This is a genomic window from Caproicibacterium sp. NSD3 (assembly GCF_053613275.1).
Genome location: NZ_CM132119.1, coordinates 974,634 through 1,897,379 on the forward strand (window position 1 = coordinate 974,634; position 922,746 = coordinate 1,897,379).

Consider the following 922,746-nt stretch of genomic DNA (forward strand, 5'->3'; position numbering starts at 1 on the left):
ACAAAATTCAGCGATTCATAAGGTGACGGTTATCGATGAACGTGGTGAAATCTGTGGGGTCAATAACGGAATACCCGCTTGGAGTTCCCTTAACTGCGATGTTTTGGATGGATTTCAAAAAGTCGATGGAATTCTTCTGGCGGTGCGGTCGATGTCACCGGAATATCTGATTTGTGATGAGCTGGGAGGATTGGGAGAAGCGCAGGCACTGGTGCAGAGCGTAAATGCGGGTGCAGCGGTAATTGCAAGTATCCATGCGGGAAGCCTTTCAGAACTTTTACATCGTCCACAGACCAAAGCACTGCTCCAAAGCGGCGCTTTTCAGAGAATAGCACTTTTGTCACGCGGAGTGCCGGGACATATTCAGCAATTATTGAGGGCAGGTGATCTTCTTGCTCAAGTGGATCGGGGCGGTTTTTCTTCTTTTAGCAGGAGCCACAGCGGGATATCTGGAGTCGAAGAAACTGCATGATCGGGTAACAAGACTTAAAAATTTTTGCATTTTTCTTGATAACGCAGCAACGGAAGTTTCCTATGAAGGAATGCCGGTAGAAGAAATTTGCATGCGCCATGGAAAAAGTCTCGACTTTATGGCGCCGCTTCTTGCAGCACTTAAAGCAGGAGAACCTTTTCCGCAGGCGTGGAAAAAAGCAGAGGAGAGTCCAGTCCTTTGCGAGGAGGATCGAGAACTTCTCGGCCAGTTCGGAGAAGGATTTGGAGCGAGTGATACGCAGGGACAGCTAAATCATTGCAGCTTATGTGGCAGTCTTACAAAAAAGACACTTTTAAAAGCAGAAGAAGACGAAAAGAAAAAAGGAAAGCTTTATCGAATGTTGGGACTTTTTGGTGGTGCTGCGGCAGCATTACTTCTCTGCTGAAAATGGAGGGAAATTCATGGATGTGGATTTTATTTTTAAAGTTGCCGCTATTGGGATTATTGTTGCGGTCTTGAATCAGCTTTTGATACGTTCCGGCAGGGAGGAACAGGCAATGATGACAACGCTTGCCGGATTGATTGTAGTGCTGATGATGATTGTTCAGCAGATCAGTACCCTTTTCGGGACGATCAAATCTATTTTTGGCCTTTAGCGGGGAATCAAAATGACACTGTTTGGGATTCTCGGAATCGCGCTCCTTTCTCTGGCAATCATTCTTCTGCTTCGCCGGCAGAATGGAGAGCAGGCTCTGGCATTGGGAATCGCTGCCGGGGTTTTAATTACTCTGCAGATTTTAAAGAATGTGCTGCCTGCAATAAGTGAATTGACGAGCTTATTTCAAAGCGCGGGAATTAAAGCGGAGTTTGGCGCGATTTTGATCAAAACATTGGGAGTTAGTTTTCTGACGCAGTTTGCGGCGGATGCGTGCAGAGATTCCGGAGAAAGCTCATTGGCCGCAAAAGTGGAGCTTGCAGGTCGGGTGGAAATCCTGGTTTTTGCACTTCCGCTTTTTGAGCAAATTGCAGCGATTGCAGCTTCTCTGATCACTTCCGGATAAAAGGAACCAGAAAAGGCGGTGTTCCAAAAGTGATAGGAATACAGAAAAAAAAGACAAAATTTTTGATTGCTTTTTTTATAATTCTTCTGCTCTTTTTCTTAAATACTCCACGGGTCATGGCAGAAGAAACGGGAGAAAGCGTATCAGAAGATCTCTATCAGGAACAGGTGGAAAAAAGTGGAGCAAATAGTCTTTGGGGGGAGCTTCCGGATTCCACAAAAGAACTGATGAATCACTTGGGCGCGGTGAACGGGGATTTTCGGAATATCGGAAAGATTACGCCCCAAGAGTTTTTTTCCATGGTGTTTGGGTTAACGGGCAAAGAGGGATCGACTCCATTAAAAGCGGCAGCTTCTTCTATCGCAATTATGGTTCTGTGCGCAATGGTCAGCGCGCTGAAACTTTCGGTGGGAACAGAAGAAATTGGGAGCGCCGTTGGGGTAGTGGGAGCTCTTTGCGTTTGCGTTTGTGTGGTAGAACCGCTGATTTATTCGATCGTTGCTGCCTGTGCAGTGATTAAAACCGCGGCTGGATTTTCGTTGGCAACCATTCCAATTATGGGAGGAATCCTTCTTGCGGGAGGACAACCGGTTTCTGCGGCGTCATGGCAGCTTTTGACAGCAGCTGCCGGCAATGGGGTCGAATTGATTTCAGCACAAATCCTTGCGCCTGCTATGCGTATTTTCTTAGCAATCTCGATTGTTTCTTCCCTTTCACCAGACCTCAAACTTTCTGGAATCTGTCAGGCGTTTTCTAAAGGGGTCAAGTGGATTTTGGGATTTCTGATGACGGTTTTTACTAGCCTTCTTACGATGCGCCAAATGATTTCTACTTCAGTGGATACCGGAGGCAACCGCGCTGCAAAATTTGTGGTCAGTAGTTTTGTGCCGGTTGTGGGAAGCGCTTTGAGCGAAGCGATCCATACGGTAAGTGGGTGCGTTGGAATTTTAAAGTCTGGTGTAGGAGCTTTTGTATTGCTTGCAGAAGCAATCATTTTTTTGCCGTCGATTCTTAGTTGCCTTGTCTGGATTATCCTGCTGAGCTTTTGTGCAGGGGTGGGCGACATTTTTGCTTTGAAAGAACTTTCCGATCTTTTAAGGGCATGTTCTTCTGTAATGGAAACCCTTCTTGCAATCCTGATTTGTTCTCTGACTGTACTGACTGTTTCCAGTGTGCTTTTGGTAATCGTTGGAGGGGGAAATACTGCATGATTGAATCATGGGCAGTTGGGATCTGCCTGGTAGCGGTGGCTTCCGCAATGCTGCAGTTTTTGCTGCCGAGCGGCTCTACGGCAAAATTGGTGCGCCTTGTTATGGGAGCACTGGTTCTGTGTGTTTTGATTGCTCCGTTAAAGGATGTCGTCCCGGAAGTTTCCGAAAAATTGGATCGTGCTACTTCCCAGAAAACGCCGGATTCAACGCTTTCTAAGGCAGTGGATGATCAATATGTAGAAGCGGCCAAAAGCAGCATTGTGGGACTTGTCAAGTCGGAACTCAAAAAAAAATCACTTAGCTGCACAGACGTGTCCGTTTTGATGGATAATAGCGAGGATGGAAGCATACACATTACCAAAGTTATCGTGACGCTGCCAATATCGGAGTCTGCTTCCAAAGAGGATATCCGGGATTTTTTAGCCAAATCTCTGGGACTCGAGACGGAGGTGAAAACAGATGGAAGCTGAAAAGAAGGACTTTTTAAAAAGACTGATGGAGCACGATTTCAGCCGAAAAATTGTTTTGATTCTTGCGTTTGCGGGAATTGCACTGATTTTTCTTAGCTCTGTTTTCGGAAAAACCGGAAAAGAAACACAGCAGTCTGTACAGACCGCCGCCTCTGCGGTTTCTTCCCAGGAGAGCAATCAGAATTATACAGCGCAGATGGAGCAGCGCTTGAGCGAACTGATTTCTCAGATTTCGGGTGCCGGAACGCCGCATGTTTTGGTGACGCTGGAACAGGGAACGGCGCAGGTCTATGCAACAGAAGAGAAAACGACAACCCAGAAGGCCCAGGATTCTTCCGGAAGCAGAAATACTGATAATAGCAGCCTTGAAACGAAATATATTCTTGTAAGAGACGCAAATGGAAATGAGCATCCAGTGGAAATTACGCAGCAGCAGCCGAAAATTCAAGGCGTTGTTGTTACTTGCCCAGGCGCTGATAATCCTGCTGTACAGGAGAAAATCATTTCTGCAGTAACAACGGCGGTAGGAATTAGTTCTGCCAGAGTCTGTGTGGTGCGTTCTGATTCCTGAACGATATTTATTTTATTCACGACAAGGAGGAGTTTCAGATGAAAATGGGAAAACGTCAGGTGATTCTGGCAGCTTTAGTCGTAGCGTTAGGCGCGGCGGTTTATCTTAACTGGCAGTTTGCAGGGGGCAATACAGTGCAGATGGCCGGAACAACGGCTTCGGAAAAAGAATTGGGTCAGGCACAACTTGTCAATGCAGATCCGAGCACTTCTTCGGTGGCTGATTCCTCTGAAGAAATGACGACTTCTTCTGCAGCTTCCAGCAGCAGCGACAGCTTTACGCAGGCACGGCTTACCCGTCAGAAGGCCAGAGATCAGTCAGTAGAACTTTTGGAGAAGGTCACATCAGATGTTTCTTCCAGTGAAGACGCCAAGAAAGAAGCCGTAACGAAGGCGGCAGAGATTGCACAAAATATTCAGCAGGAAAATAATGCCGAAAATCTAATTAAAGCAAAAGGGTTCAACGATTGCGTCGTATATTTGCAAAATGGAACCTGCAATGTGGTTGTCAGCAAAGGCGATAAGGAAATGTCCGAAGCCGTCATGCTGATTAAAGATATTGTTGTTGGTCAGACCGGCGTTACTTATGATAAAATTAAAATCATCGAGAGCAAATAATAGTTGTTCTGGAGAATTTTCGTGGTATAATAAAGCCGTGGATGTTTGAAAATCGAATGTTATTTTGTCATCAAAACCCTCCACAAATTGGAGGGTTTATTTTTTTAAAAAAATCAGGAGGCTTTATGAAACGACGCAAAGCAAGAGAACAGGCATTTATTCTGGTGTTTCAGCAAAACATCAATCATGGAAGTATTGATGAGATCATCACGGATGCGGAAGAGTCAGAAGAATTTCAGGCGGATCCTTTTGCAGAGAAAGAATCAAAGGGAGTCGAATCACATCTTGATGAGATTGATGAGATCATTTCGCGCTATACAAAAAGTTGGAAGATGAATCGCCTTTCTAAAGTGTGCATTTCCCTCTTGCGGCTTTGTATTTATGAGATGAAGTGGGAAGAAGAAATTCCGGTGAGCGTTTCGATCAACGAAGCAGTGGACCTTGCGAAAAAATATGGCGGCGCAGAAGATCCCAAATTTTTAAATGGCGTTTTGGGAAGTGTCGCAAAGGAATTGGAACAGCATGATTGAGTGTTTGGGAATCGATACCAGCAATTATACGACTTCTGCGGCGCTTTGGAATTCGGTAGATGGGGTAAGACAGCAGAAAAAGCTTCTTCCCGTGAAACCGGGGACGCTCGGCCTGCGTCAAAGTGATGCGGTTTTTCACCATACGCAGCAGCTGCCGGAAATTTTGGAAAAGCTATTGTCTGCTCCTCATGGAGAAATTGGAGCTGTCGGAATTTCTTCTCGGCCGAGAGCGGTAGATGGCAGCTATATGCCTTGTTTTACCGTAGGGGAAGGAGTCGGCAGAGCATTAGCAGCGGCGCTCAATGTTCCGCTTTTTAAATGGTCCCATCAGCAGGGGCATATCACTGCGGCTCTTTATTCTTCTGGGCGTCTTGACCTGATCGGAAAAGAATTTTACGCTTTTCATGTATCGGGTGGAACAACGGAAGCGCTCCATGTACTGCCAGATTCGGAAATTCCCATGGAACTTGTGGCACATTCGCTGGATCTAAAAGCTGGACAAGCAATCGATCGCGTAGGCGGCCTTTTGGGATTGCCATTTCCGGCAGGACCGCAGCTTGAAAAGCTTGCACAGCAGTCGAAAAAATCCTTTAAAGTCCATGTGCCGATGAAAGGCTGTGACTGTTCGCTTTCCGGAGTCGAAAATCAGTGCCGAAAGATGCTGCAGGAAGGCGCGGAAAAAGAAGATATCGCAAAATATTGCCTGTCCTTTATTCTGGAAGCACTGTGCAATATGACAAAGGCATTGCTCAAAGAGCGTCCGGGCCTTCCTCTTGTATTTGCGGGAGGCGTAATGTCCAATGCTTTTCTAAAAGACGGCATCTCTAAAAAGTATCAGGCTTTTTTTGCAGAACCGGTCTTCTCTGCGGATAACGCGGCGGGAATTGCAGTATTGACTGCTCTGCGGGAGGGAATGCTATGAATGCACATACCAATGTTTTGACCGTTACTCAGCTTAATACCTATGTCAAATCTATTTTGGAGGGCGACCGCAATCTGCAGGTCGTTTACGTGCAGGGTGAAATCTCTAATTTTACCGATCATTATCGTTCCGGCCATCTTTATTTTTCTCTGAAGGATTCAGGCGGTGTAATCAAGGCGGTGATGTTTGCAGGAAATGCCCGTAGGCTTCGCTTTAAGCCGGAAGACGGTATGAAGGTGCTGGCCTGTGGAAAAGTTTCTCTTTATGAAGTGACCGGCCAGTATCAATTTTATGTGAATGAATTGCAGCCGGTAGGAGCCGGTGCTCTGGCAATCGCTTTTGAACAGCTGAAAAATCGATTGGAGAAAGAAGGGCTTTTTGCAGAAGAGCGCAAAAAAGCGCTTCCCAGATGTCCGGAAAGAATCGGCGTTGTCACTTCTCCTACTGGAGCGGCAGTTCGTGATATTTTGAATATTCTTTCCCGCCGATGGCCTTTAAGCGAAGTGGTCCTTTGCCCTGTATTGGTGCAGGGGGAAGGAGCGGCGCAGCAGATCGCAGAGGCGATTGCACGTTTTAACCGCGAAAAAGCCGCGGATGTTTTGATTGTCGGAAGAGGCGGCGGCAGTATCGAAGATCTCTGGGCTTTTAATGAGGAATGTGTGGCACGAGCAGTATCAGAATCAAAAATTCCGATTATTTCGGCGGTTGGCCATGAAACGGATTTTACAATTTGTGATTTTGTAGCAGACCTGAGGGCACCAACGCCTAGTGCTGCTGCGGAACTGGCAGTGCCGGATCGCGGAGAGGTGTTGAGAAATCTTTTGCATACAGATGAGGTCCTCAGAAATTCTTTACAGAATCGTATGAACCTTGAACGGCAGAAGTTAGACCGTGTAACAATGGCGCTAGGAGAATCCCTCCATCAGCCTTTGGAAAAAAACCATCAAAAGCTTTCAAGGCTGATGGCACAGCTCGATGCGCTGAGTCCTTTAAAGGTGCTTGGCCGCGGATATGCGGTCGTTAAGAAAGAAGACGGTACAATTTTGGAGAATGCTTCAGAGGCGGCACCAAACGAAATTCTTCATCTCAGACTGAAAAATGGGGCACTTAAGTGCCGCGTTTTGGAACAGGAGCAAGTATGAAATCAAAAATGACGTTTGAATCGGCAGTTTCCCGTTTGGAAGAGATTGTAACTTCTCTGCAGAATTCCACAGTTTCTCTGGAAAAATCACTGAAGCTTTACGAAGAAGGAGCTAAGCTCAGCAAATATTGCTATGAGACGCTGGAAAAAGCAGAACAGAAGGTTCACACTTTGACTGGGGAGGAAACAACTGATGAAGCTTGAATTTGATTTAAAACTTAAAAAGCTTTGTCAATTAATTGATCAAGCGCTGGAAGTTTATGTTCCGGAAGAAACGGGATTGATCGCCAATTTGACGGAATCTATGCGATATAGTCTTTTGGCAGGCGGAAAACGGCTTCGCCCGATTCTGGTGCTGGAGTTTTGCGGAATCTGCAAAGGGGAGCCCGAAAAGGCGCTGCCGTTTGCCTGTGCGCTGGAGATGGTGCATACCTATTCTTTGATTCATGATGATCTTCCTTGTATGGATGACGATGATTTACGCCGTGGCAGAGCTTCCAATCATAAAGTGTATGGGGAAGATATTGCACTTCTTTCGGGAGATGCACTGCTCACAAAGGCTTTTGAGGTGATCTTGGCGCCGGATTCTGTTGCTTTCGCGGGCGCTTCCCGTGCAGCGGAGGCCGCAGGCATTTTAGCGAGGGCTGCAGGTGATCACGGAATGGTCGGCGGCCAGGTGATCGATCTTGAGAGCGAAGGGCATGAGATTGATTTTAAGACCCTTCAGATTATGGATGCCAATAAGACCGGTGCATTGATCCGTGCGGCGGCGGCGATGGGGTGTGCACTTGCCGGAGCCTCAAAAGAAATGCGAAAAGCTGCCGATGATTATACGAAGGCGATCGGTCTTGCGTTTCAAATTCAAGATGATATTCTTGATGTGGAAGGCGACACAAAATCCCTCGGAAAACCTGTAGGAAGCGATATTGAAAACGAAAAGAGCACTTATGTTTCGATTTTAGGCATTTCAAAAGCACAGCAGAAGGTAAAAGATCTTACGAAAGAAGCGGTTTCTGCGTTGGAACCATTTGGAGAACGTGCAGAGTTTTTGAAAGCGCTTGCCGAGGGTCTTTCAGAGAGAAAGCATTAATCAAAGCATTTTTAAGAAATCATTGACAAAAAAGTGCTGTTATGATATTATTGTTAAGCCGCTTATTGCGGGCTATTGAAGAAGCAGAAATGCTCACCCGTCGTAGCGAGTCTATAAAAAGGCAGGATTTATCACTATGTTTGCAATCATCGAAACCGGCGGCAAGCAGTATAAAGTACAGAATGACGATGTCATTTTTGTCGAGAAGCTTGCAGCAGAGGATAACACCACGGTCGACTTTAAGGTTCTGGCAGTCGCAACAGACGATGGATTGAAGGTCGGCACTCCTTATGTAGAGGGTTCTTCCGTTCAGGGCAAAGTTCTTAAGAGCGGAAAGGGCAAAAAAATCAATATCTGGACCTATAAGGCCAAAAAACATGAATCCCGCAGAATGGGTCATCGTCAGCCTTATACAAAAGTGCAGATCGAAGCCATTAATGCGTAATGATTGTCTGTGACTTCCTAAAAGACCCCAAGGGCGAATTGCTGGGATTCTTAATGGAAGGACATGCCGGTAGCGGCAAAGAAGATAAGGGCGAAGAAATTGTCTGTGCGGCGGTTTCCTCTGCGGCATATCTTGTCGTCAATACCATTACGGATGTTCTTCATGCAGAGGCAGTCGTAGATACGGCGGATGGCAGGTGTTCCTTAAAGCTTCCGTCGGGGCGTGCTTATTCCAGTCAGTCAATTTTAGAGGGCTTTAAGCTCCATATGTTGGGGTTGGAGGAACAGTATCCGAAAAGAATTAAAGTCAGATATCAAGAGGTGTGATAAATTATGTTAAAAATTAACATTCAGTTGTTTGCTCATAAAAAAGGTATGGGCTCCACAAAGAACGGCCGTGATTCCGAGTCTAAGCGCCTCGGTGTCAAACGCGCGGATGGTCAGTATGTCCTGGCCGGAAATGTTTTGGTAAGGCAGCGCGGCACTCATATTCATCCCGGCGAGAATGTGGGGATCGGTTCAGACGATACGCTGTATGCAAAGATCAGCGGCAACGTAAAGTTTGAGCATTATGGCGCAGACCGCAAAAAGGTCAGCGTATACGCAGCAGAGCAATAAGCTTTATTGAGTAAAATGATGAAAATCCCAGGCCGGAATTGCCTGGGATTTTTTCACTTTTTTGAGGAATTATCATTGTAAAAGGATTTTTCCAGGAGGATTCTTATGTTTATAGACAATGCCAAAATTCATTTAAAAGCGGGAGACGGTGGAAACGGAGCCGTAACTTTTCGCCGGGAAAAATATGTGGCAGCAGGTGGCCCGGATGGAGGAGACGGCGGCAAGGGAGGAAATATTGCTTTCTTGGCAGACGACAATCTTTCCACGCTGGCTGATTTTCGTTATAAACGCAGATATGTGGCTCAAAACGGAGAAAATGGGCGCGCAAAGCGTTGCTTTGGGAAAAGCGGCGAAGATCTGGTAATCAGAGTTCCCCGCGGAACTCTGATTAAAGATGCAGAAAGTGGACGTATTTTAGCGGATATTTCAGATGTAGAGGCGCAGGTCGTCCTTCACGGCGGACGCGGCGGATGGGGCAATACCCATTTTGCAACGCCGACAAGACAAGTGCCGCGCTTTGCAAAGCCGGGAACGCCCGGCGAAGAGATGGATGTTCAGTTGGAACTGAAACTTCTTGCAGATGTGGGACTAGTTGGCTATCCAAATGTCGGAAAAAGTACACTTGTAAGTGTTGTCAGTGAGGCAAAGCCAAATATTGCAAACTATCACTTTACAACTCTTACTCCGGTCTTGGGGGTTGTCCGCATAGGAGAAGGACGTTCCTTTGTCATGGCGGATATTCCTGGCCTGATTGAAGGTGCTTGGGAAGGCGCCGGACTCGGACATCAATTTTTGCGCCATGTAGAGCGCTGCCGTCTGCTTGTTCATGTGATAGATGTTTCCGGTAGTGAGGGGAGAGATCCAAAGCAGGATTTTGACACGATCAATCAGGAACTCGAAAAATTTGATCCGGAGCTTGCAAAACGGCCGATGATTGTGGCAGGCAATAAATGTGATATGGCAAGCGATGAGCAAATCGCAGACCTTAAAGCCTTTGTGGAGCAAAAAGGATATTCATTTTTCCCAATCATGGCGGCAATCCGCTATGGAGTAGATCCTCTGCTCAATAAGATCAGCGAAATGCTGTCGAAACTTCCGCCCATTCGGCGATATGAGCCGCAGCCGGCCCCGATTGTCTCGCCGGAAGAATTGGGACAGGGAGAAGTTCAGATTAAGAAAGAAGACAATGTTTTCTTTGTAGAAGGAAAATGGTTGCTGCAGGTGATCCGTTCCGTCAATTTCGATGATTATGAATCTGTTCAGTATTTTCAGCGCGTGCTGATTGAAACCGGTGTGATCGATAAGCTGAGGGAAGCTGGAATCCAAGAAGGCGATACGGTCAGTATCTATGATATTCAATTTGATTTTATTGAATGATTGAGTTGATAGGAAAGGAACGAAAGGAATGGATCGTTTTCTTGCGGAAACGGATTGTGACCCCAAAAGCTATAGCCCGCTGACATTAGCATTTATCGGAGATGGTGTCTTTGAGCTTTTTGTTAGAGAACGTTTGGTGCTTCAAGGGAATTGCCCCGTAAAAGAATTGCATAAACATGCAGTCGCACAGGTACAGGCAGCAGCGCAGGCAATGGTGGTTCCCAAACTAGAACCGCTTTTGTCGGAAGAAGAAATAGGAGTATTAAAACGTGGGCGCAATGCCCATGTTGGACATGTACCCAAAAATGCGTCGGTAGCGGATTATCATGCAGCAACGGCATTGGAGTCCCTTTTTGGATATTTATACTTAAAAGGTGACTTAAAACGTCTGCAAGAACTTTTTCGGGAAATCTGCAAAATTCAGATGCAGAACATTGAAAAAACAAATTTTTAATAAACAAAAATCAGGGGGTGCTGCAGAAATTCTGCAAACATCCCCTGATTCTCTGATTTTTAGGAATATTGGAAGAAGGATGAATTAGTTCTGATAATTGCGACCAGTGCAGTCCTGAGAATTACTGTCGGACTTTTTGTTCTGAGCAGACTGGCTCTTTTTGTCCTGAGAAGACTGATTCTTTTTGTCCTGAGCAGACTGGCTCTTTTTGTTCTGAACAGAATTGTTGGTAGAATTTGTGCTGTCAGAGCAGTTCTGACTATTATTATTGCTGTAACGATCCAAATCACTCACCTCCTTCTTGGGTAGTATGTGAGGATTTAAAAAAAATATACAAATATACAGAGAAAGAGAGTTGATTCTGTTTGGAATTGCCGCAGGCATTTGTGGAAAGAATGAGAGAACAGCTAAAAGAAGAGGCATCAGCTTTTTTTGATTCTTATCAGAAACCGCCTTTTCGTGGAATTCGAATCAATCCGCCCAAATGTACACTTGAAAATTTAAAAAAATCGCTTCCATTTTCGCTTGCTCAAACGCCATTTTCTCCTCTGAGTTATTATGTCCCGGATGATCAGAAAATTGGCAGTTTTCCAATGCATCACGCCGGTGCATTTTATTCACAGGAGCCTTCTGCTTCGTCGGCAGTGACCGCTTTATCTCCTCAGCCCGGAGAACGAATTTTGGATTTGTGTGCGGCACCAGGTGGAAAGAGTACGCAAATCGGCGCACTTTTAAATGGAAAGGGTCTTTTGTGGAGCAATGAGGTTGTATCGTCTCGCGTATCGATTCTGCTTTCCAATATTGAGCGAATGGGAATCCGAAACGCAGTCGTCAGCAACTGTGAGCCGGAACATCTTTGTACTTCGTTGCCGGAATTTTTTGATCGAGTGCTGGTAGATGCGCCTTGTTCCGGCGAAGGAATGTTTCGCAGAGATCCGCGTGCGATTGAGGAATGGAGTCCAGAACATGTAAAGTCCTGTGCGGTCCGGCAACTTGCAATCCTTGAAAGTGCGCAGAAAGCTTTAATGCCCGGTGGAATTTTAGTTTATTCTACCTGTACGTTTTCTCAAGAGGAAAATGAGGGCGTTATTGAGGCATTTTTAAAAAATCATTCGGAATTTGAGCTGGTCGATTCTGGAATTTCCGGCGGACGCCCGGCACTTACAAAGGCCAGAAGAATCTATCCGATAGATGGGGGAGAAGGCCATTTTGCGGCGAAACTCAAAAAATCGGGAGAAAAAACAGTAGAACCACTTTTTTCAGAACCGAAGCCAATTAAGGTCCCGGATTTTGTCCAAAAATTTTGGGAGGATACTTTTACGATTCCGATGTTTGGAACACCGGTTCCTATTGGAGATCAGTTTTTATTATTGCCAAAAGTGCCGTTGCCTATTTTAAAGGGGCTAAATGTGAGAAGGGCCGGAATTTTGCTCGGTAAGGAACGAAAGGGCAGATTGGAACCCGAACATGCGCTTTTTATGACACTTGCTCCCGAAAACTTGCAGCATTGTTTGATGCTTTCTCATGATTCACCGGAGCTGAAGGCATTCTTGCGAGGGGAGCAGATTTCAGTGCCGGAGGGATTTTCCGGATATACGGCAGTGGCAGTTGACGGCGTTATTACCGGCTTTGGAAAATGTTCCGGCGGATTTTTGAAGAATCATTATCCCAAAGGACTGCGGATTCATTAAAATAGAATTTTTTGCTTTAAAGTATAAAAAATGCAGTTTTAGGCTTGAAAAGTTGCAGGAACAATGATAAAATAAGTCAATACTTAATTGAAAGAGGGCATTTTTTATGCAGGAAATCAGGGTAGAATTGACAAAAAATCCGAAGCAAAAGCCAGCGCCGGGAGCGCCGCTTCCTTTCGGCACGATTTTCTCTGATCATATGTTCCTGATGGACTATGATAAAGGAAAAGGATGGCATGATGCCAGAATCGTACCGTTTGGTAATCTTGACATGTCTCCGGCAGCAATGTGTCTGCATTACGGACAGTCTGTTTTTGAAGGAATGAAGGCTTATCGTGCGGTAGATGGCCGAATTCTTTTGTTCCGTCCGGATAGAAACATGGCACGTATGAACAGCTCAAATGATCGTCTTTGCATTCCTCAGATCGATGAGAAATTTGCAGAAAAGGCGATTGAGAAACTGGTTTCGGTAGATAAAGATTGGATTCCTACGAGTGAGGGCGCTTCACTTTATATTCGTCCTTTCATCATCGGTATGGATCCTCATATCGGTGTTCATCCTGCGAATCATTTGCTCTTTATTGTAATTACCTGCCCGGTAGGAAACTACTATCCGGAAGGTCTTAACCCGGTTAAGATCTATGTTGAGAAGAATTATGTCCGTGCAGTTCGTGGCGGCATGGGCTATACCAAGACAGCCGGTAACTATGCAGCTTCTTTGAAAGCACAGGACGAGGCAGAAAAGCAGGATTATACACAGGTCCTTTGGCTCGATGGTGTTGAGCGTAAATACATCGAAGAAGTCGGTACTATGAACGTCTTCTTTAAGATTAACGGAGAAGTAGTTACTCCGGAACTACAGGGTTCTATCCTGCCTGGAGTTACTCGTATGAGTGTCATTGAGATCCTGAAAAAATGGGGCGTACCGGTAGTTGAACGCCGCCTTTCCATTCGGGAATTGGCCGATGCTGCAAAGGACGGCAAGCTGGAAGAAGCTTTCGGCAGCGGTACTGCAGCAGTTATTTCTCCAATTGGTCATCTTAAATGGGGCGATGACATCATGATTATCAACGATGGTAAAATTGGTGAACTGAGCCAGAAACTTTATGATACCCTGACCGGTATCCAGTGGGGCAAAATCCCGGATCCGTTCGGCTGGACAGTTGAAGTTAAATAAAATCATTAAACAAGCATGAATGAAAAGCCATCTTCGGGAGGTTAATTCCGGAGATGGCTTTTTTGTGGAGGAAATCATGCGGAAATTGGAATTTTCTGTTCCGGAAAATTATAATGGGGTTACAGTAAAAGGTTTCTTAAGAAGCTATTGTCAAATATCGGCTCGTATGCTTGCCAAGTTAAAGAGAGTTCCAAAAGGAATTACAGCCGATGGAAAATTAATGATTGCAACCGATCATTTGAAAGCAGGGCGAAAGGTGATCTTGCAGCTTCCTGAAGATGAGCCGTACCTTTCATTACCCAAAGATGTTCTTTTTCCAAAAGTTTTATGGGAGGATCATGATTTTCTTGCGGTTGATAAACCGACGGGGCAGATTCTTTATCGGCGTCCCGGACATGAGGAACGCGATACGCTGATGGCTTCTGTCTGCACATATCTAGGAAAAAATGGAGAGCATTGTGCTTTTCGGCCATTGTATCGATTGGATAAAGATACGACCGGAATTGTTCTTCTTGCAAAAAATGCATATGCGGCGTCTGCTGCGATCGGTAAAATTCATAAGGTTTATTATGCAGTTTGTGAAGGGATTTTATCCGGTTTTGGAACGGTGAATGCACCGATTGGACTGGTACCGGGACATTCTTTGCAGAGGATGGTTCGAGAAGACGGTGCTCCGGCAATTACGCATTGGAAAGTGATAGGATCGGGCAAAAATCAGACGCTGATTGCCTGTTCTATTGAGACCGGCAGAACGCATCAGATACGGGTGCATATGGCTTATTTAGGCCATCCGCTCTGTGGAGACGATTTTTATGGAGGCAGAAAAGACTTGATTTTTCGTCAGGCCCTTCACTGTGGATATTTAAAATTTATTCATCCGATTACAAAATCTGTTATCAAAATTTCGGCACCATTTCCAAAAGATTTCTGCACACTTTTGAGCGTTTGCAATATAAATTGCACAAAAGCTGTCCGTGAAATGGACCCGGAAACTCTTTTTTGACAAATATACAAAAAAAGCTTGAATTATGAATATTTATGCGATATAATCAAAACCGTTCAATTGATAATTCTTAAAGGTTTTTATGGAGGAAAAGATTATGAAAAAAATGAAAATGTTTGCAGCTTTTGCTTTAGCAGCTGCTATGATCGCTGGCTGCACCGCTTGCGGCGGCAGCTCTTCCAGCAGCGCTGCTTCTTCTACAGCAGCTTCCGCTACAACCACTTCTGCAGCTTCTGCGGCTTCGGATAGTGCCGTTGCTAAAATTAAGGCAGCGGGTAAGATCACGATGGTAACGAACGCAGAGTTTGAGCCTTTTGAGTACAAAGACAACGATAAGATTGTTGGTATCGATGTAGATATTGCACAGAAGGTTGCAGATAAACTTGGAGTCAAACTTGAAATTACCGATATTGCATTTGATTCTTGCGTACCGAGTGTTCAGACCGGAAAAGCTGATTTTAGTGCGGCAGGTTTGAGCGTAACGGAAGATCGGCTTAAGAATGTTGATTTTACGGATACTTATTATAATGCTTCTCAGGCAATTATTGTTAAGAAGGGCAGCGATATTAAGAGCCGTACCGATTTGAATGGAAAAACCGTTGGTGTGCAGCAGGGAACTACCGGAGACATTTATTGCACCAATGAAGACGGTTCCAGCGACATTAAAGTTAGCGAAGTAAAACGTTATCCTAAGGGAATGGATGCAATTTCCGATATGATTGCAGGACGGATTGATGCAGTCGTTATTGATAACTTCCCAGCTGAAAAATATGTATCCAAGAATCCGGATAAGATTCAAAAACTGGATGAGGCACTGACAGAAGAAACCTATGCGATTGCAGTACCGAAGGACAGCGACCTCAAAGAAACAATCAATGGAGTCATTAAAGAACTGAACGACAGCGGAGAAATGGATAAGATTGTCAGTCAATATATCAGTGCGGACTAACTAAAAATTAACATCTGATTAAACCGCAGGACGTGCCAGAATCGCCGTCCTGCGGTTTGGTGTTCAAAAGGGGGAAGGAAACCCTATGGGTTTTTGGAATGATCTTAGCGCCAGATTATTTGATGATTTTATCCGTCAGAATCGGTATCTGTATCTGGTCAAAGGACTTGGAAATACGCTGTTGATCACAGCAGGCGCTTTGCTGATTGGTGTGATTTTGGGCGTTTTAGTTGCTCTGGTACGTGTGGCGTATGGCAATGGACAGCGCAGCTGGTGGATTCGTGTTTTGAATGCGATTGGCGGCCTCTACCTGACCGTTATTCGCGGTACGCCTATGGTAGTACAGTTGATGATTATGTATTTTGCAATTCTGACTAGTGGCGCGCCTCTGGTGATTGCAATTCTATCATTCGGAATTAATTCCGGTGCTTATGTGGCTGAAGTAATCCGCAGTGGGATTCAGTCGGTGGATCGCGGTCAAACAGAAGCAGGACGTTCTCTGGGACTGAGTCAAAAGCAAACACTGATTAAAATTATTTTGCCGCAGGCATTTAAAAATGTAGCTCCTGCGGTGTTTAATGAATTTATCGCGCTTTTAAAAGAGACTTCTGTTGCCGGATATGTTGGCATCCAGGATTTAACCAAGGGCGGCGATATTATTCGTTCCATTACCTATGATGCGTTCCCGCCGCTTCTTGCAGTTGCTTTGGTCTATCTGCTGATCGTGATCGGGCTTACAGCAATCCTGCATCATATTGAAAGGAGGCTGGCAAGAAGTGATCTCCGTTAAAAATCTTCATAAATCGTTCCATACGATGAATGGTACGGTGGAAGTGCTCAAAGGAATCAATCAAGAAATTGTAGATGGAGAAAAGGTTGTTATCATTGGACCTTCCGGTTCCGGTAAAAGTACTTTTTTGCGCTGTATGAATCTGCTGGAGATGCCAACCAGCGGAGAAATCTGGTTTGATGGAAAAAGAATCAATGTGCCCGGAGTCGATGTCGACGCAGTTCGCCGTCAGATGGGCATGGTATTCCAACATTTTAATCTTTTTCCGCATTTAACGGTACAGCAAAATATCACGTTGGCTCCTGTAATGCTGAAGCTGAAAACACAGGAAGAAGCCGATGAAAGGGCAATGCAGCTCCTGAAACGAATTGGACTTCCGGATAAAGGGGATTCTTATCCATCCCAGCTTTCCGGAGGACAAAAGCAGAGGATTGCGATTATCCGTGCTTTAGCGATGGACCCTAAGATGATGCTGTTTGATGAACCGACCAGTGCTCTGGATCCTGAAATGGTTGGTGAAGTGCTGCAGGTTATGAGAGAGCTTGCCCAAGAGGGCATGACAATGGCCGTTGTAACTCATGAAATGAATTTTGCAAAAGAAGTTGCAACGCGGGTGTTGTTTGTTGATGATGGTCAGGTCTTAGAAGAAGCGCCGCCGGAAGAATTTTTTGAAAACCCCAAACATCCCCGTTTAAAGGATTTTCTTTCAAAAGTTCTTTGATGGACAAGGTGGATTTTTCAAATTGGATCGTCTGAAACTCCTTTTCTTTTCACAAAAAATATGATACGATTTAGAGTACGGAGAAATCCGCGCTCTTTTTTTATGGAATTAAAAAGGACAAGTCTTTTCATGAAAGAGACTTGGAAGGGGAGTATCAGCTATGCCTGCAGCAATTACACATTATCTGCAGTCCCAAAAAGTTTTGGAAGAAATGAAAAAGGAAAACATTCAGGTCCAAAATGGTGATGCATTTCTTTGGGGCGCACAGGGACCGGATTTTCTTTTTACACATCGTTATTTGCCATGGCAAAGGGGAAAAAGTCTCTGCGAATGGGGAGGGAAAATTCATCGGGAAGCTCCCGAACCTTTTTTTCGCGCGCTGCGTAATGTTTGTGGCCAGATGCCGGGTAGCTTGATGCGTTCCTATGCTTATGGATTTTTATGCCATTATTCTTTGGATCGGACCGCTCATCCGTATGTGTTTTACTGGGCAAATTTTTTGAAAGAAAAAGATCCTTCTCAGGATTTAAGTGTTTATCACAATGAGATTGAGTCCGCTCTGGATACCATTGTTTTAAGAAGTGAATTAGGGGAACTTCCTGTTGATTTTCCGCTGACTCGTACGGTTCCGCAGGATGAGACAGTTCAACAAAAGATTGCAGAGCTCTATCAGCAGGTCATTTTATCCGCTTATGGGAAAAAAGTATCCCAAGAGGCTCTTTATCAGGCAACAAAAGATTGCCGCACAGCTTTTCGGTTTTTGACTGATAAAACTGGTTTAAAGCGTGCCTTTTTGAGAAAAATCGAACATTCAGGAAGAACGATCACCAGCCATATTCGCCCTATTATGGAAGATGAAAATTTTGATTATGCTAATATTTTATTGGCACCGTGGTCATGGGAGGGAGCAGAAGGAACTGGAAGCTTTTTCGATTTGATCGATCAGTCGGTAGAAGATAGCATGGAATTAATTCGTCATTTCTTTTCGACAAACGATTTTTATGAATTTACAGAGAACAGAAATTTTGAAGGGAGAGTTATTTTAAGTGAATCAGATTAAAAGTTTTTGCGTGAACCATGATGTATTAATGCCTGGCATTTATACTTCTCGTATTGATGGGGATATTATAACTTATGATATTCGTATGCGCAGACCAAATCATCCGCCATTTTTGGAAAATGCAGCGCTGCATACGATCGAGCATTTGTTTGCAACTTTTGCCCGCAACAGTGCTTATTCCGACCAGGTCATTTATTTTGGACCAATGGGTTGTCGTACAGGATTCTATTTTTTGGTGCGTGATCTTCCTCCTCAAACAGCAATTAACTTGATTATCGAGATTTTTCAAAAGATCGCTCTTTATCAGGGAGAGATCCCAGGAGCAAAAGCAAAGGAATGCGGAAACTATCAGGAACACGATTTAAATGGTGCAATTTGGGAGGCAAAGAATTTTTTGCCTGTCATTGAGCATTGGACTGTTGAAAATTTACAATACAAACAATAAAAGACAAATTCCGTTGTAGAAATTGACAATTAAAAATGGTTGCAAAATTGTAATCTTTGCGGTAGAATATGAATTATTACAAATGTGTAACATAAATTACGAATGCGTAATATATTCTATATGCAAGGAGGAGCAATTATGAGAAATCCAATCAGAGATCGTCGTTCTCATAGTGACCATTCTTTTCTTTCTCAGGTAGGCCGTGAGACAGAGACCTATTTTTCTGCGGAGAACGACTGGCAGAAAGAAAGTTTTTCTGCCACGTTTCGGGATCGAAAGGTACGCTATGCGGCCAGCCTTTTAGTAGTGGCATGCTTGATTGGCGGCATACATCTGATGACGCCTAGAATTACCGCTTATGCGTCGGTACAAAAAGCATCTCAAAATCAGGAAGTACAAACAACGATTTCTGATTTAAAAATCAATACAAACCAGACTTATGTGCCTGCTTTTCGCGCGACACCATCTTCCGTATCGGATCATCTTTCTTCTTCGGCCGATAATCTGCTTTTACAGAAGGATCAGCAGATCGGAGTTGACAGCTGTGGGCTGTATATAGATGGAAACTTTGTAGGTGCAGTAAAAGATGAAAGTGAATTGCAGAAACTTTTGCAGAATTTATTGGATTCGGCAAAAGGAGATGGAGAGGATGATACTTCCACATTCCTTTCTGATGTTAGATGTATTCCGGGCACTTATCCGGCTTCGTCTGTTTTAACCGACGAGACGATGAAAGCATTGCTTTTATCAAAACAAACGGTACAGACGAATTATCAAGTTCAGAGCAATGAAAATGCCCAGAAGATTGCAAATGAAAATGGGCTTACTGTTGAGACCCTCTCTCAAAAAAATCCGGATGTTGATTTTAGTTCTCTTAAGAGTGGAGATACCATCAAGCTTTCTCAGGAGAAGCCGCTGATTTCCATTCAGTCCGTTTGCGCAAAGCAAGAAACAGAAGAAATTCCTTATGATACCGTACAAAAAGACAGCGATACGCTTTATAAAGGACAGACTTCTGTAGAGACAGAAGGAGAAAATGGCCAAAAGCAAGTCACTTATTGTATTACGAGTGTCAATGGCAAGGAGACGAATAAAGAGGCAACTCATACAGAGGTGCTTAAAGATGCGGTTTCTAAGGTCATATTGACTGGGACGAAAGACTGTCCTGCAGGAATGGCGACTGGTACTTTTGAGTGGCCAACGCCGACCATGCATACGATTACGACAGGGTTTGAATATCGTTGGGGAAAGTTCCATCCCGGCATTGATATTTCTGACGGAAACGCCTTTGGATCTCAAATTGTTGCAGCAGACGGAGGAACTGTCACCAAGGCTTCCGATACCGGAGACGGATACGGAAACTGCGTGATGATCGATCACGGCAACGGTTATGTGACCTTATATGGTCATGCTTCTCAGCTTCTTGTTTCTGTTGGTCAAAAGGTACAAAAGGGACAGCTAATTGCGTTAGTGGGCAGCACCGGATATTCTACCGGCCCTCATTGCCACTTTGAAGTGATTCTTAACGGAACGAAAGAAAATCCGTTTTCTTATGTTTCTCAATAATTGTCTAATATAAAAAACAGGAGTGCTTGGCTGATTTAAAAGCAGCGAAGCACTCCTGTTTTTTATAAAGATTTGGCACGACAATGATCATTCTTTTATTCGAAAAAGTTTTTTAACAGATTGATATATTGCTCTGTATGTACCAAACTGAGCTGACCATGTTTCATATTTTTAGCAATATACAGTTGGCTTTTCGGGATTGTACGATGCAGCAATTCGGCAGATTCCTTCATCACTTTAATTTCGTCTGAGCCGACAATAATCAAGACCTTTGCATGAGTATCTGCGATAGAAGGCTTTAAATGATAATTACCGTTACTCAGTGTAAGGTTAATTAAAGACTGTTTGCTGATTTTTTGACTGTCCTGATAATAAGTTTCAAATAGTTCATCAGGGACACACAGGGACTTTGCCTGTAGTTTAGAGAACCAGCGCTTTTTAATCAGACCATAAAGCAGTTGGTAAGCTGGAACTGTTATAGTAGTTGTGCCTTTAATGGGAATTGTTAGAGCACTTTCAATAATGGCATATTGAGTAATATCAGGCTTTGTAGACAGTATTTCCACTGTAATCTGTGCACCAATAGAAAGTCCGCCAATCGCAAATACCTTTCCATCGCAATGGGTTTCAATATAGCTGATTAGTTCTTCTGCGCATTTCTGAATGCTGATAAATGTTTCAGAGCCATCTTCACCATGCCCGTCTAAAATAGGGGTTACTAGATGAAACTCGGATGACAAAAGCTGTACAGTGTAATTCCACGACCAGTCGGATAACCCACCGCCGTGCAGTAGGATAATGGTTGGAAGCTTTTTATTTCCTGTTTCTTTAAAAATCATAAATTCGTTTCCTTTTGTAAATTTAGTCTGTTTGTTAAGCGTAAGGTGTATTATAAACTAAGGTTTGTTAACTGTCAAGAAACCGAAAAAAATTTTAGGATCAATAAAAGAGTCGATGCAAATTTTCTTTGTTAGAAAATTGTACCGACTCTTTTTACAGGATTTCGATTTAAACTTTTAAAAAAGATTTTGCAAAGTTGGAACTTCGCTTTCTTTTAAATATTCCAATTGAACAGTTCCACGATCGCATTCAGAGTAAAATTGTTCAATCGAATTTGTTTCACATAATTCCGGCAGTGTAGAAAGTGTTTGATCAATGGCCTCTAGCCTAGCATGAGGCATAAAGGTGCAGAGAACCTCATGGCAGCCCTGCCAGTCCTCTTTTATTTCCATGCAAAGTTCCTGTGCATGGTCATAATCCCCAGAAGCAGAGACCGATTTTGCATTGGTAAGTTCCTGTATCATATTGTCTGTATACTGCAAAGTTGTGTGCATTCCCAGATTGCAGACTACGCCCAGCAGAACCGCAAGAACACCGATGATAATAAGCCGATTCATACTTTGCCTCTTTTCCGAATAATCTGATAATTGCCACTGGTATCGGCAGTCATGATAAAAATATCTTTTAGCTGCAACTGTTTGCTTTTCAGAATGTTCTGTAACCAAATACGATTCTTATTGCAAAGATTGAGTGAAGAATCGTTGATGATACCATCGCTGATCACAACGGTTTCGAATCCGGAATCGGTTTGAGCAACCCCAAGAGCTCCCGCAGTTGGCATTTCTTGTTCAGGCTTTTTTAGAATGCTCATTTTTCCGTTTGTTTCAACAATTGCGTAGGAGACATCAGAAATATGAAAAACATTTTTTTGCCGAATTGCTTCAAATAAATCTTCTGTTGTCATTCGTAGGCGGTGCATTTCCTGCGGCTGAATTTTGCCGTCTCGGATGACAATGATGGGCTTTCCACAAATCATTTCGCGGAATTTTCCGCTTTTCATCATGATAAAGGATACGCCCACTTCGCAGATTGCCAGAACGGCGATTGGAATGAATCCGCTTGCGAGAGGCTGACCGGTATCCTGCATTGGAATGGCTGCAATATCAGAAATTAAAAGTGTTACCACCAGTTCGCTTGTCTGCAGTTCACTGATTTGTCGTTTTCCCATGAGCCTAACCGCTGCTATAATCACTATGTATAGCAGTAGTGTACGGATTAAAGAAATCATCATAAATACATCACCAATTTTATTATGAACAAAAGGGGGAAAGCTATTCATGTTTGGCAAAAGATTGTAATCCGTTTTTGCAGATGATATAATATAAAGGTTCGTATAAACGTCTTTATGAGCAGAAATTTTGAATGCAGGGATTTATTTGTCTGCACTCTCAGTGATTGTACCAGGATATAACAGCGAAGAAAAATTGAATTCGTGTGTAGAAAGTATCCTGAAGCAGAGTAATCCCGATTTGGAATTGCTGTTGATCAATGACGATTCGAAGGATCGTTCACTGGAATTTTGCCATCAGTTTGAGCGTCAGGGTTCTCGCGTTACCGTGTATGATAAGTCTCTTCATTTGATGGAATGATACTTTCGTTATTATATTCGGCAAACCACTTAAATTTTGATATCAACGGAGGAATATCCATGATTTTAAAAGAATTGATACAGGATCTGCCTTGCAGTTTAAAAGGAGACAATACCGCCGAAGTTACGGGTGTTATTTATGATTCCAGAAAAGTTGTTAAGGGCAGCGTCTTTGTTTGTATGGTAGGACCAAATTTTAATGGGCATCAGTTTGTGAAACAGGCTCAGGACGCCGGTGCTGCAGCCGTCGTTGTACAGGAAGATGTCCAAACGCTTTCCTGTGCTGTTGTCCGGGTGGAAAATACAAAATATGCGCTTGCTGTATTGTCGGCAGCATGGTTTGGAAATCCTGCCGAGGAACTTACGGTAATTGGAATCACCGGAACCAAGGGGAAGACGACTGTCAGCTATATGGTACACTCTATTTTAGAGAGTGCAGGAATCCATACCGGAATTATCGGGACGATCGGTACGGTTATCGGAGACCAGATTACAAAGACAGAGAATACAACGCCTGCCTCTTATGAGATTCAGTCGGCTATGCGTCATATGGTAGAATCCGGCTGTAAAGCCTGTGTGATCGAGGCAAGTTCCATTGGCCTTCGGGAGCATCGGGTCAGCGGTTTTACGTTTGATATTGGTTTATTTACCAATTTTTCTCCTGACCACATCGGTGGTGTAGAGCACAAAGATATGGAAGAATACCGTCGTTGTAAAGCAATGCTGTTTCAGCAGAGCAAGTTGGGAATTATTAATCTCGATGATCCAAATTGGCAGGGAATCGTCGAGGGGCATACTTGTCCCCTCGAATTTTATGGATTTTCAGATAAAGCTGAGCTGCGAGCTTCCAATGAAAAGCTCGTTTCCCGCCCGGGTTATCTTGGAGTTCAGTTTGATTTGCAAGGAGCAGTTAACGCTAAAAATATCACGGTGGATATTCCGGGAAAATTCAGCGTTTATAATGCACTTTCTGCAGTGGCGGTTTGCCGTCATTTTAATGTTTCTGAAAAAGCGATCCGAGAGGGGCTCGATACGGTTAAAGTAAAGGGCAGAGTAGAGCCTGTTCCTGTGCCCGGCAATTATACGTTGCTGATTGACTACGCCCATAATGCGGTCAGCATGGAAAACATTTTGACTACTTTGCGGGAATATCAGCCGCATCGTCTGATTTGCCTTTTTGGAGCGGGTGGAAATCGTCCGAAAATTCGCCGGTACGAAATGGGTGAAATGAGCGGAAAATTTGCGGATTTGTCTGTTGTAACAGCAGATAATTCCCGCTTTGAAAATGTGATGGATATTATCGCTGATATTGAAATTGGCCTGCATAAAACCGACGGAAAGTATCTAGTCATTCCGGATAGAAAAGAAGCAATCCGCTATTGTATGGATCATGCGGAAGACGGGGATATTGTTGTTCTCGCAGGAAAGGGCCATGAGGATTATCAGGAAATTAAGGGCGTAAAATATCATCTTGATGAACGTGAAGTTGTCCGTGATATTCTAAAGTCGGAAGGGAAGGCGTAAAGAATTTTATGCAAATGACGGTAAAAGAAGCTGCAGAGGCTTGCGGTGGAAAGATTCTCTGCGGAGATCCTACAGCATTGATTACATCGGTCTGTACGGATAGTCGGCAGGCAGGGGTAGGCTCGCTTTTTGTCCCGATTCGCGGAGAACACACCGATGCACATATTTATATTCCAGCAGTTTTTAAAGCAGGTGCTGTTGCTACTTTCACGCAGAACCATCAGTCGATGCATGACAGCCATGTGTGGATTGCAGTGCCGGATACTTTGAAAGCACTGCAGACGCTTGCTGGTGCTTATCGGAGAAAGTTTTCTCTTCCGGTGATTGGGGTTACAGGGAGTGTCGGAAAAACAACGACCAAGGAAATGGTGGCGTTGGCGCTTTCTTCTGAGCTCAAAGTGATGAAAACGCAGGGAAACCAGAACAGTCAGGTCGGTTTGCCGCTTACGATATTTCAACTGGAAGAGGATCAGCAGGCGGCAGTGATCGAAATGGGTATGAGCCAATTTGGAGAGATGAGCCGTCTTGCGGAAATTGCAGCACCAAAGTATGCGGTGATGACGAATATCGGAATTTCTCATATTGAAAATTTGCATACACAGGAGAATATTTTGGAACAAAAGCTACATATTACCGATCAGTTCCAAAAAGATTCCGTCCTTTTCTTAAATGGAGATGATCCGCGTTTAGCTTCTTTGCATGGAAAGCTTCCCTTTGAGGAGATTTATGTTGGGACTTCCGAAGAATGTGATTATCGAGCCAAAAATATTCAAATGCAGAATGGACATACTTGTTTTCTGGTAAGCCACGGAAAGTCCGAATGGCCAGTCTATCTGCCGGTTCTCGGGACTCATCATGTGATCAATGCCATGCTGGGAATTGCAGTGGCAGAAAAGTTGGGAGTATCCGCTGAAAACGCAATTTGTGCTCTGAAAAATTATCGTCCGCTCGCGATGCGTCAACAGATTCATGAAGCAAACCGTATTACAATTATTGATGATTCCTATAATGCCAGCCCGGATGCAGTCAAGAGCAGTTTGGAGGTGCTTTCTTCTTTTAAGAAGGGAAGATGTGTGGCGGCACTTGCTGATATGTTGGAACTGGGAGAATGTTCTCAGAAAGCACATTTTGAATGTGGAATTTGCGCGGCAAAATCCGGCGTTGATTTTTTGGTTACGGTAGGGGAGCGTGCAAAAGAGATTGTAAAAGGAGCACTGAGTGTAGATCCCAAACTTGAATACAAAGAATGCGAAACAAATGAGCAGGCAGTGAAAGCGCTTAAACAATATTTGACTGCCGGGGATACTGTTTTAGTGAAAGGCTCCCGCAGCATGCATACGGATGAGATTGTGCGGGCTTTACTATAAAATCAGAAGGACTTTTTTGTTAGAATAAAAGTAAAATTAACGGCCTTTGCGGATTGTGCAGAGGCCGCTTTTTCTTGTTATGAATGCCGTAAAAACGGTTGACAACAAAGGTGAGATATGATATTATATTCAAGTCGGAAAATTGAAGATAAATGCGAGAGTGGCGGAATTGGCAGACGCGCATGGTTCAGGTCCATGTGAAAGCAATTTCATGGGGGTTCAAGTCCCCCCCTCGCACCATCAGACTGAGTCTGGACGCAATTCGCGTCCAGACTTTTTGGTGTTTATATAAGATGATTTAGCTCTCGCTTGTACTCAATCCTCCAGCATTTTTACGCAATCTTTTCTCCGCTTTTTATAAATCATTAGTATAAAAGAAAAGTTGATTTAATCCCGGAAATACCACCCAGGAAAATAATGATAATGAATTTATTGATGAACTAAACAACTATCGGCCGAATATTATTATAGAGTGAAAGGGAGTGTTATTACCATGGCCCAACTAACAGTAGACCTTGGAACGGCTACTCGATTTGCAGTCCTGGCCGGATCTGGAATTACTAACACTGGTGTGACCACGATTACGGGGGATGTTGGGACGTTTCCAACAACAACTGAAACCGGCTTTGGAACAGTTACAATACTTGGGATAAATCATATGGGGGACGCTGTTACGCAAGCGGCAAAAAACGACTTAGTCACAGCCTATAACGATGCAGCAGGAAGAACGCCTGTTATTATCCCGACTGAACTTGGCGGAACAACATTGACTCCTGGCGTTTATGCTTCAAACGATGGCACTTTCCAGATAACGGGGACTCTTACTCTAGACGGTAATGGTGTCGAAAATCCCGTCTTCATATTTCAGACTGCCACTACGCTCATAACAGCATCAGGCAGCAGCGTGGTCCTTATAAATGGAGCTCTTGCATGCAATGTATTTTGGCAAGTAGGAAGCTCAGCAACGCTCGGAATTGGGTCTTCATTCCAGGGAAGCATTCTGGCGTTAACGTCAATTACGGTAAATACGGGTGTAGTGGTGAATGGCCGAACACTGGCCAGAAATGGCGCTGTTACATTATCCGGCAACACTATCACAGTAACGATATGTCCTGAGTCTGTGCGTGGGGTGCCCTTGTGGTAGATGATATAAGGGAAGCATAAATTTGAGATGTTCCCCAAAATCAGTAGTCAATAAAGCTACTGATTCTACATAAAAGTGACTTTGTTCGGATTTGATGAGTCATAAGAATTCCTCTTGGTTTAATGGATGTTCCAGTTTTTGCGGGCGGCAAGCCGTTTCAAAATATTGTCAGCATCATTGGCAATGAGATTTGGGTTACTTGAAGTAGTGATTATTTTGCTTTTTGGAAGAATCATCGGAGTAAATCCGATGGAAATGGAAAGTCTGAAACTGCTCACCGACAGTTTGCAACAGATAAAATTTATCCAATCATTATTCCGTGCGAAAGCCAGCCTGTAATACAGGACCACCGTACCCATATTGGGTATGTATTTATCCAATGCCCCTAACTTCTTCGTTCCGGCGACGTGCGCATATTTTTCGCAGGCAATAAAAGAGAATTCAAAAGCCGCGATTTTATTTAGTAATTCATGCTGGGGGTTATCTTCGGTGTTCTCTAGAAGAGACACAATGTTCAAACGTATGTTTGGATTGTGGCTTAAGATATCGGCAAAATATCCGCGGGAGCGTCCACCCAGGATCAGCATGTAATGTTTCGCCTTGTGATTTTCCATTTCCTAACCATACTAAGTCTGAATACAGATTGCATTTGGGCTTTTTTATTTGAAGCTTCTTAAAAAAATAAAAAAAGGGACACTTTTTAAAAGTGTCCCTTTTTTACATTTAAAACTTAATAGTCTCCGCGTGTTAAATTATCTGCGTAATTTTGCAGACTTTCGAACGAATTGACGTTGAAAGATCTGGTACTGATCTGCTGCCGAACTGTCGGCGGAAGATTATCAAAATAGGCTTTTGCTTCCGGGTTATCCTTGAGCATTTCAAACATGTTTCCATATTTTTTATCCATAAAAACACCTCCGAAAAGAGTATGGACAAATAAAAGCAAAAAATACCATTTTTAAAAGAGGAAAAAGCGGTTATCAGTGAGGCTTTATTGTTATATCAAAAAGGAAAAGAGGGATTGATGTTTCTTTCAATTAAAAATTCTGTGATCAGTTGTAAAATTAAGATAAATGGAATTCCAATCATGAATTTTAATTTTCTGGTTTTGTGATGAAAAATCAGCATAGAGAAAAAAATTCCGAGACTGCCGCCTAAAATCGCCAAAATAAAAAGTGTTCGTTCTGGAACTCTCTGTTTGTTCAGTTTTGCAGCACGTTTGTCATGAAATATGAAAGCAGAGGAGAGTAGGTTGATAAAAAGCAGATAGCCAATTAGAAATTTTTCCAAAAGCATAGTCCTCCGTTCTAAAAAAATAAGATTGTCCCTATATATGATAGTACCGGATACTCTGATCGAAGTCAAATAATGAGGAGGATGTAAAAATGGTGTTTTCAATTCACAAGCATACAATTTTACTTGGAATTTTAGCATTAGTACTAGTTGTTATTATCTCAATGACTTTTGGAAGACGAAATGGTGAAGCGACTTCTAGTCTCTCACAGTCGGCCCCTTCAGAAAGCGCATCTGAATCATTGCCTTCATCTGCTGTAACCGCTGTAGAGGCATCGTCTGCAAGCAGCAACACAGACGAAATGCGGGCTGTTTGGGTCCCTTATATGACGCTGGATATGAGCCGTGAATCGGATAAAAGTGAACAGGCCTTTCAGCAGAAATTTGACAAAATTGTAGAGACCGCGAAACAGAATGGTATGAATACCCTAGTTGTTCATGTGCGCCCGTTTGCGGATTCACTTTATCCCAGCGCATACTTTCCGTGGTCACATTTAACCGGCAGTACACAGGGCGTAGACCCAGGCTATGACCCACTTGCCTATATGGTTCAGAAGACGCATGAAGAAGGGCTGAAATTTCATGCATGGCTTAATCCACTGCGCATTCAGGTAAATCAGACGCCGTCTATTTTGTCAGAACAGAATCCTTATAATCTCTACCGTTCCAGCGAGGAAACCGCCGACTACGTGGTGGATTGGGAAAATGGAAAGTATTTTAATCCGGCATACCCGGCGGTACGAAAACTCATTGCAGATGGAGCTGCAGAAATTGTCCATAATTATCCGGTGGATGGAATTCAGTTTGACGATTATTTTTATCCGACCGACAAAGAAGACTTTGATCAGAAAGCTTATCAGAGTTATTGTAGTGGCCAATCCGATGGTAGCCGTCTGTCTCTCCTGGATTGGCGTGCAGCCAATATTAATGCGATGATGACAGAAGTATATCAGGCAATTAAAAACGTTTCTGCACAGACTGTTTTCGGAGTGTCACCGCAGGTGAATTTAGAGAACGATCGAAAAATGGGAGCAGACGTTGCAGCATGGGGGCAAACAAAGGGCTATGTGGATTATATTTGCCCTCAGGTTTATGTGAATTTTAATCATCCGGTTCTCCCATATGAGAATGCGATTGAAACGTGGAGAAATTTAGTAACGGAACCGCAAGTAAAGCTTTATTTTGGTTTGGGACTGTATAAAACAGATTCCAATGCGGACAGCGGTGCGTGGGAAAATAGTACGGACGTGATGGCAAGGCAGGTGGAGGCGGGCCGTACGGCTAAATGCGATGGCTTTATGTTTTACGCTTATGATGACTTTCTGGCTCAGGAGAAGCAGCAGGAGGTAGAAAATGTAGTCAAATTGTTTCAATGACCGTCTTGTAAATGATAGGGAGCAGTGGTATACTAAATCCCACGGAAAAATCAAAATAAAGGACGGTTATTATGCAGCAAATTTTAGGAATTGTGCTTGTAGCAGCGATTTTATGCTTCTTTGCATTTTATGGATTTGGAAAGACAGGACATGCCAATCAAAAGCTCAAAAAAATTCGTTTTTATCAATATGGGACTTCTGCGTCGGCTGCGAAAGATAGCGATTTAGTCAAAAAATTTTATCCTGCATTTGAGGAGTGTCTGGCGGAGCAAAAACCGCTTACACACGAGCAGCGTGTAGATGATGATTTTATGGAAGCGATGCGCAGAGAAAAAACTTGTGCAGAGATGGAATATGAAAAAGATGCACCGGCGCTCCACTTTTTAGGGGAGATTGGCAATCCGAATTTTTTAAAAATGGGATATGATCGTTTGTTTCTCTGTAAAGAAGATGGATTGTTTTTTATTAGTTTTCATGGACAATATCAGAATGACCCCGTTTTTCTTAGAAATCTAGATTCTGTTTTTTCGTGTCTTGAAGAAAAATAAAAATTTTAACAATAAAAGGGACCGCCATTCAAAGCGATCCCTTTTATCATTTCTTTTGTAAAAAAACACCCGGATGAAAAATCATCCGGGTGAAAATTTTTATGTAGTTTCTTTATAGTCTACCATAGCAGTAGAAATGCTGCAGATTATAAGAAGATTCTGTTGAGCATTCCGAAACGCCGCCATCTTCTGCGTCGATCATCATATTGCTGCCGATGTAGATGCCAACATGTGTAACGGTTTCTCCGCAGTTGTAAGTTCCCTGGAAGAAGATCAAATCGCCAGGCTGTCTTTCAGAAACAGAAATTCTAGAACATTCATTGCAAAGTCCTTGTGCAGTGGTTCTGGAGATTCCATAAGCCCAGCAGATCAAACCGGAACAGTCAAAAGCATCTGGTCCAGCGGCGCCCATTACATAAGGCTTTCCAAGAGCAGATTCCGCTTTGGCAATCACGCTGGAGAAAGAGGCGGAAGATCCTGATCCTCCGGACGAACCAGAAGAGCCACTGTTGGAAGAACCACCACTATAGGAGCCGGAATTATCGTTTTCACTGTTCCCGGAAGTAGCAGTTGCCGTTTGAGTTGTAGAAGTACTTGCCGCAGTTTGTTGTCCGGACCAACTGCTGAGGGCGGCAGAGATCTTAGCGGTTTTTGCATCCAAAGAAGAACTCTTGCTTTCCAGATCAAGTTCTTGCTGTCCAATATCTTGCAGGAATTGCGTAGTTTCATTTAGGGAAGAGGACAACTGTTGCTGCTTTTGATCAACAGAGTCTTTTAATGCTGAGACTTCCTGACGCTTTTGGTCAATTACTTGTTTTTGATCCTGGACTTCCTGCTTCTCTGTTTTGAGCCGATCAATCAAGTCGGTATCGTGCTGCGTGACCATGGTGACTGCTTCTGTTTTGTCAGCCAGATCCAGCAGATCTGTTGAAGAGAGAAGAATTTGCAGGTTGCAGGCATCTCCACTCATGTAAAGAGCACATAGACGCTCTTTTAATTGATTGGTGTCATCGTCAATTTGCACTTGCTTTTTGTCGATGTCATCCTGAACTTGTTGTGCCTGCAGATCCAGGTCTGTTATCTGATTGTTATAATTGTTGACTTCGTCTTCAATTGTAGCGAGCTGTGACTGCAAAGCGGCGGCATAAGCTGCCTTTTGATCTTTGTTCTGCCGCAACGCGGAAAGTTGATCATCATTTTCTTTTTGTTGATTGGTAAGCTCAGACTGTTGTGCCTGCAGAGAAGCGCTATCTTCTGCATGAACAGCAGGGAGTGCCATGTTTGCAGTAACAACTGAGAAGGCCAAAACGACTGTTAAAATACGTAAGACTGCAGATTTTTTTAATTTCAATCGTATCCTTCTTTCTATTTTATTATCGTTGATTTTAAAATAAATGTAAGTTTTGTAATCATCAATTACATTTTTGTTACATTATATCACAATCTAATGATTTGTCAAATCTTTAATAAAAAAATCGTTTTTAAAGAAAATAAATGGTAAAATAAAGAAAATATAAGAATAATAGGGAATATGAGATGAACAATCATTTTTTGAAATTTAGATATCTTGGTGTTTTATAGATCGTGGTGACTGCTTTTTTATTTGTCCTTTTTGGAAAAGAGCTGTTAAATACATTCGCAAAGCCCTAAAATCAGCAGAATGCAGCCGGAAATTGCTTCTGCATAACGACCTAGAATTTTAGCTAAATAGGTTTTTCCAAGGTATTGCCCAAGGCATAGCATGGCAATGCTTACGAAAAAAGTGCAGCAGGAGGTTAAAACGGAAGGAAGTCCCGCAATGCTGGCACTAATTCCCATACCAAGATTATTAAGGGTCAGCGCGCAAGCAATCAGTAAAGTTTGAGAAAGAGAAAGGACGGAAGGGGAGGCGGTAAGAGATTGAGCGTTCGTATTTTTAGCCGGTGTCTCTTTGGGAGAAATCGGTCTTATACCATCCCATAAGAAATAGAGGCCGAGAAAAATCAGCAAAAGATTGCCGATCGTTTGTGCATATTTTGGGGCGAGAGAATGAGCTGCAAAACTGCCAAGAGTCATTGCAAGAAAGGTCCCTACACAGGAAACAAGAGCGATAATTACATTATACAGAAAAGGAATCCGAATTTTTCGGATTCCATAAGTAATGCCGATTGTCATATTATCAAGATTTGCGGAGCAAGCAAATAAAAAAGCCTCAAAAAATTGCATATGGTTGCCTCACCTTCAAATAATTTATAACCCAGTCTATACAAATTTAATTTGAATGGTGCTAACTTGAAAAAAGGTTTCCGCCTTCCTGAGATAGGAAGACGGAAACCTTTTTAAGAACGATATCAGAAAATTATTTAATTTTTAAAGAGATCCACCAGAGTCGTTTCTGCTTTTTGGGCATCTGCACGGCCATGGGTTGACTTCATCACAAAGCCAACTAATGCTTTAATTGCTTTTTCTTTGCCGCCGAGATAATCTTTTACAGCGTTTGGATTCTTTTCGATTGCCTCTTTGCAAAGCTTTTGCAGATCTTCATCGCTGATACCGGCAAGATCCTTTTCTGACAAAAAGTCAGCGGCAGGTTTCCCAGTGTCCAACATTTTTTCCAAAGTGGACTTTATAAGGTTCATCCGAATCTTTCCATCGTCCAACAATTTGATCAGTTCATGGAGATGCTTGGGGGTAACATTGATTTCGAAAGCTTCCTTGGCACTGTCGCTTTCCAGACGGCGAAAAATCTGTCCTAAAATACAGGAAGCGAGCGCTTTCTTATTTTGAATTCCCTCAGAAGCCTGATCAAAATATTGCCAGCAGCGACGGTAACGGAGAAGATTTTTGGCATCCGCTTCACTGATTTGATATTCTTCGGTGTAGCGGTGGAATTTATCTTCTTCCGGCTCCGGCAGAAGAGCCTTCAATTCGGCAATCTTTTCTTTTGGAACATGAATCGTAACGAGATCAGGATCACGGAAATAGCGGTAATCCTGTGCATCTTCTTTTCCGCGCATTCCTTCGGTGCAGTCGTTTGTTTCATCGTAGCGGCGAGTTTCCTGTGTAACCTCTTTACCGGCTTCCAGAAGGTCGATCTGCCGTGCAAATTCATATTCTACTGCTTTGGTGATGAAATTGATTGAGTTCATGTTTTTGATTTCGGTACGAGTGCCAAGATTTTTGGCGCCTTTTTCTCTTGTCGAGATATTGACGTCGCATCGCACGGAACCTTCCTGCATTTTGCAGTCGGAGATACCGATGTAGCGCATGATGGACTGAATTTTCTCTACATATTCGCGCACTTCGTCAATCGTACGGAAATCCGGTTCTGTGACGATTTCAATCAAAGGGACACCGCCGCGGTTATAGTCTACATAAGTATTTCCACGGGAATGAACGAGCTTTCCGGCATCTTCTTCAATATGAATACGCAGAATCCGGATTCTGCGTCCGTCAGAAAGATCAAGGTAGCCGTTTTTACAAAGGGGCTGATCGTACTGTGAAATCTGATAAGCTTTTGGCAGATCAGGGTAAACATAGTTTTTACGATCCATTTTGCTTTCTTCTGCAATTTCACAATGGGTGGAAAGACCCGCCATAATGGCATATTCCACAACCTTTTGATTTAGTTTTGGAAGAGTGCCGGGCAACCCAATGCAGATGGGGCAGCAGTGAGTGTTTGGTTCTCCGCCGAACTCGGTGGTACAGCTGCAGAAGATTTTTGTTTTGGTAGCAAGTTCCACATGGGTTTCAAGACCCACAACCAGTTCGTACTGACTCATTTTTTCACCCCCATTTTTACCGGGCAAAATACGGTGTCACGAACAGCTTTTTCATATTGGTGAGCGGCCCGCAAAATCGTTGCCTCCTCAAATTTTCTGCCGATCAGCTGCATTCCAACCGGCATATTGTCTTCGTCTTTTCCGCAGGGAACGCTGATTCCCGGCAATCCGGCAATATTGACCGGTACGGTGCAAATATCCGTGCGGTAATTGTCAACGGCATTTGAGCTGTAATGCTGGGGGAGTGCCGTTACTGGAACAGTGGGGGCAAGAATGATATCACATTTTTGGAAGGCAGATCTAAATGCATCGACGATTTTTCCGCGCAGAATCTGTGCTTTCTTGTAATAGGCGTCATAGTAGCCGGAAGACAACACATAAGTGCCGAGGAGAATCCGGCGCTGAACTTCCGCGCCAAAACCTTCACTGCGAGTTTTGCAGATCATTTCATTAAGATCATTGTAAGACTCAGTCTTATAACCGTAACGGATTCCATCATAGCGGCCGAGATTGGAAGAAGCTTCTGCACAAGCCAAAATGTAATAGACAGGCAGTGCATACTGAAGTTCCGGTAAAGCGAGAGGAACCAGTTCACAGCCAAGCTCCTGATAGGTTTTCTGAGCGTCTTCCAATGCTTTTTGAACACCGGGGCGCAGACCTTCGTAATATTCTTTCGGAATACCGATTTTCATGCCTTTGATGGATTGATTTAAACTTTCAGCACAGGGAGCCCCTTTTCGTCCGCTGCAGGTGCTGTCACGTTCGTCATAAGATGAGATCGCATCAAAGACCAGTGCGGCGTCTTCGGCACAGCCGGCGATCGGCCCAATTTGGTCGAAGGAACTTGCAAATGCGATCAGGCCATAACGAGAGACTGCACCGTAGGTTGGTTTTAACCCGACGACACCGCAGAAAGAAGCAGGCTGCCGGATAGAGCCGCCGGTATCGCTGCCCAATGCGTAAGCGGCGAGATTTGCGCAAACAGCGCTGGCGCCTCCGCCGGAAGAACCACCAGGGACCCGCTTTAAGTTGTGCGGATTCTTGGCGCCGCCGTAGCAGCTTGTTTCACAGGTGGAACCCATTGCAAATTCATCCATATTGGTTTTGCCGAGAAGAATAGCATTTTGTGCTTTTAAAGTTTCCCAGACAGCAGCGTCATAGATTGGGGTGTAACCGCTTAAAATCTTAGAGCAGCAGGTCGTTGGAATCTTGTTGGTGCTGATATTGTCCTTTAAGGTCATCGGTACGCCTTCTAGAGGGGAAAGCGGCTTTCCGGCGGCAATTTTCTGATCCACTCTTTTTGCAGCGGAAAACGCTTCTTCCGGAGTGACAGTCACATAGGAATTTAAGATCTGGTTATCGCGTTCGATTGCGTCCAGATAACTTTTGGTCAGTTCTTCGCAGGAATAGTCCCTGTGGAGGAGCCCTTCCTGAATTTTTCGAATCGTACTGTAAGAATCCATTTGTTTCCTCCTTATGACCGCTTCTTTACGAGAAAACAGCCGTCGTCCTGATCCTGCGCATTTTTCAAAATTTCTTCTTGCGGCAGGCTTTCCTGTATGGTGTCTTCACGAAACACATTAGAAAGACCGTTAATATTATCAAAATCGTTCTGATCTGCGGGAATGGAATTGATGGTATCCGCAAAATCAATGATGGAATTCATTTCTTCCGCAAGATTCTGAAGCTTTTCGGGTGGAATAGAAAGTTTTGCAAGCTTTGCAAGACTCAGCAGTTCTTCATGGCTGACCATAAGGTTCCTCCTTTTGCCGGGTTTAAAAATTGTGCAGTCAAGAGGGGAAAAGGAAATTCCCATGCTGGCTGCACAAATGATTCCGGCGGATTATTTAATATGCGGTTCATCCGCTAATAACGGTTCATTATTTAGATGCGCGTTTTTCCTCGATATGCCGAACAAGCTGCATAACGAATGCGACTAAAGCACAGAGCAGAGCCAGTTTGACTAAGGTGATTGCGAGGTAGCCCAGCCCTTTGATCAGTGTTAAAATCAAAACGCAGGCAACAACAATTACGACTGCAAGAGAAAGAGTCTGTTTAAAGTTTAGATTTCCCATTTTAAATCTCCTTTCAGACAATTACCGCAATTTAATGTGAATCTCCCGCAACTGTTGTTCGGTAACCGTGTTGGGAGAGCCCATCATAACGTCCTGTGCATTGGAATTCATGGGGAATGCAATGACTTCACGAATATTATCTTCACCGGTCAAGAGCATTACCATGCGGTCGATTCCAGGTGCCATTCCGGCATGCGGCGGAGCGCCGTACTGGAACGCATTATAGAGAGAAGAGAATTTATTTTTCAGGTCATCCTCGGTATATCCTGCAATCTCGAAGGCTTTCTTCATGATTTCCAAATCATGGTTACGCACGGCACCGGAAGAAAGTTCTACACCATTGCAGACAATATCATACTGGTAGGCCAGAATGTCCTCCGGGGCTTTATGAAGAAGGTCATCCATACCGCCTTGCGGCATAGAGAAGGGATTGTGAGTGAAGATATATTTTCCGGTTTCCTCGTCAATTTCGTACATTGGAAAATCAACGATATAGCAGAGTTCATAGCGACTTTCGTCGATCAAATGCAAACGTTCGCCGAGCTCTGTGCGAATCTGGCCTGCGAGTTTTGGAGCAAAGTCTTTATCGTCCGCAATAAAGAAGATAACGTCTCCTTTTTTCAGACCGGAACGTTTGATCATTTCTGTACGCTGCTCTTCGGTTAGAAACTTATCGATTGGGCCCTTGAAGGAGCCGTCCTCCATCGCTTCAATATAACCGAGACCTTTCATACCGATGGAAAGAGCAAATTTCAGCATCTGCTCAAAAAAGCTGCGGGACTGTTTGACACAGTCAGAAACTGTGATGGAGCGTACACATTTGCCGCGGAACGGTTTAAAGGCAGTCTCTTTAAAGAGATCGGAGAGGTCAACAATCAAAAGAGGATTGCGCAGATCAGGCTTGTCTGTACCATAGTGCAGCATGCTTTCTTCATAGGGAATCCGCTTAAAAGGAGCAGGAGAGACTGTTTTTCCATCGCCGAATTTGCAGAAAGTAGGATAGAGAACATCCTCAGCTACTTTAAAAACATCTTCCTGAGTGGCAAAAGCCATTTCAAAATCAAGCTGATAAAATTCTCCGGGGGAGCGGTCAGCTCTGGCATCTTCGTCACGGAAGCAGGGAGCAATCTGGAAATACCGGTCAAATCCGGAAACCATCAGAAGCTGCTTAAAAATCTGCGGAGCCTGCGGCAGCGCATAAAATTTTCCTTGATGTTTGCGGCTTGGAATCAAATAATCTCGTGCACCTTCCGGAGAAGAAGCAGAGAGAATGGGGGTCTGCAGTTCCAAAAATCCGAGTTCTGTCATTCGCTGACGGAGATAGGAGATGATTTTACTGCGCAGGACGATGTTGTCATGCACTTTTGGATTGCGCAGATCCAGATAGCGATATTTTAAGCGTACATCTTCTTTTGTGTCGCGGCTCTGAGAAACTTCAAAAGGAAGATTCGGCAGGCATTTTCCGAGAACGGTAAGACTGTCCACTTTGATCTCTACGGTACCGGTTGGAATCTTTGGATTAATGGTATCCTGATCTCGGAGAACTACGGTTCCACCAGCAGTAAGACTGCATTCTTTATTGACTTCCCTAAGCATTGTTTCATCGTGGACAACAATCTGTACAACGCCGCTTTGGTCGCGCAGATCTAAAAATTGAACACCGCCGTGGTCACGAATGTTTTCCACCCATCCGGCAACACGAACCTGTTTTCCAATTTCGGATTCCAGAATTTCGCCGCAAGCGTGAGTGTGGTATTTGTTTTGGCAGATCATCTATTCTTACTCCTCATGCTGATTTATTTGCCTACATATTGTAGCATTTTCTTTTACAAAATATTTCATAGATACTTATTATACTATGAAAAAAATCTTCAATCAAGGTTTTTTCGGGATAACAAGAGGAAAAGGAGCTTCTTTTTGGCTGTTTCTATCTATTAAAAAGAAAAACGTTTAATTATTTGTAAAAAATTTTGTTCCATGCACGCCCCAGTGCTTTTACGGCAGGAACAATTTCTTCTTGTGGGATTCCTGCAAAACTCAAAAGAATCGTTCCGTTCTGCCCGGGAAGAACCCGGACGCTTTCGGCTGCCGCAAGTTCTACAAGACGCGGAACAGAAGGGGCATTTTTTAGCCGGATCACCGCATAGAGTGGGATTTCCTGCAATGAAATATCAGCAAAATCTCCAAACTGTGTTTTTAAAGATTGCTGTAAAAGCTCACTCTTTTGTGCATAAACATTTCTTAGTCGCCGCAGATGACGCTGCATTTGGCCGCTTTTAATATAGTCGGAAAGAGCAAGCTGCTCAATACGGGAAGCAGTTTGATTATAACGCCCTACTCGTTCCAGGTAGGTGGGCAGCAGCGCTGAGGGAAGTACCATGTAACTAATTCGGACGCTGGGGAGCAGAAGCTTTGAAAAAGAACCAAGATAGATGACTTTGCCGCCGTTTCCCATTCCCTGCATTGCACCGATCGGACGGGCACGATAACGCAGTTCTCCATTGTAGTCGTCTTCGATAATTAAGCCATCGGTTTCTTTTGCCCATTGAAGAAGTTCCTGCCGACGCAAAAGGGGAATTGGCTCCCCAGATTGCGGACGGCTGGAGGGGGTCACATATAATAAGCGAACACTGCTTTCATAGAGATCAGAAATTTTCGGGCCGTTTTTATCTGCAGAAAGCTTGATTACACCGATTCCGCAGTCTGAAAAGACCTGCTCGGCTTGTAAAAATCCGGGAGATTCCATGGAGACGGCACCGACTTTTCCCTGCAGAAGTCCGCAGAGCAGATATAAAAGAGGCTGTGTACCTGCGCCGATTACAATTTGTTCGGTATTACAGATCACACCGCGCGCTTCATAGGTGTAGTCGCGCAGAGCTTCCCGCAGCGGTAATTCTCCCTGATGCTCTCCGTAACGAATCAAAACTTCCTGGCGGTTCAGATGATCCCGAATATGTCTGCGCCAAGCTTTAAGATCGGCACAGTCACTGTCCACGGATTCTGCACCAAAATTGTAACGATAAAAAGGGACAGAGGGAGTATCGGAAAGAATGGGCGGCTTTACAGGTTTTTGCCCGCCCGCTGTCAGTACATAATAGCCGCTCTGCGGCTTCGATTCGAGATAACCTTCTACGCAGAGTTGCTGATAAGCAGCTTCGACCGTAGTACGGCTCAGAGAGAGGTCCTCACACAAAACCCGAATAGAAGGGAGCTTTTGTCCCGGACGAAGTGCTCCGTTCGCGGTTGCCTGCTTAATTTGGTCATATAATTGTTGATACAGCGGAACTTTTCCGTTGCGCTTTAATTTCATATTGTCGTAAAACATTTTTTCACCTGCAAACTGTGCATGTCGTTTTTTTAATAATTGTAGCTTTCTGAAAGTACAGTTACCGCATATAATAGTACCATTCTAGTAGGGGAAAGTAAAGAACCAAAACAGGAAATGAGGGAGAACAACATGGAACGACATGCACAAACACAAAAGAAGACTTTAATTGGGTATGTAATGGCGGCTCTATTTGCGATTGGAGCAGCTGTTGCGGGAAGTATGATGCAGATTTGGCTGGCGCTGCCTTTGGGGCTGATCGCGGTATTTTTGCTGATTGCTTCTGTCTCCTTGAGAAATCTTCAATATAATATCACAGGAAAAGACATGACCAGCAATCTTGCATTTACGGGATTGCTTGCGGCGGTTGTTTTGGCTGGCTTTTTCCTCAGCATTAAATTTCCTTTGATGGGTACGAAAGCACAGGTCGGCTTTGGAAATGTCTTTTGTGTTTTGGCAGGCCTTATCCTTGGACCGGTCTACGGAGGATTTGCGGCAGGAATCGGAGGATTCTTTTATGATTTGCTCACCGGTTGGGCAGATTCCAGTCTAGTTACTTTTGCGTTGAAGTTTTTGATGGCATTTATTACAGGACTGATTACATGGGGCGTTCGTGGAGATCGGAAGCCGACTTTAAAACGAATCATTCCGGCGGCGATCGTTGGATCTCTTGCGCAGTGCCTGCTATATTTGGGGCATGGCTGGCTGGAAGCAATCCTTCTTGGAAATCCGGAAGATGCAATTAAATATATTATGGGTGTAAAAGTAGCGGTAACGCTTGTAAATGCAGCGATTGCCGATGTTGTAGCAATTCCGCTTTTTGAGGCGATCCGTTCGGCACTAAAACGGAGCCATTTGGCTTTTAATCGTTAAAAACGTTGTAGCACTAAAAAGGGGCTGATTTTAAATCAGTCCCTTTTTAATATTTTCTTAGAGTTTCTTTCTTTTTTTCCAGCGTTCAAAGTCTTGAAGAAACCAGATTTCCGAAGCTGTAAATTCCTGTCCATTTAAAGAATTCAGAATACCGGCATCTGTTGAAAAATCAAATCGAAGTTTATAGGAATAAAGAGCCTGATAGGGAAGCCCAAACCGTTTGTTGATTGTGTTGGTTCCGTATTTTCCATCTCCAATCAGTGGATGACCGATGCTTGCAAGATGAGCACGAATTTGATGGGTGCGGCCGGTCAGAAGTTCCACTTCCAAAAGCGAAACTTCCGGTGCTTCCTCCAGAACTCGGTAGCGGGTACGAATCATTTTTCCTTCCGAAAGCGGTTTATTACTGATATAAACGCGGTTCTGAGATTCGTTTTTTTGCAGGTATCCTTCTAGAGTATCCTCTTTTTTCTTCATGTGACCATAAACAAGGCATAAATATAGTTTCGTTAATTCCCGATCTTTTACTTTTTGATTCATGATACGCAGTGATTCTGAATTCTTTGCAGCCATTACGATGCCACCGGTATTTCGGTCAATTCGATTAATTAAAGCCGGTGCAAAGGAGTTTTCCCCTCTTGGGTCATATTCACCGGTAGCATAGAGATGATGCTGTACACGGGCAATCAGAGAATCAAAATGATAATGTTCGTCAGGGTGTACGATCAGACCCGGCTTTTTATCGAGCAGCATTAAATTTTGGTCTTCATAAAGAATCTTTAGCTTATCCGGAGCTTTCAGAAAATCAAAAGGCTGTTCGGCTTGCTGGAAAAATTCGTCTTTCAGATACATTTCCAAAACGTCGCCTTCTTTTAGGCGGGTACTGATTTCGCATCGTTTGCGATTGAGTTTAATATCCTTTTTTCGAATACTTTTATAAAGCATGGACTGCGGCAGATTCGGATAAGTTTTGGTCAAGAATTTATCCAGCCGCTGTTCCGCATCATTTTTCTGAATGGTGACACTTTTCATAAAGTTCCTCCTCGATATCGATCGACAGAAATATTTTTGTCGAAATACTCTTTTATCATACCACATGAAAAAAATAAGAAAAAGGATAAAATGAGGAAAAAACTTTTCAAAAGGGAGAAAGTAGGATATAATGAAAAATCAGAAATAGAAAATCGAATAAAGGAGCGTATGAGCGTATGATTACAGAGGCACAGATCACCGAGATATTAAAAGAGACCGGCGCCTTTCTTGAGGGACATTTTCTCTTGTCTTCCGGTAGACATTCTAATGCATACTGCCAGATGGCAAAACTGCAGCAATATCCGGCAAAAGCAGCAGAAGTTTTGGCACCTGTAGCAGAAAAGCTAAAAAAGATGAATGTAGATGTCGTAGTTGGGCCTGCCATGGGCGGCATCGTCTATGCGTATGAAATTGGACGTCAGATCGGAAAACGTGCCATCTTTACCGAGCGTGTCGATAATATCATGACGCTGCGCCGCGGCTTTGAAATTCATGAGGGAGAACGCTGTCTCATCATGGAAGATGTTGTGACGACCGGAAAATCCAGTTTGGAAACGGCAAAAATCATTGAAGATCACGGTGGAGTCGTTTTGGGAATTGCCTGTGTGGTGGATCGTAGTAAAGGGACTTCTCCGTTACCTGTTGTTGCCAGCGCTTTACAGTTGGATCTGCCAAACTGGGCGCCGGAAGGTTGTCCGCTTTGTAAGGAGGGAGCCGGTGAACCTGTTAAACCGGGCAGCCGGAAAATGAAATGACCGGGAAAACACCTCCTAAAAACCCTCATGTAGGTCATCGGGAACGAATGCGGGAGCGGTATCGCAAGGAAGGCATTGAAGGTTTTGCAGAGCATGAAGTACTCGAAATGATGCTCTTTTATTGTGAACGCTGCAGCGATACCAATGCACTTTCTCATCGCCTTTTGGAACGCTTTGGCTCTCTTGCCGGCGTGTTGGATGCTCCGGAGCAGGAACTGCGCAAGGTGAAAGGAATTGGAGAAGTAGCGATTACTTTCTTTAAACAGCTTCCCGATTTTTATCGCTGTTATCAGATTAGTGCTTCCAAGGCGCCAAGAATCTATAATTATGCAGAAGCCGGACGCCTTTTTCTAAATCGTTTTCAAGGTATGAAGGAAGAATGCGTACAGATGATGCTGCTAGACAGCAATCAACGAATGCGTTGGTGCGGAATCTTGACAAAGGGCAGCGTAACTGCATCGGCAATTTATATGAAACCTCTTGTAAAAATGGCTGTGCAGTATGATGCGGTATTTGCAATTCTTGCACATAATCATCCTAGCGGAGCAATTTTGCCCTCAAAAGAGGATTTGCAGGTAACGGAGGCGGTACGCGATGCACTCCGTACAGTGGAAGTAACCCTGGCTGATCATATTATTGTCGCCGGAGATGAATTCTTATCTTTGCATGATGGAGGCTATTTTGATCGCTTGTTTGAAGTTTGTCCTTTGGGAAAAGTAGCGGATTCAAAAGAATCCGATCGATCATAAAAAGGCTTGCTAAATAATGATAGCAAGCCTTTTTTGTTTACTGATTTAAAAGGGGAATTGGTGTAATTGTAATAAAAACGCAAAAAATATCGAGAAACCTCTTGACAATCCCCTAGTATTTGGTATAATAAATATCGCTGTTTCCAGTAAATATTGCGGAATTGTGTAAAGGTAGCACGACAGACTCTGACTCTGTTTGTGAGGGTTCGAATCCTTCTTCCGCAGCCAAAGAGCCCCAGAATTTTTGGGGCTATCTTTTTCGAGGTGTGGCTCAGCTTGGTAGAGCGCTACGTTCGGGACGTAGAGGCCGCTGGTTCGAATCCAGTCACCTCGACCAGATTTTAACAGTCGAAAAACCGCATTGGAAAGCCGATATAAGGCTTTTTGGTGCGGCTTTTCTTATGCCATTTTATAGGGACTAAAACACGAAATTTTGAGCATTTTGGAGCTACTTTGAGAAAAGTGCCAGTAAATATGCCAGTAATTTAAAAACAATTAAAATGGATGGTAAAACGTGAATTATATTCACAATAAAAATTTCACATAGAAAAAGAGTCACCATCAACCGTCCAGAAAGAAGACAGTTGATGGTGATCGTTTTTAATTGGAAAATTTTAAATACAAAGTCAAAAGTGTTCTAATTTGCTCCGTCGACAATATAAAAAAGCATAAAAACATGAATACCAGAGACAAATTGTCAAGAACTTCTTCAACAAAATATAAAGTCTTGCAATGTAAAAATTTTTCGTAGCAAGGCTTTTGTTATATGTTTTTTATGTATAAAGATTGTACTTCGGGCCTTATAAGGTCTCCCGTTTTTGGAAACGTTATTCGCATGGAAGATTTTTTAATTGTTAAGCAAGGCAATAAAAAAGATGAACGAATATTTTCATTGTATGCTTGGATAAGTACAGGCTTGTCTTTTCCCCAGAATTTCACTCTACTATGGTTGTCAGCACTCTTTTTACATCGGCATAGAGTCTTTATGTATTCTTCATTTCCGCCTACACTAAAAAAGACTTGTTCATACGCATTCTTAACTGAAAGTTGATTCAAAATATTAATCGTATGTCCTGAATGGATAAAACACAAGGGACTCTTACCTCTTTTTATATATGTATTTCTATCATACAAGCATAAACATACATCTCCACTTATAGGCAAGAATTTTTGTAATCCCATAGAACGTAATCCAAAATTATTATTATATTTTCGCTTTTGGTAGTATGGATTAATACTAAATATTGGGGCATCTGATGTGATGAATTTTATATTAGATGTGTTATATATAACAAGTAGATCAAGTCCTCCATAAAAGGGTATTGATTTACCGCTTATGCTCAAACTTACGTTGCTTGGATGTCTTTTCAATTCGGGCATAGAACCAAAGTATCGATTATAATTATCTGAAGGCATTTCGCTTCCAACTTTAGTTTCGATAGTTTTTATCATTTTAAACACAGAATCGCCTTGTTGTGCTGTTCGTGCCTCCGTAACAGCAAAGAGTTGAAATATGTCGTATGCTATTTCATCTTTTTCCTTTTCAACCCATTTCATGGTGTCTGCTGGTATATTTTTACCAATAAAAACGTTTAATATTTCATTCCAACGTCCTTCCATATTTGTTAGAGTGTTTTCAATCGAATTATCTTCGTCATAAAAATTATTACGATAGGCAATATCTTTTATCGATGCATTTATAATCAACTTTTGATCTGTAAACCGATATAACCCAATTGATTTTTGATTCTTATCGGAAAAGTTTTTAAGATAAAATTGAGGAACATAGTGTTGTCTTTTTCCCAAATTATATTCTCCTTATCTTTATGTTTTAATAGCACGATATGCTTTTTACAGATTATCAAAATTATTTATCGCGTTAATAATACTCTTAAATACCATAAAATGGAACACTTTGTACGAAAGTTCGTCATGATTCAACATAATTAAAATGGAGTAATTAGACGAATTAACAACAAAGAATCCCCCAGTTGTCCTAATAAAAAGGACGGCTGGGGGATCGCTTTGTGTAGATATTTACTTTTTATCACTGGCGTCATCTGGCACCTGAGAATCGACTTTGCTTTTTAACATCGACACTAGCCGGCCGAGGAATCCAGGAAGCGGGTGCAGTTAGCAGGAGAGTAATAATATACTTTCAGCACGTCAATCTCCTGACCGTTACTATCGTCGTTGATATCATGTCCGGTTACCCCCGGTAGCCAGTCACCGTCGCATACATAGACACGGTAGAAGATTTTCAAAATAAAGCCTCTTTGGAATTTACTGTTGAGTTAGTAATCACATTGACTTAACAGCAATTCTAAAGAGGCTTTTATGTTTGTCTAAAGTTTGCCTGCAGTATATTTGATGAGATTTTTTCAACTTTTCTGGTTGATTCCAGAAATATCCGATGACTAATATCTGCAAAAACTCTGGAGAAATGAGGCAAAGGCGGATCGCTAGGCCATGCAATAACCGGAGTTACAGTGGCATCCTTAAATTGAAATACATAAACCCTTTCCAAACTATGATGATAAAAAGATTGCGGAAGAAAAAGACCAGTTGAAGAAAGAAAAATAACGCCACTGCCAGATACGCACATGTTGAACAACATTTCTGTATCATTGCTCTCAAAAACAGGCTTTGGGATAATATCCTCAATTTCAAAATAGTGATTCGTGATTTTTCGTATGATATTTGTTGGAGGCTGCATGATCAGTGGAAATTTTATTAAATTTTCACAAGAAATTCCTGAAGAGAATTTTTTCAGCATATCAGTTGTTCGGCTTCCAAAACGATTTTTAAAAAGTTCACGATTGATGATGCAGTAAATTTTCTCGGGAATCAGTTTTTCAAGAGAAATGCTGCTTTGATCTAAGATATTCAGGCTGATACATATATCAATTTTTCTATCTTCCAAATAGGATTCCAGTGTAGCAGATGATCCCTCTACAACACGAAGTTCAATATTAGGATAGAATTTCCGATATTCGTTCCAGATTTCTGGGAAAATATATTTCGCGCGAAGACGAGAACAGCCTACGATCAAAGTCCCTGATGCATTTAAGGAAATTTCGGAGAACTCAGAGCGCATCATTCGCTCCATACGAAGTATTCGGGATGAATACTCGACCATACGTTCACCAGCAGGTGTTAACTTTAGTTTAGGTTTACGCTCAAAAAGTTTGACCTGATATTCGTTTTCTAGTTTTTTAATGTGACTGCTCAATGACTGCTGTGTAATAAAGAGCTTTTGTGCGGCAGCCGTAAAGTTCATTTCCTCAGCAGCAATTAAAAAATAAGATAATCCTAGAAAATTCATAAGTCCTCCTTAATCACAATCAAATGACTGTCACCAAGCCATATAAAAATCAGTTTCCAATTAAGACGCTATAATGATATCATAAAGTCAGAAAAAAAGTAGTACAAAAATATCCAAAAATATTCTGAAAATTTATACATATAAAGCAGCAAATGCTTGAGATAAATAATATTGATAGGAGTGGTCAGCCAATGAAAATTATTATCTAGATGAAAATGATTTTTATGATTCAGAAGGGAGGCGTGAAAATTACATAAGAGAAATACGAATTAGAAAATGATGTTTTTCAGTTAAAAGAGTCAACAGTTAATAGAAATGAGGTTAAAAAATGAGCGAAATCAGTACGGTTTTGTCCGACTTGGGAGTTTTAAGTCTTCTTTTGCTTCTTGGAATTTTTCTCAGGAAAAAAATTAAATTTTTTCAGAATGTTTATATTCCAGCATCTCTTTTAGGTGGGATCTGCGGTTTGCTTCTTAGCTCACAAGTCCTTGGACATTTTTTGCCGTTCAGCTTGCCAATCGGATCTACTATTTCAAAATGGCCTGGCGAATTGGTCAATATTGTTTTGGGCGTTTCTTTTTTTGGTACAAAGTCGAATAAAAAATTTGGTAGAACGGCTTTATCAGCCGTAACAGTGGGCGGTATTGTACACCAAACTCAGGTTGTGGTTGGGCTTGTCCTTACTATGATTATGATGATTTTCTATAAGAACCTTCCCCTTGCTTTTGGTCTAACGCCAGTTTATGGCTTCCATGGAGGCCATGGCACAGCGAATGCAGCTGGCGCTGCATTGCAAGCAGCAGGATGGGCCGATGGCGTAGCAGTTGCCAACACAATGGCAACTGCAGGTTTACTGTCTGGTATTATTATCGGAATGGTTGTAATTAACATTGGCGTTCGCCGCGGTTATGCAAAACTGGTGTCTAAGCCACAGGATGTTCCTCAATCTATCAAAGAAGGAATTGTGCCGGTATCTGAAAGAACCCCAATTGGTTTTGGTGCTACTTATAATGACGCACTTGACCCACTAGCTTTTCAGCTGGCTTTCGTAGGTATGATTTTGGTGATGGCGAGGTTGCTTTCTAATGTGTTGATTGCCATTCATCCAATTTTGAGCAATATTCCAATGTTTGCTTGTGCGATGGCCAGTGGAGCTTTCCTTTCTTTTGTGATGAAAAAGCTTGGGCTAAGTCATTACATTGACAGACTGACTATTAATCGAATCTCCGGTGTGGCCTTGGATTTTCTGGTTTGCTCCGCAATTGCCACACTTTCAGTAAAAGTATTTTCGCTTTACTTGGTTCCGTTGGTTGTTACCATTGTCGTTATGATTATTGTTAACCTGATTGTCAACTTTTATTTTGGATGGAAAGTATTTGATGATGACTGGTTTGAACGTACTTTGGGGAGCTATGGCCTCGAGAGCGGTGTCTTGGCGACAGGCTTAATGTTACTTCGCGTTGTTGATCCAAAGTTTGAAACTACCGGGCAAGAATCAGCAGCTGCTTCTGCGGCATTATGCTATCCATGGTCGCTGCCATATATTATGATTATGCCGGCGCTGTGTTTCTCGCTTTCACCATGGATAATCCTTGGCATCAGTGCAGCACTGTTGGTTGTGTTCCTTGTGGTTGCTCGTGTATTTTTCTGGCATTCGGACAGAAAATTTAGCGATATACTGAACGGAAAGAGCTCATCGCCCGTGCAGAATCAAGAGGTATCAAAATAATTGGACAAGATCTTGTATCTGCATTGCGGCAAATGATTTATATATGCTGTGGTGTAGATACAAGTTCTAGAAATATTTTATTTTATAAGAGAAGATGAGGGTGAAAATATGTATGATCTTATTCTCAGAGACGGATATCTGTTGGATCCACAAAATAATTTAAATGGCTGCTGTGGAGATGTAGCCATCAAAGACGGCAAAATCGTCAGAATAGGGAAAATCGACGGCGAATCCCTTCAGAAATTAGATCTTTGCGGTTTAACAGTTACTCCGGGGCTTATTGATTTTCATGCGCATTTTTATAGTGGTGGAACCAACACCGCGCTGGAATTTTATCGCTATCTTTCTAGCGGCGTGACAAATGCTGTTGATGCGGGAAGCGCAGGGGATTCAAATATCGAGAGCTTTATACATTTATTGTCTGAAAAAGAACGAAGGAATGTAAGACTGTATCTCAATCTTTCTTCGGAAGGCCTTAGTTGTCTCGGTGATCACGATGAAAATATTAATCCTCAATTTTTTAACGAAGAAAAAATTCTTAGAATATGTCGAGATTATTCGGGCCTAATTATCGGACTAAAACTTAGAATCAGTGCGGAGATTGCAGAAAGAAGTCAAACAACCAGCTTTGAATCTCTTCGTCGTGGTATTAAAATCGCCAACAAATGTAACCTCCCAATTTCCGTTCACATTCCTGATTTTCAGGGGGATCTAAAGGAATTAATTGATATTCTCCGTCCAGGAGATATATTCTGCCATGTCTTTACCCCTAAAAAAGGGATCCTTGAGAACGGACAAGTTTCACAAGAAATAAAAAGGGCGGTAAAGAAAGGGATTATCCTTGAGTCAGCTTGTGGAAAAGGCCATTTTGGACACGACTGTGCAAAGGCAGCTCTAAACTTGGGAATTGAACCGAATATTATTTCCGGGGATTTTACAAGGAAAACTTATAATTACGAACCAGCGGGGTCGTTACCATACCTAATGTCGCGCTTTTTGGCACTCGGACTACCGTTTGAAAAGGTCCTTGCCTGCTGTACTTCAACGCCAGCTAGAAAAATGGGAATGAAAGGAAGTATTGGATGCCTAAAAGAAGGAGCACGCGCAAATATTGCCGCTTTCTACCGACAACCGGGGAATTTTGAATTCACCGATGTGTGTGGTAGCACAACAGTGGGACATGAACTACTCGTTCCAATGATTACTGTTTTTGAAGGTGAGCTAGTTTACCGAGACTTTAGTACCATGCGTTGTGCAAGACTTAAAAAAGGCAACTAATTTTAGGCGAAAATTTTGAATGGAAAACTACGAAAATCGCTTTGAAAAAGCGGTATTTGGCAATGTAAACGAAATCGAAACTCTATTGATTAAAAAAGGATTTAAAAATTTTCAAAACCTTTTTTAATCAATTGTAGAATAAGGAGAAAAAAATGAACGTAAAGCTGATGGATTGTACATTAAGAGATGGGGCAAATGTCGTAGGCAAAGGATTTGACGCAGAGATCACAGATATGGTTTTGGATGGATTGACATCCTGTGGTGTTCCAATCATCGAGTTCGGCAATGCCGGTGGTATTGGAGCTTATGAGGTCGCTGGCTTTACCAATGCGCTAACTGATGTGGAATATTTGGATATTGCAGATAAGTATCTGAAACGTGGATCTGAATTAGGGATGTTCCTTAATGCAAAAAGATATCGGGAAAAAAATGTAGATCTTGCAAAAGAGAGAGGATTATCATTTTTAAGAGTAGGCGCTGATGCTGGAGAACTGGAGATTTCAATTGATCCGATTCGGGCAATCAAACGGAGAAATCTGAAAGCGTTTTATTCTTTTATGAAAGCATATATTTTAAGTCCGGAGGAACTCGCTGAGGAAGCGAAAGCATTGGAGGAGGCAGGATTGGATGAAATTACGATCATGGACTCTGCAGGAACCATGCTTCCCGATCAGGTGGCTAAGTATACAGAGAAACTGGTAAAAGCTGTTTCCATACCGGTAGCATTTCATTGTCACAATAATCTTGGACTTTCCGCCGCAAACGCAATTGCGGCATACGAGAATGGTGCTGCAATTCTTGATTGCGGATTGATGGGGATGGCAAGAAGTGCCGGAAACCTTGCAACAGAAGTGTGTGTAGGTATGATGCAGAGATATGGTCAAATGAAAGAGATTGATCTATATAGGATGCTCAATTTTATTGATACGAGATTGCAGCCAGCTATGGAAAAGCACAGTTATCATAATCCGATTACGCCACTCGATCTGACTTTGGGAATTTCGGGATGCCATTCAAGCTTTGTAAAAAAGTTTAAAGCGATTGCGGAAGAAAAGAAAATCAATCTGTTTCACCTGATTGTTGAAGTATCTGCAGTAAATCAAAAAAATCCGTCAGATGAATTGATCCGTGATACAGCAGACAGACTGGCACAAGAAAATTTGGGAGGTGTGCTGTAATGAAAGTTGTTCTTGCGGGAAAATATCCAACAGGCACATATGATAAAATAAAAAAAATGCTGCCGCAGGAAACATTCGACGTTATTGAAGTGAATACTGAGGAAACCTATCATTCGATGACCGATGCGGAAATTATCATTCTTAGAATCTTTAAAGCTCCGAGAGCGGTAATCGAACGAAATACCAACCTTAAAATGATACTTCGCTGGGGTGCAGGCTTTGATTCAGTGGATATTGAGGCGGCAGGAGAGCATGGTGTACTTGTCACGAATACTCCAGGGGCAAATGCAGGCGCTGTTTCAGAACTAGCAACCCTTCTTATGCTGGCAGTTGGCAGAAAACTACTTTGCCACGAAGACAGTCTGCGAAAGGGTGAGTGGACAAAGAATACATTTCTCAACAGCTCATTTACTTTGAATAATAAAACAGTAGGAATTATTGGAGCAGGTAATATTGGTCGCCAGGTAGCAAGAAAGGTTCAGGCGTTTGGTGCATCTACACAATACTATGATTTATACAGATTGAAGCCTGAGATGGAAAGGGAATATAATCTGACATATAAACCATTGGAAGAGATTATCAAGAGCTCAGATATTATAACACTTCATATTCCGTTGACAGAAGAGAACCATCATATTATTGGAAAGACAGAAATTGCAATGATGAAAAATGGTGCAATCATAATTAACACCGCAAGAGGCGGATTGGTAGATGATCAGGCATTGGTAGAAGCGGTGAATAGTGGAAAACTTGCAGGTATAGGTCTTGATGTGGTGGAAAATGAACCGCTTCTGGCTAATGACCCACTACTCTGTAATCCAAACATTATTGTCACCCCACATATCGGAGGAGGAACTGCAGATATTGGTGATGTGATTATTCCGATGTTGGTGAAGGACATCACGGATTATGTAGCGGGGGCAAAGGTAATACATGTAGTGAACAAAAAGTACTTGAGATGAGAATATTGACTTAGCTGCCTATTATAAACATTCAGTTTCTTCGCTGAGGAGAAAAGTCCTTTTATTGCAATTTGGCGTAGCCACTTCGAGTAGCAATTTAGTAATGCGCCATGTTTCGTATAGAAATTTTGAATGGGGGTTTGATTCCCCTCTCCTGCTCCAAAGAAAAGAAGCCCAAAGAATGCTGAAAAATCCAGTGCTCATGCGGTTTTTCTTTAACTTATTATTCTTTTAATTATTCGCCCAATGTCCACTCTTTATAAGTAAAAATTAATCATGAATGGACACGGAATGGTTACTCTTTCAGCCATAACAGGTTCAGCGCATTACCGGTTTTTCCGTTTTCGCTAACTTCAAGCTCCGCTACGTAAATACAGCGTCTGCGCTTTATTATAAGAGTATTTTCACAGAATGTGGCGCCCCGGAAATCTACTGATTTCCGGGGCGCCAGTTGATATCATCAATCTCGGCTCAGTTCGACGCGAGCCAATAGGAATTTATTTCATACCGCATGGGCAAATGGAATTATGATTGGTGGAAATCTTTTGCTTTCAACGGCTCTCTATTCGTTCCATCAGTAGTACCGCCTTCGGTCAGTGGCGTGGCGCGCTCCTGAATGATTTTCAGCCAGCCCTCTTCGCCGCATTTGTAATAGTTCGGAGCGGTTTCCCGGCGCCTGGTCAGTTCCTCGTTGGAAACATCCACTTGCAAAAGCCGTTTGGATGCATCAATGGTAATCATGTCACCATCCTGAATCAGGCCAATCACGCCGCCGGCAGCGGCCTCCGGTGTCACATCGGTGACCATCAGTGCTGCATTACAGAGACCAGAGGCATTTCCATCGGTAATCATGGCCACATCACCGCTGAGACCCTTACCGTCCACCGCGAACAGGGAGTACCGCGGACCACCCATACCGGGTGTGCCGGTGATGCCCAGACCGCGAATTACAATCACATCACCTTTGCCGATGGCATCTTGATTCAGAGCTTCAGTGACCTGTGCAGCATTGGCGAAGACTTTTGCAGGGCCGCGGAAGTAACCGGTTTTAATAGTATCGTCAATCTGCAGTTTCATAAGACCAGCATCGCACATATTACCCCGGAGGATTACCATGCTCGGACGGGTATTCAGCGGACGATCCAGCGGGCGAATGATCTCCTCATCCCGGACCACAACATCCTTCAGATTCTTTGTCACACTCTTCCCGTTGACATTGATGGCTTCGCCGTCCAGCTTACTTTCCAACTGTTTCATCAGTGCCAGCGTGCCACCGGCGGCATCAAAGTCGTCAATGAAGTGGCTGCCGTTGGGTCGGATGCCGGTAAGCAGAGGAATCTTGCCGGCGAATTCGTCAAACATTTTGAAGACGTCCACATCGCTATGGGCTGCATGGGCTATAGCCTGGATGTGTTTCATAGCGTTCAGTGAGCCGCTAACAGCAAGCACTACCTTGACGCAATTGGCGAACGCAGCCGGTGTAAGGATGTCCCTGGGTTTGAGATCTTCATTCACCATTTCCACAATTCGTCGGCTGGCTGTGCGGACAGTGTCCCACATGGCCGGACTGTTAGCCAGGACCGGTGTGGAACCCGGCAGGCAGAAGCCGAGAGCCTCGCAAGCCACATGCATAGTGTTGGCAGTACCGATTCCTTGGCAGACTCCGGGACCCTTGATGGCTGCCCGGATCATCTCCTCCATCTCCTCGTCAGTGACCTTCCCTACCGATTTCCGGCCAGCCTGGATAAACAAGTCCTCAATATCGAAGTGCTTACCCTTATAGGTGCCGCAGGGCTGATAACCGCAAGCGATAACAATGGTAGGAACGTTGCATCGGGCAGCGGCCATTAGCTGGCCAGGCAGGGTCTTGTCACACGAAGCCAGACAAATTATACCATCCAGATTCATGCCCTCCACAGATGCCTCTACATCGTAGGAGATTAGGTCCCGACTGCCTAAAATATAACCATTTTCATGGCCAGTGTAGAGAAAGTCTACCGGGGCTGTGGTGCGCACCTCAAAGGGCAGACCACCGGCCTTTTCCACCTCCTGGGCTGTCACTTTGGCAATCTTGTCAAGGTGGCTGAAGCAGACCGCATAGTTGGAGGAGGAGTTGACTATGGCAATCTTCGGCTTTAAAAGGTCCTCCTCTGACTTCCCCAGAGCGTACCACATGGCTTTTCGAACCGGAATGTTATAGCGATTGCTACGATATTCTTTCATAAAATATCATCCTTTCCAGTATTTAAATTATTCAATGGGACTCGGTGTTTTCAACAGCAGCATCCTGAACAGCGGCCGGGCTAGGCCACACAGATGTGACAATATGTAACTTTTTATTTTTGATGAGGTGGTTACTGACCAGAATCACTACAATAACGAAAATTATTGCAATTAGCAGGCAGATGGGGCTGATCTTGATAGCCGCTTTGATGAACACGATGGTGTAGGCGATAGCACTCAAGGTGCAGATCACATACATGGCTGGCTTATTCAGGTGGAATAGATTTTGCTTAAAGGCATCCGGATACCGGGATGGAATTCGGAAGGCACAGTAAATCACAGTCATATAGGTGAAATAAGACAGAAACTGATAGATGTTAGTAATCATCACAATATTCAGCCCTAACAAATTGGGAATAAGCAGAATAGCAGCGTAGACCAGATAGATAATCCAAGGCATACCATAGCGGTTGTGCTTCATCAAGGACTTGGGAAACCACCCGTCGATGGTTGCCTGTTCAAAGCCATAGCGCAAGTTATTGAACATTGGATTAATGGTAGTGATAATGGCCATCAGTGGGCCGCCGATGAAGAAGAGAATATAGAGGATGTTTGGCAGCAGATGCTGGGCTGCCGGCAGGATTGTGGAGGAACCGGACACCTCCTCGAAAGGCAATACACCGGAAGAAACCATGGCCAGACCGCAGTAGACCATGATGATGCAGGGAATCGTCAGTAGCATAGCCTTGGGAATATCGCAGGTAGCCCGTCTGGCATCTTTGCCGTAATAGATTGTTGTATAGTACGCCTGACATGAGGTTACCAGCAGCAGTACTGCCTGGACAAAGCCAGAGCTTCCACCAGAAAACATATTCTTTCCACTGAAATCGAACAGCGGCTGATTGATATGGAGTAGGCCCCAGACAATATACAACGACATCGTAATCAGCAGTAACGTAGCCATGGTCTTGCTGATTCGGTCAAACAGTTTTAGGCCGAAGAGGTTAATAATCAGTAGAGCGATGATGCAGGCGATGGTGTATTGCTGGGCGGTGAACTGCGGGAATATCTGATGGAGATACATACCAAGTGCCTGGCAGAAGCCACTGTAGAGGACTGGTGTGAAAAATGTGGCATATACGATGACACCGCCGAACCGCGGCCCCAGAATGTCCGAGGCCAGCGAGTAAAATGCGCCGCCGACACGAACACAGCTTGAGGTGACAACGATTGGAAGTGTCATCACAATGCCCATTAGGATTGCTACCAAATAGGCCAGCCACACGGAGTAGCCGGTATAGCTCATGGCAGGCCCAATTAGTGTGACCAAGCCCGAGCCCACCACACAGCCCAGCGACACCGAAAATAAGCCGGTCAGCGTTAAGGGACCGGGCTTCGGTTCTGGCACCTTGGTGATAATTTCGTCAAATCGATACAATTTCCTTTTGTCAGCCATAAAGAAAACTCCTTTTCAAATCTTCTCAATTCTGCAGGTTGGGAGCCAACTGCTGCTGCAGCTTGGCAACATCAATCTGGTGGACACTGTTGCTCCCTGCCAGGGCCAGTGCATATGCCGCTGCAGTTCCGGTGGCCGCACAGGGCCCCATTACGCGAACACTGGACAGCGCCGCTGTGTCTGCGTCAATGCACCGACCCGCCGCCGCGTAATTGTCCAATTCTGGTGAGAGTAGCGATGAGAGGGGAATATAGTGAATGTGGTCTTCAGAAAAGGTGTGCCAAATATATCCCTCACTCTCATTATGTAGCTCAATGGGCCACGCACATCGGGCAATACGATCAGAAAACACTGTCCCTTCCAGGACTTCCCGGGTGCTCAGCCGATGCACTGCCGCAACCGATCGGGTTTGTCGGATGCCGGTCTCCCCATACTTGATAATCTCCGCATGACCGAAGTTCTTGGGAAATTCTTTTTTTAGAAATGCTGCCACTTGATCGCTCATATCCTTTCCGGTAAGAGTGATCTCTGATGCAGCCACCGGATCCATGGGCGTGGGAATATGGGTCATGTTGACCGAGAGCATCCCACCGTGTACCGGAATATAAAAGAAGACACCTTTGAGCCGCTCCAATCCGTATTTTCTACCTACCTCAGCAGCGCGACGATTGATTTCCACCGTTGTCGGCAGATCGACGCAGTCGATGCCTCCCATCAGAAACACCTGAGAGCCCAAAACATCGGTGGTGCTCTCTTGGCAGGGAATATCAGCAGCCCAGGCCAGCGCTGCATCACCGCTGGCATCCACAAAGGACTCTGCCCGGACACAAACCGAACCATATCGACTGAGAAACTGCACTTCTGTCAGCCGTCGGCCCTTTCGGTGAACACTGTTGACGAGACTCCCCAGCAGCACCTGCACGCCCAGCGCCTGCATTCTTCGTTCAGCCCAGCGCAGGAAGCACAGGTCGTAATAGGGAACTACGATGGTTTGAGAAGAATAGCGGGGGAATGCACCGCCCTGTTCTTTGAGCTCAGCAAACATATCCTCCGCAAAAATGCGCGTCAGCGGACGGCAGCTGTCCCAGTCCGGCCCGCTTGAATAAAAGCCGCAGAATGACCCAATGTTGGCGTTGTATGTCAGTCCACCCAGTTGAGATGCTCCATCAGCCAACACCACACGACGCCCCATTGATGCAGAGGCCAGCGCCGCATAGATCCCCGCGATACCACTGCCGACAATACAGATGTCAGCCTCCAACACAGCCCGGGGCTTATCTCGGCAGCGGCGGACTTCACGCTGTTCAGACTCCAGATAGGTCATATTTCATCACCTCCAAAATTCAGTTAAGCAATATTGCTCTTTTTATTATAATTGCAAGGACTTATTTTGTGAAATATAAATAAATTGATGCGGTAATTCCTGCAAGGAATTACCGCATCAATTTGATGAATAGAAAAAGCGCTTATTCTACGCTGACATTGAGACGTTTCATGTGACGGATGACCTGCTGGAATGCCCAAAGACTGGGATTTTTCTGGTCAGTGGACCATACTACATCGATGCCACTATCGCTACATCTCCCATAGGTGGGTACATTGAGCAAATCTTCCTCTCGGGTGATTCGAAAGCTGGGGCCAGCCAATGTGACGCCATACCCAAGATAGACCTGAGAGATGATTGTGTCCCAGGAGGCCACATAGCGGATATCTCCAGGTAGAAACCCGTAATTTTTCCGAAAGACATTGGGGCGATGGCTGTAATCATAGCGGCTATGTGTCTGGAGGAATACGGTGGTTCCGTTGAAGTCCTGGGGCCGCAGATTCAAAAACTCCTCTCGGTTAGGAAACATCTTCCGGCTGAAATAGATGAGGGTCTTGCCTCTTGAAATGGGATAACGCACCAAAGAGCATCCTTTGACAGTATCAAAGCTACGAATCAAAATAGCATTGACCTGCTTGCAGTAGAAAGCATCCAGTAGCTCCTCTAGCGGAAAGGACACAATATCTAATTTGCAACCGGGACAGGCTTGGACGAAGTCATCAAACAGGCTAGGGGCAATGCGCTTTATGTCAAGAAACGGAAGTACTGCCAGCCTGAACTGAACCTGAGACTCGGTGGCCATAGCCTGAGCGCACTCCACTGCCTTGTCCATCTGCCGTTGTAGCGTACTGACCTGTTCTGCCAGAAACGCACCGGCTGGTGTCAATGCCACCGAATGGTGATCTCGCCGGAACAGCTGTAGTTGAAGCTCCTGCTCCAGCATCTGTATCTGCTTGCTGATTGCGGACTGAGAAACAAATACCTCCTGTGCTGCCTGAGTGTAATTCAGGGTTTTAGCCACAGCAAGGAAACATCGAAGCTGTTGAATGGTCATAAGGGCCTCCTATTCTTCATAATGTGAAGACTTTAATCATCATATTCTACCATATAATTTGCCAAGACACCATTACATTCGGATTATTTTCACTGCAAAATAAGATCAATCTCTCGGTTACCAGAATGAACCGAAGCAGTAAGACTTGACAATAAGGAAACTCTAAATCCACCTTGATATAGGATGATAACTACAGTAAGGAGGAATCATCATACCCAAAAGGATGTATAATGCGCATTGTTCAACGCTTGAGGAATAAAAAGATGAAAGATGGCACAGTATCAACAAGGAGTTCTGTGCCATCAACTGCTTGCTTTATTTCAGAATTTAATAATTCGAATCCAGTCACCTCGACCAGATTTTAAGAGGCGAAAAGCCGCATCAGAAGGCCCAATATAGGCTTTTTGATGCGGTTTTTCTTATGCCGTCCTTTAATGAAGGAACACACAAAATAATGATAAATTTTAAAAATGTGCAAGTTAAAATATGTTTTGTGTTACGCTGTCAATGAAAATGTATCCACATTGATTTAAATAAAGAATAAGCTCACTCAGAAAAATTCTCAGTGAGCTTATTCTTTATCAATTTATTAACTGATAATCTAAAAAGTAGTGGTGTTTTAGCTATGCTTTTCGTAATGAATGTTAACAAGCAGCGCAATAATAAATAATATACAAAGCACAACACATAAAGTCAGTGAAATAATAAGAAAAATCTGTACTTTAAATACTCCATACAAAGCTAAGCAGATAAAACAACCTGCGCATAGAATGTAATTCAATAATTTTAGTGCCAATCGACTGCTTTTCATCGTTATGTAGATATCCCGTTCATCAGTACTGTCTGCAAGATGCTCCAAAACTCCTTTTCGTGAAAAGGCAACGGAATAGTTTACCGTGGCCAGAACAATTAGAAAAATTCCAGTAATCAAAAAGCGCCATTCGAATTTTATGAACAACCCTGCCAAACAAACGATGGCCAGAATTGTACTTATACAGGCATATACAAAGTTACTTTGACTTTTTATCTTCGGCAGATCTTTTTTTTCAGGCATAAAATTTGTCCCCCTTTAAGTGTGATTTTCATAATAGATACTAGAGATAATCTCAGCTATCATCGAAATATTGAAACCAAAGGCCAGCTCAACTCCAGCGTAAGTAAGAAGCAGTTCTTTTGCGATAGTGCCTAGAAACATAAAAGCAATCATCAAGATAAAACAAACTGTCTGTGTAACATTAAATGCTTTGCTTTTCGATTTCAATCGAATCAAACGGTTTCTTTCATCCAGATCATCAATCTTATCTTGCTTTGACATTTGGTAGGAGGTACTTCTCCGTATTTCAACCATTCCGAAGAGAAACAATGCGACCATCAGCAAAACCGACTTAATATCGAATGTTTTAAAAATACAGCACAATAACGGTGCTAAGCCTAAAAGAAATAAAAGACTTTTTGTTATAAGTTTTCATATTGTTTATCTTCCAACTCCTTATTTTCTTTTAAACAGCATAAATCTTCCACGGTGGTCTCAAAGATCTGCGCTATCTGATATGCCAGCAGAAGAGAAGGACTATACTGTCCTGTTTCGATAGAAATAATGGTCCGTGAAGAAACATGGACCAAGTTAGCTAACTGCTGTTGGGTTAATCCGACTGCGGTGCGGAGCTCTTTTACTCGCGTTTTCATGGGAAACTTCCTTTCACTAACATGAAGCGGACTTCATATGAAGCTAACTTCATATTAGCACGCAACCAGAATTTTGTCAAGAGAACAGGGTTAGCCTGCAAATAGTTTATGCGTTTTACTTTATGACTGCTCTGAGACCTATATCTTTATTGGAAAAACAACGTGGCTTTTCTTATGCCATTTTATTAAGGCAAAAAACATGAAATTTTGAGCATTTTGGAACCATCTTGCAAAAAGTGTGGGTAATGTATAACAACACGAAATGTGAACTATATTCACATCAAAGGATCACAATATTTTATAATTGATGTAGCGCTTTAATTGGATTCACCTAAAGTTCATAACCTTCTCACGAGAGCACCACAAAACAACCGTACACTGTTTTTAAATAAAAAATGCGGACGAACGATATTTGTCCGCGCCTGAAAGGCGAGATGAAAAACATGTATATTGTTCGCAACGCACTGCGAAACATTGCACGCTCCAAGGGCCGCAATATTTTGGTTGGAATTATCGTGCTCGTGATTGCTGTTTCCAGCTGTGTGGCTTTGTCTATCCGACAAGCGGCATCTAAAGTGGAATCTCAAAGCTTGGACAACCTAAAAATTACCGGGCAAATTTCTGTTAATCGTGAATCTTTATTCCAGAATGCACAAAACTCTACATCCTCTGGCAGCACTTCGAGTGAAGATATTCGCTCGAAGCTTTCGTCGCTTCAAGGGCCGACGCTCGATGAGCTAAAGACTTATGCATCCTCTCCATCTGTTTCGAGTTTCTATTACAATATCTCCAGCACGGTCAATGCAAGTAACAACTCTTTTGAACCTGTGGATACTTCATCTTCTAAAAATTCAAGCAATTCCTCCGCATCCTCCTCGACAGAAAATCGTCAGAATGTCCGCGGGGGAAAAGAGATGAGTGGAAATATTCCGGAAGGGATGGGCACACAGGGAAACTTTTCGCTTACCGCATACAGCAGCGAAAGTGCGATGACAGACTTTCAAGAGAATAGCAGCTCTATTACGGATGGTTCCATGATTGATTTGACAGCGGCAGATAATACTTGTTTAATTTCAGATGAATTAGCGTCGCTCAACAATTTATCCGTAGGGGACACCATTGCGATTACCAATCCAAACAACGATGGCGAAACATATACGTTTACTATCGCGGGTATCTATAACAACAGCGATACGGAATCCACCAACACTATGATGCAGTTTTCTACTTCCAGCGATCCGGCTAATTTGATTATTATTAGCACTGGAACTATGAATGGTATTGTTACCCAATCAACATCAGCAGCGAAAACCTCTACCAATCAGGGCACCGGGGTTACTTCTACCACTGCATTACGTACTAAAACTTCTGGTACTTATGTATTTAACGATGTGTCCGCCTACGAATCCTTTCAGAACGAAGTAAAAGATATGGGGTTATCGGATGACTACTCCGTTTCCTCCACCGATTTAAACAACTATGAACAAAGTCTGGTACCACTCAAAAATCTCAGCAAATTTGCCGGTATTTTTCTTCTAATTGTGTTACTGGTCGGCGGGGTCGTCCTGATTGTACTCAACATTTTCAACATTCATGAACGCAAATACGAAGTTGGTGTGCTGACAGCGATCGGTATGAAAAAGGGCAAGGTAGCTCTACAATTTGTAACCGAGTTATTTACGGTGACTTTGGTTTCTATTATTATCGGAACTGCTGTCGGGGCAGCTGTTTCGCTCCCCGTTACCAATTCACTGTTGGCGTCACAGGTCGCTTCCCAACAGACACAGTCAAGCCGTGTAGAGCAGAATTTTGGCCGCGGCAGACAAATGGAAAATGGGCAGGCAGGCGCTTTTGCCAATGCAACCGGCGAAGGAACAATGGCCTCTGGCTTTTCCGGACAAACTGGAAAAAGTGTCACCAATTATATCAGCAGCGTACAATCGGCTACTGATCTGACCGTTGTTGTGGAGCTTTTGGGAATTGGCGTATTGCTTACTTTGATTTCCAGTCTTGTCGCCGTAATTTTCATACTGCGCTATGAGCCTTTGAAAATCCTTACCAACCGGACATAAAGGAGGAGATTATTATGAGTATATTGGAACTGAAAGACCTTAGCTATTCCTACGACGGAATACATCCTATTCTCAAGGATATCACCTATACATTTGAACAAGGTAAAGTATACGCCATTGTGGGTAAATCCGGCGCTGGAAAAACCACCTTGCTGTCTCTGCTATCCGGATTGACGGAACCTACTGGCGGTACGATCCTTTTTCAGGACAAAGACATTACTACCATTGACCGTTATCATTATCGCAGCAAATATGTAGGCGTTGTGTTTCAGGGCTTTAATCTTCTTCCACAATTGACTGCTGTAGAAAACGTGGAATTGTCTATGGATATCTCGGGCATGAAGATCAAAAATCGGTGTGAGGTAGCTATGAATCTGTTAGATAAAGTAGAGCTGGACGAAGCAAAGTCCAACCGGAGGGTACTTAAACTCTCCGGCGGAGAACAGCAGCGCGTTGCCATTGCGCGGGCCCTATCTTACAATCCGGATATTCTGTTAGCTGATGAGCCTACCGGCAATCTTGACGGAGAAACACAAGATGCAGTAATGAATATTTTTCTTCGTCTCGCTCGAGAAGAAAATAAATGTGTTATCATTGTCACGCATTCGCCCGAGGTGGCCCATCAGGCCGACATTGTGTATGAACTGAAATCTGTAAAATCTGCAAAATGCGCTGACCTTTCTTCCTTACAATAACAGCTCATTGCACTAGAAAATTTTTACGCATTAAAAAGGTACTATTGACGATCCTCTTTTCGGATGGTTGGTGGTACCTTTTCCCATTTAACAAATAAAATATTGAAGGCTGTCATAAAGTAAACTGAAATAGAAAAAAGAAGTATAAAAAATGACGACTCGAGAGTCGTCAAAAGAATGAAGCAATTATGATTTATTCTTTCCTTGTGGAAATATGGAGGAAAGAATATAAAGGACACACCCCAGAAATGGCAGTGGCTAATGGTATGAATCCAAACAGACTAAACCACTTTTTATTTTTAGGAAGCACGAAGAACAGGCTAAACAAAGTTACAGAAAGTACGCCCCTTATTGCTCGGCCTACATTTCCTATATTTTTCACTTTTATGCCTTCTTTCGAATCATTAAACATAAAACAATCTTTGCTCTTAGCATAACCAAAAAGAATACGCTTTTTCATGCAAATATGTTTTTTACAAAATTTTTCGCAATTCATTGAAATTCTTAAATATGAAAACAGCGTCGATCGCAAGAGCGAAGGACGCTGTAAATTTTATTTCTCTTTAGCGAGTGCATCTTTTTTTGTTTTGTGTACTGTTCCACGCGGATGATGCGGTGGCGCATAAATGGAATATAATTTTAAAGGAACATTTCCGGTGTTCATCAAATTATGCCAGGTACCTGCCGGAACAAATATTGCATATCCAGAAGAAACGTTTTTCTGAAAATTTAAATCGTTTTTATTGCGTCCCATTTTTGCGATTCCGCGGCCACACTCAATTCGCAGGAACTGGTCTGTATCAGGGTGCATTTCCAATCCGATGTCTCCGTTAACAGGAATGCTCATTAAGGTCGTTTGTAGATAGTTGCCCGTCCATAATGCAGTACGATAGTTGTTATTTTGTTTAGTAGCTGCTTCGATATTAATTACATATGGATTGGGACCATAATCTTTCAATGTTTCACTTGTCGGGTGAAAACATTTGGTCATAATGTCATCGACTCCTTTAAATAAATTTTACCCATTTAAATTATATGGAAATTTTCAAAAATTTGTGTGTTACACACAAGAAAAACAATTCTTTTTCACGAATGATATAAACTTAAATGATTTATTTTTGCATGAAAAGCAAGCAAAAAGCCACTTTTTCCAATTTTAATTTTTTTTCTCAAGTAATACCATATAATTTATTTTATTTTAATTGACTTTTGAATAATTAAGGCATATACTAAATGAGTCACCAAACGGTGAACTATCATAATTTAAGAGGTATTATATGTATCAAGACAAAACCCTCGTCTGCAAGGATTGCGGTCAGAATTTCACTTTTACTGCTGGAGAGCAGGAATTTTTCGCTGAGAAAGGCTTTACCAATGAGCCTCAGCGTTGCCCCGACTGCCGCAAAGCACGCAGACAAAATTCAAATGGCGGACGCGGCGAGCGTCAGATGTATGATGCTGTCTGTGCTTCCTGTGGAAGACCTTGTAAGGTTCCTTTCCAGCCGCGCGACGATCGTCCGGTTTACTGCAGTGAATGCTTTAGCAATAAAAGATAAATTTTAAGTCTTTTAAGAACCGCACCTTAACAGGGGCGGTTCTTTTTTAATTTAATGTTGTTTTTAACTTTGATTTTTTTAAAAAAATTGACTTTGTGATTTTAAAATATTTTATCTATATTTGATTTTTAGCCAATTCATGAACTGCCCAAAGTAAAAACAAAGATACAAAGCAGCACAGAATAAATTTGTCCGGCGGGTGCTGCATCTTTTCGGTCCCTTTTTCTGGATAAATAAGGATTTTCCTATTTCTTCATTTTCATAAGTTGACGGATAAATTTTATCGGTTTGTATATTCTAGTTTTGAGGTGATTTTATGAGCAAATCTGATGAACAGCCAGATCGTACTTTTGGTGACCCTATTCCAGATAAAGAACCCCATGTGGTACGAAAGGAACACGAAATCCGAAAAACAGACCGCCCTATTCGTAAAGATGTTTATCCGGTAATTGACACCGATCTCGGAAGGGATAATGTTGAAAATGATATTCCCGAAGCGGATCTTCAGGACCTATGATTTTATGCGGCTCTTGCTTTTTTAGCAAGGGCCAATTTTATTAATCTTGACTTGTTTAGAATTTTCTGTTTAAAAAACAAAAATTATAGTAAATTCACACAAAATATGATATAATTAAAAATAAAAAGAAAGCAATTTGTGGAGGTGCTAAATGAAGTTTCTTTCTTGGAATGTTAATGGTTTGCGTGCTTGCCTGCAAAAAGGATTTCTGGAATTTTTGAAAGAATCAAATGCGGATACGATTTGTTTGCAGGAGACCAAGATGCAGCCGGAACAAGCAGATTTCGAATTACCCGGATATACACGTTATTGGAATTCTGCTTTCAGAAAAGGATATTCCGGTACCGCGATTTTTACGAAAAATTTGCCGATCAGCGTTCAGTATGATATTGATGATCCTGACCATATGGGGGAGGGGCGTTCAATCACACTGGAATATCCGGAATATTATCTGGTAACTGTTTATACACCGAATTCTCAGGACGAATTAAAGCGCTTGCCCTATAGAATGGAATGGGAAGATGCGTTTCGTACTTATTTGATGAAGCTGGATCAAAAAAAGCCCGTGATTGTCTGCGGCGATATGAATGTGGCGCATGAGGAAATCGATCTGAAAAATCCAAAGTCCAATCAGGGACATGCCGGCTTTTCAGATCAGGAGAGGGGAAAATTCACACAGCTTCTTGAGAGTGGATTCGTGGATACATTTCGGCGGATTCATCCGGAAGAAATCGGTGCCTATAGTTGGTGGAGCTATCGATTCCGTGCGCGAGAGCACAATGCGGGATGGCGTATTGATTATTTTTTGGTTTCTGAGCGATTCTTTTCACATGTTCAGAAGAGCGAAATTCTCAGCGAAGTGATGGGGAGTGACCACTGCCCAATAGAACTCGATTTTGAGTGATAAGGAGTGATAAAGAAAGATGAAATTGAATTTTTATGGTGCCGATAAAGAGGTAACGGGCAGCTGCCATTGCCTTATGGTTGGAGACAAGACCATCCTGATCGACTGTGGACTGCAGCAGGGAGCTGATGTAACAGATAATGCAAAGCTGCCGATTGCTGCAAATAAAGTGGATTATGTTCTGGTTACTCATGCACATATTGACCATTCGGGCCGATTGCCGCTTTTGGTGAAGCAGGGATTTCAAGGGAAAATTTGTGCAACGGGGAAGACCTGTGACCTCCTTTCTATCATGCTGCGAGACAGTGCGCATATTCAGGAGATGGATGCAGAATATGAATCCCGTAAAGGAAAGCGTGCAGGGAAAGCCCCTGTGGAGCCGCTTTATACCGTAAAGGACGCAGAAGATACCCTAAAGTATCTTACTCCGTATTCCTATGGAGAGGTGATTGATCTCTGTGAAGGAGTAAAAATTCGTTTTATAGATGCAGGACATCTTTTAGGCAGTTCCAGCATTGAAGTTTGGGCAACAGAAAATAATAGTACAAAAAAGATTGTATTTTCAGGTGATATTGGCAATATCAATATTCCGATTATTAAAAACCCAACCTATATTACCGAAGCGGATTATGTGATTATGGAATCCACTTATGGAGATCGGGAACATGAGCATATAGATGATTATACCAAGGCGTTTGCCGATATTATTGACAACACTCTGTCGAATCACGGAAATGTAGTGATCCCATCCTTTGCAGTGGGACGTACGCAGGAGCTCCTTTATTCGATACGAGAGATCAAGGAACGTCATCTGACGCCTAAGAACCCTAATTTTCCGGTTTATGTGGATTCTCCTCTGGCAACTGAGACTACCAAAATATACAGTGGGGATCTTCATGGTTATGCAGATGAAGAGACTGCTCAGTTGATTGATCACGGTTTTGAGCCGCTTTCTTTTCCAAATCTCCATATGACCGAAAGCGTAGACGAATCTAAATCACTTAATACGGACGGTGTTCCAAAAGTAATTATTTCTTCCAGCGGTATGTGTGAAGCCGGAAGAATTCGTCATCATTTAAAGCATAATCTCTGGCGGCCGGAGTGCTCTATTATATTTGTTGGGTTTCAGGCGAACGGAACCCTTGGAAGAATCCTTTTGGACGGCATTGATTCTGTAAAACTGTTTGGCGAACAGATTGCGGTGAAAGCGCATATCTTTAATTTTCGGATGCTGTCAGGACATGCAGATCATACCGGACTTTTGCGTTGGATTAAAGCTTATCAGCCAGCGCCTAAAAAAGTCTTTGTTGTTCATGGAGAGCAGAAATGCTGTGAAGAATTTACGGAAGAACTGGAGCATTATGGGTTTGATGCCTATGCGCCGAATTTTAATGCCTGCTATGATTTGCTTTCGGATCGTATATTGGATTATGGGATGGAAGCGCAGGTTCTGCATCCCAAAAAGGCGGCACTTTCCGGCGAACAAGCTTCTCCTATTTATGGTCGGTTGGTGGCAGCACAACATCGCCTGGAAGACGTCATTCGGCATAATGAGGGAGGAGCCAATAAAGATTTGGCTCAGCTTACAAAAGAATTGCTGAAACTCTGCGAAAAGTGGGATCGCTGAGTTAACTAACAAATATTAATCTCAAAAAGAATCCGGCTTTCTCAAAAAGAGAAGGCCGGATTCTTTTATTTTTCTGATTGGCTTTTTAATAGATCGCGGATTTCGGTTAACAGCAGTTCTTCTTTTGAAGGCTCTAAAACTTTTTCTTTTTGCTCGTCCTGTTTCTGACGAAGACTGCTGACTTTGTTTGCAAATTTCACCATTAGGAAAATCGAAAGGGAAATCATCAAAAAGTTAAAGACACTCTGAATAAAAGAACCATAAGTCAGTACGGCTTTTCCGAGTAAGGTGACAGAAAGATTGGAAAAATCAAGGCCTCCGGTTAAAAGTCCGATGAGGGGCATAATGATATCTTTTACGAGGGAAGTGACAATTGCGCTGAAAGCAGTGCCCATTACAACGCCAACAGCCATATCCATGACGTTGCCGCGCATGGAAAATTCTTTAAACTCCTGAATAAATTTCTTCATAAAAAATCTCCTGCCTTTCTAGAAGTTACTTTTTATTATCAACAAATTTAGCCAAAAAGCAACTATAGCAGGAGATTTTTGTTTGATTTTAATCTTTTTTGTCAGATTGCACAACCTTTTTCTGCAGGTTTTCGCGAGCCACTGCCAGCATTAACTTAATACGGTTTTCTTGATTGACCATGGTTGCGCTAGGATCATAATCGATCGGGACAATATTGCTTTCTGGGCGCAGCGTTTTGATCCGGTGAATCATTCCTTTTCCGCAGATATGATTGGGCAGACACCCGAAAGGCTGTGCGCAGACAATATTTTCATAGCCTGTTTCGCAGAGCTCCAGCATTTCGCCGGTCAAGAGCCATCCTTCGCCCATCTTATCTCCATAGCCAATTACGCCATTTGTTAATTCTTTTACTTTAGCGTATGGGGTGGGCACTTCAAATTTTGGCTCGCTTTGAAAAGCTTCTGTCAAAATATTCTGCATTTTTGTCAGATAATCAAATAAGACGCTGACCGCGCCAAACTTAAATGGATTTCCGCCATAAAGCTTAATATCTTCCAGACGGTTATCAACCTTAAAAATTGCAAAGTTTAAAAGCCCCGGAACGTTTACTTCGCAGTCCTGATCGAAGAGAAAATCCTCGAGATGGTTATTTGCAAAGGCTGCATATTTCACATAGATTTCTCCGACGATACCGACCCGAATTTTTTGAACCGCTTGGGTTGGAATTTTAGCAAAATCATGAACAATTTTCAGTAGATTTTCTTTTTCTGCTTTTAAGCCTAACCCTTTTCCACGTTTAAATTGGGAACAAAGTTCGTCGACCCAATCTTTTACAAGTGCCTCACTGTCTCCAACCTGTGTTTCGTAAGGCTTGGTTTGGTTGCGCAGTGCCATCAAAGCATCGCCATAGGCGACGGCAGCGATCACTTTTCGCAGCATACTTAGAGTAATGGAAAAGCCGGGATTAGATTCCAGACGGGAAAGATTTAAGCTGACGACTGGAATTTGATCCATCCCAGCTTTGTGAAGCGCTTTGCGCAGCAAGTGAATATAATTGCTTGCACGGCAGCCGCCGCCAGTCTGCGTAATGATCAAGGCGGTGTGATCGAGATCATATTTTCCAGAGTGAAGAGCGTCTATAAATTGTCCAATTACGAGAAGTGCCGGGTAACAGGTGTCGTTGTGCACATATTTGAGCCCTTCCTGAACAATCGCAGGCCCATCATTTTGCAGCAATTCCACTTTATATCCGCAGTTGCGGAAAACATCTATGAAAAGGGAAAAGTGAATGGGAAGCATCATCGGACAAAGAAGGGTATAATCTTTTTTCATCTCTTTTGTAAAGAGTAAACGTCCGGTATCGGTATATTTCAGTTCTGCCATGATAAAGCCTCACTGGTCGAGGGCGGCGAAAAGACTGCGAAGCCTAATTTTTACAGCGCCCAAATTTGTAATTTCGTCAATTTTAATCTGCGTATAGATCTTATCGTTTGCTTCCAGAATGCTGCGGACTTCATCCGTTGTGATGGCGTCTACGCCGCAGCCGAAGGAGACCAGCTGAACCAGATTCATATCTTTCTGTGAGCTGACGTATTTAGCGGCAGCGTAAAGTCTGGCATGATAAGTCCACTGATTTAGAACGCCGGTATGAAAGCGTTTGACTAGGCAGCTGACGACGTCTTCGCTGATGACGGCAGCTCCCAGGGAAATGATTAATTTATCAATCCCGTGGTTAATTTCGGGGTCAAGGTGATAGGGGCGTCCACTTAATACAATGATCGGTTTTTTCTCCTTGCGCGCTTCTTTGATGATTTCATTTCCTTTTTCGCGAATATCGGAAAGATAAGCATTATAAGCGTCGTAGGCGGCATCGGAAGCTTTTTTGACTTCCTGCAGAGTAATTCCGGAATAATACTTTTCAAGGATCTTGTGCATTTTTTTGGGGAAATCATGTCTTCTGTGAATTCCGACATAGTCATGAATAAAAGTTTTTCCCTGAAGCGCGACGGTGTTGGCATTAATGACTTCCGGATAATAGGCGACGACAGGGCAGTTATAATGATTGTCACCAAGTTTTTCATCAAAATTATAACTCATGCAGGGATAAAAGATATGATCGATTCCCTGATCGAGCAGACTTAGAACATGCCCGTGAGTCAGTTTTGCAGGGAAGCAGACGGTATCACTGGGGATGGTGCTTTGACCACGGATATAAAGTTCTCTGCTTGAAAGGGGAGAGAGTACAACTTCGAATCCCAGTGTGGTAAAGAAAGCATGCCAGAAAGGCAGCAATTCGTAAAAATTAAGTCCCATTGGAATCCCAATTTTTCCCCGCGGGCCGGGAACCGGTTCATAGCTGCGAAGCTTTTTAAGTTTATAAGCATAAAGATCTAAATTGTCGCTTCCGCTTTTCTTGGTTATCGGGCGCTCACAGCGATTTCCGCCAATGAAGCGGCGGTTATTGCCAAAGATATTGATGGTCAAACGGCAGTGATTGCTGCACATTCCACAGTTTGTTACTTTGACTTCGTGCTTGAAATCATTCAGTTCCGTGAGAGAAATCAAAGAAGTTTGGTGCGGCGATTTTTTTTGCTTATTAATTGCATAGATCGCAGCGCCATAGGCACCCATTAGTCCGGAGATATCCGGGCGGACGACTTCAACGCCTAATTCATTTTCAAAGACTCTTAAAACGGCGTCATTGAGGAAGGTACCTCCCTGAACGACGATTTTGCGGCCCAGTTCCTCGGCGGAAGCTGCACGAATTACTTTATAGATTGCATTTTTTACGACACTTACAGATAGTCCGGCAGAAATATCCGCTGTGGTTGCACCGTCTTTCTGCGCTTGTTTGACCTGACTATTCATGAAAACCGTGCAGCGGCTTCCCAAATCAACAGGATGTTTTGCGAAAAGGCCTAATTTTGCGAAATCAGCAATTTTATAACCGAGAGTATTGGCAAAGGTTTGCAGGAAAGAGCCGCAGCCAGAGGAGCAGGCTTCGTTTAAGAAGATATTGTCAATCGCTCCACGGCGAATTTTAAAGCATTTCATATCCTGACCGCCGATATCGATTACAAAATCAACATCGGGCATAAAGCATTTGGCAGCTGTAAAATGTGCAATGGTTTCTACGATGCCGTAATCGAGTCCAAAAGCATTTTTCAAAAGCTCTTCGCCGTAACCAGTCACAGCGCTGGAGACAATTTTCAGTTCCGGCTTTTTTTGATAAAGAGAGAGCAAATATTCCCGTACGACCGGAACCGGATTTCCACTATTGCTTTGGTAGGTGCTGTCAAGAACTTCGCCGTCTTTGCCGAGAAGAACCGCTTTGATCGTTGTAGAACCGGCATCAACGCCTAAAAATGCAGGGCCATCATATTTGAGAAGATCTCCTTTGGGCGCTTTGCAGGAATTATGACGTTCCAAAAACTCCTGATATTCCTCTTTGTCTTTAAAGAGAGGGGGAATACTGCGGAAATTCCCGCTGGTTCCATATTGCTTGATGTTTTTGAGCGCTGTATCTAAGTCTGTCTCGATTTCACTGCTGTAAGCAGCGCCAAGCGCAACAAAGTATAGACTGTTTTCCGGACAGGTTCCGGTTGTTCTTAATGCAGTATCGAAAGCGCGCCGCAATCCGGAGAGAAAAGTAAGCGGACCTCCAAGGTAAAGCACATTCCCGCCAATCGGGCGTCCCTGTGCAAGGCCGGCAATCGTCTGGTTGGCAACAGCCGCAAAAATGCTGGCGCAAAGGTCGCTTTTCCGCGCACCTTGATTGAGCAGCGGCTGAATATCACTTTTTGCGAAGACACCGCAGCGGGATGCGATTGTATAGATCTTTTCATATTGAGCAGAGAGTTGGTCCATCTCGTCCAGAGAAATGTTTAATAGGGTTGCCATCTGGTCAATAAATGCGCCCGTACCTCCTGCGCAGGAACCGTTCATCCGTACTTCCATGCCGCCGGTCAGGAACAGGATCTTTGCATCTTCTCCGCCGAGTTCAATAATACAGTCGGTCTTCGGAAGAAGCTTTCCAGTGGCAATACGGGTGGCATAAACCTCCTGAACAAAAGGAAGATTACAGGTCTGTGAGATTCCCATTCCGGCAGAGCCAGAGACGGTGAGTTGAGCTGGGCTTCCTTTTAAGATGGTGTCTCTTACTTTTGTAAGAAGCTCAATCATCTTTTCTGTAATCTGAGAATAATGCCGTTCATAGGATTTGTAAACTATTTTATTTTGATCGTCTAAAACAACGCATTTTATTGTTGTAGAGCCGACATCGAGGCCAATTTTCATAAATACTACCTTTCTTTTTCTAAAATCGAAAAAGCGTTTTTAAGCATTTTTTCATCTATAATTTTTTATTTAAATTAGAGTCATTTGGAACAAATCAGAATCATTCTATGCCACTGTGAAATAACTGTCAAGTATCTAATAAAAAAAGGAACACCCCCTTGAGTGAAAAAGTCAAATATGCTAAAATATAAAATAAAACTAAAAAAATCTTATCTAAAAGACAAATCCAAATATAACAGAAATGAGTCAAGGAAGAGACAAAGTGTTGATATCACACTTGGACTATGTTATAATATAACGTAACTATTTCAAATTATTAGTCGGGAGGCTGCGAAGAACATGTCAGGCCATTCAAAATGGAATAATATTAAGCGCAAAAAAGAAAAAACCGATGGCGCAAAGGCAAAAGTCTTTACTAAAATCGGCCGTGAATTAGCAGTTGCTGTAAAAGAGGGCGGCGGACCAGACCCCAACAGCAATTCCAAGCTGAAAGATTGTGTTGCGAAGGCAAAAGCAGCCAATGTCCCAAATGATAATATTGAGCGTATCATTAAAAAAGCTGCTGGCGAGGGAAACGAAGATCAGTTTGAAACCATTAATTATGAAGGATATGGACCCAATGGTGTTGCTGTTATTGTAGAAGCATTGACAGATAATAGAAATCGTACGGCGGCCGATGTCCGACACGCATTTGATAAATTTGGCGGAAATCTGGGAACAACCGGATGCGTTTCGTTCTTATTTGAGAAAAAAGGTCTGCTCGTTATTGAGCGTGAAGACCGCGATGAAGACCATGTTATGGAAGATGCACTTGAGGCGGGAGCTTCTGATTTTCAGGCAGATGAGGATGTCTTTGAAATTTATACCGAGCCAGAGGATTTTTCTGGAATTTTAGATGATCTTTCTGCAAAGGGATATGAATTTGAGACCGCGGAAATTGAAATGATTCCGAGTACTTATGTAAAGCTTCCAGATGAAGAAACAGAGCAGAAAATGCAGAAGCTCTTAGATAGTTTGGAAGATAACGATGATGTCCAAAATGTATGGCACAACTGGGAAAGTTCCGATGTTAGTGATGAAGAATAAATAGTGGGAATCTTGGAGTTGTAGAAAAGATGGGTTTAAATATCGACGTGTTTTAGACATGTCCGAAGGAGGAACGCACGAATGGCGGATTATGACAGGCTGTGTATGGCCTGCATGGAAGAGACCGATGAGGCTGAAGAGTGTCCGCATTGTGGATTTTCTTTAGCTGAGTCGCAGCTTCCTGATGCTCTTCCATATCGAACAATATTGAAAGATCAGTATTTGGTCGGCCGCGCAATGCGTAAAAACGGAGAAGGAATTCTATATATTGGTCTCGATTTAAAAACAAAAGAAAAAGTAGAGATTAGGGAGTTCTTTCCGCAGACTTTGGCGCTGCGCAATTCTGATGGACTAAAAATCAGTCCGCAGGAAGAACTGAAAGAGGTTTTTGAAAAAGATCGGGGCGCTTTTTTACAAGATCAGCAGGCTTTGCTGCGCTTTCATACTCAGTCTGCGATGGCACATATTGAAGATGTGTTTGAGGAAAATGGGACTGTCTATGCGGTAGCTCCATGGATGAATGCAATTACACTGCGGTATTTTGTAAAACGCAGTGGAGGTTCTTTAAACTGGAATGAGGCAAGGCAGCTTTTCATGCCGGTTTTAATGACGCTTTCTACCTTGCATGCAGTTGGAATTTCTCATTTGGGGATTTCTCCGGATACACTGTTTATTTTGCCAAACGGAAGTATGATTCTGGGGGATTTCTGTATCGAGCAGGTATGGCGTTTTGGGACAGAACTTCAGGATTCATTGGTATCAGGGTGTGCTGCGTTGGAGCAATGCGAAGGAACAGCACCACTGAAAGAATCAACAGATATCTATGGCTTTGCATCGTCGCTTTTCTTTGCACTAACAGGTGGTTTTCCCAAAAATGCTTTGGCAAGAAAAGAAGACCCTAGGCTTTTAATTCCGTCTTCGATCCTTCAAAATATCCCTCCGCATGTTGTAACTTCGTTAGCAAACGCATTGCAGGTTTCTGTGGAAAAAAGAACGCCTACATTTGAGCGTATGCGGGCAGAACTGTCAACTTCTCCTACCATTACGGCAACAATCGAAGAGACAGAAAGTTTACGGCGGATTCCGAGTCCGATCCCTTCTCAAAAAGAGGAAAGAGCAGAAAAGAATCCAGACGAGGGACATGATTTAAAAGGAGAAACATCTCAGGTATCTCAACCGGTTCAGCAGCCATCACGGCCATCTAGATCGCCGCAAGTGCGTAAAAATGCAGGACACAAAGGTAAGAAGAAAATTCCTACCTTTGTGTGGGTGATTTTAGTATGCGCTGTTTTGTTAATTATTCTAACAGTTGTTGTCGTTGTACGAATGTCTTCTGGCAGCAATAAAAGTCAGCAGGCAACTGTTTCTCAGACCTCTGAAGCAGGAACTGCTGATTCAGAGACAGCTTCTGCAGTGAGTTCTACAGCGGCGGAACAAATTACGGTTCCGAATCTTGTAAACAAAAAATATGAAGATAATCAGCAATCTTCTTCAGACGCTGATTATCAGGTAGCTGTTTCGAAGCATGAATACAGTGATACGGTTGAGGCGGGATATATTATTTCGCAAACACCGACAGCTGGCGAAAAAATGGTAAAAGGGACAGCTATTTCGGTGATTGTAAGTGATGGAAATGCGCTTATAACGTTACCGGATCTTGCGGGACTAACCGCAGAAGAAGCAGTGAGCGCATTGAAGTCGCGTGGATTTACCTCTGTACAGCAGGAAAATGGGCATAGTGAATATGTGGGAATTGGGCAGGCTTATGGTTATAAAAATCAGAATGCCGGAGACAAAATGGCGGCCAATTCAACAATCACAATTTTGATCAATGCGAAGTCTTCTTCAACTTCTTCAAATGGTTAATTAATCATAAAAAACAAAAAGCCTTATTCGGGATATTGAACTTTTCCTGAATAAGGCTTTTATTATGAAAAAAATTCAATAGCAGAAAATCACCAGCTCTTAATTAAGAGCTGGTGATTTTTAAAAGCTATAGGCTATAAAACAAAATTAATCGCTGCTGAACGGCAGAAGTGCGAGATGACGTGCACGCTTAATTGCGGTAGTCAATTCGCGCTGATGACGTGCACAAGTGCCAGTCGCTCTGCGGGGCAGAATCTTTGCACGCTCAGAAATAAAGCGGCGAAGTTTTGCAACATCTTTATAATCGATGGATTCTACTTTATCAACACAAAAGCTGCAAACTTTTCTGCGACCTTTACGACCACCATATCGGCGGCCGCCTTCACTTTTTTCTCTATCGGCCATGATTAGGAAAACCTCCTTTAAACTAAAAATCAAGAAATACCGTTGTTAGATTTTAAAACGGCAGATCATCGTCTCCGGGAATTTCTTCAAAATCTCCGGTGTCGCCATTGGAATAGGCGGGAGCAGGGGACTGCTGCTGAACAGAAGCAGTTTCGTGATGGTAATTTCCACTTGCAGAATTAAGATCTCGTTTGCTTTCTGCAAAATGGACATTATCCGCTACGATTTCGAATGCTTTGCGTTTATTTCCGTCACGATCTGTATAAGAACGTGTTTGAATAGCCCCTTGAACAGCTACTAACTGGCCTTTGCGGAAATATTTGCAAACAAAATCTGCAGTATTTCTCCAAGCGACAATATCAATAAAATCTGTTGCACGTTCAGTACCGGATTTTACATAAGAACGGTCGACAGCCAAAGTAAAACTGGTAACGGCAACATCATTAGAAGTATGACGCAATTCCGGGTCAGCAGTTAGCCGCCCCATTAAAACAGCAACGTTAAGCATTCGTAATCACCCTTTCGCCTAATTTTTAGGCTCCTTTTTTCACAATCAGGGAACGCAGCACACCGTCGGTGATTTTGTAAATACGATCGAGTTCAGCCGTAAAAGACGGAACACTCGTAAAGTTCACCAGAACATAGTAGCCTTCATTTTCCTTGTTGATCGGATAAGCTAATCTGCGCTTACCCCATTCATCAACACCATCGATAGTACCATTCGCCGCGATCAGATCCTTGAATTTCTGGATCATGGCATTCGTAGCATCCTCGTCTAATTTAGTAGAGAGAATAAATACGGTTTCATAAGCTCTTTTTACTTCTTCCATGATTTGCACCTCCTTATGGACATATGGCCCCAAATAAAGATCCGGGGCAAGGATCAAGCCACTGTAACACACAGGGCAACAGATTAATTATATCAATCTGAAAAAAGATTGTCAATAAAGAATTTTAGCTTTCTTAAAGCGTTTTAGAAAGTTCTTTTAAGTATTTACGAAAATCTTCACCAACTTCCGGGTGATTAAGTGCAACCTCCACCTGTGCCTGAAGAATTCCGAGCTTATTTCCCATATCATAGCGCTTCCCGGTAAATTCAACGGCAATCATGCCTTGTGAACGTGCCAGTGTGCGCATGGCGTCAGTCAGTTGAATTTCTCCGCCGACTCCAGGAGGCGTTTGGTCAAGGATGTCGAAAATTTCCGGTGGAAGGACGCAGCGGCCAAGAATAGAAAAGAGGCTTAAAACTTTATCTGGTGTTGGCTTTTCTACCATATCCGTGCAATTATAAAGATTATCGTGAAGAGGTTCCACTTTTAGGGAAGAATATTTATGGATTGCTTCTGGAGCAACTTTTTTAACGCCAAGAACTCCTTTTCCATATTCTTCATAAGCACGAATCAGCTGGCCGCAGGCAGGGTCTTCTCCGATAATGACATCGTCTCCATAGAGGACGGCAAACGGATCATTCCCAACGAAAGAGCGTGCCCGATTGACTGCGTGACCAAGTCCCCGGGTTTCTTTTTGGCGTACAAAATAAAAATTTGCAAGATGTGAAATATCAACGACTTCTTTTAAAATTTTTTCTTTTGCAGGGCCACCGCCTTGTAGTTTTGCTTCTAGTTCGGGAACACGGTCGAAATGATCTTCAATCAATCCTTTTCCACGGTTCGTGATAATTAAAATATCAGTGATTCCGGAGCGTACCGCTTCTTCAACAATATATTGAATGGCAGGCTTGTCCACGATGGGGAGCATCTCTTTTGGCATGCTTTTTGTGGCAGGCAGCACACGAGTGCCAAGTCCTGCTGCAGGAATCACAGCTTTAGTGATTTTTTTCATTCTTGAAAACACTTCTTTCAGATTGAATATTCGGGTGAATGCGCAAAAAATCAGAAAAAGAAATAGGGAATATAGGTAATCAGTGTATAACAGAGAACAATTCCCATTGCGAGAGCCATGTTAACTCCGCCTTTTTCCCGATAAAGAATTGTCTTTTCGGAGGAAACACCGGCTTGCGGATGGTTGGTCTCGATTTCTTTTATGACACTGATACAGTGTGCTCTATACATTTGATTTGCTTTAAAGCCAAAAATCAATTTGATCAGGAGAATCCCGATCATTAAAATCCCTGGAAGGGCAAGTGCAATCTGTTGGTTAGTTGAAAGAGTAGAAATTATTCCACTCATTGCAATCATCTGATTCGTAGAAGGATAAGTATCCGACGCGACACCTGCACTGTTCATCAGAGACTGCATCACCGGATAGGAAACCACATAAGTGACATATTGGTAAAGTGCATGCAGAATCAGAAGAGCGCTTGCAATCGTCCAACCTTTTTTATATTGTTTTCGATAAAGAAACCAGCTTCCGGTAAATAAAAAAGCGCAAAAATTAAAACGCTTTTTATGATCTCTTACAAAATTGCGAAAAACCGGAATATAATAAGAGGTATTAGACTGAACCACTTTTGCCAGATCGGAAGCAGAAATATCGTCTATTTTTTCAGTAGGGGCAACTCCTCCTAGGGGATCAAATGCAATATAGGGCATTTGATCATTGCCAGAGTTTACAGCGCTTGGGTTTTGATGGGGCTGTTGGTAGCCCTTTTGCTCATTTTTAGAGAGAGAAGTTCCGCAGAGTTCGCAGAAAAGTGCATCTTTGCGATTTGGATGGCCACAGCGCGGACAGATTTTTTCTTCTTTTTCCGCTGCTTTTTGGGGTGGCTTCCACGCATCTTTAGTGCCATGCCGATCTTCATAGAGACAGTGTCCTACCTGCTGATAGCAGCTGCGGTGATAAGGCGCGCCACACTGTGGGCATACGACAATATCATCCCCTTTTAGAAAGGGCTTTCCGCAGACCGGACATTTCATATCGGTAAAGTCAGTCATTTATTTGCCTCCAGACGAATGTAATCAATATACTTAAAATATTGTATCGGTTTTTCCTAAAAACTGCAAGTTTTTTGCGCAAGAGTTTTAAGACTATTTACAATCTGCGTAAAAAATGTAGGAAAATATTCGGAAAAAGCGGATTTGCTTTACAATTTTCTAAAAACAAGATATAATAAAAAACTATGTTAAGTTACTATTTAGGGGACTGCAATTTTAGAAAGTAGGATGGATAATAATGCTGCAATTTGAGGAATTAAAACTTGCTCTGCAAAATCTGCTGCCGGAAATTGAAGATCTGCAGGACGCATTGGGAATCAAAACCATGCGCAATGAGATTGAAGAACTGGATATGAAAGCAGCGGAGCCGAAGTTTTGGGACGATATGGAGAAATCCCAGAAGATTCTGCAGCGTTCCGCCGAACTAAAAAACAAATTGGAATCTTATGAAAAACTTCGCGCTTCATGGGATGATGCACAGGCTCTTTGTGAGTTGGGAGACGAAGAAGGAGACCTTTCTCTTTTGCCAGAAGCACAGACTGAAGTGGATAAAATTCAGAAGAATTTGGAAGATCAGCGTTTAAGGACGCTTTTGACCGGCGAATACGACAGTAAAAATGCGATTCTCACATTCCATGCCGGAGCCGGCGGAACAGAAGCACAGGATTGGGCGGAGATGCTTTACAGAATGTATAGTCGCTGGGCAGAACGTCATGATTATAAAGTAAAGCTGCTCGACTATCTGGACGGAGAAGAGGCGGGGCTTAAGAGCGCCAGCATCCTCTTAGAGGGTGAAAATGCTTATGGTTATTTAAAGGGAGAAAATGGAGTGCATCGTCTTGTTCGTATTTCTCCGTTTGATGCTTCCGGACGCCGTCACACATCGTTTGCTTCTCTGGAAGTGATGCCGGAAATTGATGATTCCGTAGAAGTGGAGATCGATCCTGCAGATATCAAAATGGACGTTTACCGTGCAAGCGGTGCAGGCGGTCAGAAGGTTAATAAGACTTCATCGGCTGTTCGTCTGACTCATATCCCTACCGGGATCGTTGTTGCCTGCCAGGTGGAACGCAGTCAGTATCAAAACCGTGATGTAGCCATGCGAATGCTGAAAAGTAGGCTGGTTGAAATCAAAGAACGCCAAAATCTGGAGAAAATCTCAGATATCAAAGGCGTTCAGAAAGAAATCGCATGGGGAAGTCAAATTCGTTCCTATGTCTTTATGCCATATACGATGGTAAAAGATCATCGTACGGGATATGAGACCGGTAATATCGAAGCTGTGATGGACGGCGATCTGGATGGATTTATCAATGCTTATTTAAAGGCGTTGAGTCTGGGAACGCTGGAAGATAACAGGGGAGAAGAATAACCCCCAAAAGGGAAGCAGACGCATTTTTTGTGTGCCTGCTTCTTTTCTGTTGTTTTAAGAAGGGAGAGAGTTTTTTGTCTGCACCGATTTTAGAGTACTTTGAAGGAGAAAAAGCAGTAAAACTAATTCGTACATTAGGGAAAAAAGAAAGTATGATTTCCGATTGCGTCTTAAAAAATGCAACGTTTTCAGGAATCACTCAAAGTTTAGTTCTAAGAAATGTTGTGATGGAAAATTGTTGTCTTTCTGAAAATGTATTTTTGGAAACGGATATTCGAAACTGTCATATTAAAAATTGTGATTTTTCAAATGTACAGATGGAAAATGCTTTTTTTGAAGCCAGTACTTTTGAAAACTGTAAGTTTGTCGGAAGTGTTTTATGGAATAGCTCTCTGAAAAACATTACTTTTCAAAATGATAATTTTTGCCTGTCCAATTTTGACGGTACACGGTTTCATGAGGTGAATTTTGAAGATTGCGAAAATGAGGGAACGTCGTTTTCCTCCTGCGAATGGAAAAAATTATTCTTTCAAAAGACAGGACTGCGAAAAGCCAATTTTTTTAAGACTCCTTTAAAAGGAATAGATCTTCGTTCTTGCCGGACAGATGGAATGATCGTATCAGCAAAAGAACTTTCCGGAGCGATTGTTACCCCAATCCAGGCTATGGAATTTGCACGGTTGCTGGGATTGATCATCCGGGAAGAAGAATAAAAATCAAAATAACCGAGTACGTCCGATTCTGCTTTGAATTCGGACGTACTTTTTTACACTCATTTAATTTTCGCTTTTTTCAAATCGCTTAATTTGACGAATGTCTTTTCCGAAGAACGGAAGTAAAATATAACTTCCGATGCGGGAGGAAAATCGTTCTGTGTAATTATTTTCCATTTCCTTTAAAGATAAATTGGTGCTGATAATCGTAGGCTTTTTAGAAAGTTGGCGAGAATTTATCAAATTATAAAGAGCCGCCACCGTAAAAGCGGTTCGAAATTCTGTCCCCAAATCGTCCAGAATCAGAAGGTCACAGCTTAAGAGACTTTGTAGGGTGGCTTCTTCCTGATTACTGAAGTGCTCTTTTTCCATTCTGGAAAAAAGTGTAGATGCAGAGCCGTAAACTACTCCGAAGCCTCGGTCAATGACTGCTTTTGCGATGGCAAGAGAAAGGTGAGTTTTCCCTAGTCCGGTGCCGCCGGTCATAAGAAGGCTAGCGGAATCCATAGAAAATGTCTCGGCATATTGTTTACAGCGCTGATAATTCTTTTCCATCAGTTTCTGCGGAGAGAAAGACTTTCCGGAAAAATTTTCAGAAGAATAATAGCGAAGGCTGAATGTTCCAAAAGAGGACAGCTGAAGAGGGGATTCTTCGTTGAGCTCCCGATAGGCTTCTTCTTTCAGAAGCTGCTTCATGCAGGAACACATCCGGCCATCCAAGTATCCGGTATCGCTGCATTTTTTACAGTAGTATTTTGGCTCAAGATCGGCGGCCCTGAGTCCCTCTTTGGCAAGCAAAAGATTCAATTCTTTTTGGAGGCTTTGATTCACATTTTTCAGCATTCCCAAATGCGTCCGTACGTCGCCTCCCTTGAGGACTGCCTTTGCCGCAGCAATTGAAGTATCGGTTAAACTTCGCTCAATTTCTTCTGCTTTCGGCTGTTTTTTAAAAAAAACAGCTTTGAGACGCTCACAGTTTTTTTGGGCTTGATCGCGCCGCAATTCCATCTTCTTGGAAGCGGTATCATAAATTGTTTTGCTATATCCCACTTATTTCACCTCTTTCAGGATTTCGTTCATACTATTCTGAAAATACTCATCTAAATCATGCGTTGTTCCTGACGTTTTGGAAGCGTATTTTTGAGAATCTTTCTGCTCCAACTGTTCCGGAGTTGAGATTCCCTTCTGGTGCCACCCTTCTAAAATCTTATGCATATATCCGGCTGTATATTTTCCAGTGCGGTCGACATTACGGTCATAAGCCAGTTTCAGCATTTGGGGAGAAAATTTCCAGTCCATTATCCAGCAGGAAGCAAGACTGCTTTCACGGGCGGAAGGGGCACGCTTCTGCAGACCGATTGCCTGTTCCACGATACGCCATGAGCGATTCTCTTCAGAAAGGCGATGAAGCTTTTCTTCTGCCTGCTCATGAGTGGTGATTCCTTCGTCAGACCAATTAATCGCAACTTTTTCTATGTAGCGGAAATTTCCCTTTCCAATGCTGACTGCATATTGAATCAGCATGAGGAGAACATCGGTAGGAAGACCATAATCATCATGCAGCATCAAAAGGACTGCCGAGTCTCCGTGTGAGATCAGCCGTCCGAGAATTTGCTGTGCTTCCTGCATCAGACATGCGATCTCTTGGCTTTCCTCAATCCTTTTTGCCACAAATTCCGGATCTGGACGCTGCGGACGGGAAAGCATGGGTGTCGGCGTTATTCTTTGAGCAGAAATTTCAGAAGATGCCACGGGCGTTTTGATAGGAGCTGTGGACCCTTCTGTAACTTTTTTCTCTTGATTGTTTTGGACATTTTGGATGTTTTGGAGCAGCCCGACTTCTTGCCAGTAGCGCAGCGCATCGTTGGCGTCGGCAGAACTGATGCCGAGAAAATCGGCCAGCGCATGCTCATCCAAAGAGCCTTCTTGACAGTGCCGGAGCACCCAAAGCAGTGCTTTTATCTGAACGCTGCCCGCCAATTTCAAATATCGGTCTACCACCGCGTTGGGGACAGCAAAAATGCCCCCCCAGGGGCCAAGATCAATTTTATATTCCATAAGCGGGAGCCTCCATATTTCGATCAATTTTTATTTATTATATCATTTGGATTGAAAGATTACAACGCAGAGTGTATGAATTTCCTGTAAAAACAGGCTTGACAAATTTTGCAGAAAAGTGTATATTGATACCCGTAAGTTTTGGCCTTTTGCGAATGTAGCTCATCTGGTAGAGCGCCACCTTGCCAAGGTGGAGGTAGCGAGTTCGAGCCTCGTCGTTCGCTCCATGTTATTGGCGCACCTCATAAAGCTGGGGTGCGCTTCTTTTTGCCTGAAATTGCATGAACTAGAAAATCGGGTGGATTTTTTCAATTCCGACAGAGTTTTATGAAAATGTTTAGAAATCTTTAGTCATGTCAACCTCAATTTTTTAGGTTCAGGTTATTACTATTTCGTGCAAAATATGATATAATAACTTAGTTTGCTTAATTTACATTTGCAAAAAGGCCCATTGAAGAAGAGTAAAAGAGGTACAAATTGTTATGGATCAAAGAACAGATTTAAGAAACGTCGCCATTATTGCCCACGTTGACCATGGTAAAACCACGCTGGTTGACCAGCTCCTTCGCCAAAGCGGTGTTTTCCGAAGCAACGAAAAAGTGGAAGAGCGAGTGATGGACAGTAACGATCTGGAACGCGAACGTGGAATAACGATCCTTTCCAAGAATACCGCTGTCAAATACAAAAACACGAAAATTAATATTGTTGATACACCCGGCCATGCGGATTTTGGCGGAGAAGTGGAACGAATTCTGATGATGGTCGATGGAGTTCTGCTTTTGGTAGATGCTTTTGAAGGCTGTATGCCGCAGACGCGCTTTGTTCTAAAAAAAGCACTAGGACTCGGGAAAAAGCCGATTGTTGTTGTGAATAAGATTGATCGCCCCGGTGCTCGTCCGATGGAAGTCGTCGATGAAGTCCTCGATTTGTTTATCGAATTAGGGGCCAATGAGGATCAACTCGATTTCCCTGTAATCTATGCTTCCGGTCGTGACGGTTATGCAACAGAGGATCTAAATGTTCCGGGCAAGGATATGGTCCCTCTCTTTGAGGCCATTCTCAAGAACATTCCCGCGCCTACCGGAGACCTGCACGGTCCGACTCAGGTGTTGTTCAGCAATATTGATTATGATGATTATGTAGGGCGGATTGGAGTCGGCCGCGTGGAACGCGGTGAAATTCATGATGGAGAGAGCGTAGTTCTTTGCCATCGTGACGGTACTACACAGAACGTGCATGTAACAAAGCTTTATCAGTTTGAGGGCTTAAAACGTGTTGAGGTAGAAGAAGCACATCTGGGAGATTTGGTTGCTGTTTCTGGCATTACCAATCTTAATATTGGTGAAACAATTTGTTCACCAGACTGTATTGAGCCGCTTCCGTTTGTTAAAATTGACGAGCCGACCGTTTCTATGATGTTTATGGTAAATAATAGTCCCTTTGCTGGACGTGAAGGAAAATATGTGACTTCGCGTAATCTGCGAGATCGTCTGATGAAAGAAATCGAGACGAATGTTGCGCTGCGCGTAGAGGAAACAAATTCTCCAGATACCTTTAAAGTTTCTGGTCGAGGAGAGTTGCATCTTTCTATTCTGATTGAGGAAATGCGGCGTCAGGGATATGAATTTCAGGTTTCCAGCCCGACTGTTATCTATAAGACGATTAACGGCAAAAAATGTGAGCCAATTGAACTGCTGATGATTGAAGTGCCGGATAATTATGTGGGCGCAGTAATGGAAAAACTGGGCAGCCGCAAGGCGGAAATTGTCAACATGGGTACCCGTGATACGGGAATGAGCCATCTGGAATTTAAGATTCCAGCGCGTGGACTCATGGGATATCGTCAGGAATTTTTGACAGATACAAACGGCAATGGTATTATGAATAATGTTTTTGATTCCTACGAGCCGTATAAGGGCGAGATTCAGACACGTAATCAGGGCAGCTTGATTGCGCACGAAGCCGGAATCACAACAGGTTATGGACTTTGGTATGCGCAGGACCGCGGCCGTTTGTTTATCGGGACGAGCGTAGAAGTCTATGAAGGAATGATTGTCGGAGTTAGCCCTAAGAGTGACGATATTGTTGTAAATGTATGCAAGAAAAAGCATGTCACAAATACCCGTTCATCAGGCGCGGACGAATCATTAAAATTAACACCTGCCAGCATTATGAGCTTGGAGCAGTGCTTGGAATTTATTAAAGACGATGAATTGGTGGAAGTTACACCAAAGAGTATCCGTATGCGTAAAATGATTTTGAGCAAAGAGCTTCGCATGAAAAAGGCAAGTCATACAAAATCCTGAAAGATAAGGATTGGCCTATGAAGCAGATTGTTATTCTGGATCTGGAGTGGAATGGAACTTACAGCCGGAGAACGAAGAGTTTTTTCAATGAAATTATTGAGTTTGGAGCAGTTAAATTGGGTCCAGATCTGAACCCGATTGATACTTTTTCTGAATTTATTCATCCGCAGGTTGGAAAAAGAATAAGCGGAAAAATCAGTATGCTGACCAATCTGAAAGATGAGGATTTAGAGGATGGCCTTCTGTTTACGCAGGTGATGAGCCGCTTTAAGAGATGGGCCGGAAAATGTATCCTGATGACGTGGGGGACTTCGGATGTTTTGGCATTGATCGAAAATTGCCGCTATTTTACCGGGAACCCTAAAATCCCTTTTTTGACAGAATATGTTGATCTGCAGGCTTTTTGTGAGGCTCAGATGCACGATAAGAGTGGTCGGCAGATAGGTCTTTCATTTGCAGCAGAAGTTTTGGAAATTAAAGAAGATGACCTCGATCATCATCGGGCACTGGATGATAGCTTTTTGTCGCTGCGCTGCTTTCAAAAATTATATCAGGAAGACGTTTTAAAGGAATTTGTTATGGATGCTTCCTGCAAAGAATTTTATGATCGCATGCTTTTTAAAACGGTGACGATTTGCAGTTTGGATAATCCGCTGATCCATTCTGCGGATATGCGGTTTTGCTGTGACATCTGTGGGCGTCGTGCCCGGAGGAAAACCGATTGGGAGCTTAAAAGCAAAAGCTTTCGGGCACCTTTTTACTGCCGTCATTGTGATCATCAATTTATCGGCCGTGTGCAATTTAAATTAAAATATGAAGGATTAGTGGTCAAAAAGAAGATCCTTCCTTATGAGGAGCCAGAAGCGAAAGAATGCGAAGATGCTCCCCAAAAATCAGAGAGCCGTTCTTAAAAGAGCGGCTTTTTTCTGTATGATCGGCTGATTTTAGCTTCTTTTTATGATACACTGAATTTATCTAACATAAAGGAGTTTTTTTATCTATGCAAAATCATATGAAAGAATGCAGAAATGAGGGCGTTCCCTTTTTAACATTTCCGGAACTTTCCGAATTGCCGCAGTTTCATCATGCTTTTTCGACAAGACTAGGAGGAATCAGCCAAGGATATCTTGCAAGTATGAATTTGGGATTTGGCCGTGGCGATGATGAAAAAACAGTGCTCCGAAATTATAGAATCTTTTGTCATGCTACGGGATTTCCAATAGAATCCCTTGTGTTAACCGCACAGGATCACCATACGAATATCCGCCGAGTTGGAAGAGAAGACTGCGGTGCAGGAATTTTATTTCCAAAGCCATGGCAGAGCGTAGACGGACTGATTACGAATGATCCAGGCGTAACGCTTTGTGTCTTCGGCGCAGATTGTGTCCCGATTTTAATGGTTGATCCAATTTCTCATGCAATTGGAGTTTGTCATGCCGGCTGGCGCGGAACAGTTGGAAAGATTGCTGCTAAAACAGTCTTTTCCATGCAGCGGGAATTTGGCTCTTTGCCCCAGAATTTACAGGCTTTCATTGGACCGTCTATCGGCCCCTGCTGCTTTGAAGTAGACGAGCCTGTCGAACGGGAATTTGCTGCTTTAAAAACGCTTCAGCCGGAGACCTTAATTGAAAAGAAGCCAAATGGAAAATATAATATTGATTTATGGGAAACAAACGCACGCATTTTAAAAGAGGCCGGCGTCCTAAAAGTAACGATCGGCGGCTTGTGTACCAAATGCCATTCGGAACTTGTTTGGTCTCATCGTGCTTCCGGTGGGAAGCGGGGCGGAATGTGCGGAATGTTGATGATTCGGGAGGAAGAGGAGAAATGAATGCTTGCAGACTTTGTCCTAGGGAATGCGGCGCACTTCGTTTAGAAAAATCCGGGGACGGGTATTGCAGGATGGGGACGATGCCAAGCGTTGCGAGAGCGGCACTCCATTATTGGGAAGAACCGTGTATCAGCGGAACAAAAGGAAGCGGAACCGTCTTTTTTACCGGATGTTCGCTTCAGTGCGTTTTTTGCCAGAATGAGCAGATCAGTCTTCGCAGGGAAGTGGGGAAATATTTGACGCCAAAGCAGCTTTCAGAAGTTTTCTTTCACTTAGTCGATCAAGGCGCGCATAATATCAATCTGGTATCGGCCTGCCATTTTGCTCCGGCAGTAGCAGAAGCTCTTTCTTATCGGAAACTTCCGGTTCCGGTTGTTTATAATTCCAGTGGATATGAATCGATTGAGACACTGCATATGCTGGAAGGACTGATTGATATTTATCTTCCAGATTACAAATACGATGATTCGGCACTCTCGAAAGAACTTTCCAATGCGGAAAATTATGTAACGTCTGCGCGTCAGGCAATTTTGGAAATGGCTCGTCAGACGGGGCCGTGCGTGATTGATGACAATGGGCTGATGCAGAGAGGGACGATTGTTCGACATTTGATCCTTCCCGGTCACACGAAAAATTCGATTGCAGCGCTTGATTGGATGAAAGAGAATTTGCCGAAGGGGGTTCTTGTCAGCTTAATGGCACAGTATCTGCCATGCGGAAAAGCGAAAGAGATGCCCCCGATTGACCGCAGAATTACAGAGCGTGAATATCAGAAAGTGCAGTCCCATTTATTCCAACTTGGATTGGAGGGATTTGTGCAGGATCGGACTTCAGCACAAAAAAAATTTATTCCCTCTTTTTGTTTAGAAGGGCTGGAATCTTTCTAATATGGTTGCTTTCATAAAAATTTTTCAAATTGATTAGAAAAACACGTTGATTTCTTTGAAAATTTACAAATCAGCCAAAAATACATTCCCAACTTTTTGTATAATAAAATAGAAGAAGATTTGATGCAAAAGGAGGGATTTCTTTTGGAAATTGTGGAAAGAGAGCTGTCCTTTGATTCCTGTGTAGACAGCGAGCGAATTTTTGTCAGAATGTTTGAGCCGAAAGAACAAGAGAATATTCGTGCGGTGGTACAGATTGCCCACGGAATGGCAGAACATAGCCTTGAATATGTTCCTTTTTGTAAATATATAGCTTCAAATGGATTTGCAGTGGCGATAAATGATCATCTTGGACATGGAAAGTCGGTTTCCACCGGCAGTACTTATGGATATTTTGGAACCGGCGGAACCGATAATCTGATCGGTGATATGCATAAGCTTGTCTGTATGGAACAGGGAGCGCATCCGGGAAAGCCTTATTTTTTAATTGGTCATGATATGGGTTCCTTTCTTGCAAGAGAGTATGCTGTGCGCTATGGTGGGGATCTAACAGGAGTGGTTTATATCGGAACCTGTGGTCCAGTACCGAATTCTGTTTATGAGGTCGAATTGCGCCTTGCAAACCGTATGATTCGAAAGAAAGGTGCTTTAGCCCACGATCCTATTTTTAAGCGTTTGAGTACACAGCAGTATAATAAGCATTTTGCTCCGAATCGTACGGAAAACGATTGGATTTCAAGAGATGAAAAGGCGGTTGACCAGTATACAGAAGACCCTCTTTGTGGATTCGATTTGACAGTTTCCGGATATCGGGATGTTTTAGAACTGCAGAGAAGGGTTTCTTCTGCTCAGTGGTTCCGCTTGGTGCCCGATATTCCCACTTTGCTTTGTTCCGGGGATCATGATCCGATCGGGGAGAATGGAAAAGGTCCTTTGCGCGTAGCGAAGCGTTTGTATCGTGCAGGCAAAACGAAGGTAGAGGTAAAATTGTATCCCAGTGCACGTCATGCGATTTTAGCAGAGACAAATGCGCAGGAGGTATTTGAAGAAATTCTTTCTTTTTTCGAAAAGATATTGATGGAATCGTTTTCAAAATAAAACAGATAAATTAGAATTTGATTGCATAAATGGTGCATCTGCCCCGTACGTTTTAGGAGGAGGCGGATGCGCCATGTTTTTTATTGGCAAAATTCACCGCGGAGTATTAGCTGCTTGCCTTGCAGTTGCCGCGGGATTTTTAATTTGGGGAGCCTCACACACTGCGGCAGTGGCAGTTCAGGCACAGCCGGTAAAAGGTGTTAATCTTCCCATTATCATGTATCACAGTATTCTTCCATATAATACGTCCAGAAGTAAATATATTGTTTCTCCAAAAGTATTGGAGAACGACCTTATTTATCTGCAGCAGGAGCACTTTACAACGGTTACGATGCAGGACGTGATTGCTTATGTCAAAGACGGCACAGAGCTTCCGGAGAAGCCGATTTTGATTACATTTGATGATGGATATTATAATAACTATGTGTACGCATATCCGCTTTTTAAAAAGTACAATATGAAAATGATGCTTTCTCCGATCGCTCATTTTTCCGAGCTTTTCAGCGAGAAGGATGGCGGACACGAAACTTATTCTCATGCAACATGGGATCAGCTTTCTGAGATGCAGCAAAGCGGGGTTGTGGAGATCCAAAATCATACGTATAATCTACACAGTCAAAAGGGACGTTTGGGTGCCAAAAAGTTAAAGACTGAAAACACACAGGAATATCAGGTGATGCTGCGTAAGGATTTACAGCAGGCGCAGAGTATGATAAAAGAACATGTTGGGGTTGATATGAATGTTTTTGTATATCCTTTTGGTGCTGTCAGCCCGGAAGCATTGCCGGTCATTCGTTCGCTGGGATTTGAGGCAACTTTGACTTGTCAAGCAAAAATGAATGTCCTGACGCATTCGGAGAATTGCCTAATTGGGCTGGGCAGATTTCTTCGTCCGCCAGGAGAAAGCAGCGCTGCATACTTTTCAAGAATTATGGAATAAAAAAGCGCCGGCAGATTGATTGTTCTGTCGGCGCTTCTTTTATAAAACTTTATAAAATTTTTAATGAAGTGTTTTTTCTCTGTGCGATTTTTTGTGTGGGCGCATAATGATCCGGTCGATCAAATGCGACAAGAAAATCATCATAGCTGTTGCACAGAACAACAGCGGAATTAAAAGCAACACCATTGGCATCGTAAGAGGAACCAGAGAGAAAAGAGGCTGAAAATAAATTTGTGCAATCAAGAAGCCTACACACATCAAAGAAAACAGAATGGTATGAATCGCATTAAATGGGAAGCAGACTTTAAAGAGGTTCATTAATCCGGTATAGCAGGTTAGCATCACAGATAGGGTGGAAAGCTGACCCGCATTGAGTCCCAGGAAGGAAGCACACGGAACCAGAAGCAAAATATTTGCAGCCATTGTAATTGCACCTGGAATGGATTTTTTAATAATATTGAGAATGAACTTTCCGTGGATTCGTTCCTTATTGGGTTCCAGCGCAAGGAAGAATGAAGGAATCCCGATTGTCAGTGCATTAATCAGTGTAAACTGAATTGGTTCAAACGGATAAGTGGTTTGAAGAAAGATAAAGCAGATCGCAATAATGGTGCTAAAGAAAGATTTTACTAAAAACAGGGAGGAAGAGCGCTGAAGGTTATTGATGGAGCGCCTGCCCTCTGCAACGATCGAAGGCATCGAAGCAAAATCGGAATCCATCAGAACGATCTGACTGACGGTTCTTGCAGCATCACTTCCAGAAGCCATTGCAATGCTGCAGTCGCTTTCTTTTAGTGCCAATACATCATTGACACCGTCTCCTGTCATTGCAACGGTATGACCGTTGCTTTTCAGAGACTGAACGAGCTGCAGTTTTTGCTGAGGAGTTACTCTTCCGAAGACTGTGTATTTTGTCGCAGCTTCTCTGACATCACTTTCACTTTTTAAAGTGGTGGCGTCAACCCATTGGTCAGCGTTTTTAAGGCCGGCCTTCTGCGCAATTTTAGAAACAGTGATCGCATTGTCTCCGGAAATTACTTTTAAATCAACTCCCTGATCAGCAAAGTATTGCAGGGTATTATTGGCGCTTTTCCGGATTCGGTCACTGATCATGAAAAGTGCTTTCGGGGCAATATCTTCTGGAAGAGTCTGATTACAGAGCGGCTTTTCACTATAAGCCAAGACCAACACACGCTGACCTTTTTGGGAAGCCTTTTCGACCTGAGGACGGATCTCAGAAAAGCGGCTGCCCAATACAAATTCGCCTGCACCCAATACATAAGTACCGTGTTCATTAAAAGAGACACCGCTCCATTTGCGCGCAGAGGAAAATGGAACGCTTACGATGGGGTCCCATGAAGGCGGCTGGGGACAAAATTCTGAAATTGCGGCAGATGTTGGGTTTGCGTCATTTAGTGTATGAATAATGGCTGAGGCGGCATCTTTTAATAACGCTGTTTCCTCATCATTAAAAGGCGCAAATTGGTCTACCTGCATGGTGCCTTCCGTAATAGTACCGGTTTTATCGAGGCAAAGCGTATCAACCCTTGCTAAAGTTTCAATCGAATAGAGTTCTTGTACGAGCGCATGCTTGTGAGAGAGGCGAACAATTCCAACGGCGAGCACAACGCTGGTCAGAAGAACAAGCCCCTCTGGAATCATCCCGATCAGAGCGGCAACGGTACTGATAATACTTTCACCAAAATCAATATTAGAGATAAAGACCTGTTTGTAAAAAAGGGCAAATCCCACTGGAAATAGAATGAACCCAATAATTTTAATCAGCAGGTTGATAGACTGCATGATCTCGGAATTTGGTTTCTTAATGTATTTAGCACTGCTTGTGATTTTTGCAGCATAGTTATCTTTTCCGATATGTTCTACTTGTGCCTGACAGGTGCCTGACACTAAGAAGCTTCCAGAGAGCAGATGATCACCCGGCTGCTTTATGATCGGGTCTGATTCGCCGGTGATTAATGATTCGTTGACTTCGCATTCGCCGGAGATGACGACCGCATCGGAGCAGATTTGATTTCCTGAAGAAAGCACCATCAAATCATCTAAGACAATTTTTGAAATCTCAATTTTTTGCTTTTTTCCGTCCCGGATCACCAAAACTTTGGGAGATGCAATCAAAGAAAGTTGGTCGATCGTTTTCTTTGCGCGAATTTCCTGAAAGCATCCAATGAATGTATTGCAGATCATAACTCCCAGAAAAAGCGCATTTTTAAAAGAACCTACAAAAAGGACAAGAGCACCTAAAATCAGGTTCAAAATATTAAATGGGTTGATTGTGTTTTCGAAAATAATCCGCTTCGTGCTTTTGGTTTGAATATCTTCTGTGCCATTTACAAGACCTTTTTGAATCCGTTCTTGTACTTCTGCTGAGGTAAGACCACCTGTATGCGACGTGTGATTTTCGTGCTCCATATGTTGCTCCTTGTCGTCTTTAAATTATTAGTTTTTATTATACTATTTTTGCGTGACTATCTCAACCGTAAGAAAACGTGTTTCACAATTATTCAAATATATTTTTTTATTTGTTCATAATTTGAATGGTATTTTAAGAATGAAAAGCTTTTAAATAGAAGAAGATTGCATTTTGGTACGTTCATGGTATAATAAAATTTCAGAATAATGGGGATGTTGCGAAAATACGCAGATGTTTCAAAGAAGAAGGAGGTTGGTCGATATTCAGGATCTGATTGCAAAAATACGTTGTTTTGTTTCCGAACAGCCCAACGCAGTTTGTTATTTGGCATTGATCCTTACGGCTTCCATTTTTCTTCCGTATGTAATAACGGCAGGCGTTTTGATTTTGTCTTGTTTTTATATATTGCTTCATAAAAAGCAGCGCCGGATTATTTTAAAAGTTCCTTATGGAAGGGTATTGATTGGATTCTTCGGGATTTCAGCTTTACTTTCTGCCTATTATGGGAATCGTTTAGGAATAGCCTGCTGCTTTGGAATTTTTACGATTTATGTATGTGCATTTTATCTGCGTTCCGTTATGACGTACTCGCTGTTTTATCTTATGATGGATACTGCTTGCGCTGGAAGTGTTTTAGCAGCTCTGTTTGCTATTTATCAAAAATTATCTCAGTATAGCACAATGCCTACATATCGCCCGGAATCGTTTTTTTTGAACCCGAATTATTATGGAGCAATTATTGAATTTGTTGTCATTATTGCAATTTATCGTGCGGATATAAATTCACAGGGAAGGCCCTTTTATGCGGCAGTTATTGGAATCAATTTAATTGGGCTCTATCTTTGTGCATCAATGTCTGCATGGACGGCTATGACTGCCGGAGTTCTGGTTTTCCTGCTTTTAAAGAAAAGGTATAAAATTGCAGCCATTTATCTTACCATTTTAATTTTGTTTATTTTGGCCTGTAATTTTATTCCTAGCCTTTTCCCACGTTTCAATAGTATCGATGACACAACCAGTAATCGAATGGATGTCTGGTGGGGAGCGTTCCATGGCTTTCTTGATACGCCAATGCTGGGACGCGGCCCGATGGCTTATACGATTGTTTCCAAAGAACTTGGAACTTACAGCACCTATCATTGCCATAATCTCTTTTTGGACATGATGCTAAACTATGGAATTATTGGCTGTGGTGTCTTCTTGACTTTTATGATTGCACAGGTAAAACAGCTTTGGAAACGGCTAAAACGAAAAGCCTATAGAGGGATTGCATTGTTGACCGTGAGCCTTACGATCGCTGTTTTGATTCATGGGATTACAGATGTGACGATTTTCTGGATTCAGACGGGGCTGCTTTTTATGTTGGCTTATACTGGGACGGGAATTCGAAATTGGCCGGAAGATTCTACAAGTTTAAAAAAAGAGCAATAAAAAAGCGGCTGTCTAAAAACAGCCGCTTTTTATTTTTAAGGTTCGTTTTTTGAGGGCGGACCTGCTTTACTTAAAATACTAGGCAGTTCGGAAATGAGCATGGCTAGAAAGATCATCGCAAAACCTGCTACCAGTTTTATAGTGAGAGGTTCTCCGAGAAAAACAATGCCGCTGATGCAGCCGATCAATGATTCCAGAGACATGATTAAAGAAGCTTTCGAAGGGCTTACGTATTTTTCTCCGACAGCCTGTAGTCCAAGTGCGATCATTGTGCAGAAAACGGAGAGATATAAAATAGGCAAAAGGGAAGCGGCCGATAATACCGGAACTGGCTCTGTAAAAATAGCAACCAAAAAGCTGAGAATGCCGACGATAAAAAATTGAAGGATGCTCATTAGAATCGGGTCATATTGTCTGGAAGCGATGCTTAAAAAAATGATATGAAACGCAAAGGAAAAGCCACACAGAATTGTCAAAAAATCCCCGAAATTAAGAGAAAAAGAATCTCCGGAAAGAGAGATTAACGCGATCCCAATGATACAGAAAAAAGCGGAGATTAAATTGGCGGGCCGGGGACGAACTTTTCGAATGATCCAGTATAAAAACGGAACAATTATCACATAAATCGTTGTTAAAAATGCATTTTTCCCTGCAGTGGTGTATTTTATGGCAACGGTTTGAAGATAGTAAGATAAAAAGAGAAGTCCGCCAAGAACAAAACTAAATTTTAGAGAGTCGAGTGTGAGAAGTTTTAGCTTTTTGTGAAAAATCAAGGCCATCATGACGGCCGCAAAAAGAAAACGAATTCCAAGTAAATATCCTGGTTCAACTAGAGTTGTTGCTTGTTTTATAATAACAAAGCTAGTCCCCCATAGGATGGTGACCAAAAATAAACCAGACTCAGCGAGATGGACTTTTTTTTGATTTTGCATAAATTTATAATTCCTCCAATGAAAATACAAATTAGTATAACATAAATTCTACGCAAAAGCCATTTTGAGAAAAGGAAATTTAAATGTATAAATAACGTTATTTTTGTGCAAGTTCATAGAATATTTAGAATATTCATTCTTTTCTATCGGAGGAGGATGTGTTATAATAAATAAATTAATGAGGCTTGAAATTGGAGATGAATGATATGCCCGAACTAGAACAGACGGCGCTTGGAAACGGGATTCGTTTTCTCGGCGTTCGGGATCCTAAATTTAAAACATTTCGTATTTCTGTAAACTTTTTTCTACCTATGAAGAAGGATCGTGCGGCTGCAATGGCAATGATTCCATTTTTGCTTAGCCGTGCCAGCCGTAAGTACCCAGATTTTTCTGCCATGAGTAAAAAGATGGCAGATCTTTATGGATCGGTGGTTACTGCAGAAGCTTCTAAACTGGGAGACGCGCAGGTGTTGACGCTTTCCGCTGGCGGAATATCAGATCGCTACGCACTTTCACAAGAGAAAATTTCCTATGAACTTGCAAATGTACTTTGCGGGATGATCTTTGATCCGTTGGTTGAAAATGGTCTGTTCCCAAAAGATGGATTTGAACAGGAAAAGCGGCAGTCATTGGAACGTATGGATGCAGAGTATAACGACAAACGCACCTATGCACTTTTGCAGTGCCAAAAGTTGATGCTTTCGAATGAGCCTGCTGGAATTGACCGTTTTGGAGGAAGGAGTGCGGTGAAAGCACTTCGTCCGGAGGAACTTGTTCCCGCATGGAAAGAACTACTTCACAACTCTAAAATTGAGCTGCTCTCTCTCGGAGATTGTGATCCACAGGCTGTTTGCAGCGGATTCCAAAAAGCATTTTCGGGAATTCATCGGGAACCGGAAACATGTGATACGATTGTTAGAGCGCCTTCCGAAAAAATTCTAGAGAAGACGGAAAAGCAGAATGTCGCACAGGGGAAACTTGTAATGGGATTGCGCTCTGCAATCAATCTGCAGTCTCCTGAGTGGCCGGCAATGGCTCTGATGAATACCGTCTTTGGCGGTTCCCCCAGCAGTAAATTGTTTCTGAATGTGCGTGAAAAATTGAGCCTATGCTATTACTGCAGTTCCCTTTTTGATAGCATGAAGGGAACTATGTTTGTTCAAAGTGGCGTTGAGACCAAAAATTTTGAAGCGGCACAGGCGGAGATTCAGCGCCAGATGAGTGAAATGAAAAAAGGAAATATCACTGAAGAGGAAATTTCTTCGGCAAAGCTCACCATGGAAAATTCCTATCGCACAGTGATGGATTCTCTCTGGTCTTTGGAAAACTGGTATGTGGGTCAGACGTATGCGCCAAAAATCAAGACGCCTTTGGATTATGCCGAGCAGATTTCAAAGGTCAAATCAGAAGAGATTGTCAAAGCGGCGCAAAAGATACAGCCTGCTGCCATTTATCGTTTGACATCATCTGAGGGGGCAAAGTCATGAAGCTGAGTGAATTAAAAGAAGTTCGCAGTGAGCGGCTGGGTGATTCCTATTATGAAGGAAAGCATCCTTCCGGGCTGCAGATTTATTTATACCCAAAGAAGCAAAATGCTTCTACCTATGCAATCTTTGGAACACGGTATGGCTCTGTGGATACAAGATTCCGCCGCTCTGATGAGAAAGAGGAGAGCAAAGTTCCGGCTGGAATTGCACATTATCTGGAGCATAAGCTTTTTGAGAGCGAAGACGGGGACGCTTTTACTCGTTATGCAAAAACAGGGGCTTCGGCCAATGCATATACTTCTTTTGATGTGACCTGCTATCTGTTTTCCTGTACAGAGCATGTTTATGATTCACTCGAGATTTTGCTGGATTTTGTTCAGTCTCCTTATTTTACGGAACAGACAGTCAAAAAAGAGCAGGGAATCATAGGGCAGGAAATTCGTATGTACGACGATGATCCGGATTGGCGTGTCCTCTTTAATATGTTAGAGGCTATGTATCAGAATCATCCGGTCAAAGTGGATATTGCAGGAACAGTAGAGAGTATTGCGAAAATCACGCCGGAATTGCTTTATCGGTGCTACCATACTTTTTATAACTTGAACAATATGGTGCTTTGCGTGGTTGGTAATATTGATCCGCAGAAAGTGCTTGATCTTTGTGATAAAATGCTGAAACCGAGCAAAGCGGTAACAGTAGACCGGATTTTTGAACCGGAACCGGAAACAGTGCTGAAATCCCGTATAGAGCAAAGCCTTAGCGTGGCTTCTCCGCTTTTCAGTCTTGGCTTTAAAGAAAAAGCGGAAAGACGCGCAACGACCAAAGAGATGGCAGAGACCAGTATTCTGTTGTCACTTTTAGCCGACGATTGCTCACCGCTTTTTAGAAGACTTTTGGACGCTTCCCTCATTAATGAGAGCAGCTTTGGATATGAGAATTTTGAAGGGCCCGGTTATGCCTGTGTTATTTTTTCCGGAGAATCAAAAGAGCCGGATGCTGTTGAAAAAGAAATCTTAAAGGAACTCGAAAGCTATCGTAAAAACGGTGTTTCCGATGAAGCGTTTGAGCGTGCAAAGAAAACAGTATACGGAAAAAATGTGTCCTCGTTTAACAGTGTCGAAAGTATTGCCAATGCGATGGCTTCATTTTCATTTGCAGATCGTTCTTTGTTTGCGTATGTAGATGCAATTGCAAATGCGACAAAAGAAGAGGTGTTGTCTCGTTTGAATACGCAGCTGCTACCGGAAAATCGTGTCCTTTCGATCATCCATCCGGAGAAAGCTTAAATGCTTTTTTCGGGTTACATAGAACTGAAAAAGGTGGAACAATATCATGCAGATTATACACAATGTTACTTTTCCAAAAATGGGGATCACGTTACAGGTCAATGAAATTGCTTTTACGATCGGTTCCAAGCCGATTTATTGGTATGGAATTATTATTGCGACTGGATTGATTCTGGCAATTTTATATACAATGAAAAGCTGCAAAAAATTTCATGTCAATTCTGATCATCTGATTGACTGTATTCTTGTCGGTGTGATCGGCGGCGTGATTGGAGCGAGGGCATATTATGTTATTTTTTATCCGGGTGATAAATACATAAAAGATCCCTCTCAGATTTTTCGTATCTGGGAAGGCGGATTGGGCATTTATGGCGGTATTATTGTAGGGCTTCTGTGCGGAGCCTTGATGGCAAAGCATCATAAGATGAGCGTCCCTGCCGTATTGGATCTTGCTTCTATGGGCTTTTTGATTGGACAAGGGATTGGTCGTTGGGGCAATTTTATCAATCAGGAAGCTTTTGGTATCGAAACAAATCTGCCGTGGGGAATGCAGAGCGATATGACAAGAGCATTTGCTCCAAATCCTGTGCATCCGTGCTTCCTTTATGAATCATTGTGGTGTCTGATCGGCTTTTTGCTGCTCCATTTCTTTAGCCGTAAACGGCGCCGTTATGATGGACAAGTGTTTTTGCTGTATTCGGGTTGGTATGGATTAGGACGTTTCTTTATAGAAGGATTGCGCACGGATAGCCTCCTTTTACCCATTGTTCCGTTGCGTGTTTCGCAGGTTGTAGCTGCTGCTGCAGTCGTGGTGTCTATTATTTTGCTGATCGTTTTTCGAAACAGGACAAGCCTTTCTGGCTGTGGCGCTCCGGAAATCGTTTCTTTAAATCATCTGGTCGACGAAATTCCGGAAGATATGATTGAGTCTGAAACAGAACAAAATGCGTCATCAGAAACTGTTAAGGATGAAAAATCGGAAACAGAAACAGCAGAAACGAACGAATCAGCCCAAACAGTCGATTCAGATAAGCAGGAAAATTCCGCTTCTGAACCGACCGATCAAAACACACAGCAAACGGATGAACCGCAAAAAAAGGAATAGAGGAGAAGCCAGTATGGGAAAACGAATTGATGGAAAAGCAATCGCTGCAGAACTGCGAGTGCAGGTAGCTCTTGAAACAGCTGCAATAAAAAAGCAGGGAATAGAGCCATCTTTGGCGGTCGTAATTGTTGGAGATGACCCGGCTTCTCGCACTTATGTAAATAATAAGAAGAAAGCCTGTGCCGAAGTAGGAATCCGCAGTCTCGAATTTGCACTTCCAAAAGAAGCTTCACAGAAAGAGTTGGAAGAATTGGTGCAGCGTTTAAATAAAGATCCGGATGTCGATGGGATTCTTGTGCAATCCCCGCTGCCAAAAGGGTTGGACGAAAAAGCAATCGTTAACGAGATCGATCCGCAGAAAGATGTAGATGCTTTTCATCCAGTCAATGTGGGACATATCATGATTGGTGATTACAAGTTGCTTCCTTGTACGCCGGCGGGAATCATGGAGCTTTTGCGCCATGAAAATATTTCCGTAGAGGGAAAACAGTGTGTGGTGATCGGTCGAAGCAACATTGTTGGAAAACCGATGGCAATGCTTTTAATGCATGCAAACGGAACTGTAACGATCTGTCACAGTAAAACGAAAAATTTAAAAGAGATCTGTAAGCAGGCGGATATATTGGTGGCAGCAGTTGGCAAAACAAAATTTGTTACAAAAGAGATGGTCAAGCCGGGTGCGGTTGTGATTGATGTTGGAATGGATCGTGACGAAAACGGAAAACTCTGCGGAGATGTTGATTATGAAGCCGTAGAGCCGATTGCATCAGCAATTACGCCGGTTCCCGGAGGGGTTGGCCCAATGACGATTGCAATGCTGCTGAAAAACACGCTGACAGCGTCTAAACAGCGCCGCTGTTAATAGCAATGAAATGCAAATTGGAAAAAATGTTTCCAAAAAGGAATTGAGGTTTTAAAGAATGGCAAACCTGTTGGATAAGATTGATTCACCGGCAGATCTGCAGTCTCTTACAAATGAGGAACTGGAGCAGCTCTGTGCAGAGATTCGGCAAAAGATTATAAAAATAGTTTCTGCAAACGGCGGACATCTTGCCTCCAATCTTGGTACAGTGGAACTAACGGTAGCACTGGAGAAAGTTTTCGGTAAGCCGGAGGATCGAATTGTCTGGGATGTTGGACATCAGGCTTATACCCATAAAATTTTAACCGGACGCAGAGAGGCAATCTCTACAATTCGTACGAAAGGTGGAATTTCCGGATTTCCCAATCGGCAAGAAAGCCCGTGGGATGCGTTTACAGCAGGACATAGCAGCACTTCTATTTCTGCAGCCCTTGGAATTGCAGAAGCGAAAGCAATTCGCGGAGAAGAAGGAAATGTAGTTGCCGTGATTGGCGATGGGGCATTGACTGGCGGTCTTGCCTATGAAGGATTAAATAATGCCGGAAGGTTTCATAAGAATTTTATTGTCATTTTAAACGACAATAAAATGTCTATTTCGCGTAATGTGGGTGGCATTGCGCGCTATCTTGCGCATATGCGTACGAAACCGGCTTATCTAAAAGCGAAGAGCGATGTGGAATCAACGCTTCATCATATTCCGATTATCGGAGATCCAATGCGTAATATTATAAAAAAATCGAAAGCGGTTTTAAAGCAGCTCCTTTATAACAGCACTTTATTTGAGGATCTTGGTCTTTTCTATTATGGACCGTATGATGGTCATGATCTGCCTCAGCTGGTCGAAATTTTACAGAATGCAAAACAGATTGACCACCCGATGCTGATTCATGTGCTTACGGAAAAAGGGCGTGGATATGCGTTTGCAGAAAAGAATCCGGGCGCTTTTCATGGCGTTTCAAAATTTGATGTCAAAACCGGAAAGTCTGTTCATCCGGGAGGAGAAAATTTCAGCTCTGTTTTTGGAATGCAGATCTGCAAATTGGCGCGTGAAGATCCAAAAATCTGTGCGGTAACAGCGGCAATGAGAAGCGGCACTTGTTTGGAAGCTTTTTCTCATGAGTTTCCAGAGCGCTTTTTCGATGTCGGAATTGCTGAAGAACATGCAATCACTTTTTCAGGAGGACTTTCCAGTGGAGGAATGCTTCCTGTCTGTGCGATTTATTCTACGTTTCTGCAGAGAAGCTATGATCAGCTCATTCACGATGCAGCGCTGCAGCGCTTAAAGTTGGTGATCGCAGTTGACCGCGCTGGCGTTGTGGGAGAAGACGGAGAAACACATCAGGGAATTATGGATGCTGCTTTTCTCAGTACGATTCCGGAGATTACTGTTTATTCCCCTGCTTATTATGAGGAACTTTGTATGGATCTTCAAAAGGCACTTTATGAAGATCAAAATGTTGTTGCCGTTCGCTATCCGCGCGGCTGTCAGCTTTTTAAGCCGTTTGATTTTATTCCCAATGGAATGCCATATCAGATTTATGGAGAAAAAAGTGCACCTTTGCTTTTGGTAACTTATGGTCGTTTGTTTTCCTATGCTTGTAAAGCGAAAACCCTTTTAAAAGAAAAGGGCATCAAAATTTCTATTTTAAAATTGAATCGGATCAAGCCGATTGACGAAAAGGCAATTTCTTTTGCATCTGCTTACGAAAAGATTTTCTTTTTTGAAGAGGGGATGGAAGAAGGCGGCATCGGAGAACATTTTTTGCGGATGCTGAAGCAGATAAACTTTAAAGGTGAATATTATCTGCGTGGAATTCATGATTTTGTGCCGCATGCAACGGTTGATCAGGCACTGAAAGAATTACTTTTAGATGCAGACGGAATGTGTCAAATGATTTTAACGGAGACTTTAAATTGATAGAGAAAAAAAGACTAGATATTCTTCTGGTGGAACAGGGCTACTTTGAAAGTCGAGAAAAAGCGAAGGCTGTCATTATGGCCGGAGATGTTTATATTGATCATCAGAAATTTGATAAACCAGGGACGATGCTGCCGGTGGGTACAGAAATTGAAGTGCGCAGTACGGGGCCGAAATATGTCAGTCGCGGTGGATTGAAGCTTGAAAAGGCAATGCAGCTTTTCCTAATTTCTTTAAAAGGGAAAACGACCATGGATATCGGCGCAAGTACCGGCGGATTTACAGACTGCATGCTGCAAAACGGCGCAAAGAAAGTTTATTCGGTCGATGTGGGATATGGTCAGCTGGCGTGGAAGCTCAGAAATGACGAGCGTGTCGTCAATCTGGAGCGGACAAACGTCCGTTATCTTACAAAAGAGCAGGTTTCAGAACCAATCGATTTTTTCAGTGTTGATGTTTCGTTTATTTCTTTGCGCTTGGTTTTGCCGGTAGCACGGGAATTCTTGGCGCAAAGTGGTCAGGCAGTTTGTTTAATTAAGCCGCAGTTCGAAGCTGGAAGAGAAAAAGTCGGAAAAAAAGGGGTCGTCCGTGATCAGGCTGTCCACGAGGAAGTCATTCGAACGATTTCTAATTTTGTTTTGACAATCGGATTCTCTATTTTGGGGATTACTTTTTCGCCAGTGAAAGGCCCGGAAGGGAATATCGAATACTTAATTTATTTGCAGAAATCAGATACACCCACCAGCATTCAATTTGATCCGAAATCTTTAGTAGAGGAATCTCATCTTTGCCTGAATGGAGGAAAGTAACATGAAGATTGCGGTTGTACCGAATTTAAATCGTTCTCTTGCAAGATCTGTTACTCATAAAATTCTTGTGCAGCTGCATGCTCTTGGACAAGAAGTCTTTATGGACGGGATTTACCGTAAAGAAGGTTTTGAAGCCGATGCATTCTGGGAAAGCCATGCCGGATTGATGAATGCCTGTGATTTGATCCTCGCAGTTGGTGGGGATGGGACGATTATTCATCAGGCGCGGCACGCAGCAGAAGAACGAAAACCGATTCTTGGAATCAATACGGGACGTCTCGGTTTTGTTGCTGGTCTGGAAGCCTCTGAGATTTCTCTTTTATCAAAGCTTGTAGATGGGGATTATCAGCTTGAAAATCGCATGATGCTTCGTGCTTCATATGAAAAAGAAGGAAAAAAGCATTATATGGATGCCTTAAATGACATTGTGATTTACCGGGGACCAAAAATCTTGGATTTTGAAGTCAGTCTTTCCGACCGAGAGATGAGCAGCTATCGGGCGGATGGGCTAATTTGTTCTACACCGACTGGGAGTACCGCTTATTCGCTGGCTGCGGGAGGCCCTGTGATTGATCCGGAAATGCGGTGTATTCTTTTAACACCGGTATGCCCGCATTCTTTATTAACGCGTCCCGTGCTTTTTTCGGAACATGCGTGTTTGCAGGTGAAAGTTTCTTCTGCAGTGAACAGTAGTGCTCAACTTACCGCCGATGGTGATAATCCAATACAGTTGGAAGAAGGGCAGAGCATTACCGTTACAAAGTCTCCATTATCAGTTCGTCTGATTAATTTAAAACGCAGTAATTTTTACGAAGTGGTCAATGCCAAATTAGGAGAGAGGAGAAATTAAAATGAAATCTCGGCGACACGCAAAAATCTTGGAATTAATCACGCAGTATGATGTAGATACGCAGGAAGAATTGCTTCGACGATTGAGGGAAGACGGATTCGATGTAACACAAGCAACAGTTTCCCGCGATATTAAGGAATTGCGCCTTGTAAAGATTCTTTCTCATGATGGAAAATATAAATATTCAACCGGAAAAACCGGCGGTAAAGATATTTCCGCAAAGTTTTATTCTTTGATGGCTGATGCCGTTATTTCGGTACAGTCTGCGGGAAATGTGGTCGTCATAAAATCGCTTTCCGGGATGGCTCAAGCAATTTGTGCGGCAATGGATGCCATGCGTTGGGATTCAATTGTGGGTACGCTTGCCGGAGATGATACCATTTTTGTAATTGCAAGGGACGATCATAGCGCACAGCTTTTGATGAATGATCTCAAGAAGACAATGGGGTGAGGGTATGCTGGATCAGCTGTATATTGAGAATATAGCGGTGATAGAAAAAGCTTCCATTGATTTTTCAAAAGGGCTTAATGTGCTGACGGGTGAGACTGGCGCCGGAAAATCGATTGTGATCGATTCGATTCATGCTGTTTTAGGACACCGTACTTCCAAAGAATTGATCCGTTCCGGGGCAAAGAGTGCTTTTGTCAGCGCTGTATTTCGTAATCTTTCTGTTTCCGTTTTAAAAAGGCTTTCGGAACTTTCCTATCTGCCGGAAGAGGATGGAAGTCTGCTCTTGCAGCGGGAAATTCGGGAGGACGGGCGTACTGTTTGCCGGATTAATGAGCGTCCGGCTACGGTTTCTATTTTAAGAGATATCGGTTCTTTACTTGTCGATATTCACGGACAGAATGAGAATTATGGATTACTTTCTCAGAATCAGCACCTGCGGTATTTGGATCAGATGGCGCAGGACGAGGACGCGCTTTTAGAATATCAGAATGCCTATACTGCTATGCGCAGTACGGAAAAGCAACTAAAGTCGCTGCAGATGGATGAGGCGGAAAAAGCCAGAAAAGTTGATCTTTTAAGCTATCAGGTCGAAGAGCTGGAAAATGCAGATTTAAAACTTGGAGAAGAGAAAGATCTCAAAGAAAAACGCGCGTTTTATAGAAACAGTGAAAAACTTGCGAATGCAGTTAATGAAGCTACAGGTGCGCTTTCCGGCGGAGAAGAAAGCATAGGTGCTTTATCAGAACTGGAAACTGCAGCAAAAGCACTTGAAGAGGTTCAAAATTTACCGCAGGCACAGCAGCTTTCTTCCCACCTTAGTGACCTTTCTTATGAATTAGAGGACTGCCTTTCCGAATTGCAGAATCTTTCGGAACAGCTTTCCTATGAGCCGGAGGACGTTGAGAAGACGGAAGAACGCTTGGATCAGCTTTATCGCCTAGGTCAGAAATATGGACCGGACGAAGAGACCATGCTTTCTTTTCTGGAAAAGGCAAAAGATGAACTCAATCAAATTCAATCGGCGGATGAAGTAGTGGCAGAGTTAAATGAAAAGCTCGAAAAGCAGCGTGAAAAAGCTCAAAAGCTTGCTAAAGTCCTTTCAAATCTGCGCCGTCAAACTGCGAAAACTTTTGTAAAACGGGTTCAGGAAGAACTCAATTTTCTTGATATGCCGAATGTCGAGTTTGAAGTGGAACAGCTTTCTGCAGAAATGGAAATGCAGGGAACGGATCGTGTTCAATTTTTGATTTCCACCAACGCGGGGGAACCTTTAAAGCCGATTTCTAAAATCGCTTCCGGCGGAGAACTGTCACGTATTATGCTTGCCATTAAATGTGTTTTGGCAGACAGAGACGAAATCGGAACTTTGATTTTTGACGAGGTAGATACCGGCGTTTCCGGCAGTGCCGCTCAAAAAGTTGGACTGAAATTATGGGAAACCTCCAGAGGACGTCAGGTGCTTTGCGTTACGCATCTAGCGCAGATTGCAGCTCTTGGAGATCAACAGTATTTTATCAGTAAACGTGTTGACTCCGGCAGAACTTTTACAAAAGTAGATTTGCTCAATCGTGAAGGCAGAGTAAAAGAGCTTGCAAGGATAACGGGGGGCGGGGAGCTAACTCCTCTGCTTTTGCAGAATGCTTCGGAGATGCTTTCCAGTGGGGAAAGAAAAAAATTAGCCTTGACAAAACAAGGGTGATTTCGTATACTAATTATTAATGGCAGAGATGGGAATTATGTAAAGGGCGATAATCGGCGCAGAGAGTCGGCAGATGGTGTAAGCCGGCGGGAACCGTCTTCGAAGATACCTCCCGGAGCTGCAGGGCTGAACAATTTTTTCAGTAAGTCCTGTCGTGAGCGCACGTTACAGCGCAGGGGTATTTTTTGTACCCGTAAGGCCATGCTTGTGAGAGTATGGTAAACTGAGGTGGTACCGCGAAAGAAGATTTCGCCCTCTGCAATTTTATTTTTGCAGGGGGCGTTTTTATTTTGCTTTCCTGCGACAAGATTTCACAGGAGGAATTTATAATGGGTGTGTTCGAAGAACTAAAAGCGCGTGGGCTGATTGCGCAGATGACGGATGAAGAAAAAATTCGTGACCTTTTGGATCATCACAAGATTGCATTTTATATTGGTTTTGATCCTACGGCGGATAGTTTGCATGTAGGACATTTTGTGCAGATCATGGTGATGGCGCATATGCAGCGCGCAGGTCATACGCCGATTGCGCTTTTTGGCGGCGGAACCGGTATGATCGGAGATCCTTCCGGCAAAACCGATATGAGGAAAATGCTGACGAGGGAAGAAATCAATCATAATATTGAATGCTTCCGTAATCAGATGGGGCGGTTGGTTGACTTTTCAAATGGAAAAGCCATCATGGCCAATAATGCGGATTGGTTGATGAATCTCAATTATATTGAGTTTATGCGGGATATCGGCGTTCATTTTTCTGTGAATCGCATGTTGGCGGCCGAATGTTATAAACAACGTTTGGAACGTGGACTGACTTTCTTTGAAATGAACTACATGATTATGCAGGGCTATGATTTTTATGAGCTTAATCGTCGCTATAACTGCATGATGGAGCTTGGCGGAGATGATCAATGGAGCAACATTATCGGCGGAGTAGAGCTGATTCGGAGAAAATCCGCAAAAGAGGTCTATGGAATGACCTTTGGCCTTTTGACGACCAGTGAGGGCAAAAAGATGGGAAAGACCGAAAAGGGTGCCGTGTGGCTGGATCCCAATAAAACTTCTCCCTTTGATTTCTATCAGTATTGGCGCAATATTGGAGATCAGGATGTAGAAAAGTGCCTGAAGTTTTTGACTTTTTTGTCTCTTGATGAGATCCATGAGCTGACAAATGTAGAAACCGGAGAGCAGATCAACCACGCAAAGGAAGTACTCGCCTACGAAGTAACAAAGCTGATTCATGGAGAAGAGGAAGCGAAAAAAGCGCAGGCAGGGGCGCAGGCGCTTTTTGGAGCCGGTGCTGATACGGAGCATATGCCAAAAGCAGAAATCAAAGATTCTGATTTCGTAGATGGTTCTGCTTCTCTGCTTGATCTTTTGCTCAAAGTGAAATTCATTCCCAGTAAAAGTGAGGGACGCCGACTGATTCAGCAGGGCGGACTGACAGTAAATGATCAAAAGATCACGGATGTTGCAGATGAACTTTCTGTAAAGGATTTTACAGGCGGATCCGTCATTGTGAAAAAAGGAAAGAAAAAATATCTGAAGCTGATTCTTGCATAATTTTAATGGAATGAGGTGAGTCCATGACCAAAAAGCGAACTCTATGGTGGCTGGCACCACTTACCGTGTTGGTTTTAATGAGCGTTGTTTATTTGGTTAATGGGCTCTTTCCTTTTGGGAAAAACACCATTTCATGGTGTGATATGAATCAACAGGTCGTTCCTCTTCTGATGGATTTTAAAGATATTTTGCTTGGAAAATCCAGTATGCTTTTTAATTTGCAGAACGCTGGGGGAATGAACTTTTGGGGAGTCTTTTTGTTTTTCCTCTCCAGCCCCTTTTCTTTTTTGGTACTTTTAGTTCCAAAAGCGGATTTCTACTTGTTGATGAATGTGATGGTGGTACTCAAAATGGCCTGTAGTGCATTGACGGCAGGCTGTTTGTTCCGCCGCTTTTTCCCGAAGATGGAAACACTTGCGGTTACGGCTTTTTCGGTTATGTATGCCTGCAGCGGCTTTACCATGATGTATTTTCAGAATTTGGTTTGGCTGGATACGGTATGCCTGTTCCCACTCTTTTTAATAGGACTGCGCAAGTTGTTTTTAGAGAAGAAACTTCTTCCTTATATTTTGAGCTTTTCTGCACTTTTAGTTGTCCACTTTTATCTTAGCTATATGATTGTGATGTGGCTGGTTTTAGCAAGCGGGATCATTTGCTTCTTTATGACGTCAAAGGAACAAAGAGGAGAGCGAATTTTCCTTTTAGGAGCGGCTACATTGGCAGTCTTACTCTTGACCGGTGTGATTTGGCTCCCTGCATTGATGCAGTTTTTGGAATCGGGACGTGGGGAGAGCGTTGTAGAGAGCATTTCTTCGGGAAGCCTTTTGACAAGGTGGAATACAACCTTGCCGGTGCTTACCTGTACCGGTATGGCGGTTGCTGCGATTCCGCTGACGATTTTGGAAAAGAAGCGGACAAATCTCCACAAAGTCAGTTTTATCCTTTTCGTTTTCTTATTGATTCCACTTTTTATAGACCCAATCAATAAGATGTGGCATACGGGCAGCTATCAGGCATTTCCGGTACGCTATGGATTTATTTTAGTATTAATGGGACTTTTAGCCGCTGCCTGTTCGATTGAGCAGACGGATCGTTCCAGGCTACCTTTTCATACGGATAAAGATATTTTTGGAGTCAGTGTCGGAATTTCAATTTTAATAGGGATCGCCGCTTCATGGCTATTGAGCCATCAGTACGAAAATCTGACCATTTATGTCAGAACTCTTTGGATGAATCAATCTGCATTTTTATTGATGATGATTTTTGCAGTCCTCGCAGCAGCTCTTTATTTTCTGCTGATATATTTTTATCGTCATCACGCGGTGAGTAAACGCTTTTTCTGCGTCATTTTATGTTTGATTACTTTGACGGAAACCTTTTTCTATGCAGAAGTCTTTATCGCTTCTGCTGAGCATGATGGGACAACGAAGCAAACAGTCACAGATCTGGAAGGGAAGATCGACGACAGCAGTTTATATCGGCTGAAGATGGATAAGAAATATTTTGACGTAAATCTGATCGGTGGGATAGGATATCCGTCGCTTTCCCATTATACTTCTCTTACAGATGGCACTTATTTGAAAGCAATTCGCCAGATGGGCTACAGTGGATATTGGATGGAAGTAAACTCTAATGGGGGGACAGCTCTTTCCGATGCGCTGTTTGGAAACCGTTACAGTGTGTTATCTGCTTTTGCTTCTACTGACGGGAGGGAAAAAGTTTATTCCAATGAAGACTATCAGATTGTGAAAGAAAATTTTACGATGCCGTTTGGAACAGTGATTTCAAATTTGGGAGAGCCTTTAACAGATCGCAATCGATTTGAGATTCAGAATGACCTATATCATACAGCTTTTGGAACAAAAGAAGATTTGTTTACTCAATATCAGCCGGACTTCACCGAGAATGTTGAGATGTCCCATTCGGATGCGGGAGAGAAGATTACTTTAAACGACGGCGCAGCATATTTACAATACCAAATTCCGGTAAAGGGAACGCAGACTCTTTATTTTGACTGTTTTCAAGAAGCCACAAATGCCCTAACGGAACCGGTAAATGGGGGCTGTGCAATTGCGGTAAATGGAAAAATCATTCGTTCTCTTTATCCCACTTCTATAGAAAATGGAATTTTGAATCTGGGAACCTTTACAGATGAGACCGTTCAAGTAAAGATCAGTTTGTTTCATTCATTGAATTGTACTTCATTTGGCGTTTACGGGATGAGCTGTGAAAAGTTACAGAATGCGATACAAAGCTGTGAAAATTGCCAAGACGTAAATCTTAAAGAGTCTAAAAATGGATTATCCGGAACTGTTTATACAGAACAAGATGGCTATTTGTTTCTTCCGATTCGAGGAGGAAACGGGTTTACAGCCGAAGTGAATGGAAGTTCCGTCAATATTGATTCTGCTTTTGGAGCTTTTCTTGCGATTCCGGTTACCGCTGGAGAAAATCAGGTCACCGTTACTTATTGGCCGCCCGGTTTCCGCCAGGGGGTTATTGTATCAATTTTGGGGCTTTTCTATTTGATTCCTTTACTGTATTTGCATAAGAAAAAGATGTTTTTACATCTAAAAATGCTTTATCGGCCGGCCAAATGGATTTTTGCAGTACTTTGTATTGGCGTTGTATGTTTACTTTATATTGCCCCGGTTGTAGTTTGGATCGTTTATTCATAGACTAAAAAAAGCGCAGTCCTTTTAATAAAAAGGGCTGCGCTTTTTCAACTTTAGAGTTCAAATTTATAAATGGTTGTTGTATGAAATTTTTCATTTGGTAGGAGAGGGGAACAGCAAAATTCCGGATGATTCATTGCGTCTGGAAATTCCTGTGTTTCTAAACAGAAAGCATGGTGCGGCTTTAAGGGGATTTGACCATGGTCGGACTCTTCCGTGTCAAAACTGTTTGCAGTGTAAAGCTGCATGGATGGCCTGTCGGTAAAGACCCGCAGATGCCTTCCACTTTGCTGATCAAAGGCGCTGGCGACCCGTCTCATACCGCTCCCTCTTAATTTGTAAGCATGATCATAGCCACCCGATTGTCGGATTAGAGGCTCTCCGGAACGAATATCCTGACCGATCGTTTTTTCGCTTCGAAAATCACAGGCGCCTTCTACCGAGAGAAGTTTGCCGGTTGGAATTAAATCAGAAGTAACTTCGGCAACTTCATCGGCTTCTATCTGTAAAGCGGTAGAGAGTACGTCGTGCTGTGGTCCTCCGAGATGAAAATAGCAATGATTTGTTAAGTTTAAATAGGTAGGTGCGGTTGTTTTTGCATGATACTCCATGATCAGCGCATTGTCGGCTGAAAGTGTATAGCAGATAGAAACATCACATTTCCCGGGAAATCCTTCTTCTCCGTCGGGGCTGCAATAGCGAAAGGTGAGAGAGGGGGAATCGTCATGATAATCGCTGCACTTTAGCCTCCATACCCGATGGCTGAATCCAATATTTCCGCCGTGCAGATGATTTTTGCCTTCATTTTGTGTGACCTGATATTGTTTTCCGTTTATTACGAACTGACCGTCTTTAATTCGGTTAGCCCATCTGCCAACGATTGCTCCTTGGTAGTTTCCGGGATGGGTATAAGGGGTAAGCTCATTATGGCCCATGATCATTTCATCAAAATCCCCGTGTTTATCCGGCATCTGAATCGACTGCACCCGTGCGCCGAAGGAGAGCAGCGTAACAGAGGCACCGTTCGTATTTTTGAGCGTATAGGAAGAGATATCAGTTCCATCTGAAAGTGTGCCGAATTTCTTTTCTGTAAGACTCATAACAGATTTTCTCCTTTTATTTTCCTAATAAAGCAGCACCAATAATTCCGGCATCATTTCCAAGCTGTGCAACCTTTAGTTCAGTGGCTTTTCCATCCGGAACCGAAAAGACTTCTTTTTCAACATAAGCACGAAGCGGTTTCAGCAGCGTTTCTCCCTCGTTGCAGATTCCGCCTCCGATACAGAGAATATCCGGTTGAAAGGTATTGATGCAATTTACAATTCCACAGCCTAAATGGCCAATATAAGTGTCGACAATTTCTTTGCCGAGAGGATCGCCTGCCCGCATAGCATCAAAGGCAGTTCGTCCATTGATTTTTTTGAGGTCCCCATTGATAAGATGCCAAATAGGAGATTCTTTATTTGAAGCTTTTTCCATAAAAAGGCGAGTCGTCGTAATTAGACCTGTAGCGGAAGCATAAGTTTCCCAGCAACCCCTTCTGCCGCAGGTGCAAAGGCGCCCGTTATATTCGATGACAATATGTCCCATTTCTCCGGCAGCAAAGTTGCAGCCGCTATAAATTTTTCCGTCTAAAATAATTCCGCTTCCAATTCCAGTTCCTAGTGTAATGGCAAGTGCACTTTTTGCACCTTTCATTGCGCCAGCCATATATTCGCCATAAGCAGCAGCATTGGCATCGTTTTCTACGATTACCCTGCACTTCATCCGCTCTGACAGCCGTTTTGCAAGCTCGTAGTTTTTAAGATACAGATTTCCAGCAAATCCAACAATGCCGGTGCTTCGGTTTACACTTCCCGGGGTACCAACACCGATCCAAGGAAGATCGTTTACAGAGATTCCAGCATTTTTCAGAGCGTCGAGTGCGACTCGGCTAAGCTGTTCAGTCATTTCTTCATGGGAGCAGGGGACAATAGTGTCTTGCTTTGCCCGAGCGATAATCTCATAGGAATCATTGATGACCCCTGCAGCCATATGGGTGCCTCCGAGGTCAATGCCAAGATAATACAAAGAAATCCCTCCTAAAATGCAGAGTTCGTTTGACAACAGTATAACATTCTTTTATCTTGATGAAAATAGTTTTTCAAAATTTGCAGATCCTATATTTTGGGGTTATAATAACGAACAACAGAGGAATCAGTAAGGGGGAAATCTTTTTGAATATTTTCGATATTATCGGTCCGGTTATGATTGGTCCCTCCAGTTCTCATACAGCTGGAGCAGTGCGGATTGGATTGATTTCCAGAAAACTTTTGGGAGAAGCGCCAAAGAATGCGCAGATTCTGCTTCATGGTTCCTTTGCAGATACCGGAAAGGGACATGGAACAGACCGCGCTTTGATTGCCGGACTTTTAGGACTAAAGCCGGATGATCCCAACATTCCGATGAGCTTTTCATTGGCAGAAAAAGCGGGACTTCATTTTTCATTTGGAACCATTCATCTGAAGGGAGCACATCCAAATACGGCCGTCCTTCGTCTGGAAGGCGTTACAGGGAAAACTTTGGAGATTGAAGCGAGTTCTATAGGCGGAGGACAAATAAAGGTATGTAAACTTGATGGGATCGAAACAAACTTTTCCGGAGACTACCATACGCTGATTGTCCATAACCTAGATCATCCCGGACATGTAGCGCAGGTGACAACGGTACTCTCACAGAGAAATGTTAATATCGCCCGTATGCAGCTTTATCGGAATGTTTTAGGTGGATATGCGGTTATGGTGATTGAGTGTGATCAAAAGATTCCGGAAGATGTCGTCACATGGCTGACAAAATTAGATGGAATCATTAAAGTGACCTATTTGAATATTGAGGAATAGGGGGATATAAAAATGTCTTTTTCTTCGATTGCACAAATGCTTTCTGAATCAGAGAAGAACCAACTGCCTTTATGGAAAACAATTTTGCAGGATAATTTAGCGGAGCAGGGCGGTACGGAAGAGAACTTTTTTGCCCGCATGCAGGCAATGTGGACAGCAATGCAGGAATCAAGCAAAAATTATAAAGCAGAGGATCGTTCTAACAGTGGACTTACAGGCGGAGATGGGGCAAAAGTGTTTTATGCAGCACAAAAAGGCCTGCTTTTTGGAGACTCATTTTTAAACGAGATCATTACAGAGGCACTTAAGGTTAGCGAGTGCAATGCTTGTATGAAACGGATTGTTGCAACGCCGACGGCGGGTTCCTGTGGGGTTTTGCCGGCAATCCTGCTGCCGCTTAAACACAGAGACCTTTTTCCTGACGATTCTTTTGTCAAGGCGCTTTTTGTAGCGGCCGGGTTTGGACAGGTAATTGCTCAGCGCGCTTCGATTGCCGGAGCTTACGGGGGCTGTCAAGCAGAAATTGGAACAGCTTCGGCAATGGGGGCAGTAGCTTTGGTGAGCCTAAAGGGAGGTACCAATCAGATGTGTGCAAATGCCTGTGCAGTTGCACTTTCAAACTTGATGGGGCTTGTTTGTGATCCCGTGGCGGGTTTGGTTGAAGTTCCGTGCGTGAACCGTAATGTGATCGGAGCCATGAATGCGTTGAGCTGTGCCAATTTGGCGCTTTCCAATATTCAGAGCAGAATACCGCCGGATGAAGTGATCGATGCGATGAATGAAGTGGGGGAAGAGATGAACCCGGATTTGAAGGAAACCGGAAAAGGGGGTCTTGCAGGGACCCCTACTGGGTGTAAAATTGCGCAGAAACTTTCTGAGGAAAAAGATTATTTGTGATGAGTTTGGAGGGAAATGTTATGGAAAAGATAGTTGTACTAGTAGGAAGTGCCCGAAAAGGCGGCAATACTGAACTTTTGGCAAATGCTTTTGTAAAAGGTGCGCAGGAACATCATGAGGTAACAATGATTTTTGCTGCAAGTGTAAAAGTGAATGGCTGTATAGGCTGCAATGCCTGTTATTCTGATAAAAAGCACCGCTGTATCCAGAAAGATGATATGGAGCAAATTTACTCTCAACTCAAAGACGCCGATACGATTGTGATTGCTACTCCGGTTTATTTTTATAATGTAAGCTCTCAGCTAAAATGTATCATTGATCGGCTGCATAATCCAATTCGAGATGAGTTTAAAGTAAAACAGCTTTTTCTTCTTGGAGTCGCTGCGGATACGGATCCAACCGTTTTTGATTCCATTAAGGTTATGTACCGATCGGTGCTACTTTATTTTCATCTAAAAGATGGCGGTATGATTACAGTGCCGGGAGTGAAAGACCGTGGAGATATTGTTGGACATGAAGCTTTAGATGAAGCCTATCAACTTGGTAAAAACATGGAATAAGCATTAAAAAAAGACTCAAAACGCTGGTTGGCGATTGAGTCTTTTTTTATGTTATCGGATCATATCAGAAGAGTTTAAACGATCACAACGTCTGACCATGATTTTAAAAGAGATAATCTTTCTAGTGAATCTCTCACGCAGACAACAAATATTGCGATATTAAAATTTAATTATAGAATTGAGCGGATATTTGTCATAGCGTGTAACAATCGTGTAAAAAAGTTTCATAAAATATCCTAAAGGATAGAGATTATCAATAGACTCCATCTGAATTTATTAAAAGGAGATTTATTATGGACTGCGTAAAAATCGGTGACTTCAATTTAGATATAGATGCTAAGGATGAAGCACAGGATCCAGATACTGCAACGGACTAGTATGGAGAACTCAAAAGCAGCGTTTAATTTGCGGAAAATGAGGCAGCAAAAACACCTTTGCAGCAGTTTCCGCAGTTAGTGCATGACGTCTGCACAAAAGATGTCAGAGATATCGGCGTGGCAAGTAGGACTATCTGTGAAACGATTCCCTGTAATCCTGATGGAAGTATAGGATGCCGTGGGGGAGTGCTCCCAAATGTAGTTCCTTCCATTTCCAGTATCCGCGTTTCCTGTGCTGATGAGCGTTTGAGTCCTTCTACCGGATGCGACCGCATTACAAATACGGTTGGGTTTGAAGTGGTGTTAAACTATGGTAGTAATGAAACCAAAAGAGTCATTTGATCTATTATGGAGTGACTTTAGATATTTTCCGAGCCTTGAGCGTTTCTCAAGTGTCAATGATTTTAGACAGGAGCTGAAAACCATTGACGGGTCCTGCAAAGCAATTAGAATTGTTGGTACGAGTATAGTACAAGGTGAAAATTGCTGTACTTTGAGAATCGATTATCAAGTGCTTGATAAATTATGGAAATTAGAAGACCTTATCATTCTGGCAGTGAAACCAATCTCCGCCAGTAATACTGTTTGCGACCAGTTCAATCAGGGACATCAAATTGGGTCTTGCTCAAATGGCTGCTGCGATAGTACCCACTGTGACGGCTAAGTTTTTCAAGCAATTTATTAATTAATACATAGCCATTGGGGTTTTCTTCCGTTGTGGAATTACAAGGATTTCGCCGGAAGAAAACTTTTTTTAATTCTTTTTTCTAATTAACTACGAGCTTGTGTCATCAGTCAATCGCAGAAAGTCCAATATTAATATTTACCTTATAACTTTTTGAACCACAAAACATATATTATGAAAGAAGATTAATTAATTTTGTGATTGAATTTCATGAAAAATATTAATTGGGTTACGTATAAATCATGATGTTTATGATGCGTGCCTTCAGTGATATTTTGTTGAAATTTAAAAGGAGGCCTTTATATGTCAGAAGAACAAGCAAATCCAAATACGAATCCTTCCCCATTTAAAGTTGGTGCAACGGCAACTGGATCGGTAACGGTAAAAGAGGGGGAAGATCCTCAATCGATTCAGGCCATTAGTAATATGAGTATTGCTGATGTAGTGAAAGCCGTTGTAAAAGAATCCGCAGACAAACAATTTGCCAATGATGGGGAAAAAATAAAATATACCATAACTTTGCAGAATGATTCTTCTGTTGATCTATATGATGTTAAGATGATAAGCGAACTGTGCCCTAAGACGACTTTGGTGAAAGATTCTATTATTCCAATTCCTCAGACTGATGAAACGCTGGAAACCGGAATTTCTGTTACAAGTCCAAATGAAACTTCTGTTGGAAATGTCCCGAAGGGAACAGCAGCAGTATTGCAATATGAGGTAACGGTCAATGCAGGAGAAACCGGTGATATTGTGAACGAATCAATTGCTGAAATTAAGTTTAGGGACCAAATGGATAGTGAATATACCAGTAAAACAGAGTCAAGCACGGCTGTGACCAATATTGCGAAAGCTGATCTTCAAATAACTGAGACAGCAGATAAAACATTTGTAACAGAAAATAATGAAGAGATCATATTTGAATTAACTATTAAAAACACAGGAAACGTTACAGTCAATGACATTGTTGTTGTAAATCCGTTCCCAGACGGGATGAATTATAAACCAAACTCAACTTTAAAAAATGATACAAAAACTTTGAGTGATGAAAACCCTGCAAACAGCATTAATATTGGAAATCTTGACCCTGAACAAATTTACAAAATACAATTTAGTGTAACAGTGAATTTGTAAAGGGCAAGTAATCCACCGATCGTGAGGTAGGTGTCAACGTGCGAGAATTTATAAATATGGCTCATGTTAAGGGGCTGTATCACGGAAAGGATGTTGATTCGATCAGTAATCCCTGCAAAATCACAGTACAACGTAAATATCATAATATTTGCCAACATGTCTATAAAACTTTTCAAATAACCGATGCACGAAATGTTGAATTACGTGTTTACTATAATGGTGTGCGGCAGTTTGAATGGAATGATCTTACACTGCTTGCAGTCGGATATGAAATTTGCGTCAAGTATATTGACAGCGAAAACCATAGAAAAGTAATAAGCAATTATGGGAATACTTTGTTTTTTAGCCCGACGAATGCTTGCAAATACTTGCTGCGGATTCCGAATCCACCAAGTTGCGAAATTTTAAAGGATAAAGTGATAGCTGAGTTTCCTGTTATAGCGGCATTTTACAACATTTGAATAAGATCTTTTTAAAAACAATCAGTTAAGGCTGCCGTTATTCGGCAGCCTTTTATAATACAATAAAAAATGATCAGGTAAGAATGTATTGACGAAGAGTAATGAAAATGACATAATAAATATAGTAAATAGCGGAAGTGATGATTTTCTGTCCAACATTAGGAATTGTATATTATTTGTTAAGAGGTGAAAAATTTGCCAAATCAAAACGAATTTGAAAATTTATTGACAAATAGAAGTTTAAAAAGAACGAAAACAAGAATTCTGGTTCTTGAAGTTCTGAAAGATTCATCACCCAAAACGGTTGATGAAATTTTTTCTGTTTTATATCAAAATAACATTAAGCTAAGTTTGTCTACTGTTTATCGGACTTGTGAAACACTGACAGAGAAAGGAATTTTGTCGAAAGTAAATTTAACGGATGACGGTGTGGCTAGATATGAATATATGAAGTCTGAGCATACACATCATGCGATTTGCCTTGGCTGCAATAAAATCATTCCGATTGATGACTGTCCTTATGGTCAATTTGATCAGATCATGAAATCTAAATATGGGTTCGATGTCAAAAGTCATCATATTGAGATCTATGGATATTGTCAGGACTGTATTAGAAAAAGAGAAAAAAAGGAATAGATTGCTCTTTTGTGCCAAAGTGGGGGAAAAGAATGATGGATTTTATACTGCCTTCATTTTTATTTGAAATGCGATTCTTCGAACTAAAATGACAATTACGAGAACAGCGACGGAAACTAGGGCAGTAAATCCACCGGGTGCTACATTTAAGTAGTATGAAATAAACAGCCCGGATAAAATGTCTACAACGCTGAATATGATGGAAAAAACAAGCGTTAGTTTAAATCCCTTTCCAAGTTGCAGTGCAGTAGCGACCGGAAGAGCAATCATAGAACTTAATACCAGGACGCCGACAATACGGATCGAAACTGAAATTGCCGATGCGACAAGGATTGAAAACACATAATTAATCAATTTTACTTTGACTCCTGCTATTTTTGCGGCTTCTTCATCATAAGCAATATAGAGCATTTGATTGTATAGAAAAATGAGAGTACAAACAGAAATAATGCTAAGGACAAATACGGTGATCATATCGAATTCCGTAACAGTCAAAACGCTTCCGAATAAAAAGGAGTCCGCATTGGCATGAAGCTTTCCAGAACTGATAATTGTAATGGCAATGCCGACGCTGAGCGAAAGTACAATTGTTAAGATCAGATCGGTATATTTTTTAAAATAAGTCCGCAGAAATTCAATTAAAGCTCCGCAGATCGAAGTGAAAACAAAAGCGCCAAGAATCGGACTTTGATTGCACAATAATCCGATTGTAATACCGGCAAGGGACGCATGTGATAAAGTATCTCCTATCATGGAATATCGCCGGAGCACTAAAAAGATTCCGATACATGGACAAAGTATGGAAATGAAAACAGATACAAACAGAGCATTTTGCATGAAACTATAATTTAACATTCTAACGAATCCTTCCTAATTGTTCATTCTTTAAAAATTCGGCAGTATATTTTTCCGGAGTGCAAAGGTGGCCGTCCCCATTACTCAGATGATAAATCAGCGTAGAGTTTGAAATAGCAGCATCAAGATTGTGTTCTACAGAAACAATCGTGATGCCGTTTTTTTTATTGATGCTGGTAAGAAAATGATAGATTTCCTTCTGGCTGCCGATATCCACACCTGTAGATGGTTCATCTAAAATGAGCAGGTCAGGGTTTCCCATTAACGCTCGTGCAATGAATATTTTCTGGCTTTGTCCTCCTGAGAGGGTTCCCATTAAAGAATCCGTAAAGGAACTCATACCGACTTTTTGTAAGACGTCATAAATTACTTCTTTATTTTTGATTTTTAAAAGTTTTCGATAAGCATTCAGCATTTCATAAACAGTGATGGGAAAACTAGAATTTGAAAAATCATTTTTTTGAGGAACATATCCAATCCGTTTTGCTTGCGTAACAATGGTCCCTTTGGTTGGTTTTAGAAAACCTAAAATCAATTTCATAAGGGTACTTTTCCCACAGCCATTTTCCCCTAATATTGAGACATAGTCGCCGTCTTTTATTTCCAGGTCAATTCCGTTTAATAAGTACGGAGGCAAACCGGTATAGGAAAAATATAATTCGTTTGTTTGAATCGTAAAAAACACCCACCTTTAAATTTTATATCATTTTCTCTTGACAAAGATATTGTGTTAAGACTATTATATATGCAAATGACAGTCATTTGCAAGTAAAAATTTGGGGGTCAAAGCAAAATGTCTAAAAAAATAGTTGCCTTATTATTAAGTTTGCTTATTGTTCCGGCTCTTTCGGCCTGTGGCAGTACGAATAACAGTACCGCTGGGAGCAGTACTAGCAGCAGTAATGCCAGTCAGACAAGCACAACAGGAAGTGAAAAAGTTAAAGTATCTGTAACGTTTGACGCAATGAAAGAATTCACAGAAGCTGTCGGCAAAGACAGGGTGGAAGTTTCAACAATTATTCCGGATGGTACGGAACCGCACGATTTTGAGCCGAAAGCACAGGACCTTACCGGATTAAGTTCCGCACAAGTCTTTGTTTATAATGGCTTTGGCATGGAATCCTGGGCGGATCAGACAGTTAAGGCGGCCAATAATAAAAATTTGGTTGCAGTTGAAGCTTCCAAGGGAGCAACGCCGATTCAAAATACAGATGCCGATGAAATCAAAGAGCATGGACAATATGATCCTCATATTTGGATCAGTTTGAAAGGTGCTGAAACAGAGGCCGAAAATATTCGAGATGGATTAATAAAGGCAGATCCCGCATCCGCTGATTATTTCAAACAAAACTGTGATGATTTTGTTTCGCAGTTGGAAAGTCTGTATTCAGAATACAATACTAAATTTCAAGCTGCTCAGAACAAGAGCTTTGTAACCGGACATGCCGCTTTTGCTTATTTGTGCAGAGACTTTGGACTAGAGCAAAACAGTGTGGAAGACGTATTTGCAGAAGGAGAACCAAGTGCGCAGAAGTTAGGGGGACTTGTGGACTACTGCAAAAAGAATAACGTAAAAACAATTTTTGTTGAAGATATGGTCAGTCCTGCTGTTTCTCAGACACTTGCTGATCAGGTTGGCGCAAAGGTTGAACAAATCTACACGATTGAAAGCAACGAGGATGACAAGACCTATCTGGACCGCATGAAATCAAATTTGAGTGAAATTTATGATAGCTTGTCCTAGTAAAAATAAACCAATTTATAATTAATCGCGTAAAAAGCACCGTAAGCTGTAGCTTTCGGCGCTTTTTTTATTTTATGATGAATTATGATAAAAAATCAATAATAAGTAAAATAAATATAATCGTTGCTGGCTTTTTCTGTTTTTTCTATTTTTGTAACATAGCATATTGGTATTGTCTGATTTTTATATTGTTCAATTTTAATTTTTCCTGTAACCCATACCCATTCGTTATCTTGATACTGCGTTACCGCATCACCTCTGCATAGAACACCGCATGGCTGCAAATCGGCGGTGCAGCAGACCATGGCATATCGTACAGGAACCATTTCGTTTTTTGCAAAGTCTTTCATTCGAAAGACTTGTCCTTTGAATTTTAGTGTCTTTCCATCGTATTGATTCATGTTCTGATTAATATCCTGATACCAACTTGCAAATTGTTCATCCTGAATTGTGATGATCCCGTTGCTGTCTTCTTTTGGAAGGAAAAAGGCAGAGGATGTTGCAGCTTTTCCAATATTATTTGAAGAAGTGCTGCCTTGGATAATAGTCCCGTTATTCTGCGGTGAGCTTCCAGCAGAAGTTGTTGTTGTTCCTACGGTGGAGGTGCTGCCAAATGAAATGGCTTTGTTTTGCACGGTTCCCGCCGGAATTAAAATGACAAATAAAATAGGGACAAAATACAAAAAATATTTTCCGGGTTTGGCATTATGCTTTGGAGTAAATGCGGCAGGCAAGAATATGCTCGAAATGATCAGCAAAGCGATTGCCGCAAACCAAAGATAGCCGTTCATACGAGGGTGTACGTAATCGGCGACTTTGTCCGAAATTAACGCATAAAAAAGCAAAGCGGATAACGAAAAGCAAATGATTGACTCCAAAAGTATTTCTAGGTTTATTTTTTGTTTCATAATGCCCTTCCTTTCAGCAGTAAGGAAAGCAGCAGAAAAACGAAAAGACCAGTGACAAAAAGGATTCCTGCAAGACGAACTACAAATTCTTTTTTAAAGTTGGCGCCCAGAAGAAACAAATTGGCTAAATCCAGCATAGGACCCATAACAATGAAAGTGAGTACGGCAACCGGCGGAAATATATTTAAAAAGCTTCTTCCGATAAATGCGTTCGAAGTAGAGCAGACCGACATAAAAAATGCTGCCAATAACATCAGGAGAATTGGGACAATCATAGCCATAACCGTCCCCGTACTTTGAAACAGAACTGCCGGTGTCGCTTGCTGAAGAACAGTACATAAAAAGGAACCGACAATCATATAGCGACCCATCCCAAGAAATTCCTGCCCTGCAATTATGAAAACAGATTCTATTTTCCCCAACTTTCCGGAATGTGGGGGAGGACAGCTAATTGTCCCGCAGGAACAGGTCGCCGGAGATCCGCCGGAGAGAACAAGCGAGGCTTCTTGGTGGGTCAGCCTTAAAGTCAAACCAGCAATCAGGGAAATGAGAAGACCGAAACCAATCCGGTAGAGTACATATTGTGGTTGGCCTGGAAAGGCATATAGGGTAGATAAAATAGTAATGGGGTTGACTGCCGGTGCTGCAAGCATAAAGACCATCGCTTCCTCTAAAGGGACGCCCTTTTGCGTTAGCCTCGACGCGATCGGTACAATACCGCAGTCGCAAACGGGAAGGAAAAATCCGAGAATCATTGCAATCGGAAATCCAAGCCATTTATGTGCAGTAAACAGTTTGACCAGCGTTTTATCGGGGAGAAACACTTGCAGTAAAGCAGAAACAAAAGCTCCGATCAACAGAAATGGAACAGCCTGCATCAGGATACCGATAAAAATCATGTTTATGCTTTGAATGAATTTATAAGACTGCGATGAATGAAAAGCGACTGCTAACAGGATACAAGTACAAACAAGCAGAGCAGAAAAAATCAGTTGGTAACTTCTTTGCTGGGATCTATTCTTTTTGGATATTTCAGGGTCAAATAGTCCTTTGAAAAAAGAATCCTCCATTTCTTTGTCAAAAGAAACGAAAGCGGAACGATTCAAATTTCGAATTGTACTTTTTAATCGCTTTGCATTCCCTGAAACACGGTTAAAAAGCACTGCGTCAGCATTGCTGAGTTGATTAGCCATCAGTCCACCGGTATTCTTGATGTAAAAATCAAAGGTAGAAGCGTCGGCACAAAAAAAGATTTGGTTAATTTTATAGTCATTGGGCATTGATAGGGAAAGCAGTTTCTCGATTGGCCAGGTTCCGTTATATTCGATAAGTATGAGATCTGGGTTTACTTCCAACTTGATTTTATAAAAAAGTTCAGAGCATATTTTTTCCTTCTGGTCGATCTGCTTTAATAGCACGTTTTTATTTTTCATAATTGACAGACATAATTCAGTTTCTCCGTCCTCACACTGTAAAACCAGAATTTTCCCATAATTTTCGAGGTGCTCCTGCTCTAAAAGGTGCTGAATCCGTGTCGTTTTTCCACTTTCTAAGAATCCACAAAATACTTCAATTTTTGTCATAAATCATACCTGAAATAATGCGGCGAGTCCGAGCTTATCTAGATTTTCTCCGATGACGCAGATTCGTCCTGTGAAATCCGGTTCTGCTTTTTGAATATTCTTTTCGTCAGGCACATAGTCAAATTGACACCAGTTACCGTCGTTTAAAGCAACCAACCCTTTTGCACGAAGAATAGTCCCATATTTAGACAATGATTTTAGTGCGGATTCCAGAAGGTCAGGAGAAAAAAGATTTGGCGTTTCCACACCCCAGACTTCAAAAACATCATCATGCTGATGATGTTTTTGAAGTTCTTCTTTTTTGATCAAGAGCGGGATGCCATCTTCAGCGATCTCCATCATTCTATCAGCCGACATTTGCTCCCACGGCGTTGTGAGGATGACAGCTTTCGGATTATGCTGCCGAATGCTTTTTACTGCATCCTGCAGTTGACTAGGTTCAGCTTTTTGTGTCCGGCTCAAAAAGATCGTATTTGCGTTTTCGATCTGGTCAAAAAAGAATTCAGAAAAGTTCTTCGCATACATTTTGTATTTCAGCGCATTTACAACCGTAATGCAAAAGTTAATCCCAGCTTTTTCTTGGCAGGGGAGAAGAATTTCCGAAAGCTTTCCTACGCCGGAAGGCTCAATTAAAATTTGGTCTGGATTATATCTGTGAATCACTTCTTGTAGTGCATTACTAAAATCTCCTGCAAGGGTACAGCAGATGCAGCCTGAATTAATTTCACGAATCTGAACTCCGGTCTGTTTCAAAATCTTGCCATCTATACCGACTTCGCCAAATTCATTTTCAATGAGTACAACTTTTTTATTTGACAGACTTCCTTTTAATAGCTTTTGTATCAAAGTCGTCTTTCCGGCTCCCAGAAATCCGGATATAATTCCGATTTTTGTATCCATGTGTCCCTCCAAGTTTCGTGTAAAATTTTTTTAAACTAACGTACATGCAAATGCAATCCATTATCATTTAGTAAACTTAGCACTTTTTTCTCATGATGTCAAACTTGATAGGAACCCGATTATTGTTTGTACGATTCATATTTACTAATCCTCTCGGATGTGGACATAAAAACGGCCCCCCACATTTGTGAGGAGCCATATTTATACAGGTTGATTCCTATATTAATCAGGTCTTATAAGGCTTTGCACGTCACACCGCATACTCAGTGGAACACTTTTTGTAGCAACACCAACGCGAAAGAGCATCTGCACGGTACTGCCATCCGGCGCATAGGCTTCTTTAAATTCGGTATAGGGAGATTCCATCTCAGGATACTCCTCCAATACCTGGCTTAGAGGCTGCATCGCTAAGCCAAGTGTATGCCCGGTCAGTACCAGTTTGCTGTAAATCATTCCGCTTTCAACCTGCTCGAGACGACTATTTCCAGAGGTTATGATCATAGCGTATGCCGGAGTATGTTCGATGGATGTTTTGGTGGAATTAATAAAATTTTGAGATGCGGATTTTCCAGTGTTCATGGATGGAAAAAGCGTAACCAGTCCCTGCAGAATATTTTTCATAAAGCCGGAAGTGCCTTGTCCTTCCACCGAATAACCGTAGCGGTATTCATTTTTCTGATATTCGTTCGCCCGGAAGATAGCATTTGATTCGTCCATCACACGAGTGACACCTGCCTCAATCGTTGCGCTTTGCAAAGCAAACTTGCCGATATTGCTGAGATTTTCCTGATCTTGATACAGCTTGATGGAAACGTTACTCATAGAGGAAAGTGGTTTGAGAGCCGAGACCTGCGAGTCCGTTAGCTTTTCCGGTTGATAGGCTTCTCTGTTGGTATCCGGCAGAAAAAGGGTATCATAAAGCGCACTGCTTTCGGGCTGTGTTTTTGTAAGCGTAATCTTTGCAACCGGCTTTGAATCCATGCTCTCTGTAAGATGGGATTCGTCGTATGTGCCGTCGGGGAAAAGAGCAATATTCGCGTGATAACCTTCTTCTTCACCCGTTACGGAGACATATTCGAGAAAAGTTCCCTGTGAAATCATCATCTGCCGGGCGTATGGATCGACTTCTTTGGTTGTGCGCGAGCTGTCGGCATAAAGATAGAATACCATAGGGTTGGATTCGTCAAGGCTTATTTTCCATGGCTGCATATTATGATTGCTTGCGGCAAGCAAACCGGCGGCTGCAAGGCGTACTCTAGGATCAGAATACTTTTCAGCATAATTTTTTGACCAAGGTTCCATATACGTTTGTTTCATAGATCCTCCGCTAATACAGTAAAGTATGGTTACTAAGATGAGACATAGCACAGCAATGCCGATTAAAATAAATTTTCCGATTTTAAGAGCTTTTTTCATCTTGATTTTCTCCATTTCTGTCGATCAGTTGCATAATCAACTGAAAGGATTCCGATATGAACTCATTGGAATCAACACCATGGTAATTTTTTAGATAATCGCCTTTTTTCTTTCCCGTGTTGTAAACTCCGATGGTACATGCCCATAAAATTAATGCAGCTTGTTCGGTATCGAGCCCACTGCGGAGGGTTCCTTGTGCAACGCCCTTTTGCAGTGCGCGGAAAAGATATCCGAAAATTATTTCGCCCAACCGATAGCATTCCGCCTTGGATTCGTCCTTCACACTAGTTTGATCAGCTGAATCCTTTGTTTCATATTCCATGATTGCTTTAAAATATTCCGGACAATCTCGGCTGAATTCAAAAAAAGTAAAAAAAATGTTGTGCAATTCGTCCAAGGCGTTCCGTGGCGGTTTTGAACTGAAGCTGTTTTCGATCATTTGAATGAGCAGTCGGTACCCTCTGATCATGATCTCAAAATAAATTTGTTCCTTGCTGTTAAAATAGATGTAGACAGTCCGTTTGCTGAACTCTGCCTCCTTGGCAACTTCATCCATCGATGTATTTTCAAACCCTTTGGAAAAAAAGACTCGCTCTGCAGCGTCGATAATATCTTTTCGCTTGATTTCTTTCTCTTGTTGCTTTCTGTCATTGTATCCCATTCAATGCACCTCAAATTTCACACTATTGCAATTAAGTAAACTGTGAGTTTACATTATTATATAATTAAATATCCTTATTTGTCAATCCCTAAATGATGCCTACAAGTTGGCAGTTAGAGCATATGCATCCGGATGGTTGAGCTGCAACATAGGGAATTCTTTTCATAAAAAAATCGTTTTGATAGAAATAATTGCTCATTCCTATCAAAACGATTTTGGTGCCGCTGACCAGACTTGAACTGGTACGGTATTGCTACCGAGGGATTTTAAGTCCCTTGTGTCTGCCGATTCCACCACAGCGGCATATCTACCATGGTGGCAAATATGAAATTATTATAGCATAGCTTTCATTTAAAATCAATTCATTCTTGCATTTTTTTGAATGTCTACTTATCCGACAAGAAAGACAATGAATGCAAGAATTTTTCAAATGGCTAAATTTAATTTCTGTTCCATGTACATCTTGATATTCTTTTAGCTAATCGTTTTGAAAGCTATTTGTTAAGATTTTTTTCGGTACTCCCTTTTTGCTGTTCGCTCAAGATTCGTTCGGCTGCAACCCTGCGGGCATCCGCCTCAATTGAAAGGTCCATTGCAAGTTTTGTCAATGCCGAATCCCCTTCTTTGGCAGCACTGTCAACTCTTTTGCATACTTCTTCAATTGATGCTTTCTGCGCTTTGCAAAAAGCATCGTAGAGATCACTTTCACATTGAGTGTCAAGTGATGTTTTTAAAAGAGCATGAATATCTTGAAGGGAAAGAACTTGTTTTAAAAGACAGACAATTGTCAAAAGAGCGAGGTGGGAACGATTATATTTTTTGGATTCTGGGCGCGGTAAAACCCCCGCTTTTACATAGTTGTTAATCATACTGGAAGAAAGCAGTCCTGCATGTTCATCCCGTTCAAATAGAGAAAGTTGTTTTTCCATAAAAGTAAGGACTTGATCCATATAGAGATAAATTTCAGGAAGTCGGTCCCATGCGACTGCTTGATAATTTTCAATTTTTTGAGACCATTCGGAAATTCGCTCGATTGGTTTGCTCATTTATGTTTCCTCCTCTATGATTGGATTCTTCTAGTATATTGGCTGGGTGGGAATCCCATATGCTTTTTAAAAACCCGGGAAAAGTACAGCGGATCAGAAAACCCAACGGAATATGCCGCTTCGCCTACACTTAACTTTTTCTCTTTTAAGAAAAAGATTGCTTTCTGCAGACGATAATGGGTCAAATATTCGTTGGGCGGCATTTTCAAATATTGGACAAAGAGCCGATAAAGATGGCTGCGGGAAATTTCTGCGCTTGCCGCAATTTGGCCGATTCCAATCGGCATGGAATAACTGCGGTCAATAAAGCGCATTGCTTTCTGCACGTAGTGAAATCCGGATTCACAAGTATCTGCCTTTTTTCCAAAGTGATCCATCAAATAGGATAGAAACCACAAAAGACAACTTTCCATCTTTGCTTCGGCACTATCACCAGACCCTGAGACTGAAATGATTTTCATGATCAGATCTTTACAGGCATTTTCTTTCCCGCAATCAAAAACAGGGTCTCCTCCCAGAAGACCGGTCTGCTCCATCAGATGGGGAGCATCACTTCCATTAAAACCAACCCAGCAGTATTCCCATGGAAAATCCGAATCCGCACGGTAAGAAGCAATTACGTTTGGCTTTACCAGAAATACTTGTCCGGCAGAAAGGTGCCAACTCTTTCCCTCGGCAGAAAAAGTACCGTGTCCACTGACAATGTAATGGATTAAATAATGGTCACGAATAGCAGGCCCCCAAGAATGATTGGGGGCACAGCGCTGAATCCCACAGCTGTAAACGGCAAGCCCAAGATTATATTTACTGCCTTTAAATGAATGGCGAAATTCATCACTTGTCATTTTAAAAACTGCCTTTCATGGTTTTATAAATTTTATTATAGCATTTTTTTAAAAAGAATCAATGAAAAATAGACAATTTTACTTTGAAGGGTGAAGAGGCCTTCAGGACTTTAAAATAGAATTTCATTGAAATCATTTGCAGAATCGGTTATAATAAACGCGGTTCTTTTTTTAATCACAACACACAAAATTAATTTGCCTAACATTATTTTTGGGGGTAAAAAGTGTATGAGATTAGAGTCATCAGTAAATGAGGATCAGATTGCAGTTACCGTTTTATTAACTGGGATTGTGATTGTTTTTGCTGTTTTGCTTCTTTTACTCTTAGTGATGAAGGCGTATTCAAGCGTACAGAAGCTTAAACAAGATTCGGAGGAATCTGAAATTTGCGAAGAGCCAAAAAAGAGTTCCATTCAAAAGGGAAGGGGGGAACCATCCGTGGCAGTTCAGACAATGAATCGGCCTGTTACCTCAAATCAGCAAGTTTCCGGAGAAATTTTGGCGGTCCTTTCTGCAGCAGTGCAGACGGAATTAGCGAGTTCCCAGGAGGCAAAGATTCCTGGAGAAGTTTTGGCAGCAATTTCGGGAGCAGTTTATACAATATTTGGAGCAGAAGTTGCAGTGCAGAACGTAAGTCGTTCAGTAGAACCGCAGAAATCCGATAGACGTCAGGCAGAGCATAAGAGCCGTCGTTCACGTTCAACATGGGCTCAGGCGGGTATTTTCCAGAATACGCGTCCGTTTTAATATATTTAAGAGACCTTGTTTCTATCATAAAGAAAGGTCGTTCATATGGGAATTTTACAGGGCCTGTGGAATTCAATTCAAAACATTCTCAGCTCTTCCGGCTTTGTCTCTCATGATTGGAAAAATTACATAATGATTGGGATTGCCTGTGTATTGCTTTATTTTGCAACAGCAGAGCAGTTTGAACCTTTGCTGCTTTTGCCTATCGCATTCGGGATGCTTTTCGTCAATGTATTTCCTGGGATTATGGCGGCACCTTCTTCAGAAATGCAGCCATTGATGCAGTATATGGCTGCACATCCTGGAACAGAAGTCATGTATCCGATCGTTACAATGAATGGTGCAGAATATGTGCAGGTATCTCAGGCCGGGGGCTTGTTTTACTATCTTTATCAAGGGGTAAAGTTGGGCATCTATCCGCCGCTGATTTTTTTCTGCATTGGTGTTATGACGGATTTTGGGCCTTTGATTGCGAATCCAAAGAGTCTTATTTTGGGAGCTGCAGCACAGCTTGGCGTTTTTTTAACCTTTATCGGAGCTGTGTTAATTGGAAATCTTGGGATTCCGGGCCTTTCATTTACACTCCGTCAAGCTGGTTCCATTGGAATGATTGGAGCAGCGGACAGCTCAACCGCAGTTTTTGTGACCAGTAAATTGGCACCCGAACTTTTGGGGTCGATCGCAGTTGTCACTTATTTTTGTATAGCGTTGATTCCAATTATTCAACCGCCGATTATGCGTGCGCTGACAACAAAAAAAGAGCGCATGATTGTGATGGCGCAGTTAAGACCTGTTTCTAAATTGGAAAAAATTTTGTTTCCAATTATTATTACAATTTTAGTTGTACTGCTTTTGCCGGATGCGGCTCCGTTAGTCGGAATGCTGATGCTTGGAAATTTGGTGCGTGAATCCGGTGTGACCGTGCGGCTGCCTGATATGATTCAGAATGCGTTGATGACGATTCTAGTTGTACTTTTAGGTGTCACGGTTGGTGCAACAGCTACTGGAAAAGCCTTTTTGAATGTACAGACGTTAGGTGTTATTTTGCTGGGACTGATAGCCGTTTGCGTTGGAACAGCCGGAGGGATCCTTTTTGGAAAGATTTTGTGTCGGGCAACGCATGAAAAGATCAATCCTTTGATTGGTTCGGCAGGTGTATCAGCTGTACCAGTGGCAGCGCGTGTTTCACAGAAAGTGGGGCAGGAGGAGAATCCTGCGAACTTCCTTTTGGTGCACGCTATGGGATCAAACGTAGCTGGAATTATTTATTCTGCAGTGGTGGCAGGAACCTTTTTAAGTATTCTTAAATAATTGATGATATGATTATATAGAGAGGAAGGCTCGCACACGCAATGCGTGCGGGCCTTTCATTCGCGGAGGGATTCTATGAATAAAAATAGGGCACAATTGAGAAAAGAATTTTTGGAAAAACAGTTTTCAAGGATGAATGATCGGCAGAAAGAAGCGGTTTTTTGCGTAAAAGGACCACTTCTAATTCTGGCGGGAGCAGGCAGCGGAAAGACGACTGTTTTGGTTAATCGAATCGCCAATTTGATTCGGTTTGGAAACGCATATCACAGCGACTGGTTTCAGCAGTCTTTTACAGAAGAAGAGGAGCAAACGCTTGCTTCTGCGCTGGAATCTGGAGAAGAAGTTCCGCAAACGATCCAGTCTCATTTGGCGGTTGAATCATGCTATCCGTATCAGATCCTGGCAATTACGTTTACGAATAAAGCCGCAGGGGAACTCAAAAACAGGCTGATGTCTATGCTTGGAGAAGACGGAAATGAAATTTGGGCCAGCACGTTTCATTCAACCTGTGCAAGAATTTTGCGCCGTTATGGCGATGAAATCGGATATAGTAATCATTTTACGATTTATGATACCGATGATAGTAAACGTCTAATGAAAGAGTGCCTGAAAGAGCTTCATATTGATGAGAAGATTTTTCCGATTAAGATGGTTCTCAATCAGATTTCTCATGCAAAGGACAGTGTGATTTCTTCTAAAGATTACTTGAAGACTGCCGGAAACGATAATCGTCTGCTTTCTATCGGAAAGGCGTATGAACTTTATCAACGCCGTTTGAAGGAAGCAAATGCGATGGATTTTGATGATTTGATTTGCAATGCTGTCAAATTGCTTTCGGAACATTCAGAGGTCCTTGAATATTATCAGAATAAATTTCGTTATATTATGGTGGATGAGTATCAGGATACCAACCATGCGCAGTACTTATTAATCAAACTGCTTGCACAAAAGAATCAAAATCTCTGTGTGGTCGGCGATGATGATCAGAGCATTTATAAATTTCGTGGTGCTACCATCGAAAATATCATGAGTTTTGAAAAGACTTTTCCAAATGCCAAGGTGATTCGTTTGGAACAGAATTATCGTTCTACGCAGACTATTTTGAATGCGGCAAATGCTGTTATTTCCAATAATACCGAAAGAAAAGGAAAAACTCTTTGGACGAATAATCCTGTCGGAAGTTTGGTCCATGTCCATTCCGCTTTGAGTGAGCAGGATGAGGCAGATTACATTTCGAAGGGGATTCTGGACAGTGTTGCGAAGGGAAGAAAATTCAGCGATCATGCGATTCTTTATCGTATGAACTCACAGTCCAGCACGTTGGAGCGTCATTTCGTAAAATCAGGAATTCCTTATCGTATTATTGGCGGGCTCCGCTTCTATGAACGTAAGGAAATTCGTGATATGATTTCTTACCTAAGTGTAATCAATAATCCAAATGATGAAATTCGTTTGAGAAGAATTATCAACCAACCAAAACGCAGTATCGGGGATAAAACAATTGCACAGGCGGCCGAGATCGCAGCTGCGTTGGATCAGTCCCTGTTTTCCGTGATCTCCAATGCAGATCAGTATCCTTCTTTGAGCAGATCGGCTCCGAAACTTCAGCAGTTTTCCGCCATGATGAACGAACTGATACAGGCGGCAAAAGATCCCCAGATTGGTCTGAAAGAACTTTATGAATTAATGTTAGACAAGACCGATTACATAGCAAGTCTGAAAGTTGGGGTGGAAGAAGGCGCACAGGAACGGCTGGAAAACATCAATGAATTAAGCTCCAATTTACAGCAGTATGAAGAAGATAATGGGGAAGAAGCTTCTCTGGAAGGATTCCTTGAAGAAGTTTCTCTGATGACGGATATTGATAATTATGATGGAGCGGCCGACTCCGTTGTTATGATGACCATGCACTCAGCAAAGGGGCTGGAATTTCCAATCGTATTCCTGCCGGGATTTGAGGAAGGAATTTTTCCGGGAGTCCAGGCAATTTATAACCCGCACGAGATTGAAGAAGAACGGCGCCTCGCTTATGTGGCGATTACTAGAGCCAAGGAAGAGCTTTATATCCTGCATGCGAATAGCCGGATGATATTTGGAACCACTCAGCGAAATCGTCCCAGTCGCTTTTTGCAAGAGATCCCAGCGGAATTGACCGAACAGACAGAGTCAAGATCGTGGAAAAAGCCTGAAGAAGGAATTTCTCTTCCAATTTCCAGAAAAGATAGTCAGAGAGCAGAAACAGTAGCTGCACGAAAGTTTGGTCCTTCGCAGTCTTTGAAGAGTCATCCCACAGGCGTAACGTTTGCCCCGGGGGATTCCGTGTGCCATAAGACTTTTGGGCATGGAATGGTATTGTCTGTTGCTCCAATGGGAAATGATGTGCTCCTTGAAATTGCATTCGACTCCATCGGAACAAAAAAATTGATGGCAAATTTTGCTCGTTTGACAAAAGAATAAAAAAGAAGCGGCAGATTTTAGAAGTCTGCCGCTTCTTTCTTTTAGTTAGAATCCTTATTGCATCCGCACTCGCTGGCTTTGGGCGGGAAAAATTCGTCAGTAGGAAAGTCGATCTTCTTAAACATTTCGCAGGGGTCGTCACTGCTGTTGGGGCATTCTTTTGCCGGGAAGCAAAAATCATAAGCTGGAATCAGCATCTGAACGTTGCGTACAATTTGTACAATTGAGAACAATCCGATTGTGATATAGATGTTCCTTGCACATTCCGTATCAAAGTCGCCGCCAAATTGTTTGCTGATTTCTTCTGGTACCTGGTAGCCGCAGCTGCATCCGGGGCGAGCATCGCAGACCCGTGCAGAGAGGCCCACAGGATCTGCAACCTGTACAACAGCTTTCGGAAGAACTTTTCCAGTTTCCGGTGGAAGGCTGTCATCACAAGGGTGACCGGATGTAAAGAGTTTTACATTCCCATCACTGCCATAAAGAATTGCCTTTTTGGTGAACAGGGAAAGCCCGTTTACCGAAACAGGGCAGGAAGCTGGTGCCGTATAGACATCAACACAAACGTCAAACACAAAGGTCATATCAACAGAATAAAAGCCTTTGTTAAATGGGACTGGCTCCATATTGACATAAGTTGTGATCACATCCACACTGCGCAGACGGACACTTGCACAGTGCTCTATTGTAGGACGCTTGCTGGTAGCAAAGAATACCTGTAGATCTTCCAGGCAGTCTTTAGAACTGCAGGAGTCATAGACGCGCTGAGCATCAACACAGACGGCTTCTTTAAAGCAGCCGTTTTGCTGTACTTCATTGTTTTGTTGCATATAAAATCCTCCTATCAAAGCATCATGGAGTTCGCTTATCCCATCTTATGAGATTTTCGAAAAATGGTGCGAAACTTTATAAAAAGAATTTTAGGTTGAATGAGTAGTCGGAATTTGATATAATAAAAATAAAAATGGGAAAATAGATATCAAAAGGAGGACTTTTCGATGGCAACAGTTACATTGCTTTGCTATACGCCTATGCCTGAAAAGCTCGTCGCCAGTGCAGCTAAACTTTGCTATTCTCCGACGAACATTCAAAATATTCAGGAGGGGCTTGACGAAGAAAAAACTTCACAGTTTGTGAAAATGCTGGCTGATTTAGGCCATGACAGCCCAATCGAACATGCTTCTTTTACTTTTGGCATTGAAGGCGTTTCTCGTTCTCTTATGGCTCAGATCACTCGGCACCGAATTGCAAGCTTCAGTGTTCAGAGTCAAAGATATGTTGCAGAATCTCGTTTTGAATATGTGATTCCGCCGGAAATCGAATCCATTCCGGAAGCAAAACAAGAATTTTTGAAAGCCATGGAAGAAGATCAGGAACATTATGAGCATCTGACAGCTCTTTTAAAAGAAAAGCATGAAAAAGAGTGGCTTTCTAAAGGATTTTCTCCGAAACAGGCGGCTTCTAAAGCTCAAAAACAATCGATTGAAGACGCACGTTTCGTCCTTCCCAACGCCTGCACGACAAAGATGATTTGTACCATGAATGCACGCAGCCTTCGCCACTTTTTCTCTTTGCGTTGTTGTAATCGAGCACAGTGGGAGATTCGTGATGTAGCAATTCAGATGTTGGCACTTGTCAAAAAAGTTGCCCCGGATCTTTTTGCTGTTTCAGGACCTTCTTGTATTCGTGGAGCTTGTTCCGAGGGGAAAATGTCCTGCGGAAAAGCAGAGGAAATGCGCTCGTATTTTAAAAGAATCGGGGAAGAATAATTGGCTGGAAAACTGATTGCGATAGAAGGCTTGGATGGAAGCGGAAAAGAAACACAGACAAAGCTTCTTTGCGAAGCCCTGTCTTCTCGGAAAATAGCATTTCAAAAGATTTCTTTTCCGGACTATGAGAGTCCTTCCTCGTCTCTTGTGAGGATGTATCTTAACGGTGATTTTGGAAATCAACCGGGAGACGTCAATGCTTATGCGGCTTCGTCTTTTTATGCGGTAGACCGTTTTGCCTCTTATAGGCGTTGTTGGAAAAGAGCGTATGATCGGGGAGACATGATCATTGCGGATCGCTATACAACCAGCAACTTGGTTTTTCAGCTTCCAAAGGTTGAAAAAGAAAAATGGGGTGAATTCCTCAAATGGCTGGAAGACTATGAATATGAAAAATTGGGGCTGCCAAAGCCGGATCTGACTTTTTATCTGGAAATGCCGGAAGAAGTATCAGAGCAGCTTTTAAATGAGAGATATCATGGGGATGAAAGCCAAAAGGATATCCATGAGAAAGATTGTTCTTTTCAGCATGCCTGCCGTGAATCGGCTGCTTTTGCTGCGCAGACTCTCAAATGGCAGATTGTACATTGTGTGGAAAACGGTCGCTTGCGTACTCCAGAAGAAATTCACCGCGAGATGACCCAAAAGATAGATAAGGAGTTTTCAGCATATGCTATCATTTAAATATCCTACGTTGGAAGATCGAATATGGCTACAACCCATTTTGTCTCAGAGCGGATGGATGGGCAGTGAAGCAGCTTTTGGAACGCTGTTTCTGTGGAATCATACTTATCATTCGAAAATTTGTCAACATGAAAATTTCGTTTTTCTATGTTCCGGAAAGCATTGCTGTGCGTATAATTTTCCAATTGGGGAGAATCCCTATGAAGGAATGGAGCTTTTGATTGAAGATGCAAAGGAAAAAAAGATTCCATTTAAAATGTGGGGAATTACGCAGTCAGGCATAGAAGAACTTCAACGTGATTTTCCGGGAAGATTTGAATGTGATTTTGATCGGAACGGTTCCGATTATATTTATTCTACAAAAGATTTGATTACATTATCAGGGAGAAAATACCACAGCAAGCGGAATCACATTGCTAAATTTGAGCGTTCTTACGCATGGCGTTATGAAGAGATTACTGGGGAAAACATGAATGACTGCCGCGAAATTGCGATAAAATGGAAACAGGATAATGATGGTCCCGAAGCAGAAATGGAAGCTTTGGAAAAAGCATTCCAAAATTTTGAAGCGCTCCATTTGCAGGGTGGATTGGTTTATGTAAACGAAAAGCCAGCCGCTTTTACGATTGGGGAGGAGATCAATCCAAAAGTGTTTTTGCTGCATTTTGAAAAAGCACTTCCGTATGATGGCCTTTATGCGGTGATTAATCATGAATTTGCTAAACGCCATTTGGAGCAATATGATTATGTAAACCGAGAGGAAGATATGGGATTGGAGGGCTTGAGGAAAGCGAAGCTTTCTTATCAACCGGCATTTTTACTGCAGAAATATGCAGTATCATTAAAGGAGCCCACAAAATGATTCGCTTTGCTGATTGGTCTATGCTAAAAGATTTAATCTTTCTTTGGCAGATTGCGTTTCAGGAAGAAAAAAGAGCGGCAAGATTTTATTTTACGAATTTTTTTCATCCTGAAGAATGCCTTGTAGTAGTAGAAGAGGAAAAACCGGTTTCGATGCTGCAAATGCTTCCGGGAAAAATTTCACTTCGAAATGATCAAAAGGTATCAGCTCAATATGTTTTCGCCTGTGCAACCCTTCCGGAGTACCGCGGGCAAGGGTTAATGAAGCAGCTGCTTAGTAAGGCCGAACAGGTTGGACTTGAAAGAGGAGATTGGTACTCTATCATTTTGCCTGCAAATGAAGGTCTCTATCATTTTTATGAGCTTTCTGGTTACAGCACTTGCTTTAAAGCAGGAAAAGCGGATTTTTCATATGAAGAGTTAAAGAAAATTTCCGATGGCTTTTTGGCGCAAAATAATTTACCGGATATTCCAAGACTCAATCAGGTTCGAAATCGTATTTTGAAAGAAGTTCCAGGGTCTATGCTTTGGAACAAACAGGGATTTTGGAGAGCAATCCGGTTCGGTGAGGTTTATGGGTCTCATTTGATTGCGCAGAAAAATGCTTATGCACTTGCTTATATGGAAAACGATACTTGTCAGATTCCAGAATTAATGTCCTCTCAATCGGATTTTCCGCAGCTTATGGCATCAGTGCTTGCTAAAATGCCTGCGAAGATTTATCATTTAAGAATGCCGATAGGCCCTTTTTCTCAATTCGAAATTCCATTTGGAATGGGAAAGGCACTTAAAGAAAAAACGCTTTTGGAAGTCGAAGGTGGATATCTTGGGTTGGCGATGGACTGAATTTTGCTTGGAAGGAGTTAACAGATATGATTCTTCTTTTTTTGGCGGATGGATTTGAAGAAACGGAAGCGTTAGTACCGGTAGATTTGCTGCGCCGTGCAAAATGTGAAATCAAAACGGTTGGCGTTGGAAAAAAAGAGATTACAGGTTCCCATGGAATTTCTGTCATGACTGATATAACAACGGAAGAACTAGCTCCATATTCCGATTCGACAGAAATGGTGATTCTTCCCGGAGGAATGCCGGGAACACTCAATTTGGAAGCGTCTAAAGAAGTCAAAAAAACAGTGCTGAACGCTTTTCAGAAAGGGAGTTTCATTGCTGCAATTTGTGCGGCACCATCTGTTTTGGGGCATTGGAACCTTTTAAAAAATCAGACAGCGGTCTGTTATCCGGGCTACGAAAAAGATCTCGGCTGCAAAATCGGCAGTGAATCCGTGGTGTGCAGTGGGCAGTTCATCACGGCAAAGGGTGCCGGTGTTGCTCTCGATTTTTCGTTTCAGCTGATTGAAGCTCTTTGCGGGAGCAAAAAAGCTCTCGCCGTTAAAAAATCAATTCAATGCCGGTGAAAAATATTAAAGCGCTGAAAATTAGTCTGCGGCAGCATTACAGGGAATACCGGGAAAATCTGGATTCTTCTCAAAAGAAGGCTTTGGACTATGAAATGCATCAGCGCTTATGGAAATTGCCCGCATATCGTAAGAGTCAATTGATTTTTACTTATGTTAGTAAACCCATTGAAGTTGATACACATATTTTAATTGCTACAGCACTTAGCCAGCATAAATTGGTAGCAGTTCCTCGCTGCATCGAGAACAATGAAATGGAATTTTATGAAATCCGTTCATTTGATGATCTTGCACCCGGAAACTTCGGTGTTTTGGAACCGCTCCCGGAAAAATGCCGTAAAATCACAGATTTTTCGCAGGGACTTTGTATTGTTCCGGGCTTCAGTTTTGATTCGAATGGATTTCGGCTTGGCTATGGAAAAGGTTATTATGATCGTTTTTTAATGAAATTTGCAGGAAATACGGTAGGACTGTGCTATAGTGCCTGTGTACAGTGGAATCTGCCGCATGGATATTATGATCGACCGGTCGATGTGCTGGTCACAGAAAAATATATCAGGCGCATATCACATGAAAAGTTTGCTGGAGGTAAGGCATGAACGACGAAAAAGAGAAGCAGCAGAAGGATGATGAATCTCTGAATAGTTTCAGTGGAGATGCAGCCGTCCGTGCAGAAGCGGCCAGAGAGGCCGGCGAAGAAAAACGGTCTAAACAAGCGCATAAAAGACGAAATCGTCAGAAACGAAAGGGAAATCGCCGCTTTTTCCGCTTGATCTGGTGGGCCATGATTGTCATTGTCAGTGCGGTTGTTGCAAAATATATGCTGACCGGAATGAATGATCTTCTTGCAATCGGAAGAAGTTCAGCAACCGTGACGGTTGAAATTCCGGAATCTGTGACGGAAAAAGAAGTTTCTATGTCACAAGATAATATTCAGGGCTTATCTTTTCAGCAAGTTTCTGCTGCAAAACAGAGTAATCAAGAAGTGACCCGCCAAATTGCTCAAATTCTGCAGAAAGCCGGTGTGATTAACGAACCGGATTTCTTCTGCTTGTATTCGAAAATTAGAAAAGCTGACGGTAGTTACCGCAACGGTTCTTTTGAAGTAAAGACAGATTTGGATTATGAGGGGATCATTAATACAATTCAGTCTACGGCAAACCGACAGGATATCGTAAAAGTAACGGTTCCAGAAGGACTCAATGCGATGGAACTGGGGACTTTGTTGGAACAAAATGGAATCTGCAAGCAGGAAGATTTTTTGAAGGAACTAAATACCAATGCTTTCGACTCCAGCTATACGATGATTAACGATTTGAATGGAACTTCAGGAAAATATTATAAGCTGGAAGGCTATCTTTTCCCAGATACCTACCAATTCTATCAAAATGAAGATGTCCAGAACGTTGTACAAAAGATGGTACAGAATGCAAATAGTCAGTTTACCCAACAGTTGCAGGATGAGGCGAAAAATCAGGGATATACGTGGGATCAGGTTATTACACTGGCTTCTATTATTCAGGCGGAATCAGCCAATGAAGAGGACATGTACAATGTTTCTTCTATTCTCCACAACCGTTTGAATTCCGGTAAATCACTGAATATCTATACGCTGGACTGCGATTCGACGAAATACTATCCTTATCGGACAAAAGATGATATTCCGGAAGATCAACGCAACACCTATCTGAGTAATTACAACACTTATCAGCTGCAGGGACTGCCTGCGGGCGCTGTGTGCAACCCGGGAGTAAAAGCAATTCAAGCAGCTCTGCAGCCGAATAAGACCTCTTATTATTACTTCTGCCATAATCAGACGACAGGACAAGCCTATTATGCTTCCACTTATGCAGAGCATCAGGCAAATCTCCGGACCGCGGGGCTGCTCTAATGAAGAAAAGGCCAGAACTCCTTTCTCCTGCAGGAGATTTTGAAAGTTTGCAGGAAGCGGTTCGTTATGGGGCAAATGCCGTTTATCTTGCTGGAAAAGAATTTGGGATGCGCGCGGCATCTAAAAATTTTGGCGATGAAGAGCTAATAGAAGCGGTTCGGTTTGCGCATGCACACGGGGTTAAAGTTTATCTTACCTGTAACACCATCCCAAGAAATGAGGAGCTCCAACGGATTCCAAAGTTTCTTGAAAAAGCACAGGATGCGGGTATTGATGCGTTTATTATGACGGATTTTGGTGTGATGGAGATGGCAAAGAAATACGCACCGAAAGTTGCACTGCATATTTCCACACAAGCTGGAGTTGCCAATTACGCAACTGCAAATGCGTTTTATCATCTGGGGGCTTCAAGGGTGGTGCTTGCTCGTGAACTTTCCATTCCGGAGATTGCACAAATTCGAGCACATATTCCAGAAGATCTTGAAATTGAGTGTTTCGTGCATGGCGCTATGTGTGTTTCTTTTTCAGGAAGATGCCTCCTTTCCAGCTATTTGACTGGGAGAGATGCGAACCGTGGAGCCTGTGCACAGCCATGCCGTTGGAAATATGCTTTATGTGAAGAAACACGTCCGGGAAAATATTTTCCGATTGAGGAAGATCAAGATGGAACATATCTGTTAAATTCCAAGGATATATGTATGATCGACTATCTCCCTCAACTCTTGGAAGCTGGTGTTACCAGCCTAAAAATAGAGGGGCGGGCAAAATCTCCTTATTATGTGGCAGCTGTTACGAATGCGTATCGGCGTGCTTTAGAGGATGCTGTGAATGGTGCTCCGTTAACTGCATGGGCGGAAGAAGAACTTCATAAAATTAGTCATCGAGAGTATTCTCATGGTTTTTATTTAGGGAAGGAACCCGGACAGACTTTGGAAAGCAGTGGGTATGTCCGTGAATATGAAGTGATTGCTGTCTGCGAATCTTATGGAAATGGAACTGCAGTTTTAAAACAGAGAAACCGATTTTTTGCTGGTGAAACAGCAGATGTGATGGAGCCCGGAAAAGCGCCATACCTTGTTCCGTTGACAGAACTTTATGATGAGGACGGAGAGCCCCTCCAAAATGCAAATCATGCAGAGATGAAAGTGCTTTTAAAGACAGAAATTCCGATTGCTCCCGGTGCTTTTTTACGTCATAAACTTTCATAAAATAAAATTATAGATTATAAAACACCTTCGAAGTGGAAAAACTATCCTTCGGAGGTGCTTTTTTATGGGAAAAAGGGTAGTTTCATTGTTTGCAATTCTGATGCTTGGCCTGTCTATTTGCATTATTCGTCTCTATGGATTGACGATTCATGATGGGACTTTGGCGCAGGCAGCTGCAAATCAGCAAAAATACACCTTGCAGATTCGAAGGGAGAGGGGAATGATTTATGACCGAAAGATGAAGCCGCTGACAGAAGGAAGCACCGAATATCTTGCAGCGGTTGCCCCCAGTACGGAAACAGCGGCGGCATTGAGTAAAATTTTGCCGCAGTCTAAAATCAAAAGTGTCTATCAGCTTTTAACGGAACGAAATCCTTTTCTGCTGAAGCTCGATCAAAATATTTCGGCACCAGGGGTGACGGTCTTTCCGCTTAAAAGCCGTTATTCTAGCCCTGCATTGGCGACGCACTTAATTGGATATGTAGATGAAGGCGGCATGGGCGCTGCGGGAGCAGAAAAGGCTTTTGATGATTCCTTGTCTCAAAACGAAGGAGAACTAAAAATCACCTATCGAGTAGATGCTCTTGGACACATCCTTCCAAGTGATACGTCGGAAATTACGGATACTTTGTCGCAGGATTCTTCCGGAGTTGCCCTCACACTGGATCGAGATATTCAGAAAATTACACAAAAAGCAATGGATAGGAAGATCAGTAAAGGCGCAGCAGTGGTCTTAAATGCAGAAAATGGCCAACTGTTAGCCTCTGTCAGCCGTCCTGATTTTAATCCAGATGATATATCATCAGCAATGAATGCTTCTAATAGTCCATTACTCGATCGTACGATTTCATCTTATAGCGTTGGTTCTGTGTTTAAATTAGTTTCGGCAGCGACTGCTTTAGAAAACGGCGCGGATCCAAATGAAGAATATAATTGCACCGGAAAAATTGAAGTCGATGGGCAATCGTTTGCTTGCTATAATGGAGAAGCACATGGAAAAGTGAACCTTCAAAAAGCAATCTCGGAGTCCTGCAATGGATACTTTGTGCAACTCATGCAGAAAGTTCCGCAGGAAAAATTCTTATCAATGGCACGTTCTTTAGGATTTGGAGATTCTTACGAATTATTGCCGGGTATTCATAGTTCTTCAGGAACGCTTCCTTCGCTTAATACGTTAAAAATTCCTAGAGCGCTCGCAAATTTTTCTTTTGGACAAGGAGAACTGACCGCTTCTCCCATTCAGATTGCGGCGATGACGGAGGCGATTGCTTCTGGCGGACTTTATAGAAAACCAGTGGCTTTTTTAGGGACAGTGGATCAAGGCGGGAACTTGGCTATAAATTCGATGCAGCAGCCAAATAGAGTCATGTCTCAAGAAACATCTCTGATTCTAAAAAATGCGATGAAGCTTTCTGCATCGGAAGGCACTAGTAAGCTAGGAAAACCCGACTTTGTAGAGGCGGCGGCAAAAACAGCCACTGCGCAGACAGGACAGTATGACGGAGATAAAGAAAAGGTTATTAGCTGGTATACCGGATTCTTTCCGGCAGAGTCCCCAAAATATGTGGTTACTATTCTGGCAGAAGACGGCGATGGAGGCGGTACAACCTGCGGCCCTGTTTTTAAAGAAATTGCAGACGAATTATACCCGAAGAATTGACTTTTATCGCGGGAATGCTTATAATTTAAAAAGATGTGAAAAGCGATGAAGGGAAATAATTCTTTTTAAGGCATTGCAGAGATTCTGCCGTATGGTGCGAGGCGGAAATGTTACAGAAAGAATGAGCCGTCCCAGAGCTCCTTGCGGAGAGCAAAGGCGTTTTATCTGCGTTAAAGGTAAAAAGAGGTGACTGTCTAGATTCTTAAAAGACAGTTGCAATTTGGGTGGTACCACGGACTCTTCCGTCCCATTGTGGGCGGAGGAGTCTATCTTTTTTTAAGATGATCATAAAAGGATGGAGAAAAAGTATATGGAGTGGACTGGATTAAATGAAATCCGCGAAAAGTATCTGGAATTCTTTGAAAGCAAGGGGCATTTGCGGTTGCCTAGCTTTTCTTTGATCCCTAAAGATGATAATTCGCTTTTGCTGATTAATTCCGGTATGGCACCGATGAAAAAATATTTTACAGGGGAGGTAACTCCACCGCGCAAGCGCGTTACAACCTGTCAGAAATGTATTCGTACCGGTGATATTGAGAATGTCGGAATTACCGATCGTCATGGTACCTTTTTTGAGATGCTGGGCAATTTTTCTTTTGGCGATTATTTTAAACACGAGGCCATCCCGTGGGCATGGGAATTTTGCACGAAAGTTATGAAAATGCCGGTGGATAAGCTGTGGGTTACAATCTACTTGGATGACGACGAAGCTTTTGAGATTTGGACAAAAGAAGTCGGCGTTAACCCGGATCATATCGTTCGTCTCGGCAAAGAAGATAATTTTTGGGAACACGGCTCCGGCCCTTGCGGTCCCTGCAGCGAAATTTATTTTGACCGCGGAGAAGAACACGGCTGCGGAAAACCTACTTGTGGCCCTGGCTGCGAGTGTGATCGCTATGTTGAATTTTGGAATGTCGTATTTTCACAGTTTGATTCCGACGGAAAAGGAAACTATCCGCCGATGGAACACCCGAATATTGATACTGGCATGGGGCTGGAACGTCTCGCTTGCATTATGCAGGGAGTCGATAATCTGTTTTTGGTGGATACCATTCAAAGTATTTTGCAGCATGTATGCCGTATTGCCAAAGTTGAATACGGAAAAGACAAGAAAAAAGATGTTTCAATCCGTGTGATCACAGACCATATTCGTTCCACTGTTTTCATGATTGCAGATGGTGTGATGCCTAGTAATGAGGGACGCGGTTATGTCTTGCGCCGTTTACTGCGCCGTGCAGCCCGTCACGGAAAGCTTTTAGGAATTAACCGTCCATTTCTCTCTGAGGTTGCGGAAACTGTAATTGAGCAAAGCAAAAAAGCGTATCCGGAACTCGCTGAAAAGCGTGCGATGATTCTGAAACTTGTCTCGGTGGAAGAGGATAGCTTTAGCCGGACGATTGATCAGGGGATGCAGCTTTTAAATCAGCTGATTGATGATAATTCGACAAAATTGATTTCCGGAACGGATGCATTTAAACTGAATGATACCTATGGATTCCCTCTGGATTTGACAAAGGAAATTGCTGCGGAGCGTGGAATTAAGGTCGATGAAAAATCATTTTTTGAATTGATGAAGGAACAGAAAGAACGTTCCAGATCCGCCCGTAAAAACGCCGGAGCAGATGCATGGGCAGGAGAAAGTAATCTTTTAGAGGATCTGTCTGAAACGGAATTCTTAGGATATACGAAAGATTCTGTAAATGCAAAGATTCTTGGAATCGTAAAAGATGGAGAGAGAGTCCAAAATGCGACTGCCGGAGACGATGTAACGCTGATCCTTGACCGTACTACTTTTTATGCGGAAAGCGGCGGACAGGTAGGCGATACCGGATTTATTACTTCTGCAGACGCCATTGTTAAAATTGAGGACACCACGAAAAATCACGCAAAGACTTTTCTCCATTTTGGCCACATCGACGCAGGAAGTCTTCAGGTAGGGGATACGGTTGCAACTGAGAGAGATCAGAAGCGCCATCAAGCCATTATGCGAAATCATACGGCGGCTCATCTACTGCAGGCCGCTCTTCGAAAGGTACTGGGAGATCATGTGGAGCAGGCTGGACAGCTTGTGAATGAAGAACGGGTGCGCTTTGACTTTACACATTTTTCAGCTTTAACGGCAGAAGAACTCTCAAAAGTCGAATCGCTGGTCAATACCGTTATTTTGAATGCGATTCCTGTTACCTGCAAGGAAATGCCGATTGAAGAAGCAAAAAAATTAGGAGCAATGGCACTGTTCGGCGAAAAATACGGAAAAATTGTTCGTGTCGTTTCTGTTGAAGGTTTCAGTAAGGAATTTTGCGGCGGCACACACGTTGATAATACTGCAAAGCTGGGGCTCTTTAAGATTGTTTCAGAAAGCAGCGCAGCTGCCGGAGTCCGCAGAATTGAAGCTGTTACAGGATATGGAGTTTATGAGCTTTTAACAAATCTGCAAAAGGAAATCAGTGAGACGGCTTCTGTTATGAAACTTAACAGTGCCACTGATTTGCTTTCTCATGCAGAACAGATGATGCAGCAAATAAAAGAAAAAGATAATGCAATCAACGAACTTTCCCAAAAACTTGCTGGATTTCAAATTGATGGTTTGTTTGCGGGAGCGAAGATGATTAACGGAGTACGGGTATGTACCGCAATGTTTTCCGGTACTGATCCTGCTACTTTGCGAACCATGTGTGATAAAATCCGTGACAAGGCCCCTGATATGGTTGCCGCTTTGATTGGAATCAATGAGGGGAAAGCTTCTGTGGCGGTCACAGTAGGAAAAGATGCAATGCAGCGCGGTGCACATGCCGGAAAAATTGCCAAGGCGGTCGCAATGATTGCCGGAGGCAACGGCGGCGGACGGCCTAATTTTGCGATGGCTGGTGCGAAGGATCTGACAAAGTTAGACGAGGCACTAAAAGCGACTGAAGGAATCGTGCAGAAAATGCTGAAACCTGAGGAATAAAACTGATAAAATGATTTGATGATAGATAAAATCATCTGGTAGAAAGGAGGAAAATCTAATGGATTGTGTATTCTGTAAAATTGTATCGGGGGAAATTCCAAGCAAAAAAGTATATGAAGATGATCTCTGTGTTGCTTTTTGTGATCTGGATCCGCAGGCGCCGGTTCATATTTTAATTATTCCGAAAGAGCATATTGAATCTGCAGCTAAGATCAATTCTGAAAACAGTGGAATTGTGGCACATATTTTTGAGGTGGCCGCAAAACTGGCCGCAGAGAATCATTTGGATGCCGGTTGGAGAATTGTCTGCAATGTTGGAGCAGACGGGGGACAGACAGTTCTGCATCTGCATTTTCATCTACTCGGAGGACGCTCTATGAAATGGCCTCCCGGCTGAAAAATATCATTAAAGATTATTAGAGAAAGGTCTTGCTTTCATTGAATGAACAGATCGAAAAAAATGGGCTTGCTTATTACAGAATGACGATCGCCGGCTGCGTACGCGATCTTCCGATCTGCCCAATCGGAGAACATATGGATATTGCCGGATTTGTAATGCTCGGAGATGTTGAGATTACAAAACGTTCTGCAGAAGAGCTTTTAAAGAAATGTCCTGAGCACGATGTTGTAGTGACTGCAGAAACAAAAGGAATCCCGCTTTGTTATGAAATGGCACGGCAGGGGTGTGGTCGTTATATTGTAGCTAGAAAGAGTGTAAAAGCTTATATGCGCAACCCGATTCATGTAGAGGTAAAATCCATCACAACGGATCATCTGCAGAGACTGTATTTGGCAGAAGATGATTACACCGGCCTTAAGGGGAAGCGTGTACTGATCGTAGACGATGTTATCAGTACAGGAGAGTCTCTTAAAGCGATGGAGGAGCTCGTGGAGAAATTCGGCGGAAATATTGTAGGGCGTGCTGCCGTATTGGCAGAAGGCGATGCAAAAGACCGTAAAGATATTATTTATCTGGAGCCTCTACCATTGTTTGCAAAGTGATTTTTTGCAGGCAAACAAGGAGGAATTTTTATGAAACGGCCGCTTGCGTTAGTAGGTTTTACATATCTGCTGGCACAGGTGGCCGCTGTCTTTTTAAAAAATTACTCGCTGACTGCCGGATTTTCTATTGGATGTTTTCTATCCTTTTTCATTTTGATGCAGATTCCATTTTGCAGAAAGACTTATTGTTTTCCGGTGGTGTTTCTGACCGCTGCGGTCGCTTTTGCCGTTTTTACAGTCAGTGATTGGAATATTTCGTCTGTTAAATCGTTCGATGATCGAGAAGCAACGGTAACCGGAACGGTTATGGAGACACCGGAACTATCCAATGAGAAGTTTTATTATATAGTGAAGGTGGATTCCTGCGAAGGAACAGACACAGATGAATTAATTGGAAAAACGATTCGCCTTTCGTCAAAACAGGCACTCGGTGCAGAGAGCTTTGACACTCTAACTTGTAGAGCACATTTTTATTCTACTTCCGATTCCTTTTCATCGTGGTCTAAAGGAATTTCTTTGGAAGGCTATATCTTTGAATATATGCCTTTTTCCTATGAGACGCCACAGAACTATCCTTTGACTGCATTTCCAATGAAGCTGCGGGAGCAACTGCTGAGCAATATATGGGATCATCTTTCAAAAAAAGCAGCCGGCCTTGGAGGAGCACTGCTTTTAGGGGATAAGGCTTCTCTTAGCCAAGAAGTTGTGGACGATTTTCGAATGGCCGGAGTCAGTCATCTAATGAGTGTTTCCGGATTTCATATGGCAATTATGACGCAGCTCTTTTTCTTCCTTTTGACATTTGTGCCGATTTCCCGTCGCCGAAAGAACCTTTTTGCAGTATTTGGAATTTGGCTTTTCATGGCGGTTACAGCGTTTACTCCCTCAGTCCTCCGCAGCGGAATCATGTACTTGATCATGCTGATTGGAAGATTCTTTTATCGGCGGGCAGACAGTTTGAATTCATTGGGATTTGCCGTTTTCCTGATTTGTTTGCTGGATCCTTTTTCGGCAGCAGATCCAGGATTTTTGCTCAGTGTCAGCGCAACGCTTGGAATTCTGATTGCTGCTTCTCCGCTTACAACCTATTTTCTTCATCGTTTACCGGAAAAAGTGCGAGACAATAGAGTCTTAAAAAACTTCAGCAAGATTCTTTCTCTGACGATTTCTTCAATGCTTTTTACACTTCCGGTTATCCTGATTTATTTTCACACGTTTACTCCGGTATCCTTCCTTTCGAATTTCTGCTTGCTTTGGCCGGTAACACTTTTTCTTTATACAGTTGCCGGTACCGCAGTTTTAGGGGGAATTCCGGGTGCGAAAATTTTAGTAATTCCATTTTCATGGGCAGCAGAGCATCTTGCAGATGGAATTTTAAAAATGGTACATTGGATTGCTTCTCTGCCGTATGCTTCTATTTCGATATCAGAGGATTTTTCTCAATTCTTTTTGATGTGTGTCTTTTTACTGCTTGGGATTACGCTCCTTTGCTTTTGCTCAAAGAAAAATTTACAGGCAGCGGGGATTTTATCCGTCTGTATTTTGTTTGCAGGAATTTTTGGATGTCAACTCGAAAGCTATAATGCCACATGGGTCACGTTTGTAGGAGGAGGAAAGGAAACTAGTCTCATTCTTACAAAAAATGGGAAGAGTGCAGTGATCGGCTGTAATACAAAGAGCAGGCTGATTGATTATGCTCTTCGAGAGCAAAATACAAAAGAGGTCTGTTTCCTTTCCTATTTGACGAAAAAACCTTCAGAAGAATGGGCAGCTTCTGATTTGATCTCGAAATGGAAACCGGATCATGTATTGCTGCAGCCAGCCACATATTTGGAAGATTCTATCCGAATTGCATTGCCAAAAGCCGAAAGTGTTCATGCATTTGGAACTGCTTCTCAGATTGAGCTATGGGATCAAATCCGAATTACAGTTGTCCGTGGTGCAGCTCTTGCCACTATAAATGATACAAAACTTTTGATTTGTTCTAAAGGAACGTCACTTGATTCTCTGCCTGAATCGTTTCAAAATGCAGATTTTTATTTTGGAGTTGATCTTCCAAAATCTTCAAAACCCTTTCAGCCAAATAATATCTTTTTAAATCATTATTTGTCTTCTTCACTGCAAAAGAGCAGCGCTAAATTGAATGTTCCAATTTATATTACAGATGGGAATGGAAATTTTGTTTTGGAGATGAAGCCGGATAATACGATTAAAATCAGGAGGAGTGCATAATGCCGATTGTCTCAGAGCCGAATTTGCGCAAAATTACCGAGCAGAATCAACTATCAGGCCTTTATTTGCTTTATGGGGAAGAACCATATTTGGTGTCCCAATGGGCAAATCGGATCATCAAAAAAGTAGTGGGGAAGGATGCGTCAGATTTTAATTTTCAGCGCTTTTCCGGAGATGCTTCTGCAGATGATCTTGGAGATGCTTCAGAGGCACTGCCGTTTATGGCAGATAAAAAGTGTGTAGCGGTTTCAGATTTGACTTTGGACGGACGTACCCCAAATGAGATGAAGAAGCTGGAACAGCTGATATCAGAAGTGCCTGAGACAACGGTTTTGTTAATTTATCAGCTTTCCCCAAATATTTTATCGGCAAAAGATAAAAAATGGAAGAAAATTTTAGACCTTTGCAAAAAGAATGGAACTGTCGTGACATTTCCGAGAAAAAGTCAGCAGGAACTCTCAAAGATCCTTTGTACCGGGGCTTCTAAACATAACTGCACGCTTTCTAAATTTAATGCAGATAAAATTATTGCATCCGCAGGAACTGATCTGAGTACACTCCTTCAGGAATTGGAAAAGCTTTGTGCTTATACAGGAGAAGGGGAGATCACGAAAGAGACAATCGATCAGCTGGTGACGAAAACTCTCGAAGTTCGTATCTATGATTTGAGTAAATGGATTCTTGCGGGAAATTATGATAAGGCTTATCTTTTATTGGATCAGTTATTTGCTCAAAATGTAGAGCCGATTTCTCTGCTGTCGGTGTTGTCCGGAACCTATATGGATTTGTATCGAGTACGCTCAGCAATCGAAAGCGGAAATCGTGCTTTGGATGTGGGAAAATATTTTGATTATTCCAGACGGGAATTTGTACTGACTCGCGCAGAAAGAGAAGTGCGTGATCTTTCTATGTCGGTTTTGCGCAAGAGCTTAGATGTACTGGAAAAAGCGGATTTAGCGCTGAAAAGTTCTCGAGGAAACCGCAGAATTATTTTAGAAAAAACGTTGGCGGAATTATTGCTGACTGCCAAAGGAGATTAAAAGATGATTCATATCAATGAAGCAGTTGTAGTAGAGGGTAAATATGATCAAATTAAATTATCTTCCATAATTGATGCATTGATTTTACAAACACATGGCTTTCGAATTTTTCAAGACCGGGAGCAGCTTGACCTGTTACGTCATCTAGCAGAAACGCGGGGACTTCTGATTCTTACGGATAGTGATTCGGCTGGATTTCAGATCCGTAATTTTTTGGTGGGGGCGATTGGTCCCGAGTATATCAAGCATGCTTACATTCCCGATGTTTTTGGAAAGGAACGCCGAAAAGAAAAGCCCGGAAAAGAAGGAAAGCTTGGCGTAGAGGGAGTCCCAAAAGAAATTATTTTGGAAGCACTGCGCCGATCTGGCGCAATTGACGGGCAGTCTGAAACTTTAAAAACGCCTGAAAATCAGATTACAAAACAGGACTTGTTCTTTTTAGGATTATCCGGTTGTGACCAAAGTGCAGAGAAGCGTAGGCAGCTTTTAAACTATCTGCAATTACCTGAACACCTTAGTACCAATGCATTACCGAAAGTTTTAAATGCGTTTTTTACCAAATCTGAATTTGAACAGATATGCGTTCGGATTTTTTAAAAAAGTGAAAATCCGGTTGACAAGATATGATAGAAAGTGCTATACTATTTGAGTCGCTGAGATGCGCGAGTGCTGGAATTGGCAGACAGGCACGTTTGAGGGGCGTGTGTTGTATGACGTACGGGTTCAAGTCCCGTCTCGCGCACCAAAAAATCCACATACAGGTTTTAAACCTGCATGTGGATTTTTTCGTCTTTTTATGTTATATTTACTTTAAATTGTTATGTAACCGGCATGTAAGGGGGTTCGAGGCATGAAGAAAGAAATCAAGAATTTTATTTTGAACTTGGGTGCGGATGTGTGCGGCTTTGCGAATATCGACCGCTTTTCTGAAGCACCTGTAGGGTTTCACCCAAAAGATATTTTCCCGGATTGTCAATCGGTCATTGTATTTGGAATTGCTCTTCCAAAGGGATTAACAAAGGTCGACTCGAGACTCATATATGGCTATTTTAATAACAGTACCTGTCCGAATGTTGACTGGGTGGCATTTAGAGCAGCAAAAGGAATTGAAAGGCTTTATGGTGGGTATGCTGTACCGCTTCCCTCAGACGATCCTTATGAATATTGGGATTCGGAAAAAATGGAGGGGCGTGGCTTGATATCCATGAAACATGCCGCCGTGCTCGCTGGGCTTGGAACACTGGGCAAAAACACATTACTTCTAAATGAGGAGTACGGTAATTTACTAACGTTAGGAGCAATCCTTACGGATCTCAATCTTGAATCCGACCCACTTGCCAAGAATATCTGTATTGACGGTTGCAGCCTATGCATTCAAAGCTGTCCAACTCAAGCCTTGAATGGCAGCTGCACAAATCAGGCAAAATGCAGGCCAAATACATATGGAACCAATGCAAGAGGTTTTAATGTTGTCAACTGTAATAAATGCAGAACAGTTTGCCCGATGCGGTTTGGAAAGGGAAAATAATAAAAGAGACCGGGCTTATGAGCATACTACCCTTGTTGTCCAATTGGGTTTTGAAGCCAAGGAGACGCTATATGGAAATTATTACTGTTACAAAAGATAATTTAGAGCAAGAACATATTTGCTGTGCCATTTCAAATAACAATGATTGTCAGGTCTCCGCAAAAAAGTCTTGGCTTGCGGAGAGATTTTCTGATGGACTTGTCTTTAAAAAAGGCAATGTACGAGGCAAATGTTTTATTGAGTATATTCCTGCTGAAAAAGCATGGTCACCGATTAAAGCGGATGGATATATGTACATAGATTGTCTTTGGGTATCGGGACAATTTAAGGGACAGGGCAATTCTAATCTTCTGTTGGAGGAATGTATTAAGGACAGCAAAGAAAAAGGGAAACAGGGACTTGTAGTTTTATCTTCTAAAAAGAAAATGCCATTTCTTTCAGATCCAAAGTATTTAAGACATAAAGGTTTTGAATTAGCTGATACTGCAGAGCCATTTTACGAGTTATTGTATTTGCCTTTTGGAAAGGTATTTGACAAACCTCGCTTTAAGGACAGCGTTAAATCTCCAAAAATAGAAGAACAGGGTTTTGTGCTTTACTATACATATCAATGCCCATTTACAGCAAAATATGTACCTTTGATTGAAGCTGTTGCTAATGAGAAGAGTATTCCATTTAAGACAATTCGCTTTGAAACCGCGGAACAGGCACAGAACGCTCCTGCTCCCTTTACTTCTTATAGTTTGTTTTTTAATGGCGAATTTGTAACAAATGAAATCCTTTCTGGTAAGAAATTTGAAAAAATCATTGCGGAAAAAGGGCTGTAAGAAAATAGTTTAAAGTGTTTTGCGCAGCTAAAATTACGTATCCAAGTTGAGTAAATGACACAAAAGATGCAATAAAAAAGAAAAGCAATTCACAAAAATGAATTGCTTTTCTTTTTGGCGGAGAGGAAGCGACTCGAACGCTCAATGCCTTGCGGCACACCACATTTCCAATGTGGCTCCTTACCATTAGAATACCTCTCCAAATGGTAATTGCTTGTCTTTTTATTGGCGACTTTAATATTATATCGAATGTTCAAAGAAAAATCAAGTCTAATTTTTTGTTTTTTGAAGAATAATACTTGCAGAGCCGTTTTTGAAGGAATAAACTAAAAGCATTAACAATCAAATGGAGGGCTTTCAATGGAACGTACAGAAATTAGATTTTTCTATCAGAAAGCAGAATCATATCAGGATGAATCGGTCACTGTTTGCGGATGGGTTCGCACGATTCGAAGCAATAAGCATTTAGGATTTATTGAACTAAACGATGGAAGCTGTTTTAAAGGAATTCAAATTGTTTTTGAGGAAGACAAGCTTTCAAATTTTGAAGAGATTGCTAAAACAAATGTAGGAGCAGCGCTTCGGGTGATCGGGGATTTCAAGCTGACCCCACAGGCAAAGCAGCCCTTTGAGATTCATGCGTCTCAAATCTTTGTCGAGGGAACTTCTACACCGGATTATCCGTTGCAGAAAAAGCGTCATAGCCTGGAGTACCTGCGTACAATTGCACATTTGCGCCCGAGGACGAATACGTTTTCTGCAGCATTTCGGGTACGTTCCGCAGCAGCTTATGGAATTCATAAATTCTTTCAGGAAAATGGTTTTGTCTATGTGCATACGCCTTTGATTACCGGCAGCGATTGTGAAGGAGCCGGTGAAATGTTTCATGTAACGGCTCTTGATCTTAACAATCCTCCTAAAACACCGGAGGGAAATATTGACTATCGTCAGGACTTTTTTGGAAAGCATACTTCTTTGACCGTATCCGGCCAGTTGGAAGCAGAATGTATGGCATTAGCTTTTGGAAAAGTTTACACATTTGGGCCAACTTTTCGTGCTGAAAATTCTAACACAACGCGCCACGCGGCAGAATTTTGGATGATTGAACCGGAGATCGCTTTTGCAGATTTAAAAGAGGATATGGATTTGGCAGAAGCGATGATGAAATCGGTTATCAAATATGTGATGGATACTTGCCCGCAGGATTTGGAATTCTTTAATCGGTTTGTGGATACGCAGCTTTTAGATCGTCTAAAAAATGTAATTACGTCTGATTTTGTGAGAATTTCCTATAAAGACGCAGTTGATCTTTTGAAAAAGCAAAATGATCAGTTTGAATATCCGGTTTCTTGGGGAAGCGACTTGCAGACGGAACATGAACGCTATCTGACAGAGCAAATTTTTAAAAAGCCGGTTTTTGTGACTGACTATCCAAAAGAAATCAAAGCTTTTTATATGCGGCTCAATGAGGATGGAAAAACGGTTGCAGCTTCTGATTTGTTGGTACCCGGAATTGGAGAAATTATAGGGGGAAGTCAAAGGGAAGAACGCCTTGAGCTCCTTTTGGCACGGATGAAAGAGCTGCATATGCAGGAATCGGATTATGATTGGTATCTGGATTTAAGACGTTATGGCGGAGCAAAGCATGCTGGATTTGGTCTCGGATTTGAGCGGCTGATCATGTATCTTACAGGAATTCAGAACATTCGTGATGTGCTTCCTTTCCCAAGAACGGCAGGATCTGCTGAATTTTAATCTGCATTTTTTAATAGCCTAATTGCCCATATTCTTTACATTTTTTTCTCAAACTATGGTTTAACTGCAGGATTTAAATTTTTTACTTGCATTTTCGAAAGAATTATTATACAATAATTTAGGTTTTCACAAAGTTACAATAGTTAAGGAAACGATGGGAGAGATGCTTTGATGGAATTTCAGTCAATGTCTAAGCAAGAGTTATCAGAGCTTTATAACAACCTGATGGCAAAATATCAGAATTATCAAGATCAGCATTTGAATTTAAATATGGCACGCGGAAAGCCAAGCACTGCGCAGCTGGATCTTTCTATGGAGATGCTGGATCTACTGAATTCCAAATCAAACATGAAAGCTTCCAGCGGAGAGGATTGCCGCAATTACGGTGTTGCAGACGGCTTGCCCGAAATGAGGAACCTTTTTGCCAACTTGCTTGGAATGGATGATCACAATATTATTATCGGAGGAAATTCCAGCCTCAATATGATGTTTGATGCGATTTCCTGCTGTATGACGCATGGATTCCAAGGCTGCAAACCGTGGAGCCAACAGGGACATTTAAAGTTTTTGTGCCCATCACCGGGATATGACCGTCATTTTGCAATTACAGAGTATTTTGGCTTTGAATTAATTTCGATTCCGATGCTTTCTACTGGTCCTGATATGGATGAAGTGGAGAAATGGGTATCGAACGACCCCACAGTCAAAGGAATTTGGTGTGTCCCGAAATATTCGAACCCGACCGGAATTACTTATAGTGATGAAACAGTGCGCCGTTTTGCTGCGCTGAAACCTGCAGCTGATGATTTCCATATTTTTTGGGATAATGCCTATTGTGTGCATGATCTTACGGATACGCCCGACCACTTACTCAATCTTTGGCTTGAGTGCCGTAAATTGAATAGTGTCGATTTGCCTATCTTCTTTGCATCTACGAGTAAGATTACTTTTCCAGGTGCAGGTGTAGCAGCAATCGCTGCCAGCGAAAAAAATCTGGAAGTTTTTAGAAAGCATTTTTCTTATCAGACAATTGGTCCTGATAAGCTGAATCAGCTGCGTCATATTGCTTTCTTAAAAGATATTGACCATGTAAAACTACATATGAAAAAGCATCGTGCGATTCTGCAGCCTAAATTTGAAGCAGTCGAGGCTGCTTTCGATAAAGAACTCGCCGGAAAAGGAATTGCAGATTGGACCCATCCTAATGGAGGTTACTTTATCAGTCTTAATGTAATGGAAGGCTGTGCAAAAGAAGTTGTTTCTCTTTGTAAAAAAGCTGGAGTAATTTTGACAAATGCAGGAGCGACCTTCCCATATGGCAAAGATCCAGAGGACATCAACATTAGAGTGGCGCCATCATTTCCGCCGATTGAGGAACTGAAGACCGCCGCAGATTTGTTGTGTCTCTGCGTACAAATTGCAGCTTGCAAGAAATTACTAAAATCCGAATAAAATATATTTCTGTAAAAAAGAAATAACCAAAAAAAGTCGGGGACTCCAAAGGATGTCTCCGACTTTTTTAAGATGTGTATTCGAAATTGCAAAATAGAAGAATTGACTTTTTGAGAAAATTCCTATACAATAAATAATTGCTTTGTAATTTATTTTAATCTTTATGATGTAAGTCGTACAAATCAATGATGTAGGAGGATCAGGCGATATGAAACGAGTGAAAAAACCCATGTTTTTCATTGTCGCAATTCTCATCTTTCTCTTTACTTTTTCATCTGCTTTTGGCCTGTACAAATTAGATGGAGATACGTCAACAACGTACATAAAAGGTGTTGGAGATATCCGATGGGGAATTGATATTAACGGCGGTGTAGAAGCTACTTTCTCTCCGGATACGGAAGGAACGACAGCGACAAAAGAGCAGATGGATTCTGCAAAATCTGTCATTGAAACCCGTTTAATCAAAAACAATATTACGGATTATGAGCTGTATGCCGACTACAATCATGAACGGATCATTGTTCGTTTTCCATGGAAAAATGGAGAAGTTACATTCGATCCGGAAGAAGCAATCAATGAGCTTTCTGCAACAGCGCAGCTGACTTTCCGAGAAGGAAATGAATATTCCAGTCAGACTACCGATGACAATGGAAATATTGTTAAGACCGGTCCGACTGGTACAACGGCTTCCAGTATTTTGCTGCAAGGAAAAGATGTGAAATCAGCAAGTGCTGCAGTCCAAAATAATCAGTCTACGGGCAAAGAGGAATATGTGGTTTCTCTGGAATTTACGGATGAAGGTGCCCAGAAATTTGCAGATGCAACGAAAAAAATAGCAAATGAAGGATCGACCCTTTCCATCTGGATGGATGACACCATGATTTCTTATGCGAGCGTAGATAAAACTCAGTATGGAGAAACTGGTATTACTGGTGGAAAAGCCGTTATTCAAGGCTCTTTTACAGCAAAAGAAGTTTCGACACTTGCAAATCAGATCAATTCCGGTGCTTTGCCGTTTAAACTGAATACGACCAGTTTTAGTACCGTCAGTCCGGTTTTGGGAACAACTTCTCTGCAGGCAATGCTGATTGCAGGAATTATCGGTTTTGCCGGGATTTGCCTGTTTATGTTGTTTGTATTTCGTTTGCCCGGTGTTGTTGCAATTATTTCTCTATGCGGTCAGATTGCACTTTGCTTTGCGGCCGTATCGGGATACTTCCCATTTGTTAACAGCTTTACTCTGACGTTACCTGGCATTGCAGGTATTATTCTTTCCATCGGTATGGGCGTCGATGCCAATATTATTACAGCAACCCGTATTAAGGAAGAGATTTGTGCAGGGAAGAGCATAGACAATGCAATTCGTGCCGGTGATGAAAATAGTTTTTGGGCAATCTTTGATGGCAACATTACCACAATTATTGTATCTGTTATTTTGATGCTGGTTTTTGGCCCAACGAATATCCTTTCTTCTTTCTTTGGCCCAAGCACCACCGGATCGATTTATTCTTTTGGATATACATTGCTGATTGGCAACATCGGGAACTTCATCTTCGGTGTCTTTACAACCCGTACAATGACGAAGTCTCTGTCCTCCTTTAAATGCTTCCGTAAGCGTTGGTTTTTTGGCGGTCTTTCTGAGAAAAAGATGGCTGCTAATCCTGAGGCTACGGGGATTTATAAATTCCATATTGGATTTAGCGAGAATAAAAAAATTTATATTGCCCTTTCCCTTTCTTTGTTTGCAATCGGGATCATCTGTAATGTGATCTTTGGTACACAATTGGATATTCAATTTAAAGGTGGTTCCGTGATTAAATATTCCTACCAGGGAGAACTCCAGTCAAATGACATGGAGCAAGTTGCAAAAGATATTACCGGAAGAGATGCAACTGTTCGTCTTTTAGGAGATATGGCTGGAGGATCGCAGAAGAAGAGTGTTTCGATCAGCTTTGCCGGTACCGATAATATTACAGTTGATCAGCAAACGCAGATAGCACAGACTTTGAGCGAAAAGTATCCAGACTCTCAATTTACAGTCGTTGAATCCAGTTCTATCAATCCAACGATGGGAAGCGATTTCTTTAAGAAGTGTATTGTTGCATGTATTATTACGGTATTACTGCTTGTTTTCTATGTGTCTCTGCGCTTTAAAAAGATCGGCGGACTTCCTGCCGGAACAATGGCCATTGTTGCTTTGCTGCACGATGTCCTGATGATTTATTTCACATTCATTATTTTTAGAATTCCGCTTAACGATAACTTTATTGCCGTTGCTTTGACAATCCTTGGTTATTCGCTAAATGATACCATTATCATTTATGACCGTATTCGTGAGAATCGTCGGCTTCTGGGAGGGCGTGCTTCCTATTCCGAGTTAGTGGATTTGAGTACGAATCAGACTCTGACTCGTTCAATTTATACCGCTTTGTGCACGTTCTTTGCAATCACTTGTGTATTTGTGTTAGGGTCGATCTTTAATCTGCCTAGTGTCACTACATTTGCACTGCCAATGATGGTAGGTGTGATTTCCGGCTGCTATTCTTCTGTTTGTATTGCTGGGCCGCTTTATGTGGCTTGGGAAGAACATAAGAAAAAGAACAAAAAAATTGCTGCAAAAGCTACCAACACAAAACCACAGACCAAAAAATAAAATTTAAGGTTAAGATAAAACAAGGTCCAACCGCTTTTTGATCGGTTGGACCTTGTTCTTTATTTTATTGAATTTCCCCACGAGTCATAGTAAACCATAGTTTCCAAAGGCCTTCTGGGACGAGGAGCCGGACGTGCTTCTGCAGAATATCCAATCGGAATAATTCCACAGATATATTGATTTTCAGGGACTCCCAAAATTGGGCGAACATCTTTTTGATCGAACCAGCCGGTCCAGCAGGCCGCAAGGCCATCATGTTCCGCTTCCAACAAAAGATTTTCAATAGCAATGGCAGTGTCGCGGATAATTTGCTTCAATTCCGGTTCTGGACTGTTTTCATCGAGATGAAAGGGACCATCTTTTTTTCTGCAGGTAATATCTGCAGTACAGACCAACAGAACAGGTGCTTCTTTTATCCATCCTTGATTGTGATCTGCGGAAATTAAAGCATTTTTGATGGCTGTAGACCGAACAACAATAAAATTCCATGGTTGTGTATTATCCCCGGAGGGAGCAAGCCTTGCACTTTCGATTAAATCAAGGATTTGTTTGTCTGTAACATCACGGGTAAGATATTTTCGAATACTTCTTCTGGATTCAATTTCTTTTAGCATTTCCGTTCCTCCTGTTATGAAAATAAAAAAGGCCGCCGAAAAATAATTAAAAAATTCGGCAGCTTTGAGTTTAATGATTATTTTGTGGCTTTTTGGAAACATGATGAATATGCATAGAACCACTATTTGCTTTTTCTGCGCTGTGCGGGTGTTCCATTGCATTTCGATAATCTTGCACCATAATAGCGGCAAGTGCTTCACAGGTTAATCCTGCCGTGCTTCTTCTCACCAATTTTCGGAGAAGGCCTTCGCCTTCTAAGTCAAGCTGGCTTAGCATACGCAGTTTATCACCCAATTGAGAAGCATGTTCAAACAGAAATCCGTTGACACCTTCTCTTACTAGTTCAGCATTTGCACTGCTTTGTTCCAAAAGGACTGGAAGGCCGGCCGCCATTGCCTCTAGAGGAGAAGCTTTGATAGCGGCAGACTTGCTGGCACTGACAAATGCTCTGCAGCATGAAAAGCAGCGATTCAAATCATCTTTTGAAAGATCTCCTGCAAAAGTGACTTTTGAAGAAATTCCGAGCATCTTGGCGCGCTCTGTTAGAATTGCGGAATCAGGTCCGCTTCCGGCAATGATCAGGCGCAGCCGATCCTGCACCGAAACACTGGAATTCCAATATTGGAGTAGTTCATTGACACCGCAGTCGCCCATTAATCTGCCGGCAAAAACAAATGCAGTTTCGTCCGGCTGAATCTGCAGCTGCTCACGCATTTCCAAATCGATTCCATGGATCGGAGAAAAAGTCTCAAGATCGACGCAAAAAGGAGACCGATGCATTTTACAGTGAATATCAAGTTTGCGAAGAATCTCTTTTGTTTTCCCGGAAGGAACGCAAATGGTATCAGCAGCAGTGCACAGCTTTCGTAAAGTGCTGCGAGCTTTCATTTTGAGAAGACTGTCATAAACGCGATTAATGCCGGCATCTTCGGTCGTATCATAAAGATTTAAAAGAGTCAGCACAAACGGAAGCTGGTTTGTTTCGGCTACATGAAGCGCAGAAAGCCCCATATCATCTGCTGTTACCGCGTGAATAATATTAGGACGAAATGCCTCCATAATATCGTAAACAGGGGAAAGCATACTCGATTTTACAGCATAGCCATAATAATTTGAAGATACCTTTGCGGGACAAAAAACAGTATCATCTTGAGTGTAACAATCATCTGCTTCCGGATCGCAGGTAACCAGCAAAACAGTGTGTCCTGCACGGGAAAGGCTTTTTTTCAGAATTGATACATATGCAGATGCATCACTGTGCGCATTACTTGCTCCGGAAAATAATGCAATTCTCATTGGAAGTCCTCCATTTATGCTAAATGTACAAAAATTTTTTTGAATTATTTTTAAGTGCCTTCATTATAACACAATTTCTGTTTTCTTAAAAGAAAATCTTTTGGTTTTGACTTTAAACTTATCCTTCTATGCGATATAATAAATCTATTGTAAGTTTATTAGAAAATAATTTTTTTTTAGGACGTTACAATAGGAAAAGAGGGTGTTAAGATTGGCAGAAAATTTTACGGTTAGTCTTTCAAAAATCATTCAGGAAATTTCTTTGAATATTGTCAGTATGCCCTGTAATCCAGATGAGGTCTTGATTTCTTCAAAAGATGTCAATCGCCCAGGACTGGAACTCAATGGCTTTTTCAAGTATTATGATACCACTCGCATTATTATTATTGGAAATGCCGAAACTGCTTTTTTAAATGATTGTACACCGGAGCGCCGAACGGAAGTGCTAGACAAAATCTTTTCGGCTAAGCCGCCGGTCGTTATTATTGCGAGGAATCTAACTCCGGCACCGGAACTTCTTGCCGCTACAAAGCGTTATCAGATTCCGGTCTTAGAGACATCAGATACAACAAGCAGTCTTGTTGCAGCTTTAGTTGCCTATTTAAACGAAGAGTTAGCTCCTCGTGTTACGCGCCATGGAGTCTTGGTGGAAGTTTATGGAGAAGGAATCCTTTTGGTGGGAGACAGTGGCGTCGGAAAAAGTGAAACTGCAGTGGAACTGATCAAACGCGGCCATCGGTTGGTTGCAGATGATGCAGTGGAAATTCGTCGAGTTTCTGTAGAGACCTTAATTGGTCAGGCACCAGAAAATATTCGTCATTTTATTGAGCTTCGAGGAATTGGAATCATCAATGCCCGCCGTATTTTTGGTATGGGTGCTGTTAAAATGAGCGAAAAATTGGATATGATTATTAATCTGGAACTTTGGGACAATCAAAAGATCTATGACAGAATGGGTCTTGATAATGAATATACAGAGCTTTTAGGGGTTAAAGTTCCTGTACTGACTATCCCGGTAAAGCCTGGCCGAAATCTCGCTGTTATTATCGAAGTAGCAGCAATGAACAATCGTCAGAAAAAGATGGGATATAATGGGGCACAGGAATTGTTAAAACATCTTGGAATGGACCCTGATATGATGAAACAGAAGGCAACAAAATTGGATTTATCGTTTTAAATGTTGGAAAGGACGAACGAATGAAGATTATCGCTGATTTGCATACGCATACAGTCGCTTCTACGCACGCATATAGTACTTTGCAGGAAATGGTGACCGCAGCCTCTGAAATGGGGCTTTCTGCAATTGCTGTTACAGATCATGGAGTAGAGATGCCCGGCGCGCCTAAGGCCGGTACTTGGTATTTCTCTAATCTCCGATCAATTCCGCATCTTTACCATGGCATATTAGTCCTTCGCGGCCAAGAAACCAATGTACTAAACATGGAAGGGAAGATTGATCTCGAAAAAGAGGCGGAGCCATGGATGGATTGGGTTGTTGCGTCGATTCATCCACCATGCTTTCAAAGTGAAGGAAAACAGAATGATGTGACAAGTGCATGGCAGGGGATTGCAGAAAATCCTGCAGTAAACGTAATTGGTCATTGCGGAGATCCTCGTTTTCCTTTTGATTATGAAAAAATGATTCCGGTTTTTCGAGATGCAGGAAAATTAGTCGAATTGAATGAAGCTACTTTTTCTGTCCGGTCACAGTCAACTTCAAATTGTAAAAAGATTATGCAGCTATGCAAAAAATATTCAGCACCGATTGTTGTGAACAGCGATTCTCATTTTTCAGCGAATGTAGGAAAATTTCCTCAGGCTTTGGCATTACTGCAAGAATTGAATTTCCCGGAAGAGCTGATTATCAATTCGAATATAGAACGATTGAAAAAATATTTGCAGCGTTATACCCATGTCTTTGAGGACCATGCCCTATCTGAAGGAGGATTTTGATGGAAAAGCTAGAAATATTAAAACGCACGGCCCAAAATGTGGGGTGTGAAGTAATAGAAAATGAACAGATGAGTCGCCATACTACTTTTCAAATTGGCGGCCCGGTGGACTTGTTTATTACGGTTTCCAATATTATTGCATTGAAAGATGTGATCAAGGCTGCAGGAGCATTGGGAATTCCGTTGCTGCCGCTTGGAAACGGAAGCAATCTTCTGGTAAGTGATGATGGAATTCGCGGCGCGGTTTTAAATTTCAACGGAGATTTTCGGAAAATTTCTTTAGCAGATCCTGTCACCATTAATTGTGGGGCAGGAGCTACTTTGGCAAGCCTTTGTAATTTTGCACGCAAAAATTCACTGTCTGGACTTGAATTTGCATGGGGGATCCCCGGTTCTGCCGGCGGTGCTGCTTTTATGGATGCGGGGGCTTATGACGGTCAGTTGAGCGATGTGCTTTTTTCAACTACGCATGTGACCCGTTCTGGGAGGACAGGCTTCTTGATGGGAGAAGAAATGGAGCTCGGTTATCGTTCCAGTGCCTATCAAACAAATGGATGCTTGATTACTTCCCTTGTTGTGCGCTTAAAGAAAGGAAATCAGGAGCAAATTTCCATGCAGATGGAAGAACTTTTGAAGCGGAGAAAAGCAAAGCAGCCAGTGGAATTACCAAGTGCCGGGAGTACGTTTAAACGCCCTGAGGGACATTTCGCCGGGACTTTGATTGAACAATGCGGGTTAAAGGGTGCCAGAGTTGGGGGCGCTATGGTCAGTGAGAAGCATGCTGGCTTTATTGTCAATATGGGGGGCGCTACCTGCACAGATGTGCTGTCTTTAATTGAAGAAATTCAGAAAACGGTTTTGCAGCAAACTGGCATTTCTCTGGAATGTGAGGTCCGCTATCTCTCTTAGTCAAAGAAGAACACAAAGAGGAGGAAAAAATGGATTTTATTATTGTTACCGGTCTTTCAGGAGCTGGAAAATCGCGTGCGATGCATGCAATGGAAGATATCGGATTTTATTGTATCGATAACCTTCCTCCAAAACTAATTTCCCCTGTTTATGATCTGTGTATGCAGGCACAACCTCAAATTTCTCAGGTCGCAGTGGTAACGGATATCCGTGGCGGAGATATGTTTTCCAGCCTTTTTGAAGCCCTTGATAACTTAAAAAGAGAAAATAAGCCATATAAAATTCTGTTTTTGGATGCGAACGACATTGTCCTTCAGAATCGTTTTAAAGAAACTCGCCGCAAGCATCCTCTAAGTGAAGATACCCATGGAATTGAACAGGCAGTAAAATTGGAACGGGAAATTCTGCGTCCGGTACGGGAACGTGCGGATTATTTGATCGATACTTCACTTTTATCCCCAGCACAGCTCAAGCAGCGCATTGACAGCCTTTTTCTTGACAATGCTTCCAATGCGTTGAGTATCCATTGTGTTTCTTTCGGATTTAAATATGGGATGCCGACGGAAGCGGATCTGGTGTTTGATGTGCGGTGTTTGCCGAATCCCTATTATGTGGAAGAACTGCGTAATTTGAATGGACTCGATGAACCTGTTCGTGCTTATGTGATGAAGTGGGAACAAACGCAGGGATTTATTAAGCGCCTGCTCGATTTGATTGATTATATGATGCCTCTTTATTGCAATGAGGGGAAGAGTCAACTGGTCATTGCAGTAGGCTGTACCGGTGGGCATCACCGTTCAGTAGCAATTGCACAGCTGCTTTATGATCATCTGATCGCGCAGGGAATGCATGCCAGTGTGAATCATCGTGATATTCAAAAGAACTAGGAGGGAAGCAGGACGTGTCTTTTGCTTCTGCAATTAAATCAGAACTGAGCAAACAGAAAGCTTCGCGTATCTGCTGTCGTACGGCGGAATGCTATGGCATTTTACTCTTTGGTCGTTCTTTTTCATTAAATGGAATTTCGTTTACGACGGAAAGCTCTGACGCTGCACATTGTGCATCACAAATGATTGCACAAGTATCCGGAGCTATCGTTGAGATGAAAAGAATTCTTCGCCGTGCTGAACACACGGCGTTCGTTGTATCAGTGGAAGATATTGAAGATCGCCGAAAAATTCTAAATATGTTTGGTCATGATGGGAATGAGATACATTTACTTCTCAACCATGCGGTTTTGGAAAATGAATGCTGCCTGAGTGCTTTTCTGCGGGGTGCTTTTCTTTCCTGCGGAACCGGAGTCGATCCTCAGAAGGAATATCGTTTGGAGTTTGTAGTGCCGCATTTTCACCTTGCAAAAAGCTTGAGCGCCATTTTGACAGAAGTGCCTGAACTTGCTTTGCGGCCGATAATTTCCAGGCGGCAGGGAGCTTATGTTGTTTATCTGACCGGCGGAGATCGGATTTCTGATTTTCTCACTTATCTTGGGGCTGTCCAATCCTCTATGGAAGTGATGCAGGCAAAAATGTTCAAAGAGGTCCGAAATAATGTCAATCGAAAAACAAATTTTGAGACGGCCAATATTGGGAAAACAGCATCTGCCGCGGCTTTGCAGATTGAAGCAATTGAGCGCTTTTTGAATTTAGGCGGCTGGACTGCTGTTCCGGAAGAATTACGGGAACTCGCGAAAAAGCGCTATGAAAACCCGGAGCTTTCTTTACGAGAGCTTGGGCAAAGTCTAGAAACGCCGCTTTCTCGTTCCGGTGTCAATCATCGTTTGCAGAAACTGATTGAGCAATCGGAAAACTTACAAAAACATTGATCTTATAGAGTCGGAGGTACCATTTTTGTTCACTCATTTACATCTTCATACAGAATATAGTCTCTTGGATGGTGCCTGTCGGATTGAGCAGCTGCTGGATCTCGCGGCCCAAAGAGGAGATAAAGCGGTTGCCATTACAGATCATGGGGTCATGTATGGGGCTGTTAATTTTTATAAAGCCGCAAAAAAGCGTGGAATTAAACCGATTATCGGCTGTGAAGTGTATGTTGCACAGAGGACTCGTTTTGATAAAACGAATGAGCTCGATGGCCAAAGCTATCATTTGGTATTGCTGTGTGAAAACAATACAGGCTATCAGAACCTGATTGCGCTTGTCAGCCATGCGTGGATCGAGGGATTCTACAATAAGCCGCGGGTGGATCTTGAACTTTTAAAACAGCATCATGAAGGAATTATTGCGCTTTCTGCCTGCTTAGCTGGAGAAATTCCGCGTGCTTTATCTGCTGGAGACTATCAGGAAGCGAAAAAAGCGGCGTTACGGTATTCTGATATTTTCGGAGAAAATCATTTTTATCTGGAACTGCAGGATCACGGTTTGCCGGATCAGAAACGAATTAACCCATTTTTGATTCGTCTCTCGAATGAAACCGGAATCCCGCTAGTGGTGACAAATGATTGTCATTACCTTACAAAAGAAGACAGCAAAATGCACCATGTTCTTCTTTGTATTCAAACGAACCATACGATTGATGATAAAAATGGGATGGAGTTTGGCAGCGAGGAATTTTATTATAAAACGGAAGAAGAAATGCGGTCGCTTTTCCCAGATCATCCTGAGGTAGCGGATAATACCAATAAAATCGCAGAGCGATGCAATGTGACCTTTGAATTTGGAAAGACAAAACTGCCTCATTTTGATACGCCGAACGGGCAAGAGAATTTTACGTATTTTCGGGAAAAATGTTACGCAGGCCTTCATCTTCATTATGGAGAAAATCCGGCTCCCGAGATTGTGCAGCGCCTCGAATATGAATTGGACACCATTCAGAAAATGGGCTATGTGAACTATTATTTGATTGTCCATGATTTTGTTCGTCATGCAAAAGAAGTCGGAATCCCGGTGGGCCCTGGACGTGGGTCCGGTGCCGGAAGTTTAGCGGCATATTGTATTGGAATTACCGGGATCGATCCGCTGAAATACGATCTGCTGTTTGAACGCTTTTTAAATCCGGAGCGTGTCAGCATGCCGGATTTCGATATTGACTTTGCAGATGATCGTAGGTCTGAGATGATCGATTATGTCGTTCAGAAATATGGTGCAGATCATGTGGCACAAATTGTTACTTTCGGCACGATGGCTGCCAGAGGCTCCATTCGTGATGTCGGCAGGGCAATGGGAATCCCATATGCTACCGTGGATGAAGTGGCAAAGTTGGTACCAAATGATCAGAAGATGAAAAATATCACTCTGCAGAAAGCACTGGAAAGTTCTCAGAAGCTGAGAGAACGATATGAAGCAGACGAGCAGATTCATGAGCTAATTGACATGGCTCGCAAAGTCGAAGGAATGCCAAGAAATGCTTCTACTCATGCGGCAGGCGTCGTGATTACGGATCAGCCGATCGCAAAATATGTTCCGCTCGCAAAGAATGGGGATTCTGTTGTCTGTCAGTATACGATGACGACGCTGGAGGAATTGGGCCTTTTAAAAATGGATTTTCTGGGATTGCGAAATCTTTCCGTTATTCATGATGCAGTCGAAATGATTCATGTTCACAATTCCAATTTTTTAGTGAATAAAATCCCGACTGATGAGCCTAAAGTGTTTCAAATGATCAGTGCCGGCGCAACGGACGGCGTTTTTCAGTTTGAATCTTCCGGAATGCGCAGTATGATTATGCAGCTTCGGCCGGATTCTCTGGAAGATTTGATTGCTGCAATCTCTCTTTATCGCCCCGGACCTATGGAATCAATTCCGCGCTATATTGAAAATCGGCACCATCCGGAAAAGGTGACCTACCGTCATCCGCTTTTAAAACCGATTCTGCAGGTGACCTATGGTTGTATCGTTTATCAGGAACAAGTCATGCAGATCTTTCGTTCTCTTGCCGGATATAGTCTTGGACGAGCAGATATTGTGCGCCGTGCAATGAGCAAGAAAAAACATGACGTCATGCAGAAAGAACGTGAGATTTTTATCCATGGACTGGTTTCGAAAGGCGGCACAATAGAAGTGCCTGGATGTCTGCGCAATGGGGTGCCGGAAGAGACAGCTCAAGCAATTTACAGCGAGATGGAGAGCTTTGCTTCCTATGCGTTTAACAAATCTCATGCGGCAGCATATGCGTATCTTGCGTATCAGACAGCCTATTTAAAGTGCTTTTATCCAAAAGAGTATATGGCAGCGCTAATGACAAGCGTCTTGGACAATACGAATAAACTTTCTAAATATATTGCAGAATGTGACCGACTAAAAATTCGTGTTTTGCCGCCCAGAATTAATCAGAGTATGGTTGGATTTACCGTTTCGGGAAGAGATATTCGCTTTGGACTTCTTGCTGTTCGCAATCTTGGCCGTGGGTTAATAGAGACAATTATCAAAATGCGTCAAGAAAATGGGTCTTTCCTTTCCTTTTACGATTTTTGCAAAAGAACCTATGGACTCATAAATCGCCGCGCATTGGAAAGCCTGATAGAGTGCGGTGCAATGGATGATTTGGATGGAAATAGACATCAGATGGCATCAGCCGTAGAATCAGTTTTGGCCTATTTGGATTCGGATCACCGAAAAAATCTGGATGGACAGATCGGATTTTTTGATCTTGGAAAAGAAAAGAAACAGGAAGAATTTCATTTACCTAAAGTGCCTGATTATTCTGCTTCTGAAAAATTAGCTCAGGAAAAAGAAGTGACTGGAATGTATCTTTCGGGGCATCCGATGTCTCCATTTTCGGATTGCTATCGTCAGCCTGGAATCACCAAAATAGGGGAGATCATAGATGATCTTCAGGAAGAAAGCGGTCAGTATCACGATGGAGACATGGTATGGCTTCTCGGAATTATTACCCGTAAAAAATTAAAAACGACAAAGAAAAACTCTACCATCGCTTTTTTAACGTTTGAAGATCTGTATGGGTCAATTGAAGTTTTGGTGTTTTCAAAAATTTTGGAAGAGAATTTTTCTCTTCTGCAGGAAGGAATCATTTTGAAGATTTATGGAAAAATTAGTGCAAGAGAAGACGAAGCCCCAAAGCTGATCCTTGAGTCTTTGGAAAAAGTATCGGATCCGAAACAAGTCGAAACATCAGAAGAATCACCCAAAACTTCTGCCGATCTTTCTTCTAAGCATCATCCAAAACCCGGGCTTTATCTTAAAGTAGCCGGGGAAGAAGACTCAAAATGGATTCAGGCAAAAAAAGATCTGGCAATCTTTGATGGCATTGTCCCTCTTTATGTCGTGTTTCAAAAAGAGAAGAAGCTTTTCCGGGCACCTCGGTCTATGGCTGTTGACGTCAACGAACCCTTGCTTCGGGAATTACGCAAACTTCTTGGGGATGAAAATGTTGCCTTTGTGGAACAGTGATTCATTTTTCTATATAGAAGAGAGAAAAATCCATGTTTTGAGTTGTTGTATTTTTAACAACTTTATATTATAATAAACTAAAGTAAAATAAAAACCGATTAAAGCAAATAGGAGGACTACCAAATGGGAGCGAAATCAATTGCAGTTTTAACAAGCGGCGGAGACGCCCCTGGAATGAATGCAGCTGTTCGAGCAGTCGTACGTACCGGACTTTATCTGGGAATGCGTGTAATCGGTGTAAAACGTGGATATAACGGACTTCTATCCGGCGATACGGTGGAAATGAATTTGCGGAGTGTTTCGGATATTATCCATCGTGGTGGAACAATAATTTATACAGCACGCAGTCCGGAATTTAATACGCCGGAAGGTGTAAAAAAAGCGGCTGATATGTGTCACAAACTTGACATCAGCGGTGTGGTCGTTATTGGCGGCGATGGTTCTTTTCGCGGTGCAAGAGATCTGACTGGAGCTGGAATTCCTTGTATTGGTATTCCGGGAACAATTGATAATGATATTGCCTCCAGTGAATATACAATTGGCTTTGATACCGCAATGAATACGGTCGTTGAGATGGTCGATAGGCTGCGTGATACAACAGAATCTCACGATCGCTGCAGTGTTGTAGAGGTTATGGGACGCCGCTGCGGAGAACTTGCTTTGCAGTCCGGTATCGCAGTGGGTGCAACTTCCATCCTGGTCCCAGAAGTTCCTTTCGATTTTCAGCGAGATATTGTGGATCGCATGAAATTTACGCAGAAAGCCGGAAAGCGCCATTTTATTATTGTTGTTGCAGAAGGCGTCGGCGGGGTAGAAGAGTTGGGAAAGCGCATTCAAAATGAAACAGGAATTGAAACGAGAGTGACGATCCTGGGGCATGTACAGCGCGGTGGTTCTCCAACCCTGCGGGATCGTTTGGTAGCAAGCGAAATGGGATATCGTGCAGCAAAGCTACTGCACGAGGGCAATAGCAACCGTGTTGTTGTTATGCAAAATGGAAAAATTGTCGATTTGGATATTACAGAAGCTTTGAATAAAAAGCGCGAGTTTAATATGGAACTTTATAAGATTGCTCATGTGATCTCAATTTAAATTGAGATCGTTATGAAATATTCCTTCTTTCAATTCTATTTTTTGCAAAAAGGCAAGAGCGGCTTATCAAATTTTGGTAAGTCGCTCTTGCCTTTTATATCAAATTTAGTATTTTGCGGAGAAATAAGCATCAAAAAAATCCCGAAATCTATATGGATTTCGGGATTTACTTGGAGCTGCTAATGCGATTCGAACGCATGACCTCATCCTTACCAAGGATGTGCTCTGCCAACTGAGCCATAGCAGCAAAATGGCGACTCGGAACGGGATCGAACCGTCGACCTCTAGCGTGACAGGCTAGCGTTCTAACCAGCTGAACTACCGAGCCAAATGGCAGGGGCAGAAGGATTCGAACCCTCGACACGTGGTTTTGGAGACCACTGCTCTACCAGCTGAGCTATGCCCCTATCTCTGTGATGTATCGAGTGGAAATTTTCCCCCGCGACGCGAGTTTTATAATAGCACTTAATTATAAGGTTGTCAAGCAGATTTTTACAAAAAGCTCGCTTTTCGACAGAACAACAGAAACTTCTAATACAGGCTTGACATTTCCACTGAAAATCGGTATAATATTTTTCATGTAACATGATTACAAATACCCCTGCCTAGTCAGCGGATGGGAGGGAAGATAAATGGCTGAGATCCGAATTAAAGAAAATGAGTCTCTGGATAGTGCCCTCAGGCGGTTCAAAAAGCAATGCGCAAGATCCGGCGTGATTGCAGAAGTCCGGAAACGTGAGGCTTATGAGAAGCCTTCTGTTCGGCGCAAGAAAAAGTCCGAAGCAGCCCGTAAACGCAAATATCGGTAATTTTGTTCCGAATGCGTTGTAGGTTTCAGAGGTATCCAATAGAAAGCGGGCCTTTTAGGCCCGCTTTTTTATCGAAAATTTACTGGACAGAAAGGAATCCACTTTGATAGACACGAGATATTCAATCCCTACTTTGGGAGCAGATAAAGTGACGGATATTACTCCGGAGATTCTTCATAAAATGGAGGTTTCATCAATTATCCTGGATGTGGATAATACTTTATCAGCGCCCGGTAAGCAAACACCATACCCGGGAACAATTGAATGGGTTCAGAAAATGCTCAAAAACAATTTTCAAATTATCATTCTATCCAATAATTTTAAAAGACGAGTTTCGCCCTTTGCAGCCAAATATTATCTGGATTCTTTGTCATTAGGCTGTAAGCCTCTTCCTTTCAGCTATTTTGCTGCTATGAGACGTTTACATTCTTCCAGACATAATACCGTTGTAATTGGAGATCAGGTTTTTACCGATATAGTTGGTGCAAATCTTGCCGGTTTGCGATCGATTCTTTTGACGCCACAGACTCCGGAAAGTAAACGCTCGTTTGTTTATCGGCGCAGCAAGGAAAATCGAATTCGAGAGTACCTTCGAGAAAATGGCTTGTATATTTCCAATAAGGAGTGAAGAAAATGGCTAATAAAAAGAAAATTCTGTTTTTATTAGGGCCTAACTTAAATATGGTCGGCATCCGCGAAAAAGGTGTTTATGGGGAAGAGACTGCTGAAAGTATCTATCAGCAGGTAAAAGATCTTGCGGGGCAGATGGGCTATGATTTGGATATCTATCAGTCGAACCACGAAGGGGATCTGATCGATCAGATCCATGCAGCACGCGGCGTTTATAATGGCGTAATTATCAACGCTGGGGCACTGACTCATTATAGCTATGCTTTACGCGATGCAATCAGCAGCGTAAGAATTCCGTTTATTGAAACCCATATGAGCAATATCTATGCACGTGAAGAATTTCGCCATTTGAGTGTGATTGCGCCGGTTTGTGCAGGACAAATCTCTGGATTTGGAAAGACCAGCTATTTTTTGGCTCTGCAGGCTTTAAAAGATTTGATTTAACCTGCTTTTGAGGAAAAAGAGCTTGAATTTTTCACGGAAATAATATAAACTGATAAGAGTAAATAAAATAGTGGAGGAATATCTATGATTTCTGCAGGTGATTTTCGCAATGGCGTTACGTTCGAGATGGACGGCCAGGTCGTTTCGATTATTGAATTTCAGCATGTAAAGCCTGGAAAAGGCGCTGCTTTTGTCCGTACTAAAATCCGTAATGTGATTACCGGTGCCGTAACAGAGAGAACATTTAACCCGAATGATAAATATCCGACTGCTTTCATTGAGCGTAAACCGATGCAGTATCTTTATAAAGATGGAAATCTTTATTATTTTATGGACACGGAAACTTATGAGCAGATTCCGATTAATGAGGATGTTCTCGGTGATGGATTTAAGTTCGTAAAAGAAAACATGGAATGCAAAGTGCTTTCTTATAAAGGAAATGTGTTTGGTATTGAGCCGCCGAACTTTGTAGAACTTAAAATCACAAAAACAGATCCTGGCTTTAAAGGAGATACCGCCACCAATGCGACCAAACCAGCTACCTTGGAGACTGGTGCAGAAATCAAAGTTCCTTTGTTTATTAATGAAGGCGAAATGATTCGCATTGACACCCGTACGGGTGAATATATGGAGCGCGCGTAATCCAAACTATTTTTGGTAGAAAATAAATGATTTATTTAAAAGGAGGCACATCATGACAAATACGGAAAGAGTTGCTTATATTCGTGGCTTAACGGAAGGTTTGGAATTGGATGCCGATAAAAAAGAAGTCAAAGTAATTAATGCAATTATTGATTTATTGGATGATATGGCGTTGTCTATTTCCGAAGCAGAAGATAGCATGAATGATATGGCAGACCAGCTCGACGCTGTCGATGAAGATCTCGGTTCTTTGGAAGAGGATTTCTACGAAGATGACGAAGACGAAGATGATGACAGCGATGATGAGGACGATGACACCTATTATGAAGTCACTTGCCCTAATTGTAATGAAACAGTTTGTCTGACAGAGGACATCCTTTCGGACGGACATCTTGATTGCCCGAATTGTGGTACACCACTGGAATTTGAACTCGATGACAGCTGTGACTGCGGTTGCTGTGATACCAAAGATACGGACGATTCCGAAGATAAATAAGTAGGACTTTTTCTTCAAGGAGGCGCTGCAAAAGCAACGCCTCTTTTTTTGATAGACTTGACTAAATAATGGAAATTAGATATACTTTAAGTGTAATTTGTATTATAAGAGGCAAGTTGGAGGATTTATGGAACCGATTTCAAAAGAAGAAAAGGACTTTTCGCTTTTTTCAAAGGTGTTTTTTTTTGACCGTGTTGATGATAAAATTGTAAAAAATTGTTTTTACGATGATGCTTGCAGATGCTTTCAATATGGGCGTGGAGAATTGATTCATGACCCTAAAGGAGTTATTTTGGTGCTTTCAGGCGAATGGAAAGCTTTTCGCAGGATTGGAAAAGACACAAAGTTGTTTTTAAAACGATTTCAAACTGGAGATTTATTCGGAGTTGGAGCAGCTTTTCGAATAGGGGAAGAAGCTCCATCAGATTTATATGCTGATAAAGCTGGACATTTGTTGCAAATACGACGAGACTGCCTGCAGCGCTTATTTTGCGCTGAGCCCAAATCGGCTGAAAACTATATTGTTTATTTGTCTGACCGGGTTACTCATTTAACCGGACGACTTGCCGATTGTTCAAGCCGTACGGGAGAGGGCAGATTAAGTGCATGGCTTTTATCTCTTTACATACGCGCGGGTCATACTTCTCCAGTTCAACTTCCCTGTAGCCTTACCGAGCTGTCGGGACTGCTGAACATCAGTCGGGCTACTCTCTACCGTTATCTTGACGTGCTGGAAGAAAATAGAATTATCCATCGAATTGGAAGAACTATTTATTTTTTGAAAGCAGAAAAGCTTTTAGAGTTTTCGCCGGCTTCGGAACTGAATTGATCTTGATAATTGCAAGGAGAATCCAATTATGATTTGTAGAAAAAGAATTTTTGCTTTGACATCGGCTTTTCTAATATTGATTTCTGCTGCTGGATGTGGTACTACTAAAGCGAACTCTGAGGTGCCTTCTTCAGCCTCTTCACAGATAAGTGGGACAAAGGTACACGTTGCAACATTAAAAGGGCCAACCGGATTTGGGATGCTTCAAATGATGGATCAGGCTGCCTCCGAAAATTCTTCTTATGAATTTTCCGTTGATACGGCTCCTGATGAAATTGTATCTGCATTAGCTTCAGGAAACGCAGATATTGCCGCCATTCCGACAAACCTAGCAGCAACACTTTATCAAAAAACTTCTGGAAATATTCAGATGGCAGCAGTTAATACCCTGGGTGTACTTTGGCTTGTTACAAATGGGGAAACAGTTTCTTCTATTCAGGACCTTAAAGGAAAGTCGATTGAAGCTTCTGGGGAGGGTGCAATTCCTGAATATGCGTTGAATTACATTCTTCAGAAAAACGGATTAGAACCAGGGAAGGATGTTACAATTTCCTATTCTTCTGAACACAGTGAACTGGCAGCAAAAGTCATTGCCGGAAAAGTATCGATTGCAGTTTTGCCGGAACCTTTTGTCACACAAGTGCTTGCAAAAAACAGCAGCGTAAAACGTTCATTGGATTTGACCTCAGAATGGGAAAAAACCACTTCAGATGGAAGTGTCCTTTCCATGGGATGTTTGGTCGTACGCAAAGAATTTGCGGAGAAAAACCCACAAGCAGTACACGATTTCTTAAAATCATATGAAGCGAGTACACAATTTGCAAATTCTTCTCCAGCCGAAGCTGCAAAATTAGCAGAAACTTATCTGGAAATCCCTGCACAAGTTGCAGAAAAAGCAATTCCAAATTGTAATATTGTTTATATTGATGGACAGAAAATGAAAGATAGCATTCAACCGTTTTTGCAGATTTTATATAATTTTAATTCGAAATCGGTAGGAGGAGCACTTCCGCAAGATGATTTCTATTACATCGAAAACTGATTTTTGCTTCTTAAAAAAAATTTTTGCAGTTTTATTTTGGATTTTACTGTGGCAGGTAGCAGCTCAACTGATTGGACAAGAAATCCTTTTAGTATCACCTGTCTCGGTGGCAAGAAGAATTATCGAGCTGGTCGTTCAGTCGATATTTTGGCAGTCTATCACAGCTTCAATAGGATGTGTCTGTTTGGGATTCTTGTTAGGCGTTATCTGCGGTACAATTCTTGCATATCTAACAACACAATTTTCGGTGCTTGATTTTTTATTTTATCCGCTTCTAAGTGCCATAAAGGCCACTCCGGTTGCGTCTTTTATTATTTTAGCTTTGGTTTGGCTATCTGCAAATCAAGTCCCCATATTGGCATCTTTTTTGATGGTTTTGCCGATTATTTGGAGCAATCTTTCGGAAGGGATTCAGAAAATAGATCGTGATTTAGATGAGGTAACAGAAGCTTTTTCCCTTTCTAAAAGCAGAAAGCTTTTTTTGTTTTATCTTCCCTCCGTACTCCCATATTTTTCTGCGGCCTGTACAACCGCATTGGGGCTTGCTTGGAAAGCAGGCGTCGCCGCGGAGGTCCTTGCAAATGCAAAAAGATCGATTGGCGGAAATATCTATGCTTCAAAAATTTATCTTGAGACAACTGATTTATTTGCATGGACCATTGTTGTTGTGATTTTAAGTGTAATATTTGAAAAACTGATTCTTTGGAGCATGAAAAAAATACTTCAAAAATTTAATTTGCAGGGAATTTTATGAAATTATCAGTTAACCATTTAAATGTTTCTTTCGGGGAAAAAGTTGTAATTCAAGATTTAAGTATGAATTTTTCTCTAGGGAAAATCACCTGTTTGACAGGCCCTTCAGGCTGTGGAAAAACAACATTGCTGCGCGTTTTATGTGGGCTGCAAGCAGTCGGAGCAGGTATGGTCAACAATCCCTTTTCAGTAAGTTTCGCATTCCAAGAAGACCGACTTTTTCCATGGCTTTCAGCGCAGGATAATATTGTGGCTATTTTGCCGGGGAAAAGGAAAAGCACAAGGATAGAAGCGGAAAACTGGTTAAAAAGAGTTGGTTTAGAGGGAGAAGAAGAAAAATTACCTGCTTCTCTTTCAGGCGGAATGTGTCAGCGTGTTTCATTGGCTCGTGCATTAGCAGCAGACCGAGAATTGCTACTTTTAGATGAACCATTTCATGCGATGGATGCAGCCATTAAAAAGCAGTGTATGGATTTGATTCGTTCCAGCTCAAAAGGAAAGACTATTATTTTCGTGACACATGATTTAGAAGAAGCGGAGCAATTTGCTGATGAAATTTGTTTCTTTTCTGGCTCTCCATTAACGTTGGGAAAAAAGATTATAAAAAAGAGGACATATTCCTAAAAATAGGATATGTCCTCTTTTTGACTTTATATTTGTCTGTTCCAATATTTGCGGTCCAATGACCGGTATTGTACTGCTTCTGCCACATGACGGGGCAAAATATCTTTCTGTCGGTCAAGATCCGCAATCGTTCTTGAGACTTTTAACACACGGTTATAAGCTCTTGCAGAGAGCCCTAACTTTTGAAATGCTTTTTTTAAAAGTATTTCTGCTGATGGGGTCAGTCTGCAGGCTTGCTGTAAAAATTCGGGTGTGATTTTTGCATTTGACCGGATATTAGTGCCGGAAAATCTTTGATCCTGAATTTCTCTGGCTTCCTGAACTCTTTCCTTTATCGCACTGCTGGGTTCCGCTTTTTGTTTACTAGCTAAAGCTTCATAAGCAACAGGTGGTACTTCAATGTGAAGATCAAGGCGGTCGAGCAGCGGCCCACTAACACGGTTTAAATAGCGGCTGACAGCTTGAGGAGTGCAGATGCATTCTCGAGTTGGATGGCCATAATATCCACATGGACATGGATTCATTGCGGCAACCAACATAACAGAGCAGGGATAGCGAATAGTACCGCTAACGCGGGAAATTGTAACAGTGCCATCTTCCAAAGGCTGCCGAAGTGCTTCAATAGCAGTGTGATTAAATTGTGGGAGTTCATCTAAAAAGAGGACCCCGTTATGTGCAAGTGAAAGTTCCCCGGGATGAGGAATCTGTCCGCCTCCCGATAATCCCGCAGCAGAAACGGTATGGTGAGGGGATCTGAAAGGCCTTTTTTGAATCAAGGAAGAACCTTCGGGCAACTCTCCCGCAATTGAATAAAGCTTCGTCGTTTCAATTTGTTCTTCAAAGCTCAAATCGGGCAAAATAGAAGGCAGACATTTTGCCAGCATGCTTTTTCCGGAACCGGGAGGACCGATCAAAAGAATATTGTGCCCACCGGCAGCGGCAATTTCCAAAGCACGTTTGGCCTGCTCCTGCCCACGAACATCCGCAAAGTCGGGTAAGCCCTGTTCCAATTTTAAATTTGGGCTTTCGGGGGTTTGTGGTAAAATTTTAATTTCTGCATGAAGAAATTTCAAAAGTTCCTTCACGTCTTGAATTGGATAAACCTCCATGCCTCCCACAACAGCAGCTTCGGCTGCATTGGCTTTCGGGACAATCATTTTTTGAAATCCTGCTTCGAAAGCGGCAATCGCCATTGGAAGAACTCCTTTAATAGGCCGAAGTTCTCCAGAAAGAGAAAGCTCTCCAAGAAATACGGTATCCCTAAAATCCCCTTTTAATTGACCGGAGGCACAGAGGAGAGCCGTAAAAATTGGCAAATCATAAATAGAGCCTTCTTTTTTTTGATTTGCCGGAGCCAGATTTACAATAATTTTTCCGGTAGGGAAGGAGAGCCCACAATTTTTAACTGCAGAACGGACGCGGTCTCTGGATTCCCGTACAGCGGCATCCGGAAGCCCAACAATTTCAAAGGATGGAAGTGCTCGACTTACGTCTGCTTCTACATAAACAGGGAATGCAGTAAACCCGTAAATTCCCATGCTACATATCTGAGTGACCATTTTTTACCTCCTCCGGATAAACTCCCTTTATTATACAACTTTTCCTTTAGAAAAAGGTAAAAAAAGCTTATATTTTGTGATATTTTATGAAACCTCTGCAATATAAAAAACAATTTTTGGACAACTAGAAAAATATTTATTGACTTCACTTGGGAAATGCTGTATGATAATGACAGTTTTTCAATTGGATGTTCATGAGGTGTAAAGTGTGAAAACAAGTATGAAAACGCCGGAAGAGGGGCTTTCTGATATTGAGTTGTCAGCTTTGATAAAAGCCGGAAATCCAGATGCGTTTTCAGAACTTGCAGAGCGCTATTTATCCTTGGTGAGGATCAAGGTTCTGCCTTATCGCTGTGCAATGTTAGACGGAGACGATCTTTGTCAGGAAGGTCTAATGGGACTTTATTCTGCCGCTTGTAGTTTTCAGCCAGAAGGAACAGCCTCTTTTCGAACATATGCAGCAGTTTGTATTGGAAATCGTATTTTATCTGCTTATCGCAAAGCAACAAATGATAAAAACCGTTTACTCAATGTTTCTGTTCCGCTTTTTGAGAAAGAAGAACTTTTTTCTCCCGAAGAAGAAAATCCAGAAGCGCGAATTATGGCAATAGAAGGATTCGAACTTCTCAAGCATAAAATTGAAAAAAACTTATCTAAAATGGAACAAAAAGTGCTAAGGTCATATCTTAATGGGAACAGCTATTCTGAAATTGCAGCGCAGTTAAAGATTACTGCGAAAGCGGCTGATAATGCTCTACAACGTGCCCGCCTTAAGCTTAGACAAACATTTTAGTGATCGCTTTCTTTTTTATATGCCCTAGTAGCTTAAGTTAGAGCGTTGTTAATCAAAGGCGACGGTGTGAATCCGTCTAGGGGCAAAATCTTATCATCCAAAGCGAGGTAAAATCAAATGTACGAAGACAAGACTCTCATCTGCAAGGAATGTGGCGCTGAATTCGTTTTCACCGCCGGCGAACAGGAGTTCTATGCTTCCAAGGGATTCGTAAATGAGCCCCAGCGTTGCAAGGCCTGCCGCGATGCCCGCAAGAATGCCGCTAGACCGGCACGTGAGATGTATACCGCAATTTGCGCAAACTGCGGTAAAGAAGCAAAAGTCCCCTTTAAGCCGCGTGAAGACCGTCCTGTATATTGCAGTGAGTGCTTTGCAAAGATGAAGGAGCAGCAGGGTTAAGTTGATTCTTTAATCTAACCATCATCTAAATGGTGTCTCAGACAAAACCTGAGGCACCATTTTGTATTGCAAAAGAAATTTTGGAGTACTATAATAAAAGAAAAAAGAAATCGAAAAAGTGTGGAGGAATCTCTTATGAAGATTACCAAAGATACCATTATTGGAGATATTATTGATATAGATCCATCAACGACTCCTTATTTTTTAGAAATGGGAATGCATTGTCTCGGATGCCCTGCTTCTAGAGGAGAAACTCTTGAAGAAGCCTGTATGGTACATGGCATCAATCCGGACGAACTGATTGAAAAATTAAACCAGCATTTCTCTAAATGAAATCTTTCAGATAATTGCTAACGCCGTCCGACAGATCGTTTTGCCGGACGGCATCTGATTATAAGGAGCGAAAATATAAATGGGATATCCTTTTCCTAAGCTTGGAGAACGTTTGCAGCTTTGTGCCTCTTTTGTTCGTTCCGGGGTTAGATTATGTGATATTGGAACAGATCACGGTTACCTGCCAATTCTTTTAGCAAAACAAGGGAAAATCCTTTATGCGATCGCTTCAGATATTCGTTCAGGGCCTCTTCAGAATGCCAAGGAAAATCTCCTGCGGTATAACGTCTCTGATCTCGTGGAAACCAGAACCTCTGATGGGCTTTTGGAAATTGAAGAGGATGAGGCAGATGATTTTGTGATAGCCGGCATGGGCGGCGAACTGATTATGAAAATTCTATCACAGAAATCATGGGTTAAAAATCCTCAGAAGCATTGGATTTTACAGCCAATGTCAAAAGCTTTCGAACTGAGAGCATTCTTATTTGAAAATGGATTTTTTACGCAGCAAGAAGAAGCTGTCATTGATGACAAAAAAGTCTATTCTGTGATGCTGGTTTCCTACGCGCCGGAGAAAATCCGCCGTCACCCAGGAGATTTATATATTGGGCAAATTCGTGCGGATTCTGAAGCCGGAAAAGCTTACTATCAAAAGGAACTGGAAGATTTGGAGAAGCGCCGCAGGGGAGCAATGATCTCTCATAAAAAAGCAGACGAAGAAAGATATGCTGCCGCAATTTTGGCGATCCAAAAGCTAGAAAATTTTTAAGAGGAGAGGATTATGATGACAAAAGCGCTTGATGTTTATCAATATATTGACAGTTTTGCTCCGTTTAATCATGCAATGGATTTTGATAACCCGGGGCTTCTTGTCGGGGATGGTTCCGAAAAAGTCTCTACCGCAATTTTGGCTTTGGATATTACTCCGGGTGTAATAGAAGAAGCAAAGCAAAAAGGTGCTCAATTGATCATAAGTCATCATCCGGTTATTTTTACGCCTCTCAAAAAGCTAATTCCAGGAACAGCTCCTTATGAATTGGTTCGCAATGGGATCGCCGCTATTTGTGCGCATACCAATCTGGATATGGCTCATGGTGGAGTCAATGATTGTCTTGCTGATCGTCTGGAATTGACGAACATCAGAACTTTAAAAGAATATGCACCGGGATTCCGAGAGGCATTGATGGGAGATTTGAAAATACCAATGGCTCCTTTTGAGTTTGCAAAGTTTGTAAAAGAATCATTACATGCTGATGGCCTTCGCTATACAAAAGGAGATAAACTAATTCATACAGTTGGTCTTTGCAGTGGCGGTGGAATCGATCTACTCGAAACTGCTATGCAGATGGGATGCGATGCTTTTGTAACGGGAGAAAGTAAGCACAATTTTCTGGTGGAAGCTAACTCTTATCATTATACGTTGATAGATGCCGGGCATTTCTTTACAGAAGATGTTGTCATCGAACCACTCCGTAAAAAATTAGAGACCCGTTTTCCAGAAGTCTGTTGGATAAAATCGGTTGTTATGAAAAGTCCGGCTTTTTATCTTTAAGGGGGAAGTTTAACACATGGCCTTAGATGGCGCATTTTTACATCATTTAAAACATGAGATTGAAGAAACGGCATTGGGAGCAAGGGTCGATAAACTCTATCAGCCAAATCGGAATGAAGTTGTTTTGATTCTGCGCTCCAGAGAAGGAATCTGGAAATTGCTGCTTTCTACCAGAGCGAACAGTGCAAGAATCCATTTCATCTCTTCAATTCCGGAAAATCCAAAGGTTCCGCCGATGCTTTGTATGCTCCTGCGAAAGAGACTAATTGGAGCAAGACTAGTCGGGATTCGTCAGCCGGGGCTAGAGCGCGTTCTGCTGCTCGATTTTGATGCGATTGATGAATTGGGAGACTCTGTCCGTTTGACGCTTGCTGCGGAAATCATGGGCCGTTACAGCAATCTGATTTTAATTGATAAAAATGGGAAAGTAATCGATGCTTTAAAGCGGGTAAATGCAGAGATGAGTTCTGAGCGTTTGGTACTGCCGGGAATTACCTATCAGCTGCCCCCGCCGCAGGAAAAGCTTTGCCTTTTAGATTTCTCTCCAGAAAAAATCATTCAAAAAGTTGAATCACTGCCCGCCGACATGGAACTTTCAAAAGCCCTTTTGAAAAGCGTACAAGGACTTTCTCCAATCGTATGCAGAGAGCTGCAATTTCAAATTGGCGGGGGACAGGAACTTTTTAATCACACTCTTTCTAATGAAATGAAAGAACGTACGATTTTCTTTTTGGGACAACTAAAAGAAACGGTGCTTCATTGCTCTGGAACTCCATATATGATATCCAACAATGAAAAACCATTTGACTTTTCATTTCTGCCGATTCATCAGTATGGAACGCAGGAGGTACTCGATCAAAAAGAAAATTTTTCTGAATTGTTGGATGATTTTTATGGAGAAAGAGATCGTGTCGAGCGAATGCGGATAAAAAGTCGCGATTTGCTTCATATTCTTTCTACCTCCTCAGACCGGTTAAGCAGAAAGATCAACACACAGCGGGGAGAATTGGAACAATGTGCAAAACGCGATGAACTGAGACTTTGCGGAGACTTGTTGAGTGCAAATTTGTATCGGATTGAGAAGGGAGCTTCTTCAGTTCAGCTTGAAAACTTTTATGAAGAAGCGATGCCAATGAAGACGATCTCTCTGGATCCAGCCTTAACGGCCAATCAAAATGCGCAAAAATATTATAAAGAATATCGAAAAGCACACACGGCAGAACAAATATTGACCGTCCAGATTCATGAAGCAGAAGAAGAGCTTCATTATCTTGATACCGTTTTTGATGAGCTTTCACGAGCAGAACTCGAAAGGGATCTTAACGAAATCCGCGCAGAATTGATGGAACAGGGATATATCAGAATTCCGAAAGGCGGAAAACAAAAGCAGCCAAAAGAATCCATTCCGTGGAAATTTATGACGAGTGATGGGTATTCTGTCTTGGTTGGGCGAAATAATCACCAAAATGATTTGCTTACTCTAAAAAAAGCCCATAAAAATGATCTATGGTTTCATACACAGAAAGTTCCAGGCTCCCATGTGATTTTAGAAATTTCTGGGGAAGCCCCTTCCGAAACAGCCATTTTGGAATGCGCTTCTTTGGCAGCTTTTTACAGTCACGCGAAAGATTCTGCTCAAGTCCCCGTGGATTATACGCTCGTACGCTATGTCAGTAAACCGCAGGGGGCAAAGCCTGGTATGGTGATTTACAGAGAGCAGAAGACGATTTACTGCACTCCTGATCCAGAGATCGTAAAACAACTGAAGAAATCTTAAATTCTTTGAGAAAGGATTTTTATGATGGATGATAAACAAAGAGAAAGTGATTTAGCCAGAGCTCATCAGCTGCGTGACGAAGTGATGCAGGGCCTTCATGCAGGAGAACCTGCAGAACGCCTACTTCTGAAAGCAATCGAGAGTATGGCACTGGCCGAAAATGACACGGTTTCTTTTGCAGAAGCAAAGCAAACGATGATCGCAGTTTATGGGGATGCTTTAGGACAAAAAGTTCCTCTGCAGATTGAATTGGAAGAATTTCAAAAACGCAGAGAACGAATTAAAGAGTCCTATGAGCGCTTTCAAAATACAGAAGAGCCGGATACCCTTGAGAGAATGTTGAATGCGATTCGTACTCATGATCACCGAATAGAGTATTTAAAAGCACGTTTAGCCGATCATTCGCAGGAGCAGGAAGAATAAAGCAAAACAAAAAAACAGCTTTTCATTTTTTAATGAAAAGCTGTTTTTTGTTTATAAACTGCAAATGCTTAATTCTTTTGAACGGCACCTTGAATTGCTTTCAGCGTATCATTATAGTCTGCCTCTGTTACAAGGACCGAAATATCTACATCGGAAGTCGTAACGATTCGAAAATCGGTATTAATAGAGGAAAATGCTGCAAAGATTTTTGCAGCCATGCCTGGAGTCTGCACCATATTTTCGTCGTAAATATTAATCTTGCAGTTATTGCTGCTGATAATAGGCTTAATTTGTGCTTTTTCTCGTAAAGCAGAAGTGAATTTTAAAATTTTGCCGAGATCTTCGTCCATGATGGTAAACGAAATCGCAGTGGATCCCCCTTGATTTGGCGAAAAAGAAATCATATCTACATTTACACCTAAATCTGCGATCTTTTCAAATACCTTCGCAATAAAATCAGGATCAACTGGACAGTTAAGTAGAGTCACAAGAGTAATTTCACTAGTAGTTGAGATCGATTCATTTTCACGCATTAAAATTGCCCCCCTTCTTTTAAAAGATCGGACATCTGATAAAATCCGGCTGGTTTTCCTGCAAGGAAGCAAGCAGCGTTAATTGCACCGATTGCAAAAATCTCTCTCGATTGAGCGGAGTGGGTTAATGTAATCACTTCGTGGTGACCGGCAAACATTACTTCATGTTCTCCAATAATGGTTCCGCCGCGAATAGATGAAATGCCAATCTCACTTTTTTCGCGTTTCTTTCTCTGAGAGTGGCGATCAAAAACATAATGAGTCTCGTCTCGAACAGAAGAAATGCCGTCGGCAATCATTAATGCTGTTCCGCTGGGAGCATCTAATTTTTGGTTGTGATGTTTTTCGATGATTTCAACATCAAAATCAGTCCCAAGAATTTTTGCAGCTTTTTTGGCAAGCTCAATCAGCAGATTGATTCCAATCGACATGTTTCCAGACCGAAAAATAGGAATTTCTTCAGAAGCTTCTTTGATCTCTTTTTCCTGTTCCTGGCTGTATCCGGTTGTACAGAAAACGACCGCAATCTTTTTGCTCTTTGCGTAGGACAGTAGGGAAGAAAGTGCTGCCGGATTAGAAAAGTCAATGATAACATCCACTTTTTCCGCTACATTAATTGGATTCGAATAGACTGGAAATTTGCAGGGGGCAGAACTTAAATCAACACCCGCAACCACTTGAGCGCTTTTTCGATTTTCCAACTCCTGAGCAACTACTTTTCCCATGTGACCATTACATCCACTGATCAGAATTTTCGTTCCCATGATTTTTTTACACATCCTGTTTTATAAAATTTTCAGAGAAGAGAAAGACTTTTTAAAACATTTTTTAAAAGTCCTTTTTTGGATTCATCCATTTCTGTCAGTGGCAGCCGACAAGGACCGCAATTCATGCCCATCATTTTCAGAGCTTCTTTTACAGGAATTGGATTTACATCTGTAAAAAGTGCATTCATAAGATCCAAATATTTTACTTGAAGCTCATTTGCTTTTTTTAGATCTCCCAACAACATTGCTGCACACAGATCGTGCATCTCTTGCGGCATGCAATTTGCAAAAACTGAAATAACACCTTTTGCACCAAGAGCCATCATCGGCAGAGTTTGGTCATCGTTGCCGGAGTATATATTTAATTCATCTTGACAAAGTGCAATGGTTTCAGAAACAGCAGAAATATTTCCGTTTGCTTCTTTTACACCATTGATCATTGGCAAATAGCTGAGTTCTCTATAGGTAGACGGCAAAACGTTTAAACCTGTACGCGATGGAACATTATAAATAATAATTGGGCTTTGTACTCGTTGGGCCAGAAAAGTATAATGTGCAATTAAACCTTTTTGTGAAGTCTTGTTGTAAAACGGAGTGACTAGAAGAAGTCCATCTACTCCGAGAGCTTCTGCTGTTTTGCAAAGCTCTAACGTCTTTTCCGTAGAATTGCTGCCCGCTCCGGCAATTACTGGGATTTTACCCCCAATTTTGTGAACGGTAAGATCAATAATCTTTGAATATTCTTCAGAAGTCAATGTTGGAGATTCACCGCTGGTCGCACAAGTAACAATTGCGTCTGTGTGATTTCGCAGGTGAAAGTCCAGAAGCTGCTCGAGCTGCCCATAATTTACAGAACCATCTTCATGAAAAGGGGTAACAAGGGCGACAGCAGACCCGGTAAACAAAGGCTGCTTCATAATTCAATTAATTCCTCCAATAAAATTGGCATTCGAAATTTTTCCGAACACTTAGTCGAGATAGCCTTTTGCGGCCAAAAGTTCTGCCATTAAAACTGCGCCTCCGGCTGCTCCGCGAAGCGTATTATGGCTGAAGCATACGAATTTAATGGTATATTGTGTATCCGGGCGAAGACGTCCGATGGAAACAGCCATACCATTTTCCAGATTACGCTCCAGACGAGGCTGAGGACGATCTGGTTCACGGAAATAGTGAAGAAACTGCTTTGGAGCACTTGGCAGATTTAGCTCCTGCGGAACTCCTTTGAAGTTTTCCCAACGCTCAATAATTTCTTCTAGAGAAGCCTTTTTCTCAAAGCTGGCAAAGACAGCTGCCATATGACCATCCGATACCGGAACACGCAGGCACTGACTGGTAACGCTAGGAGAAGTCGCTTCTACGATTTTTCCGTTTTCCACATGACCCCAGATCTTCATGGGCTCCTGTTCGCTCTTTTCTTCCTCACCACCAATGTATGGAATTACATTATCAATAATTTCCGGGAAGGTCTTAAATGTTTTTCCGGCGCCGGAAATTGCCTGATAAGTGCAGGCCAGAACCTTAGTAACATTTAAATCCATCAACGGATGAATTGCAGGAACATAGCTTTGCAGGGAACAGTTTGACTTTACACTGATAAATCCACGCTTTGTCCCCAGGCGTTTGCGCTGTGCGTTAATCACCTGTGCGTGATCAGCATTGATTTCCGGAATGATCATCGGGACATCAGGAGTATGACGATTTGCACTGTTGTTGCTCATAACAGGGCATTCGTGCTTTGCATAGAGTTCCTCGAGTGCTTTTGTATCTTCTTTTTTCATATTTACAGCGCAAAAAACAAAATCTACAAGTGCCGTCACTTTATCAACATCTTTTTCTGCGTCAAACACAATCATCTTTTTCATGCTTTCCGGCATCGGGGAAGAGAGAAGCCAACGGCCTGCAACGGCTTCTTCGTAGGTCTTTCCTGCGGAGCGGGCACTTGCTGCAAGAGCAGTTACATGAAACCATGGGTGGTTTTCCAGAAGCGTCGCAAAACGCTGCCCAACCATCCCGGTAGCGCCTATGATACCTACTTTGTACTGTTTCATAATGGACCGAAACCTCCTAAATTTTAATGATAGAGAAACTTCTTTTTATTAGCAAAACACAATAAAAAAAGCCGGACAAAGCCGGTCATCATTTTAGTATCTGATACTGAACGAATTCGAGATATCTTTCCGAATCCGATAGCACTCCATCGCAATGATGACAGTTGAGTTGCTTTCGCAAACGACACAACCAGAAAGTTTGTTTTGCCGCAAACAATTTTCTTCGGCAAACGACCCTTTTTGAAAGCCTCTTCGGAAATTCGGCAATCCTACTCTTTCATACTCATGCAGTTTGCGCCTCTATCAAGTATTTATTTTACCATGGCTTGATATTGATTGTCAATTTATTTATAATAAGAAAAGATTATGACATTTCACAAATTTTAAAAAGAAATTTTGGAAGTTGTCGGTAAGGAGATTAAATAAATATGTCACTTGATTTAAAAGACTTAAAAACAAAGGATTTTGCTTACGATCTGCCCAAAGAATTGATTGCACAAACGCCGATTGAACCTCGGGATGCTTCCAGACTAATGGTGCTTGATAAAGAGACCGGAAAGATCGAGCATGCGCATTTTCATGATATTGTTGACTTTCTTCATCCTGGAGACTGTTTGGTCCTGAACGATTCCAGAGTTCTTCCGGCAAGAATCTATGGAATTAAAGAAGGTACCGGTGCAAGGGTAGAGTTTCTTCTTCTGTGCAATCGTGGGAATGATATTTGGGAGGTCCTCTGTGGCCCCGGAAAACGGGCAAAGCCGGGCTCGAAATTTACATTTGGGGACAACCTTTTAAAAGCAGAAGTCCTCGAAATTATTGAAGATGGCAATCGTCTCGTAAAATTCAGCTACGATGGAAGTTTCTTTAGCATTCTCGATCAGATTGGACAAATGCCTCTTCCACCTTATATCAAAAAGAAATTGGAAAATAAGGAACGCTATCAAACCGTTTATTCAAGAGAAGTCGGTTCTGCCGCAGCGCCTACAGCCGGACTGCATTTTACGAAGGAACTTTTGCAGAGGGTTCGTGATATGGGAGTTAAGGTGGAATTTGTTACGCTGCATGTTGGATTAGGAACTTTTCGTCCGGTTACAGCAGAACATATTACAGACCATCAGATGCACTCTGAACATTATGATCTTCCTAAAGAGACCGCTGATGCGATCAATGAGACAAAGAAAAACGGCGGACGTGTGATTGCAGTTGGTACCACCAGCTGCCGTACTTTGGAATCAGTTGCGACAAAAGAAGGATGTATCAAGGAAAGCGAAGGTTGGACTGATATTTTCATTTATCCAGGCTATCAGTTTAAAGCCCTGGATGGACTGATTACCAATTTTCATCTGCCGGAAAGCACATTGATTATGCTTGTTTCCGCTTTAGCGGGGTATGACCACATTATGAATGCGTATAAAGTAGCGGTAGAGGAAAAATATCGGTTCTTCTCTTTTGGAGACGCGATGTTTATTCACTAAAAAATTAAAAAGGAAAATGATATGTATCAGCTTTTAAACCAGGAGGGTGCTGCACGGCGTGGACAGCTTACTACTGTGCATGGAGTTGTACAGACACCTGCTTTTATGAATGTTGCAACAGACGGTGCAATCAAAGGGGCTGTTTCTGCACTTGATCTAAAGGAACTTCATTGTCAAGTACAGCTTTGCAATACTTATCATCTGCATTTGCGCCCAGGAGATGATAAAGTTAAAAAACTCGGTGGACTTCAAGAATTCACTCAGTGGAATGGGCCTATTTTAACAGACAGTGGAGGCTTTCAGGTCTTTTCTTTGGCGAAGCTCCGCAATATTCAAGAAGAAGGCGTGACATTTGCCTCTCATATTGACGGACATAAAATTTTTATGGGTCCCGAAGAAAGCATGCAGATCCAATCCCATCTCGGAAGTACGATTGCGATGGCATTTGATGAATGCATGAAAAATCCGGCAGAGTACGATTATGCAAAGAGATCGATAGAGCGTACCACTCGCTGGCTGATTCGCTGCAAAGCGGAAATGGAACGTCTTAATTCTCTTCCAGATACGATTAATCCGCAGCAGATGCTCTGGGGAATCAATCAGGGAGCAACCTACAAGGATTTGAGAATTGAGCATATGAAGGCAATTCGGGAACTCGATCTGCCGGGATATGCAATCGGCGGATTGGCTGTCGGAGAAAGTGCCGACGTTATGTACGATATTATTGAAACGATCGAACCTTATATGCCGAAAGATCGTCCACGTTATCTGATGGGGGTAGGCACGCCGGCTAATATTCTAGAATCTGTTCGGCGCGGTGTTGATGTCTTTGATTGTGTTATGCCTACTAGAAATGCGCGGCACGGCCATGCATTTACAATGCAAGGGATTCGGAATCTGATGAATGCAAAGTATGAGCTAGATATGCTGCCAATAGAAGAAGGCTGTCAGTGTCCTACCTGCCGTCATTTTACGAGGGCTTATGTGCACCATCTGATGAAGGCTGGCGAGATGTTGGGGATGCGTCTCATGGTCCTTCATAATCTCTATTTCTATAATACACTGATGGAAAAAATTCGTGATTCATTGGATAAAAATGAATTTGAACAATTTTATTCAAAAGTTTTGCCCTCTATCAGCATTCGAATTTAAAAACATCTTGCAACAAGCGACAATCCTTGTTATAATGATCTCATTGTGTTCCTATATTTTTGGAGGTGTAAAACAGCATGGACAATACTTGGTGGATATGGGTATTTTATGGCCTAATTATTTTCGGTTTCTATTTCTTCCTGATCCGTCCACAAAACAAGAAGAAAAAGCAAGAAGATCAGATGCGCAAAAGTGCTGAGATCGGTGATGACGTTACAACGATTGGCGGTATTGTTGGCAGAGTAGTCGGAATAAAAGACGATGACGATTCTCTGATCATTGAAACTGGAACAGATCGTGTAAAGATGCGTGTAAAGCGTTGGTCAATCGGCAGCGTGGATACGATTCGCGATGAGCCTGAAAAGAAAGACGATAAAGCAGATAAAAAAGCCAGTAAAAAATCCGATAAATAATTATGAATAGCCCGTACGCTTTCCGCATACGATTGTAACAGATCGAGCGGGAGGCGCTTTTTTATGTCACATAAAAAGAGAGTAGTAGCTTTTTCTTCGACTTCACCGGCTTTGACCATTTTTCGTGCAGTCCTGTTTGGCACGATATTCGGAACGATTTTTTGTGCCGTGCTGTTGCTGATTTGTGCATGGGTAATTACCAGCATCGGACAGATTCCACAAGACTACCTTCAAACGATTATCTTGGGGATTTCCGGAGTCAGTGCCTTTTTAGCAGGGCTAGTTGCTGCGAAAGTTGGGAAAAAGCGCGGATTGATTTTAGGTGCTATCTGCGGAGTGGTGTTGTTTTTAATCTGTCTGTTAGCAGGAATGCTTCATAGCCAGGTTGAAAATGCGGCAGCTGTTCTTATGCGCCTGATTATTATGAGCTTGGCGGGAGCTTTGGGTGGCTTTGTAATGGCTGGAAAACCTACAAAAATCAAATAGGGACTTTCTTTTAGCCTGAAATTATGGTACAATTAGAAAAAATAAGTCGAAAGGTTGGTATAACATATGAAACAGATTAAAACTTTAAATCAGGCTAATTTAAAAGAAAGTGCTGTTAAAGGCGGATGCGGCGAGTGCCAGGCTTCCTGCCAGTCTGCCTGCAAGGTTTCCTGCACGGTAGCAAACCAGAAATGTGAGAACAAAAACCGGTAATTAACCGCTATTTTAAACAAAGCATTTCAAAGGGACAGATTTCTGTCCCTTAATTTTTGTAATAATGGAGTATCGTTTTATGATCCATAAGTATGCTTTAAATGGCTATAGAATTGTTCTGGATACCAACTCTGGTGCGGTTCATCTTTTTGATGAGGCGCCTTTTGCACTGCTTGATTATTGTGATGATCAGGTACCGGACAAGCTTCCGCAGGAAGCAATTGCTGCTTTGCAGCCAAAATTCGGTAAGAATGTTTTAGAGGAAGCCCATCAGGAACTTTTAGAACTGCAAAAAATGGGACAACTTTTTTCTTCCGACGATTATGCGCAGTATGCAGGTATGATGCGGGGAGCTCCCATTAAATCAATGTGTCTAAATGTGGCACATGACTGCAACTTGCGCTGTGAATACTGCTTTGCGGCAAAAGGTGATTTTGGTCGTGGGCGTATGTTGATGCCGCTGAATGTTGCAAAAAAATCAATAGATTTTTTGATTGCAAATTCAGGAGATCGCTATAATCTCGAGCTGGATTTCTTTGGCGGAGAGCCCCTCATGAACTTTGATGTTGTAAAAGAGACGGTTCGTTATGCTAGGTCTTTAGAAAAAGAGCATCATAAAAATTTCCGTTTCACGATTACGACAAACGGGATTTTGCTCGACGATGATAAGATTGATTTTATTAATCGTGAAATGTCGAATTGTGTTCTTTCCATTGACGGACGAAAAGAAGTAAATGATCGTCTGCGCGTTCGTGCTGATGGGAAAAGCGGATCATATGATGCAATTGTGCCGAAATTTCAAAAGTTGGTTGCCTCTCGTGGGGACAAAGACTATTATGCTCGCGGCACTTTTACAAAATATAATTTGGATTTCACAAAAGACATTTTACACTTAGTGGATTTAGGATTTGATCAGATTTCAGTAGAGCCTGTTGTATCAGACCCAAAACTGGATTACTCAATTAAAGAAAAAGATCTTCCCAGAGTGTTTGAAGAATATGATCGACTGTCTCAGGAGATTATCAAACGCAGAAAAGAGGGAAGAGGGTTTAACTTCTTCCATTTTATGATTGATTTGAATCAGGGTCCCTGTGCAATCAAACGTCTGCGTGGCTGTAGCTGTGGAAACGAATATGTGGCTGTTACCCCAGAGGGCGATATTTTCCCTTGTCATCAATTCGTAGGAGACGACAAATGGAAAATGGGAAGTGTTCTGGATGGAACCTATGATCACGCAATGAAGGATCGATTTGCTGCAGCAAATGTATACGCAAAATCAGAATGTATGAAATGTTGGGCAAAATTTTATTGCAGCGGTGGATGCAACGCAAATAATAATCAATATGAGCATGATATTTTGAAAGCACATAAAATTTCTTGTGACCTTGAGAAAAAACGTTTGGAATGTGCAATCATGATTCAGGCAGCAATGGCGGATTTTCATTCAGAATCATAAAACTTGTTTTTTAACAAGATATAGTATTAAAAATACACGTGCTGTGCCAGATACGCAGCACGTGTATTTTTATGCATTTCTATACATTTTCGAATTTCATAATCAAGGTTACATAATTCTGAAATAGGTTACATAATCCTCGTTACATAAATTAATGAGGAATGCATAAAAATTAAGGAAATGTATGAAAAGGTGTTGAAAAACGCTTTAAAATGGTATATAGTAAGTAAATACAAGGGATTGAAACTCCCATCAAGTACCGTTTTGGTAAAAAATCCCCACTAGTTTTTAGATAACATATTTCGGAACAATGATTCATATATCTTTTCTGGACAAACAAAGCAGAAAGGATGTATGTGCATGAAAGCCGTTATTTCTTATAATAAAAATCGGATTAATCTCAGCGTGATTTCGGAGGCACTTCATAAGTATCATCGGTTGGCTCTTTGGGCCGTTATTTTACTTGCTGGAGTCATCTGTGGAGCGTTGTTATCAGTCAAATTAGATGTTTCTCATCTGCAAAAAGTGGAACAGCTTTTTGCTAGCAATTATTCTTCTTTGACAACAGAAACTGCTGGGCAAAAATTTGCATCGTCTATCTCTGCTTCATTTTTATTTGTATTTGCCTGCTTTTTATGCGGGCTTTCCGTTTGGGGAGCTTTTTTTATTCCGATGATTCCTTTTTTTAGAGGGATTGGAATCGGAATTACAGGCGGATATTTGTATTTGATGCGCGGAATGCAGGGATTTTTCTTTTATGGTTTAATTTTGTTGCCAGGTGCTTTTTTCAGTTGTTTGTCCGTCCTTTTTGCCTCTAATTTTTCTTGGAGCTTTTCTAAAAGGATCTCTTCTGCCGGACTATTTGGCAAAGAAGCACCACCGGAACTTTTAACATACTTTCAGCAATTTGGAATTGTGTTGTTACTATCGATTGTCGGCGCTGCACTTGATACGGTATTATCCGTTGGATTTTCTGGGAAATTTATTTTTGCATGATTAAATTTGACTTTATGATTTTTAGAGAGAGGAGAGTGAAAAGGATGAAGGATTACTGTGCGGAATTTAAAAATTACTTGATGAAAGTAAAAAAGGTTTCCAATAATACTTTGGATTCTTATTTACGAGATTTACAAAATTATTTGGAGTTTTTGAAAGAGCAAAAAACACTCCCCGTTGATGCTGATTCCGCAACAGTAGATCAGTATGTAAAATATTTAAAAGATGCGAAAAAATCGAATGCTACCATTACTCGTCATATTGCTTCTACTCGCTGCTTTTACCAATTTCTGATGATCAATGGAAGTGTGAGTGAAAATCCGGCGAAAGGGATTAAACTAGACAAACCGGAAAAAAAGCTTCCTCAGATTTTAAGCGGTGAGGAAATTGAATTGCTTTTGTCGCAGCCGAATGCAAAAGAACTAAAGGGCTGCCGCGATAAAGCAATGTTGGAGCTGCTTTATGCTACGGGAATCCGTGCATCTGAATTGGTAGACTTGAATGTGGAAGATATTAACCTGCATACAGGCGTTCTCTGCTGCCATAGCGGGAAAAGTGAGCGAGTCATTCCTGTTTATGCACAAGCAGTGACAGCCATTTCGGATTATATTTTTCGTGTCCGTAGAATGATTATTTCGCCAGATGGCGGACAGGCACTTTTTACGAACCTAAATGGACGTCGTTTAACACGCCAGGGATTTTGGAAAATCGTAAAAGGGTATGCGGAAACTGCTGGGATTACAAAAGAAATTACACCGTATACACTCCGTCATTCTTTCGCACTTCATCTACTCGAAAATGGTGCAGAATTGAAAGATATTCAGCAGATGCTTGGTCATGCTGATATTTCCTCTACACAGGTTTATGTTCGTCTTTTAAACGATCATTTTAAAGAGGTTTATAATCATTGTCATCCTCGTGCAAAGCTTGGCTAAAGATCACAGGAAAACGGGGAAGAGAGGCTTAAAAAAATAGAGACGGAAAATCCGTCTCTATTTTTTTATTGCGTATTTTTTATTTATGATCTGATTTTGGTTTAATATGCGCTAAGGGATTTGATTCTGCAGCCTGTTCCATTTGTTGATCAGACAAATGCGTATAAATTTCTGTAGTGCCAAGATTTTCATGGCCTAAAATATCTTTCAAAACTCGAATATCCACATGTCCTTTTTGATACATGAGGGTCGCTGCTGTATGGCGAAGCTTATGTACACTGTATCCAGGGCCACCCAGATCAATGTCTGCCAAATATTTTTTGACTAAGGCTTGTACCGTTTTAGGACTAATACGTTTGTGCTGCCGACTAATAAAAAGTGCCGTTCGATCAATCAAATGATCTTTTGGCCGAACTGCAATATAACGATTAATGGCATCCTGACAGGCTTCATTTAAGTAGACAATTCGCTCTTTATTTCCTTTACCAATAATCCTCAAAGTTCCGCTATTATGCCGAACATCAGTAAGGTTCAACCCAACTAGTTCAGAAAGACGCATTCCACAATTTAAAAATAGAGTCAAAATGCAATAATCGCGTTCCTTATAAGGCCCTTTTACTGCCGACAGCAGTTCGATACTTTGTTCGAGAGATAAATATTTAGGAAGTCTTTTTGGTGTTTTTGGAGTCTCTAATTCTTGAACGGGATTGATTTTCAGCTGATTGGTTTTATTGGTCAGATATTCAAAAAAGGTGTGTAAACTGCTGACTTTACGGGAACGTGCTGCGGCATGATTATGTCGTATGGTCTGTAGATAATGAAAGTACTCATAAACTTCTGTTAAATCAACGGTTTTTAAAAGTTCAAGATCAATATCGGAAATTGAAATTTTTTCAAATGGAGTTTCTGGTGGAACCAGTTCGCGACTAGATTTTAAATATCTAAAAAAAGTGCGAAGATCAAAATAATATTCCTGTACGGTTTTGGGAGATTTTCCTTTGATCGCTTCCAAATAAATTAGAAAGCGTTTTAAGATATCCGGTGCATCGGAATAATCAAAAGCTGGCTGCTCCATTTTCCCCCTCCTCAATTATACAAAATATTCATTTTGTATAATTAGATTATAAATCATAAAAAGTAATTAAAGTAATTCTCAATGCTATCGAGCACAATTTTTATCTTTTCTATGTATATCTTATCCCCAAAATCCTCATACTTTTATAAAATTCAAATATAAAAATGAGGTGAGTTTTCTATGATCGTTCATTGTGATGTAGATTGCACTTATCAAAAAGATGGATATTGTCAGATAGAATGCCCTTATCAGCCAAACGGTTGTGTTCACTGTGTTTATGTGATGAAACGCTCTGACTATGAAAGTGGAGACTGTGTTAGCCTCCAAGAGCCCCAATTGCCTGGCGAATATTCTTCACTCCAATAAGTTCAATCCCGCTGTAGCGCCCTTCTAGATTCTTTAAACAGTTTGCCGGAAGGATACAACGCTTAAACCCCATTCTTGCACATTCGCTGACTCGCTGATCGGCATGCAAAACCGATCGAATTTCTCCTGCAAGACCGATTTCTCCAAATACGACGGTATCTTCCGGAACCGGCAAATCTTTCAAGCTGGAAATCAGAGCAATCGCAACCGCAAGATCACAAGCAGGTTCTTCTAATCGCAGACCACCAACCACATTTAAATAAGCGTCCAAATTAGAAAAATAGTAACCTCCACGCTTTTCTAATACCGCTAAAAGTAAATTCATACGGTTATAGTCAAACCCGGTAGACATTCGCCTCGGATTTCCAAATCCTGTTGTTGTAACAAGTCCTTGGATCTCTGCTAAAATAGATCTGCTTCCCTCTAAAACGCATGTTACACAGGTCCCAGATACATGAGTTGGCCGACCGGAAAGCAGCGCCATAGAAGGATTAGGAACTTCTTTTAATCCATGGTCTCCCATATCAAAAACACCAATTTCGTTGGTAGAACCATAACGATTTTTTACCGCTCGTAGAATCCGATAACTCATTTGACGGTCGCCCTCAAAATATAATACGGCATCTACGATGTGTTCCAAAACCTTTGGTCCCGCGATTGCGCCGTCTTTGTTAACGTGTCCTACTAATATAGTGGGAATCTCCAGTTCCTTTGCTGTTCTCATATATAAATTTGTGCATTCACGAACCTGCGTGATACTGCCGGGAGCAGAATTCAATTCGGAGAGATTCATCGTTTGAATGGAATCGATCATCACAAGATCCGGCTTTGTTTCACGAATTTGCTCTGTAATTAGTTGAACATCCGTCTCAGTCAAAATCAAAAGGTTTTCTGAATGGACTTGGAGTCTGGAAGCCCTCAATTTAATCTGCCGACTGGATTCTTCTCCGGATACATATAAAATTCGGAGTGCTTTCCCTAAATGCTCACAGATCTGGAGTAAAATCGTACTCTTACCGATTCCAGGCTCTCCACTGATTAGGATTAAAGAACCTTTTACAATTCCCCCTCCTAATACACGATCCAACTCCCCTACCCCAGTCTGATATCGAGTTTCTATATCGGTGCTGATCTCAGAAAGAAGCTGTGGATGCTGACGACCTTTCATCGAATATAGCGTAGATTTTGGGGACACGTTTCGAACAGGTTCCCTAATTTCTTCGTTCATTGTATTCCACTCGCCGCAGCCAGGACATTTTCCATACCATTTTGGGGATTCATATCCGCATTGGCTGCAGACATAGATACTTTTGGATTTTCCAGACATAATATTCCTCACAAAGCAAAAAGCTCAAATTTTTAATTACTTGTTTTTAATTACTTTTAGTTTACTACAAATGATCGTTTTCTTCAATCCCCAGAAGAAGTCTGATCAGAAGGGTTTGTTAAATAAGCGTTGATGCCCTCGAAAATTGCGCAGGAAATTTTTTCCTGATATTCCGAATCATTTAAAAGCTTTGCTTCCGAATCATTGGAGAGAAAGCCACATTCCACTAAAACTGCCGGACTTTTCGCGTGCCAAAGAAGATAAATACTGCTGGTAGCTGGCTTTAATTGACGATCATTATCCGGTTGAACAGAATTCACAATGCTGGCTCGAATGGATTCTGCCAGAGTCTTACTTTGCGTATCGTTTTTGGAATAAAAAACTTGTGCACCGCAGTATCTGCTTTCGCTAAAATAATTTTGATGAATACTGATAAAAACAGCGCCAGGAGTTCCTTGTAAAATAGCAAGCCGCTGGTGGATATCAGAGGTTTTGCGTTCATGTATAGTAGACAGCTTAGGGTCCCCTAAAGAAATATCGCTGTCTCGAGTCATGATTACCTGATAACCGGAGTCCGATAGCTTTTTTTGCAGCATTTGGGTAATTGCAAGATTCAAATCTTTTTCCGGCAGCTGAGATTTTCCGGTAGCGCCTCCATCTTCCCCACCGTGCCCTGCATCAAGAATAATCGGTGGATTGGGATTGACTTTTGCCGCTGCAAGTTTAGCTGCCTGATGATAGGAACAAAAAGTTAACGTTAAAAGCCCTGTACAACAGAGAGCCAAAGCCAAAATAGTCAATTTGTTTTTTCGGGAATGCTTCATTTTTTTCACCGCCCGAAAAAATATATGCGTTAAAAACAGCAATCATACAAAAAGCAGCCTGTTTTGTAAAAGAACAGGCTGCTTAAAAAATATCCATTTAAGTTTAAAATTTAGAAAGCATTTTTTTCTTAATTCGGCCATGCAACAAGATACTTGCGATGCAAGAGAAAAACTCTGCAATTGGGAAAGCATACCAAATTGACGGTAAAGAGTGTGTCAAGATGGACAGCAAATAAGCAGCCGGAAGTAAAATGCAAAGTTGTCTTAATAAAGAGACGAGAAGGCTGTAAGTTCCCTTCCCTACTGCCTGAAATTCGCCCGAGAACGTAATTCCGATAGCAGCTGGGATAAAGCAGAGGCTGATCGTTTTAAGCGCAGGAATGCCTATTGAAAGCATCACATCGGAAGCATTGAAAATTCCCAGCAACAGATTTGGAATCGTCCAAAACACGACAACGCCAATCATCATAATCACCACAGCAATAATGGTTCCGTAGCGAAGGCAGTTTTTCATACGGCCTTTATTTTGTGCGCCAAAATTATACCCTATAATTGGCATGATCCCTTGATTCAGTCCAAAAACAGGCATAAAAACAAAAGATTGCAGTTTAAAATAAACACCAAAGAAAGCAACTGCCGTTTCGGTATAGGACATCAAAATTGCGTTAATTCCCATTACCATCACGGAACCGATAGACTGCATTACAATTGCAGGCAGTCCGACTTCGTAGATGTTTTTAATAATTCTTCCATTTATATGAAAATGGTGAAAAGAAACAGTAATTTCGTGTTCTTTTTTTGTAAGAACGATAAGTGCTACTATCATTGAAAGAATTTGTCCCAAAACAGTAGCAATTGCTGCACCAGCTACACTCATTCTTGGGACTCCAAATAATCCAAAGATAAAAATAGGATCCAAGATAATATTGGTAACAGCGCCAATCAGCTGGAACATCATTGGATACAGCATATTCCCGGTTGCTTGTAGGGACTTTTCAATATTGACTTCCACAAAAACGCCAAAAGAAAAGAAGCATACAATCTGCATATACTGTGTGCCCATTTCGATGACTTCTGGTGTGCTTGTAAACAATTCGATAAACGGACGTGAAAAAAAGCCAATGATAAAAAAAACAATATAATTCAGAAGACCTAAAAGAATTCCGTGTGTAGCCGCAGAATTTGCTTCCGAAAAATTTTGTTCGCCAAGGCGTCTTGATACCAGAGAATTAATTCCGACTGCAGTACCAATTCCAAGAGCAATCAACAGGCTTTGAATTGGAAACACCAAAGAAACGGCTGTTAAGGCATCTTCACTGATTTGTGCAACAAAATAACTGTCTACTACGTTATAAAGAGCCTGAATCATCATAGAGAACATTGCCGGCACTGCCATTGAAATAATTAGCGGAAACATTGACTTCGTTCCCATTTTATTTGGTGTTAAAGGCTGTGTTTGTTCGTTTTTTTGATCAATCATTTCGTTTTTTTCCATGTAGTTCCTCCCTAAAATATGTTACTTCATTCATTTCATGCTGACAGTATTCAACAAAACACGATAAGCGTCTACCAAATCATAAAAGCTCATACGGCAATTAGCGGGGCTTGTAGAAGGCAAAGCAATTGCATGAATTTCAGTTTTTGGATAAACCAAGCTTTCGTATAGCTGAAAAGCTTTTTTCCCTGTTGTATAAATCGATTGAATTTCTGTTTTCTGTAGTAAAACTGAAAAATCATTTGGAACAGGTTCCGTAATTGATTGATCAGAAGCACCACAAATTTGACAAGATTTTAGAACATCCCACAGAGCAATTTGATGCTGCAAAAGAAAAGAAATTTTTTCTGCATTAGAATTTGGAACAGGTTCGCCAAAAATTTCGGCTAAAACGTGCCAGAAACGATTTTGAGGATGCCCATAATAAAATCCTACCATACGGGATTTAGGGGAAGGCATTGTCCCCAAAATCAAAGCTTTACATTCTGAGTTCCAGACCGGTTCCAAAGGATGTATAATCTTTTTAGAGACCATGATCTAAATTCTCCTATCGAAGTTAAATCAGCTTATCAAATTATTAAAAAAAGACCAAATCTCGAAAGAGATTCGGTCTTTTCAGTGGAGGCGTCACCCAGATTTGAACTGGGGATCAGGGTTTTGCAGACCCATGCCTTACCGCTTGGCTATGACGCCAAAAATGGAGCGAACGACGAGGCTCGAACTCGCTACCTCCACCTTGGCAAGGTGGCGCTCTACCAGATGAGCTACATTCGCAATGGTGCCTCCGGGCGGAATCGAACCACCGACACGGGGATTTTCAGTCCCCTGCTCTACCGACTGAGCTACAGAGGCAAGTGGCGACTCGGAACGGGATCGAACCGTCGACCTCTAGCGTGACAGGCTAGCGTTCTAACCAGCTGAACTACCGAGCCACTGTTGGTGGGAACAATAGGACTCGAACCTATGACCCCCTGCTTGTAAGGCAGGTGCTCTAACCAGCTGAGCTATGCTCCCAACAGAGCGAATACTTTCGTATCAGCGACTTATATATGATACTATATATTGCTTTATTTGTCAATAACTTTTTCCATGTTTTTTACAGATGATTTTTCAGAAACCACCAAAATTCGCTCTGTATGATCTGTAGGAGCGTTAAAAGTACAATCCTCATAAACCGCACACATCTGCAGGCCTGATAGTTCTAATAAAGAACGAATGTCATCGATAGGATAGGCATATTCATAAAAATTTTCATGACTTCGGCGATAAATTTCCCCTTCTCTTTTAAAGAAATCCAGAGAAATAGAGACTCGATTTTCCCGTTCTTCATAAAGATTCTGCCAGACACAATAAATAGGATCAAGATCATAAACAAAAGTATGATCTGCTAAAACATGCTGATGTTTGTATGGTGTATTCAAATCAAAAACAAAATATCCATTTGGCTCCAGAAATAGAGAAACTTTTTGAAAAGCTTTTAGAAGTTCTTTTTTCCCGGATAAATGATTCAAACTGTCTAAAGTACAAAAAACCGTATCGATTGTCCCGTAAAGATCTAAATTCTGCATCTTTTGACAAAGAAATAAAATTTCTTCTCCCGCTGCAGATGCCTTTTGCTGTGCAATCGAAAGCATATCAGGGCTGGCATCGATTCCGTATATATCAATTCCCATTTGTTTCAGTTCCAAAGTCAGGCTGCCAGTACCACAGGCAAGATCCAATGCAAGCTTAGGAGTATGTCCAAATTGTGCCAAAACCCGGCGCAGGTATTGTGCCAGCGCCGGGTAATTAACATCTTTCATTAGATGGTCATAATAATTTGCAAAAGCCGAATAACTCATTTTGATTTTGTATCTCCGGTCTCTGATTCACTTTTGGGGACATCTTTTATTCGGCTAAACACCAAACTATAACCGTCACATCCATAATGCAAAGACCGATTGACACGGCTAATCGTTGCAGTAGAAGCACCGGTTTTTTCTACAATATCACTATAAACACGTTTTGTGCTAAGCATATGAGCTACCACAATTCGCTGAGACATTGCTTTAATTTCTGGAACAGTACAAAGATCCTCAAAAAAATTATAACATTCTTCTGCGGACTTTAAAGATAAAATTGCTTCAAATAAAAAATCGACATTATCGTCTTTTAATTTCGAATTCATTTTTACTCACTCCTCATCTTCCTGAATATATATTTTAGCACAGAAAAGAGAAAAAGTAAATCGTTCAGCCATTATAAATCATTGTGAATAAGATCCTCATAGGTTTCCCGCTTTACAGCAATACGGGTCTTTCCATCATGAACCATCACAACGGCAGGACGTGGAATCCGATTATAATTAGAAGCCATGGAATAATTATAAGCTCCAGTCGAAAGCACTGCCAGTAAATCGCCTGCTTTACACATCTGCAGTGGAGCATCCTTCTGAATCAGATCCCCTGATTCACAGCATTTTCCTGCAACCGTGACAATTTGATTTGCAGGCTGGTCCGCATGGTTTGCTATAATGACAGTATAATCGCTCTGATAAAGCGCATAGCGTGGATTATCGGTCATACCACCGTCAATGGAAACGTATGTACGGATGTTGGGAATTTGCTTTACAGTCCCAACCGTGTACAGGGTAATACCAGCTTCTCCTACAATAGAACGACCTGGTTCGATATAAATTTTAGGCTCTGTAAAGTCGTATTCTTTACATTTTTGGCCGATCGCTTCTGAAACTTTTTCCATGTAAGACTCATAAGGGAGTGAATTGTCAGAGGAAACATATTGAATGCCAAAACCGCCTCCCAAGTTTAACTCCGGTAACATGACGCCGGTTTCTTTACGAATCTGCTGCATAAAATCCATCATAACTTGAGCTGCCAGTACGAAGGGTTGTAATTCAAAAATTTGAGAGCCAATATGGCAGTGCAGTTCCAAAAGTTTCAGGTTTTTCGCATGAATTGCCATTTTTACTGCCCGCATGGCTTCACCGGTCTCCAACGCAAACCCAAATTTAGAATCAATTTGTCCAGTCCGTATAAACTGATGAGTATGTGCATCAATGCCAGGCTTAATGCGCAAGGAAACTCCAACGGTCTGATGAAGCTTTCCGGCCATTTCGTCCAACATCTTGAGCTCGTCAATATTATCAATAACAATGTGACCTACGCCCGAATTAATTGCGTAAGAAAGCTCATCTGGCGTTTTGTTGTTTCCGTGCATTTGAATTCGTTCTGCCGGAAATCCTGCTTGTAGAGCTGTGTACAATTCACCTCCGGAGACAACATCCAGACCCATTCCCTCTTCATTGATGATCCTGCACATTTCCTTACAGCAAAAAGCTTTGCTAGCATAAAGCGGCATTCCATTCCCATGATAGCATTTTTTGAAAGAATTCTGATACATTCGGCAGATACTGCGGATTTTATCTTCATCCATTACATAAAGAGGCGTTCCGTATTCCTGTGCTAATTTTGTAGTATCAATCCCACCAATTGTCAGATGTCCCTGCTGATTTACAGCTAGATGATCAAAATTCAGCATAAAATTTCATTGCTCCTTATTGATTTCCCGCAAAGATGGCATTGAGTTTATATTTTCATCAATGCATTTTCGCAATACTTCCACTCCTTCTCCAGTTTGAGAAGAAAAGGGAACCACTCTTATATTATGTTCCCCAAATAATTCCTGAAACATTTTTAGATTGAAAGCTCTTTGCGTTTTATTCAGTTTATCACTTTTTGTTATAGCAATCAAGAACGGAAATCCGGTATTCTCAAGAAAAGATACCATCTGTAAATCATCAGCCGATGGCTCGTGACGCATATCGATAATCTGAATAATCAGTCGGATATCACGCTTCATCGAAAGATATCCTTCTACCAATTCAGCCCAACGCTTTTTTTCAGAAAAGGAAACTTTTGCATAACCGTATCCTGGAAGATCCACCAATCGGCAGTTTTCGAGCCGATAAAAATTAATCGTTCCTGTTTTGCCAGGCTGTGAGCTCACTCTAGCCAAAGATTTTCGATTTAACAGCTTATTAATCAACGAAGATTTACCAACATTTGATTTTCCTGAGAATACAATTTCTGGCATCGTTGAAAATGGGAGCTGATCTGAACGGCCAAAAGAAGCTTCAAAATCAGCAGTTTCAATTTTCATTTGAGAGATCCTTTCTTATTGTAAAGGGACAGGCTTTTTGGTTAGCGCAACATTTAAAACCTGTTCAATTTCTTCGACAGGAAGAAATTGAACAGACTTTTTAACTTCTGTATCTACTTCTTCCAAGTCCGGAACATTTTCAGATGGGATCAAAACCGTTTTGATTCCTGCACGGTAAGCTGCCATCGTTTTTTCTTTTAACCCACCAATCGGCAAAATCCTGCCAAGAAGGGTAATTTCACCGGTCATAGCAACATCGTGACGAATCGGAATACTGGTCAAAGCAGAAGTGATTGCAGTAGCCATCGCTGCACCGGCACTGGGACCGTCTTTCGGGATAGCCCCCTCTGGAGCATGAATATGAATATCATATTTACTATAAAAATCAGTTTGAATTCCAAGTGATTTGGCTCTTGTACGAATACAACTGATGGCCGTTTTTGCAGATTCCTTCATAACATCTCCGAGACTTCCGGTCAGTTCAATCTTTCCGCTGCCATCCATGACTGCAACTTCAATTGGCAGCATTTCTCCCCCAACTGTTGTCCAGGCCAATCCATTTACAAGTCCTACCTGATCTTTTTTATTCTGATTTTCTTCCCGGAATTTTTTTGGCCCTAAAAACTCTTCCAAGTTTTTTGCGTTCACATGAATGACTATTTTAGGGTTTTTAACAATTTTTATTGCACTTTTTCTGCAGATTTCCGAGATCATACGTTCCAGTCCGCGGACTCCCGCTTCCCTTGTATAACCATCGATTATCGCATGAATAGCAGAAACAGAAATTTTTAGCTGGTCAGAGTTAATCCCATTCTTTTTCAGCTGTTTTGGAACCAAATGTTTTCCTGCAATATGAAATTTTTCCTGATGAGTATAACTACCCAAGGTAATCACATCCATACGGTCATAAAGCGGAGCAGGAATTGCAGAAGCATCATTTGCAGTCGTCAAAAACAATACATGACTGAGGTCGAATGGTAAATCAATATAATGATCATAAAACGTTGAGTTTTGATCCGGGTCCAATACCTCTAACAAAGCACTGGAGGGATCTCCTCGAAAATCATTTCCGAGTTTATCAATTTCATCCAAAAGAAGAAGCGGATTGTTGACCCCCGCCTGCCTGATTGCATTAATAATTCGTCCCGGCATAGAACCAATATAGGTCTTGCGATGCCCCATGATATCGGATTCATCTCGAACGCCACCCAGCGAAACTCTAATATATTTTCGCCCAATCGCTTCTGCAATCGAGTGTGCAATACTAGTTTTACCAACTCCAGGAGGTCCAACAAGACAAATAATCTGCCCCTGCATCTTTGGGTTCAGCTTTTTAACCGCTAAGGATTCTAGGATTCGCTCTTTTACCTTTGTTAGTCCGTAATGATCACGATCCATAATCTTTTTCGCTTTTGAAAGATCAATATGTTCTTTAGAAGAAACATTCCATGGTAAAGAAAGGCAAATATCCAAATAACTCAAAATAACGCTGGCTTCATGAGAGCCTTCAGGCATTTTAGCCATTCGATCGCATTCTTTTAGTAACTTTTCCTGCTGTTCTTTCGGCATTCCAGCCTCTTGAATGCGTTTGCGCATTTCGTCTGCTTCTTCTGCAGGGGTATCATCCTCTCCCAATTCGTCAGCGATTGCACGCATTTGTTCCCGAAGATAGTAGTCTTTTTGATTCTCATCAATTTGCTCTTTTGCCTTTTCCTGAATTTTATTTTCCAGGGACAACACTCGAATTTCATCTTTCAATATACGTGAAAGTTTCTGCAGTCTACTGAAAGGAGAAAGTTCTTCCAAAAGTTGTTGCTTTTGCTCATAATCAAAATTAATGTTTGCTGCAATATAATCCGCAAGGTCGCCGCAATTCTTCTTTTCTAAAACGCCGATCACAAGATCCGGAGCAATCTGCGTATAGTTTCGAATATACTCTTCAAACTGTGTACGAACATATCTCATTTGTGCTTCTTGCCGCGGAGTGACCTTTTTCGTCACCTTTGTGGGAAGAATTGCAACTTCAGCAGAAAGATATTCCGTATCATCTTCTGACATAGAAATGATTTTCCCACGAGAAATTCCTTCAACGATTACTCGAATTCCCTCATCGGAGCGTCGTATCACCTGTCTGACTTTAGCAATTACTCCGATCGAATAAAGATCGTCTTTGCCTGGGTCATTAACTGTTAGATCTTTCTGAGCGACCAAAAAAATTTTTTGCTCTTGATCCATAGAGCTCTTTAGCGCTAAAATGGATTTTGGGCGTCCTACATCAAACTGCAGAGACATTCCAGGAAACACGACAAGTCCCCGTAATGCCAAAACAGGAATCAGAGGATGTTCAGCACTAACTAATTCGACTTTTTTTTGTGTTTCATTGCTCATTGTAAAACTCCTTATTGAAAAAAGCTGCCGCAGGGGAAAATCAATTTATTCCCCACTTACAGCAGCCTTATATAAACAAAATAAATTAAGCCGTATCTCTGCGCCCATGTTTTTTGTTGGCAGAACGCGGAATGGAAACCTTGATTTTTACCGGTTTCCGGTCTGGGTTACGAATAATTTCAGGATCTGTTCCATTCTCGACTGTATCTTTGTTAACCGTTATCTTCTCGATTGTGTAGTCGGAAGGTACATTATACATCAATTTTGTCAGAATGTTTTCCATCGTAGAACGCAACCCACGCGCACCAGTATGACGTTTAACGGTCATTTGTGCAATAGCGAGCAAGGCGTCTTCGGTAAATTCCAGATCCACTTGATCCAACTGAAAAAGCTTTTGATACTGTTTGACAAGGCAGTTTTTCGGCTCTGTCAAAATACGGACCAAGGCTTTCTCATCAAGACCGCTTAAAGCTGTAATAACCGGCAGTCGACCCACGAGTTCTGGAATAATTCCAAATTTCACGAGATCATGAGGGACGACTTCCGACATCCAATCATGCGAATCCAGTTCAGCTTTGCTATGAACTTCTCCGCCAAACCCGAGAGAAGTCGAAGCACTTCGACGTTCAACAATTTTATCAAGACCGTCAAATGCGCCGCCACAAATAAACAAAATGTTCGTTGTGTCAATCTGAAGAAATTCTTGCTGAGGGTGCTTTCTTCCTCCCTGCGGAGGAACATTCGAAACAGTCCCTTCCAAAATTTTCAAAAGGGCTTGTTGGACTCCCTCGCCGCTGACATCGCGTGTGATAGAAGGATTTTCTGACTTGCGAGCAATTTTATCAATTTCATCAATATAAATGATGCCATGTTCTGCTCTTTCAATATCAAAATCAGCTGCCTGAATCAAACGCAAAAGAATATTTTCAACATCTTCGCCTACATAACCGGCTTCCGTCAATGTAGTTGCATCTGCAATGGCAAAAGGGACATCCAAAATTTTTGCCAGCGTTTGTGCCAGCAGTGTCTTTCCAACTCCGGTTGGTCCCAGCAGAAGGACATTGCTCTTTGTCAGATCAACATCATCGCTGTGCCCATAGTAAATGCGTTTATAATGATTATAGACGGCTACAGAAAGCGCCATTTTTGCACGATCCTGACCGATTACATATTCATCAAGAGATTTTTTAATTTCCCGAGGTTTCAGCAGCTCTTTTGTTGTACCGGATTCTAAGTCTGTATGGCGTGTTGAGAGATTCATCTCATCATCAAGAATAGACTTACATAGCTCGATACAAGAGTCACAAATATAAACTCCAGGGCCTGCAATTAGGCGGCGAACTTCACTTTGCGGTTTTCCGCAAAAAGAACAACAAAGCTCGCGATCTCCAAATTCTTCATTTGAGCCCAAACAATCACCTGCTTATCTCTGTTTTATGATCTTTAATGATTTTATCAATCAAACCATATTCCAAAGCTTCTTCCGGAGTCATAAAATGATCCCGATCAGTATCACGCATAATATTTTCGATCGGCTGACCAGTACGCTCTGCAAGGATTTGATTCAATAATTCCTTTTTCTTTGCCAAGTAACCAGCATGGATCATGATATCAGATACCTGTGACTGAGGGACGCCTCCGCTTGGCTGATGAATCAAAATATCAGTGTGCGGCAATGAAAAACGTTTTCCCTTTGCACCGGCGGTGAGAAGGAATGCTCCCATACTGGCAGCTAATCCCATGCAGATCGTCGACACATCACATTTAATATACTGCATCGTATCATAAATTGCCATACCGGCTGTTACAGAACCGCCGGGGCTGTTGATATAAAGACTGATGTCCTTCGTAGGATCCTGTCCTTCCAAATACAGCAGCTGTGCTACTACTAGATTAGCGGAAGTGTCCGTAACTTCTTCTGTCAACATGATGATGCGGTCATTTAATAGGCGGGAAAAAATATCATAAGAACGCTCGCCATGGTTTGTCTGCTCAATTACATATGGAACTAAACTCATTTAAATTGCCTCCAAACTTCATTAAAAGATTAGGCAAAAGAAAGGCAGCTTATTCAGCTGAAGTCTCTGATTCTTTCTTTTCGCTTTTTTCTTTTGTTGTTTTCGCTTTTGAAGACTTGGCTGCTTTTTCGTTCGACTTCTCAGCGGATTTGCTGTTTTCGCCTTCCGTAACAACTGCATTATCCCGGACGAAATCCATTGCTTTTCCAGCTTTTAAATCTTTGGAGAGGTCTTCTGCAGGAATCGCTTTTTTCACTTTATCAACGTCAAGGTGATATCCTTCAGCCAGCTTCTGGTATTCTTTTTCAAGGTCTTCTTCCGTAGGCTTTACATTTTCCAGCTCAGCAATTTTTTCAAGTGCCAAACGCAGCTTTACCTGACGCTCAGCCTGTGGGCGCATATTTTCGCGCATTGCTTTTTCGTCCATGCCTGTATATTTCATATAGGATTCCAAATTGAGTCCCTGAGACTGCAGCCGATAAGCAAATTCGTTGATATCCTCACCAATACGATTTTCGAACATTGCTGCAGGGATTTCTCCTTGGAGCAGTTCAACCATCTTATCAATCAGCTGATTGTCAACATCATCTTTTGCAGCATTCTCGCGGCTCTCAGTCAGCTTCTTTTCAACATCCTTCTTATATTCATCCAGAGTATCAAAGTCACTGACGTCTTTTGCAAAATCGTCATCTAATTCCGGAAGCTCTTCCTTTTTGACCTCATGTACTTTGATCTTAAAGACAGCTTCTTTTCCCTTCAAACTTTCTTCCTGATAATCTTCAGGGAAGGTCACCGTGATATCAAATTCATCATTTGCTTTATGACCGACGATCTGGTCTTCAAATCCGGGGATAAACTGTCCAGCTCCAAGATTCAAGCTGTAATTTTCAGCTTTACCACCCTCAAAAGCTTTTCCATCGACAAAGCCCTCAAAATCGATCTCTGCGATATCGCCGTTCTGAGCAGTACGATCTTCTACAGTGACCATACGAGCATTTCGTTCCTGTATTTTCTTCAGTTCAGCCGCAATATCATCTTCAGTGACTTTTACAGGAGGTTTTTTTGCTTCAATACCCTTGTAATTTTCAATGGTAACTTCTGGTTTTGTAGTAATAGTTGCTTTAAAAACAAGGCCTTCTTTTTCAGCAGAGACCAAGTCAAAATCAATTTTGTCCTCAATCATTTCCAGATTAGCAGCTTTCACAGCTTCTTCCAGAGCGCTGGGATAAACCTCATTGATAGCATCCTCATAGAAAACATTTGCGCCGTAATATTTTTCAATAAAAGGACGCGGAGCTTTTCCTTTACGGAATCCCGGAATATTAATACGATTTTTCTGCTTTTTATAGGCATGATCGACTGCCTTTTCAAAAGTATCTCCGTCAACTTCAATTTCTAACTGATAGCGGTTAGTTGCAACCTGGTTGGATGATTTCAAACTCATTTTAATTTCCTCCTGCGAAATAGCAAATTATCTTAATAATTATAACATAGTCATTCTGTTTTTTCTATACAAATATGGAGAATTTATAATTTGTTTAACATTTATCGCACTAAAATCGGGCAAAACTTCAAATAATCACAAGAAATCAAATGCATTTGAATGCCTTTATAATCTCCTGTGATTGCACGCCGCATTGCCTGACTACCGTGAATATGTCCAAAATAGCATTCCTTGATATGATTTTCCAAAAGGACATCCAAAATTTCAGTACATTCGTTTCCATCATAAACCGGCGGATAATGAAGAAAAGCAATCGGAGTTCCTCCGAGTTTTTTGGCTTCATCGAGAGAAGTTTTCAGTCTGCCGACTTCTCTGTTAATCACTTTCTGATCTTCTGGTGTTTCCGCATTATAAAGCCATCCACGCGAGCCAAAGACAGCGATATCTCCTACCAATTCAGCGGAATTGTGAATGATTCTCAAAGTGGAAAATCCATTCTCCGCTAAAAAGTTTTCCATCTTTCTGCGCGTAGACCACCAATAATCATGATTTCCCTTGAGAATCAGTTTGGTTCCCGGAAGCTGATTTAAATAAGTGAAATCAGCCTTCGTATCCTGCAGATTCATCGCCCAGCTAATGTCTCCGGCAATTACGACCGTGTCCTCCGGTTTTATAAAAGAGACCCAATTCTTTTGAAGACGTTCCGTATAATTTTCCCATCCGTGAAAAACATCCATAGGTTTGTCTGTTCCCAAAGAAAGGTGTAAATCAGCAATTGCAAACAGCGACATATCCGGGCTCCTGTTCTTTTTTATTCTGCATCTGAAAATTTCAAAACTTCCTGTTTCATTTCTTCCGGGTGACAGCTTTCTGTAAAACGAACTTTTTTATCAGACAGCGCCTTGATTGGTTCCGGAATTTCAGTATCGCTTAATTCTGAAAGCTTTACTGCCTTCTGAAAATCATCCTCAGAATCATAAGGTTTCTCTAAAATAGCGCTTAAGACATTATCTGAAAATTTATAGGGACTAGCGGTTGAAGCGATTATCGCAGGAATTTTTTCATCCTTTGTCTCAGAAAGATACTGATGATATACGTTCACTGCAACAGCAGTGTGTGGGTCGCACAGATAATGTTCGTCGCAAAACAAATCATGAATCGTTTGCTTTGTGCTTTGATCACTGCAGCAGCCTGCCCAAAAAAGATCTTTTAGAGAAGCCTTTACAGAATCAGTTACTTCATACCGTCCTGCTTTTGAAAGAGAATCCATCCACTCGCGAACCTGACGATCGGATTTTGTCAAATGGCTCAACAGACGTTCCAGATTGCTGGAGATTAAAATATCCATAGATGGAGAAATCGTTGTATAGAACGTTCTGTTCCGGTCATAAATTCCAGTGCGGATGAAATCGGTGAGAACATTATTGGAATTGCTGGCACAGATCAGCTTATGAACTGGGAGCCCCATTTGCTTTGCATAAAAAGCCGCCAAAATATTTCCAAAATTTCCGGTTGGAACAACGATATTAACCTGTTCGCCCTCTTTGATCCTTGATTCTTTTACTAAATCACAATAAGCAGAAATATAATAAACGATCTGAGGAAGAAGACGCCCCAAATTAATAGAATTGGCGCTTGAGAACATTTCTCCGCATTCCGATAGTTTCTGGCGGATTTCTGAATCGGTAAAGAGCTTTTTTACCCCAGATTGGGCATCATCAAAGTTTCCGGCAATCGCACAGACAAAAACATTTTTTCCTTCTTGAGTAACCATCTGGCGCTTTTGCATGGGACTGACCCCATCTTCCGGATAAAAAACAAGAATCTTTGTCCCCGGAACATCACGAAATCCTTCCAAAGCTGCTTTCCCAGTATCTCCGGAAGTAGCCACCAAGATAATTGCCGTTTTATTTGCTTGAATCTTTTGAAGGCTCTTTGTCAAAAGATGAGGCAAAAGCTGAAGTGCCATATCTTTAAAGGCACAGGTTGGGCCATGCCACAACTCCAAAAGATACAAATTGGCACTGTCAATATTTACAAGAGACAACGGCGCAGGGCCACCTGGAAATTTTTCTTCTGTATAAGCTCTTTTTACGCAGTCTTCAATTTCGTCTGTGCTGAAATCCGTAAGATACATAGAAAGAATTTTCTGAGCACGTGTTTGGTAATCTGCATTTTGCAGAAAATTAAAATCCTGCTGTGTCAATTTCGGAAATGTTTCCGGAACAAAAAGTCCCCCGTCTTCACAGATCCCCTGCGCGATTGCCTGTGCGGAAACTGCCTCTTGTGAAAAATCTCTCGTGGACCGATATTCCATATCAGATTGCCACTTCCTTTCCGTAATAATAAAATGCTAATAATTATTTTATTCGCTTTGGAATGCGTTTTCAAGATACTGGATTTTCCCCACCGTATCATTCGGTCCAACTTCAATTCCAATAGCATCAAACCTTGGCTGAAGATCAGAAGGATATTGTAAAAGCCAAGTCTCAGAGGTCATAATCATTTTGTGCTGCTTTTGCGGAGTAATCGCTTCCATAGGGGGTACCATTGCATGTTTTCGCCGCGTTTTTACTTCTACAAAACTGATAAATTCCCCATTGCAGGCGATGATATCGATTTCGCCATACCGAGAATGAAAATTTCTCGCTAAAATTTTCCAGCCACGTTTTATCAAGTAATCAGCGGCAAGTTTCTCTCCCCAATCTCCAAGTGAATTAGCCATTTGATTCACCGAGAATCTTCTTTAAAAAGCTAGTGCGATGAATTGGGCAGGGACCATATTGGAGCAGCGCCTTAACATGTTCGGCGGTTCCGTATCCCTTATTTCTCGCGAAACCATATTCCGGATAAAGCTCATCTAATTTGATCATCAAACGGTCACGGCTCACTTTCGCCATAATAGACGCAGCGGCAATATTTTCACTGCTGCCGTCTCCCTTGATAATCGTGCGAACTTTTATCCCGTCACCAAGAAAAGGCATACGATTTCCATCGACCAATGCAAGATCCGGTTTTATAGGCAGTGCTTCCACCGCACGGCGCATTGCAAGAAAAGTTGCCTGCAAAATATTGATTTGATCAATTTCTTGTTCAGTTGCAAATCCGACCGCCCAGCCGACAGCTTTTGTTTTAATAATGGCAAATAATTCTTCGCGCTTTTTAGGCGATAACTTTTTAGAATCATTGACTCCCGGAATCACACATCCAACCGGCAGAATTACCGCAGAGGCAAAAACAGGGCCGGCTAAAGGGCCGCGGCCGACTTCATCTATTCCGCAAATTTGTTGGAATCCTTCACTCAAAGCTGCTTTTTCATAAAAGAGCCAGTCTTTAGGGCCTTTATTTTCCTGCATTATTTGCTTTCCTCCGGAAGTTCCAAAGTGATTCGTCCAATTTTAGCACTCCTAAATTCATCCAGAACCATAATAGAAGCACGTTCTGTATCAATTTCCCCGCCGGGAATCAGCATCCCACGTTTTTTCCCAACCAGCTGTAAGATTTTCCATCCTTCTAGCTTCTGTAGGTCTGTTTCATCCAGCTTATAGCGGGAGCAGAGATTCTGCGGATAGAAGCGTACCAAAAGTTCCAATAACCTGGAAGCAAGCTGTTCCGTATCCAGAATATCATCTTTAACGGCTCCTGTAAAAGCGAGATGTTCTCCAACGATCTTGTCCTCAAATTTTGGCCAGAGAACGCCGGGAGTATCCAGCAAATCAAATCCTTTTCCGATAGTAAACCATTGGTTGGAGCGCGTAACGCCCGGTCGATCTTCTACATTGGATTTGCTAGATTTTGAAAGGCGATTAATCAAAGAGGATTTTCCGACGTTTGGTACTCCGACTACCATGATTCGAATGGTCCTCCCCACCATGCCCTTTTTCTGCCATGCAGAAATTTGTGGAGCCAAAACTTTTTTTACTAAAGGAATAAATTGATTTAAGTCTTTTCCACTTTTACAGTCCAGTGCAATGGCAGGAGTGCTTTGTTCTTCAAAAAAGTGAATCCATTTTCTAGTAGCCGAAGGGTCAGCCATATCGCTTTTATTCATTAGAATAACACGCGGCTTTTTTTGAATCAATTCTCCTAAAATCGGGTTTCTGCTGCTGATCGGAATGCGGGCATCAATTAACTCAGCCACTGCATCAACCATTTTTAAACTTTTTTCAATCTGCCGCCGAGTCTTTGTCATATGCCCCGGAAACCATTGAATTGACTGTGCCTCACTCATGAAACGATTCCTCCCATCCGATCAAAAGGGAATATAACGAGCAAAGCCTTGCCAATTATATCTTTCTGATCAATAAATCCAATATCAGCGCTCCGACTGTCTTTTGATACGGAGCGGTTATCCCCCAGAACAAACACATGCCCCGAAGGAACGGTCAGCGGAAACTGCAGATCGGATTCCTGATCGGTGCGGTTGTTTCCTATATATCTGGTTTCATCCAGTTCGACTCCGTCAACGGACACTTTTCCCGAAGTACGATCAATATCTACTGTCTGATTTTCGGTTGCAATGACACGTTTGATCAGGGGAACTTCTTCAGAACCATTCGGCGCAATTACCACAACATCTCCGTTAACGGGCTTTGTGTAAATTCCGGTTAGAAAAACACGATCCCCGGAATATAAATTCGGAATCATTGAAGTACCATCCACTTCTGCCACACGGAAAAACGCAGAAAAAAACAACGTCACTATGATCAAAGCCGCAATGATTGCTTCGACCCATTCATAAATACTAATTACTCTGTGATTCTTTGAAGTGTTTTCTATATTGCGCTTCACTTTCTTACTCCTTTTCGGAACAAAACTTTTTAAAAGTTTAAAGATACAAAAAAGGGACACTCTCATGTCCCTTCTCATCTTTTCGATTGTTTATTTTACGATTTCACGAAGCTTTGCAGCCTTGCCCACGCGATCGCGTAAATAATAAAGTTTTGCTCTGCGGGTATGGCCCTTACGAACCAGTTCTACAGATTTTACGTTCGGAGAATGAACAGGGAATACACGCTCGACGCCAACCCCATAAGCGACGCGGCGAACGGTAAAGGTTTCACTGATTCCGGAACCTTTGCGTGCAATGACAGTTCCTTCAAACAGCTGAATACGTTCACGATTTCCTTCGCGAATATTTACGCTTACTTTTACAGTGTCGCCCACTTCAAATTTCGGGGGCTCTGCTTTAATGGAATCCTGAGAAATTAATTTTAATGCGTCCATGATTTTCCTCCTAAAGATTTAGACATTCATGCAATTTTCTGCAGAGGACTGTCCGTTTTCAATGTCGTTTACGACGGGCATTGAACTCCTCCGGGGAGTCCGGAGATTTCCAAATGCTTTTATATTTTAGCACAAAGTGATTAAAAAGGCAAGAAATTTTTATAGTTCATACAAATCTTTTGAAACTATTGTCATAAAGTTCAGTCCTTACAATTTCAGCCTGCTTCGAAAAGGAAAATTCCTTTTCGGCACAAGTTAAGATGAGCGAAGGATTCAGATTGAATTGATTGCCTGCCGGCAGTAAAACATCAATTAAAATTCCTGTTTCCGCTTTTTTAATGGAAAACTTTTGAATCTCCGGCCGAATATCCAAATCAATCCAACCGCTTTTTGTGTGTTTTGGTACAATCAGATGTTCCTTTTTCATCATGTTCTGAAATTGTTCAGAGAGTTCATCCGGATTATCGCAATCAATTTTCATTTCATAAGAGGCAAAAGTAATTGCCGATGATTTCATAACAGGTTCCGTCACATCAAGGATCGGCAAATCTCGCGGTAACGCTTTCTTTAGTCGTTCTTTGATCTCCTCATTACTGATCTCGCCTTCTATCCGAAAATCAAAGCTTTCGCGAAGTCCATAAAATCCAAGGCTCAACGGAAGTGCAAAGGTTAAATACGCGTGCGTATTAAAGCCCTTTGTATACCACAACGGTATTTTTGCGCGCTGCGCTGCCCGAGCAATACAGCGGCTTAAGTCCAGATGAGAAATATACCTTGCTGCGCCTATTTTCTGGAACCAAATTCTAACGCTTCTCATAGCAGATTCCTCCTCCAAAGCGTGCTGCTCCGCATGCAGAACAGGATTCTCTGCAGTTTGGCGTTGTCGCCGCGCAATATGCCTTTTTGCATTCATTGATCAAAAATTCTTTTTTAATTCCATAGTCAATATGGTCCCATGGAAGAATTTCGTCAAAGCTTCTTCTGCGATTGGCATAAAAAGCAGGATCAATCCCACAGTCCTTAAAAACAGACAGCCAGTTTTCCAGAGAAAAATAATGGTCCCAACCATCCATGCGCATATGGCGCTTATTTGCTTCCAAAAGAGCTTTCCCTAGCCGACGATCTCCCCGTGCAAACACAGCCTCTATTAAGCTGGTAGAAGCGTCATGCCAGTTTGTAGTGATTTTATGAGAACGAACTGACTGCACCAAAACATGCTGTTTTTCGAGCATCTGCTCCATAGTGTCCTGCGGTTCCCATTGAAACGGTGTAAAAGGTTTTGGAATAAAGGCAGAAGCACTAACCGTTACCTTAACACCCTTTCCCTTTGGCTTATTAGGATTTTCGTAAAAAGCATCCACTACTTTCTGAGCAAGCTGTGCAATTCCTTCTACATCCTCCAAAGTTTCAGTGGGAAGTCCCAGCATAAAATAAAGCTTAACGGTTGTCCAACCACCGGAAAATGCAGTGTTTACCGTTTTTAAAAGCTGTTCTTCTGTAATGTTTTTATTGATGACATTCCGCATACGCTGCGTTCCGGCTTCCGGAGCAAAAGTAAGCCCACTTCTCCGTACGGATTTAATTTTATTCATCATCTCATTTTGGAATCCGTCGACTCGAAGACTCGGCAGCGAGATGCCGATTTTCTCATCTTTTGTCCACTCAAGGAGCTTATCCAGCAACGGATTGATCTGAGAATAATCACTGGTACTCAGCGAAGACAATGAAACTTCGTCATATCCTGTGCTTTCGCAAAGATCTTTACACTGACGGTTGACCGTATCCGCGCTTTTCTCCCGAACCGGACGATATAGAAATCCGGCCTGGCAGAACCGGCAGCCGCGAATACATCCGCGAAACACCTCTGAAACTGCACGGTCATGGATAATTTCAAGAAATGGAACCATGCATTTATCCGGAAAATAACAATGATCCATATCGAGCATCAATCGCTTTTCGACCCTTTGCGGTGCTCCATGAGTCGGCGTAATCGCTTTTACAGTACCGTCCTCATGATATTGCACCTCATAAAAAGAAGGTACATAAACACCTTTAATCTTAGTGGCAGCCTCCAAAAATTCTTCTTTTGAGGCACCGCGCTTTTTATATTCCCGATAAAGGTCGCAGACCTCTAAATCTACTTCTTCCCCTTCTCCAACAAAAGCAAGATCAATAAAATCCGCAATCGGCTCCAGATTGCAGACACATGGTCCCCCTGCCACCACAAGATTCTTGAGCTCTTTTCTGTCTTTAGATAATAGAGGAATCCCAGACAATTCCAGCATATTAAGGACATTGGTATAACAGAGCTCATACTGCAGGGTAAATCCGATGATATCAAATTCAGAAAGTGCGTCGCCGCTTTCCAAAGCGCAAAGAGGTGTGTGCGTTTCTCTCATAAGCTCTTCCATATCTGTCCACGGTGCAAATGCACGTTCACACCATAGATAATCCGGAAGATTCAGCTCACTATAAAGAATCCGCAGCCCCAAGTGAGACATTCCGACTTCATAAATGTCCGGAAAGCAAAAAACAAATCGCAAATCGATATTCTTTAGATCTTTTTGAATACTGTTGAGTTCTCCGCCTACATAACGTCCCGGTTTTTGAACTTTCGGAAGCAAAGCTTCCATTTGTTTATTAATCACAGAAATCCTCCCAAAAAGAATTCTCTCTATTATATCGTGCTTTCGAAAAGTTTTCAAGCAGTTCGCATTTTACTTCAGCAACAGAAACGCCATTAAGTAAACACTACAAAGTAATAAAGAAAAATTCCATTTGGAGTGAAACAGAATGATAAAGCCGAGAATGCCTAACGGAACAAGGATACAAAAGGAAATTATTTTTAAAATCTTCTCGACTGTATTTTCCGGGAAATAGAGACAAAGCAAAGAAAAAAGGGCCTGCCCCCCATCCAAAGGAATCACAGGAAGCAAATTAAATAATCCCAAAGCCAGATTCATCTGTGCAAAAAGGGTTTGATTTCCCAGTGAAAAAAGAAGCCCTCCGAGAAGAAGATTTACTGCCGGACCGGAAAGGTTCACCAGACAATCTTTTTGATAAGAAGTCTTTTCTGAAGATGCGCTGATTTCTGCTCCAAATGCTGTCAGACAGATTTTTTTAGGAATTCTTCCGCAGAGAATCATCATAAAAACATGGGACAGTTCATGAATTGCAGCCGCAAGCAGGCCATAACTCAAAAATCCGGTAGTATCCAGCATCAGCAGCAGAGAAATCATCAGCAGAAAGGATATTCTGATCGTAAATTCACAGTGACAAATCTCAAATTTCATATTTGACTGTTGCTGTTATCATAGGAAGGAAATACTGGAATCAACTGGCGTTCCCAGTCTTTTACCTGATCATTCGGTAAAATATTTTGTTCTGCCTGCAGCTGATACCAACTGCGAACCTGCCCATAAATGGGTTGATTTACAGTTTTTAAAATAATTGCCGCTAACAATGCGCCAACACAAACGATTAGTTGAACGACGCGTAAAAGCTTTTCTCCTTCTTTCATAAAAAGCACCTCCTCGCTTTTATCTTATGAAAAAAAGAGGACGAACATGCAAAGAGCAGGAAAAGCATTTACGCTTTTCCTGCTCTTTGAAAAAAGAAATTTATTTTTTTGACTGGATATATTCATCAATAGAAGCTGCGGCTGTTTTTCCGCCCCCCATTGCAAGAATAACCGTTGCTGCACCGGAAACCGCGTCCCCTGCAGCATAGACTCCTTCACGGGTTGTCTTCATGGAATCATTTACTACAATACAGCCTTTCCGGTTAGCTTCGAGTCCTTCGGTTGTAGAACGGACCAGCGGGTTAGGCCGATTTCCGATTGCCATGACGACACAGTCTACTGGAATTTCATAATTGCTGCCCGGGATTTCGATCGGACGGCGGCGGCCGGAAGCATCCGGCTCTCCGAGTTCCATCTTAATGCACTCAATTGCTTTTACATGACCATTTTCGTCTCCGAGAATTTGAATCGGATTGCGCAGAAGATCAAACTTTACGCCTTCTTCTTTTGCATGGTGAACCTCTTCTTTTCTGGCCGGCATTTCCTCTTCGGAACGACGATAAACAATCGAAACTTCTTCGGCGCCTAAACGTAAAGCGGTTCTGGCAGCATCCATGGCAACATTTCCACCGCCTACAACAGCAACTCGTTTGGGCTTAATCATAGGAGTATCATAATCGGGATTATAAGCTTTCATCAGATTGACACGAGTTAAAAACTCATTTGCAGAATAAGTACCGACTAAATCTTCTCCGGGGATATTCATAAAGCTTGGTAACCCTGCTCCGGTCCCGATAAAGACCGCCTCATATCCCATAGAAAAGAGTTCATCTACATCCAATACTTTTCCCATAACCATATCGGTTTCGATAGAGACGCCAGCTTCACGCAAACCGTCAATTTCTTTTTGAACAATTTCTTTTGGCAGACGGAACTGCGGAATTCCGTACATCAGTACGCCACCAGCTATATGAAGAGCTTCAAAGACAGTCACTTCGTATCCTTTTGCAGCTAGATCTCCTGCACAGGTAAGACCAGCCGGGCCAGCACCAATTACTGCTACCTTGTGGCCATTTTTAGAAACTGTTTTCGCAATATCTTTTCCGTGCTTCATATGCCAATCTGATACAAAGCGCTCCAAGCGGCCAATTCCAACCGGTTCCCCTTTAATTGCGCGCACACATCTTTGTTCACATTGGGTTTCTTGAGGGCATACACGGCCGCAAACTGCCGGAAGAGAATTTGTCAATTTAATTTCATTATAGGCTTCTTCAAATTTTCCATCCGAAGCATAAGAGAGAAAAGTAGGAATGTGTACCCCTACAGGGCATCCACCGACACATGGACTGTTTTTGCAGTTGAGGCAGCGCTTTGCTTCTTCTTTTGCCATCTCTTCTGTATATCCAAGACAGACCTCTTCAAAATTATGCCGCCGTACTTTCGGATCCTGCTCCGGCATCAGAGTTTTTTCCATTTGCATATTCGGCATGTTATTTTACACCTCTCATCAATCTGCAGTTTTCTTCTCTTGCTGCAGCACGTTCCTGATCAAAATAGGTCTTTGAGCGCTTAATCGTTTCGTCAAAATCGACCTTAAACCCGTCAAAGTCAGGACCATCTACACAAGCGAATTTTGTTTCTCCGTCTACTGTCAACCGACAGCAGCCGCACATTCCAGTGCCGTCAATCATAATGGGGTTCATGCTGACAATCGTCGGAATTCCATATGGCTTTGTGACACCTACTACCGCGCGCATCATGACAAGAGGTCCAATCGCGACAACTAGGTCATAATCGGCACCATCTTCAATGTTTTTCTGGAGAGCATTCGTGACAAACCCTTTATTTCCGTTGCTGCCATCATCTGTCATTAAGAACAGACGACTCGAAGCTTTTTTCATCTCATCTTCTAAGATAATTAAGTCTTTGTTTCGAAATCCTGCAATGACATCCACTTTCGTTCCCATTGCATGGAGTGCTTTTGCCTGCGGATAAGCGATTGCACATCCTGCTCCGCCGCCGATCACCGCGGCATGTTTATGTCCACTCAGTTCACTGGCTTTTCCCAAAGGTCCTACAAAATCCAGGATCTGATCCCCTACGTTCAACTGATCCAGCTTCATTGTTGTTTGTCCAACGATCTGGTAAATAATCGTAATCGTTCCCTTTTCGCGGTCATAATCTGCGATTGTTAAGGGAATTCGTTCGCCGCGCTCATCTACTCTAAGAATAATAAACTGTCCGGCTTTTGCTTTTTTTGCAATGAATGGGGCTTTCACTGCCATCAGTGTCATGGAGTCATTGAGTTTCCGTTTTTCTATAATTGGAAACATATGCTTCACTCTCCTTTGTTTATTTTGAACTGTGCAAAAAGAAGTTGTAAAATAATTAACATACTATTTAGTATACCCTGATTTGCTTTTTTTTCAATAAAAAAAAGCGATTTAATACACAAAATGTATTAAATCGCTAAAATTTTAGTTTTGTATTAATTTTTTTATAAAATGATGCAAATTAAACCGTTGCAGCCATCGTTGATGATTCGTTCAATGGTTTCACGCAGCTTATTGCGTGCGTCCTCCGGCATTCTGCTGAGCTTGTTATGTAAACCTTCATTCACAACTTCATGCAGATTCTTTCCGAACAAATTTGATTCCCAGATCTTCCCAGGATTTTCTTCAAACTCCTTCAGCAGATAAGTAACCATCTCCTGGCTTTGCGCTTCGCTGCCGACGATCGGAGTAATCTCTGTTGTAATATTTGTTTTAATCATATGGATTGCCGGTGCAGAGGCCTTTAGACGGACTCCATACTTTCCGCCCTGACGGATAATTTGAGGATCTTCCAATGATAATTCATTGATTTCGGGCATTACGATTCCATAGCCTCCGGCTTCTACATCATGATAAGCATCTTTCAGCTTATTATACTCTTTCTGCATATCTGCAAAACGAAGCATACAGGATAATAAATCCCCTTCGTTTTCAATAGACAGGCCGGTCTTTTCGCCCAATACTTGATAGAAAAGCTCTTTTTGCAGATGAATTTCAATGCGGGCTTTTCCGGTTCCAAGATCAATTGATTCCGTCTTTGCACTCTCAACATACTCACACCCACAGATTTGTTGAGTAAGCGGCGTAATATCTCTGATCCGGCTAATTTTAACTGCATTTTGCTGAATGGAACCATAAACCGCACTGCGCAGCCAATGCTCTTTTTCCAAAGCCGAAAGCCATTTAGGCATATCCACTTTAATTTCTTTGACAGGAAATTCAAAAAGAACTTTAGAAAGGATTTCGCGGATTTGTTTTTCGTCAAGTTCCAAGCAGTTGACGGGCAAAACTGCGACTTTATATTTTTGTTCCAGTTGAGAAGCCATTGCTCTTGTTTCTTCTGACTTGGGATCCACGGAATTCAGCAGAACGATAAATGGCTTTTTAATCTCTTTTAATTCTTTGATGACACGTTCTTCTGCTTCCTCATATTCTTGTCTCGGAAGATCACTGATAGATCCATCTGTTGTGACAACCAATCCAATCGTAGAGTGTTCCGTAATTACCTTTTTCGTACCGATTTCCGCTGCCATATTAAATGGAATTGGGTCTTCGTACCATGGTGTCATCACCATACGCGGCACGTCATTTTCGATATACCCCAAAGCACTCGGAACAATATATCCAACACAATCGATCATACGCACTGAAAAAGCGGCGCTCTGATCGATCTGAATTCGAACAGCCTGCTCCGGAATAAACTTTGGCTCTGTAGTCATAATGGTTCTGCCGCCTGCAGACTGTGGAAGCTCATCGACGGCACGATCTTTTTTCGCTTTCTCCTGAATATTTGGGATCACGATTGTATCCATAAATTTTTTGATAAAGGTGGATTTTCCGGTACGCACCGGTCCAACCACGCCGATATAAATATCGCCATTTGTTCTCTGGGCAATATCATCGTAAAGATTACGCTCTTCCATTTGAATATTCCCTCCTCTCTCACATTGGAATTAATAGCATGCCGGATGCCGATGTAGCGTCCTCCGGCAAATCGTTTTCTTTTCTGATAGCAGAGAGGCTACTGCAGTAAGTACGTGCAATAGACCAAAGATTTTCTTCCTGCGATGCAAAATAGAGACTGAGTGCTGCGGTATGATCCAAAACCTTTGGCTTGCTCTCGTCCAAAGCTGCATCAGTAATCAGATTAATCGTCTTTTGCTCATAAAGTTCAGCTGTAATTGTAAGTTCCGCTCGCAGATCAAGACCGGCATCTGTTAAACGATAACTTAGATCCGTCAGAAAAGCTTGTGCAGTGCAATGAATCGTTCCGGTTCCTTCAAATGCTTTACTGAGAGAAAATTCCGTTGTTCGTTCAAAGTAAAATGGTGTGTTTTCTGCGTTGACCGCCAGTACACAAACATTCATTTTGCCCGAGAATTTCAGTTCTCCATTTTCAACAGAACCGGATACGGTACAGGTTTCGTTCCAAAGATCAAGGACTTTGGTGATAGGACTTTCTCCCTCTATCGAAAATTTATGGGTACAGGTATCCGAAAAAAGCTGTTTTAGACTCTCAATTTCCTGCTGCTTTTTTGTAAGCGTCAGTTCACAGGTGCGGGAATAAGCATCCTGTAAAATGGATTTTTGCTGCTCTTCATAACAAGTAACAGAGGCAGTTAAGCGAATATGCGTTTCAAAAGTAGTAAGTTCGCCCGAGTAATCCGTATGAATTTGAACGGTAACAGAGGAAACCGAAACTTCCAGAGAATAGAGGCTATCCTCTGTCATGGAATCACAGGCGATCTCCTGATCAAACGGCATGGTATATTCCATCGTTTCGGGCGGCATGCTCTCTTCTGCAGAAGCATAAAGGATTTTCAGACGAACTTCTCCACTGATTTGAAGTCCATCTGCCATCGGTGTTTTTTCTTTACAGAAACACACCGCTTGAGTACGAAGGATTCGATCTGCAGGCAATTTTCCCTGCGGCAGTTCCAGATTATCTTCCAAAGTAAATGGTTGCCGGAAGCAGCCGGAGCCGGTGGTATACTGCAGATTCTGGGGAAGTTCTTCTACACTCTCTTCATTCACAGAGGAAACAGCTTCTACATTGCAAGCTCCATAAACACGAGCGCAGATAGAAAAAGCTCCATGGATGTCCAATCGACGTGGACTTGTAGCCCGACAGTTAACGTATTCCATCTTGAGATACGCATAAATTCTTGGATTTTCCACGGTACGCTTTAAAGAAATGGTTGACAGAAAAGAATCCTCCATCTCATAACTGCGGACAACCATTCCACCCGAATCCAGATAAAAGACACGTACAGTGTAAGTCCCTTCCACTTCCAGATGATCCCCGGAGGCACTGCAGGATGAAATAGCCGGGCATACCTGACATTTCAAAATCTTCTGAATATCCGGACAATAATCGGGAAGGCTGACGTCTACATCCACTGGCTGTTCCTGACAGCCGTTATAAACCGCTTCACTTGCGGTGAGTACCTCACGGTTCAGCATGTTCGATCTCTCCTTTTTGTAATTCTGTGTCATTCATATTCAAATAACCTGCAAAATATGAATCCTCTGTCCACAAAATCTATTACCAAATAAAAAAAGACTCCTTTTTTAAGGAGTCTTTTTTGTTTGATACAACATTTTTTCTTTAAAATTCAGGAATGTACGGGCTCTTTGTCGATATGAAACAGATGCCTAAGGAGAAACGCCAAAAACTTTGAACTGTGGACAACAACAATTTTCAAGATAATCCCTCCCGTAATTTTCAGCGGTGAATCAATGCAGCGCCGAGACAAACAATAATGATTGACATAACAAACAAGGTGAATCCAGACGGAAAACAGCAGGCAAGTGTCATGCCTAATCCGAATGCAACTGCATAGCAGGCACATTTTCCGTCTTGAAAGCAGCGTGGTCTGCGCATTGTCTCACCGCCCTTACTGGTTTGTTAATCCAGTATATACGGCAAAGGAAAAAAAGGTGAATCTTTTTAAACGTGATCTAGAACAAATATAATCGCGTGGCCACTGTGAAGTGTGATGGAGGCATCATCATTAATCAATACGTTGCTGGTGCCCCGTGGATCATTAGAAATCAGGACTCCCTCTTCTAACCGATATTTCATTCCCCGATAAGTAACGGAACACATTCCGGTCCCAAACGGAAAAACAGAAACGGTGGAGCCCTTCATTTGGCGAAGCAGCATACGCCCACGGGTCATAATAAAGATATGCGTATGATCCATTACAATTTCGCCCTGACGCCCCTGAGAAGAAATATATTCCAAAGCACAGTAATTTGCATAGGTGTGATCTTCTCTGCCGCCAGCAGCCCCAAAAAGGACAAGTGACTGAAATCCTCTGCGGATTCCTTCTTTTACAGCACTCATCATATCGGTATCGTCTTTCTCTTTTTGCAGACGAATCACTTCTACATTTGCTGGAGGTTCACATTTTGCGGAATCAAAATCCCCAATGACAAGATTGGGCGAAAGTTTGGCTGCTTTAGCAGTATCCAAACCCCCATCTGCACAAATAATAAAGCTGTTTTTAGGATCATACTTTGAAAAAACCGACAGGTCTTCCATCGGTGCAGAACCGATAATCAAACATTGTTTCATTTTCGTTCCCAGTCCTTTATTTCCTTAATCTGTTCGTACATCTCACAATAACTCTGATGACGTGATTCTGAAATTTTTCCATCTTTCATTGCCTTTAAAACCGCACATCCTTTTTCACAAACGTGCGAGCATCCTTGAAATTGGCATTGATCGATATAGGGGATAAATTCCCTGAAACAGTATTGAAGCTCTTCTTTTTTTACCGGAACATATCGTTCCAGCTGAATGGAAGAAAAGCCGGGAGTATCCGCAACATATCCGCCGCCCGGAACAGATAGCAGCTCAACTTGTCTGGTAGTATGGCGGCCTCGTCCTAATTTTCGGCTAATTTCCCCTGTCTCGAGATTTTCTCCCGGCAAAAGCTGATTCAGCAACGAGCTTTTGCCAACTCCTGTATTCCCGGTTAATGCTGTCAACTTTCCTTTCAGGAAGGCCTTTATAGGCTCAAGCTCAATTTTTTTAGAAAAAGAGATCTCAAAATAAGGGATTCCGACATTAGAATAAACATCAGTCAAACTTTTGACACTTTGAAGGTCTGATTTCGTAAAAATTAAAATTGGCTGAATTTTTTGTGCCTCTGCGGCTGCAATTAATTTATCAATCACCAGCATATTAGGGTTGGGGTCACAAACAGAAACGACAATCATTAACTGATCCAAATTTGCAATTGGCGGACGAATCAATTTGTTTTTGCGTGGCAAAATTTCATGGATGGTATAACTCTGCTCTTCGCCTTCCAGCAAAATCACGTTATCCCCCGCTAGTGGACTGATGCCTTCTTTTCGAAAAAGGCCGCGTGCTTTACATTCCACGAGATCTCCGTTTTGAGTTCTCACATAATAAAATCCGCCGATTCCCTTTTCTATAATTCCTTTTATTTCTCTCATCATTTTTAAGCTTTAATGCGAAGAAGCAGGGGAATTACTGGGGGGATTATCGGAAGAATGACTGGAACTTGGAGGGGGATTGTTTGAAGAACTGCTGGGAGGTTCTTTACTGGTTGGCTGTGAAGTTTGAGGCTCTGTATAGGGATATTCTGCAAGCGTACTAAAGTTTCCACTATCAAAATCGAGACTGATCTTACGATAAATATTTCCGCCCAAAGAAACCGTCAAAATCTTCGTTCCGCTTTCTCCCGAAAAAGACTGAGTCCAAGTCGAATTATATGAAGGATTAACGGTTACCTGTCCCTGTAAAACTCCATCCAGATAATAGGATAAATTAAGATTACTGCTAACGCTGGGCAAAGAGACGGTTACTGAAATCTTTGTTTCTTTTTTCCCTGTGCTATAGACCAGATTCACTTTACTGCCTTTATCTACAGAAGTTCCTGCTGCAGGACTTGTTTCCAAAATCGTATTGGCTGTTTCTTTCCCGTCTTTGGCAGTAACGGTACCAACCTGGAGCCCCGCCGAAATCAGTGCCTGTTTTGCATCGGCTACCGTTTTCCCTGTTACATCCGGAACCTGTACAGTATCTGCCGCTACAATTACAGTCAAATGCACATCCGAACCCTTTTTGACAGTCATATCAGCATTTGGACTCTGACTTACGATCGTACCTGTTTCTTTTGTAGAATCTGTTTTGGTATCTTCCACAAAGTTAAACTGCCCATTATATGCTTTGATCACGTCGTCATATTTTTGACCAACAAAGTTCGGAAGTTTTACTTCCGAAGGCGTTCCGCAACTCTTAAAAACGCCGGCAACCATCAAGATTACTGCAAGAATAACAACTCCCAAAGCAATCCCGCCAATAATAAAAGGTGTCTTTTTCCGCTTCTTAGCTTTGGCATTATTTTGTTCCGGATGCTCTACATAATTATATCCATCGTCATAAGAAGTAACAGAAGCAGTATCCTTCAAAGAATTAGGCGTTGCGTAATCGTCATTTCTTTGAATATATTTATATTCAAAGACCGCGTCCGGATTTTGGCGCAGTTCTTTAAGATCCAACAGCATCTCTGTTGCAGTCTGATAACGCTGAGCAGGATCTTTCTGCATCGCGTGTAAGGTGATCTGCTGCAATCCAAGGGGAATATCCGGGTTAATCTCCATTGGGGGCTGTGGCTCTGCCTGAAGCTGCATAATCGCAACTGAAACTGCATTTTCCGCTTCAAAAGGCAACTGCCCGGTAATCATTTCATAAAGCATGACGCCGACGGAATAGATATCCGCCTTTTCGTCAGTAAGATCTCCTCTTGCTTGTTCCGGTGCAATATAGTGAACAGAACCAATGGCCTTGTCCGTCATTGTCCTTGTTTCACTGCGGGCAAAACGAGCAATTCCGAAATCAGTCACTTTAATCGTATCATCGGGTAAAACCATAATATTCTGCGGTTTAATATCCCGATGTACAATTCCTTTCTGATGGGCATGCTGCAGCGCACGCAAGATCTGCGTGGTAAAATACAGCACTTTATTCAGATCGATAACAGTTTGACGGTCCAAATATTCCCGAAGGGTAATTCCATCAATATATTCTTCGACGATATACTGAATTTGATCTCCAAAGCTCACATCATAGACTTTAATAATATTTGGATGAGAAAGCAACGCAATTGCCTTGCTTTCGTTTTTAAAGCGGCGGATAAATTCCGCATTGTCCAAAAACTCATCTTTCAGAATTTTGATTGCAACTGTGCGCTGATCCAAAGTATCATAAGCACGATACACCAGTGCCATTCCACCAGCGCCAACCAATTCCTGAATCTCATAGCGGCCGTCTAATCGTTTGCCGGCATATTTATCCATTCTAAAAAATCCTCCTTCCTTTGAACCTTAGTTTTCGATAATAGAAACGGTAATATTATCCCCGCCGCCATTTTTGTTTGCTTCTTCAATTAATTGATCCGCTAAATCCTGCCCCTGAAACTTCTTTGCAAAATTCATAAGGATTTCTGGCTCCACGCAATTTGAAAACCCGTCTGTGCAAAGTATTAAAAAATACCAATCTTGAGGCAGTGTTATTTCACAATAATCCGTTTGTATCTGATCTTCAACGCCGAGTGCCCGTGTGATGATATTCTTCTGCGGATGGTTTTTGGCCTGCTGTAAGGTCAAATCTCCGCTATCTACCATTTCCTGAACCATTGAGTGGTCCGTTGTGATCTGCTGAATCCCGTCTGAATCCAGTAGGTATGCACGGCTGTCCCCTGCATGAGCAATATGTGCCACTCCATCATAAACGATTGCAGTTACCAGCGTTGTTCCCATTCCTGAAAGCTGTGCATCTTCTGCTGCATGTTCATAAATTGCTGTATTGGCATTATACGCTGCAGAAGTCATTAAATCCCGCAATCCGTTATCTGTAAACTTCTGAGTTTCCTCAAAATAGTGAAGATATTGCTCAGAAATAGACTCAACAGCCATACTACTTGCAACATTTCCACCATTTGCGCCGCCCATGCCATCACAGACAACAGACCACGCCAGATTTCCGTCCGAAGTGAGTCCAAAGCGGCAATCATCCTGATTACTGCTCCTCACTTTTCCGATATCTGTTCTTCCGCACACTCTTATCATAATTCAACCTCACTTTGGTACCTGCGGCGCAACTGTCCACAGGAGGCATTGATATCAGCGCCCAAAGTCCGCCGGACTGTAGCTGTGATTCCTGCTTTGGCAAGGATCTTTACAAAAGCCTGCTGCCTGTCTATCATGCTTTTTCGATAGCTTGTCCCGGAAACGGTATTGACCGGAATCAAATTGACATGGCACAAAGTGCCCCGCAGCCGTTCTCCCAATTCCCGAGCACAATCATCACTGTCGTTTAGGCCGCTGATCATTGCATATTCATAGGAAATCCTGCGGCCGGTTGTTTCGCTGTAATAGCGACAGGCTTTGAGTAAATCTTCAATGTGCCAGCGCTGATTGATCGGCATTGTCTGAGAACGAATGGTATCATTTGGCGCATGAAGAGAAATAGAAAGTGTTAATTGATATTTCTTCTCTGCAAGATCATAAATCTTATCGACGATCCCACAAGTAGAGAGAGAAATATGCCTCATTCCAATATTAATCCCATCCGGGGTGGAAATCAACTCTAGAAAACGAAGAACATTTTCATAATTATCAAGCGGCTCCCCCATTCCCATCAAAACAACATTTGAAATGCGTTTTTGTCCGTCCCGTTCTGCGGTCTGTATTTGTGAAAGCATTTCGCTGGGGGTCAAATTTCTAGAAAAGCCGCTCTGACCGGTAGCACAAAATGTACATCCCATTCTGCAGCCAACCTGTGTTGAAATACAGATTGTTCTTCCATAATGATAATCCATCAATACGGATTCAATCAGTTCTCCGTCATGCAGACGAAATAAATATTTTTTTGTACTGTCAAGTTTGGAACAATAGCATTTCTGGATTACAGCATCTGCTATGTAGCAATTTTTCTGCAAGGTTTCTCTTAGGCATTTACTAAGATTCGTCATCTCTGAAAAAGAGGTAACCCCGTTTTGCAGCCATAAAAATATCTGTTTTGCACGAAATTTTGGCTCTTTAATCTCAGCCAAATACGTTTCGAGCTCCGATATTGTCATGGATTTTATATCAATCAGTTCCAATTCCTTTTACTCCCGCTGACGGATAAAGGCTGAAATAAAAAATCCGTCCGAATTATGCATTTGTGGAAAAATCGTCCATTCATTTTCCGGTTCATCAATTAAATGGGAAAAGCCTTGCGGTAAATTGAGCGATACCGGCGAAAATTCCGGGTGAGACTGTAAAAAGCGTTCAGCTACCGCATGATTTTCTTTTGGATTTAAAGTACAGGTAGAATAAATCATTTTCCCTTTATACTGAACAAAACCTGCATTATTACATAATATACGGTACTGCAAGCTGGGCAAACTGTCAAGAGTTTTGGCGTTTTTATAGCGAATCTCCGGCTTTCTGCGCAAAATTCCGAGTCCAGAACAAGGAGCATCACATAATACACGGTCTGCTGAAGCTAAAACCCCTTCAGGATTTTCCGCATCTCTTACAGAGGCCGATATACAGGAAAGGTGAAGCCGAGAGGCACCGGAATCAATCAAACGGACTCTCCCTTTATATAAATCATACGCTTCCAAATTTCCTTTATCTTCCATTTTTTCTGCCATCGTAAAGCTTTTTCCGCCGGGCGCCGCACAGATATCCAAAATTCGTTCTCCTGCTTTTGGACCAACCATTTCACAGCAAAGCTGACTAGAAAGATCTTGAATATGAAACAACCCTTTTTGAAAAGATGGACTAGCTTCGAGCGAACCGGTATTTTTCAGCAAAATTGTTCCTTCCAAAAAAGGAAAGATTTCTGCTTCGATTCCCTCTTTTTCGAGACTTTCACACAATTCTTTCGAGCTAATCAGCGTTGTATTAACCCGAGCAAAAATAGGGGGTCGAGTTCTTAACGTTTTTAAAAGATCTTCCGTTATTTTTTGTCCATAGGATTTTTCCCACATACGAATCAGCCATTGTGGGCAGGAATATCGAATGCTGAGCGAAAAAATGCGATCCCCTTTGGGCTGCGTATTGAGGATTGTTTCTTTTTTTCTCAAGAAATTTCGCAAAACACCATTAATAAAACCAGAAGCTCTTTCTTCCCCCGTCGTTTTTGCAAGAATAACTGCTTCATTTACTGCCGCAGATTCTGGAATTTTATCTAGAAACAAGATTTGATAAACCGCCATTTCCAAAATCAACAAAACCGGAATCTCCATTTTTGCAATTTCAATTTTAGAAATCTGTGAAATAATATAATCTAAAGTCAACTTTCGTTCCAACACCCCATAAAAAAGTGCAGAAGCCAATGCGTTTTCACGTGGCTCCATGGTTGCATTTTTTAAGGCTTTATTTAATACTAGATTAGAATATCCTTCATTCACTTCCACCTGTAAAAGTGCCTGAAGCGCTGTACTTCTTGCTGTCATCTGTCATTCCCTCGTCTACTTCCCGAAATCGCCAAAAGGCGTAAAAGCTGCATCAATGCAGTAAAACTGGCCGCTAAATAAGTTAGTGCTGCAGCCCACAGCACTTTTTGCGCGCCGATCAGTTCAGGGCCATCTAAAATTCCGCCTTCATCCAACACTTTTAGTGCCCGACGGCTGGCATTTAATTCTACCGGCAACGTTACAAACTGAAACAAGACAACTAACCCAAAAAGCAGGATCCCAATATCAACGATAAAGCTATATTGAACCGGTAAAATCAATCCAATAATGATCAAGGGAATTGACGCCCTGGAACCGACCTGCGTAACCGGAACAAGCGCTGACCTAATTTTATTGGGCAAATATCCCTGCGCGTTCTGAATACTGTGCCCTGCTTCATGCGCTGCAACGCCGACTGCCGCAATAGAAGTATTGCCATAAACGCTTTGCGATAAACTAATGGTGTTATTTCGAGGATCAAAATTATCCGTCAAATTTCCGCCAATCTGGCGAACCACAATATTAGCTCCTCCAAGCCGAGCAACTTCTTCTGCCGCCTGAGCCCCTGTCAGTCCTTTAGAAGTTGGAATCTGCGAGTATTTACGAAAAGTGGAATTTAATTTGACCTGTGCATACAAAGTCAGCAGAATTGCTGGCAGAAGGTAAAGCATGGTCTGATAATTATAATAATAAAATCCCATAAGTGCCTCCTAAAAAGGTAAAACAGTACCGGTAGGAATTGAATGTCCCCGCAAAAAGTCAGAAGCATCCATTCGCTTTTTCCCGGCCGCCTGTACTTCTAACAGCTGAATTGCGGTTCCGTTTCCGCAACAGACTACAAAATCTTTCAATATCTGACCTGGCTTCCCATTTTGCTTTTCGACCATTTTGCTTTTCCAAATTTTCAAAGGAATTCCTTCGAAAACAGTAGAGGCTGTCGGCCATGGATTCAATCCACATATTTGGTGATGAATCTCGAGTGCATCTTTATTCCAATCAATCGGACTCATAGTCTTGTCCAGCATAGAAGCATAAGCAGTTGTCATCTCTCCCTGCGGTTGAGGAATCATATTAGGCAACTCTTCAATCGTTTGGAGCAAAAGGTCTGCTCCCAGTTCTGCCAATCGATTTTCCAGTTCTCCAGAAGTTTCATTTTCGCCAATAGATGTTTCGGCTTTGAGGAGCATATCACCTGTATCAATCCCCTCTGACATAAACATTGTGGTAACGCCGGTAACCTTATCTCCATTTAGGACAGACCATTGAATTGGTGCCGCCCCGCGATATTTCGGCAGCAAAGATGCATGAACATTGATACAGCCCTGCGGCGGAATCTCCAAGATCTTCTTCGGAAGAATTTTTCCATAAGCCACTACAACTGCAATATCCGGATGAAAACTGTGAAACAGTTCGGCGGCTTCTTCAGTTTTCAGGGTTGGCGGCTGTAAAACCGGAATTCCCGCCTCCTGCGCCAAAACTTTAACCGGAGGCGGTGTCAATTTCTGTTTTCTTCCGACCGGCTTATCCGGCTGCGTATAAACAGCACAAATCTCATGTTTTGAATTCAGCAGCTTTTGTAGGCAAGTCTTTGCAAAATCAGGCGTTCCCATGAATAAAATCCGCATTGTACCACATCCATTATCCTTAGTTTATGTTCATCAGAACAAAATTATCTTATTTTTGCTAATTCTTCTGAAGTCAGCATGCGAATCGCGTGACTTTTAAAGAGAATTCCATCGAGATGATCAATCTCGTGGCAACAAGCAGTGGCCAAAAAATCCGACGCTTCCAAATCAAAAGGTTTTCCAGTACGATCCTGCGCATGAACTTTTACATGCTGGGGACGTTTTGTCAACGCATACTGTCCCGGAAAAGAAAGACAGCCTTCTATTGTTTCCTGTTCCCCTTCTTGAAGCGTGAAAACCGGATTAATCATTTCAATTTTTCCGTCCCCGACATCAATCACTACAATACGGCGGCGTATACCCACCTGACATGCTGCCAAGCCGACACCATCCGCTTTGATCATCGTCTCATACATATCATCTAATAAGATATGAAGACGTTCATTAAATTGCTCAACTGTGCGACAATGTGCCGTTAAAGTGGGTTCTCCCTCTTTTAAAATGTTTCTGATTGCCATGATAAAGACCTCCTAAAATCTATTATAACACATAACATGGATTGATCTGTGCAAAAGCTGTGATCCCGCGAAACTCATGATTTTTCCCAAATAAGATTAAAAGTCTTGAAATCATTTCGCGAAAACGTTTACTATTACGACATTTTATCATTAGTTTATCCCGGTATTTATCACTTACCCGTGGGATAGAAGCTGGTGAAGGGCTCAAAACGCGCAGTGGAAGTTCCGAATATTCACTGAGGGCGATTGACTGTAATTTTTCTAAAAAAGAGGCACTGCATTTTTTAACTGCCTGCTCATTTTTTCCAACAAATCCAATCACACAAATATCTGCAAAAGGTGGATAAAGCATAGCCTTCCGGATTGCAATTTCCGATTGATAGAAAGCAGGGTAATCTTGTCTTTTGGCAAGATCTAATACAGGATTTTCTGGAGTATAAGTTTGTATAAACGCTTTTCCACGCAAATTTCCCCGGCCTGCTCTCCCGACTACCTGTGTCAACAAATCAAATGAATGTTCATAGCTGCGAAAGTCATCACAATAAAGTGCCTGATCGGCAGAAAGGACGCCCACGACAGTCACATTTTCAAAATCAAGTCCTTTTGCTACCATTTGAGTGCCTACAATCAAATCATATTCGTGTCTTCGAAATTGATTCAACTTTATTTCATAAGCGTTTTTGCTCATTGTTGCATCGGTATCTAAACGCAAAATTTTCGCTTTAGGCAATAAGTTTTGCAGTTGTTCCTCTGCTTTTTGTGTCCCAGACCCTCCAAAATGAACTTTTTCTTCATGGCAAGATGGACACTCTTTTGTAAATGGGATGGAATATCCGCAATAGTGACACATTAAGCGGCCATTAGCACGATGATAGGTTAATGAAATGCTGCAGTGCGGGCAAGTAATAACATGCCCGCAGGCTCTGCAAGAAGCAAATGTATTATAGCCCCGGCGATTCAAAAGCAAAATTGCTTGCTGCCCTTTCAAAAAAGCTTGTTTTAGTGCCTCTAAAAGGGAGCTGCTAAGGATTGTGGTATTTCCGGCTTCAAATTCCCGATTCATATCGCAGATTTCCACCTGCGGAAGAATTGCACTTCCAAAGCGCTTCGAAAGCACATCAAATCCGATTCGTTTCTTCTGCGCAGCATAATAGGTTTCAACCCTAGGCGTAGCAGAAGCAAGTAATAATAGTGCATGATGGTAAGCACAGCGAAAACGAGCAATATCGCGCGCGTGATAGCGCGGAGACTGCTCTGATTGATAAGTATCTTCCTGCTCTTCATCTAAAATGATCAACCCGATTTTTGAAAGCGGCGCAAATACGGCAGAACGAGTTCCAATCACAATAGAAGCTTTTCCATCCCGTACTCTTTTCCATTCATCCATGCGTTCCCCCATAGAGAGTCCGCTGTGAAATACCGCAACCTGAGAACCATATCGGCGATGAAAAATTTCAATCATTTGTGAGGTTAAAGAAATTTCAGGAACCATCAAAATAATGCCTTTTCCATCCTGCTGTACACGATCGATCAGTTTTAGAAAAATACTAGTCTTTCCACTTCCTGTAATTCCATATAAAAGTGAACTTTCCGTTTTGGAAGAATCATATAAGGATTTTAAATGCTGATATGCTGTTTCCTGCTCCGCCGATAAAATAAGCTCGCGGTCTTCCATTTCTTGATCGGCAGATTCATAAGGATTTCGATAAACAGGATTTTCAAAGGACTCACAAATTCCCTTTTTTACAAGATTATCAGGGACCGCAGATGTAACGCCGGTATAATAACAGATTTCTTTTACAGATGCTGCTCCTGCATCCCGTAACACTTGGACAACTTCTTTTTGACGAGCGGTCAAACGAAAAGGAAATTCCTCATTTTCCGGATCTTTTAATCGAATCATTCGCTGCGTTGCATCGCTGATTTTTTGCACGGAATCCGTTTTATATTCTAAAACTCCCTTTGAAAAAAGTCCTTTCAGAATAGATTCTGCATTTTTTGTTTCTTTCAGCACTGCAAAAAGTTCTTTCTCCTCAACCGGCTTTCCAATCTGCTGCAAAAGCCGAATGACATCCTGCTCCTGCTGCGAATAGGAAGAAAGTGATTCTTCGCAAAATTCTTTGGTAAGAGAGAAAAAGCGTTTGATATGATATTGAAATCCAATCGGAAATAGAAGTCTTGCCGCTTCATATAAAGTGCAAAAATATTGTCCTTTTATCCAAGAAATTAGGAGCAGCCCTTCATTTGAAAGAAGCGGTGCCGAATCCAGCACCGCTTCCAATGATTTTATCTTTATGGAAGGTTTCTCTTTGCTTTCTTCAGTCGCAAGAATCATTCCCTGCCGCTTTGCGCTTGCAGTCCCAAACGGAACCAATACGCGGCATCCCGGTTTTGCTGTTGGCAAAAGAAAATCCGGAATCAAATAATCAAAAGGCTGATCAAAATGATAGACTGTTTTTTCAACAGCAACCTTTGCAAGATACATTTGTTGCTCCTGTTTCAAAAAATCATTTTTGTTCTGGATCGTTTTCTGACTCGACTTTTGTATCTGCTTCTTCTTTGGCAGAAACATTGTTTTCTTTGCCTGGAACGATTTCATATTTATGTTCTTGCAACTCGCGTACAGCCACTTCTACTGGCTTCTCAACTGAAATCTCCTCTGGGTTATTTTCAGCCTCTGCAATAATTTCTCTGGCACGTTTTGCAACTCCCACGCAGAGGGAATAACGACTTTGTCCTTTTTTGGTCAATTTATCAGCAATTGGTTTAATCATAGTTTTCCAGCATCCTTTCAATTAAATCCTGATTTCGGCTTGATCTCATTTTTTCAGCATGGATAATCTGGGCAAGCTCTTCTACTGCTTGTTCAATATCATCATTGATCAAGAGATAGTCATAATGAACAGCCTGTGAAATTTCTTGTTTTGCAGCTGCAAGACGTTTCTGCAAAACTTCTTCTGTTTCTGTTCCGCGTCCGCGAAGTCTGGATTCCAAGACTTTTAGGGAAGGCGGCAGATTAAAGATTCCGACACTTTGGGGAACTTTTTTCTGAATCTGAGCTCCCCCCTGTACCTCAATTTCCAAAAATACGTCTTTGCCCTCATTGAGCCAATTCTCGATGGGCTTTTTAGGAGTTCCATAGCAATGATCACAATATTTTGCACTTTCCAAAAGCTCATCATTTTCTTGCATTAATTGAAATCTTTCCTGGCTGACAAAATAATAGGAAACTCCATCTTCTTCTCCGGGACGCGGATCTCTGGTCGTGGCAGAAATAGACAACTGAGCATTTTGATATTTTTCAAAATAACGTTTTAGGACTGTCCCTTTTCCGCTACCAGAAGGGCCGGAAAAAATAATTAGCAAACCTCTATGATTCACTATGGCTCAACTCCTCTTCTTCAGCTGGTTCTTCTTGGCGGTCTTCCCCGCGCTTTGCAACCTTTTGGGGAACAAGCGCACAGAGAATCACATGCTCGCTATCTGTGATAATAACCGCTTTTGTACGTCTGCCATATGTCGCATCAATTAAAGTGTGCCTCTCTTTGGCATCGGCAATAATTCGCTTGATCGGTGCAGATTCCGGACTGACAACCGCTACAATGCGATCTTCCGCAACAAGATTTCCGTATCCAATATTAATTAATTTCATCTTGCTTCTTTTTCACCTTTTCTATTCGATGTTTTGAATCTGTTCCCGAATTTTTTCAATTTCCGCTTTAATATCCACTACAAGATAAGCAATTTGTGTATCGCACGCTTTGGAACCGATCGTATTTGCTTCCCGGTTCATTTCCTGCACCAGAAAATCCAGCTTTCGGCCAATAGGTCCTTCTGAATCTAAAAGCTTTTTAAACTGATCAAAATGGCTGCGCAGCCGGACTGTTTCTTCCGCCACGGCCACTTTATCTGCAAAAATAGCAGCTTCCGTCAAAAGGCGTTCCTCATTAACAGTCGTATCCCCTAATATTTCATGCAGTCTGGCAATCAACTTTTCATTGTATTCCGCCACTGTTTGGGGAGAACGCTCTTCGACTTTCTGAACCATTTGTAAAATGCACTCTGCGCGAGAAAGAACATCTTTTTTAAGATTAACGCCTTCTGCTTCCCGCATAGCAAGCAAAGCCCCAAGGGCACCTTCTGCAACTCCTTTAACATCATTCCAGAGTGCTTCTTCATCTTCCGGCTCATGTTCAACTGTTAAAATATCCGGATAACGCGATACTGCCATCACAGAAATATCGTCCCGCAGATCATAGCGGTCACGCAGCTCTCTTAGAGACTTTAGATAGCTTTCCGCAAGCGGATAATTAACATGTACTTGCGCTGCGGTATCCTGCAGCGTCTCAATAGAAATAAATATCTCTACCTTTCCTCGAAAAAGTTTTTGCTGAAGATATGTTTTTAGTTTACTTTCCAAAAAATCATATCCACGGCTGATACGAGAGGAAAACTCAAAATAGCGGTGATTAACCGATTTGATCTCTACTGAAATTTCTCTTCCGTTTTTTACGGCTTCCATTCTACCGAAGCCTGTCATACTTTTTAGCAAAATGACCATCCCTATGCTGTTTTTTAAGAGAAATGATTTTCATATTATTTTACCAGAAATCAGGCAGTATTGTCAACTAAATAAAAAATCCAGCCCCAATAGCTGGAACTGGATTTAAAAAGTTCATCTTAGACCGGGTGAATCTGCTGTGCAGGATTCGCATGTGCAGCATCAATACCATATTTCTTTTCTGCACGTCTCTGGAAAAATTCTTTTGCAACCTGTGGGAACTGCGCATAGGAAAGAACGTCTTCTTCCTGCTCCATCCACTGTGCACACTCTTGTCTGAGTGTTTCGAGTTCCGGTTTTAAAAGATCTGCCGGGCGGCAGGTAATTCTTTCCCGATTGCCAATAATGGATTTTGCGAAAGCGTCGTCAATCGGCACCGGTGTAGCACCGTATTTTCCTGCAATCAAATCTTTAAATTCTCTTGTGCACATTTTATAACGCTGTCCAATAACCACATTAAAAACAGCTTGTGCTCCCACGATCTGAGAAGTCGGCGTAACGAGCGGCGGGTATCCGGCATCTTTTCTAACATGCGGAACTTCCTGCAGCACTTCGTCCATGCGGTCCTCTTTGCCTGCCTGCTTCAGCTGAGAGAGCAGGTTGGAAAGCATACCGCCCGGTACCTGATAAACAAGCGCTTTGGTGTTCGTAGCGAGCATGGACTGATCAAGAAGGCCGCTTTCAAAGTATTTCTTGCGCAGACCCATAAAGTACTCACGAATCTCATTGAGCAATTTTAGGTCAAGGCCGGTGTTATAAGGAGTTCCCTGCAGAGCTGCAACCATGGACTCTGTCGGTGCAAGTGAAGTCCCCAATGCTAACGGAGACATTGCAGTATCGATCAAATCGGCTCCTGCTTCAATTCCTTTAAGCAAGCACATGGAAGCCAAGCCTGAAGTATAATGCGTATGAATCTGAATCGGAAGATTAACCGCTTTTTTCAAGGCAGTCACTAGTTCCGAAGTTGCATAAGGAGTCAGCAAGGCTGCCATATCTTTAATACAGATAGAATCTGCACCGGCATCCGCAATTCTCTTTGCATATTCAACATAATAATCCGTTGTGAACACAGGGCCGGTGGTATAAGAAATTGCTACCTGAGCATGTGCGCCCTCTTTTTTTGCCGCCTTAATAGCAACCTTCAAGTTCTTAATATCATTGAGTGCATCAAAAATACGAATGATATCAATACCGTTTGCAACAGAGCGCTGAACAAAATACTCCAAAACATCATCGGCGTAATGACGATAGCCGAGCATATTCTGACCGCGGAAAAGCATCTGAAGCTTTGTATTCGGGCACATCTTACGAATCGTGCGCAAGCGATCCCATGGATCTTCGTCCAAGAAACGAAGGCAGGAATCAAATGTAGCACCGCCCCAACACTCTAGGGAATGGAACCCGACCTGATCCAGTTTTCCCAGGATCGGTGTCATATCCTCGATAGGCATACGGGTTGCAATTAAAGACTGCTGTGCATCGCGCAGGACTGTTTCTGTAATACCAATTTTTTTTGTCATTATGGTTACCCCCTCAGCAAATAATTACAAGGGGAGCACCTGCGTCAACAGTATCCCCTTTATTTACACACAAGCTCTTAATTGTCGCATCATGAGGTGCAACAATTTCATTTTCCATTTTCATAGCTTCAAGAATTAAAAGAATCTGACCTGCTTTGACAGAATCCCCAGGTTTAACATTGATACTCATCACATTTCCCGGCAGTGGACTTTCAACAGTTTCTGCATTTCCAGAAGGCTGAGCAGCAGGCACCGAAGCTTTTACCGGAGCTGCAGCAACGGGTGCAGGAGCGGCTACCGGGCGAGGTACTGGCATCGGCTTATACTGAGGCGCCGGTGCAGCGGCTGGAGCTGCCGCAAACGTTCCATTAACCTCTTCGACCTGAACGTCATAAGCAATTCCATTTACCGTGATTTTCAGATTTTTCTTCATGCAAATAAGTCCTCCTAAACTTTCAAAAGATTTCAATACCATGCATATATCTTATGACTTGTTGCGATTTCATTTAGAGCTGGATATTATTGTGTTTTTTCGGAAATGTATGTACACGTTTTCCAGAAAGCATCGTCAAGTCCTTTTGAATTTGGCTGCGAGTCTCTTCCGGCTCAATTACGTTTTCAATTAAGCCCTGCGCTGCCGCCTGCAGTGGAGAAGCTTCTGTTGTTCGGTATTCCTCAATCATTTTTTTGCGGTCCGAAATAGAATCTTTCGAATCTTTCAGCTTGTCATTCCAAAGAAAAACAGCGGCTGTCTCGGGAGCAAGTGCAGAAATAACAGCTTGCGGCCATGCAACAACACTGTCTGCATTTGCTCCTTTTCCAGCAACTGCAATATATACAGGACCATAAGCATCCCCAACCGCAATGGTAACTTTAGCTGCAGTCGCTTCCGCATAGGCACTGCTCAACATAGAAGCTGCGCGTAGAGATAAAAAGCCTTTCGCATTTACGAAAGAAACGACTGGAACACTAAATGCATCGCAAAAGCGAATAAACCGTGCAGCTTTTACACAATCATCTTCGCTTAGTTCTCCGTCATAAGAAACCAGTCCGACAGTTGTCCCAATTCCAACTCCGGAAAAAGCCGAAAAAACATCTTTTCCAAAATCCGGAGAAAGTTCGATAATGGAATCTTTACTGGCAGTTGCTTTTGCAGCTTCTTTTGCCGTATTTCCTGCAGCCGGTACAGAAGCTGCTTCAGATTCTTCCATAAAAGCAGCCGGTTCCAAATTATTGGACGGCAGTTTTACAATCAATTGACGAACAGCCTTTATGGCTTCCTCTTCGGAGTCTTTGATAAGAGCTGCGGTTCCATTTTCAGCAGCTTCTTGAGCAAATCCGCCCTCTCCGTTTGGTGCAATGGTAAGCTGTCCTTTTTTACTCATCACGATAAAATCCGCGCCCGCTGCAATCATTGCTGAAGTTCCAATGCAGGGCCCCAAAATCAGCGAAATCTGTGGAACAACACCGGAAAGATTATTCGCATCACGCAAAATCTCCCCATAAGCGGAAAGCAAGTCCCCTTTTTCTACCAGTTTACCTCCAATAGAATCAAAAACTCCTACAATCGGAGCTCCTGTTTTTACTGCCAGCGCATAAATTTTGCGAACTTTTTCTGCCTGTGCCTTACTCATGGCTCCACCATTTACATCGCTATCTTGGGCAAAAGCATAAAGAGGGCAACCCTCAACCATTCCAAAGCCGGCACAAGCTTCGGTATAAGTTTCTCCCGATTTGGAAAAACGACCAATTTCATGAAAAGTACCTTTGTCAAACAAGGATTCCAGAAGTTGATGGCCTCTGGTTTTACCTGCAGCATCACAAGCTTGCTTTAAATCGGCATTGCCGGCAACACTCATTCTGACTCCTCCCGTCATGTGCCTTCAAAATTGATCAGACACAATTTTGATTTGTAAGCATCATTGCTATAACAAAATGATTATAGACGATTCTTTTTCGCTTGGCAAGCATTTCAAATAAAACAAATTTTTAACGATTCGAGTTGTATTTAAAATCTCTCTTATGAGAAGAAGAAAATTCTCCCTCACTTTTCGAAGGTGCCCCATGCTTTGCTTCGTTTTGAAGCCCATTCAATTCTTCTGCAGTAAGATAACGCCATTCTCCGGGTTTCAGCATTCCCAAACGAACAGGACCCATTGCAATTCTTTTCAGGCGCGCTACTTCAAGCCCTATTGCTTCGCACATCTTGCGAATTTGGCGGTTCCTTCCTTCGTGCAGAACAATTTCCAAAACAACTCGTCCCGGTTCTGTTTTCAGCACCCGCACTTGAGCCGGAGCTGTTTTATACCCATCAATCTCCATTCCAAGCTCAAATTGAAGAAGCTGTTCTTCGGTAATAGTCGGGTGCACCGTTACTCGATAAACCTTAGGTACATGCTTAGAAGGATGCGTCATCGCATTTGCAAAATCCCCGTCATTCGTCATCAGGAGTAAGCCTTCACTCTCTCTATCAAGACGTCCCACGGGATAAACACGCGTCGGCACATCCTGCACTAACTGTGCAACACATTTTCTTCCCATTTCGTCCTGCATAGTAGTAATGAATCCTCTCGGTTTATGCAGCATTAAATAAACTTCATTTACACGGGTATTGAGGAGTCTTCCTTCTACAGAAATCTGGTCATGTTTTGGATCTGCCCTATCCCCTATCGCAGCAGTTTTTCCATTTACTTGAACTTTTCCTGCTTCTATCATAGATTCCGCCTTTCGGCGTGAAGCAACCCCACTGTCTGCAAGGATTTTTTGTAATCTGATTTTTTCTGCCATTTTGATTTCTCCTCATTTTTCATTCTTTCCGACTTTACGAAAAGCAAGACATCCAAAATTGTTTTATTCGGTCAAAGATTGATTGGTTACTCTTTTCTGCAGGCACATCCGAATCGGCAAGGATCGGAGTCTGTGAAATGATCTGTCCATTTAAGCGATAGACAATTCTTCCAACGCACTGTCCCTTTTCTATCGGAGCATACAAAAATTGCGGCAATTCAACTGTGCGTTCCGGATAACTATCTTTGGGGAGAACAACGGTATCCCCCAGTTGACCCTGCACTTCTATCGCTGCTTCCCCTGTTGCAGAAGGAATCTCGGTCGTAAAGGACCGGTCGTCAAAAGTGATAGCCTGAAGCTTCTGAAATCCTTCATCCAATAATTTCTGGTGATCGTTCCAATCGTCCGGTGCATTCAAAGTAACTGCAACCACACGCACCCCATCACGTTCCGCCGCAGACACCAAACAGCGTCCCGCCTTTTTGGTGAATCCGGTTTTTACTCCAATACATCCCTGGTAAAAACTTAAAAGCCGATTATGGTTTGCATACATCCGTTTAATTTGCGGATTTATAAACTCTACCTGAATTGACTTCTGTGAAACGATCTTCTGAAAAGTAGAATTTTTCATTGCTGCACAGGTAAGTTTTGCCATATCGGCCGCAGTGGAATAATGCGCATCATCATCCAGCCCGGAGGGCGTAACGAAATGCGTATGATCCATATCAAGTTCTCTGGCCCTTTGATTCATTCGTTCTGAAAATTTTTCTGCGCTTCCGTCAATCGCAATCGCAGCTGAATTTGCAGCATCATTTCCAGAAACGCTCAGCATCCCTGCCGCAAGGCTGCTCAGACGCAGCTGCTCTCCTGGCTGAAGCCCCATGGAAGAGCCTTCTACTGCCGTCATTTGCTTTGTAATGGTAACCACTTTATCATCTTCGGCGGCCTGTTCCAAAGTGATCAAGGCTGTCATGATTTTTGTAGTGCTTGCCATTGCGCATTCCTGATTTTCATTCTTTGCCCATAAGACTTCTCCGTTATCTGCATTCACTAAAATTGCACTTTCTGCTGAAACAGAAACCTCTTGGGCATTAGCGGGAATTAAAAAAGCAGCTAAAATAATCAGAACAATTCCAATTCTCAAAAATCCTTTTTGATACAAAACAACCACCTGCCACTGAATCATATGCAGGCGGCTGCTTAAAAATGTTGTTTAAAAATTAGACTTGAGGATCTTCAATTGGATTTTCTTCTGATGCTTTTTCTTTTTTAGCTTCCTTTTTTTCTTTGCTTTCTTTTACAAGGCTGCTGATCTTGTCGACGACGTCCGGTACCATTCCGACAATTCTGTCAGCAGAAGAATTATAGGGATCGATCTGCAGCATTTTAACATTTCCATTGCTGATCGTAATAAAGGCAATAGGAGAAATTGTTACGCCCGCACCGGCACCGCCTCCAAAAAAGCTCTTATCCGTTTGCACTTTGGAAGCAAAATCTGAGCCGCCGGAAGCAAAGCCGTAACTAATCTTTGAAACAGGAATGATAATCGTCCCGTCCGGAGAGGTAATCGGATCTCCAATGATGGTATTGATATCCACCATTTGTTTGATTTTCTCCAGCGTTGTCCCCATAAGTCCTTCAATTGGATGTTCACTCATTTGATACACCGCTTTCTTCTAAAATAAATAGTTTTATATTTTTTCCATTTTTCGAAATTTTATAAAATGAAACAGAGTTTGGACTGCTGCAATCAAAAGCCAAATTGTCAACACATGAAATTTCAATTCGAAGTTAACAGAGGACTTCTTTTTGTCAAAATCAGGCGCTACCGACGCTGTAAACCGATAAAGTTTCGCAGCTTGTGTCAGCATTGCCACAGCAGGATAAATCACCGCACAGGCTTGTCCATAAAGGATTGCGGTCTCTGCTGCGTCCTCTGTTGAAACGCTCACTTCGCAGATCAATTTTTTGATATGAAAATGCGTAAGCAGCTTTTTAATCGGCGGTGTAACCTGCTCCATAAACTTCTTAATAAGATCAAGCATTCCGCCAAGTCCGCGTTCTTTAAAAAGATTCTTCCATTTGGATTGATCTTTTTGAGAATCTGTATCCTCTTTTTTCTCCTTTGGCTTTTCTGCCTTTTTTCCTTTCTGACTGGCCTTTTCTTTGGATTTTTCAGGTGAAAAAGTATAGGTCAAAAATAAGAATCTGATTTTTGCACAAAAACCTTCTTGATAAATCATCGTGACACAAAGAGGAGAGAAAAGCAAGATCAGCAGAATCCCTAATATGACCCAAAGGACTATCATATCGTTTCTCCACTTTTCATTTCTAATTCATCTAACTGAGATTCCTCCATCGGTTCTGTGACACCATCTTCCGCTTCCTTCTGCACAGAAGGAAGTTCTTCCAAAGAGGAAATTCCAAAGCAACGTAAAAAAGTAGAAGTTGTCCCATAAAGAAGAGGTCTTCCGGGGAGTTCCAGCCTGCCGCGTTCTTCGATTAATCCTTTCTGCATCAAACTTCCGAGGACTCCAGAACAATCCACTCCGCGGATTTGCTCTACAAAAGCCTTTGTTACCGGCTGATTATAGGAAATAATCGCAAGAACCTCCATTGCTGCCTGAGAAAGCGGTGTATTGCGCCGAATTTCCAAGAGTGACCGAATCTGAGAAGCAAACTCCGGTCTGCTGCACATCTGAAAAGAATCCTCTAATTGGAGGATTTGGATTCCTCCCTGACGAGTATTAAAATCCGTCATTGTGCTTTCTGCAGCTTTTTGAGCTTGCGCTTGTGTGAGATTTAAGACTTCAGCAATGCGGGAAACAGAAAGAGGATCGCCGCTTGCGAAAAGAAGTGCTTCTATTGCGGAATTCAGAATCTTGTTTTTCCATGGCACTCTTTTTCTCTCCTTTACGATCGTTACCTTCGCAGAATCATAATCCCCATCTATACGAATTCGCTTTCCCTTGACAAGTTCCAATACCGCCAAAAAAGCCGCAACCAATTCTGAACGATCATTTTTGTGGACAAAAAGTTCCCGATAAGGCATTTGAGGCTTTTTCCAGAGACTGCGCAGCACAAAAACAATCTGTGAAGCAACAGAAACGATCCTATGAGAAACAATTCCGGAAAAGCTCTCTTGAGAAGGTTTCTGAGGAATTTGTTTTTTCCCGAGTGTATTTACATATGCATTGTAAAGTTCTTCTGGAAGATGATGTCGACGATAGGTATAATCCGGCTCGATTTCTTGGGACACCCGCACAAAGTGATCCATTTGAAACTTTTCTTTTAAAAGAGCGGCAATACGCTTACATTCTTCATATTCCAACAGCTGCCCACTCAATTCCGCTTTCATCTGGTCTGCTTCTTCATGCTTTGGCAAGAGGTAAACCGTTTTAATATAGACAAGGCGCGTTGCCATCTCTAAGAATTCACTGGCCACATCCATATTTTCAGCTTTTGCTGCATTAATTTGAGTCATATACTGATCCAAAACCTCAGCAATTGGAATATCACAAATATTCAGTTTGTTCTTGCGAATCAGATAGAGCAATAAATCCAACGGTCCTTCAAAAGCCTCTAGCTGATAGGTTAGCTTTTCCATCTTTCCCTCGTTTTATTAATCATTATACAAATCCAAACAGCCGAAATGGAAGATCTGCAATACCATTGATTCCATTATAAAATAAATTATTCAAAAAAGTGAGTGGAAGGTCCAAAAAGCCCATAAAAAGGACCATAATCAAAACAAGGGAAATCACATTTTGATATTTGTAATAATTATATAAAGCCTGAGAAGAAAGAAATCCTCCCACAATTTTAGAGCCATCCAGCGGTGGAATCGGAAGCAAATTAAAAACGGCCAAAGAAACATTAATACCGATATAATAGCTGAAAAACTGCCACACCGGCGTTGCCAAATTCATGTGAAAAGGCAGAACTAAAATCCGCAGAACTAAAGCACCAACAAGAGCCGCAATTAAATTAGAGAGAGGACCCGCTAAAGCAGTTAATACCATATCACGTTTTGGATTTTTAAAATTCCGAGGATCTACCGGAACAGGCTTTGCCCACCCATATCCGAAAAGCAAAAGGCAAAGCGTCCCCATTGGGTCCATACTTGCAATTGGATCCAATGTTAGACGTCCTTGATATTTTGCCGTATTGTCACCCAATTTTAAGGCGACCCATCCATGTGCACATTCATGAAGCGGAAGAACTAAAAAGATGATGAGCAACATGGCAAAAATGCCGGAAATCAGCGTGCTCATATTCACTCCATTGCCGCTCATGATACTTTGAATCATGTTGAAAAGCATATTGGGCTACACTCCTTCATTGTTTTGTTATTATAATACATCAGGAACTAAAAAACAAGGACTTACAAAGTGACGCAAAAGGAATCGAAAAAAACACTTGCATTTTAAGTTGGGGTCTTGTATAATAATGTTGTTGTGTAAAAATTCATTTATCCATATATAAAAGGAGGTGCAGACTCATGGCAAAGTGTGAAATCTGCGGCAAGGATTTAGTGTTTGGTATTAGGGTTTCCCATTCCCACAGGCGTTCCAACCGGACTTGGAAACCAAACGTCAAACGTGTGAAAGCAGTGGTAAATGGTTCCCCTAAACGTATTTATGCCTGCACCCGTTGCTTGCGTTCCGGTAAGGTCACCCGCGCTGTTTGATGCGTCATTTTTAATTTAAAATTGATTTGTTAAAAAGGGACTTCTTAAAAAGAAGTCCCTTTTTCTTTTCATTTATATATTATTAGGAGCTATGCTTTTTTATAGACAGCTTCTTCTCAGTGCCATTTAAAATCCTACTGATATTTCCGTGATGGCGAATCACGATCACGGTTGCCATGCAGAGAGTCGCCGCCACCGTAACAATGACAAAACGGAAAGGCATATTCCCTGTCTTAAATTCAAAGAAATAATTAATTAAAAATGTCCCAACAGGATACATGATCGCAGCTAATATTGATGACAGAGAAACGATCTTAGAAATCATAAAGGTTACTAAAAAGACTACGATTACGACCAAAAATACACGCCAATCAATCAAAGCAATAATTGCTGCAGTTGTCAAAATGCCCTTTCCCCCACGGAAACCAAAATAAATTGGAAACATATGTCCAAAAACGCAGGAAAATCCCGCGATATAGGTACCATACTGGACCATTTCGGGAAGCAAAGCATCAGGTGGCAGCATCATTGAAAAAATCAGCTTTCCAATTAAGACCGAAGCCACTCCTTTTAAAAAGTCAAAAATAAATGTACACATAGCTGCTTTAGGGCCTACAGAGCGCAAAACATTTGTTGCTCCTGCATTTCCACTGCCCATTGTTCGAATATCTTTTTTTTCAAAAAATTTTGTAAAAATAATTGAGAAGCTAAGACTTCCAAGCAAATAAGAAATAACTGCTACAATTAGACTTGGAGCAATCAAATCTGAACCATTCATTTCTTTTTCTCTCCCCCTTAAGAATCTCCGCGTTCACGGATAATAAAGCGAACCGGAGTTCCTTCGAGCCCAAAAGTTTCTCGAATCCGATTCTCCAGATAACGCTGATAGGAAAAATGGAATAATTCAGCCGAATTGACAAAGCACACAAATGTCGGCGGGTTCGTACTTGCCTGTGTCATATAATAAATTTTCAAACGCCGACCTTTATCGGTAGGTGGCTGTACACGTGCGGTCGCCTGCGCCAAAACATCATTGAGCATACCTGTCGCAATACGCATCGAATTTGATTTTGCAACTTGTTTAATCATGCTAAAAAGCTGGTCAATTCGCTGTCCGGTTTTTGCTGAGATAAAAATGATCGGTGCATAGTCCATAAAAGAAAAATCATTCTGCAGACTTTTGCGAAATGACTCCATTGTCCGCCCATCTTTTTCAACAGCGTCCCATTTATTAACAGCAATGATACATCCTTTTCCGCTTTCATGAGCAAGTCCGGCGACCTTACTGTCCTGCTCGGTGAATCCCTCGGTCGCATCAATCATAATAACGCACACATCCGACCGTTCGATTGCCATTTGTGCCCGCAGAACACTATAGTGTTCGATTGTATCTGTAACCCTGCTCTTCCGACGCAACCCCGCAGTATCGATCAAAACAAAATTGCCATAAGAATTTTCTACCTCTGTATCAATGGCATCTCTTGTTGTTCCAGCAACATCGGAAACAATACAGCGATTCTCTCCAACAATTTTGTTTATAAGAGAAGACTTTCCGGCATTTGGCTTTCCGATCACAGCTACATGAATCGTATCGACGGCGTCTTCTTCCTCTGTTTTCTCAGGGAGTAATTCTATGACCCGATCGAGAAGATCTCCGGTACCATGTCCGTGTACCGAAGAAACTGCAATCGGATCTCCTAATCCCAAATTGTAGAACTCATAAAATTCCATCGGAGGCTCCCCAATAGAATCCACTTTATTAACGCACAAAATGATCGGCCGACCGCTTTTCATCAACATCGCTGCAATATCTCGATCCGCTGCCAAAACACCGCCGTGAATATCGGTTACAAAGATAATCACATTCGCCGTATCGATTGCGAGCTGTGCCTGCTCGCGCATTTGTGACAGTAAAAGATCACTTGTTTTGACTTCAATTCCACCTGTATCAATCAAGCAAATCTTTCGGCCATCCCATTCGCACTCCCCATAGATACGATCTCTTGTTACACCAGGGGTATCTTCTACGATAGAGAGGCGAGCTCCGATCAATTTATTGAATAAAGTGGACTTGCCTACATTTGGCCGTCCTACGATCGCTACTACTGGCTTAGACATCATCTTTCCTCCCTAATACTGCATTCAAAAGTTCCCATCCATCATTTGGTACTAAGCGGATTGGAATATTCAATGCTTTTTTAACTTCGTCAATTGAAACATTGTCCAAAAATAAATCCTGCTCATGCCGAAGCATCACAGTTGGCAGCAAAAGTTCGTCTCCCAAATCTTTTCCTTGAAGCTGGGCAATCAAATCCTGTCCTGTGATAAGCCCCGCCACGGTAATGGTAGTCCCAAAAAAGTCATTGCGAATTGGACTCACCTGACAAATTAGATTATTACATTTTCTTTGAAATCCGTCAAGCAGTTCCTTTAAAAACGGAGCCGCTGCTGTTCCGGTTGCAAGTGTTACTTTTCTCATTTGAGAGGGCTCTTTAAAGTCTTCTGCTGCCATCTCAAATTCCTGCTTCTGGGATGCTAAAAGACCAACACCATTTTCCAGCTGATCAAAATCACCGTAAAATTCAGCATCTGGGATTGGAAGATTCGCTTTTAAATAAAATTCGTCTGCTGCATAACAAATACGATTCCCATATTTTTTAAAAAATCTCTCTCCCCATGATTCCGCCTGCTCTACTACTTTTTTTGCCTGCTGCGATGTGTAGGGAACAAGTGGATAAAGTCCATCGCGATACTTCGTCACTCCAAGAGGGACTAACGCAATACTTTGAACCGCCGGAACACAGGAAGAAAGGTCTCTCAAAGTTCGCTCTAATTCTTCCCCATCATTAACGCCTGGGCACAGCACCAGCTGGCAGTTAATCTTTGTATTGGCTTTTGCCAAACGATACAAATACTTTAAAGATTCTCCAGCAAGACGATTCCCCATCATTTTGCAGCGCAATTCTGGATTTGTAGTATGAACAGAAATATTGATCGGGCTAATATGCATTTGGATAATGCGATCTACTTCGCGGTCACTTAAATTTGTCATGGTAATATAATTGCCAAACAAAAAAGAAAGACGTGAATCATCATCTTTAAAATATAGTGTTTCCCGCATTCCCCTTGGAAGCTGATCAATAAAACAAAAAATACAGCGATTGGCACAGGAATGCTGTTGATCCATTAAATAAGTTTCGAATTCAAGGCCGATCGGTTCATATTGTCCCTTGTGAATTGAAACCGTGCGAACAGAATCTCCCCTTTTCAAAACCAGTTCCAAGTTTCGATTGGTTTCATAAAAGCGATAATCTAAAACATCAATGATAGGATGTCCATTAATAGAAATCAACTTATCTTGTCCCGTAATGCCCGCCAATGCCGCTGGAGTATCGGTCTGCACCTCTTTAATGGAAACTGCCACTGTATTTTTCACTTCCTCATAAAAAGAATATCCCAGCCAAAAAAATAGAGAAGGATTCCTCCTTCTCTACCATTTCCGGAAATCACAGAAGCTTAAGCCTCTTTTTTGATTACTTCTCTGCCATTGTAATAACCGCAGTTATTGCATACCCGATGAGCGAGCTTATATTCTCCACATTTTGGGCACTTCATCAGAGCCGGAGCGCTAATCTTCCAAACATTGGAACGCCGTTTATTTTGTCTTGCACTAGACAATTTCGCCTTTGGTACCGCCATCTCAGCACCTCCTTATTTTACTCTGGTCAATTTATCAATTTTTTTAGAACCTCAAGACGAGGATCTATTTGGTGAGATTTACAACCGCATGCCCCTTGATTCAAGTTTTTCCCACAAGTCTGGCATAAACCGCGGCAATCTTCCTTGCAGAGAAATTTAGTTGGCAAAGAAAGCAAAAGGTCTTCCTCTGCAAGCGCTGTTAAATCCAAGGCATCATTCTCTGCAACAATGTACTCATCGCTGTCTTCTTCATTTGATACATTTCTCACAAGCATATGAGAAAAAGGCATTTCCATATCCTTTTCGATGGGTTCTTCGCAGCGATCACACAAAGCAGAAAGATGATAAAAGATCTTCCCTGTCAACTGTAAATAACCACTTTTCCCAACGATTGTACCCTTTACCGTAACTGGAGAGGAAAACGGATGACATCGATTGTACTCGACTTTTGATAAATCAATCATTTCTGAAAAAGGAAGATTTCCTTTCTCTTCCGCAAACAATTTTTCTAAATTCAAAAGCATTTAAACACCTCGACACATTGCGCTACATTTGTTTATTATATAAGTATTGATAGTGTTTGTCAAGATAAAATCCACAAGATTTGCGCGTTTTTGCAGAAGAAGCGTCGGTTAAGCAAGAAAGCACTCCAAACGCACAAGGAATTTAAGCGAGAAAATCAGATCTCCTGAATAAATTTCTGTGCAGCTTCTGGAATTTCAGAATGATCTGCAGAAACCAAAAATGTAAATTTCACATCCGCCAGAGAGGACAGAGTGTTTACTTTTTCTGCAAAAGGAACCAAAGCTTCCAGATCAGGACCCATAATTTTCAGAGTGGAATCCACAAACACATCCGTCACATCATAATTTCCGGCACAAATGCCACTGACAAAGCCTAAAAGCGCGTCTGCACCTTTAATCCCGTATGCTTCGATATCAATCAAACGTGCAGCATGATCGACATCATAAGTAAGCTTTAGCCCTTTTTCAATGACAATAACGTTGCCCTTTGAATTTTTAACAGCCTCATTTGCGCGATCAATCAGTTTTTTGGTTTTTCCGGAGCCTTTTTTGCCAGTAATAAATGTAATCATGGTAGAATCCTCCTACTTTTTCGTTCTATATTTTATCTTATTTATCGTGATGAAGCCTTACTTCCAGAGCTTCCTTTTGTGCCTCATAACCAGGCTTACCTAAAAGGGCAAACATATTCTTTTTATAGCTTTCGACACCGGGCTGATTAAAAGGATTTACTCCCATCAGATAACCGGAAATCGCGCACGCTTTTTCAAAGAAATAAATCAGTTGTCCAAGAGAATCTTCAGAGAAGTCCGGGACATGAATGACTCCATTTGGAACCCCTCCATCCGTATGTGCAAGGACAGTTCCTTCAAAAGCCTTTTTATTGATATAGGACATACTCTTGCCTGCAAGGAAATTAAGTCCGTCTGTATTCTCCGGATCATTTCCGAGATAAATTTCCTTTTTGGCATGGTCAAACAGTACAACCGTTTCAAAAATAGAGCGGCGTCCCTGTTGGATATACTGTCCCATGGAGTGAAGATCTGTTGAGAAAACAACAGAAGCCGGGAACAATCCTTTTTGGTCTTTTCCTTCACTCTCTCCGAACAGCTGCTTCCACCATTCGTTCATCATTGTAAAACATGGTTCATAGCTTACAAGGATTTCAATTTCTTTACCCTTGCGATAAAGCAGATTTCTGGACGCTGCATACTGATAGCATGGATTTTCTGAAAGCTCCGGATTATCATAAGCTTCTCGTGCTTTAGCAGCTCCAGCCATCAAAGCATCAATATCACATCCTGCAACCGCGATTGGCAAAAGTCCTACTGCAGTCAAGACACTGTAGCGTCCGCCGACATCGTCCGGCACTACAAAAGTTTCATAGTCCTCTTTTGTTGCCAGCTGCTTTAAAGTTCCGCGTGCCTTATCAGTCGTACAGAAGATACGCTCTTTTGCGCCTTCTGCACCGTATTTTTTCTCAAGAAGGGCGCGCAAAACTCGGAAAGCAATTGCTGGCTCCGTTGTAGTACCAGATTTAGAAATCATATTAATGGAAACATCTTTTCCTTCACAGATTTCCATGACTTCCGCAAGAGCAGTTGAGCTGATACTATTTCCAATAAAATAAATATCCGGTGAATTCTTTTTCAGTGCATTGTAATTGTTGGATTTCAAAAATTCGATTGCTGCACGAGCTCCCAGATAGGAACCCCCAATACCGATTACTAGAAAGACATCAGTATTCTTACGAATTCGTTCTGCCGCTGCCTTAATGCGGGAAAATTCTTCTTTGTCATAGTTTACAGGAAGATCCACCCAGCCGAGAAAATCATTGCCGAGACCTGTTCCGTTGTGCAGAATTTGATGTGCAAGCTCTACTTGAGGGGCAAGCGCTTCATATTCCTGCGAAGATAAAAAAGAATCAAAGTAACATGTGTCATAGCGAAGAGACAATTTTAATTCCTCCTTGCGCTTTTTGATTGTTTATATTTTACAATATCTTGATAAAATTTGCAAGGCACGATAGCATAATTCGTGTTTGTTTCCTGTTATTTATCAGAGAAAGAAAATAAATTTTGGAGAAGCAAGTGAAAAACAGGCATTAATTCTGCTTTTTCAATATCTTTTGCTGCTAAAATTGGCACTGATCCAACCGTTTCGTCCCCAATCGAATAGGTAATCTCTCCTACCTGCTGTCCCTTTTGAATAGGAACCTCTAAAAATTCATCATAAGAAACTGTTGACTGTACCTCTTCCCCTTTTCCTTTCGAAACTAACGCACTTCCCGGATTTGCGATTGTAACAGGAACCTCATTCTCCATTCCATTCTGGATTTTTAAAGGCTGATATGCTTCTTCCGGAACTTCCAACGCACTCAAAGACCAGTTCGCAAATCCATAGTTCAGCAAAGTAGCCGCACTATTAAAACGATCTTTCGTATTGGAAGCACCCAAAACGACCGCGATCAAGTGCATACCGTCGCGCATTGCTGTTGCCGAAATGCAGCTGCCAGCTTTGCTGGTAGTTCCGGTTTTAAGTCCAGTGATTCCTTTATAGCTCTTCAAAAGCTTATTCGTATTAACGAGCTGCGTCTTTCCATCCCTTAATGAATCCATCCATGTACCGGTATAATCAAATATCTTTTGGTGCTTCATCAGCTCCCGCGACATCACTGCAACATCATAAGCACTGGTCACATGACCATCTTCATCAAGGCCGTTACAGTTTTTAAAGGTCGTATCGTTCATACCCAGTGCCTTCGCTTTTTCATTCATCTGAGCAAGAAACGCGTCTTCGCTTCCAGCGACAAATTCCGCCAAAGCAACTGCTGCATCATTTGCGCTCGCGATTACGGTTGCTTTGAGCATATCGTCGACGCTCATCGTTTCTCCCTTTTTTAGCCAGATATCTGACCCTCCCATAGAGGCAGCATGTTCACTGGCTGTAACCTGGTCGTCCAAATGGATCTTTCCGTCATCAAGGGCTTCCATCACTAAAAGGAGCGTCATCACTTTCGTAACAGATGCACAGGGACGCTGATCGTGCGAAGCTTTCTCGTACAGCACTTTTCCGGTTTCAGCTTCCATTAGGCAGGCACTCGGGGCTGGCAGTTCTTCATCTGAAAGTGCATAGGCATGCAGCGAAAACGCCTGTAATACAAAAACGACTGAAAGAACAGCAGCTAAAATTCTTCTTTTCTTCATTTTTTAGGACACCTCCTCGCTTTTATTTCTATGCAGGAGATTTCCATTTTAACATTAGAAAAAGCCAAGTTCTTAAACAGAACTTGACTTTTCTATTATTATATTTTCCGAACAGAGATTCCTCGTCCGGAAAGATATTCTTTTAACTGTGGAATACTGATTTCTCCAAAGTGAAATAAACTTGCAGCCAGAACAGCATCCGCTTTTCCTTTTGTAAAAGCGTCATAAAAATGTTCCAATGCTCCGGCTCCACCGGAAGCAATTACAGGGACCGAGACAGATTCAGAAATTGCCGCCGTTAAAGCAAGGTCATATCCTTTTTTCTGCCCATCTTCGTCCATGCTGGTCACTAAAAGTTCTCCTGCTCCCAACTCGGTTGCTTTTTTTGCCCACTCCAACGCATCTATTCCAGTATCAATACGGCCGCCGTTGATATAAACAGTCCAGCCTCCTTCTTCTTTCCTTTTTGCGTCAATTGCACAAACAACACACTGACTTCCAAATTTTTTGGCAGCTTCCTCAATCAGCTCTGGATTTCGAATCGCAGCAGAATTCACTGAAACTTTATCAGCGCCTGCCCTTAACAAAGCCGTAAAGTCTTCTACCGTGCGGATACCTCCGCCAACTGTAAAGGGAATAAAAATGTGATCTGCCACAGAACTAACATACTGCAGCTGTGTTCCCCTTGATTGAGCAGAAGCTGTAATATCCAGCAAAACCAGTTCATCAGCTCCCTGACGATCATATTCGATTGCACATTCCACCGGATCTCCTGCGTCTCTCAAATTAATAAACGACGTTCCTTTGACTACTCGTCCGTTTTTTACATCCAAACAAGGAATGATTCGTTTTGCATACATTAAGCATTGCCCTCCCCGATCATTGAAACAAAGTTTTCCAAAATCTTCAGGCCTACCTGCCCACTTTTTTCAGGATGAAACTGAGTTGCAAATAAATTGCCGCGCTGGACAGCCGCATCAATCTCAACTCCATAAGAAGTGGTTGCAATGACTTGATGACGTTTTTCTGCTTTTAAGTAATAAGAATGTACAAAATAAACATAAGAATTTTCTGGAAGATTTTCAAACAAACCTGTATGGCACTTAAAGTTTAAACTATTCCAACCAATATGCGGAACCTTAAGACCTGGGCCATCTGGAATTCGAAGGATTTTTCCCGGAAGGATTCCAAGTCCCTTAACTCCCTCACCTTCTTCGCTGCTTTCAAACAACATTTGAAGTCCCAAACAAATTCCTAGAAAGGGTTTATTCTGTCCGATAAAGTGATAAATTTCCGGAACCATCCCTGACTTTTGAAGACTGTTCATCGCATCTCCAAAAGCACCTACTCCGGGCAAAACTGCTGCATCTGCACGTTGCAGCTCTTTCGGATCAGCTGTTACCTTGACTTCACAGCCAATATAGTGAAAAGCTTTTATCACGCTCTGCAGGTTTCCGGCTCCATAATCGATCAAAGCTATCATTTTTCACGCCCCCCATATTGCGTTTATTTTAACATGATTTCTTAAAAATCGCAATTTCTTTTCTAATATTCTAAAATGATTGACAAACTATTTAAAAAGTTTTAATATAAAAAACATTGTTCTTGAATTGTCTGGAGGGAAAACTGTGGACTACTTTGCTCTGTTTGGAATTGCCGTTGGCCTTTCAATGGACGCTTTTGCAGTCAGCATCACAAATGGTGCCGTCACAAAAAAGCTGCGCTTTTCTTTTGCTCTGAAATTAGCCTGCAGTTTTGGATTATTTCAGGGAATCATGCCTGTCATTGGGTGGCTGGTCGGAATTACCGGCGCTTCTTTAATAGAAAGCGTTGATCATTGGATTGCTTTGATCCTTTTGAGTATCATCGGAATTCAAATGTTGAAAGAATCCCGCCATAAAGAAACAGCTGTTTGCTACCAAAATGATCTATCATGGAAACAAATTTTAGTGCTTGCCGTTGCCACCAGTATTGATGCTCTTGCAACAGGCGTAATTCTTCCGAATGCAGTTGGTGCTTCAACGCCTCTTTTAATGCTTTTAGCTGTTAGTATTATTGCAGTCGTAACATTCTTTTTTTGTCTCATTGGTGTTTATATTGGAAAAAAGTTTGGCCCTCTTTTGAGCAACCGCGCAGAACTTTTTGGTGGAATCGTTCTGATCGCAATCGGCATTGAAATTTTCGTTGAGCATATGTGGTTTTCCTAACATTATTTCCCGGAAAATAAAATGATCGGTTTTCAATAAAATTCCTTTTACTGAAAGCCGACCATTTTTTAAATATCGTCATTTTGAAAATTTGGGGCGCATTGATAGCGCTTATATAATTCACGGATTCTCTCTTGCATCTCATGACGCACGATCGTCGGCGACAAAACTGTCATGACTCCGCTGTACTGTAAAAGCCATTCATACAGCCCATCACTGATACTAACATCTGTACGGGCTGTAAAAACATCCTTACTGTTATCACACTCCAAAAATTTCAAAGAATCTCCAAAGCGATCCAGCATGATTTCTAATGCAGAATTTTTGCAGCGAATCAAAAGGGTCTGTCTTTCCCCGTTGTACATGTAAAAAGAATGCCGCAAATAATCATCTGCATCAAAAGTTCCACGATAAGAACAAACTTCTTCAAATGGACGTGCCGGTTCCTCCAGGATCTCTACTCTGTGCATACGGTCCAAACGATAATTCGAAACGACATCATATTTTTTATAATTACAAGCTAAATAATATTTGTCGTGACTCCATAATAAAGCATAGGGACTCAGAATAAATTCTCGTCCAAAATCAAGCGTTACTCGGTTGTGCCAAAGGATCTGATGCTGATACACCATACGAATTTTCTTTTTGGCACGAATTGCTTTTTCCAGTGTATCAATTGTATAAAAAATTTCTCCATTTTTATATTTATAAGTTCTGTCAAAACTGATTTGACGGCACATATCTTCCGCCTGATGTACACTCATCAAACTTTTGAGGTGATCAACGAGTTGTTTCGTCCACTCTTCTGTTATAAAAGGAGCACTTAAAACGGCATCCATTAGCACACGCACCTCTGCAGTTTCGAATGAAGACGACTCTGCAAGGTAAAAGCCTCTTTGGGTTGAGCCATTGGATTTTATAAAATCATACCCAGCATCTTTTAAAGCTTTTAAGTCCCTGCCGAGTGTCTTTCGGCTACAGGAAAGGCCTTCTTGTTCCAAAAGTTTGCCGACTTCTAAAAGGGTAATCGGATGATCTTGATCTGAATTCTTTCTGAAAATCTGAAGCATTTTTAATAAACACAATTTTTCTTTATTAACATTCGAATCCAATTTCTCTCTCTCCTATTTTTATTTGCTTAATTTTACCATATTTTTAAAAATACAACAACACCCGACAGGATAAGTGATTTCTTGTCTTTTGGCGGCAAATCTGATATAATATAAAACAAATAATTAAAGTAACCAAACGTGGTAGGAGGTTCTTTTGGAATGGATTTTTATGAGGAATATCAAAGCAAACTGACAACTGCTGAGGATGCAGTCAAGGTTGTCAAATCCGGTGACTGGGTGGATTATGGATGGTGTCTTGGGACTCCTGTTGTCCTCGATAAAGCTTTAGCTGCACGATACAATGAACTGACGGATGTAAAACTTCGCGGCGGCGTTGTCATGCATCCCTTGGAGATTGCTAAAGTACCGGATGCGCCAACCCATTTTACATGGAACAGCTGGCATATGAGCGGAATTGAACGCAAAATGATTTCTCTCGGAATGGCATATTACAGCCCCATGCGTTATTCAGAGTTGCCTCGTTTTTATCGCGAAAACCTGGATCCGGTTGACGTTGTCATGATTCAGGTTGCTCCTATGGATGAACATGGCTATTTTAACTTTGGCCCCAGTGCTTCACATATTACTGCAATGTGTGAAAAAGCAAAAACGATTATCGTTGAAGTCAATCAAAATATGCCTCGCTGCCTAGGCGGTTTTAACGAAGGAATTCATATCAACAAAGTAGATATGGTTGTAGAAGGTCCAAACGATCCGATCGACGCAACTGGTGCAGAAGCTCCTGCTACTGAAATTGACAAAGCTGTCGCAAAACTAATTGTAGAAGAAATTCCAAATGGTGCCTGCCTACAGCTCGGAATTGGCGGCATGCCAAACGCTGTTGGTTCCATGATCGTTGACTCTGATCTAAAAGATCTTGGCGTTCATACAGAAATGTACGTTGATGCTTTTGTAAAAATTGCAAAAGCCGGAAAAATCAACGGGTCAAAGAAAAATATTGATTACGGACGTCAGACTTATGCTTTTGGCTCTGGCTCCAAAGAAATGTATGAATACATGAATAACAACCCTGCACTGATGAGTGCACCTGTTGATTATACAAACGACGTTCGCACAGTTGCAGCTCTTGATAATTTTATCTCCATTAACAATGTGATTGATGTTGACCTTTATGGACAAGTGAATGCAGAATCCGCTGGGATTAAGCAAATCAGCGGTGCCGGCGGACAGCTTGATTTCGTTATGGGTGCTTATTTAAGTCATGGCGGAAAGAGCTTCATTTGTTGCTCTTCTACTTTCACCAACAAAAAAGGCGAAACGATTTCCCGTATTTTACCGACTTTGAAAAACGGCTCCATCGTAACAGATACCCGTTGCAATATTCAATGGCTTGTTACCGAATACGGAAAAGTAAACTTAAAGGGGCTTTCCACTTGGCAGCGCGCTGAAGCGATTATTAGCGTTGCACATCCAAAATTCCGTGATCAATTAATTAAAGATGCTGAAGCACAGAATATTTGGCGTCAGTCCAACAAAATTTAAATTCAGTTTCTACATAAGGCCCTTATCTTTCATCCTTTTTCAAACGACGATGAAAGACAAAGGCCTTTTTTAATGATTTTTTTGACTTTCCGGCAACCGATTCCTTTTTGTATATTTTGCGGTAAATTAAGAACATATTAAAAAAGCCACCCTTCTCCCAAATGGAAAAAGGGTGGCTTTTTATTCTCTTAGCAAAAAAATCAGGAAAAATGATCCTTATTTGCTTGCTTCCAAAGCTTTAATTGCTTCAGTCAGCATCGGGACAACTTTAAACAAGTCGCCAACGATACCATAAGAAGAAATATCGAAAATAGGAGCATCAGCATTTTTATTGATAGCAACGATGCATTCGGAATCCTGCATACCAGCCTGATGCTGAATTGCACCGGAAATACCGAGTGCAACATAAATGCGAGGATGAACGGTCTTGCCAGTCTGTCCGACCTGATGATCGGAAGAAATCCAGCCAGCATCGACAACTGCACGAGAAGCGCCTACGACGCCGCCCAATACATCAGCCAGATCCTGCGCAATTTTAATGCCCTTTTCGACATCTTTGCTGATACCACGTCCAACAGAAACAACGACATCAGCACCGATCAAATCGACCATCTTCTTGGCTGCTTTCTCAACATCAAGAACCTCTACATGGATATCGTCCTTTTTAAGGGCAATATTCAGATTCTCGACAACAACCTTCTGTGCACCAGCCTCATCATAAGGCTGAGTCTTCATAACGCCCGGACGAACAGTAGACATCTGCGGACGAAAACGCGGGCAAATAATGGTAGCCATCAAGTGGCCGCCAAATGCCGGACGAGTCATCTTCAAATTGGTATTGTTCTCAAAGGGGGTATGATCGACATCAATGGTAGAAGTCGTCTTCAAAAACGCCTTATACTTTTCAGTATCTACATCCAGATGGGTGCAGTCGGCAGTCAAACCGGTATGCAGACGAGCTGCACAGCGAGGTCCAAGGTCACGACCAATGTTGGTAGCACCGATCAGGAGAACCTCAGGTTTTTTCTCTTTGACAGCATCACAGATTACTTTTGCATAACCGTCTGTTGTATAGGTCTCTAAGAGCTCACTATCACAAACATATACACGATCAGCGCCGTATCCGCCAAGGCCCTTGACATACTCTTCTTTAATATTATGACCAAGCAAAATGCCACAAAGCTCTACTCCTAGGTCATTGGCCAGTTTACGGCCTTCGCTCAGCAGCTGATAGGTGGTACTCATAATTACGCCTTCGCGCTGCTCACAAAATACCCACACGCCCTTAAAGGCGGCGGTGTCTTTACTATTAAATTCAGCCATTTATTACATCTCCTTTCAAATTAGATAAGGTGTTTCCCGTCCAGAATACCAACGAGCTTTTCGCAAGTTGCTTTATCTGCGCCCTCCAGCATTACGCTGGCACCTTTAAGCGGAGGCGAGAAAGACTTATACACATTGGTCGGAGATCCTTTAAGGCCGATTGTATCCAGATCAACCAGCGGATCATCTTTCAATGCCTCATAGTTGAAAACATCCAAAGGCTTGGAATAGCATTCAAAAATGCCTCCAACACTCATATAACGGGGTTCGTTCAGCTCTTTAATGCAGGTTAAGAGGCACGGAGTCTGAACTTTCAGCATCATAAATCCGTCTTCCAGCATACGCTTTACGACGAGATCTTTGCCTTCAACTTTAATATCTGCTACATAGGTAACCTGCGGCATACCGAGTTTTTCAGCAATCTGCGGGCCAACCTGTGCGGTATCGCCATCAATAGCCTGACGGCCACAGAATACGACATCCTCAGGACCTACACCGATCTTCTTAATCGCAGCAGCCAGAATCTGACTGGTTGCATAGGTATCACTGCCGCCGAATTCACGTGCAGAAACCAAAACCGCACGATCTGCACCGCGGGCAAGGATTTCACGCAGCATTCCCTCTGCCGGAGGGGGTCCCATGGAAACGACAATCACTTCGCAGCCTGTTTTTTCTTTCAGTTGAAGAGCAGCTTCAACTGCATTCATATCATCAGGGTTGGTGATTGTTGCCATGGAAGAACGATCCATAGTGCCATCTGCTTTAACAGCAACGACACCAGAGGTATCCGGGACTTGTTTTACACAAACAATAACTTTCATGTCGAATATTCCCTCCAGTTCCTTATTTCAAGCCGAGATGGCCAGAAATGACAATGCGCTGAACCTCGGAAGTACCCTCATAGATCTCAGTGATCTTTGCATCACGCATCATGCGCTCAACAGGATACTCACGGGTGTAGCCATATCCGCCGAACAGCTGTACGCAACGGCGGGTAACATCGCTGGCAGTCTCAGCAGCTACCAATTTTGCCATAGCGGCGTCAACCGTATAAGGCTCATGATTCTGCTTCTTCATTGCGGCGGAATAAACCAGCCACTTTGCAGCTTCGGTCTTTGCATACATATCCGCCAGCTGGAACTGGGTGTTCTGAAACTGAGAAATACGTTTACCGAACTGAACACGCTCTTTGGTGTATTTAATGGTCTCTTCAATTGCGCCTTCTGCAAGGCCAAGAGCCTGGGAAGCGATGCCGATACGGCCGCCGTCCAAAGTCTCCATAGCAATCTTAAAGCCCTGACCCTCTTTGCCAAGGAGATTCTCCTTAGGCACAATGCAGTCCTCCATGACAAGTTCTGCAGTAGAAGAGCCACGAATACCCATTTTCTTTTCAGGCTTGCTTACAGAGAAACCCTTGAAATCACGCTCTACGATAAAGGCTGAAATATCTTTAATCTTGCGGCCTTTTGCATTGAGGTGATGACCGGTTACAGCAATAATAACAAATACGTTTGCTACACCAGCATTCGTGATGAAAATTTTGGAGCCATTCAGTACATAATGGTCTCCTTCAAGAACAGCGGTTGTCTGCTGACCCTGAGCATCAGTGCCAGCGCCAGGTTCGGTTAAACCAAAGGCGCCGATCCATTCGCCAGAGCACAGTTTCGGCAGATACTGTTTCTTCTGCTCCTCAGTGCCGTGCTCATAAATTGGAGCACCGCAAAGAGAAGTATGAGCAGAGACAATAACACCAGTAGTGCCACAAACTTTGCTCAGTTCCTCAACGGCCATTGCATAGCTGAGAACATCTCCGCCAGCACCGCCGTATTCCTTTGGAAAATAAATGCCCATCATGCCCAGCTTGGCCATCTTTTCCACGGTCTCCATAGGAAAGCGCTCGTCTTCGTCAACTTCCTGCGCCAGGGGTTTTACTTCGTTTTCCGCGAAGTCGTGATACATCTTACGAAGCATCTCTTGTTCTTTGGACAGGTGCAAATCCATGCATATACCTTCTTCCTACTATAGTTGTGTTACAAAACGGAATCATAAATATCAGAGACAGCACTGCCTGCTGGGAATACTGACAGTATTACACTGATTATCGATTCCTAATAAGCATCGGAATACGAATTATTTGCGATAATCGTAAAAACCGACACCGGTCTTGCGGCCGAGTTTTCCGGCACGGACCATCTTTTTAAGCAGCGGATGAGGACGATATTTCGGATCGCCGGTCTCGCTCTGCAGGACCTCCATAATGGCAAGGCAGATATCCAGGCCGATCAAATCGCCCAGAGCCAGAGGCCCCATCGGATGATTTGCGCCCAGTTTCATTGCCGTATCAATTCCTTCAACGGAAGCTACGCCGTCTGCATAGATACCGATTGCCTCATTGATCATCGGAATTAAAATACGGTTTACAACAAATCCGGCAGCTTCTTTTACCTGTACCGGAGTTTTGCCGATCTTTTCGGCAATTTCAATAATCTTCTGAACCTGCTCATCGGTAGTCGTCTCTCCTGCAATCACCTCAACCAGCTTCATAACAGGAGCCGGGTTAAAGAAATGCATTCCTACGACAGGACGGTCAAGTCCATTGGAGATTTCAGTAATCGAAAGAGATGATGTGTTACTTGCAAAGATTGCATCTTTCCTGCAAATTGTCTGGAGCTGTTTGAAAATATTTTTCTTGATATCCATCTTTTCAAGAGCAACTTCAATCACCAAATCGCAATCTGCAACGATTTCGTTTGTGCCGGTGCTGATTTTTGCAAGGATTGCATCTGCAGCGGCCTGTTCCATTTTTCCCTTTGCAACACGGCTGGAAAGATTCTTCTGAATTTTCCCCTTACCGCCTTCTGCCCATTCTGCTTTGATATCACAAAGAGCAACTTCAAATCCTTCTGTCTGGGCAAAAGCCTGAGCAATACCGGAGCCCATAGTGCCGGCACCAATTACGCCAACTTTCATGATTGTCTTCTTACCTCCAAAAATTATTTATAAGAAATCAACCTATTTATGATGTAATAATCAAAAGAAAAGCATTTAAAAAGCTTTCTGAAGATAACGGATAAAATCACTTATTCTCAAAAGGCTCATGTTTTCTCTTTTCAACGAAGGCTGTCATACCTTCTTTTTGATCGCAGCTCTCAAAGCAACTGCTAAAGAACTGCTCTTCCAGAACAACAGCTTCATCCATATTCATCTGAAGTCCCTTATTTAAAGCCTGCTTGCTTGCACGCACTGCAATTGGAGCATTTACCGCTATTTTATTTGCCAATTTCATAGCAGCAGGCATCAGTTCCTCCTGCGGATAAACTGCATTCACCAATCCCAGCTGATAAGCACGGTCCGCCTTAATCTTTGTTCCGGCATAAATCATTTCTTTTGCCATTCCCTTTGCGATTAAGCGAGCCAAACGCTGCGTACCACCAAATCCGGGAGTAATCCCCAAACCGGTCTCAGGCTGGCCAAAAACAGCATTCTCTGAAGCAAGACGAATATCACAGGAGAGGCTTAGCTCACAGCCGCCGCCAAGAGCAAATCCATTAACTGCAGCAATAACAGGCAGTGGAAATTTAGCAATTTTCCGAAAAAGTTCATTTCCCTTTTGCCCGAATTTCACTGCCTCACAGCGTGTCATTTTGCTCATAGCCGCAATATCTGCTCCGGCAACAAAAGCCTTGGTGCCGGCTCCCGTAATTACTACACAACGAAAATAGTCCTGATCGATCTGATCAAAAGCAGCATTAAGGTCGTCCAAAACTTGGTTGTTCAAAGCATTTAAAGCCTTTTCGCGGTCAATCGTAAGGACTACGACCATTCCCTGCTGTTCGAACTTTACATAGCTCATTTTTTGTTCCTCTTTATTTATTGTAAGCCTTTACAATTGTTGCGCAGCCCATGCCGCCGCCAATGCACAATGTAGCAAGACCATATTTAGAATTGCGTTTCTGCATTTCATGTAAGAGGGTAACAAAAATACGGCAACCGGAAGCACCAACAGGATGTCCCAATGCAATTGCACCACCATTTACGTTTACCTTGCTCATATCAAACTTCAGCTCACGAGCAACAGCAACGGACTGTGCAGCAAAAGCTTCATTTGCTTCAATCAAGTCCATATCGGAAACTTTCATGCCGGTCTTTGCCATTGCTTTCTTTGTAGCAGCAACTGGTCCAATACCCATAATAGCAGGATCAACACCAGCAAGTGCGCCGCCAACCCACTCGACCATTGGAACAACGCCAAGTTCTTTAGCTTTCTCTTCGCTCATGACGACAACTGCTGCTGCACCATCATTAATTCCGGAAGAGTTTGCTGCAGTAACAACACCATCAGGCTTTTTAAAGGCCGGAGGCAGTTTGGAAATGCTGTCAGCAGTTACGCCTGCACGCGGGCCCTCATCGGTATCAACAATGACGGTTTCCTTCTTCTTCTTTACTTCAACAGGAATGATTTCATCCTTAAACTTGCCTTCTGCCTGAGCCTTTTCACATTTCTGCTGGCTCCATGCAGCGAACTCATCCAATTCGCGGCGGGTCAAGTGCCAACGCTCTGCAATATTCTCAGCAGTCATGCCCATATGATAGTTATTAAAAGCATCCCACAATCCATCATTGACCATGGTATCAATGATCGTTGCATTGTTCATACGATAGCCAAAACGAGCTTTGGTCATTGCATAAGGAGCCAAGGACATGTTCTCCATGCCGCCAGCGATTACAACATCCGCATCTCCTGCAAGGATCATATCAGCAGCCATATTAACGCTGTTCAGGCCGGAACCGCAAACAACATTCAAAGTAACCGCAGGAGTCTCAATCGGCAGTCCTGCATTCAAAGCTGCCTGACGGGCAACGTTCTGGCCCAAAGCCGCCTGAAGGACGCATCCCATCAATACCTCATCAACATCTTTTGGCTGAATGCCGGCACGCTTAACCGCCTCACGAATTACGATCTCGCCTAATTTCGCTGCAGGTACTGTGGAAAGAACGCCGCCCATTTTACCAACAGCAGTACGGCAAGCACCTGCAATGACAATCTTTTTCGACATAGTTTTTTTTTCCTCCATTTCAATTTTGCAAAAATGGTTTTCCGAATATCGAAAACACGTCTAACGTCTATCATTTTTTGCAAACAAAAGCTGTGAATTTTCTCCAATAAACACAACTTGCCTGCACAAAAACATTCAAGACTTGCACGGCAAAAATAATTTCTTCGAAACTCATAAGAATTCCAAAGAAAATTATTGTTGTTCCCGATCTTCGAAAGCCCTCACAAAGTCATTATATCATAAAACAAACAAGCTGGTAAAGTTTTTTGATAGAAAAGTTACATTTTAGGAATGGTTTTTCTGAAAATCGGGTAAAATAAATTCATTTTTTGCAAAAAACTTTTTAAAGAAAGAGAAATAAAGCTGTTTTTATCCAAATTTGTTTAATTTTTCTTTTTAAAACTGTCTTTTAAAGAAACAGAACGGTTAAAAATTAGATGATCTTGAGTAGAATCTTGGTCTAAACAAAAGTATCCCTGTCTCATAAACTGAAAAAATGCCGGAGCCTTTGCTTGCATCATGGAAGGCTCCACCTTGCACTCTGTGAGAATTTCCAAAGAATTTGGATTGAGCAGTTCCAAAAAGTTTTCTTGTTCCGGTTCAGGTACTGTAAAAAGATTGTCATAAAGGCGTACTTCAGCGGAAATTGCCGTATCAGCGTCAAGCCAATGAATCGTCCCTTTTACTTTGCGTCCATCCGGTGTATTTCCGCCGCGGGTAGCAGGATCATATTGGGCCAAAACCTCTGTCACATTCCCGTCAGAATCTGTTTTGCAGCCTGCACAGCGCACCACGTAGGCAGTCTTTAGGCGCACTTCATTACCAGGGAACATCCGAAAATATTTCTTGATAGGCTCCTGCATGAAATCTTCCTGTTCGATCCAGAGATTTCTGGAAAAAGTCACGGTTCTAGTACCGTCTTCCGGATGTTCCGGATTATTTTCGACTTCAAACGTTTCACTTTTTCCTTCTGGATAATTGGTAATTGTCAGCTTTATAGGATGAAGCACCGCCATCGTACGGCGTGCATTTTGATTCAAATCTTCTCTAAGACAATGCTCCAAAAAGCTGAATTCTACTATGGAATTTACTTTAGCGACTCCGATTCGTTCACAAAAATTGCGAATAGAAGCCGGTGTAAAACCACGGCGACGCAGTCCACAAAGTGTTGGCATTCTAGGATCATCCCAGCCACTGACATAATTCTTTTCTACCAACTGACGCAATTTGCGCTTACTCATTACCGTATTATTGATTCCGAGACGTGCAAACTCAATCTGGCGTGGCTTTGCAGGTAAATCCACATGCTCGATTACCCAGTCGTAAAGCGGTCGGTGATCCTGAAATTCCAAGCTGCAAAGAGAATGTGTGATTCCTTCGATTGCATCTTCAATTGGATGTGCAAAATCGTACATCGGATAAATACACCAGTCATTTCCTGTACGATGATGCTTCATATGATTAATTCGGTAAATAACCGGATCTCTCATATTAAAGTTGCCGGAGTTTAAATCAATCTTTGCACGCAGCGTCATTCTGCCGTCCTCAAATTCCCCTGCTTTCATTCTTCCGAAAAGATCAAGGCTCTCTTCTATTGGGCGATCCCGATAAGGGCTCACTGCCGGGTGGCTCAAATCTCCGCGATTATCGTGCATCTGCTCCGGAGTCAACTCGCAGACATAAGCAAGCCCCTCCCGAATCAGTTTAACTGCCAATTCGTACATCTTCGGAAAATAATCGGACGCATAATAGAAACGGTCCTCCCAATCAAATCCCAACCACTTAATATCTCGTTTGATAGAATCAACGTATTCTACATCCTCTTTGGTCGGATTGGTATCATCCATACGCAGATTGCACATACCACCGTATTTTTCCGCTGTACCAAAATCAATGCAGATCGCCTTGGCATGCCCAATGTGAAGATAACCATTTGGCTCAGGCGGAAAACGCGTATGGACTTTTTTCCCATAATCACGTCCGCCTTCTGCCAAGTCCTCCTCAATCAAAGTATGAATAAAGTTTCCGGAATTGTCTTCTGCGGGTTCCACTATTTTATGATCACTCATGTGATTAACGCTCCTTACGCTTTCAGTTTTTCAAGACCCAATGTTAGCCTCCTCAGGGATTCTTTTTTCCCTAGGATGGATAAAATCTCCATTGCACCTCCAGGAGTCACCGTTTGTCCCGCCGCTGCAATTCGTACCGGCCACAGTAAAGTTCCGTTTTTCACTTCAGAGTCTTTGGCAAGCTGAAGCAGTTTGTCATGCAGAGAAGGGACGCTCCAATCTTCCATGGAAGATAGCAGATCAATTGATTTTTGGAGCATCACTGGGGCATTTTCTAAAGTTGCCTTGCTTTTTTTATTGATAAAAAAGTCTGTCGAATAATCCGGCAGTTCTTTAAAGAACTGCAGCATTTGAGGAACTTCGGTAAATTTCAGGACACGTGGCTGAAGAATATCCGCAAGGATTTCAGTGTCCGGCAGATTCTCCCCGAAGACTTCTTTAAAATAAGGAGTTGCCTGACGAATAAATTCTTCTTTTGGCATCTCGTGAATATATTCCCCATTCATCCAGGTAAGTTTTTCATAATCAAATACTGCTGGGCTCTTGCTGATTCCATCGAGCGAAAAAGCATTGCACAATTCCTGCAAAGAATAAATTTCACGGTTATCTTTAGGGGCCCAACCCAAAAGTGCAATATAGTTGACAATGGTTTCCGGCAAATATCCTTCTTTGATCAAATCAGCAAATCCGGTAGAGCCATGGCGCTTTGAAAGCTTACTGGTTGTCCCATCGGCATTGCGGCCCATAATCAGCGGCAAATGTACATAAACCGGAACTTCCCAGCCAAATGCCTCATATAGCAGATTATATTTTGGTGTACTCGTCAGATATTCGCACCCACGCACAACATGAGTGATATGCATCAGGTGATCATCAATCACGTTTGCAAAATTATAAGTCGGATATCCGTCTGATTTAATTAAGACTTGATCTTCCAACATTTTATTCTCAATGGTGATCTCTCCAAATACGGAATCGACAAAGGTAGTGCTGCCTTCCAGCGGCATTTTCTGTCGAATAACCCACGGCGTACCCATATCTAAAAGCCGTTGCACTTCTTCTTTAGGAAGATTGCGGCAATGACGGTCATAGCCACCGAACGTGTTCTCCTGATGCAGAGATTCCAAACGTTCCTTGGTGCAGAAGCAATAATAGGCTTTTCCTTCCTCTACCAGTTTCTCAGCATAAGGAAGATAAATATTTTTCCGTTCACTCTGAATATATGGGCCGTATTCTCCCCCGAGATCCGGGCCTTCGTCATGCTGCAAACTGACTTGTTGTAATGTATGATAAATGACATCTACAGCGCCCGGCACCAAACGTTCTTGATCAGTATCTTCAATTCTCAGGATAAATTTTCCCCCCTGGGATTTTGCTACTAAATAAGCATACAGTGCTGTGCGCAAATTTCCCACATGCATAAAGCCGGTAGGACTTGGCGCAAAACGGGTACGGACAATCGTTTTTTCCATCCAAAACGCCTCTTTCTTTGATACGGTCTGTCTATATTATAACGAAAGCTTCAATTTTTCGCAATAATTTTTATGATTTTCCTTTTATTGTTCCTCATTTTAACAAACATTATCATGTAAGGCCATTTTTAATATCTCAATTATCCGAAAATAATCTTAAAAAAGCATTAAAAATTTTCATCTGATTTTGAAGATAGACATAAGGATAACATGATAACCAGAAAGGGCTGATACGAAATGCTTTATCGTACCAACCCCCATTTAATCTTCTTTTTTCGATAAGTCATAAGAATCTGCAAGATACTGTGATGCTTTTTCAATTCCTTCTGCAGTCAATGAGAACTCTTTTTCAGTTTTATCTTCTGCTAATTCACAGCAAACAGGAGAATGCCAAATGGAAATATTCAGGATACCATCTCCCGGCTCTGCAGCATAATTAAACCCATTTTCGATTCCAGTTCCAACACTCCCTGTGTATCGATTTCCAGAAGCAAAATATAAGATACCGGGAAGATCAAACTGCTTTTTTTCATCAAAACCCATAAAGCTTCTCCTTTTCTTTTTTTATTATCACAAAACACCAAAAGGCTAAATTATATGTAAAAAGCAAAAACAGTTAGCCTTGTAAACCAAATTAGAAAAACAATAAGCAACGAACCATTGTACCCTTTTTAATGAGCAGAAAAGCTATAGCCAGCCATAGAAAAATCATCATAAAACACGTAGTAATTGCGTAGTAACCGCCAACGTTTCCAACGATTTTCAGCATTCTTGATGCAAAAACAAAAAAATAAATCCGCATCAAATAGTCAGGAAATGGCTATCTAATGCGGTTTTCTTTGGTCCGAGTGGCGAGACTTGAACTCACGGCCTCTTGACCCCCAGTCAAGCGCGCTACCAACTGCGCCACACCCGGAAATTGACAACGTTGATTATTTTATCATAAGTGTCCTTAAAAATCAAGTCATTTCCCAGAAAACTTATGCACTACAATGAAACGTTGCCATTGCCACCAGACACCAATCAGGTTAAATCATCCAGATTGTTTCCATTAAAAAACTTATCATGTACCGCAAGAACCGCACGATCTGCATCTTTGTCGGCCAACAATACGGAAATTTTAATTTCACTCGTCGAAATCATCTGAATATTAATGTTCGCTTCAAAAAGTGCTTCAAACATCTGTGCAGCGATTCCAGGATGAGATTCCATTCCGGCACCTACTGCGCTCACTTTTGAAACATGATCATCATAGGTCAGACTGGAAGCTCCTATCAAATCAAGATAAGGCGAAAGAATATCTAAAGCTTCTTTTAAATTTCCTGCATTCACTGTGAAACTAATATCCTTTGTTCCGTTACGTCCCACAGACTGAAGAATAATATCTACATTGATTCCCTTAGCAGAAAGCTTTGAAAAAATCTTAAAAGCAAGACCGGGACGATCCGGCACACCGATAATTGAAATTCGTGCAACATCTTCATCTTTTGCCACACCGCTAATCAGCATCTTCTCCATTTTGGTTGCCTCCTTGACGATTGTACCTTTTTTCCGAGTTAAGCTGGAGAGAACCTCCAGTTCAATATTATACTTTTTCGCCATTTCTACAGAACGATTATTTAGAACCTGTGCACCCAAAGATGCTAATTCCAACATTTCATCATAAGAAATACAATCCAATTTCTTAGCTCCAGGAACCTTGCGTGGATCTGCCGTAAAAACGCCTTCTACATCGGTAAAAATCTGACAAAGATCCGCATGCATTACCGCTGCAATCGCAACAGCGCTGGTATCGCTGCCGCCACGTCCCAGTGTTGTTACATCCCCACATTTATTAATTCCTTGAAATCCTGTTACTACCACAATATTTTTCTTGTCAAGCGCCTGACGAATTCTGCTTGGCGCCACCCGCTTAATTCGGGCATTTCCATATGCACTACTGGTCTCAAACCCGGCTTGCCAGCCCAAAAGTGAAACGACTGGAAAACCAAGCTTTTCAATCGCCATCGCCAGCAAAGAAGCACTCATCTGCTCCCCTGCCGTTAAAAGCATATCCATTTCTCTTTTACTTGGATCTGGATTGATTTCTGCAGCTTTTTTAATTAGATCATCTGTTGTATCTCCTTGGGCAGAGACAACAACAACCACGTCATTTCCCTTCTGATATGTTTTCGTTACAATATCAGCTACGTTAAATACACGTTCCGCGTTTGCAACGGAACTTCCCCCAAATTTCTGAACAATTAAGCTCATGGATGTTCTCTCCTCATAAAAAGTTTGTCTTAATTGTAAAACTCACTCAACAAAGATCTGTGCCCCATTTGATTCTGCGTTCAGCAGTTTTACCTGCCAATCTCCAATTTGCTTTTCTTTCAAACGTTCTTTCGCAAGCTTTGTAAAATGATCTGCAACCGTACTTTCAACCATTGCCAGGATTGACGGGCCTGCACCACTGACACAGGTTCCCAGACAGCCAAGCTCATAGCTGAGACGAAAGACTTGGTCGTAGTTTGGAATTAAAGACGAACGATACGGTTGATGAATTCTATCCTCCACCGCAACTCGGAGATTTTCAAGATTTCCTGAAAACAAAGATGCTGTCATTAATGCAGACCTGGACAAATTATAAATGGCATCCTGTCTGCTATAGGTATCCGGTAAGACAGATCGCGCTTTTTCAGTCTTCAACTCAAACGGAGGAATAAAAAGCACAAAGCGAATTTTATCAGAGACCGGCACACTCACACTGTAAACTTTTCCGGCTTCAATCGCAGAAGCTACTAAGCCACCTTTTATCGCTGGTGCAACATTATCTGGGTGTCCTTCAATTTTCGTTGCCAGACTAACAAGTTCCATTTGATTCATTGGAGAACCCAAAAGTCTGTTGGCTCCTGCTAATCCTGCCACGATGCAGGCAGAACTGCTGCCAAGCCCGCGTGCCATTGGAATATTATTTAGCTGAACAATTTTTAATCCCGACAGTTTATGCCCACACTCTTCATAAAGCTGTTTTGCCGCCCAAAAAATCAGATTGGTTTCATCTTTCGGCACATCGACTTCATCTTTACAGGAAATATCGATATGGTCCGATTCTTCCATCCATACCTGATTATATAAATTCAGGGCGATTCCCAAGGCATCAAACCCAGAGCCGAGATTGGCACTGGTCGCCGGTATCTGGATTCTGATCATTTTACTGCACATCCTATCTCTTATACTATGCATTCATCACATATCGCCCACTCGAATTGTATTTTGAATTTCCATTCCTGCTTTTTTAAGCACAATACATTTTTTGCGGAATTCGTACTCCTGCATGGCATCCGTAACAAAAGCAAATTCCCCTAGTGGTGCATTCTTTCGCTTTAAATGTTCCAATGTTGGAAATTCTTTCTTTGCAAGGGCAAGTCCTTTTTCTGCATCTTCATTATATTTTGCACAAACATAAAATGCGCGGATATCCTTTGTATAATCATCGATATAATCCGGAGAACCGGCATCCCAGAATAAATATTTTCTGGCTTTTAAATGCTTTACGCAATCAATGACGTCTGCTACTACTGCACTTGCGGTCGGCAGCTTTCCGGCGCCTTTTCCATAGAACAAAACATCTCCAGTTGCATCGCCGCGTACCATAATTGCATTAAAAACATTATCAACTGTAGCAATCTGACTATCAGAAGGAATAAACATTGGACATACAATGATTTGCAGACGCCCATTCTCTTCTTTTTTCACTTCGCCAATCAGCTTGATAACTCCATGCCAAGAATCCGCGTATTCCACGTCAGTCTTACGAATCTCAGTAATTCCCTCTGTGTGAACCTGTTCCGGATAAACATGATGTCCATAAGTCAAAGATGCAAGAATGCAAATTTTACGGCAGGCATCCATGCCTTCAATATCCGCAGAAGGATCATGTTCCGCATAGCCGAGCTTTTGTGCCAACTTCAGTGCATCTTCAAAAGACATATTATCGTGGAACATCTTCGTCAAAATAAAATTGGTCGTTCCATTTAAAATACCGCAGATTCCAACCACATCATTTGCAGCTAGACACTGACTGATCGGCCTTAAAATTGGAATACCGCCTCCGACACTTGCTTCAAAAAGAAAATTCAAATTTTTTTCTTGAGCAATTTTGAGCAGCTCCGCTCCTTTTGAAGCAACCAACTCTTTATTGGAAGTAACAACGCTTTTCCCGGCTTCTAAAGAACGGCGCACATACTCATACGCCGGGTTTAACCCGCCGATCGCTTCGACAACAATTTTAATGTCCGGATCATCAACGATTTCATCAAAAGATTTTGTGAATTCTCCCTGAAGAGAACTTTCCGCATGATCTCTTCTGATTAGGATATATTTAACATTAATTTTTTCTTTTGCGCGTTGCGCAATGCTGTCAGCGTGTGTTGTTAAAATTTCCACAACGCCGGAGCCGACAACGCCATATCCAAGAACTGCTATTTCTATCATTCGCAAAGCCCCCCTCAAACTGCATAATCATTAAAGGCTAAATTTAGACTTAACTTTTATAGTTTATCATGTTTTTCTACAACTTTCAACTAATTCACTTGATTTAAGACGAAGAAAAAGAACAGGCGGATACCATAAGAAGTACCTGCCTGTTCAATCATAAAAACATAAGTTTATTCTCGATTAAGCCCCTAAAAGTTAACCCGATAAAGAAGAAATAGGGGTTGTCGATGAAGAGGGTACTTCCGAAGAATGGGATGACGTAGACGAAGCCGGCTGCTCATGACTGCTTGAGCCCGAACTTTGCGAGGCAGGACTTTGTTGAGGGCTGCTCGTTTGAGTTTTTGAGGACGTTTCAGATGAGCTGGAAGAAGAGCTTATTGTAGAAGTATTCCCTTTATGATCACTTCCTCCATTACAAACTGCCGGAAGATTATTTTTATCATAATAACCGATGGCAGTATCCGTACAGGAATCCCCAGCTAAAAGGCCGCTGCTCTTGCAATACGTCCGTTCTACAATATTGGGGTCCAAATCAAAAGGAACCGCCGTCTGACCGGAAAGATACTGCGAAATTAAGGCGCGCCAAATCTGCTTGCAGTATTCAGTCTTCCAACTGATATCTTTCATCTGTTCATAACCACTCCAGATACCTGCAACAACTTTTGGTGTTCCTCCAATAAACCAGCTATCCGGTGTTGCGCTGCCCATATTACTGGTACCGGTCTTACCAAAGATCTGCCAGCCACTGATTGCAGCAGCTGTACCAGTACCACCGCTTACAACAGACTGCAAAATATGATTCATGATTCCAGCCGTTGTTCCTTTGATTACCTGTTCACTGGATTCACTACGGTTATCCTGGATTATATTCCCGTCATGATCTTCTACGTAATAAAAAGTATAAGGTTTAAAATATTTTCCACCGTTCCCAAAAATTTGGAAGCCGGATGTCATTTCCTTAACTGTTACGCCGCGGGTTTGTCCACCAACTGCCATAGCAGCAATATTATTATCCGATTGCTCCAAAGTGGTAAAATGAAGCTGATTCACAAGGAAATTATAGCTTGTAGTTGGTCCCATGGTATTACATACCTGAGCGGAACTAGCATTATAAGACCATTGCAAAGCTTTCTGTACCGGTGTCCAACTATGGAACGTATTATCTGCGTTGTTTGGTCCGGATTGTCCTGGTCCAAAATAATTGTCCAAAGGCTTATCATTAATTAAAGTAGAATAAGTAATTGGCACATTATCATATTTTACGCCCTGATCCATTGCTGGTCCATAAACTGACAACGGCTTAATGGAAGAACCGGACTGCCTCTGCGTATCCGTTGCAAAGGACTGCACCATATTGCCTTCCTTTTTATTTCGGTTGCCCAAAGTAGCAAGGACACGGCCTTGATAGTCCATCGCATAAAAGCCCAACTGCATCTGCTGATCGCCGCCGAAAAGGTCATCACGAAGAATATAGTCCTCGGCTGATTTTTGGAAATCACAATTTTCGGCCGAATAAATTTTATACCCACCATGATAGAGCTTGTCTACTGCCGTATCATAATTAATATTATATTTATCCATCAGCATATTGATCACATCACCGACCAAAGCTTCTGTATACCAATCCCATGTCTGGTTATTATTACCCTCTGCTGAATAGCCAACAAAATGCATATTCTCAGATTCCTGCATGGCCTGTGTATATTGATCGTCCGTAATCAATTTTTGATCATGCATTGCTCCCAATACTGTCTGCTGACGTTCCTTATTATTTTCAGGATAAATCAACGGAGAATATTTGGACGGGTTCTGCGTGATCCCTGCAATACTGGCGCATTCTGCAATATCACAGTCTTTAATACTCTTGCCAAAATAAAGCTTTGCTGCCGCTTCTACGCCCTGTGTTCCCGAACCAAAGCTAACATAGTTAAGGTAGGCTTCCAATATCTGCTCCTTGCTATACTGCTTTTCGAGATTCAGAGCACGAAAAATTTCTTTTACTTTTCGTGTCAGGCTGACTTCATCGTAATTTGTAATGTTTTTAACCAACTGCTGTGTAATCGTAGAGCCGCCATAACTGTCATTTTGCAGCAGATGAACTGCTGCGCCGGCTGTACGCACCCAGTCTACGCCGCTATGTTCCCAAAAGCGCTTGTCCTCAATTGCCACCATCGCATTTTTCATGTTGTCGGGAATATCGCCATAATCAACCCAAACCCGGTTTTCGTCTTTATAAAGAGTTGTTAACTCAACTGGACTATCGGGATTATCCCCTTCCCCATTCACATAAATAAAGCTGGTGTAATTTAACTTTAAATTTGTCAAATCAAAATCGACTTTTTCATTTTTCATACTCATGATAAACGAAAAAAGGGCGATTCCTAAAATGACACCGGTAATCAAGCAAATTGTAAGAATCGTAAGCAACGCTTTTAAAACAATTCTTCCGAACGATTTCGCCGTCGCGGCTGGAGTATGATCCACGTTCCCTGCAGACACATACTGATCCGTATCCGGTCTCTTCATAGGGACACCTCCTGAAATTGCAAACAAAATCTAATCCATTTTGATTAAATATAGAATAATTTTCCAAATCAGGTACAAACTACTCAGGAGGTGATTTCTATCATGAAGAAGCGGGATATTCTCCTGATCGTTTTTTGCTGTGTAACCGCCGTCTGCGGTGCTGCAATTATTTCGGTCTTCAAGCAGCCTGATTCTCAACCTTCTACCAACCTATTTGTATATTCTAGCGCAAATACATCGTCAAGTCAAGAAAGCCTCTCGCCAATTTATGAAAGCAGCAGTACCGTATCTGATCTGACGGTCATGTACCGGCTGCAGTCTTATCAAGGCCATATTGGTGTCTTTCGCGGGAAGGAAGAGATTCCTTTTTATGAAGTGAATGTTTCAATCACTTCTCTTCCGGAATCCGATCAAAAATTATTGGAAAAAGGAATCCCAGTAGAAAGTGATGAAAAATTAAGATCTCTTCTAGAGGATTACGAAAGTTAAAATATAAAAAAGGCACCATGCTTTTGCATGATGCCCCGATCAAAAAGAGAAACAATTATTTCATGCTTTCCTCATACTTTTTGATCATTTCTTTGACCATCTGGCCACCAATAGAGCCAGCTTCGCGGCTGGTAAGGTCTCCGTTATAGCCATTCTTTAAGTTGACACCAACCTCAGAAGCTGCTTCCATCTTGAACTTATCCAGTGCGGCACGAGCCTCAGGGACAACATTTTTACTAGATGTCATTTCAATACACTCCTTACAAAATAAATTTTATATCTCTTGCGTTTGCTTTCCTAGTTTGTGAGGAATGTACTGTTTTATGAATAACAATTTTTTACTTTTTATTCAAAAATTCCCCTAATAAATTCATCAGTTCTTCTGCCGTTTTTTGATTAATCTGTAAACTAACGGGGCACGGAGTCAGTCCTTTTTCCTGCCCTGCTTCATGAATCCAAATAGAAAACCAATTTTCATCTTGTGCTACATCAATTGTTGTTTTTTTTGTAATTCTTATCGGACGTTTTACTAATCGAATTTCTGTAACCTGTGCCATATTAAAATCCTTTCAAAAAGACTCAGCCTCCTGATGAAGTTCCCTGATCCGTTGGAATCTGTGTCCCATTATTATCGATTTTATAACTACCGTTATAGATCAACTGGGAAATCGGGACAATCTCATAACCCTGTTTTTGCAAAGTTTCCAAAATGGAAGGCAATGCAGCAGGCGTATTTTTTGCCCCGTTATGTAACAAAACGATCGATCCCGGCTGAACTTTTCCAACCACACGCTCATAAATTTGCTGTGGTGTTGGGTCTTTCCAATCCAAACTGTCGACATTCCATTGGATCTCATGCATATTAAGGCCCTTGACAGTCTCAATTAAAGTATTATTATAATCTCCATAGGGCGCGCGGAATAAGGTTGGCTCTTTTCCGGTGATCGCCTTGATTTTTTGGTTGCAATTTTGAATCTCCGATGCAATCTTTTCTCTTGGAAGCTGCGGCATATGTGGGTGAGAATCCGAATGATTACACACCTCATGTCCTGCATCTGCCAAAGCTTTTACGGATTCCGGATATTTTTCCACCCATGATCCCACAACAAAAAATGTGGTCTTAACAGAATACTTTCCTAAAATATCAATCAAATTCTGCGTCTGTTCATTTCCCCATGCTGCATCGAAGCTGATCGAAATCTTTTTTTGATCTGTTTTTACATTATAAATTGGAACAAGCCTTGTTTTTGTAGCTGCCGCATTAGCAGCGGCTCCGTGAATTCCAAATACAATTCCGGCGGCAACACATACCACGACCGACAATGCTAAGATTGCCTTTCTCTTTGTTAAAACAAAACATTTCATAAAAAAGAACCTCCTTGGCAAAATATATGTCAAAGGAGTTTCTCAAATTCCGCTTTTGCAGATATGATACTTAAAATAAGGAGCTGATTCCATGAATACAAAGATCTGGTATCTTTATAACAGTGGATTTGTAGTAGAAACTGAAGACCATCTTTTAATTTTTGATGACTGCACTCATCCAACTGCCGGCGGCACATTCGACCAGGGCGTTGTAGATGAATCTGTCCTACCTAAAAAAGATACCATCGTATTTGTTTCTCACAGTCATAATGACCATTTTGATTCTCATATCTTCAAATGGCGCGAGTTTTGTCCAAAAATCCGCTATATTCTTTCCAATGATCTTCCCAAACTGCAAAAAGCGCTTTACGTGGCCCCTGATACAGATTACGATATGGGAGATATTAAAATTCACACTTTAACCTCTACCGACTTGGGAGTTGCGTTTTTAATCTGGATAGACAACCTCTGCATTTACCATGCAGGCGATTTGAACTGGTGGCATTGGGAAGGTGACACCGAAGAAAATAATACTCATATGAAAACAGCCTATCAGAAAGAAATTGATTCCATAAAAGGCAAAAAGGTCGATATTGCTTTCGTTCCCATGGATCCGCGCCTGGAAAATCAATATCTCTGGGGGCTGGATTATTTTATGAGAACGGTTGGAGCAAATCTCTGTATCCCCATGCATTTCGGAGATAATTATTCCTGCTTCGAAAAAGTGAAAGAAGATCCCATGGCGGATCCTTATCGAAGCCATTTAGTAAATCTAACTCACTACGGACAGGAAATTGACTACATTAGTCCAGAATCTCCAGCCAATATCCATCCGGATCACTGATAAAATAGAGTCCCATCTCTTTGTTTTCATAGCAGATACAACCCATTTTTTGATGCAATTCATGAGCTTCCTTTTTGTTTTCTACCCGAAACGCAATATGATGTTCGTTATCGCCTAGATTATAGGGATTTTTGCGGTCGCGAAGCCATGTGAGTTCCAACTGAAAATCACTTTCTCCGTCTTCCAAAAAAGCCAGAATAAACGATCCGTCCTTTGCTTCTTTCCGGCGTACTTCATGGAGCCCAAGTGCCTGATGGTAAAAAGCAATGCTCTTTTCCAAATCGAGAACATTTAGATTAGCGTGCAGAAAACGACTTTTCATTCTAAGTAATCTCCTTTTTGTAAAATTTTATTCAGCTTTAGTATACTATAAAATGGTCTTCTTTAAAAGGAGGATTTTATGGAAACACATTTTATTTTAATATCTAGATCAAACAATACAGACAGCTAACCGATCAATAAAACAGCATAAAAAAATCGCTTTCCATTGCGGAAAGCGATTTTTTATTATTTAAGGAATCTGACCCTGAAGGGCACTCGGATAAACATAGTCATGATTATTGTAGCGAACAAAATCATATTCGTTGTAGTTATAAACATTGACTTCCCCAAGACGACGATACATTAAGCCTTCATAAGCATTCCCTCCGGCTGTACACCAGAGCAAGAATTCATTGCCCATTGCCTTTGCATTCGTATAATTCAAATCTTTTTTAAGTCCGTAGCTATCATCAATATGGACATATCCTGCATTGACCCAGCCGCCTTCTCCATTAGAAGTCTGAACTTTATAATAAACATTTTTAATATCGTCTGCCTGAATTCCTGTTACCGTTACGCCGGTTCCGTTGGAAAGCACTCCGCACTGGTTTCCCCCCACCGACGCATACATTTTGACGGTATCGGTCGCAGTCGCCGAATAATTTGCATCTCCGCTATTTACAGCGACCGCATTCAGCATGATGGTACGAAAATCGCACTGCAGTCCCATATTGCTAAAGTATCCGGAACCGCAATTATAAGAGAAACTAAGCAGTGCATCCGCCTGGCTCTGAGAGATATAAAGATTATTTGCATGAACAAATTGATTGAGAACCGAAGTGTAACTTGCCTTATTGAGCGAGTTAACCATCTGGCTATGCGCTTCTTCTGCACTCAAATTGTTATAAAAAGTATTCCCCGGATAAAGCACAACACCATATCCAACTGTTGGAATCTTATCATAAGTCAACTGATCTGCATAGACCGCAGAAGCATAACCTTCCCACTTTTCCATCTGTTCCAGCATAGGTTCACTCATACGATGATCATCCTGCGTTGTAACCGATGTATCAGATTGTGCTGAAACAAAAACATCCGATTGATAACCGTTCGTATATTCGCCGCCTGTTGTACTTTCCGCAGTAAATGAATGCGTTCCTGCAGAAAGTCCTTCGACTTGTGCTGTCCAGACTTTTGTGACGATACTGTTCGTATTATCTGTCTGTTTTAAAGAAGCCATATATGTTTTTCCATCCATCGTAAACTGTACGCCCGTTCTGGAGTCATCTGTAATTGCAACTAAAGTTGCTGTTCCTCCTGCCATAACCACATTGGGGCTTGCATAAGCAGAACGAACCGCATCTGCTTCTTTCACTGTCACATTACACGATACCGAATGGGTACCAGATTTTGCAGTAATCGTAACATTTCCCGGTGCTTTCGCATAAATGTACCCGTTTACAACAGACGCAACGTCTTCATTGCTGCTTGTCCAGAGAATGACACTATCGCTCGGCGTCACAGTTGCTTTTATGTACAGCGTCTTTCCTGCTTCCACCGACGCTGAATTATTAGAAAGCGAAATATCAGAAGCTGCAGAATCCGAATCGGAAATTTCTTTCACATAATCAGAACACATATACCCGGTCTGATTATTGGAAGTCTGAACTTTTACCCAGCCTTGCGTAGAAGTATCCAAAATAACGAGCTGGGTATTTAGCCCTAAAGTTGTCAAAATATCATAGTTTGTGCCAGGGCCTTCTCTCAAACGAACATCGGATCCGGTGACAACTCCAAGCTTCTGCGCTGTATTGGAACCGCTATCCGGAGGAGTCGGCTTTTCATCATTGATGAGAGTTAAGAATTCCATCTTGCAATATCCGGTATCCCCCGAATTCGTCTGAATTTTTGCCCAGCCGGAAGGGAGCTGCTCCAAAACAGTAACAACTGTCCCGTCTGAAACTGTAAAGTCAATCGAATAGTTCGTTCCATCTCCGGAACGGACATTTAAAACATCCGCGGTAACTTTTGCAGTAGTAGTTGTTGTCGTCCCTCCGGAATTTCCATTATCAGAAGAACCGCTATCCGAAGAAGAGCCTCCGGAAATCGTTAAAAACTCTTTACTGCAATATCCGGTTCTGCCGGCGCTTGTTTGGATCTGCACCCAATCTCCGCTGTCGTCAAGGACGGTTACTTCTGTTCCTTGTGTCAACGTAAACTGCACGTCATAATTCGCACCTGCGCCAGAACGCACATTTAGTACATCTGCATTGATGGTGCCTGTCTTTTGAGAACTTCCCGAGTTAGAGGAAGAACCACTATCTGAAGAAGTGCCACCGGAAATCGTTAAAAACTCTTTACTGCAATAACCTGTTTTTCCTGCACTTGTCTGAATCTGCACCCAATCGCCGCTGTCATCAAGGACAGTTACTTCTGTTCCCTGTGCCAACGTAAACTGTACGTCATAATTAGCGCCTCCACCAGAACGCACATTTAACACATCGGCATTTACCGTGCCGGTTTTATTGGAGCTTGTATTGTTATTTTGAGGAGGTGTTTCTGGCGGAGTCTGCGTTGCTGTATCTTGAATATCCAAATACTCTTTGCTGCAATATCCTGTTTTCCCATCGCTGGTTTTGATCTGCACCCAATCGCCGCTGTCGTCAAGGACAGCCACTTGTGTTCCATCTGAAATTTTAAAAAGGATATCACTGCCTCCGTTGCCTTCCTTACGAACATTCAGTACGTCTGCATTGACGGTTCCTGTCTTCTGAGAACTTCCCGAGTTGGAAAAAGAACCACTATCTGAAGAAGAGGCTCCCGAAATCGTTAGATATTCTTTGCTGCAATATCCGGTTTTTCCATCACTTGTCTGAATCTGCACCCAATCGCCGCTATCGTCTAGGACAGTCACTTGTGTTCCTTCTAAAATTGTAAAAAGGACCTCACTACTTCCATTGCCTTCATGACGAACATTCAGTACATCTGCATTGACAGTTCCAGTTTTTCCGGCCGAAACAGGCATGTTTGCAATCTCAAGAAATGTACAGCTGCAATATCCTTGAAGGCCGCTGCCATTATCAATTTTTGCCCAACTTCCATCATTTTCAAGGACTTTTACCGAATCTCCTTGATTTAGCTCACCGACCACTTTATGATCTGTTCCCGGCCCTTCACGGACATACAGACAATCTGCATTGACGGTCGCTGTACCAGAACCATTCGCTTTTGCAAGGCCTACGCTGGCACGATAAATCTGTGTCGGCTCCGATTGCGCAAAAGCTCCCATCGGCATGGAGGCAATCATGCAAACTGCAATTAAAATTGCTGATGTGCGCCGTAAAATCCCATCTCTCTTTTTCATTCAAAAGCCTCCTTTAGTCCAAAAAGTAAGCTCATTTTCTATAAAACGAGCTTACTTCACATAATTCGCCCTAATTATAACAGTATTGTTACCAAAATGCAACATTGCTTTCATTTTTTCAAAATAATTTTATTGATTTATTAATTTCTCTATTGACAAACGCAAGGCATATGAATATATTGTATATATAGTGTATACACAATAAAATTAAAGAGGATTATCCATGGACATTATTATTAGTAACTCTAGCAATCTGCCGATTTATGAGCAGATTACTTCTCAGATCAAAGAAAAAATTTTGATCGGCGAATTAAAAAATGGAGAGGCTCTCCCTTCTATGCGGCTACTAGCAAAAGAACTTCGAATCAGCGTAATCACGACAAAGCGTGCTTATGAAGAACTGGAACACGAAGGATTCCTTCATACCATTGTCGGAAAAGGAAGCTTTGTTGCCGGAAAAAGTCCAGAACTACTTCATGAAAATCAGCTGCGCATTACACAAGAGCAACTTGCTAAAGCGGTTGAAACTGCAAAAAATTATGACATTTCCTATGAGGAACTTTTGGAAATGCTTACGATTCTTTATAAAGGAGAATAATGATGGAAAATGATTTAGAAATCAGATCTCTAAATAAATCTTTTCAAAGTGGCTTTACCTTAAAAGATATTAATCTTACTCTGCCGCGCGGAAGCGTGATGGGATTTATCGGGCAAAATGGAGCCGGAAAAACGACAACCATTAAATGTATTTTGAATTTACTTCACCCCGATAGTGGAACGATTCGAATTTTTGGGAAAGAAATCGCACAAAATGAAATTGAAGTCAAAGAAAAAATTGGTGTTGTGTTTGATGAGTGTCCGCTGCATGAAACTCTTTCTGCCGAAAAAGCAGAAAAAATCCTTTCGAAAGTTTATCAAGACTGGGATAGCTCTCTTTACCAGTCTTATTTAAAGGAATTTAAACTTCCGCCTAAGCGCCCTATTAAAGAATACTCACGCGGAATGAAAATGAAGCTCTCTATTGCCTGTGCACTCGCACATCATCCAAAGCTTCTGATCTTAGACGAAGCTACCAGCGGATTGGACCCTGTTGTACGGGACGAAATTTTGGAGATTTTTTATAATTTCATCCAAGATGAATCTCATTCCATTTTGATGTCTTCCCATATTACCAGCGATCTCGAAAAAATTGCAGATTACATTACCTTTATCCATCATGGAAAAATTTTGTTTTCTTCTCCAAAAGATCAAATCTTAGATAGCTTTGGAATTTTAAAATGTGGGAAACAAAATTTTGAAATGCTTGATCCTTCTGAATATATTTCCTATCGTGAAAACAGTTTTGGATATGAAATTTTGGTAAAGGATCGTTATTTATCAAAGAAAAAGCACCCGGATATGGTTTTAGACCGAGTTAACCTAGACGAAATTATGGTCTTTTTTGTGAAAGGAGAAAAATAATGATTGGTCTTATCTCAAAAGATTTTCTGGTGCTGCAAAAACTGATGCGTTCACAAATTCCAATTTTGCTAATTATGACAGTTCTATTCACATTTTCATTTGGAAGCAGTACTTACGCTCTCTCCATGGTTTGTGTTTTTTTAATGGCTTCTTCCGTCAATATTTTTGATTATGATAATACCGCTAAATGGGATTCTTTCGCACAGACACTTCCAATTAAAAAGAAAACAATCGTAGAAGCTCGCTACTGCTCCTCCCTGCTCACGATTCTAGGCGGATTTCTTGTCGTTACAATATTAGAGTTCATCAGCAAAATTTTTGTCTCTCGTTCAGAAAGTGACGTTCCTTTCGTCCCCGTTCTCTGTATAACCGTTTTTCTGGTGTGCCTAATGTACTCTATTTTATTTCCCATTATTTATCGCTTTGGACCGGAACACTCCCGCGTGATTTCGATCGCAGTCATTATGATTCCAGTGCTGATCTTTATTCTTCTTGGAAAAAGCGGTGCTCTTGACAATCTATTCGCTTCTCTGGAAACCAGTGGAATCGAATCAATGATTCCAATCTATTGTTATCTTTCCGTTCCCGCAGGAGTCGTGCTGCTGCTCTTATCTTGTCTGCTTTCTATTCGTATCTATAATCAAAAAGAATTCTAGGAAAAGGTCTGCATTTTCTGCAGGCCTTTTTTAAATATAAAAGTACTTTCCTTGTAGGAAGAATAATTGTCTGATATAATTATAATATATTGTATATTGTAAAATGGAAATCAGGTGTGAATCGAATGGATAAAAAAAGAGCCGGAAAATGTGCCGCTGTTATCGACATCGGCTCCAGCATGCTTAAAATGCGGATTGCACAGCTGCAAAAGGGAAAAATCGTAGATCTCGATCGTTTGGAATATCCGATTCACCTCGGACATGAAGTCTTTACCGAAGGAAAAATTTCTTTTGAAAGCTTGAGAGAGCTCTCTTCTGCTCTGAATGGTTTTTCTTCTCTTTTAAAAGAATACGGTATTACACAATGCACTACCGTTGCTACCTCTGCCCTACGGGATTCAGAAAACCGCGCGTATATCTTAGATCAGCTGAAAATTCATAATAATCTCTCCGTAAAAGTGCTGGAAGGCGATCAGGAAAAAAGTCGTATTTATTTTGAAATCCTTACCGTATTAAAAGATTCCCCTGATCTTTTACCCGGAAAATCTCTGATCTCCTATATTGGTTCCGGAACAATCGGACTAGCTCTTTATGATGGAGAAATCATGATTTCTTCTGAAAGCATTCCCATCGGCGCTCTAAAGCTGCACGATATGCTGGGCAGCATTCAAAATCTTACGGAAGATTTTCATACCGTTTTGGAAGAATATTTAGACAGCACTCTCGATCACGCAATCCGCCCGCTCAGCGGTGAGGAAATTACCAACCTGATTTTAACTGGAAATGAAATTGAACAGATCGCATCTCTCTGTAACGTTAAAGCTCATGACGGGCGCTATCTGCTGCCGGTGAAAAGCTTTAAAAAGCTTTATAAATCCATTCGCTCCTTAACTTCAGATCAAATTTCAATACAATATCATATTACCCAAGAAGAGGCCGAACCGCTCTATTCTGCTCTTGCAATTTATATGAAGCTGATTCGTTCTACAAAAGCTTTAAATATTATCTGCCCCAAAGTAGAACTATGGGATTCTCTTCTCCGTGATCAGCTTTATCCAAAAATGAAGAATCTTTACGCGCAACACATTCGTCAAAATGCAATCTCATGTGCCGAACGGTTAGCTGCAAATTTCGATTATAATCAAAAGCATACTCAAGCTGTACGCTTATGCTCGGAAAAGATTTTTGATAAAACCAAATCTTTTCATGGTTTAGATAACAACAAAAAGCTGCTTTTGGATCTCGCTGCTATCCTGCATGATTGTGGGCATTACGTGACAGCGAAACACCCCTTGCGTGCCACCTATCACCTTTTACAAGATTTGAGCATCTACGGAATTACCCGTCAGGATCGTCTGATTACCGCTTTTATTGCAGGCTTTAGCGAATTCGACACACCAGATTTTTCACGGCCCGAATTTTTGGGCCTTTCTGAAGAAACGAAGCTCGTGATTTCCAAACTGACGGCTATCTTTCGTCTGGCAAATGCGCTGGATAAATCCCATATGCAAAAAGCAATCGATATCAAAGTAAAAACAAATGGTGAAAAGATGACCGTAACTGCTTTCTGTAATGACAACTTTTATCTGGAACGATGGGCATTCGAACAATGCGCACCATTTTTTCAGGATGTTTTTGGAATTGAACCGGTCCTTGTCGTAAAAGAAACGTTTATTTGAATGGAGGCTGCAGCTGTTTTATGGAAAAGATGCCTTATTATAATCGTGAACTAAGCTGGGTCGATTTTAACTATCGGGTTTTGGAAGAAGCTTTTAAAAAAGAAAATCCAATCATGGAACGGATTCGTTTTCTTTCGATCACAGCCAGTAACCTCGATGAATTTTTTATGGTTCGTGTAGCAGGTGTTATGGAACAGGTCCGCAGCAAATATCATGTAGAGGATTTAAGCGGTTTAACCCCACAAAAGCTTTTGGAAAAGCTCAATATCAAAATCCACGAATTTATGGAAAAACAATATTCCTGCCTGCATCGTTCCATCATTCCGGCTCTAAAAAAACTAAATATTTCATTTGTCACGCCGGATGAAATGAATGAAGAACAGCTTTCATTCCTCTCTAACTATTTTGAAAAAGTCCTCTTCCCTGTATTAACTCCGCTTGCAGTTGACCCCAGCCGTCCATTTCCACTTCTGGCTAACAAAAGTCTGAATGTAGCAATTCGCCTTGAAGGGAATGGAAAGCCCTATTTCGCTGTTGTACAGGTTCCCTCAATTCTTTCTCGATATTTGGAATTACCTTCCCGTGATGGGGGCCGAGAATTTATCCTTCTCGAAAATTTAATTATTTACAAATTGGAAGAATTGTTCGAAGCAAGCGATATTCGTGCTGCCTGTCCTTTTCGCATGACCAGAAACAGTGATCTTGAAATCGATGAAGGCGCCGAAGATTTACTGGCAGAAATTCAAAAATCTATTAAAAAGCGGAAACGCGGAAATCCAGTTCGGCTGGAGCTTTTGCAAAAATGCGACCCGGAAACAAAATCGTTTCTACTCGAAATGATTCATATCCGAAAAGATAACATTTACGAACTTCCAGGCCCATTGGATTTAACATTTCTCTCCAAATTTGCAAATCTGCCCGGATGTGAAAAATATTGTTTCAAACCAATCATGCCGGTTTATCCTCCTGCCGATTTTTGGAACTATAAAAATATTTTTGATGCAATCAGAGAAAAAGACCGCATGGTTCACCACCCTTATGAGAGCTTTGAAACCGTCGTCGACTTTGTGCGTCAGGCCGCGGAAGATGAAAATGTGCTTGCTATTAAGCAAACCCTCTATCGAGTCAGCGGCCATTCTCCTATCATTGCAGCGTTGATTCGTGCCGCTGAAAACGGGAAACAAGTGACCGTTCTAGTGGAGCTGAAAGCGCGTTTTGATGAAGAAAATAATATTCTCTGGGCAAAAAAGCTAGAAGAAGCCGGCTGTCATGTCATTTACGGATTGGCAGGGCTTAAAACACACTGTAAAATTTTGCTGGTTGTCCGCAGAGATGAAGATTGTATCCGCCGCTACGTTCATATGGGAACTGGAAATTACAATGATTCCACCGCAAAGATTTACACCGATATCGGTATTTTTACTTGTAAGGAACCCTTTGGAACAGACGCCAGCAGCCTTTTTAATGTATTGACCGGTTATTCCCGTCCCCCGGAATATAATAAAATGTTGGTCGCTCCAAACGAGCTGCGCGGATTTTTTGAATCTATGATTCAGCGTGAAACTCAAAATGCCAAAGATGGGCTTCCTTGTGGTATTACCGTAAAGGTAAACTCTCTTGTTGATCCCGAAATCATTTCTCTTCTTTATAAAGCTTCACAGGCAGGAGTCCCGATTCACTTGATTGTACGTGGAATTTGCTGCCTGATTCCCGGCCTGCCTGGGGTCAGCGAGCATATCGAAGTCATCAGCATTATCGGACAACTTCTCGAGCACAGCCGGATTTTTCGTTTTGAAAACGGTGGAACTCCAAAAATTTATATGGGAAGCGCAGACTGGATGAGCAGAAACCTTGACCGCCGTATAGAATTAGTCTTTCCTATTGAAGATGAAGATTTAAAACAGCGTGCATTTGGAATTCTTGACCTGATGTTAAATGATAATATCAACGCTAGAATGATGACCAATACAACAGAATATCATCATATCGATCGGCGTGGGAAAGTCCCCTGCAACTGTCAGCATGAATTTAGCCGCCTAGCACAGGAAGCTGTTGCAAAGCTAGAGATTCCTGATCGAGATCAGCCTTTAAAACCAATTTTAAGTCCTGATTTTGATCGCTGATATCATTTAAGCTTTTCAATTAAAGGATGTGATTTATTTTGCTGCGTGTCGGTATTTTAACAAGTGGCGGCGACTGTCAAGGACTTAATTCCGCAATCCGAGGAGTCGCCAAAGCACTTTATGTCAGATTTGGCAACCATGTGGAAATCTATGGAATCGCAGACGGATATCGTGGCTTGATCGAAGGAAATGCTCGGTTAATGAATCCGGAGGATTTTTCCGGGATCCTAACCCTAGGCGGTACAATCCTCGGGACTAGCCGTCAGCCTTTTAAAATGATGCGAGTCGTAGAGGATGACAGCGTTGATAAAGTAAAAAATATGAAAGAAAATTACAAGAAGCTCAAGCTAGACTGCCTTGTAATTTTAGGCGGGAATGGAACTCATAAAACTGCAAATCTGCTGAGCCAAGAAGGGCTTAATATTGTCACCCTGCCCAAAACGATTGATAACGATGTCTGGGGAACCGAAATGACTTTTGGTTTTTACAGTGCCATGAATATTGCTACCAATGTTGTAGACTGCATCCATACTACGGCAACCTCTCATGGACGCATATTTATTGTGGAAATTATGGGTCATAAGGTTGGCTGGCTTACCCTTTATGCAGGGATTGCCGGCGGCGCTGACGTGATTTTGATTCCTGAAATCCCCTATGATATCGACGAGATTGCAAACACGATCCAGCGGCGTAATAAAAGCGGTAAGCGCTTTTCCATCCTTGCCGTAGCAGAAGGCGCTATTTCAAAAGAGGAATCGACCTTGAACAAAAAGCAGTTAAAAGCCGCAAGGGCTCTTGAGACTCAATATCCCTCCATCAGCTATCGGATTGCCGAAAGACTTGGTCAAAAGACCGGCCAGGAAATTCGAGTGACGGTACCGGGTCATTTTCAGCGCGGCGGCAGTCCATGCCCTTATGACCGTGTCCTTTCCACCCGTTTCGGTACCGCAGCCGCAAATTTGATTGCAGAAAAAAAGTTTGGAAATATGGTAGCCCTGCAAAACGGAGCAATTGTTCCTGTCCCTTTATCAGAAGTAGCCGGAAAACTAAAGCGTGTTCCATTAGACAGCGAAGTGATTCGTACTGCACGAGAAATTGGAATTTCTTTTGGAGACCATCCTGAAAAATAATCGTTTGAATTTGAGAATAAAATATGACTGCAAATAGAAAAAGGAACCAGCGTAAAAAGCTGGTTCCTTTTTTATAACGATCATAAATCAATTTGGTTACGGATTTGATCAAACAGCTGATCACCGATTCCCCTTACATTTTTTAAATCTTCTATCGAAGTAAATTTTCCATGTGTTTCCCGATATTCTACAATTCTTTTCGCCAAAGCAGGGCCTATCCCATCTAATTCCTGTAATGCGGATTCCGACGCTGTATTTAAATGAATTTTTCCATTATAAGCACTTGAAACATCTTGCACATCTGTTGTGACCGCTACAACAGATGGACTGACATTAGGGACAAAGAATAAATTAAATCCGATACAGACTGCCGCCAAAATTGCCGCCAATCCAACCAGCACTTCTATCTCCCAATTTTCACGCTCCATATAAATTCTCCAGCTTTTTTAAAAACTCTTTAAAATACAGCGGCAATTCTGAAGTGAATTCCATATATTCCCCGCTTCTCGGATGAATAAATCCGATTGTCCGTGCATGCAGACACTGCCCATTAAGTCCCGGAACTGGATGCTTCGGCCCATAAAGTGGATCTCCTGTAACCGGATGACCAAGATAGGCCATATGAACCCGAATTTGATGAGTCCTTCCTGTTTCCAACTTCAAACGAACATGCGTAAATTGTGAATATCGTTTTAGAACAGTATAGTGCGTAATCGCTCGTCTCGAATTTTTTTCTGTCACTGCCATCTTTTTTCTCTCGATCGGATGGCGCCCAATTGGTTCATCAATCGTGCCGGAGTCTTCCTTCAAATTTCCATGCACGACCGCTTCATATAAGCGTGTAAAGCTATGGACTTTAATCTGCTCTGCCAATTTTCGATGAGAATAATCATTCTTCGCAACAATCAATAGTCCACTGGTATCTTTATCAATACGATGAACAATCCCAGGACGAATCACGCCATTGATTCCGGAAAGGCTATCCCCACAATGCGCCAAAAGCGCATTTACCAAGGTTCCATCATGATTTCCGGGTGCCGGATGCACCACCATTCCCTTTGGTTTATTGACAACCAGCAAATCATCATCTTCATAAATGATTTCCAAAGGAATGTTTTCGGCCTTTACATCGAGTGGCTCCGGGTCCGGAATGAAAAGGTTTAGGATTTGCCCTTCTTTAAGAAGCTCTTTTTTGAAAAGTAATTCCCCTTCACACGTCACATTTCCCGATAAAATCAGCTTTTCCGCCGCTGACCTTGTCAGTCCTTCAACAGTTCCGCCTAAATACTTATCAAGCCTCTGCCCCGTCCCGGAATGGTCAACAACCAATTCAATTTTCTTTCCCATCATACTTCTGCCTTCTCAAATTATTTATGAGCATATTCTCCTAAGAGTACATGAATTATGAAAAGAATTACCCCAGTAACGACACAAATATCTGCAAAATTAAACACGGGAGGAAAAAAGCTGAATTTTAAATAATCTACCACATATCCTAATCGGATTCGGTCAATTAAATTACCGATTCCTCCACCCAAAACGAGGACACAGGCAACCCATGACCATGCATTTTGCGACTTATAAAAAAGGATCATTCCAATAATTACGACGCAGAGCAGTGACGTAAATAGAATCAGAAACAATTGCTTGTTTTCAAAAATACTGAAAGCAGCCCCCCGATTTTCAAGATAAAACAAGGAAAAAACTTGAGAAATCACATTAACGCTCTTAATCGGTTTTACATTCTCAACGACAATCCATTTAATCCACTGATCCATTCCCGCTGCTAATCCTGCAAACACAAAAGTCAATAAGCAAAACAGCGGTCTTTTCTTTTTCGCTTTTGAAACAGAACCCATATTGTCTCACCCGTCTCTCTATAATAAAAGCGGAGCAGCAATTATCTGCCCCGCTTTTTAATTACTTGTTTTATCCAATCACATGGGCACAGCGCTCACAAAGATCAGGATGATCTGCATTTTTGCCAACCGTATCTCCATACACCCAGCAACGCGCACATTTTTGACCTTCGGCATGTTTGACCGTAATACTCAGTCCCTGAAGTGCTACCTCGGTAAACTCTCCGGAACCTCCTTTTACGGTTTCCAGCTGAGAAACAATCAATGCTGTTAAAAGCTCTTTTTTCTGTTCATTTACAAAATCATATAAATCTCCATCACAGAACAACTGAACTTTCGCATCTAGAGAAGAGCCAATTACTTTCTCTTTTCGAGCAAGCTCCAAAGCTTTTTTCACATCATCACGAATTTCATGAATCCGATCCCATTTTGCAAGGAATGTTTCATCCACTTTAATTCCAGAAGGCTGCGGAAACTCATTGAGTACAACATTTTCGGCATCTTCGCTTGCAAGATGCGGCATGCTATGCCAAATTTCATCAGAAGTAAAGGCCAAAATAGGCGATATCAAACGTGTCATTCCGCTAAGGATCAGGAACATGACCGTCTGTGACGCACGACGCGTATGGCTATCCGCTTTTTCCGTATAAAGACGATCCTTACATACGTCCAGGTAGAAATTACTCATATCTACAACACAAAAATTATGAATTGCATGGTAGGCATTATGGAACTCCAATGCTTCATAGCCTTCTACCGTCTTTTTAATCAGTTCGTCAAATTTAATCAGTGCCCAGCGGTCAAGGTCTTCCAGCTCATTCATCGGAACCATATCATGATCCGGATCAAAATCACTCAAATTACCAAGGATAAAGCGTGCCGTGTTGCGAATCTTACGATAAGCATCGGAAAGCTGCTTGAGAATTTCCTTCGAAATACGAATATCCGCATGATAATCAGAAGATGCAACCCACAAACGAAGAATATCAGCACCATACTGATCAATAATTTTCTGTGGATTGATGCCGTTTTCAAGAGATTTACTCATTTTACGGCCTTCGCCATCTACCACCCAGCCATGTGTGCAAACAGCTTTATAGGGAGCTTTTCCCCTCCATGCAACACTGGTGAGAAGGCTGGACTGGAACCAGCCACGATACTGGTCGGCACCCTCCAGATAAAGGTCGGCAGGCCAATGAAGTTCCGGACGCTGATCGGCTACTGCTGCATGCGTAACTCCGGAATCAAACCAGACATCCATGATGTCACTTTCTTTTGTAAACTCTCCACAGCCGCATTTTGCACATTTTGTGCCTTCAGGTAAAATTTCCTCAGCGGAAAGTTCATACCACGCATCGCTGCCTTTTTCACGGAATAAATCAGACACACGCTTCATGGCTTCTGCACTGATCAGCGGCTCCCCGCAATCTTTGCAATAGAAAATCGGAATCGGAACACCCCAACGGCGCTGACGAGAAATACACCAGTCATTTCTTTCTCGAACCATCGAGGTGATACGATCGCGGCCCCATTCAGGAATCCACTTTACTTTGTTAATTTCCTCGACGGCCTGATCTTTAATGGCATCGATGGAACAGAACCACTGTTTTGTTGCACGGAACAAAACAGGCTTCTTGCAGCGCCAGCAATGCGGATATTGATGGATAATCTTTTGTGTTGCAAACATTGCCCCAATTTCCACTAAATAATCGGCAATCGCTTTATTTGCTTCTTTTGTGGAAAGTCCGGCAAAGCGCTCTCCTGCTTCACTCGTCAAATGTCCATTCGCATCTACCGGAACAATGATCGGCAGATCCGGATAATTCTGACAGACATTATAGTCATCAATACCATGACCAGGAGCTGTATGGACGCATCCGGTACCACTTTCCAGCGTTACATGATTTCCCAGAATAATCGGAGAAACCCTATCAAGGAACGGATGTTGTGTCTTAATGAATTCCAAGTCACTGCCCTTAAAAGTGGCAACTACTTTATAATCTGTAATTCCTGCCTGTGCCATCACATTTTCATACAAAGCAGAAGCCATTACATAGTAGTCTTCTCCACACTGAATCAGAGAATATTCAAAATCAGGGCCAAGGCAGATCGCCTCATTTGCAGGAATAGTCCAAGTCGTTGTTGTCCAAATCACAAAATAAGTACGAGAAAGATCAGCACCTTTTGCAGTGAAAAGGCCCTTATCGTCAATCACGTGGAATTTCACGAAAATAGAATCACAGGGATCTTCTGCATATTCAATCTCTGCTTCTGCCAATGCAGTTTTGCATTCCGGGCACCAATAGACAGGCTTTAATCCACGATAAATTAATCCCTTTGTTGCCATATTGGAAAAAATTTCAATCTGCTTTGCTTCAAAATCATGAGTAAGCGTTACATAGGGATGCTCCCAATCTCCAATTCCACCCAAACGGCGAAATTCTTCTCTTTGATCGTTCAGATATCCAAGTGCAAATTCTCTGCAAAGTTTGCGCAGTTCCAAATTTGAAATTGTTGCGGAATTGCCGACTCCAGCCTTTTTACGCGCTTTTAACTCTGTCGGAAGACCATGTGTATCCCAGCCTGGAACATAAGGCGCCTGAAAGCCTGACATATTCTTATAACGCACAATAATGTCTTTTAAAACTTTATTGAGTGCCGTTCCCAAATGAATATTTCCATTTGCATACGGAGGACCGTCATGCAGAACAAAAACAGGTTTGCCCTCATTTTTCTTCATAACTTTCTCATAAATATGATCCTGATTCCACTCCTGCAGCATGGTAGGCTCTCTTTTTGGCAAACCGGCCTGCATAGGGAATTTGGTTTTAGGCAAATTCAAGGTACTCTTATAATCCATAGGTTTCTATCTCCTCAATTAAAATCTCGCCACTGCGTAGAAAAAGATACCGCATTCTTTCGAAAAATCAGTTCTTCTTTCCGAAAATATCCTCTTCTGCATCAGTATCTACATCATATCCATCCCCAAATTTAATTTCATGGTGACGGTCTTTTGCTCTCTGAACATCCGGAACACTGCCATCAAAACGCGGCATTTCATTGGGCTGCAGAATGTATTCGCTCGGAACCTGATTCATCGCATTTTTATTCTCGTTATTAACGGGAGAAAAGCTCACCGGCTCCGGCTGGTTGGGTTCTTTCTCTTCCTTTGGTTCCGCTAATTCTGGTGCTGTCTGCTGAGCTTCAGGAGCATTTTCATTTGCAGCTTTCTCCGGCTCTTTCTCTTCAGATGATACTGTCTCTTCTTCTTTTTTAGCAGCATTTTTTTCCATTTTAGAAGCTGGCTTTTCCGAATGTGGAAGCGAATTGATCAATGTTAAATGCTGTTTATACATATCCAGAAGTTTGGAGCGGAAGTCGCTGACCTGGCGTTTCATTTCGTCCAGGCCTTTCTGCTGATTCTTTACCTGATTTTCGGCATCAGCAATAATCTTTTCCGCCTTCATATTTGCATCATTTAAAATCACTTCGGATTTATGGCGTGCTTCCCGTAAAGAAGCATCGCCCAACTTTTGGGCGCTGAGGAGAGCTGATTTTATGCCATCCTCTTCCTGACGGTACTCCTGAATCTTATCCGCCAAAACCTGAAGCTTTTTATCAAACTGTGCTTTTTCTTTTTCGGCAGCTTCCAGCTGATCATGCTGCTCGATTGTCTTTTTCATCAGCGTATCATAAGATTCCCGAATCTGATCGATAAAATTATCGACATCTTCCGCATTGTAGCCGCGACCGGCCTTACGAAAACTTACATTCACAATATCATTTAAAGATAGCATGAGATCGTCCTCCATTATTTATACATACTTTTTCCCTACGAAACTTAATCGTCCTTTTTTTGTAACAGGCCCTAACCGGGTAATTTGATAACGTCCTTTTCCATGAATGGAAAGTAAATCGCCTTCTTGCAATTCCTTCGATGAAGAAGTCTGCACAAAATGATTTACTTCTACCGCTCCTGCAGCGATCATAGTCGCTGCCTTTTCACGACTTATTCCAACCATAGCCGCAGTCAAACAATCAAGACGCTCAGAAGCAACTACGCCGTTGATCTCTTGATAAGTATGTGCATGCGGTAGCGGCTTTTTTGCTCCTTCTGAAAGTTTGACCCCTACTCTGCCGACTTTTACAATTTGAGAAAGCAAAAAGGGTTTTAATTCTTCTCGGCAGAAAATAATTGCTCTTCCCTGTTCTACCAAAATATCCCCAATGGATCCCCGCTTTAGCCCTGTCCCTAAAAATGCTCCCAAAAAATCACGATGCGACAAAGGATCGCATTCACGAAAAGAAGCAGTGACGGCGCTAATCGGAAAAGCTTCTGGAGATGGCTCTAGAAAATCCGGAAATGCACCAAAAACTACACGCTCTGCTTCGGCGAAGCCTCCCCACAGCATATAGTTTTTAAAATAGGTAGATTCCATATATTGTCTTGAAACTGCTGCTGCCCTTTCATCTAAAAATCCAACAAAATGTGCATAGCCTCTTTGCTGAGAAAGAGCAACCGCATCTTTTATTTTTGCAAGCAAAACCGCATCACCGGGCATCTGCTGCTTTGGGGAAACTGACATTTTAGAAGTATAAGCCGGTATTTTCCAGCTCGTCCATTACGTCTTCTCCCATCAAATCCACATTGTATGGAGTGATGATAAAGGTATTCGTCGCAACGCGCTTGATCTTTCCGCCATTGGCATATGCAACGCCGCTTAAAAAATCAATAATTCTTCTGGAAACATCTTTTTGTGTGTTTTCCAGATTCAAAACAACAGTGTGCATTTTTAAAAGCTCATCTGCAACAGAACAAGTCTCTTCTCCGAAATGTTCCGGACGAAATACCACTACCTGCAGCTGTGCAGTTGCATGAATATTTACTACTTTATTGCTATCGTCCCGCTTTTCTATATTACGGGGCACCTTATCATATTCCGGCGTCTCTGAACGACGCTCACGAGTACGGGGAGCAGCAGCTGCCGCAGTGTTGTCGTCTTGCTGTTCCTCCCGCTCATCGTAATCATCATAATCATACTCGTCATCCGGCGGATTCCACATTTCTTTAAACTTTTGGATAAAACCAGCCATTGTGTAAAAACCTCCTACACGTTTTTCTTACTGTAATCTCGTGCGCCGTAAAGCGCCGAGCCAATTCGCACCATATTAGCACCACATTCAATGGCGTCTGCATAATCTGCAGACATCCCCATTGATAAATAGTCCATAGAGACATTATCTAATTTTTTTCTGCTCATGTCAACAAAATATTCGTACATTTGTGAAAAGTAGTGCAAAGTTTCTTCTTTTTTAACATTTGCGGGTGGAATTGCCATCAATCCACAAATTGAAATATTGGGGAGCACTGAAATCTCTTCCAGCAATGATTCCAAATTTTCCGGTAATACACCGGACTTATTTTCTTCATGCCCAATATTCACTTCGACCAAAATTTTCGTCTGTACTTCTCTCTTCTGAGAAAGGCGTGAAATTTCCTTTGCGAGTTTCATACTGTCGACACTTTGAATCATTTGTACACGCCCGACAAGGTATTTAATCTTATTTACCTGCAGATGACCGATAAAATGGACTTGGGTTTTGTCTTTTTCATAAGCATCATATTTATCCATCAATTCCTGGACTTTGTTCTCGCCGATGTAAGAGATCCCCTTTTCGATGCTGTGATTGATGACTTCGACCGGAACTGTTTTCGTTGCCGCAAGCACGGTGATATCTGCACGTGTTTTTCCAGCTTTTTGCGCTGCTACCGTCACATTATGTTCAATTTCTTCAAGATTTTCTTCTACTGCTCGAAACCGTTCCTGTAAATTTTCAGTCGATAACTTTTCCGTCATGCAAATCGGTCCCTTCAATAATTACTTGATCATATTGTTTTACGGTATCATCCGTCATCAGTGCATCCGCACTTGGAGAAGGATCACAGTAAACATATGTCCCATCTCCATAAAGCTGAACGATCTGACAAAAACGCATTTCGGTTCCATACATTACATAAACCCCCGGAACCTTTTGCGTTTGCTTTGTAACCGTTCCATCCGCCTGCTTAACATCCTTTGTCAAAGTTTCAAAGTGAATTGCTTTTTGACTGACCTGAATGCCGCTATATTGATTAACAGTAACCTCTGCGGTTTCTTTTCTCAAATTTACAAGGTTCGCATTCATTCTGTCACATTTTAAAATGATCGCCGCATCTGAATTTTCATCTTGCTGGTTGATTGCCACTATCGTTGCCGGAATCTCATCAGCAGACGCAAAAGGAAACGAAAGCGTTACCGTATTTTCCAGTTTAAAACGATTTGCATCTTTTGCCGGAACCGTACAGGCAAAATACCAAAAAAAGTCATTGACGACCTTCCCTACCGTATGATCCTGTACCGTTCCCTTAGGATATTCCTTTTCCAAATCATCAGCCGTCAATGTGGTAACAGAATTGATAGGAAACAAGTTCTCATATCCATCAACATGGCTGGAAAAGAACCCCGCCTTATCGGTTGTAACCGTTCCAAGAGCCTGTCCATTGCTTGTCCCGCTAAGCTGTGTAATCTGCGTTTCAATTTCAGAAAGGCGACTGGAAAAATCCGGAGATTTTCCTGCAATGATTTGGCGCTTGTTTAGCAAATACTGCAGCTGCTGTTTATCTGTCGTAATGCTGGTCCCGGATTCAGAATTATTTAAAAGAGAGATCATCTGCTTTGAGATCTGCTGTCCAACCGTTTCTAAGCTGTCCGCATAGGAATTACCTGGATTTTGCAGATCGGTTAAAAGCTGTTTCTCATTTTTAAGAGCATCCAGCTGATCTTTTGTTCCGGCTGTTGTTACGCTGCTGTACGCGGTTGCTACTGTGCCGCTGCTCGATACACGGCCACCGTCGGAAACCGCATACTGCAAAACGCCTCCATAAGGATTTGCAATCACATTTTCACTGCGGATCGCATACCCGGTTGCCTGTATTTTTTCAGAAACAGTCTTATAGAGCGCCTCTTCGGTCACTTGTTTTGCAAAATTGACTCGATAAATTTGATAACCCAAAAAAGTAAAAATCAACAATGCAGCAAATGTTGCGGCAATTTTTTTGATTTTAGGATTTGTCATTCTTTGTCAGCCCCCCAATTTGTCTCGAAAATATGCAGCGCAGCTTGGCAAAGCGCCGTAAAATCAGGATAGTCTTCAATAAAAAGCCAATGTATCTTTTCTTCACGGCGAAACCATGTCAGCTGCCGTTTTGCATAATTTCTGGTATGCTGCTTTAAACAATCCACAGCTTCTGGCAAAGAACAGATCCCTTCAAAATAAGGCTTTAATTCTTTATAACCAATTGCCTGAATCGCAGTGGACCCTTTCGCCTCACGAAAGACTTTTTCGGCTTCTTCCAAAAGTCCTTGCTTTATCATTTGGTCTACTCGCTCATTAATCCTCTGATAAAGGATATTGCGGCTGCGAAAATTAAGCCCTATCATACAGCAATCATATGGGCTTGGAATCATTCGAGACTCTTTTTCTCGCTCCTTAGCAGTTTTTCCCGTAGACTTCAAAAGCTCCAGCGCACGAATCACTCGAATCTCATTATTCGGATGAATCTTCTCCGCAGCCTTTGCATCAAGTGTCTGCAGCTCTTGATACAGAAGATCACCCTCTCCATTTTCCCAGCGCTTTTCGAGTGCAGTACGAAAAGCATGATCTCCCTCCGCCTGCTCAAAATCAATATGATGTAAAAAGCTGCGAATATAAAGGCCCGTCCCACCGCACAACATTGGGAAATTTTCTCTGCTTCGCACCTCATTTACGGTCTGTTCTGCCAATTTCACATAATCTGCTACGCTAAAAGGCTGATCAAGCGGCAAAAATCCAATTAAATGGTGCGGAACATTTTCCATTTCTTTCTGAGAAGATTGTGCCGTTCCAATCGGAATTCCACGATAAATTTGCATAGAATCCGCTGAAATTACTTCTCCGGAAAGGCTTTTACAAAGCGCGACCGCCAGCCGACTCTTTCCGGAAGCAGTTGGGCCTACAACTGCTCCAACTAGAATTCGCTCTGACAATCCCCTTTCCTCCTCTATAAAGCCAAGTTTTATGTAAACTCATATTATTGTAAACGGAAATTTAATAAAATGCAATAAAAAATTTTACTGAATTCTGCCAAACTGATGTTCCAAATCTTTTCGTTTTAAAACGATAGAAACCGGACGTCCGTGTGGGCAATAGCGAATGTCTGGATTCTTTTCCAGCCGCTGTGCCAAATCAGCAAGTTCCATCGGTGAACTCTCGTCCCCCGCCTTAACCGCCGCTCGGCAGGCAACATTGTGATAGAGCCAGTCCTGCTTTTCAGTTGAAATATCTGTTTTATTTTGTGCAAGATATCCTGCCATCTCCATAACGGCGGAAGCGGCATCCTCAATTAATAAAATCGGTGCGCTTCGAATTAGAACGGTTCCCGTACCAAAGTCTTCCAGACCAAATCCGGCCTTTTCAAACATATCGAGATGATCAAGGACCGCTGCATATTCGTTCTTTTCCAACACAACAGGAATCGGCTGCAAAAGCATTTGCTGCGGAATATCTCCGGATTCGCGGCGAAGTTTTTCATAAATCATGCGCTCATGAGCCGCGTGTTTATCAATTAGTAAAAGTTCGTCTTCTCCTCGTTCGAGAATGATATAAGTTCCGAACGCTTCTCCTACAAGTTTCAATGTTTGCTGAGGAGGCTGAGGCTGCTCTTTTTGGACTAGTGGCGCAGAACTTTCTTCCAACAGATCTTCCGAATACGTGTCATTTAGTTTCTCTTCCTGCGATTTTTCAAAAGAGATAGGCTCATTTTCGGGAAGAGAAGACCGCGAAGCGGGCTCCTGTAAATCTTTTTGCAGTGGAGCTCGATTGTCATCTAAAAAAGCTTGAGAATGGAAATTTTGCTTCGAATCCTGCAGGATAGTCGGAGCTGCTTTTTGAGAAATCTGCAGCTGTTCAACGGTCCTGGTCTGTTGATAAGGCGGTATGATCTGACTCGCCGCAGACTGTACAGGCGAGAATTTTAATACATTTGGTTTATCGCCTACATTCAAAGCCGATTTCACTGCATGATAGACCGCATCAAAGACCGGTTTTTCCTGATAAAAACGGACTTCCATTTTAGAAGGATGCACATTGACATCAACAGCAGAACAGTCCATTTCAATATGAAGCACACAGGTTGGAAACTTGCCGACCATAATAGACCCTTTAAATGCCTGTTCCAAAGAAACCATGGCTGTTTTTGACCTTACATAGCGGCCATTTAAAAAGAAATTCTGCATACTGCGGTTTGGTCTGGAAGCTGTCGGTTTTCCGATAAATCCCCAAACGCGAACATGATCAAGCGTATATTCCACCGGAATCAACCCGGAAGTAAATTCTCTTCCGTAAACGGCATAAATAGAATTTTTAAGTTTTCCATCCCCCGGTGTCTGAAGTGTTTCCTTTCCATCACGCAAAAAGCGGAAACTGATATCCGGGCGCGATAAAGCTTCATGATCAATAATAGAAGCTACCGCGTTGCCTTCCGTCACATCTTTTTTCAAGAATTTCATTCGGGCCGGTGTATTGTAAAAAAGATCCCGCACTAAAATCGTCGTTCCAGAAGCACATCCGGCATCTTCGCATGCTTCTTTCTCTCCACCGGAAATCACATAGCGGGTCCCTGCCAGTTCCTCTTTTGTTCTGGTCAGCAATTCCACATGGGAAACTGCACAAATCGAGGCAAGTGCTTCTCCTCGAAACCCTAATGTTCCAATATGCTCCAAGTCCTTTTGTGAAAACACCTTACTCGTAGCGTGACGCAAAAAGGCATTTGAAACATCTTCCCGTTCAATTCCACTGCCGTTATCCGTAACCCGCATAAAGGTAACTCCGCCATTTTTGATTTCCACGGTAATCGCAGAAGCTTCCGCATCTACCGCATTTTCCACCAACTCTTTAATGACAGAACTGGGGCGTTCAACGACTTCTCCTGCAGCAATCAATTCTGCCACATGTTTATCCAAAACATTGATTTTTGCCAATCTTTTCACCGTCCCTTTTGGTTAGCCTCATCTATTTTCATCTCTTATGTATCTTTTGCCAGTCTTGAAAGCTCAAAAAGCTCATTCATACACTCAATGGGTGTCAGTGTATTGACATCCAGCTTCTTGAGTCTTTCCATCACTTCTGATTCCTCAGAGGGCATCAAAGACAGCTGCATGGAATCATTCTCTTTCTCCTGCACCTTTTTCTTTTCAGAAGCCGGCAATGAGATCATTTGACCGTCATTGATCTGCTTTAGAATTTCTTTTGCCCTGCGGACAATCTTATTTGGTACCCCCGCTAATTTGGCGACTTCAATCCCATAACTGTCATCCGCACCGCCGCGGACAATTCTCCTCAAAAAAGTAATATCGTCTCCATGCTTTTTGCATGCAATATTATAGTTTTTAACGCCCGGCAAAAGTTCTTCCAGTTCCGTTAGTTCATGATAATGTGTTGCAAATAAGGCCTTCGCTCCCAGCGTCTTGGTATCTGCTACAAATTCCAAAACCGCCCTTGCAATGCTCATCCCATCAAATGTGGAAGTTCCTCTTCCGATTTCATCCAAAATCAAAAGGCTGTTGGAAGTCGCATGCTTTAGAATATCCGCAACTTCGGACATCTCCACCATAAACGTAGACTGCCCGGCGGCAAGGTCATCCGAAGCGCCGACTCTGGTATAAATTGCATCCGTAATGCCGATTTCCGCATAAGAAGCCGGCACAAAACAGCCGATCTGTGCCATCAAAACAATCAGCGCCACCTGCCGCATATAAGTGGATTTTCCCGCCATATTGGGACCCGTTATAATTGCTACCCGATTCTCTTTTTTGTCAAAATTCGCATCATTGGGAACAAAAGGAACATCGGAAAGCTGCTCAACAACCGGATGACGACTCTCTTTCAGAATAATCTTCCCGTCAAGATTTACGGTTGGGCGAACATAATGATGATCACAACTAACATGGGCAAAGGAATTGAGCACATCCAATTTTGCGATTGCTTCTGCCGTTTTCTGAACCCGATCCATCTGCGCTGCGACCGTCGAGCGAACTTCATCAAACAAGTGATATTCAAGCTGCACGCTTTTATCATGTGCTCCAAGGATTCTTCCCTCTAATTCTTTTAGCTCCGGTGTAATAAAGCGCTCACAGTTTGTCAGCGTCTGTTTCCGAATATAGTGATCAGGCGCCATATCCTTGTAGGCATTTGGAATCTCAATATAATAACCGAACACTCGGTTATAGCCTACTTTTAGTTTCGGAATCTTATTTTTCTCTTTCTCCTGTGCCTCAATCCGGGCCAAAATACCGTGCCCGTTTGTCATATCATTTTTAAGGCTGTCCAGTTCTTCATTGAATCCGGGTTTGATCATTCCGCCTTCCCGGATAGAAAATGGAGGCTCTTCCACAATTGCACGGTCGATCAACGCCTGAATATCATCGAGCGGATCAATCTCGCGGCAAATATCACAAAGCATGTCCGAATGAACATCAGAAAGCATCTTTTTGATTCTAGGAAGCTTTTCTGCAGCCGAAGCCAAAGAGCGCAGTTCTCGTCCATTTGCACTGCCGTAAACGATTCTGCTCATGAGCCGTTCCAAATCATGAATGCCCTCTAGTTCATCAGAGAGGGTTCCCCTAAAAATAGCATCTTTACAGAGTTCCTCAACCGCATTTAATCGGCGGCTGATTCTGGCAGGACTTAAAAGAGGCTGTTCGATCCAACTGCGGATCAGACGTTTTCCCATTGCAGTCTTCGTCTTATCCAACACCCACAAAAGGGAACCGCGCTTTTCTTTATTACGCATTGTCTCCAAAAGTTCCAGATTCCTTCTGGCATTGAGATCCAGCTTCATATATTGGCTGCCGCTATAAACCTGCGGCTGCGAAATTCGCTCAATTCCCGTTCTTTGGGTCTCTTCCAGGTAGGAAAGCAATGCACCTATGGCTGCTGTAATCTCCGGCTGATCCTGAAGTTTTAATTCGTCAAGATTTTCTTTATGAAACTGATGAAGGACTTTGGAGGTCACAATATCCGGAAGATAGCGATCATCTTCCAGCACTTCAACGCTGGCAGAAATTCTCTCTTTTAAAAAGGTAAGTAATCCTTTCAACTTGGCAGCTTCGGAATTTAAAAGAACTTCTTTGGGGCTATAACGGGAAATTTCCTCTCGAATAGACTCCTCCAAAGGCTTTTCAAGGTGAGTTGCATAAAGCTCGCCGGTAGAAATATCCGAAAAGCAGATTCCTGCTTGATCTTTTGCAAGAAATACAGAGGAAATAAAATTATTCTTTGTTTCGTCCAACATACTGCTCTCTAATACAGTACCAGGCGTTACTACACGAATAATGGACCGCTTGACCAATCCTTTCGCCAATGCCGGATCTTCCATCTGCTCACAGATTGCGACTTTATATCCTTTTGCCACCAATTTGGCAAGATAGGGCTCATAGCTGTGAAAAGGTATCCCACACATTGGTGCGCGCTCTTCCTGTCCACAGTCCCGTCCGGTTAAAGTCAGGTCCAGTTCTTTTGATGCCAAAACGGCATCATCATAGAACATCTCATAAAAGTCTCCCAGACGAAAAAACAGGATCGCATCCGGATACTGTTCTTTAATCTGATAATACTGCTGCATCATTGGCGACAAATCGGCCATTCCCTTAGTTCCTCCGTTTCTAATAATCAAACACAAAAAGCGGACACGTTCTCATCATGTGCCCGCTTTTTTAAAAATTCGATTAGTGACAACCACCGCAGGTGGAGCAGTTGTGAGTACAATTCTCTTCATAATCGGCAGTGTCCGGATTGGCACCAGCTGCACACTGATCCAGAATTGCTTTGATCCTTTTTAGAAGAAGATCGAGCTCCTGATTCGCGTTATTGTACGCGGTCATATGCTCATTCTGCATCACTTTCTCATAAACAGAAGTTAGCTGCTCATTAAGTTCCTGCATCTTTTTCTGATCCTGATCCGGGTCATTCATCATATTGCTCAGGTTCATGCGCGTCAGATTGAAATCTCCAATCATCTTTTGAAGTTCCTCGTCCTTATCGCAAGCGACGCTTGTTTCACGCAAAGCCTTGTAGCGCGGGTCTTCCTGAATAGTACGTCCAAGTTCTCTTGTGAGTTCAATGATTTCCATGATGTTCTCCTTTTTAAAATAGATTTAATTTTTTGTGAGTATTTATGAATAATAAAAAAGAACCGATAAATTAAATGATTTCTCCTTCTAAAATCCAGTTGCGTGCATTTGTTATATGCACATTCTGAAAAGTCCCGCAGAGTTCCTGGCTTCCAGGAAAATCAACAATGATATTTCCTCCCGTTCTCCCCGAAAGCATTCCAGGCTTTTTTCCCTCTTCTTCTACCAAAACACGTTCCACAGCACCAACTTTTTTGGCGCTGTGTACTGCGGCGATTTCTTCCTGCTTTTTACAAAGTTCCTGAAACCACTTGCTTTTTTCTTCTGCAGAAATTGGATCTGGAAGGGAAGCCGCCCGCGTACCGACTCTCGGCGAATAGATAAACGTGAAGAGGCTGGTAAAGCCGACTTCCTCAATTAAAAAAACCGTATCCAAAAATTCCGGATAAGTTTCCCCCGGGAACCCGACGATCACATCACTCGTTAGGGAAAGATCCGGCATCACTTCTTTTGCATAATGAATCAGTTCCAGATACTGTGCCCTATTATAATGACGATTCATTTCCTTTAAAACACGATCATTTCCTGACTGAAATGGAAGATGCAGATGACGTGCAATGTGTGTTCCGTTTGCCATCACATCCAAGAGCTCATGGGTACAATCTTTCGGATGACTCGTCATAAAGCGAATCCGGTAGTCTCCCGGTATCTCGTCCAGCTTTTTTAAAAGGCCTGCAAAGTTCAATCCACAGTCTGGATTTTTTCCATAGGAATTAACATTCTGACCCAAAAGCGTAATATCTTTATAGCCGCTTTGGACTAATTCTTGAAACTCTTTTATCACCGCTTCGGGAGTTCGGCTGCGTTCTCTTCCCCGAACATATGGGACTACACAATAGGAACAAAAGTTGTCACAGCCATACATAATTGTCAGCCATGCTTTTACTTTTCCATCCCGCTTGATAGGAAGTCCTTCCATAATTTCTTGATCTTCGCTATCATCTCCACGAGAAAAGACGCGATGATGATCCGTCAGACAATGAAACAATAATTCCGGGAAACGATGAATCACATGCGTTCCAAACACAAGGTCCACATAAGGAAAACTTTCTCGAATTCTTTTCGCAACATGCTCTTGTTCCATCATACAGCCGCACAGTGCAATGATGAGCTGAGGGTTGCGGCGCTTAATATTTTTTAAAGCTCCAACATTTCCAAAGACACGATCTTCCGCATGTTCTCTGACAGCACAAGTATTAAAAAGAATAAGGTCAGCTTCCTTAGGGTCTTTGGTAAAACCAAAACCCATCTCTTGCAACATACCCTCAATTTTTTCGCTATCTGCAACATTCTGCTGACAACCGTAGGTATGCACCATGGCAAGCGGCATCTCTTTACGAGTCCGCGCTCTCATGATTTCTTTTAGCTGTTGAATCCACAAATCCTGATACTGCAAAGAAAATTGCTGTGCCATCTCCGTCAAGTTTCAAGTCTCCCCCATATGGTATTCTCTTGTCTGTCGATTATACCATAATCCACAAAATCCTGCAAGAAAAGAAACCGTAAACAATTTTTAATTCTGCTTTTGCGGACGATATAATTTTGGAAAACGTTTCCATATAAAAATCCGTCTTTGAAGATCCTTGGGCGTATACTTTCCTGTCTTTAAGTAACGATAATAACCCCTTTTCTTCAAAAAGGTAAGAATTGCTCCATGGCTAAGCTTTTCACGCAGCAATATATCAATGCAATTAATGACAGTCTGCGGAAGCTTTCTCTGACGAAACAGTGCAATTAATTCTTTTTGATTGCTATGTTCGGTTTCCAGAATTTCTAAGATTCGTTCCATCGCAGAAATTCGCTGAAAAATCATTTCTCCAAAATTTTTCTGTTTTTCTCTGTGCAATTCGCACTCACGGTCACGGGTTAAAAGCACCGGAGCTTCGCGAATTGTTCCAGCCGAAAGAAAACAACGTAATAAAAATTCTTCCGAATAACCAAAGCTGCACTCATCATTTAGATAAATCTGCTGTTCCAAAAGGAATGCTTTTCTTAAAAAGATCGCCGAAATATCTACCGGAAATTCGTCTTCCAAGATTTTTCTTACACACTCTATTCCAAAAAGATTCTCCGGATGCTTTCTTTGATGGAGCCGATTCATTTCCACTTGCGACATCGTGCCAAAAACCAAGTCGACTGTTCCCTCTCCTGCAGCCTTAACATATGTGGGCAGATAGTTTTTATAAAGTCTGCGGGCAAATAAAAAAGTAATATAAGTTCCGCCGGCCCTCGTAATTCCAGTATTCAGCGCAGAAGAAACCGTTGTCTTTCCGTTTTGAATAACGCTACCGCGAAGATGAAGCTCCGATAAAAGCTGTAGTGCTTTCAGAATCGTCCGATCCGAAGATCCCATATCTACAATAATAAATTCTGTGTTCAGATTTTCTGTCTGCTCTTTTTCTCTGCGCAGAATCCCTTCGATCTCCTTTTCCAGATTCAATACAGGAAAAACAATCGAAGTCATTGCATCAATCATTTTTCTTGCCTCCTTCTGCCTTTTCAGGCTGCTGCAAAATGACCTGTACCGCATGGCGTGAAGTCGTTTTTGTAACGGTAATGCGATTTCCCAAATAAGTAAAACTATCCTCGATCGCCGGAACTTTTCCAAGATGCTCCATCACCCAGCCATTGACCGTTACATAATCAAAGTCCTCTGCGGAAAGCGGGAAATGAAAGAATTTAAAAAAGTCATCCAGATCGGCGCTGCAATCCACTGCATAACGTTTCTCCCCGATTTTTTTAAAATACTCGACGACAACATCATGTTCGTCCCAGATATCTCCCACCAGTTCCTCCAAAATATCCTCCATTGTGATGATACCCTCTGTCCCTCCAAATTCATCCACTACAACAGCCATATGGGTCTTTGATTGCTGCAGCTGACGCAAAAGGTCACTGATATGAATTCCGGAACCAATATAAATAACACTTTTAATGATGCCTTCAATCGAGGTCATTCCGGTATGAAGTCCTCTAAAATAATCCTTTTCATGAACCATACCAATAATATTATCGATCGACTCCTCATAGACCGGAATTCTTGAAAAGCCATGATTCATAAATAAATCGGTAATTTCATCAAGGGGAGTTTCTTTTTCTATCGCGACCACATCAACGCGCGGCGTCAAAATATCGCCTGCATCCAAATCATTAAATTCAATCGCGGAACGAATTAATTCTCCATTATGTTCATCGATTCCACCATCATTCTGCGCTTCATCAACAATCGTCATCAATTCTTCCTGCGTCATCACATCAGACTCCTTATGCTTAAAAAGATGACTTAAAATGCGCTTCCACTGCATAAACAGGAAGTTAAGCGGGGTAAAAAGGACCATCAGAAACTTTAAAAAAGGTGCCGACTGCAAAACAATCTGCATAGGATTTTCTTTTGCAAGACTTTTCGGCGATATCTCACCAAAAACCAGCACCACAACCGTCATGACAACCGTTGAAATTGTTACTCCATTATCCAGGAAAAAGCGAGTAAACAAAATTGCAGCAAGAGAAGCGGAAAGAATATTGGCAATATTATTTCCGGCTAAAATAGTAGAAAGAAGCCGATCATAATCTTCTACAATCGAATAAGCCAACTTTGCTCTGCGATTGCCGTCTGCGGCTATTGTCTTTAGCTTTGTACGGTTTACCATACTATAAGCCGTTTCTGTGCTGGAAAAGAACGCAGAAAATATAATACAAATAATAATTCCGACTAATTCTTCTATACTTGCATTGTCCATGCTTTTACTCCTAATTGACAGGCATTTGAATTTTATGAATAACAGCCTACTTTTATACTCTATCAGAATCTTTTTTCAAATGCAACTGAGAAAGTATGAAAATCATTTACAGATAAAAAAAGCGGAACAGCTAAAAGCCGTTCCGAATGAATTGGTGGAGCATAGCGGGCTCGAACCGCTGACCTCCACACTGCCAGTGTGGCGCTCTCCCAGCTGAGCTAATGCCCCGGGTTTCAACTGACGCAAATTAACGTGAGAGGTCGCGACAGCTTTAAAATAATAGCATATATTTTTTTAAATTGCAAGTCCGATTTTCAAAAAAATAGTTTGTCAAAAGGAAAAAATATCGCCAAATTTTCTCTTTCATATCTTTTTGTTTTCTGTAAAAAATAGAAACGGAAAGGGATGATCTCATGAAAAGGGATTTCAAAGAAGAAGAACAACAAAATTTAAAATTTCCGTCGGACACGTGGGATAATGCCGATGACATTCCTACCTCAACTGACGTCATTGCCTCCACTGAATGCACCGGATTAATCCCAACTCCTCCACAATTTGCTTCGGAAGCCGAATCCTATACGGATCTTTTCTCTATTCCAAAACCTCAAGGTGCAAGAGAGCGCCTTGCCAAATCTAATTCATCTAGATAAAAAAGCCAGGAGCACCGATTTTTTAATATCGGTGCTCCTGGCTTTTTACTCTAAAATAGCATTTTGCTTTATTTCTTTAATGCTTCTTTTGTCACCTTTACGATGTTGGAAGCACACAAACCAAATTCCTCTAAAAGATCAAGCGCTGGGCCGGAATGTCCAAACGTATCCTGCACACCCATGCGAATTACTGGGACAGGACACTTTTCACAGACCGCCCCGCAGACTGCTTCACCCAATCCGCCAATCACATTATGCTCTTCTATCGTGATCAGCTTTCCGGTTTCTTTGGCAGCTTTCCAGATAAGTTCCTTATCCAGTGGTTTAATTGTATGGATATTCAGCACACGAGCGCTGATTCCTTCTTTTTTCAACTGATCAGCCGCTTTGATTGCCTCCGAGACCATCAGTCCGGTTGCAATAATCGTAATATCGTTGCCCTCTCGTTCCGTGATGCCCTTTCCTATTTCGAAATGGTAATCATCATTATTATGGAACGATTCCACTGCCAAACGTCCCAGACGAATATAGCAGGGACCTACATACTCAGCGGCTGCTTTGACTGCAGCTTTCATTTCATAATGGTCAGAAGGATTTAAAATTACCATTCCCGGAATGGTACGCATTAAAGCAATATCCTCACAGCACTGATGCGTTGCGCCGTCTTCACCGACGGAAATACCGGCATGAGAGCCAACCACTTTTACATTCAAATGCGGATACCCAACAGAATTGCGAACCTGCTCAAACGCACGTCCTGCGGAAAACATTGCAAAACTTGCAGCAAATGGGATTTTCCCGGTCGTCGCAAGACCTGCAGCAATTCCAATCATATTGCATTCAGCAATTCCTACATCAATAAAACGATCAGCATAAGCTTTTTTGAAAATTTCAGTCTTTGTCGCGGCTGCAAGATCTGCATCCAATACGACAATATTCGGGTTTTCGGCAGCTAATTCCGTGACTGCTAGTCCAAAGCTTTCACGTGTTGCTTTTTTTATCATCTCAGCCATTATTCTGCCTCCAATCCGGTCAGGGCTTCTTTTAATTCCTTCATCGCCGTTTGATACTGTTCTTCATTCGGTGCTTTTCCGTGCCAGCCCACCTGATTTTCCATAAAGGAAACGCCCTTTCCTTTTACGGTCTTCAGAATTATGCAGGATGGCTTTCCTTTAACCTCTTTTGCATGATTAAAGGCGCACTCCAAAGCATCAAAATCATGACCATCTATCACCTGAACATCGAATCCGAATGCTTCAAATTTTTTATCGATAGGAGCCGGACCGCCCACTTCGCTGACCGGTCCGTCAATCTGAAGGCCATTGTTATCGACAATCACACAGAGATTATCGAGCGCATGGTGACCAGCAAACATTGCGGCCTCCCAAACCTGACCCTCTTCAGTTTCGCCGTCTCCTAAAAGAGTATAGACACGGTAGTCTTTCTGATCCATTTTTCCTGCAAGTGCCATACCGACTGCAGCAGAAACGCCTTGTCCCAAAGAACCGGAACTCATATCGATCCCGGGAGTATCAAGCATATTGGGATGTCCCTGTAGCATGGCACCAATATGACGCAGACTTTTAAGCTCTTCCCACGAAAAATATCCTTTTAGCGCCAGAGCTGCATAAAGCCCCGGGCAAGTATGTCCCTTGGAAAGTACGAACCGATCCCGATTGGGGTCTTTCGGATTTTTCGGGTCTACACGCATTTCTTTAAAGTATAGGTAGGTAAATACATCGGCCGCCGAAAGCGATCCGCCCGGATGACCGGACTTTGCATGAAAAGTCCCTTCAATTACACCCATCCGTACTTTGCACGCCGTAATCTGCAGTGCTTTTTTTTCCGACTGATTCATTCTGATCCTCCTGTTTGGTCTTTCAAAAATCAATGTTTGTTTATTATAACATGATTCGACTTTTTCTACAAGCAAAGACAACTCTTCCTTGGGCAGTTTTCCCTAAATGAAAGTTTTTAAAAGTCCCAAATATTTTATTCGCACTCTTCATCCTGATCATTCGTCAAATGCAGGCGATCAAAGATATAGAATAGAATTCCCATTGCCATTCCTACGATGCATGCCAGTACCATGCCCTTTAACTGAACATCTCCGATATTCAGGGAAATGCCGGAAAGTCCGGTTACAAAGACGATTGCTGTTAACGCCTGATTTCTTGCTTTACCAAAATCAACTTTTTTGTCAACCAGAATCCGCAACCCGGAAGCACCGATCATTCCATAAAGTAAGAATGAAATTCCGCCAATAACAGGGCCCGGGATTGTCGAAATCAAAGCAGAAAATTTGCCGATAAATGAGCAGAGAATGGAAAGCGCAGCCGCGCCGCCAATTACCCAAACACTATATACCTTTGTAATTGCCATTACGCCAATATTTTCTCCATAAGTAGTCGTCGGAACAGAACCGATCAAACCGGATATAGCCGTGGAAAAATTATCGCCGAGAAGGGAACGATGTAAGCCAGGATCTTTTAGAAGATTTCTTCCAACGATCTCGCTGGTAACGATCTGATGTCCGATATGCTCGCTCGTAATCACAAGCAGTACCGGAATCATCGTAAGAATCGCATTGACATCGAACTTAGCAAGTTGAAAATGCGGCAGTGAAAATACACTCGCCTCTTGCATTGCCGTAAAATCCACCAATCCGAAGCAACAAGCTGCCACATATCCACAGGCAATTGCAATTAAAATGGGAATGACACTTAAAAACTTGCGGAACAAAACGGAACCAAATACAGCGATGCAAAGCGTAATCGCAAATACTGCAAAATTTTTCGGATCAACGGAAGCACCATTCGCCGGTAACATTCCTCCGGTAGAAGCTGCGTTGCCTGCAAGTTCCAAACCAATCAGTGCGACGACCGGTCCCATTGCTGCAGGAGGTAAAATCACATCAATCCAGTTTGTACCGAACTTATAAACAATCGCTGCCAGCACACAGCCAAGAAGTCCGACTGCTACAAATCCACCTTGTGCATAAGAAAACGCGTCCATATGCTGCGCGACCTGCTCTGCTGTCGGGTTGGCAGGATAATTTGGAAAGAACGGATCCCCATGCTGTGTCATTACAATAATTGCCGGAGCAATAAATGCAAAGCTGGAACCAAGATAAGCTGGGGATTCGGCCTTTGTCACGAAGATAAAGAACAAAGTTCCCAAACCATTCATTAAAAGTACAACCGCAGGGTTAATGTGAAACAAAGACGGGACCAGCACCGAAGCCCCAAACATCGCGAACATGTGCTGAATACTTAGTGGGATTGCCTGCTGAAGGGGTGGCTTCTCCCTCACTCCAATAATTTTCTTGCTCATTTTTCCACGCTCCTAAAAACTCAAGTATTTATTTCTACGGCCTGTCCCAAAAATACAGGCCGTTTGAAATCTCTTCCATAAAAGTCAAATGTGGCTGCAAAAAAAGAAGCCCGTCCCGGCACATTCTTTGTGCCGGGTGGCTTCTAATTCATTTAATTCTATAAGTTTCTCACAAATACAGATTTTGGAGAACCACAAATTGGGCACCCCCAATCATCAGGTAATTCTTCAAATGGAATAATCGGATCATCATAGACGAATTTACAAATTCGGCAGGTAAAGCTCTGATCATTTTCTTCCTTATCGTCCGGCCTTACTGGAAAATAAACCGGTGAATTTTTTGGAATCGTTCCTTTGATTGCACGACGATAATAATCATAAGTCATTGGAACCCGTTCCGTCTTTTCGCTTCCTGCAAGAACTCTTGCAAAAAAGATGGTATGTGTATCAGTTTCCATCTGATTTTCTACCTGACAAAGAAACCAACAACAAATATTCTCTTGAATAACAGGAACGCCCTCTCGCAACATCTTATAACGAATATTTGCAAGCTTATCTCCATTTTTCCCGGACGCAAAACCAAGAGCGCCAATTACCGCTCCAGAAGTATCTTCGCTCAATACGCTGACTGTAAAAATACCTGTTTCTTTGATGCACTGGCAACTGTAATTATCATGGCTAACGCTTACAAGAATACGATCAGGCTGATTCGTAACCTGGGTGACGGTATTGACAATACAGGCCGATGCACATTTCCCATTGGTTACGCCAAGTGCATAAATCCCGTATGATAAGCTCGAAAGGATTTCTCTTTTCATCTTTTTACCGCCTCCATTTCATAAACTCTTAAAATGCCCTAAACGTTTTAATAGTATCACTTTTCAGATATTATTTCAAGTGCCTTTTAAGAATTTTTAATTTGTTTCCAATATGCTGCAAAGGACTGTTCTATCTTATTCTTTCCTGGAAGATAATATTCCTTATTTTTCAAAATATCAGGCAAATACTGCTGTTTTACCCAATGATTTGTAAAATCATGAGGATATTGATAAAATTGGCCCTTTCGTTCTGCATCTTCTCCATCATAATGGCGATTTTGCAGCTGTCTCGGAATTGTCCCGATTTCTCCCTTTTCCACATCTTCCATTGCCCCGTTAATTCCAAGATATGCAGAATTGCTCTTTGGCGCCTGACAAACCAAAACGACCGCATCCGCCAGCGGAATCCGTGCCTCCGGCAGTCCCACCTGCTGTGCAATAGAAACCGCCGCATTTACAATCGAAAGGATCTGAGGATAAGCTAACCCCACATCTTCCGCCGCACAAACCATTAATCGGCGGCAGGCGCTCGGCAAATCTCCCGCCTCTAAAAGCCGTGCGAGATAATGCAATGCGGCATTGGGATCCGACCCGCGCATGGATTTTTGATAAGCCGATACAATATCATAATGCTCATCGCCTTCCCGGTCATAGCGAAGGGCACTGCGCTGTGTCAGTTCATCTGCAAGCTCTTCGGTTACCACCAATGCGCCGTCTTTTTCTTCCGCAGACAGAGCGCAAAGTTCGGCTGCATTCATTGCTTTTCGTACATCCCCGCCGCAGGAAGTGGCAATTAGCTGAATCGCTTTTTCTGAAACAGAAATTTCTGCTCCTCTCTCTTCTGAAAGAAATCGGAATGCCCGCTCCACCGCCGGAATTACTTCTTCCGGCGTAACAATCTTAAACTCAAAAACCGTTGAACGGCTTAAAATTGCACTGTATACATAAAAATAAGGATTTTCGGTTGTGGAAGCAATTAGTGTGATGTCTCCGTTTTCAATGAATTCCAGAAGCGTCTGCTGCTGCTTCTTATTAAAATATTGAATCTCATCTAAATAGAGCAAAATTCCATTCACAGCATCTAGCGTCCCAATGGATTCTACAATCTTACGAATATCAGCAGTATTGGCTGTCGTTCCATTCAGCTTGCATAATTTTTTATTGGTCTGGCGCGCAATATAACGTGCCAAAGTGGTCTTTCCTACACCACTAGGCCCATAAAAAACCATATTGGGAATTTCTCCGCTTTCAATGATTTTCCGAAGCGGTCTGCCCGGTGCCAAAAGATGGCGCTGCCCAACGATTTCATCTAAAGTTTTAGGGCGAAGTCTATCTGCTAACGGAGAAGCCAATCACAATCACTCCTTTTTCGAAAAGAGAGCAGAAGGCTCCCCCTCTGCTCTCCAGAAACGTTCATTATTTGAGATCCGATTCAATTTTCATAAAGCGGATATTTCTCACAAATCGCGTTAACTTTGCCGAGAATTGTTTCCTTGCTGTTATCAAAATCGTTAATTGCAAGTGCAATGCACTCAGCAACTACATCCATATCTTCCGGTTTCAATCCACGCGTTGTAACTGCCGGCGTACCCAAACGTAAGCCACTCGTTACAAAAGGACTGCGCTGTTCGTTTGGAACCGTATTTTTATTTGCTGTAATCCGAACCTCGTCAAGACGGTGTTCCAGCTCTTTTCCAGTCAATTCCAAGCCTGTCAGATCGACCATCATCAGATGGTTATCCGTACCGCCGGAAACCAGATGTACTCCACGGTTTAAAAGTCCTTGTGCCAAAGCCTGGGCATTTACTACAATCCGCTTGCCATACTCTTTAAATTCTGGCTTTAGTGCTTCTCCGAGGCAAACAGCTTTTCCTGCAATGATATGCATCAAAGGACCACCCTGTGTCCCCGGGAAAATTGCCTTATCAATCGCCTTTGCATACTTTTCTTTACAAAGAATCATGCCGCCGCGCGGGCCACGAAGCGTCTTGTGCGTCGTAGTCGTAACAATATCAGCCCACTCCACCGGATTCGGATGAAGCCCAGCTGCAACCAAGCCGGCAATATGCGCCATATCCACCATCAGCATAGCACCGCAGCTGTCGGCAATCTCACGGAATTTTTCAAAATCAATGATACGAGGATATGCACTGGCCCCCGCAACAATCATCTTCGGCTTGCACTCCATCGCCTGTTCTTTGACTTTATCATAATCAATTCGTCCGGTCTCGGGACTAACTCCATATGGGACGAAATGATAATAGCTGCCGGACATATTGACGGGAGAACCATGGGTCAGATGGCCGCCTTCTGAAAGGCTCATCCCCATCACGGTATCTCCAGGCTTTAGAAATGCAAAATAAACCGCCAGATTTGCCTGTGCGCCGGAATGCGGCTGCACATTTGCGTGCTCTGCACCAAAAAGTTTGCAGGCACGATCTCTTGCAATATTCTCCACGATATCTACATACTGACAGCCGCCGTAATACCGCTTGCCCGGGTAGCCTTCTGCATATTTATTCGTCAGCACGCTGCCCATCGCTGCCATAACAGCCGGTGAAACAATATTCTCTGATGCAATCAGTTCCAAATTTCTGCGCTGACGGGAAAGCTCCTGCTGCATCGCATCGCCAACTTCCGGATCTGCTTTTCCTACAAAACCAATGGTGTCCATCATATCGTTATACATATCCGCTGCATCCCTTCTGATTCAAGTTATTTAGAATTATTATATCCCATCATCCTTCAAAAGACAAGTTTTCCCTTTCATCTTATCAAAACAATTTCTTTTACAAAATAGGAATTGTTCTTTTTCTGATTTTGCGATACAATATTTTAAGAACTTTGGGAGGAAATACATCATGACAAAAAAGCAACGCGCACTTGCTGCCGTAGAAGCCCTGAAAAAAGAATATCCGGATGCCCAGTGTTCCCTGACTTATGAGGAACCGCTGCAGCTTTTAATTGCTACCCGCCTCTCCGCGCAATGTACAGATGCGCGGGTGAACATGGTTACTCCTGCTCTTTTTAAACGATTCCCGACTCTTGATGCGTTTTGCGAAGGCTCCGAAGAAGAAATTGCAGACTATATTCACTCCTGCGGATTATATAAAACAAAAGCGCGAGATATTTTTGCGATGTGCCAAAAATTAAAATCCGATTTTAACGGAATAGTCCCCGATACAATTGAAGTTTTGACAACGCTGCCTGGTGTAGGCAGAAAGACCGCCAACCTAGTCGTCGGAGATATTTATCATAAACCGGCCGTCGTAGCGGATACGCATTGTATTCGAATCTGCGGGAAACTAGGACTCACAGACGGGACAAAAGATCCAAGGAAGGTTGAAAATCAACTTCGGGCAATTCTCCCTCCGGATGAAAGCAATTCTTTTTGCCATAGACTTGTTCTGCATGGACGAGCTGTCTGCAACGCACGGAAACCGCTCTGTGAAAAATGCTGCATGAAAGAATTCTGCAAAACAAATCTTCAAAACCAAAAAGGAGATAAAAGATGAAACGGCTTTTGATGGTAATTGACTACCAGGTGGACTTTGTATCCGGAAGTCTCGGTTTTCCGAAAGCATCTCTTCTGGAAGGCCCCATCTGCCAAAAAATACAGGAAGCAAAAGCGCATGGCGATACCATTATCTATACGATGGACACGCACGAAAATAATTATCTTTCCACTTTAGAAGGAAAGAATTTACCGATCCCACACTGTATCCGAGACACTGCAGGGTGGAATCTTTATGGTAAAGTAAACGATCTTTTAAAAGACGCACACTGCTTCCAAAAAAGCAGCTTTGGCTGTGCGGAACTGATCCCATATCTTCAGAAAGAAAATTTTGGAGAAGTCGAACTTTGTGGGCTCGTAAGCAATATTTGTGTTCTTTCAAATGCCGTCCTTGCAAAAGCTGCCCTTCCTCAGGCACAAATTATTGTCGACGCCAAATGTACTGATTGCTCAGATATAGCACAAAATAAGGAAGCACTCAACGTCCTGGAAGGATTACAGGTGAAAGTTCTGAATCGAAAATAATCATGGAAAAATCTTGACAAGGCACATGAATTATGGGATAATAATTCACGTTGCATTTGGGCCTGTAGCTCAGCTGGGAGAGCGTTCGGTTCGCATCCGAGAGGTCGACGGTTCGATCCCGTTCAGGTCCACCAAAAAAGTAGCTGGTCATTTAGAATGGCCAGCTACTTTTTATTTAAAATGCTTTCGGGCCAAATATTTATTCCCTACAATAATAAGTTTGAGCAAAAAATAATCGGGATGCGGTATGATAAACAAGAAGCAGGTGCCTTTTTAAGCGCTTGCTTCTTGTTTATTTAATCATCCTCTAATTAGAAAATTCTTAAATGTCTTTAAAGGTCCACGCTAGACTTTTAAAATCTTACAAAATTAAAAATCCGACTTTCTTCCCCTTTTAAAAATTTCCCATAATACGATCCTTTTCTCTCTTCTTGATTAATTCAACATAACGAAATATAATAATCAATATAATTGGATAATTGGCGCAGTGAAAATGGACAGTATTTGGCTTATTTTCAAGGATGCTTAAAAACCGGCAGATAGGCAAAAAGGCTACCGGTTAGGTGAAGATGTTGGAGGAAATAATGATACAGAATGATAAAATATTGATTGTTGACGATGAGCACGAAATTGCCGATCTCGTAGAAGTTTATCTAAAGAGCGAAGATTATTCGGTGTTTAAGTTCTATAATGCCACAGATGCGCTTGCCTGCGTAGAGCGTGAAGATTTGAGTCTTGCTATTCTTGATGTCATGCTGCCGGACATGAGCGGCTTTGCGCTCTGCCAGAAGATCCGGGAAAAGCACCTATTCCCCATCATCATGCTGACCGCTAAAGTAGAGGATATGGACAAGATCACAGGACTGACCCTGGGGGCGGACGACTACATCACAAAGCCGTTTAACCCACTGGAGCTGGTTGCCCGTGTTAAAACGCAGCTCCGACGATATACGCGGTACAATACCGCAAATGCGCTTCCATTGGAAAACCATGAATATGATTTTGCCGGTCTTTATGTTTGCCAGGACAGCCACAAATGCACGCTCTATGGAAAAGAACTGTCACTGACGCCTATCGAATTCCATATTCTTTGGTATCTCTGTGAACACCGCGGAAAAGTCGTCTCATCTGAGGAACTGTTCGAGGCTGTATGGGGTGAAAAATATCTCGACAATAACAACACGGTCATGGCACATATTGCGCGACTTCGAGAAAAAATGCATGAACCCAGCCGAAAACCAAAATTTGTGAAAACTGTGTGGGGAGTTGGATATACCATTGAATAGACAGTATGATAGAATTGTAAAAAGCAATATTCGTCGAAGCCACTTGTCACAGCAGATTATGCTGCAATATGTTCTGGCACTTATTGGCTTTGTTGTAGGGCTGTTGCTTCTATATTTTCTTGTATGGCGAATTTGCTTAATCTTTACTTGGCAGCCAGATAACCTCCTGTATCAATTCTTGAAATTGATACAGGAAACGTCTTTGTTTTGGGGTACAGGCATCGTTATTATCGGTTGGACCATCATTACCTATCATTTTTTCCAAAAGCCCCTGCGTTACCTGGATGAAGTCGTTAAGGCATCTGAGCAGTTGGCACAGCCTGACAATAAGCCGATTGTTCTATCGGATGCCATTAAAAACGTGCAGGATGAACTGAATCTGGTGCGGGAACAAGCTCTGCGCAATGCTATGGCCGCAAAAGAGGCGGAACAGCGCAAAAATGACCTGGTGGTTTATCTGGCCCATGACCTAAAAACACCTCTGACCAGCGTGATCGGTTATCTCACTCTACTTCGGGATGAGCCTCAGATTTCACCGGAATTACGTGCCAAATACACTGGTATTGCCTTTGATAAGGCAGAACGTTTGGAAACACTTATTAATGAGTTTTTCGATATCACCCGCTTTAATCTTACCAAGCTGACTTTGGAACCGGAGAGTGTGAATCTGACCCGGATGTTGGAACAGATTACTTTTGAGTTCAATCCGGTGTTGGCGGAAAAGAACTTGTGCTGGGATCAGCACTTAGCGCCAAACATTCGAATTGTCTGTGACCCGGACAAGCTAGAGCGCGTATTTGATAACCTGATCCGCAATGCCGTGAACTACAGCTATCCGGATACCCCTATTCTTATTACGATGGAACAATCCGGCAGCCATGTGACGGTGCGCATAGAAAATCATGGAAAAACGATTCCTCCCGAAAAGTTAGGCCGAATTTTTGAACAGTTCTTCCGGCTTGACTCTTCGCGCTCCAGCTCTACCGGTGGATCCGGACTTGGTCTTGCTATCGCAAAGGAAATCGTCGAGCTGCATAAAGGCACCATCAATGCCAAAAGTGCTAATGAGCATATTACCTTTACCGTAACGCTTCCTCTGGATTGTCAGAAAATCGTATGATTTTCACATTTCTTTTTTCAGTTTTTCCTCATTAAAATCAAAAACATACTTGTCCCCGTTTTGATACCATAAAAGTATCGAACGGGGATTTTATTTTGCCCAAATATCGCAGAAAGGATTGTATTATGTCGAGAAAACGAATTACACAGATTTTTCCATGGCTGTTGCCGCTGAGGATTAAGCAGCGCCTATTTTGTTTTTACACAAAGATGTATTTAGACGGAAACCAATATTCCGAGGCTAAATCTGAAGCCTCGTTGCCATATCAGCTTTTTAAAACGAGCTGCCCTCTGTATAACCGGGAAACCGGCTTTGACATGGTATATCAGGAAAATAAGGTTTTTAATTTAAAACTAGCCGCAACCACTTTAGATCGGGTGGTGATAGAGCCAAACGAAACTTTCTCGTTCTGGAAGCTGGTCCGATATGCGGACAAGGTCATTCCATATAAAGACGGACTGACCGTGATTGACGGAAAACTCACGACGGCCCCCGGCGGTGGAATATGCCAGATGAGCAACCTGCTTTTTTGGATGTTTCTTCATACACCGCTTACCATCGTGGAACGGCACGGGCATAACGTGAAAGATTTTCCGGAACCGCCCAGCGATGCGCCTATGGGCGTGGATGCGACGGTATCGGAAGGCTGGCTTGATCTGAAGGTCAAAAACGAAACGGAGATGTCCTTTGAGATCCGCACCACGTTTGATAAAGATCATATTATTGGGTGCCTTCTAACCGATCAGGACAATGGGCAATTTTACGAAGTCGTAAATGGCAAGCCATTATATTACCGCAAAAACAACAAGGTCTATGAAGAAGTGGATGTGAAACAGAGAACCATTCTGACAGCAACTGGAGACTGTATCTCCGAAAGGCTGCTTTACCGAAACAAATGTGAAATTGGATACCCGCTTCCCGATGGAATGGATATTGCTCAGAAAGGATAAAAGGAAATGAAGAAATTAAAGATTGCTATTTTATTTGGAGGCTGCTCTCCCGAATACAGTGTATCGCTTCAGTCAGCTTATTCTGTAATGAAACATATAGACACCGACAGATTTATGCCCATATTGATCGGAATTTCATCGAAGGGAAACTGGTATCAGTTTAACGGGGATATTGAAAAGATCGCATCAGACACCTGGTGCAATCCTTCAGACTGCCTGCCGGCGGCAATTTCGCCGGACCGCGAAATTCACACCCTACTGGTATTTCAACCTGACAAAGTTGTAAAACTTCCAATTGATGCTGCGTTCCCTGTTCTCCATGGAAAAAACGGAGAGGACGGAACCGTCCAGGGCATATTTGAGCTGGCTGGAATTCCGCTCATCGGCTGCGGAACCATGACTTCGGCACTTTGTATGGACAAAGATCGTGCCCACAAGCTTGCACATGCGGCTGGTGTGCAAGTTCCCACCTCTTTTCTTCTAAAAAAGAACATGGATCCCAAAATTGCTTTGGCACAGGCTGAAAGCCTCGGATATCCACTGTTCGTAAAACCAGTCCGGGCCGGTTCCTCCTATGGCATTACCAAGGTAACTGACCGTTGCGGTCTTCCTGCTGCCATCAAACTAGCTTTCGAATACGACGATGAAGTCATCGTTGAGGAAAGTATAACGGGATTCGAAGTTGGCTGCGCCGTGATGGGAAATGACACTCTGACGGTTGGAGAGGTCGATGAAATCGAACTATCCGATGGATTCTTTGATTTTACGGAAAAGTATACCCTGAAAACTTCGGCCATTCATGTTCCAGCGCGAATCTCCAAAGAAAAAGCAGCGGAAATCAAAGAGACTGCAGAGACGATTTATCAGGCACTGGGATGCCGCGGCTTTGCACGGGTTGACATGTTTCTAAGCTCTGACGGAAAAGTTATTTTCAATGAAGTTAATACAATCCCGGGCTTCACCTCACACAGCCGGTATCCCAATATGATGAAAGCCGCCGGCATTTCTTTTGGGCAGGTCATTTCCCGCGTAATTGAATTGGCGGTGAGCATATGAAAAAGCTTGTAATCCCAGAAAAATTCTTACATGCAGGCAGCTTGATTTTGGTCAACCAACAGCATCCCTACTGTTCGAAAAATGCAGAAAGTTATCTTGTTCCAACTTGCACAGACAGTACGGTTCTGCTGGAACGAAAAGCTGCTGCTTTGCTTTCTAAACTCATGAGCAGTATCGAGGGCTGGGATCAAATCAGTGCGGTGAGCGGTTGGCGCTCCAAACAAGAACAGCAGAAAATTTATGACCAGTCCCTGCGGGACAATGGAACTGCCTTTACAGAGCAGTTTGTAGCAATGCCGGATCATAGCGAACATCAAACCGGGCTTGCCGTTGACTTGGGGCTTCGTAATCCGGAAATTGACTTTATCCGTCCAGACTTTCCCTATTCCGGCATTTGTCAGACGTTTCGGGAAAAAGCCGTAGCTTACGGTTTCATTGAACGCTATCCAAAAGGGAAAGAGGCTGTTACAGGAATTGCGCACGAACCATGGCATTTTCGTTATGTTGGAGCACCTCATGCTGCAATTATGACAAAGTTTGGACTGACACTGGAAGAATATCATACTTTTCTAAAGCAGTATCCCCATGGAGAAAAACACTTTTTGTATCGGACAGGAAATCAAAATATTGAAGTCTCCTATGTAAAAACCGCAACTGAAGTGGATACTGAATTTGAAATTGAGGACCACATTCCATACTCGGTATCCGGTAATAATGCAGACGGATTTGTTCTGACCGAGTGGACAAGCAGGCAATAATGGGCAACAGCTCCAGAGTAAAGGAAGAAGTTTTGCAATGCTAAGAGATAGAATCATTGATTATTCCAAGGGAGACAATCTGCACAGATATTGGTCTCTCTTCAGGCGGCGGGAGCAAACCAAGAATAAGCTTTTAAAACAATTGCTTACTTTCCTTTGCAATCGGTCGGCACACAGGCACAGCGGCTACATCGGAAACGGCGCGAAAATTGCCGGGCTCCCTTTTCTGCCACACGGACTGCATGGCATCTATATTTCCCGTTATGCAAGCATCGGCTTAAATTGCTGGATCTATCAGAATGTCACGATCGGAGAAGTGAATCATAAGGCACCACACATCGGTAACAACTGCCTGATTGGAGCAGGCGCCACAATTGTTGGAAATATTCAAATTGGAGACAATGTAAAAATCGGTGCAGGAGCGGTCGTCAGTTTTGATGTTCCGAATAACTGCACTGTGGTTTCGCAGCCACCCCGTGTGATTGAAAGGAAAGAAGAAAATGCCGAATAAAACAGAACCCATATTTTGCCGAAGCAGGGCTTGGATCGAACTGGACCGAGACGCACTGCGCCATAATGTTGAAGTGCTCCAAAAGCTGCTTCCTAACGGTTGTGAACTGATGCCCGCCGTCAAAGCCAATGCCTATGGTCACGGCGCGGTTTTAATCTCGCGGGAACTGAACCGATTAGGTATAAAAGCTTTTTGCGTTGCGACAGTCTCAGAAGGAATCGAGCTTCGAGAAAACGGCATTGTCGGAGAAATTCTGGTTCTCGGCTACACACACCCAATGCAGTTTCCGCTCTTGAAGCGGTACGACCTGACACAAACGGTGATTGATCTTCCATATGCCGAAATTCTGAACAAATACGGTCAAAAAGTAAAAGTACATATTGCAGTCGACACAGGGATGCATCGACTGGGAGAACCTTGTAGAAATATCGAAAACATCTGTAAGATGTTTAACCTTCACAACTTGAAAATCGAGGGAATTTACACCCATCTGTGTGCGGACGATACAGATTCGCCGCAGGACAGAGCTTTTACTCTGGAGCAGGGCCGAGCTTTTTATAATATGATCTCACAGCTTAAGGAACGCGGCTTCGGATATCCTAAAACGCACCTGCTGGCAAGCTATGGGCTTATCAATTATTCGGAACTTGGCGGCGATTACGCACGAATTGGGATTGCCCTCTATGGCGTACTCAGTACTCAGGCTGATAGGGAACGCTGTTCAATTTCGCTGAGGCCGGTGCTATCCGTCAAAGCCAGAGTAACCGCGCTGAAAGCTCTACGAAAAGGAGAATCAGCTGGATACGGTTTACAGTTTGTTGCCGATTGTGATACCAAAATTGCTGTGCTTGCAATTGGTTATGCAGACGGTATCCCGCGCTCTTTGTCCTGCGGCGTTGGAAATGTTTTGATCAAAGGTACAAAAGTTCCTATTATTGGCCGAATCTGTATGGACCAAATGCTGGTGAATGTTTCCAATATTTCGAACGTCAAAGCTGGAGATGTTGCTGTCATTATTGGACAGTCCAGAGATGAAAAAATTACCGCTTGTGACCTTGCAGAACAAACAGGGACAATTTCTAACGAAATATTGAGTCGTTTAGGAGAACGGCTCGAAAGACAAATGATTTAGCACTAAAAATTAATTATAACAGTGGACGAGCATCATAAAGAGGAGATCGGGGAATCTGTAAAAACAGATTCCCCGATCTCCTCTTCTTATTACATCGTGGGTAAAAGCACCAGATCTTCGTCGGCACATATGGCCTTAATAAACTGTCACACAATCATTTTCTTTGTCACGAAAAAGTTTTTGTCTTCGCCCTAAACAATTTTACTGCTTTTCTTTCTTATGTTTGATAACAAATACGATAATCGTACCTCCCAAAATGAACAGCAGGATAATCCATAAGAAAGCATTGTGATTGTCGCCAATCTGCGGGGATTGGTCCTTGTCGAGATCATCAAGTGCCTTAAGGTCTGCGTTCAGCTTTGCAACATATTTGGAATCGACCAATACTTTTTCCGCGTCGGTCAGTGCGTCATATGCGGTTTTCGCTGCGTTGATGGCATCCTTATCGCTTACCTTTACATCAGAAGAGTCTGGAAGTTCAATGATAAAATTTACAGTCTTTTCCGCATTGCCAATAGCCGCAAGTGCAGCGATAACAGTTGCAAGTCGGTTTTTCAGATCAGTCAATTCCGCTTCTGTGTAGTTGCCTTCATAACGACTAATTGCAGCTTCTAAAGCCGCCTTTGCTTTTATGAGAGGGGCCTTGTCGCTCAACTTCACATTGTCCTTGTTGATGTTTTCGACATCCTTAATTTCTTTTTTAGTTGATGCTTCGGCAGCATCAGAAATTCTTGTCAATAAAGCATTTGCCCTCGTCTTTACTGTTTCAAGAGAAGCTTTTTCGTTATCAGTAAGGTTCTCCGTTGCGAGAAGACTGTCAATATCTCTGATTAATTGTTCGATAGCAGCCTTATCAGAAGATTTGACGGTTTTTAGGTCATACCCGTTTACTGCGTCGGTGATACGATTCATTTCGGCTAGGGTATCAGAAATCTTAGTAAGAAGTCCGTTTGCAGTAGCCTTAACCGCATTAAGTTCGGCCACTTCATCAGCGGTCAAATTTTCTGTTGCAAGAAGATTGTCAATATCCTTGACTAGCTGCTCGATAGCAGCCTTATCAGAGGATTTGACTGTTTTTAGGTCATATCCGTTTACTGCGTCGGTGATACGATTGATTTCGGCTAGGGTATCAGAAATCTTAGTAAGAAGTCCGTTTGCAGTAGCCTTAACCGTATGAAGTGCGGTCGCTTCATCAGCGGTCAAATTTTCCATTGCAAGAAGACTGTCAATATCCTTGACTAATTGTTCGATAGCCGCCTTATCAGAAGATTTGACGGTTTTTAGGTCATACCCGTTTACCGCGTCGGTGATACGATTGATTTCGGCTAGGGTATCAGAAATCTTAGTAAGAAGTCCGTTTGCAGTAGCCTTAACCGTATGAAGTGCGGTCGCTTCATCAGCGGTCAAATTTTCTGTTGCGAGAAGGCTGTCAATATCCTTGATTAATTGTTCAATAGCAGCTTTATCAGAGGATTTGACTGTTTTTAGGTCATATCCGTTTACCGCGTCGGTGATACGATTCATTTCGGCTATCGTGTCGGAAATCTTGGTTAGCAGAGAATCGCATTTATCGGTAATCGTTTTCAATGCGGCCTTCTCTGCATCTGTGGCGTTTGTGATGTCAACATCTCCAACATTTGTCTTAACGGTTTCAATTTCTGTCTGATCAGAGGATTTCACATTGTCTGTTGTAATAGGATCAATCGCCCCAGATAAGCTGGCAATCGTCTTCATCGTAACCGTACAGACAGTAGAATTATCGGCCTTATCAGTTGCAACAATGGTGTAAGTCGCATCTGTATTTCCGTCCAGCGTAACAGGAGAAGCTTTTTCTTCTCCATTCAGGATTACAGATTTCAGATTTTTGTCTGTAGCCGTAACGATCTGCGTAGTATAGTAAGTTGCACCGTCTGCAATTCCTGTAATAGTCGGTGCAGTAGTATCGTATTCAGAACCATCTGTGGACAGGTAGGAAATATTTCCGGCATTGTCAGTGATTTTGGCATAGTAAATAAACTGCTTTGCGTCCGAAACTGTCACATCTACACTTTGCCCTTTGGTCCATGTAAGCACTTTGACCTCATCAAGAGAAAGCTTAGCAGAAGAGACCGCATACTCTACATTTGCAATCCCGGAAAGGTCATTGTCAGTTGCAATGGAAACGGTCTGCGTGGAATTAAAGAATAAGCCGAAAGTGATGGTATTTAAAAACTCATTCCAGCTATTGCTGCCGATAGAAACTGTTCCAGTCGGTGCGGTTTTGTCAACCTTATAGTCTTCCGTAACCTTTTCGGAAATAACTCCGGAAGCTGCATCCATCACATAAAAATTAAATTTTCCGCTATCAGTTTCATCCGAAGCACTCAGCGTATTGACCCAAGAGCCATTAGCAGTATTGGTTAAAGATACTTTGAAGCCGTCCTTTGCAGTTACTACAAAATCACTGTTTAGCCAGTCATTAGAGTTTACGGAATACTGAGCATCCTTTGTCACGAAATAAGGCTTGATGGAGGCAGTAATTCCGGTCGGCTGTGTCAAAGCGTAGTTTGGTGCATCTCCTCCGCTAATAGAGAATGCAGTAAAATGAATGGCAATATCGTTGGAAACAGATATGTTTTCAAAGGAAGGAGTACCGTTTGTAAGATTGACCGTATCGCCAGAGATAACCCCTATAAGTGCCGGAGTTTCGTCAAACTCTGCATTATTCTTGCCGTTGTACTGCTTGTCCTTGATGGAAACGTCTACCGTAAGCTCTTTTTTAGTAATATTGGCAGTTGTGCTCGTAGGCTGGGAATCCAGCTTATAGTTGTCCTTTGCTGAACCATCAAGTGCAAAATCAGAGAATGTTACAGCTTTTCCGTCTGCCACATTTTTATCGCTATAAGCAGCGGTTCCTTGTTTAATGGTAAGATTGTTGCCATCATAGTTATCAGAAAGCTCACCGTTATTTGTGATCTTTGCGTCTGTGTTACCGTCGTATTCTTTTGTGGCTTCAGCAGTAACACCATTAATGGTTATTTCTTTTTGTGTTATGGTGAAGTTGGCTGTTGCGCTGGCTTCTTTGTAATCGTCGTCGGTAGCAACCGTAATACGCACTGTGTAATTACCGACATTCTTCGGTGCAGTAGTGGTATAGGTGCTGTCGTCAATGCCAGTGACCTTGTATTCGACTCCTTCTGTTCCGGTACTCAATGAATCGTAGGTGGGCTTGGAAGCAGCATCTCCATCATAGGGTTTGCCAATATTGCTGATGGTTTTGATCTCGCCGTCCGCTTTCTGAACAGTAAGATTAATGGCGGTCGTTCCGGGAGCTACATTTTCGTCAGCATCCTTATAGGTTTCGCCCATTGGATTGTAATCGACCGTGATCGTATAATCGCCGGCTGCAAGGGAATCAAGGTAGGATGCTTTAAAAGTAATGGTACCGTCATCCGCCACCGTGTAGTCGGATGTGGGAATCACATCATTACCGATCTTGATTTCTTTTACGGTATTGCCGTTAAGTGTAACCTGTGTAGCTTTATCAGTTGTGCCGGTCTTGGTAAAGGTAATCGCGGCAGCGGTTGCCGAAGAATCGGTGTAAAGTACAACACCATCGGTATTGATAGCCATAACATTATTGTCGTTATCCGTTACCTTGACATAGATAAACTGCTTGGAATTCGGATCGATACTGAACTGTTTTGTTGAAGTAATATCATTCCATGTTCCGGCAACAGAAGCTTTATCCTCAAACTTTGTATCAGAAAGCAGATATTCAACCTTTTTTACACCACTTTCGGTGTCGTTTGCTAGTACCGTCACCGTTTGAGTTTCTTTAAAGAATAGTCCAAAGGTGGCGGTATTGAGAAAACTGTTCCACTTGTTTGTACCAATCGAAATTTCAGCAGTCGGAGCAGTGTTGTCAGTGACTTTGAATTTTGCAGAAACCGTTGCCGAGGTATCATGATCCGTAGAAACCGTAATAACCTCATCATGGTTTCCATAAGCAAGGTCTGCCTTAGGCTGGACCGTAAACGTCGCAGTTTCATTCTTAGCAAGTGAGGTCGTGGAAAGATTTCCAATCATGTAGTCAGTTGATGTTGGCTGTGTGAGCGTCACCGTCTGATTACCGGTATTGGTAATGGTGACCGTCTCAGCAGAAGGCTGTGTGTAACCGCTTGCTAATGAACCAAAATCGAGAGACGTTTTGTCAGCAGAAATTGTATAGGTAGCAACGACAGCATTTGCAGTCAGTTCGGTTTTTGCAGTAACCGTGATAGTACGATCCGTCATGGTCGTGTTTCCGTCACTCCACTGACTCCATGCATACCCATCTTTCAGTGCCGCACCGACTGTGGCCGTCTCTCCGCTGAGATAAGTGTCTGCGCCGCTGACACTGTCGATGCCAGTACCTTTCGTAAGTGTCACATCGTAATAGTCTACCGTTAAAGCTGTACTGGAAACAGAAACACTCCCTTGCTCAACATAGGAACCCGCCTTGTTTTTCGCCCAAACATACATGGAAACTGTCGGGTCAATTCCACTAAAGGTAAACACGCCATTCGACGGCGTTGCCGTTATCTTCCCCGTTTGTGCACTGCTGGCAGAGGTAGACAGCACAATTGCATCATTTCCAACCGCCGCAAACGTCGCTCCGTTTTGGTGTGCGGTGATGACTGCATCATAATTGTCCTGCTTCCATATGGCATAAAAAGTGTTGACCGTGGAATTTAACGATGTGTTTGCTGTTACTGTGTAACCAGTTCCATCTGGACTGGTGTTCCAGCCTTGAAAAGTATAGCCATCTCGGGTCGGATTAGAGGCTGGCAGTGTGCCTACCTTACTATCGGTATGCATAGCATAAGTATTGGCACTGCCGCCATTGGCACTAAAACAAACCGTTTTGTAAACTGTATTAGTAACACTATTTGGATATATGCTTCCACCACTTAGGCCAACCTTTTCAGCAGAAACTCCTCCGTCACCGCCTTTGATGACGCCGCCGCTTAGTGTTGCACTGCCGCCTTGACCGGCGTATGCGTAATTGCTGCTGCTTATATATGCGCGCCAAGCATCACTTTCAGCAGTTGTATATGGCGTTCCTGAATATCCAGCAGGAACAGAAGGGCTATTGTATCCACTTTGAGAGTTTTTCACAATGTTATAGCAGCATCCCCTGCCGCCGTTACCGCCGCCACCATTGTTGTATCCATAGCCACCCGCGCCGCCGCCTCCACCGCTGACGGCGCCCCAAGTTCCGGAAGTACTTACGCCGCTACCGCCGTCGCCGCCGCACATACCATTTACACCGCCTTGGCCGATAGCTGGTCCAGGAAAACCGCCACCGCCGCCGCCGCTTCCACCACCACCGGATTTACCGGAATCACTGGTACCGCCACCACCGCCGCCTTGACCACCGTAGCCCCCGGCGCCACCCTGAAGGTCAAGTGCAAGGTTTAAACCATCGATGTTCACTGCACCGATTGCATCGCCGGCATAACATAAATTATTAACGGGGCTTGGGAAGGCGCCATTGGATCCGATAGCAGCTCCCCCACCGTGGCCACCAATACCAGCGGTGCCACCTGCGCCGCCGCCGTGCGAACTGCCGGGCTCGCCTGGGTGACCATCTTGACCGTTATCAGCTTTGCCGCCTCGCACGATCAGCTTATTTGTGGAACCCTCGCAACCTAAAATTGTCACGCTTTTTCCGCTTAGCACCTGAATCCCGGCATAAGTGGCTCCAGCATATAAGCTGACCGTGCCCTTAATCACCAAGGTCACATTGCCGTTAATGACAACAGCCTGTCGTGAACTGTTTATAGTATAGTCGTTCAACAGGATTGTTCCGGAGTTTAGTGTCAGTGTCACAGCTTGCGTTCCGCTATATGTAGCGTCATAGCTCGCTGCCTTGGCCGATATCACAGTTGTAGGCAGCATTGTAAACACCATTGCTACCGATAGCACAAGTGCTAACAATTTATCTAATTTTTTTTTCATATATATTTCTCCTGTTTTGTCCTCTTTTTCGGCCAATCGCAGATTCCTACATCCAGTGCGCGTGGCTTATCCAAATGAAAATCGGCGTAGACGCAATACCAACAGGTCTGTTCCGCCGCTCCACCCCGCGGGGTGAAAGCAGGACAGCTCTGTCCTGGCCAAACGTTACCGCCGGAATTGGGGGCGGACAACAGCTGATCCTCCCGCCGTCTGGAGGAATTGCTCATAAAAAATTGCTCCCTTCTCATATGTGCTTTTCTGTCGTAAAGATAGCACAAGTAAGAAGGGAGCAACCATTTTTTACTTAAAAGGCATCATTTTCTACTTAATGTTGTTGATTTTTGGAAAATCAACGCCTAACAAACAATTCAAACTGTAAATTACACCATCATACGAACCTTGAATACACCGCCGCTTGCCTCATACACCAGCGCGCCGCCATATTTAGCTGCAAAGTCTGCCACACTCTGGCAGCCTTTTCCGTGTCCCTCTTTTCTAGAAATGGGAAGGCCTTTTTCGCCCCACTCGATTTCGCCATCGTAGGGGTTGGATAGTTCAAGGATGAGCTGACCGGCGTTAACGACAGTAAAGTGCATCTCGCGCCGTTGAGCAGGCAATACGGAAGCAGCGGTAATCGCGTTTTCCATCAGGTTAGATATCGTCATTGCGAGAGATAATTCGTCCACGGCAAGCTTTGTAGGAATATCCAACCGCAACTCACAGTGAATCCCCTTCTGGCACGCAAGTTCTGCATAATAGGAAACCGCAGCATTCACGGATATGTTTTGACAATAACTCTGCGGCTTTTGTGGAAGTGTTTTACTCTGTTGCTGAATAAAGTTGGTGGCTTTTTCCGTTTCACCCTGCTGAAGCAAGGTGAGAAGTGTATTATTAAAATGTCGGCGGTCATGTTGTGCGATGCTCATCTGGCGTACACTTTCGTCCATCAGCGTGAGGCGTTGACGCATAAGCTCCCGATCGGACAGCATTTTTAGATTTTCCTCGCGCAAAGCCGACTCTTGTAAAGCTTTCCTCAGAGAGAGAAAAATTGCCAGATAGACCAACACTGCCAGCAAAACCAACAACAGAAGTGAAACAAATTCCGTTCGCAGCATTCGCTCTACATCGTCGCCCGATATGAAATACCATGTAAAATTCATAAACAGACCAACTGCCACAAACAGATAAACGCTCCAATGCTCCGCCGCCTGACGATAAAGCGGACGCAATCGTTTGCGAAACAGTGCGATTGCAACAGCAAATAACAGTGCGCGCAACACCGTGATAGCGTAATACGGGTGTGGAAAAAGGCCACACAAATAATAGCTCAAAATGACTGTAACAACATAAACATTCATGACCGTAAAGCAGTTAAATAGCCATGGCATAATTGTTTCCTGAAAAAGCGATTTTGTGGCGACGCCTGTAAGGATAAAGAAAACAATGTCCAGTTTTGCGAGCGTCGTATAGTCATTTCGCAGATAGAAAAAAATGTTCAGCGCCAAATCCAGCATCACAATTGCGGCAAGTACTGCCCATAGTGTCCGCCAGCGGTATTTGGGCCGAGCCAAAGTAAACAGGAGTGCAATCAGCATGGCATTGGTGACGAGGGAGCGCAGAATGTCATATAACTGCATTGTCACACCTCACCCAATCGGTAACTCATATAGGTGTTGCGCACTGCTGCAAACTGCTTGCCGGACACCGGAACAAAAGCGCCTCCCCGCAACGTAAATCCGTTTTTATCGAGCCGCTCTACGCAGCTCATATTAACTGCAAAAGCGGCATGCGGCTGAATAAAGCGTCGATCTTGCAGCAATGGTACAATATGCTCGGTAAAACTGCCGGAAAAAGTGGATGTCTCCACCCGTTCCCCGCCAACCAACATATAAACTGCGGTATGGTGCGCATATTCGCAGCAGACAATCATATCTGTCGAAATGGTGCGCAGACCGTTTCTCGTTTTGACTGTAACAACATTTTCTTCGCCAAAATCCACTTTTTCTGCCGCCAGATCCAAAGCAGCAAACAATGTGCTCTTGTCCACGGGTTTTAGCAAATAATGTAAAGGATTAACCGCATAGGCGTCCAGAGCAAAACCAGGTTCGGTAGTAATATAGATGATCTGTGCATCGGTACTGATGCGGCGTATGTTCTGTCCAAGTTCAAGCCCGCTTACCATCGGCATCACCATGTCAAGCAGGAAGATATGAAAGCTATCGGTTTTAAAGGCCGTCAGCAAAGAATCCGGGTGGCTAAACTCCCGAATCTCAGCTAAGAGACCACGGTCAGCCAGATATTCGTCGGTGAGCGCAGCAATATGCTGAAGCTCGGCTTTAACATCATCACAGATAGCAATGCGAAGCATGATGATCCACCTTCGTTTTTCTATGTTTTTTGATTGGCTGATTTTTCCGCATCGGCAGAAATATAGCCCTTTACCGCTGGTATCTTCTTAATATAAAATCAATGGATTAAATTATATATGAATATTAGTACCTTTTCAATAAAAAACCATTAAATTTAGCAAAAGAGTTGAATTTTGCAATTATTTGTTTTTTTCATAACAAATCCATTCTAAAAAGCAATCAAGGGCACAAAAAAGGCTCACTTTGGCATCACCAAAATGAGTCTTTAATAAAATGTTTTTTAAGAAGCCATAAAAAATCACGCTTATTATTCTACCGTTACTTTTGTACCATCCTGAATATGGTCATAGATCCATTTAGCATCATCCATGGAAAGCCGGATGCAGCCATGCGACGCAGGAGTTCCAAGCTTTTCTGCTTCATTTTGTTTTATTTCGTAATCCTGATTAAATGGAATACTATGAAATAGATAGTCGCCATAAAAGCTTGTCCAATAATAGGCCCCTTCCCCCAAATTAGAATTATAGAAGGAAATCCCTCGGTTCGAAACAGAAAAGGTCCCGGTCGGCGTTTCACTGCCAGCTTTTCCAGAAGAACAAGTAAAAGTCTTTATTGCCAAACCTTTCGCATCAAACACCATGACCTTCTGGTCATCAAGTGATACCTTTATAGAAAGCGGATAGACCACTTGAGCAAGTGTGTGATTGGCCGCGGTATCCACCACATCGCTTTGCAGGTAAGGCCGACAGCACCACCCGGATTTTCCACCCGGTACTTTTACCTTGATCCAGGTACCGTCCGTATTTAATTCTCCTGTCAATGTTAGCTTCGTACCGCTTGGGACAGGACAGACAATGCCATATTTTGCACTAGGGCCAGAGCGGAGATTTAATTCATTTGCTGTAACCACATCGCCTTTAGAAGTTGCACCGCCATCGTTCCAAGAATATTCACTCTGCGAAGTCGGATGAGTGTCTTGTGAAGAGGACTCTCTCCCTGAATTTTGGCTTCCAGCTTTATCAGTGCACTGAACTAATGTACGAATTCCAAAGAACAATATCAGTAACAGTAAGAACACTGAAGCACGGTGCATTCTGCGAGCCCTGCGTCTCTTCACACGTCGTTCGTGCCTCGTGTAATCTGTATTTTTCATAAAAAAAGCACCCCTTATCAAATCCGATAAAAATGATAACAAAGTGCTTCCTGTATTCAGCATCAGTACGGCATCAAATTGGCATCAATTGATAATCCCCTTAAATTTGAGTAACATATTCAATGTGTATTGGTTACCAGAAATCGTCAATGGAAATACCACCAAATCCCCCCCATCATCACGCATCTTGATGGAACTCTTGATAGAATAGCCAGATAAATTGTCAATTGGTAAAATATCATTTACCTGAACATTTTCGGTTTTCCATCCGTAATAATTAGAACAGATATCTGCCAGCTTACTAGAAAACTCATAGGCCTTTTCTTTTACACCTTTTGTTGATTGTATGTCAATAATATCTTGATCAGATGTCATACTGAACGCCAGCATCTTTCCGCTGCTGTCATCAATTAGAATTTCAACCCATTTATTGAGGTTCTTACTGTAAAGTGCACAACGCCACATAATCGCGCTCATGGTTTTGTCAGCCGACACCACAAGAAACGGCGCCTCTGTATGATCCGGGTATTCCTCTGATAAAATTCCAGCCGCACCCTGCGCCGCCATGAACTGCATCGTATCCAATGCTGCCTGATAAGCACCATCGGCATCCAAGTTACTTCCATTCTCTAGATACTCTGTCGTGTATTCGCCAGTTAATAACCGAAGGCTGTCTTTTAACTGCACAACAGGGTGAAATTGAAGGCTAGAAGTCTCATAGGTATTGACCTTTGTCTTAAGTTTCTGATCCTGCATAGCAGAAACGAAACTAGGCAGAAAAAAGCCAGACACGATTGCAAGAAGGGCACAAAAGATAAGCAGAATTGGAATGGATCGTTTCATGTTCTGCCTCCTTTTAATTCTACAGTAATTGTTGTGCCTACACCAAGCTTACTATCAAAGTGGATCGTCCCATGATGCCGCTCTACAATCTTGGCACAAAGTGACAAGCCAAGGCCAGCACTGCCCTGAGCACGAGATTCGGACTTATCAACGCGGTAAAACACCTCGGTCAGATGCTGCAAAGCCTCCCCCGGGATCCCCTTTCCATTATCCGCGATCATTAGTTGACATCCATCTGGAAGCATGGAACTAGTAATCTGAATATGACCACCGTGGTCCAATGCTTTACGGGCATTATCCAGCAAATTCAGAAGCAGCATGCGAGTGAGATCCGGGTCCAGCATGCATGTCCCCTCTTCACATTCACAGGAAAGTTCAATGCTGCTCTTTTCATAGATGGGGCGCAAATGCTCCGTAAGGTCCTTGACGATTCCGGCCGGGGATACTTGTTTTAACATAAGTTCGCGATGGTCTGCAACGAAGATATCCAGTAATTTGAAGGACAAGTTTTCCAGCCGTTTGCCCTCGGAAAAGATATAATTGGCTGCATCAATTTGCTCCTCTGTGGTCAGGGACTGCCCCCGCAGTAAATCAGCGTAACCAATAATGGATGTCATCGGAGTCTTCATCTCGTGGGCAAAGCTGCCCATAAACTGCTCCTGTCGTCTAGCGGCATCCTCAAGATTTTGGACGCTGTCTTCCACCTTTTGCGCCATAGCATCAAAATCTTTGGACAGGGCACCAATTTCATCGCCGGACCTGATGTTGGAGCGGTAAGAAAGATTGCCGGACGCAAGCTCACGAGATGCTTTCGATAGGCTGGACATTGGCCTTGTTAACAGCCACGAAGCGCCGTATGCCATTATCGCGCATAAGAGCAGCATTAAAGCAAAAATTTCGTAGTATACCCGTTGCTGTAAAGCACGAGTCGCATAGAGTTCAGACAGGTCATACCCCAAATTTAGGCATAATACTTTTCTGCCAATCTGAAAGCTGCTGGATACCTGCAAAAAAGGCGTGCCTTCTGTATTCTTCAGGTAGGCCACCACCAAATGTCCGTCATCCGTCTTGCCAGATAGATCCATAAAATCCGCCGTGAAGTCACCCTTTGTATAAAGAATTCCATCGTCCGAAGATAGCTCGATTGCTGAGTACATTTCTTGAGGAGTCAGCTGACTAAGCGTATCGGCAGCACTTTTTTCATCTATCCATGAATTTAGTTTATCTGCCATTTGAAATGCCCCAAGAACTTGCTGATAAAACTCCCGTGCGGACTGTTCCTCCCGATTCAGCGACGACTGAAAAGAGATAGAAATCAGAGCGCTGCCGCCTATACCAAACAGCAACGATAGAAGGCAGATCATACAAAATGTGATCTTCCAGCGAAACTTCAATTACTTCACCTCCAGCCGATAGCCCACCTTATTCACCACTTGTAACTCCTTTTCCCATCCGACCTTCTTCCGGAGCCGCTGCACATGGAGACTAACCGTCTTGCTTCCATACTCCATTTCACCGCCCCATACTCGTTCATAAATAGTATCTCGATACAATGCTGTGTCTGGATTGCGGACAAACAGCAACAAGATTTGATATTCTTTGGGCGTCAGCGAAATCTCTTTTCCGTCCCGCTTGACCTGCATAGACTGCATGTCCACCGTCAGGCCGTCGATCTCTATAATATCGGCCGTTTTATGGTAACGTCGCAGAACAACATCAACCCGCGCTAGTAGCTCCACAATTTCAAATGGCTTAACAATATAATCTTCCGCTCCAATTCTCAAACCATGAACACGATCCTCCAGTGTACTCTTCGCCGTTAGAAAAATAACCGGGATCCCCATGGGACGGATATAGTCCATTAATTCAAAGCCATCAATTTTCGGCAACATCACATCCAAAAGAATCAAATCGTATGTATTCTCTTCGAGCTTATCTGCGGCCTCTTCCCCATCAAAAACGCACTCGCATATATGGCCTGCTTTTTTCAGGCTGAGCCGAATCAGATTGGAGATGGGTTCTTCATCCTCCACAATCAAGATTTTTGCCATGCTTTTCACCTCGATTTTTATGGTACATCCAAACAGCATCTAAACGGCAAATATTTAACCCAAGCGGTTAAATGACAATTCATATTTTTATTGTATCACATTCTTTTCTATAGCAATACACCATAAACTGACAATTATATTGCAACTGATTTGCCGTAACACCCCGTTCGTCGAACGATCTCTGCCTAATTCAAAAACTTTTTTCGAAATAATAAAAGCTCTGCAACAGTAATTTTTTTCCGTTACAGAGCTTTTCCTCTTTGAATATTTTATTGAGTTGAAATAAGATAAAAAAACAGCTTAACAGCTTTTCATCTTTCCAAACAAATTGTTGACATTACGAATATAATCCTCCCGTGGGATAAACGGAGCGTTTAGAACTGCCTGCGTTTTAGGCAAAATGTGTCCGTCTGCTTTATACTCTGCGCCGGCATGTTCTACCGCATCGAGATATGGCTTGACGATTTCGGCTGTATCCTTCTGCATCAGCAATGCTCCCTCAGCACAGCAGATTGTCGCTGTGTCCTCCCCAAACATGTGCTTGAGTTGGAAAACCAGTCCGTCAAAGTTTCCAGTAATGTCCGGCAGCCCACCGCTTGTTATAAGCACGGTTTTCTTCGTACCGTCTTCATAACCATAATGATGTGCTCGGCCATCTTTTCCAATATACATTTCCGGCTTATTAAAGCAAAGTGTCCGATCCATTAACGCCTTACACTGTGCCGGGGCTGAATAGCAGTAAACCGGCATCGACCAAATCACAAGATCCGCCGCACGAATCATTTCCAACACTGAGATGGCATCATCTTTTTGCACACAGTGCCCGCCCGTCGCCATCCAACATGCATAGCATGCACGGCAGGGGTTTATCTGCAAATCGGCTGTATGAATGAATTTCGCTGTTTCATTCATCCCGCGAAGAAACGCTTTTGTTAAAGCCAGTGTGGCACTTTTTTCTTTATTTGGTGAACCATTAATGACTAGTATATTCATTTACGTTCCTTTCCTTTTACAGGAATCCAGATCTCACTGTAATAATTTTCATCCTGAATCCCCTTTGGATACCTAGTAGGATCACTATACATCTCAATGTTGTAGCCAGCCGCAATCTCATAGTCTTTGCTGTTCGGCAGCCACTCCGAAAAAATTCTCTTGTTCACATCCTGTAAGGACTGAGGCATTCCGCCTTTGCAGGCAAAAACAGCCCAGGTGTATGCGGGAATGACCTTTGTAATAAAACCTCTCGGTGTCTCTACCGTAGGATCGTAATTATCTGCAACCAGATACTCGAATTCATCCGACCCCATACTTTCGTCAATACAAATCCCATACATTCCACATACGACCCGCTCTTTCCCGGGCTGATGGAGTCCCATCCAAAACTTAGGAATTTCTGCCATTGCGCTATCATACTTAAATATTTTGGATGCTCCCATCACTGTAAATGAATCTTTCTCAACAATCTTGTAATCCATAACGTAACCGCCTTCCAAGGTAAATTTGATTTTCAGCGGAGCAAAAGACTTGATCATTGCTCCGTCTTTTCGAACGGCAGTCGGTGTGACGCCATGAAACCGGGTAAATGCTTTGGTAAAGCTGTCTGGGGAGTCATAACCATATTTTAGGGCAATATCAATAATCTTCTTGTCGGTAGATACAAGCTCACTGCCGGCAAGAGTAAGCCTTCGTTCCCGGATATACTCTCCGACCGTAAAACCACAAAGCATGGCAAATCCTTTTTGAAAATAAAAAGGAGATAACAACACCTGCTTTGCAATCTTTTCGACGGTCAATTCGTTCGTGATATTGTCCTCAATGTAGTTGATCGCTTCACCGATACATTCAACCCAGCCCATGTACACATCTCCTCACCTGTGTTTTCATCTTATTCCTTTCAAGGCGGCTGTTCCCGACTTTTTGTGTTATCTTTTGTCCGCAGCTTAAATCAGACGGTCTATCAATATCTTATCATTCAAACTAAAACAACACAAGCTTCATTATTTTGGGGTCAGATAATCTCATAAACAGAATAAAATAAATTTTATTAATGAATTGAATTTTTATTTATATAATCATTTATGAAGAACAAATAAAAATATTTAAAGCTTTTTTCGATGAAAATCGTCTAAAAATACTTGGGCTTCTGCGCGGCGGAGAAAAATGTGCCTGCATTTTGCTGGAACAATTGGACTCAGGTCAATCAGGTCTTTCCTACCACATGAAAATTCTTGCTGAATCCGGTATTGTAGAAAGTCAGCAAAAAAGGCAGCGCTTACGCTGGTATTCTACTGAAAGAATTGACGACACGGAACGCAGTTACAGAAAAGCATACCGTGCATTTTTAATAACCATAGCAGCAATGGAAATTCTAACACTTATAACCGCCCAACCGGTTTTAAGGCTATGAGTAACTCAGCCTATTAGATCGAACAAATGCTGCTTGTCATTCCACCGGTATTTATTCTGCTCGGGCTACTTGATGTGTGGGTGCCAAAAGAAACAATGATTAAATATATGGGAGAAGGCTCCGGGCTAAAAGGAATTTTGCTTTCTATATTTATCGGCTCAGCAGCAGCGGGTCTGCTTTACGGAGCCTTTCCGGTTGCCGCAGTATTTATGAAAAAAGGCGTTAAATTTAGCAATATTCTCATTTTTATTGGTGCGTGGTCAACGACTAAAATACCGATGTTTCTATTTGAAACGGCAACATTAGGCGCAAAATTTGCGGTTACGAGATTGCTGGTAGATATTCCAGGAATCATTATGATAGCCTACATTCTTTCTAAACTCATATCAAAAGAAGAAGAAAACGATTTATAAAAATGCGAAAAACATCAGTAAATAGGACACAAATAAAACAGATAGCTGACAGTTGAACGAAAGACTGTCAGCCCTTTTCATTTTACATCGTGACATTCTGCAAAAGATATGGTAAATTGACTATGCCTTTTTGGGGGTGTAAAATATTAACAAAAGCATTGGCCATTTTCGAAATGATTTATCATGTATGAATTACCCTGTGGCGTGCAGAAACGAGATGAAAAGCTTGAAACAAATGTTAAAATTTTTGGAGCATCACAAGAAAGAAAGCATTTTAGCACCATTATTCAAAATGCTTGAGGCACTGTTCGATTTACTGATTCCTATTATTACGGCAGATATTATCAACAACGGAATTGCAAATCAAGACTCCAAATACGTTTTCACTCACTGTGGTCTGATCATACTTCTTGGTGTTATTGGGCTCGTTTGCAGCATTACTGCACAGTATTTTGCAGCAAAAGCTGCCGTAGAAGCTTGTACCGAAGTTCGGCATCAATTATTTGACAAAATTCAGTCATTAGGGTTTTCTGAAGCAGATTCAATGGGAACCGGCACCTTGATTACTCGAATGACAAGCGACGTCAACCAGCTTCAAAACGGGATCAATCTGTTTTTGCGGCTGCTCCTACGTGCTCCGTTTATTGTTATCGGTGCAACAGTGATGGCGTTTTCCATTAACACAAAAATCGCTCTAATTTTTGTTGCAGCCATTCCAATTCTTTTCTTTGTAATTTTTGGAATTATGCTTAAAACAATTCCTCTTTATAAAAATGTTCAAAGCCGCCTTGACAAGATCACTGGTATCACCCGTGAAAATTTAACGGGCGTTCGTGTTGTACGAGCATTCGGGCGGGAAGCAGACGAAACTGTGCGATTTGAAAAAGCAGATGCTGCTCTTGCAAATAGTCAACTTCGTGTCGGTAAAATTTCGGCACTGATGAATCCACTTACATACGTGATCATCAACCTAGCAATCATCGCAATTCTGCAAGTTGGTTCCTTTCAGATCAATGCCGGAACTCTTGCGATGGGTGACATTGTTGCTCTTGTAAACTACATGAATCAGATTCTTCTGGAAATTGTAAAATTTGCAAATTTGATTATTCAGATAACGAAAGCAATTGCCTGTTCCGAACGAATTAATGCCGTCCTCGCGATGCAGCCCCAGATGAAATTTGGAAACAAAAAAGTAGACACTTCTTCGTCTGAAAATGCTGTCGAATTTAGTCATGTCTCTTTGACCTACACCGGTGCCGGAGAAGAAAGTCTTTTGGATTTCTCCTTTACCGCAAAAAAAGGACAAACAATTGGCATTATCGGCGGCACTGGCAGTGGAAAAACAACGCTTGTCAGCCTTCTTCCCCGCTATTATGACTCAACGGGGGGATCAGTAAAAATTTTTGGACATGACATCCGCGAGTACGATAAGGACAGCCTCAGAAGTAACGTCAGTACCGTCATGCAGAAAGCGCAACTTTTTTCTGGTACGATCCGCAGCAATCTCAAATGGGGCAATGAGGATGCCGACGATGCAGCACTCTGGAAAGCACTCGACGCCGCGCAGGCATCCGAAATTGTCCGAGGGAAGCCCAAGGGTCTTGATGAACCTGTCGAACAGGGAGGGCGAAACTTCTCCGGCGGTCAAAAGCAGCGACTCTCTATTGCCCGATCATTAGTCGCCGATCCGAAAATTCTGATTTTGGACGATTCTGCGAGTGCTCTAGACTATGCAACAGATGCAGCACTTCGAAGAGCACTGGCCGCGCTCCCCGGGGATATGACAACCTTTATCGTCAGCCAACGTGCAAACAGCATTTCCCATGCTGATCAAATTTTGGTGCTCGATGAAGGAAAGCTTGTCGGAATCGGCAAGCATGAGGATCTGCTGAAAACTTGTCCAATCTATCTGGACATCTACAACAGCCAATTTCAAAAGAAGGAGGAAATGGCATGAAACAGGTAGCTGAGAAAAAGGATCTAAAACATCAGCACGCCACTTTCTCTCGTGTGCTAAAATTAATTACTCCGTACCGTCTTTTTGTCGTTCTGAGCATTATCTCCGCGGCAGTTTCCGTTTTTGGTCAGCTTTATATTCCTATTCTTGCCGGACGCGCGATCGATTTTATGATCGGAGAAGGCAAAGTGGATTTTGCTGGCGTAAAGAATATACTTCTCGAAATTTTGATTGTTGCTGGAATCGCTGGGTTTGGTCAGTGGATTTCCGGTGTCAGCAACAACCACATTACTTATTGTGTCAGTCGTAATCTGCGAGACTCATCCATCCACAAAATGCAGAAACTTCCACTCGCCTATCTTGATTCCCATCCAACCGGTGATCTTCTAAGCCGCGTAGTAGCCGATATTGACCTTTTTTCCGACGGCTTGCTGATGGGCTTTACCCAGTTTTTCTCCGGAGTTTTGACGATTTTTGGTACTCTCATATTTATGCTCACAGTCAACCTGCCGATTGCGCTTGTCGTAATTGGTGTCACCCCCCTAAGCCTTGTAGTCGCGGCATTTATTGCGAAAAAGAGTTACCATTACTTTAGGGAGCAAACCGCCGTCCGCGGTGAACAAACAGCTCTTATCAATGAACGAATTGAGGGAGTCAAAGTAGTACAGGACTTCGGGTATGAGCAAGAAAATTTGAAGGATTTCGACGAGGTTAACGATCGGCTAAGTACCGTTAGCCTGAAAGCAATTTTCTATTCGAGCATTACAAATCCATCGACTCGCTTTGTAAACAACCTTGTTTATGCAGGTGTTGCTCTTGTAGGCTCCCTGATAGCAATCAGCGGTGGGATTACAATTGGTGAGCTGAGCTGCTTCTTGACTTATGCAAACCAGTATACAAAACCATTCAATGAAATTTCCGGCGTCGTGACCGAAATGCAAAATGCGCTCTCTTGCGCCGCGCGTGTATTCGAATTTCTGGATGCAAAAGATCAAATTCCAGATGCTGAAGATGCACAGGTTCTCTCTCCGGAAAACGTGGATGGTAGTGTCACTATTAAGGACGTTGCTTTCCAATATGTACCGGATCGGAAATTGATCCGTGATTTTAATCTTTCTGTCTATCCTGGCGAGCGTGTTGCAATCGTTGGCCCAACTGGCTGTGGAAAGACAACTTTAATTAACCTTCTGATGCGCTTTTATGATGTGAATTCCGGCAGCATATCCGTATCAGGAACCGACATTCGAAGCGTTACGAGAAAAAGTTTACGAAAAAGCTATGGCATGGTGCTCCAGGATACCTGGTTAAAAGAGGGAACCATCCTTGAAAACATCGCTTATGGAAAGCCAGAAGCTACTCGCGAAGAAGTCATCGAAGCTGCAAAATCCGCACACGCGCATGGTTTTATTTCGCGGCTTTCTCATGGATATGATACGGTTATTGAAGAAAACGGTGATAGTATCAGTCAAGGTCAAAAGCAGCTTTTGTGCATTGCTCGTGTTATGCTTTGCTTACCTCCAATGCTGATTTTGGATGAAGCAACCTCCAGCATCGATACGCGCACAGAAATTCAGATTCAAAAGGCGTTCTCAGAAATGATGAAAGACAGAACCAGCTTTATTGTTGCCCACCGGCTTTCCACCATTCGGGAAGCAGACATCATTCTTGTTATGAAGGATGGACAAATTATAGAAAAGGGTACACATGACTCTCTGCTGGCCACCAACGGATTTTATGCAAAGCTCTATAACAGCCAATTTGAAGGAATGACAATCTAATTATAATCTGTTTTTAGCGCTGCAATTCCTCCGGGATCCGATATTCCAAACCTTTGGCGAGGCCATCTGTCAGCTCATCAGTTGATAATAAAATATACTCTTCATCTTGTATCCTTTACATGTATCCTTTACAAAAGTCCGCATGAACGATTTTGTTCATGCGGACTTTTGTTTTTATCCTTAACAGCTGCAAAAAAGAAAATACCAACAGAAATCTTTGAACTTTAAAGATTTAATCTTCTTCAATCATTCGATAGCCGATTCCCACTTCAGTCATGATATATTTTGGCGTTGCAGGATTTTTTTCGATCTTTCGCCGAATATGTGCCATATAAACGCGCAGCGTCTGCGTATCATTGTTGTACTCAGGTCCCCAAAGATTCTTCATAAGGTAATCGTAGGTCAAAACTCTTCCGGAATATTTTGCCAAAACAGAAATAATCCGGAACTCCTTTTGCGTTAGGTGAATTTCTGTTCCATCCACCGTGACCTTATGGCGGATATAATCGATGGTAAGACCGGAAGCTTTAAAAACATCGGACTGTTGGGTATCAAAATCGCCCTTCATCAGCTGGCTGCGGCGCAGCGAAGTGCGGGTCCTTGCGAGAAGCTCCCCAGTTCCAAATGGTTTTGTAAGATAATCATCCGCGCCTAAATCAAGCGCCTCTATTTTATCCTGCTCATGGGTTCTAGCAGAGACCACCAAAATCGGAAGATGGCTCCATTCCCTCACTCTTCGAATGATTTCGATTCCATCCATATCAGGCAGTCCCAAATCCAGGATTATCAGGTCAAGCGCCTCCGAAGTAATCAACCGGTATGCTTCTTCCCCGGTTTCCGCTTCCAAAACCTTATAGCCGCTGCCGCGCAATGCCATCACAATTAAGCTGCGCACTCCCTTATCGTCTTCCACAACGAGAATTTCGTTTTTAATCATAATCATTCTCCCTTCCGGCAGGCAGTGCAAACCAAAGAACCGCTCCCCCATTCGGACTGTTATATGCGCCGATCTGTCCCCCATGAGCCATAATAATTGCCCGGCAAATCGGCAAGCCAATTCCGAGATTGTGTCGCTGCTCCCCATTTTTCCGATCTGTCATCTTGTCGGCCAATTTATCCTCGAAAAGGTATTCGAGTCTCTCATTCGGCAGCCCTACACCATTATCCTGCACATAAAAAACAACCTGCTTTTTTTCAAGCTGAATTTTCAGATCTATCTTTTCGGCTTTTCCGTGAATCACCGCATTCTGAAGCAAATTAAAAAGGACCTGTTCAATCAGCATGGCGTCTACATCCACCATCAAGAGATCCTCAGGAACATGGGCATTCACCTCAACTGAAGAATAGTACTTTTGAAAGTTTCCGATAGCTTCGCCCAAAAGCTCTTCCGCTGCAGCCGGTTTCTTGATTAGATTTTCCGCTCCCCCTCCAAAACGCGTGATCGAAAGCAAATTTTCAACCATGCGCATGAGCCAGTCCGCTTCTTCCCGGACGTTCTGCAAAAGATCCTCTTGATCTTGCCGGCTCATCTTTTCCCCCTGCTCCAAAAGAAGTGACGCGGAACCCGAAATCGAAGTCAGGGGTGTACGCAGATCATGGCCGAGCGCCCGCAGAAGGTTTGCCCGCAGATGATCCTGCTCGCTCTGCATGCGAATTTTTTCCCCTTCCTTCAGAATATTGGTCATGGTGCTGCCCACAATGGAAACGATAATGAAGGTTACAAACGTAAGTGGATAGCCAATAAGACTGAAGTCCAGTGTATAATATGGAAAAGTAAAAAAATAATTGACCGCAAAAAAAGAAGCGATACTCGCAATCATACCATAAAGATAGCCCTGCGTCACACAGGAGATCAGAAGCACCGCCAGAATAAAGACCATCTGTGCCAAACCGTCACTTCCATTTAACGGTTTTAGAAGAAAACAGATGTCAAGGGCAGAAGCCATCAACACAATCAGGGCTGTATCGTCTTCCCAGCAATGAGGAAAACAAATTTTTAATTTTTTGACAATTTTTTTCATCATAGCCAAAAATCTCCGTCATCCGTTATTGACGTTTTATTATAACACGTTTTTTTCTCTGAAACAAGGAAAAGGGAATACCGCTGCTCTTAAAAGCAACCGCATTCCCTTTCATATTCGGAAAAACGAGGGCGTATTACAAAGTCTCAATTTCCGTATCAAATTTTGGCAGGTGACAGCGAACGGTCACCAAATCGTTGACAACCTGACTGATCTGAATATCGCAAGTTGCACTCAGGAAACGATAGGCATCCTGAAAATCGAGAGACCGCTTTTTCTCGATAAATTCTACGGTTTCTGCCACGGCAATTTTAATAGCTTCCTTTAATGTTGCCGCAGTTCCCAGAAAATAAAGATCATCCTTTGTCTCAATAACCGGTCCGTGAACCGGTCGGTCTTTATAAACCGTTGTGCGAAGGCAGATACGTCCTGCAGTTTCGATTCCAGTACCGCTGAGCTCTCCGTCCCCCATACAGGCATGAATATCTCCCACTGCCAGATCGGCGCCCTCTTTTTCGACCGGCAGATAAAGCCGACTGCCGACTTTGACCATTTTTGTATCCATATTGGAACCGTGGGTTCCCGGCACTGCGCAGTGAATATCAAGTCCAGCTTTGGGCGCTATGCCGCAAACGCCCACCATTGGGGTAAGCGGAATACGAATGGTATCGGAGAACCATGCGAATCCGTCGTGAATTGGAATGATTTTAGTATCCGGCTCGGTAATCCGATCACCCAAAACGCCCAAGCCTTTGGAAGTAACCATCACGCCGTGGTCCACAAGATCGATTGCCAGGATTTCAACGCACAGCGTATCCCCAGGCATTGCGCCCTTCACCGCAATCGGCCCTACTGCACAATCCATAATGGAAATATCAATATCAGGACGTCGGGTTTTTTCGTCCTGAATCTGTCCGCTGTAACAATCATCGGTCTCAACCCAGAAAATCTCGCCGTCATCCACTTGATAATTGGCGGCGTTTTTCTGATTAAAACTAAAAATCACTTTGTCTTTTGGAATAACACGCATTTTTTATTCTGCTCCTTTCTGAATCAGATCCTTTGGGAGTGTTCCTCACCAACCGGAAGGAAGAATACCGAACAAATTCAAAATCGCATAAATAGCGGCAGAGCAAAACAGAATGATAATGACGGCCTGAACAGCTTTGCTGCTGTACCAGCCACATTTCCACTGTGGCTCCATGTCGCCGTTTTTGCGGGCACCGTTGAGCATTAAAGCAGGCAAAACTGACATGATCACGCCGCCAAATGTACCTGCAAGATAGATGGCATCTACAAAACTTACAAGGCCACTATAGGCCAAAATAAACGGAGGTAGTACCACACAAATGATGGAAATAAAACGAGTTTTGAAATCATGCTCGCTCTTACACTTGAACATATCGACAATATTCGTAAGCATTGAACCGCCGACTGCCCAATAAGAGGTCATCATGGCACACAGTGCAAACAGGTTTGCAACATAGAAAGCCCAGGTTCCGAGTGCCTGACCCCATGCCAAAGTAGCAACCTGAGTTACATTGTCAGGACCAGTGAGGGAAATAACTGCCAACGGGACCAGAGCCAGCAAAATACCGGTAATGACCATGCCGACCGTAACAGCCTTGGGAAGCTTACTTGCGTCATGGCGCAAACCGCGGGCAAGTTCGGGGACCGCATACTGTGCGATGTAACTGAAAATAACAACGTTAAATACTGGCACTGCATAAGTCCAGTTGGTATAAATTGCCTGACTGACATTTGATTTGCTGGAAAGAAATGAACAAAGGATTAGAACCAGAATTAAAACGATCATTCCGGTACTCACGAATTTTTCTGCAATACCGGTAGCCTTAAGGCCAAACCATACGACGATTACAGCGGGAATCGTAAAGATCAGGCTTCCTACTGTATTGGATACGCCCAGAAGCTGACTTAAAATATTGCCGGATCCCTGCGTATAGGCGATCATGCATCCGATGGAGTTCGCGCAGACGGAGATAAATGCCAGCACAGCACCGGCTGTTCCGACATAGCGGCGCGCAAGGCCCGGCAATTGCATTGGTTTTTTGGTGCGCAGGGTAGTCTCAGCTACATAGAGCATCGACGCCGTAGTGCAGACGCCAGCTACAATCAGCCACAAAAGCAGGATCGGCCATCCGGCCTTGCGCGTGGAATAAGCGAGTCCCAGAATTCCGGAACCGATATTCGCGCCGACAATAATCATGGCAGCTTCCCAAAAGGTTAGTTTTTTGACTGACAATGCGCCTTCTTCAGTAGCAACCGTCTTTTTTTCTTCGTTCATAAAATTTCCCCTCCTTTTTGATCTTCCGGTGAGAATCTGCAGCTTCTCTTCGGTCGACACTCATATTTTATAATCGGATCGTCTTTTTTTCAATTCGATATATAAACAAAAAAATAATGCTTTTTAATATAAACTACACAAAGACTTAATTATTGTTACATAATTCATTTATTTAAAATATTTTTTGCTATTTTTTTCTTTTTTAAAATATTTGAATTTATATAAAATAAATTATTCATATAATGCACAAAAACAAAATCACAAATTTCTTTTTTAAACTCTTAGTTTAATATATTGCCTAAATTATTTAATAACAATTTGTAGATATTGACTTTCATTATATTGATTTACGAAAGGTTGTCAACCAAACTTCTCAAAGACTTTATCAAATAAACCAAAGTCTTTCTTAAATAAATAAAAATGGTTAATTTTTCTTTTTTGGCTCTTGTACTTTTTGTAAAAAGAGCGTCGAAATTTGCCCAATCATATAAATCGAATTGTCTAATAGTTGAAAGCATATAAAATTAAGCCCACCTGTTTTACAGGTGGGCTTAAAAAAATCCCCGCTGATTTAAAGTCAGCGGGGAGATAAAATATTAACTTAAAAAAAGAACCGGGCAGCCAAGCTGGCAGCCCGGAAGTAGTCTGGTGCACCATCAGGGACTCGAACCCGGGACACCCTGATTAAGAGTCAGGTGCTCTACCAACTGAGCTAATGGTGCATAAAACATGCACAATTTGTACACTGAAAACTGAATAAAGGTAAGTAGAAGAGAGAAAGAGCGCGAACCAAAGAAGGTTAATGGTCAAGCCCTCGACCTATTAGTACTGCCAAGCTACATACGTTACCGTACTTACACACGCAGCCTATCAACCTTGTAGTCTACAAGGGGTCTTACTGACTTACGCCATGGGATATCTAATCTTGGAGTCGGCTTCACGCTTAGATGCTTTCAGCGTTTATCCGATCCGCACATAGTTGCCCAGCTGTGCCATTGGCATGACAACTGGTGCGCCAGCGGTGCGTCCATCCCGGTCCTCTCGTACTAAGGACAGCTCTCCGCAAATATCCTGCGCCCACGACAGATAGGGACCGAACTGTCTCACGACGTTCTGAACCCAGCTCGCGTACCACTTTAATCGGCGAACAGCCGAACCCTTGGGACCGAATACAGCCCCAGGATGTGATGAGCCGACATCGAGGTGCCAAACCTCCCCGTCGATGTGGACTCTTGGGGGAGATCAGCCTGTTATCCCCAGGGTAGCTTTTATCCGTTGAGCGACGGCAATTCCACTCTCATACCGCCGGATCACTAACTCCAACTTTCGTTACTGCTCGGACTGTCATCCTCGCAGTTAGGCTCGCTTTTGCGTTTACACTCAAGAGCACGGTTTCCGTCCGTGCTGAGCGAACCTTTGAGCGCCTCCGTTACTCTTTTGGAGGCGACCGCCCCAGTCAAACTGCCCGTCTAACAATGTCCCCCGGCCGGATTCACGGCCGCAGGTTAGAATTTCAGCAACTTAAGGGTGGTATCCCAAGGTTGACTCCGCTCCGGCTAGCGCCGGGGTTTCCAAGTCTCCCACCTATCCTGTACATAAATTACCGAAACCCAATATTAAACTACAGTAAAGCTCCATGGGGTCTTTCCGTCTTGTCGCGGGTAACCGGCATCTTCACCGGTACTACAATTTCGCCGGGCGGGTAATTGAGACAGTGCCCAGATCGTTACACCTTTCGTGCGGGTCGGAACTTACCCGACAAGGAATTTCGCTACCTTAGGACCGTTATAGTTACGGCCGCCGTTTACTGGGGCTTCAATTCAATGCTTGCACATCTCCTCTTAACCTTCCAGCACCGGGCAGGTGTCAGCTCCTATACGTCATCTTACGATTTGGCAGAAACCTGTGTTTTTGCTAAACAGTCGCCTGGGCCTATTCACTGTGGCCACATCTCTGTGGCGTCCCTTATTCCGAAGTTACGGGACCAATTTGCCGAGTTCCTTAACTACCCTTCTCCCGTTGGCCTTAGAATTCTCTTCCTGTCTACCTGTGTCGGTTTGCGGTACGGGCGCCTAAGATATACAATAAGCTTTTCTCGCCCTCGTCTAAGCATGCTTCCCTACTCTAATTTCGGTCCCTTACGCCCGGGTCAACCAACGCCCGGGTCATGCCCTTTCAAGGTGTCACTTATCTTAAATCTTTTGGCGGCTACGGAATATCCACCGTATGTGCATCGGCTACGCCTTTCGGCCTCACCTTAGCTCCCGGCTTACTTGGAGCGGACGAACCTTCCTCCAAAAACCTTAGACTTTCGGCCAATATGATTCTCACACATTTCGCGCTACTCATTCCGGCATTCTCACTTCTATACAGTCCACCATCGCTTCCGCTATGATTTCACTCCGTATAGAACGCTCTCCTACCATGCATTGCTGCATCCCAAGCTTCGGTACACGATTTAGCCCCGTTAAATTTTCGGCGCAGGGTCACTCGACCAGTGAGCTATTACGCACTCTTTTAATGTATGGCTGCTTCTGAGCCAACATCCTGGTTGTCTGTGCAACCCCACATCCTTTTCCACTTAACCGTGTTTTGGGACCTTAGCTGTGGGTCTGGGCTGTTTCCCTTTTGACAATGAAACTTATCTCACACTGTCTGACTCCCGTACATCAATTATCCGGCATTCTGAGTTTGATAGGTTTTGGTAACCTTTCGGTCCCTAGACCATTCAGTGCTTTACCTCCGGTAATCTAATACAAGGCTAGCCCTAAAGCTATTTCGGAGAGAACCAGCTATCTCCGGGTTCGATTGGAATTTCTCCGCTACCCACACCTCATCCGCTACCATTTCAACGGGAGTCGGTTCGGTCCTCCATGGAGTTTTACCTCCACTTCAACCTGGACATGGGTAGGTCACCCGGTTTCGGGTCGAATATAACTGACTTCTTGCGCCCTATTCAGACTTGCTCTCGCTACGGCTCCAGACCTGAAGTCCTTAACCTTGCCAGTCACATTCACTCGCCGGACCATTCTACAAAAGGTACCCGATCACCCATTGACGGGCTTTCGGTGCTTGTAAGCACAAGGTTTCAGGTTCTATTTCACTCCCCTTCCGGGGTCCTTTTCACCTTTCCTTCACAGTACTCTTCACTATCGGTCACTGGGTAGTATTTAGGCTTGGAGGGTGGTCCCCCCATATTCCCACCGGATTTCTCGTGTCCGGCGGTACTCTGGATACAGCTTGGTGTTTCACCTTTTTACTTACGCGGCTCTCACGCTCTATGGCCAGCCTTCCCAGGCTGTTCTGTTAAAGTTCCACATCCATTATGCTGTCCGAACCCCAAAGGGATTTCTCCCTTCGGTTTGGCCTCTTCCGCGTTCGCTCGCCACTACTAGCGGAATCTCATTTGATGTCTATTCCTCGCCCTACTTAGATGTTTCAGTTCAGGCGGTTCCCCTCCTGACGCTATGAATTTACGTCAGGATGACTGGACATGTCTCCAGTCGGATTGCTCCATTCGGATATTTCCGGATCAATGCCTACTTACGGCTCCCCGAAACTTTTCGCAGTTTGTTACGTCCTTCATCGGCTCCCAGTGCCAAGGCATTCCCCTTGCGCTCTTTGTAGCTTGACCATGTGTTCTTCTTTAGTTCTCAGCTGGTGATGATTTCTCATCACCACTTAATGAAATTGTAGATTTGATAATAATTTCTAACAATGATTTTACTCATTGTTGCGTTCAATATCTGCTTCTACTTCTTTATTCAGTTTTCAATGTACAACTTACACCTTTCGGTGCTGGTGGGCTTAAGTGGACTCGAACCACCGACCTCACGCTTATCAGGCGTGCGCTCTAACCGGCTGAGCTATAAGCCCATGTTTCCGGCTTCCGGTTCTCACCGTCTGCCCATCTTTTCTTTTGGCTCCCTTTTGGAGCCTGGTGGAGATAAACGGGATCGAACCGTTGACCTCCTGCTTGCAAAGCAGGCGCTCTCCCAGCTGAGCTATACCCCCATAACTGGTGGCTGTTACCCTTCCACCTGATTGAAGTCCTTTTGCAAGGCCTTCAAAATTAAACAACGATTAGAGACTTAGGAAACCTGACCTTGGAATGTCGTCGAATGCTTCCATCCGACTGTTCTCCATAGAAAGGAGGTGATCCAGCCGCACCTTCCGATACGGCTACCTTGTTACGACTTCACCCCAGTCGCCAATCCTACCTTCGGCAGCGTCCTCATTGCTGTTAGACTACTGACTTCGGGTATTACCGGCTCCCATGGTGTGACGGGCGGTGTGTACAAGGCCCGGGAACGTATTCACCGCGGCATTCTGATCCGCGATTACTAGCAATTCCATCTTCATGTAGGCGAGTTTCAGCCTACAATCCGAACTGAGACCGTTTTTAGAGTTTTGCTCCACCTCGCGGGCTTGCTTCTCTCTGTTAACGACCATTGTAGTACGTGTGTAGCCCAGGTCATAAGGGGCATGATGATTTGACGTCGTCCCCACCTTCCTCCGTTTTGTCAACGGCAGTCCTGCTAGAGTGCTCTTTCGTAGCAACTAACAGTAAGGGTTGCGCTCGTTGCGGGACTTAACCCAACATCTCACGACACGAGCTGACGACAACCATGCACCACCTGTCTTACCGTTCCCCGAAGGGCACGCCCTAATCTCTTAGGGTTTCGATAGATGTCAAGACCTGGTAAGGTTCTTCGCGTTGCTTCGAATTAAACCACATACTCCACTGCTTGTGCGGGCCCCCGTCAATTCCTTTGAGTTTCAACCTTGCGGTCGTACTCCCCAGGTGGATTACTTATTGTGTTAACTCCGGCACGGAAGGGGTCAGACCCCCCACACCTAGTAATCATCGTTTACGGCATGGACTACCAGGGTATCTAATCCTGTTTGCTACCCATGCTTTCGTGCTTCAGCGTCAGTTAAAGCCCAGTAGGCCGCCTTCGCCACTGGTGTTCCTCCCGATCTCTACGCATTTCACCGCTACACCGGGAATTCCACCTACCTCTACTTCACTCAAGTCCCACAGTTTCAATTGCAGGCTATGGGTTAAGCCCATAGTTTTCACAACTGACTTGCAGAACCGCCTACGCACCCTTTACACCCAGTAAATCCGGACAACGCTTGCTCCCTACGTATTACCGCGGCTGCTGGCACGTAGTTAGCCGGAGCTTCCTCTTTAGTTACCGTCATTATCTTCACTAAAGACAGAAGTTTACGATCCGAAGACCTTCTTCCTTCACGCGGCGTTGCTGCATCAGGGTTTCCCCCATTGTGCAATATCCCCCACTGCTGCCTCCCGTAGGAGTCTGGGCCGTGTCTCAGTCCCAATGTGGCCGTTCAACCTCTCAGTCCGGCTACCGATCGTCGCCATGGTGGGCTGTTATCTCACCATCTAGCTAATCGGACGCGAGTCCATCTTTCAGCAGATTGCTCCTTTGATCTCTTCTCCATGTGAAGAAGAGATGTTATGCGGTATTAGCGTCCGTTTCCAGACGTTATCCCCCTCTGAAAGGCAGGTTACTCACGCGTTACTCACCCGTCCGCCACTAAACTTATTGGATTCCATCCGAAAACTTCATCCTCTAAGTTTCGTTCGACTTGCATGTGTTAGGCACGCCGCCAGCGTTCGTCCTGAGCCAGGATCAAACTCTCTAAAATATTTTATCAAAACGCTTACGCGCTCTAATCGTATTTCAGAGCTTTCTTATAGCTCATTTCGAAACACTTGCGTGTTTCTTTTAATTTGTCCGTTTTTTACGAGTTTTTCTTCTCGTTCCGTTCCAATTCCTCTCGGAATTTTTCCGGGTCCCTTTGTCTCTTTTCGTTGTTTAATTTTCAAGGTCCTGCGCCGCTCGTTTCTCGCGAGTCAGCTTTACTATAATACCAAACCTACCTCCCTTTGTCAACCCCTTTTTTCACCTTTTTTCACCTTTTTTTGATTTATCTAAACTTTTGCGAAAACATTCAATCATTTCTCCAGTTAAACTCAGCTTTGCCATGTCTTCCGGCAATTCGCTGCGTTTTACCCACGTGCCTACCGACAGTTCACTTTCCTGCAGCGTGATTTCATCTTTTCCATCAAGGTCACAGAAAAATCCCATTAACAAAGTATCGGTGAATACCCATGGCTGTGATTTATAAAATCTTAAATTTTTAACTTTCACCCCTACTTCTTCAAAGACCTCTCGGTGGACTGTCTCCTCAATGGATTCTCCAATTTCATTAAAGCCTGCAATCAGTGCATACTTTTTAAATGAGCGCCCCGCGTATTTTGTCAGAAGAAGACGATCTCCATCGCAAACGGCAACTATAACCGCCGGACAGATCTTCGGATATAGGATCTTCCCGCATGAAGGGCAAACCAGAGCCCGTTCCTCTTCGCTGTCCTGCAGCTTTTCCCCACAAGCACCACAATATTGATTATCTAGATACCATCTATTCAAGCTTCCGGCAACAGCACAGGGAAATAGAGCTTCCATAGGACGAAATTCCCGGTACTGTGCAGTAGAATAATAGTCATACCCCTTCGGCGGAGCAATTTCACCTTCCTTTAGCATGGAATACCATGTATCATCGATCGAAAATAGAGAGCGACAATGCTCCGGAGCAATCTGTGAAAAATCTTTGATATGCGGTAAGGTCAACTGACAATCAGAAACCTTTAAGAGAACCTGATTTCTTCGAAAAATAAAAACAACATCGTCCTCTTCTGCAGGGCGCAGCTCAAATGAATTATGATAAATATGTGGTAAAATATCCTGTAACACTGAAAATCCTCCTCATTTTCTCTATTCTTAATCATTCCATATGTCATGCAGATCATTTTTATAAAAATGATCTGCTTTTTAAGATCCCTGATAGTCAAGCTGCAAGCTGATTCCATGCATTGCTTCAAAAGGAATATAACGAACATTGTTGTAATGGATCTGTTTCTCTGAAGGCAACAAAAAATTTGCTGTCTCTACCCATTTCTCAAATTGGTAAGGCCCCCCGAAAAAAGTGCTTTTAATTCCGTTTGAAAATCGATGGAAGGGTCGATATAAAAGGCCAAATTTGTATTTCCGGAAAGCATTGCTTCCTTTAAAGCTTTTATAATCCCTTCTGAATCCGAATCGTCGGTTCTATTAATATGGATACCCCGCGCAACAAAATAATTATCTTCCGTTGCCATACAGGCGGGCATTTCAAAATTTCCGTCTTCTTCTCCATTGATAGGACTGATTGTATGATCCTTCTGAATCACTTTGTCTGTTACATTAAAAGCATCATAGGCACGAATGCTGTTATTGTCTATCCAAGTAGGATCAAAATGATACCAGTTTCCATCAAGTTCAACCAAATTCCAAGCGTGAGGACTGCCCTTAGAGGTGCCATAGATGATCCTGCAAGGGATTTTCACATAAGCGCATAGCAATTCCATGGCCCGCGCATACCCATCGCAGACTGCTTTCCCGTCAAGGAGTGCTCCAATCGCAGTATAAGCCCGCCATTTGCTCTCGTCCTTTTCGGCTTCAAAATCATATTCGCATCGATCGGAAAGTGCATTGAAGACTGCAATCTCCCGGTCAAGGTCACTACTGTTCTCAGATACATTGGCAAGGGCTCCATCAATAACCTGTTTTAGCTGCTGTGAATTTTGAGTGCTTTCTTCCGGAGAAAGGTATGAAAACAATTGTACAGAAGTGTTGCCTCCGAAATACCGATATTGATAAACGGTGCTTATCCAAAAGTATTCCGGATGATCGTTTCGCATCGCCCTTACACTTTCCCGAATCTGTGCAGCGGAAAGAGATTGCGAAACAGTGACTTCCTGAATTGAATAAGTTCCGTCGGACTGCTGCTGAGCAGAAATCTTCGACACTGCCGACAAAAGCTGATCATAAAGGGTTCGGCAATCATCATCAGGCAAATTTTCATAATCGCTTTTTTGCTCGATTTTTGAATCTTCCTGTGCCTGTGGATTGCTCTCCGACATCGTCTGGGTCTGCTGATACTGACTCTGAGAATCCCACGGAAAATCATGAAAGCTGCAACCGGACAATATCATGCAAAAACAAAGTAAGCCTGCCAAAACCCGAATTTTTTTCATGGATGTTCCCTTTCCATCAGTCATTGTCGATAAAAATTTCTCCAGTTATTGCGTGTCTGCCGATAACCGGATTCCCCTTTTAAATGATGATAAAAATCACTGCCGAAGAAAAGGACTACATTTAAAAGTGCCATCAAAATTGCTATTCGAGTTGAAAAAGTTCCGCTTATAAAAGAAAACGCATAAAAAATGACGTCGAGAATTGCAAGATATTTTACTTGAATCGGCAGGACGAAAAAGACAAGAATCTGAAAATTCGGATAGATCGCTGCAAACGCCAGGAACATAGAAAAATTCAGATAATCATTGACTGCATATCCCGTCAAAAAGCCGGAAATGATTGCTCCCAAAGCACCAATCAGATAGAATAAATTAAAGCGGAAACTACCCCATTCCTGCTCCAATCCATTGCCAATCAGGCAATAAAAATACAGGCTGAATAAAATCCAGATAGGAGAGTTATTCGGCGGAAGAATCAAAAAAGTGATTGCTCTCCAAATCTGTCCGGAAAAGATCAAAGAACGGTTAAAAGAAAGCAGCTGATAAACCGCCCCTCTGGTCAGCAGATTTGCGAAGTAAACAATCAGCATCACGGCAGAAATTCCGTACATCAAGTGCGAAATCGCATGTCTCCCGAATTTTCGATCCAATTTATCAATCCAGTTCATTTAGTCACTCTCCTAAAAATGAGATTATGCTTTTTATTATAATCGATTTTTTGCTCAAATTTATGGATTTTTCTTTAAATTTAACAATTAAAAAAGGCCGACGCCAAAACGTCGGCCTAAAATGATCTTATGGTCTCGGAGAATATTCCTGTTCACAATAAATGCAGCGATACCGTCTTGCTTTAGGATCACAAAGCTGAAATACCTGATCGATTTCTTCTTCAATCGTTGTAATGCAGCGAGGATTTTTGCATTTAATTACATTTTTCAGATACTGAGGAAGTGTCATTGTTTTCTTCTCAATGATTTTTCCATTCTCAATAAAATCGACTGTGATATTCGGATCAACGAATCCCAAAACATCAAGATCAATCTTAACGTTGCCCTCAATCTTAATAATATCTTTCCGCCCATATTTTGTACTGCGTGCATTTTTAATCACCGCAACACAGCAATCCATTTGTTCCAGATGAAGGAGTTCATAAATGCGCATACTTTCTCCGGCAGGAATATGATCAATGACAATTCCAGTCTGCAAAGAATCAATATTCAGCATGGCTTTTCCACCCCCAAAAGTTTCATCATCAGAGCCATTCGTACATAAACACCATTCTGTACCTGATCAAAATAAGCGGCGCGTGGGTCATCGTCTACTTCCAAGGAAATCTCATTCACACGCGGCAATGGATGCAGAATATACATATCCGGTTTTGCATTGCGAAGCTTGTCCTCAGTCAGGATATAAGTATCTTTTAAACGAACATAATCCGCTTCGTTGAAAAAACGTTCCTTCTGCACACGGGTCATATAAAGCAAGTCAAGTTCCCCCATGGCGAGCTCCAAATTGCTGACTTCTTTATAGGAAATCCTTTTTGGCTTTAAAACTTCCTCGAGAATATAGCTTGGTACGCGCAGCTCCTCCGGCGAAATCAACACAAAACTGATTCCTTCATACCGGGAAAGCGATTTAATCAAGGAGTGAACCGTTCTGCCAAACTTTAGATCCCCGCAAAGTCCAATCGTCAAATGAGAAAGGCGCCCTTTTTTCTGCCGGATTGTCATCAGATCTGCCAAAGTCTGAGTCGGATGCTGATGCCCTCCGTCTCCGGCATTGATCACCGGTATTTTGGAATAGAGGGATGCCCTTAACGGCGCACCTTCTTTGGGGTGCCTCATCGCACAAATATCCGCATAACAGGAAACGACGCGAATGGTATCTGCCACACTTTCTCCCTTTGAAGCAGAGGAAGAATCAGCGGTGGCGAATCCCATCACGCTGCCGCCCATATTGAGCATAGCGGCTTCAAAACTCAGGCGTGTGCGTGTACTTGGCTCATAAAAAAGCGTCGCAAGTTTTTTACCGTCACAGACATGGCGATAGTGTTTCGGGTCCTTTGCAATATCATCTGCCAAATCCAAAATAGAATCGATTTCTTTGATAGACAAATCGAGCGGATCAATTAGGCTTCTCATAAACTTCCTCCTTCAGAAACTGGGCGGCATGCCCTTTGCAGCCATTCACGTTCTTCTTTTTCAAGAAGAGGAGACAACTTTTCATAGACTGTTTTATGATATTGATTCAAATATTTCTTTTCTTCCCGCGTCATCACCTCCAAGCAGAGCGGAGCTGTATCAATCGGAAACAGTGTAAGCGGACGGAACCCATAAAAGTCACCATATTCTGTATTTTTCCAAAAAACGACCTCCAGCATATTTTCAATCCGGATTCCAAATTTTTCGTCCTTATAAATGCCGGGTTCATCTGTAATCGTCATCCCAACTTTAAGCGGAATCGGGCTGCCCGGACAAAAATTCTGCGGTCCTTCATGGACTCCGCCATAATATCCGACTCCATGTCCTGTTCCGCAGCGATAATCCTGCCCGACTTTCCAGACTTGTTCCCTTGAAAGCGCATCCAGCGCTCCTCCGGTCGTTCCTTCCGGAAAGCGCGCCATAGCAAGACTAATATGGGCTTTCAATACAAATGTATAGCTCTCGCGTTCCTCTTCCGTAAGAGGTCCCATCGAAAATGTTCTGGTCACATCGGTCGTGCCGGTCAAGAATTGTCCGCCGGAATCAATCAGCAAAAATCCATGCGGTTCTATCATAGAATATTTTTCTTTTGTAGGCTCGTAATGCATCATTGCTGCATTTTTCCCGAAAGCTGCAATCGTTGCAAAGCTCTCGCCGCGATTTTCCGGCAGCGCAGCACGAAGTGCTTTCAATTTTTCGCAGACATCGTATTCCCCTGTAGGCGTCCCTTTTTTCATGCGATCAGATAGCCATACGGCAAATTTGGTCAGAGCAATGCCGTCCCATAAATGTGCAGTGCGTAAATTAGAAATCTCTGTTTCGTTCTTAACGCCTTTTAGATTCATAATCACATCGGACCCATAAACAACAGTGACCGTTGGATTTTGAATCAGCAGGCGCACGCAAGTCCAGCAAATATTAGGAAGGCTCACGAGAAACTTGCAGCCACCAAAATCCTGCTGCAAGTTTTCCTGCAAAACGCCATACGGGCGAACTTCGATGTTATTCTCCTCAAGGGAAGCTCGCGCTTCTTTAGACAGCCTGTCCTTTTCTACGTAAAGGATTGCATCCTCTTCCGTAACCAAAAGGTAAGATAGGAAAAAGGGATTGTAGTCAATATCGCTGCCGCGCAGGTTTGTTCCCCACGCGGTATCCTCCAACAAGCTGTAAAGCTGTGCCTGCACTCCTAATTCTTTGAGATGTTTCCGAATTAATTTTATTTTATCTTTCGCGGGCTGTCCTGAAAAGGAATCCGCCAAAGTCACAATCGTCGAATTGGGCAGAGCTGGGCGTCCTTCTTTCCAGATCCGTGATATCAAATCAAGATCAACCAGTTCCGCATCTACTTTTTTCAGCGCATTTTCAATCACGAATGCTGTTCTGGCTGGACAAACCATTCCATCTACAGCTGCTCTGCCTGCCGGAATTTTAGCAGCGAGAAAGGCCGAAATCGTGGGAACTCCTTTGACGCCCATCCGATAAAGTTTAATATGACTGCCGGAAAGTTCGGACTGAGCCTGCAGAAAATACCGCCCATCCGTCCACAATCCGGCCTCTTCTTTCGTCACAACTAAAGTCCCTGCACTCCCGGTAAAACCGGTAAGCCAGCTTCTCGCCTGCCAGCACATTGGTGGATATTCACTCAAATGAGGATCGCTGGTGGGGACGATCACCGCATCCACTTTGTATCGATCCATCTCCCGACGCAAAGCCTGAATTTTTTCCCGAACTGTCAATCTAACGCGCCGCCTTTCTGCTGCAGACCAATTTTTCAGTAGAGATCTACAGCTATTTCTAATTATTTTATCGAATCCATATGGGAAAGTCAATCAAACAAAGTCATATTTGACAATGCAATCTTGTCGAAATCCCAAAATCATGATACAATTTTCCTTATAAAAACAAGGAGAGGTGATTCTCTTTTGGAAAAATCCATTCTTTCTAAAATTGATGAAAATATTTTTTCTTTTCTTCCGCAGCAAAAGCGCTACAATTCCAGAGACTATCCTGAAGACTTTGAGCAATGCAAAGAATGGCTTACACCGGCTGCAGAACAGCTTTCCGGCAGCGACAATGCTTTTCAGGAGGCTTTTGCCAAAGAACTGCTTGACTGCTATTTCTCCTATTTTCAGGAAATCGGTCTCAAGCTGAAGGGGATTTCGTTTTATGACCGCCGCTTTTGGATTGGGATGTATGTTCTGCCCGCTTTGCAAAGCTTTGGGCCAGAAAGCATCTCTGCCGCCAATCATTTTATCCAGCTTTGGAATGAGGCTCAGCCCAAAAACAAAATGGGCCTGGTCACTTACGAAGCAATCATAGGCGGATTTGATCGGGGCTTATACTCCATTTTCTTCCGCAAGAAAAAATAAGGAGGCATTTTTTTGGAACAGGAACGAATCAAGCAGCAGCTCCATTTTCTGCTGGAAACCGACAAGATGAAAAACATTCTCCGTAGAACCGTTTTAACAGATCAAAGCCGTCGTGAAACGGATGCAGAGCACAGTTGGCACCTTTCACTGATGGCTATGGTCCTTTATGAATATGCATGTCCGCATGTTGGTCTCGACCGTGCAGTCAAGATGTGCCTTATCCACGATTTAATTGAAATCTACGCCGGTGATACTTTTGCTTATGATGTTGCCGGAAACCAAACAAAAGCAGTGCGGGAATCCGAAGCTGCAGACAAATTATACATTCAGCTTCCATCCGATCAAGGGCCTCAGATGCGAGCTCTTTGGGAAGAATTTGATGCAATGGAAACGCCGGACGCACAATATGCCGCTGCCTGTGACCGTCTGCAGCCATTTTTGAACAACGTTGCTACTGACGGATACACTTGGAAGCTCGGGCGTGTCACACGTTCTCAGGTATATGAGCGAATGGATATGGTACGCATTGGTATGCCGCCCTTATGGCCATTTGTTGTTGAAGAAATAGAAAATGCTGTTAAAAATCATGAACTGCTCCCAGAATAAAAACATTCTCTATGAAACATGGATTTTCAAGATCAAAACTTCCTCAAAAAAGCACCGAAGCTTTTAAAACGCTTCGGTGCTTTTTGATTATTCTTTATTTAACGAGGTTCTTAATTTCTTCTGCAAAATTCTCATTGCGTTTTTCGAGACCCTCGCCTTTTTCATAACGGACAAATTCTTTAATTGTAATCTTTCCGCCAAGCTCTTTTGCAACCTGCTCTGTGTATTTCTGAATAGAAAGGCTGCTGTCTTTGACATAAACCTGATCGACAAGGCAAATTTCCTTGAGAGTCTTGTTGACCTTTCCGGTCACCATTTTCTCAATCACATTTGCGGGCTTTCCGGAAGCTGCTGCCTGCTCACTTGCAATTTTCTTTTCATGCTCAACAACATCTTTAGGAACAGAATTACGATCTAAGAACTGCGGATTCATTGCCGCAATCTGCATGCCCACATTATGTGCATACTCCTTAAATTCATCCTTTGCGGCAATTGCTGGATCAGTATCAAAGCCGACCAAAACTGCAATCTTTCCACCTGCGTGAATATAATCAGCAGTTACGCCTTCTATGCGCTGAAAACGGCGAATCTTAAGATTCTCACCGATTTTATAAATCTTTTCTTTGAGCTCTTCATCGACTGTAATCTTTTTGCCAAAAGCCTTACATTTAAGCAGAGCATCTAAATCTGCCGGATTCTCATTGAGAATTGTCTTGGCACAGATCTCAACGAACTCTTGGAAAGAAGCATTCTTCGCAACAAAATCCGTCTCTGCATTTACTTCGAGAATCACGCCGGCCTTGTCATCAGAAACAGCGTATGCAACACCTTCTGCGGCAATTCTCCCAGCCTTTTTTGTAGCGGCAGCCAGTCCCTTTTCACGCAGAAAATCCAGCGCCTTGTCCATATCTCCATCGGATGCGGTAAGTGCCTTTTTACAATCCATCATTCCGCAGCCGGTCTTTTCACGGAGCTCTTTTACATCCTTTGCGGTAAAAGCCATTGATGATACCTCCGAATCTTTATTATATTTGTTTATCATTTTATTATATAGTAATTAGCAGTTAATCTTTAATTACTCTGCGTCTTTGCCTTCTTCAACTTTTTCCTGCTCTTCTGCAGCGCCCTGCTGGCCTTCATGGCCTTCAATGACAGCGTTTGCCATTGTTGCAGAAATCAGCTTAACAGCACGAATTGCATCATCGTTGCCCGGAATCACATAGTCAATTTCATCAGGGTCGCAGTTGGTATCAACGATTGCAACAATCGGAATATGGAGTTTGCGTGCTTCAGAAACAGCAATGCGTTCCTTGCGGGGGTCGACAATAAAGAGCGCTCCAGGCAGAGCCTTCATATCTTTAATGCCACCGAGGAATTTCTCCAATTTTTCGATTTCCAGCTTCAGTTTAACAACTTCCTTCTTCGGGAGCAGATCAAAGGTGCCGTCCTCTTCCATTGCTTGGAGCTGACGGAGACGATCGATACGACGACGAATGGTGCGGAAGTTTGTGAGCATGCCGCCAAGCCACCGAGCGTTTACATAGTAAGCGCCAGCGCGTTCAGCTTCTTCTTTTACAGACTCTTGAGCCTGTTTCTTTGTGCCGACAAACAGAACGCTCTTGCCATCCGCGGAAATATCACGGACAAAGTTATAGGCTTCTTCCAACTTTTTAACGGTCTTCTGGAGATCAATAATGTAGATTCCATTGCGCTCCGTAAAAATATAAGGAGCCATCTTCGGGTTCCAGCGACGGGTCTGATGTCCAAAATGGACACCTGCTTCAAGCAGTTGTTTCATAGATACGACTGACATTCTTTTTTCCTCCTTGGTTTTTCCACCGCCGGCCCTTTTGCATGACGCAGAACCCAAAATTTGGGCACCAGTTCGTCACAGGCACGGCGTGCGTTTTTTATAACTGCGCAGATTCGCGCTAAAGTATTATAGCACAGCAAAGTCTTCAGTACAAGCTTTTTTTCCCTGTTTCTTTTCTTTTATGTGAAAACAAAGACCGGTGTTCCGGCAGCACCGGCAGGTCACAATCCACTAAAATAGTATCGCTGCCGATCACTGTGATTCTATTCCATGGAATGATCTGATCTTCTTCTCTTCCGAAAAGGCCAAAAAAGCGCAAACGCCCATATACCACCAATGAAAGAATATTGGCTGTCTCTGTATCAATTTCCACATCGTTCACACATCCCAGTCTCATTCCATTACGAATATTGATTACTTCTTTTCTCCGCATATCGAAAACACGGCAGGTCATAAAAACACCCCCTGTACACCAAATCTATGTGCAGGGGGCATGTCTTTATTCCACTGCAAGGCTGCGATATCCCATTGTTTCATAGCACTGGTTTGCCTGTTCTTTAGAGCAGGCAATCGTTCCACTGTCCGCATATGGATCATTAAAATAAAAATTGTCATCATCATAGCCAACAAAGACTACACAATGCTCATTGGCAGGCCATGTATAAGTCTGATCGGTGATCAGACTGGAAGAAACATCTTCTTCCGGAATCGAATAGACACCAGGCTTTGTCAAAAGCCAAGTATCAGATGGATATGCATCACCCCATAATATAGTTGTCCAAACCAAAACCGGTTTTCCTTGATCCAAATATTGTTTTGCAAGATCATCAAGACTTTCTCCACTGGTATCGATTGCTTGCTGCCCGCCCTTTAAAAGTCGATTCATCATCTTTTGGATCACCGGTGGGAAACACCCGAATCCATCTCCATTCAAAGGATTTCCCACAAAACATTCCTCCGGACTCGGTCCGGCATAATCGTAATCTGGATCATTAATTTCCGAGAGGTTCCCCATATCAAGATTATCAATGATATCATCTACTGTATAAGAATAATGATAATACTCCAACAACATCAAAGAGCTGACCAGTTCACAGCCGGAAGGCAGCAAATCATCTTGATTCAAATATGGAACATCCAGATGCACTCCATTTTCATCTTTTTCCCAGGAAATATTTCCCGGGGAAAGGTCGTCTGATTCTGCTTCTTCTGACGATACTCCCGAAGATTTTTGTGAAGATTCTTCTGAAGAGACTTCCCCTTTCGAGGCTGAAGCTTCTACCGATTTTTCCAGATTAAAAACTCCAAATTTCAAGCATGCAAAAAGGATTCCGACACAACAGCAACCAACTGCAATCAGCACGGAGATTTGCTTTCGTCTCTTCTTCCGATCATGTCTATAATGGTGATGATTTTCCATAAATAGGGTTCAACCCTTTTCTTTTAAAATAATATGGAAAAATCATACCAACAAAATGTGAGCATTTTTTGAAGCTTTTTAAATTTCATAAATTTTTTTTGATCTTTCCAAGAGCCGCTTTTTCCAAACGTGATACCTGCGCCTGAGAAATTCCAATTTCCTGCGCAACCTCCATCTGCGTCTTTCCTTTAAAAAACCGCAGTGCAAGGATTTTCTTTTCTCGTTTATTTAAATCAAGAAGCGCCTGTTTTAGCGCAATTTCGTCCAGCCAGTTGTTATCATCATTATGATCTCCCACTTGGTCCATTACATAGATAGTGTCGCCGCCGTCAGAAAATACCGGCTCATAAAGAGAAACCGGCTCCACAACAGATCCAAGTGCCAAAACGACTTCTTCCCTTGGGCGGCCCAATTCTTTGCTCAGTTCATCTATTGTTGGTTCTCTGGAGAGAGAAGCAGTCATGCGTTCTTTTGCCTGCATTGCTTTATAGGCGGTATCACGCAAAGAACGAGATACCCGAATGGCATTATTATCCCGCAGATAACGGCGAATCTCTCCCACAATCATCGGTACTCCATAAGTGGAAAAACGAACCCCTTGATTAATATCAAAATGGTCGATCGCCTTCATCAATCCAATACATCCGACCTGAAACAAGTCATCCGGATTTTCCCCACGATTCGTAAATCTCTGAATCACGCTGAGAACAAGCCGCAGATTTCCCTTGATCAATTCTTCACGGGCATTAGGATCGCCCGCTTTCATCTTTTTTAAAAGCTCTATCTTCTGTTTTTCGGTAAGCACCTGTAATTTTGCTGTATTGACCCCACAGATTTCAACTTTTGCTGAAGCCATGATGGGCATCCTCCTAAACATTTTAAACATTTGTTTAAAAAAAGGATGCTCATTTCTGATCCCGAATATTCAGTTAAGTGGTTAATCTGAATTTTTCATAACAGTGAAAAGCTCAAAACACTCAAACTGCTTTATAAGAAGTCCATTTCCCACGAAAATAGTGCGGAACGAAAAAGCAAATACGGCAGATCCAGTCCACAATCATCGCTGCCCATACACCGACTACGCCGAATCCAAGATACTGCCCAAATACATAGCTGAAGAGAATTCGAAAAATCCACATGGAAGCTGTTGAAACGATCATACTGAATTTTACATCTCCCGCAGCACGAAAGACATTGGGGAGTGTAAAGGACAAGGGCCAGATCAACATTGCAGAAACACCGTGAATCGTTAAAAGAAGCGTTGCTGCATTGGTGGCTTCCTGAGAAAGTCCATAAACCTTCATAACGAAAGGCAGCCCCAATAAAATCAAGATTCCAAAAACGTCCATGAAAAGGTAGGTGATCTTCATTAGTTTTTTCACATAATAACGTGCCTGTTTTACATCGCCTGCTCCCATACACTGTGAAACCACGGTAACGACGGCAAGAGACATGGCCATTCCGGACATCGTCTGAAAGTTCCCAATGGTATTCCCCACTGCATTCGCTGCGATAGAATAAGTCCCGAAAGTGGAAACCAAACTTAAAATAATGATTTTTCCAAGCTGAAACATTCCATTTTCAAGTCCATTCGGAACTCCAATCCGAAGAATATTTTTAATGATCTTCCAATCCGGACGATAGGGAGTGTCGGAAGGAATCGAAATGGTTCTTCCGGATTTTTTCAGCAAAAAGAGCATTAAAAATGCCGCGACCATACGTGAAACCAAGGTCGGAATTGCAACGCCCTCGGTACCGCGGTGAAATTCAAAAATTAAAAGCCCATTTCCAATCACATTGATGATATTCATGAGGAGCGAAACACGCATAGAAGTTTTTGAATCGCCCATTGCGCGAAAAATTGCCGCACCGCCGTTGTAAAGAGCAATAAACGGCACAGAAGCTGCTACAATCATTAAATAGACATCCGCATTATACATGACATTCTCATCAATTTGACCGAACACTATATGAAGAATAAACCATCTGCACAAATACAGAAGCGCTGTTACGATGATCGATAAAGCCAACATAACCCACATTAGCTGTCGAGCAGATTCATCTGCTTTTTCTGCGTTTTTCTGGCCGAGATATTGTCCGGCAACAACAGCGCCTCCGGCCGCCATTGCAGAAAAGATCAAGGTTATGAGGACCATAATGCTATCTACCAGCGAGACCCCAGAAACAGCCGCCTCCCCTACACTTGCAATCATAATTGAATCTGCAAGTCCTTCCAAGATTGTCAGAAGCTGCTCCGCCACTAAAGGCAAAATCAACGCGATCAGAGTACGGCGATTAAATAAATAATGGTTAAAATCAACCGTCGAAGAATTTTTTTCTATAGATTTATTTTTTTCCAAAATTTCCCTACTCACTTTTTATATACTTTATTATATTTATTATAACATGTATCTTGAAAAATCCCAGACTGATTTGTTAATAAATTTAAAAAACGGATTTTCTCCTCGTTTTTATGAAAAAAGTCAAATTTATTCTAAAATTTAACAGAGAACAAGAATTCTTGCTTCCCTAAAATGAACCTGCTATACTGAATTTATTCCTTTAAAAGGAGTGAACATCAATGGAATTTTTGATTCCGGAAGAAATCAAAAAGATTTGTACTTCTTTACAAAGCGCTGGATTTGAAGTCTGCTTGGTCGGAGGCTGTCTGAGAGATCTTTTGCTTCAAAAAGAACCCCATGATTGGGATATCACCACCTCTGCCCTACCAAAGCAAGCGGAAACAGTCCTTTCAAAAGAATTTTATTGCCGGGAAACCGGAATTCAACACGGAACCATTACCGTGTTTGCAGACAACATCTCAGCAGAAGTTACCACCTATCGTATTGACGGAAATTATTCCGATCATCGAAGGCCTGATACTGTCCGTTTTACCCGAAACCTGACTGAAGATTTAAAGCGACGGGATTTTACCATTAATGCTATGGCATGGGATGGAACCCTCACGGATCCTTTTGGGGGACAAAAAGATTTATCCTCTAAAATCATTCGCTGCGTTGGAAATCCCGATGACCGGTTTCAAGAAGACGGTCTTCGAATTTTAAGAGCGCTGCGCTTTGCTTCAACTCTTGATTTTTCCATTGAGCCGAAAACTGCACAAAGTATTCATCAAAACCGGTGGCTTTTAAAATCAATCGCAATGGAACGAATTTGTTCTGAGCTTCTCCGCCTGCTCTGCGGAAAGGGCGCCGCACGAATTTTGGACGAATATCAAGACGTGTTTTTTGTCTTTCTTCCGGAACTTTTTCCAGAAACGAAATGTCCGCAAAATAATCCTTATCATATTTATGACGTCTGGCACCATACCCTTAAAGCTCTCGAAAACGTTCCACCTACCCCGGATCGACGTCTAGCTACCTTACTCCACGATATTGGAAAACCTTCCTGTCACACAACCGATAAAAATGGAATTGATCATTTTCATGGTCACGGAAAAACCGGCGTCAGCTTATCCGAAGCGATTCTAAGCCGGTTACGCTGCCCGAAAAAGTTTTCTGATCTGATCGTTTCCGCTGTACATTACCATGACATTCTTTATACCGACGATGAGCATCTGATCCGCCGCCGTCTGCAAAAGCTGGGGGAACCGCTTTTCTTTTTGATTCTAGATTTAAAGCGCGGTGATGCTGCTGGGCAAAATCCTCTTTATTTTAGCCGCTTGGAAGAATTAAATCGTATTGAAACACACGCACAAAAAATCATCGCAGAAGGAAATTGTTTTTCTTTAAAGCAATTAGCAGTAAATGGGAATGATCTTTTAAAAGCTGGAGTTTCCCCTGGCCCACAAATCGGAAAAGTTCTTCGCTTTTTGCTGGAGGCCGTCATTAACGGTCAATGTGCTAATACAAAATCCGAATTGATTCAGTACTATCAAACCAATTTTTCTGAAGATGATGCTCTCTAAGACTTTCCTGCAATGCAATAAAAGTAACCTCTTTTTATGTAAAAATTACGAACGGCTGTTTTCGAAAAGCACATCGAAAACAGCCGCTTTTATTTTTATCCAACTTTTTCTAAATTTTTTCTCAGTCGTTGAATGATCTTCTTTTCCAATCTGGAAATATATGACTGTGAAATTCCCAGTGCATCGGCCACTTGTTTTTGCGTATGTTCTTTATGATGATTGAGCCCAAAACGCAGTTCCATAATTTCACGCTCCCGCGGGACCAACCCTTGTACTGCCGAAAGAAGCATCCTTTTTTCCGCCTCTTGCTCCACCCCACCGGAAACTAAATCACTCTCGCTTCCCAGAATGTCGGAAAGCAAAAGTTCATTGCCATCCCAATCAACATTGAGCGGATCATCGATAGAGACTTCGCACCTTAACTGACTAGACTTTCGCAGATACATCAAAATTTCGTTTTCGATACATCGAGACGCATAAGTCGCAAGTTTGATTTTTCTCTCTGGACAAAATGTATTAACTGCTTTGATCAGCCCGATTGTCCCAATCGAGATCAAATCCTCTACATTCGCGTTGGGCGATTCAAACTTTTTTGCAATATAAACAACAAGCCGAAGGTTATGCGTAATAAGCGGTTCCCTGGCGTTTGGTTTTCCATCCATAATGTCCTGCATTACTTTTGCTTCTTCCACCTTCGAAAGTGGTGGAGGCAGTGTCTCTGGCCCATTGATATAATGTATGTGCCCTTTTAATAAACTAAAAATGATTTTTCGGATTTCTGCCAAAAATTCCATCTTGTTCTCCTCTTTCTTACATAAAATCATCTAATAATTCCGGCGGTATCAGCGCTTCGTAATCACCACCAGAAAGTTTGCTGTCTGACACGGCCACATAGCAGGGTCCCAACTTTTTTTCTTTTTCTCCAATTAGGATCTGCGCATTGCTGGGTTTCCACGCCCGCATAAGGCCATCTCCTCCAACACTGGAAAAAGGGACCGGACGCGGCGGCGTTTTCGGAAGCTGCGGCAAAGCTTTTCGCTCGGCAACAATCACCGGCAATCCTGAAAATGGTTCTTTTAAGGCACATCCAGTATCTACTTTGCACCGCAGTTTTCTTTTTTCTCCGTCAAAGGAAAGTTCTAAAGTCCCATCTAGATTTGGTACAGCTCCTCTGCCGGTAATTCTGTGAAAAACCCGCATTGTAAAATAACAAACGCCAACCAATCCAATAAATAAAACGGGAGGCACATCAAAATACACTACATTGTTTTTAATAAAAAGACCTTTTGGCGCCAAGAAATACCAAAGGACTAACATAATCCCTGCAAAGGCAAAACTCATCACATAAAAGGAAAGCAGCTGTCTTAAAAATAAGGCTCTCCCACAAAAGCCAAACGCACAATATGTAATAATCGCCGCCAAAAGCAGCTGATAAATAAAACTAACCCACGTCTCCATCGCAGGAACAAGCACAATCAAAGATCCCACCGCCCCCACCGATGCGCCCAAGATCAGTCTCCCTTTTTTCGGCTCCAAATGCAGAAATTTCGCATTTAAAAGCAGGAGGCAAAAATCCACAAATAGATTTGTTCCCAGAAGAACATCTACATAGATTACCTGCACGAGTTTCTCACCTCTTATTTGGAGTATGACACAAGTTCTTAGGAAAAACCTGTCAAAAAGAGAAGGGATTCAAAACGGATTTTAATCCGTTTTGAATCCCTTCTTCTATGGCTATTTTATTCTCTTTTTTCAACACTAGAAAATGAGAAATCACATGTAGTTTTTCTTATTTTGCAGGGCTGTTTATGTAGTTGCCCTGCTGCGTCCTCCGATTCCAAGACTAACGGAAATCGCCTGATCCACCTGATTCATACTCTGTTGATCAAGGCGCCCCATTTTTTCTTTTAATCGGTGTTTATCAAGGGTACGGACTTGTTCCAGAAGAACCACACTGTCTTTGGATAAGCCGGTATCTCCGGCATCCAGATAGATATGCGTCGGAAGATCTGCCTTTCCTTTTTGACTTGTAATCGCTGCCGCGATTACGGTTGGACTAAAACGGTTTCCGACATCGTTTTGAACAATCAATACAGGCCTGACCCCACCCTGCTCTGATCCGACGACAGGACTGAGATCTGCATAAAAAATATCTCCCCGTCTGACATTCATAAATCTATTCACACTCCGCATAAAGGATTTTCCTTTGATAGCTTTGGCAAATTAATCCGGATTTATTCACCGAATTTTGCTGCTCTATCCTATGCATAATCAGAAAGATCCGTGTAGAATGAGAAAGATTGAAACAAAAAGATAAAATTTGTCCAAATGATAGTCTTTAAAGGAAAATCCCCGGCAATTCTTTTAAAAGATCATGCGGAAGCATCGCGGTCTGAGAAAACTTTTTTGCAGCAAAGTCTCCGGCAAGTCCATGAAAATAAACGCCTGCCGAAGCCGCCGCAAAAGGTTCCGCTCCCTGTGCAAGAAACGCTCCAATCATACCGGAAAGGAGATCTCCACTTCCGCCTTTGGCCATACCAGGATTTCCAGTTGGATTCTGAAGGACTTGTCCATTGGGAGAAGCAACAATTGTCCCAGCTCCCTTTAAAACGACCACCGCATTCCATTTTTCGGCATAGCAGGCTGCAAGTTCCACTCGATTTTTTTGCACTTCTGAAACAGTTTTGCCGGTAAGTCTTGCCATTTCTCCCGGGTGAGGCGTTAAAATAAGCGGCATCTCAAGAAACGGCAAAATCGTATCAGCCTCTTCTGCAATACAGTTTAATCCATCCGCATCCAAGACGAGCGGTACTTGACAATGCTTTAAAATGTTCCGAACCCGATCCGGATATGCGGTTGAAAATCCACACCCCATCACACAAGCAGTTGCCCTTTTTAATGCGGATTCGACCGGAGAAAAATCATCCTTCTGATAAACCGTATAAACTGGTTCTAAAAGTCTGGAAGCAACGATCGGATAAATAGATTCCGGTACCGCCATATCCACTAAACCGGTACCGCATCTCAGTGCTCCACCTCCGCAAAGGACAGCAGCTCCCGCCATCCCATAGCTGCCGCAAATACAAAGGAGCCTTCCAAAGTTTCCTTTATTGGCATTCTGTGCTCTGGGCTTTAAAATCGAACGGGCGAATTTTTCCGAGATCAGTTCCATTTGAAATCTCCTTTCCGATGACGATCACTGTTACCAAAGTATCGGTATGGCTAACGCTGACCATGAATTCTTTTCCAAATGCCAAGCGGGCCGCTTTTCCAGAAAAGTGCAGATATGGAGCTCCATTTTCCCGATGCAGCAGCTCCACTTCGCAAAGAGAAAATCCGTGAAGTCCGGTACCAATCGCTTTAGAAAAAGCTTCTTTAGCACTAAAAGAAGCCGCAACGCTCTGGGGTGGAAATCCGCGCTTTTGGAGTTCCAAAAATTCTCTTTGTCCAAGGATTCTACGACAAAAGCTTTCCCGTTTCATCGATTCTTTAATCCGTGAAATCTCACAGAGATCAATTCCAACTGCGTCCATAAAGCAATCCTCCCAAAACACTTTTTTCTATTTTATCACACCTCGATTTTGTTTACAAATAAAGGAATTTACGAAAAAGTTTATCTAAAAGTGCTTTTAAGTGCTTGCAAATAAAAAAGGCGCGTGATATAGTTAAATAGTTCATAAATTGAATAAAAACAAACACGATGATAAAGTAAAGTAGCGGCCTTAAAATGCCCGTAAAGAGAGAATGCGTCACCCGGCTGAGAGCGCATTTACCGGCAAAGTTCGCAAAGTTTCCCTTTGGAGTGGCTGTGCAGAACCATTTATAAAATGAAGTAGGCGCAGAACGGCAGACCCCGTTATCGGTCATCAGAGTACAGAATCAGGGTGGTACCACGAAAGTTTTGCCTTCGTCCCTCTATTGGGGGATGAAGGCTTTTTATTTTTTCGGTTCCAGCCTCAAGAAAGGATGTTATAGATGATCAAAGAGGATTTAGAGGCAGTCCGCCAGAAGGTATCGGATGACCTCAAGGGAGTCAATGAGCAAAAACCATTAGATGATCTGCGCATAAAATACCTTGGCAAAAAAGGAGAACTCACCGCAATTCTGAAACAGATGGGAAAACTTTCCGTCGAAGAGCGTCCTGCAGTTGGACAGAAAGCAAATGAGATTCGTTCTTTTATCGAATCAGAATTACAAAAACGTTCTGCAGAACTAAAAAAGCAAGAGCTTGCACACCGTCTGGAACATGAAGCAATCGATGTGACAATGCCCGGAAAATGTCAGCAGCTCGGTGCTAAGCACCCGCTCTCCATTGGTCTTGATGAGATTAAAGAGATTTTCGTCGGCATGGGGTTTGATATCGTAGATGGCCCCGAAGTGGAAACTGACTACTATAACTTTGAAGCACTCAATATTCCTAAAAACCACCCGGCACGTGATACACAGGATACTTTTTATATCAACGAAAACATTCTGCTGCGTACACAGACAAGCCCAGTACAGGTACGTGTGATGGAAAAGCAAAAGCCTCCTATCCGCATTATCAGCCCTGGCCGTGTCTACCGCAGTGATGCTGTAGATGCCACTCATTCCCCTATCTTTCATCAGATCGAAGGACTGGTCGTCGATAAGGGTATCACTTTCGCCCACCTGAAGGGAACCCTTGAGACTTTCGTAAAACGTCTTTACGGAGAAGACAGCGTCGTTCGTTTTCGTCCTCATCACTTCCCCTTCACGGAGCCTTCCGCTGAAGTGGACGTACAGTGCTTTCACTGCCACGGTGAAGGCTGCCGTCTCTGTAAAGGAGAAGGCTGGATTGAAATTCTGGGCTGCGGTATGGTCCATCCGAAAGTTCTGGCAAACTGCGGAATCGATCCGGAAGTTTACACTGGATTTGCTCTCGGGATGGGACTGGAGCGTGTTGTTATGCGCCGCTACCAAATCGACGATATGCGCCTGTTCTATGAAAACGACGTACGGTTCTTAAAACAATTCGGTTGATCAACTTAGGATAGAAAGCGTGGTTAAAGCATATGAATTTATCAATGAGATGGCTTCAGGAATTCGTAGATCTGCCAAAAATGAAGCTTCGAGACTTCACCGAGGCAATGACGCTCAGCGGAAGTAAAGTAGAAAGCTGGGAAACAGAAGGTGAAGATATCCAAAGCGTTGTCGTAGGGAAAGTGCTCTCTTTGGAGCATCACCCAGACAGTGATCACCTTTGGATTACGCAGATCGATATCGGTTCAGATGCACCGATTCAAATTGTAACCGGCGCGCAGAATCTGAAAAAGGGAGATTTTGTCCCAGCAGCGCTCCACAATAGTCTTCTCCCCGGCGGAAAGAAAATTAAAAAAGGCAAACTGCGCGGTGCAGAATCAAACGGAATGCTTTGCTCTGTCGGCGAATTAGGACTCACTGTTCATGATTTTCCGCACGCTATCGAAGACGGAATCATGGTCCTTACAGAAGAAGATGGCTGCAAACTGGAACTCGGCATGCCGATTCAGAAAGCACTCAATTTTAATGATACCATTGTCGAATTTGAAATCACCAACAATCGTCCGGACTGTTTCTCGATGATCGGACTTGCTCGGGAAGCTGCCGCTACTTTCAATCTGCCGCTTAAAAAGCATAAGCCGATTGTAAAAGCAGGCGCTGGGGATTGCAGAGAACTTTTAGATGCAAAGATTGAAGCGTCGGATCTTTGCTCCCTCTACTCCAACCGAATTGTAAAAAACGTGCGTGTGGCGCCGAGTCCCCTTTGGATGCGGGAACGTCTGCGTGCAATGGGAGTTCGTCCAATCAATAACATTGTGGATATCACAAACTATGTCATGATGGAATATGGCCAACCGATGCACGCCTTTGACCTGCGCTTTGTAAAAGACGGAAAGATTCATATCCGCCGTGCAAAAGCCGGAGAAAAGATTACAACGCTGGATGATGTAGAACACACACTGACCAAAAACCAGCTGATCATTGCCGACAGCGAAAAGCCGATTGCGATTGCCGGTGTGATGGGCGGCGAATACAGCGGTATTATAGAAGACACCAACACGGTTGTTTTTGAATCTGCCTGCTTTAACGGTGCTTCCGTTCGTACCACTGCACGCGATCAAGGAATGCGCACAGATGCTTCTGCCCGCTATGAAAAAGGTCTTGATCCGCAAAACTGTCTGCCGGCTCTGCAGCGTGCCTGCGAACTGATTGAACTCTTAGATGCCGGGGATATTATGGACGGAATGATTGTAGACGACTGTTCCGATCATGAACCCCGCCGCATTCCTTTGGAAGCTGATTGGATCAACCGTTTCCTTGACACTGATATTTCAAAAGAAACAATGAAGAGCATTCTGAAAAAGCTGGAATGCAAATTTGACGATGATACAATTATTGTTCCATCTTTCCGCCCGGATTTACAGCACAAAGCAGATATTGCCGAAGAGATTGCAAGATTTTATGGATATAATAAAATTCCGGGAGCGGCACTTCCCGGTGGAGCACAGGGAAAATATACACCGGAACAAAAATTCCAGCAGAAGATTTCCAATACAATGCTTGCACTCGGTGCCAGCGAAATTATGACCTACTCTTTTATTTCGCCTAAATATTACGACAAAATTCTGATGCCTAAAGACGATTTCCTCCGCAAATCCATTACGATTTCCAATCCGCTCGGAGAAGATACCAGCATCATGCGTACCGTAGCGCTTCCCAGTATGATGGAAACTCTGGCGCGCAATTATAACAACCGCAATGACAGCGCCTGCCTCTTTGAAATGGCCAGCGAATACATTCCTACAACAGAAAATGAACTGCCTATCGAAAAAGCGACCCTGATCTGCGGCATGTATGGAGAAGATTATGATTTCTTTTCCTGCAAAGGAATTCTGGAAGGTCTGCTCTCCCGACTTGGTGTATACGACTGGGACATCAAAGCTTCTAAAGAAGAATACAGCTATCATCCTGGACGCTGTGCTGTCTTAAGTATCAATGGAAAACGCCTCGGCGTGATTGGCGAGCTTCACCCGAATGTAATGGAAAATTACGGCATTGGCGGGCGCGCATACAGCTTCAGTCTGGATGTTAAGATGCTTTATCAAGCCAGCCAAAAATCCATCACTTATCAGCCGCTGCCGAAATTTCCTGCTGTCTCTCGAGACCTTGCACTAATCTGCAATGCTGATATTCCTGTTCTCGTTCTTGAAAAAGCAATTAAGAAAGGTTCCGGCAATCTGCTAGAACATATCGAACTATTTGATGTTTACCGCGGTGAACAAATTGCTTTTGGCAAAAAGAGTGTTGCTTTCCGAATCATTCTGCGCTCTGCGGATGAAACTTTGACGGAAGAGCGCGTAAATTCCACCATCAAGAAGGTAATTGCCGAACTTGAGAAATTTGGTGCCACTTTGCGTGCTTAATCCTGCTGTTTTTAGGTAATAATTCTCCACATATCGAATTTTTCGGATTTTATCCTTGCAAAAAAGGATCGCTTGTTGTATCATTTAATTCATTGGAGGTGTTTTCCATGTTGGATAAGACGATGACCTTTTCTATTGGGTCTGATCGCGAACAGGATATCCGTCAGGTCCTTACTGCTGTTTACTCAGCAATGAAGGAGAAAGGATACAATCCCATCAACCAGCTGGTGGGTTACATTCTTTCGGAAGATCCTACCTATATTACCACCCATAATAATGCACGGAGTCTTATACGCAGAATTGACCGAGATGAATTATTACAGGTATTGCTTAAATCATACCTTAGTATATAAAAGGAGGGACGCGAATGAGCGAAACAAAAGAAATGGACTTCCCAACCTACAAAGGAAAGCCACTTGTCCGCAGCGGCGACATCCTTTATTATGGTGATATGAAGGAACCCTATGTCTGCCGTTTAGAAATTAAAAGCAAAAAGAAAGTTCAGGATATGGAAATTGCAGACAAAGTCTTTATTCAGTTAATGTCTACTGACCCGACGGTTCATACACGTAAGCAAATTATAAAAAGCAGTGAAAAAAACGGTTTATATCTTGCTTTGGACATTGCCGACGCATGGCTGTCCCGTGCCTTAACAGAAGGCGTTTGATTTTTTACTGACAATGAAAAGAATGACCTCAATGGGCTTAAAAAGCCATTGAGGTCATTCTTTTATATTATCTTATTCTTTTTTGATGATCTCAAAAACAGCTTCTGCTAATTTCCGATGATCTTTAGCATCAAGATGTTCCATATCCGTTTTGCTGACTTCTGCTAAGTCCGAAGCCGCCAGAAAATCGCAATGATACCGGTCTGCAATCTTCTGATAGACCCTTTTCAGCTTTTTTACCATCTGAACCGATTTTCGATCAAATTCCGGATCAAACTGAGACTTCCAAACTTCTTCTCCAAGAAAGATCGGTGAAATTAAAAGGACTCTGATCTTAGGAGAAACTTGTCGGATTTCTTCCAAAAGCTTTTCTATTCCAAGACCAATCACATCTGCAGAAGCTCCATAACAGGTTTTACAATCATTCGTTCCAAGCATTAAAACAATACGATCTAACGGCATATGACTCTCCAGCAAAATTGGAAGCTGTTCGCTCCCCTTTCTTCCGGCTCTCAATTCATCCTCAAAGACAGTTGTTCTTCCACAAAGGCCTTCTTCAATAATCCGATATCCCAGTGGATACAATTTTTCTTCCAGGATTCCTGTCCAGCGCACAGTTCGATCATACCGTTTCAATGGTTCCGGGAATCAATCCATATGTGTTGGAATCTCCAAAGCAAAGCAGTTCCTTCAATTCCGTCACCTCATCACTGCTTTTATATTTTCTGGGAAGCAGCTATCGAATGCTGTTCCTCTTTTTCCTTTGTCCCATTATAAACATCTTCCTGCAGCAGCCCTTCTGTTTTTGCAACCAATACTGCAGATTCAGCAGCTCCAACTACGTTTGTTGCAGTTCTCGCCATATCTACAATCATAGAAATCGGTGAAAGAAGTACAATCAGCTCAACCGGAAGTCCAGCTGCCGCAAATAAAGCGGTCGCGGTAATCGTCGCTGTACCAGGCACCCCAACCGTTCCAACGGATACGACCAGGGCAAGAATAATCAGAAAAGCATATTGTACCGGTGTATAAGAAATTCCCAGGACATTGATGCTAAAGACAGCGAGTAATACCGGCCAAATTCCTGCGCAGCCCGGCATACCGAGGTTTGCGCCAAGTCCGGCTGTAAAAGATGCCACATCTTCATTGACGCCCAATTTTTTCGTTAGCTGACGGACCGTAACAGGGATTGTTCCAATACTGCTCTCAGAAGTAAAGGCTACCACAGCAGCCGGAGCAATTCCTTTTAAGAAATAAATGGGGTTTAATTTTGCAACAAAGCGAATGAAAAGGCTTTCCACTCCAAAGAGCTGCACTGCGCACAAAGCATAGGCAAGCACCAAAATTCCTAGAAGCGGCAATAAATCCGCCACACTGCTCTTTCCGACCGCCCGTGCAATCAGCGCAAGCACTGCATATGGTGTAAACTCCATGATCCAAGAAACCGCCTGCCCCATCACTTTATTTCCCGCATCTATAAATGTTTTAAATGGTTTAATATTTTCCTGTGTTTTTACTGCTCGATTATACGCTACTGCAACAATAATTGCAAAAGCTACAATCGGCACCACTGCACCGTTGCTCCACTGCGAAGCAAGGTTCTGTGGGAAAAGAGAAACCAGTGTATCCAGAAAATTTGGTACCTCTTTTGCTTTATAATCCGTAACAGTCTCATAGGCAAAACCGGTGCCAACTTTCAAAGATACCGCAGCAATCAATGTAATCACACTGGCTGTTAATGTATTCAACAGCAAAAACAAAACGGATTTTAATCCAATCTTTTTTAGATGAATCGAATCTCCAAGATTCGTAATGCTTGAAATAATACTAAAAAGAAGCAGCGGAACTACCATCGCTGAAATTACATGCGTATAAATTGTACCGAATACCGCGACATAGGTATAATTCTCTTTAAATAGAATTCCAACAACAATTCCAAACCCAGTTCCTAACAAAGTGAGAATTCCAAAATCAAGATGTTTCTTTTTGTCCAAAAAATATAAAACTCCAAAAAAGACAAGTGTTAGCGCTAAAGCACCCAGCGCCAAATAATTAATTAGCATATTTCTTTTCTCCTTCCAAATGTCAAAACGATATAAAAAAGCCGGGCAATTGTTTTTTACAATTCCCGGGAATTAAGTAATCATGGTCAAAAATCCCCAGTTAACAAAGAGTTGACTCTTCTATCAACGCACAATCATTTTTCCCATAAAATTCCCGTAACCATGGCATTCGACAACATTCGTTTTTACACATTAATTTTAAAGCTTTCATTAGGGTTCCCTCCTTTTATTTACATATTAATTCTATATGTTTAATATGATTATAGCGTATAATAAACATTTGTCAACCTTTTCTAAAAAATTTCAGTAAAAAATAAAAGCTGGCATTGCTTTTAAACAATGTCAGCTTTTATAAATCAATAACATTCTATTCAGTCACGCAATTTACCAATATCATGGCGAAACTGAACGCCTTTCCAAGAAATTTTATCCACTGCTGCATATGCCTTTTTCAAAGCTTCTTCTAATGTATCGCCGGTGCAGGTAACCCCCAGCACACGGCCACCATTGGTATAAAATTTTCCGTCCTGATATTTGGTACCGGCGTGATAAACCGTTGCACCTTCTACTTGTCCCTTGCTGTCAAGTCCATGAATTTCAAGCCCTTTTTCATAGCTGCCCGGATATCCGCCGCTTGCCATCACAACACAGGCTGCAGCACCATCTTTCCACTCGATTTTCATCCGATCCAGCGTTCCGTTAATGGTTGCCTCAAAAATATCCACCAAATCCGTTTTTAGACGGGGCAACACAACCTGCGTTTCCGGATCTCCAAAGCGGGAATTGTATTCAATTACTTTTGGCCCGTCCGGTGTCAGCATCAATCCAAAATAAAGGCACCCTTTAAATGGTCTGCCCTCTTCATTCATTGCTTTCAGGGTAGGCAGAAAGATCGTCTTCATACACACATCTGCAATTTCATCCGTATAATACGGGTTCGGGCTGATTGTCCCCATTCCGCCGGTGTTTTTGCCCTGGTCATTATCCAAAGCGCGCTTATGATCTTTACTGCTGACCATTGGCTTCAGTGTCTTTCCATCCGTAAAAGCCAAAACGCTGACTTCCGGCCCTGTCAAAAACTCTTCTACGACAACCCGATTTCCGGAAGCACCAAAAATTTTATCTTCCATAATAGATTTGATGCCGTCTCTTGCTTCTTCAAGGTTCTGACAAATCAAAACGCCTTTTCCTAATGCAAGACCATCTGCTTTAATGACAACCGGAAAACGATTTTGCTCTTTGATAAAGCCAAAAACTTTCTTCGGATCATCGAACACTTGATAATCTGCTGTAGGAACCCGGTATTTTTTCATCAGCCCTTTACTGAATACCTTGCTCGCTTCAATCTGTGCAGCTTTCTGACTCGGCCCAAAAGCCGGAATCCCCACTTTTTCCAAAACATCGACCATACCGGCCGCAAGCGGATCGTCCGGAGTCACGCAAACAAGGTCGATCTGATGATCTTTTGCCCATTTAGAAACCCCTGCTAAATCCGCAGGAGACAAATCTACATTTTCAGCATCACAGCCGATTCCACCATTTCCCGGAGCACAGTAAACTTTTTCTGCCTTCGGGCTTTCCAACAGTTTCCGTACAACGGCATGTTCCCGGCCGCCGCCACCGATTACTAAAATTTTCATCAGAAAATTATCCTCCATAAAAGCCAATCAATGATGGAATAAGCGCATTCCGGTAAAGGCCATCACCATTCCGTACTTATCACAGGTACTGATAACATGATCGTCACGAATAGAGCCTCCAGGCTGTGCCACATACTGAACGCCGGATTTATGGGCTCGCTCGATGTTATCGCCAAATGGAAAAAATGCGTCACTGCCAAGGGTAACCCCATTGAGTTTTTGAAGCCATTCTTTCTTTTCTTCTGCAGTAAGAGGTTCCGGACGAGTCTTAAAGCGCTGCTGCCATTCCCCGTCGCGCAGGACATCATCGTACTCATCACTGATATAAACATCGATTGTATTGTCACGATCCGGACGGCGGATTCCATCCACAAAAGGAAGAGACAGCGCCTTCGGATGCTGACGAAGCCACCAAATATCCGCCTTGTTTCCGGCGAGACGTGTGCAGTGGATTCGGCTCTGCTGTCCAGCCCCTACTCCAATCGTTTTCCCATCTTTTACATAGCAGACTGAATTACTCTGCGTATATTTAAGAGTAATCAGAGCAACCATCATATCTCGCTTTGCCGCATCAGGAAGCTCTTGATTTTTCGTTACGATATTTTGAAGAAGACTCTCATCAATCTTAAAATTATTTCGTCCCTGCTCAAAAGTAACGCCGAAAACATCCTTACGCTCGATTGGAGCAGGCTGATAAGCAGGATCAATTTCTACGACATTATAGCTTCCCTTGCGCTTGGTCTTTAAAATCTCAAGCGCTTCTTTTGTATAGCCTGGTGCAATGATTCCGTCGGAAACTTCCCGTTTGAGGAGCGTTGCCGTCTGTGCATCGCAGACATCAGAGAGCGCTGCCCAATCGCCATAAGAAGACATCCGGTCTGCTCCACGTGCCATTGCATAAGCACTGGCAATCGGAGAAAGCTCCAGATCATCTACAAAATAAATTTTCTTTAGCGTCTCACTCATTGGGACAGCAACCGCCGCACCGGCAGGGCTGACATGTTTAAAAGACGCAGCTGCCGGAAGCCCTGTTGCCTCTTTTAACTCTTTGACAAGCTGCCATGAATTCAACGCATCCAGAAAATTAATATATCCGGGGCGTCCGTTCAACACCTTAACAGGCAGTTCTCCTTCCTTCATAAAAATTTTGGAAGGTTTCTGATTCGGATTACAGCCATATTTTAGTTCCAGTTCACGCATGGCAAGATTCCTCCGTTTCTAAATTTGTCATACTTTCTCTTGAAAGCTTTTTGTTTCCGTTCTTATTGTAGATACGACTTTCGGTCTTTCCCGTTTTTAAATCAATAAAGCGAGTAAAAAGCGAAACTTTATTATCAAAGTCCAAATGATTCCAAACTGTTTCGGTAAATGTATTCAGATCCCCTGGCAGTGTCACCAAAGTCGGTTCTCCATCAAAGCTCGGGAGCGGATTGCCGTTTCCGACATAGGTATGAATATACCGTCCCTCTCCCGCTTTTGGATTTTCATAATCGTAAAAATAACGTAGCGTCGTACTTTCATCATTATGGTCACTCTTTAAAATGGACAGACGAAAATCCCCGTTCGGCAGCACAATACCACTGACACGCGGGGTGAAATTTGGGCCATCGGGTTCAAAAGTACGGGTGTGTAATGCCTCAACAAAGTCTTTCCCATCTTGCAAAAAATCATAAACCGTATCCGTCTGATCGCCGTTTGTAACGATTGTTTTCCCCTTTAACACCCGAACCGGTGCGTAAATAATCAATGACGGATCCACTAATTTTGCAGGATCAAATGCCTTTGTACGAATTCCGTCTTCCTGCCATTCAAAAACACGGTTTCGGCTGTTTTCACTGCGCCCCATAATAAAATAAGCAATCGCCGCATAATGATTAATCTTCACTGCGACCTAAAATAATCCCGCGGCCTGGATAAGAGGAAGAACTCAACTCTTCCGATAAATCACAAAGCTTCATTTGTTATCCTCCCTGATGATGGCTTTTCCATCAATTACCTGAATCTTTCCGGCACAGAAAAGTGCTACTGCTTGCGGTAAAAGTTTCCACTCTGCCTGCTCCATCACGCGGCGCTGAAGTGCTTCGGGAGTGTCGTTTGGTTTGATCTCTACTGCTTTCTGCAAAAGGATCGGGCCGCCGTCACAAACTTCATTGACTAGATGGACAGTAGCCCCTGTTACCTTGACACCGCGCTTTAATGCTGCTTCGTGTACATGAAGCCCAAAATATCCTTCTCCGCAGAAAGAAGGAATCAAAGACGGATGAATGTTCATGATCCGATTTTTATATTCTTTGATTACGCGTTCACTGATGATGGTCATAAATCCTGCCAAAACAATTAGATCAATTTTATTTTCTTTTAAAAGAGAAATCAGTGCACAATCGTACTCTTCCTGTTCAGAAAAAGTCTTTCTAATCAAAACTTTTGTAAGAATTCCTGCTTTTTCCGCACGGGACAGCGCATACGCGTCCGGACGGCTCGCAACCACCAGTGCAATCTTGCCATTCGGAATTTCTCCGCGGCGTTCCGCATCGATCAGAGCCTGTAGATTTGTTCCACCACCCGAGACAAGGACCGCTATTTTTAGCATAAGACTACGCCTTCCTCGCCTTGCGTAACTTCTCCGATTGCTACAGCGTTCTGGCCAGCTTCTTTTAAGGTTTCCAATGCCTTTGCAGCATCTTTTTCCGCGACTGCACAAACCATTCCGACACCCATATTAAACGTATTATACATATCATGTTCCGGAATTTTCCCAGTCTTTTGAATCAGATCAAAAATTGGAAGTCTCGGCACTGTCTTCAAATTGATTTTTGCGGTCATGCCGGAACGCATCATGCGCGGAATATTTTCGTAAAATCCGCCTCCAGTTACATGAGAAACTGCTTTTACTTCGACCGCCTGCATCAGCTGACGCATCGGTTTTACATAGATTTTAGTCGGCGCCAAAAGCGCTTCTCCCAAGGTCATGCCCAATTCTTCTACATATTTCCCAACATTTTCCCGATTCAGGTCAAACACCTTGCGCACCAAAGAAAAACCATTGGAGTGAACCCCGGAGGAAGGAAGACCTATGAGTACATCTCCCGCCTGTAATTTACTTCCGTCAATCATCTTTGTGCGGTCTACGATTCCCACGGAGAAACCTGCCAAATCATATTCATCTTCCGGATAAAAACCTGGCATTTCTGCAGTTTCCCCACCGACAATCGCGCTTTCGCCCTGCACGCAGCCTTCGGCAACCCCTTTTACAATCTGTGCAATCTTTTCCGGAACATTTTTTCCGGTGGCAATATAATCAAGGAAAAACATCGGCTGAGCACCACAGCAGATCACATCATTAACACACATGGCAACGCAGTCAATTCCAATGGTGTCGTGCTTGTCCATCAAAAAAGCAATTTTGAGCTTTGTGCCAACTCCATCTGTGCCACTAACCAAGATTGGATCCTGCATCCCGGCAAAATTCGGGCGAAAAAGTCCGCCGAAACCACCGATTCCGGAAACGACACCAGAAGTCTGTGTTCTTGCCACATGCTGTTTCATCAGATCAACTGCACGATAACCCGCGGTCACATCGACGCCGGCTGCTTTATAGCTGTCACTGTAACTGTTCTTATTCATTTTCTGCTCCTAATCTGCCATCAAAGGGCGGCTGCTTTTTCCTGTATTGCTGCATCTTTCGCGGAAACTTCTTGTGCCATTGTTTCCTTCATCTTTTCCAGTTTCTTAGAAAGTGATTCGTCCGACAGAGCCAACATCTCTGCTGCCAAAATAGCAGCATTCTTTGCCCCATCGATTGCAACGGTCGCAACCGGAATTCCGCTTGGCATCTGCACCGTTGCAAGCAATGCTTCCATTCCGCCAAGATTTTCGGATTTGATTGGGATTCCAATCACCGGAATGGTCGTATTTGCTGCAAGAACGCCTGCAAGATGTGCTGCCATTCCGGCAGCTGCAATAATCACACCAAACCCGTTTTCTTTCGCACTGGAAGCAAAAGAAAATGCTTTCTGTGGTGTGCGATGAGCACTCATCACATGCACTTCGTATGGAATTTCCAGCTTTTTAAGCTCTACAATGGCTTTTGATACTGTTGGAAAATCACTGTCGCTTCCCATAATAACCGCTACTTTTTTCATTTGTCTACCACTCCTTATGATTAACTGAATCAAATGAATGAAACTGTCTTACTCCTTTTGAAAGACATGAGCAAAAACGATAAAAGCGGGGAAAGAAAGCCGCAAAATATAACGCCTTTCCTCCTCCGCTTTTTTATCAGATAGTATTATTTTAGAGGATATCCTGTCTAATTGCAAGGTATTGCGGCACAATTTTTGCGATTCCGAAAGAACACCTAAAAAATTGTTCTTTCCTTTTCTTTTTTTCAAAAATTCCACCAAAAAGCGGGCACGAAAAATCGCACCCGCTCTTTTTTATTCTTCTGTTTTTGGTTTCTCGGGCTCCTCTGCTGGAGAATCCGTAACCAGTTCTTTAAAAGAAGCCGCCAAACCCGCCAAGGACTGTATCTCGCTTGGAATAATAATCTTGGTCGCCTTTCCGTCGGCTGCCTTCTGAAACGCTTCCAAGCTCTTAATCGCAATCACAGATTTGCGCGGATTCGCTTCATTTAAGCGTTTAATACTCTCTGCTAGTGCGGTCTGCACAAGTTTAATTGCTTCCGCTTCGCCCTGTGCTTCACGAATCTTGGTTTGCTTTTGCGCATCTGCCTGAAGAATTGCGCTTTCCTTTTCGCCTTCTGCAATCAAAATTTTGCTGGTCTTCTGCCCCTCCGCTTCCAGAATCCGCGCACGGCGTTCACGTTCCGCCTTCATCTGTTTCTCCATACTGTCCTGAATCTCTTTTGGCGGAAGAATGTTTTTCAGTTCTACGCGGTTGACCTTAATTCCCCACGCATCCGTTGCCTCGTCTAAAATCGTACGAATCTTTGTATTGATCACGTCGCGGCTGGTAAGGGTATGATCCAATTCCAAATCTCCAATAATATTTCGAAGAGTGGTTGCCGAAAGATTTTCAATTGCAGAAAGTGGGTTCTCTACCCCATAACAATAAAGTTTTGGATCCGTAATCTGAAAATAGATAACCGTATCGATTTGCATCGTCACATTATCTTTTGTAATAACCGGCTGAGGTGGAAAATCCACGACCTGTTCCTTCAGAGAAACCTTTTTCCGAATCTTATCTGCAAACGGAATCTTAAAATGAAGTCCTTTTTCCCAAGTATTGTGATAAGCGCCCAAACGCTCCAGCACATAAGCATATCCCTGCGAAACGACCTTAATATTCGAGATTACAATCGCAATTAAAAAGATTAGTAGTAAAACCAGAAAAATTTCCAAAATCGGAATTTTCATAAAATGGACACTTCCTTTCCTCTCTTCATTCAGGTTTTGTTATTTCTTTTACTAATAATTTAACTCCTTCAATCGTTTTTACCAAAACGTCTGCACCTTCAGGGATCACTTCTCCATCGTAAGACCGGGCGGTCCAAAGGCTCCCTTGTACCTTTACAAGGCCAGTTCCTGCAGTATTGTCTATCTGCTGTGTCACAATTCCCTTCATTCCGATATACCGATCCGCATTGGTCTCCGTCTTTTTAAAATTCATGGCTTTATGAACAAAAGGCTTCGTTAAAAGCAAAGTCAGCACAGTTACGCCGATAAAAATGAGAAGTTGCAGCCATGAAGGAACTCCGCAAAAAGCCGATATAGCCGCCGCAACTCCTCCGATTGCAAACCAAATACTGACAAGCTGTGTCGTGCACCCTTCAATGATCGCCGCCACTACTGCAATCGCCAGCCATAAATATGGCAGATAATAAGATAAAATCAGCACTGCTGAACCCCCTTCTTTGAATTGGAAAAGTTCTTCCAATTATAGATGCATTGTAGCATAGAAACTTTTCTTAAACAAGGATTTTCCTCAAATAAAATCAGAGCAGTTCCAATAATTTTTCTTCAATTGCCTCTGCCACTTTTGCATGACCTTCCGCGTCCAAATGAATACCATCTACCGCCCCGGGCTGTACAAACAAATTTAAATCAAGGAATTCGCATTTTAACTGAACAGCAACTTTCTCTAACTCTGGTTCCAATTCTCGGGAAACCCCATTTGTATGCTCGTTAAAGTCCCAAGGGATCCCGGAGTCTTCCTGATACTGCATAGCCGGCGGACAGAGAATCAAAACTTTAGGAGCGTTTCCGTTTGGCCCACATTTAGAATGCTGAACCATTTCTGCAAGTACTTTAACTCCCTCTGCAATTTCTTTTGCAGAAAGGCCCAATCTTGTTTTGCAGTCGTTGATTCCCAACATTAGTAAAACCCAATCGACCGGACAATGTTTTTGCAGACAAGGAAGCAAAGCTTCTTTTCCATTTCTGCAGCCACCCACCAAATCATCCCATAGAGTTGTTCGTCCGTTTTCGCCTTCAGGGATCACTTGAATCTGCGGCATGGCATGCTGCAAACGGCCGGTCCATCGAACGGATTCCGGCTGACGAGTACCAAAACGCGGATCAAATCCCCAAGTGTTGGAATCCCCAAAGCATAAAATTCGTTTCATTTTATTTCCTTTCCCAAATCTATAAAAATATACCGATTATGATAGAATCAGTATACCATCAACTAGCTTACTTCGTCTAGAAAAAACAAAAAGGCTGACAGCAAAATTACTGTCAGCCTTTTTGTTTTGGGATTAAAGAGAGAGGAGAAATATGAAAGCAAAATTGGATCTCTTTTGAGATCGTCCAACTCGGATGTGCTGTTTCCGATTTGGATTGTCTATAGTATAAACAAAGGTTGTGTCCGATATTTAAAAGGACTGTGAAGAAAAGATGAATCTTCCGTAAAGAAACTATAAAGTCCCTTTAAATTTTCCCATTTTATTTGCTTTCCTATAAAATAACGAATCCTCTTATTGGGCAGAAGAAAGCATTTTTTCCGAATGTTTTGCTTCAGAAATGACCTTTGGTTGCTGCAAACGGCGTACACAAATTGACAAGGTAAAACAGATTGCAAAATAAATGAGCGCCATAAATCCATATACCAAAAACATAGCTGCAGCATTACCTGAGAATTGTGCAATGACAATCCTGCCATTTACAGTGAATTCGGCGATATTGACGGCCGCCAGCAGAGAAGTATCTTTTACGACCGTAATCACTTGGCTGAGAAGCGCCGGAATACTGACGCGCAAAGCCTGTGGAAGGACGATCATCTTTAAAGTCTGGAAAAGTGAAAAGCCTTGAGAAGCTGCTGCTTCAAACTGTCCCTTCGGGATACTGTTTAATCCGCCGCGAACAATCTCTGCAACCACCGCGGAGGTAAAAAGGGTGAATGCCAAAGAGCCCGACATAAAGTCTTTAACCATCGATGGGATTCCCTTACCAAACGGCACCAAAAAATAGATGATCAAAATCCAGAGCAAATTTGGTGTCGTTCTGAAAATCTCAATATAAACGGATACAATAACACGCAAAGGTTTTGGCCCATATGATTTGACAGAACCCAAAAATGTTCCAAACAGAAGGCTGAGCAAAATTGCAACGACTGCTACCGAAAGCATCATTCCAATCCCCTGGAACATAAAAGCTATATTGCTTTTGCTGAATACCTGAGATAAGATTTCCATTATGACACCTCCACAACTGCTGCTTCTGGCATCTCTTTTGGTACTTTTTTATGCGAAACAGCCGGGCCGAGTTTTGCTCGTTTTTCCAAATGCTTTGCCAGAGTGACCAGCGGAAAATTAATGACGAAATACAAAGCGCCGGCCATAAGGTATCCAGGGCCATAGCAAAGATAAAGTCCAACCCATGAATCCGTCAGATACATGAGTTCTCCGCCTGCGATCATCGCTGTAACAGAGGTGTTTTTCACCAGATTCACAGCCTGATTTGCAAGCATTGGCATCATTACCTGAAACGCCTGCGGCAAAACAATCATACGCATTGCTTTTCCAAAGCTGAAGCCCTGGGAATACGCAGCTTCGATCTGTCCTTTTGGAACAGACTCAATTCCCGTGCGGACTACCTCACTGATATAAGCGCCGTGATACATCCCCACGCCTAAAACGCAGATTGGAAAAACATCCAGTATAATTCCAACGCTCGGCAGTACATTATACATAAAAATCAACTGTAAAAACAGCGGTGTATTCTGGAAAAACTCCACATAGACTCGGGCAATTATTCTCAATATCTTTAACTGAGATACGGAAAAGACTCCTAATATAATGCCAATACAAAGCGCAAGGACAAGTCCCAGCAAAGAAAATTCCAGTGTATGCAGAAAACCGGTTCCGAAGACTTCTCCGAAGTCTTCAAATACCCGCCGCCATTGCTCTGCTCCAAATGGCATGCGATCAACTCCTTCTGCTTAAATCAATCCCCAAAATCAGGGATCAACCCATTTATTTAATCTCCCATTTATCCAGCATCTTCTGCAGTTCTCCACTGGATTTCAGGTCGGTAATGGTATCATTGACGAGCTTTGCAAGATCATCGTTTCCTTTTTTCGTTGCAACGCCGTAATCCTGTGGCGCATAGGTATCGTCAAGGATTTCTGTCTTATCATCTATATAACCATTGAGAATCGATTTATCAACCGAGAAAACATCAATTCTACCGGAATCCAATGCAGCCTTAATTTCTGGATAAGTTGCAAACTCGGAGAATTTCAGTGTGATTCCCTGCTGCTTTGCCTGATCTTCCAAAGCACTGCGGCTGGTTGCAGACTGCGCAACACCGATCGTCTTTCCATTCATATCTTTAAGGCTCTTGATTCCGCTGTCTTTTTTCACCAAAAATCCAACAGCATCTGTCATATAAGGGTCAGAGAAATCGTACTGCTGTTTACGGTCATCCGTAATGGTAAAAGTTGCAATTACCATATCGATATCGCCTTTATCCAAAAGCGGGCCGCGGGTTTTTGCATTGACAGTTGTAAACTCAACCTTAGAGGTATCTCCGTCAAAGATTTTACCGGCAATCACTTTTGCCAGATCGTCTTCAAAGCCTTCATATTCATTTGTTGTTGTATTTAAAAGACTGTATTTCGGAATATCTGCTTTTACGCCAACTTTTAACGTACCAGATGCTTTGATCTTTTCGACTGCAGCACCTGCCGCACTCGTAGAAGAATCTGCTGCTTTAGAAGATGCTGCTGTAGAAGAAGCACTGGTACCTCCGCACCCTGCTAAAGCCGCCATCATCGCTGCTGCCATTACCGCTGCTGCAGCCTTTTTCATAAATTTCATTCTGTTTTTCCTCCTTACAAAATTGTGTTCTTTGGCACAAAACAAATTAATATCTGAAAATGGATCCAAAATCGGATCAATCTCAGTGCAAAATTTTACTCAGAAACGCCTGTGCCCTTGGATTTTTCGGGTGATCAAAGAATTCATCCGGATTGCCTTCTTCAAGGATCGTTCCATCTGCTACAAACATCACTCGGTCTGCCACCTGACGGGCAAATCCCATTTCATGCGTAACGCAGACCATTGTAATATTTTCTTTAGAAAGGCTAACCATAACATCCAGCACTTCCTGCACCATTTCAGGGTCCAATGCGCTGGTGGGTTCATCAAATAAAATCATCGGCTTATTCATAGCCAGCGCCCGCGCAATCGCAACACGCTGCTGCTGCCCGCCGGAAAGGTTCTGCGGATATTCATTTGCCTTTGATTCCATCCCGACACGTTTCAGGTACCGCATTCCTTCTTTTTCCGCAGCATCTTTTGGAACCATCTGCAATTTAATTGGTGCCAATGTCACATTCTGCAAAGCCGTCATATGCGGATACAAATTGAATTGCTGAAATACCATGGCGGAAGTATCCCGCACCATCTGCAAATGATTCTTTTTTGTTAAAGGAACTTCATTGATCAGAACTTCTCCGGAAGAAGGTTCTTCCAAATAATTCATCATTCGAATCAACGTACTCTTGCCAGCTCCGGAAGGTCCAAGGATTACCACTTTTTCTCCTTCCTGAATTGTCAGATTGATATCATGCAGCACTTCGTTTTTTCCATAACTTTTGCTGATATGCTTCATCTCAATCATTCTTTTCTACCCCTTTTCCGAGATCTTAATCTAAAAGAAAAAACGCCGCGCTCCTTTCCTAAAAAAGAAGCGCGGCGTCATTGCCACAAAACTAAGCTCTCAAAAATTCAATAATATAAAGATAAACTTTTTGAGTTCTGCTATAGTATATCAGTTTTCAATAAATTCGTCAACCTATGAAAATGCAATTCTTAAAGCAAATTCCTCCAAATATTAAATATTTTTGCCTGTATTTTTTATGAATAATAAAGAATTTGAATTTGATTTCATTAATATATTCATTTTTAAGCTTAAATCAGAAAGCAATTTTCTGATTGTGACTAAAAAAAGAAGACGCGCAAAGCGCGTCTTTCAAAAAGGGAGGAGAAATGATTTGGAAAAATGTTACTGCAATCTCAAAGCGGGTGTGCGGGCCGCTTTGAATATTTTTAGTATACAAGGAGAATATGGATAACTTTTAAAAGGTTTATGAAAGAATCGTGAAGTTTTCAGTATTTTTTCATGAACAAATGATTCTTGACTTTTTGCGGATTCTCAGCTATTCTAAAAACGAAAGTTTTTTGTATTTTTTTGTTTTGGAGGCTCTTTTAATATGCTGGATCAGGAATTTGAACGGCTTTATCTGCGGTTGCGTGCTACTTATTATCGGCGAATGGTCAACCGCATTGGTACCAGAGAAGGAAGCCTCAGTGCAACAGAATCTTTCTGTGTTGAAATCATTTATCTGCTTGGTACCCCTACTGTTAGTAAATTCGCACAATTTTTGAATATTTCTCTGCCAAATGCAACTTACAAAATTAATCGTCTGATTGATAAGGGTTATGTTGAAAAAGAAATATCCTCCGAAGACCATCGCGAAATTTATTTAATGGTAACGCCAAAATTTTCAAATTACTATGGTTTAAAAAATATAGATATTGCAAAGATGATGGAAAATATTCACGAAAAGTTTTCCAAACAGGAAATTGAACAATTAGAATCCATGGTTAAAAAAATCTGCAAAGAATGTTTTCCGGATTTTGAGCTTTCTTCCTCTAGAAACTGATTTTAAAAGTCGAAACAACATTTTTGGTTGTTCCGGCTTTTCTCTATTTTGATGGAAATTTTAACGAATCTAATTCAAGGAGGCAATTAAATGAAAGATTATTTCGAACTGTTGGCAGCCTTTTTTCGCATTGGTGCATTTACATTTGGTGGAGGTTATGCAATGCTCCCCATGTTGGAACGAGAATTGATCCTAAAGCATAAGTGGAGTACCATGGAAGAACTGATGGACTATTTTGCCGTTGGCCAATGTACTCCCGGTACGATTGCTGTTAATACCGCCACCTTTATCGGATACAAACGCAAAAAAGTTCCTGGTGCAATTGCCGCTACACTGGGAGTGATTCTTCCCAGTTTGATCATTATCATAATATTAGCAACAATTCTACAGCAAGTCAGCGATTATCCAATCGTTCAGAGCGCTTTTCGCGGAATCAGTGCCGCAGTCGCCGCTTTAATTGTTCAGTCCGTTTGGAAAATGGGAAAAAGTGGTGTTCAAAATGTGCTTGGTGTTTTTTTGATGATTCTTTCCTTTTATGTTGTCTTTTTTTTAAAAGTCAACCCCGTATGGGTCGTTTTAGGAGCCGGTGGAATTGGAGCATTTGCTTATTCTGAAATTGGAAAAAAGAGCTTAAAAAAGCTTTTAACTCCTTTTCATAAGGAGGAATCCAAATGATTTATTTGCAGCTTTGTATCGAATTCTTTAAAACGGGTCTTTTTTCGGTTGGAGGAGGACTTGCTACTCTGCCTTTCCTTTATTCCATGGCTGAGCGATATCCATGGTTTACAAAAGCAGAATTAACTCAAATGATTGCGGTCTCCGAATCTACGCCTGGTCCGCTGGGTGTAAACATGGCAACTTATGTAGGAATGAAAACCGCCGGCCCTCTGGGCGCAATTCTCGCTACCATTTCTTTGGTACTTCCCGGATTAATTATTATTATTTTGATTGCGCGCGCACTAGAAAAATTTCGAAAAAATCAACTGGTACAAAATGTTTTCAGTGGGCTGCGTCCTGCAGTGGTCGGAATGATTGCGTTCTCTGCAACATCCGTCCTCGAGAATGCATTTTTACTTGCCGGTACAGATTTTTCATCATTTTCTCTCGGAGCACTCGACTGGCGAAATATTCTTCTGTTCTTTGTTTTGCTCTTTGCTATATTTAAATGGAAAAAGCATCCGATCCTATATATTGCCATTGGTGCTATCGTTGGTATTTTATTTCAATTCTAATTTCACCTCCTTTTATCTAACAAAATCTATCTATCGTTTTAAATAAAAAAAGCGGCCTAACAGAGAAGGATGAAATCATCTGTTAGGCCGCTTTTTTAGCGCAATACAAGCGCCGAAACTATTTATAGAGGAGCGAAAACTATATTGAGTTGTTGTCTATTGAAAATGTGTTTATTTAAGGAATGCACCAAACATTACACTGCCGATAATCAGCACAATACCGCCACCGAGACGAGAGGACAACTGTGCATATGCAATCAATCCCATACGATCTGCAGCACCCAAAACTGCTAAGTCGCCGCTGCCACCACGGTTCGCCATGCAAAGGCCAGCCGTAATTGCAGAATCGATTGGATAGAATCCTACCCAATAGCCAACCAGTGCAGAACCAATAATTGCACCGATGACAATCAGCAATGCAATTATCATATTGCTCGGAGTAATTGCTGCAATCAAATCATTGATATTGGTATCAACCGCAACACCGACCATAATGATTAAAATGAAATTCTTTGTAAAGAAGGTCTGCATAGTCTTGCAGGCAGCACGGATATTGGCCGGAACAATTCCGGTTGCCGCAACAATTGCTACAAAGATAATCATGTAAGCAAATTGATGAATCGGAGCACCGCCGATAGTGGGCAAAATTACCTTTGCAAACAGAAGGCCGAGCGCATAAAACGCGAGCCCCAAAAGAAATGCGCCGCCAAGATCTTTCATGGAAGGCTTAACATCCTTATCTTCTGTTGCAAAGTTTCCACCCTTGCGCATCAATTCAGCTTTATCCCCTGATCCCCCTGTCCAAGTCGTTTTTTTCGTACCGAGCTTTTTAAGAAGAGCACCGGAAATAATGGCAAAAACATTTGCAATTGTTAGAATGGTAATCGCAAATGTATAATAATTTGCCGCAGGATCTCCAGTAACCGTTTGATAAATTTGGCTTAGCGGAACCGCACCTGCTCCGTTACCGCCACCCATAATTGGGAGCATATATTTAATTAGTACATTAATCGGGTTTACTCCAAAAATCAATCCTCCGAGAACACCCAGTAAGCTTGCACCAATTAGGCCTCCAAAAATGGCAGGCAAATAGCCAGCAAAAGAGCGAATCAGCATTTTACGATCCAAAGCAAGAACAGAACCAACAATCAAGAAAACAATGAAGAAAGAAAGAAAATCGGATTTATCCATTAAAGTGTTAATCCCTTGTGCGTATTTATCCGGAATCACTTTATAAGTAAACAAAAATGCGGATACGATGTAAGTCATGACAATTCCGCCGCCAATATAGGTATTCCAGAACGGAATTCTTTCACCAATTTCATCGCAAACAATCCCAATGCTCAACATCAGGGCAAAACAACCAGAAAGATCTGCAGAAAGAGCACCGGTATATTCCGCTGCAAATACAACACCAACAATTATTAAAGCCAACCACCATGGTAATCCCATTGGCTTTACAGGCGCTAAAAACCTTTTTTTGTACTCTGACATAATTATTCCTCCATATTTCTTCTCCGGGGAAGTCTAAAATTTTGCTCTATCTTATGCAACCACCGGATTTAGCCTTTTCAATCCTCTTACTCAAAATAAATTTTGCTTCTCTAAAATATCTTTAATCCTTAAATTCAAAGGGCTTTACTTCTCGAATGACATCCAAGATGGAACCATCACGGGCTTCCAGAATTCCTACTACTTTATCTTTAAACTGCACTTGCTCAGGAGTTCCGACAATCGCATAAGCTTTATCCCTCAACTCCTCAATCGTACAGAACGGCAGATGAGAATCTTTATAAGCTTCTATTAAGTCTTGCCGTTTTGGATTGATTGCAATTCCATAATCTGTTACCACAATGTCTACATCTTCTCCTGGAGTTACCACTGTGACCACCTGATCGCAAACAGTTGGGATTCTGCCGCGAATCAACGGTGCAACAATGATGGAACATTTAGAACCGGCAGCAGTATCTGGATGACCTCCGGGCGCTCCACGTAATACTCCATTAGAACCTGTAACCACATTCACATTAAAGTTTACATCAACCTCTAATGCACCCAAGATTACAAAATCCAGTCGATTGACAAAAGCACCTTTGTTCATCGGATTCGCATAAGCAGAAGTAGAAATCTCGTAGTGATTTGCATCATTTTTAAAGGATTCGATCGAACCCAAATCAAAATCCTGCGCATCTACAATGTTTCGTACCAAACCGGCTTCCAGTAAATCGCAGATTGGTTTCGTAATGCCACCGATTGCAAAACTCATATGGATATTTTTCTCTTCCATGATCGGACGAAGCATCGTATTGACCGCTAGAGAAGCGCCACCGGCACCCGTCTGAAAAGAAAATCCATCTTTAAAATAGGGAGATTCTGCAATCAGCTGTGTGCAATAATGAGCCATATTTAACTCTCGCACATCTTTCGTCATACGCACTGCGTTGCTGACGATTTTATTCGGGTCACCGATACAATCCACTTTGCAAACATAATCTACATCTGTCATAGAAATGCTCGCCGGATAATTCGGGAACGGCACCATACAATCCGTAATGACTACAACACGATCTGCATATTTTGCATCTACCATCGCATAAGACAAAACGCCGCAATCACTTTTTCCTCCAACGCCGCGCGCATTGCCATATTCATCCGAAGTAGGAGCACCAATAAAGGCAATATCAATATGAACGTCGCCCTCTTCGATTGCTCTCACACGACCTCCATGAGACCGGATAATAGCCGGATTTTTGAGCTTTCCGTGAGAAATCGCCTCGCCGATTTTGCCGCGGACACCAGAAGTCTGGATTCCAGTGACAACTCCCTCTTCGATTAGCTCTGCGACCGGGTCATGAGCAGAACCGAGAGAACTTGCACAGATGGTGATATCCTTTACCCCCATCTTTGCAACCTCTTCCATTACCATGTTGACAATTTTGTCTCCATCGCGAAAATGGTGATGAAAGGAAAGTACCATTCCATCATGGATCTTACACTTTACAAGCGCCTCATGAATGCTGGAGACCATCTTGGACTGAGTCGGGTCAATATAATTATGTACACAGGGGCCGGCTTTTTGATAGGTATCTTCGCTGCGGGCAAAGGAGCCGGAAAATACTTTCTTTCCATATTGTTTCAAAAGCTCGTCAGGAATTTCTCTGCCAACTTGATTCTTCATTTTACAGTTCCCCCTCATACACACCTGCGGCCTTTGCCAAAGACAGAGTCCGCTTTGAGCCATCGTAGAATGCGATATCGATCATCTTTCCATCGACTGTAAAAACGCCAATTCCTTTTGCACGTTTTTCTTCGATCTCACGTACGACTTTTTCTGCAAAGATAATTTCTTTTTGAGACGGTGTGAAAATCTGATGCACAGTTTCTATCTGACGAGGATTAATGATGGATTTTCCGTCAAATCCCATCTGTTTAATCATCAGGACTTCTTTTGCGAATCCTTCCATATCGTCAAGATTTGTAAATACAGTATCAAAACACTGCTTACCGGCAGCGCGTGCCGCAATAATCATGCTTTGACGTGCGCCCGCAAATTCGACTCCGGTTCCGGTAATGACTGTCTGCAAATCCTTGCTGTAATCCCCTCCGGAAAGGGCAATGCCAAACAAACGCTCACTGGAATTACAAATTTCATAGGCGTTCATAACACCTTTTGCAGATTCCAGTGCAGCCATCAACAAAGTGTGCCCTACCGGAACTTCAAATTCCTTTTCGGCAGCTTCTACAGCCGCTTCGACGCGATGGACATCTTCTGCTGTCTCTGTTTTAGAAATACGAATGACATCCGCTCCGCCTGCAACACAAACACGAACATCTTCCTGCCAGTGTGGGGTCTCCAATCCATTAATTCGGACAACCCTTTCCACTCCACGATAGTCGATTTCTTTTAGCGCATGATAAAGGGAATACCGAGCAGCATCCTTCTGATTTTCGGCTACTGCATCTTCGAGATCCAACATAATCGAATCCGGTTTATAAATATAAGGATCTTTAATCAAACCGGGTTTCTGACAATTTAAAAACATCATGGTTCTTCTTAACCGTTTTAGATTTGGATTTCTCATTTGATTGCCCCTCCCCATGGAAGATTATCGGTCTGGTCATTCGCGCGAAAAACAGCACACTCTACGCGTGCCTTTAACGTACAATCCAATGCACCACGATCTACTACGGTGATTTTTACATTGCTGACGCCCAGTCGTTTTAAAGTTTCCAGTACAGCTGCACGAATTTGATCTCCAAACTGATGGATGACTGTGCTGTCAAGGGAAAAATCAATTTTTCCGTTTCCAGGTTCCACGGTTACCTGCGCATCACTCGATTCCAATGTTCCAGCGATGGCTGACTTTTTAATGTCCATAGGTACCTCCTCGTTCTGTCAATAGTCCTAATTGTTTTTTTAACTTAAAAAACAATTTGTTTATTTTTACGTATTTAGAATAGCACGCGGGCAGTATATTTACAATTACGAATTATTCTATACAAATTATAAGATTTATGTTATAGTTGAGGCAGCTTAAAAAAGGAGGAAAAATTGATATGAATGACCGGCAATTAGAATACATGCTGGCGATTGTAAAAGAGGGTAATATTAGCCATGCGGCGGATAAGCTGCGGGTCTCACAGCCGTCCCTGAGCCAGATGATAAAACAGATTGAAAACAATCTTGGGACACAGATTTTTAAGCGCTATTCCAACCCCATAGAAATGACTTATGCCGGGCAGCAATATATCTCTGCTGCTAAAAAGATTTTAATGATCCAAAAAAATCTGCATAATGAAATCCATGATATTAACAATGAAGTCTGCGGAGTTGTCAGCCTTGGAATGCCCATTCAAAGAGGACTTGAGTTAATCTCATATCTTTTGCCGAAATTTTATAAGAAATATCCTCATGTAACCCTTAAGTTAGTAGAAAATGGTTCTGCCGCCATTGAAGAAATGGTGCTTAACGGAGAGATTGATATTGGCTGTGTAACCACCTACCCTCATTATGAAGAATTAGACTATCGTTTAGTCGAAAACGAAGAGATGATCCTTTTTGTTGATAAAGACACCGATTTTGCAAAAAGCATTCCTGCTGAAACTCCAATCACACTTGCGCAAGCCCAATATGAATCTTTTATTGCCTTAAAAAAGGGGCACAGCAGCAGAACCGTTCAAGATCAGCTCGTAATGAACTATAATATTCATCCGCGCATTCTGATTGAAACCGGCAGTATCGAAATTGCAAAGCGCGCCGCTATTGCTTGCCACGCTGTTATGCTCTGTCCGCGCAATTACTTGAATACAACCCCGGATTTACTAAATCAAGCTTGCATCTATCCCATCCTCGACATTCAGACAAAGCGAGAATTCTTTATTTGTCACCGCAAAGATTTGTATCTGCCAAAATACATGCGGGATCTGATTGAGATTCTGCTGCAAGCAAAACAAGTCGAAAAAAGCACAGACGATAAAAGCTCTTTATAAAATTGATAAAATTGCATTTTACAAATTGCTCTCTGCAAAATGTAAAAAGCTTAAAATTTTGATTCCTTTACAAGAAAATTTTTGAATGCTATAATGAACCAAAAACTTTGAAAAGAAGTGAAAGGGGAAAATTTTATGGCGGAATATTCAGCAAGCATTATTTATTCCTATGATAAACGGGCCATTAAAAAGCTTGACGCTCTCCTCAACCAAGAAGGAATTCAGCACGATAAAAATTTAGATTACACCATGGGGCTTTTTGATGAAGAAGAAAACTTGGTTGCCACAGGCTCTTGCTTTGGGAATACACTGCGCTGTCTTGCAGTAGACAGTGCCCATCAAGGAGAAGGGCTCATGAATATTGTTGTCAGCAATTTAATAGAGCATGAATACGAGATGGGCAGAATAGGTCTCTTTCTCTACACCAAATGCGAGATGGCACATAGATTTTCCTCTATGGGATTTTATGAGATTGCACGAGTAGATGACAAGGTCGTTTTTATGGAAAACCGAAAGACCGGTTTCGAATCCTATTTGCAGCAATTAAAAGAAGAAACGGCACAAAATCCGCTCTCTGCTTCTGCAAAATTGCAAGGTGCAGTCATCATGAATGCAAATCCTTTTACACTTGGACATCAGTATCTATTAAAAACCGCAGCAAAACAATGCGAATTATTGCATGTATTTATCGTGTCGGAAGATGTTTCGCTTGTTCCATTTTCAGTCCGCAAAAAATTGATTCGAGAAGGTTCTGCACAAATTCAAAATCTCGTTTATCACACGACCGGGAATTATCTAATTTCAAATGCTACCTTTCCGTCTTATTTTTTAAAGGATTCCGATACCGTGATTTTAGCGCATGCAAAACTGGACGTAACCATATTTATTCGTATTGCACAAACATTAAATATTTCGGTTCGTTTTGTAGGCGAGGAACCTTTTAGCCACGTAACAAACCTCTACAATCAAATTATGAAGGAACAGCTAGAAGAGAACGGTCTTCACTGTACCATCATTCCACGCCTGGAATCTGCTGGGGCTCCGGTGAGCGCTTCGTCCGCCAGAAGTGCCTTACAAAACGGAAATATGGAACTTTTTAAATCCCTCGTACCAGAATCGACTTGGCGCTACTTTACTTCAGCTGAAGCAAAACCAGTTGTCGAAAAAATCCGCGCCTCTAAAAACGTTATTCATTACTAAACTAGTCAGGTGAAAACATGGACATTCAAAAAATTTTAATTGGTGAACGCATAGAATTGCCGCAGATGCTTTCTGCACGTGAAAATCGCGTTCAAAAGCAGAATCAGCTGCTGCAGCAATATCAGATGACGCTGATTTCCTTTACACTTAATATTGCCGGCCCCATAAAAGTTTTTCCGCTTGCTGTAAAGACTTATGAAGAAGGGCTTGAGCTAATTAAGTACCAATGCAAAACGATGAGAATCCCTATCTGTCACTTGGAAGAAAGTCATTTTGCAACGGGTTATGAAGGTTATCTTTGTGTTCAATCGGACGCATTTAAAGTAAAAAAGGCGTTGACCGAATTAGAGGAAAATTCTTCTTTGGGACGGCTGTTTGATATCGATGTATTGGACAAAAATGGACAAAAGATCTCTCGTACCGCTCTTTCTCTTCCCCAGCGCCGCTGTCTCGTCTGTGGAGGTCCCACTTTTGTTTGCAGCCGTTCTCGCACTCATTCTTTAAATGAAATTTTGGAACATACCATTTCGATTATACAAGATTACTTTTCGGAAAAATATGCTGCGCATATTGCTTCTACAGCAGCACGCGCTCTTCTCTATGAAGTTTTGGCTACTCCAAAACCAGGATTAGTGGACAAAAACAACACAGGGGCCCATAAAGATATGGACATCGTCACTTTTGAAACGAGTTCACTTGCCCTATTGCCCTATTTTAAAGCATTCGTGAATTTTGGAATTAGTCATTGCAAATGTGATCCGCAGACGCTTTTGCCCCAACTTCGTTCCATAGGGATTCAAGCGGAAATTGCCATGCTGCGTGCTACCAAAGGCATTAACACCCATAAGGGAATCATTTTTTCTCTGGGAATTTTAGAAACAGCACTCGGAATTTGTTATGGAAATTCGATTTCGATAAATGGTAGCGTTCTGCAAAATTTATGCAAAGAAATTGCAGCCCCCATGGCTGATGATTTTTCAAATTTGACCGCAAAAAGTGCAACGACAAACGGCGAAAAACTATTTGTGCGTTACGGGATTCGCGGGGTTCGCGGAGAAGCAATCGATGGTTTCCCAATCCTGTTTGATGTGGCATTTCCAAAAATGGAACAGCTTCTGCAAGAAAATTATAATTTAAACGACACCGGTATTCTTACGCTTTTAACGATTCTTGCCAATTCGGAAGATACAAACGTAATCAGCCGTTCCTCTTATAAAAGGATGACAGAAATTCAGCACACTCTCAAAGAGGAACTAGAAAATGATTTAGAGCATCGAGATTATCTTCACTTTGCGCAAAAACTCGATCAAGAATTTATTGCCCAAAATATCAGTCCCGGCGGCAGCGCGGATATTTTAGCATTGTCCTATTTCCTCCATTTTTTAAACCAAGATTCTAATCTGTACTGATAAAACCATAAAAAACTCCTTTTCCTTATTAAGGACTAAAATTTATCCTCAATAAAGAAAAGGAGTTTAACTGATAGACTGTACACTAAAAATGTTTAAGTTTGAAAACGACTCACTTCCTTTAGCCGGCCGTTTTCATATGAAGACGAAGCCGATCCGAGATCATTGCAATAAACTCACTGTTCGTTGGTTTGCCGCGTGTATTATGAATGGTATACCCAAAATACGAATTCAAAATATCAACATCTCCACGATCCCACGCAACTTCAATCGCATGGCGAATCGCACGTTCTACGCGGGAAGGTGTCGTATTATATCTGCGGGCGACTCCAGGATAAAGCTGTTTTGTCACAGCATTGATAATATCCGGATCTTCAATTGCCATTAAAATAGAATCACGAAGATAATGGTATCCTTTAATATGCGCAGGGACTCCGATCTGATGAAGGATTTCAGTAACTTGAATTTCAAGACTTTCATTGATTGGCGCAGGCTCTTCCAATTTTAAAAGTTGATGAATTCGAAATGCCAATTCTTCGGGATTGAATGGCTGTACCGCAAGATAAGCAGCACCCGATGACAAGACCTCTCGCTCCAAAGTTGGACTGGTAAAATTACTCAAAATAATAAAAAGCGGCATATGATCCAGATTTTTCTCTTTTAGAGCATGCATAACACCTACAGCATCTAGACCCGGCATAAAGAGCCAGCTTAAAACTGCCTGCGGTTTTTGTGCTTCAATGCTCTCTAGTAGTTTTGTTCCGTCCTTCGGCACATATGTAACCTGCAGCCCTGCCTGCGAAAGGCCTTCTGCATATTCCTCCTGAAAATCCGCCGTATCGTCCGAAACAATGAGTTTGATATAATTTTCCATATTTAGTCCCCCTAATTGATATTTTATGCATTTATATTACCATATATTGGAAATAATGGCAATAGTTTATTGCAAAAAAATTTGATTTTGGGAAAAATAAAAGAGAAAAAATCAATTTGCTAACCAAAAAAATTCATTTTTCTTTAAAGAAAAACAAGTTTCAACAAAATCACATTAAAAACCTCTTTCTAATATTAGAAAGAGGAAACTCTATAATGTGGGAAAACAGACAAATTATAAAAACTTTTTTGTAGAAAAAAGCACTTGACTTTTTTCGTCATTTTATTTAAAGCATTAATTTGGAAAATACTCTTGAAATTCTATATGTATGTGTTATACTATTCAAACACACAACATATATGATGTATTGTCTTTTATGAAGAAACAATTGCAAGAAAAACGAAGGAGAGAGTTTATTATGAAGGTCATCAAACGAAACGGATCTGAAGTAGAATTTGATATTACAAAGATTATTACAGCTGTCACCAAAGCAAACGCAGTGGTTGAAGCGGCTGAGCGCATGACACCCACCCAAATACAGAGGATTGCAGAATCGGTAGATTTCTCCTGCCAAAAGATAAACCATGCTCCTTCTGTAGAAGAAATACAAGATCTTGTAGAGGATCAGATTATGGCGCATGGCGCTTTTGAAGTTGCCAAGCGCTATATCACCTATCGCTATACACAATCTTTAGTTCGTCAAAGCAATACGACTGACGAAAAGATTTTAACTCTGATTGAATGCTGCAATGAAGAAGCAAAGCAGGAAAATTCCAATAAAAACCCTGTTGTAAACTCTACGCAGCGCGACTATATGGCTGGTGAGGTTTCCAGAGATCTTACGGAACGTATTTTGCTTCCAAAAGATATTGTAGAAGCTCACCGTGAAGGACTTATTCATTTTCATGATACTGATTACTATGCACAGCATATGCACAACTGTGACTTGGTCAATCTGGAAGACATGCTTCAAAACGGTACCGTCATTACAGGTACCTTAATTGAACGTCCTCACAGCTTCTCAACAGCCTGCAATATCGCAACACAGATCATCGCACAGGTTGCTTCCAATCAATACGGCGGACAATCCATTTCTCTTGCACACTTGGCTCCGTTTGTAGATGTAAGCCGCCAGAAAATCAGAAAAATTGTTCAGCAAGAAATGGACGAAATTCATGCGCATCCTTCTGAGGAAGAATTTTATAAGCTGGTAGAAGATCGTCTTCACGATGAAGTCTGCCGTGGAGTCCAAACAATTCAATATCAGGTAACGACTTTGCTCACAACAAACGGTCAGGCTCCTTTTGTGACCGTCTTTATGTATTTGAACGAAGCAAAAAATGATCAAGAAAAGAAAGATCTGGCTTTAATCATTGAAGAAACCTTAAAGCAGCGTTATCAGGGCGTAAAAAATGAGAAGGGCGTCTGGGTTACTCCAGCTTTCCCAAAACTGATTTATGTGCTTGAAGAAGATAATATTAAAGAAGATGCTCCCTATTATTATTTAACGAAATTGGCTGCAAAATGCACTGCCAAGCGTATGGTACCGGACTACATCTCCGAAAAGAAAATGAAAGAATACAAAGAAGGCAACTGCTTCCCTGTAATGGGCTGTCGTTCCTGCCTCTCTCCTTGGAAAGATGAAAACGGAAATTATCAGTTCTATGGACGCTTTAACCAGGGCGTTGTCACATTGAATCTGCCTGATATTGCGCTTTCTTCGGGCGGCGATATTGAAAAATTCTGGAAAATTTTTGATGAGCGCCTTGATTTGTGCTACCGTGCGCTGATGTGCCGTCACAATCGTTTAATGGGGACTCTCTCTGACGTTGCTCCGATTCTCTGGCAGTATGGTGCTTGTGCGCGGCTGAAAAAGGGCGAACCAATCGATAAACTTTTAGTCGGCGGCTATTCCACCATCTCTTTGGGATATGCTGGTCTCTACGAATGCGTCAAATATATGACCGGAAAGAGCCATACAGATTCTTCTGTTACCCCATTTGCATTACAGGTGATGGAGTATATGAATGCAGCTTGTGAGCGCTGGAAGAAAGAAACCAATATCGGATTCGGAATCTATGGAACACCGTTGGAATCCACCACTTATAAATTCGCAAAATGTTTACAGAAACGTTTTGGAATTATTCCGGGAGTTACAGACAAGGGATATATTACGAACAGCTATCATGTAAATGTTACCGAAGAAATTAATGCATTCGAAAAACTAAAATTTGAAGCACAGTTCCAGCATCTTTCTACCGGAGGAGCAATCAGCTATGTAGAGGTTCCTAACATGCAGGACAATCTTGAAGCTGTTCTTCAGGTTATGAAATTTATTTATGACAACATTATGTACGCTGAACTCAATACAAAATCTGACTATTGCCAAGTATGCGGCTGGGACGGCGAAATTAAGATTGTCGAAGAAGATGGAAAGCTTGTCTGGAGATGTCCGAAATGCGGCAATGAGGATCAGGACAAAATGAATGTTGCACGCCGCACCTGTGGATATATTGGCACACAGTTCTGGAATCAAGGCCGTACAGAAGAAATTCGCGATCGCGTCATGCACCTATAAAAATTTGCCGACTTTCGCACTGTATTTTTGAAAAAGACGGAGGAAACATTTTGTATTACGGAGAAATCAAAGACTGCGATATCGCAAATGGTGAAGGCGTTCGAATTAGCCTATTCGTTTCCGGCTGCACCAACCACTGTGAAAATTGCTTTCAGCCGCAAACCTGGGATTTTCATTACGGAAAACCTTTTACAGAAGAAACAGAAGAAAAAATTCTTCACATGCTGGAACCTCCTTTCATTAATGGTTTAACCGTTTTGGGCGGAGAACCTTTCGAACCAAAAAATCAAAAAATTCTTCTTCCATTTTTAAAAAAAGTACGGAAAACATTTCCGCAGAAAACCATTTGGTGCTTTTCTGGATTCACCTTGGAAGAACTAAAAAAAGAGGGTTCCTATCCACGGTGTGAATCAACGGATGAGATGCTTTCTCTATTGGATGTCTTAGTAGACGGCAGATATGTCGAGAAGCTTCATGATATCTCTCTTCGTTTTCGCGGCAGTTCGAATCAACGCTTAATTGATCTAAATGCGACTCGCAAAAATGGTTCTGTCACTCTTTGGAACGGGTGAAAATAAAATATTTTAAAAAGATGTTGTAGCTTTTTTGGATTGTATTTTCATTCTAAATTTTCCAAAAATTCATTAGATTATATTTTTAATGAATCAGAATAAATCAGTAAAAACGGCACAGCTTATAAAAGAATTTTGATTTCGGATATTCCGAATCAAAATCTTTTTAGCTGTACCGCTTTTATTTTTTTATAAAATTCTAACTGCGGGAAGCAGGGATCCGGCAAAAGTTTCCTGGCTTTGAGAATCGGCAGAAATCATATTGACTGCTAGAATCCCATATCCCCTGGTAGGATCATTAACAAAAACATGGGTAACTGCTCCCGCAAGCTTTCCATCCTGTAAAATTGGACTGCCACTCATTCCCTGTACAATTCCGCCCGTTTTTTCGAGAAGTTCGGAATCTGTTATTTTTAGCACCATATTTTTTGAGTTTCCGCCACGACAGTTCACAAATTCAATACATGCATCATAAGCTTTCGGTCCATTTTGATCAATCGTACTCAGAATTTTGACCGGCCCTGCATGCACCTCATCGGCAGACATCACTGAAATTGTTTCTCCCTGCGGATTTTCTCGAAGCGAACCAAAGACTCCACAGGTTCCATTTTGACTGAGCGTTCCTATTGCAGTATCCGAAGCAAAATAGCCTTGTAATTCTCCTGCGGTGCCTTGTACTCCCTTTCGAATTCCACTGATTGTAACGGGGACAACATCACCGGAAAGAAGCGGCATCAATTCATTCGTATCAGGATCGCAAATTCCATGACCTAATCCCGCAAAAATTTTGCTATCAGGATCATAAAAAGTCAGCGTACCAATCCCGGCAGTGCTATCTCGCACCCACAATCCTGCCCGATATCCTGCTGGAGAAGCTACCGGCTGCAAAGCTGCTGTAAATGCTTTTCCTTCTCGCAAAAGACTAAGCTGTACAACTTGTCCGCCGCTTTTTCGAATCGCTTCGGAAACTTCTTCATTAGAATTGACTTCTTTTCCATTTACGCCTGTGACAATATCTCCTACCTGTACTCCCGATTTTGCCGGTGGATTAACAGTCCCTTCATTCGTTTGAATATCCGCAGTTCCGACCACTACTACACCACTTGTAAATAAACGGATTCCAAACGGAGTTCCACAAAGAATTACCTGCTTTTCTGACAAAGAGGATGCAGCGATAACATTTTTTGATTCAGCCGGAACAATATTAACCAGCCCGGATAATATTGCTGCAATTAAAAGAAAAGCAGAAATTAATTTTGAATTTTTTCTGACCGAATACAATTTCTTCACCTCCTTCCTTGTGAAAATACTCTTCCACAAAGAGAGATGTTTATTTTGTCAATCCTGTTCTCTTACGGCATATCCTCCCTTCCAAAAAAAGAAAGACCTCGCAAAAATGCGGGTCTCCCAAAAATTTTCCCAAAAATTAAAATTTAATTATTGCAATTCGCGTTTTCGTTTTCGTCTTTTATGAATCACGATCCCAATATAAAGCAGTAAAAACGCTGCCAAAACCGCCACTAAAGTCGTTGTCTCTCCAGAACCTCCCATTTTAACTTCTGCCCAAAGCGTATCCAAAAGCATATTGGTATCTTCCGGCAAGTTTACATAAACTTCTGCTTTATCCATAATCTCCTGAGGAGGATAATAGATTGGATTCTCTATTGTTTCTTCCGGCAAAAGTTCCTTTGCGGCGCTCTCTGGAGTCGAATATCCAATATAGCTGACATTTGCGGCGGCAATTTCCGGATCACAGAGAAAATTGATATAAGCCTCCGCTTCTTCCTTATGGGAACTTCCCTTTGGAATACAGGCAGCATCTACAAAAGAATTCGTTGGCTCATCTGTAGGAATTGTAAACCCGATATTCGGGTTATTTTCAACCAATGTTGCTGCATCCCCGGCATAATAAGGAGCAAGCCATGCTTCTCCTCCATCCATTTTATCGAAGATCTGATCCATTACATAGGCTTGTACCAAAGGCTTCTGCTGTTTTAAAAGATTGGCAGCTGCCTCCCAATCACTCGCGTTTGTCGTATTATAGGACTGCCCCAGAATTTTTTGTGCAATTCCAAAAGAATCCCGCGGGTTATCAAACATCAAAATTTTTCCTTTATATTTTGGGTTCCAGAGGACTTTCCAGCTTGTCGTCTCGCTTGCATCCACATAATTTTTATTGTAAAAAATTCCAATGACGCCCCATGTATAGGGAACTGAATACGCATTCTCCGAGTCATATGCAGGATTGCGAAACTGATCATCGATATACTTAAAATTGGGAATTTTATCAAAATCCAATTTTTCGAGCATACCTTCATCAATCAGTTTGGAAATCATATAATCTGACGGAATAATGACATCATATTCCGCTCCGCCTCCGGAAAGCTTTGAATACAACGATTCGTTTGTATCAAAAGTCGTGTAGTTTACATGAATTCCTGTCCGTTTTGTAAATTCGGCATTTACATCCAGCGTTCCATTAACACCGTTGCTGATATATTCTCCCCAATTATAAACATTGATGGTAACACCCGTATCAGGAGCGGCTTCCGCATTGTCCTCTGCCGAAGCCGGAACAACGCAAAGAGAGGCAATCATCAACGCAGAAAACAAAAATGCCATACTTTTTTGAATCCAACTTTTGCCCATTTATGGCTCCTCCTCTTCTTGCAGAATTTCTTTATTTTCCTTTTCTTTCCGCAAATTCACAATCAAAAGGAGAACCAAAACGATAGCGAATAACAAGGTTGACAGCGCATTGATTTCTGGGCTGATCCGCTTACGGGTCATCGAGTAGATATAAATCGGCAAAGTCTGTGTAGTGCCGCTTGTAAAGTAGCTGATAATGAAATCATCAATTGAAAGCGTAAAAGCCATAATCATTCCGGTAACAATTCCCGGAATGATTTCCGGAAAAACCACCTTTAAAAATGCTTGCGAAGGGCGATATCCTAGATCAAGCGCCGCTTCATACAAATTTGGGTCCATCTGGCTAAGTTTCGGCTTGACCGAAAGGATTACATAAGGTAAGCAGAACGTGATATGTGCAATCATAATGCTGCCGATTCCAAGACTGGTATTTATCGCCCGAACGGCAATCACAAACAAAAGCATCATCGAAACACCGGTTACAATTTCAGGATTCACCATCGGCAGATTTGTTATATTCATCACCAATCGGCGCGGCCAACGTTTCAGCGAATTGATTCCGATTGCTGCAGCTGTCCCCAAAATCGTGCTGACAACTGCCGCAACAACGGCAATCAAAATTGTATTTCCCAATGCCTGCATAATCAAGCGGTCACTGAAAAGTTGTCCATACCATTTAAATGAAAAACCAGACCATACGGAACGACTCATTGTCGTGCTGTCATTAAAACTAAAAACGATCAGCACGACAATCGGTGCATATAAAAAGAGATAGATAAAAAAGCAATATACTTTTGAGAGCACTTTCATATCATCAGCCCTCCATTGCTTTCTTCCCCATCATCAAACTGATTCATAATTCCCATACAGATTAGAATTAAAACCATCAGAACCAGGCTAATGGCAGATCCAAGATTCGGATTATAAGCGGAACCCAAGAACTGCATATCGATCAGATCTCCGATCAGCAGATTCGCGCCGCCGCCCAGCATCTTTGAAATAATGAAAGTGCTCACAGCAGGAACAAATACCATCGTTACCCCGGAAATAATTCCAGGAGTACTCATTGGCAGGGTGACTTTGAGAAAGACCTGCCGTCTGTCTGCGCCCAAATCTTGAGCGGCCTCAATCACAGAAGGGTCCATCTTTGTCAGAATCGAATAGATCGGCAAAATCATAAAAGGCAGATAATTATAGACCATCCCCAGAACAACCGCTCCGGCAGTATTGATCATTTGTAATTTTGGAAGGCCAATTGCCTCAAACAGCTGATTCAAAATTCCGTTGTCTTCGAGAAGTGTCATCCATGCATAGGTACGCAGCAGAAAGTTCATCCACATTGGCAGCATAATCAGCATCACCATGACATTCTGTGATTTTCTGCCGGTACGAGCAATCAAATACGCAAGCGGAAATCCTAAAACCAAACAAATTACGGTTGCAATCGCACCCAGCCAAATAGAACGCAAAAACACATTGCTGTACTGACCAACGCCCAAAAGGTTCTGAAGCGTAAAATTGCCTGATTTATCGGTAAACGCAAAAAATACAACCATAAGCATCGGGACAACTACGAAGAGTACCATCCATACTACATAGGGATAACAGGCTTTTTTGGATTTCATTTCTCCCCCTCCTCAAGCGAAGATAAATGGGTCTGCAAATCTTCCTCCATCTCATCGCTGAAGGTACTGTAATCTCCAAAAGTACCCGAATATTCCGACTTGTGCATAATATGAATATCATCCGGCCCGATCTTTAATCCGATATGTTCTCCTTCCGCTGTAAAATCAGTAGACTGAATCATCCATTTGAACCCTTTAACATCCACGATGATCTCATAGTGGACCCCTTTAAAAGTAACACTGGTAACGATGCCGGACAAGGCTGCCTCATCTGGTTTTACCACATCGATATCCTCTGGACGAATCACAACGTCCACAGGTTCATTCGTTTTAAATTCTTTGTCTACACAGCGAAATTTATGTCCAAAAAATTCGACCAAATAATCTTCGCGCATAATTCCGTCTAGTATATTGGATTCTCCAATAAAATCGGCAACAAACGCATTTTTGGGTTCATTGTAAATATCCTGTGGCGTCCCGATCTGCTGGATTTCACCTTTATCCATTACAACAACCACATCACTCATAGAAAGTGCCTCTTCCTGGTCGTGCGTAACAAAGAGAAAAGTGATTCCGGTCTGCTGCTGAATCTTTTTTAATTCGTTCTGCATATCTTTGCGCAGTTTCATATCCAGAGCGCTAAGCGGCTCATCAAGGAGCAACACTTTCGGCGAATTTGCCAGCGCCCGGGCAATCGCCACTCGCTGCTGCTGTCCGCCGGAAAGCTGATTCACATTTCGATGAGAAAATCCATGAAGATTTACAAGATCGAGCATCTCGTGAACTGTTTTCTTGATCTCTTTTTCGGATTTTTTATGAGCGCGCATTCCAAATGCCACATTCTCATAAACATTTAAATGGGGAAAAAGCGCATACTTTTGAAAAATCGTATTAACTTCTCTTTTATAGGGCGGCAGGTCGTTGATTCGCTTTCCGTCAAAATAAATATTTCCACTATCCGGATTTGTAAATCCGCCGATAATTCTAAGCGTCGTCGTTTTCCCACAGCCTGATGGTCCTAAAAGTGTGACAAACTCTCCATCTAAAATCCGCAAATTAAAATTCTTTAAAATCTGCTCTCCATCAAAAGAAACCTCAATATTCTGTAATTCTATCATGGTTTTCTTTCCCAATTTATGCGCCCCCTTTTTTCTCTGCAATAAAACATTCTTTTACATCATAAGAGTAAATTTGTGCTTTGTCAATTTTTTTTCAAAGCCCGCAAAAAAGAAAATTTAGTCTGTCTTTTGACAGTCTCATTTATTTTAAAAAGGCAACCAAACTGATCATCCTATCTTCTTTTCATTCTCCCCCTTTTTTGAAATAAATTCTCCATATGAGTAAGGCTTGCAACCAATAACAAATGTAGAATTTTATCGAATTTCATGATATAATAAAATGTATTGCTGAAAATAATTCAAAAGAAAGGGAGAACCTAAAAAAAGTTTGAGGGAGTAAAAAACATGTGGGAAACGGTAAACAGTATTTTAAAAAGTGTAGACAATTTTGTATGGGGAATCCCCCTGATGGTTCTGATCTTGTTAGGCGGAATCTATTTGACCTGCCGGCTAGGACTTCTGCAAATACGCAGACTTCCGCTGGCACTTCACTGGATGGTGAAAAATGAAGAAGGCGGAGACGGTGAAGTAACCTCTTTTGGCGCATTATGCACAGCGCTTTCTGCTACCATCGGCACCGGTAATATCGTTGGTGTTGCAACTGCAATTTCTGCAGGCGGTCCTGGTGCTTTATTCTGGATGGAAGTTGCCGCATTTTTCGGAATGGCGACCAAATACGCAGAGGGGCTTTTGGCAGTTAAGTATCGTACAATTGACAAAAACCATCACGCACTAGGTGGTCCTTTCTATTATATCGAACATGGCATGGGCAAAAAATGGAAGTGGCTTGCTAAATTCTTCGCATTTTTTGGAGTATGTGTTGGTCTTTTTGGAATCGGTACCTTTTCACAGGTAAACGGAATTTCATCTGCTGTGAATAGCTTTTTCGATCCAGACCAGCAATGGACTGTAACGATTCCAGGAATCGGAACTTATTCTTGGACAGTCGTAATCGCTTCTTTTATTCTGAGCATTTGCGTGGCATTAGTTCTCATTGGCGGCATTAAACGAATCGCTCAGGTTTCAGAAATCATTGTTCCCTTTATGGCAGTCACTTATATAATTCTAAGTCTTATTCTGTTGATTTGCAATGTTCAAAAAATCCCGCAGGCATTTGCAATTATTGTTCAGGGTGCATTTAACCCTTCTGCAGTAACCGGCGGTATTGTAGGAACTATGATTATTACCGTACAAAATGGTATTGCACGCGGTATTTTTTCCAACGAAGCCGGACTTGGCTCTGCTCCAATTGCAGCAGCTGCTGCTCAGACCAAAGAGCCCGTCCGTCAGGGCCTTGTCTCCATGACAGGAACCTTTATTGACACCATCATCATTTGTACTATGACTGGACTTTCCATTGTCCTCACAGGTGCATGGCAAATAAATGGACTCGAAGGCGTACAAATTACAAATTATGCCTTTAATCAAGGGCTTCCGTTCCCGAACATTGTCTCTTCTTTCCTACTGATGCTTTGTCTTATTTTCTTTGCATTTACCACAATCCTTGGGTGGGATTATTATTCCGAACGCTGCCTTGAATATTTGACCGGTGGAAAAATGAAAACAGTCCTTGTTTATCGCTGGCTTTATATTCTAGCGGTCTTCATTGGGCCTTATATGACTGTTCAGGCAGTATGGACCATTGCAGATATTTTTAACGGTCTAATGGCAATTCCGAATATGATTGCCATCTTTGCTTTAAGCGGCGTTGTTGTAAAAGAGACCAAACAATTTTTCAATAAAAGGAAATACATAAAAACTTCTTATAAAGAAAAACTAGAAGACTAAGAATTACAAATTATAAGAACAGCGGCATTCTCTTAATCGGGAATGCCGCTGTTCTTATATAAATTTATAGTATTTACTCGTTTTGATTTCAGCAATCCATATCATACGGTGTCCTAAATCACTATTATCAAAATGCCTGTATCCATATGCTTATTGCATCATAGAGACGGTTAATTTATTTGTTGAAAATTTTTCGATAGACTGAATTTCGAACTGAGAAAGTGGGTTAAAATTTCAACCTCATTCTCGCTAAGTACAAACATATTTAAAAATGAGGTGTTCGAATAAAGCAACATCGTCTATTACTTAAAAAGGTGTACTACCTGTTTTTGATACAATTTATTTGCCATATTTTTTAGTATTAATAAATCCATTTAATTTTAGTCGTACTAAGTTTTTAAGGATCAGCTGTGGTGATACTTTCTACCATGGCTGATTTTTGTTTTGCATAATAAAAAGTAATTGTCACTTCAGTGACCGTAGATGAGTTCGCCCATATCAAAGACTTCGGAAATAAATACAGACAATGCTCATTAGTCAGTACACAAATCAGACTGCTTGTGAAATTCTATATGACATACTGATATAAGCTGCTGAGCAAGTAACGTCTGTGCGAAAGTTAGTCGTCAATGCTGTAACACTTAAAAGTACAACTAATATAATGATAGCGTACCTATTTCTATTTGGGAGGAATGTTATGCTTACCATTAGTTTGTGCATGATTGTGAAAAACGAAGAAAAAAACCTTGCCAGATGCTTGTCATCTGTAGCAGGCATAGTTGACGAAATCATTATTGTTGATACTGGTTCAACAGATTTGACAAAAGAAATCGCCCGGATATATACGGACAAAATATACAATTTCAAATGGATTGATGATTTTTCTTCAGCAAGAAACTATGCATTTGATAAAGCAACAAAAGAATACATTCTCTGGCTGGACGCAGATGATGTTTTGTTACCTGAGGACAGCGCAAAGTTTATTTCTCTCAAAGAAAATTTAGATAGCTCGCCCGACGTCGTTATGATGAAATACAACACCGGATTTGATATGCAGGGGAATGTGACATTTTCGTATTTTCGTGAGCGGCTCGTAAAGCGTTCTTGTCAATTCAAATGGCATGAACCAGTTCATGAATACCTTGAAATTGCCGGCAATATTATAAATTCGGATGTCTGCATAACACATACAAAGACTGTCTACTCTCCGACAGGCAGAAACATTGGTATTTATGAAAAGCTGCTGGCGCAGGGAAAAAAGTTGTCGGCGCGAGGTCTTTATTATTATGCAAGAGAGTTAAAGGACAATGGGAGAATCCGTGAGGCGATTGAATATTTCAGTCGTTTTCTTCAGTCCGGAGAAGGCTGGGTCGAAGATAATATTACTGCGTGCGCGGAACTGGCACAATGTTTTGATAAAGAAAATAAACCTGAGCAACAGTTTCTTGCCCTAACCCGCAGCTTCATGTATGATACCCCCAGAGCAGAGATCTGCTGTCAGATTGCCTATATTTTTAAAGCTAAAGAGGATTATGAAAAGGCGGCTTTTTGGTTTAAGCTTGCTTTAACACTTAAAAAGCCTGAAAACTGTTGGGGCTTTATTCAAGATGATCTCTGGGGATATGTTCCCTGCATTGAACTTTCGGTTTGCTTAGATCGACTGGGTCGTCTGGAGGACGCAGAACGATACAACGAGCTGGCAGGCAGTTTTAAACCCAACGATTCTTCTGTGGCATATAATCGAATTTATTTTAAATCGCGAAAGGCAAATAAATCTGGTGTTTAAACAACCTGTAGAATACCTGATAATGAGCTAAATGAAAAGCGGTGGGAACTTACTCATAGATCCATTTAATTTAGCCTTATATCTTCATGTGCCAAAGTTAAATCTTTTAATTATGTCGGTCAAAAACTCTGCAATAAAATGTCACGGTAATTTAACTCTGACCTTTCCTTTCCTAACGTCATATCATATAAAGGGGAGATTTTCCCTCATTCCAAACAGATGAAGACCGATTTAGTATTGATTGAAAGAGGCGATGGAGGTTTGGAAAATCAACAGCCATATGAGGATGTATATTGTATTGAATGTAACGACTGCAATAAAACCCCAAAAAATTGCGAATGCTGTATAAAGGCATGTGAAAACAAATACAGATACGAATGTAAAAGATGGGTGAATTATTATAATGAGAGAATGAGTAAATGTTGTGATCAGGAATGCAGAGAATGCTATCAGAAACAACGTGATGAACGTATCGCATATTACGAAAGAAAAATAGCTTGTTGCGACGAGGAATGCCATTGTAAAAAATGCTGTATAGGTCCAACGGGAGCTACCGGAGCAACTGGTCCAACGGGAGCTACGGGAACTACTGGCCCCACCGGGCCAACAGGGGTTGGCGTCACTGGGCCAACTGGACCAACTGGCGCTACCGGCGCTACAGGCGCTACTGGTGCTACCGGTGCTACCGGTGCTACAGGAGATATCGGTGCGACAGGCGCTACCGGTGCTACAGGCGCTACTGGTGCTACCGGAGATATCGGTGCAACAGGTGCTACCGGTGCTACCGGAGATATCGGTGCGACAGGCGCTACCGGTGCTACCGGAGATATCGGTGCGACAGGCGCTACAGGTGCTACCGGAGATATCGGTGCGACAGGCGCTACTGGTGCTACCGGTGCTACCGGAGATATCGGTGCGACAGGCGCTACTGGTGCTACCGGAGATATCGGTGCTACAGGCGCTACCGGTGCTACCGGTGCTACCGGAGATATCGGTGCGACAGGCGCTACCGGTGCTACCGGAGATATCGGTGCGACAGGCGCTACAGGCGCTACTGGTGCTACCGGAGATATCGGTGCGACAGGCGCTACAGGTGCTACCGGTGCTACCGGAGATATCGGTGCGACAGGCGCTACTGGTGCTACCGGAACAGCTGGAGGAATATTAAACTACGCCGATTTCTTCGCTGTAATGCCTTCTGATAATTCCGCAACAATTGCTCCCGGAACTGACGTAAACTTTCCTCAAGATGGGTCTATTAGTGGGTCTGCAATAACTCGTATTACTGCCAGCTCATTTAACTTGGCTAACATTGGCACTTACCAAATTTTGTTTCAGGTAAGTGTGACCGAAGCAGGGCAATTGATTTTGACTCTCAACTCCGCTGACTTATCCTATACGGTGGCTGGTCGGGCTACAGGGACTTCTCAGATAGTAGGATTGGCTCTTGTTCAAACATCTTCTACCAATTCAATTCTGACGGTTCAAAACCCTGCTGGAAATACACCTGCACTGACTATTACTCCCCTCGCAGGCGGAGCAAGACCTGTTTCAGCGCACCTTGTTATTATGCAAATCGCATAGAGAAGTTAGATCAGAATAATTGATTAGATTCCAATAAGTACCTGCTGCAATTTTATATGATTATAAAAAGATGAAGTTTAAAATTAAACAGACAATAGCGGACCGCAAAATTGCGATCCGCTATTTTGCTGTTTCACCAGACTCGTTTGCGTTGTCGCAAGGTCTTAGTCTATTTCCCTGGAAGGAAACTGTTTGGACGTTCATTTCATAGTTTCTGTTATGCTAAGCGTATTTGCTTTTATAAATTGTTCTTCCTTCAAAGCATTTAACTTTTTCGCTTAATTCATATTAACGATTTTTAAACAAATAAGCTATAATGAGTTCATGGATTTCATCTTATGCAGAACAGAAGGATAGACGATTATGGCCATCAGCGAGCGAATTCGGTGTATTCGAAATCTCCATGGCATGACGCAAAAAGCGCTGGGAATGAAAGTCAGCTTCGACAAACGAAATGCTGACGTGCGCATAGCACAATATGGTCTGAAACCAGAACGCCCCCAAAAAAATTTGTCAATGCTTTGGTCTAGACATTGGACGTATCGCCGCGAGCTTTAAATGTCCCCGAAATTGATTTCCACATTGGTTTTATGCACACCCTTTTTGCAATGGAAGATTTATACGGTCTCAAGATCAACCGGATTGATGGTGAATTATGCCTGACCCTTGACAGGTCAACAGGTATTAATGATATCCCCATGTTTGATATGCTTAACGAATAGCAGAAAAAAGCCTAAAATCCGAAAAACGCAAAAATGATCAAAGAGGAATATGATACCTATCCCAAAATGGAATCGGAACACATCAAGCATGAACTTGATGTGTCGTATTATGATAGTATTGCAGATACTGTTTTTATCTTTGTTCTATTGCTTTAAGTTTATTTCCAACTTTCAAAACACTTGCGGCATTAAGAATAGTATAGTTCTCTGCATCAGCTTTGGGATATGTTCTTGTTTTTATCTCCCATAAATTTTCTTTATCGTTCGTTGTAATTCCTACAACCTCAATTTGTTCGGGACTATATTTATCCATAAAAGTAATTGGTACACCTATAACGCCGAAATAATTACATGGAATATCTGCGGTTCTTCCGACTTCGATAGCGTCATAATTATTATATTTTGGGTATATGTCATATGAATAGTTTCTGAAAAGGGGCATATTTTCGTGTCGCTTTTCAATGTCCACATTGGTCAACCAACAAATATTACCCATACGTCGCAGTTTTCGTCGGCGACTTCCATGATTTCAATTTTATACGGTTTCTTTTTGCTATCCTCTTTGCAGGAAAAAGTTTCTTTACCGAATAACGTCAACTGGGTATAAACAATCGGGGATGTCGCATAACAAGTCGCTATCAGCTCTTTTAATCCCAGCGAGCTAAAGTTCATAGCAAAATTCACCTAATTCCTTTTATTCTAATTTGTTTTAGATCATTGATCTTTTTACAGCACATTAATGAATTTTTTTGCTATACCGCAAAACATTTTAAGATCATAAATTATCAGGCTTCTATCATAGCTATCAACAAATTCTCCAGCTATATGGTCTTTAAGGTGATTTGCTCTCAATACCAATCTTATCTGAATACATACGCCCCCGAAAAATTCATTGTCAAAATTGTGATTGAAGTTTTGTTTGTTATTTTTAAGAATAAACCTTGTAGAAAGAAAAATAAAACAGTATAATAAGGCTGTTTTATAAGAAATATATCACATATCTTATGTTAAATTTAAAAAACTTAAGTAAGGAAAAAATATAATGTCTGAAATTAATTCTGCTACCGGGATATTCTCCAAAGAAGAGCATATTGTAATTCCTACCTATAAGGAACAAGCATATAATTTAATTAAAGACGCAATCATCTATCAGCGATTTCGCCCAGATGCAATTTATTCACAAGATGGAATTTGTCAGGAGTTAGGTATCAGTCGAACTCCTGTGAGAGAAGCGTTGTTAGAACTTCAACAAAAAGGTTATGTTCATATCTGCCGGGGAAAGGGCATTAAAATTATTCAGCTTGCACCAAATATTATCCACGATATTATGGAAATGCGTCTCTATATTGAGCAGGTCAGCGCAAATCTGGCGGCTCAGCGCGCAACGGATGATGATTTGAAAAAAATGAAGGAGTATCTAAACCAGATCCAACAAAATTTGAACTCTAAAGACGGGGTACAGTTGTATCACTATGACCATTTGTTTCATAGAGCTTTGGCTTCAGCGACACACAATAGCTGGATTTTACACAGTGTAGAAGAAATTCTAGATAATTACCTACGTTTTGAGGTAAAAACCGTTTATAATAATATGATTGACGCCAATATCGTCCTTGGTGAGCATGAAGATGTTTATCATGCAGTACGGGATAAAAATTCGGAAAAAGCCGTTTTAGCTATTAAGAGGCATCTTGAAAATTCGTACCACCGCACACTTTATAAATACTGGAAATGATTTTTCTGCCATCAAGAAATATATTACATATTTGATGAATTTAAATAAATTCAGATAGGATACAATTTTTATATTTTACGACTTAATCTCTTATTATTTAACGATATATTACATATTTCTTAAAATATCATCTTAACGTTTTTGTTCCCGGGGACAAAGGCTTGTTAAAAGATGATTCATGATAGATATAATATAAAGAAAGCGAGGGTGATTTATGTTAATCGCAAGTTGGGTGTTAACATTTTCTTTAATCATTGGAATTGGCATTTACGCAGGAAGAAAAATCAAAAATTCCAATCAGTGGTCTGGAGGAGATCACTCCATGGGCGCTATCACATTGGGATGTGTATTTGCTGCATGGCAGATTGGCGGAATGGCCGTTGTTGGTGCGGCACAAAATGGTTATAATTTAGGTGTTTCAGGTGCGTGGTATTCTATCGCTGGATCGTTTTATTTCATTGCAATTGCTTTTATGGCAAGAACCATTCGCGAAAAGATGCCAGGCGATTCAGTGCCAAATTATTTGCAACATAGATTTGGTATGGCACCAAGTCGTTTATATTCTTACGCATGGATTATCTATGGATTTTTGTATATCCCCATGCAACTCAAAACGGTATCCAGTATTATTCAGATCGCAGTTCCTGGATTAAATATTAATCTTGCTATGATTTTGGGGCTGACAATTGCTGTTCTTTATACTAGCTTTTCTGGCATGAAGGGTGCTTCCGCCGTAGGTAAAATAGTGTGTATTGGTATTTATGTGCTTCTCATCGGATTTGTAGCAGTGACACTTCCGAAATTTGGTGGATTTAATATTATGATGTCAAAACTTCCGGAGGAATATTCTAGTATGGGTAATATGCCAACTCAGCGTATTATTGCATGGATTGTAGGTGGATGTTTGTCTACTGCGGTAATGCAGTCCGTTTTACAGCCGCTTCTTTCAGCAAAGGATCCGAAAGCTGCTCGTAATGGCGCATTTCTCGGATATATCTTTGCGGCACCAATCTGCATCTTTACAGCACTTTGTGGTATTTTTGCAAAAGTTTCTGGAGCAGATCTTGGTGATGGCTCCACTGCATTTGCATGGACAATCAAACAGTTTAGCAGCCCAATTTTTGCTGGCATTATTTTTGCCTTTGCAACGATGATTATTGCCGCTACTATGGCTACCATGATGCTTGCAACTGGAACAATTATCACAAACGTATATAAGACAGATATCAATCCAAAGGCTGACGATAAAAAGGTGTTGAAAATTTCAAAAATTACAACCTTTGTCTTTGCTTATCTAACACTGATTCCGTCAATTCTTGTTCCCTCGACCTCCATTACCAACATGTTCCTGACCCTGCAGCATGTTGCTGCAGCACCGGTCAGCTTTTCTATTTTGGTGGGACTTAACTGGAAGCGCTGCACAAAACAAGGATCCTTTTGGAGCATGTTGACTGGAATGATTGTGGGAATTGTTTGGATGTGCCTTGGTTTAACTGATAAACTTGAAGCAGTTTACCCTGTCGTTTTAGTGAGTTATTCCGTAGGAATTATTGTTTCTCTTTTGACCGATAAGGCAAACGAAGAAATTAAGAAAGCAGCATAATTAAAAGCATATTTTCTGTTGAATAATAAAATTTTATGTTGAAAGCGTGAGTCTGTTATGAGTGAAAATAAAAGCCAGTACATGTGGCCGGCTACATGGAAAAAGCCATATGTATATGGAAGCGAAGGCGCTGTGAGCTGCAATAACGTTTACGCCACCAGAGCTGGTTTGGAAATTCTACATCAGGGAGGAAATGCATTTGATGCAGCTGCAGCGATTTCTCTAGCCTTGGCCGTTGTGGAACCACACCATTCAGGAATTGGAGGTGGATGTTTTAGCTTATTGTATATTGCAGATACAAAAAAAACAGAGGCTTTAGACGCGAGAGGAATCGCTCCTAAAAATGCAGACAGCAATTTATTTCTCCAAAACGGTGAAGTGCAGGATGAGTGGAAAGACGTGAGTGGAAAGTCTGTTGCCATTCCGGGCCTTTATAAAGCTATTGATACTATCCTTAAAAAACACGGAACGATGGGGTTAAAACAGATTTCAGAACCAGCCATCCGCTATGCAAAAAACGGATTTGGAGTCAGTTTTACCGGATCCATCACGTCAGATGATAATTCTGTGCGCCGCAAATGTAATCTTTCAAAAGATTTTTGTCGCTTGTACCTCAAGCCAGATGGATCTTCCTATGGATTTGGAGAACTTATGAAAAATCCTGAATTAGGAAATCTTTTGGAAACAATTTCTTCCGATGGCGTAGAAAAATTTTACACAGGGACAATTGCAAAGAAAATAGTAGACGCCATCAACGCACGGGGCGGCATTTTTACATTAGAAGATCTTGCAGAATATGAGCCAAAGTTCCGTACACCAATTCATACCAACTACCGCGGATACGAAGTTGTAGCATTCGCTCCCCCTAGTGGAGGATGTGCCCTTCTCGAAATGCTAAATATTCTGGAAAATTACGACCTTAAAAATATGGGCCACAATTCAGCACAAAGTATTCACACCATTACGGAAGCCATGAAGCTGGGTTTTGCAGACCGCTCGGTCGCAATGGGAGATCCGGATTTTGTAAAGGTCAACATAAAGCATATTCTTTCGAAAGAATATGCTGCGAAACGAAGCTCCTACATAGATTTAGACCATGCAAAAGAATTTTCACCCGACTCAGAAATTGATGTTAAGGATTATCCCGGCAATACCTCACATTTTGTAGTAATGGATCGGTATGGCAATACTGTTTCACAGACTCAGACGGTGCGGGATTGGTTTGGCTGTGGAATTGTAGTTCCCCATTGCGGATTTATACTCAACAACGCCATGAGTGACTTTAGTGCAAAAGAAGGAGCATTAACCAGCCAAGGGCTAGCTTATGGAAATGCCAACTGCATTGAGGGTGGAAAAACACCACTTTCCAGCATGTCCCCCACAATTGTCTTTAAAGACGGAAAGCCTTTCTTAGCAATCGGAGCAGCAGGAGGCCCTAGAATTATTACTGGAACATTGCAGGGAATTCTTAATGCAGTCGATTTCGGAATGATGCCAGAAGAGCTGGTTCGGATGCCCTTTATTACTTGTCTGACAAAAGCACAGGGGCTAGAATTGGAATCTGGAATTTCCGAGGATACTAAGAATCTCTTAAAAGCGAAAGGGCATAAAATTGTAACAGTTCCAGATGGCTTGGTGCTAAGCAGTATGCTCAACTGTGTAATGTATCGAGACGGACAATTCTATCCGTGCGCTACTGAACGTGTAGATGGCTGTGGAGGGGCATTAATGCCAGGTGGTCATATTCTTTTGGATGGAATTTGTCAGGAAGAATTTGAAAAATAATCAGTATATGGTCAAAATATATTTTTTCACTTATTTGTAGCGACAGAAGCTAAAATGTAATAAATTGACTTTTTTGAGGCTTTACAGGTAGCGGCAAAGCGTCGTGAAAATCCCAAAGCCTTATCATTTATATGGTATACTGTTAATTAATTCTCTTAAACTCCCATATTCAAGCCTTTTGAAAAGTAAACATCGTATCTTCTAAGCTTTTATAGTAATAGCCGCTTGCTTTAAAGCAAGCGGCTATTACTATAAATCCACGATTCTAATAAGGGCTCCATAGAGAGTGCAGGTATCCTTGTACCGAAGAGCACAATTCTGATTGTTTCGGAAGCAAGAATCGGCTCACTTTTTGTTTAGAGAACCATTTTAAGCGACAACGGTATTGGTGGTGAAAATTCATTGACAAGCACTGCAGACCGATTCGGTAGTATTTCAGTAAAATTTTGTTTATATATCTTGGTATATATTCAGAAGCCACCATATACCATTTTTTAGGATATATCGAATATGATATTCTTCCTCAAGGAAATTAAGCAAATAGCTTATTGGTTTCTGATAATTGGATGTCGTTTTTGCGGATAAGCGCCGACATTGGCAGTCAAACTTGAATTCTTCCAATAAATCCTTCAATAACATAAAAAACGCCCCTTATTAAAGTACAAAAATACTCTAATAAGGGGTGTCGATTACTTGTTAATATGATAGCAAATACGGTACTCACTTAGGCACTTACAAAGTGCTTAAGCATTATCGTAACGAATCTATGTTATTTATAATACAAGTTTCTTGTCAAAACAATTTTTAACAAACTAGACCATCGAAAAGCTCAGGCACAGAGCCATTATTCGGCATGGCCAACTTTCCTCATATGCTCAATCAGCATATGAACCTTGTTGCTGTAGCCCATTCATTCGGTTCTAGCGACGGCTGAGCAAACGGCTTAAATAGCAAGTTTTTAAACGCAAGGCACGATTTGATTTTATATAGAATTTTTCAATAATAGTTGTAACGGCCCAATCAGCAGTTACAACTATTACCGTCATTTACACTAATTGTAAAGTCTCTTACTTATATAGTAAAACACTAATCCTCTTCAGTACCAATAATTCTGCCTATGAGTGAAATCAATCAGCTATAGCCGCTGTGTGGAAAAAAATTAGTTCAGTTAATGAATGTAATGTAGCCCCTGTATTGTTAAGATATAGTAAAAAAGAGCAGGGAATACCTGCTCAATCCTATGGCTTCGCTATGTTTAATTGTTTTTACTTTCCAATTGGAATAAATTTTCTCTTTCCATCCTTATCAAGTATCCACATACCCATACCCATTTTACGAGCCTCTTCCAGACGTTGCTTATACTTTCTGTTTTTATTACAGCAAACCGCACCATTATGAACAAGAGAAGCAAATAGCGAAAGAAGAAGCACGATTGTTACCCCTTGTAAAATATTTTATAATTAACAGAATAGTTTTACAATAAAATTATATCATTTATTTTAGAAAAAATAAGCATTCAGCACTCAAGAACAACTTATCATAACAACGCCTTAATTTCTACATTCAGCGCCTTGTCTTCTTAAATATAAATTATATGACCAATCATAAATTAAATACATGACAATAGCCGCTATAATGCTGAGTATTATTAAAATCGTTTCCTGATTTACAAATTTGATTCTCCATACTTCAATAGTAGAAGTCCCAGCAATAACGCATCCAATAATAATACTAAGTATAAATTCTTTAGAATTTTCAAATGCTCCTTTTAAACATCTTATAAGGGGCTCGATCGTTAGGTTATAAAATCGTTGTAGCAAACTGAAAAATACAAATAAAAAGATATCACCTGTTTGTAGATGATATCCTGCTTGCTGTTCTGTCGCTTAAAACTTTCTCTCTTTTTTCTTAAAATCCTCCAGCGGATTATATTCGTCAACAACGTTAACTAAATCTGTTGGATTAAAATTATAATAATTATCAAGTATTTTGAAATTGCTATGCCCAGTAATCCGCTTTAATAGAATAGGTGACATTCCTTTTCTAACGCTAAGAGTGATAAAAGTATGTCTAAATAAATGAAGACTGTGTTTTTTCACCCCATGCTTCTTGCAATATTTCGTAACACTTAACTAGAGCGTTGTTCTTGGCAATGGCTCACCATATATATTGCAAAAAAGGACATCATCCTTTGCTCCATTTCTAATACGAAGATAATCCGACAATATAATATTTAACGATGATGGAATTGGGATGATTCTAGGCTTTCTATTCTTTGTGTGCTGTAATGTGATAATTCCATTCGCTAAATCAATATCACTAATTAATAAATTTCTTAATTCTAATGCCCTTATACCTGTTGCCAGCAATAAGTTGATTATTACCCATGTTCGATATTGAGCAAATGAGTCTTCTTTTGGCCTTACGAGTAGTTGCTTTAATTCGTTAGGCGTGTATATCTCTTTAATATGCTCTTGTTCAACTAAATGAGTAAAGGAAATATTATCTTTGATATACCCACGTTTAATGCCATACTTTACAACTGGTGATATTTTGAAAATATACTCATTGATTAAGTCCTGTGTCACTTCACTACATTTCAAATTACTACCTGCCAATTGCATAAAATACTTATCTGCAAAAAAATACCCTCGGATGGTTGTTTCTGATAAGTTCTTCAATTTACATTCATTTTCATAAAGCAAATAAAGATCATGATAAGGAATGTCTAAAACCTTACTGACTAGTAGATTTTTACGGCGTTTTACAGTAGGCTCTTTTATGCCGTTTTTCACAGAGAAAATCTCCTTCAAAATAAAAAAATAGATGGCTATGATGTCACCTAAGCAGGTAAAACATAGTCATCTATTCCTATTTCTACTAACCTTTTTTGCCTTAAAATTAGTGCACAGTATACTATTAGCAGAGCAATTATCATAGATTATTTGGATACACTGTACAAAATTTTATTCCCACTCGATTGTGGCGGGTGGCTTTGAAGTAATATCATAAACGACACGATTCACATTTGGCACTTCATTAATAATCCTACTGGAAACTTTTTCTAGAAGATCATATGGGATCCGTGCCCACTCCGCGGTCATGAAGTCAGAAGTCGTTACCCCACGCAACGCAATCGTATTGGAATACGTTCTTCCATCTCCCATAACGCCTACGCTACGGATACCAGTAAGAACTGCAAAATACTGATTAATCGACCGGTCAAGCCCCGCATTTGCGACTTCTTCCCGAAAAATTGCGTCCGCTTCCTGCAAAAGCTTTACCTTTTCTTCTGTAACTTCTCCGAGAATCCGGATACCAAGTCCCGGTCCCGGGAATGGCTGCCGCCAAACGAGGAAATCAGGGATTCCAAGCTCTGTACCAACTTTGCGTACCTCGTCTTTAAATAGATCGCGCAGAGGTTCAACCAGTCCTTCGAACCCAATATCTTTCGGAAGGCCGCCTACATTATGATGGCTCTTAATGACTGCTGCGTTTCCGGTTCCGCTTTCTACCACATCGGGATAAATCGTTCCCTGACAGAGGAATTCCACTTTCCCAAGTTTTTCAGCTTCCTCTTCAAAGACACGAATAAAACCTTCTCCGATGATTTTTCGCTTTTTTTCCGGCTCCGTAACCCCTTTTAGGTGACTTAAAAACTGTTCTCCAGCATTTACACGAATTAAATTGATGTCAAATTGCTTGCGAAAAACCTGTTCAACTTCATCGCCTTCATTTTTCCGCATCATTCCATGATCCACAAAAATACAGGTCAAATTCTTTCCGATGGCTTTGTGCACCAAAACTGCGGCAACACTGCTATCTACTCCGCCGGAAAGCCCGCAGACAACTTTCTTATCCCCTACTTGTGCGCGAATCGAAGCAACTGCTTCTTGGACAAAAGAACTCATCACCCAATCGCCGCTGCATTTACATGCTCCATAAAGGAAATTTTTCAAAATCTGCTGTCCGTATTCGGTGTGCTGCACTTCCGGATGCATCTGAACCGCATAAAGATTCTTTTCCAGCTCTTCCATTGCCGCTACAGGGCAATGTACGCTTTTCGCAGTAACGGAGAATCCTTTCGGCACAGCAGCAATATAATCGGTATGACTCATCCAGCAAACCGATTTTTCGGGAATATCACGGAAAAGGACGGTGTCTTTTTCATGCGTAAACTCGGTATGACCATATTCGCGCACTTCACTTTTGCAGACTTTTCCGCCAAGCAAATAGGCCATTAACTGAGCTCCGTAACAGATTCCTAAAACCGGAATTCCCAGTTCAAAAATCCGAGGATCACAAGAGGGCGAATCTTCACCATAAACGCTGTTGGCGCCTCCAGTAAAAATGATTCCGCAGTATCCCGCTTCTTGAATCGTTTTGAGTGAAGTCTTATAAGACTTAATCTCACAATACACATTGCATTCGCGAACGCGTCGGGCAATCAGTTGACAATACTGACCGCCAAAATCCAAAACCAGAATTTTTTCTTTTCTTAACATCTATTTTTCCCCCATCGGAAGTCCGCCGAACTTTTAAGCGGCCGGAATTTATTCAACCGTTACAGATTTTGCAAGATTTCTTGGCTTATCAATGTCACAGCCTTTTAAAGACGCCACATAATAAGCGAAAAGCTGCAGTGGAATGACCGCCAACGACGGCAGCATCATATCACAAGCCTGCGGAACACAGAATTCATAATCCACTTGTTCCTTCTGAATCCGCTCTTTATTGGCTTCTATAGTCAATCCCCATACAACCGCTCCGCGGGCTTTTACCTCTTTTACATTGCTCATCAATTTGTCAAAAAGGATATTCTGTGTTGCCAATGCAATGACAAGCGTTCCATCTTCAATCAAGCTGATCGGGCCATGCTTTAGCTCGCCGGCCGCATATGCTTCAGAATGAATATAAGAAATTTCCTTCAGCTTTAGGCTGCCTTCCAGACTCATTGCATAATCAAGATTTCTGCCAATAAAGAAGACATTTTTGGAATTAAACTCACGGCTTGCAAGATACTGTATTTTGCTCTTTTGCTCCAAAATTTGCTGAACTTTTTCAGGGAGCGCCTTAAGCTCATTAATATAATATTGATAATGTACGGCGTCAATCGTTCCTAAAAGATCGCCCATATAGATTGTCAGCATATAAATCATTGCAAGCTGCGTACTATACGCCTTGGTGGAAGCAACTGCAATTTCCGGACCTGCCCAAGTATAAAGCACCTCATCTGACTCATTTGCAATGGAGGAACCAACTACATTGACAATGGAAATTGTACGGGCACCAAGCTTTTTGGACTCTCTCAAAGCAGCCAACGTATCTGCCGTCTCGCCGGACTGACTGATCACTAAAACTAAAGTCTTATCATCAATCAACGGAGTACGATAACGAAATTCGGAAGCGACATCCACCTCTACCGGCTTACGCAAATGCTTTTCCATGATATACTTTGCAACAACACCAACATGATATGCAGTTCCACAGGCAACAATAAAAATTCGATCAAACTCTTCCAGTTGCTTTTTGGTAAGCTTTACATCGTCCAAAACGATTTTTCCCTCTTTAATACGGGGCTTAACGGTATCACGAATCGCTTTTGGCTGTTCCATAATCTCTTTTGCCATAAAGTGTTCATATCCGCCTTTTTCTGCAGCAGAAATATCCCAGTCGATATGTTCTGCTTTTTTGGGGATCCGCTCCTTATTGGTATTATAAACTTCTACGCCCTGACGAGACAAAACTGCAATTTCATTTTCTTCCAGACGATTAATTTCTCTGGTACGGTCGAGAATTGCCGGTACATCAGACGCGATATAATTCTCTCCATTTCCAAGGCCAATAATCAAAGGGCTATCTTTTCTCACCGCATAAAGGTGGTCCGGATCATCTTCGCAAATAATCCCCAGTGCATACGCTCCTTCTATCCGATTCAGCACTTTGATCAAAGCATCAATTACACTGCCCTCATAATAGTATTCCAAAAGCTGTGCAACCACTTCTGTATCAGTCTCAGAAACAAATTTAGCACCTTTTTCAATTAAAAATTCTTTTATAGAAATATAGTTCTCAATAATTCCATTATGAACGACCGCAAATTTTCCAGAGCCACTGACCTGTGGATGTGCATTCACATCACTGGGGGCTCCGTGAGTTGCCCAACGAGTGTGACCGATTCCCACCGTTCCGGGGACATCCACCCCATTATGAATCAGTTCCTCTAATACTTTTAAACGTCCCTTAGCTTTTGCAACTTGAAGGTGCGTTCCATTATAAACTGCAACACCTGCTGAATCATATCCGCGATATTCCAATTTTTCAAGACCGGTCAACAGAATCGGTGTCGCCTGATCATCTCCAATATATCCGACGATCCCACACATAAGGGTCACTCCTTTCAAAACACTTCTAAGAACCAAAGCAGCGCCAGCACCTTTTAAACATCCGATGCTGACGCCTAGCTTTTTGATCACATTAACGATAGATAATATCGCTGCGCGAAGGTCCGTTGGAAATCATCTTAAATGGTACTCCAACGGCCTTTTCGGCAAATTCAATATAGCGGCGGCAATTCTCCGGCAAATCTTTATACTTCTTAATTCCCCGGATATCACACTTCCAACCCGGCAGCTTTTTAATCACTGGCTTGCAGCGTTTTAACTGCGCAGTCGGTGGGAAATAATCGATCTGTTTTCCATCCAGCTCATAGGCAACGCAAACCGGTATTTCATCCAAATACCCCAAAACGTCCAGAACAGTGAACGCAACTTCTGTCGCATACTGAGCACGAACACCATAACGCGTTGCGACCAAATCCAGCCAGCCGACACGACGAGGTCTGCCGGTAGTGGCACCGAACTCTCCGCCGTCGCCGCCTCTATGGCGCAATTCATCTGCTTCGTCTCCAAAGATTTCACTGACAAATTCTCCTGCACCTACTGCACTGGAATAGGCCTTGACAACCGTAATGATATCTTTGATCTCATAAGGCGGAAGTCCCGCGCCAATCGCTCCATAACCTGCCAGCGTATTAGAAGAGGTCACCATCGGATAGATTCCGAAGTCCGGATCTTTCAAAGAGCCAAGTTGGCCTTCCAGAAGAATCGTTTTGCCTTCTTCCACTGCTTTATGCAGCAATTCGAAGGTATCTCCAACATAAGGATCCAACATTTCTTTATATTCCATCAGCTGACCATAAACTTCTTCCACTGTCAGTTCCGGTTTATGATATAAATTTTTAAAAAGTGCATTCTTAATTGCAACAATCCGTTCAATGCGGTCTTTTAAAGACGCTTCGTCTCCATAAAGTTCTGCAATCTGAAATCCGATTTTTGCAAATTTATCCGAATAGAACGGAGCAATCCCGGACTTTGTCGAACCATAAGACTTTCCGGCAAGACGTGCTTCCTCATAAGTATCCTGCAAAATATGATACGGCATTACAACCTGTGCCCGGTTGGAAACTACAATGTGTGGCTTCGGCACTCCGCGAGATTCCAGATCGGCAATTTCTTTTACAAACCGTTCCGGACTTAAAGCGACTCCGTTGCCAATCACATTCGTAATATGATCGTAGAACACACCGGAAGGAAGCTGATGCAGTGCAAATTTTCCATAATCATTGATAATGGTATGACCTGCATTTGCGCCCCCCTGAAAGCGAATGACAATATCGGAATTGGCAGCTTCCACATCCGTAATTTTACCTTTTCCTTCGTCGCCCCAGTTAGCTCCTACAATTGCTTTAATCATAAATAAACATCTACTCCGCCGCGCCGCTACGGGAACTCTTTGGGCTGCCCTACGGCTGGATTTAGACAGCCTTATTTGTTTAATTTAACTGTATCAACCCATACAGTTTAGCATAAAATGACCTAAAAGAAAAGCTTATAACGGAAAATTCATAAAATGGTCATGCTTTTCCCGCATAACTTTTCTTTTTAAACCGTAATCTCTTCTGCCTGATCTTTGAGCGTTTGATACCGCTGCAAAATAGGCGAAACCGTTTCGTTTAAAAATTCAGTTGTTTGTTCCGGTGCGCGGCCTACATATTTTTCAGGCTTTACAATTTTCTTTAGTTCTTCCATTGTAACCCCAAAGGCCGGGTCTGCAGCAATTCTTGAGAGCAGGTCATTTTCTCCGCCCTCTTCTTTGACGACACGGCTCGCTGCCATAGAATGAACCCGAATCTTCTCATGCAGTTCCTGACGATCCGCTCCGCGCTTTACCGCATCCATCATGATATTTTCCGTCGCCATAAAGGGCAGCTCCCGCTCCAAATGCTGACGGATGACCTTCGGATAAACCACCAAGCCATCTGCAACATTGCGGTAAAGATTCAAAATTCCGTCCACAGCAAGGAATGCTTCCGGAACCGAAATCCGCTTATTGGCAGAATCGTCCAACGTACGCTCAAACCACTGGGTAGCTGCTGTAATACAGGGATTGAGGCTATCCACCATCACGTAACGGGACAAAGAAGCAATTCGCTCACTGCGCATTGGATTGCGCTTATAAGCCATCGCAGAAGACCCAATTTGATTCTTTTCAAATGGCTCTTCTACTTCTTTAAGATGCTGCAGCAAACGAATATCATTAGAAAATTTCGAAGCAGACTGTGCAATTCCACAGAGGACCGCCAGAACCTGACTATCGACCTTTCTGGAATAAGTCTGCCCGGAAACCGGATAGACATCAGAAAATCCCATTTTCTCAGCAATTTTGCGATCCAGTGCTTTTACTTTTTCATGGTCGCCGTCGAAAAGTTCCAAAAAGCTTGCCTGTGTACCGGTAGTCCCTTTACTGCCAAGAAGTTTCATCTTGCTGATTCGGTACTCGATCTCGTCTAAATCCAGCAGCAAATCCTGCATCCAAAGCGTTGCGCGCTTTCCGACCGTTGTTGGTTGTGCCGGCTGAAAATGCGTAAACGCCAGTGTCGGAAGATCCTTATAACGGTCGGCAAAGTTCTGCAGGACACGCAGAACTTCCACAACTTTATTCCGGACAATTTTTAGCGCTTCCGTCATTAGAATCAAATCCGTGTTATCCCCTACATAGCAGGAAGTAGCACCCAGATGAATAATAGGCTCTGCCTTCGGACACTGCTGTCCATACGCATAAACATGGCTCATCACATCATGACGCACCAGTTTTTCGCGAGCTTCGGCAACCTCATAATTAATATCGTCCTGATGGGCTTTCAGCTCATCCACCTGCTCCTGTGTAACCGGAAGGCCCAGTTCCATCTCAGACTCTGCGAGTGCAACCCACAGACAGCGCCAGGTACGAAATTTTTTATCAGAAGAAAACAAATATTTCATTTCCTTATCTGCGTAACGGGCGGATAAAGGAGACTCATAGGTATCTTTCAAAAGAAGTCCTCCAAATCACTTAATTTTCTGAATTGGTCTGCAATAGTCGTTCATTTTATCGGCTATATTAAAGTCGGGAGTCGGCGCCGGATAATGACCTGAGAAACAAGCATCGCAGAACCCATCCTTGATTCCGAGCATTGCCGGCAAATTTTCAACATGCAGATAATCAATAGAATCTGCAAAGCTCATCTTGCCGATTTCTTCCACCGTATGATGGCACGCAATCAAATTTGATTTATCCGGAATATCCGTTCCGTAATAGCATGGCCATAGAAACGGCGGCGAACTGATCCGCAGATGCACTTCTTTTGCACCGGCCTTTTTCAGCATCGTGACAATATGAGCACAGGTGGTTCCGCGCACAATGGAATCATCCAGCATCACAACTCTTTTTCCGCGGAAAGCATCCGGAATCAAATTCAGCTTTAACCGCACACTGCGTTCCCGTTCCAACTGAGTTGGTTTAATAAAAGTACGGCCGATATAATTATTCTTCACAATTCCCTTTTGATAAGGAATCCCAGAGGCTTCCGAATAACCGATCGCTGCATCAATGCCCGATTCCGGAACTCCGATTACGATATCCGCGTCTACGGGGCTCTGCTGATAGAGCAGATGTCCCGCACGTTTTCTCGCTTCATAAACATTGATTCCATCGATTACGCTATCCGGACGCGCAAAATAAATATATTCGAATACGCAAAGTGATTTTTTGACATTGACCGGATCGTGAATCGTTTTAAGTCCGCTTGCATCCGCCATGACAATCTCGCCGGGTTCTACATCACGGACGAATTCTGCTCCGACTGCATCCAGGGCACAGGTTTCCGATGCAAAAACATAGGTCTTATGTCCGATTCTCCCGATGACAAGCGGTCGGAACCCATGAGGATCACGAGCCGCAATCAGTTTTTGTGGACTCATAATGATCAATGAATAAGACCCTTGAATCTTTGGCAATGCACGATGAACCGCCTCTTCGATAGAACCGCATTTTACACGTTCCTGCGCAATCAGGTATGCAATCACTTCGCTGTCGATTGTTGTCTGAAAAATGCAACCCTTTTGCACCAAATCCTGCTGAAGTTCATATGCGTTTGTCAGCGTCCCGTTGTGTGCGATTGCCAAAGTTCCCTTCACATACCGCATTACAAGGGGCTGTGCATTCTCACGAACACTGGCGCCGGCCGTCGAATAACGCACATGTGCGCAAGCCATCTGGCCGGAGAAGCTGTCCAATGTCTGCGTATTAAAAGCTTCTGAGACCAATCCCATATCTTTTGAATACGAGAATACTCCGCGATCATTGACTACAATTCCGCAGCTTTCCTGTCCGCGATGCTGCTGCGCCAAAAGTGCATTGTACGCCGCATAGGCTACATTGACGTCGCCATCTGGACAACTAATGCCGAAAACGCCGCATTCCTCATGTGGCTTATCGTCATAAAGAAACTGTGTCGTGTTCAAAAACTCACCATCCTAATCAATCACGAAATCCCCTAAAAATTCATTTGCAGAACTTTTGGGGGCTTTCTTTTTGTTTTCTATTGGGAAATCGGGAAATCCCCCACTGGAAAAATATCCGGTGCGGGATTTCTGATTTTTCATAAAATCTTACAGACCGATCCGCTTCATAACTTCTGCATAAGCTTCTTCCACACCACCTAAGTCGCGGCGGAAACGGTCCTTATCCAGTTTTTCATGAGTCTTGACGTCCCAGAAGCGGCAGGTATCCGGGCTAATTTCGTCAGCCAAAAGGATCTTGCCCTCAAAACGGCCAAACTCCAATTTAAAATCGATCAGATCAATTCCAACAGACAGGAAAAATTCTTTCATCAACTCATTGATGCGCAGTGTCATCTTACGGATTGTAGAAATTTCTTCTTGAGTAGCCCAGCCCATTGCAAGGACATGGGAATCATTCACCATTGGATCGTCGAGCGGATCGGATTTATAGCAAAATTCCAAAACCGGGCAAAGCAGTTTTTGACCTTCTTCTACACCAAGGCGTTTGGAGAAAGAACCCGCAGCAACATTGCGGACGATCACTTCCAGTGGAACGATCTGTACTTTTTTTACCAAAGTATCGCGGTCAGAGAGTTCTTTCACATAGTGGGTCGGAATACCGTCTTTTTCAAGCATCTGAAACATAAAATTGCTCATCTTATTATTGACAACGCCTTTGCCAACAATGGTACCACGCTTTTTGCCGTTAAATGCAGTTGCATCGTCTTTATAGGATACGATGCAGTATCTCGGGTCTTCCGTTGCAAATACCTTTTTTGCTTTTCCTTCGTACAGTTGTTCTTTCTTTTCCATTTTCATTTACCTCCGTTAAAGTAAAATATCGTTTGACTAATCCTATTTAAACCAAGTTTAAAAATGTGCTTACATGCGTAATATCTACAACGGAAAGTTCCGTTGTTTCAACATGGCGTGCACATGTTAAAAACGCATTCGCGGTATCGAGCGATGTCAGGCATGGAATTCCGGCTTCTACCGCATTGCGGCGAATCAAGAAACCATCCCGATCGTGCTGCATGCCCTTACTCGGTGTATTAATTACCAAATCAATCTTTCCAGACATGATCAGATTAATAATATCATGCTGATTCATTCCAACTTTATGAGTTCGAATTGTCGGGATTTCATGATCATTAAGATATTCCGCCGTACCCTGTGTTGCATAAATCGTCCAGCCCAAATCATAAAGTCCCTTGGCAATCGGAAGGACTTCCGCCTTATCACTGTCCTTGACCGTAATAATAACGCGGCCATTCTTGATCATATGCGTTCCGGCGCCGTAAAACGCTTTGATCAGTGCTTCATCATAGGTGCGGGCAATTCCAAGGACTTCACCGGTGGATTTCATTTCGGGTCCCAAGTTGACATCAGCACCATGAATTTTCTCAAACGAGAAAACCGGCATCTTGATGGCAATATAATCATGCGGTTTCTGAAGACCATACTGATAACCCATCTGCGGCAATGTCTCTCCGAAGAAGGTGCGCACTGCCAGCGGCACAATCGGAATTCCGGTCACTTTGCTGATATAAGGAACCGTTCTGGATGATCTCGGGTTTGCCTCAATGATATAGACGACTTCATCTTTCACAATAAACTGAACATTAAGAAGTCCTTTAACTTTTAAAGCTTTTGCAAGTTTACGAGTATCTTCAACAATGGTCTCCTGTGCTTCTTCACTGATTCCGATCGCAGGATAAACGGAAATACTGTCTCCAGAATGAATCCCGGCACGCTCAACATGCTGCATAATTCCGGGGATCACCGAATCGGTTCCATCACAGACAGCATCAACTTCCACTTCGGTTCCCATGATATACTTATCAACCAGAATCGGATGTTCCTGCGCAATCTGATTGATAATTCCAATCTGATTGACAATATCGGAATCTTCATAGGCAATCTGCATTCCCTGACCGCCAAGGACATAACTCGGACGAACCAAAACAGGATAACCAAGTTGATGCGCCGCGTTTAATGCCTCATCGCAGGTGAAAACGGTATGTCCTGCCGCACGGGGAATCTTACAGTCGTTAAGGATTTCATCAAACCGTTCCCGATCTTCCGCAAGATCAATACTGTCGCTGCTGGTACCGAGAACCGGAACACCCATCTTTTCGATAGAAGCTGCCAGACGAATCGCTGTTTGACCACCGAACTGACAGACAGCGCCATCCGGCTTTTCCAGTTTTACGATATGGAGGATATCTTCTTCCGTCAGTGGTTCAAAGTAAAGTTTATCGGCAATATCAAAATCGGTAGAAACCGTTTCTGGATTATTGTTCACAATAATCGTCTCATAGCCAAGATCTTTTAACGCCCAAACACTGTGTACGGAACAAAAGTCGAATTCAATTCCCTGCCCGATACGAATTGGGCCGGAACCGATAACCACAATCTTTTTACGGCGGCTTTCAGGCTTAGATTCATTCTCAACTCCATAGGTGGAATAATAGTACGGTGTCTCTGCTTCAAACTCAGCAGCACAAGTATCTACCATTTTATAAACCGGAGTAATCTTCCACTCATCCTGCATTTTCCGAAGCTCGTCCACGGATTCACCAGAAAGCTCAGCAATCGTACGATCCAAAAATCCCATGCTTTTCGCTTTCAGCAGAAGCTCTCTTGTCATCTTCTGCTCAGAAAGTGCTTTTTCCATCTCGATAATTGCAGCCAGCTTGCCGATAAACCACAAATCGATCTTGGTGATCTCGTGAATTTTTTCCGGAGAATACCCACGGCGTAATGCTTCCGCTACCGTCCACAGACGACGATCATCCACATTGTGTACCCGCTCCAAAATTTCTTCATCCGAGAAAGAATCCATGCGATGATCTTTTAAACTAAAGAGATTTTGTTCCAAACAGCGAATTGCTTTCATCAAAGCAGCTTCAAAAGTTGGGGCAATCCCCATCACTTCGCCGGTTGCTTTCATCTGTGTACCCAGCACACGCTTTGCATTCAAGAATTTATCAAACGGCCATTTAGGAATCTTTACGACACAATAGTCCAAAGTCGGTTCAAAGCAGGCATACGTCTTCTTTGTGATTGCATTTTTAATCTCGTCCAAAGTGTAGCCCAAAGCAATTTTACTCGCTACCTTTGCAATCGGGTACCCGGTTGCCTTACTTGCAAGCGCAGAAGAACGGCTTACACGAGGGTTAACTTCGATTACACAGTATTCGAAGCTGTCCGGATTCAGCGCGAACTGCACATTACAGCCGCCCTCGACCCCGAGCTCCTGAATAATATTCAAAGAAGCGGTACGCAGCATCTGCGTTTCTTTATCGGCAAGCGTCTGGCATGGTGCTACCACGATGGAATCGCCGGTATGAACGCCGACCGGATCAAGATTCTCCATATTGCAAACGGTAATACAGTTTCCGTTATGGTCGCGTATTACTTCATACTCAATTTCTTTCCAGCCTTCGATAGAACGCTCGATCAGTACCTGATGTACACGGCTGCGGTGCAGTCCAAGTGTCCCGATCTCTTCGAGTTCCTCTTTTGTATGAGCAATTCCGCCGCCGCTGCCGCCCAATGTATAAGCGGGGCGCACAACAACCGGATACCCAATTTTATCAGCTGCATCAAAACACTCATCAAGACTCTCTGCAATCACAGATTTCGCACATGGCTGGTCAATCCGCTCCATCGCTTCTTTAAAAAGTTCACGGTCTTCTGCCATACGAATCGTATCGGCACTCGTACCGATCATTTCGACATGATGTTCTTTTAAGAAGCCGCTCTCTTCCAGTTCAACTGCAAGGTTCAATGCATTCTGTCCGCCCAGAGTTGGTAAAATGCTGTCAGGCTTTTCTTTAATGATTACTTTCTTAACGGTTTCGACGGTCAAAGGCTCGATATATACCTTATCGGCAATTTGCTTATCGGTCATGATCGTCGCCGGGTTGGAGTTGATCAGAATAACCTCTATTCCTTCTTCTCGAATTGCACGGCATGCCTGTGTTCCTGCATAGTCAAATTCTGCCGCCTGTCCGATAATAATAGGGCCGGACCCAATGATAATTACTTTTTTAATTTCCGAACGTTTACTCACAGGGCAGCACCTCCGATCAGATTCATGAAGCGGTCAAAAAGGAATCGCGTATCATGTGGACCACCTGCTGCCTCCGGGTGAAATTGCACGGTAAAGACTCGGCCGTTCTTATAATCAAATCCCTCGATACTGCCATCGTTCATACTAATAAAGCTTGGTTCAGCAATCTTCGGATCCATTGTTTTAGCATCTACGACAAAGCCGTGATTCTGTGAAGAAATATAAACTCTGTTGGCTTTTAGATCCTTGACCGGATGATTGATGCCGCGGTGACCATATTTCAATTTATAGGTATCTCCGCCGTTGGCAAGCGCCATCAGCTGATGTCCCAGACAAATTGCAAAGGTCGGTGTTCCGGAAGCATAGATCCGCTTGATTTCCTCAATGGGCTTTTTGCAGTCCTGCGGATCTCCAGGTCCGTTTGTTAACATAATTCCATCCGGCTTCCACTCTTTGACTTCATCATAAGAAGCATCCCAAGGAAAGCATTTTACTGTTGCGCCGCGCTCTGTTAAACAGCGAATAATATTCCCTTTAACACCATAATCCATCAGCGCAATTTTTACGCTGCCATCGCCATACACTTTGCCGCCGCGGATACTGACTTTCGGCACATAGCTTTCCATTTTGAAATTTTCGATCTGCTCTTTCATCGCTTCAAGGTCGATCGAATCGCCATACGCGATCATGCCGCGCATGGTACCGCTCTCCCGTAAAATTCTGGTAAGTGCACGGGTATCAATTCCCTGCAGGCCAGGAATCTGATAGCGTTTCAAATAATGATCCAAGTCAATATCACAACGGAAATTACTCGCTACGTTCGAAACCGAATGAACAATATACGCACTCAGCCACGGACGTGTAGACTCAGCGTCCTGATAGCAGATCCCATAATTTCCGATCATGGGATAAGTCATCACAACACCCTGCCCGGCATAAGAGGGATCCGTAAGAAGCTCCGGATAGCCGCACATTGCACTGTTAAAAACAATTTCGCTTACAACATTGTGCTCATCGCCAAATCCGGTTCCTTCAAAGGTCATCCCGTTTTCCAACATTAGTAATGCCTTCATTCAATCACCAACCATTCTTTTAAACTCATCTTCTAAATTTCCCAGTTCCGCACAAAGAGAGCCCTTGAACCAGGGGCCCTCTTTATAAATAAACTCTATTTTTCTTTTGAAAAAGCATCGACAATCAGTTTAACTGCTTTCTCCGTATTCTCCTTAGTATTAAATGCAGTCAGGCGGAAAAATCCTTCTCCTGCCATTCCGAATCCGCTTCCGGGAGTACCAACGACGCCGCATTTTTCCAAAAGCTGATCAAAGAATTCCCAGCTGGTCATCCCCGCCGGAACTTTGAGCCATGCATAAGGGCTATCCTGACCACCATAAACAGTGAATCCAGCTTTTTTAAATCCATCTACAATAATGTGGGCATTTTGTTTATAATATGCAATGTTTTCACGGACCAATTTCTGTCCTTCTTCAGAATAAACAGCCTCTGCCCCACGCTGTATCGGATAAGAAACACCATTCATCTTTGTGGACTGACGGCGGCTCCAGAGACGATTCATAGAAATGCCATCGATCACAAGCTCTTTGGGAATCACTGTAAACGCACAGCGGGTACCGGTGAATCCAGCCGTTTTACTGAAACTGCGAAATTCAATTGCACACTTCTTTGCGCCCTCGATCTCATAAATACTATGCGGTACATTGGGGGTAGAAATAAACGCTTCATATGCTGCATCATACAGGATAACCGCTTGATGATCCAACGCGTACTGAACCCATTTTTCGAGTTCCGTTTTTGAAATGCTAACACCAGCAGGATTATTGGGGAAACAAAGATAAATCATATCCACATCCTGCTTTGGAAGCTGAGGCAAAAATTCATTTTCCTCTTTGCAGGGCAAATAAACGATCTTGCTCCAGCCTTTTCCTTCTGCATAAGTCCCCGCTCTGCCTGCCATCACGTTGGTATCCACATAAACAGGGTAAACCGGATCACAAACTGCAACGACATTATCGACACTGAAAATATCCCCGATAGAACCAGTATCGCTTTTGGCTCCATCACTGACAAAGACTTCGTCTTCTGAAACATTTAATCCTTTGTAATCATGAGTAATGATTGCTTTTCGAAGGAACTCATATCCAGCTTCCGGTCCATATCCGTGAAAAGTCTCTGGGTGTCCCATTTCCTCTGCGGCTTTTTTGATTGCATCTACAACCGGGCGTACCAAGGGACGAGTTACATCACCGATTCCAAGCCGAATAATTTCTTTTTCCGGGTGAGCTTTCTGAAAAGCTTCTACTTTTTTTGCAATGTCTACAAACAAATAACTTGCAGGAAGTTTCGCCAGATTTTCATTTGCCTTTACCAACGCTAAAACACTCCTTTTGTCTGCTACTATATAATAAGAATCAACTATTTCTTTCTATGTTAATATCAAATAATTATCAAATTTCAATTTCTCCGTCAAAAACAGTTACTGCCGGACCTTCCATCCAAACAGTATTTTCTTTTTCGTCCCAGCTTACCTGTAAATCTCCGCCGCGCAGATGCAGCAGCACGCTGTGGCAGGTAATCCCGTTTAAGATACAGGCAACCGCCGAAGCACACGCTCCGGTTCCGCAAGCCCAAGTTTCGCCGCTGCCGCGCTCCCAAACACGCATATTTACCTCGTGATCAGAAAGCACTTCAACGAACTCCGTATTAACTCTCTGCGGAAACGCCGGATGGTTTTCAAAAGAAGGTCCAATCGCTGCTAAATCCAGAGAAGCAACATCCTTTACGAAAGTCACACAGTGTGGATTTCCCATAGATACACAGGTGACACGATATTCTTTTCCATCCACTGAAAGCGGCACATTGACCGCCCGATCTCCTGGAAAATCCGCTGGAATCTGAGCAGGGCTCAAAATTGGTGCTCCCATATTGACGCGTACCGATTGAACAGTTCCATTCTGAACATTCAGATAAAGCGTTTTCACTCCGCTTTGGGTATCGACCCGCAGCACATCTTTTTTGCAGATTCCATGATCATACACATATTTTCCGACACATCGAATCCCGTTGCCGCACATCATGGCACGAGAACCATCCGCATTATAAATATCCATCTCACAGTCTGCCTGTCTGCTCGGTTTAATCAGAATAATTCCATCTGAACCAATTCCGAAATGCCGGTCTGACAAACGAATGCTCAAAGCTGCCGGATCCGGGACCTTTTCTTCAAAGCAATTAATGTAGATATAATCATTCCCGATTCCCTGCATTTTTGTGAATCTCAAGAAATCACCCCTTCTTGTTTTCAAAAATAGAAAATGGCAAAGCCGCCCTGTTTTCAGAACCTCCTTGCCATTTAAGCTGTATTCGTTTTGACTCTCATATTTTATTATATTTTACAGGTTGTGTCAATGTTTTTTGCCTTCTAAAAGAGTCATTTCATTTTCTGCACAAGTTTTACGAATTTTTTGCTGAATTTTCGAGAATTTGCATAACACTTTTTAAAAAATTTCATTGCAATTTCAAAAATCTCCTAAAACTCAATTCCATTTTTTTGAATTTTGAAGATTCTTTTTTCTATTTATGCAAATTTTTTTTGGGCATTGACCGTCTTATCACCCTAAAAAATCTTCAATTACCTCTGCATCTTTGAATCCTTTCTGATAAAGATGCTCCAGCATATTTTTGTTTTTAGTAAGTGTATTGATCCCGGCAATTTGGTCCGGCGCTATAATCACAGCCTTCCCATTTTTCTCCAATTCTTTGGCAAAAGCAACGCCCTCATTGTACCTTTTTGCCCGAAGATGAAGATTCCGTGCCGCCTTGGGATATCTGCGGCGCAAAATACGTACAAAGTGGTCATCTCCACCGGAAGTACGAATTAAATTCCGCGGTTTTGTCAAAATCACAACAATGCGCTCGCAACCATCCTGCAGCGCTTTTTGCACCGGAACCGGATCGCTGAGCGCTCCATCAAAATAAAGAGTCCCATGAAATGGATACGGACGGCAAACAACCGGAATCGCAGACGAAGCGCCGAGAATTCCGTAATTATCCTTTAAAAAATCACTCTTATCAAAATATTTTACTTTTCCGCTCACTGCTTCAGAAGCAACCACTTTCATTTCTGCCGGATTTTCTACAAATTTTGGATAATCCAAAGGATATTCTCCATCCGAATTACTGAGAACCCCATAGACATAATTAAGATCCAGATAAGAACCTCCATGAACAAGATTATGCAAACTCATGTAATTTGGCCGAAAGGCATAGTCGCGGTAATACCGTAAATTTCTTCCGCGCTGCCCTGCGAGATAGGCCACAATATTTGCGCTGCCTGCAGACACCCCGATACATTCGTCAAACTGGATTCCCTTCAACAAACAATAATCAAACACACCGGCTCCATAGATTCCCCGCAGTCCGCCGCCAACATCAACTACTCCTGTTTTCATAATGATTCGCCTCATTTATGATATTTTCCATGATTCAAAATTTGAAAAGAACGATAAATTTGTTCACAGAGCATCACCCGTGCCAACTGATGCGGAAACGTCATCGGTGACATTGAAAGACGTAGATTTCCTGATTCTTTTACCGAATCATCAAGTCCAAAACTGCTTCCGATTATAAAAGAAATGGAACTTATCCCAGAAACTGCTTTATTTCCAATCCATTTTGCAAGATCCGGAGAGGAAATCTCTTTTCCCTCAATGCAAAGCGGAACTATTTCCGTATTTTTGCACTCAGAAAGAATATGCTCCCCTTCTTCTCGTAATGCCGCCTTAATTTGAGCCGCACTCGGATTTTCCGGCAAACGGCATTCCGACAATTCCCGAATGGAAAACTTTGCAAAACTCTGCATACGTTTTTCATACTCACTGCAGGCCAAACGCCAATAGGATTCTTTTAGTTTTCCAATGCAAACAATTTGTACATTCAGCATTTTTTCGCTCCTTAAAACACCGTAAAGTCTCCGGGGTTTTCCCGAGGTGCTACTGAAAGTTCAAAATCCGTTCCCTGATTCATCCCCTCCATAGTAAGCGCACAAAGCGTTGTCTGCAGCGCAATCTCCGGTGTATTATTCTCACGGCTCAAATGTGCAAGAAAAAATCTGGCAGCCCCCATACGGACAAGTTCTGAGATAGCATCCGCACAGGCAATATTGGAGAGATGCCCGGTGTCCGAAAGAATCCGCTTTTTGAGTGAGTATGGATAGGGCCCATTCTGGAGCATCCCTACATCATGATTGGATTCCAAAACCACCAAATCGGCTCCCATAATATGGCACCGTACCTCTTCCGTAAAATGGCCGAGATCGGTTGCAAAAGCAGCGGTTCGTCCGTCTGATGTTTCAACTCGGTAACCGACTCCCTCGGCGCAGTCATGCGGAATATGGAATGGTGTAACACGCATTCCCGCACAATTAGTCCCGTTCCAGTCGAGCGGCAAAGCGCGAAAGCTTCCATTGGCAATTTTTAGATTTTCCAATGCTCCAAGCGTTCCATTCGATGCGTAAACCGGAACTTTTAAGCGGGAAGCCAAAACTCGCAGTCCCGAAACATGGTCGGAATGTTCATGCGTTACAAAAATTGCCTGGATCGTTTTAGGATCAATTTTGCACAATTCCATCCGCTGAATCAGTTGTTTGGCACTCCGACCGGCATCTATTAAAATTCCCGCTCCTGCAGAGCCTATGTAATAACTGTTTCCGCTGCTTCCACTGAACAGCGGGCAAAATCTTGCCAAATCGCATTTCCCCCTAAAAAGAAAAAAGGGATGACCCGTTGTCATCCCTTAAGGATTTTTATACTACCTGCGCTCCTATGGGATTTTCTTCCGTAACCCGTTCAATCTGACCCCCCAGAGCCTGAAGCTTCTCAACGATGTGCTCATAACCGCGTTCGATATAATGAATTCCCTCGATCGTGCTGGTACCATTTGCAGCTAAAGCTGCGATCACCAGCGCGGCACCGGCACGAAGATCACATGCGTGTACAGGAGCCGCATTGAGATGATCGACTCCCTCAACCACCGCAAGCTTTCCGTCCACCGAAATCTGAGCACCCATTTTGCGCAGTTCTTCCACATAGCGAAAACGATTATCCCAAACACTTTCATTCACCATGCTGGTTCCGTTCGCCAGAGAAAGCAAAACCGAAAACTGCGGCTGCATATCTGTCGGAAATCCCGGATGAGGCATTGTTTTAATATTACATTTGTTGAGGACTCCGGTACTGCGTACACGAACTGCCTCATCAAATTCTGTCACTTCTATTCCCATCTCTTCCAGCTTTGCCGTAATGGATTCCAAATGTTTCGGAATCACATTTTTAACCAGCACATCTCCACCGGTTGCAGCGGCAGCCACCATATAAGTTCCAGCCTCAATTTGATCCGGAATAATAGAATAGGTTGTCCCACAGAGATGGTCCACTCCGTGAATCTTAATCACATCGGTACCGGCACCACGAACATCCGCACCCATTGTTGTCAAAAAGTTTGCCAAATCAACGATATGCGGCTCCTTCGCTGCGTTCTCAATCACCGTCAGGCCCGGGACTTTTGCTGCTGCCAGCATAATGTTCATCGTCGCACCTACTGAAACGACATCCAGATAAACATTACCCCCGTGCAGATGGTCGCTCTGTACATCTACCATGCCGCCGGAAAGCGTATAAGAAGCCCCCAACGCGGCAAATCCTTTTAAATGTTGATCAATTGGCCGCACCCCAAGATAGCAGCCGCCCGGCAATGGAACCACCGAATGATGGAATCTGCCCAAAAGTGCGCCCAAAAGGTAGTAAGATCCACGAATTTTGTGCGACAATTCATAAGAAGCCACATAACTATTCATGGGGCGGGGATCAATTTCTACAGTGGTATGGTTAACCCAACGGACTTTTGCCCCCAAGTCACGCAAAATATGCAACATAGAAGCAACGTCTGTAATCTCTGGTATATTTTCCAAACGGCACACATCATCAGATAATGCCACCGCTGGTATAATAGCAACCGCTGCATTTTTAGCTCCGCTAATATTAACTTCGCCTTCCAAGCGGCGGCCGCCGGTAATTACAAATTTATCCAAACTCAGCACTCTCCCATTTTTAAAAGAGGAATCTTTCAGTTCTAACTCTAGTATACTCTGTTTTTATCATTCAAACAGGTAAATAGGCACAAATATTAAAATACAATATTTTACAATTCTTTATTTTAAAAGTCACAATTATGTAAAGTTATCTATAAACACTTTTTTATATTAATACAAAAATAAAAAAATGTCAATCCTGTTATTTTTTCTATTATTTTTGTTCTCTTAATAAAGCAGAAAAGTGCGTAAAATACAATTTTATTCCATATATTAAAATTCATTACCGGTTAAAAATGGTAAAGCACCACCCAACTCATAATAAAAAATGATGCGTACTGCCAGATAGACAATACACATCATTTTGAAATCAAAAGTCTTTCTATGGCTTTATTTTTTATTTTTCATAATACGGCTGAGTTCTTCCATAAAAGTATCAATATCTTGAAACTGACGATAGACCGACGCAAACCGAACATAAGCGACTTCATCAATTTTCTGCAGCTGTTTCATTGCATATTCGCCAATCAAAGAAGACGGAACTTCCCGATCTAAAGAATTTTGAAGCATGTTTTCGATCTCATCCACAACACGTTCCAGCTGATCTACAGAAATCGGCCGCTTTTCACAGGCACGCAGAAGGCCATTCAGCAGTTTATTACGATCAAATGTTTCGCGAGATTTATCTCGCTTAATAACAACAATCGGAACCGTTTCAATGATTTCATAAGTCGTAAATCTTTTTGCACATTTAAGGCATTCCCGGCGGCGGCGAATTCGTTCTCCTTCATCTGTCGGGCGAGAGTCAATCACTTTGCTTTCTTCATTTCCACAATATGGACATTTCATCAGCCCACCTCCTCATTATTAATCCCAACATATAATCCCAATATTATTTATTATAGCACGGATTTTTTCTGAAATTCAAGATGATATTGTGTAAAAATATTTTTGAATTGTTTCTGCCTTTTTCTTGGCCTCAATCAGATCCTGACGATCGCGAAAATTCTTCCGATAAACTTCAATAATTAAGTTTCCTTTATAGTTCTGCCGTTTGAGTTGCCTCATCAGCCGGCCATAATCCGTAACTCCTTGGCCAGGCAGCAAGCAGTCTTTTCCTGGCTTATGATCATTAAGGTGGATATGTACTAATTGTTCCCCCATCTGTGCACAAGTCTCAAACGGATCATGACCAGACCGCACTGCCTGTTTCAGATCAAGGACAAATGCACAGTCTCCGTGCAGATAAGACCGCATACGGTGTAAAAATTCCGGATTTTCGCTGCAAAACGCATTTACATTTTCCTGTGCAAGTGTAACTCCATAAGTCTTTCCAAGTTCAAAAAGGCGATGATACCGTTCAAAATAGATTTCTTCCGGAATATCCCCTGCGCGCTCTTTTCTCTGTCCGTGCAGCACTAAAATTTCTGCACCCAAAAACGCCGCTGCCTCAAAATACTGGCGATAAAATTCCATACTGTCTTCAAATCGACGCTCATAGGCCGAAAAAAGCAGGAAACTCTCATAGCCGGATGTAAACGGATGCAGACTTAAAATCTTCGCACCACGGCTTTCTGCCTGAATTTTAAGCTGGTCGAGATATGGATGGTGTAGCTCAGAAAACGTATTAACGAACACTTCAAAAAAACGAAAGCCACAATTCAGCAGTTTTTCAAATCCGTTTTCCAATGCTTCCGGATAAAAGCAAGCGGTCGAAATCCCGATTTGCACGCAATCATCTCCTACTGAATAATTATATCATCGCTCCACGTCTGCGTAAAGCGATTATCTTGATTTTAGAAAATTGTTTCTGTATAATAAGACGGTATATGATTTTTCGAAGGGGGATTTTTGAATGGGACTGATAAGTGTAAGCGGACTGTCAAAATCATTTGGAGTTGAAACAGTTTTTCAAAATGTCTCCTTCGAAATTCAGCAAAATGACCGGATCGGCCTAGTGGGGGCAAACGGCAGCGGCAAAACGACGCTTTTAAAAGCACTGACTTTAGAGCAGCCTGCCGATGAAGGAACCGTTTCCAAAGCCAACCGTACACAAATTGGATATATGGAACAACATGTTTGCCGTGACTTAGAGAAAAGCGCATATGCAGAGGTTCTGACTGTATTTTCCGATCTTCTGAAAATGGAACGGAATCTGGAAGAAATCGGACATGCTATTGGTGCAGGCAGCCCGGATATGGATCATTTAATTGAGCGTCAAAGTCTTCTCAATGATACATTTCTCCGCCGAGGAGGATTAACCTGCCGTGCAAGAGCACGCAGCACTCTTCTCGGACTCGGTTTTACCGATGAACAAATGGGACAGCCGATCGGCGTTTTAAGCGGCGGTCAGCGCGCTAAACTTCAGCTTGCAAAGCTTCTGCTGAGTTCCTCCAATTTACTTCTTTTGGACGAACCCACCAACCACCTTGATATCTCCAGTGTTGAATGGCTGGAAGACTTTCTTAGAAACTTTAGCGGTGCTTTTTTAGTGATTTCCCATGACCGATATTTTCTTGATAAGCTCTGCAACCATATCTTTGAACTTTCCAATGGAAATCTAACCTGTTATAAAGGCGGATATTCCTCTTATCTTTCACAAAAAGAGCAAAACGATCTGACGGTAACCAGACGCTACGAAAATACGCAGCGGGAAATTCATCGCCTGGAGGGCGTTGTAAAACAGCAGCGTCAATGGAACCGAGAAAAGAATATCCGCACGGCTGAAAGTAAGTTGAAGGTAATCGACCGCCTGCAAGATTCCCTGGAAATTCCTGAAAGCGCTGCACAATCCCTGCACTTTCATTTTTCCATTAAACAGCGCAGCGGCGATGAAGTCCTAAAGGCAAAGGGTCTTTCCCTCACTTTCGGTGAAAAACCGCTTTTCGAAAATATTGACCTTGATATTCGCCGTGGGGAACGTGTCTTTTTGCTCGGTCCCAATGGCTGTGGAAAAACTTCTCTGCTAAAAACGCTGTTGGGTCAAAACCGACCGGACTGCGGAACGATCACTTTCGGAAGCGGCGTCTCCGTCGGCTATTACGACCAATTACAGACCGGCCTTCACCCAGAAAAAAATGTTTTGGATGAAATTTGGGATTCTTACCCCGGTCTTACACAGACACAAGTTCGCAGCGCATTGGCTGTTTTTCTGTTTCAGGGAGATGATGCCTTTAAATCCGTTGCAACTCTTTCCGGTGGCGAACGCGCTCGTGTATTGCTCTTGAAGCTGATGCTTTCCCGTTCTAATTTTCTTCTTTTAGATGAACCTACCAACCATCTCGATATTCCTTCCAGTGAAGCGCTGGAAAATGCGCTGCTCGATTATGAGGGCACTCTCTTAATCGTTTCGCATGATCGTTATTTAATCAATAAGCTCGCCGATCACATTTATGATCTAAGGCCGGATCGTGCTGTTCCTTATAAAGGAAACTATGAGGATTTTCTGGCAGAACAAAAAAAAGAACAGACGATCTCCGGAAATCCCGATCTTTCTGCCCCCAAAAAAGAAAACTCCTATCAGCTTCGCAAAGAACAACAAGCGCAATTACGAAAAATGAAAGCAGATTTAGGACGAACAGAAAATCGGATTGATGAAATTGAAAACGAGCTTCAAGCACTCAACACACAACTGCAATCGCCAGAAATAGTCAGCGACTATCAAGCAACATTGGAACTGACACAAAAAATCAATGCACTGCAAACAGAAAACGAGAATTTAATGTCTTCATGGGAAGAGCTCTCTAAAGAGGTCGACACTGCAGAAAACGATGTAAAATAAAGAATAAAAAAAGCTGTCGCTTAAAAAGCGACAGCAATGTTTGTCACGTCCTCACGATTCTGTTTTAGCCTGCTGAAATTCTTTAATCTTCTGTGCAAAAAGTTCTTTTTCTTCTTCACTACACTCGTTGACTTCTACTGTAATGGGTTCACTGAGATTCAGGCTGAATACACCCATAATGGATTTTGCATCCATTTTATACTTATCTGCACACAGATTGACTTCAAATGGAAAACTGGACACAAGCGAAACAAATTTTTTAACATCATCAATGTTTGACAGATGAATTTTAGTTGTATACATGTTCACCAAACTCCTTTCTTCATCTGAGCTTTTTCGAAATCTTCCCAATTCTAGCTCATCATTCCAAAAAATTCAAGAGGATTCTTTATAATTTCCTAACATTTTTGCAATTGTTTTTCAGAAAGTTGGACTATCTTATGAACATTACCGCAATCACACTCGGCTGTAAAGTAAATCAATATGAAACCGAAGCCATGCTCTCTATGGCAGAAAATTCCGGATTTACTGTCTGTGAAGGAGACTGTGCCGATATTATCCTAATTAACTCCTGTACCGTCACAGCCACCAGTGACCACAAAGTCCGTCAAACGCTTCATCGTGTGAGAAGAAAAAATCCCACTTCCGTCATCATTTTGACCGGCTGCATGCCACAGGCATTCCCCCAAAAGGCTGCCGCACTCGATGATGCTGATATTATTCTCGGGAATTCCAACCGTAATTCATTGATCTCTCATATCCACGATTTTCTGACACACCGTGAGCGGATCATTGATATTGAACCTCATGGAACTTCTTTCGAATCCATGCAGGTAACAGAATTTCATGAGCATACGCGTGCTTTTGTCAAAATAGAGGACGGCTGCAATCGTTTCTGTTCCTATTGTATTATTCCCTATGCGCGTGGGCGAGTTCGCTCCAAGCCATTATCAGAATTAAAAGAAGAGCTTTCCGGGCTTGCAGAAAACGGATATCGGGAAATTGTGCTTACAGGAATCAATCTGCCTGCTTATGGGCAGGACATTGGGGCAACTTTATGCGATGCCATTGAAACAGCCTGCAAAATCAGCAAAATTCACAGAGTTCGTCTGGGCTCTTTGGAACCGGAACAGTTAACTCCACCGGTAATTGCACGAATGGCTGCTCAAAAGAAGCTCTGTCCTCAGTTTCATCTTTCTCTGCAAAGCGGCTGTGACAAAACTCTGCGCCGAATGAATCGTCATTACACAACAGATGAATATCGAGAAATTGTTCAGAATCTTCGCGCGGCATTTGGGAATGCTGCGATTACTACCGATATTATGGTCGGTTTTTCTGGGGAAACAGAAGAAGAGTTTCAGCAAAATCTCGCTTTTGAACAGGAAATTGCTTTCTCAAAAGTTCATGTATTTCCTTATTCCAGACGTCCCGGCACCAGTGCTTATGAAATGCCCGAGCAGGTGAGCAACGCGGAAAAAGAGCGCCGTTCTGCTGCAATGATTTCAGCGGCACACAAAACGCAGCAGACTTTTCTAAAAGCACAAGTGGGACTTTGTGAAGAGGTTTTGTTTGAGCGCTCTTGCGCAAAGAATGTCTATGAAGGGTACACACCAAACTATACTTTGGTAAGAGCGGTAAGCAGCGATGATCTTTCCGGAAAGCTTCTGATGACAGAAATTTTAACTGCAGAGTCTGGATTCTGTACCGGAAAAATTCGGGCATAATTTAAAGACTTCATGCAAAAAAAGCAAAAAAAGGGTGATAGGCGCTAAAGTTTACCTATCACCCTTTTTTATTTTGCTTTTAAAAGGATCTCGTTCATAGGTTTGCGTGGGCGCGAATTTGGCGACTCTGCCGGATAGCCAATTGCAATGGAACAAACTAGCTGCATGGATTCGCAGCCAACCGACTGACAGATCTCTTCTTGTGTATAGACAGTATCTCTGATCCAAAGAGCACCAAGCCCTAAATTTACAGCTTCCAAACAGATATGCTCTACCGCAGCACCGATTGAAAGCAAATCTCCCGTCATCCAATGATCATCGTCATCTTGTCGAAAGACCAAAATAAGCACAGAAGCTTCTTTGATCACACGGGCTGAATTTTTAGAACTGTTTGCATAGTCTGGAATCTCAATATCATTTTGCTCAAAAAGGTTCAGCATGATTTGTGCCACATGGTCTTTCTGCTCCCCTTTCAGCACCATGAATCTCCACGGCTGCCGGTTCTTACCCGATTGGCACAGACGGGCACATTCTAGAATCTTTTCCATTTTTTCGTCTTCTACATCGCGCGCTAAAAATTTTCGGATACTTCTTCTTTTTTGAATCACCGACTCCAATTCCATCAATTACACTCCCCTTTTTTAAAGCTTTTTCTCATTATATAAATGATAACAAGGAATTTGTCAAGAGTTTTCTCTTATCCTTTCATTTAGCATCCTGCAAAATAAGCATTCTAATGATCTCATGATTAAGCTTTTATTTTTCTCCAGCTTTGTAATTCAATAATATTTCCCTCCGGATCTTTGGCATATACAAAAACGGCTTCTATATTATCAGGATAAGCCGCAGTAACGACATCCCCCACAGCGCTTCCGCCAGCACTAATAACTTCTTTCAGTGTCGCCTCTACATCGTCCACTTCAAAGGCTATATGCGCGATCCCCGGACGGTTAATTTCTGCGGGGATTGCTTCTTTCAATGTATCATAAGAGAATATTTCCAAGGTTGGATGGTCTTTATTATAACCGGGTAAAAGAAGATGTTCTCCTGTAATATGTGCTTCTTTTAAACCGGTAAGCTTGTCCAACCATGCTCCTCGAAGGTCACGTGTCTCATTGATACTTTGACAATGAAATACCGTCTTATAAAAATCTACCAGCTTACTTGCATTCTTTGCTATCATATTGGTATGAACATATCTAAACATTTTAATGGCTCCCTTCATCTCTGCAAATTAGTTTAAGTATAACATAAAAGGCATAAAAATAAAAAAACTCCATCTGCAAGTTTAAGTCTTAACAAATGTTGTGGTCAGTATAATATCTTTCCTATACCACATGACCATTCTCTCCTGTTTTTGTACTGAACGATCCATTTTAAAAGTTGTTTTATTTCCCCAGTCCTTCTGAAAATGGGCGTGAAAATGCCCGGCACTTAATTTTGGGCCGGGCATTTTGTATCGTTGCGTTTATATCTAATGGCTCCGTCTGTCGGTATTACAGTACCGGCAACTGGATTTTTTATTTTAGGCTGATTTGGGCTTTAGTGACAAGTTTATCGTCGCTAAACGTTAATGTTGCATTGCTGACTCCATCGGCCCCACGCCAAATATATCCGTATGATGTACTACCAAGAATCTGGGTCTCAGTATTCTTTTCTCCGTCTCCGCCAAAAATTTCTTTGACCTGTTCATATGACATTCCAGTATCAACCTTTTCATATTTTGCAAGATCAATTGTCGGGTATTTGCTTTTATCATAAAGTCCAACTTCTGCCTTATCCGTAACTTTCCCGGATTGATATGTAATAACTGCAGATGATATCACACCTGATCCAGTATAATTTACAGCTTCTGTTTTTACTCCATTCACCTCATTGCTTGCACCTTCTGTGCCTTTTCCTAAGATTGCTTCTACCTCATCTTTGCTGGCACCAAGTGCTACTTTTTCATAAAGTTCCGAAGTTATTTTCCCTTCAGCTTTCGAACTACTCGCCGCGGATGAAGTGGCTGAAGAAACGGATGCTTGTGCTGGGGTCGCCCCGGCATTATTTTTCCCAGCCATATTAGTAGCTACTCCAATCACTACAAATACGGCAATTACGATCAGAACCCATTTTCCAACTTTAGACTTTTTTTTCGGGGGTTTCTGAGAAGGCTCAGAAAATTGATTCGAATCATTACTTTCTTGTGGTGCTGCTTCCTTTGTGTGTTTCATAAAAATCTCTCCTTTAAACTATATATGTTTACAATATATACCAATATAGATTGAATTTCAATCAATTAATCATAATTATTGGTTTAATTATTTACTAATGCTACATTTTTGGAACATGAAGCTTAAAAATGTTTTCTATGGAATTTTTCAGTTAATTAATTGAAATAAATGTGAGAAGCTTAGCTACTACAAAATCTTACTTTGACAAATAAGATTTTGTATGATATACTAATTAAGTTGAAAATATTCAACAAGCCTATCTTTTCGTGCCAAACCGGAGGCTTTAATTTCGGCGTTGAAGGTCATTTATGAACTGTTCCAAATATCAGTCAACAAAAGCAGGTATAGCAGTCGATAACCCGGGCGTTACACGGGACTAAATATTATTGGGCATTCACTTCGGTGGATGCCTTTTTTATACTCAAAAATCAATATTTGCTTTTAAACAATCCTTGAATTTCATCGAATTTCATCTAATAATGGCTATTATGTAGAAAAGGGTGAGGAGGAAAATGTCAGATTGCTTTTCTTATTTTAACTTCATAATGAGTATTATTACTGGAGTCATTTCAGGACTTATTGCTACCGAAATCTATTATTTATTTGGTAGAAAAAGCAGATTTATTGATGACAAGCAAACTTATGTACATCATGTTTCAACGTATAGGGTACCCCTGCCGTGCATCTTTCTGTCCTAGCACAAATAATTAATGATTAAAACGATTCCCCAGCTATCTTTTTTAGGATAGCTGGGGAATTGTTGCTTTTAATACGTCCAATTTATTGCAATTCATGTAAGAATACTGCTGTGAATTTTTAGAATAACGATCAGGTTTCAAAAGCCGGGCCATTCTCTCACCTAATGTTCATCAAACCTCTATTTAAAATTCACTCAGTTCTCACATGAATTAGGTAACCTATTTTTATAAAAAGCAAAAAAGATAGCGTGACATGCTGCACAATCAGAATAACCGAGGCAATGATAAAAAGAGTCCCTATATTAAACTTAGGAGTAAGGATAAATGATGACAAACAAAAAGCGCCGTGTTCTATCCAAAGCTGCTCTTGCATTGATCCTCCTATTGGCCGGATTTCTGTCGATATTCAACATCTGGAACGAAGGCTACAGCAATGAATTTTATGCAGCCAGCGTAAAAAGCATGCTGACAAGCTGGAAAAACTTTTTCTTTGTCTCTCTCGACCCAGGCGGGTGGGTGACGGTGGATAAGCCACCGATCTCGTTGTGGGTGCAAGCGGTATCCGCAAAGATATTCGGATTTTACGGCTGGAGCATTCTGCTGCCGGAATGCCTTGCCGCGGTAGCGACAGTTGCTATTATCTACCATATTGTCAAGCGGCATTTCGGCAACGTGGCGGGGCTTGTCTCCGCGCTAGTTCTGGCTCTCTCGCCAATCTTCATTGTGGTCAGCAAAACTAATAACACAGACTCCGTCTTGATTTTTTTCATGACGCTCGCGGCATGGGCAATGATGGTTGCTGCCGATAAAGGGCAGTTACGCTGGCTGCTTTTGTCTGCAGTGTTTCTGGGTATCGCCTACAATGCTAAAACGCTGGAGGCATTTCTAATTCTTCCCGCCCTTTACGCCGTCTATTTCTTTGCCTCAACTAGAAAGTGGAGGACCCGTATCTGTCACCTTGCGGTGGCAACTCTCGTTCTCATAGTTGTATCCCTTTCGTGGTCGGTAATTGTGGATCTCACCCCTGCCAGTGAGCGGCCGTATGTCGACAACAGCACTACGAACTCCGAGCTGGAATTAGCTTTAGGCTACAACGGGATTCAGCGCATTATTGGTCAATCCAAGGGTGGAAGGATACAAGGAAACTCGTCGGACTTCACCCCTCAATTTGGGAATACAGAAGGTTTCGAAGCACCAGACTCTGATTCAGCGAATGCACCCAACGCGGACGATTCCAATCCTTCACAAATACCAGAGGATGATCAGGCAGCCGATAACTCAGGTGACACTACTACCAGTACTACACAACCAGCCGTATCCGCTGAAGACAAAAGCCTTCATAATAGTAGAGATGGCAGCAATCTAGATGACAGTGACACCAAAGGCAATCTGTTCGACCACAGAGACGACGGTAATATGGGTGGCAGCACCGGAAACAGCATGTTTAACGGCGGAGGCAGCGCAGGTGTCCTACGCATGTTCAATACTACCCTCGGGGGGCAAGATAGCTGGCTTCTTCCGTTTGGCCTTTTCTCCGTTTTCGCACTTTTTGCCGGAATGCGAAAATCGGTGGAAACGGATGCCGAAGTGCGGAGAAAACGGCGCGCCAACGTTTTGCTCTGGGGCGGCTCAGTAGTCACGATGTTTACGTACTTCAGCATTGCGCAGTTCTTCCATCCATATTATATTTCCGCGATGGCGCCGTTTCTGGCGGCTCTCGTAGGAATCGGGCTGACGGAGATGTGGAGACTGTATAAAACAAAAGGCTTTGCGGGCTTCCTACTTCCGCTAGCGTTGGTCGCCACGGGAGCTGTGCAGATTCTTATGCTCCGATCCTATCCGTCTTACTCTGGGGTTTTGATCCCAATCGTTTCCATTGTTACGGGTATTCCAGCCTTACTCCTGCTTGTGTGGAAACTCCTGCACAGAAACACGGCCGGGAAGCTAGCAACAGTCTGCGTTGTCCTCGGTATCACGGGACTATTGGTTGCCCCCGCTGTGTGGACAGGATACTCTGTTTTTTCCGGCAACATCAATTCTTCCATCCCCACCGCCGGTCCTTCAGCGGAAAAAAGCGGAGCGTTCGGCCAGGCAGGAGGGCAGCAGCTTGGAAAGGAAAAATCTAGAATTGGTGATTCTTCTAGTTCCGAAACAGCACTCATTGATTTCCTTGAAAGCAACAACACGGGTGAGAAATTTCTGGTTGCCGTGCCAAGTGCCTCCGAGGCGGAACCAATCATTCTTGCCACTGGAAAACCCGTTATGGCAATCGGCGGCTTCAGTGGGAACGACAACACTCTGACTGTAGCAAAGCTGCAGCAAATGGTAGAACAGGGAAAATTGAAATACTTCCTGGTTGGCGGAAAAGGCGGCATGGGTAATTCTTCCAATGAGGTAACCAAATGGGTAGAAGAGAATGGAACAGCAGTTGATTCAAATGAATGGAGCAATTCTTCCAGTTCCAGTGCAGTCAAAATCACGGAAAAATCAGATACGTCCGAAACTCTTTATGATCTTTCCTCCTATAAGGATAAATAATCTCTGTTTTATGCTGATCTCATCCTTGTGGCTACCTGACTGATTTGTATTCTAGTCTCAATGTTAAAGAGCAAAGTTGACAACCAGGCTCCGGATAACACCAGCGATTAAAAACAATAATATAAAGCAATTCCCCAGTTATCCTTTTAAGGAAAGCTGGGGAATTTTTGTTATTAACACGTCTAATGATACGTTACTATTATGTTGAATATTTACAAACTTCAGTACAAAGGGTATTATTAACGTAATAATGAAAAGAAGCCAGTACAAAATTCATAAATTTTCCAACTTCACTAGCCAAACGCTTAAAAAATTATAATCTGAAACTTAGAAAGGATTTTATATAAGATGGATCATGTAATCTTTCATATCGATGAATTTCAAAAGTGGAAACTGCTCCTGAACAATGTTAAAAATCTACTGCTTTCATATGACAACGAACCTTCAAACATCTCTGTAGAAGTGTTGGCTAATTCAGAGGCCGTCAAAGGATATATAGATAACAGTGACTTGGTCGATAAAAACTCGCTGAAAGTTTTATCACAAAAAGGGGTTACATTTGCGGCATGCAACAACGCATTGCTCGGGATGGGTCTTTCTAAAGAAGAGATTTTTCCTTTCGTAAAAATCGTTCCAGTTGGAGTCAGGGAACTAATTGACAAACAGCAAGAAGGGTATGCATATATAAAGCCTTGAGAAATCATTACAACACCAAATCATTTATATCATCAAAAGGATCAATCTATGAGAATATAGAAAGAGTGGTCATATGAAAGAATACGAAGTGCATGAGAAATTTTGGGATGGAGTTATGTATCCGGTTTCCAAAGAAAAAAATAAAGTTGTAATCGCCATGTCCGGCAGCGAAGGCGGACTAAAGCATGCAGAAATGCTTGCACATTTTTTGCAAGATAACAATATTCCGGCGCTGGCACTTGGCTTATTCAAAACGAAAAACTCCCAACGAAATCTTGACAGAATTCCACTTGAAAGAATTTATGACGTTATCATTTGGCTTCAGAGAAATGGCTATAAAAACATTGCAGTGGAGGGCGTCTCCAAAGGCGCAGAATACGCACTGGCAGCAGCTATTGCGTTTCCGGAACTTTCTTGCGTGATCGTTAAAACGCCGTCTTGGTTTTACAGTGAAGGAATCATTTCACAAAAGCCTTCCGGAACATCCTGCTGGAGTTATCTGGGGAAAGAGCTTCCTTTTACTCCGTATAAAACAAGAAAGTTCGGCATGGGAAAAATGCTATGGAAAGCCAAAGAGTTTAATATTCTCGAAGTAAATACTAGCAAAACCATTGTTCCGGAATCAATCATTCCCGTTGAGAAAATCAAAGCGCCGATTTTAATGTTTTCGACTTCTGCTGATACGATCTGGCCCTCCAAAGAAAGCTGCGAAAAACTGGAAGACAGATTGAATAAAAAGAACTTTTCATATCCGCATCGGCATATTTGTTTTGATCATATGAGTCACATGATGACGGAATACTGCAATCCTCAAATAAGGTGGTTTATGAAGTCCGAAAGACAATATCCTGAGGAATGTGCGAAGGAACGAAAAGAAATGGGAAATATCTGCGTGGATTGGATCAAAAACATTTGGAACCCGGCAGATAAAAAAGAAACAGCAACTCAATAAATTCGAGAGCAGTTTTATTTAACGGCTGCACAGGAGCACAATGTGCCGTCTCCCCTTTCCGTTTGCACTGTACATTATGTTTTCTAAATTTAGTATGGAGATAGATTATGAATATAAAAATGAGCAAAAAAAGGCCATGGTATTTTTGGCTGATTGCATTGTTTCTTCTGTTTATGTATTCGATGGGGATATACGATCTATTTATGATGCTAAGCCATAATGAAGGCTATTACATATCTCATGGATATGGGAATCAAGTGATCAAATATTTTACCAATTACCCTATCTACTTTTTGGCCTTATGGATCACAAATTTAATCTGTGGGTTTGTAGCACCCATATTACTGATCCTTAGAAATAAAGCCGCAAAATCTTTTGCATTGGTTTCGGCTGTCGCCGACTTACTGTTGATAACCTTCACTGCAATATTCAGAAACAGATTTTATGTATTAGGCACAGGGATAGCATGCTTTGATGTTTTTATATTATTGATTACCTTTGGTCTGTATTTTTACTGCAAATATATTGACCATCATTCTATAGAGAAATGATATTACGAATTTTGCATGATGTTTATGCCCTACTTTAAAAGTTGAATTAAATAATCCATGTTATTGAAAGAAGATGCAGATATGGAATGCAAAATAAGGCATTGGAAAGTGGAAGATACCCCTCAACTAGCGAAAGCACTAAATAATAGGAACGTACAAAATAATCTTCGAGATGGATTGCCCTACCCTTATACGGAAAATGATGCGAAAGATTTTATAAAAGCAATGATGGATGCCGACAAAGACAAAACTTTTGCATTTGCTATTACTTTCAATAATACAGTTGTTGGAAGTATCGGTGTATTTCGCAAAGATAACATTCATTTTCGTACGGCCGAAATGGGATATTACATAGCCGAGCCTTTTTGGGGCAAAGGCTTAGGTACCAGTGCGGTCAAGCAAATATGTCACTATATCTTTGAACACACGAATATTATTCGCATTTTTGCTGAACCATTTGCCTATAATACCACGTCATGCCGAATCTTAGAAAAAAACAGATTCAAATACGAGGGAACACTTAGAAGTAATGCAGAGAAAAATGGAAACATTTTAGATATGAAAATGTATTCCCTTATTAAAGAATGAATATGACAATATAAGCAAACAAAATCACTCAGAATCTTCCTGCCCTTTGCATTTTTATATAATAACAACTTTCAACTAAAAAGAAGCACCACCTACCATCCGGCAAAAGGATAGTTGATGATGCTTTTTTGATATGTGAAGTTTTTTCACATTTTATGCTTAAAATAAGGATGCATCAGCTAAAAATTTGTGTTGCATTATGTGTTGCATAACCACCCAAAATGGTATTTTTAAGTGCAAAACAGTACAAATCAACCACTGAAATCCACCACAGGACTACCATCAAAAAAGGAGGACAAAAGAGTAAAAAAAGAATCCTCAACAAATGGTAAAATACCCATCTATCAAGGATTCAAAGCAGTTTTTGGTGCCGGTGGTGGGAGTCGAACCCACACGGTATCGCTACCACGGGATTTTGAGTCCCGCACGTCTGCCAATTCCATCACACCGGCACAAAAGGCACTTTGATATTATATCGTGAATGCCTTTAAATTTCAAGCCCTATTCCTAATATTTTTACTATTTTTCTCTTTTTCCTGCAGAAAGTGCTCTTGAAGCATTTAAAATAGCCAAAATCGAAACTCCAACATCTGCGAAAACCGCAGCCTGCATATTTGCAAGCCCCAAAGCACTCAAAATCAATACCGCTATTTTTACGCCAATCGCAAAAATAATATTCTGCCGAACAATCTGCAGCGTTTTTCTTGAAATTGAAATTGCTGTTGCAATCTTAGAGGGTTGATCATCCATTAAAACAATATCTGCTGCCTCAATCGCAGCATCACTGCCCAAAGCTCCCATCGCAATCCCAATATCCGCCCTCGCAAGCACCGGCGCGTCATTCATTCCATCCCCAACAAATACTAATTGGCCCTTTGGAGATTTCTCTTTTAAAAGTCTCTCGACCTGCTCTACTTTATCTGCCGGCAACAACTCGGTATGATATTCGTCGAGCCCTAATTCTTTTGCGACAGCGGCTCCGACCGCTTCAGAATCTCCTGTCAGCATGACCGTTCTGCGAATGCCACTTTTTTTCAATTCTGAAATTGCCTTTACAGAATCCGGCTTGATTTGATCCGAAATAATAATATGCCCTGCATAAATGCCATCTACCGCTACGTGCACAACGGTTCCTGTCAGATGACAGGCATGCCATGGAATGTTCTCTTTTTCCATCAACTTGCTGTTTCCAGCATAAACAACTCTTCCATCTACTTTTGCGCAGACGCCATGCCCGGGGATTTCTTCTACGTCCGTTACCCGACTGCTGTCCAAAGTATTTGTATATGCATTTTTTAAAGAAAGAGAAATCGGATGATTCGAATAGCTCTCTGCTAAAGCAGCCATTTCCAAAAGTTGCTTTTCACTGATTTTATCTGGATGAACAGCCGTTACCTGAAAGGTTCCTGCTGTCAAGGTCCCGGTCTTATCAAAGACAACTGTTTCTGCTTTAGAAAGGGCCTCCAGATAATTTCCGCCTTTGACCAGGATTCCACATTTGGAAGCTCCTCCAATCCCTCCAAAGAAGCTCAGAGGAATCGAAATCACCAACGCACAAGGACAAGAGACCACCAAAAAAGTCAGTGCACGTTCCAGCCAGACAAGCCACTGCCCACCTGCAACCAGCGGAGGCAAAAGGAAGAGCGCTAATGCCGAAAAAACGACCGCCGGTGTATAGTAATGAGAAAATTTTGTAATAAAATTCTCGGCAGGTGCTTTTTTACTGCTGGAATTTTCGACAAGATCGAGGATCTTTGTCACGGTAGATTCCGAAAACACTTTTGTAACCTGCACCCGCAGAAGTCCGCTCTGATTAATGCACCCACTAATAATCGCGTCCCCAACTTTAACAGTTCTTGGAATTGATTCTCCGGTAAGTGCCTTCGTATCAAGCGATGAATCTCCTTCTAAAACGATTCCATCCAGAGGGACCCTCTCACCGGCTTTAATTAAAATGACATCACCGACAGCCACTTCTTCCGGACTAACCGAACTAACGGCTCCGTCTTTTTCCAGATTTGCCGAATCCGGTCGGATATCCATAAGAGATGAAATCGAGCGGCGGGATTGATCCACTGCAAAATCTTCAAAAAATTCACCGATCTGAAAGAAAAGCATAACCTCTACGGCTTCATCATATTTTCCGATTCCTAATGCACCAACCGTCGCAAGTGCCATTAGAAAATTTTCATCAAACACTTTTCCATGAATTAAATTTTTGATTGCTTCCCATAAAATATCCCACCCAATGACAAGATAAGGAATCAAACAAAAAATAAATTTTCCACCTTCATCTAATGGCAGAAAAAAAGAGCATGCAAATAAAATGCCGCTAACGATAATTCTGATTAACTGTTTCTTTTGTTCTCTCTCCATAAAATCATCCGCTTTCGTTAGATTTTGAATTTGGATTTTAAGTATTACTGATCGCTTAGAAACTCTTTATTCGGATACATGCTCCATGCCCTGATCAAGAATCGTACGGACATGTGAATCTGCCAGAGCATAAAATACAGTTTTCCCCTCTCTGCGGGAAGAAACTAATCTGCTCTGTTTTAATGCACGAAGCTGATGAGAAATTGCAGACTGAGTCATCTGCAGAAGCTGTGCAATATCACAAACACACATCTCCGACTCAAACAGCACATACAAAATTTTTATGCGCGTGGAATCCCCAAATATTTTAAATAATTCTGAAAGATTATAAAGGGTATCCTCATCCGGCATTACCCGATTCACTCTGTCAACAATATCCTGATGTACATGAATAAATTCGCAGCATTCTGCTTCTTGATTCTTCTTCAAGCTTTTCACATTCTTTCATATGAGATAATGTTCATATATTCATTATATGCAAACTCTTTAAAAAGTCAACAAAAACGATTAAAAAAATCCCATGCTAAAATCAGCATGGGATTTTCTAAAAAGGTAACCGTCTCAACCTATTTTTATCATTCAACAAACCGAACAATCTCTTCCATTGGTTTCCGAATTTTGCGCGGTATTTTTTGTTCATTTGGATAGCCAAGCGCTACCATCATGCGCAGCTTCTGCCCTTTTGGAATATCCAGCAGCTCTTTTACCTTATCTTCATCGAAAACGCCGATAATGCAGCTACCCAAACCCTGATTGGCGGCCTCGAGCGTTAAATATGCGGTAGAGAGCCCCAAATCTCCATGCGCATAAACATGGTTTCCAAACATTTCTTGAATTTTGGGGAGCAAGCGTGGCTCCTCCTCTTCACAGACGGTAATCAATACCGGAGCATGTTCTGTAAAGTGATTGACTCCGCAAAGCTGGGTCAACTTTGAAAGTTTTTGCAGCGTTTCCGGATTTGTAACAACCACAAATCTCCATGGTTGACTATTGCAGCCCGAAGGTGCCATTCTGGCAGCTTCCAGACATTTTAAGATTTTTTCTTTTTCTACTGTCTTTTCTTCATACGTTCTGCAGCTATGCCGCTCAGAAGCCAACTGATAAAAATCCGTCATATTTACCTCCTAAATAATATTTGAGTTTATTATAGCATAAGAGAATTTATCTGTGCTACCATTTTGAGAATTAATATTTCATCATTTGGTCTCTCAAATGTTTTCATGTTTCGGATTGTTTCTTATTCTCCGGCATGATAAAATAGATCTGAAAAATAGAAAAGAGGATAAAAATAAAATGTCCGAGTTTTTTTATGTTGCACCCGGCGCACATATAATCGGAGACGTTACACTTGGTAAAAACACCTCCGTTTGGTATAGTTCTGTTTTGCGCGGAGACAAGTCCTACATTCGAATTGGTGAGAATGTGAATATTCAGGATGCAAGTGTTCTCCATGTTGATGCGGATTACCCCATTCATCTTGCCGACGGAGTCAGCATTGGTCATGGTGCTATGCTGCACGGTTGTTCCGTCGGAGAAAACAGTCTGATCGGGATCGGCGCCATCCTCCTCAACGGCGCTAAAATTGGGCGTGATTCGATCGTCGCCGCCGGAGCGCTTGTTACGATGCATAAGACTTTTCCGGACGGCATGCTGATTTTAGGCTCTCCAGCCCGTGCTGTCCGCCCATTGACCCCGGAAGAAATCGAATCCAACCGCAAAAATGCCAAAGTCTATCTGGAGCTTTCCAAAAAAGAGCTTTCTCCTGCTGCGTGTTCGTCGTCAAAATAAGACGGCTAATTATAAAGGAGGTTTTTTCATGGACTTTTATCATGAGGATCCAAAAACGGTTCGCCAAATGATTCGCGAAGGAAAGATTACTTCTCCCACTTCCGGCATGTGCGCCGGGTATGCCCAAGGGAATCTCGTTGTTCTCCCAAAAGAATATGCTTATGATTTTTTGCTCTTTACACAGCGAAATCCGAAGCCTTGTCCTGTGTTGGAAGTCAGTGACGTCGGTTCGAAAGAATTTCCACTAACTGCAAAAGGCAGCGATATCACTCGGGATATTCCCCGCTACCGCATTTATGAACACGGCGAACTAAAGGGCGAATATACGGATGTCTCTAAATTTTGGCGGGAGGATCTTGTAAGCTTTCTTCTGGGCTGCAGCTTCAGTTTTGAAGCGCCGATGATTGAAGAAGGGATTGAAGTCCGCCATATCACACTTGGCTGTAATGTTCCCATGTTCATTACGAACATTCAATGCAAACCGGCCGGTATTTTCCATGGTCCGATGGTTGTCAGCATGCGGCCGATTCCATACGAAAAGGTAGTCAAAGCCGTTACGGTAACAGAACGCTTACCACAAGTACATGGAACCCCGATTCACATCGGAGATCCTGCCCATATTGGAATTAAAGATCTGCAAAAGCCTGATTTCGGAGACCCTGTCCCGATTCACGAAGGAGAAGTTCCTGTTTTCTGGGCCTGCGGCGTCACTCCACAGGCGGTTGCTATGCAGGTAAAGCCCAGTTTTCTGATTACTCATTCCCCCGGGCATATGTTTATTACCGATGTGAAAAATTCTCAGCTGGGCGGCTAATTAGTTTTCCTGAAATAAAAAGAATCCCTGTGCAGTTCATTTAAAAACCGCACAGGGATTTTTTATAGCTTTAAAAAATCAGCCTGGAAGACTTAGCATACAGATTTTAAAAATCTTGATCTTATCTGCATACTCTCTGAGTGCCTGTTGTGCTTCTTCAACCGTTACTTTTTGAAACCGAATAAAGCTTCCCGGCCGCATCTGCCCAACTAGGGGAAGATCCGCCGTAATCACCGTAGCGATTTTAGTATAGCCACCGGTAGTCTGACGATCTGCCATCAAAATAATTGGCTTGCCGTTTCCGGGAACCTGCACCGCACCGATCACAATTCCGTCGGAAATAATATCTCCGCCTTTTTTGTGCTCGATCACAGCGCCATCCAATCGATAACCCATCCGGTCAGAATCACTGGTAACCTGATAAGGCGTTCCAAAGAAAGTATTGATTCCGGCTTTTGTAAAGCAGTCGTCCTGCGGTCCAAGCACCGCGCGCAGCGTTACTTCAGGATAATAGGAAGGAATCATGCGCGGAGAAGCTTCTTTCAGCACTATTTTTGAAAGAGCTTCCTCTGAAGCACTCAGCTGCAGTTCATCTCCGGTTTTGAGATTGCGTCCTTCAAAGCCGCCGACCTTTGCCTTCATATAAGTCGACTTGCTTCCCATGACCTCTGGAACATCAATCCCACCTGCAAACGCAATGTAAAGTCTCGTGCCGGAAGTCGTCATGCTGAACGAAACCGTATCGCCAGCTTTTACGCGAATTGCTCTCCAGATAAAAGAAGGCTGTCCATTCACTTTAACTTGTGCAGTTGCTCCGGTCACCGCAAAAACTGCGTCTCCGGTAAATTCCATGGTCGGCCCCAGAAGGGTGCATTCCAAAACGGCTTCCGTCTCCGGATTTCCGACTAAAAGATTCGCCGCACGAAACGAATAATCATCCATCACGCCGGAAACAGACATTCCCGATTGTTGATATTCAATTCGGCCCTTATCCTGAATTGTTGTTAGAGGCCCCGCCATTTTAATTTTCACACTGCTCATTTTGCGGCACCTCCTTCCTTCGGAAAATAGCGATACTCATAGGTGCCGTTCTTCACAGCCTCTTCAATCGACTGATATTCTTTCTGATCAATCGGGACAAATCGAATATAATCACCCGCATGATGTAAAATTGGTGGTTTGCGCTGTGGGTCATAGAGCAAAATCGGCGTTTTTCCGATCAGCTGCCAGCCCCCAGGGCTATCAATCGAATAAATCCCGGTCTGAGAACCAGCAATGCCAACGGAGCCCCCTGGAATCTTTGTCCGCGGCGTTTTAAGACGAGGAGTCGCAATCTTTTCGTCCATCCCTCCAAGATAAGAAAATCCAGGAGTAAAGCCCAACATATAGACCAGGTAATCCCTTCCGGAATGAATTTTTATGACCTCTTCTTCTGTAAGGCCACTATGTTCACACACAGATCCGAGATCTGGACCAAGTTCTCCACCATAAAGCGTTGGTATTTCCAAAATATTCGGACTTGGGAGATCCATATTCTGAAGATTCTCTTCCAATCCTTGTAAAGTTTCTAAGATTTCCTCATAAGGGCACTGCAGCGGATCATACTGCACCAACAGCGACCGATAAGTCGGATTCATCGCCTTAATAAACGGGAACTTCTTTTGCTCGATTGCCAAATACATTCCACGTACTTTCGCACTGATCTCTTCAGAAATCTCATTTCCAAATTCGACGACAATGCTGGAATCTCCTGCAATCAAATAATGTGCTTTTTCATACATGATTTTTTATTTTCCCCTCTCTTATGCAAAGAGTTTGCCAAGACTACCAAGAGAAGTAATGCCCAGATAAGCAGAAAGAATCACGACGATAATGCCAAGAACAAAAAGGACTTTCGGATGATGATAGCTTTTCCCCATGATTTCCGGTTTCTGTGAAGCGATCAGGCAAATTCCCAGAGTCAGCGGAAGGATCAATCCATTGAGTGCACCTGCCAGAACCAAAAGCTGTGCCGGCTGACCGATCACTACCATTATAAGAGTGGAAAGTACAATAAATCCGACCGTAAACCATTTTTCATACTTTGCAACGGTTGTATTGAGCGTTTTCAGGAAGGAAACAGAAGTATAGGCCGCACCGACAACAGAGGTAAGTGCTGCAGAAAGCAGAACCAATCCGAAGAAACGATAGCCAAGTTCACCAGCGCCCTGCTTAAATGCGTCTGCAGCAGGATTGGCAGGATCTAGTGAAACACCCTTTACCACTACGCCAAGGATTGCCAAAAACAGCAAGATACGGACAAGCGTTGCAATTCCAATGCCCATAACGGAGCTTTTTTTAATTTGTGCAAGGTTTTCTTCCTTCGTAATCCCCGCGTCGATCAGGCGATGTGCGCCGGAAAATGTAATATATCCGCCGACAGTTCCGCCCAGAAGGGTCAGAATTGCAGGAAATAATGTGGTGTATCCAACAGAAGGAACAAAGGTCTCTTTTACGGCTGTCCCCACCGGAGGCTGAACAATAAAGATCACAATAAAAATGACTAAAATCATTACGCCGCCAAGAACTTTTGTAAGTGTATCCATTGCTTTTCCAGCGTTTTTAAACAGGAAAATCACGACACCCAAAGCACCAGTAATGATATAGCCCCATTTCAAGTCAACACCCAAAAGGGTATTAAAGCCCAGTGCACCGCCACCAACATTACCAATATTAAAGACCAGTCCGCCAAGAACAATTAGTGCGGCAATTACGTAGCCCATGCCTGGCAGCACTTTATTGGCAACATCCTGCCCACGCAAACCCGAAACACATAAAACTCTCCAGACATTAAGCTGTACGACAACTGAGAGGATAACTGAAACCAAAATAACAAAGCCAAATCCGCCCTGATAATCATTGACAAATTTTGCTGTCTGCGTTAAAAATCCAGGACCAATTGCAGAGGTTGCCATAATAAAAGCCGCACCTAAAAGCACCCCAAAATTTGATTTGTTCTTTTCCATCTGGATTCCCCTTTCTTATTCCCAAAAATTCAGCGAAGACCTTCCGCTAAATTACAGAGCTTGATTCCCTCTTTTTGCAGGTTTTCACGAATATTCTTCACGAATTCCACCGCTTCCGGGGTATCTCCATGAACACAAATCGACTGTGGAGAAAGCTGCACCGTTTCCCCCGTAATCGCAATCACCTGATGCTCCTTGACCATCCCTATAATTCTCTTAATACACTCGTCCACATCATGAATTACTGCTCCCGGAGTTCCGCGTGGAACAAGGCTGCCATCCGCCTGATAAGCACGGTCTGCAAAGACTTCACTTGCCGCACGCAATCCAATATCGGAAGCTGCACGAATCATCTGACTGCCGGAAAGAGCCATCAGAATCAAATTAGGATCGACTTCATAAATTCCCTCGGCAATTCCACGCGCAAGATTATAATCTTTTCCCGCCATATTATAAAGAGCGCCGTGTGGCTTTACATGCTGCAATTTGACTCCGTTTGCATCACAAAACGCACGCAGTGCACCTAGCTGATACTGAACATAAGCTTTTGCCTCAGCAGGAGTAATTGTCATTTTACGGCGTCCAAACCCCATCAAATCCGGGAATCCAGGATGTGCGCCCACTGCCACCTGATTCTTTTTGCACAATTTTACTGTTTCGTCCATTACGCAGGGGTCTCCCGCATGAAAACCGCAACCAACGTTTGCAGAAGTAATAAATGGAATGATCTCTTGATCTCTCCCGATTTTGTAAGCACCAAAACTTTCTCCTAAATCACAATTCAAATCGATCCAACTCATACACAACACTCTCCTTTAAAAAATAAAGTACAACAGGATTTCAGCGCTTTTATATTACCATAATAACTTATAAAAAATCAAATAGTAACTGTCGATTCTTATGTAGAACTTACAATCTGTTTTTTAGCTAAAATTGATATTTTTTTGTCATTTACTGTTGCTTTAGCAATTTGACTCTTTTCTCCAGTGTCAAAAAAGCAAAATTTATGTAAATAAATACAAAAGGCTCTGGAAAAGTAATTTTCCAGAGCCTTTTGTGAAAATATTTTATCCTTCGTAAGTTCTCAGGATATCTTCTGCAATATCTAAGACGGAAAGGCGCTGATCCATCGCCTGTTTTTCAATAAAACGATGGGCCTCCTGCTCCGTCAAATGGCGATACTGTACCAAAGCACATTTTGCTCTACCGACTTCTCTTAGCTCACTAACCTTTTTCTGCAGGCGACTGTTCTCTTTTTGCAAAATTGCAAGGCGCTTATTGGCAATCAAAGACAGACGCAGGGACTGATAAAAGATTGTTCTGTTAATTGGCTTTGAAACAACGATAACACCTTCATCTTCCACACGAAGCGATACAGAATCTGCCAGTTCACTTTTAACGACCATCAAAACACCGGCAGAAGTCGTGTTGCTCAAATCGATCGCCAATTCGTGCCCGAATTCATCTCTTAAAGGGGCATTGATTACAACCAAATCATAAGGCATTTCCAAAAGGATTCTACGGGCTTCTCCGCCGGAAGCTGCAATTCCAATACGGTTAAATTCATGTGCATTTAAAAAATCCGAGAAATATTTTTGTCCTTTACTCGTACTGGACACAATCAATACGCTATCCACCCTTCATCCCCTTTTCCTTTGATTTTTCATTAAAAAAATCTTTTTTACATCCGCAGAAAATATGTTTCCATTTCGTATTTTCTAGTATCACCACAGGTCAGATATTTTTCCCATTCCTTACGTTTTTCTGTAAGGTAACAGTTCAAAAGGGGACTCGGAACATAGCGATGAACAAATTCGCTCTTTTCTGCAAGATCCAGCGCTTCCTCCAGACTCTCCGGCAACATCTCTAAATGCTGCAATTCTTTTTCCGACGCGGTAAAGAGGTTTCGATTTTCCGGATCACAGAGAGGCAGTTTCTCTCGAATTCCTTCCATACCAGCATAAAGGAGCAACGCAAAACTTAGGTAAGGGCTGCAACCCGGGTCTGGACTTCTCAGTTCCATACGAGCATACGAGCCCCAAGAAGCTGGAATTCGCACCAGTTGGGAACGATTCTGATGAGACCAGCTCACATATTTGGGTGCTTCAAAATTTCCAAATCTTTCATAAGAATTTGGAACTGGATTCAAAAAGCAGGTGATTTCACGAATTCGGCGCAGAATGCCCGCCAAAAAGCTCTCTGCAATGGGGTTGTGCTCCCCTGGATCAAGTTTAAAAAGATTTTCTCCATCGCAGTAAAGAGAAAGATTAATATGAAGCCCGCTCCCACTTTCATTCTCCAGCGGTTTGGGCATAAAGGTCGCATAGAGCCCCCCAGCAGCAGCAATGGATTTGACAGCCGCTTTAAAAGCGACCAAACGGTCGGCTGCCGTCAGAATATCGCTATATTTAAAATCAATCTCATTTTGCCCTGGCCCAAGTTCATGGCGGCTGCTTTCGGGGCGCATTCCCATCTCTTCGAGGCTGAGACAAATTTGCCGTCTGACGTTCTCCCCTTTATCATTTGGTGCTACATCACAATAGGTTCCATGGTCCTGAGGAATCAGAGTCGGATTTCCATCTTCATCTGTCTGAAAAAGATAAAATTCACATTCAGTACCCGCTTTGCAGACCAGCCCAAATTCATCGAGGATCTGGGCACGGGCACTTCGCAGCAGGGTTCTGCAGTCCCCTACAAAAGGAGAACCATCTGGTGTACGGATATTACAGAAAAGGCGCACGACCTGCCCCTCGGAGGGCCGCCATGGCATAGGGGTCAACGTATTGGCATCCGGCACCAAAAACAGATCGGATTCGTTGGCATTCAAAAATCCGCGAACCATACTGGCATCAAACGAGATTCCTAAATCAAACGCGCGAATCAATTCCGAAGGCATTACGGAAACATTTCTTTGGTTGCCAAAAATATCGCAGAACGAAATCCGAATAAATTTCACGTCATTCTCTTCTACATATTGCAACACTTCATCACGGGTATAGTTCATAAGAGCTTCCTCCTAAACCATTTTGATACTTCTCTGCAACAGAATATTTTCATTATACGGGAAAACAAATCGAATTTGAATGCAAATAAAGAAAAAAGATTCGTTTTAAAATGATTTTTGCAGAGTTTTTTATGATTTTCTGTTTTATTTCAATCAATAACAAATACTTAACAATTATTCTATATCCTATTTATAAATTTCATTCTCATAACAGCAGAAGACGGAAGTCCTGTAATAACCTCCAAATAGATCGGGCTGTGAAGGATGATGTTTTGAAAATGCCTGCCGAAGACGTTTTTTAACTTGCTTCCCGTCTTTTGATCTTTTTACCGGTAACACCAATACAAACTGATTCCGACTATAATGACTGAACACGTCACCTTTTCGCATGGTTATCTGTAAGCACCTCAAAAGGTTTATTCATGTGCATTCCTTCTTCTACAATCCAATAGTCTTTCCAGCAAACGCTAAATTTACCGAGCATTGTAACCTTAAATGGTTTCACTCTGCTTTCTCCTTTCCATCATAAAAATAGATTTGGTGACTTTTGGAATATTTTGTAAATTATTTTCTTTTTTCATTATATGAAATTTGTTTTAAATATGCAAGCAAGCAAGTTTGTTTTCAAATAATAGAAATTAAAAAAGAACAGCCGCTTCAAAATTCAAAGCGACTGCTCTTGATTTTTACAAAAATGATTTTTTAATTCAAATTACGCATTTGCATTTCTCTTTTGATCGTCATCGTGATTTTCTTTGTCGTATCTCTTCTTAGAAAGAATCATAATAACGACTTGAATCACAGTGATAACTGCCATCATTGCTGTCCACTGATCAAAAATGGCCATTGGATTGTTCATATTTTCCGTAAAAATAAATGCAACGATAGAACCAATTGACGGAATCAGGCTGATAAAACGCCATACTCCATGACGTTTCATTTGGTCTCTGCTTTCCTGGTCATTCTGTGTTCTTGAGGCGATATTTGCGTCCTGTTCTTTCTCTTTCTTTTTACGAAGGAAGAAGGTCAGCAGAAGTGCTACACTACCAAGCACCGTCAGAATACAAAGGATCAAATTCAGAAGTGCCCAATTCTCTGTTGGTACTGCCTTTGGAGCAGGAGAATCCTGAAGCTGTACTTTTTCTGCTTTTTGAGCAGCAGGAGGGTTCTGATCAGGCACCGTCGTCGTTTCCTCAGCTACAATTTTCGGAGCAGGAGCTACCGGAGTCGTACCATTCGGCGTCGTACCTGTCGGTATATTGTTATTGATAGGCGGAGTCGTTGGCGGGGTTACGGGCGGAACCACCGGCGGAATTACCGGAGCTGCAGTAATGATAATTGCTCCATCTGTTACTGAAAGCTGATAATTATTGCGATAATAACTGGTCATTGCTGCCCCTGTGATTGGATCATTTTCTTCCTCATGGGTGCTGTTAGAAGCAACATTGTAGACATCATACGACATACTGTCTGTGAGTCCCATCTGAGTTGTTCCAACATCTGTGCGTTTGACGGAAAACGTATCCGGATCAACGGTAAATTTGTATCCTTCCAAAATTCCCGTAACATCTGCACCACTGACTGTCTGCTCTGTGCCGCTATAAACAAAGCTGTTTGAATAGCCAATAATTGTAATCTTTGCAGGAGTGATCTTCGCAGGAGCCTTCAAGGCAAGCATTTCCGGCAGCTGATAATTTTTCGCTGCCGCTCCACTGAGACTGAGATGAGTCACTTCTACCTCTTTTGCACCATCAACATTTGCACTGTTAAACAAAACATTTCCGGCAGCCGCAGTCAGCTGATCCTGATTTGGCAGACCTTTTACCATAATCGTGTACTGTTTTGCTGCTTTGTTTCCATCATAAACTTTATCCGAAGCCTTGAGCTCAAAATTTTCTTCGACGATCTGATAAGGACGGATGATTAAGGTGCTGTCCTGTGTACTGATATGATAGTTTCCAGGGATTGCAGAATCACCGGTAAGGGCCACATGGATTCCATAAGTCTGCGCGTTTTCTCCCGGATCACGGCTGAGAGAATATTTTAGTGTCTCACCGGAAATTGTTCCGGTAACAGTCGCTGTCAATTCCGGATCGGAATCTCCATAAGTCTTTGTTTTGAAATCTGCACTTACTGCAGCCTTAGCCGGATTGATCTTTGCTCTTGCTGTAATGTTATCAACCGACAGCTCATAATTAGAAGAAGCATCCCCTATCAGCTTTAGCCCTGTTGCTGTTACCTCTTTATCTGCAACATTGCTGCCGTCATAAGAAACATTTTCATCAGAGAACTTCACGCTTTCAGCTTCGACCTGCACTTTTTCCCCATCAACCGTTGTAACGGTCAATGTATACTTCGGTTCCTCATCGCTGCCATCATAAATCTTATTTTCTGCCTGCAAACTGATATCTGCAGCAGTAATCAATTTTGCTTCGATTGAAAGAGCTCCAGGAACATAGTCAATCGAATAATTTCCGGTTACATCTGTCCCGTTCTCTGTAATTTTGGTGTTTTCTTTCTGGAATGTTCCGTTATAGATGCCTTTCTCTGTTCCCTTCGCAGAGTAGGAATACCCACTCAGGGTCTGACCGGAAACAAGCGGCGTTTCATTAGAAATTTTTGCAGTCGTAATAGACTGTTCACTTCCAGAATAGACTTTTCTCTCCGTCTCTCCAACAATCGTAACCGAACGTTTGCTGATTACAACAGGATTTTTTGTCACCGTTAAAGTATAGTTTTCGCTTTGTGATCCCGTTAAAGCCGGTTCGGATGCAAATAAAACTTCTTTTGCAGTTTCGGAAGCATCTGCCGCAACGGTTCCCGTAATCGGTACATTGCTTAGCGCTACGTCATCATTTCCAATTTTTACCTCATCAAAATTATGGGAAGCGGTGACTTCCACTACATTAGTACCATCATAGGGACGATCGATTGGAGTCAGCGTCAATGTAACTTCCAGTTTTGTAATGGTTCCTTTTGCAACAACTGGATTTAAAGTATAATTTCCAAGTTCATTCTTTTTAAGAGAAATGACCGCATTCACATCTTTATCAACGCCGGCATTCGGGTCTACAAAAATAAGCAAATCAAGTGATGTTGTTACTTCATTATTAAGGATCCCATCGACACTTGTGATTTTGCCGTCCGCATCAGTGGTACCATCATATGGTTTTGAATCCACATTCACCGTTATGGCAACCGGGCGCGGATTAATTGCCGCTGTAGTTGATGCTTTATTCAGTGGATTTCCATTTTCGTCCAGAAGTTCATAATTGCCTGCAGAAGAACCACCCAGCTTGATATTGGTAACATTGACTGTTTTATTCGTGCCCTGATTTTTATCTGCAAAAGCAAAGTCTGCTGTCACCAAAATTTTTGAACTGTCAGCCATTCCCCCGCTCTTATCGGAATCAAGGAGGTTCATTGTATTAAAAGCTATGACTCCGTCAGCATTTACCGTGCTGTCATAAATCTTATCTTTCGCGGAGAAAACAACATCTGTTCCAAGCTTTAAAACACGTTTTGTAATACTGGCTTCTGTTGTTTCGACAGTTGGCTGATAATTTTTAGCATCACTGCCTATTAATCCAACTCCCTCAGTAGTCACCGTTTTATTTGTTCCCACTTGCTCATCGTCAAAAGTGGCTGTTGCTTTCTCCCAGCTGACTTCTACCTGATCATTTTGGATCAAGCCATCGCACGAAGCTCCGGTAAGAGTCGCGGTCTGGTTTCCATCGTATGGTTTATCAGCAGCTGTAATTGCAATGGTTACCGGTTTTGCTGTGATATTCGCCGTTGTAGTATCTTCTGCAGAAGGCAGGATAAAGTTTCCTTTTGCGTTATTGGCAAGAGTAATTCCCGTTACCGCAACCGTCTTTCCTTCCCCAACATTTTTATCAGAGAAATTCGCATTTGCATTCTTGGTGTTAATAGTAACTCCCGCTTCATTAAGCAGCTGCTTTATTTCGTCGGGAACACTAAATTCGCTGGACCCTATCACTGCGTCTGTATTTCCGTCATATTCCTTATCATTCACTTTGATGTCAATGGTTACAAAAAGAGGAGTAATATTTGCTTTCGTTAAAAGCACTTGAGGTATTGCATAATTTTCAGCATCTTTTCCAGAAAGTGCAATTCCAGAAGCAGCAACTTCTTTATCGGTTCCAACATCCGCCGTATCAAATTGGAAACTGACTTTTGAAAAATCAAATGAGACATCGTCTTCTCCTATAATTTGATTCATAATTGTGATAGTCCCAATTGCGTTCGTTGTACCATCATAAGTTTTATCGTCGGCTGAAAATGTTAGAGCCAGTTCTTTTGCAGTAATATTTGCAGCAGCAGACGCTGTGTCTTTGATAAAATAATTGGCACAATCGTCTCCGGAAAGTGTGATCCCGTTCACGGTAACAGCTTTATCGGTTCCAACATTCTTATCCTCAAATTGGAAATTTCCACCGCTTACCGTAACCTGATCATTTCCGATGGTCCCTTGAAGGTTTCCAAAAGTCCCTTTTGCATCAGTATTTCCGTCATAAACTTTGTCTTTTGCAAAGGCATTAGCTGAAAGCTCTTTTGGATCGATCACACCTGTTCCGCTTACGGAGAGAGTATAATTTTTGGCACTATCTCCGCTCAACTCCACTCCTTCGATGGTCAAAGCTTTATTGGAACCAGCATTCTGATTATCGAATACCGCCGTAACATGGTCGGTGTTATACTGAATCTCATCTCCGCTAACCGCTCCGGTCACGATCATCTTGCTCAAAACATCTTTTGCTTCTGCGGTTCCGTCATAAGTCTTTCTTGCCGTAAAGGTTCCTATCAAAGGCTTCGGACTAATCGTCACAGCCGCACTGCCAATCACAGGTGCATAATTTGGATTACTGTTCTCCGCTTTTACATAGACGGTTACAAAGCCAACATCTTTTTGCACAATTGGGTCAGACTGCCATGTTGTTCCGTCCATACTATAGAAAATCTCATCAGTAGCTCCGGCAATCGGCGCAATTTCATAAGAAACCCCATGCTCATTTCCGTCATATGTGAAGGTTCCTCCGGTAACTGTGAAGGTACGCTGTGCCTGATCGACCGTAAGGGTTCCGCTCTCATATTGGAAATTATAATCATTTGCTTTTCCACCGGACGGGGTCAGCGTATGCGACCCAGACACTGTCGGCTTTACAACGGTCGGCGCAGTGTATTCTAATGCAGTAGAATCTGTTTCATGATTAACGAACCCGGAAACCACAACATCCGTCTGCGGATCATAACTTTCGAGATCAGCATAATTGATCGTTTTTCCATGGTAAGCTGCAGTTAAAACAGCCGGATTAATGGTTACAGTCGCAGAGCCATAATAAGCTGTATAGTGATCTTTGGTCACCTGATAGCTGACCGCATAAGATTCCACACCCCCGGCGGCATTTCTTTTTACGTGAGTAAAAGAGGGGCTCTGCGTGAATGTGTAGTTCCCGTTTTCATCCATATACCGGACATCAGCGCCCTTGGCATCTCCGGAAAGCGCCACCGTGATTCCATAAGCGTGGCCGTCATAAGTTTTTACTACATTAGGAGCACTTACTCCGGCATTCATATTTCCATTGTGGGAAAACACCGCATAATAAGTAGTATTACCGGTTACTTTTGCACTCGTCATTTCATCGACGGTCACCTTTTGACCATTCTGATTCTGCCATTCTACAAAATAACATTCATTATTGGGCAGTGTAGTCGGAATATCATCAGATTTAAGCGAATTTTGATAATCAACGGCTGCACTTGACTTATCAAGGCTTCCATAAGTTTCGCTTCCTGATTTTACTGCAAAATTCACGGTATACTGGTTAATTGCTCTACTGCAGTAAACATCGACATTATTAGAGGGCATTGTAACAACCATTCCAACCCAGCCGCTGAAATGATACCCTTCTTCTGCCGGCAGCAGCTCCGCTGTAACAGACTGCCCAACCTTGTAGCTGTCGGTCTTATAAATTTCACCATCAATGCTATTGTAGCGATAAGTAATAGTATAGCTTCTAAGATCGAACTTTACATACTGTGTTCCTTCTGAAATAGTCTGCGGATTATTGGCATTTGAAGTATACTCTTTTTCGTCATATCCAACTGTCGGAATCTTTTCTGGTGCGGATTGAAGCTGGTTCCCAGTCAGCGTTTTAAACGTTGTATAGCTGCCGTCCAGATTTTCCATCTGATAGTAAACGGAATAGAGTTCCATTTTGTCATAGACAAACGTATATTCATGATTTTCTTTTGTGAGGACTGCAGAGGTATTCTGAACCTGATATCCCCCAATCGCCTGATAAAAAGCGACCATAGAAGCAGCGCTGGAAGTTCCGGTGGTATCTGCTGTGATCTGAGTCCCCAAAGTGTCTTTATAATGAATCGTATAACTCCAGTTATCCAGTTTTTTATAAGCTAGTTTAATTTCAATCTGATCACGATTCAAAACCACACTGGTACTCATAACCACAGGCTGATATCCATCAATTACTTTTGCAGAAATCGTAACCGTGCTGTTCGGCTGACCGCTGCCGGTATCGGAAGGAGCGATCTCTTTTGTAAGGTCATCTGCATCTACATATTTAATCGTATAGATATCGGTCGTATTAGTGCTGTAATTTGCCTGAAGCGTTGTATCTTCCATAATCTGAGTTGAAAAGCTGAAAGGTACCCCATTTCTGGTCCAATCTTTAAACGTATCCGTTCCGCGAGTCGGATCTGCTGGCTTTTGGGCTGTTCCACCCGCTGTAAAAGTCTGAGAATCAATTTGGGTTCCGCCCTGGGTATCAAAAGTAACCGTTACTTGCTTCGGTATCCATTTTGCATACAAAAGCAGATCTTTCGCCGGCATGGTTTTTCCTTCAAATGTATAAGCATCTCCGGCTAAGGCCTCATTGTCATACCAGCCTGCAAAATACAGGGTGATTCCATTCTCTGTTTTTGTAGTTACTCCAACCTGATAATTTTGAGGTGCCTGATTGGAGATATCTTGTTCATAAGGGATGCCGGTTATATCTCCGACCACCGGTCCACCATTGGTCATAAACTCAAGATCATAGGAATTGCGCGTGTAGTAAATATAGTAATCATTAAAATCCCCATAATAATTAGAGTGATAAGTAAAGCCCGGAAGATTGATAAAGTCTTCCTCTGTAAAATGCCAATTACTATCTCTCACTTTAAAAGGATCGTGGATTTGATGATCTGTTCCAGATTCATAATAATAAATAGTGCTTGAGCCATCCGACTTTTGCCCATATACCGTCAAGCCGCCTTCCGGCATTGTGGGAGCTGCTGTATAAAAAGTATCTCCATGTTTGGAAGTATACCAAAGATACTCACTGTTTTGGCTGCTCGCTTCGTCCCACCATTTTTGAAGAGACTGCTGATATTTAATATCAGTATGGGTATAAGCAGTCTGCCAACTGCCACTCCACCAACCTCCTTTATAAATTTTAAAATTGAGTGTATAGGTTTTACGCTGATAATAAACATTACGAATCGTGGTTCCTTCCCCTGAAACAGTAACTGCGCTGCCATCCGTTTTTTCCTGATTTAATTCGAATCCGGGTTCATCAAGGGCATCATAATCCGCATCCGTGCCTGTTAAACCGGTGCGCTCCACCTTGCTGTCATAAGAATATCCGTCGTCATCGGCGTTTTCTTTCCAATAAACTACCGTATACTTAGCTTCAGTTGCCTTCCATTGACTGGTCAAGGTAAGATCCTTAGAAGGCATTGTCGAATAGGATTCGTTCCATCCATCAAACGCATAACCGGTCTTTGTAGGATTTTGAGGTTGAACAATCGCCTGCCCGTAACGGTAAATAACGGGATCAATATAGCTGCCGCCATCCGTATTATAGCTTAAAGTATATTGATTACGATCATAGAAAATTTCAACGACGGTACTTCCGTCCGGAGCAATCGAAGTCTGTGTCACAGGTTGAGATGTAAATCCTTCGACTGTTTTCGCCTTCGCATCAGTCTGATTGCCAGCCTCTCCCGAAAGCTTTTGCGTCAAGCCGTCGTTCACAATATAGTCTGTCGCTTCTGAATTCTGAAACAGATGCTTTACGGTATAAGTCTGCGTTCCTGCCGTATAGGTAACTTTTTCTGTTGCATTTTCTGCAATGCTGCTCACATTCAAACTAACAGCAGATCTGTCCGGCATAAATCCGGTAACAGATGGAGACACAACATTTGCTGTAAAGTCTTTTCCCTGTTCGACCTCTGCCACATAAGAGGGAGCCGCCATCGTACCATCACCAAACACATAGTTAATGGTAACTTTGTATTTAGCGAGTACACGATATTGTGCATGGATTTTCAAATTCCCGGTAATATTAGAAAAAGATTGATCCCAGCCGGTAAAACAATAGCCATCTTTTCCGGATACCCGCGGTTCCAGCGCAGTTCCTCCTTTTTCAATTTGCTGAGAGGAAATCAGCTGACTCTCAGCTTCATCTGCATAGAACTCCACCGTATAATAAGCGGGGATCTCCTGTTTTTTTGAAGAAGCTGCAGACGAGGATGCCGTTTGCGCAGTATCCTGTGCAAACGCGGTCATCGGCACCATCGTAAAGACCATACCCACCGTCAGCACAAGACTTACGATACGGTTCCATAAATTTCTGTCTTTTTTCATTAAATATGTACCTCCTACTCCCATCTTTGTCAGAATATGAAAGATATTTAAAAAGGATTCTACAAATTTAATTTTTTGTGATATTGTCTATACAATCTTCCAAATTACAGCAAAAGTTGTTCTAATACTCCAATGATTTAAAATACAGTTTTACTGCTATTTTGAGATTTAGTATAATTTTGCTTGGTCACAAAACGGTCACAAGAAAAAAGCCCACATGTTTTTCTCTTTAAAAAGCAAAAGCCCCTTTAGGATTGCTGTCAGTTAACTAAATTGCTAACTTAACATCAACCACTAAAGGGGTCTTATCATGATGATATTTTTTACTGCCTTGGATTAAAAAACTCTATGATTAATTATTTTGTGTATAAAGCGCTTTATAAGGGTTTGCGGTATTCGGCGTCAAAACATAAAAATTTGCATCCAAAATTTTTTTGAGATCCGCACTAAATAATTTACAATATTCCTCCAAAAGGGGTCGTACTTCTTTTAGATCCTGCTCATCAGCCTTTTTGCTGCACACCTGCGTGGGCAGATCAAAGGGAAGCTCATCCATACGGAGAAACATTTTTCCCCCATGCATGCCGGTTCCACAGAACCTGCCCACTAACGGATAATGATACGGATTATGGATTCCAAGAACCACAATCACACCGCCGGCCTGATACTCTCCGAGAAAGCTTCCGGCGCAGCCGCCAACCACCAGCTTCGGAATTTTATCCTGATATGCTTTCATATGAATACCGGCACGGTAGCCGATGCTGCCCTCCACAAAAATCTTTCCGCCGCGCATAGCATAACCGGTAGCATCTCCGGCATTGCCATGAATCACAACCTCGCCGCCATTCATCGTATCCCCGGTAGCATCCTGCGCATTACCGTCCACCACTATCGTCGCACCATTTAAATAAGCTGCCAGTGCATTTCCGGGAGTTCCATGAAGCACCACATGCTTTGCAGAAAGCCCTGCTCCAACATAACGCTGCCCCAAACAATGATCAACCTCTACATCGGGATCCGCCGCAGAACGAATCAACTCATTCAGTGTCCGAAAATGCATTTGTCTTGCTTCTAACTTCATCAATGCTTTTCTCCTCCTTATTCGCCGGCATGCTTAACGCCCAAGATTTCCAGTTCCTTTTCGTTAAGACCGATTCCTCGAAGCATTAAACGGTTTCCGCGGAGTGCTTCTACAGAATTAATGCCCATGCCGCCCATCATTTCCATCAGTTCATGATTCCAACCGTTTACGAGATTTACAAGCCGTCTGCTGGCTTCATCCGGGTCCAAACGTTTTACCAAGTCCGGTCGCTGGGTCGCAATCCCCCAGTTGCATTTGCCGATCTGACAAGTACGACAGAGGTGACAGCCCATCGCCAAAAGTGCTGCTGTTGCAATATAAACAGCGTCCGCTCCAAGAGCAATGGCTTTGACAACATCTGCAGAGCTGTGAATAGACCCGGAAACGATCAGAGAAATGTTGCCGCGGATTCCCTCCTCCCTTAAACGGCGATCAACTGCCGCAAGCGCAAGTTCAATTGGAATTCCTACGTTATCGCGAATTCTGGTAGGCGCCGCACCGGTTCCGGCACGAAAGCCATCGATTGCAATAATATCCGCGCCGCTTCTTGCAATTCCGCTGGCAATTGCAGCGACATTATGTACTGCCGCAATCTTTACAATGATTGGCTTTTTATATTCGGTCGCCTCTTTTAAAGAGTAAACCAGCTGCCGCAAATCCTCAATCGAATAAATATCGTGGTGCGGAGCGGGAGAAATTGCATCGGTCCCCATCGGAATCATTCTGGTTCGGGAAACATCTTCCACAATTTTACTGCCGGTCAGATGTCCGCCGATTCCAGGTTTTGCACCCTGCCCCATCTTAATTTCAATCGCCGCGCCGGCTTTCAAATAATCCGGATGAACTCCAAACCGTGCGGATGCCACCTGGACGATTGTATTGGCACCATACTGATAAAGGTCCTCATGAAGTCCGCCTTCCCCGGTATTATAAAAAGTTCCCAGTTTCTGCGCAGCCTTCGCCAACGCCTCATGCGCATTATAGCTGATTGCACCGTAACTCATGGCACCAAAAAGAATCGGCATGTTTAATTTTAACTGCGGGGTAGTCTCTGTACAGATAGAACCATTTTTATTACGAACAATTTTTGCAGCTTTTTTACCCAAATAGGTACGCGTTTCCATTGGCTCTCTGAGTGGGTCGATCGAAGGATTCGTTACCTGAGAAGCATTAATGAGCAGCTTATCCCAATAATTCGGATAATCATTTGGAGTTCCCATGCCGGAAAGCAGCATACCGCCACTTTCCGCCTGACGATAGATTTCCGTCATCGCTCTCTGGGACCAGTTATGATTCTCTTTAAATGCCGCGTCGTTTTTAACAATTTTTAGAGCCCTCGTCGGACAAACTGCCACGCATCTCTGGCAATTAACACATTTCATTTCGTCGCTCATCATCAAATGATGCTCTTGATCAAAAGAATGCACTTCATTCGCGCACTGTTCCTCGCAAAGACGGCATCCAATACAGCGCGCTTCATTTCGCACAATCTCATAAGCCGGAAGCTCATAATTGATATTCATCAGCACTCTACCCCCTCATTTAAATGAAAAATCAGCGGTTCACCACCGCGGGGTGCCCAAATCCGGTCAAGGTCCGGTTGAATCTTGCGGATTGCACTTTCCTCACTGGCAATATAGATGGTCTCATCTTTTTCTGCCGCTACAAGCGACCGCAGTTTTAACCGATCATTGAGTGCCATCAGGCCGCCGGAAAAACCTACAAGGATTGAAAACGGTCCGGTGATCAAAAGGCTTGCAAAGGTGTTACGCAAATAAGCAAGCTGGCTTCTCTCAGGTTCCGGCCGATGTTCAATTGTTCCCCAGAATGGTGCCGCAATCACACTGGCAACTTCCTGCATCGTAAGTCCCTGTCTGCGGTTAAGGTAATCAATGATATAGGTGATCACTTCCGTATCGGTGAGAAGATTACATTTATAGCCATACATTTCAATATAGCGTCGATTCGCATCGTAGGAAGAAATCTCCCCATTGTGTACAATACTATAATCGAGCAGTGCAAACGGATGTGCTCCTCCCCACCATCCAGGCGTATTGGTCGGATAACGTCCGTGTGCCGTCCAGCAATATCCGGAATATTCATCCAGACGATAAAACTCTCCTACATCTTCCGGATATCCAACTGCTTTGAAAACGCCCATATTTTTCCCGGAAGAAAAAACATATGCTCCGGGAATCTGGGTATTGATCCGCATGACACAACGAACTACATACTCGCGTTCATCCAACTGGCTTTCCCTTAAACGGGTCGGCAGAGGATTTACAAAATACCGCCAGATCAGTGGCTCATCCGTAATTCTCGGATGACGTCGAATCGGAATCTTTGACAAGTTCACCAAATCAAAATGATGATCTAAAAAGTGTTCACATTCTTCTTTGGCCTTTTGACTGTCATAAAATACGTGGAATGCGTAACTGTCCTTATTTTCCGGATAAATTCCATACCCCGCAAATCCACCGCCTAATCCGTTACTCCGGTCATGCATTAAAGCAATCGAATCAATCATCTTTCCTCCGCTGATTCTACGCCCATCCTTACAAAAAATGCCCGAAATCGCACAACCGGCCGGGATCCGCACCTGACCTTCTTTTTCCATGTCGTTTCCTCCTCGGCCGTTACAATTTTAAGTTTTTAAAAGCAAACGGTCTTCATTTTTTCTCTCGAATAAGAAAATTTTGAAATTGCGTTCTAAAATAAAGTTTTTGTGCAAAACACCTTATTTGTTGTAGTTGCTATTATAGGTCGCTTGGTTTTAAAAGGTCAAGTCCTTTTTAGAAAAATTTGAATTTTTATATTTTAAACTTGCATTAAAAAGTTAATATGTTTATATTTTATGTATCAAAGCACACAAACTTGAATTTGTTAAGTCAATATATTTCATTGCTTTCGCTTGTTTTTAGATCTTTGCAAAAAAGCATTGACATTTGTGCCTCTCTGGTTTATAATTCAAAGCATAACAGCAAAGGCGCTGCGGGTTTTTCCCGCAGCGCCTTTTTTTATGTTTATCCCCGCTGTTTGAGCGCAAGATAGGAGTTTTATCTTTCTATCTTTTCAATTTGTCAAACCGTTTCTTATGATTAAAATCAGGAGGTAAGAACGATGTCAACAAAATGTATTCCCGAATTATTTGGAAAACTGGTGTTCAACGATACCATTATGAAAGCACGTTTGCCCCACACCACTTATAAGGCACTGCGGAAAACGATCGAAGACGGCAAACCATTGGATATCTCCATTGCTGATCCGGTTGCCAATGCAATGAAAGACTGGGCTGTAGAAAATGGCTGTACCCATTTTACCCACTGGTTCCAGCCGATGACCGGCATCACTGCTGAAAAGCACGATAGTTTTATCAGCCCAGAAGCAAATGGAAAAGTCGTTATGGAATTTTCCGGAAAAGAACTGGTCCGTGGCGAACCGGATGCAAGTTCCTTCCCTTCCGGTGGCTTGCGCGCAACTTTTGAAGCTCGCGGCTATACTGCCTGGGATCCTACGAGCTGTGCCTTCATCAAAGGCAACTCACTCTGCATTCCTACCATTTTCTGCAGCTATACAGGAGAAGCACTGGATAAGAAAACCCCTCTGCTGCGTTCTACCGAAGCTCTTAATAAACAGGCTATGCGTATTTTGAAGCTCTTCGGAAACGAAGACGTTACCAGTACGAAAACAACTGTCGGCCCGGAGCAGGAGTATTTTCTGGTCGACCGTGACATGTATAATCAGCGGGAAGATATGGTTTTAACCGGACGTACCCTTTTTGGTGCAATGCCTCCCCGTGGCCAGGAGATGGAAGATCACTATTTCGGCGCAATCAAACCTCGAGTCGCTGCTTTTATGAGCGATTTAAACGATGAGCTGTGGAAACTCGGCATCCTCGCGAAGACCGAGCATAATGAAGTAGCCCCCTCTCAGCACGAAATGGCTCCTATCTTCACAGATACCAATACAGCAACGGATCACAATCAGCTGACAATGGAAATCATGAAAAAAGTTGCAGAAAAACATAACCTTTACTGCCTGCTTCATGAAAAGCCATTTGACGGTGTGAATGGTTCCGGCAAACACAATAACTGGTCTATGTCCACCAATACCGGTGTCAACCTTTTAGAGCCCGGCGATTCTCCTATGGAAAATGCACAGTTTCTGCTCTTCCTTACCGCAGTTATTAAAGCGGTAGATGAATATCAGGATCTTCTGAGAATCTCTGTCGCAACTCCCGGCAATGATCACCGCTTAGGTGCAAACGAAGCACCACCGGCTGTTGTCTCCATGTTCCTTGGCGATGAGCTAACAGAAATTCTGGAAAGTATTGAATCCGGCAAACCTTACAATCCTAAAAATAAAGGAAGCATGGAAGTCGGCGTTACCGTTCTTCCGCATTTTCCAAAAGACTCTACCGACCGGAACCGTACTTCTCCCTTTGCCTTTACCGGCAATAAATTTGAATTCCGGATGCTGGGTTCTTCCCTCTCTGTCTCTGGTCCAAACGTTGTTCTGAACACTGCAGTTGCTGAAGAGCTGGAAGAATTCGCCGATGTTTTGGAAAAAGCATCTGACTTCAGAAAGTCCTTGCACAAATTGATCAAAACCGTCATTAAAGAACACAAACGCATTATCTTTAACGGAGACGGCTACAACGACGCTTGGCTGGAAGAAGCCAAAAAACGCGGTCTGCTGAATCTGCCTACAACAATGGATGCACTCCCGTATTTTGTTGCCGATAAAAACATTAAACTCTTTACAAAGCATAAAGTCTTGACTGAAACAGAAATTCATTCTCGTTATGAAATTCTGGTCGAAAACTATAGCAAGACGCTCAAAATTGAAGCTCTAACAATGATGGATATGACTTCTAAACAGATCCTTCCTGCTGTCTCCGCCTATACAGACAGCATCAGCCTTTCTGCTATGCACAAAAAAGCGGTTAACAGCGCACTTAAATGCACAATGGAAAGCTCCCTGTTGGAAAAACTATCCGATCTGACTGACAAAACTTATGAAGAGCTGTCTGCTTTGAGTGCCGCTGTTGAAAAAGCAGACGCCAAAAAGACAAACAAAGCAACTTCTGATGCTTACTGCAAAGAGGTTCTGCCTGCTATGACATCTTTACGTGAGAGTGTTGACAAAATGGAAATGCTCACTTCGAAAAAATACTGGCCGTTCCCAACTTACAGCGACCTGCTGTTCTATCCGGACTGATGATTCATTAAAACTTAATGCGCACAAAGAGGTGTGTCTGATCGAAATTGCGGATTCGGTCAGGCACACTTCTTTTTCATATCCCCCCTTAGCATACTTATAATAGAGGAGGTAAAATTTATGGATGGTAATACAACTGCAATTTTTTCTGCTGTAAACACCACCTGGGTACTTGTCGGAGCAGCGCTAGTCTTCTTTATGCAGGCTGGGTTTGCAATGGTTGAAACCGGCTTTACCCGCGCAAAAAATGCCGGCAACATCATCATGAAAAACTTGATGGACTTTTGTATCGGTACCCCAATTTACTGGCTCTTAGGTTTTGGCGTTATGTTTGGCGGAATTGCTGCCAGCGGAGATGCCAATCCGATCATGGGATGGTTTGATCCCATGATCGCCTCAAATTTCTATTCTCTGCCAGCCGGAGTGGACAAATGGTCTTATGTAATCTTTCAAACCGTGTTTTGTGCAACTTCTGCGACAATCGTTTCCGGTGCTATGGCAGAACGAACAAAATTTATTTCGTACTGCATTTATTCTGCTTGTATCAGTGCTTTCATCTATCCCATCTCCGGGCACTGGATTTGGGGCGGAGGCTGGCTGGCGCAGCTCGGATTTCATGATTTTGCCGGTTCCACTGCTGTTCACATGGTCGGCGGCATCTGTGCACTGATCGGTGCAAAAATTCTTGGACCCCGTATCGGCAAATACGACAAAGATGGAAAGCCAAAAGCAATTCTTGGCCACAGTTTGACCCTTGGCGCTCTTGGCTGCTTTATTCTTTGGTTCTGCTGGTTCGGATTTAACGGTGCTTCCACCGTAGGGATGCTCAGCGCCGACGGCAATACACTCTCTGCTGCCCCGGCAGCTTCTGCTGGCCATATCTTTATGACAACAAATTTGGCTGCTGCCGTTTCTACCTGCACTGTTATGATCATTACCTGGGTCCGTTATAAAAAGCCTGATATTTCGATGACACTAAACGGCTGCCTAGCTGGTTTAGTCGCAATCACCGCAGGGTGTGATTTAGTCGATCCTTTTGGCGCTGCTATGATCGGTCTGATTGCTGGATTTGTCGTAGTTTTTGGCATTGAATTTATTGACAAACAGCTAAAGATTGATGATCCGGTTGGTGCAGTCGGCGTCCATTGTCTGTGCGGCGCAAGCGGTACCATTCTCACTGGTCTTTTCGCAACGAAAAAAGGCCTATTCTATGGCGGCGGCGCAGAATTTCTTGGCATCCAGCTCCTCGGCGTAATTTCCGTAGCAATTTTTGTTTCTATCATGATTACCATTGTGTTCCAGATTCTAAAACATACCATTGGACTGCGCTGCAGCAAAGAAGAAGAGCTTCGTGGTCTCGATATCACCGAGCACGGCATCGCTTCTTCCTATGCAGACTTTATGCCGATGGCTCCAACCGTTCTGGATGGAATCAGCAATGGTGACGTCTCTCTTGATACCGCGTTCAACTCTTCCGTAGAACATGCCTTCTCTGTAGCGCATATGCCTGCTCCCAAAGTTTCCAGCAGACCGAGCGCTAAAATGACAAAAGTCACGATTCTTTTTAATGAAGAAAAAGTAGAAGCCATGAAGAATGCTATGAACCGTCTCGGCGTGATGGGCATGACCTTCACAAAAGTCATGGGATGCGGCACACAAAAAGGCCATGCAGAATTCTACCGCGGTGTAAGAATTGAGGATGTCGCTCTCCATCCAAAAGTACAGCTTGATATCGTCGTCTCTGCCGTTCCGGTAGATACGGTAATTGAAACTGCAAAAAAGACGCTCTATACAGGTCACATCGGTGACGGCAAGATTTTTGTTTACGACGTTGAAAATGTCGTAAAGGTTCGTACCGGCGAAACCGGATATGACGCTCTACAGGGTGACTAAACATAATTATAAGAGAAAATCTTTTGGATCAATCTCCTCCTGATAATGGAAAAGCCCGGGTGAATTTCACCCGGGCTTTTCCTATTTTTACAGATGCTATTTTAGTTATGAAACTGAACCAAATCGATCGAACGGGAAAAATCGAAATACCGCTTTTCCCATAATTGCCGAAGCGTCTACAGGGCCAATCATGCGGCTATCGGCTGAATTATTTCGATTATCCCCCATCAAAAAGATCTTACCTTCCGGAACCGTCATCTGAACATTATATCCGCTCCATACCGCTTCTTTCACATAGGGTTCATTAAGCTGTTCCCCATTGACAGTAACCGTACCATTTCGAACCATAATCCGATCCCCCGGAAGTGCGATCACTCTCTTAATGAGGTTCTCATTAAGCGGGTTTTTGCTGTTGCACACTATAACGTCTCCGCGCTGTGGTGTGTAATTAAGCTCCCAAAGAATGACCATATCATTATTATAAAAGGTGTTTTCCATACTTCTTCCGTCTACTCTGCTGGGTCTTGCCACAAATTGGCAAAATAGTAATGTAATAGCAATCGTCAGCAAAATCGTACGCAGCCAGCTGAAAATTTCCTTTTTAAGACCGTCATTTTTTTCTTGTTGTTCCATATAATTCCCCCTTCTTCATTTAGGGATAAGAATTATTATACCATGGTTCAAAAGCTTCTTCAAGGATCATCTCATTTTAATCCTGATGGTTTATAACTGAATTTTTTGAAATAAAACAATTATATCGTTTATCGTGTTTTAAAGGAAAAATAAAAGCAGCTATTTTTTACCACTGATAAATTACATCCGGTTTTGCGAAAATCTCGTCAAGCCTTTTTAAAAACGGAATAATAGAACTAAAATCAACTGCTCTATGGTCAAATACTAAACACATCGGGAGTATCTTTCTAATACCGATTCCTTTGTTCCCATCTTCTTGCATATATACGCCCGGCCGCTCCTGAATAGATCCGATCCCAACCGCAAAAACCTGTGGGGGTACAATTTCCAGCAGTGCAAAGGCACCTTTTTGCTCTTTATATAGAGGGCCTATATTTGAGACCGTTACGGTGCCGGACATGATATCTTTCTCTGTCAAACGTTCCTTTTCCGGTATCTTATAATAATCTTCTTTTTCCTTGCCCTTCAGTCCTTTTACCCTATGTCTGGTAATTTGAGTCGCAATAATTCTTCTTATGATCGTCAAATGAAATTTCTTTAATTCATTCACTGTATCAGCGAATGCAGCTCTATATAGCATTTCCTCTATATTTGTTTTTTCTATTCTTTTGGCTAGGTTTAACATATAATCAGCAATTTCATTAAGCGACAGCTTTCCAATGTTAGGGATCGCTGGAGGGATCATTTTACCATCAGATAAAAGCCACGGTATTGAAATATTGATTTCATCAAGAATATGTGTCGAGCCTTCGGCTTTCTTGTAATTATATTTTATATAGGAATTCAATTCCGGTGATGCTAATAACCCCTCAGCAACCACTTTCAGCATAATTGTGTTAAACGTAATTTTATGTCCAAGGCCTTTTCTTTTTTCGGCAAGTTTTAAAAAGTCATTATAAAAGTCAGTAATATCAGGCTCATATACATACGACACATGTGGTACGTTCTTCCATGAAAGTGAAGTCATGTGTGCGACTGTTCTTCTCTGCAGGTTAAATATCTCAGAATCCATGAAAATCCCCCTTAGGTGAACCAAATTTGAGGTTCTGTCTTTCTTGGAGGCTTCCCTCAATCTATGCTTTGTAATTCTCGCATGAAATCATCCAGAAAGTCAATGATTATTTTTTGGTCGTTCTGTGTTCCATATAGATTCACGCATAATGTTGCTTGATTATCAAATGTGGTAAGTGAAACTTGAAAGTTTGGATTGTATTTGATAGAGCCCGTCATATAAGCATTCATCATTTTAGTACTGCCGAAAGCAAGGCGATTTTTATCCAAGATTCCAATATTCGTAAAAGCGACCGGAGGATTTGAAAAATATTTTTTCAAGAGGTCATAAGCAATTTTGTAAGGAAGCACAGTAAAAATCTTTTCTAAGAGGGCAATATTTTTAATACATCCCAGATTATTTTTTTGTGCATCCATTTCTTTTTTAACTTTGAAAAGCGTACTTTCAAAACTGTCTCCCAAATCCGGACCAACATAGCAGCAGAGGTTTGACATTAAATTGCAAACCCCTCCCGCTTTATGCTCTGGAAGAAATCTTCTTAAATCAATGGCACAGGGCAATGGGGCTGTATCTCCGAAAAAGCGGAAAAGCACCCGCAGAAGAGCAGTCATCATGATGTCATTGATGCTGGCTTGATGGTTTTTCGCATAGCTTTTCAAGGGCAAAAACTGTTGGCGCGAAATTTTTCTAATTTCAATAAAGGGGTTGGAAAGGTCCCCTTCAAAATCAAATTTTTGATCTCCATGCGGGTTTAACTGAGCTTTGGAACAATAGATTTTCATTCGGTCTCTCAGAGAATGTGCTTTTAAAATTTGTCGAACGCTTCGATCCTCAATCATAGAGCTAATACGAACTTGTTTCTGATTTTCCAAACAGGTATAAGTTGCCGCGAGCTGATAAAGAATTTCTTTAAAACCGGCAGCATCGCATAACATATGGTTCATTAGAACACAAATAGTATCCGTCTTTCCTTCTCTTATCACGCCGATCTTCATCTGGGGACCTTTTTCTAAATTAAGTTCCTGACAAAGAAACTTTTGAACAGCAAAACTGGAGTCTTCCGTTTCGATAAGAGATACCATCTGATCCGACATATAGCCATAATCCACCCATACAGGACGATGCGGATAGGTATCTTTAAAGCCACAGCAAATCAAAGGAAAAGCATCTGCCAAAAAATCAACGGCTTGCTTTACCCATTTGTAATTGAGTTCATCTGAAAACTCTGCGGCAAAATGAAGAACATGATTGTTGATATGTTTTACCTCAAACAAATTCTGGAGAATATCCCACGCTTCCACATGATATTTCATTCTATTTTTCCCCTTTGCAAAATGACTAGTATAATATAAATTCGAATCACTATTCGAATTTATATTATAGCTCATCTGCATACAGTGTCAATATTTTTTGAATGCTCATTCGAAATAATTGACAGGCATACTGTTGCATTGTAAAATGAACCTAGATAGGAGAAATATTACGATGGACAAAAAAAGAATCACCAGTAAATTTAAGCAGACCCGCAGCACCAACACCAGGCAAGCCATAGTGGAAGCAGCTGAATCATGCTTTTGTCAAAAAGGATATTTTGAAACATCTGTGAAAGAACTGGCAACTGTTGCAAAATTATCGATTGGAAGCTTTTATTTTTATTTTAAAGACAAAGATGAACTTTTAATGGAAGTTTATCGAAACCAGAACGAGCGGTTTATTCAAACAATCAGCAATTCGCTCCATAAAACCGCACAATATAAGGCAGACAAGAAAGCTTGGCTTCGTGAATTTATTTTGGATTTGCTCCAAACTTATGGAAAATCGGCAAAAATGAGGTCTGAACTAAGAGTTCTCAATTATGAGAATCCCAAGATTGCTCTGCAAAAAAGGCTAATTTCTGAGCAAACATTAAGCCATATTATGAAGTCTATTGAAAATTCGCCTATGATCAACGACCTAAAGGTGAAAAATTCACGGATTGCGATTCTGATGGTTACCGACATCGTGAATTTCACCTATGACCGTATTGCCGGCGAAAACGAATGCCAAGAAGAGAATAAAGATGATATCATTGAAGAATGCTTTGACATCGTCTATAAATATTTGTTTTTGTAATGTGAATGTTTTTCACATTAACTTTATAATTAGGACTATTTTTTAACTGTACTTTTTTATATTTTATCGTTATTTTGCGTGTCCTTTCGTTAAAACAAGGTGTAAAAAGCCGCACCAGAATGCCAACAAATGGCTATCTGATGCGGTTTTTGTTTGGCGGTCCATCTAGGACTCAAACCCAGCACCAACCGGTTATGAGCCGGTAAGTAAATCTCTGGGAACCCGCATCAAGACTGATTTTGTTAAAATGTCTGACTTGCATGGACCTTCCAAATCCTCTTTGGGGTCCAGATAATCATCGAGCCGGTTCATGAATTTCCGCTTGTAAATTTTGTCGAGATGAGTATAAATTGCGAGTGTTGTTTTTATATCAGCATGTCCTAGTTGATCCCGAGCAGTAGGCACGTCTACCCCGGCCAAATAAAGTAACGTTGCGAATGTATGCCGTAACCAATGCGGCGTAATGTTTGGAATTAGCAAAGGAAGTTTACCTTGTTTTTTTCTATCTTTGTTCTTTTTGTTTGCCGCAAGCTTTTTCACGCGACCTTCAAATCCGTATTTTACATTGAGATCAACAAGATAACTTTTCCACATAGATTTCCATGCTTCATTGGTAAACATTTTTCCGGAAGCGGTTCAGCAGACAAGCAGATTAATTGGTTGTACACTGGGAAACTGGGCAAGATGATCCTGCCAGAGTGGATCCAAAAAATCAGCAAGCCGCTGTGGAATATCAACTGTACGATTCCCCACTTTTGTCTTGGGCGCTTTAACACGGAGCTTGTCCTCTATCATCTCGACAGACTTGTTTACCCATATTGTTTTATTTTTAAGATCAATATTATCCCAAGTTAAAGCAATAAGTTCCCCACGGCGTAACCCTGCATACATCATAATCATTGCGGCCCTCTGTGCCCTATGCGGCGTGTCTATAATCCATTGTTGTTCTTTATCCGTTAAAGCCCTTCTAAAGTTTTGAGGGGCATTACGCGGAATCCTTACGGAAACCCCTGGATTGTATTCCATCACACGCGCATCGATGACCATATTAAATATTTGTTCTGCGGTACCTTTAAGAGCAATAAGTGTCTTTTTTGCCGTGGGGCGTTTGGTACGACATGGAGGATGCAGACGGATATAAATGCAACAACGAATTTCCGTCTAATGATCAGCTTCAGTCCATCTGTGATATCTTCTGCAGTGCTACACATCCAGCACCGCGCCAAACAGCGAAGCAATTCTAGCAGGAAACATGCTCAAAAATCATGGCGTCATTACATACATCGCAGAAGATGCCGCAAGCCCGTACCTTTTGGACAATAGAATGTGCTGGGTAAACGATGGAGATATCCGCGGACAGTATAACGAAGACTCCGCCCCTACGCCAGCTACTATTGGAATCGGTGACAGCGTCAAGGTACAGTCCGGCGTTTGCGATTATAATGGCAACAGCATTGCAAAAAAGGTTTGCATGTGGCTTTTAGTAGCAGTCGGTGCTGTCCTTGACTGGCTCCTTTCTTATGCAGGAGATAAACTTGGTATGACTATTCATCTTCCGATGCTGATCGCGTCACTCGTGGCTGTTTGGCTTATTTGTAACGAATTAATTAGTATCTTAGAAAATATCGGAGTACCGCTTCCTGGTTTCTTAGGTCGGCTAGTCTCGATGCTTAAAAGCAAGGTCGATTCTCAGGTACCGGACAATTCCAGCGATCAAAAGTAATATCAATACATAAATCGATCCCCCAGCTATCCTAAAGGATGGCTGGGGGATTTTTTGTTGTTAATGCATATAATTGTAATATTACAATTATGTTAAATTTTTACAAATTTTTGTTCAAAGTATTCCATTTTATAGAATTTAAGGATATTATTAATGTAATAATAGAATTCAGATTATAGTAATAATCGGAAGTTCGGTCAACGGTAAGTTAAAGTTAGGAGCTTGATTTGTAAAATTGTGAAATTGGAAAGATGGAGATGTTTACTATGATCGATATACCGGAAGCTTTGTTACATAGAATATTTAACAAAAAATGTATTTTGTTTCTTGGCGCCGGTGCTACATTAGAATCTGGGGGATTATTAGGGGCAGATTTAGCAAAATATCTGTATAATCAGTTAGGCAATACTGGCGTAAAATTTAATTCCGATTTGCCGCGTTTCACTTACAATCTTGTAAAAAAAGGATTCAGAAAAGAAATAGAAAAATCCATACGGGACAGATTAAAGTACCTTACTCCAAGCAAAAAGTTCGAAAAAATCTCACTAATTCCTTGGAAAGCTATCTATACCACTAATTATGATGATTTGGTGGAAAAATCATATAAAAATCAGAGATATTATGAATATACTTTGGAAGACCCCTTGCATCCTAAAGCATTTGTTAATGATTCAAATATTCCACTATACAAGATAAACGGAGATATTAATACCCCATATTCAGAAGATAACCCATTGAAAATCACACTAGAAGATTTAAAATTTTCCAAAAAAAGCAGTAAAAAATATATAAACAGACTTATGGAAGACTTTAATGATACATTTGTTTTTATTGGTTATAGCTTTTCAGATAAAATCATAACAGACATTCTTGAAACTTTTTCTGATAATGCTCGTTGGGAATCGATAAAGGAAAAATATATTATTCTTCCTGAAATTTCAGAAGATTTAAAAACAGATTTAGAAATTTATAAAATAAAATATATTAAAGGAACTGCAGATGACTTTTTTGAAGAAATGTATACAATAGCAGAAAGCAATTATAAAATTAAACTTCAACAGCTCAAAATTCTCTTTTCTCCAGAATCATCGTTATATACTTTCGATCCACGGACAATGAATTATATAACTGAATGTTTTGAATTCTATAATTCTACTATGAACTACCCTGTAGATCCGCGCTCATTTTATAGAGGAGGTAGCCCTAGTTGGGGCATCATCAAAAACAATTTCGATGTATGTCGAGAGCTCGATGTAACAGAACTTGGTGGTAAAGATGTAAAAAAACTGAATACTGAATCCTTGGTAGACTTTATAATCGAATTGAGTGCGGAACATCAGATGAAAAAATTATTATTAAGAGGGCCAGCAGTATCCGGAAAATCTACATTAATCTATAGGTTAGCCTATGAATTAACCCAAAATGGTATCTTATCATTTCTGTTTAAAACTCAATCACAATATCGAAGTGGACTGTTATTTGATATATACGGAAAGGTTAAATCTACCATTGTAATTATTTTTGATAATGTAATAGTCGATTATGAGCAATTTTTTAAAATGCTTTCTGATACTCAGAACAATCAAATTCCTGCAATATTCATTGCTACATCGAGGTATTCTGATTGGGATAATGTTTTCAGTAATTATAATAAAACAAGGTTAGAACCTATCAACTATTATATAGATGTCAAGGATACCCTTGACATACTCGAAGCACAAAAACTTGTAAAGAAAATGATTGCAAGCAATATATTAAATGTTTCTACAAAATTTGACGAAGAATCTGTTACTAGAAAAATATCTAACAGTCAGAATATCATTGATATATTACTAGAGGTTATTGATCGATCTGAAAGTGTGACTGATTCAATCTGCTTTGAATATGATAATTTGTCTAATGAAGCAAAATTGGCTTATGGAATTGTTTCGTTAAGTTTTAAGTATGGGTTAAAATTACAATGGGGCTTATTAAAAAGGTCTATTGAAAAGCATTATTCTTTTACTTGGGAAGATTTTGTTGACAAAATATTAAATGGAGATGCAAAAGGTAATTTATTTCAAGAAGAAATACAAGGCGAGTATTTCATAAGTGGCAGACATAGATATATTTCAGAGCTAATTTTGCAAATTCACTATAAAGGAAATTATAGTGAAGAAATCGCTGATATCAAAAGTATCATACAAGCTTCATCTGGAAATGATTCTGAAGAACATTTTGTTGGGACACTTATAAATGCAATTTTACAAAATGATAATAATTATACAACTAAGCAGATTGAAGAATTATTAAATTTTGCAATTGATACATTTGTTATAGAGGATAATAAGGCTTTCATCAACCACTTGAAAGGAGAATTCTTACTGACGCAGCGAAAATATAATGATGCAATTGCTTGTTTCGATACCAATGTGCGAAATAACTTAAACAAAATGTATAGTCTTCATTCAATGGGTAAAGCGTATTATTACTTGGCCAAATCAGAAGATATAACATCTGGTAAATTTAGAAGCGACATCAATCACGCTAAAAACAAGTTGTTTGATGGCATTCAAAAATTTCCCAGAAATGAATACTATTATTCTATGTTATTAACTGTATTTACCTATTTAAGAGACAACAATTGCCTTAGTGAAGAGGATAAAAGAAATATAAAAACATTGGAAACATTAACAAGCGAAAATTTAAATATCAAAAATATATCTGATTTAAATAACAAAGTCAAAGACAGAATGTAATTACGGTATAAATTGGTAAATAATTTTGCCTCACGAGCTTCGCATGGATCAACAAGCGTTTAATTGCTTTGCAAGGCGAAGATGCGAACCATCCATGCCTTCGGAAGCAAACGAATTGTTTCATTATAATAATATTTTTTATGTGAATATATTTCACATCTATAGCGTAATGCAATGCATCTTTTGACTTGCATATTTTCAAATTTTACTGTTATTTTGCGTGTTTTTGCGTTAATTAAGAGCATAAAGAAGCCGCACCAGAATGCCAACAAATGGCTATCTGATGCGGTTTTTGTTTGGTGGGCCATCTAGGACTCGAACCCAGCACCAACCGGTTATGAGCCGGTAGCTCTAACCAACTGAGCTAATGGCCCGTGTTTTGCAAAAAGCGTGCAGTTTCTGCAAAGGAATAAAAAGAATCCGGACGTAAAAGCAACGTCCGGATTCAGCCTTGGCTCCCCAAGTTGGACTCGAACCAACGACCCTGCGATTAACAGTCGCATGCTCTACCGGCTGAGCTATTGAGGAATATCTATGTTGGCACTTACCTATTTTCCCGGGCCGTTACCAGCCAAGTATCTTCGGCGCAAGCGAGCTTAACTTCTGTGTTCGGAATGGGAACAGGTGGACCCTCGCCGCTATCTGCACCAACTGATCGAATGTCTTTCGGCAATGATCGTGCTTCTCTATGGGATCTATTCATTTGGTGACCCGTGCGGGATTCGAACCCACGTTAACGGCGTGAGAGGCCGCTGTCTTAGCCACTTGACCAACGGGCCGAATTCAGCGCTGCTTCATAGGAAGCTTTTTAATTATACAAAAACACATTGCTTCTGTCAAGGCCTTTTTTTCATTAATTCTTTATTTTCCGTTATTTTATAAAAATATCATTAGAGTTATGGCTTTTATTTTCTTTTTTACACTTAAAAAAGAAAACCAACCTTTTTATTTTATCTCTTTTTTTAACATTTAAGACGAAATCCTTTTAGAGAAGCAATTGCACCACTAAAGAATTGTGTTATAATGAAAGTGATATTTGTAGCAAGTCTGCTCGGTAAATAGATTTGCTCAAACCCACAATTTAAGATAAAAGGAGGGGCTTTTCATGCCCAATACCGATGTCCGCCGTAAGGTGAATGTAATCGGTCACCAACATCCTGATACAGATTCCATCTGTTCTGCGATTGCATACGCTTATTTAAAGAAAAAACTTGGGATCAACGCCGAAGCACGCCGCGCTGGCCTTTTAAATCGAGAAACTGAATTTGTTTTGAAATATTTTGGTGTTAGATCCCCTAGACTTTGCACCGATGTCAGCCCTCAGGTAAAAGATATTGACATTCGCTGCCAGCCCGGAGTGGACGGAAACATGTCGCTAAAGTCTGCATGGATGCTGATGCGCAGTGTGGAAATTGACACGCTCTGCATTACGAATCCCCAAAAAGAACTCCTCGGTATTATTACCATTCGGGATATTGCAACTGCCAATATGGATCTATTAGACACTGCTGTCCTTTCCAAGGCCCATACGCCCTATAGAAATGTTGTACAAACTCTGGAAGGCAAAATGATTCTTGGTGATGAAGATGCCGTGATTGACAAGGGAAATATCTTTATTGGAGCCGCTACACCAGATGCCATGGAAGAATACGTCAAGGAAGGCGATATGGTCATCCTTTCCAACCGTTATGAAAGTCAACTGTGCGCCATTGAATGCGGTGCAGGATGTATCATCATCTGTGGCGGTCTCGCAACTCCAAAAACCATTATTGCACGCGCATCGGAAAAAGGATGTAGAATTATTACAACTCCTCATCCTATTTACGATGTTGCCAAACTAATCAGTCAGGCAGCACCTATCAGCCATTATATGACAAAAGATAATATCAGTAAATTTAATTTAAATACACCGGTTGAAGATGCTCACAAAGTAATGGCAAATGTCCGGTTCCGCTATTTCCCTGTTTTAAATGATAATGGTCTTTACTGCGGCGTTATCAGCAGACGAAACTTACTGAATGTTCACCGCAAACAGATTATTCTGGTTGACCACAATGAAAAAACACAAGCTGTAGATGGCCTTGACCAAGCGGAGATCCTTGAAATCATCGACCATCATCGTCTAAAGGCTGTAGAAACCATGAATCCCGTCTATTTTCGCAATGTCCCAATGGGATGTACTTGTACAATTGTCTATCAGATGTTTCATGAAAACAATGTGGAAATTCCAAAAGATATTGCCGGTCTGCTGCTCTCCGCAATTCTTTCGGATACTCTGATGTTCCGCAGCCCAACCTGCACTCCCGTCGACAAAGCGGTCGCCGAAGAACTCGCTAAGACTGCCAACATCAACATTCCTCAATACGCCGAACAAATGTTTGAAGCTGGTGCAGATCTAACCGGAAAAAATGCAGAAGAAATTTTCCTGTCAGATTTCAAGATTTTCAGTCGTGGAGATGTCCGTTTCGGTGTCGGTCAAGGAACCTATATGACTAAAAAGTCAAAAATTTCCGCTAAGAAGCTGGTTGGCCCTTATTTATCAGAAGCGGCTGCATATCAGGGAATTCCGATGATTTTTTACATGTTTACCGACGTACCCGAAGAATCAACCGATTTAATGTTCACCGGACCTCACGCTGCTGCGATCATCGAAAAAGCATTTCACGTAAAGCCTCAAGGAGATTGCGCTGTTTTGCCGGGCTTAATGAGCCGCAAAAAGCAGCTGATTCCACCCTTAATGGCAGCAATTCAAGAAGAGATGCAATAAAATATAAAAAGCGCTTCGGAATTTTTCCGGAGCGCTTTTTATATGATCTTTCCAATTTACGATTCTGATATTTTTTTGAGCGAAAGTGTTTTTTCAGAATGCTCTTCGTTAAAATTCTCTGTCTGCTCCTGCAATTCTGTCAAATGGCTCCAATATCGCTTTGGCATATGATTCATTCGGCACTTTGGATTTAATCGTCCTTCAATTGCAATGGTATCATAAAAGCACTTCCAAAGTGCCCTGAAATTTTTTTCTTCTTCATCAGCTGGAAAGGCTTGAAAATTCTCCAATGGAATCAAAATTGATTCATAAGGCTGATAAAGAATTGCTTCTTGATGCGTTTCATCATAAATCAGGAAATGTTCTTCCGGATAGCGCCTGCAAAAATGAGGGGCTAAAAGCGGCAATACCCGATTTTTAGGAGAAATCACGGCGCAAAGTGTATGATTCTGCTCTGAGAAGCGCACAAATCCGCATAAAAGGTGAGTTTCATTTTTTAAAAATTTAACAGCGCGGTAAAGCTTTCCGACTGAATCATCTGTAAGATTGTTTAAAACGTTAGCGCCATCCCCAAAAGCTCTGCGAATCGTTTCCAAAATCAATTTTTCTTTTTCCGGTTCACAGGACAGGAATCCTTCCTCTATAAACCGAACAACCTTGGGAGACACCTTTTCATAAAGTGCATTTAAAACACGTTTTGCATGAGAAAAATCTGTTTGCACTTCGTGCGTTGGAAATAAAGTAACCTGTCTTTCCTCTTTAGAAAGGATCTTTATTGGATTTTCTTTGCGGTAAAACGCATCAAATACACAGCAAATACAACCGTCAAAGCTTCCATCATAGTGATAAATAATGTTTGTTTCCTGCATGATTGTTCTCTCTACCCTCTGATTCTGATCGGCATTAACCGCCTAATTTGCTCAAAAGATTCTGTGGGCGAAAAAAAGCTCAACTGCTCAGGTGGTTCCTCTGTTTTCAGCAATTCGATTCCCTGCTGACTAATCAGATTGCGCAGAACAATATCGGGAGTGACCCGCAGCCCATCGATAATACGCCCGCTGCAGGTTAAAAAATACTGTGCCCTCTTTAAGACCACTCCCAACTTTTTTAGGCCGGTAAAGTCCAGCGTAGCAGCACGACGTGCCTGCAAAATTGCCTTAGCCGATTTTGGCCCAACTCCAGGTACACGCAGCAAGGTGTGATAATCTGCACAGTTTACTTCTACCGGGAAAAAGTTCATATGCTGCAGCGCCCAATTACACTTTGGATCAATCACCGGATTAAACTGCGGATGCTCTTGATCCAAAAGTTCATGTGCTTTAAATCCGTAATAGCGCAAAAGCCAGTCCGCCTGATAAAGGCGATGCTCCCTTAAAAGCGGCGGTTTTGTTTGTAAAGGCGGCAAAAGTGCATTTTCTGCTACCGGTACATAAGCCGAAAAGAAAACCCGTTTTAGCTGATATTTGTGATAGAGACTTTCTGCGAGATTTAAAATCTGGTAATCGGTATCTTTGGTCGCACCAATAATCATTTGGGTGCTCTGCCCTGCCGGTACAAACTTCGGCGCATAGCGATACTGTGCCAATTCTTTTGTATGGACCTGAATTCCACTCGAAATCAACCCCATCGGATGAAAAATTGCCTTTCGGTTTTTATCGGGACAAAGCCGGTTTAAACTCTCTTCTGAAGGCAGTTCAATATTAACGCTCATTCTATCTGCAAGCATACCGAGTCTTTTTAAAAGTTGGTCATCTGCTCCGGGAATTGCCTTGACATGAATATATCCTCGAAAATGATATTCCTCCCGCAATAATTCCAGTACCTTCAGCATTTGCTCACAGGTGTAATCTGGATTTTTAATAATCCCACTGCTTAGAAATAATCCCTCAATATAATTTCTTTTATAAAAACCAATTGTAAGTTCTGCCAGTTCCCGCGGCGTAAAAGAAGCCCTTTTTACATCGTTGGAACGGCGATTGACGCAATATTTACAATCACAAATACAAAAATTGGTATAGAGAACTTTTAACAGAGAAATACATCTGCCGTCCGCTGCAAAGCTGTGACAGATTCCGCTGAACTGCGTCGAGCCAAGGCCGCCTTTTTTCCCGGAACGGTCGACCCCGCTCGAAGTACAGGCAACATCATACTTTGCCGCATCCGTCAGAATTTTCAGTTTCTCCATTGTTGTCATTTCTCTATCCTTCTTAATGTCTTTTAATTTGAACATATGTTCTATTAGCATCATAACAGCATTTGCGGAAAAAGTCAATGAAAAAAGCAAAAATCCTTTGCATTTTAAAAAAAGAACAGCATCGCTTTTTATCACGATGCTGCTCCCTTTTTAGCAATTGCCGGGATAAACATACTCTAAAAACTCTCCTGCTGTTTCACAAAGCCGATGAATCGTTTCGACCGGCGTTGGTGGATGATTTTTAAACTGATAACGCGGGAAAAAGCGTGTAATATGCAGCGGAATATCACGCCGCACAGACGAAAGCCAAAAAGACAGCTCTTTCATTTCTTCTATGCTGTCGTTTTCTCCTGGAATCACCAGGGTTGTCACCTCCAGATGACAATGGCCTGCCATCATCCGAATCGTCTCTTTTACCACTTCCAAATTTCCGGCGATCTTTTGATAAAACTGTGGCGTAAACGCTTTTAAATCAACATTGGCGGCATCAATCAGCGGCAAAAGTTCCTGCAACGGTTCTTTACAAATCGTTCCGTTTGTCACCAGCACATTTTTGAGATTTCCCTCATGAATCTTTTTGGCACAGTTTCGAACAAATTCATAGCCGACTAAAGGCTCATTATAGGTATAGGCAAGTCCAATATTTCCTTTTGGAACCAACTCCTGTGCTTTTCTGAAAAGCTGTGTCGGCGTACAGAAAATCTGTCCGCACTGTGCCTCTTCTGCCATTGATATTTCATAGTTCTGGCAGAAAGGGCACCGAAGATTGCAGCCGAAACTGCCAATCGAAAGGATTTTCTTTCCTGGATAGAATTGTCTCAAAGGTTTCTTCTCGATTGGGTCGAGAGAAATAGAGGTGATTTTTCCATAATTAATTGGAATTATCTTTCCATTCTGATTTTTTCGTGCCCGACAAAATCCGATTTCTCCATCCTCCAAAGCACAATGATGAAAACAGATTTCACAAATTTCTTTCAAAAATGTCTCACCACCTCAAACCGCTCCAACGAATAGCTCTCAAATTTTCCGATGCCTGCTTTTTGCCGCGCAATCTCAATTTGCTGCTTTACAGAAGTCACTCCCTCTAGGTTCGGAAGCAGAAGTCCTCTCCTTTCTCCATCAGAAACAATGACTCCATATTTTTTTACATCAAGCTCTTCGGGCGACGAAATTTTTTCCGGCTTTTCCAGCACATCTACACTGTATTCCAAGCTTGGCAGTTCTTCATTTCTGACCGGCGAAAATCTTGGGTCAGCGGTTCCTGCCGAAACAGCATTGTGGATAATTTCCTCTGCCAAACAAGGAAAAACAGGTTCGATGGTTCCGATACAGCCGCGCAGCCTTCCTTCCTGATGAATCGAGACAAACGCACCGGCTTTCTTTTCCCGCAGTTCTTCCGGCAACTGAACCAAAAGATTCTGCAAAGACAACCGTTTTCCTGTCTCAACAAAAGTCTCCAAACTTTTTCTTGCTAAATGCACATAAGGATCTTCCTGCTGCCTTTTCTGCATCACTCTCTGATTTTCCTTCTGCTCATAAAAGCGATCAAAATGACGGGAATCATCTTTCCCAGTTACTGCAAAACTCGCTACAGCATAGCCAACTCCGAAAGTTCCTTCATAAGAAAGCAGCTCTGGAGAAACGGATAAACCGTCCAATCCCCCCGCCATAATCTGAAAAGAACGCAGTCCGCACTCCGCCGCCGATTCGCAGAAGGGTTCCGAAAACTCCAGAAATTTTAAAAAGTCTCCTGTTTTCATCGCTTCTGTCACCTGATGATCAAAACGCGGACCATCTTCAGAGAATCCATAAGGACCGCTCTCCAAAAGCTTATGAGAGAGATCGCCGCTTGCAACAAACACAATTTTCCGCTGTAATGCTTTTGCTGTTTCAGAAATACATTTTCCAAGGCGATAATGAGTTAGCGCCGATAATCCCGAAAGGCCAACTCGAATCACTTTACAAGAGACTCCCGCTTCCTGCAAAAAACGCAGCGGAATCATCGTTGCGTGGTCAAGCTCCGGCTCTTGCTCTCCGAAAGTTCCAGCCGGCAGATGTGCCTTTCTGGCTCTTTTCATCAGTTCTTCTACAAACAGCTGGTCATAATCCGCTCTGATTCTTACATTCGGTGCTCCAAATGAAAGAAAATCCCCCTCTGCTTTTTTACCGGGAGAAATATGAAAGTAATCCGCATACAGCACCGTATGCGGTGAAGTAATCACCACAGTATCCGGATTCCAATCTGCCACCATTCGGGCAACTTTTCGATATGCTTCGATTGTTTTGCTGATTTTCTTTTCTTCACCCTTGCCGATCTCCGGCAGAATAATCGGTGGATGCGGAACGATCACTGCCCCTAATACTGACATCTGCAAATGACTTCCTTTCCTCTTTAACTGCTTCCATTATAGGACGGTTTTCTAAGAAAACAAGAAGATTCTTAACCTAGAATCGCTGCTGGTATTTTGCCATACTTTATGTTAAAATAACCACAGATATTAACGGGGGATTTTCTCTATGACAAGTAATGAGCTATGTAAACTATGTCTTGGATTTTCCGGTGCTGTAGCCGACTGTCCCTTTCGAAACGGGGACGCTATTGCTCTGCGCCACAAAGAGAATAAGAAGTGGTTTGGACTGATTACCGAGCAGGAAAAGGGTCTTTGTATCAATTTAAAATGTGAACCGTCAAAAGCGGATTTTTGGCGCAGTGTTTATCCAGACTCTGTTACCGCTGGGTGGCACATGAATAAACGTCACTGGATCTCCGCGTATCCAAATCTTGCGCTTCCACTCTGTGATTTGCAGGAAATGATCTGTGACAGTTTTCATTTAACTTCCACCGCTTTCCCCCACAAAAAATCAAGGACGAAAGGCAGGAAGAATTCACCATGAACGCATCCAATGTTTATTTTACAAATATGCGTGTAAAGCCGGGTGACAGCCTACAAAAGAAACTTACCCGGCTGATCACAGCTGCTGGCATGGGCAAAATTCATTTTGAGGATCAATTTGCCGCAATCAAGATGCATTTCGGAGAGCTTGGAAATCTCGCTTTTTTGCGCCATCAATATGCAAAAACGATTGCTGACTTTGTAAAGAGTCAAGGCGGAAAACCGTTTCTGACAGATGCCAATACACTCTATGTAGGCGGCAGAAAAAACGCACTGGAACACCTGGATACCGCTTATCTCAACGGGTTCTCTCCGCTTCAGACCGGCTGTCAGATTCTGATTGCAGACGGTCTTAAAGGAACAGATGAAGTGCTGGTACCGGTAGAAGGCGGCGAATATGTAAAAGAAGCAAAAGTTGCCCGTGCGCTGATGGATGCGGACGTCATCATCTCTCTGACCCATTTTAAAGTTCACGAGTCAACCGGAATCGGCGGCACGCTAAAAAACATCGGCATGGGAGGCGGTTCCCGTGCTGGTAAAATGGAAATGCACAGTGCCGGAAAACCTCTGACCGATTCGGAAAAATGTATCGGCTGCGGGCAGTGTACGAAAGTCTGTGCGCATCATGCCATTACGGTTACCAATAGAAAAGCTGCAATCGATCACGAAAAATGCGTAGGCTGCGGCAGATGTATTGGTGTCTGCCCCAAAGATGCAATCTGCGCCGCTAATGACGAAGTAGAAGAAATTCTCAACAAAAAGATCGTGGAATACAGTTGGGCAATTCTGCATAATCGTCCGCAATTTCATATTAGTCTAGTTGTCAGCGTTTCTCCCTATTGCGACTGCCATGAGGAGAATGATACGCCGGTCGTGCCGGATGTCGGCATGTTTGCTTCTTTTGACCCGATTGCGCTGGATCAGGCTTGCGCGGATGCAGTGAATCAGCAGATCATTTTACCCGGTTCCGAGCTGGATGGAAAAGCAAAACAAGGTGACGACTATTTTACAGCGCTTTTCCCCAACTGCTCCTGGAGAACACAAATCGCTCACGGCGAAAAGATGGGACTCGGCACAAAAGAGTATCAGCTAATTACCGTAAAATAAAAAAGCAGCTGCCCGGCAGTAAACACTTTACCGGACAGCTGTTTTTTATTCTATATAAGATAAATCAGACTCAGACCTGCTCCAAAGCCTGTTCCAAATCTTCCAAAATATCATTTAGATTTTCGATTCCGACAGAAAAGCGAATCAGATCCGGTTTTACGCCAGCTTCTAAAAGCTCCTGATCACTCATCTGACGATGCGTTGTGCTTGCAGGATGCAATACACAAGTACGCAGATCCGCCACATGCGTTACAATAGAAGCAAGCTTTAAGCCAGACATAAATTTACTGGCCGCCTCTCTTCCTCCCTTTACGCCAAACGACACAACACCGCTGCTTCCATTTGGCAGGTACTTTTGTGCAAGCTGATAATATGGGCTGCTTGCAAGTCCCGGATAGTTAATCCAAGACACTTTCGGATTCTTCTCCAAAAATTCTGCGACCTTCTGTGCATTAGCGCAGTGGCGTTCCATTCGCAGAGCCAGCGTCTCTAGCCCAAGGTTTAGAAGAAATGCATTCATCGGGGCTGCCTGCGCACCCAAATCACGCATCATATGCACTCTGGCTTTTGTAATATAAGCTGCTTTTCCAAACTGCTTTGTATAGGTGATTCCATGATAGGATTCATCCGGCTCTGTTAATGCCGGGTATTTTCCGTTTGTCCAGTCAAAATTTCCGCTGTCTACAATAACGCCGCCCAACTGTACTGCATGGCCATCCATGTATTTCGTGGTAGAATGAACAACAATATCCGCCCCAAATTCAAATGGGCGGCAGTTAATTGGCGTTGGGAATGTGTTATCGACAATTAGAGGAACCCCATGCTCATGAGCAACCTGTGCAAAAAGTTCCAGATCCGTTACGACCAAAGATGGGTTGGAAAGGGTCTCACAGAAAACCGCACGGGTATTTTCCTGAAAAGCCGCTTCCAATTCCTCTTTTGTTGCCGACGGATGCACAAAAGTGGTCTCTATCCCCATCTCGCGCATTGTTTTATTAAATAAATTAAAAGTACCGCCATAAACCGCATTACTCGAAACGATATGGCTCCCTGTAGGGCAAATATTAAAGGTTGCCATAAAGGATGCTGCCATTCCGGAAGAAGTCAGCATCGCCCCTACACCGCCTTCTAATGCAGCAATCTTCTTTTCCACTGCATCCAAAGTGGGGTTTGCAATCCGTGTGTAGAAAAATCCATCTTCCTCCAGGTCAAACAGCTTCCCCATCTGTTCTCCTGTCTCATACCGATAAGTAGTACTTTGAACAATCGGAAGTACACGCGGTTCTCCATTCTTCGGCGTATAGCCTGCGTGGATACATACGGTATCCGGACGATACTGCTGCATAGCAAACACTCCTTTGTTTTTTGCATAATCCATTAAATTTCTTTCTTTTGCTTTTTATAATAGCATGAAATTGCCTTTGATACAATCTTAAAATGAATCATTACTTCCTAAAAGAAGCGGCTGCAATTGTTTGCCTTCTAAAGCTTTTAATGCTGCCGGCAAAATCATGGAAAAATCTGCTACCACAGAGGTTGCTTTTGTTTCCGGCGCGTCCTGCCGAAACGGAGTAAAGAAAATATGCTTGGTATTGAGCAGGCGTCCAATATTTTGGGCAGAAGCCGCCAAAGCATCGTTTGTTGCTAACGTAATCAGCACCGGTAATCCAATACGCAAACAGGACTTTACTGCCATTGTAACTGCCGTATCCGTAATTCCATGTGCAAGCTTTGCCAGCGTATTCCCGGTACAGGGTGCAACGATCATCAGATCCACCAAATGCTTCGGGCCGATTGGTTCCGCTTTTACAATGCTGTCAATGACCGGGTGGCCGCAAAGCATCTCCGCCCGAACTTTAAAATCCTCTGCATTTCCGAATCTGGTATTGGTGCTGCTCGCTGTTTCGCTCATAATCGGAACAATTTGATATCCGTTCTGCACCAAAGATTCCATCTGTTCAAAAGCTTTTGAAAATGTGCAGAATGATCCACACATAGCAAATCCAAAGGTAAGCTGTTTCATCCTTTCACTCCCCCATCATCATATAAATCGTTTGCTGCATCACTTTTCCTGCTGCTTTTGGAGCTATCTTTGCCGGCAGCGAAAGCGCCTGCACAACGTGGATTCCCAGCTCCTTTGCCGCTTCCAAATCGACCCCGCCGGGGGAAGATGATAAATCGATTAAAATAATTGTATTTGAAAATTGCCGCAGAACTCTATGATCAAATAAAACTGCCGGCACTGTATTAAAAATCAAGTCGAAAGAAGCTTTTTCCCCGATTTTTGCTGTTGGAATCGGCTCCATCCCAAGTGATTCAATCATCGCATAATCTTTTTCTTTTCTTGCACAGACAGAAACATTTGCTCCCATCGCTTTTAGCCTTAAAGAAAGCTGTTTTCCGATTCTTCCAAAGCCAACGACCAGGCATCTGCTGTGATAGAGGACATCTGGATATTCCCCTATTGCGATTCCAATCGCTCCCTCTGCAGTAATTGCCGCGTTCCGGACCGCAAATTCCTCCTGCGCATTATAATCCCGCACATCTACATTTTCCCAAAGCGGACTGGTCTTCAGCAATCGCTCTTTCATCCCCACATATACTCGATGTCCCTCGCATGCGTTTGCAAAATGATCGTCTAAAGGAATCGGTTCATCTGCATAAACCGCCTTTAAATTCTTTCCGTCAGTGCTCACCGGAAGCGGCAGAATTAGATCCCGGCAAGATTCCAGTGTGGTTTTTAAATCTACTTTTCGAATAGATGAATGAACAAAATCAATATGGGGAAATCCATAAACGAAAACCTCATAGCCATCCGACGCCAAAAGTTCCGCCAGAAACAGCTGACGTTTGTCTCCCCCTAAAATTCCAAATGAATGACGAAAAGGCACAGTGATCCCTCCTTAGCCTCTTTAAGCCATATTATGGAGTATTTTTCTTTCCTGTGCGCATACCGGAAAAGATTTTGTTTTTCTGTTCTTTCCAAAGAAAACTGTTTATTTTATCCTGAAAAAGTATTATAATATAAAAACGTATCTTGTTATGATTGGAAGAGGTGTCTTGCCTTTATGGATGATATTTTATCACGTGTTGAAAAAATCCACTTTATCGGAATCGGCGGTTCCGGCATGTGCCCGATCGCTGAAATTCTGATTCATCGTGGATATCAAATTTCCGGTTCCGACAACAGTGAATCCGATACACTCGCAAGAGTGCGCACTTATGGAATTCCGGTTTATATGGGACAAAAAGCCGAAAATCTGCATGATGCAGAGCTAGTTGTCTATTCTGCCGCTATTAAAGAAGATAATCCTGAACGCGTTGCCGCAAGGGAACGTAAAATTCCCGAAATTGAACGCAGTGTCATGCTGGGAATGGTGGTTCGCCGGTATCCGGACAGTATCTGTGTTTCCGGCACACATGGAAAGACGACAACGACCGGATTGATCACCACAATCTTAATGGACGCTGGCCGTGATCCTTCTGCTGTAATCGGTGGAAAGCTGCCCTCTATCGGCACAAACGGACGTGCAGGGCACTCCGGCACCATTGTCTGCGAAGCCTGTGAGTATGTTGATACTTTCTTGCAGCTGTATCCTGCAGTTTCCGTGATTCTAAATGTAGATGCAGATCACCTCGACTATTTTAAAAATTTATCCAACATCATCAAGTCTTTTCATCAGTTTGCGACACAGACTTCTCGTGCAGTCGTCGTAAACGGAGATGATTTAAACTCTCAAAAAGCGCTCCAGGGTATCGATAATCTGGAAATTATTACGTTTGGACTCGATCCGAAAAACCGCTATCATGCGACGAATATTGCCCCGACCAAAGGCGCAAAAGAAAATTTTGATATTGTAAAAGACGGAATTCCTCTTTGCAATGTGACGTTGGGAATTCCAGGCAGACACAACATTTACAATGCACTTGCAGCATTTGCAGTAGCAGATTACTTTGGTGTTCCGGTAGAATCCATCAAAAAGAGTCTTCATACTTTTACAGGCGTTCACCGCCGTTTCGAAATTCTGGGACACTTTGACGGCATCACGGTCGCCGATGATTTTGCACATCACCCCACAGAGCTCACCGCAACTCTAAGCGCTGCAATGCATATGGGATTTCATGAGGTTTGGGCGATTTTTCAGCCTCATACCTTCAGTCGTACGGCTATGCTGCTTGATGATTTTGCCAAAGCGCTAACAATTCCTGACCACGTCATTGTCTCCGAAATTCTGCCGGTACGTGAAACGAATACGTATCACATCTACGCCGAAGATTTGGTCAAAAAAGTCCCCGGCGCTGTTTATCGAAAAACATTTCCTGAAATCACCGACTATGTTATGGAAAAGGCAAAGCCCGGAGATTTGATTCTCACCCTTGGCGGTGGAGATGTCTATAAATGCGCGAACCAAATCGTCAAACGATATCAGGAAAAAGCATAATTACAAAAAACGCCGTCTCATGATAAATGAGCGACGTTTTTTAAGATTCTCTATTTACTTAAAGAAAGGCTGTGAAATGATATGCGATATGAAGGCATTGTTTATCGTCCGCCGAGTGAAGCCAGAAGCTTGATTATTCAGCTCACCATTGGATGTGCCAGAAACACTTGTACCTTCTGTACTATGTATAAAGAAAAGAACTTTCGAATTCGTAAGCTGGAAGATGTTGTTAAGGATCTAAAAGAATCACGGAATACTTATTCCTATGTACGCCGAATCTTTTTGGCAGACGGAGATGCTTTGATTGTAAAGACTCCCGACCTGCTTTATATTCTCAGCGAAATTCGCCGTCTTTTCCCGGAATGCGAACGAGTAACTTCCTATGGCGCTCCGGCAGATGTTCTTCTGAAAACGCCGGAGGAATTGTTGCAGCTGCGCAAAGCTGGCCTCGAAATGGTTTATATTGGTGCTGAAAGCGGCGACAATGAAGTCCTTAAAAACATTCGAAAAGGCGTTACTGCAGAAGAAACGGTTGAAGCCTGTCTAAAGCTCAAAAAAGCGGGAATTAAAGTCTCTATGATGCTGATTTCCGGCATGGGCAGCCGTGTTCGCTCCAAAGAACATGCGCTTGCAAGCGCCAAAATCACCTCTTTAATTAAACCCGAATATGTCAGCTTTTTGACTTTGCGAGTTTATCCAGGGACTCCTCTTTATGACCAAGTAAAGAGTGGTGAATTTCAGCGAATGTCCCCTATGGAGCTGCTCGATGAGCTTAAACTGTTTCTCAAAAATGTAGACAGCGAAGGTTCCGTCTTCCGTTCTAACCACGCTTCTAACTATGTGGATTTAGGAGGAAACCTGAATCAGGATATTCCAAGAATGCTTGCACAAATTGAAGAAGCACAAGCCGATCACGATTTTAAACCGGACTTTATGCGCGGACTATAAATTTAATAAAAACTTACAAAAAGGAACCGCAGACGGAAAGACTTCCCATCTGCGGTTCCTTTTACTTAATTTTAATAAGCAGCGCTCAAAGGATTAATAATTCCTTCGCGCTTCTTTTCCAAATCTTCAATAAATGGAATTGCTTGGCCCGCACCCAGTGCGACACACAGCTCCGGATCCTCTGCAACTTTCACCGGCATTCCAACGTGTTTAGAAAGAAGATCTGCAAACCCATAAATTTTTGCAGAACCACCAGTCAAAATAATGCCGTCTGAAAAAACATCTCCCAAAAGTTCAGGATCCGTTTCTTCCATCAATTTCTGAACCGCATGGACAATATCCATCGCCGGTTCCGTCATTGCCTCCAAAACTTCTTCGCTGGTAACCTCCGCCCACGCCGGAAGTCCATTCTCTGTGTCTTTTCCTTTGGCCGTAAATGTCGTTACAAAATCCGTTCTGGGCAAAACCCCGCCAATCGCAATTTTGCAGGCTTCTGCCATTCGTTCCCCAATCTGCAAATGATACTTATTTCGAATGAAACGAGCAATCGCTTCATCAAACTTTTGCCCCGCAATTTTAACAATTTTAGAATTTGAAACCCCACGCAAAGACAAAACTGCCATGTCCGTTGTTCCGCAGCCAATATCGACTACTAAAACGCCATGTGGAGAACTAATATCGATTCCAGCCCCCATCGCCGCTGCAATCGGTTCCTGAATCAAACAAATCTTTCGTACTCCTGCTGCACTAATGGAATCCACAACTGCCCGTTTTTCCACTTCGGTAATATTACATGGAACACTCACGACCACCCGCGGCATCACCATTTTTTTTGCGCCCAGTTCATGAATATAATGGCTGACAAGATACTGTGCCAAATCGAAATTGGAAATCACTCCGTTTTGCAGCGGACGCTCCACACGAAGCCTATTTCCGGTACGCCCGAGCATCTCATAAGCCTTTTTTCCAACTGCCGTTACCTGATTCTTTTCCGTATCGATTGTAACAACCGACGGCTCATGAACGGTAACGCCCTGCCCATTTACAAAAAGTTTGATCGCATAAGTGCCTAGATCAATGGCAATATCGGTACCGAGCAAATCAAATCACATCCATTCTTTATAGTTCTTTTATTATAATACAGATAAAAGTACTTTTCAACGGGAAACAGGAGTTGTTGCTACTGCAATTCCAAAAACATCTTTTGCCCCTGCACAAAATAAAGTCTGCCCTGCGGAACACATTGTCGCTCCCGTTGTCAAAATATCATCTACCAAAAGGATCCTTTTCCCAAGAATTTCTTCGTTATTTTTGGTGCAGTAAACACCCTTTACATTTTCTAAGCGATCTTCTTCTGATAATTCATGCTGCGGAACATTATCCCGCACTTTAGAAAGCAATTCTTGATAGGGGACCTCCAAATTTTTAGCAAGTTCTCTTGCGAGAAGCTCACTTTGATTATAGCCGCGCTGCTTTTTTCTCTTTTTCGAAATTGGAACTGATGTAACAAAGTCCGGCTTAAAAGGAATTTCCTTCATCCGCTCCAAAAGCTTTTTCCCAAAATATTCTTTTAAAATCGTTTCATCTTGAAATTTAAACCGAATTAAGGCACTTCGCACTTCCTTCGTATAATCATAAAGTGCTGTACAAGAAAAAGGATACTTTGACAAGAGCAAAAAATCCCTCTGCCAAAAGGTTTCCGAAACCGTCTCGGAACAACGCTTACAGATGATCTGACCGCTTGACAAAACGCAATCGCAAAAAACACAGCGCGGCGGGAAAAAACATTCAATCATCTTAGTCAGAATCTGATTCATGATTTTCTTCTCCCGTTAAAAAGGCACAAAGTCCTGAAAAGCGCTTCATTTTCTTATCGTTTTCTACCATAGTACGAATTGTCTGCTGCGTTCCGACCAAAATCAGTAAATTTTTCGCTCTTGTAATCGCCGTATAAAGTAAATTCCGGTATAAGAGCTGTGGAGGGCCCGGATAAACAGGCATTACAACCGCATCGAATTCACTGCCTTGACTTTTATGAATGGTCATCGCGTAGGCAAGTTCCAGTTCTTTTGCCATGCCCAGTTCATAGGTAATCAAGCGGCCGTCCATTTCGACTTGCAGTATGGAAGCCCGACGGTCAATTTTTTGCAGAATTCCCATATCCCCATTAAAGACGCCTTCTCCCTGAGATCCGTCTTGCGCTTCCCATGCAATATGATAATTGTTTTTAATCTGCATCACTTTATCGCCTTCACGAAATAAAAACGGACCCACCCGAATCTCGGCTTTTGTGCGGTCCACCGGGTTTAAAACCGCCTGAAGCTGACGATTCAGCTCAATCGTTCCCAAATCGCCTTTTCGTGCCATCGACAAAACCTGAAGATCTGTCATCGCTGAATAACCGTAGGATTCCGGTAAACGGCGCTTCACCAAATCAATCACTGTCTTTGAAATTTTTTCCGGTTCACTGCATGGCAAAAAGAAGAAATCCCGACTGTGATCGTTGAGAATCGGCATTTTTCCTTCCAAAATTGCATGTGCGTTTGTGATAATCAGGCTTTCCATCGCCTGCCTGAAAATATGTTTTAATGCGACAACAGGAAGTTTCCCCGAATCGATCAAGTCCCCCAACACATTGCCTGCCCCGACAGATGGAAGCTGATTTCGGTCTCCTACAAGAATCAGCCGACATCCCATCGGCAAAGCTTTTAAAAGAGCCTCAAAAAGTTTTGCATCCAGCATTGACAGCTCGTCCACAATCAGAGCATCACATTCCAAGCGGTTCTTTTCATTGCAGGAAAAAGCAGGCTGGTCATTTTCTCCCCATTCTACCTGCAAAAGGCGGTGAATTGTTTTCGCTTCTTCCCCCGTCATCTGGCTCATTCGTTTTGCCGCACGCCCAGTTGGAGCCGCTAGAAAAACTTTTTCTCCATTTTGTTTTAACAAGTGAATGATTGCATGCAAAGTTGTAGTTTTCCCAGTACCCGGACCTCCCGTCAGTACCAGAATTCCACCGGTAACGGCTGCACGAATTGCTTCTCTCTGCTCCGGTGCATAACTTAATCCCGTAGAGCTTTCGAAGCAATCGATTTTTTCCTCTACATTCTGAATTGGCTGAGCGGGAAATTCCAACATCATTTTCAGACGGTCTGCAGCATAATTTTCTGCCTCATAATAATCCGGCAAAAAGCAGCAAGCTCTCGAATGAATCTCGCATGAATTGATCGTTCCGTCCAAAAGCAGTTCCTCCATCACAGAATTCGTCTGCTCCATCGAAACGCCAAGCATTCCCGCCGCCGCAGGAACTAGTTTATCTTTTGGAAGATAAGTATGCCCATTTTGCAGATTATGGCGTAAAACAAAAAGAAGTCCCGCACGAATTCGGCAGTCATCGTCCGCCGGACGTTCCATTGATGCCGCAATCTCATCTACACGGTGAAAGCCAATTGAAATTCCCTCTTCGCACAAACGATAAGGATTTTCCTGCACAATATCCGGCGTCTCCGCACCAAAAGTCTGATATGCGCGCACCGACTCCTGCGGGGTGATCCCATACTGAGAAAGATAAAGAATGACTTCGCGGATCGAAGTAACTTGACAAAAATATTCATTGATCTTTTTTGCTTTATTGAGCGTAATTCCCTGAATAGACGTTAATCGGTCCGGTTCCTTTTCGATGACCTCCAGAGTGTTTTCGCCGAATGCTTCCACCAATTTCTGAGCAATCCGAGGCCCGATCCCCTTAACCGCTCCGGAAGAAAGATACTGTAAAATTGCTTCGCTGGAGTGTGGTCGAAGCCGCTCAAAAGCCTGCACCTGAAACTGTCTCCCAAAAGTCGGATGCTCTCCCCAAATGCCCACAAGGTGCAGTTCTTCTCCTGGTGCAGCACCAGGAATCGTTCCTACCGCGGTCACTAATTCTTCCCCGTTATTAATCTCCAAAATTGCATATCCATTTTTATCATTTTGAAAAACGACCCGTTCGACGGAACCGGTCATCTCTAAAAGTTTCTCTTCCTCTGCCATACTGCACCTTCTGTCTTTCCAATCAATTTAAGTATAGCACGGATCTACCGTATTTTGCAAACCTCTGCAGAAGCATCTTTTCCACTGCAAATTGTTGCCTGCGGCTGTCCCTGCAGCAGAATTTCACAAATATTTCTGGTCTCCTGATCCATTCCATCATCAATTACTAAAAGACGCTTTTGAGAAACCCCTCGCGCCGCCTTTAGTTTCTGCAAAGCACCGCGTATTAAATATTCAGCGTCTTCCCGGTGACCAGAAAGATGTAACGTCAATATAATTTCTCCTTCTTTTCTGTCATTGTAAATCCAAAAAACCACTGACCGAACAAGGTCGCATAAGCCGACAATCGCTAACAGTCCAAAAAGTACCTCCCCCACAGACATAAAAAATCACCTCATTGCAGCGTATGCAAAAAGGTGATTTTTGGTTCTTCTAAAGATTATTAACAAACTTACTGCAAGGCAGCTTTCAGTTCCTTTACGCGGTTCTCTTCTTCCCAAGGCATCCCATTACGACCCATCTGGCCATAATTGGAAATTGCGCGATAAATCGGGCGGCGCAGGTCCAAAGTCTTAATAATAGACGCCGGACGCAGATCAAATACTTTCTTGACTGCATTAGCAAGCTTTTCATCATCATATGCAGAAGTTCCGAAAGAATCCACACGAATGGAAACCGGATTTGCAACGCCGATTGCATAGGCAAGCTGAACTTCGCACTTCTTGGCAAGTCCGGCCGCAACCAGATTGCGCGCTACCCAGCGCGCAGCATATGCCGCCGAACGGTCTACCTTTGTGGGGTCTTTTCCAGAGAATGCACCGCCACCGTGACGACCGTATCCGCCGTATGTATCCACAATAATCTTCCGTCCGGTAAGTCCGCTGTCACCTACTGGGCCACCGATTACAAAGCGTCCAGTCGGGTTTACATAATACTTTGTATTTTCATCGAGCCATTTTTCCGGAATCACATTTTGAATTACTTCTTTCAAAAGGTCACACCGAATCTGACTGAGCGGAATCTCCGGATCATGCTGTGCCGAAACAACAACCGCCTCTACACGAACAGGGGTATCGTCGTCATATTCTACCGTTACCTGAGTTTTTCCATCGGGCCGCAGATATGGCAAAGTTCCGTCCTTACGCACCTGCGCAAGGCGATAGCTCAGCTTATGTGCCAAAGAAATCGCCAACGGCATTTTTTCAGAAGTCTCATCACAGGCATAACCAAACATCATGCCCTGATCTCCAGCGCCGATAGTATCCGCTTCGTCTGTCGCACCATTTTTCTTTTCATAGGATTCATTCACACCCATTGCAATATCCGGAGACTGCATATCAATGGAAGTCAAAACGCCGCAAGTGTTTCCGTCAAACCCACAAGCAGGATTATCATATCCGACGGAATTAACGACCTCACGTACAGTCGCAGGGATATCGACATAGCATTCAGTAGAGATTTCTCCCATCACATGAATCACACCGGTGCACGCCGTTACCTCACAGGCAACATGTGCCAGCGGATCTTTTTCGATGATTTTATCCAGAATTGCGTCAGCGATTTGATCGCACAATTTATCGGGATGTCCTTCTGTTACTGATTCTGATGTAAAAAAGTGTTTTGCCATAAAAATCGTCCTCCTGTAATTAAAAGCGCTGTCCGGCGAAAAACCGAACAGCGCTTATTAAAAGCAGCCTCATCTTTCGGTCTCACCGCAGGAATTAGCACCTTACCGGATTTTTTCACCGGTAGGTTGTCGGGCATCATAGGGCCTGGTCCCTCCGCCACTCTTGATAAGGGGAAAATATTAAATTTCTGAATTGTGTATAGTATAGCATAGAGCCCATAGGCTGTAAAGGGACAAATGTCATTGTCTGTCCAATTATCGGGGATTTCAAACAGAAAACAACTTTCCTTTTTTAGACTCTGCCGTGAATCAAAGGACTAACCCGTTTATAGAGCAAAAGCGTCAGAATCGACGCCAAAATCCCTTTAATCAAGTTTAACGGAGTCGTTGCAAAGAGCACCAAAGTCGGAAGATCAACGATTGCAGGATTGATGCTGGTGCCCATTCCAACAATTGCTTCCATCGGCATGTGGAATGCTGCAGCATAAGCCGGCAGCAAAACGAAAGCATTTAAAATTCCGCCTACAACGACCATCACTAAAACGCCCACTGTCATCCCAATCATAGCGCTTTTACGGCTCTTATGATATTTATAGATGATGGACGCAGGAACAACAAGGCCGCAGCCAATCATAAAATTCGCAAAATCACCAATTCCTGCGGTAGGCGTCCCCGTGATAACCAGATGCAAAACGACCTTTACTGCTTCGATAATCGCTGCAGCGACCGGACCCATTGCAAATCCGCCAATCAGCACTGGAACTTCACTAAAGTCAATTTTATAAAAGGACGGCAAAAACGGAAGCGGCACTTCAAAATACATGATAATAAAGGCCAATGCAGAAAGCATTCCGATCATCGCAATTCTGCGAATATCCGTACTCTTGTTGATCGTCTTTTCATTTGTAAAATTTGTCATAATTCTTTCTCTCCTCTGGAGATATGGACGTTTAAATTAAAAGAAGCCCACGAATACACAAAGGTACTCGGGGCTTAGCTTCTTTTCCATATCTTCTTCCATCCGGACTATACCGTCGGCTCTGGGCTCTCACCAGAATCCTGCGACTGACAGATCGCTCGCGGGCTTATCGGCACAAAGGCCGCATAACCGCCGGTGGGGAATCACACCCCGCCCCGAAGAATTAACGTGATTATTTTAACATACTATTCCATTGCTGTCAAGTCTGATCTTGACACTCTTTGGGAACACAGTAATCAACCTGTCATTCTGCGAATTAATCAGGTATTATCTTGATATTCCTTTGGAATAGACTGATTGATAATTTTTTTAATAAAGTCCAATGAAAATCCGGACATAAACTGATTGACTCCATGCTTCTCTGCCAGCTGTTCTGTATATTCACTCAGTGGATAGACACAAAGATTTTCTCGATCTCCCTCATAATGCGTAACGATCGGTTTGAATTTCAGATCCGTCACGGTTGTTTTCGCTGTTGACAAATCTTTGGTAACTGTCACCGTTAAAAGGCCGCTGATCAGTTCATTGATATCTTCCTGTCCGGAAAGGAAATTACCGAACGCATACATGACCGGGCATTGTGCTCCATCACTCTTTCTAGTCAGCACTTTGAGTTCCTGCAAAACATGCACATGGTTTCCAAAGATGATATCGGCACCCCAATCAACCATCTCCTGCGAAAGTGTTTTTTCGTTATCGGAAAGCTTATAATCGTCTTCATTTCCCCAATGTGCATGCACTACAACTACATCCGCCATAGATTTTGCTTTCTGAATCAGCTGTTTTACCACATCGGTATCACTGGTATAAACGATTCTCAAAGGGGAATCAGAGGGAAGCTCGTTGCCATTTGTCATTTCGACAAATCCTAAAAAGGCAACCTTAATTCCATTCTTTTCGATTATCCGAATATTTTGCAGATCATCTTCATTTCGATAGGCACCAGTTACCGGAATGTTTTTTGTCTTCCAATAATTAAGCGTTGCCTCAATTCCTTCCGGGCCCATATCCAGCATATGATTATTTCCTTGATTAATCAAATCAAACCCAGTGTCAACCAAAGCATCGCCGTCCTGCGTCGGCGTATTAAAGCATGGATATCCGCTCGGTTCATAAACAGATGTTGCAAGCGGCGTTTCTTGATTCAAAGTTGCAATATCTGCCGCGCTGATATAAGATTTCACCTTTTTATAATAGGGTCTAAAGTCATAGCTGCCGTCGGCAGTCTTCGCATGCTCATAAAGTGCCTCATGAATTAAATTGTCGCCGGCCCCTAAAATTGTCACAGATGTTGTTTCTGGAGCTTGTCCTTCCTGCGACGATACTACAGCATTTGTTTGAGCCTCCGTCTGTACTGATTTTCCACATCCACGAAAAGCAAAAAATAAAATCAAAAGCAAACCTGCTGCGGCTAAAATAACACTTGTCCGGAATAAAAGTGTCCGGCGCGGCAGCCTACGCTTCTCTTTTCTCTGAACTTTCATGATATCCTGCTTTCTAAAAGTTTTTAAGACAATTCTTTATATTTTGCTTTTATTATACCATATTGAAGCGAAAAATATAGAAAAATCAAGGAATTACAAGAAAAAGCCGCAGCCAAATGGCTGCAGCTTTTTCTCTTAAAACAAGTAAATAAATTACTCGTTAATCTTAATAACAACACCGGAACCGACAGTATGGCCGCCTTCACGAATAGCGAAGCGGAGGCCTTCCTCCATTGCGATAGGAGTGATCAGTTCAATATCCATCTCGATGTGATCGCCAGGCATGCACATCTCAGTGCCTTCCGGCAGAGTGATAACACCGGTAACATCGGTGGTACGGAAGTAGAACTGCGGACGATAGTTGTTGAAGAACGGAGTATGACGACCGCCTTCATCCTTGGTCAGGACGTAAACCTGAGCATGGAATTTGGTATGCGGATGAACGGTACCGGGCTTTGCCAGAACCTGGCCACGCTCGACCTCTTCACGCTGAATACCACGAAGCAGAACGCCGATATTATCGCCGGCCTCTGCAAAATCCAAAGTCTTACGGAACATTTCAAGGCCTGTAACAACAGACTTCTTACGCTCAGTAGTAAGACCGATGATTTCAACTTCCTCGCCAATCTTAATCCGACCACGCTCTACACGGCCAGTTGCAACAGTGCCACGGCCGGTAATTGTGAAGACGTCTTCAACAGGCATCAAGAAAGGCATATCGGATTTACGGTCAGGAGTCGGGATGTAGTTATCAACTACATCCATCAACTCATGAATGCACTTATACTCAGGTGCAGTCGTATCAGTAGAAGTAGACTCCAGAGCCTTCAGAGCGGAACCACGAATAATCGGGGTATCATCGCCAGGGAAGTCATACTCGTTCAGCAGATCACGAATTTCCATCTCTACCAAATCAAGCAGCTCAGGATCATCAACCTGGTCGCATTTGTTCATAAAGACAACGATATAAGGCACACCAACCTGACGAGCGAGCAAAATATGCTCACGAGTCTGAGGCATCGGGCCATCAGCTGCAGAAACAACCAAGATTGCGCCATCCATCTGAGCAGCACCGGTGATCATGTTCTTAACATAGTCAGCATGGCCGGGGCAGTCAACATGGGCGTAGTGACGCTTTGCAGTATGATACTCAACATGAGCAGTATTGATTGTAATACCACGCTCACGCTCTTCAGGAGCGCTGTCGATGTTGGCATAATCCTTAAACACAGCTTCGCCCTCAAAGCTTAGTACCTTGGTAATCGCAGCGGTTAAAGTGGTCTTGCCGTGGTCAACATGACCGATAGTACCAATGTTTACATGCGGCAGAGATCTGTCAAATTTTTCCTTTGCCATTGGAATTTTCCTCCTTTTGTATTAACCAAATTAATATCAAATTATAATGAACCTGTTGGTTCATATTTTAGCAAGAGTTCCGGAAAAAATCAAGTGTTTTCCGTTCTTCTGTGCATGAAAGAAAATCAGTTGTTCTTTGTACGCTCACTGATAATCTTTTCAGAAATATTCTTCGGAACTTCTGCATAATGATCCGGCTCCATGACAAACTGACCTCGGCCTTGTGTCTTGGAACGCATATCTGTTGCATATCCGAACATTTCAGACAATGGAACCATCGAATGAATCTGCTCAGCGCCGCCCATAGCATCCATACCGCCAATCATACCGCGGCGAGAGTTCAGGTCGCCGATAACGTCGCCCATATACTCTTCCGGAACAGTAACGGTTACTTTCATAATCGGTTCCAGAATAACCGGATCAGCCTTCTTCATTGCATCCTTAAATGCCATAGAACCGGCGATCTTAAATGCCATTTCGGAGGAGTCGACTTCATGATAAGAACCATCATACAACTCAACCTTAACATCCACTACAGTATAGCCGGCAAGAACACCTGCCTGCATAGCGCCCTGGATACCTTGGTCAACAGCTGGAATATATTCTTTCGGGATAGAACCGCCAACAGTTGCATTGACAAATTCATAACCCTTTTCCGGATTCGGATCGACCCTGATCTTAACATGGCCATACTGGCCTTTACCACCGGACTGACGGACGTATTTGCATTCTACGTCTGCATGCTTACGGATTGTTTCCTTATAAGCGACCTGCGGTTTGCCGATATTTGCTTCCACATGAAATTCACGCAGCAAACGGTCAACAATAATCTCCAGATGAAGTTCGCCCATTCCTGCAATAATGGTCTGGCCGGTTTCTTCATCGGTATAAGCCTTAAAAGTAGGATCTTCTTCTGCCAGTTTGGCAAGAGCAATTCCCATCTTTTCCTGACCAGCTTTGGTCTTCGGCTCAATTGCAACACGGATAACTGGCTCTGGGAATTCCATGGATTCCAAAACGACTGGATTCTTCTCGTCGCAGAGTGTATCGCCGGTAGTCGTATTCTTTACGCCGATTGCCGCCGCAATATCACCAGCATAAACCTCGTCGAGGTCCTGACGATGATTTGCGTGCATCTGCAAAATACGGCCAATTCTCTCATCACAATCCTTTGTGGAATTGTAAACAGTAGAACCAGTCATCAATACACCGGAATAAACACGGATAAAGCAAAGTTTTCCAACGAAAGGATCCGTTGCAATCTTAAATGCCAGTGCGGAGAACGGCTCTTCATCAGAAGAATGACGGTCTTCTTCCTCACCAGTTTCGGGGTTTGTTCCGCGGATAGCCGGAATATCGGTCGGAGCAGGCATAAATGCAATAATTGCATCCAACAGCTTCTGTACGCCTTTATTCCGATAAGAAGTACCACAGGTAACCGGAACGAACTTATTGGCAATAGTTGCTTTACGAATGGTTGCAATGATTTCATCACGGGTGATCTCTTTGCCATCCAGATATTTTTCCATTATTGCATCATCTTGCTCAGCAACATGCTCGATCAGTGCTGTATGGTATTCCTGTGCTTTTTCCTTCATGTCGTCCGGAATTTCTTCCACACGCATATCCTTGCCCATATCATCATAATAGACATCAGCAGTCATATCGATCAAATCGATAATTCCGCGGAAACTGTCCTCACTGCCAATCGGCAGTTGGACCGGCACAGCATTGCACTTTAAACGATCCTTCATCATGTCAATTACATTATAGAAATTGGCACCCATGATGTCCATTTTATTGACATATGCCATGCGGGGAACATGATACTCTTCAGCCTGACGCCAAACTGTTTCAGACTGAGGCTCAACGCCGCCCTTTGCGCAGAAAACGGTTACAGAACCGTCCAATACACGCAGGGAACGTTCAACTTCAACTGTAAAGTCAACGTGGCCGGGAGTGTCAATAATATTGATTCGGTAATCACGGTTTTTATCCGGATCACCAAAATACTTGCTGTTCGTCCAGAAACAAGTGGTTGCGGCAGAAGTGATAGTAATGCCTCTCTCCTGCTCCTGAACCATCCAGTCCATGGTGGCTGCACCATCGTGCACCTCACCAATCTTATGATTCACGCCCGTGTAATACAGGATACGTTCGGTCGTGGTTGTTTTACCGGCATCAATATGAGCCATAATGCCGATATTACGAGTTTTTTCAAGTGATACCTGCCTGGGCATAGTTTCCTCCTTACTTCTACGATCAACAGAAACAGAGTGTTTCTAACATTACCATCTGTAATGTGCGAATGCTCTGTTTGCTTCGGCCATCTTGTGCGTATCATCGCGCTTCTTAGCCGCGCCGCCTGCACCGTTTACAGCATCGAGGATTTCTCCGGCAAGCCGTTCTTTCATCGTCCGCTCAGAACGCTGACGGGAATACGTTGTAATCCAGCGCAGACCCAAAGTCTGACGGCGCTCGGGGCGAACCTCCATTGGAACCTGATAGGTAGCGCCGCCTACACGACGGGCCTTAACCTCCAAAGAAGGCATTACATTCTCCATAGCCGCCTCAAAAACTTCGAGGGGCTCTTTACCCGTTTTGTCTTGAATAACCTCAAACGCACCATAAACGATCTTCTGGGCTACGCCCTTCTTACCGTCCATCATGATGTTATTAACAAGGCGGGTGACTAATTTGGAATTATAAAGCGGATCGGGCAAAACATCACGTTTTGCGATATTACCTCTTCTTGGCACTTTACTTCCCTCCTTCACAAAAATGATATCATAGGTACTCGAAAAACAATTTCCGTTCGGCCAGCAAGAGACGTCTATAAAAACGCCGTAGTAGTGCCCAAAAAAGAGAGCACTTTGCAGCCTAAGGTTCTTGTCGTTTTGAAAGCACAGACTTCTGCAAGAATTATTTCTTCTTAGCAGCTCCGGCCTTCGGGCGTTTCGCACCGTATTTAGAACGAGCCTGCATACGTTTTTCTACACCCTGAGCATCCAAAGTACCACGGATGATATGATAACGTACACCAGGCAGATCCTTAACACGACCGCCACGGATCATGACAACGCTGTGCTCCTGCAGGTTATGACCGACACCTGGGATATAAGCGGTCACTTCCAAGCCGTTAGAAAGACGAACACGAGCAATTTTACGAAGTGCAGAGTTCGGCTTTTTCGGGGTAGAGGTCTTCACAGCAGTGCAGACACCACGTTTTTGGGGAGAATTCTGATCGATCGCAATGCGCTTCTTAGAGTTCCATCCCTTCAGCAGAGCCGGCGCTTTGGCCTTTTTTTCAACGACCGCACGTCCGGTATGAACCAGTTGGTTAAAAGTAGGCATAATACACCTCCTCTCAAAAAAAATAATTATATGCTAACCGGAGAAACCGGATAACAGCATCTAAACACACTGAAACCCACCCGGAAAACTTTCCTAAGGTGGGATAAAAATCAGTGCCGGTGATGAAAAAAGCATTTTCTTTTGCTAATTATTTGTAAAATAATCCAATTTTATTCTAAAAAATACTAAAAATCACCACGAGTAAATATTATACAGCTAAATTGCATGGCTTGTCAAGCTCTGATCTTCATGTTGAACCTGAACATCTCGATAGCACTTCATACCAGTACCGGCAGGAATCAGTTTACCGATGATGACATTCTCCTTAAGGCCTGTCAGGTGATCAACCTTACCCTTGATTGCAGCATCGGTCAAAACTCGCGTAGTCTCCTGGAAAGAAGCAGCCGAGAGGAAGGATTCCGTAGCAAGGGAGGCCTTTGTGATACCGAGCAGCACCGGACTGCAAGTAGCTTCTTTAAGCTCCTCTTCTCCGGATGCAATCCGATCACGGACCTCAGCGTTGGCAGCTCTAAATTTGCTCTTCTCCACGACGGATCCGGGCAACAGAGTGGTGTCTCCGGCTTCTTCGATGCGAACCTTCTTCATCATCTGGCGAACGATTACCTCAATATGCTTATCGTTGATATCAACGCCCTGCATCCGGTAAACGCGCTGAACTTCTTCGATCAGATAATCCTGCACCGCCTGCGTACCGCTAATTGCCAAAACATCATGCGGATTGACGGAACCTTCTGTCAGGCGTGTGCCGGCAGTAATTTCGTCTCCCTCGTTGACGATAATTCTGGAACCAAACGGAATCAGATAGCTACGGGATTCTCCCTTATCATTTGTGACCACAACATGACGGTTCTTCTTAATATCTTCGAATGTAATCTTGCCGCCAATTTCAGCAATAATTGCCAAATGCTTTGGCCGACGTCCTTCGAACAGTTCCTCAACACGCGGAAGACCCTGTGTAATATCTTCTGCACTGGCAACACCGCCGGTATGGAAGGTACGCATGGTCAACTGTGTGCCAGGTTCGCCGATAGACTGTGCCGCAACAATACCAACTGCTTCGCCGACTGTCACTTCAGATCCTGTCGCCAGGTTCATACCATAGCACTTCTTACAAGCACCATGCTTTGCGCAGCAACCCAAAACAGAACGGATCTTGATTCTCTTAACGCCATGGGATACAATCAGTTCTGCATCGTCTACAGTCATCATCTTATCTTTGGAAACCAGGACTTCTCCGGTCTTTTCATCTACAAAATCTTCTACCAGATAGCGTCCCAAGAGGCGCTCACTCAGAGGCTCAATGACTTCTTTGCCCTCTTTAATGTCATAAATTTCAAGGCCATCCTTTGCACCGCAGTCATCTTCGTAGATAATTACATCCTGCGAAACATCGACCAAACGACGGGTAAGGTAACCAGAGTCAGCGGTACGCAGAGCGGTATCGGCCAAACCTTTTCGAGCGCCACGGGAAGAAATGAAGTATTCCAAGATATTCAAACCTTCACGGTAGTTCGCACGAATTGGAATTTCAATTGTTTCACCGGAAGTATTCGCAATCAGTCCACGCATGCCGGCGAGCTGACGAATCTGACTCATAGAACCACGCGCGCCGGAATCTGCCATCATAAAGATTGGATTGTAGCGATCCAAGTTTTTCTGCAAAGCATTCGAAACATCTTCGGTCGCCTGACTCCAGATTCTCAGAACAGCCGCATGGCGTTCATCGTTCGAGAGCATACCTTCTTTGTACTGATCAGAAACAAGATCGATCTTTTCTTCCGCGCCGGCAATAATCTCTTTCTTCTGCGGAGGAATTGTTGCATCACAAACAGCAACCGTAATTCCAGACAACGCCGAATATTTATATCCCTGCGATTTAATGGCATCCAAGACCTCACTGGTATCAGCGGTTCCATGGATTCTAATGCAGCGCTCAATAATATTTCCGAGCTGTTTTTTGCCAACCAGAAAATCAATTTCAAATTTTAAAGCATTCTCACGCTTTGTACGATCAATAAAGCCCAGGTCCTGCGGAATCGGACGGTTAAAGATAATCTTACCGACCGTTGTATCCACCAATCCGGTAATGGTCTCTTCATGATAAACAACAGAGCGGCGAACTTTAATCTGCGCATGAAGATCGATAACTTTATTGTCATAAGCCATAATTGCTTCATCGATATCTTTGAAGATTTTGCCTTCGCCCTTTTCGCCATCACGGTCTAAGGTCAGCCAATAGGAGCCCAACACCATATCCTGCGTTGGCACGGTAACCGGACGTCCATCAGAGGGCTTCAAAAGGTTGCCGGCTGCCAGCATCAGGAAACGCGCCTCTGCCTGTGCCTCACTGGAAAGCGGAAGATGGACTGCCATCTGGTCACCATCGAAATCGGCGTTGTAAGCTGTACATGCCAGCGGATGAAGTTTCATCGCACGGCCTTCTACCAGCACCGGTTCAAACGCCTGAATGCCTAAACGGTGCAACGTAGGTGCACGGTTCAAAAGGACCGGATGATTCTTAATGACAATCTCCAATGCATCCCAAACTTCCGGCTTTGCACGTTCTACTGCTTTACGGGCAGCTTTAATATTTCCGGCAGCACCGGTTTCCACCAAGCGCTTCATCACAAAAGGTTTAAAGAGTTCCAATGCCATTTCCTTCGGCAGACCGCACTGATACATTTTCAGTTCAGGGCCAACCACGATAACGGAACGGCCGGAATAGTCAACACGTTTACCAAGCAAGTTCTGGCGAAAACGTCCCTGTTTGCCTTTCAGCATATCTGAGAGGGATTTCAAGGGGCGATTATTCGGACCTGTGACCGGACGACCACGGCGGCCATTATCGATCAGGGCATCGACCGCTTCCTGTAACATACGCTTTTCGTTGCGTACAATAATATCCGGTGCAGAAAGTTCCAACAAACGCTTTAAGCGATTATTTCGGTTAATGACACGGCGATACAGATCATTCAGGTCAGAGGTTGCAAACCGTCCACCGTCCAGCTGAACCATCGGGCGAATATCCGGCGGGATAACCGGAACCGCGTCCAAGATCATCCATTCGGGTCGATTACCGGAAAGGCGAAATGCCTCAATGACTTCCAAACGTTTGAGAATCCGAATATGCTTTTGACCGGAAGCATTTGCAAGCTCATCTTTTAGCTCCTGAGAGGTTGCCTCCAAGTCGACTTCTTCCAAAAGCTTCTTGATCGCTTCAGCGCCCATACCGGCGTCAAAATCATCTTCATATTTTTCGCGCAGATCCCGGTATTCTTTTTCTGTCAGGAGTTGTTTTTTCTGCAGCTCACGGACATTGCCCGGATCTGTTACGATATACATTGCAAAATAAAGCACTTTCTCCAACATACGGGGAGAAATATCCAGAACCAAACCCATGCGGGAAGGAATTCCTTTAAAATACCAAATATGTGACACAGGAGCCGCCAATTCAATATGACCCATACGTTCACGGCGAACCTTTGCTCTGGTAACTTCAACACCACAGCGGTCACAAATCTTGCCCTTATAACGGATACGTTTATATTTTCCGCAATGGCATTCCCAGTCCTTCTGCGGCCCAAAAATACGCTCGCAGAACAGGCCGTCGCGTTCCGGCTTTAAAGTACGATAGTTGATCGTTTCAGGTTTTTTGACTTCACCATGCGACCATTCACGAATTTTTTCGGGAGAAGCCAGACCAATTTTAATTGATTCAAATTCACATTCCATACGCTACGGTTACCCCCTTCATTATTTGTCGTCCGTCTTGTCGGCATTGTCGTCCGTTTTGACAACATTGTCGTCCGTCTTGTCGGCATTACCGTCAAGTTCGTCGTCATCCACTGTGTCGTCTTCGAAGTCATCGTCCTTTTCAAAGTCATCGCTGCCTTCGTTTTCGTCCGAATTGCCGTCAAACAAGACATCTTCTGCGTCGTCCACCGAGTAACCATCCAGGTCATCGGCAACATTCGGTTCATCAAAACTCTTTTCCGCAGCAGAGAAGCTGACATCATCCTCGTCGTCCTCAAAGCTCTTGAGATCGACTTCTTCCTGATTATGGTCAAGCAGCTTGACATCAAGGCCGAGGCTCTGCAGCTCTTTAATCAGCACCTTAAAGGATTCCGGAATACCCGGTTTCGGGATGTTCTGACCCTTTACGATTGCTTCATAAGTCTTAACACGGCCGACCACATCATCGGATTTTACAGTCAAGATTTCCTGCAGGGTATAAGCAGCACCATATGCTTCCAATGCCCAAACTTCCATCTCGCCGAAACGCTGGCCGCCAAACTGTGCTTTGCCGCCCAAAGGCTGCTGCGTAACCAGTGAATATGGTCCGGTGGAACGTGCATGAATCTTATCATCGACCAGATGATGCAGCTTAAGGTAATACATGATTCCGACAGTGACTGGATTATCAAAATGTTCTCCGGTACGGCCATCACGAAGCATGATCTTGCCGTCTTCGCTCATTCCTGCTTCGCGGAAGCACTCGCGGATATCATCTTCATGTGCGCCGTCAAAAACCGGCGTCATGATCTTCCATCCAAGGGCCTTTGCCGCCATTCCTAAATGAACCTCCAAGACCTGTCCGATATTCATACGGGAAGGAACGCCCAGAGGGTTCAAAACGATATCCAGTGGTGTGCCATCCGGCAGATACGGCATATCTTCTACCGGTAAGATTCTAGAAACAACACCTTTATTACCATGACGGCCCGCCATCTTATCGCCTACGCTGATCTTACGTTTCTGCGCAATATAGCAGCGAACAACTTTATTGACTCCGGGGCTTAGTTCGTCATGGCTGTTTTCACGAGTAAAGACTTTTACATCTACAACAATTCCGTATTCACCATGCGGTACACGCAGAGAAGTATCTCTGACTTCTCTTGCCTTCTCGCCAAAGATTGCACGCAGCAAGCGCTCTTCTGCGGTCAGCTCAGTTTCACCCTTTGGCGTTACTTTACCGACCAGGATATCGCCCGCACGCACCTCGGCACCTACACGGATAATTCCATCTTCATCGAGATCTTTTAAAAGATCCTCATTGACGTTTGGAATATCACGAGTGATTTCTTCCGGCCCAAGCTTTGTATCACGAGCTTCGGTCTCATGCTCCTCAATATGAATGGAAGTGTAAACGTCTTCGCGAACTACTTTTTCACTGATCAATACAGCATCTTCGTAGTTGTAACCTTCCCATGTCATAAAACCGATCAGAGCATTTTTACCAAGCGAAATTTCGCCGTCTTTAGTAGCCGGTCCATCAGCCAGGACATCGCCCTTTTGGACCCGATCATTTGCATTGACAACCGGAACCTGATTGATACAGGTTCCCTGATTGGAACGCATAAATTTAATAATATGATAAGAATCGAGCTTTCCGTCATCGGTGATGACTTCTACTCTATCTGCACTGACACTCTTGACAACACCGGCATGCTTTGCCAGCACACAGACGCCACTATCAACACCGGCTTTATATTCCATGCCGGTCCCCACGATTGGAGACTCCGTTGTAAGAAGCGGTACTGCCTGCCGCTGCATGTTGGAACCCATCAATGCACGGTTGGCGTCATCATTTTCCAAGAATGGAATCATCGCTGTTGCTACAGAGACAACCATCCGCGGAGAAACATCCATATAATCGGCTTTTTCGGCTTCCACTTCCACGAACTGATCGCGGTAACGGCCATTGACCTTTGCATGCAGAAAATGTCCATCTTTATCCAGCGGTTCATTTGCCTGTGCGACGATGAAATCATCTTCCACATCAGCTGTCATATAGACAACATCCCTTGTAACAACGCCAGTCTTTTTATCGACTTCCCGGAAAGGAGCTTCGATAAAACCATATTCATTAATCCGGGCAAAAGTTGCCAGATAAGAAATCAGACCGATATTCGGGCCTTCAGGCGTCTCAATTGGACACATACGGCCATAATGCGTATAGTGAACATCACGGACTTCGAATCCTGCACGGTCACGGGATAGACCTCCAGGTCCCAAAGCAGAAAGACGACGTTTATGCGTCAGTTCTGCCAGCGGGTTTGTCTGATCCATAAACTGAGACAACGGAGAAGATCCAAAAAACTCCTTGATTGCGGAAGTTACCGGGCGAATATTGATCAGTGAATGCGGAGTCAAGACTTCGAGTTCCTGTGCTTGCAGGGTCATACGTTCACGAATCACTCTCTCCAAGCGGGAAAAACCGATTCGGAACTGATTTTGCAGTAATTCACCGACGGAACGGATTCGGCGGTTGCCCAAATGATCAATATCATCTGTGGTACCGAGTCCAATTGCCAAGCAGTTCATATAATTAATCGTTGCAAAAATATCATCAATAATGATATGCTTTGGAATCAATTCATCAATTCGGCTGCGAATTGCATCTTTGAGTTCATCTCCGGTTGCACCGGATTCCAGAATCTCATTGAGAATTGTAAAGCGAACACGTTCATTTACGCCGCATTCCTCTTTCGCATCAAAATCAACAAATTTCCGGATATCGACCATCCCATTAGAGAGGACTTTGACTTCTTTCTCATTGACTGCCACGCAGACACAGGAAACCCCTGCATCATCCATCTCATGGGCAAGCTTCATGCTGACAACAGTGCCTGCTTCAGCCATCAACTCTCCTGTAGAAGGATTCACCACGGGCTGGCTCAAAGTCTGGCCAACGGTACGGCCGGCAAGATTTAATTTTTTATTGTATTTATAACGGCCTACACGGGAAAGATCATATCGACGATCATCAAAGAACAGGCCATTCAAATGAGCCTGTGCGCTCTCAATGGTCGGCGGCTCACTTGGACGAAGCTTTTTATAAATCTCAAAAAGAGCTTCTTCTGTATTCTTACAGGGGTCCTTCTCGATTGTGGCATGCATCCGATCATCGTCACCGAAATAATCATAAATTTCTTGATCGGTTCCGAGGCCCAGCGCTCGGATAAGAATTGTTACCGGCATTTTACGGTTTTTATCGATCCGCACATAAAAAACATCATTCGCGTCATTTTCATATTCCAACCATGCGCCACGATTTGGGATTACCGTAGAACTAAAAAGCTCTTTGCCGGTCTTATCGTACTCCATCTTATAGTAGACGCCCGGAGAACGAACCAACTGAGAAACGATTACACGTTCAGCACCATTGATTACAAAAGTACCGCCCTCTGTCATCAGCGGGAAATCGCCCATAAAGACGTCGGATTCCTTGATTTCTCCGCTCTCTTTATTGAGCAGCCTGGCGGTCACATGTAAAGGCGCCGCATAAGTGGCATCGCGCTCTTTACACTCTTCCACGGAGTAGTTTGGCTTATCGGTATCCAGATGATAGTCGATAAAATCCAAAACCAGATTTCCCGTGTAGTCAGTAATGCCCGAAACATCTTTAAAGACTTCCTTGAGACCTTCATCCAGAAACCACTGATAAGAATTTTTCTGGATTTCGATCAGGTTGGGCATTTCCAAGACTTCGTCAATCTTGGAAAAACTCATCCGGACATTTTTTCCCACCTTAACCGGTTTGACATTCACCATTGGCAGAATCACTCCATTCATGTATTTGCCACTTTCTGGCATTTGAAACGAAAGCGTCTTATTTTAAATCTCTTGCACCACTCTTTGCAATCCAACGAATTACTCTTGCCTTTTTACAAAGAACATGATAATATAAATAAGTAATCGAATAGGCACACTTATCTATGATGATGCAGTATATTATTTTATAACAAGTTAAAAGAATTGTCAAGGAAATCCAATGATTTCTCTTGACTTTTTATTTTTTAGGTGCTAATAGGGCTTGCTATCTGTAAAAAACGGACAGCAAGCCCTATTATTTTGCCTTGTCCTAATAAACAAAGACCACTAATCAATCTTCTTCCTTTAGATGCGCTTAGGATTGTTTCCTCGTTAATTTTCTGCCTGGATAGATCCCCCTACCCTAAAAACGATCTACAATATTGATCAATCCAGCTTACAGACTGCTAATTAACCTCATCCTTTTGTTCTGCTCCTCTCTTTAATGGTTCTCCGGATTTTTTCCATAAAGCTGAAGCAAAAGTCTTTGGCTAAACTCAAGTTCTATTTTTAATTTTTGGTTTTCTTGTGTTTTTTTTGCCAGCTCTTCCCGCAAACGGTTCAGCTCTTTTGTCATCTCTTCAGACTGATTCGGAACTACAACGGGACTCTTCGCTAAAACATCTTGTTGCTGTGGCTCTTTCTTTAGTTTCAAATTTAGGACACTTTTCTTGTTTAAAGCAGCTTCCTTGTTCGGAGTATTTCTCTTGTTTAAAGCGCTTTCTTTGGAGCTTGTTTCGATCGGAAACTTCTCTTGCAGAGGGGCAGGAGCCAAATCATTTTGAAAGGGAATTCGGTATTCCTTTTTTTCTGTCCGGCGTTTTGCTTGATTCGTTTGATTGGATTCCAAATGCAAATTTTCAGCCGACTTTTTCGGCACTGTATTTGGCTGCGAAATACTGACAATACGGCAATCTGGAGTCACTTGGTAAAACCCTTCCGGTAGCTTCATTTGTTCCCGTATCGAAACTTGTTTTAAGGGCTGCAATTCCTGCGTCTTTTCTGTGTCTTCTGACATTTTCTCCAAATCTAAATTCTCTGCAACGATTTCTTCACGCATAAAACAAATTTCTCCTTTAAAAGATTGTTTCTTTGGAATTTTCCGGATATAATAATTGGTAAATGTATAAAATTATAAGGAGGGCATGCCATGAAACGGCTCTCACTATTTTTGTTTGCTTCTGTCTTCTGCTTCTTTCTTCTCGCTGGATGTTCCACACAAACTACTGAAAAAGCAGAGCCTCCTGTCCTAACAAAATGTATTAATATTGGGAATTGTCTAGAAGCTCCAAAAGGGGTCAGCTGGGATGTTCCCATGGACCCATCTTACTTTTCTCTGATAAAAAAGGCAGGATTTCAATGTGTACGGCTCCCGGTGCGTTTTTCCGACTACGCAGATAAAAGTCGCCCGGATTATCTTCTGGATGAATCTTTCTTAAAAAAGATTGATTCTTATATCAATGAAGCACTCAGCCAAAACCTAACCCTGGTTCTGGATTTGCATCACTTTATGGAAATCATGGACAAACCTAATGATAACATTAATTGCTTAACCGCTATTTGGGATCAGCTCTCACGGCGATATAAAGATTATCCAAACACGCTTGTTTTTGAGCTGCTCAATGAGCCTCAAGAAAATTTGGACAGTGCAACCTGGAACAGCTATTTGCAAAGAATCGTTCAGACAATTCGAAAAAATGATACCAAACATTACTTAATCGTCGGCGGTGCGAACTACAATTCTATTGATTCTCTTTCGGCGCTGGAGCTGCCAAAAGATGATCGTTTAATCGCAACTGTCCATTACTATGAACCTAATAATGTCACGTTTCAAGGGAACCCTTATCACACAGGATTTGAAAACCTTCATGGGATCACATGGACCGGGACAAGTGAAGAAACTGCTTACCTGAAAATGCGGCTGGAAACCGCCAAAAAATGGGCCGATGCACACAATGTTCCTCTCTTTCTGGGAGAGTTTGGAATCAGCCGTAAAGCACCTGCACAAACAAGAGTAGCTTGGACTAGCGCAGTCGTTCAGGAATGCGAAAAATCAGGAATTAGCTATGGATATTGGGAACTTGCCTCTGGATTTGGTATTTATGACCTTAGCACTTCCACTTGGAACACCAATATGCTGAACGCATTGGTTGGAAATGGTTCTTAATGGGCAGCTTGTATGCCATCATCCGAATAGAACGTAAAGAAATCCGTTGTTAAGTTCTGCGGAGAAAAGCTGACAAAAACATCATCGAAATGATACTGATCAATGACATCCTGAATATTTCCGCCATAGTAGCGTGGGTCTATCATATAGACTTTAGAACAGCCCAGCGAAAAGAACGATGCCACCGGCACCATTAGAGAATCCTTAATAAAAAGGACCTTTTTGCCATCTGGATGATCGAAATTGGTAATTTCAACAAAACCCGGATTTCCATCCATATAAGTAAAATATTTATCGCACTCTGCGTCATAAATATCTCCACCCGAAAGCATAGAGGTAAAGCAGACCGATTGTTCAAAACGTCCGTTGGCTGTGATCGCCTCATTACTTCCCTGTGCATAAAAGAAATAATTGGTATCAAATTTGGGATAAATAAAATCAAAATCTTCCGCTCCGGAATATAAAATTCCTTCTTTGCGTCCCATTGACCCCAGATATGAATTTTTATAAATAATCTGATTGTAATTATTGATGTCTGTATAATAGGCTTTATTAGGGAACTGAAAATCATACTTCTCGTCTACAACATCTGCAAAACTTTTAAACGCATTAAAGGCAGTTTGAACCTTCCAGTGGTGGTCCGTCTGATAAAAGCTGTCTTGCGTATAAGTCCCATTCTCTTTCATAACTTCCCGAAAATCCAATGTATCAATCTGATTGTTCCGCATTTCATCCAAGAACAAATCTGCAGTTTCGTTCGCGTAATTGTAGGGAATTCCTTTTTCAAATTTGGTGACCCCTTTAATATATTTATCAGGCGTCATCACATACATTACATGGCTGCCTACCGACTCAGCATCCTTTTTTAATCGTTCCATTCGCTCTGAAAGTGTCTGAACATCGTTGGGGCCTGTCGTAAAATAGGTGTAGTGCAGGGATCCATCTTCTGCTTTTACGACTTCAAAATTATTTGTTTCCTTTTTATCCATCAGCTTTTGTAAATAACCATAAGTTTCAATAAAGCCATACTTTCCAAATACTTCTGTACTAGCGGTATTGTTAAGATTGGTGACTAAATCTGAAAAAGTCTCCGGTTTTTCAGAATTGCTTGATGCATGGTAGTCACTGACATCTTTTTGCAAAGAAGGAAATACTGTCTGAATGTTTAAAAGAGCCATTACAAAAAGGAGTGTAACGAACAAGGCCGCTGTCACTGTTTTTTTCGTAAAAAAATGTTTCATTTAACCTTGCTCCTTTCAAAATTGAAAATAAATAAAAGGATTATAACTGCCTTTTACCAGATAAGATACACATACAACAAACAATAAAATCATTCCAATCGGGTACAGAACTTCCATAACCCGATGAAAGGGGACCTCCATATAGACGGATTTTTCGTCATAGGGAGGTTCTTTTGAAATACGGCGTTCGGTAAGAACTCCCTTGGCCAAAAACTGATTGACAATTCCAACAACCGGCATAGAAAAGACCGTACAAAGAACAAAAAATACCCAAAATTCTTTTAGGAACATTGAAGCATAATCATTCCAAAATCCATTTTGAACAAAGTTAAACATGCTCTGAATATAATCCATTGCTTTCGGCAGGGAATCCGAGCGGAACAACACCCATCCCAATACAATGACTAAGAGCGCATAAAGATGGCGAACAGCATTTGGAACATTCATCTTTTCAAAATGAAAAACTCTCTCCCATGCAATACAGATAAAGTTGAGAACTCCCCACGCCAAAAAAGTCCAGTTCGCGCCATGCCAGATTCCTGTAGCGATCCACACCACTGCAAGATTTCGGATCACCTTATCCTGGTTGCGCATCCGTGATCCTCCAAGCGGGATATAAAGATACTCGCGGAACCATGCGCCCAATGTGATATGCCATCTTCGCCAAAACTCGCTGATGGATTTGGAAATGTAAGGATACCAAAAGTTTCGCGGCAACTGAAAACCGAACATCAGCCCAATTCCAATCGCCATATCGGAATACCCAGAAAAATCAAAATAAATTTGGAAGGTATATGCAATCGCACCCATCCATGCCAGTCCAACCGACAATTCTCCCATCTGTTGCAGAGAAAAAATTCGATCTGCCACGATTGCCATATTATTGGCTAAAAGAACCTTTTTCCCAAGCCCAACTAAAAAGAAGCAAACCCCGGAGGAAAACTTCTGTACGGTTTCTTTGCGCCCATAAATTTGAGGCTCAAAATCCGTATATTTTGTAATTGGTCCCTGCGTTAACTTCGGGAAAAAAGAAAGATACAGGGCAAAATTCAGCAGATTTTTTTGAACCCCAACACTCCCTCTGTAAACATCAATTCCATAAGAAATCGCCTGAAAGGTAAAAAATGAAATTCCAATCGGCAACGCAAAGGTAAACTGTCCCACATCAATCGGTGAAGTCATAAAATAATTGACCGTCTTAATGGCAGACGAAAGATATTTAAAAACAAAAAGCAATCCCAAATTAAAAGCAATAGACAAAGTTAAGAAAAAGATCTTACGTCCCTTAGGATTCTTGGTATAGCCAATCAAAAGTCCAAAACCATAATTGACCAAAATGGAAAGAATTAAAATCCCAATATTTTTGGGTTCCCCAAAGGCATAAAACGCCAAGCTGCAGATCAACAAAATAATATTTTTGAACGTGACAGAAAAGGAAAACAAATAATATAACAGCAATGATGCCGGAAGAAAATAAAATAAAAAGGATAAGCTCGAAAAACTCACAACTTTCCCTCCTTTTTATTCTGATGAAAGTTTCTTTCATATTCTTCTTTTATTGAATAATAATTGCGATTAGAAATTTCAAACCAATGTGCAATCAGCGCTGCCACTAAAAGGAAGACGGTTAAAGTTCCTCCCTGAATCCAGGTGAAAGACTGGCCAAGCCATCGATAAAGGGGAGATAAAATGGTTCCGACTTCCGATGGATCTGGAACGAGAACTCCGGAATCCTGTGAATTCTCGCGAACCAGTTGAACTTGCAGTTTCCCAGCATTTAAGCTTTGCTCTGTTTTCACATAAATTGTAACTTCAGATGCAGTACAGTCACTGCTGATTTCTAATCGGCCTTCTTTTGTGAGGGTGATTCCTGTATTTGTGCCGGACAAAAAAAATTCCGGGGTCTGGTCCTGTTGTTTCATATCCAAATCAGTTACAGATGCCTGGTAGTTTTTTATAATGCTGCCCGTATGCGGCACTGTTATCTGCGTATCTCCGGAAGGCGTAATAAAATAATACTGCCCTCTTATTGCAGCCTCGCTATTCTTTAAAAGCTCGATTTTCCCAATCGTATAAGAAATAGTCTGATCCTCAGATTCAACCCCTGTAACACCCCACGATTGGATCTGCGTAAGCGAAATCCGCCGGCCATCATCGGTAAGCAACTGTGAAAAAGGAGCATACAGCGTCCCGCTAAAATTCCCAGGGACCATCAATGTCCCATTCTCCGGGTAAAGAATACTCGCTATCTCAGTCTTATCATCTGGCTGCAAAATTGCAAAAGACTGATCAAGCAAAGACACGCTAACAGTCTTGCTGACAGTAAGGGTAAGATTCATTTTTAATGAAGTATCTTCGTTATTTTCTACATGAAATCGAATCCCGTCATATGCAGAAACATTTCGCTTCGTATCATCATAAAGATAAGACGAATAGTATCCCTTTCTAAGCCCTGTGCTGTCTGCTGTAACCGTAGTCTTTGTTGACTCTTCCTCTCCTGTTGTATCGACCGTAACATCTGCACCGTCATTCCAAGACTTTATCTGCTCCGGTACAAGCTGCACTGCATTGCTATCCTTTGAAGCGGCTGACACGGGGATCGTAAGAAATGGCAGCAACAAGCAAACTGAAAGTCCAATCACCCAAAACAGACTTTTTCTATATTTTGTTTTTATAAATCCATTCTGCTTCACAAAACGCCCCATAATCCACCTTGAAAATTTTTAGTTTAAGTACTGCAGTTCATCAAAAACTTCATAACAATTTAGTGTAGTGTCAATTTGTTTTCTGTAATTTTTCTCCTGGGCTCTATCTTGACGACAATCTGTAACCCATGTATTTAAAAGTGTTCGAAAAATGGTGCTGCCCATTAGCTCTGCAAGATTATCCACCCGATAAGAGGCTTCATGTTTCGAAATTTCCTCCTGCAAGCTGCACTCAAAAACGACCCCTTCTTCAGAAAAAGAAAGCTTCTGTAAAGCCGCCTCTTTAGAGGGATTCCAAAGGACCAACGACTCATAATCAAAAGTCGCCAGCACCAGTTTCTTTCCATCTTTCGTGGTAACCGTATGATCAAGTTCCACAAAAGGAAGTTTTTTGCTTGTAAAATCCTTCTTCGACTTTTTGCGGTATTCAATATTTAAAGCAAGATCATCCATTGTACTTAGGCCGTTCTCCATCGTTCTTGGGAGCGTTGGATCACGATCATAAACAATTTGCATCATTTGTCTTTTGTTTGGTTCCGTGATTTTTTGCATAGAAATTCCATATTTCCATTTTGAACCAATCTGCATAACATTGGCTACTTTCCCGCTCCACTCTGTTTCGTTTCGATCAGTGGCAAGCCGAATCGTTATTTCTTCCTCCGGCGGAATGTATTCAGGGAAATCGAAAAGAAGAGAAATTCCGTTCTCTGAAATATCGTAAGTATGGGTTCGAAGCAGCTTGTTATCATATACCACCAAACAGCCAATATTTGCCCGGAATCGTTCAAATTCACGATGTTTCCGTCTTCCATAAATAAAGAAAACAGACATCAGCAAATAATAGAAATTCACTGAAAGCCAAAACAGAATCAAAAGGTATGACGGAATTGCTAAAGTCAAAAGGAAATGAAGGCATCTCACCAATCCAATCCCATCTAAGACCAAAAGGACAAGCAAAGTGATCGACGTTTTAAAGGAATACCCAAAATCGCTGGATTTCAGTTTTTCTTTACTGTCCTTTTCCGTCACCTCAAATTTTTTCTGAGAAATTCCAAGAGATTCCTTCAGAACCGGTAAAAAGAGAGCCGGTAACAAAGCAGTCTCATAAATATTGGTAATACGGGTATTCCGAATATTTCCGGATAAACAATTAAGCGTATAATGGTTCAGCAAATACATAGGCAGCCAAAAAATCAAAACTTCTCCTAAGGTACATTTAACAACGATCAGGTCAAACACAGCATACAAAATTGGAGACAGGATATAAATCATTCTCTTAATGGGGCTATACCAATAAGTAATAGAAGTCAAATAACTGATTTTTTGTTTAAAAGAGAGCCCTTTTAACCCAAAAAGATTTACTTTTCGTCCGGTTTGAATACACCCACGAGCCCAGCGCTGGCGCTGTTTAACAAGGCTCTTCAAATCCTCCGGAGCCATTCCGCACGCATGGGAATCGCTGACCGCATAGCACTGATATCCTTTACTCTCAATCATCATACCGGTTGCAAAATCCTCTGTGATAACCCCGGTATAAAATCCACCGGCATCCTCCAGCGCTTTGCGAGAAAGAATGGTATTGGTTCCTCCAAAAATCACCGTGTTGCTGGCATTTCTCATTACCTGAACATCCCGGTAAAAATAATCCTGTTCGTTTGGGACACGGCTTTCTGAATACAGATTATACTGAAACAGATCCGGATTGTAGAAGCTCTGCGGCGTCTGTAAAAATCCGATCTCTTCCTCCCCTAAAAAATAGGGAATACATGCTGTCAGAAAATCGTGTTTTGGAATCATATCCGCATCAAACGTAACAATGTAGGGCGAGTGCGTTACACTCAGCGCGTAGTTTAGATTTCCGGCTTTTGCAAATTCATGCGTATCTCGCACCAAATGCGTAACACCCATTTCTTTTGCCAAAATACCCATCTCGTCCCGATGTCCATCATCACATAGATAAATATGTACTTTTGATTTATCCGGATAATCCATATTCAGACATCCGTTAATCGTCTTATACAATAGTTCTGTCGGTTCATTATAAGTGGAAATCAGGATATCCACATCCGGATAGTCTTTCGGATCAGCCTTGACCGGTTTGGGCAATTTTTCATGAGAAAGCTGCCGGAAATGAACAATCATCTCCAGAATTCCCAAAAACTCAACAATAAATAAGATCAACCCAAAAACGGTTGAAAAAGTCCCATACTCATAAGGAATCGTTCGAAGCAGACGCCATGCCATATAAACAATCGCTGAAATAATTGTGATCGTAGACATATGTCTCTTTAAAAATAGTCTCATATGCAATTACCTTTATCCTTTATAACTAAATATAAGCTTTCTTGTCCTTTTTTTCAACTGCATTCTTCCAAAATATAATTTTCTTATCTTATTTCCTATAATTTTACGCATTTTTGGGAAAAGAAAATTCCAATTTCGCTTGACAATTTATAAATACAGTTATACTGTTAACTATATAAGTAACTAACTAATAAACTATAAGAGAGCGTTTTTATTTTATGAAAGGAGGCCGCCAATGGAAATTCATTTTGAAAGTGAAAAGCCCATTTATCTGCAAATTGCTGAACAATTGGAGGAAGCCATTTTATCCGGTGCGTTTCCGGAAGAAGCGCAAATTCCCTCCACGACGGAAATCTCCATTACTTTTAAAATAAACCCTGCCACTGCATTAAAAGGAATCAATCTGCTTGTAGACGCGGATATCATCTATAAAAAGCGAGGCCTCGGAATGTTTGTCAAAGCCGGGGCAAAAAGTCGCATTCTGGAGCAACACAAACAGGCATTTTATCAAACTTATATTGTTACTCTGCTCTCTGAAGCTAAAACGCTGAAAATTTCCAAAGCGGAACTTTTAGATATGATTGAAAGGGGATATGAATATGAGCCGCCTCATTCTGAAAGAAGTCCAAATGGAATTTAAAAAAAGCAATTTACAAAGTACAATTTCTGCTGAATTTGAGACTGGCCACATTTATGGAGTACTGGGACGCAATGGTGCTGGAAAAACGACTCTGCTAAATCTTCTCTCCGGACGAAAATATCCAAGCAGCGGAGCCGTTTTTCTGGATGAAAAACCCATCTGGGAAAATCCCACCGCACTGCCTAAAATCTATTATTGTGGAGATCCCAAAGACTTTCCGTCTGCTATGCAGGTTTCCCGCTTCATCAATTGGATTGCAGCCATGCGCCCTGCTTTTTCGTCCGAAAAGGCTACACAGCTCTGCGAAAAATTCGGTTTACCCCAGGATGCTCGCTTTTCATCGCTTTCTACCGGGCAAAGAACAGCTTTTCAATTAGCGATTGCCCTTTCCAGCGGCGCCGAATTTATTTTGTTTGATGAACCGTTTCTCGGATTGGATACTAACACGCGGCACCTCTTTTATCAGGAGCTGTTGAGCATTTTTTCAAAAGGGTCAATTGCTTGTCTCTTTGCGACCCATTGGGTGGAAGAAATCGAATCCATTCTGGATGAAATTTTGATTCTTGAAAAGGGCAACCTTATTTTGAAAGATTCCTGTGAGCATCTCATTCAGAACAGCTATCAGGTAAGTGGGCCATTTGAGCTGGTTGACCGTTTTTGCTCGGAACAAAAAGTTCTGCAAATTCAAACTCTCGGCGGCTTAAAAACAGCTACCATTCTGGGACCGCAGCCACCCGCTTTAGAAGGGCTGACTTTCTCAAAGATTTCACTTTCCGAGCTGGTTTTGGCCCTAACCGATCAGAAAGGAGGAATTTCTCATGCGTAAGTCCATCGCTTTGGTTCCGTTTCAGGAAAGGAAATCATTTACCGGTCTTTTTCGGTATGTACTTCGTTCTATTTGGATTCCAATGGTGATTTTTTACGGCTATATAGGAATGGTCATTTTATCAAGTTTGCATGATCGTCATATGAGCTGCGAACTAAATACTGCATTCTGTCTGTTGATTACGGCAATCGTACTGCGCAACCGCTCTTTTCGCATGCCGACAGTTCTAGGGATTTCGCGGAAAACCCAAAATCTCGCTTACTGCGCAGCTTTTGCCGTTTTTGCGGCTGTTTTTGCCCTGACCGATACTTTTTTAGACTGGGTTTTATCCCTCAACGGACAGTATATCTCGTTTTTCACGATGTGCCAGCAGAGCGACAGTGTTTCCGCCGGAATCACATTGCTGGGGCAACAAATGCGATCGCCTTATGAAGAGATCATATCCGCACCGTATTTTGTGCCTGCACTGATTCCGATTGCTTTTCTCTGGCGGTTTGCTTTCTATTGGGCGTTCCTTTTGTTGGGGAATTTTTACGGAAGCCTATTATATCGAATCGGTTGGATATGGGCGGTCCTGATTTTCGTATTGTGTTTCTTTAGGCTTTCTTCTTTTTCTTTCATTTTCGCATTAGTTCCCGTATTCTTTACACCGATGCATACTTGGTTTTTTATCCCCTGTGCAATTGGCACGTTTGCCTTTCTCATTTATATTTCTCATTTGCTTACCCATCATCTATCAATCAAAGCAACATGACTTCATTCTAAGTCATCACACTTTATGTGAGGTGCAGTTTTATGAATCAGAAAACGAATTTGACTTTAGAGCAAAGTTCCAATCGAATTGCAATTATTTTGTTAATTGACATCTTGGGACAAAATTTTTTAGCAAGGATCTTTCCTGTTTCTTCTTTTAATATTGACCAGTATATTTATGTGACAATTTTAAATGGCTGTATTTTCATGATTGCTTCTCAACTTTTATTAAAGACTTCGGTCAAAGACGTGATCAAGCATCAAAAAAAGAGTCGTTTTTCTTTGATTGAAAATATTTTATGGATATTTTTTACGGTCTCTTTAAACTTTTCAAGCTGTGCTTTATACTCACGGCGAGACGCACCCCCTATAAATGCGCATCTATCACAGATATGGCTTTTTCTCTTATTAGCAGTTTTCACAGGATTTTATGAGGAATTTATATTCAGAGGCGTCTTTTTAGAAAATCTATGCGAAAGCAGCGGAAAAGTTTTTGCTGTTATATGGACGACTGTTTTATTTAGTTTCATGCATGGAACACAATTTCCTGCACCTTTAATTTTGGGGATTATGATGGGATATCTCTATATAATGAGTGGAAATTTACTGTTGCCGATTATAGCTCATAGTATAAATGATTGGTTTGGATATTTGTTGACACCATTTGGAAACTTCTTATTCCCACAAAAAGCACCTGATGAAGTACAGCTAATTCTTAAATGGAGCTGCTTTGCAATTTTCCTTTTAACCGCTTTATTACTTTTGCTCTATTATCATTTTTATAAGCATATTTCATTTCATCCCATTAAAAGAACAAAAGAAATCCTAAAATCTATTAAAAGTCAAAAAACATCCTATCTAAAATTCTCTGGAACTGCCTGTATGACTTTCTTTTTGTTTCTAATATTAGTTAATATGTTTTGTGATTTTAGTCGTTTGTAATAACATAGAAAATAGAAAAGGAGTAAATTTCCTAAAGGCAAATTCATAAAATATTTAGCTGGGAAAGCCCATAAAAACGCTCTAAGCATTCAGGTAAGATTTTTCGTTCCTACCTGATTGTTTAGAGCGTTTTTTATAAAACTCTATTTTTTAAACGTTGTCATCTTTTTCTAATGACAAATCGTCCGAACTGCAAATCTGTGCAAACGTATAACTGTCAAGCTTTTTTCTGACCATCTCAGTTACCTCATCGTAGACTTTATGAAAACGGCAATGTGCTCCGCTACCACTGTGTGCACAGCAATACTCATCCTGTTGGCATCGGCTGATCATATAGGGACCCTGCACTGATTCCAGCACCTCACGCAAAGTAATCTGATCAGCAGGGCGTGCCAGCGCATAACCGCCATGAGCCCCTTTAAATGAAACAATCAGTCCATCCGATACTAATTTTCGAAGGATCTTTAAAGCAAATCTCTGCGGAACGTGGGTATTTTTTGAAATGGATCCGGCGTCTACTTTTCCGTTTGTCTTCGTGAGAAGTTCCATAATCCGAACTGCATAATCTGTCTCTAAAGTCATGACCATAGCCGCCATCTCCTTTCAATCAATCCAAAAAATCTTTCAGCTTTTTGCTGCGGCTCGGATGGCGCAATTTACGAAGAGCTTTTGCTTCAATCTGACGAATTCTTTCACGAGTGACATTGAATTCCTTACCGACTTCTTCCAAAGTACGGGAACGTCCATCCTCCAAGCCAAAACGAAGGCGCAGTACTTTTTCTTCTCTGGGGGTCAACGTATCAAGTACATCAGAAAGCTGCTCTTTGAGCATAATATGGGAAGCAGCATCTGCCGGAGCGGGTGCATCATCGTCTGGGATAAAATCGCCCAAATGACTGTCTTCCTCTTCCCCGATCGGTGTTTCCAGCGAAACCGGCTCCTGTGCAACTCGCATGATTTCGCGGACCTTCTCCACCGGCATATTAAGTTCTGCGCTGATCTCCTCTGCAGTAGGTTCACGACCATTCGCATGCAGAAGCTGACTGGAAACTTTTTTCACTTTATTAATTGTCTCGACCATATGGACCGGGATTCGAATGGTGCGCGCCTGATCGGCAATCGCGCGGGTAATGGCCTGACGAATCCACCATGTCGCATAAGTGGAAAATTTAAACCCTTTTGTGTAATCAAATTTTTCTACGGCTTTAATCAGGCCCAGGTTTCCTTCTTGAATCAAATCGAGAAATTGCATTCCGCGACCCAAATATCGCTTTGCGATACTGACAACCAAGCGAAGGTTTGCTTCTGCCAAACGCTTTTTGGCTGTTTCATCTCCATCGGAAATCCGGATAGCCAAGTCGATTTCCTCTTCCGGAGAAAGCAGCGGAACCCGCCCGATCTCTTTTAAATAAACCTTAACCGGGTCATCGACTGAAATGCTTTCGCTCCCAACTCCGGGATTGACATCATTCTCCTCCGGCGCGAGATTCAGACTGATATCCTCCAGATTTTCCGTTCCAAAATCTTCTATAATCTCAACGCCCTGACTTTCCAGTGTATCATAGAATTTTTCCAGCTGTTCCGGTTCAAAATCCAGTTCCCCAATCGCGTCAAGAATCTCCTTGGTTGAAAGTTGTCCTTTTGATTTGCCCTGCTCAATCAATTCCCGGATCACTGTTTTTTTATCCGGTGTTGGTGTAACTGTCATTTCCTTAATCCCCCTGTTTTCTTGTTTTCTGTTCTTTCAAATATTCGACATATGCTAAAAGGTCCTTTTCACTGGAATTTTTCTGCAGCATCTGTTTCTGCGCTTCTTCCAGGATTACCTTTACATAATCTTGAGCGTCTTCCCGGCTAATGGGAATGTCCGCATCCTTCGCAAGGATTCTCGCAAGAGTTCCCATTTCTTCCGGAGAAAAAACAGACGATAAATCTGTTAAATCTGTAGATTTTTCCTCTTTCATTCTGTCCATAATTACCCGATATACACGGCAATTAAAGGAAGTACTGAATTTTTCCGGCGGTAATTGCTCAAAAATCTGCAAAGAAGCCTCCGGATAACGAATTAAATAGGCAAGCAGCGCTTCTTCTGCCCCCGCCGCCCGCAGCTTATCCTGTTTTTCCGGGTTTACAGAATCTTTGAGTCCAATCCTTTTTTGCTGAAAAGAACGGAATTCTTTCTTGCGCTCGGATTTCTGCTGTTTCTGCCTCTGTCTTTTGATCTGACTTAAAAGCGTCGTCCGCTCCACATGCATTTCTTCAGAAAGTTTTCCAGCATAAACTTCCTGCTCAATCGGATTATCAAGCGTTGCGAGAATTTTTACGGCACTTTCCAAAAAAGCGACTTTTCCATCCGGTGTCTGAACATTGACTGCACGGCGTGCTTTCTCCAACTGATATTCCACGTCGTTGCCGCACTGATCCAAAAGCTGCTGAAAACGAGCATGTCCATTCTCTCCATAAGAACGGATAAATTCATCCGGATCTTTGCCGTTCGGGACTACCAAGATTCGTACATTCAGCCCCGCTTCTCTCAAAAGTGGAATGCTGCGTGAAGCCGCCTTCTGCCCTGCAGAATCTGCATCATAAGAGGCGATCACTTCCCCCGTATAGCGGGAAATCAACTTTGCCTGCTCTGGGGTCAGTGCAGTTCCAAGCCCTGCAATCGCATTTGTAAAGCCCGCCTGGTGTAACGCGATTACATCCATATAACCTTCGCAAAGGATTAGGCTGTCTTGTCCCGAATCTTTTGCAAAATTAAGCGCAAACAGATTTCTTCCTTTATGATAGACCGGCGTATCACTGGAATTTATGTATTTGGGTTCTCCGGGACCGAGTATCCTTCCACCAAATGCCATAATATTTCCTCTTAGATCAATAATTGGAAACATCGCACGGTCATAGAAACGATCAATCAAATGGCCGCTGCGTCCACGAAAAGCAAGGTTTGCACTCACGATTTCGTCTTCTTTATATCCTTTTTTTTCGAGAAAATCCACCAGAGAAAATCTGCCGGGTGGTGCATATCCCAATCCAAAATGGCGAATTGTCTTCACGCTCAGTGCTCTGCCCATAAGATAATCCAACGCTTTTTTTCCCTGCGGAGAAAGCAGCATCTGATGATAATAGCGGGCAGTCTCCCGATTGATCTCGTAAATTCTGGTACGCAGCTTCGTGAGTCCATTGTCTGCTGCATCTTCGGGAACTGTCATTCCCGCACGCTGTGCAAGAAAACGGATTGCTTCCATATAATCGAGATTTTTAATTTTACGGACAAAAGTAATTACGTCCCCTCCGGCACCACAGCCAAAGCAATAAAATGAGCCATTTTCCGGATAAATATTGAAGGACGGCGTCTTTTCATTATGAAAAGGGCAAAGCCCAACCAGATTTCTTCCCTGTCTTTTTAGTGAAACATAGGAAGAAGCAACTTCTGTTAAATCACTGCGTGATTTGAGTTCATCCAAAAATTCCTGCGGCAGCGGCATTTTGAGCTTTCCTTCTTCCTCTTAAATCTTTCAAAAAATCAGTGATTCCATGCTTTTGGGACGTAAATCTCCATAAATTTTTCGACTGCATACTGGTCAGTCATCCCGGCAATATAATCCGTCACCGCACGGCTAAGCCCGTCTTCCATTTCGATTATGCGCATATCCTCCGGAAGATTTCCCGGCTCCCCAAAATACTCATAAAGCTTCCCGATAATTCCGGGAACTTTCTTTTCTTCACTTTTTGCATACGGATTTTCATAGACAGAATGAAGCATAAAGCGTCTCAGTTCATCAAAGGGCGCTTCAATTTCCGGTTCCATCTCAATTTTCCCATGCTGGCTGCTCTCCACTACAGAACATACCAACGTATTAATTCTCTGACTTTTACTGTGTCCCAAAAGATCAGTAAGCGTCTGCGGCAGGTCTTCTTCCCTGATAATTCCAGCACGTTCGGAATCATCAATATCATGGTTAATATAAGCGATCCGATCAGAAACCCGCACAATCTGCCCTTCCAACGTCTCTGCTTGTTTTCCAGTTGTATGGCACAAAATGCCATCTACCACTTCTTCGGTCAGATTGAGTCCTTCTCCGTTTTTTTCTACACGTTCCACCACGCGAGCACTCTGTTCATAATGGCGAAATCCTCCTGGGCAAAGCTCATTAAGTGCACGCTCTCCTGCATGTCCAAACGGAGTATGTCCTAAATCGTGTCCCAAAGCAATTGCTTCCGTGAGATCTTCATTTAGGCGCAAGGCCCTTGCAATCGTCCGTGCAATCTGTGCTACTTCTAATGTATGGGTCAGCCGCGTACGGTAATGATCCCCTTCCGGTGCAAGAAAAACCTGCGTTTTATGTTTCAGTCTGCGGAAAGACTTACAATGGATAATCCGGTCTCTGTCTCTTTGAAACGGCGTGCGCAAATCATCGTCTTCTTCCGGATGCTTGCGTCCTTTCGTCTGATCGGACAACGCCGCATATGGAGATAAAATCTGTCTTTCGATTCCTTGTGTTCTCTCCCGTACTGTCATTTTCAGATATGCACCGCCTTTCTAAAAACATTCCTGCATAAATATATACGCAAAAAAACGCAAAATTCCTGCAAAAAGAAAAAATCATTCGCAAAAATAAGTTTCTCCCTCTATTTTCACACAAATCGCACCACCAGTTGCCTCTGTAAATTCAGTTTGAAATAAATGGAATCTCTCATTCTCAATATGAACCTGCAATTTGACTTCTGCTCCAAACTCACTCTTGTCAATCTTACCGCCATATTGAGGAATCAATGCAGAAACTCTTCCGTATTGAGAATAGCTGCAAGAAAGAGATAAATTTTTACAAGGGCGCATAGTGACGATTCCGGCATCCTCCAAGGCAAGCGATGCTGCATGGGAATAGGCACGTACCAATCCACCTGTTCCCAGAAGGATTCCTCCAAAATATCTGGTCACGACGATCATTGCGTTGACCACGCCGTTTTTAAGAAGTACATTCATCACCGGAACCCCTGCTGTTCCCTGCGGTTCGCCATCATCTGAACAATGCTGAATCCCATTTTTCAACACATAAGCCGAAACATTGTGTTTTGCGTCCCAATGGCGTTTACGGATCATCTGCAAAAAATCCTGTGCTTCCTTTTCCGTAGAAACTGGAAACGCATATCCAATAAACCGTGATTTCTTTTCAGTAAAATCCCGTCCTCCGGATTTCTGCAAAGTCCGATAGACTTCCATAAAAACTCTCTTCCTCCCATATGAAAACAGGCGGCGCATTTCTGCACCGCCCGATTAAAACCAGTTTAATGATTATTTGCCAATTCCATAACGCTTTTTGAACATATCAACACGACCGCTGGTATCCACCAGCTTCTGCTTGCCGGTGAAGAACGGGTGGCACTTGGAGCAAATTTCAACGCGGATATTTTCTTTTGTGGATCTGGTATGGATCACATTTCCGCATGCGCAGGTAATGGTTGTTTCTTTGTACTGGGGATGAATTCCTTCCTTCATGATTGTCACCTCTTTCTTCCAACTGCAAACTTAACATTAAGATTTTACCATAGCAATTTCAAAAAAGCAAGTACTTTTTTAGAAATCTCAACTGAGTGCGCCAGACTGCTTCAGATAAGATGCATATTCCTCCAGACACATTCCATAAGAACGCATCTTCATTGCCGATTCTTCTCCGACATAGCGATAATGAGTAAAACTACCGGACATTCCGGTATACTCCGTTTTAGACTCCGGGTACCTCCTGATAAATCCGTAAAAAATGCACTGATTATCGAGCCATTTGGCAGCTGCACTGTTTTCAAAATCTGAATCTCCGTTTACCTCGAATGACAGCCCCAAAACATCCTCACACGCATTTCCCGGCGGAACGGTCTTTGCCGCCTCAGCTTCGGCACGAACCTGTGTATATCCACCCCCAGAAATTAGAGAAGAGACCTTATCCTGATAAAGTTTCTCCTGATCCGCTGCATTCATATACCCACTCTTAAGCTGAATCGAATAGCCTGCTTTTTTAGCAGCCGCTAAAAATTGTTTTAAAGCATCCGCAATCTTTATGTTGACTGAAACGCCAGAAACTGTTGCAAGCTGCGGCGGTTCCTCCTCTTGATTACAGGGGATTTTTGACGAAATGACTGTTAAAAGAGAAGGATCAAGCGGCTCTTTTGCAATCGCCTGCGAAGAAACCGTCTTCTGATCCTCTTCTGTCCGAATTTCCTGTAAAGACCGATAGCATAAAAATATGCCGGCCAAAACAACGATCAAAATCAGAATTAAAAGGACCCGACGGCTAACCATAATGGTCCGGTTTTCATTTTCCGCGAACTTTGTCCTGCTTCTGCGCAAAAATGTTCTTTTTGTGCCCATACGGTCTCTCCTTTCTATCTTTATTTTCTCTTGTTATTATTGTAACCTGCGATCCCTTAAAAATCAAATTCCAAAAAAATGCACAAATAAATAAATCAGAATTTGATCGTTGATTTTTTCACAACCGTAGAGTAAAATGGATGTAATTTCAAAAATTTAGGATCGAGGTTTGCAGTATGAGAAAAACAAAAATCATCTGTACAGTCGGACCCGCCACAGATCAAGGCGACACCCTGCGCCAGCTGATGCAGAACGGCATGGATGTTGCACGGCTGAATTTCTCCCATGGCACACATGAAGATCACAAAAAGCGAGCCGATAAAATCAAGCAGCTTCGTGAGGAACTTGATCTTCCGGTTGCTCTGCTGCTAGATACCAAAGGTCCGGAAATACGAACGGGTACTTTCAAGGAAGAGCAGGTTACTTTAAAAGAAGGCGCTCCCTTTACACTGACGACGAAGCCCATTGTTGGTGATGAGACGATTTCTTATGTAACATTTTCACGTTTACCGAAAGAAGTTCATCCCAACAGCAGAATTTTAATTGATGATGGATTGATTGAGCTGAATGTGAATTCCTGCACTGAGACGGAAGTTCACTGTACCGTGATAAGCGGCGGCACGCTCTCTTCTCAAAAGGGAATTAATGTACCGAATATTTCACTTTCTCTTCCTTTCATCAGTGAAAAAGATCAGTCTGATATTGCATTCGGTGTAAAAGAAGGATTCGATATGATCGCTGCTTCCTTTACACGCAGTGCAGAAGATATTTTGAACTTACGGCGCGAATTAAAAAAGAATAACTGCCATAATATGCGTATTATTGCAAAAATTGAAAATATGAGCGGTGTGCTGAACATTGACGAAATTCTGCGTGTCTCGGATGGAATCATGGTTGCGCGCGGTGATCTGGGCGTAGAAGTCCCTCTGGAAGAGATTCCGATTCTGCAGAAAAAGCTCATCAAAAAAGCAATGCAGCAGGGAAAAACAGTCATTACTGCCACCCAAATGTTGGATTCTATGATCAGCCATCCTCGTCCCACACGTGCAGAGGCAACTGATGTCGCCAATGCTATTTATGATGGAACGAGCGCAATTATGCTTTCTGGAGAAACAGCCGCAGGAAAATTTCCGGTAGAAGCTCTTAAAACCATGGTCTGTATAGCAACACGCACCGAGGAAGATATCGATTATGTTTCTGTCTTTAAAAAGCGTCCCATTTGCTCTTCTAAATCGGACGTCACTTCGGCAATCTCCCATGCGACCTGTACCACTGCCCATGATTTAGGCGCGGCAGCAATTATTACGGTTTCCAAATCAGGTACCACTGCTCGCATGATTTCAAAATATCATCCCGCCTGCCCCATCATTACCGGCACTACAGACCCCGTCGTTCGTCGCCAACTAAATATTTCCTGGGGAGTTACCCCGATCATCATACAGGAACAGGACAACACCGACGCACTCTTTGACCATGCAATTAAGATGGCTCAAAAAGCTGGTCTTGTAAAAGATGGTGATCTTGCCGTAATTACTGCTGGTGTTCCCCTGGGAATCTCCGGCACTACAAATTTACTCAAGGTACAGTTGGTCGGCGATATTCTGGTTTCTGGAAAAATTGCCAATAAAGGATCTGCCTGCGGAAATCTCTGTGTGTGCTCTTCTCCGGAAGATGCTAAACAAAATTTTAAAGCAGGTGATATCTTAGTTGTTCTCGAGACGGATAACCAATACCTTCCTTATATGAGAAAAGCTTATGCAATCGTCTCTGAAGCACCCGGGCTCAACTCACACGCCGCAATTGTAGGGCTTGCGCTGGACACTCCCACGATCGTTGGCGCCAAAAATGCGACCAAGATTTTGCGCAGCGGAACAGTTGTCACAGTGGATGCCGACCGTGGAATCGTTTACTGCGGACCGAAAAAATCCTCTTAAATCCTCTTTCGCTTACAAAAAGGGATACCGGAAATTTCCGGTATCCCTTTTTTGACCCTAAATCTATTATTTTGCTTCGTAGAAAGAGCGAATTCCACGATAGGTCATATAAATATCCAACTTGGAAACCACTTCAAAAGGAGCATGCATTGACAAAACCGGAACTCCAATATCAACAACATCAACATTCAAGTTTGCAATGTACATTGCAACTGTTCCGCCGCCGCCACCGTCAACTTTTCCAAGTTCACCGATCTGCCAAAGCACATCGTTTTTCTCAAAAATTGACCGGATCTCTGAGACAAGCTCTGCTGTTGCCTCACTGGTACCGCTCTTTCCGCGGCCACCGGTATATTTGCTCATTGCAACACCATTATTCAGGAAAGTGGAGTTGTTAAACTCATACATACTTGCATAGGTGGGATCATAAGCGGCCGTTACATCTGCTGATAGGCATTTTGATTTTGCCATCACATGACGCGGAACAAGGCCCTCTTTTTCAGCCAAATCTGCAATAAAGTCTCTCATGAATGCACTATTGAGTCCAGTGTTTCCATCACTGCCGGTTTCTTCCCGATCAGCAAGGACGGTGATGATTGTATTTTCAGGTGTTTTTGCAGTCAATGCTGCCATCACTGCAGGATAAGCACAGACGCGGTCATCATGACCATAAGCGCCGATCATGCTGCGGTCAAATCCTAGGTCACAGGGCTTAAATGCCGGTACAAACTCAATATCCGCGCTGACAAAATCTTCTTCCGTGATCCCATATTCCTGATTCAAAAGGCGCATCACATTCAGTTTGAAAATCTGATCTCCTTCATCATCGCGAATCGGACGGCTGCCAACAAGAATATTAAGGTTCTCTCCCTCAATGGCCTTCATCATTGGTTTATGCATCTGCTCGTCTCCCAGATGCGGCAATAAATCGGTCACTGTAAACATCGGATCACCCGACTTTTCACCGAGGCAAATATCCACTTGAGAACCGTCTTTCCGGCAGATTCTGCCATGCATTGCCAAGGGAATGGTTGTCCATTGATACTTTTTGAGACCCCCGTAATAGTGCGTTTTAAAAAGCGCCAAATCATCTTTTTCATAAAGCGGATGGGGCTTTAGATCAAGACGCGGGGAATCAATATGAGATGCAGCAATCCTTACGCCATTCTTGCAGCCTTTTGTCCCAAAGACTGTCAGAATGACCGCTTTCCCACGGTTATTGAAATACACCTTGTCGCCGGCCTGATAATTCTTATCGGGATCATAGGGAATAAATCCTTCTTTCTCCGCCAGCGCAATCGTTGAAAGGACAGCTTCCCGTTCGGTTTTAGAAGCCCCTAAAAACTTCTTATACCCTTCACAGAATTTATCTGCCTTTTCAATTTGTTCATCTGTTACCGAAAAGAACCCGTTTTTACGATTAATGAGAAGCTTTTCGGCAAGTTTTTTTGTTTCGCCCTTATTTTCTTTTTTTGCCATACCTGATACCTCCGATCAAAATTATTTTTGGGAATTATATAGACTTTTATACTGCTGATAATTGCTCAGCACCCGCTGAACATATGTCTTAGTTTCTGGATAAGGAATTTCTTTGAGTGTGATTCCATCATCAGAATAATCACTGTCGGAAAGCCACCTGTTTACATTGCCCATTCCTGCATTATAGGCGGCAATACAAGTGCCGAGATCCTGATAAGTACCCTGTAAAATCGAAAGGAACTTGCATCCGTAACGGATATTAATCTCTGGATTGTAAAGATCTTCACCTGTATATTCCGGATCATCCGGCATCTGCCACTGCAGCCATTCAAACGTTTCGGGTGTAATTTGCATCAACCCTCTGGCATCTGCCCCAGAATGTGCGTGGGAATCAAATCCGCTCTCGGCTTTCATGACAGCGTAAACAAGAGAAGGTTCCACTTGAAACTGTGTCGTATATTGATTGACGATTTCTTGATACTCCTGCGGATATGCAGCATGCTGCACCTGTTCATTGCTTTTATGAAGCAACGACACCAAGCCAACAATAACACCTGCCACCAGGATCAAACCCGCTATCACAATCAAGATTCGTTTCTTTCGTAATTTTCGGTTTGTTCGTCTTTTGATATGTCTCATGCGTTTCCTTCCAATACCTGCTGCAAAAATTCAGAAGCATGCCCCCTTACTTGTTCGGGCAAAAGATTGCCGTCTAAAATAAAATCGGAATGCTTCTGGAAAAAATCATCCGAATGTTGGACCGACATCCGGGAAAGAACCTCTTTCGCGCTAATCCCATCTCGTTTTTGCAGTCGCTTGATTCGAATTTCTTTCGGTGCCAGAACTGCCGCTACAAAATCGCAGCGAGAATCAAGCCCGCTTTCAAAAAGCTGCGGCGCATCAATGATAATCGCCGGAGTAGGTTCTTTCGAAAGGCTTTGCAGCTTTTTCTCCAGCAAAGCGAGTATCACGGGATGCGTAATTTGATTAAGAAGTTCGGTATGCGCTGCATCCTGAAACGCTCTTTTAGCCAACTCCTTACGATCGAGTCCATCTACCGAAATCAGATCTTCTCCAAAAACCCGCTGCAAATTTTTGATACAATCGGGGGCCTGTACCGCTTCTCTGGCAAGCTGATCACAATCAATGATTCTGCAGCCCAAATTTTCGAGTGCTGCAGTCCATGTTGATTTACCGGCTCCAGTCGGGCCGGTCAGTCCAATAATCAGCTGTTTCAAAGATGAAGCACCTCAAATCCGGCTGCCCGCATCAAGCGATTATAAACCGCCAACCCAACTCCCTTTGGTGCAGGGCAACGAGCATAAACAGTTTTTGCTCCAAGAAGATCCACTTCGCGCAGCGCATCAAAAAGATGATGTGCCATCTGAGACATATCCGTCTCTGCCCCATAACATAAATAAGGACTCTTTAGTCCCGCACAATCCTCATCATAGCAAAGAGCCATTACTCCCGGCGCAATATGAGAGTTTACATAATTTCTATATTGTTCATCACTGCCGTCAAGAATAATCACATTTGCTTTCGGAGAATAATGCTTATACTTCATTCCCGGGGAAGAAGCGCGCACCCCTTCTTTTAACGGATGCAGCACTGCGTCATCCATCTCTACTTCTCCCAAAACGGAACGCAGCTGTTCCAATGTAATTCCACCCGGTCTTAAAAGACGCGGTGGATTTGACGCCAATGTAATCACTGTGGATTCCACGCCGACCTTACAGGGCCCGCCGTCAACTACGGCTTCAATTTTTCCAGAGAGATCGTGCATAACATGTTCCGCTGTCGTGGGACTTGGCTTTCCGGAAAGATTGGCAGAAGGCGCTGCCAAAGGCAAACCGGCAGCCGTAATCAGCTGCTGCGCCGCCGGATGAGACGGGAACCGAATTGCAACTGTCGGCAATCCGGCGCTAACTTCATCCGGAATACAATCTGCTTTTGGTAAAATCATAGTAAGTGGTCCCGGCCAAAAAACCTTTGCCAATTTTTTTGCACTTTCGGGGACAACCGCTACCAAATGATAAATCTGAGAAAAGTCCGAAATATGGACAATCAGCGGGTTATCCATCGGTCGCCCTTTCGCTGCAAAAATTTTTGCAACGGCTTTTCCATCCAGTGCATTCGCCGCAAGCCCATAAACCGTTTCCGTCGGCATTCCGACGAGACCGCCTTCGCGGAGGAACTTTGCTGCACGCTCAATCCCTTGGGTATCCGCTTTTAACAGTTCCGTTTCCACAATTCTTACCTCACTTTTAATTTTCATGCTCTGATGAGCGCATACTCTTTTCCAACTGAAGTGTTCGGTCCGCCGCAATTAAAGGATCTATTAACTGATCCAAACTGCCATTTAAAACGTCCTCCAGTTTATACAGCGTCAGACCGATTCGATGATCGGTCACACGGCTCTGCGGATAATTATAAGTGCGAATCCGTTCGGAACGGTCGCCTGTTCCAACCTGACTGCGGCGATTTTCCGCAATCGCCTCATCATGTTTTCTCTGCTTCATTTCAAAAAGCCGGCTTCTGAGCACCCGCATTGCTTTATCTTTATTCTTATACTGACTGCGTTCATCCTGACATTCAACTACCATTCCCGTCGGAAGATGCGTAATCCGGATTGCCGAACTGGTCTTATTGATATGCTGCCCTCCGGCTCCGCTAGAACGAAAGGTATCAATCTGCAAATCTTTGGGATTGATTATAAGTTCTACCTCATCGGCTTCCGGCAAAACTGCCACCGTCGCCGTAGAAGTATGAATTCTTCCCTGCGTTTCCGTTTCAGGGACACGCTGTACCCGGTGAACACCGCTTTCATACTTTAAACGGGAATAGGCACCCGCTCCTGAAATCTGAAAAGTAACTTCCTTGCAGCCGCCGAGTTCTGTCTCATTTAAATTCAAAAGCTCCGTCTGCCAGTTCCTGCTCTGTGCATACATGGTATACATCCGATAGAGCACCGCAGAAAAGAGAGCTGCTTCTTCCCCACCGGCTCCGCCGCGGATTTCCACGATCACGTTTTTTTCATCATTGGGGTCTTTGGGAAGCAAAAGAATGTTGATTTCTTCCGTAAGGCGCTTGATCTCTCCCTGTGCTTCTTCCCGATCTATAAGGGCAAGATCATGCAGTTCACGGTCTCCGGATTCCAAAAGCTCCTGTGCTTCCGACAATTTTTTCTGGACCTTCTCATATTCCCCATAGGTACTGACCAAAGGCTCCAGATCTTTATATTCTTTCATCAGCGCTGCAAACTTTGTCTGATCTCCTGCAATTTCAGGCAGACAAAGCTTTTGCCCTAATTCTTCATATCTTTTTTGAAATATCTGTAAATTTTCGAACATAAAAGTTCTCTCCTTATGAATTAATTACCAATATTCTGTAAATTCATAAAGAGTCCCTAAGCTTTTTCTTCCGGATCATCGCGTAAGATTCTGCGAATATTCTTTTCGCATTTTAGGCGCGGAACCATAACTTCTCTTCCGCAGGAGGTACAGCGAATTTTAAAATCCATGCCCGCCCGCAGAACCAGAAAAATTTTATTTCCGCAGGGATGCGGCTTTTTCATTTCAATGCGGTCGCCGGGTCTGATATCCATCTGAAAATCCTCCTTTTATCTTTGCATTTCATATTAGTATACCACGAATCCACTATCAGAGACAAATCTTTTTCGATAGGAACCTTGCTTCCCACTTTTCTTTGCTTTATAATAAAAATATAGTCTAAAAAATGAGGGTGAAATCCATGGCAATTAAAGAGGAAGTTTTGCAATATCTGCGAAAATCCACGGGAGATATCTCAGGGGAAGAACTGAGTGAAAAGCTCGGGATCTCCCGCACAGCAGTTTGGAAAGCAGTAAATGCCCTGCGGGAAGAAGGCTGCGAGATTGCTTCTGCCACTCGCCGCGGATACCGCCTTTTAAAAGAACCCGACCGAATTGATGCAGAAGATCTTCTGCAAAACTTAGATACCCAGTTTCTCGGCAAAGAGATTCAGGTGTTTAAAGAGATTGACTCCACCAACGAAGAAGTGAAACGTCAGGCACTGCGCGGTGCGCGAGACGGCCTTGTGATCGTTTCTGAGGAACAGAACGGCGGAAAAGGGAGACTCGGGCGCGCATGGAACAGCCCTTTTGGTACCGGACTTTATTTTTCCTTTTTGCTGCGTCCCGAACACATTCCGGAACCACTGACGAATGCAACCCTTCTGGCAGGACTTGGGGTTGTGCGTGCTCTAAGACGTGTTTGGGGATTAGATGCTAAAATCAAATGGCCGAACGATGTTGTCATCGGCAATAAAAAAGTCTGTGGGATTCTTACCGAAATGGCAGCCGAGATCGATAAAGTACAGTATATTGTTCCCGGAATCGGTATCAATGTTGGAAACCAATCTTTTCCGGATGAGCTTGCAGTAAAAGCGACTTCAATGTTGATTGAATTGGGAAAGCCGGTAAAGCGTTCCGAGGTTTTGCTGGCTACACTGGAAGAACTTGATAAGCTATTTATAAAGAAAGAGTTTCCCCTTAAAGAATACAGTGAGCTATGCGTCTCACTCCATAAAAAAGTCCGCTATACGCGAGGGTTAAAGTCTTATACGGGAACTGCTTTTGCGATTGCTCCCAGTGGAGAATTGATGGTACGCAGTGATGAAAACGGAACAGAAATTCCGATCAGTACCGGAGAAGTCATTGTTCAGGGAATCTATGGACAAAATGTTTAAGAATTTTCCATAAACCAAAAGGCGCTTTGTATAAGCAAAAATTGTTTATACAAAGCGCCTTTTTAATTTTGTCTGATTCGAGTCATTTCAAAGATCAGAAGAGGCTCTTCATGCGTGCCCAAAAAGACTGGTCGGTCTTTGTCTTGATTCCATCATTCACGGCTGCATCCTCGTTCAGTTTTTCGTCAGAATTATCTTGTTTAATTTCATTGGTCTTCATAATAAAGCTGACACGGTTGCTGCAGCCATCAGAAACACCAGAGAAGGTTTTATAGCTCTTTGCCTGATCTAGAATTGCATCTTTCAGATCAAGCAGTTTTTCTGCATCTGCTTTACTGGAAACCACTTTGTTGGCAACAACGTCGATGCCGTCAACCTTAAACTGATTGGTTCCGGTCGAGAGCTCTCCGCTCTTTTCTGCCAAGGTTCCAGCAGCCTCTGTTAGCTGTCCAATGCCATTTTGCAGCTGAACTCCTCCATTTTGCAGTTCTGTTGCACCAGTCTGCAATGCCGAAGCACCTGCATTGACCTGTGCAGAGCCACTCTTGAGGGAATCTGCTCCATTTTTAGCACTCTCTGCTCCATCGGAGACCTGTTGAGCACCGGCGGCCAGCTCATTTGCTTTCTGCATTAAAGTATCAACTCCGCCAGAAACCAACGTCAAATTATCGGAAATCTGCTTTGTTCCATCAGCAACTGATTTTGCACCATCATTCAGCTTTTGAGCAGATTCATTCAATTTCTTTTCCTGTCCTGCAAAATTACTCTTAATTGTTTGAGCAGAACCGGTAAGTGTATTGTTCGCACCCTGGCCGATCGCCTGAATATCGTTGCCAAGCCCAGTTAACTTTGTACCGATCGTCGTGTTATTCTGGATGCCAACAATCATTGCATTAATCTGTGCCTTTGTGGTTGCATCTGTCGTAGTAGCAGCAATCCCTTGAAGATTTTTAATCAAATCCGCATTTTGCGTCTGTAGAGTTGCGCCGATGTCCTGTGTATCACTTCCAGCCTTTGCAAGGCTCTGGACAAACGGTTTATTAGAATCACTCATATCGGCACTGATCTGCTGCATAGAAGAGTCCACCAAAGAGCCGGTTACCTGCTGCAAAGCTGTTGTAAACTCCCCTAATCCAGTCTGTAATACAGCTGCTCCGTCTTTTGCCTGATCACTGCCCGCTGAAAGCTGCTTTACGCTGCCGTCTAATTGTGTAATTCCCTGTGCAAAAAGGCTACTGCCGTCTTTTACCTGTTTTGCACCGGTCGAAAGAGCTTCTGTTCCAGAAGCCAACTGGTCACTGCCGGAAGAAAGCTTCTGAGTACCGCCTGCAAGCTCTGTAGTCCCGCTATTTAAAGAATTGATTCCATTATTCAGCGCTCCCACTGCGCTTTGCAGTTCCAGCATTTTATTGTTATAGGTAGAAAGAGCACTTGCCAAAGCTTCAGAACCTTCACTCAGCTGACCGGAAGCACTTTCCATTTGATCGACTAAAGAATCGACCTGGCTGATATCAAAAGAAAAACTGCCGTTACTGCTTTCTGACCCCGCAGGAAGCGCTGCGCCCATAATCGAGTTCATTTCCAAATTTGTGGCATCGGCAGTAACCGTAAAGCTATCTTCCAAATTAATCTTGCTCAGACTTTCCAGCGTACTGATAGATGAGCCTAAAGTTTCCTTCATGCCCGGCAAAGAAATCATGGTGACAATCTGGTTGTTTCCTTCTGAAACAACCGCACCGCCTTCCGAACATTTTACATTCTGAAAATGGTCGGTAGAAAAGCTGCAGAGAGCTGCCGCCAGAAACGGCGTATAAATGGTTCTGGATTCTCCCCCGACTAATTTTGTTGCCTTCTCATGATTCTGAAAAGAGACAGTCATTTCCAGTTTTCCGGATTTGCCCGGAAGCTGATCTGCACTAATTTCTTTTCCGTCCAATTTATAATCCACTTTCATGGTAACAGGAGCTTGTGCGCTGCTTTTTCCCTGATAGTAAAGGTCGTCTCCGGAAATATTCTTCCACTCCAGCTCTTTGCCGTCTAAAGCAGGAGAATCGTCTCCCTTTACATTTTTGACATCTGTTAGATTCGTGGATTCGGAATAATTTCCAATCCCATTATCATTGTGAACCCATGCACTGACCGTCTCATTCTGAATATTGCCATTAGGGTCCGTAATCAGATAAACCGTTTCTTGACGTTTATAATTTTTAGAACTGTCGTTTGCCGTTGTTCCCTCTGCCGCAAAAGCGGTTGTCGTCACCAGAGAAGCACATAATGCAATACAGATCAGTTTCATCATCACTTGTTTTTTCATGCTGTCTCAATCTCCTTTGAATTAGTCTTATTCTGAATCCAGTGATAACTGGTTTTCTCAATCACCTTATTGAACAAAAGCAAAATAGCCGGCAAAACAAATATAATCGTTACCATACTGATCAGCGCGCCGCGTGCCAGCATAGAGCAGAGACTCTTGATTAGGTCCACTCTGGAAACAAGTACCACGCCCAGAGTCGCTGAGAAGAAGGTGAGGCCGCTCGTAAGTATGGAAGTAGAACATTTTGTAACTGCCGTGAGCATTGCCTGTTTCGGCAGACTGCCGTTATTGAGCTCTTCACGGAATCGATTCGTCATTAGGATTGCATAATCAATCGTTGCACCCAACTGAATGGTCCCGATCACGATGCTCGCAATAAACGGGATGACAGTTCCGGTAAAATACGGAATGCCCATATTCACGGTAATTGCAAATTCAATCGCTGCAACCAAAAGGACTGGAATTGAAATTGATTTAAACGAAATCAAAATAATGAGAAACACTGCAAGGATCGAAACGACACTGACATTTTTAAAATCGATATCAGCGACTCGAACCAGGTCTTTTGTCATAGCGCCTTCGCCCGCAATTACAGCATCCGCATCATAAGACTTCACAATTTTCTTCATCTCATCAAGCTGCGCATTGCATTGATCGCTGCCCGCTTTATAAAGGCTGTTGACCAAAATCATTTTATGACCGCCTTGGTTGAATGTCTCTTGAATAGCCGCTGGCTCAAACGCTGTGGGAATTCCACCACCTACATATTTTTCATAGGAAAGCGCTTCATTAACGCCATCGACATTTTGCAGTTCTTCGGTCAAATTTTTGATTTTATAATCGTCCAGCTGATCGCTGACTAATACAAAGTGAGTGGTGTCCATCTTAAAATCTTTTTTGAGCTTATTGGTGCTGACAATTGAATTCAAATCCTGAGGTAGGGTTTGATCCAGCGCATAATACTGGCTCACTTTTCCCTGTGCCACTGAGAATGGAATCAGCAGCAAAATAAAGACGACCAAAATTCCTTTATGATGATCTACGATAAACTGCGGAATTTTCTTTGTTTCATGAATCAGCACGGGGTGCCTATACTTACCGATGGCGTGATCAAACGTCATCAAAAGCGACGGCAGAATGGTAAGCGTACTAATCACGCCTAAAAGCACACCTTTTGCCATCACGATGCCAATGTCGGCTCCCAATTTAAGACTCATGGTACAAAGTGCAAGGAACCCTGCAATCGTTGTCAGGCTACTGCCTGTAATGGAATTAAAGGTTGCAACAATCGCGGTAGCCATCGCACTTTCTCGGTCAGGCTGTTTCGTACACTCTTCGTTATAGCGGTGCAGAAGAAAAATGGAAAAGTCCATAGTTACCCCTAATTGGAGAACTGCTGCCAACGCTTGGGTGATATAAGAAATCTGGCCGAGAAAAACATTACTGCCAAAATTATAAATGATCGGAAAAACGATGCCCAGCATAAAAATTAACGGTACAATGGTACTCTCCAAAGAGAGAAAAAGGACTGTCATACTGAGCAGGACTGCGACAAGAACATATTTTGGCATTTCTGTTTCAACAATATCTTTGGTATCCTTGACGATTGCCGTCATACCAGCTAAGAAGCAATTTTTATTTGAAATCGAGCGAATCTGTGCAATCGCCTGAAAAGTACTTGGCGACGCGGCGCTGTCTTCAAATGAAATAATCATCATTGTTCCGGTATCGCTATAAAAAATCTTTTTAAAATCATCTGGCAGAACATCGTTCGGGATCGAGGTATCCTTCATATCATCTGCCCAAATTACCTTGTGAACACCGGGAACTTCTTTAATTTGATTTTTTAAGTTGACAACATCTTTATCCTCCATATTATCAACTACCATCATCGCGGAACTTCCCATATTAAAATCTTCATCCAAATATTTCTGGCCAATCATAGAATCCAGATTTTCTGGAAGATAAGACAAAATATCATAATTTACAAAAGTCTTACTGTACCCGATGACTGATGGGATCAGTAGCAAAACTGCAAGAATTACGATGGCTCTCCGGTGATGCACAATCCATTTTGCAAATCGCTGCATTTTCATTCCTCCTTTTATCTATCTGCGAAGTATTTTTCGAATCGATTCATAAAGAATCGGTTTTAGATGATCAATGTCGGTGGGCTGCCTGCGCAAAATTGCATGATAACTGACTTGAGCCACTAATTCGATAATCATATAAAGCAGTAGAAAAGCTTCCTGTGCGCTAAACTTTTCCTTCTTCATATTTGCTGTATAAGCCGCCAGCAGTTCTTCCATCGTCTGGTTTTCTTTCACCTGAGCAGAAAGCAGAGTTGGATTTAAAAGTCCCTCTGAAAGATTTTTATTGATAATCTTTAAAATTTCCGGATCCCTTTTAAAGCGCTCAATAATATCATCCACCAAAAAAATGATCCGTTCTACACAGCTTTCTATATTTTGCTGCTGCGCGCGAACCATCGCGGAATGAATAATTTCGGTGCTGTAAAGAATGATCACCTTATTAAGCAATTCCGTTTTATCGTGAAAATAAAGATAAAACGTTCCCTTTGCCACTTTGGCCCGTTTTACGATCTCATCTACCGAAATCCCGGAAATCCCTTTTTCTGCAAAAAGTTCATAAGCCGCTCTTTCCAAATTATTTTTCTTTTGCTTCTTTTTATCTTCAATTTTGCCTTGCAACCTAATCCCTCCTTTCTAAAAATGACCGTTAGTCATTTACCGTGTTTTAGTATATGCAAAAAATGACTGAAAGTCAATCTTTTTCAGATGACTTCCAGTCATTTTGTATACCTGCTCAATTTTTGTAAATTTAGCTATTATATTTAGTAAACATTTGTATGATTTGCTAGTAATTATTGGCCTTGATGATGTTCTTTTACTTCCTCTTTCAGATGAACATCAACTTGGTCGAATGGAATAGTAAGACCGGCACGGTCAAACGCCAATTTGACCTGTTCCTGCATTTCATAGTACAGCGGCCAATAATCGGCAGTTTTGCACCAAACTCGAAGAAGCAGACGCACAGCGCTTGCTCCATACTCTCGTACAACTACCATCGGTGCCGGCTCTTTCAAAATTTTTGGATTCTCTTCTGCCAATTTTTGCAGCACTGCTTTTGCCGCCAACAAATCGTCTTGATAAGAAATCCCATAGGTAAGGTCAAGCATACGGTTTTCCATCGCGGTATAATTCGTAATCACAGCCGCTGTTAAAGTGGAATTAGGGATCACAACTTCTCGATTATCGGCGGTCTTCAAAACGGTAAACATCATCTCAATCCGCATAACAGTCCCCTCTGTACTGTTGAGGGCAATATAATCTCCTACTTTGAAAGGCTTTGTCAAAATGATCTGCGCTCCACAGGCAACATTGCTGAGGTTATCTTTTAAAGCCAGTGCAGCAGTCACTCCGGCGGCGCCGACTGCCGCCACGATTGCACTGACGTTCACATTTAGCTGATCCAGTACGGCAATCACAACAATTACTTTCAGCAAAATTTTCAGTAAAGAACCTACAAACGTGACAAAACCGGTCTCTACGCCGGTACGATTCAGCATACGCTTTCCGATCCGAATCAGCCAGTCGCTGAGCTTCCAGCCGATTGCAAAGATCAGAAGTGCACCGATCAGTCTTGGCAGTGCTCCTTGTAACCACAAAAGGAACTCCTGCCACATGGTTTCAAACGGCATGTATGCTCCTCCTTTCGTTTAGACTACCTGAAATAAATAGAATTTTAGATAGTCTGTTTCGGGGACATTCCACAGAATCGGATGATCCGGTCCCTGCTGTCTTTCTTCAATTTGGCGCAGAGAAACACAAGCCTTTGAGGATGCCTCCCGCAGCATTTTCCGGAACAGTTCATCCGTCATAAAATGAGAGCAGGAACAGGTTGCAAGATATCCTCCACGAGGCAGCAGCTTCATTGCACGTTCGTTGATCTCTAAATAGCCGTGTGCTGCATGTTCCACCGTTTTGCGGCTCTTTGTAAATGCAGGCGGATCCAAAATGATAAAATCGTACTGTTTTGGTGTAAGGCTGGAAAGCAAATCAAAAACATTTGCCGTTTCAAAACTCATTTTAGAATCCAAATTATTTTCTTTGGCATTCCTTTGCGCCATTTTAATTGCATCATCGCTGATATCCACCGCATGAACATGCTGTGCCCCGCCCTTAGCCGCATTTAGGCCAAATGAACCTGTATGGGTAAAGCAGTCCAGCACTCTCTTATTTTTTGCAATTTCTGCAACTGCACGTCGATTATACTTCTGATCCAAAAAGAATCCCGTTTTCTGTCCGTTTTCGAAATCCACAAAATAGCGAATCCCATTTTCCACAATTGAGACTTCACAGGAAGACGGGATCTCCACCCCCTGTAGAGGATAAAATCCTTTTCCCTGTTCCATCCCTTCCAGCTCGCGAATTCCTACATCATTGCGTTCGAAAATCCCGCGAATTTCGACTCCGTCGTCTTTTAGTATCTGATAAAGCGCTTCAAAAATAACCGGCTTCCATTTTTCCATTCCAAGGCATAACGTCTGGGTAACTAAAATATCATGAAATTTATCGACGGTCAGGCCAGGCATCTGATCCGCCTCTCCGAAAATAATGCGGCAGGCATCTAAATCTTCCGCTTTCATAATGCCTTTCCGATATTCCCAAGCATAGCGCAGACGGCGAGCAAAGAACTTTTCATTGATCTCATCATTTGCATTTCTGGAAAGCACCCGTACCCGAATCTTGCTGTGTGAATTATAAAAGCCTGTTCCAAGAAAGCTTCCCTTCTGCGAATGAATCGTGACAAGCCCTCCGTCTTCTGCAACTTCTCCTATGGGCGTAACTTCCGTATCATAAACCCATGGATGTCCCATCAAAAGAAAAGCTTCCGCTTTTTTACTGACCGCAACCTGCGGATAATTTTTTTTCATATTTTTAATCCTTTCCTGCCCGTTTTATCATCAATCATTCAGCCTTAAGACTGTTGTTCCCGTTTTAAATTATGATCCTGCAAAATACACCAACCTGTCACTGCAAAAATCACAATGATACTTCCAATCAGTGCAAAAGTTCCCGGCTTTTCCCCATTAAATAAAAATACCCAAATAGGATTTAGCAATGGTTCGATTGCTCCAATCAGATTACATGCAAGCGGAGGACAATCTCCTGTTGCAAGCCCAAAAAGCACATAAGGAATTCCGAGCTGAAAAATCCCCAATGCCAAAATTGTAAGGACGCTCTGCACTGTTATCTCCATCGGTGTCCAAAAGGCAAACGGCAGCCCAACTATCCCCGATATCAAAAGGCCTAAAAGGATCCCAGACATTCGTTCGTCCTCTCCGCTTTGCCCAAAAAAGACATAGGTACAGGCAACACAAAAGCCACAAAAGACGCCGAGAAAATTCCCAAGAAGGCTCCCACTTCCAAGCTGATCAAAAAAGAAAAGCGTGATTCCACACATCGTAATCCCTACGACAAGTGCATCTGCATGGCGAATTTTCTGATGGAAAACCAATGCATTCATAATCAGAATAAAGATTGGAGAAGTAAATTCCAGCACGATTGCATTGGCAGCCGTCGTCAGCTTATTTGCAATTACAAAACAGATAAAAGTAAGTGCCAAAGTAATGCTGGCCAGAACTGAACGCTTCGTCAAACGAATCGGGATCTTTTGATATTTCATATATAAGAAAACAACAACTGCTGAAAGCAGGCTGCGAAGCCCACAGATTACCATCGAATGCCATGGAATCAATTTAATAAAAATTCCGGCAGTACTCCAAAGTGCTGCACATACCGCCATCATCATAACAGCCTGCTTCTCACGGGAAGTTTTCAAAATTTTTTCTCCTCTTCTCAAAGCTCACTAAAAATTGCACAATTTCTATGATAGCGGAATCGTCTTTAAAAAGCAATCATAAAGAAAAGATTCTCTTTTCAAAAACTTTCAGACAGTAGCTTTATGAGGGAATCTGTTGACATTATTTCACTGAATGTTATAATAAATCCAAATTTAGAGAAGTCTTTAGAAAGGGAGCGTATCCGCTATGACAAAAAGAAATGTAACCGCAAAATTTGCCTCTCAGACAAAGTATTACCGAATTATTTCAAAGCAGAGCGGAAAAGCGATCGATGTGCGCGATGCCGCAATGGAAAGCGGAATACTGCTGGAAGTCAATGATAAAAACAATTCTGACAGTCAGCTGTGGATGATTGTTCCCGGTCAAAAATCCACCTGCCGCTTTCGCAACAAGGCGACCAATAAATTCTTCGATGTAATTGAAGGCGGAACTAAAAATGGTTGCTGGCTCCACCAATGGGAAGAAGCAAACGCTTCCACGCAGCTTTGGGAAATCGAATCTACCGAAACGGTCGGTGCTGCTTATAAAATCAAATCTATCGCTGCCGAAAAATATCTTGATATTGTTGGTATTTCCTCTATCGCCGGTGCTAATCTGCAGCTTTGGGAAGATACGGATGGGGATAACCAAGAATGGGAACTGGAACTGATGGAAGATTTTACTCCCAAAAAAGAAAAGAAAACCAAAAGAGCTGCTCCTAAAACAAAAAAATCAGCATCAAAATCGAAAAAAATTGCTCCTGTCAAATTAGAAAATGAAGCAGCAAAAAAAGCATCCGAAAAAATTGCCGCACCTACCAAGATTGAAAATCCCGCTTCTAAAAAAGCAGTTGAAAAATCCGAATAAAACGTTCAGAATATCTCTTTTCTATCAAAAAATCAAAAGCAGCGCCATTAAAATTGGCGCTGCTTTTTTATCTTTTTAAACAAATAAAACGAAACTTAAATTATCTAGCGACCAAATTGACAAGTTTCCCCGGAACATAGATTTCTTTCAAAAGCTTTTTGCCAGAAAGTTCTTCTGCAATCTTCGGCTCCGCTTTCACTGCTGCCAAAGCATCCTCTTTTGAAATATCCGCTGCAACGTTCAAACGCGCGCGAACTTTTCCGTTCACTTGAACCACGATTTCGATCGTATCTTCTTTGCATTTGGATTCATCATAAGAAGGCCATGTCTGCTGACATGCCATCTTATCATTTACCTTTAGCTGCTCCCAAACTTCTTCCGTCACATGAGGTGCAAAAGGATTAAAGAGCAGAGTGAAAATTTCAAGCTCTTTATGAGTGATCGAGCCAGCAGCATTAATCCCATTCATCAAGCTCATCATGGCAGCGATTGCCGTATTGAACTTCAGGTTTTCGATATCCTCACTGACCTTTTTAATGGTCTTATTGAAAGGCACTTCCATCTCGGGGCGAATGGTTTCTTCCGGTGTCATCACATCGAGCAGCGCATAATACCGCTCAACGAGTCGGCGACAGCCTTTGATGCTCTTGGTGCTCCACGGAGCTGCTTTTTCAAAATCTCCAATGAACATCTCGTAAAGCCGCATAGTATCCGCACCATATGCATCGACAACATCGTCCGGATTGACCACGTTGCCGCGGGATTTACTCATTTTTTCTCCGTTTTCACCCAAAATCATGCCATGGCTTGTTCTCTTTGCATACGGTTCCGGACAAGGTACAACACCGATATCATAGAGGAATTTATGCCAGAAACGGCTGTAAAGCAAATGAAGCGTTGTATGCTCCATGCCACCGTTATACCAATCGACCGGCATCCAATATTTCATGGCTTCCTTGCTTGCAAGCGTCTTATCATTGTGCGGATCAAGATAACGCAGAAAATACCAGGAAGACCCTGCCCACTGCGGCATGGTATCTGTTTCTCTCCGTGCAGGGCCACCGCAATGCGGGCAAGTGATATTGACCCAATCATCCATATGAGCAAGAGGAGATTCTCCGTTATCCGTAGGCTCATAACTTTTAACCTGCGGCAGTCTCAGCGGCAGCTCACTTTCCGGCAGGGGCACCCAGCCGCATTTCTCACAGTAAACCATCGGGATCGGTTCGCCCCAATAGCGCTGACGGGAGAAAACCCAATCGCGCAGCTTATAGTTAATTTTGCTGCGTCCAAAGCCTTTTTCTTCCATATACTGCTTGATCTTTTCTTTTGCTTCTTCTACGGTAAGGCCATTCAAAATTCCGGAATTCACCATTACTCCGGTAGCACAATCGGTAAATGCCTCTTTCTGCACATCTCCGCCTTTTACGACTTCGACGATCGGCAGTCCAAATTTCTTTGCGAAATCCCAGTCACGGGTATCATGTGCCGGCACAGCCATGATAGCACCGGTGCCATAAGTCATCAGGACATAATCGGAAATAAAGATCGGAATTTCTTTTTGCGTCAATGGATTAACCGCTGAAACACCGGCAAGTCGAACCCCCGTCTTTTCCTTCTGTACTTCGGCACGTTCAAATTCACTCTTTTTAGAAGCTTCTGCCTGATAGGCTTTCACTTCATCCATATTTTGAATTTTATCCGCCCATTTTTCAATGTAAGGATGTTCCGGAGAAATGACCATATAAGTAGCACCATAAAGGGTATCCGGGCGGGTGGTATAAACGGTCAGCAAATCGCCGGCCGTTGTTTTAAAATCGACTTCAGCGCCAGTGGAACGGCCAATCCAGTTTTTCTGCTGAATCTTAACACGATCCGGATAATCCACCAAATCAAGGTCATCAATCAGGCGCTGTGCATAAGCGGTGATTTTAAGCATCCACTGGCTCTTGACCTTATGAACAACCTCGCTGTGGCAGCGTTCACAGACGCCTTCCACAACCTCTTCATTTGCAAGCACGCATTTACAGCCCGTACACCAGTTGACGCTCATTTCTTTTTTATAGGCAAGACCATGTTTATAAAGCTGGAGAAAAATCCACTGCGTCCATTTATAATATTCCGGGTCCGTGGTGTTGATCTCCCGATCCCAGTCAAAAGAAATTCCCAAATTTTTAAGCTGCTGCTTAAAACGAGCAACATTTTTCTTGGTTACTTCGGCGGGATGGATATGATTTTTAATTGCAAAATTCTCGGTAGGAAGTCCAAAAGCATCCCAGCCGATCGGATAAAGGACATTATATCCCTGCAAGCGGCGCTTTCTCGCAATAATATCCATTGCAGTATAAGAACGCGGATGACCGACATGAAGTCCCTGACCAGAAGGATATGGGAATTCGATCAACGCATAGAATTTTTCCTTATCACTATTATTTTCCGCATGAAAAGTGTCGGATTTTTCCCATTCTTTTTGCCACTTTTCCTCAATTCTTTTATGATCGTATTTCATTTTTCGATTCGCCCCTATCACTTTATAATGATTTTATTCCTGACTGAGAAGATCTGAAAGATCTGTTTCTTTCCCATCCTGCCACAGTCGGTCAAGATCATAAAAATGCCGCGCTTCGGCGGTAAATACATGGACCACAACATTTCCGTAATCAATCAGGATCCAGGAATGACCGCGATATCCTTCTGTGCGAACCGGCGATTCGCCTTTCTCTCTCAGCTGCACTTCCACTTCATCTGCTAATGCTTTTACTTGTGTGCTGCTGGTACCGGTTGCCAAAACGAAATAATCCGCAAGAGAAGAAATCTCTCGAATTCCGATCATCCGAATTTCTTTTCCTTTCTTCCGATCCAGAACCCGTACAGCCTCTTGGGCCAATTCTTTTGATTCCATTCTTCTTCAGCCTTTCTTTTTGTTTTTCTTCATTCGATTCAGTACAATCTCATTATAAGCCGCAATCGTATCCGGATGAATCGGTGCACACATCTCGGAAAGCTCTCGAATGGTAAAAACCATTCCCTCCAAAAGTGTTTCACCCAAATCTTTTTCCGCTGTTTTTCTAAGCTGTTCTACTCCTTTATAATCACGGTCATCAGAAATAAAATCAGAAACAAAGATGATCTGATCCAAAAGTGTCATCCCGACACGCCCGGTTGTATGATACCGCACAGCATCTAAAATCTCCGGGTCCGAAATGATCTTCTCATTTTTAAGATAAGCGGGTCCCAGCATCGCATGCCAAAGTTTCGGCGCATTTTCTTCTACCGGCGTCAAAATGATTCCATATTTTTTCATTAATGCCCGCTGTTTTTCTTTCGGAATATCCTTCATAATATCATGAAGGATTCCTGCAATCTGTGCTTTGTCCTGATCAGCGCCATACTGTTCTGCGAGTTCTCCGGCACGTCTGCTGACACACTGGCTGTGGTAAAACCGGCCATCTGATAAAAGCGGCCGAATTAAGTTTTCATAAGGTGTAAGATTCATGTTTTCGCTCCTGATATAAAGAATGTTTTTCAATATAATCTGCAACGGAATCCGGAACTAAATTTCTGATATTCCGTCCTTCCTGAAGAGCCTTGCGCACCATTGTAGAAGAAATCGGCAAATAAGAAATATCTTCTACCAGCGTTTTACCGCCGCAATTTCTGAGCTTTTGTGCATAGGCACGCATTCTAAAAAGACCGCTCCGGCTTCTTGGCGCCCCGCAGATCGTAGCATTCTTCAAAATCTTTTGAGGATCATGCCACGTAAGGAGCGTGAGGAACATATCCTCTCCGGTGACAAAAAAGAGCTCACAATCGGGATGTTCCCAGGAAATCTGCTCCAGCGTATCGGAAGTATAACTTGGCCCCTCGCGAACCAGTTCCATATTGCTGACTTCAAATCCGGATTCCTCTTTTGCTGCAAGGCAGCACATCTGATAGCGGTCTTCTCCGCTCGCAAGATTTGGAGCCTCTTTATGCGGCGGAATCCTCGCTGGAATCAAAATCACTTTTTGGGCGTTGATCCGTTTTTGAAATTCCCTTGCCAAATGCAGATGCGCCCGATGAATCGGATTAAAAGTTCCGCCATAAATTAAAAGTCTTTTCACTGTGTGTCCCCTCTGGAACAAAAAGCATCAAGCTTTTTTTATTTTATCCTTTTTTCTTCGTTTTGGGAAGGGTTATTTTCGGTTCTTTGTTATTTCTGCGATATAAAACGAATTTTCGGCCGATAACCTGCACGATTTCGCTCTTTGTTTCTTCTGCAATCTTTTGGGCTGTTTCTCTGCTCGTTTGTTCGCAGGTTTCCAACGTTTTTCCTTTAATCAGTTCTCTTTTTAAAAGTGCATCGTCCGCCTGCTTGATAACATCGGCGGAAATTCCGGATTTTCCGACCATCAAAATTGTATCAATCGGATTTGCCAAAGCGCGCAGATAAGCGCGCTGATTACTTGTCAGCATAAATGGTGCTTCTCCTTATAACTTTTTAAATTTTCTGCAAACCGTCGCAAAGCTTTGCCGCGGTGGCTCACTTGATCTTTTTCTTCTGCCGTCATCTGCGCATAAGTTTTTTCTCCTACCAAGAAAAGGGGATCATATCCGAATCCGTCTGTTCCGTGAGGCTTGTTCGCAATGATTCCCTGACACTCTCCGCGAGAAGTCAGGATGTCGCCGTTTGGAAAGACGCAGCAGATCACGCTGACAAAAGTTGCCAGTCGGTCTTTCTGCGGCACATCTTTTAACGCAGCAAGCAATTTTTGGTTTCGGTCGTTGTCATCAGCATCCGGTCCCGCCCATCGTGCGGAATGGACGCCCGGCTGACCATTTAAAACATGGACGCAAAGTCCGGAATCGTCAGCGACTGCCGGAAAACCAGTTTCCTTGCAGGCAGCGGCAGCTTTCAGATATGCATTCTCTTCAAAAGAGGTTCCTGTTTCTTCCACTTCTTTTAGATTCTCAGCCGGCACTACCTCAATTTGAAGCGGCTCTAAAATTCGGGAAAGTTCACGCACTTTATTCGGATTATGTGTTGCCATCACAAATTTCATACGGGTCTTTCCTTTCACTCTGATTCGGAGTCTTCAGGTGTGCGCTCAAAAAGAGCCGTTGCAAACGCATCCGCATCAAACGGCTGCAAATCGTCAATCTGCTCTCCTACGCCGATAAATTTAACAGGCACTCCCAGATTTTCTCTTACCGAAAGGACGACCCCGCCTTTAGCGGTTCCGTCTAATTTAGTAAGGACAATCCCTGTAATGCCGGCGGCAATTTTAAATTCTTTTGCCTGATTGACTGCATTCTGCCCGGTTGTTGCATCCAGGACCAATAAAATTTCCTGATCGGCATCGGGAAGCTCCCGTTCGATCACCCTGTGAATCTTTGTAAGTTCTTCCATCAGATTCTTTTTGTTGTGAAGACGCCCCGCCGTATCACAGATAATCACATCTGCACCGCGGGACTTTGCCGCTGAAATGGTATCAAAGACAACAGAGGCCGGATCGCTGCCCTCTTTCTGCTTGATCATCTCACAGTTGGAACGCTCTGCCCAGACCTGTAACTGCTCAATGGCCGCTGCACGAAAGGTATCGGCTGCACCGAGGATCACTTCTTTGCCCTCCGATTTTAACCGATTGGCAAGTTTTCCAATGGTCGTCGTTTTGCCGACCCCATTTACCCCGATCACCAGAATAATTGAAGGCTTGGTATGAAGGTTGAGTTCTTCCCCGCCGCGCAGCATATCTGCCACTGTTTCTCGAAGAAGTTCCATCACTTCATTTGGGTCGGTAATTCCACGTTCTTTCACTTTTTCACGCAACTTGTTACAGATATGCTGAGAGGTTTCCACTCCCACATCTCCCATTACAAGGAGCTCTTCCAATTCTTCAAAAAGATCTTCGTCGATCTTTGTAAACGAATGGAGCATATTCATCACATTGTGACTCATGCTGTCACGGGTTTTTTTCAATCCCGCTTTAATTTTTTCAAAAAAGCCCATGGTGATATTTTCTCCTTTCAGGAAACATTCAATTTCTTTTCAATTTCATTGGTATGTAATTCCAAAAGTTTGCTGATTCCTTCCTCCTGCATCGTAACACCGTAAAGCATATCGGCTTCTTCCATACTGCCGCGCCGATGTGTAATCACAATAAACTGTGTTTGCGCATTCATGCGGCGCAGATAAGCAGCAAACCGATCCACATTGACATCATCAAGAGCTGCTTCGATCTCGTCCAGCATGCAAAACGGCGGTGGATTGACCTTCATAATGGAAAAATAAAGGGCAATCGCGACGAGCGCCTTTTCACCGCCGGAAAGAGCCTCGATATGTGTAACGATCTTGCCGGGCGGCTGCACTTGAATTTCAATTCCGCTAGCCAAAGGATTTTCTGGATCACTGAGTGACAAAGAAGCGGTTCCACCACCAAAAAGTTCGCGAAAAGTAGAACTAAAGTAGGCGCCGATTTTCTGAAAGCCCTCCTGAAACTGTCCTTTCATCTGGTGGGTTAACTCTCCGATCAGATGATGCAATTCATCACGGCTCTTTTCGATATCCTGTACCTGCGCGTTCATAAATTCATAGCGCTCATTGACTTCTTTATATTCCTCGATTGCGGAAACATTGACATTGCCAAGGGCACGGATCTTTCCTTTCAGGGTATTGAGACGTTTCTGCGCTTCCGGTGGATTTTCAATCTCCGGAGCAGATTCTTTTGCTTCCCGTGGGGTCATCTCATACTCTTCCCAAAGTTTTGAGATAATAGAATCATACTCTTTCTGCAGATTATCACGTCGTTCTTCGAGACGCGCCAAATCATGGCCGGAAAGTTCTTTTTCCTCAGATTTTTCTCGTTCCTGACGACGAAGCTGTGTGCTTTCCTGTTCCAATTTCATCCGATGCTCATTGAGAAAATCGATCTGCTGCGTCTGTGCTTTTGCCGTTTCACGCAGAGATTCCGCTTGCTTTTTGAGGTTGTTTGACTTTTCTTCGGCCTGCTGCCGCTGCTCCTTTAAAGCCCCAATTTCTTCTTCCAACGCCTTTGCATGATCGATATGGTTGATTTTCTGCTGCTGTAATTCTTCCACTTTCCGACGCAGAGAATCTGCATCTTTTTCTTCTCCCAGGATCTCCATCCTAATAGTCTGGCATTTTTCGGACAAATCGTCGCTCTGCTGATTGAAGTCAGTTCGATTCCCACTTTTTTCTTGCAACTTCTTGGAAATCTCCGCGATTTTTTCTGCAATATTCTCTTCTTCTTCTTTTGCAGCACGGCGGTTTTCTTCTTGCTCTTTCAGACGATCTGCTGCAGTTGTCTTTTCTGCATGGAGCTGTGTGCAGTCCGAAATCATTCCGTCTAAATCCGATTTCAGTCGGTCGCGGTTCGATTTCAGCTGAATCCGATCTTCCTGTGCTGTTAAAAGCTCTCCCTGTGTTGCCTGCAGAGAAGCCTGCGCTGCCGAAGTCTCCTCGGAAAAATGATGATATTTTTCTTCGGATTCTTTTGCCTTTTGATGTTGTTCCACCGCTTTTCTGCGAAGTTCTTCAATCTCAGAAGCTCTGCGCAAAAGGCCGGAATTCCTGGCAAGAGAACCGCCGGTCAGCGATCCTCCGGCATTTACGACTTGTCCGTCCAGCGTAACAATGCGAAAATGATAGGAAAATTTTCTTGCAATCTCCACCGCATCATCCAGATTTTGGGCAACTACAATCCTTCCGAGCAGGCTGTCCCGAACCGAATCATATTTCGGTTCACAGGAACAAAGGTCTGAAGCAATTCCAACAAATCCGCTGCACTGGGAAAGTCCTCTTTCCTGCAAGCCTTTGCCATGAACAGAAGTCAGGGGCAAAAATGTAGCGCGTCCACTGTCTTTCTTTTTCAAAAGTCGGATTGCCGTCTTTGCATCCTGCTCACTCTCAACTACAACATACTGCATGGCACCGCCAAGCGCTGTCTCCAGAGCGACCGCATACTCTCCCGGCACCGAAAGGATTCTCGAAACAGGCCCATAAATTCCGGTAAGGACGCCATGTTTCGCTTCTTGCATTACTATTTTAACACTCTTCGCAAACCCTTCCAGATTGCGTTCGAGGTCTTCCAAAACTTTAATACGGTGATCGGTTTCTTTCGCTTCCAAAAGCTGCTGTTCCGCGTCTCTTTTCTGCTCATCAGCTTTTTTGCGGCGGGAAAGAAGGCGAAGCTCATATCCGCGGACTGTATTCTGCAAGGCAGATATTTGGGTATCCATCTCTTCCAGCATTTTTCCGCTCTCTTCAAAAGAAAGTTCCAGTTCCTCTCTCTTTTGACTTTTTGCTTTCAGTGTTTCTTCAACAACTGAAAGGCGCATTCCAATTTCGGAAATAGAGGAAACAGAAGCCGTTTCGCGAACCTTTGCATCAGTCACTTGTTGAGATAAAGCAGTCATCTGACGAGAAAAATCATCAATCTGTGCAGAAGCTTCATTCATTGTTCGGCGAAGAGAATCCAGTTTTTCGTTCACTTGAACCATTGTCTGATTGAGTACTTCTATCTGCTGCTTCTTCTGCGAAATCTCCGCCTGATAGGAAGTCATCTCTTCCTCCAAACGAGACTGATCATTCTGGGAAGTTTCTAATTCTGTTTGAAGACGTTTCATCATTTCTTCTGCATGACGCGCATCTCCCAAACAGACATCTGCCTCTCCATCTTTCTGGACTGCTTCCGCCTCTAAAGAAGAAATCTGTTGGCGAATCTCATCGGCTCTTGCGGTTGCCTTAGAGGATTCTGAAAAGTTCTGTTCGATTTTTTCCTGCAGATCATCCAGAGCTTTTGCCGCGGCTTCCTGCTGAGCCTGTGTCAAAGCGATTTTATCTTCCTGCTCTTTCAGGATTCTCCCCGATTTCCCGAGTGTATGAAGCCACAAGCCGATCTCAAGCGTACGCTTTTCCCCAGAACAATCCAAAAACTCCTGTGCTTTTTGGGATTGTTCTTTTAACGGACCTACTCTGCTTTCCAACTCGGAAAGAATATCATTTAAGCGCAACAAATTCTCTTCGGCCGCAGAAAGTTTTCGCTCACTTTCTTCTTTGCGGTAACGAAATCTAGATATTCCGACTGCTTCTTCAAAAACCTCCCGACGGTCTTCCCCTTTAGCGGCAACAATCGCGTCGATTTTACCCTGTCCGATCATCGAATAGCCGTCACGGCCCAATCCGGTATCCATAAAAAGCTCATTGATATCTTTAAGCCGGACATTCACCTTATTGATGCGGTATTCGCTCTCTCCGCTGCGATAATAGCGCCGGGTAACCGATACTTCATCTTTATCAAACGGCAAACGACGATCCTGATTATCGATATTCAGGGTCACTTCTGCATACCCCATCGGCTTTCTTCCGGGAGTCCCGTTAAAAATCACATCTTCCATCCGCGTACAGCGCAGCGTACGGGTAGATTGTTCCCCCAGCACCCAGCGCATTGCATCGCTAATGTTGCTTTTTCCGCTTCCATTTGGGCCTACGACCGCCGTGATTCCATCATGAAAGGTTAAAACCGTCTTTTCCGGAAAAGTTTTAAATCCCTGTATTTCCAAAGATTTTAAAAGCAATCAGTTCACCTCCTGCGGAAGAATTTTTACACGATACCCTAAAGCGGCCAATTTTCTAATATTCTCATGGTTCTGTCCAATTGCCTGCGAAATCCGTCGTTCTGGGACATGGAAAACAAATGAATCCTCTTTTTTCCCCTGCAGATTTCCACAAAAATACCGATACCAGCGAAGGCTCTCACAGCGCTCTCGAAAAGCCGGATGATAAGGCCCTGCTACTAATTTATCTTTGAGCTCCGGCGAATCATGAAGTCCTAAACGAATGACACGAATCTTTTGTTTCTCAAAAAAGTCCAGAAGATCAGCGCAAAGTTCCAGGCTTTCTTCCAGAGACGGCGGACAATAGGAGCCCTCCCGATACCATTTCTCCATCTCGGTTCCCTTTAATGTCAAAGCCGGATAGATGCGTACCTCCGAAGGGGAAAGTTCAGAAAAAGCTCTCGCTGTTTTTCTTGCTCCCTCGGCTGTATCCCCCGGAAGCCCTGTCATCATCTGCAGTCCCAGTGAAATATTGGCCTCATGGATCATCTCTGAAGCTTTTCTAACCTGTCCCGCTGTGTGCCCCCGGCCATTTTGAAAAAGAACACGATCATCCATACTCTGCGCACCCAACTCGATCGTGGTAACGCCATATGTCAAAAGAGTCTTCAAAATCTCCGGGGAAATACAATCCGGTCTTGTAGAACAACGGATTCCGCGAAATTGGCCATTTTTTACAAAAGGCCACGCTACTTCCAAAAGAGAAATCATCTCTTTCTCGGGCAACGCTGTAAAACTGCCCCCAAAGAAAGCAATTTCCGTTTTCGCTGCACGGTCTTTGAGACTTTCTAATGCAATGTTTGCCGCATTTTTTACTTCTTCCGGAGTCAGCATTTTCTGCTGTCCGGTAATAATATGCTGATCGCAAAAACTGCATCGATGCGGACAGCCGAAATTTGGGACAAACAGTCCGACCGTCGCACTCAATATCCCATCAGCTCCAGCGCTTCCCGCGCTGCCTGCTGCTCCGCTTCTTTTTTGCTGCGTCCGCCGCCTTTTCCAATCACATTGGAGTTTAGGTGGACCTCCACCATAAAATGTTTATCATGATCGGGACCGGATTCGCCGGTAAGAAGATAGGAAAGTGTCTCTCCGGGATTTTTCTGAATGATCTCCTGCAATTTTGTCTTATAATCCTTAAACGGCGCCTTTTGATGCAAAGTTTTTAAAGCCGGCAGCACAAATCGAAGAATAAACTCGCTTGCAGAAGCTAGTCCGCCATCCAAATAGATTGCAGCTGTAATCGACTCAAATGCATCCGCTAAGATAGAAGAGCGAGTGCGCCCGCCGCTATTTTGTTCTCCGTGGCTCAAATAAAGATATTTTCCAACTTCCATCTCCTGGGAAAATCCGCAGCAAGCTTTCTCGCAGACCAAAGTTGCTCTGGTTTTTGTCAGATGGCCTTCAGGCCAATCCGGAAAATGTTTGTAAAGATAATCCGCCACTACAAAACCCAGTACGCTGTCCCCCAAAAATTCAAGACGTTCGTTGCTCCCTAGCGGTGCCTTTGTCTCATTTGCAAAAGAGGAATGAATCAATGCGTTTTTGAGTAATGCCGGATTATGAAAGGAATACCCGATCGCTTTCTCTAATTCTTCCAGTTCTTTCATACTGTTTCATGCTTCCCTTCCTTTACATCCGAGTTTTCTTTTTTCATAGAAGTAATACTTTTTGTAATCTCAGAAACAATGTTTCCTTCTACATATGCTTTTGTAAGACGAAGCGCATTATAAAAAGTCTTTGCCTTAGAACTTCCGTGTGCTTTGAATACCGGTTTTGCGCACCCCATTAAAGGAGCTCCTCCGTATTCATTATAATCCATTGTTTTCTTGAGTCCCTTTAAGTCACTTAGTATTAGTCCCGCTGCCAATTTCGTCTTGAAATTCTTTGTGAGTACCTCTTTGAGCTTCCCCATTACCATCATGGCAGTACCCTCATAAGTTTTTAAAAACACGTTGCCGGAAAAGCCATCTGCTACCAGCACATCGCACGCATGACCGTTAACGCTGCGGGCTTCCACATTGCCCACAAAATTGAGATTCGAATTTTTGAGCAGAGCATAAGCCTCCTGCTGCAAAGAAGAACCTTTATGCTCTTCTGTCCCTACATTTAAAAGTCCGACCGTTGGATTTTCAATCTGCATGACTTTCTTCATATAGAGTGCACCCATCAGGCCAAACTGATACAACATTTCCGGCTTGCAATCTGCATTTGCCCCGCCGTCCATCAACATAAAGCAGCCTTTGCCATCCGGAATAACCGGTGCAAATCCAATTCGCTTAATTCCATGAATTCGTTTGACAAGAAAAGTGGCTCCAACCGTAAGTGCACCACTATTACCGGCAGAAACAAAGGCATCTCCTTTTCCTTCTGCCAAAGCGCACAATCCAACTGCCATAGAAGAATTGTTCCACTTTTTCAGGATTTCAGTCCCCGGATCCTCCATCGGCATGATATCCGGACAATCCAGGATTTCCATATGGGATAGGTTCATGCCATTTTCTTTTGCTGTCTTTCTGATAATATCCGCTTTTCCCGTTAAAAGGATGTCCACATTCAGTTCTTCTACGGCCTTTGTAGCACCCTTTAAAATTTCAAGCGGTGCATAATCTCCACCGAAAGCATCTACGATAATCTTCATAGCTTCCCTCTTTCCCATTTTCGTCAAGCTGATTCGATCTGCTCTTTCAGTGCCTTTAATGCGCGTTGGGAAAAAGCACTGTATCGTTCTTTTTTATCCCGTATGACTTCACCAAGCGGCGGAAGAATTCCAAAATTTGCGCCCATTGGCTGAAAATCGGCATTGCCGCCTTCCTCCACATAATGAGCAAGTGCGCCTGACATTGTAATTTTTGGCAAGATGAAAAGTGGTCTTTTCTGCTGATACCGCAGCGCATTTTTTCCTGCCAAAAGGCCGCTCATTGCAGATTCCATATAACCTTCCACACCGGTCATCTGTCCGGCAAAAAAGAGTCTTGGCTCCGTTTTCATCTGAAAAGCGGCATTTAAGATTTTAGGAGAATTTAAAAAAGTATTTCGGTGCATTACTCCATAACGCACAAACTCCGCCTGCTCCAAACCCGGTATCATTCCGAAAACACGTTTTTGCTCTCCAAACTTTAAGTTCGTCTGAAAGCCAACCAAGTTATAAAGCGTTCCGGCAGCATCTTCTCGGCGCAGCTGTACATTTGCCCATGGACGGTGTCCGGTATGAGGATCGCGCAAACCAACCGGCTTTAACGGTCCAAACCGAATGGTATCCGCCCCGCGCTGTGCCATCACTTCCACCGGCATACAGCCCTCATAAACCTTTGGATCGCGTGCATCAAATCCATGAACCGGCGCCCGCTCTGCATTTACCAACGCATCATAAAAGGCCTCATATTCCGCCCGATTCATCGGGCAGTTGAGATAATCCCCCTCTGTATCCTGATCATACCTGGAAGCCGAAAAAAGCTTTGAAAAATCAAGGCTTTCCGCAGTTACAATCGGGGCGGCCGCATCAAAAAAGCGAAGAGTCCCACCGCAAAGCAAGTCGATCTGTCCCGCAAGCGGTTCTGCTGTGAGAGGACCTGTTGCAATCACCGCAATGCCATCTTCCGGGATCTTCTCGACTTCTTTTTCTTCGATCTCAATGTTTGGATGATTTCGGATTGCACTTGTCACGGCGGCAGAAAATTTGTGACGGTCTACCGCTAACGCGCCACCTGCCGGAACCCTACAGTCAAACGCAATCGGCACCAAGAGACTCCCCATCTGCCGCATTTCTTCCTTTAAAAGACCGGCAGCACTATTTAAACGTGCAGCTTTTAAAGAATTAGAGCAGACAAGCTCTGCAAAATCAGGGCTTTGATGTGCCGGCGTATAATGTGCCGGTTTCATCTCCACCAGATGAACTTTTTCTCCGCCCTGAGCGATCTGCCATGCTGCCTCACAGCCTGCAAGTCCCGCCCCAATCACGGTAATCATTCTTCATTCTCCTCAATGCGTTCATATCCGCAGTCCGGCGTAATGCAATAATATTTGGGGTGTTTCCCCTTCTTTTTCAGAAGCGTCTTTCCGCAGCGCGGGCACTTCTCTTTGATAGGCTCGTCCCATGAAACAAAATCACATTTCGGATAATTGCTGCAACCATAAAAGACCCGTCCGCGTTTTGTCTTTTTCACAATGACACGTCCATCACACTTCGGGCAATCCGCACCGTTTTCCTGCACCAATTTTTTCACATTCTTGCATTCCGGATAGCCGGAGCAAGCAATAAAGCGCCCATAACGTCCGGTTTTAATAACCATCGGGCGACCACACTTTTCGCAGATCAGATCAGTCTCGTCTTCTTTTAAATGGATCTTGACCCCCTGCATCTCTTCTTTTGCCTCTTTTAGGGTCTGTTCAAAATCCCCGTAAAACTGATGCAGCGTTTCTACCCAATCATTCTTTCCGCCCTGAACTCCGTCCAGCTCGCTCTCGACCTGCGCCGTAAATTTCACATTCACAATCTTAGGAAAACGTTCACACATCAGCTTTGTAGTTACTTCTCCCAATTCAGTAGGCTTTAAAGCTTTGCCGTCCCGCACAACATATTCTCTGCCGGTAATTGTGCTGATGGTTGCAGCATAGGTGCTCGGACGTCCGATTCCGTTTTCTTCCAAAGCTTTAATCAGGCTTGCCTCTGTATATCTAGCTGGCGGCTGTGTAAAGTGCTGATTCCCCTCAATTTCTTTGCAGTGAATCGGCATACCAACTTCGAGAGGCGGTAAAATTCCTGATTTTTCTTCGGATTCTTCGTCTTTCTTTTCTTCATAAAGTACCGTAAAACCATCGAATGTAACGGTATATCCGCTTGCTTTAAACAGATATCCGTTCGCACTGATCTCTGCCTGTGTAGTTGCCTGAATGCAGTTGCTCATCTGGCAGGCAAGGAAGCGCTCCCAAATCAATTTATAAAGCTTATATTGATCGTTAGAAAGGTTTTCTTTAATTTTATCCGGCTCTAAAGCAACCACAGTCGGACGAATCGCTTCATGGCCATCCTGTGCATTGGCCTTTGCTTTATAATGACGCGGTTTGTCCGGAAGATATTTTTTACCCCAACGCTGTTCAATATACTTTGCAGCATCATTGATTGCATCTTCGGAAAGGCGCAGAGAGTCAGTTCTCATATAGGTGATTAAGCCCACTGCACCCTGTCCGGAAATTTCGACGCCTTCATAAAGTTCCTGTGCAGCCTTCATGGTTCTTCTGGCGGTAAAGCCAAGTCTGCGGCTTGCTTCCTGCTGCAAAGTAGAAGTGATAAAAGGAGATGCCGGAGATTTGCGGCGGGTTCCTTTTTTCACTTTTGTAACAATATATTCGGCGTCTTTTAGTTTTTCAAGGATCTGATCAGATTCCTCATTTGAAGAAATCTCCAGCTTCCCATCTTCATTTCCATAGAAAGAAGCAGCAAACACTCTGCGGGAAGTTCCCTTTGCAGGCGTAAACTTTCCGTCAATCGTCCAGTATTCCTGCGGCTGAAAAGCGCGAATCTCATTTTCTCGATCTACAATGATACGCACCGCAACGCTTTGTACACGCCCCGCAGAAAGTCCTCTGCGGATTTTCTGTGAAAGGAACGGACTCAGCTTATAGCCCACCAGACGGTCCAAAATTCTGCGGGCCTGCTGTGCATTTACCAGATTCAAATCAATGGAACGCGGGTTTTCCATACCGGTCGTAATTCCTGTTTTTGTAATTTCGTTAAATGTAACACGGTTTATCGCATTTGTATCTAAATCAAGCAAATAGGCAAGATGCCATGAAATTGCTTCTCCTTCGCGATCAGGGTCCGTTGCCAGAAGGACTGCATCACTTTTTTTAGCCTTATCGAGAAGCTCGTCAACCAATTTTTCCTTGCCCTTGATGATCTCATATTTTGGTTTAAAATCATGCTTTATATCAACACTCAGCCGGCTTTTCGGGAGATCACGCACATGACCCATCGAAGCGATCACATCATAGCCGGATCCAAGATATTTTTTAATTGTCTTCGCTTTTGCGGGAGATTCCACAATCACTAACGTTGACAAATAAGACACCCCATTTCTAATGACAATTCAAAAAATAAATTCTTATGGTAACATACCAGATTATGGGCCATTTGTCCAGTCTGGCATCTTAAAAAATCACGTTTAAAACTCTTGCTCCGCCCTTTTATAGCGGTTATTTTCGCATTCTGTGGCCGCGTCCCGAATCTCAAGTTCGGTGAGCGCCGCCATCAGTTTAGCAACTGGCAGATCAGTTTTTCTCTGCAGCACCGAAATATGCTGCGGCTCGCAGGTAAGTACTTTATATACGCTCTCTCCATCCGGAGAAAGTCCTTCCGGTGCTGCTAAAGCAGTCTTGTCTGAAACAGAAGCAGATGGCTCTCGAACCCAGTTACAGCGGGATTCCAAATCATTCAGAATATCTTCTGCACACGTCACTAATTTGGCTCCATCTTTAATCAGCTGATTGGTTCCCTCTGAGGAAGTGCTTTCAAGCCCTCCCGGAACAGCATAGACATCCCGGTTCTGCTCCAGCGCATCTCTCGCTGTAATCAGCGAGCCACTGTGAGCTGCGGCTTCCACCACCAAAACGCCCATAGAAAGCCCGGAAATAATCCGATTTCTAACTGGAAAATGAGCCGCTAAAGAAGGCGTTCCCGGTGGATATTCGGATATGAGCGCTCCGTGCTCTGAAATTTCTTTTCGCAGGGGAGCACTCCCCATTAAATAAGGAAAATCAATTCCGCAGCCAAGCACAGAAATTGTCTTTCCTTCGCCTTCGATTGCACCCCGATGAGCACTTTGGTCAATTCCCATGGCGCCGCCACTGACAATAACGACCCCGGCTTTTGCAAGATCGCGTGCAAAGCTTCGTGTAATCCGGCGCCCATTTTCCGTTGATTTTCGTGTTCCGACGATTGCGATTGCCGGAATATGACTCAGATTTGGAAAAGTTCCCCGATAATAAAGAATGAGTGGTGCATCATAAATTTCACGAAGACACTGCGGATATTCCTCATCTTCATAACAAATTAATTTCTGCCCTGCTGCATACGCTTTTTCGATTTGACTTTCGGCTTGTTCTATCGAAAAATTCCGAAGCTTTTGCAGTTCCGAGCGTCCAATGGAAGATTCTATTCCCCAGTCTTTTTCTCCCGCTTCATAAAAAGCTTTCAAGCTGCCGTAGCGTTCTAAAATCGGCCGCAGCTTTCCTCCTCCGGAACTGATCGCCTGCTGCATCCAAACCCAATAAGCCTGATTATTCACGGGAAGCTCCCCCCGCATCATTTCCCAAAGCAGAATTGCCGCACTCGCAGAAGCATTTAAAGACTCTGCGCGCCCCAGCATTGGGATCGTAACCGGCTGACAAAGGGCAATCGTCTCTTTAGAAAGACCGTTCCCCTCATTTCCAACCGCCATAACAGAAGGCTTTGAAAAATCGGCTTTTGTCACTGCGAGCGCATCAGAATCCGGGACTGCAGCCCAAAGAGTCCACCCACATTTTTTTAGAAGCGGTGCTGCTTCTGCAAAATTTGGAATTAAAATCATCGGAAGGCGAAAAACTGCCCCCATGCTGCCCCGAAGCACCTTTGGAGAATAGGGATCACAGCCTTTTCCACAAAGTAAAACTGCTTTTTCTCCCAGTGCCTCCGCTGTTCTAAGGACAGTCCCCAGATTTGCCGGATCCTGAATTTTTTCCAGAGCGACCACACAGCCGGAGGCTTTTGTCTGCAGAAAGGTTTCTGCCTGCTCTGATTCACAGGGAAGTGTACAGACACAAAAAATTCCTTGCGGCTGCTTGGTATCAGATAAAAGCGGCGCGATATGCGGAGCAATCTCATAAACCTGCTCCGCTTTTTCACGGATTTCAGAAAGATAAGAAGAGTATTTTTCCGCTGCATGAGCAGTATAAAAAGCTTTTTGAATCTGCATCCCGCTTTTGGCTGCATCTGCGCAAAGCCGTGCGCCTTCGCAAAGAAAAGCTCCTTGGCCGCAACGCGCCGCGGCTCCCGATAAAAGTTTTGCTGCGTGCGAAATCATCTCATTTTTTCGACTGGTAATCAGCGTTTCTATCATAGTCTGAATTCCTCTCTTTGTAAAAAGCCATAGACATAGAAAAGTTGCGCCCGGAAAAACCGGGCGCAACTTGAACTTTTTAGAGAGCGGCTTTTGCTTGCTCCACAAGGCTCTTAAAAGCAGCTTCATCAGCGACTGCAATTTCCGACAACATTTTACGATTTAGATTGATGCCAGCCTTTTTGAGGCCATTCATAAATCTGCTGTAAGTGACATCATTCATCCGGCATGCTGCAGAAATACGAGTAATCCACAGGCGACGGAAATCGCGTTTACGGGCTTTACGGCCTGCAAAAGCATAGTTTCCGGATTTCATAACGGCCTGTTTAGCCATCTTAAAATGTTTTGATTTGCTTCCCCAATAGCCTTTTGCGAGCTTTAAAATTTTCTTTCTTCTTTTGCGCGTCATCATTGCGCCCTTGACTCTTGCCATTTTCTATACCTCCGAACACATACTTATATGCTTATTTCAAAATAGATCCGTTCGCGTTCTTCCTTACGATTTATTTATAAGGAATCATCCTTTTAACGGCCGCTACATTGGTTCTATCTGCTACACGGGTACCACGCAGCCCACGTTTTCTCTTTGGGCTCTTGCCGTGACCGTTCAAAAGATGGGATTTATTGGCATAGGCACGAATGACCTTACCGTTTTTGGAAAGCTTGAAGCGCTTTTTTGCGCCGGAATGCGTCTTGATCTTAGGCATAATCTTTATATCCTCCTTGATGTTTAAAAACTTATTTGGCGGGCTTTGGTGCAAGGAACATCAGCATATTGCGGCCCTCCAGCTTTGCTGGCTTTTCCACATTGGCAATTTCGGTCAGAGTCTCTGCAAAATGGCGCATGACTTCATACCCCTGCGCGGGATGTCCCATCTCACGTCCACGGAAACGGATCGAAACTTTTACCTTATTGCCCTCTTTTAAGAAACGCTGTGCATGACCTTTTTTAGTTTCAAAATCATGAACATCAATATTAAGAGAAAGGCGAACTTCCTTAATTTCTACGATATGCTGATTTTTGCGGGCTTCTTTCTCCCGTTTGGCCAGCTCAAAGCGGTACTTTCCGTAATCGATGATCTTACATACTGGCGGTTTTGCCTGCGGCGCAATCTTCACCAAATCCAGATCCTCTTCGTAAGCAAGCTCCAGAGCCTTTGCTGCGGGCATAATTCCAAGCTGTCCGCCATTTGAATCGATCACACGAATCTCACGATCCCGGATTTCCTCGTTGATCTGCAGTTCCTTGTTGCTAATGATTAAACACCTCCAAATAAATTGTCTTTAAATTGACAAAGCGCAGACTAATCTCGTCTGCGCATCAATACAACCCGGCCCCAAAAAGGGCACTGTATTGACCTGTAAACAGACGAAACCGTACAGGTGTGGGCATAAAACCCCGCTTTGTTTTGCCTTTTTATTATAACATGCTCCAAAAGAATGTCAAGAACAGTTTTTTTAAAAATTAATTGTGATTTTTAAGCATAGATGCTAAAATAAGAAGCAGAAAAGCTGTCTTTTATAAACTGAATAAGGAGTGTACATTTATTATGATTCTGACAACAACAGAAAATATTCCCGGGAAAAGCTATCAAATCGTCGGCCTGGTACGCGGAAGTACCATCCAGTGTAAAAATATTGGCCGCGATATTGGCTCCAGTTTTAAGAATCTGGTAGGCGGCGAAATGAAATCCTATACAGAGATGATGGATCAAGCTCGTGAAATTGCAACGCAGCGTATGATAGACGATGCACAGCAGCAGGGTGCCGATGCGATTGTCTGCATACGGTACGCCTCCTCCTCGGTTATGCAAGGCGCGGCTGAAGTAATTGCTTATGGCACTGGAGTCAAATTCTGCTGAACTTTAAATTTTCTAAAATGCAGTTTCTTAAAAGGGACTGCATTTTTTGTTGCATTTTTTACTCTTTAAGCCGTTCTGCGGTCAAATCTAGGAATCGCTGCAAAGCTTTCGAAACATACCGATTCTTTTTACAAATAGCAGAAAGGAAACGGCAGGCATCCTGATCATCAATCTTATAAACCGGCGGAATCTTTTCAAAATTTCCGCATCGAATGACGGTATCACTGATAAAAGAAGCTCCAAAATCTGCCGAAGTCAGTGCAAAAGCCGTAAGTGTCTGATTTAAAAACATCTTGATTTTTGGATGGAATCCTGCATTGCTGCAAAGTTTTTGTGATCGATCGTAAAGATCGTGTTCTTGATTAAGAAAGAGAAATTCTTCCTCCCTAAATGCAGAAAGCGGCACTTTCGGACAGTCCTGCTGCAGATAATATCCGGATAAAATCTGTTCTTTCGTAAGACAGGCTTTTTTAAAGATCTGATTTCTGGGGGAATGCGGCGGCAGTGCCAAAAAGATCTGCTCTTGATGCAGCGGCAGCACTGTTAAATTTTGTGCCTTCTGTGTTTCATAATCAAGCACACAGTCAACGGTCCCTTCTCCCAGCATCGCTTTGAGTGCAGGATATCCATCTTCTACCAGCGAAATTGAAATTTTCGGATAGCGTCTCGCATAGTCGGTAAGAATCGGCGGCAGAAAACAGGTACAAAAGAATTGAGAGCCACCAATCGAAAGACATCCTGCTTCGAGATTTGTCAGATCTGAAAGATAATCCCCCAACTCTTTTTCAAGCGTCTCTTCTTTACTGGCACAATCTACAAAAGCTCGTCCCTCTGAAGTCAAAGACAAAGGAAATGTATTACGATCGAATAGACGGCAGCCGAGCCCTTTTTCCAGCTTTATAATGTAAGCGCTTAATGCAGGCTGAGAGATATAAAGTTTTGCAGCGGCACGGGAAAAATTTTTTTCGTGTGCAATCGTCAAAACATAAAGTCGATCCAGTGAATTCATATTTTGCCCCCTATTATATAAATCCGCTTATATTTTTTATATCAATATAGATATTTGTTTATATTAGACTTTTATGGTATCATAGCATAACATGGAATAAAGAACAAGGAGAGGATTTCTTTGAATGTGCTGCTTTTTTTATGCCCGGCACTATTTCTTTCCGGATTTGTAGATTCAGTTGCTGGTGGCGGCGGCCTAATTTCTATGCCCGCGATTCTATTGACGGGACTTCCTCTGCAACAAGTTTATGGGATTAATAAATTTACTGCGGCAAGCGGAACCACTTTTTCAGCGATTCGCTATTTTCGCCACGGTGCTGTCGATATCAAAATTGCATTGCTCTCAGCTTGTGGTGCTTTTCTTGCTTCTTCTTTTTCCTCTCGGGCAGTTCTGTTTCTTCCGGAACGTCTTTTAAAGGGAGCACTACTCTGTCTGATGCCGCTCGTTGTTGTACTGATTTTAATGAAAAAGAAAGGCAACGACACAAATCGCTCCACAGAAATTCCCATTAAAAAAAGATATCTCATGGGATTTTTAATTGGAATGATTGTCGGTTGTTACGATGGACTTTTTGGACCCGGCACAGGAACAATCGCGATTTTAGTTTATTGCTATCTAATGAAATATGATATGAAAACTGCGGGTGGAAATGCTAAAATCTTAAATCTTGCCTCAAACTACGCAGCACTTGTCACTTACATCCTTGCCGGAACGATCAACTATGCGATAGCAGTCCCCGCTGCATGCTGCTGTATCGTCGGAAACCTGATTGGTTCCGGCTTGGCTCTAAAAAAAGGCAGCGTGGTTATCCGCCCCATCATGCTGGTCGTTGCCGCTTTACTGATTGGCAAAACCGTAATGGATTTCTTTTAACTTTCCTTCCTTTTATATTTTTAAAAGCCCCCAAACTATGAAAAGTAGTTTGGGGGCTTTCGTATTAATTAAATACTTGTTTCTCTGATTTCTTTATGAAGTGCAAAAGAATAAAGCAGGCATTCCGTCACCGGAAGATCGAAGCATTTTTCGAGTGCTTCGCGGTAGAGAAGGAGCTGACCTTGATAACGATTCCATAGTTCCTCCGCGGATTGAACGTGATCCGTCTTATAGTCCATCAAAATGATTCCGCCATTTTCCTCAAATGCACAGTCTATCGCTCCCTGCAGTACAACCGGCTCCTGCGCCATAGAACCGGTCAGTTTCTGATCAAGGCGCTTTGCCGGGATTTCCACCGAAAAGCGATATTCCCGAAGGACGCGTGGCGATCTTTGTATCCGTTCAAAAACCGGTGTCTGACAAAACTCCATTACGGCAGAAATATCAACTGCACTTGCCTGCTCCGATGTCAAAAATCCCTCTTTAACAAGGCGTTCCAATTCCCCCTGTACATTTCCCTTTAAAATTTTCCAGTCTGCAAACTGTAAAAAAGCATGCAAAGCTGTTCCGCGTTCCGCCGGAGTTAAACCCTTTTTACCTAAAAACGCTGGTCGGCTCATGGCGGCATATTGCTTTTGAAGCGGCTTTTCTGCAAGCTCAGAAGCAGCTGTTTTTGCTCGTACCGCCCCTAAATCTCGATAAGGATATTGATATTGTGTATAACGCATCAGTTCCTCGAGTAATTTGGAATCTGCCGGCGGCATTTCTATTTTACACACTTCATTTTGTTCCGGCTCAAATGGCTGATCGTGGATCAGTTCCACTTTCCATGAAGCGTCGCAGGGAAAGACTTTACAATCCATACTGGAAAGTTCCCGCAGCTTTTTAGAATCCGGATGACGCAGTGCACAGAGCAAAATCCAATCGGACAGGCAATCTGCATGTTGAACCGCAAAAGGAGGAATCTGATTTTTTTCTCCCATTTTGCAGGCTAGTGAAGAAAGAGTTTTTTCGGGATCTTTTTCAGAACAGAGTAGCAAAAGCTTTTCCTTTGCCCTTGTAAGCGCTACATAAAAGACTCGCAGTTCTTCACTCATACCCTCCTGACGAAGGAGAATCGCATTTGCCTGCCATGGAAGCGTCTTTACCCGATATTCTTTTCCTTTTGCTCGCAGCTGAATGCCTAAACCCATCTGTGGGTGAAGAAGAACCGTATCTTTTTCCGTATGAAATTTTCTGGAACATCCCGCTAGAATTACAATTGGAAATTCTAGTCCTTTGCTCTTATGAATACTCATGATCCGCACCACATTGGCACTTTCGCTGAGCGTCTCTGCCATCGGAATATCCTGCCCTTGATTTTTGAGACGTTCCAAAAAGCGAAGAAATCCGGAAAGCCCATTATGACCGCTATCCTCATAAGATCTGGCTCGTTCCTGCAAAAGGCGCAGATTTGCAAGGCGCTGCGTTCCATTTTCCATTGCAAGCACAAGATCCGCATAACCGGTTTCTTCGTATAAAGCTCCAATTAGCTGATCTGATGGAAGCGCAGCTGCAAAATTGCGCCAAAGGGAAAGCTTCTTTAAAAATGAGCACATTCGTTCGTTTCCTTCTGTGGCAGCCTTTTGTAAAGAAGCAAAAAGAGAACTGTCTTTGCTTTCTGCACGAATATCTGCCATTTCGTCCAGACTAAAGCCGCCGATTGGTCCCATCAGAAGAGCAAGCAATGCAAGGTCATTGAGTGGATTATCAATCGTCTGCAAAAGGGAAAGCACTGCCCGTATTTCCGGTGCATCAAAGAATCCCTTCCCGGCATCCGCCCATGCAGGAATCCCCAATTTTCCCAATTCATCTGCATAAATAGGCGCATATTGATTTGCACTGCGCAATAAAATACAGATTTCCCGATATTGTGCAGGCCGCATCTGCCCATTTTCCGTTACTGAGTTCGTTGCAGTCCATTCAAAAATCTTCTCTGCAATCCGTCGGCATTCCGCCTCCAGAAAATGATCTGTTTCTTCGGCAGAATATTGCAGAATATCTAGTTCCAACGCAGAATCCTCTATTTCCGGATACTCTGCTCCACACATCAGAGATTCTTTTTCGGTATATTCCATCTGTCCAACTTCCCGACTCATCAGCTGACGGAAAAAGAAATTGACCGATTCCGTAATGCCAAAACGACTGCGAAAATTACGGTCTAAAGTGATACATGCGGGAAACTGCGCATGATCTCTATGATATTCCGTGCTTTTTTCCCGTCGGCGAAGGAACAGCTCGGGCATTGCCTGACGAAAACTATAGATACTCTGTTTGACATCCCCCACCATAAAAAGATTCGTCTCATCTTTGGAAACGGCACGAAAAATCAAATCCTGCGTTTCATTTGTATCCTGATATTCGTCCACCATAATCTCATCGAACTGGTTGGAAATCTCTTCGGCAGCAGATGTCTTCTGATAGCCGTCCGGCGTCTCCTCGACCAAAAGCTGCAATGCCCAATGCTCCAAGTCTCCAAAATCAGCCATTTTTCGTTCTGCTTTTTTCTGCTGCAGCACCGTATGAAACTCTTCCAAAATGGAAAACAATTTTTCGACAAGCGGTTTTAGTGCCTGCAAATCTTCCAGACATTCGGCCTCCGACGGTGCAAAAATTGCTTTTAAATCTTCAATTCCGGATTTTACTTCTTTCCGATTTTCCGCCACCGCAATTTTAATAGGATCATCGGAATACCCCCTCGGAGTGGAAAGACGTTCAAAAGAAGCCGTTTGAATTTTCTGAGAAAAGCCATCCCACGAATCATTTTGAAGGCTTTTGAGAAGGGCCTCCAGCATTTCCCGATCCGACAAAAAAGCCGACATGGAGGCAGCTCTTAGTTTCTCATCTGCTGACTCTAAAAGCCTCATAGAATGCTGTGTTATCGAAATCGCATAAGAAAACGTCTGCTGTGCGAATTGGATAATTACGTCTCCCCAAACCGACTGCCTAATATTTTGGCAGTCATACATCGCTGCTTTTTCCCGCAGCCAACGAGACGGAAACGGGTGACTGCGTACAAAATCATATAGTTTAAAAAGAATGTTTCGGAGCAGATGGTCATCCCGCCCGGCTGAAAATGCATCCAACAGCTGATAAAAGACAGCATCATTTTTTTCGTAAAAGGAATCGAGGACCCGATCCAATGTTTCATTCTGCAAAACTGAAAGTTCGCTCTCATCTGCAATTCGAAAATCCGGCGAAATTCCAACTGCAGAAAAATGTTCCCGCAAAAGTTCCTGACAAAAGCTATGTACCGTACTGATATGTGCTCTTGATAAAAGCAGCTGCTGTCTTTGCAGAAAAAGGCTGTCCGGTTCCTCTTCCAGAAGTTCCGAAAGCTTGTCTGCAATTCGTCCGCGCATTTCGGCAGCCGCTGCCTTTGTATAAGTAACGACCAGAAGGCGATCAGCATCAATTGGATCTTTAGGATCGGTGATTCTTTTGATCACCCGCTCTACCAAGACCGCCGTCTTTCCGGAACCGGCTGCTGCGGATACCAGAAGCGGTCCGCCGCGCGCTTCGATCGCATCTCTTTGAGCGCTTGTCCATTCACGTTTCATCTGACTCTCCCCTTCTCAGAATCTCAACTGCCTCTGTCACAGATACATTCGATTTTGTTTCCCGAACGGGCATTCCTTCCTCGGTCATACAGACTGCCCCGTACGGACACCACTTACATGCAGTATCCCGATCGTTTAAAGGCTGCGCTTCCACATTTCCCCGATGAAGTTCTTCTGCCATCTCCTTGACCATTTTTCGAATACTTTGGAGAATCAGCTCAAAATCCTTGCTGCTTACAACACTGCTCTTTGCTGTTGGCGCCCCGTTTTTTAGAGCAACAGGAATGTAAGTTCCTTTCCCATCCTCTTCCATATCGGAAAGGATTCCTGGGTCGTCCAGCAAGAGGCCATTCATTCGCAGCTTTTTATTCTGATCTTTTTGGATCGTTTCGTCATCCGTTTTTCGACCAGCGGTAAAAGCCGGCCGATCTGCGGGCATATAAAGAATTGCCGCAGGTTTCGGATTTTTCCAGTGTGAACCGCCGTTTTCGCACAGTGCTGCAAGATAAATCAGCATCTGCAGGTTTGTTCCGTCCAAAATATCGGAAAGGCGAAACATCTTTTTACCAGTCTTATAGTCAACAACCCGCAGATAAGTATTCCCATCGATTTCGTCTGCATCTACGCGGTCGATCTTTCCATCGACTTCCACGCTTCCACCGTCCGAAAGTGAAATTTTCAACCCGGAAATCTCATTTTGTCCGACCGGGAGCTCAAAATCAGTTGGTAAAAATCTGCTCTGAGAAAGTTCTTCTGCAATATGCCATATCACGACGCAGGCCGCTTCCGCAACACGCTGCAAAAGCCATGAAAAGCGTGCCGTCTGAGTCTCTGTTCCGCCAAGTTTTTCCTGTGCATAGGATAAAAGCTGCTGATCTACATTTTCCCGCAGTCCTCTTTGTCCCATTTTTAGAATCTTTTGGACACCGATCTCACGAAATAAATGCTCTAAGAGATAGTGCATCAAACTGCCATATTCCAGCGCATCCAATTTTGCCATTCGTCTTTCCTCGATGTTCATTCCATAACGGCAAAAATAGCGAAATCTGCACTGATGATACGTTTCAATTTGTGTCGCCGAAACACGCATATTTTTAGGAAAAATCTTTTGGGCATTTTCGGAATTTTGAAAGACAGCAGTCTCCCTTTTTGCAGCCTTTTCCAGCGCATTCATGCGCGCCTCTTCCCCCGTTTTGGAAAACAATTCCCGCAGAGAAGCTTCTACGGCCGTCTTATGATTCCACCGCCGCGCAAGCAGCTCGAAAGCCGCCTTTTTAGATCCTGCAAAATAAGATTCCGGTAAGGTCATTTCCGATTCAACCGGGCAATGCGGAAACAATGCGGAAATCTCCGAAACCAGCGAAGAGGGCTGTTTTTGGGTTCCGTCGCTGGAATTAATCGGCCACGAAACATAAAGCCTTTCACTAGGAGCCGAAGCCATCTGATAGGCAAGGAATCGTTCCTGCACAGCAACTCCTGAAAGCGGATCACTGAGCGGCAATCCATGATCGATCAGAGAAAGTCTCTCTGAAAAGCTTAGAATTCCTCCGCTGGAAGGGATCTGTGGAAATTCCCCCTGACAAACGCCAAGCAAAAAGACGACTTTCGGTTTTGCCATCCGGATACGGTTTGCGGCGCCTATCGTCACTTCATCCAATCCCTGCGGAATACTTGCCATTTCACTTTCTGAAATCACCATTCGTAAAAGTTCCAGAAAGGAAGTCCGTGAGATCGGCCGTTCTGAAATGGTCATCGCGCACTGATCCAAAATTTCCATTAACAAATCCCAGAGACGAAGCGTATTATCTGCAAGCGCAGGGGCTCCTCCTTGTTCGAGAGAATCCGCAAAATTTCGCAGATTCTCTTGTACCCCGGCTTCCGTGAGATAATCATAGACTGCTTTCGCCATCCCTTTTCCGTCGGTATCTTTGGTTTTCTCTCTCAGATGCACCATGGGCGTGATGATTTTTTCCCGTACTTCATTGAGTTCTGTCAGAAGGTTTTGATCTTCTTCCGTCCATTTGGAAACGAATCCGCCGGGGTGCATCGTAAACGGCGTCTGCCATGCTGATTTACTCAGCTGCCAGACAAAGCAATAATTTTCCAGCTGTGACTGCATATTTTCATCAATTCCGAGAAGATTTGTCTTAATACATGTGAGAATTTCCTCGGTTTCGAACCCGGAAGAAACCGCTTTTAAAGCCGATAGTGTAAGACGCATTAAGGGCTGCGCTGTAATGTTTTGTACCTCGTCCATGAAAAATGGAATCTCGTACCGCTCGAATGCAGCATTCAAAATTCCGCGGTAAGGTTCCAATGACCGGGCCGCCACCGCAATCTCTCGGCAGCGATAGGTGCCGTTTACTAGAAATCTTCGAATGCTTGCTGCTGCAAATTGAGCCTCATCATAAAAATTCTGAGCTGCATAAAGGTGAATCTGTTCTGCGTTTTTATCTGCCTTTTCCCGTTTGCCCCGATAAAGATTTGCTTCCAGTTTGGCAAGATCTTCCGAAAGAAACCGTTTGCCTTCCGGCAAAACAGCCGGCGCTGCTACCGGCACATTGCCTTCTCTTGCAAGCCGAATCAATTTTTGTGCTGTTTCCCGAACGAACGAAAAAAGCCCCAAGCCATGTTCAAGGTCCGCCAGTTGATCCGCACAAAGAGAAACCGTAACCTCTTTGCTCTGACGGATCACAAATTTAAGAATTTCATATTCCTGCATGGTAAAGCTTTGAAATCCATCAATATAAACGACTGCATTTTCGAAGAAGGGGTGGGCTTCCAGTAAATTTGCCGCGCGGGTCAGATCGTCCTGTGGATCAAGATAGCTCTGACTCACCAGCGCTTCATAAGAAGACAGAATCAGAGAAAGTTCCAAAAGCTTTTGTTTCAGATTCGGCGTCTGGGCACTCAGAGAAGCTTTTTGCAAATCTTCCGGCGAAACACAGCACATCTTAAATTCGCTTTCTCCCTGCAGCAAAGTCGAAATCAATTCCGTTCCATTTGCGTTTTTACGGTAAAAATGCAGACGGTCTCGAACCTGCTCCAATGCCATATTCATCAGGATGATTCTGCCTCCGGCCGAAAGCCGTTTTCCGGCCATCGCTCCATAAGTCCGACCAAGCAGATCGCAAAGGCGAGAAAAGCTCAGCACATAAATTTTTTGCGCGTCTTTGGCCCCGAGTGCGTGCAAAATTGTTCTTTCATTCTCAAAGGAAGCCTGCTCTGGAACCAACAAAAACAGCTTTTCCTCTTCATTTTTGGCATGTTTCCGCAATTCTTCCTGCACAGTTCTTGTCTTTCCGCTTCCAGAACGCCCCAACAATAAATGCAGCATCTTCTCACCCGTTCCTTTTTATTTGTTTCTATTATATCATAAACAATTGGGGCGGAAAAGCTAAAAAAGGCTCCTTCGGTTTTCCGAAGGAGCCTTTCAAAATCTTTTTAGGAGTTTTGAGAAAGCCATTGGCGTATTTCTTCATAGAGTTCCACCGTTTTAAATTTGACGGCAAACCCTGGTTGTGTCATCTCCTCCTGAGCCGGAGTCAACACATCGGAAAGAGTATTACTATCCTGCTCTGCGCCTGGCAGACAAAGCGCCGGAAACAGCACACACCACCAATTATGCCCTTTTCCTTCGCCGATTAAAATACGAAGCGCACGATAAGTACCGGCAGGCAATGTTACATTTCCATAGGTTCTCGTAGGAAACCAACAGTCTTCTAACCGCACCTCCACCGGATCATTACTTCCGTTTTCTCTCAGGACTTCTTCTCCGGCTTCCTTTAAATCTGCAAGATGTGCCGCAGCAGCTTCTTGTGCTTCTTCACGGCTATCCACATTTTTAAACCATTGTTCACTAACCGAAAGAACCCGATCCCGTACTTTTAGTTTTAATGCTTGATCCTCTTCTGAATCTGAATTTGCAAGAACGTGCAGCCGCAAAACCCGATCAGAAATTCCTTCTCCCGCAGCAGTGATTCCCGTACAGGAAATTGCCAGACAAAGGACTAACGCTGCAGCAACTGCTTTTGTAAAAAGGCGCATGCCCCATTCCTCCTCTAAAATAAAATTCAAAGGAAGTATGGGGCATACTGGAAAATTTATACAATTTGTTTGAAAATTATGGTTCAATTTGAAGCGGAACTGAGACCGGTTCACACAAAAAAGTCTCATCATATTGCTTTTTTAAGGAATCCATGCATTTTTGTGCCAAAATAGGATCCTCAAAAATCCCAAATACCGCAGATCCACTGCCTGTCATTGCGGCACCAAGCGCTCCCATTTTCAAAAAAGCTGCCTTCAATTTTAAGATTTCCGGAAGCTTTAGAATATCTTCAAAGAAGTTTCCAAGAGAAGCTGAAAGCTTTATAAGATTTTCTTCTTTGACTGCTTGCTTCACATTTTTGCTGTAGCACGCTTCTAAAGAAGGCAGCCGATCCGCCATCTCAAAAGCCGCCTTTGTCTCTACCCCGATTTTAGGTTTACATAAAACAATTTTACAGGCAGGCATTTCATTTAAAGGAGTAATCTGCTCTCCGATTCCCTCGACTAAAGCTGTGCCACCCCTGATACAAAATGGCACGTCTGCTCCAATTTTTTCGCCGAGAGTAAAAAGTGCTTTCTCCGAAAATGGTTTCCCGGAAATCTGATTTAAAATTTGCAGGACGGCTGCGGCATCGGTACTGCCACCGCCGAGTCCCGCTTCATGCGGAATCTGTTTTTCAATTCGAATTTGAATTTTGGGTGCTTCGGGAAAGATTTCGTAAAAATGTTTTGCCGCACGATAGGCAATATTTTCGGGACCGTCGGGCAGATCTGCACCGTCACACCTTACGAGCAGAATATCACTTGGCAGGATCGTCAGGCAGTCGGCAAGACTAATGCTTTGATTTACCATGCGCAGAAGATGATAGCCATCTTCTCTTCGTCCGACCAGATCCAGCGCAAGATTAAGCTTTGCATAAGCTTTTACAACAAACGGTTTCATAAATCAGCACCCAAGCTGCTTTAAAAAGTCACGAATTCTGGAAAGCGCTTCCGTAATATGATTGATACTGTAAGAATAAGAAACACGAACGTACCCTTCTCCGCAGTTTCCAAAGGCGCTGCCCGGCACAACTGCTACATGTTTTGCATAAAGCAATTTTTCACAAAATTCATCACTCGAAAGTCCAGTGCGCTTAATACATGGGAAAACATAAAAAGCACCCTCCGGCTCAAAGCAAGTCAAGTTCATTTCATTAAAGCCGTCAACAATCAGCCGACGGCGCATATCATACTGCTCTCGCATATAAACGATATCAGCGTCTCCATGACGCATCGCTTCAACCGCCGCATATTGGCTGGTAGTTGGAGCACTCATAATTGCATATTGATGAAGCTTTGTCATCTGCGCGATCAGTTCTTTTGGTCCCATGGCATATCCCAAACGCCAGCCAGTCATCGCGAATGCTTTTGAAAAGCCATTGACAACAATCGTACGCTCGCGCATGTCCGGAAGGGACGAAAATGCAACATGCTTCTGATCTCCATAAGTCAGCTCACTATAAATCTCATCAGAAAGGACAATTAGGTTGGTTCCACGAATGACTTCGGCAATCGCTTCCAGATCTTTTTTTCGCATAACCGCTCCCGTCGGATTATTTGGGAACGGCAGTACAAGAAGTTTTGTCTTCGGCGTGATTGCTGCGCGCAGTTCTTCCGGTGTCAGGCGAAACCCGTCTTTTTCTTTTGTTTCGATAATGACTGGAACAGCCCCTACCATCTGTGCCATCGGTTCATAACAAACAAAACTGGGCTGCGGAATCAAGACTTCTTCTCCCGGCTCCACTAAACAGCGGACTGCAAGATCCAAAGCCTCGCTGCCGCCGACGGTAACAAGCACTTCTGTTTTTGGGTCATATTGAACATGGTAGTGACGATCAAAAAATTTGCAGATTTCCTCTCTTAATTCTGCAAAACCCCGATTCGGACTATACCATGTTTTCCCCATCTCCAAAGACTTGATTCCTTCCTGACGCACATGCCATGGGGTGGAAAAATCCGGTTCGCCAATGGAGAGAGAAATCACGTCATCCATTTCGTTGGCAATATCAAAAAATTTACGGATTCCGGAGGGGCGAACCTGTTGAATCCGCTTTGTCAGCAGTTTGCTGTAATCAATCACAGTATACGTCTCTCCTCTCGTCCTTTTCCTCCTCCTGATTCATAATGACGCCGCTCTCTTTATAGCGAGTCAAGATAAAATGCGTTGCGGTGGAAAGCACACTGTCCAAGGTAGAAAGGCGACGCATGACAAACATTGCGACATCCTGCATCGACTTTCCGTGAACGGTAACTGCGAGATCGTAGCCTCCCGACATCAAATAGACACTGTCCACTTCGGGAAAGCTCATTACTTTTCCCGCAATCTCATCGAAACCACGATTTTTCTTCGGAGAAACACGCAGCTCAATTAGGGCAATGGCCTTATTGGTATCGACACGCTCCCAGTTGATCAGGGCCTGATAGCCGCGGATAACCCCTCTTTTTTCGTAATCAGCGATCGCTGTGCTGATATTTTCTTCCGTCTCGTCCAGCATTGCTGCCAGCTGTTTATTGCTTAAACGGGCATTCTCATGCAGCAAAGTTAAAAGTCGATCCATCGGTCTTTCACTCCTTCTGAAATACTGTTTTTTATAAATTTTTGAGCTTTTATTATATCATATTAAAAAAAGAAACAAAAGAGGAAAGTGCATAAAATACACTTTCCTCTTTCAAAAAAGCTTATTCCGAAATTAAAACCTGCACAGGCGTTCGTTTTTCATAAATCGTAAAATGTGAAAAGCCAATCCGCCGCAGCATACTGAAAGTTTCCTCGATTCCGCTGCCTACATCAGCCCAACGATGTGCGTCACTTCCCACCGTTATCATGCTTCCTCCAAAACTTTGATATCTTCTGAGAATTTTTTCATTTGGCATCGTCGTTCCCATTTTCTGCCGCAAGCCGCTGGTATTGACTTCCAAACTCTTTTTCTGGCGAATCAATTCTTTTAATACATGGTCAATCTGGTTTTGGTAGTCTTCTATCGGAATTTCAATCCCATACTCTTTAAAATACCTCCACGGATAAGTCAGATGCGCCAAAGAATCAAATTTTCCCCAACGAATCATCTCTAAAAGTTCTTCAAAATATTGGGTCAACACCGGCCTTACATCCCGATGTTGATAGTCAAAATCGTAAAAATCACGTTTGCCTTTAGCATTATGTAAACTTCCGAGAACAAAATCAAATGAACAGGCATTTAAAATATCATCTGCACCGCTTTTATCCTGCATCGGCTGTCCCAATTCAACCCCAGTAAAAATATGAATTTTATTTTGAAAGGAAACCGCAGCACGCCTAGTTTCGCTCCAACTTTGGCAAACTGATTCATGAAAATGCTGTTCCCAATAAGTATTACATTCGCAATGATCGGTAATCGTAATCGCATAAAGGCCCTGATCAAATGCATTTTTACAAAGCATCATGACCGAATCGGCACCGTCTTCGCTGCACTTAGAATGGGTATGACAGTCAGACAAAAAAGGATATTTCATGTTTTGACCTTCTTTCTAAAGGCTCCAGTTTTTCTAAATAAATCAAAAAGACAAATTCATTTTAACATGTTTTACCTTGGAATCCTAGACATCAGTGTGACTGTTTTGTTTTGGCGGAATCTCTGATTTTTAAGCAGTTTGCCGGACAATTTGTCGGGGGGAAAAAAATATTGACAGTCTCTCTTTTATCGTTCATAATAAATTTAAAAAGTTTGAATTATGTATCGGAGGGAATAAATATGCGCGCAGTTATTACAGTTTTAGGCAACGATATGGTGGGAATTCTTGCAAAAGTCACCGCGATCTGTGCGGAAAACGGCGTAAATGTAACGGATGTTTCGCAGTCGATTATGCAAGATCTCTTTGCAATGATTATGTTGGTTGATCTGAAGGATTCCAAAATCCCGTTTGATCAACTTTCCGACAAATTCACAGCACTCGCAAAGCAAGAGGGACTCACGATTCACATCATGCACGAAGATATTTTTAATTCTATGCACCGCATCTGACTTGATACGGCGTCAAAAACGAATAAAGGAGTAAATCCATGCTCAATACCCATGATATTTTAGAAACCATTGATATGATCGATAACGAAAACCTGGACGTGCGTACGGTCACAATGGGAATTTCTCTTTTAGATTGCATCGACAGTGATGCAGACAAAGCGTGTGACAAAATTTATGATAAAATTTGCCGGTACGCAAGTAATCTCGTAAAAACCGGAGAAGATATCAGCAAGGAATATGGAATTCCGATTATTCACAAACGAATCTCTGTTACCCCGATTGCAATGGTCGCAGGAGCCTGCCCCGGCGTAAATCCTGTCCGCTACGCCAAAGCGCTCGACCGGGCTGCAAAAGAAGTCGGTGTTAACTTTATCGGCGGCTACTCTGCGCTGGTTCACAAAGGATTCGGCCCCGGCGACTACGCACTGATCGAAAGTATTCCCGAAGCACTCTCCGAAACTGAACTCGTCTGCTCCAGTGTAAATATCGGCACAACAAAAGCCGGCATCAATATGGACGCAGTTGCAAAGATGGGAAAAGTAGTCCGCGAAACTGCAGAGCGCACCGCCGACAGGGAGTGCATTGGTGCCGCAAAGCTGGTTGTCTTCTGCAATGCTCCGGAAGATAACCCCTTCATGGCCGGTGCTTTTCACGGAGTAGGCGAGCCGGACTGCGTCATCAACGTTGGCGTTTCCGGCCCAGGCGTTGTACGCGCAGCTCTGCATAAATGTCCAGACGGTGATTTAACGGAAGTAGCGGATATTATCAAAAAAACCGCCTTTAAAATTACCCGTATGGGACAGTTGGTTGCGCTGGAAGCCAGCCGCAGACTTTGCGTTCCCTTTGGAATTGTAGATTTGTCTCTTGCCCCCACACCGGCAGTTGGAGACAGCGTTGCACACATTCTCGAAGAAATGGGTCTGGAGCGCTGCGGTGCCCATGGAACGACCGCTTGTTTGGCACTTTTAAATGATGCAGTGAAAAAAGGCGGCATTATGGCAAGTTCTCATGTAGGCGGCCTTTCCGGTGCATTTATCCCGATTACTGAAGATGCAGGGATGATCGACGCTGCCCGCTGCGGTGCACTCTCTATTACGAAACTGGAAGCAATGACAGCTGTCTGCAGCGTAGGACTTGATATGATTGCTATTCCTGGTAATACCCCTGCCGAAGTGATTTCCGCTATTATCGCAGATGAAGCAGCCATCGGTATGGTCAACTTAAAAACAACGGCTGTTCGGCTGATTCCCGCCATCGGCAAAAAAGTCGGTGATGAACTTAACTTTGGCGGTCTCTTAGGCAGCGGACCTGTAATGGAACTGAATCCCTATTCTCCTGCCAAACTGATTGCACGCGGCGGTCGAATTCCTGCTCCTATGCAAAGCCTTAAAAATTAATTTTGAATTTTAAAAAGCAGAAGATTCATTTTTTAAAAAGTCGAAATTTGTAATATTGAAAAAGTTAAGATAAATTCTAGGTCTTTAATTTTTCTTATAGAATTTTTAGATTAATTTTGCATACACGTTTCTTAATTCTGCATTTTAAGAAAAATATTTTATTGTTTATTGATTATATCTACCAAATTTTCAAAAGATTTTTGTAAGGTTTGTGCATCTTTCTCTTGAATTTTGATTGTAATTGTACTATGATTCTGTCTTAGTAAGTCTCATAAGAAACCTAAATTTACATTTTATAGGCTTTTCAAAATAGATGCTGTTAATCTTTTCCCGGAAAACAAATGTTTTCCGGGATTCATGCCGTTTTAGGAGGTGTATCTATGGAAAACTTAATTGACCAAATTGTAAAAATGGATCAGCAGGCTCAAAAGATCACTGATCTTGCGCAAAAGGAAAAGCTCCAGGCTACCAGTGATGTTGCTAAGCGCCGAGAAGAAATTCGGGATGCTTATTTAAAAGAAGCAAGAGAACGCTTGCACAAAAACGAACCTCAAGAACGTAAATTGGCTGAAGAAAAGTGGAAAGTAACAGAACAAAAGCAAGCTGTTCTGCGAGAAAAGATGGAAGATGTTTACCATCAAAATCATGATGGTTGGGTTCAGGAATTGGTCAGCCGTGTATTGGAGGGATAACCATGGGACAGACCTCATCAAATGCCGTCCTCAGTAAAGCGCGCGCACTTTATGGCCAAAGGCTGCGCTTTGAGGACTGGATGGCTCTTCTGGATTGTTCTTCCGTCAATGACATTGCCACTTATCTAAAAGCACATACCGCATATCGTTCCGTCCTCGTTTCGATCGATGAATTTCATATTCACCGCGGTCAGCTGGAAGCCTGTCTGCGGGAGCGGCTCTTTAGTGAAAGCGCAAAATTAGCTCGTTACGATCTGAATCTTGGGGAACATGTTTCAGCTTACCTGCTTCAAAAGCTGGAAATCCAAATGATTCTGCGCTGCATCACAAGACTGAATTCCGGGCAAATGGAAGATCCTTTCTTTTTAATCCCGGAAAGTGCAGCGCACCAAACGGAAATTGACGAAAAAGCGCTTCATACGCTCTCCAGCTATGATCAGCTGCTTCACGCACTTTCCCATACACAGTATGAAAAAATTCTTTTGGCATTTGCCCCAAAAAGCGCCAAAGAACAAGTTGATTATACCGGAATTGAAAGTGCTTTATGGATTGATTTGTTTCGACGGCTCTATCAAGTCATCTACAAAGAAACAAAAGGTCAGACCCGTGAAGAATTGCTGCGTATTTTTGACGATTATATCGATCTCAATAATTACAGCCGCATCATTCGTTTAAAGCGAACTTATCACGCTGACCCCGATCAAATCAAATCCCTTTTGCTGCCTTTTGGCAGTATAAAAAAAGAAACGCTTGATCGAATGGCAACAGCAGAATCTGAAAAAGAAGCCTCTGAGATCATGCAGACAACGCGAGTCGGAAAGCGCACACTCTCCACCCCACACCAAGATCCCGATGATCTGATTTTTTACATTGAATATCACGACTGCCGCAAAAACATTCGCTTTAGTCCCAATCCCAGTGTCGTGCTTTTCTCCTATGTTTTTCTTCTTCAATCAGAACTACATGATCTGACCACGCTGATTGAAGGAGTTCGTTACCAACTGCAGAAAGCAGAAATTCAAAATCTTCTGAACCCCGAGCGGTTCAGCGGAAGGAGTTCCTAAACCTTGGCTATTATCAAAGTAAAAATCATCAGCATGATAGGGCAACTAAGTGAATTGGATGCAGTGACTGCAATCTGCGGAAAAAGTCACCTCTTTCACCCAGATAATGCGATGAATTTTTACTCTAACACAGAATCCTTTCTGCCTTTAAGTGAAGATAACCCATATCAGGCGCCTTTGCAGCAGCTTTCTTCTTCAATCAAATCGATTGGGCAACCTCTTCATCTTTTCTCAGAAGAAGAAACTGAAAAGAAACAGCTAAAGCCTATTCAGGCTCTTCACTATGCACAGGCAATTTCTAATCGTATCGCAAAACTTCAAGCACAGCACGAAAAAATTTCAAAAGAAGTACAGCACTATGAACAAGATGCGAGAGATGCTTCTCATTTTGTCGGGCTGTCAGTTGATTTGAAAAAAATTCGTGTATGTCAGTTTATCTCTATTCACTTCGGCTCTTTGCCAAGGGCCGGTTATGAACAGTTAAAAACATATGAAGATAACCCATTTGTAGTGTTTTTCCCCTGTACATCGGATGAAAAAACAGTTTGGGGCGTTTATATCTGCCCCTTGGAGCAATGTTCGGAAATTGACCGAATTTTCTCCCGTCTGTATTTTCAGCCACTGGATCTGGAACGCTTCGACGGCACCCCAAAAGAAGCTGTCGAACAATTTAAAAAAGAAGCCGACGCTTCCCGCAATGAGTTGAAAAAGGTCGATGACGAAATTAATCAACTTTGGAAGAACGAGCAGGAACGCTGCAACCTGATTTATTCATGGCTGACAATTAAAAATACCTATTTTGGAATTCGAAAATACGCATTCCAATATAATGGCTTTTTCATTCTTTCCGGCTGGATTCCTCAAGAAGCTGAAAATTCCTTTACCAGCAAACTGGATCAATGTTCCAGCGTAGAATACAACCTTGATGATGCTTCTAATGAACTGGTTCATTCTCCACCGGTAAAGCTGCATAACCGCCGTCCATTTAAAGCATTTGAATACTTTACTCAAATGTACGGTCTGCCAAATTACAGCGAAATTGATCCAACGCCCCTCCTTGCCTGTATTTTTGTGACATTATTTGGCATCATGTTTGGTGATGTAGGGCATGGTATCTGTGCATTCCTTCTCGGCTTATGGATGTGGAAAAAGAAGAGCATGCCTCTCGGGCACATTTTAATGCCCTGTGGAATTTCTTCCTGTATTTTCGGTTTTGTATTCGGTTCCGTATTCGGATTTGAGCATTTGCTCGACCCGCTTTATTATGCACTCGGATTCTCAGAGAAACCCATTTCCGTCATGGAAGGAAGCACAACGACTAATATTTTAATTTTTGCTGTTTCTATCGGCGTTGTGCTTCTAATTGTCGCTATGTTTCTCAACATTATCTCTTCTCTTCGGCAAAAACACTATGAGCGTGCACTTTTCGGACAGAATGGAGTTGCAGGTCTGATTTTCTATATCAGTATTGTTTTCGGATTCGTTCTGCAGCTTCTTGGTACTCCGGTAATGACCCCGCTCTATGTAACTCTTCTGATCGTTTTGCCTCTCTTGGTTATGTTTTTCCGCGAAGTTTTCGGTGGTCTTATGGAACATAAACCCGATTGGAAACCGGAAAAATGGGGCGAATTTATTGTTCAGAATTTCTTTGAATTATTTGAATTTCTTCTTTCCTATCTGAGTAATACCGTCTCCTTCCTGCGGGTAGGTGCTTTTGTACTAGTCCATGCCGGCATGATGAATATGGTATTTACGCTTGCAGATATGGTCGGTGGTATCGGTTATCCAATTGTTCTCATAATCGGCAATATCTTCGTGATGGCGTTGGAAGGATTGCTCGTAAGCATCCATGTCCTTCGTCTGAATTTCTATGAAATGTTCAGTCGTTTTTACGATGGCGACGGTCGGCCCTTTACTCCGGTAGAGGTTCGTGTCCCATCTTAAAATAATTAAAATGAATTCAATTTGACTTGGAGGTTTTTGTTATGACCGCAATTTTATTAGCTGTTCCAGTAATCTTTTTAATTGGCTCTGTAATGTGGGCTGTCCGTGCGGTAAACCACGGAAAAAAGCCCCGTACTGCTCTAATGGTACAGATTTTCTCCTGCCTTTTGGTCGGTGTCGTTACCCTTGCAATTCCGATGACCGCCCATGCAGCAAATGCCGTTGCCTCCAGTGCTAACGGCCTGGTAGCAATCGCTGCCGGCCTCGCGGTCGGTATCGCCGGCGTCGGCGGCGGAATCGCAGTTGGTCCCAGTGCCGCTGCAGCAATCGGTGCCTGCAGTGAAGATTCTAAGAATTTTGGTAAAGCAATCATCTTCGTTGCATTGGGCGAAGGCATTGCACTATATGGCCTGCTGATTGCAATTCTGCTCTTTACGAAGGTGTGAAACATGCGCTTTTATCTAATCAGCGATAACGTTGATACGCAAGAAGGCATGCGGCTTGCGGGAATTGATGGAGTCGTCGTGCACAAGGCCGAAGAAGTACAAAAGGCTTTGGACGACGCGATCCAAATGGACGATGTAGCAGTTATTTTAATCACTGCTACCTTATTACAACTTTGTCCGGAAAAAATCTATACCCTAAAATTAAAAATGAAAAAGCCACTGATTGTAGAAATTCCGGATCGCCATGGGAACGGACGTACAAAAGACTCTATTACCCGATATGTCCGCGAAGCCATCGGGGTAAAAATTTAACCTGTAGGGAGGTGCAGACTGATGAAAACAAATCCTTCCGCAGCCCCAGCCGATATTTCGGCACCAGCTACGGTAAATCACGAAGATTTCCGCGTTGGAAAATTTTATGAGGCAATTAACGAATATGCCAGTGAACAACGCCAGAAAATCAACCAGGAAATCTTAGATTATAAACAAAAAGAACTCGAAAAGGCAACAGACCAGGTCCTACAGGAAGCCTACGAGATGATTCAGAAGGAAATGGCAACCATGACCTCCTCTATCGCCCGTGAAATGGCAAAAAAAGAACTAGAAGGCCGACAGGCACTGTTAAAGCGTCGAAAAGCAATCACTGAAGAAGTCTTTAACAATGCTGCAAAAAAGCTTCTGGACTACGCAAATGGGTCCGAATATCCTGAGTACTTAAAGAAGTGCGCATTAAAAATGAAGCCACTCTTTACAGTAGGAGATACTGTAATCTATCTGCGAGAAGAAGATAAAAAATATGAAGATCTGCTAGAGCCACTTTTGGGTCGTTGTATCTTCCGTATAGACCGAAAAATTCGGCTCGGCGGTTTTTGGGCTGAAAGCAATACGCAGGGAATCGTTGCTGATGAAACTTTTGACTCTCTGTTAGAAAATCAGCGCAAATGGTTTGCGGAAAACACCAATATGGAAATAGTATGACGATTGAGGTAACTGTGAATGAGTAGAAATGTGATTTTCGGCATTAACGGGCCGGTCGTCACCGTAAAAGACACCAAAGACTTTTCCATGATGGAAATGGTCTATGTAGGAACGCAAAAACTTGTTGGTGAAGTAATTGGCATCACCGACGACCGCACTACAATCCAGGTTTATGAAGAGACCACGGGACTTCGCCCAGGTGAGCCGATCACTGGAACCGGGTTCCCGATGAATGTAACGCTTGGTCCTGGAATTCTGGATAATATTTTTGATGGAATTGAACGCCCCTTAAAAGCGATTGCAGATTCTTCCGGCGCATTTATTGCGCGCGGCTGTAATGTACCTGCACTCGATCAGGAGCGCAAATGGGATATGACCCTGAAAGTAAACCAAGGCGATCAAGCTTCTCCTGGACAAATTTATGCTACCTGCCCGGAAACACCAGCAATCGAGCATCGCTGCCTTGTTCCCCCTGCCCTTTCCGGCACGTTTACAAAAGTGATGGAAAACGGCAGCTATCGGGTCAACGATACGATTGCAGAAATTACTGATGAAGAAGGTACCGTCCACCCGCTGACTCTCTGCCAGCGCTGGCCGATTCGAACCCCGCGCCCTGTAAAAGAACGGCAGCCAAGTTTTGTACCACTGATCACCGGCCAGCGTGTCATTGATACACTGTTCCCGATCGCAAAAGGCGGTTCGGCAGCGATTCCTGGCGGTTTTGGTTCCGGGAAAACGATGACACAGCACCAACTTGCAAAATGGTGCGATGCAGATATCATTGTTTATGTCGGCTGCGGAGAACGTGGAAATGAAATGAGTCAGGTCTTGGAAGAATTCGGCGCCCTAATTGATCCAAAAAGCGGACGTCCGATGACTGACCGTACCGTTCTGATTGCAAACACCTCCAATATGCCTGTTGCTGCCCGTGAAGCTAGTATCTATACGGGTGTAACGCTCTGTGAATACTACCGCGATATGGGCTATCATGTGGCAATGATGGCGGACTCTACCTCACGTTGGGCAGAAGCTCTGCGTGAAATCAGTGGCCGTTTGGAAGAAATGCCTGCTGAAGAAGGATTCCCAGCCTATCTGCCCAGCCGTCTGGCAGAATTTTATGAGCGCTCCGGTCTCGTGAAAAACCTAAACGAAAGTGAAGGTTCCATTACGTTGATCGGCGCTGTCTCTCCTGCAGGCGGTGATTTTTCCGAACCGGTTACTCAGAATACCAAACGTTTTACCCGTTGTTTCTGGGCGCTCGATAAATCGCTCGCCTATGCGCGCCATTATCCTGCTATCAACTGGATGGAAAGTTATTCGGAATATGTCAACGATTTGAATCCATGGTACGAAAAAAATATCGGCCCTGAATTTATCAAATATCGTTCCGAAATCAGCTCCATCCTGTTGGAAGAAAATAAGCTGATGGAAATCGTAAAATTGATTGGTGCCGATGTACTGCCGGATGACCAAAAGTTGGTTATTGAGATTGCAAGGGTCATTCGTGTTGGTTTTCTGCAGCAAAATGCTTTTCACCCAGAGGACACTTATGTTCCGCTGGAAAAGCAAAAGCGCATGATGGAAGTAATTCTCCATCTCTATCACAAGGCAAAGGAATTGGTCACCACCAATATTCCGATTTCCGGTCTGGTACAATCCGGCCTGTTCGATAAAATTATTAAGATGAAATACGATGTTCCAAATAACAAATTGGAACTTTTTGATCAATACTTGTCCGAAATCGATAAAACCGTTTCCGGACTTGTGATGAACTCTTAAGGGGGCGCAGAAAATGATTTTGGATTATGTTGGAGTCAAAGAAATCAACGGTTCCCTGATCGTTCTGGATGACGTCCCGAATATTTCCTTTGATGAAATGGTAACCATTCAGCTCGAAAACGGTACCCAGCGCCAAGGACGTGTGGTTCAGATGGAAGGCTCTCGTGTCGTGATTCAGGTGTTTGAAGGAACGCGCGGAATTTCATTGACAAACACACGCACTCGTCTAACCGGACACCCGATGGAAATGGCGCTGTCTCCCGAAATTCTTGGACGTGTGTTTAATGGAGCCGGTCACCCCATCGATGGGCTTGGCGATATCTTCCCTGTAAAATGTGCTGACGTCAACGGTACCCCAATCAATCCTGTCAGTCGAAAATACCCACAGAATTATATTAATACCGGCATTTCCTCGATTGATGTGCTGACTACGCTGATTCGTGGACAAAAGCTGCCGATTTTTTCCGGCTCCGGCATGAAGCACAATGAATTGGCTGTTCAAATTGCTCGTCAGGCAAAGATCACTGATAAGGGTGGAGAAGATAACTTTGCAATCGTTTTTTCCGCCATGGGCGTTACGAATGATGTCGCAGAATATTTTCAACGCAGTTTTGAAGAAAGCGGCGTTCTTGGAAAAGTCGTTATGTTTTTAAACCTTGCCAGTGATCCGATTATTGAACGTACTCTCTGTCCGCGCTGTGCGCTGACAGTTGCCGAATATCTGGCTTTTGAACTTGGAATGCACATTCTTGTTATTATGACCGATATGACAAGCTATGCGGAAGCTTTGCGTGAGTTTAGCTCCTCAAAAGGAGAAATTCCAGGAAGAAAGGGATTCCCTGGTTATTTATACAGCGACTTTGCAAGCCTTTATGAACGTGCAGGTATGATAAAAGACAAACCCGGCAGTGTTACGCAGCTACCAATTTTAACAATGCCAAATGATGACGTTACGCACCCGGTCCCTGATCTGACCGGCTATATTACAGAAGGCCAGATTTCTTTGGATCGCAATTTGGATGCAAACGGAATTTATCCTCCTGTCAGTGTTCTCCCAAGTCTTTCTCGTCTTATGAAGGACGGTATCGGCAAAGGATTTACCCGCGAAGATCATCCGGCTCTCGCAAATCAGCTTTTCGCAAGCTATGCAAAAGTAAATGATGCACGGTCTTTGGCAAGCGTAATCGGTGAAGAAGAACTATCCCCTATTGACAAAGATTATATAAAATTTGGCAATCTCTTTGAACATCGCTTTTTACGGCAGGGATTCCATGAAAATCGGACGCTTGCGCAAAGCCTTGATTTAGGCTGGCAGTTACTTGCAACCCTCCCGCGCAGTGAACTGGATCGTGTAGACGATGACTTTCTCGACCGCTACTATGAAAAAGCCAAAAAGGAAGTTGAGAAGCAAAAAGCAGAACAGGAAAACGCGAAACAAAAAGTGACTGACTCTACAAATCTTAATTTTGACCAAACTACAGTGGGAGGGAAATAACCGATGGCAATCACAACCGTTCCGACAAAAGGTAATCTTTTGGCTACCAAGCGTACACTCTCCCTTTCGCAGACCGGTTTTGAGCTGCTTGACCGTAAACGCAACATCTTGATTCGCGAGATGATGCAGCTAATTTCCCGTGCCAACGAAATTCAGAGTAAAATTGACAATGTTTATGAAGAAGCATATTCCGCTCTGCAAAAAGCAAATATTACATTGGGCATTGGAGTTGATCTAGCTCGCACGGTTCCTTTGGATAACAGTTTAAAGCTATCCTTTCGCAGCGTCATGGGCGTAGAAATTCCGATCGTTACGATTAAAGATCCTCAGGAAAAACAAGAGATTCCCTTTGGACTTTCTCAGACAAATTCATCGCTCGATCTTGCCTTTTCAAAATTTCAAGAAGTCAAATATTTGACCGCAGAACTTGCTGAGGTGGAAAACAGCGTTTATCGCCTCGCAGATTCTATTAAAAAGACACAGAAGCGAGCAAACGCGCTGAAAAACATTATGATTCCCCGCTTCCAAAAAGCTGTAAAATTTATTTCAGATGCGCTGGAAGAAAAAGACAGAGAAGAATTTTCAAGACTGAAAGTTTTAAAATCAAAAAAAGAGCGAGAAAAATTTCAAAAACAAAAAGCATAATAAAAAGGATGGGCTGCCGAAAAACTTCGACAGCCCATCCTTTTTAGAGAGAGGAGAAATTTATGAAAAAGAATCTTGTAATCATTTAATAAATATAGAATAGACGGTGGATGTGTTTATTCTGTGTCATTTGAAAGAAAAATATACGAAATATGAATCAAAAAATTTATGTCGGAAGTTTGTATTTTAATAACATTACTCCTCCGACCATTAGGATTAATCCCAGCACCTTCTGCCATGTAAACGGAATTTTTTCTTCATTCAAAAGGCCAAACGCATCCACTACAGCCGCTGTAAGAAGCTGTGCAATTAGAATAATAGAGACCGCAATCGTTGCTCCAAGCCCTTTCATAGCCAGCATAACGGTAACTGTGATGACAACTCCCAAAGCTCCTCCGAGAAGGTCCATTTTGCTTGCTTCCTGAACCGCACTGAAATTTCCGGTCCCAAAAAAAATCAGAACAATCACAGAACATAAAAATGCAATTCCCTGCACCAGTACATTCGATTCATAAAGCCCAATATGATCACTCAGGCGTGTATTAAACACTCCCTGAAAGCTCATTGCAGCCCCAGCAATGATGGCAAATATAACTGCAAACATCAAAAAATTCCCCCTGCAGGAAAAGTTTACCCTCCTTTTTCTATTTCTATACAACGAAAACGAATTTGCCGGTTTTTAAAATATAAAAGCCTTTTCTCTCAGCTTGACTTTAAGAGAAAAGGCTTCTTTTACTTTTCTTCTGGTATTCCATGCTCCAGTGAAAATAAATTTTTAAAAAGCTGATCATAATCTTTTTTCTGTGGAATTGCGATTCCACGCTCTTTATCGGCAAGCAGCAGCAGCGTATCTCCTGGTTGGATTTCAAACATATCCCGTGCCTCTTTTGGAATGACAATTTGCCCTTTAGGACCAACTTTAACAGAACCCATATATTTATCATCAATCACTTTTGAAAAACTTTTCATTCGAATACACACCCTTTTTACTGATTTTTCAGTACAAATATTAAGAATAACATTTCTTACTTGTAAAACATTTACTGCTAATATTATAACCCGAATGAAAAAAGAAATCAATTAAAACGATTTTTTGTAAATAGGATCTTCATTGACAAGTTAAAATCATGAGTCTACAATAAAGAATAATCCAAATTACATAAGATTTTGAAGCTTTTGGGGATTTGTATCTTAGGAGGGTAAAAGATGAGAACAAAAAAAGTTGGCATCATTGGTCTAGGACATGTGGGCGCTCATGTCGCATACAGCATCGCTGTTCAGGGAATTGCGGATGAAATTGTTTTGGTCGATCAGAATGAAAGCAAAGTAAAAAGCGAATGTCAAGATTTGATTGACAGTGTTGCATATCTTCCTCATCGGATAAAAGTCGCTGTCGGCGGCTTTGCAGACCTTGGAGACTGTGATATCATTGTAAATAGTGTTGGCAATATCGATCTGCTCCGCGGCAATAACAATCGTCTGATGGAAATGGACTTTACCATCGCCGCAGTAAACGGCTATGTTGATAAAATCAAAGCTTCTGGTTTTAATGGAGTTTTGATTAATATTTCTAATCCCTGCGATATTGTTACCAGACAGCTGGCTCTTGGGCTCAAACTTCCGCGCGGCCGCGTATTTGGAACTGGAACCGGCCTTGATACAGCCAGATTAATTTCAGCTCTGGCGGAACAAACTGGAATCGATCATAAATCCATTACCGCTTATATGCTGGGGGAACATGGCAGCGAGCAGTTTGCACCATGGTCTTGTGTATCTTTCCGCGGTAAATCTCTAGATGAGTGGGCAAAAACAGACAAACGATTCCAATTTGACCGTGATGAAATGCAAAAATATGCAATTGGTGCCGGCTGGCGTACATTCAGTGGAAAATTCTGCACCGAATATGCGATTGCCAGTACCGCCGCAAGAATGGTACACATTGTTTTTCATGATGAAAAACAAATTCTTCCGGCAAGCTGTGAACTCTGCGGGGAATATGGAGAATCCGGGCTGTTCGCCGGTGTTCCTGCTGTAATCGGAGCACATGGTGCAGAAGAAGTCGTAGAGCTGTCACTGAATACTGAAGAAAAAGAAAAATTCCATCATTGTTGCGAACAGATCAAAAAGAACATGGAACATTTAAAAGAAATTAAGTGAAAATTTTTAAAACTGGAGTGATCGTCATGGAAACAAGACCTTCAAAGCATGTCTCAGAATCTAAGGTCGTGCAGACACAAATTGTTTTAAGCAGCCATATTAATGGTGCTGGAAGACTCTTCGGCGGGCAATTAGTAGAATGGATTGACGTTGTTGCAGGAGTTGTTGCGCGTAGGCACTCCCATTGCAATACCACTACCGCTTCTATCGATAATCTTCAATTTAAAGAAGCTGTACATATCAACGATACCGTTCTGTTGTTTGGAAAAATCACTTATGTTGGAAGAACCTCTATGGAGGTTCAGGTAGATAGTTACGTGGAAGAACTGGACGGAAGCCGCAAACTTGTGAATACCGCTCACTTTGTAATGGTTGCATTGGATAAGAATGAACATCCAACTATGGTTCCTTCTCTGATTGTCGAAACAGACGAAGAAAAAGTGGCCTGGCAAGCCGGAGAAAAAGAGACGCCTTGCGCAAACAGCGCCGAATCGAACAATATTGATTTTTGAGGCTGAATCGAATCTTTTGTATTTCATTTAGCCTTTTGCCTCATTTTTCTATTTATGCTACCCATATAAAAAAGCAGAGGACTAAAAAGTTCTCTGCTTTTTTATTCCATCGTTTTTTGAAGAACCTTTTCTGCACAGCGAATCCCATCAACCGCTGCAGAAACAATTCCACCTGCATATCCGGCTCCTTCTCCGCATGGATAAAGCCCCGGAATCGAAACGGATTCATAATTTTCTCCGCGCACAATCCGGACCGGCGAAGAAGAACGAGATTCTACAGCCGTCAACAGAGCATCCGGATCAGAAAAGCCATGTAGTTTCCGATCCATTCTAAGGATTCCTTCTCCCATTGCCTCACAGAGGAATTTTGGAAGGCATTCCTGTAAATTTGCCGGCTGGACTCCTCTTGGATAAGTCGGTTCGACGGTTCCAAAAAGATCCGTCTTTCTGTCATTCAAAAAGTCCCCCACGCGCTGGCATGGTGCCAAATAAGCACCGCCTCCAGCTAGGAATGCTGCCTTTTCTAATCTACGCTGAAATTCAATGCCGGAAAGCGGATGATCGCTTCCAAAATCCTGCGGCGTAATTCCAACCAAAAGCGCCGAATTTGCATTTTTACCATCTCTTGCAAAAGTGCTCATTCCATTTGTAACGACTCTTCCCTCTTCGCTGGCAGCTGCAACAACCATGCCACCGGGACACATGCAAAAGGTAAAAACACCGCGCCCATTTTCCAGATGAACTGCCATGCGATAATCAGCTGCACCCAAAGCCGGTTCTTTGGAAAAAGCACCGTATTGGCTCTCATTAATTTTCTGCTGCAAATGTTCAATTCTTGCACCAACAGCAAACGGTTTTGGTTCTAGAAGAGCACCTTCTCTAAAAAGCATCGAAAAAGTATCCCGCGCGCTGTGCCCAACTGCCAAAATCAGCTGTTCGCACGGAATTTCAGAAAATCCATCCAAAGAATGAACTCGTATTCCCTTTAAAGACCCATCAGAATTGCGCAAAAATCCATCTACCCTACTGTGAAAATACACTTCTCCACCCAAAGACAGAATTTGATTTCGCAAAGTTTGAATAGTTTTTGGCAACAAATCTGTTCCAATATGTGGTTTTGCCTCCCATAAAATACATTCTGGTGCTCCTGCCGAAACAAATTGTTCCAAAACATAACGAATCCGAATATCTTTCGTTCCGGTATTTAGTTTTCCATCGGAAAAAGTTCCCGCTCCGCCTTCTCCAAATTGGACATTGCTTTCTGGATTTAGTACACCAGTCTTCCAAAAATCCTGTACTGATCTCTGCCGTTCTTCCACCGGAGCTCCGCGCTCCAAAACGATGGGACGTTGTCCCGACTTCGCTAAAATCAGAGCGGCAAACAATCCCGCAGGACCAAAGCCGGCAATTACCGGACGCGTAACGAGCGGCTTACTTTCAGGCAGAACATAACGATAAGGAACTGCCTCCGTTACCTTCGAATTGCGAGAAATTCCAGGGATTTTACGATCAACTTCAACTTCCACCGTACAGATAAAATGAATCTGATCTTTATGACGTGCATCTACTGATTTTTTGATAAGTTCCAAATGACAAATCTCTTTGGAAGGAATCTGCAAACTGCGCGCTGCCAGCCTAAAAAGGTCCTCCTGCCGATAAGAAAGAGACAGCGACAGTGATGAAATTCGATATCTCATTTGATTCCCTCCCGACTGATTTTTTCGGCTGCCGCCATCGCGGTAATCCATGCCCAATGCAGATTAAAGCCACCACAGTCTCCATTTAGATTTAAAAGCTCTCCCAAAATCCAGAGGTCCCGAACTTTGCGTGACTCACAGGATTCATCAATTTCATCTAATGGAACCCCACCAACTGTAATCTGTGCATTTTGAAACGGTGCTGTCTTTTGTACGGTAAACTGCAAATGTTTACAATCTTCCGGTGTACAACAGGCAGCCAATGCTTTTGGCAAAACCCCCTGCAAAGAACCATCACATGCTTCTGTCAATGATTTTAAAGTCTTTACGTCATATTCCGGTGCTAGATCCAACGAAATAAGATCCCCCGGCAAAGCTTTTCCGGAAAGATCAAAAATGCAGATTCCTGAAAGTCCTTGTGCAGTAAATTGAATTTCTCCCATCGTGCAGGCAACAACTTTTCCTTTGCGGAGCAGAGTCACCATTCCCCGAGCTCTTATTCCTTTTAGTGTACGAATTTTCTGCTGTTCACAAACAAAAATCGGGCAAAGTCCCGGTTTCAAGCTGGGAATCGTATGGCCAAGCTGCCGCAGCAGATCATATCCGGAAGAAAATTTTGCGCTGCTTTTTCCCCCAGTCGCTAAAATACAAGTTTGAGCTCTTATTTTTTCGTTGCTTTTCGAAAGGAGAAGAAAGCCATTCCCATCTTTTTGAATTTCAACCACTTCAAATTCACAGCGTTCACGTACTCCCAGTAACTCAAGACGGGCACGCAAAAGATTCAAAACCGAAGAAGCCTGCATGCTGTAGGGATAGACGCGCCCTTCTCCCTCTTCCCGGCAGAGAAGCCCGATTTTTCGAAACGATTCAATAACGGTCTCGGGAGAATATTTTTGCAAAAGCACTTCTGCTCTTTTGACATCTCCATGATAGTGTTCCTGCGACACCCGAAGGTTTGTAAGATTGCAGTGTCCATTTCCGGTAGCGAGTAACTTTGTGCCAACCCGTTTCCCGGCTTCCAAAATCAAAATGTTTTTTCCGCCAAGTTTCTCTGCAATTTGTACTGCGCAGAAAAGTCCGGAAGCCCCCCTCCGACAATTACAATTGGAATTTGCTGCATTTTAAAATCCCCCAGTCATCGCTGTTATTGCTTAAAATTATACCCTATTTCGGTAAAAAAATCAAAAATATAGACGTTATTCCGTCAAAAAAGAGATTCAGCTTACACTGAATCTCTTTCTATCAGCCTGTTACCTGCCGAACGACTCTTTGATGCTCTTCACAGCCAAGGACACTTGGATCGGAAAGCTTTTTATAATCAAACAAATCATCTTTGTATTTTAGTGTCAAAATTCTCAGCACAGAAGTATCAAGGCGTTTTTGTGAAATCGTACCATTCTGCACGGCTTTTAAGATTGCCTGATAGGCTTCCTCCGGATCTTTCGGCATCAGAATCATATCCATTCCGGCATTTAGTGCCATCGTAGCCGCTTCTGCCGAAGTGTAATTTTCGGTGATTGCTCCCATATCCATTGCATCGGTGACTGCGACCCCATGAAATCCAAGTTCATTCCTTAAAATTCCGGTAACGACCGATTGAGAAAGCGTAGCCGGTGTATTATCTCCGTTGATCTGCGGCAGGCTGATATGTGCCACCATAACCATTTCTGCTCCAGATCGAATCTGCTCTCTAAAAGGCACCAATTCTGTTTGTTCCAACTCTGCCTTGGTTTTATTTGAAACCGCATATCCTACATGTGTATCCGCATCTGTATCGCCATGCCCCGGAAAATGCTTTATCACAGGGATCATTTCGGTATCCCGCAATCCGTTGCTGACTGCGATTGACATAGATGCAACCACATTCGGATCACTGGAAAAAGAACGGTTGCCGATCACGGTATTATTAGGATTGGAAAAAACATCACAATCCGGCGCAAAATCCAAATTAAAGCCAAACACAGAAAGTTCACTGCCTAAAACATTCCCGATCTTTCTTGCCAAAGCTGTATCGCCGGTATTGCCTACTTCCATCATTGGCGGCACATTTGTTGCCGGAATAGAATCCGTATTTTTGATTCTCTGAATAAGGCCGCCTTCCTGATCAATCGAAATAAATGGAGGCAGCGTTTCTTGAATTTCTGCTGTTTGAATATAGCTGCGTACTCCCTCTACTGTACTAATATTTTCTTCAAAGAGCGCAATTCCTCCCGGCTGAATGTGCTGAATTTGCTTTTGTGAAGCTTCATCAAGTTTTAAAAGATTATTTCCATCAGCATCTTTGCGATAACAAAGGAAAAACAGCTGTCCGACCTTTTGCTCCAATGTCATCTGAGAGAGCTTTTTCTTCGCCTCAAATTCCGGTGTCACCGTTTCCGATCCTGAATTTACGTCCGGAGCCGCCGATTCTGCAGAAAAAATTTCTTGCGATGGCGTCGTAGAAGAGGACAAAATTGCCGCACTCTTTGATGGGGAAGCCTGTTCGGAGCATCCCGTCAAAATTGCCATTAAAAGCACCGCTATCGTCCCTTTAGTCAGCCATTTCTGTTTCATATTATTTTTCTTTCTTGTACTCTTGATCTTAAGTTAAATGAGCTGCATGTTCCTAAGTGAAAAGATCCAGAAAAAGATCGTAAGAACCGAGGCCACTGTACTAATCACTACAAACTGCCCTGCCAGTTTTCCATCTCCGCCCATATTCTGTGCCATTGCATAGGATGCCGTTGCAACCGGTGCACCATACATAACAAGTAACTCGAAAAGCTCCGGTCCCCGAAAACCAATCGCAACAGCAATTCCTAGAATGACTGCCGGAATCAAAATCAATTTTGTGAGAAGCCCAATCGTCAACACTTTTGCATTGCGAGCCATATCGGAAAAATGCAGCGTACCTCCTAACGTAAATAACGCCATAGGAGTCGTCAGATTGGAAAACTGTGCAACTGTTTTTTCGAGAGCATCCGGGAGATGAATCCCCAAAAGATAAAATGCAAGTCCACACAAGGCACCCAGAATCAGCGGATTTGTAATGATATTCTTAATTAACTGTTTTGGATTCGGCCTTCTTCCGCGAAACATTTCCAAAACAATAACGGCAATTACATTATAAGCAGGAACAACAATCGAAACTAAAATAGCCGCTAAAGATGCTTGGTCTTCTCCATAAACAGAAACTGTCAATGCCACTCCAAACAGCACAAAATTACTGCGGTAAATTGCCTGGATCACAACGCCGCGTACCGGATTCTCTTTCACCAGCCGTGGTACAATCAAAATAAGCAGTACCACAACAATCAATAAACTAAGCAATGCGTAGATAACCAAGTTTGTATCAAGCTGAAATCCTGCTTTGGTTTTGTAAACATTATAAAACATCAAAATCGGGAAGAAACATTTAAAAACCATCGTATTGAGTCGGTTTAAAAACTCTTCATCCACCAATTTTGTATGCTGAACTCCGTATCCAAAAGCAATATACAGCAAAAATGGCATTACTGCATTTAGCGCAACCCAAAAACTATCCATTCTAAAAACCTCTCTCACCGTTCCAAAATTATAAAAAGCACCTATTTTAGCCAAAAATCGGTGCTGTAAATTTTTAAGAATACACCATCGATCCTTAATATCCAATCATAATTACAATGTACTCTTTCTTTATAACAATTTATTATATCATGTTTCAAAAGCGTGAACAAGCAATATTCATCAGAATTCATGACCGCTTTTCATTTCTAACTCTTCTTCTTTTAAATTTACTGATTATTTCAAAAAAGCTATTGACAATTCTGAAAAAGGTGATATTATTAATACATACTAATCATATATGAATAATATGTTGGAGGGATTACAATGGCAAAAATTTATAAAAGTCTAACCGAGTTGGTTGGAAAAACACCGCTTTTGGAATTGACCAATTTTGAAAAAGTCCATCACCTAAAGGCACACATTCTTGCAAAACTGGAATATTTAAATCCCGCAGGAAGTGTAAAAGACCGTATTGCACTGCGCATGATCAAAGATGCAGAAGATTCCGGAAAACTCAAGGCTGACTCTGTAATCATTGAGCCAACCAGCGGCAATACTGGTATTGGTCTTGCCAGCGTTGCAGCTACGCGTGGATATCGCATCATTTTGACAATGCCCGAAACAATGAGCGTAGAGCGCCGCAGCCTTCTAAAAGCTTACGGTGCGGAGCTTGTGTTAACTGATGGTGCTGCCGGAATGAAGGGCGCAATTGCAAAAGCAGATGAGCTTGCAAAAACGATTCCAAACGCCTATATTCCAGGGCAGTTTGTAAACCCGTCTAACCCTGCTGCACATTACGAAACGACCGGCCCCGAAATTTGGGCAGACACCGATGGAAAAGTAGATTTCTTTATTGCAGGAGTTGGTACCGGCGGAACTCTTTCCGGAACCGGAAAATATCTGAAAGAACAGAATCCGAACGTACAGGTAATTGCAGTCGAGCCGGCTTCCAGCCCGGTTTTGAGCAAAGGTCACGGCGGTCCGCACAAGATTCAGGGAATCGGCGCCGGATTTGTCCCCGATACTCTGGATACTAAAATTTACAATGAAATCATTGCAGTCGAAAACGAAGATGCCTTCATCATCGGCAAAGAACTCGCTAAAAAAGAGGGCCTTCTCGTTGGTATTTCTTCCGGTGCTGCCGTATCTGCTGCACTGGAACTGGCTCAGCGTCCCGAAAACGAAGGCAAGACCATCGTTGCTCTTTTACCTGATACCGGAGACCGCTATCTTTCAACACCGCTTTTCCAGGACTAATAAAGTTCTAACATAAGTAAAAATTCAGAATCATAAAATAAAAAAGGCTATGAGTTGGTATTTCCCTCGTTTGGTACCGGCTCATGGCCCTTTTTATATAAATATTTTCTTAAACTTTACAGCAGCCTTAGAAGATCAATTGCTGTGCGGCGCAGTTCTCCCGCAAGATACAGGGACCCGCAGATAACGGTGGCGCCATTCTTTCCTGCCATCCCCACTGCCGTGGCGATAGCCTGTTCGGGATACTCCCCCACCTGAGCTGAAACGCCGATCTTTCTCCAGCATTCTGCAAGCTCCTCGGCCGACATAGTCCGCGGACTTTCCACCGGGAGTGTAATTACTTCGCTGAAAACATCTTTGCATGTTTCAATCGCATGGGGTACATCTTTATCCTTCATCATCCCTGTTACGGCGACTAACCGCTTTCCGGGCAGATATCTTTTGAGTGCCCTTGCAAGGGACTGCATACCATCCGGATTATGACCGCCATCCAAAATACAAAGCGGCCTTTCCCGAAGAATTTCAAACCGCGCAGGCATGGATACCGCTAAAAATCCGGCAGTTAAACTATGCTCACTAATATGCATCTGAAGATCTTCTTTCAGATAACGGAGCACAGCGAGTACCGTACATGCGTTTCGAATCTGATGATCTCCTAAAAGCGGAAGATGAATCATCATGCCGCGATATCCAAGAACCGTACCGGACAATTCCTCTGAAAGAAGCTGAATCTCGGAAGGATCTGCAACGATCAGGCGGTTATGCCGCTCCTCAGCAATCTTTCGGATTACCTCCATTGCTTGAGGCTCCTGTTCCGGATAGCAGACCGTTACGCCGCCTTCTTTGATAATCCCGCATTTTTCATAGGCAATCTGCCCGATTGTTTCTCCAAGAATCGAAGTATGATCCAAAGCAAGGTGTGTAATTACGGAACAAAGTGGCTTTTCAATTACATTTGTCGCGTCAAGACGTCCCCCAAGGCCAACTTCCAAAACAACGATCTCACATTTTTGCTGCTGAAACCACCAAAGTCCCATGGCGGTAATCATCTCAAATTCCGTGATGATGATTCCTTCATCAGCAAGCTGTCTTACAATCGTCATGAGGCTTTCCGTTAGCTGAATCAAATTTCGATGCGGAATCATGCCCCCGTTTACCTGAATTCGCTCGCAAAAATCACTGATATGAGGAGAAATAAACAAGCCGACCCGATAGCGCGATTTACGCAAAACAGAAGCGATCATCGCACAAGTTGAACCCTTGCCATTCGTCCCGGCCACATGAATAAACTGCAGCGCATTCTGCGGATTTCCAATTCGTGACAGCAAAATCCGCATATGATCGAGGTCCGGCGTTAACCCAAAGCGCGGCAGAGAATCGATCTGCTCAACCGCCTGTTCGTAGGTCATCGAAAGCTTCTCCTCCTTTTTACATTACTCCAACGCAGAAAGACTGGATTGAATCAGCGTCATACGTTTTTCTAATTTTTCCATGTTGTCATGCACACCATCAATTACATTCTGTGGCGCTTTCTGCATAAATTTCTCATTATTAAGCTTCGCTTTCGCGCTGTTATAGCCTTTCGTAACGGTTTCCAATTCCTTTTTCAAACGGCTAATCTCAGCCTTACGATCCACCAGTTCGTCCATTTCGATATAAATTTTCGCATGGCTGGTGACGATCGTAACCGCTCCCGAAAGATCAAATGAATCTGAGACCTCGATGGAACTTGCAGAAGCAAGGCGCTCAAACACTTTGGTTCCCGCTTCAAATTCTGCCTTCTGCGCTGTTGCAATATAAAGCTTTGCCTTTCTGCTCGGCGGAACATTCATCTCACTGCGGCGGTTACGAATGGCACGCACGGCATCCATGACGATTTCCATCTGCGCAGCCTCTGTCGGGAATGAAAGGTTCTTGTCATACTGCGGATATTCTGCAACCACAAGAGCTTCTCCCTCATGCGGCAAACTCTGCCAGATTTCCTCCGTCAGATACGGCATAAACGGGTGAAGAAGCGCTAAAGTTTTGGTCAGCACCCAGCAGAGTACCTGACGCACATTCTGCGCCGCTTTTTCATCGTCTCCCTGCAAGCGGATTTTAGAAATTTCCACATACCAATCACAGAACTGATCCCAGATAAAATCGTGAAGTTTTTGCGCCGCGATACCCAACTCAAACTTTTCCAGATTATCATTCACTTCGAGGCACAGCTGATTAAAGGAATTCAGAATCCACTTGTCTTCTATTGTCAACGTTTCCGGGAGGCAATTTGACACTTCATGCCCATCAATATTCATCAGTGTAAAACGGGCAGCATTCCAGATCTTATTTGCAAAATTCCGGCTTGCTTCCACACGCTCAGCAGAAAAGCGGGCGTCATTTCCGGGGCTGATTCCCGTTACCAGCGTAAAGCGCAAAGCATCAGCACCGTATTTCTGGATCACTTCCAACGGGTCAATTCCATTCCCCAGAGACTTACTCATCTTACGGCCCTGCGAATCCCGAACCAGTCCATGGAAAAAGACAGTTTTAAACGGTACTTCTCCCATATCCTCAATTCCGGAGAAAATCATTCTTGCAACCCAGAAGAAAATAATATCATAGCCGGTCACCAATGTATTGGTCGGATAAAAATATTTAAGATCTTCTGTCTGATCCGGCCACCCAAGTGTGCTGAACGGCCATAGAGCAGAACTAAACCACGTATCGAGCGTATCCTCATCTTGATGCAGATGCTTACTGCCGCATTTTGAACAAACACTCGGCGCTTCACGAGCTACCGTAACTTCTCCGCAGTCATCACAATACCATGCCGGAATCCGATGTCCCCACCAGAGCTGACGAGAAATGCACCAATCCTTGATGTTTTCCATCCAATTATAATAAACTTTTTCCATACGTTCCGGGATAAAACGAACTTCATGGCTGCGCACCGCTTCAATGGCCGGTTTTGCAAGAGGTTCCATCTTCACAAACCACTGCTTGCTCACCCGCGGTTCAATCACAGTATGGCAGCGATAACAAGTACCCACATTATGCTTGATCGGCTCAATGCTGACGAGGTATCCTTGTTCGTCAAGTTCTTTGACAATCTGCTTACGAGCTTCCATCCCACTCATTCCGCAGTATTTGCCGCCGTTTTCATTGATGGAACCATCATCATTCATAATATTAATGACCGGAAGATGATGCCGCAGACCAACTTCAAAGTCGTTCGGATCGTGGGCAGGTGTAATTTTCACAACACCGGTTCCGAAATCCCGCTCAACGTATTCGTCCGCAATCACTGGAATCTCTCTGCCGACAAGCGGCAAAATCAGCGTCTTGCCAACCAAATCACGATAGCGATCGTCTTCTGGATGCACCGCTACTGCCGTATCTCCCAGCATTGTTTCCGGACGAGTCGTTGCAAACTCCAGATAGCCGCTGCCGTCTTTAAACGGATAACGAACATGCCAGAAAGACCCTTCTTTTTCGCTGAACTCTACCTCTGCATCAGAAATAGAAGTCTTGCAGTGCGGGCACCAGTTAATAATCCGTTCTCCGCGATAGATCAAGCCTTTTTCATAAAGGCGCACAAAGACTTCTCTTACTGCTTTACTGCAGCCTTCGTCCAGTGTAAAGCGTTCGCGCTGCCAATCACAGGAAGAGCCTAATTTACGAAGCTGTTCGACAATTCTTCCGCCAAACTTTTCCTTCCAAGCCCATGCACGCTCTAAAAACGCTTCTCGTCCAATTTGTTCTTTTGTAATTCCCTCTTTGCGCATTGCTTCCACAATTTTCGCTTCGGTTGCAATAGAGGCATGGTCCGTTCCGGGGAGCCATAATGCACAGCGTCCCTGCATCCGACGCCAACGGATCAGAATATCTTGGAGCGTCTCATCCATGGCATGCCCCATATGAAGTTGCCCCGTAATATTTGGTGGCGGAATCACAATCGTATATGGCTCTTTCTTTGGATCAGGTTCCGCATGAAAATAATTTCCCTTCTCCCAGAAGTCGTAGATTCGATCTTCCACTTCTCCGGGATCATAAGACTTTGCGATATCTCTGCTCATCGGTTATTCCTCCAACCACTTTTTATAAATTAATCCTTAAAAATAAAAACCCCGGATACAGTTTTTTCTGTATCCGGGGCGAATCTGTAATAAAAGATCCGCGGTACCACCCGCATTCGGCTTTTAAAGCCCTCTCTTTCTTAACGCGAAAGTCTTCCATTCGGTCTCGCTTAATGTTGATTCAGCGAGACAACTCCGGGGTGACTGATTCGCAAAAGCACAATATCGGCTCACATCATCCGCCGACTTTCTGAGATTGGAAATCTTTTGCCTTTTTCCCCATCTTTGTTTTTGTATATCATTTAATATTGTCCTCAATAATATTAAGTATTATACGCGAAAAACAGGTCTCTGTCAAGATTCGATTGCTTTGCACAAATTTTCTCAAACCATGTTATAATATAGGAAAATATAAAAGGAGGCCACCACGATGGAGGAAAATTTCTGGATCATTCAGGGAGAATATCTACTGCGTTTAATTTTGGCAGCTTTATGCGGCTGCATAATTGGTTACGATCAATCCTCCAATCATACTAAAACAGTCGGGATGCGCACTCATGCCGTTGTGGCAATGGCTTCTGCGCTGATGACTCTGACTTCTAAATATGGATTTTTCGACCTGATCGGTGAAAAAGGAGTTTCTCTTGATCCATCCAGAATTACAGCGGGTGTTGTCACCGCCATCGGATTTCTCGGCGCCGGTGTCATTTTTGTCCGAAAAGAAAATGTTACCGGCGTTACAACTGCCTCCGGGTTATGGGCAACCGTCGGTGTCGGCTGCGCACTTGGTGCCGGCATGTATCTTTTAGGCATCGCCGCTTCTATTTTAATTGTGGCCGTTCAGCTATTTCTACTTCACTGTAAAAAAGTTTCTCAAGAACCGATTTTTGAAAAACTGGTTCTTGAAGTCTCGATCGATGAAGATATTCATATTTTATTTTCAGAAATTTTTGAAAGGCATCATATTGAAATCACCAGCCTTCAGACAAAACGGCTCTCTGCGCAAAAGCTGGAAATTGCGCTTCTCGTTCGTTATCCGGCTGCTTATAATGCCGAAGACGTTATTAAGTTGTTAAAGGATATCCCAGCCATTAAAAGTATTGAATATTAACAAACAATCGAATCTATAAAACAGTTCAAAATAAAGGGGCTCTCATTTTATTGAAAGCCCCTTTATTTATTTCATTATTTTTCCCTGTTGCTGTTATAGAACAAGTTCATGCAAAGTTTCAAAAAAAGTTATACCGGAAGCGGTGCAGGCTGCAAAATCTGTTCTTGACAATCTACTGCAGCTGCAATACAGACAGCTTCTAAGGCATGACGATCATCTGGCACAACAAGCACATAATCATTTTCAGAAACGCCGTAAGCCGACGAATGTGTCATGATCAATGATGCATGGGAATCCACAAAATCAAAACTGCGATCAATGAGATTCCCACGAAATCTCCAATCTCTGCCCCGGATACGAACAGGATGCTGTCTGGAAACCGGATTTAAAACGACCTGCATTCCAGTCTGCCCTTCTATTGAAATCCCACAATGATAAAGTTCTCTCATTCCCAAAATACGAAGTCTGGCAACTGGTATCTCTTGTGGAGTCGTTATAATCAATCTAAGTCCCAGCTGCTGCCCATTGGTTTTAATCAAAAAAGCTGGTTTCCCACTTTCATCATAAACGCCATACGCCATGTTATCTCCGCTGTCACGTCTAAAGTAGAATTTCAATTTTCCGCCTCCTTTTTACGAAATCAATTATTAGCTTTATTGTACCATGAATTTCATAAAATAAAAAGAGAAAGAGACAGAACGAACCATTTTTCGTCCTGTCCCTTTATTTGTAAAAATTATTTCGCTACAGTTCCTGCCATGGCTAATTCCGGCAACTTCGCTAAAGGTTTTCCGGTATGAACCGAAAATGCGACATTGGTAGCATGATCTGCAATTCTCTCCAAATTAATCAGCAAATCATTATAAACTGAACCAGACTGAGGAGAGCACTCCCCGCTCTTAAGACGTTCAATATGATTCATTTTAAGATATTCTGTTAATTCGTCCACTTGTTCTTCTGTTTTATTGACTACAAATCCAAGATCCTGCTTCGAACCGCCATCTGCAAAAAGCTCTATAGAAGAATCAAATACCGTTAACACTTTTTCCTGCAGTTGTTTGAGTTCCGCTATTGCCGCATCACTCATAATTGCTTTTCCATCTGCTACAATTTGAGCTTCTTCCGAGATGTTTTCGCTGTAATCGCCAATTCTCTCGATATCATTTACCACATGATACATCGCGCCAATCGTTTCACGATCCTGATCTTCCAGCTCTAATCCGTTAATCTTTACCAGATAAGCAGTAATTTCTTTATTCAAAAAGTTAAGAATGGATTCGTTTTCTTCCAGTTCCGGTATACGATCCGCATCACGTTTATAAATCATATCCATACTCAAAAGGAAGTTTGAGCGTGCAATTTGTGACATACGGATGACTTCTTTGATTACTTGGCTAACTGCCACTGGAGGTGTATTTAAAATACGCTCGTCCAGATACTGCAGCCGTCTTGCTTCCAGCTTTTGGTCTACTCCGGGTACCAGACGACAAGCAAGATTTACAAGGTGATTGGAAAGCGGAAGTAAAACTGCCGTTGTCGTCACATTAAAGCAAATATGCACTAACGAAATCTGCATCATTGGGTTGTCCGGCGCAAGGCCCTCAATCACCGACACAAAAGGAGTAAAATAAGAAATCAGGGTAAAAGCAACAGCACCAATTACATTAAAAAGCAAATGTACAATTGCTGTACGCCGTGCAGTCTTTGTCGTACCAATAGAAGCCAGCAAAGCCGTTGCACAGGTACCAATATTCTGACCAAAAATGACATATACTGCAGAACCCAATCCGATAGCGCCAGAAGACGCCAATGCCTGCAAGACACCAATGGAAGCAGATGAGCTTTGAATAATTGCCGTAATACCCAAACCAACCAAGAGACCCAACAGCGGATTTCTCAAGCTGGCAAGAAGATTGCAGAAACCTTGATCCTGAGCCAAAGGAGCCATCGCTGTACTCATATTTGTCATGCCGAAAAACAAAATGCCAAATCCTAAAATAATCTGCGCAATATGTTTGCGATTGTGCTTCTTAATAAACAGAACGCCAATCACGCCCAAAAAGATTGCAATTGGAGCTAAGTCATTCAGACGAATTGCAATCAAAAGCCCTGTAACCGTTGTCCCAATATTAGCGCCCATAATTACGCCGGCTGCCTGGGAAAGCGACATCACACCAGCATTAACAAAACCGACCACCATTACGGTAGTTGCCGAGGAACTCTGGATAACGGCCGTAACTGCTAATCCTACTAGTGCACCAACATAGCGATTTGTAGTCAGGCGCTCGATCATGTTTTTGAGCTTTGACCCGGCGGCAAGTTCCAGTCCTTCACCCATCAGATTCATACCATAAAGGAAGAGTCCAAGTCCGCACAGGAGCATCATGACATTTTGTAATCCCATTCTGTTCCATCCAATCATTTTTATTTAGTTAATACAAATATTTTATTTTTAACCTTTATATAAACTTTTTATAACAAAACTCTTCTAAAATCATAGTACAAACTTAAAGAATTAATATTCTTAATTAGAATTATAAAACAGAAACTGATAAAATATTTCTCTGCAGTATTCAAAATCATAATATCATATTTACTAATATAAAGTTATTAATGCAATATCTACCATGCCTGTGTCAGGTCCTGCACAACTGCACTCGCCAAAACCAATCCCGCTGTAGGAGGAACAAATGGCATGCTGCCAGGTGTCTGCCGCTTTCCGGGGGATGCTGGTTCATCACTCTGTAAGGGTGTTCTTGGCGGCTCCGTGCTATAGACGACTTTTAAAGAGGCAATTCCTCTCTGCCTTAATTCTCGGCGCATCACCCTAGCAAGCGGACATACTTTCGTTTCGTAAATATCTCCCACCCGAAATGCGGTAGGATCCAATTTGTTTCCCGCACCCATAGAACTAATAATCGGCGTACCTGCCTTTTTAGCATTTTGCACCAACAGCAGCTTACTGGATACTGTATCAATACAGTCAATGACATAATCATAGGAATCCAGCCCAAACTCTTCCGCATTTTCTGCCTGATAAAATTTAGTAATTGAAAAGACAGAAGCAGCCGGATTGATGGAAAGAAGACGCTTGGCCATCATTTCGGCTTTCAGCTGATTCAGTGTCTGATAAGTTGCTACAATCTGGCGATTCAGATTCGAAACACTGACGGTATCCGGGTCCACCAAAGTCAATGAACCAACTCCACTGCGGCAAAGGGCTTCCGCTGCATAACCCCCAACTCCGCCGACCCCAAAAACAATCACGGAAGATTGGTGAAGCTTTTCGATTGCTGATTGACCAATCAGTAATTCCGTCCTTGAAAATTGTTCTTCATTCATCCCTATCACATCCCGTTTTTAAATGTCCTATTGTCTCTTATTCACAGATGCCTTTATTTTTCAACATCCACATGAGGATGCGTCTGCTGTAATTCCGGAAGTTCAGGTGCCTCAACCTTTTGTACTTCCTTCATGACAAGCTGCATGTCATCTTTAATTTCTTCCAGCATTGCCTTATCAATATTATGTGTCAAAAACAGATCTTCCATATCCTCTAAAAACTGATGTTCTTTCTCGAAAATTTCGAGAAATTCAGGAAAATTGCGGCTCTTTTTTGCATTCCGGAATTTTTCGATATCATCCTTGATAAATGCAATAATTTCCTGTACATTCGCAAACTTTCCGTGAGAAATTGCATAAGGTCTCACCCGCTGCAAAAAATATTTATCCTCACGTGTAATATTGAAGACATATGTTACCATCACACCGTCTCCCAAATTGAAATCCACAATATGCATAAAACTAGGGAATTCCCGAATTTGGGTCGCACCCATCAGCCGCAGCGTCAAGTCGATAACATCTCCATTGATCGAATTGCAGTTCATAATTCGTAACTACTCCTTTCCTTGATTGGCTCGCTCTTTAAGCAAACCGCAGCAGCAGCCAGACTGTGCTGACTGCAATTGACATCAGCATAATCGGGAAGCCTATTTTTGTAAAGCTCTTAAAAGTAATCGGATAACCGTTTTTCGTACTAATACTGGAAAGCACCACGTTGGCAGAAGCGCCAATCAATGTACCATTGCCACCAAGGCACGCGCCCAGAGAAAGTGCCCACCACAATGGTGTAATATTCATACCGCTTTGTCCCATCGTTAAAATGAGTGGAATCATTGTTGCAACAAATGGAATATTATCCAAAAATGCCGAAATAAATGCAGAAGCCCAGAGAACAATCAGTAAGCTCATCACCATATTCCCCTGCGTTGCATTGACCATCATCTGAGCGAGCATATTGATAACTCCGACTTCCTGTAAACCGCCGACCACTATAAACAGACCAATAAAGAACAGAATTGTTGACCATTCCACGCTCAGAATGATGTCTTCTGCATCCTGTTTTCCGATCAGTAAAATTACAACGGCGCCCGTCATTGCAACAACCCCGGATTCAATGCCCGTCTGACTATGTAGAATAAATCCGAGAACGATTAAAGCCATCACAACAAGACTCTTAATCATCAACGTCTTATCATGAATGGCCACATTTTCATCCAAACTCATCACTTTATCCATTGCTCCCTGATCGACCTGCATCTCTTTTACATAGAGAAACCGAAAACATAGCAGCGTTAATGCAAGGATAATCGCAACCGGGACGCCTGTATTTGCCAAAAAATCCGAAAATCCAAGTCCGGCAGCACTGCCAATCATGATATTTGGTGGATCACCGATCAGGGTTGCGGTACCACCCATATTAGAAGCCAGAATTTCCGAAATCATATATGGAATCGGATTAATTCCCAAAATTCCGGTAATCGCCAAAGTCATTGGTCCTACCAAAAGAACCGTCGTCACGTTATCCAAGAATGCAGAAAGGATCGCCGTTATCAGGACAAACGATACCATGATTCGCCAGGGTTTTCCCTTTGCAAGCTTTGCTGATTTAATTGCCACATACTCAAAAATTCCGGATTTTTTAACCACAGCCACAAAAATCATCATTCCGACTAATACGCCAAGCGTATTTACATCTACATGAGAAACGCAGTCGCTTAAATCCAGAATGTGAAACAAAATCATCAGAACCGCACCAGCCATTGCGGCTACAGCACGATGAACTTTTTCTGTCATGACAGCAGCCATTGTCACCAGAAAAATTACAATCGCTATTATCTGTTGACTTGTCATATAAGCACCTCTTCTTTTCTTTTTTAGATATTGCTTCTCTTTTTCATTAGCCGTTTCATTTTAACACTTTCTTGTAAAAAGTCAATAAAATTTTCTGCTGATTTTGCCAAATCTCACAAAATAAAAACCACTTTGAAAAGGCACAAAAATCCGGTTAATTAAAGGTTCCAAATTTCTTTTGCATACTGCGAAACAGTACGGTCGCTGGAAAACGCCCCTGCATGAGCAATGTTTAAAAGGCATTTTCTGGTGAATTTCATCCGGTCTCTCAGATAATCCTGATTCGCGCGCAGACGGGTCTCACAATAAGGCAAAAAGTCCAGCAGCAAATAATAATAATCTGCCCGATGCCAAGAAGCACCGTCGAGAATGGAACGATACAATTCCTCAAAAATTCCGCTGCCGCCATCTGTTACCGTACCATTTACCAAAGAATCCATCACTTTACGAATACGCGGCTCCCGCTCATAAAGGGTACGGGGATGATAATTGTTTCCGAGTGCCTCCAATTTTTCTACTCGGGCACCGAAAATATAGTTGTTCTCTTCCCCTGCCTGCTCCACAATTTCAATATTGGCACCGTCATAAGTGCCCAGCGTTACCGCGCCATTCATCATAAATTTCATATTGCTGGTCCCACTTGCTTCGGTTCCGGCCGTAGAAATCTGTTCACTGAAATCCGCCGCAGGAATCAGCTTTTCGGCATAGGAAACCCCATAGTTGCTCACAAAAATGATCTGCATCTTCCGGTTGACTGCATCATCATAGTTAATCAGGTCGGCAATTTCATTAATATATTTGATAATTCCCTTTGCGCGATCATATCCCGGCGCCGCCTTGCCGCCAAAAATGAAAGTGGTAGGGTAAAAATCTTTAATTTTTCCCTCTTTTAATCCGTAATAAAGATCCAGAATTGAAAAAGCATTGAGCAGCTGCCGCTTATATTCATGAAGGCGTTTTACCTGAACATCAAAAATATTTTCGGTATTGAGCCCAAAATGATCCTTTCGATAAACATAATCCGCAAGCTGGTTTTTCTTTTCTTTTTTTATCTGCATCAACTGCTTTAAAGAATCGGGATCATCTGCATAAGGAATCAATTTTTCGAGCTCAGAAAGATTTGTAATCCAACCATTGCCGATACGGTCGGTAATAAATTTAGAAAGTTCCCGATTGCACAGTGCCATCCAGCGGCGCTGTGTCACACCGTTAGTCATGTTATGAAATCGTTCCGGATAAAGATCATACCATTCTTTGAGCACCTTTTTCTTTAATATTTCCGTATGAATCTTTGCAACTCCGTTGACAGAATGGGTTGCATAAACTGCCATCTTTGCCATATGAATTTTTCCGTCCGCAATCAAGTTATAATGATCCAAATTTTTTTGTGGATTGCTCCCGATTTCATGATGAAGGCGATTTTGCAGCATCACCACATATGGATAAACCTGAGGCAAAACGGTGCAAAAAAGCGACACATCCCATTTTTCCAATGCTTCTGCCATAATCGTATGATTCGTATAAGAAAAGACCTGCTGAACGATTGAAAATGCCTCTTCAAAAGAAAGATTCTCGCCTGCTATCAGGAGACGTAAAAGCTCCGGAATTGAAACAACCGGATGCGTATCATTGAGCTGAATTGCATATTGTTCCGGCAGTTTCTTGAAATCATTGCCGTAAGACTTTTTAAATTCCCGTAAGATACTTTGGAGCGACGCACTGCTAAAGAAATACTGCTGTTTTAACCGCAGACGCTTCCCTTCATCGGTATCATCATTTGGATAAAGCACACTGGAAATTCTTTCTGCTGCATTTTTCTCCGCTACTGCCTCCTCATATTTCTGTCCATTAAAAAGCTCAAAATCAAATGGATGCAACGGCTCCGACTGCCATAAACGCAGCGTGTTAATCGTTTTTCCACCGTATCCAATGACCGGCATATCATAGGGAACCGCCCAGACACTTTCCTCTCCGAAATCCACCTGTACCCTCTCATTTTCTCGGCGAACGCTCCACGGATCTCCAAAAGCAAGCCAATTGTCGGCTTCCTCCTTCTGTTCTCCGTAAGAAAAAGTTTGGTGAAATAGCCCATAGCGATAGCGGATTCCATATCCATTAAGTGAAATTCCAAGAGTGGCGCCGCTGTCCAAGAAACAGGCCGCAAGCCGTCCCAAGCCGCCATTTCCTAATGCGTCGTCTTCAATTTCCTCGAATATTTTTGGATCAATTTTGTGCTGTCTGAGCAGGTTTTCCGTCTCTTCAAGAAGTCCCAGATTTAAAAGGTTGGAATGAATCAGCCTTCCCAACAAAAACTCAACGGAAAAATAGCAAGCTTTTTTCCCCTCCTGCTTTTTTCCCCAAGTTGAAAAAATTTGTTTCATCACGGCTTTCGAAACTGCCGTATAAACTTCTTTTGGCGTTGCCTTTGAGAAATCCTCAGAAATTTCTTCCGAAAGGTTCTGCAAAATAGTTTCTTCATATGCGTTCATTAAAAATGCCCCCTTTACGATCATAAAGTTCAGCATAATGCCAAAGTTTTTGCGATAATTTTAAACTCAATTGTTCCTGTTCAAGACGCCAGCACCAGTTTCCAGAAATGGTCGAAGGATAATTCATACGCGCTTCATTCCCTAGACTCAAAAGATCCTGCATCTGAATCACTGCAAGATCTGCCGTACTGGCATAAGCTGCTCGAATACAAGCCCAGTTAAGCTCTTTTTTGCTGTGGACCCCTAGATACGATTTTGCAAAGCTCAAAACATCCGATTTCTGATGGGCAAAAAATCCGGACATCGTTTCATTGTCATGCGTCCCGCAGTAAACAACGCAGTTCTGTTCATAATGGTCGGGTAAATAAAGATTTTTAGGGCCGCTGTCAAATGCGAACTGCAAAATTTTCATGCCCGGATATCCAAAGTTTTTTCGTAGGCGCGTTACTGCCGGCACCACAACTCCCAGATCTTCTGCAATCAGCCTGCTGTTCTGAAGGGCAGGCGAAATTGCCTCCAACAGTGCTTTTCCGGGGCCTTTTTCCCAATGTCCGTTCTCGGCGGTTTTTTCTCCATAAGGGATCGCATAATATCTGATAATGCCAATAAAATGATCCATCCGAATCACATCAAAAAGTCCAGCGGAAAATTTGATTCTCTGCTGCCACCAAAAGAAATGGTCTTCCCTCATTTTCTTCCAATTATAAAGAGGATTCCCCCAAAGCTGTCCCGTGGCACTAAATACGTCCGGCGGAACTCCCGCTACCTCTTTCGGCTCTAGTTTTTCATCGAGACAAAATAAGCTCGGCTGTGCCCACACATCGGCACTATCTAAAGAAACATAAATCGGCAGATCTCCAATGATCTCAATTCCTTTTTCATGTGCATAATTTTTAAGTGCTGTCCATTGGTGAAAAAAGCAGAACTGACAGAATTTCCAAAACTCTATTTCTCGTGAAAGCAAGGTTCGGTATTTTCTAAGGGCCTGAGGGTCACGGCGGCGAATCTCTTCCGGCCATAAAAGCCAGGAAGCTGCATGGAAATGCATTTTAAGTGCCATATAAAATGCGTAATCGTCCAACCATGGATTTTCTCGGCAAAAATCATGATAGAGCGCAGAATCAAAATAATGGCTGCGAAAAAAAGCTTTCTTTAAAATTTGGAAACGATTTTTATAAAGCTTTGCATAATCAACCCGGCTGGGGTCATCTCCCCAATTAAGGCAAACTTCCTCCGAAGTTAAAAGCCCTTCTTCTATTAACAAATCGAGATCAATAAAATAAGGATTCCCTGCAAAAGCCGAAAAGCTCTGATATGGACTGTCTCCATAACTGGTTGGGCCCATTGGAAGGACCTGCCAATAGGGAACGCCGGAACTGCAAAGGAAATCTATAAACCGATAAGCATCTTTTCCAAAAGTGCCGATTCCATAAGGAGAGGGCAGTGCGGAAATTGGCAAAAGGATTCCCGCTCCGCGTGGCAGCCGCTTCTGTTTTCGTCTCATCCCACTTTGCTCCCTTTATCATTAAAAATTTCTTCTTAAAAGGTCTTTCTGTTTCTATTAGAGTACCACATTCTCCTTCGCATTGTCTAGGAATGTCCGGAATATTACTTGACGGATGTGATAAAATGAAAAAGTTAAAGTAAGATATAAGGAGATTTTATCATCTATGAATTGGGAAGTCAGTTTTCTGATGTTTTTGCAGACACATCACAGTGCTTTTATGGACTCCTGCATGATTTTCGTCACTCATCTTGGAAATTTCGGACTTATTTGGATCGCTATAGGAATTCTGCTTTGTATCAGGCCAAAATACCGCAAGTATGGATTTGCCCTGCTGATTGCAGTTGGTTCTGCCGCTTTAATTGGAAATTTCATCATCAAACCGATTGCGATGCGTCCACGTCCCTGCATGGATTTTCCAAACATTCCCCTGCTGATTTCGAGGCCGACCTCGTACTCTTTCCCCAGCAGTCATTCCGCTACTTCTTTTGCTGCAGTAGTCGTTTTATGGAGGCTCAACAAATACTTTGGATTTTTCGCAGGAATCGTTGCGGTTTTAATCGCACTTTCTCGAATGTATCTTTTTGTACATTATCCTACGGATATTCTTGGTGGATTTTTGCTAGGCTTCATCTGTGCATTGTTAACGCTACACTTTTTAAAGCTTTCTTCGAAAAATTCATCTCTTACAAAATGAAAAACAAAAAGGGATTGGCTGATTTTGTTCAGCACAATCCCTTTTTTATTTAATTCAAATGATCGTTTTCCGGATTTTTTTCTGACGATTTTCGGCGAAGGACTCGCATGCGAAAAATTCCAAGCGTAAATAATATCACCAATAAAATTCCCATCACAATGGGAAAAATCTGATCAGCCCCAATATTTCGCAGAGAAGCTAATACTAAAATCACCATGATTCCATCGATGGCAATAAAGTCACGGATTGCATAACCCCAATCTCCCCCGGTAGGTTCTGTTTTATTTGCCGGATTATCGGCCGCTTTCTTTTTCATTGCATAATGAATCAATACGCGGTCACAAGCATCGATGAATCCTTCAAAAGGGTCTCCGATATGCTTTTGAGTTGCTGAACTTTTTGACTTTATCCGAGGTTTCATCCCCGGCTTTTTTTGTTTTGGCATCAAACAGTTCCCCCTTTTCTGGGTTATTTTAAGATTCTTCCAATTTTTTCATGCAGATTGGCGCTGCTTTCGCTCCAATCAAGCGGATAAGATCGCTTGGTGCAAGCTCTACCTGCGTCCCGATTCTTCCACCGCTCACAATAATTGTCTCCTGTGACATTGCACTTTCGTCCAATACCGTTTGAAACTGCTTCTTCATGCCAATAGGGGAACAACCCCCCCGAATATATCCGGTCAGCGCATTGATCTCTTTTACGTGGATCATCTCTATGCTCTTTGCACCAACACTTCTCGCCGCCGCTTTCAAATCAAGTTCTTCCGCGACCGGCACCACGAACACATAATACTCTTTGCCGCTCTTTGTCACTAATGTTTTAAAGACGCGCTCAATGGGCTGCCCAAGCTTTTGTGCTACTGCAACACCATCAATTTTCCCATCTTTATTCTCATAAACATAATGACGATAAGAAATCTTCTTTTGATCTAAAATCCGCATCACATTCGTTTTATCTTCTTTTTTAGCCATCCGCTTGTTCCTTTCGCTAAAAATCTTCTCAGGCACGTTTCCATTTAATTCCCTGTGGTGTATCCTCCAAAACGATTCCGCGCGCTTTTAACGTATCTCGAATCTCATCGGCTGTTTTCCAGTCTTTATTCTTCCGTGCCTCAGTACGTTTTTGTACCAGTGCTTCGATCTCCTGATCATCTTCTCCAACAGTCTCTTCCTTCTGATAGAGAAGCCCTAAAACGCCACAAAGCTCATTAAAGAGAGAAAGCGCATATTCGCACAATTTCCGACTGGGATTAGATGCTGCACTCAAATCCGTATTGATGATACGCGCAAGGTCAAAAATTGTGGAGAGTGCATTTGCTGTATTGAGGTCGTCGTCCATCGCCTCAATAAAAGCGGCACGATAGGAATCAAGTTTTTTCTTTTCCTGTACTTCTTCCGGCTTTTCTTCTGCAGCCGCATTTTTCATCACGAATTCAAGATTTTCCCGGCAATTATACAGGCGCCCCAATGACGCTTTGCACTGATCAATCACATCAATGCTGTAATTGATCGGAGTACGGTAATGAGAAGAAACCATCAGATAGCGAATCGGTTCATACCCAAATTTTTTAGCCACTTCCCGAACAGTAAAGAAATTCCCCAACGATTTACTCATCTTTCTGTTATCCACATTGATATAACCGTTATGCATCCAATAATGGGCAAATGGAACTCCATTGCAGCATTCGCTCTGTGCGATCTCATTTTCGTGGTGCGGAAAAATCAGGTCCTGTCCGCCGCAATGAATATCAATGGTTTTTCCAAGGTACCGTCTCGCCATCGCTGAACATTCGATGTGCCAGCCGGGACGGCCATGTCCCCATGGGGATTCCCAATAAGGCTCGCCGGGCTTTGCACCCTTCCAAAGAGCAAAATCCATTGCATCTTCTTTGATCTCTCCAGTCGCAATTCTTGCCCCCGCCTGCAGGTCTTCCAAAGGCTGATGACTCAGTTTACCATATCCAGGATCCTTGAGCGTCCGAAAATAAACATCTCCGTTTTCGGTAGGATAAGCATATCCTTTTTCAATCAAAGTGGAAATAATAGATTGAATCTCTTCGATATTTTCAGTTGCCTTTGGATGAATCGTTGCCGGACGGACATTCATTCCTTCCGCATCTTTTTTATATTCTTCAATATAACGACGGCTAACGGTCAAATAGTCACTATTTTCTTCATTCGCTTTGCGGATGATTTTATCATCTACATCTGTAAAATTCTGAACAAAAGTGACTTTCATGCCACGATATTCCAGATAGCGGCGCAGAACATCAAACACACAAATAGGGCGGGCATTTCCAATATGAATATAATTATAAACCGTCGGGCCACAGGCATAAATTTTTGCTTCTCCCGGCGTAATCGGAACGAACTCTTCCTTTTGACGCGTCAGCGTATTATAAATCCTCATAATGCTTCTCCTTTTTATCAATGATTAAGTCAGTCGCAAATCAAGCATGTTTTTGATTGACAACTTCTTCTTTCTTTTTAAAAGAATCTTTTGACAAACAATCCATCTTTTTCTGTAGATGTCCCATCTGTGTCTGCATACGGCAGATTTCCTGTTCGATTGGGTCAGTGATATTTACCTGATCCAAATTAGTAGGCCGTACTCCGGAAATCCGCACAACCCGCGCGGGAACGCCTACCGCCGTAGCGTTTTCCGGGACTTCACTCAAAACAACAGCTCCGGCAGCAATTCTTGCGTTATCACCGATTTTCATCGGGCCAAGCACTTTTGCACCGGAACCTACCAGCACATTATTGCCCAAAGTCGGATGACGTTTGCCCTTATCTTTTCCAGTACCGCCCAGAGTAACACCCTGATAAAGCGTGCAATTATCTCCGATTTCTGTAGTTTCGCCGATCACAACTCCCATCCCATGGTCAATAAACAATCCTTTGCCAATTTTAGCACCTGGATGAATCTCGATTCCGGTTTTATGCCTGGCGCGCTGGGAAAGCCACCTTGCCAAAAACGGATGTCCATGTTCCAAAAGCCAGTGCGCTTTTCGATAAGAGCGGACTGCCTTAAAGCCCGAATACAAAAAGAAAACTTCCAAACGATTTCTGGCTGCCGGATCTCTATCCATAATTGAATCCAAATCTTCCTTTAATTGCCGAAACATTAGGAATTAAGCCTCCCATTCTAAAAAAACGCCTCCGTCGCACCAATCACTTGATGCAACGGAGGCGGCAAATTTTCGTCGCGGTTCCACTCCGATTTTTCTCTTTTGAGGAAACTAACGGTTCCCGGCCGTGCAGGGATTTCCCCCTGCCTGCTCCCAGATGCATTTCACGTTTTTTAAGCCAAAGAAGCTTTCAGCCGATGACTTCTTCTCTCTGATGCATAAAAGAAACGTTACTTCTTCTGTTCTCAGCATTTTGTGGATAATCTTATTATATGCAATTTGAAGGCAAAAGTAAACCCCTAACTTTTATTCCAAATACCACCGGCGCAATGCCTGCTGTTCTTCGCGAGAAATAAAAAGCGCTTGTTCCAGATAACTTTCAACTGTTCCATACCCCTTTTCGATAGAAGTCAGAACAACTTTTCCCCATTCTTTCTTAACCTGTAAAAGCATGCGAATCTGCTCTGCCAACTTTTCGGAGGCTCCGTTTTGGGTTGCATGCTGCACCGTTTGATCTGCACGATCCTTTACAAAAAAGTTTGTAAGAAGGTAATCCTGCAAAATCGTTTCGCGATCCACTCCCAGTACGCTTAAAAGCAAAATGGCACCAATCCCCGTACGATCTTTTCCTCCAGTACAATGCCACAAAAATGAGTCGCCCTGCTGCTGCAGCAAAATTTCAAAAAAGCGGTGATATCCTTTTTGGCAGACCTTATTTTCTACCATTTCACAATAAATGCCTCTCATCTGAGTCTCTACATCTCCCAGATTTTTGACCTCTTCCATCAATCCCTGAATGCCATTTTGGGGAGTTGCAAAAAATCTCTCAAAGCTTCCGATTTTATCATCCGATTTATTTTTTGTCTCAAGGTCAGATTCTACCGACGCTTCCGGCAAAATCGGCACATGGATCGACTGAAAACCGGGTTCATCCGGGTCTGGTGCATTTTTAACTTCCGGCGTACCACGCAAATCCACCGCCACAGAAACTCCATACGATTTAAAAAGACACTCTTTATCCTCTTCGGTTGCTGAAAAAAGTTTTCCCGTGCGCAAAAGCCGTCCAAATTTTACCGTATGTCCATCCATGGTCTGATACCCGCCTAAATCTCTCGCATTAAAAATCCCCTGAAGCTTTAATGCATGGCTAAAATCCGCTTTCGCCCCCGGATGCAAAATTTTGCATCGTTCTTTTCGCATATCCATTGCATCATCCCTTTCATTCTCTCTCAGCTTTCTCTGTCTTTAAAAAAGAAAGGCATTTCCGATTGTTCGGAAAGCCTCATTATTTTTTATTATTTTGTGTCGCTGACGATTTTCCAATTTTCTTTGAGATAAATTCCGCCGGACAGAAGTGTAAAGAAGCAACAGACTCCCACAAGAAGATTTCCGATCATGGTAAGGCCTGCAACGGTCCCTGCACTTAACTGCTGGAACTGTGCCACCGACTGAAAAACCAAGATTGCAAGAACTGCAATAATCTGGCTGACCGTCTTGAGCTTTCCCCATTTATTCGCGGCAATTACCTTTCCACATTCCATCGCAACCAGGCGCACACCAGTCACCATAAATTCACGAGCAATAATCAAAACCACAAACCAAACACTGCAAAGATCCAAGCGAACAAAACATACCAGTGCTGTTACGATCAACACTTTATCCGCCAAAGGGTCCATGAATTTTCCGAAAGTTGTAATTAAGCCCTGCTTTCTGGCAATCATACCGTCCAAATGATCGGTATAAGAAGCCACCATAAAAATCAGGCATGCCCAAAAATAGTGAAGTGGGATTTCCGGTATCATTAAAAAAACCACAAAAATCGGTACCATAGCCATTCTTGCCACTGTTAGCTTATTCGGAAGTGTCATTCATTTCCTCCTTCAGAGAGTACCCCGATTAAATCGCAGTCAACACAATCTGTCACTTTAACTTTTACAAAATTGCCGGGATTCGGACAGTTTTCACCTGGCACCTGAAACCATACTCTGCCGTCAATTTCCGGCGCATCTGACTGTGTCCTGCCAAAGAAAGCCTTTTCCTCTTGATCATATCCTTCACAAAGGACCAGGATCTGCTCTCCAATTTTACTTTCGCCCAATTCCTGCATACGATTCATTTGCGCTTCCATTAAGATTTCCTGCCGGCGCATCTTTTCGTCTTCTTCAATTTGCCCGGGAAGTGCCGCTGCTTCAGTCCCCTCTTCCTGGGAGTAAGCAAAACAACCCATCCGTTCAAACTGAATTTCTTTTGAAAAGCTGCAAAGTTCTTCAAAATCTTCTTCCATTTCGCCAGGAAAACCCACAATAAAGGTCGTACGAAGGGTAATATCCGGCACTTTTTCCCGTATCCTGAAAATCATCTTTGTGAGCTTTTCCCGATCTCCATAACGGTGCATGGCGCGCAGGACCGAGCCACTGCAATGCTGAAGCGGAAGGTCAAGATATTTAACAATCTTTTTCTCCTCCCGAATCGTATCGAGGAGTTCATCTGTGAGGTTGTCCGGATAGCAGTAAAGTACCCGCAGCCAGCGGAGCCCATCAATTTTACAGAGGCGGCGCATCAACTGAGGCAGAAGCAGCTTTCCTTCAAGATCGATCCCATAACGAGTTGTATCCTGTGCAATCAAAATGAGCTCTTTGACGCCGCTCTTCACCAATTCACGCGCTTCTTCTTCAATACTTTCCATCGGACGGCTGCGATATCTGCCGCGAATCATCGGAATCGCGCAGTAAGAACAACGATTATCACAGCCCTCTGCAATTTTCAGGTAAGCGTAGTAACCAGGCGTTGTCAGACGCCTAACCCCGCAAAGCGGCAGTTCTGTCTTTTCCGGAAAAAGAGAAGTCTTCTCTCCCAAAAGGGCTTTTCTGCAAACTGCATCAATTTGCCCGTCGGCGCCGATTCCGCAGACTGCATCACATTCCGGAAGTTCCTGCAAAATCTCTTTCTGATACCGCTCTGCAAGGCAGCCAGTCACAACGATTGCCCGTACCTTTCCGGTTTTCTTAGCCTGTGCCAGTTCCAGAATCTCGTTGATACTTTCCTGCTTTGCATCTTTGATAAAGCCACAGGTATTGACAACTGCAACATCACAGCAAGCCGCATTCTCTCGTATCTCCCAACCGGCTTTTGCAAGGGATGCCAGCATAATTTCCCCATCAATCCGGTTTTTATCACAGCCCAGATTCACCATTCCTATGGAATTCGCCATCGATTTCCTCCTCATTAACCGCCTCCCGCAGCGCCGTGCGGATTTCATCGGTCTCATATCCCATTCGCTGCAGCGCGGCATATGCTCTGCGGCGAATTTTCTCATCATCCAAATTTTGATATCGTTTTTGCAAAATTTTTGCAATCTGCTCATTAGGATCCGGCGTATTTTTTTCCAGAATCATTTCAATCAGTTCCTGACTGATTCCTTTTCGAGAAAGCTCAAGCATCACTCTTCGTCTGGCATATCCTTTGCGAAAAAGTTCTTTTGCATAGCGGATTCCAAAATCTTGGTCATCCAAAAGCCCCAGTTCTTCCATATGGTCGGCAGCTTTTTGGGCCGCATCCCGATCCACCGTTCTCGCAATCTTATCGGTCAATTCTTTTTTAGAATGACTGCGATGTTCCAAAAGGTAAAGTGCTTTTTCACTAGCTTGATGTTCTTTTCCCACTTCGATCAGCGCATACAGTTCTTCATCAGAAATTTCCTGTCCCAATCTCCAGCCGGATTTTAAAAGTGTTTCAGTATCAATGTTCAGTGCAAACTCCCCATCAAAAAACAGTGCGGTCTTTCGATGTCGACGCGGCTCCATCGCTGTCAGTTCCAATCGTACGAAACCTCTTTCCAATGAAAAAGTTTAAGCTCTTAGTCGGCTTCAATGTCAATATTGGTGGGCTTCCCATGAGAAGATTTCTTTTTCTCGTCGTCGGGCGTCTCATCCTTTTCAGCAGTGGGGGCAACTTCAACCGGACGCGCAGCTGATGCTCTTACCGGCACTGTTCGAGCATAAAGCTGATCTGCATGTTCCCGAATCTGCTTCTCAATATCTGCCGCGAATTCTGGATTATCGAGAAAATATTTTTTCACGTTATCGCGTCCCTGACCAAGGCGCTGTTCCTGATAAGAAAACCAGGAGCCGCTCTTATGGATAATATCCAGTTTTACAGCGAGGTCTACCAGTTCTCCCTCTTTAGAAATACCCTGTCCATACATAACATCGAATTCTGCTTGACGGAAAGGCGGTGCGATCTTATTCTTTACCACTTTTGCGCGAGTGCGGGAGCCAACCTGTTCCGTACCGTTTTTCAGTGTCTCAATCTTGCGAATATCGATTCGTACGGAAGAATAAAATTTCAGGGCACGACCGCCGGGAGTAACCTCTGGATTTCCGTAAACAACGCCAACTTTTTCACGCAGCTGGTTAATAAAAATTGCTACACAATTTGATTTGCTGATAGCACCTGCAAGCTTTCTCAAAGCCTGGCTCATCAAACGCGCCTGCAGTCCAACGTGGCTGTCTCCCATTTCGCCTTCAATTTCAGCTCGCGGCACCAATGCAGCCACAGAGTCTATGACGATTACGTCGATTGCGCCGGAACGCACTAATGCTTCTGTAATTTCCAGCGCCTGTTCGCCGGTGTCCGGCTGCGAAACCAAAAGGCTGTCGACATCGACTCCCAAAGCCGCCGCATAAATCGGATCAAGCGCATGTTCCACGTCAATAAATGCTGCATTGCCGCCAGCCTTTTGCCCTTCTGCAATACAATGCAATGCCAAAGTCGTCTTGCCAGAGCTTTCAGGTCCATAGATCTCCACGATTCTGCCGCGGGGAAGTCCGCCAATTCCCAATGCTAAATCCAGCGAAAGGGAACCGGTCGGAATTGCCTCTACGTGCATCGCTTCATTCTGGCCTAAACGCATGACAGCGCCTTTGCCAAACTGTTTTTCAATCTGTGCCAGCGCAGTTTGCAGCGCAGTATTTTTATCCGTTGCCATAATCATTCTCCTTTTCACAAGTCCACAATGGGAACTCTTCCTCATATTTATCTTTTCAAGTATACTTGAAAATTGATTAAAAATCAATATTTCGAACAAATATTCGTAACTTATTTACAAATCTGGGACAATTCCAAAAACGACTCTAGGAAGTTCATTAAAGTCCCGCAGAAGCTGCAGATTTTGAAGGCCGGATTCATGAAAAAGATTCAAAACAGCTTGTCCTTCCTGCTCGCCGATTTCAACAGCAACCACTCCATTGGGAGCCACCTGCGGCACCCAGATGCTGCATAACGCGCGATAAAAAAGCAACCCATCTTCTCCGCCGTCCAACGCCGTACGGGGCTCTTGCTGCACTTCGGACTGAAGATCTGCAATCTCCGCAGAACAAACATAAGGAGGATTACATAAAAGTCCGTTCAAACTTCCTACTCTTTCGGCATCTTCTTTTGAAAAAAGGTCCATTTGATAGGCTTCTACCTGATAGTTTGGGTAGCTTTTTATATTCTGCAGAAGATAAGAAAAAGCTTCGGAAAATTTTTCTCCGCAAAGGACCTTGAGATCCGAACGCAAAGAGGCAAGCCCCAATCCTACAGCACCAGTTCCGGCACAAAGATCCAGCACACGCCCATTTTGAGGAATCCGTTCTGCCGCAGCACGCACAAGTCCTTCGGTTTCCTCCCGAGGACAAAGAACGCCTTCTCCCACTTTCAGTTTGAGATCCAAGAACTCCCATTCCCCCAAAAGGTACTGCAGCGGCCGCCCGGCGGCACGAGACTGTGCCGCCGAAAGCAACGCTTTGACCCCACCGGGGTCTGCGGCCGCTTCGCCCGAAACCAGCAGCTGCTCCCTAGAAAGCCCCAGAAATTTTTCACAAAGGCAGGCAGCATCAAAAGCAGGGCTGTCTTTTCCTGCCTTTTCCAAAATTGACTTTGCTTTTCGATATGCTTCCCGGCTTGTCATCTTACTTCCACCATATCTTCACCGTTTCCCGGAATGACTGCTTTCATTGCCGTGATAGCGACTTCAATCATCGAGTCATCCGGTTCTTTCGTCGTAATGCGCTGCATCCAAAGGCCCGGCGCTGCGACGATTCTGGTAAAGAGATTATCATAAAATCCGCAGAGACGAATCAATTCAAAGCCAAGTCCCATCACAAGCGGAATACACAGCAATTTTACGAATGTCCGCAAAAATGGATTGGTAAACGGAATGAAGAAGCCGACTATAATGCCCACCAAAATCATCAGCACCATAAAGCTGGTACCGCAGCGCGGGTGAAACCTTTTTTGTTTTCTCACATTTTCTACGGTTAACGGCAATCCATGCTCATAGCAAAAAATAGTTTTATGTTCTGCTCCGTGGTAACGAAACATCCGATGAATATCACTCTGGTGACTGCATAAAATCAGATAAATTAAAAAGATCAAAATCCGAAAAATCCCTTCAAAGAGGCTCCTCCATGGAGCAATTCCTTCTCCTACCCCTTTTTGAAAGAGATTAAAGAGGACCGAGGGTAGAAGGATAAAAAGCACAATTGCCAAAACAAATCCTAAAACCATACCAATCGTCATGATCAAATTGCTCGTTTTCTCTCCGAAATGGGATTCGAGCCAACGATCAAATTTACTTTCTTCTTCCGTATCCGTCATACCGGATTTATCTGCGGCCATATTGAGCGCCTGAAAGCTCATAGACATGCTTTCAATAAAAGATGCAACTCCTCTTAAAATTGGCGCTTTTAAAATTGGATACTTTTCGCGCAGCGGCTGATAGTGCAGCTCTTCGCTGTCAATGATTCCATCAGGCGTACGCACCGAAACTTCAATTCTCTTGGGGCCGCGCATCAAGATTCCTTCGATCAAAGCTTCTCCGCCGATCGAAGTATAGCGTTTTGCTCTTTTATTCATCTAGGAAAGATTCCTTTCTTCTTCCACATGGCGTTCCAACTTCTGGAGCGTTGGAATCGTAATGGTTACGGCAGTTCCCTGCCCCTCTTGTGATTCGATCTCCAAACTGCCGGAATGCAGACGCATAATCTCATCCGCAAGGGCAAGCCCTATGCCGCTTCCGCGGACAGTTTGATTTGCTTTATAAAATTTCTTTTTAACATTCGGCAAATCTTTTTTTGGAATTCCGCAGCCATTATCGCTGATAATGACCTGAATAAATCCATCGGTTTCGGTGGCAGAAATGTTTACCGTTCCACCCTCCGACGTATATTTAAGTGCATTGTCGATTACATTGACAAACACCTGGCGCAGACGATTAATATCTCCCAAAACGGGACTAAGCATTTCCGGTTCTTCATACAGCAAAAATTTATGTTCATTTTTGGCACGTTCACTAAACATATAAACGGCTTCGCCAAGTTCTGCCAAAATATCAATTTTATCCATCACGAGAGTCATTCTGCCGGACTGCATTCTGGAAAAGTCAAGCAATTCCTCCACCATTCCGGAAAGGCGTTCCGATTCGTGAATGATAACGTCCATGCCTTTATTGAATGATTCTTGATCAAGACCACCGCTTTGCAGCGTCTCTGCCCATCCCTGAATGGCTGTCAAAGGTGTTCTCAATTCGTGAGAAACGGAAGAAATAAAATCATTTTTGAGCCGTTCCGAAGTTCCCAGTTCCTGCGCCATATCGTTGATGGTTTCACAAAGCTGTCCTAATTCATCTTCCTCATGAGGAGTAGTAATTCTGGCTTTAAAATCGCCTTGTGCAATTCTTTTCGCCGTAGCGCTGATTTCCCGAATCGGTTCCAAAATCGACTGCATAAAATAGGAACTGGAAATGACTACAAAGCAGATAATCACAAGTCCAATTAAGACCAGAACACAGATCATTAAAAAGACTTGTCGGTCCGCATTTTCCAAAGATACCACATAACGAATTGCGCCCACCGTATTCCCATCATCATTATGCATGACACGGGTAACCGCCAAAATCTTTTCTCCGCTGGAAAGTGAACCCGTCCAAGTACCATAACTGTTGGGATCATTCAGTGCCGAATCATAATCCGGCATTGGCTGTTTTTGATCCGGTGCAAATCCAACACTCGTAATAATAATCTTTCCGTTAGAATTGAGGACCATCAATTCCATATTCTCTTTTTCGGGAAAATTCTCTACATATTTACGTGCAGCTGTACTGAACTCTTCCGCAGAGCGTCTGCCATAATCAGCAAATACATTGGTCAATTCTCCGCTGCGTCCATCCAGCGTCGTTTGAATGCTGTTATAGATATAACTGCGCACTCCTACCGACAAGATAATAATAAACGCCACAAAGATCAATACAATGATGCCTAAGCTGTTCAGAATCCATCTGCGCGCAATTCCGTTTGCATTATTGCTGAAAGCGTTTTTCTTCTTCACTGAGCGCATCTCTTTCTCGAATCAAATCTTCAGGCTTCCCATTTATATCCTAAGCCCCAGACCGTTATAATATGTTTCGGATTACTCGGTTCATCTTCTACCTTCATACGAAGGCGCCGGATATTTACATCGACAATTTTTTCTTCTCCGTAATAGGCTTCTCCCCATACATGCTTCAAAATTTCAGAACGATCCAGTGCTTCCTGCGGATGGCTGAAAAAGAACTCCATAATCTGAAATTCCACCTGTGTCAGTTCAATCGGGCGCTGTCCTTTTAACAAAGTACGGCTGCGCAGGTTCAGTGCAAATTCTCCGGAATGCAGCTCTTCCTTAAAATTTTCTTCCGTCCGATTTTTTGCCAATGCCACCCTGCGATAAATTGCATCTACTCTAGCCACCAGCTCGCTGGGCGAAAATGGTTTCGTCACATAATCGTCTGCTCCCATCATTAATCCACTGACCTTATCCATCTCCTGTGTGCGCGCAGTAAGAAGAATAATACCAATCGTCCCATTCGATTTGCGCAGTTCTTTGCAGACGGAAAGCCCATCGTGATCTCCCGGCATCATAATATCCAGAACTGCGACATCAAAATTTCCATCGTTCTGCCGGTAAACTTCTAATGCCTGGTCTCCGTTTTCAGCTTCGCATACTTCGTATCCGGCGCGTTTGAGATTGATGACAACAAACTCGCGGATTGCCTGTTCATCTTCGGCTACCAAAATTCTTTTCATACTAATTCCTCCAATATCGTCTCTCCGTTTTCAACTGCCATTGTCCAAAAGCTTCATTCGTCCTAGAGCTTCTGAAACAGAAATCCGCAGAGATGACTGTGTTTGCGGACAAGTAACTGCCAATACCAGATCTCCATTTTTTTGGAATTGGGTATATCCCTGTGTTCCATTCTGATTGTCCCAATCCGCCTGTGAAAACGCCCGAATCGTTAAAAGTGCATCTCCCCGAGAATTTTCCTTCTGCCGATCCAGTTCATAAAAAGTGAGGCTTCTATCATAGGTTCTCTCTGTTGTTACGCTTTTACTCCATGAATCCGGCAGAGAAAAAGAATACCCATCACTCGAATTTCGAACCATCAGCTGCGCCTGTGTAAAAACCCCTTTGGAGCTATCATATTTCTGCCAGGAAATCAAATTGCCTACATCATCAGAGCTCTGCCCCACATAGGCCGGCAGCAAGCTGACAAACGGAACCTCCGGCAAACCATCCCCATCGACATCCTGACTGGAAACCGTAACACTGCGCAATGCCGAATTTTTCATCGTATTTGTCTCGTAAAGCGGAGCCATCAAACACTGGTTCTTTGCATCCCAGTAAAGGATCTCGGTGATCATATTATTACTCATGGTACCGTCCAAAATCACGCCTTTTTGTCCTGCACTGATATCTCCGGTAATCACATTCGTAATTGCAGAAACGCTGGAATCCAGCTTTATACTATCCATCATCTGCATTGCACCATCTTTTAATCGAAACAGAGAAGCAACAATCGGCTGATGCGGATTCATTGAAATGGTCATCAGTTCATCAATGCCATCCCCATCAAAATCCTGAACAATCAATTCATTATAAGTCTGGCTTAATTTTTCTTCTGTGATCTTTCCGCTTTTCCCAGAATAAACGGTTAAATTACTTAGGCCCGCCGTACTGTCCCCCCAGCCGACAATGGCTTCATCTATTCCATCGCCGTCCAAATCGCCAAAGCACACACGATCCACCTGAGAAGCTGCATTCTGAAACTTTCCGGCCAATTCCCATTTGCCGTCTTTCTCCGTCATAAAGAGCAGATTTGTTCCGGAAATAGCCTTACTTCCATCATTTGTATCGGAAGGAGTTTTATAAAATGCCATTGCTTCTTCACTGCTATCCCCAAAAATATTATGAAGCAAAATGGCAGATCGATAATCGCCTGCTCCGGGATATCTCAAGGTAACATTGGAGCCTGCCTCTTGCGTCAAAAGGTCATGAATCTGTGCCCGTTCTCCTGTTGGGCGCGGCGGTGTCATCAGATTTTGAGGGTCCAGCGCCGGAAAAGAACAGCCAGAAAGTAAAAAGCAAAGGGAAACGGCTAAAATAGCAATTCGTTTTTTCATACTCCGATCTCCCTTCATTCAAATTTGATCAATTTGGTCCTTAAAATTATACCATGGTTTTCGTGATATGAAAAGATACAAAACGCCGATAAAATTCAAAAAAGGGCCGGGCTAAATTGCCCGGTCCTTTTAAAACCAATTAGATTAAATATAATTTCCGGGATCCACTGCAGAACCGTTTTTATAAACGGTAAAATGCAGATGCGGTCCAGTACTGCTGCCGCTTGTTCCAAGGGTTCCGATTACCTGTCCCTGAGAAACAGTTTGTCCAACACTAACGGAAACAGACTGCATATGGCCATACAAAGTGGAAAGACCATTTCCGTGATCGATAATGACATAGTTTCCAAATCCGCCGCCATCTCTGCAACCATAGTATCCGTCTCCAAAGCCGGAGGAAACATAAGCCACCGTGCCGCTTGCCGCAGCTACAATACTGGTTCCGTAAACGCCGGAACCGGAAAGATCATAGCCGTTATGGAAAGCACCCCAGCGATATTCAAATCCGGTCGTAATCGTATAAGCGGAAGGTGCCGGCCAAATCAGGCCGCTGCTGGAAGAATTCCCCTGATTTCCGGAATTATTGTTGTTATTGTTGTTATTGTCATTATTGTTATTGTCAGAAGTATTATTAGAACCTTGATTGGAACCACCGGATCCGTTTTGGTATGTATTGTCGTTATTCGTCTGAGTTGTGGTTTGATGCTGTGCATAATAATTTGCCATCCAGCTATCAATGGCTGCCGAAGCTTCTGCCTCTTTCTGAGCTAACTGTGCATTTTGATCTTCCAAAGAAGAAGCGGAGGAATTAATCTGCTGAATCGCTTGCCCTGTTTCATTCGAAAGCTGCGTTAGTTCTTGCTGACGCTCATCCAAAGCCGTTTTGGCATTCGTTGCTTCCTGCTTGTCCGATTCGACGGTCTGCTTTGCAGTTTCAACCTCTGAAAGTTCTCCTTTTAGCCGGTCAATCAAATCCGTATCGTGCTTTGTAACCATCTGCAATGCTTCAATCTTATCCGAAAGGTCGTTAAGATTCTGAGAAGAAAGCAAAATTTCCATATTGCTGGCTTCTCCGGAAACATAAAGCGCATAAAGACGTTCCTTTAAAAGAGAAATATCTCCGCTGACTGACGCCTGCTTGTCTGAAATCTCAGCCTCTTTGTCTTTGATTTGCTTTTCCAATGCATCAATTTGAGAAATACTGGTAGAGATCTGGCCCTCTACGACGCGTTTCTGGTCAAGTAATGTCTGCTGATACGCTTCTTTCTGACTCTGATCCTCTTTTAAAGAGGCAATTTTCGAATCATTATCTGCTTTCTGGGCAGCATATGTTTGCTGCTGCTGACGCAAAGTATCCAGATCTGTTGTATCACCGGCATCCTCTGCAAAAGCTGTCAAGCAAGGGGTAAACGCCATAGCCGACGCAATTAGAAAGGCAATGATTGCCCGCATTGGGCGATGCTGATTCTGATTCATTGCAAAAAGGCCTCTCTTTCGTTTAAATTGATGGTTCTCGATTGGAATATTTTAGATAAAATTAATATCAAAATAAGTGCCTATATTTGTTTTACATAATACTATAATTTGCTGTTATTATTGTTCTCTTTAAGAATAATAATAATTTTTTTGTTACTTTTTGTGATTGTTTTGAAATCATTTCGACAAAATTTCGCTTTATTTGCAAAAGCGACAAAAAGTCCTTACGAATAATAGCAAAAGTACCAATTCACTTTTTTAAACGATTTCGTACTTTGCTTTTTTGTACTATTTTAAGAATCGACCTGCTCTTTCTTCCGAATATTTAAGAGCGCCGGCAGAATTGAAGAAAGTGATCCAAGAAGGATAAAAACAATTCCGATCATCATTGACAGAGGAATCTCTTCTCCGAGAATCGCCAATGCAAAAAGCGGCGCAATAATCGGTTTAAAGAAAAACACAAGCGAAGTTTCGTGGGCACTTGTCATTTCCATGGCTTTAAAATAGCAGGCAAAACCGATCCCGGTATTAACAATACAAATAAAAAGGAACAGAGGCAAAACAGACAAGGTGATCCCACTAAAGAATGGAATATTTGCAAAAAGCTTTCCCAATCCTGCCTGCTGCGCCGATTGAGCCACCGCCGGAATATGAGTAATCCCCATCATAAGGAACATTTCGGCGCTGCCGAGCAAAAAGCTCATGCAGGTAACCACCACTCCCCCGAAGCGGGCACAACTGCGCTTTCCGAAGACCCCATAAAATGCGAAGAGCAGGGTAGCTCCGAGACTCAAAGCAATTCCCAAAGGGCTTAATGTATTATGAAGCGGATCTATAATAACGACAATTCCAATGATATCAAGGATCAGTGCCAGCACATGATGTTTGCAAATTGGTTCACGCAACAAAAAGAAAGCTAAAATTGTTACAAAAATTGGATTGCTGCTGAAGAGTACTGCCACAACAGATGCTTTTGTCTCCTGTACCGCCATCTGATAAAGGTTCATAGAAAGGAACGTTCCTAAAAAGCCTAATCCGGCAAAGCACAAAATGTCTTTTCCTTGCAACGTGATATGATTTTGCCTAAGTATCCGCACAGCAAAGGGAATCAGCACCACCCCGCCGATAAAAAAGCGCAGTGCTGTAATCTGCAGTGGATGAAAAACTCCACCCGTCATTTTTAAAATGACTTCCATAGAACTGAAAATTAATGTCGTCAGTAAAATGTAAATATAACCCTTTTTCAACAAAAAACGCTTCTCTCTCCTTAATTTATATTTTATATTATAAAAGACTTTCCTTAAAAAAATCAAATCTTTTTTCTAATTTTTACCGTGTTTTTTTATAAAAACTTTTATTTTTGAAAAAATTTTTTTGATTTATGCAACTTTTCGGGTTTTCAGGTCGATAATTCTATAAAATTTCTTTTTTAAAAACAGTTTTTGAAAATTTTGAAAAAATTCTTGCGCCGCCTGTAGTCTGTCTGTTATAATAATTTTGTACTTCTCATTTAAACATCAGAAGAAAATTTTGTGCATATCTAAATAATATGCTTGGATTTTTATCTTCGGCAATCGGCACGAAGCAAATCCTAATGATAAAAGATACTTGAAAAGGAGTTATTTCTCATGCGGGAAAAAATGCGCCCCATTATCTCAAAGCTAAGTCATCTGCTCGAAATTGCTACATCCCTTATTATTATTGCAGCTGTTGCTATGGGAATTTTTCATATGGCTGTCTATGTATTTACAAACGGTGATGTAGACCAATCTAAATTTGAAACTTTCTTTGCAAACATTATGTCAATGGTTGTGGGGTTGGAATTTGTAAAAATGCTGGTCCGCCAAACCCCTGCTGCCGTTTTAGATGTTTTGCTATTTGCAGTCGCCCGGCAGATCATTATTTATCATCACAGCGCACTCGACAACTTGGTCGGTGTAATTGCGGTTGCAGGGCTTTTCGCCATTCGTAAATATCTTTTTGTTGTGACCTTTGGCATCTGCGAAAAAGATAAGCACAAGGCCGTTGAGGATTCTCAGATGCACGAGGAGCTCCATCCTTCCATCTCAATTGAAGACCCCAATCATCCCGTCTGAATATTCTATCTTCTAAAATGAAAAACAGAAAGCACTTTCATTTTTTAACGAAATGAAAGTGCTTTCTTATTTTGCATCCATTATTTTAATGGATATCTTTTAAGCAATATGAGGGAAAAGGTTCTGTAATTCTTTTGCACAACAGGCTGCATTGAGCCTCGGAAAAGCAGCTTGTGCTGTCTTTAAAAAATATGCGCGGTCATCATTTCCCTCTATTTTTAATGATCTGCAAAGCCATAAAGCTGCATCAGAAAGCACTTGACGCATTTCTTTTTCCGATAAAGACTGCAGATACAACTGTAATTGCTCCTGCTCTTGAGGTAAAAAGTCAAGCATATACGGCTCTTTTTTTAGAATAGAAAGTCCGAGTGCCTGTATCATAACCGGCTCTGTAAGATTGATAAGAAGTTCCTGATAATCCGGCTCAACAACCTGTAAAAGTTTTTCAATTTGCTCTGCATCAAAATGAAGCAAAAAGCGATTCTCAATCAGGAGGCAATGAAGATATTCGTTAAGATAACAAATTCCAGAAAGAGATTCTGAGACGGGGTTTATCAACTGATAGTCAATATAGCAAGGAATCTGATGTGCAAAGAAACGAACATCATATTGTTTCCAAAATGCACTGATCCCCTGCAGCGTATCAAAAAGGGAACGATTCGAAATTTTCGGTGCACTCATACAGGCCGTTTTCCAAAGCCTCTTCCCTCTTTGGACTTCCCATTCCGCCCGCTTTTTTCCACGCTCAAAAAGCTCCTCTGCATTGGTGTTTTTCATCTGCAACGGCTGCTCTTTTCCTTTTGGAGCAGCACCCAGATCGATCAGAAAACAAATGGACGCAAAAAGTTCTTCGACTGTTTCTTTTGGGAGAGAACTGCTTTCTCCCATCGTATAAAGGCGCACCTGCCTTTTCAGAATCTGCCAGATCGATGTTTGAAAAGGAAGACTTTCTTCTGAAAGCGCAAAATCAGATTCGTCAGAAAAAAATTCTGTTCCTGTAAACCGAAGTGTCCCTGTCATTCTTGAGGATCCCTCCCATCCATAGAATCAAATGAATCAAATCGAAGATTTCGACAAAGATCCTCCAAGGCTGTCTGCGAAAGATAAGAAAGAGAACCCTGTGCTTTTCCGTTATAGATTTCTTTCATCGCTTCGATCAATTCATCGTCAGAAATTTGTTCCATAGACTCTGTTTTAAAATAATAGAACAGATCCTGCAGCTCGATTAAAGTCTCCTCATAGGAGTTTGAAAACAGAAATGGAGAATCGCAAAACGCATAGGCAAGCTTTTTTAAAACTCCCTCGCCAAATTCAATCCGCCCGGTATTTTGAAGTGCTTTTATCCGATGCTCCTCCAAATTTTGAATTTGTTTTTCCGAAAGAGAAAGTCCGAATCTCTCCGTTATCTGATTGCAGTCCTGCATTAATCCGAGCAGTTCTTTTTTTTCATGCTTTTTGGGTACCATTATAAAATCCGATTTCATGTGTGATTCCCCCCTAATATTCTTCTTACACCCTCAGGAAGAAAAAAACAAGACTTGAAAAAAGGCCCAATTTGTGGTAATATAAAGACAGAAAAAAGATCCGTTTCGCATAAAAATATGTGAAACGGATCTTTTTAATATTTAAGATTAAGAATTCTGTTGCGCGGGAAAAAGTTTGGATTTTTTCAGGATTACGACCAAAAGCGGAATCAGTGTCAACTGCAAAAGGATTCCGGGTAATGCCGTAACAAAAGCGGAAGTAAGGAAAAGCTCAAAGGTATAGCCTTTTCCTGCAAGATTATAAAACAGCAAGCTGGAAATTCCCATTACAAATCTGCCGCCCAGCATGGCTGGGAAAAGAGTTGCATAGATTTTTCCCTGCGTCATCTGATAAAAAAGCCCAGAAAGAATTCCATAAGTTGCAAGCTCACAAATCATAGAAGCTCCCGTAGGAAACAAAGGGGGCATTCCGGTAATCATACTTGACAAAATCGGTGTTAAAATTCCGCACAAAAGGCCCCACGGCCATCCACAGAGAATTCCGCAAAGTAAAACCGGAATATGCATTGGGCACAGGATAATTCCTGCATTTGGAATTGGTAGAAAATGAAATGCCTGCGGCAAAATAACACCGCCAGCCAAACAGAGCGCAGAAATCGTTAACGGCACGGTTGCTCTTTTTTTCATAAAAATTCCTTTCTCCGTCTTTTTTAAAAAGAAAGTACCTGATATCCAGTTGTATCCAACACTAGACTGCATCCTTCCGCAATCCGGTAGTTGGAAAAATAACGTTCTTCCATCGGAATCCAATTTTCTTTATAAAGCTGTAAAATTTCCGGGTTACTGCGTTTCAGAATTCGCCGCTCCTGTTCCTCTTTGGAAACGGTCAAAAACAGTTCATCATCATAAAACACCCGCAGACTCGGATGCAGACTATAGGATCCCTCAATAATTGTCAAAGGCCCCGGGCAAGCTGTTTTAGGCTCTCCAAATGTATTCTCTTTGCAATGATAGGGGCGATAAACCGCAGGCTTTCCGGTTCTTAGCGGGCGCAGTACCTCCTGCAAAAAGCGCTCCCAATCAACATTTCCTCCCGGTATCTGCAGACGTTCTTTTGTTCTGTAATTTTTCGGCAGATAAAAATCATCCATATGAATCACTGGACACCCATATTGTTGGTGCAAATATTCCGCCAAAGTTGTCTTTCCACTTCCACAGCGCCCATCAATTGCAAGCAGAGCACAGCCATCTCTTCGCAGTCTTTCACAAAGTTTCCGTACTTCTTCCAGTGCTTTTTCTTCTTCGCGCAAAATATTCTCTCCTTTTATCTTATCTTGGACCAAAAATTCGGTTTAATTATACATGTATCTGTTCCAAAAAGAAACCGTCAAAAAGACACAAGTGTACCCCCCAATTGAATTCAATTTTATAAAATCCGTCCGATTTTCTATAAATGGGGCTTCAAATGGGCTCTCACTTTATTAAATGAACACTTGTCAGTATCTTTTGGAGAAGGCATAGATTTCTTTTTCCTCTCATAAATTTTTTAGAAAGCGTTTTATTGGGAGGGAATCTCATGATTCGGAATTTTAAAAAAAAGAAAATTCTCTTAGTAGGGGTTTTTATTTTGACTTTTCTGCTCTGTTTCGGAATTTTTGATCTGTGCAATAGAGCTGTCCAAAATACAGCCACCACACCGGAGCCCAAAAAAGATTTTATTCACTATGTAGAGTTTAATGTCAACTTTGAATCTCTGGATCGCGCACTTTCTCTCGATATAAAAGGAAATAAAGAAAATAAACCGGTTAACTGGGTAGACCTTTTAAGTTTAGAAGCCGCCCGCACCGGTGGAAAATTTTCAAGCTCTTCTCCAAAGCACTTGGAAGAAGACGCAGAAAAACTGCAAAATGGATCCTCTATTTCCGAGCTCTCCGAAGGACTCTCTTACTATCCTTATTATCGAAAAGCATATGGTGCCGTCCTAGATGGACTAGTCGGAAATTTTGAAGAAGAAGTCCCGGATGAATCCGCTCCAAACGGAAAGCGTTGGGAACAAAAATACGGTCTTTCTGCCTATTCTCCTATTGCAAAAGGATTTCCATATTCTGAATTTGATGATTTCGGAGTAAGCCGCACTTATGGCTATCGCCGACAACATCTTGGACATGATATGATGGGACAAATCGGCACTCCTATTATCGCCGTGGAAAGTGGAACAGTCGAAGCCCTCGGGTGGAATCAATATGGAGGATGGCGCATTGGAATCCGGAGTCTTGACAACCAACGCTATTATTATTACGCACATTTACGGCAGAATTATCCTTATCAATCCGATTTAAAAGTCGGTTGTTCTGTTAAAGCTGGAGATGTAATCGGCTATCTTGGCCATACCGGATACAGCACCAAAGAAAACGTCAACAATATCACAGAGCCTCACCTTCATTTTGGATTAGAGCTGGTTTTTGACGAATCTCAAAAAGAAAGCGACAATGAAATCTGGGTGGATGTTTACCCTCTTTGCCGGCTGCTCTCACGTCACCAGTCCCTGGTTGCAAAGGTTCCCAGCACGAAAGAGTATCAGCGCGTTTATGATTGCCAAAGTGCTGAGAATCCGTAATCCGATTTTTCGCGGAGACTTTCGCTTTTATGAGTCGATCACACAGTCATTCCAGCATAAACGAGTATCAGATCGGGCTGCAAAACAGATTGCGGTAGCAAAGCATAAAATTTAGTAGATTTTTTTGAGCCATCGGGTTTCTCCCTTTAAAAATGATTTGTTTACAAAATTCATTTTATGGGATTTCCTGGTGGCTTTTTTATTTACTTACAAATCACAAGTTTTCTTATACTTTTTTGTTGTTAAATTAACTTAAAACAGGTTAATTTATTGTGTAAATTGCCGTATAATAAATAAGACCACTGGTAAAGTTGTTCTATTACCTAATTAAAATGACATATTTGGCCCCACAGGAGGTGATGAAATTCACACAACGCTTCGCGCGGTGATTGCCGCTATTGATTTCCAATTTCGCCGGTTCGCTACCTAAAAGTGAAGCGTTTTCTGATTGGGTATTCGCAAAATTCATCATTAAGTACTAGGAGTTTTTAGAGCAACTTATATTTTTGTGTAAGAAGCGAGATAATAAAATGAAAATGATATGGAGGAAACAAAAATATGAGTTTTTTAACCGCACTTTTAAACAATACCGTTTTTATGGTCTTCCTTGCATTGGCGTTGGGGTATATATTTGGACGAATATCTTTTGGCGGACTTAAATTTGGAACATCCGGTGTCTTGATTGTGGCCCTTATTCTGGGCAGCTTCGGGATGAAAATTCCTGATGTACTGGGTTCCATAGGACTTGTTATGTTCTTGGGGTGTGTGGGACTTTCAGCCGGCCCCTCTTTTGTAACAAACATAAAAGCTAACTTTTGGGGATTTATAGCAACCACTCTTGCTATTCTTTTATCTGCCGGAGTCACAATCGCCATGGCGGTAAAAATGTTCAATCTTCCCATGGATTTAGCACTTGGCGTTATGGCAGGCGCACTTACCTGCACCGCTTCTCTGACTGCTACACTAGAAATTGTAGGCTCTCAATCGGCAGCAGGTGTAGGCTATGCACTTGCGTATGTATTCGGTATTGTCAGCATTGTATTATTTGTACAGATTGTTCCAAAGCTTTTCAAAGCAAACGTTGAGGAAGAAAATGCCAAAATTCCAAACCCACCTGTGTCTAAACGTTTGGCAGGACTTAAAAATGCAAAACTGATTACAGTAGATGCCCCGGGCGTTTTTGTCGTATGCATGACAATTGCTTTCGGTGTGATACTTGGAGCGATTGCAATTCCTGTAGGCGGTGGCGTAAATTTTTCATTGGGTAACGGCGGCGGCGCAATCATCGCAGGCATCGTCGTATCTGCCATAGGAAAAATCGGCAAAATCAATTTTCAGGCTCCAAAAACCACATTGGTCCCTATGCGCGACTTTGGAATTTCTCTCTTCCTTTTGGCGAATGGTGCAAGCGCCGGCCCGAAATTTGTATCCACCTTGTCTCAATATGGTATAACACTATTTTTGGTAGGCGTATTGATGAGTGTCGTTGCCATACTGGCCGCATTTTTCGTATCTAGATATCTATTCAAAATGCCTCTCTTTGCTTCCCTTGGAGCAACCACAGGTGCTATGACTTCAGCACCAGCGCTCAATGCGCTTATGTTGGTTTCTGGGGATGACAAAGTAGCTGCTTTCTACGCGGCATGCCAGCCGATTGCTACCGTAGGCCTGGTCATATTACCGCGAGTTATGGTCGGATTACTGCATTAACCTTAATATAAGCTAAAACAAAATTTTAATTTCTACTTTCCTACAAAAATCAAAAACGCTGTGACTTATAGGTCACAGCGTTTTTGATTTAAGGAGCATCTGTTTTATCTATCATTATAGAATGAAAGTTTATATTCGCCCATGTAAAATCAACTCTTTGCATAAAGGGGAACCAGAACCTCGTATTGTTATTCTTAACTTTTCTGCTTGATATGTATTTCATATCCGTTCAGGTGCTATCAAAATAGGTTATCCAATCCATTTCTTAAAGCCTATCATTACAGATTTGGATGTTTTTGCAGCACACTGAAAAAGCGCATAAGGTTATCCATTGTAAGTGCCAGGTCTTCCTTACAACGCTGTTTTGCTTCTGAAAAGGGAACCGCTACACGATTGATACTGAAGACAGCACTGACCCCTTCTCCGTAAACATTTTCAATCTGATCGCCAATATCGCCGACAATGGCAATCAGCGGGACCCCCTGCTTTTGGGTGCGGCGAGCTACTCCGACGACGACTTTTCCTCTGAGAGATTGAGAGTCCAATTTTCCTTCTCCGCTAAACACAAGGTCTGCGCCGCGGATCTTATCATCGAAACCGACAATATCCAGTACAGTCTCGATTCCCGCCTGCAGACGGCTGCCGAAAAACGCGGCCATGCCGCCGCCCATGCCGCCTGCCGCTCCCGAACCTGGAAGAAGGCGGATGTCTTTCCCAAGATCGCGTCGAATAATTTCGGCCAAATGACTGAGATTTCGGTCCAGCAGACAAACTTCCTCTTCAGAAGCCCCTTTTTGAGGTCCGAAGACGGCTGCAGCTCCGCGGGGACCGCAGAGCGGGTTGTCAATGTCACACATTGTGATGAGGTCAACGCCATTGAGGGCGACATTTAATCTGCTCGCGTTGATAGAGGTAACCTTTCCAAGCGTTTCCCCAACAGGAACAAACTCGTGTCCGCCTTCGTTGAGAAAGCGGATTCCCAACGCAACGGCAGCTCCTGTGCCTCCGTCATTCGTTGCGCTGCCGCCTAAACCGACAATGATTTTGCGGCAGCCGGATTTTGCGGCATGCGCAATCAACTGCCCCACACCGAAGGTAGTCGTTTTGCCCGCAGAACGGTTTTCACCGACCAACGGCAACCCTGCGGCCGCCGCCATTTCTATCACGGCTGTTCCATCAGGGAGCACTCCATAGAAAGCTGGGATATCTTCAAAATATGGCCCTTTTACGACAAGGGGAACCTTCCGTCCACCAGCAGCGGAAAGAAAGGCATCTACGCTGCCCTCACCACCGTCGGCTACGGGGATACTGAGTACCTCGGCGTCGGGAAAATAATTCAGTATTACTTTCTTCATAATGTTGCAGATTTCAGACGAAGACATCGTCCCTTTAAAAGAATCCGGTATCAGTATGATCTTTTTCATTAAGCGGATTTCCCCCATTCGTGCAATTATTCCCGACAGGAGCATTTTCTTAATATCAGTGTAGAATCAGAGAGAGGACAAATACACCAACCATAGATGCGAGGCCCTCTATCAGCGTGTTCATCGTCTGCGTCTTATATCCCTGTTCCGGTGTCATAGAACCAAAATTCGTGACAACCCAGAAGTAAGAATCGTTTGCGTGCGATACGGTCATAGCACCTGCACCGATTGCCATCACTGTCAGCGCGGTGGAAACAGGGGACTGTAACCCGAGTATGGCCATCAGCGGAGCCATAATGCCGGCCGTGGTAGTAATGGCGACCGTCGAGGAGCCTTGTGCGGTTTTCAAAATCGCTGCGAGCAGGAACGGGAAGAAAATCCCGACGCTCTGAAGCAGCGGAGCATTAGACGTGATATACTGCACCATCCCGGAAACAGCTATCACTTTTCCGAGAACGCCACCCGCTGCGGTAATGAAAAGAATAGGGCCAACCGTTTTCAAAGTCTTATCGGTGACGTCATAAAAATGATCTATTTTATGCATATCCAAGAGAAGCCATACTCCGAACAGGGTACCAACAGCAAGTGCAATAATCGGCGTCCCAAGGAAATTACACAGCTGTGCACCAAAACCAGACCACTTCGCCATAGAAGCGATGGAGCCAAGAGCCATCAGAAGGATTGGAACAACGATTGGGCTGAGCGAAAGTGCTCCATTTGGCAGCCGACCGTATTCCTTCAGAATTTCATCATATGTTTTGACGATTTCTCCGTCAGCCGGTTCCATATCCGCTTCATCCGCAGCTCGGACTTTTTTGCTGATGTAACTTGCATAAAGATATGTAGCGATCAGCGCCGGAATGGAAACAAGCGCACCCATTCCCATAACCAAGAGCAGGTTGTCGCCGATGCCAAGCGAATTTGCCGCTGCAATCGGGCCAGGTGTTGGAGGGATAAATACATGGGAAGCATAAAGACCGCCCGCCAAGCAAACCGTCATGGAAACGCTGCTTTTGCGGGTACGCTGCACCAGAGCCCTGCGGATTGGATTCAGGATAACGAATCCGCTGTCGCAGAAGACCGGGATAGAAACGACCCACCCCATGATCAGCATAGCCACATCCGGGTGATCTGGTCCGACCACATGGATTACCATGTCAGCGAGCTTAAAAGCAGCTCCCGTCTCTTCCAAAATTGTTCCGACCAACGCGCCGAGAATAATAACAATGCCGATGCTGGTGAAGGTACCGCTGAAACCGGCCCCGATTACATTGGCAAGTCCCATCACGGTGGTTCCATCCGGCTTTTTCGTATCGACCAGAGGAATCCCCGCGACCAGGCCCAACAACAGAGAAATGACCATAATCGCCAAGAACGGATGGACTTTCAGCTTAGAGATTGCCAGAATCATGGCAATGACTGCGATAATGAATGCAACGATTAACCCCAACCCAGACATTTTTTCGACCCCCTCTAAAAATTTAAGCAGAATAACTATGTATAAAAATAAGCATGTATTCGCTTAATTTATATTATATTAGTACAAAATTATTCCACCCGTCAATGTTATGAAAGACATATTTTCTTTTTAAATTATGTTACGCAGGATAAAAGGCCGCATAACAAATTCAGGTGTAGTCATTTGCATTCAAAATTCTACAAACTTTGAAGATCCCGAAAAAACTGAATTGCAATGTAGTAAAGGGCACAGTCGCGTGGAATGCGCACGTCATGGTTAGTAATAGAAGCCAATTTTCGCAGTTTATATTGCAGTGTGTTTTTATGAATGAAAAGACGTTTTGCGGCACGCTCAATCGACCCATCCTCTTCAAAATAAATCTCCAGCAAATGGATCCAGAGCCGGACTTTCTCTATGCTGCAATCTTGAAACATGCGATGGAGATATTCCCGCTTCGCATCAGGGGAGATTTCCGCTAGAAAAATTTCTGTAGTCATCTGGCTGTAAAGAGTAATCTGTGCAGGCAGTCTGCACGCATGTGAAGCCTTATTGGCCTTGAAATAAGCGGTTTTAACATCTAAGGTTCCTAAGGGGGCATCATCGATGCCAGCCAGCAGCTGAACACCGCATGTTTCCTGAATTTCTTGGATCAATGTTTGAGCAAGCTGCATCATCTGATTGTCATCCCGCGGAGTTACGAGGCAAATTTGCTTGGTGGTGAGACTAAGAAAGATGTTGGTTGGCTGTTTGCAGATGAATTTCCGGATCGATTTTTCCACCCGTTCAATCTGTTTCTGTCCCGCGCTGGTTCCGGAAAGGCTCCGGAAATTCTCCAAGCGAAGAACCATTGCACGCCGGGGACGAAGTATGTCTATATGTAACTCGATGCCACGTTCCACAAAAGCCTGTCCGTCTTCCGTTCCGTTTCCCAGAATCCAGTCTTCAAGATAACGGTTTTCTATCTTTTTATCCAGCCGTTCTTGTTCCTTTACATAGCTTTCCCGAATCAGTATCTGCGTCATCTCTCTGACAATCTGCCCATAGTTGAAAACCTGGTCATAAGGTCCAGTGATTCCCACAACGCCAATGGTCTTTCCGTTAATTCTGATGGGAAGGTTCAGCCCGGCACGCGTAGTAGGAGTCTCATTTTCTTCCTTCACATAGAACTCTGTCAAATGCTCATCAATGATTTTTTTCGCCCCCGCATGTAAATTGCCGATCCGCTTTGGATCTGTGCTGGCGATGATATAGCCGTTTTCATCCATAATGTTAATATGCTGTTTGACGATTGAACTGATTTTTTGAGCAATTTGTTTGGCACTTCGCGCAGAAATAAACATGACGGCATTTTCCTTTCCTGAGTCTGTTGAAAAACAGAAAAATGTACACTCAGCTATTCATTATAGCTCATATCTTCCAAAAAAGTATATGAGCCTTCCCTGATTTTTTGGAGACAAAGAAGTAGAGCGCAAACGGCAAAACATATGTTCAATGCCGTAACAGAACGGTTAGCTGGCATTAAATAAAGAAAGGCTGACAAACTGGGGCTTCTATGATCTAGCCTCGGTTTATCAGTCTGTACACATCAACTATTAAAAGCACCGTCTTCTATATTTGATTTTCGTCCACCGCGGAAATTCAAATTTTTCCGGCGCGGCACTTCTGGATTCTTTGACGCAGTTTAAATCTGACCCATCCTGAGCTTTTTCAAATACGGGATTCCCAATGCGGCTGACACGACAAGCGCGACCATGTCTGCTACCGGAGTTGCCCACGCTATCCCGCTTATGCCAATGAGTCGGTTGAACAGAAACATCAACGGAACATCCACTGTGCCCTTGCGCAGCAGTGACAGAATGATCGGCTGAATCTTCTTTCCGGTAGCCTGAAACACCGTAATAACAAAAAAATTGACTGCCGTTGTTGGGCATGCAAGACAAATGATTCTAAGAAAGATTCTCCCGTATTGCACCGTTTCGGCATTGTCAATAAACAGGCGCGTAATCGGCGCAGCGGTGAGAAGCAATATTGTCATACCGGAAAGCGATATCACCAAACAAGCAAAAAGCAGCGTCTTGATCACTGACATCATTCTTTTTCTGTTCCCTGAGGTATAGTTGTATCCGATCAGAGGCAGCGTTCCCTGAGTCATGCCTTGTGCAATGGCAAATGCCATTAGATCGATTTTCTTTGCGATTCCCATACCGGCGACAGCTTCATTTGAGTAAGTGGAGATAATGTTATTGAGAAAAGTATTCGATATAGTAGCCATCATAGATATGATAAAGCTGGGGAGTCCCACCGCCAGCACTTCACCAGGGATATGATCTTTCAGCGTATACAGTTTGGGCGACATCGTTATCGTGCTGACATTCCTGATTTTATAAATAAAGCAAAAGAAGTAAACTACGGCAGCCACGTTTGAAATCATGGTCGCAATTGCCGCACCCGCAATCTCCATTTTAAAAGTGAAAATAAACAGCGGATCAAGCCCCATATTAAGGATCCCACCGAATGCCACGCCAATGCTGGCCTGCTTCGAATAACCCTCTGCTCTTACAAGATGAGCGAGTTCCGGATTCAGTACCGTCGGAACGGCACCGATGCCAATCGTCCAAAATATGTACTCGGAACTATACTCCCACGTCCCATCATTCGTGCCAAGGATTGGCAGTAAAACCGGAAGAAAAATGAGTACAAAGACACTATAGATAAGCCCTGCAGCGACAGCTGTCCAAATGCAGAAAGAAGAGCAGTGCGAAGCTTTTTCTCTTTCGTTCGCTCCAAGGCACCTAGAAATAAGGCTTGCACCGCCGATTCCAAACAGGTTTGCAAGGGCAGTCATGAACATAAAAAGCGGCATTGCAAGCGTCGCCGCCGCCACCTGATTGGGGTCACCCAGCTGCCCTACAAAAAACGTGTCCGCCATATTGTAAATAACGGTGATGATCTGACTGATGACAGTCGGGATTGCTAGTGTGATCACCGCTTTTTTCTCTGGCATGGAAGAAAAAAGGTCTTCTCTTTCTGTGCCCATATTTAGTGCCGCCTCTTTTCCGCACGATCCAGACTGTCGACAAAACACTCGATCGCAAAGTGAAAGCTCTTATCCGTATCCGCTGGGTAATGTGAAAAGAATCCGGCATCCATCTCTGAAACATAACCATGCACGATACTACGGAAGAAACGCCGAAAGTGTATTTTTTCGTCTTCTTCAATGTCATAGTCCGCCAGCATCTTTACAATTGGTTCTGTAATGCACATAGCAGCTTCATCCAGTACGTGATTATCGGAAGCCGCAACGTTCATTACAAGCCAGTATAGTTCTCTGTGCTCTTTTGCAAAGCGCCGATAAGCTTCGGCCAGTGCATAGACCGCCTGCCCGCGCTTCAGATCCTTGATCGCCTGCATTTCTGCGTCTCTCTGCAGTCTCAGCGCGTAATTGCACACCCCCGCCAACAACTCCCCCATGTTTTTTACATGGTTATACAGCGAGGCGGTTTTCACGCCCAATTCGTCTGCGACGAGCTTCATTGAAAAATTGTTTCGTCCATCTCGTTCGATAACATTTACTGCAGCATCAATAAGTACTTCCCTGCTTAACCCTTTCTGTGCCATTTCTTTGCCTCCCAAAAAACTAATGCTATTAGTTATATATTAAACTAACGGCATTAGTTTGTCAATAAAACGAACTGTCTTTTTGCAGATAAAAAACCGGGCACCTGCAAAAAACAGATGCCCGGCAATGTTTTTATTCTAGAACCCTTCAGACGGGCCTTTTCAAATACATAGGTTTTGATCCATTATAGGCCGCTTTGCTCTCACCGGCAGCAACATCCAACTCGTTTCCTGTTGAGATCAATTTTCGATATGCTCGCTTACATCGACTTTGGACAATAAACATACTGCCTCAACATGGGGCGTTCTTGGGAACATATCGACCGGCTGTAAAGAGTGCAGCGAATATCCAAGCTCCGCAAATAGTTTAAGATCTCTTGCCAATGTAGCAGGATCGCAGGAAACATATACAACACGCTCCGGAGCCATTTTAACAACAGTCCGGATTAATTCTTCCCCACACCCTTTTCTTGGCGGATCTAAAATCACAACGTCCGGCTGAGTTCCTTCTTTCTGCAACTTTTCGGCCGCTTCTGAAGCATCTCCGCAGAAAAAGCGCGCATTTTTGATTTGATTTTGCTTTGCATTGCGACGTGCATCCTCCACAGCAGCCTCTACAATCTCTACTCCAATTACCTGCCGTGCATTATTTGCCATAGAAAGTCCGATTGTTCCAGTTCCACAGTAAAGATCAAGCAGTGTCTCTTTTCCAGTCAAAGAGGCTGCCTTTGCCGCCAGATTATACAGTTGTTGTGCCTGTCTGCGATTTACCTGATAAAAGCTCTTCGGCGAAATAGAAAAAGAAAGTCCACACAGCGTATCGGTAATCGAATCTGTACCCCACAATGTTTTCCCTTTCTCGCCCAAAATTACATTCGTACGATCACGATTAAAGTTCAGCACAATGCTTTTTGTTTCTGGAACCTCATTTTTTAATAATTCTATCAAAACATCTTCCTTATGAATCTTGCTGCCATTGATTACAAGACAAACCATCAGATCGCCTGTAGACATCGCGCTGCGCAGATATAAATGACGCAAAGTTCCTTTTCCCGTTTGTTCGTTATAAATCGTATCTTTTGAGATGCTTTGCCATTTTTTCACCGCTTGCATCGCACGAAAAAAAGATTCCGGCTGCAGCAAACACCGATCACAAGGAATGATTCTGTGACTGTGCACTGCATAAAATCCGAACACCAAATTCCCGTTTGCATCTGCCTGAAGCGGGATCTGTGCTTTATTCCGGTAGTGAATACAATCCGGCGACGGCAAAATTTCAGCAACCGGGAAATTGATCCCTCCAATTCGGCTAATTGCATCCTGCACCCGTTCTTGTTTGGCCCACAATTCTTCCTGATAGGTAAGATGGCGAAAAACACAGCCTCCGCATTGAGCGGATACCGAACAATCCGGCTCGACACGAGCTGGAGACGGCTCCAAAATTTTTTCAATCCGTCCAAACGCATATGTTTTAAGCCGTTTGACGATCCGTACCTGAAGAACATCTCCTCTGGCGGCTCCAAAAACAAAAATTGGTAACCCTTCGACCCGACCAACGCCACTTCCCTGTGCTGTATATCCTGTAATTGTCAGCTTTACAATATCATTCTTTTTTAATTCCAAAAATTTTGTCTTCCTTTCCTTAATTTTGTTTTCTGCATGGATCTTTATTTTTCCTGCAAACCAATGCACGAATTTTTGTGCTAAGAGAAAACGTTTTCTCAAAAGTTCATTTTTAGAATTTTTGAAGGAATTTTTTCTAAAAAGTAAAACTTTATATTTCGTTAATTATTACTAAAACATCCTCTCTAAAATTAGCGTTTTGTATAAATCGGAGATTGTGAAAAATCGTTAAAAAAGGCGTTGACACAACATTTTTGCATGTTATAATAAAAACAGAAAGAAAAATATTTCACAAACTTTTGATGATATGTCTTACAGCCAGACGGCTGTGAACCTTTTCAATACAACTCCTCCCCAAAAAAGGCAAGAATGGTTTTCCGTTCTTGTCTTTTTTCTTGTTTTGTGCAAGATTTTTTACCACATATGCAAAATGATGCTGTTTTTAACTGCTGATTAAATTTTCACGAGCTCTCTTTGAATATTTGGAGCTTTTCATTTATTTTATTATAATCATTTTCTTCGGCTTCGTCTATGCTTTCTCCGATTTTCTATTGACCCTAATACAAAATCTTTCTATAATGAAAGAGGCCTTTTTTCGACCTTACAGAAAGGATGTTTACTCTATGGTACAAGAATTGACAATAAAATCACTATTAGATCTTTCTCATACATTGGCAGCGCCTCTCCTGCAGAAGTTCCAGTATCCGTGGGAAGCACTGGATGGAATTGATTCTTTCATTTTAGCGCTCGGCCCCACTCTACCGAAAGAGGAGTATGAACAGCGGGGAGAAAATATTTGGATCGCAAAATCCGCCAAAATCTATCCAAATAATTACATTGCCGGGCCCTGCATTATCGGTCCGGAAACTGAAGTGCGTCCAGGCGCTTTCATTCGTAAAGATGCACTTGTCGGAAGTCACTGCGTAGTCGGAAATTCTACCGAACTTAAAAATGTGATTCTTTTTGACAATGTGCAGGTTCCTCATTATAACTATGTTGGCGATTCGATTCTCGGATTTCACAGTCATATGGGCGCAGGCTCCATTACCAGCAATGTAAAATCAGACAAAACATTGGTTGTAGTTCATGGCCCTCAGGCCATTCCTACCGGAAGAAAAAAGTTCGGCGCAATTCTTGGCGATCGAGTCGAAGTGGGCTGCAATTCTGTTTTGAATCCGGGTACTGTTATTGGGCGTGACAGCAATATTTATCCCGTCAGTTGTGTACGCGGATTTATTCCACAGAGCAGTATCTTTAAGTGCGCAGATCATATTGTGAAAAAACATGCAGAGGATTCTGCACATGTATAAAGCCTGCATCTTTGATCTGGATGGAACCCTTTTAAACACTTTATTTTCTATCGCGGAGTTTTCCAATGAAGCACTTAAAGCCCGCCGTTATGCGACAATTCCTCCGGAAGATTTTCGGAAGATTGTGGGAAATGGGACCGTGGTACAAATCGAGCGTATGCTGAACCGTGTAAAACCAGAAGGCCATACAGCAGAGGAAGCTTTTCATCTCCGCCATATTTATGAATCCCTCTATGCCTCTGACCCCTGCCGCAAAATTGCAGACTATCCGGGAATGAAAGAACTCTTAAAGGAACTGAACGCACGTTGCATTCCGACAGCAGTTCTTTCCAACAAACCAGATCCATGGGTACAAAAAATTATTGCAAATTGCTTTCCAGCGCAAACATTTACAGTTTGCTGCGGCCAACAAGATGGGATTCCCCGAAAACCCGCTCCGGACGGTGCGCTCAAAATTGCAGAAGTATTTCACTTAGCCCCAAAAGAAATTCTCTATATTGGCGACACAAACACCGATATGCAGACCGGTGCAGCAGCAGGAATGGATACAGCCGGCGCGCTTTGGGGATTTCGTGATGCCAAAGAACTTTCTGAAAATCATGCAGTCTACCTAGTAAAAGGCCCTTTGGATCTTTTGCCCATTATCACCCAAGTTTAAAATTAAAAAATTAAAAAAGCGGCAAAGCCTTTTTCATTTAGGCTTTGCCGCTTTTTTTAGAAATTTTTCAAAAATACAAGTAATTATAATGAAAAATTCATTTTCCCTCATCGATCATTTTTTCAAATTCGTTGCAGCTTGCATCAAGCCGCTGGCCACTCGTCCGGCCGACTGATATCCATACTGAGAAGTATCTTCAACTACGACAACAAACGCATATGGTGTGCTGTCATTTTGAGAAAATCCAACCATCCAACCGTTATTTTGTTTATTCTCTCCGAGCTCTGCCGTACCAGTCTTAGCACAAACCTGCATCCCGGTAGGGAACATCTTATCGCCATAATAATTCTGCACATTCCAGCGCAGATAGGCTTTTACACGATCAGCAATCGTACTGGACATCATGGACTCCCCCGAATTCCCGATCAGATCAGGGAGACCGGAAGTCTTGATAAAATGCGGTGTCACTGCATTTCCGCCATTCGCAATTGCTCCCAGAATTCTTGCCATATGGCAGGGATTCACGGTATCCGTATACTGTCCTACACCAGACCAACCCAGCTGATTTTCGCTGGCAGTACCAACATTATAACTGCTTTTTGCAGTCGGAATTCCATCCACTTCAAAGCTCTTGTTAAATCCAAGTTCTTCTGCTGTTTTCGTCATGGTATTGGCACCGAGGTTGATAGACAGATGCGCAAATGCAATATTACAGCTATTAGCAAGTGCCTGCTGAAAATTCTGATCCCCATGTACTTCGGTACAAGTAATCGGCGATCCTCCAATCACTTCAGATCCATCACAATGAAAGCTCTGGCTGTCCAGATCTGACATATTTTCGCTGGCCGCCACTGTTGTGACAATCTTAAAAATAGATCCGGGGGTCAAAGCTCCCGAAAGAACTTTATTTACATAAGCACCATCATAGGCAGCATTTGTACCGATATCCTGTGGCGGATTTTGTGGATCAAATCCAGGGTTACTCACCATAGAAAGGATCTCTCCTGTCTTCCAGTTGTAGATCAGCGCGGCACCTTTTTGCCCATTCATAAGCTCATAGGCGGTCTTATTTAAGCTGCTGTCAAGCGTAAGCGTCACGTCGCCGGTCGTCTTTAATCCAAAAGGCGTCCCAAGACCAGTAATCAGATTATAGCCGGTCAACCGACTGCGCATGGCAGTCTGCACCCCAGTAGAAATATTCCCTTCGGTATCCCCTACCGCATGCAGCATACTGCACCGAATTTCCTTGTCGCTGTTATAAAGGCGCTCCCCATTTTGGCTATAGGCAAGTAATACCCCGTTGCGGTCATAAACACGCCCGGTAGAATCACTGCCTGCCTGCGCTGTTGCAAGCTTATTGACAGGATTCGTCGCCCACGAAGAAGCACTCGTAAAATATTCGAATAAAAAGAATCCAAGACAGCCGATAAAGGCAGCGATAATAAAATACAAAATAAAAGAACGTTTACGGGTTACATTCATTAGTCACCGTCTCCCCTCACCGCTCTGCGCGGCCGATATTCCGGCTCTTCTCTAATAGGCTGTGAAACCGGGACACTCCCCCGACGGCGGCCTGCATAAGTACGCTCATCACTTGCCTTTAAAAATGCAAGCATTCCCCAACAGCTGATCATACTGCTGCCGCCTGCGCTGATAAAGGGCAGTGTCACGCCGGTAAACGGCAAAACATCCGTGCTGCCAAAAACATTCAGCATCGTCTGAAACAAAAGCATTCCGGCCGCCGCACAAGAAGAAATTGAATAAAAAGTACTGCGGCTGCGACTGACATCTCCACGTACATAAAAAGTCAACACGACTAGGCCAATCAAAACGACAACCGCCAAAACGATTCCAAGTTCTTCGCAGGTCATATCAAAGGCCAGGTCACTGTTGGCGGCAAAAAGCATATTGGATTTTCCGGTCATAGGACCGGTACCAGCACCCATTCCGCCGTTTCCGATTCCCAAACCAAAAAGTCCGCCGCCGGCACCATAGCTCATTCCACGAGACTGCTGATATCCGACATTCTGGGTATCCTCCCAAACATGCCTCCAACCGTCAAAACGACTAGCAACATGAGGCATCATCTGCAAAATAAGCAATCCCCCAAGACCGGCAGCAGAAATTGCCAAAGCGACTGTACGAACACTTCCGGAACGCATAAAAGAAATGATCAAGAAGGTCACAAAGAAGATCACTGCGGTTCCCATATCTTTCATAAGGAAAAGTGCACCCATACAGATAGCGGAAAAGCCGATAAACCCGGCCAAATTTCGTTTTGTCTGCAAGCGGTCTAGTGTTGCAGCACCGGCAAAAATAAAAGCAAGCTTGACAAATTCGCTGGGCTGAATGCTCGCTCCACCAATATTGATCCAGTTTTTAGAACCATAAGTAGAATGTGCAAGCAAAAGATTCAATGCCAACAATCCGACTGCCGCAACAGTAACCGGAATTCTCCACTTTGTAGTACGCTCCAGATCCTTCATAAACCAAACCATCAAACAAAAAAGGATCACACCCATTACCATCGTAATCACCTGTGTATAGGCTACTTTCATACTGGCCCAATGAAAAAGGGTGGTAGCGCTCGGCAAAGCCTGTCCCTCGTCCAGTTCCAAACGCTGTCCGGACAATAGAGCTAGTCCAATTCCAGAAAACAGGAACCCGATCGTTTCAATTTCAAAGCTTACACGGCTAAGTATCCTGCGGGAATAAAAATAAAGTCCCCATTCTACAATCAAAAGCACGACGAATGGCAAGATAGGCAGCAGCGAAAGCTCTCCAGAGCCATAGCAGGCCTGCGAAAAAAGCAGGATCTGAATCAAAGTCGTTGTGAGAAGCAGCCCTGCCGGAGAAGGGGTTTTCGCCTGTTGGTGACGTCCGGGACGTGCCTGAGGTTTTACATCGGTCACTCTTTTTAAAATTAAAGAAGTCGTGCCTACTTTAATGGTATCTCCGGGACGTACGCTCATAGGTCCCTTGATTTTTTTACCATTTAAGAAGGTCCCGGATTTACTTTCCGTATCTACGATTGTCCAACCGGATTCCCGACGCATCAGAACAGCGTGATCCCGACTGATGGCATCATCCGGAATCCGAATATCACAGCTTTTGCTTCGTCCAATGCTGTTTTCCCAATAGAGGACCGGTATCATAACGCCGGAAGCTGCATCCTCCAAAAAGACTACCGGTTCTTCTCTTCTGCGTCCTGCGCGCATAGAAGCATAACAGCGCAAGATCACCAAAAGTGACAGAATTGGGATAATAATGCGAAAAATAAAGAAGACCAGATTGGGCACAGATTTCAGTACGGTTAGTACTTGCTCCAAGTCTTCCCCTCCTTTCGGAATAAAATGAATTTTTTAATTTAATAAAAAAGGAATCCAAGCGGCAAAAACTGCCAACTTCGATTCCTTAAGTATAGCCTGAATTTCATAAAATGTAAAGATTATGCCTTTTCATTTTCAGTCAAAAACAGCCGATCGCCTTCTGAAACTGCGGCAAAAGCGGTTCGAACAAAACCCCATAACGGGGATCCGTCCCTGCTTCCCATGTTGTACGAATACTGAGGGCCGTAAAATCGACTGCCGCCTGCAAAGCCCCTTCAAATGAGATGTGATTTAAAATTCCCGCTAAAAGAGACGCGGCAAGAAGATCTCCTGTTCCATGATAATTTCCTTGAATTTTTGGTGCCAGTGCATAACTAAACTTTCCTGTATCACGGTCAAATCCTGCTGCTCCCAAAAGTGCCGGTGCAAACCAAACACCTGTCAAAACCACTTTACGCGGTCCCAAATCTGAAAGGCGCCTTAACTGAGACTCAATTTCTTCCCGCACACAGGGCTTTTCCTCATAGGGCTCCTGAAGAAGAAAAGCTGACTCGGTACGATTCGGGACAATTAAATCTGCAGCAGAACAAAGTTCTGCCGTTTCTTCCGCCATTTTTTTGGTATAAGTCTGATAAAGCGCACCATGATCTGCCATTGCAGGATCGACCAGTATAAAGGTCTTCGGCCCGGAAAACGTCTGCAAAAATTCTTTTACTATGGAAATTTGTTTTTCACTGCCTAAAAATCCTACATAAATTGCATCAAAAGTCAAGCCAAGCTGTTTCCACTGCTTTAAAAATCCATCCATGGCTTCGGTGAGATCTTGATGCCAAACGCCCGGCAAGCCTCCGGTATGGCTGGAAAAAACAGCGGTCGGAATCGGACAGGTCTCAATTCCGGCTGCACTCAGAACCGGCAGAACAATACTCAACGAACAACGGCCGAAGCCGGAAAGATCATGAATTGCTGCTACACGCGGTTGCTTTTTCATAGAATCACCCTCTATACAGTTTCTATTTATCATATTTCTATTTATCATATAGGATTCTTTTCTGTGGTTCAAGGAGAATTTTGTAAAACCAAAAAATTTTTATACGCCAATTCTTTTTTCTCATCTAGTATTGTAAATTCGATAAATTTTGCACGGTCTCCATCAGTGTTTTATCCTACTGTACCATAAAGGATCCTCTTCTTTAAAAGTAAAAGATCGGCGGTCGTCACCGTTCCGTCTCCGTCTAGATCAGCGGCACGGCGTTGAAGCTCGTTAAATGAATGATAGGCAAGCGCCGGATAAAATACTTTCAACGATTTGGAATCGGGTCTTCCAGAACCAGTCAGATCCCCTAGGATAACCGCGGTTGTCATCTTTTGTTCCCCTTCACTGTCTAAGAATGAGATTTGATCTCCTGTTACAACGGCGCCTTCTGGAACATCATATCCCGCCTTCGTAAGGACTTCCACATTTTTGTTCTTTCTAACGCGGCTAAATGTCTCTTTTAACTGACTGACCGTAACCGGCTCATCAAAAATATAATAATCTTCATCTGACGCGCTAGTCTGTGAGCTTGCTGAGGAAACAGGCAAGGAAGAACTCGACTCAGGTTTAGAGCTGACCACCTCGGACGAAGATTCGGCAGAACTTTCAAAAGGTTCAGAAGCCTCTGATGTCTCATCTGGAAGAGGGATTCCGGTAGAGGCCTGTGGTTCCTGTTGGATCCTCATCAGCACTGGCTCCTTCCCCCACGAAAGCTCATAGTTAAGAATTGACGCACGTTCTCCATAATAGCGTAAAATCATCCTATTGGTTTGAGAATCAAAATACAGATCACTGCACTTTTTAGAGTCTTCCGGCAAAAAGCCACTCCATTCGCAAGTCTCCCCAGAAGAAAAAGAAACCGCTTCTATCCTGAGCGAATAATCCTTTTCGAAACCAACAAAAACAGTTTTATCAGCCTGAACGGCGCCGAATAAATAGCTTCCTTCTAATTCCATCGGTGTTGTTCCTTTGCTGAGCTTTCCAGAATCCTCCACAAGAGCAAGCCTCGTTTTCTGCCCATCCGTACTGAAGATTACCCATTGACTGCCAAGCGGAAAAGCCATTCGGTTTTGCTTAAATGCTGCCTCATCTGAAATCTTTGTCGGTGCCATTTTTTCAGCGCCGTGAATCTGATACTGCCACACTCCGATCAAAACAACTACCACTACAAAAGTCAATACTGTTCCAATTAAAATCTTCCGCTTTTTTCGCAAACACTTTTCTCCCATAAGCCCTGCGCCTCTATTTTTTAAGTTTGTCCTAATTATAGCAAAGTTTTTGAAAAAATGAAAGAAAAAAGTAATTTTTTGTAAAAAAATACTACTTTTTATGGAATTTAGTCGAAAATTAAAATTGTAAGACTTAAATTCTTTACCAAAAAATCCCGACAGCAAAAAGTTTTTTACTTTTCACCATCGGGATTTTTATTTTCTATAAAAATAATTTTTTACAGGGTTCCAAAAATACGGTCTCCTGCATCTCCAAGACCCGGAACAATATATCCATGATCATTGAGATGTTCATCCACTGCTGCACAATAAATCTGTACATCCGGATGTGCCTCGGTAAATGCTTTAAGGCCCTCCGGCGCTGCAATAATGCACATAAATTTAATGCTCTTTGGATTGCTGCGCTTGATAATGGTCACTGCATCAATTCCGGAGCCGCCGGTTGCCAGCATCGGATCCAGCACAATGACATCGCGTTCTTCAATGTCATGGGGCAGTTTGCTATAATATTCTACCGGCTGCAGCGTTTTGGGATCACGATAAAGACCAATATGTCCAACCTTCGCCGCGGGAACCATCTCCAGAACACCTTCCACCATTCCAAGACCTGCACGCAGGATCGGAACGAAAGCAAGTTTACGTCCTGCAATGACCTTTGTATGTGCCATCGCTACAGGGGTCTCTGTATCGACCTCTTCCAGAGGAAGATCCCGTGTCGCTTCATAGCACTCCAGCATCGCAATCTCGCTGACCAACTGGCGAAACTCCTTTGAGCCCGTATTCTTGTCTCTTAAGAATGTGAGCTTATGCTGGATCAGCGGATGATCCATGATGAAAACCTGTTTGTCCATTTTTAAATGACCTCCATATTTGTTTTTATATCTTACAGCTTATCCTGTTCGATTGCAGTAATCTGATCTAGACGACGCTGATGACGTCCGCCTTCAAACGGTGTTTCCAAATAAATTTTAGTGAGTTCTACCGCCTTTTCTTTATCAATCACACGACCGCCCATACAAAGGCAGTTGCAGTTATTGTGACGGCGGGTCATCTCTGCACAAAATTCGTTATCACATACAGATGCACGAACACCATCCACCTTATTAGCGGCAATCGACATTCCAATGCCGGTTCCGCAGCAGAGGATTCCTTTTTCACATTCTCCACGAGCCACTGCATGTGCTACCTTTGCGGCAATAGGTGGATAATCCACACTCTCTTCGCTATGGGTTCCAAAATCTTGATAAGCAATATTTTGACTGTCCAAATATGCTTTTACGGCTTCTTTGATCTGAAATCCGCCATGATCAGCTCCGATTGCAATCATGAATTTTCATACTCCTTTTCCTTATCAAACTTTCTTGTTTTTTAAGCGCAGATTGCGCTCTGCCTGAGGTGACCGCAGATAAATCGGCTGAAGTTCTCGGGCTGTTACCGTTTCACCGCGTAAAAATTTTTCTGCCGCTACCCGCGCTACCCCAGACGCTCTCTGATACTGAATTGGTTCCGGGGAAAGACATGCATTAATTTCCATAAACTCCGGAGATTTTGCACAAAGCTGCGCACCGTCTCCAACTAAGATCAATGGTTCCGACAGACCGGCACATTCTTCTGCAAGTTCTTTGATCGACAAAGCGCGGTCTTCACAAAGGCGCCGCACCTTTCCATCTTCAATAGAAAACAAAGCATTATAAACCTGCCCGCAGCGAGCATCCATCACGCAGCATGCAGTACAGGGCAGCACCAAAAGATTTTGCGCCATCGCTTCGAGTGTTGAAACAGAAATACATGGTTTTCCGGTTGCCATAGCGATTCCTTTAATACTGGAAACCGCAATGCGCACTCCGGTAAAAGATCCGGGGCCGGCAGAAACTGCAAATCCATCAATTTCGGAAAGCGGAATCTTGGTATACTGCAAGACGCCGTCAATCATCGGCATCAAGGTCTGGCTATGAGTCAGACGCGTATTAATATAATTTTCTCCAAGTACCTTTCCTTCTTCCCAGACACAGGCAGAAGCTGCCCCTGCAGAGGCGTCAATTGCCAACAATTTCACAGAATCACAGCCCTTCTATTGTAAAAATACGATCGTTTTCTTTTTCGCCGGGTTCAATCGTAATCCGTACTGCAGTTTCCGGCAACGCTGCTTCGATATTTTCACTCCACTCAATAATCAGCACCCCGCCGGACTCCAGATAATCAAAATATCCGGTAGAAGAAAGATCGTCCCAGCCGTCTACCCGATACATATCAAAATGATAGACGGGGAGCCTTCCCTCATAGCAATGCACCAATGCAAAAGTGGGGCTGCAAACACCGCTTGTAATACCAAGCCCTGCACAAACACCCCGCGTAAACGCAGTTTTTCCCATTCCCATCGGCCCAAAAAGGGCAAGCACCTCTCCGCCTTTTAATTGCTCTGCAATTTGGCATCCAAATGCTTCGGTCTCCTGTGGAGAATGACTTAAAAAGGGTTTCATTAGAACAATCCCTCAATTTTTCCATTTTTTGCAACATCGATCTTTAAAGCAGCAGGTACTTTGGGCAAACCTGGCATTGTCATGATATCCCCTGCATAGGCCACAACAAATCCGGCACCGCTGGAAATCTTCAGATCACGAATCGTAATTTTAAATCCCTGCGGACGTCCCAACAGAGACGCATCATCAGAAAGACTGTACTGTGTCTTTGCAATGCAGACTGGCATCTTGTCCCCGCCAAGATTTTTAATCTCTGCAAGAGACTTTTTCGCCTGCTTAGAATAGGAAACTCCATCTGCTCCATAGATTTCTTTTGCAATCGTCTCAATTTTTTCTTCAACAGAAAGCTCTTCCTCATAAATCGGGTGAAAATCAGAAGGTTTTTCACAGGCAGAAACCACTTTTTCCGCCAGAGCTCGTCCGCCTTCTCCGCCTTTTGCAAAGACTTCGGACAGTGCAAAATCCGCTCCATTCTCTTTGCAGAACTGCTCAATATAAGAAAGCTCGTCCTCCGGATCTGTGAGGAACCGGTTGATTGCAACCACAACCGGCACACCATACTTTCTCATATTTTCAATATGCTTGCCAAGATTGACGATTCCTTTTTTAAGCGCTTCCAGATTTGGCTTAGAGGTATCCGTCTTTGGCACTCCGCCATTATATTTCAGCGCACGGTCGGTTGCTACCAGTACGATACAGGACGGATGAAGCCCCGCAAGACGGCACTTGATATCCATAAATTTCTCGGCGCCAAGGTCACTGCCGAAACCTGCCTCTGTAATACAGTAATCTGCAAGCTTCAAAGCAATCCTGGTTGCACGCACGCTGTTGCAGCCGTGCGCAATATTTGCGAATGGACCGCCATGCATAATCGCTGGGGTATTTTCAAGCGTCTGCACCAAATTGGGGTTAATCGCATCTTTAAGCAGCGCTGTCATTGCACCTTCGGCATGAAGATCTCCAGCATAAACCGGCTTACCGTCAAGCGTATAAGCAACTAGAATTTTAGAAAGTCTTTCTTTGAGATCCATCAGATCTTTTGCCAGACAAAAAATTGCCATGACTTCGCTTGCAACGGTAATGCAGAAATGGTCTTCACGCGGAACGCCATTGATTTTGCCGCCCAGACCGATCACAACATTACGCAAAGCACGGTCATTCATATCCATACAGCGCGTAATCAAGATTCTTCTGGAATCGATTCCAAGCTGATTCCCTTGGTGCATATGGTTATCCAGCATCGCACAGAGCAGATTATTCGCCGCAGTGATTGCATGCATATCACCGGTAAAATGAAGATTGATATCCTCCATCGGCACAACTTGCGCATAGCCGCCTCCGGCAGCACCGCCCTTAATGCCAAAAACTGGACCCAGACTCGGTTCCCGCAACGCAATAATCGCATTTTTCCCGATTTTAGCCATTGCTTCTCCAAGGCCTGCCGTTGTAGTCGTCTTCCCTTCTCCTGCCGGTGTCGGGTTGATGGCGGTCACTAAGACCAATTTTCCATCCGTTTTTCCCTGTAAACGGTCAAAAAGGGACTGGTTGAGCTTAGCCTTGTAACGGCCATATGGCTCCAGTTCCTCTTCGTGAATTCCAAGGCTTGCAGCAATTTTTGCAATCGGCTGCATTTTTGTTTGCTGTGCAATTTCGATGTCACTCAGCATAAGTTATCCTCCAAAAATTCAATTTTTATGAAATCGTTACGTTCTCGATTTCATGTGCGGAAAAACTCCACAAATCATATTAGAATTATTATAACACACTTTATTGCCCTGGAAAAGCGCTTTTTCTTTGATAATCTGCCCACTTTCGTTGCATTTCTGCAGAAAAGGCGATAAAATAAATCTAAATTATGCTATTTTAAGGAGGCTTATAAAATAAAATGAAACTTACTCCCAGACAATTATTGGATCTATATTTGGAGGGAAGAAATCAACCAAACATTCACCGGATCTATACCATGATGGCACCACATCTTGTCTCAATAGATGAAGAAAAACAAAGCTTGATTTTGGGTTTTCCCATCCGCGACTGGCAGCTAAACGATATGGGCAATCTTCACGGCGGAATGATTTTTACTGCCATGGATTCCACGATGGGAACTCTCGCCGGCATTTTTTCTCCCGGCCACGCAGGACCCACAATCCAGCTGAGTATTGATTATGTCTCTCCGATGACAGCAGGCGATGAGCTTCAGGTAGAAGCAGTCATCGACTATACCGGTCATCGGGTCACACAAACCCGTGGAATCGCCCGCAGCGCCAAGACCGGCAAGATTATTGCTTCGTCCCACGCTTCCTTCTTAAGTCAAGGACGCATGGAAGATTAAAAAGCAGCTCGAAATTACAGAATTTTAAAATCACGGAGGTTTCAATTTATGAAGCATACCCCTCAAGAGCTTCTCAACTCTTTTATCGAAAACCGCAACCGCACTGATATTGATACACTCAATACAAAGATGACCCCTCGGCTGATTGCCTTTGATGAACAAAAACAAAGTGTTAAACTGGGATTCCCAATTCGGGAATGGCAGCTGAATCCGCTCAATAACATTCATGGCGGCATCATTGCAACTGCAGCCGATTCCACGATGGGCTGCCTACCTTATATCTTTTCCGAGGGGCACGACGGTCCCACAATCCAGATGAGCCTTAACTATGTTGCTCCTGCCGCTGCCGGCGATGAACTGATCGTCGAAGCGTCTGTCGATCATCTGGGGCACCGCATCTCCCAGACACACTGCACTGTTTACAGCAGAGATACCGGCAGAGTCGTTGCTACAGCCCATGCCTCTTTTCTGGTCAGTGGAAAATCAGCAGACTGATTTTTGCCCTTTTTATAATGGCCTTAGATAAAAATAAAAAGAACCGGGTTCCCGCAAATGAAACGGGCCCGGTTCCTTTTATAAAAAGAAAGAATTTTCGGCGCAGTCTGATTTAGCGAACAGCCTCAAAACCATGCTCAAGGTCATTCAAAATATCATCAATATGTTCCGTGCCAATGGAAAGGCGAATGGTATTCGGCTTGATTCCTGCCGCCAGCAGTTCTTCTTCGGAAAGTTGGCTATGAGTCGTAGAAGCCGGATGGATCACCAGAGATTTTACATCGGCAACATTGGCAAGAAGTGAAAAAAGTTCGAGCGATTCTGTGAATTTCTTTGCTTTTTCCGCGTCACTCTTAATTTCAAAAGTAAAGATGGAGGCAGCTCCGTTTGGAAAATAAGAATCATAAAGCTCTTTTTCACGGCCGGTTGCCAAAGACGGATGGTTAACCCGCTCCACCTGGGGATGATTCTTTAGATAATCGACAACTTTCAGCGCATTTTCTACATGGCGCTCTACCCGCAGAGAAAGCGTTTCGAGACCCTGCAGAAGCAAGAAGGAATTAAACGGAGAAATTGTCGCTCCCTCATCTCTCATGATAGTCGTGCGCAGTTTTGTGATATAAGCTGCATTCCCGCAGGCTTTGCTGAAAATGATGCCATGATAAGAGGGATTCGGCTGAGAAATTCCGGGGAACTTGTCATTCTGAGTCCAGTCAAAATGTCCGCCGTCTACAACAATACCTCCCATTGTGGTTCCGTGGCCGCCGATAAATTTCGTTGCAGAATGCACAACAACATCTGCACCGTATTCGATAGGCCGCAGCAAATACGGCGTTGCAAAAGTATTATCCACGATAAATGGAATTCCATGACGGTGTGCAATCTGTGCAATCGCCGCAAGATCGATTACATTGGAGTTTGGGTTTCCCAATGTTTCTGCGTAGAGTAGCTTTGTATTCTCTTTGATTGCCTTTTCAAAATTTTGCGGGTCAGAAGGATCTACAAAAGTGGTTTCGAGTCCCTGATCTCGCAGCGTATTTGCAAAAAGATTATAGGTACCTCCATAAAGGTCGGAGGAAGATACGATATGATCTCCAACTTTCGTGATATTCTGCACCGCATAAGTAATTGCCGCTGAACCGGTTGCCGTTGCCAATGCACCAACGCCGCCTTCGAGCGCTGCAATGCGCTTTTCAAACACATCGGAGGTCGGGTTCATCAGACGAGAATAGATGTTGCCTGCCTCTGTTAAGCCAAATCTTCCTGCCGCCTGTGCAGAATTTTTAAACACATAAGAGGTCGTTGCATAAATTGGCACCGCTCTGGAATCAGTCGCCGGATCAGGCTTTTCCTGACCGACATGAAGCTGCAAAGTTTCAAATTTATAGTTTTTAGAAGACATGAGAATCTTTCCTTTCCGTTTTTAAAGTCATGTTGATTGTTTTCGTAAAAGCTCAATCACATTCGTCCAAAACGGAAATTATGTCTCAGCAGTTTTTCAAATGTATGTTTCATTAACATCCCACCATTTCTGTTGGTTTGTTAATACAATACCCTCTTTTTCATACTATGTCAATAGGTTTAATATGATTTAATTAAAAAATTAAAATAGGCAAGTCAAATTATTGATCGTTGCATAGCTAAAAACGCCGTGATATAGAAAAAGATCCCTACCAAGAAATATCTTTCGGCAGGGATCTTTAGGCCGTTTTAAGCGGCATCGATTTTTTCATTTTTGCGGCTCTTGCTGCTGTACTAAATCTTTTAATGTAATTCCTTCAAAGAAATCATGAACAAGCGTATCGAGTTTTTCCCACATAGGAAGAGTCCGGCAGATTTCTTTGCGGCTGCATTCATTTTGACTGCCGCTTAAGCAGGCCACCGGCGCAAGATTTCCTTCCGTTTCCTGTAGAATACTTCCGATCGTATATTCTTCCGGTGCACGGGCAAGTTTATAGCCGCCGCCCTTTCCACGCATCCCAATCAGATATTGATTTCTCGAAAGAATTGCAATAATACTCTCCAAATATTTCTCAGAAATTTCCTGTCGCTCAGCAATTTCTTTCAGCGGAACAAAACCTTCTCCGGTATGCTCCGCCAGATCCACCATCACTCGCAGCGCATATCTTCCTCTGGTTGAAATCATCATTGCTTCCGCCCTCTTTCAGTATTTTAATTATACAATAAATCCGATAGGGAAATCAAGCTGCCGCCAAAGATTTCTGTCCCGATAGGACTGGTTCCGCCTTTCTCTTTATGATATAATATCACTACAATATCAAAAATGAGGAGGGAAAAAATGCAGCGGCGATTACTAAATTACTTTAAAAAATCGGACCAGATACTCTGGGGAATTATGCTTATGATCACTGCGTATGGGCTGCTGCTGTTAAGAACGGTCCCTACAGAAGAAGGGCGTCGTCTTTCTTATTTTGCGGTTCAGCTTTTAGCAGCGGTAACCGGATATTTTTTTGCGCTTCTTCTCTCTCTGATCGATTATCGCCAACTAGCCCACTTTTGGTATGTGGTTGCCGTCCTCTGCCTATTCTTGATTCTTTTAACGCAACTTAAAGGACAAACGGTAACAGGTGCCGACGGAGTTTCCGCAAAAGCATGGATTCCATTACCGGGGGGACTGACCTTTCAGCCAAGTGAACTTGTAAAAATCGGCTTTTTAATTACTTTTGGCAATCATCTATTTGTTTTAAAAGAAAAGGGACTGCTCACTTCTCCTCTTCATGTGATTCTGCTTGCCGTTCATGCGATGATTCCTATTATGCTCGTCCATCTGCAGCACGATGACGGCACTGCCATTATTTTCTTCTGCATGTTTTTGTTTATGGCATTTGGCGCCGGAATCCAACTGCGGTATTTTGCGATTCTGGCCGGACTTGTAATCATTGCTTTTCCAATCGCATGGACTTCTGTTCTGGATGTCTATCAACGCAAGCGTTTTCTAATTTTTCTTCACCCGGAAACAGACCCGCTGGGATATGGGCTGCAGCAGCTGCGAGGAAAAATCAGCATCGGCAGTGGGGGCTTTTTCGGAAAAGGTCTTTTCCAAGCTCCCCGCGTCAATTCCGGATTGGTACCGATTCAGCAAAGTGATTTTGTTTTTTCCGTCGCAGGAGAATCTCTCGGATTTGTGGGCTGTATGGCAGTCATCGTACTTCTCGCACTCCTGCTTACCAGAATTTTAAAGGATGCAGGATATTCCACCGATCTTTTGGGAAGCAGTATCTGCATGGGCTACTTTGGAATGATTTTTTCTCAGATGATTTTTAATCTCGGCATGTGTCTCAACCTTTTCCCGGTAATGGGAGTCACCTTGCCATTCTTTAGTGCAGGAGGTTCCTCATCCTCTTGTCTGTATTTTGGTATCGGGCTGGTACAGAGCGTTGTCATTCACAGACGCTCCAGTGACCGCCTGCTCTACACACCCACAAATTGACAAAATGGCAGAAACTTCTTATAATAAAGAACATATTTGCTAATGATAAAATGAAGACAAAAAGGGAATTTTCCCTTTCATGATGATAGGAGGAGTCCGGCATGAAATGGCTGTCTGTAAAAGCCGCAAGGCTGATGACCGCGCTTTGCCGAAAACTGGGCCGTTCCGGCAGTGCATGGCCGGGGGCAGCCGCTAGAGCGGTAGACCCATGGATTTTGAAAAAGCTGGCGGCAGATGTGACCGAAGGAATTATTGTTGTCACCTCTACAAATGGAAAAACCACAGTAAATAATCTTCTTTACCGAGCACTCCAATCGCAGGGAAAACGAGTCGTCTGCAATGCAGAGGGTGCCAACATGACAAATGGCGTTATCGCGGCATTTCTACGAATGGCGGATTCTCATGGAAAGGTACAGGCAGATTGGGCGACTCTAGAGGTGGACGAGCTCTTCACCCGTAAAATCGTCAAAAAAGTGCAGCCAACCTATCTTTTGATTAATAATCTCGTTCGCGATCAGTTGGATCGCTGTGGAGAACTGGATACGGTAGCCGCAACCATTCAAAAAGCTCTTTCGTTTTCTCCCAAAACGACGGTGCTCTATGATGCCGATGACCCTTTGGTCACTTATGTCGCTAAAAACTGTGGGCACCCTGCCAAATCCTTTGGGCTCTGCGAAACACTCGGTTCCTATAAAGGAAAAAATCAGGGCAGTTGTTTTTGTCATTACTGCGGAACCGAATTGCAGTATCACGGCGAACATTATGGCCGTTTGGGAGACTTTTACTGCCCAAATTGTGATTTTGCCCGCCCTAACCCGGATTATCAGCTGAAAGATCTGACGATCGGATTTGGGGAGCAGACTGAATTTTCAGTCAACGGAGAAATGATTCAGAGTCATTTGCCCGGAATTTATAATGTCTATAATGTACTTGCTGCCTATACAGCCGCTCATGAAGCAGGAGTTTCCACACAAAAGTTTCAGGAAGCACTCGATCATTACCATCCTCAGAATGGGCGAATGGAATTTTACCAGAATTTTAAAAAACCGTTGGTCTTAAACCTGATTAAGAATCCGGATGGCACCAATCAGGCTATTTCTGTTGTTTTGCAGGACCCGCGTCCAAAAGCTGTTATCATGATTATTAATGACCACGATAATGACGGCAATGACCCTTCTTGGTTATGGGATACCGATATTGATTTGATGGCCTCCCAAAAAGAAAACACCTATTATGCCTGTGGGATTCGAAGAAACGATCTGCAGGTTCGCATGAAATACGGTGGACTGCAGGCAAAGCTCTGCGAAACCGTACAAGAAGCAATTAATGATGCACTCTCGGGTGACCGAGAGGTCGTCTATATCCTTCCGAATTACTCTGCGCTTGCCCCCACCAAAAATTTTCTTGACCATTTGGTATCAAATGAAAAGGAGGGAGCATAATGGAAAACCGTAAAATTACGATTGGACATCTGTTGCCGGATCTTTTAAATCTTTATGGGGATGACGGCAACATTCTTTGCCTCTCCAAACGAGCTCAATGGCGCCAAATTGGGGTGGAGCATCGGGATTATTGTCTTCACGATCCGGTGGATTTTGAAAACTTAGATATTCTTTTTATCGGCGGCGGCCCTGATCGGGAACAATCCATTGCGATGGATTATATTCACTCGCTTCGCTCTCCAATTTCCGATTATATCGAACGCGGTGGTGTATTGCTTGCAATCTGCGGCGGCTATCAGTTTCTTGGCCGCTCCTATATGGCCGCTGATGGTTCTAAAGTAGATGGTCTTGGACTTTTGGATTTGGAGACAGTCAATGGCCATGGAAGATTGATTGGCAATTTAATTATTAAGACTTCTCTCTGTGAAATGCCCGTTGTCGGATTTGAAAATCATGGCGGACGCACTTCGCTTGGCCCTAATGTTAATCCGTTGGGAAAAGTACTCTATGGAAAAGGAAACAATGGACGCGATGGCGGCGAAGGCGTTCTTTATAAAAATGTAATTGGCACCTACCTGCATGGCCCACTTCTAAGCAAAAACCCACAGTTGTGTGACCATCTTCTATCTGCTGCCCTTCAAAATCGCTGGGGAGACGGCACTCTCGCTCCTTTGGACGATACCATAGAAAAAAATGCAAATGCTTATATTCAGCAGCGGTTTTTACATGCTCTGAAAAAATAAAAAAGCCTCCGATTTTTCGGAGGTGATAAAGAAATAATTACTTTGGTAAAACCGGCGTGGCATAAGTCACGCCGGTTTTGCTGTATTTAAGATATTTTGTTCGCTATACAGGGGGATGCGGATTATTTAAACATTTCTATTCCGCCCATGACCACAATCATAATAAAAAGCACAGGCTGGAGAACCTTTTCCAACTTGCTCTTATCTATTCGCTTAAGAAGGACCGGACCGATGAAAGCGCCGCAAACTGTACCAATAGTAAGAAGTCCTACAAGTTTCCAATCTATACTCCCGATTCCAAGATGCGTAATAAAGCCAGTAAGAGCGATACCGAATAGCACAAGGACAGAGGTCCCCACCGTTTCGAGCGCTTGACATCCAAGAATCATCAGCCCCGCGATAATCGGACCGCCGCCGCTGAGGCCGACAAGCCCAGACATAACTCCACCGAGCAGCCCAAAGCAGGCTGCTTTAACAGTGTTGGATTTCTTATGGGTCTGATCGGTTTTCCGCACATTGCCTTTTTTCTTTATGTATGAAACGAGCATCTGTACGGCAAGGAGCAGTAAAATTGCTCCGGTAACCTTATTATATAGGCTTTCCGGCAAGAATCCAGAACACAGGGAACCTACGATGGATCCGACCACGCCGCCAATCAGCATGGTAAGCCCAAAATGCCAGTTCACATTTCCGGCTTTCCAGTGGCTGAAAGTCCCCACTGCTGTAGTTGGAATCGTTGTTGCAAGAGAGGTAGATGCCGCGATGCCAGGTGGAATATTGAAAAAAACAGTTAGAATCCCTACATAAACGGCTCCGCCTCCGCCCCCAAGCGAAATGATCAGTAAGCCGACCACAAATCCTACGATAGGTAATGCAATATATTGAGACATTTTAAGCATCTTCTTTTGTATTTATAGTCGATATCAGGCGTAAAACCAGCTGTTCGTAGCTTTTATCTACATTTGCTTCGGTACTTTGGAAAAAGCCTGCCTCTTCAAGTGAAACAAAGCCATGAAGTGCGCTGCGGAATCCGCGGACAAAACTGATCATCTCTTCTTGGCTGTAATGATATGGTTCCATCACCTGATATAAAATGCGAACAACGGCATGACCTGCCTCCTGAACATTGCTGTCATTATAGGTAGGAAATCTCAAAATTGCTTTGTAAAGTTCAGGATTTTCTTTCGCAAATTTACGATATGCAGAAGCAATTGCCATCAAAGCATTTTCTTTTGACCGACCGACTGCCGCGCTGCGAATAGCATCTTCAAGCCTACTGATAGCAAGCTTTGCAATACCCGATGAGAGTTCCTGCAATCCGCTCAAATGATTGTACAGTGATGGTGGTTTTACACCGAGTTTTTCCGCGACCTGAAGCAACGAAATATTTTCAAGCCCCTTTTCTTCGGCCAGCTCTGCTGCTGCATTTAGGATTGTTTGTGAATCCAAGCCTTTTTTTGTGCTCATGCTATGCCTCCTCTCAAACTAACGTAAATACATCATAGACTAATCATATTAGTTTGTCAACAGTCATAGATGATTCCGTTTATCTTTTCTTATGCTGCTACCAATTCTCTTCATAGATAAACATGATTCATGATAAGTTTGTCCGTATATTATCCTCTGCCCTTCTTCGGAGGCTTTTTTTATGGCACCATTACGTTTGCACAAAGGATCTCCGCATTGCCTGTCGTTCTCATTTGAAATCCCCACGCACCATATCCGCGGGTGACTGCCAGAATAAAATTGTTTTCCCGGTAAATACCATTTGAAGGAGTTTGATAGTGCAGTTTAAAAATAGAATGAACGATCAAATCTCCGGGCCAAATCTGGCCATTATGCGTATGCCCCGAAATTTGCAGCAAAGCACCATCTTTTTCTGATTCACGATAATCCTGTGGCTGATGATCAAGTACCAAAAGAGGTAAATCTGTATTTTGACCTTTTAAGATCTGAGAAATGGGCATCCTTGAATGACTTTTTCCACCGACCGCATAATCATCACGTCCCAGCAGAAGAAGCTTTCCATCAATGTTTTTTGTTTGATTGCAAAGCAGCTCAACACCGCTTCCCTGATAAAAGGCTCTCATCTGCTCAGGGGTATTATACTTATATTCATGATTTCCCATAATCGCATAGACTCCATAACTGGACTTTATCAAGGAAATTTCTTTTGTAAAAGTCTCTTTGTCGGCTTGATCTGCTCGATCATCCAAAACATCTCCGGCAAAAAGTACAAGATCGGGATTTAGATCATTGATTCGCTCCACCATTTTCTTCAAATCTAATGTACCGCCCACTGTACTATAATGAAGATCAGAGAGTGCCACCACCCGCATTTTTTCCTTTCCCTCATGGCCAGCAGAAAAAGAGGTAACCGTCGGATTCTGCAATGCCCAGAATCCCCAACAACAAATTCCAATGCTAAAAATTGCGCCTACTGCAAGTTTATAAATTTGAAAACGCGGTGTTAAAAAGCGTTCTTTCTGATGCAGAGCAGCTCCCAAAATTTTCTGGAGCAGCCTTAGAACCACCAGACTGATCAAAAAATAGATCAAAAATCCCATGACCCAAAAGCCAGCTGCCGAAAGCCATCTTAGGGAACGCACTGGAAATAAAAATTGATAAATAGAGCCCATTGGAATGATTTCCAATATAAAGCAGATGCCCCCAAAAAAATTTTTCTTAATTCCTGAAAAATTCTGTGAAACGATCCGCCAGATCCAACGGTCGAACAGCAGCATAAAAAAGAGATAAGCTACCGTTCCCAAAGCAAACAAAAGCACATCTGTCAAAAAAGGAAACCTTCCTCCTGATTATTTTTTAATAAAGCGGCACATATCCTCCGTTTTTCCACACTCGCCAGCAAGTAAAAAGGAAATCCCCTAAAATTAAAAGAGTTGTCCCCAAAAACCAAGCTTTTCTCCGACTGGGCAAAACAGAATCGGCCCAGCGATTAATTTTTGGAATCACAAACAAAGGATAAATTCCTCCGGCCAACCCCCAAAAAATACTGACCGGAAGCGAAATATATCGAAAGCTTAATGGAAAAACTCCTTCATAACACCACAGTTGGATCCCAAATCGTTCTAAAATCAACCCGCTGAATCCTTCGAAAACGGTTCCAGCAGCTGCTACCACAAAAAAAAGGCGCCAAAAATTTTTAGCGGAAGGCTTCGGCGATTTTCCCATTAAAAGATAAAAAAAGATTCCAACTGCATAAATTGGGCAAAAAGGCAAACTGAGAAATCCTCTGTCCTGCAAAGAGTGATATAAGATTGAACAAAAAACAGTTTCCATGGTCCAACCAAAAACACCGGCCCAAAGGCAGTTCCAAAAAATTCGAAAATTTTTCTTAGAAGAAACAATTTTAGAAATCCAATTCATGGATTTTTCACGATATTGTTTCATTACAGAATTCCTTTCTTTTCCGCTTTTACCATTTTTCATATTTATAATTAATATATCATATCCACGTTTTTTTGGCAAATTCATTTTTAAAAATATACCAATTAATCTGCATGATCTTTCCTTCTGCCCTTCTTGCCAAACTGTTGAAAAGCGTGCATAATAAGAGCATAAAAATTAGCCTTTATACCAATTATCAGGAGGATTTCTCAGATGAAAAAACAACTATCTGAACGCATTCGGAATACACTTCGTATCGTGCTCAATGATTCGCTGTTTTCAAAGCAAGCAACTCTGAGCAGCGCCAAAATAGAGCACTTTCTTTCTGATACAGATTGGATCGATTCTATGGAATCCGCCCTGTTCCCGATCAATCAAAGACTAACCTGCACCCAAATTCTCGAATGCTGTGAGGCCCCCCTCTCCAATATCTCACCCATTCCGGAAGAAGGCTGGCTATCTTTTTCCTTTCAGTTTGCAAAAAATATCATGTTTCCTGAACAAGCATTTCGTCAGCGGGCAGAAGAATACCGCAATGGTGCGCTTTGCTTTCTAAATATTTTGCAGGTTCTTTTTGATTATGAGCGAAAAGCATTGCCGTTTGACCCGTTTATGGATTTCCATTTTGTTCCTCAGGAAGTGCTTACCGACAGGGACGACGTTCAAAAATACGGTCATTTTCTCGATGTCTTCCGCAAAGAATTTGTTTACGAACTGATGAGACTTGGCGCCGAAGTAACCCCGTACCCTCTGCTTTATCATGTCGCCGGTGTTCATTATGTAGCGATGAATGCTGCAAAAGGACTTGATCATGCAGGCGTTCCCATTAACCTTTCTTTGGTTTCTACCGCTGCTGCAGGACACGATTTTGGAAAATTTGGCTGCAAAGTTCCGCAGCGGGTTCCTTATCAGCACTATTACTATACCGATCAATGGTTCTCTTCGCGTCATCTAAACGCAGCCGGCCGTATTGCCGCAAACCACTCTACATGGGATCTAGAACTGGAAAATTTAACGGCAGAATCCCTATGTTTGATCTATGCCGATTTTCGAGTCAAACAGGTCCGAGATAACAAAGGCCTTGAACATTCAAAAATCTTTTCCCTTCAAGAGTCTTTTGAGGTCATTCTTAATAAGCTCGATAACGTAGATGCTGCTAAAAAGCGCCGCTATGAATTTGTCTATGGAAAGCTGCGCGATTTTGAGGACTACATGCGTCGTCTGGGCATTGATGTGGATTTTACTGGAGAGACAATCACCCCAAAGCGAAAGATCAGCGCAGCACTTCTTGATGAAACAGAAATCACCGAAGAAATCATGATGCGCTGCATCGATCACAACCTGCGCCTGATGCACCGCATGAACAGCGGCCGACATTTTGGGAATATCTTGGAAGCTGCTCACAGTGAAAAAGACTGGAAAAAACTGCGGGCCTATTTAAACATTCTCGAAGAATATTCTATTTATCTTAGTCAACATCAAAAGGTTCAGATGCTCAGTTTCTGCTATGAACTGTTAATGCACAAAGAAGGAGCAATTCGTCTGCAGGCGGCAGAGCTTATGGGTATGCTTTTGGCAAAGTTCAAACTCGGCTATCGAAAAGAACTGCCAGCAGACGTTTCCTCCGATCCAAAGGAGCAAACCCCCTTTACTCTTTGGACACGATTTTTAGACATGCTTATTTATCCGGACCATAAAATAACTACCCCGCAACGTGATCGAATCGGATATTCTGCAAAACGTGTAATTGCTTCTCTTTTGGAAAATTGTCAAAAACAGGATACTCCTTATTTTATGAACGCTATTATGCGTTATTATATTGCTCCCCAAAAAGTTCCTACAGATATCGCTTTTGTTCTGCTCAATCTTCTTCCCGATTCCGCTTTCTCCCTTTGCTCTGAATCTGTACTTGATCTCTTAACGCAATTTGCGGGATATTTCTGCTTAAATGGAAATCAGCTTCACTTGCAGGTTTCTGCCCTGCAGTTTTTGATGCGCATGACCGATGCACTGCCGACCGACAGTCACTGCCGCCATCACGCCGGAAGCATTGCACTTTCAGTCCCCTATGAAGACAGCCTTTCCCTCACCTTCTTGCAGTGCCATATTTTACAGAATGCCGGAATGGACGCAAGCCGTCAGGAACATAAGCTTTATAAAGAAAATATTCTGAACGAAATTTTCCGGGAAGATTTAAAGCCTTCTGTTCATTGGTCGGTCAAAATCGTCAATATTGAACTTTTGATGGATCAAGTGAAAGAGCGGCATCTGGAAAATCCAACTCACATTGCAGCACATCTTGCTAATTTGATTCGAATCAGCGAATGGGCGGTTGTCCGAGATGAGGCCGGGTCCGCATTGGTCGACCTGATTCCAATGTTGGAACCGGATCAACGAACAGAAATTGTTCTGGAACTTACCCGCAGTTTGGAAGGCAGCGAATACGAATTTTCAAAAGAAATTCCTGCTTATCTCGGCAGACTTGCGCTCTATCTTGATCCGGAATCTTTGGAAGGATTAATTGGCCGTCTTCAACGTCTTTCAGGCAGTTCTAATCTTCATACAGTTTCCGGAGCATTAGGCGTTGTCGGGGCAATGCTTGCTTCTTTTCCCTCTTATCAGACTCGATTTCCTCAATCAAAAGAGATATTCGATGAATATAAAAAGCGTCTTATGGGATTATTGCTTTCCGGCCTTGCACACTTTCAGCAATCGGTACAGCAGGAATCTCTGCTGATTATCGGAAAAATGATTTTTGCTTCTCCGGAACTTTCCAACGAATCCAAAGCAGACTTGTTTTCTCTCAGCGCAAAAAAAATTCTATTTCTTCTTGACGAAAGCCCCGAAAATGAACTTTCCTTTCTTTATCGGGCTGCCGCATTTTCGCATATTTATCGTTTCCTTTCGTTTTATCGGCTGGATCATAAATTTCCTGTTTTTCCAAAGCAGAAAAAGATTGCTTTCTTTCCCGGCACTTTCGATCCTTTCACTCTTTCTCATAAAGAGATTGTCCGAAAGATTCGGGACCTTGGATTCGAAGTTTTTCTTGCGATTGATGAATTTTCATGGTCAAAAAAGACACAGCCGCATCTGATTCGCCGTGAAATCGCTAAAATGTCTATTGCAGATGAGTTTAATGTCTACCTCTTCCCAGATGAAATTCCGGTAAATATTGCGAACCCAAATGACTTGAAACATTTAAAAAATGTTTTTTTGGACAGAGAACTTTATATGGTTGTTGGCAGTGATGTTGTGCGCAATGCTTCCTCCTACCGCACGCCACCTTCAGAAAACTCCATTCATAGCATGAACCACATTATTTTCAGCCGTCTGGAAAGTGGAAAAGCAGCAGCCTCTGAAGATCAAAAGGCACAGGCCAAAATTACTGGAGAAATGATTCATCTTCAGCTTCCGGAGCATTTAGAAGACATCAGTTCTACTAAAATCCGTGACAATATCGACTTAAATCGGGACATCTCCAATCTGATTGACCCAATCGTAAAAGATTTTATTTATGAAAATAGTTTGTATCTGCGTGAGCCGCCTTATAAACCGCTCGAATCTGCAGAAGGGCTACATTTTCAGGAAATTTCCTCCGATAATCAAAATTTCGTTGGCCCCACAGAAAAAAGCATTCTGCTCTTAAATTCTGAAGAAAAAGATCAACTGCTCGGAGATCTTACGATGTCCATTATTTCTCCCAGCGATTTATTTGATGTTCTTCACGATCTTTCACTGGCAGATCAGATTCGCCGCAGAACAAGCGGTAAAATTCTTTTGATTACCGGAGTTCATACGCTTGCACCATGGAAAACGCAAAATATTGACCAGTTGCTATTATCGGAAGCACTTTCTTCTGCACTGCGTCAGCATTGTGGATTTGCGCTATTTTTACCTCGTTATTCCGATTATTCCCCTGATCTGATTTCTACGCTCCGCCGACTTGGATTTTCAGAAGCCGGATCGAATCGTCTCGGCGTACCGTGCATGGCTGTTGACATGCACGCTCCAATTGTTTTGATTCAAAACCTCGAAACTACGATTAAAGAACCGCTTAGTTCTAGTCCCGAGCTTCTCAAAACAATTGGAGAAGCCCATAATCGCCTGCTCTTGACTCTTACGGAACTCTATCCCGGAAATTTGGTACTTCCTTTTTCTGCAGAGATCATTTATCATCGCCTAGTTGAAAAGATCACTGCTGCAAACAATGTTCCAAATACGGTAACCGTCCCACGGACACTGGGAAAATCCATGTGTGTTCCATTCGGCAAAATTCTACGCGGAAAAGTAATTCCTAACACCGTCACAAAAACGCTGCATACGGATAAAGTCTTTTCGCCGGATAGCACTTCCAGCCGAATTGAATCATTTCCACACTACACCCCCATTGAAAGCCAAGTGCGGTGTATCAAGTCCTTTGACCGTCCCGTCATTCTCGTAGATGATTTGATCCATGAAGGGGATCGTATCCGCGCATTGGATCCAATTTTTCGCCGTCAACAAATTCCGATCCAAGAAGTTTTGGTCGGCATTCTTTCTGCGCGCGGCCGCGATCTGATGAAGTTGCAGGGACACCCGGTAGACAGCGTTTACTACATTCCGAATTTGCGGCAATGGTTTGTGGAATCCACTCTTTATCCCTTTATCGGCGGCGATACTGTTCACCGCAGCAGTAACCCGGTGCCAGGACTACAGCCCTCTATTAACCGTTTTTTGCCCTATGCAATTCCAGAAGACTCCGGAGAATATTCCAAACAGGCAATCTTTTCTCTTTCCCGCTGCTGTATCGAAAATGCCATTGCTGTATTTCGAGTTCTGGAATCTCAGTATCGAGAGAAGTTTTCTCAAAATCTCACGCTTAACCGCCTTCCTGAGGCAATTATTCTGCCGCTGTGCCCGGACAAAGGTAGCAGAATCTATTACGATCCAAATCTTCCAGTCACAAGTTATCTTCAAAATGATCTCGAAATGCTGATGCGCATGCAAAATCTGATGATTTAATCGGATGTTCTAAGAGAGGTGTAATTGATATGTTTTACTATTACGAAAAAGATGGTCTGCAGCTTTGCAGTCTCAATCCGAATCTGCCGCTTGTAAAATCCAAGTGTCCCAAATCCGGAGATGCACCTACTGTTTTTCTTTTTGAACGGGATCCCCAAAGTTGCCGTGCAGCATTCTCTGTAAACCATCCGGGACAAATTTTGGCAAAGGAAGAAGATATTCGTTTTTTGGATGCTTCCCGCATGCCCCAAGGAGCAGTTGATCCGTTCCTTTCGGAGCAAATTTCAAAAGGGCATTTGCGAGCTGTCAATTTTCGCCATCCCCGTTGGCCTGAATTGCTGAATTCTCGTGAAAGTTCTGGAAAAAAGCGAATCAATTTACTGGCAATCGGAGACGTCGGCAGTACCCTTTTGATCGGTTTATGTCTGCTTGGAAGAGACCAGATTTCTTCTATTGGCATTTGCGATATTTCAGAAAAAGTAACCGCACGATGGGCGATGGAAATGAATCAGATTTCTCTGCCATGGAATTATGATGCTTTTCCTTCCGTAGAAGTGATCTCTCCAGATCAACTTTTCGATTGTGATCTTTTCGCTTTTATTGCTTCTAAAGGGATTCCTCCTGTAGGCTCCGGTGTAAAAGACGTCCGTATGGCACAATTCGAGGCCAATTCAGCGATTGTTTCTCACTATGCAAAGCTTGCTCGGGAAAAACACTATCAGGGACTTTGGGCCGCGGTGAGCGACCCGGTGGATCCCCTCGCCAAAACCGCTTTTCTTGCAAGTAATCAAAATGAACATGGTGAATTCGATGGACTCGGACTGTTCCCGCAGCAAATTCAGGGGTATGGGCTTGGTGTTATGAATGCACGTGCAGCGTACTATGCGAAAAGGGATCCGCGCTTTACGGATTTTTTGTCGGAAGGTCGCTCTTTTGGCCCGCACGGAAGCGATTTAGTCATTGCGAATTCCATTTCGCATTATGACGATACTCTCTCCAAAGAATTGACGCAGCTAACGGTTACTGCCAATTTAAAAATGCGTGAAATCGGTTATAAACCTTATGTAGCCCCTGCAATTTCATCCGGCGCTCTTTCACTGCTCCTCACCCTGGAAGGAAGATGGCACTGCGGTTCCGTTTATCTTGGCGGTGCTTTTATGGGCGTCAAAAATCGCTACACATCCACCGGAGTAGAAACCGAGGTCCTGCCGAAAATTCCGGATCTACTGTTTGACCGCATTGAAAATGCGTCTAAAAATTTGCGTTCACTGATCTAAAAGGGGGGTAATCGATTTGGAATCTTCCTTATTACTCTTTCGTCCAAAAGCTTCCGAAGACGTGAAAACGAACCGCCTACAGCAAGTGTTGGATTATGCTCTTCAGGAAATCTCTTATGACACGATAGAATTTGCTAATCAACTTTCTCCTTTAAACCATCGAAAAATTTTGTTTGCAATTGATCTTGGAAACTCTGGAATTAATTTTGAATACTATCATTTTTTAAAATGGCTGCGCACGCATTCCAATAGCCTTTGTGGCTGTACTGCCGGAATTTTGGTTGATGGAGGAAGTGAACTCTATACAAAATCCATCGCAAGCGAACTAGTCTTTTCTGCGAACCTTGCAGGTTGTGCTTTTGTTGGCCGCCCTTTGGTAGAAGGTACCCGCACACTGGACAACTTTACGATTTTATCACAAAACATGGGAACCGATTCTTTTGGTGCTTACCAGGAAAGCGCGCGTATCTTAGTAAAACGCCTTTTAGAAAACTCATTTCCCGTCCATAAAAGGCCAAACATACTGGCTCTTCACGCCTCAATCCGTCAAACTTCCAATACACTGGCACTCTGGCAACAGGTAAAAATAAAAATTGAAAGTTCCTGTGATCTAACTGAAATCAATGTTCGAAACGGTGCTGTTTCGGATTGTGCAGGATGTCCTTACACAACTTGTCTTCATTTCGGTGAAGAAGGGCGCTGCTTTTATGGTGGTGTAATGGTAGAACAAGTCTTCCCTGCAATCAAAAAAGCGGATGCACTTGTCATGTTGTGCCCCAATTATAACGATGCCATCTCTGCAAACTTAACAGCCTTAGTCAATCGCCTAACAGCATTATTTCGTCAAACTCGTTTTTATGACAAAGCGGTCTTTGCAATCATTGTCTCCGGATATTCTGGAAGTGATCTGATTGCTAGACAACTAATTGCTGCACTCAATATGAATAAAAGTTTTTATTTGCCGGGAAATTTTGCTATGCTTGAAACCGCAAATAACGCCGGCACCGCTTTAAAATTACCTGGAATTGATGACCGCATTGAATTCTTTTGCAATCAGATCATTTCAGTCTTAAAAGGATAGTACAGTCTATAAAATTCTTTATCTTCTTCACAGCAAAAAGGCCCCCGATTTTTTTCGGGTGCCTTTTTTTCATAAGAAAACAGACAGAGCTTGTTGGGAACTCTGTCTGTTATTAGGGAGCGATCGGCCAATAGTGCCGGTGCGGTAAAAATCAGGTTGAATGAAGGGATTTTCTAGAATCATTGATCCTTTTTGGTCCCTTTAACAATGTTCTGCTATCCAGCAGCTTATTCAAAGTTTCGCTTTATTACTGTGAAACCGGAACCATAAAAGGTCCCGGTTTCACAATCAACCTCTTGAGTTGTTCAATAAAGAATGTACTTCAAATTAGTAGCAAATTCCCTGTGCCAGCATAGCATCAGCAACTTTCTTGAAGCCTGCGATGTTTGCGCCGGCAACAAGGTTGTAGCCTAGGCCATACTCTTCTGCTGCTGCAACGGAAGAATCATAGATATTCTTCATGATGCTGTGCAGACGCTCGCCAACTTCTTCTGCTGTCCAGCAGATATGTTCTGCGTTCTGGCTCATTTCCAATCCGGAAACAGCAACGCCGCCCGCGTTAACTGCCTTGGAAGGAGCTACGATCATATTTTTCTGACCCATCAAATAGACCAATGCTTCGTTGGTTGTCGGCATATTAGCAACTTCGATGTAATATTTAATATGATTATTGACAATCTTCTTTGCTTCTTCAAGGTCTACATCGTTCTGAGTTGCGCAAGGCATTACGATGTCAACTTTGCGTTCCCAAGGTTTCTTGCCAGCAACAAACTCGCAATGGAACTTGTCAGCATAATCCTGAACCTTGTCGTGACCGCTTGCACGCATCTGGAGCATGAAGTCCAATTTCTCTTTGGTTGTTACACCATCGGGATCATAGATGTAGCCGTCAGGGCCAGACAGGGTAACTGCCTTGCCGCCGAGTTCTGCAATCTTTGTTGCTGCGCCCCATGCTACGTTGCCGAAGCCTGCCAGTGCAATGTTCTTACCTTTTACTTCTTCGCCTTCATGACGGAGAACTTCTTGCAGATAGTAAACAGAACCGAAGCCCGTTGCTTCCGGACGTACCAAGCTGCCGCCGAAGGAAAGGCCCTTGCCGGTGATGGTTCCGTTTTCAAAAGCTCCACGGATACGGCGATACTGGCCATACAGGAAACCAATCTCACGTCCGCCAACTCCAAGGTCGCCTGCCGGAATATCTACATCAGGTCCAATATGACGATACAGTTCGGTCATGAAGGACTGGCAGAAACGCATAACTTCTGCATCGCTCTTTCCACGAGGATCAAAGTCGGAACCGCCCTTTGCACCGCCCATCGGCAGTGTGGTCAAGCTGTCCTTAAAGGTCTGCTCGAAGCCGAGGAATTTCATGATCGAAAGGTTTACGGAAGGAGCAAACCGGAGTCCGCCCTTGTAAGGTCCGATAGCGCTGTTGTACTGTACACGGAATCCACGGTTTACCTGTACCTTACCTGCATCATCTACCCATGTTACACGAAACTGAATTACACGCTCAGGCTCAGCCATACGCTCGAGCAGTGCAGCTTTTTCATATTCCGGATGAGCATCCACGACCGGTGCCAATGAAGAATAAACTTCTTCCACCGTCTGCAGGAATTCAGGCTCATTCGCATTCTTCTTTTTCAGGTCAGCAATTACTCTGTCAACATACTTGCTCATAATTTGATTTACCTCCGTTTGTTAATACTTTTTGTTCCTTTTCCTACAAAAAAAGCCTTCTTCTTTTCATAACCTCTTTAAGTCATTGAAAAAAAGCTCATTTTGCTGTCTTGAAGTCAATCCAAAGCAAACTTTTGCACAGCAAAGCAAAAATCTTTGCACTGCATGATCTCTTTTTTACAGTTACTGCAAAACTGTAAAATACAACCATACTGTACAATGCCACATGGCCCTGAAAACAACTCTTAAGGATTAATCTATCTTAATATTTCAATCCCCTACCACTTGTTTTCATTTATATTGTTCATCCGACTTTCAGAATTCTACAAAAAAATACAGATCTTCAAAAATATTTTTGTACTTTTGACGTAATCAACAGTTTCTTTCTCAACTATTCATCACAATCACAAAAACATTTCTCTCATTCTTTTCCGAATCCTCTGAAAGCTTCTCAACTTAAAGCCACGGATCGACTTCCTTTTCTTGCCTCACCCCCTTTCCTTCTATTTCATCTCTTCTGATCCTCTTTACCCTTGTTCCGTCAGGATCATCAAGCCGTCTATAAATTTCTTGATATTGATTTTTCCTCCGCGCTCTCGTTTCCCTCGAATAAAATCCATCTCTGCCCGGATTTCTTCAAATGGAAACAGGCTCCCTGAATAGCGCTCAAACGTTTCGTTCAAAGCAAAAAAGGAAAACATCCGAAAATGTTTTCCTTTTTGCAAACAGAGATATAAACTTAAGCCAAGAAGTTTATAAAGGCTGTAATAATAATTGCATTGAAGAAGTCAATAAACATACCACCAACGATGGGGAGAATGAAGTATGCACGGGGTGCAGGACCATATTTGGAAGTTACAGCATCCATATTGGCCATGCCGTTTGGAGTAGCGCCCATGCCGAATCCACAATGGCCGGCGGCCAAAACAGCAGCTTCGTAATCTTTGCCCATAATTCTGAATGTTACAAAGCGAGCATACACATACATGAGCACGCACTGTGTGAGCAGGATTACCAACAGCGGCAACGCCATTGCGGCCAGCTGCCACAACTTCAAATCACAAAGAGCTTCTGCCAAGAAGATTTGTAAACCAATATCGCCTAAAACGGCTATTTCTTGCGGACGAGTTGCAAAAGCTTTTCCGGAATCCGATTTGAAAATATTACGCATTAAAACAGCAATTAACATAGAACCAATGTAAGCAGGGACTGTAAACCCAGTCTTATTAATCAACAGCGATACAACGTTGCCAATACCAATTGCAATCGCAATTTGGAAAAAGGCATCACAGAAATTACGACTGCTAATCGGTTCTACTTTTCCGGTAAGTGCTTCCAGATCCCCTGCTGACTCATCATTGCTCGCTGCTTTAGGATGAAGGTCATATTTACTAATCAGTCCCGCTGCAGTAGGCCCGCCAATCAAGCTGCCGGAAATCAATCCAAATGTTGCCGCAGCAACTGCAATCGTAGTAGCTCCTTGCAGCCCTGCTTGCTCCATTACAGGTCCGTATGCAGCAGATGTAGCATGACCACCAGTCATAGAAACAGAACCTGCGCACAAGCCAACCAATGGATTCTGTCCCATTGCACTCGCAATTCCGGCGCCGACAGCATCCTGAATAATACAGAGGATTGCAGAGACGATTAAGAAGATAACGACTCCAATTCCTCCCTTTTTCAGAACCTCAACACTTGCACTGAATCCGATTGTCGTGAAGAACAAGATCATAAAAAGATCTTTAAAATCCATTCCCAGGGTAAACATGAAGGCTCCGGCTTCATAGCCAATCAGGTTTACAATAGCAAAAATCAAGCCGCCAACAACTGGCGCAGGAATACAAAATTTCTTTAAAAAGCCAACTTTGTTAACTATATAACGTCCACATAGCAAAACAAAAACACATAAACCTAACGTCTGATAAGCGTTAAGCTTTATTTCAAAAGGTGTCATATCTAACTTTCCTCCCAATAAATTTCATCTAAGAAACAACACAATCAATCTACGCTTGCTTTCTTTCTCCTAAAAAAATGATCAACAGCAGATCATTTCCTTTTTATCACCTAAAAAGTTACAACACGCATTTGATTTGATTCAGGATCTTAAAAATTATTTTAGTTTGAATTTTCTTGGGCTGTAATTGGATACGCAGTTTTAATCCCCAATTTTTTTACCAAAGCATCATAAGGAGAGGCGACACCGCTTGTAAAAATCCTTAGCGATCCTTTGCCAGAAACATTCAATAAATCTTTCGATTCCAAGTAATCATGCACTGCTCGTGCCTGCTCAACAGCTGGATCTATAAACGTCATCCCGCTGGGCGATACTTCTTCGAATGTATTTGTAACAATTGGGTAGTGCGTACAGCCCAAAATAATATGTTTAATATTTCGGTCCTGTTCCAGTAGCTTTTTCACATGTAATGAAACTTCGTCTGTAATTTCTTTTCCTTCATATTTTCCCTGATCGATCAAAGCAGCTAAATTAGGGCTTCCTTCTCCATAAACCTTCATAGAAGGATTATATTGATGAATTAAATCTTGATAAACCCCAGTTTTAATCGTAAATGCAGTAGCTATAATTCCTACTGCATCGAGATTTTCTTTCGCTATTTTTCGAGATGCAGGTTGCACGATCCCAATAATTGGAAAAGAAAAATCGTCTTGAAACTGATCAATAATGGTCGAAATTGTATTACAAGCTACAGCTACTAATTTAACATTTTCTTTTTGCAGAAATTTAAGCATCCGACATGTAAGTGAAACTATCTCATCTTGAGAACGGTTTCCATATGGACAGTTAGCACTATCTCCGTAGTACACAAGATTTTCCCCCGGTAGTAAACGTTGCAGTTCCTTTACTACCGTTAATCCACCCACCCCGGAGTCAATGACCCCTATTGGATTTTCTTCTTGCACACTTCTCACTTCTCTTTCGTAAAATCGAAATTGCTCCATAAACAAAACAGGTTTTTTCAAGCTTGCCCCGTTGACTATCTGCCTGCATGTTATGAAAACGCTTTTGAAAACTTTCGGTGCCAAATGTCGATAAATAAAACAAGAGAACATCTTTTTACATTTCTCGATTTTAGCACTAAAAGTCTTCCATTCCCATTTTTACAAAAGATCGCTTTGGATTAAACTTTATTTTATTATAACTAATCTGAATGAAAAAATCAATAACTTTAGAGACTTTTTCTATAATATCATTCATATGGTTACGTTATTTTATTTATCATACAATAAATTGTTAAGAAACTGTAAAATAAGTCCTATAAAAAATTCTTTATTTTCAAAAATCCACTTCAATAAAAAATGCTGATTACTCGGGGAGTTCATGTTCTTTTCTCTAAAAAAAGAATTTAAGACCAGTTCAGCCTTAAATAATTTTATCGACTATTTAAGATTTTTCTGTAGAGTGTTCCATTCTATTTTTTATTTCATATTACTTTTTATTTTTGCTGTTTAAATTTATATTTGATTGCTTTTCCTTATGAAGCATAGACATCTTTTTAAACAAAAATTTTTATAAAATTTTCAGCGAAATCAATTTATAAATCTATAAGCGTTCCAAAGTTAGAACATTTAAAAAACTCTTTAGATAGTCCAATACTAGCTAGCAGAAAATTTTTTCAATTATTGACACTCTTCCAAGTTAGCTATTATCATGCATCAAAAATTGACATTTTTAAATTGTTTGAATTTTGTAAATCTTTTCCTTTTTCAAATAAGCTTTTTATCTAAGTGTCATATAACAAGTGAATCAGCATAATCATCATTGAATTCTTTTGCAATCAGATCATTTCGGTCTTAAAAGGATAGTACAGTCTATAAAATTCTTTATCTTCTTCACAGCAAAAAGGCCCCCGATTTTTTTCGGGTGCCTTTTTTTCATAAGAAAACAGACAGAGCTTGTTGGGAACTCTGTCTGTTATTAGGGAGCGATCGGCCAATAGTGCCGGTGCGGTAAAAATCAGGTTGAATGAAGGGATTTTCTAGAATCATTGATCCTTTTTGGTCCCTTTAACAATGTTCTGCTATCCAGCAGCTTATTCAAAGTTTCGCTTTATTACTGTGAAACCGGAACCATAAAAGGTCCCGGTTTCACAATCAACCTCTTGAGTTGTTCAATAAAGAATGTACTTCAAATTAGTAGCAAATTCCCTGTGCCAGCATAGCATCAGCAACTTTCTTGAAGCCTGCGATGTTTGCGCCGGCAACAAGGTTGTAGCCTAGGCCATACTCTTCTGCTGCTGCAACGGAAGAATCATAGATATTCTTCATGATGCTGTGCAGACGCTCGCCAACTTCTTCTGCTGTCCAGCAGATATGTTCTGCGTTCTGGCTCATTTCCAATCCGGAAACAGCAACGCCGCCCGCGTTAACTGCCTTGGAAGGAGCTACGATCATATTTTTCTGACCCATCAAATAGACCAATGCTTCGTTGGTTGTCGGCATATTAGCAACTTCGATGTAATATTTAATATGATTATTGACAATCTTCTTTGCTTCTTCAAGGTCTACATCGTTCTGAGTTGCGCAAGGCATTACGATGTCAACTTTGCGTTCCCAAGGTTTCTTGCCAGCAACAAACTCGCAATGGAACTTGTCAGCATAATCCTGAACCTTGTCGTGACCGCTTGCACGCATCTGGAGCATGAAGTCCAATTTCTCTTTGGTTGTTACACCATCGGGATCATAGATGTAGCCGTCAGGGCCAGACAGGGTAACTGCCTTGCCGCCGAGTTCTGCAATCTTTGTTGCTGCGCCCCATGCTACGTTGCCGAAGCCTGCCAGTGCAATGTTCTTACCTTTTACTTCTTCGCCTTCATGACGGAGAACTTCTTGCAGATAGTAAACAGAACCGAAGCCCGTTGCTTCCGGACGTACCAAGCTGCCGCCGAAGGAAAGGCCCTTGCCGGTGATGGTTCCGTTTTCAAAAGCTCCACGGATACGGCGATACTGGCCATACAGGAAACCAATCTCACGTCCGCCAACTCCAAGGTCGCCTGCCGGAATATCTACATCAGGTCCAATATGACGATACAGTTCGGTCATGAAGGACTGGCAGAAACGCATAACTTCTGCATCGCTCTTTCCACGAGGATCAAAGTCGGAACCGCCCTTTGCACCGCCCATCGGCAGTGTGGTCAAGCTGTCCTTAAAGGTCTGCTCGAAGCCGAGGAATTTCATGATCGAAAGGTTTACGGAAGGAGCAAACCGGAGTCCGCCCTTGTAAGGTCCGATAGCGCTGTTGTACTGTACACGGAATCCACGGTTTACCTGTACCTTACCTGCATCATCTACCCATGTTACACGAAACTGAATTACACGCTCAGGCTCAGCCATACGCTCGAGCAGTGCAGCTTTTTCATATTCCGGATGAGCATCCACGACCGGTGCCAATGAAGAATAAACTTCTTCCACCGTCTGCAGGAATTCAGGCTCATTCGCATTCTTCTTTTTCAGGTCAGCAATTACTCTGTCAACATACTTGCTCATAATTTGATTTACCTCCGTTTGTTAATACTTTTTGTTCCTTTTCCTACAAAAAAAGCCTTCTTCTTTTCATAACCTCTTTAAGTCATTGAAAAAAAGCTCATTTTGCTGTCTTGAAGTCAATCCAAAGCAAACTTTTGCACAGCAAAGCAAAAATCTTTGCACTGCATGATCTCTTTTTTACAGTTACTGCAAAACTGTAAAATACAACCATACTGTACAATGCCACATGGCCCTGAAAACAACTCTTAAGGATTAATCTATCTTAATATTTCAATCCCCTACCACTTGTTTTCATTTATATTGTTCATCCGACTTTCAGAATTCTACAAAAAAATACAAATCTTCAAAAATATTTTTGTACTTTTGACGTAATCAACAGTTTCTTTCTCAACTATTCATCACAATCACAAAAACATTTCTCTCATTCTTTTCCGAATCCTCTGAAAGCTTCTCAACTTAAAGCCACGGATCGACTTCCTTTTCTTGCCTCACCCCCTTTCCTTCTATTTCATCTCTTCTGATCCTCTTTACCCTTGTTCCGTCAGGATCATCAAGCCGTCTATAAATTTCTTGATATTGATTTTTCCTCCGCGCTCTCGTTTCCCTCGAATAAAATCCATCTCTGCCCGGATTTCTTCAAATGGAAACAGGCTCCCTGAATAGCGCTCAAACGTTTCGTTCATAAAATCTTCTATCCCAAGATGGGCAAGATTACACATCCCCGCAGCAATCGCCCGCCGAACTCGTTGTTCCATATTCTGAGGGGTATGAGTAAGTGTCTTAAAAAGCTGTCCAAGACTAATCTGCGATAAAGAAACATTATTTTCCCGCAAATACTGGCACATTTTCAGAATATCTTCGCTGCCACGCTCTCCAGACATTCCCAGCTGATTTAATATGTATTGATAGCGGCGCATGGAAAAATCGTCTTTTTCCTCTTTTCTCACAGGAGAAAGAGCGGTATCTTTTTGAAAAATATTGCGAATATTCGAAAGCGTCTTTTCATTCTCAATCTGGTTAATAATATTTTCGATCACCGTTTTTACTTCAATCACATTGATCGGTTTACTAATAAAAAAATCGATCCCCGCATGATAAGCTTTTCCAATCAGTTTTTTATCAGACACCTGCGAAACCATAATACATTTGGCATGGCAATTCATTTCTCTCAGGTTTTGAACGATCTGAATTCCATCTTTTTCGGGCATCAGGAAATCAACAAGAATCAGATCCGGATTGTGGGATAGGATCTCCTGCTCATCGGGAACTTTTCCTCCAGAGTCTCCGCAGATTTTCCCCAAATGATATTCTTCAATAATATCTTCAAGAATATCGATCACCGTCTGGTCGTCTTCCACTATATAAATATTCAAAAGCTATCCCTCCAATGACGCAACCGGAATCGTAATGCGAAATTCCGTTCCCGCTCCCAAAGCCGAACGAACCTCTAATTTTCCATGAAATTCTTCTTCCACGGCTGCCTTAACGCCTGCTAGTCCGACGCCACGGTATATATTTCCGGTTTGCTTATCAAATTTTGTGGAAAATCCCATTTGAAAAATTTTGGTCAGATTCTTCTCTGCAATACCCGGGCCATCATCCCGCACTGAAACTACATAGGAATCGCCTTCCTGCTGTTCGAAAATTTCAACCAGCCCCGAAGAACGCACGGAAGCGATCGCTTCAATTGCATTGTTTTCGAGATTTTTAAGAATTGCCATGAGAGAATAATGTTTATCTGTAAGAAAATCCTTTTGATAACGAAAATCCAGTTTGATATCCAAGTTTTTGGATTCCATCATTCGGTAAGTAGATTCCTGCAAAATATTCAGGATATCTTTAAGATGCATCTTCTTTTCCGGATACTGCTCATCAACCTCTTTTTCAATTCCCTGAATAATTCTAATATAATCTTTTTTGATCTCATGCACATCCCGCGCAATCGCTAAAGACAGCCTTTGTGTTTCCTGCGGAACATCCAAATCGGAAAGCATCTCATATAAATGATAGGCATTTCCCATGATTGCCTCTACATTTTCAGTGTTCTTACGCATAAAATAAAGTTCTGTTTTGAGACCAGTCGTCATCAAAAACAAACGTTGATATCGCTTTTCATGTTCCTCCTTCGTGAGCAATGTCCGATAACTCTTTAGGAGGATCAGTAAGACCACCACAATGATGGTTCGAATTGCAGCGACCTCAAACAGATAGAGAATTCTCTCTGCTTGTACCAATGTAAAAAACAGTTTACTGCGAACCAGTGTTTCAAAAAGATTAGCAATAAAATCGCAGCTGAAAGCTGCCAAAGTCAAGCGGGTAACAGAAGCCGTATACTTATTTCGAACCATCATCTCAAAAAAGAGGCCATAGCACAGGAAGAACAGCCCTCCCGGAAGAATCGTCTGCATGCTGCCAATGACACCTTGCCCATTTATAATAGCTAAGGCCCAGCGAAAAAGGAACACCATACAGGAAACACATCCGCAGGTTGCAAGTGAACTTTCTTCCTTATTAATCGTCGTCAAAAGGATCGGCAGAATCGCAACAGCCAAAGAAACACGAAAATCATCGAGAAAGATATTCCAGTAAATTTGAGAGATTACTGCAGTGACAGCCCCTGTCAGAAGATTCATTTTCCATTGTCTTCTGCGATTCATGAGCAATCCGAATCCTTTCTGAAACTTCAGCAAAATTTAATCATACAAATTCTAAATCATGAAAAGTTTCAAAATTTCTTTATGTTTCAAAAATAAAGTGAAAAGTCACAGTTGAAATATTAAATAAATTATAACATATCCAAAAGCAAAACAGAATAGTCCTTTGAAATTTCTTTGTAAAGTGAACTAAATTTGTTGATAATTTTGTCTTTATCGTTTTTTCTCTGATATTTGCACCAAATCTTTATTTTCTAAAAATTTCTGCAGACCAAAAACGATTAGAACAATTAGATTGATTCTGGCTTTACTGAAAAACATCTGTACAAAGCCAATCTTTAAGCCAAATCAGAGACTGAAAGACCCGATCATAAAAAGGTTCTAATTCCTTGGTAGGCTCCACCTGATCAGGTATCATTACCACAAACATCCCGGCACGGCGGGCAGATTGAAGCCCATTGGGGGAATCTTCTATTGCAATTGTCTCCTGAGGAGCAGTCCCAAGGGCCCTACAGGTATTGCAGTAAATTTCAGGATTCGGTTTACTGTGCTTAACCGTATCTCCCGTTACGACCACTTTAAAATAATCTTCAATCCCCGCTTCTTTTAAATGTGCAATCGTTTTTACTCGTCTAGTGGAAGTAGAAAGAGCCACCGGGATTTTCGCTTCTTTTAAGTAAGATAAAATTTCTAAAACACCAGGCTTCATCGGAAGTCCTTCTTTTAAAAGTTCTTCCTCAAAAATTTCTGAGCAGCGGGTACGAAAGTCATCATAAGGAAAATCTTTTCCATACTTTTCAAAAAATAAGGCTCTGGTATCCTCATAATTAAGTCCCATTGCACGGTTTAAAAGATTCTCAACTCCCGGAAGGTTCCATTCTTTTCCAACCTGAGTCCATGTGCTTTTACTAATTCGTTCCGTATCGAATAAAACACCATCCATATCGAATGCAATCGCTTTGATCATAAAATAACTCCTTCTCAGTTACTGCAGCTAACTAAATAGAAAAGCAGCCATGGAATCATTGGAACCAGAAATCCCCATTTGAATTGCTTCATCACCGCAACATACTCTCGGATAACCGCGCTGGGCCAATAATAAAGAGCTGTCTTGCTCCCGACGCCTTGGGCATCAATCCCAATCTTTCTGGCATAAAGGCTTGTACGAAACACACGGTAATTACTGGTAACAAAAATGCAGTGATATGGCCTTCTAATTGGATCGAGCAGTTTCCGACAAAACTGAAGATTTTCAAAAGTTGTTTTTGATTCTTTCTCCATCAAGATTTTTGAATCCGGAATTCCTCTCTTAATCAGATAATCCCGCATCGCCTCTGCTTCTGAGATTGTCTCATCTGCTCCTTTTCCACCGGAAACCACAAATTTTGCCCGGCAGCCGCCTTTTCGATAGACCTCTATTCCCTTTTCAATTCTGCCTGTCAAAAGCGGCGAAATTTGGTTCCCATGGAGCAATCCCGCTCCATGAATAATCACATAGTCACATTTTACTTCTTTAGGTAGGTGACTATATAAAAAAGAATAGAGCAAAAATGCGACAAAGGTAAAACCGATATAAGCACTTAAACAGATGATCAAAATAACAAAAGCCATTTTATTTGCCGACATGTTTTGTTCTATAACAGCCATATAAAGAATGAAACCAATGACCAGAAAGATTGCCATACCGGCACCAAATGACAGCAAATTCTGAATTCGTCTGCCCTCTTTTCTCACCATAATGACGCCGTTGATCAGAAGAAAAACTGCCACTGCCAAAACGCTGAGCGGAATTACAATTACAAGAATTAAAGATAAAATGGTCGCAATTAACGGAGCATGATTGCTTTCCATCATAATCCCGGAAAAGAGGAAAAAAATTGTTGTCAGGAGAAATATGCTGTTGCGAAACTGACGTGGTTCTCGAATGATTGAGCTCAACGTCAAAGCGCCGCAGATGACTCCAAAAAACAAAAAAATCAAACTTTTTTCTCCCCTCCGGGTTCATTTTACAGCCCTATTTTCAAAATTTTTCTCAAAAAAAGAGACTTTTTTAAAGCCTCCTTTTAAATTTTCTTTCCTGCAAGCACTTCTTTATAATCTTTTAGATTTTCTTCCAGAAGTCTTGGCGTATTTAGCCCATACGGACATTTTTTCATACAGGCACCACAATGCAGACAGTTTTCTATCTTTTTCATTTTTTGCTGAAATTCCTGTGTTAAATATGCTTTAGAAGGGGCTCTTCTCAAAAGCAGCGACATTCTGGCGCAGTTATTGATCTCAATTCCTGCAGGGCATGGCATACAATAACCACAGCCTCGGCAGAAATCCCCCTGCAGAGTTTTTCGATCCTCATCAATTATTTTTTCATATTCCGAATTCATTTTCGGAGGATTCTCTTGAAAAGATAAAAACTCGTCCAATTCCGACTCGCGCTGGATTCCCCAGAGTGGAAGCACCTGCGGAAACGCGCTTAAATAAGCATAGGCGGCCCCCGCATTATGAATCAATCCGCCAGAAAGTGCTTTCATCGCTAAAAATCCCATGTTTTTCTCTTTTGCACCATTGACGATCTCCAAATCTTTTTGCGTCGCAAGATAACAAAATGGGAACTGAATGGTATCATAGAGTCCGGAATCGATCGCTTCTTTCGCAACCGAAAGGCGATGATTGGTGATCCCGATAAAGCGGATTTTTCCCTGTCCTTTTGCTTTTTCCATCGCTTCGTAGAGGCCCGTCCCATCTCCCGGTTTTGGGCAAAAAGAAGGATTATGAAACTGATAAATATCAATATAGTCGGTCTTGAGTTTTAATAAACCGGTATCAAGATCTTTCCAGAATCCTTCTGCTGTCAAAGACGGCGTTTTACTGGAAATATAGACTTTTTCGCGCAGATCAGAAAATGCGGCACCGAGTTTTTCTTCACTATCAGAATAACTGCGTGCCGTATCAAAGAAAGTAATTCCGCCCTCATAGGCTCGTCTTAAAAGGTGAACTGCCTCCGGTTTTGAAATTCTCTGAATCGGCAATGCGCCAAATCCATTTTTGCTCACCGTAATGCCGGTTTTTCCCAAAACGACTTTTTCCATCATAACGCCCTCTTTTTTTTAATCACAACTATTTTCATTATAATAAAAATCAACAAAAAGCGCAATCTTTTTCCCGGAATTCGGGAGAATTTTTCTTGACAAATTTCAAAGTGCTTTTTACCATAATCTTATTTGAACCCGAAAGGAAGCTCTCATTTTGAACGAACTGACAAAAGCTTACTTTTTCGCACAAAAAGCACATCTCGGACAAGTCGACAAAGGCGGAAACGACTATTTTCTACACCCACTCGCAGTTTCCGGAAAAGTAAAAGCGATTCCTTTAAAAGTAATCGCTCTGCTCCATGACGTGATTGAGGATACCGTTTTCACTGCAGATGATTTAAAATCCGCAGGCTTTTCCGCGCGAACGATTTTGGCGGTAACGGCACTTTCCCGCAAAAAAGGCGAATCCTATGATGACTATCTTCTGCGTCTTTCTATAAATCACGATGCAGTCATTGTAAAGATCGCTGATCTGGAACATAATGCTGATCTTTCCAGAATTTCCGCTCCCACTCAAAAAGATTTCGCGCGTACTCAAAAATATCGTGAAAAGCTTGGTTTTCTCAAGAAAATACAGAAGAACTTTTAACTGATACCATTTTTTTCTTTTGCTCTTTTGTTTCCTCTGCAAAGGTATCTCGGGCGATCTCCCCGCTAAGTGCCAAAAGGCAAATCAAATTTGGCCCTGCCATTAAGCCATTCATAATATCGGAAAAAGTCCATACCGCTTCCAACGGTATGGTTGCCCCTACAAGAACAGCGATCGTATAAAAGACTCGGTAAATTTTGCGGTAAGAAAGTTTCGGCAATAAGTATTCCAGCGCTTTTTCTCCATTATAAGCCCAGCCAATAATGGTAGAAAAGGCAAACAAAGTAATTCCAATCGCAATCAGCTTTCCTCCAAACGGTCCGAGAACCGTCTCAAAAGCAGCAATGGTCAAAGCCGCTCCTTCAACCGGGTTTCCATTAGGATCGGTAATGCCCAGTACGCCGGAAGCAACGATTGCAAGCCCGGTTATCGTGCAGATGACAGTGGTATCAAAAAAGACTCCAGTCATGCTGAGATAGCCGATTTCTACAGGATCTTTTGAAGAAGCTGCCGCCGCTGTAAATGTAGCGGAACCCATCCCCGCCTCATTGGAAAAAACGCCGCGGGCAATTCCCCATTTTGCCGCCCTCTGCATAGAGGCTAAAATTGTTCCTCCCGCTCCTGCTGCCGCCGCTTTAGGAGAAAAGGCAAGGTGAAAAATTTCAATAATCCCGCTGGGAAGGTTTTGAAAATTCCCAAGGATCACAATTGTTCCACCGATCAGATAAAGAATTGACATGGCCGGAATCAAAACAGAGGAAATTTTAGAAATACTGCGAATTCCTCCAATTAAAATGATAAAAGTCAACACCATCAGCACGATTCCGCTGATGGTCGGCGAAACTCCAAAAGTCACATAAAGTGCTTCCGATACAGAATTTGCCTGCGTCATATTTCCGATTCCAAAGGATGCCAGCACTGCAAAGACGGCAAAGAGGATTGCTAGCATTCTTCCTATAGAATGAAAAGGAAAACGCTCCTGCAGCGGATACATGGATCCTCCGATCATCTCGCCCATTTTATTTTTTCTGCGGTATTTTGCCGCCAACATACATTCCGCATATTTTGTAGCAAGTCCCAAGAGTGCTGAGATCTCCATCCAAATCAGCGCGCCCGGACCGCCTAAGACCAATGCGGTAGAAACTCCAACAATATTCCCTGTGCCTATGGTAGAGGCAAGCGCCGTCATCAAAGCAGAAAAGGGAGAAATTCCACCGTCTTTTACAGTACTGCGTGCTTTTGGACTAAGCGCAAAGTGTAAAGCTTTCGAAAGATTTTTCCACGGCAGAAAGTGGAGACGCAAAGTTAAAAAAGCGCCGGTTCCCATAAGCAGAGTTAGCAATCCCGGCCCCCAGATAAAAGCATCAACCGTCTTTAAAAAATACAAAATCAGCGCCTCCAAAATGATCAAAATAGACCTTATCATTCTTATGAAACCTCCTTTCAAAATATCCGTCGGGAAAATAACAAGCATTCCAAAAAATATGCTCTAAAAATATGCCCGATAGATTGTTGATTTTCCCAATATACAAAACCGACTTCGTTTGTTAAAATATAAACGAAATAAATAAACTGATCACAAAGATTCCACAATTCTGCTTAGAATGCAGTTTTATGGAAAAGATAATGTTCAGTTTAAAAATATTTAAGGGGGAATCAAAAGATGGCACGTTTTACACTTCCACGTGATATTTACTATGGCAGAGGAACTCTGGATGTATTAAAGGAGCTCTCCGGAAAAAAGGCAATGGTTGTTGTGGGCGGCAGCTCAATGAAACGGTTTGGCTTTTTGGATAAAGTCCTCGAAAATTTAAAAACCGCCGGTATTGAAACCCGTCTTTTTGAAGGCGTAGAACCTGATCCTTCGGTAGAGACTGTCATGAGAGGCGCTGCGGCAATGCGCGAATTTGAACCCGACTGGATTGTTTCGATCGGCGGCGGTTCCCCGATCGATGCCGCAAAAGCAATGTGGGTCTTCTATGAATATCCCGAAACCAAATTTGAAGATCTGATTACGCCATTTAGTTTTCCAACCTTACGGAAAAAAGCACATTTTCTGGCGATTCCTTCTACCTCTGGCACTGCAACCGAAGTAACCGCTTTCTCTGTAATTACTGATTATCAAAAAGGAATTAAATATCCGCTGGCAGATTTTAATATTACACCGGACATTGCGATTGTCGACCCTGATCTTGCCGAGACGATGCCTCAGAAGCTAACCGCTTATACCGGCATGGATGCTCTTACTCATGCAACAGAGGCTTACGTCTCTAAACTTCACGGCCCCTTCACCGATCCTTTAGCACTTAAGGCGATCTCGATGGTTTTTAAATATCTGCCGGATTCTTATAAGGGTGATCATGAAGCCCGTGAGCAGATGCACTATGCACAGTGCCTTGCAGGAATGGCATTCTCCAACGCACTTTTGGGAATTGTTCATTCAATGGCACACAAAACCGGTGCGGCATTTTCTACCGGACATATTCCACACGGCTGTGCCAACGCTATTTATCTGCCTTATGTCATTCAATATAATGCAAAGGATCCCGAAGCGTTAGAGCGTTACCATGAAATTGCCGATATGCTGGGAATCGAAGGCGATAAAAAATCCCAGATGTTCACTCTCTGTGAGCGTATCTGGAGTTATAATGATCACTTCTCAATTCCGCGTACATTAAAAAGTTTTGGAATTGATGAAGACGAATTTAAGCAAAAGCTTTCCAAAATTTCAGAAGACGCAATCGGTGATGCCTGCACTGGTTCCAACCCGCGCTCTATCACGCCAAAAGAAATGGAACATTTGTTTACCTGCATTTATTATGGAACACCGGTAGATTTCTGATTTTTTGCTTTTGGTCTTTTATAATTTGTAACCCCCTATTTTTAATATCAGTGTAGGAAAGCTCACGCACTTTCCGCACAAAAAAGCCGGACGGAAATTTCCGCCCGGCTTTTTTTACCTTTTTTTAAAAAACCAACGTACCAAGGTCTCCAGTTTCCAAAATTAAAATTTGTTCTTCAAATCCAGTTTTGGCATTGATATAAACCAATACCTGATCCCCATTATCCCCATCACATAGAAATTCCCAGCACAGCGTTTCTGTAGATCCCTTTGTGGGAATCAGAGAAAGCCGATGAGATTTTACCGTCAAATGTGGACTAACCTTTTCCTGTGCTTGCTCTACAGAAAGTTCCGGCGACGGAATTTCTCTCTCTTTATGGTTCATAATATATCCGGTAGCATTATATTCTGTAATTTCTCCATTATCCAGTGCGACAGATACCTTAATTAAATCCGGGTAACAACAGGCATCTCCCTGCTGAAATGCAAAATTAAAAGTCACTCTTCCATCATGCTGCACATAATAGCGCTCTGTCATATTGGACAGTCCCCGTGAAGATAGAAAATTTTCCGCTGATGTTTTCGCATCTTCTACGCTGACGTTTTCTTCTGAAATTTCCCGGGTGTTTTCGTAAGTGACTACCTCTCCTCCCTGTTTAGAAACGCTCACTTTTGCACTTTCTAAAGTAAAATTATAAGTGGGAAGATTTCCTTCTGTATCCTGTGTATGATTTAGCAAATTCACATCAATTCCCAGAAACTTTTCTGCGTTGAGCGCTGCGTTTCCCTGAGAAATGTCTTCTTTTCCTTCCAAAAATTGAGGCTTTTTCTGCATAACTTCATCAGAAAACGGTCCATCATAAATGAGGGATGGAAAATCGGTAAAATCTTCCGCCGTCTCTTTTAACTGATCTGAAAATTGCCCATTAAAGACTGGTTTTACATCCGTTAAATCTTGATTCAAAGTCTGTGCATATTTGGAAAGCTGCTTCATGGTATCATACTGTTCGTCTGTAATTTGTTTGCCGGCGCTGACTTCCTCAGAAAGCGTCATAGAGAAATCTCCCACCTGCGTGATAAATTTAGAAACTGTATTAAGAGAATCGTCATCGACAGGCAAGGCGCTCAAAGCCCCTTTTGCCAGGCTTGTCTGTCTCACCAGCCTGGCTGCAAGTCCGGTTTGCTGTGTTGCCGTATTGGCATAGGAGCCCTTTCCCAATGTAGTCTGTACACTTTTTATGCTGTCCCGCAAGTCTCCCATTGCTCTTGTATAACTATAATTTAGATTCTGCTGTGCTGCTTTTGCTTCCATTCCGTTTTTAACCGCAAAACCACCTGCGGTCAGAACAATCGCAGCCGCAACTGTGGACATGATAATTTGTTTCCGGGTCATTTTCTATAACCTCCTCTTTTTTTCTATAGTCTTTACCTCGTATTTTTAGATTATACAAATTGCAAATTGACCCCAAAAGGCGTATACTATTTTTTAATTATCTATCTTTTTTTAAACAAAATCCAAATCAAATGTGGAGGAACTAAAGCATGACGATGGAGGAATTTTATAAATCCATTAAGGGCAAAACGATTGCTTTCTGTGGCTTAGGCGGAAGCAACGTTCCCCTCGCAAAAACTTTTTCGCAAAAGGGTGCAATTGTAACCGGCCGTGACCGCCGCAGCTATGAAAAGTTGGGTGATACCGCAACAGAACTGGAAAAAGCCGGCGTTCGTCTGGTTCTAGGAGACGACTATCTCAATGATCTTCATGAAGAGATTATTTTCCGTACGCCCGGCATTCGATTTCATCTTCCCGAACTGGAAACGGCACGCAAAAACGGTCAAATTGTCACAAGCGAAATGGAAGTTTTCTTTGACGTCTGCCCTTGTCCGATTTTTGGAATTACCGGCTCTGATGGAAAAACAACAACTACCAGTATTCTTGCCGAAATTCTAAAAAAATCTGGCAAGACGGTCCATGTAGGCGGCAATATCGGTACTCCGCTTCTTCCAAAAGTTGAAACGATCAAACCGAATGACGTTGTGGTTGCAGAGCTTTCGAGTTTTCAGCTAATCAGCATGAGACGCAGCCCGATGGTCGGTATCGTAACAAATATTACTCCCAATCATTTGGATATGCACAAAGACATGAATGAATATATTAACGCCAAAAAGAACATCATTCTGCATCAGAATGCGTTCGGCCGAGCTGTCTTAAATTTGGATAATGAAATTTCTGCTTCCTTTGCCCCTGAAGTGCGCGGTCGGCTGCTATATTTTAGCCGCAAGCAAAAAGTAGAACATGGCTGCTGGCTCAATAAAAATGAACAGATCATTTTTTCTGATCAGGGAAAAGACACCGTCGTTCTGGATACCAAAGATATCCGGATTCCCGGCAGCCATAATATTGAAAATTATATGGCTGCAATCTGTGCTTCCTTTAGCTTTGTTTCTCCGGATGATGTAACAACCGTAGCAAAAACTTTTCCCGGCGTTGCCCACCGCGCCGAATTCGTCCGTGAATTGAATGGTGTTCGCTGGTATAATGATTCGATTGCAACAACGCCCAGCCGTACAATAAAGGGAATGCTTTCTATTTTCTCCGAAAAGCTGATTTTAATTGCCGGCGGCTACGACAAAAAAATTCCATTCGAGCCTTTGGGTCAACCAATCTGTGACCATGTAAAGACGCTGGTTCTTCTCGGCAACACAGCCCCCAAAATCGAAGCTGCTGTAAAAGCTGCTGCCGGTTACAAAGACGGTGCCCCAAAGATTCTGCATGTTTCCACTCTGCAAGAGGCCGTCGACCTCTGCAGCAAAGAAGCCCAAAGTGGTGATGTTGTTGCTCTTTCCCCCGCCTGTGCAAGCTATGATATGTTCCCAAACTTTGTAATTCGGGGCAACACCTTCAAAGAGATGGTCATGGCTCTTTAATTGGGCTTTGATGATTTTCAGCATTTTATTGTTTTGTCATTTTAACTTTGCTAATCTTTTTTTATGATTGAATCAATTTTTATTTTAATCTAATTTGTTCTTTGAAAGGACCTTTGGATTCATGAAATTAACAGATATTTTAACCCAACTATGTCAAAGCCGCGGCACCAGCGGAGATGAAGGAGCCCCCATAAAGACGGCCATTGAATTAAGCGGACTCTCCGGCAGACGAGATACGCTCGGAAACGGCATTGTGTTTTTAGGAGATCCTCATGCAAAAGAGCAGGTGCTTCTGGACGCTCATATGGATCAGGTAGGACTAATCGTCACGGGAATTGATGAGGAAGGATTTCTTCATATTGACCGCTGCGGCGGTGCGGATCGAAGAGTCCTTCCGGGATGTCCCGTAACTGTCTTCGGAAAAGAGACCCTCTTCGGTGTAATTGGAAATTTGCCGCCGCATCTCTCCGATGGTAAAAGCGATACTGTTCCAGCCATTACAAAGATGACAGTGGATTTAGGCCTTCCCTCTGAAAAAGTAAAATCTCTTGTAACCCCGGGGGACCGCGTAATCCCTCAATATCAGCCGCAAAAGCTTTTAAAGACTCGCTTTGCCTCCGCCGCTTTGGATAACCGTGCCGGTGCAGCCATTCTGATTCGCTGTATTCATCTTCTAAAAGAAGAGACTTTATCCTGCGGCATTTCCGTTCTGTTCAGCACAAGAGAAGAAATTGGCGGACAAGGTGCAGTCACCGGTGCTTTCGGGCTTTCTCCAACACGTGCTATTTGCGTAGACGTCAGTTTTGGCGATCAGCCCGGCGTTCGGGAAGAAGTCAGCCTTCCTCTTGGAAAAGGCGTAATGATCGGGGTTGCTCCCGTTTTGGATCGATCAATGTATCAGAAATTGGCTTCTCTTGCTGAAAAGAGGAACATCCCCTATAAATGGGACGTTATGGGCGGTGACACCGGAACCAATTCCGACGCGATTGCAACAACACAAAACGGAGTACACACAGCCCTTTTGAGTGTACCGCTTCGTTATATGCATACCGCCTGCGAAGTGGTCGATACCGATGATCTCGAAAACGCTGCTCAACTGATGGCGGCTTATCTGCGGGAGGTGAAATAATGGATCAAATTTTAAAGGAACTTTGCTCCATTCGTGGAATTTCCGGCGACGAAAAACTGGTGCAACAAAAAATTCTTAAAGAAATTGGGCCTTTTGCGGATTCCGTTTCTATTACGCCACTTGGCAGCATTTTAGCGCATAAAAAAGGAAAATATCCTGCAAAAACAAAGCTTCTCATCAGTGCCCATATGGATGAAGTCGGCATGATCATCACTCATATTGGAAAAGAAGGGCTGCTTCGTTTTACCGCTGTCGGTGGAATTGATCCGCGGGTGCTGGCAGGACGCACCGTCAAAATCGGCGATCACGAAATTCCTGGCGTCATCGGAATGAAGCCAATTCATGTTCTTTCGGCTGCCGAACGCGAAAAAACTGTCCCTATTGAAGATTTGGCAATCGACATCGGTGCTTCTGGAAAAGAAGAGGCAAGCAGCGTAGTTTCTCCGGGAGACAGCGTCACTTTTGAACGCATCTTTTATGAAAATGGCCATACCATCATGAGCCCTGCTCTGGACGATCGCGCCGGATGTGCAATTTTGATTTTTCTCATGCAGAAAACGGAATGGAAATACGACACCGATTTTTTATTTGCCGTACAGGAAGAAGTGGGACTTAACGGTTCTAAAACCGCAGCATTTGCCGATCAGCCGCAGGCTTCTATCGTTGTAGAAACTACAACGGCCGCAGATGTTGCTGGAATGGCTCCGGAAAATCGGGTCTGTTTTTTAGGAAAAGGTCCCGTGATTTCCTTTATGGACAAACGAACAATCTATGATCGGGAATATTGCCGCATAGCTTTTGAAGAAGCAAAAAAAGCAGGGCTTTCCTGCCAGTATAAGCAGGCGGTTGCAGGCGGCAATGATGCAGGTGCCATTCATACCAGCCGAAGTGGAGTTCGCACCGTTGCTGTCAGCCTTCCAGGCCGCTATCTGCATTCCCCGATGAGTGTAATCAGCTGTAAAGACTATGAGGACGCAAAACCTCTGATTGCTTTGATGGCAGAACGGATTGCAGGCGAATGATTCATCTGATACAAGACTCGCAGGAACTAGCCCCATGGGACAATTCCCCATTAGGCTGCCGCATCTTTTCTATGGCACTGGGCTATGGAACAGAAATGCCTTTTCTTCATTTCTGGCGCGAAAAGTCCGGCTGCATTTCTTTAATGGATGACGTTATGACCCTTGCGGGCGATTTTGAAGATTCTTTAGAATTACAGGAATTTATTCACTTTTCGGGTGCAAAAACTGTTTTTTGTGAAAATCCTTGTCTTTCTAAAAAGCTTAGATTCTTAGTCTCGGATCAAGGCCCCGAAATGATACGAGATTCAGAGCACCCTGCAATTCCTTGGAATCTTTCTCATCCAATTTCACTAAAAAAAATGCACGCACTTTTAAAAGCATGCCAATCGCCATCTTTCTCGGTTTCGAATTTTGAGCCCTTTTATCTCGATCTTAATCATCGAATTCGCCATCAGACAGCCGATGTCTGGGGAATCATGGAACACGATGATCTGATTGCATGTCTTGCAGCCTGCATATCCCCCAAAAATGCTCTGCTTTTTTCCGGAGCAGTTCATCCGAATCGACGTCGACACGGAATTTTTTCAGCTATAATAGAAGCCGTTCCGGTTTATCTTCCGAAACGGACTCTCTTTCTCTGCTGTGAAAATTCCCTTTGCTCCTATTATCAATCTCTTGGATACCATATCTGTGGTCGATGGATTGAAATGAAAGTCTTATCTTAAAACATAACAAAGGAGAACCTCTCTTGAATTTATATCCTTATTTTAAAATTGACGATTCCATAAAAAAAGCTGCTGATCATGCTCTGCAAGAAGCTAAGCCTCAGTTACATGAAATCGAAAAAACAACAGATTATAATCAGCAAAAAATGCTTGCCGCTTTTCTCGAAAGCGGTGTGAGTGAAAGCCACTTTGCTGCGAGTACCGGATATGGATATGGTGACCGCGGCCGTGAGGTGCTGGATCAAGTCTACGCAAGAGCCTTAGGTGCTGAGGATGCACTGGTTCGTCATAATTTTGTCTCTGGAACACATGCGCTAACCATAGCTTTGTTTGGTGTTTTGCGGCCGGGAGATACAATGCTCTGCGTAACCGGACTGCCATATGATACCCTTCAAAGCGTCATTGGCCTGACCGGCGATGGGAATGGTTCTCTAAAGGAGTTTGACATTCACTATGAGCAGGTTGATTTGACTCCCGACGGAAAGCCCGATCTTCCCGCAATTGCTAAGCGGACTCATGAGCTTCAGCCTAAAATGGTCTATATACAAAGAAGCCGCGGATACAATCTGCGTCCTTCTCTTTTCGTGGAAGAAATCGAAGAAATTATTCGTATCTGCAAAAATGAGGCGCCAAATTGTATTGCAATGGTAGATAATTGCTATGGTGAGTTTGTAGAGAAAGAGGAGCCCACTTCTCATGGTGCCGATCTCATGGCAGGCTCCCTTATCAAAAATCCGGGTGGCGGCATTGCTCCCACCGGAGGCTATATCGCAGGCAGAAAAGATTTGGTTGAAAGCTGTGCCTATCGGTTAACGACTCCTGGAACAGGACGTGAAATCGGATGCACATTGGGACACAACCGAGAACTTTTTATGGGCGCTTTTCATGCTCCTCATGTGACCGGAGAAGCTCTTAAAACGGCCGTCTTCACCTCTGCCCTATTTTCTCAATTTGGGTATGAAACTTCTCCGCGTTGGGATGAACCGCGTGCTGATATTATCCAAACACTGCTGCTGCGTAATGAAAAATCATTAATTGCATTTTGTCAAGGCGTTCAAAAAGGAGCTCCAGTAGACGCTTTTGTAACACCGGAACCATGGGACATGCCTGGCTATGACAGCAAAGTGATTATGGCAGCCGGTTCCTTTACTTTGGGAGCTTCGATTGAACTTTCAGCCGACGCACCTTTGCGCGCCCCTTGGGCTGCGTGGATGCAAGGCGCTTTGAATTTTCACAGCGGACGTTTAGGTGCAATGTTGGCAGCACAATCTATGCTTGAACAAGGGCTTTTAGGAAAATAAAGTTGCAATCCCACTTTATTTTTGATAAAATAAAAGCAACAGTAAAAATGCTGTTGCTTTTTTATGCGGGTATGGTGGAATTGGCAGACACGCCAGATTTAGGTTCTGGTGCCAACAGCATGCAGGTTCAAATCCTGTTACCCGCACCATCTAGGCCACGAAACTAAAATGTTTCGTGGCTCTTTTTGTGTCGTCTATTTTATTTGTAGACTATAAAATAGAAAAAGCGCAGCCGCAGAGAGAAAGCTCTACGACTGCGCTTCTTTTTACGCTAATTATTTCAGAAGAGGCATAAATCCTGTTAACTTATTTACTTTTTTCTTACTTCCATAAATAGCAATTCCCAAATAAGTATGTTCTTATTCTGGTACAGATGCTGCTTTTAAAACGTATTTATTGTAAACATTGCAGCTTTGTGCCACATCGGAAAAATCGACATCGGACGCGCTTATCGTCTGCGTCAGGCGTAAACTGAATAATGATATTGCGTATTTCATATTGACAAAACTTGATTTGACGCATATACTAATAACACATCAAATAATTTTGATATGAGGTGATGACTTGGCAACCGTTTATGAGGAACATGCAAAAGTGTTCAAAGCATTGTGTGATGAAAAACGTTTAAGGATACTTGAGCTTCTTCGCGGCGGGGAAAAATGCGCCTGCATTTTGTTGGAACAATTGGACTTAGGGCAGTCGGGGCTTTCCTATCACATGAAGATTCTGGTTGAATCAGGTATTGTGGAGAGCCGTCAGGAAGGCAAATGGACACATTACAAAATCAGTGAAAAGGGCAGCGCTTATGCTGGTACTCTACTGAAAGAATTGACAACGCCCAACGCAGTAGCCGAAGAGAATATTGGCTGCATTTGCTGCAAATACTAAAAGCTATCTGGATGATGGCTTTTTTAAAGCAGAATACATCAAAATATTTTGATATGATTGTCCTTTTATCGAAAGTGAGGTTTTTATCCAGTGCAAATACTAAAAGCAATTTGGGATTTCTTCCAGTATCAGATTCTTGCCATGAAGTGGCTGGATGGGCTGATTGGAAGAGGCCTATCCGCTATTGGACTTGATACGTCGGCACGGCTGGGCGGAAGCATTGAATTCTTCCTGTACGACGTAATTAAGATTACGATACTTCTGTGTTTCCTGATTTTTCTCATCAGCTATATTCAAAGCTATTTCCCTCCAGAGCGCAGCAAGCGAATTCTTGGACGTTTTCATGGTGTCTGGGCCAACTGCATCTCGGCACTCCTTGGGACGGTGACGCCGTTCTGTTCCTGCTCCTCCATACCACTGTTCATCGGGTTTACATCAGCTGGGCTTCCGGTCGGCGTGACGTTCTCGTTCCTGATTTCCTCTCCGATGGTGGATCTCGGATCGCTGCTCCTGTTGATGGGCATCTTTGGAGCAAAGGTGGCAATCATCTATGTGGCCGTCGGTCTGGTTGTCGCGGTTGTCGGTGGTACGATTATCGAGAAACTGCATATGGAGAGATATGTTGAAAGCTTTATTCTGTCAGCGGGCAGTGTGGATATTGAATCCCCCGATCTGACAAAGAAAGACCGGCTGATTTATGCAAAGGAGCAAATGCTGTCCACTTTCAAAAAAGTGTTTCCTTATATTTTAGTCGGTGTCGGCATCGGTGCGGTCATTCACAACTGGATTCCAGCGGAATGGGTGTCGCTTGTGCTCGGCAGCAAAAATCCCTTTGGTGTTATTCTGGCAACCCTGATTGGTGTGCCGATGTACGCAGATATTTTTGGCACAATTCCGATTGCGGAGGCACTGTTATACAAAGGAGCGCAGCTTGGCACGATCCTCTCCTTTATGATGGCCGTAACCACGTTGTCCCTGCCGTCCATGATCATGCTCCGCAAGGCGGTGAAGCCGAAGCTGCTGGCACTGTTCATTGGTATCTGTACCATAGGCATTATCCTTGTAGGCTACTTCTTTAACGCGATTCAGGGATTCATCATATAAGGAGGAAAGTATTATGGCAAAGACATGGTATCCTGTTATTGACTATCTGACCTGCGCGGAGTGCGGCACCTGTGCTGCAAAGTGTTCCCACGGTGTTTATGATCCCTCAAAGGCTCCGTCACCCGTCGTAAAAAATCCGGAGGCATGCATTGACCATTGCCACGGCTGCGGAAACCGCTGTCCGGTTGGTGCGATTACCTATGTCGGCGACGATACCGGCTGGACACCGCCGAACGGTGCACAGGAATCTGAGGGAGACGGCTGTTCCTGCGGATGCGACACATCTTCTGAAAAGAAGATTGTCGTTGAGTATCTCTATCTTGATTTGCAGACCTGTAACCGCTGCATCGGAACGGACGCTGTGCTTGATGAAGTAATGGCAACGCTTACCCCCGCGCTGCGGCTTGCCGGTTTGGATGTTGAGTATAACAAAATCGAGATGAAATCTGCGGAGCTTGCTGAACGGTTTAGGTTTCTTTCCTCTCCGACGATCCGTGTAAATGGTCAGGACATTTGCGGGTTCGTAAAAGAAAACAGTTGCGGATGCTGTAGTGAAATAAGCGGAACTGATGTTGACTGCCGGGTGTTCGAATACAAAAGGGAAAGTTATGAAGTACCCCCAAAAGAGATGCTTGCCGAGGCAATTCTGAAAACCGTATTCGGAACAACAGGCGATTGTTCCTGCGGCGACTATACACTGCCGGATAATCTGAAAATTTTTTACGAGGGGAAAGCCAGTAAATCAGCATGCTCCTGCGGGGGCAACTGCTGCTAACCAATAACATCAACTTATAAAGGAGCGTAATGAATATGTCACTGTTCGGAAAGAAAAAGGAAGAAACGACCTCCTCCTCCTGCTGCGGAGGAAACTGCAATGCGGAAAGCATGGCAAAAGCTGAAAGTGCTAAAACCGAGGGCGCGAGTGTGAAAGTACTTGGAAGCGGCTGCGCAAAATGCAATCAGCTTGAAGCGGCTACTAAAGCAGCGTTGGAGCAACTCGGCATGGATACGACGATTGACCATGTCACTGATTTCTCACAAATCGCAGCCTATGGCGTAATGTCAACGCCCGCCCTTGTGATAGATGGAAAAGTGGTTTCTTTCGGCAAGGTTTTAAAGGCCGAGGAAGTTGTGAAGCTTCTGCAAAAAGTCAGATAATTTTTATAAGGACGGTTTTAGCATGAGTAAACCAAAGGTAGCCTTTATCTGCGTCCATAACTCCTGTCGAAGTCAGATCGCCGAGGCACTGGGAAAGCACCTTGCCGCCGATGTTTTTGAAAGTTATTCTGCTGGAACGGAACTGAAAGACCGCATAAACCCCGATGCGATTCGCCTTATGAAGCAGCTCTATGGAATCGATATGGAACAAAGTCAGTGCCCGAAGCTGCTTGAGGCACTCCCTCCCGTGGATGTGGTTGTTACAATGGGCTGCAATGTGGAATGTCCGTATCTGCCGTGTAAGCGCCGTGAGGATTGGGGACTACCTGACCCAACGGGGAAAAACGATGCAGAGTTCATTTCCGTAATGCATACAATTGAGGGTAAAATTACAGACTTAGCAAAATCATTGAAATAGAGACTTAGCATGTCGGCCGGAAAATTAGAATGACTTTGATATTGCATTCCAATCAGGGAAGCCAGTTTACTTTCGTTCAATTTATCGAACACGGTATCACGCAGAGCATGAGCGCCGCAGGGTGTCCTTATGACAATACTTTTAAGGCAGAATTGATCAATCGCTTCAACTTTCGAACCGATGAAGAATTGGCACATGCTGTTTCAGAGTTCGCCTATGTTTGGTACAATCAGGTCCCACCCACATTCGTACAACGATTATCAAACGCCCTATGAGGCAAGGTATGGATTGAATCAATTTAGACAGCTGTGTTACAAAAACGCTTGACCATTACACTATATAATAGCCATATTAAATAAAGAATAGAATTAAAAGTCTTTAAGCCTCAAGGCATTTTTGTCTTGGGGCCATATTCTTATTCATTGTTTTAAGTCTTTCCAAAATTTTGATACTGTTCTGTTGATAGAGACTGCATAAAAAAAAATAGTTTTTGATTTTTCTATAATTCGCTGGAGAAAGCCCTTTATTCCTGGCGATCTTCTTTGGTCAGTAGAAAAACAAAGGGGAAGGTCCAATTGCCACTTTTTGAGTGCTTTCCGAAGCGAATAGAGGTCGTTAGACTTGTTCTGATGACCTCTATTTTGATATTATAAATTGACCTCTTTTTAAACCGATGTTCAAATGATTGAAGCAACTTTTTATTTTAAGATTGGATTGTACTTATGTTTCAGAAAAAAATCAGGCTCCAAGGCGTTTTTGCCTTGGAGCCTAACTTTACTTATGCTGTGTAAAGATTTTCTTGTTCCTCTATTTTAGCTTTTTCCAACATTCTGGCTTTGCTGTACTGATCAAGATTGTATCTTGTAATGGACGAGTCACAGTAATCGACCGTACCATTTAATTGTTTCATTCAAAAGCTGAGCAAATTACACCATGACAAAAGTCATTTTATTCAGAACCTACGTGAACAAAACCGTATTCTTTTTCAATGAAATTTTGGACTTTTTGATTGGTGGAATAAAGCTTCACGACATTATTACAAAAGTAACAGTAATAGAACGGTTTAAAATACCTTTTCAAGTAGAAATTAATAGTTTTCATATAAACTAGCATTACAACAAGCCCATTTTATCAAATCACGCAAATTTGTGAAACACGATATTTGAGACAAGCGCTCAAGACCATAAAATAAATAGTCACGAATGGGCGATTCATTCATAGCTCGAATTGGCAATACCAGCCTGAATCATGATGATTGCCGCTTTTGGAAAAGTCTCATCCCATTCCTTTTCAAGATAGTAATGGGAATTGGCTTGTAAGCTTTGAGCAATACGGACTTACTCCCTGAGATTGCCTGTATATCCGTTGAAGAAATGGATTTGGTTGTTATATCCCCACCGGAATACCTGGTTAAAAACAACACAAAAATAGCGAAAGCATGGTTTCGGTTTCAAAATAAAGATACGGCAGAAATAAAAATATATGATCGCGTTGAACTAATTGTTGAAAAGGATTGCTATGCAGAAGACGGAGTTCATAAAGGTATGCTTGACTGGATTTGTTATGAACAACAACGGGACGATACTGGCAGGTTTGTTTTGATCAGAACGAATATTTTTATGAATACGTATACCTATCATTTCGGTCAAAGAAACCGATTTAAAGGTCATCACATAACCTTTACTATCCAAACATAGTGAGAATTCAAATCAACCCTCTGATTTATGGAACATATTGTTAAAGTAAAAAGCTAAAAGGGCCCGCGTTAAGCATAATTTAAGAGAGCGTACGGTTCGCATCCGCAAGAAAACCTGCGGGACGAGAGTCCGACCCTCTTCGTCTCCACCTTTACTCTTGTACTTCAGGGGACTGCTTTATTCCTAAAGGTTTCTTTTGCTCCTCCGGCAGAACCGAAGGTTTATTTTTTTGATAATAAAAAAATAGGTATCGCGAAATGCGATACCTATGCCTAAGAAAAGCTTCCGGTTGCAGCTTTTCTTAGGCAGGTAACTGTGGTCTGGGACAGAATAGACCAGACCGTTTTTCATGCTTGCAGTAAAACCGGTACAGAGCTGTTTCTCCTTGAAAGCACTGATGTGATGGCCCTACTCTTTTCAGAAGCAGAACCATCACATCAGATGAAGGTTGTTTAGTTGTCAGCAGTTCAGAATGTCATACCTGTAGCAAAGACGGTCAACCATGTCATCAAGACGGCTGCCGTAATCGTACCGGCCCAAATTGAATTTGTCTTTTTGTTGAGATAATAGCAGGATATATTGACCAGCCAGAAGCCTGCCGATACACCAAGCAAAGTTTCGGCGCCGAAGCAGCCGCGGTTTGCGGCAAACAGGCAGACATGCGGCACCAGAAGACCAAATACGAACGCAACAAATATTAACAGCATGGCAATTGTTCCTACCAGATTCGTGAAAATAATATCCTTTTTCATATTATTATCATTTCCGGCAATCGTCTTTTGCGCAATTGCGTTCACGAAAATAAACGTAAACATAAGCAACAGGATCGGTATGTATTTATGGGCAACTTTTGTCGGCTCAAGGAGATTCAGTTCACTGTTAAACAGCACGACATGGATATTGCAGTTCGTGAAAGTTGTATAGAATACAAACAAACCATAGACAATGGCAAATGTAGTAAACGCAAAAGCAAAACACTTCAGAATATATTTGAAACTGAATCCCGTGGACTCCGTTGTTGCCAGGCCGTAATCGCCCAGTGTCGCGTGGTTCTTCTTACCACGGGTCTGATGGAATATCATTACGAAGATCAGCAAAAGGATTGCCGTCCCAACAGACCACGCACACTTGCCGCCTGCATTTCCGAGACTGTTTAGAAGCGGCAAATTGCTGTAATACTGCCATCCAAGGATATACAGGCAACCGCAGAGGACAGCCAGGATAACGGTGGCGATATACCACGGCTTTGATTTGGGCTCGTATCCGATATATCGTGACTCTCTTTGCAGTACCAGACCAGAAAACACCTTTGTCTCCAACAGAAGCTTAACCAATGCATAGAGCAGCAGCCCCATATCCAGGAAGGCCAACAGCATGGCAATGTCTTTTATCCAATAGACGAGGTTGGAGTTGCTGAGCGCTTTCGGGGCCGTTGTGGAGGCCGTGAGTTCTCCCATGACCAGTTTCGCAACCGTCGCGGAATCCGGCTCCATCATATGCATTTCATTGGGGTTATACAAGACTCGCGCCGTCTTATTGCTATAGTTCCCGTACACCTTGCCAATTTCAATATTACTGCTCTTATCTACGCCAAACATCGTCTTTAAGTCGGGAGATTGGATGGCGTCGGACAGAGTCCTGGCATTGGTAGAGCGATAGAGAACGGATTCGTCGCCCTTTCCGACAATCAGCGCAAAATTGAAATTTGTCGGATTATCCAATTTGCCAGAGTATCCAAAAGTGCCCAGAGCAATGCAGGAAGTAATCTCATTCGCATATTTCTGGGCCATAACGGATGTATAATAAGCGCCCATGGAATGTCCCGCAAGAACCAGTTGTGATTTGTCCGTCATAGCCAGCGACTTAACAATTTCGATGGATTCTGCGGTATAGTTCAGACCTTCACTCATCGAGTTGACAGGAGCGGCCCCGCCGCTGCTCCCTCCCATAACAGGCTCGGAAAGCCCGTTGCCCGGGACATCCGTAACGATAACAATATAGCCTCTTCTGGAAGCCTCTACCGCAACCATTGAGCTTTCATCCAGAGACGCGCCGCCGCCAACCATATATATGAGAGCCGGCGCTGGGGTTTGGGGTGTAGCGGATTTCGGAATATAAAGTTTATAACTCATCAGATAACCATTCGGGCTGACCGTCGAAGCTTTTTTGACATCAACAGAACACCACGAATTATCGACGCCTTTGATCACCAAAGCCGACAGAAACAGAATGGACAAGGCAATGTACAACAGCTTCAGCGGGGTCGATTTTGACAATGGCTTTTTCATATTTTCCTCCCTTTCATGTTGCGCTGTTTAATAATATTGGCCTAACCGATCTATTAATCCCTTCTCACACCCCTTCCGTTGTTTATTTAGCTGTACGCTCGTAAAATAAATGGTTTTATCCAATCAGCTCCTCACTTCCCCTTCACGGATAATCTCCTTTTAAAAAAATGAACCAGCCGCTCTTTCAATCGGCAGCCCTTCTTTGTATTCTCTGAGGAAACGTTCAAAACCTTCGGCATCTTTCCTGTCGGGCGAAACCGTCGTGCTGGTGCTCTTACAAAACACCCTGTTGTCCAGATAGTTTTCCAGTGTCTCCCGTTCCTTTCGCATCCGCATATATGCCGCGAGCACGGCCATTCCCCAAGGCCCGCCTTCGCCGGCCGTATCCATTACCGTCACCGGTTTATTAATAGCGGCCGCCATCATATGCTGTCCTATATTTCTTGTCTTGAAGAAACCGCCGTGGCCGGTTATGCAGTCGACCTTCACGTTTTCCTTCTCGAACAAATTATCCAATCCCAATCTCAGTGAGGCCAGCGCCGCGTACAGATTGGCTCTCATAAAGTTTGCCAGCGTAAATCTGGAATCGGGCTTCCGTATAAACAAAGGCCGCCCCTTGTCAAAACCCGTTACGGGTTCACCCGAATAGTAATTATAAGATAATAATCCGCCGCAGTCACTCTCGCCTTCCAGGGCCTTGCCGTACAAAAGCTCGTAAAGCCTATCCTTTTCTACTTTCGTTCCGGCAGTATCGGCAAATTCGCCAAACAATTTTATCCAGGCGTCAATATCCCCTGTACAGTTGTTGCAGTGAACCATCGCGACCATTTTGCCCGAAGGTGTCGTAACCAAGTCTATCTCCGGATACACCCTTGACATCTGTCTATCCAGAACTATCATCGCGAAAATGCTTGTTCCGGCACTTATGTTTCCCGTACGGATTTTTACGCTGTTTGTCGCCACCATTCCCGTTCCGGCATCCCCTTCGGGGGGGCAGAAAGGAATACCCGGTCTCAGTTTTCCTGTCGGATCAAGCAGCTTGGCGCCCTCTTCGCTCAGCGTCCCCGCATTTTCACCGGCAGGGAGAACTTTTGGCATGATTCCTTCCAATCTCCACGGATAGTGATTTTCAGCGATCAGACTGTCAAACTGTGCGGCCATTCTCGCATCATATCCGCCATTATCCGGGTCAATCGGGAACATTCCGCTCGCATCGCCGACGCCTGTCACCTTTCTGCCGGTCAGTTTCCAATGGATAAAACCCGCAAGCGTTGTGAGGTAGGTTATTTCCGGAACACTGGTTTCCCTATTCAGAATTGCCTGATAGAGATGCGCTATGCTCCATCGCTGGGGAATGTTATAGCCGAAAAGCTCCGTCAACTTCTTTGCCGCTTCACCTGTCGTAGTATTGCGCCACGTTCTGAACGGCACCAACAGTTCTCCGCTTTTTCCGAAAGCCATGTAACCGTGCATCATCGCGGAGATGCCGATGGAGCCGACGGTGATGAGTTCAACGCCGTATTTCTCCCGTACATCCGATAAAAGATCCGCGTAACAGCCCTGAAGACCTTTTATGACCTCATCGATACTATAAGTCCAGATGCCGTTTATGAACCGGTTCTCCCATTCCACGTATCCTTTGGCTATGGGTTGATGTTCCGAATCAATGAGCACCGCTTTTATTCTGGTGGAACCAAGCTCTATGCCAAGGCTGGTTTCACCTTTTTCAATTGCCCGTATACTCTTTTCTTCATCTGCCATACAGCTGCCCCTCATTTTTCATTTGTCTGCCCGTAATAAGCATTTTCCCCATGCTTTCTAAAGTAGTGTTTATCCAAAAGCTCCTGCTGCATCCATCGAATGTCTCTGTCCATCATCAGGTTCTGCCAGGCCATTTTAGCGACCTCTTCCAAAACGACGATATTATGTACCGCATTCACGGGATCCGTGCCCCAGGCAAAGGGGCCATGGCTGTGAACGAGTACGGCCGGAACGCTCTCCGGATCCTTACCCTCAAAGGTTTCCACAATCACCTTTCCTGTTTCCAGCTCATAACGGCCGTTTATTTCCTCCGCCGTCATTTCACGTGTGCATGGGATCTCGCCGTGAAAATAATCCGCTTGCGTTGTGCCGAGCGGCGGTATACCCATGCCGCTCTGAGCAAACGTAGTAGCCCAGCGGCTGTGGGTGTGGACAACCCCTCCGACATTCCGGAAATTACGGTAAATCTCAAGATGAGTATCCGTGTCCGACGAAGGCCGGAGCTTTCCCTCTACCTGCTTTCCGCTCTCGACATCAATTACCGCCATATCCTCTGGCCTCAGTTTTTTATAATCCACGCCGCTCGGTTTGATCACCATAAGCCCTTTTTCCCGGTCGATGCCGCTTACGTTTCCCCATGTGAAAATCACCTGCCCATATTCCGGCAGCAGCAGATTTGCTCTGCAAACCTGCTCTTTCAAATTTTCTAGCATTTCAGTTTCCAGGCGAGATCGTTCAGAAACAGCTGTTGTTTGAGTCCTTCGACCGTCGTATCCTTTGTTATATGTATGACCTCGATCTCGTTCATTTCGGCCCAGTCGGTCATCATTTCGGCACTTGCATCGTAAGTCAGCACGCTATGGTGTGATCCGCCGGACATGATCCACATCTTTACGCCCGTGCAGAGGTCGGGCATTCCCTTCCACATGACACGTGCAACCGGCAGATTTGGCATCTTGCAGATGGGCTTGACGCATTCGATGTCCTGCATTATCATTCTAAAACGCTCGCCCATGTCTATGAGCGTAACGACTGTGGCCTTTCCGGCTCTGCCCTCAAAGACGAGACGCGCTGGGTCTTTGCGCTCTCCGATACCCAACGGATGCACTTCTATGCGCGGCTTCCCAGCCGCGATCGAAGGACATACCTCAAGCATATGTGCTCCGAGTGAATACTCCCGTCCCTTCTCCAGATTATAGGTATAATCCTCCATAAAAGCCGTGCCGCCGGACATTCCTTCTGTCATTGCTTTTACGACCGCTGTCAGTGCGGCAAGCTTCCAGTCTCCCTCCGCCCCATAGCCGTAACCGTCGGCCATGAGGTTCTGACTCGCGAGTCCGGGCAGCTGCTCCATCCCATACAGATCCTGAAATGTATTGCAGAACGCGCCGATCTTTTCATTTTTGAAGAGATGCCTCATGGCAAGCTCTTCTCTGGCTTGGTAACGCACCGTCGCGATATCATCGGTTGCAAAGGAATAACGTTTTCTGTATTCATCAATCTTCTCATCTATTTCTGATTCCGCGACATTTTTTATCTCCTCTGCGAGATAGCCGACAGGCCACGTGTTAACCTGCCAGCCGAACTTTATCTGCGCCTCAACCTTGTCGCCCTCTGTGACCGCGACTTCGCGCATATTGTCTCCGAAACGCATGACCCGCAATTCCCGGCTGGCTTTGTAGCCGACGGCCGCTCTCATCCATTCCCCGAGTTCGGCAAGCGGCTCCTCATCCTGCCAGAAGCCCATAATAACCTTACGCGTCAGTCTCATACGAGCCCCGATGAATCCATGCTCGCGGTCCCCATGCGCCGCCTGATTCAGATTCATGAAATCCATATCCATCTCATCGTTCGGTATATTCCGATTATACTGCGTAGCAAAATGGCAGAGTGGTTTCTGAAGTATGCGCAGGCCCTCTATCCACATCTTGCTGGGTGAAAACGTATGACACCATGTCACGACGCCGCAGCAGGAGTCGCTGTAATTAGCCTCCCTCATTATCTTTGTCGCTTCATCGGCAGTCTTTATCGTTCCCTTATATATCAGTCTGCACGGCAACCTCCGAGACATCTTCTCAGCCATTTCCGCCCCGCGTGCGGCAACCGTCTCCAGTACCTCCGGCCCATATAGAAACTGGCTTCCTACTACAAACCAAAACTCGCTTTGATCTAATCGTTTCATGGCAATTCCTCCATTAGAATGCTTCCTGTTGTACGGCTTAAATATGTAGTATAATTTGTCTTAAGATTATCACATAAATTAATACTATGTCAATACTAATTATGAATTTAACCTAGTTTTATCGCTTGTTACAAGTATATAACATGCAAGTTAGTCAATATTTTTGGATTTGTACTTATATTTAGACGGAGTGAAGATATTTGTACTATATTTTAGAATTTACTTGCTTTATAACGGCTGCATGATATATAATCTAGTGAAAGAAGTCGTACAAAAAAGGGCTGATTTATATTGAACTCACAAAAAAAATACATACAGCTTTATTCACATATTACCGACACTATCAAGAGCGGCGGGTATATATCTGGGGATAAGCTTCCTACGGAACTGGAGCTTGCCGAAACCTACGGCGTTAGTCGTCAAACTGTGCGTCAGGCGCTTGAAAAGCTTGAAAAAGATGGATTTATCAGTAAAGTTCAAGGAAGCGGCTCCTATATTACAGATTCAGCAGCCATAATCAAGCAGACCATGCGCATAGCGGTAATCACGACCTATATCAGCACTTATATATTTCCCTCGATCCTGCGGGGTATTGAGAATGTAGCGACAGCAAATCACTATTCCCTTATGCTGTCTGCTACAAACAGCAGTATTGCTAAAGAACGTGAAATCCTGCGCAATTTTTCCATCAATTCCGTTGACGGCATAATCATCGAGGGCACAAAGACAGCGTTTCCAAATCCAAATCTGACTTTTTATAAATTTCTTGCGGATAAGAATATACCGCTGGTATTTATTAACGGGTATTATCCTGAACTGTTTGAAGACAAGCATGATAAAATCGTTTGTGTGGTTACGGAAGACTATAAAGGCGCTTATAGCCAAACGCTGGAACTGATACGCAAAGGGCACAGTCTAATCGGAGGTATTTTCAAATGTGATGATATTCAGGGCATTCGACGTTATTCCGGTTATATCGACGCGCTTACCAAAGAAGAAATTGGAATCAATGATGACTGTATTATTTGGTTCAATACCGAAACGAAGCTTTCCATCGAGCAGCAGATGGCTCGGTCGAAAATGCTTTCCGAATGTACGGCGATTCTATGTTATAACGACGAAGTAGCTATGCAGGTACTTTCTTATTATGAAAAAACGCCGGGCAAACTGACTGCGCTTAGGAGCTTTGACGGAACACTGTCCGGCCAGCAGCACGGCATTGATTTTAACTCTTTGGTTCATCCCAAGGAAAAGCTTGGACAGCTTGCGGCAAATAAGTTGCTGAGCATTATCGACGGCAAACATGAAGAAAACACTGTTATGCCCTGGGAATAAAAACGGGCCTTCTTTCTGGATGCAGCGGAAGGGACAGGTCTCCTCCCATTAAATTTTGCCATTATGCTATATGCAGTAAATACGAAAAAATATAGGATATAGCAAGCGGGGACCCCCATTTAATAATGGAGGTCCCCGCTTAAATGAATTTAAAAGGAATCAAACCTTAGGAAGCAATATTTCAATTAGACTATAGGAGGATACTTATGACAGACAATTCTATTCAAAACAGATACGTTCGTTTTTTCATATAGGATTGCAGGTATATTATTATACAATGATAAAATATTACTTCAGAAACCTCTGAAAGACAATGGCTATTCTTTTCCCGGCGGTCATGTACACGAAATACGGTTTGCCTTTGGCACGCTTTTTATCCAGAAACTGATACACCAGCTCGTCTGCAGGAGACAGCTTTAAGTAAAGAAGCAGACAAAGTTTGCGATCCTTTGTGCAGAATGCGGGTGCAGGACGCCCATTCTGGAGGGAAACGGAAAACTTTGTCTGTTTTTATATAGTTAAACGAAGAAGTAAGAATACAAATTAGGGAACTGGTCCACAGCAGCGTAAGAAAAACTTAAGTGCGCTGCCGGTGAACAGATTAGACATTTCGTAAAGTGATTCTTCTGCCTTAACCGATGCCGCCGAGAATTGCGCCGGAAATCAGAGCAACAAGAGCGCAGGCGCAGTATACGTATTTTGACAGCGGATAGAACCAGCTGCCAATCGGCTTTTTGCTCCCCTCATTGACACTTTCGAGAGCAAACTTCTTTCCAGCAACCCACAAGAACATGACGCCTGCCAGCAGAGCGCCCAGCGGGCAGATATAGATGGATACGACGTCCATCCAACCGGAGACAATCGCCTGAATCAGCAGCGCTACGACGCAACCAATCACACCGATTGTGAGGACGGCGGTTAGGCGCTTCATGCCAAATTTCTCCTGCAGAGTCGCGACGGGAGCCTCATACAGGTTGACTAGAGAACTGATGCCGGCAAAGAGCACGCAAACGAAGAAGACCATGCCGACGACCCGGCCGCCAGGCATACCGTTAAATACCTTGACCAGATAGATGAACATCAGGCCCGGGCCGCCGGAAGAGAGTTTAGCGGAACCGGCCGCCATGGCGGGGATGATGACGAAACTTGCCAGAAGCGCGGCAAGCGTGTCAAAAATCGCCACGTTGCGGGCGGAGCTGGGAATTGCCTCGGATTTGCTCAGATAGGAGCCGTAAATCACGGTGCCGTTGCCCGCAACGGACAGCGAGAAGAACGCTTGACCAAAGGCGTAGATCCACAGTTTGGGGTCCGCGAGGCCGCCCGGATTAACGGTGAGTATGTATTTGTATCCTTCGGAAGCGCCGGGCAAAGTGGCGATATAGATGCTTAGGCCCACGAACAGCACGAACAGCACGGGCATCATAATTTTATTCGCTTTTTCAATGCCGTTGGCGATTCCCAGAGCCATGATAGCAAAATTGACGGCGAGGCCAATAATCAGCCATGCGTTGTTGCCCCACGCGGAAGCAGTGGCGCCGAATGTGCCGCTGATGACATTTAGATCACTGCCCAATCCGGTCAGAGAACCGTCCAACGCCATAAAGAGGTATTTGAAGATCCAGCCTACAATGCAGGAATATCCGATTGCCAGCGCCAGTGAACCCAGAACGGGGATCAGACCGATGGTTTCGCCGATCTTTCTGTTTCCGGTGCGAAGCTCGGTGCACGTACCAAAAGCGCCAATAGGGCCGGCTCCTGTGGCCCGTCCCAGCGACATTTCCTCAATGATGCCGGTAGAGCCGATAAGAATGACAAAAATGAAATAAGGAATCAAAAAAGTCATGCCGCCCCATTGGGAAACCAGAATAGGAAAGCGCCAGATGTTGCCCATGCCGACAGCGGAACCGATACACGCTAGAGTGAATCCCCATTTCGACGAAAAGCCATCACGGGTCGCGGGAGCACAAGTTTCGGAAGCCATATTATTTCCTCCATTCAATCACACGGTTTTAACCCGGGATTGTACCTCGATTTTATAAAATACAGTTAAGGAAAACTTACATTGAATCGCTGAACGGCCTTTTCGGCTCTGCCGAAAAGGCCGTTCAGCTTAGGGAAAATTTATTTTTTCGAAGGAGCATACGGTTCCAAGAAGGCATGGAAGTGACGCATAGGAAGATTATGTCCCCAAGTAATTCTCATATTGGGGATGTTCTCACGATCCTCATACAATGCCTTTACCGCTGCGATGACATAGTCCAAGTGTTCCTGGCTCAGCTGGCTGCGATTGATTGCAAAACGCACCACGTTGCAGACTTCAGCCTGCTGTTCCGGCGTTTTCAGATCGTACTCCATGCTGTAATCGCCCAGTTCGGAAACACGGATACCATAACGGCGGATCAGTTCCAAGCTGAAACCCTCGCCTGCGAAGTCTTCATGGCCGCGTTTGCCATCGAAGAATACATCCATGTTGATATATACGCCATGTCCGCCGGCGGGAATTACAACGCCCTTGACGCCAGCCTTATAGAAGCCCTCTGCCAGATAATTGCACTGGTCCACACGCTCTGTCAGATAGTCGAATTTGCAGCTTTCATACAGGCCGGCAGCCAAAGCCATAATGTCACGGCCAGACATACCGCCGTAAGAATCATTGCCATAGCTGGAGATCTGCTTCACCTTCAGCAGAACGCCGACGTCGGTTTTGACCGTGCCGTCCGGGTTAAACTCAGAGAAGTTCTTCCAGAACCGGCCCTTGTCGCGGAAGGCAAGCATGCCGCCCATGTTAGCATGGCCGTCCTTCTTGGCGGACATAGTGAACCCATCGCAGTACTTGAACATCTCGGTAGCGATCTCAGCGATGGATTTGTCGGCATAACCGTCCTCATTGGTCTTGATGAAATAGGCGTTCTCAGCCCAGCGTGCGGCATCGAATATGTAAGGAATATTGTACTCGTGCGCAATACGGCTTACCTCGCGTAAGTTGGCCATAGAAACCGGCTGTCCGCAAACGGGGTTATTCGTAATGCAGGTGAAAATCAAAGGCACATTTTCGGGACCGCAGGTCTTAATGAGCTGCTCCAGCCTTTTGGTATCCATGTTGCCCTTGAACGGGTTTTTCGCATACCTGCCGCCCTCGGGAACTTCAAACAACAGGTCCTTATTGTACAGGTTGCGGGGAATGGAGCCCATCTGTTTGATGTTGCCCTCAGTTGTGTCAAAGTGCCCGTTGGAGGGAATGGTAAATACCTTGCCCGGATAACGTTTAGCCAAAACGTTTTTAACGATCTCCATCAGGACGGACTCAGCGGCACGGCCCTGCTGGATGAGAAAGGCATTGGGGCGCTCCATCTGCGCAGCGCCGCCGTTAAACAGACCGCCTTCGTATTCGCAAAGGTACACCTCATCCATCATCTTATCGATGTCGGTGCAGTCGGTACGGACTAAATCAATGATCTTTTTCCAGTTCTTCTCGCCGCCGCGCTCAAAAATATCGCGGAAGGTGTCCAGCAGGACATAATAGCCCTTGTTGCGTCCGTAGGACTCATCGCCCAGGAACATAGCCGACCACTGCACATCGGTCATGGCGGTGGTGCCGGAGTCAGACAGCATATCGACAGTCAGCAGGCCCGCGGGGAACGCAAACTCATTGTAATGCGTAGCCTTCAGAGCACGTTCACGCTGCTCAACAGTGACCGAAGGGATATTTCGCTTGACATAAGCGAAGGATTTAGGGGTTGCAACGTTTAATGGGTATTTCATTGATTATATACCTCCATTTTTGGCGTTTGACGCCATTATTAGAGGATACCCCGGTCATCGGCGGCCGGCCTTCTATCCGGTCTAGGCGACTAGCGGACAGTACCTTTCAGAAAATAAACGTGGGAGTTGGGCCCGTTTGCCCGGAGAAATGAGTGACAGCTTTTATTCGGCGGCGACACACTCGACTTCCACCAGTGCGTCCTTGGGGAGTCTCGCGACCTCCACCGCGCTGCGCGCTGGATAGATACCGTCAAAGAACGAAGCGTATACGCTGTTCATAGCAGCAAAATTATTCATGTCGCTGAGGTACACGTTGGTTTTTATAACCTCGTCCATCGACATCCCTGCAGCGGCCAGAACGCTTTTGCAGTTTTCAAGCGATTGGCGGGTCTGATTTTCGATGCCCTTGGGAAACTCGCCGGTGGAGGGATCAATCGGCAGTTGGCCAGATGTTAAGACCAAGCCTCCTGCTTTTACCCCTTGCGAATAGGGGCCGATTGCGGCGGGCGCCTTTTCAGTGTTGATTTTCTGTTTCATAGGATTCATCTCCTTTTCACAATAAAATATTATCATCGCAATAAAATATTGTCAACACATTTGTAAAAATATTTATAAAAAATTTTATAAGATAAAAATTACTGGGCGAAATCACTATAAATGATGTGACTTTATGCTACCTTTCTCTAAAGGTAATAAGAATGTCTTAAGAAAATTTTATTGATTTGCTTTATTATTGGTGCTATATTTTATAGGATGATCTTTATAAGACAAGAGTTTAAACGGCTGATGGCAACCGATTTACACCATTGAGAAAGAGGAGATTTTTATGACTGCCGAGTTGAGCCGCCACTATGCATTAATGGTTGAGTTTTTGGGCCATATGCTGGGGCCGGATTACGAAATTGCACTGCATGACCTGTCTTGCAAGCAACCTGCCATTGTGGCCATTGCCAATGGATCCATCAGTGGGCGCGGCGTTGGCGCGCCGCTGACCAATGTGGCCATGCAGCTCATTGCCGAAAAAGCTTACCTAACTCAAAACTGGAAGCTGAATTACCGTGGGCTTTCCGCCAATGGCAAGGTCCTGCGCTGCTCAACCCTTTTTATCAAGGACGAGCACGGCGCACTGGTCGGATTGCTCTGTATCAATTTTGACGACAGCCGTTACCGGGAGCTGTCAGAAAAGGTTTTTTCCCTCTGCCACCCCGACGACTACGCGACCAAAAACATTGAAATCACCGCCACGGAGAGCATGGAGCATGAGACGTTTTACAATAATATTTTTTCTGCCACGGAGGATGCTTTTCAGGCGGTTGCGAGCAATGCCAATATCCCGACCGACCGGCTGACTCAGGAGGAAAAGCTTAAAATCATCAAACTCTTAGAAAAGAAAGGCATTTTTATGCTGAAAGGCGCCATTCCGGCGGTGGCGAAACATCTCTCCTGCTCTCAGGCCAGCATTTACCGTTACCTCAGCAAAATCAGCCGGGAAAAACATTCAGATGAGAACTCCACTGAGTGACTTAAAAGAATCCATTCGGTCTCCAGCGCAGAAAGACGCAGATCTTCTTGCCGATGCGAAGCCCGACCGGCGTCCATTTGAAATTATAACAGCTCAATCTGGAAATCAAGGCGCTCAGCTTTACAGACCCGGCACTCGGAAGACGCGTGCTGTGTTTTCTGTCAGCATCCTTAATTCCTCCTGTCGTAGTATCCGCGCCACGGGTAAACCCATACTGCGAGGAGGAGAAAGGCTGTGACGTGGAATCATCCTGAATCTTATCCTGTCCGGAGCTTAGAATGGTCTGCACATTTTTCAAGGATGGCCGCGGCGCGTATATGTCAGTGCTCTTTTGTAGGCGTTTTCAAGGCGTTCCGCCGAGAGTACTATCGACGAGTTTCAGAAGCCACATACAGACTTTGTAGCCCTGCTGCTCGACCTTGTAGCTAGCGAGAATGGCTCGGACAACAGTTTCGGTATTATGCCCGATCTTAGCCGCCCATTTTACGAAGCGCTCGCCGTTCCACTGCACGTATTGCTGGTGGTTCGGCGGCATGTGGTCTTCCACAGTGCTATACTGATTCGCCCTGCCATAGAGTCTGGGGTGAGAGCAGATGCGGTTTGTGTCAAAGAAAATCTCCACGGTTCCCTTCGTGATGCGTGCATTCACTTTCTATTTAATGTATTCATATGGAACGGAATAATTCATATTGTCGACGGAAATGTGATAGTTCGGCCCGACAGTCGCCACTTTCCACGTTGCCAACTCAAACGGTCTTGGCAAGCAAAGGCAGCAAAAAACGGCTTCTCTTTCCCAAACGACGACGCCCGGCTGCCGTCTCTCTTTTGAAACAACTTGTGGCTAAAGACCTCCAGCCGTTCCCGGATAGTAGTGTTCAGCTCTGACAGAGATAGCAGCTGTTCCTTGCGGTTTGTGGCCAGTATGAAGGTGGAGATTACCCAACCGTGCCCTTTAATTGCCTTATCCTCAGAAGCACAGACTCTTGCAGGGATGACTGCCATACCATAATGCTCGGCAAGTTCACGGTAGGTTTGATTCAGCGTAACCTCATTACGCCCATGCTTGTCCACACCGGTTTTCAGGTTATCGCATTGAATGATTGGCTACACCGCCAAAGTACCTGTAGGTATTGACATGTGCCGCTGTCCAACATTCCTGATTCATGAAAAAGAATGCTTCCACATAGCTGTAGCCGCCGAACGGCAGTGTAGTCACAAAAACATATTCCAGTGATTCCTAAATTCAAAGTGGAACCAAATGACTTTCATGATTTGCTTCTCATAGGGTTCGATAAAATAGGTCCTAATGACACAAAGCATTTTAACCGGATGGTTCATTTCTTTCTGTATGACTACAAATTTGAACGCATATGGAAAAATCCAGGTACTGATCTGGAGAAGCTAAAACACTATCGCGCAGTACTCTCCCCCGACTTCAGCATGTATGTTGAGATGGCACCTGTTCTGCAACTCTACAATACATTTCGGAACCGCTGGTGCGGCGCCTATTTTGCATCAAAGGGAATTCGCGTCATTCCAACTGTAAGCTGGGGAAACGAAAACACGTTTGAGTTTTGCTTTGATGGAATTAAAAAGGGTTCCACGGTTGCGGTTTCGACTTATATGGTATCAGAGCATGACAATCGTCAGGATCAAAAAGAGTTTTTTCTCAAGGGCTATAATGAAATGCTTCGCCGGATTGAACCGGAGAAAATCATCTGCTACAATGAGCCATTTCCAGAGATGCAGGGCGATATTGTATTTGTCGATTATGATCGCAGTTCATGGAAGTACATGGACAAAGACTCATACACTCCATCCAAATACGCAAAATATATTTGCGGAGAAGCGCCTCTTCCGGTAGGAAGTAATCTTATTATTAAAAGCGGATCTGTTGTAAATGAGAATTGTCAGAATTATAGTAGCCTCGTACAAACTGGAATGGACAGTGCCTATGGTGGAAAATGAAAATCAAACCCAAACAAGCCGGAGGATCAACGCCTTGTCGGTAATCCGGGTGATATAAATAAATATGGATACAGGGAGATACATATAGGTGATAATGGGTTAGGCGACAGAGAACGCCATAATACGGATCATGGTAACCCAAAAGCCCATACTGAACCTCATGATCATATCATAACGTGGAAAAACAATCATCCAAACTTTAGTAAACCAATCAATTATCCGGACGGCGCTCCGGAATTCAAAAAGCATGAAGGCTATTCTTACATGGGAGGAAAAATTATTCAAGGGAACACCCCGGAACAGAATCGTTTTGTCAATATCAGTGATTTCAAGTGGTGTATGAGTTGCGGCGGCGAAGTGGAATTTGATTGGGCCGGTCAAAAATATGGTGTTTCTCATACGCAAGGAAAGATCATCATCTATCTTTACAACCAGCCTGATACGACGGAATATTTTAGCACCGCAGATGATGCCCTGGAATACATGGTTGGTAAAGACCGGCTTCGCGACGTGATTACGAAAGTCACAGTAATCGACCGTACGATCTAAATACAAATAAAGAGAGATTCCTATGATATTAACCGTTAACGAAGATGCAAATCAGTTTAAAACCCTAAGTGAATTTAAAAGCTGTATGTCAAGAGGCGGAGATGTGAAATTTGAGTGGAAAGGAATTGACTACACTCTCAGTTCAGTCTGGCCGAACGACAAAATGAAATTTTCGATTGGGCCGTGTACTCGCGTAGAAAAAGGCTGTACCGTTTATGATACCGTCGATGAGCTTTTGAATACAAAGTGGGTTGTGACAAGCTGCGGGATATTATTACGCAGGCAGAAATTATTGACAGGACATTATAATAAAAAAGCGGTGCAGACACATTCTTTTGCATTTGGTAAAGAGCTATCCAGATTTCAGAATCTCGATTAACAATCTCGATGGAGTCCCTGAATTTAAATCTTTTATTACTAAGGAGTTCCCCATTATGAGTGAGAAATTAGATAACATCCAGCAGGAAAATCTAAATTTTCAAACAATCAGTGAGTTTAAATGGTGCATGAAAGCTCACGGAAAACTTGAATTTGTCTGGAAAAATAAGTCTTACAGCATTACACATCCTGATGGAAAAATTAGCATTTGCCAAGGGGATCATTATTCTGAAGCCTTTGATACCGAAACTCCTGATGAAATTTTGGACTTCTTAATTGATGGAACAAAGCTTCGAGATATTATTACAAAAGTAACGGTAATAGATAGAACGGTTTAAAACATCTTTCCAAGTAGCAATTAATAGTTTTCATATAAGCTAGCATTACAAAAAGCCTATTTCATTAAATCACGCAAGTTTGTAAAACACAGTATTTGAGATAAGCACTTAGAATCACAAAATAAATAGTCACGAATGGGCGATTCATTCATAGCTCGAATTACCCGCACCATCTAGGCCACGAAACTAAAATGTTTTGTGGCTCTTTTTGTGTCGTCTATTTTATCAAATATCGCTGCATCTGTGATCGTAGGCATAACGTCAAAATGAGGTGCCATCTTTCGGAACGAAGCGGCTTCGTCCTACCCGCATCCATAAATTGTGACTTCCACTTTTGCCATGATTTGAATTTATCCTCTCCTGTCTTCTTTTTGCTTTTATCCGTCTATTTTACATGATTTATTTTTTCCCTTCCGGCCCCCTTTCGAAAATATAAAAGCCTTATTCTTCTATTATTTTTTAGATATAAAAAATCCCGCCTATCGTAGAGGCGGGATCTCCGAAAATGAATTTCAATCATAACTCAACTTAATTCTTTATATACTTCACAGGCATCATCAATATCGTACTGCTCGGTCTCGTGATCCCCTTTTGCTCCAACAGTCACAAGAATATACTCTTTTCCGTCAACACGGGCAAGACTGGCAAGGCAAAGACCAGCTTCGTCGGTATATCCTGTTTTCCCACCGAGAATCTCTCCGTCCGGAAACGTGTGACCCTTCAGACTTTTGGACAGGGTGCTTGTAAAGGTAATTCCATCCTGATGTTTGTTGGTGGCCGCTGTAGAATGACTGGAAGAAGTAAATATTTCTCGGAACGTTTTATTTTGGAGCGCATAGGTGAGAAGAATCGACAAATCTTTCACGGTTGTGTAGTGGCTTTCATTTTGCAGCCCTGTTGAGTTGGCGAAATGGGTATTTTTCATCCCGAGTTGTTCCGCTTTCTGATTCATCATTTCAACGAAGTTCTGCTCCGAGCCGGAAATTTCATTTGCAAGCCCGATGCAACACTCCGCGCCGCTTGGCAGCAAAGCGCCATACAGAAGGTCAATAGCTGGGACTTTTTCTTCCGGCAGAAAACCGGCTCTCGATGCGTCCTCGTTGTAAAGCGGCTGAAAAATGGAAGACGAAAGCTCTACCTTTTTTTGCAGATTCGGTAGATTTTCGATAGCCACAATAGCCGTCACCATCTTAGTCAATGAAGCGGGGTAAATCTTTTCATCACTCTGCTTCTGCATTAGCACAGCTTTGTCACTGAGACGAACAAGGATCGCACAGGGGCTGTGCAGGTTTCCCGTATCAATAGAGACAGGCGGGTCGGAATTTTGCGGTATCGAAGTAACAGACGACCCGGAAGTAGCAAAACAAACACTTTTTGGGGTTATGTCGTTCATAACGGACAGCCCAAATTTGAATGCTATGGCTAAGACAATTACTATCAGAACAACCAACAAACGACCTGATTTTTTCTTTCTGTAATACAACGGTAAACAACTCCTTGGTTTTTAATATCTCTATTTAATCATCCTTTCGCCAATTAAATTGGAATTCTACCTTACGAATTTCTTAAGATTTTCTTATGATGGAAGTTTCACTGTAAACATTGTGCGCTCCGAGTTGCTTCCCGCCGAAATGGCGAGGCCAAGGCCCGCACCTGCTACATTGCGGACCCGGAAGGGAACCTCATTGAGATTGGCTCATTTGAAAAAGGAGGACTTTAATGGCGTCGAAACTTGAATTTGTGCAATATATCGTAGAGCAACTCCGCGACATGGGGTGCGTCACTTATCGCAAGATGTTCGGTGAGTACGGGTTATATCTCGATGGAAAAATCTTTGCGCTTGTGTGTGATGACCAACTTTTTATAAAAATTACGAATGCAGGCCGCAAGCTTTGTCCCAAACTACGGGAGGCAGCACCTTATAAAGTGGCAAAGAATTATTTTTTAATTGAGGATGTGGATAACCGGAGTGCCCTGGTTCGCTTGGCAATGGCAACCTACATGGCATTACCGGAACCGAAGCTGAAAAAGCAAAAGTGACAAGCATAAAAGCATTTGATTTTAAAAAAGAATACAAAGAAGTCTATATGCCTAACAATAGGCTGGAGATCGTAACTGTCCTATTGACATGGATTGCGTAGTAGAATAGTTTTTGATTTTTCTATAATTCGCTGGAGAAAGCCCTTTATTCCTGGCGATCTTCTTTGGTCAGTAGAAAAACAAAGGGGAAGGTCCAATTGCCACTTTTTGAGTGCTTTCCGAAGCGAATAGAGGTCGTTAGACTTGTTCTGATGACCTCTATTTTGATATTATAAATTGACCTCTTTTTAAACCGATGTTCAAATGATTGAAGCAACTTTTTATTTTAAGATTGGATTGTACTTATGTTTCAGAAAAAAATCAGGCTCCAAGGCGTTTTTGCCTTGGAGCCTAACTTTACTTATGCTGTGTAAAGATTCTCTTGTTCCTCTATTTTTTTAGCTTTTTCCAACATGCCGGCTTTGCTGTACTGATCAAGATTGTATCTCGTAACGGACGAGTCACAGTGAAATGTGGTTGAATTCCCAAAATCAGAATGAAACGCAACCTTAAAGACTACTTCCACCCTGTCATGAAAAACGGTCACACGATCTACATATTGCTGAACCATGGCACGAACTTCTTCCTTATGACTGCTCTTTGCAAATTGTTTGATTTTGGAGAGATTTTTGAGAACCTGTTCCTCTGTAAAAGTAGGAACGTTTTGATACCTGTTTTCGTATTTCTGGAGGAACAGATCGCAGTCCTCGATCTGCTTTTCCACGTTTTTCAGTTTATCTCCGAGTGCTTTATTGTATCCGGTCTTTTCAATCGCTTCTACAAGATTATCGCGGGACTTTTTCAGAACCTTCAAAGTAGCACGATACTCTTTGTATTCATCACTGCTATTATTACTGTTTTCCTGAGGTTTTTTATTCAGCTGACGAGTAATCTCTGGGATTGCAGTACGATTGAAAAAGTGGTCAAATAACTCTTCAATGACAAACCCTTCCACATATTCCTTGCGAACTTCACCGTTGCTGCAGGAATGGCTATTGTCGCGATTATTGCAGCGGTAAGTTAAATAAGTAGGACCTCCATTTCCAGTGTTGCGAGGATTCCCATGCATTTTGCCTCCACATTCACCACAATAGATCAGTCCAGAGAGAAGATAAAAGTACTTATTGTGACTCTTGCCTTTCAGGTTGATTTGACGGATAGCCTGCACCCTATTCCACAACTCCTTAGAAATAATAGCAGGAACGCCTCCTTCTACACGGATGATCTCGCTATTCGGTTTCTTTTTATGACTGTTGCGCTTTCCCTGAGAATTACCCCTCGCGATCTGATTAAAAATATAAACGCCGGTATATTTTTCATTGTTCAAGATTGCATATAGGCTGTTCTTTCCAAAGGGTCTTCCTGCCTTCGTCTTTTTGCCCAGGGCATTCAAACGATCAATAATTGAATTATAGCCATAACCCTGACTATACATTTGGAAAATCAGTCTTACCGATTCAGCCTCTTCTTCGTTCACAACATACTTTTGATCAACGATATCGTAACCGAGGCAGCCTCTTCCCCCATTAGATAGACATTTGTAGGCATTTTCACGCTGCCCTTTAAGAACTTCATTCGCGAGGTTTGAAATGTACCATTCGCTCATTCCGGAAATGATTTTTAACATGAAGTCGCCAATCGCATTGTTTTCAAAATGTTCGTATGCAGAAATCACGGAAACACTAAAGTCCTTGAGCTCATTGATAATACGCAAGGTATCTTCTGTACTTCTTGAAAAACGGTCAAGCTTATGAACGATAATTGCTTGAAACTTCCCCTGCTTTGCATCCGTAAGCATTTGTTGAAAAGCAGGTCTCTTTGTATTTTTGCCGCTGCGAGCACGGTCACAGTAAAAATTTGTGATCTCATATGTTCCTTGCGCCGCATAAACAGAGATATATCGTTTTTGCGCATCAATCGATTCTTCTCTTTGCATATCGCTGGAAAAACGGCAATAGCCGACAGCTTTAATTTTTCCATTCATTAGATTTCCACTTTTCATCAAAGATTTCCTCCTCTAATTTTTATTCATTTAGCTCTAGCAAATTAATTCCTTTTATATTAGATTCAAAAAGCCGCGGAAAGTTTTGAATTTCCCGCGGCTTTCTATTTTTATTTTCTATTTTAAGGCTCGTTTATAAGCCGACAAATCATATCGATCATTGGTGAAAAAAAGGCAGCCATATTTTGATCATTATCGTATTTTTGAACCTCTTGGGTTGCCACAGAATTCGGAAACTTCAAATCTTTGCGAGGAACAGTAGCTTTTAGCAAAATCACGAAGCATCTTTCCTTTCTCTGTTAGATTTCAATGCTGTCTAAATCGTCCCCTTCCGTGTGTTCCCAAAGCGTACAATCAGCAGACTGTGATTTGATGTTAGGCATCCCTGTATTGACCTCCAAGCAGTAACAGGACACCCTAATTCCATTGATTACGACCCTTTTTGTGAGACGATCTTTCGACTCCGGCACCAATAGGCCAAGCTTTTTCAGCTCATGAGCGACCACTTTCGTATCAGTAAAACCACCATCACGAAGTATTTTTTCAAAACAACTTTTTAGTAGGGCAACTCTATCGCCTTCAAGAAATATTCCATCAACCGAAGCAAGAGCAGGCAGGTAGTCGCCCAAAATGATGTGAGTATAATTTTTTACCAGCCATGACATTATCAATTCATAAGCATTTTGACCCATATCACGCTCCTCTAATAAAGAATTATAGTGACTGATCAACAAGTCTTTCATCCCCTCTAATTTAAATTGGATTCCTAATTTATTACGAGTAAGCTCAGCAGATGCCAAAATGATCGAATATTTAGAGATCAGGCGATCCTTTAACACATATTTGCCGGTAAGTCTTTTTTCAAGCTTTTCTTTCCATAGCTTTATCCTATCAGCTATACAACCATGATCACTCGATTCCAACAAGGTTACAAATTTGGCCCCAAGTGTTCCATGCTGGTTTGCTACAAATTGCTTTATGTCATCACTGTGTTCGGCATCTTTTGTAAGAGGCGCATCAAAAAATTCAAGCAGCCGGGCACGGAGACCAGCATTTTTGTTGCTGGCTGCCAAAAGAGAGTTTTCGCCGCTACTGATGATACTTGTACAAAAACTACGCTCTTTTTGAAGCTGGGATGTTTTTGAAAGACGAGCTTTTCCAACATTTTGCGAGATCTCGTAAATCGTTTTTGAGAAATCCCGAGCCATAGCAGAGGATTCATCAAAACAAGCGACCACGCCGTAATTATCGTTGAGCTTTGCAAGCAGTGCGTTGTCGGTGGCATTCCATGACGATAAAATACCTTTCCCCATTTCCAGATTTCCCCATACCGAAGCTGCAAGCTGTAACGCTGTCGTTTTTCCGCAGGAGGATGTCCCAAAGAAGTGCACCATTAGAGATTCGATCGGCTGCTGTGTAGAAAGGAAGCCAATCACAGCAGCGGAAATACTGGTTGCAAGACTGATTTCCAACCCCACATGACCTACCACCAGCTTATTGACTCCGGCAACGTAATCGCTAAAAGATCCTGTCGAGGTCAAGCCTTTTCTCCCGACATACTGAAAAGCGTTCATATCATTCAACCCACAAAAATTCACTTTACTTTTTTCCTGCTGAACCCATCCTACACTTCGATATTGTGTCACTAATGAGGCTTGCTGTTCTGACAAAGCAACATATCTTAACAATATAGAAACTGCACTTGATTCATACTGCAGACCATGCTCATTTAATCCTTCAAATTTTCTGATGGAAAAAACGCTTCTTGGCACAATAACACCACTTCTACCAAAGCCAGTACAAATAGAAAGGCTGTCAGAGTAAGTACCCATCTCCATGTCATATGTGACCTGAGTTACAGAGAAAGACTGACTAATCGCCCTCGCAAAAAATAATTTTCCCCTTTTATACACATACATCAGAGAGTCTCCGTCACGGTAAAAAGGATATGTAGGGAGATTTTTGAGAGGCACAACCTCGGTAAAAGTTAAAGATGCATTCGAAAACGATTTCATTTTTGACCTTCTTAATTAATAGTTTTGTAAAGTCGTCTGCAGACAATTATCAACTTAGCATATTTGAAGTGAATTTTAAAGCTGATATTATGATTAAAAATCATCAAAAAGACCGCAAAATCAGTGCTATTATATTCAATAATTGATATTTATCTATGTATTAGTCATATAATATGATATAATTATTTGGTTAACAGCGACTTGATAAAGGCAAAAACCAGTAATGCGGTTTGATTCATCATTCATTGAGCCTCATCACCATTTAGTGATTATTTTAAATTTAATTTTTTACTAAATATGATATATTTAGTAAGTTTAATCATTATTACCATTTTGAGGAAAATAAACATGAAAACTGATTTTGAAGCAAGAATGAACATTTATTTTGATATCTTAAGCAACAATGAGAAAATCAACTCAGAAGCGGAATTGCTGGAGGCCCTAAACAAAGACAAAGAAGTTCTGAAAGGTCTAAGTACTAATAAAAGTCGAATACAACGAGATTTTAGGGATTGGGCTTACAATCATCAAGATTCTCAAAAGCGTTCCATTATTGCTGTAAAAGAATGGATGAAAAAGCATCATGTCAACACAAAAATGCACTGTATGTTGCGTGATGTTCAGGATTTTTCAAAATGCGATTTAGGTCTGTTTTTGAAAGTTGAATCATACCGAGCAGCACCATTAGGAGAAATAATACGTAAAGCATTTGAAGGATCTCATTGCTTTGTGATTTCTGATTATGATACCGTACTTGTTCGTTTTGGTGAAAAAGAAGACTATGATATATTTCTGGATCTCTGTAAACAATTCATTCCAAACTTCACAGAGGATGAAGACCCGGAATCCCGGTGATTTTTTACATACACTTTAAAGAGAAAAGCAAAAAAATTCGGAACTGCTCTGATGAAAGAGAAGGAAACCAAGATTTACAAAATCAGGACAGAGTTTAACCCTTTTCTACTTTCTTGAAAAGGACCTGAATTTTTAGTGCTATTAGAAAGTTTTTCTGCAATTAATTAAGGTCGTCAGACTCGTTCTGGCGGCCTTAATTTGATGTGTTTATGTATTAACTTCGTTTTCAAACGGTACAAGAATCCATTCATTTCTGACTTGTGGTGCAAGAGGGTGAAACAACGTTCTTCCCTTCTTGTCTGCAATGCAGCAGAACTTTTCTTTGTACCCTTCTAACATTTTTAAGACTTCAAGTTTACGTTCCAGATGTTGTTTTCCTTTTCCGAAAGCAAAAATGATCTTGTCTGCTTCGTCGCAGCAACGAACAATCATTGCATTATTCACTTTGTCACTCAAAGGAATATCCGAATGAATTGAGCTGAACAAATTCAGAATTGAAATGCTTCCGAAGGAGTTATCACAGGCATTTGTCACACAAAGCATTGTTGTCGTATCCATCTTAACCGTGTCGGCAGTACCGGCCTGAATCATGATGATTGCCGCTTTTGGAAGGGTTTCGTCCCACTCCTTTTCCAGAAGATAGCGATATTTACCGTCCCGACTAAAAACAGCAGTTGTTTTCATGTTTCCTGTGAGAACATTTGTATTTCCCGGATTATTATTGGGCATATTTTGTCACTCCTTTTTTAATATTCTTCTGCTAACAAAAATGTATAATGGTCCTTATTGTCAATGGTATAAACTTTTGCTGTAACGGGACTGGGATAAGGAATTAAATAAGTTTTTGATTTTGGCGGCTGTTCCTAAGAATGGACAATTTTCTGAAAAGTTCTTCCGTCGTGAGTCTCTACAGAAAGTATAAACACTTGAATATCGTCCACATCTGATTTGACCTTTAAAGAATCAATCATCTGAAAAAAAGAAGCTGAATTAAGTACGGAATTTTGTTAATAAACTTTGTTGTCATATACTGAGGATCATGAAACATTAAAATTATTTCTCCTTAAAGTAGAAAGTGTTTGTTGATCGAAAATGCTATCCTGTCCGAAAAAGTCTATTGCATAGTCATTATTAAAAACATAACATCCGTGAAGAAGATTGCTTTCCCCACAGCTGTTTTTTATTGAAATGAACTCACAATATTCAAATGGTGTTTCTAAAAGGGAATAGCTTAACCCCATCTTAGAATAATTCAAAGTATCCTCTGTAGTTTCAAAATAGTAAATACATCCGATTTTTTCTAAAGAATTGCAACCATAGTTTTGAAGAACGGTCTGTAAGTATTTAGAAAGATACTCTTTGATCTCAAAAGGAATCATCTTCTTTTCAAGATCTTCCGGCTCACTAATTCGTATCATCGCTTCCGGATACTCCTTCCTCTGATGCGGCAAGAGAGGTAAAGAAGAATACATGCTTCCGCTCCGGAAAGAAATTGCTCAATGGCTGTGGCAATCATTTTTCAACTCTCCTTGCAGTTTTGTTTGTAACTAGATACTCAAATGCTAAAATTGTTGCAAGAGTACAAGTAAAACCTAAGACATAAAATGGCATGGTCTGTTATCCCCCTTTCAGTTCTATCATGATTTGAGCCCCGATCTGGAACCCTATCCTAAAGTTCTTTTGCAGAAGGTAAGCGTTATTTTTAGATTCCTGTTGTTGAAGTGCATCAAAAAGCTTTTATTGCTCCGGTGTAAATGTTCGGAAAAGACGGTTGCTCAATTCAATTTGTCTTTTTAGATTCTTTCGGTACCGCCTATCGTGAAGAACGATTGTTTCCGAAGGATTTAGCTGTCCATAGTAAATTGCCTTCAAAATTGGTTTCATCCTGATTTCTCCTCTAAAAAAGAAAATCCCCATGCCATTTATCAGCATGAGGAAATCAATAAAAGCTAGTAACTCTATTATTTTTTCTAATTGATTAGGTTTACGACACTGTCTTTTGTCAGGGGCATATTCATGTATTGAAGGTAGCCCACAAGAAGCCAAGCAAGAGAATCCACAAGGTATGCAGGTGATATGGAGACATTCACAAGACCTAGTGTACTTGATACAAAGGCATTCATACTGGAAACAAAAATTGATCTCGCAAAAAACAAACTGATGATACAAACGAGTGGCGCTGCAAATAAAGTGATCTTTTTTATCGAGTATAATGGTTTTATGTAGTTGACTAAGATTGAGAAAATCGGGATCAAAATCATCAGCCATGCAAAGAAATTAACAGAAGTCGCACTATAGTCAGAAAATTTAACCCCTGATGCAACTGCGAACCCTGATTCGGACAATTTGCCACTATATCCTAGTGCACTACAGTTGATGACAAACATGGGCAAAAACATTAAAACAACAGAGATCCCCGCAAGAATGGCATTAACATTTCTAAGGATAAACTCTTTGTTGACCGTCGGCATTTGAGCGGACTGCGCAAAAACTCTATTTGTGGCACGTTGGTTGTTGCCTGATGTTTCTTTGGAAGTTGGTTGTGAAGACTGTGACGACTGTTCTACTGCCATACCGCAGTTTGGGCAATTCTTTGCACCCTCGAGAAGACTTGTCCCACATTGTTTACAAAACATGAATAACACTCCTCTTAATATTTTTACTTAAAATTTTCTGTTGAATTAAACTCATTTTGATGTTCGAGGACGTAGTTTCGAGTTAACATATCATAAGCTCCTCCAATTACTCCAACAATGCCACCAATAAAAGCATTCAATAGAATATTGAAAATGATCTGATTTTTGGACCTTTCATAAATATTTACCAAATCGATCCAGCTAGTAAGAATCTTTTTACTTTGCTGAATTCTGGAATATCCTGCATAGAGGTTCCAGAGACTACAGATTAAAACGATCATTGCTGTGCCATTTACCAGGATTACAGTAAGGATTTGAATACCGGCTACAACGATCCAGATTGACGCAGAGACCTTCTCTCTGTGTGCCAATTCCACTAAAAAAGGGCTTATTCGACCCGATGAAGACGGATTAGGCATTTGACCTGCAGGTGTTCCGCAATTGGCGCAGAATCTTTCATTTCCAGTCAATGGAGCCCCGCAGTTTGGACAGAACAAAAATCACCACTTCTCAACACATTTTTCATTTCTCCCAATGATTGATCTCTTCATCTTCTGAAGGATCACCCTACTTCTTTTGAAACGTTTCGTTCTGCAGGATTGAGTGCTGCAGACCGATAATCTCCAATATGGAACAAACGATGAACAAAACGCATCCCAATTTAAAAAGATTTCTCATCTCTATTCCTCCTTCTTTCGATTATTTTCATTTTAATTTAGAGTGGATTTCGCGCTGATCATGAATAATTCTGCGAATTCATCTGGAACTATACCCATATTTTTTGAAAAACTCATTGACGTTTTTTTCGGCATTTTCTAGCAAAATTTGATACTTCACATACTTTCTATGATTCCGAATATATATACTATAGTTGCTAATAATATAAAAACTATATAACGTTGTACAAACAAATGCAATACTTTATTCTATATGGTGATGGGCATGGTGATGGGCAATATGAATAACTATAGTACGGGAAAAAGAGTAAAAGAACTTCGTTCGAAAAATGGCCTTTCTCAGGAACAACTTGCTTTACATGCTGAAATAACGACTGCCTATCTCGGACAGGTGGAACGCGAAGAAAAGAATCCGACCGTGGTTACAATCGCAAAAATCTGCAATGCACTAAACATCTCCTTATCGGACTTTTTTAGTGACCAAATTTCTTATAATGCGGATGAAGACGCAGTTTTACGTCAAATCAATTTTTTGCTTAAAAATCTTTCTTCAGCGGAAAAACAAGAAATTTTGCAAATCATCAAACATGCCGTAAAACTCAGAGAACTTTAGCAGGTATTCATATTCACACTCCTTTGGGATAAGCAATAGCGGGCAATAGGTTAAAACCTATTGCCCGCTATTTTACTTGTCCTTGGCACTGGCTATATGTAGACAAAATGCGTAGATTAGGCCAAATTAAAGGCACAATCTGCAAGCATTTAAAGCACAGTGAGAACAATTTTATCATGATTATAATATGTAATTAGAATTATTTTTAAAACCCTTTGTTTCTTTGTTTCCTCTTAAAAGTAAGCAACAGCCCTCTAGCTCCCAAAAACGGCGTTTTATGGTTGCATAGAGGGCTGTGCTAAAATGGCGCCTTGACGCTGCGCCGTTTTTCGTTGCTACTTGGCTATTGCAAATATTGGATTCACTTGTTGAATTTGGGCGATATTGGGAATATAATGATTTTGTAATTATATTTGTACTTAATATGATCTATGACTACCTTTAATAGCAATAATGTGCAATTAAAGTATGATATAACGTTGCGGCATCTCTATGATTAAGGGGATGGTTTGACTTGATCAAGAATGCAAGGAGGTGCCTCCATGTTGCTGGTGCATATGGCCATAACGGCAACAGAAAGGCAGGCTACTTGTGCCTCTTTTATCGGATCGCCAGAATCCGGAAAAGACCGCAAAACCATGTTGTTTCTGGACATCCGCGCGCATTTCCAAAATAGTTACATTATGCCAAAGATAGAGTCTTGACAATGGCACCTGCGGAATTTGGCACTCAACCCTTAAAATTCATACAGAAAGACGTATTACTTGGGAGGGCAGTCTATGTCTAATGATTTATATCGCCTAAAAGAGGAGCCGGGTAAGCACTTGGCGGATTCAAACGACACTCCGGGAGCTAAACGAGGAGTCTATTTAGATAATGAATCGAATAAACCCTGCGGTGCGGGTGAGTTTGTAAAAGTAGAAGATAACGATGACGACGCTGCCAGTAACGATGGAAGCGGATCTGACGGAGGCGATACCGCTGCAATTTTGGCCCTTATTGCAATGGGAATAGGGATTGGTGCTGCGGCAACAAAAGCGTACCCGTATGTAAAAGAGTGGTTTACGGATACAGTTGTTCCAGGAGTAAAGAAGTTCTATCGTAAAATAACTAAGAAACCAGTCGAAAATAGTGGGTCAGTGGCAATCGAGAAAGAAGACGAATCTGGTACAGAAATCCTGTCTGTTGATGCTTTTTCACATGAAGTAGACGAGGTCTTAAACGAGTATAAGGAAAATATGAGCAGTGAGGAGGCAAAAGCGCACCTCTTAAACATAATGCTCAGTGCTATGTACATGGCAAGCGAGATTCGAAAACTCTCTAATGCCGTAATTACCGATGAAAGCTTAAGCGAAGATCAAAAGATTGAACTTAAGGCATCTCTAGAGAAACTAACTACCCAGAATGCAGCTAACAGCATAAATGAGATTCTGGCGCAAAAGGTTCCCCTAATGGATGCAGTCGCGATAAAAAGAATATCAGCTACAATGGGGGCGCCACTAATCTCTGAAGGTAAATTTGTGCCAATAGAGACTGCAATATTTAAAAAGGCACTAAGCATTAACGATGAGAAGTAAATTGCTTGAAAGTGCATTCGGATTAAAACAATGGGCTCGTCTTGTTCGCATATAACGTAAAACACGTTTATGAAATCAGATCCAGTGCGATAAGATGGGATCACTTATTTCCTGAAATAAACAATTTGTATGCAGCCAATAGCAATTGCGGGAAATGTTGACGAACGGCACAAATAATAAACAATTGATAACAATAGCAAAACTGTTATCTCATATTATGTAAAGGAGAAAAAATATTATTCTGGCTTAATGATGTGTTATGTTGGTGGAATAAAGGCTAGTAAATATAAGAATCCACAAAAGATAGATGAATTAAACGGTTTCATATATTTTTCAAACCAAAACATTGAGGAATCATTAGCATATATAGTCTAAAAATTATGATAGGCAGATAGAAATATAGTCACGAATCGGACTTCCCATTATGTTTAATTCATGCCAGATTAAGGTTGATTAAGTTAAAAATAAAAGTATGTATAATCAAAAAGGAGTGAAAATTGAATGATAAAATATTATGTAGTAGACGCATTTGCGGATATGCCTTTTCACGGGAATCCTGCGGGTGTTTGCTTATTAGACAAATGGATTAACGACGCAGTCATGCAGCAGATTGCTTTTGAAAACAACCTAGCCGAAACCGCTTTTTTATTAAAGCAAAATGGGTATTATGATTTACGTTGGTTCACTCCAAAAGTCGAAATTGATTTATGTGGCCATGCGACTCTCGGGAGTGCATTTATTCTAATGAATTATGTAGATCCTTCACTAAAGCACGTCGATTTCCACACAAAAAGTGGTCTACTATCAGTGACGAGAACCGGAGATATATACTCGATGAATTTTCCCAGTCGAAAAGCCATACCATGCGCAAAGCCGACAGTATTAGAAAAAGCGCTCGGTATAAATGTTAAGGCAACTTTTCAATCAAGAGATTTATTGGTTTTATTGGAAAATGAATTTGAAGTTGCTAATTTGCATCCAAATCTGTCTTTGCTGGCAGAAGTGAAAAATTCTTTTGGAATTATCGTTACGGCAAGATCATCGAGCTGTGATTTTGTATCAAGATTTTTTGTACCTAACGCTGGAATCGATGAAGATCCGGTTACAGGCTCTTCACATTGTACGTTGATTCCATTTTGGAGTGAAAAATTGCATAAAAAGGACATGATCGCCCATCAACTTTCAACCCGCGGTGGGATCCTTATCTGCAAAGACTGTGGCGATAGGGTCAGTATTGGAGGAAGAGCAGTCTGCTATCTGATTGGAAACATTAATATATAAACTCAACATGCAGTTCAGAGACCTATTTGCATTGTGAAGCAGACCTTGGCTAACATTTTTTAAGCGAAAACTAACTGCTCATTATGTTTAATTCTTACTATTGGTGTCAGGAAGTGAAAGTCTACGAGGTTCTCATGAAATCATACGAGGAGACAATTATATGGATGGAAGAACAAGATCAAATATTAAAATCGGCGCACAGGTAGATATCGTACTCAAAAAAGACCAAGGCACAGGAGCACTTACCAGAGGACACGTTAAGCGTATACTCACAAACAGTCCAGCCCATCCGCACGGCATTAAGGTCATGCTGGAAGAGGGCAACATGGTGGGCAGAGTCCAGGAGATTTTTTAATCATTCAGGACCAACAATATTGCCATAACGAATGGTAGCGAAGTGTACACCCTAGTAATGGATGCGGTACCTATTATCCATATTAGCCTAGCCTGTTTAGACTATCCAAACTTCGCATAATGTTTATGATATTCAAAGCCACTTGCGATCGACACCTACTGCATCATCAGTAAGGAGAATACTTATGAAAACTATTGGTATTATCGGCGGAATGAGTTGGGAATCAACAGCTACCTATTATCTTGAATTAAACAGATACATAAATAGAAAATTAGGCGGATATTACAGTGCTAAATGCATTTTATACAATGTACAGTATCAAGAAATCAAGGATATCCATAGAAGCGGCGACTGGAAACGTGCTGGTGATATTCTAGGCAAAGCAGCATTAACTCTTCAAAATGCTGGTGCCGATTTTATTATACTTGCAACTAACACGATGCATATCGTAGCGCCACAAATACAAGAACAAATTCATATACCATTTTTACATATTGCCGAAGTAACTGCGGATAAGCTATTAGCGGATAATGTAAAATCAGTAGCCTTGTTGGGTACTCGCTTTACAATGGAAAAAGATTTCTATAAAAATATACTTATCAATCGCGGAATAAGCGTTATGATTCCTAGTGAAGAGGATATCGATAAAATTCATAAAATCATCAATAAAGAATTGATCGTCGGAAAAATAGAAGAGCCATCTCGTAAATATTTTAGCAATGTCATAACTGGATTGAAAGGACAGGGTGCAGAAGGGGTAATCCTGGGATGTACGGAGATCGGCTTGCTTGTTAAGCAGGAAGATAGCACCTTGCCTGTATACGATACAGCTCTTATACATGCTGACGCTGCTGCTGAGTTTGCAATGAGGGAATGACATCCATTAAAATGAGATGTGGATTGTGTTTATCAAACGGATAATCAGTGACTAGACGAATTCAAATCGGGTTACTAAGTAGCCACATGTACATTATGTTCACGGTATTCTTCAGTATTACAGTTTTACAAATTTACAAGATGACAAGGGATGATGAAGCATGAAAATTCAAGATGTACCATTTTGTACAATCGATTGGAGCAAGATAAAGCCTACCGTACATCAGGGCATAACTGGGGAAACATATTGGCACACCTTTGAAATGGGAAACATAAGGGTGCGTATGGTTGAATATTCACCTGGATATTTTGCAGATCACTGGTGTAAGCGTGGGCATGTTCTTCTCGTTCTGGATGGCGAATTAGTAACTGAACTTGAAGACGGCAGAGAATTTATACTAACCTCTGGAATGAGTTATCAAGTTGCTGAAGGTAGTAATCCCCACCGCTCGCATACTGAAAAGGGTGCCAAGCTTTTCATTGTAGACTGACATTATGAGCATTGTTGCAGTTGCAGGGGAGCTTCCCTTGAACTTCGCATTATGTTCATTTAATACCATATAATTGGTGCTTGCAAATAGCACGTATTTTATATTAAGTGCAAACGGATGGATAAATGGAAGGAGAAGTAAGTTTTATGGATAAATTTCCTGACTTTATGAAAAGAAGCGTAAACCAGGTACCAATTCAGCAGCAAAACACACCAGATATTGATGGTTACTATTATACTGCTCAAGACGGTAGCCAAATGGCTTTTTGGACTTGCTTAGCTGACAGGGCGTCAAAAGAACATATGCACAATTATGATGAATACATGGTTTGTTTATCCGGAGAATATGCCGTCACAATAGATGGAAAAGAAACCATTTTGCATGCAGGTGATGAAATTTTCATTCCAAAAGGAGCTTTGCAAGGTGGGAGATGCAAGGCGGGGACGCGGACCATCCATGCCTTCGGGGGCAAACGGATTGTTTGATATGTAGGACTGTTATGAGCATACTCAACAACTTGGAGGATTCTCCGAACTTTTCATTATGTTTACGTAATACCATTGAAGGCAGGTATTATTTGTAATTTAGATACTGAGGTGTGTATTATGAAAATCGATAACTATCAAGAAATTAAAGAGGCCGTCGATGATTTTTTGGAGAAAGAAAATTCTTCTATGGATAAATATGATTTGATTACAAAAAAAATATGGCTGACAATTGGAAAGCCCGAACCTCAAGCTGGAGAATTTGCAAAAACTCTCAAAAACATAATAGAAAGCTTCGATAAATCATCAAAATGGAAACTCTTATACAAATTGAAATAATGAAATTCCGGCAGCCATAATTGTCGAAATTTGATTCACTGGGCGATTGTTAATCATGCTTACTTAGTTTCATCGATTAATCAATAATGATGAATGATGCTCAGCTAAACATCATGGCAAGCGGATTGGCGTTGACGGCGGCCTGTAATTGTCCATCGTCTACGTGAGTATAGATTTCTGTTGTAGCTATACTCTCGTGTCCAAGGAGTTGCTGAAGTGAGCGAATATCTACATGACCATATTTGTACATAAGTGTAGCGGCAGTATGTCGCAATTTGTGGGTGGACAGCCGTAAAGCACAGTTCAAGAATATTGTTATAATACAGTTATCACGCACAGAGCTTGAGCTAGTTTCGATGAGTAGGCGAACGGCTTCTTCCAGAATTGCCGGATGGAAACAATTTTTTGCGTCCTTGTACCGGGAGAGGAATGAAGGATATCCTGGCAGTAGGCAAGAAATCCATACATATCACCGAGACTAACCGAACAGATATAGTCGATGGTGACAAAGCCAAAATCAGAATGCTCCTCTCCCCTTGCATCTGCAACATATTTGAAAAATTGTAGTAAATCCAGACGATATTCAATCACAGTATTCTTGCTGCGTCCTTTGATCGTAATGAGATAAGCCAAATATTGTTCCACGATTGAACATGATCGATTAATTTGCATATAATTCACTCCTTTTGAAGGAGTATTGACATATATACAGCAGGTTACGTGCGCGCATTAGTGGAATAATGAGGTATGCAAATAAGAAATTACTAATAGAATGGGGTGAAATGCTTCATGGAAAACCAGGAGCAACAGCATAAAAGGCGTGTTCGATACAAAGGAACACATCCGAGATACTTTAATGAAAAATACAAGGAACTGCAGCCTGAAAAATACGCAGAAACAGTTGAGGATATAATTCAGAAGGGCCATACGCCTGCCGGAATGCATATTCCCATCATGGTTGATGAGATATTGAATTTTTTAGCGATTAAACCGGGTGAAGTCGGGTTGGATGCCACCTTGGGGTATGGCGGACATACATCCGCAATGCTCAAAGGCTTAAAGAATAAAGGGCATATTTATGCTTTGGATATAGACCCAATTGAAATAGACAAAACCAGAGAACGCTTAGAAAATATGGGCTACGGGCCGGATATCTTAACAATCAAGCATCTTAATTTTGCAAATATTGATGAAGTCGCTGCCGAGGCGGGCAAGTTCGATTTTATATTGGCGGATTTAGGCGTATCTTCCATGCAAATTGATAATCCCGAAAGAGGATTTTCTTTTAAAAATGACGGTCCATTAGATTTGAGAATGAATCCTGAAAAGGGCATTACTGGGGCTCAGCGCTTAAAAGAGCTGACCCAAGAGGAATTAGAAGGCATGTTAATCGAAAATGCAGATGAGCCTTATGCAAAAGAAATATCCAGAACGATTATTTTAAAGCTAAGAAATGGAATTGATATTTCTACTACGACTAAGCTTCACGAAATCATCAAAGAAGCACTTCGATTTATTCCGGCAGCTGAAAGAGATAAAGCGGTAAAAAAATCAAGCCAAAGGGTTTTTCAAGCACTTAGAATTGATGTGAACAGCGAATTTGAAGCGCTATATGCGTTTCTAGAAAAGCTTCCCAATGTCCTTGCGAAAAGCGGACGGGTTGCCTTGCTGACTTTTCATTCCGGCGAAGACAGATTGGTCAAAAAATCATTTAAACTACTATTTCAAGAGGGTGTTTACAGCAAAATTGCAACTGAGGTAATACGGCCGACCACAGAAGAATGTAACCGAAACAGCCGTGCCCGTTCAACAAAAATGAGGTGGGCGATCAAAGCGTAGTTAACTGGGATGATTTTATGCGCTTGGATATCTGCGAATCAACAAATGAGATTAATGTAGTGTATTTTGCTTTGTCACGAACTTCGCATAATGTTTACTTAATGTTTAAAATGTTAAAGCAACACCTACTTCGGAGGAAACAACACCTTAGGAATAGTTTATAATACTGAATGGACGGAGGAATGATCATTGGAATTCAATATGCTGTTCAGTATTGGCGATATGGCAAAACTCTGCAATGTCACTCCCAAAACGCTGCGTTTTTATAATCAAATAGGGTTACTTGAACCGGCTAAGATAAATCCTGAGAATGGATATCGGTTTTACACCGAGCAGAGCATAACCCGTGTGCTCTCAATTAGGCAATTACATGATATAGGCATGTCTTTGGAGGATATTCAAAAATTCTTCAAAGCGAATAGTCAGGCGAATGTAGTCGATCAGTTATTACAGGCTTTGATCATGCAGGAGCAAAATGTTAGATCCCAAATTGATAAACTGCAGACTTCGTTAAACAAGATTAAGGCCCTGCAAAAGCAATGTTCCGTTATCGGCAAAAGTTTTCATGATGCTGATGTTAACCATCTGATTATTCGTGAAATTCGGCAAAGAATGTTTGTGTTCAGTGAATATCGGGGAAAATTCGATTCATCACTATTCGGACATTATTTTACGCAGATGCTTTCTTCTATCAAAAAAGAAAGCTCCAATTTAGAAGATGTAATTGTTTCTGCACCGATGGCTTTATATAACAGCCTCACAAAAGTCGATGAAGCGCACATAAAATTGGGCTATGAAGTGACAGCATCAGCCAAACTGTCATTGCCAACCTATAACATAAAAGGCGGAACGTATGCCTGCTATATTTATAAAGGAAGTTATAAATGCCTAAATTCGGAATTTCTCCAGGAACTTTGTCTCCGTATCCATAACTCCGGTTATGAAATGCAGTTCCCGATTGTCGAATATTTTTACATCAATGAAGCTTCAACGGATGAAGAAGGCAATTATCTGACTGAAATACAGTTTCCTGTAAATTCACAGAACATTCATTGACCCTCCCCTTAGGGAAAGCTTTATCATTGTTTCATCAAAACGAAGGAGAATGATGAAGCTATGGGTTACTCAATTTTTCAGAACACGATGGTAGATATGACCTATCTGCAGATTGGAGAGGCAATTGAAAACGGGGCGTCCGTCCTGCTGCCTATCTCAGTAGTGGAAGAACATGGCCCCCACCTTTGCACGGGAACGGATATTTACCTGACTCAAACGATGTGTGAAAAGATTCGCTCCGGTTTGAGTGCAGCAGGCAAGCCAGCTGTAATTGCACCGCCTTTCTACTGGGGAGTCAATAGCATAACAAACGGATTTGTCGGTTCCTTTACGGTCAGCCCCGAACTGATGGAGGCCCTGATGCTGGAAATTCTGAGTGATTTGAAACGATGGGGATTCGAAAAAATCTTTCTGCTTAATTTCCATGGTGACTGCGTCCATATCAAGACAATCGCAGAAACCGCAAAAAAGGCATATGAAGAAAAGCAGATCAGAACATATTTCATAAATACTGCAGTTGCTTTTGATCAATTCGGCATTTCAGATGATGTTCCTTATCTCTTGCGTGCAGAACTGAGTGCAGAAGCATTATCCAATATGCAGCATCCATATATTGATATTCACGCCGGTGCAACTGAGACCAATTGGATGCTGCTGGATTACCCTGAGGTTGTGGATGAGAAGGTTGCCCGGCAGATGAAACCAACGTCTCTCATGCTGCCGGAACTGAAAAAGTGGCTGCGCGGTGGGGAAACAGCTAAAAAATATACCCCTTTGGGCTATTTCGGAGCTCCTGCGGATATTGATTTGGAAAAGGCAAAACATGCTCAAAGTGAAACGGTGAAAGCTTATGTGCAAACAATTTGCACTGCAATTTAAATCAATGCAAGTCAAGGAGTTTTCATTCATGAAGCGACTTTCACACATTTTTGTAACGTATAAATAAACAATAGCTCAAATTGGTAGTAAGGTGAAGGGCATAAAGGATAGCTGAATTTTGGAGCCGCATATATCGGACGAACTTCGCATAATGTTTATTATATAAAATTTAGATCGACTATAAAATACTGAACACTAATTTTTCCTTAAAACATTTTAAACTTTCAGAAGACCGCTGCAAATTTGCATCTGTTTTCATTGGTAATTCACTTGGTTGTAAAATACTCCTATCTCTAGCAGAGTCGTCAAATTTGTCGACTCTGCTTTTTTTCTCGGTTTTTTCGAATTTTCTAGCTAAAACTAACTTGTTCAATGAGTAAATGCTGTAAAAACATTCGAGACTGCCTCACATAAAAAGGATTTAAAACTCTTTGAATAATTTCATTATACTGCCTATTAAAAGATACTTTTTAGGAGGGAATCACATAACGGAGAAAAATTATAATTATCATACAAATCCCCTCTTCCTTCGTAATCAGTTCAAAGAGAACGGGAGACTGCAAATCCCGGTAATCCCTAAACTCAAAATAAGACCAGATAATTTTCATGATCTACTTCTTATAGGGTTCGACAAAATAGGCATTAATGACACCAAGCTTTTCAACCGCATGGTCCATTTCTTTCTGTATGATTACAAATTTGAACGTGTATAAAAAAATCAAGATAGCGATTTGGAGAAGCTAAAATACTATCGCGCAGTGCTCTCCCTCGATTTCAGCATGTATGTTGAGATGACACCTGTTCTGCAGCCTTACAATACATTTCAGAACCGTTTGTGCTGTACTTATTTGCGTCAAAGGAAATTCGCGTCATTCCAACTGTAAGCTGGGGAAACGAAAACACGTTTGAGTTTTGCTTCGATGGGATTAAAAAGGCTCTACAGTTGCTGTATCCATCTATATAGTGTCGGAGCACGACAACCGTCAGCGCCAGAAAGAATTTTTTCTTAAGGGTTACAAAATAGACGTACTGCTTGTGCAGTTGTTTGGATTCCCGTATCCATATTGAACAGCATGCCTAAAATGGGTGGAAATCACCGGTCTTGTTCCACATAAGATCAAACTGTTTGATAAATTCCGACGCCATTTTTTCATCCCGGATGCTCATAAAGAACTCATCGTTTTTGTTCTGCGATGCTTTGGTAAAATTTGCGCTGGCAACAGTTACAACTTTTTGATCCGCGATGGTGATTTTTAAATGCATGAACCCTGGGTGAGAATTCTTTTTGATAGGAATTCCCGCCTTTTTTAGTTTTCTGAGAATGAAAAATTGGACAGGCGTTAAAGACATGATTCTGTCGGTTATGATCCTGATTGCGATATTCTGATCTTTGGCCTCCAAAATGGCCTTGAGAATATTTCTATCCGTAAAATTGAATATGGCAATATCGAGTGATTCTTTCGTCTTATTGATGATGTCGATCAGCTTGCCATCAGATTTTTCACCATATCTCGGGAAACATAAACTGATGTCCATATTTTCTCCACGATTGTCTTCCATGATACCTCTCCTAAATGGATTCCAGATCTACTGAAAGACATTCAGAGCCTACAAATCATCGTTTTTTCAGTCGATATAAAGGACCTTCTTGAAACCATAACTTGCGAGTAGAACGTTCTCAGTGTTAATGTTATTTTTACAAGGCTCACGAATCAGCCGCTCACTTTAAATAACTATCTGCCCTCGACTGTCACAAGATCGGAGAACTTTCCCTGATACAAAATTTGGAGTGAGTCTTTTGGAGGCCCTTCGAGAAGCTTGCCGCTGGATGCGGAGAATCTTCCCCCGTGAGCCGGGCAGTCCCAAGTCTTTTCCGCAACGTTGAAATTAAGCTCCGTGGTCATGTGGGTACAGGAAATATCAAGAATTGTTGCATGATCATCAAAGTCGCGGTAAATACCCGCTTTTTGCCCTTTGAAATTGATGACCCGTCCCTCCCCCTGTTTCAGGTCCTGTATGCCCTCTGTTTTTTCAAATTTGGATTTAATCAATTCTCCGACTGAACCGAAAACTTCCGAGACCGTTTTGCCCATTGAGCTCGAATAATCCCCGCGTTTTCTGGAATACAGTTCCTCATACCGGCAGTTTCCGTTCAGAATAAGTTCTGAAATCATATTTCCCGCAAGAGTTCCGCTTGAGAGTCCCCACTTTTTAAATCCGGCAGCTACATAAATATTGGAATCGTCCGAAAGCCTGCCGATATAGGGAATCTGATCCGGGGTATCGTAATCCTGCGCTGACCATTTGGCCAGCAATTCGTTGACCCCCGCCAACCGCTCCGCGTATTGAAGCAGATTTTCGTAATGCAGCTCCATATTATCTTCACCACGTGCGGTCGCATGGTTTTCACCGACGACGATCAGAACTCGCCTGCCGTCCTCAACATGGGTGCGAATCGAGCGGGTCGGCTCACCAGAACTGATATAGCTTCCGTCCGGCCAATCTTTTTTTGCTTTCACAGCGATTCCATATGCCCTCTTGGCATAAAGACGTGTAAAGAATAGATTGGGCCCATCGTAAATAGGATATTGAGTCGCCATGACGAGATGTTTGGCTTCGATCACAATATCGTTTTCACAATAAACTTTTTTAATGTCTCCGTCCTCCACCTTGATGGCCTTGGTGTCGCAATAAATTTTAGCGCCCTTTAATACGGCTTCTTTGGCAAGGGCCTCTGCATAACGCACGGGATGAAAAACCGCTTGATGCTTAAATCCGAGCATTCCAAAGTTATCAGGTGGAAATTCCGGCTTTTCGATATACTCTGCATCGATTTTAAGCTCTTTGGCAACTTCGTATTCATGCTGGACTGCATCCCGGTCGTCTTCGGAGGAGGCAAATAGATAGGCCGTGTTTTCGGCAAGCTGGCAGTCAATTTCACCCTGCTTTACCTGTTCTTTTACGAAGTCCAGCGCACCAGCCTGCGATTCGGCATAGAGCTTTGCAAAATTCATTCCATGCTTGTCCGCAATTTTACTGTAGATAATGTTATGCTGAATGGTGATTTTTCCAGTTGTGTTGCCCGTGGTGCCATCGCACAGTTCACCGGCCTCTATAAGAACTGGCTTTTCCCCTTTTAGCGCAAGGCAGTAGGCGCAGGTGATTCCTGTAATTCCGCCGCCAATAATCAAAATATCAGTTTCAAGGCTTTTATCGAGCCGTGGATAATGTTCCTTCTGGGCAGTTTTATTCCAATAAGATACCGTATCTTCACTCATTTTTTCACGCTCCTTCTAATCATACTTATTATGCTCTGCACCGTAAGAAAAATGTAAGGCAATGCCTAAAGGACCATATCCTAAATAAAAATTCTTACGGGATACTAAAAATATAACTTCATCAAAAAAAGCATTAGAATAATCAGATTATCAAGCTCGGAAATTTTTGCGAACGGACCGAATAAAATTTCATAGTATAAGAAAAAAGAAAGTGAAGTGAATAAGAGACATGATAAACTATGACCGTGCATCCGCTGTAAAATATGCTCACAAGTGGGCATTTGAAAGGAACCCTCGCTTCTACAACTATGATGAAATTGGTGGAGATTGTACAAATTTTGCTTCTCAGTGCCTATTGGCGGGGAGCAACGTTATGAACTATGCACCGACTTCGGGCTGGTATTATATTAATGCAAATCAAAAGTCTCCAGCGTGGACCGGCGTCGAGTATTTTTACAATTTTCTGACACGCCGTACGAACACCGTTGGCCCCAAAGCCGTAGAATGCGAAATTCAGGAACTGCAGCCGGGTGATATTGTACAGTTATCCTTTCAAGGTTACAGATTTGAGCACAGTCCCGTTGTTGTTGCCGTATCAGAGCCGTTTGATCCGGCTCACATTTTGATAGCTGCACACAGTTACGACACAGACTATCGCCCGGTATCCACTTATAAATATGTTATGATTCGGTTTCTTCACATTGAAGGTGTCATAAGTAACAATATTGTTTTAGGATAATTACATTCTTCAAAAGTTATGTTGAATATTGCTGCTTAACTGTCTTGAGCCCATCGATAGCACTAAAAAAGTGCTGTGAAACTACCCGCATATGGCATGTTGGGAAAAAGACGATTTAACCTTTTTTAAATACTAAATTTTTTCAATCACATTCTTAGTTTGCATTGACATCAGCTATATAAAAGGTGACAAAAAGATTGTCTTGCCTTTTTTGCAACATTATTACTGTATATTTCATACGGAAAATTTATTTGCAAATTCACGTACATACTGAAGTGGAATATCGTTTAGCTTGGACGCGGACATATATGAAAAAAGTTGGAATATTAGAAAATTCCTCCCGAGGAGTATGGGCACTCACAGCTAAAGGTCATGAATTACAAACTATTGATCCTAATGAAATTGTTGCACAGGTTCGTACAATGTCATTTCTAAAATTAGATAAAGCCGAAATGATAAAAGCTACTGATGATAATCCTGAAAATGATGGTGTAGATACACCAGATGAAATTCAAAGTTGGAGAGATAAACTCAGAAATGTACTTCAAAACTTATCCCCGAATGCTTTTGAGCGTTTAACTCAGCGCATGTTACGTGAATCAGGATTTGTCCAAGTTCAAGTAACCGGTAGAACTGGTGACGACGGAATCAATGGAACTGGTATCATAAAATTAAATGGTATTATTAGTTTTCATATGCTTTTTCAGTGTAAACGATATCAGTGAACTGTTTCTGCAAGTGAAATGCGAGATTTTAGAGGAGCGATGCAAGGTAGAACTGATAAGGGACTTTTTATTACTACTGGAAAATTTACTTCTGCTGCGATACAAGAAGCTAATAGAGCTGGAACCGCTCCTATCGACTTAATTGACGGTGATGAATTAATTGACAAATTAAGAGAACTTCAACTAGGTGTTATACCTGTTACAGATTATTCTATAGATGAGACTTGGTTCTCATCGCTATAATTAAAGGCATTCTTGTCTTGGGACCTTATTGGTCATTCGCCCTATTCATTGTTTCAAGTCTTTCCAAAATTTTGATACTGTCCTACTGGCATAGATTGCATAGTGAATTAGTTTTTGATTTTTCTATAATTCGCCGGAGACGACCTCTATTTTGATATGCTTATGAATCGACCTCTTTTTAAACCAATGACTCAAATGATTAAAGCAACTTTTTATTTTAAAATTGGGTCGTACTTATGTTTCAGAAAAAAATCAGGCTTCAAGGCATTTTTGCCTTGGAGCCTGATTTACTTTACGCTGTGTAAAGATTTTCTTGTTCCTCTATTTTTTTAGCTTTTTCCAACATGCCGGCTTTGCTGTACTGATCAAGCTTGTATCTCGTAACGGACGAGTCACAGTGAAATGTGAGAATGAAAAGATTTATGGAGCTCTTGATAGCAAAAAAATTTATATTCAGGGAATCCTTGATTACATATCAGGAATGACAGACAGATTTGCAATTAAAGTATTTAATGAGTTACTAACTTATTAAAAATTGTATTTATATCGCTTAGTCTAAACACGGCATTTGAGACAGGCACTCATAATCACAAGATAAATAGTCACGAATTACGGAATTGTAAACTGAGAGACCGATTTTATTTTTTTGAGTCCATGATAAGACTAATAGAGTAAATTATTATTAAGTATTTGCTAAAAATAACTTCTAAAAAAAATATGCTCGTAATTTGATCAATGCAAAACTATATATGAATTGTGCTACATTTGAGCATGACATGGAAAGCGGCACAAATGGGCAGGAAGACACAATGGAAACTGCTGTTTCATCGACAGATATGCTATTTGCCAATTCTTTATGTCCCATTTATTGTATGATGATAATTGAAGATACATATCCAAGCTGAAAAGATACTCCTGAATAAGGATTCAATAAAAATCTTTTATGAAACAGACGGATATATTGTTATGCTTCCGTATGAACAATTTATAGAAAGACTGAGTACATGTGATACAAATGGATATAAATTGACACATGGACGTGTACAATATGGCTCCATTAGCCTTTCCTTGACAAAGAAGTTAGTAGATGAAGCTGGCATTAAACAGTTATTTATTAAGAATGAAAAATATTCCATACAAAATGAATACAGAATAGTGATTAGGGAACACCTTAATCGTATTCTGGAAAGTAAGATTTTTGATGGAAAATGTGTACAGGTCGAAAAAGGATTTGAACATAAAATACAAAAAGGACTTGCAGATATTGCAAAACTTTACTGCTTTTCGGAATTGACATGTGATAATAAATTTTATTACTTACCGTTAATAAATCACGGATTACGTGTTAGTGGAAACTGAATGAGATATTACTCTATTTGTACTTTAGTAATGTCTAGGTTTTGACCTGCCCCCAAAAGTCGTCCAGATAGAAAGTTAGTAATCACCTGAGATTTTCATGGCGTATTCTGCCGGCATCAAATTATCCAAAGAACTGTGTGGGCGAAGATGGTTATACTCATTTTGCCAGTCTTCAATGATTTTATTGGCTTCATAGAGATTTTTAAACAAGTTTTGGTTTAAGCATTCATCCCGAAGCTTTCCATTAAAACTTTCGATATAACCGTTCTGGGTTGGGTGCCCCGATCAGTAAAAACATGTTCTACATGGTGGTCGTAACTCCATGCGTTTAGTGCATTCCCTTTGAATTCAAAACCATTGTCCGTCAGAATCTCTTTTGGAAGGTTGCGAAACAGTGCAATGTGGTTGAGTACGGTTGCAACTGAGCTATATCAATTCAACAAACAGCGAACAGTCAAATAAACCAGCAGATTTAGGCTGCATTTTGAAATAACGGATGGAATGCCCGAATGATTAAATGCTTGAATAATTGTGTGTAATCGATCGGTATGTGTTTCTCCTTCCATAATTTTAATTTCTTTAACTTTTCTTAATCTTTATACCATCAGAGTCCTTCAAGATAACATCATTGCATCCTATAATAATTGGTGAAACTGCCTGCCTCAAGAATCAGCTTTTCCTCTTCCGTCAGCTCACCTAGATGCAACTCAGTCTTAGTGATGTCTCCATTTTTACGTTACCTCAATTATTGACATTAAGCAAAAAGTGATGACTCGCCCATTGGAGCTATTACTTTGCACATAAAGCTTTACAAAAATTAAGCAATAGAATTTGACAGTACTATATTAGAGTACTAATTATGATGTTATATACGTTTTTGGGATCGGGACATAAAAGATGATGATTCTGAAGAACCGACTTAAGCACAGCTTTTTTCTTTTTTACGATGTAATAAATTTTTACCGGTAACTACCAGCAAAACTATCAAGACTAAACCGGGTATTGAAGTGGTCAAACCGGGAAGGATGAGCAAAATTCCGGCAATAGACCACAACACTCTGCGCCATATTGGCAAGGCCACTTTCAGATACCCTTCCAGTCCAACAGCCATCGCAAAAACGCTCAGCAGGCAAAAAACAATAACCAATAAAATATTACCCACAGAACCAATCACACAAAGTTCCGGTTGTAATGCCATACAAAAGGCAATTAAAAATGCCGGCAGAGCGAGTTTAAACGTAGCATAACCAATTTTAGTGGAAGAGGTCTTTGCGATAAAGCTGCCATAGCAACTGGAGAAGTAATTGCGGAAATCATCCGGAGTCTTGGTGTTATCTCTATGAACACTGCAAATAGAAGTCGACCTATATGGAAATGTAAATTCCTCGCATTTATGTGGAACCCGTATATACAACGGAATCGGCGGCAGCGGTGACTATGCCAGAAATGCAGCCATTTCAATATTTATGACAACTTCAACGGAAAAAAACGATATAATTTCAAATATCGTTCCAATGGTAAGTCACACAGATCACGATGTAGATGTAATAGTAACCAAAAATGGAGTTGCCGATCTTCGCGATAAAGCCCCACGGGAACGGGCGCAGCTCATCATTGAAAACTGTGCACATCCTGCGTATCGAGGCCAATTACAAGCATATTTTAAAGAAGTCTGCGAAAAGTGCGGCAGTGTACAGACTCCACATCTGCTGAATAATCGCTTTTCATTTCATAATCAATATTTAACTAAAGAAACTATGGAATTGTGAAGGGGGGAGTACAGTGGCGAGTGTTTATCGAAGCCTTAATGGTGGATCTGTTTTGGCATCTCTTGGCCGCTTAATATAGTAAAAGCGTGGAAAGCCCGTACTGCAAAGGGAACCAGTATTCATTTCTACTTGTTCATTTGGATTGGATATGTATTCGGAATATTAAGTAAAGTTATATACTTTTCGGCAGGAAAATCGACGGCTTTTTATGTTTGGCTTTTCTATATATTATGGTGTCCGTGGGTATAACAATATATTTCTGAAATGTTATGCCGGATTGGAAAACAGAAGAAAAAATAAGTTGTATTTCGGCTTGTTAGAAAGAGACGCCTTGCCAATCTATCAGTTTTGGCAAGGCGTTCTGTTTATTTTCCAAGCATAATATTTAAAATTTCGAGATCCGTAGATTTCATTCCCTCTCGGCCCATACGACCAATATTGGCAATGGTGTCCTCGACATTCTCTTCCACAAGGCCTTCTCCCGGCTGAAATACACGCTTGCTGCTTGCCATTTGCCAGCCTGTAATTGCAGCTGTCACAGCAGCCGCAATTTTTGCGGCACAACTGGATTTTGCTCCGTCGCAGACAATTCCGCCCGTCGTACAAATCGTATTGGTAATTGTTTCACTGATTTCTGTATAGTCGCCCCCGTTCATATAGGCAATTCCACAGGCAGCTCCGGCTGCGGCGCTTACCGCGCCACAATAGGCAGAAAGATTGCCAATGTACTTTTTTTGATGTACGCTGATCAGATTTGCCAAGCAAAGAGCTCTATATAATTTTTCCCTCGGAATATTATATTTTTTTGCATATGCAACAATTGGCATTGTTATAGTGATTCCCTGGTTTCCACTTCCGCTATTAATCACTACTGGAAGTGAACATCCTCCCATTCTAGCATCACTGCCGGCAGCAGCTGCCGCCGCCGCCGTCACTTTAATATCACCACTTGAATTGTTCTCTGTGAGAGTGCGACCGACCTGTGCTCCCCATTGTTCTTTGAGGCCATTCTCAGAAATAGCAGAATTGTAACGAATCTGCCTTTCAATAGTGTCTTTAATATCGTCCAATTTAACACAGTTTGCAAATTCTATAATATTTTGAAGATTGAGCAGTTTTTTATTGCCACGAACTTCATTGCTATTATCCGTATGTTGTTCGTTCTTATATATAACAGCCCCGTCTTTTTCAATTTTAGCAATGTTAGTATGATAGTTCTTTATTTCAACTGCAGCGCTATGCCCTTCAGAATTCACTGACACCAAAACATAAAGATTTTCGACATTTTCTGCCAGTTCGCAGTTGCAAAAGCCTTCAGCCAGCAGCTTTTTTGTGATCTCCACATCTTCGTCTTTAACACTTTCCAGCGCTGCTAACTTGAGAGCTGGATTGCCACCCACAATACCAAGCACTGCGGCGACATCCATTCCGCATAGTCCTTTAGACATTGGAACGACTACACCCTTGACATTTTTTATTATATTGCCGCTGCATCGCACCAAGCAATGCTGAGGCATTTCTCCAAGTGTTTCTCGTGCTTTTGCGGCAGCATATGCAATAGCAATTGGTTCCGTACATCCTAGAGCAACAATGAGTTCATCCTTCAAAATTGCCAGGTGGTTTTCATACAATTTTCGATCCATAGATGTTCTCCTTTGAAATAATCTGCGCTAACATAGACAACAAGCAACATAGTGTTCACCGCCATAATTTTTAAGTTCAGCTTCTTCCTGGGTGCACTTTTCACAGGCACGAGGACAACGAGGCGCAAATCGGCATGTTTTCGATGGATTAATAGGTGAAGAGATTTCACCACTAAGCGTCTGTACCTCGACATTTCGTCTCAAACTCGGCACTGGAATAGCAGATAACAGTGCCTGCGTATATGGATGAATTGGGTGAGCAAACAGTTCCATAGCAGGTGCTTTTTCTACAATTTGCCCCAGATACATTACTGCAATTTCATCTGCGAGATGATTGACCACAGACAAGTTGTGCGTAATAAAAATATAAGTAAAATGCATCTGATCCTGTAAATCCTGCATCAGATTCAAAATCTGTGCCTGAATAGAGACATCTAAAGCTGATACGGGCTCATCGCAAACAATAAAACTCGGGTTGAGTATCAATGCTCGCGCAATTCCAACACGCTGGCGTCTTCCACCGTCCAATTCATGGGGATAACTATTTACTAAGCGTTCTGCCAAACCTACAGTCTCCATCATTTGTTCCACTTTTTCTTCCCGCTCCGCGGCATCGGAACAAAGCTTGTGAATCTTTAACGGTTCTGCAATGATATCACTAATTGTCATACGCGGATTGAGAGAAGAATAAGGATCCTGAAAAATCATCTGCATTCTCTGGCGCATCTGCCTCATCTCATTTTTATTGAGTTTCAACACATTGCAACCTTCAAATATTACTTCACCGTCAGTTGGTTCGATCAGTCTCAGAATTGCACGACCGGTAGTGGATTTTCCACAACCGCTTTCTCCCACAATTCCAAGTGTTTTACCACGCTCGATGTTAAAGGTTACATCGTCTACTGCATGGAGCATTCCTTTAGGAGTCTTGAAATACTTTTTAAGGTTTTTTACTTCAAGGATCGGTTGATTCGTTGCCATGCTCTCACTCCTTCTTTTCACGCAGGATACAACAGACATAATGCGTATCACTTAGATCAGTCCGGCCAGGTAAATGATTTCTGCATTCCTCTATTGCGTAGTCACACCGTGGCGCAAACGGACATCCTTCTGGGAGATTTGTTGGATCTGGCATCAATCCACGAATCGGAATCAGCCGCTCCGTATGGACATCAATATTTGGTATTGAGTTGAACAGGCCCTCTGTGTACGGATGCGCCGTATGTTCGAAAACATCCTCCAATGTACCATGTTCCACTATTCTGCCTGCATAAACTACAGAAACCTCATCACACACTTCAGCAACGATTCCGAGATCATGTGTAATCATCAGCATCGACATTTTATATTTTTCCTTTAGTTCTTTCATCAGCTTAAGAACCTGCGCTTGAATTGTTACATCTAGTGCAGTAGTCGGCTCGTCCGCAATGAGCAACTTTGGATTGCACGCCAGTGCCATGGCAATACCTACGCGTTGTTTCATTCCGCCGGAAAACTGATGTGGGTATTCATGTCCCCTGGATGCCGGAATACCTACAAGCTCAAGCATGCTGGCTGCCCGTTGTTCAGCCTCTTTCTTGTTTATACGCTCATGGAGTATATATACCTCGGCAATTTGGTCTATCACGGGAACAACTGGATCCAAACTTGTCATAGGGTCCTGGAAGATCATACTGACCAGAGACCCACGCAGCTTTCTAAGCTCATGTTTTCCGGCTTTCAGTACATCTTTACCATCAAGAATAACTTTGCCACCCGTAATTACCCCTGGAGGGTCTGGTACCAAATGCAGCACTGAAAGTGCAGTTGTCGTTTTACCGGCACCGGTTTCGCCCACAAGGCCCAACGTCTTGCCTCGCTGGATTTGTATATTTATATTATTTACTGCTTTGACAATCCCGTCATCTGTACGGAATTCAACACTCAAGTCTTGAATATCCAGTATAACATTTTCATCATTCATGGCAATTCACCCTTAACGTTTCAACTTTGGATCTAAAGCATCGCGCAAACCGTCCCCAAGCAGGTTCAGTGCCAGAATAGTAATCATAATAAGCAAACCTGGGATAATTACTATATGAGGAGCATTACGTATATACGCGCGCCCGCTTGCAAGCATGGAACCCCATTCGGGAGCAGGAGGTTGTATGCCCAAACCAATAAAGCTCAGAGATGCTGTCGATAAAATTGCCGTTGCTACACGTAAGGTAGCCTGAACGATAATTGGAGACAGGCAGTTGGGAATAATATGATGGACTAGTATATGCCCATTCTTAGCTCCAATAGCTTTGGCAGCTTCTACAAATTCCTGATCTTTCACGCTCAATACCGAAGCACGAACGACTCTTGCAAACGTTGGCATACTTGCCAAGCCAATTGCAATCATGAGATTAAGCATGCTTGTTCCCAATGCGGATACAATCATAATTGCGAGTAAGAGAATCGGAATCGAAAGGAAAATATCCATCACACGCATGATAGTATTATCAACAACACCTCCGAAGTAACCCGCAATTGCTCCTAGAGTGCCACCTGTTGCCAGAGCAATGCATACCGCTATCACACCGACCAGGAGGCTTATTCTTGTTCCATACACCAGTCTGACAAAAACATCTCTGCCAAACTCATCAGTTCCACACCAGTGGTTTGTGCTGGGGGCTTGTAGACGTATAGCTACATTCTGTTTTATTGCGACGTTATTGTAATCAGCAATTTGACCGGCAAAAATGGCAACCAGAATAAGCAAAATTACTGTAAAAAGGCCTACCATTGCCAACTTATTCCGCCGCATTCTCCGCCAGATTTCAGCCAACTGACTACGCTTATGCTTTTTTACATGAATTTTTCCAGCAGATGCTGTATTATTTGATTCTTTCATCATTTACCCCTCTCTTTATTGGTATTGAGATTTTATTCGGGGATCAATATAGGCATACAAAATATCAACAAGCAGATTTACAATACTAAATACGATGGCGAAAGTAATCAGGCATCCTAATACCACGGGTTCATCTTTTTTATTAATCGAATTAATCATAAGTGTACCAATTCCAGGCAGAGAGAAAACTGTTTCATTGATGACCGCACCGCCAAGCAGCGTGCCGATCTCTAATCCGATAACCGTGATAACTGGAATCATTGCGTTTCGAAGCGCATGGTGTATTACGACTCTATTTTCACTTGATCCTTTGGCTCGCACCGTGCGAATATAATCCTGTCGGATAACATCAAGCATGCTGGAACGCATTGTTCGCATAAAGCTGGCAGTTGCCCCAACGCCCAGTGTGATTACCGGCAAAATATAACCTTTCCATGTATCCGCACTGCCGCTTGGAAGCCAACCAAGTTTCAGTGAAAAAAGCAGGATAAGCATTAATCCGAGCCAGAAGTTCGGCATAGCCACGCCAGCCAATGCCAGTAATGTACTGACATTATCCAAAACCGAATACTGCTTTGTTGCAGAAATAATTCCGAGAGGAATACCAATTATTACTGCGACAAGAACTCCGCCAAAAGCCAGAATGAATGTTGTGGGCATTCTGGAACGTATTTCTGAGGAGACAGGTTTTCCAGTGGTATAGCTTGTCCCCATATTCCCCTGCAAAAGATCTGCCATATAATCTACATATTGCTGTGGCAGTGGTTTGTTCAGTCCAAGTTCCCCTCTGATTTCCTCAACAGTAGCCTCATCTGCCTGAGCGCCTGCCACTACACGTGCAGGATCTCCAGGCGTCATTTTCAAGACAAAGAAAACCAGCAGTGAAACGCCGAAAACTACTGGAATCATCATTAGCACGCGCTTTATAATGAATTTGTACATACTTCTCCCTCACTTTCACTAAGCACAATAAACGGCGTACGCGCGGTGAGCGCCCTCAGGCCTTTGCGTTTTGCGGCTATTCTACTCTCCATATATAACCGCTATGATTAAAATAGGTTTGCAGCACTGCTCTCCTGGATATTTGCTTAATCCAGGGTAAAAGTCACTGATAGCAGAGTTGGTCATATACATCATTACCAAGCGGATGTGGGGTATATCCTGTCAAACCGCTGCGGACGCCTACCAGATTCGGCACATTATAAAGCGGGACCCAGACTGCCTGCTCTGCCAATGTCTTCTGAATGTTTGCGTACAGGTCAATTCTCTTAGTGTTATCCGTTTCAACACGGGCCTCATCCAACATTTTGTCCACATCTGGTATATTGGTGTAAGAACGGTTCCCAGATGCAGCAGGAATCTGAGAGTCAAACAACATATACAAGCTGGTATCAGGATCCCCGGTGGTATTGTTATAGCTCATAATAAACATATCATAATTACCGCTGTTTATCTGATCAAGCATTGTTGTTGATTCTTCCGAGGTCACTGTCAAAGTTATCCCAACATCTTTAAGGTTTGCCTGAATAAGCTGTGCTTCAGTATTACGTGAATCACCATACACAAGGATCGACGTACTAAAGCCATTAGGATATCCGGCTTCGGAAAGAAACGCCTTAGCTTTTTCCGGATTATAATCGTAATGAGTTACCTCATCAGAATATCCAAGGATCTGTTGATTCATTACTGAATCCGTTACTTTACCATAGCCTGCAGTCGCAACTGAGTTCAGAGAATCCCTGTCAATAGCATAATTTATTGCTTCACGCACCTTTTGGTTATTAAAAGGAGTAACCTTTTGATTCATCGAAACATACTCGATTTTAGGACTCATGCTGGAAATAAGCTTTACACTGCTTTCATTTTCAAAACGCGCAGCATCAGATGCTGAAACGATCAGATTCATGTCAATGTCACCCGTCTCAAGAGCGATATTTCTGGCAGAACCATCGGTCATCAATTTAAATGTCAGGGAAGAAGGTAAAACCTTGCCGCCAAAATAGTTATCATTTCTGGACAAAATAATTTTATCTCCTGAATCCCACTCAGAGAATTTAAACGGACCAGTCCCGACAGGGGCAGCAGAAAATTTGTCTCCCTCAGCTTTAGCGGCCTTTTCGCTAACGATGGAGCAGGCGGTATGACACAGGTTAGACATTAATGGCGCATATGGTGTTTTAGTATTAATAGTAACCGTGTAGTCATCATCTGCAACAACAGAGGCAATGTCGGCAGCAAAAGTTTTAACTTTTGCACTGTTTTCCGCACGCTCAATACTGAAAACCACATCGCTAGCCTTCATTTCATCTCCGTTATGGAACTTTACTCCATGTTTGAGTGAAAAAGTAACACTGGTATCGGAATTCGTCTTCCAGCTTTCTGCTAAATCCCCCACTATTTTCATATTGTTGTCTAATTTCACGAGTCCGTTATACATCTGCCGCATTACATATAGAGAGTTGCCATCCCAACCATTCTGAGGATCAAGAGTTACTGCTTCTGCAGCAGTACCAATTACAATATCTGTTTTTCCAACATTTGTTGACGCTGTGGATGCTGTGGAACCGGATCCGCCAGATCCACTAGAGTTTCCACAGGCAGTGAGGCTAAATAACATTGTCAGCGCAAGAATTGCAGCTACAATCCTTTTCATTTTCTTTCTCCTTTTTAATTAAAATATATAGGCAATTTGTTTCCATGTGTTATAAAATGGTAAGACTAAGGAACAAATTAGCTTCTTATGTTAATGCGGTTCAAAATTTATACATCAGCAATTAATCCGATTGCCGTAAGCAGCAATGCTTTTGTTGCCTTAATAACATATATGTCTCCGGGTACGCCTCCGGCTGCCTCACGAAAACCGACGGTATGCGTATTTTCTTTTGCTAGAAAGAGATGACCATGTATAGCTGGTAACCGTCGTGAAACATTTCCCATATCTGTACTGCCTATTCCATGATCTCGGTAACGAGGAATAACATTTTCTCCTAAAGTCTCAAAAGCTTCAGCCATGTACTTTTTAAGTGTTTTATCATTGGAAATAGGTTCATAAGTAATGGTCTTCTTTGATTCCACGGTCACTCCGAAAGCTTTCGCAGCGCATTGTGCACATGTTTCAACGATAGCTACCAGCTTACTGTGATATTTTAAGTTGTCACTACGCACATTATATTTTAGTTCGGCAAAATCCGGAATAACGTTTGTTGCATCCCCACCGTGAGTAATATTTGGAAAGACTCTGCTGTAATCCCTGAATTGTCCTTTCCATGCGTTTACCATATTCACTGTTTCCATCGCCGCTGCCAGCGCATTTGCACCTAACCATGGGCTTGCTGCACAATGGGCACTACGTCCATGGAATTGGAACGTGATTGTTTGTCCGGCCAAAGACCAATCCTCTACCATTGTGGCATCACAAGGGTGAATCATCATTGCAAAATCAATTTTGTCGAACATCCCGGATTCCAACATCTTGATTTTGCCGCCGCCGCCTTCCTCTGCTGGAGTCCCAAGAAAGATACTATTAGCCGATAGGTCATACTTACGAATAAGCTTATCGAAGATCACGGCAGCTGATACACCAGAGGCCGCTATCAAATTGTGGCCGCAGGCATGACCATTTGGAAGTGCGTCAAATTCAGAAATGAATGCTATATTGGGAGTATTGGTTTTCGGCGTATGCTCCGCACGAATCGCCGTCTGAAGCTCCCCTTGGCCGCGAACTACTGAAAAGCCATTGGCCTCAACTATGTCTTGGAGAATCTGAGCAGATTTAAATTCATGAAACGCAAGTTCAGGAGTTTTAAAAATAGAATGACTAATTTCAAGGATTTGAGGTTCCATGTCATCTACCATTTGCTCCGCCTGCGTCACTAACTCTTCACGTATCATTTTTTCCTCCAGCATTATTTACACGGAATTCCGTCTTTCCAAGTTTGGACTACCTGAGCCAAACCTTCAAGGCTTTTTGTCAGATCTCCATTAAAAGCTACAATGTTAGCAAGACGTCCGACTTCTAAAAGTCCCATGTCGTTTCGTTTTGCAATCTGAGCATTGATGCCAGTGGCACGCCCGATTGCCTCCACCGGATTCTCCTCAAGTGTCTCCGCGATCATGGCAATTTCGTCACGCAGTGTACCAGCCGTATCTGTCCCAGCGCCAATTAGTACCCCTGCTTTCTTTGCCCATCGCATTCCCTGTTCCTGTTTCTTGAATACCCGCTCTTGGAGCATATCCCAGTACTTTGCATTTGGGCCTGCTTTTGCGGCTCCACGGATGCCGGTCATAGTTGGATTCAGATGCTGATTTCGTTTTGCCATCTCTTCAATCAGATCTTCTGTCATCATACAACCATGCTCAATGTTATCTATGCCGGCATAAATTGCTCGGCGGATTCCTTCATTAGAATAAGCATGAATTGAACAGTCCTTTCCTAAATCATGAGCAGTTTCAGCACCAGCTTTCAGTTCTTCAACGGTGAATTGTGGGATACTGGGATCCTCGTCTGGAAAATGTTCAAGGCCTCCACTACCCATAAATTTAATAACATCGGCTCCTTTGTTACATTGAATACGTACCGCTTTTCTGACTGCATCCGGCCCATCGCACTCGACACTCTGACGGTAGCAATGTCCTCCGGTAATACTGATTGACATTCCGCAGCTGCTGATGTATGGTCCCATAACAAGGCCTTCGTCTATAGCCTGACGCAAATTTATGCAGGTATACCCAGACAGGCCCAGGTCACGTACATAAGTAATACCTTCATCTTTTAAATAACTAAGCATATTCACGTAACTATGTAAAATTAGATATGGGAGATCATTATTCATTAATTTTGTGGCACATTCTCCAAAAGTTTTGCCTGGTACCGGCTTTCTAAGAGATTTGCGGCTGATATGGTCGTGAATGTTCATTAGTCCCGGCGTTAGCGTCACGGAGTCCGGCATTTCTGTTGTGTTTTTCTCTGTTGCTTCCTCAGGCTTTTTCATATCTACATAAGTAATGAACTTACCTTCAAACCCAATCCAAGCTGGACTCAAGACAGTTCTTCCATCACCGACAATTGCACGTTTAGCATGCAAATAACTCGTCATAATCCAAAGATTCCTTTCAATATTTACTTAATCTTTCTATCATTTATCTTATTCGTTATCCACACTGGCTCTAAAAGCGCGAAGTTCATCTTCCTGTGTATGGATTGAAACAGAGCAGTCTGGTGCAAGTAAAAATGGCTGATCTTTCATTTTTTGAAGAGTTTCATGCGCCAATTGGCTGATGTTTAATGCTTGGTTTTCTCCAAACGGGCGCTCATCAACTCCACCCATGGCAATTTTTCCATTCAGCCAAGACTTACTTTCCCAAATTCGTGGGCAACCTGTAGCACTTGACGCCCAATGGATCATATTAATCGGCCATGATGCAAAGCGTTGAGGATTTCCATAGATACCACAGGTATGTATGATCACTTTCGTGCCTTTCAAAGCTTCCAAAACCATCAAATCATATGGCTCAACAAACTCTTTCCATTCCTCCATCGTAAAATAACCTGTACGTGCCATTCCTAGGCAAGCATAAAAGACACCGTCAATACCTGTTTTCAGCAAATTTTGACAATAATCAGCCATAGTCTTTGCAATATTCGTTAGCGCCTGCTTTACCTCCACAGGGTGATCCAGGCAAAGCTTAATTAATGGACTTTCCTCTCTTGGAGAAGGACGATAACGTCCCACACTGCGCATCCCACAAAGATTGAGCAAAATTCCAATTGGGGTAAAGACTGACTGAATAACAGGTACATCCCCACCACTTCCTTCAACAATCATCTTGCACATTTCAAGCTGCTCTTTAAATGTACTTTCATCTCCACGCAATACTCCTACCTTTTCCAGGTCAGTATAGTCATGAATCAGCGTTTTGACGCGTGTGGGGACCACGTCATTGTAATGGTCATAATCATACTCATTTCCCCAAGCTTCATAGTAATACACGGCACGAGGATTTATTTTTAAGACATCCCAATCGAATTTTTGCTGAAACTCCAACATTTTATCCGCTAAGACTCTTGGACCGCTATGTTCAAATTCCGTATGATGGTGATATGCCGTAACAGGTACTCTGTCAGCAAATTCTCCGTTCATGACGGCATCAAAACGGTCTCTTTTTGTCCAACTCATTTTGTAAATCGACCTTTCACATAAAGATTAAAAGGAATAATTAAATATATAAATTCAATAACTTATGCAATCGACCCGGGCAACTGCATAGAGTTGTCAAATAAATACTAAATGTGTTACAATTATAAAAAAGGGAGTGAGCTTGGCATGATAAGTTTCTTACAACTTCATTACTTCACGGTTGTGGCTGATAGCCACAATTTTTCTGTGGCAGCCAAGAGACTGTATGTTTCTCAACAGACGCTAAGTGGCCACATCGCACAAATGGAAAGTGATTTAGGTGTGATTCTGTTTGATAGAACACGCCCGCTAGCGCTCACTCCCGCCGGAAAACAATTATATAAACGCGCAGAAGAAATTCTGTTCTTGCAGCGCCAAGTCGAACAGGAAATGCAAACCTTTTCTGAAGGTCGCTGCAATAATCTGCGTATTGGAATCGCATCCTCTTATGCCCGTACCTTATTGCCTCAACTTTTACCTAGCCTTGTCGAAAATTGTCCCAACATAAAATTGGAACTGTTCGAAAGGAACTTTTCAGACTTGAGTGATCTCCTGACCCACCATAAAGTGGATCTGATAATTACGCGTCCACCTTACCCCTGCAATACCGTTACAGTACCGCTTATAGAAGAATCAATCAGCATTTATGCGCCGAAAGCAGCTATAAAGAACAACTTTCCTAACCGGTCAGAAGAGATAATAAAGCAACTATCTGAAACGGCAGATCTGCGGACGCTCCGCGATTGTCTCTTTATCCTTCCACGTTCAGGCAGCGTCAGAGATTCTTGTGATAAACTTTTTTTGGCTAGTCAAATCAGCCCGCATATATTGGTGGAAACAGATTTTATGGAAACTGCCATTGCTTTCTCTCGTACCGGTATGGGAATTACACTTGCTCCTACTGGTATGCTGCAGGCTTTGGAAAAGCAGCCCAATGATGATCAAAAAGTAACCGGCATCTATCCGATTGCTAAAAAAAGTATAAGTAGAAGCCTAGCACTCTGTTATCCTGATAGGGCAGTTGTTTCACCTGCAATGCAAAAATTCATAGCAATTGCAAGAGCGAGACTAAGTAAGCGCAACTCTAACAAGCTTTTTTAAAAGAGAACAAATATTTAACTCATAATCTAACATCTTTGTTCGCAGTTTTAATTTAATATTTCTTTTATTTTAGGCATCATATCTATTTCTTTTATTATTTTTTTATTACTTTTATTGTTTTTTACTAGCTTACATTCATAATAACCAATCAGTTTTTGAAAATCAAACAGTTTTTAGCCTGTTAACAACAGGCTAAAAACTGTACTTATAATTCTATTGCGTGCGCCTATTTTGTGACAAACGACTAAATTGTTGTATCCTACTGTTTAGCAAATAGGATACTCTTCTGCATAGCATGGAGCGCTTTTGAGAAATTAGGAAAAGCTTAAATTGCAATACACACAATATACAATATAAAAAATAAACGGCGATAATTTGTCAGTAAGCAACATACCTCAAATTATACCGCTATTTCTTTTGCTACTTCTTTGCTTAGTCCTTTTGGTGATGGCCATCGGAATAAGAACAATACCGAAAAGTCAACGATATTACGGACGATCTCCTTTTTGAGAATCGAAAAGAAACTCTCGCTCCAAGCGTTGTCGCCCGGTTTCCCGACTGCGGAAAAGTTCTGCTTCCAGCCAGCCGCTGCCTGCACCCCCGCAATGGCTGGATTTCAGTCCTTCTTGTGACATGATGCGCCCCGCACGACCGGGCAGGACGCCGAATATCCGTCGCGCCTGAGAATCCCGCAGATTCGATCGGCGCCGTAAACGCCCTGACCATCGTTGAATGCAGCGATAACTTTTCCTCGCCTGGTATCTTCGACTGCTTGCCGCTGGGCCCGTTCGCGAAGCCAGGTATAATAATCCGGACGTTGAAACGCCAAGCTTTTCGGCCCACTTTACCTTGGCGTATTCGCTATTGGAGTTTATCAAAGCACAGTAATCCGTTGCTCTCACTTTTGATGCTGTGCGAAGAAGGCCGACGCTTTTTTTAATATGTAGTTTTCTCCGCTACCCTTTTGTGAAGTTTGCTGAGCTCGTCCTGTTGCTCCACCAGCTGCGTTTTGTCTCCGTCGGGGGTGTACTTTTTCTGCCAGCGGTAGATCATGTTGCTCGCAACTGTCCGAAATTTTATCACCGACCCGTCTATTGAAGATGAATTGGGAATAGGAGATGACTCAATTCCCTTTAGTCATCTTATGCAACAGTATTGCGACAGGCCAGATGGTCGCAGAAAACTTATAAAAAAGATTGGAGATAGGTTTAAATATATTCATTTTTTTCAGAATTGGAGAATTCAGCTACAGCGCTTTATCAGAAATTAGCTGAAATATATCCAATTAAAACCATTATTACGACAAATTGGGATACATACTTTGAAGACTACTGTGGAGCAATTCCCATTACAATTCCAGAAGACTTCATCTTTTGGGATGAAAATTCCCGATGTGTTTTAAGAATTCACGGTTCCATCAAAAACTTGAGTTCCATAATTGCTACCACTGATGATTACAATAAGTGTTTTAAGGAACTTTAAAACGGAATCATTGAGGCAACTCTTAAGACAATCCTTGCAACAAAGACCGTTGTATTTATTGGTTTCTCTTTTGGAAATAAAGATTTTACACAGATCATTAACTATATACGCGATGAAATGAGAGATATTTATCCACACGTCTATATTGTAACTTTAGATACACGTCTGAATTACAAGAATTCCACTTTTCTTGTGACTTCTGGCACTTTCTTTCTACACAAATCAAAGCTTGCACTCATTAAGAACGGCATAATAAAAAATTGCTCAATCCATCCTCAGATTCAATCTATTCTTATAAACCTTGAGAAACTTCATGAGAAAGTTCCGACTATAAAGCTGATTAAATATCCGTGCACAATATATACACTCTCTTATCAAGACGGTGTCATACACGCGTTTGAACGTTTTTTGTAAAACTATCAGACGGGAGAATATAATCGACCCGGGTATTCAGGTGAAATGGCAAAAGAATATCAAAAATTGATTAAAACATGTCACAAGGTAAATAACTATTGGGATGAAGCATATTATGAAGGCTATTCAAATGGATTGCTTTTGATTGAAATGTGCGAAGATAATAATAGCATTGTAAATGTGTTGCCGTTTCTGTATCTTCCCAATGCAAAACAGCCCCTGACTACTTACACCATTTTTATGGATGAATTGGCAAGAGTATCTCGAGGAAGAAGTAAATACCTTGCCTTTGCAAAGACCATTGTTAAAGAAAAAAAGATCTCGTAATGCATCATCCTCCCTATTGAGCGGATTCTTCGAAAGTATATTGGAGCTTTTACTAAAAAATTAAAAACGCAATATGAACCTCGGTTGTGAATAGGCTAAAAGGTGGGAAATTATGGAACGAAATTTATTAGTGGGAAATGGTATTAATATTCAGTTTGGTGGTATTGATGTATATTCTGGTCCTGCTATAATGAAACGAGTCGTTGAAAATATTAAAGCAAGAAAATATACTGAACTAACGGAAAATAGCTTGTCCGTAGAAGAACAACTTAGCTTGCTCAATGGGATGGTATTAGTAATTAATGAAATAAAGGCTGGTAAGCATAGAGAGAAAGCTGATGGCTTATTCATGCTTACGGAGTTAGATAGAATAAGAAGGACTTATCCTGACAACAGTGATATTACTTCTGTGTTTTTAGAGGATTACTTTTTAGCGTTTGAGCTATTCAACAACGGGTATAGGGTTAAAGACGGTAAAACTCAAAGCGAATCATATAGAAAGATAATGTTTACCTTCCTTAGTCAGATGCTAGTCGATGGAATATATAATGACGGTGCCATTAATGATATTTACAAAAGTTTCTATATAGGAATGACTACATATCTTAATAAATTTTCAAATATTTTTACTACAAACTATGATTATAACTTGGAGAATATATTATGTGATACAGCTAAAGTGTGCCATTTGCACGGCGAGTTTAAAAAACTATCGCCTGAATATGATATTACGAGTTTGTATTATGCGTCCCATCAAGCAGAATGTGATACATTGATATCCAAGAAAGTTTCCAATATGAAGCATATATATAGCAATGCAATAATGAGTTAATCTTGGCTAGATAAATATGGAAATTTAATTAAACCAGATACCAAGGTCAAAAAAGGACTCTTTAAATCAATCAGCGGTCAATTAGAAATAGTAGGATTGGAACCAGCTAATGATGAACATCTATTTGTGTTGATTAACAATAATCCAAAGATTAAATCGGTTGTGTATTATTATCTCAAGGATAAAGATAGAATGGAATTACCACATCATATTAACAAGCATGTGACTTATAAGAAAGTAAAAAAGCTTTGGGATTCTATGAAAGAAATATAACAAACTGAATAATCAACAAGTGATAATAAATGGCTGTTTACAGCAATTGATCTTTATTTTAGCTTCGCATAATGTTTATTATATGAAACTCAGATTAATTGAAAGATATTTAAAAACCAAATATTCTTACTTGAAATCTTTAAAAAATTCTACTGAGTTAGCGGTTGGCATATTCTCACAATTCTAACTTCTCTGGTGATTCATTCATAACTCGAATTACCCGCACCATCTAGGCCACGAAACTAAAATGTTTCGTGGCTCTTTTTGTGTCGTCTACTTTATTTGTGAACTGTAAAATAGAAAAATCGCAGCCGTGGAGTGAGACTCTGCAGCTGCGCTAAAATAATGGGGGATAGCCTTTTACGGTTATCCCTTGTTTGTTATTCTGCGAACAAATTTAGTTTTGATTGTCCGATACTGTCATATTGTTCGTGGCGTTGTGTTCACCTCCTTTATAGTACAACACATTACCACAGAAAATGGGAGTAGCTACAATTTTTAAACTCACAGGGCACTAGAGTTCTATTACTCCATAGCACTTCCCATCCAGCGAAAAAACAGTTCGGCAATCGTGGAAGAACATGGGTCGGGAAATCAGAACGGAATCACTCCCAGCAGAGTTGAGGCAATAAGTGCGAGAATACTCATTGGCCAAACAAATTTTAGCGCGTACTTGATATGATCTCTGATAGAAACATCCACAAGGCCCAAGCCCACATACACAGCAGCGACTGAGGGACTAACCGGTGTACCGAAGGTAGCAGTGAGCAAGAAAGTCGCGGCCACTGCCTCGGATTTGACTCCAAACGGAGCAACTACTCCGATTATGATCGGTAGCAGTGCGTAGTAGAAAGCATCCGTTCCAAGAATCATCATCAGCGGAACGCTGAACAGTGCCAGGAACCAGTGCATATGCGGTGCCATTGAAGCCGGCAGCACGTTGACCATGGCATTCTGTCCTAGCTCTTTGATCTTTTTGTTCTGAATTTTTGTCTGTGGGAAATTCAAGACCAGTGCGATGGCATAGGCAATCATAAATATGGAATATAGCGGCATCGGCGTGTCAAGAAACAGAAAAACCATCATTACCAGAGTCAGCGCAAGATTAAACCAGTATTTCCAGGTGCGATGAGAATCGCGTTCTTCCTCGGCTGCTTCCTGCTCGGCTGTCTCTTCCACCGGATGTAGACCGTGGCGCTTTTCCATAAAGATGACGGCAAATCCATTCACAAAGGTCAGCACTGCAAGGCATACAACACCAGGAATGATGAAGGCATAAAGATCGCCCGTTTCCACTCTGGCTACTGTGGCGGCACGCATGGTGGGGCCTCCCCACGGCAAAATTATTCATGACGGCATAGGGGCCGCACATGATGGCCAGCAAAGCCTCCTTACGAAAGCCGATCCGCTTGATGATGGACAAGAACGCTGGAACAACGATCAGAAAGGTGGTTGCGCCTGAGCCGTCCAAATGCGCAATAAAGGTGGTGAGAAGAATTGCAACAACGATCATGCCTGCTTTTTTAGTCAGAAAGTTGATAATGGGATCGAACAGGCCGATCTCATCCATCATGGTAAAATAGGAGATGGAGAATACGAACAGGATTGCGGTGCCAAGCATAGATTTCATGCCATCCCCAACAAAACCGCCGATTTGTTCAACGCTGTAACCAGCGATTAGGGCTGCAATCAAAGGCAAACTAATAAATGCTACCGGCGGGCTTACCCAACTCTTGATCAGTACTACCATAAGAATAATCATTAGAATAAAACCAATAGCAGAAAGCATAGGGATTTCTCCCCCTTTTTTATCTGTTTAGGGTTTGTTGAAAACAACGCAAACAGGGCTCTCTGTTTCCAGTTTCCAGTTGGTTTGTGTCAAAATTCCATCAACAGGATTCATTGCAAGTTCTGTCAGTGTGTCAGTTGTTTCATTGGCAGCCAAAATGGTGCCGCGCGGCGTAATCGTGATAAAGCGAGGCTGTCTGCCTCCTGTTTTGGCACAGTCGCAGTAACGCAGCGTTCCGGTTACCGGGTTGATTGCAAAACTGGTGATACTATTGTGTTTGCGGTTCGAGATTGCAATGTGTTTTCCGTCCGGCATCATTACGATACCGCTTGCCCAACCATCACCCGTATATGTATCCGGGAGCGTTGGCAGAATCTGCTTTGCTTCCAAGGTTCCCTCGATCGGATCAAAATGGTAAAACGTGACAGAATAATCCTTTTCATTCACCCCATAGCCCCAACGGCAGTTTGGATGAAAAACAAAGTGGCGAGGTTCGGCAATTTCGCGGGAGTGAACGGTACAGGTACTTTTCAGGGTGCCATCCTCCGCATGAATGCGGAACAGATTCACTTGGCCAAAGCCTGTTTTACGTCCCTGACAAGAAACTGCCAGATAAGTTCCAGTTGGGTCTAACTGAACCTGATGGGGGTGAGATACTGTGCCCTCCTCTTTGCCGGGCAAAGAATAAAGTTCTTTCACTATTCCCAGACTTCCATCCGCAAGGCGCGGCAGCACCGCCACGGTTCCGCTCTGCAAGTTGGCAACATAGACCCAGTGATTACCTGGCTCTACGCAAAGGTGTACCGGATTGGTACCTCCTGTGGAAACGGTGTTCAGAAAGTGGAGTGTACCATTTCGGCTGACCTCAAAAGAAGAAATTTCGCTGAAATCGCCATGAATCGCATACAAAAATTGACCCGTTCGGTCAAAGCAAAGATAGGAAGGATTGTTGCCAGCTGCCATCATCTGCACGGAGTTCCATGTTTCATCTGGTAACACTTCAAAAACGTGAATGCCCTTTCCGTGGGCATTGCGTTCTTTTGTTGTACGGCAGCCAATATACGCATAAGTAGACATTTTTGTATCCTCCTAATCAGCAAAACAGCTTAAATCCGCCAACCAGCGCGAACAGCAATACAATAATGACTGCGCCAAAAGAAACACCAAATAATTTTGCAAAAATCGACGACTGCTCGGCGTCGGACGCTTTCGTCTCTTGCACGTAAGAGGCGAGAATCAGACTTCCGCCTGTAGACAGCGGGCTGATACCGGCTACTGTAGCGCCTCCAACAATCCCCATTACCATTTCCAAAACTGTCACGCTACCGCCCACATTAGCAACAATTCCCGGAACCGTTGGAATCAGAGTAGGAAAAACAACGCCGTTGGCAGAGCTAAACCAACTCATAATGCCTGCGGTCAAGGTGATAATTGGGGTTGCCGTGATTTGATTCATTAGAGCGGCCAGAATATTAGATAATAGTTCGATCCCACCCATTTTTTGTGTAACAGTCATCAGCACATTGACACCGCAGATTAGAATTAATACACTCCATGGTACAAGTTTAAAAGCCGCCTTTTCATTAACTGTGTTCAGTAAAATCAGTACTAAAGAGAGCGCAAAACATACAAGTCCGACGTCATAACGAAGGGCCACTACCGCCACCACCATAATAATCAGTACACTTACACAGACCTTTTGCTTCTTGTTGAAAGGCAAGCTTTCTGTCTGATTTGCATTTACTTCCGCACGCAGGCGGTAGCCTTTGAACACAAGGTATAAAACGATGGCGCACACAAGGTTGGCAATGCTCACCCCTGCAAAAACGTGACTGGGTACACCTTCATAACCCATCTGGGTCGTCAAATCAGAAACAATAATGCCTGAGAGTGCGATAGGAGATGTTGTACCGCCTACTGCGCCCAAAACGGCCATGCCACCCATCAGTACAGGAGATGCTTTCATCTGGACAGCAAGGGCCACCGCAAAAACGATCATAACCGATTGAACAGAAATGGCACCCGGACCTGCGGCAGAAAGGAGATAAGAAACAGCATAAATAATGATAGGAACTAGAAAAGTGCGTCTGCCCACGAGCGCCACCATTTTCTGAGAAAGTAGTTCCAGCGTATGGTTTTCCTGTAGAAGACAGAAGAAAAACATGGTTCCTAAAAGTGTCATAAACAGTTTACTCGGAAATCCGCCCAGTATGGTGCTGATGCTTACACTACCAATTAGCCCAAGTACAAAAGACAAGCCTATAGAAACGAGTCCCACATTAATTTTTTTGACGAATCCGATCACAATGGCAGCAACCAGAAAAGTCAACGCAATAATTTGGTATATCATAAAGATTATCCTTCCTGATAAACGGTTGACAACTGTGAAAGCCAGCAATACTGCATCGTCTGTTTTATGATACAGAATTCTCAGCAAGCCTGACAGCAAAGCCACAACAACTCAGCACTTTCTGTAAAACAGCATCGCGTTTTTTTACCACAACTGCAATTCTCGTTTTCTGATCTTTGAAAAAAGGGATACGTCAATGGGTCTCTAAGGATCTTGACGCACCCCCTCACAGCTACTTATTCTCCAAAATTAAAAGGTTTGACTTGGCGCACTACATCCAGAATCGTACCATCACGGGCTTCCACAATCGCGACGACCTTATTTTCCCATTCCAAAGGATCGGGCGTGCCAACCAACTCATAAGCTTTCTGCTGGAGGCTCTCGATAGAAACGTGGGCAATGCCAGCCCTATCCAAGCAGGCAATCAGGTCAGGGCGAAGCGGATTGACGGCGATACCGTAGTCCGTTACCAGAACATCCACACAATCTCCCGGCGTGGTGACGGTAACGACATCTTTGCAGACAGTCGCCATGCGGCCACGGGTCAGCGGGGTAACGATGATGCAGCACTTGGAACCGGCTGCGGTATCGGGATGACCGCCCGGTGCACCGCGCAGCACACCATCGGAACCGGTGATGACATTCACATTGAAATGTGTATCAATCTCAAGAGCTGAAAGCACTACATAGTCGAGTTTGTTGACATATGCTCCTTTGTTGCTTGCGTTTGCATACTCGCTCAGGTCAATCTCGATATGATGCGGATTGCTGTTCAAATGCGCAGCTGCACCTTGGTCAAAGTCCTGTGTGTCTAGGATGTAACCCACAAGACCCTTATCCTGCAGTGCGCAAATTGCCGAGCTTATGCCGCCGAGGGCAAAGCTCATTTTGATACCTTGCTCCCGCATACGGTTTTCAAGGAAGCGGTTGACGGCCAGAGAGGGGCCGCCCACGCCAGTCTGGAAAGAGAAGCCATCCTTAAAGTAGGGCGTGGCAGTAATGACGTCGGCAACATGTTCGGCCATCATCAGCTCGCGCGGGTTGTCGGTCATACGTGCTTCCTTAGTCGCAATCTTCTTCGGATCTCCGATGGCATCCACCACGCAAACCGCATCCACATCAATGCAGGAAATAGGAGCCGGCAGGTTTGGAAACGGAACCAGCGTATCGGTAATGATGACTGTGTGATCAGCGTAACGGGCATCATGGCTGGCAAAGCCCATTGAGCCGCAGTTGTTTTTGCCTCCCTGACCGCGGGCATTGCCGCAACAGTCAGATGAAGATGCTGCCAAGAACGCAATGTCAATATGGACTTCTCCGGCTTCAACTGCGCGGGGACGGCCGCCATGGCTGCGGATAATTGCCGGATTTTTCAGCTTGCCCGCCGAAATTGCTTCGCCAATGCGTCCACGAACACCGGAGGTCTGAGCCTCCACGATGATGCCGTTTTCCATGTAATCGGCCAGCAGATTCTGCGCCGAGCCCAGCGAAGTTGCCGCAACGTGCAGGTCTTTGAGACCCAATTCTTCCACCAGAACTTTGGTCACTATCGAGGCAACAAAATCGCCGTCGCGGAATTCAGTGTGGAACGAAAAAGTCATGCCATCGTGTGCGCCACATTTTTCACAAGCTTCGCGAATAGAAGCACATAATTTGTCCTCCTGCGGTTTTTCGTGGCAGACGGTGGTGGGTGTCGCTTTTTTAATGAGCTGCCCATTTTTATAGTTTTTTCCCTGATAGACCTCGCGGCCATCTTTGAGCAGATATTCGGGAATGTCTCTGCCTACTGCATTGATCATGCTATTTCACTCCTTTCTTACAGATCGCCGTGGTAAACGCCACAGGCCTTGGCAAGTGCAATGATGCGTTTGGCATCCTCAAAGAAGGGAATGTCTACCATCTTGCCGTCCACTGTGTAGACACCGATACCGGCATCCGCCTGTGCCTGACAGCCGCGAACGAGTTTCTCCGCATAGGCAATTTCTTTTTCGGTCGGGGCAAAGGTCTCATGCACAAAAGCGATCTGCTTGGGGTTGACGATGCTCTTGCCGTCAAAACCCATTTGGTGGTTTTGAATAACTTCAGCCTGAAAGCCTTCCATATCGTCGATGTTGGGGAACATGGTATCGAAGCATTGCACACCGGCAGCACGGGCTGCCAGCAGCATCTGGCCGCGTGCGGCCATCATTTCAACGCCTCCGCGCTGGATCTGAACGTGCATGCTCTTGCGAAAATCGCCGCCGGAAATGGCGCAGCCCAGCATGCGGTCGGACGCAGTCACGATCTCGTAAGCATTCAAAATGCCCATCGGGCTTTCCAGAGCAGCCATTAACAGGGTGCGGCCTTCCTCAACGCCAAACTCGCGCTCAGCGGCTAGAACAGCAGCTTCGACCTGACGAACCATATCAGCGTTTTCGCATTTGGCAATGCGGATGCCGTCAGCACCGCCGGCTACGCAAACACGGACGTCTTCTTGCCAATGCGGGGTGTCCAAGCCATTGATGCGGACGATGACCTCAGTATCGCCGTAGTCAATGGCTTTCAACGCATGATACAAGCTAAAACGGGCGGCATCTTTCTGGTTTTCGGCAACGGCATCCTCCAAATCAAGAATAATGGAGTCGGTACCGTAAATATAAGCGTCTTTGATTAGGCCCGGTTTTTGTGCATTCATGAACATCATAGTACGGCGCAGGCATTTCTTATTCGGCTTCGGGCGATGGATATCGTGATTCATTTTACAGCACCTCCCCACGGAATTCCCCCCTGGGATTTACCGCAGCTGCGGAAGACCGCACATTCCACGCGAGCTTTCAGCGTACAGTCCAGCGCGCCCTTGTCCACGACGGTGACCTTGGCGTCCTTGACATCAAGGCGATTGAGCGTCTCGAGCACGGTAGCTTGGATCTGGCGACCATACTGGTTCAGCACGCTGCTTTCAATGGAAAGCTCCAGCCCTCTGGTCGGTTCCACCGTGACCTGCGCATCACTGGATTCCAGCGTGCCAGCCATGGCACTTTTCAGAATAACCATTTATTTTCCTCCTTCACATTTTCGGTTGAGTTTCGATCAAAACAGGCGTACATAAACCTGTCTTACGGCCTCATTTTATAGCCGGATAATGCTGCTGTAAATCTCGTAATTTTCTTCATTATTCATTCCAATGCGGAATGAATACACAGAAATATGCGTATAGAATGTTTTTATTTGTGGAAATCGTTCAACACAATCATTCTTGCTTTGGTAAGATTGCATGTTCAGTCTATTGTCGAATGGATAATCAAGCAATTTTTTCATATTTAATTTGTGATGAAAGGGTTTTCTTTTTTTTAGAAAAAGCTTTATCATGAATGCAAGGAATGAAATACTTGAAAGTTGGTGTCCATTGTGGATGAGAAAGATTTCAAACTGCTCTGTGTGCTGAACGAAACGCGCAATATCACGCATGCAGCGGAAAAACTGTATATTACCCAATCAGCCCTATCCAAGCGAATCAAGGCAATAGAGCAGGAGCTTGGCACCGAAATGTTGCTGCGCTCACGACAAGGCATTCGATTTACGCCTGCAGGAGAGGCTGTACTGGCACACAGCGCTGTGGCTGCCACGGAGATGGAGAATATGCGCCAGAGTTTGTTGGCGATGAAAGATGAGGTGTGCGGTACACTGAATGCGGGAATTTCCGTCAACTATGCGCTTTATCGCCTTCCTGATGTTTTGGCCACCTATCACGAGCAGTACCCCAAGGTCAATCTGCACATCACTACAGGGCAAAGTCATCATCTATACCAGCAGATGCTGGCAGGAGCGCTTGATGTGGCGGTTTTGCGGGGCGAGTATCCGTGGAAAGGAATGCAGTTTTTGCTTTCACAGGAGAATATCTGTGTTATCTGCCAACAGGAGAATGCAGACCGCCCCCTTTCTGACTATCTGTATATCAATCACAAAACCGATTCGAATTTGGCATCGTTGATGTCGCGCTGGATACATGAGCAGGGTATTACGGCGCAGACCGGATTTTGTGTGGATAATGTAACCACCTGTGTGGAAATGGTACGCCGCGGCCTCGGTTGGGGACTACTGCCGGAGATCGGACTGGATGAGTTTGAGGGCTATATCCGCCCCTGCACATTTGAAAATGGTGAACCATTTGGGCGCAGAACCCATGTTCTTTGGCAACAGGAAGCGCACAAGTTACCGCAGGTGAAAGCTTTTATTGAAACTATAAAAAAGAGCCGTTAAAAAGGAGGGACTGCAAAATGGAAGAAAGACAGGTTGCACTGGCACAAATGCTGGATGCACGGGAGCGTCGTACTCTGCGCCAACAGCAGCTTTTGGCGCAGTACCACCAGCCGCTGTTGTGCTTTACCATGAACATTGCCGGCCCAGTGAAAAACAATGACTTAATCCAGCGCGGCTTTACATTGGGCAAGCGGATGCTGAACGGGCAGCTTGTCTGCGCAAAAGCGGGGTGCCTACATTTTGAGGAGATCAGCGAGGCGACCGGGAATGAATCCTTTTTTTCTGTGGCAATGGATGCGACGGCGCTGAAAAGGCTGGCCGTGGGCATCGAGAAATCCTGCCCGGTGGGCCGGCTGTTCGATATAGATGTGCTAGATGCCGATGGGTGCAAGCTGGAGAGGACAGAGCCACGCCGCTGTTTGATTTGCAGCGCACCCGCGCAGGAATATGCCCGCAGCCGCCGCCACACGGTCGCCGAGCTGTGGAATAAGACGCAGTCTCTTTTGAGCGAAGCCCTCAAAGAGGAGGACACGCATAAGAGCGCCATTTTTTCCATGGGCATTCTCTGCGCGGCACTGGGCCGTCTGTCTCGGGAGCAGTGGGGACTGCCGGAGGCAGTGCTGACCGAATGCGCTGCCATGACGCGGGGTCTGGTGGCGTTAGACTATTCCGGACTGACCGAAGCGACGGCAAAAACCACCGGTCAGAAGTTATACCTGAAATACGGCATCACCGGTGTTCGCGGTCAGGCTGAGGCGGGATTTCCCGCCGTACTGAACGCAGGCCTGCCGACGCTGGAGTGATGTGTGTCAGAGAGAAGCACGTTAAACGATGCCGGCTTCGCAGCACTGTTGGCGCTGATTGCTGTCAATACCGATACCAATCTGATCACCCGCAGAGACCGCACTACCCAGCAGCGGGTTTCTTCTGAAGCGGCGCAGATTTTGCGGGCGTTCCCATGCCTCGACATTGCCACGCTAAACACGCTGGACACCTTATACACCCAGATGAACCTTTCTCCAGGCGGCAGCGCGGATTTGCTGGCAATCAGTTATCTACTTTATTTTTTGCGACATGAAGGGAGGACTTCTCTTGAATCCACAGTATGAAATCGTCCGGATTTATCCCAACGACCGCAGCGCACTGGCCATGGTGGATGCATTGCTGGAGCAGGAAGGCATCCACCGTGATACCAATCTGGATTATATTTGTGTAATGTTGGACGAGAGCTACCGTGTAATTGCGACTGGCAGTTGTTTTGGCAATACGCTGCGCTGCTTTGCAGTCAGCAGCGCGCATCAGGGGGAGGGATTGCTGAATCAGATTATCACTCATCTGATGGAGGTGCAGTTTGCACGCGGAAATCTGCATCTGTTTTTATATACCAAATGCAAATCTGCTAAGTTCTTTGCAGACTTAGGTTTTTACGAAGTCGCTCGTGTGGAGGATATGTTGGTATTTATGGAAAATCGGCGGGACGGCTTTTCCGATTATCTCAGACAGTTGGAGACAACAAAGACAGGGGGCAAATCAGTGGCGCTTGTGATGAACGCCAACCCCTTTACTCTGGGACATCAGTATCTGGCGGAGACCGCCGCTGCGGCCTGTAATACTCTGCACCTGTTTATCATCAGCGAAAACGTCAGTCTTGTGCCGTTTGCCATCCGCAGAAAGCTTGTGGTGGCGGGGACCTCCCACATAAAAAACATTGTGTATCATGACAGTGGTCCCTATATCATCAGCAACGCCACCTTTCCCAGCTATTTTCTGAAGGACGAGACTGACGTAATCATGGGACATGCCCGTCTGGACTTGACCGTGTTTGTCAAAATCGCCAAGGCGCTCAATATTACGGCCCGCTATGTCGGTGAAGAACCCACCAGCGTAGTAACAGGGTTGTATAACCAGGTCATGCGGCAGAATCTGCCGCATGACGGAATCGATTGCATTGTGATTCCGCGCAGAAAAACAAACGGAAGTCCCATCAGTGCCTCTACCGCGCGTCGGTGCCTTAAGACGGGAAACTGGGCTGCCCTGCAAAAGTTAGTTCCGGCCACTACTTATGACTATTTTCAAAGCGAGGAAGCCCGCCCAGTACTGGAGCGCATCCTCAAAGCGGGAGATGTGGCGCACTACTGAGAAAATTGATGCGAAAAGAGTAAATTAGCAATGCATCGTGGGTACCACGATGCATTGCTTGCTGGGTTTGTTTTACTCCCTCAATTGATATAGCGGAAACCTCTTTTCAGAAATATGTTTAGGCTCCTAAATTAATCATTGACATTCTTGTATTGAAGTGATATGCTATAAACAATTTAGGGACCTAAATAAATTAGGAGGTACTTATTATGGAACAAAATCATGCCGTGGATCTATATACGGCTCTTCATCGGCTTGGACGTCAACTTCACCGAAACGCTCACCGACTAGGGCACAAGGAAGGTCATTACCAAGAGCAGTCCCGTCTGCTCCTGCTGATTGCGGAAAATGATGGGGTGATTCAGCGAGATTTGGCCATCGAAATGGATGTCCGCCCATCCAGCATGACAGAAATGCTTGTAAAAATGGAACAGTTAGGGCTCATTCGGCGAGAGCAAGATGAAAAAGACCAGCGTGTAATGCATATTTTCCTCACGGAAAAAGGAAAGGCTGTTGCAGAGGAATCCAAAACAACAAATGCTCAGCTGACCGAAAAACTCTTTGAGGGACTTAATGCAGAAGAAATTGACGAAATGCTGCGTTTGACGGAAAAACTCGCAGCTCATCTAGACGCCATGGATTCTTCCGCTTGTGAAGGCGGCCCAATGCACGGGCATCATCATGGGTTTGGTGGACACCATGGGGGTGATGGCTTCCATCATCATAACTGGGACCATCATAAACACGAAGATTTTGACGATAGAAGATTTTTTTGAATTCAAAGCCATCTGTCAAAGTCGCTATCCAAAGAGGGGGTGAATGCCCTTGAATTTTACAAAATTCATCATCATAAATCCGCGTGAGAAATCGGGCCTTTGGGTCGGGATTGCTGGAATTTTTATCAATGGCATGATATTTGCGTTGGAACTTTTCGCAAGCATTATGACAGGCAGTACAACACTGACGGCCGATGCGTTTCACAATTCTTTGGATGCTGTCACATCTGTCATTACGGTCGTTTCGTTTCTAGTCGTTGGAAAACCGGCTGATCGAAAACACCCCTTTGGCTTTGGACGTGTAGAATATCTGTCATCCTTATTTTTAGGGGTGATTATGATAGGAGTCGGAGTGTTTTTTGCCAAAACTTCTTTTCTAAAAATTCTGAATCCTGTAGTAGTGAGATTCAATAAGATTGCATTTATTTTAATGCTTATTTCCATTCCACTGAAACTGCTGTGTAGCTATATTAACCGAAAATACGCACAAAAAGTTTCTTCGCAGACTCTGGCCGCAGCCTCATTGGACACTATGGGAGATGTTCTTATATTGTCCGTTGCTTCTTTTTCTCTGCTATTTACGAAACTGACAGATATCCCTGTGGACGGCCCTCTTGGACTGCTCATCTCTGGTATTATCATTTTCTCAGGATTTTCTGTCGCAAAACGCGCGGCATCATCTCTAATTGGAAAAGCGCCCGATCCGGCAATTTCTAACCTCATTTCTGAGACAGTGCTGAAAGCAAAATATGTTGTAGGATTTCATGACCTTGTGGTGCATGATTATGGGCCAGAGAAAATTCTGGCTTCTGTTCATGCAGAGGTTCCTTCTCATGTGCCCTTGGTGAAAGTACACGAGGCTCTGGCACAAACGGAATTAGACATGCAAGATCAGGGTGTGGAATTGATCCGGTTGCAGTACAGACCGAGTGGGACCATCACAGATACAATGAGGCAAAACAGATCACACCGCAGCTTTTGCAGGTCAGCAGACTATGGGACGGTGATAACATGAATCCAAATGAACTTTCTTTCTCTAATCTGACTTATCTGGAAGCGATCTACCTTTTATACGGTCATACCGGGTGCGTACATCCGGTAGACTTAGCAAACGATCTTCAAGCTTCAAAACCCAGCATTACAAGAGCGCTCAGACTTCTGACAGAGGAAGGATTGTTTCGAAAAAACTCTTGTGGGGAGATTTTAGCTACTCAAAAAGGGGGCCTCCATTGCTAAAAAACTTTGCGAAAAATGTAAAACATTGAGAGCACTTTTTGAAAAAACTATTGGACCTATTTCTAAATTCTCCTGCCGGGAAACTATCAGATTGTCTTATTCCATAAGCGATAAAATCGTACATGCAATACACACCTATCTGGCACAGTCTGTAGGTAGTGATGTTCCAGCGGTTATCTGCAAATAGGCTGTTTTAATAGCAAAATAAACAGAAAATAACTGGGGCCAAAATTGGTTCCAGTTATTTTATACTTCATGCAAAAAATCTGTCAGGTACTTAGTAATGATTAATTAACATCTCTTGGACAATTTTCTCATCTGCAACGGGGACATCTTTTCATGCTTTTTAAAAACTCTGCTAAAATAATTTGAATCGTTGAAGCCACAACTCATAGCTATTTCCGTCATATTCTGATCACTGATTCTTATGAGTTCAACAGCTTTATTGATCCTCAGATTGTTAATATAGTTAATTGCCGACATCCCTGTTATTTGCTTAAATAACCTACAAAAATGGCCTTGGCTCATTTTGGTAATATCAGCAAGTCTATCAAGGTCTATTTTCTCTGTAAAATTACTTTCTATATAGCTTATCACGTTTTTGAAACGCTGTAAATTTGCAAGCTGTGAATCTAATTCATTTGCGGTATAGATTTTTCTTACATAACCTCTTAACAACAGGACGATAAGATCATAGACTTGTGCTTTGATAGCCAATTCAAATCCAATTTGTTTTTTAAAGTATTCGTCAATCATTCGATTAACGCACAATAAAATATCTTTATCATCTCTTACCACGTTTTTAAATAATATCAGGTTTTGAGATAATGGCGTAAGAAATTGAGCCTGTATTGAATCAACTCTGTTGCTATAAATAAAGGATAAATCTATTTTGACCATATAATAAGTAAGACTTTCACCGATGTTTTCGATATAATGTAATTCTTTACTGTTTATGATTACAAGGTCATGGGCTCCTACTTCATATTTCTTTGAATTGCAGCGGACGATAGCACTCCCCTGAGTGAAATAAAGAAACTGGATCTGCTCATGCCAATGGCATTCCAGAATAGGACCATGGGTTTCGCTTTCAATCTTTTTTATTTCGATAATTAAGTTCTTGTCGGACATATCGTCATAATGTGTCGCTTGGCTTTCCATTTTTACACCTCAAATATTTGGATAATGCTAAAAACAATCAATATCGTCCATGATAAAAGCCATATATTGAAATATAATAAGTAATAGAATTCAGAATACGATATTAGTATATCAAAATAATGCTAAACAATCAACTAACGAAGGAGAACAATCGCTTATGGAGAATAATCAGGGAAACCAAATACAACATTTTGAAGAAGCAGAAATTTCGCCTGAAAAAAATTCGCATACAAGAAACCCACATAATTTTTTAGGAACGGACGGCATTACAAAATTAATTTTAAAATACTCCGTTCCCTCTATTATCGGATTGCTTGTAAATGCTCTTTACAATATTGTCGATCAGATTTTTATTGGAATGGGCATAGGGTATTTAGGCATAGCTGCCGCCAATGTGGCGCAGCCATTAACAACTTTGAGTACAGCTTTTGCATTACTCTTTGGTGTCGGAGGAGCCACAAACTATAGCCTCTTTCTTGGAAAAGGGAATACGGAAAGGGCCAACCGACTTGCGGGCAATGGAATGACTTTCCTTATCCTCTCCGGGACGGTACTGGGATTAGGAACATTAATATTTTTAAAACCTGTGCTCTACCTGCTTGGTGCAACTGAGCTTGTAATGCCTTATGCAATCCCTTATGCCGCGCTTATAGCAATTGGGTTACCATTTTTGACATTTACCCACGGGGCTTGTACTTACATGCGGGCGGATGGAAGTCCAACTTATTCAATGGTTGTTCAGATGATTGGTTGCGTATTCAATTTAATATTTGATCCGGTTTTTTTGTTTGTCTGCAATATGGGCATATTTGGGATAGCGCTTGCGACAGCTTTGAGCCAGATATTGACGGCAGCAATCTCGGCGCATTATTTAATCAAAAAAAAGCGCTTAATGTCCTTTGGTAAAAAAGACATGCTGCCAACTACTAACTGTCTTAAGCCAATCAGCGCAATTGGTTTTGGCGTGTGTATCAACCAAATTGCAGTTGCAGTCGTCCAGATTGTTCTTAATGACGTACTGCGCCATTATGGCGCGGTAAGCACATACGGGAGCGAAATCCCTCTTGCCGCTGCTGGCGTAGCTTCAAAAGTGTTTGTGTTATACCAGGCGTTTATAATAGGTATCGTTCAGGGCTTCCAGCCTGTTTTAGCCTATAACTATGGTGCGAAACTGTATGATAGAGTGAAGCAAATTTATAAAGTTTCATTATCACTATCTTCGCTTTTTTCGATTGTAACTTTTCTGCTGTGCATGATATTTCCTGGGCAGATCTGCAGTCTATTCGGTACTGGAAATAAAGCATTTTTTACTTTCACGGTAAGATTCCTGCGGATATACATGTTGCTAACATTTGCGAATGGAATCCAGCCGATCGTCTACAATATCTTCAACTCAATAGGCAAAGTGAAAATCGGTATGATTGTAACTCTATCCAGACAGATTTTATTTGCTATTCCTTTGCTCATTATGTTACCCGCTTTGTTCGGCTTTGAAGGAGCTTTATGGGCTACTCCTATTGCCGACTTTTTGGCTGCAATACTATCCATAGTATTATTTGCCCATGAAATGAAGGAAACAAACAAACTTATCTTAAGTAGTAGAGAAAATATCGTATCTGGCTGAAGAATTAATAACCTATCTCTGCGGTTGCCTCATAAGAGAAAAACGCCGTGCTGAAACGTCTCGCAGAATAGAGTTTTTCTGACCTCAACGTTTTTTTATACATATTTGCAATTTAATATGATTGTGTATGGGCAAACTTCCCGAAAGGTAAGGACCAAAGCCATAGGGTCTAAAGCGCCAAATAAAGCGCTATGACAGCCTGGCTGCAAAAAGGAGGCTGGAACCCGTGTGTTCTGGCCTCTTTATGTTTTTATAGCAGACTTGTCGTTTGCCCTACTTTCAATGATATCTTTTCTTAGAAAAAATGCTTGGCTTTGCATAGCTGGTCTGGTTACTGTAACCAGCAAGCAGGGCAACTGTGTCCACAGTTGCATATTTTATAGATTTTTCCTCGCGGTCAAACCATAAAACTGCTTGTTGGGGCAAGCCGCCCCAAACCCTGCGACTTCGTGCCAACTTGGCCCGAAGTCGGCGTTCCATCTGCGTTGCCGCGACGCCCATGTGAACGGTAGGAATTTTCTGTACGCCCTGCCGGGCGTAGCTGCGGTGATCGACGCGCTGCGGCAAATTGCAAAATTCCAACATGGCGTTGGCATATCTGGCCCACTGCGCACGCCATTCTTCGGCCTTGCCCGGATCGTTCCAGTTTGTGATGTTGATCCGATGACTTTTGAAGGTGCCGCCGGGAAGCCGGATGCGCTGCCCGTGCGCGTCGAGGTCGTATTCCTTGCGGCACTTTGCTCCCCACTCACCGCGCTCATGGTGAGCATGATATGAGCATGGGGATTTCCGTCGCCCTTGTCATGAATCGAAAAATCCGCGCACATCCCTACGGAGACAAAAATGTCCTGCACGTATTTTCTGACGAGCCGGATTTGTGAATACCGGTCGATCTCCGCCGGAAGCGCGATTTCGATTTCACGGGCGAGCTGGGCGTTACTGTTTTTCTCGGCTTTCTCCACGCTGTTCCAGAGGGTAGAACGGTCGGAAAACTCCGGCGGGGCATGGGCTGGAAGAATGATTTCCGAATGGACTACGCCGCCTTTTTTCGTATAATCGTGGGTGATGCCGTCCCACTCGTTTGTAAGCTTTTGCCCGCTGCGGTAAGCGGCGGCGGCAACAGCGCTCCGGCCTTGGCTTCTCTTGATAATTTTGATGCTGCAATGGTAGATGGCCATAAGCAAAAATCCTTTCGACGGCAGGCATAAACAAAACCTCGCAGAGCGCACGGCACCCGTAAGGGTGTATAAGTGCGCCCTTGGTATAATTACACCAAGGGAATAGGACAGCAGCTCAGCGCTTTTTCTCCAGAAATGCCTTGATTTGTCCGCCTGTCATGGGGATGATTTCGGGGAACACACTTTCCAGAATGGCCCCGCCGCTCAATGAGGCGATATGTCCGCATTTTGCGTTCCGCATCGGCTTTCCGGTTCAGTAAAATTTTCTGCCGGTTTTTAAGCTGACGGATTTTCTCCTGTACGATTTCCGGTTCCTGTTTGGATATTGGCATATTGTTCTTCTTACTCCATCCATCTTTTCTTCTCAAAATACCGTCTGAGATTTCTCACACCTTTCCTTACGGAATCGCAAACGCCGCTGCTGTTTACGCCCTCGGCGCGGGCAATGTCCACTTCCTTCATGCCGAGGATGTAATGCGCGTAGACCCGCCGCGCCTGAATGGGCGGCAGATGGCCGAGGGCTTCATAAAGCTGTTGCATCGAAATTTTTTTGATAAGGATTTCTTCAGGTGACGGCTCCGTATGAAGGATGCTGTTTTCTATGCCATCGCCGCAATCCAGAGAATAATAGGCTTGGTGATACCAGGTTCAGTGGTGATAATTGTCTTCCTGCCGTTTTGCCAACAGAAACGCTTCGGCAATCTCGTCGCTGACCTCAACAAAACAGTCCTCGTTGAAAAACGGCTAATACTTGCGCAGATTGATGGTGGGCATATGGCTTACCTCCAGATAGCGAGAAGGACAGACATCTTAAAACTGCCTGTCCTTCTCGCTTGTGTGATAGGGCAAAAGCCCTTCACCGGGTTAGCCTGATAGCACCGCTTCGTAAAGCTATAATTTCAAAATCTTTTTACACTTTTTGCGAACCGCCTTGATGGAATCCCAGATGGCGTATTTCGAGCGGCCGTAGGCGTTGCCAATTTGGGTACAACTGCACCCCTCCAGCGCATAAAGGAAGAATCTTTGTCGCTGAATTTCAGTGCAGCTCTCCAGATCCGCCATGATTTCATGAAGGGTTTCCTTGCGGCAAAGCCAATCTTCCGGCGTTTCATAATAGCTCTGGCTGCATTCATGGGCGATGATGGTTTCGTCAAATTCACGCTTGTTCCAATGGCGGCGCTGTTCATGAAAAAGGTTTTCAGTTTTGTGATCTGCACGATCAATATAGGCATAGACTTCAACGGACACGTTTACTGACACGGCTTATCCGTGAATTTTAATATGTACCTCCATGATTTTTTTGTCCTTTCTGATTCATTTGGCAATTCAGAAAAGACGGCGGGAGGCGAACAGCAACAAGGTAAAGAACTGGCTGAAAATAAAAAAATGCCAGATGGGAGAGTATCCCAAAGGGCAAGAGGTAACTGATATTTTCTGTTGGTACGGATCGAAAAGAAGTCGGAATTATCCTTTGAAAAATTTAAGCTTCTTTTGAAGAATTAACATCTGAGAAGTAAGACCTGATGTCCGCCGGTCACGCCCGGCCGCATGAAAGAGGCCGGATTACTTTGATAAAATAAACGGACATAAAAAATCCTCCAAACCCACGAGCTCGGAGAATTGTATTGTGAAATATTGCAAGGGAAGTATCCCTCCAAATTCATGGGTTTTTGTTTGGCGGATATATCCTCTTTAAATTTATTATTGCGTAATGGCTATACGCTTTTTGCATAAAAGCCAGACAATCAACCACATTACAATTCCTATGACTGTCAAAATGCATTTGTTCAGAAACCAAATTGGACCGCTTTCATCTACGAAGCATATGAACAGATATATATACGGAACAAACGATATTCTTAGTAAACTTCTGATCAGCATACTAAATAACCAGTAAATCCCGCAAACGGCTACTGCGGCATGGGAACTTGAGGTGAACATTGAGCACAGCACTGCAAGCGATGACAGAAAGAACGCGGTGGACAGGTAAACAAACAGAAACTTGCCAAGAGAGAAAGCCGAATCCATTGTTTGATATACGATCATGCCTATCAGGGCAAAAACCCCAATTACGACAAATGTATAAAGATAACGCACGAACACCCAGCGAAAAAGTGATCGGCTCTGCGCTTCAAAGACCTCGAACATCGGGTCGGAACGGGTTTTCACACACTCTCCGATCATAATGGCCGTATAAAACGGAAAAACAACTTCAAATCCGAGCGTGTTCCAGTTGATTAAATTGCCGCCCCTAAAACGCAAAAACAGAAAAGTTCCGACAACAAGAATAGAAATCCAATATAAATTGAATCCGATAATTTTTCTTTCAAACTTTATATTGGATATTCCCATTACTCAGCCCTCCAATAGCGGCGTTTGGCAATAAGCAGAACAAAAGCGAAGATTCCTATTCCCAATAGAAACGCAAGATTTGCCGTGATATTCCCGAAATTCAAAGTATTCAGATTAAACCGATAGACAAATGTGCTTAATCCTCCAGTCAACAGAAACCAGAATGGCAAGTCACTTACTCCTTTTTCCGGGACGATGATAAGATTTGCCATAAAGTAGACGGCGAATACGGCATAAAACAGGCGGATGTCCAAAAGTACGGGGATTGCCAACGAGCACATGGATACGAAAAAACAAGCTGGCAGAATGACTGCAATAAATCCGACAAAGTACGGGATCGCCGTAAACTGTCCCGGTGTGAAAATGGCCTGTATTACCCCGTTTACCGCAAGATAAAGCCCGGTCATGCACAAAAGGTAGCAAAAATTTCCAAGAATTTTCCCGGTCAAGTATTGGATTTTTCGGATAGGGGCTGTTGTGAATAAATCCAGCGTCCCTGTTTTCCAGTCTCCACAAATCCGGTTGGATAAAAGAAACATTAGTCCGAATAGGAGAATAATGCCGGGCTGCCCGATCAGGCGATATACAACATAACCTTGTTTGGGGAGTTCCGCAAGACGTTTTACATTTGCCTCTGAAGGAAAATCATCAAGCAGGGCGACAACCATTGAAAAAGCAAATACCAGCCATCCGCCAATCCGCCTGATTTGCATTTTCAACTCGTATTTAGCAATCAAAACGGATTTATTCATGAGCTTTCCCTCCCATGCAGTAAACATAGGCGTCTTCCAAAGTTTCAGCTACGGGTGAAACGGAATAGGCGTTGTTTTCGTCCATGAATCGTGCTTTTATCTGATTGCCCTCGTAAGTCGTGGAAATGACAACGGCTTTCTTTTGAAGTTCCAACAGTTCTTGATCACCGTTTAGATTTAAGGTCTTAATCTTTCCGTGAACGCTCCGCAAAAGCTCCTGCGAGGTTCCTGTAAAAAACAGTTTTCCTTTTCGCAATACCGCAAGACGCTCACTTAACTGGTATACATCTTCAACAAGATGCGTGGAAAGCAAGACCGTTCTGCCGTCTTTGGCAAAGCGGGAAAGAACGCTGCGGAACCGTACTCTTTCTTCTGGGTCAAGTCCGGCAGTCGGTTCATCCACAATCAGAATCTGGGGATCGCCAACCAGTGCCTGAGCAATGCCCACCCGCCGTTTCATCCCGCCGGAAAGCTGTCCGATTTTCCTCCGTGAAAAGTCTTGCATATCAACCTGTTCCAACGCCTTTTGAACTTTCGCCTTTTCCCGTATGCCCTTCAGCCCGGCCATATAGCTGACAAAATCAAATACGGAAAGGCTAGGATACATGCTAAGCTCCTGCGGTAAATAGCCGATATTCTTACGCACTGCGTCGCCCTCGCGTATCGTGTCATGTCCCATCACGGCTATGGCGCCGGATGTCGGTTTCAAGATGGTAGCAATCGCTTTCATCAAGGTAGTTTTTCCAGCTCCATTGTGTCCCAACAAACCAAATACGCCACTGCCGATAGAAAACGTGACGGAATTCAGTCCTTTTACACCGTTCCTATATTGCTTCGTCACGCCTCTAATCTCGATGTTATTCATGACCCATGCTCCTTTCAATCTGTGCATTACCTGTCGGCACCGAATAGAAATACGTTTTTGAACCAACCAAAGAACTGAAAATAACGGCCATCACGATTGCAAAGGATAAAATCACGGAGCAGCATTTTTTAATTGCCGATGTTGGCAAAAGAATGCTTTGAAACCGCTGCCTTACCAACATGAAATCCAAAGTGCCAATGGCGTTTGCGGCGTAATGCTTGCTTGGCAAAGCCAGTTTCAGCATCTTGAGCATTAGATTTGCGTAATCAGAAGCCGATAGTCCCGGAATGTTTTTGAAGACAGTCTGATCGCAATCCATCTCACAGGAGATTGAAAACTCATGCCGAGCCGCCCATGCCAGCGGGTTAAACCAATGAATACAGCAAATAAAATCAAAACACTTTTGTAAAAACAAATGATCTCGCTTAATATGAATCAATTCATGGGTCAGAATAACGGTTAATTCCTGCTCGGTCAGTTGATCTGAAATTCTCTTTGACAGGATGATTTTCGGATGTCCAAGCGAAATCACACAGGCCGGGTCTTTCAAATCGCCATAAAGAATTTCCGGCAATTTCTTTATCTTCACGAGCGTGGCACTTTTTTGAAGAATATGGGCAACAGTCTCATTGTCGCATGGGGTATATTTGCGAACAGCAAAATATGCATAGGCACTCCGAATAATATGATAGCCTAAAGAAATGCAGCAGCCGATTATCCATACCTTAGATGCCGTCAGGAATGCCGGAATCCACTCTTGATCCTGCATAACAAGGTTTAGTTCCGGACTAAAAAACGGCAGAATATAGAAAAGCAACATCAGCAAACAGAAATAGAAAGAAACCCTGATTTTTAATATGTGCTGAAAGAACATAATGAGAATCCACGCCATACTGCCAAACGCAGATACAAAAAGCACGACATAAAACAGATCAGCGATCATCGTTTCTTCCTCTCTTGTTCGGAAACCAATTTCCGCAACTGTTCCAATTCTGATTCGGAAAGGTTGCCGCTCTTGATAAAACTGGTCACCATGTTGCTGACAGAGCCACCAAATACCCGATTCAAAAAACTTTTGCTCTCGGCAATCTGACACTTCTGTTCCGAAACGGTAGGACTGTAGAGAAATCCTTTCCCTTTCCGTTCAGTTTTCAGGGCATTCTTTTTGACCAGCCGTGCAAGGTAAGTTTGTATCGTCGTCGTACTCCAACCCGTACCGGAAAGGTGGTCAATGATCTCCGTAAGCGGTTGAGGGGCGTTTTCCCACAACACCTTCATGACCTGCCATTCTGCCTCTGAAATTGATATGTTTTTATTAGACATTGGTATCCTCCTAATTATTAAACTATCATTGTAGTTCTATCGTATCTCATAAAACTACAGTTGTCAATATATAATCTAAGAGATTTTAGAATAAGCTCCTTATGGCGAGGACATATTGCTTAGCCATGCAAACTTGCAGCAACAGGTGACATAGTAGAGGAAATAAGTTTCTTTGGCTCCGCTTTTGGCAAAACACCGGATGGAACGAACACGCCTTTTGCTATGTCCTCGATACGCAGAGCCGCTTTTCTAGCATCGATCTCAGCCTTTTTCGCTGCCTTGACTTTAATATCCTCGTATTTCTTTTGCTCGCCGTTGGCCTTGCGCCGCAAGTAGTTCCGGTGCAGCCTATCCCGGCGTTCTTCTTTTTTGCGCAGAGCTTCCTGTTCCTCCGGAGTCAAATTGATTTTCCCGAAGTGGGGCGGCACGTATTTACCCACAAAATTGAAGTAGACTTCTACTTCCTGTGTGGTGTCCTGGCTACCCTTGCGATCTTTTTCATGAACAACGATTTTTTCTACGAATTCATTGAGCATGGTGGTGGTCAGGGTATCTAAATTTTCGTACTTGTCGATCAGGGCGATAAACTTTTCTGCGAATTGCTGTTTGTGTTCGTATCCGGTGACGGCTTGTTCCAGTTCTTCAATTTTGCCGGAAAGCTCATCCTGCTCATCGGCGTACCGCGCGTCAAGGGCGGCAAAACGCGCTTCCGGCAGCTTGCCGAAGACTTTGTCCTCATAGATTTGGCATAGCAGTTTTTCCAATTCTTCCGAGCGCTTTTTGGCCTCCGCTAGCCGCTTCTTTTTCTGTGCAATGCCATTGGACTGTTAGGAAATCTGAGCATTCTTTACCGTCTGGATAAATTCAGCCCGATCATTCTTGGAATATGCCGCGATGGCGCGGAGCGTATCGGCAATCAGAGTCATCACCACGTCGGCATTGATACGGTGCTAGGTGTGGCAGAGTGTACCGACGGGAACTTTGCTATATCGGGAACATAATACTGCAGAATTCGCTTGCCGTTGTTGGTGCGGTGGACGTACATCTTGCCGCCGCAATCAGCACCGTACATCAGGCCGGTCAGTGGATGCACTTCGCCCCAGCCGTCCGGGTAACGCCGAACATTACCCCGGATGCGCTGCAACGTTATCGAAGGTTTGCTGATCGATGATGGCCTCGTAGGTGTTTTCAAAAATCGTCCATTCACTTTCATTGACATAGTGGCTTTTTTGTCCTTGAAATGTTTGCGGGTCTTGAAGTTGACCGTGTGGCCGAGATATTCCCGCTTCTTGAGGATATTGAAAATATTTACGATAGTCGAAGAACCCCAGCCGTAAATAACCGTACCGGTCAAGTGCTTTCCGGCCATTCCTTTGGCCTTAAAAACAGATTTGATTTTTCGGCTGGTATCGCGCACGAAAAATTCGTTCATGATGTTCCGGAAAGTGAAAACAAAAAGGAAAAGCTCAGTATTCATGCGGATTTGCGGCGAAGTGGCTCTCGGCCAAATCCTCTCTCAAACCTGAAATAACCGGCTGAATGACAAATTGCATATCATTTTAGGATGCTCCTTTTACGGAACGCCCTTAAAATATGATGAACTTATTCGATTTTTAGGGGTAAATACTGCTTCTTAATTGTCCGTAAGCCCTTGATATTTCTCGTTTTTTTGAATAAATGCTGTAAGAACACTTGCACCACCATCAGAGTCGTCGAACTTGACGACTCTGATCTATTTTTCTCCCGCTTTTTTCGATTCTCTCGTACATGCTCACTTTCTGTATGAGAAAATGCCGTAAGCACACTCGCATCCAAGGTGCATGGGATAGCACTTTTTCGAATCATCGCGTTTTTTGCGTTCACCTAATTCTTTATGGGAAAAATCGACCCATACGGACACGTCAAAAATATTTGCTGAAAAACGCGCCCATAACTTGGCACAAAAAAATACGACAGCCTATATCATACTCGGATTGCTGGCACATGAAGATTCCAGCGGGTATGACCTTAAAAAAAGATTGATCATATGATTTCCCGATTTTGGGACGTCGGGTATGGTCAACTCTATCCCACGCTGAAAATACTGGAAAAGGAAGGTTCTATTACCGGCGTATCTGCACAATCAGAAAAAGGGCCGAATCGCATCGTATATGCGATCACCGATGCAGGAAAGCAGAAGCTGCTCAATTGGCTGTCGCTGCCCAATGAAAAAGAATATATCCGGTATGAGAAATCCTTCTGAAATTGTTCTTCGGGAATCTCAGCAGCCCGATAAACACAATCAAGAGGATTAAAGCCTTTCAAAAGCAGCATGAGGAAGATCTACAGCTCATCCGTTTATACAAGGTAAATCTTGAGAACGCTTTTCAGGAAAATCGGGATCACCTTTACTATTACCTGACGGCTTTGTTTGGGGAGCACATTTACAAGGCTTATCTGGAGTGGGCGGAGGAAGCCTTAGCGTTTATCAATAAAAATATTGTATCCGAAGAAGATAAGAAGGAGATTCACTATGAAGCGCCAGAAAATTCGTAAACTTCTGCTGCTGATTTCTTTTTTGCTGTTTCCTGTCACATTGTACTATCTCTCGCCTGTTCTCATTATTGAAGGAGGTTTTTCCGGAATTGTTACCGGAAGCCTGCTTTTTTTGCAGCCCTATTTGTTGCCTCTCTGTTTTTCGGGAGGGCCTTTTGCGGATGGGTCTGCCCTGCCGGCGGCTTGCAGGAAGACTGTTTTCAGGTTGTTGATAAAAAAATCAGCAATAAAAAGGTGAACTGGATTAAATACATCATCTGGGTTCCATGGCTGCTTACAATAATCCTCGGTTTCATATTACACGGCGGTATTAAAAGCGCGGACTTTTTCTATATGACCAGTCATGGGATTTCAGTTTCCGGTGTAATGCAATTAATCATCTGTCTTTTCTTTATTACACTAATTACAATCCTTGCGCTTGTTATCGGGAAGCGCGGCATGTGCCTTTCGATCTGCTAGATGGCCCCGTTTATGGTTATCGGAACAAAAATCAAGAATCGGCTTTGGTATCCATCCTTACATTGAGCAACTTTTAGAGCCAACTATTATCGAGCATCTCGAAAAAGCGTTCTTCATGTCAATTGGTTCCATGATATGCCCCCTTGCGTATCGACTAAAAAATAATATTTGCTAATATATTTGAAAAATTACATACTTTTCCAATTAGTAATTATACCATGCAAAAGGAGCGAAAAGAAGTGGCCATTCGACTGTTTTCTTCAATTAATCACAAACAATCGTGATTTTGAGTGGTGCATACACGACGGTGGAGAGGTGCAATTTGTTTATCATGCGAAAATATATGGTATTATTCATCATAATGGTAAAATTATAATTTCCGAAATATACAATGAAGAAACTGAAAGATCGTATAACACCGTCGATGAGCTTTTGAAATACAAAGTGGGTGGAGACAGGCCGCGGGATATTATTACACAGGCAGAAATTATTGACAGGACATTATAATAAAAAAACGATGCAGACATGTTTTTCTGCATTTGGTAAAAAGCTATCCGGATTTCAAAGTTCCAATTAACCATTTTCATAAAGCATTTGAATTAAAATTTTTTAATTATGTTTCATCAAATCATGCAAATTTGTGAAACACGGTAGCGTCATGACAAGCGCTCAAAACCATAAAATAAATAGTCACGAATGGGCGATTCATCCATAACTCGAATTACCCGCACCATCTAGGCCACGAAACTAAAATGTTTCGTGGCTCTTTTTGTGTCGTCTATTTTAATTGTAGACTATAAAATAGAAAAAGCGTAATAGTGCAGATTCTTCTTTGTCTATTTAGAATCCTTATTAACTGAAATCTAAAAAAACAGTTTTTGATTTTTGCTATGATCCGTTGAAAGAAATACAATCAATCTAAAAATTTAAAAGATAAAAAAAGGCCACAAGGCATTTTTGTCTTGTGGCCTTTCTAATCTTATGCTATGTAAAGGTTCTGATGTTCATCTATTTAAGCTTTTTCTTATTTGCTTTCGGAAGGAATATCAATATATTGTGCCTTTAAATAAGGAATACTCACGTCACTTCCAAAGGCTTTGCCGTTGGTGCTAGTATCGTAATTTCGCTCCATTTCGGGGCAAAATTATACGACAAAATGCGTCTCAGTATCCACACCGCAGTCGTTTTGGGAATAGGATTAGGTATAATTTCGACAACTATGGGCTTTGCATTTAGTCATTCTATTTTAACAATGATACAAACACCGCCTGAAGCTTTGGAAGCGGCAACTGAATATTTTCAGATCATTTCCATAGGATTGTTTTTTATGGTTATGTATAATATGGGCAGTGGGATTTTCCGCTCCCTTGGTGACAATCGTCATCCTTTATACAGTTTGATTTTATCAGTAATCCTAAACACTGTTCTGGATTTAGTTTTTGTTGCAGAATTTCATATGGGAGTTCGGGGGGCCGCCATTGCAACGGTTATTGCGCAGAGTGCAAGCGTAACCGGGGAATTTTGGGTACTCTTCCGCACGGACGAATTTTACCACTTAAATTGGAACGAATTAAAAGTGGATAAGGAACAACTCCGCGCTATTTTAAAAAACGCATTTCCAAGTGCTTTTCAAAACTGTATTATATCCTTGTCGAACGTTGTTGTTCAAGCTAATATAAATCAATTTGGAGAATTGGCTATGGCAGGTTTTGGCTCGTATTCAAAGCTTGCTAGTTTCGCAGTGTTGCCTGCTACCAGTATGTCTCTTTCACTAACAACATTTGTCAGCCAGAACCGTGGGGCAAAACAATATGACCGCACCAAAAAAGGAGTGCATTATGGATTAATACTGATTAGTGCAATCACTATGGCAATCGGCCTAGGGATGGTCGTGTTTGGACGGCCTCTGGTTGGTTTGTTCAATCCTGATTCGGCTGTAATCGAATATGGAATTATGATGTGCCAACGTGCGGGACCATTCCTGATCCTTTTGGGACTTTCTCATGCATTGACTGGTGCTTTGCGTGGTGCTGGTTATGCAAAAATCCCTCTGTTTGTTCTCGCGATCAGTTGGTGCCTAATAAGGGTGGTCTGGATTCTCGGATTGAGCCTTATTTGGGACGATATTCGAATTGTTTATTGGTCGTATCCGGTTACCTGGTTATGCAGCACCGTCATTTTATTTATTTTTTACCACAAAATATATGGAGCAATGGAGTCAGATGAGCGCAGTACGGACAGTGAAGTGCCTTCAAGCAAAATGAGCCATACCATTTAAAAATCAGCATTCCGGCTAAAAAAACAATCCCAAGATTTTTAGTGATCCAAATAAAACCTTCGCTGATCTCTATATAAAATCAGGATTGTTTATTACAGAGATTGTAAGACGGTTATATAAGAATAAAAATATGAAGCGATTATTTCCGAATGATAAAGCCCGCATTCGCCACATCTTACAAAAACAGGAAGATAAGCACCATCATCAAACAATTTTATTAAAGTGGTCTTTCCTTTTTGAATCTTAGTAAAAATGAGGACGGCATTTCGCCGTCCTCATTTTTATGCTTTGGGATTACGCACTTTGCCATCCATTAAGAAATTCGCAGTTCTAAAACCAAAGGTAGCAATTATATCTGGTAGTCCTATACAATTTATGGTAAAGTCCACCCCTGCTTCCATAATTCCGCTTGGGTTTCCAATCCGTATACATCCAAAATTGGTTTCAGGTCGTAAAACTTCCTGTACAATGCTACCGGGGACAGCAGCTGCAGCAGCCGTACACATAGCGCCCGTCATAGCATAGGTCGGATGCGCTTTTTGCATCGACATCATACGAGAAACCAAATCCACCTGCTGTGCTGAAATTTTCTCTCCATTGATTGCCATATAATCATGAGACTTTGATACAATGGTCATTTTGGGAATGGTCGGCGTTTTCCATGCCGATTCCGTATAGTTTTCGATCAGGCCCATTTTTACGGCCGCCAAGCCACGAACCGTTTCCAACAGGCACAATAGTTTGGGATTGGAATCAATATCGAAAGGAAGTTCGCCGCCATCCATATGCAGATCTTTCGCTTTGACAAACACCAATGGATTGGTTGCATCAACAATCGAAACGCATACGGTTCCAAAACCGGGAACCATTAGTGCATCTTTGACATTTCCGGTCGGAAGCAAGCTCGTAGAAACCGTTCCGGCGGGATGACAGAACTTGAGTTTTATGGGAGCTGCCGTTCCTGGCACACCGGGGATGGTGTAATTACCATCATATTTCACACGGCCGTTTTGAACCTCGATCTCCGCCACAATGACCTTTTGGGTATTGGTATTGTAAATTCTCACCGAAGTTATTGGTGACACTGCGGATACTAGTCCCTTTTCAATGGCGTAAGGCCCTACTGCTGAGGATATATTTCCACAATTTCCTTTATAGCTTACAATCGGTTTATCAACCGATACCTGTGCAAAGGTGTAGTCTATGTCGGCATCGTCACGTAGAGAGGGCGCAACAATCGCTACTTTACTAGTCACAGATGTCGCACCGCCAAGACCATTTATCTGTCTAGGATCTGGGCTACCCATAGCTGTAAGTAAGAACTGATCACGCATCTCACCGGCAGGCGGGATGTCTTTTTCAAGAAAAAAGATGCCTTTGCTGGTACCTCCCCTCAGAATAGAACAAGGTGTATTCTTTATGTACTCCAAATTATTTCCTCTCTTTTCACAATGCAATTATTTATTAAAAGATATCATAGACTCCCACAAACGCTAATATCACACTGACAAAAACACATACAACGGATGTGAGAAACAATCTAATGAAAAGTTTATTCGTGTCTTCTTCGCTGGCATCCTGATTAAACACTGCATACTGTGCCATGATGCCTGCACCACCGGTAGACGCTGGGCTGAATGCAGCGATGAACGCTGTGATTGTGATACCGGAGGCCAATGCCGAAAAGCTGACGTTGGAAAATTTGTCAATAATGCCCGAAATAGACGGTATCAACGCTGGCATCACAACACCGGTGGTCGAACTAAACCATGACATTGCACCTGCGGCCAGCGATATGATCGGCTTAACTGCAGCACCGCTCATCAGGGATGTTAAACCACCCACCATCAGATCGATACCTCCGAGCGCCCTGACAACCCCCATCAGCATATTGACTCCGCAAACCAAAATAAAGGTTCCCCAAGGCATAATCTTGATTGCAGCCTTTTGATTGCCTACACGAATCATGATGAGAACAACTCCAGCAAGAGGCGCCACCAGACCAATATTGATACCAAAGACAAATACAACTAAAACCACAAGAGCAATGGCCAGCATGGTAATTTTCTGATTCCGATTAAATGCGGTAACATGATCCAGCATCTCCAAAGAATTGCTTTTGGGTTTATAAAGCTTGTATATCAAGTAAAATGCCACCGTAATCAAAACAAACACAACACAGCTGTTGCCAAATACGCTCCAGGAAATCCGACCAGCATTTTGTGCTTCAGGCAATAAACCAATTAAAATCAGACCACCGTTGGCAATTGGCGACATGCAGCCAAAATTGCAGGCTGCCGTTATGATAATGCCCATGGCGATGGCGTCAATGCCTAATTCCAGCGCCAGTGCAATGGACATAGGCAACATTATCGCAAAAGTTGGAATATTGCCGCAGCCCAGCGCCGACAAAATAAAAGTAACAACCGCTAAAATCAACGGGATACACCAGGTGTTTTTCCCCACAAGTTTCAAGATTTTCCGTGCTAACAGATCAATGGTTCCGTTTTCAACAGCGATTGAAAATAAAAACGCAGGACCAACCAAAGAAATAAACAAGCTGGTACTAAAATTCGATATAACAGTTTTATCCGGTATACCGCCCAATCGAGCTATGATTAGGGCAGCACCCATTGCCAGAAAACCCATATTTACCTTTTTCCAAAATCCGAGCAACAAAACCGCGACAAGAAACACTAAAGAGATTGCGGCTAGATAGTTTTCCATATCAATTTCCTCTTTTTTAAGTGTGAAAATGGCTGACGGACTGCTGAAAAGTCAAAAAACTAAAACTTCTCAGAATTCTCTCTGCTTCTCACAAAATTATTTTTGTAATTCAGTAATCTTTTTATCAAAATCCAAAACGCATTTATTGAATTTATCTGCCTCCAAAATAGGGAATAGATGGTTGTTACAGGCTGTAAATTCATAGCAGAGCGCCAACGGTGATTTCTTGCAGCGCTTAATGGCTTCGTGGCCAGATTCCCATGCATCATGATAAGCCGAATGTGATACAAAAGTCGCAACGGGAATGGTGCGGTCGCTTAGCGGTGTCATGTTATCGGTAAAATAGGTATCCAGATGGTACTCAATTCCAACCCATGGCGGAAGTTGAAGCATGCTCTGCTGAAACAAATCGGCATCTTCAGGACTAAGCGGAGAGTTCTGCCGCTGCTTAGCCGCATAAGAAACCGGATCGTTGATATAAGGCATCATACGGGTCATCCAGCCATCAATGTTATAATGGTTTGATTTATGCTCATTCCATTCGGCGTCAGTAAAAGCAAACAATGAAGCATCCACCATAATCATACCGCGCAGATGATATTCGGATTGGGTGTTAGCGTATGTTGCGACAACCGCACCACCCAAAGAATGTCCAATAAGCAAAACATTCTGCAATTTAAGGTGGTCAATCAATTCGCGCACATCCTGCGCCATGCGTGTTTGACGGTTATTGCCGCACACCTTCATTGAACGCCCATGGCCACGCAAATCAAGACAGATTACTTTGTTTGTCTTGGACAGCACGGGAACACTGTGTCGCCACATGGTTAGTGACTCGCCAAAACCGGGCAGCATTACGATGGGCGCGCCCTCGCCCGCCGTCTCATAATAAAGCCAAAGCCCGTCTGACGTCTGAAAAAAATTATCCTTTGTTGCCATATTGTTACCTCCATACAGTGGTCCAGCTTTTGTGCACAAGGCCGAACTTTTTGACCGGTCATTTCTTTATTTGAGTATAATGGTCCTAATATAAATTGTAAAATTCATAATATTCATATAAAGTATAGCTTTTCATGCACATTAAATGCAAAATTGTGACAATAGCTTTATATTGTTGCAAAAAGGCTGTATAATTTGTACTAAGAATTCAACAAATTATACAGCCTTTTCATTTAAACTTTGTGCAACAAAATCATGTAAAATATCCATTATTTAGAATTATTAGATTAATATTTCCTAGCAAAAAAGCATCATACTAAATGTAATCACTTAATGTTCCTACATAATACGTTTGATTAAACCAATATAATATTTTGCATATTGCGGCAAATAGCTTCCTTTTCGATAAGCCGCCACAAATGAGCTTTCAGTTTTCCCTTTTTCACCAAAACTAAAACATTCGATCGGCTTTTCAAATTTCATGTGCTTCAGGTGCGTCTCGCAAACCAGTGCAGCGCCGTAACCTTCACTGGCCAACATAACTGCGGCCTGAATGTTAGACATAACGAGTTGTTTCGAAAAATGCAGCCCCATTTGTTCAAACACCTCGTCCACAATTTGTCGCGAACGTTGCTGAGGAGTTTGTATAATCAATGTCTCATTTTTCAGCAGGCGAATATCTATTCTGGGATATCGATCATTAATCCCTTTGACAGCCATTTTACCAAGTGGGTGTCCTTTAGCAAGTACAAGCACGATTTCTTCTTTCGTAATTTCCACATATTCGATCAAAGGATTCACTGCAGACAAATTATAAAACGCCAGATCCGTTTCACCGCTGAGTAGCATAGCATCCAGCTTCGTGGAATGAGATTCTTGCAATTTCACTTTGACGTTTGGGTAGGCTAAGCGAAAAGCAGGAAGCGTATCCGGAATAATATAAGTGCCGCGAACAGTGGGAAAAGCAACCTTTAAAACACCTTCATGTCGCTTTAAAATATCAGCCATCTCTTCATCCAAGTCTTTTTTCACGCTCAGAATCTTTGCTCCGGCTTCTACATATCGTTCACCAGCATAAGTGAGAATATACCGATTGCCTAACTTTCGAAACAAGGGTTGACCCATTGTCTTTTCCAGATTGTGAAGAAATTTGCTAAGTGTGGGCTGACTGATATAAAGCCTTTCAGCAGCTTTGCTAAGATTTTGGTATTTGGCAATCGCCACTACATACGAAATTTCTCGAAAATCCATATTATACTCCTTATTGATTACAGGCCGGGCATTTGTTTGGATTACTAAACCATCCCCCGATTTGACGGAGAGGAACTAATGTAAAATAAATGTACTACAAAGAGGTATTCAGCTTACCCAAATGTTTCATAAACCATCGTATGGCGTCCTTGCTAGATGAAAAATCATAAAAGGCTTTCCCTTCTTCCTCTCGGAGCAGTTGTTCTAAAAAAAGCAGAACGCTTCCCGCATGCCGTTCTCATCATTACAAATTCCAATTTGAAGTATTCTGCCGGCTCCTATACCAATTTTAACATACAATCAATATTAAAAAACAAATGGCCAAACAGATAGCTGCAAAACTTTACGAATACGAACCATTTATGAAATGACGCGACTCAACTGTATTTTTTTACATTCCCTTCGACGGCGACAGATCCAACTTAGACCGACAGATGATCAAAAGACTGATCCGCAGAATCACCATGTCATTGTAACTTGTATCCACTTTCTCTGTCGTTTTCGCAGATAAATGATAGCACAAAAGTTGCCAAAAAGCCATTTCTTTCAGTCAATTCAAATCATTAAATTGTGCTCAATCCAACTTTGACTGTTTAACTTTGAACCCTTCTATGAGGCAACGGTGTTGCTGCAGCGTTTTTCAAAACACCTATCTGCCTGAACGGTTTATTTCGAGGCTTCTGGATTTGAACTTTAAGGTATATTACAACCGGCTGCCCCAACAAACAACGGTGGTATTTTTTTGGACAAGCAGCGACAGCCAGTGCTCTTTTAAAGGAAAATAACAATGTGTCTTGCAATTTCGTCCAAAGTAATCAACATGTACTTACAGTTATAAACAATATTTATTTTGTTTCAAATCATAAATTTCCGCAGTGAGATTTTCTTCATCAGTGCCCGTCACGGCGACAACGATTTCCGCATCTTTGATGCCGGCATCATTTAAAACATCCAAATCCGTGCCGTCTCCACAGATAACCTCTGCGTCCAATTCGTCGGAGATTTTTATACAGGTGTTTTTATCCCTCTCGACGAGCATTACCTGATAATTTCTTTCCTTCAGAGTCTTAAATAAATTGTATCCGATTTTTCCCCCCGCCGATAATTATTGATTCCATATTGATGTCTCCCTTAAAATGATTGAACCAGTTTTTCCTTGTTCTTTTTTGGGATCGTGCATATTATCTTGTCACCGTACTCAACTTGTCCCTCTATTTTTTTAGCTTTTTCCAACATACTGGCTTTGCTGTACTGATCAAGATTATATCTTGTAACGGACGAGTCACAGTGAAATGTAGTTGGATTCCCCAAATCAGAATGAAACGCAACCTTAAAGATTACTTCCACCCTGTCGTGAAAAACAGTCACACGATCTACATGTTGCTGAACCATAGCATGAACTTCTTCCTTATGACTGCTCTTTGCAAATTGTTTGATTTTGGAGAGATTTTTGAGAACCTGTTCCTCTGTAAAAGTAGGAACGTTTTGATACCTGTTTTCGTATTTCTGGAGGAACAGATCGCAGTCCTCGATCTGCTTTTCCACGTTTTTCAGTTTATCTCCGAGTGCTTTATTGTATCCGGTCTTTTCAATCGCTTCTACAAGATTATCGCGGGACTTTTTCAGAACCTTCAAAGTAGCACGATACTCTTTGTATTCATCACTGCTATTATTACTGTTTTCCTGAGGTTTTTTATTCAGCTGACGAGTAATCTCTGGGATTGCAGTACGATTGAAAAAGTGGTCAAATAACTCTTCAATGACAAACCCTTCCACATATTCCTTGCGAACTTCACCGTTGCTGCAGGAATGGCTATTGTCGCGATTATTGCAGCGGTAAGTTAAATAAGTAGGACCTCCATTTCCAGTGTTGCGAGGATTCCCATGCATTTTGCCTCCACATTCACCACAATAGATCAGTCCAGAGAGAAGATAAAAGTACTTATTGTGACTCTTGCCTTTCAGGTTGATTTGACGGATAGCCTGCACCCTATTCCACAACTCCTTAGAAATAATAGCAGGAACGCCTCCTTCTACACGGATGATCTCGCTATTCGGTTTCTTTTTATGACTGTTGCGCTTTCCCTGAGAATTACCCCTCGCGATCTGATTAAAAATATAAACGCCGGTATATTTTTCATTGTTCAAGATTGCATATAGGCTGTTCTTTCCAAAGGGTCTTCCTGCCTTCGTCTTTTTGCCCAGGGCATTCAAACGATCAATAATTGAATTATAGCCATAACCCTGACTATACATTTGGAAAATCAGTCTTACCGATTCAGCCTCTTCTTCGTTCACAACATACTTTTGATTGACAATATCGTAACCGAGGCAGCCTCTCCCTCCATTAGAAAGGCATTTGTAAGCGTTTTCTCGTTGCCCTTTAAGGACTTCATTCGCAAGGTTTGAAATGTACCATTCACTCATTCCGGAAATGATTTTTAACATGAAGTCGCCAATCGCATTGTTTTCAAAATGTTCGTATGCAGAAATCACGGAAACACTAAAGTCCTTGAGCTCATTGATAATACGCAAGGTATCTTCTGTACTTCTTGAAAAATGGTCAAGCTTAATGGAATAAAACTGGGAAAGTACTAACTGTCCTTGCCAAAATCATGCGACAAACCCTATCATTCTTCACGCGACGGAATTTCAGCTGTAGGAAAACGACTCATTTTCCCCAAGCCATTACAATCCTCACCAGAATTCAGCGCATCTTCGTTTTCAATGACGAAAAGAGTATATGGACCTTTCGTGCCACCATTAGCATGAATCTCACATCCAAAGAAAAGGCTCATCATCTAAATGACGAAGCAAAAAACAAGGCACTGCTTTTTCACAGTGCCCAAAGGATATTGTAATTTATTTCTCGGATTTCTTTTTCTCTACAAGCTAATTTACAAGCTAGGCAAGTGTTACACCTGCCTAGCTTGCTATTTTCAGAAGCTGCTGAACTTCCCTTTGTCCTTTTTTCCAAAGCCCGAAAAAGTAACCTCATAGATACTGCATGGATGCTTTTTCCTTATAAAAATTAAAGCATACTCTCAATGATCGGATCAAGCTCTTCTGGCGTCACAGTCGGCTCATATCTTCCCTTGACAATTCCGTCTTGTCCGATTAGAAATTTAGTGAAATTCCATTTGACCTCGTCACCTTCCAAATTTTCCGGGTAATGTTCTTTTACCACGCTATAAATTTTTCGCCCGCTTGCTTTTTCCAATTCAAAGCCTTTAAAGGGAACAGCTTTGGTAAGAAATTTGAAAAGTGGATCGGCATTTTCCCCTCGCACATCAATTTTTGAAAACATTGGAAAAGTAACGCCGTAATTCAGTCTACAAAATGATGAAATTTCCTGATTGTTTCCTGGCTCCTGTGCAAGGAACTGATTGGATGGAAATCCAAGAATCACAAAGCCACGATCCCTATATTTCTGATAAAGTTTTTCCAGCCCATCATACTGAGGAGTGAATCCGCATTTGCTGGCTGTGTTCACAATTAACAGAATTTTCCCTTTATACTCGGAGAGTGATACTCTATCCCCCTTGATATTGTTCACAGCAAAATCATAGATACTCATGGTGATTACTCCTTCCTTAGTTGATTTCTAAATTTAATTTTTTGAAATATGGCATTCCATCGAACTTTCCACACTGCCAAAATGCGCCATTGTCTTAAATAACCAGTGTCGGAGGAGCATAAACCCTCGTGGCCAATTCGGAATCAAGCAAATAAAGTCCCTTTGCATCTTTACCAAACAGGTCATACTTTTTAACGACGTCTTCAGTGTTTTTTTCCTCTTCGCCTTGTTCCTTTACAAACCAGTCAAGGAACTGCATCGTGCGAAAGTCCTTTTGCTCATAGGCAACAGCATAAATGCTATTGATCGATGCCGTAACTTTTTTCTCATGCTCAAATGCAGCGTTGGCCGGTTCACGAAAGTCTTCAAAAATCTTATCCGGCGCTTTTACATCCTGTAAAGCGATCTTCTCGTTGTTATTCAACAGATATTTTACAAATAACATGGCATGGTCACGCTCTTCTTGAGTCTGAACGTAAAACCAATTGCCAAAACCGTTAAGGTTCTGGTCTGTATAATAGCTGTAAATATCCAGATAAAAGTATGCGGAATACCATTCCATATTAATCTGTTTATTCAATAGGGATACCAATTTTTGATTCAGCATTTTTATCGTCTCCTTCTTAATATATGTAATAGACAGTCACAACACTGTACGAAGTTTCCCTTAGCCTAAAAATTCATCAAAGAGAAAACTTACCGTCTATGAGGATGAATTGATCGGTCATATAACTTAAGGGTAGCTGATAGAAAAATAGAATCGATTGATTTCATTTTCCTCTACCACCAAACCTCGATGCAGTACAAAGGCTCTTTAGAACTTATGATACATTTCCTTTTTTGCACCGCAAACAGGGCATTTTTCCGGAGCTTCGTCCAGAATGGTATTTCCGCAGATCGGGCAAACATAGATTGCCTTTAACTCAATGTCCTTGCCAGCTTTCACCGCATCCAAAGCTTTTTGAAAGAGTTCTGCGTGAAGCTTCTCCGCTTCCCATGCTCCGTGAAATGAACGTTTTGCGCCAGTCTCGTTCTGAAATTCCGCCGCGTTTAGATAGACCGGATACATCTGTTCCACTTCATGCAGTTCGCCGTTAATTGCACCCTGCAGGTTATCCACTGTTTTGCCGGTGCCAAAAACGCCGCCGGCAGTTACCGTAGCATCTGCAGTGCTCCCGTCAATTTCACGGAAATGATTGGTTGCATGTACCTGCTCGGCGTAGGAGATCGCCTTGAACAGCCTTGCCACATTTAGAAATCCTTCTTTTTCCGCCATGTCTCCCCAGATCAAATAACGCATATGCGCCATACTCTCGCCACCGTATGCGGAATGCAGAAAATCAGAAGTCATTGCATTTTTAACAGCCATTTTAAAAACCTCCAATAATTAGATTTAAATATAGGACTTGATCCGTTGATTCACATAGTTGAGATCAGTTTTTCTGATGAAATGTAGCCTTATCTTCCCAATACAAAAGCCCCATCGGAATTCTGTCGCCGAATTCCATGGTCTTCTGTATGGCGGTAATTTTGTTTTTGTGATCATAAGATTCACCAAGCTCGTAGACACGCTGATTGTAGCAAGCGAAAGTATTCGTTTTGTTAAAACTTACGCATGGCTGCAGAATATCGACACCAGCGCATAACCTTTGTATTCGATTGCCTGTTTCATCAGTGATGTCAAATGCTCTTTGTGACCTATAAATGCGCGTGCAACAAATCCGGCACCGCACGCAATGGCAAGAAGAACCGGATTAAACGGTTCGTTAAAGTTTCCGTCCATCTGAACGCCGGTTTTCAATCCCATCATAGAAGTCGGCGATGCTTGTCCTTTGGTCAGCCCATAAATCTGGTTGTCATAAACAAAATGCGTGATATTGACATTGCGGCGAATATTGTGGATGAAATGATCTCCGCCTTTTCCATATGAATCCCCATCACCGGATCGACAATAACAGTCAATCTCTCATTTGCAATTTTGGCCGCTACGGCCGCGAGAAGAGAATGTCCGTGAAGGCCACAGAATGCATTTGCGCTGATATACTGGGGCATTTTCGCCGCCTGGCCAATACCGACAACAAGCAATACCTCCGAATGGGTTTTTGCAGTTTAAAACTCAGCTTTCCAGAGGCCATGCAAATTGCAGTACGCATAGACAGTGCCCGACTTCACTTCGTCAAACTCTGCTTTTGGCTCTTCGCCCGGCTTTAGATATTTCAGCTCTACTTTGTCATCAGCAACAAGTGCAATCCACTCGATGTAGTGCTCGGGCAGCATGGGATGCAGCGTGGAGCCAACGACAACATGAATCTTACCATTTTCTTTGGAAACCACCGGAACATGCTTCTCCTTTGCTGCATCGGTTGAGTTGGCCACAAGTTTTGTCATTGCCTGGTCACAGCAGGTGAGCGTTCCTCCACCTTTTTTAATTAAAGCAACAATATTTCCACATCTCTCACAACGATAGAAATCAACAATAGACATTTTTAAGACTCCTTTTCATTATCTTTTATTGACCGGCTGCGATAGGCAATACCGGCAATAATCAAAATTTGTTCAAAGACATTTATCAACTGATTATTCCGGAATAATGCAGCCTTCCCTAAACTCTGCCGAGCAAGCTGCTTCATTCTCGATTGCGAAATCCTCTTCAAATGTCAGATCTGTTTTCCAGAGACCATGCAAATTGCAGTATGCATAGACAGTGCCCGACTTCACTTCGTCAAACTCTGCTTTTGGCTCTTCGCCCGGCTTTAGATATTTCAGCTCTACTTTGTCATCAGCAGCAAGTGCAATCCACTCAATGTAGTGCTCAGGCAGCATAGGATGCAGCGTGGAGCCAACGACAACATGAATCTTACCGTTTTCTTTGGAAACGACCGGAACATGCTTTTCCTTTGCCGCATCGGTTGAGTTGGCCACAAGTTTTGTCATTGCCTGGTCACAGCAGGTGAGTGTTCCTCCGCCTTTTTTAATTAAAGCAACGATATTTCCACATCTCTCACAACGATAGAAATCAACAATAGACATTTTTAAGACTCCTTTTTATTAAAATTTACTGTGGATCCTGTTTCTGAAAGCATCCATATATTTCCTTTTTTGTTCTCCACACAAAGTATACTGGTTTTATTTAAATCAATCAAGCTAAATTTCATTAATTCTTAAGATTATTTTTGTATAGTTTTGAAATTATAGCAAGAAAGGCCACCCCGTTCACGTCTGTCGATGCACCGGGTGGCCAAATGTTCATAAAAACAAATTCAAAAGATATCGTAAAATGAAGGTTTTCGGTATCAGGCAAACGAATTATTATTAAAATCTTTAGGTTATCATCATTTCAGTGCTTAAGATTCAATGAGACTCAGAGATAACTCTTACCCATTCAGAGAAAGCATCCATAAATTTTTTCAAGTACGTACGCGTCGATTCATCAACAAGCTCTCCTTTTTCATTCAAAAGGGAAGCCACTTTGCTGATATACATTTCGGGTTGCTGAAGAAGCAAAATGTTCAGAAATACCATGGGTTGACGTAGATGGTGATTGGCTCCAAACGCTCCAAGGCCACCTGGAGATACGCTGATGATGCCGCCCGGCTTTCCACTCCAGACGTTATGCCCATATGGGCGGGAAGCCACATCCAGTGCATTTTTCAGTACGGCCGGAACAGAGCGATTATATTCTGGGGTTACAAAAAGGAACCCGTCGAGATCTGCCACTTCGTTACGAAACTTCTCGTAAGATTCGGGTGGCTGCCCATCATCGTCAAAGTCCTGATTGTACAGCGGAAGGTTTCCAATATCGATGAAACGAAATTCAAGTTCCGCCGGTGAAAGCGATACAGCTGCCTTTGCAATAGAGCGGCTGTAAGAATCTCTGCGAAGGCTTCCCACAAAAATTCCAATCTTTTTCTTGTTCATAATTCATTCTCCTCGTATAATAAATTTTGGATACAACTTTGAGTGTTTCCACTTAGTTCACTTATTTGTTTATCAGCAAACTTTATGATCTTTTAACCTGGGAAAAGCTGTTGAATTCGATACAGGCCATATTAGTGTGAGTAAATAGAATCGGACGATTGTTAGCTCCTTACTGGTTTATTCAAACAGGTAACAGGTCATAGATAGTGCCCCCATCGTGCACGAATCGTTAAACACCGTCAATCGATCATTTTTCTGCGACGCGCCTAACACATAGAGAAGCGGCGCAAAATGGTCCGGCGTATAAAATGCCATTTCTGCCGAACTCCCTGCTTTTTTGTAATCGATAACGTCTTTATAGTTTCTTTCTGTGACGCCGTTTTTGATATAAGAATCAAACTCCTGTGCCCACGGGTAACCGCCCTCCATATTCCAGTTGACCTGAGAAAGATTATGGACGACATTACCGCTCCCTAAAATCATGACGCCCCTATTGCGAAGTTCCTTTATCTCTTTGCCGATTTCAAATTGAGTTTCAGCATCGGCATCGACACTCATTTGATAAACCGGAATATTGGCTTCCGGATACATACGGCAGAGCACAGACCAAGTACCATGATCGATTCCCCATGTGTTATCCACAGTTACCTGCCTACTGATCAGTTGGATTGTTTCATGCGCCCGTTCCATGTCGCCCGGTGGCTGATAAGCAACACGGTACAAGGCTTCTGGAAAGCCGTACATGTCGTATATAACTTTGGGCCTTGGCGCATCGGTTATCCTCGTGCCATGTGTAAACCAGTGTGCCGAGATGGAAAGGATTTCCTCGGGCCGTTTCATCTCTTTGGCAACCTGAGTCCACATCGCCGTATAGGAATTGTTTTCTATGGCGTTCATTGGAGACCCATGCCCTATGAAAATCGCCGGCATTTTTTCAGACATTCCGTTCACTTCTTTTCATTGTCAATATGCTATATTACAGACGCGTTAGCGATATATAGCCTATCACAACACGAGTTTCGTCACAGAAAGGCTTGTTATGCGATTCACCGCAGCGGCAAATAGCATAGTGCTCCGATTGAGGAAAAATCTGTTTCTCTTTAAACTCGTAGGTTTTGCCTTTGGGTGCAATGATTTTTTCAGCAATCGGCAACATTCCCTGAAACAAGATAAGAACCATCTTTTATAATCTTAATTCTGCATTTGTTGCTTGCTTCATTCATGATGTTTCACTTTCTGCTTTGTTTTTCTATATTTTGATTATTTAATCTTAATATGCTATAATTAAATTGTAAAGTAGACAAATTTTTTATACATGATTTCATTTATTAGTCTTGCTTTATATTATAAAGTTACTGGAGAGCTGTTTTTATGAAAAAAAACGAAAGTTGTCTTCAATCAATCGTTGCAGTAATGGATATATTTGGGAACAAATGGTCGTTCTTTATTATTCACGAACTCTGTTCTGGTCCAAAGCACTATAATCAGCTACGAAAAGAATTGCATATTAACACAAAATCCTTGTCGGATACACTTAAACATTTGGAAGAAAACGGCATAATAAGCCGATCTGTAACCCCGACGACACCGGTTACCGTCGAATATGACTTGACAGAAAAGGGACACGATTTTGACAGCGTTCTCACTGCGATGTATGATTGGCGGAAAAAATGGTCGTGATAATACGCTGTCCATTTATGTTGGCGGCAGTGTGAAAGTGTATCAATGATTTCTCCTCCTGAGATTCACAGCGTCTGTTCATCAGATCATTTAGTGAACAGAAAAATATTGATTTTTTAAACTAGAGGGAATAAACTGTTGTTGCACAAAAATTGCCCTACCCCGTCGAAGTAAAAGGGCAAAACAATATTCTGGTGTGCCTGCGGAGAAAGTGGGTTCTCACCTTTTTATGACGAATCGCACAAAAATACCGATTTCACGTCAAAAGTGTGTACTGGAAAAGTCGGCTTCTCCTATCTGTGAGGATGTAAGCATACAAAAATTCACCATTCTTCGATGAAACCCGTTATTTACTTTAAACAATTTTTTATTAGTGCCCCTTTCAGTTACTTCCTGATGAAATCACAATGTCTAATATAATAATTTAAGGAGGTGTCCGATTTGATTAAACGAAAAATCATCAAGCAAATTCGTGGACAAAAAGCTATAGATGGCGCTGGAGTCCATCTTGTTCGCGTGCTCGGTAATAACGATGTTAAGGATTTTGATCCGTTTCTAATGTTGGATTCGTTTGATTCTACCAACCCATCCGACTATCTCGCCGGATTTCCCATGCACCCACATAGGGGGATTGAAACCATTACGTACCTGATTTCCGGCAGAATCGATCATGAGGATTCTCTGGGAAATAAAGGCGCGATTCACTCAGGAGAGTGCCAATGGATGACCGCAGGCAGTGGCATTTTACATCAGGAGATGCCAAAAGAATCAGGCAGGATGCTGGGATTTCAGCTATGGCTGAATCTTCCTCGAGAAGAAAAGATGACAACACCTGCTTATTGTAGCCTTACAAGGGATCTGATCCCCAGAATCAACAATGGAAAAGCGGAGATCAGAATTCTTTCCGGCAACTTTGGGGAGGCGGTCGGAATCACTCCGGCACATATTCCTGCAACGATTTATGACATTGCGCTTCCAATCGGTGAGGACATTACCATCCCAACAAAGGCAGATGAAACAGTTTTCGTTTTTCTCATCGAGGGGGATGCTGTTATAAATGAACAGAAAATATCGTCAAAATCAGCGGTTCTATTCGGAAGCGGAGATAGTATTACCGTTTCGGCACAGCCACAATCTGGGCTGCGGTTTATTTTCTTTTCAGGAAAAGCACTTCATGAACCAATTGCGTGGGGTGGACCTATTGTAATGAACACTCAGGAAGAACTGATGACTGCGTTCAGGGAACTTCAAAATGATACCTTTATTAAGCACAGTTGACCTCAAAACTGACCTAGAAAATACTCTCACAAATCTGTTTTGGTGAGAATACAAGATCAAAGGCTATAAAGTGACAGCTCTTAAAAAAGTTAATTTTTTAATCAACAAAGTAATTTTTAAACCAGTATGAGTTGAATGAATTTCAGAAGCAAGTTCATAATGTATATACTTTTTGTGGAAACAGCCCCACCATTTCTACTGGTGAGGCTGTTTCCATTCATAATTCAACTTACTGCATCAGTTCAAAGGCGTCTTTGGTTACTCCGCATTCCGGACAAACGAAATCGTCAGAGACATCCTCTCATTTTGTACCCGGAGCAATTCCCTGATCCGGACAGCTTTTTTTCATCATACACATATCCGCAAACGGTGCATTAATATTTTTTCATAAATATTAACCTCCTAATTATTTTGACTAAATCTAATTGGATTTTACCCATTTTTTGATATCTGTCAACTGATTTCATGGTAAAACCAGTAGAAAGGAATCTTATTACTAAAAGCGGATCTGTTGTAAATGAGAATCATCAGAACTATAAATGGCCTTGTACAAACTGGAATGGACAGCGCCTATGGTGGAAAATGAAAATCAAACCCAAACAAGCCGGAGGATCAACGCCTTGTCGGTAATCCGGGCGATATAAATAAATATGGATACAGGAAAACACATATAGGTGATAATGGGTTAGGTGACAGAAAACACCATCATATAGATCATAGTAACGCAAACATCCATTCCAAACCTCATGATCATATCATAACGTGGGAAAACAAGCATCCAAAATTTAGTAAACCAATCAACTACCTGCACGGCGTGCCAAAATTCAAAAAACACGGAGATTACTCTTACATGGGCGAAAAAATCATCCAAGGGAACACCCCAGAACAGAATCACTTTGTCAATATCAGTGATTTCAATTGGTGTGTGAGTTGCGGCGGCGAAGTGGAATTAGATTGGGCCGGTCAAAAATACGGTGTTTCTCATACGCAAGAAAAGATCATCATCTATCTTTACAACCAGCCTGATACGACGAAATATTTTAACACCGCGGATGATGCCCTGGAATACATGGTCGGTAAAGACAGACTACGCGATGTGATTACGAAAGTTACAGTGATCGACCGTACCATTTAATTGTTTCATTCAAAAGCTGAGCAAATTACACCATGACAAAAGTCATTTTATTCAGAACCTACGTGAACAAAACCGCATTCTTTTTCAATGAAATTTTGGACTTTTTGATTGGTGGAATAAAGCTTCACGACATTATTACAAAAGTAACAGTAATAGAACGGTTTAAAATACCTTTTCAAGTAGAAATTAATAGTTTTCATATAAACTAGCATTACAACAAGCCCATTTTATTAAATCACGCAAATTTGTGAAACACGATATTTGAGACAAGCGCTCAAGACCATAAAATAAATAGTCACGAATGAGCGATTCATTCATAGCTCGAATTACCCGCACCATCAAAAGACCGACGATTCAAAATCGTCGGTCTTTCCCTTTGTCTGTATTTATGTGGGTTCGCGGGGTACAGATGCTGTAAGACCACTCACAGTTAAGGTGCAAGTGAAAGAACTTTTGCAGACGATGCGCAAGTTGAGTGAAAACATGGCTTTTGGAGTGCATTGAGTCAGGACGTAAACATGGTGTTGTAGTATCTACTTATGAACCGCGCCTTAGCACACACTTCATTCGATGATAAAATGAAGTCTTCAAATGTAAGTTACACCGTGGTCTCTAAAATCAATATTTACGCGGAATATGAGAGCTTTGAATGAAAAATTTATTAATGCATACCCCTTTTAAATTAAATGGATGCTTCAATAGTTTAGCACCTATGGTGAGGCACTTTACCATCCGCACTTTCGTATACGTTTGAAACCGATGAACTAATAACAACTCAATTGAAGTACTGGTGAATAGAATTATAGCAATATTACTAGTTTTTTTATGTATATTAGTCTGAAATACACAAATTATTATATTGACAGGAGGTTTAAATGTGACTATAATGTTCTATATAAAACAGTGCTATATAATACTGTAAGCCATAAAACATATAATTGAAAGGAAGTGCAGTATGGATGAAATCTGGATCGGAGAGGAATTTCACTCACTCAATAACCTGATTCACCGCTATTTTGAGTTTTCCTCTCACAAAAGAGAAGTTGAGACCATCACCGGCAACAATGGGCGGATTATTGGTTACCTTTCTGAAAATGCAGATAAAGATATCTATCAGCGGGATATTGAGGATCACTTCACCATTGCACGATCAACAGCATCAAAGGTTCTCAAGTTGATGGAAGAAAAGGGTCTGATTCAAAGGCAAGCTGTTGCCCATGATGCACGTCTGAAGAAGATCGTTCTCACGCAGAAATCAAATGAAATCAAAGGCCTTATGAGGGAAGACGCGGAAATAATGGAGCAGACCCTGACAAAAGGGTTTACAGAGGAAGAATTGAAGACGTTGTATTCGTATATTCAAAGAATGAAAAAAAATATAACAAATATTAAGCCTGCCATTTGATAACACTCAGGCAGACCTCAGGGAGCTACTTTTATGATTAAAAAACTTTTGTCCAGCGTGCGCGAATACAAAAAAGATACCATTCTCACACCGGTGTATGTAATAGTTGAATCGTTTCTTGAAATTCTCATTCCCACGCTGATGGCATATCTCATCGATTACGGCATTAGTAAGAAAAACATGTCCAATGTTTTATGGATTGGGCTTGCACTTTTTATCTCTGCGATAATTTCACTGTTGGTCGGCGCTCTTGCGGGCCGCAGCGCAGCCATAGCTTCTTGCGGATTTGCAAAGAATTTGCGTCATGATATGTTCTGTAACGTGCAAAAATTCTCTTTTTCAAACATTGATAAATTTTCAACCGGAAGCATCATCACACGGCTGACCACTGACGTCACCAATGTACAGAATGCTTATCAAATTCTGATTCGCCTTGGAATACGGGCTCCGATCATGATCATTTTTGCATTGATATTTTCCTTTCGCATCGATGCTCATTTGTCGCTGATTTTTCTTGTAACCATCCCGGTGCTCGGTTTCGGTCTGTGGCTAATCATGTCTCATGTACACCCGATTTTCGTGCGGGTATTTAATACTTATGATCGGCTGAACAATGTCGTACAGGAAAATCTACTGGGCATACGGGTGGTCAAATCGTACATCCGAGAAGATCATGAGGCGCAGAAGTTTTCCGGTATTTCCCAAAAAATTTTTCAAGATTTTGTCAAGGCGGAAAAAAGGCTGGCATTCAACATGCCGCTGATGCAGTTCTGCCTTTATGCCAGCATGCTTTTGCTTTCCTGGTTCGGCGCAAAAGAAATCATCGCCAGCGGCAACAATCCGGCTGCCGGGCTCTCGACCGGTGATCTGACTGGCCTTATCACATATGCAATGCAGATACTCATGAGCCTGATGATGCTTTCCATGGTATTTATCATGATCATCATTTCCAATGCGTCGGCAGAACGCATTGCGGCGATCCTGAATGAAGAAAGCGATCTGAAAAACGGAGAGAATCCAGAACATACAGTAAAAGACGGTTCGATCACCTTTGAAGATGTTGTCTTTATGTATGACAAAAAATCCGACAAGCCTGTCCTTGACGGTATCAATCTCTCCATCGCGTCAGGAGAAACCGTAGGCATTCTCGGAGGCACAGGTTCTTCAAAGTCAAGCCTGGTTCAGCTGATTTCCCGCCTGTATGATACTGTGAGCGGAAAAGTAACTGTTGGCGGCGTTGACGTGCGGGATTATGATCTTAAATCCCTGCGTAATCAGGTAGCCATGGTCCTGCAGAAAAATATCATATTTTCTGGTACAATCAAAGAGAACCTCCGCTGGGGCAATGAAAACGCGACGGATGAAGAAATAATTCATGTCTGCAAGTTGGCCCAGGCCGATGGTTTTATTCGCGAATTTTCGGACGGATATGACACCTATATCGATGAGGGTGGCACTAATGTTTCTGGCGGTCAGAAGCAGCGTCTTTGCATTGCACGAGCTTTGCTGAAAAAACCAAAAATCCTAATTCTTGACGATTCCACTAGTGCGGTAGACACAAAGACCGATGGATTGATCCGTCAGGCGCTCAAAAAGAACATCCCGGATACAACAAAGATTATTATTGCTCAGCGCGTTGCCTCAGTTATGGATGCTGACAAAATCATCGTGCTCGACGATGGAAAAATCAATGCGGTCGGCACTCATGACGAACTTCTTAAGACCTGCGTGATCTACAGAGAAGTTTACGACTCTCAGAATAAAGGAGGTGTTCTTCATGAGTAAGGTACCACCAAAAGGAAATACGAAGATACATGACAAAACTCCGGTACAACGGTTCAAACCCGGCACAATCAAAAGGCTGTTTTCCTATATAGCGGAGTATAAAGCCCAGTTGATTTTTGTTGTCTTCTGCATTCTATTGAGTGCGGGTGCAAGTGCGGCTTCCGCTTTGTTCCTTCAGATACTGATTGATAAGTACATCGTTCCGATGCTGGGACAGGCGTACCCGGTATTTACAGACCTGTTCAAAGCAATCCTTTTTATGGGCTTTATCTATATCGTTGGAGTGCTTGCGACTTTGTTCTACAACCGAGTGATGGTTGTTATTGAGCAGGGTACACTGAAAAAAATTCGTGACAAAATGTTCACGCACATGCAAACCCTACCAATTCGATATTTTGACAAGCATACCCACGGCGATGTGATGAGTCGCTACACGAACGATACCGACACACTGCGCCAGGCAATTTCTCAGAGCATGCCGCAGATGTTTTCATCACTTGTCACGATCCTGGCATCATTTTTTGCAATGCTTTATCTCAGCGTCGGCCTTACCGCTATCGTTGTTTTATTTGCTTTCCTTCTGTTCAAAGTGATCAAAGCCATAGTTGGCAGAAGCGGAACCTTCTTCATAAAGCAGCAGCAATCTCTAGGCGACGTGAACGGTTATATCGAAGAAATGATCAACGGTCAGAAAGTCATAAAGGTATTCTGTCACGAGGAAAAGGTTGAGGAAGAGTTTGACAAAAAGAATGATGAACTCTGCTACTGCGCTACCGAGGCAAACAAGTACGGAAATGTTACGATGCCGGTCGTCGGGAATATGGGGTATATGCTCTATGTGCTTCTTGCAGTAATTGGAGGCGCTGCCGGTATCGCAGGAATTCAAAATCTTAGTCTCACCGGCATAAATGTCCTGACAATCGGTACGATCATTTCCTTCCTTACCCTGTCTCGTAGTTTCATCAACCCGATCGGACAGGTTTCCATGCAGTTCAACATGGTGATCATGGCACTTGCCGGCGCATCCAGAATTTTTGAGCTGATGGATGAAGAAAGTGAACAGGACGGCGGGTACGTTACGCTCGTCAATGCGAAAGTGGAAAACGGAGAAATCAAAGAATGTAAAGAGCGCACGGGAAAATGGGCGTGGAAACATCCGCACAGTGACGGCACGGTAACCTATACTCCGCTACGGGGTGACATTCGTTTCTTCGATGTGGACTTTGGCTATGATGAGGGTAAGACCGTTCTGCACAATATCACGCTTTACGCCGAGCCCGGACAGAAGGTCGCGTTTGTTGGTGCGACTGGCGCGGGAAAAACGACAATTACAAATTTGATAAATCGTTTCTATGATATTGCCGACGGAAAAATCCGTTACGATGGCATTAACATCAATAAAATCAAAAAGGACGACCTTCGTCGGTCGCTTGGCGTTGTTCTGCAGGATGTAAATTTGTTTACAGGAACGGTCATAGACAATATCCGTTACGGCAAACTGGACGCAACTGACGAAGAATGTATTGCCGCAGCAAAGCTTGCAAACGCAGACGGATTTATTCGCATGCTTCCGCATGGGTACAACACAGTGCTTGAAGGAGACGGCAGCGGCCTTTCACAAGGACAACGCCAACTGATTTCCATCGCCCGTTCGGCGGTGTCTGACCCACCCGTCATGATCCTCGACGAAGCGACATCCTCCATTGACACCCGGACAGAGGCCATTGTACAGAAAGGCATGGATGCACTGATGGAGGGCAGAACCGTATTTGTCATCGCCCATCGACTTTCTACCGTGCAGAATTCCGACGTCATTATGGTGCTTGATCATGGTGTTATCATCGAGCGGGGTAGCCACGAACAGCTCATTGAACAAAAGGGTAAATACTATCAGCTGTATACAGGTGCGTTTGAATTGGAATAAATCATAGGCCATATAAGACCCTTTTATATCAGAGTTACTTGAAATTATAAAAACTTATACCCACGAAGACTTGCCACAATGATTTTTTTCTGCATCTTTATTTACTAACTTGCCAGCAAAAGACCGGCGATTTGGGGACACCGGTAGAAGATGTTTCCTATATTATCGGTGAAAAGAAGCGTCCCGGTATAAAACATATCATTGAAACGATTGTAAAGCCGCAAAGACCTACTGTTGCCGGAACTTACGGTACAAACTGGCCTTTCAACGACATACATGCGTCTGGGCACACGCCGGGGCATACCATTTTTCAGGATCAAAATATCGTTTTTACAGGAAATTTGTTCAAATTTATAGACGGATGATTTCAACTATTTCCCACGTTTATGAACTGGAATCAGGATGATGTTAAAAAATCACTTTTGGCTCTCAACCGTCTGGAATTCGAATGGTTATGCTCTTCTCATGGTGCCCCCTGTTCATAACTGTCCTGAGCTACATGATTTTCTCGCAAAATGTAGTTGAAGCAATTATTTAAATTGCTTTCCAAGATAACTTGATATTTTCGCTGCAAAACAGCAAAAGGGCGTCTCGTGCTCGCGAAACGCCCTTAAAACACCGAAAGCTATCCAGTTCTGAACGTAAATGCTGCTACTTGGTTGCTCCTAAACCGTTGATTTTGCTGGCTTTTATGATAGTAATGCTAATCTCCAATTTTATTGAAGATTAGCATTACCGGCCATGTGGGCACTTAAAGCACCCACGGCCTTAAATCATGCTTATGTTATCAATATTAAATAAGCATGCCCCCTTGATGCTGTCCGTTGCTGTGACCGTTATGGAATACAAAACGCAACCGGAAGAGGGATCAATACAATTTTGATTGATAACTTAAACTTCATCAGATCATCCGATTTTTACCTACATCAGAGGATTCCCCACAAAGCCGATTCCTATTGCGCCTGGACCTGAATGCGCCCCTACGGTAATCCCCAGATCACTTTTATAAATTTTCCCGGCATAATTGGTTATTTCTCTTAAATAATTGATGATATAGTTCGCATCTTCCTGACATTCAGCATTTTGTATAATAACAATCATTTTATTGATATCATTTATCCTTGAAACCGCGATATCAATCATCGTTTTAAGTGAGTTTTTTCTTCCTCTTACGGCTTTGACTGGGTGAACGACGCCATCTACAAATTCACATATCGGCTTAATATTAGTTAGTTTTCCAAGGAAAGCGGCCGCTCCTCCGATCCTGCCTCCGGATTTCATATATTTTAAGCTATCCACCACAAAAAGTGTGGTTGTATTTAGAACCATTTTACGAGTCATCTCAACAATATTCTCAAAGTCTTTTCCGCTTTCGATCATTTTAGCGATCCCAATTTCCAATGAGGCCTGTCCACAAGCGCAAGTATTTGAATCGATAACTTCTATTTTGATATCGCTATTTTCTTCTTCGAATAGTTTTTTTGCAGATATGGCCGTTTGAAAGCTTGAAGACAGTTTGGAAGAAATTGTCGTCACAATATATTGTTTAACGCCCTTTGCATACTGCTGATCAAATATAGTTAACCAATCATAAATATTGGGACAGGATGTTTTTGGAACCTGATGTGGATATTCTTCCATATGCTTATAAAATTCAGCGATACTACAATCGATATTTTCGCGGTAGTAATCGGGGTTGTCAAATTTAAAATAGAATGGGATCTCACTGATATTTTGCTGTTCAATGAAACTTCGTGGCACCCTCCCCGAAGAGTCGACTATTTGGCATATCGTTTTGTTCATTAATTCACCTCCGAAAAATATTTTAATATCTGCTATAAAGGCCTCTGCGGCAGAGTCGATTCAGCTTTTGTCATTTATATCATAATGCTTTTTTTGGCAGTAAGCAATCATTGGTCTTTATTATATTAAATTGCATACTCGATTGCAACAAAAGATTCCCATCAGAGAGACAAGCGCTATGGCTGTAAGGCTGACACATTCAATATCTGTGATTCCAAGTTCTTTTTCAAAAACAAGCATGGCTCTGACTGCATCCGAAACCCTCATTTTGACATAATGCCGGTTCTTCTTTTGATTTCATCCATGGGAAGCTCCACAAGCAGATGGCCATTGTCGATAATTCCGATGGAATCGGCCATCTGCTCAACTTCACTTAGAATGTGGCTCGAGATCAGGATTGTCGTACCCTTTTCTTCGGTCATCAGGTATCTACTCTTGCCTTGCCATCAGCTCCGACAGGCTGAAAGGCTTGCAGAGGTAGCCATCGGCTCCAGAACGCAATCCTACAACCCGATTCATCTCATTTCCCTTCGCCGACAATACAAGGACCGATATATTGGATTTTTCGCGGAACTTATGCAATACGTCAAGCCCGCTTAAGCCAGGCAGCATAATATCAAGGATGACAAGGTCGTAGCCTTCTTTTTGCAGTATAGAAACGGCATCTTGCCCGTTATGCACCGTATCGACATAATGTTTTATGTTTTCCATGCATTGCTTCAGCAGTTTGCAAAGTTCAAGATCGCCATTCACAACCAGAATATTATTTATGTCTTTATAATTTCTTTTGTGTAATTGAGTGGTATTAACTGGGTTTGTGGTGTAAATCCTATAAGCCCACTTCTGCTATTGTCTTCACATCTTCTTATAGACTTTACTTGAAATTTCTATTTATTCAGAGATGTCAATCTTAGTTATTATCATTTTTAAAAGATATTAGATTCTTTGTTTCTTTAAAATCAATAGATACAGTGCGTAGAGGAAAACCGATAAAATGATACAAGATATGATTTGTATCGCAATCGTTGGATTAAATATAATCATATAGAAAAACCATACGAGTGCAGAACGTAGTACCGGAATAGGAGTAAAAACACTGATGATTGCAACAAGCGCCACGTCGGTAACCCAGCCGAACCAAAAGTTCTGCATCGCTGTGAGGGTATGAACAAATATTTCAAATAAAAGGATAAAGAAAAACTGCTGGAAAAAGGCTGGGACGATCCCATGAGAGAACCATCCAAAAGCCTGACCTATATTTAACATATACCCATAGGAGCTGAATGTGTTTTTCGTGACAACATACAATAGAATGTTGGCGAATGAGACAACGGCTGCGATAATAATATAATTGAAAAGAGCGCCCCAATAGAAATCGATTTTTTTCCCGTTAAGGTGCATAATTTTCTTGAAATTGACTGCCGGTATAAAAATCGGCGCAAAAATAGCGGCAGCATACGCGTAATTACCCGGATCAACAATTCCGTTGGTTATGTTTACCGCGGTTATAATCAATATCAGATTTGCAATACCAACCAGCAGCAAGCAAGCCGTAATGATATAAGTCGCTCTCATATGCCTAAAGTTAATTTTTGATATGGCCCATGCTTTATTAAAGTTGACGCTCATCTGTATTCCCCCCAACCATATTAATGAAAAAGTCTTGTAATCCGATTGGCTGTGTTGTGAGATTGCTTGGAATCTCTATACGCTTGTCATAAATAAAGGCCGTTGTAAAACCACCAATCGTCTTTTGACCGATTACATGAAGGCCATTTAAAACTGGCATTATATCCTTGGTCATTCCTGTGATGGAATATGCTTTTTCATCAATATCATTGATCGTAGATTGAAAAAGGATTTTTCCATGATCAAGGATGATCAATTCCTGAGCACTTTTTGCAATTTCGTCGATCAGATGTGTGGATACAATCATAAGCCTCGGATGATTTTCGAAGCTGTCAGACAACAACTCGTAAAATTGGTTTCGCATAATTGCGTCAAAACCTAATACTGGTTCATCCAAAATCACAACTTTTGAATTGCTGGCAAGGCTAATCAGTGTGGTAAGCATCGTCTGCATACCTAAGGAAAGTTGATTGTATTTTTTCTTTTTATCCAGCTGGAACTTCTGAAGCATGTTTTGTGCAAAGTCCATGTTGAAATCGTCGTCAAGCTCTTTGGCTGTTTGAATCAATCTTTCAACTTTTACATTAAACTGTGTAGCTCTGCTCTCGATAAAATTGACGCATTCCGGCATTCTCAGTGTACTTACCGGTTTCCCATTAACTTCGACTTTCCCGTCACTTGCGTTGATATGTCCAGCAATCAGTTTCAACAGAGTCGTTTTCCCCGCACCGTTACGACCAAGCAGACAATATATTTTGTTTTCTTTCAAATCAAGCGTTACGTGATCGAGCGCCTTCGTATGTTGGTAACATTTTGTGACCTCTTTAAAGTGAACCATCGCTCTTCCTCCTTATGATCTGAATCAATTCATTTTCCGTTATGCCAAGCTTTTTTGCCTCTTCCCAAAAGGCTGTGACAGTCTCGCCTAAAAAAACCTCTCTTCGCTGCGAAAGAATTTTTTCTCTTGCGCCGCTGGCAACACACATGCCAATTCCTCTTCTCTTGTATAAAATGCCTTCATCTGCCAAGTTACTGACAGCCTTCACTGATGTTGTCGGATTTACCGACAACAGTTTGGAAATTTGAGTAGTCGAGATAATGATATCGTCTGTTTTGTATACACCCGATAAAATATCATCTTCAATCATCTCCATAATCTTTATAAAAATCGGTTTATCATTATTCAAATTCCCCGTGATCTCCCTTCAACAAGGATATTGGGTTAGTGATTTAACTCATTAACTAAACTATAGCACAACCGCGTCGTCATGTCAATCATATCTTGCCTGTTGAATTAATTGACAAATTAAGAGAACTTCAATTAAGTGTTATACCCGTTACTCATTATTTTTAGATGAGACTTGGTTCTCATCGCCGTAATTAAAGGCATTTTGTCTTGGGGCTTTATTTGTCATTCATCTTATTCATCTTTTTCCAAAATTTTGACACTGTTCTATTGGTATAGACTGCGTAATGAAATAGTTTTTGATTTTTCTATAATTCGCTGGAAAAAGTCCTTTATTTCTGGCAATCTTCTTTGGTCAGTAGGAAAACCAAGGAGAAGATCCAATCGCCACTTTTTGAGTGCTTTCTGAAGCGAATAGAGGTCGTCAGACTTGTTCTGATGACCTCTATTTTGATATGCTTATAAATAAACCGATGGCTTAAAAGATTGAAGCTACTTTTTATTTTAAGATTGTGCTGTACTTTATGTTTCAGAAAAAAATCAGGCTCCAAGGCATTTTTGCCCTGGAGCCTAACCTTACTTATGCTGTGTAAAGATTCTCTTGTTCCTCTATTTTAGCTTTTTCCAACATGTTGGCTTTGCTGTACTGATCAAGATTGTATCTCGTAACGGACGAGTCACAGTGAAATGTAGTTGGATTCCCCAAATCAGAATGAAACGCAACCTTAAAGATTACTTCCACCCTATCGTGAAAAACGGTCACACGAACTTCTTCTTTATGACTGCTCTTTGCAAATCCTTTGATTTTGGAAAGATTTTTGAGAACCTGTTCCTCCGTAAAAGCAGGAATGTTTTGATGCCTATTTTCGTATTTCTGAAGAAACAGGTCGCAGTCCTCGATCTGCTTTTCCACGTTTTTCAGTTTATCTCCGAGTGTCTTATTGTATCCAGTCTTTTCAATCGCTTCTACAAGATTATCGCGGGACTTTTTCAGGGCCTTCAAAGTAGCACTATACTCTTTATACTCATCACTGCTGCTATTACTGCTTTCCTGAAGCTTTTTATTTAACTGACAAGTAATCTCTGGGATTGCAGTACGATTGAAAAAGTGATCAAATAACTCTCTTCAATGACGAACCCTTCCACATATTCCTTACGAACTTCGCCGTTGCTGCAGGAATGGCTGTGGCGGACGGCTACTGATATTCTCGCCGTACTTGCGAAATTAAAATAGGAACATATGTCCCGAAAAGTGGGGCGATTCATGGCAACGACGAGGCTTTAGCTCAAAAGCCCGCCAATTTTGACACACTCCTGAAGTTCTTGCAAAAAGCCAGATATGAAATCAAACCGGGAAAAATCAAAAGCAGTTTATTCAATTGGATACGCTTGGCACCGGCAAGCGCGAAGCGGAGAAAGAAAGAGAACATGGGCAGCATTAAGCTGTTTATGCTCCCGGAAGCGTCCGCAGGATGCGCAACCGCGCAATTATTGTGCAATCAAAGGAAATTGAGGGAATTGCCACCAGCGCTTCAAGCCACCAATACTTTGATTTCACAAAAAATGTTTTACATGTTACAACATTCCCTATCGAGCTACTAGAATATCTTTACATGAACTAGGTGATTTTGTGAATAAAAGTTTAGATTTAAAACATCTTTATTAGACAAACATATTGATAAGACAATCATAGGTAAATTTTTACAGCATATAATTGGCAGCCATTCATCATTCTTTGCAATCTGCCGAAAATTCAACATTGCCATGAAAATAGACTTAAGAATGGTTGACATTAAAGTTAGCAGGTGCTAATATATGTGTAGTTAGTAAAAGCTAACCAACATTTTAATTTGGGATTAATTGATGCTAAAATACTCATCAGTAAGGAAGGATAAGATGAAAACATTTAGAAATGCTAAGATTGGCAACACGGTAGAAATAGCAGTACATAACTATGAACTTTCTATTCATAAAGCAAATGCACAAATAATTAAGGCAAATTGACTGGGAGTTTATATAAACTCCCAGTTTTTAGGGCATACGGTTACCGTATGCTAACCTCAAAGTAGCAACTATTATTACATAGCAAAGGGCAAAACAGAAAAGATCTTTATGTGACAGTAAATATGTAAGCTGCCTTATGGCAGGAGAATGCCATTTGCACAAATGATTTATGGGGCAATCTGAGAAAATTCTTTGTGTTTGTCCTATCTTTATTGAATGGAGGTAATGCTTTGGCGAACAAAAAAAACATTTGAGCTATTTTGAAACAATTCAAACTTGTCTGGACGCCCTGCTGCCGGAAAATTCAGACGTAGAATTTGCTGCCTACGCATTGCCGGCGAAAATACCAGAAGACGATCTAGAAAGAATATGCAGTAAGTTAAAAGAAGAAAGCGGAGATGAAAAGCATGTATCTTGAAATGAATGAAATCAAAAAATCTTTTGGGGATGGAGACAGCCGCACGGAAATATTGCGTGGAATCTCCTGCGGCGTAGAAAAAGAAGCAATTTGTGTTCTGCTGGGTCCATCCGGTTCCGGAAAATCTACCCTTCTCAATATTATCGGCGGCATTGAAACCGCTGACAGCGGTACACTTTCTATTGGGGGCGAGATGGTCGGCAGCATGAATGATAAACAACTTTCCCTTTACCGAAGAAAGCATCTTGGTTATGTGTTTCAATCCTATAATCTGATATCGAATCTAACGGTAAAGGAAAATATTGAGGTAGGTGCATATCTTTCCGACAGACCGCTGCCGCTTATTGATCTTCTGAAAACACTGGGATTATGGGAACATAAGGATAAAATCCCAAGTCAGCTTTCGGGTGGCCAGCAGCAGCGTTGCGCCATCGGCAGAGCAATTATTAAAAATCCGGATATTCTTCTATGTGATGAACCAACCGGAGCGCTTGACTATAAAACCTCAAAAGAGATTTTGAAACTGATTGAAGATGTCAACCGTAAGTTTGGAAACACGGTTATTCTTGTTACGCACAATGATGCAATCAAACACATGGCAGATCAGGTGATAAAGCTGCGTGACGGTGTGATTCGCCATAATGATTTGAATACTGAAAAAATCTCCGCAACAGAACTTGATTGGTAAGGAAGGCGACTGCAATGAAAAATCCACTTAGAAAACGCCTGCCAAGGGAACTTAAACAAAACGTTGGAAAATATATTTCCTTGTTTCTGTTTCTCGTACTGACCATCGGATTTGTTTCGGGGTTTTTGGTGGCAGACAACAGCATGGTAAAAACTTATAATGAAAGCTTCGAAAAATACAATATCGAGAATGGGCATTTCACCCTTGGGAAAAAAGCGGACGATGACCTAACCGACAAACTTGAAAATCAAAACATTTCTATTTGCGAGCTGTTCTATAAAGATATCACGCTTGAAGATAATAACACCATCCGTATTTTTAAAGACCGCACCGATACAAACAAGGTTTGCCTTATGGAAGGCACAATGCCCACAAAGGACAACGAAATTGCAATTGATCGCCTGTATGCGCAAAACAACAAGATTGCCGTTGGTGATACTTTAAAGCTTGACGGCAAAAATTATACCATTAGTGGAACTGTCGCTCTTTCCGATTACAGCGCACTTTTCAAGAACAACTCGGATATGATGCTGGACGCCAAACATTTTTGCGTGGCTGTTGTTTCAGATAAAGCTTATGGCAGTATCAGTAATAACAATGAAAAATATTGCTACGCATGGAGAAATAACAATCAGACATTAAGTAAACAAATACAGTCTGATAAGGCTGATGATATAGAGAATATATTAAAGGACAGCGGAATTCTTGCTGACTTTGTTAAACGCTCTGACAATCAAGCAATACGGTTTACGGGTGACGATATGGGCAGCGACCGATCCATGATGACATACCTTTTATATGTTGTGATCATTGTTCTCGCCTTTGTATTCGCTGTTACAACCAAGAGCACTGTAGAACAGGAAGCCTCCGTCATTGGTACGCTTCGTGCTTCCGGCTACAGCCGTGGAGAACTTCTGCGGCACTATTTGGCGCTCCCGATGCTGGTAACGCTTGCAGCAGCAGTTATCGGCAACATCATCGGATATACCTTCATGAAAGATATCTGTGCCGGAATGTATTACCACAGTTATTCGCTGCCGACCTATACCACAATCTGGAATGCCGATGCTTTTATAAAAACCACAGTAATTCCGTGTATCATTATCCTGCTCGTTAATTTGCTGGTACTAATAAGGACATTGTCTCTTCCGCCGCTTCAATTTTTGCGGCATGATCTAAAACACAAGCAAAAGAAAAGGGTTATGAAACTGCCAGAATGGAAATTTATTACCCGTTTTCGTCTAAGGATTATTCTGCAGAATTTGCCGGCATACATAACCCTCTTTGTCGGAATTCTGTTTGCAAGTGTTCTTTTGCTTTACGGTATGGTTATGTCTCCCCTTCTTTCGAATTTTAAAACCGAAGTTCAAAATTCGAAAATTGCAGACTACCAGTATATTTTGAAAGCACCCTCTAAAACCGATGATGCGGACGCTGAAAAGTACTGTGTGACCTCACTGAATATTAAAAACGGCGGTGAAAAAATCACTATTTACGGCATTGCCGATAACTCTGCCTATCTTTCCGATCTGTCCCTTCCACAAAAATCCGGCGAAGTAATTGTTTCGGACGGCTACCTTGAAAAATACGGATTAAAGGTCGGTGACAGCATCACGCTCGAAAAGGAATACGAAAATAAAAGTTATACGTTCACCATTGCTGGTCATTATAATTATCCAGCAGCACTTACCGTGTTTATGTCACACGATGCTTTCAATAATACCTTTGGTTACGATACTGACTATTTCAGCGGCTATTTCTCGAATAAAAAGCTGACGGATATCAATGATCCCTATATTGCTTCCGTTATCACATCTGACGATCTGACTGTTGTTGCAGACCAGCTCGATGATTCCATGGGCTTTATGTTTCCTATGCTCTGTGGTTTTTCGGCAATCCTGTATATGCTTCTGATGTATCTGTTGGCAAAATTGATTGTTGAAAAAAATGCACAGGCAATTTCTATGGTCAAAATTCTTGGATACAACAATAAAGAAGCCGGAAAGCTCTATAATACTGCTACGACAATTGTGGTCGGCTTATCCCTTATCATCAGTCTGCCGCTCTCCTGCTTTATTATGAAGAGGCTCTATTATATTTTCATGAAGGAAATAAATGGATGGCTCACATTCTATATTGCGCCGTGGATTTATCCGGCTATGCTCGGGATAGGCGTTGTGTGCTATCTGCTTGTATATCTGATTCAGATGAAGAAAGTACGCAAAATTCCAATGTCACAGGCTCTCAAAAATATGGAATAAAAAACATGGGACAGTTTTGAAAATTCGCCAATTATAAGTATTTCGATCTTCTATAATTTTGTGAACGGTTCATTGTTTACAGCATTCCATTGTATGGAATTTAAGGGTATTATTAACGCAATAAAGAAACTTTATATTATAGCAATAATGGAAAGTCCAATAACTCCTTATAGGCTTATTTGACTAAGGTGAATTATAATATGCAGTACAACTAAAGTGTATCATTTGCATGGTTAGTTTTAAAAGCTATTGCCTAAATATGATATAATGATGAATATCTATTCCTGTTGACTAACAATAATCCAAAGATTAAAGCAGTAGTATAGAGCGTGTATTTTATAAGGAGAAAGTTATGCTAAAATATGAGGAAAAGCTTCATTTTGATAAATACTATAACAAAATGCAATTACCCGGCGTACTGCACAAAGTCATAAGCTTAGTTTGCGGTGTTGCAGGATATATTGTACTCTATTATTTTATCCAATATATTTTTACCTCTCTACCGGATCTTCGGCCCTGGAGTAATTTTATGCCTTGGTTTTCTTTGGGCGGAGTATTATTTTCAAAAATTGATTTGATCTATTTTACATACGGACTGATTCTTATCTGTTATGGCACTGTGAAGCTTTCGAAAATAACGATGCAGAATCATAGCGTAAGAACTGAAAAGAGTAATACCCCAGAAAGATTACTGGTAACCGGATATTATGCAAAAGTACGTCATCCGATGTACGGAACTTTCATAATAACGCAGGCTGGTTTTATGCTTTCTCTGCGCTCTTTAGACGGAATAATTATTGCATGCATTATTCTAGTCTTTCAATATACGAATGCGGCTATCGAGGAAAAGAAACAGCTTATTCCGATTTTTGGAGAAGAATATAAAACTTATGCCCAGAATGTTGGACGTATGCTTTTAACAAGGTCTGAAATTATAGCTCTTTCTTTAGTTGTGTTGCTTAGTGCTGTTGGCTTCCTATTTTGAGCAAACAAAACAATTCGGATGACATTTCGAACACTGTGGCGAACAATATACAGTTAACAAATCGTTTAAAATATTTTAGGTGGTGAAAATACATGTATGAACGATTACTAGATAAAAGCGCTTCCCCTTCTGAAGATTTTATTAGAAAGTATCTTGGAACAGAAAGCTATCATAACTTGCTGGAATTTGAAAAATATCTTAATGCCCATTATGATTTAAAAAAAGAAATAAAATTTCCTTTTGGCAATAGCTATGGTTGGGGCTACAAATATAGTCACAAATCGAGCCATTTATGTTATGCTTTTTTTGAATCGGGGGCATTTACAATAACATTGCAACTTGGTGATCCCTGCGTCGCGGCTGTAAACAGAATACTGCCTGCTTTATCGGCAAAAGCAAATGAGTTATGGAAGGATCGCTATCATTGCGGTAAACAGGGTGGCTGGATTCATTACAGAGTTACTAGTACCGATGAACTAAACGATATTTTTCCCTTGATTGCGGCAAAGAAGAAAGCAACCAAGTAATTATCAAAATTTCAATACACATAGCAAAAAGGGAACAACTGATTATTAATTTTATAGGGTGGGTGGATATTTTGGAAAATGCAAATCGACTTAATATTCTCTGGACAAACGCAGATATTCTGACCTCTGACAAAATGGTAATGATGTATGCAACAAACAGCATGCTGGAGCATTGGTGGGATGCAGTAACCGTCATTATCTGGGGTGCTACTGCTAAGTTAGTTGCAGAAAATGAATTCATTCAAAACAAAATCAAAATCGCCCAACACGTAGGTGTACATTTTTCAGCATGTAAGGCATGCGCAGAACAATTAGGGGTATATGATAAAATTGTTGATCTTGGCATAGATGTCCTCTATTGGGGCGAGGGATTGACAAATATTCTTAAGAATGGAGAAAAATTGATTACCATTTAATGAGTCCATTCATGAAAAAGTTGGGGAAACGCGGGATAAAGATCCAGATTCGCATGATGTTTAAACTCAGTGGCGGAAGAAAGATCCCATTATTACAATTCATACAAAAAGGTGGCTATAATTTGGAGCATAAAAGAATTCATTCTGAGAATGGAGACGTACACTACTGGATTCAGAGAAACAAAGACAGCGCTGCAAAATGCATTGTCTTTACACATGGTGTAACTGCCGACCATACCATGTTTGAAAAGCAGATTGACTATTTTGAACACAAATATACGATAATTACGTGGGATATTCCTTTGCATGGATTGTCACGGCCATATCAGAATTTTACATACCGGAAAACTGCGATAGAGTTAAAAGCCATCCTGGATAAAGAGAAAATTGATACAGTGGTTCTCATTGGAATGTCCCTAGGCGGATATCCATGTCAGATGTTTGCAGCTTTGTTTCCAGACATGGTAGCAGGTTTCGTTGCACTGGATACAACCCCTTTTGGACTTGCGTACTACTCAAAATCCGATTTGTGGTGGTTAAAACGAGTTAAACCGATAGCGAAATTGTTTCCTGATAATGTATTGCGCAAAAGTATGGCCAAGTCAGTCTCAAAAACAAAATATTCGTATGAAAAAATGATAGAAATACTAAAATCATCCACAAAAAAACAGATCATTGAACAGATGGATGTTGCTTATGGGAAATTTCCTATTGAAAACAGAGATGTGAATTTTTCCTTTCCTGTATTGATATTGCTGGGCGAAAACGACCGTACAGGAAAAGTAAAACAATACTGTCAGGCGTGGTCGGCTAAAACCGGGTATCCGATGCATATTATCAAAAATGCCAAACATTTTTCAAACGGTGATAACTTTGAACAAGTCAATGCGGAAATCGAAACCTTTATTAACTCATTATAAAATACTGCATTGTCCCCCCCATTCTGTCCGAACTTTGTAGTTTATTTACACATGAAACTAAAATTAACAGTATAAATTCTGGAACGAAATCAATTATTTCCTTTTGAATTTTTAACAATGCCCATTGGGCCGCATCAGCGTACCCTATGCAATTCCAACTTCTCTGATGATTCCTTCGTAACTCGAATTACCCGCACCAATTAGAAAATCCATGTGTCAGAATTTGAACCTGCATATGGATTTTTTGTTGTAATTATTTTTAGCTTTTCTTTGATATGCCTTATTTTCGTGAGATGCTACGGAAAGTAGCATCAATGTAAAAGACCATTGCTTGTCTTTTAGCATATAAAAAGATATGCTCTCTTTATATCAGACGAACATAAGGAGGAACCAAAATGACTTTAGGAGAAAAAATAAAAGCATTTAGAAAAAATGCCGGCTTATCTCAGGAACAGCTGGCAGAAAAATTATGTGTATCAAGGCAGGCAATCACAAAATGGGAAGCTGACAGTGGTACGCCTGACATCAATAATTTGCAGTTCATCGCTAAACTGTTTGATGTTAGCGTGGATTCGTTATTGGAGTGTACCGAAAATGTTGTCGTTACGACCATAAGAGAACAGATTAATCTGAACCAATATCAGAAAACCGGCAAGTTCGGGTCGAAGTACGATTCCGTAGTCAAGGATAAATGGCCTATGGCAAAAGCGATTTATCCTCTGGTCAGGAAAAAGAAGTTGAGTAAAGCAGAGTCAATTATTGATTTCATCGTTCAGCCCGGAGTCTTGCAGGCCGCAGATTCATTGAACGATATGAGTGCATATTATCTTGTTGAAATGGATACAAAACAGCTTTTGGTACGTGTAACGAAAACGTATATTGAAGGTAAAGAACTGAATGTAAAATTCACCGGAAAGAAATGCGTGATTGAGAACAATGTTTTTATCAAGGCTGGTAACATTCGTTAATCGTATATGTTTCGTTCTCAAAGTATGCATCTAAATCGAGCAAATGACACATAGAAAGGCTGGCGATTTTGAATCGCCGGCCTTTCGTTTTGCCTGTATTTGTGAGGGTTCGCGGACTTCAAATTTTGTAAGATCACTCGCATTCAAAGTGCGAGTGATAGAAGTTTTCTGTGCTGATTTTATATTGCTTTCAAACTGTTGGATGCAGCATTGAAACTTATTTGTTAAAAACCTCTATTTGATTTATTGTTTTTGTTTCAATACAAGAGTAAAATTAAAAAGTTAGCTGTACAAATAAGCATCTGAGTTTCATTAAATCAAAGGAAAAAGGAAGTTAGCAGTTTGAGTCAGGAAACCAACAACACAAGAAAATGGATTATATTAGCAATTACGTCAATAGGGACCTTTATGGGAACGCTTAACAGCACAATCGTCAATGTGGCGCTGCCCGTGATGTCACAGGAAATGAATGTTTCGATCAATGCCATTCAGTGGGTTATATCGGCCTACCTTCTTACGACCGTACTTCTCCTGCTGATATTTGGAAAACTATCTGAATTCATAGGCCAAAAATATATTTTTGCCTTTGGCACCCTCTTATTTGCCATTGGGTCGGCGCTTTGCGCTTTTTCACATACCCTAGGCATGCTTACAGTTTCACGCATCATTCAAGCGGTCGGCTCATCGGGGATGTTTTCCATGTCGATGGGCATTGTTTCCGGTGTTTTTCCGGCCTCCGAAAGAGGCCGTGCTCTCGGAATTGTAGGCACCATGGTGGCCATTGGAACGATTGCCGGTTCAAGCCTCGGCGGAATCCTGGTCAGCGCGTTTGGCTGGCCATCAATTTTTGTGATTAACGTTCCCGTAGGAATAATCGGCTCGATTCTGTCTTTTGCTTTTTTGCCGAAATTTTCCAAACGGGAAAAAATTAAGTCCTTTGATATCATGGGGACTGTCTCTTTCAGCCTGTTTATCCTGATTCTGTTTTTGGCTTTATTATTTACACAGCAGAATGTGCTGCCAGCTGTCTGTCTGATCCCTACCGTGATGATTGCGGCTATATTCCTGCTGGTATTTATAAAAGTGGAAAAGCGGTCGAAAAATCCTTTATTGGATCTTAAACTTTTCAAGAATAAGGAATTCTCATTCGGCTTAATTGCCGCCTTTTTCTGCTTCATCATCCTAAATTCCACGATGCTTTTTATCCCGTTCTATCTGCAAGATGTTCTCAGGCTAAGCACACTCGACTCCGGACTGATACTCTCGGCGTATCCAATCAGTATGGGAATTGTGGCGCCGCTCAGCGGTTGGCTTTCCGACCGCATTACCTATCGTCCGCTTGCAATAGTCGGAATGATCGTTACCGCGGCGGCCATGCTTCTTCTGACAACTTTGAATCAGTCATCTTCCAATTTTGAAGTGGTCATTCTCCTTTGCATTCTTGGCATCGGTCTTTCCATCTTTCAATCGCCAAACAACGCAAGGGTTATGAGCAGCGTTTCGACAGATAAACTTGGAATTGCAAGCAGCACAAATGCATTGTTCCGCTATATCGGATTATCTTCCGGCACAACGCTTTCCATGTTGATATTTTCCTTTTCATCTAGTATCAACATCGGCAATCTTTCCGGCGACTTTCAAGTGGGCGCATTTTTACACGGAATTGCCGCTGTATACATATTTGACGTGGTATGTGCGCTGATTGCCATGGCGTTCAGTATTCCAAAGGTAAAGAAAACAATAGAGGAATAAACAAAGGTACTGTTCTGAAAGGCACGGAATTTAAGCATAGGACAGGCTTAGCTTCAGTTGCCTCCGGATAAATAGGGACAAACAAACGGCGCTGTTATAATATTCAAATACATCTTCCGGCAACTACAGATATTTCAGTATACACTGCATTGTATTATATGTAATTTTATTGTTGAACGTATGTCCGAACGATATGGAATAGATTGGTGGGAAACTAAGGTTCCAAAGAAAATTAGAGATGCTGTTACTAATTTGAAGAAACAAGAAAAAACAAGTACTATTCAAATCGTTCCTCAACTAAAATTGGCTATACCATGTTAGAAAATCTAGGTCAGGTAATTATTGCAAATTGGGATGATTTTTCTGATATTATTCCAAATTGGAATCATTCATTTCCAAACTCCCCTTTTGCTCTTTTAGAAATTCTATTTTCAGAAATAAACAGTCCTACTAATGTGAGTGCAATTCCCAGTACAGAAACATATGTGACTTTTTCCTGCAACACCAGAACGGAAGTAATGACAGTAATCACAGGAACCATATAAATATAAGCACTGGTTTTAACTGCACCCAATAATTTTACTGCGGAATTCCATGTCACAAAACAAAGTGCAGACGCTCCTAAGCCTAGAAACAATATATTAAATAAATTAATTGGCTGAACAAGTGGATCCAACTTCAGGTTTAATCTGAATATAAATAACGCTGGTATCATAAATATCAGCCCATAAAAGAAAATTCTGCGCGTTGTTTGAATAGTGTTATACTGAAACCCACTTATTTTCTTCGTTAGGATAGAATAAAAGGCCCATACAATAGCAGCTAAAACAGCTAAAATATCTCCTAATGGATTTAATTTTAAGACATTATATCCATTAAAACTGATCAAGAAAATTCCGGCAAGTGCAATAAAAAAGCCTATGAAGAATTGAATTTTTAGTTTTTCACCCTCTAAAAATAGGTGTGCAAAAATACCTGTAAAGAATGGAGCAATTGAAATAATAACCCCCACATTGGAAGCCAAGGTGTATGTCAGGGCAATATTTTCTAATAAATAGTAAAGTGTAACACCACATAATCCCGCGGCTGCAAAATACAATTCCTGCTTTCTGTCTTTTGTTTTTAGCCTATGAGGGTACACAACAGATAGTGCAATAAAGCCTATAGTAAACCTTAAGAGCAGTATTTCAATAGGAGAAAATACCTTTAGCAGTATTTTAGTTGATATAAAAGTCGTACCCCAAATTAAAATCGTAATAGTGGCAAATATATGTCCAGTCAATTCTTTGTTCGTATTCATAAAAACCCTTTCTATGTGAATAGCTAGCCGCTAATATCTTTGAAGATATTCATATACTGTTTTGGCGTCAGGCTTATAAATTTTTTAAAAAAATGAGAAAAATGACTTTGGTCTGTGAATCCTGTTTGTAACGCCACGTCAATCGGTAAGATTCCTTGCTTCAAAAGATTTTTAGCTTTATCGATTCGTATTGTTTCCAGATAGCTATAAGGTGAAATTCCTTTTTGTTTGGTAAATGAGCGCAGTAAATAATACTTGCTCAGTCCTGTTAAATTGCTTAAATCATTTAGCGTGATGTTTTTCATGTAGTTTTCTTCTAAAAAGTCACAAATGGATTCGATTTCTGCGCTTTGTTCAGTGTCTGATGGAGGGACTCCCTGCTCTGTATATTCTTCAATTAATTGTTCTAGAAGAAAAAAGAATATTTCCTCTTTCCTAAAATCTTTTTCCTCCTGCATGATCATTAGATGCAATTCTCTTAATAATGGAATGAAATCGCTATGAAAAACGACCTGCGGTGTAAAATATGGCAAATCGTTTTTTCCTGTTATTTCAAAAACTGCCTTGCGCATAATGTCCGGTTGTACATTGATACAGCGGTAGTCCAGGGCTTTCCCATCAATTTGCTCACAGGTATGATTGTCATGAGGATTGAATAGTAATAAATCCCCAGGCTCTATATTGAATTCTTTATTTTTACAGATCAAATGGCGTTTTCCGCCTTCAATAAATCCAATTACATAATACTCATGAAAATGGTTGGGAAATTTTTGCATGATCCCTTGAAAATGATAAGCTTCAACATGAAGATCTGTATCATATTTTACAGTCCTCATTTCTTTTTCCATAAAGGTATTCCTCCTCTTTCATCGTTTTCTATTTGATTATATCACAAGCCAAGATTTTACTCTTGTATGATATTGCTCTAACTATACTAAACAAATTCTTGCGGTTTCACAATTTCGGCAAAACAGCAAAATATCATATTAAATGCAAATCATCAGAACTATAATAACCTTTACAAACTGGAATGGGCAGCGCCTACGGTGGAAAATGGAAACCCAAGAAACCGGAAGACGAACGATTTTTTGGAAAACCAGGAGAAATTAAAACAACCTTTAAAAATGGATATCGTATCTACACAAAAATAGCTGAGGAAAGCCGCGCAGTATATGAAAGGCATTACACTGACCACAACCGGGCAGATAAACATACAAAAAAGCCACATGACCACAACATTAGTTGGGATCCAGACAGAGGAAGTCCTTTAGTGGGACCACCTATCAATTATCCAAACGGAGCAACTAAATTTAAAGGTTTTAAGGAGATAAACATTTTGAATAAAATTGTGCATGCAAATAGCCTTGATGAAAGCCATTTTAAAACCATTAGTAATTTCAAATGGTGTGTAAATGATGGCGGTGAAGTGGAGTTTATCTGGAACAGTATCACATATACTATCACTCATCCCGAAGAAAAGATTAATATTAGTGAAGCCAATAGGCCAGAAACCGAAAAATGGTGTAACTCCGCTGATGATGTACTAGAATACATGGTCGGCAAAGACCTACTACGCGACGTGATTACGAAAGTTACAGTAATAGACCGTACCATTTAATTGTTTAATTTAAATTTTTTATTTAGTGGCTTTATTAAGCCTAACCCTAAATTGAGCAAATGACTCATTAACAAAAGTCATTTTATCCAGAACCTACATAAACAAAATGGCATTCTTTTTCAATGAAATTTTGGACTTCTTAATTGATGGAACAAAGCTTCGAGACATTATTACAAAAGTAACGGTAATTAAGATAGAACGGTTTAAAATACCTTTTTGAGTAGCAATTAATAGTGCCCATATATAAAAAAGCCTGTTTCATCATATCGTGCAAATTTGTGAAACACAGTATTTGAGACAAGCACTCAGAAACACAAGATAAATAGTCACGAATGGGCCATTCATTCATAGCTCGAATTACTCGCACCACCTAGGCCACGAAACTAAAATGTTTCTTGGCCCTTTTTGTGTCGTCTATTTTAATTGTGAACTGTAAAATAAAAAAAGCGCAGAAGGTGCTTGAATTCATAGAATTGTCTAATCTTAAAAGTAAAAACAAAGTTGGACGAGCAAAATTGACATGCTTTCATCATTATAAAGAAACCAATAAACAACAATTTACAATGTCTATTGCGTCGTGACAGATCCATCTGATCGCTATCCGTTCTGATACCGCCGCTGTAAAGGAATATGCAAACTCTTTACGACGAACTGCAGAAAGCAGGAATTGAAGCGCTCTATGATGACAGAATTGTCATCGCCGGGATTCAATTTTCGGATTCTGATCTGCTAGGTGTCCCTGTCCGAATCATTGTCGGAGCTTACTGAGCACACCATTTTTTATGAAATTGAGCCGTCTAAAGAAATAGCGAGGAATGTGAATAGCGGAAAATAGGCTTCAATGGACTATCCGGCCAATAAAAATATCGGAGGCCTTGCTATCAAGTCCTCCGATATAGACTGCTTATCGATCCAATTGTTATGCTGCTTTCCGTTTATAAGCCATCATTGCGAAAGCATAAGCAACAATCAGGATGCCAAGACACCATGTGAGCGCAGTCCAGATGTCATTACCGACAAGGCTGCCCCGCAAGCAGAGAGCGTATTGCATCGACGATGGAGGTGACTGGCTGATTTTCTGCAAAGGCGCGAACAGGCCCCGGCATAAAGGCGCTTGCGCCGCCCACCAATTTTGCGGATAGTCCGGCAATTGCCGCGATCATTGTCCGTACAAGCGCAAACAACACGAGGATACCGGTCACGGCAAGCCATGACAATACCCCTGCCGACGAACGAAAACCCATAATGAGCGCGACGAAAATGATGACGATAACCCAAATCGCGTTGGAAACCAGTGAGGTCAGCACATGCCCCCAAAGCGGAGACAAACGCGCAATTGAATCGTTCGAAGATACCGCTTTGCATAGATTCCGCTCACAATCGCAATCAGCAGGATACCAGGCAACAGATAATTCACATAGTTGTCCGTACCGGTTTGAATCGTGCCGCCAAACACATAGACGAACAGGAGCATAAACGCAATCGGCATGACAGTGACGGTGATGATGGTGTCCATGCTGCGGAAAATACGATGCATGAAACACCAAAGCATGACGCCCTTCAGGACTTCCGTGTCCTGAAAAGACTTTCGCAGCCCTTTCACCTCAATTGCTTTTTCCTTCCCCATGGCCGTCTTTTTTATCTGCAACCTTTTTCATGGCCTTGTTAACTTCCCGATCAACAGATTCTTGATAGATGTCGGCATAAGTTCTGGAATCTTTGACTAAATCATCACAGAAAGCCGCTACGTCACTGCCCGTCACTTCAAGCACATTTTCCCCCAATGCCGCGCCCTCTTCAAAAAGATCGACAACTTCTGAGAGGGGACCCGTACTTTCGGTCAGTTCAGCAGGGCCGATCTTAAATAGATATTTCTGGATCTCTTTATAAACAATCTGATAATCCTGCGGGAGCGCTTTGACACGCACCATGTGTGCCCGCCACTCTTTTTTGCCTTCGATAATATCCTGTATGCTCATGGTTCCTCCTATTTTCCTAATTTTTTCGCGATATTTTTGTTGAGTTGCTTGCGCCACTTGTCGCGAAAAGCCTTTGCCTCTTCTTCACCGGTCAGAGCTGAACAGAAGCCCTTGATATCATCACCTAAAACCTCCCTGACTCTCTGACCATCCGCTGCCGCTTCTTCAAGTAGGCCAAGCACACCGTCAAGAATAGGCATAAGGTTGCAGCCGGTAAAATCTGAGTGTGGCCAAAGATTAGTCTTTATTTTTTCCCACGCCGCGTGATCTCGTAGCCATAGGTTTCACCGCGGCTTATAATTTCAAGTACACAGCCCTCCAGCACACCTTTGAGCATTTTCGTTAGGTTTTCCAGTACAATTACCCCTCTCTACTCTGCATAGCTTATATTCTGTATTACTTATTACTGGTATATAGTATCGCAGAATAGATAGTTCGTTAATAGAGTTTTGATTTGATAATGTAATCCATCTAAAGCGTAAAGGAGGACTTTGAATATGCCACGTAAGGCATATTCAAAATCCTCCTCTCGACGTCATGGAACAAAAAGATGATGTTATCTGCTTAATAAATTGGAATTTGTTTATTTCATTTGCTTTTCAAATCTAAAGAAGAATTCTCCCCCGGAGTATTCGCCTGATGAGGGTCCGGATGCTTTGGATTATAGAACTCGACAACATGAAATCCACATTTATTAACATAGAAGTGAATATTTCTGGTTTCAAAATATGGGGTATGCGTTTCCCAAATCTTTGTTTCAGGGTATTTTTTCTCTATCATCTTCCAAGCAGTATAACCGATATTTTTTCCATGAATTTCAGGGTCAACAAACAACAAATCCAAGGAATTATGTCCTGTATCCTTATCAATCTGTACAACTACACCGCCAACTATCTTCCCGTCTAATACAATGTTGAAAGATTCGGCAGTTTCAGTGTTTAGAGAAGATAATATATCTTCTCTCGATATAACTTCTTCAGTTTGCGGACCAAATTTCTCAATAACAGCCTTCATAAATGCTGCTTGATTTCTTTGGATAAACATTTCTCGTTCATTATATGAAAGGGGAATTAGCACAATCATGATTAAAATAACTACTCCTTAAATTTATAAAATAACCAATTAGAATTCCATTCGTTTTTCAAACCACAAAATATCACCGTTGTCTGTTACATCACCTATTTCCAGATGTCTCTCATTTCGAAAAATATCATATAATCATTCCAATCATTTTTAATTGTAAGAATAACATGTGCTTTACGCCAATTACATAGATCATGAAGCAAGACAAGCAAACCGCTAAGGCTGCTCGTCTTGTCATTTAAAAAATGTGCTGAATATTCGGAGCTTTCTCCGCAACAAACCGGATCAACTCAGATGCCGAATCACGGCGCAGGGGAAATACTCGGCCGTGATAGACATAATAAATCAGCATCGACCAGTAAACCTCATAACCGCCCTTGTCGAATTCCTCTTCCGTTGGAAAATAACCTGTACAGCCGTTGGTATAGCCGCCGAAATAAAAGAAATCGTTGTGGAGAGATTCTGAAACACGCAGAGCAAATTCCACCATGATCTCGTTTGCAACGCCGCACAGACAACCATCTCCGAGGGAGAAGTATTGCACTTCGATTTCCTCCGTCTGCTGATGAATATCATTTTGGAGCAGGTGCTGCACTTGCTTTAGCCAATCCGTACCGTCAATGCCGCAATATTTTCGGGCTTCATCTGCGATTTCCATGGCGCGCGGATAAGGCGGCACATCTGCTTTCAATGTGATCTGACGCGAGTACATGGAAAGCTGATCAATTTTCTGTGGACGCAGGGACATGGCAACAGGTTTTACGTCGCGCAGCACAGTTTTAGCCATATCTTCAAGCGCTGTGTCCGAGCGAATGAAACGCTCATCATCAGCATCAGGCGGATTGATAGCAGATTTGAAATATCGCGGCACAACATTCCCTGATGCTCCTTGTGTCACCATGATTGGACACCCGAATTCTTTACTCAGAGTATCCCGGACAGCACCGAAATAATCAGGGGAAATCAAATAGTTATCCGCCTTCAATACGTTATTGTGTGCGGTCAGGCGAAGCAGCAGAAGCTTTAGCTCACCACTTCTGGGATCGCAAATTTTCAGAATTCCGATTCGTTTGTCTAGTGCATTACAGCCTTTGCGCCGGTTTAGCCCGATATCGGTAAAAGCGTTGCCCCATGCGGCACTCACGGAAACCATATCCTGCAAGGCTCGTGCAGCAGCATCTTTTACACGGCCGCACACGAAGCGGTAATACTCCGGTGAAGCACTTTCATTCGGCGCGGAATGGCAGTGGGAAAAGCAGAGCATAATTTTTTCGCGGGGAATGCACAGAGCTTTTCCCACTTCGTCCCGCAGAGTGTTTGCGTGCTGTTTTGAAAAGCCAATATGATCAATGGTGATGACACAGCATCGTTCTTCGCCTAGTTGCCATACGGCCACCTGTGCCGAAAGCGGATGCAGGATCCCGCGGGACATCTCATCTGCGCGGCCAAAGCCTACGGTTTCTATCGGTGTAAATGGCGTGATATCCGTTTTAGAAAATCCTAACATCAAAGTTTTATTTTTCATGGTACTTTACTCCTTAATTTAGAATGAAAAGGCGCAAAGTTACCCGAATAGATTATTACTCCATGCAATCTCTATTCGAAACAACTTTGCATGGAGCAGCGGCAATGGCAAGTCTCATATCATCAGTCCCTTCTAGATGACTTTATTTTCATTATAATTAAGTATATATCACAGCCATACGGCCCAATCGCCGTAATTAAATGTTCCGCTGCCGTGATGCAATTTTCCTTCGGCTTTGAGCTGCCGAAAAGCATCACGCATCCGGACCAAAATTTCAGGCTGAATGTCCAAAGTATGATGTGCTGGGAACACACGTTTTACGGGAAGTGCCGCGACCTTTTCCAGAGAAGCAAGATACGCTTTCGGATCGGTGGATGGATAGTAGGCAAACAGCGTGTCTTTGTAGACCAGGTCACCGGTAAAAAGATAGCCGCGATCCTTTTCCCAAAAGCACATATGCCCCGGTGAATGTCCGGGAGTATGCAGTACCTGAATGCTTCGGCCTCCGATGTCAATTACGTCGCCGTCTTTCAAAATTCGTGTCGGAGTACCTTGAAAGAACTCATATTTGTTAACGTCATATCCTTCCGGCAGGTCACATCGGTCAATTACCATTCCCCTGATCTGTTCCATAGTCAGCGGGAATTCTCCGTTAAGCCAGTTCAATTCAGCCTCATGGGCATAAAAATCCGAAAAATATTTAAGACCACCCATATGATCCCAATGGATATGGGTGGCGACGGCGGTAACCGGTTTGTCCGTCAACTTTTTTACTTCATCATCAATATTGCAAATACCGAGGCCGGTATCGATCAGAAGACTGCGTTCGGAACCGGTCAGAAGATAGCAGTGCGTTTCCTCCCAATGCCGGTATTCGCTAATGATATGGGTATCTGCATCAATATGGTCTATTGTAAACCAATCATTCATCGATATTTCTCCTTTCCGTACTGCTCGATTGCCATCTGTGTATACTTCCGTACAAATTCAGTTTTTCGCTCTGTGTATCCGTCCCGGTCATGCTCAAACGGTTTCCAAAGGGACAGCTTGAGCCGTTCATAAGCTTTGGCAAATTTTGATATCCACTTTCTGCTCCTTTGTGTTTTTTCAAAATGTTATTACAGAAATCATATACAATTCAAAATGCATGATTTAGTATAACGCTTATGCTATGAAATGTCATCCCAGGAGTTGCTTTTCTATTTGGTCTTTGCGTCAAAATCCGAGAACAGGTCAATCGAGGCAAAAGGTCACGAATTACAAACCATTGATTCTAATGAAATTGTCGCACAGGTTCGTACAATGTCATTTCTAAAATCAGATAAAGCCGAAATGATAAAAGCTACTGATAATAATCCTAAAAATGATGGTGTAGATGACCTGGACCCCGAAAACTAAGCCAATAGAAAAGTTAGTCACAATATGATAAAATGCAGATGGAATGATTAACATGAATAAACGGTTTAAAAGTGAGGTACAAAAAATGGACGAATCTAACTATACTGAAATCATTAAAGATGAGTCGAATCGTGCTTTGTGGGAAGTTGAAAATGTCATTGCTTGTATTCCTGATGAACTTTGGGACAAATGCTATTGCGAAATGCCTTTGTGGAAACACATCTACCACATGCTGCATTCATTGGACCAATGGTATATCAATCCGAGAGTGTATAATCAGCCCTCTTTTCACGAAAAAGATCTTAACAATCTTGATGTACAGAGTAATAAAAGGCTTAGCCGGGAAAAAATCGGGCATTATTTTGATTTCATTAAGAAAAAAATCATCGATTATGATGATACGCTGACCGATGATATTTTGCTGCAAAAACCGGATAAGTGTGAATGGACTCGCTTCACATTGATTTTAGCACAACATCGGCATCTGCATAGCCATATGGGAATCTTAATGGGCTTTATCATTGAAGATACCAATATGTGGCCGAAAACACTTGGCTTAGAGCGGCCAATCCCTAACGGTGATTTTGATACGTTCTTTTAGCTAACGTAGAAAGGACTATTCGAATTACCAACGAACTTTGTATAATGTTTATGATACTCTTTGATTGTATAATCGAATCAGATGGAGTAATGGAGTAGATGTATGAGTAGGAATTATGTTGGAATTGTTTTTAAGATAGTCAGTTTTTTATTTGTCTTGCAATTGCTACGTATTGGAATAAAGAGTGCTTATTTTCTTGTTGTTGATAGAACATATTACTCTGATAGAATTGCCTCGCTTTTTGCGATGGTACTGCTATCGGCGCTCATTTTGCTTGTTGCCAAATTTAGAAGAATAGATCTGTCTATTTTTCCAAAACACTTTGGGGCTGGTTATATAATCTTTACCGTAATCGCATTTGCCTTGTTTGTCTCAACACCAATATTGACGAAAAACAATAGTACGTCCGAAATCGTTCTGTTGATTTATTCTGCAATTGTGACACCGGTATTTGAAGAGCTAATATTTAGAGGATTTGTGTGGAATAAGCTTAATACGTTGTTTAAGAAAGAGTGGATCACATATGTTATGTCAACGTTACTGTTTGCCGTTTGGCATTTCGGGTACATTGACACGATCGCTTTTCATGTGGAAACAGGGCTGGCCAATGCTATCATATGGAAGGTTATTACGGGCCTTTGCTTCGGCATTGTTTTAGGGGCACTGCGTTTCAAGACTAAAAACTGCTATTCAACAATGCTTTTGCATGGAGTACTTAACGTCTTTGGTAGATAAAATGTTTGATGATTACAACAGCATCGGCCTGATTATAATAAGTTGTTCGATTTCCCTCTTCAGCCTTCGGGCTGTAATCGAATAACTTATAGACAGGCAGCAGACTTGAATTATTCGTTGAAAGGTTTTGTTGTGGGTTGAACAAATAGCCAACACGTGAAAGCGGGCCACAATGGCCCGCTTTTAATTTTTGCTTTTAGTAGCCTTTTACTTTCTGCTTATGATTCCCCTAAACAATATGATTGCCAGCATGACCACAAAAATTGAGCCGGAGAGAAAAAACATATTTGAATATCCTGTGGACTGCGCAAGAGCACCAAAAAGCAAAGGACCCACCCCGGAACCAATGTCAAGAAAATTATAGAAGGTGGCATTCGCGGCTATCCTACGTTCAGGGCTTACTTTTTTCATTGCACTCGCTTCCATTACAGGGAAAATTATACCGATAGAGGCTCCATAAAACAGTGCAAATATGCAGAGCATCAATAAGTTGGTTGCATGTGCAGCAACAATACAGCCGATGAGACCGATGATTGCCCCCGGTATCACCAGAATATTCATGCCTTTTTTGTCGTATAGCTTTCCGGAAAAAATTCTAGCAGACATTTCTGCAATTGTTGTCACGATGAAATAGAGAAAGATATTTGTGATATTCATCTGCTTGGCATATAAAACGATGTAGGTGTCACAGGCACCCATCAACAATCCGAGTAAAAGGATAAAGACAGATTCAAAAATCACTTTCGGCTCAACAACATCTGAAAGCCAATGGGTTTCTTTTGTTTGATCTTCTGCTGATTGTTCAAAATGATCCGCCTTAATGAAATGAGTTAACAGCATTGATAATAAAACGAGCATCGCAGCCAACAGAAATACCCATTTAAAATATGTCTGTGAAATGGCCGCCGCGCCGAGACATGGCCCCAGAACGTATGCGACAGAAATTCCCAGTCCAAAAAAGCCCATGCCCTCTCCCATTCTCTCATTGGGAATGGTGCTGGCTACCGTTGAACCATAAAGAGTTGACGAGGCGCCAAATCCAAGACCCTGAACCAGTCTCAGTATGATGATCATAGACATTCCTGCAAACAGGTAATACCCGACCATGGAACACGCAAAAACGAACATTGCAAGCAGAAGCAATACTTTTCTTCCGACTCTGGCTGATACTTTGGATGTCAAAGTCCGCATGAACATGGATGTTATGTAAAATACGGCTGCAACGATGCCAATCTGAAAATCACCCACACCGTTTTGCTTTAAGTAGACCGGCAGAACAGTAAGAAGTAAACACCCAGCAAAAAACAGCAGAAAGTTCGCGATCATTAAAAATATATAGTCTTTCGACCATAATTTATCAGACTTGCCAATGGCTGCACCATCGTCCGCATTTTTCATAATAATCAAATTCCTTCTTCTATATTTATTACAATTAAGTTTACCAAATATATATGACATGTCACGTAGGCATTTTCGACAAAATTAGAAAAGTTTTATATCCTTACAACAAAAAAACCGGATAAGAAGTGGGTGTACCCCACCATCTTATCCAGCATATAATCGTATATTATATACCCTCCGATGACTTTTACATTTTATCACAGATAATCTTTGATTTCAAGCGTGTAACGAGGCAATCCCCCTACACTAATTTACCGATCGAGGGCTAGCTAGAATTATTGGAACAGGAACCTACATACGAGAGGATCTTACCTTGCTGCAAACAATTCCCGGCATTGACCTGCATTTGACCATTGTCATTCTTTCTGAAACCTGGGATTTTTTTGTTCCAAAAACCCAAGCAGCTTGCGGCCTACTTCGGCCTTGATCCGTCACAACGGCAATGGGTGTTCATTTATAGCTGGATTTATTTGTGCTATATTTAGAAAATTTATGATATAAAAATTACTCCTGTTCGCTTTGCTGTATAGCACCAAATCGCCAGACGGCAATTGCCAACGCGATAAACCCTATTCCCACAAGCACGCATATGGACATGCCAGGCCTCAAATCGGTTTTGGCCCCATAAGCAAAACCAGTGATTGCTTGCAAAGCGTAAGTTGATGGAAAAACATATCCTATCCACCGGAACACTTGCGGCAACATCGAGGATGGAAACATGATGCCGCTGAGCATTACAGTCGGAAAAAATACGATCATTGACAACATACTTGACATTGACTGATTGCGCGCAAGACTTCCAATCAGCAGCCCGACCGCAATTGTAACCATCAAAAAGATGATAAGCACCGCCGCGTAGGCAGCAGAACTATTGGGTATCGATGAGTGTAAAAGTACAGGCGAAACAAAGTAAATAATCACACATACGATGGTAAGATGCAACAACGCGCTAAGCGCCTGTACAAACAATACCGCCGCGCTGGGGATACCGCTAACGCGCAGGGCGCGCAGAGTCCCCGATTCACGCGCTTTTACAATCGGAATGGGAGTGCCCATTATCGCTCCCATCGTAACGGCAAAGATACTCATTGACGCTGCAAGAGTCGATTTCATCAATGGATTAACAGAGGAAAAGACAGAGCCAACCACTACAAAAAACAGCAAAGGAACGAGATAGTAGGTCATCAGGATTCCCCTGTCGCGCAGGTCCATTTTAAACTGTATACAAAGATATTTTAAAAAAGCATTCATTTTATTTCCCCTTCTCGTATTAATTCCAGAAATCGTTCTTCGAGTGAGGGACGTTCTACTCGTAAGTCTTCCACAGTGTCTCCGGCGTCCCGTACCTGCCCAAGAATCTCGATAACCGCATCGGCCGTAGATTCACAGTTCCATTCAAGATATCCGTCCTTTGCCCCTTTAAATGCGGCGAAGTGCATGTCTGCGCCTGGCAGCATTGATCCACGCGCCGTGCGCAGACGCACCCGGGTTTGCAGGCTGCCTGCGGCTGTGATCTGTTCAGGCGTGCCGCAAGCCGCAATTCTCCCACGCACAAGGATGGCCATTCTATCGCAAAGGGTCTCCGCTTCGGCCATGTCGTGAGTTGCAAGTAACACGGTAACACCCTGTGTTTTAATACCGCGTATTACATCGTGAAGTTGCGCCCTGTTTTCTACATCGAGCCCGGCTGTCGGCTCGTCAAGAATCACGACTTCGGGGTGACCGCAAAGAGCCAGCACTAAATGCACGCGCCGTTTCTGTCCGGTGGAAAGCTGCCGGTATTGCTTTCTGAGAAGCTCTTTGACCCCAAGCTTCTCAATCAATTCTGCTGAAACAGTTGCATCTTGCCACGCGGTAACAAGGGTGATAGCCTCATCTACGCGGATACTGCCAGGCAGTGAGGATGATTGGAGCTGTACGCCGAGCTTTCTACGCAGTGCCCGCGTTTCGGTCTGCGGGTTACAGCCCGCCACGCACAAATTCCCGCCGTCGGATTTGCGAAGCCCCTCAAGGCATTCAAAAGTAGTGGTTTTCCCTGCGCCGTTTGCTCCCAAAAGCCCGAACACTTCTCCGCGCCGCACATTTAAATCAATACCGTCCACGGCTGTGAGAGAGCCGTATTTTTTAACAAATCCTTTGACAGACACTACCGTCTCATCCATAATATCAAATTACCCCCTCATCAATTGAAATACCATTTCGCCTAAAATATTCGTCGAGTGCCGGTGAAAGGAATTTTTCCATCAGCTCACGCAGATGCTCCGCCTCTTTTGGCCAGTTGGCCATATCGCGGCCCGAGGATATGAGCGTGTGCAGCATTTCGCGGTTTCCGGCGGCAAATTCGCACACCATCTCCCACCAGCGGCGTGCAAACTCCTGGCCCTCCTTGCCTTTGGGGTCTACGTTCTGTTTTGAAAGCTCCTCAAGTCTTGCGAACAACAAGGATGCTTTATTGGCAAACGCCTCATAAATGTCGGAATGATTAAAACGCTCCGCGATGTTTTTGAATTGTTCATCGCTGAAATAAAGCATAATAAAAGTATAAGGCTGCCCTTCCTTCATCAATCCCAAAATACTCATGAGTTTTATAAAACTGATCTCACGCCCATGGCGTGCGTCGTCAACGGCAATGTCGAGAACATCAACTATTTTTTGCAAACCTTCAATTTGTTTTGATAAAATTTCCCGCTGCCGGATAAAAATTTTTTCAAGATTCGAGTTACTGCTCTCCGGAAGAATTTTTTTACCAATCTCGTTAAGCGGAAAACCGAGGGATTTCAGAAATAGAATCTGCTGGAGCACCAGAAGATCTTCCCGCGAATACACGCGCCGGCCGCCATCAGTTAACGAGGCATGTAACAAGCCGCACTTATCATAATACTGAAGTGTACGAACGCTAACTCCGCAGAGGTTTGCCAATTTGCCAATAGAAATCCAGTTTCCATTCACTTTTCCCATGTCATAGCCTCCTTTGAACTGTTGGATATGGCTAAGATATTCTTTTTTTAAGATTATTTTCATTGTACTACATGACGTAACGTCACTTGCAAGAGCTTTTTAAAAATATTTTTTGTGAATTATAGATAAGAACTCCGCTGGAGCTCTTATCTATATTCATATCCCATTTTGCCTTCTATTCTGCAAATTCATTTTGCTCCTCCTTGCTTTCAAAAAATTTGTATTTGATATAATGATATAAAATTGATGGATTGGAGTTAAAAAGATGCGCAATATTTCTTAATGATATTTTAACGCATTACAAAATTTGAAAGCGACATGTTCCGCTAGTTTTGTTATGTCTCTGCAAGGAAGTTGCCTTTTTTTACTCAACTGATATAACTTTGTCCTGCCATTATATCGGCAGAGATAAGCGTATTTGAAAGCTGGGGTTTACCGGAAGGAACGGTCGTGGGAAAACGACTTTTCTGAATCTCTTACTTAAAAAATCTGAATATATAAGCACAATATCTGCTTCCGTTACCTTTGAATACTTTCCCTATGAAGTGCTGGATAAGCTTACAAACAAAATCAATGTGGCTGAAAATAGAAAAATCGGATTTGATCCCGCAAAGACCGAAAAGGGCTTAAACCGCCGCCCAACAGAGGGAGCAAAAGCAAAAAAGGCAATGAAACGGGCTAAAACGATTGAAGCAAGGCAGTAACCGGCAATCGCTGATAAATCAAATCCGCTTAAAAATCTTGAGAAATCCGAAAGTCTGAAAATTACGCAGCTTTCGTATTACAAAAAGCAGCTTGTGTCGCTTAAGGATGTCTCCATTTTTTATGGTGAAAAAGCTGTTTGCCAGAATATCAGTTTTATTGTTGAGCAGGCCGACCGTATCGCTCTTTCTGGTAAAAATGGTTCGGGCAAGTCGAGTATTCTTAAACTGATTTGCGGAGAAGATATAACCTGCTCTGGGAGTCTTGAAATAGGCAGCCATCTTCTGATTTCTTATGTATCACAGAATACTTCTTACCTTAGCGGGAATTTATCTGATTTCGCTTCGAAAAACGATATAGACGAAAGCCTATTTAAGGCGATTCTCCGCAAGTTTGATTTTTCAAGAACGCAGATTGAAGAATTATTGCTTAAATTTCAACCTACCATTCTATTTGTTGAGCATGACCACAAGTTTTGTACGAATATTGCAACAAAGATTGTGCAGCCGTAATCTAATTGTAAAAAGCTTGTAAGCTGAGCCCTCAATAAAACAAAATTATGAATACGCAATGAAATGAAAAAGCCCGCGAGTCGGTTTATGTTGACCGACTCGCGGGCTCTCCCATTTTCGTTTCTGCTTCCATGCAGGTACCATCTTTAAAATAGAACTGCATCCGTCCGTTCACAAGGACTTTGGCTTTGTCCAATCTGAATATATTGCCGGACATACAGAAAATGCTCTCCGTTGGGCAGGTAAACACACTCGATTTTCTGACTCGGAAAGGTGGAGCGAAATCAATTATGGAAAGTCTGCTATCATTGTTAGCCTAGTGGCCCCAAGGCATTTTGTATTAAGGCCTTATTTGTCACTCGCCCTATTCATTGTTTGAAGTCTTTCCAAAATTTTGATACTGTCCTATTGGTACAGACTGCGTAAGAAAATAGTTTTTGATTTTTCTATAATTTGCTGGAGGTAAACGCGCGAAATCCGAACACGTTTATTTCATCAATGAGTATGTTAGTGTTGCTTCTAAACTTGCAAGGAACAAAAGTGCTCCCCCATCGTAAGTGAATTACGCTGCAGAAAGACTTTGTGGCATGTACAGATTTTTTGTTATCACTGGTGTTTGTAGACAACTGTGTTTCGTGATTTCGTTTTATAATACTAATATGAAAATTTTTTGCTATCCTGAATTTTTAGGAATTTTAATAGTCACTTTTCCTCCACCAGTTTCTTCTGAATTTTCCAGCAGAAGCACTCCACCATGTTGTTCAACAATAGATTTTGCTATAAACAATCCCATTCCGTAATGAGCCTTTGATGTTCGACTCTTATCAGCCATATAGAACTGCTGAGCTGCATTTTTCAGGGCATCGGGTGAAAAGCCTTTCCCACAATCGATAATGCAAAAATATATATTGTTCCCTATGGCTTCAACGCTGAGATTAATTTTTGCGTTTTCCGGCGAATAATCAACAGCGTTTGAAGCGATATTTAAAACTGCTCTTTGCAACAAATCGTTGTCTGCGTCAAAAGATTCCGCCAGATTATGAGTATTAAAATCTATTGTTAATTTCTTAAATGCAGCTAAAGCTAAAATTTGGTTATACATACTGTCTATAAACGATTTGCTGTTAATAGGTTGTTTGTTAAGGGTATATCCAGTTTCAGCTTTTGAGATTTCAATCAGCATTTTAAGATATTGCTCCATCTGGTGGGTACTTTCTTGGATAAAAGCAGTGTATTCTTTTTGCTCTTCCGTTTGATTGGTTTTCAACCGTAAATCCGTGTTTCCACGGACAACGGTCAGAGGCGTTTTGATATCGTGCGCAAGTGCGGACATCTGCTTGCGGCGCTCCTTTTCCATTCTCCATTGCTTTTTCATGGATGCTTTCAGTGTTTCTTTCATTTTGTCCAAAGACCGGAGGACATTGTCAATCTCCAGTATTCCGCTGGATTCTACTGTGAATTCCAAATCCTGATTCTGTATTTTTTCCGTAGCATTTTGCAGGCTGCTTATTTTCTGAACCATGTTTTTCCCCAGAAGTGAAGCCAGTAAAAAAGACTCCAGCAGAAATCCAATTCCTAACAAAATAAAAAAGAGAATTTCAGGGTAAGGCAGGAAACGCCGCAGCAACAGGGAACTGAATTGTGCCATATAGGTATAACGTACAATACAGACTTCATTTTTCCGGGGAATGATGAAGTAGTGATTGATAGAATTCGTTTTACTGTCTATTCCTTGTGTTGATTTCCATGCCTGATCCGCATCAGCCGGGTTCAAATCACCTGAAAGGAATTTGCCCTCCGGCGAAAAGACAGCATAGCTGCATGTTTCCGGAATCATATCCGGGGTAACGGTTTCACTGTTTGAAATTTGGTATTTCATCTTTGAAAGCTGCGTTTCGCTAAAATAGCCAGGCAAAATTGCACCGGTTGATGACAATATTGCGTAAAAGGTAGCGAGCAAAGCCACCAACAGAAAGGTGACAATACAGAATATCAGCAAATACCCAATAAAAATGGTACGCAACTTTTTGGGTTTTCGCACACGTGGTAGTTTTTTTAACTCCATTTATATCCAATCCCCCTGAATTTCAAAATCTTCCAAAAACCTTTCTTGTGAGCAACAAAAAGGATGAGCTTCGGAAAATGGCTTTGGATTTTAAGAAAATATTGGATAGCAAAAAAGTAATAAACAAACTTAATTTTGATGGTGAGGACGGACATATGGGTATCATATACAATCAGAAGTCTGAAAAAAGATACCCAAATTATTACCGATTTGATTTCATGGTTAACAAGAATCAAATAGTTTTCGTGTTTTGTCGCTGAAACGTTACTTACACAACGACCAGCTCGGAACATTCTCCGAACTTCGCATAATGTTTATAAGAGAACAAATATAATCGACAAGTATACCCTGCGTGGAAACAACGGAATAGCGCAACATCGCGAACATAAAGTATTATGAATATGAGAATAGACTTCTTGTTCTAGTTTTCGTATAAAGTGGCTATATCACGTATTCTACGCTTCATTTCTGCGCGGATATGTAACGGCTCTAAACACTCGCATTTATCCCCAAAGCCCAAAAGAATATTGTAGTAGTAATCGTTTTCTATGAAAGGAAAGCTAACAATGTAATGCTCATCACCGTCTGGTGAAAAGTTTTCATAAGTGCAATAATCAAGTACCCGATCCATCACAGATTTATGAATACGAATTTTAATTTTTGTTTGCATTGTTTCCAGAATTTCCGCAAAGTCTAAAATCGGTTTTTGATAATCTCTCGGTGTAAAAGTTTCCTCTTGCATTTGCAGGTTTGATATACGGGATAGCTTAAATAAGCGATAATCACTTCTTTTATGGCAATACCCTTGCATATACCAATGACTGCTTTTCAATACAAGCTGATATGGCTCAGCTGTTCGTGCGGTTTTATTTCCGTAACGATCTGCATATTCAAACGAAAGTAGCTTGCTTTCCTGTAAAGCTATTTTTATAATTTCTAAATATGGTTGTATGTTCCTGTTGCCCATCCACGGACTTAAATCTACATATATCTGATTTGCTTTTAATTCAATGTCTTTCGCTCTATCGGTCGGGATAAAACTCTTGACTTTAGCAAGAGCGTTTACTAGTTCATCACCTCGCATCATGTTGGAAAGACTGGAAAGCCCCATCAAGATAGCAGAAAGGTCGGCAGTCGAAAAAACCTTTCTATCAATCTTGTATTTCTGCATGATTTCAAAGCCCCCGCCCACTCCCGATGTTGAGCAAATAGGAATACCCGCCATGTTGATAGTGTCTATGTCACGATAAATTGTGCGAGGTGAAACTTCAAACATATCTGCTAACTCCTGTGCGCCTATACGCTCTTTATCAAGGAGTATCATAATAATACTGACAAGCCTATCAACTTTCATCTGATATCCGCCCTTCAAAATTTCTTTTTATCATTTTAGATTGTTGCCACACTGTTGTCAACAATTATAAGGTAGAATAAAAAGCACACAAACCAATCTACCTATCAGGAGGAAACACAATGAAAATGGAGGATATTTATGTTTACAATCTATGTTTACATTCTTGATACTTTAGCTGACTGGGAACTGGGGCATGTTATTTCAGAGTTGAATTCTGGTCGATTTTTCAAAAAGGACGCGCCGCATGTATTGCTCAAAACGGTCAGTAATTCTAAAGAGCCGATCAAAACAATGGGCGGGCTGACAATCGTGCCTGATTGCTTGATCGAGGATATTGCTCTGAGCAAAGAGAACGTGCTGCTATTACCGGGCGCAGATACATGGAACGACCCAAAGCATGGTGCTATCATCGAAAAAGCAAGCGAATTTCTCTCTTTAGGTGCTATGGTGGGTGCAATCTGTGGTGCTACCGTTGCACTTGCCAACTTTGGGCTGCTTAATAACCGTCCGCATACCAGTAATGGGCCAGGATTTCTTGAAATGATTTCTCCTGGTTATAAAGGGCAAAACTTTTATATAGACAAGCCGTCTGTAGCAGATAACAACCTTATTACTGCAAGTTCCACCGGAGCTTTGTTGTGGGCGAAACAAATTATTGGGCATTTAGGTGTTTTTGGGTCAAACACACTGGAATCTTGGTATAAATATTTTAGTACCGGTGAACCCAAACATTTCTTTGCCCTCATGCAAACTTTGCCGTCTAACAATGAAAACTGATCCACGTTTGTCATAAACAGAACGGAGACATAAGCCATATGAAATGGGTGCTTGCAAGCAGCAGCATATATTTTATATAATCTTCATTGTAACCCACATTTAAGTATGGTATAATCTCAACATAAAACATAAGATTGGAGTTGAAAAGATGAGCACTATTTCTTGCTGACGATTGGGGCGCAAACTTCCCATCCGGTTGATACCGTTTGTTTTGTTGCGCCTGTTTGCAGGAAAGCCCATATTCTTTTCAACATTCGCGGTGTATTGCTATGCTTTTTATGCATTGGCATACCCTGTTTGATTGGTTGCGGGAATTCACTTTCTTGCAACCGATTTTTTATACAGGAGGGCAAAGCAATGTCACAAATTAAAATTACAAATCTCACATTTGGCTATGAGGGCAGCGTTGATAATATTTTTGAAAATGTCAGCTTTCAAATCGACACGAACTGGAAACTGGGGTTCATCGGGAGAAACGGTAGGGGAAAAACCACTTTTTTGAATCTCCTGCTCGGAAAATATCCTTTTCAGGGAACAATCACGCACTCTGTGGATTTCAGTTATTTTCCATTTGAGGTCGGGAACTCATCAATGTTCACACAGGATGTCGTCGCCGAAATAGCTCCGGATCAGCCGCAGTGGGAACTGGTTCGGGAATTTTCCCTTTTGAAAGTTGACAACGGCGTTCTGGACCGCCCGTTTGGCACACTTTCGAACGGTGAACAAACTAAGGTCCTGCTGGCGGCGCTGTTTTGCAGAAAAAACAATTTCCTGCTTATAGACGAACCGACAAACCATCTTGACATCCACGGAAGAGAACTCGTTTCCCGGTATCTCGACCGTAAGAAAGGCTTTATTCTTGTTTCCCATGACAGGAGCTTTTTGGATGCTTGTGTAGACCACATTCTGTCGATCAATAAAGCGAATATTGAAGTAGTAAAGGGTAATTTTTCAACATGGTTTCATGACAAAGAGCTGCAGGACAACTTTGAGCTTGCGGAAAATGATAAGCTGGAAAAGGAAGTAAAACGCCTAGAAAAGGCGGCAAAAGAGAAGGCCGTTTGGTCCGACAAAGTAGAAAAGACCAAATACGCGACGCGGAATTCAGGTTTACGTCCCGACAGAGGCTATATCGGGCATCAATCCGCGAAAATGATGAAACGCTCCAAGGTAATTGAAAGCCGACATCAGTCAGCCATTACGGAAAAATCAAAGCTCTTGAAGAATATTGAAAGTTCTGAGCCCCTAAAAATCAACCAACCGGAATTTTATAAAAGCAAGCTCGTTTCCTTAAAAAATATCACTGTTTTTTACGGTACTCATACCGTATGCCGGGATATATTCTTCGACATCGAAGTGGGCGACCGGCTCTGCCTTTCCGGCAATAACGGAAGTGGAAAATCAAGTATTCTGAAACTGATTTGTGGAGAAAGGATTCCTTATCGAGGGGACCTCAGCGTCGGCAGTGGCCTGAAAATATCCTACGTTTCTCAAAGCACTTCGTTTCTAAACGGAACCCTGTCCGATTTTGCGCAGGCATCCGAACTGAACGAAGGTCTGTTCAAAGCCATTCTGCGTAAGCTGGATTTTTCAAGAGAGCAGTTCGGTAAAGATATATCCAGTTTCAGTGGCGGTCAGAAAAAGAAAGTCCTGATAGCAAAAAGTCTCTGTGAAAAAGCGCATTTATACATCTGGGATGAGCCGCTTAATTATATTGATGTTATTTCCCGTATGCAGATAGAGAAATTGCTGCTGGAATTCAAGCCAACCATCTTGTTTGTCGAACATGATAGCCTGTTTTGCAAAAACATCGCAACTAAAACAATATGTTTGTAAAGCGCTTGTCCTTATAAGCGCATTTTCTGCCCGCTAATTTCAAATAATAGGTGCTTGCAAAGATACTTTTATCTGTTTTGGGTATTATAACTCTTTTTTTGCTTAGTATGGCAATCTACAACCATATCATGCTGAAACAAGAAGCGAAGCTGATAAAGCCTAACGGAACATTTGCAACGGTAGACGGCTATAAAACGCACGTTTACACCGAAGGGCAAAAGGGAAATGGCCCAACAATCTTGATTATGTCGGCCTTTGGGACAACCATGCCCGTATACGACTATAAGATTCTGTATTCAAAGCTGTCGAATAAATATCATAAGGAGATAAGCTATGACACTTTTACAATTATCCTACTTTGTTGAAATCTGCCGGGCAGAAAGCTTTACCCGAGCCGCGGAAGTCCAACACGTCACCCAACCCACTATGACGAATGTGGTCAAAGATTTAGAGACTGAATTTGGAATTAGACTGCTTGATCGCAGCAACAAAGCAGTGCTCCTTACCTCCGCTGGTAAGGAATTTTTAGAAATGGCCATTTCCTTGTTAGATTACGCCGATCATATAAAGATGATTATGTTAGATAAATCTGAACAGAACCGTCGCTTACTATTAGGAATTCCGAATATGACAAATGCAGCCTGTTTCACTGAACTGTTTGGCGTAATCCATAAGGCATATCCGGATATTGAAATCGATACAACACACAACATGACAGCCAACCTACTACATTTACTCGATGCTGGGAAACTTCACTTACTGATGGTACCCTACCAACCATCCGATATAAAATACTGTCATTTGATATGGAAAAAAACCCGCTTTCTGTTCTGCGTTTCAAAGGATCATCCCCTTGCCTCTAAAAAGATGCTCTCGATTCATGATATTTGTGATGAACCTATTATCTCCTATTTTGGTGATGCTTATCTTAAAAATTTCAATCTAATGGAAAAATATCGTGCAAATGGGCATGAAATGAAGATTGTCTATCGCTGTAATCAAATCAATATTATGCAGGAGCTTATTCAAAAAAATATTGGTTGCGGTTTTCTAATTGAAAATTCTTTTTCGAAGGAAAGCGGAATCGTTGGTATTCCTATAGACGAGTCACTATCCGTCACCATCTATCTGATTTGGACAAGAGAAAGTGCACGGCTTTCCGTAGTACAAAAATCGCTTAGATGCATTCGTACTTATTTAGGAAACCCGCCGTTGAAAAAATAGCACATTCAAGTAACCTTGTTACAAAGGACACCCTTTCTCCTTTGTAATAAGGTTACTTTTAATTTAAAAAAGAGTTCAATAGTTACTTCACTGTGATAGCTTTTCATCCAAAAGGTTTCCTTTTTCACTCCGAAAAATATCGGTTGTGGAAAGTGAAACCTTTTTTGCTTAGTACGGTAAAATTAGATTTTTCAATCATCTTATGATAAATTATTTTTATGATTGCTTAATAAAAACAATTTGACAGTTGATGTGCAAATTCATATAGTAATAGCTGTGACATGCGTCAATAAATTGGCCAATTTGATGATGCGAAGGTACAAAAAATATGAGCATAAGGAGTGCGAAACTATGAACCCAATGATTATTACTTTTGTAATATTGTTAATTTGTATCATCGCCTTAATATCCAACAAAGTACCACTGGGCCTTGTTGGTATCTTCTGTCCTATAGCCCTTTCCATTACCGGTGTTCTAAAAACCGCTGAAGCATGGGCCGGTTTTTCCAACACAGCAACCATTACTTTTGCCGCCCTATTCGTGCTAGGAGGCGGCCTCGCAAAAACCAGTTTAGCTGAAAAGATTTCCAATCATGTATTGTCAATCAATTTTAAAGACAACAAAAATGGCCGTGAAAAGCTAGTCGTCATTATTTTTGGCGTTACTGCCATGATAATGGCAACACTGCTCAACGCCGCTTCCACAGTTGCGACCCTGATTCCATTCATCATTGTAGTTTGTAATGATCTGGGATTAAGCAAACAACGCATAGTCAAACCTGTTTCCGATATTGCCAACATGTGGTCGGCAGTATTTCCGATCGGTGCAGGCGTCTCTTTTTACTTAACTGCAAACGCCATATTAGAAGAAACAGGCTCGGAAGAACGCTTTGCCTTTTTTGACCTTGCTATCATGAAAGCACCTATTCTGCTAATAACTACTGCTTTCATTTTGCTGGTTGGCTACAAACTGATGCCCAAACGTACAAATTTTCCTAATGATCAACACATTGTCGCAGCACGCAACCAGTCGAAATTGACACCTGGTAAGGAAAAATTAGCCTATGGTATTTTTTTTGGTGTTGTTATCCTAATGGTACTTTCCGGACTAATCAAATCCATTTCACTTGATACCACCCAGCTTGCCGTTTTAGGAGCACTGTTAATGGTGTGCTGTGGCATCGAAACCGGAAAAGAAGCCATAGCCTCTATTAACTGGCCCGTTGTATTCATCGTCGGTGGATTCTTACCAATGGCTACCGCATTGAACAATACAGGCGCAGGTACCATGATGGCAAATGGGCTTCAGTCTATGATGGGCGGCCAAACCAACCCATATCTACTGGCTGCTGTGTTCTTGCTAGTTCCACTGATTGCAACCCAATTCATGAACAATATCGTGGTCACGAATCTATTTATGGCCATTGAGGCTTCCATTGCTATGGGAATCGGCATCAGCCCCAAATTTGCTATGACAGGTGCATTGGTCGCCGGTACCATCGCCTTGTTAACACCAATGGCCTCTTCCCCTTCCGCCATGTCCTTTGGTGCAGGTGAGTATACCATGAAAGAATTTTTTCTCGGTGGCCTACCAAGTGTTCTGGTCGTCCTTGTTGCCTATTTGATTTGGGTTCCAATTTGTATTCATCCATAGGCACAGTATTAATCATCTCGCAATGAAAGGTTTTGATAGTTTGAAAATCAGTAAAGAATCGCGTGCTCTACTACAGGATGTCATGGGCCGCCTAAACAATTTCATCAAAAATCCATGGCTCACCCAAATGGATCCCTATCAGGTTGTTCCAAATGTCTACTATATTGGCAACAAGTATGTAGGTAGCTATTTGCTTAATACGAACAGCGGCCTTATTCTGATCGATGTCACCATGCAGGAAACCGCTTATCTTCTTTTTGAATCTATCCGCAAGCTTGGATTTGATCCGGCAAATATTAAAAAAGTTCTGATTTCCCATGGGCATATTGATCACTGCGGTGCCGCACGGTTGGTTCAAGAATATTCTGGTTGTGATATTTATTTCCCGATAGGCGATCTCTTCTTTCTCACCAAAAGACGCGACCTCCTCTTATGCGAAGATAGGGTTCCAACATTTAAAGTTACTGGGTATTATGATTACAGCAACATTATGGATTTTGGTAACATCCGCATCAAACCTGTTCACACACCCGGTCATACTCCTGGCTGCACCTCTTTTCTGCTCTCGGTAAACTGTGGAAAAGAAAACTTGTTGCTCGGCATGCATGGTGGTCTGGGACTCAACGGTCTTTCCCTCGCAGAATTGGAAGAAAACCGATTGCCACTTTCACTTCAGGAAGACTACCTACATTCTCTTGAGAAGATTGCAAAAGAACCAGTCGACATTGTTATTCCATCGCATGCCAGTCATTACCCTGGTGATTACTTTGCTATTGCTGCACAAAATGATGGAACAGGTGAAGTTCTGCGCATCCCTGGTGCATGGGAAAAATTAATCAATGGTCGTATTTCACAGATCAAAGAAGTCATTGCGCGTGACCACGCGCAATGATTCAAAAATCATCTCAACAAAGCGATTGCAAATACGAAAAGACGTCGGAGCTTCAATCTTTAGAAAAAACGTGTATGTATTTCCAATATATTTTTGTAGAAAGGCATAATTGAATGCTAATTTCATTCCATGTTTGCCTGTAATGGTCAAACATTTTTGTAACATGACGTCTAATCTATATTTCACCTCATAGGGCGTTCAATAATCATTATATGAGTACGGGTAAACCTGATTTTACCAAACATAGGCGAACTTCTGAAATAGCGGGTGCCAATTTTTTATCAGTCTGGAAATTAAAGTGATTGATATCCCATTTTAAAAGTATTGTAATAACGTTCCATTTGAGCATTGTCTAAATACAAACCCTAAGGCGCTCACGTTCTGCGTGATACTATGTTTCCGACAATAAAAAATAAATTAGTTGGAAATAAACTGGCTCCCCTGATCGGAATGCAATATCAGATTTTCAAGTTTTCTCTTCTGGGAATCAAGGGCTTTTTCAAAAGCTAACTATTCTCTAAATTGCTTGTAATCTATTTTTTAATTTCACTTGTGCAGCCACGCTGCGGTCATATAAATCAATGATGTCCAGTTGTAAAGCATGGAACCTTTTAAGGGAGATCTAATTTAAAAGGCTTACTTCCTTTATTAAACAAAAAGGGCGCATTTCTCCCCTATCTTGAACTTTTCATAATGTTTATTATAATTATATGGAACTCAGATTAATTGAAAGATATTTAAAGACCAAATATTTTTACTTCCAATCTTTAAAAAATTTTACTGAGTCAGTAGTTGGCATGTTTTCACAAGTCTAACTTCTGATGATTCCTTCGTAGCTCGAATTACCCACACCATGCCGAGTGTTCTTATAGCATTTGAAAATGCCGTAAGGACACTCGCTTTTTTATGTGATTATCCTGCCATCTGCGCTTGGAAGTAGCTTACGGCTACTCCTTTTCTCGTCTGTATCAGAACATCCGGTATTTCAATGGAGCCGATACAATTATAATGAATGGTCAACTTCTGGACGTATACGCCGTTCACCTTTTCGGCTTGATGAATTTCAATATGGTCTATTAGCTCATTAAGCATTCGCGGCGTGAGCTTTCTGGCTCTGGTATACTTGCGCACGGTGGCAATAAACATATCCGTACTTACCGTCCAACGGCTTTCCTTGTCAAGCTCGGTCCTGAGCGTTTTTATCCGTCCTACTAATCCGCTTTGTTTGTCCTCATATTGCTTGGCCATTTTTGAAAACCGTTCATCGGAAATTTTCTCGGTCACATTATCCTCATACTTGCTCTCAAATTTTGTGAGCCTGCGGATTTCTCCCAGCACGACTTGTTCCAGAAAGTCGACACGGATGTAATGGGTAGAAGTGCAAATACCCCGATTGCCTTAGTTGGAACAGTCGAAATACTTAATGTCCGGGTTCCCCTGATTGAAGTGGTAATGCAGATTGTGTCCGCAGTCGGCATAGACAAGCAGGCCGGAGAACATATTAGTTTCTCCCTCATTGGTTTTTCGTTTACGGATTTTACCTCGTTTCTGCTGTACCTTTTCCCATGTTGCGCGGTCAATGCCCGGATCGTGCACATCCTTAAAGATAACCCAATTATCACGGTTGTTTTCAATCCGTTTCTTATTCTTGTAAGATTTACTGTATGTCTTAAAATTGAGGACGTCCCCGCAATACTCCTGCAAGAAAAGAATTTTGGTGACGGTAGAACTGTTCCACTTCGTAGGCGGTGCGTCTTTATGCTTGCCAGAGTGGTTGACGCCTCACGTTTGCCAATAAGATATTGGAGTCAAGATACTTCCCTTTCCGGCGCGGCGGCGATCTGTTCCCGCCCAAAGCCATCCAGCGTCATCTGATAAATCCGGCGGACGACGACGATGGCTTCGATCTGACGCCTCTCAGCGCGGGATAATGATCGATTCATGACCGGTTTTTACTTTTTTACCGACAATCCAACGCACCTCCTTGTCGAGTTTACTTTGCCGCCCGAGCATGGCGTAAAAATTGTTGGTCTGATAAGACCTCTGCTTTGGCCGCAGGAACAGCACCCGTACGATGCTGCGGACGATTTTTTCCATCGGCAGACCGTTTTGTTAAATTGAACAGGACTTTCATTTTTACAGCGGTCAAGTCCTTGGGGACAGGAACATAGGCCATAAATATCTCCTTTTAGACATAAAAAAAAGGACAGTCAATCAAGACTGCCTTTTTTTAAACTATGTAGATTGAATAGCCTAATTATCACTAAAAATCCCATCAATATTAATTCCTTGAGATTTCATTAGTTTTTGAAATACAGAGTATAAAGTTTGATCATTATAAAGCCCTAATGGCCAACCAAACTTATGACTTGAATCACTATCGGTATCTATTAGTGAACTATTGGCTATTTTGCTGCTTGTTTTATCAAATATAATGCTTACGTACCCATGTTGGTCATTAAATTGCCAATTGAAGTGGTACAACAAGTTTGTCGATACTGGCTCGCTGTTTTTGAATTCAGTTACTTGATTAGTGCGCATTAAAAATTGATCTTGCAAGGCTCTTCCAGTCTTAAAAAGCGTGAAGCACAGCAGCACCGTGTAGCCCATGCATGCCCAGATCGCCTTGCTGATATCCGTTCCCACGCTGATGCTTTTTTATCAAAACGGCGTAAATTGCCACACAGACGATAATGAGAAAGCTCTGAAATTCCAGCGCGAACAGAGAGCGCGGATAATTCTGACCCATGCCGCCCCACTTCCAGTTGAGCATCGTCGCCATCGGGATCGGTGCGATGGAAGTTGCTAAATAGATCTTGATCATCCTCCCATACACGATAATGAAAATGCAGATTGTGAGCGCTCACATGGTAAAGCCCACAAAAATGCTCTGGAACCACAACCCGAACAGGGGCCCGAGGTCCATGGTCATGAGCTGCGTCTGAAGGCTCGCCATGACGGAGCTGATGTCGATGGACGTATCAGAAACGATGATTCCTGCCGCGCGGTTCACCACGCTTTGCACCACGCCGAACATGCCCATAACAATATTCCATGTGTTGGTTACGATGAGGATGGCGCAAGTCGTTTTGAAAATTCACCGAAAGAAAACGACGATTTCCATGTCGTGAAGGTCGTTTTTATCGGTTATGATCTGAATCAACTCCAGCGTCATGTTGTTATCCGGTGGCTTTATTCAGTTGTGGTTGGGGACAGTGCAAACTGGACGCACAATCAAACACCTTTTTTAAAAGTGTTTGACCAACGATGACGCTTTCACTCCGCGCAAAAATGTCAAGTGGTCTCTCGCAAGGGCAATGCGCCAGGCAAATGGCCTATTCCCCAGAAGAATCGCCCTCAAAAACTAAAGTTGCAGTTTTGTCTGATTAAGATTTTAGAAAGACATCATTCAACTGCAAAAACATCTGCAGCGGCCTTTGCGATAATATTAGCACTATTATTAATACCTAACAGGCTCGAATTAATCATAAGATCATAGCTTTCACGCATACCCCATTCTTTGCCGATATAGTGCCGGTAGTTTTCTTTTCGCTTATGATCAATCCGATTGATTTCTGTTAATGCATTATCGGCCTCAACGCCGTATGTTTCAACAGCTCGCCGTTTTCTTTTGTCACATTCGGAGTAAATAAATACCTTAATCAAATGCGGAAATGTTCTTAGAAGATAACCCGCGCAGCGGCCCACAATGACGCACGGCCCCTGATCTGCGAGCCGCCTGACTGTTCGGCTCTCCGAAATAAAAATCATGTCGTCTACGGACAGAGTTTCATTGATGTGAGGGTCTTCTTCTTTTTCGAAAGCTTCAAGTAGCCGATATAAGAAGTTCGTTGATTTCTTTTCCTCATACTGCTCCACGAATTGATAAGAGAGGCCAGTTTCCTTGGCTACGGTGTCGACGATTTCATTATCATAAAACGGAAGCTTAAGTATCTCTGCAACACGTTTTCCGATTTCGTGTCCACCACTTCCGAACTCTCGGTTGATTACGATGACGAACGGTAACTTTTCCGCTGTTTCGCTCTCTTTTACTCGATTGGGTTGTATGACCGCGGCGCAGAGTTTTTCAGTAAAACTGCCATTAAAGCGTTTTGCAAGCAATCCAACAAATATTGCGGCTGCAAGTGTACCCTCCCTGACGCCTTCCAGACGATGCAGAAAATAAAAAGAAAGCACGGATGCCACAGCGACGAGCGATATATCAAAAATGACTTTCATGTAACCGAATTTCATGCGCGTCACATGGCAGATCGCAAGTACGACACCTTCACCCGCAAGAGTAACAACGCCTGCCGTAACTTCAAGACTCACCCCAAGTGCAACCAAAATAATACCGATCGCACAAGTGATCCACTGCTGCCAATAAAAGCAAATCGTTATTCCATTCATACACCAGATTGCTAAATCCGTCAGATATCCGAAAACAAACGCGACCGGAAGCTGAATCAGCTGAATCAATTTATATTCTTTGCGCAGAATCAATATCTGCAGCAGGATAAAAACGCAGTGCATAATAATGGTAGCGTTGCCAACTGTCAGATGAGTAAATAGGCTTGTCACATAAGGAAGGCTTGAAATGGGCGAAGTCCCTAACGCTGCTTTAATCGAAAATGCAACTCCAAAGGCCATTATCGTAAGACCGATTGCAAAAATTATGTATCTCTTGAATAATTCTGATGATTTTTTCCCCATGTTTATTGATTTACACTTCCCTTGATTATTCATTTCTGCCTGTCAGATTGAAATACATCTTTGTTAAAATGCGCGTCAATTCGTCGATATCTTTCTCAGTCAGATTCTTAGCAGCCTGCTTGTCGGATGAAATAAAAATATTTTCCATTTGCGCTGCCGCCGACCTGCCCTTGTCTGTCAAAAAAACAAAAAGCGACCTTCTGTTGCCCTCGCGCTGCTTTCGTTCAATAAGCCCCATATTTTCCATTCTTCCGAGGATGCTCCCAACCGTGGCGGATTCTATTTCACAACTGATGGCTATTGTTTTTTGATCGCTTCCGTTATGAGACACTAAGTATTCCAGTATTTTGGGCTGACCGGGTGACAGACCGATTTCATAGGCCTGAGAAAGGATTTTTTTATTTAGCGCAGTATGTGATTTCATTAATAAATAATGTATAGACAATCCTATTTCACACTCCAAATAGTAATCATGCATATAGTAAGCATTCTTATTATAAACCAAGCTTCATTAAATGTAAACTGATTTACTCATCCATAATGTTCCATGGTTGGTTAAAGCAAGACGATGAAGGCAACTTGTGTTTATTCTTAAAAACCGCTATTCTGCGGCTTTGGGTTTCCCGGAGAGGCCAATGGAATACGTGTTGAACACATCGTCCGGCTTTGGCTTCAATTTGGTGAAAAGAAATTTCTCGATATAAAAAGCGTTGCGGGGATTGTAATCGGACAGGTACTTGTAGTTCGGATGCTTTGTGATGTCGTACTTGTCCGAAAGGAAGGGACGGACGCCGCGAAGTTGGAGAATACATTTGCCGCCGTCGAGGACAGACAACTCATCGACCAAAGCTAAATTCTTCCCAAATTTTTGATAATTGAGACTGTGAGATACTTCGCGTACACGCGTCGCGTCTGAATGGGTGGCAGATGGTCAAGAGCTTCATAAAACTGTTGTATTGAAACCTTTTGCATAAGGATTTCTTCAGGCGACGGCTTCGTGTGGAGGATAAGATCAGAATGACCCCAATAGACAATCCGGCTTTTTAAAAGCATCAACGCCTGCTAGATAAAATCTGCTGTCCGCTGGTCACGCCCGGCCGCGTGAAAGCGCCCAGATAGCTTTTTGAAAAACTTGAACAGACATAAAAAAGTCCTCCAAACCTGCAAGCTTGGAGGATTGCCGAAACAGGGCATGTAAATTATCCCGCCAAACCCGTGCTTTTTTGCTTGGCAGGTAATGTCATTATGCTCCTCGTTGTTTAATATATCCGATTACCACGCAAATAACTGCTACAATAAATGCAATCGCTAATTTTGTAAATGAACCACTATACAGTTTATTAGGTTGGTCTATGCAGTAACGTACTTGAATTTGGCTACCGATTACAGATGACATAGGTACTTGTATTCTATTGCATGGTGTATATGTTTTTCCGTCAACATTGTATCTCATGACAGCCCATTTGGAATTATTCTTACTTCCAGATACGGCAGTTTTAATATCAACGATTGTTCCAATCACTGTCGATGTTTTCCCATTCATTAGAATTAGGCTTATGCCCTCAACCAGAGCAAAAACGATACACACCAAAGCTATAATATATAAGAATATAACATCTTTTTTCATATTATTTATCACCTGTCTTTAATCATGTCCTTTTTTTCGAGCTTTATAAATAAGATTGACAATGGGTAGGATTACAAATATGGCTACCATCCAGTCTGGAAAATGCGGCATAAAGCAGGCCCTCCTTTTAAAGCATCACACTATATCAAATCTTTTTTACTATATATCTTAATGCTGATTAATATGGATACAGCAAGAAAAGCCAAACTGACCAATGCAACTATCACACAAAAAAGTGCAACAGGAATTGATTGGATGACAGCCAAATAGGGATTCCCATTTATTTTTAATAGCTGTGGGAGCAGAATTGGAGAAGCCATAAAAACAACAATAAAGAAAAATTTTGTTTTTTCATATCCAACTTTAAATTGGATCGGAAGGTAGATACTGATGAGCAGAGATATGCCAACAAAAGCGGCCATCATCATTCCAAAGCTAAAACTCCCAAGCTTCGGAAGAAGCAGCGTTTCAATCCAATAAATCACGCTGCAGGCGGCGAAGATCACCACGCAGAAGCCGTATTTTGACATAACAACCAAACTGCGCGGATAAGGGGTCGCACATAACATGGCCGACGCTTTCGGGTATTGGAACTCCTTCATGGAAACATACATTAAAAGCATAAATACGGCAAATACAGCGGAGATCACAAAACTGATGGAGCCTGCCAGCTCCGGCATACGCCACAAAATAAACGGTGGGATCAAGAGAACGACTATGAACATAAGCCAAACATATTTTTTAGCGATTACAAAGTCCTTTTTTATCAGATGAAGTAACATTATTCCTTGTCCCCCTCAAGATTTCCGAGCATAATATCTTCGATTGTAGGTCTTTCGATGACAATTTCCAGCAGACATTCCTGTACTTTTTTAATTTGATTGGTAATTCCCGTAAAGCCAAAATTCGTCGTTTTGATATTTTGAAAAAGCTTCCGATTTTCCTCATTCAGATCTTTTGTGTCTCCCTTAACCACACGATAGCTCTCTAAGAGAGTATCCTTTTCTTCCTGGAAAACAATTTCGCCGTGGTCGATCATAATGAGCATGTCGGCGACTTTCTCAAGGTCGGAGGTGATATGCGTTGAAAAGAAAACGCCTTTGCCGCCTTCCTTCATATAGTCTGTAAGAATTGTGAGCAGTTGGCTGCGGATTAGTGGGTCAAGACCGCTGGTGGGTTCATCCATGATCAGAAGCTCCGCTTTATGGGAAAGGGCAAGCGCAAGAGCGTATTTCATCCGCATACCTTTTGAAAGTGTGTTGATTTTTTGCTTCGGATTAAGAGAAAAACGATCCATGTAGCCTTTATAATCCTGTTCGCTCCACGAAGAGTAGGCGGGGGCTATAACATTTTTCATTTCTGACATGGTAAGTTCATCATAGAAACCGCCGTCGTCCATTACGACACCAATGCGGTTTTTCAGTTCGCGTTCGTGTTTTTCCATATCCAGTCCAAAAAGCTTTATAGTGCCGGACGTGTTTGTGGTCAGTCTCAAAATGGAACGGAGCGTCGTCGTTTTTCCTGCCCCATTTACACCAATAAACCCGGTAATGCAATCCTCTGGTAAGGAAAAAGTTACATTTGACAGCGAAAAATCACCGTAAGACTTGTTTAAGCCTGTTACTTCTAATATATTGTTCATTTCAGTCACCCTCGTATAAAATGTCCATCATGGCATTCAGTTCTTCTTTCGTGATATTCAGCGATTTTGCAGTCTGGATCATATCCTGCATTTTTTGTTCGACAATGCGTCGCTTTGAATCACGAAGCAGGTCAATATTACTTGCAGACACAAAGGTTCCGATGCCTACCTGACTTGTGACGAAGCCCTCCTGCTCTAGCTCCTCATAGACCCGCCGGATAGTTAAAACACTAACCTTCAAATCATTGGCAAACCCTCTGATCGAAGGTAGCGGATCTCCCTCAACTAAATCTCCCTTGAGGATCGCATCCTTTATCTGATCTTCAATCTGCTGATAGAGCGGATTGTCGGAAGTATTTGAGATGATAATCTTCATAAGCGTATGTCTCCTTTCAGTGTGCTGCTATTAAATATACACTATACACTATCAGCACGATGCTGTCAATATATGTGAGAATAAATATCATATACAGAGGCTGAAAAGATTCAAGAAGAGAGGAAATGAAGCTCCTGTCCCAAAGCCACCGTGGTAAAAAAAGGCGCAATTATTACGCCCTCACTATTCTCTTTTTTGAAAGAAAAAACGGCGGCTTTGATTTTTATTTCAAAACCGCCGTATGGCAATTAAAATTTAGGTGTAACGACTTTGCTCACCATAACAACGGTTCGTTTCTGTTGGAAGGAACAATCATGGAAACGCAACATAATCCGTTAAAGCCAGCATACCTATAAAAGAACCAAAGCCTTTTGCAAATCTGCAATATAGGCAGCCTGTTGTTTTTTCAAATATTTATTAAAAGCTTTAAAAATTTTTTTTGGGTGTTACATTTTCTGTGAAGTCAATCCTTGTCTGCCCGTTATCATGTGAAAACAGGCCCGCCCAATGACCGTGCATATTTTTATTATTTATATCAAACTCATACCGGTTCATCGGTTTGAATGACGTAATCGTAAATGTAGTAGCATATCCGTCTTTGGTATATTCCACAAATTTTTTTCCTGCATCAATGACCTCTATTTTACTTAAATCACTCCTCCATGCATAGTTGTCAAGTGAAGTAACTACTTCCCAAACCGCCTCTATATTGTAGTCCAAAACATCTTTTATATTTGTCGTTGCCATGACACCACCCCTTATAAACTTGTTTCCTTTTTTAATCGGTGCAATGCCCACGAAAAGCTAATCAGGCACATAACGGCAAGTAAAAGAATAACCGAAATTACATCGTGAGAGACAATGTTTCCCTGCAAGATTAAATCCCGTAAAACATTGATTACATGAGTAAACGGGTTCAGATTGACTGCAATTTTAAGTCCCCCGGATAATTTATCTTCCGGAAATAATGCTGTACTGAGGAAAAAAATCGGCAAAACAATCGCGTTCATCACAGTTTCGTAAAGGACTTCATTGGGAAGGCAAAGACTGATTGCATAAGTTAACCCTGCCATAAAGAAAGACGTCATGAATACAAGCAAAATGATTACAAGCAGCCCCAAAAATCCCGAAGCGATTTTTACCGAGAAAAGCAGGCTGACAATGCATAGAATGGAAACTTCAAGAAAGGTACATAATACCGCTTCCAATACCTGACCAAGAACAATTGAACTTCTTTGAACCGGGGCAATCAATATCCGGTAGAAACTGCCGTCCGTTTTCATAAGGTAATTCATAATGCCGCTGCTGCTGCAAGTTCCGAAGCTCACCAATACAATCAGGCCTGGGAGAATAAAAGCGGTATAGTTTTGGATTCCAATGCCCCGCATTGCTTGCCCGGCGACGGCGCTGTATAAAACCAGCCAAAGCATAGGCTGTAAAATGGTAATCACGATCGTGAAAGCATTGTGGAAACGCCATTTTATGTCTCGCCCCAGTAAAGTTAAAACGTCCATCAACTGGCCTCCTTTGCATCTTCACAGGTCAACCTAATAAAAACGTCTTCCAGAGTGGGCTGCATAATTTCGATTCCCAGAAAAGGAATATCATGTTCCAACAACCACCGGTTGGCTTTTTCTAAATCGACATGGCCGTTTTTCAGGCCGGTAATGATTTTATTATGGCGCAAGTCCGATTCTTTCAATTCAATCACGCTTTTTAATGGCTCAAAACAGTTTCTGGCTTCTTCTTTCGATGAAAAGTTGATTTTCAGCATATCCTGACGTAAGTATTCCCGGAGAGCATTCGGGGAACCCTCTATAACCTCTTTCCCATTTTTCATGATGCAGATGGTATCGCTTAGCTGATCGGCTTCTTCCAGATAGTGAGTTGTTAAAAAAATCGTAGTGCCAAAATCATTCCTGATTTTCTTTACCATATCCCACATTGCCATGCGGGACCCGATATCCATGCCGACAGTTGGCTCGTCCAGAAACAGAACTTTTGGCTTAGACATCATATTGAGAGCAATATCAAGCCGCCGTTTTATCCCGCCGGAATAAGACGAAACCGGATATTTCAGATATCGTTCCAAACCGAAACAGGAAACTAACGATTTCATGCGTTTTTGCGCTTCCGGCTTCGGTATCCGATAAAGTCTGCTTTGAAACATCATGTTTTCCGTAAGAGACAGGTGTGAATCAATGGAAGTGCGCTGCGCCACACAGGAAATCTGCGTACGAATTGCAGCCGCTTCATGGACGGCGTCTTTTCCAAATAAAATCACGCTGCCGGATGTAGGGTGCAGAAAAGTGGTCAACACGTTGATGAGGGTTGACTTTCCCGCACCGTTTGGTCCCAGCAGAGAGAAAATTTCGCCTTCATTTACCGTCAGAGAAAGACCGTTTAATGCCTGCACCCCATTCTTATATTTTTTCACTAAATTCTTGACGCTGATAGCTGTCATCTTAATCCTCCCTGATTGGAAACTGAATTTCTGTAATATAATGATTCGGGTTCCCTTTCAAAAACATTCCGGGGCCTTTGACGTAAACCTCACGGAACGGCGGCTGTAATTGCAGCTTATGCTCTGCGGCATATCGGCTGATCGCTTCATAAGCATGAGGTAAGGTTTCATAGGGGCCGGTATGCATCGTACAGACAGCCTTGACAAAAGGTATTTCCTTTATCTCAACTCCATTGCCGATTGGAGTTTCCTCAGTTGGTACACATAAATCCATATCGCCCATTTTCGTTTCCGGATTCATCACATAGTAGCAGAAAAATGGCGCACCGTTTGATTTTCCCTGAATCGACTTAAAAACGTTAGGAAAAAACTTATTTGCCTCGGTCGCAATTCCTTTGTAGTGCATAAACGCAACACGAACCGGTTCAATAGTTCTGATTTCAACTTGGTAATCCACTTTCTCAATTCTCCTTTTCTTTTTTTACCGCAATCCAAACTTCGGAGTGCCCTGCCTTGGGGCTTTTCTCGCTGATCGGATAAACTTCAATATCCGGCAGTTCTGCGTAAGTATAACCTGAGAATGGAAGCCACTCCGTAAGGAAGCGTCTGAAAATGTTTTGAATGGATTCTTTAAAATATCCGTCGCTCTCAAAAATTACCCATGTCGCCGCCGGAATTTCATATTCAAACATATCTTTTGGCACAGGCTGATCGGTTGCCGCCGCTATGTAATAATAAATTTCGTCGGGGGTTTGATATGCGGTAATTCCCAGCACTCCTTTCGGAGACTGGTTTGACAGATAGCAGATTTCTGGGAACTTGCTGCTTTTTAATGTCTTTTCCCAGAAAGGCGGGACGTTCTTTTTGTTTTCTTCCATATCCAATGTCAGAGGAATACGGATGCCTACAATGCGCGTGGCTTCTTTTTCTTCGACCCGATAGGGCATAACATTACCTCCTGTAATTTTGACTAAAAACTGAATAGGCGGGTACGCATTCAATACACTTCCCTGCGCTTTTGCAGAGATTGGGGAAATTCCATGCACACTTTGAAATGCCCGGTTGAAAGAGGTAGGGGAAGTGTAGCCGTATTTGAGTGCCACATCAAGGACTTTGCTGTCTGTCGTCTGCAATTCAAACGCCGCCTGTGTCATTCTTCGACGCCGGATATATTCGGATAACGAAATACCAGCCACATAGGAAAACATTCGCTCAAAGTAGTAGGTGGAGCAGCACGCGATTTTGGCAGCTTCTTCATAGGAAATCTTACCGGCTAAGTTCTTTTCGATGTAGTCGATGGCTTTGCTCAGATTCTTCAGCCATTCCATTTCTTCACCTTCCTGAGATCATCATACAGTATCAGGGAATTTTAATCCTCGCTTTTGATGTCCTGTTTTGTAAACTCCACTTTAGCGCATTAAATTTTTTATATCAAGTGCAGAAAAGTGCAGGAAAATGGTTGATTAACTATTATGACGGTCCCACAGAACTTCAATTGATCTTGTCTCTGTCCGTAAAATATTGATTGTTGACATGTAAAATTCATTCGTTTCGTTTTTGGGTAAATAGGTAATTGAAACGGAGTTCAGTAAAGAGCCACGATGGGACAAGACTTTGGTCCAAGCTACCCCGAAGTGGTGCAGCTTGTCCTTGCAAATGGTTAAAAAAATGCCCAATGGGAGAGTATCCCATTGGGCAGAATTATCTGTAGAAAAGATTAGGCTTTTTTTGAAACATCAACACGGATTATTCGGAAATATTTGATGTCCACCTTTCACGCCGGGCCACATGATAACGGTCTGATCGTTCTTGTAACTAAGATGGACATCAGAAAAGCCCCAAAACTCACGCAGATTTGGAGAGCCCCTATTTTAGAAAATAAGGCATAAAAATTGTCCCGCCAATCCCATGTTTTTTTGTTTGGTGGTATGTGGCCAATATCATTTGCTTAACTGCTCGAGTAAAATCCAATCCGATAGTTTCTATTATATGATTATCATGCTATTTTGTTAGAAGATAGCCAAATCTCGCCACTATTGATTTTATTACGATTGCAACTGCTAAAATGATTAAGGCTGTTCTCGGTTCCCCAATGATTGGCAGTTTCCATTTGAATACTTGCGTTAAAAATGTAAGCATCGCAACGGTTCCAAATATATATCCAAGTATGCTCAATGGGCTGGCTGGAGCAGCAGATATGAATTTGCCAACACTTATAGTGCACATCAACATTCCAACAATGCCCAAAATGATGACAGCCGATCTTGGGCCTTGTAACCCGAACAGTTTATGTTGAGACAATCCAAATATCGTGATTCCCCCTGTAATTATGATCTCGAAAATAAGCAAAGATATATTTTTCATGTTAGTTCCTTTCTGCTCAACAGGTTTTCAGTTTCTGCTTTGTCAAACACATTTGTCCTTTCAAACAGCTCTCCCCATCGTTCCGCACACATTCCCTCTTTTGATGATTCATCCATGCAGATACGATTTGCCCGTGCATAACACTCCACACAATGCAGGTTGCAATACTTTCAATCAAAAATGGTGACTCAGAAGATACAAGTGCATCGGATCGCAGCCGTCTTTGCGCAGCTGCCTTTTGTATTTTTGTGGCCCAGTTCAAAAAACGGAGTCCTTTTATATTGAGTTGAGAAGGCCCTATCGCGTCCCGGAACATATGTACAATGGAACATTCATATATTCGGTGAGTTCCACTATTTATTATTCTTTCCACTGTCCGGCAAAAAGAGTTCCAGTTCCCAGTCAATAAGCTCAATAGTCATACCTTCTTTTGTCAAGTCAATTCCGGTATATCGCATAAATGCATCCGTTCGATAAAAAGCCAGCTGTAAAAATGAGATCATCTCATAAGCAATAATACGGCATTCTGCTTCACTTCTTTTCATGCCGAAGTGATCTCTGATCTCCGGAAGTATAAGCTGTGGTAAAGTGATTTCATCTTCCAAAAGCAAATGAGGGACATATAGCTTTGTGTAGCGCTGGTATTTAACAACAATTTGACAAATTTCTATGAAAATATGCCTCAACCGCTCTTTTGGAGATTCGGATGGATTCCCAGGGGACTGAAAGATACCAGCTGAAACATCCAAAATTCCAGATACAGCTTGAGAAGTAAGGGCCTCTTTTGAGCCATAATAATAGTTGATCATAGCAAGGTTTACTCCTGCCCGGCTAGCTATCTGACGTGATGTGACTTTTTCTGGTTGTTCAGCTTCTTTCAGTAATTCTATTGTTGCTTTTAGCAAAGCAACCTTTTGATTTTCATCTTTCATTTCATTCCTCCAAATTAAACGTGTTTTAAACACGTTTAATTATATGCAGTCCAAATAGAATTGTCAAGAAAATTTTACTATATAACAGAGTATTTGTACCTATCTAAAATCACATTAATTATCTATTAGCTGTCATTCTATTTTCTTAGCTTTATTACTTCCTTATAGGCCCTGCCCATTTGTTCCCGGATTGTCATTGCCGTCCCCTTCCAGAAGGTCGGTTGTGCCCCAAATAGCAAGGCCCGCTCCGAGGGCAATCACCAGGGTCTGAAAAACGCCGATTGCGGAATGAGAGAAACTCATAGTATCACCTCCAATTTTGATTTTGGAAATGTACGGGTAATTCAAGATCATGATAATCATATATAAATCTTTAAATAATTTGGAGGTTAAATATAAACTCAGATATTGAAATTCAAAAAAAATTGGATGAACTAAAAAAATCTACGATACCGGAACCAATCAGGAGTGACGGTGCCGGCGCAAAAGATCTGGGTCCAAGAGATTTACTTCGGGATGGACAGAATACAGATATGTTGGTACCTCCTTCTATGGATTATGGTCTGTTGCCAAACCTAAAATTTTCATTCTCCGATACGCATATGAAACTAAAGTACGGAGGTTGGGTCAGGGAGATTACCCAACGTGAACTTCCAATCTCTACCACTTTCGCAATGGTTAACATGTGTCTTGCACCCGGAGTCCGCGAAATGCACAGTCATCTGCAGTCTGAGTGGGCTTATATGCTTGTGGGCAGCGCACGTATCACTGCAGTCGATGAACGAGGAAGAAATTTTATCGCCGATATTCATCCCGGAGAAGGATGGTTTTTTCCTGCCAATATTTCACATTCGATTCAGGGACTGGAAAACGGATGCGAATTTGTACTTTTATTTGACAGCGGAGATTTTTCAGAAACAAACACCTTCTCAATTTCAGAGTTGTTTGCTCATTTTCCCAAGGATGTTCTATCTGCCAACTTTGGTGTCCCAGAAAATGTATTTGATTCCATTCCCAAAGAGGAATTATATATCACTTATGGAGGCGATCCCGGTAGCCTTGAAAGTCAGGAAGTTTCTTCGCCATATGGTAAAGTACCGTTCTCTTATAAACATGAACTAATTAATGTCACTCCTACTAAATCTCCGGGAGGTTCCGTACGCATCCTGGACTCTCATAACTTTCCGGTCTGCAAGACGGTTGCCGCCGCATTGGTCGAAGTGGAACCAGGCGGGATGCGTGAAATATACTGGCATACAAATGAAGACGAGTTTCAGTATTATATATCCGGCGAAGCCAGAATGACTGTTTTTATGCCAGGTCCCAGAGCACGTACATTTAACTTTCGAGCAGGTGACGTAGGATATGTGCCTGTCGGTGCATTTCACTATGTACAGAATATTGGAAAAGAAAAACTAGTATTTTTGGAGTTCTTCAGAAGCGATTATTTTTCCGATGTATCACTTGCACAGTGGCTGGCTATGACACCAAATGAAGTTGTGAAGTCATGCTTGAATCTGCCAGACGATTTCATTAATTCTATTAATAAGACCAGTACGCCTGTTGTAAAATATCCAGGATATGAATTTCCAAAGGCTCAGGGCACACCACAAAATATAAGCCGAATCGGGCATTAAAGTTAAGTAAACAAATATGCATAACAATCTTCTCTAATCATAATCTTTTCATAATGGTTTCGGAACCATGCTTTTCAACCCCATTGTGTACCAAAAGCTGACGGGTATTTTGAATAATATCATACTGCAAAGTTTTTGCCAGCAGAGTTATCCGTTTGCTGCAAACCAATACGGGCAACAAGCAGAAATGAAATTTTGCAATATAAAAGCGACTGGCCTACTTTAGGTAATAGCGCGCAAATTATGTGGATTCAGATGTAAGCACCGCTTTCTGACTGACCTTAGGCCCTTGATATTACTGGATTTTTTAAATAAATGCCGTAACAACACTTGTCCCATCAAAACTGGTTTGCGTTCATTCCGGATTGAACCGCCAAAGTACCGCGGATGATAGCCTTTTCCAACACCACGGCGGCAGCAGTACTAATTACTGTCATGACTTTGAAATATTCGTTGTGTTCGCTTCATAGAACACGGGAGATGGCACTCCTTCCAGCATTTTTTTAGTCTGCTTTGCCTCCGTTGGCTCGCCTCCATACAATACCGTAATAACTTTTGACAGAAAGTGCATAAAAGACGGCATACACTGCTACGAAAAGGATCGCGGCCATTGCGGCGTTTTGAAGTGTCGGTGTCTGCTGACCCATAGATCCAAGCATCCGATTGTAAGTCAACAGTGCAAACGCAGTGTGGATCAGCCCTACGAAAAGCGGAATCCCATAGATAAGCCCCAGCTGTTTGGCAACAGAGGACAGTACCTCTCCCTTTTTCATTCCCGTTTTTCGCAATATTTCATGCCGCGGCGCTTCTTCCTGCGCTTCCATGATAAGTTTGTAATACATCACACTTCCCGATGCCAACAGGAACAAGATCCCCAAGAAAAAGCCAATAAACACATAGGAGCCAAACAGCGCAAAATTTGCCTTGTATATTCCGATATAGCTCATATTGCCCGGCAGCCCGCTGGTATGAAAGCGTGCCGGTATGAACTGATTTATTGCGTCGACCGTGCGTCCGGACTTCATGTTATCATCAAACTGAAATCCGTAAAATGTGTCAATTTCATCCGTACCGGCCTGCGAACGGTAGCGCTGATAGGTATTGTCGCTGACTACGACAGTCGGTTTCTTATACAGATCCAGTGCACCGATATATTTGTGCTGTGAGGCGCCGTTTACAGTATAAGGAGTCTCTTCACCACGGAAGCTTACGTTTATTTGCTGACCCGGTAATTTCTTGCAGTAATCAGCTACCGCATTTCCGTCAATGAAATAACAGGTTTGATCGTTAAGCCCCCCTGTAAAATCCGTACGTGTTGCGCTGTAGGAGCCCTTAACCGTATGGGTTTCCGAGATGATCCTGAGGTACATACTTTCGGACATCAGGTAGGCGTTTACTTTTTGGCCGGGTACAGCTTCTCCGGTCTGCTGATCCTTAACCGCATACTGATCATTCTGCATAGTAACATTGAGCAGTTCGATCTTATCCTCTGCGGTGATTTTGACATCACCGATACTGGAGATTGTTTTCAGAATTTCGTCGTGCTGCTGCCCGGTAATATTTTTCGCCAGATAGGAAAACGGCGCATAACATTCAGTAGCATCTCCCTTTATCGCACTGTAAAAGGAATAAGATGCGCTTACCATTGTGATTGTGATAGCCGTAAGCAGCGCGATGACAGCCAGCATTTTAGAATTTGCTTTCAGCCGAAATGCGATCTGAGAAACGCTGATAAAATTAGACGTTCGATAATAGAACGGTTTTTTCTTTTTCAGTGAAGCAATTACCATTGGTATAAAATTACGAAATAGGAATAAGGTTCCGACTGTAACACAAACGGCTCCGATAAAAGTAGGAAACAAAAGGTTCATACCACTAACATCGACATCCATTTTTGCCGAAATCACATAACCGACTGCCAAAAGCACTAGCGCAGCCACCGCTCCCAGAGGAGAAAAGGCGGGTACTCCCTCTCTTTGCTTAGCTGCAGAAAGCAGGTCAATCAGAGTGTATTTATAAATAGTTTTATAAGCCTGGATGCCACTGAAAATGAATAGTGCAATAAAAGCAAGGATTGTCACAAGAATTGTTTTCGACTCCACATGAAAAGGGATGGAAGTTTCCTCCGCCATAAGCCGCATCAGAAGCGAGGTGAAAAAGCCCGACGAAAAAGTTCCAATCAATATTCCGAAGGCGACTGCCAGAAGACCGATTAAAAATGTTTCAAGGAACATCATGACGGCAATTTTTTCTTTTCTCATACCAAGCAGGGAGTAAATTGCGATTTCCTTTTTTTGCGTTTTTATAAAATAGTTGCCCGAGTATAAGACAAAAATGATGGCAAATAAGAAAACAGCAACAGCGGCCCCACGAAACAGCACCGACATTTTCCCTGTGCCAAAGCGATAGTTTTCAAAAGTTGGATTATAATACATGGAGCAGAACAGATTGAAAATCACCACGGAGAAAGAAGTACTGAAAAAGTAGATCAAATAACTGCTGAATTTTTTCCGAACATTTTTAAGTGCAATATTAGTAAAGGTCACGACTGTCACCCCCAAGCTCCGAAACAACGCTGATAATGCTGTCATAAAATTGTTTTCGGGTGCCGCCCTTGATAACTTCTCGATACAGCAGACCATCTTTGATAAATAGGATGCGCTGGCAGAAGCTTGCTGCGAAAGCGTCGTGAGTAACAAGCAGGATCGTGGCAAGCTGTTCTTCGTTCAGATCCTGCATACATTGAAGCAAATCCCTGGCAGATTTTGAATCCAGTGCACCGGTAGGTTCATCGGCTAAAATCAGTTCCGGTTTGTTTACAATTGCTCTGGCTGCAGAAGCTCTCTGACGCTGCCCACCGGACACCTCACAGGGATATTTTCTTAAGAGCTTTTCAATTCCCAGCTGCACCGCCACATTCTTTACCTGCCTGTCGATTTGGCTTGCCTTTTTTCTGCACAGAATTAGCGGAAGAGCGATATTTTCTTGAAGCGTCAGCGTATCAAGGAGGTTGTAGTCTTGAAAGATGAAACCCAATCGATTTCTGCGAAAGTCGGAAAGCGCCGGCTCCTGAATTCCGCATATATTCTGATTTCCAATGGTAATATTGCCTGAAGTAACGGTATCAATTGTTGAGATTACATTCAGCAGCGTGGATTTTCCCGCTCCGGACGGTCCCATGATACCAACAAATTCGCCCTTATTTACTTCGAAGCTCACGCCGTCGAGTGCAATAGACGGCACACCTGATCTTGTCCCATAATTCTTTTTTACATTTTTTACACTAAGTACTGGCATTTTACTTCCTCCTTATAATAGCCCCATAAAAAGAAGGGCAACGGTTCATATCATCATGATAGACCGTCGCCCTTATATCAGTTTTCAGTTAACCTTAACTAAACCTTAAATTATAATGGAAGCTCTATTGTGATAGTAGTACCAGTGCCCTGCATGCTTTCGGCACAAATTGTTCCCCCATGCGCATCAATAATTTGCTTTGCGATTGCCATACCAAGCCCGGAGCCTTCTGCTTTTATCTCGGTACTTGTGCCCCGATAATAACGTGTGAACAGACTCCCCAGCTCCTGTGCTGTCATACCGTTTCCATTGTCTGCAATGACCAGTTTAATACCGTTATCGACATCAAGAGAAATTCTGACCTCTGTGTTCTGGTCATTATGTGTCAATGCGTTGACGATAATATTTGTGATTGCCCTTCGAAGCAGCAAAGGGTCAAAAAGACATGTCGCATTTTCGCTGTTTGTAATAAAGGTAACATTACGCCCCTCGAAATCAGGTGTATTCAATATATCTATGATAACTTCCTTCACAAAACGAGAGATGTTCATCGGTTCTTTTTTTAAAGGAAGCATATTGCTTTGCAATTGATAGGTCAGTTTCAGGTCATTTACCAACTGCTCTGCATATAAAGTATTTCTCAGTATAATCGCACCATATTTCCGTGATTGTTCAGAGGATATATCAGTATTTCTCGCTGAAAGTAATTCGGCATATCCACGAATAGGAGCAAGTGGCGTTTTCAGATCATGTGTAATGTTCTCAAGCCATTCCTCCCTAGCTTTTGTATCCTTTTCGCGCTGATTATCAGCCAATGCAATGTCGTGATTCAGGACGTTCAGACCTTCATAAATCTCCCTTAAAAAGCGTTGATTTAAAACAGGCTTATATGTTCTTGAAGCAATCGAGCCCAATAATGTTCGGATTCTTTTGTAGCTTTTTGAAATTACTACATTATAGAAGATAGTGAGTGCAAGTATCAGCAGTATAGTCAATATGATCGTTGTAATAATCAGCGTTTTCCCCGAATTGTATCTGCCTGTATCCACATACATGATGGTCTTTGAGATATTCAAAGGAAAGCCAATCAGATAGGAATAGGAAGCGTCTCCCGCATCAGTGCTGTTTACGAATACGGAGTATTGATCGGTACCATATTGATAAAGCTTCAAAAGCTCATACGGTTGATACGCATCGGATACTGTAGGCGGCTTATCATAATCACATACATCCTTGCCAGTGGCGTCCAATATCTGAATCCAAAGACCGTTTTCTGACAACAAGTCCTTGCCCGTGTCTGATATAGTCGGCGTATCGTCACTCAAATTTATATGCTGTGAAAAATCAAGTGTAAACTCTTTAGGCCAGTTACTGTTTATGATTTTTCCGCTCGGTGTCCTTGTGGTTGTCGTATAGAAAATGGTAAAAGCTACGGTCACAATAATACCGACAAGAAGAACAACAGGGATGATAAAGAAACGCATCAAATCCTTAGACAGTTTCATTACTCATCACCGCCAATCAGCTTATAGCCCAGTCCCTTGACTGTTTTGAGCCGCTTGGGATTGGAAGAATCATCCTCAATTTTTTCACGGAGATGCCGAATGTGAACCATTATTGTATTATCACAGACGACACTTTCTTCACCCCATATTCTCTCATACAAGCGTTCCTTGCTGATAATCTTATTCTGATTTTCCATCATAAATTGAAGAATACCGTATTCTTTAGCTGTCAATTCCAGCAACTGTCCGGCCTTATACGCGCAACAGGCATCCGTATCAATCGTTATATCACCAGCATGCAGCGTCATGCTTTTTCGCGTCGCAGTATCGGCCCTCGCGTATTGCATCCTGCGCAGCTGGGACTTAATGCGATATACGATTTCTTTTGGACTGAACGGCTTTGTCACATAATCATCACCGCCAGAAGCAAGGCCGAGTATCTTATCAACATCATCATTCTTTGACGATAAGAACAGGATGGAGCAATGGGAAAACGCGCGGATTTGTCTGCATACCTCAATGCCGTCGATGTCGGGCAGCATAATATCGAGAACAATTACACCTGGCTGAAACTCCCGGCAAAGGGCGACGGCATCTTTACCGGCATATGCTCTTTTTACGTTTGTTAGCCTTTCTTTTCTCAGAACTTCTTCCAGTAAATCAACAATATCCTTTTCATCATCGACCAGCAGTATTTTGTCTATCATTTTGTGAACCCTCTTTTACACTTCATTCTTCCATCGGTAGACTTCTTGGTGTTTTGGGGAATACCACATCCGGCTAAAGTGAATCACACCGGGAAGACGGTTTTCTTCACACGGTTTTTGTACCCGCCGTTCTGAAATGCCCATTTTTGAACGGCGGGTGGGACAGAAATATAATTCATAATCTTATCATCCTTTTGGACTTTTTATTTAATCATATACGGCTAGCCGAATAATAGCAACAAAGCAACTGTAAAATGGATTTATCGTTTGACGCCATACATTCATAAATTGAGCTAATTGTCCTTGAGAGTATGCAAACTTTTCTCTGCATTCTCTTATCTTGTTTTCCAAGTAGACGCCTCCCTGTCAAGTTGGCTTAACAAAAAAACTGCTTTTCTTGTTTACACAGTTTCTATCTAACAGATGTTGCAAACAAGAATTATCAGAACTATAATAGCCTCGTACAAACTGAAATGGGTAACGCCCATGGTGGAAAATGGAGACCGAACCCAAACAAGCTGAGCAAATCAACGCCTTGTTGGCAATCCTGGCGATATAAATAAAGATGGATACAGGGAGACACATATAGGTGATAATGGGTTAGGCGACAAAGAACGCTATAATACAGATCATGGCAGCGCAAAATTTCATACCAAACCTCATGATCATATCATAGCGTGGGAAAACAATCATTCAAATTTTAGTAACCAATTAATTATTCGGACGGCGCTCCGGAATTTAAAAAATATGGAGGCTATTCTTACATGGGAGGAAAAATTATTCAAGGGAACACCCCGGAACAGAATCGCTTTGTCAGTATTAGTGATTTCAAGTGGTGTATGAGTTGCGGCGGCGAAGTGGAATTTGATTGGGCTGGTCAAAAATACGGTGTTTCTCATACGCAAGAAAAGATCATTATCTATCTTTACAACCAGCCTGATACGACGAAATATTTTAGCACCGCGGATGATGCCCTGGAATACATGGTCGGTAAAGACAGACTACGCGATATAATCACGCAGGTAACAGTAACTGACCGAACGATATAAAATAAAAATTATTAATATTGTTGTACAAGCCGAAATGAAAAGCATCTACGGCAGGCAATGAATCCCCCCGCAAAACAAACGATAAGATTTTATAGAGCCTGTCAAAATACAATTTCGAAACATTATAAATAGAAAATAAAGAAGGAACAAACGGTTATTGGATATCTGTAAAATACGACATAACCAAACTTCAGATTTCTCGAATCATGATATTAACGATTTGTCGAATGGAATATCCGGGCAGGGATTGATGCATAGATTGACTGCATAAAGCGTCTTAATTTAATGAACCGTATCAAAGACCATATTTACGGCCTAAATGCAAAAAAAGATACTGTCCTTATAGGGTTTTCAGCATCAACGATACCCCCATTATAATTATAATGGGGGTATCTCCCCTTCTGTCCAAACTTCGCAGTTTGTTTACTTAATTTCATATACTGTCATGTAGGAAGAATAAAGATAAAAGTGAATCATAAGATTGAGAGGACTGAAAACAGCCATGAAAATCACAGTTGTAAATGGGACACCGCAAAAAGGTGTTACATATCACATGAAGGAAATGTTTCTCGACCATTTGAGGGGCGAAAATGAGATTACAGAGTTCTATCCTGAAGACATACCATCCTTCTGCGTCGGATGTAAGACCTGTTTCCTCCGGGGAGAGCAGCTATGCCCGCACGCAGCGAAAACGATGCCGATCTGGGAAGCTATGCTGAAATCCGACCTATTAGTGTTTGCCTATCCCGTATATGCGCTTAGAGCTCCAGCCTCGATTAAATCGCTGCTGGATCATCTTTGTGTCCATTGGATGGTTCACAGACCCGACACGCAAATGTTTTCCAAAACGGCGGTAATCCTCACAAACAGCGTTGGTGCTCCCAACGGCTCGGCACAAAAGGACGTCAAAACGAGTCTCTCGTGGATGGGCGTCTCCAATGTTTACACTTGCGGAGCCGGCATGATGGGCGATGTTATATGGAACAAGATTTCGGACGAACACGTCAAAATGCTGAAAAGAAAAACAGCTGGGATGTATGAAAAGATTAGGGACCTGAAACCGCAGCGTATGAAGTTACGGGAACGTGCAAAGTTTTTCGCCTGCAAAAAGATTCACAAGATGGCACTGAAAAGTGAAAAGACGCCGGGTCTTGACAATCAGTATTATATAGATCACGGATGGATAAAAGCAAAGTAAGTACCAAAATCCGATATAATGGATTTAGATCCTATCCCATTTGCAATTACCGCCATATTAGTATAGAGATAAAATAAATCTATGATTTTCAGTGAGCTTATTGAATATTGCCTGACACATCCTGATACTTATGAATACTATCCGTTTGATAATATTTCGGATTCGGACGGTGCTTGGATAGTCATGCGCCATTGGCTGAACAAAAAGGCTTCGCACTTATCTACGAGCACAAAGGACTGTGTGTTAATCTAAAATGCGAACCAAACTGTGCTGATTTTTCAGACAAATATATAACGGCGTAACACCAGCCTAACACATGAACAATGAAGAAACTGAAAAAGCGTATCACACCATCGATGAGCTTTTGGAATACAAAGTGGATGGTGACCGGCTGTGCAATATTATTACGAAAGTTACAGTGATAGACCGTACTATTTAATTGTTTCATTTAAGTTCTATCCGGTAGCTTTTTATCTCAATTAATCCTATCTCTAAACTGAGCAAATGACTCCCTGACAAAAGTCATTTTATTCCGCACCCACACGAACGAAATGGCTTTCTTTTTCAATAGGATTTGACCCTTACTCTTGAAAAAATTAAGCGGGCACTTCTTTAGTGCCCGCTATTTCTATGTCTTTTACTAAGGTTAAAATTTTGAATTTACTGATTTACTGCCGCTATCTGATCTAGATATTCTCTCAATTGGAAACAGAATTCCAGTTTCCAATTCTTCTGGTGATTTTACACTGTTTTCGTCTTTTATATATCGTTCAATCGTAGGTCCACAGATTCTATACTCAGGATGATCGGAAATCCACGAGCATAAAGCGCTGTAAGCGTAGTGAATTTCTTCGTATGGCCCGACATGCGTGGTGGCAGCGCAGAGCTGCTCCGGGATTTCACAAATATCGGGATCATCCCCTGCAACTTGGACCTGTGCTTCCACGTCCATGTTTTCATAAGAAAATTCTTCTCCATGATAGAGTAACTGGGTTACACCGACACGTTTCAGCCTACGCTTTTGCATCTCCTGCTTCAGCTCCTGAAACAACCCATGGACTTCGCCAATATTAATTTTCCTGCGAATGCCAAGAACCCGCTGCTGCGGAGTCTCCATTACAATAACGTCATATTTTTCCTGCATAAATTCCGATTCCTCCATTTTCATCAGATCGTCTTCCATATGGCGGAGTGTTTTTCTCATACCGTTCAGTTCCTCATACGCTTTTAACACACGACAGTGTATCTTCTGCGCTAAAGCTTCCCGTGAAAGTGGAATCATATCCCGAATTTCAGAGAGTGAAAAGCCATACTGCTTTAGGCTTTCGATTTTAAGCAGAGTATTTAGCTGAAGTGTGTCATAATAACGATACCCGTTTTCTTCGCCCATGTGAGCAGGACAAAGCAGACCCATACTGTCATAATAGCGCAGCATACGAGAAGAGACATGCGACAGTTTTGAAAATTCGCCAATTGTAAGCATTTCGATCTCCTATAATTTTATGAACCGGTTCATTGTTTACAGCATACACCTTGACACTGTGATAAGGTCAAGAAGTTTTTTAAATTTACGAAAAATCAGTTACTAAAAGAAAGGCCAAATATGAACCCCGCCACCATCTTCTTTTGACTTGGCAGGTTCTGCAGACTCGGTTTTTTCAGATTCCTGAGCGCTGTTCGCAGCCACTTTTATTTTACTTGCGTCAAGCCAGATGTTCAATTTTTCCGCTTCTCCATCGGCTATAAGAGAAGCATTCATTCCTTGTAAGTTCGGTAGATTCAGTTGATAGGAGCTCTTTCCTTCTTTAAGATCAACGCTTGATAATGTTTCCCCTTGGCTATTTTCTATAGATATTTTTGCTTTGCCACCAAAAGACATTTCAGCCGAAAAAGATAAAGACTGAGCACTGCTTTCAGTAAAAATTATTGCTTTCTTGCCATCCAACGGTTGATATTGATAATATGTATTTTTGTCATTATTCCATCCCCAATATCCATTGCTGGGGTATTTACTAAAGGCCACTGCAACGACAGTAATTACGGCAGTACATATCACCAGTGCAACAACTTTTTTGCTTTCATTCAGATTTACTCCTTTTCACACTAAAACCTCATCTATGTGCACACATCATCTGCCAAATGATAGCTTGTAACATGCTGCAATGCAATTTTTCTTTATGCCCTCTGTAATGGTCAAACACTAGTTATCCTCAATCATTTTTTGCTCTTTCATCCGGTCAATCAGCGAACAGACCATATGGTGAATTCTTTGGAAGTCTTCCGGATCGTTAATGCATCCGAATATCATGGAATAAAGCTTTCCAGATTCTCCATCGCAGTGAATCTGAAAGGTATGAGTCTTAAAATAGCCCAGAGTTTTAACTGCTTTCGCATCTAATAGACTGGAGGTAACTGCTTCATCGGTTCCGTGGATATTAAACTTTTTGGTTAATTCATCGCTGAATGCGATTTTTTTATATTTACGAATTTCCGCGGCGGCCTTCCAACCGTAGATATTGAGATAAAAGTTTAGCCGAACCTTTGTATTCATGACAAGATGGTATTGAGCATGCGATTTGAACTCAGCTCTTGTTCTGGTATAAATCGTACCGCCTCTGCTGAAGACGACAATATCATAAAGGATATTTATTCCACCGTAAACAACGGAGATTCGTTGGCCTTTTAGTGCACCTGCACTTTCATACTGTCCGCCGATTTGATCGGCAATCCTTTTCAAACTGTTTGAATTTGTCGTGCTGAATGTATCGGACAGTTCGTCAAAAAAATTTCTCATTTATCATCACTCCTTAAAACTTTCTTTGAAATATGGAAAGCATCAGCGAATGGACTAAACAGATCGCCGTTAAAATCATAAATAACATCTGAGGCACACTCTGAAATACTTGAGGCTGTTTCACAGCTACCCCTAGTGTGACAATAAGCAAACCGTAAATAACAAAATAAGTAAGGCCGTCCGATTTTGATTTGATAAGAACTGCCCGCTCGTCCGGCCTCTTTTGAATCATAGCTGTCCGTATAAAGTCATTCAAAGTCGCTACCAAAAATGCGATCACAAATAGAAAATCCAGTTTGAAAATAGCACTGAATATTAATAAAACCGCACCAACCAAAAGAACTAATAAATCCATTATTCATCCTCCTCAAATAAAAATAATTGTTCAATTGACACATGAAATGTCTTTGAAAGCTTATGGGCAAGAAAAATAGATGGATTGTATTTCCCGGTTTCCAATGAATTTATCGTCTGACGCGATACATTTGTAAGTTGGGCTAATTGTCCTTGAGAGTATCCAAACTTTTCTCTGTATTCTCTTACCTTGTTTTTCAAACAGACGCCTCCCTGTCAAGTTGGCTTGACAGTATTATATAAGCTTTTTTATTTTCTGTCAAGCGAGCTTGACAGAGCTTTTTGTTCAGCGAACTTTCGCCTAATAGATGTTGTGCATAAAAATCATCAGAACTATAATAGCCTTATACAAACTGGAATGGGCAGCGTCTATGATAGATAGTGAAAATAAAAAACTTTACTGAGTCTCTGTAAAATACGGCATAATGGGACACTAGATTCATCAAATTATGATGTCAACTTCCTGCCAGAGAAATATCCAAACAGAACATCTGAAGTTAATTTTTTTACTAAGGAGCTTCCAATTATGAGTGAGAAATTATATAACATCCAGCAGGAAAATCTAAATTTTCAAACAATCAGTGAGTTTAAATGGTGTATGAAAGCTCACGGAGAGCTTGAATTTGCCTGGAAAAATAAGTCTTACAGCATTACACGTCCTGATGGAAAAATTAGTATTTGCCAAAGGGATCATTATTCTGAAGCCTTTGATGCCGAATCTCCTGATGAAATTTGGGATCTTTTGATTGATGGAATAAAGCTTCGAGACATTATTACAAAGGTAAAAGTAATAGATAGAACAGTTTAAAATATCTTTTTAAGTCACAATTAATGGTGTCCATTATAAATGGGCATTTCCAAAAGCCTATTTCATTAAATTAAGCAAATGATAAGAAATCAGAGTCATCAAATTTGACGACTCTGATTTCTTGGACCATTTTCGATTTGTTCGCTAAAGCTGATTTGTTTAATAAATAAAATACTGTAATAATACTCACATATGGTATGCGGGTAAAAAAGACTTATTTGATTTCTTTTTAAGACTAACAATGGCAAAATTTATCTATTAGAGGTTTTCTGCTTTTTTTCGCTTTCATCACGAACAAGTTGAATAAAATAGGCAAAGTATGCACTCATATTAGGTGTACGGTCATCCCAATATGATCCAGTCAAACGTTCCGGATGAAATTGGGTTCCTAAAATAAGTCCGGATTCATGTTCATATGCCTCGATAATTCCATCTGGAGAAAAAGCTGTTGCTTTTAATCCGCGGCCAAGTTTTCTGATTGCCTGATGATGGGTACTATTTACATTAAATTCTGTTCCGAACAGTTGCGAAAGTACCGACCCTTCGCAGGCATGGATAGGATGTCGTAATTGTGGATTCATATGATAAAGCCCCTTTTGAGCGACTAAATCCTGATACAAATCACCGCCAAGCAATACATTGATCAGCTGAAACCCCCGACAAATAGCCAAGATTGGTTTTCTCCTTTTTAAAAATGACATAGCCAGCTTTACTTCAAAAGAATCACGCAATGCGTTGACTTTTACCGTTTCATTTAGAATATCCTCTCCATAGAAAGTTGGAGATAAATCACCACCACCAATTAACAGAAGTGCATCACAAAAATCTGCCATCTCATCCGGGCAATTTTCGCTACAAAGCAAAGGAAGTCCACCTGCTTTAGCAATTGCATCAGGGTAGCTTTTAGGGCAAGCAATCCAACGCATCGGATTGCCGTCCTGATAAATACCATCTGTTGAAATACAAATTGCAGGGTATGAGTTCATAATGATTACCTCTTTTTGATATATTTCAATGTAAAAACTGGTCTTCAATAACATTGTTATGATGATTGTGTAACCGTAATTAATTTATACTTGCAAGCTATAAACAATATTTATACTCCTTCAAATCATAAGCTTCCGCAGTGAGATTTTCTTTATAAATTATGATATAATATCTAAAAAAGTATTTTAGATTGCAAAATTGTGAAAAGACGTGAGTTATAATGGGTATTTCTAAATTGAAGCGGTATGCAAACCGCCCTATGATAGATTTTTTGATAATGGTTCTGGCGTTGACGGCAGCCACTTTGCTTTCCATGCTTCTTCGCACAACCGGCTTTTCCGAAAATAATGTTGTAGTAATCTATATTTTGTCGGTACTGATGGTAGCGCGTTATACCAAAGGCTATATATGGGGAATTACAGCGTCGGTCATTGGAATGTTCTGCTTTAACTTTTTCTTTACAGAACCCTATCATACCTTCAATGTCAATAATAAAAGTTACATTGCTACTTTTGCCGTTATGCTGATTGCTTCCATCTTAACAAGCACACTGACTTCCAAAATTCTGCATTCCTCTAAAGAGGCCAAGCTTCATGAAAAACAGGCAAATATGCTTTATCAGATTACCAGCTCTCTTGCAAAAGCCTCCAGTGTTTCCGATGTTGCTACCGTGTCTGTACAAAGCGTGTCCAACCTTCTTGACTGTGATGTTTGCTGCCTTACGGCCAATTCGGATGGACAGTTTTTAAAGAAATACAGCATAAAGCAGGGAGAACGCAGTGTTCATGTATGCAGTCTAACAAGTGGGGAAGAAAAATCTATCATTCAGAACAACAACATTTTCCCGATTGCGAATCAAAGTCATCAGTATGGTCTGATCTGTCTCCCGAAAAGCTGCATTTCAGAAGAAGATAACCAAGAGAAGCTGCTTTCATCAATCTCCACACAGATTTTCGTTGCAATGGAACGGGAACGCCTTTCGGACGAAAAAGAAATAGCAAAAAACGAAGCTGAGCGTGAAAAATTTAAAAGCGATCTGCTTCGTTCAATTTCTCACGACTTACGAACCCCTCTTGCTGGAATTTCCGGTGCCGCCGAAATGCTTCTGTACAGTCTGAAGGAAGAGGAAAACCGGAATCTGGCGCAGGGAATATACAACGATTCGAACTGGCTTACGCAAATGGTTGAAAACATTTTGAGTTTGACAAAAATTCAAGAAGGAAAACTGCTCGTCAAAAAGCGGCCCGAAGCGGTGGAGGAAATCGTTGGGGAAGCAGTCGGCCGCGCTTCAAAGTATGCTGATGAACACACCATAGAGGTTGAAATACCCGACAAAGTGCTTTTTGTTCCAATGGATGGGAAGCTAATTGAGCAAGTCTTAATTAATCTTATCGATAATGCGGTCAAGCACACCCCTTCTGATGGTCATATCAAAGTTACAGTAAAACCGGAGGCAGAAAAAGTATGGTTCTATGTAACAGATGACGGAACGGGTATGAATCCAGACGATCTGCCGAAAATTTTCAACCTTTTCTATAAGGCTGACGGGCTACAGTCCGATTCAAACCGTGGCATCGGGCTGGGTCTCGCTATCTGCAAGGCGATCGTGAACGCGCACGGCGGCAAAATCTATGCGAACAACAACAAAGGCGGCGGCGCTAAAATTCACTTCTATCTGCCGCTTGAAGGGGGAACCCATTTTGGAAAATAATAAATTATTTCTTGTTGTAGAAGATGACAAGCAAATCCGGTCTTTTATCCGTTTTTCGCTAAAAACCCAAAATTACCATTCCATAGAGGCAACAAACGGGAAAGAAGTCTTAAATGCAATTGTAACCGAACATCCGGACATTATCATCCTTGATTTAGGTCTACCGGATATGGACGGCCTTTCCATCATCAAGCAAGTGCGCTCCTTTTCTGACCTGCCGATTATTGTGGTTTCTGCACGCGACCAGGACCATGAAAAGATCGAGGCACTAGACGCGGGGGCCGATGATTATTTAACAAAGCCATTCAGCATCAATGAACTGCTCGCACGACTAAGGGTGATCCTTCGCCATTCCAAAAGTGAAAACGTAAGCGCGCCGCAGGTTTACAAGGTGGATGATCTAGAAGTGGACCTTATGAAACATCGCGTTCTGCTTTCTGGAGAAGAAATCCATTTTACTCCGATGGAATTCAGGATTCTTGCCTTGCTTGTAAAAAATGCTGGGAAAGTGCTTACCCACAGCTACATTTTGAAAGAAGTCTGGGGTTCTTATTTGGAAAGCGACGCACAATCGCTGCGTGTGTTTATGGCAAACATTCGCCGAAAGCTTGAAAAAGATCCTACAAAGCCGCATTATATTTTCACGGAAGTCGGCATCGGTTATCGCTTTACCAACGAATAGTTTTCTTCGAAAAAGGGCAGCACAAATTTTGCGACAGCCTTTTTGCTTTATTTATACAATCTTTATACCCTCCCCTTTATCTTAACACCAGCTTTACACCTGCTGTGTTACTATAATCAGCGGAAGGGAGGATTTCTGATGAAATTTTTTAAAAAAGAAAATCATAGGAACATCGTTATCGTCGGCTGCGGACGTTTGGGCTCTGCGCTTGCTTCAAATTTGTCTGATCAAAATGAAAATGTACTGATCGTGGACTGCAATGAGGAATCGCTGGAAACCCTACCACAAACCTACGGTGGATTTTCCCTAGAGGGAGATGGCACCGACACCGACACCTTAAAACTTGCCGGAATTCAAAAAGCCGACATCTTGATTGCCGCTACAGGCAATGACAATACCAATATCATGATCGCCCAGATTGCCAAAGAATGTTTCGGCGTCAAAACCGTGATGGCAAGAGTTGACGACACTTCCAGTGACGCTGTTTGCAGTCCGATAGGGATCATGGCAATCTCCCCCGCACTGCTTCTGTTTAATGAATTTAAAAAAGTTCTGGGGGAAAAAGAGGAATCCACATGAATATATTATTGGTTGAAGGAAATCAAAAAACCAAGTTTCTGATAAAAGCACTCCAAACCAACGATCATCATGTGGTAGTGGTTGGTCAGGATTACAGTTGGTGTAAAACGCTTGCAGACACTTTTGAGATAACCGCCATATGCGGCGATGGAACGAAACCATACATATTAAAAGACGCACAGGCGAATAAGATGGACATTGTTATCGCCCTCGGCGATGAAGACTCAGCCAACCTGATTGTATGTGAACTTGCAAAAACACAGTTTCATGTCAAAAACGTTTACGCCGTTATTAATGATCCCAAAAATGCGGACTTATTTAAAAAATTAGGTGTGGACAAATGCGTGAGTACCGTCCAGCTTTTTGCTGAAATGGTCGAGCAAGAGTCCATAGAGGATAATATTAAGAAATATCTTCCAATTGAAAATGGCCGGGTTGTCATCTGTGAAGTAATACTGGATGAAAAGTCACCCGCCCTGAACAAAAAGCTATGGGAAATTGGATTTCCTCCGCAAAGTATGATCAGCTGCGTGATAAGAGGAGAGCAAACGATTATTCCGCAGGGAAATACTGAACTGTCTGCTGGTGATAAAGCAATCGTGATTTCCTCTTCAGAAGTGGTAAATCAGGTGCTTTCCATTCTGACATTAAAAAACAGTAAATGATAATTAGCCGATTTACGGCAAAGCAAAAGTATAGGGCCTCCGAATGGCGTGAAAAGCCATTCGGAGGCCCTATGTTTTCGCTTTCAATTTATTTGCTCATCATGAATACGTTTTTTTAGTAAAAGGACAACAGCCACGGCACAGACGGTCAGCAAAACTGCCGTTATCACCTTAGGCAAAGGAACCGATTCTTTTACCGGTCCCCCGGCTTCTACAATTTGCACACTCTCGCCATGGATATCCGTTTCGCCCCCGTTTTCTGGGCAGGCCCTATTAAAGATTCCGGTAACTCTGATCATATCTCCTTTATTTTTATAATCGCCGTAATGAGTGATTCGCTGTGCATCAGCTGTTTTCAACTTGACTCCTATCGCGTTGGTTCCATCATTTATGTTTACCCAGCTGTATTCGCCTCTGTTCAGCATCTCCCCGATTGCTTCGCCCTGCACGGTAACTTCCGTTTTATCAAGTACCTTGGCATTCTCAATCAGACTGTTAATTTCTACTGTTTCCGCGGCAAATGCACTTGTTGAAAAAGGAATCAATATTAAAATGGTTAAGACAAACGCTTGAATGATTTTTCGCATAGTTTTTTAATTCCTCCACCGGCATAGCCGATTAATGCAAAAACAGAAAGGAACTCGAGCCTTCCCATATACATAGCAATAATATCATAAATTTTTAAAGCCACTGGAATTGATGGTGCCGTGACGCCGATCGAAAGGCCCACATTTCCGGTCACAGAAGCGGCTTCAAATGCAGAATCTGCAAGAGGATAGCCGCAGAATGTTCCAATCAGCGTACCTACACCGAACAAAACCATATAGCAAATTATAATGAGAGCGGATGACCTCACAATACCGTCGTCCAAAATATGATCTTTCATATAATGAAATTTGTAAACTCTCATATTCCGTTCGGAATGCAGAAGCTTTTTTACATCCATGATCAGACCTTTGAACACGACACCGACCCTAAGTGCCTTGAATCCACCCGCGGTGGAACATGCGGAACCGCCGATCAGCATTACGATGATCAGGATCAGGATACCAAAGTCTCCCCATTCCAAAGCAAACTGCCTTGCATAAATACTGCCGAAGCCTGTTGTCGTATGTGCCGACAAAACATTATAGATGATCCTCCTGAACGCAGATACAGCGTCCGGATACACATTCAGTTTTGCCAGCCAAAACAGTGCCAGCATACAGGCCACAAAACTGGTGACAAAAAAGCTCTGGGTTTCAATGTTTTTAACAAATTCTTTCCTTTTGCCTTGCCAGATGGCATAATGAAGGCCAAAGTTAAATGAGCCGAGAATAAAAATGACCATGGTAATCGTTTCATAAGACAAACTATGGTAATACATAATGTTTTGCGTCATCGGAGCAAAACCACCCGTGCTCCATGAAGACTCAAACATATACAGCCCATGTAGGAACGCGGACACTGGTTTTAGTCCGATGATCATTCCGTCGATCCACAGGCTCGCCGTGCCGATCACCAGATAAATCATGCTGATCTTCCAGATAATTCTGGCTGTTCCTTTTACATTCGGCACCAGTTCTATATCTTTTCCCTCTCCCACGTAAAACTTATAGACTCCGCTTGCTTCTTTTACCATGAAGGTAAGGGCAAGCACTACCATTCCCTGCCCTCCGATGAAGGTAAGCATATGCCTCCACATGTTTAATCCGGAAGAAAGATGGTCAAGGTCCTGTGTAAGCACCAGCCCCGTTGTAGTAAAACCGCTCATCACATCAAAACAGGCATCCAGAAAAGAATTGACATGCCCGCTTAAATAGTATGGAATCGCGCAGAGTATCATTAATATAATCCAAGAAAGCGACGCTACTACAAAGCCGTGTTTCCACTGGACACTAACATGATTTTGCCGTGTATGTCTGCCTAACAGAATCAAAGCCGCACCTACCAATACGGATATGCCCATACTGACTACAAAGTCCAGAAAAGGATTCCACTCCGCAAAAATAAGAGCCGTGATGATTGGAATCATCATCAGGAACGCAACTCCAAGGATAATGCAGCCTGTGTAATAACAGATAATTTCAGCACTCGATACGTTCTTTTCCGCCATTTTTCTTTTCACCTCATTATAATTACCGTCAAGATGAAAAGGACAGCCACATAGGCCAAAACCCCAATCAATTCGGACCCAAGGCCGAAGAGTTCAACTTTATTTCGACGCATATTTTGTTCCCCTATTATGTAAATGATTCATGAGGTCAGTCAAAACAGGATGATTGGTAATTAATAAAACCTTATCATCTTTTTCGATCTGTGTATTGCCCCGTGGATAGATCACCTTTTCGTCATGCAAAACAGAAATAATCACGCATTCCTCGGGAAGCTTCAGTTCTTTTACCTTACAGCCACACCATGGATTTTCGGCATTGATGGTTATTTCCGCCAAGACCATAGCTCCCCGTCCCAACGTTTGAATAATTCGGCAGTCTTCCCTCGCAAGTTCATATTCAATCATATTGGCGATCACTTCCGTGCTGCATACAATCCGACTGATGCCGAGTGCCTTAAACATTGCGATATTTTTGGGATTGTTTACACGAGCAATCGTTTTTTGAATATTAAAACTGATTTTGGCAATTTGACAGATGACCAGATTTTCTTCATCAGTGCCAGTCACAGCGGCAACGATTTCCGCATCTTTGATGCCGGCGTCATTTAAAACATCCAAATCCGTGCCGTCTCCACAGATAACCTCTGCGTCCAATTCGTCAGAGATTTTTATACAGGTATTTTTATCCCTCTCGATGAGTATTACCTGATAATTTCTTTCCTTCAGAGTCTTAAACAGATTGTATCCAATTTTTCCCCCACCGATAATTATTGATTCCATATTGGTATCTCCCTTGAAAATGATTGGACCAGTTTTTCCTTGTTCTTTTTTGGGATCGTGCATATTATCTTGTCGCCGTACTCGACCTGTTCCTCTTTTTTGGGAAGAAAAATATGACCGCACCTGATGATGCCCGAAATAATGCAGGAGTATTTTTCTTCGATGCCTCGAACGGGCCCCGGCTTACCTTTGCCGATAAACAGTTCAATGATGTCGTACTCTTTATCCTGTGCCGAAACAATATTGAGACTCCTCGCCGTCAGCTGGCTAATCAAAATTTCGACGCCCAACTGCACGGGACTGATCGTTTCAAGATTCAGCTTTTGGTAAATATATTCCCTGTTCGGATCATTTACACGCGCAATAATTTTTGGGACATGATAAATTTCTTTTGCAACAAGTGACACCGTAATATTGATATTGTCGTCCGAAGTCACGGCCAGCAAAGCGTCCGCCTGCTGAATACCTCCATTTTCAAGATTGTCGCTGTCAAATTCGATGCCTTTTATCATTTGCCCGTTGAATCCGCTGCCCAAATTGTCCAGTCTGTCGCCGTCCCTGTCAATAATACATACGTTGTGCCCCAGATTAGACAGTTCCATAGCCAGATTGCTTCCTAGCCTTCCGCATCCAATTACGATTATGTACATATTCCACCTCTGTCATTTCACCGCAAAAGCAGTTGCTTTTTTTAACCAGAGAAACATATCATCTTCTGACTTTATATTTCTCCTCGCTTTTGCTCGCATTAAAGACTATCATTATTTTTATAAAGATAGTGTTAAGATACATGAAGGCGGTATTAATACTCTATAAAGACTAGGCAAAGCTGACTTTTTGTCGGCCATAAACCGCCATTTTTTAGTAAAAGACCGATAATCCAAGATCCTGAAACTGCCATATTGGCATAGATTTCATGGTGAAATAGTTTTTGATTTTTCTATAATTCGCTGGAAAAAGTCCTTTATTTCTGGCAATCTTCTTTGGTCAGTAGGAAAACCAAGGAGAAGATCCAATCGCCACTTTTTGAGTGCTTTCTGAAGCGAATAGAGGTCGTCAGACTTGTTCTGATAACCTCTATTTTGATATGCCTATATTTTAAACCGATGTTCAAATGATTAAAGCAACTTTTTATTTTAAGATTGAATTGTACTTATTTTAGAAAAAGATCAGGCTCCAAGGCATTTTTGCCCTGGAGCCTAACCTTACTTATGCTGTGTAAAGATTTTCTTGTCCTTCTGTTTTTTTAGCTTTTTCTAACATGCTGGCTTTGCTGTACTGATCAAGATTGTATCTCGTAACGGACGAGTCACAGTGAAATGTAGTTGGATTCCCCAAATCAGAATGAAACGCAACCTTAAAGACTACTTCCACTCTGTCGTGAAAAACAGTCACACGATCTACATATTGCTGAACCATGGCACGAACTTCTTCCTTACGACTGCTCTTTGCAAATTCTTTGATTTTGGAGAGATTTTTGAGAACCTGTTCCTCCATAAAAACAAGAATGTTGAGATGGCACCTATTCTGCAAGCTTTACAACACATTTCGGAACCGCTGGTGCGGTGCCTATTTTGCATCAAAAGGAATCCGCGTCATTCCAACTGTAAGCTGGGAAAACGAAAAAGGCTCCACGGTTGCGGTATCCACCTATATGGTATCGGAACATGACAATCGTCAGGATCAGAAAGAGTTTTTTCTCAAGGGTTATAATGAAATGCTTCGCCTGATTGAACCGGAGAAAATCATCTGCGGAGAAGAGCCTCTTCCGGTAGGAAGTAATCTTATTATTAAAAGCGGATCTGTTGTAAATGAGAATCATCAGAACTATAATAGCCTCGTACAAACTGGAATGGGCAGCGCCTACGGTAGAAAAGGAAACCGAACCCAAACAAGCCGGGCGATATAAATAAAGATGGATATAGGGGGACACATATAGGTGATAATGGGTTAGGCAACAGAGAACGCCATCATACGGATCATGACAATCCGAGAGACCATACCAAACCTCATGATCATATCATAACGTGGGAAAACAGTCATCCAAACTTTAGTAAACCAATCAATTACCCGGACGGCGCTCCGGAATTCAAAAAACATGGAGGCTATTCTTACATGGGAGGAAAAATTATTCAAGGGAACACCCCAGAACAGAATCGTTTTGTCAGTATCAATGATTTCAAGTGGTGTATGAGTTGCGGCGGCGAAGTGGAATTTGATTGGGCTGGTCAAAAATACGGTGTTTCTCATACGCAAGAAAAGATCATTATCTATCTTTACAACCAGCCTGATACGACGAAATATTTTAGCACCGCGGATGATGTCCTGGAATACATGGTCGGTAAAGACAAACTACGCGGTGTGATTACGAAAGTTATAGTGATCGATCGTACCATTTAATTCAAATTTTTTACTGCCTTAATGAATGACTTTTTTAAAAATGAATGCTTGAGTACAAAGTAGTATTGCTACAACAAGCAATCCCCCAGCTATCCTTTGGAACGGCTGGGGGATTTTTATTATTAATACATTTAACTGTGTAATTGCAGTTAGATTCATATTGAATTTCGACGAACTTTAATGCAAATTATTTTATGATATCACTAGCGAGGTAGTGATTCAACATCTGGACAATTTGGCTACGGCACGAATTATAAACACAAATAAATGTTCATTCTTTCAGAGTGTCGTTAGACGGTTGCCTTTGATTTCGTCGGCACTCCATTCAATTAATGCAAATTTCCCACCTGCATGTTTATCAACACGGTTAATCCATTCAATTTCATTTGCAGCCTTTGCCGCCAGCATGGGGTTAGTCGTATTCGTACCATACAAAGATTGATTAACAATCCACCATTTTGCAGAAATATCCGCTCGTTTTAAATCTTCCTCTAAGCGAAGAGACTCATATACAGGGGTTGCTTCGGGCAAAGTTACAATCAAAACTTCGGTTTCGTCAGATTTAAGCCTCGGCAGAAGTCGTCTCACCGATTCAGGGACCTCTCCTTTGGTTCGCTTGATTTCGTGGTTGTAACTTTGCGTAGATTCCAGCAGCAGCAAAGTGTGTCCGGTAGGTGCAGTGTCAATTACAACGACCTGATCGTCAGCTTTTTCCACAATCTCTGCAAAAGCGCGGAACACAGCTATTTCTTGTGTGCAAGGAGAACGCAAATCTTCCTCTATATAGGCCATATCTTCATCACTCATCCCTGACTCGCGGGCTTTATTCAGCACTTCGGACTGATACTTTTTCAGCTCTTTGTCTTCATCAATATGGCTCATAGAAATACCACTTGTTTCGTCCAGCACAAATTTTAAGTGTGCCGCGGGATCAGTCGTGGTCAAATGAACTTTTTTCCCGCGCTTTGCAAGACCCAGCGCCACTGCGGCGGCAATAGTGGTTTTTCCAACACCACCTTTGCCCATTGTGAAAATAACACGCTTGCCCTCTGCCGCCAGCTCATCTATAATATCATTCAATGTAAAAACATGAGAAGCATTCAGTTTTTCCTTACATTTGGTCACATGGTCGGCTTTCAACAAGGCACGTACATTTTCAAGTCCAGTGACATTATAGGCCCTTAGGGGCACCATGCTAAGTGGTAATGTTTGCAAGCTTTCCGGCATTGCATTAAGCGCCGCTTGTTGCTTTTCATACAAGTTGGAAGAAAGCGTATCACTGTGCTCTGTCAATATGCCGTTGACAACCAACATTTGATTACGAATCCCAAGTGTGGAAAGCTCGCCAGAGGCCCGTGCAGCTTCTTTGAACGGCGCCGTTTCTGGACGTGTCACAAGAATTAGTGTCGTCATATTTCCATCGGCCAAAGTTTCCACCGCCTGCTTATAAATTGCTTTTTTACTCTCCAATCCGGAAAGCTGACCTAAGCAGGATGCACCATGCGTGCTTTCACTAATAAAATTACTCCATGCGGACGGAAGTTGGAGCATACGCAAAGTGTGACCAGTAGGTGCAGTGTCAAAAATGATATGGTCGTATTCCTGCTGTATTTTTCCATCTGTAATAAAATTTGAGAATTCGTTAAATGCTGCAATCTCTACGGTACATGAGCCAGAAAGCTGTTCTTCCATATTAGTCAAAACCGCAGCCGGCAGCTTACCGCGATAAGGCGCGATGACACTTTCCCGATATTCGGCAGCAGCTTGTGTGGGATCCAGATTTGCTACAACCAAGTTCGGTACATTAGGGATTGGAGTTCCTTTGTTTGTCAATTCCATGGAAAAAACGTCTTGTAAATTTGAAGCAGGATCGGTACTGATTAACAGTACCTTCTTCCCACTATCTGCCAATGATACAGCTGTAGCGCAGGCCACGCTGGTTTTTCCTACCCCACCCTTACCCGTATAAAAAAGGTACTTTGTAAGTTTGATAGTTTGAGGATCAAAAACATTCATTTTAGCAACAGCCTCCCTTGCAGCAGCAGCTACCATTTCTTTTTGGATTTCCCGAAGATTTCCCCAGCAGATCAGCAGGCAGATTCAGCCACTGTGTAAATTCTGCATTGGTAGGATATCTGCCGGTCAGAACAATTTTTCCGTCCAATACGGCAATCGGTAAACCGTCCGGCCCTTTAGCGTTAATAAAATCATTAACGACCTTATTGTTTACAAACTCCCTCGGAGCACTATTGAGGTTGAAACGTTTAATTGTTATGCCGTGCTTTTTCAACGTTTCAAGTACTGTAGAAATACGGAGCAGTTCAGGGTCAACCCCGACGCCACAAAGCCCGGTAGAACAGCACATGGCAGGTTCAAAGATTTGCATTGTTTTCATAAAAATACACTCCTTATTAATTTGTTTTAATTTCTTGGAAACCAATGTTGTGTTTTATTTGCTATCTTGACTAACAGAAGCATGACTGGTACTTCTGTTAAAACACCTACGGTAGTGGCAAGCGCAGCGGCAGAACTCGTGCCAAAAAGAGAAATTGCCACCGCAACAGATAACTCAAAGAAATTGGACGCACCAATCATTCCAGCCGGTGCAGAAATAGAATACGGCAACTTCAAAAGCCAAGCCGCAAAATAAGAAATGAAAAAGATAAAAAACGTCTGAATAATCAACGGCACAGCAATTAATACAATGTGCAGCGGATTACGAATAATCGTTTCTCCTTGAAATGCAAATACCAACACCAGCGTTAGTAATAACCCGATTGTTGTTACTCCATCAAATTTTTTAACAAATGTGTTATTAAAATATTCTAAGCCCTTTTTCCTAAGCACCAGTGTCCGGGTTAGTATCCCTCCAACCAGAGGAATCACTACAAATAGCACCACCGATAAAAACAATGTGTCCCAAGGCACTTCAACATTGGAAACGCCCAACAGGAATTTTACAATCGGAACAAATGCCACCAAAATAATTAGGTCATTGGTTGCTACCTGCACCACTGTATAAGCTGGGTTCCCTTTCGTGAGCGTACTCCAAACAAATACCATCGCTGTACAAGGAGCCGCACCTAACAATACGGCACCTGCCAGATATTCTGTTGCAAGTTCCGGCGCAATAAACGCTTTAAAGACTACAAAGAAAAAGAAGGAAGCGATCGCATACATTGTAAATGGCTTAATGAGCCAATTTGCAATCCATGTGACAAATAAACCTTTTGGATTCTTACCGACATCTTTAATGCTCTGAAAATCCACCTTCATCATCATAGGGTAAATCATCAGCCAAATAAGGACTGCCATAGGGATAGATACTTTGGCATATTCAAATTTGTTAAGAAATGCTGGAATCATAGGGAAAAATTTTCCGATAAAAATTCCTACCGCCATACAAAGGATTACCCACAACGACAAATACTTTTGAAAAAAACCAATCTCTGGTTTTTCCGCAGTTTTCAAAATAATCACGCTCCTTATCATATAGAAAATTTTCTATATTTAAACTGTTTTTTTGTCGGTGTCTATTCCATCATGGAACATAGCACCGACAATCGACAACGCTGGCAGCATATCATTTATGCATCTGCGTCACCGCTCTTTTTGATAGCATATACAGTCAGATGTTGAGGAAAATATATTTCCTAACTGTTTATAAAATGCTTGCAAATTATCATTGTTAAGTGAATAGTTTACCCATTTTCCCTCTGATCGTGCTTTTACAACACCAGCCTCTATTAACACTTTCATATCGTGGGAAAGTGTCGGCTGGGTAATATGAAATTCCTCTAAAATCTTACAGGCACAAAGTTCTCCACAGGAAAGCATATCAACAATACGCAGTCGCTTTGGGTCTGCAAGGGCTTTTAAAACTTTTGCACTTTCAATATATTTTTGTTCCATTGTACAACCTCACATAGAATATTTTCTATGTATCAGTATATGCATTCATTAGAAAAAAGTCAATACATTCTTTGGACTTTTTTAAAACTATAACGAATAATGAACTTGTAACGCTCTTACTCAACGGATTACATCCTCCAAAAGGTTATAGGAAGATTGATACTTATTGAGTAAAAGCATTCACTTTGCAGTTTGTTTTGGAAGTTTTTTACTTTCATCACGAACAAGTTGAATAAAATAGGCAAAGTATGCACCCATATTAGGCGTACGGTCATCCCAATATGATCCAGCCAAACGTTCCGGATGAAATTGGGTTCCTAAAATAAGTCCGGATTCATGTTCATATGCCTCGATAATTCCATCTGGAGAAAAAGCTGTTGCTTTTAATCCGCGGCCAAGTTTTCTGATTGCCTGATGATGGGTACTATTTACATTAAATTCTGTTCCGAACAGTTGCGAAAGTACCGACCCTTCGCAGGCATGGATAGGATGTCGTAATTGTGGATTCATATGATAAAGCCCCTTTTGAGCGACTAAATCCTGATACAAATCACCGCCAAGCAATACATTGATCAGCTGAAACCCCCGACAAATAGCCAAGATTGGTTTTCTCCTTTTTAAAAATGACATAGCCAGCTTTACTTCAAAAGAATCACGCAATGCGTTGACTTTTACCGTTTCATTTAGAATATCCTCTCCATAGAAAGTTGGAGATAAATCACCACCACCAATTAACAGAAGCGCATCACAAAAATCCGCCATCTCATCCGGGCAATTTTCGCTACAAAGCAAAGGAAGTCCACCTGCTTTAGCAATTGCATCAGGGTAGCTTTTAGGGCAAGCAATCCAACGCATCGGATTGCCGTCCTGATAAATGCCATCCGTTGAAATACAAATTGCAGGGTATGCGTTCATAATGATTACCTCTTTTTGATATATTTCAATGTAAAAACTGGTGTTCAATAACATTGTTATGATGATTGTGTAACCGTAATTAATTTATACTTGCAAGCTATAAACAATTTTTATACAGTAGCAAAGTTTTTGTCCAAACGGAAATAGCGTTTTGCATAAAGTTATATTGCTTTGAGTCTGCTGGAAAAGCTTCAAAAGTGTTAACCTATACAAAAATAATAATAGCCTAAGAAACCAAGATACATGAAGGTGGTATTAATACTTTATAAAGGCCAAGCAAAGCTGAATTTTTGTCGGCCATAAAGCTCCACTTTTCAGTAAAAGACCGACGATTTAAAATCGTCGGTCTTTTACTTTGCCTATCTTTATGAGGATTTGAACGAACGACCACCTATGCTCAAAATATAGCCACTTATTAAAAAGTATTGGAATCTAAATTGTACATTCATTATACTAGAAATGTACGAAAGCGGTGATCAAATGGAAATAGAAATTAAAGTAGATGACTCCTGTAAAGAGCCTAAAATCATCGTTATAACCAATCAGGTAACAGAGGAAATCAATAATCTTGTTAAGAGAATTTCGCAAGTAGCACCACAAATGATTGTCGGATTTCGAGAAGATGGTGCTGAAATCGTAGAACAGGAAAAGATTAGCCGGGTCTACGCTGAGGATGGAAAGGTTGTAGCCATTGCAGATGGTCATGAGTATATTTTGCGATTGCGCTTGTATGAACTTGAAGAACGGCTAAACAAAAACTACTTTGTTCGGATTTCAAATTCGGAGATTATTAATTTGAAAAAGGTCAAGAATTTTGATCTTAGTTTGACTGGCACGATTTGCGTTAAGTTCGACGATGGTACCGTTACTTACGTATCGCGCCGATTTGTTTCCAAAATCAAACAGATGCTTGGAATATGAGGTGAATAAAATGAAGAAAAAAACGAAGTTTGTTTTTTCTTGCTTTTTTGGTGCAATGCTTGGCTTAACGATTGCTGTGATTATAACGATCGTCATTTCAGTGATTCTTCACGATGGCAAATATTATGCAGTTCCCCCGGAATTAATCGGTACTTGTGGGAACGAAATAAACGCTGTAATGATTCAAACAATTCTTTCGCTGTTCTATGGAGCCGCATGGGGCGGGGCCTCTTGGATTTGGAGTATTGACCGCTGGAGCATTCTGCGGCAAACCATCACACATTTAGTTATTTGTTCAGCAGCAACTCTTCCAGTCGCATATTTTGCCTATTGGATGCCTCATAATATTAGAGGAATTCTGATATATTTCGGTATTTTCTTTGTCATTTATCTGATTATCTGGATTTTCCAATATTCGAGTATGAAAAAACGATTACAGCAGATAAATGAGAAGCTTCATAACAACCTTGACAAAAAGCAATGAATCTGACAAACGTCCGAATTTTTTAATTTTTAACGTAAATACTGCCCTCTGCCTACCCGCAAGGTCTTAATTTCACTTGGTTTCTGGCATAAATCCTATAAGACCACCTGTACAACTAGCAGAGCCGTCGAATTTGACGACTCTGCTTTTTTGATTTGCTGCTTATACTGCTACATCATTTGATGCACCAATCCGGATTATCCGCTGACCGTTGACATGCTCCTGCAAACGGTGGGAGATAGAAAGCACTGTCCGGCCCTCGGCGGCGCGCTCCAACGCGTCCAGCATACGCTGTTCCGTGTTGCTGTCGAGATTCGCGGTGATTTCATCCAACAGCAAGATTTCTGGCGATGCCGCTACAGCCCGCGCGATAGAAAGAAGCTGGAACTGACCCTGCGAAAAAGTGGCTTCTGAAGCAGGCGTATCATATCCGTCCGGCAAAGAAAGGATGCTGTCGTGCAGTCCCACCAGTTTGGCCGCATTTTCGACCTGCTCTCGGCCGACAATTGGATCAAACAACGAAATTTGCTCTGCAACCGTACCTTCTACCAGATGAAAGGACTGCTCCACGTAGCCAAATAGATGGCGCTTTTTTTGGTCCGGAATGTCAGAAGCCCCCAATTCTTCAATCAATACCCGCCCTTCAAACGGTCGATACAACCCCAACAGCAGGCGGAAAACAGTGCTCTTGCCAGCTCCTGTTCTGCCAACAAACGTGACCGCCTCTCCTCTGCTCACTGTAAAGCTCAGATTTTGCAGCACGTCGTTGTTATCGTCATACCCAAAACGTACATGGTCAAATCGGACGATAGGAGCCGCATCTGAGCCCTTTTTTGCGTTGGAATTCTTCGGCATCTCCCGCTCCGGCTCGGCCAAAAACTCGTCGATCCGTTTTACTCCCGCCACAGCGGACTGGATGTTCTGAATTTCCATTCCTAGGCTCTCCAGCGGTTCGAATACCTGGCCTACATAGGCGATCACAGCCACCGCCGTGCCTACACTGATACCGAAAAATTCGCGGATACCGCCTCCCATCGCAGCACAAACCATCATTATGGCAATGACGCAGGAACTGACAAAAATGACGATAGGCGAATAGATGGAATCATAGAGATTTGACTTGTCCGTTGCGCGGTAACTCTCACTAATATAATCGTCGTAGCGCTGTTCCATGTACTGCTCTCGAAGCAGCACATGAATCATACGAATATTGCGGATCGTCTCAGGCACATGATTGTTTACCTTGCTCACAGCTACACGGTTTTCGAGCTGTGCCTTTAGCATCCGCTTCTGAAACAGGCGCGTCATGGCAAAAAGCAGCGGTGTAACCAGCAGCATCAGGAAACCAAGCCCCGTACTCTTATAAAAAATTACGACCAAAATGCTGACCACCTTACATCCGTCGGCAAACATACTGATAATTCCGTCCGTAAAAAGAGAGTCCACTGTATCCACGTCGTTCACGAAGCAAGAAGCAATTTTACCGGCTTCATGGGAGGTAAAATAAGCTGCAGGCAAACGGTGAAGTTTGGCACAGAGCGCGCTGCGCAGGCCGTGTGTAACTTTCTGACCAAATACGGTTATCATCACATTCTGCCCGGATTCCAGCAAGCCGGACAGGGCGATAAACCCAAGATAGGAAAGCGCCAGACTCAGTGCAATTGCCTGTCCCGCCGTGAGATCGTTAACCACTCGCTCCAAAATTAACGGCGGGAACAGTGCCGTTATAACAGCCAACACGATCACAAGTATAGTAAAAACGCTCGTCGCGGTGGATGTGGCAACGACCCGACGCAGCACCGTACGGAGGTTTTTTTCATATTTCATGTCCGCCGCCTCCATTCATCTGTTCCAAATAAAGCTTTGCATAATCAGGATTTTCCTGCATGAGTTTCTCATGGGTGGAGAAAATGCTCCTGCCGTCGCTTAAAAACAGCACTCGGTCAAATGTGGGGAATTGATACAGCCGGTGAGAAAACAGAATCACGATTTTATCCTTGGTCAGTGCCCGCAGATTTTTCAGTATGGTTTGCTCCGTGCCTTGATCTAAAGCGGAGAATGGATCGTCCAGCACAAGGACACTGCTGGAGTTATACAATGTCCTGGCAAGTGCCACGCGGGCCTGCTGCCCTCCAGACAGACGCACTCCGCCGCTGCCCACCAGCGTACTAGCACCCTGCGGCATCTGTCGCACCTCTTCGTCCAGACACACTGCCCGCAAAAACGGTTCAATTTCTCCCGGCTTCCCCAACCGGATATTTTCCGCCAACGTATCGCTGATCAGTTCCGGTTCGTGTCCCATGTAGGAGATCAGCTGGCTGCGTTCGCAGTGGCTCAACTCTCTGAGCTCCCGCCCGGCCACGCGGATACTGCCGCAGTAAGGGACTTCACCGATGAATCCCTTTCCCAACGTAGATTTTCCGCAGGCCACAGGTCCCGTCACCCCAATAATCTGCCCCGGATGGACAGAAAAGGAAATGTCCCGCAGTACGGTTTCTCCGTCTGCCCAGCCTAAAGACACGTTGAAAAACATTAATTCGGCGGGTTTTGCGACATTCGGCAGGGATACGGTGTCCTGTCCTATGTATTCCTTCATCAGTGGCTTGATGCGCGCCCAGGACACCTGAGCTTTCTGGATGGCGTTAAAGAGCTTAGCCGCATGAGAAGATTTGAGAGCCATTTTTGTGAAACAGGAGAGAAAGGTGGTGAAGGCGGCGATGTCCCAACTTTTCCACCCCATGCCCAGCACATTTTGTGCACCTAGATACAAAATCAGCACTGCTCCGCACATGGATATGATATTGTAGAGCGGCTGCATTGTGTTTTCCCAGAGATTCGCCGCAACAGCGCATTTTTCGTAGTCTCCCAGCCGTACCTCGTAAGCAGCATCTCGGTTTTGTTCGCAGCCGTAGACCCTATAGGTCACGGCGTTGGAGACACGATCCATTGTAGCCCCATTTAAGCGTCCGGCACTTTTTTTATAGGCAGCGTTGCTTTGAGCAACCCGTTTTTTCAGATGTCCGGCGATGAGGTAGGCAAATGGTGTGAATGCACAGGAGAGCAGCGCCAGACGCCAATCATAAGAAAAAAGCATGACTGTATATGCCACCAGTACCACGCCAGTGTCAAAGACCTCTGTTGTAAATTTTCGCATTCCCTCCACACATGTGTCCACATCTGCCACGGCTTTTGTCATAATAGAACCAAGATTTTCTTTTTCCAATTTCTCACGACTCATGTGGACAAGACTGTTGTAAAGCATATGGCGCATATTACGGCTTGTGTCGTTGGCGAATCGGCGCACACCGAAGCGTTTGAGCGCTCGCATGGCTTGCACAAATAGGATCACAGAGAGATACAGCACCGCCAGTGATACCATAGCGGACACCGTTTTATCGCCCTTCATGATATCAAAAAGGCACTGTGCAAGCTGCCCCTCGAAATAAGGCCCTGCCACCATCCCTACGTTATAGAGAACACCTGAAGCTGTGACCAATATAAGCGGTCTTACCTCCAACCGAAAGTAGGACCCAATGCGGTCCGGCTGCGGAACCTTGTGAATCCGCTGATGGCTCATCTTTGCCCGTCTCCCTCCAAAAAGCGCTGGGTCAAGTTGGGAAAGCCCGCCTTGCTCTCAGCCTTAGAGCGGGTGTAGAGCATATTCAAAATACGGCAAAATTCTGCATTATCCTCTGATGTGAGCGCTTCTTCCAGCCATTCATAATACAGTGCCTCCACAGAGGCTTTGGAGTTTTTTAGGCTGTCTGCCTTTTCCGTAGCATATAGAAGCTGACTGCGTCCATCCTCCGGGTTAGGCTTGCGAATGAGATAGCCCTTCGTCTCCAGACTCGCCGCGCGGCGCGCAGCTGCACCCTTGTCCAACGTTAAAAGCTCCCGCAGCGTCGCCTGCGTGATACCGGGATTCTTCCGCACTGCATGGATAAAATCATATTCTGCCGTGCCAACGCCATCTGTTTTTAACATTCGCACAGTGAATTTACTTACCTCGCGCGCAATCTTTGTAATCTGCCGTCTTGTACTGTCCATTCTTCACGCTCCCAATAAAATAGATGTAGTATCAACTAATTGGATGATACTACATCTATTTTTCAATGTCAACATCTTTAAAATCTCTTGACAAGTATCAATCATAGAGTTATAGTGAACATTGTTCATTTAAACAAGTTGGAGTGATAATATGGCAAAAATAATTCCGAATGCCCGTGAGCACATACTAAGTACGGCAAAGGCCATTGTAAGTACACAGGGTATTGATGCACTAAACATGCGCAGCGTATCCCGGGGCTGCGGAATTGCCCTTGGAACGATCTACAACTACTTTCCGACCAAGGCGGACCTTTTGGTGGAACTGATGGCCGCTTATTGGGACGATTTTTTTATAAAAGTTGAGGACTATTTGCAGGAGGAGCACGACTTTTACACCGCGCTACGCTACATTTTTAATTTGCAGTCTCAGTATGTGAACGCTTTTCGGCTTGAGTGGCTTGTCCCATCGTTTTACCAGACCCCTGAAGGTGTTCAAAAAGGCGTTACATTAGAGCAGCGTTACTTGCAAAGATTCACGCAGCAAATTGAATCTCTTCTATCTAAAGCGCATAAGGCAGGCCATATTTTCCCAAAAAGATGTGAACGAGATACCGCACAATTTATTCAATTCAATTTGATAGCACTTTCCCGGCAACATACGATTTCCTATGATTTGTTTGAAGAATTTTTAAGGGAACTGCTATAAAACAGGAGGATTTTTTATGTTGATTCTGTCAATTATCTGCATGTGTCTGGCGCTCCTCTTTTACTCCGTGGGCGTTTGGAGCGAAAAAATCCAGCACCGGCTTAAAGCCTGGCATCTTGTCATGTTTTGGGCCGGTCTTGTGTTTGATACGACCGGTACAACTATTATGAGCAAAATAGCCAAAGATGGTTTTGTATTGAATTTTCATGGCGTTGTAGGGCTTCTTGCTATTTCACTCATGATTTTTCATGCGTTTTGGGCTACTGCTGTTCTGAAACGAGACAATGAGAAAAGCTTACAAAATTTTCACAAGTTTAGCATCATCGTATGGGTCATATGGCTTATTCCCTTCTTCTCTGGCATGATTTTTGCCATGCTAAAATAATGCCCCAGAAAGGCGTTCAGTTTGAACAAAAGGCCGGCGATTTTAAATCGCCGGCCTTCTTTATTTTACCTGTATTCATGCAGATTTTTAAGCTTTAGTTTTCTAAATTCAATGCAGCCCAAATCAAAATTTTAAAAATTTATTGGGATTGTTTTAATAGGCCATTCGCTCCTGATTTGAAAAATTCCACTAGCTCCTGCGCCAAAAACGATGGAGAATATTTCATATCGTTATTGAGCCACCACCGAATCACTGAAACATAAAGGGAAGAAATCAGTTCCAAGCATAGATCTCTTGTAATCGAAAGTTGCTTAGGAAAACAGCTATCCAGCTTTTCCAGTAAAGCATTCTCGCACTTTCTACTGGTCCCAAGCATTTCTTTATCATTCAAGATGAATTTGTAAAGCACCGCATCCTCTTCCACCGTTTTCATGATACCGCTTAAATTATTAAAAAAGCTTTCATAATCTAAGTTTCCGTTTACAATATGAGCTTGCGGCTCTATCAAACACAATATGTTTTGAATCGCCTCGTCCACAATCTTTTGAAGAAGATCAAATTTATCCGCATAATGAAGATAAAACGTCGACCGGTTGATCATCGCTTTATCCGAAATGTCATTAACCGTTATATTCTTGAATCCTTTTTCATCCACCAATTTGACAAAAGCAGCTCTTATCAATCGGCGTGTTTTGATTACACGCAAGTCGCGATCACTAGACAATTTTCTTCCTCCTATCTATTTACACGTCTTAAATCAACAAATTCATTGTCTTTGTTGTAAAAGCAACAGATCCACTCTTATCAATCATTGAGCAAAACCTTCATTTTTATTATACTACGAGATAGAGACACAAAAAAGGAGTCTTATAGATGAATCATAATTGGACAGCAACGGATTTCCCGGTTGGGCTCCACCAATTACATCCGGATGAAAGTATCAATTTTCAAATGAATCGCTTTTACAATTGGTCGAATGATCCGAAAATGCTCGAAGAAATGAAAGAAGCGGGAGAATCTATTCATTCCTACGACGATTATATCAGGTCTTTCATGACTCTTGGAAAAGGATCGCTGAAAGAGGGTAAAAAGCTGAACGCGGCCCTGTACTTTCGTGGTGCAGAATTTTTTATTCCCGAGGGTACCCCGAATAAGCAAGAGCTGCGCAGACAGTTTATCTCTCTGAATAATGAATATTACGGCGTGACAAAAGACCAGCACTATCTGATTCCATACGGTGACGGGTTCCTTTCAGCTTACCGGTTTAAGCCTGAAAGCTCTAGAGGTACCATTGTGTTTTTTAACGGTTTCGACGGCTATATTGAAGAATTGACCCGCATGTTCCTAATTTTTAGAGATGCCGGGTTCGACATCATTGCTTTTGACGGTCCGGGCCAAGGTACCGTATTGGAAGATTACAAAATTCCGATGACCTATGAATGGGAAAAACCTGCAAAAACGGTATTCGACTATTTTGGCTTAAATGATGTCACCGTAATTGGTGGGTCTTTGGGTGGATATTTAGCTCTTCGTACCGCGGCCTATGAGAAACGGGTCAAAAGGGCAATTTGCTATGATATTTTTCCGGATTTCTTTTCTATCGCCATGCGTCAGGCCCCACCTGCAATCCAAAACAAATTAAAGAGCTGCATCCTTCATGGAATAGGAAGAAAAATGATGAACGCCCTACTAAAGCAAATGATGCAAAAGAATTTGATGCTCCAATGGGGCCTTACACAAGGAATGCATGTTTTGGGCTGCGATTCGCCTTATGATTTTCTCCGAAAAACCATTTTATTTAATACTGCAGATTTTTCACCCCGCATTACACAGGATGTTCTTTTGCTTGCAGGTCAGGATGACCATTATGTGCCGATCGACCAACTCCCAGAGCAAATCAAAACGCTTACAAATGTGCGCTCTCTCACTTCCCGTACGTTTACGGCAAAAGAATCGGCGGGCAGTCATTGCCAGCTTGGAAATATTGGGCTCGTCATCGACGTAATGCTGAACTGGATTGAACAAGTATCCAATTTGTCGCGCTCTGCTTATAATTCCGCAGTGTAAGCCATTTTTTTATTTTGTTTCTTATGGTATACTCAATTAAGACTAATAAACTTGTCTTAAAAGGGTGGAAATATTGGCGAATAATCACATGGAAAAATGTTTGACCAGTGGAAAAATCACATCATCAATGTTACGTTTTGCGGTTCCCATGATCATTGGAGATTTATTACAGCAATTATACAACATTGTAGATACATTGATCGTTGGGCAATTTGTGGGCAAAAATGCACTTGCAGCGGTAGGTTCATCGTATACCCTTATGACGTTTTTAACTTCTATCATGATGGGAATGTGTATGGGCAGTGGTACCGTTTTTTCTATTAATTTTGGAAAAAATGACGCAGAGCGCCTCAAAAAAAGTATTTACACCTCTTTTTTATTGATTTTAGCATGTACGGTTGTTCTGAACCTTGCCGCATTTTTGCTGATCGATCCAATTATGTATTTCCTTCGGATCCCTACAGAAGTATACACTTTGACGAGAAGTTATCTTTGGATTGTCTTTTGGGGAATCGGTGCCACCTTTTTTTACAACTTTTATGCCTCGCTTTTACGCTCCATAGGAAATTCTGTTACCCCCCTCGTTTTTCTTGGCATTTCGGCAAGCCTAAATATCGGCTTGGATTTACTATTTGTACTTACTTTTCAATGGGGTGTTGCAGGTGCTGCGATTGCAACTGTAATTTCACAAATTGTATCCGGTGTGGGAATTATGATATATACCCTAATTTTCTATCCGGAATTTCATATTCACAAAAATGAAAAAATTTCAGAGCCTGGTCTGTTAAAAGAGATTTCTCATTTTTCGTTTATGACCTGTATCCAACAATCCATTATGAACTTTGGAATTTTGATGGTTCAAGGATTGATTAACAGCTTTGGAGTCATCGTAATGGCGGCATTTGCGGCAGCCGTAAAAATTGATTCCTTTGCTTATATGCCGTTACAGGACTTTGGAAACGCTTTTTCGATCTTTATTGCACAAAACTATGGAGCAAAACGACTAACGCGCATTAAGCAGGGAATTCGGAGCGCATTTATTATAACTGTACTATTTAGTGTGTCTGTCAGTGCTATTGTCTGTATTTTTGCAAAACCGCTCCTGCTGATTTTTGTACAGCCACAAGAAACAAATGTTTTATCGATCGGGATGCAGTATTTGTGGATTGAGGGCGCCTGCTATTTTGGTATTGGTTTTCTATTTTTGTTTTATGGGCTATATCGGGCACTGCAAAAACCAGGCATGTCGGTAGTACTGACAATTATTTCACTTGGAACTCGTGTTACGCTCGCATACATATTAGCCGCGATCCCTCAAATTGGGATCATTGGGATATGGGCGTCGGTGCCCATAGGATGGTTTTTAGCAGATCTCGTTGGAACGTTCTATTATCATAAATTAAAAACCAGAGAACAAAAGACACAGAACGTTTTGATGAACTGATTATTTGTTATGAAATCGGATTATTGAAAATTTCGCCATATTAAAATTTTAGCCATAATGGAAAAATCCACTATGGCTTTTTCTATATTATTTTGCATTCATTAGCGAAAGATTAATTTTTATAACGATAGTTTTATTATATATCTAACGTTATAATATTGCATTTATTAACGGTATGCAATATACTGATGCTATTAGATGGAAGAAGGGCTAAAAATGAAACCGGAAAAAATAAAGATGTCGGATATCGCAAAAGCGCTTCATATTTCTACGATTTCCGTCAGCCGAGCGCTTGCTGGTCAGGGCGGAGTCAGCGACGAACTGAGGAACACGATCCTGCTTAAAGCAAGCGAAATGGGTTATCTAAAACCAAAGGACCCAACAGATTACAAAATCCTTGTGCTCCACCAAAAGCCATTCATCCAGGATAACAGCAATTACAGCCATATGCTGCAGGGAATTGAAAAAGCTCTGCAGAAGGTCGGCTGCAAATATGATACGGAATTTGCAGATAAAGAATGTCAAACTAAACTTATTCTGCCAAATAAAATCGAATGGGGTTCCCATTATGACGGCGTACTTTATATTGGGAATTTCGAGCGTTCCTATGTCGATTTTCTTTCACAAAAGATTAAAAACCATGTGTATTACACAGGGGATTCTTTTTTAAATGATTCTGACAGCGTCTGGTACAATTTCAGCCACGGGGCATATCAACAATGCGAATATCTGGTGCAGAATGGACATGAGCGGATTGGATATGCTGGAAATACCAAGAGCTATGCAGGCAAAGAAAAGCTTCTTGGCATCATTTCGAATTTGGAAAAGCATGGCTTGCCTGTTAAAAACGAATTTTTTATCAGCACCGATGAAAATTTTGAAGAAAAAATATGCGAATTAATTTGCAAGGATGAACACCCTACTGCAATTATCTGCCAGTGGGATTTTACCGCCGTTAAATTGATGCACTATCTGCATGAAAAAGGGATTCAAGTGCCAAATGACATCTCGATTGTCGGCAGCGGTAATACAGAAATGGCATCGGTTTGTATCCCGGCGCTGACCACCTTGGAATTGCATATTGATTATGCCTGTGAAACAGCTGTGGACCTTCTTTTAAAACGGCTTCAAAAACCAGAAAAGCCGTCTGAACACATTCAAATCGACAGCACACTGGTCGAACGTGATTCCGTAAAAGCACTCCGATAACTACTTTTATGCATTCAACAAAACGAAGGGGATTTTTAATGGAAAAGGATATTTTATTTAAATTTTTTAAAGATCATAAGTTTTCCTATATGATCGGTATCTTTTTCATGCTGCTGTCTTCCTATATTCAAACCCTCTTTCCGAAAGTGCTTGGCGATACAGTTGATATTTTCAAAAGCAGCGATTTTGATCGAAACGCCGTCTATACCAATCTCATTTATATTCTTCTGATCGCCGCCGGAACCTTTGCAACTACCTATGTCTGGCGCAATCTGGTCATCGGCAATGCACGAAAACTAGAGTGCTATCTGCGCGAAAAACTGTTTGACCATTTTGAGGCCCTATCCCCCGAATTTTATAACCACAGGAAAACCGGCGATCTAATTGCTTATGCGATTAATGATATCAACGCTGTTCGAATGACTTTCGGACCGGCTACCTCCATGTCGATCAACGGCATTGTCGTATGTATGATCTCGATTTATTCCATGTCGAATGCCATAAATTGGCATCTGACTTTGCTTTCCTTGCTGCCTGTACCGGTTATGGTCTATATCATGTACACGATCGGGAAAATCGTCAAAAAACGCTTTCGGCATGTACAGGAGACCTTCTCGGAAATTTCTGACCGTGTCAATGAAAACATTAACGGGATTCGCGTTATCAAAGCTTATGTTCAGGAAGACAGCGAAGTTGCAAGGTTTCAAAGTTTAAACAATCAAATGGTCGAAGCAAATCTGAGCATGGTAAAGGCTTCGGCTTTTTTATCCCCTCTCATCGAGCTATGTTTTACAGTCAGCTTTGTACTCAATCTTATCTGGGGCGGAAACATGGTCTTAAAGGGCGATATCTCGCTTGGCGATTTTGTTGCCTTCAACGGCTATCTTGCGATGATTTTAGCTCCCGTTCTTTCCATTGGCAGAGTAATTACCATTATCCAGCGAGGCATGGCTTCTTTGAGCAGACTCAATGATATTATGAGCATAAAACCAGATATTAAGGACGAAGGTAAAATTGAAAAATTTCCGCAAAACGCTTCCATTGAGATTCGCAATCTTACTTTTATCTATCCAAAAGCAGACACAGCGTCGCTTCATGACATCAGTCTGACTGTACTCAATGGTCGATCGCTCGGTATTATCGGAAAGACGGGTTCCGGAAAAAGTACGCTGATCAACTTGCTCTTAAAGATGTATAACGTTCCAGACGGAACAATCTTCTTAGGAGAAAAAGACATCAACGAATTTCAGCTTTCTGCACTTCGTGATGGATTCGGCCTTGTGCCACAGGATAATTTTCTTTTCAACGCTTCTATTGCAGATAACATCCGATTTTTTAAGGATATTTATACTGATGAGCAGATCATGCAGGCGGCACGAGACAGTTGTATCGACCAAAATATTATGGATTTGCCAAACGGATTCGAAACCATTTTGGGCGAACGCGGAGTCAATTTATCAGGCGGACAGAAACAACGGATTTCAATTGCCAGGGCACTGTTAAAGAATCCCGAAATTCTGATTCTGGACGATGCACTCTCCGCCGTAGATACGGTTACTGAATCGGAAATCCTGTCAAATCTCCGCCGGGTACGGCAAGGAAAAACGACGATTATAATCGCGAGTCGAATTTCAGCCGTTATGGATGCCGATGAAATTATCGTACTCGATCAAGGTAAAATTTGCGAGAGAGGAACTCATGAACAGCTGCTCGCTGAAGGAGGCACTTACAATGAAATCTACCAATACCAGTTCGGCAAAAGCAGCCCAGCGGATTTCTGTGCCTCATAAAGCCAAAACCTTCAAAAGGCTTTTAGCACTCAATCTGCCGTACTGGAAGCAGATTCTGCTCGCTTTTGCCTGTGTATTGCTTGTAAATGGCGCTATGCTTGCCAAACCGTATATTTTAAAAATTGTCATCGACGATTTCTTAACACAGCACATTGAACAGCATGGGTTTTATTCTCTCATTGGAATGGGCACTTTATATTTCATTGTGGTGGCACTCAGCGGCTTTTTTAGCATTGCACAAGTGAATTTGATCAACAAATCCGGACAGGAAATCATGCGAAACTTACGCAGTCGGGTGTTTAAAACCATTCAGCTTCTTCCTTTACGGTATCTCGATCAGGCATCATCCGGCAGCCTAATTACTCGCGCCACCAACGACGTTGAAGCGTTGAGTGAACTTTACACCGACGTGCTCATCAGTCTTTTTCAGGATGCTTTTTTAATTCTCGGCATCATTGGTGCGATGCTGATCATGGATGTTCAGCTCACACTCGTTTCCTTCTGTGTAATTCCCGTGATGTTTACCGTTATTTTTCTGCTAAGGAAAAAAATCAAGGAAAATTTTCGAAAAATTAAAAGCCTGATCGGCCACATCAACGGTTTTATGGCTGAAAACATCTCCGGAATGAAGCTGATTCAAATTTTTCACGGAGAAAAAGAGAAAAAAAGGCAGTTTACAAAATTGAACGATGAATACTATAAAGTCACGTCATTTCAGGTTTGGATGAACAGTTTTTTAAAACCGGCCTCGCTTGTTTTTCAAAATCTGGCGGTTGCCATTCTCATCTGGTACGGCATGGACAAGATTGCGGGCGGGACGCTGCAAATTGGCGTTCTCTATGCTTTTACGACCTATATCAAGCAGTTTTTTGACCCTATTTCTGACCTCGCCGACAATTATACCAATATTCAATCTGCCTTTGTATCGGCAGACCGCATTTTTGAGCTTCTCGACCAAGAAGAAAATCTCGAAGACCTTGACGAAGGTCTTTCCATGGAGCATATCGGTGGAGAGATTGAATTTAGCCATGTCTGGTTTTCATACAATGACCGGGACTGGGTTTTGAAGGATATCAGCTTTACCATTAAAAAGGGGCAAACAGCTGCTTTCGTTGGACAGACAGGTGCCGGCAAGACGACAATCATCAGTCTTGTAAGCGGCTTTTATAAAATTCAGAAAGGTAAGATTCTGATCGATGGCATCAACATCAACGATATCAAAAAACGGGATTTAAGGAAAAACATTGCTGTTGTACTGCAGGATGTATTCCTGTTTTCTGAAACAATTGCAAAGAACATTTCTTTGAACGACGATATCGATATGGTTCGAATTCAAAAAGCCATTAAGGTCGCGCATGCTGACGATTTTATAAGCAGCTTGCCCGACAAAATTAACGAGCCCGTTATGGAACGAGGGAATACGCTTTCCGCAGGCCAGCGGCAGTTGATTTCCTTTGCACGGGCGATTGCCCACGATCCATCGATCATCGTACTCGACGAAGCTACCGCCAATATCGACACCAAAACGGAAGTTCTCATCCAGAATGCCATCGTAGATATTGCTCAAAATCGCACCATGCTAATTATTGCGCACCGGCTTTCCACGATACGTGACGCTGACCAAATTATTGTGTTAAAGCAGGGTGAAATCGTAGAAGCAGGAAACCATGCTGAACTAATGAAAAAGGCCGGCTATTATAAAAGCATGGTTATGGAAGGAATCAACAAGGGTGACAATCTGATCGATTGACTGCACTTCTTTCCATTTTAATTTGGATAAAAACTGATACTGCTTTATTTTTCCTCATATAAGAATCAACCTCGTTAAGATAAAACAAATTATCCTCGTTTAAACCATGTTTTCATTGTATCGAGCACCTTGATGAGTTCTTCCTCTTTAATAATATATGGCCCCACAGCGTACATATAGGTAAGAATTAAATTGCTGAGTACGCTATGCCGACAGGCAAAATTCTAAAATTTCTTCCAACGTCTTTTTATTATAAACCGTAATTTTATTTATTACTGATCATCTTTATATTTGGTTGACAATTAAGGTGAGCAATTGAAACTTTCGACAATTTATGCTATTCTTTTTATGCTGATAAATGTTGATATGATAGGAAGGAGTGCACAATCGGATGGATCTTTCCATAGAGATCAAACAAAAACAAACGCTTACCCCGCAGATGATTGAAACCATGAAAATTCTGCAGATGAATGTACAAGATCTTTCCGAATATCTGGAAAAAACTGCACTTGAAAACCCAGTCTTTGATATGGAATCTTCTGAAAGCACATCGCCGGATTCTCAGGAACAAGAAATTCAAAAAAAAATGGAATGGCTGGATCGTACCTCCCCAATTAAAAATTCATACAAAGAAAAAAGCAGTTGGGAACCGTCTAATCCATTCGCAGAAGAGCGAAAATTTCAAAATAGTGAAAATGATTTTCGGCAGGATCTTTTTTTTCAGCTGCGTCTTTCCGATTTTTCAAAACCGGTAGCGCGCGGAATCAAAGAAATCATATTGAATCTGGCTCCCAATGGCTATTTGGATGAACCAATTGAACAAATTGCCAAACGGATCGGACTCTCCAAAGTAGAAATTGAGGAGGCTTTAAAAGTCGTTCAATCCCTGGAGCCTGCCGGAATTGGCGCGCGATCTTTATCGGAATGTTTATGCCTGCAATTAAAGCGCCAAAAAAAGGGTGGACTGCCATTGCTGATCGCTGAACATTATCTGAAAGAAGTCGGTGAGGGACATTACCATCGCATCATGAAAGAAACACACGCTTCTCCCACCGAAGTTCAGGAAGCCTGTTCTATTATTCGTTCTCTAAATCCAAAGCCCTGTTCCAATTATGGGCAGGAAGAAGAAACACAGTATATTATCCCCGACCTTTTTGTGCTTTTTCAAAACGACAAATTAAGAGTATCTCTCAATGACAGCTGCCTGCCCTCTCTGCACATTAGCGGCTACTATCAAAAGCTTCTGCAAAAAACAGATGATTCACAGGTAAAATCCTATCTTTCCGGAAAATTCAAGCAGGCACAGTGGCTTGTCCAAAGTATTTCTCAGCGTCGGGAAACTTTGCTTTCCTGTGCCTCTTGCCTCGTGCAGGAACAACAGGATTTTTTTCTCAAAGGCAGCTATCTCAAACCTTTGTCTTTGCAGGATATTTCTCAGCAACTTGGAATTCATGAATCGACCGTGAGCCGTGCAATCAAAGGAAAATATCTTCAATGTGATCGTGGAACATATCCTTTGTCTTATTTCTTCTCCCATCGATTAAAAGGGATAGAACAGGAACAGGATACCTCTTCAGCGCAAGCGAAAGCGCTTTTAAAGAGACTGATTGAGGGAGAAGATAAGAAAAAACCGCTCTCTGACCAAAAACTATCCCAACTCCTTCAAGCACAAAAAATCAAATTATCCAGAAGAACAGTCGCAAAATATCGAGAAGAATTAGAGATTCTTCCCGCTTCCGGCCGCCGAAAATATTAAAAAAAGCACGGAAGGTATTTAAATACCTTCCGTGCTTTTTATTTTTCTTTGTGATTATTGCGGGACGGAATCTCATATTCACGAATCTTATATTGCAAATATCTGCGTGAAATTCCCAAATATTCGGCTGCTTTTTCCCGACGGTTTTGGCATGCCGCAAGTGCTTCCAATACCTTTTCTTTGCTTGGACCCCCCACCTGCTTTTTGGGTTTTATCTCTTTTTCCGGTTGTATCATAATCGGGGTAGTTTGCTCTGTTCTTAAAATTCCACTCGGAATACTGCTAATTTCTCTTGTTGCACAGGGAGTCATTACGACCATCCGCTCCACAAAATTACGAATTTCACGGACATTCCCCGGCCATTGGTATTGACAAACTTCTTCCAAGACTTCATCAGAAAAACTCTTCTGTAAATTATATTTTCGACAAAAATAATGAAGAAAATGGAGACAAAGCGGCACGATATCTTCTTTTCTGTTGCGAACAGGTGGAATGATCAACGGAATCACATGAATTCGGTAATAAAGATCCTCTCGAAAAGTACCGTTACGCACCATTTCTGAAAGGTTTCCGTTTGTTGCAGCAATCAATCGAAAATCAACTTTTTGGGATTTAATTGCACCAATTCTTTGAATACTCTTTTCTTCGATCATGCGAAGGACTTTTCCCTGAACATTCATCGGCAAAGAATTGATTTCGTCTAAAAAAAGCGTACCGCCGTCGGCCGCTTCTACCAATCC

The 922,746-nt window shown here is 42.5% G+C and carries 849 protein-coding genes, 26 tRNA genes, 3 rRNA genes, 26 pseudogenes, 4 riboswitches and 4 other annotated features (2 of these 912 running past the window's edge); of the genes and pseudogenes, 349 read left to right on the forward strand and 555 right to left on the reverse strand.

The window, feature by feature from the left end; all coding sequences use genetic code 11:
- From ACVS9P_RS04800 to ACVS9P_RS04885, 18 genes are all read left to right on the forward strand, one after another.
- Positions 1-472, forward strand: the 3' end of a protein-coding gene (locus tag ACVS9P_RS04800; RefSeq protein WP_452104493.1) for a stage III sporulation protein AA. The gene continues 539 nt to the left of window position 1, outside the view; only the last 472 of its 1,011 coding nucleotides appear in the window; its start codon lies beyond the left edge, outside the window; its stop codon occupies positions 470-472.
- Positions 393-878, forward strand: a complete 486-nt coding sequence (locus ACVS9P_RS04805) for a stage III sporulation protein AB (RefSeq protein ID WP_452104494.1) — start codon at positions 393-395, stop codon at positions 876-878. The genes ACVS9P_RS04800 and ACVS9P_RS04805 overlap by 80 nt, the downstream gene beginning before the upstream one ends.
- A gap of 16 nt (positions 879-894) precedes the next feature.
- Positions 895-1,089: a stage III sporulation protein AC gene (gene spoIIIAC, locus ACVS9P_RS04810; protein ID WP_180340958.1), complete on the forward strand. Its 195-nt coding sequence runs from the start codon at positions 895-897 to the stop codon at positions 1,087-1,089.
- A 12-nt stretch (positions 1,090-1,101) separates the two neighbouring features.
- A complete protein-coding gene (locus tag ACVS9P_RS04815; RefSeq protein WP_452104495.1) occupies positions 1,102-1,494 on the forward strand; it encodes a SpoIIIAC/SpoIIIAD family protein in 393 nt (130 codons plus the stop codon).
- A 29-nt stretch (positions 1,495-1,523) separates the two neighbouring features.
- A complete protein-coding gene (locus ACVS9P_RS04820) occupies positions 1,524-2,705 on the forward strand; it encodes a stage III sporulation protein AE (RefSeq protein ID WP_452104496.1) in 1,182 nt (393 codons plus the stop codon).
- Entirely contained in the window at positions 2,702-3,175 is a 474-nt protein-coding gene (locus tag ACVS9P_RS04825; RefSeq protein WP_452104497.1) for a stage III sporulation protein AF, read from the forward strand. Before ACVS9P_RS04820 ends, ACVS9P_RS04825 begins: the two co-directional genes overlap by 4 nt.
- Positions 3,165-3,746, forward strand: coding sequence for a stage III sporulation protein AG (locus ACVS9P_RS04830; RefSeq protein ID WP_452104498.1), 582 nt, complete (start codon positions 3,165-3,167; stop codon positions 3,744-3,746). Before ACVS9P_RS04825 ends, ACVS9P_RS04830 begins: the two co-directional genes overlap by 11 nt.
- A gap of 38 nt (positions 3,747-3,784) precedes the next feature.
- Positions 3,785-4,363, forward strand: a complete 579-nt coding sequence (locus tag ACVS9P_RS04835; RefSeq protein ID WP_452104499.1) for a SpoIIIAH-like family protein — start codon at positions 3,785-3,787, stop codon at positions 4,361-4,363.
- A gap of 125 nt (positions 4,364-4,488) precedes the next feature.
- Positions 4,489-4,893 (forward strand): transcription antitermination factor NusB, encoded by a 405-nt coding sequence (gene nusB / locus ACVS9P_RS04840; RefSeq protein ID WP_452104500.1) that lies wholly within the window; start codon positions 4,489-4,491, stop codon positions 4,891-4,893.
- Positions 4,886-5,815, forward strand: a complete 930-nt coding sequence (locus ACVS9P_RS04845) for a Kae1-like domain-containing protein (RefSeq protein ID WP_452104501.1) — start codon at positions 4,886-4,888, stop codon at positions 5,813-5,815. The genes nusB and ACVS9P_RS04845 overlap by 8 nt, the downstream gene beginning before the upstream one ends.
- Positions 5,812-6,957 carry an exodeoxyribonuclease VII large subunit gene (gene xseA / locus ACVS9P_RS04850; protein WP_452104502.1) on the forward strand — a complete coding sequence of 382 codons (1,146 nt, stop codon included), beginning with the start codon at positions 5,812-5,814 and terminating at the stop codon, positions 6,955-6,957. The genes ACVS9P_RS04845 and xseA overlap by 4 nt, the downstream gene beginning before the upstream one ends.
- Positions 6,954-7,160, forward strand: coding sequence for an exodeoxyribonuclease VII small subunit (xseB, locus tag ACVS9P_RS04855; protein ID WP_452104503.1), 207 nt, complete (start codon positions 6,954-6,956; stop codon positions 7,158-7,160). The genes xseA and xseB overlap by 4 nt, the downstream gene beginning before the upstream one ends.
- Positions 7,150-8,046, forward strand: coding sequence for a polyprenyl synthetase family protein (locus ACVS9P_RS04860; RefSeq protein WP_452104504.1), 897 nt, complete (start codon positions 7,150-7,152; stop codon positions 8,044-8,046). Before xseB ends, ACVS9P_RS04860 begins: the two co-directional genes overlap by 11 nt.
- A 136-nt stretch (positions 8,047-8,182) precedes the next feature.
- Positions 8,183-8,491, forward strand: coding sequence for a 50S ribosomal protein L21 (gene rplU / locus ACVS9P_RS04865; RefSeq protein ID WP_452104505.1), 309 nt, complete (start codon positions 8,183-8,185; stop codon positions 8,489-8,491).
- Positions 8,491-8,817: a ribosomal-processing cysteine protease Prp gene (locus ACVS9P_RS04870; protein ID WP_452104506.1), complete on the forward strand. Its 327-nt coding sequence runs from the start codon at positions 8,491-8,493 to the stop codon at positions 8,815-8,817. The genes rplU and ACVS9P_RS04870 overlap by 1 nt, the downstream gene beginning before the upstream one ends.
- 6 nt (positions 8,818-8,823) lie before the next feature.
- Complete coding sequence (gene rpmA, locus ACVS9P_RS04875) at positions 8,824-9,108, forward strand: 50S ribosomal protein L27 (RefSeq protein WP_452104507.1); 285 nt, start codon at positions 8,824-8,826, stop codon at positions 9,106-9,108.
- 105 nt (positions 9,109-9,213) lie between these two features.
- Entirely contained in the window at positions 9,214-10,485 is a 1,272-nt protein-coding gene (obgE, locus tag ACVS9P_RS04880) for a GTPase ObgE (protein ID WP_452104508.1), read from the forward strand.
- Positions 10,486-10,513: 28 nt separating this feature from the next.
- Positions 10,514-10,939 (forward strand): Mini-ribonuclease 3, encoded by a 426-nt coding sequence (locus ACVS9P_RS04885; RefSeq protein ID WP_452104509.1) that lies wholly within the window; start codon positions 10,514-10,516, stop codon positions 10,937-10,939.
- Positions 10,940-11,023: 84 nt separating this feature from the next.
- Here the strand turns inward: ACVS9P_RS04885 and ACVS9P_RS04890 are convergent, their stop codons facing one another.
- Positions 11,024-11,224 (reverse strand): hypothetical protein, encoded by a 201-nt coding sequence (locus ACVS9P_RS04890; RefSeq protein ID WP_452104510.1) that lies wholly within the window; start codon positions 11,222-11,224, stop codon positions 11,024-11,026.
- A gap of 80 nt (positions 11,225-11,304) precedes the next feature.
- Between ACVS9P_RS04890 and ACVS9P_RS04895 the strand changes: the two genes are divergently transcribed.
- The 9 genes from ACVS9P_RS04895 to ACVS9P_RS04935 all read left to right on the forward strand — a co-directional run bounded on the left by ACVS9P_RS04895 (position 11,305) and on the right by ACVS9P_RS04935 (position 20,341).
- Positions 11,305-12,630 (forward strand): RsmB/NOP family class I SAM-dependent RNA methyltransferase, encoded by a 1,326-nt coding sequence (locus tag ACVS9P_RS04895; RefSeq protein WP_452104511.1) that lies wholly within the window; start codon positions 11,305-11,307, stop codon positions 12,628-12,630.
- Between the two features lie 106 nt (positions 12,631-12,736).
- Positions 12,737-13,807: a branched-chain amino acid aminotransferase gene (locus ACVS9P_RS04900; RefSeq protein ID WP_452104512.1), complete on the forward strand. Its 1,071-nt coding sequence runs from the start codon at positions 12,737-12,739 to the stop codon at positions 13,805-13,807.
- A 76-nt stretch (positions 13,808-13,883) separates the two neighbouring features.
- Positions 13,884-14,810, forward strand: coding sequence for an RluA family pseudouridine synthase (locus ACVS9P_RS04905; protein WP_452104513.1), 927 nt, complete (start codon positions 13,884-13,886; stop codon positions 14,808-14,810).
- 97 nt (positions 14,811-14,907) lie between these two features.
- Positions 14,908-15,759 carry a transporter substrate-binding domain-containing protein gene (locus ACVS9P_RS04910; protein ID WP_452104514.1) on the forward strand — a complete coding sequence of 284 codons (852 nt, stop codon included), beginning with the start codon at positions 14,908-14,910 and terminating at the stop codon, positions 15,757-15,759.
- Between the two features lie 85 nt (positions 15,760-15,844).
- Positions 15,845-16,549: an amino acid ABC transporter permease gene (locus ACVS9P_RS04915; RefSeq protein ID WP_452104515.1), complete on the forward strand. Its 705-nt coding sequence runs from the start codon at positions 15,845-15,847 to the stop codon at positions 16,547-16,549.
- The gene (locus ACVS9P_RS04920; RefSeq protein ID WP_452104516.1) at positions 16,536-17,270 is read left to right on the forward strand and encodes an amino acid ABC transporter ATP-binding protein; all 735 of its coding nucleotides are present in this window, start codon (positions 16,536-16,538) and stop codon (positions 17,268-17,270) included. Before ACVS9P_RS04915 ends, ACVS9P_RS04920 begins: the two co-directional genes overlap by 14 nt.
- 160 nt (positions 17,271-17,430) lie before the next feature.
- Positions 17,431-18,330 carry a zinc dependent phospholipase C family protein gene (locus ACVS9P_RS04925; protein ID WP_452104517.1) on the forward strand — a complete coding sequence of 300 codons (900 nt, stop codon included), beginning with the start codon at positions 17,431-17,433 and terminating at the stop codon, positions 18,328-18,330.
- Positions 18,317-18,775, forward strand: coding sequence for an S-ribosylhomocysteine lyase (locus ACVS9P_RS04930; RefSeq protein WP_452104518.1), 459 nt, complete (start codon positions 18,317-18,319; stop codon positions 18,773-18,775). The genes ACVS9P_RS04925 and ACVS9P_RS04930 overlap by 14 nt, the downstream gene beginning before the upstream one ends.
- 138 nt (positions 18,776-18,913) lie before the next feature.
- Positions 18,914-20,341, forward strand: a complete 1,428-nt coding sequence (locus tag ACVS9P_RS04935; protein WP_452104519.1) for a peptidoglycan DD-metalloendopeptidase family protein — start codon at positions 18,914-18,916, stop codon at positions 20,339-20,341.
- A gap of 95 nt (positions 20,342-20,436) precedes the next feature.
- Here the strand turns inward: ACVS9P_RS04935 and ACVS9P_RS04940 are convergent, their stop codons facing one another.
- The 3 genes from ACVS9P_RS04940 to ACVS9P_RS04950 form a co-directional block, all read right to left on the reverse strand.
- Entirely contained in the window at positions 20,437-21,180 is a 744-nt protein-coding gene (locus ACVS9P_RS04940; protein ID WP_452104520.1) for an alpha/beta fold hydrolase, read from the reverse strand.
- A gap of 177 nt (positions 21,181-21,357) precedes the next feature.
- Positions 21,358-21,738 carry a DUF4363 family protein gene (locus tag ACVS9P_RS04945; protein WP_452104521.1) on the reverse strand — a complete coding sequence of 127 codons (381 nt, stop codon included), beginning with the start codon at positions 21,736-21,738 and terminating at the stop codon, positions 21,358-21,360.
- Positions 21,735-22,349, reverse strand: a complete 615-nt coding sequence (locus ACVS9P_RS04950) for a DUF421 domain-containing protein (RefSeq protein WP_452104522.1) — start codon at positions 22,347-22,349, stop codon at positions 21,735-21,737. The genes ACVS9P_RS04945 and ACVS9P_RS04950 overlap by 4 nt, the downstream gene beginning before the upstream one ends.
- Before the next feature lie 190 nt (positions 22,350-22,539).
- Here ACVS9P_RS04950 and ACVS9P_RS04955 point away from each other — a divergent pair, with 190 nt between their 5' ends.
- The 5 genes from ACVS9P_RS04955 to ACVS9P_RS04975 all read left to right on the forward strand — a co-directional run bounded on the left by ACVS9P_RS04955 (position 22,540) and on the right by ACVS9P_RS04975 (position 26,804).
- Positions 22,540-22,770 (forward strand): glycosyltransferase family 2 protein, encoded by a 231-nt coding sequence (locus ACVS9P_RS04955; protein WP_452104523.1) that lies wholly within the window; start codon positions 22,540-22,542, stop codon positions 22,768-22,770.
- 59 nt (positions 22,771-22,829) lie between these two features.
- Complete coding sequence (locus ACVS9P_RS04960; protein WP_452104524.1) at positions 22,830-24,293, forward strand: UDP-N-acetylmuramoyl-L-alanyl-D-glutamate--2,6-diaminopimelate ligase; 1,464 nt, start codon at positions 22,830-22,832, stop codon at positions 24,291-24,293.
- Positions 24,294-24,301: 8 nt separating this feature from the next.
- Positions 24,302-25,660 carry a UDP-N-acetylmuramoyl-tripeptide--D-alanyl-D-alanine ligase gene (locus tag ACVS9P_RS04965; protein WP_452104525.1) on the forward strand — a complete coding sequence of 453 codons (1,359 nt, stop codon included), beginning with the start codon at positions 24,302-24,304 and terminating at the stop codon, positions 25,658-25,660.
- Positions 25,661-25,814: 154 nt separating this feature from the next.
- Positions 25,815-25,900, forward strand: a tRNA-Leu gene (locus ACVS9P_RS04970).
- Between the two features lie 253 nt (positions 25,901-26,153).
- Positions 26,154-26,804 carry an ice-binding family protein gene (locus ACVS9P_RS04975; RefSeq protein ID WP_452104526.1) on the forward strand — a complete coding sequence of 217 codons (651 nt, stop codon included), beginning with the start codon at positions 26,154-26,156 and terminating at the stop codon, positions 26,802-26,804.
- Between the two features lie 119 nt (positions 26,805-26,923).
- On the opposite strand, the gene ACVS9P_RS04980 is transcribed toward ACVS9P_RS04975, so the two are convergent.
- The 3 genes from ACVS9P_RS04980 to ACVS9P_RS04990 form a co-directional block, all read right to left on the reverse strand.
- Entirely contained in the window at positions 26,924-27,391 is a 468-nt protein-coding gene (locus ACVS9P_RS04980; protein WP_452104527.1) for a hypothetical protein, read from the reverse strand.
- 143 nt (positions 27,392-27,534) lie between these two features.
- Positions 27,535-27,711, reverse strand: a complete 177-nt coding sequence (locus tag ACVS9P_RS04985; RefSeq protein WP_452104528.1) for a YdeI/OmpD-associated family protein — start codon at positions 27,709-27,711, stop codon at positions 27,535-27,537.
- A gap of 95 nt (positions 27,712-27,806) precedes the next feature.
- A complete protein-coding gene (locus tag ACVS9P_RS04990; RefSeq protein ID WP_452104529.1) occupies positions 27,807-28,094 on the reverse strand; it encodes a DUF1294 domain-containing protein in 288 nt (95 codons plus the stop codon).
- Positions 28,095-28,189: 95 nt separating this feature from the next.
- Between ACVS9P_RS04990 and ACVS9P_RS04995 the strand changes: the two genes are divergently transcribed.
- Positions 28,190-29,473 (forward strand): glycoside hydrolase family 10 protein, encoded by a 1,284-nt coding sequence (locus tag ACVS9P_RS04995; protein ID WP_452104530.1) that lies wholly within the window; start codon positions 28,190-28,192, stop codon positions 29,471-29,473.
- Positions 29,474-29,544: 71 nt separating this feature from the next.
- Positions 29,545-30,021: a hypothetical protein gene (locus ACVS9P_RS05000; protein ID WP_452104531.1), complete on the forward strand. Its 477-nt coding sequence runs from the start codon at positions 29,545-29,547 to the stop codon at positions 30,019-30,021.
- Between the two features lie 112 nt (positions 30,022-30,133).
- Here ACVS9P_RS05000 and ACVS9P_RS05005 read toward each other — a convergent pair whose 3' ends face one another.
- The 8 genes from ACVS9P_RS05005 to pdxR form a co-directional block, all read right to left on the reverse strand.
- Positions 30,134-31,372, reverse strand: a complete 1,239-nt coding sequence (locus ACVS9P_RS05005; RefSeq protein WP_452104532.1) for a C40 family peptidase — start codon at positions 31,370-31,372, stop codon at positions 30,134-30,136.
- Between the two features lie 275 nt (positions 31,373-31,647).
- Positions 31,648-32,226 carry a manganese efflux pump MntP gene (locus ACVS9P_RS05010; protein ID WP_452104533.1) on the reverse strand — a complete coding sequence of 193 codons (579 nt, stop codon included), beginning with the start codon at positions 32,224-32,226 and terminating at the stop codon, positions 31,648-31,650.
- 137 nt (positions 32,227-32,363) lie between these two features.
- Positions 32,364-33,782, reverse strand: a complete 1,419-nt coding sequence (gene gatB / locus ACVS9P_RS05015; RefSeq protein WP_452104534.1) for an Asp-tRNA(Asn)/Glu-tRNA(Gln) amidotransferase subunit GatB — start codon at positions 33,780-33,782, stop codon at positions 32,364-32,366.
- Entirely contained in the window at positions 33,779-35,245 is a 1,467-nt protein-coding gene (gatA, locus tag ACVS9P_RS05020; RefSeq protein ID WP_452104535.1) for an Asp-tRNA(Asn)/Glu-tRNA(Gln) amidotransferase subunit GatA, read from the reverse strand. Before gatA ends, gatB begins: the two co-directional genes overlap by 4 nt.
- 11 nt (positions 35,246-35,256) lie before the next feature.
- Positions 35,257-35,535, reverse strand: coding sequence for an Asp-tRNA(Asn)/Glu-tRNA(Gln) amidotransferase subunit GatC (gene gatC / locus ACVS9P_RS05025; protein WP_266163245.1), 279 nt, complete (start codon positions 35,533-35,535; stop codon positions 35,257-35,259).
- Between the two features lie 127 nt (positions 35,536-35,662).
- The gene (locus ACVS9P_RS05030; RefSeq protein WP_452104536.1) at positions 35,663-35,857 is read right to left on the reverse strand and encodes a hypothetical protein; all 195 of its coding nucleotides are present in this window, start codon (positions 35,855-35,857) and stop codon (positions 35,663-35,665) included.
- A 21-nt stretch (positions 35,858-35,878) separates the two neighbouring features.
- Positions 35,879-37,630 (reverse strand): aspartate--tRNA ligase, encoded by a 1,752-nt coding sequence (aspS, locus tag ACVS9P_RS05035; RefSeq protein ID WP_452104537.1) that lies wholly within the window; start codon positions 37,628-37,630, stop codon positions 35,879-35,881.
- Positions 37,631-37,811: 181 nt separating this feature from the next.
- Positions 37,812-39,182: a MocR-like pyridoxine biosynthesis transcription factor PdxR gene (gene pdxR, locus ACVS9P_RS05040; protein ID WP_452104538.1), complete on the reverse strand. Its 1,371-nt coding sequence runs from the start codon at positions 39,180-39,182 to the stop codon at positions 37,812-37,814.
- 132 nt (positions 39,183-39,314) lie between these two features.
- Between pdxR and ACVS9P_RS05045 the strand changes: the two genes are divergently transcribed.
- Complete coding sequence (locus ACVS9P_RS05045) at positions 39,315-40,055, forward strand: ECF transporter S component (RefSeq protein WP_452104539.1); 741 nt, start codon at positions 39,315-39,317, stop codon at positions 40,053-40,055.
- A gap of 57 nt (positions 40,056-40,112) precedes the next feature.
- Here ACVS9P_RS05045 and ACVS9P_RS05050 read toward each other — a convergent pair whose 3' ends face one another.
- On the reverse strand, positions 40,113-41,087 hold the full coding sequence (locus ACVS9P_RS05050) for an RluA family pseudouridine synthase (protein WP_452104540.1): 975 nt from the start codon (positions 41,085-41,087) through the stop codon (positions 40,113-40,115).
- Positions 41,088-41,263: 176 nt separating this feature from the next.
- Between ACVS9P_RS05050 and pyrE the strand changes: the two genes are divergently transcribed.
- From pyrE to ACVS9P_RS05070, 4 genes are all read left to right on the forward strand, one after another.
- Complete coding sequence (gene pyrE, locus ACVS9P_RS05055; protein WP_452104541.1) at positions 41,264-41,842, forward strand: orotate phosphoribosyltransferase; 579 nt, start codon at positions 41,264-41,266, stop codon at positions 41,840-41,842.
- Positions 41,839-42,591, forward strand: coding sequence for a JAB domain-containing protein (locus tag ACVS9P_RS05060; RefSeq protein WP_452104542.1), 753 nt, complete (start codon positions 41,839-41,841; stop codon positions 42,589-42,591). Before pyrE ends, ACVS9P_RS05060 begins: the two co-directional genes overlap by 4 nt.
- Positions 42,592-42,745: 154 nt before the next feature.
- Positions 42,746-42,819, forward strand: a tRNA-Gln gene (locus ACVS9P_RS05065).
- Between the two features lie 32 nt (positions 42,820-42,851).
- Positions 42,852-42,928 (forward strand) — tRNA-Pro (locus ACVS9P_RS05070).
- 425 nt (positions 42,929-43,353) lie between these two features.
- On the opposite strand, the gene ACVS9P_RS05075 is transcribed toward ACVS9P_RS05070, so the two are convergent.
- Both ACVS9P_RS05075 and ACVS9P_RS05080 read right to left on the reverse strand, forming a co-directional pair.
- On the reverse strand, positions 43,354-44,397 hold the full coding sequence (locus tag ACVS9P_RS05075) for a DUF4238 domain-containing protein (protein ID WP_452104543.1): 1,044 nt from the start codon (positions 44,395-44,397) through the stop codon (positions 43,354-43,356).
- Positions 44,398-44,926: 529 nt separating this feature from the next.
- Positions 44,927-45,916 (reverse strand): LysR family transcriptional regulator, encoded by a 990-nt coding sequence (locus tag ACVS9P_RS05080; RefSeq protein WP_452104544.1) that lies wholly within the window; start codon positions 45,914-45,916, stop codon positions 44,927-44,929.
- Between the two features lie 328 nt (positions 45,917-46,244).
- Between ACVS9P_RS05080 and ACVS9P_RS05085 the strand changes: the two genes are divergently transcribed.
- From ACVS9P_RS05085 to ACVS9P_RS05100, 4 genes are all read left to right on the forward strand, one after another.
- On the forward strand, positions 46,245-47,645 hold the full coding sequence (locus tag ACVS9P_RS05085) for a sodium/glutamate symporter (RefSeq protein WP_452104545.1): 1,401 nt from the start codon (positions 46,245-46,247) through the stop codon (positions 47,643-47,645).
- A gap of 108 nt (positions 47,646-47,753) precedes the next feature.
- Entirely contained in the window at positions 47,754-48,923 is a 1,170-nt protein-coding gene (locus ACVS9P_RS05090) for a TatD family hydrolase (RefSeq protein ID WP_452104546.1), read from the forward strand.
- 152 nt (positions 48,924-49,075) lie between these two features.
- Positions 49,076-50,101 (forward strand): 4-hydroxy-2-oxovalerate aldolase, encoded by a 1,026-nt coding sequence (locus ACVS9P_RS05095; protein WP_452104547.1) that lies wholly within the window; start codon positions 49,076-49,078, stop codon positions 50,099-50,101.
- Complete coding sequence (locus ACVS9P_RS05100; RefSeq protein ID WP_452104548.1) at positions 50,101-51,063, forward strand: 2-hydroxyacid dehydrogenase; 963 nt, start codon at positions 50,101-50,103, stop codon at positions 51,061-51,063. Before ACVS9P_RS05095 ends, ACVS9P_RS05100 begins: the two co-directional genes overlap by 1 nt.
- A gap of 525 nt (positions 51,064-51,588) precedes the next feature.
- Here ACVS9P_RS05100 and ACVS9P_RS05105 read toward each other — a convergent pair.
- The 7 genes from ACVS9P_RS05105 to ACVS9P_RS05135 form a co-directional block, all read right to left on the reverse strand.
- A complete protein-coding gene (locus tag ACVS9P_RS05105; protein WP_452104549.1) occupies positions 51,589-53,286 on the reverse strand; it encodes a dihydroxy-acid dehydratase domain-containing protein in 1,698 nt (565 codons plus the stop codon).
- A 31-nt stretch (positions 53,287-53,317) separates the two neighbouring features.
- A complete protein-coding gene (locus ACVS9P_RS05110) occupies positions 53,318-54,742 on the reverse strand; it encodes an APC family permease (protein WP_452104550.1) in 1,425 nt (474 codons plus the stop codon).
- Between the two features lie 25 nt (positions 54,743-54,767).
- Entirely contained in the window at positions 54,768-56,066 is a 1,299-nt protein-coding gene (locus ACVS9P_RS05115; protein WP_452104551.1) for an FAD-dependent oxidoreductase, read from the reverse strand.
- 142 nt (positions 56,067-56,208) lie between these two features.
- Positions 56,209-57,120, reverse strand: coding sequence for a LysR family transcriptional regulator (locus ACVS9P_RS05120; RefSeq protein ID WP_452104552.1), 912 nt, complete (start codon positions 57,118-57,120; stop codon positions 56,209-56,211).
- Between the two features lie 619 nt (positions 57,121-57,739).
- Positions 57,740-58,174: a hypothetical protein gene (locus ACVS9P_RS05125; protein ID WP_452104553.1), complete on the reverse strand. Its 435-nt coding sequence runs from the start codon at positions 58,172-58,174 to the stop codon at positions 57,740-57,742.
- A gap of 15 nt (positions 58,175-58,189) precedes the next feature.
- Positions 58,190-58,435 carry a hypothetical protein gene (locus ACVS9P_RS05130; RefSeq protein ID WP_452104554.1) on the reverse strand — a complete coding sequence of 82 codons (246 nt, stop codon included), beginning with the start codon at positions 58,433-58,435 and terminating at the stop codon, positions 58,190-58,192.
- A 140-nt stretch (positions 58,436-58,575) separates the two neighbouring features.
- Positions 58,576-58,806, reverse strand: coding sequence for a helix-turn-helix transcriptional regulator (locus ACVS9P_RS05135; protein WP_452104555.1), 231 nt, complete (start codon positions 58,804-58,806; stop codon positions 58,576-58,578).
- Positions 58,807-59,249: 443 nt separating this feature from the next.
- Here ACVS9P_RS05135 and ACVS9P_RS05140 point away from each other — a divergent pair, with 443 nt between their 5' ends.
- Positions 59,250-60,878: an ABC transporter permease gene (locus tag ACVS9P_RS05140; RefSeq protein ID WP_452104556.1), complete on the forward strand. Its 1,629-nt coding sequence runs from the start codon at positions 59,250-59,252 to the stop codon at positions 60,876-60,878.
- A 14-nt stretch (positions 60,879-60,892) separates the two neighbouring features.
- Positions 60,893-61,573 carry an ABC transporter ATP-binding protein gene (locus ACVS9P_RS05145; protein ID WP_452104557.1) on the forward strand — a complete coding sequence of 227 codons (681 nt, stop codon included), beginning with the start codon at positions 60,893-60,895 and terminating at the stop codon, positions 61,571-61,573.
- A 193-nt stretch (positions 61,574-61,766) separates the two neighbouring features.
- Here ACVS9P_RS05145 and ACVS9P_RS05150 read toward each other — a convergent pair whose 3' ends face one another.
- On the reverse strand, positions 61,767-62,069 hold the full coding sequence (locus ACVS9P_RS05150; protein ID WP_452104558.1) for a YgaP family membrane protein: 303 nt from the start codon (positions 62,067-62,069) through the stop codon (positions 61,767-61,769).
- Positions 62,070-62,126: 57 nt separating this feature from the next.
- The gene (locus ACVS9P_RS05155) at positions 62,127-62,564 is read right to left on the reverse strand and encodes a cupin domain-containing protein (RefSeq protein WP_452104559.1); all 438 of its coding nucleotides are present in this window, start codon (positions 62,562-62,564) and stop codon (positions 62,127-62,129) included.
- A gap of 286 nt (positions 62,565-62,850) precedes the next feature.
- Here ACVS9P_RS05155 and ACVS9P_RS05160 point away from each other — a divergent pair, with 286 nt between their 5' ends.
- The 4 genes from ACVS9P_RS05160 (at position 62,851) to ACVS9P_RS05175 (ending at position 66,177) form a co-directional block, all read left to right on the forward strand.
- Positions 62,851-63,129 carry a zinc-ribbon domain containing protein gene (locus tag ACVS9P_RS05160; protein ID WP_452104560.1) on the forward strand — a complete coding sequence of 93 codons (279 nt, stop codon included), beginning with the start codon at positions 62,851-62,853 and terminating at the stop codon, positions 63,127-63,129.
- A 316-nt stretch (positions 63,130-63,445) separates the two neighbouring features.
- Positions 63,446-63,646 (forward strand): hypothetical protein, encoded by a 201-nt coding sequence (locus ACVS9P_RS05165; protein ID WP_452104561.1) that lies wholly within the window; start codon positions 63,446-63,448, stop codon positions 63,644-63,646.
- Between the two features lie 151 nt (positions 63,647-63,797).
- Positions 63,798-64,550, forward strand: coding sequence for an exodeoxyribonuclease III (locus ACVS9P_RS05170; RefSeq protein ID WP_452104562.1), 753 nt, complete (start codon positions 63,798-63,800; stop codon positions 64,548-64,550).
- 19 nt (positions 64,551-64,569) lie between these two features.
- Positions 64,570-66,177 (forward strand): MBL fold metallo-hydrolase RNA specificity domain-containing protein, encoded by a 1,608-nt coding sequence (locus ACVS9P_RS05175; RefSeq protein WP_452104563.1) that lies wholly within the window; start codon positions 64,570-64,572, stop codon positions 66,175-66,177.
- Positions 66,178-66,242: 65 nt separating this feature from the next.
- Here ACVS9P_RS05175 and mscL read toward each other — a convergent pair whose 3' ends face one another.
- The 3 genes from mscL to ACVS9P_RS05190 form a co-directional block, all read right to left on the reverse strand.
- Positions 66,243-66,647, reverse strand: coding sequence for a large-conductance mechanosensitive channel protein MscL (gene mscL, locus ACVS9P_RS05180; RefSeq protein ID WP_452104564.1), 405 nt, complete (start codon positions 66,645-66,647; stop codon positions 66,243-66,245).
- An 88-nt stretch (positions 66,648-66,735) separates the two neighbouring features.
- Positions 66,736-68,031 carry a 2-hydroxyglutaryl-CoA dehydratase gene (locus tag ACVS9P_RS05185; RefSeq protein WP_452104565.1) on the reverse strand — a complete coding sequence of 432 codons (1,296 nt, stop codon included), beginning with the start codon at positions 68,029-68,031 and terminating at the stop codon, positions 66,736-66,738.
- Positions 68,032-68,040: 9 nt separating this feature from the next.
- On the reverse strand, positions 68,041-70,944 hold the full coding sequence (locus ACVS9P_RS05190; protein WP_452104566.1) for an acyl-CoA dehydratase activase-related protein: 2,904 nt from the start codon (positions 70,942-70,944) through the stop codon (positions 68,041-68,043).
- 339 nt (positions 70,945-71,283) lie between these two features.
- Between ACVS9P_RS05190 and ACVS9P_RS05195 the strand changes: the two genes are divergently transcribed.
- Positions 71,284-72,030 (forward strand): YebC/PmpR family DNA-binding transcriptional regulator, encoded by a 747-nt coding sequence (locus ACVS9P_RS05195; protein ID WP_452104567.1) that lies wholly within the window; start codon positions 71,284-71,286, stop codon positions 72,028-72,030.
- 81 nt (positions 72,031-72,111) lie between these two features.
- Positions 72,112-73,896 carry a PASTA domain-containing protein gene (locus ACVS9P_RS05200; protein ID WP_452104568.1) on the forward strand — a complete coding sequence of 595 codons (1,785 nt, stop codon included), beginning with the start codon at positions 72,112-72,114 and terminating at the stop codon, positions 73,894-73,896.
- Between the two features lie 147 nt (positions 73,897-74,043).
- Here ACVS9P_RS05200 and rpsR read toward each other — a convergent pair whose 3' ends face one another.
- The 5 genes from rpsR to ACVS9P_RS05225 form a co-directional block, all read right to left on the reverse strand.
- Positions 74,044-74,301: a 30S ribosomal protein S18 gene (gene rpsR / locus ACVS9P_RS05205; RefSeq protein ID WP_452104569.1), complete on the reverse strand. Its 258-nt coding sequence runs from the start codon at positions 74,299-74,301 to the stop codon at positions 74,044-74,046.
- A 52-nt stretch (positions 74,302-74,353) separates the two neighbouring features.
- Positions 74,354-74,809, reverse strand: coding sequence for a single-stranded DNA-binding protein (locus ACVS9P_RS05210; RefSeq protein ID WP_452104570.1), 456 nt, complete (start codon positions 74,807-74,809; stop codon positions 74,354-74,356).
- Positions 74,810-74,834: 25 nt separating this feature from the next.
- A complete protein-coding gene (gene rpsF, locus ACVS9P_RS05215; RefSeq protein WP_452104571.1) occupies positions 74,835-75,131 on the reverse strand; it encodes a 30S ribosomal protein S6 in 297 nt (98 codons plus the stop codon).
- Between the two features lie 133 nt (positions 75,132-75,264).
- Positions 75,265-76,143 (reverse strand): UTP--glucose-1-phosphate uridylyltransferase GalU, encoded by an 879-nt coding sequence (gene galU, locus ACVS9P_RS05220; RefSeq protein WP_452104572.1) that lies wholly within the window; start codon positions 76,141-76,143, stop codon positions 75,265-75,267.
- 50 nt (positions 76,144-76,193) lie between these two features.
- A complete protein-coding gene (locus ACVS9P_RS05225) occupies positions 76,194-77,195 on the reverse strand; it encodes an RING finger protein (protein WP_452104573.1) in 1,002 nt (333 codons plus the stop codon).
- A gap of 238 nt (positions 77,196-77,433) precedes the next feature.
- Between ACVS9P_RS05225 and prfB the strand changes: the two genes are divergently transcribed.
- Both prfB and ACVS9P_RS05235 read left to right on the forward strand, forming a co-directional pair.
- Entirely contained in the window at positions 77,434-78,567 is a 1,134-nt protein-coding gene (gene prfB, locus ACVS9P_RS05230) for a peptide chain release factor 2 (RefSeq protein WP_452104574.1), read from the forward strand.
- Positions 78,568-78,641: 74 nt separating this feature from the next.
- A complete protein-coding gene (locus ACVS9P_RS05235; protein WP_452104575.1) occupies positions 78,642-79,280 on the forward strand; it encodes a pentapeptide repeat-containing protein in 639 nt (212 codons plus the stop codon).
- 63 nt (positions 79,281-79,343) lie between these two features.
- Here ACVS9P_RS05235 and ACVS9P_RS05240 read toward each other — a convergent pair whose 3' ends face one another.
- Both ACVS9P_RS05240 and ACVS9P_RS05245 read right to left on the reverse strand, forming a co-directional pair.
- On the reverse strand, positions 79,344-80,330 hold the full coding sequence (locus ACVS9P_RS05240) for an ATP-binding protein (RefSeq protein ID WP_452104576.1): 987 nt from the start codon (positions 80,328-80,330) through the stop codon (positions 79,344-79,346).
- Positions 80,331-81,338: a DnaD domain protein gene (locus ACVS9P_RS05245; RefSeq protein WP_452104577.1), complete on the reverse strand. Its 1,008-nt coding sequence runs from the start codon at positions 81,336-81,338 to the stop codon at positions 80,331-80,333.
- A gap of 151 nt (positions 81,339-81,489) precedes the next feature.
- On the opposite strand from ACVS9P_RS05245, the gene ACVS9P_RS05250 reads away from it, so the two are divergent.
- The 7 genes from ACVS9P_RS05250 to ACVS9P_RS05280 all read left to right on the forward strand — a co-directional run bounded on the left by ACVS9P_RS05250 (position 81,490) and on the right by ACVS9P_RS05280 (position 88,400).
- Positions 81,490-81,565 (forward strand) — tRNA-Gly (locus ACVS9P_RS05250).
- A gap of 255 nt (positions 81,566-81,820) precedes the next feature.
- Entirely contained in the window at positions 81,821-83,644 is a 1,824-nt protein-coding gene (gene typA / locus ACVS9P_RS05255; protein ID WP_452104578.1) for a translational GTPase TypA, read from the forward strand.
- 17 nt (positions 83,645-83,661) lie between these two features.
- Positions 83,662-84,555, forward strand: a complete 894-nt coding sequence (locus ACVS9P_RS05260; RefSeq protein ID WP_452104579.1) for an exonuclease domain-containing protein — start codon at positions 83,662-83,664, stop codon at positions 84,553-84,555.
- Between the two features lie 89 nt (positions 84,556-84,644).
- Positions 84,645-85,475 carry a peptidoglycan editing factor PgeF gene (pgeF, locus tag ACVS9P_RS05265; protein WP_452104580.1) on the forward strand — a complete coding sequence of 277 codons (831 nt, stop codon included), beginning with the start codon at positions 84,645-84,647 and terminating at the stop codon, positions 85,473-85,475.
- Positions 85,472-86,362 carry a radical SAM protein gene (locus ACVS9P_RS05270; RefSeq protein WP_452104581.1) on the forward strand — a complete coding sequence of 297 codons (891 nt, stop codon included), beginning with the start codon at positions 85,472-85,474 and terminating at the stop codon, positions 86,360-86,362. The genes pgeF and ACVS9P_RS05270 overlap by 4 nt, the downstream gene beginning before the upstream one ends.
- Before the next feature lie 153 nt (positions 86,363-86,515).
- The gene (locus ACVS9P_RS05275; protein ID WP_452104671.1) at positions 86,516-87,460 is read left to right on the forward strand and encodes an alpha/beta fold hydrolase; all 945 of its coding nucleotides are present in this window, start codon (positions 86,516-86,518) and stop codon (positions 87,458-87,460) included.
- Between the two features lie 73 nt (positions 87,461-87,533).
- Complete coding sequence (locus ACVS9P_RS05280; RefSeq protein WP_452104582.1) at positions 87,534-88,400, forward strand: polysaccharide deacetylase family protein; 867 nt, start codon at positions 87,534-87,536, stop codon at positions 88,398-88,400.
- Positions 88,401-88,460: 60 nt separating this feature from the next.
- Here ACVS9P_RS05280 and ACVS9P_RS05285 read toward each other — a convergent pair whose 3' ends face one another.
- On the reverse strand, positions 88,461-90,830 hold the full coding sequence (locus tag ACVS9P_RS05285) for an HAD-IC family P-type ATPase (RefSeq protein WP_452104583.1): 2,370 nt from the start codon (positions 90,828-90,830) through the stop codon (positions 88,461-88,463).
- Positions 90,831-91,083: 253 nt separating this feature from the next.
- On the opposite strand from ACVS9P_RS05285, the gene ACVS9P_RS05290 reads away from it, so the two are divergent.
- A complete protein-coding gene (locus tag ACVS9P_RS05290) occupies positions 91,084-92,262 on the forward strand; it encodes an O-antigen ligase family protein (RefSeq protein ID WP_452104584.1) in 1,179 nt (392 codons plus the stop codon).
- A gap of 35 nt (positions 92,263-92,297) precedes the next feature.
- Here the strand turns inward: ACVS9P_RS05290 and ACVS9P_RS05295 are convergent, their stop codons facing one another.
- The gene (locus ACVS9P_RS05295) at positions 92,298-93,194 is read right to left on the reverse strand and encodes a DMT family transporter (protein ID WP_452104585.1); all 897 of its coding nucleotides are present in this window, start codon (positions 93,192-93,194) and stop codon (positions 92,298-92,300) included.
- A gap of 206 nt (positions 93,195-93,400) precedes the next feature.
- Between ACVS9P_RS05295 and yfmF the strand changes: the two genes are divergently transcribed.
- From yfmF to ACVS9P_RS05350, 11 genes are all read left to right on the forward strand, one after another.
- The gene (gene yfmF / locus ACVS9P_RS05300; protein WP_452104586.1) at positions 93,401-94,681 is read left to right on the forward strand and encodes an EF-P 5-aminopentanol modification-associated protein YfmF; all 1,281 of its coding nucleotides are present in this window, start codon (positions 93,401-93,403) and stop codon (positions 94,679-94,681) included.
- Positions 94,678-95,967, forward strand: coding sequence for an EF-P 5-aminopentanol modification-associated protein YfmH (yfmH, locus tag ACVS9P_RS05305; protein WP_452104587.1), 1,290 nt, complete (start codon positions 94,678-94,680; stop codon positions 95,965-95,967). The genes yfmF and yfmH overlap by 4 nt, the downstream gene beginning before the upstream one ends.
- A gap of 46 nt (positions 95,968-96,013) precedes the next feature.
- Positions 96,014-97,072: a prolipoprotein diacylglyceryl transferase gene (lgt, locus tag ACVS9P_RS05310; RefSeq protein ID WP_452104588.1), complete on the forward strand. Its 1,059-nt coding sequence runs from the start codon at positions 96,014-96,016 to the stop codon at positions 97,070-97,072.
- Between the two features lie 13 nt (positions 97,073-97,085).
- Positions 97,086-97,934, forward strand: a complete 849-nt coding sequence (gene folD, locus ACVS9P_RS05315) for a bifunctional methylenetetrahydrofolate dehydrogenase/methenyltetrahydrofolate cyclohydrolase FolD (RefSeq protein WP_452104589.1) — start codon at positions 97,086-97,088, stop codon at positions 97,932-97,934.
- Between the two features lie 58 nt (positions 97,935-97,992).
- A complete protein-coding gene (dxs, locus tag ACVS9P_RS05320; protein WP_452104590.1) occupies positions 97,993-99,852 on the forward strand; it encodes a 1-deoxy-D-xylulose-5-phosphate synthase in 1,860 nt (619 codons plus the stop codon).
- Complete coding sequence (locus ACVS9P_RS05325; protein ID WP_452104591.1) at positions 99,849-100,661, forward strand: TlyA family RNA methyltransferase; 813 nt, start codon at positions 99,849-99,851, stop codon at positions 100,659-100,661. Before dxs ends, ACVS9P_RS05325 begins: the two co-directional genes overlap by 4 nt.
- Before the next feature lies 1 nt (position 100,662).
- Positions 100,663-101,511: an NAD(+)/NADH kinase gene (locus tag ACVS9P_RS05330; protein WP_452104592.1), complete on the forward strand. Its 849-nt coding sequence runs from the start codon at positions 100,663-100,665 to the stop codon at positions 101,509-101,511.
- 1 nt (position 101,512) lies between these two features.
- The gene (locus tag ACVS9P_RS05335) at positions 101,513-101,962 is read left to right on the forward strand and encodes an arginine repressor (protein ID WP_452104593.1); all 450 of its coding nucleotides are present in this window, start codon (positions 101,513-101,515) and stop codon (positions 101,960-101,962) included.
- A gap of 4 nt (positions 101,963-101,966) precedes the next feature.
- On the forward strand, positions 101,967-103,661 hold the full coding sequence (gene recN / locus ACVS9P_RS05340; RefSeq protein ID WP_452104594.1) for a DNA repair protein RecN: 1,695 nt from the start codon (positions 101,967-101,969) through the stop codon (positions 103,659-103,661).
- Between the two features lie 16 nt (positions 103,662-103,677).
- Positions 103,678-103,921, forward strand: a binding site (T-box leader).
- 66 nt (positions 103,922-103,987) lie between these two features.
- Positions 103,988-105,220 (forward strand): tyrosine--tRNA ligase, encoded by a 1,233-nt coding sequence (tyrS, locus tag ACVS9P_RS05345; protein ID WP_452104672.1) that lies wholly within the window; start codon positions 103,988-103,990, stop codon positions 105,218-105,220.
- Positions 105,221-105,243: 23 nt separating this feature from the next.
- Complete coding sequence (locus ACVS9P_RS05350) at positions 105,244-107,898, forward strand: YfhO family protein (protein ID WP_452104595.1); 2,655 nt, start codon at positions 105,244-105,246, stop codon at positions 107,896-107,898.
- Between the two features lie 50 nt (positions 107,899-107,948).
- Here the strand turns inward: ACVS9P_RS05350 and ACVS9P_RS05355 are convergent, their stop codons facing one another.
- Together ACVS9P_RS05355 and ACVS9P_RS05360 are read right to left on the reverse strand one after the other, a co-directional pair.
- Positions 107,949-108,995: an aldose epimerase family protein gene (locus ACVS9P_RS05355; RefSeq protein ID WP_452104596.1), complete on the reverse strand. Its 1,047-nt coding sequence runs from the start codon at positions 108,993-108,995 to the stop codon at positions 107,949-107,951.
- A gap of 16 nt (positions 108,996-109,011) precedes the next feature.
- On the reverse strand, positions 109,012-109,965 hold the full coding sequence (locus tag ACVS9P_RS05360) for an ROK family protein (RefSeq protein ID WP_452104597.1): 954 nt from the start codon (positions 109,963-109,965) through the stop codon (positions 109,012-109,014).
- 146 nt (positions 109,966-110,111) lie between these two features.
- Here ACVS9P_RS05360 and sdaAB point away from each other — a divergent pair, with 146 nt between their 5' ends.
- The 8 genes from sdaAB (at position 110,112) to ACVS9P_RS05400 (ending at position 115,524) form a co-directional block, all read left to right on the forward strand.
- Complete coding sequence (gene sdaAB / locus ACVS9P_RS05365) at positions 110,112-110,774, forward strand: L-serine ammonia-lyase, iron-sulfur-dependent subunit beta (RefSeq protein WP_452104598.1); 663 nt, start codon at positions 110,112-110,114, stop codon at positions 110,772-110,774.
- A 12-nt stretch (positions 110,775-110,786) separates the two neighbouring features.
- Complete coding sequence (sdaAA, locus tag ACVS9P_RS05370) at positions 110,787-111,671, forward strand: L-serine ammonia-lyase, iron-sulfur-dependent, subunit alpha (RefSeq protein WP_452104599.1); 885 nt, start codon at positions 110,787-110,789, stop codon at positions 111,669-111,671.
- A 20-nt stretch (positions 111,672-111,691) separates the two neighbouring features.
- Positions 111,692-112,231 carry a flavodoxin family protein gene (locus ACVS9P_RS05375; RefSeq protein WP_452104600.1) on the forward strand — a complete coding sequence of 180 codons (540 nt, stop codon included), beginning with the start codon at positions 111,692-111,694 and terminating at the stop codon, positions 112,229-112,231.
- A 434-nt stretch (positions 112,232-112,665) separates the two neighbouring features.
- The gene (locus ACVS9P_RS05380; RefSeq protein WP_452104601.1) at positions 112,666-112,950 is read left to right on the forward strand and encodes a hypothetical protein; all 285 of its coding nucleotides are present in this window, start codon (positions 112,666-112,668) and stop codon (positions 112,948-112,950) included.
- A 151-nt stretch (positions 112,951-113,101) separates the two neighbouring features.
- Positions 113,102-113,272: a hypothetical protein gene (locus ACVS9P_RS05385; protein WP_452104602.1), complete on the forward strand. Its 171-nt coding sequence runs from the start codon at positions 113,102-113,104 to the stop codon at positions 113,270-113,272.
- A 324-nt stretch (positions 113,273-113,596) separates the two neighbouring features.
- Entirely contained in the window at positions 113,597-114,427 is an 831-nt protein-coding gene (locus tag ACVS9P_RS05390) for a hypothetical protein (protein ID WP_452104603.1), read from the forward strand.
- Positions 114,428-114,483: 56 nt separating this feature from the next.
- The gene (locus ACVS9P_RS05395) at positions 114,484-114,888 is read left to right on the forward strand and encodes a hypothetical protein (protein ID WP_452104604.1); all 405 of its coding nucleotides are present in this window, start codon (positions 114,484-114,486) and stop codon (positions 114,886-114,888) included.
- Between the two features lie 195 nt (positions 114,889-115,083).
- The gene (locus tag ACVS9P_RS05400; protein ID WP_452104605.1) at positions 115,084-115,524 is read left to right on the forward strand and encodes a Fur family transcriptional regulator; all 441 of its coding nucleotides are present in this window, start codon (positions 115,084-115,086) and stop codon (positions 115,522-115,524) included.
- A gap of 42 nt (positions 115,525-115,566) precedes the next feature.
- Here the strand turns inward: ACVS9P_RS05400 and ACVS9P_RS05405 are convergent, their stop codons facing one another.
- Positions 115,567-116,379, reverse strand: a complete 813-nt coding sequence (locus ACVS9P_RS05405; protein ID WP_452104606.1) for a metal ABC transporter permease — start codon at positions 116,377-116,379, stop codon at positions 115,567-115,569.
- A 1-nt stretch (position 116,380) separates the two neighbouring features.
- On the reverse strand, positions 116,381-117,052 hold the full coding sequence (locus ACVS9P_RS05410) for a metal ABC transporter ATP-binding protein (RefSeq protein ID WP_452104673.1): 672 nt from the start codon (positions 117,050-117,052) through the stop codon (positions 116,381-116,383).
- Positions 117,053-117,172: 120 nt separating this feature from the next.
- Between ACVS9P_RS05410 and ACVS9P_RS05415 the strand changes: the two genes are divergently transcribed.
- Complete coding sequence (locus ACVS9P_RS05415) at positions 117,173-118,123, forward strand: metal ABC transporter substrate-binding protein (RefSeq protein ID WP_452104607.1); 951 nt, start codon at positions 117,173-117,175, stop codon at positions 118,121-118,123.
- Positions 118,124-118,218: 95 nt separating this feature from the next.
- On the opposite strand, the gene ACVS9P_RS05420 is transcribed toward ACVS9P_RS05415, so the two are convergent.
- The 8 genes from ACVS9P_RS05420 to ACVS9P_RS05455 form a co-directional block, all read right to left on the reverse strand.
- Positions 118,219-119,031 carry a TIGR03943 family putative permease subunit gene (locus ACVS9P_RS05420; protein WP_452104608.1) on the reverse strand — a complete coding sequence of 271 codons (813 nt, stop codon included), beginning with the start codon at positions 119,029-119,031 and terminating at the stop codon, positions 118,219-118,221.
- Complete coding sequence (locus tag ACVS9P_RS05425; protein WP_452104609.1) at positions 119,028-120,614, reverse strand: permease; 1,587 nt, start codon at positions 120,612-120,614, stop codon at positions 119,028-119,030. The genes ACVS9P_RS05420 and ACVS9P_RS05425 overlap by 4 nt, the downstream gene beginning before the upstream one ends.
- Before the next feature lie 3 nt (positions 120,615-120,617).
- Entirely contained in the window at positions 120,618-121,514 is an 897-nt protein-coding gene (locus ACVS9P_RS05430) for a CobW family GTP-binding protein (protein ID WP_452104610.1), read from the reverse strand.
- Between the two features lie 222 nt (positions 121,515-121,736).
- Complete coding sequence (locus ACVS9P_RS05435) at positions 121,737-122,831, reverse strand: Acg family FMN-binding oxidoreductase (RefSeq protein WP_452104611.1); 1,095 nt, start codon at positions 122,829-122,831, stop codon at positions 121,737-121,739.
- Positions 122,832-122,913: 82 nt separating this feature from the next.
- Complete coding sequence (locus ACVS9P_RS05440; protein ID WP_452104612.1) at positions 122,914-123,591, reverse strand: TetR/AcrR family transcriptional regulator; 678 nt, start codon at positions 123,589-123,591, stop codon at positions 122,914-122,916.
- 216 nt (positions 123,592-123,807) lie between these two features.
- A tRNA-Leu gene (locus ACVS9P_RS05445) sits at positions 123,808-123,894 on the reverse strand.
- Between the two features lie 191 nt (positions 123,895-124,085).
- Positions 124,086-124,637: a DUF1836 domain-containing protein gene (locus ACVS9P_RS05450; protein ID WP_452104613.1), complete on the reverse strand. Its 552-nt coding sequence runs from the start codon at positions 124,635-124,637 to the stop codon at positions 124,086-124,088.
- A 14-nt stretch (positions 124,638-124,651) separates the two neighbouring features.
- Positions 124,652-125,482 (reverse strand): AraC family transcriptional regulator, encoded by an 831-nt coding sequence (locus tag ACVS9P_RS05455; protein WP_452104614.1) that lies wholly within the window; start codon positions 125,480-125,482, stop codon positions 124,652-124,654.
- A 228-nt stretch (positions 125,483-125,710) separates the two neighbouring features.
- Between ACVS9P_RS05455 and ACVS9P_RS05460 the strand changes: the two genes are divergently transcribed.
- The 3 genes from ACVS9P_RS05460 to ACVS9P_RS05470 all read left to right on the forward strand — a co-directional run bounded on the left by ACVS9P_RS05460 (position 125,711) and on the right by ACVS9P_RS05470 (position 129,997).
- A complete protein-coding gene (locus tag ACVS9P_RS05460) occupies positions 125,711-126,229 on the forward strand; it encodes an OadG family transporter subunit (RefSeq protein WP_452104615.1) in 519 nt (172 codons plus the stop codon).
- A 45-nt stretch (positions 126,230-126,274) separates the two neighbouring features.
- Positions 126,275-127,540 (forward strand): sodium ion-translocating decarboxylase subunit beta, encoded by a 1,266-nt coding sequence (locus ACVS9P_RS05465; RefSeq protein ID WP_452104616.1) that lies wholly within the window; start codon positions 126,275-126,277, stop codon positions 127,538-127,540.
- 75 nt (positions 127,541-127,615) lie between these two features.
- Positions 127,616-129,997 (forward strand): ATP-dependent helicase, encoded by a 2,382-nt coding sequence (locus ACVS9P_RS05470; RefSeq protein WP_452104617.1) that lies wholly within the window; start codon positions 127,616-127,618, stop codon positions 129,995-129,997.
- A 41-nt stretch (positions 129,998-130,038) separates the two neighbouring features.
- Here ACVS9P_RS05470 and ACVS9P_RS05475 read toward each other — a convergent pair whose 3' ends face one another.
- Entirely contained in the window at positions 130,039-130,827 is a 789-nt protein-coding gene (locus tag ACVS9P_RS05475) for a hypothetical protein (RefSeq protein WP_452104618.1), read from the reverse strand.
- Between the two features lie 168 nt (positions 130,828-130,995).
- On the opposite strand from ACVS9P_RS05475, the gene thyX reads away from it, so the two are divergent.
- From thyX to ACVS9P_RS05565, 18 genes are all read left to right on the forward strand, one after another.
- Positions 130,996-131,766, forward strand: coding sequence for an FAD-dependent thymidylate synthase (gene thyX, locus ACVS9P_RS05480; protein WP_452104619.1), 771 nt, complete (start codon positions 130,996-130,998; stop codon positions 131,764-131,766).
- The gene (locus ACVS9P_RS05485) at positions 131,767-132,450 is read left to right on the forward strand and encodes a dTMP kinase (RefSeq protein ID WP_452104620.1); all 684 of its coding nucleotides are present in this window, start codon (positions 131,767-131,769) and stop codon (positions 132,448-132,450) included.
- Positions 132,437-133,312, forward strand: coding sequence for a DUF2156 domain-containing protein (locus ACVS9P_RS05490; RefSeq protein WP_452104621.1), 876 nt, complete (start codon positions 132,437-132,439; stop codon positions 133,310-133,312). The genes ACVS9P_RS05485 and ACVS9P_RS05490 overlap by 14 nt, the downstream gene beginning before the upstream one ends.
- The gene (locus tag ACVS9P_RS05495) at positions 133,309-134,157 is read left to right on the forward strand and encodes a GNAT family N-acetyltransferase (RefSeq protein ID WP_452104622.1); all 849 of its coding nucleotides are present in this window, start codon (positions 133,309-133,311) and stop codon (positions 134,155-134,157) included. Before ACVS9P_RS05490 ends, ACVS9P_RS05495 begins: the two co-directional genes overlap by 4 nt.
- A 26-nt stretch (positions 134,158-134,183) precedes the next feature.
- On the forward strand, positions 134,184-134,726 hold the full coding sequence (locus tag ACVS9P_RS05500; protein WP_452104623.1) for a DJ-1 family glyoxalase III: 543 nt from the start codon (positions 134,184-134,186) through the stop codon (positions 134,724-134,726).
- Positions 134,717-135,325, forward strand: coding sequence for a 5-formyltetrahydrofolate cyclo-ligase (locus tag ACVS9P_RS05505; protein ID WP_452104624.1), 609 nt, complete (start codon positions 134,717-134,719; stop codon positions 135,323-135,325). Before ACVS9P_RS05500 ends, ACVS9P_RS05505 begins: the two co-directional genes overlap by 10 nt.
- The gene (gene mltG, locus ACVS9P_RS05510; protein WP_452104625.1) at positions 135,322-136,617 is read left to right on the forward strand and encodes an endolytic transglycosylase MltG; all 1,296 of its coding nucleotides are present in this window, start codon (positions 135,322-135,324) and stop codon (positions 136,615-136,617) included. Before ACVS9P_RS05505 ends, mltG begins: the two co-directional genes overlap by 4 nt.
- Positions 136,617-137,825 carry a peptidase U32 family protein gene (locus ACVS9P_RS05515; protein WP_452104626.1) on the forward strand — a complete coding sequence of 403 codons (1,209 nt, stop codon included), beginning with the start codon at positions 136,617-136,619 and terminating at the stop codon, positions 137,823-137,825. Before mltG ends, ACVS9P_RS05515 begins: the two co-directional genes overlap by 1 nt.
- Before the next feature lie 64 nt (positions 137,826-137,889).
- Positions 137,890-139,485, forward strand: coding sequence for a peptidoglycan D,D-transpeptidase FtsI family protein (locus ACVS9P_RS05520; RefSeq protein ID WP_452104627.1), 1,596 nt, complete (start codon positions 137,890-137,892; stop codon positions 139,483-139,485).
- Between the two features lie 36 nt (positions 139,486-139,521).
- Positions 139,522-139,738, forward strand: a binding site (T-box leader).
- 57 nt (positions 139,739-139,795) lie between these two features.
- The gene (alaS, locus tag ACVS9P_RS05525) at positions 139,796-142,435 is read left to right on the forward strand and encodes an alanine--tRNA ligase (RefSeq protein WP_452104628.1); all 2,640 of its coding nucleotides are present in this window, start codon (positions 139,796-139,798) and stop codon (positions 142,433-142,435) included.
- A 58-nt stretch (positions 142,436-142,493) separates the two neighbouring features.
- On the forward strand, positions 142,494-142,832 hold the full coding sequence (locus ACVS9P_RS05530; protein WP_452104629.1) for a histidine triad nucleotide-binding protein: 339 nt from the start codon (positions 142,494-142,496) through the stop codon (positions 142,830-142,832).
- 83 nt (positions 142,833-142,915) lie between these two features.
- Positions 142,916-143,437, forward strand: a complete 522-nt coding sequence (locus tag ACVS9P_RS05535; protein WP_452104674.1) for a phosphoribosyltransferase family protein — start codon at positions 142,916-142,918, stop codon at positions 143,435-143,437.
- 30 nt (positions 143,438-143,467) lie between these two features.
- Complete coding sequence (locus tag ACVS9P_RS05540) at positions 143,468-145,669, forward strand: ComEC/Rec2 family competence protein (RefSeq protein WP_452104630.1); 2,202 nt, start codon at positions 143,468-143,470, stop codon at positions 145,667-145,669.
- Positions 145,669-146,709 carry a DNA polymerase III subunit delta gene (gene holA, locus ACVS9P_RS05545; RefSeq protein ID WP_452104631.1) on the forward strand — a complete coding sequence of 347 codons (1,041 nt, stop codon included), beginning with the start codon at positions 145,669-145,671 and terminating at the stop codon, positions 146,707-146,709. Before ACVS9P_RS05540 ends, holA begins: the two co-directional genes overlap by 1 nt.
- A 3-nt stretch (positions 146,710-146,712) precedes the next feature.
- The gene (locus ACVS9P_RS05550) at positions 146,713-147,306 is read left to right on the forward strand and encodes a toprim domain-containing protein (RefSeq protein ID WP_452104632.1); all 594 of its coding nucleotides are present in this window, start codon (positions 146,713-146,715) and stop codon (positions 147,304-147,306) included.
- A 63-nt stretch (positions 147,307-147,369) separates the two neighbouring features.
- Positions 147,370-147,454, forward strand: a tRNA-Leu gene (locus ACVS9P_RS05555).
- Between the two features lie 105 nt (positions 147,455-147,559).
- Positions 147,560-148,237 (forward strand): epoxyqueuosine reductase, encoded by a 678-nt coding sequence (locus tag ACVS9P_RS05560; protein WP_452104633.1) that lies wholly within the window; start codon positions 147,560-147,562, stop codon positions 148,235-148,237.
- Positions 148,238-148,308: 71 nt separating this feature from the next.
- A complete protein-coding gene (locus ACVS9P_RS05565) occupies positions 148,309-149,064 on the forward strand; it encodes a YoaP domain-containing protein (RefSeq protein WP_452104634.1) in 756 nt (251 codons plus the stop codon).
- A gap of 115 nt (positions 149,065-149,179) precedes the next feature.
- On the opposite strand, the gene ACVS9P_RS05570 is transcribed toward ACVS9P_RS05565, so the two are convergent.
- Positions 149,180-149,265 (reverse strand) — tRNA-Ser (locus ACVS9P_RS05570).
- 159 nt (positions 149,266-149,424) lie between these two features.
- Here ACVS9P_RS05570 and asnS point away from each other — a divergent pair.
- From asnS to secF, 3 genes are all read left to right on the forward strand, one after another.
- On the forward strand, positions 149,425-150,819 hold the full coding sequence (gene asnS / locus ACVS9P_RS05575; protein ID WP_452104635.1) for an asparagine--tRNA ligase: 1,395 nt from the start codon (positions 149,425-149,427) through the stop codon (positions 150,817-150,819).
- A gap of 171 nt (positions 150,820-150,990) precedes the next feature.
- Complete coding sequence (locus tag ACVS9P_RS05580; protein WP_452104636.1) at positions 150,991-152,271, forward strand: aminotransferase class I/II-fold pyridoxal phosphate-dependent enzyme; 1,281 nt, start codon at positions 150,991-150,993, stop codon at positions 152,269-152,271.
- Between the two features lie 208 nt (positions 152,272-152,479).
- The gene (gene secF / locus ACVS9P_RS05585; RefSeq protein ID WP_452104637.1) at positions 152,480-154,924 is read left to right on the forward strand and encodes a protein translocase subunit SecF; all 2,445 of its coding nucleotides are present in this window, start codon (positions 152,480-152,482) and stop codon (positions 154,922-154,924) included.
- 59 nt (positions 154,925-154,983) lie between these two features.
- Here secF and ACVS9P_RS05590 read toward each other — a convergent pair whose 3' ends face one another.
- On the reverse strand, positions 154,984-155,538 hold the full coding sequence (locus ACVS9P_RS05590) for a nitroreductase family protein (RefSeq protein WP_452104638.1): 555 nt from the start codon (positions 155,536-155,538) through the stop codon (positions 154,984-154,986).
- Positions 155,539-155,608: 70 nt separating this feature from the next.
- Positions 155,609-156,835: a glycosyltransferase gene (locus ACVS9P_RS05595; RefSeq protein WP_452104639.1), complete on the reverse strand. Its 1,227-nt coding sequence runs from the start codon at positions 156,833-156,835 to the stop codon at positions 155,609-155,611.
- Positions 156,836-157,046: 211 nt separating this feature from the next.
- Here ACVS9P_RS05595 and hprK point away from each other — a divergent pair, with 211 nt between their 5' ends.
- The 7 genes from hprK (at position 157,047) to pfkA (ending at position 166,154) form a co-directional block, all read left to right on the forward strand.
- Positions 157,047-158,012 (forward strand): HPr(Ser) kinase/phosphatase, encoded by a 966-nt coding sequence (gene hprK / locus ACVS9P_RS05600; RefSeq protein WP_452104640.1) that lies wholly within the window; start codon positions 157,047-157,049, stop codon positions 158,010-158,012.
- A gap of 20 nt (positions 158,013-158,032) precedes the next feature.
- The gene (locus ACVS9P_RS05605) at positions 158,033-158,788 is read left to right on the forward strand and encodes a phosphatase (protein ID WP_452104641.1); all 756 of its coding nucleotides are present in this window, start codon (positions 158,033-158,035) and stop codon (positions 158,786-158,788) included.
- Complete coding sequence (murB, locus tag ACVS9P_RS05610) at positions 158,788-159,696, forward strand: UDP-N-acetylmuramate dehydrogenase (protein WP_452104642.1); 909 nt, start codon at positions 158,788-158,790, stop codon at positions 159,694-159,696. Before ACVS9P_RS05605 ends, murB begins: the two co-directional genes overlap by 1 nt.
- Before the next feature lie 29 nt (positions 159,697-159,725).
- Positions 159,726-160,583: an RNase adapter RapZ gene (rapZ, locus tag ACVS9P_RS05615; protein ID WP_452104643.1), complete on the forward strand. Its 858-nt coding sequence runs from the start codon at positions 159,726-159,728 to the stop codon at positions 160,581-160,583.
- A gap of 14 nt (positions 160,584-160,597) precedes the next feature.
- Positions 160,598-161,518 (forward strand): DNA-binding protein WhiA, encoded by a 921-nt coding sequence (whiA, locus tag ACVS9P_RS05620; protein WP_452104644.1) that lies wholly within the window; start codon positions 160,598-160,600, stop codon positions 161,516-161,518.
- Positions 161,519-161,543: 25 nt separating this feature from the next.
- The gene (locus tag ACVS9P_RS05625; RefSeq protein WP_452104645.1) at positions 161,544-165,062 is read left to right on the forward strand and encodes a DNA polymerase III subunit alpha; all 3,519 of its coding nucleotides are present in this window, start codon (positions 161,544-161,546) and stop codon (positions 165,060-165,062) included.
- Between the two features lie 123 nt (positions 165,063-165,185).
- On the forward strand, positions 165,186-166,154 hold the full coding sequence (gene pfkA / locus ACVS9P_RS05630; protein ID WP_452104646.1) for a 6-phosphofructokinase: 969 nt from the start codon (positions 165,186-165,188) through the stop codon (positions 166,152-166,154).
- A gap of 171 nt (positions 166,155-166,325) precedes the next feature.
- On the opposite strand, the gene ACVS9P_RS05635 is transcribed toward pfkA, so the two are convergent.
- From ACVS9P_RS05635 to ACVS9P_RS05645, 3 genes are all read right to left on the reverse strand, one after another.
- Positions 166,326-166,401, reverse strand: a tRNA-Thr gene (locus ACVS9P_RS05635).
- A 4-nt stretch (positions 166,402-166,405) separates the two neighbouring features.
- Positions 166,406-166,482, reverse strand: a tRNA-Asp gene (locus ACVS9P_RS05640).
- A 3-nt stretch (positions 166,483-166,485) separates the two neighbouring features.
- Positions 166,486-166,561 (reverse strand) — tRNA-Trp (locus ACVS9P_RS05645).
- Positions 166,562-166,786: 225 nt separating this feature from the next.
- On the opposite strand from ACVS9P_RS05645, the gene rpsU reads away from it, so the two are divergent.
- The 9 genes from rpsU to ACVS9P_RS05690 all read left to right on the forward strand — a co-directional run bounded on the left by rpsU (position 166,787) and on the right by ACVS9P_RS05690 (position 172,423).
- The gene (gene rpsU, locus ACVS9P_RS05650; RefSeq protein WP_180340819.1) at positions 166,787-166,963 is read left to right on the forward strand and encodes a 30S ribosomal protein S21; all 177 of its coding nucleotides are present in this window, start codon (positions 166,787-166,789) and stop codon (positions 166,961-166,963) included.
- 103 nt (positions 166,964-167,066) lie between these two features.
- The gene (locus ACVS9P_RS05655; protein ID WP_452104647.1) at positions 167,067-167,591 is read left to right on the forward strand and encodes a YqeG family HAD IIIA-type phosphatase; all 525 of its coding nucleotides are present in this window, start codon (positions 167,067-167,069) and stop codon (positions 167,589-167,591) included.
- A 5-nt stretch (positions 167,592-167,596) separates the two neighbouring features.
- Entirely contained in the window at positions 167,597-168,037 is a 441-nt protein-coding gene (gene aroQ / locus ACVS9P_RS05660) for a type II 3-dehydroquinate dehydratase (RefSeq protein WP_452104648.1), read from the forward strand.
- A gap of 84 nt (positions 168,038-168,121) precedes the next feature.
- Positions 168,122-168,679, forward strand: coding sequence for an elongation factor P (gene efp, locus ACVS9P_RS05665; protein ID WP_452104649.1), 558 nt, complete (start codon positions 168,122-168,124; stop codon positions 168,677-168,679).
- 52 nt (positions 168,680-168,731) lie between these two features.
- Entirely contained in the window at positions 168,732-169,175 is a 444-nt protein-coding gene (locus ACVS9P_RS05670) for a CD1247 N-terminal domain-containing protein (RefSeq protein WP_452102635.1), read from the forward strand.
- Between the two features lie 127 nt (positions 169,176-169,302).
- Positions 169,303-170,004: a Crp/Fnr family transcriptional regulator gene (locus ACVS9P_RS05675; RefSeq protein WP_452102636.1), complete on the forward strand. Its 702-nt coding sequence runs from the start codon at positions 169,303-169,305 to the stop codon at positions 170,002-170,004.
- A 28-nt stretch (positions 170,005-170,032) separates the two neighbouring features.
- A complete protein-coding gene (locus tag ACVS9P_RS05680; RefSeq protein ID WP_452102637.1) occupies positions 170,033-171,046 on the forward strand; it encodes an ABC transporter substrate-binding protein in 1,014 nt (337 codons plus the stop codon).
- Positions 171,021-171,800, forward strand: coding sequence for an ABC transporter permease (locus tag ACVS9P_RS05685; protein ID WP_452102638.1), 780 nt, complete (start codon positions 171,021-171,023; stop codon positions 171,798-171,800). Before ACVS9P_RS05680 ends, ACVS9P_RS05685 begins: the two co-directional genes overlap by 26 nt.
- On the forward strand, positions 171,797-172,423 hold the full coding sequence (locus ACVS9P_RS05690; RefSeq protein ID WP_452102639.1) for an ABC transporter ATP-binding protein: 627 nt from the start codon (positions 171,797-171,799) through the stop codon (positions 172,421-172,423). The genes ACVS9P_RS05685 and ACVS9P_RS05690 overlap by 4 nt, the downstream gene beginning before the upstream one ends.
- A 26-nt stretch (positions 172,424-172,449) precedes the next feature.
- On the opposite strand, the gene ACVS9P_RS05695 is transcribed toward ACVS9P_RS05690, so the two are convergent.
- A complete protein-coding gene (locus ACVS9P_RS05695) occupies positions 172,450-173,982 on the reverse strand; it encodes a YifB family Mg chelatase-like AAA ATPase (protein WP_452102640.1) in 1,533 nt (510 codons plus the stop codon).
- Between the two features lie 208 nt (positions 173,983-174,190).
- On the opposite strand from ACVS9P_RS05695, the gene ACVS9P_RS05700 reads away from it, so the two are divergent.
- From ACVS9P_RS05700 to ACVS9P_RS05730, 7 genes are all read left to right on the forward strand, one after another.
- Positions 174,191-174,775: a sigma-70 family RNA polymerase sigma factor gene (locus ACVS9P_RS05700; RefSeq protein ID WP_452102641.1), complete on the forward strand. Its 585-nt coding sequence runs from the start codon at positions 174,191-174,193 to the stop codon at positions 174,773-174,775.
- A gap of 117 nt (positions 174,776-174,892) precedes the next feature.
- Positions 174,893-175,174 carry a zinc-ribbon domain containing protein gene (locus ACVS9P_RS05705; protein ID WP_180340808.1) on the forward strand — a complete coding sequence of 94 codons (282 nt, stop codon included), beginning with the start codon at positions 174,893-174,895 and terminating at the stop codon, positions 175,172-175,174.
- Between the two features lie 135 nt (positions 175,175-175,309).
- Positions 175,310-175,507: a DUF1858 domain-containing protein gene (locus ACVS9P_RS05710; protein WP_452102642.1), complete on the forward strand. Its 198-nt coding sequence runs from the start codon at positions 175,310-175,312 to the stop codon at positions 175,505-175,507.
- A 79-nt stretch (positions 175,508-175,586) separates the two neighbouring features.
- The gene (locus tag ACVS9P_RS05715) at positions 175,587-176,276 is read left to right on the forward strand and encodes a class I SAM-dependent methyltransferase (protein WP_452102643.1); all 690 of its coding nucleotides are present in this window, start codon (positions 175,587-175,589) and stop codon (positions 176,274-176,276) included.
- Between the two features lie 12 nt (positions 176,277-176,288).
- On the forward strand, positions 176,289-177,059 hold the full coding sequence (locus tag ACVS9P_RS05720; RefSeq protein ID WP_452102644.1) for a Nif3-like dinuclear metal center hexameric protein: 771 nt from the start codon (positions 176,289-176,291) through the stop codon (positions 177,057-177,059).
- 16 nt (positions 177,060-177,075) lie between these two features.
- Complete coding sequence (locus tag ACVS9P_RS05725) at positions 177,076-178,836, forward strand: Rqc2 family fibronectin-binding protein (protein WP_452102645.1); 1,761 nt, start codon at positions 177,076-177,078, stop codon at positions 178,834-178,836.
- A 21-nt stretch (positions 178,837-178,857) separates the two neighbouring features.
- Positions 178,858-179,259 (forward strand): hypothetical protein, encoded by a 402-nt coding sequence (locus ACVS9P_RS05730; protein WP_452102646.1) that lies wholly within the window; start codon positions 178,858-178,860, stop codon positions 179,257-179,259.
- A 68-nt stretch (positions 179,260-179,327) separates the two neighbouring features.
- Here the strand turns inward: ACVS9P_RS05730 and ACVS9P_RS05735 are convergent, their stop codons facing one another.
- Genes ACVS9P_RS05735 through asd form a run of 4 tightly spaced genes read right to left on the reverse strand, consistent with a single transcriptional unit; the run spans position 179,328 to position 182,607 of the window.
- Positions 179,328-179,792 (reverse strand): ACT domain-containing protein, encoded by a 465-nt coding sequence (locus ACVS9P_RS05735; RefSeq protein ID WP_452102647.1) that lies wholly within the window; start codon positions 179,790-179,792, stop codon positions 179,328-179,330.
- Positions 179,792-180,556, reverse strand: coding sequence for a 4-hydroxy-tetrahydrodipicolinate reductase (dapB, locus tag ACVS9P_RS05740; protein WP_452102648.1), 765 nt, complete (start codon positions 180,554-180,556; stop codon positions 179,792-179,794). The genes ACVS9P_RS05735 and dapB overlap by 1 nt, the downstream gene beginning before the upstream one ends.
- 32 nt (positions 180,557-180,588) lie before the next feature.
- Complete coding sequence (gene dapA / locus ACVS9P_RS05745) at positions 180,589-181,476, reverse strand: 4-hydroxy-tetrahydrodipicolinate synthase (protein WP_452102649.1); 888 nt, start codon at positions 181,474-181,476, stop codon at positions 180,589-180,591.
- A gap of 51 nt (positions 181,477-181,527) precedes the next feature.
- Entirely contained in the window at positions 181,528-182,607 is a 1,080-nt protein-coding gene (asd, locus tag ACVS9P_RS05750; RefSeq protein ID WP_452102650.1) for an aspartate-semialdehyde dehydrogenase, read from the reverse strand.
- 131 nt (positions 182,608-182,738) lie between these two features.
- A riboswitch (Lysine riboswitch) is annotated at positions 182,739-182,918 on the reverse strand.
- A 117-nt stretch (positions 182,919-183,035) separates the two neighbouring features.
- Here asd and queA point away from each other — a divergent pair.
- The 8 genes from queA to ACVS9P_RS05790 all read left to right on the forward strand — a co-directional run bounded on the left by queA (position 183,036) and on the right by ACVS9P_RS05790 (position 189,733).
- A complete protein-coding gene (gene queA / locus ACVS9P_RS05755; protein WP_452102651.1) occupies positions 183,036-184,082 on the forward strand; it encodes a tRNA preQ1(34) S-adenosylmethionine ribosyltransferase-isomerase QueA in 1,047 nt (348 codons plus the stop codon).
- Between the two features lie 21 nt (positions 184,083-184,103).
- Positions 184,104-185,234: a tRNA guanosine(34) transglycosylase Tgt gene (gene tgt, locus ACVS9P_RS05760; protein ID WP_452102652.1), complete on the forward strand. Its 1,131-nt coding sequence runs from the start codon at positions 184,104-184,106 to the stop codon at positions 185,232-185,234.
- Between the two features lie 77 nt (positions 185,235-185,311).
- On the forward strand, positions 185,312-185,647 hold the full coding sequence (gene yajC, locus ACVS9P_RS05765; protein WP_452102653.1) for a preprotein translocase subunit YajC: 336 nt from the start codon (positions 185,312-185,314) through the stop codon (positions 185,645-185,647).
- 63 nt (positions 185,648-185,710) lie between these two features.
- Positions 185,711-186,133, forward strand: coding sequence for a TIGR04086 family membrane protein (locus tag ACVS9P_RS05770; RefSeq protein WP_452102654.1), 423 nt, complete (start codon positions 185,711-185,713; stop codon positions 186,131-186,133).
- A gap of 66 nt (positions 186,134-186,199) precedes the next feature.
- Positions 186,200-186,346 carry a six-cysteine ranthipeptide SCIFF gene (scfA, locus tag ACVS9P_RS05775; protein WP_180340795.1) on the forward strand — a complete coding sequence of 49 codons (147 nt, stop codon included), beginning with the start codon at positions 186,200-186,202 and terminating at the stop codon, positions 186,344-186,346.
- A 79-nt stretch (positions 186,347-186,425) separates the two neighbouring features.
- The gene (gene scfB, locus ACVS9P_RS05780; protein WP_452102655.1) at positions 186,426-187,802 is read left to right on the forward strand and encodes a thioether cross-link-forming SCIFF peptide maturase; all 1,377 of its coding nucleotides are present in this window, start codon (positions 186,426-186,428) and stop codon (positions 187,800-187,802) included.
- Positions 187,803-188,162: 360 nt separating this feature from the next.
- Positions 188,163-188,798: a stage II sporulation protein M gene (locus ACVS9P_RS05785; RefSeq protein ID WP_452102656.1), complete on the forward strand. Its 636-nt coding sequence runs from the start codon at positions 188,163-188,165 to the stop codon at positions 188,796-188,798.
- 44 nt (positions 188,799-188,842) lie between these two features.
- On the forward strand, positions 188,843-189,733 hold the full coding sequence (locus tag ACVS9P_RS05790) for a tyrosine recombinase (protein ID WP_452102657.1): 891 nt from the start codon (positions 188,843-188,845) through the stop codon (positions 189,731-189,733).
- A 79-nt stretch (positions 189,734-189,812) separates the two neighbouring features.
- On the opposite strand, the gene ACVS9P_RS05795 is transcribed toward ACVS9P_RS05790, so the two are convergent.
- The 57 genes from ACVS9P_RS05795 to ACVS9P_RS06075 form a co-directional block, all read right to left on the reverse strand.
- A complete protein-coding gene (locus tag ACVS9P_RS05795) occupies positions 189,813-190,808 on the reverse strand; it encodes a tyrosine recombinase XerC (RefSeq protein ID WP_452102658.1) in 996 nt (331 codons plus the stop codon).
- A 316-nt stretch (positions 190,809-191,124) separates the two neighbouring features.
- Positions 191,125-192,501: a DNA repair protein RadA gene (gene radA / locus ACVS9P_RS05800; protein ID WP_452102659.1), complete on the reverse strand. Its 1,377-nt coding sequence runs from the start codon at positions 192,499-192,501 to the stop codon at positions 191,125-191,127.
- A gap of 83 nt (positions 192,502-192,584) precedes the next feature.
- Positions 192,585-193,325 (reverse strand): N-acetylmuramoyl-L-alanine amidase, encoded by a 741-nt coding sequence (locus ACVS9P_RS05805; protein ID WP_452102660.1) that lies wholly within the window; start codon positions 193,323-193,325, stop codon positions 192,585-192,587.
- Between the two features lie 103 nt (positions 193,326-193,428).
- Positions 193,429-194,820 carry an MATE family efflux transporter gene (locus ACVS9P_RS05810; RefSeq protein ID WP_452102661.1) on the reverse strand — a complete coding sequence of 464 codons (1,392 nt, stop codon included), beginning with the start codon at positions 194,818-194,820 and terminating at the stop codon, positions 193,429-193,431.
- A gap of 30 nt (positions 194,821-194,850) precedes the next feature.
- Positions 194,851-195,354 (reverse strand): DNA-deoxyinosine glycosylase, encoded by a 504-nt coding sequence (locus ACVS9P_RS05815; protein WP_452102662.1) that lies wholly within the window; start codon positions 195,352-195,354, stop codon positions 194,851-194,853.
- 85 nt (positions 195,355-195,439) lie between these two features.
- Positions 195,440-195,513: transfer RNA gene (locus ACVS9P_RS05820), tRNA-Cys, on the reverse strand.
- Positions 195,514-195,518: 5 nt separating this feature from the next.
- Positions 195,519-195,594: transfer RNA gene (locus ACVS9P_RS05825), tRNA-Gly, on the reverse strand.
- A 2-nt stretch (positions 195,595-195,596) separates the two neighbouring features.
- Positions 195,597-195,672: transfer RNA gene (locus ACVS9P_RS05830), tRNA-Phe, on the reverse strand.
- Between the two features lie 3 nt (positions 195,673-195,675).
- Positions 195,676-195,752, reverse strand: a tRNA-Asp gene (locus tag ACVS9P_RS05835).
- 5 nt (positions 195,753-195,757) lie between these two features.
- A tRNA-Val gene (locus ACVS9P_RS05840) sits at positions 195,758-195,834 on the reverse strand.
- Positions 195,835-195,887: 53 nt separating this feature from the next.
- Positions 195,888-196,661, reverse strand: a complete 774-nt coding sequence (locus ACVS9P_RS05845) for a class I SAM-dependent DNA methyltransferase (RefSeq protein WP_452102663.1) — start codon at positions 196,659-196,661, stop codon at positions 195,888-195,890.
- Positions 196,658-196,987: a YerC/YecD family TrpR-related protein gene (locus ACVS9P_RS05850; RefSeq protein ID WP_452102664.1), complete on the reverse strand. Its 330-nt coding sequence runs from the start codon at positions 196,985-196,987 to the stop codon at positions 196,658-196,660. Before ACVS9P_RS05850 ends, ACVS9P_RS05845 begins: the two co-directional genes overlap by 4 nt.
- A gap of 71 nt (positions 196,988-197,058) precedes the next feature.
- On the reverse strand, positions 197,059-198,357 hold the full coding sequence (lysA, locus tag ACVS9P_RS05855) for a diaminopimelate decarboxylase (protein ID WP_452102665.1): 1,299 nt from the start codon (positions 198,355-198,357) through the stop codon (positions 197,059-197,061).
- A gap of 6 nt (positions 198,358-198,363) precedes the next feature.
- Positions 198,364-198,978 carry a ribosome biogenesis GTP-binding protein YihA/YsxC gene (yihA, locus tag ACVS9P_RS05860; protein ID WP_452102666.1) on the reverse strand — a complete coding sequence of 205 codons (615 nt, stop codon included), beginning with the start codon at positions 198,976-198,978 and terminating at the stop codon, positions 198,364-198,366.
- A 15-nt stretch (positions 198,979-198,993) separates the two neighbouring features.
- The gene (gene lon / locus ACVS9P_RS05865) at positions 198,994-201,366 is read right to left on the reverse strand and encodes an endopeptidase La (protein WP_452102667.1); all 2,373 of its coding nucleotides are present in this window, start codon (positions 201,364-201,366) and stop codon (positions 198,994-198,996) included.
- Positions 201,367-201,451: 85 nt separating this feature from the next.
- Positions 201,452-202,777 (reverse strand): ATP-dependent Clp protease ATP-binding subunit ClpX, encoded by a 1,326-nt coding sequence (gene clpX / locus ACVS9P_RS05870; protein ID WP_452102668.1) that lies wholly within the window; start codon positions 202,775-202,777, stop codon positions 201,452-201,454.
- 4 nt (positions 202,778-202,781) lie between these two features.
- The gene (locus ACVS9P_RS05875; protein WP_452102669.1) at positions 202,782-203,384 is read right to left on the reverse strand and encodes an ATP-dependent Clp protease proteolytic subunit; all 603 of its coding nucleotides are present in this window, start codon (positions 203,382-203,384) and stop codon (positions 202,782-202,784) included.
- Positions 203,385-203,433: 49 nt separating this feature from the next.
- Positions 203,434-204,828 (reverse strand): trigger factor, encoded by a 1,395-nt coding sequence (tig, locus tag ACVS9P_RS05880; protein WP_452102670.1) that lies wholly within the window; start codon positions 204,826-204,828, stop codon positions 203,434-203,436.
- Positions 204,829-204,929: 101 nt separating this feature from the next.
- A complete protein-coding gene (locus tag ACVS9P_RS05885; protein WP_452102671.1) occupies positions 204,930-205,619 on the reverse strand; it encodes a metallophosphoesterase in 690 nt (229 codons plus the stop codon).
- 20 nt (positions 205,620-205,639) lie between these two features.
- Positions 205,640-207,145 carry a threonine synthase gene (thrC, locus tag ACVS9P_RS05890; RefSeq protein ID WP_452102672.1) on the reverse strand — a complete coding sequence of 502 codons (1,506 nt, stop codon included), beginning with the start codon at positions 207,143-207,145 and terminating at the stop codon, positions 205,640-205,642.
- A 48-nt stretch (positions 207,146-207,193) separates the two neighbouring features.
- The gene (locus ACVS9P_RS05895) at positions 207,194-207,553 is read right to left on the reverse strand and encodes a YraN family protein (protein WP_452102673.1); all 360 of its coding nucleotides are present in this window, start codon (positions 207,551-207,553) and stop codon (positions 207,194-207,196) included.
- The gene (locus ACVS9P_RS05900; protein ID WP_452102674.1) at positions 207,546-208,184 is read right to left on the reverse strand and encodes a ribonuclease HII; all 639 of its coding nucleotides are present in this window, start codon (positions 208,182-208,184) and stop codon (positions 207,546-207,548) included. The genes ACVS9P_RS05895 and ACVS9P_RS05900 overlap by 8 nt, the downstream gene beginning before the upstream one ends.
- Positions 208,184-209,059: a ribosome biogenesis GTPase YlqF gene (ylqF, locus tag ACVS9P_RS05905; RefSeq protein WP_452102675.1), complete on the reverse strand. Its 876-nt coding sequence runs from the start codon at positions 209,057-209,059 to the stop codon at positions 208,184-208,186. The genes ACVS9P_RS05900 and ylqF overlap by 1 nt, the downstream gene beginning before the upstream one ends.
- Positions 209,056-209,619 (reverse strand): signal peptidase I, encoded by a 564-nt coding sequence (gene lepB, locus ACVS9P_RS05910; protein ID WP_452102676.1) that lies wholly within the window; start codon positions 209,617-209,619, stop codon positions 209,056-209,058. The genes ylqF and lepB (ACVS9P_RS05910) overlap by 4 nt, the downstream gene beginning before the upstream one ends.
- A 90-nt stretch (positions 209,620-209,709) precedes the next feature.
- Complete coding sequence (gene rplS / locus ACVS9P_RS05915) at positions 209,710-210,054, reverse strand: 50S ribosomal protein L19 (RefSeq protein WP_266163392.1); 345 nt, start codon at positions 210,052-210,054, stop codon at positions 209,710-209,712.
- A 166-nt stretch (positions 210,055-210,220) separates the two neighbouring features.
- Positions 210,221-210,871 carry a TIGR03936 family radical SAM-associated protein gene (locus ACVS9P_RS05920; protein ID WP_452102677.1) on the reverse strand — a complete coding sequence of 217 codons (651 nt, stop codon included), beginning with the start codon at positions 210,869-210,871 and terminating at the stop codon, positions 210,221-210,223.
- A complete protein-coding gene (locus ACVS9P_RS05925; RefSeq protein WP_452104675.1) occupies positions 210,858-212,687 on the reverse strand; it encodes a TIGR03960 family B12-binding radical SAM protein in 1,830 nt (609 codons plus the stop codon). Before ACVS9P_RS05925 ends, ACVS9P_RS05920 begins: the two co-directional genes overlap by 14 nt.
- Before the next feature lie 84 nt (positions 212,688-212,771).
- Entirely contained in the window at positions 212,772-213,347 is a 576-nt protein-coding gene (locus ACVS9P_RS05930) for a site-2 protease family protein (protein ID WP_452102678.1), read from the reverse strand.
- Positions 213,344-213,574, reverse strand: a complete 231-nt coding sequence (locus tag ACVS9P_RS05935) for a hypothetical protein (RefSeq protein WP_452102679.1) — start codon at positions 213,572-213,574, stop codon at positions 213,344-213,346. The genes ACVS9P_RS05930 and ACVS9P_RS05935 overlap by 4 nt, the downstream gene beginning before the upstream one ends.
- A 100-nt stretch (positions 213,575-213,674) precedes the next feature.
- Positions 213,675-215,063, reverse strand: a complete 1,389-nt coding sequence (gene gltA, locus ACVS9P_RS05940; protein WP_452102680.1) for an NADPH-dependent glutamate synthase — start codon at positions 215,061-215,063, stop codon at positions 213,675-213,677.
- Between the two features lies 1 nt (position 215,064).
- Positions 215,065-215,907, reverse strand: a complete 843-nt coding sequence (locus tag ACVS9P_RS05945; protein ID WP_452102681.1) for a sulfide/dihydroorotate dehydrogenase-like FAD/NAD-binding protein — start codon at positions 215,905-215,907, stop codon at positions 215,065-215,067.
- Between the two features lie 164 nt (positions 215,908-216,071).
- Entirely contained in the window at positions 216,072-217,550 is a 1,479-nt protein-coding gene (gene spoIVA, locus ACVS9P_RS05950; RefSeq protein WP_452102682.1) for a stage IV sporulation protein A, read from the reverse strand.
- 19 nt (positions 217,551-217,569) lie between these two features.
- Complete coding sequence (locus ACVS9P_RS05955) at positions 217,570-219,090, reverse strand: DUF3794 domain-containing protein (protein WP_452102683.1); 1,521 nt, start codon at positions 219,088-219,090, stop codon at positions 217,570-217,572.
- A 262-nt stretch (positions 219,091-219,352) separates the two neighbouring features.
- Positions 219,353-219,511 carry a hypothetical protein gene (locus ACVS9P_RS05960; RefSeq protein ID WP_180340764.1) on the reverse strand — a complete coding sequence of 53 codons (159 nt, stop codon included), beginning with the start codon at positions 219,509-219,511 and terminating at the stop codon, positions 219,353-219,355.
- Between the two features lie 66 nt (positions 219,512-219,577).
- Entirely contained in the window at positions 219,578-220,207 is a 630-nt protein-coding gene (locus ACVS9P_RS05965) for a thiamine diphosphokinase (protein ID WP_452102684.1), read from the reverse strand.
- Positions 220,204-221,097, reverse strand: coding sequence for a ribosome small subunit-dependent GTPase A (rsgA, locus tag ACVS9P_RS05970; RefSeq protein ID WP_452102685.1), 894 nt, complete (start codon positions 221,095-221,097; stop codon positions 220,204-220,206). Before rsgA ends, ACVS9P_RS05965 begins: the two co-directional genes overlap by 4 nt.
- Before the next feature lie 9 nt (positions 221,098-221,106).
- Positions 221,107-222,960 (reverse strand): Stk1 family PASTA domain-containing Ser/Thr kinase, encoded by a 1,854-nt coding sequence (gene pknB, locus ACVS9P_RS05975; protein ID WP_452102686.1) that lies wholly within the window; start codon positions 222,958-222,960, stop codon positions 221,107-221,109.
- Between the two features lie 27 nt (positions 222,961-222,987).
- Positions 222,988-223,731, reverse strand: a complete 744-nt coding sequence (locus ACVS9P_RS05980) for a Stp1/IreP family PP2C-type Ser/Thr phosphatase (protein WP_452102687.1) — start codon at positions 223,729-223,731, stop codon at positions 222,988-222,990.
- Positions 223,728-224,762, reverse strand: a complete 1,035-nt coding sequence (gene rlmN / locus ACVS9P_RS05985) for a 23S rRNA (adenine(2503)-C(2))-methyltransferase RlmN (protein ID WP_452104676.1) — start codon at positions 224,760-224,762, stop codon at positions 223,728-223,730. The genes ACVS9P_RS05980 and rlmN overlap by 4 nt, the downstream gene beginning before the upstream one ends.
- A 12-nt stretch (positions 224,763-224,774) precedes the next feature.
- Positions 224,775-226,112 carry a 16S rRNA (cytosine(967)-C(5))-methyltransferase RsmB gene (rsmB, locus tag ACVS9P_RS05990; protein WP_452102688.1) on the reverse strand — a complete coding sequence of 446 codons (1,338 nt, stop codon included), beginning with the start codon at positions 226,110-226,112 and terminating at the stop codon, positions 224,775-224,777.
- Positions 226,109-226,813, reverse strand: a complete 705-nt coding sequence (locus tag ACVS9P_RS05995) for a zinc metallopeptidase (protein ID WP_452102689.1) — start codon at positions 226,811-226,813, stop codon at positions 226,109-226,111. Before ACVS9P_RS05995 ends, rsmB begins: the two co-directional genes overlap by 4 nt.
- 9 nt (positions 226,814-226,822) lie before the next feature.
- On the reverse strand, positions 226,823-227,737 hold the full coding sequence (gene fmt / locus ACVS9P_RS06000) for a methionyl-tRNA formyltransferase (RefSeq protein WP_452102690.1): 915 nt from the start codon (positions 227,735-227,737) through the stop codon (positions 226,823-226,825).
- 44 nt (positions 227,738-227,781) lie between these two features.
- Positions 227,782-228,255, reverse strand: a complete 474-nt coding sequence (gene def / locus ACVS9P_RS06005; protein WP_452102691.1) for a peptide deformylase — start codon at positions 228,253-228,255, stop codon at positions 227,782-227,784.
- A 22-nt stretch (positions 228,256-228,277) separates the two neighbouring features.
- The gene (gene priA, locus ACVS9P_RS06010) at positions 228,278-230,740 is read right to left on the reverse strand and encodes a replication restart helicase PriA (RefSeq protein ID WP_452102692.1); all 2,463 of its coding nucleotides are present in this window, start codon (positions 230,738-230,740) and stop codon (positions 228,278-228,280) included.
- Positions 230,741-230,762: 22 nt separating this feature from the next.
- Complete coding sequence (gene rpoZ, locus ACVS9P_RS06015; RefSeq protein WP_452102693.1) at positions 230,763-231,029, reverse strand: DNA-directed RNA polymerase subunit omega; 267 nt, start codon at positions 231,027-231,029, stop codon at positions 230,763-230,765.
- Positions 231,022-231,636 carry a guanylate kinase gene (gene gmk, locus ACVS9P_RS06020; RefSeq protein ID WP_452102694.1) on the reverse strand — a complete coding sequence of 205 codons (615 nt, stop codon included), beginning with the start codon at positions 231,634-231,636 and terminating at the stop codon, positions 231,022-231,024. The genes rpoZ and gmk overlap by 8 nt, the downstream gene beginning before the upstream one ends.
- Positions 231,626-231,907: a DUF370 domain-containing protein gene (locus ACVS9P_RS06025; protein ID WP_452102695.1), complete on the reverse strand. Its 282-nt coding sequence runs from the start codon at positions 231,905-231,907 to the stop codon at positions 231,626-231,628. Before ACVS9P_RS06025 ends, gmk begins: the two co-directional genes overlap by 11 nt.
- Positions 231,908-231,928: 21 nt before the next feature.
- On the reverse strand, positions 231,929-232,807 hold the full coding sequence (locus ACVS9P_RS06030) for a YicC/YloC family endoribonuclease (protein WP_452102696.1): 879 nt from the start codon (positions 232,805-232,807) through the stop codon (positions 231,929-231,931).
- 128 nt (positions 232,808-232,935) lie between these two features.
- Positions 232,936-234,336: an oxaloacetate decarboxylase subunit alpha gene (locus ACVS9P_RS06035; protein WP_452102697.1), complete on the reverse strand. Its 1,401-nt coding sequence runs from the start codon at positions 234,334-234,336 to the stop codon at positions 232,936-232,938.
- A gap of 13 nt (positions 234,337-234,349) precedes the next feature.
- Complete coding sequence (locus tag ACVS9P_RS06040; protein WP_452102698.1) at positions 234,350-234,769, reverse strand: biotin/lipoyl-containing protein; 420 nt, start codon at positions 234,767-234,769, stop codon at positions 234,350-234,352.
- Between the two features lie 73 nt (positions 234,770-234,842).
- The gene (locus tag ACVS9P_RS06045) at positions 234,843-236,195 is read right to left on the reverse strand and encodes a carboxyl transferase domain-containing protein (RefSeq protein WP_452102699.1); all 1,353 of its coding nucleotides are present in this window, start codon (positions 236,193-236,195) and stop codon (positions 234,843-234,845) included.
- 130 nt (positions 236,196-236,325) lie between these two features.
- Positions 236,326-237,123: a pseudouridine synthase gene (locus ACVS9P_RS06050; RefSeq protein ID WP_452102700.1), complete on the reverse strand. Its 798-nt coding sequence runs from the start codon at positions 237,121-237,123 to the stop codon at positions 236,326-236,328.
- A 34-nt stretch (positions 237,124-237,157) separates the two neighbouring features.
- Positions 237,158-238,309 (reverse strand): D-alanyl-D-alanine carboxypeptidase family protein, encoded by a 1,152-nt coding sequence (locus ACVS9P_RS06055; protein WP_452102701.1) that lies wholly within the window; start codon positions 238,307-238,309, stop codon positions 237,158-237,160.
- Positions 238,310-238,343: 34 nt separating this feature from the next.
- Positions 238,344-238,781: a GerW family sporulation protein gene (ytfJ, locus tag ACVS9P_RS06060; RefSeq protein WP_452102702.1), complete on the reverse strand. Its 438-nt coding sequence runs from the start codon at positions 238,779-238,781 to the stop codon at positions 238,344-238,346.
- Positions 238,782-238,814: 33 nt separating this feature from the next.
- On the reverse strand, positions 238,815-239,432 hold the full coding sequence (locus tag ACVS9P_RS06065; protein WP_452102703.1) for a DUF2953 domain-containing protein: 618 nt from the start codon (positions 239,430-239,432) through the stop codon (positions 238,815-238,817).
- Positions 239,429-240,730, reverse strand: a complete 1,302-nt coding sequence (scpB, locus tag ACVS9P_RS06070; protein ID WP_452102704.1) for an SMC-Scp complex subunit ScpB — start codon at positions 240,728-240,730, stop codon at positions 239,429-239,431. The genes ACVS9P_RS06065 and scpB overlap by 4 nt, the downstream gene beginning before the upstream one ends.
- Before the next feature lie 22 nt (positions 240,731-240,752).
- A complete protein-coding gene (locus ACVS9P_RS06075; RefSeq protein WP_452102705.1) occupies positions 240,753-241,445 on the reverse strand; it encodes a site-2 protease family protein in 693 nt (230 codons plus the stop codon).
- Positions 241,446-241,624: 179 nt separating this feature from the next.
- Between ACVS9P_RS06075 and rpmB the strand changes: the two genes are divergently transcribed.
- Positions 241,625-241,813 (forward strand): 50S ribosomal protein L28, encoded by a 189-nt coding sequence (rpmB, locus tag ACVS9P_RS06080; RefSeq protein ID WP_180340742.1) that lies wholly within the window; start codon positions 241,625-241,627, stop codon positions 241,811-241,813.
- An 82-nt stretch (positions 241,814-241,895) separates the two neighbouring features.
- Here rpmB and plsY read toward each other — a convergent pair whose 3' ends face one another.
- The 10 genes from plsY to hisH form a co-directional block, all read right to left on the reverse strand.
- A complete protein-coding gene (gene plsY / locus ACVS9P_RS06085; RefSeq protein WP_452102706.1) occupies positions 241,896-242,591 on the reverse strand; it encodes a glycerol-3-phosphate 1-O-acyltransferase PlsY in 696 nt (231 codons plus the stop codon).
- 17 nt (positions 242,592-242,608) lie between these two features.
- On the reverse strand, positions 242,609-243,931 hold the full coding sequence (der, locus tag ACVS9P_RS06090; RefSeq protein ID WP_452102707.1) for a ribosome biogenesis GTPase Der: 1,323 nt from the start codon (positions 243,929-243,931) through the stop codon (positions 242,609-242,611).
- Positions 243,924-245,237 (reverse strand): DUF512 domain-containing protein, encoded by a 1,314-nt coding sequence (locus tag ACVS9P_RS06095; protein WP_452102708.1) that lies wholly within the window; start codon positions 245,235-245,237, stop codon positions 243,924-243,926. The genes der and ACVS9P_RS06095 overlap by 8 nt, the downstream gene beginning before the upstream one ends.
- Before the next feature lie 92 nt (positions 245,238-245,329).
- The gene (gene rpmF, locus ACVS9P_RS06100) at positions 245,330-245,512 is read right to left on the reverse strand and encodes a 50S ribosomal protein L32 (RefSeq protein ID WP_180340739.1); all 183 of its coding nucleotides are present in this window, start codon (positions 245,510-245,512) and stop codon (positions 245,330-245,332) included.
- A 26-nt stretch (positions 245,513-245,538) separates the two neighbouring features.
- Entirely contained in the window at positions 245,539-246,036 is a 498-nt protein-coding gene (locus ACVS9P_RS06105) for a YceD family protein (RefSeq protein WP_452102709.1), read from the reverse strand.
- Positions 246,037-246,191: 155 nt separating this feature from the next.
- Complete coding sequence (locus ACVS9P_RS06110) at positions 246,192-246,608, reverse strand: hypothetical protein (protein WP_452102710.1); 417 nt, start codon at positions 246,606-246,608, stop codon at positions 246,192-246,194.
- A 37-nt stretch (positions 246,609-246,645) separates the two neighbouring features.
- The gene (locus tag ACVS9P_RS06115) at positions 246,646-247,992 is read right to left on the reverse strand and encodes a glucose-6-phosphate isomerase (RefSeq protein WP_452102711.1); all 1,347 of its coding nucleotides are present in this window, start codon (positions 247,990-247,992) and stop codon (positions 246,646-246,648) included.
- Between the two features lie 95 nt (positions 247,993-248,087).
- Positions 248,088-249,242 (reverse strand): D-alanyl-D-alanine carboxypeptidase family protein, encoded by a 1,155-nt coding sequence (locus ACVS9P_RS06120; protein WP_452102712.1) that lies wholly within the window; start codon positions 249,240-249,242, stop codon positions 248,088-248,090.
- A 98-nt stretch (positions 249,243-249,340) separates the two neighbouring features.
- A complete protein-coding gene (gene hisF, locus ACVS9P_RS06125; RefSeq protein ID WP_452102713.1) occupies positions 249,341-250,102 on the reverse strand; it encodes an imidazole glycerol phosphate synthase subunit HisF in 762 nt (253 codons plus the stop codon).
- Positions 250,102-250,725, reverse strand: coding sequence for an imidazole glycerol phosphate synthase subunit HisH (gene hisH / locus ACVS9P_RS06130; protein WP_452102714.1), 624 nt, complete (start codon positions 250,723-250,725; stop codon positions 250,102-250,104). Before hisH ends, hisF begins: the two co-directional genes overlap by 1 nt.
- A 145-nt stretch (positions 250,726-250,870) precedes the next feature.
- On the opposite strand from hisH, the gene ACVS9P_RS06135 reads away from it, so the two are divergent.
- Positions 250,871-251,449 carry a manganese efflux pump MntP gene (locus ACVS9P_RS06135; protein WP_452102715.1) on the forward strand — a complete coding sequence of 193 codons (579 nt, stop codon included), beginning with the start codon at positions 250,871-250,873 and terminating at the stop codon, positions 251,447-251,449.
- Between the two features lie 68 nt (positions 251,450-251,517).
- Here the strand turns inward: ACVS9P_RS06135 and ACVS9P_RS06140 are convergent, their stop codons facing one another.
- Positions 251,518-252,561, reverse strand: a complete 1,044-nt coding sequence (locus tag ACVS9P_RS06140; protein WP_452102716.1) for a helix-turn-helix transcriptional regulator — start codon at positions 252,559-252,561, stop codon at positions 251,518-251,520.
- Positions 252,562-252,720: 159 nt separating this feature from the next.
- On the opposite strand from ACVS9P_RS06140, the gene ACVS9P_RS06145 reads away from it, so the two are divergent.
- Positions 252,721-254,064 (forward strand): butyryl-CoA:acetate CoA-transferase, encoded by a 1,344-nt coding sequence (locus ACVS9P_RS06145; RefSeq protein WP_452102717.1) that lies wholly within the window; start codon positions 252,721-252,723, stop codon positions 254,062-254,064.
- Positions 254,065-254,280: 216 nt separating this feature from the next.
- Here ACVS9P_RS06145 and acrA read toward each other — a convergent pair whose 3' ends face one another.
- The 14 genes from acrA to ACVS9P_RS06215 form a co-directional block, all read right to left on the reverse strand.
- Positions 254,281-255,387 (reverse strand): acryloyl-CoA reductase electron transfer subunit beta, encoded by a 1,107-nt coding sequence (gene acrA / locus ACVS9P_RS06150; protein ID WP_452102718.1) that lies wholly within the window; start codon positions 255,385-255,387, stop codon positions 254,281-254,283.
- A gap of 20 nt (positions 255,388-255,407) precedes the next feature.
- The gene (gene acrB, locus ACVS9P_RS06155) at positions 255,408-256,208 is read right to left on the reverse strand and encodes an acryloyl-CoA reductase electron transfer subunit gamma (RefSeq protein WP_452102719.1); all 801 of its coding nucleotides are present in this window, start codon (positions 256,206-256,208) and stop codon (positions 255,408-255,410) included.
- A gap of 22 nt (positions 256,209-256,230) precedes the next feature.
- The gene (locus ACVS9P_RS06160) at positions 256,231-257,388 is read right to left on the reverse strand and encodes an acyl-CoA dehydrogenase (protein WP_452102720.1); all 1,158 of its coding nucleotides are present in this window, start codon (positions 257,386-257,388) and stop codon (positions 256,231-256,233) included.
- 129 nt (positions 257,389-257,517) lie between these two features.
- Complete coding sequence (locus ACVS9P_RS06165; RefSeq protein ID WP_452102721.1) at positions 257,518-258,357, reverse strand: 3-hydroxyacyl-CoA dehydrogenase NAD-binding domain-containing protein; 840 nt, start codon at positions 258,355-258,357, stop codon at positions 257,518-257,520.
- A 106-nt stretch (positions 258,358-258,463) separates the two neighbouring features.
- A complete protein-coding gene (locus ACVS9P_RS06170) occupies positions 258,464-259,240 on the reverse strand; it encodes an enoyl-CoA hydratase-related protein (RefSeq protein WP_452102722.1) in 777 nt (258 codons plus the stop codon).
- A 13-nt stretch (positions 259,241-259,253) separates the two neighbouring features.
- Positions 259,254-260,444 (reverse strand): acetyl-CoA C-acetyltransferase, encoded by a 1,191-nt coding sequence (locus ACVS9P_RS06175; protein ID WP_452102723.1) that lies wholly within the window; start codon positions 260,442-260,444, stop codon positions 259,254-259,256.
- A 383-nt stretch (positions 260,445-260,827) separates the two neighbouring features.
- A complete protein-coding gene (locus ACVS9P_RS06180; RefSeq protein WP_452102724.1) occupies positions 260,828-262,513 on the reverse strand; it encodes a glutamine--tRNA ligase/YqeY domain fusion protein in 1,686 nt (561 codons plus the stop codon).
- A gap of 14 nt (positions 262,514-262,527) precedes the next feature.
- Positions 262,528-263,985, reverse strand: coding sequence for a glutamate--tRNA ligase (gene gltX, locus ACVS9P_RS06185; protein ID WP_452102725.1), 1,458 nt, complete (start codon positions 263,983-263,985; stop codon positions 262,528-262,530).
- Positions 263,986-264,246: 261 nt separating this feature from the next.
- Positions 264,247-264,528 carry a hypothetical protein gene (locus tag ACVS9P_RS06190; RefSeq protein ID WP_452102726.1) on the reverse strand — a complete coding sequence of 94 codons (282 nt, stop codon included), beginning with the start codon at positions 264,526-264,528 and terminating at the stop codon, positions 264,247-264,249.
- Between the two features lie 297 nt (positions 264,529-264,825).
- A tRNA-Pro gene (locus ACVS9P_RS06195) sits at positions 264,826-264,901 on the reverse strand.
- Between the two features lie 107 nt (positions 264,902-265,008).
- The gene (locus ACVS9P_RS06200; RefSeq protein WP_452102727.1) at positions 265,009-266,238 is read right to left on the reverse strand and encodes an aspartate kinase; all 1,230 of its coding nucleotides are present in this window, start codon (positions 266,236-266,238) and stop codon (positions 265,009-265,011) included.
- 42 nt (positions 266,239-266,280) lie between these two features.
- A complete protein-coding gene (gene thrB, locus ACVS9P_RS06205; RefSeq protein WP_452102728.1) occupies positions 266,281-267,177 on the reverse strand; it encodes a homoserine kinase in 897 nt (298 codons plus the stop codon).
- A gap of 36 nt (positions 267,178-267,213) precedes the next feature.
- Positions 267,214-268,461 (reverse strand): homoserine dehydrogenase, encoded by a 1,248-nt coding sequence (locus tag ACVS9P_RS06210; protein WP_452102729.1) that lies wholly within the window; start codon positions 268,459-268,461, stop codon positions 267,214-267,216.
- 198 nt (positions 268,462-268,659) lie between these two features.
- Positions 268,660-270,990, reverse strand: a complete 2,331-nt coding sequence (locus ACVS9P_RS06215; RefSeq protein WP_452102730.1) for a transglycosylase domain-containing protein — start codon at positions 270,988-270,990, stop codon at positions 268,660-268,662.
- 102 nt (positions 270,991-271,092) lie between these two features.
- Between ACVS9P_RS06215 and ACVS9P_RS06220 the strand changes: the two genes are divergently transcribed.
- The gene (locus ACVS9P_RS06220) at positions 271,093-271,479 is read left to right on the forward strand and encodes a BofC C-terminal domain-containing protein (RefSeq protein ID WP_452102731.1); all 387 of its coding nucleotides are present in this window, start codon (positions 271,093-271,095) and stop codon (positions 271,477-271,479) included.
- Positions 271,480-271,534: 55 nt separating this feature from the next.
- Here ACVS9P_RS06220 and ACVS9P_RS06225 read toward each other — a convergent pair whose 3' ends face one another.
- From ACVS9P_RS06225 to ACVS9P_RS06235, 3 genes are all read right to left on the reverse strand, one after another.
- A complete protein-coding gene (locus ACVS9P_RS06225; RefSeq protein ID WP_266161046.1) occupies positions 271,535-271,726 on the reverse strand; it encodes an alpha/beta-type small acid-soluble spore protein in 192 nt (63 codons plus the stop codon).
- A gap of 91 nt (positions 271,727-271,817) precedes the next feature.
- A complete protein-coding gene (locus tag ACVS9P_RS06230) occupies positions 271,818-272,036 on the reverse strand; it encodes a hypothetical protein (RefSeq protein ID WP_452102732.1) in 219 nt (72 codons plus the stop codon).
- A 22-nt stretch (positions 272,037-272,058) separates the two neighbouring features.
- Complete coding sequence (locus ACVS9P_RS06235; RefSeq protein WP_452102733.1) at positions 272,059-272,844, reverse strand: polysaccharide deacetylase family protein; 786 nt, start codon at positions 272,842-272,844, stop codon at positions 272,059-272,061.
- A gap of 91 nt (positions 272,845-272,935) precedes the next feature.
- Here ACVS9P_RS06235 and ACVS9P_RS06240 point away from each other — a divergent pair, with 91 nt between their 5' ends.
- Positions 272,936-273,688 carry an MBL fold metallo-hydrolase gene (locus ACVS9P_RS06240; RefSeq protein WP_452102734.1) on the forward strand — a complete coding sequence of 251 codons (753 nt, stop codon included), beginning with the start codon at positions 272,936-272,938 and terminating at the stop codon, positions 273,686-273,688.
- Here the strand turns inward: ACVS9P_RS06240 and ACVS9P_RS06245 are convergent.
- Positions 273,648-274,010, reverse strand: a complete 363-nt coding sequence (locus ACVS9P_RS06245) for a VOC family protein (RefSeq protein WP_452102735.1) — start codon at positions 274,008-274,010, stop codon at positions 273,648-273,650. The two genes, ACVS9P_RS06240 and ACVS9P_RS06245, sit on opposite strands and share 41 nt — an antisense overlap.
- Before the next feature lie 189 nt (positions 274,011-274,199).
- Positions 274,200-277,313, reverse strand: a complete 3,114-nt coding sequence (locus ACVS9P_RS06250; protein WP_452102736.1) for an SH3 domain-containing protein — start codon at positions 277,311-277,313, stop codon at positions 274,200-274,202.
- Positions 277,314-277,536: 223 nt separating this feature from the next.
- On the opposite strand from ACVS9P_RS06250, the gene ACVS9P_RS06255 reads away from it, so the two are divergent.
- The 6 genes from ACVS9P_RS06255 (at position 277,537) to ACVS9P_RS06280 (ending at position 284,362) form a co-directional block, all read left to right on the forward strand.
- Positions 277,537-277,911 carry a GntR family transcriptional regulator gene (locus tag ACVS9P_RS06255; RefSeq protein ID WP_452102737.1) on the forward strand — a complete coding sequence of 125 codons (375 nt, stop codon included), beginning with the start codon at positions 277,537-277,539 and terminating at the stop codon, positions 277,909-277,911.
- 2 nt (positions 277,912-277,913) lie between these two features.
- On the forward strand, positions 277,914-278,774 hold the full coding sequence (locus ACVS9P_RS06260; protein WP_452102738.1) for an ABC transporter ATP-binding protein: 861 nt from the start codon (positions 277,914-277,916) through the stop codon (positions 278,772-278,774).
- The gene (locus ACVS9P_RS06265) at positions 278,774-279,430 is read left to right on the forward strand and encodes an ABC-2 transporter permease (RefSeq protein WP_452102739.1); all 657 of its coding nucleotides are present in this window, start codon (positions 278,774-278,776) and stop codon (positions 279,428-279,430) included. The genes ACVS9P_RS06260 and ACVS9P_RS06265 overlap by 1 nt, the downstream gene beginning before the upstream one ends.
- A gap of 125 nt (positions 279,431-279,555) precedes the next feature.
- Entirely contained in the window at positions 279,556-281,109 is a 1,554-nt protein-coding gene (locus tag ACVS9P_RS06270) for a Ppx/GppA phosphatase family protein (RefSeq protein ID WP_452102740.1), read from the forward strand.
- A 20-nt stretch (positions 281,110-281,129) separates the two neighbouring features.
- Positions 281,130-283,232 (forward strand): RNA degradosome polyphosphate kinase, encoded by a 2,103-nt coding sequence (locus tag ACVS9P_RS06275; protein ID WP_452102741.1) that lies wholly within the window; start codon positions 281,130-281,132, stop codon positions 283,230-283,232.
- Between the two features lie 38 nt (positions 283,233-283,270).
- A complete protein-coding gene (locus tag ACVS9P_RS06280; protein WP_452102742.1) occupies positions 283,271-284,362 on the forward strand; it encodes a 6-phosphofructokinase in 1,092 nt (363 codons plus the stop codon).
- An 80-nt stretch (positions 284,363-284,442) separates the two neighbouring features.
- Here the strand turns inward: ACVS9P_RS06280 and ACVS9P_RS06285 are convergent, their stop codons facing one another.
- The 17 genes from ACVS9P_RS06285 to ACVS9P_RS06365 form a co-directional block, all read right to left on the reverse strand.
- Entirely contained in the window at positions 284,443-284,790 is a 348-nt protein-coding gene (locus ACVS9P_RS06285; RefSeq protein WP_452102743.1) for a ComEA family DNA-binding protein, read from the reverse strand.
- Positions 284,780-285,709, reverse strand: coding sequence for an RluA family pseudouridine synthase (locus tag ACVS9P_RS06290; RefSeq protein WP_452104677.1), 930 nt, complete (start codon positions 285,707-285,709; stop codon positions 284,780-284,782). Before ACVS9P_RS06290 ends, ACVS9P_RS06285 begins: the two co-directional genes overlap by 11 nt.
- A gap of 20 nt (positions 285,710-285,729) precedes the next feature.
- Positions 285,730-286,221, reverse strand: coding sequence for a signal peptidase II (gene lspA / locus ACVS9P_RS06295; RefSeq protein WP_452102744.1), 492 nt, complete (start codon positions 286,219-286,221; stop codon positions 285,730-285,732).
- A 70-nt stretch (positions 286,222-286,291) separates the two neighbouring features.
- Positions 286,292-289,081 carry an isoleucine--tRNA ligase gene (gene ileS, locus ACVS9P_RS06300; RefSeq protein ID WP_452102745.1) on the reverse strand — a complete coding sequence of 930 codons (2,790 nt, stop codon included), beginning with the start codon at positions 289,079-289,081 and terminating at the stop codon, positions 286,292-286,294.
- A 67-nt stretch (positions 289,082-289,148) separates the two neighbouring features.
- Entirely contained in the window at positions 289,149-290,018 is an 870-nt protein-coding gene (locus ACVS9P_RS06305) for a DivIVA domain-containing protein (protein WP_452102746.1), read from the reverse strand.
- An 18-nt stretch (positions 290,019-290,036) separates the two neighbouring features.
- Complete coding sequence (locus ACVS9P_RS06310) at positions 290,037-290,807, reverse strand: YlmH family RNA-binding protein (RefSeq protein ID WP_452102747.1); 771 nt, start codon at positions 290,805-290,807, stop codon at positions 290,037-290,039.
- A gap of 1 nt (position 290,808) precedes the next feature.
- Positions 290,809-291,315, reverse strand: a complete 507-nt coding sequence (locus tag ACVS9P_RS06315; RefSeq protein WP_452102748.1) for a cell division protein SepF — start codon at positions 291,313-291,315, stop codon at positions 290,809-290,811.
- 14 nt (positions 291,316-291,329) lie between these two features.
- Positions 291,330-292,079, reverse strand: coding sequence for a YggS family pyridoxal phosphate-dependent enzyme (locus ACVS9P_RS06320; RefSeq protein ID WP_452102749.1), 750 nt, complete (start codon positions 292,077-292,079; stop codon positions 291,330-291,332).
- Positions 292,057-293,337 (reverse strand): HlyD family efflux transporter periplasmic adaptor subunit, encoded by a 1,281-nt coding sequence (locus ACVS9P_RS06325; RefSeq protein WP_452102750.1) that lies wholly within the window; start codon positions 293,335-293,337, stop codon positions 292,057-292,059. Before ACVS9P_RS06325 ends, ACVS9P_RS06320 begins: the two co-directional genes overlap by 23 nt.
- Positions 293,334-294,287, reverse strand: a complete 954-nt coding sequence (miaA, locus tag ACVS9P_RS06330) for a tRNA (adenosine(37)-N6)-dimethylallyltransferase MiaA (protein WP_452102751.1) — start codon at positions 294,285-294,287, stop codon at positions 293,334-293,336. The genes ACVS9P_RS06325 and miaA overlap by 4 nt, the downstream gene beginning before the upstream one ends.
- 84 nt (positions 294,288-294,371) lie before the next feature.
- Positions 294,372-296,279 (reverse strand): DNA mismatch repair endonuclease MutL, encoded by a 1,908-nt coding sequence (gene mutL, locus ACVS9P_RS06335; protein ID WP_452102752.1) that lies wholly within the window; start codon positions 296,277-296,279, stop codon positions 294,372-294,374.
- Positions 296,280-296,323: 44 nt separating this feature from the next.
- Positions 296,324-298,942 carry a DNA mismatch repair protein MutS gene (gene mutS / locus ACVS9P_RS06340; RefSeq protein ID WP_452102753.1) on the reverse strand — a complete coding sequence of 873 codons (2,619 nt, stop codon included), beginning with the start codon at positions 298,940-298,942 and terminating at the stop codon, positions 296,324-296,326.
- Between the two features lie 82 nt (positions 298,943-299,024).
- Positions 299,025-299,429: a YlbF family regulator gene (locus tag ACVS9P_RS06345; RefSeq protein ID WP_452102754.1), complete on the reverse strand. Its 405-nt coding sequence runs from the start codon at positions 299,427-299,429 to the stop codon at positions 299,025-299,027.
- Between the two features lie 70 nt (positions 299,430-299,499).
- Positions 299,500-300,903 carry a tRNA (N6-isopentenyl adenosine(37)-C2)-methylthiotransferase MiaB gene (gene miaB / locus ACVS9P_RS06350; RefSeq protein WP_452104678.1) on the reverse strand — a complete coding sequence of 468 codons (1,404 nt, stop codon included), beginning with the start codon at positions 300,901-300,903 and terminating at the stop codon, positions 299,500-299,502.
- A 99-nt stretch (positions 300,904-301,002) separates the two neighbouring features.
- On the reverse strand, positions 301,003-301,965 hold the full coding sequence (locus ACVS9P_RS06355; protein ID WP_452102755.1) for a glycosyltransferase family 2 protein: 963 nt from the start codon (positions 301,963-301,965) through the stop codon (positions 301,003-301,005).
- Positions 301,958-303,229, reverse strand: a complete 1,272-nt coding sequence (locus ACVS9P_RS06360) for an HlyC/CorC family transporter (RefSeq protein ID WP_452102756.1) — start codon at positions 303,227-303,229, stop codon at positions 301,958-301,960. The genes ACVS9P_RS06355 and ACVS9P_RS06360 overlap by 8 nt, the downstream gene beginning before the upstream one ends.
- A gap of 152 nt (positions 303,230-303,381) precedes the next feature.
- Positions 303,382-303,457: transfer RNA gene (locus ACVS9P_RS06365), tRNA-Ala, on the reverse strand.
- A 185-nt stretch (positions 303,458-303,642) separates the two neighbouring features.
- On the opposite strand from ACVS9P_RS06365, the gene ACVS9P_RS06370 reads away from it, so the two are divergent.
- Positions 303,643-303,879, forward strand: coding sequence for a hypothetical protein (locus ACVS9P_RS06370; RefSeq protein WP_452102757.1), 237 nt, complete (start codon positions 303,643-303,645; stop codon positions 303,877-303,879).
- Positions 303,880-303,947: 68 nt separating this feature from the next.
- On the opposite strand, the gene ACVS9P_RS06375 is transcribed toward ACVS9P_RS06370, so the two are convergent.
- The 6 genes from ACVS9P_RS06375 to ACVS9P_RS06400 all read right to left on the reverse strand — a co-directional run bounded on the left by ACVS9P_RS06375 (position 303,948) and on the right by ACVS9P_RS06400 (position 310,719).
- Positions 303,948-304,892, reverse strand: a complete 945-nt coding sequence (locus ACVS9P_RS06375; protein WP_452102758.1) for a transketolase family protein — start codon at positions 304,890-304,892, stop codon at positions 303,948-303,950.
- Positions 304,892-305,737: a transketolase gene (locus tag ACVS9P_RS06380; protein WP_452102759.1), complete on the reverse strand. Its 846-nt coding sequence runs from the start codon at positions 305,735-305,737 to the stop codon at positions 304,892-304,894. Before ACVS9P_RS06380 ends, ACVS9P_RS06375 begins: the two co-directional genes overlap by 1 nt.
- A 134-nt stretch (positions 305,738-305,871) precedes the next feature.
- A complete protein-coding gene (uraA, locus tag ACVS9P_RS06385) occupies positions 305,872-307,212 on the reverse strand; it encodes a uracil permease (protein WP_452102760.1) in 1,341 nt (446 codons plus the stop codon).
- Between the two features lie 158 nt (positions 307,213-307,370).
- Positions 307,371-308,030, reverse strand: coding sequence for a flavin reductase (locus ACVS9P_RS06390; RefSeq protein ID WP_452102761.1), 660 nt, complete (start codon positions 308,028-308,030; stop codon positions 307,371-307,373).
- 86 nt (positions 308,031-308,116) lie between these two features.
- Positions 308,117-309,382 carry a replication-associated recombination protein A gene (locus ACVS9P_RS06395; protein WP_452102762.1) on the reverse strand — a complete coding sequence of 422 codons (1,266 nt, stop codon included), beginning with the start codon at positions 309,380-309,382 and terminating at the stop codon, positions 308,117-308,119.
- An 80-nt stretch (positions 309,383-309,462) separates the two neighbouring features.
- Positions 309,463-310,719 carry a serine hydroxymethyltransferase gene (locus ACVS9P_RS06400; protein WP_452102763.1) on the reverse strand — a complete coding sequence of 419 codons (1,257 nt, stop codon included), beginning with the start codon at positions 310,717-310,719 and terminating at the stop codon, positions 309,463-309,465.
- A 172-nt stretch (positions 310,720-310,891) separates the two neighbouring features.
- Here ACVS9P_RS06400 and nth point away from each other — a divergent pair, with 172 nt between their 5' ends.
- The 10 genes from nth to vanT all read left to right on the forward strand — a co-directional run bounded on the left by nth (position 310,892) and on the right by vanT (position 318,882).
- Positions 310,892-311,545, forward strand: a complete 654-nt coding sequence (gene nth, locus ACVS9P_RS06405; protein WP_452102764.1) for an endonuclease III — start codon at positions 310,892-310,894, stop codon at positions 311,543-311,545.
- Positions 311,542-312,069, forward strand: coding sequence for a cysteine hydrolase family protein (locus tag ACVS9P_RS06410; protein WP_452102765.1), 528 nt, complete (start codon positions 311,542-311,544; stop codon positions 312,067-312,069). The genes nth and ACVS9P_RS06410 overlap by 4 nt, the downstream gene beginning before the upstream one ends.
- A 58-nt stretch (positions 312,070-312,127) precedes the next feature.
- Positions 312,128-312,203: transfer RNA gene (locus ACVS9P_RS06415), tRNA-Ala, on the forward strand.
- A gap of 450 nt (positions 312,204-312,653) precedes the next feature.
- On the forward strand, positions 312,654-313,355 hold the full coding sequence (gene vanR, locus ACVS9P_RS06420; RefSeq protein ID WP_452102766.1) for a VanR-ABDEGLN family response regulator transcription factor: 702 nt from the start codon (positions 312,654-312,656) through the stop codon (positions 313,353-313,355).
- Between the two features lie 202 nt (positions 313,356-313,557).
- A complete protein-coding gene (gene vanS / locus ACVS9P_RS06425; protein ID WP_452102767.1) occupies positions 313,558-314,475 on the forward strand; it encodes a vancomycin resistance histidine kinase VanS in 918 nt (305 codons plus the stop codon).
- Between the two features lie 125 nt (positions 314,476-314,600).
- Positions 314,601-315,425 (forward strand): glycopeptide resistance accessory protein VanW, encoded by an 825-nt coding sequence (gene vanW, locus ACVS9P_RS06430; protein WP_452102768.1) that lies wholly within the window; start codon positions 314,601-314,603, stop codon positions 315,423-315,425.
- A gap of 6 nt (positions 315,426-315,431) precedes the next feature.
- A complete protein-coding gene (gene vanG / locus ACVS9P_RS06435) occupies positions 315,432-316,481 on the forward strand; it encodes a D-alanine--D-serine ligase VanG (RefSeq protein ID WP_452102769.1) in 1,050 nt (349 codons plus the stop codon).
- On the forward strand, positions 316,478-317,239 hold the full coding sequence (locus ACVS9P_RS06440) for a M15 family metallopeptidase (RefSeq protein WP_452102770.1): 762 nt from the start codon (positions 316,478-316,480) through the stop codon (positions 317,237-317,239). The genes vanG and ACVS9P_RS06440 overlap by 4 nt, the downstream gene beginning before the upstream one ends.
- A 37-nt stretch (positions 317,240-317,276) precedes the next feature.
- Complete coding sequence (locus ACVS9P_RS06445) at positions 317,277-317,750, forward strand: serine acetyltransferase (protein ID WP_452102771.1); 474 nt, start codon at positions 317,277-317,279, stop codon at positions 317,748-317,750.
- Positions 317,740-318,882: a serine racemase VanT catalytic subunit gene (vanT, locus tag ACVS9P_RS06450; protein ID WP_452102772.1), complete on the forward strand. Its 1,143-nt coding sequence runs from the start codon at positions 317,740-317,742 to the stop codon at positions 318,880-318,882. The genes ACVS9P_RS06445 and vanT overlap by 11 nt, the downstream gene beginning before the upstream one ends.
- A gap of 201 nt (positions 318,883-319,083) precedes the next feature.
- Here vanT and ACVS9P_RS06455 read toward each other — a convergent pair whose 3' ends face one another.
- The 10 genes from ACVS9P_RS06455 to ACVS9P_RS06500 form a co-directional block, all read right to left on the reverse strand.
- Positions 319,084-324,864, reverse strand: a complete 5,781-nt coding sequence (locus ACVS9P_RS06455; protein ID WP_452102773.1) for a YDG domain-containing protein — start codon at positions 324,862-324,864, stop codon at positions 319,084-319,086.
- Positions 324,861-325,091, reverse strand: coding sequence for a hypothetical protein (locus ACVS9P_RS06460; RefSeq protein ID WP_452102774.1), 231 nt, complete (start codon positions 325,089-325,091; stop codon positions 324,861-324,863). Before ACVS9P_RS06460 ends, ACVS9P_RS06455 begins: the two co-directional genes overlap by 4 nt.
- Before the next feature lie 153 nt (positions 325,092-325,244).
- Entirely contained in the window at positions 325,245-326,501 is a 1,257-nt protein-coding gene (locus ACVS9P_RS06465; RefSeq protein WP_452102775.1) for a sensor histidine kinase, read from the reverse strand.
- 2 nt (positions 326,502-326,503) lie between these two features.
- Positions 326,504-327,232, reverse strand: coding sequence for a LytR/AlgR family response regulator transcription factor (locus ACVS9P_RS06470; protein WP_452102776.1), 729 nt, complete (start codon positions 327,230-327,232; stop codon positions 326,504-326,506).
- 308 nt (positions 327,233-327,540) lie between these two features.
- Positions 327,541-328,386, reverse strand: coding sequence for a L,D-transpeptidase family protein (locus ACVS9P_RS06475; RefSeq protein WP_452102777.1), 846 nt, complete (start codon positions 328,384-328,386; stop codon positions 327,541-327,543).
- Between the two features lie 84 nt (positions 328,387-328,470).
- Complete coding sequence (locus tag ACVS9P_RS06480) at positions 328,471-329,229, reverse strand: hypothetical protein (RefSeq protein WP_452102778.1); 759 nt, start codon at positions 329,227-329,229, stop codon at positions 328,471-328,473.
- Complete coding sequence (locus ACVS9P_RS06485; protein ID WP_452102779.1) at positions 329,226-330,623, reverse strand: ATP-binding protein; 1,398 nt, start codon at positions 330,621-330,623, stop codon at positions 329,226-329,228. The genes ACVS9P_RS06480 and ACVS9P_RS06485 overlap by 4 nt, the downstream gene beginning before the upstream one ends.
- Positions 330,624-331,280 carry a response regulator transcription factor gene (locus tag ACVS9P_RS06490; protein ID WP_452102780.1) on the reverse strand — a complete coding sequence of 219 codons (657 nt, stop codon included), beginning with the start codon at positions 331,278-331,280 and terminating at the stop codon, positions 330,624-330,626.
- Positions 331,281-331,580: 300 nt separating this feature from the next.
- Entirely contained in the window at positions 331,581-332,273 is a 693-nt protein-coding gene (locus tag ACVS9P_RS06495) for a flavodoxin family protein (RefSeq protein ID WP_452102781.1), read from the reverse strand.
- A complete protein-coding gene (locus tag ACVS9P_RS06500) occupies positions 332,270-333,136 on the reverse strand; it encodes an AraC family transcriptional regulator (protein WP_452102782.1) in 867 nt (288 codons plus the stop codon). The genes ACVS9P_RS06495 and ACVS9P_RS06500 overlap by 4 nt, the downstream gene beginning before the upstream one ends.
- A gap of 287 nt (positions 333,137-333,423) precedes the next feature.
- Between ACVS9P_RS06500 and ACVS9P_RS06505 the strand changes: the two genes are divergently transcribed.
- The 4 genes from ACVS9P_RS06505 to ACVS9P_RS06520 all read left to right on the forward strand — a co-directional run bounded on the left by ACVS9P_RS06505 (position 333,424) and on the right by ACVS9P_RS06520 (position 337,835).
- The gene (locus ACVS9P_RS06505) at positions 333,424-333,687 is read left to right on the forward strand and encodes an ArsR family transcriptional regulator (protein ID WP_452104679.1); all 264 of its coding nucleotides are present in this window, start codon (positions 333,424-333,426) and stop codon (positions 333,685-333,687) included.
- A 26-nt stretch (positions 333,688-333,713) separates the two neighbouring features.
- Positions 333,714-334,100, forward strand: a complete 387-nt coding sequence (locus tag ACVS9P_RS06510) for a permease (protein WP_452102783.1) — start codon at positions 333,714-333,716, stop codon at positions 334,098-334,100.
- Between the two features lie 226 nt (positions 334,101-334,326).
- Positions 334,327-336,057 carry an ABC transporter ATP-binding protein gene (locus ACVS9P_RS06515; protein ID WP_452102784.1) on the forward strand — a complete coding sequence of 577 codons (1,731 nt, stop codon included), beginning with the start codon at positions 334,327-334,329 and terminating at the stop codon, positions 336,055-336,057.
- Entirely contained in the window at positions 336,054-337,835 is a 1,782-nt protein-coding gene (locus ACVS9P_RS06520; RefSeq protein WP_452102785.1) for an ABC transporter ATP-binding protein, read from the forward strand. The genes ACVS9P_RS06515 and ACVS9P_RS06520 overlap by 4 nt, the downstream gene beginning before the upstream one ends.
- Before the next feature lie 232 nt (positions 337,836-338,067).
- On the opposite strand, the gene ACVS9P_RS06525 is transcribed toward ACVS9P_RS06520, so the two are convergent.
- From ACVS9P_RS06525 to ACVS9P_RS06595, 15 genes are all read right to left on the reverse strand, one after another.
- Entirely contained in the window at positions 338,068-338,772 is a 705-nt protein-coding gene (locus ACVS9P_RS06525) for a response regulator (RefSeq protein WP_452102786.1), read from the reverse strand.
- Entirely contained in the window at positions 338,765-339,859 is a 1,095-nt protein-coding gene (locus tag ACVS9P_RS06530; RefSeq protein WP_452102787.1) for a sensor histidine kinase, read from the reverse strand. The genes ACVS9P_RS06525 and ACVS9P_RS06530 overlap by 8 nt, the downstream gene beginning before the upstream one ends.
- Before the next feature lie 133 nt (positions 339,860-339,992).
- The gene (locus ACVS9P_RS06535; RefSeq protein ID WP_452102788.1) at positions 339,993-340,886 is read right to left on the reverse strand and encodes an acetamidase/formamidase family protein; all 894 of its coding nucleotides are present in this window, start codon (positions 340,884-340,886) and stop codon (positions 339,993-339,995) included.
- A gap of 45 nt (positions 340,887-340,931) precedes the next feature.
- Complete coding sequence (locus ACVS9P_RS06540) at positions 340,932-342,161, reverse strand: aromatic amino acid transport family protein (RefSeq protein WP_452102789.1); 1,230 nt, start codon at positions 342,159-342,161, stop codon at positions 340,932-340,934.
- A gap of 646 nt (positions 342,162-342,807) precedes the next feature.
- Positions 342,808-342,883 (reverse strand) — tRNA-Lys (locus ACVS9P_RS06545).
- An 80-nt stretch (positions 342,884-342,963) separates the two neighbouring features.
- Positions 342,964-345,795: ribosomal RNA gene (locus tag ACVS9P_RS06550) — 23S ribosomal RNA — on the reverse strand.
- 165 nt (positions 345,796-345,960) lie between these two features.
- Positions 345,961-346,037 (reverse strand) — tRNA-Ile (locus ACVS9P_RS06555).
- Positions 346,038-346,099: 62 nt separating this feature from the next.
- Positions 346,100-346,175, reverse strand: a tRNA-Ala gene (locus tag ACVS9P_RS06560).
- A 134-nt stretch (positions 346,176-346,309) separates the two neighbouring features.
- Positions 346,310-347,837: ribosomal RNA gene (locus tag ACVS9P_RS06565) — 16S ribosomal RNA — on the reverse strand.
- Together the 16S and 23S rRNA genes with 3 tRNA genes alongside form the textbook arrangement of a ribosomal RNA operon.
- 257 nt (positions 347,838-348,094) lie before the next feature.
- Positions 348,095-348,946, reverse strand: coding sequence for an NAD(+) diphosphatase (gene nudC, locus ACVS9P_RS06570; RefSeq protein ID WP_452102790.1), 852 nt, complete (start codon positions 348,944-348,946; stop codon positions 348,095-348,097).
- A 194-nt stretch (positions 348,947-349,140) separates the two neighbouring features.
- Positions 349,141-350,268, reverse strand: a complete 1,128-nt coding sequence (locus ACVS9P_RS06575) for a transglutaminase domain-containing protein (RefSeq protein WP_452102791.1) — start codon at positions 350,266-350,268, stop codon at positions 349,141-349,143.
- Between the two features lie 20 nt (positions 350,269-350,288).
- Positions 350,289-350,936: a hypothetical protein gene (locus ACVS9P_RS06580; protein ID WP_452102792.1), complete on the reverse strand. Its 648-nt coding sequence runs from the start codon at positions 350,934-350,936 to the stop codon at positions 350,289-350,291.
- 127 nt (positions 350,937-351,063) lie between these two features.
- Complete coding sequence (locus ACVS9P_RS06585) at positions 351,064-351,492, reverse strand: aspartate carbamoyltransferase regulatory subunit (RefSeq protein ID WP_452102793.1); 429 nt, start codon at positions 351,490-351,492, stop codon at positions 351,064-351,066.
- Entirely contained in the window at positions 351,486-352,409 is a 924-nt protein-coding gene (pyrB, locus tag ACVS9P_RS06590; RefSeq protein ID WP_452102794.1) for an aspartate carbamoyltransferase, read from the reverse strand. The genes ACVS9P_RS06585 and pyrB overlap by 7 nt, the downstream gene beginning before the upstream one ends.
- A complete protein-coding gene (locus ACVS9P_RS06595; RefSeq protein WP_452102795.1) occupies positions 352,406-354,205 on the reverse strand; it encodes a M24 family metallopeptidase in 1,800 nt (599 codons plus the stop codon). Before ACVS9P_RS06595 ends, pyrB begins: the two co-directional genes overlap by 4 nt.
- A 186-nt stretch (positions 354,206-354,391) precedes the next feature.
- Between ACVS9P_RS06595 and ACVS9P_RS06600 the strand changes: the two genes are divergently transcribed.
- On the forward strand, positions 354,392-354,838 hold the full coding sequence (locus tag ACVS9P_RS06600) for a hypothetical protein (RefSeq protein ID WP_452102796.1): 447 nt from the start codon (positions 354,392-354,394) through the stop codon (positions 354,836-354,838).
- A gap of 12 nt (positions 354,839-354,850) precedes the next feature.
- Positions 354,851-355,444: an HD domain-containing protein gene (locus ACVS9P_RS06605; RefSeq protein WP_452102797.1), complete on the forward strand. Its 594-nt coding sequence runs from the start codon at positions 354,851-354,853 to the stop codon at positions 355,442-355,444.
- A gap of 94 nt (positions 355,445-355,538) precedes the next feature.
- On the opposite strand, the gene tsf is transcribed toward ACVS9P_RS06605, so the two are convergent.
- From tsf to ACVS9P_RS06635, 6 genes are all read right to left on the reverse strand, one after another.
- On the reverse strand, positions 355,539-356,447 hold the full coding sequence (tsf, locus tag ACVS9P_RS06610) for a translation elongation factor Ts (RefSeq protein WP_452102798.1): 909 nt from the start codon (positions 356,445-356,447) through the stop codon (positions 355,539-355,541).
- 72 nt (positions 356,448-356,519) lie between these two features.
- Positions 356,520-357,257, reverse strand: coding sequence for a 30S ribosomal protein S2 (rpsB, locus tag ACVS9P_RS06615; protein ID WP_452102799.1), 738 nt, complete (start codon positions 357,255-357,257; stop codon positions 356,520-356,522).
- A 145-nt stretch (positions 357,258-357,402) separates the two neighbouring features.
- Positions 357,403-357,711, reverse strand: a complete 309-nt coding sequence (locus ACVS9P_RS06620) for a YlmC/YmxH family sporulation protein (RefSeq protein ID WP_266161132.1) — start codon at positions 357,709-357,711, stop codon at positions 357,403-357,405.
- 45 nt (positions 357,712-357,756) lie between these two features.
- Positions 357,757-358,677 carry a C39 family peptidase gene (locus tag ACVS9P_RS06625; protein WP_452102800.1) on the reverse strand — a complete coding sequence of 307 codons (921 nt, stop codon included), beginning with the start codon at positions 358,675-358,677 and terminating at the stop codon, positions 357,757-357,759.
- 85 nt (positions 358,678-358,762) lie between these two features.
- Positions 358,763-359,533: an RNA polymerase sporulation sigma factor SigG gene (gene sigG / locus ACVS9P_RS06630; protein ID WP_452102801.1), complete on the reverse strand. Its 771-nt coding sequence runs from the start codon at positions 359,531-359,533 to the stop codon at positions 358,763-358,765.
- A 121-nt stretch (positions 359,534-359,654) separates the two neighbouring features.
- Positions 359,655-361,037 (reverse strand): MATE family efflux transporter, encoded by a 1,383-nt coding sequence (locus ACVS9P_RS06635; protein WP_452102802.1) that lies wholly within the window; start codon positions 361,035-361,037, stop codon positions 359,655-359,657.
- A 221-nt stretch (positions 361,038-361,258) separates the two neighbouring features.
- On the opposite strand from ACVS9P_RS06635, the gene ACVS9P_RS06640 reads away from it, so the two are divergent.
- Positions 361,259-362,602 (forward strand): CCA tRNA nucleotidyltransferase, encoded by a 1,344-nt coding sequence (locus ACVS9P_RS06640; RefSeq protein ID WP_452102803.1) that lies wholly within the window; start codon positions 361,259-361,261, stop codon positions 362,600-362,602.
- 95 nt (positions 362,603-362,697) lie between these two features.
- Here ACVS9P_RS06640 and sigE read toward each other — a convergent pair whose 3' ends face one another.
- From sigE to ACVS9P_RS06665, 5 genes are all read right to left on the reverse strand, one after another.
- The gene (gene sigE / locus ACVS9P_RS06645) at positions 362,698-363,396 is read right to left on the reverse strand and encodes an RNA polymerase sporulation sigma factor SigE (protein WP_452102804.1); all 699 of its coding nucleotides are present in this window, start codon (positions 363,394-363,396) and stop codon (positions 362,698-362,700) included.
- 16 nt (positions 363,397-363,412) lie between these two features.
- Positions 363,413-364,225, reverse strand: a complete 813-nt coding sequence (locus ACVS9P_RS06650) for a sigma-E processing peptidase SpoIIGA (RefSeq protein WP_452102805.1) — start codon at positions 364,223-364,225, stop codon at positions 363,413-363,415.
- A gap of 183 nt (positions 364,226-364,408) precedes the next feature.
- The gene (locus ACVS9P_RS06655; protein ID WP_452102806.1) at positions 364,409-364,774 is read right to left on the reverse strand and encodes a type II toxin-antitoxin system PemK/MazF family toxin; all 366 of its coding nucleotides are present in this window, start codon (positions 364,772-364,774) and stop codon (positions 364,409-364,411) included.
- Positions 364,775-364,940: 166 nt separating this feature from the next.
- Positions 364,941-365,774 (reverse strand): NAD(P)H-hydrate dehydratase, encoded by an 834-nt coding sequence (locus ACVS9P_RS06660; protein ID WP_452102807.1) that lies wholly within the window; start codon positions 365,772-365,774, stop codon positions 364,941-364,943.
- Positions 365,710-366,135 (reverse strand): holo-ACP synthase, encoded by a 426-nt coding sequence (locus ACVS9P_RS06665; protein WP_452102808.1) that lies wholly within the window; start codon positions 366,133-366,135, stop codon positions 365,710-365,712. The genes ACVS9P_RS06660 and ACVS9P_RS06665 overlap by 65 nt, the downstream gene beginning before the upstream one ends.
- A gap of 445 nt (positions 366,136-366,580) precedes the next feature.
- Between ACVS9P_RS06665 and pheS the strand changes: the two genes are divergently transcribed.
- From pheS to ACVS9P_RS06685, 4 genes are all read left to right on the forward strand, one after another.
- Positions 366,581-367,603, forward strand: coding sequence for a phenylalanine--tRNA ligase subunit alpha (pheS, locus tag ACVS9P_RS06670; RefSeq protein WP_452104680.1), 1,023 nt, complete (start codon positions 366,581-366,583; stop codon positions 367,601-367,603).
- 32 nt (positions 367,604-367,635) lie between these two features.
- Entirely contained in the window at positions 367,636-370,026 is a 2,391-nt protein-coding gene (pheT, locus tag ACVS9P_RS06675) for a phenylalanine--tRNA ligase subunit beta (protein ID WP_452102809.1), read from the forward strand.
- Positions 370,027-370,133: 107 nt separating this feature from the next.
- The gene (locus ACVS9P_RS06680) at positions 370,134-370,379 is read left to right on the forward strand and encodes an IreB family regulatory phosphoprotein (RefSeq protein ID WP_452102810.1); all 246 of its coding nucleotides are present in this window, start codon (positions 370,134-370,136) and stop codon (positions 370,377-370,379) included.
- A 14-nt stretch (positions 370,380-370,393) separates the two neighbouring features.
- Entirely contained in the window at positions 370,394-370,693 is a 300-nt protein-coding gene (locus tag ACVS9P_RS06685) for a hypothetical protein (protein WP_452102811.1), read from the forward strand.
- Between the two features lie 72 nt (positions 370,694-370,765).
- Here the strand turns inward: ACVS9P_RS06685 and ACVS9P_RS06690 are convergent, their stop codons facing one another.
- The 15 genes and pseudogenes from ACVS9P_RS06690 to ACVS9P_RS06760 all read right to left on the reverse strand — a co-directional run bounded on the left by ACVS9P_RS06690 (position 370,766) and on the right by ACVS9P_RS06760 (position 384,478).
- On the reverse strand, positions 370,766-371,329 hold the full coding sequence (locus ACVS9P_RS06690; RefSeq protein ID WP_452102812.1) for a GDSL-type esterase/lipase family protein: 564 nt from the start codon (positions 371,327-371,329) through the stop codon (positions 370,766-370,768).
- Positions 371,330-371,409: 80 nt separating this feature from the next.
- Complete coding sequence (locus ACVS9P_RS06695; RefSeq protein ID WP_452102813.1) at positions 371,410-372,756, reverse strand: dicarboxylate/amino acid:cation symporter; 1,347 nt, start codon at positions 372,754-372,756, stop codon at positions 371,410-371,412.
- 371 nt (positions 372,757-373,127) lie between these two features.
- Positions 373,128-374,396 carry a phosphoribosylamine--glycine ligase gene (purD, locus tag ACVS9P_RS06700; RefSeq protein WP_452102814.1) on the reverse strand — a complete coding sequence of 423 codons (1,269 nt, stop codon included), beginning with the start codon at positions 374,394-374,396 and terminating at the stop codon, positions 373,128-373,130.
- Between the two features lie 27 nt (positions 374,397-374,423).
- Positions 374,424-375,596, reverse strand: coding sequence for a phosphoribosylaminoimidazolecarboxamide formyltransferase (locus tag ACVS9P_RS06705; RefSeq protein WP_452102815.1), 1,173 nt, complete (start codon positions 375,594-375,596; stop codon positions 374,424-374,426).
- A pseudogene (locus ACVS9P_RS06710) lies at positions 375,589-376,354 on the reverse strand (IMP cyclohydrolase). Before ACVS9P_RS06710 ends, ACVS9P_RS06705 begins: the two are co-directional and overlap by 8 nt.
- Positions 376,351-376,986, reverse strand: coding sequence for a phosphoribosylglycinamide formyltransferase (purN, locus tag ACVS9P_RS06715; RefSeq protein WP_452102816.1), 636 nt, complete (start codon positions 376,984-376,986; stop codon positions 376,351-376,353). The pseudogene ACVS9P_RS06710 and the gene purN overlap by 4 nt, the downstream one beginning before the upstream one ends.
- A complete protein-coding gene (gene purM, locus ACVS9P_RS06720) occupies positions 376,980-378,020 on the reverse strand; it encodes a phosphoribosylformylglycinamidine cyclo-ligase (protein WP_452102817.1) in 1,041 nt (346 codons plus the stop codon). Before purM ends, purN begins: the two co-directional genes overlap by 7 nt.
- A 20-nt stretch (positions 378,021-378,040) precedes the next feature.
- On the reverse strand, positions 378,041-378,538 hold the full coding sequence (gene purE / locus ACVS9P_RS06725; protein WP_452102818.1) for a 5-(carboxyamino)imidazole ribonucleotide mutase: 498 nt from the start codon (positions 378,536-378,538) through the stop codon (positions 378,041-378,043).
- A 294-nt stretch (positions 378,539-378,832) separates the two neighbouring features.
- Complete coding sequence (locus ACVS9P_RS06730) at positions 378,833-379,771, reverse strand: SPFH domain-containing protein (protein WP_452102819.1); 939 nt, start codon at positions 379,769-379,771, stop codon at positions 378,833-378,835.
- 25 nt (positions 379,772-379,796) lie between these two features.
- Positions 379,797-380,252, reverse strand: a complete 456-nt coding sequence (locus tag ACVS9P_RS06735) for an NfeD family protein (protein ID WP_452102820.1) — start codon at positions 380,250-380,252, stop codon at positions 379,797-379,799.
- Between the two features lie 97 nt (positions 380,253-380,349).
- Complete coding sequence (locus ACVS9P_RS06740) at positions 380,350-380,979, reverse strand: SGNH/GDSL hydrolase family protein (protein WP_452102821.1); 630 nt, start codon at positions 380,977-380,979, stop codon at positions 380,350-380,352.
- A 351-nt stretch (positions 380,980-381,330) separates the two neighbouring features.
- On the reverse strand, positions 381,331-382,047 hold the full coding sequence (locus ACVS9P_RS06745; RefSeq protein ID WP_452102822.1) for an amino acid ABC transporter permease: 717 nt from the start codon (positions 382,045-382,047) through the stop codon (positions 381,331-381,333).
- On the reverse strand, positions 382,047-382,775 hold the full coding sequence (locus tag ACVS9P_RS06750; RefSeq protein WP_452102823.1) for an amino acid ABC transporter permease: 729 nt from the start codon (positions 382,773-382,775) through the stop codon (positions 382,047-382,049). The genes ACVS9P_RS06745 and ACVS9P_RS06750 overlap by 1 nt, the downstream gene beginning before the upstream one ends.
- Positions 382,776-382,827: 52 nt before the next feature.
- A complete protein-coding gene (locus ACVS9P_RS06755; protein WP_452102824.1) occupies positions 382,828-383,673 on the reverse strand; it encodes a transporter substrate-binding domain-containing protein in 846 nt (281 codons plus the stop codon).
- An 82-nt stretch (positions 383,674-383,755) separates the two neighbouring features.
- Positions 383,756-384,478 carry an amino acid ABC transporter ATP-binding protein gene (locus tag ACVS9P_RS06760; protein ID WP_452102825.1) on the reverse strand — a complete coding sequence of 241 codons (723 nt, stop codon included), beginning with the start codon at positions 384,476-384,478 and terminating at the stop codon, positions 383,756-383,758.
- Between the two features lie 592 nt (positions 384,479-385,070).
- On the opposite strand from ACVS9P_RS06760, the gene ACVS9P_RS06765 reads away from it, so the two are divergent.
- From ACVS9P_RS06765 to ACVS9P_RS06775, 3 genes are all read left to right on the forward strand, one after another.
- On the forward strand, positions 385,071-385,523 hold the full coding sequence (locus ACVS9P_RS06765; RefSeq protein WP_452102826.1) for a MarR family winged helix-turn-helix transcriptional regulator: 453 nt from the start codon (positions 385,071-385,073) through the stop codon (positions 385,521-385,523).
- A gap of 90 nt (positions 385,524-385,613) precedes the next feature.
- A complete protein-coding gene (locus ACVS9P_RS06770; protein WP_452102827.1) occupies positions 385,614-386,198 on the forward strand; it encodes a chromate transporter in 585 nt (194 codons plus the stop codon).
- Entirely contained in the window at positions 386,195-386,755 is a 561-nt protein-coding gene (locus ACVS9P_RS06775) for a chromate transporter (protein ID WP_452102828.1), read from the forward strand. Before ACVS9P_RS06770 ends, ACVS9P_RS06775 begins: the two co-directional genes overlap by 4 nt.
- Before the next feature lie 171 nt (positions 386,756-386,926).
- Here the strand turns inward: ACVS9P_RS06775 and ACVS9P_RS06780 are convergent, their stop codons facing one another.
- The 4 genes from ACVS9P_RS06780 to citD (ACVS9P_RS06795) form a co-directional block, all read right to left on the reverse strand.
- Positions 386,927-388,249: a 2-hydroxycarboxylate transporter family protein gene (locus ACVS9P_RS06780; RefSeq protein WP_452102829.1), complete on the reverse strand. Its 1,323-nt coding sequence runs from the start codon at positions 388,247-388,249 to the stop codon at positions 386,927-386,929.
- Between the two features lie 121 nt (positions 388,250-388,370).
- Entirely contained in the window at positions 388,371-389,933 is a 1,563-nt protein-coding gene (gene citF / locus ACVS9P_RS06785) for a citrate lyase subunit alpha (protein ID WP_452102830.1), read from the reverse strand.
- 1 nt (position 389,934) lies between these two features.
- Positions 389,935-390,837 carry an aldolase/citrate lyase family protein gene (locus tag ACVS9P_RS06790; protein WP_452102831.1) on the reverse strand — a complete coding sequence of 301 codons (903 nt, stop codon included), beginning with the start codon at positions 390,835-390,837 and terminating at the stop codon, positions 389,935-389,937.
- Positions 390,834-391,133 carry a citrate lyase acyl carrier protein gene (gene citD / locus ACVS9P_RS06795; protein WP_452102832.1) on the reverse strand — a complete coding sequence of 100 codons (300 nt, stop codon included), beginning with the start codon at positions 391,131-391,133 and terminating at the stop codon, positions 390,834-390,836. The genes ACVS9P_RS06790 and citD (ACVS9P_RS06795) overlap by 4 nt, the downstream gene beginning before the upstream one ends.
- 179 nt (positions 391,134-391,312) lie before the next feature.
- Between citD (ACVS9P_RS06795) and ACVS9P_RS06800 the strand changes: the two genes are divergently transcribed.
- The 3 genes from ACVS9P_RS06800 (at position 391,313) to citG (ending at position 394,854) form a co-directional block, all read left to right on the forward strand.
- Entirely contained in the window at positions 391,313-392,245 is a 933-nt protein-coding gene (locus tag ACVS9P_RS06800; protein WP_452102833.1) for a LysR family transcriptional regulator, read from the forward strand.
- A gap of 135 nt (positions 392,246-392,380) precedes the next feature.
- Positions 392,381-393,445 carry a [citrate (pro-3S)-lyase] ligase gene (citC, locus tag ACVS9P_RS06805; RefSeq protein WP_452102834.1) on the forward strand — a complete coding sequence of 355 codons (1,065 nt, stop codon included), beginning with the start codon at positions 392,381-392,383 and terminating at the stop codon, positions 393,443-393,445.
- Between the two features lie 17 nt (positions 393,446-393,462).
- Positions 393,463-394,854, forward strand: coding sequence for a triphosphoribosyl-dephospho-CoA synthase CitG (gene citG, locus ACVS9P_RS06810; RefSeq protein ID WP_452102835.1), 1,392 nt, complete (start codon positions 393,463-393,465; stop codon positions 394,852-394,854).
- Between the two features lie 121 nt (positions 394,855-394,975).
- On the opposite strand, the gene spo0A is transcribed toward citG, so the two are convergent.
- Positions 394,976-395,728, reverse strand: coding sequence for a sporulation transcription factor Spo0A (gene spo0A / locus ACVS9P_RS06815; RefSeq protein WP_266161168.1), 753 nt, complete (start codon positions 395,726-395,728; stop codon positions 394,976-394,978).
- Between the two features lie 418 nt (positions 395,729-396,146).
- Here spo0A and nrdD point away from each other — a divergent pair, with 418 nt between their 5' ends.
- The gene (gene nrdD / locus ACVS9P_RS06820) at positions 396,147-398,306 is read left to right on the forward strand and encodes an anaerobic ribonucleoside-triphosphate reductase (RefSeq protein ID WP_452102836.1); all 2,160 of its coding nucleotides are present in this window, start codon (positions 396,147-396,149) and stop codon (positions 398,304-398,306) included.
- Between the two features lie 50 nt (positions 398,307-398,356).
- Positions 398,357-398,878, forward strand: coding sequence for an anaerobic ribonucleoside-triphosphate reductase activating protein (gene nrdG, locus ACVS9P_RS06825; RefSeq protein ID WP_452102837.1), 522 nt, complete (start codon positions 398,357-398,359; stop codon positions 398,876-398,878).
- 189 nt (positions 398,879-399,067) lie between these two features.
- Here the strand turns inward: nrdG and spoIVB are convergent, their stop codons facing one another.
- The 5 genes from spoIVB to potA form a co-directional block, all read right to left on the reverse strand.
- A complete protein-coding gene (spoIVB, locus tag ACVS9P_RS06830) occupies positions 399,068-400,159 on the reverse strand; it encodes a SpoIVB peptidase (RefSeq protein ID WP_452102838.1) in 1,092 nt (363 codons plus the stop codon).
- A gap of 156 nt (positions 400,160-400,315) precedes the next feature.
- Complete coding sequence (locus ACVS9P_RS06835) at positions 400,316-401,527, reverse strand: ABC transporter substrate-binding protein (protein ID WP_452102839.1); 1,212 nt, start codon at positions 401,525-401,527, stop codon at positions 400,316-400,318.
- Positions 401,528-402,337 carry an ABC transporter permease gene (locus ACVS9P_RS06840; protein WP_452102840.1) on the reverse strand — a complete coding sequence of 270 codons (810 nt, stop codon included), beginning with the start codon at positions 402,335-402,337 and terminating at the stop codon, positions 401,528-401,530.
- On the reverse strand, positions 402,334-403,152 hold the full coding sequence (locus tag ACVS9P_RS06845; protein WP_452102841.1) for an ABC transporter permease: 819 nt from the start codon (positions 403,150-403,152) through the stop codon (positions 402,334-402,336). Before ACVS9P_RS06845 ends, ACVS9P_RS06840 begins: the two co-directional genes overlap by 4 nt.
- A complete protein-coding gene (gene potA / locus ACVS9P_RS06850; protein ID WP_452102842.1) occupies positions 403,149-404,285 on the reverse strand; it encodes a spermidine/putrescine ABC transporter ATP-binding protein in 1,137 nt (378 codons plus the stop codon). Before potA ends, ACVS9P_RS06845 begins: the two co-directional genes overlap by 4 nt.
- Before the next feature lie 330 nt (positions 404,286-404,615).
- Between potA and ACVS9P_RS06855 the strand changes: the two genes are divergently transcribed.
- The 4 genes from ACVS9P_RS06855 (at position 404,616) to ACVS9P_RS06870 (ending at position 409,986) form a co-directional block, all read left to right on the forward strand.
- Positions 404,616-406,058, forward strand: coding sequence for an alanine/glycine:cation symporter family protein (locus ACVS9P_RS06855; RefSeq protein ID WP_452102843.1), 1,443 nt, complete (start codon positions 404,616-404,618; stop codon positions 406,056-406,058).
- Positions 406,059-406,755: 697 nt separating this feature from the next.
- Positions 406,756-407,844, forward strand: coding sequence for a glycosyltransferase (locus ACVS9P_RS06860; RefSeq protein WP_452102844.1), 1,089 nt, complete (start codon positions 406,756-406,758; stop codon positions 407,842-407,844).
- 411 nt (positions 407,845-408,255) lie between these two features.
- Positions 408,256-409,428 carry a hypothetical protein gene (locus tag ACVS9P_RS06865; protein WP_452102845.1) on the forward strand — a complete coding sequence of 391 codons (1,173 nt, stop codon included), beginning with the start codon at positions 408,256-408,258 and terminating at the stop codon, positions 409,426-409,428.
- Positions 409,429-409,791: 363 nt separating this feature from the next.
- Positions 409,792-409,986, forward strand: a complete 195-nt coding sequence (locus ACVS9P_RS06870; RefSeq protein WP_452102846.1) for a hypothetical protein — start codon at positions 409,792-409,794, stop codon at positions 409,984-409,986.
- Positions 409,987-410,283: 297 nt separating this feature from the next.
- Here the strand turns inward: ACVS9P_RS06870 and ACVS9P_RS06875 are convergent, their stop codons facing one another.
- Positions 410,284-410,619, reverse strand: coding sequence for an adenine-specific methyltransferase EcoRI family protein (locus ACVS9P_RS06875; RefSeq protein ID WP_452102847.1), 336 nt, complete (start codon positions 410,617-410,619; stop codon positions 410,284-410,286).
- Positions 410,620-410,624: 5 nt separating this feature from the next.
- A complete protein-coding gene (locus ACVS9P_RS06880; protein WP_452102848.1) occupies positions 410,625-410,822 on the reverse strand; it encodes an adenine-specific methyltransferase EcoRI family protein in 198 nt (65 codons plus the stop codon).
- Positions 410,823-411,192: 370 nt separating this feature from the next.
- On the opposite strand from ACVS9P_RS06880, the gene ACVS9P_RS06885 reads away from it, so the two are divergent.
- From ACVS9P_RS06885 to ggt, 3 genes are all read left to right on the forward strand, one after another.
- Positions 411,193-411,885, forward strand: coding sequence for a GntR family transcriptional regulator (locus tag ACVS9P_RS06885; RefSeq protein WP_452102849.1), 693 nt, complete (start codon positions 411,193-411,195; stop codon positions 411,883-411,885).
- Between the two features lie 322 nt (positions 411,886-412,207).
- The gene (locus ACVS9P_RS06890) at positions 412,208-413,488 is read left to right on the forward strand and encodes a sodium:solute symporter family protein (RefSeq protein WP_452102850.1); all 1,281 of its coding nucleotides are present in this window, start codon (positions 412,208-412,210) and stop codon (positions 413,486-413,488) included.
- A 57-nt stretch (positions 413,489-413,545) separates the two neighbouring features.
- Positions 413,546-415,273, forward strand: a complete 1,728-nt coding sequence (gene ggt / locus ACVS9P_RS06895; RefSeq protein WP_452102851.1) for a gamma-glutamyltransferase — start codon at positions 413,546-413,548, stop codon at positions 415,271-415,273.
- Between the two features lie 1,265 nt (positions 415,274-416,538).
- On the opposite strand, the gene ACVS9P_RS06900 is transcribed toward ggt, so the two are convergent.
- From ACVS9P_RS06900 to ACVS9P_RS06985, 18 genes are all read right to left on the reverse strand, one after another.
- Positions 416,539-416,703 carry a hypothetical protein gene (locus ACVS9P_RS06900; protein WP_452102852.1) on the reverse strand — a complete coding sequence of 55 codons (165 nt, stop codon included), beginning with the start codon at positions 416,701-416,703 and terminating at the stop codon, positions 416,539-416,541.
- 702 nt (positions 416,704-417,405) lie between these two features.
- Entirely contained in the window at positions 417,406-418,068 is a 663-nt protein-coding gene (locus ACVS9P_RS06905; protein ID WP_452102853.1) for a tyrosine-type recombinase/integrase, read from the reverse strand.
- A 171-nt stretch (positions 418,069-418,239) separates the two neighbouring features.
- Positions 418,240-419,778: a glutamine-hydrolyzing GMP synthase gene (gene guaA / locus ACVS9P_RS06910; protein WP_452102854.1), complete on the reverse strand. Its 1,539-nt coding sequence runs from the start codon at positions 419,776-419,778 to the stop codon at positions 418,240-418,242.
- A 48-nt stretch (positions 419,779-419,826) separates the two neighbouring features.
- Positions 419,827-421,659, reverse strand: a complete 1,833-nt coding sequence (gene glmS, locus ACVS9P_RS06915; RefSeq protein WP_452102855.1) for a glutamine--fructose-6-phosphate transaminase (isomerizing) — start codon at positions 421,657-421,659, stop codon at positions 419,827-419,829.
- Positions 421,660-421,750: 91 nt separating this feature from the next.
- Positions 421,751-423,028 carry an adenylosuccinate synthase gene (locus ACVS9P_RS06920; RefSeq protein WP_452102856.1) on the reverse strand — a complete coding sequence of 426 codons (1,278 nt, stop codon included), beginning with the start codon at positions 423,026-423,028 and terminating at the stop codon, positions 421,751-421,753.
- Positions 423,029-423,216: 188 nt separating this feature from the next.
- The gene (purB, locus tag ACVS9P_RS06925; protein ID WP_452102857.1) at positions 423,217-424,647 is read right to left on the reverse strand and encodes an adenylosuccinate lyase; all 1,431 of its coding nucleotides are present in this window, start codon (positions 424,645-424,647) and stop codon (positions 423,217-423,219) included.
- Positions 424,648-424,662: 15 nt separating this feature from the next.
- Positions 424,663-426,117: an amidophosphoribosyltransferase gene (purF, locus tag ACVS9P_RS06930; protein WP_452102858.1), complete on the reverse strand. Its 1,455-nt coding sequence runs from the start codon at positions 426,115-426,117 to the stop codon at positions 424,663-424,665.
- A gap of 147 nt (positions 426,118-426,264) precedes the next feature.
- Positions 426,265-426,969 carry a phosphoribosylaminoimidazolesuccinocarboxamide synthase gene (gene purC / locus ACVS9P_RS06935; protein ID WP_452102859.1) on the reverse strand — a complete coding sequence of 235 codons (705 nt, stop codon included), beginning with the start codon at positions 426,967-426,969 and terminating at the stop codon, positions 426,265-426,267.
- A 46-nt stretch (positions 426,970-427,015) separates the two neighbouring features.
- Positions 427,016-430,234 (reverse strand): carbamoyl-phosphate synthase large subunit, encoded by a 3,219-nt coding sequence (carB, locus tag ACVS9P_RS06940; protein ID WP_452102860.1) that lies wholly within the window; start codon positions 430,232-430,234, stop codon positions 427,016-427,018.
- Complete coding sequence (locus tag ACVS9P_RS06945; protein WP_452102861.1) at positions 430,231-431,307, reverse strand: carbamoyl phosphate synthase small subunit; 1,077 nt, start codon at positions 431,305-431,307, stop codon at positions 430,231-430,233. The genes carB and ACVS9P_RS06945 overlap by 4 nt, the downstream gene beginning before the upstream one ends.
- A gap of 95 nt (positions 431,308-431,402) precedes the next feature.
- Positions 431,403-432,623, reverse strand: coding sequence for an LL-diaminopimelate aminotransferase (locus ACVS9P_RS06950; protein WP_452102862.1), 1,221 nt, complete (start codon positions 432,621-432,623; stop codon positions 431,403-431,405).
- Positions 432,624-432,699: 76 nt separating this feature from the next.
- On the reverse strand, positions 432,700-433,533 hold the full coding sequence (dapF, locus tag ACVS9P_RS06955) for a diaminopimelate epimerase (RefSeq protein ID WP_452102863.1): 834 nt from the start codon (positions 433,531-433,533) through the stop codon (positions 432,700-432,702).
- A 330-nt stretch (positions 433,534-433,863) separates the two neighbouring features.
- Entirely contained in the window at positions 433,864-434,703 is an 840-nt protein-coding gene (locus ACVS9P_RS06960; protein ID WP_452102864.1) for a patatin-like phospholipase family protein, read from the reverse strand.
- An 11-nt stretch (positions 434,704-434,714) separates the two neighbouring features.
- Complete coding sequence (locus ACVS9P_RS06965; RefSeq protein WP_452102865.1) at positions 434,715-435,194, reverse strand: 23S rRNA (pseudouridine(1915)-N(3))-methyltransferase RlmH; 480 nt, start codon at positions 435,192-435,194, stop codon at positions 434,715-434,717.
- 11 nt (positions 435,195-435,205) lie between these two features.
- On the reverse strand, positions 435,206-435,997 hold the full coding sequence (locus tag ACVS9P_RS06970) for an MBL fold metallo-hydrolase (protein WP_452102866.1): 792 nt from the start codon (positions 435,995-435,997) through the stop codon (positions 435,206-435,208).
- 58 nt (positions 435,998-436,055) lie between these two features.
- Complete coding sequence (locus ACVS9P_RS06975; RefSeq protein WP_452102867.1) at positions 436,056-437,339, reverse strand: UDP-N-acetylglucosamine 1-carboxyvinyltransferase; 1,284 nt, start codon at positions 437,337-437,339, stop codon at positions 436,056-436,058.
- Between the two features lie 390 nt (positions 437,340-437,729).
- Positions 437,730-438,188, reverse strand: coding sequence for a transcriptional regulator NrdR (nrdR, locus tag ACVS9P_RS06980; RefSeq protein ID WP_452102868.1), 459 nt, complete (start codon positions 438,186-438,188; stop codon positions 437,730-437,732).
- A gap of 75 nt (positions 438,189-438,263) precedes the next feature.
- Positions 438,264-439,070: a sugar phosphate isomerase/epimerase family protein gene (locus ACVS9P_RS06985; RefSeq protein ID WP_452102869.1), complete on the reverse strand. Its 807-nt coding sequence runs from the start codon at positions 439,068-439,070 to the stop codon at positions 438,264-438,266.
- Between the two features lie 124 nt (positions 439,071-439,194).
- Between ACVS9P_RS06985 and ACVS9P_RS06990 the strand changes: the two genes are divergently transcribed.
- A complete protein-coding gene (locus ACVS9P_RS06990; RefSeq protein WP_452102870.1) occupies positions 439,195-441,120 on the forward strand; it encodes an ABC-F family ATP-binding cassette domain-containing protein in 1,926 nt (641 codons plus the stop codon).
- 51 nt (positions 441,121-441,171) lie between these two features.
- Here the strand turns inward: ACVS9P_RS06990 and ACVS9P_RS06995 are convergent, their stop codons facing one another.
- The gene (locus ACVS9P_RS06995) at positions 441,172-441,423 is read right to left on the reverse strand and encodes an HPr family phosphocarrier protein (RefSeq protein WP_452102871.1); all 252 of its coding nucleotides are present in this window, start codon (positions 441,421-441,423) and stop codon (positions 441,172-441,174) included.
- A 137-nt stretch (positions 441,424-441,560) separates the two neighbouring features.
- Here ACVS9P_RS06995 and mtaB point away from each other — a divergent pair, with 137 nt between their 5' ends.
- Complete coding sequence (mtaB, locus tag ACVS9P_RS07000; RefSeq protein ID WP_452102872.1) at positions 441,561-442,844, forward strand: tRNA (N(6)-L-threonylcarbamoyladenosine(37)-C(2))-methylthiotransferase MtaB; 1,284 nt, start codon at positions 441,561-441,563, stop codon at positions 442,842-442,844.
- A 68-nt stretch (positions 442,845-442,912) separates the two neighbouring features.
- On the opposite strand, the gene ACVS9P_RS07005 is transcribed toward mtaB, so the two are convergent.
- From ACVS9P_RS07005 to ACVS9P_RS07015, 3 genes are all read right to left on the reverse strand, one after another.
- Entirely contained in the window at positions 442,913-443,467 is a 555-nt protein-coding gene (locus ACVS9P_RS07005; RefSeq protein WP_452102873.1) for a nitroreductase family protein, read from the reverse strand.
- A 125-nt stretch (positions 443,468-443,592) separates the two neighbouring features.
- Positions 443,593-444,051, reverse strand: a complete 459-nt coding sequence (locus ACVS9P_RS07010) for a VOC family protein (RefSeq protein ID WP_452102874.1) — start codon at positions 444,049-444,051, stop codon at positions 443,593-443,595.
- A 313-nt stretch (positions 444,052-444,364) separates the two neighbouring features.
- Complete coding sequence (locus ACVS9P_RS07015) at positions 444,365-445,060, reverse strand: DUF3862 domain-containing protein (RefSeq protein WP_452102875.1); 696 nt, start codon at positions 445,058-445,060, stop codon at positions 444,365-444,367.
- Positions 445,061-446,220: 1,160 nt separating this feature from the next.
- Between ACVS9P_RS07015 and ACVS9P_RS07020 the strand changes: the two genes are divergently transcribed.
- From ACVS9P_RS07020 to ACVS9P_RS07035, 4 genes are all read left to right on the forward strand, one after another.
- On the forward strand, positions 446,221-448,296 hold the full coding sequence (locus tag ACVS9P_RS07020) for a glycosyltransferase family 39 protein (protein WP_452104681.1): 2,076 nt from the start codon (positions 446,221-446,223) through the stop codon (positions 448,294-448,296).
- Positions 448,297-448,644: 348 nt separating this feature from the next.
- Positions 448,645-448,992: a DsrE family protein gene (locus tag ACVS9P_RS07025; protein ID WP_452102876.1), complete on the forward strand. Its 348-nt coding sequence runs from the start codon at positions 448,645-448,647 to the stop codon at positions 448,990-448,992.
- A gap of 73 nt (positions 448,993-449,065) precedes the next feature.
- A complete protein-coding gene (locus ACVS9P_RS07030) occupies positions 449,066-449,944 on the forward strand; it encodes an acyl-CoA thioester hydrolase/BAAT C-terminal domain-containing protein (RefSeq protein ID WP_452102877.1) in 879 nt (292 codons plus the stop codon).
- 632 nt (positions 449,945-450,576) lie between these two features.
- On the forward strand, positions 450,577-451,083 hold the full coding sequence (locus ACVS9P_RS07035; protein ID WP_452102878.1) for a GNAT family N-acetyltransferase: 507 nt from the start codon (positions 450,577-450,579) through the stop codon (positions 451,081-451,083).
- A 365-nt stretch (positions 451,084-451,448) separates the two neighbouring features.
- Here the strand turns inward: ACVS9P_RS07035 and ACVS9P_RS07040 are convergent.
- From ACVS9P_RS07040 to ACVS9P_RS07055, 4 genes are all read right to left on the reverse strand, one after another.
- Positions 451,449-451,535 (reverse strand) — tRNA-Leu (locus tag ACVS9P_RS07040).
- 67 nt (positions 451,536-451,602) lie between these two features.
- The gene (locus ACVS9P_RS07045) at positions 451,603-453,459 is read right to left on the reverse strand and encodes a heavy metal translocating P-type ATPase (RefSeq protein ID WP_452102879.1); all 1,857 of its coding nucleotides are present in this window, start codon (positions 453,457-453,459) and stop codon (positions 451,603-451,605) included.
- A gap of 66 nt (positions 453,460-453,525) precedes the next feature.
- Positions 453,526-453,888 (reverse strand): ArsR/SmtB family transcription factor, encoded by a 363-nt coding sequence (locus ACVS9P_RS07050; protein WP_452102880.1) that lies wholly within the window; start codon positions 453,886-453,888, stop codon positions 453,526-453,528.
- A gap of 146 nt (positions 453,889-454,034) precedes the next feature.
- On the reverse strand, positions 454,035-454,574 hold the full coding sequence (locus ACVS9P_RS07055; protein WP_452102881.1) for a nitroreductase family protein: 540 nt from the start codon (positions 454,572-454,574) through the stop codon (positions 454,035-454,037).
- Positions 454,575-454,752: 178 nt separating this feature from the next.
- Here ACVS9P_RS07055 and ACVS9P_RS07060 point away from each other — a divergent pair, with 178 nt between their 5' ends.
- Both ACVS9P_RS07060 and ACVS9P_RS07065 read left to right on the forward strand, forming a co-directional pair.
- A complete protein-coding gene (locus tag ACVS9P_RS07060; protein WP_452102882.1) occupies positions 454,753-455,247 on the forward strand; it encodes a gamma carbonic anhydrase family protein in 495 nt (164 codons plus the stop codon).
- A gap of 28 nt (positions 455,248-455,275) precedes the next feature.
- The gene (locus tag ACVS9P_RS07065; RefSeq protein WP_452102883.1) at positions 455,276-456,061 is read left to right on the forward strand and encodes a putative hydro-lyase; all 786 of its coding nucleotides are present in this window, start codon (positions 455,276-455,278) and stop codon (positions 456,059-456,061) included.
- Between the two features lie 78 nt (positions 456,062-456,139).
- On the opposite strand, the gene ACVS9P_RS07070 is transcribed toward ACVS9P_RS07065, so the two are convergent.
- From ACVS9P_RS07070 to ACVS9P_RS07120, 11 genes are all read right to left on the reverse strand, one after another.
- Positions 456,140-457,102, reverse strand: coding sequence for a 5-oxoprolinase subunit C family protein (locus tag ACVS9P_RS07070; RefSeq protein WP_452102884.1), 963 nt, complete (start codon positions 457,100-457,102; stop codon positions 456,140-456,142).
- Positions 457,099-457,842 (reverse strand): 5-oxoprolinase subunit PxpB, encoded by a 744-nt coding sequence (pxpB, locus tag ACVS9P_RS07075; protein ID WP_452102885.1) that lies wholly within the window; start codon positions 457,840-457,842, stop codon positions 457,099-457,101. The genes ACVS9P_RS07070 and pxpB overlap by 4 nt, the downstream gene beginning before the upstream one ends.
- Positions 457,843-457,863: 21 nt before the next feature.
- Entirely contained in the window at positions 457,864-459,066 is a 1,203-nt protein-coding gene (locus ACVS9P_RS07080; protein WP_452102886.1) for an NRAMP family divalent metal transporter, read from the reverse strand.
- 29 nt (positions 459,067-459,095) lie between these two features.
- A complete protein-coding gene (locus ACVS9P_RS07085; RefSeq protein WP_452102887.1) occupies positions 459,096-459,866 on the reverse strand; it encodes a LamB/YcsF family protein in 771 nt (256 codons plus the stop codon).
- A gap of 267 nt (positions 459,867-460,133) precedes the next feature.
- A complete protein-coding gene (locus ACVS9P_RS07090) occupies positions 460,134-460,703 on the reverse strand; it encodes an ANTAR domain-containing response regulator (RefSeq protein ID WP_452102888.1) in 570 nt (189 codons plus the stop codon).
- Positions 460,704-460,747: 44 nt separating this feature from the next.
- Complete coding sequence (locus ACVS9P_RS07095; protein WP_452102889.1) at positions 460,748-462,070, reverse strand: glutamine synthetase family protein; 1,323 nt, start codon at positions 462,068-462,070, stop codon at positions 460,748-460,750.
- Positions 462,071-462,446: 376 nt separating this feature from the next.
- On the reverse strand, positions 462,447-462,575 hold the full coding sequence (locus tag ACVS9P_RS07100; protein WP_452102890.1) for a hypothetical protein: 129 nt from the start codon (positions 462,573-462,575) through the stop codon (positions 462,447-462,449).
- Between the two features lie 207 nt (positions 462,576-462,782).
- Positions 462,783-470,741, reverse strand: coding sequence for a YDG domain-containing protein (locus ACVS9P_RS07105; protein WP_452102891.1), 7,959 nt, complete (start codon positions 470,739-470,741; stop codon positions 462,783-462,785).
- Between the two features lie 352 nt (positions 470,742-471,093).
- A complete protein-coding gene (locus ACVS9P_RS07110; protein ID WP_452104682.1) occupies positions 471,094-471,822 on the reverse strand; it encodes a GltB/FmdC/FwdC-like GXGXG domain-containing protein in 729 nt (242 codons plus the stop codon).
- Between the two features lie 17 nt (positions 471,823-471,839).
- Entirely contained in the window at positions 471,840-473,345 is a 1,506-nt protein-coding gene (locus ACVS9P_RS07115; RefSeq protein WP_452102892.1) for a glutamate synthase-related protein, read from the reverse strand.
- Positions 473,345-474,439, reverse strand: a complete 1,095-nt coding sequence (locus tag ACVS9P_RS07120; RefSeq protein ID WP_452102893.1) for a class II glutamine amidotransferase — start codon at positions 474,437-474,439, stop codon at positions 473,345-473,347. Before ACVS9P_RS07120 ends, ACVS9P_RS07115 begins: the two co-directional genes overlap by 1 nt.
- Positions 474,440-474,942: 503 nt before the next feature.
- Here ACVS9P_RS07120 and ACVS9P_RS07125 point away from each other — a divergent pair.
- Both ACVS9P_RS07125 and ACVS9P_RS07130 read left to right on the forward strand, forming a co-directional pair.
- The gene (locus tag ACVS9P_RS07125; protein WP_452102894.1) at positions 474,943-477,042 is read left to right on the forward strand and encodes a glutamine synthetase III family protein; all 2,100 of its coding nucleotides are present in this window, start codon (positions 474,943-474,945) and stop codon (positions 477,040-477,042) included.
- A gap of 120 nt (positions 477,043-477,162) precedes the next feature.
- Positions 477,163-478,935, forward strand: coding sequence for an ammonium transporter (locus ACVS9P_RS07130; protein ID WP_452102895.1), 1,773 nt, complete (start codon positions 477,163-477,165; stop codon positions 478,933-478,935).
- A gap of 105 nt (positions 478,936-479,040) precedes the next feature.
- Here the strand turns inward: ACVS9P_RS07130 and lepB (ACVS9P_RS07135) are convergent, their stop codons facing one another.
- The 3 genes from lepB (ACVS9P_RS07135) to ACVS9P_RS07145 form a co-directional block, all read right to left on the reverse strand.
- On the reverse strand, positions 479,041-479,568 hold the full coding sequence (gene lepB / locus ACVS9P_RS07135; protein WP_452102896.1) for a signal peptidase I: 528 nt from the start codon (positions 479,566-479,568) through the stop codon (positions 479,041-479,043).
- A 166-nt stretch (positions 479,569-479,734) separates the two neighbouring features.
- Positions 479,735-480,640, reverse strand: coding sequence for a 2-oxo acid dehydrogenase subunit E2 (locus ACVS9P_RS07140; RefSeq protein ID WP_452102897.1), 906 nt, complete (start codon positions 480,638-480,640; stop codon positions 479,735-479,737).
- A gap of 56 nt (positions 480,641-480,696) precedes the next feature.
- A complete protein-coding gene (locus tag ACVS9P_RS07145; RefSeq protein ID WP_452102898.1) occupies positions 480,697-481,953 on the reverse strand; it encodes a hypothetical protein in 1,257 nt (418 codons plus the stop codon).
- Positions 481,954-482,125: 172 nt separating this feature from the next.
- On the opposite strand from ACVS9P_RS07145, the gene ACVS9P_RS07150 reads away from it, so the two are divergent.
- Positions 482,126-482,752, forward strand: a complete 627-nt coding sequence (locus tag ACVS9P_RS07150; RefSeq protein ID WP_452102899.1) for a TetR/AcrR family transcriptional regulator — start codon at positions 482,126-482,128, stop codon at positions 482,750-482,752.
- A 192-nt stretch (positions 482,753-482,944) separates the two neighbouring features.
- Here the strand turns inward: ACVS9P_RS07150 and ACVS9P_RS07155 are convergent, their stop codons facing one another.
- Both ACVS9P_RS07155 and ACVS9P_RS07160 read right to left on the reverse strand, forming a co-directional pair.
- Complete coding sequence (locus ACVS9P_RS07155; RefSeq protein WP_452102900.1) at positions 482,945-483,346, reverse strand: tyrosine-type recombinase/integrase; 402 nt, start codon at positions 483,344-483,346, stop codon at positions 482,945-482,947.
- 42 nt (positions 483,347-483,388) lie between these two features.
- Positions 483,389-483,799 (reverse strand): tyrosine-type recombinase/integrase, encoded by a 411-nt coding sequence (locus ACVS9P_RS07160; protein ID WP_452102901.1) that lies wholly within the window; start codon positions 483,797-483,799, stop codon positions 483,389-483,391.
- 205 nt (positions 483,800-484,004) lie between these two features.
- Here ACVS9P_RS07160 and ACVS9P_RS07165 point away from each other — a divergent pair, with 205 nt between their 5' ends.
- Together ACVS9P_RS07165 and ACVS9P_RS07170 are read left to right on the forward strand one after the other, a co-directional pair.
- A complete protein-coding gene (locus ACVS9P_RS07165; RefSeq protein WP_452102902.1) occupies positions 484,005-484,475 on the forward strand; it encodes a phage holin family protein in 471 nt (156 codons plus the stop codon).
- Positions 484,476-484,741: 266 nt separating this feature from the next.
- The gene (locus ACVS9P_RS07170; RefSeq protein WP_452102903.1) at positions 484,742-487,213 is read left to right on the forward strand and encodes an SIR2 family NAD-dependent protein deacylase; all 2,472 of its coding nucleotides are present in this window, start codon (positions 484,742-484,744) and stop codon (positions 487,211-487,213) included.
- A gap of 297 nt (positions 487,214-487,510) precedes the next feature.
- On the opposite strand, the gene ACVS9P_RS07175 is transcribed toward ACVS9P_RS07170, so the two are convergent.
- The 4 genes from ACVS9P_RS07175 to ACVS9P_RS07190 all read right to left on the reverse strand — a co-directional run bounded on the left by ACVS9P_RS07175 (position 487,511) and on the right by ACVS9P_RS07190 (position 487,992).
- Positions 487,511-487,587 (reverse strand) — tRNA-Ile (locus tag ACVS9P_RS07175).
- Between the two features lie 78 nt (positions 487,588-487,665).
- Positions 487,666-487,741: transfer RNA gene (locus tag ACVS9P_RS07180), tRNA-Asn, on the reverse strand.
- A gap of 7 nt (positions 487,742-487,748) precedes the next feature.
- Positions 487,749-487,865 (reverse strand): 5S ribosomal RNA (gene rrf / locus ACVS9P_RS07185).
- A 52-nt stretch (positions 487,866-487,917) separates the two neighbouring features.
- Positions 487,918-487,992: transfer RNA gene (locus tag ACVS9P_RS07190), tRNA-Glu, on the reverse strand.
- A 326-nt stretch (positions 487,993-488,318) separates the two neighbouring features.
- Between ACVS9P_RS07190 and ACVS9P_RS07195 the strand changes: the two genes are divergently transcribed.
- Entirely contained in the window at positions 488,319-489,980 is a 1,662-nt protein-coding gene (locus ACVS9P_RS07195) for a putative manganese-dependent inorganic diphosphatase (protein WP_452102904.1), read from the forward strand.
- A 56-nt stretch (positions 489,981-490,036) separates the two neighbouring features.
- On the opposite strand, the gene ACVS9P_RS07200 is transcribed toward ACVS9P_RS07195, so the two are convergent.
- The 4 genes from ACVS9P_RS07200 to amrA form a co-directional block, all read right to left on the reverse strand.
- Positions 490,037-490,849 carry a TIGR03915 family putative DNA repair protein gene (locus ACVS9P_RS07200; protein WP_452102905.1) on the reverse strand — a complete coding sequence of 271 codons (813 nt, stop codon included), beginning with the start codon at positions 490,847-490,849 and terminating at the stop codon, positions 490,037-490,039.
- Positions 490,850-490,860: 11 nt separating this feature from the next.
- A complete protein-coding gene (locus tag ACVS9P_RS07205; RefSeq protein WP_452102906.1) occupies positions 490,861-492,174 on the reverse strand; it encodes a putative DNA modification/repair radical SAM protein in 1,314 nt (437 codons plus the stop codon).
- 150 nt (positions 492,175-492,324) lie between these two features.
- Entirely contained in the window at positions 492,325-493,152 is an 828-nt protein-coding gene (amrS, locus tag ACVS9P_RS07210) for an AmmeMemoRadiSam system radical SAM enzyme (protein ID WP_452102907.1), read from the reverse strand.
- On the reverse strand, positions 493,149-494,543 hold the full coding sequence (amrA, locus tag ACVS9P_RS07215) for an AmmeMemoRadiSam system protein A (RefSeq protein WP_452102908.1): 1,395 nt from the start codon (positions 494,541-494,543) through the stop codon (positions 493,149-493,151). Before amrA ends, amrS begins: the two co-directional genes overlap by 4 nt.
- 148 nt (positions 494,544-494,691) lie before the next feature.
- Here amrA and ACVS9P_RS07220 point away from each other — a divergent pair, with 148 nt between their 5' ends.
- On the forward strand, positions 494,692-495,069 hold the full coding sequence (locus tag ACVS9P_RS07220) for an MmcQ/YjbR family DNA-binding protein (RefSeq protein WP_452102909.1): 378 nt from the start codon (positions 494,692-494,694) through the stop codon (positions 495,067-495,069).
- Positions 495,066-496,175 (forward strand): DUF362 domain-containing protein, encoded by a 1,110-nt coding sequence (locus ACVS9P_RS07225; protein WP_452102910.1) that lies wholly within the window; start codon positions 495,066-495,068, stop codon positions 496,173-496,175. Before ACVS9P_RS07220 ends, ACVS9P_RS07225 begins: the two co-directional genes overlap by 4 nt.
- A 70-nt stretch (positions 496,176-496,245) precedes the next feature.
- Here ACVS9P_RS07225 and ACVS9P_RS07230 read toward each other — a convergent pair whose 3' ends face one another.
- The 3 genes from ACVS9P_RS07230 to ACVS9P_RS07240 all read right to left on the reverse strand — a co-directional run bounded on the left by ACVS9P_RS07230 (position 496,246) and on the right by ACVS9P_RS07240 (position 499,066).
- A complete protein-coding gene (locus tag ACVS9P_RS07230; RefSeq protein ID WP_452102911.1) occupies positions 496,246-497,520 on the reverse strand; it encodes an O-acetylhomoserine aminocarboxypropyltransferase/cysteine synthase family protein in 1,275 nt (424 codons plus the stop codon).
- Positions 497,521-497,607: 87 nt separating this feature from the next.
- Positions 497,608-498,198 (reverse strand): dipicolinate synthase subunit B, encoded by a 591-nt coding sequence (locus ACVS9P_RS07235; protein ID WP_452102912.1) that lies wholly within the window; start codon positions 498,196-498,198, stop codon positions 497,608-497,610.
- A 4-nt stretch (positions 498,199-498,202) separates the two neighbouring features.
- A complete protein-coding gene (locus ACVS9P_RS07240; protein ID WP_452102913.1) occupies positions 498,203-499,066 on the reverse strand; it encodes a dipicolinate synthase subunit DpsA in 864 nt (287 codons plus the stop codon).
- Between the two features lie 177 nt (positions 499,067-499,243).
- Between ACVS9P_RS07240 and murC the strand changes: the two genes are divergently transcribed.
- Positions 499,244-500,617, forward strand: a complete 1,374-nt coding sequence (gene murC, locus ACVS9P_RS07245; RefSeq protein ID WP_452102914.1) for a UDP-N-acetylmuramate--L-alanine ligase — start codon at positions 499,244-499,246, stop codon at positions 500,615-500,617.
- A gap of 81 nt (positions 500,618-500,698) precedes the next feature.
- Positions 500,699-501,565, forward strand: a complete 867-nt coding sequence (locus ACVS9P_RS07250; RefSeq protein WP_452102915.1) for a radical SAM protein — start codon at positions 500,699-500,701, stop codon at positions 501,563-501,565.
- A 71-nt stretch (positions 501,566-501,636) separates the two neighbouring features.
- On the opposite strand, the gene mreB is transcribed toward ACVS9P_RS07250, so the two are convergent.
- The 14 genes from mreB to ACVS9P_RS07320 form a co-directional block, all read right to left on the reverse strand.
- Complete coding sequence (gene mreB, locus ACVS9P_RS07255) at positions 501,637-502,665, reverse strand: rod shape-determining protein MreB (RefSeq protein WP_452102916.1); 1,029 nt, start codon at positions 502,663-502,665, stop codon at positions 501,637-501,639.
- A 57-nt stretch (positions 502,666-502,722) separates the two neighbouring features.
- Positions 502,723-503,382, reverse strand: coding sequence for a ComF family protein (locus tag ACVS9P_RS07260; protein WP_452102917.1), 660 nt, complete (start codon positions 503,380-503,382; stop codon positions 502,723-502,725).
- Positions 503,363-505,591: an SF1B family DNA helicase RecD2 gene (gene recD2 / locus ACVS9P_RS07265; protein WP_452102918.1), complete on the reverse strand. Its 2,229-nt coding sequence runs from the start codon at positions 505,589-505,591 to the stop codon at positions 503,363-503,365. Before recD2 ends, ACVS9P_RS07260 begins: the two co-directional genes overlap by 20 nt.
- A gap of 44 nt (positions 505,592-505,635) precedes the next feature.
- Positions 505,636-505,863: a hypothetical protein gene (locus ACVS9P_RS07270; RefSeq protein ID WP_452102919.1), complete on the reverse strand. Its 228-nt coding sequence runs from the start codon at positions 505,861-505,863 to the stop codon at positions 505,636-505,638.
- Between the two features lie 179 nt (positions 505,864-506,042).
- Entirely contained in the window at positions 506,043-507,218 is a 1,176-nt protein-coding gene (gene metK, locus ACVS9P_RS07275; protein ID WP_452102920.1) for a methionine adenosyltransferase, read from the reverse strand.
- A gap of 66 nt (positions 507,219-507,284) precedes the next feature.
- Positions 507,285-507,391, reverse strand: a riboswitch (SAM riboswitch).
- Between the two features lie 119 nt (positions 507,392-507,510).
- Positions 507,511-508,137, reverse strand: coding sequence for an ECF transporter S component (locus tag ACVS9P_RS07280; RefSeq protein WP_452102921.1), 627 nt, complete (start codon positions 508,135-508,137; stop codon positions 507,511-507,513).
- A gap of 86 nt (positions 508,138-508,223) precedes the next feature.
- Positions 508,224-508,364, reverse strand: a riboswitch (FMN riboswitch).
- 93 nt (positions 508,365-508,457) lie between these two features.
- The gene (locus tag ACVS9P_RS07285; RefSeq protein WP_452102922.1) at positions 508,458-509,681 is read right to left on the reverse strand and encodes a CapA family protein; all 1,224 of its coding nucleotides are present in this window, start codon (positions 509,679-509,681) and stop codon (positions 508,458-508,460) included.
- A gap of 153 nt (positions 509,682-509,834) precedes the next feature.
- Positions 509,835-511,037 carry an elongation factor Tu gene (gene tuf / locus ACVS9P_RS07290; protein WP_452102923.1) on the reverse strand — a complete coding sequence of 401 codons (1,203 nt, stop codon included), beginning with the start codon at positions 511,035-511,037 and terminating at the stop codon, positions 509,835-509,837.
- Positions 511,038-511,162: 125 nt separating this feature from the next.
- The gene (fusA, locus tag ACVS9P_RS07295; RefSeq protein WP_452102924.1) at positions 511,163-513,277 is read right to left on the reverse strand and encodes an elongation factor G; all 2,115 of its coding nucleotides are present in this window, start codon (positions 513,275-513,277) and stop codon (positions 511,163-511,165) included.
- Between the two features lie 48 nt (positions 513,278-513,325).
- Complete coding sequence (gene rpsG / locus ACVS9P_RS07300) at positions 513,326-513,796, reverse strand: 30S ribosomal protein S7 (RefSeq protein WP_452102925.1); 471 nt, start codon at positions 513,794-513,796, stop codon at positions 513,326-513,328.
- A 163-nt stretch (positions 513,797-513,959) separates the two neighbouring features.
- The gene (gene rpsL / locus ACVS9P_RS07305) at positions 513,960-514,391 is read right to left on the reverse strand and encodes a 30S ribosomal protein S12 (protein WP_452102926.1); all 432 of its coding nucleotides are present in this window, start codon (positions 514,389-514,391) and stop codon (positions 513,960-513,962) included.
- Positions 514,392-514,607: 216 nt separating this feature from the next.
- Positions 514,608-518,144 carry a DNA-directed RNA polymerase subunit beta' gene (gene rpoC / locus ACVS9P_RS07310; RefSeq protein ID WP_452102927.1) on the reverse strand — a complete coding sequence of 1,179 codons (3,537 nt, stop codon included), beginning with the start codon at positions 518,142-518,144 and terminating at the stop codon, positions 514,608-514,610.
- 21 nt (positions 518,145-518,165) lie between these two features.
- Positions 518,166-521,966: a DNA-directed RNA polymerase subunit beta gene (gene rpoB, locus ACVS9P_RS07315; protein WP_452104683.1), complete on the reverse strand. Its 3,801-nt coding sequence runs from the start codon at positions 521,964-521,966 to the stop codon at positions 518,166-518,168.
- A 481-nt stretch (positions 521,967-522,447) separates the two neighbouring features.
- Complete coding sequence (locus tag ACVS9P_RS07320; RefSeq protein WP_452102928.1) at positions 522,448-523,065, reverse strand: hypothetical protein; 618 nt, start codon at positions 523,063-523,065, stop codon at positions 522,448-522,450.
- Positions 523,066-523,155: 90 nt separating this feature from the next.
- Between ACVS9P_RS07320 and ACVS9P_RS07325 the strand changes: the two genes are divergently transcribed.
- Positions 523,156-524,172, forward strand: coding sequence for a glycoside hydrolase family 5 protein (locus ACVS9P_RS07325; protein WP_452102929.1), 1,017 nt, complete (start codon positions 523,156-523,158; stop codon positions 524,170-524,172).
- Here the strand turns inward: ACVS9P_RS07325 and ACVS9P_RS07330 are convergent.
- Genes ACVS9P_RS07330 through ACVS9P_RS07345 form a run of 4 tightly spaced genes read right to left on the reverse strand, consistent with a single transcriptional unit; the run spans position 524,169 to position 530,398 of the window.
- A complete protein-coding gene (locus tag ACVS9P_RS07330) occupies positions 524,169-525,413 on the reverse strand; it encodes an alginate O-acetyltransferase AlgX-related protein (RefSeq protein ID WP_452102930.1) in 1,245 nt (414 codons plus the stop codon). The two genes, ACVS9P_RS07325 and ACVS9P_RS07330, sit on opposite strands and share 4 nt — an antisense overlap.
- A gap of 15 nt (positions 525,414-525,428) precedes the next feature.
- A complete protein-coding gene (locus tag ACVS9P_RS07335; protein ID WP_452102931.1) occupies positions 525,429-526,919 on the reverse strand; it encodes an MBOAT family O-acyltransferase in 1,491 nt (496 codons plus the stop codon).
- On the reverse strand, positions 526,916-528,106 hold the full coding sequence (locus ACVS9P_RS07340) for a hypothetical protein (protein WP_452102932.1): 1,191 nt from the start codon (positions 528,104-528,106) through the stop codon (positions 526,916-526,918). Before ACVS9P_RS07340 ends, ACVS9P_RS07335 begins: the two co-directional genes overlap by 4 nt.
- A 30-nt stretch (positions 528,107-528,136) precedes the next feature.
- Positions 528,137-530,398, reverse strand: a complete 2,262-nt coding sequence (locus ACVS9P_RS07345; RefSeq protein WP_452102933.1) for a glycosyltransferase — start codon at positions 530,396-530,398, stop codon at positions 528,137-528,139.
- 259 nt (positions 530,399-530,657) lie between these two features.
- Here ACVS9P_RS07345 and ACVS9P_RS07350 point away from each other — a divergent pair, with 259 nt between their 5' ends.
- The 4 genes from ACVS9P_RS07350 to ACVS9P_RS07365 are packed head-to-tail and all read left to right on the forward strand — an operon-like array spanning position 530,658 to position 533,583.
- Positions 530,658-531,062, forward strand: a complete 405-nt coding sequence (locus ACVS9P_RS07350) for a GntR family transcriptional regulator (RefSeq protein ID WP_452102934.1) — start codon at positions 530,658-530,660, stop codon at positions 531,060-531,062.
- Positions 531,022-531,888 (forward strand): ATP-binding cassette domain-containing protein, encoded by an 867-nt coding sequence (locus tag ACVS9P_RS07355; protein ID WP_452102935.1) that lies wholly within the window; start codon positions 531,022-531,024, stop codon positions 531,886-531,888. The genes ACVS9P_RS07350 and ACVS9P_RS07355 overlap by 41 nt, the downstream gene beginning before the upstream one ends.
- Positions 531,881-532,642, forward strand: coding sequence for a hypothetical protein (locus ACVS9P_RS07360; RefSeq protein ID WP_452102936.1), 762 nt, complete (start codon positions 531,881-531,883; stop codon positions 532,640-532,642). The genes ACVS9P_RS07355 and ACVS9P_RS07360 overlap by 8 nt, the downstream gene beginning before the upstream one ends.
- Positions 532,643-532,683: 41 nt before the next feature.
- Positions 532,684-533,583: a CPBP family intramembrane glutamic endopeptidase gene (locus ACVS9P_RS07365; protein WP_452102937.1), complete on the forward strand. Its 900-nt coding sequence runs from the start codon at positions 532,684-532,686 to the stop codon at positions 533,581-533,583.
- Positions 533,584-533,733: 150 nt separating this feature from the next.
- Here the strand turns inward: ACVS9P_RS07365 and ACVS9P_RS07370 are convergent, their stop codons facing one another.
- The 7 genes from ACVS9P_RS07370 to ACVS9P_RS07400 all read right to left on the reverse strand — a co-directional run bounded on the left by ACVS9P_RS07370 (position 533,734) and on the right by ACVS9P_RS07400 (position 539,950).
- On the reverse strand, positions 533,734-534,171 hold the full coding sequence (locus tag ACVS9P_RS07370; RefSeq protein ID WP_452102938.1) for an RrF2 family transcriptional regulator: 438 nt from the start codon (positions 534,169-534,171) through the stop codon (positions 533,734-533,736).
- Between the two features lie 19 nt (positions 534,172-534,190).
- Complete coding sequence (gene rpoD, locus ACVS9P_RS07375) at positions 534,191-535,291, reverse strand: RNA polymerase sigma factor RpoD (RefSeq protein WP_452102939.1); 1,101 nt, start codon at positions 535,289-535,291, stop codon at positions 534,191-534,193.
- A 4-nt stretch (positions 535,292-535,295) separates the two neighbouring features.
- Positions 535,296-537,071, reverse strand: a complete 1,776-nt coding sequence (gene dnaG / locus ACVS9P_RS07380) for a DNA primase (RefSeq protein WP_452102940.1) — start codon at positions 537,069-537,071, stop codon at positions 535,296-535,298.
- A gap of 38 nt (positions 537,072-537,109) precedes the next feature.
- Entirely contained in the window at positions 537,110-538,105 is a 996-nt protein-coding gene (locus ACVS9P_RS07385) for a deoxyguanosinetriphosphate triphosphohydrolase (RefSeq protein ID WP_452102941.1), read from the reverse strand.
- Positions 538,106-538,189: 84 nt separating this feature from the next.
- Positions 538,190-538,807 carry a YigZ family protein gene (locus ACVS9P_RS07390; protein WP_452102942.1) on the reverse strand — a complete coding sequence of 206 codons (618 nt, stop codon included), beginning with the start codon at positions 538,805-538,807 and terminating at the stop codon, positions 538,190-538,192.
- 72 nt (positions 538,808-538,879) lie between these two features.
- The gene (gene rpmE / locus ACVS9P_RS07395; RefSeq protein ID WP_180340396.1) at positions 538,880-539,083 is read right to left on the reverse strand and encodes a 50S ribosomal protein L31; all 204 of its coding nucleotides are present in this window, start codon (positions 539,081-539,083) and stop codon (positions 538,880-538,882) included.
- 87 nt (positions 539,084-539,170) lie between these two features.
- Complete coding sequence (locus ACVS9P_RS07400; RefSeq protein ID WP_452102943.1) at positions 539,171-539,950, reverse strand: D-alanyl-D-alanine carboxypeptidase family protein; 780 nt, start codon at positions 539,948-539,950, stop codon at positions 539,171-539,173.
- 176 nt (positions 539,951-540,126) lie between these two features.
- Here ACVS9P_RS07400 and pyk point away from each other — a divergent pair, with 176 nt between their 5' ends.
- Positions 540,127-541,884: a pyruvate kinase gene (pyk, locus tag ACVS9P_RS07405; protein ID WP_452102944.1), complete on the forward strand. Its 1,758-nt coding sequence runs from the start codon at positions 540,127-540,129 to the stop codon at positions 541,882-541,884.
- A gap of 66 nt (positions 541,885-541,950) precedes the next feature.
- Here the strand turns inward: pyk and ACVS9P_RS07410 are convergent, their stop codons facing one another.
- Genes ACVS9P_RS07410 through ACVS9P_RS07435 form a run of 6 tightly spaced genes read right to left on the reverse strand, consistent with a single transcriptional unit; the run spans position 541,951 to position 546,970 of the window.
- A complete protein-coding gene (locus tag ACVS9P_RS07410; RefSeq protein ID WP_452102945.1) occupies positions 541,951-543,363 on the reverse strand; it encodes an aminopeptidase in 1,413 nt (470 codons plus the stop codon).
- Between the two features lie 21 nt (positions 543,364-543,384).
- The gene (locus ACVS9P_RS07415; RefSeq protein ID WP_452102946.1) at positions 543,385-544,002 is read right to left on the reverse strand and encodes a lytic transglycosylase domain-containing protein; all 618 of its coding nucleotides are present in this window, start codon (positions 544,000-544,002) and stop codon (positions 543,385-543,387) included.
- On the reverse strand, positions 543,999-544,601 hold the full coding sequence (coaE, locus tag ACVS9P_RS07420) for a dephospho-CoA kinase (RefSeq protein ID WP_452102947.1): 603 nt from the start codon (positions 544,599-544,601) through the stop codon (positions 543,999-544,001). Before coaE ends, ACVS9P_RS07415 begins: the two co-directional genes overlap by 4 nt.
- Positions 544,598-545,614, reverse strand: coding sequence for an L-threonylcarbamoyladenylate synthase (locus tag ACVS9P_RS07425; RefSeq protein ID WP_452102948.1), 1,017 nt, complete (start codon positions 545,612-545,614; stop codon positions 544,598-544,600). The genes coaE and ACVS9P_RS07425 overlap by 4 nt, the downstream gene beginning before the upstream one ends.
- A gap of 16 nt (positions 545,615-545,630) precedes the next feature.
- Positions 545,631-546,716: a peptide chain release factor 1 gene (gene prfA / locus ACVS9P_RS07430; protein WP_452102949.1), complete on the reverse strand. Its 1,086-nt coding sequence runs from the start codon at positions 546,714-546,716 to the stop codon at positions 545,631-545,633.
- A gap of 56 nt (positions 546,717-546,772) precedes the next feature.
- Complete coding sequence (locus tag ACVS9P_RS07435; RefSeq protein ID WP_452102950.1) at positions 546,773-546,970, reverse strand: DUF951 domain-containing protein; 198 nt, start codon at positions 546,968-546,970, stop codon at positions 546,773-546,775.
- Positions 546,971-547,116: 146 nt separating this feature from the next.
- Between ACVS9P_RS07435 and ACVS9P_RS07440 the strand changes: the two genes are divergently transcribed.
- Complete coding sequence (locus ACVS9P_RS07440; protein ID WP_452102951.1) at positions 547,117-548,091, forward strand: biotin--[acetyl-CoA-carboxylase] ligase; 975 nt, start codon at positions 547,117-547,119, stop codon at positions 548,089-548,091.
- A 94-nt stretch (positions 548,092-548,185) separates the two neighbouring features.
- On the opposite strand, the gene ACVS9P_RS07445 is transcribed toward ACVS9P_RS07440, so the two are convergent.
- The 6 genes from ACVS9P_RS07445 to ACVS9P_RS07470 all read right to left on the reverse strand — a co-directional run bounded on the left by ACVS9P_RS07445 (position 548,186) and on the right by ACVS9P_RS07470 (position 556,270).
- The gene (locus ACVS9P_RS07445; protein WP_452102952.1) at positions 548,186-550,405 is read right to left on the reverse strand and encodes a hypothetical protein; all 2,220 of its coding nucleotides are present in this window, start codon (positions 550,403-550,405) and stop codon (positions 548,186-548,188) included.
- Positions 550,402-552,495, reverse strand: a complete 2,094-nt coding sequence (locus ACVS9P_RS07450) for an efflux RND transporter permease subunit (RefSeq protein ID WP_452102953.1) — start codon at positions 552,493-552,495, stop codon at positions 550,402-550,404. The genes ACVS9P_RS07445 and ACVS9P_RS07450 overlap by 4 nt, the downstream gene beginning before the upstream one ends.
- 18 nt (positions 552,496-552,513) lie before the next feature.
- Positions 552,514-553,116 carry a TetR/AcrR family transcriptional regulator gene (locus tag ACVS9P_RS07455; protein ID WP_452102954.1) on the reverse strand — a complete coding sequence of 201 codons (603 nt, stop codon included), beginning with the start codon at positions 553,114-553,116 and terminating at the stop codon, positions 552,514-552,516.
- A gap of 173 nt (positions 553,117-553,289) precedes the next feature.
- Positions 553,290-554,126: a mechanosensitive ion channel family protein gene (locus ACVS9P_RS07460; protein WP_452102955.1), complete on the reverse strand. Its 837-nt coding sequence runs from the start codon at positions 554,124-554,126 to the stop codon at positions 553,290-553,292.
- An 18-nt stretch (positions 554,127-554,144) separates the two neighbouring features.
- Complete coding sequence (locus ACVS9P_RS07465; RefSeq protein ID WP_452102956.1) at positions 554,145-555,362, reverse strand: class I SAM-dependent rRNA methyltransferase; 1,218 nt, start codon at positions 555,360-555,362, stop codon at positions 554,145-554,147.
- Between the two features lie 44 nt (positions 555,363-555,406).
- Positions 555,407-556,270: a DMT family transporter gene (locus ACVS9P_RS07470; protein WP_452102957.1), complete on the reverse strand. Its 864-nt coding sequence runs from the start codon at positions 556,268-556,270 to the stop codon at positions 555,407-555,409.
- A 208-nt stretch (positions 556,271-556,478) separates the two neighbouring features.
- Between ACVS9P_RS07470 and ACVS9P_RS07475 the strand changes: the two genes are divergently transcribed.
- Positions 556,479-557,138 (forward strand): RICIN domain-containing protein, encoded by a 660-nt coding sequence (locus tag ACVS9P_RS07475; RefSeq protein WP_452102958.1) that lies wholly within the window; start codon positions 556,479-556,481, stop codon positions 557,136-557,138.
- A 100-nt stretch (positions 557,139-557,238) separates the two neighbouring features.
- On the opposite strand, the gene leuS is transcribed toward ACVS9P_RS07475, so the two are convergent.
- The 17 genes from leuS to infC all read right to left on the reverse strand — a co-directional run bounded on the left by leuS (position 557,239) and on the right by infC (position 576,124).
- A complete protein-coding gene (gene leuS / locus ACVS9P_RS07480) occupies positions 557,239-559,647 on the reverse strand; it encodes a leucine--tRNA ligase (protein WP_452102959.1) in 2,409 nt (802 codons plus the stop codon).
- Positions 559,648-559,680: 33 nt separating this feature from the next.
- Positions 559,681-560,040 carry a ribosome silencing factor gene (gene rsfS / locus ACVS9P_RS07485; protein ID WP_452102960.1) on the reverse strand — a complete coding sequence of 120 codons (360 nt, stop codon included), beginning with the start codon at positions 560,038-560,040 and terminating at the stop codon, positions 559,681-559,683.
- 6 nt (positions 560,041-560,046) lie between these two features.
- Positions 560,047-560,634, reverse strand: coding sequence for a bis(5'-nucleosyl)-tetraphosphatase (symmetrical) YqeK (gene yqeK, locus ACVS9P_RS07490; RefSeq protein ID WP_452102961.1), 588 nt, complete (start codon positions 560,632-560,634; stop codon positions 560,047-560,049).
- The gene (gene nadD / locus ACVS9P_RS07495; protein ID WP_452102962.1) at positions 560,615-561,241 is read right to left on the reverse strand and encodes a nicotinate-nucleotide adenylyltransferase; all 627 of its coding nucleotides are present in this window, start codon (positions 561,239-561,241) and stop codon (positions 560,615-560,617) included. Before nadD ends, yqeK begins: the two co-directional genes overlap by 20 nt.
- 43 nt (positions 561,242-561,284) lie before the next feature.
- Positions 561,285-561,593, reverse strand: coding sequence for a ribosome assembly RNA-binding protein YhbY (yhbY, locus tag ACVS9P_RS07500; RefSeq protein WP_452102963.1), 309 nt, complete (start codon positions 561,591-561,593; stop codon positions 561,285-561,287).
- Positions 561,587-562,180 carry an RdgB/HAM1 family non-canonical purine NTP pyrophosphatase gene (gene rdgB, locus ACVS9P_RS07505; RefSeq protein WP_452102964.1) on the reverse strand — a complete coding sequence of 198 codons (594 nt, stop codon included), beginning with the start codon at positions 562,178-562,180 and terminating at the stop codon, positions 561,587-561,589. Before rdgB ends, yhbY begins: the two co-directional genes overlap by 7 nt.
- 14 nt (positions 562,181-562,194) lie before the next feature.
- Positions 562,195-563,127, reverse strand: coding sequence for a signal recognition particle-docking protein FtsY (gene ftsY / locus ACVS9P_RS07510; RefSeq protein ID WP_452102965.1), 933 nt, complete (start codon positions 563,125-563,127; stop codon positions 562,195-562,197).
- Between the two features lie 17 nt (positions 563,128-563,144).
- The gene (smc, locus tag ACVS9P_RS07515) at positions 563,145-566,714 is read right to left on the reverse strand and encodes a chromosome segregation protein SMC (RefSeq protein WP_452102966.1); all 3,570 of its coding nucleotides are present in this window, start codon (positions 566,712-566,714) and stop codon (positions 563,145-563,147) included.
- Positions 566,715-567,680: an elongator complex protein 3 gene (locus ACVS9P_RS07520; RefSeq protein WP_452102967.1), complete on the reverse strand. Its 966-nt coding sequence runs from the start codon at positions 567,678-567,680 to the stop codon at positions 566,715-566,717. It abuts the gene before it with no gap.
- A complete protein-coding gene (rnc, locus tag ACVS9P_RS07525) occupies positions 567,677-568,363 on the reverse strand; it encodes a ribonuclease III (protein WP_452102968.1) in 687 nt (228 codons plus the stop codon). Before rnc ends, ACVS9P_RS07520 begins: the two co-directional genes overlap by 4 nt.
- On the reverse strand, positions 568,360-569,394 hold the full coding sequence (plsX, locus tag ACVS9P_RS07530) for a phosphate acyltransferase PlsX (RefSeq protein WP_452102969.1): 1,035 nt from the start codon (positions 569,392-569,394) through the stop codon (positions 568,360-568,362). The genes rnc and plsX overlap by 4 nt, the downstream gene beginning before the upstream one ends.
- A 23-nt stretch (positions 569,395-569,417) precedes the next feature.
- Positions 569,418-570,722: a methylenetetrahydrofolate--tRNA-(uracil(54)-C(5))-methyltransferase (FADH(2)-oxidizing) TrmFO gene (trmFO, locus tag ACVS9P_RS07535; protein WP_452102970.1), complete on the reverse strand. Its 1,305-nt coding sequence runs from the start codon at positions 570,720-570,722 to the stop codon at positions 569,418-569,420.
- Positions 570,719-572,815, reverse strand: a complete 2,097-nt coding sequence (gene topA, locus ACVS9P_RS07540) for a type I DNA topoisomerase (RefSeq protein ID WP_452102971.1) — start codon at positions 572,813-572,815, stop codon at positions 570,719-570,721. The genes trmFO and topA overlap by 4 nt, the downstream gene beginning before the upstream one ends.
- Positions 572,816-572,917: 102 nt before the next feature.
- A complete protein-coding gene (dprA, locus tag ACVS9P_RS07545) occupies positions 572,918-574,849 on the reverse strand; it encodes a DNA-processing protein DprA (RefSeq protein WP_452102972.1) in 1,932 nt (643 codons plus the stop codon).
- Positions 574,850-574,928: 79 nt separating this feature from the next.
- Positions 574,929-575,282, reverse strand: coding sequence for a 50S ribosomal protein L20 (gene rplT / locus ACVS9P_RS07550; RefSeq protein WP_452102973.1), 354 nt, complete (start codon positions 575,280-575,282; stop codon positions 574,929-574,931).
- A 70-nt stretch (positions 575,283-575,352) separates the two neighbouring features.
- A complete protein-coding gene (rpmI, locus tag ACVS9P_RS07555) occupies positions 575,353-575,556 on the reverse strand; it encodes a 50S ribosomal protein L35 (protein ID WP_452102974.1) in 204 nt (67 codons plus the stop codon).
- A gap of 31 nt (positions 575,557-575,587) precedes the next feature.
- On the reverse strand, positions 575,588-576,124 hold the full coding sequence (gene infC / locus ACVS9P_RS07560; protein WP_452104684.1) for a translation initiation factor IF-3: 537 nt from the start codon (positions 576,122-576,124) through the stop codon (positions 575,588-575,590).
- Between the two features lie 275 nt (positions 576,125-576,399).
- On the opposite strand from infC, the gene ACVS9P_RS07565 reads away from it, so the two are divergent.
- Positions 576,400-576,711 carry a heavy metal-binding domain-containing protein gene (locus ACVS9P_RS07565; protein WP_452102975.1) on the forward strand — a complete coding sequence of 104 codons (312 nt, stop codon included), beginning with the start codon at positions 576,400-576,402 and terminating at the stop codon, positions 576,709-576,711.
- A 58-nt stretch (positions 576,712-576,769) separates the two neighbouring features.
- On the opposite strand, the gene ACVS9P_RS07570 is transcribed toward ACVS9P_RS07565, so the two are convergent.
- Positions 576,770-577,720, reverse strand: coding sequence for a LysR family transcriptional regulator (locus ACVS9P_RS07570; protein WP_452102976.1), 951 nt, complete (start codon positions 577,718-577,720; stop codon positions 576,770-576,772).
- A gap of 126 nt (positions 577,721-577,846) precedes the next feature.
- Between ACVS9P_RS07570 and ACVS9P_RS07575 the strand changes: the two genes are divergently transcribed.
- Positions 577,847-578,593 (forward strand): sulfite exporter TauE/SafE family protein, encoded by a 747-nt coding sequence (locus tag ACVS9P_RS07575; RefSeq protein WP_452104685.1) that lies wholly within the window; start codon positions 577,847-577,849, stop codon positions 578,591-578,593.
- Between the two features lie 68 nt (positions 578,594-578,661).
- Here ACVS9P_RS07575 and addA read toward each other — a convergent pair whose 3' ends face one another.
- The 7 genes from addA to ACVS9P_RS07610 form a co-directional block, all read right to left on the reverse strand.
- Positions 578,662-582,192 carry a helicase-exonuclease AddAB subunit AddA gene (addA, locus tag ACVS9P_RS07580; RefSeq protein WP_452102977.1) on the reverse strand — a complete coding sequence of 1,177 codons (3,531 nt, stop codon included), beginning with the start codon at positions 582,190-582,192 and terminating at the stop codon, positions 578,662-578,664.
- Positions 582,182-585,529 carry a PD-(D/E)XK nuclease family protein gene (locus ACVS9P_RS07585; RefSeq protein ID WP_452102978.1) on the reverse strand — a complete coding sequence of 1,116 codons (3,348 nt, stop codon included), beginning with the start codon at positions 585,527-585,529 and terminating at the stop codon, positions 582,182-582,184. Before ACVS9P_RS07585 ends, addA begins: the two co-directional genes overlap by 11 nt.
- Before the next feature lie 107 nt (positions 585,530-585,636).
- Positions 585,637-586,239 carry a stage II sporulation protein R gene (gene spoIIR / locus ACVS9P_RS07590; RefSeq protein ID WP_452102979.1) on the reverse strand — a complete coding sequence of 201 codons (603 nt, stop codon included), beginning with the start codon at positions 586,237-586,239 and terminating at the stop codon, positions 585,637-585,639.
- Positions 586,240-586,315: 76 nt separating this feature from the next.
- Positions 586,316-587,182 (reverse strand): 4-(cytidine 5'-diphospho)-2-C-methyl-D-erythritol kinase, encoded by an 867-nt coding sequence (gene ispE / locus ACVS9P_RS07595; RefSeq protein WP_452102980.1) that lies wholly within the window; start codon positions 587,180-587,182, stop codon positions 586,316-586,318.
- Positions 587,183-587,185: 3 nt separating this feature from the next.
- Positions 587,186-588,358 (reverse strand): pyridoxal phosphate-dependent aminotransferase, encoded by a 1,173-nt coding sequence (locus tag ACVS9P_RS07600; RefSeq protein WP_452104686.1) that lies wholly within the window; start codon positions 588,356-588,358, stop codon positions 587,186-587,188.
- Positions 588,354-588,839: an Lrp/AsnC family transcriptional regulator gene (locus tag ACVS9P_RS07605; RefSeq protein WP_266161379.1), complete on the reverse strand. Its 486-nt coding sequence runs from the start codon at positions 588,837-588,839 to the stop codon at positions 588,354-588,356. The genes ACVS9P_RS07600 and ACVS9P_RS07605 overlap by 5 nt, the downstream gene beginning before the upstream one ends.
- A gap of 121 nt (positions 588,840-588,960) precedes the next feature.
- Positions 588,961-589,773: a histidinol-phosphatase HisJ family protein gene (locus ACVS9P_RS07610; protein WP_452102981.1), complete on the reverse strand. Its 813-nt coding sequence runs from the start codon at positions 589,771-589,773 to the stop codon at positions 588,961-588,963.
- A 239-nt stretch (positions 589,774-590,012) separates the two neighbouring features.
- On the opposite strand from ACVS9P_RS07610, the gene ACVS9P_RS07615 reads away from it, so the two are divergent.
- From ACVS9P_RS07615 to ACVS9P_RS07665, 11 genes are all read left to right on the forward strand, one after another.
- Positions 590,013-590,282 (forward strand): ACT domain-containing protein, encoded by a 270-nt coding sequence (locus tag ACVS9P_RS07615; protein WP_452102982.1) that lies wholly within the window; start codon positions 590,013-590,015, stop codon positions 590,280-590,282.
- Between the two features lie 38 nt (positions 590,283-590,320).
- A complete protein-coding gene (locus tag ACVS9P_RS07620) occupies positions 590,321-591,679 on the forward strand; it encodes a DUF711 family protein (protein WP_452102983.1) in 1,359 nt (452 codons plus the stop codon).
- A gap of 380 nt (positions 591,680-592,059) precedes the next feature.
- Positions 592,060-592,371, forward strand: coding sequence for a hypothetical protein (locus ACVS9P_RS07625; RefSeq protein WP_452102984.1), 312 nt, complete (start codon positions 592,060-592,062; stop codon positions 592,369-592,371).
- A 2-nt stretch (positions 592,372-592,373) separates the two neighbouring features.
- Entirely contained in the window at positions 592,374-593,435 is a 1,062-nt protein-coding gene (locus tag ACVS9P_RS07630; protein WP_452102985.1) for a V0D/AC39 family V-type ATPase subunit, read from the forward strand.
- Positions 593,436-593,438: 3 nt separating this feature from the next.
- Positions 593,439-595,379: a V-type ATP synthase subunit I gene (locus ACVS9P_RS07635; protein ID WP_452102986.1), complete on the forward strand. Its 1,941-nt coding sequence runs from the start codon at positions 593,439-593,441 to the stop codon at positions 595,377-595,379.
- Positions 595,380-595,420: 41 nt separating this feature from the next.
- A complete protein-coding gene (locus ACVS9P_RS07640; RefSeq protein WP_452102987.1) occupies positions 595,421-595,825 on the forward strand; it encodes an ATP synthase subunit C in 405 nt (134 codons plus the stop codon).
- A 3-nt stretch (positions 595,826-595,828) separates the two neighbouring features.
- The gene (locus tag ACVS9P_RS07645) at positions 595,829-596,137 is read left to right on the forward strand and encodes a V-type ATP synthase subunit F (protein ID WP_452102988.1); all 309 of its coding nucleotides are present in this window, start codon (positions 595,829-595,831) and stop codon (positions 596,135-596,137) included.
- A gap of 21 nt (positions 596,138-596,158) precedes the next feature.
- A complete protein-coding gene (locus tag ACVS9P_RS07650) occupies positions 596,159-596,803 on the forward strand; it encodes a V-type ATP synthase subunit E (RefSeq protein WP_452102989.1) in 645 nt (214 codons plus the stop codon).
- 18 nt (positions 596,804-596,821) lie between these two features.
- A complete protein-coding gene (locus tag ACVS9P_RS07655; protein ID WP_452102990.1) occupies positions 596,822-598,582 on the forward strand; it encodes a V-type ATP synthase subunit A in 1,761 nt (586 codons plus the stop codon).
- A 13-nt stretch (positions 598,583-598,595) separates the two neighbouring features.
- Positions 598,596-600,077 (forward strand): V-type ATP synthase subunit B, encoded by a 1,482-nt coding sequence (locus ACVS9P_RS07660; RefSeq protein ID WP_452102991.1) that lies wholly within the window; start codon positions 598,596-598,598, stop codon positions 600,075-600,077.
- 3 nt (positions 600,078-600,080) lie between these two features.
- Entirely contained in the window at positions 600,081-600,722 is a 642-nt protein-coding gene (locus ACVS9P_RS07665; protein ID WP_452102992.1) for a V-type ATP synthase subunit D, read from the forward strand.
- Between the two features lie 166 nt (positions 600,723-600,888).
- On the opposite strand, the gene ACVS9P_RS07670 is transcribed toward ACVS9P_RS07665, so the two are convergent.
- Both ACVS9P_RS07670 and ACVS9P_RS07675 read right to left on the reverse strand, forming a co-directional pair.
- Positions 600,889-601,326, reverse strand: coding sequence for a DMT family transporter (locus ACVS9P_RS07670; protein ID WP_452102993.1), 438 nt, complete (start codon positions 601,324-601,326; stop codon positions 600,889-600,891).
- A gap of 128 nt (positions 601,327-601,454) precedes the next feature.
- The gene (locus ACVS9P_RS07675; protein WP_452102994.1) at positions 601,455-601,691 is read right to left on the reverse strand and encodes an AbrB/MazE/SpoVT family DNA-binding domain-containing protein; all 237 of its coding nucleotides are present in this window, start codon (positions 601,689-601,691) and stop codon (positions 601,455-601,457) included.
- A 237-nt stretch (positions 601,692-601,928) separates the two neighbouring features.
- Between ACVS9P_RS07675 and ACVS9P_RS07680 the strand changes: the two genes are divergently transcribed.
- Both ACVS9P_RS07680 and ACVS9P_RS07685 read left to right on the forward strand, forming a co-directional pair.
- Positions 601,929-602,879 (forward strand): L-lactate dehydrogenase, encoded by a 951-nt coding sequence (locus ACVS9P_RS07680; RefSeq protein WP_452102995.1) that lies wholly within the window; start codon positions 601,929-601,931, stop codon positions 602,877-602,879.
- 26 nt (positions 602,880-602,905) lie between these two features.
- Positions 602,906-603,391 carry an acyl-CoA thioesterase gene (locus ACVS9P_RS07685; RefSeq protein WP_452102996.1) on the forward strand — a complete coding sequence of 162 codons (486 nt, stop codon included), beginning with the start codon at positions 602,906-602,908 and terminating at the stop codon, positions 603,389-603,391.
- Positions 603,392-603,492: 101 nt separating this feature from the next.
- On the opposite strand, the gene ACVS9P_RS07690 is transcribed toward ACVS9P_RS07685, so the two are convergent.
- The 4 genes and pseudogenes from ACVS9P_RS07690 to ACVS9P_RS07705 all read right to left on the reverse strand — a co-directional run bounded on the left by ACVS9P_RS07690 (position 603,493) and on the right by ACVS9P_RS07705 (position 608,613).
- Positions 603,493-605,088 (reverse strand): NAD(P)/FAD-dependent oxidoreductase, encoded by a 1,596-nt coding sequence (locus ACVS9P_RS07690; protein ID WP_452102997.1) that lies wholly within the window; start codon positions 605,086-605,088, stop codon positions 603,493-603,495.
- Positions 605,085-606,164 (reverse strand): annotated as a pseudogene (locus ACVS9P_RS07695) (NAD(P)/FAD-dependent oxidoreductase); the annotation flags it as partial. The gene ACVS9P_RS07690 and the pseudogene ACVS9P_RS07695, both read right to left, overlap by 4 nt.
- A 166-nt stretch (positions 606,165-606,330) precedes the next feature.
- A complete protein-coding gene (locus ACVS9P_RS07700; RefSeq protein WP_452102998.1) occupies positions 606,331-607,641 on the reverse strand; it encodes a glycoside hydrolase family 3 protein in 1,311 nt (436 codons plus the stop codon).
- A gap of 33 nt (positions 607,642-607,674) precedes the next feature.
- Positions 607,675-608,613 (reverse strand): AEC family transporter, encoded by a 939-nt coding sequence (locus ACVS9P_RS07705; protein ID WP_452102999.1) that lies wholly within the window; start codon positions 608,611-608,613, stop codon positions 607,675-607,677.
- 324 nt (positions 608,614-608,937) lie between these two features.
- On the opposite strand from ACVS9P_RS07705, the gene cysK reads away from it, so the two are divergent.
- Positions 608,938-609,870, forward strand: a complete 933-nt coding sequence (gene cysK / locus ACVS9P_RS07710) for a cysteine synthase A (protein ID WP_452103000.1) — start codon at positions 608,938-608,940, stop codon at positions 609,868-609,870.
- A 116-nt stretch (positions 609,871-609,986) separates the two neighbouring features.
- Here cysK and ACVS9P_RS07715 read toward each other — a convergent pair whose 3' ends face one another.
- Both ACVS9P_RS07715 and ACVS9P_RS07720 read right to left on the reverse strand, forming a co-directional pair.
- Complete coding sequence (locus tag ACVS9P_RS07715; protein ID WP_452103001.1) at positions 609,987-611,279, reverse strand: bifunctional folylpolyglutamate synthase/dihydrofolate synthase; 1,293 nt, start codon at positions 611,277-611,279, stop codon at positions 609,987-609,989.
- 24 nt (positions 611,280-611,303) lie between these two features.
- Positions 611,304-613,928: a valine--tRNA ligase gene (locus tag ACVS9P_RS07720; RefSeq protein ID WP_452103002.1), complete on the reverse strand. Its 2,625-nt coding sequence runs from the start codon at positions 613,926-613,928 to the stop codon at positions 611,304-611,306.
- Positions 613,929-613,999: 71 nt separating this feature from the next.
- Positions 614,000-614,223, reverse strand: a binding site (T-box leader).
- 135 nt (positions 614,224-614,358) lie between these two features.
- Between ACVS9P_RS07720 and ACVS9P_RS07725 the strand changes: the two genes are divergently transcribed.
- A complete protein-coding gene (locus ACVS9P_RS07725) occupies positions 614,359-615,039 on the forward strand; it encodes an MgtC/SapB family protein (RefSeq protein WP_452103003.1) in 681 nt (226 codons plus the stop codon).
- Between the two features lie 128 nt (positions 615,040-615,167).
- On the opposite strand, the gene ACVS9P_RS07730 is transcribed toward ACVS9P_RS07725, so the two are convergent.
- From ACVS9P_RS07730 to malQ, 7 genes and pseudogenes are all read right to left on the reverse strand, one after another.
- Entirely contained in the window at positions 615,168-615,656 is a 489-nt protein-coding gene (locus ACVS9P_RS07730) for a hypothetical protein (RefSeq protein ID WP_452103004.1), read from the reverse strand.
- Between the two features lie 119 nt (positions 615,657-615,775).
- Positions 615,776-617,443, reverse strand: a complete 1,668-nt coding sequence (locus tag ACVS9P_RS07735; protein WP_452103005.1) for a Na/Pi cotransporter family protein — start codon at positions 617,441-617,443, stop codon at positions 615,776-615,778.
- 218 nt (positions 617,444-617,661) lie between these two features.
- Positions 617,662-618,381, reverse strand: a complete 720-nt coding sequence (locus tag ACVS9P_RS07740; protein WP_452103006.1) for a tRNA threonylcarbamoyladenosine dehydratase — start codon at positions 618,379-618,381, stop codon at positions 617,662-617,664.
- Between the two features lie 53 nt (positions 618,382-618,434).
- Complete coding sequence (locus ACVS9P_RS07745; protein ID WP_452103007.1) at positions 618,435-618,926, reverse strand: hypothetical protein; 492 nt, start codon at positions 618,924-618,926, stop codon at positions 618,435-618,437.
- A 37-nt stretch (positions 618,927-618,963) separates the two neighbouring features.
- Positions 618,964-620,286: pseudogene (locus ACVS9P_RS07750) on the reverse strand (SLC13 family permease); the annotation flags it as partial.
- Between the two features lie 104 nt (positions 620,287-620,390).
- Entirely contained in the window at positions 620,391-622,721 is a 2,331-nt protein-coding gene (locus ACVS9P_RS07755) for a glycogen/starch/alpha-glucan phosphorylase (RefSeq protein WP_452103008.1), read from the reverse strand.
- The gene (gene malQ / locus ACVS9P_RS07760) at positions 622,708-624,225 is read right to left on the reverse strand and encodes a 4-alpha-glucanotransferase (RefSeq protein ID WP_452103009.1); all 1,518 of its coding nucleotides are present in this window, start codon (positions 624,223-624,225) and stop codon (positions 622,708-622,710) included. Before malQ ends, ACVS9P_RS07755 begins: the two co-directional genes overlap by 14 nt.
- Positions 624,226-624,391: 166 nt before the next feature.
- Between malQ and ACVS9P_RS07765 the strand changes: the two genes are divergently transcribed.
- Positions 624,392-624,922, forward strand: coding sequence for a phosphatase PAP2 family protein (locus tag ACVS9P_RS07765; RefSeq protein WP_452103010.1), 531 nt, complete (start codon positions 624,392-624,394; stop codon positions 624,920-624,922).
- A gap of 49 nt (positions 624,923-624,971) precedes the next feature.
- Here the strand turns inward: ACVS9P_RS07765 and ACVS9P_RS07770 are convergent, their stop codons facing one another.
- From ACVS9P_RS07770 to ACVS9P_RS07845, 16 genes are all read right to left on the reverse strand, one after another.
- On the reverse strand, positions 624,972-625,367 hold the full coding sequence (locus ACVS9P_RS07770; RefSeq protein ID WP_452103011.1) for a hypothetical protein: 396 nt from the start codon (positions 625,365-625,367) through the stop codon (positions 624,972-624,974).
- A gap of 28 nt (positions 625,368-625,395) precedes the next feature.
- Complete coding sequence (gene ybaK / locus ACVS9P_RS07775) at positions 625,396-625,893, reverse strand: Cys-tRNA(Pro) deacylase (RefSeq protein WP_452103012.1); 498 nt, start codon at positions 625,891-625,893, stop codon at positions 625,396-625,398.
- A gap of 28 nt (positions 625,894-625,921) precedes the next feature.
- Entirely contained in the window at positions 625,922-627,331 is a 1,410-nt protein-coding gene (gene cysS / locus ACVS9P_RS07780) for a cysteine--tRNA ligase (RefSeq protein WP_452103013.1), read from the reverse strand.
- A 40-nt stretch (positions 627,332-627,371) separates the two neighbouring features.
- A complete protein-coding gene (gene epsC, locus ACVS9P_RS07785) occupies positions 627,372-628,049 on the reverse strand; it encodes a serine O-acetyltransferase EpsC (RefSeq protein WP_452103014.1) in 678 nt (225 codons plus the stop codon).
- 57 nt (positions 628,050-628,106) lie between these two features.
- Positions 628,107-628,308 (reverse strand) — a binding site (T-box leader).
- Positions 628,309-628,358: 50 nt separating this feature from the next.
- A complete protein-coding gene (locus ACVS9P_RS07790) occupies positions 628,359-629,258 on the reverse strand; it encodes a tyrosine-protein phosphatase (protein ID WP_452103015.1) in 900 nt (299 codons plus the stop codon).
- Between the two features lie 89 nt (positions 629,259-629,347).
- Entirely contained in the window at positions 629,348-629,920 is a 573-nt protein-coding gene (gene pgsA / locus ACVS9P_RS07795) for a CDP-diacylglycerol--glycerol-3-phosphate 3-phosphatidyltransferase (protein ID WP_452103016.1), read from the reverse strand.
- On the reverse strand, positions 629,917-631,263 hold the full coding sequence (gene rimO, locus ACVS9P_RS07800; RefSeq protein ID WP_452103017.1) for a 30S ribosomal protein S12 methylthiotransferase RimO: 1,347 nt from the start codon (positions 631,261-631,263) through the stop codon (positions 629,917-629,919). Before rimO ends, pgsA begins: the two co-directional genes overlap by 4 nt.
- A complete protein-coding gene (locus ACVS9P_RS07805; protein ID WP_452103018.1) occupies positions 631,226-631,870 on the reverse strand; it encodes a regulatory protein RecX in 645 nt (214 codons plus the stop codon). Before ACVS9P_RS07805 ends, rimO begins: the two co-directional genes overlap by 38 nt.
- A 38-nt stretch (positions 631,871-631,908) precedes the next feature.
- A complete protein-coding gene (gene recA, locus ACVS9P_RS07810; protein WP_452103019.1) occupies positions 631,909-633,039 on the reverse strand; it encodes a recombinase RecA in 1,131 nt (376 codons plus the stop codon).
- Positions 633,040-633,153: 114 nt separating this feature from the next.
- Positions 633,154-634,002 carry a peptide chain release factor N(5)-glutamine methyltransferase gene (gene prmC / locus ACVS9P_RS07815; protein WP_452103020.1) on the reverse strand — a complete coding sequence of 283 codons (849 nt, stop codon included), beginning with the start codon at positions 634,000-634,002 and terminating at the stop codon, positions 633,154-633,156.
- Positions 633,999-634,949: a DUF1385 domain-containing protein gene (locus ACVS9P_RS07820; protein WP_452103021.1), complete on the reverse strand. Its 951-nt coding sequence runs from the start codon at positions 634,947-634,949 to the stop codon at positions 633,999-634,001. The genes prmC and ACVS9P_RS07820 overlap by 4 nt, the downstream gene beginning before the upstream one ends.
- Positions 634,950-636,419, reverse strand: a complete 1,470-nt coding sequence (locus ACVS9P_RS07825; RefSeq protein ID WP_452103022.1) for an ATP-binding protein — start codon at positions 636,417-636,419, stop codon at positions 634,950-634,952.
- Between the two features lie 29 nt (positions 636,420-636,448).
- Positions 636,449-637,153, reverse strand: a complete 705-nt coding sequence (locus tag ACVS9P_RS07830; RefSeq protein WP_452103023.1) for a response regulator transcription factor — start codon at positions 637,151-637,153, stop codon at positions 636,449-636,451.
- Positions 637,154-637,183: 30 nt separating this feature from the next.
- Positions 637,184-638,527 carry a hypothetical protein gene (locus ACVS9P_RS07835; protein ID WP_452103024.1) on the reverse strand — a complete coding sequence of 448 codons (1,344 nt, stop codon included), beginning with the start codon at positions 638,525-638,527 and terminating at the stop codon, positions 637,184-637,186.
- A 144-nt stretch (positions 638,528-638,671) separates the two neighbouring features.
- Positions 638,672-640,003, reverse strand: coding sequence for a murein hydrolase activator EnvC family protein (locus tag ACVS9P_RS07840; protein ID WP_452103025.1), 1,332 nt, complete (start codon positions 640,001-640,003; stop codon positions 638,672-638,674).
- A 293-nt stretch (positions 640,004-640,296) separates the two neighbouring features.
- The gene (locus ACVS9P_RS07845) at positions 640,297-641,253 is read right to left on the reverse strand and encodes a DMT family transporter (protein WP_452103026.1); all 957 of its coding nucleotides are present in this window, start codon (positions 641,251-641,253) and stop codon (positions 640,297-640,299) included.
- Between the two features lie 378 nt (positions 641,254-641,631).
- Here ACVS9P_RS07845 and ACVS9P_RS07850 point away from each other — a divergent pair, with 378 nt between their 5' ends.
- Positions 641,632-642,099 carry a phosphate-starvation-inducible PsiE family protein gene (locus tag ACVS9P_RS07850; protein ID WP_452103027.1) on the forward strand — a complete coding sequence of 156 codons (468 nt, stop codon included), beginning with the start codon at positions 641,632-641,634 and terminating at the stop codon, positions 642,097-642,099.
- Positions 642,100-642,198: 99 nt separating this feature from the next.
- Here ACVS9P_RS07850 and ACVS9P_RS07855 read toward each other — a convergent pair whose 3' ends face one another.
- The 4 genes from ACVS9P_RS07855 to ACVS9P_RS07870 form a co-directional block, all read right to left on the reverse strand.
- Positions 642,199-643,119, reverse strand: coding sequence for a DUF6179 domain-containing protein (locus tag ACVS9P_RS07855; RefSeq protein WP_452103028.1), 921 nt, complete (start codon positions 643,117-643,119; stop codon positions 642,199-642,201).
- Positions 643,116-643,583 (reverse strand): DUF6323 family protein, encoded by a 468-nt coding sequence (locus ACVS9P_RS07860; RefSeq protein WP_452103029.1) that lies wholly within the window; start codon positions 643,581-643,583, stop codon positions 643,116-643,118. The genes ACVS9P_RS07855 and ACVS9P_RS07860 overlap by 4 nt, the downstream gene beginning before the upstream one ends.
- Positions 643,584-643,730: 147 nt before the next feature.
- Entirely contained in the window at positions 643,731-644,270 is a 540-nt protein-coding gene (locus ACVS9P_RS07865) for an ECF transporter S component (protein WP_452103030.1), read from the reverse strand.
- A 23-nt stretch (positions 644,271-644,293) separates the two neighbouring features.
- Positions 644,294-644,893 (reverse strand): uridine kinase family protein, encoded by a 600-nt coding sequence (locus tag ACVS9P_RS07870; RefSeq protein WP_452103031.1) that lies wholly within the window; start codon positions 644,891-644,893, stop codon positions 644,294-644,296.
- Between the two features lie 266 nt (positions 644,894-645,159).
- Here ACVS9P_RS07870 and ACVS9P_RS07875 point away from each other — a divergent pair, with 266 nt between their 5' ends.
- Both ACVS9P_RS07875 and ACVS9P_RS07880 read left to right on the forward strand, forming a co-directional pair.
- Positions 645,160-646,200: a M23 family metallopeptidase gene (locus ACVS9P_RS07875; RefSeq protein ID WP_452103032.1), complete on the forward strand. Its 1,041-nt coding sequence runs from the start codon at positions 645,160-645,162 to the stop codon at positions 646,198-646,200.
- A gap of 558 nt (positions 646,201-646,758) precedes the next feature.
- On the forward strand, positions 646,759-647,910 hold the full coding sequence (locus ACVS9P_RS07880) for an aspartate-alanine antiporter-like transporter (RefSeq protein ID WP_452103033.1): 1,152 nt from the start codon (positions 646,759-646,761) through the stop codon (positions 647,908-647,910).
- A gap of 278 nt (positions 647,911-648,188) precedes the next feature.
- Here ACVS9P_RS07880 and ACVS9P_RS07885 read toward each other — a convergent pair whose 3' ends face one another.
- The 6 genes from ACVS9P_RS07885 to rlmD all read right to left on the reverse strand — a co-directional run bounded on the left by ACVS9P_RS07885 (position 648,189) and on the right by rlmD (position 656,034).
- Positions 648,189-649,334, reverse strand: a complete 1,146-nt coding sequence (locus ACVS9P_RS07885; RefSeq protein WP_452103034.1) for a glycerate kinase — start codon at positions 649,332-649,334, stop codon at positions 648,189-648,191.
- A 55-nt stretch (positions 649,335-649,389) separates the two neighbouring features.
- Positions 649,390-650,793, reverse strand: coding sequence for a GntP family permease (locus ACVS9P_RS07890; protein ID WP_452103035.1), 1,404 nt, complete (start codon positions 650,791-650,793; stop codon positions 649,390-649,392).
- A 197-nt stretch (positions 650,794-650,990) separates the two neighbouring features.
- Positions 650,991-652,133 carry a CdaR family transcriptional regulator gene (locus tag ACVS9P_RS07895; protein WP_452103036.1) on the reverse strand — a complete coding sequence of 381 codons (1,143 nt, stop codon included), beginning with the start codon at positions 652,131-652,133 and terminating at the stop codon, positions 650,991-650,993.
- Positions 652,134-652,474: 341 nt separating this feature from the next.
- On the reverse strand, positions 652,475-653,830 hold the full coding sequence (locus ACVS9P_RS07900; protein WP_452103037.1) for an MATE family efflux transporter: 1,356 nt from the start codon (positions 653,828-653,830) through the stop codon (positions 652,475-652,477).
- Between the two features lie 2 nt (positions 653,831-653,832).
- Complete coding sequence (locus ACVS9P_RS07905; RefSeq protein ID WP_452103038.1) at positions 653,833-654,411, reverse strand: TetR/AcrR family transcriptional regulator; 579 nt, start codon at positions 654,409-654,411, stop codon at positions 653,833-653,835.
- Positions 654,412-654,651: 240 nt separating this feature from the next.
- Entirely contained in the window at positions 654,652-656,034 is a 1,383-nt protein-coding gene (gene rlmD, locus ACVS9P_RS07910; RefSeq protein WP_452103039.1) for a 23S rRNA (uracil(1939)-C(5))-methyltransferase RlmD, read from the reverse strand.
- A gap of 623 nt (positions 656,035-656,657) precedes the next feature.
- On the opposite strand from rlmD, the gene ACVS9P_RS07915 reads away from it, so the two are divergent.
- Together ACVS9P_RS07915 and ACVS9P_RS07920 are read left to right on the forward strand one after the other, a co-directional pair.
- Positions 656,658-657,344 carry an acyltransferase gene (locus tag ACVS9P_RS07915; RefSeq protein WP_452103040.1) on the forward strand — a complete coding sequence of 229 codons (687 nt, stop codon included), beginning with the start codon at positions 656,658-656,660 and terminating at the stop codon, positions 657,342-657,344.
- On the forward strand, positions 657,337-658,002 hold the full coding sequence (locus tag ACVS9P_RS07920; protein ID WP_452103041.1) for an HAD family hydrolase: 666 nt from the start codon (positions 657,337-657,339) through the stop codon (positions 658,000-658,002). Before ACVS9P_RS07915 ends, ACVS9P_RS07920 begins: the two co-directional genes overlap by 8 nt.
- A 114-nt stretch (positions 658,003-658,116) precedes the next feature.
- On the opposite strand, the gene ACVS9P_RS07925 is transcribed toward ACVS9P_RS07920, so the two are convergent.
- The 9 genes from ACVS9P_RS07925 to ACVS9P_RS07965 form a co-directional block, all read right to left on the reverse strand.
- A complete protein-coding gene (locus tag ACVS9P_RS07925) occupies positions 658,117-659,484 on the reverse strand; it encodes a penicillin-binding transpeptidase domain-containing protein (protein WP_452103042.1) in 1,368 nt (455 codons plus the stop codon).
- On the reverse strand, positions 659,484-661,331 hold the full coding sequence (locus ACVS9P_RS07930) for an FtsW/RodA/SpoVE family cell cycle protein (protein ID WP_452103043.1): 1,848 nt from the start codon (positions 661,329-661,331) through the stop codon (positions 659,484-659,486). Before ACVS9P_RS07930 ends, ACVS9P_RS07925 begins: the two co-directional genes overlap by 1 nt.
- A 139-nt stretch (positions 661,332-661,470) precedes the next feature.
- Entirely contained in the window at positions 661,471-662,322 is an 852-nt protein-coding gene (locus tag ACVS9P_RS07935; RefSeq protein ID WP_452103044.1) for a pyridoxamine kinase, read from the reverse strand.
- A gap of 170 nt (positions 662,323-662,492) precedes the next feature.
- Complete coding sequence (locus ACVS9P_RS07940; RefSeq protein ID WP_452103045.1) at positions 662,493-663,581, reverse strand: dockerin type I domain-containing protein; 1,089 nt, start codon at positions 663,579-663,581, stop codon at positions 662,493-662,495.
- 233 nt (positions 663,582-663,814) lie between these two features.
- Positions 663,815-664,447, reverse strand: a complete 633-nt coding sequence (gene upp / locus ACVS9P_RS07945) for a uracil phosphoribosyltransferase (RefSeq protein ID WP_452103046.1) — start codon at positions 664,445-664,447, stop codon at positions 663,815-663,817.
- A 32-nt stretch (positions 664,448-664,479) separates the two neighbouring features.
- Positions 664,480-664,923 (reverse strand): ribose 5-phosphate isomerase B, encoded by a 444-nt coding sequence (gene rpiB / locus ACVS9P_RS07950; RefSeq protein WP_452103047.1) that lies wholly within the window; start codon positions 664,921-664,923, stop codon positions 664,480-664,482.
- Positions 664,924-664,947: 24 nt separating this feature from the next.
- On the reverse strand, positions 664,948-665,652 hold the full coding sequence (gene tsaB, locus ACVS9P_RS07955) for a tRNA (adenosine(37)-N6)-threonylcarbamoyltransferase complex dimerization subunit type 1 TsaB (RefSeq protein ID WP_452103048.1): 705 nt from the start codon (positions 665,650-665,652) through the stop codon (positions 664,948-664,950).
- Positions 665,653-665,656: 4 nt separating this feature from the next.
- Entirely contained in the window at positions 665,657-666,076 is a 420-nt protein-coding gene (gene tsaE / locus ACVS9P_RS07960) for a tRNA (adenosine(37)-N6)-threonylcarbamoyltransferase complex ATPase subunit type 1 TsaE (RefSeq protein WP_452103049.1), read from the reverse strand.
- Positions 666,076-667,743 (reverse strand): formate--tetrahydrofolate ligase, encoded by a 1,668-nt coding sequence (locus tag ACVS9P_RS07965; protein ID WP_452103050.1) that lies wholly within the window; start codon positions 667,741-667,743, stop codon positions 666,076-666,078. The genes tsaE and ACVS9P_RS07965 overlap by 1 nt, the downstream gene beginning before the upstream one ends.
- Before the next feature lie 218 nt (positions 667,744-667,961).
- On the opposite strand from ACVS9P_RS07965, the gene ACVS9P_RS07970 reads away from it, so the two are divergent.
- Together ACVS9P_RS07970 and ACVS9P_RS07975 are read left to right on the forward strand one after the other, a co-directional pair.
- Positions 667,962-668,408 (forward strand): PaaI family thioesterase, encoded by a 447-nt coding sequence (locus ACVS9P_RS07970; RefSeq protein ID WP_452103051.1) that lies wholly within the window; start codon positions 667,962-667,964, stop codon positions 668,406-668,408.
- Positions 668,409-668,456: 48 nt separating this feature from the next.
- Complete coding sequence (locus ACVS9P_RS07975; RefSeq protein ID WP_452103052.1) at positions 668,457-668,903, forward strand: PaaI family thioesterase; 447 nt, start codon at positions 668,457-668,459, stop codon at positions 668,901-668,903.
- 112 nt (positions 668,904-669,015) lie between these two features.
- Here ACVS9P_RS07975 and ACVS9P_RS07980 read toward each other — a convergent pair whose 3' ends face one another.
- Together ACVS9P_RS07980 and ACVS9P_RS07985 are read right to left on the reverse strand one after the other, a co-directional pair.
- Complete coding sequence (locus ACVS9P_RS07980; RefSeq protein WP_452103053.1) at positions 669,016-670,305, reverse strand: O-acetylhomoserine aminocarboxypropyltransferase/cysteine synthase family protein; 1,290 nt, start codon at positions 670,303-670,305, stop codon at positions 669,016-669,018.
- Positions 670,306-670,632: 327 nt separating this feature from the next.
- A complete protein-coding gene (locus ACVS9P_RS07985) occupies positions 670,633-671,052 on the reverse strand; it encodes an RrF2 family transcriptional regulator (protein ID WP_452103054.1) in 420 nt (139 codons plus the stop codon).
- Between the two features lie 150 nt (positions 671,053-671,202).
- On the opposite strand from ACVS9P_RS07985, the gene ACVS9P_RS07990 reads away from it, so the two are divergent.
- The 3 genes from ACVS9P_RS07990 to ACVS9P_RS08000 all read left to right on the forward strand — a co-directional run bounded on the left by ACVS9P_RS07990 (position 671,203) and on the right by ACVS9P_RS08000 (position 674,539).
- Entirely contained in the window at positions 671,203-672,354 is a 1,152-nt protein-coding gene (locus ACVS9P_RS07990) for an FtsW/RodA/SpoVE family cell cycle protein (protein ID WP_452103055.1), read from the forward strand.
- Between the two features lie 101 nt (positions 672,355-672,455).
- On the forward strand, positions 672,456-673,796 hold the full coding sequence (locus ACVS9P_RS07995; RefSeq protein WP_452103056.1) for a MurT ligase domain-containing protein: 1,341 nt from the start codon (positions 672,456-672,458) through the stop codon (positions 673,794-673,796).
- Positions 673,796-674,539: a type 1 glutamine amidotransferase gene (locus ACVS9P_RS08000; protein ID WP_452103057.1), complete on the forward strand. Its 744-nt coding sequence runs from the start codon at positions 673,796-673,798 to the stop codon at positions 674,537-674,539. The genes ACVS9P_RS07995 and ACVS9P_RS08000 overlap by 1 nt, the downstream gene beginning before the upstream one ends.
- Positions 674,540-674,661: 122 nt before the next feature.
- Here ACVS9P_RS08000 and ACVS9P_RS08005 read toward each other — a convergent pair whose 3' ends face one another.
- From ACVS9P_RS08005 to ACVS9P_RS08020, 4 genes are all read right to left on the reverse strand, one after another.
- Entirely contained in the window at positions 674,662-675,429 is a 768-nt protein-coding gene (locus ACVS9P_RS08005) for a sulfite exporter TauE/SafE family protein (RefSeq protein WP_452103058.1), read from the reverse strand.
- A gap of 1 nt (position 675,430) precedes the next feature.
- A complete protein-coding gene (locus tag ACVS9P_RS08010) occupies positions 675,431-676,006 on the reverse strand; it encodes a TetR/AcrR family transcriptional regulator (protein ID WP_452103059.1) in 576 nt (191 codons plus the stop codon).
- Between the two features lie 179 nt (positions 676,007-676,185).
- Positions 676,186-677,325, reverse strand: a complete 1,140-nt coding sequence (locus ACVS9P_RS08015; protein ID WP_452104687.1) for a metallophosphoesterase — start codon at positions 677,323-677,325, stop codon at positions 676,186-676,188.
- A 37-nt stretch (positions 677,326-677,362) separates the two neighbouring features.
- The gene (locus tag ACVS9P_RS08020; RefSeq protein WP_452103060.1) at positions 677,363-677,950 is read right to left on the reverse strand and encodes a putative ABC transporter permease; all 588 of its coding nucleotides are present in this window, start codon (positions 677,948-677,950) and stop codon (positions 677,363-677,365) included.
- Positions 677,951-678,160: 210 nt separating this feature from the next.
- Between ACVS9P_RS08020 and ACVS9P_RS08025 the strand changes: the two genes are divergently transcribed.
- Genes ACVS9P_RS08025 through ACVS9P_RS08035 form a run of 3 tightly spaced genes read left to right on the forward strand, consistent with a single transcriptional unit; the run spans position 678,161 to position 685,306 of the window.
- Positions 678,161-682,948, forward strand: coding sequence for a cytidyltransferase-related domain protein (locus tag ACVS9P_RS08025; protein ID WP_452103061.1), 4,788 nt, complete (start codon positions 678,161-678,163; stop codon positions 682,946-682,948).
- Between the two features lie 29 nt (positions 682,949-682,977).
- Positions 682,978-684,225, forward strand: coding sequence for a lactate dehydrogenase (locus ACVS9P_RS08030; protein WP_452103062.1), 1,248 nt, complete (start codon positions 682,978-682,980; stop codon positions 684,223-684,225).
- A gap of 16 nt (positions 684,226-684,241) precedes the next feature.
- On the forward strand, positions 684,242-685,306 hold the full coding sequence (locus ACVS9P_RS08035; RefSeq protein WP_452103063.1) for a flavodoxin family protein: 1,065 nt from the start codon (positions 684,242-684,244) through the stop codon (positions 685,304-685,306).
- 327 nt (positions 685,307-685,633) lie between these two features.
- On the opposite strand, the gene gdhA (ACVS9P_RS08040) is transcribed toward ACVS9P_RS08035, so the two are convergent.
- The 10 genes from gdhA (ACVS9P_RS08040) to ACVS9P_RS08085 form a co-directional block, all read right to left on the reverse strand.
- Positions 685,634-686,986, reverse strand: a complete 1,353-nt coding sequence (gdhA, locus tag ACVS9P_RS08040; protein ID WP_452103064.1) for an NADP-specific glutamate dehydrogenase — start codon at positions 686,984-686,986, stop codon at positions 685,634-685,636.
- 527 nt (positions 686,987-687,513) lie between these two features.
- Positions 687,514-687,687 carry a DNA-binding domain-containing protein gene (locus ACVS9P_RS08045; protein WP_452103065.1) on the reverse strand — a complete coding sequence of 58 codons (174 nt, stop codon included), beginning with the start codon at positions 687,685-687,687 and terminating at the stop codon, positions 687,514-687,516.
- A gap of 38 nt (positions 687,688-687,725) precedes the next feature.
- The gene (gene gltS, locus ACVS9P_RS08050) at positions 687,726-688,940 is read right to left on the reverse strand and encodes a sodium/glutamate symporter (RefSeq protein WP_452103066.1); all 1,215 of its coding nucleotides are present in this window, start codon (positions 688,938-688,940) and stop codon (positions 687,726-687,728) included.
- A gap of 161 nt (positions 688,941-689,101) precedes the next feature.
- Positions 689,102-689,965, reverse strand: coding sequence for a glutamate racemase (murI, locus tag ACVS9P_RS08055; RefSeq protein ID WP_452103067.1), 864 nt, complete (start codon positions 689,963-689,965; stop codon positions 689,102-689,104).
- Between the two features lie 1,170 nt (positions 689,966-691,135).
- Positions 691,136-692,488 (reverse strand): NADP-specific glutamate dehydrogenase, encoded by a 1,353-nt coding sequence (gdhA, locus tag ACVS9P_RS08060; protein WP_452103064.1) that lies wholly within the window; start codon positions 692,486-692,488, stop codon positions 691,136-691,138.
- Positions 692,489-693,015: 527 nt separating this feature from the next.
- A complete protein-coding gene (locus tag ACVS9P_RS08065) occupies positions 693,016-693,861 on the reverse strand; it encodes a response regulator (protein ID WP_452103068.1) in 846 nt (281 codons plus the stop codon).
- A gap of 3 nt (positions 693,862-693,864) precedes the next feature.
- Positions 693,865-695,145 (reverse strand): ATP-binding protein, encoded by a 1,281-nt coding sequence (locus ACVS9P_RS08070; RefSeq protein WP_452103069.1) that lies wholly within the window; start codon positions 695,143-695,145, stop codon positions 693,865-693,867.
- 304 nt (positions 695,146-695,449) lie between these two features.
- Entirely contained in the window at positions 695,450-696,109 is a 660-nt protein-coding gene (locus tag ACVS9P_RS08075) for an HAD family hydrolase (protein ID WP_452103070.1), read from the reverse strand.
- 14 nt (positions 696,110-696,123) lie between these two features.
- A complete protein-coding gene (locus tag ACVS9P_RS08080) occupies positions 696,124-697,122 on the reverse strand; it encodes a YdcF family protein (protein ID WP_452103071.1) in 999 nt (332 codons plus the stop codon).
- An 83-nt stretch (positions 697,123-697,205) separates the two neighbouring features.
- Complete coding sequence (locus ACVS9P_RS08085) at positions 697,206-698,228, reverse strand: aldo/keto reductase (RefSeq protein WP_452104688.1); 1,023 nt, start codon at positions 698,226-698,228, stop codon at positions 697,206-697,208.
- 157 nt (positions 698,229-698,385) lie between these two features.
- On the opposite strand from ACVS9P_RS08085, the gene ACVS9P_RS08090 reads away from it, so the two are divergent.
- Positions 698,386-698,820 carry a GTP pyrophosphokinase gene (locus tag ACVS9P_RS08090; protein ID WP_452103072.1) on the forward strand — a complete coding sequence of 145 codons (435 nt, stop codon included), beginning with the start codon at positions 698,386-698,388 and terminating at the stop codon, positions 698,818-698,820.
- Here the strand turns inward: ACVS9P_RS08090 and ACVS9P_RS08095 are convergent.
- Positions 698,795-700,246, reverse strand: coding sequence for an alanine/glycine:cation symporter family protein (locus ACVS9P_RS08095; RefSeq protein WP_452103073.1), 1,452 nt, complete (start codon positions 700,244-700,246; stop codon positions 698,795-698,797). The two genes, ACVS9P_RS08090 and ACVS9P_RS08095, sit on opposite strands and share 26 nt — an antisense overlap.
- A 237-nt stretch (positions 700,247-700,483) precedes the next feature.
- Here ACVS9P_RS08095 and ACVS9P_RS08100 point away from each other — a divergent pair, with 237 nt between their 5' ends.
- Entirely contained in the window at positions 700,484-701,662 is a 1,179-nt protein-coding gene (locus ACVS9P_RS08100; RefSeq protein ID WP_452103074.1) for an iron-containing alcohol dehydrogenase, read from the forward strand.
- Positions 701,663-701,786: 124 nt separating this feature from the next.
- Here ACVS9P_RS08100 and ACVS9P_RS08105 read toward each other — a convergent pair whose 3' ends face one another.
- Positions 701,787-703,055 carry a PepSY1/2 domain-containing protein gene (locus ACVS9P_RS08105; protein WP_452103075.1) on the reverse strand — a complete coding sequence of 423 codons (1,269 nt, stop codon included), beginning with the start codon at positions 703,053-703,055 and terminating at the stop codon, positions 701,787-701,789.
- A 149-nt stretch (positions 703,056-703,204) separates the two neighbouring features.
- Here ACVS9P_RS08105 and murD point away from each other — a divergent pair, with 149 nt between their 5' ends.
- The 6 genes from murD (at position 703,205) to ACVS9P_RS08135 (ending at position 708,916) form a co-directional block, all read left to right on the forward strand.
- Positions 703,205-704,590, forward strand: a complete 1,386-nt coding sequence (murD, locus tag ACVS9P_RS08110) for a UDP-N-acetylmuramoyl-L-alanine--D-glutamate ligase (RefSeq protein WP_452103076.1) — start codon at positions 703,205-703,207, stop codon at positions 704,588-704,590.
- Positions 704,591-704,711: 121 nt separating this feature from the next.
- Positions 704,712-705,719, forward strand: a complete 1,008-nt coding sequence (locus ACVS9P_RS08115) for a M20/M25/M40 family metallo-hydrolase (RefSeq protein ID WP_452103077.1) — start codon at positions 704,712-704,714, stop codon at positions 705,717-705,719.
- Positions 705,719-706,741: a M42 family metallopeptidase gene (locus ACVS9P_RS08120; protein WP_452103078.1), complete on the forward strand. Its 1,023-nt coding sequence runs from the start codon at positions 705,719-705,721 to the stop codon at positions 706,739-706,741. The genes ACVS9P_RS08115 and ACVS9P_RS08120 overlap by 1 nt, the downstream gene beginning before the upstream one ends.
- Complete coding sequence (locus ACVS9P_RS08125; RefSeq protein ID WP_452103079.1) at positions 706,738-707,466, forward strand: GNAT family N-acetyltransferase; 729 nt, start codon at positions 706,738-706,740, stop codon at positions 707,464-707,466. The genes ACVS9P_RS08120 and ACVS9P_RS08125 overlap by 4 nt, the downstream gene beginning before the upstream one ends.
- A 23-nt stretch (positions 707,467-707,489) precedes the next feature.
- The gene (locus ACVS9P_RS08130) at positions 707,490-708,767 is read left to right on the forward strand and encodes a methionine gamma-lyase family protein (RefSeq protein ID WP_452103080.1); all 1,278 of its coding nucleotides are present in this window, start codon (positions 707,490-707,492) and stop codon (positions 708,765-708,767) included.
- Positions 708,768-708,832: 65 nt separating this feature from the next.
- Positions 708,833-708,916: transfer RNA gene (locus ACVS9P_RS08135), tRNA-Leu, on the forward strand.
- 126 nt (positions 708,917-709,042) lie between these two features.
- Here ACVS9P_RS08135 and ACVS9P_RS08140 read toward each other — a convergent pair.
- Positions 709,043-709,114 (reverse strand): hypothetical protein, encoded by a 72-nt coding sequence (locus tag ACVS9P_RS08140; protein WP_452104689.1) that lies wholly within the window; start codon positions 709,112-709,114, stop codon positions 709,043-709,045.
- Between the two features lie 217 nt (positions 709,115-709,331).
- Between ACVS9P_RS08140 and ACVS9P_RS08145 the strand changes: the two genes are divergently transcribed.
- From ACVS9P_RS08145 to ACVS9P_RS08170, 6 genes and pseudogenes are all read left to right on the forward strand, one after another.
- Positions 709,332-709,655 carry an ArsR/SmtB family transcription factor gene (locus tag ACVS9P_RS08145; RefSeq protein WP_266161708.1) on the forward strand — a complete coding sequence of 108 codons (324 nt, stop codon included), beginning with the start codon at positions 709,332-709,334 and terminating at the stop codon, positions 709,653-709,655.
- 90 nt (positions 709,656-709,745) lie between these two features.
- Positions 709,746-710,759 (forward strand): permease, encoded by a 1,014-nt coding sequence (locus ACVS9P_RS08150; protein WP_266161709.1) that lies wholly within the window; start codon positions 709,746-709,748, stop codon positions 710,757-710,759.
- 13 nt (positions 710,760-710,772) lie between these two features.
- On the forward strand, positions 710,773-711,534 hold the full coding sequence (locus tag ACVS9P_RS08155) for a DUF2703 domain-containing protein (protein ID WP_452103081.1): 762 nt from the start codon (positions 710,773-710,775) through the stop codon (positions 711,532-711,534).
- Positions 711,535-711,569: 35 nt separating this feature from the next.
- A complete protein-coding gene (locus tag ACVS9P_RS08160; protein WP_452103082.1) occupies positions 711,570-711,917 on the forward strand; it encodes a thioredoxin family protein in 348 nt (115 codons plus the stop codon).
- 22 nt (positions 711,918-711,939) lie between these two features.
- Complete coding sequence (locus tag ACVS9P_RS08165; protein WP_452103083.1) at positions 711,940-712,335, forward strand: arsenate reductase ArsC; 396 nt, start codon at positions 711,940-711,942, stop codon at positions 712,333-712,335.
- Between the two features lie 35 nt (positions 712,336-712,370).
- Positions 712,371-712,662, forward strand: a pseudogene (locus ACVS9P_RS08170) (hypothetical protein); the annotation flags it as partial.
- Between the two features lie 451 nt (positions 712,663-713,113).
- Here the strand turns inward: ACVS9P_RS08170 and ACVS9P_RS08175 are convergent.
- On the reverse strand, positions 713,114-713,245 hold the full coding sequence (locus tag ACVS9P_RS08175) for a hypothetical protein (protein WP_452103084.1): 132 nt from the start codon (positions 713,243-713,245) through the stop codon (positions 713,114-713,116).
- A 412-nt stretch (positions 713,246-713,657) separates the two neighbouring features.
- On the opposite strand from ACVS9P_RS08175, the gene ACVS9P_RS08180 reads away from it, so the two are divergent.
- Positions 713,658-714,032, forward strand: coding sequence for a hypothetical protein (locus ACVS9P_RS08180; RefSeq protein ID WP_452103085.1), 375 nt, complete (start codon positions 713,658-713,660; stop codon positions 714,030-714,032).
- Positions 714,033-714,499: 467 nt separating this feature from the next.
- Here ACVS9P_RS08180 and ACVS9P_RS08185 read toward each other — a convergent pair whose 3' ends face one another.
- From ACVS9P_RS08185 to araA, 4 genes are all read right to left on the reverse strand, one after another.
- The gene (locus ACVS9P_RS08185; protein WP_452103086.1) at positions 714,500-716,320 is read right to left on the reverse strand and encodes an alpha/beta hydrolase family protein; all 1,821 of its coding nucleotides are present in this window, start codon (positions 716,318-716,320) and stop codon (positions 714,500-714,502) included.
- 159 nt (positions 716,321-716,479) lie between these two features.
- Positions 716,480-718,081 carry a xylulokinase gene (locus ACVS9P_RS08190; RefSeq protein WP_452103087.1) on the reverse strand — a complete coding sequence of 534 codons (1,602 nt, stop codon included), beginning with the start codon at positions 718,079-718,081 and terminating at the stop codon, positions 716,480-716,482.
- An 11-nt stretch (positions 718,082-718,092) separates the two neighbouring features.
- On the reverse strand, positions 718,093-718,794 hold the full coding sequence (locus ACVS9P_RS08195) for an L-ribulose-5-phosphate 4-epimerase (protein ID WP_452103088.1): 702 nt from the start codon (positions 718,792-718,794) through the stop codon (positions 718,093-718,095).
- Positions 718,788-720,263, reverse strand: a complete 1,476-nt coding sequence (gene araA, locus ACVS9P_RS08200; RefSeq protein WP_452103089.1) for an L-arabinose isomerase — start codon at positions 720,261-720,263, stop codon at positions 718,788-718,790. The genes ACVS9P_RS08195 and araA overlap by 7 nt, the downstream gene beginning before the upstream one ends.
- A 291-nt stretch (positions 720,264-720,554) precedes the next feature.
- Between araA and ACVS9P_RS08205 the strand changes: the two genes are divergently transcribed.
- Entirely contained in the window at positions 720,555-721,598 is a 1,044-nt protein-coding gene (locus tag ACVS9P_RS08205) for a GntR family transcriptional regulator (RefSeq protein ID WP_452103090.1), read from the forward strand.
- A gap of 631 nt (positions 721,599-722,229) precedes the next feature.
- Here the strand turns inward: ACVS9P_RS08205 and ACVS9P_RS08210 are convergent.
- The 3 genes from ACVS9P_RS08210 to ACVS9P_RS08220 all read right to left on the reverse strand — a co-directional run bounded on the left by ACVS9P_RS08210 (position 722,230) and on the right by ACVS9P_RS08220 (position 725,897).
- A complete protein-coding gene (locus tag ACVS9P_RS08210; RefSeq protein WP_452103091.1) occupies positions 722,230-723,579 on the reverse strand; it encodes a sodium-dependent transporter in 1,350 nt (449 codons plus the stop codon).
- Positions 723,580-723,719: 140 nt separating this feature from the next.
- On the reverse strand, positions 723,720-725,360 hold the full coding sequence (locus tag ACVS9P_RS08215) for a tryptophanase (protein ID WP_452103092.1): 1,641 nt from the start codon (positions 725,358-725,360) through the stop codon (positions 723,720-723,722).
- Between the two features lie 162 nt (positions 725,361-725,522).
- Positions 725,523-725,897: a RidA family protein gene (locus tag ACVS9P_RS08220; protein WP_452103093.1), complete on the reverse strand. Its 375-nt coding sequence runs from the start codon at positions 725,895-725,897 to the stop codon at positions 725,523-725,525.
- Positions 725,898-726,186: 289 nt separating this feature from the next.
- On the opposite strand from ACVS9P_RS08220, the gene ACVS9P_RS08225 reads away from it, so the two are divergent.
- Positions 726,187-726,882, forward strand: coding sequence for a helix-turn-helix transcriptional regulator (locus ACVS9P_RS08225; RefSeq protein WP_452103094.1), 696 nt, complete (start codon positions 726,187-726,189; stop codon positions 726,880-726,882).
- A 1-nt stretch (position 726,883) separates the two neighbouring features.
- On the opposite strand, the gene ACVS9P_RS08230 is transcribed toward ACVS9P_RS08225, so the two are convergent.
- The 3 genes from ACVS9P_RS08230 to ACVS9P_RS08240 all read right to left on the reverse strand — a co-directional run bounded on the left by ACVS9P_RS08230 (position 726,884) and on the right by ACVS9P_RS08240 (position 727,645).
- On the reverse strand, positions 726,884-727,180 hold the full coding sequence (locus ACVS9P_RS08230; protein WP_452103095.1) for a hypothetical protein: 297 nt from the start codon (positions 727,178-727,180) through the stop codon (positions 726,884-726,886).
- Positions 727,181-727,365: 185 nt separating this feature from the next.
- Positions 727,366-727,491, reverse strand: a complete 126-nt coding sequence (locus ACVS9P_RS08235) for a hypothetical protein (RefSeq protein ID WP_452103096.1) — start codon at positions 727,489-727,491, stop codon at positions 727,366-727,368.
- 43 nt (positions 727,492-727,534) lie between these two features.
- Positions 727,535-727,645, reverse strand: coding sequence for a Mu transposase domain-containing protein (locus ACVS9P_RS08240; RefSeq protein WP_452103097.1), 111 nt, complete (start codon positions 727,643-727,645; stop codon positions 727,535-727,537).
- Positions 727,646-728,112: 467 nt separating this feature from the next.
- On the opposite strand from ACVS9P_RS08240, the gene ACVS9P_RS08245 reads away from it, so the two are divergent.
- The 4 genes from ACVS9P_RS08245 to ACVS9P_RS08260 all read left to right on the forward strand — a co-directional run bounded on the left by ACVS9P_RS08245 (position 728,113) and on the right by ACVS9P_RS08260 (position 730,115).
- Positions 728,113-728,850: a DUF4417 domain-containing protein gene (locus tag ACVS9P_RS08245; RefSeq protein ID WP_452103098.1), complete on the forward strand. Its 738-nt coding sequence runs from the start codon at positions 728,113-728,115 to the stop codon at positions 728,848-728,850.
- A gap of 264 nt (positions 728,851-729,114) precedes the next feature.
- On the forward strand, positions 729,115-729,399 hold the full coding sequence (locus ACVS9P_RS08250; RefSeq protein WP_452103099.1) for a hypothetical protein: 285 nt from the start codon (positions 729,115-729,117) through the stop codon (positions 729,397-729,399).
- A gap of 22 nt (positions 729,400-729,421) precedes the next feature.
- Entirely contained in the window at positions 729,422-729,778 is a 357-nt protein-coding gene (locus tag ACVS9P_RS08255; protein WP_452103100.1) for a hypothetical protein, read from the forward strand.
- 55 nt (positions 729,779-729,833) lie between these two features.
- Positions 729,834-730,115, forward strand: coding sequence for a hypothetical protein (locus tag ACVS9P_RS08260; RefSeq protein WP_452103101.1), 282 nt, complete (start codon positions 729,834-729,836; stop codon positions 730,113-730,115).
- Between the two features lie 523 nt (positions 730,116-730,638).
- Here ACVS9P_RS08260 and ACVS9P_RS08265 read toward each other — a convergent pair.
- Positions 730,639-731,508: a D-alanyl-D-alanine carboxypeptidase family protein gene (locus tag ACVS9P_RS08265; protein ID WP_452103102.1), complete on the reverse strand. Its 870-nt coding sequence runs from the start codon at positions 731,506-731,508 to the stop codon at positions 730,639-730,641.
- Positions 731,509-731,834: 326 nt separating this feature from the next.
- On the opposite strand from ACVS9P_RS08265, the gene ACVS9P_RS08270 reads away from it, so the two are divergent.
- Entirely contained in the window at positions 731,835-732,155 is a 321-nt protein-coding gene (locus ACVS9P_RS08270; RefSeq protein ID WP_452103103.1) for a TfoX/Sxy family protein, read from the forward strand.
- Positions 732,156-732,555: 400 nt separating this feature from the next.
- Here the strand turns inward: ACVS9P_RS08270 and ACVS9P_RS08275 are convergent, their stop codons facing one another.
- Both ACVS9P_RS08275 and ACVS9P_RS08280 read right to left on the reverse strand, forming a co-directional pair.
- Complete coding sequence (locus ACVS9P_RS08275) at positions 732,556-734,196, reverse strand: recombinase family protein (protein ID WP_452103104.1); 1,641 nt, start codon at positions 734,194-734,196, stop codon at positions 732,556-732,558.
- Between the two features lie 299 nt (positions 734,197-734,495).
- Positions 734,496-736,115: a DUF927 domain-containing protein gene (locus tag ACVS9P_RS08280; RefSeq protein ID WP_452103105.1), complete on the reverse strand. Its 1,620-nt coding sequence runs from the start codon at positions 736,113-736,115 to the stop codon at positions 734,496-734,498.
- A gap of 444 nt (positions 736,116-736,559) precedes the next feature.
- Between ACVS9P_RS08280 and ACVS9P_RS08285 the strand changes: the two genes are divergently transcribed.
- Positions 736,560-737,066: a hypothetical protein gene (locus ACVS9P_RS08285; RefSeq protein WP_452103106.1), complete on the forward strand. Its 507-nt coding sequence runs from the start codon at positions 736,560-736,562 to the stop codon at positions 737,064-737,066.
- Between the two features lie 207 nt (positions 737,067-737,273).
- Here ACVS9P_RS08285 and ACVS9P_RS08290 read toward each other — a convergent pair whose 3' ends face one another.
- The 6 genes and pseudogenes from ACVS9P_RS08290 to ACVS9P_RS08315 form a co-directional block, all read right to left on the reverse strand.
- The gene (locus tag ACVS9P_RS08290) at positions 737,274-737,795 is read right to left on the reverse strand and encodes a DUF1643 domain-containing protein (RefSeq protein WP_452103107.1); all 522 of its coding nucleotides are present in this window, start codon (positions 737,793-737,795) and stop codon (positions 737,274-737,276) included.
- A 17-nt stretch (positions 737,796-737,812) separates the two neighbouring features.
- Positions 737,813-737,917: pseudogene (locus tag ACVS9P_RS08295) on the reverse strand (DUF960 family protein); the annotation flags it as partial.
- 186 nt (positions 737,918-738,103) lie between these two features.
- Positions 738,104-738,538, reverse strand: a complete 435-nt coding sequence (locus ACVS9P_RS08300; RefSeq protein WP_452103108.1) for a hypothetical protein — start codon at positions 738,536-738,538, stop codon at positions 738,104-738,106.
- Between the two features lie 265 nt (positions 738,539-738,803).
- A complete protein-coding gene (locus tag ACVS9P_RS08305) occupies positions 738,804-738,950 on the reverse strand; it encodes a DUF6809 family protein (RefSeq protein WP_452103109.1) in 147 nt (48 codons plus the stop codon).
- Positions 738,951-739,036: 86 nt separating this feature from the next.
- Positions 739,037-739,702, reverse strand: a complete 666-nt coding sequence (locus tag ACVS9P_RS08310; protein WP_452103110.1) for a zinc-ribbon domain-containing protein — start codon at positions 739,700-739,702, stop codon at positions 739,037-739,039.
- Positions 739,703-739,725: 23 nt separating this feature from the next.
- Positions 739,726-740,199, reverse strand: a complete 474-nt coding sequence (locus tag ACVS9P_RS08315) for a zinc-ribbon domain-containing protein (protein ID WP_452103111.1) — start codon at positions 740,197-740,199, stop codon at positions 739,726-739,728.
- 460 nt (positions 740,200-740,659) lie between these two features.
- On the opposite strand from ACVS9P_RS08315, the gene ACVS9P_RS08320 reads away from it, so the two are divergent.
- The 9 genes from ACVS9P_RS08320 (at position 740,660) to ACVS9P_RS08360 (ending at position 746,396) form a co-directional block, all read left to right on the forward strand.
- Entirely contained in the window at positions 740,660-740,992 is a 333-nt protein-coding gene (locus tag ACVS9P_RS08320; protein WP_452103112.1) for a helix-turn-helix domain-containing protein, read from the forward strand.
- A gap of 542 nt (positions 740,993-741,534) precedes the next feature.
- Complete coding sequence (locus ACVS9P_RS08325) at positions 741,535-741,696, forward strand: hypothetical protein (RefSeq protein ID WP_452103113.1); 162 nt, start codon at positions 741,535-741,537, stop codon at positions 741,694-741,696.
- 75 nt (positions 741,697-741,771) lie between these two features.
- Positions 741,772-742,569 (forward strand): hypothetical protein, encoded by a 798-nt coding sequence (locus tag ACVS9P_RS08330; RefSeq protein ID WP_452103114.1) that lies wholly within the window; start codon positions 741,772-741,774, stop codon positions 742,567-742,569.
- 501 nt (positions 742,570-743,070) lie between these two features.
- Positions 743,071-743,850: a PhzF family phenazine biosynthesis protein gene (locus ACVS9P_RS08335; protein ID WP_452103115.1), complete on the forward strand. Its 780-nt coding sequence runs from the start codon at positions 743,071-743,073 to the stop codon at positions 743,848-743,850.
- A 160-nt stretch (positions 743,851-744,010) separates the two neighbouring features.
- The gene (locus ACVS9P_RS08340; protein ID WP_452103116.1) at positions 744,011-744,205 is read left to right on the forward strand and encodes a YwbE family protein; all 195 of its coding nucleotides are present in this window, start codon (positions 744,011-744,013) and stop codon (positions 744,203-744,205) included.
- Positions 744,206-744,389: 184 nt separating this feature from the next.
- Complete coding sequence (locus tag ACVS9P_RS08345) at positions 744,390-745,082, forward strand: aspartate/glutamate racemase family protein (RefSeq protein ID WP_452103117.1); 693 nt, start codon at positions 744,390-744,392, stop codon at positions 745,080-745,082.
- A gap of 160 nt (positions 745,083-745,242) precedes the next feature.
- Complete coding sequence (locus ACVS9P_RS08350; protein ID WP_452103118.1) at positions 745,243-745,572, forward strand: DHCW motif cupin fold protein; 330 nt, start codon at positions 745,243-745,245, stop codon at positions 745,570-745,572.
- A 146-nt stretch (positions 745,573-745,718) separates the two neighbouring features.
- Positions 745,719-746,057: a cupin domain-containing protein gene (locus ACVS9P_RS08355; RefSeq protein WP_452104690.1), complete on the forward strand. Its 339-nt coding sequence runs from the start codon at positions 745,719-745,721 to the stop codon at positions 746,055-746,057.
- Between the two features lie 120 nt (positions 746,058-746,177).
- Positions 746,178-746,396, forward strand: a complete 219-nt coding sequence (locus ACVS9P_RS08360; protein WP_452103119.1) for a hypothetical protein — start codon at positions 746,178-746,180, stop codon at positions 746,394-746,396.
- 100 nt (positions 746,397-746,496) lie between these two features.
- Here the strand turns inward: ACVS9P_RS08360 and ACVS9P_RS08365 are convergent.
- Positions 746,497-746,688: pseudogene (locus tag ACVS9P_RS08365) on the reverse strand (tyrosine-type recombinase/integrase); the annotation flags it as partial.
- A gap of 23 nt (positions 746,689-746,711) precedes the next feature.
- Positions 746,712-747,068 carry a site-specific integrase gene (locus ACVS9P_RS08370; protein WP_452103120.1) on the reverse strand — a complete coding sequence of 119 codons (357 nt, stop codon included), beginning with the start codon at positions 747,066-747,068 and terminating at the stop codon, positions 746,712-746,714.
- 117 nt (positions 747,069-747,185) lie between these two features.
- Between ACVS9P_RS08370 and rsmH the strand changes: the two genes are divergently transcribed.
- The 4 genes and pseudogenes from rsmH to ACVS9P_RS08390 all read left to right on the forward strand — a co-directional run bounded on the left by rsmH (position 747,186) and on the right by ACVS9P_RS08390 (position 751,134).
- Positions 747,186-748,235, forward strand: coding sequence for a 16S rRNA (cytosine(1402)-N(4))-methyltransferase RsmH (rsmH, locus tag ACVS9P_RS08375; RefSeq protein WP_452103121.1), 1,050 nt, complete (start codon positions 747,186-747,188; stop codon positions 748,233-748,235).
- 189 nt (positions 748,236-748,424) lie between these two features.
- On the forward strand, positions 748,425-749,291 hold the full coding sequence (locus tag ACVS9P_RS08380) for a MerR family transcriptional regulator (RefSeq protein ID WP_452103122.1): 867 nt from the start codon (positions 748,425-748,427) through the stop codon (positions 749,289-749,291).
- 60 nt (positions 749,292-749,351) lie between these two features.
- Positions 749,352-750,170 carry a creatininase family protein gene (locus ACVS9P_RS08385; RefSeq protein ID WP_452103123.1) on the forward strand — a complete coding sequence of 273 codons (819 nt, stop codon included), beginning with the start codon at positions 749,352-749,354 and terminating at the stop codon, positions 750,168-750,170.
- A 731-nt stretch (positions 750,171-750,901) separates the two neighbouring features.
- Positions 750,902-751,134: pseudogene (locus ACVS9P_RS08390) on the forward strand (DUF4417 domain-containing protein).
- A gap of 113 nt (positions 751,135-751,247) precedes the next feature.
- Here the strand turns inward: ACVS9P_RS08390 and ACVS9P_RS08395 are convergent.
- The gene (locus tag ACVS9P_RS08395) at positions 751,248-751,730 is read right to left on the reverse strand and encodes a phospholipase D-like domain-containing protein (protein WP_452103124.1); all 483 of its coding nucleotides are present in this window, start codon (positions 751,728-751,730) and stop codon (positions 751,248-751,250) included.
- Positions 751,731-751,903: 173 nt separating this feature from the next.
- Positions 751,904-753,448 (reverse strand): FAD-dependent oxidoreductase, encoded by a 1,545-nt coding sequence (locus tag ACVS9P_RS08400; protein ID WP_452103125.1) that lies wholly within the window; start codon positions 753,446-753,448, stop codon positions 751,904-751,906.
- Between the two features lie 229 nt (positions 753,449-753,677).
- Here ACVS9P_RS08400 and ACVS9P_RS08405 point away from each other — a divergent pair, with 229 nt between their 5' ends.
- From ACVS9P_RS08405 to ACVS9P_RS08420, 4 genes and pseudogenes are all read left to right on the forward strand, one after another.
- Positions 753,678-754,187 carry an amidase domain-containing protein gene (locus ACVS9P_RS08405; RefSeq protein WP_452103126.1) on the forward strand — a complete coding sequence of 170 codons (510 nt, stop codon included), beginning with the start codon at positions 753,678-753,680 and terminating at the stop codon, positions 754,185-754,187.
- A gap of 275 nt (positions 754,188-754,462) precedes the next feature.
- Positions 754,463-755,155: pseudogene (locus ACVS9P_RS08410) on the forward strand (restriction endonuclease).
- 397 nt (positions 755,156-755,552) lie between these two features.
- Positions 755,553-755,687 carry a hypothetical protein gene (locus ACVS9P_RS08415; protein WP_452103127.1) on the forward strand — a complete coding sequence of 45 codons (135 nt, stop codon included), beginning with the start codon at positions 755,553-755,555 and terminating at the stop codon, positions 755,685-755,687.
- Positions 755,688-756,037: 350 nt separating this feature from the next.
- Positions 756,038-756,514 (forward strand): hypothetical protein, encoded by a 477-nt coding sequence (locus ACVS9P_RS08420; protein WP_452103128.1) that lies wholly within the window; start codon positions 756,038-756,040, stop codon positions 756,512-756,514.
- Between the two features lie 75 nt (positions 756,515-756,589).
- Here ACVS9P_RS08420 and ACVS9P_RS08425 read toward each other — a convergent pair.
- Together ACVS9P_RS08425 and ACVS9P_RS08430 are read right to left on the reverse strand one after the other, a co-directional pair.
- A pseudogene (locus ACVS9P_RS08425) lies at positions 756,590-756,784 on the reverse strand (integrase core domain-containing protein); the annotation flags it as partial.
- A gap of 649 nt (positions 756,785-757,433) precedes the next feature.
- The gene (locus ACVS9P_RS08430; protein WP_452103129.1) at positions 757,434-757,928 is read right to left on the reverse strand and encodes a hypothetical protein; all 495 of its coding nucleotides are present in this window, start codon (positions 757,926-757,928) and stop codon (positions 757,434-757,436) included.
- Between ACVS9P_RS08430 and ACVS9P_RS08435 the strand changes: the two genes are divergently transcribed.
- Positions 757,921-758,283, forward strand: coding sequence for an acetyl-CoA hydrolase/transferase C-terminal domain-containing protein (locus tag ACVS9P_RS08435; protein ID WP_452104691.1), 363 nt, complete (start codon positions 757,921-757,923; stop codon positions 758,281-758,283). The two genes, ACVS9P_RS08430 and ACVS9P_RS08435, sit on opposite strands and share 8 nt — an antisense overlap.
- Before the next feature lie 365 nt (positions 758,284-758,648).
- Here the strand turns inward: ACVS9P_RS08435 and ACVS9P_RS08440 are convergent, their stop codons facing one another.
- The 9 genes from ACVS9P_RS08440 to ACVS9P_RS08480 all read right to left on the reverse strand — a co-directional run bounded on the left by ACVS9P_RS08440 (position 758,649) and on the right by ACVS9P_RS08480 (position 768,980).
- Positions 758,649-759,926 (reverse strand): L-cysteine desulfidase family protein, encoded by a 1,278-nt coding sequence (locus tag ACVS9P_RS08440; protein ID WP_452103130.1) that lies wholly within the window; start codon positions 759,924-759,926, stop codon positions 758,649-758,651.
- A 27-nt stretch (positions 759,927-759,953) separates the two neighbouring features.
- Positions 759,954-760,907 (reverse strand): ABC transporter ATP-binding protein, encoded by a 954-nt coding sequence (locus tag ACVS9P_RS08445; protein WP_452103131.1) that lies wholly within the window; start codon positions 760,905-760,907, stop codon positions 759,954-759,956.
- A gap of 4 nt (positions 760,908-760,911) precedes the next feature.
- Positions 760,912-761,889, reverse strand: a complete 978-nt coding sequence (locus ACVS9P_RS08450) for an ABC transporter ATP-binding protein (RefSeq protein ID WP_452103132.1) — start codon at positions 761,887-761,889, stop codon at positions 760,912-760,914.
- Between the two features lie 12 nt (positions 761,890-761,901).
- The gene (locus ACVS9P_RS08455; protein ID WP_452104692.1) at positions 761,902-762,804 is read right to left on the reverse strand and encodes an ABC transporter permease; all 903 of its coding nucleotides are present in this window, start codon (positions 762,802-762,804) and stop codon (positions 761,902-761,904) included.
- 15 nt (positions 762,805-762,819) lie between these two features.
- Entirely contained in the window at positions 762,820-763,746 is a 927-nt protein-coding gene (gene nikB / locus ACVS9P_RS08460) for a nickel ABC transporter permease (RefSeq protein ID WP_452103133.1), read from the reverse strand.
- 163 nt (positions 763,747-763,909) lie between these two features.
- Positions 763,910-765,457, reverse strand: coding sequence for an ABC transporter substrate-binding protein (locus tag ACVS9P_RS08465; RefSeq protein WP_452103134.1), 1,548 nt, complete (start codon positions 765,455-765,457; stop codon positions 763,910-763,912).
- 107 nt (positions 765,458-765,564) lie between these two features.
- Positions 765,565-766,695: a M20 family metallopeptidase gene (locus ACVS9P_RS08470; protein ID WP_452103135.1), complete on the reverse strand. Its 1,131-nt coding sequence runs from the start codon at positions 766,693-766,695 to the stop codon at positions 765,565-765,567.
- A 14-nt stretch (positions 766,696-766,709) separates the two neighbouring features.
- Positions 766,710-767,900, reverse strand: coding sequence for an amidohydrolase family protein (locus tag ACVS9P_RS08475; protein ID WP_452103136.1), 1,191 nt, complete (start codon positions 767,898-767,900; stop codon positions 766,710-766,712).
- A 48-nt stretch (positions 767,901-767,948) separates the two neighbouring features.
- The gene (locus ACVS9P_RS08480) at positions 767,949-768,980 is read right to left on the reverse strand and encodes a uroporphyrinogen decarboxylase family protein (protein WP_452103137.1); all 1,032 of its coding nucleotides are present in this window, start codon (positions 768,978-768,980) and stop codon (positions 767,949-767,951) included.
- A 147-nt stretch (positions 768,981-769,127) separates the two neighbouring features.
- Here ACVS9P_RS08480 and ACVS9P_RS08485 point away from each other — a divergent pair.
- A pseudogene (locus tag ACVS9P_RS08485) lies at positions 769,128-769,301 on the forward strand (helix-turn-helix domain-containing protein); the annotation flags it as partial.
- Positions 769,302-769,370: 69 nt separating this feature from the next.
- Positions 769,371-770,081: a LysR family transcriptional regulator substrate-binding protein gene (locus ACVS9P_RS08490; protein ID WP_452104693.1), complete on the forward strand. Its 711-nt coding sequence runs from the start codon at positions 769,371-769,373 to the stop codon at positions 770,079-770,081.
- Between the two features lie 488 nt (positions 770,082-770,569).
- Here ACVS9P_RS08490 and ACVS9P_RS08495 read toward each other — a convergent pair whose 3' ends face one another.
- Positions 770,570-770,716, reverse strand: coding sequence for a hypothetical protein (locus tag ACVS9P_RS08495; RefSeq protein ID WP_452104711.1), 147 nt, complete (start codon positions 770,714-770,716; stop codon positions 770,570-770,572).
- Between the two features lie 598 nt (positions 770,717-771,314).
- Here ACVS9P_RS08495 and ACVS9P_RS08500 point away from each other — a divergent pair.
- The 3 genes and pseudogenes from ACVS9P_RS08500 to ACVS9P_RS08510 all read left to right on the forward strand — a co-directional run bounded on the left by ACVS9P_RS08500 (position 771,315) and on the right by ACVS9P_RS08510 (position 773,136).
- Positions 771,315-771,977, forward strand: a pseudogene (locus ACVS9P_RS08500) (SIR2 family NAD-dependent protein deacylase).
- Positions 771,978-772,022: 45 nt separating this feature from the next.
- On the forward strand, positions 772,023-772,304 hold the full coding sequence (locus ACVS9P_RS08505; RefSeq protein ID WP_452103138.1) for a hypothetical protein: 282 nt from the start codon (positions 772,023-772,025) through the stop codon (positions 772,302-772,304).
- Positions 772,305-772,416: 112 nt separating this feature from the next.
- Positions 772,417-773,136, forward strand: coding sequence for a hypothetical protein (locus ACVS9P_RS08510; RefSeq protein WP_452103139.1), 720 nt, complete (start codon positions 772,417-772,419; stop codon positions 773,134-773,136).
- An 867-nt stretch (positions 773,137-774,003) separates the two neighbouring features.
- On the opposite strand, the gene ACVS9P_RS08515 is transcribed toward ACVS9P_RS08510, so the two are convergent.
- The 7 genes from ACVS9P_RS08515 to citD (ACVS9P_RS08545) form a co-directional block, all read right to left on the reverse strand.
- Positions 774,004-774,588 carry a hypothetical protein gene (locus ACVS9P_RS08515; RefSeq protein WP_452103140.1) on the reverse strand — a complete coding sequence of 195 codons (585 nt, stop codon included), beginning with the start codon at positions 774,586-774,588 and terminating at the stop codon, positions 774,004-774,006.
- Positions 774,515-775,198: an SLC13 family permease gene (locus ACVS9P_RS08520; protein WP_452103141.1), complete on the reverse strand. Its 684-nt coding sequence runs from the start codon at positions 775,196-775,198 to the stop codon at positions 774,515-774,517. The genes ACVS9P_RS08515 and ACVS9P_RS08520 overlap by 74 nt, the downstream gene beginning before the upstream one ends.
- Positions 775,199-775,225: 27 nt before the next feature.
- The gene (locus tag ACVS9P_RS08525; protein WP_452103142.1) at positions 775,226-776,275 is read right to left on the reverse strand and encodes a lactonase family protein; all 1,050 of its coding nucleotides are present in this window, start codon (positions 776,273-776,275) and stop codon (positions 775,226-775,228) included.
- Between the two features lie 16 nt (positions 776,276-776,291).
- The gene (locus tag ACVS9P_RS08530; protein ID WP_452103143.1) at positions 776,292-777,548 is read right to left on the reverse strand and encodes an SLC13 family permease; all 1,257 of its coding nucleotides are present in this window, start codon (positions 777,546-777,548) and stop codon (positions 776,292-776,294) included.
- A gap of 236 nt (positions 777,549-777,784) precedes the next feature.
- Positions 777,785-779,347, reverse strand: a complete 1,563-nt coding sequence (citF, locus tag ACVS9P_RS08535; protein WP_452103144.1) for a citrate lyase subunit alpha — start codon at positions 779,345-779,347, stop codon at positions 777,785-777,787.
- Between the two features lie 17 nt (positions 779,348-779,364).
- Positions 779,365-780,285: an aldolase/citrate lyase family protein gene (locus ACVS9P_RS08540; RefSeq protein WP_452103145.1), complete on the reverse strand. Its 921-nt coding sequence runs from the start codon at positions 780,283-780,285 to the stop codon at positions 779,365-779,367.
- Positions 780,282-780,581, reverse strand: coding sequence for a citrate lyase acyl carrier protein (gene citD / locus ACVS9P_RS08545; protein WP_452103146.1), 300 nt, complete (start codon positions 780,579-780,581; stop codon positions 780,282-780,284). Before citD (ACVS9P_RS08545) ends, ACVS9P_RS08540 begins: the two co-directional genes overlap by 4 nt.
- 354 nt (positions 780,582-780,935) lie before the next feature.
- Here citD (ACVS9P_RS08545) and ACVS9P_RS08550 point away from each other — a divergent pair, with 354 nt between their 5' ends.
- The 6 genes and pseudogenes from ACVS9P_RS08550 (at position 780,936) to ACVS9P_RS08575 (ending at position 785,938) form a co-directional block, all read left to right on the forward strand.
- A complete protein-coding gene (locus ACVS9P_RS08550; RefSeq protein WP_452103147.1) occupies positions 780,936-781,787 on the forward strand; it encodes a LysR family transcriptional regulator in 852 nt (283 codons plus the stop codon).
- A 47-nt stretch (positions 781,788-781,834) separates the two neighbouring features.
- Positions 781,835-782,896 (forward strand): annotated as a pseudogene (gene citX / locus ACVS9P_RS08555) (citrate lyase holo-[acyl-carrier protein] synthase).
- Entirely contained in the window at positions 782,880-783,926 is a 1,047-nt protein-coding gene (gene citC, locus ACVS9P_RS08560) for a [citrate (pro-3S)-lyase] ligase (protein WP_452103148.1), read from the forward strand. The pseudogene citX and the gene citC (ACVS9P_RS08560) overlap by 17 nt, the downstream one beginning before the upstream one ends.
- A gap of 209 nt (positions 783,927-784,135) precedes the next feature.
- On the forward strand, positions 784,136-784,702 hold the full coding sequence (locus ACVS9P_RS08565) for a MarR family winged helix-turn-helix transcriptional regulator (protein WP_452103149.1): 567 nt from the start codon (positions 784,136-784,138) through the stop codon (positions 784,700-784,702).
- A gap of 49 nt (positions 784,703-784,751) precedes the next feature.
- Positions 784,752-785,717 carry a cation diffusion facilitator family transporter gene (locus ACVS9P_RS08570; protein ID WP_452103150.1) on the forward strand — a complete coding sequence of 322 codons (966 nt, stop codon included), beginning with the start codon at positions 784,752-784,754 and terminating at the stop codon, positions 785,715-785,717.
- Positions 785,714-785,938: a hypothetical protein gene (locus ACVS9P_RS08575; protein ID WP_452103151.1), complete on the forward strand. Its 225-nt coding sequence runs from the start codon at positions 785,714-785,716 to the stop codon at positions 785,936-785,938. Before ACVS9P_RS08570 ends, ACVS9P_RS08575 begins: the two co-directional genes overlap by 4 nt.
- Before the next feature lie 291 nt (positions 785,939-786,229).
- On the opposite strand, the gene ACVS9P_RS08580 is transcribed toward ACVS9P_RS08575, so the two are convergent.
- Positions 786,230-787,099, reverse strand: a complete 870-nt coding sequence (locus tag ACVS9P_RS08580) for an AraC family transcriptional regulator (RefSeq protein ID WP_452103152.1) — start codon at positions 787,097-787,099, stop codon at positions 786,230-786,232.
- 157 nt (positions 787,100-787,256) lie between these two features.
- Between ACVS9P_RS08580 and ACVS9P_RS08585 the strand changes: the two genes are divergently transcribed.
- On the forward strand, positions 787,257-788,723 hold the full coding sequence (locus tag ACVS9P_RS08585) for an MATE family efflux transporter (RefSeq protein ID WP_452103153.1): 1,467 nt from the start codon (positions 787,257-787,259) through the stop codon (positions 788,721-788,723).
- Positions 788,724-788,843: 120 nt separating this feature from the next.
- Positions 788,844-788,934, forward strand: a riboswitch (cyclic di-GMP riboswitch).
- A 68-nt stretch (positions 788,935-789,002) separates the two neighbouring features.
- Here the strand turns inward: ACVS9P_RS08585 and mobQ are convergent.
- From mobQ to ACVS9P_RS08600, 3 genes and pseudogenes are all read right to left on the reverse strand, one after another.
- Positions 789,003-789,901: pseudogene (mobQ, locus tag ACVS9P_RS08590) on the reverse strand (MobQ family relaxase).
- Positions 789,902-789,990: 89 nt separating this feature from the next.
- Complete coding sequence (locus ACVS9P_RS08595) at positions 789,991-790,233, reverse strand: hypothetical protein (protein WP_452103154.1); 243 nt, start codon at positions 790,231-790,233, stop codon at positions 789,991-789,993.
- A 10-nt stretch (positions 790,234-790,243) separates the two neighbouring features.
- On the reverse strand, positions 790,244-790,441 hold the full coding sequence (locus ACVS9P_RS08600) for a sigma factor-like helix-turn-helix DNA-binding protein (RefSeq protein WP_452103155.1): 198 nt from the start codon (positions 790,439-790,441) through the stop codon (positions 790,244-790,246).
- A 42-nt stretch (positions 790,442-790,483) separates the two neighbouring features.
- Here ACVS9P_RS08600 and ACVS9P_RS08605 point away from each other — a divergent pair, with 42 nt between their 5' ends.
- Positions 790,484-790,774 (forward strand): hypothetical protein, encoded by a 291-nt coding sequence (locus ACVS9P_RS08605; protein WP_452103156.1) that lies wholly within the window; start codon positions 790,484-790,486, stop codon positions 790,772-790,774.
- Positions 790,775-790,792: 18 nt separating this feature from the next.
- Here ACVS9P_RS08605 and ACVS9P_RS08610 read toward each other — a convergent pair whose 3' ends face one another.
- The 7 genes and pseudogenes from ACVS9P_RS08610 to ACVS9P_RS08640 all read right to left on the reverse strand — a co-directional run.
- A complete protein-coding gene (locus ACVS9P_RS08610; RefSeq protein WP_452103157.1) occupies positions 790,793-791,161 on the reverse strand; it encodes a sigma-70 family RNA polymerase sigma factor in 369 nt (122 codons plus the stop codon).
- Positions 791,162-791,602: 441 nt separating this feature from the next.
- The gene (locus ACVS9P_RS08615; protein WP_452103158.1) at positions 791,603-792,253 is read right to left on the reverse strand and encodes a hypothetical protein; all 651 of its coding nucleotides are present in this window, start codon (positions 792,251-792,253) and stop codon (positions 791,603-791,605) included.
- Positions 792,253-793,005, reverse strand: coding sequence for an ABC transporter permease (locus ACVS9P_RS08620; protein ID WP_452103159.1), 753 nt, complete (start codon positions 793,003-793,005; stop codon positions 792,253-792,255). Before ACVS9P_RS08620 ends, ACVS9P_RS08615 begins: the two co-directional genes overlap by 1 nt.
- Entirely contained in the window at positions 792,998-793,870 is an 873-nt protein-coding gene (locus ACVS9P_RS08625; RefSeq protein ID WP_452103160.1) for an ABC transporter ATP-binding protein, read from the reverse strand. Before ACVS9P_RS08625 ends, ACVS9P_RS08620 begins: the two co-directional genes overlap by 8 nt.
- The gene (locus ACVS9P_RS08630; protein ID WP_452103161.1) at positions 793,863-794,813 is read right to left on the reverse strand and encodes a M56 family metallopeptidase; all 951 of its coding nucleotides are present in this window, start codon (positions 794,811-794,813) and stop codon (positions 793,863-793,865) included. Before ACVS9P_RS08630 ends, ACVS9P_RS08625 begins: the two co-directional genes overlap by 8 nt.
- Positions 794,810-795,193 (reverse strand): BlaI/MecI/CopY family transcriptional regulator, encoded by a 384-nt coding sequence (locus ACVS9P_RS08635; protein WP_452103162.1) that lies wholly within the window; start codon positions 795,191-795,193, stop codon positions 794,810-794,812. The genes ACVS9P_RS08630 and ACVS9P_RS08635 overlap by 4 nt, the downstream gene beginning before the upstream one ends.
- Before the next feature lie 119 nt (positions 795,194-795,312).
- A pseudogene (locus ACVS9P_RS08640) lies at positions 795,313-796,637 on the reverse strand (recombinase family protein); the annotation flags it as partial.
- A 582-nt stretch (positions 796,638-797,219) separates the two neighbouring features.
- On the opposite strand from ACVS9P_RS08640, the gene ACVS9P_RS08645 reads away from it, so the two are divergent.
- The 4 genes from ACVS9P_RS08645 to ACVS9P_RS08660 all read left to right on the forward strand — a co-directional run bounded on the left by ACVS9P_RS08645 (position 797,220) and on the right by ACVS9P_RS08660 (position 800,465).
- Positions 797,220-797,435 carry a PadR family transcriptional regulator gene (locus tag ACVS9P_RS08645; RefSeq protein ID WP_452103163.1) on the forward strand — a complete coding sequence of 72 codons (216 nt, stop codon included), beginning with the start codon at positions 797,220-797,222 and terminating at the stop codon, positions 797,433-797,435.
- Positions 797,436-797,437: 2 nt separating this feature from the next.
- Positions 797,438-797,728 (forward strand): hypothetical protein, encoded by a 291-nt coding sequence (locus tag ACVS9P_RS08650; protein WP_452103164.1) that lies wholly within the window; start codon positions 797,438-797,440, stop codon positions 797,726-797,728.
- A gap of 135 nt (positions 797,729-797,863) precedes the next feature.
- Complete coding sequence (locus ACVS9P_RS08655) at positions 797,864-798,187, forward strand: 4Fe-4S binding protein (RefSeq protein WP_452104694.1); 324 nt, start codon at positions 797,864-797,866, stop codon at positions 798,185-798,187.
- Between the two features lie 1,066 nt (positions 798,188-799,253).
- Positions 799,254-800,465, forward strand: a complete 1,212-nt coding sequence (locus ACVS9P_RS08660; RefSeq protein WP_452104695.1) for an MATE family efflux transporter — start codon at positions 799,254-799,256, stop codon at positions 800,463-800,465.
- 281 nt (positions 800,466-800,746) lie between these two features.
- Here the strand turns inward: ACVS9P_RS08660 and ACVS9P_RS08665 are convergent, their stop codons facing one another.
- The 15 genes and pseudogenes from ACVS9P_RS08665 to ACVS9P_RS08735 all read right to left on the reverse strand — a co-directional run bounded on the left by ACVS9P_RS08665 (position 800,747) and on the right by ACVS9P_RS08735 (position 814,057).
- Positions 800,747-801,895: a PrpF domain-containing protein gene (locus tag ACVS9P_RS08665; protein ID WP_452103165.1), complete on the reverse strand. Its 1,149-nt coding sequence runs from the start codon at positions 801,893-801,895 to the stop codon at positions 800,747-800,749.
- Between the two features lie 34 nt (positions 801,896-801,929).
- Positions 801,930-803,192, reverse strand: coding sequence for an SLC13 family permease (locus tag ACVS9P_RS08670; protein WP_452103166.1), 1,263 nt, complete (start codon positions 803,190-803,192; stop codon positions 801,930-801,932).
- 96 nt (positions 803,193-803,288) lie between these two features.
- Positions 803,289-804,131 (reverse strand): alpha/beta fold hydrolase, encoded by an 843-nt coding sequence (locus ACVS9P_RS08675; RefSeq protein ID WP_452103167.1) that lies wholly within the window; start codon positions 804,129-804,131, stop codon positions 803,289-803,291.
- Between the two features lie 339 nt (positions 804,132-804,470).
- Positions 804,471-805,382, reverse strand: a complete 912-nt coding sequence (locus tag ACVS9P_RS08680; protein ID WP_452103168.1) for a LysR family transcriptional regulator — start codon at positions 805,380-805,382, stop codon at positions 804,471-804,473.
- Between the two features lie 832 nt (positions 805,383-806,214).
- Positions 806,215-806,469 carry an NAD-binding protein gene (locus ACVS9P_RS08685; protein ID WP_452104696.1) on the reverse strand — a complete coding sequence of 85 codons (255 nt, stop codon included), beginning with the start codon at positions 806,467-806,469 and terminating at the stop codon, positions 806,215-806,217.
- Positions 806,470-806,513: 44 nt separating this feature from the next.
- Positions 806,514-807,956, reverse strand: coding sequence for a recombinase family protein (locus tag ACVS9P_RS08690; RefSeq protein WP_452104697.1), 1,443 nt, complete (start codon positions 807,954-807,956; stop codon positions 806,514-806,516).
- A gap of 457 nt (positions 807,957-808,413) precedes the next feature.
- A complete protein-coding gene (locus tag ACVS9P_RS08695) occupies positions 808,414-808,959 on the reverse strand; it encodes a glutathione peroxidase (protein WP_452103169.1) in 546 nt (181 codons plus the stop codon).
- 94 nt (positions 808,960-809,053) lie between these two features.
- Positions 809,054-809,566, reverse strand: coding sequence for a ferritin (locus ACVS9P_RS08700; RefSeq protein ID WP_452103170.1), 513 nt, complete (start codon positions 809,564-809,566; stop codon positions 809,054-809,056).
- A 207-nt stretch (positions 809,567-809,773) separates the two neighbouring features.
- A complete protein-coding gene (locus ACVS9P_RS08705; RefSeq protein ID WP_452103171.1) occupies positions 809,774-810,328 on the reverse strand; it encodes a rubrerythrin family protein in 555 nt (184 codons plus the stop codon).
- Between the two features lie 67 nt (positions 810,329-810,395).
- Positions 810,396-811,050 (reverse strand): annotated as a pseudogene (locus tag ACVS9P_RS08710) (thiamine pyrophosphate-dependent enzyme); the annotation flags it as partial.
- 18 nt (positions 811,051-811,068) lie between these two features.
- A complete protein-coding gene (locus tag ACVS9P_RS08715; RefSeq protein ID WP_452103172.1) occupies positions 811,069-811,443 on the reverse strand; it encodes a desulfoferrodoxin in 375 nt (124 codons plus the stop codon).
- Positions 811,444-811,617: 174 nt separating this feature from the next.
- A pseudogene (locus tag ACVS9P_RS08720) lies at positions 811,618-811,989 on the reverse strand (desulfoferrodoxin); the annotation flags it as partial.
- Between the two features lie 321 nt (positions 811,990-812,310).
- Positions 812,311-812,877: an NADPH-dependent FMN reductase gene (locus ACVS9P_RS08725; RefSeq protein WP_452103173.1), complete on the reverse strand. Its 567-nt coding sequence runs from the start codon at positions 812,875-812,877 to the stop codon at positions 812,311-812,313.
- A 177-nt stretch (positions 812,878-813,054) separates the two neighbouring features.
- Positions 813,055-813,819, reverse strand: coding sequence for a 4,5-DOPA-extradiol-dioxygenase (gene ygiD / locus ACVS9P_RS08730; RefSeq protein WP_452103174.1), 765 nt, complete (start codon positions 813,817-813,819; stop codon positions 813,055-813,057).
- 34 nt (positions 813,820-813,853) lie between these two features.
- Positions 813,854-814,057: a CDGSH iron-sulfur domain-containing protein gene (locus ACVS9P_RS08735; RefSeq protein WP_452103175.1), complete on the reverse strand. Its 204-nt coding sequence runs from the start codon at positions 814,055-814,057 to the stop codon at positions 813,854-813,856.
- 191 nt (positions 814,058-814,248) lie between these two features.
- Here ACVS9P_RS08735 and ACVS9P_RS08740 point away from each other — a divergent pair, with 191 nt between their 5' ends.
- Positions 814,249-814,557 (forward strand): winged helix-turn-helix transcriptional regulator, encoded by a 309-nt coding sequence (locus tag ACVS9P_RS08740; RefSeq protein WP_266161778.1) that lies wholly within the window; start codon positions 814,249-814,251, stop codon positions 814,555-814,557.
- A 441-nt stretch (positions 814,558-814,998) separates the two neighbouring features.
- Complete coding sequence (locus ACVS9P_RS08745; protein WP_452103176.1) at positions 814,999-815,835, forward strand: pirin family protein; 837 nt, start codon at positions 814,999-815,001, stop codon at positions 815,833-815,835.
- Positions 815,836-816,064: 229 nt separating this feature from the next.
- Here the strand turns inward: ACVS9P_RS08745 and ACVS9P_RS08750 are convergent.
- Positions 816,065-816,112, reverse strand: a pseudogene (locus tag ACVS9P_RS08750) (hypothetical protein); the annotation flags it as partial.
- 573 nt (positions 816,113-816,685) lie between these two features.
- Between ACVS9P_RS08750 and ACVS9P_RS08755 the strand changes: the two are divergent.
- From ACVS9P_RS08755 to ACVS9P_RS08775, 5 genes are all read left to right on the forward strand, one after another.
- Positions 816,686-816,970 carry a hypothetical protein gene (locus ACVS9P_RS08755; protein WP_452103177.1) on the forward strand — a complete coding sequence of 95 codons (285 nt, stop codon included), beginning with the start codon at positions 816,686-816,688 and terminating at the stop codon, positions 816,968-816,970.
- Positions 816,971-817,925: 955 nt separating this feature from the next.
- On the forward strand, positions 817,926-818,375 hold the full coding sequence (locus ACVS9P_RS08760; RefSeq protein WP_452103178.1) for a MarR family winged helix-turn-helix transcriptional regulator: 450 nt from the start codon (positions 817,926-817,928) through the stop codon (positions 818,373-818,375).
- A gap of 33 nt (positions 818,376-818,408) precedes the next feature.
- Positions 818,409-820,160: an ABC transporter ATP-binding protein gene (locus ACVS9P_RS08765; RefSeq protein ID WP_452103179.1), complete on the forward strand. Its 1,752-nt coding sequence runs from the start codon at positions 818,409-818,411 to the stop codon at positions 820,158-820,160.
- Positions 820,153-822,084 carry an ABC transporter ATP-binding protein gene (locus ACVS9P_RS08770; protein ID WP_452103180.1) on the forward strand — a complete coding sequence of 644 codons (1,932 nt, stop codon included), beginning with the start codon at positions 820,153-820,155 and terminating at the stop codon, positions 822,082-822,084. Before ACVS9P_RS08765 ends, ACVS9P_RS08770 begins: the two co-directional genes overlap by 8 nt.
- 131 nt (positions 822,085-822,215) lie before the next feature.
- The gene (locus tag ACVS9P_RS08775) at positions 822,216-822,449 is read left to right on the forward strand and encodes a hypothetical protein (RefSeq protein WP_452103181.1); all 234 of its coding nucleotides are present in this window, start codon (positions 822,216-822,218) and stop codon (positions 822,447-822,449) included.
- Positions 822,450-823,005: 556 nt separating this feature from the next.
- On the opposite strand, the gene ACVS9P_RS08780 is transcribed toward ACVS9P_RS08775, so the two are convergent.
- The 7 genes from ACVS9P_RS08780 to ACVS9P_RS08810 form a co-directional block, all read right to left on the reverse strand.
- Positions 823,006-823,887, reverse strand: a complete 882-nt coding sequence (locus ACVS9P_RS08780) for a DegV family protein (RefSeq protein WP_452103182.1) — start codon at positions 823,885-823,887, stop codon at positions 823,006-823,008.
- A 263-nt stretch (positions 823,888-824,150) separates the two neighbouring features.
- Positions 824,151-824,309, reverse strand: coding sequence for a hypothetical protein (locus ACVS9P_RS08785; RefSeq protein WP_452103183.1), 159 nt, complete (start codon positions 824,307-824,309; stop codon positions 824,151-824,153).
- Between the two features lie 7 nt (positions 824,310-824,316).
- Positions 824,317-824,640: a response regulator transcription factor gene (locus ACVS9P_RS08790; protein WP_452103184.1), complete on the reverse strand. Its 324-nt coding sequence runs from the start codon at positions 824,638-824,640 to the stop codon at positions 824,317-824,319.
- Positions 824,641-824,823: 183 nt separating this feature from the next.
- Positions 824,824-825,516: a hypothetical protein gene (locus ACVS9P_RS08795; RefSeq protein WP_452103185.1), complete on the reverse strand. Its 693-nt coding sequence runs from the start codon at positions 825,514-825,516 to the stop codon at positions 824,824-824,826.
- Positions 825,500-826,354, reverse strand: a complete 855-nt coding sequence (locus tag ACVS9P_RS08800; RefSeq protein WP_452103186.1) for an ATP-binding cassette domain-containing protein — start codon at positions 826,352-826,354, stop codon at positions 825,500-825,502. The genes ACVS9P_RS08795 and ACVS9P_RS08800 overlap by 17 nt, the downstream gene beginning before the upstream one ends.
- The gene (locus ACVS9P_RS08805; RefSeq protein WP_452103187.1) at positions 826,341-826,703 is read right to left on the reverse strand and encodes a GntR family transcriptional regulator; all 363 of its coding nucleotides are present in this window, start codon (positions 826,701-826,703) and stop codon (positions 826,341-826,343) included. The genes ACVS9P_RS08800 and ACVS9P_RS08805 overlap by 14 nt, the downstream gene beginning before the upstream one ends.
- A gap of 579 nt (positions 826,704-827,282) precedes the next feature.
- Complete coding sequence (locus ACVS9P_RS08810; protein WP_452103188.1) at positions 827,283-827,705, reverse strand: hypothetical protein; 423 nt, start codon at positions 827,703-827,705, stop codon at positions 827,283-827,285.
- A 1,251-nt stretch (positions 827,706-828,956) separates the two neighbouring features.
- On the opposite strand from ACVS9P_RS08810, the gene ACVS9P_RS08815 reads away from it, so the two are divergent.
- The 9 genes from ACVS9P_RS08815 (at position 828,957) to ACVS9P_RS08855 (ending at position 837,641) form a co-directional block, all read left to right on the forward strand.
- Positions 828,957-829,124 carry a hypothetical protein gene (locus tag ACVS9P_RS08815; RefSeq protein ID WP_452103189.1) on the forward strand — a complete coding sequence of 56 codons (168 nt, stop codon included), beginning with the start codon at positions 828,957-828,959 and terminating at the stop codon, positions 829,122-829,124.
- Complete coding sequence (locus ACVS9P_RS08820) at positions 829,114-829,812, forward strand: ABC transporter ATP-binding protein (protein ID WP_452103190.1); 699 nt, start codon at positions 829,114-829,116, stop codon at positions 829,810-829,812. The genes ACVS9P_RS08815 and ACVS9P_RS08820 overlap by 11 nt, the downstream gene beginning before the upstream one ends.
- A 14-nt stretch (positions 829,813-829,826) precedes the next feature.
- The gene (locus ACVS9P_RS08825) at positions 829,827-832,073 is read left to right on the forward strand and encodes an ABC transporter permease (protein WP_452103191.1); all 2,247 of its coding nucleotides are present in this window, start codon (positions 829,827-829,829) and stop codon (positions 832,071-832,073) included.
- A 352-nt stretch (positions 832,074-832,425) separates the two neighbouring features.
- Complete coding sequence (locus ACVS9P_RS08830; RefSeq protein ID WP_452103192.1) at positions 832,426-833,058, forward strand: methyltransferase family protein; 633 nt, start codon at positions 832,426-832,428, stop codon at positions 833,056-833,058.
- 92 nt (positions 833,059-833,150) lie between these two features.
- The gene (locus tag ACVS9P_RS08835; protein ID WP_452103193.1) at positions 833,151-833,585 is read left to right on the forward strand and encodes a DUF3788 family protein; all 435 of its coding nucleotides are present in this window, start codon (positions 833,151-833,153) and stop codon (positions 833,583-833,585) included.
- A 71-nt stretch (positions 833,586-833,656) separates the two neighbouring features.
- Positions 833,657-834,001, forward strand: a complete 345-nt coding sequence (locus tag ACVS9P_RS08840; RefSeq protein WP_452103194.1) for a DsrE family protein — start codon at positions 833,657-833,659, stop codon at positions 833,999-834,001.
- A gap of 11 nt (positions 834,002-834,012) precedes the next feature.
- On the forward strand, positions 834,013-834,921 hold the full coding sequence (locus tag ACVS9P_RS08845; RefSeq protein WP_452103195.1) for an alpha/beta fold hydrolase: 909 nt from the start codon (positions 834,013-834,015) through the stop codon (positions 834,919-834,921).
- A gap of 395 nt (positions 834,922-835,316) precedes the next feature.
- Entirely contained in the window at positions 835,317-835,889 is a 573-nt protein-coding gene (locus tag ACVS9P_RS08850; protein ID WP_452103196.1) for a helix-turn-helix domain-containing protein, read from the forward strand.
- A 342-nt stretch (positions 835,890-836,231) separates the two neighbouring features.
- Positions 836,232-837,641 (forward strand): MFS transporter, encoded by a 1,410-nt coding sequence (locus ACVS9P_RS08855; protein WP_452103197.1) that lies wholly within the window; start codon positions 836,232-836,234, stop codon positions 837,639-837,641.
- A 385-nt stretch (positions 837,642-838,026) separates the two neighbouring features.
- On the opposite strand, the gene ACVS9P_RS08860 is transcribed toward ACVS9P_RS08855, so the two are convergent.
- Both ACVS9P_RS08860 and ACVS9P_RS08865 read right to left on the reverse strand, forming a co-directional pair.
- A complete protein-coding gene (locus ACVS9P_RS08860) occupies positions 838,027-838,941 on the reverse strand; it encodes a DMT family transporter (protein WP_452103198.1) in 915 nt (304 codons plus the stop codon).
- Between the two features lie 23 nt (positions 838,942-838,964).
- Positions 838,965-839,789: an AraC family ligand binding domain-containing protein gene (locus ACVS9P_RS08865; RefSeq protein WP_452103199.1), complete on the reverse strand. Its 825-nt coding sequence runs from the start codon at positions 839,787-839,789 to the stop codon at positions 838,965-838,967.
- A 182-nt stretch (positions 839,790-839,971) separates the two neighbouring features.
- Between ACVS9P_RS08865 and ACVS9P_RS08870 the strand changes: the two genes are divergently transcribed.
- Together ACVS9P_RS08870 and ACVS9P_RS08875 are read left to right on the forward strand one after the other, a co-directional pair.
- Positions 839,972-840,559 carry a hypothetical protein gene (locus ACVS9P_RS08870; protein WP_452103200.1) on the forward strand — a complete coding sequence of 196 codons (588 nt, stop codon included), beginning with the start codon at positions 839,972-839,974 and terminating at the stop codon, positions 840,557-840,559.
- A gap of 630 nt (positions 840,560-841,189) precedes the next feature.
- The gene (locus ACVS9P_RS08875; protein ID WP_452103201.1) at positions 841,190-841,327 is read left to right on the forward strand and encodes a His/Gly/Thr/Pro-type tRNA ligase C-terminal domain-containing protein; all 138 of its coding nucleotides are present in this window, start codon (positions 841,190-841,192) and stop codon (positions 841,325-841,327) included.
- A 151-nt stretch (positions 841,328-841,478) separates the two neighbouring features.
- On the opposite strand, the pseudogene ACVS9P_RS08880 reads toward ACVS9P_RS08875, so the two are convergent.
- The 8 genes and pseudogenes from ACVS9P_RS08880 to ACVS9P_RS08915 form a co-directional block, all read right to left on the reverse strand.
- Positions 841,479-842,111, reverse strand: a pseudogene (locus tag ACVS9P_RS08880) (ABC transporter permease).
- A 52-nt stretch (positions 842,112-842,163) separates the two neighbouring features.
- Positions 842,164-842,538: a DUF1048 domain-containing protein gene (locus ACVS9P_RS08885; protein ID WP_452103202.1), complete on the reverse strand. Its 375-nt coding sequence runs from the start codon at positions 842,536-842,538 to the stop codon at positions 842,164-842,166.
- Positions 842,539-842,546: 8 nt separating this feature from the next.
- Positions 842,547-842,801, reverse strand: a pseudogene (locus tag ACVS9P_RS08890) (DUF1048 domain-containing protein); the annotation flags it as partial.
- Positions 842,795-842,875: pseudogene (locus ACVS9P_RS08895) on the reverse strand (PadR family transcriptional regulator); the annotation flags it as partial. The pseudogenes ACVS9P_RS08890 and ACVS9P_RS08895, both read right to left, overlap by 7 nt.
- A gap of 251 nt (positions 842,876-843,126) precedes the next feature.
- On the reverse strand, positions 843,127-843,621 hold the full coding sequence (locus ACVS9P_RS08900) for a GNAT family N-acetyltransferase (RefSeq protein ID WP_452103203.1): 495 nt from the start codon (positions 843,619-843,621) through the stop codon (positions 843,127-843,129).
- 238 nt (positions 843,622-843,859) lie between these two features.
- The gene (locus ACVS9P_RS08905; protein ID WP_452103204.1) at positions 843,860-845,146 is read right to left on the reverse strand and encodes an alkaline ceramidase; all 1,287 of its coding nucleotides are present in this window, start codon (positions 845,144-845,146) and stop codon (positions 843,860-843,862) included.
- 168 nt (positions 845,147-845,314) lie between these two features.
- Positions 845,315-846,076, reverse strand: coding sequence for an MBL fold metallo-hydrolase (locus tag ACVS9P_RS08910; RefSeq protein WP_452103205.1), 762 nt, complete (start codon positions 846,074-846,076; stop codon positions 845,315-845,317).
- A complete protein-coding gene (locus tag ACVS9P_RS08915; protein WP_452104698.1) occupies positions 846,073-846,228 on the reverse strand; it encodes a GrpB family protein in 156 nt (51 codons plus the stop codon). Before ACVS9P_RS08915 ends, ACVS9P_RS08910 begins: the two co-directional genes overlap by 4 nt.
- Before the next feature lie 121 nt (positions 846,229-846,349).
- On the opposite strand from ACVS9P_RS08915, the gene ACVS9P_RS08920 reads away from it, so the two are divergent.
- The 3 genes from ACVS9P_RS08920 (at position 846,350) to ACVS9P_RS08930 (ending at position 847,880) form a co-directional block, all read left to right on the forward strand.
- On the forward strand, positions 846,350-846,544 hold the full coding sequence (locus ACVS9P_RS08920) for a hypothetical protein (protein WP_452103206.1): 195 nt from the start codon (positions 846,350-846,352) through the stop codon (positions 846,542-846,544).
- 85 nt (positions 846,545-846,629) lie between these two features.
- Positions 846,630-847,145, forward strand: coding sequence for a hypothetical protein (locus tag ACVS9P_RS08925; RefSeq protein ID WP_452103207.1), 516 nt, complete (start codon positions 846,630-846,632; stop codon positions 847,143-847,145).
- A 102-nt stretch (positions 847,146-847,247) separates the two neighbouring features.
- Positions 847,248-847,880, forward strand: a complete 633-nt coding sequence (locus ACVS9P_RS08930; protein ID WP_452103208.1) for a CPBP family intramembrane glutamic endopeptidase — start codon at positions 847,248-847,250, stop codon at positions 847,878-847,880.
- Positions 847,881-848,087: 207 nt separating this feature from the next.
- Here the strand turns inward: ACVS9P_RS08930 and ACVS9P_RS08935 are convergent, their stop codons facing one another.
- The 4 genes from ACVS9P_RS08935 to ACVS9P_RS08950 form a co-directional block, all read right to left on the reverse strand.
- A complete protein-coding gene (locus tag ACVS9P_RS08935) occupies positions 848,088-849,278 on the reverse strand; it encodes an MFS transporter (protein WP_452103209.1) in 1,191 nt (396 codons plus the stop codon).
- Between the two features lie 507 nt (positions 849,279-849,785).
- The gene (locus ACVS9P_RS08940; RefSeq protein WP_452103210.1) at positions 849,786-850,532 is read right to left on the reverse strand and encodes an ABC transporter permease; all 747 of its coding nucleotides are present in this window, start codon (positions 850,530-850,532) and stop codon (positions 849,786-849,788) included.
- Positions 850,529-851,443 (reverse strand): ABC transporter ATP-binding protein, encoded by a 915-nt coding sequence (locus ACVS9P_RS08945; RefSeq protein ID WP_452103211.1) that lies wholly within the window; start codon positions 851,441-851,443, stop codon positions 850,529-850,531. Before ACVS9P_RS08945 ends, ACVS9P_RS08940 begins: the two co-directional genes overlap by 4 nt.
- 4 nt (positions 851,444-851,447) lie before the next feature.
- Positions 851,448-852,239 (reverse strand): MerR family transcriptional regulator, encoded by a 792-nt coding sequence (locus ACVS9P_RS08950; RefSeq protein WP_452103212.1) that lies wholly within the window; start codon positions 852,237-852,239, stop codon positions 851,448-851,450.
- 647 nt (positions 852,240-852,886) lie between these two features.
- Between ACVS9P_RS08950 and ACVS9P_RS08955 the strand changes: the two are divergent.
- Positions 852,887-853,453: pseudogene (locus ACVS9P_RS08955) on the forward strand (ATP-binding cassette domain-containing protein); the annotation flags it as partial.
- Positions 853,454-854,126: 673 nt separating this feature from the next.
- Here the strand turns inward: ACVS9P_RS08955 and ACVS9P_RS08960 are convergent.
- Both ACVS9P_RS08960 and ACVS9P_RS08965 read right to left on the reverse strand, forming a co-directional pair.
- Positions 854,127-855,518 (reverse strand): sensor histidine kinase, encoded by a 1,392-nt coding sequence (locus ACVS9P_RS08960; RefSeq protein WP_452103213.1) that lies wholly within the window; start codon positions 855,516-855,518, stop codon positions 854,127-854,129.
- Positions 855,519-855,939: 421 nt separating this feature from the next.
- Entirely contained in the window at positions 855,940-856,872 is a 933-nt protein-coding gene (locus tag ACVS9P_RS08965; protein WP_452103214.1) for a helix-turn-helix transcriptional regulator, read from the reverse strand.
- Positions 856,873-857,010: 138 nt separating this feature from the next.
- Between ACVS9P_RS08965 and ACVS9P_RS08970 the strand changes: the two genes are divergently transcribed.
- The 5 genes from ACVS9P_RS08970 to ACVS9P_RS08990 all read left to right on the forward strand — a co-directional run bounded on the left by ACVS9P_RS08970 (position 857,011) and on the right by ACVS9P_RS08990 (position 863,254).
- Positions 857,011-857,649, forward strand: coding sequence for a type 1 glutamine amidotransferase family protein (locus ACVS9P_RS08970; RefSeq protein WP_452103215.1), 639 nt, complete (start codon positions 857,011-857,013; stop codon positions 857,647-857,649).
- A gap of 357 nt (positions 857,650-858,006) precedes the next feature.
- Positions 858,007-859,485: a ribosomal protection-like ABC-F family protein gene (gene abc-f, locus ACVS9P_RS08975; RefSeq protein ID WP_452103216.1), complete on the forward strand. Its 1,479-nt coding sequence runs from the start codon at positions 858,007-858,009 to the stop codon at positions 859,483-859,485.
- 333 nt (positions 859,486-859,818) lie between these two features.
- Positions 859,819-860,709 carry a LysR family transcriptional regulator gene (locus tag ACVS9P_RS08980; RefSeq protein ID WP_452103217.1) on the forward strand — a complete coding sequence of 297 codons (891 nt, stop codon included), beginning with the start codon at positions 859,819-859,821 and terminating at the stop codon, positions 860,707-860,709.
- Between the two features lie 351 nt (positions 860,710-861,060).
- Positions 861,061-862,362, forward strand: coding sequence for an SLC13 family permease (locus ACVS9P_RS08985; RefSeq protein WP_452103218.1), 1,302 nt, complete (start codon positions 861,061-861,063; stop codon positions 862,360-862,362).
- A gap of 40 nt (positions 862,363-862,402) precedes the next feature.
- Positions 862,403-863,254 (forward strand): MBL fold metallo-hydrolase, encoded by an 852-nt coding sequence (locus ACVS9P_RS08990; protein ID WP_452103219.1) that lies wholly within the window; start codon positions 862,403-862,405, stop codon positions 863,252-863,254.
- Between the two features lie 912 nt (positions 863,255-864,166).
- Here the strand turns inward: ACVS9P_RS08990 and ACVS9P_RS08995 are convergent.
- A complete protein-coding gene (locus ACVS9P_RS08995; RefSeq protein WP_452103220.1) occupies positions 864,167-864,592 on the reverse strand; it encodes a DUF4368 domain-containing protein in 426 nt (141 codons plus the stop codon).
- 30 nt (positions 864,593-864,622) lie between these two features.
- Between ACVS9P_RS08995 and ACVS9P_RS09000 the strand changes: the two genes are divergently transcribed.
- Positions 864,623-865,129 carry a hypothetical protein gene (locus ACVS9P_RS09000; RefSeq protein WP_452103221.1) on the forward strand — a complete coding sequence of 169 codons (507 nt, stop codon included), beginning with the start codon at positions 864,623-864,625 and terminating at the stop codon, positions 865,127-865,129.
- A gap of 42 nt (positions 865,130-865,171) precedes the next feature.
- On the opposite strand, the pseudogene ACVS9P_RS09005 reads toward ACVS9P_RS09000, so the two are convergent.
- The 9 genes and pseudogenes from ACVS9P_RS09005 to ACVS9P_RS09045 all read right to left on the reverse strand — a co-directional run bounded on the left by ACVS9P_RS09005 (position 865,172) and on the right by ACVS9P_RS09045 (position 871,612).
- A pseudogene (locus tag ACVS9P_RS09005) lies at positions 865,172-865,430 on the reverse strand (hypothetical protein).
- Between the two features lie 354 nt (positions 865,431-865,784).
- Positions 865,785-866,429: pseudogene (locus ACVS9P_RS09010) on the reverse strand (VirB6/TrbL-like conjugal transfer protein, CD1112 family); the annotation flags it as partial.
- 230 nt (positions 866,430-866,659) lie between these two features.
- Positions 866,660-867,904, reverse strand: coding sequence for a DUF6198 family protein (locus ACVS9P_RS09015; RefSeq protein WP_452103222.1), 1,245 nt, complete (start codon positions 867,902-867,904; stop codon positions 866,660-866,662).
- An 88-nt stretch (positions 867,905-867,992) separates the two neighbouring features.
- Positions 867,993-868,445, reverse strand: coding sequence for a MarR family winged helix-turn-helix transcriptional regulator (locus tag ACVS9P_RS09020; protein ID WP_452103223.1), 453 nt, complete (start codon positions 868,443-868,445; stop codon positions 867,993-867,995).
- A gap of 123 nt (positions 868,446-868,568) precedes the next feature.
- Positions 868,569-868,874: pseudogene (locus tag ACVS9P_RS09025) on the reverse strand (VirD4-like conjugal transfer protein, CD1115 family); the annotation flags it as partial.
- 336 nt (positions 868,875-869,210) lie between these two features.
- Positions 869,211-869,594, reverse strand: a complete 384-nt coding sequence (locus tag ACVS9P_RS09030) for a hypothetical protein (protein ID WP_452103224.1) — start codon at positions 869,592-869,594, stop codon at positions 869,211-869,213.
- Between the two features lie 140 nt (positions 869,595-869,734).
- Entirely contained in the window at positions 869,735-870,376 is a 642-nt protein-coding gene (locus tag ACVS9P_RS09035) for an ABC-2 transporter permease (protein ID WP_452103225.1), read from the reverse strand.
- Complete coding sequence (locus ACVS9P_RS09040; protein ID WP_452103226.1) at positions 870,376-871,236, reverse strand: ABC transporter ATP-binding protein; 861 nt, start codon at positions 871,234-871,236, stop codon at positions 870,376-870,378. The genes ACVS9P_RS09035 and ACVS9P_RS09040 overlap by 1 nt, the downstream gene beginning before the upstream one ends.
- Before the next feature lies 1 nt (position 871,237).
- On the reverse strand, positions 871,238-871,612 hold the full coding sequence (locus ACVS9P_RS09045; protein ID WP_452103227.1) for a GntR family transcriptional regulator: 375 nt from the start codon (positions 871,610-871,612) through the stop codon (positions 871,238-871,240).
- 125 nt (positions 871,613-871,737) lie between these two features.
- Here ACVS9P_RS09045 and ACVS9P_RS09050 point away from each other — a divergent pair, with 125 nt between their 5' ends.
- On the forward strand, positions 871,738-871,968 hold the full coding sequence (locus tag ACVS9P_RS09050; RefSeq protein ID WP_452103228.1) for a hypothetical protein: 231 nt from the start codon (positions 871,738-871,740) through the stop codon (positions 871,966-871,968).
- Here the strand turns inward: ACVS9P_RS09050 and ACVS9P_RS09055 are convergent.
- The 7 genes and pseudogenes from ACVS9P_RS09055 to ACVS9P_RS09085 form a co-directional block, all read right to left on the reverse strand.
- Positions 871,963-872,359, reverse strand: a pseudogene (locus ACVS9P_RS09055) (SRPBCC family protein). The gene ACVS9P_RS09050 and the pseudogene ACVS9P_RS09055 sit on opposite strands and share 6 nt — an antisense overlap.
- An 11-nt stretch (positions 872,360-872,370) precedes the next feature.
- A complete protein-coding gene (locus ACVS9P_RS09060) occupies positions 872,371-873,126 on the reverse strand; it encodes an ABC transporter permease (protein ID WP_452103229.1) in 756 nt (251 codons plus the stop codon).
- Positions 873,126-874,076, reverse strand: coding sequence for an ATP-binding cassette domain-containing protein (locus tag ACVS9P_RS09065; RefSeq protein WP_452103230.1), 951 nt, complete (start codon positions 874,074-874,076; stop codon positions 873,126-873,128). The genes ACVS9P_RS09060 and ACVS9P_RS09065 overlap by 1 nt, the downstream gene beginning before the upstream one ends.
- 1 nt (position 874,077) lies before the next feature.
- Positions 874,078-874,533, reverse strand: a complete 456-nt coding sequence (locus ACVS9P_RS09070) for a GyrI-like domain-containing protein (protein WP_452103231.1) — start codon at positions 874,531-874,533, stop codon at positions 874,078-874,080.
- A gap of 4 nt (positions 874,534-874,537) precedes the next feature.
- Positions 874,538-875,404: an AraC family transcriptional regulator gene (locus ACVS9P_RS09075; protein WP_452103232.1), complete on the reverse strand. Its 867-nt coding sequence runs from the start codon at positions 875,402-875,404 to the stop codon at positions 874,538-874,540.
- A 1,389-nt stretch (positions 875,405-876,793) separates the two neighbouring features.
- Complete coding sequence (locus ACVS9P_RS09080; RefSeq protein WP_452103233.1) at positions 876,794-877,372, reverse strand: TetR/AcrR family transcriptional regulator; 579 nt, start codon at positions 877,370-877,372, stop codon at positions 876,794-876,796.
- A gap of 165 nt (positions 877,373-877,537) precedes the next feature.
- Positions 877,538-877,675: pseudogene (locus ACVS9P_RS09085) on the reverse strand (Maff2 family mobile element protein); the annotation flags it as partial.
- A gap of 122 nt (positions 877,676-877,797) precedes the next feature.
- Between ACVS9P_RS09085 and ACVS9P_RS09090 the strand changes: the two are divergent.
- A complete protein-coding gene (locus ACVS9P_RS09090; protein ID WP_452103234.1) occupies positions 877,798-879,009 on the forward strand; it encodes a cupin domain-containing protein in 1,212 nt (403 codons plus the stop codon).
- Between the two features lie 503 nt (positions 879,010-879,512).
- On the opposite strand, the gene ACVS9P_RS09095 is transcribed toward ACVS9P_RS09090, so the two are convergent.
- From ACVS9P_RS09095 to ACVS9P_RS09110, 4 genes are all read right to left on the reverse strand, one after another.
- Positions 879,513-881,555 carry an FtsX-like permease family protein gene (locus ACVS9P_RS09095; protein ID WP_452103235.1) on the reverse strand — a complete coding sequence of 681 codons (2,043 nt, stop codon included), beginning with the start codon at positions 881,553-881,555 and terminating at the stop codon, positions 879,513-879,515.
- Positions 881,542-882,306, reverse strand: a complete 765-nt coding sequence (locus ACVS9P_RS09100; protein WP_452103236.1) for an ABC transporter ATP-binding protein — start codon at positions 882,304-882,306, stop codon at positions 881,542-881,544. The genes ACVS9P_RS09095 and ACVS9P_RS09100 overlap by 14 nt, the downstream gene beginning before the upstream one ends.
- A gap of 110 nt (positions 882,307-882,416) precedes the next feature.
- Positions 882,417-883,811 carry a sensor histidine kinase gene (locus tag ACVS9P_RS09105; protein ID WP_452103237.1) on the reverse strand — a complete coding sequence of 465 codons (1,395 nt, stop codon included), beginning with the start codon at positions 883,809-883,811 and terminating at the stop codon, positions 882,417-882,419.
- Complete coding sequence (locus tag ACVS9P_RS09110; RefSeq protein WP_452103238.1) at positions 883,811-884,518, reverse strand: response regulator transcription factor; 708 nt, start codon at positions 884,516-884,518, stop codon at positions 883,811-883,813. Before ACVS9P_RS09110 ends, ACVS9P_RS09105 begins: the two co-directional genes overlap by 1 nt.
- A gap of 764 nt (positions 884,519-885,282) precedes the next feature.
- On the opposite strand from ACVS9P_RS09110, the gene ACVS9P_RS09115 reads away from it, so the two are divergent.
- The 3 genes from ACVS9P_RS09115 (at position 885,283) to ACVS9P_RS09125 (ending at position 887,204) form a co-directional block, all read left to right on the forward strand.
- The gene (locus ACVS9P_RS09115; RefSeq protein WP_452103239.1) at positions 885,283-885,567 is read left to right on the forward strand and encodes a hypothetical protein; all 285 of its coding nucleotides are present in this window, start codon (positions 885,283-885,285) and stop codon (positions 885,565-885,567) included.
- 502 nt (positions 885,568-886,069) lie between these two features.
- Entirely contained in the window at positions 886,070-886,765 is a 696-nt protein-coding gene (locus ACVS9P_RS09120) for a flavodoxin family protein (protein WP_452103240.1), read from the forward strand.
- Positions 886,766-887,081: 316 nt separating this feature from the next.
- Complete coding sequence (locus tag ACVS9P_RS09125; protein ID WP_452103241.1) at positions 887,082-887,204, forward strand: hypothetical protein; 123 nt, start codon at positions 887,082-887,084, stop codon at positions 887,202-887,204.
- Between the two features lie 207 nt (positions 887,205-887,411).
- Here ACVS9P_RS09125 and ACVS9P_RS09130 read toward each other — a convergent pair whose 3' ends face one another.
- The 5 genes from ACVS9P_RS09130 to ACVS9P_RS09150 all read right to left on the reverse strand — a co-directional run bounded on the left by ACVS9P_RS09130 (position 887,412) and on the right by ACVS9P_RS09150 (position 890,114).
- A complete protein-coding gene (locus ACVS9P_RS09130) occupies positions 887,412-888,248 on the reverse strand; it encodes a MerR family transcriptional regulator (protein WP_452103242.1) in 837 nt (278 codons plus the stop codon).
- A 102-nt stretch (positions 888,249-888,350) separates the two neighbouring features.
- Positions 888,351-888,821: a hypothetical protein gene (locus ACVS9P_RS09135; protein WP_452103243.1), complete on the reverse strand. Its 471-nt coding sequence runs from the start codon at positions 888,819-888,821 to the stop codon at positions 888,351-888,353.
- A 144-nt stretch (positions 888,822-888,965) separates the two neighbouring features.
- Positions 888,966-889,559, reverse strand: coding sequence for a hypothetical protein (locus tag ACVS9P_RS09140; protein WP_452103244.1), 594 nt, complete (start codon positions 889,557-889,559; stop codon positions 888,966-888,968).
- Positions 889,560-889,572: 13 nt separating this feature from the next.
- Positions 889,573-889,914 carry a hypothetical protein gene (locus ACVS9P_RS09145; RefSeq protein ID WP_452103245.1) on the reverse strand — a complete coding sequence of 114 codons (342 nt, stop codon included), beginning with the start codon at positions 889,912-889,914 and terminating at the stop codon, positions 889,573-889,575.
- On the reverse strand, positions 889,914-890,114 hold the full coding sequence (locus ACVS9P_RS09150; protein ID WP_452103246.1) for a helix-turn-helix transcriptional regulator: 201 nt from the start codon (positions 890,112-890,114) through the stop codon (positions 889,914-889,916). The genes ACVS9P_RS09145 and ACVS9P_RS09150 overlap by 1 nt, the downstream gene beginning before the upstream one ends.
- A 325-nt stretch (positions 890,115-890,439) precedes the next feature.
- Here ACVS9P_RS09150 and ACVS9P_RS09155 point away from each other — a divergent pair, with 325 nt between their 5' ends.
- Positions 890,440-890,721, forward strand: a complete 282-nt coding sequence (locus tag ACVS9P_RS09155; RefSeq protein ID WP_452103247.1) for a hypothetical protein — start codon at positions 890,440-890,442, stop codon at positions 890,719-890,721.
- Between the two features lie 251 nt (positions 890,722-890,972).
- Here the strand turns inward: ACVS9P_RS09155 and ACVS9P_RS09160 are convergent, their stop codons facing one another.
- The gene (locus tag ACVS9P_RS09160; RefSeq protein WP_452103248.1) at positions 890,973-891,707 is read right to left on the reverse strand and encodes a gamma-glutamyl-gamma-aminobutyrate hydrolase family protein; all 735 of its coding nucleotides are present in this window, start codon (positions 891,705-891,707) and stop codon (positions 890,973-890,975) included.
- Positions 891,708-891,928: 221 nt separating this feature from the next.
- Here ACVS9P_RS09160 and ACVS9P_RS09165 point away from each other — a divergent pair, with 221 nt between their 5' ends.
- The 4 genes from ACVS9P_RS09165 (at position 891,929) to ACVS9P_RS09180 (ending at position 895,345) form a co-directional block, all read left to right on the forward strand.
- The gene (locus tag ACVS9P_RS09165) at positions 891,929-893,419 is read left to right on the forward strand and encodes an ATP-binding protein (protein WP_452103249.1); all 1,491 of its coding nucleotides are present in this window, start codon (positions 891,929-891,931) and stop codon (positions 893,417-893,419) included.
- Positions 893,409-894,101: a response regulator gene (locus ACVS9P_RS09170; protein WP_452103250.1), complete on the forward strand. Its 693-nt coding sequence runs from the start codon at positions 893,409-893,411 to the stop codon at positions 894,099-894,101. The genes ACVS9P_RS09165 and ACVS9P_RS09170 overlap by 11 nt, the downstream gene beginning before the upstream one ends.
- Before the next feature lie 138 nt (positions 894,102-894,239).
- Positions 894,240-894,680 (forward strand): potassium channel family protein, encoded by a 441-nt coding sequence (locus tag ACVS9P_RS09175; protein ID WP_452103251.1) that lies wholly within the window; start codon positions 894,240-894,242, stop codon positions 894,678-894,680.
- Entirely contained in the window at positions 894,677-895,345 is a 669-nt protein-coding gene (locus ACVS9P_RS09180; protein WP_452103252.1) for a potassium channel family protein, read from the forward strand. The genes ACVS9P_RS09175 and ACVS9P_RS09180 overlap by 4 nt, the downstream gene beginning before the upstream one ends.
- A gap of 83 nt (positions 895,346-895,428) precedes the next feature.
- Here the strand turns inward: ACVS9P_RS09180 and ACVS9P_RS09185 are convergent, their stop codons facing one another.
- The 5 genes from ACVS9P_RS09185 to ACVS9P_RS09205 all read right to left on the reverse strand — a co-directional run bounded on the left by ACVS9P_RS09185 (position 895,429) and on the right by ACVS9P_RS09205 (position 899,717).
- The gene (locus tag ACVS9P_RS09185) at positions 895,429-895,932 is read right to left on the reverse strand and encodes a hypothetical protein (protein ID WP_452103253.1); all 504 of its coding nucleotides are present in this window, start codon (positions 895,930-895,932) and stop codon (positions 895,429-895,431) included.
- Positions 895,902-897,440 (reverse strand): TrkH family potassium uptake protein, encoded by a 1,539-nt coding sequence (locus ACVS9P_RS09190; RefSeq protein WP_452103254.1) that lies wholly within the window; start codon positions 897,438-897,440, stop codon positions 895,902-895,904. Before ACVS9P_RS09190 ends, ACVS9P_RS09185 begins: the two co-directional genes overlap by 31 nt.
- Positions 897,441-897,539: 99 nt before the next feature.
- Positions 897,540-898,220, reverse strand: coding sequence for a potassium channel family protein (locus ACVS9P_RS09195; protein WP_452103255.1), 681 nt, complete (start codon positions 898,218-898,220; stop codon positions 897,540-897,542).
- Positions 898,208-898,870 carry a potassium channel family protein gene (locus ACVS9P_RS09200; protein WP_452103256.1) on the reverse strand — a complete coding sequence of 221 codons (663 nt, stop codon included), beginning with the start codon at positions 898,868-898,870 and terminating at the stop codon, positions 898,208-898,210. The genes ACVS9P_RS09195 and ACVS9P_RS09200 overlap by 13 nt, the downstream gene beginning before the upstream one ends.
- A gap of 559 nt (positions 898,871-899,429) precedes the next feature.
- Complete coding sequence (locus ACVS9P_RS09205; RefSeq protein WP_452103257.1) at positions 899,430-899,717, reverse strand: hypothetical protein; 288 nt, start codon at positions 899,715-899,717, stop codon at positions 899,430-899,432.
- Positions 899,718-899,727: 10 nt separating this feature from the next.
- Between ACVS9P_RS09205 and ACVS9P_RS09210 the strand changes: the two genes are divergently transcribed.
- Together ACVS9P_RS09210 and ACVS9P_RS09215 are read left to right on the forward strand one after the other, a co-directional pair.
- Positions 899,728-900,129 carry a DUF4417 domain-containing protein gene (locus ACVS9P_RS09210; protein ID WP_452103258.1) on the forward strand — a complete coding sequence of 134 codons (402 nt, stop codon included), beginning with the start codon at positions 899,728-899,730 and terminating at the stop codon, positions 900,127-900,129.
- Positions 900,130-900,335: 206 nt separating this feature from the next.
- Positions 900,336-900,620 (forward strand): hypothetical protein, encoded by a 285-nt coding sequence (locus tag ACVS9P_RS09215; RefSeq protein WP_452103259.1) that lies wholly within the window; start codon positions 900,336-900,338, stop codon positions 900,618-900,620.
- Between the two features lie 279 nt (positions 900,621-900,899).
- On the opposite strand, the gene arsA is transcribed toward ACVS9P_RS09215, so the two are convergent.
- The 5 genes from arsA to ACVS9P_RS09240 all read right to left on the reverse strand — a co-directional run bounded on the left by arsA (position 900,900) and on the right by ACVS9P_RS09240 (position 905,447).
- Positions 900,900-902,636 carry an arsenical pump-driving ATPase gene (arsA, locus tag ACVS9P_RS09220; RefSeq protein WP_452103260.1) on the reverse strand — a complete coding sequence of 579 codons (1,737 nt, stop codon included), beginning with the start codon at positions 902,634-902,636 and terminating at the stop codon, positions 900,900-900,902.
- Position 902,637: 1 nt separating this feature from the next.
- The gene (gene arsD / locus ACVS9P_RS09225; protein ID WP_452103261.1) at positions 902,638-903,015 is read right to left on the reverse strand and encodes an arsenite efflux transporter metallochaperone ArsD; all 378 of its coding nucleotides are present in this window, start codon (positions 903,013-903,015) and stop codon (positions 902,638-902,640) included.
- 26 nt (positions 903,016-903,041) lie between these two features.
- The gene (gene arsB, locus ACVS9P_RS09230) at positions 903,042-904,091 is read right to left on the reverse strand and encodes an ACR3 family arsenite efflux transporter (protein WP_452103262.1); all 1,050 of its coding nucleotides are present in this window, start codon (positions 904,089-904,091) and stop codon (positions 903,042-903,044) included.
- 129 nt (positions 904,092-904,220) lie between these two features.
- Positions 904,221-904,532, reverse strand: coding sequence for an ArsR/SmtB family transcription factor (locus ACVS9P_RS09235; RefSeq protein WP_452103263.1), 312 nt, complete (start codon positions 904,530-904,532; stop codon positions 904,221-904,223).
- 180 nt (positions 904,533-904,712) lie between these two features.
- On the reverse strand, positions 904,713-905,447 hold the full coding sequence (locus ACVS9P_RS09240; RefSeq protein ID WP_452103264.1) for a gamma-glutamyl-gamma-aminobutyrate hydrolase family protein: 735 nt from the start codon (positions 905,445-905,447) through the stop codon (positions 904,713-904,715).
- A gap of 480 nt (positions 905,448-905,927) precedes the next feature.
- Between ACVS9P_RS09240 and ACVS9P_RS09245 the strand changes: the two genes are divergently transcribed.
- Both ACVS9P_RS09245 and ACVS9P_RS09250 read left to right on the forward strand, forming a co-directional pair.
- A complete protein-coding gene (locus tag ACVS9P_RS09245; RefSeq protein ID WP_452103265.1) occupies positions 905,928-906,368 on the forward strand; it encodes a LytTR family DNA-binding domain-containing protein in 441 nt (146 codons plus the stop codon).
- Positions 906,369-906,378: 10 nt separating this feature from the next.
- Positions 906,379-906,852 carry a DUF3021 domain-containing protein gene (locus ACVS9P_RS09250; protein WP_452103266.1) on the forward strand — a complete coding sequence of 158 codons (474 nt, stop codon included), beginning with the start codon at positions 906,379-906,381 and terminating at the stop codon, positions 906,850-906,852.
- 162 nt (positions 906,853-907,014) lie between these two features.
- Here ACVS9P_RS09250 and ACVS9P_RS09255 read toward each other — a convergent pair whose 3' ends face one another.
- Genes ACVS9P_RS09255 through ACVS9P_RS09265 form a run of 3 tightly spaced genes read right to left on the reverse strand, consistent with a single transcriptional unit; the run spans position 907,015 to position 910,899 of the window.
- Positions 907,015-908,679, reverse strand: coding sequence for an ABC transporter ATP-binding protein (locus tag ACVS9P_RS09255; RefSeq protein ID WP_452103267.1), 1,665 nt, complete (start codon positions 908,677-908,679; stop codon positions 907,015-907,017).
- The gene (locus ACVS9P_RS09260) at positions 908,669-910,429 is read right to left on the reverse strand and encodes an ABC transporter ATP-binding protein (protein WP_452103268.1); all 1,761 of its coding nucleotides are present in this window, start codon (positions 910,427-910,429) and stop codon (positions 908,669-908,671) included. Before ACVS9P_RS09260 ends, ACVS9P_RS09255 begins: the two co-directional genes overlap by 11 nt.
- A complete protein-coding gene (locus ACVS9P_RS09265; RefSeq protein ID WP_452103269.1) occupies positions 910,426-910,899 on the reverse strand; it encodes a MarR family winged helix-turn-helix transcriptional regulator in 474 nt (157 codons plus the stop codon). Before ACVS9P_RS09265 ends, ACVS9P_RS09260 begins: the two co-directional genes overlap by 4 nt.
- A gap of 151 nt (positions 910,900-911,050) precedes the next feature.
- Here ACVS9P_RS09265 and ACVS9P_RS09270 point away from each other — a divergent pair, with 151 nt between their 5' ends.
- Positions 911,051-911,605 (forward strand): TetR/AcrR family transcriptional regulator, encoded by a 555-nt coding sequence (locus tag ACVS9P_RS09270; protein WP_452103270.1) that lies wholly within the window; start codon positions 911,051-911,053, stop codon positions 911,603-911,605.
- A gap of 16 nt (positions 911,606-911,621) precedes the next feature.
- Complete coding sequence (locus ACVS9P_RS09275) at positions 911,622-911,990, forward strand: HsmA family protein (RefSeq protein WP_452103271.1); 369 nt, start codon at positions 911,622-911,624, stop codon at positions 911,988-911,990.
- A gap of 139 nt (positions 911,991-912,129) precedes the next feature.
- On the opposite strand, the gene ACVS9P_RS09280 is transcribed toward ACVS9P_RS09275, so the two are convergent.
- Positions 912,130-912,714 carry a TetR/AcrR family transcriptional regulator gene (locus ACVS9P_RS09280; RefSeq protein WP_452103272.1) on the reverse strand — a complete coding sequence of 195 codons (585 nt, stop codon included), beginning with the start codon at positions 912,712-912,714 and terminating at the stop codon, positions 912,130-912,132.
- A gap of 149 nt (positions 912,715-912,863) precedes the next feature.
- Here ACVS9P_RS09280 and ACVS9P_RS09285 point away from each other — a divergent pair, with 149 nt between their 5' ends.
- The 6 genes from ACVS9P_RS09285 to rpoN all read left to right on the forward strand — a co-directional run bounded on the left by ACVS9P_RS09285 (position 912,864) and on the right by rpoN (position 922,006).
- Positions 912,864-914,057: an alpha/beta hydrolase gene (locus ACVS9P_RS09285; RefSeq protein ID WP_452103273.1), complete on the forward strand. Its 1,194-nt coding sequence runs from the start codon at positions 912,864-912,866 to the stop codon at positions 914,055-914,057.
- A gap of 88 nt (positions 914,058-914,145) precedes the next feature.
- The gene (locus ACVS9P_RS09290) at positions 914,146-915,501 is read left to right on the forward strand and encodes an MATE family efflux transporter (protein ID WP_452103274.1); all 1,356 of its coding nucleotides are present in this window, start codon (positions 914,146-914,148) and stop codon (positions 915,499-915,501) included.
- A 216-nt stretch (positions 915,502-915,717) separates the two neighbouring features.
- Positions 915,718-916,710, forward strand: coding sequence for a LacI family DNA-binding transcriptional regulator (locus ACVS9P_RS09295; protein ID WP_452103275.1), 993 nt, complete (start codon positions 915,718-915,720; stop codon positions 916,708-916,710).
- A 38-nt stretch (positions 916,711-916,748) separates the two neighbouring features.
- Entirely contained in the window at positions 916,749-918,500 is a 1,752-nt protein-coding gene (locus ACVS9P_RS09300) for an ABC transporter ATP-binding protein (RefSeq protein WP_452103276.1), read from the forward strand.
- A complete protein-coding gene (locus ACVS9P_RS09305; protein WP_452103277.1) occupies positions 918,442-920,250 on the forward strand; it encodes an ABC transporter ATP-binding protein in 1,809 nt (602 codons plus the stop codon). Before ACVS9P_RS09300 ends, ACVS9P_RS09305 begins: the two co-directional genes overlap by 59 nt.
- A gap of 391 nt (positions 920,251-920,641) precedes the next feature.
- A complete protein-coding gene (rpoN, locus tag ACVS9P_RS09310) occupies positions 920,642-922,006 on the forward strand; it encodes an RNA polymerase factor sigma-54 (RefSeq protein ID WP_452103278.1) in 1,365 nt (454 codons plus the stop codon).
- A gap of 38 nt (positions 922,007-922,044) precedes the next feature.
- On the opposite strand, the gene ACVS9P_RS09315 is transcribed toward rpoN, so the two are convergent.
- A protein-coding gene (locus ACVS9P_RS09315; RefSeq protein WP_452103279.1) for a sigma-54 interaction domain-containing protein crosses the window boundary here: on the reverse strand, positions 922,045-922,746 show its final stretch. 726 nt of this gene lie beyond the right edge of the window; only the last 702 of its 1,428 coding nucleotides appear in the window; the start codon falls outside the window, past its right edge; its stop codon occupies positions 922,045-922,047.

Bases quoted from the DNA above. Each gene is read 5' to 3' on its own strand.
- spoIIIAC (WP_180340958.1), top strand. From the start codon at position 895: ATGGATGTGGATTTTATTTTTAAAGTTGCCGCTATTGGGATTATTGTT.
- ACVS9P_RS04815 (WP_452104495.1), top strand. From the start codon at position 1,102: ATGACACTGTTTGGGATTCTCGGAATCGCGCTCCTTTCTCTGGCAATC.
- ACVS9P_RS04825 (WP_452104497.1), top strand. From the start codon at position 2,702: ATGATTGAATCATGGGCAGTTGGGATCTGCCTGGTAGCGGTGGCTTCC.
- ACVS9P_RS04830 (WP_452104498.1), top strand. From the start codon at position 3,165: ATGGAAGCTGAAAAGAAGGACTTTTTAAAAAGACTGATGGAGCACGAT.
- ACVS9P_RS04835 (WP_452104499.1), top strand. From the start codon at position 3,785: ATGAAAATGGGAAAACGTCAGGTGATTCTGGCAGCTTTAGTCGTAGCG.
- nusB (WP_452104500.1), top strand. From the start codon at position 4,489: ATGAAACGACGCAAAGCAAGAGAACAGGCATTTATTCTGGTGTTTCAG.
- ACVS9P_RS04845 (WP_452104501.1), top strand. From the start codon at position 4,886: ATGATTGAGTGTTTGGGAATCGATACCAGCAATTATACGACTTCTGCG.
- xseA (WP_452104502.1), top strand. From the start codon at position 5,812: ATGAATGCACATACCAATGTTTTGACCGTTACTCAGCTTAATACCTAT.
- xseB (WP_452104503.1), top strand. From the start codon at position 6,954: ATGAAATCAAAAATGACGTTTGAATCGGCAGTTTCCCGTTTGGAAGAG.
- ACVS9P_RS04860 (WP_452104504.1), top strand. From the start codon at position 7,150: ATGAAGCTTGAATTTGATTTAAAACTTAAAAAGCTTTGTCAATTAATT.
- rplU (WP_452104505.1), top strand. From the start codon at position 8,183: ATGTTTGCAATCATCGAAACCGGCGGCAAGCAGTATAAAGTACAGAAT.
- ACVS9P_RS04870 (WP_452104506.1), top strand. From the start codon at position 8,491: ATGATTGTCTGTGACTTCCTAAAAGACCCCAAGGGCGAATTGCTGGGA.
- rpmA (WP_452104507.1), top strand. From the start codon at position 8,824: ATGTTAAAAATTAACATTCAGTTGTTTGCTCATAAAAAAGGTATGGGC.
- obgE (WP_452104508.1), top strand. From the start codon at position 9,214: ATGTTTATAGACAATGCCAAAATTCATTTAAAAGCGGGAGACGGTGGA.
- ACVS9P_RS04885 (WP_452104509.1), top strand. From the start codon at position 10,514: ATGGATCGTTTTCTTGCGGAAACGGATTGTGACCCCAAAAGCTATAGC.
- ACVS9P_RS04900 (WP_452104512.1), top strand. From the start codon at position 12,737: ATGCAGGAAATCAGGGTAGAATTGACAAAAAATCCGAAGCAAAAGCCA.
- ACVS9P_RS04905 (WP_452104513.1), top strand. From the start codon at position 13,884: ATGCGGAAATTGGAATTTTCTGTTCCGGAAAATTATAATGGGGTTACA.
- ACVS9P_RS04910 (WP_452104514.1), top strand. From the start codon at position 14,908: ATGAAAAAAATGAAAATGTTTGCAGCTTTTGCTTTAGCAGCTGCTATG.
- ACVS9P_RS04915 (WP_452104515.1), top strand. From the start codon at position 15,845: ATGGGTTTTTGGAATGATCTTAGCGCCAGATTATTTGATGATTTTATC.
- ACVS9P_RS04925 (WP_452104517.1), top strand. From the start codon at position 17,431: ATGCCTGCAGCAATTACACATTATCTGCAGTCCCAAAAAGTTTTGGAA.
- ACVS9P_RS04935 (WP_452104519.1), top strand. From the start codon at position 18,914: ATGAGAAATCCAATCAGAGATCGTCGTTCTCATAGTGACCATTCTTTT.
- ACVS9P_RS04940 (WP_452104520.1), bottom strand. From the start codon at position 21,180: ATGATTTTTAAAGAAACAGGAAATAAAAAGCTTCCAACCATTATCCTA.
- ACVS9P_RS04945 (WP_452104521.1), bottom strand. From the start codon at position 21,738: ATGAATCGGCTTATTATCATCGGTGTTCTTGCGGTTCTGCTGGGCGTA.
- ACVS9P_RS04950 (WP_452104522.1), bottom strand. From the start codon at position 22,349: ATGGGAAAACGACAAATCAGTGAACTGCAGACAAGCGAACTGGTGGTA.
- ACVS9P_RS04960 (WP_452104524.1), top strand. From the start codon at position 22,830: ATGATTTTAAAAGAATTGATACAGGATCTGCCTTGCAGTTTAAAAGGA.
- ACVS9P_RS04965 (WP_452104525.1), top strand. From the start codon at position 24,302: ATGCAAATGACGGTAAAAGAAGCTGCAGAGGCTTGCGGTGGAAAGATT.
- ACVS9P_RS04975 (WP_452104526.1), top strand. From the start codon at position 26,154: ATGGCCCAACTAACAGTAGACCTTGGAACGGCTACTCGATTTGCAGTC.
- ACVS9P_RS04980 (WP_452104527.1), bottom strand. From the start codon at position 27,391: ATGCTGATCCTGGGTGGACGCTCCCGCGGATATTTTGCCGATATCTTA.
- ACVS9P_RS04985 (WP_452104528.1), bottom strand. From the start codon at position 27,711: ATGGATAAAAAATATGGAAACATGTTTGAAATGCTCAAGGATAACCCG.
- ACVS9P_RS04995 (WP_452104530.1), top strand. From the start codon at position 28,190: ATGGTGTTTTCAATTCACAAGCATACAATTTTACTTGGAATTTTAGCA.
- ACVS9P_RS05000 (WP_452104531.1), top strand. From the start codon at position 29,545: ATGCAGCAAATTTTAGGAATTGTGCTTGTAGCAGCGATTTTATGCTTC.
- ACVS9P_RS05010 (WP_452104533.1), bottom strand. From the start codon at position 32,226: ATGCAATTTTTTGAGGCTTTTTTATTTGCTTGCTCCGCAAATCTTGAT.
- gatB (WP_452104534.1), bottom strand. From the start codon at position 33,782: ATGAGTCAGTACGAACTGGTTGTGGGTCTTGAAACCCATGTGGAACTT.
- gatA (WP_452104535.1), bottom strand. From the start codon at position 35,245: ATGGATTCTTACAGTACGATTCGAAAAATTCAGGAAGGGCTCCTCCAC.
- gatC (WP_266163245.1), bottom strand. From the start codon at position 35,535: ATGGTCAGCCATGAAGAACTGCTGAGTCTTGCAAAGCTTGCAAAACTT.
- ACVS9P_RS05030 (WP_452104536.1), bottom strand. From the start codon at position 35,857: ATGGGAAATCTAAACTTTAAACAGACTCTTTCTCTTGCAGTCGTAATT.
- aspS (WP_452104537.1), bottom strand. From the start codon at position 37,630: ATGATCTGCCAAAACAAATACCACACTCACGCTTGCGGCGAAATTCTG.
- pdxR (WP_452104538.1), bottom strand. From the start codon at position 39,182: ATGTTTTACGACAATATGAAATTAAAGCGCAACGGAAAAGTTCCGCTG.
- ACVS9P_RS05045 (WP_452104539.1), top strand. From the start codon at position 39,315: ATGGAACGACATGCACAAACACAAAAGAAGACTTTAATTGGGTATGTA.
- ACVS9P_RS05050 (WP_452104540.1), bottom strand. From the start codon at position 41,087: ATGAAAAGTGTCACCATTCAGAAAAATGATGCGGAACAGCGGCTGGAT.
- pyrE (WP_452104541.1), top strand. From the start codon at position 41,264: ATGATTACAGAGGCACAGATCACCGAGATATTAAAAGAGACCGGCGCC.
- ACVS9P_RS05060 (WP_452104542.1), top strand. From the start codon at position 41,839: ATGACCGGGAAAACACCTCCTAAAAACCCTCATGTAGGTCATCGGGAA.
- ACVS9P_RS05080 (WP_452104544.1), bottom strand. From the start codon at position 45,916: ATGAATTTTCTAGGATTATCTTATTTTTTAATTGCTGCTGAGGAAATG.
- ACVS9P_RS05085 (WP_452104545.1), top strand. From the start codon at position 46,245: ATGAGCGAAATCAGTACGGTTTTGTCCGACTTGGGAGTTTTAAGTCTT.
- ACVS9P_RS05090 (WP_452104546.1), top strand. From the start codon at position 47,754: ATGTATGATCTTATTCTCAGAGACGGATATCTGTTGGATCCACAAAAT.
- ACVS9P_RS05095 (WP_452104547.1), top strand. From the start codon at position 49,076: ATGAACGTAAAGCTGATGGATTGTACATTAAGAGATGGGGCAAATGTC.
- ACVS9P_RS05100 (WP_452104548.1), top strand. From the start codon at position 50,101: ATGAAAGTTGTTCTTGCGGGAAAATATCCAACAGGCACATATGATAAA.
- ACVS9P_RS05105 (WP_452104549.1), bottom strand. From the start codon at position 53,286: ATGAAAGAATATCGTAGCAATCGCTATAACATTCCGGTTCGAAAAGCC.
- ACVS9P_RS05110 (WP_452104550.1), bottom strand. From the start codon at position 54,742: ATGGCTGACAAAAGGAAATTGTATCGATTTGACGAAATTATCACCAAG.
- ACVS9P_RS05115 (WP_452104551.1), bottom strand. From the start codon at position 56,066: ATGACCTATCTGGAGTCTGAACAGCGTGAAGTCCGCCGCTGCCGAGAT.
- ACVS9P_RS05120 (WP_452104552.1), bottom strand. From the start codon at position 57,120: ATGACCATTCAACAGCTTCGATGTTTCCTTGCTGTGGCTAAAACCCTG.
- ACVS9P_RS05125 (WP_452104553.1), bottom strand. From the start codon at position 58,174: ATGCCTGAAAAAAAAGATCTGCCGAAGATAAAAAGTCAAAGTAACTTT.
- ACVS9P_RS05130 (WP_452104554.1), bottom strand. From the start codon at position 58,435: ATGTCAAAGCAAGATAAGATTGATGATCTGGATGAAAGAAACCGTTTG.
- ACVS9P_RS05135 (WP_452104555.1), bottom strand. From the start codon at position 58,806: ATGAAAACGCGAGTAAAAGAGCTCCGCACCGCAGTCGGATTAACCCAA.
- ACVS9P_RS05140 (WP_452104556.1), top strand. From the start codon at position 59,250: ATGTATATTGTTCGCAACGCACTGCGAAACATTGCACGCTCCAAGGGC.
- ACVS9P_RS05145 (WP_452104557.1), top strand. From the start codon at position 60,893: ATGAGTATATTGGAACTGAAAGACCTTAGCTATTCCTACGACGGAATA.
- ACVS9P_RS05150 (WP_452104558.1), bottom strand. From the start codon at position 62,069: ATGAATTGCGAAAAATTTTGTAAAAAACATATTTGCATGAAAAAGCGT.
- ACVS9P_RS05155 (WP_452104559.1), bottom strand. From the start codon at position 62,564: ATGACCAAATGTTTTCACCCGACAAGTGAAACATTGAAAGATTATGGT.
- ACVS9P_RS05160 (WP_452104560.1), top strand. From the start codon at position 62,851: ATGTATCAAGACAAAACCCTCGTCTGCAAGGATTGCGGTCAGAATTTC.
- ACVS9P_RS05165 (WP_452104561.1), top strand. From the start codon at position 63,446: ATGAGCAAATCTGATGAACAGCCAGATCGTACTTTTGGTGACCCTATT.
- ACVS9P_RS05170 (WP_452104562.1), top strand. From the start codon at position 63,798: ATGAAGTTTCTTTCTTGGAATGTTAATGGTTTGCGTGCTTGCCTGCAA.
- ACVS9P_RS05175 (WP_452104563.1), top strand. From the start codon at position 64,570: ATGAAATTGAATTTTTATGGTGCCGATAAAGAGGTAACGGGCAGCTGC.
- mscL (WP_452104564.1), bottom strand. From the start codon at position 66,647: ATGAAGAAATTTATTCAGGAGTTTAAAGAATTTTCCATGCGCGGCAAC.
- ACVS9P_RS05185 (WP_452104565.1), bottom strand. From the start codon at position 68,031: ATGGCAGAACTGAAATATACCGATACCGGACGTTTACTCTTTACAAAA.
- ACVS9P_RS05190 (WP_452104566.1), bottom strand. From the start codon at position 70,944: ATGAAAATTGGCCTCGATGTCGGCTCTACAACAATAAAATGCGTTGTT.
- ACVS9P_RS05195 (WP_452104567.1), top strand. From the start codon at position 71,284: ATGTCAGGCCATTCAAAATGGAATAATATTAAGCGCAAAAAAGAAAAA.
- ACVS9P_RS05200 (WP_452104568.1), top strand. From the start codon at position 72,112: ATGGCGGATTATGACAGGCTGTGTATGGCCTGCATGGAAGAGACCGAT.
- rpsR (WP_452104569.1), bottom strand. From the start codon at position 74,301: ATGGCCGATAGAGAAAAAAGTGAAGGCGGCCGCCGATATGGTGGTCGT.
- ACVS9P_RS05210 (WP_452104570.1), bottom strand. From the start codon at position 74,809: ATGCTTAACGTTGCTGTTTTAATGGGGCGGCTAACTGCTGACCCGGAA.
- rpsF (WP_452104571.1), bottom strand. From the start codon at position 75,131: ATGGAAGAAGTAAAAAGAGCTTATGAAACCGTATTTATTCTCTCTACT.
- galU (WP_452104572.1), bottom strand. From the start codon at position 76,143: ATGAAAAAAATCACTAAAGCTGTGATTCCTGCAGCAGGACTTGGCACT.
- ACVS9P_RS05225 (WP_452104573.1), bottom strand. From the start codon at position 77,195: ATGACTGACTTTACCGATATGAAATGTCCGGTCTGCGGAAAGCCCTTT.
- prfB (WP_452104574.1), top strand. From the start codon at position 77,434: ATGCTGCAATTTGAGGAATTAAAACTTGCTCTGCAAAATCTGCTGCCG.
- ACVS9P_RS05245 (WP_452104577.1), bottom strand. From the start codon at position 81,338: ATGGAATATAAAATTGATCTTGGCCCCTGGGGGGGCATTTTTGCTGTC.
- typA (WP_452104578.1), top strand. From the start codon at position 81,821: ATGGATCAAAGAACAGATTTAAGAAACGTCGCCATTATTGCCCACGTT.
- ACVS9P_RS05260 (WP_452104579.1), top strand. From the start codon at position 83,662: ATGAAGCAGATTGTTATTCTGGATCTGGAGTGGAATGGAACTTACAGC.
- pgeF (WP_452104580.1), top strand. From the start codon at position 84,645: ATGCAAAATCATATGAAAGAATGCAGAAATGAGGGCGTTCCCTTTTTA.
- ACVS9P_RS05270 (WP_452104581.1), top strand. From the start codon at position 85,472: ATGAATGCTTGCAGACTTTGTCCTAGGGAATGCGGCGCACTTCGTTTA.
- ACVS9P_RS05280 (WP_452104582.1), top strand. From the start codon at position 87,534: ATGTTTTTTATTGGCAAAATTCACCGCGGAGTATTAGCTGCTTGCCTT.
- ACVS9P_RS05285 (WP_452104583.1), bottom strand. From the start codon at position 90,830: ATGGAGCACGAAAATCACACGTCGCATACAGGTGGTCTTACCTCAGCA.
- ACVS9P_RS05295 (WP_452104585.1), bottom strand. From the start codon at position 93,194: ATGCAAAATCAAAAAAAAGTCCATCTCGCTGAGTCTGGTTTATTTTTG.
- yfmF (WP_452104586.1), top strand. From the start codon at position 93,401: ATGCCCGAACTAGAACAGACGGCGCTTGGAAACGGGATTCGTTTTCTC.
- yfmH (WP_452104587.1), top strand. From the start codon at position 94,678: ATGAAGCTGAGTGAATTAAAAGAAGTTCGCAGTGAGCGGCTGGGTGAT.
- lgt (WP_452104588.1), top strand. From the start codon at position 96,014: ATGCAGATTATACACAATGTTACTTTTCCAAAAATGGGGATCACGTTA.
- folD (WP_452104589.1), top strand. From the start codon at position 97,086: ATGGGAAAACGAATTGATGGAAAAGCAATCGCTGCAGAACTGCGAGTG.
- dxs (WP_452104590.1), top strand. From the start codon at position 97,993: ATGGCAAACCTGTTGGATAAGATTGATTCACCGGCAGATCTGCAGTCT.
- ACVS9P_RS05330 (WP_452104592.1), top strand. From the start codon at position 100,663: ATGAAGATTGCGGTTGTACCGAATTTAAATCGTTCTCTTGCAAGATCT.
- ACVS9P_RS05335 (WP_452104593.1), top strand. From the start codon at position 101,513: ATGAAATCTCGGCGACACGCAAAAATCTTGGAATTAATCACGCAGTAT.
- recN (WP_452104594.1), top strand. From the start codon at position 101,967: ATGCTGGATCAGCTGTATATTGAGAATATAGCGGTGATAGAAAAAGCT.
- ACVS9P_RS05350 (WP_452104595.1), top strand. From the start codon at position 105,244: ATGACCAAAAAGCGAACTCTATGGTGGCTGGCACCACTTACCGTGTTG.
- ACVS9P_RS05355 (WP_452104596.1), bottom strand. From the start codon at position 108,995: ATGAGTCTTACAGAAAAGAAATTCGGCACACTTTCAGATGGAACTGAT.
- sdaAA (WP_452104599.1), top strand. From the start codon at position 110,787: ATGTCTTTTTCTTCGATTGCACAAATGCTTTCTGAATCAGAGAAGAAC.
- ACVS9P_RS05375 (WP_452104600.1), top strand. From the start codon at position 111,692: ATGGAAAAGATAGTTGTACTAGTAGGAAGTGCCCGAAAAGGCGGCAAT.
- ACVS9P_RS05390 (WP_452104603.1), top strand. From the start codon at position 113,597: ATGTCAGAAGAACAAGCAAATCCAAATACGAATCCTTCCCCATTTAAA.
- ACVS9P_RS05395 (WP_452104604.1), top strand. From the start codon at position 114,484: ATGGCTCATGTTAAGGGGCTGTATCACGGAAAGGATGTTGATTCGATC.
- ACVS9P_RS05405 (WP_452104606.1), bottom strand. From the start codon at position 116,379: ATGTTAAATTATAGTTTCATGCAAAATGCTCTGTTTGTATCTGTTTTC.
- ACVS9P_RS05415 (WP_452104607.1), top strand. From the start codon at position 117,173: ATGTCTAAAAAAATAGTTGCCTTATTATTAAGTTTGCTTATTGTTCCG.
- ACVS9P_RS05420 (WP_452104608.1), bottom strand. From the start codon at position 119,031: ATGAAACAAAAAATAAACCTAGAAATACTTTTGGAGTCAATCATTTGC.
- ACVS9P_RS05425 (WP_452104609.1), bottom strand. From the start codon at position 120,614: ATGACAAAAATTGAAGTATTTTGTGGATTCTTAGAAAGTGGAAAAACG.
- ACVS9P_RS05430 (WP_452104610.1), bottom strand. From the start codon at position 121,514: ATGGATACAAAAATCGGAATTATATCCGGATTTCTGGGAGCCGGAAAG.
- ACVS9P_RS05435 (WP_452104611.1), bottom strand. From the start codon at position 122,831: ATGAAACAAACGTATATGGAACCTTGGTCAAAAAATTATGCTGAAAAG.
- ACVS9P_RS05440 (WP_452104612.1), bottom strand. From the start codon at position 123,591: ATGGGATACAATGACAGAAAGCAACAAGAGAAAGAAATCAAGCGAAAA.
- ACVS9P_RS05450 (WP_452104613.1), bottom strand. From the start codon at position 124,637: ATGAGCAAACCAATCGAGCGAATTTCCGAATGGTCTCAAAAAATTGAA.
- ACVS9P_RS05455 (WP_452104614.1), bottom strand. From the start codon at position 125,482: ATGACAAGTGATGAATTTCGCCATTCATTTAAAGGCAGTAAATATAAT.
- ACVS9P_RS05460 (WP_452104615.1), top strand. From the start codon at position 125,711: ATGAGATTAGAGTCATCAGTAAATGAGGATCAGATTGCAGTTACCGTT.
- ACVS9P_RS05465 (WP_452104616.1), top strand. From the start codon at position 126,275: ATGGGAATTTTACAGGGCCTGTGGAATTCAATTCAAAACATTCTCAGC.
- ACVS9P_RS05470 (WP_452104617.1), top strand. From the start codon at position 127,616: ATGAATAAAAATAGGGCACAATTGAGAAAAGAATTTTTGGAAAAACAG.
- ACVS9P_RS05475 (WP_452104618.1), bottom strand. From the start codon at position 130,827: ATGCAACAAAACAATGAAGTACAGCAAAACGGCTGCTTTAAAGAAGCC.
- thyX (WP_452104619.1), top strand. From the start codon at position 130,996: ATGGCAACAGTTACATTGCTTTGCTATACGCCTATGCCTGAAAAGCTC.
- ACVS9P_RS05490 (WP_452104621.1), top strand. From the start codon at position 132,437: ATGCTATCATTTAAATATCCTACGTTGGAAGATCGAATATGGCTACAA.
- ACVS9P_RS05495 (WP_452104622.1), top strand. From the start codon at position 133,309: ATGATTCGCTTTGCTGATTGGTCTATGCTAAAAGATTTAATCTTTCTT.
- ACVS9P_RS05500 (WP_452104623.1), top strand. From the start codon at position 134,184: ATGATTCTTCTTTTTTTGGCGGATGGATTTGAAGAAACGGAAGCGTTA.
- ACVS9P_RS05505 (WP_452104624.1), top strand. From the start codon at position 134,717: ATGCCGGTGAAAAATATTAAAGCGCTGAAAATTAGTCTGCGGCAGCAT.
- mltG (WP_452104625.1), top strand. From the start codon at position 135,322: ATGAACGACGAAAAAGAGAAGCAGCAGAAGGATGATGAATCTCTGAAT.
- ACVS9P_RS05515 (WP_452104626.1), top strand. From the start codon at position 136,617: ATGAAGAAAAGGCCAGAACTCCTTTCTCCTGCAGGAGATTTTGAAAGT.
- ACVS9P_RS05520 (WP_452104627.1), top strand. From the start codon at position 137,890: ATGGGAAAAAGGGTAGTTTCATTGTTTGCAATTCTGATGCTTGGCCTG.
- alaS (WP_452104628.1), top strand. From the start codon at position 139,796: ATGGAGTGGACTGGATTAAATGAAATCCGCGAAAAGTATCTGGAATTC.
- ACVS9P_RS05530 (WP_452104629.1), top strand. From the start codon at position 142,494: ATGGATTGTGTATTCTGTAAAATTGTATCGGGGGAAATTCCAAGCAAA.
- ACVS9P_RS05535 (WP_452104674.1), top strand. From the start codon at position 142,916: ATGACGATCGCCGGCTGCGTACGCGATCTTCCGATCTGCCCAATCGGA.
- ACVS9P_RS05540 (WP_452104630.1), top strand. From the start codon at position 143,468: ATGAAACGGCCGCTTGCGTTAGTAGGTTTTACATATCTGCTGGCACAG.
- holA (WP_452104631.1), top strand. From the start codon at position 145,669: ATGCCGATTGTCTCAGAGCCGAATTTGCGCAAAATTACCGAGCAGAAT.
- ACVS9P_RS05550 (WP_452104632.1), top strand. From the start codon at position 146,713: ATGATTCATATCAATGAAGCAGTTGTAGTAGAGGGTAAATATGATCAA.
- ACVS9P_RS05560 (WP_452104633.1), top strand. From the start codon at position 147,560: ATGAAGAAAGAAATCAAGAATTTTATTTTGAACTTGGGTGCGGATGTG.
- ACVS9P_RS05565 (WP_452104634.1), top strand. From the start codon at position 148,309: ATGGAAATTATTACTGTTACAAAAGATAATTTAGAGCAAGAACATATT.
- asnS (WP_452104635.1), top strand. From the start codon at position 149,425: ATGGAACGTACAGAAATTAGATTTTTCTATCAGAAAGCAGAATCATAT.
- ACVS9P_RS05580 (WP_452104636.1), top strand. From the start codon at position 150,991: ATGGAATTTCAGTCAATGTCTAAGCAAGAGTTATCAGAGCTTTATAAC.
- secF (WP_452104637.1), top strand. From the start codon at position 152,480: ATGAAACGAGTGAAAAAACCCATGTTTTTCATTGTCGCAATTCTCATC.
- ACVS9P_RS05590 (WP_452104638.1), bottom strand. From the start codon at position 155,538: ATGCTAAAAGAAATTGAATCCAGAAGAAGTATTCGAAAATATCTTACC.
- ACVS9P_RS05595 (WP_452104639.1), bottom strand. From the start codon at position 156,835: ATGAGAATTGCATTATTTTCCGGAGCAAGTAATGCGCACAGTGATGCA.
- ACVS9P_RS05605 (WP_452104641.1), top strand. From the start codon at position 158,033: ATGAAGATTATCGCTGATTTGCATACGCATACAGTCGCTTCTACGCAC.
- murB (WP_452104642.1), top strand. From the start codon at position 158,788: ATGGAAAAGCTAGAAATATTAAAACGCACGGCCCAAAATGTGGGGTGT.
- rapZ (WP_452104643.1), top strand. From the start codon at position 159,726: ATGGATTTTATTATTGTTACCGGTCTTTCAGGAGCTGGAAAATCGCGT.
- pfkA (WP_452104646.1), top strand. From the start codon at position 165,186: ATGGGAGCGAAATCAATTGCAGTTTTAACAAGCGGCGGAGACGCCCCT.
- rpsU (WP_180340819.1), top strand. From the start codon at position 166,787: ATGGCTGAGATCCGAATTAAAGAAAATGAGTCTCTGGATAGTGCCCTC.
- aroQ (WP_452104648.1), top strand. From the start codon at position 167,597: ATGGCTAATAAAAAGAAAATTCTGTTTTTATTAGGGCCTAACTTAAAT.
- efp (WP_452104649.1), top strand. From the start codon at position 168,122: ATGATTTCTGCAGGTGATTTTCGCAATGGCGTTACGTTCGAGATGGAC.
- ACVS9P_RS05670 (WP_452102635.1), top strand. From the start codon at position 168,732: ATGACAAATACGGAAAGAGTTGCTTATATTCGTGGCTTAACGGAAGGT.
- ACVS9P_RS05675 (WP_452102636.1), top strand. From the start codon at position 169,303: ATGGAACCGATTTCAAAAGAAGAAAAGGACTTTTCGCTTTTTTCAAAG.
- ACVS9P_RS05680 (WP_452102637.1), top strand. From the start codon at position 170,033: ATGATTTGTAGAAAAAGAATTTTTGCTTTGACATCGGCTTTTCTAATA.
- ACVS9P_RS05685 (WP_452102638.1), top strand. From the start codon at position 171,021: ATGATTTCTATTACATCGAAAACTGATTTTTGCTTCTTAAAAAAAATT.
- ACVS9P_RS05690 (WP_452102639.1), top strand. From the start codon at position 171,797: ATGAAATTATCAGTTAACCATTTAAATGTTTCTTTCGGGGAAAAAGTT.
- ACVS9P_RS05695 (WP_452102640.1), bottom strand. From the start codon at position 173,982: ATGGTCACTCAGATATGTAGCATGGGAATTTACGGGTTTACTGCATTC.
- ACVS9P_RS05705 (WP_180340808.1), top strand. From the start codon at position 174,893: ATGTACGAAGACAAGACTCTCATCTGCAAGGAATGTGGCGCTGAATTC.
- ACVS9P_RS05710 (WP_452102642.1), top strand. From the start codon at position 175,310: ATGAAGATTACCAAAGATACCATTATTGGAGATATTATTGATATAGAT.
- ACVS9P_RS05715 (WP_452102643.1), top strand. From the start codon at position 175,587: ATGGGATATCCTTTTCCTAAGCTTGGAGAACGTTTGCAGCTTTGTGCC.
- ACVS9P_RS05720 (WP_452102644.1), top strand. From the start codon at position 176,289: ATGATGACAAAAGCGCTTGATGTTTATCAATATATTGACAGTTTTGCT.
- ACVS9P_RS05725 (WP_452102645.1), top strand. From the start codon at position 177,076: ATGGCCTTAGATGGCGCATTTTTACATCATTTAAAACATGAGATTGAA.
- ACVS9P_RS05730 (WP_452102646.1), top strand. From the start codon at position 178,858: ATGATGGATGATAAACAAAGAGAAAGTGATTTAGCCAGAGCTCATCAG.
- ACVS9P_RS05735 (WP_452102647.1), bottom strand. From the start codon at position 179,792: ATGCGTGAAAATGAATCGATCTCAACTACTAGTGAAATTACTCTTGTG.
- dapB (WP_452102648.1), bottom strand. From the start codon at position 180,556: ATGGGAACGAAAATTCTGATCAGTGGATGTAATGGTCACATGGGAAAA.
- dapA (WP_452102649.1), bottom strand. From the start codon at position 181,476: ATGAAGCAGCCTTTGTTTACCGGGTCTGCTGTCGCCCTTGTTACCCCT.
- asd (WP_452102650.1), bottom strand. From the start codon at position 182,607: ATGAAACAGTACAAAGTAGGTATCATAGGCGCTACCGGGATGGTTGGG.
- queA (WP_452102651.1), top strand. From the start codon at position 183,036: ATGTCACTTGATTTAAAAGACTTAAAAACAAAGGATTTTGCTTACGAT.
- tgt (WP_452102652.1), top strand. From the start codon at position 184,104: ATGTATCAGCTTTTAAACCAGGAGGGTGCTGCACGGCGTGGACAGCTT.
- yajC (WP_452102653.1), top strand. From the start codon at position 185,312: ATGGACAATACTTGGTGGATATGGGTATTTTATGGCCTAATTATTTTC.
- ACVS9P_RS05770 (WP_452102654.1), top strand. From the start codon at position 185,711: ATGTCACATAAAAAGAGAGTAGTAGCTTTTTCTTCGACTTCACCGGCT.
- scfA (WP_180340795.1), top strand. From the start codon at position 186,200: ATGAAACAGATTAAAACTTTAAATCAGGCTAATTTAAAAGAAAGTGCT.
- scfB (WP_452102655.1), top strand. From the start codon at position 186,426: ATGATCCATAAGTATGCTTTAAATGGCTATAGAATTGTTCTGGATACC.
- ACVS9P_RS05785 (WP_452102656.1), top strand. From the start codon at position 188,163: ATGAAAGCCGTTATTTCTTATAATAAAAATCGGATTAATCTCAGCGTG.
- ACVS9P_RS05790 (WP_452102657.1), top strand. From the start codon at position 188,843: ATGAAGGATTACTGTGCGGAATTTAAAAATTACTTGATGAAAGTAAAA.
- ACVS9P_RS05795 (WP_452102658.1), bottom strand. From the start codon at position 190,808: ATGGAGCAGCCAGCTTTTGATTATTCCGATGCACCGGATATCTTAAAA.
- radA (WP_452102659.1), bottom strand. From the start codon at position 192,501: ATGTCTGGAAAATCCAAAAGTATCTATGTCTGCAGCCAATGCGGATAT.
- ACVS9P_RS05805 (WP_452102660.1), bottom strand. From the start codon at position 193,325: ATGAAGCATTCCCGAAAAAACAAATTGACTATTTTGGCTTTGGCTCTC.
- ACVS9P_RS05810 (WP_452102661.1), bottom strand. From the start codon at position 194,820: ATGGAAAAAAACGAAATGATTGATCAAAAAAACGAACAAACACAGCCT.
- ACVS9P_RS05815 (WP_452102662.1), bottom strand. From the start codon at position 195,354: ATGGTCTCTAAAAAGATTATACATCCTTTGGAACCGGTCTGGAACTCA.
- ACVS9P_RS05845 (WP_452102663.1), bottom strand. From the start codon at position 196,661: ATGAGTTATTCGGCTTTTGCAAATTATTATGACCATCTAATGAAAGAT.
- ACVS9P_RS05850 (WP_452102664.1), bottom strand. From the start codon at position 196,987: ATGAATTCGAAATTAAAAGACGATAATGTCGATTTTTTATTTGAAGCA.
- lysA (WP_452102665.1), bottom strand. From the start codon at position 198,357: ATGCTGAATTTTGATCATCTAGCTGTAAATCAGCAGGGACATCTGACA.
- yihA (WP_452102666.1), bottom strand. From the start codon at position 198,978: ATGAAAATTGAAACTGCTGATTTTGAAGCTTCTTTTGGCCGTTCAGAT.
- lon (WP_452102667.1), bottom strand. From the start codon at position 201,366: ATGAGCAATGAAACACAAAAAAAAGTCGAATTAGTTAGTGCTGAACAT.
- ACVS9P_RS05875 (WP_452102669.1), bottom strand. From the start codon at position 203,384: ATGAGTTTAGTTCCATATGTAATTGAGCAGACAAACCATGGCGAGCGT.
- tig (WP_452102670.1), bottom strand. From the start codon at position 204,828: ATGAGTTTGAAATCATCCAACCAGGTTGCAACTAACCGCTATCAGTTA.
- ACVS9P_RS05885 (WP_452102671.1), bottom strand. From the start codon at position 205,619: ATGTCGCTGTTTGCAATTGCTGATTTACACCTTTCTTTGGGAACAGAC.
- thrC (WP_452102672.1), bottom strand. From the start codon at position 207,145: ATGGAATATCGGTCCACGAGAGATTTTTCACAAGAGGCAGTTTCCGCA.
- ACVS9P_RS05895 (WP_452102673.1), bottom strand. From the start codon at position 207,553: ATGGCTAATTCACTTGGAGATTGGGGAGAGAAACTTGCCGCTGATTAC.
- ACVS9P_RS05900 (WP_452102674.1), bottom strand. From the start codon at position 208,184: ATGCAGGAAAATAAAGGCCCTAAAGACTGGCTCTTTTATGAAAAAGCA.
- ylqF (WP_452102675.1), bottom strand. From the start codon at position 209,059: ATGAGTGAGGCACAGTCAATTCAATGGTTTCCGGGGCATATGACAAAG.
- rplS (WP_266163392.1), bottom strand. From the start codon at position 210,054: ATGGACGCATTAAAATTAATTTCTCAGGATTCCATTAAAGCAGAGCCC.
- ACVS9P_RS05920 (WP_452102677.1), bottom strand. From the start codon at position 210,871: ATGAGAAGCGTTAGAATTTGGTTCCAGAAAATAGGCGCAGCAAGGTAT.
- ACVS9P_RS05925 (WP_452104675.1), bottom strand. From the start codon at position 212,687: ATGGAAGCTTTGCTTCCGAAAGTTCAAAAACCGGGACGTTATGTAGGC.
- ACVS9P_RS05930 (WP_452102678.1), bottom strand. From the start codon at position 213,347: ATGAAATTTGAGATTTGTCACTGTGAATTTACGATCAGAATATCCTTT.
- ACVS9P_RS05935 (WP_452102679.1), bottom strand. From the start codon at position 213,574: ATGAAAGAAGGAGAAAAGCTTTTACGCGTCGTTCAACTAATCGTTTGT.
- gltA (WP_452102680.1), bottom strand. From the start codon at position 215,063: ATGCCGAATATGCAAATGGAAAAAACTCTGATGCCGGAGCAGGATCCG.
- ACVS9P_RS05945 (WP_452102681.1), bottom strand. From the start codon at position 215,907: ATGTTTCCAATTATAGAAAAACGGAAACTCAATGACTCCATGACACTG.
- spoIVA (WP_452102682.1), bottom strand. From the start codon at position 217,550: ATGGAAGAGCGTAATCTTTACGATGATATTGCCCAGAGAACAAATGGC.
- ACVS9P_RS05955 (WP_452102683.1), bottom strand. From the start codon at position 219,090: ATGCTGAACCGTGAGGTACTCACCGCAAGTGAAGCGGTTTATAACGGC.
- ACVS9P_RS05960 (WP_180340764.1), bottom strand. From the start codon at position 219,511: ATGCGCAGACCACGCTGCTTTCAAGACGGAAAATGTGCCTGCTATGCA.
- ACVS9P_RS05965 (WP_452102684.1), bottom strand. From the start codon at position 220,207: ATGAAACAATGTTTGATTATCGGTTCTGCACCGATGGAAGACCTGTCG.
- rsgA (WP_452102685.1), bottom strand. From the start codon at position 221,097: ATGATGAGAGAAATAAAAGGAATTATAGAAAAGGGAATCGGCGGATTT.
- pknB (WP_452102686.1), bottom strand. From the start codon at position 222,960: ATGGATAAATATGCCGGCAAACGATTAGACGGCCGCTATGAGATTCAG.
- ACVS9P_RS05980 (WP_452102687.1), bottom strand. From the start codon at position 223,731: ATGATAAGAGTGTGCGGAAGAACAGATATCGGAAAAGTGAGGAGCAGT.
- rsmB (WP_452102688.1), bottom strand. From the start codon at position 226,112: ATGACAGCAAGAAGTACAGCGCTTCAGGCACTTTTACAGGTGGAAGTG.
- ACVS9P_RS05995 (WP_452102689.1), bottom strand. From the start codon at position 226,813: ATGGGATTTTATTATTATAATTATCAGACCATGCTTTACCTTCTGCCA.
- fmt (WP_452102690.1), bottom strand. From the start codon at position 227,737: ATGCGGATTTTATTCATGGGAACGCCTGATTTTGCAAAGACTTGCCTA.
- def (WP_452102691.1), bottom strand. From the start codon at position 228,255: ATGGCAATCAGAAACATTTTAAAAGAGGGAGAACCCACTTTAACGGCA.
- priA (WP_452102692.1), bottom strand. From the start codon at position 230,740: ATGTATCTTGCAAAGGTTGCTGTTGAAAAAACAGTCTATCATTTTGAT.
- rpoZ (WP_452102693.1), bottom strand. From the start codon at position 231,029: ATGATTAAACCAATTGCTGATAAATTGACCAAAAAAGGACAAAGTCGT.
- ACVS9P_RS06025 (WP_452102695.1), bottom strand. From the start codon at position 231,907: ATGAAATTAATTAATATTGGATACGGAAATCTTGTTGCGGAAGATCGC.
- ACVS9P_RS06035 (WP_452102697.1), bottom strand. From the start codon at position 234,336: ATGACAAAAAAAATTGGTATTACAGAAACAGTCCTGCGCGATGCACAG.
- ACVS9P_RS06040 (WP_452102698.1), bottom strand. From the start codon at position 234,769: ATGAAGAAAAATCTGAAAATCACGGTAAATGGAATTGCTTATGACGTT.
- ACVS9P_RS06045 (WP_452102699.1), bottom strand. From the start codon at position 236,195: ATGAGTGTTGCCGGCAATGCCGATTTAAAGCAAGCTTGTGATGCTGCA.
- ACVS9P_RS06050 (WP_452102700.1), bottom strand. From the start codon at position 237,123: ATGGCAGAAAAAATCAGATTACAAAAAATCCTTGCAGACAGTGGGGTT.
- ACVS9P_RS06055 (WP_452102701.1), bottom strand. From the start codon at position 238,309: ATGATTCAGTGGCAGGTGGTTGTTTTGTATCAAAAAGGATTTTTGAGA.
- ytfJ (WP_452102702.1), bottom strand. From the start codon at position 238,781: ATGAGTGAACATCCAATTGAAGGACTTATGGGGACAACGCTGGAGAAA.
- ACVS9P_RS06065 (WP_452102703.1), bottom strand. From the start codon at position 239,432: ATGATAGTCCTTTGGGTCATATTAGGGATTCTGCTGATCTTGCTTTTC.
- scpB (WP_452102704.1), bottom strand. From the start codon at position 240,730: ATGGAAAAGCTAACCTATCAGCTAGAGGCTTTTGAAGGACCGTTGGAT.
- ACVS9P_RS06075 (WP_452102705.1), bottom strand. From the start codon at position 241,445: ATGCTTTTCAACATGATTCAAAGTATCATGAGCGGCAATGGAGTGAAT.
- rpmB (WP_180340742.1), top strand. From the start codon at position 241,625: ATGGCAAAGTGTGAAATCTGCGGCAAGGATTTAGTGTTTGGTATTAGG.
- plsY (WP_452102706.1), bottom strand. From the start codon at position 242,591: ATGAATGGTTCAGATTTGATTGCTCCAAGTCTAATTGTAGCAGTTATT.
- der (WP_452102707.1), bottom strand. From the start codon at position 243,931: ATGTCTAAGCCAGTAGTAGCGATCGTAGGACGGCCAAATGTAGGCAAG.
- rpmF (WP_180340739.1), bottom strand. From the start codon at position 245,512: ATGGCGGTACCAAAGGCGAAATTGTCTAGTGCAAGACAAAATAAACGG.
- ACVS9P_RS06105 (WP_452102709.1), bottom strand. From the start codon at position 246,036: ATGCTTTTGAATTTAGAAAAATTGTTTGCGGAAGAGAAAGGAAATCTT.
- ACVS9P_RS06110 (WP_452102710.1), bottom strand. From the start codon at position 246,608: ATGATTACATTTATTACTGGCAAAAAAGGCTCCGGAAAAACCAAAAAA.
- ACVS9P_RS06120 (WP_452102712.1), bottom strand. From the start codon at position 249,242: ATGAAGAAAAGAAGAATTTTAGCTGCTGTTCTTTCAGTCGTTTTTGTA.
- hisF (WP_452102713.1), bottom strand. From the start codon at position 250,102: ATGTATGCAAAACGAATCATTCCTTGTTTGGATGTAAAAAACGGACGA.
- hisH (WP_452102714.1), bottom strand. From the start codon at position 250,725: ATGATAGCTTTGATCGATTATGGAGCCGGAAACCTGCAGAGCGTGATA.
- ACVS9P_RS06145 (WP_452102717.1), top strand. From the start codon at position 252,721: ATGGATTTTTATGAGGAATATCAAAGCAAACTGACAACTGCTGAGGAT.
- acrA (WP_452102718.1), bottom strand. From the start codon at position 255,387: ATGGCTGAATTTAATAGTAAAGACACCGCCGCCTTTAAGGGCGTGTGG.
- acrB (WP_452102719.1), bottom strand. From the start codon at position 256,208: ATGAAAGTTATTGTTTGTGTAAAACAAGTCCCGGATACCTCTGGTGTC.
- ACVS9P_RS06160 (WP_452102720.1), bottom strand. From the start codon at position 257,388: ATGGATTTGCACCTGTCCAAAGAACAAGAGATGCTTCGTAAGATGTAT.
- ACVS9P_RS06165 (WP_452102721.1), bottom strand. From the start codon at position 258,357: ATGAAAGTTGGCGTAATTGGTGCCGGCACTATGGGCTCCGGTATTGCT.
- ACVS9P_RS06170 (WP_452102722.1), bottom strand. From the start codon at position 259,240: ATGAGCTATGTAAAGTTCGAACAGCAGGGAATGGTCGTAGTCCTTACG.
- ACVS9P_RS06175 (WP_452102723.1), bottom strand. From the start codon at position 260,444: ATGTCGAAAAAGATTGTCATTGCAGGTGCTTGCCGTACTGCTGTTGGT.
- ACVS9P_RS06180 (WP_452102724.1), bottom strand. From the start codon at position 262,513: ATGAGTGATCATAAAATAGTGGAACCCGCAGAAGACAATTCCGGAAAC.
- gltX (WP_452102725.1), bottom strand. From the start codon at position 263,985: ATGGAAAAAACGATTGTCCGTACCCGTTTTGCGCCAAGTCCTACCGGC.
- ACVS9P_RS06190 (WP_452102726.1), bottom strand. From the start codon at position 264,528: ATGGGTTTTGATGAAAAAAAGCAGTTTGATCTTCCCGGTATCTTATAT.
- ACVS9P_RS06200 (WP_452102727.1), bottom strand. From the start codon at position 266,238: ATGAGCTTAATTGTTCAGAAATTTGGGGGAAGTTCCGTTGCAAACGCG.
- thrB (WP_452102728.1), bottom strand. From the start codon at position 267,177: ATGATCAGAATCCAGATACCGGCGACCAGTGCCAATCTCGGCTCTGGG.
- ACVS9P_RS06210 (WP_452102729.1), bottom strand. From the start codon at position 268,461: ATGATAGAAATAGCAGTTCTTGGATATGGCGTTGTCGGCTCCGGCGTT.
- ACVS9P_RS06215 (WP_452102730.1), bottom strand. From the start codon at position 270,990: ATGAAGAGACCGGATACGGATCAGTATGTGTCTGCAGGGAACGTGGAT.
- ACVS9P_RS06220 (WP_452102731.1), top strand. From the start codon at position 271,093: ATGAAGAAGCGGGATATTCTCCTGATCGTTTTTTGCTGTGTAACCGCC.
- ACVS9P_RS06225 (WP_266161046.1), bottom strand. From the start codon at position 271,726: ATGACATCTAGTAAAAATGTTGTCCCTGAGGCTCGTGCCGCACTGGAT.
- ACVS9P_RS06230 (WP_452102732.1), bottom strand. From the start codon at position 272,036: ATGGCACAGGTTACAGAAATTCGATTAGTAAAACGTCCGATAAGAATT.
- ACVS9P_RS06235 (WP_452102733.1), bottom strand. From the start codon at position 272,844: ATGAAATGTTTTGTTTTAACAAAGAGAAAGGCAATCTTAGCATTGTCG.
- ACVS9P_RS06240 (WP_452102734.1), top strand. From the start codon at position 272,936: ATGAATACAAAGATCTGGTATCTTTATAACAGTGGATTTGTAGTAGAA.
- ACVS9P_RS06245 (WP_452102735.1), bottom strand. From the start codon at position 274,010: ATGAAAAGTCGTTTTCTGCACGCTAATCTAAATGTTCTCGATTTGGAA.
- ACVS9P_RS06250 (WP_452102736.1), bottom strand. From the start codon at position 277,313: ATGAAAAAGAGAGATGGGATTTTACGGCGCACATCAGCAATTTTAATT.
- ACVS9P_RS06255 (WP_452102737.1), top strand. From the start codon at position 277,537: ATGGACATTATTATTAGTAACTCTAGCAATCTGCCGATTTATGAGCAG.
- ACVS9P_RS06260 (WP_452102738.1), top strand. From the start codon at position 277,914: ATGGAAAATGATTTAGAAATCAGATCTCTAAATAAATCTTTTCAAAGT.
- ACVS9P_RS06265 (WP_452102739.1), top strand. From the start codon at position 278,774: ATGATTGGTCTTATCTCAAAAGATTTTCTGGTGCTGCAAAAACTGATG.
- ACVS9P_RS06270 (WP_452102740.1), top strand. From the start codon at position 279,556: ATGGATAAAAAAAGAGCCGGAAAATGTGCCGCTGTTATCGACATCGGC.
- ACVS9P_RS06275 (WP_452102741.1), top strand. From the start codon at position 281,130: ATGGAAAAGATGCCTTATTATAATCGTGAACTAAGCTGGGTCGATTTT.
- ACVS9P_RS06285 (WP_452102743.1), bottom strand. From the start codon at position 284,790: ATGGAGCGTGAAAATTGGGAGATAGAAGTGCTGGTTGGATTGGCGGCA.
- ACVS9P_RS06290 (WP_452104677.1), bottom strand. From the start codon at position 285,709: ATGGGAAAGAAAATTGAATTGGTTGTTGACCATTCCGGGACGGGGCAG.
- lspA (WP_452102744.1), bottom strand. From the start codon at position 286,221: ATGGGTTCTGTTTCAAAAGCGAAAAAGAAAAGACCGCTGTTTTGCTTA.
- ileS (WP_452102745.1), bottom strand. From the start codon at position 289,081: ATGGATTATAAGAGTACCTTGAATTTGCCTAAAACCAAATTCCCTATG.
- ACVS9P_RS06305 (WP_452102746.1), bottom strand. From the start codon at position 290,018: ATGCTATCTTTAAATGATATTGTGAATGTAAGTTTTCGTAAGGCCGGT.
- ACVS9P_RS06310 (WP_452102747.1), bottom strand. From the start codon at position 290,807: ATGTCAGTTTCCCCAAAGCAGCAGATGCCCGGTGATGCGGTTTTGCTT.
- ACVS9P_RS06315 (WP_452102748.1), bottom strand. From the start codon at position 291,315: ATGGCTGGTTTTATCCAAAAGTTTAAAGAAATGTGGAATCCGCCGGAT.
- ACVS9P_RS06320 (WP_452102749.1), bottom strand. From the start codon at position 292,079: ATGACGGAAAAGTTATCGACTGAAAATTTACAGGAACGGTTTCGAGCA.
- ACVS9P_RS06325 (WP_452102750.1), bottom strand. From the start codon at position 293,337: ATGACAAATCCTAAAATCAAAAAAATTGCCGCAACATTTGCTGCATTG.
- mutS (WP_452102753.1), bottom strand. From the start codon at position 298,942: ATGGCCGATTTGTCGCCAATGATGCAGCAGTATTATCAGATTAAAGAA.
- ACVS9P_RS06345 (WP_452102754.1), bottom strand. From the start codon at position 299,429: ATGGAAATCATTGAACTCACAAGAGAACTTGGACGTACTATTCAGGAA.
- miaB (WP_452104678.1), bottom strand. From the start codon at position 300,903: ATGGCACAGCAATTTTCTTTGCAGTATCAGGATTTGTGGATTCAACAG.
- ACVS9P_RS06355 (WP_452102755.1), bottom strand. From the start codon at position 301,965: ATGATTGATGCAATGACTTCGATTGTTTTTCCTGTATTGAATCTGGAA.
- ACVS9P_RS06360 (WP_452102756.1), bottom strand. From the start codon at position 303,229: ATGGACAATGCAAGTATAGAAGAATTAGTCGGAATTATTATTTGTATT.
- ACVS9P_RS06370 (WP_452102757.1), top strand. From the start codon at position 303,643: ATGAAAAGGGATTTCAAAGAAGAAGAACAACAAAATTTAAAATTTCCG.
- ACVS9P_RS06375 (WP_452102758.1), bottom strand. From the start codon at position 304,892: ATGGCTGAGATGATAAAAAAAGCAACACGTGAAAGCTTTGGACTAGCA.
- ACVS9P_RS06380 (WP_452102759.1), bottom strand. From the start codon at position 305,737: ATGAATCAGTCGGAAAAAAAAGCACTGCAGATTACGGCGTGCAAAGTA.
- uraA (WP_452102760.1), bottom strand. From the start codon at position 307,212: ATGAGCAAGAAAATTATTGGAGTGAGGGAGAAGCCACCCCTTCAGCAG.
- ACVS9P_RS06390 (WP_452102761.1), bottom strand. From the start codon at position 308,030: ATGAAAAGAGAAATCCTTTCGAGCTTATCATACGGGATTTATGCACTT.
- ACVS9P_RS06400 (WP_452102763.1), bottom strand. From the start codon at position 310,719: ATGTATAACGATATGATGGACACCATTGGTTTTGTAGGAAAAGCAGAT.
- nth (WP_452102764.1), top strand. From the start codon at position 310,892: ATGACAAAAAAGCAACGCGCACTTGCTGCCGTAGAAGCCCTGAAAAAA.
- ACVS9P_RS06410 (WP_452102765.1), top strand. From the start codon at position 311,542: ATGAAACGGCTTTTGATGGTAATTGACTACCAGGTGGACTTTGTATCC.
- vanR (WP_452102766.1), top strand. From the start codon at position 312,654: ATGATACAGAATGATAAAATATTGATTGTTGACGATGAGCACGAAATT.
- vanW (WP_452102768.1), top strand. From the start codon at position 314,601: ATGTCGAGAAAACGAATTACACAGATTTTTCCATGGCTGTTGCCGCTG.
- vanG (WP_452102769.1), top strand. From the start codon at position 315,432: ATGAAGAAATTAAAGATTGCTATTTTATTTGGAGGCTGCTCTCCCGAA.
- ACVS9P_RS06440 (WP_452102770.1), top strand. From the start codon at position 316,478: ATGAAAAAGCTTGTAATCCCAGAAAAATTCTTACATGCAGGCAGCTTG.
- ACVS9P_RS06445 (WP_452102771.1), top strand. From the start codon at position 317,277: ATGCTAAGAGATAGAATCATTGATTATTCCAAGGGAGACAATCTGCAC.
- vanT (WP_452102772.1), top strand. From the start codon at position 317,740: ATGCCGAATAAAACAGAACCCATATTTTGCCGAAGCAGGGCTTGGATC.
- ACVS9P_RS06455 (WP_452102773.1), bottom strand. From the start codon at position 324,864: ATGAAAAAAAAATTAGATAAATTGTTAGCACTTGTGCTATCGGTAGCA.
- ACVS9P_RS06460 (WP_452102774.1), bottom strand. From the start codon at position 325,091: ATGAGCAATTCCTCCAGACGGCGGGAGGATCAGCTGTTGTCCGCCCCC.
- ACVS9P_RS06465 (WP_452102775.1), bottom strand. From the start codon at position 326,501: ATGCAGTTATATGACATTCTGCGCTCCCTCGTCACCAATGCCATGCTG.
- ACVS9P_RS06470 (WP_452102776.1), bottom strand. From the start codon at position 327,232: ATGCTTCGCATTGCTATCTGTGATGATGTTAAAGCCGAGCTTCAGCAT.
- ACVS9P_RS06475 (WP_452102777.1), bottom strand. From the start codon at position 328,386: ATGAAAAATACAGATTACACGAGGCACGAACGACGTGTGAAGAGACGC.
- ACVS9P_RS06480 (WP_452102778.1), bottom strand. From the start codon at position 329,229: ATGAAACGATCCATTCCAATTCTGCTTATCTTTTGTGCCCTTCTTGCA.
- ACVS9P_RS06490 (WP_452102780.1), bottom strand. From the start codon at position 331,280: ATGGCAAAAATCTTGATTGTGGAGGATGAAGAACCCATCTCCAATCTG.
- ACVS9P_RS06495 (WP_452102781.1), bottom strand. From the start codon at position 332,273: ATGAATATACTAGTCATTAATGGTTCACCAAATAAAGAAAAAAGTGCC.
- ACVS9P_RS06500 (WP_452102782.1), bottom strand. From the start codon at position 333,136: ATGGGCTGGGTTGAATGTATCGGTGAAGCGATCAACTACATTGAGGAC.
- ACVS9P_RS06510 (WP_452102783.1), top strand. From the start codon at position 333,714: ATGCTGCTTGTCATTCCACCGGTATTTATTCTGCTCGGGCTACTTGAT.
- ACVS9P_RS06520 (WP_452102785.1), top strand. From the start codon at position 336,054: ATGAAACAGGTAGCTGAGAAAAAGGATCTAAAACATCAGCACGCCACT.
- ACVS9P_RS06525 (WP_452102786.1), bottom strand. From the start codon at position 338,772: ATGATTAAAAACGAAATTCTCGTTGTGGAAGACGATAAGGGAGTGCGC.
- ACVS9P_RS06530 (WP_452102787.1), bottom strand. From the start codon at position 339,859: ATGATGAAAAAAATTGTCAAAAAATTAAAAATTTGTTTTCCTCATTGC.
- ACVS9P_RS06535 (WP_452102788.1), bottom strand. From the start codon at position 340,886: ATGCGTGTTATTCCAAAAGACAAAGTGATTTTTAGTTTTAATCAGAAA.
- ACVS9P_RS06540 (WP_452102789.1), bottom strand. From the start codon at position 342,161: ATGAACGAAGAAAAAAAGACGGTTGCTACTGAAGAAGGCGCATTGTCA.
- ACVS9P_RS06575 (WP_452102791.1), bottom strand. From the start codon at position 350,268: ATGAAAAAAATTCGGGTTTTGGCAGGCTTACTTTGTTTTTGCATGATA.
- ACVS9P_RS06580 (WP_452102792.1), bottom strand. From the start codon at position 350,936: ATGAACTGGATTGATAAATTGGATCGAAAATTCGGGAGACATGCGATT.
- ACVS9P_RS06585 (WP_452102793.1), bottom strand. From the start codon at position 351,492: ATGCTGAATATTGATTCTTTGCAGACTGGAATTGTCATTGATCATATT.
- pyrB (WP_452102794.1), bottom strand. From the start codon at position 352,409: ATGAGAAGCCTAATTGATCCGCTCGATTTGTCTATCAAAGAAATCGAT.
- tsf (WP_452102798.1), bottom strand. From the start codon at position 356,447: ATGGCTTTTACCGCAAAGGATGTAAAAGAGCTCCGTGAAAAGACCGGC.
- rpsB (WP_452102799.1), bottom strand. From the start codon at position 357,257: ATGTCAGTCGTATCTATGAAACAACTGCTTGAAGCAGGTGTCCATTTT.
- ACVS9P_RS06620 (WP_266161132.1), bottom strand. From the start codon at position 357,711: ATGACCTGCCGTGTTTTCGATATGCGGAGAAAAGAAGTAATCAATATT.
- ACVS9P_RS06625 (WP_452102800.1), bottom strand. From the start codon at position 358,677: ATGGAAAATCATCACCATTATAGACATGATCGGAAGAAGAGACGAAAG.
- sigG (WP_452102801.1), bottom strand. From the start codon at position 359,533: ATGGCTTCAGCAAAAGTTGAAATCTGTGGGGTCAATACAGCAAAATTA.
- ACVS9P_RS06640 (WP_452102803.1), top strand. From the start codon at position 361,259: ATGGAATTTTTGATTCCGGAAGAAATCAAAAAGATTTGTACTTCTTTA.
- sigE (WP_452102804.1), bottom strand. From the start codon at position 363,396: ATGGAATTTTTGGCAGAAATCCGAAAAATCATTTTTAGTTTATTAAAA.
- ACVS9P_RS06655 (WP_452102806.1), bottom strand. From the start codon at position 364,774: ATGAATGTCAGACGGGGAGATATTTTTTATGCAGATCTCAGTCCTGTC.
- ACVS9P_RS06660 (WP_452102807.1), bottom strand. From the start codon at position 365,774: ATGGAACTGATCTCGGAAAAATTCGCCCGTTCGATTTTAAAGCCCAGA.
- ACVS9P_RS06665 (WP_452102808.1), bottom strand. From the start codon at position 366,135: ATGGACGCAGTTGGAATTGATCTCTGTGAGATTTCACGGATTAAAGAA.
- pheT (WP_452102809.1), top strand. From the start codon at position 367,636: ATGAATTTATCAATGAGATGGCTTCAGGAATTCGTAGATCTGCCAAAA.
- ACVS9P_RS06680 (WP_452102810.1), top strand. From the start codon at position 370,134: ATGTTGGATAAGACGATGACCTTTTCTATTGGGTCTGATCGCGAACAG.
- ACVS9P_RS06685 (WP_452102811.1), top strand. From the start codon at position 370,394: ATGAGCGAAACAAAAGAAATGGACTTCCCAACCTACAAAGGAAAGCCA.
- ACVS9P_RS06695 (WP_452102813.1), bottom strand. From the start codon at position 372,756: ATGCTAATTAATTATTTGGCGCTGGGTGCTTTAGCGCTAACACTTGTC.
- purD (WP_452102814.1), bottom strand. From the start codon at position 374,396: ATGAAAATTTTAGTAATCGGTGGCGGCGGCCGGGAACATGCCGTTGTA.
- ACVS9P_RS06705 (WP_452102815.1), bottom strand. From the start codon at position 375,596: ATGCGTGAACTGGAACTAAAATATGGCTGTAATCCGAATCAGAAACCT.
- purN (WP_452102816.1), bottom strand. From the start codon at position 376,986: ATGCTAAAAATAGCGGTCCTTGTCTCGGGTGGTGGAACAAATCTACAG.
- purM (WP_452102817.1), bottom strand. From the start codon at position 378,020: ATGAATAAGAACAGTTACAGTGACAGCTATAAAGCAGCCGGCGTCGAT.
- purE (WP_452102818.1), bottom strand. From the start codon at position 378,538: ATGAAAAAAGTAGCGGTTATTATGGGAAGCGACAGTGATTTTCCAACA.
- ACVS9P_RS06730 (WP_452102819.1), bottom strand. From the start codon at position 379,771: ATGAAAATTCCGATTTTGGAAATTTTTCTGGTTTTACTACTAATCTTT.
- ACVS9P_RS06740 (WP_452102821.1), bottom strand. From the start codon at position 380,979: ATGAAACGAATTTTATGCTTTGGGGATTCCAACACTTGGGGATTTGAT.
- ACVS9P_RS06745 (WP_452102822.1), bottom strand. From the start codon at position 382,047: ATGGAAATCTTATCTCAGGTATTCAGCAAAAGCAATATAGCTTTTATG.
- ACVS9P_RS06750 (WP_452102823.1), bottom strand. From the start codon at position 382,775: ATGCCATTTGGAGCAGAGCAATGGCGGCGGGTATTTGAAGACTTCGGA.
- ACVS9P_RS06755 (WP_452102824.1), bottom strand. From the start codon at position 383,673: ATGAAATTTATGAAAAAGGCTGCAGCAGCGGTAATGGCAGCAGCGATG.
- ACVS9P_RS06760 (WP_452102825.1), bottom strand. From the start codon at position 384,478: ATGATTGAGATGAAGCATATCAGCAAAAGTTATGGAAAAAACGAAGTG.
- ACVS9P_RS06765 (WP_452102826.1), top strand. From the start codon at position 385,071: ATGCTGGATCAGGAATTTGAACGGCTTTATCTGCGGTTGCGTGCTACT.
- ACVS9P_RS06770 (WP_452102827.1), top strand. From the start codon at position 385,614: ATGAAAGATTATTTCGAACTGTTGGCAGCCTTTTTTCGCATTGGTGCA.
- ACVS9P_RS06775 (WP_452102828.1), top strand. From the start codon at position 386,195: ATGATTTATTTGCAGCTTTGTATCGAATTCTTTAAAACGGGTCTTTTT.
- ACVS9P_RS06780 (WP_452102829.1), bottom strand. From the start codon at position 388,249: ATGTCAGAGTACAAAAAAAGGTTTTTAGCGCCTGTAAAGCCAATGGGA.
- citF (WP_452102830.1), bottom strand. From the start codon at position 389,933: ATGAAGAATCAAGTTGGCAGAGAAATTCCTGACGAGCTTTTGAAACAA.
- ACVS9P_RS06790 (WP_452102831.1), bottom strand. From the start codon at position 390,837: ATGAGAAATCCAAATCTAAAACGGTTAAGAAGAACCATGATGTTTTTA.
- citD (WP_452102832.1), bottom strand. From the start codon at position 391,133: ATGGACATTAAAAAGTCAGCCATCGCTGGAACATTGGAATCGAGTGAT.
- ACVS9P_RS06800 (WP_452102833.1), top strand. From the start codon at position 391,313: ATGAATGACCGGCAATTAGAATACATGCTGGCGATTGTAAAAGAGGGT.
- citC (WP_452102834.1), top strand. From the start codon at position 392,381: ATGGCGGAATATTCAGCAAGCATTATTTATTCCTATGATAAACGGGCC.
- citG (WP_452102835.1), top strand. From the start codon at position 393,463: ATGGACATTCAAAAAATTTTAATTGGTGAACGCATAGAATTGCCGCAG.
- spo0A (WP_266161168.1), bottom strand. From the start codon at position 395,728: ATGGAAAATTATATCAAACTCATTGTTTCGGACGATACGGCGGATTTT.
- nrdD (WP_452102836.1), top strand. From the start codon at position 396,147: ATGAAGGTCATCAAACGAAACGGATCTGAAGTAGAATTTGATATTACA.
- ACVS9P_RS06835 (WP_452102839.1), bottom strand. From the start codon at position 401,527: ATGGGCAAAAGTTGGATTCAAAAAAGTATGGCATTTTTGTTTTCTGCG.
- ACVS9P_RS06840 (WP_452102840.1), bottom strand. From the start codon at position 402,337: ATGAAAGTGCTCTCAAAAGTATATTGCTTTTTTATCTATCTCTTTTTA.
- ACVS9P_RS06845 (WP_452102841.1), bottom strand. From the start codon at position 403,152: ATGAAATCCAAAAAAGCCTGTTATCCCTATGTAGTATGGATGGTACTC.
- ACVS9P_RS06855 (WP_452102843.1), top strand. From the start codon at position 404,616: ATGTGGGAAACGGTAAACAGTATTTTAAAAAGTGTAGACAATTTTGTA.
- ACVS9P_RS06860 (WP_452102844.1), top strand. From the start codon at position 406,756: ATGCTTACCATTAGTTTGTGCATGATTGTGAAAAACGAAGAAAAAAAC.
- ACVS9P_RS06865 (WP_452102845.1), top strand. From the start codon at position 408,256: ATGAGTAAATGTTGTGATCAGGAATGCAGAGAATGCTATCAGAAACAA.
- ACVS9P_RS06870 (WP_452102846.1), top strand. From the start codon at position 409,792: ATGGCCATCAGCGAGCGAATTCGGTGTATTCGAAATCTCCATGGCATG.
- ACVS9P_RS06880 (WP_452102848.1), bottom strand. From the start codon at position 410,822: ATGAACTTTAGCTCGCTGGGATTAAAAGAGCTGATAGCGACTTGTTAT.
- ACVS9P_RS06885 (WP_452102849.1), top strand. From the start codon at position 411,193: ATGTCTGAAATTAATTCTGCTACCGGGATATTCTCCAAAGAAGAGCAT.
- ACVS9P_RS06890 (WP_452102850.1), top strand. From the start codon at position 412,208: ATGGGCGCTATCACATTGGGATGTGTATTTGCTGCATGGCAGATTGGC.
- ggt (WP_452102851.1), top strand. From the start codon at position 413,546: ATGAGTGAAAATAAAAGCCAGTACATGTGGCCGGCTACATGGAAAAAG.
- guaA (WP_452102854.1), bottom strand. From the start codon at position 419,778: ATGTTAAGAAAAGAAAAAATTCTGGTTTTGGATTTTGGCGGTCAGTAT.
- glmS (WP_452102855.1), bottom strand. From the start codon at position 421,659: ATGTGTGGGATCGTCGGATATATTGGAGATGATCAGGCGACACCGATT.
- ACVS9P_RS06920 (WP_452102856.1), bottom strand. From the start codon at position 423,028: ATGATTAAAGCAATTGTAGGAGCTAACTGGGGCGACGAAGGAAAAGGT.
- purC (WP_452102859.1), bottom strand. From the start codon at position 426,969: ATGGAAAAGAAAGAACAACTGTACGAAGGAAAAGCAAAAAAGGTATTT.
- ACVS9P_RS06945 (WP_452102861.1), bottom strand. From the start codon at position 431,307: ATGAAGGCATTACTAATGTTGGAAAACGGGATGACCTTTGAAGGAACC.
- ACVS9P_RS06960 (WP_452102864.1), bottom strand. From the start codon at position 434,703: ATGAAAACAGGAGTAGTTGATGTTGGCGGCGGACTGCGGGGAATCTAT.
- ACVS9P_RS06965 (WP_452102865.1), bottom strand. From the start codon at position 435,194: ATGCTGAATGTACAAATTGTTTGCATTGGAAAACTAAAAGAATCCTAT.
- nrdR (WP_452102868.1), bottom strand. From the start codon at position 438,188: ATGAAATGTCCATATTGTGGAAATGAAGAAAGCAAAGTGATTGACTCT.
- ACVS9P_RS06990 (WP_452102870.1), top strand. From the start codon at position 439,195: ATGGGACTGATAAGTGTAAGCGGACTGTCAAAATCATTTGGAGTTGAA.
- ACVS9P_RS06995 (WP_452102871.1), bottom strand. From the start codon at position 441,423: ATGTATACAACTAAAATTCATCTGTCAAACATTGATGATGTTAAAAAA.
- mtaB (WP_452102872.1), top strand. From the start codon at position 441,561: ATGAACATTACCGCAATCACACTCGGCTGTAAAGTAAATCAATATGAA.
- ACVS9P_RS07005 (WP_452102873.1), bottom strand. From the start codon at position 443,467: ATGGAATTGGAGTCGGTGATTCAAAAAAGAAGAAGTATCCGAAAATTT.
- ACVS9P_RS07010 (WP_452102874.1), bottom strand. From the start codon at position 444,051: ATGTTTAGATATGTTCATACCAATATGATAGCAAAGAATGCAAGTAAG.
- ACVS9P_RS07015 (WP_452102875.1), bottom strand. From the start codon at position 445,060: ATGAAACACACAAAGGAAGCAGCACCACAAGAAAGTAATGATTCGAAT.
- ACVS9P_RS07020 (WP_452104681.1), top strand. From the start codon at position 446,221: ATGCTGACAAGCTGGAAAAACTTTTTCTTTGTCTCTCTCGACCCAGGC.
- ACVS9P_RS07025 (WP_452102876.1), top strand. From the start codon at position 448,645: ATGGATCATGTAATCTTTCATATCGATGAATTTCAAAAGTGGAAACTG.
- ACVS9P_RS07030 (WP_452102877.1), top strand. From the start codon at position 449,066: ATGAAAGAATACGAAGTGCATGAGAAATTTTGGGATGGAGTTATGTAT.
- ACVS9P_RS07035 (WP_452102878.1), top strand. From the start codon at position 450,577: ATGGAATGCAAAATAAGGCATTGGAAAGTGGAAGATACCCCTCAACTA.
- ACVS9P_RS07045 (WP_452102879.1), bottom strand. From the start codon at position 453,459: ATGGAGAGAGAACAAAAGAAACAGTTAATCAGAATTATCGTTAGCGGC.
- ACVS9P_RS07055 (WP_452102881.1), bottom strand. From the start codon at position 454,574: ATGACGGATTTTTATCAGTTGGCTTCTGAGCGGCATAGCTGCAGAACG.
- ACVS9P_RS07060 (WP_452102882.1), top strand. From the start codon at position 454,753: ATGTCCGAGTTTTTTTATGTTGCACCCGGCGCACATATAATCGGAGAC.
- ACVS9P_RS07065 (WP_452102883.1), top strand. From the start codon at position 455,276: ATGGACTTTTATCATGAGGATCCAAAAACGGTTCGCCAAATGATTCGC.
- ACVS9P_RS07070 (WP_452102884.1), bottom strand. From the start codon at position 457,102: ATGAGCAGTGTGAAAATTAAAATGGCGGGGCCTCTAACAACAATTCAG.
- pxpB (WP_452102885.1), bottom strand. From the start codon at position 457,842: ATGTATGAAAAAGCACATTATTTGATTGCAGGAGATTCCAGCATTGTC.
- ACVS9P_RS07080 (WP_452102886.1), bottom strand. From the start codon at position 459,066: ATGGAAAAGAACAAATCAAATTTTGGGGTGCTTTTAGGTGCGGCTTTT.
- ACVS9P_RS07085 (WP_452102887.1), bottom strand. From the start codon at position 459,866: ATGAGTTGGATCGATTTGAATTGTGATTTAGGAGAAAGTTTTGGTGCT.
- ACVS9P_RS07095 (WP_452102889.1), bottom strand. From the start codon at position 462,070: ATGAACTATACCCGTGATGAAGTGTTGCAATATGTAGAAGAGAATGAC.
- ACVS9P_RS07105 (WP_452102891.1), bottom strand. From the start codon at position 470,741: ATGAAAAAAGACAGAAATTTATGGAACCGTATCGTAAGTCTTGTGCTG.
- ACVS9P_RS07110 (WP_452104682.1), bottom strand. From the start codon at position 471,822: ATGAAGTTAGAAGCAAGACAAATGCATTTTCGGACACTGAATGAGTTG.
- ACVS9P_RS07115 (WP_452102892.1), bottom strand. From the start codon at position 473,345: ATGAATATCAATTATGAGCTTCCGGCTTATGAGATTGTGCGAAATGAA.
- ACVS9P_RS07120 (WP_452102893.1), bottom strand. From the start codon at position 474,439: ATGGAAAAAGAAGGTCAGGTGCGGATCCCGGCCGGTTGTGCGATTTCG.
- ACVS9P_RS07125 (WP_452102894.1), top strand. From the start codon at position 474,943: ATGTCAACAAAATGTATTCCCGAATTATTTGGAAAACTGGTGTTCAAC.
- ACVS9P_RS07130 (WP_452102895.1), top strand. From the start codon at position 477,163: ATGGATGGTAATACAACTGCAATTTTTTCTGCTGTAAACACCACCTGG.
- lepB (WP_452102896.1), bottom strand. From the start codon at position 479,568: ATGGAACAACAAGAAAAAAATGACGGTCTTAAAAAGGAAATTTTCAGC.
- ACVS9P_RS07140 (WP_452102897.1), bottom strand. From the start codon at position 480,640: ATGGATTCTGAGATATTTAACCTGCAGAGAAGAACAGTCGCACACATG.
- ACVS9P_RS07145 (WP_452102898.1), bottom strand. From the start codon at position 481,953: ATGAAATATCATGTGGAAGCGTGGGATATTCTCCAGAATTTGTTTGAG.
- ACVS9P_RS07150 (WP_452102899.1), top strand. From the start codon at position 482,126: ATGGACAAAAAAAGAATCACCAGTAAATTTAAGCAGACCCGCAGCACC.
- ACVS9P_RS07155 (WP_452102900.1), bottom strand. From the start codon at position 483,346: ATGTGGAAAAGTTATCTTGTTGATCTCAATGTAAAATACGGATTTGAA.
- ACVS9P_RS07160 (WP_452102901.1), bottom strand. From the start codon at position 483,799: ATGGTCATCGATGCGCGTGTGATGGAATACAATCCAGGGGTTTCCGTA.
- ACVS9P_RS07165 (WP_452102902.1), top strand. From the start codon at position 484,005: ATGCTCAAAAATCATGGCGTCATTACATACATCGCAGAAGATGCCGCA.
- ACVS9P_RS07170 (WP_452102903.1), top strand. From the start codon at position 484,742: ATGATCGATATACCGGAAGCTTTGTTACATAGAATATTTAACAAAAAA.
- ACVS9P_RS07195 (WP_452102904.1), top strand. From the start codon at position 488,319: ATGCCCAATACCGATGTCCGCCGTAAGGTGAATGTAATCGGTCACCAA.
- ACVS9P_RS07200 (WP_452102905.1), bottom strand. From the start codon at position 490,849: ATGCAGGAAACAAACATTATTTATCACTATGATGGAAGCTTTGACGGT.
- ACVS9P_RS07205 (WP_452102906.1), bottom strand. From the start codon at position 492,174: ATGACAACAATGGAGAAACTGAAAATTCTGACGGATGCGGCAAAGTAT.
- amrA (WP_452102908.1), bottom strand. From the start codon at position 494,543: ATGTCAGTATTAGGGGCAGTGATCGTTCCGCATCCACCGATTATTCTG.
- ACVS9P_RS07220 (WP_452102909.1), top strand. From the start codon at position 494,692: ATGACAAGTAATGAGCTATGTAAACTATGTCTTGGATTTTCCGGTGCT.
- ACVS9P_RS07225 (WP_452102910.1), top strand. From the start codon at position 495,066: ATGAACGCATCCAATGTTTATTTTACAAATATGCGTGTAAAGCCGGGT.
- ACVS9P_RS07230 (WP_452102911.1), bottom strand. From the start codon at position 497,520: ATGCAGCAGTATCGTCCGGATACCGTATGTATCCACGCAGGCTATACG.
- ACVS9P_RS07235 (WP_452102912.1), bottom strand. From the start codon at position 498,198: ATGAAACAGCTTACCTTTGGATTTGCTATGTGTGGATCATTCTGCACA.
- murC (WP_452102914.1), top strand. From the start codon at position 499,244: ATGGATGATATTTTATCACGTGTTGAAAAAATCCACTTTATCGGAATC.
- ACVS9P_RS07250 (WP_452102915.1), top strand. From the start codon at position 500,699: ATGCGATATGAAGGCATTGTTTATCGTCCGCCGAGTGAAGCCAGAAGC.
- ACVS9P_RS07260 (WP_452102917.1), bottom strand. From the start codon at position 503,382: ATGAATCAGATTCTGACTAAGATGATTGAATGTTTTTTCCCGCCGCGC.
- recD2 (WP_452102918.1), bottom strand. From the start codon at position 505,591: ATGGCAGAGGAAGAGAAACTTTTAGAGATGACCGGTTCCGTCGAACGG.
- metK (WP_452102920.1), bottom strand. From the start codon at position 507,218: ATGGCAAAACACTTTTTTACATCAGAATCAGTAACAGAAGGACATCCC.
- ACVS9P_RS07280 (WP_452102921.1), bottom strand. From the start codon at position 508,137: ATGACAAATTTTACAAATGAAAAGACGATCAACAAGAGTACGGATATT.
- ACVS9P_RS07285 (WP_452102922.1), bottom strand. From the start codon at position 509,681: ATGAAAGTTCAGAGAAAAGAGAAGCGTAGGCTGCCGCGCCGGACACTT.
- tuf (WP_452102923.1), bottom strand. From the start codon at position 511,037: ATGGCAAAGGAAAAATTTGACAGATCTCTGCCGCATGTAAACATTGGT.
- fusA (WP_452102924.1), bottom strand. From the start codon at position 513,277: ATGCCCAGGCAGGTATCACTTGAAAAAACTCGTAATATCGGCATTATG.
- rpsL (WP_452102926.1), bottom strand. From the start codon at position 514,391: ATGCCTACTTTTAACCAACTGGTTCATACCGGACGTGCGGTCGTTGAA.
- rpoC (WP_452102927.1), bottom strand. From the start codon at position 518,144: ATGGAATGTGAATTTGAATCAATTAAAATTGGTCTGGCTTCTCCCGAA.
- rpoB (WP_452104683.1), bottom strand. From the start codon at position 521,966: ATGGTGAATGTCAAACCGGTTAAGGTGGGAAAAAATGTCCGGATGAGT.
- ACVS9P_RS07320 (WP_452102928.1), bottom strand. From the start codon at position 523,065: ATGCGTGAAGAAATCGTTGCAGAGAATTTAGATTTGGAGAAAATGTCA.
- ACVS9P_RS07325 (WP_452102929.1), top strand. From the start codon at position 523,156: ATGAAACGGCTCTCACTATTTTTGTTTGCTTCTGTCTTCTGCTTCTTT.
- ACVS9P_RS07330 (WP_452102930.1), bottom strand. From the start codon at position 525,413: ATGAAACATTTTTTTACGAAAAAAACAGTGACAGCGGCCTTGTTCGTT.
- ACVS9P_RS07345 (WP_452102933.1), bottom strand. From the start codon at position 530,398: ATGTCTACGATCACAATTATTTCAGCGATTGTTTATATGGCATGGCGT.
- ACVS9P_RS07350 (WP_452102934.1), top strand. From the start codon at position 530,658: ATGGAAATTCATTTTGAAAGTGAAAAGCCCATTTATCTGCAAATTGCT.
- ACVS9P_RS07355 (WP_452102935.1), top strand. From the start codon at position 531,022: ATGAGCCGCCTCATTCTGAAAGAAGTCCAAATGGAATTTAAAAAAAGC.
- ACVS9P_RS07360 (WP_452102936.1), top strand. From the start codon at position 531,881: ATGCGTAAGTCCATCGCTTTGGTTCCGTTTCAGGAAAGGAAATCATTT.
- ACVS9P_RS07365 (WP_452102937.1), top strand. From the start codon at position 532,684: ATGAATCAGAAAACGAATTTGACTTTAGAGCAAAGTTCCAATCGAATT.
- ACVS9P_RS07370 (WP_452102938.1), bottom strand. From the start codon at position 534,171: ATGGTCATGACTTTAGAGACAGATTATGCAGTTCGGATTATGGAACTT.
- rpoD (WP_452102939.1), bottom strand. From the start codon at position 535,291: ATGACAGTTACACCAACACCGGATAAAAAAACAGTGATCCGGGAATTG.
- dnaG (WP_452102940.1), bottom strand. From the start codon at position 537,071: ATGCCGCTGCCGCAGGAATTTTTGGATGAACTCAAATCACGCAGTGAT.
- ACVS9P_RS07385 (WP_452102941.1), bottom strand. From the start codon at position 538,105: ATGACAGTACGGGAGAGAACACAAGGAATCGAAAGACAGATTTTATCT.
- ACVS9P_RS07390 (WP_452102942.1), bottom strand. From the start codon at position 538,807: ATGGAAGTCTATCGGACTTTGCAGAAATCCGGAGGACGGGATTTTACT.
- rpmE (WP_180340396.1), bottom strand. From the start codon at position 539,083: ATGAAGGAAGGAATTCATCCCCAGTACAAAGAAACAACCATTACCTGC.
- ACVS9P_RS07400 (WP_452102943.1), bottom strand. From the start codon at position 539,950: ATGGGCACAAAAAGAACATTTTTGCGCAGAAGCAGGACAAAGTTCGCG.
- pyk (WP_452102944.1), top strand. From the start codon at position 540,127: ATGAGAAAAACAAAAATCATCTGTACAGTCGGACCCGCCACAGATCAA.
- ACVS9P_RS07410 (WP_452102945.1), bottom strand. From the start codon at position 543,363: ATGGCAAAAAAAGAAAATAAGGGCGAAACAAAAAAACTTGCCGAAAAG.
- ACVS9P_RS07415 (WP_452102946.1), bottom strand. From the start codon at position 544,002: ATGAGACATATCAAAAGACGAACAAACCGAAAATTACGAAAGAAACGA.
- prfA (WP_452102949.1), bottom strand. From the start codon at position 546,716: ATGTTCGAAAATTTACAGATATTTCAAAAAAGATATGAAGAATTAGGG.
- ACVS9P_RS07435 (WP_452102950.1), bottom strand. From the start codon at position 546,970: ATGGATATCAGACCCGGCGACCGCATTGAAATGAAAAAGCCGCATCCC.
- ACVS9P_RS07440 (WP_452102951.1), top strand. From the start codon at position 547,117: ATGGCAATTAAAGAGGAAGTTTTGCAATATCTGCGAAAATCCACGGGA.
- ACVS9P_RS07445 (WP_452102952.1), bottom strand. From the start codon at position 550,405: ATGAAAAAACAAGTGATGATGAAACTGATCTGTATTGCATTATGTGCT.
- ACVS9P_RS07450 (WP_452102953.1), bottom strand. From the start codon at position 552,495: ATGCAGCGATTTGCAAAATGGATTGTGCATCACCGGAGAGCCATCGTA.
- ACVS9P_RS07460 (WP_452102955.1), bottom strand. From the start codon at position 554,126: ATGCCGTTTGAAACCATGTGGCAGGAGTTCCTTTTGTGGTTACAAGGA.
- ACVS9P_RS07465 (WP_452102956.1), bottom strand. From the start codon at position 555,362: ATGAAAAAAAATTATCCGCAGGTTGCGGTCAGTAAAAAAGCGGAAGCT.
- ACVS9P_RS07475 (WP_452102958.1), top strand. From the start codon at position 556,479: ATGACAAAAAGAAATGTAACCGCAAAATTTGCCTCTCAGACAAAGTAT.
- leuS (WP_452102959.1), bottom strand. From the start codon at position 559,647: ATGAAATACGATCATAAAAGAATTGAGGAAAAGTGGCAAAAAGAATGG.
- rsfS (WP_452102960.1), bottom strand. From the start codon at position 560,040: ATGGAATCAAAAGAATTGGCCCAAGAGGCTGTACGGGTTCTGGATCGG.
- yqeK (WP_452102961.1), bottom strand. From the start codon at position 560,634: ATGAATCTTACACCTTATGAAAACTTAATTCGGCCGCTTTTATCAGAT.
- yhbY (WP_452102963.1), bottom strand. From the start codon at position 561,593: ATGCTGACAAGTAATCAGCGCGCTTATCTGCGCGCTTTGGCAAATCCG.
- rdgB (WP_452102964.1), bottom strand. From the start codon at position 562,180: ATGAAATTTGTGATGGCAACACATAATCCGAATAAAGTGCGTGAACTT.
- ftsY (WP_452102965.1), bottom strand. From the start codon at position 563,127: ATGGGCTTTTTTGAAAAAATTAAAGCGGGATTGAAAAAAACCCGTGAC.
- rnc (WP_452102968.1), bottom strand. From the start codon at position 568,363: ATGAAAGAACTGGAAGAATTAGAGAAAGCGATCGGGTATTCCTTTCAT.
- plsX (WP_452102969.1), bottom strand. From the start codon at position 569,394: ATGAAGATTATCGTAGATGCTTTCGGTGGAGATTATGCACCGCTTGAA.
- trmFO (WP_452102970.1), bottom strand. From the start codon at position 570,722: ATGATTACCGTGATTGGGGCGGGACTTGCAGGCTGTGAGGCAGCATGG.
- dprA (WP_452102972.1), bottom strand. From the start codon at position 574,849: ATGATAGAAACGCTGATTACCAGTCGAAAAAATGAGATGATTTCGCAC.
- rplT (WP_452102973.1), bottom strand. From the start codon at position 575,282: ATGGCAAGAGTCAAGGGCGCAATGATGACGCGCAAAAGAAGAAAGAAA.
- rpmI (WP_452102974.1), bottom strand. From the start codon at position 575,556: ATGCCTAAGATCAAGACGCATTCCGGCGCAAAAAAGCGCTTCAAGCTT.
- ACVS9P_RS07565 (WP_452102975.1), top strand. From the start codon at position 576,400: ATGATTCTGACAACAACAGAAAATATTCCCGGGAAAAGCTATCAAATC.
- ACVS9P_RS07570 (WP_452102976.1), bottom strand. From the start codon at position 577,720: ATGAATTCACTGGATCGACTTTATGTTTTGACGATTGCACACGAAAAA.
- addA (WP_452102977.1), bottom strand. From the start codon at position 582,192: ATGAAACGTGAATGGACAAGCGCTCAAAGAGATGCGATCGAAGCGCGC.
- ACVS9P_RS07585 (WP_452102978.1), bottom strand. From the start codon at position 585,529: ATGCTGCATTTATTGTTGGGGCGTTCTGGAAGCGGAAAGACAAGAACT.
- spoIIR (WP_452102979.1), bottom strand. From the start codon at position 586,239: ATGCGCCTTTTTACAAAAGCAGTTGCTGCAGCGTTAGTCCTTTGTCTG.
- ispE (WP_452102980.1), bottom strand. From the start codon at position 587,182: ATGAAACCGTTTGTTGTAAAAGCTTATGCAAAGCTTAATCTTGCGCTG.
- ACVS9P_RS07605 (WP_266161379.1), bottom strand. From the start codon at position 588,839: ATGGATCGACTTTTAACTTTGCTGCATGAGAATGCCCGTTTAAGCAAT.
- ACVS9P_RS07610 (WP_452102981.1), bottom strand. From the start codon at position 589,773: ATGAAATATCCTTTTTTGTCTGACTGTCATACCCATTCTAAGTGCAGC.
- ACVS9P_RS07615 (WP_452102982.1), top strand. From the start codon at position 590,013: ATGCGCGCAGTTATTACAGTTTTAGGCAACGATATGGTGGGAATTCTT.
- ACVS9P_RS07620 (WP_452102983.1), top strand. From the start codon at position 590,321: ATGCTCAATACCCATGATATTTTAGAAACCATTGATATGATCGATAAC.
- ACVS9P_RS07625 (WP_452102984.1), top strand. From the start codon at position 592,060: ATGGAAAACTTAATTGACCAAATTGTAAAAATGGATCAGCAGGCTCAA.
- ACVS9P_RS07630 (WP_452102985.1), top strand. From the start codon at position 592,374: ATGGGACAGACCTCATCAAATGCCGTCCTCAGTAAAGCGCGCGCACTT.
- ACVS9P_RS07640 (WP_452102987.1), top strand. From the start codon at position 595,421: ATGACCGCAATTTTATTAGCTGTTCCAGTAATCTTTTTAATTGGCTCT.
- ACVS9P_RS07645 (WP_452102988.1), top strand. From the start codon at position 595,829: ATGCGCTTTTATCTAATCAGCGATAACGTTGATACGCAAGAAGGCATG.
- ACVS9P_RS07650 (WP_452102989.1), top strand. From the start codon at position 596,159: ATGAAAACAAATCCTTCCGCAGCCCCAGCCGATATTTCGGCACCAGCT.
- ACVS9P_RS07655 (WP_452102990.1), top strand. From the start codon at position 596,822: ATGAGTAGAAATGTGATTTTCGGCATTAACGGGCCGGTCGTCACCGTA.
- ACVS9P_RS07660 (WP_452102991.1), top strand. From the start codon at position 598,596: ATGATTTTGGATTATGTTGGAGTCAAAGAAATCAACGGTTCCCTGATC.
- ACVS9P_RS07665 (WP_452102992.1), top strand. From the start codon at position 600,081: ATGGCAATCACAACCGTTCCGACAAAAGGTAATCTTTTGGCTACCAAG.
- ACVS9P_RS07670 (WP_452102993.1), bottom strand. From the start codon at position 601,326: ATGTTTGCAGTTATATTTGCCATCATTGCTGGGGCTGCAATGAGCTTT.
- ACVS9P_RS07675 (WP_452102994.1), bottom strand. From the start codon at position 601,691: ATGAAAAGTTTTTCAAAAGTGATTGATGATAAATATATGGGTTCTGTT.
- ACVS9P_RS07680 (WP_452102995.1), top strand. From the start codon at position 601,929: ATGAGAACAAAAAAAGTTGGCATCATTGGTCTAGGACATGTGGGCGCT.
- ACVS9P_RS07685 (WP_452102996.1), top strand. From the start codon at position 602,906: ATGGAAACAAGACCTTCAAAGCATGTCTCAGAATCTAAGGTCGTGCAG.
- ACVS9P_RS07690 (WP_452102997.1), bottom strand. From the start codon at position 605,088: ATGAGATATCGAATTTCATCACTGTCGCTGTCTCTTTCTTATCGGCAG.
- ACVS9P_RS07700 (WP_452102998.1), bottom strand. From the start codon at position 607,641: ATGAAACAGAAATGGCTGACTAAAGGGACGATAGCGGTGCTTTTAATG.
- ACVS9P_RS07705 (WP_452102999.1), bottom strand. From the start codon at position 608,613: ATGGATAGTTTTTGGGTTGCGCTAAATGCAGTAATGCCATTTTTGCTG.
- cysK (WP_452103000.1), top strand. From the start codon at position 608,938: ATGGCAAAAATTTATAAAAGTCTAACCGAGTTGGTTGGAAAAACACCG.
- ACVS9P_RS07715 (WP_452103001.1), bottom strand. From the start codon at position 611,279: ATGACCTACGAACAGGCGGTTGAGCAGATCGATTCTCTGCCGCGCTTT.
- ACVS9P_RS07720 (WP_452103002.1), bottom strand. From the start codon at position 613,928: ATGAGCAGAGATATCGCAAAGTCTTATGATCCCGGAGAAGTGGAAGAT.
- ACVS9P_RS07725 (WP_452103003.1), top strand. From the start codon at position 614,359: ATGGAGGAAAATTTCTGGATCATTCAGGGAGAATATCTACTGCGTTTA.
- ACVS9P_RS07735 (WP_452103005.1), bottom strand. From the start codon at position 617,443: ATGGGATTACAAAATGTCATGATGCTCCTGTGCGGACTTGGACTCTTC.
- ACVS9P_RS07740 (WP_452103006.1), bottom strand. From the start codon at position 618,381: ATGAATGAAGAACAATTTTCAAGGACGGAATTACTGATTGGTCAATCA.
- ACVS9P_RS07745 (WP_452103007.1), bottom strand. From the start codon at position 618,926: ATGAACTGCAATTCGATCAATGGAGATGTTATCGACTTGACGCTGCGG.
- ACVS9P_RS07755 (WP_452103008.1), bottom strand. From the start codon at position 622,721: ATGAACGCATATGAAGAAACTATTTTGCAGAACCTTTCGGAAGAAATT.
- malQ (WP_452103009.1), bottom strand. From the start codon at position 624,225: ATGAGACGAAAACAGAAGCGGCTGCCACGCGGAGCGGGAATCCTTTTG.
- ACVS9P_RS07765 (WP_452103010.1), top strand. From the start codon at position 624,392: ATGAATTGGGAAGTCAGTTTTCTGATGTTTTTGCAGACACATCACAGT.
- ACVS9P_RS07770 (WP_452103011.1), bottom strand. From the start codon at position 625,367: ATGCCAAAACAAAAAAAGCCGGGGATGAAACCTCGGATAAAGTCAAAA.
- ybaK (WP_452103012.1), bottom strand. From the start codon at position 625,893: ATGGCTAAAAAAGAAGATAAAACGAATGTGATGCGGATTTTAGATCAA.
- cysS (WP_452103013.1), bottom strand. From the start codon at position 627,331: ATGAGGATTTATAATACGCTGACGCGTCAAAAGGAAGAGTTCGTTCCG.
- epsC (WP_452103014.1), bottom strand. From the start codon at position 628,049: ATGTTTCGGCAATTAAAGGAAGATTTGGATTCAATTATGGATAGAGAT.
- ACVS9P_RS07790 (WP_452103015.1), bottom strand. From the start codon at position 629,258: ATGGATATGCGAAAAGAACGATGCAAAATTTTGCATCCGGGGGCGAAA.
- pgsA (WP_452103016.1), bottom strand. From the start codon at position 629,920: ATGACACTTCCGAATAAGCTAACAGTGGCAAGAATGGCTATGGTACCG.
- rimO (WP_452103017.1), bottom strand. From the start codon at position 631,263: ATGGCGAATTCCATAGGAATGGTGAATCTGGGCTGTGATAAAAACCGG.
- recA (WP_452103019.1), bottom strand. From the start codon at position 633,039: ATGGCAACGGATAAAAATACTGCGCTGCAAACTGCGCTGGCACAGATT.
- prmC (WP_452103020.1), bottom strand. From the start codon at position 634,002: ATGACAAGCCGGGAAGCATATCGAAAAGCAAAGTCAATTTTGGAAAAG.
- ACVS9P_RS07820 (WP_452103021.1), bottom strand. From the start codon at position 634,949: ATGAATAAAAGAGCAAAACGCTATACTTCGATCGGCGGAGAAGCTTTG.
- ACVS9P_RS07830 (WP_452103023.1), bottom strand. From the start codon at position 637,153: ATGAAAAGAATTTTGGTAGCCGAAGATGAACAGGCAATCCGCGAGTTT.
- ACVS9P_RS07835 (WP_452103024.1), bottom strand. From the start codon at position 638,527: ATGAAAAAACGAATTGCTATTTTAGCCGTTTCCCTTTGCTTTTTACTT.
- ACVS9P_RS07840 (WP_452103025.1), bottom strand. From the start codon at position 640,003: ATGAATCAGAATCAGCATCGCCCAATGCGGGCAATCATTGCCTTTCTA.
- ACVS9P_RS07850 (WP_452103027.1), top strand. From the start codon at position 641,632: ATGCGGGAAAAAATGCGCCCCATTATCTCAAAGCTAAGTCATCTGCTC.
- ACVS9P_RS07855 (WP_452103028.1), bottom strand. From the start codon at position 643,119: ATGACAGGGACACTTCGGTTTACAGGAACAGAATTTTTTTCTGACGAA.
- ACVS9P_RS07860 (WP_452103029.1), bottom strand. From the start codon at position 643,583: ATGAAATCGGATTTTATAATGGTACCCAAAAAGCATGAAAAAAAAGAA.
- ACVS9P_RS07865 (WP_452103030.1), bottom strand. From the start codon at position 644,270: ATGAAAAAAAGAGCAACCGTGCCGTTAACGATTTCTGCGCTCTGTTTG.
- ACVS9P_RS07875 (WP_452103032.1), top strand. From the start codon at position 645,160: ATGATTCGGAATTTTAAAAAAAAGAAAATTCTCTTAGTAGGGGTTTTT.
- ACVS9P_RS07880 (WP_452103033.1), top strand. From the start codon at position 646,759: ATGAGTTTTTTAACCGCACTTTTAAACAATACCGTTTTTATGGTCTTC.
- ACVS9P_RS07885 (WP_452103034.1), bottom strand. From the start codon at position 649,334: ATGAAAAAGATCATACTGATACCGGATTCTTTTAAAGGGACGATGTCT.
- ACVS9P_RS07890 (WP_452103035.1), bottom strand. From the start codon at position 650,793: ATGTCTGGGTTGGGGTTAATCGTTGCATTCATTATCGCAGTCATTGCC.
- ACVS9P_RS07895 (WP_452103036.1), bottom strand. From the start codon at position 652,133: ATGTTTATTTCTGCGCGAAGTGCCAAACAAATTGCTCAAAAAATCAGT.
- ACVS9P_RS07900 (WP_452103037.1), bottom strand. From the start codon at position 653,830: ATGGGCACAGAAAGAGAAGACCTTTTTTCTTCCATGCCAGAGAAAAAA.
- ACVS9P_RS07905 (WP_452103038.1), bottom strand. From the start codon at position 654,411: ATGGCACAGAAAGGGTTAAGCAGGGAAGTACTTATTGATGCTGCAGTA.
- ACVS9P_RS07915 (WP_452103040.1), top strand. From the start codon at position 656,658: ATGGTACAAGAATTGACAATAAAATCACTATTAGATCTTTCTCATACA.
- ACVS9P_RS07920 (WP_452103041.1), top strand. From the start codon at position 657,337: ATGTATAAAGCCTGCATCTTTGATCTGGATGGAACCCTTTTAAACACT.
- ACVS9P_RS07925 (WP_452103042.1), bottom strand. From the start codon at position 659,484: ATGAATGTAACCCGTAAACGTTCTTTTATTTTGTATTTTATTATCGCT.
- ACVS9P_RS07935 (WP_452103044.1), bottom strand. From the start codon at position 662,322: ATGAAAAAGCAACCGCGTGTAGCAGCAATTCATGATCTTTCCGGCTTC.
- upp (WP_452103046.1), bottom strand. From the start codon at position 664,447: ATGGACAAACAGGTTTTCATCATGGATCATCCGCTGATCCAGCATAAG.
- rpiB (WP_452103047.1), bottom strand. From the start codon at position 664,923: ATGATTGCAATCGGAGCTGATCATGGCGGATTTCAGATCAAAGAAGCC.
- tsaE (WP_452103049.1), bottom strand. From the start codon at position 666,076: ATGAAACCCTTTTTAAGTCATTCTCCACAGGAGACCGAAGCATTTGGA.
- ACVS9P_RS07965 (WP_452103050.1), bottom strand. From the start codon at position 667,743: ATGCTGAGTGACATCGAAATTGCACAGCAAACAAAAATGCAGCCGATT.
- ACVS9P_RS07970 (WP_452103051.1), top strand. From the start codon at position 667,962: ATGAAACTTACTCCCAGACAATTATTGGATCTATATTTGGAGGGAAGA.
- ACVS9P_RS07975 (WP_452103052.1), top strand. From the start codon at position 668,457: ATGAAGCATACCCCTCAAGAGCTTCTCAACTCTTTTATCGAAAACCGC.
- ACVS9P_RS07980 (WP_452103053.1), bottom strand. From the start codon at position 670,305: ATGTCTTCTAAAAACTATAAATTTGAAACTTTGCAGCTTCATGTCGGT.
- ACVS9P_RS07985 (WP_452103054.1), bottom strand. From the start codon at position 671,052: ATGATGATTTCAACCAGAGGAAGATATGCGCTGCGAGTGATGGTGGAT.
- ACVS9P_RS07990 (WP_452103055.1), top strand. From the start codon at position 671,203: ATGCAGCGGCGATTACTAAATTACTTTAAAAAATCGGACCAGATACTC.
- ACVS9P_RS07995 (WP_452103056.1), top strand. From the start codon at position 672,456: ATGAAATGGCTGTCTGTAAAAGCCGCAAGGCTGATGACCGCGCTTTGC.
- ACVS9P_RS08000 (WP_452103057.1), top strand. From the start codon at position 673,796: ATGGAAAACCGTAAAATTACGATTGGACATCTGTTGCCGGATCTTTTA.
- ACVS9P_RS08005 (WP_452103058.1), bottom strand. From the start codon at position 675,429: ATGTCTCAATATATTGCATTACCTATCGTAGGATTTGTGGTCGGCTTA.
- ACVS9P_RS08010 (WP_452103059.1), bottom strand. From the start codon at position 676,006: ATGAGCACAAAAAAAGGCTTGGATTCACAAACAATCCTAAATGCAGCA.
- ACVS9P_RS08020 (WP_452103060.1), bottom strand. From the start codon at position 677,950: ATGAAACAATATCGTGAAAAATCCATGAATTGGATTTCTAAAATTGTT.
- ACVS9P_RS08025 (WP_452103061.1), top strand. From the start codon at position 678,161: ATGAAAAAACAACTATCTGAACGCATTCGGAATACACTTCGTATCGTG.
- ACVS9P_RS08030 (WP_452103062.1), top strand. From the start codon at position 682,978: ATGTTTTACTATTACGAAAAAGATGGTCTGCAGCTTTGCAGTCTCAAT.
- gdhA (WP_452103064.1), bottom strand. From the start codon at position 686,986: ATGAGCAAGTATGTTGACAGAGTAATTGCTGACCTGAAAAAGAAGAAT.
- ACVS9P_RS08045 (WP_452103065.1), bottom strand. From the start codon at position 687,687: ATGTTTTCCTTTTTTGCTTTGAACGAAACGTTTGAGCGCTATTCAGGG.
- gltS (WP_452103066.1), bottom strand. From the start codon at position 688,940: ATGACACCTTTTGAAATAAAGCTTAACGCTTATCAGACGTTAGGTTTA.
- gdhA (WP_452103064.1), bottom strand. From the start codon at position 692,488: ATGAGCAAGTATGTTGACAGAGTAATTGCTGACCTGAAAAAGAAGAAT.
- ACVS9P_RS08070 (WP_452103069.1), bottom strand. From the start codon at position 695,145: ATGAATCGCAGAAGACAATGGAAAATGAATCTTCTGACAGGGGCTGTC.
- ACVS9P_RS08075 (WP_452103070.1), bottom strand. From the start codon at position 696,109: ATGATCAAAGCGATTGCATTCGATATGGATGGTGTTTTATTCGATACG.
- ACVS9P_RS08085 (WP_452104688.1), bottom strand. From the start codon at position 698,228: ATGGAAAAAGTCGTTTTGGGAAAAACCGGCATTACGGTGAGCAAAAAT.
- ACVS9P_RS08095 (WP_452103073.1), bottom strand. From the start codon at position 700,246: ATGATAAGGTCTATTTTGATCATTTTGGAGGCGCTGATTTTGTATTTT.
- ACVS9P_RS08100 (WP_452103074.1), top strand. From the start codon at position 700,484: ATGGCACGTTTTACACTTCCACGTGATATTTACTATGGCAGAGGAACT.
- ACVS9P_RS08105 (WP_452103075.1), bottom strand. From the start codon at position 703,055: ATGACCCGGAAACAAATTATCATGTCCACAGTTGCGGCTGCGATTGTT.
- murD (WP_452103076.1), top strand. From the start codon at position 703,205: ATGACGATGGAGGAATTTTATAAATCCATTAAGGGCAAAACGATTGCT.
- ACVS9P_RS08115 (WP_452103077.1), top strand. From the start codon at position 704,712: ATGAAATTAACAGATATTTTAACCCAACTATGTCAAAGCCGCGGCACC.
- ACVS9P_RS08120 (WP_452103078.1), top strand. From the start codon at position 705,719: ATGGATCAAATTTTAAAGGAACTTTGCTCCATTCGTGGAATTTCCGGC.
- ACVS9P_RS08125 (WP_452103079.1), top strand. From the start codon at position 706,738: ATGATTCATCTGATACAAGACTCGCAGGAACTAGCCCCATGGGACAAT.
- ACVS9P_RS08155 (WP_452103081.1), top strand. From the start codon at position 710,773: ATGGCAAAGACATGGTATCCTGTTATTGACTATCTGACCTGCGCGGAG.
- ACVS9P_RS08160 (WP_452103082.1), top strand. From the start codon at position 711,570: ATGTCACTGTTCGGAAAGAAAAAGGAAGAAACGACCTCCTCCTCCTGC.
- ACVS9P_RS08165 (WP_452103083.1), top strand. From the start codon at position 711,940: ATGAGTAAACCAAAGGTAGCCTTTATCTGCGTCCATAACTCCTGTCGA.
- ACVS9P_RS08175 (WP_452103084.1), bottom strand. From the start codon at position 713,245: ATGAAACAATTAAATGGTACGGTCGATTACTGTGACTCGTCCATTACA.
- ACVS9P_RS08185 (WP_452103086.1), bottom strand. From the start codon at position 716,320: ATGAAAAAGCCATTGTCAAAATCGACCCCGCTGAAGCTGTTGTACATT.
- ACVS9P_RS08190 (WP_452103087.1), bottom strand. From the start codon at position 718,081: ATGGCAGATGAAGAAAAGAGTATACGGGCAATTGAAAAAGGTGAAACC.
- ACVS9P_RS08195 (WP_452103088.1), bottom strand. From the start codon at position 718,794: ATGCTAGAAAATTTGAAAGAGCAGGTTTGCAGAGCAAATCTGCTGCTG.
- araA (WP_452103089.1), bottom strand. From the start codon at position 720,263: ATGAAACGATTAGATCAAAGCGAGTTTTGGTTTGTAGTAGGAAGCCAG.
- ACVS9P_RS08210 (WP_452103091.1), bottom strand. From the start codon at position 723,579: ATGGCTTCCGAAACTTGTGCTCCCGCGACCCGTGATGGCTTTTCGTCG.
- ACVS9P_RS08215 (WP_452103092.1), bottom strand. From the start codon at position 725,360: ATGAAATACCCATTAAACGTTGCAACCCCTAAATCCTTCGCTTATGTC.
- ACVS9P_RS08220 (WP_452103093.1), bottom strand. From the start codon at position 725,897: ATGAAACAGAAAATCAACACTGAAAAGGCGCCCGCCGCAATCGGCCCC.
- ACVS9P_RS08225 (WP_452103094.1), top strand. From the start codon at position 726,187: ATGACTGCCGAGTTGAGCCGCCACTATGCATTAATGGTTGAGTTTTTG.
- ACVS9P_RS08250 (WP_452103099.1), top strand. From the start codon at position 729,115: ATGGGAGGAAAAATTATTCAAGGGAACACCCCGGAACAGAATCGTTTT.
- ACVS9P_RS08255 (WP_452103100.1), top strand. From the start codon at position 729,422: ATGATATTAACCGTTAACGAAGATGCAAATCAGTTTAAAACCCTAAGT.
- ACVS9P_RS08260 (WP_452103101.1), top strand. From the start codon at position 729,834: ATGAGTGAGAAATTAGATAACATCCAGCAGGAAAATCTAAATTTTCAA.
- ACVS9P_RS08265 (WP_452103102.1), bottom strand. From the start codon at position 731,508: ATGAACGACATAACCCCAAAAAGTGTTTGTTTTGCTACTTCCGGGTCG.
- ACVS9P_RS08270 (WP_452103103.1), top strand. From the start codon at position 731,835: ATGGCGTCGAAACTTGAATTTGTGCAATATATCGTAGAGCAACTCCGC.
- ACVS9P_RS08275 (WP_452103104.1), bottom strand. From the start codon at position 734,196: ATGAAAAGTGGAAATCTAATGAATGGAAAAATTAAAGCTGTCGGCTAT.
- ACVS9P_RS08280 (WP_452103105.1), bottom strand. From the start codon at position 736,115: ATGTATGTGTATAAAAGGGGAAAATTATTTTTTGCGAGGGCGATTAGT.
- ACVS9P_RS08285 (WP_452103106.1), top strand. From the start codon at position 736,560: ATGAAAACTGATTTTGAAGCAAGAATGAACATTTATTTTGATATCTTA.
- ACVS9P_RS08290 (WP_452103107.1), bottom strand. From the start codon at position 737,795: ATGCCCAATAATAATCCGGGAAATACAAATGTTCTCACAGGAAACATG.
- ACVS9P_RS08300 (WP_452103108.1), bottom strand. From the start codon at position 738,538: ATGTATTCTTCTTTACCTCTCTTGCCGCATCAGAGGAAGGAGTATCCG.
- ACVS9P_RS08305 (WP_452103109.1), bottom strand. From the start codon at position 738,950: ATGAAACCAATTTTGAAGGCAATTTACTATGGACAGCTAAATCCTTCG.
- ACVS9P_RS08310 (WP_452103110.1), bottom strand. From the start codon at position 739,702: ATGTTTTGTAAACAATGTGGGACAAGTCTTCTCGAGGGTGCAAAGAAT.
- ACVS9P_RS08320 (WP_452103112.1), top strand. From the start codon at position 740,660: ATGAATAACTATAGTACGGGAAAAAGAGTAAAAGAACTTCGTTCGAAA.
- ACVS9P_RS08325 (WP_452103113.1), top strand. From the start codon at position 741,535: ATGTTGCTGGTGCATATGGCCATAACGGCAACAGAAAGGCAGGCTACT.
- ACVS9P_RS08330 (WP_452103114.1), top strand. From the start codon at position 741,772: ATGTCTAATGATTTATATCGCCTAAAAGAGGAGCCGGGTAAGCACTTG.
- ACVS9P_RS08335 (WP_452103115.1), top strand. From the start codon at position 743,071: ATGATAAAATATTATGTAGTAGACGCATTTGCGGATATGCCTTTTCAC.
- ACVS9P_RS08340 (WP_452103116.1), top strand. From the start codon at position 744,011: ATGGATGGAAGAACAAGATCAAATATTAAAATCGGCGCACAGGTAGAT.
- ACVS9P_RS08345 (WP_452103117.1), top strand. From the start codon at position 744,390: ATGAAAACTATTGGTATTATCGGCGGAATGAGTTGGGAATCAACAGCT.
- ACVS9P_RS08350 (WP_452103118.1), top strand. From the start codon at position 745,243: ATGAAAATTCAAGATGTACCATTTTGTACAATCGATTGGAGCAAGATA.
- ACVS9P_RS08355 (WP_452104690.1), top strand. From the start codon at position 745,719: ATGGATAAATTTCCTGACTTTATGAAAAGAAGCGTAAACCAGGTACCA.
- ACVS9P_RS08360 (WP_452103119.1), top strand. From the start codon at position 746,178: ATGAAAATCGATAACTATCAAGAAATTAAAGAGGCCGTCGATGATTTT.
- ACVS9P_RS08370 (WP_452103120.1), bottom strand. From the start codon at position 747,068: ATGCAAATTAATCGATCATGTTCAATCGTGGAACAATATTTGGCTTAT.
- rsmH (WP_452103121.1), top strand. From the start codon at position 747,186: ATGGAAAACCAGGAGCAACAGCATAAAAGGCGTGTTCGATACAAAGGA.
- ACVS9P_RS08385 (WP_452103123.1), top strand. From the start codon at position 749,352: ATGGGTTACTCAATTTTTCAGAACACGATGGTAGATATGACCTATCTG.
- ACVS9P_RS08395 (WP_452103124.1), bottom strand. From the start codon at position 751,730: ATGGAAGACAATCGTGGAGAAAATATGGACATCAGTTTATGTTTCCCG.
- ACVS9P_RS08400 (WP_452103125.1), bottom strand. From the start codon at position 753,448: ATGAGTGAAGATACGGTATCTTATTGGAATAAAACTGCCCAGAAGGAA.
- ACVS9P_RS08405 (WP_452103126.1), top strand. From the start codon at position 753,678: ATGATAAACTATGACCGTGCATCCGCTGTAAAATATGCTCACAAGTGG.
- ACVS9P_RS08440 (WP_452103130.1), bottom strand. From the start codon at position 759,926: ATGGATCGAAAATTGTATGAAAACCACCTGGCAATTTTGAAGGATGAA.
- ACVS9P_RS08445 (WP_452103131.1), bottom strand. From the start codon at position 760,907: ATGGCAACGAATCAACCGATCCTTGAAGTAAAAAACCTTAAAAAGTAT.
- ACVS9P_RS08450 (WP_452103132.1), bottom strand. From the start codon at position 761,889: ATGAATGATGAAAATGTTATACTGGATATTCAAGACTTGAGTGTTGAA.
- ACVS9P_RS08455 (WP_452104692.1), bottom strand. From the start codon at position 762,804: ATGAAAGAATCAAATAATACAGCATCTGCTGGAAAAATTCATGTAAAA.
- nikB (WP_452103133.1), bottom strand. From the start codon at position 763,746: ATGTACAAATTCATTATAAAGCGCGTGCTAATGATGATTCCAGTAGTT.
- ACVS9P_RS08465 (WP_452103134.1), bottom strand. From the start codon at position 765,457: ATGAAAAGGATTGTAGCTGCAATTCTTGCGCTGACAATGTTATTTAGC.
- ACVS9P_RS08470 (WP_452103135.1), bottom strand. From the start codon at position 766,695: ATGATACGTGAAGAGTTAGTGACGCAGGCGGAGCAAATGGTAGATGAC.
- ACVS9P_RS08475 (WP_452103136.1), bottom strand. From the start codon at position 767,900: ATGACGAGTTATTTGCATGCTAAACGTGCAATTGTCGGTGATGGAAGA.
- ACVS9P_RS08480 (WP_452103137.1), bottom strand. From the start codon at position 768,980: ATGAGTTGGACAAAAAGAGACCGTTTTGATGCCGTCATGAACGGAGAA.
- ACVS9P_RS08490 (WP_452104693.1), top strand. From the start codon at position 769,371: ATGCAAACCTTTTCTGAAGGTCGCTGCAATAATCTGCGTATTGGAATC.
- ACVS9P_RS08495 (WP_452104711.1), bottom strand. From the start codon at position 770,716: ATGTCACAAGAAGGACTGAAATCCAGCCATTGCGGGGGTGCAGGCAGC.
- ACVS9P_RS08505 (WP_452103138.1), top strand. From the start codon at position 772,023: ATGGCAAAAGAATATCAAAAATTGATTAAAACATGTCACAAGGTAAAT.
- ACVS9P_RS08510 (WP_452103139.1), top strand. From the start codon at position 772,417: ATGGAACGAAATTTATTAGTGGGAAATGGTATTAATATTCAGTTTGGT.
- ACVS9P_RS08520 (WP_452103141.1), bottom strand. From the start codon at position 775,198: ATGCTTTCTGCTATTGGTTTTATTCTAATGATTATTCTTATGGTAGTA.
- ACVS9P_RS08525 (WP_452103142.1), bottom strand. From the start codon at position 776,275: ATGTCTACTTATGCGTATATTGGCTGCCGTACAACAAAAGAACGCAAT.
- ACVS9P_RS08530 (WP_452103143.1), bottom strand. From the start codon at position 777,548: ATGATATACCAAATTATTGCGTTGACTTTTCTGGTTGCTGCCATTGTG.
- citF (WP_452103144.1), bottom strand. From the start codon at position 779,347: ATGATCAATGCAGTAGGCAGAGACATTCCCGAATATCTGCTCAAAGAT.
- ACVS9P_RS08540 (WP_452103145.1), bottom strand. From the start codon at position 780,285: ATGAATCACGATATCCATCGCCCGAAGCCGAATAAGAAATGCCTGCGC.
- citD (WP_452103146.1), bottom strand. From the start codon at position 780,581: ATGGTTATTCTGAAAAGTGCCATGGCTGGCACGCTGGAATCCAGTGAT.
- ACVS9P_RS08565 (WP_452103149.1), top strand. From the start codon at position 784,136: ATGGAACAAAATCATGCCGTGGATCTATATACGGCTCTTCATCGGCTT.
- ACVS9P_RS08575 (WP_452103151.1), top strand. From the start codon at position 785,714: ATGAATCCAAATGAACTTTCTTTCTCTAATCTGACTTATCTGGAAGCG.
- ACVS9P_RS08580 (WP_452103152.1), bottom strand. From the start codon at position 787,099: ATGGAAAGCCAAGCGACACATTATGACGATATGTCCGACAAGAACTTA.
- ACVS9P_RS08585 (WP_452103153.1), top strand. From the start codon at position 787,257: ATGGAGAATAATCAGGGAAACCAAATACAACATTTTGAAGAAGCAGAA.
- ACVS9P_RS08595 (WP_452103154.1), bottom strand. From the start codon at position 790,233: ATGCCAATATCCAAACAGGAACCGGAAATCGTACAGGAGAAAATCCGT.
- ACVS9P_RS08600 (WP_452103155.1), bottom strand. From the start codon at position 790,441: ATGCAACAGCTTTATGAAGCCCTCGGCCATCTGCCGCCCATTCAGGCG.
- ACVS9P_RS08605 (WP_452103156.1), top strand. From the start codon at position 790,484: ATGAAGGATGCTGTTTTCTATGCCATCGCCGCAATCCAGAGAATAATA.
- ACVS9P_RS08615 (WP_452103158.1), bottom strand. From the start codon at position 792,253: ATGGGAATATCCAATATAAAGTTTGAAAGAAAAATTATCGGATTCAAT.
- ACVS9P_RS08620 (WP_452103159.1), bottom strand. From the start codon at position 793,005: ATGAATAAATCCGTTTTGATTGCTAAATACGAGTTGAAAATGCAAATC.
- ACVS9P_RS08625 (WP_452103160.1), bottom strand. From the start codon at position 793,870: ATGAATAACATCGAGATTAGAGGCGTGACGAAGCAATATAGGAACGGT.
- ACVS9P_RS08630 (WP_452103161.1), bottom strand. From the start codon at position 794,813: ATGATCGCTGATCTGTTTTATGTCGTGCTTTTTGTATCTGCGTTTGGC.
- ACVS9P_RS08635 (WP_452103162.1), bottom strand. From the start codon at position 795,193: ATGTCTAATAAAAACATATCAATTTCAGAGGCAGAATGGCAGGTCATG.
- ACVS9P_RS08645 (WP_452103163.1), top strand. From the start codon at position 797,220: ATGATTTCCCGATTTTGGGACGTCGGGTATGGTCAACTCTATCCCACG.
- ACVS9P_RS08670 (WP_452103166.1), bottom strand. From the start codon at position 803,192: ATGGAAAACTATCTAGCCGCAATCTCTTTAGTGTTTCTTGTCGCGGTT.
- ACVS9P_RS08675 (WP_452103167.1), bottom strand. From the start codon at position 804,131: ATGGCAACAAAGGATAATTTTTTTCAGACGTCAGACGGGCTTTGGCTT.
- ACVS9P_RS08680 (WP_452103168.1), bottom strand. From the start codon at position 805,382: ATGGATTTTCGAGAAATTTCGTATGTAGTGGCGATTGCCAAATACCAA.
- ACVS9P_RS08695 (WP_452103169.1), bottom strand. From the start codon at position 808,959: ATGAGTATCTATGATTTTGCTGTGAACAATATCAAGGGGGATAGAGTA.
- ACVS9P_RS08700 (WP_452103170.1), bottom strand. From the start codon at position 809,566: ATGCTGAATCAAAAATTGGTATCCCTATTGAATAAACAGATTAATATG.
- ACVS9P_RS08705 (WP_452103171.1), bottom strand. From the start codon at position 810,328: ATGGCTGTTAAAAATGCAATGACTTCTGATTTTCTGCATTCCGCATAC.
- ACVS9P_RS08715 (WP_452103172.1), bottom strand. From the start codon at position 811,443: ATGTCTATTGTTGATTTCTATCGTTGTGAGAGATGTGGAAATATTGTT.
- ACVS9P_RS08725 (WP_452103173.1), bottom strand. From the start codon at position 812,877: ATGAACAAGAAAAAGATTGGAATTTTTGTGGGAAGCCTTCGCAGAGAT.
- ygiD (WP_452103174.1), bottom strand. From the start codon at position 813,819: ATGTCTGAAAAAATGCCGGCGATTTTCATAGGGCATGGGTCTCCAATG.
- ACVS9P_RS08735 (WP_452103175.1), bottom strand. From the start codon at position 814,057: ATGGTTCTTATCTTGTTTCAGGGAATGTTGCCGATTGCTGAAAAAATC.
- ACVS9P_RS08740 (WP_266161778.1), top strand. From the start codon at position 814,249: ATGAAAAAAAACGAAAGTTGTCTTCAATCAATCGTTGCAGTAATGGAT.
- ACVS9P_RS08755 (WP_452103177.1), top strand. From the start codon at position 816,686: ATGGGCGAAAAAATCATCCAAGGGAACACCCCAGAACAGAATCACTTT.
- ACVS9P_RS08760 (WP_452103178.1), top strand. From the start codon at position 817,926: ATGGATGAAATCTGGATCGGAGAGGAATTTCACTCACTCAATAACCTG.
- ACVS9P_RS08765 (WP_452103179.1), top strand. From the start codon at position 818,409: ATGATTAAAAAACTTTTGTCCAGCGTGCGCGAATACAAAAAAGATACC.
- ACVS9P_RS08770 (WP_452103180.1), top strand. From the start codon at position 820,153: ATGAGTAAGGTACCACCAAAAGGAAATACGAAGATACATGACAAAACT.
- ACVS9P_RS08780 (WP_452103182.1), bottom strand. From the start codon at position 823,887: ATGAACAAAACGATATGCCAAATAGTCGACTCTTCGGGGAGGGTGCCA.
- ACVS9P_RS08785 (WP_452103183.1), bottom strand. From the start codon at position 824,309: ATGACCGAAGAAAAGGGTACGACAATCCTGATCTCGAGCCACATTCTA.
- ACVS9P_RS08795 (WP_452103185.1), bottom strand. From the start codon at position 825,516: ATGAGCGTCAACTTTAATAAAGCATGGGCCATATCAAAAATTAACTTT.
- ACVS9P_RS08800 (WP_452103186.1), bottom strand. From the start codon at position 826,354: ATGGTTCACTTTAAAGAGGTCACAAAATGTTACCAACATACGAAGGCG.
- ACVS9P_RS08820 (WP_452103190.1), top strand. From the start codon at position 829,114: ATGTATCTTGAAATGAATGAAATCAAAAAATCTTTTGGGGATGGAGAC.
- ACVS9P_RS08825 (WP_452103191.1), top strand. From the start codon at position 829,827: ATGAAAAATCCACTTAGAAAACGCCTGCCAAGGGAACTTAAACAAAAC.
- ACVS9P_RS08830 (WP_452103192.1), top strand. From the start codon at position 832,426: ATGCTAAAATATGAGGAAAAGCTTCATTTTGATAAATACTATAACAAA.
- ACVS9P_RS08835 (WP_452103193.1), top strand. From the start codon at position 833,151: ATGTATGAACGATTACTAGATAAAAGCGCTTCCCCTTCTGAAGATTTT.
- ACVS9P_RS08845 (WP_452103195.1), top strand. From the start codon at position 834,013: ATGAAAAAGTTGGGGAAACGCGGGATAAAGATCCAGATTCGCATGATG.
- ACVS9P_RS08850 (WP_452103196.1), top strand. From the start codon at position 835,317: ATGACTTTAGGAGAAAAAATAAAAGCATTTAGAAAAAATGCCGGCTTA.
- ACVS9P_RS08860 (WP_452103198.1), bottom strand. From the start codon at position 838,941: ATGAATACGAACAAAGAATTGACTGGACATATATTTGCCACTATTACG.
- ACVS9P_RS08865 (WP_452103199.1), bottom strand. From the start codon at position 839,789: ATGGAAAAAGAAATGAGGACTGTAAAATATGATACAGATCTTCATGTT.
- ACVS9P_RS08870 (WP_452103200.1), top strand. From the start codon at position 839,972: ATGGGCAGCGCCTACGGTGGAAAATGGAAACCCAAGAAACCGGAAGAC.
- ACVS9P_RS08875 (WP_452103201.1), top strand. From the start codon at position 841,190: ATGCAAACTCTTTACGACGAACTGCAGAAAGCAGGAATTGAAGCGCTC.
- ACVS9P_RS08885 (WP_452103202.1), bottom strand. From the start codon at position 842,538: ATGAGCATACAGGATATTATCGAAGGCAAAAAAGAGTGGCGGGCACAC.
- ACVS9P_RS08900 (WP_452103203.1), bottom strand. From the start codon at position 843,621: ATGATTGTGCTAATTCCCCTTTCATATAATGAACGAGAAATGTTTATC.
- ACVS9P_RS08905 (WP_452103204.1), bottom strand. From the start codon at position 845,146: ATGAAAAATAAAACTTTGATGTTAGGATTTTCTAAAACGGATATCACG.
- ACVS9P_RS08910 (WP_452103205.1), bottom strand. From the start codon at position 846,076: ATGAATGATTGGTTTACAATAGACCATATTGATGCAGATACCCATATC.
- ACVS9P_RS08925 (WP_452103207.1), top strand. From the start codon at position 846,630: ATGGACGAATCTAACTATACTGAAATCATTAAAGATGAGTCGAATCGT.
- ACVS9P_RS08930 (WP_452103208.1), top strand. From the start codon at position 847,248: ATGAGTAGGAATTATGTTGGAATTGTTTTTAAGATAGTCAGTTTTTTA.
- ACVS9P_RS08935 (WP_452103209.1), bottom strand. From the start codon at position 849,278: ATGAAAAATGCGGACGATGGTGCAGCCATTGGCAAGTCTGATAAATTA.
- ACVS9P_RS08940 (WP_452103210.1), bottom strand. From the start codon at position 850,532: ATGAATGCTTTTTTAAAATATCTTTGTATACAGTTTAAAATGGACCTG.
- ACVS9P_RS08945 (WP_452103211.1), bottom strand. From the start codon at position 851,443: ATGGATGAGACGGTAGTGTCTGTCAAAGGATTTGTTAAAAAATACGGC.
- ACVS9P_RS08950 (WP_452103212.1), bottom strand. From the start codon at position 852,239: ATGGGAAAAGTGAATGGAAACTGGATTTCTATTGGCAAATTGGCAAAC.
- ACVS9P_RS08960 (WP_452103213.1), bottom strand. From the start codon at position 855,518: ATGGAGTTAAAAAAACTACCACGTGTGCGAAAACCCAAAAAGTTGCGT.
- ACVS9P_RS08965 (WP_452103214.1), bottom strand. From the start codon at position 856,872: ATGAAAGTTGATAGGCTTGTCAGTATTATTATGATACTCCTTGATAAA.
- ACVS9P_RS08970 (WP_452103215.1), top strand. From the start codon at position 857,011: ATGTTTACAATCTATGTTTACATTCTTGATACTTTAGCTGACTGGGAA.
- abc-f (WP_452103216.1), top strand. From the start codon at position 858,007: ATGTCACAAATTAAAATTACAAATCTCACATTTGGCTATGAGGGCAGC.
- ACVS9P_RS08980 (WP_452103217.1), top strand. From the start codon at position 859,819: ATGACACTTTTACAATTATCCTACTTTGTTGAAATCTGCCGGGCAGAA.
- ACVS9P_RS08985 (WP_452103218.1), top strand. From the start codon at position 861,061: ATGAACCCAATGATTATTACTTTTGTAATATTGTTAATTTGTATCATC.
- ACVS9P_RS09000 (WP_452103221.1), top strand. From the start codon at position 864,623: ATGGGTAGAAGTGCAAATACCCCGATTGCCTTAGTTGGAACAGTCGAA.
- ACVS9P_RS09015 (WP_452103222.1), bottom strand. From the start codon at position 867,904: ATGGCCTTTGGAGTTGCATTTTCGATTAAAGCAGCGTTAGGGACTTCG.
- ACVS9P_RS09020 (WP_452103223.1), bottom strand. From the start codon at position 868,445: ATGCATGATTACTATTTGGAGTGTGAAATAGGATTGTCTATACATTAT.
- ACVS9P_RS09030 (WP_452103224.1), bottom strand. From the start codon at position 869,594: ATGAAAAAAGATGTTATATTCTTATATATTATAGCTTTGGTGTGTATC.
- ACVS9P_RS09035 (WP_452103225.1), bottom strand. From the start codon at position 870,376: ATGTTACTTCATCTGATAAAAAAGGACTTTGTAATCGCTAAAAAATAT.
- ACVS9P_RS09040 (WP_452103226.1), bottom strand. From the start codon at position 871,236: ATGAACAATATATTAGAAGTAACAGGCTTAAACAAGTCTTACGGTGAT.
- ACVS9P_RS09045 (WP_452103227.1), bottom strand. From the start codon at position 871,612: ATGAAGATTATCATCTCAAATACTTCCGACAATCCGCTCTATCAGCAG.
- ACVS9P_RS09050 (WP_452103228.1), top strand. From the start codon at position 871,738: ATGAAGCTCCTGTCCCAAAGCCACCGTGGTAAAAAAAGGCGCAATTAT.
- ACVS9P_RS09060 (WP_452103229.1), bottom strand. From the start codon at position 873,126: ATGGACGTTTTAACTTTACTGGGGCGAGACATAAAATGGCGTTTCCAC.
- ACVS9P_RS09065 (WP_452103230.1), bottom strand. From the start codon at position 874,076: ATGACAGCTATCAGCGTCAAGAATTTAGTGAAAAAATATAAGAATGGG.
- ACVS9P_RS09075 (WP_452103232.1), bottom strand. From the start codon at position 875,404: ATGGAATGGCTGAAGAATCTGAGCAAAGCCATCGACTACATCGAAAAG.
- ACVS9P_RS09080 (WP_452103233.1), bottom strand. From the start codon at position 877,372: ATGAAAGATGAAAATCAAAAGGTTGCTTTGCTAAAAGCAACAATAGAA.
- ACVS9P_RS09100 (WP_452103236.1), bottom strand. From the start codon at position 882,306: ATGCCAGTACTTAGTGTAAAAAATGTAAAAAAGAATTATGGGACAAGA.
- ACVS9P_RS09105 (WP_452103237.1), bottom strand. From the start codon at position 883,811: ATGAAACTGTCTAAGGATTTGATGCGTTTCTTTATCATCCCTGTTGTT.
- ACVS9P_RS09110 (WP_452103238.1), bottom strand. From the start codon at position 884,518: ATGATAGACAAAATACTGCTGGTCGATGATGAAAAGGATATTGTTGAT.
- ACVS9P_RS09115 (WP_452103239.1), top strand. From the start codon at position 885,283: ATGGGAGGAAAAATTATTCAAGGGAACACCCCGGAACAGAATCGCTTT.
- ACVS9P_RS09120 (WP_452103240.1), top strand. From the start codon at position 886,070: ATGAAAATCACAGTTGTAAATGGGACACCGCAAAAAGGTGTTACATAT.
- ACVS9P_RS09125 (WP_452103241.1), top strand. From the start codon at position 887,082: ATGAACAATGAAGAAACTGAAAAAGCGTATCACACCATCGATGAGCTT.
- ACVS9P_RS09130 (WP_452103242.1), bottom strand. From the start codon at position 888,248: ATGCTTACAATTGGCGAATTTTCAAAACTGTCGCATGTCTCTTCTCGT.
- ACVS9P_RS09140 (WP_452103244.1), bottom strand. From the start codon at position 889,559: ATGAGAAATTTTTTTGACGAACTGTCCGATACATTCAGCACGACAAAT.
- ACVS9P_RS09145 (WP_452103245.1), bottom strand. From the start codon at position 889,914: ATGGATTTATTAGTTCTTTTGGTTGGTGCGGTTTTATTAATATTCAGT.
- ACVS9P_RS09155 (WP_452103247.1), top strand. From the start codon at position 890,440: ATGAGTGAGAAATTATATAACATCCAGCAGGAAAATCTAAATTTTCAA.
- ACVS9P_RS09160 (WP_452103248.1), bottom strand. From the start codon at position 891,707: ATGAACTCATACCCTGCAATTTGTATTTCAACAGATGGTATTTATCAG.
- ACVS9P_RS09165 (WP_452103249.1), top strand. From the start codon at position 891,929: ATGGGTATTTCTAAATTGAAGCGGTATGCAAACCGCCCTATGATAGAT.
- ACVS9P_RS09175 (WP_452103251.1), top strand. From the start codon at position 894,240: ATGAAATTTTTTAAAAAAGAAAATCATAGGAACATCGTTATCGTCGGC.
- ACVS9P_RS09180 (WP_452103252.1), top strand. From the start codon at position 894,677: ATGAATATATTATTGGTTGAAGGAAATCAAAAAACCAAGTTTCTGATA.
- ACVS9P_RS09185 (WP_452103253.1), bottom strand. From the start codon at position 895,932: ATGCGAAAAATCATTCAAGCGTTTGTCTTAACCATTTTAATATTGATT.
- ACVS9P_RS09190 (WP_452103254.1), bottom strand. From the start codon at position 897,440: ATGGCGGAAAAGAACGTATCGAGTGCTGAAATTATCTGTTATTACACA.
- ACVS9P_RS09195 (WP_452103255.1), bottom strand. From the start codon at position 898,220: ATGGAATCAATAATTATCGGTGGGGGAAAAATTGGATACAATCTGTTT.
- ACVS9P_RS09200 (WP_452103256.1), bottom strand. From the start codon at position 898,870: ATGTACATAATCGTAATTGGATGCGGAAGGCTAGGAAGCAATCTGGCT.
- ACVS9P_RS09205 (WP_452103257.1), bottom strand. From the start codon at position 899,717: ATGGAGGAACAGGTTCTCAAAAATCTCTCCAAAATCAAAGAATTTGCA.
- ACVS9P_RS09210 (WP_452103258.1), top strand. From the start codon at position 899,728: ATGTTGAGATGGCACCTATTCTGCAAGCTTTACAACACATTTCGGAAC.
- ACVS9P_RS09215 (WP_452103259.1), top strand. From the start codon at position 900,336: ATGGGAGGAAAAATTATTCAAGGGAACACCCCAGAACAGAATCGTTTT.
- arsA (WP_452103260.1), bottom strand. From the start codon at position 902,636: ATGAATGTTTTTGATCCTCAAACTATCAAACTTACAAAGTACCTTTTT.
- arsD (WP_452103261.1), bottom strand. From the start codon at position 903,015: ATGAAAACAATGCAAATCTTTGAACCTGCCATGTGCTGTTCTACCGGG.
- ACVS9P_RS09235 (WP_452103263.1), bottom strand. From the start codon at position 904,532: ATGGAACAAAAATATATTGAAAGTGCAAAAGTTTTAAAAGCCCTTGCA.
- ACVS9P_RS09240 (WP_452103264.1), bottom strand. From the start codon at position 905,447: ATGAACGCATACCCTGCAATTTGTATTTCAACGGATGGCATTTATCAG.
- ACVS9P_RS09245 (WP_452103265.1), top strand. From the start codon at position 905,928: ATGGAAATAGAAATTAAAGTAGATGACTCCTGTAAAGAGCCTAAAATC.
- ACVS9P_RS09250 (WP_452103266.1), top strand. From the start codon at position 906,379: ATGAAGAAAAAAACGAAGTTTGTTTTTTCTTGCTTTTTTGGTGCAATG.
- ACVS9P_RS09255 (WP_452103267.1), bottom strand. From the start codon at position 908,679: ATGAAATATGAAAAAAACCTCCGTACGGTGCTGCGTCGGGTCGTTGCC.
- ACVS9P_RS09260 (WP_452103268.1), bottom strand. From the start codon at position 910,429: ATGAGCCATCAGCGGATTCACAAGGTTCCGCAGCCGGACCGCATTGGG.
- ACVS9P_RS09265 (WP_452103269.1), bottom strand. From the start codon at position 910,899: ATGGACAGTACAAGACGGCAGATTACAAAGATTGCGCGCGAGGTAAGT.
- ACVS9P_RS09270 (WP_452103270.1), top strand. From the start codon at position 911,051: ATGGCAAAAATAATTCCGAATGCCCGTGAGCACATACTAAGTACGGCA.
- ACVS9P_RS09275 (WP_452103271.1), top strand. From the start codon at position 911,622: ATGTTGATTCTGTCAATTATCTGCATGTGTCTGGCGCTCCTCTTTTAC.
- ACVS9P_RS09285 (WP_452103273.1), top strand. From the start codon at position 912,864: ATGAATCATAATTGGACAGCAACGGATTTCCCGGTTGGGCTCCACCAA.
- ACVS9P_RS09290 (WP_452103274.1), top strand. From the start codon at position 914,146: ATGGAAAAATGTTTGACCAGTGGAAAAATCACATCATCAATGTTACGT.
- ACVS9P_RS09295 (WP_452103275.1), top strand. From the start codon at position 915,718: ATGAAACCGGAAAAAATAAAGATGTCGGATATCGCAAAAGCGCTTCAT.
- ACVS9P_RS09300 (WP_452103276.1), top strand. From the start codon at position 916,749: ATGGAAAAGGATATTTTATTTAAATTTTTTAAAGATCATAAGTTTTCC.
- ACVS9P_RS09305 (WP_452103277.1), top strand. From the start codon at position 918,442: ATGAAATCTACCAATACCAGTTCGGCAAAAGCAGCCCAGCGGATTTCT.
- rpoN (WP_452103278.1), top strand. From the start codon at position 920,642: ATGGATCTTTCCATAGAGATCAAACAAAAACAAACGCTTACCCCGCAG.